Origin of the sequence: Streptomyces coelicoflavus (assembly GCF_045041415.1) — a bacterium.
In the GTDB taxonomy this organism is placed as follows: domain Bacteria; phylum Actinomycetota; class Actinomycetes; order Streptomycetales; family Streptomycetaceae; genus Streptomyces; species Streptomyces coelicoflavus.
In genome coordinates this window covers 6,588,598-7,491,623 of the sequence record NZ_CP108218.1, presented here as the reverse complement: position 1 = coordinate 7,491,623, position 903,026 = coordinate 6,588,598, and the positions used below count along the sequence as shown (strand labels likewise).

The following is a 903,026-nucleotide window of genomic DNA, read 5'->3' as shown; positions in this document are numbered from 1 at the left end:
CCGGACGCCTGGTACACGGAGGCGATGTACCGGTCGTCGGCGCGGCTGGTGAAGTACCTGGCGAAGAAGTACGGCATCCCGCTGGACCGGCAGCACGTCCTCGGCCACGACAACGTGTCCGGCACCACCACGGCGACCATCCCGGGCATGCACACCGACCCGGGCCCGTACTGGGACTGGCGGCACTACTTCCAGCTGCTCGGCCGGCCCTTCCAGCCGACCGCCGGGAAGAAGTCCTCCCTGGTGACGATCCGCCCCGACTACGACGCCAACCGTCCCGGGTACACCGGCTGCGAGACGGCGGGCGAGCCCTGCGCGGCGCACGGTTCCAGCGAGGTGCGGCTGTACTCCGACCACGACGTGAACGCGCCGCTGATCAAGGACATCGGTCTCGGCACCACCCCCACGACCGGGGTGAACGACCTGTCGTCGCGGGTCTCCACGGGCCAGCAGTACGCGGTGGCCGACCGCTGGGGCGACTGGACGGCCATCTGGTACCTGGGCCAGAAGGCCTGGTTCCACAACCCGGACAAGAGCCCGGCGGCGGTGCCCGCGTCGGGACGCGTGATCACTCCGAGGAAGGGTCTCGCGAGCGTCCCGGTGTACGGGCGGGCGTACCCGGAGAAGGACGCCTACCCGGCGAGCGTGCCCGCCCAGGCGGTGTCGCCGCTGCCGTACACGCTGCCCGCGGGGCAGAGGTACGTGGTCGGTGAGAAGGTGCCCGGCGAGTACTACTACGCGGTCACCTTCGACGGGGCGTCCCGCCGGGTGGTGCGGGGCGAGGACCAGTACTACGAGATCCAGTACGGCCACCGGGTGGCCTACGTGCGCGCCGCCGACGTGACGGTGGCCGCCGCACGGTAGGACCGGGTCTCAGCCCTGCTGGAAAAGCTCCGCCGGGAGCGGCTTCAGCAGGGCGTACAGGTCGTCGGTGATGGGGCGGTCCCAGGCGGCGATGGTCACCAGGACGCCGTCGCTGCGGTCGAACTGGACGCAGGAGATCCGGCTCTCGGAGAGCTTGAGGCGGCGCACGATGAGGAGGTTTTCGCCCTGCATCACGGGGACGTCCTCGGCGCCGACGACCGTGATCTCCTCGTCGTTCTCCAGGGCGAGCAGCAGCTGGGCCACTTCGAAGGGGATCTCTCCCTCGGGGACCTCGCGGGCCGGGGAGCCGTCCGGGAGGTTGCCGATGATCATCGCGGGGCCGCGGCCGCCGAACAGGTCGTAGCGCAGGAAGACGCCCTGGCAGGTGCCGTCGGGCGCGGGCAGCAGGCCGGCGCCGAGGTTCCCGGGCCAGTCGCCCGGGTCCATGGCCAGTACGTCGAAGTCGGGCCCGGCGGGCGTGGCGCTGCGGCGGCGGAGGAACGACATGCCGCCATGGTACGTGGCCGGGCCGGGTGAACGGCGTGCGGGCGGACGCCGGCCGGGCTACGCGGTCCGCCGGTGCCGCTCCTGGTGGCGGGCCACCCGCGCCCGGTTGCCGCAGGAGGGCTTGCACCATTCCTGACGTGGGTGCTCCTTGAGGAAGTAGCGCACGCAGCGCGGTGCGTGGCAGGCCCGCAGCCGCTGCCGGTCGGGCCCCGCGAGGAAGCCGATCACGGCCTGTGCGAGGGCGGCGGCGAGGTCGGTCCGGGCGCCCTCGGCGGGTGCGGCGCGTACCACGGGTGCGGCGGTGCCGGCCCAGGCGAGGACGGGGACCGTGGGGGTGCGCGCGGCCGCCTCGTTCAGGCGCCGCACGGCCTCGGGCACGGGCAGCAGCCGGGCGGCGTCGGCGGGGCTCGGCTCGCCGGGGCGCACGGCGCGGGCGAAGAGCGCGCGGGCGGCGGCCCGTACGTCCCGTACGGCGGCCAGGGCGGAGGCGTCGGCGGTGAAGCGCTCGCCGTCCGGCACGAGCCCGGGGTGATCCGTGACCCAGGCGGTGAGCCCGGCGGGGCCGGCCAGGTCGTCGGCGACCGAGCCGTTTCCGTCGTGCCGGAGGGTCAGCGCGAGGTCGAGCGCGATCCGGGTGTCCCTGCCGGGCGAGTCCTGCATGGGGCCGATGATAGGCACGCCGGGGCGGGGCCGGGTGTCACTCCTGCGGTGGGGCCGGGGGGACCACCGCGACCGGGGACGCCGCGTGCAGCAGGACGGCGTGGGTGACCGAGCCCATCATGCGGGCGGGGGCGAGCAGGCGCCGGCGGTGGCGGCCGACCACGACCAGGTCGGCGTCCCGGGAGGTCGCGACCAGGTGTCCGGCGGCGTCGCCCGGCGCGACGTACGGTTCGGCGCGGACGTCGGGGTGGCGCTCGCGGTAGGGGGTGAGGAAGCCGTCGGCGAGGACCCTGGTCTCGCTCTCGAGGGAGACCTCGTCGATCACGGGGGGCACGATCTGGCCGGCGGCGGCCCAGGTCTGCACCGGCCACGGGTAGGCGGCGACCACCTGGAGGCGGGCGCCGCGCAGCTCGGCCTCGGTGAAGGCGAAGGAGAGGGTGGCGTCGTCGGGGCTGTCCACGTGCAGGCCGACCACCACCCGGGGGCCGGGTTCGTCCGGCGCCTCGCCGTGGACCTCGCGCCCGGGGCGGGGCACCACGACGACGGGGCACTCGGCGTCGCGGGCGGCGGCCATGCCGTTGGAGCCGAGCAGCAGCCCGGTGAAGCCGCCCCGGCCCCGGGAGCCGAGCACCAGCAGCTGGGCGTCGGCGCCCAGTTCCGGCAGCAGGGCGCCCGGTACGCCCTCCATGCCGACGTACTCCGTCGGCACCGCGAAGGCGCGCCCCTGGAGGTGCGCGCGGGCCTGGTCGAGCGCCGGGTCCTCGGCGGTGTCCGGGGGGCCCGCGACCAGGACGTCGGTCTGGGCCCAGGCGGCGTACTGGCGCACGTGCACCACCCGCAGGGGTGCCTCGCGCCGGTGGGCGGCGTCGAGCGCCCAGTCCAGGGCGCGCAGGCCGTCGTCCGAACCGTCGACCGCCGCGATGACCGGCAGGGTGCTCATGGGTCCTCACCTCCGGAGTACGGACTTCCCCCCGGTGGCGGGGCAAACACCCCGGTTCGGCCGGTCGGCGCACCCCGCGGTCGTCCTACGTGAGGTCGAACTCCCCTTCCCGCGCTCCCGACACGAACGCGCCCCATTCGGCCGGGGTGAAGATCAGCGAGGGGCTCTGCGGGCTGCCGCTGTTGCGCATGGCGATGAACCCCTCGACGAAGGCGATCTGGACATCCCCCAGGCCGCGGCTGCTGGACTGCCACTGCGCGTTGGTGAGGTCCAGCTCCGGCTTGTCCCAGCCCATGAGCGGTCGCTGTTGGGTGGTGCTCTCGGCCACGTCCGTGCTCCTCCCGGTTTCGTCGTCCGCGGGTCAGCCTAGCGATCCGGCCCGGCCGCCGACAGGCCGTGCGAGGGGTTCGCCGGGGCCGACGGGTCAGGAACCGGCGAAGCGGTCCCGCAGCTCCCTCTTCAGGATCTTGCCGCTGGCGTTGCGCGGCAGGGCGTCCACGAAGAGGACCCGTTTGGGGGCCTTGAAGGCGGTGAGCCGCTCGCGGGCGTGGGCGATCAGTTCGTCCTCGGTGACCTCGCCGCGCGGCACGACGACGGCCGTGACGGCCTCGATCCACCGTTCGTCGGGAAGGCCGACGACGGCCGCCTCGGCGACGGCGTCATGGGTGTAGAGGGCGTCCTCGACCTGGCGGGAGGCGACCAGCACGCCGCCGGAGTTGATGACGTCCTTCACCCGGTCGACGATCGTGTAGTAGCCGTCGGCGTCTCGTACGGCGAGGTCGCCGGAGTGGAACCAGCCCTCGCGGAAGGCGGCCCCGGTCTCCTCGGGCTTGTCCCAGTACCCCTCGCACAACTGCGGGGAGCGGTAGACGACTTCGCCGGGCGTGCCGTCGGGCACGTCCTTGCCGTCCTCGTCGACCACGCGCGCGTCGACGAACAGGACGGGGCGGCCGCAGGAATCCATGCGGCCCTCGTGCTCGTCGGGGCCGAGGACGGTGGCGAGGGGGCCGATCTCACTCTGGCCGAAGCAGTTGTAGAAGGCCAGGTGGGGCAGGCGTGCGCGCAGCCGTTCCAGGACGGGCACCGGCATGATCGACGCGCCGTAGTAGGCCTTGCGCAGGCCGTCGAGGTCGCGGGTGGCGAAGTCGGCGCGGTTCGCGAGGCCGATCCACACGGTGGGCGGTGCGAACAGGCTGTCGACCCGGCCCGCTTCGATCAGGTCGAAGAGGCGGTCGCCGTCCGGTGCGTCCAGGACGATGTTGGTCGCGCCGACCGCGAGGTAGGGCAGCAGGAAGACGTGGGTCTGCGCCGAGTGGTAGAGCGGCAGCGCGTGCGCGGGGCGGTCGCCCGCGCTCAGGTCGAGGGCGGTGATGGCGCTCAGGTACTCGTGCACCAGCGCCCGGTGGGTCATCATCGCGCCCTTGGGCAGCGCGGTGGTGCCCGAGGTGTAGAGGAGCTGCACCAGGTCCTCGGCGCGGGGTCCGGGTCCGTCGTACGCGGGTGCCGACGCGAGGCGGGCCAGGAGCGAGCCGTCGGCGTCGCGCAGCGGCAGGGTGCGGGTCTCGCCGGGGAGGCGGGCGGCGAGGCCGGGGTCGGCGAGGACCAGGGCGCTGCCGGACTGGGCGACGAGGTAGGCGAGGTCGTCGCCGGTGAGGTTCTGGTTGACCGGGACGTGCACCAGGCCCGCGCGGGCGCAGGCCAGGAAGGCGATCAGGTAGGCGTCGGAGTTGTGGCCGTAGGCGCCGACCCGGTCGCCCGGGGACAGTCCCTCGTCCAGCAGGACGGTCGCCGCGCGGGAGACCGCGGTGTCGAGTTCCCCGTACGTCCAGGTGCGGTCGCGGTACTCCACCGCGACGCGGGCCGGAGTGCGTCGGGCGCTGCGCCGCAGCATCCCGTCAACGGTGCTGCCGGTGCTGTCGTGTCCGGGCGTCATGACATGATCCTCGGCCGGTGGCGGGGGCGGGTCAAGCCGTGTGCGCCGGTCCGCCGGCTCCCCGCTTCCGCCGCGCACGCCCCATTGACACGGGCCGCCCCTGACAGGAAAGTTTCACTCCGCACGGCGAACCGGGAAAGATACTTTCAGCTTCGGCGGCGGGAGGCTCTTCGATGGCCGGTCAGGCGACGAACGGATTCACACGGCGTCAACTGGGTGCCGGGGCCCTGGCCCTGGGCGGCGCCCTGGCCATCACCCCGTTCGCGGCCGGACCGGCACAGGCCGTCGCCGACCGGGGCCGCCGTCCCACCCTCCGGCACGGGTCCGCCGAACGCGCCGGGCTGCTCTCCGGCCATCTGCGCCAGCTCGTCACCGACGCCGAGGCGTTCCTCAACCCGTCGCCCAAGCACCCCTGGTACGCGGGGGCCGTGCTGCTGGCCGGCCGGGGCGGCACGGTGGCGCTGCACGAGCCGATCGGCACGGCGGTGCGCTACCGGGCCTACGACGAGGCGACCGACACCGGTGTCGAGTTCCCGGCGGCGCAGCAGATCCCGATGACCGGGGACACGGTGTTCGACCTCGCGTCGATCTCCAAGCTGTTCACCTCGATCCTCGCCGTGCAGCAGCTGGAGCGGGGGACGCTGGAACTGGAGGCGCCGGTCGCCGCGTACCTGCCGGACTTCGGGCGGGCCGGCAAGCAGGGCGTGACGATCCGCCAGCTGCTGACGCACACCTCGGGGTTCCGGGCCTGGATCCCGCTGTACAGCGCGCCCACGTACGAGGAGAGGGTCCAACTCGTCTACGACGAGGAGCCGGTGAACGCCCCCGGCACGGCGTACCTGTACTCGGACCTGAACATGATCTCGCTCCAGCTGGTGCTCGAGAAGGTCACCGGCCGCACCCTGGACGTGCTGCTGCGCGACGGGATCACCCGGCCGCTCGGTCTCGACCGCACCCGGTACAACCCGCCCGCCTCCTGGCGGCCTGGCATCGCGGCCACCGAGGACGCCCGGCTCCCCTGGTCCGGCCTGGACCGCGGCCTGGTGTGGGGCGAGGTGCACGACGAGAACGCCTTCAGCCTGGGCGGAGTGGCCGGGCACGCGGGCGTGTTCTCCTGCGCGTGGGACCTCGCCGTCCTCGGCCGGACGCTCCTCAACGGCGGTTCCTACGGCCGGGCGCGCATCCTGCGGCCGGAGTCGGTGGAGCTGATGTTCACCGACTTCAACACCGACTTCCCGGGCGACGAGCACGGCCTGGGCTTCGAGCTCTACCAGCACTGGTACATGGGGGCGATGGCGACTCCGCGCACGGCCGGGCACACCGGCTTCACGGGCACCTCGCTGGTGCTGGACCCGACGACCGACTCGTTCCTCGTCGTTCTCGGCAACTCCGTCCACCCGGTGCGCAGCTGGCGTTCCGGGTCGGCCCCCCGGGTGGCGGCGGGCACCAACCTGGCGCGGGCTGTGCCGGTGCGGCCCGCGCACGGACGCACCGCCTGGTTCTCGGGGACGGCGGGTTCCACGACGGCCACGCTGACGCTGCCCGCGCTGGACACCTCGGCCGGGCGGGCGCGGCTGCGCTGCTCGCTGTGGTGGGACACCGAGCCCGGGTCGGACATCCTGGTCCTGGAGGCCTCGGCCGACGGCGGCGCGTCGTGGCGGCCGGTGCCGTTCACCACGACCCGGCACGGCGAGGCGCCCCGGGAGCATCCGGCGGGCTCGGCCACCGGCTGGTCGGGGCGCGTCTGGCACCGGCTGACCGCCGGCCTGCCGTCCGCGCGGGGGCTCGTCCTGCGCTGGCGGTACACGACCGACCGGCTGTACGTGGGCCGCGGGGCGTACGTCGACGGGGTGCGTGCGGAGGCGGGCGGTGACGTCCTGTTCCACGACGCGCGCCCGGCGGACGCGGCGCGCGTCGAGGCGGTGGGGTGGTCGGCGTCGGCCGACTGAGGGCCGGCGCGCGACCGGGCCGCTGGGGCCGTCAGCCGTCGCGCGGGTGCCGGTCGGCTCCGTCAGCTCCGGGCGCCGTCCAGCACCGCCATCGCCGCGTTGTGCCCCGGCACCCCGCTGACCCCTCCCCCGCGCACGGCGCCCGCGCCGCACAGCAGCACGTTCGCCACACCGGTCTCCACGCCCCAGTGGCCGGTGCCCTCCTGGGCGTGGGGCCAGGACAGCTCGCGGTGGAAGATGTTCCCGCCGGGCAGGCGCAGGTCGCGTTCCAGGTCGAGCGGCGACCTGGCCTCGATGCAGGGCCGCCCGTCGGTGTCGGTCGCCAGGCAGTCGGCGAGGGGTTCGGCGAGGTGGGCGTCGAGCTGGGCGAGGGTCGACTTCAGCAGTTCGTCGCGTACGGCGTCGTTGTCCCGGGCGAAGAGACGGGCGGGCGTGTGCAGACCGAACAGGGTGAGGGTGTGCATGCCCTTCGCGGCCAGGTCGGGACCGAGGACGGTCGGGTCGGTCAGCGAGTGGCAGTAGATCTCGCAGGGCGGAGCGTCGGGCAGTTCCCCGGCGGCCGCCCGGGTGTGCGCGGCGGCCAGCTGCCCGTAGCCCTCGGCGATGTGGAAGGTGCCGGCGAAGGCCTCGCGCGGGTCGGCCTCGGGGTCGCGCAGCCGCGGGAGCCGGGTCAGCAGCATGTTCACCTTGAGCTGGGCGCCCTCGGCGGGCGGGGGCGGCGCCTCGCCCGTGAGAGCCGCCAGTTCGTGCGGCGAGGCGTTGACCAGGACGTGACGGGCGGCGCTCACGTGCTCGCCGTCGGCCGAGCGGTGGGTGACCTCGGCCGTCCGCCCGTCGGCCTCGATCCGTACCGCCTCGTGCCCGGTGGCGAGCACGGCACCGGCGGCGCGCGCCGCGCCGGCCAGCGCGTCGGTGAGGGCGCCCATGCCGCCGACCGGTACGTCCCAGGCGCCGGTTCCGCCGCCGATCACGTGGTAGAGGAAGCAGCGGTTCTGGACCAGGGAGGGGTCGTGGGCGTCGGCGAAGGTGCCGATCAGGGCGTCGGTGAGGGCCACGCCCCGGACCAGGTCGTCGGCGAAGTGCTCCTCGATCGCGGCGCCGACCGGCTCCTCGAACAGGGCGCGCCAGGCCGCCTCGTCGTCGACCCTGCGGCGCAGCTCGTCCCGGGTGGGCAGCGGTTCGGTGAGGGTCGGGAAGACCCGCTGGGCCACGTGGCCGGTCATGGCGTAGAAGCGCTGCCAGGCGACGTACTCCCGGTCCGAGCCGGTGAGCCGGGCGAAGGACTCGCGCGTGCGCCGCTCGCCCCCGCCGACGAGGAGCCCGGTGGGCCGCCCGCCGCGCTCGACGGGGGTGTACGAGGAGACGGTGCGGGCACGCACCCGGAAGTCGAGACCGAGGTCCCGCACGATCTTCCGGGGCAGCAGGCTGACCAGGTACGAGTAGCGCGAGAGCCGGGCGTCGACGCCGGTGAACGGGCGCGTGGACACGGCCGCTCCGCCGGTGTGGTCCAGCCGTTCCAGCACCAGCACGGAGCGGCCGGCCCGCGCCAGGTAGGCGGCGGCGACCAGGCCGTTGTGGCCGCCGCCGACGATGACGGCGTCGTAGCTGCGGGAGGGGCGCGAGGTGCTGGGCGGGGTCGTCATGGCTCTTGGTAACACGGCCCGATCGGGGGCGGCCAGCCCGCCGTCGGCCACCGTCCCCCCGCCCGCCGCACGGGCCCGCGGTCACCCCGCCGCCGCTCCGCGCAGTACCGCGACCCTGCGGTACAGCTCCCTGGCCTCGGCGGCGTGGCCGAGTTGCTCCAGGCAGTGGGCCTCGTCGTCGCGGGCGACGAGGGTGTCGGGGTGGTCGGGGCCCAGGACGCGTTCGCGGGCCGCGGCGACCAGGCGGTACTCGGTGAGGGCGGCGGGCCAGCGCGCCAGCCGGCCCAGGGCGACGGCGACCTCGCGGCGGCTGACCAGCGTGTCCGGGTGGTCCGGGCCGAGGGCGCGCTCACGGAGCGCGCGGACCTCGCGGGCCTCGGCGAGGGCTTCCCCCCAGCGGCCCAGCCTGCCGAGGTTGACGCCCAGGCCGTGCCGGGCGCGCAGCGTCTCGGGGTGCTCGGCGCCCTGGGCGCGGGTCCGGTCGTCGACCAGCTCCTCGTACACCCTCAGCGCTTCGCCGCAGCGGGCGAGGCGGCCGAGTGCGACGCCGGTCTCGTAGCGGGCGGCGAGGGTGTCGGGGTGGTCGGGGCCGAGTGCTCCGGCGCGGGCGGCGGTGACGTCGCGGTAGGTCGCCAGGGCCTCCTGCCAGCGGTCCAGCCGGCCGAGTTCGTAGGCGACCTCGTAGCGGGTGACCAGGGTGTCGGGGTGCTCGGGCCCGAGCACGCGGGCGCGGGCCGCGGCCACCTCGCGGGCCGTGCGGTGGGCTTCCTCGGTACGGCCGAGCCGCCCGAGGTTGAAGGCCAGGTTGTGCCGGCAGCGCAGGGTGTCGGGGTGGTCGGCGCCCATGGTGCGCTCCCGGGCGGTCAGGACCGACGCGTACACCTGGTGGGCGTCGGTGTACCGGCCCAGCCGGCCCAGGGTGTAGGCCATTTCCTGGCGGACGGCGAGGGTGTCGGCGTGGTCGGCCCCCAGCGTCCTGATGCGGGCCTCGGCGACGCCCTTGTACGCGCGCAGCGCGTCGGCGGCGCGGCCGGTGCGGCCGAGGACGAAGGCGGCCTCGTAGCGGCTGGCGAGCGTGTCGGGGTGGTCGGGGCCGAGGAGGCGCTCGCGTTCGGCGGCGACCGCGCGGTGCACCTCGCCCGCCTCGACCCAGCGGCCGAGCCGGCCCAGGCTCAGTCCCGCGCGGTGCCGTCCGGCGAGCCTGACGACGGCCTCGGGCGCCGGGAACGGGTCCGGCATGTCACCCGGGACGGGCACGGCGGTCCGGTCACCGGCGGCCGGGGTCCCCACGGTCGGGGTCTCGGCGGTCCTGTCACCGGCGGCCGGGGTCCCGGCGGTCCCGTGCCCGGCGGCGCGGGAGGTCCATGGGCCCGACAGGCCCGCGCCGGGGTCCGGCGGCGTGCTGCGCGGACCGGTGCCGGTGGCCTTGTGTCCGGTGGTCATGCCGCGGGTCCAGGACGGCAGCCCGGCGCGGCGGCCCGGCGGCGCGGGCGTCGGAGGCCGGGCCGCCACCGGAGCGGGCGCGGTTCCCGTACGCCCGGCGCTGATCCGGCGCCCCAGTTCGCGGGCGTCGACCGGGCGCTTCCCGGGGTGTTTGGCCAGCAGGTCCAGGATGATCCGGTCCAGGTACCCGGGCAGTTCGGGGCGGTGGGTGCGCGGGGGCGCGGGCTCGGTGTCGCGGTGGCCGACGAGGACCGCCCAGGCGTCGTCGAGGTCGAACGGCGGGGCGCCGGTGGCGATCTCGTAGAGCACGCAGCCCAGCGAGTACAGGTCGCTGCGCGGGTCGACCTCGTCGCCGCCGATCTGCTCGGGCGACATGTAGTGCGGGGTGCCCATGGCGATGCCGGTGCCGGTGAGCCGGGCGGTGAACCCCGCGTCGTGACCGAGCCGGGCGATGCCGAAGTCGCAGATCTTCACGGTGCCGTCGGCGGTCCGCACGATGTTCGCGGGTTTGAGGTCGCGGTGGACGATGCCCTGTTCGTGGGTGTGGGCGAGTGCGGAGGCGACCTGTTCGGCGATGTCGACGACGTCGGGGACGGGCAGCGGATGGCCCTTGTTGTCCTCCAGGAGCCGGCTCAGGTCGTGCCCCTCCAGCAGCTCCATGACCAGGAAGAGCACGCCGTCCCACTCGCCGAAGTCGTGGACGACGGTCACCCCGCGGTGCTGGAGCGCGGCGGCCACTCGGGCCTCGCGCCGGAACCTCTCCCGCAGGACGTGGGTGAAGGAGTGGTCGTGCTGCGTGCCGAGCGGTTTGAGGCACTTGACGGCTATGCGACGGCCCAGCGACTCGTCCCGCGCCCGCCACACCTCGCCCATGCCGCCGCGTCCGATCCGCTCGAGCAGCCGGTACCGGCCCTGGATCAGCGTGCTGTCCCCCATGACTTCGCCGCCCCCGTGGTTCAGTCCGCCGCGCCCTCCCCTGGCCGGTCCAGTATGGCCGCTTGTCGTCCGATTTTGTATGGCGCCGGGCGCGCGGCCGGTCCGAGCCGTGCCATGGCGCGCAGGATGTGTTGGGGCGGCAGCTGCCAGCGCAGACGTGCCGGGATCAGGCGCAGCAGGGCGCCCGTGGCGCGCAGCCGCCGGGTGACGGTGGCGGGCGGGGGCGCGGGTCTGCCGTAGAGCTCGTGCGCGTACGGCGGTAGTGAGTCGTACGCAAGACGGGCGACCCGCCGCCACAGCAGCTCGCGGGCCGGGACGAGGAGGGGGTGCGTGGGCGGCCGGCGCAGGAAGTCGTCGACCTCGTGCGCGTCCGCCGCCGCGGCCAGCTCCGGCCGTACCCGCTCGAAGTAGGCGTCGAGCTCGGCCCGGTTCGCGGGTACGGAGGCGGGGTCGAGGCCGACGAGGCGGGCGCTGTGCCGGTGTTCGGCGAGGTAGCGGTCGGCGTGCGCGTCGGTGAGCGGGAACCCGGAGCGGCGCAGGACGTGCAGGTAGGAGCCGATCTCTGCGCAGTGCACCCACAGCAGCAGGGCGGGTTCGTCGACTCCGTAGCGCTCGCCCGTCCCTGGGTCCGTGGCGCCGAGCATGCGGTGGATCTTCCTGACCCGGGCGCCGGCCCGCTCGGCGGCCTCGGTGGTGCCGTACGTCGTGGTGCCGACGAAGCTCGCGGTGCGCATGAGCCGGCCCCAGGCGTCGCGCCGGAAGTCGCTGTTCTCCATCACGCCGCGCACGGCGCGCGGGTGCAGGGCCTGGAGGTAGAGGGCACGGATGCCGGCCACCCACATCATCGGGTCGCCGTGCGCCTGCCAGGTGACCGAGTCGGGGCCGAAGAGCCCGGGGTCGGCGTTCGTCCGCGTCGCCGTCATACCGGCAGGCTAACGCCGCCGCGCGGCCGGTTTCCAGGGCTCAGCGCAGGGTGGCGAGGAACTCTCCGCAGGCCCGGGCGCAGTCGCGGCAGGCCTTGGCGCTCTCCTCGGCGCCGGGGTGGCCGTCGAAGACGTGCGCGCTCTCCAGGCACACCTGCCGGCACCACTCCAGCTGGGCGCTGATGGCGGCCTCGTCCACCTGGTTCTGCTCGGACAGCACCCGGCAGGTCGCGTCGCAGACCTCCGCGCACATGATGCCCCTGCGCCGTACGAGCTCCTGGTTCTCGGTCCCGTCCGGGTCCACGAGGCTCGCCCGCAGGGCGCAGGCCCGCGCGCACTCGGTGCAGGCCTGTGCGCAGGCGAAGCGGTCCTCGAGGAAGCGGAACAGTTCCTGCTGGGAAGTCGTCGTCGATGTCACACCGGGCGGGTTGCCGCCGGCGGCGGCGCCAAACCGCCGGGCCCGGTGCGGCCAAGGGCTCGGGGCCGTTTTCCGGGTGGGCCGCGGGGCACCCGTGCACCGCTCCCGCGGCCGGTGGGGGCGACGACGCCGAAGACGCACGGAGGTGCACGGACATGCCGGGACGACAGGAACTGCCGTCGACCCTGGAGCGCTCCCCGCAGGAGGCCCGGCGTACCTGGATCAAGGCCCACGACTCGGCCGTCGAGGAGTACGGCGAGGGCGAGCGGGCCCACCGGGTGGCGTACGGCGCGCTCAAGCACACGTACGAGAAGGTCGGCGACCACTGGGAGCGCAAGGAGGGCGGCCGCAAGGGCCCCTCCGACCCGCAGTCCGGGCGGCCCCGCGGACGGGGCGGGCGCAGCGGCGAGGGCGTCGACGAGAAGGCCTCGAAGGAGCATCTGTACGGCGTCGCCCGGCGCCTGGGTGTCGAGGGCCGTTCGAAGATGACGAAGGCGGACCTGCTCGCGGCGATCAGGAAGGCCAACCGTTCGCGGACGCGAGCGTCGCGGTCGGGGTGAACGGGTTGGTGCCGCGGGCCGCGGGTACCCGCGCTCCATGACGAACGCATGGAAGGACCTGGCAGCGGGCGGCTCCGGCGGCTTCCCCGTGTGGCTGATCATCGCGGCCGTCGTGGTGGTGGGCGTGCTGATCGGCGCGTTCGCTTTCGGCAGCCGGCAAAAGCGCCGTGAGCCGCCGCCCCCGACGGCCGACGAGCAGCCCCGCATGCCCGACGGCGGGCCCGTCCACGAGACGCGGGAGCGTCGGGAGCCGGACGAGATGCCGCGCAGCGACGAGCGCACGCTGCCGCACGAGCTGGGTCACCAGGGCAGCCGTACCGCCGCCGACCAGCAGCGGCCCCGCTGGGACGAGGGCAGCAGCGGCTCCTTCGGCAGCGGCGGCCCGGGCGGACGCTGACCGCTCCCCCGTGTCGAAGGGTGACCGGGCCCGGCCGCGGCGTAGTTTCCGGCACGGGTGGTGGGGAACCCATGCGCCGTGCTGTTGCAGAGGAGAAGGGCCCGCGCCGGTGCACGGGCCCGTCACGCGGGCGAACACACCGTCGACTGGGCCGACGGGCGCCTCCCCGTCTCCGCGGGCGGGGGGCTGTTGCGCAAGGCCTTCCCCGAGCACTGGTCGTTCCTGCTGGGCGAGATCGCCCTGTACAGCTTCGTGGTGCTGCTGCTGACCGGGGTCTGGCTGACGCTGTTCTTCAAGCCGTCGATGACGGAGGTCGTCTACGACGGCTCGTACGAGCCCCTGCTGGGGGTGAGCATGTCGGAGGCCTACCGCTCGACGGTGGACATCAGTTTCGACGTGCGCGGCGGGCTGCTGATCCGGCAGGTGCACCACTGGGCGGCGCTGGTGTTCCTGTCGGCCATCGGGGTGCATCTGCTGCGGATCTTCTTCACCGGGGCGTTCCGCCGGCCGCGTGAGGTCAACTGGCTGATCGGCGTCACGCTGTTCGTGCTGGCGCTCGCCGAGGGCTTCGCCGGGTACTCCCTCCCCGACGACCTGCTGTCCGGGACGGGGTTGCGCATCGCGCAGGGGATCATGCTGTCCATCCCGGTCGTGGGGACGTACATCAGCATGTTCGTGTTCGGCGGCGAGTATCCCGGCGAGGACATCGTGCCGCGGCTGTACTCGGTGCACATCCTGCTGCTGCCCGCGCTGCTGGTCGCGCTGGTCACGCTCCATCTGATCCTGGTGTTCTACCTGAAGCACACCCAGTGGGCGGGGCGCGGGCGCACCAACCGCAACGCGGTGGGCAAGCCGATGTTCCCGCAGTTCATGACGAACTCCACGGGGCTGTTCTTCATGGTCTTCGGCGTCGTGACGGTGCTCGCGGCGGTGGCGCAGATCAACCCGATCTGGACGTACGGCCCCTACCGTCCCGACATCGTCTCCACGGGCTCGCAGCCGGACTGGTACGTCGGGTTCCTGGAGGGTTCGCTGCGGCTGATGCCGCCGTTCGAGACGGCGGTGGCGGGCCACACCGTCATGTGGAACGTCCTGGTGCCCGCGGTCCTGCTGCCGGGCGCCCTGTTCGCGGTGCTGTACGCCTACCCGTTCTTCGAGCGGTGGGTGACGGGCGACCACGAGGAGCACCATCTGTGCGACCGGCCCCGGGACAAGCCCGTACGGACCGGTCTCGGCGTCGCCGCGATCGTCTTCTACGGGGTGCTGCTCCTGGCCGGCGGCAACGACATCCTCGCCCACACGTTCCACATCTCGCTGAACCTGCTGACCTGGATCTTCCGGATCTCCCTCGTGCTGGCGCCGCCGCTCGCCCTCGTCGCCACCAAGCGGATCTGCCTGGCGCTCCAGGAGCGCGACCGCGAGCGCCTGTCCGAGGGCGAGGAGACGGGCGAGGTGTACCAGACCCTCGCCGGCGGTTACGCCGAGATCAACGGGCCCCTCGACCCCGAGGAGCGATACGTGCTGCGCTCCCGCCGGGAGCCCGAGCCGCTCGCACCGTCCCCGAAGGACGGCGAGGCACCGCACGTGGGCCGGCTGCGGGCGACACTCAGCGGCTGGTACTACGACGACCGGGTCGACGTCGAGGAGACGGAGCCGCGGGCCTGCTCGGGCGAGCCGGAGCGCTGAACGCCCCGGTCGGCGTACTGGAAGACCAGGCCGCAGACGCCCATGGCGAGCAGACCGAACCCGATCAGGGCCAGCCACAGGCCGAAGACGATGCCGAAGGCGAGCACCACGGCGGCCAGCGCGGTGGTGATGGGCCAGGGGCTGTGCGGCGGGAAGAAGTCCACGGGACCCGCGGTGTCGACGACCTCGCCCTCACCTCGGTCCTGCGCGCGCAGGCCGCGTCTGCGGTACTGGACGTGAAGGAAGAACGCGACGAGCGAGGCCATGAGGAAGGCGAGGACGAGCGCGGCCGTGCCGGCGGGCTCGCGCGACCACCAGCCATAGAGGGCGGCCTCGCCGCCGAAGAAGACCGCCACACCGGTGAACAGACGGGATTCGGTCCTCACTGCACCTGCCTCTGATCGTGTCGGGTGATCGCGGGGTGATGGAGGTCGAAGGCCGGGGACTCGGAGCGGATCCGGGGCAGCGACGTGAAGTTGTGGCGCGGCGGCGGGCTGCTGGTGGCCCATTCGAGGGAACGGCCGTAGCCCCAGGGGTCGTCCTGTTCGACCTTCTTCCCGTAGTGGTGGGTGTGCCACACGTTGTAGAGGAACGGCAGCGTGGACAGGCCGAGGAGGAAGGCGCCGATGGAGCTGACGGTGTTCAGCGTGGTGAAGCCGTCCGCGGCCAGGTAGTCGGCGTAGCGGCGCGGCATGCCCTGCTGGCCGAGCCAGTGCTGGACGAGGAACGTGGTCTGGAAGCCGATGAACAGGGTCCAGAAGTGGATCTTTCCGATGCGTTCGTCGAGCAGTTTGCCGGTGAACTTGGGCCACCAGAAGTAGAAGCCGGCGAACATCGCGAAGACGACGGTGCCGAACAGCACGTAGTGCAGGTGGGCGACGATGAAGTACGAGTCCGTCAGGTGGAAGTCCAGCGGCGGGGAGGCGATGAGGACGCCGCTCATGCCGCCGAGCAGGAAGGTCACCAGGAAGCCGCACGCCCACAGCATGGGTGTCTCGAAGGACAGTGAGCCGTGCATCATCGTGCCGATCCAGTTGAAGAACTTCACCCCGGTGGGTACGGCGATGAGGAACGACATGAGGGAGAAGAAGGGGAGCAGCACGGCGCCCGTGGCGAACATGTGGTGGGCCCACACCACCGCGGAGAGAAAGGTGATGGCGATGGTGGCGCCGACCAGGCTGACGTAGCCGAAGACGGGCTTGCGGCTGAAGACCGGGATGATCTCGGTGACGATGCCGAAGAACGGCAGCGCGACGATGTACACCTCGGGATGGCCGAAGAACCAGAACAGGTGCTGCCACAGCAGCGCCCCGCCGTTGGCCGCGTCGAACACGTGCGCGCCGAACTTCCGGTCCGCCTCGAGCATCAGCAGCGCGGCGGTGAGTACGGGGAAGGCGGGCAGCACCAGGATCGACGTGAACAGGATGTTCCAGGTGAAGATCGGCATCCGGAACATGGTCATGCCGGGGGCGCGCAGGCAGATGATGGTGGAGATGAAGTTGACGGCGCTGAGCGTGGTCGACACGCCGCTCACCACCAGGCCCATGGTCCACAGGTCGCCGCCGGGGCCCGGGCTGAAGGTCGCGCTGTTCAGCGGCGCGTAGGCGAACCAGCCGAACGAGGCCGCTCCCCCGGGTGTCAGGAAGCCCGCCACCACCATCAGGCCGCCGAACAGGTACATCCAGTACGACAGCGCGTTCAGCCGGGGGAAGGCCAGGTCCGGGGCGCCGATCTGCAAGGGCATGATGACGTTGGTGAACCCGGCGAACAGCGGGGTCGCGAACAGCAGCATCATGATGGTGCCGTGCACGGTGAACAGCTGGTTGTACTGCTGATTGCTGAACAACTGAAGCCCGGGGCGGGCGAGTTCACTGCGCATCAGCATCGCCAGGACGCCGGCGAGGAGGAAGAAGCCGAACGACGTCACCAGGTAGAGATGGCCGATCACCTTGTGATCGGTCGTCGTCGCCCACCGCACCAGCGCCCGCCCGAGCGTACGGTTCGTCCGCTGCCGAGCCGGTGTCCGGCGCGGCGGCTCGGTCCTTCTGTCCACCGCCATGCGGCGGAGAGTACCCAGGCGTCGTGGGCCCAGACCTACGACCACGCCGTGGCCCGGGCCGGGTGTCCGGCGGATGGGCCACCTGGCGCACACGGCCGCGGGACGCGGGTTACGGGGCGTCCGCTCCGCCCGTGTCTCCAGCGCCTCCGGCGCCTCCGGCGCCTCCGGTTCCGCCGGTTCCGCCGGTGCCCCCGGACGGGCAGTCGTCGCTGGAGCGGCCGGCCAGGCGGCCGCCGGGCTGCTCGACGGCCACCTGCGCGCTCCCCAGCGCCGGGTCCTGCCGCAGCCGGGCGACGGCCACCGTGCAGGCCAGTTGGTCGATGGCCGTGTCGCTCAGGCTCCCGGCGGTCCGCGGCAGCTGGACGTTGACCACCGTGCCGTCGGTACGGATGGTGGGAGCCACGGCGGCGGACGGCAGCTCGGTCGTCAGGCCCCTCCGCCGCTCCTGGGGGTCCGGCCCCTTGAACAGCATGAGCACGGTGCTGCCGAGGTCGGTCGAGCCCGCCACGGTACGGGAGACCGCCGTCAGGTCGCCGTCCGCGACGAAGTAGAGCGGAATCCTGACGAGGGGCACCTCCTCGGGCACGGTCTCCGACGGCGCGGCCGTGACGCCCGGCCGCAGCACGCCGGTCGCGGGTTCGCCCGCCTCGACGACTCCCGTCTCGGGGATGCCGCAGGCGGTGAGCGGGAGCAGCGCCGCGAGCAGCACGGGGAGCGCCCGCCGGGCACTTCGGCCGGGCCGGCCGCCGGGCGGATACGGGCCCAGGGCCGCGGCGGCCGTCCGTGAGCGTGCCGACGGGTTCATGTCCGGGCCTCCGTCGCCGAGTCCGTGTGCGGGCCCGGGTCCGTGTACGGGCCCGGCTCCGTGTGCGGGCCCGGGTCCGGCTCCGGGTCCTGGGGCGGTTCCGGGTGCCTGGTCCGGTCCTCCGTGTCGTCCGTTCGCAGGGGCAGGACGACCGTGAAGACGGCGCCGCCCTCCGGGTGGTTGGCCGCCCGGACGGTGCCGTCGTGCAGCCGTACGTTCTCCGTGGCGATGGCCAGCCCGAGGCCGCTGCCCTCGCTCCGGGCGCGGGCGTCGGCGGACTTGTAGAAGCGGTCGAACACGTGGGGCAGGACGTGCTCGGGGATGCCGTCGCCGCCGTCGCGAACCGTGACGACGGCCTGCCCGCCGGCGCGCGGGTCGTTCCGCACCCCGAGTTCGAGGCGGACCGGGGGCGCGCCGTGTCTGAGGGCGTTGGCGACGAGGTTCGCCACGATCACGTCGAGGCGGCGCGGGTCGACCCGGCCGCGCAGCTCCCCCGGTCCGGGCAGGCCGGTCTCCACGGTGTCCTGCCAGCCGCGCGAGGCGAGCGTGCGCCGCAGCGACTCGGCGAGGTCGATCTCGTCGAGGTGCAGGGCCTCCGCGCCCGCGTCGAACCGGGATATCTCCATCAGGTCGTCCACCAGTGCGGCCAGCTTCGTGGTCTCCGTGCTGATGAGGCGCACGGCCGTCGCGGTGTCGTCGTCCAGGCCGGCCGCGTCCTCGTCCAGTACGTCCGTGACCGCCGACATCGCCGCCAGCGGGGTACGCAGTTCGTGGGAGACGTCCGCGGCGAAGCGCCGGGCGCCGGCCTCCATGCGCCGCAGCTCGGCCACCGATCCCTCCAGCGCCGCGGCGGTCTCGTTGAAGGTGCGGGACAGATCCGCGAGTTCGTCGGAGCCCTGCACCGCGAGCCGGGTGTCCAGGCGGCCCTCGGCGATGCTGCGGGTCGCCCGGCGCAGCGCCCGCACCGGCCGCAGGACGCCCCGGGCGGCGAGGAGCGCGATCAGGACGGCCAGCACCAGGGCCGGCACGGTGGCCCGCTCGATGGCGGTGACCAGCGCGTCGACGTAGCCCTGCTCCTCCTGCTGCGGCACGGTGAGGTAGACCTCGAGGCCGGAGGCGCGTCGTTCGGTGCCGTACTGGCCGGCGAAGGTGACGGGCATGCCGACGACCAGCGAGGAGCGGCCGTCGAGCGACACCCGCTGGAACACGGTGGCCCGACGGGAGCGCACGGACTCGCGCATCGCCGGGGACAGTTCGGGGAACGGGTCGCCGGGGGCGGAGGTTACGTCGGCGTCCCGGTAGGCGGCCAGCACCCGCCACGGCTGGGACCGCCCGCCCCTGGAGACGTCGTCGGCGAACGCCTGCAGGTCGGCCGCTTCGGGCGGGAACCGGTAGTTGGGGACCAGGGTGTTGACGCGGTGCCGGAAGTCCTCGATCACCGTGTCCTGGCTCTGCTGAAGGACCCCGGTCCGTGCCTCGCGGAAGGTCAGCGCGCCGGTGGTCACCGTGGCCACGACGGCGACGAGGGTGAAGGCCACCACCAGCCGCAGGCGCAGTCCCATCAGCGCGCGCAGCACCCGCGGGACCCTCACCGGGGGCCGAACCGGTAGCCGAAACCGCGCACGGTGTGGACGTAGCGCGGGCTGCCCGGAGTTTCGCCGATCTTGGACCGCAGCCGTTTGACACAGGCGTCCACGAGTCGTGCGTCCCCGTGGTAGCTGTGCTCCCACACGGCCTCCAGGAGCTGCTGACGGCTGAACACCTGCCCGGCGGAGGCGGACAGGGTGAGCAGCAGCCGCAGTTCGGAGGGGCCGAGGAGGACCGGCTGTCCGCGGTGGGTGACGGTCAGTCCGGCCCGGTCGATGACCAGGTCACCGTGGTGCTCGGTGCGCGGGGTGCCCGGTTCGTCCGGCGCGCCGCCCACGCGGCGGAGCACGGCGCGTATGCGTGCGTCGAGGACGCGGGCGCGGACCGGTTTGACAACGTAGTCGTCGGCTCCGGACTCCAGTCCGACGACGATGTCGGTGTCGTCGCCGCGGGCGGTGGCCATGATGATCGGCACCTGGTCGTGGGCGCGTATGCGGCGGCACACCTCGAGGCCGGACATGCCCGGCAGCATCAGGTCGAGGACCACGGCTTCGGGCCGGAACGACCGGAGCTGTTCGAGACCGTCCTCGCCCGTCGCGGCGGCGGCGACCTCGTGCCCCTGCCGGCGCAGGGCGAGCAGCACGCCGTCCCGGACGGCGCGGTCGTCTTCGATGATCAGGACCCGAGGCATGGAGCTCAGTATGCGCGTGCGCGGGAGGGAGTCCGCGTGCGGGTGACGGCTGTTACACAGCGGTCCAAAAGGCGTCCACGCGCGATCACACGCCCGCGGCACGCTTTGTGATCATGAACGAACGCCGCCGACCGAACCTCCCGCCCTCCTCCGCCCCGGGCCGCCGGCGCCGCGGCGGCCGTGCCCGTCGCCGGCCGGGCGGCCGGTCCCGCCTGCTGTGGCCGGGGCTGGCGGCCGGGGCCGTCCTGGTGCTCGCCGGCGGCCTGGCCCTCAAGGGCGTCACGGAACCCGCCGGCCGCCCCGCCGACGCGGCCGGCGCGTCGCCGGCGACGGAGACCGGTGGGACCGAGGTGGCTCGGAAGGACGCTCCCGAGCCGGAGAAGACGGAGGACGGGAAAAGGGGCGCCGAGAAGAAGAAGGACAAGGAGGCGGGGGCGGGGGAGAAACCGGACCCCGACTCGATTCCGTCGTCCGGGCCCGGGACCTTCGCCACCGCCGACGGCGGCGGCGACCGGGTCGGCGGCAGCGGGCGCACGCTGACGTACGTGGTGCAGGTCGAGGACGGCCTCGGGATTCCGGCGCGGGAGGTCGCGACCGAGGTCGAGCGCGTCCTGGCCGACGAGCGGGGCTGGACGGCCGACGGGAAGGTGGGTTTCCGGCGGGTGTCGGGCGGCGCGTCCGACTTCCGGGTGCGGCTCGCCACGGCGGGGACGGTGGACGACATATGCGGCCAGTACGGTCTGGACACCGGCGGCGAGGTCAACTGCAACGTGGGCCAGGACGTCATGGTCAACCTGAAGCGGTGGCTGCTGGCCACGCAGTACTACGCGGACGACGTGACGTCGTACCGGGCGCTGATCATCAATCACGAGGTCGGGCACTTCCTCGGCCACGGTCACGAGGGGTGCCCGGGGGCGGGGCGTCCGGCGCCGGTGATGATGCAGCAGATCAAGGGGCTGCACGGCTGCCGGACCAACGTCTGGCCCTACGACGCCGACGGCCGGCCGATCACGGGGCCGGCCGTCGGCTGAGTGCTCACGCCGCGTGGCCCTCGGGGGGTACGCCGTTGGCCCTGGCGGCGTCGGCGAGGGCCTGGGCGGCGGCCTCCGCGGCCTGGGCCGTGTCGCTGGCCGCCTGGGCCGCCCCGTCGTCCGACGGGTTCTCCCGGGTGGCCGGAGACTGGGGCAGCGCTTCGGTGAAGGCGCGGGACACCCCCTGGAGCGCGGAGGTGACCTCGCTCGGGATGACCCAGAACGTGCTGCCCGAGCCCTGCGCCAGCTGGGGCAGCACCTGGAGGTACTGGTAGGCCAGCAGCTTGGGGTCGGGGTCGTTGCGGTGCACGGCCTGGAAGACCTCGTCGATGGCCCGGGACTGTCCCTCCGCCTTGAGGATCTCGGCGGTGCGGTTGCCCTCGGCGCGCAGGACCGCGGCCTGCTTGTCGCCCTCGGCGGTGAGGATCTGCGACTGGCGCTGGCCTTCGGCGCCCAGGATGGCGGCCCGCTTGTCCCGCTCGGCCCGCATCTGCTTCTGCATGGCGTCCTTGATGGACTGCGGCGGGTCGATCGCCTTGATCTCCACCCGGTTCACCCGCAGTCCCCACTTGCCGGTGGCCTCGTCGAGCACACCGCGCAGCTGGCTGTTGATGGTGTCGCGCGAGGTGAGGGTCTTCTCCAGGTCCATGGAGCCCACGACGTTGCGCAGGGTGGTGACGGTGAGCTGCTCGACCGCCTGGAGGAAGCTGGCGATCTCGTAGAAGGCCGCGCGCGGGTCCGTGACCTGGAAGTACAGCACGGTGTCGATCTCGACGACCAGGTTGTCCTCGGTGATGACCGGTTGCGGCTTGAAGGAGACGACCTGTTCCCTCAGGTCGATCACCGGATAGACGCGGTCGATGTACGGGATGACCACGCTGAGTCCGGGTTTCAGGGTGCGGTGGTAGCGGCCGAGCCGTTCGACGTTGCGTGCGCGGGCCTGCGGCACGATGCGCACGGCGCGGACCACGGTGAAAACGGCGAGAAGCGCGACGATCACACCGGCGATGAGGAACGCCGAGGCTTCCATGGTCACTCCCGGGGATAGACGAATGCGGTGGTACCGCTGATCTCCAGAACGTCGACGGCCGCACCCCTGGGGATCACCAGCGTCTCGTCGTAGGAACGGGCCGTCCATTCCTCACCGCCGATACGGACCCTGCCCTCCCTTCCCGTCACGTCGGAGACGACGTAGGCGGCCTGTCCGACCAGGGCTTCCACGCCGAATCGCGCGGTCTGGGGCTGGCGGAGGTGGCGCACCGCGACGGGGCGCAGGAAGAAGAGGGTGACCGCGGAGACGACCGTGAACACCAGGAATTGAAACGGCGTCGAAAGTCCGGCCGCCGCGGACGCGGAAGTGATCAGGGCGGCCACTCCGAGCATTCCGAGCGCGGCGGTCAGGGTGAAGATCTCCGCCACGATCAGAACGGCGGAAACGATCAACCAGATCAGCCACGGATCCATTGCGACCCCCTTTCCGCTTTGGAATTATTTTACCGGCTTTCGGGAAAAGCGGACCCGTTCGTCACGGGGAATCGCCGGGTCGCCGCGGGACGGCGCACGCCTCGGTCGGTGCGCGCCGTCCCGCCGCGGTCACGTGGTGCTCACATGGTCACGCGGTTCGTCGGACGGTCACGCGGCCGCGCAGGCGCCGAGGTCTTCCCAGACGCCCCACTCGCCGGTGGTGCCGGGCTCCTCCCCCGTCACCCACCACTTGGCGCGCCAGTTGTGGCCGCCGTAGGACACGGTGTCGCCGCCCCCGTAGACGCTGCCGGCGTTCCACAGCGGCGCGTCGCAGGTGCCCGGGTCGCCGTCGCCGCCCCCGTCTCCGCCACCGTCGCCTCCGCCGGTGCCGCCGATGTTGACGTCGATGCAGGAGTAGAAGGCGTTGCCGGTGTCCGCGACGTTCCAGACGGCCAGGACCTTCTGGCGGCCGGTGAAGCCGCCGAAGTCGACCTGGTGGCTCACGTCCGGGGCGGGTTGCGCACGGTGGCCGTCGAACTCGGCGATCTTCTGGTTGCCGATGAAGTACTGCCAGTTGGCGGTGGCGTGCCGCGCCGTGTGGTGCCAGGTGAAGGTGTGCGTCGCGCCGACCGGGGTGACCCGCCAGCCCTTGCTGTCGTCGTCGAGTTCGGCGAACTGGCTGTTCCCGCCGCTACAGCTCTTCAGCCCCTTGGGGCCCTCGACGCTCTGGGGCTCGTACTTGATCTGTCCGCAGTCGACGATCCCCGCGGCGCACTGGTCCTGCCGGCTGCCGGGCGAGGTCACCCACCCGTGGGCGCTGGCCGTGCTCGCCGGAAGGCTCACGGCCAGCAGCGGAGCGACCAGCGCCCCGACCGCGAAGGCCACCCGTCTCTTGGTGCGCATCTCGTGCCCCTTTCAGATACAGGGATACAGGTCTAGACCTGACAACTTCAGGTCTAGACCATAGCGGCGAAGTCGGTCCGGTCAAGAGCCCGCGCAACATCAACCGCCCACCGGCCGTACGGACTTGACGGCGCGTCCCTCGAGGGCAAGTCGTTGCGCTATTGGTCTAGACAAGGGTCCCCGTGATGGTTAAAAGTCGAACCGGGCCGCGTGTCTCCCCCCTCCCTCGGGACGCCGTCGGGCCCTGCCCCGTGCTGCGCGCCATCCCCACCGGTCGCCCGATTCCGTCGGCGACCGTTGCGCAAGAGAGGAGCACCACCGTTGGAAGCGCTGGAAAAACGCAGGGAGCACGTGATCGCGCTCTTCCGCATCGTCGTAGGCCTGCTGTTCGCCTGCCACGGAGCCGCCACCCTGTTCGACGTCCTGGGCGGACCGCACGGAGCCGCACCCGGCTTCGCCGCGTGGCCCGGCTGGTGGGCGGCCGTCGTGCAACTCGTCGGCGGCACACTGGTGCTGGGCGGCCTCGCGACCCGTGCCGCGGCCATCCTGTGCTCCGGGTCCATGGCCTACGCCTACTTCGTCGAGCACCAGCCCGACGGGCTCTTCCCCATCGAGAACGGCGGGGAGAGCGCGGCCATGTTCTGCTGGTCCTTCCTCCTGGTCGCCGCCCTCGGACCGGGCCGCTGGAGCCTCGCCTCCCGTCTCCGCCCCCGCCGGGCAGAGGGCGGCCGGCCGGTCAGCGAGACGCTGCCCACGGATACGCCGACGTCCGCCTGAGCGGGGGCGTGCCGTCCACGCCGACGGTCGGCACGCCCGCTCCGCCCTGCGGTTCCGGCCCGCCGTTCCGTCCGGTGGGCCGGAGCGGTCACACCGTCGCCCACGGGGCCGAGCGCTCCAGTTGCGCAGCCAGGGCGAGCAGCGTCCCCTCCCCGCCGAGCGGGGCGGCGAACTGCACGCCGAGCGGCAGGCCCTGGCCGTCCCGGCCGAAGGGGACGGACATCGCCGGCATGCCGGTGACGTTGTACACGCTGGTGAAAGCGGCGTGGACGGAGGCGTGCCGGTAGATCGACCCGGGGTCGGCCGTGTCGAGGATGCCGAGCGGCGGCGTCGGCCGGGCGAGGGTCGGGCTCAGGAGAACGTCGACCTCGTCGAACGCGGCGCCGACCGCCCAGCCGATCTCCTGTGCCCGGCGCAGGGCGCGGCTGACGTCGGCGGCCGCGAGGGCGCGGTAGGTCTCGTACAGCACCCGGGTGAAGGGTTCGACGTCGTCGTCGGCCAGGGGCCTGCCGAGCCGTTCGAGACGGGCGTCGATCTGGGCGACCAGGTCGGCGCCCATCAGCGTGCCCGAGGTGCGGCCGACGTCGTCGGGACGGTACCGGGCGGTGGTCTCGACGACGTCGTGGCCCAGCCGTTCGCACAGCAGGGCCGCCGAGCGCACCGCCCGCGCGCAGTCGGGGTGCACCTCCGGGCCGTCCGGCAACGCGGTGAGCAGGCCGATCCGCAGCCGCCCCGGGTCGCGCCGGGCCAGTTCCGCGAACGGCGCGGCCGGCTCCGGTGCGGCGTAGGCGTCGCCGGGCAGCGGACCGGCGGCGACGTCGAGGAGCAGGGCGCTGTCCCGGACGGTGGTGGTGAGGGCGTGATGTCCGGAGACGAGGCCCGACAGGGTGGTGGGCCGGGGCGCGGGCGAGACGCGGCCGCGGCTGGGTTTGAGGCCGAACAGCCCGCAGGCCGCCGCCGGGATGCGGATCGAGCCGCCGCCGTCGCTGGCGTGCGCGACCGGGACCATGCCGGCCGCGACCGCGGCGGCCGAGCCGCCGCTGGAGCCGCCGGGCGAGTGCGTGGTGCGGTGCGGATTGCGGGTGGGGCCGTACAGCGCCGGTTCGGTGGAGGCGTTGAGGCCCAGCTCGGGGGTGTTGGTGGTGCCGAGGACGACGGCGCCGGCCCGGCGGTAGCGGGCGACCAGTTCGCTGTCGCGGCGGGCCGTGACCTCGGCGAACAGACGGCTGCCGCCGGTCGCGGGCAGCCCCGCGACCTCGGTGCCGAGGTCCTTGACGAGCATCGGCACCCCGTGCAGCGGGCCCTCGGGCAGTCCCGCGGCTATGTCGTCGAGGGCGGCCTCGAACCGGGTGTGGATCACCGCGTTGAGCCCGGGGTCGAGCTTCTCGATGCGGGCGATCGCCTGCTCGGTGACGGTCCGGGCATCGCACGTGCCGTTGCCTACGGCGTCGGCCGTGGCGACGGCGTCGAGGCGGTCCCCGGCGCCCGCGTCCTCCCTCTCTCGGCTCACGTCCCTCACCCCCTTCATGTCCCTCACGCCACGTATCCGGCGGGCTTGCCCCAGGTCTCGCGCCGGGTGGTGGCGCGGTCGACCAGGACGCAGCGGGTGCCGGTGAAGTTGGTGGGCATGCACTTGTTGCAGTGGATGCACAGCGAGGGCGTGGCGGCGTCCTCCCGCATCCGGTTGACCAGGTCGGGCTCCCGCAGCAGGGCGCGGGCCATGGCGACGAACTCGAAGCCCTCGCGCATCGCGAGGTCCATGACGGGCTTCTCGGTGATGCCGCCGAGCAGGATCATCGGCAGCTTGACCGCGGCACGGATCTGCCGGGCGTCCTCCAGCAGGTAGGCGTCGCGGTAGGGGTAGCTGTGCAGGAACCGGTCGCCGACCATCTTCACGCCGAGCTTCATCGGCTGGGGCATGATCTCGGCGAACTCCCTGAGCGGGGCGTCGCCCTTGAAGAGGTACATCGGGTTGAGCAGGGAGCTGCCCGCGGTCATCTCCAGGGCGTCGACGGTGCCGTCCTGCTCGAGCCACTGCACCACGGGGATGGCCTCGTCGAGCCAGAAGCCACCGGGGACTCCGTCGTCCATGTTCATCTTGGCGATGACGGCGATGCGTCCGCCGACCGCGTCGTGCACGGCCCGCATGATCTCCCGGGCGAACCGGGCGCGGTTGGTGAGGCTGCCGCCGTAGGCGTCGGTGCGGTGGTTGACGCGGGGGCTGAGGAAGGAGCTGGCCAGGTAGTTGTGGCCCAGGTGCACCTCGACGGCGTCGAAGCCCGCCTCGACGGCGCGGCGCGCTGCCTCGGCGTGGGCCTCGGTGACGCGCCGGATGTCGTCGAGGGACGCCTCCTTCGCGAAGCTGAGGGTGGTGGCGTGGAAGTGCCGGGACGGCGAGAGGGCGGGAGCACCGTTGCCCTTGGGGTTGGCGACGGGGCCGCCGTGTCCGATCTGGGCCGAGACCGCGGCGCCCTCGGCGTGCACGGCGTCGGTGAGGACGCGCAGGCCGGGCATCGCCTCGTCGGTCCAGTGGATCTGGTGGCGGTCGGTGCGTCCCTCCTTGGCGACCGCGCAGTACGCCACCGTGGTCATGCCGACGCCGCCGCGGGCGTAGGCGACGTGGAAGTCGACGAGGTCCTTGGTGACCAGGGACTTGTGGCTCAGCCCTTCGTAGGTCGCGGCCTTGATGACGCGGTTGCGCAGTTCGACGGGGCCCAGCTTGGCGGGCGCCAGCACGTCGGGGGCGGCGGGGGGCGTGGCGGGGCTGTCGGGCGCGGCGGGGGTCTGGGGGGCGGTCACGGGTGGTTCCTCCTGGGTTCGGCGTGGTGGCAGGCGATCCGGTGGCCGGGGCGGATCTCCCGCGGGGCGGGTTCCTCGGCGGCGCACCGTTCGGTGGCCAGCGGGCAGCGAGTGCGGAAGCGGCAGCCCGAGGGCGGGTTCAGGGGCGAGGGCAGTTCGGCGGCCGGTACCTCGGCGGCGGGCGGTCCGGCGGGGGCGGCGGAGCCGAGCTGGGCCTCGGGGAGGGAGGCGAGCAGCAGCCGGGTGTACGGGTGGGCGGCCTCGTGCTGCATGCCGTCGGAGGGCAGCACCTCGCAGACCTTGCCGAGGTACATGACCATGACGCGGTCGCTGATGTTCTTCACCACGGACACGTCGTGGGCGATGAAGACCGTGCTCAGCGCGCGCCGCCGGGTCGTCGTCTCCAGGAGGTTGAGGATCTGCGCCTGCACGGACACGTCGAGGCTGGAGACGGGTTCGTCGCAGATCAGCACCTCGGGGTCGAGCATGAGGGCGCGGGCGATGCAGACGCGCTGGCACTGGCCGCCGGAGAGTTCGTGCGGCCGGCGGTCCCGTACGGTCGCGGGGTCGAGGCCCACGTCGCGCAGGGCGGCGTCGACGCGGGCGTCCTTGTCGCGGGTGTCGTCGCCGGGGCCCCAGATCGACCGGCCCTCCCACACCAGGTCCTTGACCCTGCGGCGCGGGTTCAGGGCGGAGACCGGGTCCTGCATGATGATCTGCATCCGGGCGCGGGCGCGCCGCAGTTCGCGCGGGGCGAGCCCGGTGAGGGTGACGTCGCCGAGGCGGACGGTGCCCGCGTCGGGAGGCGGCAGCTGGATCAGGGAGCGGCCGACGGTGGACTTCCCGCAGCCGGACTCGCCGAGGATGCCGAGGGTCTCCCCCGCCGCGACCTCCAGGGAGACGCCGGAGACGGCGTGCACCTTCTGTCCGCGTCCGGCGGGGAACTCCACGACGAGGTCCGTCGCGGTCAGCGCGGGCGCGTCCCGGGTGGTGGTCATACGGCGGCCTCCTCGGCGGCGCCCAGCGGGTGGTGGCAGGCGACGAGCCCGCCGGCGCCGCGCTCCCCTGCGTAGGCGGTCAGGCCCGGGGACTCGGTGGTGCAGCGGTCGGTCGCGGTGTCGCAGCGCGGGGCGAAGCGGCATCCGGCGGGCGGGTGCAGCAGGTTGGGCGGGCGGCCCTCGATGGCGGGCAGCAGGGTGTGCGGGGGCAGGTCCAGGCGCGGGATGGAGGCGATCAGGGCGCTGCTGTAGGGGTGGCGGGGGCGGTCGAAGACGGCGGCGGTGTCCGCGTACTCGACCAGGCGGCCCGCGTACATGACCGCGACGCGGTCGGTGCGGCCCGCGACGGTGGCGAGGTCGTGGCTGATGAGCACGGTCGCCATGCGCAGTTCCTCGGCGAGCGAGCCCAGCAGGTCGAGGATCTGCTTCTGCACGGTGACGTCGAGCGCGGTGGTGGGTTCGTCGGCGATGAGCAGCCGGGGGCCGCAGGCGAGGGCCATGGCGATGACGACGCGCTGGCGCATGCCGCCGGACAGTTCGTGCGGGTACTGGTCGGCCCGCCGGGCGGGTTCGGGGATGCCGACCTGGCGGAGCAGGTCGACGGCCCGGTCCCGGGCGTCGGCGCGGCCGAGACCGAGGTGGAGCCGGAGGCTCTCGGACAGGTGGGTGCCGGTCTTCTTGACCGGGTTGAGGGAGGTCATCGGGTCCTGGAAGACCATGGCGACCTCGGTGCCCCACAGGGCGCGCCGTCCGGCGGGGGTGAGGGCGTGGACGTCCCGGCCGCCGATCCGGACGGTGCCGGAGACGGTGGTGCCGGGGCCGTCGGTGATCAGGCCCATGAGGGTGCGGCCGAGCACGGACTTGCCGGAGCCCGACTCGCCGACGATGCCGAGGGTCTCGCCCTCGGACAGGGTCAGCGACACCCCGTCGACGGCCCGGACAGCGCCGTGGGGCGTGTGGAAGGCGGTGCGTACGTCGGTGGCGTCGAGCAGCGGGGGTGCGCCGGTGCCGCGGGTGCCGTCGGTGGGGGCCGGTGCGGTGGTCGCGGCCTCTCGCTTCGGGGTCACAGTTTCACGCTCCTGGAGTCCCAGCGCCCGCGAGCCTTCTCGCCGACGATGTTGAAGGCGAACACGGTGAGGAAGAGGAAGGCGCCGGGCACGAGCACGATGTGCGGGTGTTCCTCGAAGACCCGGCCCTCTCCCTCGGCGATCATGTTTCCCCAGGTGGGTTCCGGGGGCTGGATGCCGAGGCCGAGGAAGCTGAGGGAGGCCTCGGCGACGATGAGCACCGAGATCATCACGACGGCGAGGGACAGCACGGGCAGCAGCACGTTGGGCAGCAGTTCGCGCAGCAGGATGCGGGAGCGGCCGGCGCCCATGGCGCGGGCGGCGACGACGAACTCCCGGTTGGCGTAGGCCATGGTGGTGGCGCGGGCCAGGCGCACCATGCCGGGGACGGTGAGCAGCGCCAGGGAGAAGGCGACGTTGCGCAGGTGCGGCTGGAGCACGGTCGCGAGGGCGATGAGCAGGATCAGCGGGGGCACGGCGAGCAGCGAGTTGGTGGCGATGCCCACCGCCCGGTCGACGCTCTTCTGGAAGTACCCGGCGACCATGCCGATCGCCCCGCCGACCACGGTGCCGAGGGCGACCGCGGACAGGGAGATGAGCAGGGAGGAGCGGGCGCCGTAGAGGGAGCGGGCGAGCAGGTCGAGGCCGAAGGCGTTGGTGCCGAGGGGATGGCCGCCGGTGAACGTCGGGGTGGCGAAGACGGGTTCGGCGACGGTGCTCGCGACGTCGCGGTCCTCGGCGAGCGGCAGCCACGGCGCGCACAGGATGGCGAGGCCGAGCAGCAGCAGCCAGGCCACGCCGAACCAGAACACCACGTCGAAGCCGGGCCCTGCCCACACCTTGCCGAGCCGGGAGGCCCCGGCGAGGAGCAGGCCGAGGCCGAGCAGCGCGACGGCGGCCTTGGCGGGCGTGACGAGTTGGGGCGTGGTCGCGCCGAACACCAGCAGGACCAGGCCGATGACGGTGAGGGCGGCGCCGGCGAGCAGGGGCGGCGGGAAGGCCGTCCGCGTGCGCGGAGCGAGGTCAGACATGGACACGTCGCGTCCTCGGGTCGAGGTAGCCGTAGGAGAGGTCGATGCCGGCGTTGATCACCACGTAGATCACGGCGATGGTGAGCACGGCGCCCTGGACCATCGGGTAGTCGCCCTGGCCGGCGGCGTTGACGATCAGGGTCCCCATGCCGGGCAGCGAGAAGAGGTACTCGACGACGACGGTGGAGCCGATCAGCCGGCCGAGGCTGAGGCCGAGCAGGGTGACCAGGGAGAACGAGGAGGGGCGCAGGGCGTCGGTGAACAGGACGCGCAGCGGGTGCATGCCCTTGGCGCGGGCGGCGAGGATGTAGTCCTCGCGCAGGGTGACGATCAGGTCGCCGCGCAGCACGCGGGTGAACATGGCGAGTTCGGCCAGGGCGACGGTCAGTGCGGGCAGGAAGGCGTGGTGCAGGTTGCCCAGCAGGTCGCCGTCGCCGATCCGCACCCATTCGGAGCGTGGGAACCAGCCGGCCGAGTTGACCAGGACGAGGATCAGCAGCAGCCCGGCCAGGAAGCTGGGCACGGACAGCACCCCGAAGGTTCCGGCGCCGATGATCCGGTCGGCCGCCGAGCCCTCCCGGTAGGCCGACCACATGGCCAGCGGCACCGCGATCAGCAGGGCGATGAGGAGTCCGAGGGCGGCGATCTCGAAGCTGACGGGCAGGGCGGACAGCACCCGGTCGGCGACGTCGCTCTGCGGGGGGACGACGGAGCGGCCGAGGTCGCCGGTGAGCGCGCCGCCGAGCCAGTCGAGGTAGCGGGTGACCAGGGGCTGGTCGAGGCCGAGTTCGGTGCGCAGTGCGGCGTACTCGGAGGGCGCCCGGCCGGCGCCGAGGATGTCGACGGCGGGGTCGCCGGGCATCAGGACCACCAGGGAGAAGACCCCGATGCTCGCGATGAACAGCACGCCGAGGAGTTCCAGCAGCCGCAGGGCCGGCCGGCGCAGCGCGGCGACACTCATGGTTCCTCCAGATCTCGGCCCGGCGGCGCCACCGCCGGGCCCGGGGCCGCGGGGGTCACTTGCCGATCCAGGCCTCGCCGAAGAGGGCCATGTACTCGTCGGTCGGCACGATGCCGTGCACGTTCTCGCCCCAGGCGGTGAGGGCGGCGCTGGCACCGAGGTTGATGAGGGGGACGTCCTCGTTGAACAGGGTCTGGATGTCGTCGAGGACCCGCTGGGTCTGCGCCTCGTCGGTCGCTCCCTGGAGCTCGACGAGGAGCCGGTCCATCTCCGGGTTGGCGTAACCGCCGGGGTTGCCGTAGCTCTTGGAGTTCAGGACGCTCTGGAGGCGGTGGTAGGGGTCGCTCTCGGAGACACTGGCCGCGCCGCGGCTGAGGTCGAAGTCGTGCTCGACGTAGGTCTTCGAGGTGCGGTCGGCGATGGAGGAGACGAGGTCGAGTTCCACCTTGAAGCCGACGCGTTCCAGCATCGCCTTGGTGACGACGGCCTTGGCCCGGGAGACGGGGTCGGTGCCGTCCATGTAGGTGACGGTGCCGTCGTAGCCGTCCTTCTTGGCTTCGGCGAGCAGCTTCTTCGACTGTTCGAGGTCGATGCCGAGCGGCTTCACGTCGGAGTGCCAGCGCGACTCGGGCGGGAAGATCTCCTGGCCGGGCAGTCCCTTGCCGTCGTAGGCGCGTTCGGTGTCGAGGGCGGGGTCGAGGGCCAGGGCCATGGCCTTGCGGACCCTGAGGTCGGCGCCGGGGCGGCCCTCGCGGGTGTTGACGACGACCATGTTGCCGAGGCCGGTGAGGGTCAGTTCGCCGGGGTGGCCGGCCTTGACCGCCTCGTCGACCACGTCCGGGCTGCGCATGTACACCACGTCGGCGGTGCCGTCGTCGAGTGCCTCGAGCTTGGCGCGGTCGGACTGCGGCCAGGTGAAGCGGAGCGCGTCGAGGTGGGGCTCGCCCTTCCAGTAGTTCTTGTTCGCCTTGAGGACCATCTCCTCCTGCGGTTTGTACGAGCCCAGGGTGAAGGCGCCGGCACCGATGGGCCGGAACTTCTTCCCGGCGTGGGCGGCGGGCGCCACGATCATGCCGGGGGCCTGGGCGAGCATGGCGGGGAAGGTGGCCCACGAGTTGCGGAGGGTGAAGACGACGGTGGAGTCGCCCTTGGCCTCCATCTTGGCGAGGTTCGGGGCGAGCAGGGCCGTGTCGGCGCCCTTGTTCTCCTGGTACCACGTGATGCTGCCGATCACGGCCTTGGCGTCGAGCGGGGTGCCGTCGGAGAACTCGACGCCGTCGCGCAGGGTGAGGGTCCAGGTCTTGGCGTCGTCGCTGGAGCGCAGGTCTTTCGCCAGCCACGGCTCGTACCTGTGGGCGGCGGTGTCGTAGCGCATGAGGACGTCGTAGACGGCGGCGAGCGCGGAGCCGCCGGAGGCGCCGGTGGCGTAGGTGGCGGCGGGACTGAGGCTGCGGGCCTCGGCGTAGTCGGCGAAGTGCAGGGTGCCGCCGCGGACGGGCTCGCCGCCCGCGGGCTGCTTGCCGACGTTGCCGAACGTGTAGCGGCCGCGTTCGGCCTTCTGCCGCGTGCCGCTGTCGCTGCCCCCGTCGTCCGGTGAGACGCACGCGGAGGTGAGCATCGCCGCGGCGGCCAGGGCTGCGGCGAGTCGGGCTCGCGCCCGTGGTGCTCGCTTCATGTGTTCCTCCAGTAGTCCGGTGGGGGGAAGCGGTGACGGTCCGGAGCCGGACCGGGTGGGTGGATGCCCGGACCGGTGGGTGGAAGCCGGACCGGGTGGATGGGAGCCGGATCGGGTGGGTGGAAGCCGTTCCGGGGGGGTGGAAGCCGGATCGGGTGGGTGGACGCTACGGCCGGCGAAATCCGGCCGACGTGACGCATCCCACTCACCGGGAGCCGGGTGGGCGGGGCGGCCGTTCCGCGTCCGACCGGGCCGTGACACGGTGTCCCGGTGACCGGAACCGGCCGGGGAGCGATCCCCGGTCCGCGCCGAGACTGACCACGACCGCGATCCCCGTGAGGTTTCCGACGCACCAGGAGTCCCGATGCCCAGCGACACGGACCACCGCTCTGCCGCCCTCGCCCGAGTGGCCGCGCTCACCGGCCCGGGCGGCCGGTTCGAGCTCGCCGAAGACGACGTGCTGGGCGCCCGGCTGCCGGTCTTCACCCACCGGCAGCGGGCCCTGCACGAGGTGCTGCACGCGTCCGTCGCGCACGCCGACCGCGACTACATCGTCACCGCGGACCGCCGGATCAGCTTCGCTTCCCACGCGGCCCGGGTCGCCTCACTGGCCCGGGTGCTGCGCGAGGAGTACGGCATCGCCAAGGGGGACCGGGTGGCCATCGCCGCCGCGAACTCCCCGGAGTGGATCGAGACCTTCTGGGCCACGGTGTCGATCGGGGCGGTGGCGGTCGGGTTCAACGCCTGGTGGTCACCGCGCGAGATGGCCCACGGGGTGGCGAACGCCGAGCCGTCGCTGGTGGTGGCCGACGCCCGGCAGTCGGCGAAGCTGGCCGGCTGCGGGGTCCCGGTGGTGTCCCTGGAGGACGACGTGAGCCGCTTCGCGGTGGCTCACCCGGACGCGCCGCTGCCGTCCGCCGACGTCGCCGAGGACGATCCGGCCGTCATCCTCTACACCTCGGGCACCTCGGGCCGCCCCAAGGGCGCCGTGCACACCCACCGCAACCTGCTGGCGGTCGTGGAGTACCACCGGCTGAACGACGCGCTGCTGCACGAGTTCGGCGACCCGCTGACCGCCGAGGACCGCGTCTACCTGCTCACCCTGCCGCTGTTCCACATCGCCAGCCTGCACAACCTCGCCGTGCCGCGGCTCGCCACGGGCAGCCGGATCGCGCTGCACCAGGGCGCGTTCGACGTGGACGCGGTCCTGGCCATGGTCGAGCGGGAACGCGTCACCAACTGGGGCGCGGTGCCCACGATGGCGCACCGGCTGCTCGAACACGGCGGCGCGGACCGGTACGACACGTCGTCGCTGACGGCGTTCGCGCTGGCCTCGGCGCCGTCGACGACGGCGTTCAAGGAGCGGCTGCGGCGCGAGCTGCCGTTCGCGAAGGACTCGCTCGTGGACAGCTACGGGCTGACCGAGTCCTGTACGGCGATCGCGGCGGCGAACCCGCAGGAGCTGGCGGCCGCCCCCGGCACCCTGGGCCGGCCGGTGACCGGCGTCCGGCTGGAGATCCGCGACCCGCTCGGCGAGGTCCTCGGCGAGGGCGAGGAGGGCGAGGTGTGGGTGCGCAGCATGTACAACATGCTGGGCTACTGGCGCGACCCCGGGGCCACCGCCGACACGATCGGCGCGGACCGCTGGCTGCGCACCGGGGATTTGGGGTGCCTGCGCGAGGGCCGGCTGTTCCTGGTCAGCCGCCGCTCGGACCTGATCATCCGGGGCGGCGAGAACATCTACCCGGCCGAGATCGAGACGGTGCTGGTCGAGCACCCGGACGTGGCGGAGTGCCTCGTCGTCGGGACGCCGCACCCCGATCTGGGCCAGGAGGTGGCCGCCGTCGTGGTGCTCCGGCCGGGGGCCGAGGTCACCGAGGAGGAGCTGCGGGAGTACGCGGCGGGGGAACTGGCCTACTTCAAGGTGCCCCGGCGCTGGCGGCTGACCACCGAGGCGCTGCCGCGCAACGCCACCGGCAAGGTCGTCCGGCACTCGGTACGGCTCTGAGGGGCCCGGAGTACGCGGGGCCCCGGTCGCGGTACGCGGCCGGGGCCCTCCGCGGTGCCGGGTGGGTGTCCCGGACGCCGGGGCGGGTGCCTCGCCGGGTCAGAAGTGCGCGGGTTCGCGCAGCGTCGCCTCGGCGCCTCCGTCGACGTAGAGGACCTGCCCGGTGATGTGGGTGTTGTCGTCACCGGCCAGGAAGAGGACGGCCCGCGCCACGTCCTCCGGCCGGAGGTAGCCGTTGAGCGGCATCGGGACGGCGGCGTCCATGACCTTCTTCATCGCGGGGTCGTCGAAGAGGCCCGCGCTCATGGGGGTTAGCACGATGCCGGGCGCGACGACGTTCACGGGGATCCCGGCGTCGGCCCAGCCCTCGGCGACGGCGGTGCGGCGCGCCCACTGGGCGAGCGCGGCCTTGGACGAGGGGTAGAGCCGGCGGGCGTGGCCGTCGGCGACGGCGCGTTCCGCGTGTGCCAGGGCCTTGTCCTCGTCGGCGGCCAGGCAGGCGGCGACGACCTCCGGGTCGGTGGCCTGGGTGCCCGAGATGGAGCCGATGACGACGACGCGGGGCTGCCGGGCGGCGGTGAGGGCCGGGCGGAGCGCCGTGACGAACTCGGTGGTGCCGAAGTAGTTGACGGTGACCATCGCGGTGCCGGGCACGGAGGTGCCGGCGCAGGTGACGACCGCGTCCACGACCCCGCCGGCCGCCTCGGTCGCCGCGGCGGCGGCAGCGGCACGGCCCGGCGGGGTGGACAGGTCGGCGTCGATCTCGCCGCCGCGCAGGTCGACGCCGATGACGCGGTCGCCCCGGGCGCGCAGGAGACCGGTGAGGGCGGCACCGATCCCGGAACCGGAACCGGTGACGACGACGTTGCGGGACATGGGGGCTCCTCAGGTCGGCCGGTGAAGTGCGGGCACGCTAGTCGGCCCGCTCGCGCGAGGTCCCGTCCACTCCCGGTGACCGGGCTGCGGGGCGAGCAGGAGGTGGCAGGCCAGCCGGATGCCGTCCTGCGCGTCCTGGGGCGAGGAGCGCTCGTACAGGACGGTGACGAGCAGCCCGTACCAGGCCTGTTGCAGCAGGCGGGCCACGCGGCGGTCCCGCTCGGTGGGGCGACTCACGCCTGCCGTGCGCAGCATCAGACCGGCGAGGAGTTCGTCGGTGCGGCGGGCCGGGCCGCCGTCGTGGTCGACGGGTGCGGCGTTGTTGGCCCGCATCATCGCGAGGGCCAGCAGCGGCTGTTCGAAGAGCTGTCGGCTCGCCCCGGTGAGCAGGCCGGTCACGGCCTCCACGGGTCCGGTGCCCGGCGGCGGGGGCGGTGTCTCGGCGTCGAGCCGGAGTACCTGGGCGTACATGACCGCGGCGAACAGGTGGGTCTTCGAGGGGAAGTAGCGGTAGAGGGTGGCGATCGCGACGCCGGACTCCCTGGCCACGTCCTGCATCTGCACCCGGTCGAGTCCGTGTGCCGCGCCGAGCCGTGCCGCGCTCCGCAGGATCCGGGCGTGGCGCTGGCGCTGCTTGGCCGAGGTGGGGTGCGCGGGGGTTCTCTCGCCGCTCGTTCGGGGCACGGTCTGGCGTCCTTCCGTCGGCCGCCGATGCTTTCGCGTGCCGTGCGGGCCCGGTGCGCGGCGTTCCGGTCAGTGGGATCCGGCCGCCTGCGACGCGGGGCGCGGACTTGGATGGCTCTTCCCCCCGCCCTCTTCTCCCCCCTTCGCCTCGTCCCCTCCCGTCTGCTCGCGTCCGAGAGAGGTGCCCCCATGCGGATCGGCATCAACAGTCCCGTCGTCACGGCCGTGCCCGGTGTCCACTCCCCGTGGGAGCGCGGTGCCGGCGTCGAGGAGCTGGGGGCGGTCGCCGAGGCCGCCGACCGGCTCGGTTTCCACCACCTGACCTGTTCGGAGCACGTGGCGGTGCCCGTGGACGTCGCCGAGCAGCGGGGCGGGACCTACTGGGATCCGCTCGCCACCTTCGGGTACCTCGCCGCCCGTACCCGCCGCATCCGGCTCGCCACCCAGGTCCTGGTGCTGGGCTACCACCACCCGCTGGCCCTCGCCAAGCGCTACGGCACGCTGGACCGGGTCTCCGGCGGGCGGCTCGTGCTCGGGCTGGGAGTCGGCAGCCTGGAGGAGGAGTTCCGGCTGCTCGGCGCGGCCTTCGAGGGGCGTGGCGGGATCGCCGACGACGCCCTGGCAGCGCTGCGGGCCTCGCTGTCCCGCCGTGAACCGGCCTATCACGGGGAGCACTTCGGCTACGAGGGGTTCGTGGTGGAGCCGCACGCCGTGCAGGAGACGGTGCCCCTGTGGATCGGCGGTCGCACGCTTCGTTCACTGCGGCGGGCGGTGGCGTACGGGAACGGCTGGGTGCCGTTCGGGCTGCCGCTGGACCGGCTGCGCGAGATGGTCGACGCGGCGACCCTGCCGGAGGGCTTCGAGGTGGTGCTGAGCGCGGGACGCCCGCTGGATCCGTCCGGCGACGCGGACGCCGCGGCGCGGGCGCTGCGCAAGGTGTCCGAGGCGGGGGCGACGCTGGTGAGCGTGTCGCTGGCGGCCGAGTCGTCGGCCCACTACGTGGAGCAGTTGGAGGCGCTGGCGAAGATCGCGGGCGTCGCGGCGGCCGGGGAGGCGGCGGCGTGAGCGAGCGGCTGCCGGACGACGTCGAAGCGCGGCTGCGGCGTCTGGAGGACGAGCGGGACATCGCCAGGATGATGGCCTCGTACGGGCCGCTGGTCGACGGCGGCGACGCGGACGGTGTCGCCGCGTTGTGGGCGCCGGACGGTGTCTACGACATCGACGAGCTCTTCCTCGCGGGCCGGGAGCAGATCGGCGCGATGGTGCGGTCCGCCGCGCACCGGGGCTGGATCCGGCAGGGCTGCGCGCACGTCGTGGGACCGCCGCACATCACGGTCGACGGCGACGAGGCGGTCGCCGTGTGCCACTCGCTGATGGTGGTGCACGAGGAGGGCCGGTACGTGGTCCGCCGGGCCACCGCCAACCACTGGCGGCTGCGCCGTACGGACTCCGCCCCCGGGTGGGAGGTGGTCACCCGTACCAACCGTGTCCTGGACGGCCGCCCCGAGTCCCCGGCGCTGCTGGCGGGCGGGGTGCGCGGGGAGCGGGCCAAGGGCTGACGCCGACCGGGTGGCCCACGGACGGGGGGCGGTGACGACTCGTCACCGCCCCGTTCCGCGTCGTGCGGCCCGGTCAGCGGGCGCCGTACACCGGCTGGGGCGTCTCGGCGGCGGCCAGGAGCCTGGTCGCCGTCTCCCCCGCCTCGGCCGGGGTCCAGCGGGCGCCCTTGTCGGCGGTGGGGCCCGGGCGCCAGCCCTCCATCACGGTGATGCGGCCCGCCTCCGCCTCGAAGACCCGGCCGCTCACCCCGGCCGAGGCCGCCGAGCCGAGCCACACGACGAGCGGCGACACGTTCTCCGGGGCCATGGCGTCGAAGCCGCCCGCGCCGGGCGCCGCCATGGTCTCGGCGAAGGTGTCCTCGGTCATCCTGGTGCGGGCGGCCGGGGCGATCGCGTTGACCTGGACGCCGTAGCGGCCCATCTCGGCGGCGGCCACCAGGGTCAGTCCGACGATGCCCGCCTTGGCCGCGGAGTAGTTGCCCTGGCCGACGCTGCCCAGCAGGCCCGCTCCGGAGCTGGTGTTGATCACGCGTGCCTCGGGGACGCGGCCCGCCTTGGCCTCGGCGCGCCAGTGCGCCGCCGCGTGCTTCAGCGGCAGGAAGTGGCCCTTGAGGTGGACCCGCATCACGGCGTCCCAGTCGTCCTCGTCCAGGTTCACCAGCATCCGGTCGCGCAGGAAGCCCGCATTGTTGACCAGGGTGTCGAGCCGGCCGAAGGAGTCGAGGGCGGCGGCGACGAGGGAGGCCGCGCCGTCGCCGGTGGCGATGTCGCCGCCGTGCGCGACGGCCTCGCCGCCGGCGGCGCGGATCTCCTCGACGACCCGCTGGGCGGGGCCGCCGCCCGCGCCGGAGCCGTCGAGGCCCACGCCGAGGTCGTTGACGACGACTTTCGCGCCCTCGGCGGCGAACGCCAGGGCGTGGGCGCGGCCGAGCCCGCGGCCGGCGCCGGTGACGGCGACGACGCGGCCGGCGCACAGGGGGGTCGGTGAGGTCATGAGGGTGTCCTTTCGGGTGGGGCCGGGGGCGGGGCCGTACCGCTCAGTGGCACGGGGCACTCCCCCGGCGTTCGCATCACTGCTACCTTCTGCCTAACAAACGTTTGGTGGAAAGGTAGCTGATCTGCTCATGGGTGTCTCCACCTCCGCCCCGCACAAGGGCGTCGCCGTCGTCACCGTGGACTTCCCCCCGGTCAACGCCCTGCCCGTGCGCGGCTGGTACGAGCTGGCCGCCGCGGTGCGCGCCGCGGGCTCCGATCCCGAGGTGCGCTGCGTGGTGCTCACCGCCGAGGGCCGCGGGTTCAACGCGGGCGTGGACATCAAGGAGATGCAGCGCACGGAGGGGCACGGCGCGCTGATCGGCGCCAACCGGGGCTGCTTCGAGGCGTTCGCCGCGGTCTACGAGTGCGAGGTCCCGGTGGTGGCCGCCGTGCACGGCTTCTGCCTGGGCGGCGGCATCGGCCTGGTCGGCAACGCCGACGCGATCGTGGCGTCCGACGACGCGACCTTCGGGCTGCCGGAGCTGGACCGCGGAGCGCTCGGCGCGGCCACGCACCTCGCCCGGCTGGTCCCGCAGCACCTGATGCGGGCCCTGTACTACACCTCCCGCACCGCCACCGCCGAGGAACTGCACCGGCACGGCTCGGTGTGGCGCGTGGTCCCGCGCGGGGAACTGCGGTCGGCCGCAATGGAGTTGGCGGGTGAGATCGCCGCCAAGGACGGACAGCTGATCCGGCTGGCCAAGGCCGCCATCAACGGAATCGACCCCGTCGACGTACGCCGCAGCTACCGCTTCGAGCAGGGCTTCACCTTCGAGGCCAACCTCAGCGGGGTCGCCGACCGCGTGCGCGACACCTTCGGCACCCACACCTCCGGCACCGGCATCTCCGGCACCGGCACTTCCGGCACTTCCGGCACTTCCGGCACTTCCGGCACGGACAAGGAGCAGCGCGCGTGACCCAGGACAAGACGATGACGGCGGACGACGTCGTCGGCCGGCTGCGCAGCGGCATGACGATCGGCATCGGCGGCTGGGGCTCGCGCCGCAAGCCGATGGCCCTGGTACGGGCGCTGCTGCGCTCGGACGTCACCGATCTGACCGTGGTGTCGTACGGCGGCCCCGACGTCGGTCTACTGGCGGCCGCCGGGAGGATCAGCAAGCTGGTCGCCGCCTTCGGCACCCTGGACTCGATTCCCCTGGAGCCGCACTTCACCGCCGCCCGGCAGCGCGGGGCGTTCGAGATGGTGGAGCTGGACGAGGCGATGCTCATGTGGGGCCTGACCGCCGGGGCGCAGCGGCTGCCGTTCATCCCCGTACGGGCCGGGCTCGGATCGGACGTGATGAAGGTCAACCCCTCGCTGCGCACGGTCCGTTCGCCCTACGACGACGGGGAGGAGCTGGTGGCGGCACCGGCTCTGCGCCTGGACGCGGCGCTGGTCCACCTCAACCGTGCCGACGCGCAGGGCAACGGCCAGTACCTGGGCCCGGACCCGTACTTCGACGACCTGTTCTGCGAGGCCGCCGACCACGCGTACGTCTCCTGCGAGCGGATCGTGGACACGGCGGACCTGCTGAAGGAGCACGGCCCTCAGACCCTGCTGGTCAAGCGCCTGTTCGTGGACGGTGTCGTTCAGACGCCGAACGGCGCGCACTTCACCTCCAGCGTCCCCGACCACGACCGGGACGAGGAGTTCCAGCGCGCCTACGTCCGGGCCGCCCGCGATCCCGAGGCGTGGCAGGCGTTCGAGGCGCGGTTCCTGTCCGGGGACGAAGCCGCCTACCAGGCCGCCGTCGCGGCGTTCCACCAGAACCGGCAGGACCACCAGGACCAGCAGGAGGAAGCATGAGCGTCACCGAGACCGGCCTGCCGGCCGCGACCCGCGCCGAGTACTGCGTGGTGGCCTGCGCCGAGGCCTGGCGCGGCGACGGGGAGGTGCTCGCCAGCCCGATGGGCACCGTCCCGGCCATCGGGGCCCGCCTGGCCAAGCTCACCTTCTCGCCGGGCCTGCTGCTGACCGACGGGGAGGCGCTGCTCATGGCGGACGTCCCGGCGGTCGGCGAGCGGCCGGGGGCCGTGGAGGGCTGGCTGCCGTTCCGCCAGCACCTGGCGCTGACGGCCACCGGCCGTCGGCACGTGATGATGGGCGCGAGCCAGCTCGACCGCCACGGTAATCAGAACATCTCCTGCATCGGCGACTGGGCCCGCCCCACCCGGCAGTTGCTCGGCGTGCGCGGGGCTCCGGTCAACACGCTGAACAATCCCACGAGTTACTGGGTGCCGAAGCACTCGGCGCGGGTGTTCGTCGAGCGCGTCGACATGGTCAGCGGCGTCGGGTACGACCGGGCGGCGGCGGCTGGTCCCGCCGCGACCCGCTACCACCGCATCCCCGAGGTCGTCACCAACCTCGGCGTCTTCGACTTCGAGACCCCCGACCGCACGATGCGGCTGCGCTCCCTGCACCCCGGGGTCACCGTCGAGCAGGTCACCGGGGCCACCGGCTTCGCGCTGACGGTCCCCGACGAGGTGCCCCTCACCCGGGAGCCGACCGAGGAGGAGCTGCGGCTGATCCGCGAGGTCGTCGACCCGAAGGGGCTGCGGGAGCGGGAGGTCCCGGCGTGAGCACGGCGGGCGACGGGTCGTTCGCGACGGCGCTCACCGAGCTGACCGGGGTGCGCTACCCGATTGTGCAGACCGGGATGGGCTGGGTGGCCGGCCCCCGGCTGGTGTCCGCCTCCGCCGACGCGGGGGCGCTCGGCATCCTCGCCTCCGCGACGATGTCCGTGGAGCAGCTGCGGGCGGCGGTGCGGGAGGTCAAGTCCCGTACGGACGCGCCGTTCGGCGTCAATCTGCGGGCGGACGCGGGGGACGCCGCGGACCGGGTGCGGATCATCGTCGACGAGGGCGTGCGGGTGGCGTCCTTCGCTCTCGCGCCGTCCAAGGAGCTGATCGCACGGCTCAAGGACGCCGGTGTCGTGGTCATCCCCTCGGTCGGCGCCCGGCGGCACGCGGAGAAGGTCGCCGCGTGGGGCGCGGACGCGGTGATGGTGCAGGGCGGCGAGGGCGGCGGGCACACCGGGAACGTGGCGACGTCGGTGCTGCTCCCCCAGGTCGTGGACGCCGTCGGCATACCGGTGATCGCGGCGGGCGGCTTCCACGACGGGCGGGGCCTGGTGGCCGCGCTCGCCTACGGGGCGGCCGGCATCGGCATGGGCACCCGCTTCCTGCTCACCTCCGACAGCACCGTCCCGGCGGAGGTGAAGGCGAAGTACCTGGCCGCCTCGGTCAAGGACGTCACGGTCACGACGAAGGTCGACGGCATGCCGCACCGCATGCTGCGCACCGCGATGGTCGACTCGCTGGAGCGGACCGGCCGTCTGACGTCGAGCCTGCGGGCGCTGCGGCACGCCGCGGCGTTCCGGAAGGAGACGGGTGCGAGCTGGCCGAGGCTGGTGCGGGACGGACTGGCGATGAAGCACGGCAAGGAACTGACCTGGGGCCAGGTGCTGCTGGCCGCCAACACCCCGATGCTGCTCAAGGCCTCGATGGTCGAGGGGCGCACGGACATCGGGGTGATGGCCTCGGGTCAGGTGGCGGGCCTGATCGACGACCTGCCGTCCTGCACGGAACTGGTCGGGCGCATCATGGACGAGGCGCGCGCCACGCTGAAGTCGCTGCCCCGGTAGACCGCTTGGCGGCATGTGTGAGGAGGGGGCGGCCCGGAGATCCGGACCGCCCCCTCCCGCATGTGCCTCAGAGGCGTTCGACGATGGTGACGTTGGCGAGTCCGCCGCCCTCGCACATGGTCTGCAGGCCGTAGCGGCCGCCGGTGCGCTCCAGTTCGTGCAGCAGGGTCGTCATCAGCTTGGTGCCGGTGGCGCCGAGCGGGTGGCCGAGGGCGATGGCGCCGCCGTTGACGTTGACGCGGCCGGGGTCGGCGCCGGTCTCCTTGAGCCAGGCCAGGACGACGGGTGCGAAGGCCTCGTTGATCTCGACCAGGTCGATGTCGTCGATGGACATCCCGGCCTTCTTCAGGGCGTACGCCGTCGCCGGGATCGGCGCCGACAGCATGCGGATGGGGTCCTCGCCGCGCACCGACAGGTGGTGGACGCGGGCGCGCGGGGTCAGTCCGTGTTCGGCGACGGCCCGTTCGGAGGCGATGAGCAGCGCGGAGGCGCCGTCGGAGACCTGGGAGGACACCCCTGCGGTCAGCCGGCCGCCCTCGACGACCGGCTTGAGGGCCGCCATCTTCTCCAGTGACGTGTCGCGGCGCGGGCCCTCGTCGCGGGTCACGTCGCCGTAGGCCACGGTCTCGCGGTCGAAGCGGCCCTCGTCGACGGCGCGTGCGGCCCGCTGGTGCGAGCGCAGCGCGAACCGCTCCATGTCCTCGCGGGAGATGTCCCACTTCTCCGCGATGAGTTCGGCGCCGTGGAACTGGTTGACGGGCGCGTCGCCGTAGCGGGCGCGCCACCCCTCGGAGCCCGCGTAGGGACCGTCGGTGAGGCCGAGGGGTTCGGCGGCCTGGCGGCTGGCGAAGGCGATGGGGATCATCGACATGTTCTGGGTGCCGCCCGCGACGACCAGGTCCTGGGTGCCGGAGAGCACGCCCTGGGCGGCGAAGTGGACGGCCTGCTGGGAGGAGCCGCACTGCCGGTCGACGGTGGTGCCGGGCACCTCCTCGGGCAGGCCGGCGGCGAGCCACGCGGTGCGGGCGATGTTCCCGGCCTGCGGTCCCACGGTGTCCAGGCAGCCGAGGACGACGTCGTCGACGGCGGCCGGGTCGATGCCCGTGCGCTCGATCAGCGCCTTGAGGACGTGCGCCCCGAGGTCGGCGGGGTGGACGGCGGACAGTCCGCCCCGGCGCCGGCCGACCGGGGTGCGGACCGCTTCGACGATGTAGGCCTCGGCCATGACAGTGCTCCTTGGTGGTGGATCGGGGGTGGGCCGGGGGCGTCAGCCGCGCGGGGTGATGCCCTCCAGGACCATGGACAGGTACTGCCGGGCGATCTCCTCCGGGCTGTGGGTGCCGCCGGGGCGGTACCAGGAGGCGGCCACCCAGACGGTGTCGCGCACGAACCGGTAGACGAGCCGCACGTCCAGGTCGCCGCGGAAGACCTGCTCGGCGACGCCCCGTTCCAGGGTGCGCAGCCAGGCGTTCTCGAACTTCACCTGGGAGTCGGCGAGGTAGCCGAAACGCGGCTGGGCGGAGAGGTGCCGGGACTCCTTCTGGTAGATGGCGACCGCGGGACCGTGCCGGTCGATCTGCCGGAAGGACTCGGTGACGAGGGCCTCGATGGTCGCCCGCGGTCCGAGCCCGGCGGCGAGCACCGTGTCGTAGCCGGCCCACAGCTCGTCCAGGAAGGCGGTGAGGATCTCGTCGAGCATCGACTCCTTGGAGTCGAAGTGGTAGTAGAGGCTGCCCGCGAGCATCCCGGCGGCGTCGGCGATGCGGCGGACGGTGGTGGCGTTGTAGCCCTGGTCGGCGAAGACCTGGGCGGCGGTGGCCAGGATCTCGGCGCGGCGCTCGGCGGCGGAGGACGAGGGGGTGGACGACGAGGACGTGGACGACGACGAGGTGGACGACGACGGGGCTGAGGAGTTGCGCTTCATCCGCTCATGCTCTCTGACTGCTGACCGAAACCGTCTCACCGGTCATGTACGACGCGTAGCCGCTGGCCAGGAAGACGATGACGTTGGCGATCTCCCACGGCTCGGCGTACCGGCCGAATGCCTCGCGTTCGGTGAGCGTGGCGAGGAGTGCGGGAGTGGTGACCTTCACCAGGTGCGGGTGCATGGCGAGGCTCGGGGCGACGGCGTTGACCCGTACGCCGAAGTCGGCGGCCTCCAGGGCGGCGCACCGGGTGAGGGCCATGACGCCGGCCTTGGCGGCGGCGTAGTGGGCCTGGCCGCGCTGGGCCCGCCAGCCGATGACGGAGGCGTTGTTCACGACGACACCTCCCTCGCCGTCCTGCTCCTTGAACCGGCGCAGGGCGGCCCGGGTGCAGCGGAAGGTGCCGTTGAGCGTGACGTCGAGGACCTTGGCCCACTGGTCGTCGGTCATGTCGACCAGGTCCGCGGTGCCGCCGAGTCCGGCGTTGTTGACCACGACGTCGAGGCCGCCGTGGCGTTCGGCGGCGAGCGCGAACAGGGCGTCGACCTGCCGCTGGTCGGTGACGTCGCAGGGCAGCGCGGCCACGCGGTCGGCGCCGAACTCCTCGGCGAGGGTGGCGGCGCTCTCGCCCAGGCGCCGTTCGTGGGCGTCGCCGATGACGACGCGGGCGCCCTCCTCCAGGAACCGGCGGGCGGTGGCGCCGCCGATCCCGGCACCGGCGGCGGCGGTGACGACGGCGGTGCGTCCGGCCAGGAGCGAGTGCCCCGGCACGTACGGTGGGGGCTTCGGGGTCACGGGCGGGCCTCCCTGGGCAGGCCGAGGACGCGCTCGGCGATGATGTTGCGCTGGATCTCGTTGGACCCGGCGTAGATGGTGTCGGAGCGGGAGAAGAGGAACAGCCGCTGCCAGTCGTCGAGGTCGTAGGGCTCACCTGCGGCGAGCATGCCGCCCGCGCCGCACACGTCCATGGCCAGTTCGCCCAGTTCGCGGTGCCAGGTGGCCCAGAAGATCTTGCCGATGGACGCCTCGGGACCGGGTGCGCCGGACGCGACGCCGTCCAGCATCCGCAGGGCATTGCAGCGGATGGTCTCGAGTCCCGTCCAGGCGCGGGCGAGGCGGTCGCGGATCAGCGGGTCGTCCGCGGCGCCGTTGCGCTTCGCCGTCTCGACGAGGGTCTCCAGTTCGCGCCGGAAGCCGACCTGCTGGCCGAGGGTGGAGACGCCGCGTTCGAAGCCGAGGGTGGCCATCGCCACGCGCCAGCCGTCACCCGGAGCGCCGACGATGTGGTCGGCGCGGGTGCGGGCGCCGTCGAAGAACACCTCGTTGAACTCGGAGGTGCCGGTCAGCTGGGTGATGGGGCGGACCTCGACGCCGGGCTGGTCCAGCGGGACCAGGAGGTAGGACAGGCCGTGGTGGCGCCGCGACCCGGGTTCGGTGCGGGCGACGACGAAGCACCACTGGGACTCGTGGGCCAGTGACGTCCAGATCTTCTGCCCGGTGACCACCCAGTGGTCGCCGTCGCGTTCGGCGCGGGTGCGCACGCCCGCCAGGTCGGACCCGGCGTCGGGCTCGCTGTAGCCCTGGCACCACAGTTCCTCGGCGGCGACGATCGGCGGCAGGAACCTGGCCCGCTGCTCGGGGGTGCCGAAGGCGATCAGGGTGGGGCCGAGCAGCTGCTCGGCGATGTGGTTGACCCGGGCGGGCGCGTCGGCCAGCGCGTACTCCTCGTGGAAGGCGACCTGCTGCTCGAGGGTCGCGCCCCGGCCGCCGTACTCCTCGGGCCAGCCGACGCAGGTCCAGCCGGCGGCGGCCATGTGCCGTTCCCACTCGAGCCGTTCGGCGAAGGCCTCGTGCTCACGCCCCGGGCCGCCGCGGCCCCGCAGGGCGGCGAAGGCACCGGTGAGGTGGGTGGCCAGCCAGCCGCGGATCTCGGCGCGGAACTCCTCGACGCTGCTCATGCCGTTACGTTAATCTACCAAACACTTGTTAGGGAAGGAGGGCCGACGATGTCCGCTGCCCAAGACGAGACCGGCGAACCCGTGCGCTACGAGAAGCAGGGTCCGGTCGCGACGGTCACCATGAACCGCCCCGAATACCGCAACGCCCAGAACTCCGCGATGACCTACGCCCTGGACCGGGCCTTCTACCGGGCCGCCGAGGACGACGAGGTGAAGACCGTCGTCCTCGCCGGAGCGGGCAAGCACTTCTCCGCGGGCCACGACATCGGCACCCCCGAGCGGGATGCCCACCTGCCGTTCGAGCGCCGCGCGGGACTGTGGTGGGACCACTCCGACAAGCAGGGTGCGGAGAGCCGCTTCGCCCGCGAGTCCGAGGTGTACCTGGGCATGTGCCGCCGCTGGCGCGAGCTGCCCAAGCCGGTCGTCGCCTCCGTGCAGGGCGCCTGTGTGGCGGGCGGGCTGATGCTCGCCTGGGTGTGCGACCTGATCGTGGCCTCCGAGGACGCCTTCTTCGCCGACCCGGTGGTGCGGATGGGCATACCCGGTGTCGAGTACTTCGCCCACCCGTGGGTGATGCCGCCGCGCGTCGCCAAGGAGTTCCTGTTCACCGGGGACCGCATGAGCGCCCGCCGCGCGTACGAGGTCGGCATGGTCAACCGTGTTGTGCCGCGTGAGGAACTGGCCGGCGAGACGCAGGCGTTGGCGCTGCGCATCGCCGAGATGCCCCGCCTGGGCCTCGCGCTGACCAAGCGGGCCGTGAACCAGGCCGAGGATCTCCAGGGACTGCACGCCGGCATGGACTCGGTGTTCGGCCTGCACCACGTGGCGCACGCGCACAACGCCGAGACCGCGCCGGACGCGCTCGGTGGCATGGACATCCGGGCGATGAAGAAGGCGGGCGGCTGATGGACCTCGACTTCAGCGAGGCGGACGAGACCTTCCGCGCCGAGGCCCGCGACTGGCTGGCGGCCCACGTGCCGGCCACTCCCCTGCCGTCCCTGGAGAGCGCCGAGGGCTTCGCCGCCCACCGGGAGTGGGAGGCCGAACTGGCCGCCGACCGCTGGTCGGTGGTGTCCTGGCCCGAGGAGTTCGGCGGGCGGAACGCCTCGATCCTGCGCTGGCTGGTCTTCGAGGAGGAGTACTTCGCGGCCGGTGCCCCCGGACGCGTCAGCCAGAACGGCATCAACCTGCTCGCCCCCACCCTCTTCGAGCACGGCACCCCCGAGCAGCGGGCACGGATCCTGCCCGCGACGGCGAGCGGCGAGGTCATCTGGGCGCAGGCCTGGTCCGAACCCGAGTCCGGCTCCGACCTGGCCTCGCTCAGGTCGACGGCCCGGCGCACCGAGGGCGGCTGGCTGCTCGGCGGCCAGAAGACGTGGTCCTCGCGGGCCGCGTTCGCCGACCGGGCCTTCGGCCTGTTCCGCAGCGACCCGGACGCAGGGAAACCTCACCGCGGGCTGACCTACCTGATGTTCCCGCTGGACGCCGAGGGCGTCACCGTGCGGCCCATCGGACGGCTCGACGGCCGGCCGGCCTTCGCCGAGCTCTTCCTGGACGACGTGTTCGTGCCGGACGAGGACGTGATCGGGGAGCCCGGCCAGGGCTGGCGGGTGGCGATGAGCACCACCGGCAACGAGCGCGGCCTCACCCTGCGCAGCCCGGGCCGCTTCACCGCCGCCGCCGACCGGCTGACCGCGCTGTGGCGCGAGCACGGCGACCCGGCCGACACGGCGCTGCGCGACCGGGCCGCCGACGCGGTGATCGGCGCCCGCGCCTACCGGCTGTTCTCCTACGCGGGCGCCTCCCGCATCCTGCACGACGAGGGAGGTCCGGCCGGCGCCGCCTCCAGCCTCAACAAGGTCTTCTGGTCCGAGCTGGACATCGCCCTGCACGAGACGGCCCTGGACCTGCTGGGCCCGTACGGCGAACTCGCCGACCACGCCCCCGAGTCGCCGGACCACGGCGCCTGGGCCGAGGGGCACACCTTCTCCCTGGCCGGGCCCGTCTACGCGGGCACCAACGAGATCCAGCGCGACATCATCGCCGAGCGGCTGCTCGGCCTGCCGAAGGGACGCCGGTGATGCGGTTCCTCCTCGACGCCGAGCAGCGGGAGTTCGCCCGCTCCCTCGACGGACTCCTCACCTCCTCGGACACCCCGGCGGCCGTACGGTCCTGGGCCGCCGGGGACCATGCCCCGGGGCGGGCGGTGTGGGCGCGGCTGGCCGAGGCCGGGGTGTTCGCGCTCGCGGTGCCGGAACGCCACGACGGGCTCGGTCCGCTGCCGCTCGACATCGCCGTCGCCTTCACCGAGCTGGGGCGGCACGCCGTACCGGGCCCGCTGGTCGAGACAGTCGCCGCGGCGGCCCTGCTCGACCGGCTCGGTGACCCGGACGCGGCCGCCGCCCACCTCCCCGGCATCGCCTCGGGCAAAACCGTCGCCACCCTCTGCCTGACCGCCCTCGGCCCGTACGTCCTCGACGCCGACGCGGCCGACACGGTGCTGGTCGTGGACGGCGACGTACTGCGCGCGGGCGTCCGGCCGGGGCCCGTACAGCCCTCGGCCGACCCGGCGCGCCGCCTGTCGCGGCCGTCTTCCGGCGGGACGGTGCTGGCCCACGGCCCCGCGGTGGCCTCGGCCGCCACACATGCCGCCGACGTCGCCGCGCTGGCCACCGCGGCCCAGTCCCTGGGGCTCGGCCGCGCGCTGCTCGACCGGACCGTCGAGTACGTCAAGCAGCGCACCCAGTTCGGTGTGCCCGTCGGCTCCTTCCAGGCCGTCAAGCACCGGCTCGCGGACACACTGATCGCCCTGGAGTTCGCCGAGCCGCTGGTGCACGGCGCCGCGCTCGCGCTGGCCGCCGGCTCCCCGGAGGCCGGCCGGGACGTCGCCGCCGCCAAGGTCACGGCGGGCGAGGCAGCCCACCGGGCCGCACGCACCGCCCTGCAACTGCACGGGGCGGTCGGCTACACCGACGAGTTGGACCTGTCCCTGTGGATCCGCAAGGCCCGTCCGCTGCGCGACGCCTGGGGCACCCCGGCCGTCTGCCGGGCCCGCGTCCTGGCCGCCTGACCGCGCGGCACACCGCGCGCCACACACCCGAGGGGAGCAGCCCGATGAGGCTGACGGAGGAGCAGGAAGAACTGCGGTCGGCCGTACGGTCGTTGCTGACCTGGCACGAGGGGGAGGCGGCGTGGCGGCCGTTGGCCGAGCAGGTCGGCGTCGCCGCACTCGCCGTACCGGAGGAGTACGGGGGCGCGGGCGGCGGCGCCCGGGACGTGCACGTGGTGATGGAGGAGCTGGGCCGGTGCCTGAGTCCGCTGCCGGTGCTCGGCTCGGCGGTGCTCACGGCGGGGGCGCTGCTCGCCTCCGGCGACAAGGAGGCCTGCGGACGCCTGCTGCCGGCGCTGGCCGAAGGGCGCTCGGTGGGCGCGCTGGCCTGGGCCGAGCAGGGCTCCTGGGACCCGGCGGCGGTACGCACCCGCGCCGTACCGGGGCCCGGCGGCGGCGCCTGGTTCCTCAGCGGCGTCAAGGAGCACGTACTGGACTGGCCGGACGTCGACGTGCTGGTCGTCGCGGCCCGTACGGCGGCCGGTGTCTCCCTGTTCGAGGTGGCGGCGGACGCGCCCGGAGCGCGCCGCGAACCCGTCGTCGCCATGGACGGCACCCGGAGCCAGGCCCGGTGGGTCCTGGACGGCGCCGAGGGGCGCCCGGTCGGGGTCGCGGGTGACGGGGAGCGGGCCCTGGCGCACGTGCGGGACCTGGCCTGCGCGGCGCTCGCGGCCGAGCAGGTGGGCGCCGCAGAGCGCTGTCTCGAACTCACCGTCGCCTACGCCCGCGGCCGGGTCCAGTTCGGGCGGGCCATCGGGTCGTTCCAGGCGGTCAAGCACCGGCTGGCGGACGCCTACGTGCTGGTGGAGTCGGCGCGTTCGGCGGCGCTCGGCGCGGCCTTCGCCGCCGACGAGGACCGGGGCGCGCTGCCGCGGGCCGCCGCCGTCGCCAAGTCGGTGTGCTCCGAGGCGTTCTCGGCGGTGGCCGGGGAGACGATCCAACTGCACGGCGGGATCGGCATCACCTGGGAGCACGACGCGCACCGCTACTTCAAGCGGGCGCACGGAGCGGGCGAGCTCTTCGGCCCGCCCGCCTCGCACCGGGCACGGCTCGCCGCCGGACTCGGACTCACCTCGTACTGACTCGTCTCTTGCCGCACAGCACAGCCGCCCAAGCGACCGAAAGGCCGGGAAACATGGACATCGACAACCCGTTGGACTTCACGGGGCGCGTGGTGCTCGTCACCGGCGGCACCAAGGGCATCGGTGCCGCCATCGCGGAGGCGTTCCTCGGGGCCGGGGCCGACGTGGTGGTCTGCGGCCGCAACGCGCCGGGCGCCCTGCCGGCGGCAGGGGGCAGGGAGGCGGTCTTCGTCGCCGCCGACGTGCGCGATCCGGCGGCGGCGGCCGGACTCGTCGACAGCGCGGTGGCGCGCTTCGGCCGTCTCGACGTGCTCGTCAACAACGCGGGCGGCTCGCCGGACGCGGACGCGGCGACCGTCTCACCGCGCTTCGTGGAGAAGATCGTCGCGCTCAACCTGCTCGCGCCGTTCTACGTGGCGCAGGCGGCCCACGGCGCCATGCGGGCCCGGCCGGGCGGCGGCTCGGTCGTCAACATCGGGAGCGTCTCCGCGCACGATCCGCAGCCGGGCACCGCCGCGTACACGGCCGCCAAGGCGGGGCTGCTGGCGCTCACGAAGGCGCTGGCCCTGGAGTGGGCGCCCGAGGTGCGGGTCAACCACATCACCACCGGCCTGATCCGCACCGAGAGCGCGGCGTCCGTCTACGGCGCGGACGGCGGCGCCTCGGTGGCCGGCGTGATCCCGATGGAGCGGATGGCCGTGCCCGGGGACGTCGCGCGGGCCTGCCTGTTCCTGGCGAGCGACCTGTCGGCGTACGTCAACGGGGCGGACCTCGCGGTGCACGGCGGCGGGGAGTTCCCGGCCCGGTTCCTCGCCGCGAGGGCGGCGGGCCAGGAGACGTGACGGACATGCCGGAGCCCGGGAGAGCGCGTGCCGCCTCTCCCGGGCTCGGGTCCGTCAGGGCAGGTCGGGGGCCCAGGCCACGCCGTTGATGTGCGAACCGCCGTCGACGAAGAGGGTGTTGCCGGTGACGTACCGGGCGTCCTCGCTCGCGAGGAACAGCGCGGCCGGGGCGATGTCCTCGTCCGGGTCGCCCATCCGCCCCATCGGGTTCATGGCCCCGACCTGCCGCTCCAGCTCGGGGTTGGCGCTCATCCGCCGCCGGAAGGCCGCGCTCTTCGCGCCGGGGCAGATCGCGTTGACGACGACCCCGGTGGGGGCCCACTCCCGGGCGGCGGTGCGGGTCAGGGTGCGCAGGGCCTCCTTGGCGGCGTTGTACTCCAGGGTGCCCATGTGGGCGTTCACGCCGTTGAGGCTGCACATGTTGACGACCCGGCCCCAGCCGCGCTCCCGCATGTGCGCGAACGCCGCCCGCATCGCCCAGAACGGGCCGTAGAAGCCGATGCCCATCCCCCGGGCCAGCATCTCGTCGGTCTTGTCCTCCACCCGGCCGAGGTCGCCGACCGCCCAGGCGTTGTTGACCAGGATGTCGACGCCGCCGAACTCCCGCACCGCGGTGTCGACCATGGCCAGCACCTGTGCCTTGTCGCCGACGTCGGTGCGCTGGAAGCGGCCGCCGATCGCGTCGGCCACCGCCCGGCCGGTCTCCTCGTTCACCTCCGCGACCAGCACCCTGGCCCCCTCGGCGGCGAACCGCCGGGCCACCGCGGCGCCGATGCCGTCCCCGGCGCCGGTGACGATCGCGACGCGTCCTTCGAGCCGCATGATGTGCTCCTCCTCAGACCAGGTTGTCCTCCACCGTGAGGCCGAACGCCCCGCGGCCGTACATGGCGAGCGCGCGTTCCACGTCGTTGGCGACGTGCACGCTGCCCGCGTGGGCGTCGCGCCAGGCCCGCTCGACGGGGTTGCCGCGGCGCAGCGCGTTGCCGCCGGCGGTCTTGAAGAGCAGGTCGATCGCGGCGACGGCCCGTTCGGTGCCCCGGACCTGGTCGCGCCGGGTGCGCAGCCGCAGCTCCATGGGTATCTCCCGGTGTGCGGCGGCGAGTTCGGACAGCTCGCGCAGGTTGCGGTCCATCTGGAGGACGGTCGCGTCGATGTCGGAGGCGGCGCGCGCGATGGCGACCTGGGCGAAGGGGTCCTCGGTGAACCGGCCGCCGCCCAGGCTGAGCCGCACCCGCTCCTTCATCAGCGACACGTACGACTCGTAGCCGCCGGACACCGCGCCGATCACCGGTGCCGTGATGGCGCTGGTGAAGATGGCGCCGAACGGCAGCCGGTACAGGGGCCCCTTGTTGACCTGCTGACCGGGCACCTTCAGCCGGGCCTGCTCGTAGTTGCGCAGCACCCGGTGGCCGGGCACGAACGCCGTCTCGACGACGATGTCGTTGCTGGCGGTGCCGCGCAGTCCGACCACGTCCCAGGCGTCCTCGATGGTGTAGTCGGCGCGGGGCACCAGGACGGTGAGGAAGTCCACCGGCCGTCCCTCGGCGCCGACGACGAGGGCGCCGAGCAGGGCCCAGGTGGCGTGCTCGCAGCCGGAGGAGAAGCTCCAGCGGCCGGTGAGCCGGTAGCCGCCGTCGACGGGGGTGAGCCGGCCCACCGGCGCGTACGACGAGGAGATGCGGGTGTCGGGGTCCTCGCCCCAGACGTCGTCCTGCGCCCGGCGCGGGAACAGGCCGAGCTGCCAGGGGTGCACGCCCAGCACCGAGGCGACCCAGCCGGTGGAGCAGCAGACGGCGGAGATCGCCCTGACCACCTGGTAGAAGTCGACCGGGTCGCTCTCCAGGCCGCCGTAGCGGGCGGGTTGGAGCATGCGGAAGACGCCCGCGCCGGTCAGTTCGCGGACCGTGGACTCCGGTATGCGCCGTGCCTCGTCGGCGGCGACGGCCCGCTTGCCGATGCCGGGCAGCAGGGCGCGCACCGACTCCAGAACCTGATTGCCCATCGTGCGTCCTCCCGGCCCTCGCGGGCCGTGTCCGTGCGGTGCGTGGTGGCGCCGCGGGTGTCAGTCGGTGCGCAGCGCGGCCTTGTCGACCTTGCCGGCGGCGTTGCGCGGCAGCGCCCCCAGGACGACGACCTCGCGGGGGACCTTGAAGTTGGCGAGCCGTTCGCGGCACCAGTCGAGCAGGGCGCCCGGGTCGCTCCCGGTGCCGGGGCGGGCCGTCACGTAGGCCCGGCCGACCTCCCCGAGGCGCGGGTCGGGGACGCCGACGACGGCGGCCTCCGCGACGGCGTCGTGTCCGGTGAGGACCTGCTCGATCTCGGCCGGGTAGACGTTGAACCCGCCGACCACGAACATGTCCTTGGAGCGGCCGGTGAGCACCAGGTTGCCGCGCTCGTCGAAGTGGCCGATGTCGCCGGTGGTCAGCCAGCCGTCGTCGTCGACGGCCGCCGCGCCGGCCGCCGGGTCGTCCAGGTAGCCGAGCATCACGTTGTAGCCGCGGACCAGGATCTCGCCGTCCCGTCCTGCGGGCAGCGGGCGCCGGTCGCCGTCGGCGATGCGCACCTCGACACCGTCGATGGGGCGCCCCGCGGTCAGCGCCACGGTCTCCGCGTCGTCCTCGGCGGAGCAGACGCTGACCGTGCCGCAGGACTCGGTGAGTCCGTAGGCGGTGAGCACCTCGGGGAACAGTTCGGCCCGCATGCGCCGGACCAGGGCGACCGGCACCACGGCGGCGCCGGTCACCGCGAGGCGCAGCGAGGACAGGTCGAACTGGGACCGGTCGGGGGCGTCGAGCAGTTCGGTGTAGATGGTGGGCGGGCCCGGCAGGACGCTGATCCGTTCGGTCTCGACGGCGCGCAGGGCCCGGTTCACGTCGAAGACCGGTTGCAGCACCATCGTGGTGCCCCGCAGGAGACAGGCCAGTACGCCCGCCTTGTAGCCGAAGCAGTGGAAGAGCGGGTTGAGGATCAGATAGCGGTCGTCGCCGGTGACTCCGGTGCGCGCGCTCCAGGCCCGGTAGGTGGCGAGGTTCTGGCGGTGCGTGGTCAGCGCGCCCTTGGGCCGGCCGGTGGTGCCCGAGGTGAAGAGCAGGTCGGACGGGTCGTCGGGGCGCACGGAGGCGGTGCGGACGGCGACCTCGTCGTCGGGCAGGTGGGCGCCGTAGGCGAGGAAGGCCCCCCAGGGCAGGGTGCCGGGGCGGTCCGCTCCGGCACCTGCGCCGTCCTCGTCGCCGTCGAGCGTCACCACGGCTGCCAGGCCCGGCAGGGACGGTACGGGGCGCGGCTCCTCCGCTGCCTCCGCGCCGTCCCTCAGCATGGCCAGGTAGTCCTTGCCGAGGAAGCCGTTCTCGACGAACAGCACCCTGGCCGCGCCGCGTTCGAGGAGCCAGCGGGCCTCGCCGCCCTTGTAGCGGGTGTTGACGGGCACCAGTACCGCACCGGCCGAGGTGACGGCGAGCGCGGCCACCACCCAGCGGTGACCGTTGGGCGCCCAGACGGCGATCCGGTCGCCGGGCCGGGTGCCGAGGGCGATCAGCGACTTGACGGCGGCCCGCACCTGGTCGCGCAGTTCCCTCCAGGTCAGCCGTACGTCGTCGTCCACCAGTGCCTCCCGGTCGGGGGCGCGGGCGGCGGCGAGGTCCAGGGCGCCGGGGATCGTGAGTGGGGGCTCGGGCTCGCTCATCTGCTCTCCGGGAGGGGACGGCGTACGCGGACGGTGGGAGTGCGGTGCGGCGGCGCGCGGGAGGGTGTGCCGCTCCCCCGGTCAGGTGACGGAGGGCAGCAGCCGCTGGGAGGCCTCGTGCGCGCCGAGGACCAGTTCGGCGCGGGGGAAGCCGCTGCGCCGCTCGGCGGTCTCCACGTTGCCCCCGGCGACCCGCACGGGCCCGTCGGCGAGGTGGTCGAGGCCCTCCCGGGCGACGTCGTCCGGTTCGGCGACGCGGAGGCCGGGGAGGTCCATGCGCAGGCCGGCGCGTTCCATGGCCGGGGTCCGGGTCACGCCCAGGACCAGTTCGAGGACGTGCACGTCGTACTCGCGCAGCTCCAGCCACAGGCCCTCGGCGAAGACGCGGCTGAACGCCTTGGCCGCCGAGTAGACGCTGATCCGGGCCTGGCCCAGGTAGCCGGAGAGGGAGCCGACCAGCATGATGCCGCCGCGGCGCCGTTCCTTCATCAGGGCCCCGAAGTGGTGGGTGAGGGCGAGCTGCGCGGTGATGTTCAGGTCCAGCACGCCCTGGACGCCGTCGAGGTCGCCGGTGACGAAGTCGTGGCCGTAGGTGTTGGCGCCCGCGTTGAAGATCAGCAGCCCGACCTCCAGCCCGTCGGTGACCGCGCGGACCGCCTGAAGGGCCTCGAGGTCGAGCAGGTCGAGGGCGAGGGTGCGGACCTCGACGCCCCGGGCCCGCGCCCGGTCGGCGGTCTCGTGCAGGGGCCCCTGCTTGCGGGCGATCAGCACCAGGTTGATCCCGGCGTCGGCGAGCTGCTCGGCGAACGCGGCGCCGACGCCCTCGGAGCCGCCCGCGACGACCGCCCACGGCCCGTACACACTCTTGTCGATCATCGAGTACCTCTCCTCAGTCCCTGGCCGGCGGTGCCGTGACGGTAGAACGCGCCCCGTGGACGGCGCCGTCGGCGATCCCACTGGCCGGGAGCGTGGCCGGGGCCGCGCCGGGGGAGGTCATGTCCCGCACGGCCAGCGAGGCGAAGACCATCCCGGTGCCGATGGGGACGCCGGGGCCCGGGTAGACCCGGCCGGTGAAGGAGGCGCTGGTGTTCCCGGCGGCGTACAGGCCGGGGATCGGGTCCCCCGCGTCGTCGAGGACGCGGGCGTGGACGTCGGTGCGCAGGCCGCCCTTGGTGCCGAGGTCGGCGAGGACGAGACGGGCCGCGTAGTAGGGCGGGCGGTCCAGCGGGACCAGGCAGGGGTTGGGCCCGGGGGCGTTGCGGGGGTCGGCGAAGAACCGGTCGTAGGGGTCCTCGCCCCGGTGGTGGTCCGGGTCGGTGCCGGTCGCGGCATGGCCGTTGAAGCGGGCGACGCTGTCGGTCAGCGCATCGGCCGGGACGCCGATGCGCTCGGCGAGTTCGGGCAGCGAGTCCGCCTTCACCCAGACGCCGGACGCGAGGTGCTCCTCCCGGTCGGCGGGCGGCACGGTGATGGCGGGCAGGCCGCCGCCCTCACGCGAGTCGAAGATCAGGTGGGCGGGTGCCTGCGCGGTGGCGAGGGCACGGCCCATGCGGTCGTACGGCAGTGACTCGTTGGCGAACCTCCGGCCCGCCGCGTCCACGACGATGCCGCCGCGCAGGCCGAGGGTGAACGCGGCGGTGCCGTCCGGCCGTTCGGTGCCGGGGCACCACCAGGCCTCGTCCAGGAGGTCGGTGGCGGCACCGAGGCGGACGGCGGCGCGCAGCAGGTCGCCCGTGGTCGCTCCCGGGGGTGCCATGGTCCACGCGGCGGCGCCGGGTACGCCGTGCTCGGTGCGCAGCGCGTCGTCGCCCTCGAAGCCGCCCGCGGCCAGCAGCACGCCGCGCCGGGCCCGTACGGTGACCGTGCCCTGCGGGGTCTCGGCCTCGACGCCGGTCACCCGGCCGTGCTCGGTGACCAGGCCGGTGACGCGGTGCCCGGTGCGCACGGTGGCGTTGCCAGTGCGGGTGGCGGCGAGCAGGAGGCGGCCGATCAGGGCGCGGCCCGCGGTCAGCGGACCGTCGGGGTGGCCCTGACCGGCCCGGTCCCGGTCAACCGCCGGGCGGATCAGGGGCAGCAGGTCGCCCAGTTCCTCCGCGGGCAGGTCGCGCGGCACGAAGGACCGCCCGGCGTCCATGCGTCCCGGCGCGGCGACGTAGTCGGGGAAGGCCCGCCACTCGAACTCCACGGCCGGGTCGCTCTCCAGCCGGGCGACCAGTTCGGGCGCGTGCCGCAGGAAGGCCTCCCGGCGGTCCGGTCCGGTGTCGCCGACGAGGGCCCGCAGATAGGTGCGGGCGGCGTCGGTGGAGTCGCCGAGACCGGCGCGTTCCTGCACCTGGGTGCCGGGCAGCCAGCAGGCGGCCCCGGAGTAGGCGGAGGTGCCGCCGAGCAGCGCCGTCCGTTCCAGGACGACCGTGTCCAGGCCGTCCGCGGCGGCCACCAGGGCCCCGGTCATGGCTCCCGCGCCGGATCCGACGACGATCACGTCGTGGATCGCGTCGTGGATCGCGTCGCCGGTGGGCTCGTGTATGGCGCCGTGGGTGGCTTCGCCTTCCCGTCGGCCGTCCCGCATGGATGCCTCCTGCCAGTCGGTGGGTGTTCGGTGGTGTTCGGGGTGTGAGGCCTCAGCAGACCGCGCCGACGGCGGCAGGGGCGGGAGCGGTCCCACTGACCGGTACGAGGGCCGGGCGGCACCTGACGTGGGGCCCGGGGCGCGCGTATTGTCGAAGACCGTTGCCACGAGACGATCGAGCGCCTGGAGGGAGACCGTGCCCAGAATCGCCGAGGCCAGGGCGGGGGCCGAGCCCAGTTCGCCCCGGCAGCACGCGCGCCGGCAGAGCATCCTGCGGGCGGCGGCGGACATCGCCGCCGAGACGGGGCTCGAGCGGGTGCAGATGCACGAGGTGGCCAAGTCCGCGGGGGTGGCGATCGGCACCCTGTACCGGTACTTCCCGTCGAAGACGCACCTGTTCACGGCCGTGATGGCCGACCAGATCGAGGGGCTCGGCGCGCGGCTCGCGGACCGGACCGCGCACGACTCGCCCGAGGACGCCGTCTTCGCGACGCTGGCGGGTGCCACCCGCAGTCTGCTGCGCCGGCCGGAGCTCGCCACCGCGATGATCCAGTCGGCGAACGCCGCCCGCGCCTCGACCGTCCCCGACCTGGCCCGGGTCGACACGGGCTTCCTGGACCTGCTGCTGCGGGCCTGGGCCGTCGAGGACCCCACGGAGCACCATGTCGCCCGGCTGCGGCTGCTGACCCTGCTCTGGTACGGCGTCCTCCAGTCCCGGCTCAACGAGCGGATCTCCCCGGAGGAGGCCGACGCCGACCTGAGGATGGCCTGCCGGCTGCTGCTCGCCCCCGGCGACGACGGGGTCTGACGAGGGCGAGGACCGGGGTCGTTCAGCCCGCCGGGGTCTGCTGGGTGCCCGTCGTGTCGAGCGCGGCGACGCTGTACGCGGCGTAGTTCCGGTGGGGGTCCCGGCCGCTGAAGTACGGGGTGAGCTGGGCGTCGAGCTCCTCGGGGGTGAAGGTGCCGTCGGCGGCGGTGAACTTGTGCTCCACCGTGGGCGGCGCGAGCAGGGCGACCATGTCGCCGTAGACGACGAAGACCTGCCCGTTGATCCCGTCGGCGGCCGGTGAGGCCAGGTGGGCGACCAGGGTGGCGACGCGTTCGGGGGCCATGATGTCGAGGCCGCCCGGCGCGTTCACGCCCTCGCCGAAGGAGTCAGCGGTCATGGCGGTGCGGGCGCGCGGGCAGATGGCGTTGGCGCGCACCCCGTAGCGGGACATGCCCTGGGCGGTGGCCAGGGTGAGCGCGGTGATCCCGGCCTTGGCCGCGGAGTAGTTCGGCTGGCCGGGGGCGCCGAACAGGAAGGCCTCTGAGCTGGTGTTGACGACCCGGCCGTAGACGGGGGCGCCGGAGGTCTTGGAGGCGGCCCGCCAGTGCACGGAGGCGGCGCGGGAGAGTCCGGCGTGGCCCTTGAGATGGACGCGGATGACGTCGTCCCAGTCGGACTCGGCGAGGTTGAAGAGCATCCGGTCGCGCAGTACGCCCGCGTTGTTGACGACGACGTCGAGGCCGCCGAAGGTCTCCACGGCGGCCGCCACCAGGCGCTCGCCCATGGACCAGTCGCCCACGTCACCGGTGACGGCGACCGCGTCCGCGCCCAGGGCCTTGATCTCGGCGACCACGTCGCCGGCCGCCGGGCCGACGTCGTTGACCACCACGTTGGCGCCGAGTCCCGCGAGCGCGAGCGCCTCGGCCCGGCCGAGTCCCGCGCCCGCACCGGTGACGACGGCGGTACGCCCCTCCAGGGTGGTGTTCGTGGTGCTCATGTTGTGCCTCTTTCCGTGTTTCCGTTACGTGTTGTCAGACGAAGGCGATCGACACGGAGCCGAGTCCCTCGAACTCGGCCCGGAACCCGTCCCCCGGTCGCACGTCCACCGCCCTGGTGCACGACCCCGGCAGCACGACGTGCCCGGCCTCAAGACGCACCCCGTAGGAGGCCACCTTGCGGGCCAGCCACGCGACCGCCTCGGTCGGATCGCCCAGTACGGCGCTGGTGTTGCCCCGGGCGATCTCCTCGCCGCCCCGGTACAGGACGGCGGCGACGTCGGCCGGGTCCAGGTCGGCCGGGCGGGCCCGGGCGGCGCCGAGGAGCACTCCGGCGGAGGACGCGTTGTCGGCGACGGTGTCGGCGAGGCCGATCTTCCAGTCCCTGATGCGGCTGTCGATGAGTTCGATGCTCGGGACGACGTACTCGGTGGCGGCGAGGACGTCCGCGGTGGTGCAGCCCTCGCCGGGCAGGCTCCGGCCGAGCACGTAGCCGATCTCGACCTCGATGCGCGGTTGGCAGTAGCGGCCGGTGTCGACGGGTGTCCCCTCGGTCAGCACCATGTCGGAGAGCAGGTGGCCGTAGTCGGGTTCGTCGACGCCCATCATCTGCTGCATGACCTTGGAGGACAGGCCGACCTTGTGCCCGTGGACCGTGACGTCCTCGTTCTGCAACTGCTCGCGGATGTTGAGGAGTTGGATCTCGTACGCGTCGGTGGCGTCGATGTCCGGCCAGGTGGTGGTCAGCGGGTCGACGGGGGCCCGGTCGCGCTGTGCGGTGCGGAGCAGTTCGGCGGCCTCGGCGCGCTGTGCGGGGTCAAGCATCGGGGGTCTCCTCGCGGGTCGGTGCGGCGGGGCCCCGGTCGGGGGCGAAGCGGGCGCGCCCGCCGGAGAGCACGGTGCGTCCGTCGTCGGCCGCCGCCTCGAAGCGGACTCCGGTGTCGTCACCGGCCCAGCCGTGCAGGGCGAGCGGGTCGCCCGGGAAGACGGGGGCGGCGAACCGCGCCTCCAGTTCCGCCAGGTCGGCGGGGTGTGCGCCGAGGGTGTCGGCGAGCGGCAGCAGGGCCGCGGCGAGGGTGCACAGGCCGTGCAGGAACGGTCGGGGCATCCCCGCCGCCTTCGCCGCCCCGGGGTCGATGTGCATGGCGTGCCGGTCGCCGAGCAGCCGGTAGAGGGCGGCCTGCCGGGAGTGCGTGGGCACGGTCAGCCGGTGGTCGGCCGGCCGGTCCGGGCGGCGGGGCGCGGAGGGTCCGCGCTCGCCGCCGAATCCGCCGCTGCCGGGGGCGAAGATCGACCAGGTGGCCGTGAAGCGGTCGCAGTCCACCTCGACGTCGAACACGGCGGCGGAGCCCTTGTCCCACACGTCGGCGACCCGCGCGGACGTCACCAGCTCGCCGGAGCGCTCCAACGGGCGTTTCACGGTGAGGCGTTGGCTGCCGTGCACGGCGGTGGTGATGTCGAAGGCGCCGAGGGCACCGAGGGCGTCGGGCGCCCACTGGGCGAGGGTGAGGGCGAAGGTGGGCAGGACGCGCAGGTCCCGCTCGTAGACGAGGTCCAGCCGGTCGGCCGCGGCGCCGACGGCGAGGGCGTACAGGATGGCGTCGCGCTCGGTGTAGGAGACGGTGCGGGTGCCGAGGTCGTGGCCGTGCCACGTGCGGGTGCTGGTGCGGGTGCTGGTCATCGGTGGTCGGCTCCCAGGATCAGGCCGCTGGTGGGGACTCCGGTGCCGGCGGTGACCAGGACGTGGCCGACCCCGTCCGGCTGGTTGACGGAGGTGCCGCGGACCAGCCGGACGCCTTCGGCGATGCCGTTCATGCCGTGCAGGTAGGCCTCGCCGAGCTGCCCGCCGTGGGTGTTGAGGGGCAGCCGTCCGCCGAGTTCGAGATGGCCGTCGGCGATGAAGTCCTTCGCCTCGCCGGGCTTGCAGAAGCCCAGCTCCTCCAGCTGGGGCAGGACCAGCGGGGTGAAGTGGTCGTAGAGGACCGCCGCGTCGACGTCGTCGGGGCCGAGGCCGCTCTGCCGGTACAGCTGCCGTCCGACCAGGCCCATCTCGGGGATGCCGGTGATGGTGGGCCGGTAGTAGCTGGTCATCATGTGCTGGTCGGCGCCGAGGCCCTGGGCGGCGGCGCGGATCAGCGCGGGCGGGTGGGGCAGGTCGCGGGCGCGTTCGGCGGAGACCACGACGAGGGCCTGGCCGCCGTCGGTCTCCTGACAGCAGTCGAGCAGTCGCAGCGGCTCGGCGATCCAGCGGGAGTCGCGGTGGTCCTGGAGGGTGATGGGGCGGCCGTGGAACCAGGCGGCGGGGTTGTTCGCCGCGTGCTTGCGGTCGAGGACGGCGACGCGGCCGAAGTCGTCGGTGGTGGCGCCGTACTCGTGGAGGTAGCGGCGTGCGAACATGGCCACCCACTGGGCGGGGGTGCTCAGCCCGAAGGGGGTCATCCAGGCGTAGGCGGCCCGGTCGGCGGTGGTGTCCATGGGGCGGGCGGCCTGGCCGAGCCCGTAGCGTTCGCCGGAGCGTTCGTTGAACGCCCGGTAGCAGACGACGACTTCGGCGGCGCCGGTGGTGACGGCCATGGCCGCCTGCTGGACCGTGCCGCAGCCCGCGCCGCCGCCGTAGCCGATGCGGGAGAAGAACGTCAGGTCGCCCATGCCGGTGTTGCGGGCCACGTGGATCTCGGAGTTGGTCTCGGCGGTGAAGGTGACGAGGCCGTCCACGTCGGCGGGCTTCAGTCCGGCGTCGGCGAGGGCGGCGAGCACGGCCTCGCAGGCGAGTTGGAGTTCGCTGCGTCCCGAGTCCTTGGAGAACTCGGTGGCGCCGATGCCGGCCACGGCGGCGGCCGGGAAGAGCGTGCCGGTGGTCATGGCGTCGCCTCCCCGGGCAGGCGCACGGTCACGGTGCCGGTGACGTGGGCGCCGATGCCGTTGGTGCCCTTGACGGCGATGTCGACGTGGCGGTCCGCGTCGGACTTCGCGGTGACCGTGCCGGTGAGCACCATGGTGTCGCCGGGGTGGTTGGGGGCGCCGAGCCGGATGCGGACGGCCTTGACGACGGCGGCGGGTCCTGCCCAGCCGGTGACGTAGCGGTCGACCAGGCCGTTGCTGGTCAGGATGTTCATGAAGATGTCCTTGGAGCCGCGCTCGCGGGCGAGTTCCGGGTCGTGGTGCACGTCCTGGTAGTCGCGGCTCGCGAGCGCCGTCGCGACGATCAGGGTGCGGGTCACCGGGATCGTCAGGTCCGGGAGTACGTCGCCGACGGCGACCTCGGCGTAGGTGCGGGTGGCGGGGAGCGCGGGGGTGTCCGGGGTGCGGGTCATGCGGTCACCGCCGCGGCGGTCAGCAGGGCGCCCAGGCGCTCGAGGTCGGCGCCCGCGCCGCCCAGGGTGGTGGAGATCTGCTTGCCCCACAGGAAGTGCCGGTGCACCGGGTAGTCGGTGTCGACGCCGATGCCGCCGTGCACGTGCTGGACGCGGTGGACGGTGTTCAGACCGGCCTCGGTGGCCCACCACTTGGCGACCAGGGCGGCCCGGTCGGCGTCCGCCGCGTCGCACGGTTCCCGCAGCGCGTCCACGGCCTGCCACAGCGTGACCCGCATCGCGTCGATGTCGATGTAGCAGTCGGCGAGCTGGTGCTGCACGGCCTGGAAGGTGGCCAGCGGACGACCGAACTGGAGGCGCTCGCCCAGGTGGTCGGCCGCGTACCGCAGGGCGCCCTCGGCCACGCCCACCTGGACGGCGGCCAGCGCCACGAAGGAGTCGCGGACCAGTGCCGCCACGGTGCCGTCGCCAGGCGTGCCCACGGCTTCGGCCGGGGCGCCGTCGAGGGCGAGGTGGCCGCTCATGTCGTACGTGGTGGTCTCGGCGGGCTCCCAGGTCGTTCCGGGGGCGTCCGTGGCGACCAGGAACAGGCCGGGGCCCGCGTCGGTGGTCGCGGTGACCAGGACGTGCCGGGCGCCGTCCGGCGCGGGTACGACGGCCTTGGTGCCGGTCAGCCGCCAGTGCGGGTCGTCCTGGGCCGTGTCGTCCGGCGTCGCCCTGATACCGGGCGCGAGCGGATCGGCGGGACCGAACTCCTCCAGCGCGACGGTCGGCCGTACCTCGCCGTTCGCCAGGCCCGGCAGCAGCTCCGCCCGCTGGCGCGGGGTGCCGTGCGCGGCGACGGCGAGGCCTCCGACCAGGGCCGGCCACAGCGGTACCGGCGCCACCCTGCGGCCCTGCTCCTCCAGGAGGACGCAGAGTCCCGCCATGCCGAGTCCGGCGCCGCCGTCCGCCTCCGGCAGTACGGCGCCGAGCAGTCCGGCCGAGGCCAGGTCGGCCCAGAGGCGGCTGTCGGTCCGGGTGGGCGAGGTCTCCACCGCGCGCAGCCGCTCGGGCGTCGCCCGGTCGGTGAAGATCTCCCGCGCCAGGTCACGGACCGCTTCGAGCTCTTCTCCCAGGGAGAAATCCATCAGGGTGCCTCCGTCGGGGCGGGCCGGAACACCGGCAGGGTCAGTTCGGGGTCGGCGTCGAGCCAGTCGAGGACCACGGGCATGCCGATCGCGACGTCGTCGGGCGCGACTCCGGTCAGGTTGGTGATGAGGCGGGTGCCCTCGGCGAGTTCGACGACCGCGACGAGGAGGGGGAAGTCGAAGGCCGGGTGGCGGGGGTGGTGGTTGACGACGTAGCTGTACACATGACCGTGGCCGGAGGCCTCGACGGTGTCCCACTCCAGCGAGTTGCACTCCGGGCAGCAGGGGCCCGGCGGGTGGCGCAGGGCGGAGCAGGCGGCGCAGCGCTGGACGAGCAGCCGGTGCTGCTGGGCGCCCTCGAAGAAGAAGGCGTTGTCCCGGTTGATCGCCGGCCGGGGCCGCAGGGCCGGGGGCCGGCTCGGCTCCTCCACCGGTGCCGGTGCGGGTACAGGTGCCGGGGCCGGGCGGAACCGGAGGGTGCGCCAGCGCTGGGTGGCGACGGTCTCGCCGTGCTGGTCGGTGTACGTCTTGAGGGTGGTGACGAACCTGCCCGTGCCCAGCCCGGTCCGCTTCTCCGCCGAGATCGACTCCACGCTCTCGCGGACGGCGACGTGGTCACCGGGTTCCAGCTCGCGCAGGAAGGTGAACTCCGAGTCGGTGGCCACCACGGAGGTGTAGCCGCCCTCGTCGAGGAGGTCGACCAGTTCGGCGAAGCCGTCCCGCCCGGCCGGCGGGGAGACGGTGGCGGCGTAGCCGCGCATGGTCCAGGCCTGGATCATCGAGGCCGGTGCCACCACTCCCCCGCGTCCGGTCGCACGAGCGGCCCCGGCGTCGGTGTAGACGGGGTTGGTGTCGCCCATCGCCTCCGTCCAGTGCCGGATCATCGGCTGGTTGACCGGGTCCTGGGCCGGGCTGAGGGGGCGCAGTTCCCGTCCGGTGAAGGCCCGCAGCCGCTCCTCGTACCCGGTGTCCCGTCGGGTGTCCTCCCGCCCGGTCACGCGCCACGCCCCTTGCGCGGCAGGCCGAGGCCCTGGGTGGCGACCATGTCGCGCAGGATCTCGTTGACGCCCCCGCCGAAGGTGTTCACGACGCCCTGCCGGGAGAGCTGTTCGACCTGTCCGGCGAGGACGGCGCCCGGTGACTCCGGCCGGATGCGGCCGGCCGCGCCGAGGATCTGCGTCAGACCGCGCTGGACGGCGATGTGGGTCTCGGTGCCGTACGCCTTGGCGGCGCCCGCGTCGGCGCCGGTGAGGGTGCCGGCGGCGACGGCGCCGGTCATCTTCCAGTTCATCAGCCGCATGGCCTCCAGCCGGGCGTGGGTGCGGGCGAACTCCTGGCGCACCCACGGGATGTCGGCCGTGCCGTTCTCCTTCGCCCAGTCCAGGACGCGTTCCCAGAGCTGGATCATGCGGCCGCCGAGGGCGGCGAGGCCGATGCGCTCGTGGTTCAGCTGGGCCGTGATCAGCCGCCATCCGCCGTTCACCTCGCCCACGACGTCGGCGGCGGGGACGCGTACGCCGCTGTAGTAGGTGGCGGTGACGACCATGCCGCCCACCGTGCGGATGGGGCTCCAGTCGAAGCCCTCGTCGGTGGTGGGCACGATGAGGATGGAGATGCCCTTGTGCTTGGGGGCGTCCGGGTCGGTGCGGGCGGCGAGCCACACGTAGTCGGCGGTGTTGGCGCCGCTGGTGAAGATCTTGGAGCCGTCCACGACGTACGAGTCGCCGTCCCGCACGGCCCGGGTGGTCAGCGAGGCGAGATCGGTCCCGGCCCCGGGCTCGGTGTAGCCGATGGCGAACACGATGTCGCCGGAGAGGATGCCGGGCAGGAACCTCCTGCGCTGCTCCTCGGACCCGTACGCCATGAGGGTCGGGCCGACCGTGTTGACGGTGACGAAGGGGAAGGGCAGCCCGGCCCGCTGGACCTCGTCGAAGAACACGTACTGGTCCTCGACGGACCGGCCCTGGCCGCCGTACTCGGTGGGCCAGCCGATGCCCAGCCAGCCGTCGGCGCCGAGCCGTTTGACGACCTCGCGGAAGCGGTCGCCGCCGACGCCCTCCTCGCCGACGCGACGGCGTTCGTCCTCGGGCATCAGGCCCGCGAAGTAGGCCCGCAGTTCCCGCCGCAGCTCGCGGTGCGCGGCGCTCTCACGCAGGTGCATGTGTCGTTCTCTCCTTGGTCGTCGCCGTCGCCGTCGTCATGGCCGCTTCGCCGTTCAGGGCAGGAAGCGTCCGCGGCCGTTGGCGAGGAACTCCTCGCGCAGGGCGGTCTTGTCGTCGTCGGTCATCGGCGCGTACACGGGGCCGCCGCGGCCGGTCCAGCGGTACACGGGGTCGTCGGTGCGCCAGCCGTCGAGCTGCATCTCCTTCTTGCGCAGCTTGTTGGATCCGGTGGTGGGCAGCGCGTGCGAGACGCGGACGTAGCGCGGGGCTCCCTTGGTGCCCAGGTCCTCCTGGCGGGCCAGGAATCCGGGCAGGTCCAGGTCCTCGAAGCGGGTGCCGTCGGGGATCTCGACGGCGGCCATGACCTGGTCGCCGGAGCGGGGGTCGGGCACGCCGAAGACTCCGGCGGCGACGACGCCCGGATGCCGGCGCAGGACGCGTTCGGTGAGCAGCGCGGAGGTGTTCTCGCCGTCGACGCGGATCCAGTCCCCGGAGCGGCCCGCGAAGTAGAAGTAGCCGGCCTCGTCGACGTAGCCGAGGTCTCCGGTCCAGTACCAGCCGTGCCGGACGCGTTCGGCGTCGGCGGCCGCGTTGTTCCAGTAGCCCTCGAAGCGGGCGGCGCCCTCGGTGTCGACGATCTCCCCGATGGCCTCCTCCGGGTTGCGCACCCGGCCGTAGGTGTCGAGCAGGGCGGGCGGGCAGGTCCGGCGGGTCGTCGGGTCGACGATGCGGACGCCGTCGCGGGCGGGCCTGCCGAGGGCGCCCACCGGGCCGTCGGCCACGCGCTTGAGCATGCCCGCACCCTCGCTGGACCCGTACCCCTCGACGAGGCGGCAGCCGAACCGGGCCAGGAAGCGGTCGGCGTCCTCGGGCGAGGCCTCGGTGCCGAAGGCGTGGGTGAGCCGGTTGTCGGCGTCGTCCGGCGTCCCGGGCAACGCGAGGACGTAGCCGATGGCCTTGCCGACGTAGGTGAAGTAGGTGGCGCCGAAGTGGCGGACGTCGGGCAGGAATCCGGACGCGGAGAACTTGCGGGTGAGGGCGATGGTGGCGCCCGCGTGGAGGGCCGGCGCCCACAGGGCCATCAGGGCGTTGCCGTGGAACAGCGGCATCGGGCAGTAGCAGGTGTCGGCGCGGGTGATGTCGTACTTGGCGCTGTTGGCGGCGCCGAGCGCGGCGAGCCTGCCCTGGGAGCAGATCGCCGCCTTGGAGGTGCCGGTCGTGCCGGAGGTCAGCAGGAGCAGCATGGTCGTGGCGGCCGTGACGTCCGGGGCGGCCTGCGCGGGTCCGCGCCCGGCGTGGGCGGCGAGGGCGGTCGCGTACCCGGGGTCGTCGACGACGAGGAAGCGGTCGCGCTTCACACCGACGTCCAGGCCGTCGAGCAGGTCGAGGCCGGCCCGGTCGGTGACGATCAACTGGCACTCGGTGTGCCGCACTTCGCGTGCGAGTTCCGCGCCGCGCCGGGTCGGGTTGATGCCGACGACGGCCGCGCCGGCCAGGGCGGCGCCGCCGAGCCAGAACACGTACTCGGGGACGTTGTCGAGGAGTACGCCGATGTGGAACGGCCCGTCGGTGCGCAGTTCGGCGGCCAGGGCGGCGCGGGCGGCGCTCTCGGCGACGACCTCGTCCCAGGTCCAGGTCCGTTCGCGGGTCAGCAGGCCGGGGTGGTCGTCCCCGGCGCGGGCGAGCAGCAGGTCGGCAATCGTCTGGTGTGGCAACGTCGGTCCCTCTCACCCGGTGGACGGGTCTGCCGGTGTCGTCGGTACGGCGACGGGGCGCCGGTGCGCCCGCGTCGTGTCGGTGGTCGTACGGCGCCCCTCGGGCCGCGCCCGCCCGGTCCCTCCCGCCGTCGGCGACGCTAGCCGCGGGCGGGTCGGCCGGGCCGGGGCGATCCCGCTGACCGGGAGGGACGGGCGTGGGCGGGTGCCGGCAGGACGCCGGGAGGGCGTCCGGAGCGGCGGCGCCGGGGGCTCAGTCGAAGTTGGCCTGGCCGCCGTCGAGCGGCACGGTGGCGCCCGTCAGGTAGCGGGCGTCCGGCCCGCACAGCATCACCACGGCCCGCCCGATGTCCCGTTCGCAGTCGCCGACGTAGCCCAGCGGGATGGTCGCACTGAACTCGGCGGCCTCCTCGGGGTGGGCGTCCTGCCACTTCGCGTAGGCGGGGGACACGGCGTGCGGGGCGATGGCGTTGACGCGGATGCCGTCGCGGCCCCATTCGTTGGCGGCGGCCCGGGTGAGGGTGCGCAGGGCCGTCTTGGCCGCCGCGTAGGCCCCGTAGGTGCTCAGGTCCCAGCGGACCATGGCGGAGGTGACGACGTTGACGATCGCTCCGCCGTTCCGCTTCAGGTGGGGATGCGCGGCGTTCATGAAGGCGAACGCCGCGAACGGCCCGCTCTCGAAGCCCTTGCGGAACTGGGCGCCGGACAGCGACAGCAGGGGGCCGTAGCAGCCGGTGTAGGCGTTGTTCACCAGGATGTCGATGCGGCCGAAGCGTGCGGCGACGGCGTCGACCGTGCCGGGGATGCGGTCCGTGTCCAGCACGTCGAGGACGAACGGCTCCGCCTCCACTCCCCTGGCCCGCAGCAGCTCGCAGGTCGCCTCCAGTTTGGCGGCGGTGCGCCCGAGTACGGCGATGTGGGCGCCCTCGGAGGCCAGTGCGAGGGCGATGCCCCGGCCCACTCCCTGGCCGGCGCCGCTGACGAGGGCCACCTTGCCGTCGAGGCTCCGTACCGGATCCGTCATGGTCGTCTCCTTCCTAGCTCGGCCGCGGCAGCTGCTTGTTGACGAACAGGCCCTCGGCGGTGACGCAGACCCGGCCGCCGGCCGTGATCTCGCCGGCCGTGCGGATGCGCGAGCCGTCCACCGAGACCTGTCGTCCGGTGACGGTGAGGGGCTCGAACAGCGGGGTGGGCCGCAGGTAGCGCAGGGTGAGTTCGGCGGTCATCCCGGAGGTGCCCGCCCAGTGGTTGGCGACGCCCAGGGTGTGGTCGAGGAGCAGCGCCGACACGCCTCCGTGCACGTGACCGGGCGGGCCCTGGTAGGGCAGGTCGAGGGTGACGACGCCCTCGATGGAGCGGTCCTCCCGGCCGTGCAGGGTGAGCGGCGGGGCGACGGCGTTCTCCGGGCCGGTGACGGGGTCGTGGCGGGTGACGCCCTCGCCGCGCCACATCTCGGCGAGGCGGTCGGGGACGGTGGGGGCCTTCTCGGTGAGCCGGTCGGTGACGGCGTCGAGGCGGGCGGCGATCTCGGTCATGTCGGCGCCGGTTCCGTCACCGGCCCGCAGCAGGGCGGTGACCAGGCGGCGGGCGGCGGCGACCGCGGCGTCGACGCCGTCGGTGCGGGGCTCGGCCACGAGCCGGGGGCCGGAAGCGGATGCGGACGTGGGGGTGCCTTCGGCGGCGCGGGCGTTCACGGGCGCACCGTCGCCGTCGCGCGGGTGAGCACGGGCGCGTCGTCGCGCTCGGGGCAGGCGGCGTGCAGCAGGAGCCGCTGGGTGCCGTCGTCGTCCGGTGGCCCGTCGCGCCACACGGACGTCACGATCGACTCGCCGGGGACGAGGGGCCCCGCGAAGCGCACGGTGAGGCCGGTGAGGCGGGTGACGTCGCCGTTGAGAACGCCGTCGACGAGCGCCTTGGCGACCAGTCCGTAGGAGGCCAGACCGTGCAGGATCGGCTGTTCGAAGCCGGCCGAGCGGGCGAAGGCGGGGTCGGCGTGGAGCGGGTTGAGGTCGCCGTTGAGCCGGTACCACAGGGCCTGTTGGGGCGCGGTGGCGGTGGTGAGGACGGTGTCGGCGGGGCGGTCCGGTGCCGCCGTGTGCTCCTCGGGTCCGGCGTCGCCGCCGAAGCCGCCCTCGCCGCGGGCCCAGATGCGGGTGGTCGTGGTCCACAGCGGGTCGCCGTCGGCGCCGGTCGCCGCCGACTCCAGGACGACGAGCGCGGCCTTGCCCTTGTCCCACACCTCGGCGACGCGGGAGCGCAGGGTCGCGGTGCCCGAGGCGGGCAGGGGGCGGTGCACCCGCAGGCCCTGTCCGGCGTGGAGTACGGCGCGCAGGTCGACGTCGATGCCGGGCATCTCCAGGCCCGGTGCGGGGGCCTCGCCGGCGGAGGGGCCGGTGCCGGCCACCAGGGCGAAGGTGGGCAGCACCATGAGGTTCTTCTCGTAGGTCAGGTGCAGCTCGGGGTCGGTGGCCGCGGCGGCACCGGCGCCCAGGCTCAGGTGGTACAGGAGGACGTCGCGCGTGGTCCAGTGGATCTCGCGGACGGCGGGGTCCGCGCGCAGCGCCTTGTCGCGGTCGATGGGCATGGTCGGGTCAGCCTTTCCGGGTGGGCTCGGGGTCGCGGGGCAGGCCGAGGAGGCGCTCGCCGATGATGTTCAGCTGGACCTCGGTGGTGCCGCCCGCGATGGACAGGCAGCGGGAGTTGAGGAACATCCACATGGCGTCGTGGCGTTCGCCCTCTCCGGTGAGCGCGGCGTCGCCCTGCCAGTCCACGCAGGTCTCCCAGACCCGCTGCTGGTCCTCGACGCCGAGGAGTTTGGCGATGGACGCCTCGGCGCCGGGCTGCTGTCCGGAGACGGTGCGCAGGGTGGTGCGCAGGGCGAGGAGGGCGCCGGTCTGGGCGTCGCAGAGATGGCCGCCGAGGGTGGCGAGGCGTTCGGCGTCCAGGCCGCCGGAGCCCAGGCGGTCGGAGTCCGGGCCGTCGGAGTCCGGGCCGTCGGAGTCCGGGCCGTCGGAGTCCGGGCCGTCGGACTCCAGGCCGTCGGAGCCCGGCCCGTCCCAGGCCGCGGCGATCTCCAGCAGGGTTTCGGCGCCGGAGCCGACCGCGTCGTGGGAGAGGGCGACGCGCTCGTTGGCGAGGGTGGTGCGGGCGAGTTTCCAGCCGTCGCCGGGCGCGCCGACGAGCAGGTCGTCGGGGACGAACACGTCGTCGAGGAACACCTCGTTGAACTCGGACTCCCCGGTGATCTGCCGCAGCGGCCGGATGTCCAGGCCGGGGCCGGCCATGTCGAGGAGGAAGTACGAGATGCCCTTGTGCTTGGGCACGCCGGTGTCGGTGCGGGCGAGCAGGACACCCCAGTGGGCGTCGCGGGCCATGGACGTCCACACCTTCTGCCCGTTGATCCGCCAGCCGCCGTCGACCTTCTCGGCGCGGGTGGTGAGGCCGGCGAGGTCGGAGCCCGCGCCGGGTTCGCTGAAGAGCTGGCACCAGCGGATGTCGCCGCGCAGGCTGGGGGCGAGGAACCGCTCGCGCTGGGTGTCGTTGCCGTGGGCGATGAGCGTGGGCACCACCCAGCCACCGATGATCATGTCGACGGGGGTGAGGTCCGCGGCGTCCAGTTCCTCGGCGATGACGAGTTGGGTCACCGGGTCGGCGCCCTTGCCCCAGGGGGCGGGCAGGTGCGGGGCGGTGTAGCCGTGGTCGGCGAGGTGGACGGAGCGCTCCCTGCCCTCCAGGGCGGCGGCCTCCCGCAGTTCGGCGCGGATGCCCTCGCGTACGGTCTCGGCCTCGGGCGGCAGTTCGACGCCGAGCCTGCGCCGGGTGCCGTCCAGGGCGAGGCGGGCGACGCGGCGGCGCCAGGCGGCGGTGGGGCCGAGGGCGACGCGCAGGGTCTGGGCGCGGCGCAGCGCGAGGTGCGCGTCGTGTTCCCAGGTGAAGCCGATGCCGCCGAGCACCTGGATGCAGTCCTTGGCGGTGACGAACGCGGCCTCGACGGCGACGGCACCGGCGACGGCGGCGGCCAGCGCGGCCTCGCCGGGGTCCGCGCCGCCGGGATCGCCGGGGTCGCCCGCGCGGGCCGCGTCCCAGGCGCAGGCGCGGGCCTGCTCGGCCTGGGCGAGCATGCGGGCGCAGCGGTGCTTGACGCCCTGGAACTGGCCGACGGGACGCCCGAACTGCTCGCGCACCCGGGCGTGGTCGGCGGCGGTGGTGACGCAGCGGTCGGCGATGCCGGAGGCCTCGGCGGCGAACAGGGTGGCGGCGAGGTCCCGGGGGTGCTCCGGTGCGAGGGCGAGGAGGTCGGCGGCCGGGACGGGCACCGAGCGCGCGGTCACCCGGGAGGAGCGGCGGGTGAGGTCGTGGCTGCGGACGTCGGTGGTGTCGACGGCGGCGCGGGGCAGCACGAGCCAGGTGGTGCGGCCCCCGTCGGCGGCGGGCAGCACGAACACGTCGGCGAGGTGGCCGCCGACGACGAGTTCGGAGGTGCCGGTGAGGGTGGCCGTGCCGTCGGCGCCGCGGGTGAGGGCGAGGGTGCCGGGGGCGAGGGCGACGGCGCCGACGGAGGTGCCGGAGGCGAGCGCGGCGAGGTGGGTGCGATGTCCGGCGGCGTGCAGGACGGCGGAGGCGAGCGTCGTCGGCAGGAAGGGGCCGGGCGCCATGGCCCGCCCCAGTTCCTCGGTGACGACGGCGAGTTCGACCAGCCCGTATCCGGCGCCGCCCGCGTCCTCCGGCAGGTGCAGTCCGAGCAGCCCCTGCTCGGCGAGGCCGTTGAAGTGGCCGGGGAGGATCTCCTTGTCGGCGTCGGCCGCCTCGCGGAGGGTGTCCTCGGTGATGTGCCGGTTCGCGAAGGCGCGTACGGCGTCGCGCAGGTCGCGGTGCTCCTGGGTGAGCCCGATGGTCATGGCGGCTCCTCAGACGCGTTCGACGACGGTGGCGGTGGAGTGCGCCCCGCCGGCGCACATGGTGATCAGCGCGGTGGACTTCCCGGTGCGCTCCAGTTCGTGCAGGGCCTGGGTGACGAGCCGGGCCCCGGTGGAGCCGACGGCGTGGCCGAGGGCGATGGCGCCGCCGTTGACGTTGACCTTGTCCATGTCGGCCTTGTGGACCTGGGCCCAGGACAGGACGACGGAGGCGAAGGCCTCGTTGATCTCGACGAGGTCGATGTCGTCGAGGGTCATGCCGGCGGTGCGCAGCACCCGTTCGGTTGCGGCGACCGGGCCGTCCAGGTGGTAGTAGGGGTCGGAGCCGACCATGGTGGAGGCCACGATCCGGGCGCGCGGGCGCAGCCCTTCGCGGGCGGCGCGCTCCCGGCTCATCAGCAGGACGGCGGCGGCGCCGTCGCTGATCTGGGAGCTGTTGCCCGCCGTGTGGATGCCGTCCGGCAGGACCGGCCCGAGGGCTGCCAGCGCTTCGGGCGTGGTCTCGCGCAGGCCCTGGTCGCGGGTGACGAGCGCGGTCTCACCGGTGGGCCCCTCGGCGCCGATCACGGGAGCCTCGACGCCGATGATCTGCCCGTCGAAGCGGCCCTCCGCCCAGGCCAGCGCGGCCTTGCGCTGCGAGGCGAGGCCGAGGGCGTCCGCGTCGGCCCGGGTGATGCCGCGGTGCCGTGCGATGCGCTCGGCGGCGGTGAACTGGTCCGGCATGTCCAGGGACCAGCTCTCCGGCACGGGCACGCCGGTGTCGGGCGTGAGGGCCTTGCCGAGGAAGACCCGGCTCATCGACTCGACGCCGCAGCCGATGCCGGTCTCGATGGCGCCCGAGGCGATCAGCCCGGCGACCAGGTGCACCGCCTGCTGGGACGATCCGCAGGCGCAGTCGATGGTGGTGCAGGCGGTGGTGTGCGGGAGCCCGGTGTGCAGCCAGGCGTTGCGGGTGACGTTGTTGGACTGCTCACCGGCCTGGGTGACACAGCCCCCGATGACCTGCTCGACGGTGGCGGGGGCGATACCGGCCCGCTCGACGAGGCCCTTCTGGGCGAGCCCGAGGAGCTCCGCCGGGTGGAGCCCGGACAGGACACCGCGGCGCCGGCCGACCGGTGTCCGCGCGGCTTCGACGATGACGGCCTCGGTCATGGCTCTCCGTATGGGGTGAGGGGGCGTGGGGCCCGGAACTGGCTGACGGTGGTTCCTGCTGCTGGGAGGTTTCTGCTGCCCCGAAAACTAGAATTCGTTCTCGAAGTGGGCAAGATCCAGTCCCGCTCAGTGGCCGCAGCCCCGCGTCTCCGCCTCCCCGGAGCCGTCAGATGTGCGATCCCCCGTCCACCCGCAGCTCGGCCCCGGTGAGGTACCCCGCGTCGTGGGAGGCCGCGAAGGCGATCACCCCGGCGATCTGCTCGGGCTCGGCGGCGCCGAACGGGGCGCGGATCCGCCCGTAGTACGAGACGTCCAGGCCGGGCGGCAGCACGTGCGGCCCGGCCAGCGGCGTGGCGACCGAGCCGGGCGAGACGGGCACGACGCGGATGCCCCGGTGGGCGACCTCGGCGGCCAGGGACAGGGAGAAGCCGAGGACGGCGCCCTTGGAGGCGGCGTAGGCGGTCATGTAAGGGTTCCCGTGCGCCGCGGCCGACGAGGCGACGTTGACGACGACGCCGGTGCGGTCCGGCAGCAGGGGCAGGGCCTCCCGGCAGAACAGGGCGGTGCCGACGGCGTTGACCGTGAAGAGGTCGTGCAGGTCGGCGACGGTCAGCCGGTCGATCGGCGTGGTGCGGTGAATGCCGGCGACGTTCACCAGGACGTCGAGGCCGCCGAGTTCGTCCGCCGCCGCCCGTACGGCGTCCACGACCGCGTCCTCGTCGGCGACGTCGGCGACCCGGGTCGCGATCCGCCCGGGACCGGAGCACGCGGCTGCCGTTTCGGCCAGTCCCTCGCCGGACAGGTCGACGGCGAACACCGCCGCGCCCTCCGCGGCCAGGCGCAGCGCGGTGGCCCGCCCGATGCCGGATCCACCCCCGGTGAGCAGGACCTTCGTACCCTCGAAGCGGTTCATCGCGGCTCCTCTTCACTGCGTGTGCCGACGGACGGGGCGGCGGACTGTACGCCCGCCGGCCGCGTCGTGGGGGGCCCGGTCCCACCGACCGGGACCGCCCCTCGCGCGGCCCCGGACCACCGGTACCGGTCAGTGGGACTCAACGCCGTGGACCCGGAGGTCCGCGCCTACCGTCCGGACCGTGGAGACCACGCGTCCTGAGGGGATGAGAGCAACGTGAGCGCAGTCGAGTCAGCACACGACGACGTCAGGGCCATCGAGGCGGCCGCGGCACCCACCCGCTTCGCGCGCGGCTGGCACTGCCTGGGCCTCGCCGAGAAGTACAAGGACGGCAAGCCGCACGCGGTGACGGCCTTCGGCCAGAAGCTCGTGGTGTTCCAGGCCGGTGACGGCACGCTCAACGTTCTGGACGCCTACTGCCGGCACATGGGCGGCGACCTCTCCCAGGGCACGGTCAAGGGCGACCAGGTGGCCTGTCCCTTCCACGACTGGCGCTGGGGCGGCGACGGACGCTGCAAGCAGATCCCGTACTCCAAGCGGGTCCCGCTGCGGGCCCGTACGGCGGCCTGGCCGACCCTGGACCAGGACGGCATGCTGTTCGTCTGGAACGACCCGGAGGGCAACCCGCCGCCCGCGGACGTGGCCATCCCCCGCATCGAGGGCGCCACGAGCGACGAGTGGACCGACTGGCTCTGGTACGAGACCGTGGTCGACGCCAACTGCCGTGAAGTGGTGGACAACGTCGTGGACATGGCCCACTTCTTCTACGTCCACTACTCCTTCCCGACGTACTTCAAGAACGTCTTCGAGGGACACACCGCCACCCAGTACATGCGCGGCACCGGCCGTCCCGACGCGCGCCCGCAGGAGCAGGACGGCAAGCCGAAGACCAGCGGCAGCAACTCGGTGGCCTCGTACCACGGCCCGTCCTTCATGATCGACGACCTCACCTACCACTACGAGAACGCCGACGACGTGCGCTCGGTCCTGATCAACTGCCACTACCCGGTGGACGCGAACCGCTTCGTCCTCCAGTACGGGATCGTCGTCAGGCGCTCGGCGTCCCTGTCGGCCGAGGCGGCCGACGAACTCGCCGCAGGTATGGGTCAGTTCATCAAGCTCGGCTTCGAGCAGGACATCGAGATCTGGAAGAACAAGACCCGCATCGACAACCCGCTGCTGTGCGAGGAGGACGGCCCCGTCTACCAACTGCGCCGCTGGTACGAGCAGTTCTACGTCGATGCCGCCGACGTGACGGCGGAGATGACCAACCGCTTCGAGTTCGAGCTGGACACCACGCGGCCCGTCGAGGCGTGGCAGCGGGAGGTCGAGGCCAACCTCGCCCGCAAGGCCGCCGTCGCCGAGGGCCGGCCCGTCTGATGCGCACCGATCACCGGAACGACGCTCGGATCGACAACCGGCTCGACACCCAGCGCGCCGACGGGGTCCCGATGCGGCCGCTGGCCTGCGAGCGGTGCGCCGCCGAGGTGCTGGTGCGCAAGAGCAGCTGGCAGCAGACGAGTGTGCAGTGGACCGCGCGGGCCACGGCGGCCTGCGCGGAGCGGGACGCGACCGGCGGGACCGGCGCGACCGGTGGAGCCGAGGGCGCCTTCGAGGGCTGCCGGTCCCTGCGCGACACCATCCGCGAGGCGGCGCTGCACGGGCGGATCGAGGTCGTGGACCCGGCGGGTCCCGGCCCCGCACCCCGCACCGGCCCGGGGCCTGGCTCCCCGCCCGACCCCCCGGACTGAGTCCGGCGCACCCCCCAGGACCGTCCGCCGGGACACTTCCCCCGGGCCCGGCGGACACAACGGTGAGGCCGGGTACGCGCACCCCGCGCGTACCCGGCCTCACCGCGTTCAGGAGGTGGCCCGAAGCCCCGCCGCTGCCGCCACACCGGCCCGGCGGCCGAAGAACGTGCCGTCCCCGAGCGACGTCCCGCTGACGTACCCCTCGCCGTGGATGCCGGAGGCCGCCCGCCCCGCGGCGAACAGGCCGGGCAGGACGGTGCCGGACACGTCGAGCACGGCGCCGTCCACGGTGGTGCGCAGCCCGCCGAGGGTGAACCCGGCGACGCCCGTGCCCGCCCCCGCGCTCGGCCGGCCGCCCTGGTGGAATCCGGCCCTGGGGTCGATCGCCGCGAACGGCCCCTCCAGCGGGCGGAGCCAGCGCGCGTCCTTGTGGAAGTACGGGTCACGCCCGAGCGCCGCGTGCCTGTTGTAGGCGCCGACGGACGACTCCAAGGACCCCGGCGGCATGCCCAGTTCGCCCTCCAGCTCGCCGAGGGTCTCGGACACGAACCGGGGCACGACGCCCCAGCGTTCGCGCTCGGGCACCGCCTCGTAGCCCTCCTCGTCGACGACGACCCAGTAGGGCGCGGGCTGGGTCAGCACGGCGGCCACGCTGAACAGGCCCGGGTAGACGTCCTCGTTGACGAAGCGCTGCCCGTGGGCGTTGACGAGCATGCCGCGCACGGCCAGGGCGGGCAGTGCGGTCAGGGCCAGTTCGACCACGCCCATGCGGCGGGTCGCGGCACCGAGGGCGGCGGCCATCCGGATGCCGCTACCGTCGTCGAGGCCGTCGCTGACCCTGCCGTGGGCGAGGAGGTGCGGGGCGTGGTCGGCGAGCATCTCCTCGTTGTCGGCGAACCCGCCGGTGGTGAGCACCACTCCCCCGCGCGCCCAGTACGCGAGGTCCTCGCCGTGCCGGCGGGCGGTGACGCCGACGACGCGGCCGGTGTCGTCCACGATCAGTGCGGTGGCCAGGGTGTCGGAGTGCGTCACCGCGCCCGCCTCCCCGGCGGCGGCGACCAGCTTCTCCATCACCAGCCAGCCGCCGAACGCCTCGGTGGCCGTGCGGTGCCCGCGGGGCGCGGGCCGGGCGATCTCGTTGTACGGCCAGGCGTTCTCACCCAGCCACATGAGACCGTCCTTGGTGGTCGGCATCCAGGTCGGCGCGTCCCACAGGGTCGGTTCGAAGGCCAGTCCCCGGTCCACGAACCACTGGAAGTGGGCGACGCTCTCCTCGCAGTAGAGGCGCAGTTTCTCGTCGTCGGCGTGCGGCCCGAGGGCTGCCCGGAGGTAGGAGTACATCTCCTCGGGGCTGTCCTCGAAGCCGCAGGCCCTCTGCACCTCGGTGCCGCCGCCCAGGTACAGCTCGCCGCCCGACAGGGCCGACGAGCCGCCGGGGCCGCCCGCGCGTTCCAGGACCAGGACGCCGGCGCCCGCCGACGCGGCCTCGAACGCGGCGGCGGCCCCGGCGCAGCCGTGTCCGACGACCAGTACGTCGGTTTCGGCGGCCCAGCGGGTGACGGTCTCGGCGCGGACGGGTGCCACCGGCCGGGCGGTGCTCACGCGTCGGTCCCGGGCGGCGGGGTGAAGGCGGCGAGCGGTTCGGAGCCGGACCAGTCGTGGCCCCAGTAGCTGTCGGCGGTGATCTCCTCGGCGGTGTAGTGCCGTTCGTCGACGCGCATGCCGTCGCAGCCGTACTCGATGTCCCAGCCGCCGGGGGCGCGCACGTAGAAGGAGACCATCTTGTCGTTGGTGTGCCGGCCCAGGGTGGAGGAGAGCGAGAAGTCCCGCTTGTTCACGTTGTCGAGGGCGCGGCCCACGGCGTCGAGGGTGTCGACCTCGACCATGAGGTGGACGAGGCCGGGTTCGCCGCTGTGCGGGGCGGGGCAGACGGCGAGGCTGTGGTGGCGTTCGTTGACGCCCATGAAGCGCACCCGGCGGGGCGGAGCTTCGGGCGACTGACCGCTGAGCCGGATCCCGCCGCGCGGCAGGAAGCCCAGCACCTCGGTGTAGAAGGCCACCGTGTCGTCCATGGCGGTGGTGGGCAGCACGACGTGCCCCATGCCCTGGCCGTCGGTGACGAACCGCTGCCCGAGGCCGGTCAGTACGGGGCTGTGGTCGAGGATCGGCGCGAAGAACACCTCGACGGGCACGCCCGCCGGGTCCTCGAAGGCGAGGGCGGCCTCGACTCCCCGGTCGTCGGCCTCCTCCTGGCTCAGCATCTTCACGGCCGTGCCGGACGCCTCGACGGCGCGGCCGACGGCGGCCAGGGCGAACTGGTCGCGCACCTCCCAGCCGACGGACAGCACGCGGTCGGTGTCGCCGGGCAGGACGACGAGCCGGGCGCGGCGCTCGTCCATGCGCAGGTAGAGGCCGTCGGGGTCGGGCCCCGAACCCTCGGCGAACCCGAGGGCGTCCACGGTGAGTTCGCGCCAGCGGTCGATGTCACGGGTCTGGACCCGGAGGTAGCCGAGTCCTCGGATCTGGGTCATGTGTGTCTCCCCTTGTTGTCCCACTCGTGGTCAGATCATCGAGCGCATGGGGCCCTGTGGCGGCTCCACGCCGATCTCCGTGAGGGCGGAGGCATGGAAGACGGACCCGGGCACGTGGATGGCGTGCGCCAGGCCCGTGTGGACGTCGCGCCAGAAGCGCTGGATCGGGTTGTCGAGCCGCATGGCGTTGCCGCCGGAGCGGGCCACGATCTCGTCGACGGCGCGGACCGCGCGCCAGGCGGCGGCGGCCTGGGTGCGCCGGCCGACGGCACGGCGCTCGAAGGTGATCTCCTGTCCGGCGGCGACCATGTCGTACATCCGGCTGACGTTGTCCAGCAGCGCGGCGCGGGAGGCGGCGATCTCGGCCGCCGCGTCACCGACGGCGTAGAGCACGTACGGGTCGTCCCGCACGGCCTGCCCGGTGATCTGCACGCGGTCGCGCTGGTAGGCGAGGTGGTGGGCGAGGGCGCCCTCGCACATGCCGATGACGGCGGAGGTGATGCCGAGCGGGAAGGCGGCGGAGAACGGCAGCCGGTAGGCGGGGTTGGTCAGGCCCGACTCGGCGGCCAGGGAACCGTCCACCACCTTGGCGTACTCGATGACCCGGTACGCGGGGACGAAGGCGTCCTTGACGACGACGTCCTTGCTGCCGGTGCCGCGCAGGCCGACGACGTTCCAGGAGTCCTCGACGATCTCGTAGTCGGCGCGGGGCAGGATGACGTGCACGGATTGCGGCGGGTTCAGCCGGTTGCCGTCGGCGTCGGCGAGGAAACCGCCGAGGAAGATCCACCGGCAGTGGTCGGTGCCGGAGGAGAACTGCCAGCGGCCGTTGAAGACGTAGCCGCCGTCGACGGGCCTGAGCAGGCCCATCGGCGCGTACGGGGAGGCGATCCAGGTGTCCGGGTCCTCCCCCCAGACCTCTTCCTGGACCCGCGGGTCGGCCATCGCCATCTCCCAGGGGTGTACGCCGACGACACCGGCGACCCAGCCGGTGGCGCCGTCGCAGGCGGCGATCCGCATGACGGTCTCGGCGAACTCGCGCGGGTGCAGTTCGAGTCCGCCGTAGGCCTTGGGCTGGAGCATGCGGATGGCGCCGACATCGCGCAGGACCTTGACGGCCTGGTCGTCGAGCCGGCCGAGGGCTTCGTTGGCGGGGCCGAGGGCGCTGATCTCGTCGGCGCGTGCCTCGACGGCCTCGAGTACGGGATTGGTCATGGCGGTGCTCACTTCCCCGGGGAGGTCGGTGCGGTGGTGCGGTCCCTCTCGGCGAGGCCGACCGCGATCTCGATGAGCTGGTCCTCCTGGCCGCCGACGAGTTTGCGGCGCCCGGCCTCCAGCAGGATCTCGGCGCCGGACACCCCGTACTTGCCGGCCTGGCGGGCGGCGTGCTTCAGGAAGCTGGAGTAGACGCCGGCGTAGCCCATGGTCAGCGACATGCGGTCGAGGAGGCACTCGCCGTCCATGACGGGCCGTACGACGTCCTCGGCGGCGTCGATGATCTTGAGCACGTCGATGCCGGTGCGGATGCCCAGGCGCTCGGCGACGGCCGCGAACCCTTCGACGGGGGTGTTGCCGGCGCCCGCGCCGAAGCGGCGGGTGGAGCCGTCGATCTGGGTGGCTCCGGCGCGTACGGCGAGCACCGAGTTGGCGACGCCGAGGCCGAGGTTCTCGTGGCCGTGGAAGCCGACCTGGGCGTCGTCGCCGAGTTCGGTGACGAGGGCGGCGATGCGGTCGCTAGTCTCCTCCATCACGAGGGCGCCGGCGGAGTCGACGACGTAGACGCACTGGCAGCCGGCGTCGGCCATGATGCGGGCCTGCCGGGCCAGTGCCTCGGGCGGGCTGCTGTGCGACATCATCAGGAAACCGACGGTCTCCAGGCCCAGTTCGCGGGCGAGGCCGAAGTGCTGGACGGCGATGTCGGCCTCGGTGCAGTGGGTGGCGATGCGGCAGATCGAGGCGCCGTTGTCGGCGGCCTCGCGGATGTCGTCCTGGAGGCCGAGGCCGGGCAGCATCAGGAAGGCGATCTTCGCGCGCCGTGCGGTCTTCACCGCGGCCTTGATGAGTTCCTGCTCGGGGGTGTGGCTGAAGCCGTAGTTGAAGGAGGACCCGCCGAGGCCGTCGCCGTGGGTGACCTCGATGACGGGGACGCCCGCGTCGTCGAGGGCGGCCACGATGGAGGTGACGTGGTCGACGGTGAACTGGTGCTGCTTGGCGTGCGATCCGTCCCTCAGGGACGAGTCGGTGACACGGATGTCCAGGTCGGTGCTGTGGGGCATGACTCGTGTACTCCTCGGTGGGCGGGTCTCAGGCACCGGTGCGGCGGGCGGTGATCCGCTGGGCGAAGCCCTCGCCGACCTTGGTGGCGGCGGCGGTCATGATGTCGAGGTTCCCGGAGTACGGGGGCAGGAAGTCGCCCGCGCCCTCCACCTCCAGGAACACCGCCACGCGGGCGAGTCCGCCGCTGACCGGGGTCGGCTCGTCGAACTGCGGCTCGGTGCGCAGCCGGTAGCCGGGCACGTAGGAGGCGACCTTGGCGACGGTCTCGTGGATCGAGGCGGTGACGGCGGCGTGGTCGGCGTCGGCGGGGATCGCGCAGAAGACGGTGTCCTGCATGAGCATCGGGGGTTCGGCCGGGTTGAGGATGATGATGGCCTTGCCCTGGGCGGCGCCGCCGATGGTCTCGATGCCGCGGCTCGTGGTGAGGGTGAACTCGTCGATGTTGGCGCGGGTGCCGGGCCCGGCGGACGGCGAGGCGACGCTGGCGACGATCTCCGCGTAGGGCACCTCGGTGACCCGGGAGACGGCGTGCACGATCGGGATGGTGGCCTGTCCGCCGCAGGTGATGAGGGAGACGTTCGGCGCGTCGAGGTGGTCGCCGAGGTTGACGGCGGGCACGACGGCGGGGCCGATGGCGGCCGGGGTCAGGTCGATGGCCTGGATGCCGAGGGCGGCGTACCGGGGCGCGTTGGCCTTGTGGACGTGCGCGGAGGTGGCCTCGAAGACCAGGTCGGGCCGCTCAGCGGTGGACAGCAGCGGTTCGACGCCGTCGGCACCGGTGTGCAGTCCGTGGTCGGCGGCGCGCTTGAGGCCGGGGCTCTGCGCGTCGATACCGATCATCCAGCGCGGCTCGATGGTCTCGGAGCGCAGCAGCTTGTACATCAGGTCGGTGCCGATGTTGCCGGATCCGACGATCGCGGCGGTCGCCTTGGTCACTGTTTCGAACCTCATCCGAGTCGAGGGAGTCCAGAGAAGAGAGGGAGGCGGGAGGGCGGTCAGCCGTCGTAGGTGACCCTCAGCCGGTCGCTGACCGGGCGGGCCTGACAGGCGAGGACGAGTCCGTCGGCCAGGTCCTGGGCGTCGAGGACCTCGTTGCGTTCCATGACGACCTCGCCCTCCACGAGGACGCAGGCGCAGGCGCTGCACGCGCCCTCCCGGCAGGAGTAGGGGGCGTCGAGTCCGGCCGCGAGGAGCACGTCGAGCAGGGGTTTGCCGCGCGGCCAGTCGACGGTGCGGCTCTCCCCGTCCAGCTCCACCTCGGCCGTGCTGACGGGCCCCTCGGTGTCGGCCTCCGGGTCGTTGTCCGGCTCCGCGAAGGGGTCGCCGGTCAGGGAGGTGAACCGCTCGACGGTGATCCGGCCGGCGGGCACCCCCAGGCCGGCGAGGGCGCCCGCGGCCAGGTCCATGAAGGGGCCGGGACCGCAGACGAAGGCGGGACGGTCGGCGTACGGCGCGGCGAGGGCGCGCAGTCCGGGCGCCGTGGGCCGGCCCTGGAGGGACTCCAGCCAGTGCAGGACGGTGAGCCGGTCGCCGTACTCCCGTGCCAGCGCGGTCAGTTCCTCGCGGAAGATGACGGACCGCTCGTCCCGGTTGGCGTAGACGAGGGTGACGCGGCCGGTCCCGGCGTGCAGCGCGGAGGTGAGGATCGACATGACCGGGGTGATGCCGCTGCCCGCGGCGAGCAGGAGGAAGTCTCCGTCGAGGGAGTCGGGGGTGAAGGTGCCCGCGGGCCGCAGCACCTGGAGGGTGTCGCCCTCGGTGACGTGGTCGCAGATCCAGTGCGAGGCGTAGCCCCCGGCGGTGCGCTTGACGGTGACCTTGAGCAGCTCGTCGCGGACCGGGGAGCTGCACAGCGAGTAGCAGCGCGCGGCGCCGCCGTCCCGCTCGGAGGGCACCCGCAGGGTGAGGAACTGGCCCGGGCGGTAGGCGAACGCGGCCCGGTCCTCCTCGGCGGGCTCCAGGACCAGCGAGTGCGCGTCGGCCGTCTCCCGGATCACCTTGACGACGCGTACGGTCAGCGGACCCGGGCTCACGGCGCGTCCTGGGCGGTGACGGGACCGGTGCGTTCGGCGGCGGCCGCGTGCCGGGCGGCGATGTGCCCGAACACGATGGAGGGGCCGATGGTGGCGCCGGGACCGGCGTACTCGCCTCCCATCACGGACGCCGAGGTGTTGCCGGTGGCGTACAGTCCGGCGATCGCCGAGCCGTCCTCGCGCAGTACCCGGCTGTGCTCGTCGCAGACCAGGCCGCCCTTGGTGCCGAGGTCGCCGACCTCGATGCGCACCGCGTAGTAGGGGGCCTTGTCGATCTCGTCGAGGTTGGGGTTCTTGAGGGTGGGGTCGCCGTAGTAGCGGTCGTAGGCGCTGTCGCCGCGGCCGAAGTCGGTGTCCTTGCCGCTGCGGGCGAAGCCGTTGAACCGCGCCACGGTCTCGGCCAGCGTGTCGCTGGGGACGCCGATCCGCTCGGCGAGTTCCCCGATGCTGTCGGCGCGGTGCACGGTGCCCTTGTCGTAGAACGCCTTGGGGAACGGCAGGCCGGGCAGCACCTGGGCGAAGGGGTAGCGGGCGCGGGCCTTGGCGTCCATCACGAACCAGGCGGGGACGTGGCCGCCGGCCAGCTGGTCGTGGACGAAGTTGACGTACGGCGACGACTCGTTGGTGAAGCGCCTGCCGTCGCCGGAGACGATCACCGACGGCGGGATGCAGCGCTCCGAGACGAGCGGGACGGTGGCGCCGGAGGGGTGGTGGACGGACGGCATCCACCAGGCGTCGTCCATGAAGTCCAGTGCGGCGCCGAGGGACTGGCCGGCCGTGATGCCGTCGCCGACGTTCTCGACGGCTCCGGCGCTGTGGTTGTCCCGGCCGCCCTCGGGGAGGTACTTCTCGCGCATCTCCGGGTTGTGGTCGAAGCCGCCGGTGGCGAGGAGGACGCCGCGGCGGGCGCCGACGCGCACGGTACGGCCGTCGCGGGTGACGACGACCCCGGTGACCTTCCCGGCGTCGTCGACGACGAGTTCGGTCATCGGGCTGCGCAGCCACACCGGTACGCCGGCGTCCTTGAGGGCCATGCGCAGGCGGGCGACGAGGGCGCGGCCGCCGGTGGCCATGTGGCGGCGGCGCACGACGTTGGAGGAGACCCGCCAGGCGGCCACGAGCGAGGCCCAGCGTCCGCGCCAGGTCCGCTTGACCATGGCGAGGTCGCGGTAGTCCTTCGCGGTGATCCACAGGCCGAGGGGGCCCTTGAGGCTGTTGGGCCGCTGGTGCTTCTCGTCCTCGCCGAGCCTGCGGGTGTCGAAGGGCAGCGCCTCCACGGAGCGGCCGAGCGGGCGTCCGCCGTCGTACTCGGGGTGGTAGTCGGCGTACCCCTTGACCCAGAAGAAGCGCATCCAGCGGCTCTTGCCGAGCAGTTCCATCGCGGCGGGGCCGTGGTCGACGTAGGCGTCGAGGCGGGCGGCGGGCACCCGGCCCTCGGTGAGCCGGTCCAGGTAGCGGCGGATCGACTCGCGGCTGTCGTCGTGGCCCCTGGCGCGCAGGGTGGGGTTGTTGGGGATCCAGATGCCGCCGCCGGAGATGCCGGTGGTGCCGCCGTACATCGCGCCCTTCTCGACGACGACGGTGCTCAGTCCGCTGTCGGCGGCGGTCAGCGCGGCGGCCATCCCGCCTCCGCCGCTGCCGACGACGACGAAGTCGAACTCCTCGTCCCAGCCCTGCCGGGCGGGGGCGCTCACGCCGCGTCCTTGCGCGTCGCGTCCGCACCGGCCGATGCGTCGCGGGTCAGGAAGGCGAGGACCGCGCTCTCCCAGGCGGCCTTCTGCTCGATCATCACCCAGTGCCCGCAGTCGGGGAAGACGTGCAGCTCGGCGTCCGGGATGGTGCGCATGGGCAGGAGGGCCATGTCGACGGGGCTGACGCGGTCGTCGCGGCCCCAGGTGAGCAGTGTCTTCGCCGTCAGCCGGTGCAGCAGCGCCCAGTACGGTGCCTCGTCGGAGGCGGCCGCGGCGGCGGCGCGGGCGGCGAAGGCCTCGCTGCCGTACATCAGGCGGGCGCTCGCGAGCATCTCGGGGTCGGTGGCCTGCGCCCAGCGCTCCTCGATCAGCTCCTCGGTCACCAGTGCCGGGTCGTACACCATGGAGTGGAGCCAGCGCACCAGGCCCTCGCGGGAGGGCGCGTCGGTGAACTCGGTGAGCAGTTTGATGCCTTCGCCGGGCGCCGGGCTGAACACGTTGCGGCCGATGCCGCCGATCGTCACCAGGCGGCGCACCCGGTCGGGGTGGGCGAGCGCGAAGCGGGTGCCGACGATGCCGCCCATGGAGTTGCCGACGACGTCGACCCGCTGGAGGCCGAGGCCGTCCAGGAACCGCGTGACGGCCGAGGCCGCGGTCGCCATGGGGTGGCCGTCGGCCGGGTCGCTGACGCCGAACCCGGGGAACTCCAGGACGAGGCAGCGGAAGTGCTCGGCGAAGGTGCCCAGGTTGTGGCGGTAGTTGCGCCAGCCGGTGACGCCGGGGCCCGAACCGTGCAACAGCAGCAGGGGCGGACCGTCTCCGGCCTCGTGGTAGCGCAGCACACCCTGATCTGTGGGGAGTTCGCGCAGTGTGGAGTCGTGACTCAGCTCCGTCATCATTCCCTGCCCTCGGTGGACCTCGGTGGTCGGTGGTCCCGGACGGTAGTCAGGGCCGGCCGGGCCGCGCGGGAGGCGTCTCGGTCAGCGGGATGCGTACGGCGGGGGCGGGTTCGGCACGGCGAGGGGGCCCGGGCCGGAGGGTGGTTCCACTCATCGGGAACGGGCACCCGGCCCGGCCGGAGGGTGTCCTAGCTTCGGCCCCCTGCCCGCTCCCGGGCACATCACCGCACCGTCCCCCTCGAGGTGAAACCGATGACCGCAGAGTCCCTGTCCCCGCCCGAGGCCGCCGAGGAGACCGAGCCGACGCCCCTGCGGATGCGGCGCGTCATGGGCACCTTCGCGTCCGGCGTGACCGTGGTGACGGGGACGGGCCGGGACGGCGCCCCGGTGGGGTTCGCCTGCCAGTCCTTCGCGTCCGTCTCCCTCGAACCGCCCCTGGTCCTGTTCTGCGCCGACCACCGGGGGCGCGCCTGGCCGAGGATCAGGGAGTCGGGCCGGTTCGGCGTGAACATCCTCGGCGCGGAGCAGACGGATCTGTGCGGCCGGTTCGGGTCCAGCAGGGGCCGCAAGTACGAGGGGCTGGACTGGGAGCTGTCCCGCTGGGGCACTCCGGCGCTGCCCGGGGTCCTGACCCGGGTGCACGCCGACGTCCACGCCGTGCACCCGGCCGGGGACCACGACGTGGTGGTGGGCCGGGTCCTCGCCCTGGAGACCGTGACCGAGCGGGAGCCGATGCTCTTCTTCCGCGGCGGCTTCGGCGTCCGGAGCCCGGCCGCGGCAGCGGTCTCGGCCCCCGACGTGTGGGGGTGGGGCGACCACTGGGGGTGAGCGGCGGGGCGGTCGGAGACCCGTACCGGTCCCGCCCGGCCCGCCCCGGACCCATCGGGGCCGGGGCGGTGCCCCCGTCTACTGCCAGTCGCCGTACTGTCCCGCGGCGAGCAGACGGTCCATGGCCTGCGCGGACCACGTCTCCTCCGGCACGGGGGCGGACGCGGTCCCGCGCGGCGCCCGGACCGGGGCCTGCCGGCGGGGGAACAACTCCCGCGACACCTGCCGGGCGGCGTCCACCACCAGCGGGGCGACCTTCTCCAGCGGCGACCAGGCGTCCCCCACCAGGGAGATCGCGGCGACCGGCCCGTCGGGGCCGCGCACCGCGGTGGCCGCGCAGGCGATGTCGGGGAAGCACTCCCCGCGCTCGAAGGCGAGCCCGTGCCGGCGCCGGATGCGGTCCAGTTCCTGGTGCAGGGTGCCCATGTCGCAGATCGTGCGCTGGGTCAGCCGGCCGATGGACTCGCCGGCCCGGGCCTCGACGTCCTCCGGTTCGAGCCAGGCGAGCATGGCCTTGCCGAGTGCCGTCGAGTGGGCCGGTGCCCGGCCGCCGACGCGCGAGGGGACGGTCGCGGCGAACCGGCCCCCGACCTTGTCCAGGTAGTAGACCTCCGCGCCGTCGAGGACGGCCAGGTGGACGACGAGTCCGGTCCGGAGCTGGAGCTGGTGCAACCGGGCGGCGGCGGCCTCGCGGATCCTGCTGTGCACCCCGTCTCCGCCGCCGAAGCCGAGGGCCCGGCGGCCCAGTCCGTAGCCCAGGCCGGTGTGTTCGAGCCAGCGCAGCCGCACCAGCTGGTCGAGGATCCGGTGCGCCGTCGACCGGGGCAGCCTGGTGCACCGGGCCACTTCCTCCAGGGACAGCCGGGCTGTGCGGCCCTCGAACAGGTCCATGATGAGCGTCACCCGCTCGACCATCGACGGCGGCAACTCTCGACGGGCCGGCGCGTGCTCGGTGGAAAGACCATCGACAGCCGTCATGGGAGCCTCCAGTCACAGACTGAAATGAATTCTTGTTTTCCGGAATGTAACAGCGCTCCCGAACGGTGAGAAGAGATACGGGCCGGCTCTTTTGCCGCCGCGGCCACCCTCGGCGCGCCCCTCGGCGTGTGCGCCGTCTCACGCATCCCGATGCCGCCCAAGTTGCGTGGGTCACTGCGCAAATGCCCCTTTCGCCGCCATGCTCGACGTACGGAGCGCCGCCCCGATGTGGCCCGAAGTGGTGCGCGCCGCCGACGACTTGGCCGACGCGGGTCGAAGTGAGCCACACCACAGCACGCGTGACGCGTCCCCTCACCACGGCTCACCCGCTCCGCAGACTCACCCGCTCACCCGCTCACCCGCCTCGCAGAATCCGTAGAAAGGTGCCGAACGTGGCCGCATACCTGTCCGCTCCCGCCGTGATACACGGCGAGCACTCCGTGGACACCCGAGAGATCGTGGCGGAAGTACACGGCCGGCACCCGGACACGGCGTGGGCGCCGCGGGTCGACGGCATCGCGGCCAGTACGGGTATCGAGACCCGCGGCTGGATGCTCCCCCTGGAGGCCGCCGTCGCGCCCGGAGCCGGGAGCGGTGCCGGTCCGGCCGGCGCGGGGCCCGCCCGGGAGGCGCTGATCCGCGACGGGTTCACCGAGCAGGACGCGGACCGCGTGATCGCCGCTCTCGGGGCGGTGCCCGCGCCGCAGACCGTCCAGGAGCGCACCGCCCCGGCCTGGGAGGCCGTGCAGGCCTACGGGGAGCGTGCGGCGCGCGGCGCCCTGCAAGCCGCCGGTCTGGACGTCGCGGACGTCGACTGCCTGATCACCAGCAACTCCACCACCCCGGCGCTGCCCGGACTGGACGTCGCCCTGGCCAACCGGCTTCCGCTGCGCCGCGACACCATGCTGCTCCCGGCCACGCAGTGGGCCTGCGTGGCCGGGACCCGTTCGCTGGCGCTGGCGGCGGACCTGGTGGCGGCGGACCCCGACCGGGTGGTCCTGGTCGTGATCTCCGAGGCGCTGAGCACGACCTACCAGCCCGCGGACGACACCCTGGAGTCCCTGATCGTCCGGCTGCTGTTCGCGGACACCGCGGTCGCCGCGGTGGTCACCGGCCGCCCGAGGCCCGAGTCGGTGCTCCGGCTGGACGCCGCCTGGCACCACACCCTGCCGGGCACGCGGGACCTGCACCGCCTGGAGACGCGGGCGGACGGCACCCACTTCGTGATGGACCGGCGCGGCCCGCGGGCGGTGCAGGAGACGGTCACCGCGATGTGGGAGTGGCTCCGCGTCCGCTACGAGGACGACCCCGCCGCCTGGCACCCCGACGTCCTGCTCGCGCACCCCGGCGGCACCAGGGTGCTGGAGTACATGGAGCAGACGATGCCCGACGAGTGGCCGTCGGGACTCCTGGAGTACAGCCGGGACAGCTACACCACCGGCAACCGCGGGGGCGCCGCCGTGTTCGACATCCTGCGCCGGGCGCACGACGCCGGGCAGAAGGCGGGCAGCCGTGCCGTCCTGTACGCGGCGGCACCCGGCCTCACGGCCACCGCCCTCGAAGGGGAATGGCTGTAGGGGAGGCCGCGGGAGCGGGACACCGTCACCTTCCGTGTTCGCGGTGCGGCCCACTGGTGTGGGCGAAGCGCCCGCGGGTGTTATTGAATGGGGTGTGCGGTCGGGGTACTCGGGGCTCTTCCGCACGGGTTCGGGTACGGCCCCGGCACTGGCCGGGGGTGGCGAGTGAGCTGAGGGAGCCGCATGGACTCCACACCCCCCTCTTCGTCCTCGTCGCCGTTCGACCTGGTCAGCAGCGCCCTGGGGCGCTACATCCCGCGTGGTCAGGCGGCGGCGCCCGGCCCCGCCGGGGCACCGGCCGACCCTGTCGGCGGCCCGCCGGAGCAGGACCTTCCGGCAGCGGGCCCCCAGGAGCAGATCCTCGGCGCGGTCAATCTCGACCGGGAGCTGAGAGTCACCCACCGCAATCTCGAGGCGCCCGTCTTCGCGGGGCTGGACGCCGCGACCGGGAGTCCGTTCGTCGACCTGCTGCCGCAGGGGGACGTACCGACGGTCACCCGGCGGCTGCGGCAGGTCCTCGAGACCGGTGAGGCGCACGTGGCCCGGGTCCAGCGGCTCCGCCGGGCCGACGGGTCGGAGCTGGTGGTCTCGATGAGCATCCTGCCCGCGGCGGCTCCCCAGGAGGGCCTGACCGTCTCCCTGATCGCCATGGCCAGGAGGCTGCACCTGTACGCCGCCGAGACCGCGATCGGCACCTCGCTGGACATCGGCGAGACCGCCCAGTCGCTCGCGGAGTCCCTGCTCGCCTGGGGAGACGTGGCCGCCATCGATCTCGACTTCGCCGTGTGGACGGGCGAGGGGGTCACCGAGCGGGCGCAGGACCGCATCCGGCTGCGCAGGGCGGCCCTGGTGCCGGACCGGGCGTGGCCCGAGGGCTATGTCACCCTGGGCGACGATCTCCCCGGCGAGGCGAGTCGCCTGCTGGCGCAGGCCATACGGCGTGCCGACACCCCGCAGTCCATCGTCGTCCCCGACCGGGCGACGATCGAACGCGTACTCGGAAGTCCGCGGCTGGTGCGTGCTCTGGTGCCCTCGGACCGGTCGGCGGGTGTGGCGTGCGTGCCGCTGGTCCTGGAAGGCGATCCGCCCGTCGTCCTGGGCGTGGCGGAGGTCTGGCGCCGGGCCGACCGCCCCTTCGCCGACAGTGAGCTGCTCGACCTGGAGGAGCTGGTCGCCAGGACCTCCCACCACGTGGACCTGGCCCGCCAGCACCAGCGCGAGCACACGCAGGTGCTGGCCCTGCAGCGCCGGCTGCTGCCGCGGTCCGGCGGTGGCACCATCCAGACCGCCAGCGTCTACCAGCCCACCACCCCCGACAGCGCGGGCGTCGGCGGTGACTGGGTGAACAGCTTCCCGCTGCCGGACGGACGTACCGCGCTGGTGGTCGGTGACGTCGTCGGGCACGGGCTGGGCGCCGCGGCGACCATGGGCCAGCTGAGCATGGAGGCCCGCGCGCTGCTGTCCGCGGGGCTCGCGCCCGACGAGGTGCTGGAGCACCTGGACGAGACCGTGACGCTGCTGGACGACGCGGAGACCGGGCTGGCGGCCGGCTACAGCGCCCTCGGTTCGACGTGCTGCATCGCCGTCTACGACCCGGTCAGCCACCGGGTGGCGCTGTCCAGCGCGGGCCACCTCCCTCCGATCCTGGTGTCGCCGGACGGACGTGCCGGCCCCCTCGCGCTCCACCCGCACCCCGGCCTGGGCGCCGAGTTCGCCCTGCGGGAGCCGTTCGGCGTGCACACCTTCGTCGCGCCCCCGGGTTCCCTGCTCGCCCTCTACACGGACGGCCTGGTCGAGGATCCGGCCGTACCGATCGACGAGGGCATCGGCAGGCTGTCGGACGCCGTGGCCTCGGTGCACCCCTGGGACCCGTTGCAGCAGGCCGCGCGGCGGGTGGTGTCCGAGGTGATGCCGGCGCGCCAGCGCGACGACGTGACCCTGCTGCTCGCGCGCATGATCGGCTACCGGAAGGAGGACACCGCGACCTGGCGGCTGCCCGCCCGGGACGACGCTGCCGTCCGGGCCCGCGCGCTGGTCTCCGCGCTGCTGCGGCAGTGGCGCACCAGGGACGGCACCCGGGACAGCGTGCTGCTCCTGGTCAGCGAACTCGTCACCAACGCGGTCCGCCACGCCGGCGGGCCCATCACCGTCCGGCTGATCCGGGACGGTCCCGGCCTGCTGTGCGAGGTCGGCGACACCGGCAACGGCAGACCGCGGCTCGGCCGGGCCGGGCTCCTCGACGACGCTGGCCGCGGCCTGCACGTGGTGCACCGGCTCACCACCCGGTGGGGGGTGCGCTGGACGGAGACGGGCAAGGTGGTCTGGGCGGAGGTCGTACGGTGAGGCGGCCGCGGGCCGGTACGCCGGGAGGGTGCGGGGAACCGGGGCACGGAAGCCGGACGTCCGTCGAGGTGGAAGATCACCCGTGCGCCCCGAGGGAGTCCCGAGATGACCGGCACCGCCACCCGCTACCTCTACCTCGCCCGGCACGGCGAGGCGTCACCGGACGAGAGCGAACTGACGGACTCCGGCCGGCGCCAGGCCACCCTGCTCGGCAGACGCCTGAGGGACGTCCCCTTCACCTCCGTCCACCACGGCCCCCTGCCACGGGCGGAGCAGACCGCAGGCCTGGTCGCCGCCGAACTGAAGGGCGTCACCCCGCACGCCTGCGAAGCCGCCGGTGACTACGTGCCCCATCTGCCGGAGCGGTCCGAACTCCCCGCCGAGTCGGCGGACTTCTACCTGCGTTTCCTCGCCGGTGCCGGCCAGGAGGAACGCGAGCGCGGCCCCGAACTCGCCCGGCTGGCGCTGCGCCGGTTCACCGGGGCGGTCACGGACGGCGCGGAGGACCGCCACGACCTGGTCGTCACCCACAACTTCCTCATCGCCTGGCTGGTCCGGGACGCCATGCACGCGCCGAAGTGGCGCTGGCTCGGCCTCAACCACGGCAACGCGGCGCTCACGGTCATCCGGTACGCCCCCGGCCGGGCGGCCTCCGTCCTCCTCGCCAACGACATGCGGCACCTGCCCGACGAGCTGCGCTGGACGGGCTTTCCCCCCGAAGTGCACGTCTGACCGCGTCCCGGTCGCTGCGACTACGCCCGCGTCCGGGGCGCAGCCGTGCTGGCACGCACGACCAGGGCGGGCTCGACGGAGGCGGGTTCCGGGGCAGCGGCCGGGTCCGCGATGTGCCGCAGCAGGTGGGCGACCGCGAGGGCACCCATCTCGGCGAACGGCTGGGCGACCGTGGTCAGCGAGGGCGAGCAGTACTCGGCGAGCGCGATGTCGTCCACGCCGACGACGGAGATGTCCCGCGGCACCCGGCGGCCGAGTTCGTGCAGGGCGCGGATCACTCCGAAGGCCATCTCGTCGCTGGCCACGAACACCGCGGTGACATCGGGGATCTTGCCCAGGACCAGTCCGTTGCGGTAGCCGGAGGCAGGCGTCCAGTCCCCCTCCAGCACCGGCGGCACGGGCAGTCCCGCCTCCTCCAGGGTGTCGCGCCAGCCGGCGCTGCGGCTGGCGGCGTCGAGCCACTCGGCCGGCCCCGCGACGTGCCAGACCGCCTCGTGGCCCAGCTCGATGAGGTGACGGGTCGCCAGCCGCGCCGCCAGGGTCTGGTCGACGGCCACGACCTCGGTGGCCCGGGTTCTCGATCCGTCGACGGTCACGGTCGGTACCGAGCGGGTGAGCTGCTCGATCCGCGGGCTCACGTGGACCAGCGGCACCGAGAGGATCACCCCCTCGACGTCCTGCTCCGCCAGCCGGGACAGCGCACCCTCGATCTCCGCGGTGTCCAGTGACGCCGTGGTCGCGGTGCTGACCGCGTACCCGGCCTCGCGGGCCGCGGTCTCGATGCCGAAGATCAGGTTCGCCCGGGAGTAGAAGGTGGTCTGGAGGGTCACGACGCCGATCGTCCGACTGCGCCCCGACGACAGCATGCGTGCCGCGTTGTTCTTGCGGTAGCCGAGCTGCTCGACCGCGGCGAGCACCTTGGCGCGAGTCTTCTGCTGGACGTTGGGGTGGCCGGCCAGGGTGCGGGACACCGTCTGGGCGGAGACGCCGGCGAGCCGGGCGACATCGGTCATCCCCGGCTGCCGCGCCGCCCCGTCGTCGACCGTCCGCTTGCCCGGGGGCGTCCTGCCGGCTTCCGGCGTTCCCGATGACATCGCTTGCCTCTCCACAGAAACCGCGGCCCGAGCCGCCTGTGCCACGTGATGGTCCGTACCGCAGTCTAGCCGGGCAAGACCCATTGGCATCGATAACATCCTCTGCCATAGTTTCCGCCAACGCACAGCTCGAGGGACGTTAGTTCACCGTGCGCGCCGGGAGCGGCGCCCGAGGAGGTGGAATCAACACCGGAGTGGCAGCGCTAACATCGCGCGGAACCAGGCAGTCGGGAGCCGCCCGAACCCACAGCGGAACACCCGGGCGCGTCCGCCGCCCCGTAGCGGGCCTCCCGGCCGCACCGAGGATTCCGTCCCGTGCCACCCGTGCCGCCCGGCCCTCACACCTCCGGCGTCCCCTCGTCCCCGTCCCTCGTCCCCGTCCCCCGTCCCCGTCCCCGTCCTTCGTCCGACCCGAGGAGGAAGCACCCGTGGATCCCATGGCACCCCCGTCACCCCGCCCACCCGGCCGCAGACGAGTGCCGCGCCCCGGCGCCGTCGCCACCGCGCTCGGCCTCACCGTCGGCATGCTGTCGACCGCCGCCGTCCCCGCGGGCGCGGCGCTGCCCCGGGCGGTGTCCGCGGCGGCTCCCGCGGCGACGCCGGTGGAGCTGAGCCGGGGCGGGCTGACCGTCACCGTGGCCGAGGAGTTCCCCCAGGTCATCTCCTACCGGCTGGGGCGGCGCAGCCTCGACGGCAGGGCGACGGCCCTGGACAGTTTCACCATCAACGGCGAGGCCCACCGCGCCACCACCACCATGAGCGCGAAGGGCAGCAGGGCGACCTACACCTCCACCTTCGCGGATCTGCCGGGTCTCACGCTCACCTCCACGATCACGGTGACCGGCAGGAGCACGGTCGTCTTCGCCGTCGAGAAGATCTCCGGCGAGGCCGCGTCGACCGTACGCACCCTCGCGATCCCCGGTCAGTCCCTGGTCTCCGTGGACTCCTCCGACCCGGGCGCGAACCTCGCCCGGACGAAGATCTCCACGGACTCCACGACGACCGCCGACCGCTTCGTCCGCCTCACCGGTGACACCGCCCCGGACAAGGGGCCCGTCGGCGCCCCGTACGCGTTCGTCGGCAATGCAGAGCTCTCGGCGGGCGTCATCACCAACGCGACCGAGGACTCGCCACAGGACGACAACACCAACTGGAACACCCGCCTGCTGTCCCGCATCGTCGACGCGGGTGAGGGCCGGCGCCGGGCGGAGCTGTCGGTCGGCACGTACACCTACCATCCCGACGGCGCCACCGACCCCCGCGTCGACACCTACGAGCTGCCCCGGGCGACCGTGGTCCTCGCCGCCGACGCCAACGAGGACGGCACCGTCGACTGGCAGGACGGCGCCATCGCCCACCGGGAGCACATGCGCAGCCCGCTCGGCGCGGAACGCGTGCCCGAACGCGTGGTCCAGCGGATCCCGTTCAACTTCGCCAGCCAGGCCACCAACCCGTTCCTGAAGACGCTGGACAACACCAAGCGCATCTCCATGGCCACCGACAACCTCGGCCAGTGGGTGCTCGAGAAGGGCTACGCGAGCGAGGGCCACGACTCCGCCCACCCCGACTACGGCGGCAACGAGAACGTCCGCGCGGGCGGCTGGAAGGACCTGAACCGCCTCACCCGCACCGGCGCCGGCTACAACGCCGACTTCGCCGTCCACGTCAACGCCACCGAGGCGTACGCGCAGGCCAGAACCTTCACCGAGGACATGGTCGACGGCCAGGTGAACGGCTGGGACTGGCTCAACCAGGCCTACCACATCAATCAGCGCAAGGACCTGGGCACCGGAGCCGTCCTCGACCGGTTCAAGCAGCTCCGCAAGGACGCGCCGGGCATCAAGACCGTCTACATCGACGCCTACTACTCCAGCGGCTGGCTGGCCGACGGCCTGGCCGCCGAACTGCGCAAGATGGGCTTCGAGGTCGCCACCGAGTGGGCGTACAAGTTCGAGGGCTCCTCGGTGTGGTCGCACTGGGCCGCCGACAAGAACTACGGCGGCGCCACCAACAAGGGCATCAACTCCGACATCGTCCGGTTCATCGCCAACTCCGACCGCGACGTGTGGAACGTGGACCCGCTGCTCGGCGGGGCCAGCATCGTGGAGTTCGAGGGCTGGACCGGCCAGGACGACTGGAACGCCTTCTACCGCAACATCTGGACCGACAACCTGCCGACCAAGTTCCTCCAGCACTACCAGGTGATGGACTGGGACGCCGGCAAGTACGCACAGCTGACCGGCGGAGTGAGCGTGAAGTCCGTCGACGGCGAGCGGCGGGTCTCCATGGGCGGTGCCGAAGTCCTCAAGGGCGACACCTACCTGCTGCCCTGGGGGAACGCCGGGAAGGGCGACGGCACCTCCTCGCCCGGCGACGCCGACAAGATGTACTTCTACAGTGCCTCCGGCGGCGAGCACACCTTCGCACTCACCGAACAGTTCGCGGGCAACAAGAACTTCACCCTCTACGCACTCACCGACCAGGGCCGGGCGAAGAAGGCCGAGGTGAAGGCCCACGACGGGCGGGTGACGCTCACCGCCGAGAAGGGGCGGCCCTACGTCCTGGTGCCCGTCGGCGGCAAGGCGCCCCACAAGGACGCTCACTACGGCGAGTTCACCGGACTGTCCGACCCCGGTTTCAACGCCGGGGACCTCGACGCCTGGAGCGCCCGCGGCGGGGCGGAGATCGTCCGGGCCGGCAACGGGGACAACGTGGTCCGCCTCGGCGAGGGCGCCTCCGGCATCTCGCAGCGGGTTGGCGGCCTGACCCCGGGCAAGCGCTACACGCTCGGCGCCGACGTCGAGATCGCCCCCGGTGAGCGACGGGACACCACGCTGCGGGTGCGCGCCGGCGAGGACACCCGGGAGCGGGCCTTCGACATCACGCCGGCGCGGAACCGGATGGCGTCCGACGAGAAGCGGGACACGTACTCCCAGCGGGCCTCGGTCTCCTTCACCGCACCCCGCAGCGGGAATGTCACCGTGGAACTCGGGGCCGCCGCCGGTCGTGCCGCGGTCGTCCTGGACGACGTACGCGTCATGGCGGACACCACCACGCCGCTCCCCCGCGCCGAGGACGGCACCGTCGTCGCCCACGAGGACTTCGAGGGCAACCAGCCGGGCTGGGGGCCCTTCGTCAAGGGCGACGCCGGCGGGGTCACCGACCCCCGCACCAGCATCAGCGACCTCCACGCGCCCTACAGCCAGAAGGAGTGGAAGAACACCTACTCCCCCTACGACTCCGGCACGCTGAAGGGCAAGGCCGTCGACGACGTACTGGCCGGCCGGCACTCGCTGAAGTCGCACGCGGAGAACACCGGGCTGGTCCACCGCACGACCCCCGCCACGGTGCCCTTCGAGGAGGGCCACAAGTACGAGGTCTCCTTCTCCTACCAGACCAACATCGAGGGCCAGTGGGCCTGGGTCACCGGCGCGGACAAGGTGGCCGACGGGAAGACCACCTCCCGCGACATCACCCGCGACGTCCTGGAACCCGCCCTGGACACCGCGACCTACTCCCGCGAGATCGTCGCCGGCTGCGGGGACACCTGGGTCGGACTGCGCAAGCTCGGCAGCGCCCGGGGCACCGATCTCGTCCTCGACGACTTCACCGTGACCGACCTGGGCGAAGCCGAGGGCGGGGCCGCCTGCGCCGCCGTCACGGCCCCCTCCGGCGCCGAGCTGAGCCCCGGAGTCCCTGGTGAGTACGTCACGACCTTCACCAACCACGAGTCGGCCGACGCCACCGACGTCGGTATCGCACTCCAGGGCCTGCCCGAGGGCTGGAAGGCCGAGGTGACGGAGAAGAACGGCAACCTCTTCCAGGGCGTGAAGCCCGGCGCGACCGTCCGCACCACCTGGCTCCTCACCCCGCCCGCCGACACCACCGACACCTCCCCCACATGGAAGGTGAGCGCCACGTACGCCCATGCGGGAGCCACCAAGACGGTCTCCGTGGACGGCGGTGCCGCACTGACCGACGAACCGGTGCTCGCGCCCGGCTCAATGACCGCGACGGCCGACTCGGAGAACACGTCCTCGGGGGCGGGCGAGGGACCGGTGTCCAACGTCCTCGACGGTGACGCCGGCACCATCTGGCACACCGACTACACCGCCTCCCAGGCGCCGTACCCGCACTGGGTGACGCTGGAGCTGGACGGCGCGGCCGACATCGACGGGTTCGGATACCTGGGCCGGCAGAGCGGCGGCCCGAACGGACGCGTCGGCGACTACGAGGTCGCCGTGTCGGACGACGGCGGGACCTGGACGACGGTGGCCGCCGGCACCCTGAAGGACGTCCCGCAGACCCAGCGCGTCTCCTTCGACCGGGTCCGCGCCTCCCACGTCCGCTTCACCGCGCTCGACGCCCTCAACGGGCAGCCCTACGCGGCCGCCGCGGAGATGCGCGTGTACGGCGTGCCCGTGGACCTTCCCACGGGCTTCCCGCCGGGCGAGCGCCCCGCCGGCGCCCGCTGACGCCCACCGGCACCGACGGCCCGCCGGAGGAGTCAGTCGAAGGTCTCGACGTACTCCTCCGGCGGTCCGAGTTCGGGCCGGTCGCGCAGGGTGACGCGGTCACCGAAGCGTTCGAGTTCGAGCACCGTCAGCAGGTTCTCGCCGGACCGCAGGAGAGGGGCGGGCAGGTAGAGCGTGGTCTGCGGCCCGATCTCCCAGTAGCGGCCCAGCAGGGTGCCGTTGACCCAGAGGAAGCCCTTGCCGAATCCGGGCAGGGCGACGAACGTGTCCGCCGGTTCGTCCACGGGCAGGACGGCGGTGGCGAATCCGGCGCGACCGCCCGCCGGGGCCGCCGCGGCGGCTCGAGCCGTGTCCTGCGCCGTCCACCGGTCGAGCGGCAGGGGACGCGTCGTCCAGCCGTGCACCAGCCGGCGCTCCACCCGCACCCCGCCGAGGATGCCCTTGCCCTGACCGAGCAGCGGGCCGTAGTTGATCCGCCCCTGGTTCTCCACCAGCAGCGCGAGCCGGACGCGCGCTCCGGCGCCGGAGACGGTGAACGAACCGCTCTCGCGGTCCAGCACGGCGACGGGTGCGCCGTCGACGAAGACCTGGGCGCGGTCGTGCAGGCCCGCCACGGTCACCTCGTGCTCCCCCGGTGGCAGCAGCGGCTCGGCCTCGTAGAGGACCAGGCCGGAGGCCAGCGACAGTTCCTCGAAACTCAGCGGCAGCGGTCCGGGGACGGGTTCCGCCGCCGCGCGCAGCGCGTCCAGCAGGGCCGCCCGCGGGGTGACGGGGAGATCGCGGGGCGGGAGCAGCGGCGGGGCGGCGGGCAGCGGGCGTGCGGCCACGGCGCCGTCGAGCGCGGTCAGTCTCTCCCGCAGGGCGAAGAACTTCGGGGTGAGGGCGCCGTTCTCGGCGACGGGGGCGTCCGAGTCGTAGCTGGTGACGGTCGGCCGGAGCCGGCTCCCGTCGTGGTTGGCGCCCGCCCACAGGCCGAAGTTGGTGCCTCCGTGCGCCATGTAGAGGCTGACGGAGCCGCCCTCGTCGAGGATGCCGCCGACGGTCTCGGCCGCGCTCTCGGCCGACCGGATGTGGTGCTTCTCGCCCCAGTGGTCGAACCAGCCGTTCCAGAACTCGGCGCAGAAGAACGGCTCGCCGGACCGGCGCGAGCGCAGCAGCGCGGCGGCCCGGTCGGGGCGTGAGCCGAAGGTCGCCGCCGCCAGCTCGCCGGGCAGAGCACCGCCGTCCTGCATGAGCGGGGTGGGCCCGTCGGCCGTGTAGAGCAGTTCGGTGATGCCCCGCTCGACCAGGGCGTCGCGGATGTGGCGGACGTAGGCGTGGTCGTCTCCGTAGCTGCCGTACTCGTTCTCGATCTGCACGGCCACGACCGGTCCGCCCCGCCCGGTCTGGAGGTCCGCGACGCGCGGGATCAGCTCGTCGAACCAGCGGTCGACGGCCCGCAGGAACGGGCCGTGGCAGGTACGCAGCCGCATGCCGGGCGTGCCGGTCAGCCAGGCGGGCAGGCCGCCGTTGTCCCACTCGGCGCAGATGTAGGGACCCGGGCGCACGACGGCGTCCAGTCCCTCCTCCTGCGCGAGCCGCACGAACCGGGCCAGGTCCCTGGGCCCGTCGAAGCGTACGTCGCCCTCGTCGCGCTCGTGGAAGTTCCAGGGGACGTAGGTGTCGACGGTGTTCAGTCCGAGGGCGGCGAGCCGCCGGAGCCGGTCGGCCCACTGCTCGGGGTGCACGCGGAAGTAGTGCAGCGAGCCCGCCAGGACGCGGTGGGGGCGCCCGTTCCGCAGGAGGACACCGTCGGCGTACGTCAGAGCGGCCGGGGGAATGTTATCGATACTTTCGCTGCGGACGCTGGTGGTGGATCGCTTCACAACTCCCCCTGGACACTGTGTGCGGCTGCGCGTATGGATGCGTGTGCGCATGCGGGTGGACGGTCGACAGCTGGAACTATGACAGAGAATGATATCGATGCCAATGATCGTTGCGCGCAACGGGAGGACCGGCGGTGTGGGCGGCCTCACCAGCGCCTTCGGCCCCGGCGCGGATAGGGTCGGCGGTGGCGCGGCCGGGGCGGCGCCCCACCGAACCGCGCTCGACGAGGAGCGCACCCTGGAGACACCGTGACAGCCAAGCCCGCATCGGCACTCCCCTGGTACCGGGAAGTGAGCCGCAGCCAGTGGAAGTCGTTCTTCGCCGCCTGGATCGGCTATGTGCTGGACGGATTCGACTTCGTCCTCATCACGCTGGTTCTCACCGAGATCAGTGACGAGTTCGGTCTCAGCACGGTCGAGGCCGCCGGCCTGGTCTCCGGTGCGTTCATCACCCGCTGGCTCGGCGGCGCGGTGCTCGGCGCGGCGGGCGACCGCTTCGGGCGCAAGGCGTCGATGGTGGCGAGCATCCTGCTGTACTCGATCGGCACCTTCGCGTGCGGCTTCGCCTGGGACTACACCAGCCTGTTCACCGCCCGGCTGCTCATCGGGATGGGCATGGCCGGCGAGTACAGCGCGAGTGCGACGTACGTGCTGGAGAGCTGGCCGGTCCGGGTGCGCAACCGCGCCTCCGGCTTCCTCATCTCGGGATTCTCGATCGGTTCGGTGCTCGCGGCCGAGTGCTACAAGTGGGTCGTGCCGAGCCTGGGCTGGCGCTGGATGTTCTTCCTCGGCGTCCTGCCCGTGGTCGTCGCCCTGTGGGTGCGCCGCGCACTGCCCGAGGCCGAGGAGTGGAGCGCCTCGGTCGGCGAACGGGCGCAGCGCCCCAACCCCTTCCGGCCGCTGTTCGCCACCCGCGCCCTGGCCACGGTCAACACGGCCCTGGTGGTGCTGGGCACGGTCACCCTGTTCGCCGTGTTCAGCCCGGTCGGGGCCGGCGCCGTCCCCGTACTGTCGGTGCTCGCCGGCGCCTGCCTGGTCGCGCTGACCGTTCAGCTCGGCGGCCGCAAGGGCTGGCTGCTGTACCTGTCCCTGATCGTCACCGTCTTCGTGGCGTTCCTGTACACCTGGCCGATCCAGGCCCTGCTGCCCACCTACCTCAAGAACGATCTCGGCTACACGCCCGGCCAGGTCACGGACGCCCTGTACTTCGCGGGCTTCGGCACGGCCGCCGGCTGCGTCCTGGCGGGCTTCGTGGGCGACTGGATCGGCACCCGCAAGGCGTACGCCTTCACGTTGGTCGCCTCGCTGGCGTTCGTCTTCCCGGTGTTCGCGACCAAGGACAACCTGTTCCTGATGGGCGTGCTGCTGTTCGCCCTTCAGGCGCTGAGCTTCGGCATCTCGGGGCTGCTGCCGCGCTACATCGGCGGTCACTTCCCCACCGGAAGCCGCGGTTCGGGGCTCGGGTTCACCTACAACGTCGGCGCGCTTGGCGGCGCCGTGGCCCCGGTCCTCGGCGCCCGGCTCGCCGAGGGGAGGTCCCTGGGCACCTCGCTGGCCCTGCTGACGTTCGCCGGCACGATCCTGGTGGCCCTCCTGGTCGGCTTCGACGTCCCGGCCCGCCTCAACCGGCTGATCGACCCCGACGCCCCGCGCGACCACCTGGCGCACGGGGTCCCGGCAGCGGACGGGCCGGCGGCCGGGCCCGCGCCCGCCCGGTCGGCGGTCCGCAAATCCCCCGGACGGCAGTCGGCCGCGGGACGCCCCGGCTCCGGCGGGCGGGACTGAGCCACGCCCTCCCGGCACGCCGCCGGCCGCCGGATGCCCGTCAGCCGCCGCGGCGTCCCGGGCACCCGGGGCGTCCGTCCGTCAGACCTGCGGCGTCCGCACCGCGGGCCAGTCCAGGCCGCGGAGCTCGGCGTCCAGGCCACCGTCGCAGTACATCAGCGTGCCCACGCAGTAGCCCGACTTGGCGGACAGCAGGAAGAGCACCAGTTCCGCGACCTCGTCGGGGCTGCCCGCCCGGCCCGCCGGTACGGACTTCAGGAAGGCGTCGATGCCGGCGGCGATCCGCGGGTCCTTGCGGCCCGCCCGGGTCATGGGGGTGTCGATGAATCCCGGTGCGACGGCGTTGAGGCGGATGCCGTCCGCGACGTAGTCGGCGGCGCGGGTGCGGGTGTAGTGGGCGATCGCCGCCTTGGTGGCCGGGTAGGTGAGGACGCCGCCCTCGTCGGTCTGGGCGTCCGCCAGCGCCCGGGCCGCCTCCTCGTCACCCGCCAGGCAGGCCGCGGCCAGCTCGGGGCTCCAGCCGGGCTGCGTGGTGGTGGAGTTGGACGAGGCGAGGACCACCGCGGACGTCCCCGCCGCGGCCAGCGCCGGACGCAGCCCCTCCAGCAGTCCGACGGCGCCGAAGTAGTTGACGGAAACCAGCAGACTCGCGGGCCGGCCCGCGCCGCCGGAGATCCCGGCGAACGGCACGAAGCCGTCGAGCCGACCGTCGCACAGGCGGGTGACCTCGGCCGCGGCGGCGGCCCGTCCCGCCGGGGTGCCCAGGTCGGCCTCCACGTCGGCGTCGCGCAGGTCGACGCCGATGACGCGGTGGCCCTGTCCGACGAGCCGGGCCGCGATCGAGGCGCCCATGCCGGACGCGGCTCCGGTGACGGCGATGGTTCCCATGATGCTCTTCTCCTGGTGGTTCACGGTGGGGGTGATCAGTCGCGCGGGCTCCCGGCGGCCGGGGTCTCTCCGCCGGCTGCCGCGACCGCGCACGCGCTTCAGCGGAGCTTCACGGCCCCGCCGTCGGCCATCACGGTCTGGCCGGTCATGTACTGCGCGTCGTCGCTCGCGAGGAAGGCGACGATGGGCGCCACGTCGCGCTCGGGGTCGCCGAAGCGGCCCAGCGGCACCGAGGCGGCGGACTGCGCGTACTGCTCCGGACGGGCCTCGGCCCACTGGGCCACCCCGGCGGTCAGGGCCATCGGGCAGACCACGTTGACCCGGATGTTGTGCGGCGCCCACTCGTTGGCGGCCACCCGGCTCAGGCCGCGGATCGCTTCCTTGGCCGCGGCGTAGGACGCCTGGTTCGGCTGCCCGTTGAGGCCGGCGCCGGAGCCGAAGTTGACGATGCTGGCGTTGCCGGTCTTCTTCAGTTCGGGCAGTGCGGCGAGCATGAAGTTGCGGGTCGCGTACAGGCCGGTGTTCATCGCGAGGTCCCAGTCGTCGTCCGTCTGCTCTTCGAACGGCTTCTGCCGCGACACGCTCGCGTTGTTCACCAGCACGTCCAGGGATCCGAAGCGGTCGACGGCGGTGGCCACGGCCGTGTCGGCGACCTTGCGGTCACCGACGTCGCCCCGGAGGAAGACCACGGCGTCGCCGAGTTCGTCGGCGATGCTCCGCCCCGCCTCTTCGTCCAGGTCGACGATCACGACCCGGGCGCCGCGCGCGACGAAGAGCCTCGTGACGGCACCGCCGATGCCCGACCCGCCTCCCGTGACGATGGCCGTCCTGCCCTGGAGGCTGCGTGTGCTCATGGTGCTGTTCCTTTCGTGACCGCCCGGGACCCTTGGAGGGCCAATATGTATGTTACATACACAGACCATGACCCCGCAACGCCGGAGGAAGCACCGTCCAGAGCACCGTGCAGAGAGGTGGAACCCGCTCCCTGGTTCCGGTCCGCCGGACGGAACCTAGCCCCCCTGTCCTGCGAGCGTGTCCAGGACGTCCGCAACCGGGGTGGGATCCAGAGGGCCGACGTGTGACGCCCCGGGGAAATCGTGCACCCGGAAGCGGTTGCCGGGTGTGGACGCGTCGGCTTCCGCGATCATCCTGTCCTGGAGCGCGGTGGCGATCGTACGGTCCCTGCCGAAACGCAGGTACGTGCGGGGAATGCGTCCCCAGGTGCCGGCCCGGCCGACCGCTCGGCCCGCATAGGCGGCGACGGGCTCGTCGGTCTGCATGCCGGCCAGGATCCGGCGGAAGTCGGCGTCGGGGTAGTCGGCGCAGATCATCTCCTTCAGGAGGGCCAATTCACCGCTGACGCCCGTACGGAAGTTCAGCCGCAACACCCCGAGCCGGTCCGGGTCACCCACCGTCAGCTCCACCGGGCTGACGGCGTTCGCGTTCTCGGGCGCCGCCGTGCAGGCGTCCGCCGTGGGCAGGACGCGGCTGGGACAGAAGGCCGCCATGTAGCAGATGTGGTGCAGCAGGTGCGGGACGGCCTCGCCGACCCGGCTGACCGACACGCCACCCAGGCTGTGCCCGACCAGCACCACCGGGCCGTTCCGTGCGGCCCGCCGCACGACGCCCGTGACGCGCGCCTCGTAGTCGTCCAGCCCGAGGCCCTTCAGCGGGGACGGTTCGACCGCCATCGCGGCGAGGTCCTGCCGCTGGTAGGACTCCGCCACGAAAGCCTCCGCGCCGTGCCGCGGCTGGTCCACCATGACGGCGCGGTGGCCGCGCAGCACCAGTTCCCGCGCGATCGGCATCCAGAACGCGCCGGCGCTGTGGGTACCGTGCACCAGCACGTAGGTGACGGGCCGTCGACGCGGGGCCGCCGCGGCCGGCGAGCTTGCGAGCCCGGTGCCCACGGCCATGCCCCCCATCGCGAGCCCCAGCCCACGCAGCGCCGTTCGCCGGGTGGCACCTTTTCGTTCTTCGTTCGTGTCATCCATCATGAACACAACGCTATGAACGGCCCGTTCGGCCCACCAGCGGTCCAGCACCCCACCTGGGGTGGGCCCAGAACCACCCTGGTGAACCCTCGCAGGTCAAGGGAGCACAACGACTCCGAGAAGCACCACCGGCACGGCGGCCAACGGGATCGAGGATCACCGAGCTGACGAAGAGCACCTTCAGAGAGACCGGAGGAAGCGACTCACAGGCGTGGACGGCACCGCTCGGCGTCGTCCGGTTCCGCGTGTGCCGGTCCGGCGGCATACGCCAGCGGGGGTGCGATTGCCTGGGCATCGGCTCCCTCGCCGACCCACAGCCCGATGAAGAGCGCGGCGGTCGCCTCCAGGAGGCCCGCCCGTTCGAGACCGCCGCCGGCCAAAGGCTCGCAGCCGGCATCCCGCACCAGCTCGCGTACGAGCGCGAGGGCGGTCTCGTCGTCGCCGCAGACGGGAACGGCCAGCGGCCGTCCGTCGAAGACGGGCGGCGACATGCGCCACACGTCCTCGTGGCAGAGATTGAACGCCTTGACCACACGGGCTCCCGGCGCCGCCGCGGCCAGTCGCTGTGCGGCCGAGCGTCTGCCCTGTGTCAGCAGCCGGAAGCCCGGACCGACCGGATTGGAACAGTCGATCAGAACCTTGCCGCCCAGGACCGCCTGCAGTTCCCGCACCACGTCCGTCCCCGCGCCGAAGGGCAGCGCGGCCAGCACCACCTGCCCGAACTCGGCCGCCGCCCGCAGACCGGCGGGCTTCGCGCCGCCCCCGAGGCGCGTCGCGAGCCGCTTCGCCTTGTGCACGTCCCGTCCTCCGACGGCCACCTCGTGCCCGGCCCGCACCCAGTGGTCGGCGAGCGCGTCCGCCATGCCGCCCGTGCCCAGTACGCCGATTCTCATCACGCATTCCCTCCCAGGACCTGCTTGGACCGTCGACTTCGACGCTAGAGGTCCTGTCGGGCACCATTTGGTACGTGACGACCGACGCCTTCCTCGCCGACTGCCGCGCCCGCCTCGCCTTCGACCTCCTCTCCAACACCTGGAACGCCGTCGTGCTCTGGGCACTGCGCGACGGCCCCAAACGCCCGGTCGAACTGCGCGAGCTGATCGGGGCGATCAGCTCCAAGGTCCTCACCGAGACGCTGCGGCGCGTGCAGTCCTACGGACTCGTGGACCGGCAGGCACACCCCGGAGCGCCACCGCGCGTTGAGTATCGGCTCACCGCCCTGGGCCGGACTCTGCTGGCACCCGTCGACGCCGTCGGAGCATGGGCCGTCGAACATGGCGATGAGGTCATGGCCGCCCAGGAAGGCGAATGCACCGCCGGCCTCCGGCCCCCCTCGGCTTGAGCGCAGACCGGTATTCCCTGACCTCTACAGACGTCACCTCGCGTGACCTTCGCGGTCGCAAGATCGATACGGCCCCGGCAGGACTCTGGTCGGTCCGCAGTCGGCTTGCTCCAGTTCGCGGCAGGGTTTCGCGGCGTCGATGCAGCGTGTGGGATGACTGTGCGGGTGGCTGGGCATGGGTGCACTGGACACGATCGTTCGGGTCCGACAACGCGTGGGAGGGGCGGGGACGTGAGCGAAATGGTCCATTCGGCGGAATGGATACCGGTGTCGGCCACGCAGTTGTCGGCGTGGCGGGGCCGACGGGTCGGATCGACCCTGCGACTGGAGGGGCCGTGCCCGGCCTGTCGTCACACCGCCACGGCGGTGGTGCGGCTCACCGAAACCTCGTTCGAGGGCGGAGGAGTCGCGACGGCCGGGCCGTCCGCACTCACCGTCACAGCAAGCTGCACTTGCGGCCGGGAGCACGCGGGGCAACCCGTCGAACCACCGCGCGGGTGTGGCCGGACGTGGACCGTGACCGCCGAGACCGACGCGGCCGGCGATGTCGCATTGCGCCCTTCGGACGACCCCTACCTCATCGAGGCAGCCGAGGCCTGGCGGACGGCACAGGCAGATGAGCTGACGAGCTTGCGCGCGGGAGCAGAGAAGTGGACCGCGGGCATCGCGTCGCTGCTGGGGCTGCTCGGTGTGCTGGGCATCGGGTTGCAGACCGACCGGATTGCCGGGCTGACCGGCAGCGGGAAGACCGCGGTCGCAAGCTTGATTGCCGCGGTGGTGATCCTCGGTGGCTTCGCCGTGATTCAGGGCTGCCGAGCAGCCTACGGCTGGCCGCGGACGCGTACGGTCACCTCTGACCAGGATCTGATCAGCTGGTACTCCTCACTGCGGGCACTTCCTCTCACGGCGGCGGTGCGCCTGCGCGGCGCGGTGATCGCGGCCGGGGCCGCGCTGACCGCGGTGACCGCCGCGGCCATGCTTCCATGGCTGCTGCCCGCGGCGGCTCCCCCCAGCCCCGTGGTGAAGGTCGCGTTGACGGACCGTTCCGCGACGTGCGGGACCCTGCTGCCCTCAGCGACCGCCGGCCGTATTTCCGTGCGCCGGACCGACAGCGGTGCCGTGCAGACCATTCCCCTCAACACTGTGGTGCGAGTGTCCCCGGTGGAAAAGTGCTGACCACCGGAGCGATCGGCACAGCCCGGTTGTAGGCGGGGACGTGCCAGGGATCCTGCTGCGGATCGCCCGCCTGATGAATCGCGGCCAGATCCAGCGCCAGAGTGAAGCAGGGGGACCCCGACGATCCGTGGTCGGTATCGGCTGTATGCCGGATCCTGGTGCCGTTCGCAGTGACCGCTGTGACCTTCCCGAAGGCCAGCCGCATGGGGCCGCCCAGCAGATGCTGGAAGACCACGATGTCATCCCCTTCGCGTAGCGTCACCGGCGCATGCGCGTCGATCCAGCCCCGTTCCGGCGAGCTCGGTTCCGCGTCGTCGCCAATGGGGCGGTCACCCGGTGAATCGGCCAGCCGCAGGAGAGCGAAGTCCAACTCCCCAGCGGCCGGCACCCGCTCCGCGACCGGGTCCCGGTCGGCGTCCCCGTAGGGCGCGAAGGCCACGCACCACTGCTCGGCGAGGCCGGACACCGCTTCCGTGGCCGGCTGCGGCACGCCCGGCGCGCCGGGGCCGCCGCCGCGCTGAACGCCGAGCTTGAAGTCGAACCGCACCCGGACCTCGTCCGGCCGTAGCCGCCCGCCGAAAAGTCCCTCCACCACATGGAAACTGGTCAGGCAGAGGTCGGGGCCCACCAGGAACCCGGTGCCCAGTGGGCGGGGCACGCCGGACCGGGCCGCCTCCACCCTGCACACCCGCCCCTCGATCAGGCCGAGACCGGCGCGGAACAGCGCCGGATGGATCTCGGGAGCACGGACGTTGAGGATGCTCTCCAAACCACGGGTGTCCACGGCCAGCCCAAGATCCTGAGCGGCCCGGAAGAGACCGGCGTGCCCCGGGCGCGACTGCCGGGCGGCCGTGACGAGGTGGTCGAGCCAGCCTTCGGAGTCGGCAGCCCTGAGCACGTCGAACACGACGGCGTCGTAGGTGGACTGCATCGAGATCCGGGCCAGCTGCTTGTTCAGCCGGTAGTAGAGGAACTGCCGCAACTGCTCTGGCTGAAAGGCGTCCATCAGCGCCTCGCTGAACCGCTCGGCGACCCGCCCGTCCATCGGCATGCAGCGATCCCCTCTCCGTTCCGCGTCGTACGCCCCTCCAAGTGTGTCGGGAAACATTGTCCCGGCGGGAGCGAAGGGACGCGATACGATCGAAGCGTGACCGAAGTACGAGAGGTGAGCGGCAGCATGGTTCACGACCGTGCCGTCGATCCGTGGCTCGTCTTCGTCAGCCACAGCCGTCGCGACCGTTCGTCCACACTGCGCCTGGTGCGCCGATTGCGGTCCACCGGCCTGCACCCCTGGATCTGCGGCCCCGAACTGCACTCTCCTGCTTGGCGGGACACCGTCTTTCCACAGATCGAGCACTGCCGCATGGTCGTCGTAGTGTCCAGCGCGCACGCGGACGCTGCCGACGGGGTGCGCCAGGAGATCGCCTACGCCGAGTTGCTCGGCAAGCCCGTGGTCCGGGTCGGCGCCCACGACACGGGGCTGCGGTCAGTCCCCCAACGGCAGCACGAAGCCTGTTGCGTCCGAGGGGTGGACGACGATGCGCAGTTCGCGGCACACCGAAGCGCGGCGAGTGTGTTCACGGAACGACGCCAGGGTCATGTTGACGAGCGTCTCACGCTCCAACTCCAGCCGTGACAGACCGGCGCCGAGCACGGGCATGGCGACCGCGCGGTCGGTCTCGCGGCGCCTGACCTCCTCCCAGAGATTGCCCAGGCTCAGGTGGAGAAAGGCCTCCGTCGACTGAGCAGTCAGGGTGTTGGCCATCTGGCTGAAGGCGACGGCGAAGACGCGCCACCGCTCCCGTTCGAGTACGGCTACCGTGCCCACCGGATAGCGCGCCAGTTTTCCGTGCCGCTTGCCCGAACGGCTCTCCACGCTCTCGGCGTTCACCGCGGCCAGCGCCCGGTCGAGGTCGGCGTCCAGGGCCTCCACATCGCCTTGGTAGATCCGCTCGACGAGCTGCCCCTGGAGGCTCGACGGGCTGATCACCAGGCTGCCGTCGGTGGCGGTGTCGAAGGTGTCACTGAAACCGATGACCAGGTCGGCCTCCTGCTCGAACAGGTCGCCGTGCACGAAGACCACCTCGCTGTCGGCCAGCCCGTTCGCCGTACTCGCGGGCACTCGCGCCAGCACGCGCGACGCGCGTCTGGCGCCCACTGAATCACGCTTCAGCATCTCCAGCCGGTCCCGGACCGCGGCGGCGATGAGCTGGCCCTTCGACGCAGCCGCGCAGATCTCGCGGAGTTGGCTCTCCAACCGGATCTGCTCAGCGGACACGGCACCGGGCGCAGCCGCCGCCGTCGCCCGCGATCCCTGATCGGGGCGGTCGGTCCGCAAAGCCACCAGGGTTTTGCAGAGGCCGCTGATGTCCCTTTCTGTCGTCGCGGGTGGCGCCTGCGCCGGCGCGAACATCGGCAGCGCGGGGAAGGTGAGCAATGGCTCGCCGTCCGCCGCGAGGAGAATGTGTGAGGGATCGATGGGCCCGTAGACAGCGCCGCGGTTGTGCGCGACGGTGAGCGCGTCGGCGAGCTTCGCCCCGATGTCGATCACTTCGGTCACCTCCAGGGGAGACGGCCGAAGGATGTCGGCTTGCCCGATGTCTTGCACCAGGTAGGGATGTCTGTCCGCCGTCAGCCCGGCGTCCAGGAGGCCGGCGACCCGGTGATGGGCCGCAGCCTGCCGCGCCTGGCGCGCCTCGTTGAGGAATCGTCCCGCCGAGGCCTCCGTGTCGAGGACGAGTCCGTGCACACGGACGAGGTAGTTGCGCGACATGTCCTGATGGCGCAGGCAGAGGTGCGCCGCGTCGTGGTGGATCACCATCGACTCGAACGTCATGTCGGCGGGGCCGGCTGCTGCGGCCCCCTCGACGATCCCGCGGATTTCACGCAGGTCGAAGGCCAGCCGAGGAGGCCGTGCACCCTCGGACGACGCCGGGGGCGGCAGGTGCGGCTCGGCCCATTGCGCCAACCCCGCGTTGTCCGGTCGGTCATGCACGACCGCCTGCACCAGTTCCCGCACCCAGCCGTCCTGTTCGGCGTTCTGGATGACCTTGAACACCAGATCGTCGTGGTTGTCGGCCGCCCCCACGATGGAGCCAAGACGACGGTTCAACCCGAACCAGAAAAGCCGCTCAAGATCATTTCTTGAGGTGTAGGCGCCCAACAGCAGCCGGTACAGCTGCACGCGCTCATCGCGACTCAACGACCAGGCGTCGACCGGACACCTCCAGTTTCCGGACTGCGTCACCACAGTATCGGCAACGCCCCCGCCGCCCAACGCCTTCGGGACGGCCTCATGGCATCGGCACGGGCCCGCCGGTTTTCCGTCTGCGCAACCCGCGGGCCCACCTCTGCGCCGACACGCGGCGCCAGCCGTTCAGGGACTCGGGCGCGCCCATGCGGTTCGCCCACGTGACCTTCGCTGCCGCAAGGCCGATACTGCCGACAGCAGCGATCCCGACCAAGCCGCCCCCAGCCGTCCGGCAGGCCTGACGAGCCGTCACGGAAGTCGGCATCAGCACTGCCAGAACCCGCTCCAGCCCGTCACGCAACGCCAGGACCGAAAACCGCCCCCGCCCGCTCCGACCAACAAATACGCAGGTCATCGACTTGCCTGCCAGGTTTCCCAGGAGGTACCCATGAGGATGCTGATCAACGTCCCCGAGACCGTCGTCGCGGACGCGCTGCGCGGTATGGCGGCCGCCCATCCCGAGCTGACCGTGGATGTCGAGAACAGGGTGGTCGTGCGGCGGGACGCCCCCGTGGCCGGACAGGTCGCGCTGGTGTCGGGGGGTGGTTCCGGGCACGAGCCGCTGCACGGCGGGTTCGTGGGCCCCGGGATGCTGTCGGCCGCCTGTCCGGGTGAGGTGTTCACCTCGCCGGTGCCGGACCAGATGGTGCGGGCCGCGGCGGCCGTGGACAGCGGGGCCGGAGTGCTCTTCGTCGTCAAGAACTACACCGGTGACGTGCTCAACTTCGACATGGCCGCCGAACTGGCCGAGGACGAGGGCATCCAGGTCGCGAAGGTGCTGGTCAACGATGACGTGGCGGTGACGGACAGCCTCTACACGGCCGGCCGGCGCGGCACGGGGGCGACGCTGTTCGTGGAGAAGATCGCCGGTGCGGCGGCGCGGGAGGGGCGGCCGCTGAAGCAGGTCGAGGCGATCGCCCGCCGGGTCAACGACAGCTCCCGCAGCTTCGGTGTGGCGCTCAGCGCCGTCACGACGCCGGCCAAGGGCAGCCCCACCTTCGACCTCCCCTCCGGGGAGCTGGAGCTGGGCATCGGCATCCACGGGGAGCCCGGCCGGGAGCGGCGGCCCATGATGACCTCGGGCGAGATCGCCGAGGCCGCCGTGGACGCGGTGCTGACCGACCTCGGCCCGCGCAACCCCGTCCTCGTCCTGGTCAACGGCATGGGCGCGACGCCGCTGCTCGAGCTGTACGGCTTCAATGCCGAGGTGCAGCGGGTCCTCGGCGAGCGGGGTGTCGCCGTCGCCCGCACCCTCGTCGGCAACTACGTCACCTCCCTCGACATGGCCGGCGCCTCGGTCACCCTGTGCGAGATCGACGAGGAGCTGCTCGGACTGTGGGACGCGCCGGTCAGCACCCCGGGTCTGCGGTGGGGCATGTGACGGTGGGCGGTGGAAGCATCGCGACGTACCTACCAGGCAAGGAGATCCTGTGCTCGACGCCGACTTCTTCCGCCGCTGGATGACGGCGACCACCGCGCTGGTCGACCGTGAGGCGGAACGGCTCACCGCTCTCGACTCACCCATCGGCGACGCCGACCACGGCAGCAATCTCAAGCGCGGGTTCACGGCCGTGGCCGCCGCGCTCGAGGAGGAGGCGCCCGCCACACCCAGCGCCGTCCTGATCCTCGCCGGGCGGCAGCTCATCTCCAAGGTCGGCGGGGCCTCGGGGCCCCTCTACGGGACGCTGCTGCGGCGCACCGGCAAGGCGCTCGGGGACTCGGCCGAGGTGAGCGCGGGCCAGCTGGCCGAGGCCCTGCGGACGGGGGTGGACGCCGTCCGGACGCTGGGCGGTGCCGCGCCGGGCGACAAGACCATGATCGACGCCCTGGTGCCCGCCGTGGACGCCCTGGGCGATTCGTTCGGCGCGGCCCGCACGGCGGCCGTGGAGGGGGCCGAGGCGACCACGCCGTTGCAGGCCCGCAAGGGCAGGGCCAGCTACCTGGGCGAGCGCAGCATCGGTCACCAGGACCCGGGGGCGACCTCCGCCGCGCTGCTCTTCGAGGCGCTGAAGGAGGCGGCCGGTGAGTGACGAGCGGCAGCTGGTGGGCATCGTGCTGGTCTCCCACAGCGCCGAGGTGGCCGCCTCGGTGGCGGAGCTGGCGAAGGAGTTGTCGGGCGGTGCCGGGGCGGTGGCCGTCGCCCCGGCGGGCGGTACCGCCTCCGGCGAGTTCGGTACCAGTTCGGAACTGGTCGCGGCCGCCGCCGCGTCCGTGGACCGGGGCGCGGGGGTCGCCGTGCTCACCGACCTCGGCAGTGCGGTCCTCACCGTCAAGGCGCTGCTCGCCGAGGGCGACGAACTGCCGGACCGCACCCGTCTCGTGGACGCGCCGTTCGTCGAGGGCGCGGTGGCGGCGGTCGTCACGGCCTCGACGGGCGCCGGCCTCGACGCCGTGGAGGCGGCGGCCGCGGAGGCGTACTCCTACCGGAAGGCCTGAGCGGCCGGTTGCGTCCCGGCGGAGAGTCCGGGGCGGCCGGGACCCGGCGGGTCCCGGCCGCCCCGGACGGCTCAGCAGCACCCGGCCGGTTCAGGCCCCTCCAGCTCCGGTCCCGGCCCGCTCAGCCCCCGTCCACGAACTTCCGCGCCAGCCGCTCCGCCGCCTTCTCGGCCGCGGCCGTGTCCTCGATGGGCTCGGCCTCGCTGTCCTTGAAGACGATGTACGTCACGTCGGAGGCCACGCCGCCGCCCGCCGGGTCCGCCGGGATGCCGAGTGAGCGGGCGGCGGCGTAGGAGGCCTCGCCGATGAGGTCGCTGGGGCCGACGTCGCCGACGACGGCGTACCGCACCCGGTCCCCGTGGACGAGGGCGGCGAGCGATCCGCCGCGGACGTCGTCCTGCCGGGGGTCCCAGGTGCCGCTGGGTCCGGGCACGACGACGTAGGGCAGGCGCTCCGCGTCCAGCGGGCGGCCGTCGGACTCCGTGTACGCGGTGGCGGGGCTGAAGTGCGGGTCGGTGCGGCCGTTGCACCGGTCGCCGGGCCGGCCGTCGCAATCGATGTCGAGGTCGGCCTTCCAGTACACGGCGTCCCGTGAGCCGCAGACGGGGATGTCCGCCGGTGCTCCGGCGTCACTGCGGTAGCGCCCGCGCGAGACGGGGTCGCAGTCCCGCACCCTGGCCAGCAGGTCGGCGGCGCGGACCGGTCCCTCGTCGCCGCTCCGCTTCGGACGGGCTCCGGCCCCGGAGTCCGCTCCGACCCGGGAGGGGGGTGCGGGCTGCCCGGCCGGGAGGTGGGGGACGGGTCCGACCCGGACCCCGGACCGGTCGGCGCGCGGCGGCTCGACCCGGTCGGGGGCGCCGGGCAGCAGGATCCGCGCCGGGTCGGGCAGTGGCGGAGCGGGCGGAGCGTCGGGGAACGTCGTGGGGGCGAGCAGGACGGCGCTGGCCGCGACCAGTGTCAGCGACTGGACACGCACGATGTGGCCTCTCCTCGGAGACAGGGACGAACACTCGGCCCCATCTGTCCCCGAAACGCGCACGCGACCACCTTTCGCAGGGCCAGACGGTGCACACCCGCCGTCCGGTCCGTGCGTCGCGAGGGGCGACCGGGGGCGGGCGGGCCGTGCCTGTTCCGGCTCCGGCCCGTCCGGCCGCCCGCGCCGGCGCGGGGTCAGCGACGACAGCGGTCCGCGCGCCTTCGACCCGAACCCCCCTGTCCATACGGAGAGTTCGGCCGTGGGACGACCCAGCATACGTAACCCGTCCGAGTGACCGTGACTCACGACCCTCTTGATGTGACCGCGTCACAGAGGTCATATTGGTCCGGACCATTATGGGCCGGTGTGGGGAGGCAGAGCCGTGCGTGAGGTTCCCGTTGCCGTTCTCACGCGCCGGTGCGCCCTGCTCTGCGGGGTGCTCGTCCTGCTGACCTCCTGCGGCTGGGGCGGGGGCGAGGACGGCGAGGGCGGTGCACTGCCCGGGGCACCCACGGGCGTCACCGCGGCGGCCGGCAGCGCGACGACCGTGCACGTGATGTGGCACGCGGTCGACGGCGTCGAGACCTACGAGGTGTATCGCGGCGGCACGCTGGTGAAGGAGGTGCCGGCGCCCGAGCGGATGGTGGACGTCACCCGGCTGCACCCGTCGACGGCGTACGCCTTCACCGTGCGGGCCCGGGACGCCGACGGGCGGCTCGGACCGCGCAGCCGGGAGGTGCGGGCGACCACTCCCGCCGCGGCGAGCGACGGCAACGCCCCGACCCGCCCGGAAGACGTGCACGGCAGGGCGGCGGGCAGCCGGGCGGTCCAGCTCACCTGGTCGGCCGCGAAGGACGACCACGACGTCGTGTCGTACGACGTCTACCAGGGTGACGCGAAGGTGCACAGCGTCGGTGGCGAGCAGACGGCGGCCGTGGTCACGGGGCTGCGGCCGGGCACCCGCTACTCGTTCACCGTCCGGGCGCGGGACGCCGCCGACAACGTCTCCCCCGCCGGCGGGCCCGTCCGCCTCGCCACACCGGGCTCCGACGACGGCCGCGCCACCGCGCCCACCGGACTGCGCGCCGACTCCCACCTGGCCGACGGGGCGTACTACCTCGACCTGTCCTGGATCCCGCCGCGCACCGACGGTCCGGTGACCGAGTACCAGATCCATCTGGACGGCCGGGCGGCGACCTCGCTGGTCTACGGGGCCGACGTCCCGCGCGACCGTGCCGAGTACAGCTTCTACGCCGGGCGCGAGGCCGGGGTCGCGCACCGGGTGAAGGTCCGGGCGAGGCTCCCCGACGGCACCTGGGGCGGGTTCTCGGCGGAGCGGAAGGTGACCACGGGCGCGGAGTGACGGTCCCCGGCCGGCGCGGTGCCGGGGCGGGGCGGTGAACGTGTCACCTGGGCGGTCGCGCTCCGCATGCGGGGGCGGCCGGCGCGCTGTTGGCTGCCAGAGGGGGCACGGGCGTTCCCGATCCCGGCGGCGCAAGGGATGTCCCGCCGACCGTGCCGCCGGAGGGCAGTCCACATGCGCATCTCATCGCCACTTCTCCGCTCCGGTGCGACCGTGGCAGCCGTCGCCGCGCTGCCCGTCGTCCTGTCCGCCGGACCGGCGTCGGCCGGGCCGGGTATCTCCGTGAGCACCACCGGGACCACGGTGTCGGTCACGACCACGGCCTGTGCCCAGCTCAACGGCAGTTGGGGCACCGCCTCGCTGCTCACCAGCAGCCAGCGGGACTTCGCCCAGGGGCGTCAGGTGGCGCTGTCCGGCACCGGTTCGGGCCAGTCCGCGGCCTGGTCGGGGATCTCGCCGGGCACCTACACGGTGATCGTCATGTGCTCGAACAACAGCACCGCCGGCACCCAGACGGTCATCGTCTCCTCGGCGCCCTCTCCCTCGCCCTCGCCGAGCCGTTCCGCCACTCCCTCCCCGTCCGCGTCGCCGGGCGGTGTCATGGGCGGTCTCGGCGGGGCCGTCCAGGACTACGGCACGGCCACCCTGGTGGCGGGCGGCGCGCTGGTGGGTACCGGGGTCATCGCCGCGGCCTGGTTCCTGCGCCGCCGCTCGAAGCCGTACCGGTTCTGAACGGGCGCCCAGGAAGGCGGTCACGCCGGCTCGTCGCCGGGCAGCTCGGCGAACTCCGCCAGGGCGTGCCCGATCCACTGGGTCCAGAACGTCTCCAGGTCGATGCCGGCCCGCAGCACCAGGTGCCGCAGCCGGTCCTCGGTGCTGTCCCGCCCGGGCGGGAAGTCCCGCTCCTCGATCTCCTCGTAGTCGGCCAACTGACGCTCGTGCAGCTTCAGATGGCGGCGCAGGTCCGCCTCGACACCGGCGGTGCCGACCACCGCGGCGGCGCGCAGCCGCAGCAGCATGGTGTCCCGCAGCGGCTTGGGGTCGTGCGGGGCGGCGGTCCAGCGGGCCAGTTCGGCGCGACCCGCGGGCAGGACCTCGTAGGACTTCTTCTGGCCGCGGGCCGGCGGCTGGCCGGGCAGCGCCCGGATCAGGCCCTCCGCCTCCAGCTTTCCCAGCTCGCGGTAGATCTGCTGGTGCGTGGCCGACCAGAAGTAGCCGATCGACCGGTCGAACCTGCGGGTCAGCTCCAGCCCCGACGACGGCTTTTCGACCAGGGCGGTGAGGATCGCGTGCGGGAGTGACATGGGCTCATCCTAGGGACGGACCGCCGCTGCCCCGCCCGCCGCCCGCGCCCTCCCCTACAGCGCCGCCGCCAGCTCGGTGCCCTGCTTGACGGCGCGCTTGGCGTCCAGTTCGGCGGCCACGTCGGCGCCGCCGATGAGGTGCGCGGCGACGCCCGCGGCGATCAGGTCGTCGTACAGGCTCCGGCTCGGTTCCTGGCCGGTGCACAGGACGACGGTGTCGACCGCCAGCACGGTGGACTCGTCGCCGACGGTGATGTGCAGTCCGGCGTCGTCGATCCGGTCGTAACGCACGCCCGGGACCATGGTGACGCCGCGGTGCTTCAGCTCGGTGCGGTGGATCCAGCCGGTGGTCTTGCCGAGCCCGGCGCCGACCTTGCTGGTCTTGCGCTGGAGCAGGTGGACGCTGCGCGGCGGGGCGGGTCGTTCGGGCGCGGCGAGTCCGCCGGGGGCGCGGTAGTCGGTGTCGACGCCCCAGAGGCGGAAGTACGTCTCGGGGTCCTCGTGCGCCTTGTCGCCGCCGTCGGTGAGGTACTCGGCGACGTCGAAGCCGATGCCGCCCGCGCCGAGGATCGCGACGCGCTCGCCGACGGGGGCGGCGTCGCGCAGGACGTCGAGGTAGCCGACGACCGAGGGGTGGTCGACGCCGGGGATGTCGGGGGTGCGGGGGGTGACGCCGGTGGCGACGACGACCTCGTCGTGGCCGGTGAGGTCGTCGACGCCGACGCGGGTGTTCAGGCGTACGTCGACGCCGTGGTCCGCGAGCCGCGTACGGAAGTAGCGCAGCGTCTCGTCGAACTCCTGCTTGCCGGGGACCTTGCGGGCGACGTTCAGCTGCCCGCCGATCTCGCTCGCGGCGTCGAACAGGGTGACCTCGTGGCCGCGTTCGGCGGCGCTCACCGCGCAGGCCAGTCCGGCCGGTCCGGCGCCGACGACGGCGACGCGCTTGCGCCGCCGGGTCGGGGCCAGGACGAGCTCGGTCTCGTGGCAGGCGCGCGGGTTGACCAGGCAGGAGGTGATCTGCCCGCTGAAGGTGTGGTCCAGGCAGGCCTGGTTGCAGCCGATGCAGGTGTTGATGGCCTCGGGGCGGCCGGCGGCGGCCTTGGCGACGAAGTCGGGGTCGGCGAGCATCGGGCGGGCCATCGAGACCATGTCGGCGGTGCCCTCGGCCAGCAGCCGCTCGGCGACCTCGGGGGTGTTGATGCGGTTGGTGGTGACGAGCGGGACGGACACCTCGCCCATCAGCCGCTTGGTCACCCAGGTGTAGGCGCCGCGGGGCACGGAGGTGGCGATGGTGGGAATGCGCGCCTCGTGCCAGCCGATGCCGGTGTTGATGATCGTGGCTCCGGCGGACTCGACGGCCTTGGCGAGGGTGATCACCTCGTCGAGGGTGGAGCCGCCGGGCACCAGGTCGAGCATGGACAGGCGGTAGACGACGATGAAGTCCTCGCCGACGGCCTCGCGCACCCGGCGGACGATCTCGACGGGGAAGCGGGTGCGGTTCTCGTAGGAGCCGCCCCAGCGGTCGGTGCGGTGGTTGGTGCGGGCGGCGATGAACTCGTTGATCAGGTAGCCCTCGGAGCCCATGATCTCGACGCCGTCGTACCCGGCCTCGCGGGCGAGACGGGCGGTGCGGACGTAGTCCTCGATCGTGCGCTCGATCTCGGCGTCGGTCAGCTCGCGCGGCACGTGCGGGCTGATCGGGGCCTGGAGCGGGCTCGGGGCGACCAGGTCGGCGTGGTAGGCGTAGCGGCCGAAGTGCAGGATCTGGAGGGCGATGCGGCCGCCCTCGCGGTGCACGGCGTCGGTGACGACCCGGTGCCGCTCGGCCTCCGCCCCGGTGGTGAGCCTGGCCCCGCCCTCGTACGGGCGGCCCTCGTCGTTGGGGGCTATGCCGCCGGTGACGATCAGGCCCACTCCGCCGCGGGCCCGGGCGGCGTAGAAGGCGGCCATGCGCTCGAAGCCGCGCTCGGCCTCTTCCAGGCCGACGTGCATGGAGCCCATCAGGACCCGGTTGGGCAGCGTGGTGAAGCCCAGGTCGAGCGGGGTCAGCAGGTGCGGGTATCGGCTCATCGGGCCCTCCGTGCGCGGTGTGGTGCCTCTGTTGTAGAGGACCGCCACCCCATTGTGCAACTAGTTGCACAACAGGGTGGCGCACACCTCACCGCACGCGGACGGCCCGGCTCAGTGGCTTTCGAGCCGTACGTGCAGCTCCCGTTCCTGGTCGCCGGAGGCCGTGCTCAGGTCGTGCACGGTGAACAGGGAGTCCAGCGTGGTGCGGAACCTGTCGATCGCCCAGTAGCCGCCCTGCACGTCGGCCTCCACGGACGAGCCCAGCCGGGCGGGGTCGCACTCGCCTCCCCGGGCGTCGGCCACGTCGAAGGTGCCGAGCCAGACGGTCGGGCGCACCTCGTGGTACTCCCGGGTCACGTCGCCGGCGTGCCGGTCGGAGGAGAAGCACGCGCACAGGGTGTCGAACACGACCCGGGCGTCCTCCTTGCTGCATCCGCTCAGCTCCACCGAGACGGACTCCGGGTGCAGTCGCTCACCGTCCATCGTGATCGCTCCCTCTCGTGGTCATGGGCCGAGTGGTCATGGGCCGATACCACCAGAAAAGCACCACCCGCCGCCCGGCGCGAAGGGGCCGGGTCAGCCCCGCGTGAACCGGTAGGTCTTGCTGTCGGTCAGCACGCAGAAGCCGGGCGACACGACGATCACGCGCAGGGTGCCGGTGCGCCGGTCGTAGTCGACGCCCTCCGCCTCGAAGGAGCCGGAGCAGGCGCTGCGCAGGGGCAGCTGCCGCAGGGCGGTGACGTGTCCGGTGACGTCGGCGGTGCCGCTGGGCGCCGCCGACAGGTCGATCCGCAGCAGCGGCTTGGTGAGGCCGAAGAGCGTGCCCTCCGGATCGTCGGAGGAGCAGAGCAGCGTGGTCGCGTCCAGGAAGTCGCAGCCCTGGACGTCGCGCACGGCGTGGTCCAGGTGGACGGTGGCGGCCTGCGGGAGGTCGGCCGAGGGCGAGGTCGCGGGGTTGACGCCGGGGGTCGGGAAGACCAGGAGCCGGTTCATCGTGCCCCACTCGCCCGCCAGCATCCACTGGCCGTCCGGCGAGATCGCGGACCACGAGTTGTTCAGCGCCTCCCCGGGGCTCAGCGTGTGCACGTACTCCGACCAGCCGCCGTCCGGCGCCTGCACGCGGAACATCTTCGTGTTCCCGTCGTCGCGCTGGTACGGCTCCACGTAGTGGCCGTCGTAGGAGGCGTCGGGGTCGCCGACGTGGTTCCAGCCCCGGACGCTCAGGGCGAGCGGGACGGTGCCGATGCCGGTGTAGCGGTTGGGGCTGCCGGCCGGGACCTCGACCGAGGCCAGGCCCTGGCTCTCGGTCAGCGGGTCGGCGCGGTCGGAGCCCACCTCGGTCCAGGATTCGGCGGCGGGGGCGTCGGCCGTCGCCGGGCCGGCGAGAGCGAGGGAGAGGGCGAGGACGGCGAGTCCGGTCAGGGCGGCGTGACAACGTTGCCTGGCGCGCGGGGGCATGGGGGCTCCTCGGTGGGCGTGGCCGGGGCGGCACGGGCGGGGTCGGGACACTCGGCGCACAGTCTGGACCGCTCATGCGGTCATGTACAGACCAACTCCGGACGCGCCGGGTGCGGCGCAGGCCGCGTTTCGTGCGACACGAGCCGCGCTCCGTGCGGCGCGGGCCGTGCTGCGGGGAGATGCTGGAAGGAGACGGCGGAGCCACGGACAACCGGTCCCGTGCGCGGTGGAACGCGGTAGAACAAGGGAGCGGCAACGAAGGGCGTGCCGCGTCGGACGGTGAAGGCGGGGCACGGGATGAGTGCAACGGGGTCTGCCGGATTCGCGGGCGAGCCGTCGCCGCGCGGGCCCGTGCGGCCCAGTGGACTGCTCGACCTGCTGAACGTGGCCTCGATCGTGCTGGACACCGAGGGCCGGATCGTCCTGTGGAGCCCGCAGGCCGAGGAGCTGTTCGGGTACTCGGCGCCGGAGGCGCTGGGGCAGTACGCCGCCCGCATCATGGTGCACGAAAGCCATCTCGACCTGGTCGTGAAGCTGTTCGGGGACGTCATGAGGACCGGCCGGAGCTGGGCCGGCGCGTTCCCGGTCCGGCACAAGGACGGCAGCACCCGCCTGGTCGAGTTCCGGAACATGCGGCTGCTGGACGACCGCGGCGACGTCTACGCCCTCGGACTGGCGGCCGACCAGTCGATGGTGCGCCGGCTGGAGCGGGACGTGGCCCTGTCCACGCGGGTCATCATGCAGTCCCCGATCGGCCTGGCCGTCCTGGACACCGAGCTGCGGTACGTGTCGGTCAACCCCGCCCTGGAACAGCTCAACGGCATCACCGCCGAGGAGCACCTCGGCCGGACGATCCGCGACCTGCTGCCGCAGGTGGACGCCGGCCCGCTGGAGGCGGCGGCGCGGGAGGTGCTGGAGACCGGGCGCCCGGTCGTGGACCGGCCCGCGACCGGGCGGACCCCCGCCGACCCGGACGAGGAGCACGCCTGGTCGGTCTCGCTGTACCGGCTCGAGGACGCCCTGGGGGCCGTGCTGGGCGTGGCGGTCTCGATCGTCGACGTCACCGAGCAGTACCGGACGGCGGCCGAGGCGGAGGGCGCGCGGCGCCGGCTGGCCGCCGTGGCGGACGCCTCCGCGCGGATCGGCACCACGCTGCGGCTGGACCGCACCGCCTACGAACTGGCCGACGTGGCCGTGCCCGGCCTCGCCGACATCGCGGCCGTGGACCTGCTGGACGCCGTGGTGGCGGGCCGGCGCAGCACGCTGGGTCCGGCCGAACCCGCGGTGATCAGGGCGCTGGCCGTGCGGGCCGAGGACGCCGGGGACGCGCTGCGGGCGGCCGACCGGCCCGGCGAGGTCGCCCGGTACGGACCGGACCGCCTGGTCACCGAGTGCGTGCGGACCGGCCGTCCGGTGATGGTGGCGCGGGTGACGCGGCAGGACCTGGAGCGCATCGCCCGCTCACCGGAGGCGGCCGAACTGCTGGACCGGGCGGGCGTGCACTCGTACCTCGCCGTGCCGCTGATCGCGCGGGGCGAGGTGCTGGGCGCCCTGGACCTGAAACGGATCGCCAACCCCCTGCCGTTCGGCGAGGACGACCTCCTGCTCGCCCGGGAGCTGGCGGCGCGGGCGGCGCTCCAGATCGACAACGCCCGCTGGTACCAGAACGCCCGCGACACCGCGCTCACCCTCCAGCGCAGCCTGCTGCCGAGCCATCCGCCGGTGACGGGAGGTCTCGAGGTCGCCTCCCGCTACCAGCCGGCCGGGGGCACCAGCGAGGTCGGCGGCGACTGGTTCGACGTGATCGAGCTGGCGGGCGGCAGGACCGCGCTGGTGGTGGGCGACGTGATGGGCAGCGGCATCGCCGCGGCGGCCTCCATGGGGCGGTTGCGGACCGCGACGAACACCCTGGCCGCCCTCGAACTGGACCCCGCGCTGCTGCTGGGGCACCTGGAGCGGACCACGGCGGGCCTGGACCAGGCCATCGCCACCTGCCTGTACGCCGTGCACGACCCGCACCGGCGGCAGTGCCGGATCGCCAACGCGGGCCACCTCCCGCCGGTCCGCCTGCGGGCCGGACGGCCGCCCGAACTGCTCGACCTGCCCACCGGGGTGCCGCTCGGAGTGGGCGGCGTCGCCTTCTCCACCACCACCGTCGACCTGGAGCCGGGCGACCGGCTGGTGTTCTACACCGACGGCCTGGTCGAGACGCGCCGGCAGCCGCTGGACGAGCGGCTGGACGCGCTCCTCGCCCTGCTGGAGGGGCCGGACCGCCCGCTGGAGGAGGTCTGCGACCTGCTGCTGCGCACCCTGCACGAGCCCGAGAACTCCGACGACGTGGCCCTGCTGATCGCCCGGGCCACGCCGCCGGCGCGGTAGCGGTACGGGGCGGAGACGGTCAGTCCCGGACGCCGATCACCACATGGGCGTACAGGTCCTCGCAGACCGCGAGGCGGGGCGTCAGGCCCGCCCGGGTGAAGGCGTCGACGGCGGCGGCCGCCTGGCGTTCGCTCGTCTCGACCAGCAGGCAGCCGCCCGGCGCGAGCCAGCCCGGCGCCGCGGCCGCGACCCTGCGCAGCACGTCGAGGCCGTCGCTGCCGCCGTCGAGGGCGACCAGCGGCTCGTGGTCGCGGGCCTCGGCGGGCAGCAGGCCGACCTCGCCGGTGGGGACGTACGGCACGTTGGCCGCGAGGATGTCCACCCGGCCGCGCAGTGTGTCGGGCAGCGCGTCGAACAGGTCACCGGCGTACACCCGGCCGCCCGCGTCGGCGAGGTTGCCGCGGGCGCAGCGCACGGCGGCCGGGTCGACGTCGGCGGCGTGCACCTCGGGCCGGTCGAGGGCGGCGGCGAGGGCCGCGCCGACGGCACCCGACCCGCAGCACAGGTCGACGACGACGTCCGCGTCCGGCGCGTGGGCCAGGGCCTCGGACACCAGGAACTCGGTGCGGCGGCGGGGCACGAAGACACCGGGGGCGACGGCGACCCGCAGGCCGCGGAACTCGGCCCAGCCCAGGACGAGTTCCAGGGGCAGGCCGGTGACACGGCGTTCGACCAGCGCGGTCAGTTCCGCGGCGGTGCGGGCGGCGGCCAGGATGAGCGCGGCCTCGTCCTCGGCGAAGACGCAGCCGGCGCCGCGCAGCACGGCCACGACGGAGTCACGCGACGGGAGGGACGCGGAGAACGGGGATGCGGAAGGAGCGGGGGAAGCCGAGGACGAGGGTGATGCCGGGAAGGTGGGAGGCATGGAAGCCGAGAGCCTTTCGGGAACCGAAGGGCGCTCTCGCGGTCACTCGTTCTCGGTGACCGCACTGCCGTGAGGTGAGAGCACCCGGGCCGACACAGCGGTAATCGGTCTCACCTCCCGGTCGTCACGCGGCCGGGGCTGTCCGCGGCCGACGGTCACACTACCCCAATGATCAGACGGCGACGGCCCTCCCGAAGTAGTCGTTCACGCAACCCGGAAGTAGTTGTTCACGCAACCTCGTAGCGGAGTTGTACTGTGCAACCAGCAAGGCGAGGAGGACCCGTGGCGGCTGCCGAGACACCGGACGAGACGACCGTCGGCCTCGGCGGACACCCCGCGGACGCGGCCGTGGAGACCATCCACCGTGAGCTGACGGCCTTCGCCCGCCGGGCCCGCGCCTCGGCGGGGCGCATGCATCCGGAGCTCTCGCTGGTGTCGTACACGCTGCTCGGACACCTGGAGGAGCGGGACGGCCGCCGGGCCACGGACCTGGCCGCCCACTACGCGCTGGACAAGTCGACCGTCAGCCGCCAGGTGTCCGCGCTGGAGCGTGCCGGGCTGATCGAGCGGCGGGTCGACCCGGACGACCAGCGCGTCCAGGTGCTGCATCTGACGGAGGCGGGGCGGCACATCCTGGGCCAGGTCACCGAGAGCCGTCGGGCCGCCTTCCGCGAGCGGCTCGCCGGCTGGCCCGCGGAGGACCTGCACCGCTTCGCCGCGTACCTGGAGCGGTACAACGCGTGGCCGGGCGGGGAGCCGGACCGGGCGACGCCCCGGGACACGTACGGTGGGAGGGGTACACACTGATCACGCCGGCCGCCGGCACCCCGCCCCGGCGGCCCGAAAGGCACCACCGCATGAACACCACCCGAGGCTTCACCGGGCGCCCGCGCACCGCCCGGCCGGGACTGCCGCCCGGCCAGTACGACGCGGGCGACGACTGGCCCGTGCTGTCCGCCGAGGTCACTCCCGAGATCGCGCCCGCCGACTGGACCTTCCGGGTGGGCGGCCTGGTGGCCGAGCCCCGCAGCTGGGACCTGGCCGGGGCGCGCCGGCTGCCGGCCTCCGCGTATGCCGGCGACATCCACTGCGTCACCGGCTGGTCGAAGTTCGGGGTGCGGTTCGGGGGCGTGTCGCTGGACGCCTTCCTGGACGCCGCGGGTCCGCTGCCGTCCGCCACGCACGCCGTCGCCCACGCGCACACCGGATACACCGCGAACCTGCCGCTCGCGGACCTCACCGGCGGACGGGCCTGGATCGTCTGGGAGTACGACGGGCGGCCGCTCGCCCCCGAGCACGGCGGTCCGGCCCGGCTGGTGGTCCCGCACCTGTACTTCTGGAAGAGCGTGAAGTGGATCGCGGGCCTCGAGCTCCTCGACCACGACGAGCCGGGCTTCTGGGAGCACAACGGCTACCACGCGCGCGGCAACCCCTGGCAGGAGCAGCGGTACTCCGGTGACTGAGACAGCCACGCACACGGCGGGGACGTTCACTCCCCCGACGCGGTTCGCCGTACCCGGGCGCATCGAGGTGACCGGCGAGGTGGCCGGGAACTGGCAGACCGCCACGCTCACGGAGATCCGCCGCGAGACGCCCCGCGCGTCGACCTTCCGCCTGGCCGTGCCCGGCTGGGCGGGCCACGTGCCCGGCCAGCACCTGATGCTGCGGCTCACCGCCGAGGACGGCTACCGGGCCCAGCGCCACTACTCACTCGCCTCCGCCCCGGACGACTCGGGGCACGTCGAGCTGACCCTCGACCGGGTGCCCGACGGGGAGGTGTCCGGGTGGTTCCACTCGGTGGCGCGGCCCGGTGACGAGATCGAGGTCCGCGGCCCGCTCAGCGGCTTCTTCGCCTGGCCGGGCGACCGGCCCGCCCTGCTCCTCGGCGCCGGATCCGGGGTGGTCCCGCTGATGTCGATGGTGCGGCACCACCGGACGCGGGGCCTGACGGTGCCGCTGCGCCTCCTGGTGTCGGCGCGCGGCCCCGAGGAACTGATCTACGCCCGTGAGTACGGCGCGGAGACGACGCCCGTCTTCACCCGCACGGCGCCGCCCGGGACGCCCGTGGGCCGGCTGGCCGCCGCGCACCTGGCGCCGCTCCTGGCCGAGCCGCCCGCCGGGGGCTGGGAGGCGTACGTGTGCGGATCCAACTCCTTCGCGGAGCACGCGTCGCGGCTGCTGGTGGCGGCCGGGCAGCCGGTGGACCGGATCCGGATCGAACGCTTCGGCTGATCCCGCCCGGATCGTGAGCGAGGTCCGCCGGACTGGGTACCTGTCCAGTGCGGGCACTCGCACACGTGGCGCGACGCGAAGGGGCGGCGGCCTCCCCGCACTCCCCCGGCCGTCCGTCCGCTCCTCGGGTCGCGGTGATCGCGGGGAGGTCGACATGCGAACCCGGGTACGCGGCTGGCGGTGGCGGCGCAATCCGCTGCGGCGCCGGTCGGACGTCGTCGAGGCGTGGACCACCGTGGTCGTCGCCCTGCTGCTGTTCCTGGGCGCACCGCTGCTCGGGGCCGCCACCGCCTGGTGGGGCTACGGGCAGGCCCAGGCGATCGTCGCCGAGCAGCGGGCCGAGCGGCACCAGGTCCGTGCCACGGTGGTGGACCGCACCCCCGAGTCCCTGTCGACGAACCAGCTCGGCGGACAGCACTCGTACCGCGCGACCGTCCACTGGAAGGCCCCGGACGGCACGGAGAAGAGCACCACGGCGCGGGTGCCGGCCGACGCCCGCCACGGCGAAACGGTCGTCGTCTGGCTGGACTCGCACGGCGAGAGCGTGCCGCCGCCGTCGGACGGTGCCGAGATCTGGCAGCACAGCGCCACCATCGGCTCGTTCACCGCCATCGGGACGGCGCTCACGGTGCTTCTCGCGCACCGGGCCGTGCGCGCGGTGTCCCTGCGTCGCCGCATGGCGGAGTGGGACCGCGACTGGGCACTCACCGAGCCGCAGTGGACCCACCGCAGGGCCTGACGACACCCGGCCCGCACGGCCTCGCGGCAGCGTCCGGACCTGGCGGTTCCGTCGGCCGCTCACGTACGGTGTGATCACTCGTACGGTCTGACACATTCCCCGCGAAGGCGGTACTCGATGGCCCTGTTCGACCTTCCGCTCGACGAACTCCACGCGTACCGCAGTGCGTCGGCCGAGCCCGAGGACTTCGACGCGTTCTGGAGCAAGACGCTCCAGGAGTCCCGCGAGTACGAGCTGGACGCCCGTTTCGAACCGGTCGACACGGGGCTGTCCACGGTGCGGGTGTACGACGTCACGTTCGCCGGGTTCGGCGGTCACCCGGTGAAGGGCTGGCTGACCCTGCCGGCCGGGGCGGCCGAGCCGCTGCCACTGGTCGTGGAGTTCGTGGGGTACGGAGGCGGGCGGGGACTTCCGCACGAACATCTGCTGTGGGCGTCCACGGGCCGGGCGCACTTCGTGATGGACACCCGCGGCCAGGGCAGCGCCTGGGGAGGCGGTGGCGGCACCCCGGACCCCGTCGGCGGCACGCCCGCGTACCCGGGCTTCATGACCCGCGGCCTGGACGCCCCCGAGAACTACTACTACCGCCGGGTCTTCACCGACGCCGTGCGCGCGGTCGAGGCGGCCCGCTCCCACCCGCTGACCGACCCGGCGCGCACGGTGGCGCTGGGCGCGAGCCAGGGCGGCGGCATCACGCTCGCGGTGGGCGGTCTGGTGCCGGATCTGGTCGCGGTGGCGCCGGACGTGCCGTTCCTGTGCGACTTCCCGCGCGCGACCACGCTCACCGACCGGCACCCCTACCGCGAGGTCGGCCTGTACCTGAAGACGCACCGCGGCCGGACCGAGGAGGCGCTGCGCACGCTCTCGTACTTCGACGGCGTGCACTTCGCGGCGCGGGGCCGGACGCCGGCCCTGTTCTCGGCCGCCCTGGAGGACCAGACCTGCCCGCCGTCCACCGTTTTCGCCGCGTTCAACGCCTGGTCGCACGAGGACAAGAGGATCGAGGTGTACGACTTCAACGACCACGAGGGCGGCGGGCCGTTCCAGGAGGCCGCCAAGCTGCGCTGGCTGGGCCGCCACGCCTGAGGTTCGTGGGTGGTGTTTCGGCCGAACCGGCGGACCGGCCTTCCCAGCTGGTTTAGACCAATGGTAATTCTGGTGGCGCACCGAGCCCACGCGGCTACCGTACGTCATCATCAGGAGGCGCGGCATGGCCCGCACCACCCCCCACGACCAGTCCACCCCCGACATCCGGCCGCCCCTGTACCGACGGGTGGCGGACCAGTTGCTGGCCGAGCTGCGGGACGGGATCGTCCCACCGGGCGAACGGCTGCCCGGCGAGCGCCGGCTGGCGGAGCACTTCGGGGTCAGCCGGGAGACCGTGCGCCAGGCGCTGGACGTGCTGCGCCGGGACGGTCTGCTCAGCACCGACCGGCGGGGCAGTCACGTCGCCCTGCCGGGCGCGCCGGCCGGAAGTCCGGCTCCGCTCGTCTTTCCGGTGGGCGCCCGGGCGGCGGAGCCCCGCACCGGCGACCGGGCCACCGTGGTCTGGGCCCCGCCGCCGCCCGAGCATGCGGCGGCGCTGGGACTGGTGCCGGGCCGGGCGACCCTGGTGCACCGCTACACCTCGTCGGCGGCGGGAGGAAACGGCAGGCGGACGGCTGTGACATCGTTTTCCGCCGTCGCGCTCGCGGAGGTGGAGGAGCTGGCCCGCTACCGCGACCGCGCCGACGGTGTCGCCTGCGCGCAGTTGCGGCGGGCCTACGACTGGATGCGCAGGGCCGGCCTGGCGCTGCACCACCGGGACACCATCACCCTCCAGCCCGACACCGCGTCGGTCCGGGTCGTGCGGCGGGTGCACGACCAGTACGCGCGGCCGCTGGAGATCACGGACCTGCTGGTGGACACCCGGCAGGACGCCCTGGTCTACGAGTTCACCCTGCCGGCGGCCGGCTGACCCGGCGGCCTACGCGAGCCGCCGGGCCACGACCAGCCGGGCCCGCGGACTGCCGTCGGGGCGGCGCCCGAACTCCGGCAGGGCGTGCAGGCCGGCCCGGAATCCGGCGCGGGACAACTCCCGTCCCACGTCCCCGAGCCGGAACGTCCGGTAGTACATGACGAACGGGGGCCGCCACAGCGCGTTGCGCACCCGCATCGCCGCGTCGAAGCCGAGCAGCGTCCAGTACCCCGCGGAGCCGGGCCGGGGCGGGGCCCCGACGGGGAAGGCGAAACAGCCGCCGGGCCGGAGTACGGAGCGCACCTGGCCGAAGAGGCCCGGCAGTTCGCGGGGCAGGAAGTGCCCGAACGCCCCGAAGCTCACCACGAGGTCGAAGGCGGGGCCGAACGGCAGGGCGCGGGCGTCCGCGCGCACCCAGGAGACCGCCGGGGCCGGGGGCAGGGCACGGCCGCGCGCGACCTCCAGCATGCCCGCGCTGAAGTCGACCCCGGTCACGCGCTCCCGGCAGACCCGGGCCAGGACGTCCACGCCCGCGCCGGTGCCGCAGCACAGGTCGAGCCCGGCCGCGAAGGGTCCCCGTGCCTCCAGCGCTCGGGCCACGGCGTCCAGCACCCGGTCCGGCGTCCGGTACGGGGTGTGGTCGAACTTGGGGGCGAGCAGGTCGTAGCCCCGCTCGACCGACGACAGTGCCTGGACGGCGAGTTCGCGCAGGGTGGGACCCTCGGGGCTGAACATCCGCTCAGCCTAGGGCCTGTCCGGCGGGCCCGGCGGGAGCGCGGCGCCCGTCGAGCACGGTGAGCACGCGCTCGCACCAGCGGGCGTTCTCCCGCTCGAAGGTGATCCCGGCGGCCAGGGTGAGATAGGGCCCGACGCGGTCGGCCTCCCGCAGGTGCTCCTCCTCGGTGCGGCCGTCCAGGAGGCGTTCGCGCACCCGCTCGTAGCGGGCGAGCTTGCCCAGCGACCAGGCCCTGCGCTCCTCGACCAGTGCACGGACGGTCCGCGGGTCGACGCCGTCCATGGCCTGCATCTTGATCAGGAACTCGTCACGGATGGCGGTGGGCCTGCGGGTCGGCTCGGCGGCGAAGGCGCCCAGCTGCTCCCGGCCGGCCTCGGTGAGCGAGAACAGCCGCTTGGTGGGCCTGCGTTCCTGCTGCACGGTCCGGGCCTCGATGAGTCCGTCGCCCGCGAGGCGCTCCAGCTCCCGGTAGAGCTGCTGCGGCGTGGCGGGCCAGAAGTTGGCGAGCGACACGTCGAACACCTTGGACAGCTCGTAGCCCGAGGCCTCGCCCTCGAGCAGGGCGGCCAGGACGGCGTACTTGAGAGACATGTCGACACGCTAGCAAGCACGCGTCACGCCGACTATTCTACTCCACACCTATTCAAATAGTTCAGTATGAAGGAGTGGCGATGCGGGCATTCCGCGAGGCGGTCGAGGCGCACGACCTGGACGCCGTCGAGGCACTGCTGGCGGACGACGTGGTCTTCTCCAGCCCCGTCGTCTTCAAGCCGTACCGGGGCAGGGCCGTCACGGCGTCGATCCTGCGGGCGGTCGAGCGCGTCTTCGAGGACTTCCGCTACGAACGCGTCATCGGCGAGGCGGACGGCCGTGACCACGCCCTGCTCTTCACGGCACGAGTGGGCGACCGGGAGATCAGCGGCTGCGACTTCCTGCACCTCGACGCGTCCGGCCGCATCGCCGAACTGACGGTGATGGTGCGCCCGCTGTCGGGGGCTCAGGCGCTCCAGACGGCGATGGCCGCGCAGTTCGAGCGGATCGCCCAGGAGGTGCAGGAGGCGGCCGGCTGACCCCGACGCGGCGCACGCGGAAGGAAGACGGAACAAAAGCCGACTCGGCCGCGTTCCCCCTGGTGAGACGCCCGGGGCGGGACCTCGATCGTCCCGTCCCGCCACCACGGCACCTGATCCCGTGGTACGGTGCGGACAGCACTTGTGTACGCCCCCTCGACTGGGGCGTCGGTGCCAGTTTCCCTTCGGTTCGCAGACCCGCCCGTCCCGGTGCGACCGGCGCGTCCGCTTCTCAGCACGACCTCGTGAGCGGGGCTCTCTTTCACCCCGCTGCGTCCGAGGTGCTGTTCCCGCCGCCCGGAGGCGTGTCGTCCCGACCGCCCGCGGCTCTCCCTTCCTTCCGCATGTCCCATGCCCGTGTCCTCGAAAGGACCGCCCACCATGACCACCACACTCGAACACCCCCCTGTACGGCAGTCCCCGGCCGAGACCGCGAGCGGCGTCCTCGACCTCGAAGCGGGCGGCAAGGGGCGCCTGCGGGGCGAGAGCCTGCGGCCGGAGCCCTCCGACCTCGCCCTCTCCCCCGCCCTGATCCGCCGGCACGGACTGCGCAAGGGCGACCTCGTCGAGGGCGTGCGCGGCGACCGGCGCACCCTGACCGACGTCGTGCGCGTCAACGGCCGTACGCCCGACGGGCGCGGCGGCCGGCGGCACTTCGCCGACCTGACCCCGCTGCACCCGCACGAGCGGCTGCGGCTCGAACACCCGGCGGCCGGCCTCACCGGACGCGTCGCCGACCTGATGACCCCCGTCGGCAAGGGCCAGCGCGGCCTGATCGTCGCACCGCCGAAGACCGGCAAGACCGTCCTCCTCCAGCAGATCGCCGCCGCCGTGGCCGGCAACCACCCCGAGGCCCGGCTGATGGTGGTGCTGCTCGACGAACGCCCCGAGGAGGTCACCGACATGCGACGCTCGGTGCGGGGCGAGGTGTACGCCTCTACCTTCGACCAGAGCGCCAAGCAGCACATCGCGCTCGCCGAGCTGGTGATCGAGCGGGCCAAGCGGCTCGTCGAGGCCGGGGAGGACGTCGTCGTCCTCCTGGACTCCCTCACCCGGCTGTGCAGGGCGCACAACAACGCCGCCTCGTCCGGCGGCCGCACGCTCAGCGGCGGCGTCGACGCCGGGGCGCTGCTCGGGCCCAAGCGGTTCTTCGGCGCGGCCCGCACGGCGGAGGAGGGCGGCTCCCTCACCATCCTCGCCACGACCCTGGTCGAGACCGGCTCGCGCGCCGACGACTTCTACTTCGAGGAGCTCAAGAGCACCGGCAACATGGAGCTGCGGCTGAGCCGGGAACTCGCCTCCCGCCGGGTCTTCCCGGCCGTGGACCTGACCGGGTCAGGCACCCGGCGCGAGGAGCTGCTGCTGTCCGCCGCCGAGACGACCGCCGTGCGCGGGCTGCGCCGGGTGCTGGGTGCGCGGGACGGGCAGTCCGGCCCGGAGACCCTGCTGGAGCGGCTGCGCCGCACACCGGACAACGCGACCTTCCTGCGACAGGTACAGCCCACGCTGCCCGCCGGCTGAGACCCCGCCACCCGCGGACGGACGGCCCCCGCCCCCAGCCGTCGGCACCCGTCGGCCCCCGCCGCCACTCGCTACGGCATCCGGGTGCTTGCGGGCGCGACCCGGCCCGGTCAGCGGGGCGGCTCGGGAGGCCGTTCCTACGTTTGCGGTATGACTATCGGATTCTCATTCCGGGCGGCTCGATCCACCTGCCTGCTCTGCGTGGCGGGGTTGCTGACCCTCGTGCCGGCCGCCGCGGCCGCCCGTGCGGGGCGGCCGGATCCCGGCCCGCCCGCCGGTGCGGCGGCTCAGCAGGCGCCGTTGTACCGCTCCGGTACCCAGGTCCGGCCGCACCCCGGAGCGCCCCGGGTTCCCGATGTCTCCGCCCTGTCCTGGGTCGTGGCGGACGCCGGCACGGGAGATGTGCTGGCGGCGAACGACGCGCACCGCGAGCTGCCGCCGGCCAGCACCCTCAAGACGCTGTTCGCCCTCACCGTGCTGCCGGCCCTGCCCGGCGGCCTCCACCACGAGGTCGCTCCGGAGGACCTGTCCGGCATCGGTCCGGGCAGCAGCCTGGTCGGTGTCGTCGAGGGCGAGACGTACCGCGTCTCCGACCTGTGGAACGGTGTCTTCCTCAACTCCGGGAACGACGCCGTGCACGTCCTCGCCGCGCTCACCGGCGGCTGGAGCGCCACGGCCGCCCGGATGCAGGCCGAGGCCCGCGCGCTCGGCGCCCGCGACACCCACGTCCGTTCACCCGACGGGTACGACGCGCCGGGCCAGGTCTCGTCGGCGTACGACCTCGCGGTCTTCGGCCGGGCGGGCCTGCTGCGGCCCGACTTCGCGCGGTACTGCGCCAAGGTCGACGCGATGTTCCCCGGCCGCGACGGGAGTTCGTACGGGATCATGAACACCAATCGGCTGCTCACCGGGGCCGACGGGGTGGAGCCGTACCCGGGGCTGATCGGCGTCAAGAACGGCTACACCAGCAACGCCGGCAACACGCTCATCGCCGCCGCCCGCCGCGACGGACGGACCCTGGTCGTCACGGTGATGAACCCTCAGGAGGGTGGCGGCCACGCCGTGTACGAGGAGGCCCGTGCGCTGCTCGACTGGGGCTTCGAGGCGGACGGGGAGGTCGACCCCGTGGGATCGCTGATCCCCGAGGGTGCGCGGCCCCGGCAGGGGCCTCAGGCGGTGCCGGCCGAGGACGGGCCGGGCTGGCCGGAGACCGGCGCGATCCTGGCGGTCGCGGGGCTCGGCGCGGGCGTGACGGCACTCGCCCTGCGGATCAAGTTCGTGCGGGACGACGGCAGCTGACGCGACCGGGTCAGAACACCGAGAGGCCGGTCAGGGTCGTGAAGCGGTCCAGGGCCGCCACCCCGGCCACCGAGTTGCCCCGCTCGTCCAGGCCGGGGCTCCACACGCACAGCGTGCAGTGGCCCGGCACGACCGCGATGATGCCACCGCCCACCCCGCTCTTGCCCGGCAGGCCCACCCGGTGCGCGAAGTCGCCGGCCGCGTCGTAGGTCCCGCAGGTCAGCATCACCGCGTTGACCTGCTTGGCCCGGCTGCGGCTGAGCAGCCGGGTGCCGTCGGCGCGGATGCCGTGCCGGGCCAGGAAACCGGTCGCAAGCGCCAGGTCGGCGCAGGACGCCGTGACGGAGCACTGGCGGAAGTACTGCTCGAGCAGCACCGGCACCGGGTTGTCGATGTTGCCGTACGACGCCATGAAGTGGGCGAGGGCGGCGTTGCGGTCGCCGTGCGCGGCCTCGGAGGCGGCGACCTCCTCGTCGTGGGTCAGGTCCGGGTTGCCGCTCTCCGCGCGCAGGAAGGCCAGCAGTTCACCGGCCGCGTCGCCGGTACGGGTGTGCAGCCGGTCGGTGACGACGAGGGCGCCCGCGTTGATGAACGGGTTGCGCGGGATGCCGTTCTCGTACTCCAGCTGCACCAGGGAGTTGAACGGGTTGCCGGACGGCTCGCGGCCCACGTGCTCCCACAGGGCGTCGCCCTCCCGGGCCAGGTCCAGGGCGAGGGTGAACACCTTGGTGATGGACTGCGCGGAGAACGGCTCCCGCCAGTCCCCCACCCCGTACACCGTGCCGTCCGGTTCGGCGACGGCCATGCCGAAGCGGCGCGGGTCGCGGGCGGCGAGCGCGGGGATGTAGTCGGCGGGCCGGCCGCTGCCCGGGGTCCGCTCGATCTCCTCGGCGATGCGCTCCAGGACCGGCCGGAAGGTCGTCGGTGTGCTCATGATCGCCATTGTCCTCCCCGGACCGCTCCGGACGGCGGAGGGCCGACGGTGGGTGACGGTGGGTGGACCCCAGTTCCGGGGTGGTGCTGGCCTCACCCCCGTTTCGGGGGTAGCCGTCATCCCCCCGCCGGAGGAACTGCCCACATACTGAGCCGCATGGTCAACCCAACGGTGCTCGTCGAGAGCCTGCCCACGCCCGCACAGGAGAAGGATCGCGAGAGGGGAAGCGACTTCTCCGAGCTCTCCCGGCGCATAGCCGACGCGGGGCTGCTCCGGCGCCGCCCGCTGTACTACACGGTGCGTTTCGGCGCCGTCGCCCTCGCGCTCGCCGGCGGTGTCGCCGCGTTCGTCGCCCTGGGGGACAGCTGGAGCCAGCTGTTCGTCGCGGTCGCGCTCGCCGTCGTCTTCGGGCAGCTCGGGCTGGCGGCCCACGACCTCGCCCATCGGCAGGTCTTCTCCCGCCGGCGGCCCAGCGAGGCGGGCGGTCTGCTGACGGCCAACCTGCTCCTCGGCATGAGCTACGGCTGGTGGATGAACAAGCACACCCGCCACCACGCCAATCCCAACCACGAGGAGAAGGACCCGGACGTCTCGCCCGACATCCTGGTGTGGTCGCGGGGCCAGGCGAGCCGGGCGACCGGGCTTCCGCGGTTCGTCGGCAAGCACCAGGCCGCCCTGTTCTTCCCGCTGCTCACGCTGGAAGGGCTCAACCTGAGCTTCAACAGCTTCAAGGCGCTCGGCGGCCGGGCCGTGAAGCGACCGGTCCTGGAGGGCACGCTGCTCGTGGCCCACTTCGTCGTGTACTTCGGCGGCCTCTTCACGGTCCTCTCCCCGGGCAAGGCGCTCGCCTTCCTCGCCGTGCACCAGGGTCTGTTCGGGATCTACCTGGGCTCGGTCTTCGCGCCCAACCACAAGGGCATGCCGATGATCGAGGAGGGCATGCGGCTGGACTTCCTGCGACGTCAGGTCCTGACCTCCCGCAACGTGCGGGGCGGCGCGCTCGTCGACGCCTTCATGGGCGGCCTCAACTACCAGATCGAGCACCACCTCTTCCCCAGCATGCCGACCCCCGCCCTCGGCCGGGCCCAGGCCCTCACCGAGGCGTACTGCGCCGAGCTGGGCGTGCCCTACCACCAGACGGGGCTGCTGGCCTCGCACCGCGAGGCCCTGCGGCACATGAGGAGCGTCGGGGAGCCGCTGCGCGCCGCACCCTGAGCGTCGGGCCGCCGGTCAGCTGTGCAGCACGCCCGTGCCGAGCAGCCCGAAGAGCAGGACGCCGACCGCGATCCGGTAGATCACGAACGCGTTGAAGGAGTGCTTGGCGACGAACTTCAGCAGCCAGGCGATGGAGGCGTAGGCCACCACGAAGGAGACGAGGGTGCCGACCGCCAGGGGCGCGGCACCCGCTCCGGTGCCCAGGGCGTCCTTCAGCTCGTACAGGCCGGCTCCGGTCAGGGCGGGGATGCCGAGGAAGAAGGACAGCCGGGTGGCGGCGACCCGGTCGAGGTCGAGCATCAGGGCGGTGGACATGGTGGCGCCGGAGCGGGAGAAGCCCGGGAAGAGCAGGGCGAGGATCTGGGAGCCGCCGACGAGCATCGCGTCCTTGAAGGACGTGTCGTCCTCGCCCCGCTTGTGCCGGCCGGTGCGGTCCGCCCACCACATCACGCCGCTGCCGACGATCAGCGAGCCCGCGACCACCCACAGCGAGGCGAGCGGGCCCTTGATCAGGGGCTTGGCGGCCAGGCCGACGACGACGATGGGGATGGTGGCGAAGATGACCCACCAGGCGAACTTGTAGTCGTGGTGGTACCGCTCCTCCCGGTCGCGCAGCCCGCGCCCCCAGGCGGAGAGGATCCGCGCGATGTCCTTGGAGAAGTAGACGAGCACGGCGGCGATCGCGCCGACCTGGATGACCGCGGAGAAGCCGATGACGGCGTCGTCGTCGACCGGGATGCCCATCAGCCCCTCGACGATCTTGAGGTGTCCGGTGGAGGAGACGGGCAGGAACTCGGTCACCCCCTCGACGGCTCCGAGGACGACGGCCTGACCGATGCTGATGGCGCTCATGGCATCCAGTTCCTACTACACCAAGCTGTGTGCCCGGCGTCAGGTCCAGAGCGCGTCGGCCAGAGTCACCCCCGCGAACGCCGCCGCGAGGCCGGCCGCCACGCTCCCCGCCACGTTGACGGCGGCCTGCAGGCGCGCGCCGGTCTCGGTGAGCCGGAGGGTCTCGTAGGAGAAGGTCGAGTACGTCGTGAGGGCGCCGCACAGGCCGGTGCCCAGCAGCAGCCGCAGCTCGGAGCCGACCGCTCCGGCCAGGGCGGCCCCGGTGAGCAGGCCGAGGACCAGGCTGCCGACGACGTTCACGGTGAAAGTGCCCCAGGGGAAGACGGAGTCGTGCCGGGACTGCACGGCACGGTCGGTGAGGTAGCGCAGCGGGGCGCCGACCATGCCGCCCGCGACGACCAGCAGCCAGTTCACGACGGCCGCCTGCCCTCGTACCTGACGACCTCGCACGGGTCGAGGGTGACCAGGCCCTCGGTGACGAGTTCGTCGAGCAGCGGCAGGAAGTCCCGTACCCGCTCCTCGGTGTCGACGACGACGACGGCCACCGGCAGGTCCTCGCTCAGGGACAGCAGCCGGGTGGTGTGGACGATCGAGGAGGCGCCGAAGCCCTCGACGCCGCGGAAGACGCTGGCACCGGCGAGTCCCGCCGCGTGGGCGCGGTGGACGATCTCCGAGTACAGGGGGCGGTGGTGCCAGGTGTCGTTCTCGCCCACGAGGACGGTCAGGCGCAGGGCGCTGCCGGTCAGCCTCGTCATGACTGCCTCCATTCAAGGAACCGGCGGGTCGCCCATGCGGCGAGCCACACCGCCGTGAGTGCCGCGAGCGGGGTCACGGCGAGGTAGGCCAGGCCGGTGCGGACCCGGCCGTCGGCGAACAGGGACCGGCTGTCGACGGCGTAGGTGGAGAAGGTGGTGAAGCCGCCGAGCACACCGGTGCCGAAGAAGGGCCGGACCAGGCGGTGGGCGGGCCGGACCTCGGTGACGACGACCATGAACACGCCGATCACGGCGCAGCCGACGGCGTTGACCGCGAAGGTCGTCCAGGGGAAGCCCCCGGCCGGTGCCGGCCACCACAGGGAGGCCGCGTAGCGGGCGGCGGCGCCGGTGCCGCCGCCCAGGGCCACGACCGCGACGACCGGTGCCTGGCCGCTCCACCGCGCTCGCTGGGGGACGGCCGGCCGGATCCGGCCGATGCCCCCGGTCCTCGGGACTGTCATGGTCGTACGTCTCCTACTCGCCGGGCAGGGGGATGCCCTCCTGCGCTAGTCAAGTAGGGACCGTTGGCGGCGTCCGAGCCGCGGTTCGGGTACGGCGGGCCCCACCGCCGCGCCGCGTCCCTGCGGGCCGCGGCTGATGCTCAGCCTAACGCCGGGGCGGCGCCCGGGTCACTCCGGCCGGGGTGCCCGCGCCTACCAGCCCTTCTCGAACGTCCGCGCCACCTCGGCGATCCGGACCTCGTCGCGCCGGTAGTACGTGCGGCGGCGGATCCGCCTGGCCCGGAGCAGGCCGAGGCCGGTGAGGAGGCCGAGGTGGGTACGGGCCACGCGGCGGGGCACACCGAGTTTGGCGGCGACCAGCCCCGCGTGGACGCCGTGCTCCACGGGGTCGACGCGGCGCTGCGGGGCGAAGTGCGCGGCCGGGTCCTTCAGCCACTCCAGGATGTCCAGACGCGTGCCGTGCACGGGGGTCCTGAGCATCTCGTCCTCCCTCCGTGCGGGCCCGCCCGTACCGTGTCCCTCCACTTTCCCGCAGCCGGGGGCCGATTGTCCGGCAACCGGGCCATTTGCGCATTCAACCAATATCGGTTGCGGTGCTAACGTTCGGTCATGGCAGCCAGGACCGCCGGTGCGCGGCTCGAGGAACGGTGGCGGGACATCCTCGCGGTGCACGCGCGCACGATGTGCGAGATCGACCGGGCGCTGCATCCGCACGGTCTGGGCGCGAGCGACTTCGAGGTGCTCGACCTCCTCGTGGCCGAGGCACCCGAGGACGGCGACCGGTGCCGGGTGCAGAACCTGGCGGGCCGGGTCCACCTGAGCCAGAGCGCACTGTCCCGGCTCATCGCCCGGCTGGAGCGGGACGGACTGGTGCATCGCTCGATGTGTGCGGAGGACCGGCGCGGTGTGTACGTCGCGCTGACGTCCGAGGGCCGCCGGCTGCACGCCGAGATACTGCCGCTTCAGCGGGCCGCGCTGGCCCGCACGCTCGGCGAGGCCGAGGACCCCCGCCCCTCCTGAGGGGGACGGAGGCCTCGGCGGGTGAGGCGCCTGCCCTCAGGGGCGGGCCAGCAGGGTGCGCACGCCGTCCGAGGTGAGGGTGAGGCGGTGCTCCGAGCCGGCGTCGATGGACAGCGACAGGTCGTCGGCCGGCCACTGCGCGGCGAGTGCGCCGAGCGGCACCATGCGGTAGCGGGAGACGTACGGCAGCAGGTCGGCCATCTCCAGTTCCGAGGTGAACACGGGCACCACCTGGCCGCCGCCCTGCTGTTCCAGCACCGGCAGCGCCAGCATCCCGGGGTCGGCGGCGTCCTGGTCGTTCGCGTCGTCGGGCACCGGCACGAGGACGTCGCTGCTCGCGAGCGTGTCGAGCGCCGCCGTGTTGTCGGCGGTCTCGGTGGTCTCGGCGAGCGTGTCCAGCGCCCGCTGGGCGGGCGTGACGGGGTGGTCGTTCGCGGGTGTCTCCATGGCAGATTCCCTGGTAGCGGCGGTGATACGGCCCGCGCGGACGATCGGCGCCGACGCGGTCCAGCCTCGCGTACCCAGGGCCTCCGTGGCGCAATCCTGTTCGAGGCCCCCGCCCGGTCCGGCACTCATCTGATCGGCGAGGGGCCCACTTGATCGATCAGAAACACGGTCGGGTTAGCATATGAGCGCCGCCTAGCTCGAAAGATAGAGACGTGACTGCCAACGACGACTCGTTCACCAACTGGAAACACCGCGAAGAGACCGCGGAATCGATGATCCCGATGATCGGGAAGCTGCACCGGGAGCAGGACGTCACGATCCTGCTGCACAGCCGTTCCCTGGTGAACAAGTCGGTGGTCAGCATCCTCAAGACCCACCGCTTCGCCCGCCAGATCGCCGGCGCGGAGCTGTCGGTCACCGAGACGATGCCCTTCCTGCGGGCGCTCACCACGCTCGACCTCGGGCCCTCGCAGATCGACATCGGCATGCTCGCCGCGACCTGGAAGAGCGACGGCCGGGGTCTGTCGGTCGAGGAGTTCACCGCCGAGGCCGTCGCCGGTGCCACCGGCGCCAACAAGATCGACCGGCGGGACGGCCGCGACGTCGTCCTGTACGGCTTCGGCCGCATTGGCCGGCTCGTGGCCCGGCTGCTCATCGAGAAGGCCGGGTCGGGCAACGGGCTCCGGCTGCGCGCGATCGTGGTCCGGGGCGGTGGGGAGCGGGCCGCCGAAGACATCGTCAAGCGCGCCTCGCTGCTGCGCCGCGACTCGGTGCACGGCCAGTTCCAGGGCACGATCACCGTCGACGAGGACAACAGCACCATCCTCGCCAACGGCAACGCCATCAAGGTGATCTACGCGGACGACCCGGCGCAGGTCGACTACACGGCGTACGGCATCAAGGACGCCATCCTCATCGACAACACGGGCAAGTGGCGCGACCGCGAGGGCCTGTCCAAGCACCTGCGTCCGGGCATCGACAAGGTCGTGCTGACCGCGCCGGGCAAGGGCGACGTCCCGAACATCGTCCACGGCGTCAACCACGACACCGTCAAGCCGGACGAGCGGATCCTGTCCTGCGCGTCCTGCACCACCAACGCGATCGTCCCGCCGCTGAAGGCGATGGAGGACGAGTACGGCGTGCTGCGCGGTCACGTGGAGACGGTGCACTCCTTCACCAACGACCAGAACCTGCTGGACAATTACCACAAGTCGGACCGTCGTGGCCGCAGCGCGCCGCTGAACATGGTCATCACGGAGACCGGTGCCGCCTCCGCCGTCGCCAAGGCGCTGCCCGAGCTCAAGGCGCGGATCACCGGCAGCTCGATCCGGGTGCCGGTGCCGGACGTGTCGATCGCGATCCTCAACCTCCAGCTGGCCCGGGAGGCGAGCCGCGAGGAGGTCGTGGACCACCTGCGCGAGGTGTCGCTGACCTCGCCGCTCAAGCGGCAGATCGACTTCATCAGCGCCCCCGACGCGGTCTCCAGCGACTTCATCGGCTCGCGCCACGCCTCGATCGTGGACGCCGGCGCGCTGAAGGTCGAGGGCGACAACGCGATCCTCTACCTCTGGTACGACAACGAGTTCGGCTACTCCTGCCAGGTCGTCCGCGTCGTCCAGCACGTCTCCGGGGTGGAGTACCCGACGTACCCGGCTCCGGCGGTCTGATCCGGTTCCGTCCCGGTGGACGGACCGCGCGAACGTGCGCGAGGGGCGGTGGGGGAACAGGTTCCCCCACCGCCCCTCGCGCGTGCCGGGTCAGTGCGCCAGGGCGTCCACGAAGAGCCGGGTCAGCGCGGTCGGTGCCGTGATGGCGGTGCCCACGACGACGCCGTGCGCACCCGCGGCCAGGGCCCGGGCGGCCTGCTCGGGCGTGGCGACGCGGCCTTCGGCGATCACCGGGGTGTCCAGCGCGCCGGCGAGGTCGGTCACGAGTGCCAGGTCGGGGGCGTCCTGCACCGGGGAGCCCGGCACGTAGCCGGACAGGGTGGTGCCGATGAAGTCCGCCCCCTGGTCGGCGGCCGCGCGGCCCTCGCCGAGCGTGGACACGTCGGCCATGACCAGGGCGCCCGCCGCGTGGACGGCCTCGACCAGTTCGGCGAAGGTGCTGCCGTCGGGGCGCGGCCGGGCCGTGGCGTCGGCGGCGACGACCGCGGCGCCGGCCTCCACCAGGGCCAGGGCGTGGCGCACGGTCGGGGTGATGAAGACGCCGCTGTCGCCGTCCTTCCACAGGCCGATCACCGGCAGGTCGACGGCCGCGACGGTGGCCGCGACGACCTCCGGGTCGTTGACGCGCACGGCCGCCGCGCCGCCGGAGCGCGCCGCCAGGGCCATGCGGACCAGGGTGTCGGTGTGGCGCATCGGGTCGCCGGGAGGCGCCTGGCAGGACACGATCAGGCGGCCCTCGAGCTGCTCGGCCAGGGACGGGGGCGAGGACGGGGTCGGGGTCGGGGGCGGGGTCATGACGGTGCTCCGGTGGTGGGGGGCTGGTGCAGGGGCAGGGTGCGGGGCAGCACGGCCGCCCCGAGGACCGCCGCGTCGGCGCCGCCCCTCGGCGGGCGCGGGCGCAGGTCGCGCAGCGGGGGCATGAGTTCGGCGGTGAAGGCCGCGCACAGGGCGTCCCAGTACAGGGCGCCGATGCGGGGCACGCCGCCGGCGACGACGACGCGGTGCGGTCCGAGCGCGTTGGCGAGGCCGCCCAGGGCCCGGCCCGTCGCGCGGGCGCCGAGGGTGATGGCCGTGGTGGCGTGCGGGTCGCCCCGGGCCGCGCGTTCGGCGACGGTCTGGAGCCGGTCGGCCGGCTCTCCGCCGAGCCGGGCGCAGTGGGCGGTGATGGCGGGGCCCGCCGCGACGGCCTCCAGGTGGCCGGTGGCTCCGCAGGTGCAGGGCAGCCCGTCGGCCTCCGGGCTGGGCAGGTGCCCGAGGTGTCCGGCGATTCCGGCGGCGCCGTGCAGCATGCGGCCCGCCGCGGCGACGGCGCCGCCGACACCGGTGCCGACGGCGGCGTAGAGGAGGGTGCTGTCGTCGTCCGGGCCGTCCAGTTCCGTCGCGGCGGCGGCGCGTACGTCGTTGTCGCAGGCGACGGGGAGGCCCGTGCGGGTGGCGAGGCCCGCCGCGAGGGCGGTGCCGGCCCAGCCGCGGATGGTGTCGGTGGCGCTGGTGACGGTCCCGGTGGCGGGGTCGATCACGCCGGCCGCGGCGACGCCGATCGCGGTGGTGCCGGGCGCCCACACCTCGCGGGCCGCCTCGGCCAGCGCGTCCAGGACCACCCCGGCGCCCCGTGTCGCCGGGGTGGGCCGGGTGTGCCGGGCGAGCACCGTGCCGTCGGTCCCGACCAGGGCGGCGGCGATCTTCGTGCCGCCCAGGTCGAGGCCGATGACCGGTGCGTCCGGGTGCGGTGCCGTCATCGGACCGGCAGCAGCCCGGCGCCGCGCAGGTGCCGCTCGACGTGGGCGACGGCGTCCTCGCCGAGCTGGATCTGCGGGGCGGCGGTGGTGCCGTGGCCGAACACGCCGAGCAGCCGCAGGGCGTGCTTGAAGGCGCCGATGGCCGAGGAGTTGCGGCCCATCTCGTCCTCCGGGCCCGCGTCGACCAGGCCGAACAGCTCGACGAGCCGCTCCTGTTCCTTGACGGCGCGGTCCAGGTCGCCGCCGCGCACGGCGTCGTACAGGCGGACGTAGCCGGCCGGGTCGACGTTGCCGAGGCCCGGGACGACGCCGTCGGCGCCGGCCAGCAGGGCGGCGTCCACGGTCAGTTCGGAGCCGGTGAGGATGCTGAAGGAGGGGGCGGGGCCGTCGGCGCGGCCGTGGCGTCCGCCGAGTTCGACCATGAGGCGGCGCAGGCCGCCCTCGTCGCCGCTGCTGTCCTTGAGCCCGGCCAGCGTGCCGTCCTCGGCGAGTTCGCGCACCAGGGGGGCGGAGAGCTTGCTGTGCACGGAGACGGGGAGGTCGTAGGCGTACAGGGGCAGGTCGACGGCGGAGCGGATCGCGCGGAAGTGGGCGGCGATCTCGCGGGGGTGGGTGCGGGCGTAGAAGGGGGCGGTGGCCACCAGGGCGTCGGCGCCGGCCTTGCGGGCGGCCTCGGCGTGGACGAGTACCCGGGGGGTGGTCATGTCGATGACCCCGGCCAGGACGGGGACACGGCCCGCGACGGCCTCGACGACCGTGTCGAGGGCGACGGCGCGCTGCCGGTCGGTGAGGAAGGCGACCTCGCTGCTGGAGCCCAGGGCGAACAGCCCGTGCACTCCCCCGCCGACGAGGTGCTCGACGAGCCGGGTGAGCGAGGCGGTGTCGACTTCGCCCGACGCGTCCAGAGGAGTGCAGACGGGCGGCACGACGCCGCTCAGGGGCTGGGACGAGGACATGGTGTTTCTCCTGGGCTGTGCGGGTGGTGGTACGGGTGGAACGGGCCGCCGGGCGCCGGGGTGCCGGCGCCGGGCGGCCCGTGGCCGGCTACGGCTGGGTGACGGTGAACGTCTTGTCGCCGTAGGAGTGCTGGCGACCGCGGACCTCGTAGGTCGCGGTGGACCGCACGTCGCCCGCGGTGGCGTTCGCGGGGACCGTGACGGGGATCTTCATGTTCGCGCCCTGACCGGGGTCGAGCGCGGGCACGTCGGCCTCCGGTGCGCTCCAGCCGTCCGGCAGGTCGAGCGAGACCGTGCCCGCCGGGAGCCGCACGTCGTTCTGGCTGACGACGCGGACGGTGACGGTGGTGGTCCGCCCGGCGGGCAGGGAGGCGGGCGAGGTGACGGTGACCGGCGCGCAGACTCCGCCGAGCCACTGGAGGTCGAAGGAGGAGTAGGTGATGTGGTCGACGTTGCCCCGCTCCCACAGCAGGCCCATGCCCGGGTTGGGGCCCGTGCCGTCGCTGAGCGGGGTGAGCGTCGAGTAGGCGGCGGCGCCGGACTCGACGGTCCTGCGCACCGGCCAGGTCTGCCCGTTGTCGCAGGAGAGGCGGACGGTGAGGTTGCTGCGGCTGTTGGTCGTAGCGGTGTTGCTGAACATCAGCCACGAGGCGCGCGGGTGCGAGGCGTCCACGTTCGGCGCGAACCGCGTGACGGAGCCGTTGTTGGCCGGGTCCGGCAGCTCGGTGTCCTGCTGGAAGGGGGTGTAGGTGACGCCGCCGTCGGTGGAGTAGGCGACCGTCCGGTAGGGCCTGGAGCGGTTGTTGAGCATGACGCGGCCGTCGGACAGCTCCACGGTCTTGTTCTCGTCGCCGCCGGGACCGACGGGGGTGCCCATCCTCCAGGTGGCGCCGTGGTCGTCGCTGTAGGCGCTCACCGCGTAGTTGGCGCCGTCCTTGCGGATGGCGTACTGCTGGATCAGGCGGCCCTTGTGGGCGCCGTGGCGCAGCTGGATGCCCTCGCCGGAGGCGGCGAACATGCCGGCCCAGGAGGGGTCCTTGATGTCGGCGGTGATCCGCTCGTGCTTCCAGGTGAGGCCGTCGTCGTCGGAGTAGCTGTAGTCGGCCTGGAGGACGTCGGGGTCGCTCTCGTCGTTGCCGGTGGCCGAGCCGAAGAAGCCCTGGTTCACGGAGGCCGCGTAGAAGAGGAAGACGCGGCCGGTCTCGCGGTCGACGAGGAGGCTGGGGTCGCCGTAGCCCTTGGGGGCGGCGTCCTTGCGCACGACCTGCTGGGGCTGCCAGGTGGTGCCGCCGTCGGTGCTGCGCCTGAGGACGACACCGATGTTGCCCGGCAGGTCGCCGAGGGTGGGCCGGGCGTCGTAGGCGGCGAGCAGGGTGCCCTTGGTGGTCCGGGTCAGGGCGGGGATGCGGTAGTAGGGGGAGCCGGTGCCGGCGGTGGCGAGGTCCTGCGAGGCGAGGGCGCCGGCGGCCGCGGCGGCCTTGCGGGGGGAGTCGGCCGCGTGGGCGGCGGGGACGGTGGTGCCCAGGACGACCAGGGCGGCGGTGCCGACGGCCATGGTGACTCTTCGCTGCATGAACAGGCCTCTTCTCGGGTGAGGGGTCAGGCGAGTTGGGGGTCGTGCAGTGCGGTCGGGACGGTGGGGGCCTCGGGGCGGGGTGCGGTGAGCAGCTCGCGCACCCAGGCGAGTTGTTCGCGGCGGTGGTGGCCGCCGCCGCCCTCGTGGCCGTTGAACTCGTAGACGCGCAGGTCTTTCGGACCGCCGTAGCGGTGATAGGCCGCGAAGCTCGTCGAGGGCGGGCAGATGTCGTCCATCATCGCGATGGAGAAGAGCGACGGGGCCGTGGCGCGGGCGGCCAGCAGGGCGGCGTCGACGTAGGACAGGGTGGCGAAGACGGTCTCGGTGCGGTCCCGGTGCAGGCGCAGGTACTCGGCGATCTCGGTGTAGGGCGGCCGGGCCGCGATCGTGGCGCCGCGCCGGATGTCGCAGAGGAAGGGGACGTCGGGCATCACCCCGGCCAGGCCCGGCACGAGCCCGGCCACCGCGAGGGCGATGCCGCCGCCCTGGCTGATTCCGGTGACGACGACCTTGCCCGGGTCGACGGCCGGATGCGCGCGGGCGGCCTCCACGAAGCACACGGCGTCGGTGAACACCCGCCGGTAGTAGTGGTCGTGGGGGCTTTCGACGCCGCGGGTCAGGAAGCCGGGGACGGTGCCGTTCAGGGCGGCGGTGTCGGGGGTGTCGCCGCCGGCGGTGGACCAGCCCTGGCCGCGGGTGTCCATGACGAAGTGCGCGTAGCCGGCGTTGGCCCAGAGGACCTGCTCGTGCGGCAGACCGCGGCCCCGTCCGTAGCCCAGGAACTCCACCACGCAGCCGAGCGGCCCGCTCGCCCGGGCGGGCAGGTGCAGCCAGCCCCGGACGGGCTCGCCGGCGAAGCCGGGCACCGTGACGTCGTAGGTGGTCACCTCGGTCAGTCCGGTGTCCACCGGCGTGAAGCCGGGTGCGCCGCCGGCGTCCCGGGCCCCGTGGAGGGTCTGCTCCCAGAAGGCGTCGAGGTCGGCGGGCTCGTCGAGGTCGGGCCGCAGTGCCAGGCACTGGGCGAGGGTGAGGTCCGTCAGTGGCATGGAGGGGCCCCGGTGGGTGAGGCGTGCGCGCGGCGCAGCGCGGAGGAACGGACGGGACCGGCCGGACCGGACCCGACGGGGAGGGCGGTTGCCCTCGTCAAGAGCAGACGTCTGATGTCTGCTGATCGAGGACATTAGAGATCGGGGCGGCGACCGTCAAGTGCCCGGGCCCGGCACCCGACAGGGGAACGGGCCGTCGGAGCGCACAAAAGAGGCGCCCCCGGCGGGGACGCCTCCTTCACCGGTCCGCTGCCGGGTCAGCGCCGGGCGCGGGCCTCCGCGATCCGCAGCCGCACCGGCGCGTAGTGCTCGGCGAGGGCCGCCGCGAACTCGACCGGGTCCCGGTCGCGCACGGCGTCCACGATGCGCTGGTGATTGGCGATGGTGGCCGCCTCGTGCTCGCGCGTGAACACGTCGAGGTGCGGCGCGACGATGACGTAGACGTCCCAGAACGCCGCGGACAGCTGACCGATGAGGTCGTTGCCGAGCGGGGCCAGGAGGAGGGTGTGGAAGGCGCGGTCCGCCTCGACGAAGCCGTGCCCCTCTCCCGCGCCGGCCCTGCGCATCTCCTCGACGTGGGCGTCGAGGCGGGCGATCTGCTCCTCGTCCAGGGAGGAGACGAGCCGTTCGGCCATGCCCCGCTCGAACAGCTCGCGCACCTCGATCAGGTCGCTCATCACCTGGAAGTCGTCGTCGGGGCTGAGCAGACCGCGGAAGGTGAGGCTCTCCACCAGGGCGGACAGGCTCAGCCTGCCGACGTAGGTGCCGTGTCCGTGCCGCACCTCGACGATGTCGAGCGCGGTGAGGATCCTGATCGCCTCGCGCACGCTGGACCGGCTCGCGCCGAGCGCCTCGCACAGGGCGGGCTCCGTCGGCAAGGGATCTCCCGGGCGCAGGTCGTTGCGCAGGATGTAGGCCTTGATTCCGTCGACGACCTCCTGCCGCAACGGTTGTCGTGCCGTCTTGGGCTCCGGCTCTCTGTGCCGAATCGCCCTTTGCCCCACCGCCACCTCTTGACCCCTCTCACTTGCCCGGCTACGTTCCCACGTTATCAAGCATCAGACATCAGACGTCTGATGCACCGTCGGTGAGGCGCCGACCACACTCGCCTCCTCCACCTTGCTCGACTCTCATCTCCCGCCTGGAGGACTCCTTGTCCGCGCGCAGTGCAGCCGGCGTCGATCGCCGCACGTTCATGAGATACACCAGCGCCATCGGTGTGGCGACCGCCGTCACCACCGGCCTGACGGCCTGTGGAGGGCCGGCCTCCAGTGGAGACGGTACCGGTGACTCGGGCGGCGACGGCGGCACGATCGAGGCCGGCCTCTCCTACGCGCTGTCCACCGGCTTCGACCCGATGATCACCTCGGGCGCGACCCCGTACGCGGCCAACATGCACATCTTCGAGGGGCTGGTCGACCTCGACCCCGCCACGCTCGTGGCGCGGCCGGCGCTGGCGACCGGGATGCCCCAGAAGATCAACGCGACGACCTACCGCGCCACCCTGCGCGAGGGCGCGACCTTCCACGACGGCTCGCCGGTCACCGCGGACGACGTGGTGTTCAGCTTCGAGCGGGTCCTGGACGAGGCGAACGCCTCGCTGATGGCGCAGTTCGTCCCGTTCATCGACCGGGTCACGGCCGTCGACAGGTCGACGGTGGAGTTCAAGCTGAAGTACGCCTTCGCGCTCTTCCCCTCGCGCATATCCGTGGTGCGGATCGTGCCGAAGAAGATCGCGGGCGCCGACGCCAAGTCGTTCGACGCCCGGCCCGTGGGCTCGGGCCCGTACAAATTCGTGTCGGCGGTCCGCGAGGACAAGATCGTCATGGAGGCGTACGACAAGTACAACGGCCCGCACCCGGCCAAGGCCAAGAAGATGATCTGGCGGCTGATGTCCGACCCGTCCGCCCGGGTCAGCGCGCTCAAGTCCGGCCGTGTGCAGGCCATCGAGGACGTGCCCTACATCGACGTCAAGGGCTTCACCGGCAAGGACAAGGTGGAGTCGGTCCAGTCCTTCGGACTGCTCTTCCTGATGTTCAACTGCGCCGACGAGCGGTTCAAGGACAAGCGGGTGCGGCAGGCCCTGCACTACGCGCTGGACACCGAGAAGATCATCTCCACGGCGCTGCTCGGCAACGCCGAGGCCGCCACCGGTTACGTCCAGGCCACGCACCCGGACTACCGCAAGGCGGCCACCGTCTACACCCACGACGTCGCCAGGGCGAAGAAGCTGCTCGCCGAGGCGGGCGTGGGCAAGCTCTCCTTCACGCTGATGCTCACCGACACCGGCTGGGTCAAGGACGTCGCGCCGCTGATCAAGGAGAGCTGGGCCGCGGTCGGTGTCGACGCCCAGCTCGACATCCAGCAGTCCGCCGCCCAGTACGCCAAGATCGACCAGGGCGACTTCGACGCACTGGCCGCGCCGGGCGACCCGTCCGTCTTCGGCAACGACGCCGACCTGCTGCTGCGCTGGTTCTACTACGGCTTCTGGCCGGAGAACCGTTACGGCTGGAAGGGCAGCGACGCCTACAGGCGGACCAGGTCGCTGCTCGACAAGGCCGCCGCGGAGGCCGACGAGGCCAAGCGCATGGAGCTGTGGGGACAGGTGACCGACCTGGTCGCCGACGAGGCCGCCCTGTACCCGATCCTGCACCGCAAGCTGCCCACCGCCTGGCGGGAGGGGGCGCTGACCGGGTTCAAGCCGCTGCCCACCACCGGGCTGTCCTTCATCGACGTCGGCCGGGGCTGACTCCGCACGCCCGGCCCGCCGGGCCGCCGCCGCGCCACCGCGGGCGGCGGCCCCCGCCCCAATCGCTAGGAACCTCACGATGGTTGCATTTCTCCGGCTCGCGCTGCGCCGCGTCGCGATGATGCCGGTGATGGTCCTCGGCATCGCGCTGCTGGTCTTCGTGGTCCTCCAGTTCTCGCCCACCGATCCCGCGTACAACGCGCTGGGCGAGTCGGCGAGCCCGGAGGCACGAGCGGCGTTCGCCGAGGCCAACGGACTCGACGACCCCCTGCCCGTGCGCTACTTCGCCTTCCTGGGCGATCTGCTGCGGGGGGACCTCGGCGTCACGATGTCGCCCAGTCAGCCCGTCACCGACCGGATCGCCACCGCGTTCCCGCTCACCCTGCAACTGACCCTGCTCGGCCTGGCGCTGGCCGTCGTGCTGGCGCTGCTCTTCGGTGTCCTCAGCGCCGTCTACCGCGACCGCTGGCCGGACCAGGTCTTCCGGGTGCTGTCGATGGCCGGCATCGCGCTGCCCTCGTTCTGGATCGGTGTGCTGCTCATCCAGCAGTTCTCGCTGAACATGCCGCTCTTCCCGACCGGCGGCTACGTCAACCCGGCCGACTCCTTCTCCGGCTGGATCGAGAGCATGACGCTGCCCGCGCTCTCCCTCGCCCTGCCGGTCGCCTCGTCGCTGGCCCGCCTCATCCGCACCTCGATGGTCACCGAACTCGACCGCGACTACGTGCGCACCGCCAGGGGCAGCGGCCTGCCGCCGTTCCTGATCATCCGGTCGGTGCTGCGCAACGCCCTGGTCACCCCGCTGACCGTGCTCGGCGTCAAGGTCGGCTACATGCTCAGCGGCGCCGTCGTCATCGAGGCGATCTTCGACCTGCCCGGCATGGGCAAGCTGATCCTCGAGGGCGTCAACGGAGGCGACGTCGGCCTTGTCCAGGGCACCGTGCTCACCATCGCGATCGCCTTCCTCGTGGTCAACGTCGTCGTCGACCTGCTCTACCTGCTCGTCAACCCGCGCATCAGGACGGTGTGATGTTCGCTCCACGCTCCCTCGCCGGGCGCCTCGCCCGGCCCGGCACCCGCCTGCGCCGGCTGCCCCTGCCCTCCCGGATCGCCTTCGGAATCCTCCTCGTGGTGGTGCTGGGCGCGGTCTTCGCGCCGCTGCTCACCCAGGACCCGCTCGCCACCGGCATCCCCGCCCGGGCGCCGGGCGCCGACCACTGGTTCGGCACCGACCGGGCCGGCCGCGACGTGTTCGCGCGGGTCGTGCACGGTGCGCGCTACTCCCTGGTCATCGGCCTCGGCGCGACCCTGCTCGCCCTGGTCCTCGGCTCCGCCCTGGGCGCGCTGGCGGCCACCTCGCGCAAGCTCGCCGACGAGTCGGTGATGCGCACGCTCGACGTCGTCATGTCCTTCCCGCCGATCGCGCTGGCCGCCGTGCTCGTCGCGGTCTTCGGGCCCAGCGTGCCGGTCATCATCTTCACCATCGCGTTCGTCTACTCGCCCTCACTCGCCCGCGTGGTGCGGGCCAACGTGCTGGAGCAGTACGGCGAGGACTACGTCGCCGCCGAGCGGGTCATCGGGGCGCGCCGCGGCTACATCGTGGCCCGGCACGTCGCCGTCAACTGCGCGGCGCCGATCCTGGTGTTCGCGACGGTCATGGTGGCCGACTCCATCATCTTCGAGGCGAGCCTGTCCTTCATCGGCGCCGGTGTGCAGGACCCGGACCCGAGCTGGGGCAGCGTGCTGGCCTACGGCCGGCAGATCCTGCTGTCGGGCGGCTGGTGGGCGACCCTCTTCCCCGGTCTGTGCGTACTGGTCACGGTGCTCGCGCTGAACGTGCTCTCCGAGGGCATGACCGACGCCGCCGCCTCGCCGGACACGTCCCGCACCGGCGGCACCGACACCGACGACAACGCGGCCGAACTCGCGCCGGCGGTCGACGAGACCGAGGTGAACGCCGCGCTCGCCGAACTGGCGACCCGGCTCGAGGCCATGGAGCCCGCCGTGCCACCGCTCGCCGAGGACGCGGCCGACCTGCTCGTCGTACGGGACCTGTCCATCCGCTTCCCGGACCGGTACGGCGACACCCGCGTCGTCGACGGCATCTCCTTCACCGTCCGGGAGGGCGAGACCCTCGGTCTGGTCGGCGAGTCGGGCTGCGGCAAGTCCATCACCAGCCTCGCGATCATGGGCCTGCTGGCCCGCAACGCCGAGGCCGAGGGCGAGATCCGCTACCGGGGCCGCGACCTGCTGAAGCTGGCGCCGAAGGAGCGCCGGGCGCTGATGGGCCCGGAGATCGCCATGGTCTACCAGGACGCCATGTCGTCCCTGAACCCGTCCGTGCTGATCGGCACCCAGCTCAAGTGGCTCACCTCCCGGGGCGGCACCCGCACCCCCGCCGAACTGCTCGAACTGGTCGGCCTCTCCCCCGAGCGCACCCTGCGCAGCTATCCGCACGAGCTGTCCGGCGGGCAGCGCCAGCGGGTCCTGATCGCGATGGCCCTGTCCCGCAGCCCGCGCCTGCTCATCGCCGACGAGCCGACCACCGCCCTCGACGTCACCGTGCAGGCCCAGGTCGTCGAGCTGCTGGTCCGGCTCCGCGACGAACTCGGCTTCGCGATGGTCCTCGTCTCCCACGACCTGGCCCTGGTCGGCGACCTCGCCCACCGGGTCGCGGTCATGTACGCCGGCCAGGTCGCCGAGGCGGGCGACACCCGCGCGCTGCTCACCGACCCGGCGCACCACTACAGCAGGGGGCTGCTCGGTTCGGTCGTGTCGCTGGAGTCGGGTGCCGAGCGGCTGCACCAGATCCGCGGTGTCGTACCGGCCCCGAAGGCGTTCGGCGCCGGCTGCCGGTTCGCGTCCCGCTGTGCCGCCGCCACCGACCTGTGCGCCACCACCCCGCCGCCCGCCACCGACCGCGACGCCGGTCTCGACCACCTCTTCGCCTGCCACCACCCGGCGGCCGCGCACCGGACGCCCTCCGGGAACGGGCCGGCCTCCGGGACCGGGCCGGCGAAGTCGCTGGAGAGTGCCCGATGACCGCCACCGAGGACAGCACCATGGACCCACTCGTCCGGCTCGACCGCATCCACGTACGGCACAAGGCCCGCAGCGGCGGCATCCTGCGCCGGGACGCCGTGCACGCCCTCACCGACGCCTCCCTGGAGGTCAGGCGCGGCGAGATCCTGGGACTCGTCGGCGAGTCGGGCTGCGGCAAGTCCACGCTGGCCCGCGTGGTCACGGGATTGCAGCGCCCCACCGAGGGACACGTCCACTTCCGGGGCCGGGACCTGTGGACCATGGGCGCCGCCGAGCGGCGTACCGGATTCGGGGCCTCGGTCGGCGTGGTCTTCCAGGACGCCTCCACCGCGCTGAACCCGAGGCTGCCCGTGCGCCGGATCCTGCGCGACCCGCTGGACGTGCACCAACGCGGTACGCGGCCCGAGCGCGAGGCCCGGGTGGAGGAGCTCCTCGACCTGGTCGGGCTGCCCGGCCACACCCTGGACGCGCTGCCGGGCCAGCTGTCCGGCGGTCAGCGCCAGCGCGTGGCCATCGCCCGTGCGCTGGCCCTGGAGCCGGAGCTGATCGTCGCCGACGAGCCCACCAGCGCCCTGGACGTGTCGGTGCGCGCCCAGATCCTCAACCTGCTGGTGGACCTGCGGGCCCGGCTCGGCCTCGGCATGGTGTTCATCTCGCACGACGTCCAGACGGTCCGGTACCTCGCGGACCGCATCGCGGTGCTGTACCTGGGCCGCGTGGTCGAGGAGGGCGGGGCCGCCGAGGTCTCCGGCGCCTCCCGGCACCCGTACACCGAGGCGCTGCTCTCCGCGACGCCGAGCCTGCTGGAGCGCCCCGACCGGATCGTGCTGCACGGCCCGGTGCCGTCGGCCACCAACCCGCCCACCGGCTGCCCGTTCCGCACCCGCTGCTGGAAGGCGGACGACGCCTGTGCCACCGCCTTCCCGGCGGCGACGGAGGGGCCCGGGGGACATCGGTGGCACTGCGTCCATCCCCAGGACAGCAGGGTCCCCGACGAAGTGGTGAGCGGAGGCTGACAGGTATCGGCCGGCCCGGGGCGGGGCATGCGTGTCTTGGCACTGCCCCGCCGGGCGCCGTGCGGCACGACGGCCGGCCGATACGAGAATGGTTCCATGAACGCACTGGATCGGCGCTCGCCCTGGGTCGGGGTGCTGGTCTGGTGCGTGGCGGTGCTGAGTTTGACCGTCCTGGCCACGGCGGCCGTCGTCCGCAGCACGGTGCTCGACCCCCAGTTCTACGACCAGGTACTGGAGGACGAGCGCGCCTACCAGCGCTTCTACGACGAGGTGCTGGTGGACCCGGGCAGTACGCCGCTGACCAGTGACCTGCTGGAGCGGCTGCCGGTGCCGCAGTCGACCATCACCTCGAACCTCAAGGTGGTGATCCCCCCGGAGACGCTGCGGACCATGGGCGAGGGCCAGATCGCGGAAGTGGTCCACTACCTGGAGGGCGACCGCGACCGGCTGCGGATCACGGTCGACCTGGAGCCCGTCGTCGCGAACGTCGAACGGCTCAGCCAGGCGTACTTCGGTGACGCCGTCGCCGCGTTGCAGAAGCGGTCCGAACCCGACTTCCAGGCCTTCGTGCAGCGCCTGTCGGAACTGGTGGCGCGGGTGGTGGCCGGTGAGGCGCCGCTGGAGGAGCTGCCGACGCTGCCGCTCACCCACGGCCAGGCGGCCGCGGCGACGGACGCGCTGATGCGTCTGGTGCCGGACGGCGCGACGCGCGACGGCGTCAGACCGACCGTGATGACCGCCCTGGACCGGGGCGACGTGGCCTCGGCCCTGGCCGCGATCGCCCCGGTCGCCCTGACCGACCAGGTCCGGGACGCCGCCGAGGAGCTGCTGCGGGAGGCGAGACAGGGCACCTGGGTGGTGACCGTCGATCTCGAGCCCGGCACGGAGGCGCTGGCTCCGCTGGACCGGGCCCGGGGCGTCACCCGGCTCTTCCAGGACGTGGTGGAACCGGCGGCGGCCGTGCTGTGCGCCGCCGCGCTCACGCTGCTGTGGTTCCTGACGCCCTCGCCCGCGAAGCGGCGGCTGATACCGCTGGGCTGGGTACCGGCCGCCGCCGCCGCCCTCATGGCGCTCACCGTGCTCCTGCTGCGGCTCACCCTGGGCGACACGCTGTTCGGCACCCCGGCGTCGTGGCCGCCGGCTGCCTCGGGGCTGCTCGCCGACGTGGAGGCCGCCGCGCTCGACCGGCTGCTCACCACCGCCGTCGTCGTCGCGGTGATCCTGCTCGCCGCGGGCGCCCTGCTGATCACCGTCGGCTGGGTCTGGCAGACCCGGCCCGGCGTGCCGGTCCTCACCGACCCGCGGCACGTCCCCGCGCTGACCTTCGCCGTCACCGCCGTCGCCCTCGTCGGGACCATGCTGGCGCCGGTGGCGATCACCGGTTCCTCCCCGCGCATCTGCCAGGGCAGCGCCGAGCTGTGCGACGCCCGCTACGACGAGATCGCCCAGCTGGCCTCGCACAACGCGATGGCGACGACGGCGGACCGGTTCATCGGCCCTCTGCAGGACCCGGACATCGTCGGTCAGCTGGGCGCCGGGTCGCGGGTCCTGCTCCTCGACACCCACCGGTGGGAGCGGCCCGAGGAGGTGGCGGAGCGGCTGAGCACCTCCGACTTCTCCCCCGCCGAGCGCCGTCGGCTGACCACGATCCTGGAACGGGTGAACCCGCCCCACTCCGGCCTGTGGCTGTGCCACTCGGTGTGCGGCGCCGGCGCCCTCGAACTGGAGCCTACGCTGCGCCAGATCGGTGAGTGGCTGCGCGACAACCCCACGGAGATCGTGACGCTGATCCTCCAGGACGGCGTGGACGCGGTGACGACGCAGGAGGCCTTCGTCCGGGCCGGCCTCTCGGAGCTGCTGTACGAGCCGGACCGGGACCCGGACCGCCCCTGGCCGAAACTCAAGGACATGATCGACAGCGGTCGCCGGCTGGTCGTCTTCGCGGAGAAGGCGGACGGGCCCGCGCCCTGGTACCGGAACCTGTACCGGTACGCCATGGAGACGCCCTTCGCCTTCCGCAGCCCGGACGAGATGTCCTGCCTGCCCAACCGGGGCGGCTCGGACAAGCGGCTGTTCCTGCTCAACCACTTCGTCACGGCGGGCGGCGGGTTGCGCCTGGACGCCGGGGTCGTCAACTCCCGGCAGCGGGTGCTGGAACGGGCGCACACCTGTGAACGGCAGCGCGGCAGGCCGGTCAACTTCATCGCGGTGGACTACGCGACGATCGGCGACGCGCTGGGCGCGGTGAACGAACTCAACGCCGAACGGCTGGAGGACGACGGTCCCAAGGTCCCCGTGGAGCGCTCGCCGGGCCGGCTGGAGGGCGCGGCGGAAGCCCGGCGACGCGGTGGTGTTCCGCGCCGCCGGGCGGGCGGCGGCTGACCGGGTCCGGCCCGATCGTGTGCTACCGCCGGTCTCCTACTGGTTGATCTTGAACTGCGAGCCCGGTTCGATCCGTATGTCGCCCTCCGCCGAGTTGGTGATCGTTACGTCGGTCAGGGTCGCGCTGCCGCGGGCGCCGCCCATCGCGAGGATGCCGGAGCCGTTGTTCGACTTGTCGATGCGGACGTTCTCGATCTTCACGTCCGGCATCGCGCCGCCTCCCGTCTTGAACTGGATGCCGTCGTAGGTGGAGTCGAGGATCTCGGTGTCCCGGATGGTCACGCCCGGGATGTCCTGGCCCTGCGCGAAGAGGGTGATGGCACCGAACTCCTGGTCCTCGTTCCAGAACGCGCCGCCCGTGCGGTGCAGGGCGTTGCCCGCGATGAGGGTCTGCCCGGAGAACGGCAGCGGGTCGTGGTCGGTGGCGAGCATGATGCCGGGGTAGTTCATGGTGTCGGAGACGACGTTGTTCTCGATGGTGTTGCCGTAACCCCCGTACACCGCTATGCCGTTGGCCCGCCACGGCAGCTGGATGGTGTTGTTGCGGAAGTGGTTGTCGTGGCCGATGTCCACCGACGGGTCCTTCACGTACTTGTTGGCCCAGACCGCGAGCGAGTCGTCGCCGGTGGTGCGGAAGGAGGAGTTGTACACGGACGAGTTGCGGGTGCCGTTGGAGAAGTTGATGCCGTCCGCGTAGGTGTCGCGGATGCGCATGCCGGTGAACTCCAGGCCGTCGGCGGGCCCCCACAGCTCGGGGATGTTCGAGTAGTCGCGGCCGACCCAGACGCCGACGTTGGCGTGCTCGATCCACACGTTGCTGATCTTGGTGTTCTTGCCGAAGCGGCCGTTGAGCCCGACGCCGCCCTCCGCGTTGCCGTCGCCGCCGCGGATGGTGCCGGAGCCGAAGATGGCGAGGTCGGAGATCTGGGTGTTGTCGTCGATGTCGAAGCCGAAGTTGCCCTCGTGCGGGTGGTTGATGCCGCCGGCCTCCTGCGGCGGGGTGAGGGTGTAGAGCTGGGAGTGCCACATGCCGGCGCCCCGGATCGTGACGTCGCTGATGCCGACCTGGTTGTACTGGCCGCGGTTGAGCGGGTCGTCGGTGAGGATCTTCTGTTCCTGGCGCCATTGCCCGGCGGGGATCCACACGCAGTCGATCCTGCCGTTCTGGTCGTCGGTGACGGCGCGCTGGATGGCGTCGGTGTCGTCGAGTCCGTCGCCGGGGACGGCCCCGTACTCGGTGATGGAGGTGCACTCGGCGGGCTTGGCCTTGGCGGGGGCGACCTGCTCCAGGTCGATCAGGTCGATGACGTAGAAGGCGGCCGAGTCGCCGGAGTCGCGCTGGAGGCGGAACTCGGTGCCCTGCGGGAAGGTCCGGTCGAGGAGCGCGTGGGACTCGTCGAACAGGCGCCGGGCGTCGCCGCCGGGCCGGTTGGTGAGGCCCTCCGGGTCGTCGGTGCTGCCGTAGAGCCAGCTGTGCTTGGACGAGAGGTTGAGCTTCTGCACGAACGCGCCGTCGGCGTAGAGGCTGAGGGTGGCCTCGGCCCCGCCGCCGCCGGGGGCGTCGGGGATGGAGTTGCGCACGACGATGGAGTTGGTGGGCGTGGTGGAGGTGAACTCGACGTACTCGCCGGTCGCGTCGAGCCGCACGGACTCGCGGCCCGAGGACTCGGTGCCGAAGTTGGTGTGCCCGAAGGTCCGCTTGGCGTCGGTGGTGAGCAGGGTGCCGTCGTAGCGGCCGTCCTCCGCCTCGTACTCGGTGTACGGCACGGCGGCGCCGCGTCCGACGACGAGGGACTTGGCGAGCACGTTGTTGTTCTCGTTGGTCTCGCTGACCCGTGCGGTGGCGTCGGCGGTGGCGGTGAGGGTGACGCCGCCACCGGTCGCCTTCCAGGTGCCGTCGATGGGCACGTTCACCGTGGCGCCGGCGGCGATCTGCCCGGTGGCGCCGTCCAGGGTGGTGGTGCCGGCCTGGATCCGGGTCACCGTGCCCGCCTCGGCGGCGCTGGTGCCGCGGTTGTGCACGGCGACGGTGAAGGAGACCTCGGCGCCCACCGCCGGGTTGGCGGGGTTGGTGGTGACGGAGCGCACCTCGAGGTCGGGTCCGGGTGCCCGGTCGACGACGAGGCGGTCGGCGGCGGCGCGGCTGTTGTTGGTGTCGTCCAGTTCGGCGACGGTGTCACGCGGGTCGACGACCGCGGCGACCGCGTAGCTGCCGGCCGCGTGGGTGCCGGTGGAGACGGGCACTTCGGCGGACTCCCCGGGGTCGAGCGCGGGGACCGCGGCGCTGCCGGCCGTGGTGCCCTCGACGGTGACCTCGGCGGTGGTCGCGGCCGAGCGCGCGGTGCCGGCGTTGCGGACCGTGGCGTCGACGGTGACCTCGTCGCGCTCGTTCGGCGCGGCGGGCGACCAGTCGAGGCCGGTGACCGTGAGGTCGGGCGCGGGGGCGGCGGTGCCGAGCACCTGGAACTCGGCGACCTGACCGCCGGGTGCGCCGGTGTTGGAGAAGAACCGGAGCCGTACGTCGGAGACGCGGCCGGTGACCGGGATGGTCACGGCGTTGTCCTGACCGGGGCTGAAGGCGTAGTCGGCACGGTCGCGCAGCGAGGTGAAGCCGCTGTCGCCCTCGGCCCGGCCGAGCACCTGGATGCTCTGGGTGCGGGCGGACCACACCGGGTCGGGGTTGAGCTTGACGACGACCCCGCTGACGTCGGCGTCGGCACCGAGCTTCACGGTGAGGTCGGCCGGGTTTCCGGCGGCCTCCCAGTAGGTGGAGGTGGAGTCGTCGGTGGCGTTGGCGGCGACGTAGTTCTGGGTGGTGGAGGTGGCCTCGGCGGGCTTGTTGCGGGCGAGGTTGGTGCCGGTGGGCGGCGGGCCGGTGTCGACGTCGTCGCCGTAGACCTCCAACTCGGCCAGTTGGGCGGCGTTCCAGCCGGTGTTGCCGGTGATGTCGACGCGGACGTAGCGGGCCTCGGAGGGGGTGTCGAGGTCGATGGCGACGGTGCCCGCCCGCTCCGGACCGAACGCCCGTCCGTCGGAGGCGTCGAGACTGTGGAAGGTGGAACCGTCGGTGCTGCCCCGCAGGGAGAGCGTCTGGGTCCGGTTCTCCCAGCCGGCGGGCAGTTTGAGGACCACGCGGTCGACGTCGCGGGCCGTGCCGAGATCGACCTGGAGCCACTCGGGGAAGGTGCCGGCCGGTCCCTCCCAGTAGGTGGCCTGCTGTCCGTCGGTGGCGTTGCCCGCCGGGTAGGCGCCGTGCGAGCCGCCCGCCTGGGCGGGGCGGCCGAGGGCCAGGTTGACGTCGGCGGCGGCGGTCACCGGCGCCGGTGCCGCCTGGGCGGTGGCGGTGAGGGGCAGCGGCAGCAGCCCGACCGTCATCAGCCCGGCGACGGCGGCGCCCGTGAGCGTCCGCCGGCCGAGGGATCTCCGTCTCATGGGGGTCCTCTGTTCCGTGGGGAGTCGGGGAGGGCGCGACGGTCCGGCAGTTGGGGAGAAGCACCGACTCTGCGCGCCAATTGAGCTGGACAGTCGATTCTTTGCGGAAAGTGCGTCATCAGGTTTCTAGCGCGTCATGTATTTGTCAACGGTCGTGACCAGGGCCGGAGTTGCCCCGTAAACCGCTTGCGTCGCTTGCGGAGTCCTTGCGTGGCACTTGAGCTGGTAACCAAGCACCCGAGCGGGTGGAGCGGGTCAGCGGAAGCTCGCAACGCACGCAAGTCGTGCACGACGGAGAGCAACAGAAGGGCCGGCCCGACACCCTGAGGTGTCGGGCCGGCCCTTGCCGGTGCGGGGTCCCCTCGGACGGGAGACGGGGGGTCAGTCCGTGCCGGACTCCATCGCGGCGCGGTCCAGCAGCTCGTCGTCGGCGGAGACCTCGCCGCGGGAGGCGATGGCCTGCGCGCCGCCCTCGGGCATGGCACCGATCAGTCCGGTCGCGGCGGCCTGCGCGGCACCGATGGCGGGGTTGGCGGTACCGATGAGGCCGAGACCGGCGTACTGCTCCAGCTTGGCGCGGGAGTCGGCGATGTCCAGGTTGCGCATGGTCAGCTGGCCGATCCGGTCCACCGGACCGAACGCCGAGTCCTCGGTGCGCTCCATGGAGAGCTTGTCCGGGTGGTAGCTGAACGCCGGGCCCGTGGTGTCGAGGATCGAGTAGTCCTCGCCGCGCCGCAGCCGCAGCGTGACCTCACCGGTGACCGCCGAGCCGACCCAGCGCTGGAGGGACTCGCGGATCATCAGGGACTGCGGGTCGAGCCAGCGGCCCTCGTACATCAGCCGGCCCAGGCGCCGCCCCTCGGTGTGGTACTGGGCGAGGGTGTCCTCGTTGTGGATGGCGTTGACGAGGCGCTCGTAGGCGGCGTGCAGCAGGGCCATGCCGGGCGCCTCGTAGATGCCGCGGCTCTTGGCCTCGATGATCCGGTTCTCGATCTGGTCGGACATGCCCAGACCGTGCCGGCCGCCGATGGCGTTGGCCTCCATGACCAGGTCGACCGAGGTGGCGAACTCCTTGCCGTTGATCGTCACCGGGCGGCCCTGGTCGAAGCCGATGGTCACGTCCTCGGGCGCGATCTCGACCGACGGGTCCCAGAACCGCACGCCCATGATGGGCTCCACGGTCTCCACGCCGGTGTCGAGGTGCTCCAGCGTCTTGGCCTCGTGGGTGGCGCCCCAGATGTTGGCGTCGGTGGAGTACGCCTTCTCCGTGGAGTCCCGGTAGGGCAGGTCGTGGGCGACCAGCCACTCCGACATCTCCTTGCGGCCGCCGAGCTCCGTCACGAAGTCCGCGTCCAGCCAGGGCTTGTAGATCCTGAGCTGCGGGTTGGCGAGCAGGCCGTACCGGTAGAACCGCTCGATGTCGTTGCCCTTGAACGTGGAGCCGTCGCCCCAGATCTGGACGTTGTCCTCGAGCATCGCCCGGACGAGGAGGGTGCCCGTGACGGCGCGGCCCAGCGGCGTGGTGTTGAAGTAGGCGCGCCCGCCCGAGCGGATGTGGAACGCCCCGCAGGTGAGCGCGGCCAGCCCCTCCTCGACCAGCGCCTCGCGGCAGTCGACCAGACGCGCGACCTCGGCGCCGTACGTCTTGGCGCGGTCGGGCACCGAGGCGATGTCGGGCTCGTCGTACTGGCCGATGTCGGCGGTGTACGTGCAGGGGACGGCGCCCTTGTCACGCATCCACGCGACCGCGACCGAGGTGTCGAGGCCGCCCGAGAAGGCGATACCGACGCGCTCGCCGGTGGGGAGGGAGGTGAGGACCTTGGACATAGGAAGAGTATGCATGATTACGCATGACCATGCAAAGCCTCCCGGTCAGCGGGTGGGCATCGCCACGTACTGGTACTCCAGGAACTCCTCGATGCCGACCCGGCCGCCCTCCCGTCCGAGACCCGACTGCTTGACGCCGCCGAAGGGCGCGGCGGGGTTGGAGACCAGGCCGGTGTTGAGCCCGACCATGCCCACCTCCAGGCGTTCACTGACCCGCAGGGCGCGGTCCAGGCCCTCGGTGAAGACGTAGCCGACGAGCCCCCAGGGGGTGTCGTTGGCCCGGCGGACCACCTCGTCCTCGTCGTCGAAGGTGAGGATCGCGGCGACCGGGCCGAAGATCTCCGTCGCCGTCAGGCGGCTGTCCGGGGAGACGTCGGTGAGCACCGTGGGCGGGTAGAAGCAGCCGGGGCCGTCCGGCACGGTGCCGCCGACCAGTACCCGGGCGCCGCGCTCCACCGCGTCGGCGACCAGCTCCTCGACCTTGGCGCGCCCTGCGGCGTCGATGAGCGGGCCGACGTCGACGCCGTCGCTGGTGCCGGGGCCCACTACCAGCGCGCCCATCCGGCGGGCCAGCCGGTCGGCGAACTCCCCCGCCACCGAGCGGTGCACGAAGAAGCGGTTGGCGGCGGTGCACGCCTCGCCCATGTTGCGCATCTTGGCGACCATCGCGCCGTCCACGGCGGCGTTCAGGTCCGCGTCGTCGAAGACGACGAACGGCGCGTTGCCCCCCAGTTCCATCGAGGTCCGCACGACGGTGTCCGCGCACTGCGCGAGGAGCAGCCGCCCGACGGCCGTCGAACCGGTGAAGGACAGCTTGCGGATCCGGCCGCCCCGCAGGAGCGGTTCGCACACCTCCCCCGCCCTCGACGTGGTGACGACGTTCAGCACCCCGTCCGGCAGCCCAGCCTGCTTGAGGATCGCGGCGAGGGCCAGGCTGGAGAGCGGGGTCTGCGGGGCCGGCTTGAGCACCATCGTGCAGCCGGCCGCGACGGCGGGGCCGATCTTGCGGGTGCCCATGGCGAGCGGGAAGTTCCACGGGGTGATCAGCAGACAGGGGCCGACCGGGCGCCGGGAGAGCAGCATGCGGTTGCGGCCGTCGGGGAGGACTCCGTGGCCGCCGTCGATCCGTACGGCCTCCTCCGAGAACCAGCGGAAGAACTCGGCGGCGTACGCCACCTCGCCCCGGGCCTCGGCCAGCGGCTTGCCCATCTCGGAGGTCATCAGGCGGGCCAGTTCGTCCGTGCGCTCCAGGACGATCTCGTAGGCCCGGCGCAGGATCTCACTGCGCGCCCTCGGTGCCGTACGGGCCCACTCCTGCTGCGCCTGGACCGCCGCCTCCTCGGCGAGCCGGGCGTCCTTGGCGCCCGCGTCGGCGACGTGGGCGAGGATCTCGCCGGTCGCGGGGTCGTCCACGGGCATGACGGCGCCGTCCGCGGCGTCCACCCAGGCACCGCCGAGGAACAGCTGTGTGGGGGTGTCGGTCATGGGGTCCCTCCTGATCGCGGGTGCGCGGGCCGTGCGGGGCGGCTCGTGGGCCGGTTCGTCGGGCGGCTCGTGGGGCGGTGCGCGGTGCGGCTCGTGGGGCGGTTAGTGGGGCGGCCGATGGTGGGCTGCGCGGAGGCCGTCATCGTCCCGCCGCCCCCGACGTGCCGGCCTCGACGGCGGCGGCCCAGGCCCTCAGTCCCTCGTCCACGGCGCTCTCGTCGATCACCAGGGCCGGGATCATCCGCACCACCTGGTTCCAGGCGCCGCAGAGCAGCAGGAGCAGGCCCTCGTCGACGGCGGCCCGCTGCACCCGGGCCGCGGTCTCCGGGTCCGGCTCTCCGTCGGCGGTGACGAACTCGCTGGCCAGCATCAGGCCCATGCCCCGTACGTCGCCGACGGCCGGGGTGCGGGACGCCACCGCCTCCAGGCCGTGGCGGAGCCGGGCGCCCATCGTCTCCGCGTTCTCGACGAGTTTCTCGTCGCGTACGACGTCCAGCGTGGCGCAGGCCGCCGCGCACGCGACCGCGTTGGCGCCGTAGGTGCCGCCCTGCGAGCCGGCCCAGGCCTTGCGCATCAGCTCCTCGGGCGCGGCGATGCCGGACAGCGGGAAGCCGCTGGCCAGGCCCTTGGCGGTGACGAGGATGTCGGGGGTGACACCGAAGTGCTCGTGTCCCCAGAACCGGCCGGTGCGGCCCACACCGGTCTGCACCTCGTCGAGGATCAGCAGGAACCCGTGCCGGTCGGCGCGCTCGCGCAGGCCCTCGACGAAGGCGCGGTTCGCGGGCACGTACCCGCCCTCGCCGAGGACCGGTTCGACGATGACGGCGGCGGTGTCCGCGGGCGAGGAGATCGTCTGGAGGGTGTAGTCCAGCTCCCTGAGGGCGAAGCGGGTGGCGGTCTCCTCGTCCCAGCCGTAGCGGTAGGCGGTCGGGAAGGGGGTGACGACCACGCCGCTCATCAGCGGTGAGAACCCGGACCTGAAGCGGGTGCCGGAGGTGGTCATGGAGGCGGCGGCCACCGTGCGGCCGTGGAAGCCGCCGTGGCAGACCAGCACGTTGGGGCGGCCGGTGGCCTGGCGGGCCAGGCGCAGCGCGGCCTCGACCGCCTCGCTGCCGGAGTTGGTGAAGAACAGACTGTCCAGGCCGTCCGGCAGTACCTCGCCGAGCTTGTCGACCAGACGGCGCAGCGGCGGATGCATGACGGTCGTGTACTGGCCGTGGACCAGGGTGGCGACCTGCTCCTGGGCGGCGGCCACCACCCTGGGGTGGCAGTGGCCGGTGCTGGTGACGCCGATGCCGGCGGTGAAGTCCAGATAGCGGCGGCCGTCCTCGCCCTCGATGTGGACCCCCTCGCCCCGGACCGCCACCACGGGGGTGGCCTGGCGAAGGTGCGGCGACAGTGCGGTCATGCTCGTCTCCCGGCCTGCTCGTCGGTCTTCTGCGGTCCCCCGAGCCTTCCCGCCCCGGCGGGCGCGGCAACGCGTGATCTGTCCGGCCGGGGCGGCGTGTCCGGACGATGTGTCAGGCGTTCGGCGTAACGTGAGGACGCAGGGAGGCACCGTGAGCGAGAACCGGCAGCCGGGCCCGGCGGGCCGTTCGCCGACCGTGGCCGACGTGCTGGCACTGCCCGTCCTGGCCGGGGGCGGTCCGCGGGTGGTCGCCGGCGAGGAGCACGTGGACCGTCCGGTCCGCTGGGTCCACATCACCGAACTGACGGACCCCGCCTCCTTCCTCAAGGGCGGCGAGCTCGTCCTCACCACCGGCATGCCCCTGCCCGAGGACGCCGCCGGTGTCCGCCGCTACGTCGACGAACTCGCCGCCGTCGGTGCCGCCGCCCTCGTCATCGAGCTGGTCCGCCGCTACCACCGGCCGCCCGACGCCCTGGTCCGGGCCTGCCGTGCGCGGGGGCTGCCCCTCGTCACGCTCGCCAGGGACGTCAACTTCCTGGAGGTCACCCAGGTGGTCCACACGCTCATCCTCGGCCACCAGGCGGAGGCGATGCGCAGGACCCAGGGCGTCCACGAGGCGTTCACCGCCCTCACCCTGCGCGGCGCCGGGCCCGAGGAGGTGCTGCGTGCGGCGGCCGGGATGAGCGGACGCACGGTCGTCCTGGAGAACCTGGTCCACCGGGCGCTGGTCTGCGAGCCCTTCGGAGGCACGGCGCGGGCCGCGCTCACGGACTGGGAACGGCGTTCGCGCACCACGCCGGCCACCGACCGCGCGGAGGTCACGGGTCCCGAGGGCTGGCTCACGGCTCCGGTGGAGTACCAGGGGGAGCGGTGGGGCCGGGTGGTCATGCTCCCGCTCCCCGTCGTGCCGCCCGCCGTGCCGCCGGGCCCGGGCTTCGGACCCGAGGACGTCACGGTGCTGGAGCGGACCGCGATGGCACTCACCATCGCCCGTCTCACCCGCCCCACGCCCTGGGAACGCACCGCCCACCGCAACGTCCTGCGCGACCTGGTCGAGCAGCGGCACCGCTCTCCCGGGGACGCGCGGGCCCGGGTCGCGGCCCTCGGCCTGCCCGCGGACGACGCCCGCTTCGTCGCCGTCCTGGCGGACCTGCCCGCCCAGGAGGACGCCGGGGCTGCCGAGGTCCGGCTCGCCGAGGAGCTGGGTGCGACGGGAGCGCAGGTGCTCGTCGGCCTCCTGTCCCCCGCCCGGCTCGGGGTACTGCTGGCGCTGCGCCCGTCCCGGCCGTGGCGCCAGGCCGTCGAGCGGCTCGGCCGCACCGTCCTGGACACGGCCCCGGGCGCGACGGTGTGCGCCGGCTCGCCGACCCGCGACCTCGCCGACGTGGCCCGCTCGTTCCGCGAGGCGGTCCGGGTGGCCGAGGCCACCGAACCCGGCCTGCCGCTCCCGTCCGGCCGCTCCTTCCACGAGCGGTCCGACATCGGCCTGCGCCGGCTGCTCTTCGCGCTGCGCGACGACCTCCGCGTCCAGGATTACGCGGAGCGGCAGCTGGGCCCGCTCCTCGACCACGACGCCCGGCACGGCACCGATCTCGTCACGACCCTGCGGGGCTACCTGGACGCCGCGGGCAACAAGACGGTCGCCGCCCGCTCGGCGGGGCTCTCCCGGGAAACCGTCTACCAACGGCTGCGCGCCATCGAGCGGCTGCTCAGCCGCGACCTCGAGTCCGGCGAGCAGCGCACCGAACTCCACGTGGCCCTGCACGCCGTCGACGCGCTGCGGGCGCGCCCGCACCCCGGAGGCCGCGACCGATGAGTTTTCCGCCGGCCACCGGTCGTAAGGGCGGACCGACCGCACACGAACACGTTGAGGAACCCCGCATGCGTACTCTGATCAGCACCGCCTTCGTCTCGCTCGACGGGGTCGTGGAGGCCCCGGGCGGCGAGCCCGGCTACCGGAACACCGGCTGGACCTTCAAGCTCGTGGACTTCCTCCCCGAGGCCTACGAGATCAAGGGCCGGGAGCAGGAGGAAGCCGCGGCGCTGCTCCTGGGCCGGGTCAGCTACGAGGCGTTCAGCCCGGTGTGGCCGGACATGGAGGAGTTCCCCGGGTACCGGGCGATGCCGAAGTACGTCGTCTCCACCACCCTCACCGAGGACGACCTGGTCACCAACTGGGGCGAGACGACGATCCTGCGTTCGCTCGACGAGGTCGCGGCACTGAAGGAGACCGAGGGCGGCCCGGTCATCGTCCACGGCAGCGCGGCCCTGAACCGGAGCCTGTCGGACGCCGGTCTGATCGACCGCTACCACCTGCTGGTCTTCCCACTCCTGCTCGGCGCGGGCAAGCGGCTGTTCAGCGACGCGGACCGGGACGCGCAGAGGCTGAGGCTCGTCGAGCACGAGGTGTACTCCAACGGCATCCAGAAGAACGTCTTCGACGTCGTGCGCTGAGCCGGCGGCGAGCGGTGGTGCGGCGTCCACCGCTCGCCGCCGACGGCGGCGGCTCAGGCGCCCTCGACGGCCTCCTGCGCGAACCCGGCGTGCAGCCGCCGGGTGTGGTCCACCTGCCGCTCCGGCCCGGTGAGCGCGACCGTGGCGGTGAGCCGCGGCTCGGTGCTGGACGCGGCGAACCGCAGCTCCAGGTCGCCCGGTTCGACGACGCGGCGGCCGTCGCGGCCGGTGAACGAGGCGAGGTCGGCAGGGACCTCGACGCGCACCCGGCGGGCCTCGCCGGGGGCCAGCGGCACCCGCGTGTAGCCGACGAGGCGCTGCACCGGCTGGACGACGGAGGCGACCGGGTCGTGCAGGTAGAGCTGCACCACCTCGGTGCCGTGCCGCTCGCCGGTGTTGCGGACGGTGAGCTCCAGCGAGAACGTGCCGTCGGTCGGCGCCTCCTTGGTGTGCGCCACGAGATCGCTCCAGGCGAACGAGGTGTACGTGAGCCCGTGTCCGAAGCCGAAGGCCGGTGTCGGGTCGATGTTGGACACCTCGCTGGCCTGGGCGAGCCGCGCCCCGAGGTAGGTGGTCGGCTGGGCGCCCGGGCTGCCGGGCACGCTGACGGGCAGCCTGCCGGTGGGGCTGGTGCGTCCGCCGAGCACGCCCGCGAGCGCCGCGGTGCCCTCCTCGCCGGGGAAGAACGACTGCACGATCGCGGCGGACTCGGCCACGGCGCGGCCGAGGGCGTAGGGCCGTCCGGCGAGCAGGACGGTGACCACCGGCTTCCCGGAGTCGAGCAGCGCGTCGAGGAGTTGCTGCTGGGCGCCGGGCAGCGTGAGGGACTCGGCGTCGCAGCCCTCGCCGCTGGTGCCGCGACCGAACAGACCCGCGCGGTCGCCGAGCACGGCGACGACGACGTCCGCCTCGCGGGCCGCGTCCACCGCCTCGCCGATGCCGGACAGGTCGCCGTCGTCGACACCGGTGCCGCGGGCGACGGTGATGTCCGCGTCGGGGAACTCGGCGGTCAGGGTGTCGCGCAGAGTGGGCAGGTCGATGCCGACCGGAATCTCCGGGTGCCGCACCCCGACGTGCCGCGGGAAGGAGTAGCAGCCCAGTACGGCGGTCGCCTCGGTGGCGTTGGGGCCGACCAGGGCGATGCGGCGGGGCCGGGCGAGCGGCAGGATGCCGTCGTTGGTGAGCAGCACGACCGCCTTCTCGGCGATCTCGCGGGCCAGTTCCCGGTTCTCGGGCCGGTCCAGGTCGATCCGGCCGCGCAGCGCCTCGGGGTCGGAGAGGTCCGCCCCGTCGAGCGCGGGCGGGACCGGGCTCCAGTCCGGGTCGAGCAGTCCGAGCTCCGCCTTCTGGCCGAGGACCCGGCGCAGCGCCCGGTCGATGAGCGCCTCGGGGACCCGGCCCTCGGCGACCGCCTCGGCGAGCGGCGCGCCGAAGGTCTTCACGGTGGGCAGTTCGACGTCGACGCCCGCGTGCAGGGCGGCGCCCGCGGCATCCGCCCAGTCGGCGGCGATGCCGTGCAGGGTCTTGAGGAAGGCGATGCCGAAGTAGTCGGCGACGACGGTTCCCTCGAAGCCCCAGGTGTCACGGAGCAGTCCGGTCAGCAGCGTCTCGTCGGCCGCGGCCGGCACACCGTCGATGTCGGTGTAGGCGTGCATGACGGAGCGGGTGGCGCCCTCGCGGACGGCCATCTCGAACGGCGGCAGCAGGACGTCGGCGCGTTCGCGGGCGCCCACGGACGACGGGGCGAGGTTGCGGCCGGCGCGGGAGGCGGAGTAGCCGACGAAGTGCTTGAGGGTGGCGACGATCCCGGCGGACTCCAGGCCCCGTACGTAGGCGGTGCCGATGGTGCCGACGAGGTAGGGGTCCTCTCCGATGGTCTCCTCGACCCGGCCCCAGCGGGCGTCGCGGACCACGTCGAGGACGGGTGCGAGGCCCTGGTGGACGCCGACGGAGCGCATGTCGCGTCCGATGGCGGCGGCCATCCGGCGCACCGCGTCCGGGTCGAAGGTGGCGCCCCAGGACAGGGGGACGGGGTAGGCGGTGGCGCCCCAGGCGGCGAAGCCCGCCAGGCACTCGTCGTGCGCGAGGGCGGGGATGCCGAACCGGTTGGCCGACGTGATGCGGGCCTGGCTGCGCATGAGCGACAGGGCACCCAGCGCGGGGTCGACGGGGACCGTGCCGAACGGGCGGGTCAGCTGGCCCAGTCCGGTGGGGAGCAGCGCCTCGAGGTCGACGGCCTCCTCCATGTCGTGCTGATGCGGGGCGACTTCGCCGCCCTGGTCGGAGGCGCCCACCCACACTCCGTACAGCTGGGCGATCTTCTCCTCGAGGGTCATCGCGGCGACGAGCGCGTCGACTCTGGTGGCGACGGGGTGGTTGGGGTCGTTCCAGAGGGGGATTTCGGGGGTGGTCTCTACGGCCACGTCGGCAGTCACTTTCCTCCGACGCCCATCAGCCCCTGAACCAGGGCACGACGGGCGAACAGGTAGACGAGCAGGATGGGCACCATGGACAGCACCACGGCTCCCAGCAGACCGGGGATGTCGATGCCGTGCGCGGTCTGGAAGTTGTACAGACCCAGGGTGACCACCTTGGTGGACTCGGACTGGGTCAGCACCAGCGGGAACAGGAAGCCGTTCCACGCCTGGAGTGCGGAGAACACCACGATCGTGGAGAGCCCTCCGCGGGACAGCGGCACGACGAGCTGGAAGAACATGCGCCGCGGGCTGGCGCCGTCCATGGCCATGGCCTCGTACAGCTCCGGGGAGATGTCGCGCATGGCGCCGCTGAGGATCAGCGCGGACATCGGCAGGCAGAACGCGGCCGTGGGCAGGATGACGCCGAGCAGGTTGTCGTACAGTCCGGCTTCGCTGATCAGGTAGAACATCGGCACGATCACGGCCTGGGCCGGGATGGCGAGGCCGAGCAGGAACAGCCGGAAGATCGCCGACGTGGCCCGGCCGCGGCTGCGGACGATGGCGTAGGCGAGCGGCGGGACCAGCAGCAGCACGATGCCGATCACGCAGGCGGTGACGACGAGCGTGTTGAAGAAGTACTGGCCGAAGCCCGAGTCGAAGGCGCCGGTGAAGTTGTCCAGCGTGAAGCTGTCCGGAAGCGAGACCGGGCCGTTCTCGGCGTAGTCCTGGCGGGTGCGCAGCGTCGCGGCGAGCAGCACGAACAGCGGCAGTCCGACCACGAAGAGCCAGACGAGTGAGCCGGCGCCGGCCAGGTAGTTGGGTCGGCGCCTCATGACACACCCTCCATGGAGCTGCGCATCTTGTCGTAGCCGGAGACCCGGACGACGATCAGCGAGATGATCGTGGCCGCCACGACCAGGGCCAGGGCGATCGCGGAACCGGTGCCGTAGTCGAAGCTCTTGAAGGCCTTGTCGTACATGTAGTAGGCGCTGATGGTGGTGTCGGTGCCGGGGCCGCCCTGGGTCAGGATGAGGACGGTCTCGAACGTGGTCAGGCCGCCGACGATCATCAGGATCATCGAGGTGATCATGGAGGTGCGCAGCTGCGGCAGGGTGATGTGGAAGAACTGCCGGTAGCGGCCCGCTCCGTCGATCTCCGCCGCCTGGTACAGCACCGGCGGGACCGCGCGGGCGGCGCCCTGGTAGATCAGCGTGTGGAACGGGGTGAACTGCCAGGTGCTGACGAAGGCCAGCACCCCGATGGCGGTGGTCTGTTCACCGAACAGGTTGCCGTCGCCGAAGAGCCAGGTCGCCTCCGCCGGGATGCCGAAGTTCGGGTCGAGCAGTGCTCGCCAGAGCACGGACACGGCCGTCGCGGACAGCAGCAGCGGAATGAAGTAGATGACGGACAGGACGGCGCGGTTGCGCTGGTGACCGGCGGCCCAGACGCCGAGCAGGATGCTCAGCGGGGTCTGGAGGACCACGCCGAGCGCGGTCAGCAGCAGGGTCAGCCAGATGCTCTTGAGCATCACCGGGTCGTCGATCAGGCGCGACCAGTTGTCCGTGCCGACGAACTCGGGCGGGCTGATCCCGTCCCAGCTCATGAAGGACAGCACCGCCACCATGATCAGCGGGACGATCGCGAAGAGGAAGAAGAACACTGCGGCGGGCACCGCCCAGCCGAAGCCGGGGCGGCCCACCGTCGTCGCGGACGAGGCGGGCGGCCGCCGCCGGGACTCCTTGCGGGGTCCGGCGGCGGGCCGTGCGCTCGTGAGGTGTGTGGTCATGAGCCGTTCGTCACTCGGTCGGGAGGGCCTGCATGGCCTTGATGAAGCCGTCCGTGTCGAGCTGTCCGTTGAAGAACTGCTGGATGGCCTTGTGCAGGTCCGAGCTGGCCTTCTGCGGGTAGGCCTGGTCCCAGGACAGCTGGAAGTTCGGGGCGTCGGAGACCAGGTCGTACTGGAAGCGCGAGTACTCGGGGGTGCCCGAGCTGTCGATGAACTTGTCGGTGTTGGTCGTGGTCGGCAGGTTGCCGATGTCCAGCTGCGCCTTGACGAACTCGTCGGAGTACATGAGCTTCAGGAACTCGGCGACGGCCTCGGGGTGCTTGGTCTTCTTCATCACCGAGTAGTAGTTGTTCGTGTTGCCGGCCAGGTTGGCCGGGTCGCCCTTGCCGCCCGCGACGGCCGGGAAGGCGGTGTAGCCGAGGTCCTTCTCGGCGAACTCCTTGTGGTCCGTGAGCTGCTGGGAGTAGTACCAGGAGCCCATCAGCTCGAAGCCGGCCTTGCCGGAGGCCACCAGCTGGACCGAGCCGCCGTTGGTGTACTTGACGGAGTCGTAGTTCTTGCCGAAGGCTCCGGAGTCGACGAGCTCCTTGATCATGTCCAGCGCCTTCTTGCTGTCCGCGCTCTCCCAGGCGCTCTTGTCGCCGCCGACGGCCTTCGCGAACAGCTCGGGACCGGCTATGCGGTCGTAGAGGTACTGGAACCACATCTGGGTGGGCCAGACGTCGCCGCCGCCGAGCGCGATCGGGGTGACGCCCGCGTCCTTGAGCTTGTCCACGGCGGCGAGCAGCTCGTCCCAGGTCTTCGGCGGCTGGACGCCCGCGTCCTCGAGGACCTTCTTGTTGTGGAAGAGCAGGACCGGCTGGGTGCCGCGCATCGGAATGCCGTACGGCTTCCCGTCGACGACGGCGCTGTTGAAGACGGACGGGAGGAACTTGTCCTTGAGGCCCGGGTCCTTCTTGATGAAGTCGTCGAGCGGCAGCAGCAGGTCCGCCTTGACGAACGGCTTGATGCTGCCCCCGCCCCAGTTGAAGAAGACGTCCGGGGCCTGCGGGGTGTTGATGATCGTCTGGAGCTTCGTCTGGTAGTCGGCCCCGGGGATGGTGTCGAGCACCGCCTTGACGTCGGACGTCTTGTTGAAGGTGTCGACGATCTGCTGTTCGACCTTGTTGCTGGCGTCCCCGTAGACCAGGACATGGATCTTGCCGTCGTCCGACGACGCCCCGCCGCTCCCGTCACCGCAGGCCGACAGGCTCAGCGCCAGGGCGAGCGTCGCACCGGTGGCGACCAGTCTGGGCAAGCGCGCACGTGTCTTCATCGTTCGCCTTTCGAAAGTTTCGGCACCATCACCGAAAGTCCATGCTGGTCGGACAGTAAAGTGAGAGGGGATTTCGGGTCAATGGCCGTGCGCCTGCCGACTCAAAACGTTATCGATCGCATGGTCGACCCCATGGCCTATCCTGCGTGCATGCACGATGAAGTTGAGGTGGGAGCCAGGGTGACCCTGGCCGAGGTTGCGAAAGAGGCGGGGGTCTCTCCGCCGACAGTTTCGAAGGTCCTCAACGGTCGTTCGGATGTCTCCCGCACCACCCGGGCCAGGGTGGAGCGACTCCTCGAGGTGCACGGCTACCGCCGCCGGACCGCGGGCCGACCGCGCTCGCCGCTGGTCGAACTCGTCTTCCACGAGCTGGACAGCGTGTGGGCGATGGAGCTCGTCCGGGGCGTGGAGGACGTCGCCAAGGCCAACCGGACCGAGGTCGTGCTCACCCGCAGCGGCACCCGGCACGCCCCCGCGCCGGACTGGATCGACGGCGTGCTCAGGCGCAGGCCGCTGGGGGTCGTGCTGGTCTTCTCCTCACTCCCCGCCGAGGTCAAGCAGCGGCTGCGCGCCTGGAACATCCCCTTCGTCATCGTCGACCCGGCCGGCGACCCCGACCCCGACGTTCCGTCCGTCGGCTCCGCCAACTGGGCCGGGGGGCTGGCGGCCACCCGCCACCTCACCGACCACGGACACGAACGCGTCGCGATCATCACCGGGTTCGAGGACATGCTGTGCTCACTGGCCCGGCTCGACGGCTACCGCTCGGCGATGACGATGGCGGGCCTGCCGATCGACCCGGCGCTGGTCCGGTACGGCGACTACAGCGTGGAGAGCGGCTTCGAGCACGGCATGGCCCTGCTCGCGGACCCCGGCCGGCCGACGGCGGTCTTCGCGGGAAGCGACCTCCAGGCGCTGGGCGTGCTGGAGGCGGCCCGGGTCACGGGCCTGAGGGTCCCTCAGGACCTGTCGGTCGTCGGCTACGACGACGTGCCGCTGGCCCAGTGGTCCAGCCCGCCGCTGACCACCGTCCACCAGCCGCTGCGGCACATGGCCGAGGAAGCCACCCGCATGCTCTTCCACCCGGACGACCCCGGCCGCGCGGGCCGGCGCATCGAGCTGGCGACCCACCTCGTCGTACGGCAGAGCACTGCGCCACCGGGCGGGGCACGGCAGCCGCCCGGTGGCGCGGGTGGGTGAGGAGGACCGCGGCCGCCTACCGGCCCGAGCCCCCGCGGACGCCGGGCAGGGGCACGTCGGGCACGTCGGTCATGCGCGCGTCGTAGCCGGTGACGGGATCGACGGTGCGGCCGGCGGCCCACCAGTTCTCCCGCGCCGTCTCGACGGCCATCAGCATGACGTCCTCGGCGGGAACGCCCGCGCGCAGCCGGAGGTTGTCGACGATCGCCCGGAAGAGTTCCGCCTTCTGCTCCGCGCCGCGCTGGTTGAAGGACAGCTGGATGAACAGGGTTCGCCGGCTGCGCGGTATGCCGAACACCACCGGTTGCATGACGAAGTTGTCGTCCGTGACCTCGTGGAAGACGTGGAACTGGTCGTCCCGCGGGATCTTCAGGACCTCGACCATGGACTCGTGGAGCGCCTCGGAGACGAGACGACGGTGCTCGGGCGTGGTTCCCCGGCGCAGGGAGATGCTGATCAAAGGCATGTCATCGACGCTAGGAGGCCGCCGGCCATTCCGACAGTGAATGTCTGGCATGCTGGATATGCTGTGGGCTCATGAGCATGGCCGATGTGACGCTGGTCGGGCTGCGGGTGCTGCGCGAGGTGGCGGACCGGGGCACCTTCACGGCGGCCGCGCGCAGCCTCGGGTACACGCAGTCGGCGGTCTCCCGGCAGGTGGCCGCGCTGGAACAGGCGGCGGGCGCCCGGCTCTTCGACCGCTTCCCCGGCGGCGTGCGGCCCACCGGCGCGGGCCGCGCCCTGCTGCGCCACGCCGTCGCCGCCCTGGACGCGCTGGAGGCGGCCGACCGGGAACTGCGCGGGGCCCAGGACCCCACGAGCCGGGTCCGGCTGGGGTACTTCCCCGCCGCGGGCGCGGTGATGGTGGCCGACGCGCTGACGGCGCTGCGCCGGGAAGGCTCGCGCGTGCGGGTGACGACGCGGGAGGGGAGCACTCCGGCGCTGGTCCGCGCGCTGCGCAGCGGCGCCCTCGACCTCGCGCTCCTGACCTCCCGTCCCCCGCACCGCTCCCCCGACACGGACGCCCCGCCGCTGCGCGTCGAGCCGCTGCTGGAGACGCGCCTGGCCCTGGCGGTCCCGGCGGACAGCCGGTTCGCCGACCGCGGTACGGCCGACGTGGAGGACATCGCCGCCGAACCCTGGATCGCCGGTCCCGGCGGCGCGGGTGAGCCGCTTCTCGGTGTCTGGCCCGGGCTGCCCGGCCGGCCCCGGATCGCCCACACCGCCCGCGACTGGCTGACCAAGCTGCACCTGGTCGCGGCCGGGGCGGGCATCACCACCGCCACACCGGCCCTGCTGCCCGTCGTCCCGCCCGGTGTGCGCTTCGTGGACGTCACGGGCGTCGCGGAGGAAGTACGGCGCGTCAACCTGGTGTCGCTGCCGGACCGGGGCACACCGCCGTCCGCGGCCCTGGTGAACGCCCTGCGCGGGCGGGCCGCGGCCCTGGCCGGCTGAGGCGCTGCCCGGCGCCACCCCGCCCGGGCACCCGGCGTGCTCCGCACCCGGCACGCCGCCGCCGACGGCCGGAGAACAGAATTCCCCAGGAACTCCCTCTTTCCGTCAGACCTCAACACCCCTACTGTGAGCGCGCGTTGACGGTGCGTGCTTCCCTCACGCGCCGCTTCCGACGAGCCGCGGAGGAACGTAACGATGCGTCACCTTCCCATGCGCGTACCGCGCGTCACCGGGCGCAGAGCCCTGGGCGCGATCACCGCCGGGCTGCTCGCCGCCGGAGGACTGGGGGTGAGCGCGCAGGCCGCCCCGCCCGCGGCGCGGACCCCGGCCCCGGCATCGGCGGCGTCCGGCCACGAAGGGCTGGCCCTCACACCCCCGATGGGCTTCAACAACTGGAACTCCACCCACTGCCGGGACGAGTTCGACGAGTCGATGGTCAAGGGCATCGCCGACCTCTTCGTCGAGCGCGGCCTGAAGGACGCCGGCTACGAGTACGTCAACCTCGACGACTGCTGGGCGCTCCCCGAGCGCGACGCCGACGGCAAGCTGGTGCCCGACCCCGAGCGCTTCCCCAACGGCATCAAGGCCGTCGCCGACTACGTCCACTCCAAGGGCCTGAAGTTCGGCATCTACACCAGCGCGGGCACCAAGACGTGCAGCAGCATCGGATTCCCCGGCGCACTGGGTCACGAGTACAGCGACGCCCGGCAGTTCGCCGACTGGGGTGTCGACTACCTGAAGTACGACAACTGCAACAACCAGGGTGTCGACGCGAAACAGCGTTACACCACCATGCGCGACGCGCTGACGGCGACCGGCCGGCCGATCGTCTACAGCATCTGCGAGTGGGGGCAGAACAAGCCCTGGGAGTGGGCCGGCGACCTGGGCCAGCTCTGGCGCACCACCGGGGACATCAGCGACTCGTGGAGCTCGATGTCGTCCATCATGAAGGCCAACCTCGCACTCGCCCCGTACGCGCGCCCCGGCGGATGGAACGACCCCGACATGCTGGAGGTCGGCAACGGCGGCATGACGGACACCGAGTACCGCACGCACTTCTCCATGTGGTCGATCATGGCCGCCCCGCTGCTGATCGGCACCGACCTGCGCACGGCACCCGAGTCGGCCTTCGAGATCCTCACCAACGACGAGGTCGTCGCCGTCGACCAGGACCCCCTGGGCAAGCAGGGCGAGGTCGTCTCCTCCCAGGACGGCCGGTGGGTCGTGTCCAAGGAGATGGCGGACGGCAGCCGGGCGGTCGCGCTGTTCAACGAGAGCTCCCGCGCGCAGCGGATCGAGACGACCACGAAGGCCGTCGGCCTGCCGAAGGCGCGCGGCTACACCGTGCGGGACCTGTGGAAGCACCGTGACACCAACACGACGGGCACGATCGCCGCGACGGTGCCCGCGCACGGCACCGTGCTGCTGCGGGTGGAGGCCGACCGGAAGTGGGCCCAGCACCCGCCCGCCCTGGACGTGGCCGCCGACGGCGGCGCGGTGACCGAGGCCGGACGGACCGAGCGGATCACCTCCGAGGTCACCGACCTGGGCGGCACCGCGGCCCACTCGGTGAGGGTCGCCCTGACCGGCCCCGAGGGCTGGCGCATCACTCCGAGGTCCGCCACGTCGGCGCGCGCCCTGAAGCCGGGCGGAACCCTGGCGACGGACTGGGACGTCACGGTTCCCGCGGGCACCGCCGCGGGCGACCGGGACCTGACCCTCACGGTCGAGCACCGCACCCGTTCCGGCACCCGGCTCACTTCCACGGCACCCGTCACGGTGCGCGTCGGCGTGCCGCTGCCCGCGGGCGAGTCCGCCCTGTCGGACGCCGATCCGCTCAGCGCGTCGAACGGCTGGGGTCCCGTCGAGCGGGACCGCAGCGTGGGCGAGAGCGGCGCCGGCGACGGCGGGCCGATCACCATCGGCGGCACGACGTTCTCCAAGGGGCTCGGCGTCCACGCACCGAGCAGCGTCGAGTACTACCTCGGCGGCGCGTGCACCACGGTGACCGCGCGGGCCGGCGTGGACGACGAGTCCGGCGACAGGGGCAGCGTGGTCTTCGAGGTCTGGGCCGACGGCACCCGGGCCGCGTCGACGGGCACGGTGACCCACGCCGACACGGCCCGCGCCCTCTCCGCCGACGTCTCCGGGGCGGACGTCGTCCGCCTGGTGGTCACGGACGCCGGGGACGGCATGGACTACGACCACGCGGACTGGGCGGACCTGCGGGTCACCTGCGCCTGAGCCACCGGCACGGGGTGAGGCCCCCACATGGGCACACCCCGTGCTTCAGGAGGAACCGCCCGGCTCGAACCAGGTGGGTGCGTCGGACAGGGCCTGCTTGATCCTGGTGTGCCCGAACTCCTTGATGTCCGGCAGGGCGTCCACCGCGAACCAGCCGACCTCCAGCGACTCGTCGTCGTTGACCCGTGCCTCGCCGCCCACGGCGCGGCAGCGGAAGGTGATGTCCATGAACTGGCAGACGTCGCCGTTGTCGTAGGTGACCGGCTTCATCGCCTGTACGAGGACCAGCCGCTCCACGGCGCACTGGACGGCGGTCTCCTCCTCGACCTCGCGCACGGCGCAGGCGGCGGGCTGCTCCCCCGGCTCCGGGATGCCTCCGATCAGCGACCAGCGCCCGTTGTCCGACCGCCGGCCGAGCAGCACTCTGCCCTCGTCGTCGAAGACGACGGCGGTGACTCCGGGGAGCCACAGGAGCTGGTGTCCGGCCGAGGCGCGCAGGTCGGTGATGAATTCGGGAGTAGCCATGTGCCCGACCCTAACCGGCCCGCCGGACCGCTCCGGACGACGTCACGGGGCGTGCGACGGGCGTACGGCTACACGTCGCGGGCGCGCCGACCGCGCACACCGGCGCCGACGGCCCAGCCGAGTCCGCCGGCGGCGACCAGCACGAGGGCGATCTCGGGTGCGATGCCGAGCCGGGTGGCGGGCGTCTCGGAGGAGCGCAGGGGCACCTCCTGGACCAGGGAGTCGGCCACGAACATGCCGGTCTTCTGGGTGATCCTGCCGTCCGGCATGATGATCGCGCTGACGCCGCTGGTCACCGGGACGGTGACGGTCCGGCTGTGCTCGACCGCGCGGACCCGGGACATGGCGAGCTGCTGGTAGGTCATCTCGCTGCGGTCGAAGGTCGCGTTGTTGCTGGGCACCGAGATCATCTGGGCGCCGTCGGTGACCTCGGAGCGCACGGCCCAGTCGAAGGCCGCCTCGTAGCAGGTCACCAGGCCTACCTTGGTGCCGGCCATGGTGAACACGCCGGGCTCGGTGCCCCGGCTGAAGTCCCGGCCGACCATGGCGGTCCAGTCGTCGTTGATCGCCCCGATGAGCGAGCGCAGCGGCAGGTACTCGCCGAAGGGCTGGATCTGCCGCTTGTCGTAGGTGTCGACGGGGCCCTTGTCCGGGTCCCACAGGATCTGCTCGTTGAGCAGCTTGCCGTCGCGGTCCACGACGCCGCCGACCGAGATGGGCGCACCGATCGCCTTGGCCGCCCGGTCGATGACGAGGCGGGCGTCGGCGTTGGCGAACGGGTCGATGTCGGAGGAGTTCTCCGGCCAGAGCACGAAGTCGGGTCGGGCCACCTTGCCGGCCTCGACGTCGGCGGCCAGACGCTGCGTCTCGCGCGCGTGGTAGTCGAGTACGGCGCGTCGCTGGGAGTTGAAGTCGAGGCCCGCGCGCGGCACGTTCCCCTGGACCACGGCGACGGTCGCGGTGCCGTCCTCCGCCTCGTCGCTGACCAGCGGCCGTGCGGCCACCGCGCCCACGACGGGTACGGCCACGCCGAGCAGTGCCACCGCCGCGGCACCGCGTCGTACCTCGTCGCCGCGGCGGGCCCGGAGGGCCAGGCGCACGGCCTCGCAGAGACCGAAGCCGCACAGGACGACCGCGAAGCCGAGAACCGGTGTGCCGCCGACGGCCGCGAGCGGCAGGAACACACCGTCCGCCTGCCCGAACGCGATCTTCCCCCAGGGGAAGCCCTCGAAGGGCACGCGCGCGCGTGCCGCCTCCCCCGCGGTCCACAGCGCCGCCGCCCACACCGGCCATCCCGGCAGCCTGGACACCGCGGCGACGCCCGCGCCGACGGCCGCCACGAAGAGCGCCTCGATCGCGGCCAGGGCGAGCCAGGGGCCGGGGCCGACCTCCACGCCGGTCCACACCAGCAGCGGCAGCAGGAAGCCGAGGCCGAAGAGATAGCCGAGGCCGAGGCCGGCCTTCCAGCCGCGGCCGCGCAGGACCTGGCCGAAGACGGCGAAGGCGGGCAGCGCGAGCCACCACAGGGTGCGCGGCGGGAAGCTGACGTACAGGAGCACTCCGGAGAGCGCCGCGGCGGCGGCCGGGACGAGGCGCTTGAGCCGCGCGACGGCCCGGGAGCCGGTCGTGGCCTGCGGCTGCGTGCGGTCCGACTCGCCGACGGAGGTTGCGGTGGCTGTCACCCCCCGGAGTGTACGGCGGGTGACCTGGCGGCGGACAGGACGGTCCGCGGACGTCGCAGGGGCTCGGGGCGGCCCGTGCCGCACGTTTCGCCACAACCGTGCGCCGCCCGGTCCACTATCCGCCGACCGGCCGTTACGGTGTGGCCGAGCCCCGGTCGCCGGCCCGATGCGCCGGGCGGCGGGGCCCGTCAGGTCGGGGGCGACGGGGGCGGGGGGCACGGTGGGTTCGAGGCGGACGGCGTCCGCGGCCGGCGAGGCCGCGGGCATCGGGGGACGCGGAGGCGTGGACACGGCGGGCATGGCGATCCTCGCCGCCTGCGCCTCCTGGTCACTGATCACCGCGGCCGCGCGCGACGGGCGCCCGGAGGGCGTGCTGCTCGCGGTGCTGGCCGTGGCCGCGGGTTACGCCGCGGGACGGATCGGCGGGGCGCTGCTGCCGGTCGCCGCGCCGTGTGCCGCGGCGCTGGCCGGGGTGGCCCTCACGGTGGCCGTCCCGCGTCTCGCGCCGGGACCGGCGATCACGGCGCCGCCCGGGCACGCCGGGGCGACCGCCGCCCTGCTCGCCCTGTCGGCGGGCGCCGCGTGCTGCGGGGCGTGGGCCGGCGGGGTTGCGGCTCTGCGCACCGCGGCACGGCTGCTGGCCGCCGGGATCGCGGTGACCGCAGCGGTACTGGGCTCGGTCGTGGGCTGCGTCGCGTGTGTGGCCGTGCTGCTGTGCTCGCTCGCAGTCGGCCGGGTACGCCGCCGCGGCGCGGCGATCGCCGGGCTGGGGCTCGGCGCGGGGGCGGTGACCGGGCTGACCTGGGCTGTTCCGGGCGGCCTGCTGCCGGACGGGCTCGCCGTGGCCCTGGAGGGACAGCTGACCTCCCGTCGTGTCCGGCTGTGGGCCGACGCGCTGGACCTGCTGCGGGGGGACGTGGCCCTCGGTGTCGGACCGGGCCGGTTCGGGGCGCTGAGCCCCACGGCCGCCCAGGCGCCGTCGCCGGACGGCCGGCCGCACTCGGCGGTGTGGCAGCAGGCGGCCGAGGAGGGGGTCGTGGGGGTGGTGCTGCTGGCCGCGGCGTTCGGCTGGGTGCTGTACGCGCTGTGGCGCTCGCCGCGCCCGACCCCGGTCGTCCTCACCGCGGGCGTGTCCCTCACCGGGCTCGCGGCGATCGCCGCCGTCGGCAACGCGCTGAGCTTCACCGCGGTGCCGCTGGGCGCGGGTCTCCTCGCGGGACTGGCCACGGCCCGCCCCTTCGCCGAGGAGCCGGCGCCCGGCGTACCGCCCCCCCCCCCCGGCGGGGGTGTACGGACACGGGCTGAGCGCCGGCCCCGGTGAGGCCGTGAGGATCGGCGCCGCCGGCGACCGGGCCCCCGGCGCGTCCCTGCGCTGTCGCCCGGCGGGCCCCGGCGTTGTCGACCGGCAGGGCCGGAGCGCCGCCGCTAGCTCAGTGCGCCGGGCTCAGTGCGCCGGGCCCGGTGCCTTCGGGCGCAGCCGGTCCTTGATGACCTGGACGGCGGCCTCCGCGTCGTCCACGGTGATCGTGAAGGTGTGGCCGTCCCACAGCCGCAGGATCAGGCCCTCCCCGCGCCGCACGACGACGGCGGTGCCCCGCTCGGGACGCCACCGGTAGCCCCAGCCGCCCCAGTGGCGCGGGGTGACGTGCGGCGCGAACTCGGCGCCGGCGACCTGCGAGAGGGGGATGCGGCGACGGGGCACCCCGATGTGGCCGCAGCGCACTTCCAGGCAGTCTTCGTCAACTCTCAGCGCGACGTGCACGAAGGCGAGCGTGCCGAACAGGACCAGCAGTCCCGCCGCGATGCAGCCTACGACGGCCATGGCGAGCGGGGCGACGCCGGACTCCCAGGCCGATTCGACGGCCAGGGCGATGCCGAGCGCCACGCAGGCGGCGCCGATGAGCGCCAGGAACCACTGGATCCGGCTGGTGGCACGGCCGGTCCAGACGTTCGGCTGGGGAACGGTCTCGCCGTGGCGATGCCTCATGGATATGAGGTTACTCATGTTTCGCTGCGCGGGTACCTCGTCGCACAGGGTGACTGGGCCGACCGGGCGGACGGGCCCGTCAACCGGCCGGGGTGACCGCGTGCAGAAGCCGGCCCTCGTCGTAGGCCAGCGCGGGTACGGGCAGGGCGCCCTCACGTCCGCTGAGCAGCACCGTCAAGGTGCCCGCGGCCGGGGCGCCGGGGTCGGGCCGGACCCCGATCCGGCGCAGCGCCTGCGCGGCCACCGCCCCGGCGGATCCGTGCAGGACGAGGCGGGGTGCGTCGGGGCGCTGCACGGCGGCGCGGATGCGCTCGGCGACCAGTTCGTAGTGGGTGCAGCCGAGGACGACGGTCGTCACGTCGTCGGGCGTGAGGGCGGCCGCGGCGGCGACGGCCGCGGTGATCGCCGCCTCGTCCGCGTGCTCGACGGCGTCGGCGAGTCCCGGGCACGGCACCTCGGTGACGGGCGCCCCGCCCGCGAACTCGTCGATCAGATTCCGCTGGTAGGGGCTGCCCGTGGTGGCCGGCGTCGCCCAGATCGCCACGGGGCCGCCGCCCGCCGCGGCGGGCTTGATCGCCGGCACGGTGCCGATGACGGGCACCCCGGGCTCGAGCCGGGCGCGCAGCGCGGGCAGCGCGTGCACGGTGGCGGTGTTGCAGCCGACGATCAGGGCGTCCGGACGGTGCGCGGCGGCGGCCTCGGCCACGGCGAGGGCGCGACCGGTCAGGTCCTCGGGGGTGCGCGGGCCCCAGGGCATGCCGTCGGGGTCCAGGGAGAGGATGAGATCGGCGTCCGGTCGCAGTCGCCGTACCGCGGCGGTGGCCGCCAGCAGACCGATTCCGGAGTCCATGAGCGCGATCTTCACCCGGCCACCATAGACGATGCGCCGCCGCCGGCCCGTGCCGTGGTGCAGACTGCGCACGTGAGCGCCGATGTGTGGACTTCCGTCGTGACCGTCGTGACCTTCGTGTCAGCCCTCTCCCTCGCCGCCTGGCTGTGGCTGCTGCTCGCCCGGGGCTTCTTCTGGCGTACGGACGTCAGACTTCCGGCCCGGGAGGAACCCGCCGTCTGGCCCTCGGTGTGTGTCGTCGTTCCGGCGCGCGACGAGGCGGCGGTGCTGCCCGCGAGCCTGCCCTCGCTGCTGGCCCAGGACTATCCGGGGCGGGCGGAGGTCTTCCTGATCGACGACGGCAGCACGGACGGCACGGGTGGGCTGGCCTGCGAGCTGGCCCGGCGGCACGGCGGGCTGCCGCTCACCGTGGCCTCGCCGGGGGAGCCGCCCGCGGGCTGGACGGGCAAGCTGTGGGCGGTGCGGCACGGCATCGACCTGGCACGCGCGCGTGAACCCGAGTACCTGCTGCTGACGGACGCCGACATCGCGCACGCGCCGGACAGTCTGCGCGCGTTGGTCTCGGCGGCCGGCACCGGCGGGTTCGACGTCGTCTCGCAGATGGCCCGGCTGCGGGTGGAGAGCCTGTGGGAGCGGCTGGTGGTGCCCGCCTTCGTCTACTTCTTCGCCCAGCTGTATCCGTTCCGGTGGATCGGTGGCGGCGGCGCGGGGAGCGGGAGGAAGGGGACGCGGACGGCGGCCGCGGCGGGCGGCTGTGTGCTGCTGCGCACCGGGGCCGCCGAGCGGGCGCGGATCCCGGACGCCATCCGGCACGCCGTCATCGACGACGTGGCTCTCGCCCGCGCGGTCAAGGGCTGCGGCGGGCGGGTCTGGCTGGGCCTGGCCGACGGGGTGGACAGCGTCCGCCCGTATCCGCGGCTGCACGACCTGTGGCGGATGGTCTCGCGCAGCGCGTACGCGCAGCTGCGGCACAACCCCTTGGTGCTCGCCGGAACGGTCGTCGGTCTGGCTCTGGTCTATCTGGTGCCGCCGGCCTCGGTGTTCGTCGGCCTGGCGGCGGGGCAGGGGGCGACGGCCGTGCTGGGCGGCGCCGCCTGGCTGGTGATGGCGGGGACGTATCTGCCGATGCTCCACTACTACCGGCAGCCCTGGTGGCTCGCGCCGCTCCTGCCGTTCACCGCGTTCCTCTATCTCCTGATGACGGTCGACTCGGCGGTGCAGCACTACCGGGGGCGCGGCGCGGCCTGGAAGGGCCGCACCTACGCCCGTCCGGACGCCGTGCCCGAGGAGGGCTGAGCACCCGCCCCGGGGCGGGTCACTTGCGGCCGGGGGTCCAGTTCATGCCCCAGCCGTAGACGTGGTCGACCGTCCGCTGCGGGCTCACCCCGCGATCGGGCACCAGGTAGCGGGCCTCGCGCTGGACGACGAGGTCGTTTCCGGTGTTGGTGATCAGCGCGAGGGCGCACACCGTCGAGGGCACGGTGCACTCGTCGAGCGAGAAGTCGACCGGGGCGCCGTACTGCGGCTGGAGCGTGACCGTGGCGTGCAGGTCGGCGAAGGAGCGGGCGCCCTCGTAGATGGTCACGAAGACGAGGATGCGCCGGAAGTACCGCTGGTGGTCGAGGCTGATGGTGAGGTTCTCACCGGTCGACACGGCGCCGGTGCGGTCGTCGCCGTCGAGGTGGATGAACGGCGGCTGGTGCAGGGCGCCGAAGGCGTTGCCGAGTGCCTGGACGACGCCCTTGCTGCCGTCGCTCAGTTCGTACAGGCAGCACAGGTCGAGGTCGAGGTCGTCGTGCATGGCGACCGGGCGGCCGAGCTTGCGGGCCCAGCCCGAGAACTGCTTGCGCACCTGCCAGTTGAGGTTGACGCGCATGGCGCCGGAGGTGCCGCCCTGTTTGGTGAGCGAGACGGAGGGCGCGGCCTTGGTGAGCGTGACCTTGGTCAGGGGGACCGGTGCGGTGGAGGAGGGCGCGGCCGGGGGCGGCGGGGGCGGGGCGGCGGCCGGCCGTGCCGCGGGAGGTGCGGCAGGTGCGGCAGGTGCCGACGGGTACGTCGTGGCCACGGGAGCGGGCGGGACCGGCGGCGTGGGAGGCGCGGCCGGGGGCGTGTGCTGCGGCTCGTCCACCGAGATGCCGTAGTCGGTGGCCAGTCCCTCGAGTCCGCTGTCGTAGCCCTGGCCGACGGCGCGGAACTTCCAGGTGCCCTGCCGGCGGTAGAACTCGCCGAGTACGAAGGCGGTTTCGACGGTCGCGCCCGGGTTGTCGAAGCGGGCGACGACGGTGTTCCGCGCGGCGTCGCGGACCTCGATGTACAGATCCGGGACCTGTCCGAACGCGCCGCCGTCCGAGGAGGCGGCGAGGATCACGGTCTCGATCGCGGGCTCCACGCGCGCGAGGTCGACGAGCAGGCCGTCGGTCACCCGGCCGCCGGCGTCCCGCTTGCCCTCGTGGCGGACCGCGCCGGAGGAATGGGCCGCCTGGTTGTAGAAGACGAAGTCCGCGTCGGAACGGACCTTCCCGCCCACCAGGAGGAGGGCGGAGGCGTCCGCGTCTGGCACGCCGGGGCCGGACCGCCAGCCCAGTTCGACCCGCAGTGCCGTCGTCGGCACCGGGGTGTTCGATCCTTTCGGCATGGACATGCCTGCCCCCATCACGTGTCACCGAGCCGGGCAGTGTCCCGGCGAGTCGTCGATTTCTCGACACCCAACCTATTCTCCGGACCGCCCGCCCTTGGAGAGGCGTCCGGCAGAAGGTTCGGTCAACCGCCGGTATCCCGCCCGGAACTCGGCCTTTACCGCAAAACAGCGCGGCATGACGCCCCTTTTTGCCAAGTTCGCTCGCATTGGGGATACCGGGTCACTGCGGACACGGAAAACAACCCTCTTATCGGTCTCCCCAACCAGCACATCGTGGGCTTAACTTATGGCCATGACCTCCCCCCGCTCCACTTATGGCGGCGGCTACTACTCCGCCTCCTTCCCGGACACCCCGATCTACGACTCGCTCGTGGCCGAACGGGGCACACCGCAGATCGCCCCGATCCGGGTCCCCGCCGCGTACGACATGCCGAGCAGCAGCCATCTGCCCGCGCTGCCGTCCGCCCTGCCCGCCCTCCCGGCGGGCCCTTCGCAGCCCTCCTACGGATATCCGCAGCAGGCCCCGCAGCCCGCCCCGCTGCAGCAGGCCCCCGCCGCGTACATCCCGCACCAGGCGTCCGCGCCGCGCGGATACCCCGGCCCCCAGCATCCTCAGCAGCCCCGCCCGGCCGCGCCCGGCCCCGCGGGGTACGAGGCGATGCGCCCCGCGGCTCCCCGGCCGGCCCCCGCGCCGTACCAGGACCCGTACAACCAGCAGCAGTACCGCGGCTACTGAGCCGTCCCCGGGGTTGTCGGTGCCACCTGGCACGATGACCCCATGGGGTACGCGCGACTGCAGTCGATCCACGTCCATCCGGTCAAGGCGTTCCGGAGCCTGTCGCTCCAGGAGGCCGTCGTGGAGCCCTGGGGGCCGGCCGGAGACCGACGCTGGATGCTGATCGACGACGGGGGAAAGGTCGTCACGCAACGCACGCGGCCGCGCCTCGCCCTGGCCGCCGCCGAGCTTCTGCCCGGCGGCGGCGTACGGCTGTCCGCACCGGGCGCGGCACCGCTCACCGTGCCGGTTCCGCGCGCGGCGGGCACGGTGACGGTGCGCCTCTTCAACGACAAGGTGGAGGCGCTGCCCGCCGAGGACGAGGCCGCGCACGCCTGGTGCAGCGCGCTGCTCGGAGCCGACGTCCGGCTGGTGCACCTGGACGACCCGGCCACCCGCCGCCCCGTGGACCCGCGTTACGCGCTGCCGGGCGAGACCGTCTCCTTCGCGGACGGCTTCCCGCTGCTCCTGACCACCACGGCCTCGCTCCACGCCCTGAACGCCCTGATCGCGCGGGGCGAGCACGCGGACGAGGGCCCTCTCCCCATGAACCGGTTCCGGCCGAACCTGGTCGTCTCCGGCACCGAGCCCTGGGCCGAGGACCGCTGGTCCCGCGTTGCCGTCGGCGAGGTGGTCCTGCGGGTCGCCAAGCCGAGCGGGCGGTGCGTCGTGACCACCACCGACCAGGCCACCGCCGACCGCGGCGCCGAGCCCCTGCACAGCCTCGCCCGGCACCGGCGCACGGCGGGCAGACTGCTCTTCGGGCAGAACCTGGTCCCCCTCGGCGGCGGCACGGTCCGGGTCGGCGACCCCGTGCGCATCGTCGAGTGACGTGCGCCCGTTCGCCCGGAGCGGGCGGACCCGCCGGGCGAAGGCCCCGGTCCGGGGCGAACGGCGCGGTGACGGGAACCCGTTGCGGGGTCCGCGCGTTGAGCTTTGTGAGAGGTTCATGAGAATCCGGCCGGCAGGGTCCACCGAGCGGGGGCGGCACGCTTGCCCCGCTCCGTCCGGATTCCGCGTGAACGGCTCGGCGGGGGATGCGGAGCGGAGCGGGAAGGGGGCGCGGGCGTGCGAGCGATCAGAGGTCTCTGGCGCTGGCGAGGCAATCCCCTGTGCCGCACGAGCGACCTGGCCGAGGCCTGGGTGGCCCTGACGGCGCTGCTGCTGATGCTGTCCGTGGCGCCCCTGGTCGGTGCGCTCCTGGGCGGCGCGGCACACGGCGCGCTCCAGCGTTCGGTGCGCGAACAGCACGAGTCCCGGCACCGGGTGACGGCCACCGTCATCCGTGCGCTGGAGCGTTCGCCCCTGAGTGTCGACCCGGAGGGTGCCTCGGGGGAAGACCTGCGCCACCGAGTCCTGGCCGGCTGGACGGGGCCGGACGGCTCGCGGCACGAGGCGCCCGTCCTGGTGGGCATCGACGATCCGGGCAGCGGCGACCGGTTCGCGATATGGACGGACGCGCGGGGCCGCGAGGTGGCCCGCCCGCTGGACCCGGCGACCGCGACCACGCACGCCGTGCTCGCCGGGCTCGGCACCGCGGTGGCGGCCGCGGCCCTCCTGGAGGCCGCCCGGCGGACCGTGGTCTGGCGCCTCGTGCGCCGCCGGTACGCGCGCCTGGAGCAGGAGTGGGAGCGGGCGGGGCCGGACTGGGGCAGGACCGGTGCGGGCAGTTGACGGGCTTGAGCCTCCGGTCAACTCACCACCTGCGCGCACGCTACGGTGGACCGGCCGAACCGAATCGGCGACGACCCGCGTACGACGAGGTGGGGGCACAGCAACGCCATGGCACAGGGCACGGTCCAGGTGACGCACACCGGCACCTCGCGGTGGCGGCGCCGCACGGGTGAGTACGCATCGCTCTCCGCCGCCCTGGAGGCCGCGGCCGACGGTGACGTCCTCACCGTCGCCCCCGGGACCTACCGGGAGAACCTCGTCGTCCAGCGGGCGGTGACCCTGCGCGGCCCCGAGGGCGCTCAGGGCTCGGTGCGCATCGCACCCTCCGACGGGGTCCCGCTGACCGTGCGCGCCTCGGCGGTGATCCAGGACCTGCACGTCGAGGGCCAGGACGCGGCGGCGCCCGCGGTGCTGGTCGAGGACGGCACACCGGAGCTGCTGGGCCTGCGCGTCGTCGCGCGTTCCGCCTCCGGGATAGAGGTGCGCGGCGACGCGCGTCCCACGGTGCGGCGCTGCACCGTCGACAATCCGGCCGGCGTCGGCATCGCCGTCCTGGACGGCGGGGGCGGCGTGTTCGAGGAGTGCGAGGTCGTCGCGGCCGGTCAGGCGGGCGTCGCGGTGCGCTCCGGCGCCCACCCCCGCCTCGAGCGCTGCCGGGTGCACCACGCCGCGGGTTCCGGACTGACGGCGACGGGCGAGGGCTCCGCCCTCGAGGCCGTGGGCTGCGAGGTCTACGAAGTGCGGGGCAGCGGCGTGCAGGTGACCGCCCGGGCCACCGCCCACCTGACCGACTGCGACGTGCACCGCACCACCGGCGACGGCGTCACCCTGGACACCGACGCGGTGCTCACCCTCGCCGACTGCCGCATCCACGACATCCCGGAGAACGCGGTCGACCTCAGGTCCCGCTCCGTCCTCACCCTGACCCGCACCAGCGTGCGGCAGTTCGGGCGCAACGGCCTGTCGGTGTGGGACCCGGGCACGCGGGTGGACGCCAACCAGTGCGAGATCTTCGACAGCACCGGCGACTACCCGGCGGTCTGGGTCAGCGACGGCGCCACCGCGGTGCTCGACTCCTGCCGGGTGCACGACGTGCCGGACGCGCTGTTCGTCCTGGACCGCGGCTCGCGCGTGGACGTCGTCGACAGCGACCTCTCCCAGGTCCGCAACACCGCCGTGTCGGTGAGCGACGGGGCCACCGCGCAGCTCGACGACTGCCGCATCCGGGACGCCGCCACCGGCGCCTGGTTCCGCGACCACGGCAGCGGAGGCACCCTGAACAACTGCACCCTGGACGGCAACCGCACCGGTGTGATCGTCACCAAGGGCGCCGACCCCACCATCGAGCGCTGCACGGTCGACTCCCCCTCCGAGGCGGGCGTCTACGTGTCGGCCGGCGGCCGCGGCAGCTTCCTGAACTGCCGGGTCACCGGCAGCGCGGGGTACGGCTTCCACGTGATCGACGGCTGCCGTACGACGCTGCGGAAGTGCCGCACGGAGCGGTGCGCGCGCGGCGGGTTCGAGTTCGCGGAGGGCGGCCCCGACACGGCGTACGACTCCGGTCCGCTCGTCGAGGACTGCACCAGCGACGAGAGCACCGGCCTGACGGCGCCCGCCGCGCCCGAGCCGGTGGTGCAGACGGTGGCCCAGTCCCCGGGTCTGCTCGGCTCGATCCCCGGCCAGCGCACCACCGAGCAGGAGCCGCTGATCACGGCCACCGCCCCGCCGGAGCCCGCCCGGACCTCGAAGGCCGTGCTGGGCGAACTGGACGCCCTGGTGGGCCTGGACAGCGTCAAGCGCGAGGTGCGGGCGCTGACCGACATGATCGAGGTGGGCCGGCGCCGGCAGCGGGCGGGCCTGAAGGCCGCGTCGGTCAAGCGGCACCTGGTCTTCACCGGCTCCCCCGGCACCGGCAAGACGACGGTCGCCCGGCTGTACGGCGAGATCCTCGCCTCGCTCGGGGTGCTGGACAAGGGGCACCTGATCGAGGTGTCCCGGGTGGACCTGGTGGGCGAGCACATCGGGTCCACGGCGATCCGCACCCAGGAGGCGTTCCAGCGGGCGCACGGCGGCGTGCTGTTCATCGACGAGGCGTACGCGCTCTCCCCCGAGGACGCGGGCCGGGACTTCGGCAAGGAGGCCATCGACACGCTGGTCAAGCTGATGGAGGACCAGCGGGAGTCCGTCGTCGTGATCGTCGCGGGGTACACGGCGGAGATGGAGCGCTTCCTGTCCGTCAACCCCGGTGTGGCGTCCCGCTTCTCACGCACCATCACCTTCGGCGACTACGGTGCCGGGGAGCTGCTGCGGATCGTGGAGCAGCAGGCCGACGAGCACGAGTACCGGCTGGCGCCGGGCACGTCCGAGGCGCTGACGAAGTACTTCACGGAGATCCCCAAGGGCCCGGCCTTCGGCAACGGCCGCACCGCCCGGCAGACCTTCGAGGCGATGGTGGAGCGGCACGCGAGCCGGGTCGCCCAGCTGCCCGACCCGAGCACGGACGACCTGACGCTGCTGTACCCCGAGGATCTGCCCGAGCTGCCGTAGGGAGCCGGAGCCCGGGCCGGGCACGCGGCGCCTCAGCAGTCTCCGGTCGCGTCGTCCGCCGCCGGGACGGACGCCGCCGCACCGCCCGTGTGGCGCGGCGCCGGCACCTCCGGGCGCAGCCGGGCCAGCAGCCGCGCGCGTTCCTCGGCGAAGGCCGGATCGGCCTGGTAGTCGGAGTGGCCGAGGACCGGCGCCGGCAGCGGGTGGAGTTCGGTGCGGCCGTACGTCAGCGGGTCCTTGAGGGGTGCGCGGTCCACTGCGGGGCCCGCGTCGCCCGGCAGCCGCATCGGGCCGCCGATGGGGTCGGTGCGCCGGTAGAGGTTGCGCCAGCAGTCGACCTCCTCGTGCAGCGAGGCGAGCGCGTCGGGGCCGAAGTGGGCGGGGAACCAGCGGCCGTACAGCCGCTCCAGCGGGGAGCCGTAGGTGAGCAGGGCGACCCGCCTGCGGGCGGACGGCTCGAGCTGCCAGGACGCGGCGGCGGCGAGGACGCTGCCCTGCGAGTGCCCGGAGATGACCAGCCGGCCGCCGGTGGCACGGGTCCAGGTCGCCATCCGCCAGGTCAGGTCGGGCACCGCGCGCTCGGCGTAGCAGGGCGGTGCGAAGGGGTGCGCGGCGCGCGGCCAGAAGGTGCCGACGTCCCACAGGATGCCGATGGTGCGCCGCGCGGAGGCGTCCTTGTAGGCGCGCCTGCCCCAGGTGACGAACAGTATGAAGCCGAGGCCGATGAGCCAGGAGCCCAGTTCCTGCGCGGTCTGCGCGGCGCCCTGGACGACGGCGTACGTGCCGCGCGCGGCCTCGCCCGGCACCTGTCCGGTCGTCAGGGCGCCCACCAGGGCTCCGGCGCCGAGGAGCAGGGTGGCGGTGGAGGTGATGGCGACCAGGAGGGGCGCCCGGTCGGTCAGGGTGGCCATGGCCCGGGTGAGCGCGATGCGCCGGGTGCGCCCCGCGTCCCCGGTCTCGCCGGGGTGGTCGCGTTCCACGGCGTCCCGTTCCGCGCGGGCGAGGCGCAGCGTGTGCCGGGCGAGCGCGGCGCACATCAGCAGCACGACGACGAGCAGCGGCGGGATGACGGACGCCTGCCAGGTCAGCAGGACGGGCGGGCCGTCGAGGAACGCGCCGGTACCGTCCATCCAGTCGGAGACGCGCTGGGCGACACCGCCGGACATGACGCCGCCCAGCGCGCAGGCCAGCATGGCGACGGCGGGACCGCCCAGCCCCCGGACGGCGGCGCGGGCGTCGGGGCGGCTGCGGTGGAGCAGGTGGGCGACCACGGCCAGCGCGATGACGAGCAGCCCCTGCACCAGGGCGATGGTGCCGAAGGCCGAGTCCCCGGACAGCCGGCCCTCCGACGTCCATCCCGGGCGTGCCCAGCCGCCGTACAGCAGGGCGAGGACGAAGAGGAGGAGGGCGGCGAGCGGCAGGCGGCGCACGAGGCGTGCGTCGAGTTCCCGGTCGAGGCGGTTCTCGCTGCGGCCCCGGCGGCACACCACCGCGACCACGGCGACCGCCCCCGCGACCAGTGCCCCGAGCAGCGCCCACCCCAGCGTGTCGAGCGGCGCGGGGCCGCCCGGCCCGCGGTCGAAGCGGGCCGCCGGCAGGCCGACCCCCGCGGCGACGGTCAGCAGTCCGGCGGCGGTGTGCGCGGCGCGCAGCCGGGCCACCAGGCGGCGTCCGTACCAGAACCCGGGGCGGCCCAACGCGCCGTGGCGGGGGTCCTCCTCGGCGTCGCTCTCGCGGCCCATCGGCTGCTGGGACTCGTACGCACGCCAGGTGCGCAGCGACAGGTACCAGAGCAGCCCGGTCAGTGCGGCGGGCACCGCGGCCGCGAGGGCGAGTCTGCGGCCCGGCGTGCTCCACCAGCCGCCGTCCGACGTCACCGGCGACAGGAAGCCCAGCCAGGAGTGCCGCTCGGCGCACGCGCGCGTGCCCGCGCACTGCCAGGCGACGAGGTCGAGGGCGACCTCGCAGGCGGCGGCGACCAGGAGCACCGTCAGGGTGAGGCCCGTGAGCCGCAGCAGCAGCCCGTAGAGGCGGACCGTGCGGATCCGGCCGTCGGCGGAGGGCCGCATCCAGTGGGCGATGTTGACCACCATGAAGGGCAGGAGGAGCAGCCACAGGGCGCGGGTGCCGTTGCCGGAGGTGAGGTTGCACCAGACGTAGGCCTCGGGCACCGGCCGGCCCCGGTAGTCCTCGGGCCGGGACTCGGCGTCGGCGTCCTCGGTGCGCCGGAAGACGGCCGCGACATGGTCGCCGGTGATCCGCACGGTCCGCGGGTCGTCCAGCATCTCGGCCGGTGTCGTGCCGCCCACTCCGTGCACCAGGAGTTCCAGGGCGGTGCCGCTTCTCCCGTCCGCCCCGGTCGTCCCGTCCGCCCCGGTCGTCCCGGTCGTCCCGCCCTTCCCCGCCCTTTCCTGTGCCTGTTCCACTGTCCGCACTCCCCCGTGACGCGCCGTCGGCTCTGTCCGTGCGGGCACAAGGATCTCCGTTCCGGGGGCGTCCTACACCCCTGGGCACGGAATCTCCCCGATCCGTGTGACCGGTGCGGCCGGGGCGGGCGGTGGCGCGGGCCGTCGCGGGGCGTGCGAGGATGGGGCGTCCGCGCACGGGTGCGGGGAGAAGTCCTCATCGGAGCGAGTGCGTCGGCGTGTCGGACGGTTTTGCGGCGAAAGGACCGAAGCGTACGTGAGTGAGAATCCGAACCTCCTCGCGGAGCAGCGGCGCGCCCTGATCCTGGACGAGGTGCGCCGCCGGGGCGGGGTCCGGGTCAACGAGCTGACCCGCAAGCTCGGCGTGTCGGACATGACGGTCCGCCGCGACCTGGACGCACTGTCCCGGCAGGGCGTCCTGGAGAAGGTGCACGGCGGCGCGGTCCCGGTGGCCGAGGCCAGCACCCACGAGCCGGGGTTCGAGGCCAAGTCGGGCCTGGAGCCCACCGCCAAGGAGGACATCGCGCGGGCCGCTGCGGAGCTGGTCGCGCCGGGCGCCGCGATCGCCCTGTCGGGCGGCACGACGACGTACGCGCTGGCGCACCGGCTGGTGGACGTGCCGGATCTTACGGTGGTCACCAACTCGGTGCGGGTGGCCGACGTGTTCCACGTGGCGCAGCGCACCTCGGGGGCGCGGCAGGGCGCGGCGACGGTGGTGCTCACCGGCGGGGTGCGCACGCCCTCCGACTCGCTGGTGGGCCCGGTGGCCGACCAGGCGATCGCGACGCTCCACTTCGACGTGCTGTTCCTGGGCGTGCACGGCATATCGGCCGAGGCCGGCCTGTCCACGCCGAACCTCGCGGAGGCCGAGACGAACCGGCGGCTCGTGCAGTCGGCACGGCGTGTCGTGGTGGTCGCGGACCACACCAAGTGGGGCGTGGTGGGTCTGAGTTCGTTCGCGACGCTGGAGCAGGTGGACACGCTGGTGACCGATCCCGGCCTGTCGGCACAGGCCCGCGCGGAGGTCGCCGAGCATCTCGGTCTCGTCGTGGCGGGCGAACCGGAGCCCGCGGCCGACTGACGCCCGCGGCGCGGCCCGCGGCCGCCCCCTGCCGTGCGGCGCCGCCCCGCTGACACTCGGAGCGCGCGGGGCTATCGTGGCGCCACCCGGCCGATCGTCCGCACGCGCGGCTTCGCACCAGGGGGTGGTGGTCATGGCTCGCCGTCTGCGTCCGGTGGGTCTCGACTTCGTCGAGACGGCGCCGGTACGCCTGGTCTTCGCGCGGGACGTCCCGGCCGCTCCTGACGCGGTCTTCCGCGCCCTGGCCGAGGAGGTGCCCGGCTGGCCGGCCTGGTTCTCGGCGGTGACGTTCGCCCGGCCGATCGGTGACGGGGCGGGGCGCGAGGTCCGGCTCAGGGGCGGTATGCGTTTCGTGGAGACGGTGCTGGCGGCCGAGCGGCCCGAGGTGTACGCCTGCCGCGTCGACGTCACCAACGTGCCGGGCGCCCGGGCGATGCTGGAGGAGTGGCGGCTGGCGCCGGCCGGTACCGGGACACGGGTGCGGTGGACGTTCGCGGCGGACGGCACCGCGCCGTTCCGTTTCGTGCTCGACCGGGCGCGTCCGGGGCTGGGGCGGGCCTTCCGGGCCGCGGTCGGATCGCTGGACCTGCGGCTGCGGCGGCCGTAGCCCGCACGGCCGTGGTCAGCGGGGCCAGGTGCCCGTGCGCAGCAGGGACTCGATCGCCGCCGTGTACGGCTCGATGTCGAGGCCCTGTCCGGCGAGCCAGGCGTCCGAGTAGTACTTGTCGAGGTACCGGTCCCCCGGGTCGCACAGCAGCGTCACGACGCTGCCCCGTTCCCCCTCGGCCACCATCTCGGCGACGATCTTCAGCGCGCTCCACAGGCCGGTGCCCGTGGAGCCGCCCGCCTTGCGGCCGATGACCTGCTCCAGGGCCCGCACGGCCGCGACGCTCGCCGCGTCGGGCACCTTCATCATGCGGTCGATCGCGCCGGGCACGAAGCTCGGTTCCATCCGGGGCCGGCCGATGCCCTCGATCCGGGAGCCGCGGTCGCAGGACACGTCGGGGTCGCCGGTGGTCCAGCCTTCGAAGAAGCAGGAGTTGTCCGGGTCGGCCACGCAGACGCGGGTGTCGTACTGCATGTAGTGGACGTAGCGGGCGAGGGTGGCGGAGGTGCCGCCGGTGCCGGCCGTGGCGACGATCCAGGAGGGCTCGGGGTACCGCTCCAGGCGCAGCTGGCGGAAGATCGACTCGGCGATGTTGTTGTTGCCGCGCCAGTCGGTGGCGCGCTCGGCGTAGGTGAACTGGTCCATGTAGTGGCCGCCGGTCTCCGCCGCGAGGCGGGCGGATTCCTCGTACATCCGCCGGGAGTCGTCCACGAAGTGGCACCGTCCGCCGTGGAACTCGATCAGGCGGATCTTCTCGGTGCTCGTCGTGCGGGGCATGACGGCGACGAAGGGCACGCCGATCAGCTTGGCGAAGTACGCCTCGGAGACCGCCGTCGAGCCGCTGGACGCCTCGATCACCGGCCGGTCCGGCCGGATCCAGCCGTTGCACAGACCGTAGAGGAACAGGGAGCGGGCGAGGCGGTGCTTGAGGCTGCCGGTCGGGTGGGTCGACTCGTCCTTCAGATACAGGTCGATGCCCCAGCGCTCCGGGAGCGGAAAGAGGAGCAGATGGGTGTCGGCCGAGCGGTTGGCGTCGGCCTGGACCTTGCGGACGGCCTCTTTGAGCCAGGCGCGATAGGCGGCGTCGCTGTGGTCGACGTCCAGGGTGGCGCCGGTGCCGGTCTGCTGGGAAGTGCTCACTTCGGGGGCTCCTTACGCTGCGCGCCGACGGCGGACAGCGCGGCCGACAGCTCGATCATAAACACCTTGCACACCCTTCTCACCTGCATAAACACCTCTTTGGGAGCCTCAAAGTCCCCCCTGGGGGGACGCCGGGGAAGCGGTGGGGGCGCGGTGGGGGGCGCATTCGCGCGAGTGCTCCGGTCGCCTCCGGAAAGGGCGGCGCGTACTGGTGCTCGGGGCGCGGTGCGGGCAGACTGCCAGCGGCGGGACCGGATTCCGGTCGCGGGCGCACACTGGAGCACGACACGAGCCGGTACCGGCAGCATCGCGGTCGGTGCACGGTCCGGCAACCGACGCGCACGAGGGGGCGACGGCCATGGCGGAGCCGGAGTTCAGGGCCACGGGGGTGCGGATCGGCAAACGGCTGCGGTCACTCACCCGGGCCGGGACGGTCCGGATCAGCGGTGGCCGGGTCGAGCTGCTCACCAGCTACGGCAGTGAGATAGACAGCGCCCCGGTGCAGGCGGTGCGGGCCTCCCGCCCGTGGTTCGGCCCCGAGGACCGCGCGCTGGCCGATCTCAACGGCAAGCGGTACCTGCTGACCCTCGGCGAGCGCGACCCCGCCCCCGGCGAGCCGGGTCCGCCCGCCGCCCGGCGGTTCATCGAGGCGGTGCGCAGGGCGGCCGGACGACGCGTCTGAGAGATGTCCGTAACTTGCGGTGCCGAACCCCTTGCGTCACGCTGGTCTCACGTCACTCTGGGTTTACCGGCGATAACGCTGCGAACCAGCCCGCCGGCCATGACAGCGGGCGGCGTGCGCCGTGTGCGCCTCGCTGGATCCGAACTCCGTGTTCTTCCGGACCTCTATGTCGGGGAGTCGCAGCCGTGATCAGTCACCCAAGCAGACATTGCACGGTGGAGCTGCAAGCCCTGCCGTCGCGGATCGGCCAGGTCCGCAGAATCGTATCTGCGCAATTGCGCTACTGGCATATGGATCTCCTGATCGACCGGGCGGTGCTCGGCGTGACGGAGTTGCTGACCAACGTCCACCTGCATGCCCGGCCGGACAAGACGTGCACCGTGGAGGTGGAACTGCTCCTGGACCGGCTCACGGTCTCGGTGCGCGACCACGATCCGCGACTGCCCGTCGTGGACGACGCCGAGCCGCTCGCGACCTGCGGGCGGGGTCTGGCCATGGTGGCCGCGATGAGCGAGAGCTGGGGCGCCCGGCCGGAGGGCGAATCGGGCAAGGTCGTCTGGTTCACCCTCCCGACGGCCGTCACCCCGGCGCCGCCCACTGCGCCACCCGTGGCGGCGCGTCCGCCGCGCCGTCTGGTCGAGGAGGTACCGGCCGCCGCCTTCGCGGAGGTCGAGCACCCGGTCGACCTCGGCAGCCCCCAACCCGCTCCCGCCCGGTCGGCCGTTGTCGGCTGACCGGGCGGTGACCGTCCGCTGCCGCGGGCCGTGCGTTGCGGTTCCGGTTCCGGCGACGTCCGGAACGCGGGTGCGCGTCCCCGGCGGTCGGCAACCGGTTCGGCCGGTACCGGCCCTGACGGCGCGTCGGCCGCCCGGCGTGTTCGCACCCGCCGTCCGGCCCCGCGCGCCGGTGCGGCACTCGCCGTGGCGGGTGCCGCACCGGCGGCCGGGTCCGCCGGAGGATCGCCGGGCCGGCGCGGGTCACTCCGTGGCGACGGCGCGCAGTACGTCCAGGCGGGATGCCCGCCGGGCCGGACGCAGGCCCGCCAGGGCGCCGGCCGCGAGACCGACCAGGGCCACCACCGCGAGCCGCACGGGCGGCACGGCGAAGGCGAAGGCGCTGTCCGAGGCGCCGTCGGAGGCCGCCACGAGGACCCAGCCGAGGAAGGCTCCCAGGCCGAGCCCGCCGACCGTGCCGAAGGCGGCGACCAGGACGGACTCCCAGCGGACCATGGCCCGCAGCTGGGCCCGGGTCTGCCCGACGGCGCGCAGCAGCCCGAGTTCGCGGGTGCGCTCGTGGACCGCCAGGGTCAGGGTGTTGGCGATGCCGAGCAGGGCGATGAGCACCGCGAGGGCGAGCAGCGCGTAGACGAGGGTCAGCATCATGTCGATGCCGCCCGCCGAGGACTCGGCGTACTCGTCACGGGTCTGCACCTGCGGGTTGCCGTACTGGCCGGCGACCTTCTCGACCGCCGCCTTGCCCGCCTCCGCGCTCACGCCGTCCTCGAAGGCGACGGCGACCAGGGTGTCGGAGTCCTGGGTGCGGTGCGGGGCCCAGGCGGCGCGGGTGATGACGTAGTCGCCGGCGAGTTCTGACTGCCCGTAGACCGCGCGGACGGTGAAGTCCGCGCTGCGCCCGTCGGTGAAGGTGAGGCGCGTGGTGTCGCCGGTGGTCAGCCCCTGCTTGTCCGCCTCGCTCCCGGTGACCGCGATGCCGTCGGTGCCGAGGTCGTCCAGTGAGCCGTGGACGGTACCCAGGTCGAAGGTGCGGTGCAGGGCGACCGGGTCGGTGACGGTCAACGCCCGCCCCTCGCCGTCCACTTCCGCGACGCCCCTGCCCAGGCCTACTGCGGTGTCCACCTCGGGCAGTTCCTGGACCGCGCCCGCCAGCCGCGGGCTGAGGCCGCTGCCGCCGGCGCCGAAGGACGGCGCGCTGACGGCGACGTCGCCCGCGAAGGACCGGGAGACGGTCTGGTCCGTGGTCGCCTTGAGCGAGGCGCCGAAGACCGTGAACAGCGACACGACCGCCACACCGATCATCAGCGCCCCGGCGGTGGCCGCCGTGCGCTTGGGGCTGCGCAGGGCGTTGCGCCGGGCGAGGACGCCGGTGACGCCGCGCAGCCGGTCCAGCGGGGCCCCCAGGACGCGTACGGCGGTGGCGGAGGCGACCGGGCCGAGCACCACGAAGGAGACCAGGGCGAGGACGGCGCCCAGTCCCGCCAGCCACACCGACGGGGAGAGCAGGACGCCGACGAGTGTCACCGCGAGGGCGAGCGCGAGCAGTGCCGTGCCGGTGACCGCCCGCGCCCGGGAGGCGCCGGAGGCGTCGACGGCCGTCTCGCGCAGCGCGGCCAGGGGTGCGGTGCGGCCGGCCCGGGCCGCGGGCAGCAGGGCGGAGCCGAGGCAGACCACGACGCCGACGGCGAGCGGGAGCAGCAGCGACAGGGCGCTGATCACCAGGTCGCCCTCGGGGAACGGGAAGCCGATCGCCGGGAAGAGGGCCTGGAGTCCGGCCGCTATGCCGATGCCGCCCGCGAGCCCGGCGGCGGACGCGGTGATCGCCACGGCGGCCGCCTCGACGAGGGTGGCGGCGGTGACCTGGCGGCGGGAGGCGCCGAGGGCGCGCAGCAGGGCGTTCTCGCGGGTGCGCTGGGCGACCACGACGGCGAAAGTGTTGTGGATCGAGAAGGTCGCGACCAGCAGGGCGATGCCGGAGAAGACGAGCAGGAACGTCGTGAACAGGGTCAGGAACTGGCTGGAGATCATGTCGGTGTTCTCCGCCGCCGACTCCTGTCCCGTGATGGCCTCGACGCCGTCGGGCAGTACGGGGGTGAGCCGGTCGACGAGTTCCCGCTGGTCGACGCCCGGACCGGCCCGCACCTGGATGCTCGCCGCCCCGCCCGGCCGCGCGGTGAGGTACTTCTCGGCGTCGGCCCGGGTCATGCCGGTGTAGGTCACCTGGGCCATGCCGTCCTCGCCGCCGAAGGTGGCGAGAGTCCGACGATGGTGACCTCGACGGGGTCGGGGGTGCGCAGGGTGGTGGTGTCGCCGATCGCCAGGCCGCCCTTCTCGGCGGTGCCGCGGTTGACGACGACCTCGCCGGACTCCTGCGGGGCGCGGCCCTCGGCCAGGCGGTACGGGTTCAGCTCGGGGTCGGTGATCCAGTTGCCGGCCAGGGTGGGCGGGCCCTGTCCACCGATCGGGTCGCCGTTCGCGCCGACGAGCTGACCCGCGCCCTGGATGCTGGGGGCGACGGCGGCGACGCCGTCCACCCGCTCCAGGGTCCGCACCAGGTCGGTGCCGACCGGCTGCCGTACACCCTGGCTCTCGCCCGGTGTGGTGATGGCGTCCGCGCTGCGCACCACGGCGTCGGTGCCCCCGGCGGCGTTGCCGAACATGGTGTCGAAGCTCACGCGGAGCGTGTCGCCCATGACCAGGGTGCCGGCCAGGAAGGCGACGCCGAGGACCACGGCGAGGAAGGTCCCGGCGAAGCGGCGCTTGTGGGCCCTGAGCGAGGAGACGCTCAGACGGACGGGGACGGGGGTGTTCACGACGGCACCTCGAAGGCTTTCATCCGGTCCAGGACCTTGTCGGCACTCGGCGCGTCCATGCGGTCGACGAGGCGTCCGTCCGCGAGGAAGACGACCTCGTCCGCGTGGGCGGCGGCGACGGGGTCGTGGGTGACCATGACGACCGTGCGGCCGGTCTGCCGGACGGTGCTGCCGAGCAGGCCGAGCACCTCGCCGCCGGAGCGGGAGTCGAGGTTGCCGGTGGGCTCGTCGGCGAAGACCACGTCCGGCCGTCCCGCGAAGGCGCGGGCCACGGCGACGCGTTGCTGCTGTCCGCCGGACAGTTCGGCGGGGCGGTGGTGGAGGCGGTCGCGCAGTCCTACGACGTCGATCAGCGCGTCGACCCATTCGGTGTCGCCCCGCCGTCCGGCGAGGTCGAGGGGGAGGGTGATGTTCTCGGCGACGGTCAGCGTCGGCACCAGGTTGAAGGCCTGGAAGACGAAGCCGACGCGGTCGCGGCGCAGCAGGGTGAGCCGGCGGTCGTCGAGGGTGCCGAGGTCGGTGTCGCCGATGTGCGCGGCGCCCGAGGTGAGGGTGTCGAGCCCGGCGGCGCAGTGCATCAGGGTGGACTTGCCGGAGCCGGAGGGGCCCATGATGGCGGTGAAGCGGCCGGCCGGGAAGCCGACGCTGACGCCGTCGAGGGCGCGTACGGCGGTGTCGCCACCGCCGTACACCTTCACGGCGTCCACGACCCGGGCGGCGGCCCGGGTGACGGTCGTCGCGGTCATGCCGCACCGCCCTTGCCGGTCCGGCCGAACTGCTCGTCCAGCACGGACATCCGGCGCCAGTACTCGTCCTCGTCGATCTCGCCGGAGGCGAAGCGGTGGCCGAGCACCGTGATGGGCGAGTTCTCCTCGACGGCGCGCGGCCGCCCGGGACCGCGGCGCCCGCGCCACACCGTGCGGCGCAGCAGGGTGATGACGCCGCCGATGACCAGTGCCCAGATCACCGGGAAGAGCAGGATCCACGGGCCGGGCCCGCCGTCTCCGAACTGTGCCAGGGTCTCCATGTCGTCCAACTCCTCGGTCGCGATGTCCCTTGTGTCGCTTCCGAGCCTGGCTCCGGGAGGGGGTCCGGGGCGTCGTACGGCCAGCGGCAGTGTGCGTACCCCCTGGGGAGTACTTCGGAGGTCCGCGTCTGCTTCCCCGGTCCCCGGGCGCCGCTCGACTTCTGTAACTACTAGTATGTACAGTGCTCTCATGAGCACCTCGGAACGCCTGATCGAGTCGACCCGCGAGTTGTTGTGGGAGCGGGGGTACGTGGGCACCAGCCCCAAGGCCATTCTCGAGCGGGCCGAGGCCGGACAGGGCAGCATGTACCACCACTTCAAGGGCAAGCCCGATCTCGCGCTCGCCGCGATCCGGCGCACGGCGCGGGAGATGCGGGCCGCGGCCGGTGCCGTGCTGGACGGTCCGGGGACGCCGTACGAGCGCATCGAGGCGTATCTGCGGCGCGAGCGCGACGTGCTGCGCGGGTGCCCGGTCGGTCGTCTGACGATGGACCCGGACGTGATCGCGGACGACACCCTGCGCGCCCCCGTGGACGAGACCCTCGACTGGCTGCGGGAGCAGATCGCCCAGCTGGTCGAGGAGGGCCGGGAACAGGGCGAGTTCGCGCCCGGGCTGGACGGCGAGGAGATCGCGGCGGCGGTCGTCGCGACCGTGCAGGGAGGTTACGTCCTGGCCCGCGCGTCCGGCTCCCCCGCCGCCTTCGACGCGGGCGTCCGGGGACTGCTCTCGCTGCTCGCGACCCACAAGAACTGAGGGGGCATCCGATGCATGCCATGCAGTACACCTTCACCCTGCCCGCCGACTACCCGATGGACGTCATCAGGGAGCGGGTGGCCCGCACCGGGCATCTGCTGGACGACTGGCCCGGGCTCGGACTCAAGGCGTACCTGGTCCGGGAGCGCGGGAAGGGCGGCTCGTCGGTCAACCAGTACGCGCCGTTCTACCTGTGGCACACCGTCGAGGGCATGAACTCCTTCCTCTGGGACGGCGCCTTCCAGCGGCCCACCGACGACTTCGGCCGACCCGCGGTCCGGCAGTGGACGGGCCTGGCGTACGAGGAGGGCGACGCCGCAGGATCTCCCGCGCGGGTGGCGGTCGTGCGGCGGCGGCCGGTGCCGGACGGCGTACCGCTGTCGGAGGTGGCGGCGGACGCGGTGCGGGAGACCGGACGGTCGGCGGCCGTGGACGGGGCGCTGCTCGCGGCGGCGGTCGTGGACACCGCGTGCTGGGAGCTGGTGCAGTTCTCGCTGCACGCGGGCGAGGCTCCGGACGGGGTGGAGGGCGAGGTCTTCCAGGTACTGCACCTGTCGGAGCCGGGGCGGGGTCTGCTGACGAGGGGACGTCAGTGGTGAACGCCGTCCGCACGGTCCTCGGGGACGTCGGCGGCGCGGAGCTGGGCGTGTGCGACGCCCACGACCACCTGTTCTTCGCCAGTCCCCGGCTGCCCGGCGAGGAGTTGCGCGACGCGGCGGCGGCCCGGGCGGAGCTGGCCGCGTTCCGGGAGCGGGGCGGCGGCGCGGTGGTCCAGTGGACGCCGTACGGGCTGGGGCGGCGGGCCGCCGACCTGCCGGCCCTGTCCCGGGAGACCGGCGTCCACGTGGTGGCCGCGACGGGGCTGCATCAAGACGTCCACTACGACGAGGACACGCTCGCCGCGCTGCGGGGCCGTGCCGCCGACGTCTTCGTCGCCGAACTGACCCGGGGCATCGGGACGTCGGGCGTGCGCGCGGGACTGATCAAGGTGGCGGGCGGTTTCCACGCGCTCGACGCGCACGCGCGGTGGACCATGTCGGCGGCGGCCGAGGCGCACCACGCGACGGGAGCGCCGATCGCCGTGCACCTGGAGCTGGGTACGGGTGCCCTGGACGTGCTGGACCTGCTGTGCGGCGAGTCGGGGGGCCGGCGGAACGGGTGATCCTCGGTCACCTCAACCGCTCCCCCGACCCCGTGGCCCACCGGCAGGCCGCCGCGTCGGGGTGCTGGCTGGCGTTCGACGGGCCGTCGCGGGCGCACCATGCCACGGACTGGCGGATGCCGGACGCCGTGCGGGACCTGGCCGAGGCGGGGTTCGGCGATCGGCTGCTGCTCGGCGGCGACACGACGACCGCGGCCGCCCGCTCGGTCGACGGCGGCCCGGGGATGCCGTACCTGCTGCGCCGTGTGGTGCCCCGGCTGACGGCCGCCGTGGGCGAGGAGCTGGTGCGGCGCGTCCTCACCGAGAACCCCGCGCGGGCGTTCGCCGTCGACTGGCGCTGACGTCCGCCCCGCACACCGGCCACCGCTCAAGGCGTCCGCCCCGGACACCGGCCACCTCCGACGCGTCCAGTCCGCACACCGGCCGCCTTCCGAGGCGTCCACTCCGCACACCGGCCACCACTCGACGGGAGACCCCTTCATGCCCTTCGTCCGCATCGACGCGCACGGTGGCGGCACCGGCGCCGGCCGGCTCGACGCGCTCGGCCGGGCCGTCCACGACGCCCTGGTCGAGACCCTCGGCATCCCGTCCGACGACCGCTTCCAGGTCCTGACCGCCCACGACGCCGCAGCAGGCACCCTGCGCTACGACGACTACCTCGGCGTGCACCGGGACGAGGGCATCGTGTTCGTGGCGATCACGCTGCGGGCGGGCCGGACGACCGGGCAGAAGGAGGCACTGTACGGCCGGATCGCCCGGCTCGCCGAGGAGTACGCGGGCACGGACCCCCGCAACGTCTTCGTCACGCTGACCGAGAACGCCTCCGCGGACTGGTCGCTGGGCAACGGGCTGGCGCAGTACGTAGGGTCGGGATCATGCTGAGACTCGGAATCCCCGTCATCGGTGTCACGGACCTCGCCCGCGCGGTCGCGTTCTGGACGGAGGCGCTGCCCCTGGTGGCCGCGGACGAGTGGCAGAGCGAGACGTGGCGGACGCTCGAGTACGCGGACGGCTCGGGGCGCGCCCTCGGCCTGCTGCGCAGCGACTCGCCGCCCGAGCCCCGGCCCCGTCTCCACCTCGACCTGTTCACGGACTCGGCCGAGGAGCAGCGGGCGGAGGTGCGACGCCTGATCGGCCTCGGCGCACGGGACGTCGAGTGGGAGCTGTACCCGCCCGACCCCGACTTCGTCGTCCTGGCCGACCCGGACGGCAACATCTTCTGCGTCGTCGACCTCAGCCACGCCCCGAGCGGCGGCGACCGGCCCGCGCCCTGAGGTGCGGGCCCGTCCGGCCGGCTACGCCGGGACGCCCAGCGGGTCGTCCAGGACCGGCTGCCAGGCCAACTCGGCCGCGCCGACCAGGCTGTTGTGGTCGAGTCCGCAGGGCAGGATCGGCACCCCGCCGCTCTGCCCCCACAGGCTGCGCCCGGCGACGACCGCGCGCAGCCGCTCCGGGTCCGCGTCGAGGAGCGCCCGGTGGAGCCCGCCGAGGATGATGCGGTCCGGGTTGAGGATGTTCACCAGTCCGGCGAGGCCCAGGCCGAGGCGGTCGATGAGGGTCTCGGTGGCGGTGCGGACGGCCGGGTCGGCGTAGTGCTCGCGGATCAGGTCGTAGGACTGCTGGAGCAGGGACACCTCGGGCCCCGGTTCGCGCCGGGCAGCCGTGAGGAAGGCCAGCGGGTCGGTCTCCACGTCCAGGCAGCCGCGGCTGCCGCAGTGGCAGGGGCGGCCCTCGGGGTTGACGGCGAGGTGGCCGACCTCCAGGGCGAGCCCGGAACTGCCGGTGTGCAGGCGCCCGTCGAGGACGAGGGCGCCGCCGACGCCGCGGTGGCCGGTGGCGACGCACAGCAGGTCGCGGGCACCGCGTCCGGCGCCGTGGCGGTGCTCGGCGAGGGCGGCGAGGTTGACGTCGTTGGCGGCGAAGGCGGGCCCCCCGATGCCCGCGGCGCGCACCTGCTGCGCGAAGATCTCCCGCACGGGCGCGCCGGCCGGCCAGGCCAGGTGCAGCGGGTTCAGGGCGAGGCCCGCCGGTTCCGCGACGGCGGACGGCACGGCCAGCCCGGCACCGACGCAGCGCCGCCCGGTCTGCCGCAGCAGCTCCGCGCCCGCCTCGACGACGGAACCCAGCACCTTCGCCGGATCGGCGTCGACGACCTCGCAGCCGGGCGCGGTGGCGACGATCCGGCCGCCGAGACCGACCAGCGCCGCGCGGAAGCCGTCGGCGTGGATCTGGGCGGCGAGGGCGACGGGACCGTCCTCGGCGACCGCGAGTCGGTGCGAGGGGCGGCCCTGGGAACCGGCGGCGGCCCCGGGCCTGGCGTCCACGCGGATCAGGCCGAGCGCCTCCAGTTCGGCGGCGACCGCGCCGGCCGTGGCCCGGGTCACGCCGAGTTCCGCGGTGAGGACGGCCCGGGTGGGGGCGCGTCCGGTGTGCACGAGCTCCAACGCGGGTCCGAGCGCACCGCGCCCCCGGTCCAGCCGCGTCCTCGAGGTGGTCCCTTCCCCCGCCGCCCGGGGGTCCGCCTTGCCGCTCATGAGGGGGAGTCTCCCATGATCCGTCCGTGGCGCGGGCCTGGAGGCCGCTGACCCGGAGCGTGATGTTCAGCCGCCCGGCGAGTCCCCACTCGGGCGGCGCCGGGCGCGGTCTCGGCGCGGGTCCTGGGGAACAGCTCGGCGTCCATGTCCTCCGTCCTGCCTCCGGGAGGGGCCCCACCGGGCGCGACCAGCGCCGAGCCGGCGCTCGGCTAGCCTGGACGCACGATGAACGACCGCAGCACGAACGACCGCAGCGACAGTACGAACGGCCGCGGCGACCGCATGACCACGCCCTGGGGCGAGCACCTGCTGTCCCGCCATCCCGAGGACCCGCGTGACCGGCTCCGCGCCTGGGACGCCTCCGACGAGTACCTGCTGGGGCACCTCGCGGAGCGGGAGGTCCCGCTCGACGGCACGGTCGTGGTCGTCGGTGACCGCTGGGGAGCGCTGGTGACGGCGCTGGCCGCGCACCGGCCGGTACAGATCACCGACTCCCACCTCGCGCGGGAGGCGACCCGGGCCAACCTGGCGCGCGCCGGTGTCGAGCCGGGCTCGGTGCGCCTGCTCACCTCGCAGGACCCGCCGCCGGACCGGGTGGACGTGCTGCTGGTGCGGGTGCCGAAGAGCCTGGCGCTGCTGGAGGACCAGTTGCTGCGGCTGGCCCCCGCGCTGCACGGGGGCACGGTCGTGGTCGGCACCGGGATGGTGAAGGAGATCCACACCTCGACGCTCCGGCTGTTCGAGCGGATCGTCGGGCCGACCCGGACGTCCCTGGCCGTGAAGAAGGCGCGGCTGATCTTCGCGGAGCCCGATCCCGCGCTGAAGCGGCCTCCCAACCCGTGGCCGCTCGGCTACCGGCTCCCCGACGACGTCGGACCGCTTCTCTCCGGCCGGCCCGTCGTCAACCACGCCGGGGTCTTCTGCGCCGACCGCCTCGACATCGGCACCCGTTTCTTCCTGCGGCACCTGCCGGACACCAGGGGCTTCGGGCGGGTGGTGGACCTCGGCTGCGGCAACGGTGTGGTCGGCACGGCGGTGGCGCTGGCCGATCCGGACGCGGAGGTGCTGTTCACCGACGAGTCGTTCCAGGCGGTGGCCTCGGCGGAGGCGACGTACCGGGCGAACGAGGTCGCGGGCCGGGCGGAGTTCCGGGTGGGCGACGGGCTGGCCGGGGTGCCGGACGGCAGTGTCGGCCTGGTGCTCAACAACCCGCCCTTCCACTCCCACCAGGCGACGACCGACGCAACGGCGTGGCGGATGTTCACTGGGGCGCGGCGGGTGCTGCGCCCCGGCGGCGAACTGTGGGTGGTCGGCAACCGGCACCTGGGCTATCACGTCAAGCTGCGGCGCCTGTTCGGCAACAGCCGGCTGGTGGCGGGTGACCGGAAGTTCGTGGTGCTGAAGGCGGTCAAGGAGTAGCCGGAGGAAAGGCGGGGGCGGTCCGGGCGACCACCTGGATGAGCGTCGCCACCGTCCGGGCCATGGCCTCCCTCCCGGCGGTGAGGTAGCCGCGCGAGTCGACCGCGTCGGGGCGTGCGGCGAGATGCTCCCTGATCGCGCCGGTCATGGCGATGTTGAGCGCGGTGCCGACGTTGACCTTGGCGATGCCGCCCGCGACGGCCGCGGTGAGTTCGCCGTCCGGCACCCCGGAGGAGCCGTGCAGCACGAGCGGCACGTCCAGGGCGCCGGACAGTTCCTTGAGCAGGTCGTGGTCGAGGGCCGCGGTGCGCGTCGTCATGGCGTGGGAGCTGCCGACGGCGACGGCGAGGGCGTCCACGCCGGAGTCGGCGACGTAGGCGTGTGCCTCGGCGGGGTCGGTGCGGGCGCCGGGCGCGTGGGCGTCGAGCGGCGGGGCGCCGTTCTTGCCGCCGACCTCTCCCAACTCGGCCTCGATCCACAGCCCCTGGGCATGCGCCCAGTCGGCGGCGGCCCGGGTCGCCGCGAGGTTCTCCGCGTACGGCAGCCGCGCGGCGTCGTACATCACGGAGCTGAACCCGGCGTCCGCGGCCTGGCGCAGCAGGCCGTCGCTCTGGACGTGGTCGAGGTGCAGGGCGACGGGCACGGCGGCGCCCTCGGCGGCGGAGACGGCCGCGCGGGCCAGGGGCAGCAGGCGGCCGTAGCGGTACTTCACGGCGTTCTCGCTGACCTGGAGGACCACGGGCATTCCCACGGACTCGGCGCCGGCGACGACGGCCTCGATGTGCTCCAGGGTGATGACGTTGAAGGCGGCGACGGCGGAGCGGCCGGCCGCGGCGCGGCCGACCAGGTCGCCGGTGGTGGCGAGGGGCACGGTCTGGTTCCTTCCCGGGCGTCGGGCGTGGGCGTCAGGGGGCGAGGATGACCGAGCGGGTCAGGTGACGCGGCCGGTCCGGGTCGAGACCGCGGGCGGTGGCGACGGCGACGGCGAGCCGCTGGGCGCGGACCAGTTCGGCCAGCGGGTCCAGCGCTGCGGGCACCCACATGGCACCGGTCTCCCGGACCTGCTCGGCCAGCCCTTCGGGCGCCTCGCCGAACATCCAGGTCGCCGTGCCCGTCGTGCTGATGCTGATGGGGCCGTGCCGGTACTCCATCGCCGGGTAGGCCTCGGTCCAGGACAGGGAGGCCTCGCGCATCTTCAGGCCCGCCTCGTTGGCCAGTCCGACGGTCCAGCCCCGGCCGAGGAAGGTGAACTGGGTGCGCTCCACGAGCCCTTCGGGCAGGTCGGCGGCGAGCGCGGCGCGGGCGTCGGCGACGACGGCGTCGGTGTGCAGGCCGAGGTGGGCGCGGAGCAGCGTGAGCGCGGTGGTCGCGAACCTCGTCTGCACGACGGACCGTTCGTCGGCGTAGTCGAGGACGACCACGTCGTCGGCGGCGGTCATCACCGGCGTCTCCGGGTCGGCGGTGAGGGCGACGGTGCGCGTACGGCCCTTCAGCTCCGTGAGCAGCTCCAGTACTTCGGTGGTGGTGCCGGAGCGGGTGAGGGCCACGACCCGGTCGTACGTCCGCCCCCGGGGGAACTCGGACGCCGCGAACGCGTCCGTCTCGCCGAGGCCCGCGTCCTCACGCAGGGCCGCCGCCGACTGCGCCATGAAGTACGAGGTGCCGCATCCGACGATCGCCACCCGCTCCCCGGCCGCGGGCAGTGCCGCGGTGTGGCGTGCCGCGTCCCCGGCGGCGCGCGTCCAGCACTCGGGCTGGCTGTTGAGCTCGTCCTCGACATACGTCATGTCGCACACTCCCCGAACACGGTTGATTGTTCCTGCAAGATATAGCGAGCTTTCGAGCACAATCAAGCAATCCGAGGGAACAGTACGGTGCGCTAGGGTCGGCGGGGATCGAGGAACGGAGGCGCGGATGTCGCGCGACGCCCGCTGGAAGGCGCTGCTGGAGCTGCTCGTCGAGCGCGGCCGGCTGGACGTCGAGGAGGCGGCGACCGAGCTGGAGGTCTCGGCCGCGACGATCCGCCGGGACTTCGACCGGCTCGCCGAGCAGCAGATGCTCGTGCGCACGCGCGGCGGCGCGGTGGTGCACGGGGTGTCGTACGAGCTGCCGCTGCGCTACAAGACCGCCCGCCGCGCCTCGGAGAAGCAGCGCGTCGCACAGGCGGTCGCCGCCCTGGTGGCGCCCGGCGAGGCGGTGGGGCTGACCGGGGGTACGACCACGACGGAGGTGGCGCGCGCCCTGGCCGTGCGCGCCGACCTGGCCTCCGGCACCCCCGCGCTGACCGTGGTCACCAACGCGCTCAACATCGCCAACGAACTGGCCGTCCGGCCGCAGTTCAAGATCGTGGTGACCGGCGGGGTGGCCCGCGCCCAGTCCTACGAGCTGATCGGGCCGCTCGCGGACGGGGTGCTGGGCCAGGTGACCCTCGACGTGGCGGTGCTGGGCGTCGTCGCCTTCGACGTCGCGCACGGTGCCGCGGCCCACGACGAGGCGGAGGCCGCGATCAACCGGCTGCTGTGCGACCGCGCCGAGCGGGTGGTCGTGGCCGCCGACTCCAGCAAGCTGGGCCGGCGGGCGTTCGCCCGGATCTGCGCGACCGGGTCGGTGGACACGCTGGTCACGGACGGCGCGGCCGACCCGGAGCTGGTGCGGGGGTTCGAGGAGGCGGGGGTCCGGGTCGTCACGGCCTGAGGAAATCCCCTGACGGCGGCGCCGGCGTTCAGTGTCCGTGGCCGTCGGTGTGCTCCGGCGTGGCGGCCGGGGCGGGCTCCTGCGCGCCCGGCGTCGATCCGGCGCGCACGGTGAACGCCGCGGTGTGGACCTCGCCCTGGTGCCGGAAGTCCAGGAAGAGACGGTAGGTGCCGCCGCTGGGCGCGGTGGCCGTGAAGGAGACCTCCGGGCCGGGCGCGGTCGTGCCGTCACCGGGTTCGCCGTTCGGGTGGACGTGCAGGTACGCGAGGTCGCCGGAGCGCAGGGCGACCAGATGGCCGTAGGCGCCCAGGTAGGGCTGGAGGTCGCCCACGGGTTCGCCGTCGCGGGACACCTTCAGCCTCAGCTCGCTCGCCCTGCCGGGACGCAGGGCACCGGCGAGTTCGACCTCGTAGCCGTCGGTCCGGGCGGTGTCGTCCGGGGCCGGGAGGCGTGCGGGCTCGTAGCGGCCGGAGGCGGCCAGGTCGGCGCCGAGGGTGAGGTTCTCCGCGCCCTTTCCCGCCGGGGTGAAGTCGGCGAAGACGCGGTAGCCGCCCGCCGCGGGCAGGTCGACGGGGGTGCTCCAGGTGCCGTCGGCGGCACGGGTGGGGTGCAGGTGGCGGTAGGTGACCAGGTCGCGTGAGGCCAGGACGAGGTGGAGTTCCTTGTCGTGCTCGCGCTGGTACGCGGTGACGGCGTCGCCGTTCGCGTCCCGGACGGTGAAGCGCAGTTCGGTGCTCCGGCCCGCGGTGACGCGCGGGGTGGCGAGGTCGAGGGTGTATCCGCCCTCGGAGATCTGCAGACCGCCGGGCGGGGTCCTCTCCTGCCCCTCGTGGCTCTTGTCCCCGTGCTGCGCCGCCGTCGGCCCACCGTGCTCGTCGTGCGGCGCGGGTTCGCTCTCCGCGACGACCGGGTCCACTCCCCTGCCCACGCCGTAGGCGGTGCCGAAGGTGGCGGCCAGCGCGGCGGCGAACGCGGTGATCCTCAGTCCGGTGTGCATGGCGATCCTCTCCTCGAATGTGGCGTCTCCAGCTCACGCGGAGGCCTCTCCATGCACTTCACAATACCCCTGGGGGGTACCTAGTCAAGCGACGCGACGGCTTGCGTCAGATACCCCTTGGGGGTATACATGGAGCCGCCGGGCCGGATACCCCCGCCCCGTATGAATTCCGACGCCACTCCGGAGGAAGCAATGACCTCGAACGTCACCGCCCCCGTCACCACCACCTACGCCGTCGCCAGCATGAGCTGCGGCCACTGCAGCGCGACACTCACCCGGGTGATCGGCGAACTGGAGGGTGTCACCGGCGTCGACGTCGCGCTCGACACCGGCCACGTCACCGTCACCTCCGCCGCCGAGCCGGACGACGCCGCGATCGCCGAGGTCGTCGACGAGGCCGGCTACGAGCTGACCGGCCGCCGCTGACCGGCCCGCGCTCCCTCCCCCGTCGAACCTCCGCACCGCCGCACCGCCGGGGCCCGCACGCCGGGTCCCGGCCGGCGGCCCCGCACCAGGAGCAGCCATGACCACCAGTACGACCAGCGCACCAGCCGAGGTGGAACTCGCCATCGGCGGCATGACCTGTGCTTCGTGCGCCGCCCGGATCGAGAAGAAGCTCAACCGGATGGAGGGGGTCACCGCCACCGTCAACTACGCCACGGAGAAGGCCAAGGTCAGCCATGCCGCCGACGTCTCCGTCCCGGAGCTGATCGCCACGGTCGAGGCCACCGGGTACACGGCCCGCGAACCCGAGCCGGTCCGCCCCGGGCCCACGGGCGGCAGCGAGGGGGCCGAGCCCGCCGACGCCCTGCGACCGCTGCGGCAGCGGCTGGTCACGGCCGTGGTGCTGGCGGTCCCCGTCATCGCGATGGCGATGGTGCCGGCGCTTCAGTTCGAGTACTGGCAGTGGCTGTCGCTGACCCTGGCGGCGCCCGTGGTGACGTACGCCGCCTGGCCCTTCCACAAGGCCGCCTTCACCAACGCCCGCCACGGCGCGGCCACCATGGACACCCTGATCTCCGTCGGCACGTCGGCGGCGTTCCTGTGGTCGCTGTGGGCGCTGTTCCTCGGCACCGCGGGCACGCCCGGCATGACCCATCCCTTCGAGCTGACCATCGCCCGCGGTGACGGCTCGGGGAACATCTACCTGGAGGCCGCCGCCGGGGTGACCGCCTTCATCCTCGCCGGGCGCTACTTCGAGGCACGCTCCAAGCGCAAGGCGGGTGCCGCGCTGAAGGCGCTGCTGGAACTGGGCGCGAAGGACGTCACCGTCCTGCGGGGCGGCATCGAGGAGCTCGTCCCCGTCGGCGAGCTGAAGACCGGGGACCGCTTCCTGGTGCGCCCCGGCGAGAAGATCGCCACCGACGGCACGGTGGTCGAGGGCACCTCGGCCGTCGACGCGTCGATGCTCACCGGCGAGTCCGTGCCGGTCGAGGTCGGTGTGGGCGACGGGGTCACCGGAGCGACCCTGAACGCGGGCGGCCGGCTGGTGGTCGAGGCGACCCGGGTCGGCGCGGACACCCAGCTGGCGCGGATGGCGAAGCTGGTCGAGGACGCGCAGAACGGCAAGGCCGCCGCCCAGCGCCTCGCCGACCGCATCTCCGCCGTCTTCGTCCCCGTCGTCATCGTCCTCGCGCTGGCCACCCTGGGCTTCTGGCTCGGCAACGGCTCGGGACCGGCCGCCGCGTTCACCGCCGCGGTCGCCGTCCTGATCATCGCCTGCCCCTGTGCCCTAGGCCTCGCGACCCCGACCGCGCTGATGGTCGGCACCGGGCGCGGCGCCCAGCTCGGCATCCTCATCAAGGGCCCCGAGGTCCTGGAGTCCACCCGCAAGGTCGACACCGTCGTCCTCGACAAGACCGGCACCGTCACCACCGGCCGCATGACGCTGCTCGCCGTGCACACCGCCGAGGGCACCGAGGAGACCGAAGTGCTCCGGCTGGCCGGGGCGTTGGAGCACGCCTCGGAGCACCCGATCGCCCGGGCGGTCGCCACGGGCGCCGCCGAACGGACCGGCACCCTGCCCGTCCCCGAGGACTTCGCCAACGTCCCGGGGCTCGGCGTCCAGGGCGTCGTCGAGGGCCGTGCGGTCCTGGTCGGCCGCGAGAAGCTGCTCGCCGAGTGGGCCATGGAGCTGCCCGCCGGCCTGGCCCGCGCGAAGACCGCGGCCGAGCAGGCCGGCCGCACCGCGATCACCGTCGCCTGGGACGGCGAGGCCCGCGCCGTCCTGGAGGTCGCCGACGCGGTGAAGGAGACCAGCGCCGAGGCGATCACCCGGCTGCGCGGCCTGGGCCTGACGCCGGTGCTGCTGACCGGCGACAACAAGGCGGTGGCCGCCTCCGTCGCCCGCGAGGTCGGCATCGACGCCGAGCACGTCGTCGCCGAGGTACTGCCGCAGGACAAGGTCGCCGTCGTCAAGCGCCTCCAGGGCGAGGGCCGTTCGGTGGCGATGGTCGGCGACGGGGTCAACGACGCCGCCGCGCTCGCCCAGGCCGACCTGGGGCTCGCCATGGGGACCGGCACCGACGCCGCCATCGAGGCGGGCGACCTCACCCTGGTCCGCGGGGACCTGCGGGCCGCCGCCGACGCCATCCGGCTGGCCCGCAGGACGCTGGGCACCATCAAGTCGAACCTGTTCTGGGCCTTCGCCTACAACGTCGCCGCCCTGCCGCTCGCCGCGGCCGGACTCCTGAACCCGATGATCGCCGGGGCGGCCATGGCCTTCTCCTCCGTCTTCGTCGTCGGCAACTCCCTTCGGCTGCGGGGCTTCAAGGCCGCCGGCTGATCCACCGCCGCGCCGCCGGGCCGCCGGCCGACCCCTCGAGGGCCGGCCGGCGGCCCGTCGCCGTGTGGTCCCGGTCATGCCGGGCCGCACCCCCCGGACCTCGGCCGCCTCACTCCCGCCGCCCCCCGGACGGGCCCCGCCCACGCGCCGTCGCGCCCGGGCGCGACCAGGATGGTTCGGGTCCCCTCTCCCCGCGGAGCAGGAGCCCATGACCGAACCGACCAACGCCGACGGCGACACCCGTGGCCCGCTCGGGCCAGCGCCGGCCCCCGCGCACCGGCGGGCCGTCGCTGCCGTGCTCGGGGACCTGCGTGCCGTGGACGGCGCGCTCTACGCGGCGGTGGCCGCCACGTCCACGCCCACGCTCGACCGGGCGCTGCGGCGCCTGTCCCATGCCGCCGACCATTCGAAGGTCTCGCTGGGGATCGCCGCCGCGCTCGCGCTGGGCGGGGCGCGGGCGCGGCGGGCGGCCCTCGTCGGTGTGGGGGCGGTCGCCGTGGCGTCGGCCTCGACGAACCTGCTGGGCAAGCGCCTGGTGCACCGGGCGCGGCCGGACCGGGAGGCGGCACGGGTGACGGTGGACCGGTATGTGCCCATGCCCCGGTCGGCGTCGTTCCCGTCGGGGCACACGGCCGCCGCGGTGGCGTTCGCCACGGCCGTCGGCGTGGTCCTGCCCGAGGCCGCCGTGCCGCTCGGCGCGCTGGCGAGCGCCGTCGGCTACTCCCGGGTCCACACCGGCGTGCACTATCCCGGTGACGTCGCCGCGGGCGCCGTCCTGGGCATCGCCAGTGCGGCGGCCGCGTTGGCGGCGGCGGCGCCGGCCCGGGTTCGTCAGCCGAACACCTTCACGGCCTGGTAGTACGTCCACGCGGTGCTGTTGCAGGCGGTCTTGGTGGCACCGCCGTAGCGGGCGCAGACCCGCTTGAGGTCCTCGTAGAAGGCACTGTCCAGGCGGGACTTGTTGGCGTCGAAGGTGCCGGCGTCCTTGTAGTTGCGGTAGCCGAAGTCGTGCCGTGCGCAGGAGGTGCTGAAGGGGAAGCCGAACGGGTTGTCCGGCGAGGAGGAGCAGTAGTCGGTGGTCCAGTCGAACCCGTAGGCGGACCAGGCGGACTTGTCCGCCCGGGCGGCGGTCCAGGCGTTGTAGCTGGACCCGCTGGTCTGCGTCCAGCTCGCGAGCACCTGTCCCTTGTCGGAGGGAGCGGCGTCGGCGGTCGCGGCGGTGGCGACGACGGTGGTCACCGCCAGTGCGGCGGCGGTGAGTCCGGTGGCGAGTCTGCGGTGCATCCCAACACCTCCATGAGGATGCGGCCCGCCTCTCGGGCCGCAGGTTCATGTCAAGATGATGCGCACCTGGACCCCCTGTTCACACCTCTTTCGCCCCAACCCGCCGTGAACACTTCGATTTTGAGCTACGCGCGTCCTTCAGGGGCCCAGTCGGGATGGCCGCCGTGCATGGCCGCGTAGAAGGGGTCGCCGGGCCCGATCTCCCCCGCGTGCACCGGCCGCCCGGTGAACGCCGCCTTGTACAGGGCCGCGGCGAATTCCAGCGTGGCGCGGGCCTCGAAGCCGCTGCCGGGCGGCCGGACTCCGGCGTCCAGGGCGTCCAGGACGGCGCCGAGCTGCGCCGTGTGGGAGCTGGGCACGTCGGCGTGCGGGGTGCGCCAGGCGGCGGCGCGCTCGGGTGCGACGTGCCGGGCCGGGGTGTAGACCCAGTCGTCGTTGCGGTGCCCGTACAGATGGGTCAACTCGACCGTCGCGTCACGGCAGTCGACGCGTATCCGGCTGGTCTCGTCCGGGGAGAGCACGCTGTTGACGACGGTGGCGAGGGCGCCGCTCCCGAAGCGCACCAGGGCGGTGGAGACGTCCTCGCTCTCGGTGTCGTGCACCAGGCGCGACGCCATGGCCCGTATCTCCGCCCAGCAGCCGAGCAGATGGAGCAGCAGGTCGTACTGGTGGATGCCGTGGCCCATGGTCGGGCCGCCGCCCTCGGTGGACCAGCGTCCGCGCCAGGGCACCGCGTAGTAGGCGGCGTCGCGGTGCCAGGTCGTCTGGCAGTGGGCGACCAGCGGGGCGCCCAGCTCGCCGCTCGCGATCAGGTCGCGGGCGTGGGCGGCGCCCGAGCCGTACCGGTGCTGGAAGACCACGGACGCATACGCCCCGGACGCCTCCTCGGCCGCCGCGATGTCGTCGTACTCGGCGAGGGAGAGGCACAGCGGCTTCTCGCACAGCACCCACGCGCCCGCCTCGAGCGCGGCCACCGTCTGCTCCCGGTGCAGGGCCGGCGGCGTGCCGACGAGCACCAGGTCGGGCCGTACGGCTTCCAGCATCGCGCCCGGCGACGCGTACCCGGTGACGTCGCCGGGCGCCTCGGCGCGGAAGGCGTCGAGCCGCGCGGGGTCCACGTCGACGGCGGCGACCAGCTCGGTGCGGTCGGCGTGGGCGGCGAGCGCCGGCAGATGACCGCCGGTGACGATGGCACCGGTGCCGATCACCGCGACCCGGCGGCGGGCGGGGCGTGGGGACATGCGGTCCTCCTCGGACGGCGGGGCGGCACGCGGCGCACGCACCGTGCGGCACCACGCCGCCGCAGAAAGCGCTTTCAGCGCAGACCGACCATAGGCGGACCGCGTCCCCCCGGACAACCCCCACCGTTTGCGGGCCGGGCGCACGCCTGGTCGACTGTCGCGGGGGGAACCCGGGCCGTCGGCAGCACGCCGGGCCCGCCCTTCAGTCCTCTCCAGAAGGAGTACAGGCGTGAGTTCCCCGAAGCCGAAGCCCCCGTCGTCCGCGGAGCACCGGTCGGACGGCAGCCAGCCCTGGCTGCACCAGAAGGGCCGGACCATTCAGGAGTTCGGCACCGTCAAGCAGTTCCCCGTGGCCCTCACCATGGACACCCGGCTGTACTCCTGCCAGCGGCTCAACAAGGTCCTGGCGGACACCCGGATCCTGCACGACCTGTACAAGAAGTACCACTGGCTGATGCGCGGGGCGACGTTCTACCAGCTGCACCTGCTCCTCGACAAGCACGCGGGCGAACAGCTGGAGCTGATCGACACCGTCGCCGAGCGCGTCCAGACACTCGGCGGCGTCGCGGTCGGCGACCCCCGGCACGTCGCCGAGATCACCACCGTGCCGCGCCCGCCGGACGGGGTGGAGGAGGTGCCGTCGATGCTCTCCCGCCTGCTGGAGGCGCACGAGCTGATCCTCACCGAGTGCCACGACGCGGCGGCCCGCACCCAGGAGTACGGGGACGACGGCACCAACGACCTCCTGGTCTCCGAGGTGCTGCGCACCAACGAACTCCAGGCGTGGTTCGTGGCGGAACACCTCGTGGACACACCGCTGGTCCACGCCTGACCCCGCCCGGACATGGCGCACCTGTCCCAGGACGCCGACGGCGGTCCCCCGGCCGGCGGGCGGTGGTCCGCCTTCCGGCGGTCGCCGTTCTGGCCGGCCACCGTCCTGGTGCTGATCCTCGCGGCCGCGGCGGGCCTCTTCGCGGGGTCGTACACCTACTCGATGGCGAACCCGACGCCGCGCCTGATCCCCACGGCCGTGGTCGGCTCGTACGAGAAGGCGGCCGGCCGGGCCTATCTCCGCGGTCTGGAGAAGGCGTTGGACACCTCGGTGAAGGTGCATCCGTACGAGACCCGCGCCGCGGCCCGCGAGGCGATCGAGCAGCAGGAGGTCTTCGCGGTCTTCGAGCTGCGCGACGACGGGCGGAGCGCCGCCCTCGACGTGTCCGGCGCGTCCGGCGCGTCGGTCGCCGAACTGCTCTCGCAAACGGCACCGGCCGTGGGCAAGAAGCTCGGCGTGCGGGTCTCGGTGCGCGACGTCAATCCGTTGCAGGAGGGCGACCCGCGCGGGCTGGCGATCTTCTACATCTCACTGGCCGCCGTGATCATCGGTTTCGTCGGGGCGATCCAGCTCAGCGTGCACGCGCGCACGCTCACCCCCGTCGAGCGCATCCTGTTCACGGTGGCCTACGCGCTGCTCGGCGGGTTCGCCATCGCCGCCACGGTGGACTGGCTGCTGGGCGCGCTGAACCTGCCGTTCGCCGAGTCGTGGCTCATCCTGGCGCTCACGATGTTCGTGTCCGGCATGGTCTTCACCATGTTCAACACGCTGTTCGGCCGCTGGGCGATGCTGCCCACCTGGGGCCTGATGGTGATCATCGGCAACCCCTCCTCCGGCGGCGCGGTGTCCTGGCCGCTGCTGCCGTCGCCGCTCGGGACGATCGGCCGGTGGCTGCCGCCCGGGGGCTCGGTCAACGCGCAGCACACCGCGGTGTACTTCCAGGGCCACCAGCACGCGTTCCCGTTCCTGGTGCTGGGCGGGTGGGCGCTGCTGTCCTGCGCGGTCTTCTGGCTCTGGCGGCACCGGCACCCCGGCGGCCGCGAGCGGGACCCGACGGGGGCGGAGGACACCTGACCCGCGGGTCGCGGGCCCCTGTCGTCGGCGCCGAGCGGCTGCGATCATGAGGCCGGAACACCCGCCTTCGGGAGTCCGCGCTTCCGGAAGTACCGGCTTCCGGGAGTCCCCGCCTTCGGTTGGAGTGCACATGGCCCTCGACGTCGACGCGATCCGCGCGCAGATACCCGCCCTGAAGTCCGGCTCCGCCCGCTTCGACGCGCCGGGCGGCACCCAGACCCCGCAGCCCGTCATCGACGCGATCGCGGAGGCGCTGTCCAACCCGCTGGCCAACCGCGGCCGCACCACCGAGGGCGAGCGCAACGCGGACGGCATCGTCGCGGACGCCCGCGGCGCGCTGGCCGACCTGCTGGGCACCGAGCCGCGGGGCATCGTCCTCGGCCGCAGCGCGACCCAGCTGGCCTACGACCTGTCCCGGACGCTCGCCAAGTCGTGGGGGCCCGGGGACGAGGTGGTCGTCACCCGGCTGGACCACGACTCCAACATCCGGCCCTGGGTCCAGGCGGCCGAGTCGGCCGGCGCGACCGTGCGGTGGGCCGACTTCGACCCGGCCACCGGTGAACTGCGTCCCGAGCACATCGAGGCGGTCCTCTCCCCGCGCACCAGGCTGGTGGCGGTGACGGCGGCCTCCAACCTGATCGGCACCATGCCCGACCTGCCGGCAATCGCCCGGCTGGCGCACGGCGTCGGCGCGCTGTGCCACGTGGACGCGGTGCACTACGCCTCGCACGCCGTCGTCGACCCGGCGGCGCTCGGCGCGGACACGCTGGTGTGCTCGCCGTACAAGTTCCTCGGCCCGCACCTGGGAGTGCTGGCGGCCCGGCCGGAGTTCCTCGAGACCCTGCGTCCGGACAAGCTGCTGCCCTCCAGTGACGCCGTCCCCGAGCGCTTCGAGCTGGGCACGCTGCCGTACGAGTTGCTGGCCGGCGCCCGTGCCGCAGTGGACTTCCTCGCCGGTCTGGAGCCGGACGCGCGCGGCACGCGCAGGGACCGGCTGGTCGCCTCGTTCGCGGCGCTCGAGGCCCACGAGGACGTCCTGCGTGAGCGGATCGAGCGGGGGCTGGCCGGTCTGGAGGGCGTCACCGTGTACTCGCGGGCCGCACGGCGCACGCCGACCCTGCTGTTCACCGTGGCGGGCCTGCGCCCGGCCGACGTGTACCGGCGACTGGCCGAACGGGGTGTCGACGCGCCCGCCGGGTCGTTCTACGCCGTGGAGGCCTCGCGCCGCCTGGGCCTGGGCGACGCGGGCGCCGTCCGGGTCGGACTGGCGCCCTACACCAGCGCGGACGACGTGGACCGCCTCCTGACCGCGCTGGCCGGCCTCGGCCGCTGACCCGGGCGGTCTCACGACAGCGGTACGGTCACCTCCCCTTCGCCCCGCGCGCTCGCGCCGCCCGCGACCCGGACGGTGAAGGGGCGGTCGGTACCGGTCGCGGTGACCCGCAGGACGTCCCCCTCGCGCCGCACTCGGAAGCTCGCGGCCGGTGTGCCCAGCAGGTCGGGCACGCCGGCCTCGGCCGTGTAGCCGGCGTCGGCGGACGGGTGGACGAGCAGGGTCGGGGCGTCCAGCCAGTCGCCGTCGGGGCGGCTGTCGTCGGAGGCCAGCGGCAGGACGGCGCCCTCGCGGACGTACAGCGGCAGGCTGTCGTAGCCGTGCCGTTCGGTGCGCCAGGCCGGGCCGGTGACGCGCTCGCCGGTCAGGAGGTGGGTCCAGGTGCCCTCGGGGAGGTAGACCTCGACCTCGCCGTCCTCGGTGAACACCGGGGCGACCAGGACGTCGGAGCCGAGCATGTACTGACGGTCCAGCGGGCGGCAGGCCGGGTCGTGAGGGTACTCCAGGACCATCGGCCGCATCATGGGCACGCCGGTGCGGTGGGCCTCGGCGGCGACGCCGTACAGGTAGGGCATCAGGCGGTGCTTGAGGAGGGTGAAGCTGCGGGCGACGTCGACGGCCTCCTCGCCGAACTCCCACGGCACCCGGTAGGAGGAGGAGCCGTGCAGCCGGCTGTGCGAGGAGAGCAGGCCGAAGGCGAGCCAGCGCTTGAAGACCGCCGGGTCGGGCGTGCCCTCGAAGCCGCCGATGTCGTGGCTCCAGAAGCCGAAGCCGCTCAGGGACAGGGACAGACCGCCCCGCAGTGACTCGGCCATCGCCTCGAAGGACGACCAGCAGTCGCCGCCCCAGTGGACGGGGTACTGCTGGCCGCCCGCGGTCGCCGAGCGGGCGAAGAGGACGGCCTCGCCCTGCCCGCGCTCCTTCTCCAGGAGTTCGAAGACGGTGCGGTTGAACAGGTGCGTGTAGTAGTTGTGCATGCGCTCCGGGTCGGAGCCGTCGTGCCAGACCACGTCGGTGGGGACGCGCTCGCCGAAGTCGGTCTTGAAGCAGTCCACGCCCTGGTCGAGCAGGGGCTTGAGCTTCCCGGCGTACCAGTCGCGGGCGGCCGGGCTGGTGAAGTCGACCAGGCCCATGCCGGCCTGCCACAGGTCCCACTGCCAGATGTCGCCGTCCGGCCTGCGCACCAGGTGCCCGAGGGCGGCGGCCTCCTCGAACAGTGGGGACTTCTGGGCGATGTAGGGGTTGATCCAGGCACTGACCCTCAGCCCCTTGGCCTTGAGCCGGGCGAGCATGCCGTCCGGGTCGGGGAAGACGTCCGGGTCCCATTCGAAGTCGCACCACTGGTACTCGCGCATCCAGAAGCAGTCGAAGTGGAAGACGGAGAGCGGGATGCCGCGCTCGGCCATGCCGTCCACGAACGACGTCACCGTCCGCTCGTCGTAGGACGTGGTGAAGGACGTGGTGAGCCACAGGCCGAAGGACCAGGCCGGCGGCAGGGCGGGGCGGCCGGTGAGGGCGGTGTAGCGGGTGAGGACGTCCTTGGGGGTGGGCCCGGCGACGACGTAGTACTCCAGCGTCTGGTCCTCGACGCTGAACTGCACCTGGCCGACGGACTCGGAGCCGACCTCGAAGGAGACCGCGCCGGGGTGGTTGACGAAGACGCCGTAGCCGCGCGAGGAGAGGTAGAACGGGACGTTCTTGTAGGCCTGTTCGCTGCTGGTGCCGCCGTCGGCCTGCCACATGTCGACGACCTGGCCGTTCTTGACGAACGGGGTGAAGCGCTCGCCGAGGCCGTAGATCTGCTCCCCGACGCCGAGGGCGAGGCGGCCGAGCATGTGGTGGCCTCCGTCGCCGGTGGTGGCGAAGGCGGTGCCCTTGGCGTCGGCGCGGGTCAGTTCGCGTCCGTCGGCGTCGTGGAAGGTGAGGCCCCAGGGGCCCTCGCGGTCCAGGCGGAGGGTGAGCGCGCCGCTGGTCAGCTCGGTGACGGAGCCGTCCTGGGACACCTCGCCGGCGCCGTCCGCCGCGCCGGTGAGGGCGAAGTCGGGGCCGGGCCGGCGTTTGCCGGCGTGGTGGGTGACGCGGACGCCGATGACGCCCTCGGCGGGAGAGAAGCACTCGACCGTGAGGAGCGGCGCGTTGAGCGTGTCCCCCCTCCGCGTCACCTTCTTCACGGCGGCATGGGCGGTGAAGCGCTTCGATTCGGGACGTACATCGCGTACCTCGGTGGCGTACGAGAGGTGCACGCCCTCGCGGATGAGCCAGAAGCCGTCGGTGAACTTCATGATCTTCCTCGGGTGGGGCTGGAGCTGTCGGATGGGGAGCACGGTGGCCGTCTCACAGCGATGTGATCGTACACAAGTCAAATCCCCGCGCCGAGGTGTTGGCAGCACCAGCACCGCTCTGAGCAGGAACTATTACCTCAGAGAACAACTTCGTCACCGCACGGAGCGGAGAGAGAGGGGCTACTTTGCTCTAGCGCGGAAGCAGGTCCGTGACGTATTAGTCATCACACCAAACAAATCGGTCCGGCGAGGAAGCCGGACGGTACGACAGCAAGGGCCCGCACCATGTCGAAGCGCTTCACCTCGCTCGCCTTGACAGCACACCCTCCGGCTGCCACGCGCCGCGGGCGAGGACGCTCACGCCGAGTCCTCGCCCCGTTCACCGCCGCATCCGTGCTGGTCGCCGGAGCGGCACTGGCCGGCTGCGGACAGCAGCGCGACGCCGGCACGTACACCGTGATGAACTCCTCGACCGACGAGTCGTACCACCGCTGGGACGCGGAGGCGATGGCCCGCTGCGGCAAGGAGCTGGGCGTCACCATCGAGCAGCAGAGCGTCCCGGCGGCGCAGGTGATGACGAAGGCGCTGCGCATGGCCTCGTCCAAGTCGCTGCCGGACATCGTGCAGTTCGACGCGTCCGAGATGCCGACCTTCGCCGACGCGGGCGGCCTCGTCGACCTGAGGACGCTCGGGCTGAGCACCGGGGACATCCCCGACGGCATCGTCGACTTCGGCTCGTACGAGGGCACGTACTACGGCGCGGCCCGCTCCGTGAACACCCTCGCCCTCTTCTACAACAAGGACGTCCTCGACGAGGCGGGCGTCGATGTGCCCACCACCTGGGACGAGTTGCGGCGGACCGCGAAGGAACTCACCGAGGGAAAGCGGTACGGGCTGGCGCTCAGCGCGGGCGGCGCGGAGGACGGCGTCTTCCAGTTCACGCCGTTCATGTGGTCCAACGGCGGCGACGAGACCGACCTGGACGGTCCGAAGGTGGTCGAGGCCCTGGACTACTGGAAGGGCCTGCTGAAGGACCGTTCGCTGTCGAAGTCGACGGTCAACTGGACGCAGGCGGACGTCAACGACCAGTTCATGGCCGGGAACGCGGCGATGATGATCAACGGCCCGTGGCAGGTGGAGACCCTCAACAGCGACAAGTCGCTGCACTGGGGCATCGCGCCGATCCCGGTGCCGGAGGCCGGTGACGACTCGGTGGGCCCGCTCGGCGGTGCCGTGCTCACCGTGCCCAACACCGGTGACGAGGCCAGGGAGAAGACCGCCGGGAAGATCGTCGCGTGTCTGGCGAGCGAGAAGGAGCAGCTGACCTACGCGCTCAACAGCTGGATGGTCCCGGCCAACGCCAAGGCCGCCGCTGTCTGGCGCGAGAAGGTGCCCGAGCTGGACTCCCTCGCCGACCAGGTGGCCGTCGCCCGGTCCCGGACGGCGAAGCTCGGCGCCGGCTGGTCGAGCGTGTCGCTCGCCCTGCAGAGCGCCTTCCAGTCGGCCCTGACCGGCCAGTCCAGTGAGACCGCCCTGAAGCGCGCCCAGCAGCGGGCCACGAGCGGGAACTGAGGTACGCCCCCATGACCACGCCCATGCCCACGTCCACCGTCTCCGCGCAGGCGCCTGCCAAGGCGTCCACGTCACCTGCCGCGCCGGACCCCGGCCGGATCGCGCGCCGCCGCAGGCTCGCCCAGTGGGGGTTCGTCGCCCCCGCCGTCGTCTTCATGCTGCTGTTCTTCGGCTACCCGCTCGTGCGCAACGTCGTGATGAGCTTCCAGGACTACACGCCGAAGACCTTCTTCACCGGTGAGGCGCCCTTCAACGGCGCCGACAACTGGTCCAACGTGTTCCAGGACGCCCTGTTCGGCAAGGCCCTGTGGCACACCCTCGTGTTCACGGCCGGGTCCCTGCTCGGCCAGTTCTGCATCGGCCTGGCGCTCGCGGTGTTCTTCAGCCGCCGCTTCCCCCTCAACGGGGTGCTGCGCTCGCTGATCCTGCTGCCCTGGCTGGTGCCCATGGTGGTGTCCGGCATCGTCTGGCGGCGCATCCTCGACCAGGACACGGGCGTGCTCAACTCGTTCCTGGACACCCTCGGCATCGGCGGCCACACGCCCTGGCTGACCAGCCCCGAGATGGCCCTGCTGTCGGTGATCCTGGTCAACATCTGGATCGGCATCCCGTTCAACATGGTCATCCTGTACGGCGGTCTCCAGGAGATCCCGAAGGAGCTGCACGAGGCGGCCGCGCTGGACGGCGCCTCGGCCTGGCGGACCTTCCGGTCGGTGACCCTGCCGATGCTCAAGCCCGTCGTCACGGTCGTCCTGGTGCTCGGCTTCATGTCGACGGTGAAGATCCTCGACCTGATCCTCGCGCTCACCGACGGCGGCCCGGCCGACGCCACCCAGACGCTCGGCACGCTGACCTACCAGAACTCGTTCGTCCAGCTGGACTTCGGCGCGGGCGCCGTGGTCGGCAACGTACTCATCCTGATCTCCGCCGTGTTCGCGGTGTTCTACCTGCGGGCCAACCGCACCGAGGGGAAGTGACGTCCATGGCCTCCCACACGCCCACCGCCTCCCGGCGCCGCTGGGGTTCCACCGTCGCCGGCGTTCTCATCCTGTGCGTGATGCTGTTCCCGCTGTACTGGATGCTCAACACCGCGCTCCAGCCCGACTCGGGACTGCTCCAGGTCGACCCGGTGCCGAGCGGCCTGGACCTGTCCGGCTTCTCCAAGGCGGTCAGCGACCAGGGCGGGCACCTGCTGACCTCGCTCGCGGTCTCGCTCGGCGCGGTCGCCATCTGCCTGGCGATCTCGGCACCGGCGGCCTACGGGCTCGCGCGGTTCGGGCTGCGCGGCTCGCGCACCATCGTGTTCGGCACGCTGATCACCCAGATGGTGCCGGGCATCGTCATCGCCAACGCGCTCTACAACTCCTACGTCGACCTGGGTCTGGTCAACTCCTACTTCGGCCTGATGCTGGCGGACGCCTCGCTGGGCATCCCGTTCTCCATCGTGCTGATGCGCTCCTTCATGGTCTCGATCCCGGGCGAGGTGATCGAGGCCGCGCAGATCGACGGAGCCGGACCGGTGCGCACCTTCGTGCGGGTGGTGCTGCCGATGAGCCGCAACTCGCTGATCACGTCGGGGCTGTTCGCGTTCCTGTTCTCGTGGAGCGACTTCATGTTCGCGCTCACCCTGAACACGACCGACGACGTCAAGCCCATCACCCTGGGCATCTACCAGTACATCGGCGCGCACGTCGGCGACTGGGGCTCGGTGATGGCCGCGTCGGTGCTGTCGGCGGTGCCCGCCGCGATCCTCCTCGTCCTCGCCCAGAAGTACATCGCCGCCGGGATCACCGGCGGCTCCGTCAAGTGAACCCCGTACCCATGGAATTGAGCTGTACAGCATGAGCGACTACCCCGGTTTCCCGCCCGGTTTCGTCTTCGGCGCCGCGACCGCCTCGTACCAGATCGAGGGCGCGGCGGCCGAGGACGGACGCGGTCCGTCGATCTGGGACACCTACAGCCGCACCCCCGGTCTGGTCGTGAACGGCGACACGGGTGACGTGGCCTGCGACCACTACCACCGCTACCCCGAGGACGTGGCCCTGCTGCGCGACCTGGGCGTGGACTCGTACCGCTTCTCGATCGCCTGGCCGCGCGTCGTGCCGGCCGGCTCGGGCGCGGTGAACCCGAAGGGTCTGGACTTCTACTCCCGTCTGGTGGACGAACTGCTCGCGGCGGGCATCGAGCCGGCCGCCACCCTCTACCACTGGGACCTGCCGCAGGCACTCGAAGACGTCGGGGGCTGGCGGGTGCGGGACACGGCGGAGCGGTTCGCCGAGTACACGGCGGTGGTCGCCGAGCACCTGGGCGACCGGGTGCCGCGCTGGATCACCCTCAACGAGCCGTGGTGCAGCTCCTTCCTCGGCTACTCCATCGGCCGGCACGCGCCCGGCGCGAAGGAGGGCCGGGGCGCGCTCGCCGCCGCCCACCACCTGCTGGTCGGCCACGGGCTGGCCGTGCAGGCGCTGCGCGCGGCCGGGGTCCGCGAGGTCGGCATCACGCTCAACCTCGACCGCAACCTGCCCGCCACCGACTCCCCCGCCGACCTGGCGGCGGTGGTCCGCGCGGACACCCAGCACAACCTGGTGTGGACCGAGCCGATCCTCGCGGGCCGCTACCCGGCCACCGAGGAGGAGACCTGGGGCGAGCTGATCACCGGGGAGGACTTCCGGCGGGAGGGCGACCTGGAGCTGATCTCCCAGCCGCTGGACTTCCTCGGCGTCAACTACTACCGGCCGATCGTGGTCGCCGACGCCCCGCACCGCGAGAGCGACCCGGCGCGGCGCGTGGCCACGGACAACCGGTACGAGGAGGTACGGCACCCCGGCGTGCGGCACACGGCGATGGACTGGCCGGTCGTGCCGGCCAGCTTCACCGACCTGCTCGTCGCCCTGAAGGAGCGGTACGGCGACGCGCTGCCGCCCGTGCACATCACGGAGAACGGCTCGGCGGAGGACGACGCGGCCGCCGCCGACGGCACGGTGCACGACACCGACCGGGTCGCCTACCTGCGCGACCACCTCACCGCGCTGCGGGCGGCGATCGACGCCGGCGTGGACGTGCGCGGGTACTACGTGTGGTCGCTGCTGGACAACTTCGAGTGGGCGTACGGCTACGACAAGCGCTTCGGCATCGTGCGGGTCGACTACGACACGCAGGAGCGCACGCCGAAGGACAGCTACCGCTGGTACCGGGAGCTGATCGCCGCGCACCGCGGCTGACGGAGTGGGGGGCGGGACCACGGGTGCCGAGGGTCGCCGGGCGGCTGCCCTCGGCATCGGCGCGCGGTGGGGCGGGGCGGGTCGGGAAAGCAGTCTTGCCCGTCTGCGCCCCCGCCTCTAGCCTGACTTTGTGCCGCAAATAAACAAAGCCCGATCGCACAGCGCCGTGCCGGGCACCCGCGACGACCTCACCCGTCTCCGTACCGCTCTGACCGCCTTCTTCGCCCTCGACGGCTTCGTCTTCGCCGGCTGGGTGGTCCGCATCCCCGCCATCAAGGAGCAGACCGGCGCCTCCGCCAGCGCCCTGGGGCTCGCCCTGCTCGGTGTCTCGGCGGGTGCCGTCGTCACCATGACGCTCACCGGACGGCTGGTCCGCCGCTACGGCAGCCATCCCGTCACCGTCGCCTGCGCGGTCCTGCTCTGCCTCAGCATCGCGCTGCCCCCGCTCACCCACTCGGCGCTCGCCCTCGGCGCCGTGCTCCTGGTGTTCGGGAGCGCGTACGGCGGGATCAACGTCGCCTTCAACAGTGCCGCCGTCGATCTGGTGGCCGTACTGGGGCGCCCGATCATGCCCAGCTTCCACGCGGCGTTCAGCCTCGGCGGCATGGTCGGCGCGGGGCTGGGCGGTCTGGTCGCCGGGTCGTTGTCGCCGACGCGGCATCTGCTCTCGCTCACCGTGACCGGTCTGCTGGTCACCCTGGTCGCGGGCCGCGCCCTGCTGCGCTGCGAGCCCGCCGTGCCGCCGGACCGCGCCGCCGAGGAGGCCCCCGAGCGGGACGGTGCCGCGCACCGCCGCGACCGCCGCACCCGCCGCCTCGTCATCACCTTCGGTCTGATCGCCCTGTGCACGGCGTACGGCGAGGGCGCCATGGCCGACTGGGGCGCCCTGCACCTGAAGCAGGACCTGGACGCCTCGCCGGGCCTGGCGGCCGCGGGGTACTCGTGCTTCGCCCTCGCCATGACCGTCGGCCGGCTGACCGGGACGACGCTGCTTGAGCGGCTGGGCCGGACGGTCACGGTCGTGGTCGGCGGCAGCACCGCCGTGGCCGGCATGCTGCTCGGCTCGCTCGCCCCGTCCGTGTGGGCGGCGCTGTTCGGCTTCGCGATCACCGGCCTCGGTCTCGCCAACATCTTCCCGGTCGCGGTCGAGCGGGCCGGCGCGCTGGGCGGCCCGAGCGGTGTCGCGACCGCGTCCACGCTGGGCTACGGCGGCATGCTGCTGGGCCCGCCCGCGATCGGTTTCATGGCCGACTGGTTCTCCCTCCCGGCCGCGCTCACCAGCGTGGCGGCGCTCGCGGCGGTCGCGGTGCTGGTCGCGGTGGCGACACGACGCGCGGGGGTGGCCGGCTGAGGCGGGTCTCCCCGGAACACCCGCCCGCTCTGGGAGACTTCACGACGTGGACACCAACGGGGGACGGCGCTCGCAGCGCGAGCGGGACGCCATCACGGTCGAGATCGGCTACGCCCTGTGCAGCGCCGCGTTCGCGGCTGCCGTGCTGTTCGGGGCGGTGGCGGGACCGGCGTATCTCTTCGGCCTGGCGGGCGGACCGCGCGCCGCGCTCGTCGGGTCCGGGGCGGCGTCGGCCGTGGTGGTGTTCCTCGTCCGGGTGGTGAGCGTGCTGGTCCGGTTCGCGCGGGGTGGTCAGCCGAGCCAGCCCGGCCGCACCAGCCCGGACTCGTAGGCGAGGACCACCAGTTGGGCCCGGTCGCGGGCGCCGAGCTTCACCATGGTGCGGCTGACGTGGGTCTTGGCGGTCAGCGGGCTGACGACGAGTCGCCGGGCGATCTCCTCGTTGGACAGTCCGATGCCGACCAGCGCCATCACCTCGCGCTCCCGCTCGGTGAGCCGGGCCATCTCGTCGGCCGCCGCGGGCTCCTTGGAGCGGGCCGCGAACTCGGCGATCAGCCGGCGCGTCACCCCCGGCGACAGCAGCGCGTCGCCGTCCACCACCGCACGGACGGCGCGCAGGAGTTCCTCGGGTTCGGTGTCCTTGACCAGGAATCCGGAGGCGCCGGAGCGGATCGCCTCGAAGACGTACTCGTCGAGTTCGAAGGTGGTGAGCATGACCACCTTCACGTCCTGGAGCCCGGCGTCGCCGGTGATCTCGCGGGTCGCGGCGAGGCCGTCCCGCAGGGGCATGCGGATGTCCATGAGGACGACGTCGGGCCGCAGTTCGCGGATCGAGCGCACCGCCTCCTCGCCGTCGGCGGCCTCCGCGACCACCTCGATGTCCGACTGCGCGTCCAGCAGCGCCCGGAACCCCGCCCGGACCAGCGACTGGTCGTCGGCGAGCAGTACGCGGATCACCGGTCGTCCCCCTTCACCTGCGGCGTGTGCTTCATGTGCGCCGTGTCCTCACGTGCGCCGGTTCCTTCCGCGTGCGCCGTGACCTCACGTGCGCCGGTTCCTTCCGCGTGCGCCGTGACCTTCACGTCGGTCGGCAGGGCCGCCAGCACCCGGAAGCCGCCGTCGGGACGCGGGCCCGCCTCGATGGTGCCACCGAGGGCCGCCGCGCGCTCCCGCATCCCGGCCAGCCCGTTGCCGCTGCCGCCCGCCTCGGCGCCCGTCGCGGGGCCGTCGTCGTCGACGCGCAGCCGCAGTGTGCGCCCGTCCCGCTCCAGGCGGACCCGCGCGTGCCGCGAACCCGAGTGCCGCACGACGTTGGTGAGTGCCTCCTGCACGATGCGGAACGCGGCGAGATCGGTGCCGGGCGACAGGCGCGGCGGCTTCCCCGACACCTCGACGGTGAGGCCGGCGCTCGCCGCCTGCTCGACCAGTTCGGGGAGCCGGTCGAGGCCGGGGGCCGGAGCGCGCGGCGCGTCCCCGGGGGTGCGCAGGGTGTCGAGCACCTGCCGCACCTCGCCGAGCGCCTCCTTGCTCTGGTCCTTGATGGTGGTGAGCGCGGATCGGGCCTGCTCCGGGTCGGTGTCCAGGAGGGCCAGTCCGACGCCGGCCTGCACGTTGATGACGGAGATGCTGTGCGCGAGTACGTCGTGCAGCTCGCGGGCGATCCGCAGCCGCTCCTCGTCGGCACGCCGGCGTGCCGCCTGGGCCCGCTCGGCCCGTTCCCGGGCCCACTGCTCGCGGCGGGCCCGGGCCAGCTCCGACAGTGCGGCGACGGCCACCACCCAGGTGGCGATCACGAGTTCCTGCCCCCAGGACGCGGCCTCGTCCCCGGACGGCGGCAGCCACCGGTAGAGCCAGTGCGCCAGCAGGGCGTGTCCGGCCCACAGCGTCCCCATCGCCGCCCACGCGGCCTTGCGGTGCCCGGCGACGACGGCGCTGAAGCAGGCCACCGCGACGGCCACGAACACCGGGCCGTACGGATATCCGGCGCCCAGGTAGACCAGGGTGGTGACCGCCGTGCCGAAGACGACCGCCACCGGGTACCGCCGCCGCCACAGCAGGGCGGCGCCCGTCACGAACAGCAGCACGCGCGCGAAGGGGTCCAGGGCGTCCCGCTCTCCGGCCTGGGCGTGGGCGGCGAAGTTGGAGCCGAACAGCACGAACGCCGTGACGAGCACCGTGGAGCGCCAGGGCCACCGGGGGCGGCGCTCCTCGTCGCCCCGCCGGTCCCACCACGCGGGCCCGTGCCGCCACCACCGCGGTGCCCGGCCCCCGGGCTCCTGCTGTCCGTCCATGCCCGCCACGCTAGACGCCGGGCACGTCGGGCGGCGTCACCCGCGCGTGGTGACCACGCCTACTCCCGGCGAAGTACGCCCTTCGCGGGCGAGGGGTCAGGGGCCGGTCGTCTCCCCCGCCGCCGGCTCGGACGGAGCGGACGACGCGGGCGGGTCGGACGGTGCGGCCGGCTCGGCACGCCGGTCCATCGCCGCCAGTGCCCGCTGCGCCAGCGGATGGCCGCGGACCAGCTCGCCCAGCGAGGTCGAGCCCTGCGTGATGTCCTTGAACGCCTTCCACGCCGGACGGAACCCGGTCAGGGCCGCGTGGAACAGTCCGGGCCGGCGCTCGAACACCGTCAGCATCCGCTTGCCGACGCTCATCTCCACGCCGAGCCCCGCCTTGATGGCGAAGGCGTAGTTCAGGGCCTGCTTGCGCGCGTCCACGGCGTCGTGCGCCTCGGAGACGCGGACCGCCCACTCCCCCGCGAGCCGGCCGGAGCGCAGCGCGAAGGAGATGCCCTCGCGGGTCCACGGCTCCAGCAGCCCGGCCGCGTCTCCGCACACCAGGACGCGGCCGCGCGACAGCGGCGAGTCGTCCGCGCGGCAACGTGTCAGATGACCGGAGGAGATGCTCGGTTCGAAACCGGCCAGCCCGAGCCGGGCCACGAAGTCCTCCAGGTACCGCTTGGTCGCCGCGCCCTCGCCGCGCGCCGAGATGACCCCGACGGTCAGCGTGTCGCCCTTGGGGAAGACCCAGCCGTAACTGCCGGGGATCGGGCCCCAGTCGATGAGCACCCGGCCCTTCCAGTCCTCGGCGACCGTCTCGGGCACCGGGATCTCCGCCTCCAGGCCGAGGTCGACCTGGTCCAGCTTCACCCCGACGTGGGCGCCTATCCGGCTGGCGCTGCCGTCCGCGCCGACGACGGCCCGTGCCAGGACCGTCTCGCCGCCCTGGAGGACGACGGCGACCGTGCGCCGGTCCGGCACCGCCGACCCGTGCTGCTCCACCCGGGTCACGGTGGCCCCGGTGCGCAGCTCGGCGCCCGCCTTCTGGGCGTGCTCGACGAGCTGAAGGTCGAACTCCGGCCGGTTGATCAGCCCGAACAGCATCTGCCGGGAGCGCCGGGTCCGGGTGAAGCGCCCGTTGTTCGAGAAGGTCACCGCGTGCACCCGGTCCTGGAAGGGCAGCTCGAAGCCGGGCGGGAGGGTGTCGCGCGAGGGGCCGATGATGCCGCCGCCGCACGTTTTGTAGCGGGGCAGCTCGGCCTTCTCCAGCAACAGCACGCGCCGCCCCGCGACCGCCGCCGCGTAGGCGGCCGAGGCCCCCGCCGGTCCCGCGCCCACCACGACCACGTCCCAGACCTGACGCGTGTCGTCCGCCGAAGAGTTCTCGCTGCTCACGATGGTCTACTGCTCCGATCAAACCGCCTGCCGCACCTGACCCCCGCATCCTACGGCGGGCATCGCCGCAGGCCACTGTGGGAGGATCGGCCCATCATTCCAAGTACTCCTTGGTACAACGTCGCACCCACAAGGAGCGTGCCCATGTCGCCGAATCCGGTCGCCGAGACCGTCGCTTCGCTGATGCCCCGCGCGAAGGAGGAACTCGCCGCGCTGGTGGCCTTCAAGTCGGTGGCCGACTTCGACCAGTTCCCGCGCAGTGAGAGCGAGGGCGCCGCCGAGTGGATAGCGACGGCCCTGCGCGCCGAGGGCTTCCAGGACGTGGCCCTGCTGGACACCCCCGACGGCACGCAGTCGGTGTACGGGTACCTGCCCGGCCCCGAGGGCGCGAAGACCGTGCTGCTCTACGCCCACTACGACGTGCAGCCGCCGCTGGACGAGGCCGGGTGGGTCACTCCCCCGTTCGAGCTGACCGAGCGCGACGGCCGCTGGTACGGGCGTGGCGCCGCGGACTGCAAGGGCGGTGTGCTCATGCACCTGCTGGCGCTGCGCGCGCTCAAGGCGAACGGCGGCGTGCCGGTGCACGTCAAGGTCATCGCCGAGGGTTCGGAGGAGCAGGGCACGGGCGGCCTCGAGCGGTACGCGGAGGCGCACCCCGAGCTGCTGGCCGCGGACACCATCGTCATCGGCGACGCGGGCAACTTCCGCGTCGGACTGCCGACGGTCACCTCCACGCTGCGCGGCATGACGCTGCTGCGGGTGAAGGTCGACACGCTCGAAGGCAACCTGCACTCCGGGCAGTTCGGCGGTGCGGCGCCCGACGCGCTGGCCGCCCTGATCCGCGTACTGGACTCGCTGCGCGCCGAGGACGGCTCGACGACCGTCGACGGCCTCGCGGCGGACAGCGAGTGGGAGGGTCTCGCCTACGACGAGGAGCAGTTCCGCCGGGACGCGCGCGTGCTGGACGGCGTGGAGCTGATCGGTTCCGGTTCGGTCGCCGACCGCATCTGGGCGCGGCCGGCCGTCACGGTGCTCGGCATCGACTGCCCGCCGGTCGTCGGCGCCACCCCGTCGGTGCAGGCGGGCGCGCGGGCGCTGGTGAGCCTGCGCGTGCCGCCGGGCGTGGACGCGGCCGAGGCCACCAAGCTGCTCCAGGCCCACCTGGAGGCGCGGACGCCGTGGGGCGCCCGGGTCGCCGTCGAGCAGATCGGCCAGGGCCAGGCGTTCCGTGCCGACACCACCAGCCCGGCGTACCAGGCCATGGCCGACGCGATGGCGGTGGCGTACCCCGGCGAGGAGATGCAGTACGCCGGCCAGGGCGGCTCGATCCCGCTGTGCAACACGCTGGCGGCCCTCTACCCGGACGCGGAGATCCTGCTGATCGGGCTGAGCGAGCCGGAGGCGCAGATCCACGCGGTGAACGAGAGCGTCTCCCCCCAGGAGCTGGAGCGGCTGTCGGTGGCGGAGGCGCACTTCCTGCTCAATTACGCGGCGGGCTGAGCCGGATCGCGTTTCGGGTTCCGCCGTCGGCACAGGGGTCTCGCCACCCGGCGGGGCCCTGCCTACGGTCGTCCCGTGGATGTCGTCGAGCTCCTCCCGCACCTGCGCCTGTCGCGTGTCCCCGGGCGGTCTCAGCCGACCGGCGAGCCCGCCTCCAGATAGTGGGCGGCACCGCGCTCCCGGGCCCGCAGCGCCCAGCGCAGCCGCTCGTAGCGGACCGGGGGCAGCAGGGCGGCGGCCTCGTCCTCGGTGGCGAAGCGCCAGGCGCGCAGCTCGGAGCCGGGCAGCAGGACCCGGTCGGCGTCCGCGGAGTCGAGCTGTCCGCCGTCGAACAGCAGCCGCAGGCCGCCGTGGGCGGGGGGTGCGGGTGGTTCCCAGTCCACGACCAGCAGGGCCGGTACGTCGTCGAGGCTGAGCCCGGTCTCCTCGGCGACCTCGCGCATGCCGGCCCGGGCCGGCGCCTCGCCGGGTTCCACGACGCCGCCGGGGAACTCCCAGCCGGGTTTGTAGGTGGGGTCGACGAGCAGGACCCGGTCCCGGTCGTCGAAGAGCAGGACGCCGGCGGCGACGGTCTCGCCCGTGGGCTCCGGAGTCTGCACGATCTCGCAGGCCGGTGCCTCCCCCGTGCCGACGGCCTCGGCGACCCGGACGGCGGCCTCGTACGGGGTGAGGGCGCCGGTGTCGACGGGATGGGCGTCGGCGGTGAGCCAGGAGGCGAGGGCCGCGCGGTAGGGCTCGATGTGGTCGTAGGACCACTGCCGCACCCGCATCTCGCCGTCCGGCAGGCCCTCGGGTATCTCGCGGCTCGCTATCCGCTCGCGCAGGATCGTTTCAGCCGGAGCCAGCAGGACGTGCCGGACCTCGATCCGGCGGGCGGCGAGACCGCCGAAGATCTCGTCCCGGTACTCCTGGCGCAGCAGGGTCATCGGGACCACGAGCGTCCCGCCGAGGTCGGCCAGCAGCGCGGCCGCCGTGTCGATCACCAGCCGGCGCCAGATCGGCAGGTCCTGGAAGTCGCCCACCTCGGCCAGGCGTTTGGGCGGCAGCAGGTGCGCAAGCGCACCGCCGACGACCTCGGGGTCGAAGAGTGTGCTGTTCGGGATCAGTTCGATCAGTTCCCGTGCGGTGGTGGTCTTCCCCGCACCGAACGCGCCGTTGATCCAGACGACGGTCACAGGTCCCCCTCTTCTGTTGGCCCCCTGTGGCTTGCCCGCTTCACCCTGCCACGGAAACCAGGCCGAGTTGAGGTGCGTGAAAGGGCATATGACAACGGCGCCGACGCCCCTCGGGGGCACCGGCGCCGCGTGGGTCCGGCCGGGCGTGCGGGCCCGGCCGGCGGGTGTCAGCCCCGCTGTCCCAGGGCGTCGTCGTCGAGGGCCAGGCTCTCGGTGGCGACGGTGTCCTGGAGGGTGCTGACGGTGTCGTCGACCCCGAGACCGAGCGGGAGGTCGCTCGGGGCCGCGTGGGACGGGCTGACGGCCGCCACGACGAAGCCGGTGGCGAGGGACGCGAGGGCGAGCATGCTGCGCTTCTTCATGCCCCGTTCAACTACGCCGACGCGCCGGGGTCACGGGCAGAACGGGCAAGCCTCGGAAGCCCCGGTTCCCACCGGCCCCCGGGACCCGGCCCGTGCGACGACCGCAGCCGCCGACCCCGGACGTCCCGCGGCGCTCGTCCCATCCGCCCGTACCCGGACGCCCCGCGGCAGGTCCGTACCGGCTCCCGCGCCCGAACCGGCCCCATGGCCGTGGCACCCGCCGCAGCGGACGAGCGCGACGGCCGTCGCACCCGCTCATCCATGGCATCCAGGTAGCCGACCGACGCGGACACCCACACACGCACGGCAGCCGTCGCACCCGCCGCGCCCAGACCTTCGCGGCACTCGCCGCACCCACCCGTGCTCAGACGTGCGCCGCGGTCGTCGCGCCCTCCCCGAACCCGGACGCCCCGCGGCGGGTCCGTACCGGCTCCCGCGCCCGAACCGGCCCCATGGCCGTGGCACCCGCCGCAGCGGACGAGCGCGACGGCCGTCGCAGCCGCTCATCCATGGCATCCAGGTAGCCGACCGACGCGGACACCCACACACGCACGGCAGCCGTCGCACCCGCCGCGCCCAGACCTTCGCCAAGGCGTCGCCCACTCCCCGAACCCGGGCGCCCCGCGGCGGGTCCGTACCGGCTCCCGCGCCCGAACCGGCGCGGCGGTCGTCGCCCCCTCCGCGCCCAGACGTGCGCGGCACTAGCCGCACCCGCCCGTGCTCAGACGTGCGCCGCGGTCGTCGCGCCCGTCGTCCGCGACAGGGCCGCCGCGGCCGCGCCGACCAGTCCGGCGTCCGTTCCCATCTGGGCGGGGACGACCACCAGGCGCTGGACGAAGGACAGCGTCGCGTAGTCGGTCAGCGCCTTGCGCAGGGGGGCGAAGAGGACGTCCCCCGCCTTGCCCACTCCCCCGCCGACCACGGCGATGTCGATCTCGACGAGGGTCGCGGTCGCGGCGATACCGGCGGCCAGCGCCTGCGCGGCCCGCTCGAAGGACGCGACCGCGACGGGGTCGCCCAGCCGGGCGGCGGCGGCGACCGCGGCGGCGGAGGTGTCGCCGTCGGGGCCGGGCACCCAGCCCCCTTCCAGGGCGCGGCGGGCGATGTTGGGGCCGCTGGCTATGCGCTCCACGCAGCCGCGCGCACCGCACGGGCAGGGGTCGCCGTCCAGGTCGACGCTGATGTGGCCGATGTGGCCGGCGTTGCCGGTCGGCCCCGGGTGCAGCCGGCCGCCCAGCACCAGACCGCCGCCGACGCCGGTCGAGACCACCATGCACAGCGCGTTGTCGTGCCCGCGAGCGGCGCCCTGCCAGTGTTCGGCCGCCGTGATGGCCACCCCGTCGCCGATCAGTTCGACGGGCAGGCCACCGGTGGCCGCCCGGACCCGGCGGACCAGCGGGTAGTCGCGCCAGCCGGGCACGTTCACCGGGCTGACCGTGCCCGCCGAGGCGTCCACGGGGCCCGCGCTGCCGATTCCGACGGCCGTGGCCCGGCCCCACAGCGGCGACGTGGTCAGTTCCGCGAGGACGGCCTCGACGGCCCCCATCACGGTGTCACCGTCCTCCCGGGCGGGCGTCGCACGCTGTGCGCGCGCCTGGATGCGGCCGTGGCCGTCCACCAGTGCGCCGGCGATCTTGGTGCCGCCGATGTCCAGCGCTGCCACTAGGTCGGTGTGCATCAGAGTCGGATCTCCCCGTCGGACCGAAAGCGAAAAAGCCGTACAACACGAGCGCGCGGCAACCGGCCCCGTGGTGGGGACGAGGGCCGGAGAGTGCGATGGACAGTGTCTCCCGCATCTGACAACGTTGTCCAGGCTCTATGCTCGACGCCACATCCTCATACAAGCCCATGACCGACACATCCCCCCGGACAGCAGGAGCCGACGCAATCCCGTGGACGACAGGACAGGACACCGCATCGTGCCCGACGTGACCCGCCGCGCAGACCGCCTCCCCGGGAACCGTTACGGCAACCGCCCGACCATGAAGGACGTCGCAGCCCGGGCGGGAGTCGGCCTCAAGACCGTCTCCCGGGTGGTCAACGGAGAGCCCGGTGTCACCCCGGAGACGGAGCGCCGCGTCCAGGAGGCCATCGACGCGCTGGGCTTCCGCCGCAACGACAGCGCGCGGGTGCTCCGCAAGGGCCGCACCGCGAGCATCGGCCTGGTCCTGGAGGATCTGGCCGACCCGTTCTACGGGCCGCTCAGCCGCGCCGTCGAGGAGGTGGCCCGCGCCCACGGCGCCCTGCTGATCAACGGGTCCAGCGCGGAGGACCCGGAGCGCGAGCAGGAGCTGGTGCTCGCCCTGTGCGCGCGGCGCGTGGACGGTCTCGTGGTCATCCCGGCCGGGGACGACCACCGGTATCTGGAGCCCGAGCTGAAGGCGGGCGTCGCCACGGTGTTCGTGGACCGTCCGGCCGGGCAGATCGACGCGGACGTGGTGGTCTCCGACAACTTCGGCGGTGCCCGCGACGGCGTGGCCCACCTCATCGCGCACGGGCACCGCAGGATCGGCTTCATCGGCGACATGCCCCGCATCCACACCGCCGCCGAGCGGCTGCGCGGCTACCGGGCGGCCATGGAGGACGCGGGCATACCGGTCGAGGACGCCTGGATGTCCCTGGGGGTCACCGACCCCGAGCGGGTGCGCCGGGCGGCCGAGGAGATGCTCGCCGACCCGCATCCGGTCACCGCGATCTTCACCGGCAACAACCGGGTGACGGTGACCGTGATCCGGGTCCTGGCCGGACAGACCAGGGACGTCGCCCTGGTCGGCTTCGACGACATCGAGCTGGCCGACCTGCTCCGGCCCGGCGTCACCGTGGTCGCGCAGGACGCCGCCGCCCTCGGCCGCACCGCCGCCGAGCGGCTCTTCCGGCAGCTGGACGGCACCCTGCTCGCCCCCGACCGCATCGAACTGCCGACCAGGCTGGTCACCCGGGGTTCGGGCGAGCTGCCGCCGTCGGACTGAGCGGACCGCGCCGCCCCGGCCGCCGGGAGGAGACCCACCGTGTCGCAATCACCGTCCGAGGACCGCGAGCCCGTGCCGCCGCCCGGCGGCGACCGCACGCTGCGGGCGCTCGGTCTTGACGGTGTGCCGCGCGAGGAACCGCTGCTGTACCCGGGTGCGTGGCCCCGCGAGTCCGGGCTGCTGGACGGGGACCGGCTGCTGCCGCTGGACCGGCCGTCGTGTCAGGAGTGGGAGGACGGGGAGGGCCGGGTGCCGGTGCTGGCGATCGGCTCCAACGCGAGCCCCGCCCAGCTGCGGCACAAGATGGCGGAGTTCGGCGTCGACTCGGCGATCCCGATGGTCAGGTCGCGGGTCACGGGGCTGGACATCGGCGTCTCCGCGCACGTGAGCCGCATGGGCTACGTGTCGGCCTCGCCGGTGGGCGCTCCCGGCGCCGTGCGGGAGCTGTTCGTCCTGTGGCTCGACGCCGGGCAGCTCGCGGTGATCGACGCGAGCGAGGGCGTGCCGATGGCGGGCGGCAACTTCGACCGGGTCTGGCTGCCCGCCCCGGACGTGCGTGTCGAGCCGGGGGACGGCTCGGTACTGCGCGGCGCGTACGCGTACGTCAACCGCCACGGCGTGCTGCACGACGGCACCGGCGCGCCGCGGCGGCATCCGGGCGAGCAGCGGCCCCTGATCACGGAGTTGCTGCACGGGTCGGCCCGGCTGCGGGAGCTGTTCGGGACGACGCCCGAGGAGTTCAGCGCGCGGGCGCGGGCGGACCGGCGGCTGTGCGACCGGGGGACGCGGCTGTTCGCCGAGGAGCAGCGGGTGACGGCGTCCGGCCTGGAGCGGTACGCGGGCTCCGGGCCGGACGATCCCCTCGCCGGGGGCCGGACGCCGTCGGCGGGACCTACTGCGCCGATGCCGTGAGGTCGCCGCGCCGCGGGCCCGAGAAGCCCTCCAGGTCGGCGCGGGTCAGGCCGGTCAGCCGGGCGACCTCGCCGATGTCGAGGGCACCGCAGTCCAGGCCGCGCAGCAGGTAGCCGCTGAGGGCCTTGGCGGTGGCGGGCTCGTCCATCACGTCGCCGCCGGTGCGGTTGGCGTAGCGGGCGAGGCGGGCGGCGGCCTGCTCGAAGCCCTCGCGGTAGAAGGCGAAGACGGCCGCGTACCGGGTGGGGATGTGGCCGGGGTGCATGTCCCAGCCCTGGTAGTAGGCGCGGGCCAGCGCGCGGCGGGTGAGACCGTAGTGCAGCCGCCAGGCCTCGTGGACCTGCGCGGTGGGGCCGACCGGCAGGACGTTGGTGGAGCCGTCGGAGACGCGTACGCCGGTCCCGGCGGCGGCGACCTGCATGACCGCCTTGGCGTGGTCGGCGGCCGGGTGGTCGCTGGCCTGGTGGGCGGCGGAGACGCCGAGGCAGGCGCTGTAGTCGAAGGTGCCGTAGTGCAGGCCGGTGGCGCGGCCCTCGGCGGCCTGGATCATGCGGGCGACGGTGGCGGTGCCGTCGGCGGCGAGGATGGACTGGCTGGTCTCGATCTGGATCTCGAAGCCGATCCGGCCGGGTGTGAGGCCGCGCGCCTCCTCGAAGGCCTCCAGGAGCCGCACCATGGCGGTGACCTGCTCCGGGTAGGTCACCTTGGGCAGGGTGAGGACGAGTCCTTCGGGCAGGCCGCCGGCCTCCAGCAGGCCGCTGAGGAAGACGTCGAGGGTGCGGATGCCCCGGGCGCGCACCGGAGCCTCCATGCACTTCATGCGGATGCCCATGCAGGGGGCGGCCGTGCCCTGCTCGTACGCCTCGGCGATCAGCCGGGCGGCGCGGGCGGCCGCCTCGTCCTCCTCGGCGTCCGTGCGGTTGCCGTAGCCGTCCTCGAAGTCGACGCGCAGGTCCTCGATCGGCTCGCGCTCCAGTTTGGCGCGTACGCGGGTGTACACGGGCTCGGCGAGGTCGTCGGCGAGGCCGAGGACGGCGGCGAAGGAGGCGGCGTCCGGGGCGTGTTCGTCGAGGGCGGCGAGCGCCCGGTCGCCCCAGGAGCGGACGGTGTCGGCGGCGAAGACGTCACCGGGGACGTAGACGGTGTGGACGGGCTGGCGAGTGCCCGGGTCTCCGGGGTAGCGGCGCTCCAGCTCCGCGTCGACCGGTGCGAGGGAGGCACTGATCTCCTCGCCGACGGCGCCCGCGAGGCTCGTTGCCACCTTCTCCTGCTGACCCATTCGACACCCTCCTGATGTTCATTTTTCCGCTGAACGGAATCTGTTATCCGTAGAGTGAAGTTATCTGCCGGTCTCTCGCCGGTCAACACCATCCTGCGCGCGCACCGAGGCCCCCGCGACGTCCGTGGACGTCACCGGGGGCCTCGGTGTGCGGTGCGGCGGGGAGGATCAGCCCTTGCGGGTCTTGACCTCGTCGGTGAGCTGCGGGACCACGTCGAAGAGGTCGCCGACGACGCCGTAGTCGACCAGCTCGAAGATCGGGGCCTCGGCGTCCTTGTTGATCGCCACGATCGTCTTCGAGGTCTGCATGCCCGCGCGGTGCTGGATCGCGCCCGAGATGCCGGAGGCGATGTACAGCTGCGGGGAGACGGACTTGCCGGTCTGGCCGACCTGGTTGGTGTGCGGGTACCAGCCCGCGTCCACCGCGGCACGCGAGGCACCGACGGCCGCACCGAGGGAGTCGGCGAGCGCCTCGATGATCGCGAAGTTCTCCGCGCCGTTGACGCCGCGGCCGCCGGAGACGACGATCGCGGCCTCGGTCAGCTCCGGACGGCCGGTCGACTCGCGCGGCGTGCGCGAGGTGACCTTGGTGCCGGTCGCGGCGGCGGAGAAGGTGACGGACAGGGCCTCGACCGCACCGGCGGCCGGGGCGGGCTCCACGGCGGCCGAGTTCGGCTTGACCGTGATGACCGGGGTGCCCTTGGAGACACGGGACTTGGTGGTGAAGGCGGCGGCGAACACCGACTGGGTGGCCACCGGGCCCTCGTCGCCGGCCTCCAGGTCGACGGCGTCGGTGATGACGCCGGAGCCCAGGCGCAGCGCCAGGCGGGCGGCGATCTCCTTGCCCTCGGCGGAGGACGGGACCAGCACGGCGGCCGGGGACACGGCGGCGACGGCGGCCTGGAGGGCGTCGACCTTCGGCACGACCAGGTAGTCGGCGTACTCGGCGGCCTCGTGGGTGAGGACCTTCACCGCGCCGTGCTCGGCGAGGGCGGCGGCGGTGTCACCGGCACCGTTGCCCAGCGCGACGGCGACGGGCTCGCCGACACGGCGGGCCAGCGTCAGCAGCTCCAGGGTCGGCTTGCGGACGGCACCGTCCACGTGATCGACGTAGACGAGAACTTCAGCCATGGGACTTCTTCTCTCCTGCTTGCGAAAGATGAGGGGCGGTAAGGGCGGCAGGGCCTCAGATGAACTTCTGGCCCGCGAGGAACTCGGCGAGCTGCTTGCCGCCCTCGCCCTCGTCCTTGACGATCGTGCCCGCGGAGCGCGCCGGACGCTCGGCGGCCGACTCGACGACCGTGTAGGCGTTCTCCAGGCCGACCTCGTCCTCGTCGATCTCGAGGTCGGAGAGGTCCCAGGACTCCACCGGCTTCTTCTTCGCCGCCATGATGCCCTTGAAGGACGGGTAACGCGCCTCACCCGACTGGTCGGTGACCGACACGACCGCCGGCAGGGAGGCCTCCAGCTGCTCCGTGGCGGAGTCGCCGTCGCGGCGGCCCTTGACCGTGCCGCCCTCGACCGACACCTCGGACAGCAGCGTCACCTGCGGCACGCCCAGGCGCTCGGCGAGCAGCGCGGGGACGACGCCCATGGTGCCGTCGGTGGAGGCCATGCCGGAGACGACCAGGTCGTAACCGGCCTTCTCGACCGCCTTGGCCAGCACCAGGGAGGTGCCGATGGCGTCGGTGCCGTGCAGGTCGTCGTCCTCGACGTGGATCGCCTTGTCCGCGCCCATGGACAGCGCCTTGCGCAGCGCGTCCTTGGCGTCCTCGGGGCCCACCGTCAGGACGGTGACCTCGACGTCGTCGTCGGAATTCTCGGAGATCTGCAGCGCCTGCTCGACCGCGTACTCGTCCAGCTCGGAGAGCAGACCGTCCACGTCGTCCCGGTCGACGGTCAGGTCATCGGCGAAGTGCCGGTCGCCAGTGGCGTCGGGCACGTACTTCACAGTGACAACGATCCTCAAGCTCACGCCGGCTCTCCTACTGCGTCGACATTTCAGTGCTGCCTCTTGCAGGCAGCATAGGCGCCCCAAGCGGCCGATCCCGGTCGGGGCGACCTGCGCTCCGCCCGGAATATTACTCGTCAGTACACCCAGTTCTTTCCCGCTAAGCAAGCGCTTTGAACTGTGACCTTCGCAACGCAGCGTAACCGGAACTCGACGCCTCCGCAGAAGCCGTCCCGCTGACCGGTCAGTCGCGCAGCCCCCGGTAACGCCCCTGGTGGTACAGCAGCGGCTCACCGGCTCCGGCGGGGTCGCCGAGGAGGACCTCCGCCAGCACGATCCGATGGTCCCCCGCGGGCACCCGGCCGGCCACCCGGCACACGAGCCAGGCGAGCACGCCGTCCAGCACGGGCACCCCCTCGGGCCCCTCCCGCCAGGCGGTGGGCGCGGCGAAGCGGTCGGCGCCGCTGCGGGCGAAGGTGGCCGCCAGCTCCCGCTGGTGCTCGCCGAGCACGTGGACGCCGACGTACTGCGCCTCCGACACCGCGGGCCAGCTCGACGAGCCGGTGCCGATGCCGAAGGAGAGCAGCGGCGGGCGGGCGGAGACGGAGGTGAGGGACGTGGCCGTGAAACCGACCGGCCCGCCGGGACCCCTCGCGGTGATCACGGCGACGCCCGCCGCATGCCGCCGGAAGACGGACCGCAGCAGGTCGTCGGTGGCGGGCCGCGGCGAGGCGAGGCCGGGTGTGACCGTCATACGGGGTGGTCCTTCTGCGTTGCGCCTCGGTCCCGGGACCTCGGAGCGGGGCACGGGGGCGGGCTGACGACGGGTGGCACACACAGTCAATTACGTCCCGGGATCTCGGAGCTGTGGAGAAGACCTCACCGCTCGGGTGGCGCTTGTCACACCGCCTCGCCGAGCGCGGCGATCACGTCCGCCGTGCGCGGCTGCCCGACGGCACGCCGTACGACGCGGCCGCCGGCGTCCAGTACGAGCACGGTGGGGGTCTTGAGCACGTCGAGGGCGCGGACCAGTTCCAGGCGGGCCTCGGCGTCGATCTCGACGTGGGCGACGCCGGGGACCATGCCGGCCACCTCGCCCAGCACCCGCCGGGTGGCCCGGCAGGGCGCGCAGAAGGCGCTGGAGAACTGCACGAGCGTGGCGCGGGCCCCGAGTTCGGCGCCGAGGGCGGCCGCGTCCAGTCGCGGGGTGCCGGTCCCGGACCGCCTGCCGTCGTCCTGCTCGCCCACCAGTGCGCTCCCGTTCCGCCGCCATCGCGGCTCTCCTGGACGCGCGTACCCGCGCGCCGCCGATCCGGTCCTCCGAAGGTGCAGCGCCCCGGAGGCGGCCAGGATTCCCGCCGACCGTCGCGTTTCGGCCACCAAACGGCCGGGTGAGTGATGAGGATCTCCCCTCACACGGGCACCAAGGCTGGTACACCGGCCGTTCTTGGGGCACGATCGGCGACAAGCCGAAAACCTACGGCTGCGTAACTTTCGACTGGGAGCCCCCTTCCCAGGCCGACAAGGAAGGGTCCGACCCGCCCATGGCAGAACTCGCCTACCGCCCGGCCATCGGTCTCGCCCGCACCCTGTTCAAGGTGTGGGACCTCAAGATCGACTGCCAGGGTTCGGAGAACATCCCGCGCTCGGGCGGCGCCGTACTGGTGAGCAACCACATCAGCTACCTGGACTTCATCTTCGACGGCCTGGCGGCGCTGCCCCAGAAGCGACTGGTGCGCTTCATGGCGAAGGAGTCGGTCTTCCGGCACCGGGTTTCCGGCCCGCTGATGCGCAACATGAAGCACATCCCGGTCGACCGCAAGCAGGGCGAGGCGGCGTACGCACACGCCCTCGACTCGCTGAAGTCCGGCGAGATCGTCGGGGTCTTCCCGGAGGCGACGATCTCCGAGTCGTTCACGCTGAAGAGCTTCAAGTCGGGTGCCGCGCGCCTGGCGCAGGAGGCGGGCGTCCCGCTGATCCCGATGGCACTGTGGGGCACCCAGCGGCTGTGGACCAAGGGCCACCCGCGCAACTTCAAGCGCAGCCACACCCCGATCACCATCCGGGTCGGCGAGGCCATGGAGGCCTCCCGCGAGCAGTACGCGGGCGCGATCACCCGGCGGCTGCGCGAGCGGGTGCAGGAGCTGCTGGAAGCGGCGCAGCGTGCCTACCCGGTGCGCCCCAAGGGGGCCGACGACACCTGGTGGATGCCGGCCCACCTCGGCGGCACGGCCCCGACGCCCGAGCAGCTGCGCACGGCCCAGGCGCACTGAGCCGGGCGTTCAGAGCGCGGTGGGGAGGGTCTGCCACAGGTGCGGGCGGTCGGTGGCCGCCTTGAGCACGTCCAGCACCTTCGGATGCGGCGCCGCGTACAGCTCCGGGTAGTCCGCCTCCCCCGCCGCGTGGTCCGGCGTGAAGGCCAGTCGCTCCCGCCCGAGGGAGAACCGCGCGTTCACGCCGGGCTTGTTGCCGCGCGGATCCTGCCGGTGCCAGGCGCCGTCCAGGCGTACGGCGACCAGTCCGTGCACCACGTCGAACCGCTGGTAGCACAGCGCGGTGGGGATGTCCTCGGCCCGCAGCAGCGCGGCCAGCGCGTGGGCCTTGGCGTAGCAGATGCCGGTGCGCTGCTCCAGCACGTCGGAGGCCCGCCAGGTGACGCGCGGGTCCCCGGAGTCCTGCGAGTGCGGGATGGTGTCACGCACGAAGTCGAAGGCCAGCCGCGCATAGTCATACGAATCCGCCGCCTCCTTGGCGAGCAGGCCGGCCGTCTCCCGTACGCGCGGGTGGTCGTGGTCGATAGCCTCGTCGGCTGCCAGATAGGCGGACAGGTCAGGGGTTGTCTGGATCGGCTCCATGCCCGCAGAGCATAGGAAAGCGATCACCCGTCAGTCAATGACTTTTCAGGTGACCGCATACCTATGCAATTCCGGGAGATGCTCCGTGCGGTGCTCCCGTCAGCGCGCCATCTCCTCCTTGAGGGCGGCCACGAACGCGTCGACGTCGTCCTCGGTGGTGTCGAACGCGCACATCCAGCGCACGTCACCGGCGGACTCGTCCCAGAAGTAGAAGCGGAACCGCTTCTGCAGGCGCTCGCTCACCTCGTGCGGCAGCCGGGCGAAGACCGCGTTGGCCTGCACCGGGTAGAGGATCTCCACGCCGTGCACGGCGCGCACGCCCTCGGCCAGGCGCTGGGCCATCTCGTTGGAGTGCCGGGCGTTGCGCAGCCACAGGTCCTTGGCCAGCAGCGCCTCCAGCTGCACGGACACGAAGCGCATCTTGGAGGCGAGCTGCATGGACAGCTTGCGCAGGTGCTTCATGTGCCGCACCGCGTCCTGGTTCAGCACCACGACCGCCTCGCCGAACAGGGCGCCGTTCTTGGTGCCGCCCAGCGAGAGCAGGTCGACGCCGACCGCGTTGGTGAACGTGCGCATGGGCACGTCCAGCGAGGCGGCGGCGTTGGCTATCCGGGAGCCGTCCAGGTGCACCCTCATGCCGTGCGCGTGGGCGTGCTCGCAGACGGCGCGGATCTCGTCGGGCGTGTAGAGGGTGCCCAGCTCGGTGCTCTGGGTGATCGACACGACCTGCGGCATGGCCCGGTGCTCGTCGTCCCAGCCGTACGCCTGCCGGTCGATCAGGTCGGGCGTGAGCTTGCCGTCCGGGGTGGGAACGGTGAGCAGCTTCAGGCCGCCCATGCGCTCGGGGGCGCCGCCCTCGTCGACGTTGATGTGCGCGCTGTCGGCGCAGATCACCGCGCCCCAGCGGTCGGTGACCGCCTGGAGCGCGACGACGTTGGCGCCGGTGCCGTTGAAGACCGGGAACGCCTCGGCGCCGGAGCCGAAGTGGCTGCGGACCACGCGCTGGAGGTTCTCGGTGTAGTCGTCCTCGCCGTACGCGACCTGGTGACCGCCGTTGGCCAGCGCCAGGGCGGCGAGCACCTCCGGGTGGGCCCCGGCGTAGTTGTCACTGGCGAAACCGCGGACCTCGGGGTCGTGATGACGACGCGCGTCGGTCTTCGGGGGGTTCACGGCTTCTCGGTCAGCCACAGGCGGTTTCCGTTCACTTCCGCGGCGGGCTTGTCCCAGACACCGGCGACGGCCTCGGCGAGGTCACGCACGTCCGTGAAGCCCGCGAACTTCGCGTTGGGGCGCTCGGCGCGCATCGCGTCGTGCACCAACGCCTTGACCACCAGGATCGCAGCCGCCGACGTCGGTCCCTGCTCGCCCCCCGCCTTGCGGAAGTAGTCCGCCATGGCCAGCGTCCACGCCTCGGCGGCGGCCTTGGCGGCCGAGTAGGCGGCGTTGCCCGCGGTGGGGCTGGACGCGCCGGCGGCGCTGATCAGGACGTAGCGGCCGCGGTCGCTGCGCTGGAGCGCCTCGTGGAAGGCGAGGGAGGTGTGCTGCACGGTGCGGACGAGCAGCTTCTCCAGGAGGTCCCAGTCGCCGAGCTCGGTCTTGGTGAAGGTCTTGCTGCCGCGCCAGCCGCCCACGAGGTGGACCATGCCGTCGACGTGGCCGAACTCCTTCTCGGTGCGGTCGGCCCAGGCCCGGGTGGAGTCCAGGTCGAGCAGGTCGACGGTCTCGCCGGTGACGGTGGCGCCGCCGTGCGCGTAGCGCGCCGCGTCGACCGCCTCGGCCAGCCGCTCCGGGTCGTTGTCCGCGCCGACGACGGTCGCACCCGCCTCGGCGAGCCGCAGCAGCGCGGCCCGTCCGGCGGGTCCGCCCGCTCCTGCCACCGCGATCACCGCGCCGTCGAGCGCCCCGTTCCCCATGGTCCTCGCCTCCCGAGCCTGCTGAGCCTGTGTCTGCCGTACATCTTCCCGCGTGCCGCCGCCGTCGCTCACGCGGCGGCCCGTTCGGCGCCGTCCGTGGCCGCGGTGATGCCGCGGGTGGAGGCGATCACCTTCTTCAGCTTCTTGGACAGGGCCTCGTAGAACATGCTCAGCGGAAACTCGTCCGGAAGCACGTCGTCGACGAGTTTGCGCGGCGGCAGGGTCAGGTCCAGGGCGTCGGGGCCCTTGGCCCACTTCGAGCCCGGGTGCGGGGACAGGTAGGTGGAGACCAGCTCGTAGCCGGCGAACCAGTGCACGATCTTCGGGCGGTCGATGCCGTCGCGGTAGAGCTTCTCGATCTCGGCGCACAGCTGGTTGGTGACCTGCGGGGCGCGCTGCCAGTCGATGAAGAGCTTGTTGTCGGTCCAGCGGACGACGTCGTGCTTGTGCAGGTAGGCGAAGAGGAGCTGGCCGCCGAGGCCGTCGTAGTTGCGCACGCGCTCGCCGGTGACCGGGAAGCGGAACATGCGGTCGAAGAGCACCGCGTACTGCACGTCGCGGGCCTGCGAGACGCCGTCCGCCTCCAGCTTCACGGCCTCCCTGAACGCGGTGAGGTCGCAGCGCAGCTCCTCCAGGCCGTACATCCAGAACGGCTGGCGCTGCTTGATCATGAACGGGTCGAAGGGCAGGTCGCCATGGCTGTGGGTGCGGTCGTGGACCATGTCCCACAGCACGAACGCCTCTTCGCAGCGCTTCTGGTCGTGGACCATGGCGGCGACGTCCTCGGGCAGCTCCAGACCCAGCAGGTCCACGGCGGCCTCGGTGACGCGGCGGAAGCGGGCGGCCTCGCGGTCGCAGAAGATGCCGCCCCAGGAGAAGCGCTCGGGGGCCTCGCGCACGGCGATGGTCTCCGGGAAGAGGACGGCCGAGTTGGTGTCGTAGCCGGCCGTGAAGTCCTCGAAGGTGATGCCGCAGAACAGCGGGTTGTCGTAGCGGGTGCGCTCCAGTTCGGCCAGCCAGTCGGGCCAGACCATGCGCAGCACGACCGCTTCGAGGTTGCGGTCCGGGTTGCCGTTCTGCGTGTACATCGGGAAGACAACCAGGTGCTGGAGGCCGTCCGCGCGGTTCGCGGCGGGCTGGAAGGCCAGCAGCGAGTCGAGGAAGTCGGGCACCTGGAACCCGCCGTCGGACCAGCGGCCGAGATCGGTCACCAGGGCCTCGTGGTAGGCACGGTCGTGCGGCAGCAGCGGGGACAGCTCGCGCACGGCGCCGGTGACACGGCGTACGGCGTCCACGGCCGCGGCCCGATCCGGGGCGCCCTCGGCGTCGAAGTCGATCGACCCGTCCTGGGACTGCCATGGCCGGATCCGCTCCACGGCATCCTTGAGCACGGGCCACGCCGGGTGCTCAACCACCCTGTTCGCCGGAGGAACATCGCCCTCCACACCCACCTGCGCAAGAATTTCCGTCATGTCCCATCCTCCACGGGAGAAGCTAGCGTGACGCCACCGTAGACATACGACGTTTCTCCAATCAAGGGGAGGCTCCGTAAATTATCCTGCCTGACCCCGGACTTCGCCGCATTTTTTCCTGTCGAGCGCCGGGTTCGTATACCCGGCGCGGCACGGGGGAAACGGTCCGGCAGGGCCGCTAGGCTGCCGCCCTGCCCACGCCGACGTCGACGGAAGCGAGTCGAGCCTTGAACTTCCTCACCATCGGTCACCGCGGAGCGATGGGTGTCGAACCCGAGAACACCCTGCGCTCCTTCGTCGCCGCCGAGCAGGCCGGCCTCGACGTCGTCGAACTGGACCTGCATCTGAGCAAGGACGGCGCGCTCGTCGTCATGCACGACGCCGACGTGGACCGCACCACCGACGGCACCGGCGCGATCGCCGACAAGACCATCGAGGAGCTGCGCGCCCTGGACGCCGGGCGCGGGGAGCGGATCCCGGTCTTCGAGGAGGTGCTGGACGCCGTCTCGGTGCCGTTGCAGGCCGAGATCAAGGACGCGGCCGCCGCACGCGTCCTCGCCGAGGTGATGCTCCGCCGGGACCTGGTGGACCGGGTCGAGGTGATCTCGTTCCACGACGAGGCCATCGTCGAGATCGCCCGGCTCGTGCCGGGGGTGCGGACCGCCCTGGTCGCGCAGTACTACGGCCCCGAGGTCGTGGACCGCGCCGTGGAGGCGGGCGCCCGGACCCTGTGCCTCGACATCAACAGGATCACGCTGGAGATCGTGAAGAAGGCCCGCAAGGCGGGTCTGCGGGTCTTCTCCTGGACCGTGAACACCCAGGACCACCTGCGCCTGGTACGCGCCCTGGGCCTGGACGGCGCGACGACCGACTATCCGGAGATCAAACGCACCGGCCGCTTCACGGCCTGACCGGCCCGGGCGGGCCGGGCGTGCCGTTCCCGCGTCACGCCAGCGGCTTGACCAGCAGCTCGAACCGGAGGTCGTCGCGCTGCGGGATGCCGAAGCGCTCGTCGCCGTACGGGAAGGGGGTCGTCTCTCCCGTACGGCGGTAGCCGCGGCGCTCGTACCAGGCGATGAGGTCCTCCCGCACGGAGATCACGGTCATGTGCATCTCCGTGGCGCCCCAGGTCTCGCGGGCCTGCCGCTCGGCCTCCGCGATGATCGTCTTGCCCAGTCCCTCGCCCTGGAGCGCCGGGCTGACGGCGAACATCCCGAAGTAGGCGTGCGCCCCGCGGTGCTCGAGCTGGCAGCAGGCCACGATCCCGCCGTCCCGCTCCACCGTCAGCAGGCGGCTGTCCGGCGCCTTGACGACCTCCAGCACGCCCTGCGGGTCGGTGCGCTGCCCCTGGAGGATGTCTGCCTCCGTGGTCCACCCGGCCCGGCTGGAGTCTCCCCGGTACGCGGACTCTATGAGCGCGACGAGCGCGTCCACGTCGGCGTCGGTGGCGTCGCGGTAGGTCAGTGGGCTGTCGGCGGTGTCCATGGGGGCGTCTCCGGTTCGTTCTCGGGCGCGGCGCGGGCACCGATGAGCGTAACGCCGCCGGCGGCCGCCACTACGCTCGGGACGCATGGTGCACGTACTCGGCAGCCGGACCCTGCTCCGCCCCACCGACCCCGACCGTTCCCGCGCCTTCTACGGCGAGCAGCTCGGCCTCGCCGTCCACCGGGAGTTCGGCACGGGCCCGGAGCGGGGCACCGTCTACTTCCTCGGCGGCGGCTTCCTGGAGGTCTCCGGACGTTCCGCGGCACCCGTCACCCCCGGTCTCGCCCTGTGGCTCCAGGTCGAGGACGCGGCGGCGGCGCACGAGGAACTGCGCGCCAAGGGGGTCGAGATCGTGCGGCCGCCGGTCGAGGAGCCGTGGGGCCTGGTGGAGATGTGGATCGCGGACCCGGACGGCACCCGGATCGTGCTGGTGGAGGTGCCCGCGGAGCATCCGCTGCGCTACCGGCCGGGCATCTGAGCTGCGCGGGACGTACCGCGACCGGTGTGCGCGGGCGCCGGATGGCCGCGGTCCCGGCCCGGCCTTAGCGTGCTGGAGGGGGACGGACGGTTCCCGGCCACCGCGGAAGGACGCCACGACGATGAAGCTCCATGAACCGGTGCCCGGCGGGCCCTGCTGGGCGGAGCTGGGGACCACCGAACTGGAAGCGGCCAAGCGGTTCTACACCAAGCTGTTCGGCTGGTACCCGCGGACGGACCCCCGGCAGCAGGCGGGCGGCTACACGATCGCCCGGATCGGCGACGCGGCGGTCGCCGCCCTGACGCCGCTGTACCAGCCGGGTCAGCCGGTCGCGTGGAACGTGTCCTTCGCCGTGCGCGACGCGGACGCGGCCGTACGGCAGGTGACGGCGGCCGGCGGTGCGGCCCTCCAGGGACCGACGGACGTCTTCGACTCGGGCCGCTTCGCGGTGGCCGCCGATCCGACCGGGGCGGTCTTCCAGCTGTGGCAGGGCCGCTCGTTCCCCGGGGCCGGGCTGTTCAACGCGCCCGGCTCACTGGGCTGGGTGGAGCTGCTGACCCGGGAGCCCGACCGGGCAGCCGACTTCTACGAGACGGTGTTCGGCTGGAGCATCACCCCCTCGCAGAGCTATCCGCAGTGGGGCATCGGCGGGGCGGACTTCGGCGGCATGGTGACGATGGACGACAAGTTCCCGCACGAGGTGCCGGCGCACTGGCTGCCGTACTTCGCGGTGGCGGACGTGAACACCGTCGCGGTCGACACGACCGACGGCGGCGGCAGCGTGCTCATGGAACCGACCTCGGTGCCCGACGGACCGCGCATCGCGGTGCTCCGGGACCCGCAGGGCGCGATGTTCGGCGTGTACCGGGCGGGCGACGAACGCTGACCCGGACGGCGCGCGGGGAGGCCGCCGGGAGCACGCCCACCGGGCGGCGGCCGTTCAGGCCCGCAGCGCGTCCAGGCGGCCCTCCAGCTGGCCGAGGAGTCCGCCGAGGAGCGCCGCCAGCTCGCCCTGCCGCACCCCGTCGACGCCGGAGAGGACGGCGGACTCGTAGGCGAGCTGTTCCGGCAGGATGCCGTCGACGAGGTCGCGTCCGGTGTCCGTGAGGCGGAGGTGGGCGACCCGGCGGTCCCGGGTGTCGCCGCGCCGCTCGACGAGGCCGCGCTCGGTGAGCTGCTTGAGGCGCTTGGTGACGGCGGCTCCGGAGGAGAAGGTCTCCCTGGCCAGCTCGCCCGGTGTCAGCTCGTGCCCGGTGCGGCGCAGCGCACCGAGCAGGTCGAACTCGGCGCGGCTGAGGCCCGCCCGGCGCAGCGGCGCGTCCTCGGCCTGCTGCAGGAGGGCGGCGCAGCGGTTGATGCGGCCGATGATCTCCATCGGCCCGGTGTCGAGGTCCGGGCGGACGGCACGCCACTGGCGTACGACGGCGGCCACGGTGTCCCCGCCCGGTCCCGCCGCCCCGCCGTCACCGGCTCCCCCGTCGTGGGCTCCCCCGTCGGTTGCGGTCATGGCCGTACGTCCTCCGTTCTCGTGCCCGTGTCCCGGTCCGGACGCGCTGCCTGGCGTCGCACCGCCTCGGCGAGCGTACGGTGTCCGGACTGCTCGGCCAGCACGACCCTCTCCTGGGGCAGCGCGCGTCCCCACCATTCACCGGCCGCCGCGTCGGCGGTGGCCCGCAGGTCGGTCAGCGCGGCGGACAGGGACCGCCGGGCGGCTTCCAGGTCGCCGGGGGCGGGCGCGGGCTCCGCGAGGAGGCGCGCGGCCCGCTCCCGGGCCCGGTCGGCCGCGGTCACCGCCTGTTCGACGCGGTTCCCGGCCCGCCGGTTGGTGACGACGACGGCGGCGAGGAAGCCGACCAGGGCCCCGACGAGGGTGTCCACGGCCCGCTCGGTCATCAGGTCGCCGGGGGCCTGGTAGCCGGCGAACTCGGTGACGAGCAGGGCCATCGGGGTCACGCAGACGCTGCCGAGCCAGTAGTTGCGGGTGATGAGTGCCTCGGCGCCGAAGTTGAGGGCGAGGCAGCACAGGACGAGCAGCACCTGCGCCAGGTGGGCGAGCGGGGCTATGGCGGCGAAGAGCAGCACGCCGGCGAGGTTGCCGACCACGCGCTGCACGGCCCGGCTCCAGGTCAGGGTGAGGTTGGCCTGGTAGAGCGCGGCGGCGGTGACCAGGGCCCAGTAGGGGCGGCCGATGCCCAGGGCGAGGGACGCGTAGCCGGCCAGCGCGCAGCCGAGGCCGGTACGCACGGCGATCGGGGCCAGCGGGCCGAGCCGCCGCCACAGGGGCGCGGGGCGGGCGGCGAGTTCGGCGTCCACGCCGAGGAGTTCGTCGCCGTCGGCCGGGGCGTCGCCGGTGCGGGGGATCCGGCCGCCGCCGCGCAGGGCGCGGGCCCAGGCGCGCAGGCGCTCGGGGTCGGTGTCGGCGGGTGCGGCCAGCGCGACCTCGGCGCGGACGACGAGGCGTTCCAGGGCATGCCGGGTGGCGGCGCGGGCGCCGGTCGCGGGGAGGGACAGCAGCGTCTGCCAGGCGGCCTGTACGGCGGCGTACCCGGCGGCGCGGGCGGAGGCGTGGCCGTCGCCGGTGCCGCGGGTGGCGGCGTACGCGGCGGCGGCGTTGAGGGCCTGGGCGGTGGCCCGGCGTTCCGGTCCGTGCGGGCGGACCAGGGCGGGTGCCATGCCGACCAGCCAGGCCCAGACGCCCGCGGCGGCGGCCAGCGCCAGGTGCCCGGGGATCTGGGCGAGGGTCTGCGGGGCGAAGAGTGCGGCGGAGCTGATGAAGGTCAGGATCACGTTGCCCGGCGGGCCGACGCGGCCGGCGTCGCACAGGGCCTTCTGCACGGCGGCCAGCAGCGCTCCGACGGTGACGAGGACGACGGCGTCGCGGGTGAGCGAGGCGGTGACCAGGGCGACGGCGACGCCGCCGAGCATGCCGAGTACCACCCACGCCAAGGTGCGGGCACGGGCGGCGTACGGGCGGTTGTGGGCGTAGAGCGCGCACAGGGACCCGGCCATCGTGTACATCGCCAGGTCGAGCCGGCCGAACGCCAGCAGGAGCAGGTTGGGAGGGGCGACGGCGGCGACCGAACTCAGGGCGGGCTTGAACCAGATCTCCGAGGGTCGGCGCAGGCGCAGCACGCCTGCCAGGGACAGGCGTCGGACCGGTGAGGGGCCGGGGGTGGGGGTCGCACTGCTCATGTCTACGAGATTAGCAAGTGTTTTACTCGTGAATCAAATGCTGGACGTGAGACCGCCCACGCCACCGACCAGCGACGACACACCGCGGCGAGGTCGCGCGCTCCCCCGAATGCCCCCGCGTGCCCCCTTGCGCTCGCGTGCGCGCCGCACGGGCCGGGCAGTCCTTGACCGACCGTGGCCCGCGGAACGGGGAGGTGCGTGTGCACGGACCGGCGTCGTCCGGATGGCTGCTGGTCGCGCTGTGCACGGCGACCGGCGTCTACTGCCTGCTGCGGATGCGCAGCAGGGTCGAGGAACAGCGCAGTGCCGCGGGCGGTGAGGCGCTCATGGGGTTCGGCATGGCGGCCATGGCCGTGCCCGCGGCGGTGTTCACCCCGCCGGCCTGGGTCTGGCCCGGCTACGCGGTGGTGTTCGGCGCCGCGGGACTGCGGGCGTTGTGGGCGGCCCGGTCCGGGCGTCACCATCTGCACCACCTCGTGGGCGCCGCGGCGATGGTCTACATGGCGGTGGCGATGGCCGGCTCCCCGGCCCACGCGCATGCCCACGGCACGTCCGGCACGCCGGTGCTGACCGGTGCGCTGCTGCTCTACTTCACGGGATACGTCCTGCTGTCCGGCGTACGCCTGATACCCGTCGTGGCAGTGGCCGGGGGCGGCGCGGGTGGGGCGACCGTGCCCGCGCCCGGCGGTGGTCCGGGGGCCGGCGGCCGGGTGGCGAGCGGGTGGGGCGACCGGCCGGAACTGGCGCGGGCGTGCCGGCTCTCCATGGCGATCGGGATGCTGGCCATGCTGCTGCCCCTGTGACGGCTGCCGGCCGGGACCCGGTCACCGAGGACCCGGCCGCCCTGGGACCCGGCCGGTCTGGGCGGGCCCGGGACCCGGGTTGCCCGGGGTTGGCCGTGCGCAATCGTTGCCTGCGTCACTTTGCGCCTCGGGCCGTACTGCCGACGGCGCGGCGCTCATAGGCTGCTGCCATGATTCTCCCCGCGGCACTGCTGCTGCTCGGCGCGCTGACCGCCGTGCTCGCCCCCAGGCTGCTCGCCCGGGCCGACTGGCCCGATCGCGAACCGGTGGTCGCGCTGTGGGTCTGGCAGTGCGCGGTGGCGGCGGTGATCGTGTGCTGCGCGCTGTCGATGACGTTCAGCGCGGCGGCGGCCTGGCACGCGGTGGGCGGTCCCGTCTTCGCGACCGCGCCCGGCCCGGTGGTCGAGGCCTACGCGCTGGGCACGTCCGGCCTCTGGGCGGACACGACCGCCCTCACGCTGGCCTGCGGCGGTCTGTGGAGCGTCGCGATGCTGGCCCGGGAGGTCGTGCGGGCCCGCTCGCGGCGCCGGGTGCGCCGCGCGGAGCTGAGGCACCGCGCCCCGCTGCTCCCCGGCGAGGAGCCCGGCCCGGGCCGGCTCGTCGTCCTGGAGGGCGAGCGGCCGGACGCCTGGTGGCTGCCCGGCACTCCCCCGCAGCTGGTGGTCACCACCGCGGCGCTGCGCCGCCTCGAGGGCCGGCAGCTCGACGCGGTGCTCGCCCATGAGAAGGGGCACGCGCAGGCGCGGCACGACTGGCTGCTGAACTGCTCCACCGCGCTGGCGGACGGTTTCCCGCAGGTTCCGGTCTTCGCGGCGTTCCGCGACGAGATGCACCGGCTGGTCGAACTCGCCGCCGACGACGTGGCCTCCCGCCGCTTCGGCCGGCTGACGACGGCCCTGGCCCTGGTCGAACTCAACGAGGACCGCGGCGTCTTCGGCCCGTGTCCGGCCGCGCAGGCCCACGTCCCGCAGCGGGTCCATCGTCTGCTCACCCCGCCGAACCGGCTGACGGCGGGCCGGAGGCTGCGGCTGACGGCCGCCGCCGCACTGGTACCGGCGGTGCCGGTGCTGGTCGCCTTCGCACCGGGACTTCGGGCTCTGGGATAGCCGGCCGCCGGGGAACTGGCCCCGGAACCGCCGGTTCGGCGAGTATCGCAGCATGCAGACGCCACCGGTCGACTCCCCGCCCGCCCCGCCGCAGCCGCGCACCGCCCTCCGCGTCACCTGGGTGCTGGCCGTGTGCTCCGCGCTCCTGCTCACCCTGGTGGCCGTGGAGTGGGGCCCGTTGCTGCGGCTGGACGACGACATCGCCGGCACGACCCACCGCTGGGCCGTCGACGAAGGTGGCGTCACCCATGCCATGCGGATCCTCACCGACTGGGTGTGGGACACCTGGACGATGCGTCTGCTGTGCGCGGCGGTGGTGCTGTGGCTGTGGTGGCGCCGCGCGGACCGGTGGACGGCCGTGTGGCTGGGCACGGCCTGTCTGCTGGGCAGCCTCCTGCAACAGGCCCTCAAGGCGGCGGTGGACCGTCCCCGCCCGGTCTGGCCCGACCCCGTGGACTCCGCGCACTACGCGGCCTTCCCCTCCGGGCACGCCATGACCGCGACGTTCGTGTGCGGCCTGCTGGTGTGGCTGCTGCACCACTACGGCGCGGGCCGCGCTCTGCGCCGGGCCGGCCTCGCCCTCGCGGTGGTGTCGGTGGCCGGGGTCGGTGTGACCCGGGTGTGGCTCGGCGTCCACTGGGCCACGGACGTCCTGGGCGGCTGGCTCCTGGGCGCCCTGGTCGTGGCGCTCGCGGTACTGGTGCACCGGCACCGGCATCCCGCGAGCCCCGATGACGGGACCTAGGATCCGGCCCATGACCGCCGTGCTGTTCGACTTCTCCGGGACCCTGTTCCGCATCGAATCCACCGAGGCCTGGCTCCGCGCGGCCCTCGACGACGCCGGACTCGAGCTTGCCGCACCGGCGTTGGCCGAGACGGCCGGTGCGCTCGAGCGAGCGGGGGCGCTGCCCGGCGGCGCACCGCCCTTGCGCGTGCCGGAGGAACTCGCCGAGGTGTGGGAGACCCGCGACGAGAGCTCCGCGCTGCACCGGACCGCGTACACGGGTCTGTCCCGGCAGGTGTCACTGCCGGTTCCCGGCCTCCACGACGCGCTGTACGAGCGGCACATGTCACCCGGCGCGTGGAGCCCCTACCCGGACGCCGCCGAGGTGCTGGCCGCGTTGCGCGGGCGCGGCGTCGCCGTGGGGGTCGTCAGCAACATCGGCTGGGACCTGCGGCCGGTCTTCCGCGAGCACGGTCTCGACCGGTTCGTGGACACCTATGTCCTGTCGTACGAGCACGGCATCCGCAAACCCGATCCCCGGCTGTTCGGCGTCGCCTGCGCGGCGTTGGGCGTGGAGCCCGGACGGACGCTGATGGTCGGCGACGACCGGCGGGCGGACGGCGGGGCGAAGGCGCTGGGGTGCGGGGTGCACTTCGTGGAGCACCTGCCGGTGGCCGAGCGTCCCGACGGGCTGCGACCGGTGCTGGACCTCGTGCGCTGACCGGCGCCGACACGAACTGCGCACACCTTCACGGCAACCCGTCCCCGTAGCCCGAGGCAACCGGTGAGTGATGCCGTCCGCCTCGGACGATCCCCCGTGTCGCCCGAGGCAGACGGTAGCCGGAGCGGACCCCGGGGGCCCGTCCGCCTGCGCCGAGTATAGTTGGCTGGTAGCCAGTCAACGCAGGAGTACAGCATGTCCCCGCGCAGCGCCTCGGTCAATGAAGAATTGCGGCGGCGCTCGAAGGAGCGTCTCCTGCAGGCCGCCGTGGAGCTCGTGGGCGAGCGCGGGTACGACGCGACCACGCTGGGCGACATCGCGGACCGGGCGGGCTCGGCGCGCGGACTCGTGTCGTACTACTTCCCCGGCAAGCGCCAGCTGGTGCAGTCCGCCGTGCACCGGTTGATGCACCGCACCCTGGAGGAGGCCCTGGAGCGCGAGCCGTGCACCAGCGACGGGCGTGAGCGTCTGGCGCGGGCCATCGACGCGATCCTCGGACTGGCCCGGGAGCGGCCGGTGCTCATGCGCCAGCACATGGCGGGACTGCTCCAGGCCGAGGTGGGTTTCGTGCCGTGTCCGGAGCAGCGGCGGCTGGCGGAGCTGCTGCGGGACAGCGTGGCCCGGCGCGGTTCGACGGACGTCGACCACGACTACCCGATGTTGCGCGCCCAGCTGATGGGCGCCGTCTTCGCGGCTCTCGTGCCCGGCGTGCCGATGCCGGTGCCCGAACTGCGCGCCGAGCTGTTCGAACGCTACCGGTTGGACTGGGAGCTGGGTGTCCCGCCGGACGCCGAGGCGTCCGGCGGGACGTCGTGCGACCCGGACCTGTCGCGGTTCTTCGCGACCGGCGTACCGGATCAGCCGGTCCGCGCCGACCGGGCCGACCGGACCGGCCGGACCGCTCAGTCGAAGTAGTCCGGCTGCGTCTGCGTGTTGAGCTCCCGCAGATGGACCCGCTTGGCTGGGTCGGTGCGCCGGTCGCTGAGCTTGAGGACGTCGAAGCCCTTGGCGATGTCGTTCGAGTAGATGTAGCCGTTGTAGTAGTACGCCGACCACGAACCGCCGGTCTGCATCGTGTCGGTGCTCAGCGGACCCCGCTCGAAGTAGGCGATCTCCCTGGGCCGCGAGGAGTCGGTGAACTCCCAGACGGAGACACCGCCCTGGTACCAGGCCTGGACCATGATGTCCTTGCCCTTGACCGGGATCAGCGAACCGTTGTGGGCGACGCAGTTCTCGGTGTCCGCCTGGTGGCGCGGGATCTTGAAGTAGCTGCGGAAGACCAGCTTGCGGTGGTCGCCCCGGCCGACGATGTCGTAGATGCCGTCGGCGCCGCGGTCCGGGCCGATCTCCGCGTTGCACGTGGCGGCGCCGCCACCGCCCAGCTCGTCGGTGAACACGACCTTGTTCGCCCTCTGGTTGAAGGTCGCCGAGTGCCAGAACGCGAAGTTCACGTTGTCCTGCACGCGGTCGATGACCTTCGGGTGCTCGGGGTCCTTGATGGAGAACAGGATGCCGTCGCCCATGCAGGCGCCGGCCGCCAGGTCCTCGGAGGGCAGGACGGTGATGTCGTGGCAGCCGGTGGTCTTGGAGACGCCCGGGTTGGTGGGTCCGCCCGGGTTGCCGCCGCCGTCGGGGCCCTCACCGGGGAAGAGCACGGGGAAGCCCACGAGGGCCGCCCGCTCGGGTGCCTTGCGCGGCACCTTGATCACGGAGATCCCGTCGTGCGGCGGTTGGCAGTCGGGGTAGGCGGCGTTCGGCGAGTACGAGGAGACATAGACGTAGACGTTCCTGCGCTCGGGCACCAGCGTGTGGGTGTGCGAGCCGCAGGCGGTCTCGACGGCGGCGACGTACGTCGGGTTCCGCTTGTCGCTGATGTCGAAGACCTTCATGCCCTCCCAGGAGGACTTCTCGGTCGCGGGCTGCGTGGTGCTGTTGCAACTGCTGTCGCTGCGCGAGGAGTCGGTCGACAGGAAGAGCAGGTCGCCGGAGACGGATATGTCGTTCTGCGAGCCGGGACACAGCACCTGGGCGACGGTCTTCGGCTTCTTCGGGTTCTTGATGTCGAAGATGCGGAAGCCGTCGTAGTTGCCGGCGAAGGCGTACCGGCCCTGGAAGGCCAGGTCGGAGTTGAAGCCGGACAGCGCGTCCTTGGGGATGTTGGCCAGGTGCTCGATGTTGTCGGAGTGGACTGCCTCGTCCTGGCCGGGTATCTCGTCGTTCTGGATGGCCTCGCGCACCTCCGCGCGTGCGCTCTTGGACACGTCCTTCGACGTGGCCGGAGTGTCCCCGGGGTCGGGGGTGGCGACGGCCGGGCCTGCGGTCAGCAGGGCGGCCAGGAGTCCGGCGGCCGCGGCCGCCACCCCCAGCCGTCTGCGCCGCGCTCGCGGGTCGTTCAACAGGGTCACTGTTTCCTCCCAACGTCCGTTCCGGTTGGAACGGTTCACGCTTCCGGCAGTATCGTCGTCGCCATGCTCATATCAACAGGGGGCAACAAACACGCAATGAAGTTTTCTGATCACTGACGCGCGGAAGCGTGCTAGGACGGTCGTCGCACCCACGAGGTGTTCCGCATCCCTCCGCCGGGGGTGCGCCCCCAGCCACAGGAGGTCGTAGTGTCCCTTCGCCCCGGGTTGTCCAGCGCGCCGCTCGTCACGGCCGCCATGACGGCACTGGCCGTGCTCGCACTGGGGGCCTGCGACTCGGGTTCGGACACCGGCCGGGCGGCCGCCGCCGGGCCTTCGGTGATCGCCCCCGGCAAGCCGGGCGAGGGCAACCGGACCCTGTCCGCCGAGGACGCCGAGAAGCAGCGCGCCGACGACGACTCCCCCAACTCGGCGGACGTCTCCTACGCGCGCATGATGATCCAGCACCACGCCCAGGCACTGGAGATGACCGAACTGGTCCCCAAGCAGGCCCGGTCGGGGCAGGTCAAGAAGCTGGCCGAGCGGATCTCGGCCGCACAGGGGCCGGAGATCAAGGCGATGGAGGGCTGGCTCGAGACCAACGGCGAGAAGGTGACGGGCGGCGGGCACGACCACGCCACGATGCCGGGCATGGCCACCGAGGCACAGCTGAAGAAGCTGCGCGCGGCCGAGGGCAAGGCCTTCGACCAGCTCTTCCTCACCCTGATGATCACTCACCACGAGGGCGCGATCAGCATGGCCACGGACGTGAAGTCCGAAGGGAACAACGTGCTGATCGAGGAGATGGCCGACGACGTGGTCGCCCAGCAGACGAGCGAGATCTCACGGATGCGCGCGATGCTGTGACGCGGCGGCGGCCGGGCGGCGACGCGGACCCGCGGACGCGTCTCAGCGGCGCGCCCGGCGCGGCGCCAGGAATCCCTCGTCACGCGCCTGACCGATCAGCCTGAGCGACCTGCGCCTGCTGTGCCCGGTCGCGCTCATCACCGCGAGGACCGGGTCGCCGCCCTCCGCCCGGGCCGCCCGGTACTCCTGGGCGACGAGCCTGCGTCCCTCCCGCCCACGCGGCCACCCGGGCCGGGCCCGCCGCGACGCGGCCGGCGCGCCACGGGCGGGGGCCGGCACACAGGCCTCGAACAGCGGGTTCTCCAGCCAATCGGCGAGCACGGCGAGGTCGTCGAGGGACAGCGCCGGCTGGGCGCGCACGTCCTCGACCCGCACGCTGCGGCCGGACAGCACGGCCAGCGCGTCCACCCGGGCACCGTCGGCGAAGGCAAGACGGACGTCGAACCACGAGGTCGTGACGCCGCCCTCGCTCACCGCCCAGGCATGGCGCACGGACATCTCACCGTCGTCCGGACAGCGGTCGGAAAGCTGAAGAGAACGATCAACGAAGGATGCTTCCAGCACCTACGCAACGTAACCGAATGATCACATTCCATACGAACGGAACACGCTCCGTTCAACGGACGCGGCACCCTGTCAGCGGAGCGGGCCCGCCGGGCAGGCGGCTCCCGCCCCGTCGGTCAGCCGCCCCCGCTCGTCAGCCGCCCTCGACGGCGGCCGCCTGCCGGGCCGCGGCGGCCAGCAGGGCGTCGAGCAGCCCGGGGAAGAGGGCGTCCAGATCGTCCCTGCGCAGGCCGTTCATCTTGGCCGTACCGCGGTAGGTCTGCCGGATCACCCCGCTCTCGCGCAGCACCCGGAAGTGGTACGTGGTGGTGGACTTGGTGACCGGCAGGTCGAAGTACGAGCAGGCGAAGAGCGCTCCGCCATCCGCGGCGAGGTCCCGCACGATCCGCAGCCGCACCGGGTCGGAGAGCGCGTGCAGCACCCCTTCGAGCCGGATCTCCGCACGCGTCGGGTGGGGCAGCTCGCGGGTGCCGGCGGCAGTGGCGGCGGGGGTCACGGCGGCTCCAGTTCGTCGAGGGCCCCACCGGTCGGGCGGGGTTCCCATTGTACGAAGGACGCCGTAGTTTGACACTCGACGTACTACGAGAGTTACCGTACGAGCCGTCCCGTCCCGTGAACCAGGGAGCAGCCCGCCATGAGCGCCCTCTTCGAGCCCCTCCAGCTCCGCGACACCACGATCCCGAACCGGGTCTGGATGCCGCCGATGTGCCAGTACTCGGCCGCACCCGAAGGCCCCTCGACGGGCGTGCCCGGCGACTGGCACTTCGCGCACTACGGCGCCCGCGCGGTGGGCGGCACCGGCCTGATCGTGGTGGAGGCCACCGGCGTGTCGCCCGAGGGCCGCATCTCCCCGCAGGACCTCGGACTGTGGAACGACACGCAGGTCGAGGCGTTCCGCCGGATCACGGGCTTCCTTCGCTCACAGGGCACAGTGCCCGCGATCCAGCTGGCCCACGCCGGCCGCAAGGCCTCCACCGCGCAGCCCTGGAAGGGCGGGGCGCCGGTGGGACCGGACGCGTACGGCTGGCAGCCGCTGGCCCCCAGCGCGCTCGCGTTCGACGAGCGGCACCCGGTGCCGACGGTGCTGACGGTCCCGCAGATCCAGGAAGTCGTCGGCCGGTTCGCGGACGCCGCACGCCGGGCGCTGGCCGCCGGTTTCGAGATCGCCGAGATCCACGGGGCCCACGGCTACCTGATCCACGAGTTCCTGTCGCCGCACTCCAACCACCGCACCGACGCCTACGGCGGCTCGTACGAGAACCGCACCCGGTTCGCCCTGGAGGTCGTCGACGCGGTACGGGAGGTCTGGCCCGACGACAAGCCGCTGTTCTTCCGCGTCTCGGCGACCGACTGGCTGGAGGAGGGCGGCTGGACGCCGGAGGACACCGTCCGTCTCGCCGGCGACCTCCGGGCCCACGGCATCGACCTCCTCGACGTTTCCACCGGCGGCAACGTTCCGCGCGTCCGGATCCCGACCGGGCCGGGCTACCAGGTCCCGTTCGCCGCACGTGTGAAGGCCGAAAGCGCACTGCCGGTCGCCGCCGTCGGCCTGATCACCGAGGTCGAGCAGGCCGAGAAGATCCTGGCCAACGGCGAGGCCGACGCGGTGCTGCTGGGCCGCGAGCTGCTGCGCAACCCGTCCTGGGCCCAGCACGCGGCGCGGGAGCTCGGCGCGGACGCCCGGATGCCGGAGCAGTACGGCTGGGGCATTTGAATATGATCATCGGCGCCCCGGCCGCGGACGGCGTCCACTGCAAGGGCAGCTGCACGCTCCAGAACGTCTGGCGGGAGGACGTCGGCGAGGATGCGGCGACCTTCCGGGGCTCCTCGTCGTCGAACGTCTACACGGTCTCGGGCGGCGGCGCCAAGGAGGCCGGCGACAAGGTGTTCCGGTTCAACGGCGCCGGAACGCGAACATCGAGGTGAGCTGGAAGGGCGGCCGGATCGCCGGAATCAGCACCAACCACGGCGACAGCGCGACCCTGCGCGGCATCACGATCGTCGGGGACAGCGGCAAGAAGATCGTCCCGTGCCAGAAGTACGTCGGCAACGACGACGGCGACGAACCGGACTCGAACGGCTCGGGCGCCGACGGCACCCACTGCACGTACTCCTAGTCCGACATCACCTGCAAGTGACGCGTCAGGTCCGGGCGTCGTGCGCCCGGACCTGTCCGGACTGCTCCCGCTGGTACCGCGCGTAGGCGTCCCGCAGGGCCGCCCCCGGCCAGTCGGGCGGGAGCAGTTCCGCGGGCAGCACCGGATCCGCGAGCAGGTGCCGCACGACGGCCGCGAAGGCGGTGAGCCGGTCGGCCGGACGCCGGGCCCCGCCGACGTGGGCGAGCAGCGCCCGCGCCGTGTCCGCCCAGTCGCCCAGCGGCCACAGGCGAGCGGCCAGTTCGGCGGCAGGGGAACCGGGGCGCGAGACGAGCCGCTCGGCCACCCGGTCGAGAGCGGTGGGCAGCGGACGGTCGAGGTTGGCGGGACGCAGCCACACGCCCTCGCGGAGTTCGGCCAAACGCAGGGCGGTCAGCCGGGCGCGCAGCTCGGCACGGGCGGCGGGGCCGCGCCCCGTCGCGGTGATCACGAGCGTCTCCCAGTCGCCGTCCCACGCGCGCGTGTGCGGGCGCAGCGCCTCGTCCTGGCGCCGCTGGCGCTCCAGCAGGCGTTCGCTGAGCCGGTAGCCGGTCTCCGTGCGCCGCAGGTCCCCGGCGGCGGCCATCCGGCTGAGCGCCGCCCGCGCGGTGGAGGCGCCGACGTCGAATCCCTCCACGAGCCGCACCAGCTCCCGCCCCGGCAGCTCCGGGGGGTGGGTGCCGAGCAGCAGGCTCAGGACCACCGACCGCGCGGACAGCGGACGCGGCACGAGCCCGCCGGAGCCCTCGGAACCGCTCATCAGCGCGCGCAGGTGTCGTTCGTCCACATGGGCACGTACTGTACGTGCGCCGACCGTGTTGCACTATTGCTGCGACCGCAGAGAGAGTGCAACACTCGGGTCATGACCACACGCGTGCAGGAGCCGCCGTACGAGCCGTCCGAGGAGCCCTGGAACGGTCCGGAGGGCCGCGCGACGCACGACGTCACCAATCAGCCGCCCCCCGTGGCCCCCTACGACGCGTCCGACGACACCGCCCTGCTGGAGGGCGTGCGGCGGGAGGGCGCCGGGTGGGCCGAGGACGGTCTGCGGCGCCTCGGCCGGCGGGCGGGGAGCGTCGAGGCGCAGGAGTGGGGCGACCTCGCCAACCGCCACGAGCCCGTGCTGCGCACGCACGACCGGTACGGCAACCGGATCGACGAGGTCGAGTACCACCCGAGCTGGCACCACCTGATGCGGGTGGCGGTCGGCGAGGGCCTGGCCGGGGCACCGTGGGCCGACGGCCGGGCGGGCGCCCACGTGGCGCGGACCGCCGGCGGACTCGTCTGGGGGCACACGGAGGCGGGGCACGGGTGTCCGACGTCGATGACGTACGCGGCCGTCCCGGCGCTCCGCGCCCAGCCCGAGCTGGCGAAGGTCTACGAGCCGCTGCTGACCTCCCGGGAGTACGAACCGGGGCTGCGGACGCCCGCGGACAAGCGCGGTCTGCTGGCCGGCATGGGGATGACCGAGAAGCAGGGCGGATCGGACGTCAGGACCAACACCACGACGGCCACCGCGACCGCCGAGCCGGGCGTGTACACGCTGCGTGGGCACAAGTGGTTCACGTCTGCGCCGATGTGCGACGTGTTCCTGGTGCTGGCCCAGGCGCCCGGCGGCCTGTCGTGCTTCCTGGTGCCGCGCGTGCTGCCCGACGGCACCCGGAACACCTTCCGGATCCAGCGCCTGAAGGACAAGCTCGGCAACCGGTCCAACGCCTCCTCGGAGCCCGAGTTCGACGGGACGGTGGCCTGGCTGGTCGGGCCGGAGGGGCAGGGCGTCAAGACGATCATCGAGATGGTCAACTGCACCCGGCTGGACTGCGTGATGTCCTCGGCGACGCTGATGCGCAAGACCCTCGTCGAGGCCGGCCATCACGTACGGCACCGCAGCGCCTTCGGTGCCCGGCTGGTCGACCAGCCGCTGATGCGCAACGTCCTGGCCGACCTCGCCCTGGAGTCCGAGGCCGCGACGACGCTCACGCTGCGGCTCGCCGGCGCGGCCGACCGTGCCGTGCGCGGCGACACCGGGGAGGCGGCGTTCCGGCGGATCGCCACCGCCGTCGGCAAGTACTGGGTGACCAAGCGGGGGCCGGCGTTCACCGCGGAGGCCCTGGAGTGCCTGGGCGGCAACGGCTACGTGGAGGAGTCGGGCATGCCCCGCCACTACCGCGAGGCACCCCTGCTGTCGATCTGGGAGGGCTCGGGCAACGTCAACGCCCTCGACGTGCTGCGGGCGCTCGGCCGCTCCCCCGCCTCCGCGCACGCCCTCTTCGGCGAACTCGCCCTCGCGCGCGGGGCCGACGCCCGGCTGGACGCCGCGGTGACCCGGCTGGAGTCGGGACTCACGGAGGCGTCCGAGACCGGTGCCCGCCGGCTGGTGGAGCTGATGGCCCTGACCCTCCAGGCCTCCCTCCTGGTCCGGCACGCCCCGCCCGCCGTCGCCGACGCCTTCTGCGCGACCCGGCTGGGCGGCGACTGGGGGCACGCCTTCGGCACGTTGCCGGACACGGCCGACCTCGACGGGATCCTGGCGCGGGCGCTGCCGGGCGAGGGCTGACCGGACCGCGCGCGGACACCTCCGCGGACCCGACATCACCGTCCTGACCTGGGGCGAAGCCCCTTCCAGGGGTGACTGTCAGTGGCTGGGTGCAGACTGGCCCGTGTCCGAGACGAAGGCGTCGACGAGGACGCCGCGGAGGTGATCGGCATGACCGAGGTACTGCTCGCCGTGGGCACCCGCAAGGGCCTGTTCATCGGGCGCCGGCGGGGTGGCACCTGGGAGTTCGACGAGAGTCCCTACTTCAACGCACAGGCGGTCTACTCGGTCGCCCTCGACACCCGCGGCGACACCCCGCGGCTGCTGGCCGGGGGCGACAGCGCGCACTGGGGGCCGTCGGTGTTCCACTCCGACGACCTGGGCCGCACCTGGACCGAACCGGCCGCGCCCGCCGTCAGGTTCCCCAAGGAGACCGGCGCCTCGCTGGAGCGGGTGTGGCAGCTGCACCCGGCGGCCGCCGAGCCGGACGTGGTGTACGCGGGCACGGAGCCGGCTGCGCTGTACCGCTCGGAGGACCGCGGGGAGAGCTTCGAGCTGGTCCGCCCGCTGTGGGAGCACCCCACGCGGTCGAAGTGGGTGCCGGGCGGTGGCGGTGAGGGGCTGCACACCGTCCTCACCGACCGGCGCGACCCGCGGTCGGTGACGGTCGCCGTCTCGACCGCGGGCGTGTTCCGCACGGCCGACGGCGGCGCGAGCTGGGCGCCGTCGAACTCGGGGGTCTCCGCCGTCTTCCTGCCGGACCCCGACCCGGAGTTCGGCCAGTGCGTGCACAAGGTCGCGCGCGACGCGGCCAATCCGGACCGGCTGTATCTCCAGAACCACTGGGGGGTGTACCGCAGCGACGACGCGGGCGCGCACTGGACGGACATCGGCGAGGGCCTGCCCTCGACGTTCGGCTTCGCGGTGGCCGCCCACCCCCACCGGGGCGACACGGCGTACGTCTTCCCGATCAACGCCGACGCCGACCGGGTCCCGGCGGACCACCGGTGCCGGGTCTTCCGCACCGCGGACGCGGGCAAGAGCTGGGAGCCCCTCTCGGCGGGCCTGCCCCAGGAGGACCACTACGGCACGGTGCTGCGCGACGCGCTGTCCACGGACGACGCCGGGCAGGCGGGCGTCTACTTCGGCAACCGCAACGGCGAGGTGTTCGCGTCGGCCGACGACGGCGACAGCTGGCGGCAGTTGGCCTCCCACCTGCCGGACGTGCTGTGCGTGCGGGCGGCGGTCGTCGGGTGAACCGGACCGGGGGGACCGGCCTTGGCCACCGGTTGATCGGCGTCACCCGTACGGCAGTAGGGTGACGCCCGTGGCACCACGACCCTTGAATGAAATCGTCGAAGCGGGCTGGGCGAAGGCCCTGGAACCCGTCGCCGGACGGATCACCTCGATGGGTGAGTTCCTGCGCGCGGAGATCGCCGCCGGACGCACCTACCTGCCGGCCGGGGCGAACGTCCTGCGGGCGTTCCAGCAGCCGTTCGACGACGTACGGGTCCTGATCGTCGGACAGGACCCGTACCCCACCCCGGGACACGCCGTCGGGCTGTCGTTCTCCGTCGCGCCCGAGGTGCGCCCGCTGCCCGGCAGCCTGGTGAACATCTTCCGTGAGCTGAACGCCGACCTGGGCCTCCCACAGCCCTCCAACGGGGACCTGACGCCCTGGACGCAGCAGGGTGTGCTGCTGCTCAACAGGGCGCTCACCACGGCCCCGCGCAAGCCCGCGGCGCATCGCGGCAAGGGCTGGGAGGAGGTGACCGAGCAGGCTATACGCGCGCTCGCGGCGCGCGGCAAGCCGATGGTGTCCATCCTCTGGGGCCGCGACGCCCGCAATCTGCGGCCGCTGCTCGGTGACCTGCCGGCGGTCGAGTCGGCGCACCCGTCCCCGATGTCGGCCGACCGGGGCTTCTTCGGTTCACGTCCGTTCAGCCGGGCCAACGACCTGCTGACGCGTCTGGGAGGTCAGCCGGTCGACTGGCGTCTGCCGTGAGCGGCGCCGGCTTCCTGGCCGTGGACTCCGGCGGTTCGGGGCTGCGGGTCGTCGTCGGCACCGTCGGCGGCGACGGCCCCGGTCCGCTGGGCCGGCGCGTCTCGCGCGAGCCCGTTCGCACCGGTCCGCGCGGGATCGACCCCGGCCACCTCCTGGGGCAACTTCTGCCCATGGCCAGGGCATTGACCGAGGAGACGGGCGTCGCCGGGCTCGGCACCGTCGTCGTGGGCGCCGCCGGGCTGGCCACACTGGGCGACGCCCTGCGCGCCGAACTGCCGGGTGCGCTGGCCCGGGAGCTGGGCGCGCGGACGGTCGCGCTGGCCGCCGACGCCGTGACCGCGTACGTGGGCGCCCTGGGTCCCCGGGCCGGGGCGGTGGTAGCCGCCGGCACCGGCCTGATCGCCGTCGGCACCGATCTGTCCCGCTGGCGCCGGGCGGACGGCTGGGGGCATCTGCTCGGCGACTGCGGCAGCGGTGCCTGGATCGGGCGGGCCGGCCTGGAGGCGGCGCTGCGCGCCCATGACGGGCGGGAGGGCGGTTCCGCGCGGCTGCTGGCCCGGGCCGAGGCGCGTTTCGGTCCGGTGGCGGGGCTGCCCGGGCAGGTGTATCCGCGCTCCGACCGTCCCGCCGTCCTCGCCTCCTTCGCTCCCGAGGTGGCCGCCTGCGCGGCCGCCGACCGTGTCGCCGCGGGCATTCTGCGGGCCGCCGCACGGCACATGGCCGACTCGGCCGCCGCGGTCTGCCCGGCCGACGGCGAGCCCCGGGTCGCGGTCACCGGCGGGCTGCTGCGGATGGGCGACCCGCTGCTCGTGCCGCTGGGGGAAGAGCTGGCGAAGCGGCTGCCGCAGGCGCGGCGCACGACCGCGGAGGGTGATCCACTGGACGGCTCGGTGCGGATCGCGACCGACCTCGCGGCCGGCTCGCTCACGCTTCCGGGTGACGAGCGGATGCTGTGGGTGACGCGTGTGCCGGGCGGCTGAGAAGTGGTCCGCCGGCGAGGTGAATCGTGCCGATGTCGGCCGATCCGTACGTCACTCATCAGACAAAACCGGACGGATACCGCTCACCTGCACCCTCCCCGAACAGGGAAACCCCGGAAACCAGTAACATGCGGCGCCATGAGCTCCCCCACTGGGCCCGCGTCCGGCCTGCCAGTACGAATGCCGCGCCCCCGCCAGCCCGGACGGCACCGCCGTCCCGAACCACTGGTGGCTCCCGAGGGCGCGCCGGCGCTCGTCCTCGCGGTGCCGGGGACCCCCAGCAGCGCCACCCGAAGCCTCGCCGACGAGGTCATCAGCATCGCCCGTTCCGAGCTGCCCGGGCTCGACGCCCGGATCGGCCACCTCGACGGGGACGACGACACCGAGTTCCCCTCCCTGTCCGCCGTGCTCGTGCGGGCCGCCGAGGAGCGCGCCGCCCGCTTCGAGCAGGCCCGCGCCGCCGGCCTGGACGTGAAGGAGCCCGAGGGCCCCGTCGCGGTCGTCGTGCCGCTGCTCGCCGGGCCGGACAACGCGCTGCTGCGCCGGATCCGGCAGGCCGTCATGGACAGCAGGATCGCGGCCGAGCTGACCGATGTGCTCGGCCCGCACCCGCTGCTGGCCGAGGCGCTGCACGTGCGGCTCTCCGAGGCAGGCCTCGCCCGCGCCGACCGTGCCCGTCTGTTCACCGTGGCGACCGCCGCGGACGGCATCATCCTGGCCTCCGTCGGCGGTGACGAGGCCGTCCAGGCGGCCGGGATCACCGGCATGCTGCTCGCCGCGCGTCTCGCCGTGCCGGTGATCGCGGCGGCGCTGGACGAGGAGGGTTCGATCGCCTCCGTGGCCGAGCAGCTGCGCTCCTCGGGCTCCCAGCAGCTGGCGCTCGCGCCGTATCTGATCGGTCCGGAGATCGAGGCGTCCGTGCTGGAGGAGGCGGCCAAGGAGGCGGGCTGCTCCACCGCCGAGCCGCTCGGTCCGTACCCGGCGATCGGCAAGCTGGCGCTGGCCAAGTACACGACGGCGCTCGGCATCTCGCCGCAGCAGGCGCAGGGGGCGTCGGTTCAGTGACGTGCGCGTGCGCGCGCAGGTGCCGCTGTTGGTGAAGGGGCCCGCTCCTGGTGAGGAGCGGGCCCCTTCGTCGTTGTGGCGCCGCCGGTCGATTCAGGCACCGGGGGAGGCACGATTGCCCGCGGCTACGGGGCGAAGATCACGCAGGAGGCTGCCGGGACCGGCAGGGAACCGGTGCGGCGGGGGATGCCGGTGGCGGGGTCCAGGGCGAACCAGGTCACGTCTCCGGAGCGTTCGTTGGCCGCGTACAGGAAGCCCTCCGACACGGTGATGTCGCGGGGCCAGTGGCCGCCGCAGGGCACGGTGGCGGCCAGGCGCAACCCGTCCGGCTCCACGACGAACACGGACAGGACGTCCTCGCCCCGGGTCGCGGTCCACACGAAGCGGCCGTCGGGCGAGACGGCGATGCCGGACGGATAGGCGTCGCCCGCCGGGGCCCCGGGCAGCACCGGCACCTCGGTGAGGGGCTTGAGGGCGCCGTCGGCGGCGTCCCAGTGGCAGACGGTGACGGTGGGCGCCAGTTCGTTGACGACGTAGGCGTGGGAGCCGTCCGGGTGGAAGGCCAGGTGCCGCGGTCCCGAGCCGGGGCGCAGCGCGATCTCCCGGTGCACGGCAGGGACACCGTCCGCGAGGGTGCAGACCCGCACCGAGTCGGTGCCCAGGTCCACGCTGACGGCCCATCGCCCGCTGGGGTCGGGCCGCACCTGGTGGGCGTGGGGTCCCTGCTGCCGCTGGGCGTGCGGTCCGGAGCCGGTGTGCCGCAGGACGCCGGACGCGGACCGGGCGAGGGTGCCGTCGGCGCGGACCGGCACGGCGGTGACGGTGCCGGAGCCGTAGTTGGCGGTCAGCACGTGCCCGGCGTACAGGCTCAGGTGGGTCGGTCCGGCCGCCTCGACGGGCACCGGCCGCCCGGTCGGCTCGGGCCTGTCCCCGCTCACGCCGTAGGCGGCCACCGCGCCCTCGGCCGTCTCGCTGACGGCGTAGAGCGTGTCGCCGTCGGGCGCCAGGGCCAGGTAGGAGGGGTCGGCCAGACCGTCCGTGCCGCTGACGACCGTGAGGGCGCCGCTGTCGGGGGCGACGGTCGCCGTCAGGATCCCGGGGCCGCCGGCCGCCGTGAACGAACCGATGAATGCCCGCCGCTGCCGCCTGCCACCGTCCGCCACCGCTGCCCCTCTCGTCACTGACCGACCGAACCGATCGACGCCCGGGAGCGACGGTAGCAGTCGATCACTTGCGGTCTAGACCAAATGGGTGTCGCGAGTACGACGGGTACGACGGGTCAGGCTCCGGCCAGGCGCGAACCGGAGGGGCTGCGCAGGGGCGCGGCGAGTTCGGTGAGGGCGTGTTCCAGGTCGTGGAGGTGGGCCAAGGCGGGTTCGGCGGCGCGCGGTCCGCCGGCACCGGCGGGGACAGTGCCCCCGCCGGTGAGTGCCTCGACCGCGGCCTCGACACGCCAGCAGGCGGCGGCCAGCCGGGCGTCGTGCGAGGCTTCGGGGTCGGCGGCGACGGCGACGAGGCCGCGGATCTCCCGGGCGCAGTCGTCGAGCAGGTCGAGGACCCGGCGGGCCCGCCGCCTGCGGCCGTACATGGGGCTCAGCGGGTGCACGAGCGGGGCGACGGACAGCCGTACCCGGCCGAGCAGCTGCTCCAGTTCCGCCACGCGCGGCGCCGGGTCGGCGCCCTCCGCACCGGCGAGGCGGGCGGCGGCCTGAGCGGTGCAGGCGTGCACACAGTGCAGGGCCCGCTGGATCCAGACGTCGGTGACGGCGTGCGTGGTGACCGGCAGGACGAAGAGCACGGCGAGCGCGGCACCGAGCGCGCCCACGCCGGTCTCGGCGAGCCGCAGGGCGAGCAGGCCGGGGCTGAGGAAGCCCAGGAGGCCGTAGAGCAGCTCGGCGAGCAGGGTCACGCAGAGCATCATCCAGGTGTAGGAGACCGCGGCGGTGTAGAAGATGCCGAACACGCAGGCGGCGGCCAGCACGGCTGTGGGCACCGGGGCCCCGGCCACCGGCACCGCGATCAGGAAGCCCAGGCCGATGCCGACGACCGTGCCGAGGACGCGGCGGAAGCCGCGCACCAGCGTCTCGCCGCGCGAGGTGGTGTTGACGAAGACCCACCAGGTGGCGCCGACGGCCCAGTACCAGCGGTCGCCGGACACCAGCTGGCCCACGACCAGGGCGAAGCCCGCACCCGCGGTGGCCTGTACGGCCTGCCGGGTGGTGATGCGGGCCAGCCCGGTACCGGCGGGCGGCGCGGGGACGGCGGGCGCGGGACGGCGGCGCTCGTAGCACCACAGGCCGAACCGCACCGCCGCGGCGGCGGCCACGGACAGCAGGACGGCGGCGTACATCTCGGGCAGCCGGTCCGTGGTGGCGTGCAGGAACTGGGCGATGAAGAAGGTCATGAAGGCGAACACGCCGAGGCTGTGCCCGCGCGGCCCCCAGCGGCGCGCGTACACGCCGGCGCCGACGACGGCGAGGAAGGTGAGGTCACGGGCCACGGGCAGGTCGTGCAGCGCGGCGGCGGCGGTGAGCACGGGCAGCCCGGCGACCGGCAGCAGCGCGGTGGTGACGGCCTGGCCGCGCACGGTGGCGTCGGTGACGGTGAACAGCGCGAGCAGGGCGGCGAGGCCGCCGATGATCGCGCCGATCAGGGAGGTACCGGCCAGCCCGCACACCACGACGGCCAGCCCGATGCCGAGGACGGCCCGGGCGGCGAACCGCAACCGGGACCGTCCCGGATCCGGGCTCACGAACACCTTCTTCAGCACTTGATTACCGCCCCCTCGCTCTCACGCCCACTGGTCCGGAAGTCACCGCATGCAAAAGGCGCCGCGGGATCCCGCAGCGCCATCGACGCGTCCATAGGAGCATCTTTTCCACCAGTGGCTCAACCCGACACTCAGAGACTGGGCCATTGGTACAGTGATCACGGCATGCCTGCGGCCACTGGAGAGCCAATGGCCGACGAGAGGGGCCGGACCCGCGATGGCCGTCGACGAGCTCGACACCCGCATCCTGCGGCTGCTGCTCGAGCAGCCGCGCACCAGCGTGCGCGAGTACGCCCGCCTCCTCGGGATCGCCCGCGGCACCCTCCAGGCCCGCCTCGACCGGCTGGAGCGGGACGGCGTGATCACCGGCACCGCCCCGTCCCTCTCCCCCGCCGCCCTGGGCCACCCGGTGCTCGCGTTCGTGCACATCGAGGTCACCCAGGGACACCTGGACGAGGTGGGCGAGGCGCTGGCGGCGGTGCCGGAGATCGTCGAGGCCTTCTCGATCACCGGCGGCGGGGACCTGCTGACCCGCGTCGTGGCCCGCGACAACGCGCACCTGGAGGACGTGGTGCAGAAGCTGATCAGCCTGCCCGGCGTGGTCCGCACCCGCAGCGAGGTGGCGTTGCGCGAGCGGGTGCCGCACCGGCTGCTTCCGCTGGTGGAGTCGATCGGCCGCTCGGCCCGCAGGTGACCCTTGGCATCCTGGACACCATGAGCACTCTGGGCGCACTCGGCGGCATCTCGGTCGTCTTCGATCTCGACGGAACCCTCGTGGACAGCGAGCCGAACTACTACGAAGCGGGCCGGCGCACCCTCGCCGAGTACGGCGTTGCGGACTTCACCTGGGCCGACCACGAGGCGTACGTGGGCATCAGCACCCGGGAGACGGTCGCCGACTGGAAGCGCCGGTACGGTCTGCGGGCCACGGTCGGGGAACTGCTCGCCGTCAAGAACCGCCACTACCTGGGGATCGCCCGCACCTCGGCCCGCGCGTACCCCGAGATGCGGAAGTTCGTCGAGCTGCTGGCGGACGAGGGCGTACCGATGGCGGTGGCGTCGGGTTCGTCGCCCCAGGCGATCGGGACGATCCTCGCCCGCACCGGCCTGGACGCACACCTGCGCACGGTCGTGTCGGCCGACGAGGTCGCGCGGGGCAAGCCGGCCCCCGACGTGTTCCTGGAGGCGGCCCGCCGGCTGGGGGCGGAGCCGGCCCGCTGCGTGGTCCTGGAGGACGCCGCTCCCGGAGCCGCCGCCGCGCACGCGGCGGGGATGCGCTGCATCGCGATCCCGTACGTCGCGGACCAGGCCGACGCCCCGGAGTTCGCCACCGCGGACCTGCTGCTGCGCGGGGGCCAGGAGGAGTTCACCGCGCGGGCGGCGTACGACTGGCTGGTGCGACGGGAAAAGAATTGAGCAACTGCCCGGACCGGTGATCAGAACGCCGCCCGTATCCGTACCCCCTGGTGTCCGAGCCTGTCTTCGCCCCGGGAGGCACGATGCGCGTCACGCGCACCACGGCAGGGACCGCCTTCGTGGCCGGTGCCCTGGTCCTCACTCTCACCGCACTCGCCTACCCGACCATGCTCGGGGTGCAGAACGCGGGCAACGACCAGGCCCGGATCGTCACCAACACCCGGTACGGGCCGCTCACCGAGCAGGACCGGGACTTCGTGGTGAAGGTGCGTGCCGCGGGGCTGTGGGAGCACCCGCTGGGACTCATGGCCATGGAACGGGGGACGACACCCGAGATGAGGGAGGCCGGTGAGCACCTGGTCGTCGGCCATTCCCGGCTGGACGCCACCTGCCGCAGGATCGCGCCGGAGCTGGGCATCACCCTGCCCAACCTGGCGTCTCCCCAGCAGCAGCAGTTCGTGTCGACCGTGGACGGGACCCGGGGCAAGCAGTTCGACACCACCGCGGTCAACATCATGCGGATCACGCACGGCCAGATCTTCCCGGCCATCGCCAAGATCCGCGCCAACACCAAGAACTCCCTGGTGCGGCAGCTCGCCGACCAGGCCAACGACACGGTCCTCGACCACATCACCGTGCTGGAGAAGACCGGGCTGGTCAATTTCGACCAGGTCAACTTCCAGCAGACCGCCCCGCCCAGCCTGCCCAAGGTGCAGCTGACGCCGCCGGCTCCGCAGCCGGGCGAACCGGTGCTCTCGCTCACCGCGCCGCCCGGGCTCGAGGTCAACACGTCGGCGCCGTCACCGAGCCCGACGGTCCGCTGACGGTTCGCCCGCCGGCGGTGCGCCGACGGGGTCGCCCGCGGGGGGCAGCGGTGGTGCGGGGGGGGCGGGGTCAGCGGTGGTGCGGCCTGCCGCCGCGGCCACCGCCCTTGCCCTTGCCGGTGCTTCCGCCCCGGCGGTTGCCACCCGTGCCGCGCCGGGCGCCGCCGGTCTGCTTTCCGCCGGTCTTCCCGCCCGCGGCACCCGACCCGCCCGTTCTGCCGCCGCCCGTCCTGCCGCCCGCCGGTTTGCGGCGCGCCGGGGTGCTCGCTTCCGCGCGCCCGTCCTTCGAACGCGCCGCTTCGGGCTGCCGGCCGCGGGTGCTGTTGACGGTCCGGCCCCGGACGATGCCGATGAAGTCCTCGACACGGTCCGTGTGCGCGTCCTCGGGCCAGCACAGGGCCACGCCCGATTCGGGGGCGTCCGTGACCGTGCGGTACGTGAGGTCCTTGCGGTGGTGCAGCCGGGCCAGCGACAGGGGCACGAGCAGCACGCCGATCCCGGCCGCCACCAGTTCGACGGCGTCCGCGGTGGTGGCCGGACGTTCCAGCGCGGGCCTGCCCGGCAGCCTCTCCCACCCGAGGACGTCGTCCAGGGGGTGCAGCACGATCTCGTCGGCGAGGTCCTCGACGGTCACCTCGTCGGCCGCGGTGACGAGATGGTCCTTGGGGATCAGCACGACCGTGGTCTCGGTGTAGAGCGGGATGGCGCTGAGCACGGTCCGGTCGACGGGCAGCCGCAGCAGCCCGGCGTCGGCGTCACCGTCCAGCAGCACACCGCCCGCACCGGCGGCGGGGACCTGGGCGAGGGAGAGGGGGACGTCCGGCAGCCGCTCGTTCCAGATGCGCACCCATTTGTCGGGCGTCACCCCCGGGACGTACGCGAGCCGGAACGAGGGGGGAGCTTCCGAGCCTGTCACCCGGCCAGGTTACCGGGCGTGGTCGGGAGCCACTCACACGATCGATACCCTTGACGGCATGACGTCGCACCAGAACACCCAGGCCATGAAGCCCGCGACCGCGGCGAAGAAGCTGGGTGTGTACCTCGAGGCCACACCCGCCGAGTTCCGGGAGGGCGTCGTCACGCGCGCCGAGCTGAACGCGCTTCAGGCCGACCCGCCCGAGTGGCTGCGCGAGCTGCGGCGCGACGGTCCGCACCCGCGCCCGGTGGTGGCGGCCAAGCTGGGCGTCTCCATCGCGGGCCTGCACCGGGGCGGGGTGTCCGAGCCGCTCACCACGGAGCAGATCGACGCGCTGAAGCAGGAACGCCCGGAGTGGCTGGAGCGCGAGCAGGCCGTGCAGGCCGACGTGCGTAAGGAGGCGGTCCGCGTGAAGAAGCTGCACGCCGAGCGGGCGGAACGCGCCGAGCGCGACTGACCGGCGGTCCTGCCCCGCAGGTCTCCCGCTCACTCCTCGGCCTTCTGGGCCGTAAGGCTCCACGCGTACTGCAACCAGTCCGACACGACGACCGCGCTCAGGCCCGCGCACAGCAGCCGCGCCGCCCGGGGCGCGACGGCGTAGGTGCCGACGAGTCCGCCGGCCACCCAGGCCGAGGTGCAGAACGGGCACGAGATCAGGTCGCCGACGGCGCGGCGCAGACCGGTGCCGCGCCCGGCGTCCATCACCTCGTTGGCGTTGCCGTGCCCCTCCCGGCTGGTGAACGGCGCCCGCAGGAAGCTGGTGACCTTGTCCTTGGTGAGCAGCCGGGAGGCCTTGAACGTCGCCGTTCCCAGCAGGGCCACGTCCCAGGCGGGCACGGTGTCCGGCAGCCGGACCCCACGGCGCCACGCCGTGACCGCGAACACACCGGCGCTCGCCGCGAAGGTCGTCGCGAGCGCCGCGTATCCGGCGAGGGGCGTTTCCTCCCCGTCGGCGTAGCGCTGCTCCACGTCCGTCATGGGTGTCTCCTCGATCTCAGTGGGATGCTCCGGTGGGGCGCTCCCGGTGCGGTACCGGGCCGCCGAAGAGGTCGGCGCAGTCCGCGGGCAGGTGGGAGAGCAGACGGTCGACGCGCTCGCGGGGCACCGCTTCGGCGAGCGTGGCCAGCACGGCACCCGCGTCCCATTCGGCGGTGCGCGGCCGGGCGCCGGTCTGCTGGGCCACCCGCCGGAGGAACTCCTGGCGGCCGAAGGACTCGGGACGCCCGCGTTCCGGCCGGAGCGCGTCGTCCAGTGGTGCGGGCAGGCCGTCGGCCAGACCGGCGGCCTCCTCCGGGGTGACGCGGGACGCGATCACCCACAGGACGGCCTTGGTGACCTGCTCCGCCTCGTCGTCGCTGTGGAACTCACCGCGGTCGCGGACCCGGGTGAGGAATTCGTCGAGCCGCACGACGTCGCCTCCTTGTGCCGGTTCGCACTCCGGGGCGGGTGCCCTGGGCTCGGGCGAGAAAACGGAGGCGCTCACCCGGTACGGGCGTCACGGCCGTAGGCGCGCCCCCGGCGTCGTGCGCGTGCGCGTGACCCGTCGGCGACGTCGGTCACCAGGGTCAGGGCGTCCCCGTTCTCGGTGAACAGCGCGTGCCCGGCGGCGATCCGCTGCTCCCGGGCCGGGCCCGGTGCGGTGAGCCGCCGCAACGCGCCCAGCAGCTCGACCTCGTCCTCGGCGACCTCGGAGACGCCCAGCGCGGCCATCCGCCGCACCCCGTCGGCGCCGTGGCCGGGCAGGGGACGGTGGCCCACGACCGGCAGTCCGGCGGCGAGCGCCTGTACGGCGGTCTGCCCGGCCGCGTTGTCGACCAGCGCCCGGGCGGCGTGGAGCAGGCCGGGCATGTCCGTCACCCAGCCCAGGGCGAGGACGCCCGGTGCGCCGGACAGCGTGCGGCGCAGCCGCCGGTTGCCGCCGCAGAGCACGACCGGCAGGAAGCCGTGGTCCGTCAGGAGCCGGACCGTGGTGTCCAGGTGCGAGCCGACGCCCCAGGCGCCGGCGGACAGCACCACGGCGGGCCGCCCGGGACCGAGTCGGCCGAACACGTCCCGCCACTCGGCCGTCCCCGGAGCACCGGTGGTGCCGGCGAAGAACTCCGGTGCCACGACGGGGCCGCACCGTCGCGCCGGCCTGCCGGTACTCCCCCGCGCCTCGCGCGCCGCGTCCTCGGTGAGGCACAGGTAGTGGTCGTTGCCGGGATGGAGCCACTGCCGGTGCACCTCGAAGTCGATCACCAGGACGGCCGCTGGCACGGGCAGCAGCCCGCGGTCCCTGAGGTGGCCGGTCAGCTGGGCACCCAGGTGGAAGACGGGCACGACGACGTCCGCGCCCGTGCGCCGGGCCAGCTCGCGCAGTCTGCCCCCGGCGAGCCGGGCCAGGGGCGTCCCGCTGGGGCGGCGTCCCGGGCCGGGGCGCAGGAAGATCCGGTACACGGCGGCGTACGCCCAGGGTAAGTGCCGTACCGACCCGCGGTAGAGGAACCTGAGGACGGTGCCCAGGCCGTAGGGCAGGAGGGCGAGGACGTCGACGGTTTGAGCGGTGTCGCCGCGCTCGCGCGCCCGGCGGACCAGTTCGGCGGCGACCGTGTCGTGACCGGCGCCCATGCTGGCGCTGACCACCAGCAGACGTCTGCCGCCGTGCGGGCCGCTCGGAGCACCGGACGGCTGGGGCGCTGACGGGCTGCGAGGGTGCACAGCGGACCAGGTTGCCGACGTGCGGGGTTCCAAACCACCGCGCATCAGGGCGTTTCGGATGCCCTGTCGGGGATACTCCGTGACCGCCCGTCCGGCCGGACGCCGGAGCCGACCGCCCGGTCGGACGGTCCCCGGTGCCCGCCCCGAGCCAAGGTGGTCCTCATGGTCCATGCGTTCTCCCGTCCCCGGTCCGTACCCGGACCGCAGGTCGTCGCCCCCGACGCGGACCACGCGAGGCCCCGGCCCCGGCCCGTGGCGGACCGGGGCACGCGGACCCGCACGGCGCTCGTGACGGGGGCGTCCTCCGGCATCGGCGCGGCCGTGGCCCGCCGGCTGGGTGACGAGGACGGCTGGCGGCTGGTGCTCACCGGACGCGACCCGGTGCGGCTGCGTCAGGTCGCCGACGACACCTCGGCCACCGCCTTCGCCGCGGACCTCACCCTGCCCGGAGCCGACCGGCAGCTCACCGACTTCACCACGGCCACGTCCGGCCCGGTGGACCTGCTGGTGGCCGGAGCCGGGGTGGGCTGGGCCGGGGAGTTCCTGGACATGCCCCCGCACACCATCGACGAGGTGTTCGACATCAACGTGCTGGCCACGCTGCGCCTGGTGCGGCTGCTGCTGCCGGGCATGGTGGCGGCGGGTACCGGGCGGGTGGTGCTCATCGGATCGCTGGCGGGCAGTGTCGCGGTGCGCGACGAGGCCGTGTACTCCGCCGCCAAGGCCGCGGTCGGCGCCTTCGCCGACTCGCTGCGCTACGAGTTGCGCGGCACGGGCGTGGGGGTCACCCACGTGGTGCCGGGCGTCGTCGACACACCGTTCTTCGAGCGTCGCGGCACTCCCTACCGGCGGTCCAGGCCACGTCCGGTGCCTCCGGAGCTCGTGGCCGACGCGGTGCGCAGCGCGGTGGTACGGGGCCGGGACGAGGTGTACGTGCCCTCGTGGCTGCGTCTGCCGTGCCGGGTGCGGGGCGCGGCTCCGGGCCTGTACCGGCGGCTGGCCGCGCGGTTCGGATGACCGGGAGCCCGCCGCGGTGAGTGTCCTCACCGTCGTCCTCGCCCTGTTCGCGGCGCTGTCCAACGCGGCGGCGTCGGTACTTCAGCGCCGGGCCGCGGCGCAGGACGAGGACCGGACCGGGGCGAGGCACACGGCGCTGCGCTCGCTGCTGCGGATGACGCGCGACCGGTACTGGGTCGGCGGGGCGGCGCTGCTCGCGCTGACGACGGTGTTGCAGGCGTCCGCGCTGGCGGTGGGCAGCCTGGCCGTCGTTCAGCCGCTGATGGCCACCGAACTGCTGTTCACGCTGGTGGTGGGCAGTGCGGTCTTCCACCGGCGTCCGGACCCGCGCACCTGGCTGGCGTTCGTGGCCCTGGCCGTGGGGCTCGCGCTGTTCCTGGGCTCTGCCGCTCCGGCGCCCGGCCACGACACCGCGACCGGGGGCCGGTGGATCTGGGCGGGGCTGGCGCTGTTCGTACTGATCACGGTCCTCGCCTCGGTCGGCAGCATGGTGCACGGCGCGGCCCGCGCGGCGCTGTTCGGGTCGGCCTCCGCGGTGGGGTTCGGCGGCACGGCGGCGCTGCTGAAGGAGCTCACCGGACGGCTCCCCCAGGGGGTGGGCGAGGTGCTGACCCAGTGGCCGCCGTACGCGACGGCGGTGGTGGGTGTGGTCAGCTTCCTGCTGTTGCAGAGCGCTCTGCGGGCGGGGACGCTGGCGGCCTCCCAGCCGGCGCTGACCCTCGGCGACGCGCTGACCAGCGTCGCGCTGGGCTGGGCCCTGTTCGGCGAGGAGATCCTGCTCGGGGTACGGGTGCTGCCCGAGCTGATCGGCGTGGCCCTGATCGGCCTCGGCAGCGTCGGACTGGCCCGTGCTCCCTCGGTCCACGGCGCCTGGGACACCGCCACGGCGGCACGGGACGGGCCCGAGCGCGCGGCGCGGCGATGAGCCGACCGAGACCGACGAGCCGGGACCAGCGAGCCGGGACCAGCGAGCCGGGACACGATGCCCGAGACCGGTCAACCGAGGCCGGTGAACCGAGACGGCCGGAGGGGCCAGCCATGCGCCAGAGGATTTCCGCCGGGCGGGCGGGATACGTCGCCGCGCCGCTCGCCGCCGTCGCGCTGGCCCACATCGGCCCGGCCGCGACCTGGCTCCCCGGGCTGCGCCGGCGCCGGTTCCCCGGACTGGCCGGGCAGGGCAGCCCCGGTCATGTCGCGCTCACCTTCGACGACGGCCCGGATCCCGTGTCCACGCCACACTTCCTCGACGCACTGGACGTACTCGGGGTACGGGCGACGTTCTTCGTCCTGGGCGAGAACGCCGTACGGCATCCGGCGCCGGCCCGTGAGCTGGTCCGGCGCGGACACGAACTCGCCGTCCACGGATGGACGCACGACCGCCCCTGGTGGCCTTCGCCGGCCCGGGACGCGCGCGAGTTGGCTCGGGCCGCCCACGTGGTGGGCGAGGTGGCCGGCCGGCGGCCCCTCTGGTACCGGCCGCCCTACGGCATCCTCACCTCCGGACGCTGGGCGGCCGCCCGCCGGGCCGGGCTGCGGCCGGTGCTGTGGACGGCGTGGGGCAAGGACTGGCGGCACGACGCGACGCCCGCCTCGGTGCGCGCGACCGTCGCGGCGGACCTGCGCGGCGGCGGCACGGTCCTCCTCCACGACACCGACCACGCCTCCGCGCCGGGAAGCTGGCGGGCCGCGCTCGGCGCGCTGCCGGACATCGTGCGCGACTGCCACGAGGCGGGTCTCTCGGTGGGCCCGCTGGGCGAGCACGGGACGGTGCACGGGACGGGCCCGGCCGGGGAGGAGCCGGGAACCGTGCGAAGCGGGTGGACCGTGCGGAGCGCACCGTTTCGGTCACCGGCGCCGGGATAGCCGTAGCGTCATGAAGGACGGCGACGATCAGCGAGCGGCGGCACCGGACACGTCGTGCCCGCCCTGGGCACTGCGCGAGTACGCCGTACTCGCCGACGGCGAGCGGGGTGCGGTCCTGGACCCCCGGGGCCGGATCGTGTGGCTGTGCGCCCCGCGATGGCACGACGACGCGGTGTTCTCCGCGCTGATCGGCGGAGCCGGTCACTTCACCGTGGAGCCCGCGGACCCCTGGCACGTCTGGGGCGGCTCCTACGAGGACGGCACCCTGATCCGGGTGAGCCGGTGGGTGACCGCCGACTGCGTGATCGAGTGCCGCGAGGCCCTGGCCCTGCCCTCCCGTACGGACCGGCTCGTGCTCCTGCGCCGTATGCGCGTGGAACGGGGCGAGGCCCGGCTGGACCTGGACCTGGACCTGGACCCGCGGCCCGGCTTCGGTACGGCCCGGATGCGCGAGCCGCGGCGGGAGCACGGCGTGTGGACGGCCGAGGCGGCGGACCTGCGGATGCGGCTCGCCGGGGCGCCGGACGCGGTGTGGCGGGACGGGTCCGGGCTCTGCGGCGACTTCCGGCTGCGTGAGGGCGAGACGCACGACCTGGTCCTGGAACTGTCGACGGGACGGGAGACCGAGCCACTCGACGCCGACGCGTTGTGGCGGGCCACGGAACGGGAGTGGCGGCGGACGGTCCCGGACTGCTCGCGGCTGGTCGCACCCCGCGACGCACGGCACGCGTACGCCGTGCTCCGCGGCCTGACCAGCGTCTCCGGCGGGATGGTCGCCGCGGCCACCACGTCCCTGCCGGAGCGGGCCAACAGCGGCCGCAACTACGACTACCGCTACGCGTGGCTGCGCGACCAGTGCTACGCCGGTCTCGCCATCGCCGCGCACGGCCCGCACCCCCTGGTCGACGACGCCGTGCGCTTCGTCGCCGAGCGCATCCTCGCGGACGGCGACGAGGTGCGACCCGCGTACACGGTCGACGGCCGACCGGTCGGACACGAGCGCTCCCTGCGGCTGCCCGGCTATCCCGGGGGCAACGACCACGTCGGCAACGACGCGGGCGCCCAGTTCCAGCTGGACACCTTCGGCGAGGCGCTGCAACTGTTCGCCGCGGCGGCCGCGCACGACCGGCTGACCGAGGAGGCGGAACGGGCCGCGGCGGTCGCCGTGGACGTGGTCGAACGACAGTGGCTGAAGCCGGAGGCCGGTCTGTGGGAGCTCGAGGACCGGTGGTGGACCCACTCCAGACTGAGCGTGGTGTGCGGTCTGCGCCGGATGGCCGAGGTGCTGCCCGGGAAGGCGGGGCACCGGTGCGCCGAGCTCGCCCACACGGTGCTGCGGGAGACCGGGCGCCGGTGCCTGCTCCCCGACGGCCGCTGGCGGCGGGCCGAGGACGACGACGGGCCCGAGGCCGCGCTGCTGGTGCCCATGGCCCGCGGCTGCACCTTCGGGGACCACCACGACGCGGCCACCCGCGCGTACGTCGAGTCCCGCCTGACCGAGGACGGCTACCTGTTCCGCTTCGAACATCCCGGCAAGTCGCTCGGTGAGGCGGAGGGAGCCTTCCTGCTCTGCGGCTTCGCGATGGCACTCGCCACGCACCGCGTCGGCGACCGGGTCGGCGCGTTCCGCTGGTTCGAGCGCACCCGGGCGGCCTGCGGACCGCCCGGGTTGTTCGCCGAGGAGTACGACGTGCGCCAGCGCCAGCTCCGCGGCAACCTCCCGCAGGCCTTCGTGCACGCCATGATGCTGGAGTGCGCGGTGCGCCTGGCCGGCGAGTCGAAGCTGCCCTGACCTTCGGGCACCCGCCCGGGGGTGTCCTCGCGGTGTGCCGCACGCCGGCATCCGGCGACGTCGCGCGTCCGCCGCGGTCCATCACGCCGCGGCCGGTCCGGCACCTGAACCGGGTGGCGGACTCGCCCGGAGCCGGGACGGTCGTCCGGCGGCCCCGGCCGTCCGGGCGGACTCGGCGGCCCGGCAGGCCCGGCAGGCCCGGCAGGCCCGGCAGGCCCGGCAGGCCCGGCAGGCCCGGCAGGCTGGATGAGCGTAGGGCCGCAGGCCCTCGCAGGCATCACCGGGCCCGGTGTGCGCCACCGGCCGGTCCGGCAGGGGTCCCGTCCTCCCCCTCAGGCGGCAGCCCCCGTCACCTCCCGGTGGATCGGTGCCGCCCCGCCCGTCAGGGGTGTGCCCGTGCCGCCGCGGCGGAGGGCGACGATCTCCGCCGCGATGGACAGGGCCGTCTCCTCGGGGGTGCGGGCGCCGAGGTCGAGGCCGATCGGTGAGCGGAGCCGGGAGAGCTCGTCCTCGGTCAGGCCCGCCTCGCGCAGCCGTCGGTCGCGGTCCTCGTGGGTGCGGCGCGAGCCCATCGCGCCGACGAACGCGACCGGCTTACGGAGTGCCTCCACCAGCAGCGGCACATCGAACTTGGCGTCGTGGGTGAGCACGCACAGCATCGTGCGCCCGTCGGTCGGGGTGTCCCGCAGGTAGCGGTGCGGCCAGTCGACGACGACCTCGTCGGCCTCCGGGAAGCGGGCCCGCGTGGCGAAGACGGGCCGGGCGTCGCACACCGTGACGTGGTGTCCCAGGAACTTCCCCGCCCGTACCAGCGCCGCGGCGAAGTCGACCGCCCCGAAGACGATCATGCGGGGCGGCGGCACGCTGGACTCGACGAGCAGGCTGAGCCCGCCGGGGCAGCGCGATCCGTCCTCCGAGAGCCCGACCGTGCCGGTGCGCCCGGCGTCGAGCAGCGCCCGGGCTTCGGCGGCCGCGGTGCGGTCCAGGTCGGGGTGGCCGCCGAGACCGCCCTCGTGGGTGCCGTCGGGACGCACCAGCATCGCCCGGCCCAGCAGCTCGGACGGTCCCCGCACCACCCGGGCGAGCGCCGCGGTCCCGCCCCGGGCGGCGGTGGCCAGCGCCGCCCGGAACACCTCCCGCGACGGCGCGTCGGCGCCGACCGGCGTGACCAGGACGTCGACGATCCCGCCGCAGGTCAGGCCGACCGCGAAGGCGTCCTCGTCGCTGTAGCCGAAGCGTTCGCGCACCGTCTCGCCGCTGCGCAGGGCGTCGGTGCACAGCTCGTACACCGCCCCCTCCACACAGCCGCCTGAAACCGAGCCGATCACCGTGCCGCCGCTGTCGACGGCGAGGGCCGCGCCGGGCCCGCGCGGTGCGCTGCCGCCGACGGAGACGACGGTGGCGACGGCGAACTCCCGGCCTTCGGCGAGCCAGCGGTTCAGCTCGTCGGCGATGTCAAGCATCCGTGCCGCCCCCGGCCGTGGGCACCCCCGCCGCCAGCACCCGGTCGGGCCGGATCGGCAGGTTCCGGTGGCGCACGCCGGTCGCGTGGCGCACCGCGTTGGCGACGGCCGCCGCGGCACCCACGATGCCGATCTCGCCGACGCCCTTGATGCCGACCGGGTCGTCCGGGTCGGGGTCGTCCACCCAGTCCGCCTGGATGTCGCCCACGTCGGCGTTGGTGGCCACGTGGTAGCCGGCCAGGTCGGGGGCGTACAGGGCGCCGCTCGCCCGGTCCCGTACCGCCTCCTCGTGCAGGGCCATGGAGATGCCCCAGACCATGCCGCCGACGAGCTGGTTGCGGGCGGTGAGCGGGTTGACGATCCGGCCCGCCGCGAAGATGCCGAGCATGCGGCGCACCCGCACCTCGCCGGTGGCGGTGTCCACGGCCACCTCGGCGAACTGCGCCCCGAAGGAGTGCCGTTCCTTCTGTGCGAGGCGGCCCAGGGCCTCGGTGGTGTCGGACCGCACGGTGATGCCGTCGGCCGGGATGTCGGCGCCCAGGGCGAGGCGCTCGCGCAGTTCCGCGGCCGCGGCCGTGATCGCCCAGGCCCACGAGCGGGTGCCCATCGAGCCGCCCGCGATCATCGCCGGCCCGAAGTCGCTGTCGCCGATGCGGACCCGGACCCGCTCGGGAGCGACCTCCAGCGCGTCGGCCGCGACCAGGGTGAGCGCGGTGCGGGCGCCGGTGCCGATGTCGGCGGCGGCGATCCGCACGGTGAAGCTCCCGTCCGCTTCTGCGGTCAGCAGGGCCGTGGAGGGGCCGGCGCCCGAGTGGAAGGAGGCGGCGGCCGTGCCCGTGCCCAGCAGCCAGCGTCCGTCCCGGCGCACGCCGGGGCGCGGGTCGCGCTCGGCCCAGCCGAACCGCCGGGCGCCCTCGCGGAAGCAGGCCTCCAGATTGCGGCTGCTGAACGGCAACCCCGAGACCGGGCCGACCTCGGGTTCGTTGCGCAGGCGCAGCTCGATCGGGTCGACGCCGCAGCGCTCGGCGAGTTCGTCGAGAGCGGACTCGATGGCGAAGGACCCCGGCGCCTCGCCCGGCGCGCGCATGAACGTCGGCGACGGCACGTCGAGCGGCGTCACCTCGTTGGCCGTGTGGTGGGCGTCGGCGTCGTACATCACCCGGGCCACGCCCGCGCTGGGCTCGACGAACTCGTAGACGGTGGACGTCTGGTTCAGCGAGCGGTGCTCCAGGGCACGCAGCCGGCCGTCGGCATCGGCGCCGAGCCGCACCCGCTGGACGGTGGGGCTGCGGTAGCCGGCCAGCGAGAACATCTGGCGCCTGGTCATCACCACGCGCACCGGCCGCTGCAGTTCGGTCGCGGCCATCACGGCGGCGACCTGGTGGGCGCGCAGACCCTTGCTGCCGAAGCCGCCGCCGATGTGCTCGGAGCGCACCCGCACCCCGGACGCGTCGAGGGAGAACATGCTGGCCAGTTCGGTCTGGATCCAGGTGGTGCCCTGGTTGGAGTCGACGACCTCCAGCCGGCCCCCGTCCCACCGGGCCGTGGCGGCGTGCGGCTCCATCATGCTGTGGTGCTCTTCGGGCGTGGTGTACTCCTCGTCCACCACGACGGCGGAGGCGGTGAGGCCGGCCGCCAGGTCGCCCTTGCCGGTCTCGCCGGGCATGACGCCGCCGGCCGGGTGGGCGCCCGGGTGCCCGGTGGTGAGTTCGGTGTCGTGCGGTTCCTCGTCGTAGGCGACGACGAGGGCCTCGGCGGCCTCCCTGGCCTGCTCGGGCGTCTCGGCGACGACGAGCGCGACCGGCCAGCCCACATGGTGCACCCGGTCCTGCTGGAAGACGGCGGCCGTGGGGTCCGGCGGGATGCCCAGCAGGCCGATGTAGTCGGTGTCGACGCGCGGGGCGTTGCCGTGGTGCAGGACGGCGAGCACGCCGGGCATGGCGAGGACGGGCTCGGTCTCGATCGCGCGCACACGGCCGCGGGCCGCGGTGGACAGCACCAGCCAGCCGTGCGCGAGGTCGGCGAAGGGGATCTCGCCGGCGTAGCGGGCCGCTCCGGTGACCTTGTCGCGGCCCTCGACGCGGGTGTGGGCGGTGCCGACCGCGCCCTGGGCCGTCGTACGGCCGGTGGTGGCGGTCGTCATCGGGCGGCCTCCCCGGCGAGTTCGGTCAGGACGGCCACGACGAGGTTGCGCATGAGGGTCACCTTGTATCCGTTGTCGGGCAGCGGCCTGGCGGCCGCGAGTTCGGCGTCCGCGGCGGCGGCGAAGGTGTCGCCGTCGGCCGGTGCGCCGGTCAGCACGGCCTCGGCCGCGCGGGCCCGCCAGGGCCGTGAGGCGACCGCGCCGAAGGCCAGCCGGGCCTCGCGCACGACGCCGTCCTCGATGTCGAGCGCGGCGGCGACCGAGCCGATCGCGAAGGCGTACGAGGCCCGTTCGCGGACCTTGCGGTAGCGGGAGTGGGCGGCGACCGGGGCGGGCGGCAGGGTGACGCCGGTGATCAGTGCGCCGGGCGGCAGTGCGGTCTCCCGGTGCGGGGTGTCACCGACGGGCAGGTAGAAGTCGGCCAGCGGCAGCTCGCCCGGGCCGTCGGCGGTTTCGTACTCCACGGCGGCGTCGAGGGCGGCGAGGGCCACGCCCATGTCGGAGGGGTGGACGGCCACGCAGTGGTCGGAGGCGCCCAGCACGGCGTGGTTGTGGTGCTCGCCGCCGATCGCGGAACAGCCGCTGCCGGGGGCCCGCTTGTTGCAGGGCCTGCTGAGGTCGGTGAAGTAGCCGCAGCGGGTGCGCTGGAGGAGGTTGCCGCCGACGGTGGCCATGTTGCGCAGTTGTCCCGAGGCGCCGGCCAGGACCGCCTGGGTCAGGACCGGGTAGCGGCGGCGTACCTCGGGGTGGGCGGCGAGGTCGCTGTTGGTGACGGTGGCGCCGATGCGCAGGCCGCCGTCCGAGGTCTCCTCGATGCCGTCCAGGGGGAGTTCGCGGACGTCGACGAGCCGGGCGGGGCGCTCGACCCCGGTCTTCATCAGGTCGACGAGATTGGTGCCGCCCCCGAGGAAGCGGGCGTCCGGGTCGGCGGCGAGCAGGGCCACGGCGCCGGAGACGTCGTCGGCGCGCTGGTATCCGAACTCCCTCATGCCGCCGCCTCCTTCGCCGTCCCGGCCGGGGTGCCGTCGTCGTCGCGGGCGGCCGCCTCGTGGGCCTCGGCCGCGCGGGTGACCGCCTGCACGATGGAGACGTAGGCGCCGCAGCGGCACAGGTTGCCGCTCATCCGTTCGCGGATCTCGTCCGGCGTGAGGGGTGGGGGTCCGGCTTCGGGACGTACGTCCTCGGTGGCGGCGCTGGGCCAGCCGGCCGCGTGCTCCTCGATGACGGCGATCGCCGAGCAGATCTGCCCGGGGGTGCAGTAGCCGCACTGGTAGCCGTCGAGGTCGAGGAAGGCCTGCTGGACCGGGTGCAGCCGGTCGCCGTCGGCCATGCCCTCGATGGTGGTGATCTCCCGTCCTTCGGCGGCGACGGCGAGGTTGAGGCAGGAGACGGCGCGTCGCCCGTCGACGAGGACGGTGCAGGCTCCGCACTGGCCCTGGTCGCAGCCCTTCTTGGTACCGGTGAGATCCAGGCGCTCGCGCAGGGCGTCGAGCAGGGTGGTGCGGTGGTCGACGGTCAGCTGGTGCTTCTCGCCGTTGATGTTCAGGGTGACGGCGCTGGACGTCGACGAGGGCGTTGGGGCCATGGTCAGCCTTCTTTGGTGTCTGGTGACAGCGGGATGTCTGTTGACAAGGAGAAATGGGCTGTAGGCAGTGGGGGGTCATTCGCGGCCGGTCGACCACCGTCGGGTTCACGCGGCCGCGTCTGCCGCTAGACTGGGCGGGCAACCGGACAACTGTCCGCTCACGAAAACGTAACGGACAGCTGTCCGCTTAGCAAGGTCGGGATTCGGCCACAACCCGAAAGGGGGACGAGTGCCGCAGCCGATGAAGGACAAGCCGGACACTCCCTTGCGCTCGGACGCCCAGCGCAACCGCGAACGCATCCTGGCCGTGGCCACGGAGGAGCTGACGCACTGCGCGAACGCCCCCTTGAGCGCCATCGCCAAGAAGGCGGGGGTCGGGCAGGGCACCTTCTACCGCAATTTCCCGAACCGCGAGGCGCTGGTCCTGGAGATCTACCGCTACGGGATGCAGCAGGTCGCCCAGGCCGCGCCCGAGATGCTGGCCACCCGGGAACCCGACCTGGCCCTGCGCGAGTGGATGGACCGCCTCGCCGAGTTCGCCATGACCAAGGCGGGTCTGGCGGACGCGATCCGGCTGGTCACCAGCGCACCCGGGGCGCCGGAGAAGCCGCGCCCCACCCCGCTGGAGGACGCGGCCGAGCTCCTGCTCCGTGCCAACCACGAGGCCGGCACGATCCGGCCCGGAGTGACCGGAGACGACTTCTTCCTGGTCCTCGGCGGTCTGTGGGTGATCGGACCCGGCGAGGACCGGCAGCCGCGGGTCACCCGGTTCCTGGACTTCGTCATGGACGCCCTGCGTGCGGGAGCGCCAGGCCGGTGACCGCGCCGCGGAAGCGGTAGCGGCGCTCGGGCCGCCCGGCCACGCCGTAGCGCAGGGAGACGTCGGCGCTGCCCACGGTGTGGAAGTGCTCCAGGTACCTGCGGGCACTGACCCGGGAGATGCCGGTCAGCGCGGCGCACTCGCTGGCGGACAGCGTGCCGTCCGCCTCCCGCAGGGTCCGCTCGACGAGTTCGGCGGTCTCCACGCTCATGCCCTTGGGCAGCGCGGGGGCCGTGGCCGCCTGCGCCGCGGCGCCGGCCAGTACGCGGTCGACGTCGGCCTGGCTGCGCACGACCGTGCCGAGCAGCCGGCCCCGCTGGAGGGCGTAGCGCTCGAGCCGGACCCGCAGGTCCTCGAACTCGAACGGTTTGAGCAGGTAGTCGACCACACCCTGCCGCACGGCACCGCGCACCGCCTCCGCCTCGCGCGCCGCGCTGATGACCATGACGTCACAGTCGTGGCCCGCGGCGCGCAGGCGAGGGATGACGTCGAGACCGAAGACGTCCGGCAGGTACAGGTCGAGCAGGATCAGGTCGGGGCGCAGCTCCCCGACGGCGGTGAGCGCCTGCTCCCCGGTGCCGGCGACACCCAGGACCCGGAAGGGCTCGACCCGTTCGACGAACGCGCGGTGGACACGGGCCACCATGAAGTCGTCGTCGACCACGAGCACGCCGATCGGGGCGGCGGAACGGGGCGCGTGCGGGATCGCGGCGGTGGGGGCGGTCGCGTCGGACGTGCCGCTCGTTGCCGTCATGGTGCTGCTCCTTCCGCCACCGCGTCGGTGAGGTGGCTGACGGTCATGCGTGCGGTGAACATGGCCCCGTCGGGGGTGTTGGTCACCGAGATCTCACCGCCGTGACGTTCGCAGACCAGCCGGGTCAGCGCCAGACCGATGCCGCGCTCGCCCTGCCGGGCGGCCTTGGTGGTGAAGCCGTGGGAGAAGACCTCCCGGGCCAGTTCGGGCGCCACGCCGGGCCCGGAGTCGCGGACCACGATCTCGACGCTCGCGGCGTCCTGCCGCAGTTCGACCTCGACCCAGGCGTCGTGTGCGTCGCCCGGGGCCGCGGCGGCGTCCACGGCGTTGTCGACGAGGTTCCCGACCACGGTCGCCACGTCGGCGGCGTCCGCCGGCTCGAGCCTCTCCAGCGCCGTGCGGTCCGAGACGCGCAGGGCGACCCGGCGCTCCGCCGCGAGGGAGGACTTCGCCGTGATCAGCGCGGCCACCGCGGTGTCCCGGACCCGGCGGCTGAGGGTGACGTCCAGGGACTGCCGGCGCTGATTGAGTCCGCGGACGTAGCGCACCACCTCCTCCTGTTCGCCGATCTGGATGAGCCCGGAGATGGTGTGCAGTTGGTTGGCGAACTCGTGGGCCTGGGCGCGCAGCAACTCGGAGGTGCTGCGGAAGGAACCGATCTCCCGTTCCAGGCGGGCGAGTTCGGTGCGGTCGCGCAGGGTGGTGACCGAGCCGAGCGCGCGGCCGTCCTTGGTGACGGTCATCCGGTTCATGACCAGGACCCGGCCGTGCCGGACGACGACCTCGTCGCGCGGCCGGGCCGCTTCGGGCGTGGCACCGGCGAGTACGTCGCGCAGCCGCCCGTCGATGCCGAGCCCGTCCAGGCTCTGGCCCACGCAGTCGGCGGGCAGGTCGAGCAGGCGCCGGCCCATCTCGTTGACGAGGGTCAGCCGGTGCTGCGGGTCCAGGGCGACGACGCCCTCGGCGATGCCGTACAGCATGGCCTCGCGGTGTTCGGCGAGGCCCGCGATCTCGCGCGGCTCCAGGCCGAGGGTCTGCCGTTTGACGCGCCGGGCCAGCAGCCAGGACCCGGCCACGCCGAGGCCGCTGGCGATGCCGAGGTAGGCGATCAGGTAGGAGGAGGCCCCGCTGAGGCGCTGCCACACCGTCGGGTCCGCCTCGCCGACCATGATCGTGCCGAGTTTCCGGCCGAGGGTCTGCCGGGTGGCCCCGAGGACCGGGACCTGGGCGACGAGTTCCCGGCTGCCCTGCACGCTCAGCGGCCCCGACCAGCCGCTCGAGGCGCCTGCGCCCTTCCCGCGCGGCAGCCTGGCGCCGATCAGCGTGGGGTCGGTGGAGCTGACGACGCGGCCGTCGGCGTCGGCCACCGTGACGGAGGTGACCCCGGACTGGGTCTGGGTGGAGTTGACCAGCGGGGCGAGCGCCTCTCCCGGCACGGGTCTCAGCAGTTGGCTGCGGACCAGCGGCGTGGCGGCCAGCTGTTCGGCCAGGGCGGTGACCCGGCGCCCCTCCACGCGGTTGAAGGTGGCCTTGGACTGCGCGAGCGAGACGGCGGCGACCGCAAGCAGGACGACCACGACGATGGCGAGCTGGAGGACCAGCATCTCGCCCGCGAGGGTCTGGCGGCGGAAGGTGGGGGCCACGGCGGACTCGTTCTCGGTTCACGGAGGTGGTGGGGACGGGGCGGGGGCGGGACGGAGACGGGGGCGGCACGGAGACGGGGACGGTGCGTGGACGGGGGCGGGACGGGGATGCGGTGACCGGCGGGGGGCCGGCGGGTGTGCCGGGTCGCCATCATGGCCTCCACCTGCGGCAAGGGAAAGGGATGTGCCTTCGATGTGCCTGCTTCGCAATGAACCGGCGATCCGACAGCGATGTCGATCACGCGGTTCCGGCGACCGCAATGAACACAACCTCCCTTGGTTCCGCAAGGAAGACACGAGCCAGACACGCGGGCACCATGTGGCCCACGTCACCCTCCCCCACAGGGCTCCCCTACCGCTCTACCCAACCGACAGGTGGTGTCATACGTGCGCCTGCGCACCCCCCTTGCCCTGCTCGGGGCCGCCGTGCTCGTGCTGGCCGGACCGCCGTTGCTCTCCTCGGGCGACGACTCCGATTCCGGCACCCAGATCCCGGGCCTGCGCTTCATGGTTCCCAACACGCCCGGCGGCGGATACGACATCACCGCCCGCACGGCCGCGAAGAACGCCGAGGACGCCGGACTCACGCACAACATCGAGGTGTTCAACCTGCCCGGCGCGGGCGGCACCGTGGGTCTGAGCCGACTGGTCAGCGAACACGGCAACGGCAAGCTCGCCATGTCCATGGGCCTCGGCGTCGTGGGCGCCGTCCGCTCCAACCACGCGCCCAAAACCCTCGCCGACGCCACACCGATCGCGCGGCTCACCGAGGAGCAGGACGTCGTGGTGGTCGCCAAGGACTCGCCGTACAAGACGATCGACGAGCTGGTCGACGCCTGGAAGAAGGACCCGGGCAAGATCCCCGTGGGCGGTGGTTCGTCGCCGGGCGGGCCCGACCACCTCGCCCCGATGCTGATGGCGCAGGCCGCCGGTATCGAACCGAAGTCGGTCAACTACATCCCCTTCGACGGCGGCGGTGAACTGCTCGCCTCGATCCTCGGCAACAAGGTCGGCTTCGGGGTCTCCGGCGTCGGCGAGTACCTGGACCAGATCAAGGCCGGCGAGCTGAGGGTGCTCGCGGTCACCGGCCCCGAGCGGGTGGACGACCTCGCGGACGCGCCCACGCTCATGGAGTCCGGCTACGACGTGAACTTCACCAACTGGCGCGGCATCGTCGCCCCGCCCGGCCTCTCCGAGGCGCAGCGCACCAAGCTGACCCGCCTCTTCGAGGAGCTGCACGACTCCCCCGAGTGGAAGAAGTCCATGGACCAGAACGGCTGGGACGACGCCTTCCTGACCGGTGAGAAGTTCGGCGACTTCCTGGACGCCCAGGACGAGCGCGTGGTGTCGGTGCTGAAGGAGCTGGGACTGTGACGACGCGGACCGAACTCCCCGACGACCGCGGGGCGACGGCCACCGGCCCGCGGTCGTGGCTGCGCGAGCACTCCGAGCTGGGCGTGTGCGCCCTGTTGCTGGCGCTCGGCGTGCTCGTCCTGACCGACGCGCTCACCATGGACGTCGACATCACCCAGCGCGGCCCGGTCGGCCCCAAGACCGTGCCGATCGTGGTCGGCGTCGGACTGCTGGTGATCGCCGCGCTGCTCGCCGTCGACGTGCTGCGCGGCGGCCGGGGCGAGGCCGAGGGCGGCGAGGACGTCGACCTGTCCGAACCGGCCGACTGGCGCACGGTGCTGCTGCTGTCCGGGATCTTCCTCGGCGCCGCGGCCCTGATCGAGCCGGCCGGCTTCCCCGTCGCGGGCGCACTGCTCTTCTGGGGCGCCGCCTTCGCCCTCGGCAGCCGCCGCCTGGACCGTGATCCGCTGATCGCCGCGGTGGTGTCCCTGATCACCTACGTCGTCTTCGACCAACTGCTCGGAGTACCGCTGCCCGGCGGTCCGCTGATGGGAGTGCTCTGACATGAACGCCCTCAACTCCCTCATGGACGGCTTCGGCACGGCCCTCACCCCGGTCAACCTCCTGTGGGCCGCCCTCGGCGTGCTGCTCGGCACGGCCATCGGTGTCCTGCCCGGCATCGGTCCGGCGATGGCGGTGGCGCTGCTGCTGCCGGTGACGTACGGGCTGGACCCGGTCGCCGCGTTCATCATGTTCGCCGGCATCTACTACGGCGCGATGTTCGGCGGTTCGACCACCTCCATCCTGCTCAACACCCCCGGCGAGAGCGCCGCCGTGGTCGCGGCCATGGAGGGCAATCCCATGGCCAAGGCGGGTCGCGGCGCGCAGGCGCTGGCCGCCGCCGCCATCGGCCACTTCGCGGGCGGCATGATCGGCACGATCCTGCTCGTGGCCCTCGCCCCGACGGTCGCCGACCTGGCGGTGGACATCGGCGCCCCGGACTACTTCGCCATCATGGTGCTGGCGTTCATCGCCGTGACGTCGGTGCTGGGTTCGTCGCGGATCAGAGGCCTGGCCTCGCTGCTGATCGGTCTGACGATCGGTCTGGTGGGCCTGGACCAGATGACGGGCCAGCAGCGGCTGACCTTCGGTTCGCTGCAACTCGCCGACGGCGTGGACGTGGTGATCGTGGCGGTCGGTCTGTTCGCGATCGGCGAGGCGCTGTGGGTGGCGGCCCATCTGCGGCGCGGGTCGGCCGAACCGATCCCCGTGGGCCGCCCCTGGCTCGGCCGCGGTGATGTGAAGCGCACCTGGAAGTCCTGGCTGCGCGGTCCGCTCATCGGCTTCCCGTTCGGCGCGATCCCGGCGGGCGGCGCGGAGATACCCACCTTCCTGTCGTACGTCACGGAGAAGCGGCTGTCCAAGCACAAGGACGAGTGGGGCAAGGGCGCCATCGAGGGCGTGGCAGGACCCGAGTCGGCGGCGTCGGCCTCGGCCGCGGGCACGCTGGTCTCCATGCTGACCCTGGGCCTGCCGACGACGGCGGTCGCCGCGGTCATGCTGGCCGCCTTCCAGCAGTACGGCATCCAGCCCGGCCCCCTGCTGTTCGAACGCGAGCCCGAGCTGGTGTGGGGTCTGATCGCCTCGCTCTTCGTCGGCATGGTGCTGCTGCTCGCCCTCAACCTGCCGCTGGCACCGGTGTGGGCCAAGCTGCTGCGCATCCCGCGTCCGTACCTCTACGCGGGGATCATGTTCTTCGCGGCGGTCGGCGCGTACGCGGTCGGCGGTGAGGTGATCGACCTGGTGATCCTGCTGGTCATCGGTCTGATCGGGTTCGGCATGCGGCGCTACGGCCTGCCCATCCTGCCCGCCGTGATCGGCGTCATCCTCGGCCCGAACGCCGAGCAGCAGCTGCGCCGCGCCCTGCAGATCAGCGACGGCAGCGTGTCGGGCCTGGTCAACACGCCGTTCTCGGTGACGGTGTACGCGGTGATCGTGCTGCTGCTGGCCTGGCCGCTGGTGAAGCGGCTGGTGGGCCGGGGACGGGCGCGGGCGAACGCCTGACCACCGCCCCGGAAGAACGGCACCGGGCGGCTGCCCCACCTGGCCGAGCCGGATGGTGCCGGTGACGCGGGACCGGGTACGGATGCGAACGGCGAGGTACTCGCACCGTCCCCGGCCCGCTCGTGCTCACGTCCAGGCTCCAGACCACGCTCACAGAAGGCGAACCCATGATCTTCATCACGGCGAAGTTCCAGGTACTCCCCGAGCACGCGGACCAGTGGCCGGAGATCGCCGGCGAGTTCACCCGGGCCACCCGGGCGGAACCCGGCTGCCTCTGGTTCGACTGGTCGCGCAGCGTCGAAGATCCCACGGAATACGTCCTGGTCGAGGCGTTCCGCGACGACGAGGCGGGCGCGGCCCACGTCCAGTCCGCCCACTTCCGCGCCGCGCAGGAGGAACTGCCGCCCCACCTCGCCCGGACGCCGCGCATCGTGAACGCGTCGGTCGACCAGGAGGGCTGGTCGGAGCTGGGCGAGATGGCGGTGAAGTAGTGCTCTCCTAGCGTTTCACCCGGCCACGCACAGCGAGGACGGCCAGACCGAGGAGGGCGGGTTCAACGAGCCGGGAAGCCATCTCGGTGTAGTTGCCGGCGGTGGTCAGGTTCCGGCCGGAGGAGCGGAAGGCCACGGAATTGATGACCACCCGCAAGGACTTCTCGAACCTCTTGGCCGACAGACGCTCGCGATAGGGCCCGTCGGGATTGACCGGCTCGGCCCCAATGGTGGTCAACGTGAGGCGCCGGCCGGTCAGCGTGCCGGTGCTCTGGGGCTTCGGGTCGTCCTTCGGCAGCCCCCACAGCATCATCAGCAGCACGGTCGTGGCCATGCCTCCCAGCAGCCAGCCCAGGGCTCGGGAGGCGCGCAGACCGTAGCCGGAGAGTGCCCAGTAGGTGGTGAGCAGGGCCCGTTCGCTGCGTGGGATGTCGTGGGCGTGACGGCGCATCTCCGTCTCGCCGTAGTGCAGTTCCTCCCCCAACGGGGTGCCGCGGTGGTCGACGTCCGCGCCAGGGCGCAGGCCGGCGAGGTAGGCGGAGCGTTCGACGTCGCCCAGATGGGCCAGGCACGCCGCGTGGGGCTCGACGATGAGGCCCCGGCACCCGACGTCGTTCGCTGTGGCGCCGTACCGGCAGTACGGCCAGGGAGGGGCGTCCGGGTTGGTCGGGTGAGGTGGAGGTCATGCCTCTGAGACGTGGGGCCGATACGCCTGGTTGCGCACCACTGCCGCGAACGGGGCGTAGACCGGCTCGACGGCCGGCCGGGGACTCGGACCGACCCGCGCGGCCGGATCCGTTCTACGGGCCGGTCCGGTGGAGTTCCAGGTTTGTGGCGAGGCGGATGACGGCGGTGTGCCAGTGGGACGTGGCGGGGCCCGGGCCGTGGGTGCGGAGGGTGGTTGTCACGGCGGTGACCTTGTCCGCGGTGGTGCGGAAGCCGGTTCGGTGCAGGAGTGCGGCTGCAGATTCGAGGGTGTCGTGGTCGGTGGCGGTCAGATTCCTCAGGCCGTGGTGGGCGGCCTCGGCGAGGGCGGCGAGCGCCTGTTCCAGGGCGGTGGTCAGGGGGTCGTCCGGGGGGTGCGGGGCGACGGGGAGGGCCGTGTCGCCGTCGCCGGGGGCGAGGTCGGGGACGAGGACGCCGTGGGAGGTGCGGACGGCGAGAGGGGCGAGATGGACCCTGCCCCGGTCGTGGCGGAGGGTGCCGCTGATCCGGTCGACGGTGCCGGAGGCGAGGGCGTCGGCCAGGGCGTCCAGGGTGCCGGGGCAGTGGGGGTTGTGTGCGCTGCTCAGCAGGACCTCGTTGCCGGCCGGGTCGTGAAGGACGGCTTCGAGGCGCTGTGCGGCCGGGTCGTACCGCACGGGTCCGGCCTCCGCGACGGCGAGGACGCGCATGGACTCGGCCTCCACCCTGGGGCGGACGAGGCGGGGAGGGAGGGTACCGGGGGCGGGGAACTGCGCGGCGAGGTCGGTGACCAGCAGCCCGGCCGGCAGGTCGTCCCAGGCGGTGCCGACGGGGGTGACGGAGGTGGTGGCGATCCGGCCGCGGGAGATCTCCACCGTGCGGCCGGCTGTGCGGGAGGTGGCCTCGCTGACCACGTTGGCGGCGGCAAGGGTGCGCAGGTTGGTACCGAGGATTCGGCGGGAGCCGAGGTCGTGGCCGGTGGGTGCCTGACCGTCGAGCCGCTCCCAGCGTTTGTGCAGGACGAGGACGACACCGGCGTCGGGGTGCGCGAAGAAGACGTCGGCGGTGCGGTCGCCGGCGGAGCCGTCGACGTGGCAGCCGAGGGCCACGAGGCGGACTCGGCGCAAGGCCGTGCGGGCCGTCTCGGCAGTGCCCAGGACGGCCGCAGGATCGGTGGGGGCGGCGCGGTGGCGGGCGTGGAGTTCGGCGAGGAGCAGGGCGTGGGTCTCGCGGTCGTGGCGGGCGCCGCGGACGGCGTGCTCGGCGAGCTGGTGGCGTATCTCTTCGAGGGCCGCGGCGGGCCAGTGGCGGCCGGCCGCCGTGAGGGCGGCGCCGGCACGGCGGAGGGTTCCGTCCAGGACGGGGCCGGCCTGGGGGACGCCTTCGACGAGGAGTTCGTCGACGAGGTCCATGGCTGCACGGTGGGCGCTGTCGCCGTGGTCCGGGGTTGTTTCCCTTCCTCCGACGGTGACTTGGTCGCTGCCCTCGGTGTCGGCGGCACGGAAGGCCCAGACGGCGAGAACGACCGTCGCGCCGTGCAGCGGCTCGGCGGCGTCGGTGACGGCGAAGCCCGGGCGGTGGGGCACGGGGAAGCGGACGGTACAGGCGGGGAGTTCGACGGCGGGAACGGGGTCGGCGGGGGTGGGGCGGTGGAGGACGGCCCGGTAGCCGCGGTCGTGGGTGCGACGGGCCGCGGTGAGTGCGGAACGGCCGAAGGCCTCGGCGAGGGCGGTGTCGTCGATGCTTCCGGGGGACCAGTCGGTGAAAGGCGGCGGGGTGTCCGATGCGGTCGCGGTGCGCTGATAGGCGAGGACGAGGCCGATGCGGTGGCGGCAGACTCCGTGGGCCTCGCAGCTGCAGCGGGCGTCCTGGAGGGTGGTGCCGGGCGGCAGTCGGGTCTCGGTGCCGTCGGGAAAGCGGCCGTGCACGGTGTGGTCGTCGGTGACGTCCAGGTCGGGGCCCGCTCCGGCGTCGAGCTCCTTGGCGGCGCGTTTGACCAGGCCGCGGTTGGCGAGGGCGGCGAGGGTGTCGGGGGTGAGGGCGAGCAGGTCGGTGCGGGTCACGCCGTTCGTCCTCCGTGGGCCATTGTCTCGGCGACGAATTCGGCGAGGTGGCCGGGGGTCATGGCGCCGATGTGGGCGCCCGCCTCGGCGAGGCGGCCGGCCAGGTCACGGTCGTAGGCGGGGACGGCCTCCTCGTCGAGGGCGGCGAGACCGAGGACGGTGACGCCCTGTCCGGTCAGGCCGCGGACGGTGCGGGTGAGGCGGCGGGCGTCGCCGCCCTCGTAGAAGTCGGTGATCAGGGCGACGATCGTGCGGCGCGGGTTGTCGACGAGGCCGGCGGCGTAGTCGACGGCGCGGGCGATGTCGGTGCCGCCGCCGAGCTGGACCTTCATCAGGAGTTCGACGGGGTCGGTGACGTCGGAGGTGAGGTCGACGACCTGTGTGTCGAAAGCGACCAAGTGGGTGCGCAGTCCGGGCAGGCCCCAGAGGCAGGCAGCGGTGACGGCGGAGTGGATCACGGATCCGGCCATGGAGCCTGACTGGTCGACGAGGAGGATCAGCTGCCACTGCTCGAGGTGGCGGCGGGTGCGGGAGTGGAAGTGCGGATGCTCGATGAGGATGCGGCGGTCCTCGGGCCGGTAGTGGGCGAGGTTGGCGCGGATGGTGGCCCTGAAGTCGAAGTTCCGGGCCAGGGGGGTTCGGCTGGGGCGGCGGGAGCGGGCTCCGGTGAGGGCGCGCTGGATCTCCGGCCTCAGCCGCTCGGTCAGGTCGCGCACGACGGCTTCGACGATGCGCCGGGCAGCAGCCAGAACCTGCGGGTTCATCAGGTGTTTGGTGCGCAGCACGGCCCGCAGCAGGCTGGTGCTGGGTTCCACGCGGAGAAGGACGTCGGGATCGGTGACGATCTCGTCGATGCCGTAGGTCTCCACGGCGTCGCGTTCGAGGCGTTCGACCGTCTCCCGGGGGAAGAGGCGGTGGATGTCGTCGAGCCAGTCGACGACGGTGAGTGTGGAGGGGCCGTCGCCACCCTCCCGGCGGTCGGCGGTGCCGCGGCGTTCACCTCGGCGGGCGAGGTCGTCGTCGCGGCCGTAGAGCCACTGGAGGGCGGTGTCGCGGGCGGCGTCCGGGCCGTCGAGGCCGCCGGTGCGGCGTTCGGCGGGGGCGCCGAGGATCAGCCGCCAGCGTTCCAGTCCTGCGCGGGGGTCGTCGGGGGTCATCGGGGTGCTCCGAGGGCGTGCCGGTCCAGCAGCAGGTCGGTGTGTTCCTCGAGGGCCGCGGCACGGGCGAGGAGCAGGGGGTCGGTGGTGGTGCGCAGCAGGGGGCGGGCGGAGCCGCGCAGGTTCCGGCGGTCGAGAAGGAGTTGCGCGACGCGTTCGCGTTCGCGGGGCGGGAAGAAGGCGAAGGCCTGGCGCAGGGCGGGCAGGGCGTGGAGGAAGACGTCGTCGGTCATGGTGGTGACGACGCCGTCCAGGGTGTCGAGCAGGGACTGTTCGCCCTTCGGGGCGGGCCGCAGGACTTCTTCGCGGGCGAGGGCGAGCAGGCCGGCCAGCCAGTCGCCGAGGACGGCGGGGTCGGCCGCGGCGGCGAACGCTTCGGCCTCCCCGGCGGGTTCGGCGGGGGCTCCGAGGGCGCGGCGCAGGCCGAGGGCGGCGCCGCGCAGGTCGGCGGGGGCGTGCCGGTCGCGGGCGATGCGGGCGGCGGTCGCGGCGGCGGTCTCCGGGGTGAGAGCAAGGGCGGGGGCGGCGTGGAGGAGGGCGTCGCGGGCGGCGGTCAGGGCGCGCAGGCGGGGGACGTCGACGCCGGGCGGGCCGCCGTGGAGGCCCTCTACGAGGTGGAAGAGCCGGTCGACGGCGTGGTCGAGGACGGTGCCGAGCAGCGGTTCACGGGCGGTGCCGAAGACGCGGTCGTGGCGCCAGAGTCCCAGGACCACGGCGAGGGCGCGCCCGAGGGGGCCGGGGTCCGCGGTGGTACGGATCCGGTGGGCGAGGCCGTCCAGGAGGTCGCGGGAGAGGGTTCCGGCTCCGCAGAGGACGGCGTCGAACAGGAGGACGGCGGTGGTCCCGGCGTCGGCGGCCGTACCGGTGTCGCGAAGGCGGTGGGTGAGGACGGCTGCGGCGGCCTCGTCGGGGCGGGCTCCGTAGGCGCCGGCCTCGGTCAGTGCGGCGTCGCGGCCGGTGCGGGGGCGGGGTTCCCAGGTTTCGTGGTCGCGGGGGTCGGCTCCGTGGTCGGGGCCGGTGAGGCGGGTGTGACCGGGGATGCCGAGGATGCGCAGCTGGTGGAGGAAGCGGCTGCGTTCGAGCCCTCGGGGGTTGGTGAGGTCGAGGTCGAGGGTGCGGTCGCCGTCGAGGCCGAGGCGGATCTCCTCGGCGGTCACCTGGTGGACCAGGGGTGGCAGCGGGGTGTCGGGGTGGAGGCGGCCGGTGCGCTCGCCGGTGCAGGCGGCGACCGTTTCGACGACGGCGGGGTGGGCGCCGGGCCTCAGCGGGCCGTCGGTGTTCCAGGGGAGCGGCTGGTCGAGGTCGTCGGTGATCAGTGCGGCGGCGAGGCCGTCCAGGACGTCGACACGGGCGGGGTGGGGGTGTCCGCGGAGGGCGGCGAGGCCTTCGGTGAGGGTGTGGGCGGAGATCAGGGCGGCGGTGGAGGCGGGGAGGTGGCGGGCGCGGAGCCGTTCCACGACGGTGCGACGGAGGGTTTTCGCGGCCGCTTCGGGGCCTTCGTCCCACAGGCGCTGGTAGTAGCCGGGGGACGGCATGCCGGACTGGTAGCCGGCGAAGGCGTCCATCTGGCGGAAGGAGTAGGGCACCAGGAAGCTGCCGCCCACGGCCCCGTCGGGCGGGGCGGGCACCGAGGGCCAGGCGGCGGGTTCCGCTCCCGGAGCCGTGGCGGGGGCGGCGGTGAGGGCGCGCAGGGCGGGCTGGTGGAAGCCACCGGTCACCACCAGGACCGGCCGGTTGTCGGCGTGTGCGACCGCGGCACGGACCCAGGAGGCCATGTACCGCTCGCGGGCGCGGTCCCCGTCGTCGGCCTCGGTGTCGCCGCGTACCAGGGCGAAGTAGGCGTCCAGGCGGTCCCGCAGGCCGTCCGGATCGGCGATCTCGAAGACGCGGTCCCACAGTGCGTCCACGGTGTCGACCCGGTAGCGGGCGCGGAGCCGTTCGGTGGCGCGGCTGTAGCGGGCCTCGGCGTCGGCGTAGCGGTTGGCCGCGCCGTCGGGGCGGTCGGTGAAGGCGTGGTGCCAGGCGGGCAGGTCGATGAACCGGACCTCGGCGCCCGCGGCACGGCCCTCGGTGAGTGCCACCCACTCCGGGGAGTACGCGCACAGCGGTGCCCAGGAGGTGGCGACCCGTTCGGTGCCGCGGTAATGGCTGAAGAGGGCGATGGGCAGTTCGTGTCCGAGGAGCAGTTCGCCGATCCGGTCGTTCATGTCGGCGGGGCCCTCGACCAGGACGTATGCCGGGCGCAGTGCGCGGATCGTGCGGCGGGCCAGGCCGGCGCAGGCCGGTGAGTGGTGACGCACCCCCAGGAAGGTGACGGGGGCATCGCTCACCGTTGGTCCAGCAGGTGCCGGGCCTCGTGGAGGGCCTGCCACTGGGCGCCCCGGCGCAGACGGGCCTGCTGTTCGAGGAAGCGGCGCAGGCGGGCGAGGTCCTCGGGGCTGTCCTTGGCGGCGGTGCCGGCGAGACAGGAGACGATGTCCGCGGCGTTGCCCGCCTCGCCGCGCAGGAACCAGCCGCGCAGGCCGACGGCGTGGGCCGTGGAGACGGCTTCGGCGGTGCTCATCACCGCGGACGGCCGGTCGCTCCGGTCGGGTGCGCCGCGCAGTTCACGGAAGGTACCGACCAGTACCTCGAGCACGTCGGGGTCGGGTGCCCGCTCGACTCCGGACTCGCGGAGCAGGGCGGTGGACTCGGCTTCGACCAGGGCGAGTTCGGTGTCGAGGTCGGGTATCGGGAAGACCGTCTCGAAGTTGAAACGGCGTTTGAGCGCGGCGCTCATCTCATTGACGCCGCGGTCGCGGGTGTTGGCGGTGGCGATGACGTTGAAGCCCTGGCGGGCGAAGACCATGCCGTCGTCGCCGTCGAGTTCGGGGACGGCGACGACGCGTTCGGAGAGCAGGGAGAGCAGGCAGTCCTGGACCTCGAGGGGGCAGCGGGTGATCTCCTCGAAGCGGACGATGCGTCCCTCGGCCATGCCGCGGAGCACGGGGGCTGGCACCAGGGAGCGGCGGGAGGGGCCTTCGGAGACCAGCAGGGCGTAGTTCCAGGAGTACTTGATCTGGTCCTCGGTGGTGGCCGCGCCGCCCTGCACGGTGAGCGTGGAGGTGCCGCTGACGGCTGCCGCGATGAGCTCGGAGAGCAGCGACTTGGCCGTGCCGGGTTCGCCGACGAGCATCACACCCCGATTGGTGGCCAGGGTCACCAGGGCCCGTTCGACGAGCGACGGGCTGCCGACGAACTTGCGGCTGATGCCGGCGTCCGGGTCTCCGACCACGAAGCGGAGGGCGGCACGGAGGCTGAGCTGCCAGCCGGGCGGCCGCGGTCCGGTGTCCCCGGCACGCAGCCCGGCGAGTTCGTCGGCGTGGCGCACTTCTGCGGGCGGGCGCTGCAGGCGGGGCGGGTGCGGGTCGCTCACTGTGGTCATGGCGGGGCTCACTTGGCGGTGATGTCGGTCAGGTCGGCGAGGATCTCGGAGGCGATGACGGGGTCGATCTCGCCGAGGCGGTGCGGGTACGTGTGGCTGCGCCAGTAGTCGCCGGGGGCGGTGTCGATCCAGACGGTCTCGAGGGTCTGGTCGGGGAACTCCTCGACCATGCCGACGGCGATGCCCTCGTCGAGGGCGATGACGAGGTGGCGGTCGCGGGTGATCGGGCGGGAGAACCAGCGTTCCACGCCGTTGTCCTCGGGCGTGCCGCGTTCCCAGCCGCGCTTGGTGAGGCCGAGGAGTTTGCCGACTGGGACGGTGACGCCCTCGAAGCGGGGCAGCCGGTGACCGGTGGCCTCCTCGTCGGTGAAGGCGTGCACGGGGCGGCCTAGCTGTGGGAAGGGCTGGAGGATCTCGTAGTCGGCGAAGAGGCCGGCCCAGGACCCGAGTTCGCCTCCCAGGTGGAGGGGGTGGGCGAGGCGCACGGTGGCGTCGGTGGGGAGGGTCCATGCGTCGTCGTGGACGTCGGCGAGTGTGAGGTCCTCGGCGACACGGAAGGCGGTCACCTTGCCATCGCCGTCGCCGTCGCCGTCGCCGAGCCAGATCAGGCGGCGCACCAAGTGGCGCAGAAGGGGGTGCTCGACGAGCAGTTCGCGGAATTCGGCGGCGGTCCAGGAGCGGCCGGTGACCATGGCGGCCTCCAAGCGGCGCAGCTGGTCGGAGGCGATGGTCCGGACCTCCTTCTTGAGGGCGGCGAACCGCTTGCGCTCGACAGGGGCGAGTTCCGGGTCGTCCTTGACGCCCGGGGCCGGCAGGGCCTTGCGGAGCTTGCCGGTCTCGTCGCGGACACACGGGCGCAGCTGTTCGTCGAAGGTGACGGTGAAGCGGCGCGGGCCGTAGTCGATGACGGTGCTGCCGTCGTCGGCGAGGCCGAGGTCGGGGACCAGCCGGTCGGCGAGCTGGTCGGTGGTGAGGCCGAGGTTTTCGGCGACCTCGTCGATCTTTTCGCGGGCTCGCTTCTTGAGGGCCTTGAACGGCACCCGCTGGGAGATGCCGTGCAGATGGCGCAGGGCGGTGTCCGTGCCGATCTCAGCGAGGACGGTGAGGCCCTCGACGGCCCGGTGGTGGGCGTTCTCACCGGGCCAGGCACGCACGAGAGGGGTGAGACGGCGGACGGTCTCGTCGTCGCCGAGGAGGCCGAGGGCGTGGAGGGCCCAGCTGTCCTTGGCCGGCATGCCGTGGAACCGCCACGTCTCGAAGAGGGACCAGGCGAACTCGGCGAGGGATCCGGCGTCGCACTGCTCGGTGACGATGGCGAGGCCTGGGTAGACGTCACCGGGCTTGGAGATCTGCAGCATGGTCATCATGTGGCGGACGGCGTCGGCGGGCAGGGCGCCGCGGCCGCCGGTGAGCCGGATCTGTGGGAACAGGGCGGGGTCGGCCCAGGTGCAGGGGGTCGGCATCCTCGCCGGGAGGGCGGCCTCCAGCGGATCGCCGGCGAGGAGGTCGGCGACGATCTCCTCGGCCTCGGCGCCGCAGCCGGCCGCCGTTTCCCGCACGGCGTCGGCGCCCACCTCTGCGGCGAGTTGCCGCAGGGCGTGTTCGGCGTGGGTGCGGGGCGTGCCCGCCGGGCCGACGGCGTCGGGAACCAGGTGGACGGCCGCCGCCCTGCCGTGGCGGCGGAGCCAGGCGAGAACCGTGGGCCTCAGCGACTGGCGGCGCACCAGCCACTCGGCCATCTGCCGGGCCACCTCGACGCTGCGGTAGGGCAGCAGCAGGCCGCCGGCGGTGGCCGGGTACCGGGCGGCAAGCCGGCTCAGCATCGGCAGGGCGTACAGGCCGTGGCGGGCGGCGACGGGCCTGAGGTGGCTCTCGGTGTCCCAGACGTGCTCGGGGGCGAAGGCGTCGAGCAGTGGGCGTACGACGTCCTCGGGGCCGGTGACGAAGAGGCGGGCGGCGTGGATGTTGCCCCGCCATGTCCCCTGCTGCATCTGCTGGATCTCGCGGGACCAGTCGTACTCGCGCCACCAGGGGGTTTCGGCGACGACGGTGGCCGCCCAGGCCTCCTGCTCCCCGGGTTTCCAGGCCATCTCGGCCTGCGGCGCGCCGGGGACGTCGCGGGCCACGCGGGCCTTGCTCCTGGTGCGCTTCCGGGTCCACGGCGGGGCGACCAGCAGGGCGGGGAGCGCTTCCGCAGGCGCTTCGGCGTCCCGTTCGCCCTGCTTCAGCAGCGGAGCGACGACGGCTGCGGATGCTTCGGGCAGGGCGGGCAGCGTCTCCTTCGTGAGCTCCGCGTGGGTCACCACGTGCAGCGGCAGCAGCATCCGGGCGAGGGACGCGTGTTCGTCGTCGCCTGCCGCAGCGGCGGAGAGCAGTCGCAGGGCGCGCCGCGGGTAGCGGTTCATGGCGTCGAGCAGGGCGGGGCGGACGTTGCGGTCGCCGCCCTTCCTCAGCAGCAGGCGGAAGGCGTCGTCGGTGGGCAGTTCGGCGGCCCAGCCCGCGACGTCCCGGTGTCCGTCGGATCCGTAGGCGCCGTCGAAGGCGTCCTCCAGCAGGGACCCGACGGCGGGACCGAGCCGGTTCGCGAGGGTGGCGAGCAGCGGGAGTTTCCAGCCGTTCCAGCCGAGTCCTGCTCCTTCGCGGATGAGGGCGATCTGCTCCGGCCGGTACAGGGAGAGAAGGAGCATGCGCCACAGGGCGGAGTCGTCCGGTATCGGGCCGTCGCAGCACTCGTCGACCCAGGCATGCTCATCGGGTACCAGGTAGGAGACCACGATGCGGCGCTCGACGCTGTCCCGGAGGCCGGCGAGGGCCTCGACGGTCCGCCGTCGGGTCTCCTCGTCGACCGCCGCGAGCAGTTCCCGGACACGGGCGGCGGGCTCCCACACGTAGTAGGTCTGGTAATCCGTCACCCTCCGCAGCGCCGCGTCGTACCGTTGAGAACCTGCCTGCTTGTAATGGGGGTTGACACCTCCCAGCTCCACGACGGCACAGGCGGCGAACGGCAGGCCTTGTTCGGTCACGCAGGCGTCGACGAGCACGTCCACCATCGTGTAGTGCCAGCCGACGGCGATCTCCACGGCGGCTCCGAGCGGAGAGGGCCTGCCCTCCCGGTGGGCCCGGCCCTCCTTCACCAACTCCGAGTCGCTGCCGGAGGAGGAGAACATCTCCTCGCACCAGGCCGCCTCCTGCGCGTAGCGGCGGGCGGCCTTCTCCACCGCGTCCTCGGCCGGCTTCGCGGCGGCCCGGGGCGCGGGCAGGGCCCGCAGCCAGGCGGCGGGCATCTCGAAGCGGTCCTCGTCGGCGATTTCCTGGTGCATGGCGCTGTTCCTCCCCGTCACCCGTTGCACGGGGACCTCATGAGCAGTTGCCGATCACGTTAGACCTCGGCACTGACAACGGTCGGGCCCGTGCACGCACTCCGGGGGCAGTTGGTGCGGCCGGACGTGCCCTCCACGGTCCGCACCGCGTCGGCGCCCTACCCGAGGAAGCTCAACCGGACCTGACGGTCGTGATTCGAGACGTTGGTGTCCACCAGGCACACCGACTGCCAGGTCCCCAGTTCCAGGCGGCCGCCGATCACCGGCAGTGTCGCGTGGGGCGGGACGAAGGCGGGCAGGACGTGGTCGCGGCCGTGTCCGGGGCTGCCGTGGCGGTGCTGCCAGCGGTCGTCGGCCGGGAGCAGGGTGTGCAGGGTGGACAGCAGGTCGTCGTCGCTGCCGGCGCCGGTCTCGATGATCGCGATTCCGGCGGTGGCGTGCGGGACGAAGACGTTGAGGAGGCCGTCGCGGCCGGACGCCGTCTCGCGGAGGAAGGACTCGCAGTCGCCGGTGATGTCGGCGACCCGCTCCGCCGAGCCGGTAGCGAGGTTGAGGACTCGGGTGGTGAAGGCATCTGGCATGACCCCATCCTGACACCGGGGGAAGATCGGGGCCTCCGGCGCCGTTGGTAGAAGCGTGAACAACACACGCGAGGTCGAGGTCGTCGTCATCGGTGCCGGTCAGGCCGGGCTCGCCGCCGCCTATCACCTGCGGCGCACGGGGTTCGAGCCGGAGCGCGACTTCGTGGTGCTCGACCACTCCCCCGGCCCCGGCGGCGCCTGGCAGTTCCGCTGGCCGTCGCTGACGTACGGCAAGGTGCACGGGATGCACGCCCTGCCGGGCATGGAGCTGACCGGGGCGGATCCGGAGCGGCCGTCCGCCGAGGTGGTCGGCGGGTACTTCGCGGACTACGAGCGGACTTTCGACCTGCGGGTACTGCGGCCGGTCGACGTGCGCGCCGTGCGCGAGGGGGCGGACGGGCGGCTGCGCGTCGAGACGTCGGCCGGGTCCTGGTCGACGCGTGCGCTGATCAACGCGACCGGCACCTGGGACCGGCCCTTCTGGCCGCGCTACCCGGGGCAGGAGACCTTCCGGGGGCGGCAGCTGCACACCGCGCGGTACGCCGGACCCGAGGAGTTCGCCGGGCAGCGCGTGGTCGTGGTGGGCGGCGGTGCCTCGGGGACACAGCACCTGCTGGAGATCGCCCCGTACGCGGCGGCCACCACCTGGGTGACCAGGAGGCCCCCCGTGTTTCGCGAGGGGCCCTTCGACGAAGAGGCGGGCCGGGCGGCAGTGGCGCTCGTGGAGGAGCGGGTGCGGCAGGGGCTGCCGCCGAGGAGCGTCGTCTCGGTGACCGGGCTGCCGCTGAACGACGCGATCCGGGCCGGGCTGGAGTCGGGCGTGCTGGACCGGCAGCCCATGTTCGACCGGATCACTCCCGAGGGTGTGGAGTGGAGTGACGGGCGGCGGGTGGCCGCGGACGTCATCCTGTGGGCGACCGGGTTCCGCCCCGCCATCGAACATCTGCGGCCGCTGCGGCTGCGGGAGGCGGGCGGCGGTGTCCGGATCGAGGGAACGCGCGCGGTCGCCGATCCGCGGATCCATCTCGTCGGCTACGGCCCCTCGGCCAGCACCATCGGCGCCAACCGGGCGGGGCGCGCGGCCGTGCGGGACATCAGGCGGCTGCTGGCCGAGGGGGAGCCGGTCGCCGCGTGACGCCCCGACCGGTCACTTGGCGGCCTCGGCCTTCTTCGAAGCGCTTTCCTGGAGGCGGTTGAACTCCGCCACGTTGCGCTGGTGTTCGGCGTAGTCGGCGGTGAAGCGGGTGTCCCCGGGCTTGACCGTGACGAAGTACAGCCAGTCACCGGGGGTCGGATTGATCGCGGCGCTCATCGCGTCGTCGCCCGGATTGGCGATGGGGGTGGGCGGCAGCCCCATGCGCTGGTACGAGTTGTAAGGACTGTCGATCTTCGTGTCCTTGGTGGTGGTCTTCAGGGTGGAACGGCCCAGGGCGTAGTTGATGGTGGAGTCCATCTGCAGCGGCATGCCGCGTTCCAGCCGGTTGAAGATCACCCGGGCCACCTTGCCCATGTCCTCCTCGGTGGCGGCCTCCGCCTGCACGATGCTGGCGATGGTGACCGCCTGGTAGACGTTCAGCGCGTTGCGCTGGGCGCCCGCCGCGACCGGAGCTCCGGTGAACCTCTTGTTGGCCTTGTCGACCATGGCCGTCAGCAGCTTCTCCGGGGTGGGGTTCTCGCCGAGCGGATAGGTGGCGGGGAAGAGATAGCCCTCCGGATTGCCCTCGGCGTCGTTCGGCAGCTTGAGGTTGGCTTTGGCCAGGGATTTCTTGGTGGTGCCCGCGGGCAGGGCGAGGACCTTGTCGACGGCCCCGTACACCTGGGTCGCGCGCCAGCCCTCCGGGACCACCAGCGACGTGGGGGCGGACTCGCCCTCGTCGTCCGTCGTCAGCAGCGGCACCGCCACCGCGGTAGCGGCCACTACGGCGCCGACCGCGATCAGGGCGACACGGCCCCGGCGCGTCAGCCGGATCGCTCTCCGGGGGCTTCTGGGGCCTCGGAGACCTCTGGCGCTTTTCAGGGCCTCTCTGGGGCCTCTGGCGCTCCTCGCGCTTCTCGCGCTCCGTGGTGGAGTGTTCATCTGCATGGGGGCACGGTAACCCCCATATGCATACAAACCCGGCATATCTTCATCTTGTCGGCTCCAGTCGGGCGTCCCGGCGGACCAGCGCGGCGTACTTCCCGTCCTGCGCCAGCAACGCCTCGTGCGTGCCCTGCTCGTCCAGGCGCCCGGAGTCGAGGACCACGATCCGGTCGGCGCCCTGAACGGTGGAGAGACGGTGGGCGATGGTGATCGTCGTACGGTTGGCGGACAGGGCGTCGATCGCACCCTGCACCGCGGCCTCGGTACGGGTGTCCAGGGCACTGGTCGCCTCGTCCAGGACCAGGACGGGCGGGTCGCGCAGGATGGTGCGGGCGATGGCCAGGCGCTGCTTCTCCCCGCCGGAGAACCGGTGGCCGCGCTCGCCGACCACGGTGTCGTAGCCGTCGGGCAGGGCGGCGATGTGGTCGTGGATCTGCGCGGCCTTCGCCGCCGCCTCCAACTCCGCGTCGGTGGCGTCCGGCTTGGCGAAGCGCAGGTTCTCGGCGACCGAGGCGTGGAAGAGGTACGTCTCCTGCGAGACGATGCCGACCGCGCGGGCGAGGGTGTCGAAGTCGAGGTCGCGCACGTCGACTCCGTCGAGGGTGACCCGGCCGCCCGTCACGTCGTAGAGCCGCGGCACGAGGTGGCCGAGCGTGGACTTGCCGGCGCCGGTGGGGCCGACGACGGCGAGGCTGCTGCCCGCGGGGACGGTGATGTGGATGCCGTCGAGCACCGGGCCGTCCTTGCCGCCGTAGCCGAAGTCGACGTTCTCGAAGCGGACCTCGCCCTTGATGTGGTCGAGGTGGACGGGGTCCTCCCGCTCGGTGATGTCGATCGGCAGGTCCAGGTACTCGAAGATGCGCTGGAAGAGCGCGAGGGAGGTCTGGATCTGCACACCGGTCGACAGCAGGCTCACGGTCGGACGGAACAACCCCTGCTGCAGCGAGACGAAGGCGACGATCGTACCGAGGGAGACGTCGGGGCCGCCGAGTTGCAGGGCGATGCCGGCGGTCCAGTAGATGACGGCCGGCATGGCGGCCATGACGATCGTGATGACGGCCATCCGCCAGCGGCCTGCCATGTTCGACCTCACTTCGAGGTCGACCAGGCTCTCGGACTCGTCCGCGAAGGCGCGGGTGAGCGAGTCGGAGCGGCCCATGGTGCGGCCGAGCAGGATGCCGCTGACCGAGAGTGACTCGGTGACCGTGGCGGCCATCGCGGCCATCTGCTTCTGGCGCTGCGTGGTGATCTTCCTGCGTTCCCTGCCGACGCGGCGGCTGATCCACACGAAGACCGGGAGGAGCAGCAGTGAGACGACGGTCAGGCGCCAGTCGAGGACGACCATGGCGACGATCGTGGCGACCACGCTGGTGAGGTTGGAGACCAGGGACGTGGCCGTGGAGGTGACGGTGGCCTGCATGCCGCCGATGTCGTTGGCGATGCGGGACTGGACCTCGCCGGTACGGGTGCGGGTGAAGAAGGCGAGGGACATCCGCTGGAGCCGGCCGTAGACGGCGGTGCGCAGGTCGTGCATGACGCGCTGACCCACGGTGGTGGAGATCAGGGTCTGCAGTACACCGAAGACACTGGAGAGAACGGCACCGAAGATCATGCCCAGGGCGAGCAGGCTCAACAGGCCCGTGCGGCCCTCGGGGATCGCGACGTCGAGGATCTCCCTGAGCAGGAAGGGCGTGGCGACCGACACCAGGGATGCGGCGCCGACCAGCAGGCCGACGACCGCGAGGCGGCCGCGGTAGGGGCGGAACAGCTTGAGGATGCGGCGCACCTGCCGGGGCTGTTCCTTTGCGTCGGCGGGTGCGGTCCAGGCGGATTCGCGATCGGGGTGCATGGGCTCCTTCGGAGGGGGCGGCGGGAGCTCCGCGGAGCCCTCCGGGCGGCAGACCGTCGGGTACTGCCGCGGGCACGCGCGGATCTTATGGATCGTAGGTCATTGTTACCTATACTCACAATGAACGTCATCCTGATATTGTTCCCGCATGACCGCCCCAGATCCCGACGGCCTGCTCGCCGAGCAGTTGCTGCGGCTCACCCGCCGGGTGCACCGCATCCAGAAGCGCCATCTCGAGCACCGCGACCTCGGCATCACCCCGGCCCAGTCCCGGTTGCTGCGCACGCTGGCGCACTACGGCTCGCCGCCGCGCATGGCCGACCTCGCCGAGCGCCTGGAGGTCGTGCCCCGGGCGGTGACGACACTGGTCGACGGGCTGGAAACGGCCGGCAAGGTACGCCGCGTCCCGGATCCCGCCAACCGCCGCGTCATCCGGATCGAACTCACCGACGACGGGCGCGCGGCCCTCAGGGAACTGCGCGCCGCACGCCGGTCCGCCGCCGAGGAGATCCTCGCCCCGCTGAACGACGGGCAGCGCGCGGTGCTGGGCGGACTGCTCGACACACTGATCGACGGGCCCGACAACGGCCGCGACCACCGTCACACCGCCTGAACGAGGGGTCCGGCTGCTCCGGGACCCGGCTGCCGCGGGCTTCCGGGAGCCCGTGCTCAGGCTTTCAGGTGCGCCCTGTCCCCCATGACCACCACGGGGTGCAGGTCCGGGTCGAGCGTGCGCAGCAGGTACTCCATCGCCGACTTGGGCAGGCTGACGCAGGCCGATGTACCGCTGCCGTGGTCCATGTGGAGCCAGATCGAACCGCCCTTGGCCGAACCCTCGGGTCGGGTCGGGTCGTTCGGCGGGGTCCCCTTGACGCGGTTGTAGTCGATGGCGATCACGTAGTCGAAGTCGTGCCAGTACGACTTCGCCCACCAGTGCGGCGCCGCGAAGCTCGCGGACCGGCTGTAGGGCAGGCCGGTACCGGGGGCCGGGTCCGGCAGCACGCCGCCCGCGTCGCTGAGCGTGAACACGCCGACCGGGCTGCGCTTGTCGTTCTCGTGGTGGTCGGTCGTCCACCCCTTCGTGCCGTTGTGCGCCGCCCAACCCCGGGCGCGGTGCCAGGTGGAGCCCTGCTTCGTGTAGAGCACGGCCGTGGAGTCGGCGGAGTCCCTGCCGTCGCCGTACACCGCGACGACCTGGCGCGAGTCGGCGGGGATGCGGCGCTGGAGCCGGTCGCCGACACCGGGGACGCTGGTCGGGGCGGCCGTCCCACCGCTCCGGTCCTCCCCGGCGGAGGGCGCCCTCGCCTCCTTGTCCGCTCCGTGGCCCGTCGGGCCACCGCAGGCGGACAGCGCCGTCACCGTCAGCAGGGAGCCAAGGGCCGCCGTCGCGACCGCCGTACGCCGTACGCCACCACTCGCCATTCGTCCATCGTCGCACTCGTCCCGGGCATGCCGTCAGGGCCGCGGCGGGCGAACACGGGTGGAGCGCCTCGGACGGACTCGGCCGGTGCTCCGCGGGCGCGTGCGGGCGACGTGCGGTGGTCCGGAGCCGGATTTGTGTCCCAGCACGGAAAACCGCTTGATTTTGGGCACGCGGCGACGCGAACCTTTCACGGTTTGCAGCCTCTTGATGCCGCATAGCGACGGCACCTCCTGACACGAGCCACTGGGACGTCATGCAGATCCAAGACCTTCCGTATCCCGACCCGGGCGTGCCGGACGCACGCTCGGGCCCCCGATTCCTGTGGTGGCTGTTCCGCAACCAGCTCGACGGCCAACTCAAGTCACTGGCCTGGGGCCTGCTGCACTTCGCCTCCGTCTCCGCCCTGCCCTTCTGCGTCGGTCTCGCCATCCAGGCGGTCGTCGACCGCTCGGGCGGCCGGCTCGCCCTCGCCGGTGGCCTGATGGTTCTGTGCTGCGCGGGCAACGCGGTCGGCGACACCTTCCTGCACCGTGCCGCCGTCACCAACTGGATCACCGCGGCCGCACGTGTCCAACAGCTCCTGGCCCGCAAGACGGCGCTCCTCGGCTCCGCACTGACCCGACGCGTCGCGGCCGGGGAGGTCGTGGCGGTGTCCACCGGTGACGTCGAGAAGATCGGCTGGTTCGTGGAGGCGGTCTCCCGCTTCACCGCGGCCGCGCTCACCATCGTGCTGGTCTGCGTGGCGCTGGTCGTCTACCAGCCGGCGCTCGGCGTCGTCGTGATCGTGGGCCTGCCGGTCCTGGCCCTCGCGGTGCTGCCCCTGCTGCCCCGAGCCACCCGGCGGGCCGACGTCCAGCGCGACAAGGCCGGCCGTGCCACGGAACTCGCCTCCGACACCGTCGCCGGACTGCGGGTGCTGCGTGGCATCGGCGGCGAGGAACTCTTCCTCGACCGCTACCGCGGGGCCTCCCAGGAGGTGCGCCACGCGGCCGTGCGCAGCGCCCGCATGTGGTCGCTGATCTCCGCGATCCAGGTGCTGCTGCCGGGACTGCTGCTGATCGCGGTGGTCTGGCACGGCGTCCACCTGGCCCGTGAGGGCCGCATCGGCGTCGGCGAGCTCGTCACCGTCTACAGCTCCGTCATGATCCTCACCTACCCCCTGCGCCACTTCGAGGAGATCGCCATGGCGTACTCCTTCTCCAAGCCCTCGGCCAAGCGGGCCGCGCGGGTGCTGGCCCTGGAACGCGCCACGGACACCACGGGGTCGCGGGCCGCCGAGACCCCCACCGGGGACCTGTACGACCCGGCCACCGGTCTCCTGGCTCCGGCGGGCCGGTTCACCGCCGTGGTGTGCGGGGACCCGGACACGGCCGGGCGGCTGGCGGAACGCCTCGGCGGGCATCCGTCGGAGAAGGGGACGTCGGCCCTGCTGGGCGGGGTGCCGCTGGACGAGCTGCCCCTGAAGTCCGCGCGGACCGCCGTCCTGGTCCAGGACAAGGACCCGGTGCTGCTCTCCGGCACGCTTCGCGAGCTGCTGGACGTGCCCGCGTCCGGTGCCGTCGGCGCCGAGGACGCGCTGACCGCCGCGCAGTGCGGTGACGTGCTGACGGCGCTCGCACAGGGCTCTCTCGGCACGGACGACCCGATGGACGCCCGCATCACCGAGCGGGGCCGGTCGCTGTCGGGCGGGCAGCGCCAGCGGCTGGCACTGGCGCGGTCCCTGATCACGGACCCCGGGGCGCTGGTCCTGGACGAACCGACCTCGGCCGTGGACTCGCACACCGAGGCGCGGATCGCGGAAGGCGTGCGGGCCCTGCGCGCGGGGCGCACCACGGTGGTGTTCACCTCGTCCCCGCTGCTGCTGGACCGCGCCGACCGGATCGTGTTCCTGCACGACGGCGAGGTCGCGGCGGTCGGTGCCCACCGGGAACTGCTGCACACCGAGCCGCGGTACCGGGCGGTGGTGACCCGCGAGACCGAGGAGGAGACCGCGGCGCACCTCGACGAAGTACCGGCCGGGAGGGAGCCCGCGAGGTCGCCGCGCGACGACGTCCGCGGTGACGGCCCTGGTGATGAACGCGGTGATGGGCGCAGTGACGGCCGCATGGACGGCCGTGAGGGCGCCCTGAGCGACGACGACGTACTGCACCGACTGGAAGAGATCGAGGAAACGGCATGATCGGCGTCGCGCCCCCGTCCTACGACCCGGCGGCCCCCACCACGGCGAGCACCCTGCCCGTCGGCGCCCGCCCGACCGTGCGCGCGTACGTGGGAGAGCTGCTGCGCCGGCACCGTCGGGCGTTCCTCTTCCTCGTCACCGTCAACACCGTCGCCGTGATCGCCTCGATGGCGGGCCCCTACCTGCTGGGCGGACTCGTGGAACGGGTCTCGGACGACACACGCGAATTGCACCTCGGTCTCACGACCACGCTCTTCGTGATCGCCCTCGTCGTGCAGGCGGTGTTCGTGCGCGAGGTGCGGCTGCGGGGGGCCATGCTCGGCGAACGGATGCTGGCCGATCTGCGCGAGGACTTCCTCGTGCGGTCGGTCGGTCTGCCGCCCGGTGTACTGGAACGGGCCGGCACGGGTGACCTGCTCTCGCGCATCACCACGGACATCGACCGGCTCGCCAACGCCATGCGCGAGGCCGTCCCCCAGCTCGCCATCGGTGCCGTCTGGGTGGTGCTGCTGCTCGGTGGCCTGGTGGTCACGGCACCGCCGCTGGCGCCCGCGGTGCTGATCGCGGTGCCGCTGCTGGTGATCGGCTGCCGCTGGTACTTCCGCAGGGCCCCCGCCGCCTACCGCTCGGAAGCCGCCGGGTACGCCGCCGTGGCCGCGGCGCTCGCCGAGACGGTGGATGCCGGGCGCACCGTCGAGTCCCACCGCCTCGACGCCCGTCGCATCGAGCTGTCGGAGCGCCGGATCAGGGAGTGGACGGCCTGGGAGCGGTACACCCTCTGGCTGCGGTCGGTGCTCTTCCCCGTCATCAACGTCACCCATGTGACCGTGCTCGCCTCCGTCCTGCTCATCGGTGGTGTCTTCGTCCTCCAGGGGTGGATCGGGGTCGGTCAGCTGACCACCGCAGCCCTGATCGCGCAGATGCTCGTCGACCCGGTCGGCATCATCCTGCGCTGGTACGACGAACTGCAGGTGGCCCAGGTCTCGCTGGCCCGGCTGGTGGGCGTGCGGGACATCGAGCCGGACGCCGGTGACGGCACGCTCTCCCCCGACGGGCGGCATGTGCACGCCGACGGGGTGCACTTCGGCTACCTCGAGGGTGTGGACGTGCTGCGCAAGGTGTCGCTGGAGGTCGCCCCCGGCACCAGGCTCGCCCTGGTCGGCCCCTCGGGCGCCGGCAAGTCTACGCTGGGCAGGCTGCTGGCGGGCATCTACGGTCCCCGTGAGGGTCGGATCACGCTGGGCGGCGCGGAGCTCTCCCGGATGTCCGCCGAGGGGGTCCGCTCGCACGTGGCGCTGGTCAACCAGGAGCACCACGTCTTCGTGGGCTCCCTGCGCGACAACCTCCGCCTCGCGAGGACCGGCGCCACCGACGCCGAGCTGTGGGCGGCGCTGGGCGCGGTCGACGCGGACGACTGGTCCCGTGGGCTCGAGGAGGGGCTCGACACCGAGGTCGGCTCGGGCGGCTTCGTGCTCACCCCTGCCCAGGCCCAGCAGATCGCGCTGGCCCGCCTGGTTCTGGCCGATCCGCACACGCTGGTGCTGGACGAGGCGACGTCGCTGCTCGACCCGCGGGCCGCGCGCCATCTCGAACGGTCCCTGGCCCGGGTCCTGGACGGCCGCACGGTGATCGCGATCGCCCATCGCCTGCACACCGCCCACGACGCGGACGTCATCGCCGTGGTCGAGAAGGGCCGGATCAGCGAACTGGGCAGCCACGACGAACTCGTCGCGGCGGACGGTGCCTACGCGGCGCTGTGGCGGTCCTGGCACGGGTAGCCGTGCCGCGCGTCCGTCCGGGGGCGGGGCGGTCCCGGACAAGGCGGTCCCGGACAGGGTGACCGGTCCCGGACGGGCCTGCCGGAGCGGTGGGCATCCCGGTGCGGGCCGGCGCGGAACCACCCCGGGAACCGCCCCGCACCGTCCGGTCCGCACGGGACTCGGTGCTGCCGGACGGCTCGGGCGGGGGCCCGACGGCAGGCCGGGCGCTGGGTAGCGCAGCAGACGGGGGTACGACGCGTCGCCGGTGCCGGGCCGGTCCGCGTGGGACGGCCGGGCCGACAGGGCCGGAGGAGAGGGCCCGGCGGTCACCCTGGCGGGGTCCGTGCCGTTGCGCGGTTCCGAACGGGAGTGGAAGGCTGGGAAGAGGCACCGGCTCGAGGCAGGCCCCGGAACCGTACGGTTCCGCGACGGGTGACGCCTGTGCCCCGTGCAGCGGCAACCCGCCGCGGTCCACGGTGAGAAGGGGCCGGTCCCCACCCCCTGGAGGTACCCGTGAACAGCGTCGACGGATGGGGAGATGACGTCTACCAGCCCGACGGATCCGAGCAGAGGGAGGACACCGGCCTCCTGGACGGCGAGGACACCCTCGAGGAGGACGGTGTCGCCGATCCGCTCGACCGGGGCTGGTCCCCGCCCGAGCGGCCCTGGGCGGTGGAACACACCGGTGTGACGGCCGCCGAACGCCAACGCGGTGAAACGCTGGACCAGCGGCTCGCCGAGGAGCGTCCGGACGAGCTCGCGCCCGACGGCGACGGGCTGGGCGACTCCGACGGCACCGACGGAGAGCTGCTGGACAACGAGGTCGGCGCGGACCGGTCCGGCAGGCTCGTGGCACCCGACGAAGGGGCGCACGAGGACGAGGAGCCGGCGCTGGTGGCCATGGACGTGGGCATCGACGGCGCGGCCGCCTCCGCCGAAGAGGCCGCGATGCACGTGGTCGACGAGGACTCCCTGCCGGGCTGACACCACCCGCGACGGCGGGCCCGCGCCGTCGCCCCGATGATCCCCGCCGTACGAGGAGCAGCCATGCAGCAGGACAAGCACCCCGACTACCGGCCCGTCGTCTTCCGCGACCGCAGTGCCGGGTACGCCTTCCTGACCCGGTCCACCGCCACCAGTGACCAGACCATCGCGTGGGACGACGGCGAGACCTACCCGGTGGTGGACGTGGAGATCTCCTCGGAGAGCCATCCCTTCTACACGGGCAAGGCCCGAACGGTGGACTCGGAGGGGCGCGTCGCCCGTTTCGAGCGGCGGTACGGCGCGGGCGAGGGTCAGGACGCCGGGGAAGCCGGCTGAGACGGCGCGGCCCGCGTCGCTCAGATGAAGTTGAGTGCCGCGGCGCCGCCCACTCCCCCGAGCAGCATGAACACCGGCATCAGTACCTTCAGCTCCACCCAGCTGCCCGCACGGAACCGCATGGCCTTCGGCGGCCCGATGGGGTACCAGCGCTTGCGGCCCACGGGTATCGGCCAGAGTATCGGGCACCCGGAGACGGTCAGCGCGTCCCCGATGTCGTGCACCAGCGCGCCGAGCACGATCGGCAGGCCCAGCCACAGGTACTCCTGGCCCGGCGCGGTGAACAGCCAGTCCGCGCCGCCGTCCGGCTTGTCCAGGATCCCGGCGAGGATCCATGCGCTGGTCCCGGCCAGCAGCCACACCAGCACGTCGCTGCTGGACCCGCGGGTGGCCCGCCACAACAGGCCCTCGATGGCCAGCACCATGTGCACGAAGAGGATCGCCAGGACCGCCCACCGGCCGCCCATGATCGCCAGCGCCGACGTTCCCCCGCCGATCAGGACCGCCCACAGCCAGGTGTGCGTCAGCGTGCGGTGTCCGCCGGAGCGGCGTGGGTCGCCCCGCTTCCTGGTGGCCTTGTAGACGGCGGCGGACAGCTTGTCGACGATCTCGCACAGCCCCCGTGAGACCGGTCCGAAGGCCCGGGAGATGGTGGCCGCCTTGTGGTCGAGGTCCGGAGCGAGTGCCGCTCCGGCGCAGATCAGGGCCCCGGCGAGCAGGACCGGCCAGGGCATCGGGTGCCCCGCGGCGGCGGTCGCCGCTCCGACGCCGAGCCACGCCGCGGCGCCCGACAGTGAGTGTGCTGGTCCCATCATCGCCGTTGCCCGCCCCATTTCTCGTGTGCCGCTGTGCAGTTGTCCGGGTCCGCTGTTGCCGCTTCGGCGACCCAGGGTAGCGTTCGTGATCTTCACGCGGACAGCCGATTCCCCCATCGCGGCCCACGGCAGGCAAGATGGGGGCGTGACCCTCATCGATCAGCTGCCGCGGACCGCCGACCCCGATGCCCTGTACGAAGCCTTCGAGGCGTGGGCCGAGGAACGCGGTCTCACGCTCTACCCTCATCAGGAGGAGGCGCTGATCGAGGTGGTCTCCGGCGCGAACGTGATCGTGTCGACGCCCACCGGCTCCGGCAAGAGCATGATCGCGGCCGGCGCTCACTTCGCCGCGCTGGCCCGGGACGAGGTCACGTTCTACACGGCTCCGATCAAGGCGCTGGTGTCGGAGAAGTTCTTCGAGCTGTGCAAGATCTTCGGCACCGAGAACGTGGGCATGCTGACCGGTGACGCCTCCGTGAACTCCGACGCGCCCGTCATCTGCTGCACCGCCGAGGTCCTGGCGTCGATCGCGCTGCGTGACGGCAAGCACGCGGACATCGGCCAGGTCGTCATGGACGAGTTCCACTTCTACGCGGAGCCGGACCGCGGCTGGGCCTGGCAGATTCCCCTGCTGGAACTTCCGCAGGCGCAGTTCGTCCTGATGTCCGCGACACTCGGTGACGTCTCGTTCTTCGAGGGGGACCTCGCGCGCCGTACCGGCCGTCCCACCTCGGTGGTCCGTTCGGCCACCCGTCCGGTGCCGCTGTCCTACGAGTTCCGCTACACCCCGCTCACCGAGACGCTCACGGATCTGCTGTCGGCCCGGCAGGCACCCGTGTACATCGTGCACTTCACGCAGGCGCAGGCCGTGGAGCGGGCGCAGGCGCTCATGAGCATCAACATGTGCACGCGGGAGGAGAAGGAGCGGATCGCCGAACTGATCGGCAACTTCCGCTTCACCACGAAGTTCGGCCGCAATCTCTCCCGCTACGTGCGGCACGGCATCGGGGTCCACCACGCCGGCATGCTGCCCAAGTACCGGCGACTTGTGGAGAAGCTCGCGCAGGCCGGTCTGCTGAAGGTGATCTGCGGAACGGACACACTCGGCGTGGGCGTCAACGTCCCGATCCGCACCGTCCTGTTCACGGCGCTGACGAAGTACGACGGCACCCGGGTCCGCACGCTGAGGGCGCGGGAGTTCCACCAGATCGCCGGCCGGGCCGGGCGCGCCGGGTTCGACACGGAGGGCTTCGTCGTCGCTCAGGCACCCGAGCACGTCGTCGAGAACGAGAAGGCGCTCGCCAAGGCCGGCGACGACCCGAAGAAGCGGCGCAAGGTCGTCCGGAAGAAGGCACCCGAGGGCTTCGTGGCCTGGTCGGAGAGCACGTTCGAGAAGCTGATCGGCTCCCAGCCGGAGCCGTTGACCTCCCGCTTCCGGGTCACGCACACCATGCTGCTGTCGGTGATCGCCCGCCCCGGCGACGCCTTCTCCGCGATGCGTCACCTGCTGGAGGACAACCACGAGCCGCGCAGGCAGCAGCTCAGGCACATCCGGCGGGCGATCGCCATCTACCGCTCGCTGCTGGACGGCGGCATCGTGGAGAAGCTCGACCAGCCGGACGCCGAGGGACGCATCGTGCGTCTCACGGTGGACCTGCAACAGGACTTCGCCCTGAACCAGCCGCTGTCCACCTTCGCTCTGGCCGCCTTCGAACTGCTGGACCCGGAGTCGCCGTCGTACGCGCTGGACATGGTGTCGGTCGTCGAGTCCACGCTGGACGACCCGCGCCAGATCCTCGCCGCCCAGCAGAACAAGGCGCGCGGCGAGGCCGTGGCCGCGATGAAGGCGGACGGGGTCGAGTACGAGGAGCGCATGGAGCGCCTCCAGGACGTCACGTACCCGAAGCCTCTGGAGGAGTTGCTCTTCCACGCCTACGACACCTACCGCAGGAGTCACCCCTGGGTCGGTGACCACCCGCTGTCCCCGAAGTCGGTCATCCGCGACATGTACGAGCGGGCGCTGACCTTCACCGAGCTGGTCTCCCACTACGAACTGGCCCGCACCGAGGGCATCGTGCTGCGCTACCTGGCCAGCGCCTACAAGGCCCTCGACCACACCGTCCCGGACGACCTGAAGTCCGAGGACCTGCAGGACCTGATCGAGTGGCTCGGCGAGATGGTGCGCCAGGTCGACTCGAGTCTCCTCGACGAGTGGGAGCAGCTCGCCAACCCGGAGGAGATGACCGCCGAGGAGGCCCAGGAGAAGGCCGACCAGGTACGGCCGGTCACCGCCAACTCGCGCGCCTTCCGGGTCCTGGTCCGCAACGCCATGTTCCGCCGGGTGGAGCTCGCTGCCCTCGACCAGGTCGGCGAGCTGGGCGAGATGGACGCCGACGCCGGCTGGGACGCCGATGCGTGGGGTGAGGCCATGGACAAGTACTGGGACGAGTACGACGACCTCCGCACCGGCCCCGACGCCCGCGGCCCGAAGCTGCTGATCATCGAGGAGGAGCCGCAGAACGGGCTGTGGCGCGTGCGGCAGATCTTCGACGACCCGAACGACGACCACGACTGGGGCATCAGCGCGGAGGTCGACCTCACCGCCTCCGACGCGGAGGGCCGTGCGGTCGTCCGCGTCACCGATGTCGGCCAGCTGTGAGCACAGGAGAGTCCCACCGATGACGAATCCGGCCGAGAGCCTCGTCGCCCTGCTCGACCTGGAGCAGATCGAGGTCAACATCTTCCGTGGCCGCAGCCCCGAGGAGTCGCTGCAGCGCGTCTTCGGCGGCCAGGTGGCCGGCCAGGCGTTGGTCGCCGCGGGCCGCACCACCGACGGCGACCGCCCGGTGCACTCGCTGCACGCGTACTTCCTGCGCCCCGGTCGCCCCGGTGTGCCGATCGTGTACCAGGTCGAACGGGACCGGGACGGGCGGTCGTTCACGACTCGCCGGGTCACCGCCGTGCAGCAGGGACGCACGATCTTCACGCTCACCGCCTCCTTTCACAAGCCTGAGCAGGGGAGTTTCGAGCACCAGTTGCCGCCGGCCCGCAAGGTCCCGGATCCCGAGTCGCTGCCGACGGTTGCCGATGAGGTACGGGAGCACCTGGGTGCACTGCCGGAGCAGCTGGAGCGGATGGCACGCCGCCAGCCCTTCGACATCCGCTACGTCGACCGGCTGCGCTGGAGCCGCGAGGAGGTCGAGGGCGCCGAACCCCGCAGCGCCGTGTGGATGCGTGCGGTGGGGCCGCTCGGCGACGACCCGCTCGTGCACACCTGCGCCCTGACCTACGCGAGCGACATGACGCTCCTGGACGCGGTGCGCATCCCGGTGGAGCCGCTGTGGGGCCCCAGAGGGTTCGACATGGCGTCGCTGGACCACGCCATGTGGTTCCACCGGCCGTTCCGCGCGGACGAGTGGTTCCTGTACGACCAGGAGTCTCCGATCGCGACCGGTGGCCGCGGTCTCGCCCGTGGACGGATCTACGACACGGAAGGACGGATGCTGGTGTCCGTCGTCCAGGAGGGCCTCTTCCGGTCCCTGTAGGTCAGGAGTCTCTGCGCCACAGCCGGCCGAACAGGCCGCTCAGCCGTCCGGGTCGCTCCGCCGGGCGGGGCCCCTGGAGCTCCGTGCCGCGCCGCGCGCCGGCCACCGTCTCGGGCCGCAGGGGCTCCGCCGTCCCACCCGGCACGGGCTCGGAACCGGACTGGACCGGCACGGCGTGCAGGGCCGGGCGGGGTGCCGGGCACTGCCGACGGGCCGCTTCCACCGCGCCTGCCAGGTCCGACCGGAGCCAGTCGATCTCGTCCTGGTCTGCGGCTGTCACGATCTCCTCGGCGAGCTGTGCGGCCGGGGAGTCCGGCGAGCCGTGCGCTGCGGGAACGGGGCGGAACCGGCGCAGACGCGAGCGCTCGTACGGGTCGGTGACGACCTCCGAGACCTCGGCGGCGTCGAGCAGCGACGCCACGGCCGCGGCCCGGTCCCACGGGTCGTCGGCCGCCTGGCGGAGCAGGAAGCCCAGGTGCCTTCCCCGCCAGTTGCGGGGCCGCAGGTCCAGCCCCTCCCCCAGTTGAGCCCGGAGGACTTCGGCTGTGCGGCCCGTCAACAGTGCCGCGTTGCGCTCGTCGGCGGCGAACCGCCGTAGCTCCTCGGCCAGATAGAGCCAGACGACGGCGCGGTACCGGTTGACGTAGAACTTCACCGGTACCAGCAGCCCCAGCCGTGCCAGACGGGTGAACCGTGCCTTGGTCACGTGCATGAGGGCCGCGCCCTCCGTGGTTCCGACGGTCCGGACACCGGACCGGAGCCCCTCGGGGAAGCCGTTCGCCGCCCGGATCCGGTCGATCTCGTCGCGGGGGACTCGCCACCCCCCTCCCGCGCGGTCGGGAACCGTACGGACACGGCCGAGGTGCACCGCGAGGTCGAGCTCGCTTCGCCTGAGCCCCAGTTCCCGTGCCGCGCGATTCGGCGCGACAGAGGCGGCGCGGGTGGTGCCGGGCCGCTCGGCGGCCACGCCGGTCCTGTGCGTGACGGTGTTGCCGGACATGGTTCGTCTCCCCCGTGGAGTGTGTGGCAGGCGCCGTTCGCACCCGCTGACACAAAACCGTAGCCGCAGCCGCGACCTCCGTGGCAGGCCTGTGGACAACCCTGCGCCGGGCCCCCAACCGTCCGTGAAAGTGCAGGTCAGGGCTCGTTGGGGGATATGCGTCGGGGCTGCCGCGCATCGACGTCGAGGTGCTCGCCCACCCGGTTCACGAGCAGTGTCATCTCGTACGCGATCTGCCCGATGTCGGCCTCCGCCCCGCTCAGCACGCACAGACAGCTGCCCGAACCCGCCGCGGTGACGAACAGGACCGCGTCGTCGAACTCCACCATCGTCTGCCGTACCCGACCAGCGCCGAAGTGCCGGCCCGAGCCCTTGGCCAGGCTGTGCAGCCCGGACGACACGGCGGCGAGGTGCTCGGCGTCCTCGCGTCGCAAACCTGTGCTCGCCCCGGTCACCAGTCCGTCGTTGGACAGGACCAACGCGTGCCGTACGTGCTCGACGCGCGCCGTCAGGTCGTCAAGCAGCCAGCCGAGTCCCTGGTTCTGCACCATGGTCCGATATCTCCCCGTGTCTCCCCGTACGCGTTGCCTCCCCCTGGCCGGGGGATCCGTCCGCCAGCCTTCACCACGCCCGTGCTCCGGGCAAGGAGGATGGGGGCATGGCACAGAAGATGACCGATGAGGAATGGCGGGCCTTCGTCTCGCAAGGCACCCGCACCGGAAAGCTCTCGACCGTTCGGGCCGACGGCAGTCCGCATGTGGCGCCCATCTGGTTCCTTCTGGACGGGGACGACTTGGTGTTCAACACCGGCAAGGACACCGTGAAGGGGCGCAATCTGGTCCGTGACGGCCGTATCGCCCTGTGCGTGGACGACGATCGGCCGCCCTTCGATTTCGTGGTGCTTCAGGGCCGGGCGCGGATCTCGGAGGACCTCGGTGAGCTGCGGCACTGGGCCGCCCGCATCGCCGCCCGGTACATGGGGGAGGAACGCGCCGAGGAGTTCGGGGCGCGCAACGGCGTTCCGGGTGAACTCCTTGTCCGGGTCCCCGTGGACAAAGTCCTGGCCCAGAGGTCGGTGGCGGACTGAGGTCGGGCTGCCCGGTCGCTGTCTGCCCGGTCACTGTCCCGGTCAGCGGACGGAGTCGAGGAGACGGGCGGTGCGCAGGTGTACGCCGACGCTTCTCATCAACCGGGTCGGCCTCGTGGGCCACGAGGCCGATGCCGGCGGTCCCGCAAGTGAGGTGAGGACGGCGATGTGGGAGCCGTCTCCCGCGGCGGCCACGAACAGACACCCGTCGTCCTGGAACGTCGCGTCATGTTCCACCCCGTGCGCTGCGGCATCTTCCGCCCTCTCGGGGGATCATGCGGAGCATGAGTGACGACCACACGCACGTGCAGGAGTTCTTCGGCCCCCGGGCCGCAGACTGGGACCGCCGGTTCCCCGACGACGGACCGGCCTACGCGGCCGCGGTCGCCGAACTGGGGCTCCGGAAGGGTGATCGCGTGCTCGACGCGGGATGCGGCACCGGGCGCGCCCTACCGCCGTTGCGTGCGGCAGTGGGGCGCTCCGGTCAGGTCGTCGGCGCCGATCTGACCCCTGCCATGCTTCAGGCCGCCGTACACGCCGGGAGGGATCGCGACGGGTGTCTGCTGCTCACCGACGTGGCCGCGCTGCCGCTGCGTTCGGGGTCGCTCGACGCGGTGTTCGCGGCGGGGCTCATCGCCCATCTGCCCGATCCGGCCGGAAATCTGCGGGAGTTGGCGCGCGTCGTGCGCCCCGGCGGTGTACTGGCGCTCTTCCACCCGATCGGCAGGGCGGCGCTCGCGGCCCGGCAGGGGCGGCGGCTCACCCCGGACGACCTGCGAGCCGAGCCCAACCTCCGTGCGCTGCTTACCGGTTCCGGGTGGGACATGACGGTGTACGTCGACGAGGAGGCCCGCTTCCTGGCCCTGGCGGTACGGACGGGATGAGTCAGCCGCGGTCGGCGACCGCCGCCGCGGACGCGTCCGGGCGGTCGAGCATGATGTTGTGCCCGGCTCCCGGCACGGTCATCACGCGCACCCCCCGCGGCTCCCAGGGCCTCCCGGCCCGCCGGCGCGCTGGCCGCCGTTCTGGACGCGACCGGGCTGACCGGCGCCGAATCGCTTCACTCTGCGGCTGACGTGCCGATGTGGCGGACCGGGCAGCCCCGGATGCCGGGGACCGGGCTGGTGCCCAGCTCCGCCAGTTGATAGCCGGTCGGATATCCCTTGATCTCCCTGTTCTGGCGGGCATGGTGCGGAGCACGCCTCGGCGGCAGCAGTCGGACCGCCCGCCCGCGCAGCCTGACGGCACGGCGCACGGCCGCGCGGGTGGCCGGGCTCGGCGGTGCGTAGCCGAAGGCCCGCAGGAGGTGATCGTCGAGCAGGGCGAGGGTCCCGGCACGCAGCAGTGGTGCGAGGGGGCGCGGATACCAGGAGGCCATGAGGTCGAGTGTGGCGTCGGAGACACGACGCCCGCCCTCGTCCCAGGCGAAGTGGGCCGCCTCGTAGGCGTCGAGGCAGGCTTCGAACTCCTCGTAGGAACCGGGAATGTCCTTGATGCCCATGTGCCGGCCCAACGTGCGGTAGTGGACGGCGGAGGCGACGGTCTCGTGGCGGGACATCCGGCGCCATCCGTAGGCGTCGATCCAGCGTTTGGGGGTCACAACGAACGTGCACAGGACGTACCGCATGTCCTCGTTGGTGATGTCGTAGCTGCGGTGCATCCGGTTGATGCGCCGGATCGCCGTGCGTCCCTGCTCGCTGTCGAAGCCGTGCTCGACGATGGCGTCGAGCAGCAGCGCCGTGTCGTCGTACCGCTTCTGTGGCCGGTCGGTGAACTCCGCCGTCTCGGCGAGCAGCCGGCCGATGCTCGGCACGGCGTAGGTGCGGTAGAGCGCAAGTTCCAGGGCGCGGGCGAAGTCCCAGGGGAACTCGTAGGCCGAGGAGAGCCGGTAGATCTCCGATGCGTTCCCGTAGGGGTCCATGCGCCTGATCTGTGCCAGTAGTTCGAAGCGCCGCATCATGGCTGCCCCCTTCTGCCGTCGGAGCTTCGACTCTACGTTGAGTAGCAGGACATGCACCGTCAGGCAGGGTGATCGCAAGGGGAGGCTGGTCCATTTGTTCGGCAGGATCCGCGGTGCCTGGGACAGATCCCGTACCGCTCGGCGCTCGGAAGCGGCGAAGAACGGGCGGACGGGGGGCGGGTCGCGTTCCCACAACTTGTTCGAGGCGGCGGCCGCCTACGTCTCGGCGTGTGTGGACGACGACCAGGACCGGATCGACGAGGCGGCGGGCCGGGTGTCGCCGGAGGCCCTGTCCTTCGGGGTCAACGAACTGGCGTGCCGGGCCGTGATCGCGCTCGCGCGGGAACGGGACGAGCCCCCGCGGGACGTGGCCCGCGCGCTCCTGGGGCTGCCCGTGACCTGAGTGCCGCTCCTCGGTGGCGAGTGGTCGATTCGCCCCCGTCCAACCGGAAAACTGCAGCTCGGGTGCGTCTGGGAGTCGTGACAAGGGCTTCCCGGGCACACTAGGGTGCCCGCCATTGGACAAACCGATGGGGAGGCTGGGATGGCCGGGACGGACGAGGACGCCGTCGCCGCCGCGGACGACGCGCTCTATGTGCTCACGGCGGTGCTGCTGACGCCGGCGAAGTTTCCGAGCGTGCTGGGCGACGACTACCCGGAGGCGTGCGCCGCACTCGGTCTCCCGCCGCTGGCCGACGGCTACGGCCTGGTGCTCGGTCAGGACGGTGACGGCGCCCGGTGGACCGTCGTGGTCGACGACGTCTCGCTGGTCGCCGTCGCGGTGGCGTCCTGGGACTGCGGCATGGAGTACGACCTGTCTCCGGACGAGCGTTCGGTCGTCACCGCGCTGCCCGGCTGGCCTCTCGCGGTCGCGGTGGCGGCACCCGGTGTGCCCGTGCCGCACGACCCGGAACCCGACGCCGCCGACCGGCCCGCGCTGTGCCCGCCGGACACCACTGTCTGGGGCCCGGCTCAGCGCCGTCTGGGAGCCGACGAGATCGCTCTCCAGTGGGCGCAGTGGCGGGAGCAGATCGACGACGCGGAGTTCCCGACGCGGGACGGCGACACCGGTTCGGTGGACGGCGCCCCCGGTGAGGGGGAAACCGGAGCGAGCGGCGACGGGGGCGCACAGGCCGACGCCTCGGGTGGTGCCGTCGCCGCGGACGACCGGACCGGCGCGGGCACCTCTGGACACGACGGCGTCCGGCGGGTGCTCACGGAGGCCCGCGCCTACGTCGACACGCCGCCGCCGCTCGGCCGGGTCCGGTCGTCGTTCGCTCCGGGGGACGCGCGGACGCTGCGTGCGGACGGCCCCGGCTGGTCGCTCGTCGCCAGGACCGACGACATCGCGTTCATCCTGCTCGACGAGGAGCCCGGCGAGGTCCTTCCGGTGGGACGAGGCCCGTCGCTGCCCGGACTCCTGGAGGCGCTGGACAAGATGGCGGTACGTCCTAGCTGAGCAGGAACGGGGAAGTCCTCCGGCAGGAAAACCCTGCCGCTCCTCGCCACCCCGGCCCGTGTTCCCGGCACCCCGGCAGGGGACACGGGCCGGGGTGCCCGGCACCCCGGCAAGGGACGTCGCGGCGTCAGCGCCTCAGCGTCCTATCTCCCTGCGCGAGACACGGCGCAGCCTGCGTCGCTGCGAGGGGTCCAGGGTGAGGTAAGCGGCGGCCGGGACTCCCAGAACTATCAGCAGGGCGGCCCACCAGGGCAGCCAGATCAGCAGGATGAGCCCGGCTGCCACACCCCCCGCTGCGACCTTGGCGTTCTTCGACATGGTGTCGCCTCCTTCGCGGCCACTGCCGCTCTCTGTCCTGAAAACGGGCACGCGCTCCCGGCGGTTCCGTGCCTCGACCCTGAGAACTCCCTGAGGACCGACCCTTACGCGCCCCTGAGAGCACACCGTCGGCCGAGTCCGCGGCGAGGTCTCCGAGGTCCACCGAAGAGGCCTCTGCCCTTCTGCAGAGTGACCTATGCCATAACCCGTTCGCAGCTCGTGGCGCCGTCGATCGGGTACGATCGGCCGCCGCATCCCAGCTAGTCAAATTTGAGGAATAAGTCATCGCTGCGCAGAAGGATTCTCCTCCCACCCCTTCCGAGATCTCCGCGCTCGTCGGCTGCTGCGCTGTTTTCCTGCCCGGCGAACCGACCCGCACCAGCACGGTCGCGTTCTGGCGGCCCGACGGCGAAGCACCCGGTGCCCTCCCGTCGGGGACTCCGAGAAGCCTGACGGTCGTGGTGCCCGGCGGCGACGGCGTGGAAGCCGTGAACGTGCCCGCGGTGCTGCTGCCGCTACGGGCCGCCCTGCCGGTGCTCACGCGCGCGCGTGCCGGCACCGACGGCCACCGGGCATCGGTCTTCTGGGGTGCGGTCAGCGTCGAGGCGCTGCACCTCGTGGCGCGTGGGCTGTTGCTGCCCGGTCTGTCCGCGGGCGACCACGACGCCTGGCGTGCGGGACCACTGGGCGCGGAGGAGACCGAGCGGATCCGCCATCTCGCCGCCGCCATGCCGCCCGAGGCGCACGCGGTCCCGGTGGACAGCACCGGCCCCCTGCGGCTGCCCGACCCGGAAGGCCTGGTGCGGTCCTTCCTGGACGCCGTCGCGGACACGCTGCCCCGCTCCCCCGCCGCCGAACTCCTGACGGCCGGGCCCGCCTACGCCTCCTGGGAGCCCCAGCGGTCGCCCGAGTTGCGTGAGTGGGCCTCGGACGTCGCCGCTGGACACGACGCGGGCGTGCGGCTGTCCCTGCGCATCGAGGTGCGCGGGCTGTCGGCGTCGGCCTCCTCGGACGCCAGGCCGACGTTCCGGGTGGTGCCTCAGGTGCACAGTGTCAGCGATCCCGCACTCGTCGCGGACACCGCTCAGGTGTGGGCCGGTACCGTGGGCGAGGCGTTCGGCACGCGCGCGCGGGTGGACGCCCTGCTCTCCCTGCGCCGGGCGGCGCGAGCCTGGTCCTCCCTCACGCCCCTGCTGTCGGCGGCCGTACCGGACGCCGTGGAGCTCACCGACGAGGAGGTGACCGAGCTTCTCGGAGCCGGCTCCGAGGCCCTCGCCGGCGCGGGAGTCGACATCCACTGGCCGAGGGAACTGGCCCGGGACCTGACGGAGCATGCCGAGGTCGGGCCGCCCGACGGCGACCCGGCGTCGGGTGCGACCGCGTCCGAGGCCGGCCGGTCGTTCCTGTCGGCCGACGCGCTGCTCGCCTTCAACTGGACGTTCGCCCTGGGGGGCAAGGGACTGACGCGCGAGGAGCTGGACCTGCTCGCCGCGGCCAACCGCCCCCTCGTGCGCCTGCGCGACCAGTGGGTGCTCGTCGACCCCGAGGACGCCCGCCGCGCCCGCGCCCGGCAGGACCACAAGGTCACGCCGGTCGACGCGCTCGCAGCAGCCCTGACGGGCTCGACGGAGGTCGACGGACGGCGTGTGGAGGTGCGCCCGACGGGATGGCTGGCGACCCTGCGGGAGCGCCTCGCCGACCCCGAGGCGCAGGAGGCCGTGGCGCAGCCCGCCGCCCTCGACGCCACGCTGCGCGATTACCAGCGACGGGGCCTCAGCTGGCTGGTTCGCATGACCTCGTTGGGACTCGGCTGCTGTCTCGCCGACGACATGGGGCTCGGGAAGACCATCACACTGATCGCCCTGCATCTGCACCGGCAGACGGACGCGGACGCCGCCGGTCCCACCCTGGTGGTCTGCCCTACCTCCCTGATGGGCAACTGGCAGCGGGAGATCGAGCGGTTCGCGCCCGGCACGCCGGTGCGCCGCTTCCACGGCGCACGCCGCGACCTCGACGACCTGGCCGACGGCGCATTCGTGCTGACCACCTACGGCACCATGCGTCTGGACAGCGACCGACTCTCCGCCGTGCCGTGGGGCATGGTCGTGGCCGACGAGGCGCAGCACGTGAAGAACCCGTACTCCGAAACCGCGCGGCAACTGCGGTCCATCGGCGCACGCGCCCGCGTGGCGCTCACCGGCACGCCTGTGGAGAACAACCTCTCGGAACTGTGGGCCGTCCTCGACTGGGCCACCCCGGGGTTGCTGGGCCGCCTGGGCACCTTCCGCCGGCACTACGCCCAGGACGTCGAGAGCGGACAGGACCCGGCCGCGGCGGAGCGACTCGCCCGGCTGGTCCGGCCCTTCCTGCTGCGACGCCGCAAGTCGGACCCCGGAATCGCGCCGGAACTGCCGCCCAAGACGGAAACGGACCATCCCGTATCGCTGACCCCGGAGCAGACGGGCCTGTACGAGGCGGTGGTGCGCGAGGCGCTCTCGGAGATCGCCGGGGCCGACCACATGGCGCGGCGCGGCATGATCGTGAAGCTGCTGACGAGCCTCAAGCAGATCTGCAACCACCCGGCGCAGTTCCTCAAGGAGGACCGACCGAAGATCACCGGCCGCTCCGGGAAGCTGGAGCTGCTGGACGAGTTGCTCGACACGATCCTCTCGGAGGACGCGAGCGTGCTGATCTTCACTCAGTACGTGCAGCTGGCGCGGCTCCTCGAACAGCATCTGGCCGCGCGCGGCGTGTCGTCGCTGTTCCTGCACGGCGGCACGTCCGTCACCGCCCGCGAGTCGCTGGTGCGGCGGTTCCAGGACGGCGAGGTCCCGGTCTTCCTGTTGTCGCTCAAGGCCGCCGGCACCGGACTGAACCTCACGCGCGCGGAACACGTCGTGCACTACGACCGCTGGTGGAACCCGGCCGTCGAGGCGCAGGCCACCGACCGCGCCCACCGCATCGGGCAGACCCGCCCCGTGCAGGTGCACCGGCTGATCGCCGAGGGGACCATCGAGGACCGCATCGCCGCGCTGCTGAACCGCAAGAAGGAACTCGCCGACGCGGTTCTGGGCACGGGCGAGGCTGCGCTCACGGAGTTGACGGACGCGGAGCTGGCCGACCTGGTCGAGCTGCGAGGGGGTACACGATGACTCGGTACGACAACGACGCGGAACGGACGTTCGTCGCGCTGCCGCCCGCGCAGGGACGGGGCTTCGCGCAGACCTGGTGGGGCCGCGCCTGGCTGAAGGCGCTGGAGGACGCGGCGATGGACACGGCCCAGGTGAAGGCGGGGCGCCGCCTCGCGCGCGCGGGAGCGGTCGGCGCGGTCTCGGTGCGGCCGGGACGCATCACCGCGGTGGTCCAGGATCGGGACCGCACGGCACATCGGGCCGACGTGCTGCTGGAGCGGCTCTCCGACGCACAATGGGACCGCTTTGTCGACATGACGATCGAGCGGTCCGGGCATGTCGCGGCGCTGCTGGACCGCGACATGCCGCCGCACCTGGTGGAGGACGCCGCGGCCGCGGGCATCGACCTGCTGCCGGGCATGGGCGACCTGGAACCGGAGTGCGACTGCGGCGCCTGGGACCACTGCGGGCACACCGCCGCGCTCTGCTACCAGGTCGCCAGACTGCTGGACCAGGACCCCTTCGTCCTGCTGCTGATGCGAGGGCGTGCGGAGAGCGCCGTTCTCGACGCCCTTCAGACGCAGCACTCCACGCCCGCGGAGGAGGTCGCTTCCCGCGCGGAGGGAGTGGACGCCGCGGAGGCGTACGCGGTGGGGCAGGTCCTGCCTCCGTTGCCCGCGGCTCCCGCCCTCCGGGAGGGTCCGGGTGCACCGCCGTCCCTGGAGACCGAGACGGCGCCCCCGTCCGGCATCGACCCGCCGGCCCTGGTTCTCCTTGCCGCCCGCACCGCGACGGAGGCCCACCGCCTGCTCGCCGAAGCCCTGCGGAGCGGGCACGACCGGCAGGCCGTGCACCCCGAGCCGACCGTGGCGCAGGACGCCGTGCGCCTGGCGGCGGGAGATCCCGGGCCGGGCGTGCTGGACCGTCTCGGCGAGGGCTCCGGGCGCACGCGCGAGCAACTGGCCGCGGCCGTACGCGCGTGGCGGCTCGGCGGCGCGACCGCCGTGACCGTGCTCGAGGAGGAGTGGGTGGTGGAGGGCGACACGCTCGCACGCGCGCGTGCGGCACTGGAGTCGTCCTGGGAGGAGGACGAGCGGCCCTCCTTGCGGGCGCGGGCCAACCGGTGGACCGTCACCGGCGCACCGCACCAGATCCGGCTGGACCGCGACGGGCGCTGGTGGCCGTACCGCAGGGAACACGGCCGGTGGGCCCCCGCCGGCGGTGCGGCACAGGACCCGGCGACGGCCCTGGCTTCGGCGGTCCTCGCCGCGGGGGACGAGCCCTGACGTCCTCTCCGGCCCTGCCCTGCGCCGCCCTGTCTCTTTGTCGCTTTCCCGTCCCCGTGGACGCGCACGGGGACGGGGGCTGCTGACGACCCGCGAAAGCTCCGGCCCCGTCCGCGAAGGAGGGGCCGGAGCTTTCGCGCGGGGGCGGGACCGGTCAGCGGGCGCCGAGGAGGTGGTCCATGGCGAGCTGGTCGAGGTGCTCGAAGGCCATGCCGCGCGCGGCGGCCGCGTCCACGTCGAAGGTGTCGTAGGCGCTCCGGTCGGCGAGCAGGCCGGCGAGACCGTCCTCGGCGGTCGGGCGGGCCAGCTCGTCCAGCCTGGCCGCGGCCAGGGCCTCCTGCACCTGCGGGTCGGCGCGGAAGGCGGCCGCCCGGTCCTTGAGGATCAGGTAGTTGCGCATGCAGCCGGCGGCCGACGCCCACACACCGTCGAGGTCCTCGGTCCGCGGCGGCTTGAAGTCGAAGTGCCGCGGCCCCGCGTACCCGGCCCGCTCCAGGAGGTCGACGAGCCAGAACGCGGCCCGCAGGTCGCCCGCGCCGAACCGCAGGTCCTGGTCGTACTTGATGCCGGACTGGCCGTTGAGGTCGATGTGGAAGAGCTTGCCCGCCCACAGTGCCTGGGCGATGCCGTGGGGGAAGTTGAGACCGGCCATCTGCTCGTGGCCGACCTCCGGGTTCACGCCGTAGAGTTCCGGCCGCTCGAGACGCTCGATGAACGCCAGTGCGTGCCCCACCGTGGGGAGCAGGATGTCACCGCGCGGCTCGTTCGGCTTCGGCTCGATCGCGAACTTCAGGTCGTATCCCTGCTCGGTGACGTACTCGCCCAGCAGGTCGAAGGCCTCCTTCATGCGGTCCAGCGCGTCCCGCACGTCCTTTGCGGCGCCGGACTCCGCGCCCTCCCGGCCGCCCCAGGCCACGTAGACGCTCGCGCCCAGCTCGACCGCGAGATCGATGTTGCGGATCGTCTTGCGCAGCGCGTAGCGGCGCACGTCCCGGTCGTTGGCGGTGAAGGCGCCGTCCTTGAACACCGGGTGGGTGAACAGGTTCGTCGTCGCCATCGGCACCTTCATGCCGGTCTCGTCCAGCGCCTGCCGGAACCGCTTGATGTGCGCCTCCCGCTCGGCGTCGCTCGCCCCGAACGGAATCAGGTCGTCGTCGTGGAACGTGACGCCGTGGGCGCCCAGCTCCGACAGCCGCCGCACGGACTCCGCCGGGTCCAGGGCCCGCCGGGTGGCGTCACCGAACGGGTCACGACCCTGCCAGCCGACCGTCCACAAACCGAACGTGAACCTGTCCTCGGGAGTGGGCTGGTAGTTCATTCCGCGGCTCCTCACTCGATGCCGATCAATCGCTGCCGACTATTTCGTCATGGCGCTTTACAAATTAGTATGCACACACGGTCCTGGGAAGGGACAAGGTGTGTCCCCGAAGGAGTGAGTCCGGGTCCCAGGACCCGCGAGAGAGGGAGAAGCCCGATGTCAGCAGCCGAGGGTCCGCTCGTCGTCGGCGTGGACACGTCCACCCAGTCCACCAAGGCACTGGTCGTCGACGCGGCCACCGGCCGGGTGGTCGCGAGCGGTCAGGCGCCGCACACCGTGTCCTCCGGGGCCGCCCGTGAGAGCGATCCCCGTCAGTGGTGGGACGCGCTGGGCGAGGCCCTGGCCCAGTGCGGCGACGCCGCCCGTGAGGCCGCCGCGGTGTCCATCGGCGGGCAGCAGCACGGCCTTGTCACGCTGGACGAGCAGGGCGAGCCGGTGCGTCCCGCCCTGCTCTGGAACGACGTGCGCTCGGCCCCGCAGGCCCGCCGTCTGATCGACGAAATGGGCGGGCCCAAGGCCTGGGCGGAGCGCACGGGCAGTGTGCCCAGCGCCTCCTTCACGGTCACCAAGTGGGCCTGGCTGGCCGAGCACGAGCCGGACGCGGCCCGCGCGGTCAGGGCCGTGCGACTCCCCCACGACTACCTCACCGAGCGCCTCACCGGTGAGGGGACCACCGACCGCGGCGACGTGTCCGGCACCGGCTGGTGGGCGTCGGGCACGGAGGCGTACGACGAGGGGCTCCTCGCGCACGTGGGGCTCGATCCGGCGCTGCTGCCCCGAGTGGTGCGGCCCGGCGAGGTGGCCGGTACCGTGCGCGACGGCCACGGCCTGCCGTTCTCCAAGGGGACCCTGGTCGCCGCCGGCACCGGGGACAACGCGGCCGCCGCGCTGGGGCTCGGGCTGCGCCCCGGCGTCCCGGTGATGAGCCTCGGCACGTCGGGGACGGTGTACGCCGTCTCGCAGCACCGGCCCGCCGACCCGACCGGGACCGTGGCGGGTTTCGCGGACGCACGCGGCGACTGGCTGCCTCTGGCATGCACGCTCAACTGCACGCTCGCCGTCGACCGCGTCGCGGCCCTGCTGAACCTGGACCGGGAAGCCGTCGAGCCGGGCACCAGTACCACGCTGCTGCCCTTCCTGGACGGCGAACGCACACCGAACCTCCCGCACTCCTCCGGCCTCCTGTACGGGCTGCGCCACGACACGACCGCCGGCCAGCTGCTCCAGGCCGCGTACGACGGCGCCGTGCACTCGCTGCTCGGCGCGCTCGACCTGGTCCTCGACGCCGACGCGGACCCGTCCGCGCCGCTGCTGCTGATCGGCGGCGGCGCCCGGGGGGCGGCCTGGCAGCAGACCGTTCGGCGGTTGTCGGGGCGCCCGGTCCAGATCCCGGAAGCCAGGGAACTGGTCGCGCTCGGTGCCGCCGCGCAGGCGGCCGGTCTGCTGACCGGGGAGGACGCGGCCGCGGTCGCCCGCCGCTGGAACACGGCCGCCGGGCCGGTGCTCGAGGCGGTGGAACGGGACGAGGCGACGCTGGACAGGATCACCGGGGTACTCTCCGACGCGGCACCACTGCTGGAACGGGACGCGACCGCCCACTGAGGAGGTGCTCGCACGAGCGGGCATCCGTGAACCGTTCCTGCGGGACGCCGCAGGAACGGGGCGACCCAAGTGGAGTCGTTTCGGGGAGGCCACACCGGCGCGTCCCGGCGTCGGCCGGCGAGCGCATGGACCACCACGACCAGCGGTCACCGGCCGAGGCCCTCCCGGGCGCCGGAAGCTGGCCGCTCCGGCGGGACCACCACCCGGTACCGGACCGAGCGACGACAGACCAAGGACTGACGGAGGCATGACCGCACCGCCGCACGAAGCCCACCCGGCACGCCCCGGGCGCGCGCTGCCGGACACCCAGCAGGGGATGCGCCGCCGCAACCTCGCGCGCGTGATGCACGCCGTCAGCGCCGAGGGACCGCTGTCCCGGGCCGCCGTCGCCTCACGGATCGGGCTGACGCGAGCGGCGGTGTCGACCCTCGTGGACGAACTCGTCCGCTCGGGCCTGCTGGAGGAGCTGGGCCCCGAGCGTCCCGGCCGCGTGGGCCGGCCCGGGTCCGCGCTCGCCGTCAGCGCACAGGGCCCGGCCGGCATCGGTGCGGAGGTCGGCGTCGACCATCTCGCGGTCTGTGCGGTCGACCTCCGCGGGCGGGTACGCGCGCGTGCCGTTCGGTACGGGAGCAACCGGGGCCGTTCGCCGGAGCCGGTACTCGAGCAGCTCACCGGTCTGGTGGGGCGGGTCGTCTCGGAGGCGGAGGCCGAGGGTCTGTGGCCGGCCGGGCTCGCGGTCGCCGTGCCGGGTCTCGTGGCACGGGACGGCCGCACCGTCGTGCGCGCCCCGAACCTGGACTGGCACGGCGTGGACCTCGCCACGCTGCTGCCCGCGGATCTGCCGCCGACCGTGGACAACGAGGCCAACTTCGGTGCCCTCGCCGAACTCTGGCTCGGTGACGGCACCCCCCGGGACTTCCTGCACGTCTCGGCCGAGATCGGCATCGGTGCGGCCGTGGTGTTCGACGGCCGGCTGCTGCGTGGAACCCGCGGGTTCGCAGGTGAACTCGGTCATGTGCCGGTCCGCCCCGACGGGCCGGCCTGCGCTTGCGGCGGGCAGGGATGCCTCGAGCAGTACGCGGGTGAGAAGGCGGTACTGCGCGCGGCGGGCGTGGAGCCCGGGGAAGACCGGGTCGGGCTGCTCGCGGGGCGTGCCGCGGAGGGCGACGAGGACGTACGGCGTGCCCTGCGCGAGGCGGGCACGGCGCTCGGCATCGCCCTGACCGGTGCGGTCAACCTGCTGGACCCCGAGGGAGTGGTGCTGGGCGGCGCGCTGGCCGGACTCGCGCCCTGGCTGGTGCCGTCGCTGCGCGAAGAACTCGCCCGGCGCACGGCCGGCCCGGCCTGCCCGGTCGCGGTGTCGGAACTGGGCCCACAGGGGCCGCTGCTCGGTGCCGCGCACTCCGTGGTGCGGGCGGTCCTGGACGACCCGGGCGCGGTGGCCCGGCGGGCCTGACGCCCAACACGCCCCGCCGGCGGCACCGGCAACCGGCACTGGCACTGGCACTGGCACTGGCACTGGCACCGGCACCGGAGCGACCGCACGGACCACGCAGCGACCGCACGGCTCCGTACCGTCGCCCGACCGCCGCCCGCGACGACCGCTGCGGCGACGACCACAACCTGCGACGACTCTGCGGCCACGGCTGAACCGCCCCCGCCGCAGGATTCCCCGGAGATCAGCGCCGTCCTCCCCCGCGCTCCTTGGCACCCCTGTTCACTCGATCGAGTGAGCGAGTTGTCCACAAGGCGGTGGCTGTCCACGGAACGGCGCGGCGCTCTACTGCGCAACCCCCGCCCCCCGTACGGTGATTCACGCGGACGCACCTCGCCCACGGGGCGGTCGGAAGTCCGCGTCGGCCTTCCGCTCCGCAACCATGTCGCTCCGTCATGCCGAACAGCTGAGCACCCCCCACCGGGCCCAGAGCCCCATCGACGAAAGGGCAATCCCCATGGACAGCGAAGGGACAGCACCCGTTCCGAGCAGGCGGCGGCTCCTGAAGGGCGCCGCGCTGGCCACCGTCCCGTACGCCCTGCTCTCCGGCACACGGGCCGCGGCGCAGGCCCGTACCGTCGACCACCTCACCGTCGACCGCACCGCCCTCGACTACCCCGCCCTCGACTGGCAGCCGGCGAGCGCGTCCAACTACAGCCGATCGAGCCGCCCCACGGCCTACCCCGTCGACTACGTGGTCGTCCATGTCACCCAGGAGACGTACGCCGACACCCTGTCCATCTTCCGCGATCCGGAGAAACAGGTGTCGGCGCACTACGTCGTGCGGTCCTCCGACGGGCACGTGGCCCAGTGCGTCCGTGAGGCGGACATCGCCTGGCACGCGGGCAACTGGGACTACAACACCCGCAGCATCGGGATCGAACACGAGGGCTGGGTGGACCGGCCCGAGTACTTCACCAACGCCCTGTACGAGCAGTCGGCCCGGCTCACCGCCGCGATCTGCACCGCCTACGGCATCCCCAAGGACCGCACGCACATCATCGCGCACCACGAGGTGCCCGGCAGCGACCACACGGACCCGGGACCCTTCTGGGACTGGACCCGCTACATCAGACTGGTCAACTTCGCCTGACCCACTCGCCGCGGGCTTCGCCAGCGTCCACCCCGTGCACCCCGTGCACCCGGAACACGGTGTTCCCGGTGATCCGGCTGGTCGAAGTGGTTGTCCGAGCGTAAGCACGGCGTCACGATGTCCCGAAGTCCCGAAGTCCCGAACCGCAGGACCGTCCGGGGAGGCCGAGTTGACTGATTCATGGCTGGCTCTGGAACCGGGGGCCGACCCCGTGGAGCGGGCGCGCACACTGCGGCGGGCCCACGAGACGTTCACCGAAGCGGGGACGGTGCCGCGTCCCGTGCGCGCCGTCGTGGCGGATTCGTGGCGGCGATCCGTCCGGGCGGGTGTCGGCCCGGACGGCACCGCGGACGTGGAGCTGATGGACGGTGACCTCGGCGCCTACCGGGCCGAACACCCCCTGGCACGGGTGATGCCACTGGTCCGGGAGCTCCTGGGCACGTTCGCCGACGACGGCGAGCATCTGCTCGCGGTGTGCGACGCGCACGGCCGGCTGCTGTGGGTCGAGGGGCATCCGGCCACCCGGCGCCGGGCGGGCGGGATGAACTTCGTGCCCGGGGCCCGCTGGGCGGAGTCGGCTGTCGGGACCAACGCTCCGGGGACGGCGGTGGCCGTCGGCCGGCCGGTGCAGGTCTTCGCGGCCGAGCACTTCATACGCCGGGTCCAGCCCTGGACCTGCGCCGCCGCCCCGGTGCACGATCCCCGCACCGGGCGGGTGCTCGGTGCCGTGGACATCACCGGCGGGGACCGTCTGGCACACCCGCACAGCCTGGGTTTCGTACAGGCCGTCGCACGTGCCGCGGAGTCGCAGCTGGCGCTGCTCACTCCGGAGCGGCCCGGAACCGCGTCGGCCGAACTGACCGCGCTGGGCCGGGACGAGGCGCTGCTGGACGCGGAGGGCCGCCGGGTGCGGCTGAGCCGGCGGCACAGCGAGATCGTCGTGCTGCTGGCCCACCACCCGGAAGGCCTGACCGGCGACGAGTTGCTGTGTGCCCTGTACGAGGACGAGTCGGTGCCGCCGGTGACGCTGCGGGCAGAACTGGCCCGGCTGCGCGGCATCCTGGGGCCCGGGCGCCTGGCCTCCCGGCCGTACCGGCTCACGATGCCCGTCGAGACCGACGCCGCCGTTGTGGAACGCCGTCTGGGGGCCGGCGCGGTCACGGCCGCCGCGACGGCGTACGCGGGCCCACTGCTCCCCGGCTCGCAGGCTCCCGCTGTGCAACGGCTCAGGCGCCGGCTCGCCGACGGTCTGCGGGCTGCGCTGATCGCCTGTGGCGATCCCGACCTGCTGGCCGACTGGGCACACGCACCGTGGGGGGAGGACGATCTCGACGTGTGGCGCGCGCTCGCGGCGGTCCGGCCCACGGCGGCGACCGGCTCCCGGCTCGCGGCGCTGGAGTCCGAGCTGACGGCGTCGGACACGTGGTGAGCGCCGACCCGCGAGCTGCCCTTCCGGAGACCGGACGGTGACGACGGCGCACGCAACGTCACTGCAACGTCCCGCTTCCTAGCCTCACGCGCAGAGCTGTCCAACGGCGGGCAGCGCTCGATGAGGGAGGCACAGAGGATGACCCGTTACGCGGCGCCCGGCACCGAGGGCGCGATCGTCTCCTATCAGTCGCGCTACGACCACTTCATCGGCGGGGAGTACGTGCCTCCGGCGCGTGGGCAGTACTTCGAGAATCCGTCCCCGGTGAACGGCCTGCCGTTCACCGAGATCGCGCGCGGCACGGCGGAGGACGTGGAGCTGGCGCTCGACGCGGCGCACGCGGCCGCTCCTGGCTGGGGTCGTGCATCGGTGACCGAGCGCTCCGACATCCTGCTGAGGATCGCCGACCGCATGGAGGCGAACCTGGAGCGTCTGGCGGTCGCCGAGAGCTGGGAGAACGGCAAGCCGGTGCGCGAGACACTGGCGGCTGACATTCCGCTCGCCATCGACCACTTCCGCTACTTCGCGGGGGCCGTCCGCGCCCAGGAGGGCTCACTGAGCGAGGTCGACGACGACACCGTGGCGTACCACTTCCACGAGCCGCTGGGGGTCGTGGCACAGATCATCCCCTGGAACTTTCCCATCCTGATGGCGGCCTGGAAGCTCGCCCCCGCCCTGGCCGCCGGAAACGCGGTGGTCCTGAAGCCGGCGGAGCAGACCCCGGCCTCGATCCACTACTGGCTGAGCCTGGTGGCGGACCTGCTGCCGCCCGGCGTCCTGAACGTCGTCAACGGCTTCGGCGTGGAGGCGGGCAAACCGCTGGCATCCAGCCCCCGGGTGGCGAAGGTGGCGTTCACCGGGGAGACCACCACCGGGCGGCTGATCATGCAGTACGCCTCGGAGAACATCAAGCCGGTCACGCTGGAGCTGGGCGGCAAGTCGCCGAACATCTTCTTCGACGACGTCTGGGCACGGGACGACGACTTCCGCGACAAGGCGCTCGAGGGCTTCACGATGTTCGCGCTCAACCAGGGAGAGGTCTGCACCTGCCCGTCCCGGGCCCTCGTCCAGCACGGCAGCTACGCCGAGTTCATGGAGGCGGCCGTCGCACGCACCGAGCTGATCAAGCCGGGCCACCCCCTGGACACCGACACGATGATCGGCGCGCAGGCCTCCAACGACCAGTTGGAGAAGATCCTCTCCTACCTGGACATCGGCCGGCAGGAGGGCGCCAAGGTACTCACCGGTGGCGAGCGGATCGAGCACGACGGCGAGCTGAAGGGCGGCTACTACGTCCAGCCGACGATCTTCGAGGGCCACAACCGCATGCGGATCTTCCAGGAGGAGATCTTCGGCCCGGTCGTGTCGGTCACGTCCTTCGACGACTTCGACGACGCGATCAAGACCGCCAACGACACCCTGTACGGCCTCGGCGCCGGAGTGTGGACCCGCGACATGAACACCGCCTACCGCGCGGGCCGCGCGATCCAGGCGGGACGCGTGTGGACGAACTGCTACCACGCCTACCCTGCGCACGCCGCCTTCGGCGGCTACAAGCAGTCGGGCATCGGCCGGGAGAACCACAAGATGATGCTGGACCACTACCAGCAGACGAAGAACATCCTCACGTCCTACAGCCCGAAGAAGGTCGGCTTCTTCTAGAGCCGCGAAGGGGGTGCCTGGAAACACCGATACGGTCCAGGCACCCCGGCCCGCCCCGCCCCAGCTCCTTCACCCTGCCGAAACGCCTTCAAGCGCCCGGAGTTCGGCTGTCAAAAGCATCCATACCAGGCGTCCTCATGGGCTACCGTTCTGATGTGGACTCGGGGAAGATCCAGCAGTACTACAAGGTGGGCATGGACGTGATCGTCCACCTGGGGGGCGGCCGTTCCGCGCGAGGGTTACTCGTCGAGGTCGGCAACGGCAGTGTGGTGCTGGCGACGGAGCGCGGGCCGTCACTGGTGAACGCCGACGCCATCGAACTGATCGAGGTGGTGGGCACCGCGCCCCCCGCCGTCGGCCCGACGGGCGTCGCGCCCGGGGGCGCCGAGCCCGGCACACCCTCGGCGACGGGGGCGCCGAGCGCGCCCGGCAGCCCTTCCGACGACCGCGCCGGCTCCGTGCCGGGCCGGCCCGATGCCGCGCCTGCGGCTCAGCCGAACGCCGCCCCGCTCTGGCCGGAGCTGGACGCCGAGTTCGCCCCCGGCGAGACCGAGTTGCGGCTCAACAAGCCGTCCTTCAAGCGGGATCCCGTGGTCGACCTGGGCTACAGCCTGCGGAAGGAGGTGGAGCAGCACCTGGCCCGCGCGAAGAACCGGCTGGAGTCGGCCCGCCTCGCGCGCGACGCGGCCAAGGCCGGAAGCGCCCTGCGCGATCTCGCCGCCGCCTCGCAGACCAGCGGCTACCCACCGGGCCTGCATCTGGCCGCGCTGACGCTGCTGGAGTGGCGCGAGGGCGACGCGACCAGGCGGCAGGCCGAGGCCTGGATGGAACAGGCCGCTCACCTCGGCGGCCGGTACGTGTGGGACCTGGCGGCGCTGCGGGCCCGGGGCGGACGTACCGGGGACGCGATGGCCGCGCTCAGCGGGGCGCTGCGTACGGCTCCGGTGGAGAACACGGACGACCGGCTGCTGCGCGCCTTCCTGGACCTGGCACTGCGGACGGGGAACGTCGCCGAGGCCGCGTACACCCTCGCGGGCGCGAGCGAGGCGGACCCCGCACCGAGGCGTGTCGCGGCTCGAGCCGCGCTGTACCTCGTGGCGCGGCTGCTCCCGGAGCGGGCCGGCCCCCTGGAGCCCTATCTCGACCGGCAGGTCATCGCCCCGGGTGACCTGTGCCGCATCCTGGACGTGCTCAGCCCCGGTACGTCGGAACGGCTCGGCCTCGAGGCCGGCGGCGCGGACGCTCCCACGTCACCGCACTCGCACCCCGCACCGGCCCTCCCGCCGGTCCTCCCACCCGCATCCCGCAACGGCGGTCCTTCGGCCTCGGTACCCGTGCCGCACCGCTCAACGGACACGCCGGCCGTCAACGGCCGTCCCACCCCCTCCCCGTCACCGGTGCCGGCACCGGTCCTCCCCCAAGCTCCGGGAAAGGACCTCCACCGGCAGAAGGAGACGGCCAGGCGGCAGTTCCAGCAGGGCAACTTCGCCGCGGCGATCGCCATCGCCCGGGGGGCGCTCGCGGAGTTCCCGTCCGATCCGGACCTGGCCGGGATCGTCGCCCATGCCGAGGCGGAGCTGACCGCCCGGGTGACCGAGCGCGGCAGTGCCGTCGCGTCCCCGAAGGCCGCCCCTGCGCCGAGGCCGCCCAAGGCGCAGCCGTCACGGCCGCGCAACACGCTGTACGCGCAGGCCCAGTTCGCGGACACCCGGTCCAAGGACTGGAAGAAGGCCGAGGCCCTCTACCGTCAGGCGATCGCCGAGGACCCGGGGCACGAACGCGCGCGACGGGCCCTTGCCTGGGGATTGCACCGCTACCAGCGCAGTGACGAGGCCCTGGAGGTGTTGCGCGAGCCCGGCGCGGTGGTGCAGGAGACCCTTCAGCACCAGAACATGATCATCACGATCCTCACCGACCGGAAGCGTCTTCCCGAGGCGGCCCGCCTGCTGGAAGAGCTGCTGCGGGGCGAGCATCCCAACCAGACCCGCACCGGCCTGCTCAAGCGCCTCGTCGCCGTCTACCAGCGGCAGCGCGACAAGCAGCGAGCCACGGACGCAGCCGAGCGGCTCCTCGCGCACGGGCCCCGCAATCCCGAGTTCCGCTCCATCCACGACGCGGTGACCAAGGCGGTGCGCACCGGTGTCTGGGACAAACTCGACGAACTCCTCGCCAGAAGCGAATGGCAGCCCGAGCAGTCCGAGTCTCTGAGCCCCGTCATCCGGATGCACCTCAACCGCTGTGAGTACGCCGGTGTCGCCGCTGTCCGCATCCAGGAGGGCTCGCTAGGCGAGCAGGACGTGCTGGAGCTGACGAAGCTCATCGAGCGGCTGGGCACCTCACGGCCCGCCGACCGGGCCGAGTTCAACCTGTCCGCGGCCCGCATCCTGCGCGACATCAGCCAGACGACCGACCCGCGCTTCCTGCGCTCCCTGCGTGCCTTCGGCGCCGCGATGGGCGACCTGTGCGCGGCCGAACGGCGCCCCTCCGACGTCACCCGCGCCTACTACACGGAGGCACTGGCGCTCGGCGGGGGCTGGGACAACATGGCCGAGCTGAAGGTCAAGCAGTTCGTCACCTCCTACCTGGACCCCGGCTGGGAGGAGCCCAAGAGCCGGTCCACCTTCACGGAGTGCGTGCACTGGGTCCTGGAGGACAAGAGCCGTCACAAGCCCCTCACCATGGGCCTGGTCGGGCTTCTCTCGGTGTCGCCGGTGCGGGTCCGCCGCGAGATCATGTCAATGACCTATCGGGACAACCAGATCCGCGACGTGCTGTTCCGGGAGCTGCGCGACTTCCTCAGCGACGGTTCGGTGTCGACCAGTCAGGACGCGTACCGGCAGCTGTGGGACGAGGCACAGCGCAATCACGTCCGCCTCGTCGACCAGCAGCGCACGATCCTTCAGGCGCTGCTTCAGCGCACCGACCCGCTCGGCACCCTCACCGAGGACCGCAACGCCCTGGAGAGCACGTCCGACACGGCGTACACCGCGCCGCTCGACCGGGACCGCCTGGTCAAGGCCGCCGGAGTACTGGCGGAACTGCGCGCATACCTCGAGCAGCCGTCGTATCTGGAGCAGGAACGGCTGTCCTCGCGCATCGGTACGTCGATCCGCGAACTCGTGGCCACCATCGAGCGGTTGCCGACCCGGCTCAGTGTCGAGTACCTCGTGCCGCTGCTGACCAGTCTCGACCAGGCGCTGACGGCACACTTCGCGCAGGTGCAGCGCGCCGCCGAGCCCACCGACCTCGCGGTCAAGGAGGTTCTGTCGGCGTACACCCCGGACGCGGCGAACGTCATCGAAGTACAGCTGTCCGTCACCAATCCCCCGCACCGGTCCCCGGCCGGCGGGGTGCAGTTGCGGGTGCTGCCGAACGACGAGGACTACGAGCGGGTGGACAGCCCCGTCCCCGTGGCGCACACACTGCGTGACGAACAGACCGAGACCTGCACGGTGTCCCTCACGGTGACACCGAAGGCGATCCGCGAACAGTTCGCGACGCTGCGGTTCCGTCTGGAGTACTCCTCGCGGTCCGAGCGCATGCTGGCCAGCGAGGCCAGCACGCTGTCACTCCAGCTCAGCGATGTCCAGCAGTGGGAGGCCATCCTCAATCCGTATGCCGAGGGCGCCCCCGTCAGGGACCGTCGGATGTTCTTCGGCCGGGACGCGCTGCTCGAGATCCTCGTGGACACCTTCCATCGCAACGACGCGACCTGCGTGGTGATCTACGGCCAGAAGCGCGTCGGCAAGTCCTCCGTCCTGCATCACTTGCAGGAGGAACTCCAGCCTCCCGTTCTCGCGGCGAAGCTGAGCCTGCTGGAGATCGCCACCGAGATCGACCACGGGCAACTGCTGTACCTCATCGCGACCGCGTTCCACCGCAGGCTCGAGGAACTGGAGGACGCGGGGCACCCGCCGCTGGACCTGGACCGTCCCAACCTCACCGCGTTCACGGACAGTGATACTCCGAATCTGCACTTCGACGCGTACATGTATGACATGCGGCAGCGGATGCGGCGCAGTGAGGCCTACCAGAACTGGCGGCTCGTGCTGCTGCTGGACGAGTTCACGGTGTTGTACTCCGCGATCGAGCGGGGCACGCTGCCGCGGGAGTTCATGAAGTCGTGGAAGGCGATGCTGGAGGGAAAGATGTTCTCCAGCGTCGTCGTGGGCAACGATCTGATGCCCCGCTTCCTGAAGGCGTTCCCCAACGAGTTCCAGGTGGCTCGCCAGGAACCCGTCTCCTATCTCGACCAGGAGTCCGCTGAGGCCCTCATCACGGAGCCCATCGCGCTGCCCGGGGGCGAGAGCCGCTACCGGGGCGACTCCGTGCAGCGTGTCATCGAACTGACCGCGCGCAGCCCGTACTACATCCAGCTCTTCTGCAACCGTCTGGTGCAGCACATGAACCGGCTGCGCCAGCCCCTGATCGGCCCCGCCCATGTCGACGCGGTCGCCGCCTCCCTGGTGAAGGGCGAACGCGCCTTGCCGCAGGAGCAGTTCGACAACCTGCTCACCCCGGGCGACGCCGATGTCAGCGAGCTGCGGGACGATGTGGTGCTCTCCGTGCTGAAGGGTGCCTTGGAAGGCGTCGGCAAGGACGTGTATGTGGACGGCCGCAAATCACGTGAACTCGTCGACGGGCAACGGGTGGTGGAGGACCTGCTGCGGCGGGACGTGATCGAGCTGGCGTCCGAGGGCCGGTACCGCATCAAGGTGGGGCTGTTCACCGAGTGGCTGTCCCACAGAAGGGCCTGAGCGCATGGAGGACCTCTCACACGTCTCCCTTCCCGGTCAGGGGCGCGCCAACCCGTTCGCCACGGTCGGGCACCCCGTGCACGGGGACGCGCACGTGGGCCGCGCGGAGCAGTTGCGTATCGTACGGGAACGAGTTCTGGAGCAGCCGGTCGCCGGGGCGACGGCGATCATCGGGCCGCCGCGCATCGGCAAGTCCTCACTCGCCTATCACCTGTTCATGCGGCCCGACGCCCGCGTCATGCACCCGCGGATGCTGCCGGTGTGGATGAACGTCCGCACCCAGGGCGGCATCGAGAAGGTGCTGCGCCGGCTGGTCGACGACGTGTGGGAACTCATCGAAGAGGCTGCTCCGGACTCCGTCGGCGACCGGCGTCTCGTCCGCGCCCGCGACCGCGCGCTGGCGGAAGGCGCACCGTGGATCGAAGTTCAGGTGGAGACGCAGGAGTTCCTGCGACTGGTGCGGCGCCGCGACTGGCGCGTGGTGCTGGTGCTCGACGAGTTCGACGCGGCACGCGAGGTGTTCCGCGACCGGCCCGGAACCTTCCAGGCGCTGCGTGAGATGGCGTACAACCTGGACTGGAACATCGGCCTCGTCACCACGTCGCGTCGCGAGCTGCGCGACATCGTGGACATGGCCGATCCCGACGAGTCGACCTTCGCCGGCATTTTCCGCTCGGTGTTCCTCACCTGCTTCGACGACGGCGACCTCACCCGGCTGGCGGCCCGCGCCGCCAATCCTCCGGGTCCCGTGGACCGGCTGGCCGAGCTGACGGGCGGGCACCCCTACCTGGCCAGCGTCCTCCTCGACCGGGTGTGCTCCGCCGGCCCGCCGGAGAGCCCGCTGGCGCAGGCGGTCGAGCGTCACGCGGGCCCGCTCCCGGCCGAGTTCCACTACTACTACCGGGACCTTGTGGACCTCCTCAGGGCGGACGGACGGCTGCGGGCCATCCTCGAGGTCGTGCTCGGACCGCAGCTCGAGGTCACTCCGGAGGATGCCCAGGTCCTGCTGCAACAAGGGTTACTGGTGGTCCGTGGGGACACCTACCAAGCGTTCTCCTTGAACTTCCAGCACTATCTGACCACGATCGGGCGCGGTCTCGGTCATTGGGACAACTGGATGACCGTCGAGCGTCGTGTCCGCGATCTCATCGAGAGCGGATTCACCCAGCGGTACGGCGAGGACTGGGAGGCCGGTCTGCGCAAGGCCCGCGGTCCCAAGGTCGCTCCGCTGCTCGACAAGTGTTCCGAGCTGCGCGACCGCGAGTCGCGCGCCTACGGCGACCGTGCCTCCGAGCGGCTTCTCGACTTCACCTACCCGCGCGATCTCTACGACCTGATGGCCTCCCACTGGGACGTCTTCGGCAAGCTCCTCGGCCGCGACAAGGCGTACTGGGAGACGCGGTTCGCGCTGCTCGCGAAGGTGCGCAACCCCATGGTGCACAACCGCATGGGCGTGGTGACGCCCCTGGAACAGTCCATGTTCCGCACCTACTGCGACGAACTGATGGCGGTCCTGGACCGGATCGACGGCGCTCCGGCACGGGGCTGAGCCGAGCCCCGTGCGGTCGTCCCACAGCACGCCGCGGCGGGCGGGGTCGCGGGGTCGCGCATCGGCGCGGTTGAGGCCCACGGCGGCCAGGAGGCCCAGGTGTCACCCGCTGCGGACCTCGGTGTTCTGGCCGACGTGCAGCAGCCAGCGTCCGTCGTCCTGCCTGGTCATGACGTACAGCGGGGTACCCTCCGTGTCGCCCTCCGCCGAGTGGTAGACCTGCCGGACCTTGACCGCCGCCACGTCGGGGCGCAGGAACCGTGTGTGTGCCACCTCGTAGGTGACGTCGCCGTCCCAGACGGCGTCGGGCAGCACCGCGCGGGTGAACGCGGCGATCGCGTCCAGGCCGAGCAGCACCTTCCCGTGGGCGGTGGTCCAGAGCGCGTCGGGATGGAAGAGGGCGAGGAATCCTTCGGCGTCCTTGGCACGCTGGGTGCGTTCGACGGTGGCCACGACGTGCTCGATGGCCTCGATGTCCGCGGACTCGGTTTCAGTGGCCGCAGCTTCAGTAGCTGCGGCTTCAGTGGCTGCGGCTTCAGCGGGTACGACTTCAGCGGGTACGACTTCCTGGTTCATGCGGATCACTGTGGTGCCTCAACCGCGCTTGAGGTCAAGGGACGGCCGGTGCGGTGGTGACCGGGCGGGACGGGCGGCCGAGGCGGACCGGCACTCCGGGTGAGTAGAGGACGCTGACCGGTGCGTCCGTCGGGGCGGGTATCCCCGCGCTCGCGACCAGGTCCTCGTCGCACGAGACGAGCAGGGCCCGGTGCAGGGGCCAGCGGGGGTGGTCGTTGGGCAGGTACGCGGCCCCACCGAAGAACATGTTGTGCATGCCCCAGCGGGCGGTGAGGAAGTGCTCCAGGGGTGTGGGCTCGTGGATGCGTTCCCCGGTCCGCACGATGATGCGGCTGCGGGCACCGCGCGGTCCCGGCCAGCGGCGGGTACTGGTGTAGGTCACGCTGTCGCCCTCCGAACGGACGGTCATGCGCGACCACAGGTAGGGCAGCCGGAAGCCGACGCGCCCCAGCACCACCGGCAGCAGTCGCGAGGCGTCCATCGAGCGGAAGACCACGCCGCGCCGCCCGTGCGCGTCCACGCTGTACAGCCGCACGTTGGTCTCCGGGAACGAGCCGAAGTAGGGGATTCCGGGCAGCCGGAACCACCCGACCCGGTGCATCCGGAAGGCGACGAGCCCGACGTAGGTGAGCCCCTCGTGCGTGTCGGGGACCGTGCCGCTCGGCATCAGTCCCGCCACGACGGAGGGCTCGACGGCCCAGTGGACGAAGGCGAGGTCGAGCCACTCCTGGGTGAGGAGCGGCATCCGTATCGCCGCGGGGGCGTCCGGGGTGACGGCGCTGGGACGGTGCACGGCGCAAGAATGGCAGACGGACGGGTCGTGCGAGCCGGCCGGCCCCCGCCGGACACCTCGTGGTTGACCCTCGACCTGGTCAAGGGCCCAGAGTTCCGGACGTGGAGAGCGAGATGCGCAGCATTGGGGAGATGGCCCGCGACAGCGGACTGGGCGTGAGCGCCCTGCGGTTCTACGACCGTGCCGGTGTGCTGGCCCCCGCCCGGGTCGATCCGGCGAGCGGCTACCGCTGGTACGCCCCGGAGCAGCTCGACGAGGCCAGGGTGCTCGCGCGGCTGCGGCGGGCGGGCATGCCGCTGGCGGACATCCGGCTGGTCCTGGCCGGCTGGTCCGGCGCGGACCCGGACCTCGTGCGACGGCTGCTCCAGGCGCACCTGCGCCGTCTCGAACGGGGGCTGGCCGAAGCCCGCAGCGAGTTCTCCACGCTCCGAGCACTACTCGACCACAGGGAGAACCCCATGACCGCTTCGCCCCGTACCGACACTGTCCGACTGTCCCTTGGCTCGCCCGAACTGGCGGGCGCGATCGACGCGGTCCGTTTCGCCGTCGGCAAGGACCCCGAACTGCCGATGCTCGGAGGGGTGCTGTTCGACGTCGACGGCGACACACTGCACGTCGTGGCCACCGACCGGTACCGGATGGCCGTCGCACGCATGGCCTCCGGCTCCGATTCCGCCTCCCCCTCCCCCTCCGCCTCCGCCTCCGCCTCCGCCGGACACGGTGGACCGCGTGAACAGGTCGTCGTGCCCGCCCCGCTCGTCGACGCGATGCGCGCGCTGCTGGGGAGCGACGAACCCGCCGGCTTCGCCGTCGAGGCCGACCGCGTCACTCTGGAGGCGGGCGAGCGCCAGGCGTCGGGGCAGCGTCTGGCCCACGACTTCCCCGACTACCGCCGTCTCGTCCAGCTGCCGGCCGGGCGGCGGGTCGTCGTCGATGTGCCGGCGCTCCGCGAGGCGTTGGAGACCGGCCCCGTCCGCACGACCGAGGCGGGCGAGCCCGGCCCGTCCGCGCGTGACGTCAGCGTGCTGGCGACGACTGACGACGGAACGGTGACCGTCGTCGGGGACGGCGACGCGGACGGGAACAGCGTCGGCGTCGACCGCGGGTTCCTGCTGGACGCGCTCGCGGCCGCGGACCGGGACCGGCTCGTCCTGGAGTTCGGGGCCGCCCCCACGGCACCGCTGGCGATCCGCCGGACGGACGACGAGGGGACGTTCTCCCTGCTGATGCCGGTCCGCCTGGACAGCTGACGGCCGGGGACCCCCGAGGTCGCCGGCACCGGCCGGGCGCGCGAACGCGGGACGCCGGCCCCTAGCGCGGCCTCCGCCTCGTTCTCAGCCCTGGTCCTCGGCGCCCGACCTCGGCTCCCGACCTCGGCGCCCTCGTCCTCGCGATCGCCCCGCCGGGCCGGCGCGGGTCACCGTAGTATCGGGTGATCTCGTGGGGGAAGGCGGGCGGACATGGGCAGGCAGCGTCCCGGCACGCCGACGCTGGAGGAGGTGGCCGCCCTCGCCGGCGTGGGCCGAGGCACCGTCTCGAGGGTCGTCAACAACGCCGCGGGCGTGCGGGATTCGACGCGCCGCGCCGTGCAGCGGGCCATCGCCGAACTGGGGTACGTCCCCAATCTCGCGGCCCGTTCCCTGGCGGGGCACCGCGCCGACGCCGTCGCGCTGGTGATGACGGAGCCGGACTGGCGGCTGTTCGGGGAGCCGTTCTTCACCGAGGTCGTCCACGCGGTCGGCGACGCCCTCACCGACACTCCGGTGCAGTTGCTGCTCACGCTGGTCCGCACGGACACCGAGCGGCAGCGTTTCGTGGAGTACGCGCGGGGCGGCCGGGTCGACGGAGTGCTGCTCATGTCCGTGCACGCCGAGGATCCGCTGCCGGACATGCTCGCCAAGGCGGGGTTGCCCACGGTCATGCTGGGGCGGCGTTCCGGCGAGGAGAGCGTCACCTACGTCGACGCCGACAACGCGGGCGGCGCGCGCGGAGCGGTCAGGTACCTGCTGGACGCCGGACGGAGCACGATCGGGGCCATCAGCGGACCGCTGGACATGTACGTCGCCCAGTGCCGCCTGCGCGGGTACCGGGAGGCCCTGGAGGCGGCGGGCGTGGCGGCCGGGACGTCGCTGGTCGTCGAGGGGAGCGACTTCACGGAGGAGAGCGGCTGCCGGGCGATGACCGGCCTGCTCGACCGGCATCCGGACATCGACGCCGTGTTCGCCGCGTCGGACACGCTGGCCGCCGGTGCCCTCAACGCGCTGCGGGCCGCGGGCCGCCGGGTGCCGCAGGACGTGGCGGTGATCGGCTTCGACGACTTCCACCCGGCCCGTCCCACCGACCCGCCGCTGACGACGGTCCGGCAGCCGCTGGAGGAGATCGGCCGCACGATGGTGCGGCTGCTTCAGGAGGAGATGGAGGAGTCTCCCGTCGCCTGGCGCCACGTCATCCTCCGCACGGAACTGGTGATCCGCGACTCCGCATGAGCGGGTTCGGAGCGAGTCCGGAGCGAGTCCGGAGCGGGTCCGGAGCGGGTCCGGAGCGAGTCCGAGCGTCCCGGGCCGACGCTCGGGCAACTGTGCTGCCGGGAGCGCTCCCGCCGGAGGCGGGGCTGTCACCTGGGGCTTCGAGATTCGTTCGACAACTTCGGCACGCACAGTCTTGTCAGGAACATGAACCGCTCCTACAGTCCTCAATCAACCGGTAAGTGGGAGCGCTCCCATCAGTGGGGAGTTGGGAGCGCTCCCGCACCGGCCCCCTCCTTCCCCCCCCCCCCCCCCCCCCCGCACCCCCCGGAGAGACCCCATGCGAACGTTACGGCCCCGAGTCCGCGCCCGGCGTGGCCTCCTGGGCGCCCTGAGCGCGGCCCTGCCGGCCTTCGCCCTCCTCGCGTCACTCGCGACCGCCGCGCCGCCGGCCCGGGCGGACACCGCGATCTGCGAACCCTTCGGGACGACGACGATCCAGGGACGGTACGTCGTCCAGAACAACCGCTGGGGTTCGAGCGCCACCCAGTGCGTCACCGCCACCGACACCGGCTTCCGCGTCACGCAGGCCGACGGCTCGGCGCCGACCGACGGGGCGCCGAAGTCGTACCCGTCGGTCTTCAACGGCTGCCATTACACGAACTGTTCGCCGGGCACCAGCCTCCCCGCCCGGCTCGACACCGTCTCCCGGGCGCCGTCCAGCATCTCCTACGGCTTCGTCGACAATGCCGTCTACAACGCCTCGTACGACATATGGCTGGACCCGACCGCCCGGACCGACGGGGTCAACCGGACCGAGATCATGATCTGGTTCAACAAGGTCGGTCCGATCCAGCCCATCGGGTCGCCGGTGGGCACGGCGACCGTGGGCGGACGGTCCTGGGAGGTGTGGAGCGGCGGCAACGGCTCGAACGACGTGCTGTCGTTCGTGGCGCCGTCGGCGATCAGCGGCTGGAGCTTCGACGTCATGGACTTCGTCCGGGCGACCGTCGCGCGCGGACTCGCCGAGGACGACTGGTACCTGACGAGCGTGCAGGCAGGGTTCGAGCCCTGGCAGAACGGCGCCGGGCTGGCCGTGAACTCGTTCTCCTCCACCGTCGAGACCGGCGGCACCCCGGGCGGCACGGACCCCGGCGAGCCGGGTGACGCGTCGGCGTGCGAGGTGTCGTACGGCGCCAACGTCTGGCAGGACGGCTTCACCGCGGACGTCACCGTCACCAACACGGGAACGGCGGCCGTCGACGGCTGGCAGCTCGCCTTCACCCTGCCCTCCGGGCAGCGGATCGGCAACGCCTGGAACGCCTCCGTCACGCCCTCCACCGGCAGCGTCACGGCGACCGGCGTGAGCCACAACGCCCGGATCGCCCCCGGCGGCAGCCTGTCGTTCGGCTTCCAGGGCACCTACAGCGGCGCGTTCGCCGAGCCGGCCGGCTTCCTCCTGAACGGCACCGCCTGCACCACGGCCTGACGGCCGGCCCCGCCCACCGCCTCCCCGCCCGTCCGGTCGAAGCGCCCGCCCCGGACGGGCGGGGGTTCCATCACGACCCTCGCGATTGTCATGACCTGATCATCAGTGAGACCCTTGGGAGACCCCTATGGCTCGACGCAGCAGATTCCTGTCCTTGGCGGCGGTACTGGCCACCTTGCTCAGCGCGCTCGGCATGACCTTCCTGCTCGGGCAGGGGCGGGCCGAGGCGCACGGCGTGGCGATGATGCCCGGTTCCCGCACCTATCTGTGCCAGCTGGACGCCAAGACCGGCACCGGCGCCCTCGACCCGACGAACCCGGCCTGTCAGTCCGCGCTCGACCAGAGCGGGGCGACGGCACTGTACAACTGGTTCGCCGTGCTCGACTCCAACGCGGGCGGCCGCGGCGCCGGTTACGTACCGGACGGCACCCTCTGCAGCGCCGGTGACCGCTCGCCGTACGACTTCAGCGCCTACAACGCCCCGCGCGGCGACTGGCCCCGCACCCACCTGACGTCGGGTGCGACGATTCCGGTGCAGTACAGCAACTGGGCGGCCCACCCCGGCGACTTCCGGGTGTACCTGACCAAGCCGGGCTGGTCGCCCACGTCCGAACTGGGCTGGGACGACCTGGAGCTGATCCAGACGGTGACCGACCCGCCGCAGCAGGGCTCGCCGGGGACCGACGGCGGCCACTACTACTGGGATCTCGCGCTGCCCTCGGGCCGCTCGGGCGACGCGCTGATCTTCATGCAGTGGGTGCGTTCGGACAGCCAGGAGAACTTCTTCTCCTGCTCGGACGTCGTGTTCGACGGCGGCAACGGAGAGGTCACCGGCATCCGCGGTTCCGGCAGCACCCCGGACCCGGACCCGACGGATCCGACCGACCCGACGGACCCGACCGACCCGCCCACGCACACGGGTTCCTGCATGGCCGTGTACTCCGTGGAGAACTCCTGGAGCGGCGGCTTCCAGGGCTCGGTCGAGGTGATGAACCACGGCACCGAGCCGCTGAACGGCTGGGCCGTGCAGTGGCAGCCGGGCAGCGGGACCACGCTCGGCGGGGTGTGGAACGGTTCGCTGTCCAGCGGCTCCGACGGCACGGTCACGGTCCGGAACGTGGACCACAACCGCGTCGTACCACCGGACGGGAGCGTGACCTTCGGCTTCACCGCCACGTCGACGGGCAACGACTTCCCGGTCGACTCGATCGGCTGCGTCACCACCTGACGCCGCCCGACGTTCCGCGAAACTCCCGGCACACGCCGGCACACGGTCGGCGGGGCCCCGGCAGGGTCCCCGCCGACCTCACGTGCCGGTTACGAATCACTCAACCTCTGGTTGCGAAGCGGTGATCGGGCGACGATGGGGCCATGACTCTGGCCCAGCGCGCCTTTGAGCGGCTGCACGCCTGGCCCGACCTCTCCGCGGGTCCGGCCAGTTGCCGAACCGGACGGGCGCTGTGCTCCGTCCGCGACGAGATCGTCCACTTCCACTCGGACCGGGACGTGGACCTCCACCTCACCCACCGGGCCATCCAGCGCTTCCAGTACGACCTCGGCGGCTCCACCGCCATCCGGCTGGTGCCCGGCTCCCGTTGGGTGACCGTGCACCTGGACTGCGACGCGGACGTCGACCTGCTGCTGAGCCTGACGAGCATCGCGCTCAAGGCCCACCAGTCCCGGCCCCCGGCCGACCTCGCCGCGGGCCTCTCCGGACCCTCGGGGCCCGCGGGCTGCAACTACCACCGGGTCACGGTGCTTCCGCGCTCCGCGGCCGGGGAGGCCTGAGCCCGGCCGCGGCGAGGAGCGCGCCGAGCACGCAGAGGGCGCCGGTGACGACCACGGCCACGTGGACGCCGTTCATGAACGCCTGCCCGCTGCCCTCCACCACGGCGGCCCGCATCCCGGCCGGCATGTCGCCGGAGACGGGCGCCACGCCCATGGCCACGGCGTCCTTGGCCTCCAGGAGACCGTCGGCCACGGCGGCGGGCACGCCCGCGCCGGTGAGCTCACCCGTGAGCGTCGCCCCGACCTTGGCGCTGATCAGGGAGACCAGCACCGAGGTGCCGAGCGCCCCGCCGATCTGGAGGGTCGTCGCCTGGAGGCCGCCCGCGACACCGCCGTCCCGGACGGGCGCGTTGCCCACGATGGCGTCGGAGGAGGCGGCCATCACCATGCCGACACCGAGACCGAGCGCGACGAACGGCGGCCACATCGTGGCGTAGGAGGAGTCGGTCTGCCAGGTGAGCATGCCGAAGCAGGAGGCCGCCTGGAGCAGCATGCCCAGCGGCATGGTCAGCCGGGGGCCGAAGCGCTGGGTGAGGGCCGCGCCCAGGGGCGAGGCGACCAGCGAGGCGAGGCTGAGCGGCAGCGTCCGCACGCCCGCCTCGACCGGGCTGAAGCCGCGCACGTTCTGCAGGTACAGCATGACGAAGAAGATCACGCCGAGCATGACGAAGAAGTTGAGCGCCGTGACGATCGCGCCGATGGTCAGCGCGCGGCTGCGGAACAGGCGCATCGGCAGCAGCGGGTGCTCCACCCGGGTCTCGTGCCGCCCGAACACGAGCAGCAGGACGAGGCCGGCGGCGACCGCGCCGAGGGTGCCGGCGGAGGTCCAGCCCCAGGTCTCGCCCTTGACGACGCCGAAGACGACGGCCAGGAGACCGAGGGCGAGCAGGACGAGGCCGGGTATGTCGAAGCGTTCCCGGCCGGTGGCGTCACGGCCCTGCGGGAGGACGAGGGCGCCGAAGACAATGGCGGCGACACCGATGGGGGCGTTGATGTAGAAGACGGACTCCCAGTCGACGTGTTCCACGAGGAGGCCGCCCACGATGGGTCCGAGGGCGGTCGCGACGGCGGAGACCATGGCCCAGATGCCCACGGCCATGGCGAACTTCTTCGGCGGGAAGACGGAGCGGAGCAGTCCGAGGGTGTTGGGCATCAGCAGTCCGCCGAAGGCGCCTTGGAGGGCGCGGAAGGCGACCACGCCCTCGATCGAACCGGACAGGCCGATGGCGACGGAGGCGAGGGTGAAGCCGGCGACGCCGACGAGGTAGTAGGTGCGGCGTCCGAAGCGGTCCCCGAGCTTGCCGCCGAGGATGAGGGTGGCGGCGAGCGCGAGCAGGTAGGCGTTGGTCACCCACTGGAGTTGGGCGGTGGACGCGTGCAGGTCCTGGCCGATCTCGGGGTTGGCGATGGCGACGACGGAGCCGTCGAGCTGGACCATGAACAGCCCGAACGCGACGGCGAGGAGGGTGAGCCACGGATTGGACCGCGGACGGCCGGGCGCCCGTGGGGCGGGGGCGGTCTCGGCCGCGGGCATGGCGGAGTGATCCACGGACGTGGACGGCATGGCGGAGCCTTCTCTTCCGGATTTCGAGGGGGTAGCGCAGCGAGGGAGGGGTGATGCGGGAAGGGGGCGCTGCGGGAAAGGGAACGGCGCGCCACAAAGGGCGGGCCGGGTGTCAGTGAGCGCCGGGGTGGAGGTGCCGCGTCAACGCGTCGAGGGCGTCCAGGGCGGAGCCGAGCGCGCCCTGCTGGCCCTCGGTGAGGGAGGTCAGGGCGTGGCGGATGAACGCGGTCTCCAGTTCCCGCACCTCGGACAGCCGCTCACGGGCCGTGGCCGTGAGGTGGAGGTGGGCGACCCGCTTGTCGGCGCTGTCCCGCCTGCGCTCCAGGTCGCCCTGCTCGGTGAGCTGGGAGACCAGGGCACTGACGTTGTTCGGCTTCATCAGCAGGGCCTCGGCGGCCTCGCGCACCGTGGCGCCCTCGTGCTGCGCGACGAAGCGCAGCAGGGCGATCTGGCCCTCGGGGGGCTTGGGGTGCGGGAATCGGGCGGCGACCTGCCGGTCCAGCGCCCGGTGCAGCGCGGGAAGGCACGCCGCGAGGCCGGAGGCCACGTGGTCGATGTCCCGGCGGGGGGCGCTGGAGTCGGTCACCCGCGGATAATAGGTATGGTCCGATAGGTATGTCAAAAGAGGTAGTTTCGGGCGGCGGCCATCGCCACCACGCAACGCACTCGCAACCTTCCCCGTGATGGCATACGCGGCATGGGCGACACATACGAGGAGATCCCGCGCGTCGGGCTGACCGCCGAGGCGTCCGCGCTGCTGCGGCGGCTCCGCGAGACGCACGGCCCGCTGATGTTCCACCAGTCCGGCGGCTGCTGCGACGGCAGCGCCCCCATGTGCTACCCGGCCGGCGAGTTCCGCACCGGCGCCTCGGACGTCCTGCTCGGCGAGCTGACGGTCGACGGCGTCGGGGAACCGGTGGAGTTCTGGATGTCGCGCAGCCAGTACGAGGTGTGGAGCCACACCCGTCTGACCGTGGACGTCGTCCCCGGCCGGGGCAGCGGCTTCTCGCTGGAGGCACCCGAGGGGGTGCGGTTCCTCATCCGCTCCCGGGTCGTGGACGCCTAGCCCTCGGGCGCCTCCCACGCGTTCTACGGTCTGAGGCTGCTCACGATCTCGGCCGTCGCGGTCAGCCCGCTGCTGATGGTCGGGGCGATGCTCGTGCTCGCCAGGTAGAAGCCGAGCAGCAGGCACACCAGTGCGTGCGAGATCTTCAGCCCGCCGTTGCGCAGGAAGAGCACCGCGAGGATGAACAGCAAGAGCACCACAGAGATGGAAACGGCCATCGTCAACCTCCTCCGCCACGTCCGCTTCGCGGCGTTCGGCCGCAAGTGTGGCGTAGCGGAGGGTTCGTCCGGGCGGCTGACCTGTCCTCCGAACGAGTGGTGTTCCGGCGCCGCCCCTACCGCTCCCGGTGGGCGTCGAGGAAAGCCTCGAGACCGGCGAGGTCGTCGGTGTTGAGATGGTCGACTCCGGCGGCGAGCAGTTCGGCCCACAGTGCGTCCCGCGCGGGCCCGGCCACGTCGGGCGTGGCCCAGAAGCGCACCCGCTGCCCTCGGGCATGGGCCGCGTCCACGATCTCCCGCAGCCTGCGCCGCTCGGCGGCCGGGAAGGCGCCCACGCCCTGCCAGGTGAAGTTGAGCGTCCAGTTGTCGCTGATCAGGGGGACGAAGGAGGCCGGTGCGGCGGTGCCGAGGTCGGTGAGCCGGCCGTCGTAGAAGGCGCGGCGGGTGCGCTGGGCCTCCATGGGCGCGCGGGCGGCCCGGTCGCCGGAGACCACCGCGGTGACGGCGCCCGGGAACACGCGTCCGTGGGCGTAGGAGGTGAACAGGTGCGGGTAGCGGCGCAGTCGGCGGTCGAGTTCGAGGTACGTCGCCTCGCCCTCGGTCTTGATGTCGATCAGCAGTTGCAGGGAGCCGCGGTTCCGCCGGTAGACCCGGCCGTGGTGCGCGCGGACGCGGGCGGCGAGTGGGTCGAGGTAGAGCGACTCCAGGGTGCGGGACGGGTCGAGGTCCTCGGGGTCGTGGGCGACGAGGAGTCGGCCGCCGACCAGGTAGATGTCGGCCTCGACGCTGCCGAAGCGGTGGTCGAGGGCGTCGAGGAGGGGGCGGGGATGTTCGTAGTCGTTGTGGGCGTGCGCGCGCCACAACGGGCGCGGCCCGTGCCTGCCTTCGGACGCCGACGCGGTGCCGGCGGGCAGGGCGACCGCGCCCGCGAGGGCGGCGCCGAGGGTGGTGAGGGCTCTGCGTCGGGTGGTGAGGGCCATGCTCTGCCTCCCTGGAAGTGCCGTACGGGACCCCAGTGAGTATGGGGCCCCGGTGGCCCCAAGGAGCAGAGCCGTGCGGGGAGTTGGCCGGACCGCCGCCGGTCGTTCACCTCACCGCGGCCAGGTGCGTCAGGGCGCCCGCAGGTCGACCAGTTCGGCCAGGACGGCGCGGTGGGTGCCCGCGGCTCCGTAGGCGACCGCGTCGGCCTTGGCCCGCTTGAGGTACAGGTGGACCGGGTGTTCCCACGTCATGCCGATGCCGCCGTGCAGTTGCAGCGCCTCCTCGGCGGCGTGGACGGCGACCTGCGCCGCGTACGCCTGGGCCACCGCGACGGCCACGTCGGTGTCCTCGCCGGTCGCCAGGGCGTCGGCGGCGCTGCGGGCGGCGGCGCGCAGGCCCGCCAGCTCCAGCCACAGCCGGGCCAGCCGGTGCTTGAGCGCCTGGAAGCCGCCGACCTGGCGGTTGAACTGCCTGCGCTCCTTGAGGTAGCGGACCGTCTCGGTCAGCAGCCAGTCGGCGAGCCCCAGTTGCTCGGAGGCGAGCAGCCCGGCACCGGCCCGCAGCGCCCGGCGCACGGCGGGGCCGGCGTCGCCGAGCCGGCGCCCCGGCACGCCGTCGAGGGACACCCGCGCCACCGGCCGGGTGGAGTCGAGGGAGACCTGTGGAGTCACCGTCGCGTCGGCGGAGCGGACCGCGTACAGGCCCCCGTCGTCGGCGGGCACCAGCAGCACGTCGGCGGCCGACGCGTCCGCGATGCCCGTCAACTCGCCGTGCAGGACGCCGTTCTCCAGGCGCACCTCCGCAACGGCGCCACCCGGCGCGACGTGCAGTCCCACGGCCAGCGCGGCGACGGTCGTGGCCGCCGCCAGTTCGGTGAGCAGGTCCTCGGCCCCGCAGGCCAGCAGCGCCTCGGTGGCGACGACGGCGCTCGTCAGGTACGGCACCGGGGCGACCGCACGCCCCAACTCCTCCAGGACCACGGCGGCTTCGCGGTGGGTGGCGCCCTGTCCACCCAGTTCCTCGGGGATCAGCAGGCCCGCGAGGCCCATCGAGTCGGCGAGGGACTTCCACAGCGGCAGGTCGTGCGGGGCGGCCGACTCGGTGCGGGTGATGACGCCCGCCGGGTCGCAGTGGTCGGTGAGCAGGTCCCGGACGGCGGCGCGCAGCGCCTCTTCCTCCTCCGAGTAAAGGAGGGCGGGTTCCGGCTGTGCGCTCATCGGGCGAGGTCCTTCCATGCGACGTCCTTGTCGGTGCGCGGTTCGGCGGGCAGGCCCAGGACGCGCTCGGCGACGATGTTCAGCAGGACCTCGCTGGTCCCGCCCTCGATGCTGTTGCCCTTGGAGCGCAGGTAGCGGTATCCGGCGTCGCGGCCGGTGAAGTCGACCAGCTCGGGGCGGCGCATGGTCCAGTCGTCGTAGAGCAGGCCCTCCTCGCCGAGGAGTTCCACCTCCAGGCCGCTGATCTCCTGGTTGAGGCGGGCGAAGTTCAGCTTCATGCCGGCGCCCTCGGGGCCGGGCTGGCCCGCCACCAGTTGCTGGCGCAGGCGTAGGCCGGTGAGGCGGGCGACCTCCGCCTCGACCCACAGGCCGAGCAGCCGCTGGTGCAGGTCGTGGGTGCGCAGTTCGGGGCGCTCCCGCCAGGTCGCGGAGATCTTGCCGATCATGCCGCCCTCGCGGGGGACCGGTGTGCCGCCGATGGCGACGCGCTCGTTGTTGAGTGTGGTCTGCGCGACCCGCCAGCCGTCGCCGACCTCGCCGAGGCGGCGGGAGTCGGGGATGCGGACGTCGGTGAGGAAGACCTCGTTGAACTCGGCCTCGCCGGTGATCTGGCGCAGCGGCCGCACCTCGACGCCGGGGTCGGTCATGTCGCACAGGAAGTAGGTGATGCCCCGGTGCTTGGGCACGTCCGGATCGGTGCGGGCGATGAGGATGGCCCAGCGGGCGAGGTGCGCGCTGGAGGTCCACACCTTCTGTCCGTTGACGATCCAGTCCTCGCCGTCCCGGACGGCCCGCGTGCCGAGCGCGGCCAGGTCGGATCCGGCGCCCGGCTCGCTGAAGAGCTGGCACCAGACCTCCTCGCCGGTCCACAGCGGGCGCAGCAGCCGGCGCTTCTGCTCCTCGGTGCCGTACTGGAGGATGGTCGGGGCGGCCATGCCGAGGCCGATGCCGATGCGCCGGGGGTCGTTGTCGGGGGCGCCCGCGGCCGCCAGCCCGGCGTCCACGACGGCCTGGAGGGAGCGCGGGGCGCCGAGTCCGCCGAGTCCCTCCGGGTAGTGCACCCAGGCGAGTCCCGCGTCGAAGCGGGCGCGCAGGAAGTCCGGGCGTCCGGTGGTCGCCGGCGGATGAGCGGCCAGCAACTCCTCGGTACGGCGGCGCAGTTCCGCTGCGTCGGTCATGCGACGGTTCCCTTCTCCAGCTTCTCCGGTCCTGTCTTGTCCGTTCATGCCTTCTCCGGTACGACGGCCACCCGGCCGGTCGTCCTGCCGTCGGCGACGCGCTGCACGGCGTCCGCCGCTCCGTCGAGCGGCACCCGCTCACTCACCAGCGGCTTGATCGCGCCGTCTGCCGCCAGCTCGGTGAGCTGCTCGTGGCAGTGCCGGACCAGGCCCGGGTCCTTGGTGTTGTACAGGCCCCAGTGCAGGCCGAGGATCGCGTAGTTCTTCACCAGCGCGTGGTTGAGTGCCGGGCTCGGGATCGTGCCGCTCGCGAAGCCGACGACGACGATCCGGCCCTCGAAGGCGACCACCTTGGCGGACTGAGCGTAAGCCTGGCCGCCGACCGGGTCGTAGATCACGTCGGCGCCCCGGCCTCCGGTGGCCTCCTTGACGGCGGCGACGACGTCCTCGCCGTGCCGGTCGACGACCACGTCGCAGCCCAGCTCGCGGGCGACGGCCGCCTTCTCCGGTCCGCCGACGACGCCGATCACGGTGGCGCCGGCGGCCTTGCCCAGCTGTACGGCGGCGCTGCCGACGCCTCCCGCGGCGGCGTGGACGAGCAGGGTCTCGCCGGCCTCGAGGCGGGCCCGGCGGTGCAGGCCGAACCAGCCGGTCTGGTAGCCGATGTGCAGGGCGGCGGCCTCGGCGTCGTCCAGGGCGTCCGGCGCGGGCAGCAGGGCGCGGGCGTCGGCGAGGGCGTACTCGGCGAAGCCGCCGTGCGGCAGCGAGGGGTTGGCGAGGACGCGGCGGCCGTCCTCGGTCTCGCCGCAGATCTCCACGCCGGGTGTGAACGGGAGCGGCGGCCTGACCTGGTACTGGCCCCGGCACAGCAGGGCGTCCGGGAAGTTGATGTTGGCGGCGCGGACCTTCAGCAGGACCTGGCCCTCGCCGGGTGTCGGGGGCGCCACGTCCCCGAGGCGCATCACCTCGCCCGGCTCGCCGTTCTCGTGCACCTGCCATGCCTGCATGCGGGGCCTCCACCGACTGCGTCGTCCGACCGGGTCCTTCGCATACTAAGCGGTCGCTTGCCGTGAGGGGAACAGCTTCCGCCCGGTCGCGCGTCACGATGGCCGTGGGTCGCGGCCGTCAGGACCGGGCGGGCCGGGCCCGTACGTGCATGCGCTCCCCCTGCGGGCCGAAGAGGCTGAGAAACTCGGCCGGCCCCTCCCCCGTCGACCCGAACCAGTGCGGCACCCGGGTGTCGAACTCCGCGGCCTCCCCCGCCGACAGCACCACGTCGTGCTCGCCGAGCACGAGCCGCAGCCGCCCGGAGAGGACGTAGAGCCACTCGTACCCCTCGTGGGTGCGCGGGTCCGGTTCCTCCTTGCGCTGGGGCTCCAGCACCTTGAACGCCTGGAGGCCGCCCGCCTGACGGGTCAGCGGCCAGTGCGTGCGGCCGTGCCGGACGATCGGTTCGGCACGCACCCGGGGGTCGCCGACCGGCGGGGCGCCGACCAGCTCGTCCAGCGGCACCTGGTGGGCCTGGGCGATCGGCAGCAGCAGTTCGAGGCTCGGTCTGCGCAGGCCCGATTCCAGCCGCGACAGGGTACTCACGGAGATACCGGTGGTCTCGGACAGCGCCGTCAGGGTCACCTCCCGCTCCTTGCGGAGCTGACGGAGCCTGGGGCCCACACCGGCGAGGACATCATCTGCGGTCGTCATGCGTTTATTGCAGTTCCGGCAAACCTGTTTGTCAATCCCGTACCGTCTGAGCGACCTTCTACGTGGAGGTGGTCACCATGACCCTGAACACGAACCCGAAGAACCTGAAGGACACGTCCGGGACGTACGACGTGGTGGTCGTCGGCGGTGGCGCGGCGGGGCTCTCCGCCGCGCTCGTCCTGGGCCGCTCACGGCTGCGCACCCTGGTCGTCGACGCCGGCGAGCCGCGCAACGCGCCCTCGGCCCACATGCAGGGGTACCTGACCCGGGACGGCATGTCCCCCGCCGAGTTCCTGGCCCTCGGCCGGGAGGAGATCGCGCGCTACGGCGTGGAGCTGGTCCGCGACCGTGCCGTGGACGTCTCCCGGGGCGAGGACTTCGCGGTGGAGCTGGCCGGCGGGGACACCGTGCACGCCCGCCGGCTGATCGTCACCACCGGGCTCAGGGACGAGCTGCCGGCCGTGCCCGGGGTCGCCGAGCGGTACGGCCGGGACGTGCTGCACTGCCCGTTCTGCCACGGCTGGGAGGTGCGGGACGAGCGCTTCGGCGTGCTGGCCACCAGCCCGCTCAGCGTGCACCAGGCCCTGATGGTGTCCGGCTGGTCGGACGACGTGACGCTCTTCCTGCACACGGTCGCCGAGCGTGAACTGTCCGACGACGACCTGCGGCGGCTCGCCGCGGCCGGGGTCAAGGTGGTGCCCGGGGAGGTCGCGGGTCTGCGGATCGAGGACGACCGGCTCACCGGGGTCCGGCTGGCGGACGGCACGGCGCACGACCGCACGGTGCTGTTCGTCGCCCCGAAGGCGGTCCCGCAGACCGGCCTGATGGAGCGGCTGGGGGCGGAGCTCCAGGAGACGCCGTTCGGCGCCTACCCCGTGGTGGACGCGACCGGCCGGACGACCGTGCCGGGCGTGTGGACCGCCGGCAACGCGCTGGGCTTCGCCGAGCAGGTCGTCCACGCGGCCAGTGGCGGCTACCGCGCGGCGGCGGCGATCGTCGGCGACCTGATCATGTCGGACCTGGACGCGGCCGTCGCGGAGTGAGTCCGCTCGCGGGCGTCCGGGAGGGCGTACGCGGGACCGCACGGCGCCGCGGGGTGTGCGCCCGCCCTCCGCAGTGCACCATGACTGCATGCTGCTTGCCCGGTTGGCCCAGGTGTCCCGGGAGGTCGCCGCCACGTCGGCGCGGTCCCGCAAGACCGTCCTGCTCGCGGAGCTGTTCCGCGAGGCGGAGGCGGCGGACGTGCCGGTCGTCATCCCGTACCTGGCGGGGCGGCTCCCGCAGGGCCGGATCGGCGTCGGCTGGAAGGTGCTGAGCCGCCGGGTCGCGCCCGCCGCCGGACCGACCCTGACCGTACGGGACGTCGACGCCCGGCTCACCCGGCTCGGCGCGGTGTCCGGCGCCGGGTCGCAGGCCGAGCGGGCCCGGCTGGTCGGCGAGCTGATGGGCGCCGCCACGGAGGACGAGCAGCGGTTCCTGATCGGCCTGCTCACCGGCGAGGTCCGCCAGGGCGCCCTGGACGCGGCCGCCGTCGAGGGCCTGGCCGCGGCGACGGAGGCGCCTCCGGCGGACGTGCGGCGCGCGGTGATGCTCGCGGGGTCGCTCCAGGCGGTGGCCGAGGCCCTCCTGGCCGACGGCCCCGGCGCCCTGGACCGCTTCCGGCTCACCGTCGGCCGGCCCGTGCTGCCGATGCTTGCGCACAGCGCGTCCTCGGTCGGCGAGGCGGTCGGCAAGCTGGGCGCCGCCGCCGTCGAGGAGAAGCTGGACGGCATCCGCGTCCAGGTGCACCGGGACGGCGGCACCGTACGGGTGTACACCCGCACCCTGGACGAGATCACCGGCCGGCTCCCCGAGGTCACCGAGGCGGCCCTGGCGCTGCCCGGTGAGCGGTTCATCCTGGACGGCGAGGCGATCTCCCTCGACGCGGACGGGCGCCCCCGCTCCTTCCAGGAGACCGCCGGCCGGGTCGGCTCCCGCACCGACGTGGCCACGGCGGCCCGGGCGGTCCCGGTCTCCGCGGTCTTCTTCGACGCGCTCTCCGTCGACGGCCGCGACCTGCTCGACCTGCCACTGACCGAGCGGCACGCGGAGCTGGCCCGGCTGGTGCCCGAGCCCCTGCGGGTACGGCGCACGCTGGTGCGCGGGCCCGAGGAGACCGGGACCGCGGAGGAGTTCCTCGCCGAGACGCTGGGGCGCGGGCACGAGGGCGTCGTCGTCAAGGGACTGGACGCCGCCTACAGCGCGGGCCGGCGCGGCGCGTCCTGGCTGAAGGTCAAGCCCGTCCACACCCTCGACCTGGTGGTGCTGGCCGCCGAGTGGGGCCACGGCCGCCGCACCGGCAGGCTCTCCAACCTCCACCTGGGCGCCCGCACCGCCGACGGCTCCTTCGCGATGCTCGGCAAGACCTTCAAGGGCATGACCGACGCCCTGCTGGCCTGGCAGACCGAGCGCCTGCGGGAACTGGCCGTCCAGGAGCACGGCTGGGGCGTGACCGTACGCCCCGAACTCGTCGTCGAGATCGCCTACGACGGTCTCCAGCGCTCCACCCGCTACCCGCCCGGCGTCACCCTCCGCTTCGCCCGGGTGGTCCGCTACCGCGAGGACAAGCGCCCCGAGGACGCGGACACCGTGGAGACCCTGCTGGCCGCCCACCCCGGGGTGGCCCCGTGAGGCGCAGCGCGGGTCTGCTGCTGCACCGGCGCGGTCCCGGCGGGGAGCTCCAGGTGCTCCTCGGCCACATGGGCGGCCCCTTCTACACCCGCCGGGACGCCGGGGCGTGGACCGTCCCCAAGGGCGAGTACGACCCGGCGGAACCGGCGTGGGAGGCGGCCCGGCGCGAGTTCGAGGAGGAGCTGGGGCTGCCGCCGCCCGAGGGCGGGGCCGTGCCGCTCGGGGAGGTGCGGCAGGCGGGCGGGAAGCTCGTGACGGTCTGGGCGGTCGAGGCCGACCTCGATCCGGCGGCCGTGGTTCCGGGCACCTTCACGATGGAGTGGCCGCCGAGGTCGGGACGGACCGGGGAGTTCCCCGAACTGGACCGGGTGGCGTGGTTCGCGCTGGACCGGGCCCGCGAGGTGATCGTGAAGGCGCAGACCGCGTTTCTCGACCGGCTGGCTGAGCACTCGCACTGACGAGACACCACCAGGAACCACGACGAACGACGCGGCCCGTCCACGTTGCGGGTCCCCGCGCCGCGCGCCAAGGTCGAAGCACGCATGCACCCAGGGAGGTCGGCCATGCCCATCGCGACGGTGAACCCGGCGAACGGCGAGACGCTCAGGACGTACGAGGCCATGGGCGAGGAGGAGATCGAGCGCCGGATCGAGCTCGCGGAGGCCACCTTCCGCACCTACCGGACCACGGGCTTCTACGAGCGGGCCGGGCTGATGCGCCGGGCCGCCGATCTCCTGGAGGCCGATCAGAAGGAGATCGGCAAGGTCATCACCACGGAGATGGGCAAGCCGGTCAAGCAGGCCCGCGCGGAGGCGGCCAAGTGCGCCAAGGCGATGCGCTGGTACGCCGACCACGCGGCGGAGCTGCTGGCCGACGAGGAGCCGGACGACGCCGACGTGAAGGACTCCGGCGCCTCCCGGGCGCTGGTCCGCTACCGGCCGCTGGGCCCGGTACTCGCGGTGATGCCGTGGAACTTCCCGCTCTGGCAGGTGATCAGGTTCGCGGCGCCCGCGCTGATGGCGGGCAACGTCGGGCTGCTCAAGCACGCCTCGAACGTGCCGCAGACCGCCCTCTACCTGGAGGACCTGTTCCACCGGGCGGGCTTCCCCGAGGGCTGCTTCCAGACCCTGCTCATCGGTTCCGCCCAGGTCGACGACGTCCTGCGCGACGAGCGGGTGCGGGCCGCCACCCTCACCGGCAGCGAGCCCGCGGGCCGCGCGGTGGCCTCCACCGCCGGGGAGATGATCAAGAAGACGGTGCTCGAGCTGGGCGGCAGCGACCCGTTCGTCGTCATGCCGTCCGCCGACGTGGACCGCGCCGCCGAGGTCGCGGTGACCGCGCGCACGCAGAACGCCGGGCAGTCGTGCATCGCCGCCAAGCGGTTCATCGTGCACACGGACGTGTACGACGCCTTCGCCGAGCGCTTCACCGAGGGCATGAGGGCGCTGAGGGTCGGCGACCCGATGGACGAGGAGACCGAGGTCGGCCCGCTCTCCAGCGAGCAGGGACTCAACGACGTGGTGGAGCTGGTCGACGACGCGGTACGCGGCGGCGCGACGGTACTGTGCGGCGGCGAACGGCCCGACGGGCCCGGCTGGTACTACCCGCCGACCGTCCTGGCGGACGTCACCCGCGACCTGCGGATCCACCGCGAGGAGGCCTTCGGGCCGGTCGCCACGCTCTACCGGGCGGCCGACCTGGACGAGGCGGTGCTGATCGCCAACGACACGGACTTCGGGCTCAGTTCCAACGTGTGGACGCGCGACGACGCCGACGTGGACCGGTTCGTCCGGGACCTGGAGGCGGGCGGCGTGTACGTCAACGGGATGACGGCGTCCCACCCGGCGTTCCCGTTCGGCGGGGTCAAGCGGTCGGGCTACGGGCGTGAGCTGTCCGGGCACGGAATCCGCGAGTTCTGCAACATCACCACCGTATGGCACGGAGCGTGAGCCTTCCGCGACTACGATCCCCTTTGTGAACCGCGAAGTGACCCTGCCTCTGATCGTCGACGACCGCGGCACGCTCCAGGTCGCCGCGTCCGACGTGAGCAAGCTGCTGCGCACGGTCGGCGGGCGGTGGCTGCGGCTGGTGGAGACCGGCGAGGAGAGTCTGGACGAGGACACCGTCGCGGCCCTCACCATCGAGCTGGCCAAGCTGGCCGACCGGATCGACGTGGCGTGCATCGCCCACAGCAGCGGCCGCTCCTCCTGACGCCTGCCCGGTACGACGCCTCCCCCGGACGACGCCTGCCCGGGACGCGCCTTCCCCGGCACGGTTCCTTCCCCGAGACGGAGTAACCCGGCGAGAGATCGCCGCCCGGGTGGGTGATCGTGGACGGGCACCCCTGAAAGGTGCGGCACTTTCCGGCCGGGGGGCGCAAGCCTTCCGCGAGGCGAAAGCAGGCACGGTTCATGGCGACTTTGTGCAGACCCTCGGTGTCCGTCCCGGAGCACGTGATCACGATGGAGGAGACGCTGGAGCTGGCGCGCCGGCGTCACACCGACCATCCTCAACTGCCGCTCGCGCTCCGGCTGATAGAGAACACCGGGGTCCGCACCCGGCACATCGTGCAGCCCATCGAGGAGACGCTGAAGCACCCCGGCTTCGAGGACCGCAACAAGGTCTACGAGCGGGAGGCGAAGTCCCGCGTCCCGGCCGTGGTCCAGCGGGCCCTCGACGACGCGGAGCTGCTCACCACCGACATCGACGTGATCATCTACGTCTCGTGCACGGGCTTCATGATGCCCTCGCTCACGGCGTGGCTGATCAACGAGATGGGCTTCGACGCCACCACGCGGCAGATACCCATCGCCCAGCTGGGCTGTGCGGCCGGCGGTGCGGCGATCAACCGGGCCCACGACTTCTGCACCGCGTACCCCGACGCCAACGCGCTGATCGTGGCCTGCGAGTTCTGCTCGCTGTGCTACCAGCCCACCGACCTCGGGGTGGGCTCCCTGCTCTGCAACGGCCTCTTCGGCGACGGCATCGCCGCCGCGGTGGTCCGCGGCCAAGGGGGCACGGGAGTGCGCCTGGAGCGCAACGGCTCGTACCTGATCCCCAAGACCGAAGAGTGGATCATGTACGACGTGAAGGCGACCGGTTTCCACTTCCTGCTGGACAAGCGGGTGCCGGCCACCATGGAACCGCTTGCGCCGGCGCTCAAGCAGCTGGCGGGCGAGCACGGCTGGGACGCCGCCGACCTGGACTTCTACATCGTGCACGCGGGCGGCCCCCGGATCCTCGACGACCTCAGCAAGTTCCTCCAGGTCGACCCGCACGCGTTCCGGTTCAGCCGGTCCACGCTCACCGAGTACGGCAACATCGCCAGCGCCGTCGTCCTGGACGCGCTGCGCAGGCTCTTCGACGAAGGCGGGGTCGAGGAGGGGGCACGTGGGCTGCTGGCCGGTTTCGGTCCCGGCATCACCGCGGAGATGTCCGTGGGCTGCTGGCAGACGGCGGACGTGCGGCGCAACGTGCGGCAGGACCTGACGCGGGACGTGTCCCGGGATGTGACGCGGAGTGTGAGGCAGACGTGAGCGAAGAAACGATTTCCCAGAGCGTGCCGCCCGTACGGGACTGGCCGGCCGTCGACCTGCCGGGCAGCGACTTCGACCCGGTGCTCACCGAGTTGATGCGGGAGGGCCCCGTCACCCGGATCTCGCTGCCCAACGGCGAGGGCTGGGCCTGGCTGGTGACCCGCCACGACGACGTGCGCCTGGTCACCAACGACCCGCGGTTCGGCCGCGAGGCCGTCATGGACCGGCAGGTCACCCGGCTGGCCCCGCACTTCATCCCGGCGCGCGGCGCGGTCGGCTTCCTCGACCCGCCGGACCACACCCGGCTGCGCCGCTCGGTGGCCGCCGCCTTCACCGCGCGGGGCGTGGAGCGGGTGCGCGAGCGGTCCCGCGGCATGCTCGACGAACTGGTCGACGCCATGCTGAAGGCCGGTCCGCCCGCCGACCTCACCGAGGCGGTGCTGAGCCCCTTCCCCATCGCGGTGATCTGCGAGCTGATGGGGGTGCCGGCCACCGACCGGCACGCCATGCACACCTGGACCCAGCTCATCCTGTCCTCCTCGCACGGCGCCGAGGTCAGCGAGCGGGCCAAGAACGACATGAACACCTACTTCTCGGATCTCATCGGGCTCCGGTCGGACAGCACCGGCGAGGACGTCACCTCGCTGCTGGGTGCCGCCGTGGGCCGGGACGAGATCACCCTGGCCGAGGCGGTGGGGCTCGCGGTCCTGCTCCAGATCGGCGGCGAGGCGGTCACCAACAACAGCGGGCAGATGTTCCACCTGCTGCTGAGCCGGCCCGAACTGGCCGAACGCCTGCGTTCCGAACCGGAGATCCGTCCCCGGGCCATCGACGAGCTGCTGCGCTGGATCCCCCACCGCAACGCCGTCGGGCTCTCCCGGATCGCCCTGGAGGACGTGGACGTCAAGGGCGTGCGGATCCGGGCGGGCGACGCGGTCTACGTGTCCTACCTGGCCGCCAACCGCGACCCGGAGGTCTTCCCCGACCCGGACACCGTCGACTTCGAGCGCTCCCCCAACCCGCACGTGTCCTTCGGCTTCGGCCCGCACTACTGCCCGGGCGGCATGCTGGCCCGGCTGGAGTCGGAGCTGCTGGTCGACGCGGTCCTGGACCGGGTGCCGGGGCTGAAGCTCGCGGTGGCGCCCGAGGAGGTGCCCTTCAAGAAGGGCGCGCTGATCCGCGGGCCCGAGGCCCTGCCGGTGACCTGGTGAGCGGCCTGGTGGCGGCGGCCGAGGGCCTGCTGGTGCCGCCGGGCCAGGGCCGGGTGGTGCAGGCGCCGGCCCAGCACGTGACCTTCAAGGTGACCGGTTCGCACTCGCGGATGGCGTCCACCTTCGAGGTGATCGTGCCGCCGGGGTTCGACGTCGGCGCGCACGTGCACACCCGCAGCGAGGAGCTGTTCTACGTGCTCGAGGGCGAGCTGGACGTGCTCGCCTTCGAGCCGAGGATCCGCACCCCCGACAACTGGCGCACGTGGGAGTCGCCCTCGGGCAACCGGGTGGTGCGCGCCACCCCGGGCACGGTCATCGTCGTGCCCCCCGGCTGCCCGCACGCCTTCGCCAACCCGACGGGCGAGCCGGCCAAGATGTTCTTCCAGGCCAGCCCGCCCCCGGACCACGAACGCTACTTCGAGGAACTCCTGGAGATCCTGGGCGACGGGGGCCCACCGGACCACGAGGCGATCGAGGCGCTGCGGGCGAAGTACGACATCGAGCAGCTCACGCCGCTGCGACACGGTTAGCGGATCGGCATCCCCGCCAGCGTCCGCGCAATGACCAACCGCTGGATCTCACTCGTGCCCTCGAAGATCGTGTAGATCGCGGAGTCCCGGTGCATCCGCTCCACCGGGTACTCCCGCGTGTAGCCGTTGCCGCCCAGGATCTGGATCGCCTGGGCGGTCACCTTCTTCGCGGTCTCGCTCGCGAACAGCTTGGACATCGAGCCCTCGGCCGCCGTGAACGGCTTGCCGTTGATCGCCATCCAGGACGCCCGCCACACCAGCAGCCGGGCCGCGTCGATGGACGTCCGCATGTCGGCCAGCTGGAAGGCGACGCCCTGGTTGTCGATGATGGGACGTCCGAACTGCTCACGGGTCTGCGCGTACTCCAGCGCGACCTCGTACGCGGCCCGGGCCGTGCCCACCGCCATCGCGCCGACCGCCGGGCGGGACGCCTCGAAGGTGGCCATCGCCGCGTTCTTCACGCGCTCCCCGCCCTTCTTGGCCTTCTCCCGGGCGCGGGCCAGGCGGGCGTCCAGCTTCTCCTTGCCGCCGAGCAGGCAGGAGCCGGGGACCCGCACGTTGTCGAGGACGACCTCGGCGGTGTGCGAGGCGCGGATGCCGTGCTTCTTGAACTTCTGGCCCTGGGACAGCCCCGGCGTGCTCGGCGGGACGATGAAGGAGGCGTGGCCCTTGGAGCCGAGGTCCGGGTCGACGACCGCGACGACGACGTGGACGTTGGCGATGCCGCCGTTGGTCGCCCAGGTCTTGGTGCCGTTGAGCACCCACTCGTCCTTGGCCTCGTCGTACACGGCACGCGTGCGCATGGAGGCCACGTCGGAGCCGGCGTCGGGCTCGGAGGAGCAGAAGGCGGCGACCTTGACGTCGTTGGCGTCGCCGTACATCTGGGGGATCCAGGTGCCGATCTGCTCCTCGGTGCCGTTGGCGAGGACGCCGACGGCGGCGAGGCCGGTGCCGACGATCGACAGGGCGATGCCCGCGTCGCCCCAGAACAGCTCCTCCATCGCCATGGGGATGCCGAGGCCGGTGGAGTCGAAGTACTGCTGGGCGTAGAAGTCCAGGGAGTAGATGCCGACCTTGGCGGCCTCCTGGATGACCGGCCAGGGGGTCTCCTCGCGCTCGTCCCATTCGGCGGCCGCGGGGCGGATGACGTCGGCGGCGAAGCCGTGCAGCCAGTCCCGGACCTCCTTCTGTTCGTCGCTCAGCTCCATGGTGAACTCGGCCATGTCCCCTCCAGTGACGCCCGTGCATGTTACTTGCGGTAACCCCGAGTCTGTTACCGACGGGTAGGAAAAGTCAACTCCCAGGACCCTCTCGCCCTCCCGTTCGATGGCCCCGGTCCCGTGAGTGTTAGTTTGCGCAGGCGTCACCGAAACAGCACGGGTGGGGAGAGCACATGAACACCACACAGCGGGCCGATCCGCAGACGTCCGCCGACCGCAGACGGCGCGAGCTGCTCGAGGCCGCCGACCGGGTGGTGCTGCGCGACGGTCCGCATGCCTCGATGAACGCCATCGCCGCGGAGGCCGGCATCACCAAACCCATCCTGTACCGCCACTTCGGCGACAAGGGCGGACTCTACGCCGCCCTCGCCGTCCGGCACACGGACGCCCTCCTCGCCTCGCTGCGGGCCGCCCTGGACGCCCCGGCGGAGCGGCGACAGCGCGTCGAGGCCACCCTGGACACCTATCTGGCGGCCATCGAGGCCCGCCCGCAGGTGTACCGCTTCCTGATGCATCCGGCGGACGGCGGCACCGCACCGGGCGACCAGTCCGAGCAGGGCTTCGACGTCGGCAGGCACTCGGCGCCGCTGCTGCGCCGCATGGGCGAGGAGCTGGCCCAGGTCATCGAGGAGCGCCTCGACGTCGGACCGGGCACCCAGCAGCTGGCCCGCGTGTGGGGGCACGGGATCGTCGGCATGATGCACGCCGCCGGGGACTGGTGGCTGGGCGAACGGCCCTGCCCTCGCGAGGAGTTGGTGCGCACCCTGGCCGACCTGCTGTGGGGCCGCCTCGCCGAGGCCGGGGACAAGGCGGGCGGCCCCGGGTTCTGACCTCCGGCCTCCCCCGGTCCGTCGTCGGTGCGGGCGCTCAGCGGCGCCAGGACGCCCGCGCCACCTGCCGCATCAGCTTCCGGTGGCGACGCCCGGTCAGGCGGTCGGCGTAGACCCGCCCCTCCAGGTGGTCGCACTCGTGCTGGAGGCACCGCGCGAAGAACCCGGTCCCGCGCACGGTGACCGGCTCTCCGGTCACCGTGCAGCCCGTCACCACCGCCTCGTCGTGCCGCTCGGTGCCCGCCTCCAGACCCGGCAGCGACAGACAGCCCTCGGGACCGCTCACCACCACCCCGCCGGTCTCCACCAGCCGGGGGTTCACCACGTGCCCGAGGTGCCGCTCCTCCTCGTCGTCCGGACAGTCGTACACGAAGACGCGCACCGCCTCGCCGATCTGGTTCGCGGCCAGACCCACGCCGTGGGCGGCGTACATGGTCGCGAACAAGTCCTCCACGAGCGCCGCGAGTTCCGGGCCGAAGTCCGTCACCTCCGCGCAGGGGGCGTGCAGGACGGGGTCGCCGAGGAGGCCGAGGGGACGGACGCGCCCGTGGGCGCCCGGGATGGAGCCTTGTCGCATGGCGGTCAGAGTAAGGTCCCTGTGTCCCCCGGCGGCACGCGCCCACCGCCGGAACCCGGTGGCCGGTGCCGCGATTCGGGAGTGCGAATGGATCTCGATAGGCTGAGGTCCACACCACGTGGCCGTCAGGCTTCACAGGCTTCAGGCGCGGCGCGTACGGCAAGGAGGATCGAGAACTGATGGCAGGCAACTCGGACCCGCTCACGCCGCGGGCCAAGATCGCCGTGACCGCGGGCAAGGCGGTCGCGGCGGCGTCGCGCGCCGCGGGGCGCGGCAGCGGTTCGGTGATCGGCGGCCGGGTCGCGCTGAAACTCGACCCCGACCTCCTTCACCGGCTCGCCGGGCACCTGGACGTGACCCTCGTCTCGGCGACCAACGGCAAGACCACCACCACCCGGCTCATCGCCGAGGCGCTCAAGGCGGCAGGACCGGTCGTCTCCAACGCGCTCGGCGCCAACATGCCGGCCGGCATCACCTCGGCGCTCGCCGGTGGCGCGGAGGCCCGCTACGGGGTGATCGAGGTCGACGAGAAGTACCTCGTCGGCGTCGCCCAGGCCACCGACCCGAAGTGCATCGCGCTGCTCAACCTCTCCCGCGACCAGCTGGACCGCGCCGCCGAGACCCGCATGCTCGCCGAGAACTGGCGCGAGGGCCTGGCCGGCTCCAAGGCCGTGGTCGTCGCCAACGCCGACGACCCGCTGGTGGTGTGGGCGGCCTCCTCCTCCCCCAACGTGATCTGGGTCGCCGCCGGGCAGATGTGGAAGGACGACGCCTGGTCCTGCCCGTCCTGCGGCGGCGTGATGCAGCGCCCCGGCGACGACTGGTTCTGCGGCGAGTGCGGCTTCCGCCGTCCCACGCCGAGCTGGGCCCTGTCCGGCGACCACGTCCTCGACCCGCACGGCTCCGCCTGGCCCATCCACCTTCAGCTGCCGGGCCGCGCCAACAAGGCCAACGCCGCCTCCTCGGCCGCCGTCGCCGCCGTCTTCGGGGTGCCGCCCCAGGTCGCCCTGGAGCGCATGTACCAGGTGCAGGCGGTCGCCGGACGCTACGACGTCGTCCAGTTCCAGGGCCGCGACCTGCGCCTGCTGCTCGCCAAGAACCCGGCGGGCTGGCTGGAGACCTTCTCCCTGATCGACCCGCCGCCGGCCCCGGTGATCCTCTCGGTGAACGCGCGCGGCGCCGACGGCACCGACACCTCCTGGCTGTGGGACGTGGACTACACCCGGCTGTCCGGCCACCCGATCTGCGTGGTCGGCGACCGCAAGCTGGACCTCGCGGTCCGCCTGGAGGTCGCGAACCAGCAGTTCCAGGTGTGCGAGGACCTCGACCAGGCGGTGCAGCTCTGTCCGCCCGGCCGCGTCGAGGTCATCGCGAACTACACCGCCTTCCAGGACCTGCGCCGCCGCGTCGGCAACTGACCGCGAGACTTCAGGGGATTTTCGTGAGCGACAACCAACTGCGGATCGTCTGGATCTACCCGGACCTGCTCAGCACCTACGGCGACCAGGGCAACGCCCTCGTCGTGGAGCGCCGGGCCCGCCAGCGCGGCCTCGACGTGGCCCGGCTGGACGTGCGCAGCGACCAGCCGATCCCGACCTCCGGCGACATCTATCTGATCGGCGGCGGCGAGGACCGGCCGCAGCGGCTCGCGGCCGAGCGGCTGCGGCGGGACGGCGGACTCAACCGGGCGGTGGAGAACGGCGCGATCGTGTTCTCCGTCTGCGCCGGCTACCAGATCCTGGGCCACGAGTTCATCAACGACCTCGGCCAGCGCGAGCCCGGCCTCGGGCTGCTCGACGTGGTCTCCACCCGCGGCGAGGGCGCCCGGTGCGTCGGCGACGTCCTCGGTGACATCGACCCGCGCCTCGGCCTGCCCCCGCTGACCGGCTTCGAGAACCACCAGGGCGTCACCCACGTCGGGCCCAGCGCCCGTCCGCTCGCCCAGGTCCGCTTCGGCAACGGCAACGGCACGGGGGACGGCACGGAGGGCGCGTACAACGACACGGTCTTCGGTACGTACATGCACGGCCCGGTGCTGGCCCGGAACCCGCTGATCGCGGACCTGCTGCTCAAGCTGGCCCTCGACGTGAACGCGCTGCCGCCGACCGACGACCGCTGGTACGAGGCGCTCCGCAACGAGCGCATCGCGGCTGCGCAGCAGCCTGCGTAGTCACAGTTGCGCAGCAGCCTGCGTAGTCACAGTTGCGCAGCAGCCTGCGTAGTCACAGCCGCGCAGCAGCCTGCGTGAGGCTCGTCCCGGTGGCCCGTCTGATGACGCATCCGCACAGGTGAGCGGGTGCGTCCAGTAGGCGGACGCGTGGTTCGGCCCCGCCCCCCGGTACCGCTAGGGTGGCGGGGATCGAGCCGGACAGCGCGGTCCGGACCCGTGCCACGTTGAGAAGGTATTTCGGGCTATGCGCATTGGTGTCCTCACGTCCGGCGGCGACTGCCCCGGCCTGAACGCCGTCATCCGGTCCGTCGTGCACCGTGCCGTCGTCGACCACGGCGACGAGGTCATCGGTTTCCGGGACGGCTGGAAGGGCCTCCTGGAGTGCGACTACCTCAAGCTCGACCTCGACGCGGTCGGCGGCATCCTGGCCCGCGGCGGCACCATCCTCGGCTCCTCCCGGGTCCGTCCCGAGCACCTGCGGGACGGCGTCGAGCGGGCCCGCGGCCACGTCGAGGAACTCGGCCTCGACGCGATCATCCCGATCGGCGGCGAGGGCACCCTGAAGGCGGCCCGGCTGCTGTCGGACAACGGCCTGCCGATCGTGGGCGTGCCGAAGACCATCGACAACGACATAGCGGTCACCGACGTGACCTTCGGTTTCGACACCGCGGTGACCGTCGCCACCGAGGCCCTGGACCGGCTGAAGACCACCGCCGAGTCCCACCAGCGGGTGCTGATCGTCGAGGTCATGGGCCGGCACACCGGCTGGATCGCGCTGCACTCCGGCATGGCGGCCGGCGCGCACGCCGTCGTCGTACCGGAGCGGCCCTTCGACATCGACGAGCTGACCGCGAAGGTCGGCGCGCGTTTCTCCGCGGGCAAGCGGTTCGCGATCGTGGTGGCGGCGGAGGGTGCCAAGCCGAAGGCGGGCACCATGGACTTCGACGAGGGCGGCAAGGACGTCTACGGCCACGAGCGCTTCGCCGGGATCGCCCGCCAGCTCTCCATCGAGCTGGAGGAACGGCTCGGCAAGGAGGCCCGGCCGGTGATACTCGGGCACGTCCAGCGCGGCGGCACGCCGACGGCGTACGACCGGGTGCTGGCGACGCGGTTCGGGTGGCACGCGGTGGAGGCGGTGCACCGTGGGGAGTTCGGGATGATGACGGCGCTGCGCGGGACGGACATCGAGATGGTGTCGCTCGCCGACGCGGTGGAGTCCCTGAAGACGGTGCCGGACGCGCGGTACGCGGAGGCGGAGTGTGTTCTCTGACCTGCCGGTCAGAGCTCGGGCCTTGAGGTGATTCGCGGTCTGCGGGCCGTTTGTGGCTTGTCGCGCCCACGCGGCGGAGCCGCAGATTGATACAGCCCCGCGCCCCTTCAGGGCGCGTTTCACCGCCCCCGGTCGCAGATGTCGCCGGGGGCGGTTCTACGCTTGCTTCGGACAAGCGGTGTTCAACCGCGCTCAACCCCCATGAAACAGGAGCGGGCGGATGGATCACGGCGGGCACGGCATGACGATGGATCTGCCGCCGTTCACGCTGGGGCGGGGGCTCGCCTGGTCGGCGGACCCCTTCTTCCTCGTCGCCTGTCTCCTGGGACTGGCGCTGTACGGCTGGGGCGTCGTCCGCCTGGTGCGGCGCGGCGACAAGTGGCCGGTCGGCCGGACCGTGGCCTTCGTGTCCGGTGTGCTGAGCGTCGCCCTGATGATGTGCACCAAGCTGAACGACTACGGCATGGTCATGTTCAGCGTGCACATGGTGCAGCACATGGTGATCAGCATGGTGTCGCCGATCCTGCTGCTGCTCGGCGCCCCCATCACGCTGGCGCTGCGTGCGCTGCCCCCGGCGGGCCGTGGCCGCAAGGGCCTCCGTGAGCTGCTGCTGATGCTGCTGCACAGCCGCTACATGCGGATCATCACGCACCCGGCGTTCACCATCCCGCTGTTCATCGCGAGCCTGTACGCGCTGTACTTCACGCCCCTCTTCGACACGCTGATGAGCTCCCAGGCCGGGCACATCGGGATGATGGTGCACTTCCTCGCCGTCGGCGTGGTGTTCTTCTGGCCGATCATGGGCGTGGACCCGGGCCCGCACCGGCCGGGCTACCTGATGCGGATGCTGGAGCTGTTCGCGGGCATGCCGTTCCACGCGTTCTTCGGCATCGCGCTGATGATGGCCTCCTCTCCGATGGTCGAGACGTTCAAGAACCCGCCCGCCTCGCTCGGCATCGACGCCCTCTCCGACCAGAACGCGGCCGGTGGCATCGCCTGGGCGTTCAGCGAGGTCCCGTCCGTCCTCGTGCTGCTCGCGCTGCTGTTCCAGTGGTACGCCTCGGAGGAGCGCCAGGCCCGGCGCAGCGACCGGGCCGCCGACCGCGACGGGGACAAGGAGCTCGCGGCCTACAACGCCTATCTGGCCTCACTGAACACACGCGGCGGCTGAACGGGGCACCATGGAGGGCAACGGACACGAGGAGGGTGTTGCGATGCCCGGTTCCACGGACAGTTCGACGAAGACGATGGGGGCGTTCACCATCGGAGGCCTGGTCGCGGTGACGGCCTACACGGTGGCACTCGGGAGCAACGGCTGGTTGTGGTTCGGCTGGGTCGTGCTCGGTCTGATCACCCTGGGGCTGGTGGCCACCCGCAGTGCCTGAGCCCCCGCGCGGGGCACCTGCGTCACTCGGCGGGCCGGCTCAGTCACGACCGAGCCGGCCCGCCGAGTGCACACCCGGCTGGTACTTCGGCAGCCGGACCGTGATCTTCATGCCCGCGCCGACGGCCGTCTCGATGACGAGGCCGTGGTCGTCTCCGTAGACCTGCCGGAGACGGTCGTCGACGTTGGACAGTCCGATGCCGCCCGACGGGCTGACCTCGCGCGCGAGGATGCGGCGCAGCAGGTCCGGGTCCATGCCGGCACCGTCGTCCTCGATGACGACCAGGGCCTCGGCGCCCGCGTCCTGGGCGGTGATCTGGATGCGGCACCGGTCGGACTTGCCCTCCAGGCCGTGCTTGACGGCGTTCTCGACGAGCGGCTGGAGGCAGAGGAAGGGCAGCGCGACCGGCAGCACCTCGGGGGCGACCTGGAGGGTGACGGCGAGGCGGTCGCCGAAGCGGGCCCGTACCAGCGCCAGGTAGTGGTCGATGGCGTGCAGCTCGTCGGCGAGGGTGGTGAAGTCGCCGTGCCTGCGGAACGAGTAGCGGGTGAAGTCGGCGAACTCCAGCAGCAGCTCGCGGGCACGCTCGGGGTCGGTGCGCACGAAGGACGCGATCACCGCGAGCGAGTTGAAGATGAAGTGCGGGGAGATCTGCGCGCGCAGCGCCTTGATCTCGGCCTCGATGAGGCGGGTGCGGGACTGGTCGAGGTCGGCCAGCTCCAGCTGCACGGAGACCCAGCGGGCCACCTCCCCGGCCGCACGGACCAGGACGGCGGACTCGCGGGGCGCGCAGGCGACGAGGGCGCCGTGCACCCGGTCGTCCACGGTCAGCGGGGCGACGACGGCCCAGCGCACCGTGCAGTCCGGGGTGTCGCAGGTGAGCCGGAAGGCCTCGCCGCGGCCGGTCTCCAGCGGTCCGGCGAGTCGTTCCATGATCTCGGCGCGGTGGTGGGTGCCCACACCGTCCCAGACCAGGACCTCCTCGAGGTCGGTCAGGCACAGCGCGTCCGTGCCGAGCAGAGAGCGCAGCTTGCGGGCCGACTTCCCCGCGGTCTCCTCGGTCAGGCCCGCCCGCAGCGGGGGTGTGGCCAGCGAGGCGGTGTGCAGGGTCTGGAAGGTGGCGTGCTCGACCGGGGTGCCCAGGCCGCCGAGGTGCTGCGGGCGGGCCGTGCGCCGCCCCAGCCAGAAGCCGGTGGCCAGCAGCGGGAGCAGGGCGACGGCGAGGCCCGCCAGGAAACCGGCCACGGAGCCGCTCATCGCGTCGTCTCCTCTCGCCGCCCGGCCCCGGCCTGCGGATCGCCCGTACGGGGGTCCTCCGTGCGCGGTTGTTGCGCGCGCAGGCCCTTCGTACGCGGTTCTTCCGCGCGCAGATCCTCCGTGCCCAGCTCCTCCGGCAGGTGGAAACGGGCCAGGATCGCCGCCGTCCCCGCCGGGACCCGGCCCGGGGTGGCGAGGGAGACCAGCACCATCGTGAGGAAGCCCAGCGGCACCGACCACAGGGCGGGCCAGGCCAGCAGCGCGTGCAGCGCCCCGCCCCCGCCGGGGAGGCCGCCCATCGTGGCGGCGACGGCGAGCAGGGCGGAGCCGCCGCCCACCAGCATCCCGGCGGCCGCGCCGGGCGGGGTCAGCCGGCGCCACCAGATGCCGAGGACGAGCAGCGGGCAGAACGAGGAGGCGGACACGGCGAAGGCGAGGCCGACGGCGTCGGCGACCGGCAGCCCGCCGACCAGCGCGCTCGCCGCCAGCGGCACGGCCATGGCGAGCAGGGTGCCCAGCCGGAAGTGCGGCACGGCGCGGGACGGCAGCACGTCCTGCGTGAGCACGCCCGCGACGGCCATGGTGAGGCCCGACGCGGTGGACAGGAACGCGGCGAAGGCGCCGCCCGCGACCAGCGCGCCGAGCAGGTCGCCGCCCACTCCCCCGATCACCCGGTCGGGCAGCAGCAGGACCGCGGCGTCGGCCTGCCCGGTGACGGTCAGCTCGGGGGCGTAGAGGCGGCCGAGGGCGCCGTAGAGGGGCGGCAGCAGGTAGAAGGCGCCGATGAGGCCGAGCACGGCGACGGTGGTGCGGCGGGCGGCCACGCCGGTCGGGCTGGTGTAGAAGCGGACCACGACGTGCGGCAGGCCCATGGTGCCCAGGAACGTGGCCAGGATCAGGCCGTACGTGGCGTACAGCGGGCGTTCCGCGCGGCTCTCGGCCCGGGAGGGCGACAGGGCGTCGTCGGCGCCGCGTCCGGCGGCCGGGACGGGGGTGTCCGCGGCGAAGGTGAGGCGGGTGCCGGCCTCGATGCGGTGGGTGCCGGCGGGCAGGGCGACGCGGGCGCCCTCGCGGGCGCGGCCGTCCACGGTGCCGTCGACGGTGACCGTCAGCGGCTCCTCGAGCTTGAGGGTGAGGGTGTCGTCGACGCGGACCGACCGCTGCTCGCGGAAGGTGGCGGGCTCCTCGAAGGGGCGGCCGGGGGCGCCGTCGCCCTGCCAGGCCAGCACCAGGAAGAGGGCGGGAACCAGCAGGGCGGTGAGTTTGAGCCAGAACTGGAAGGCCTGGACGAAGGTGATGCTGCGCATGCCGCCGGCGGCGACGATGGCGGTGACGACGACGGCGACGATCACCCCGCCCAGCCAGTCGGGCGCCCCGCTGAGCACGGTCAGCGTCAGTCCGGCGCCCTGGAGCTGGGGCAGCAGGTACAGCCAGCCGACCCCGACGACGAAGGCCCCGGCGAGCCGCCGCACCCCCTGGGAGGCGAGCCGGGCCTCGGCGAAGTCGGGCAGCGTGTAGGCCCCCGAGCGGCGCAGCGGGGCGGCGACGAAGAGCAGCAGGACGAGGTACCCGGCGGTGTAGCCGACCGGGTACCAGAGCATGTCGGGCCCCTGGACGAGGACCAGTCCCGCAATGCCGAGGAAGGAGGCGGCGGAGAGGTACTCGCCGCTGATGGCGGCGGCGTTGAGGCGGGGGCCGACGGTGCGGGAGGCGACGTAGAAGTCGGAGGTGGTCCGGGAGATGCGCAGGCCGAAGGCGCCGACGAGGACGGTGGCGACGACCACGAGGGCGACGGCGGGTATGGCGTAGCTGGAGTTCACGGCGCCTTCACGGCCTCGTTCTCGTTCTCGTCCGGCATGGTCACCGGTCCTCGACGAGCCGCACGAAGTCGCGTTCGTTGCGCTCGGCGCGGCGCACGTACCAGCGGGCGAGCAGGACCAGCGGGGCGTACAGGCCGAAGCCGAGGACGGCCCACTCGAGACCGCGGGCGTCGGGCAGCACCGCGAACAGCAGCGGCAGCGGACCGACGAGGAGACCGAGGACGGCGAGGGCGGCGAGGCCGGCCCGCAGCTGGCTGCGCATCAGGGAGCGGACGTAGGTGTGGCCGAGGGTGGTCTGCTCGTCGATCTCGGTGCGCGGGCGGTAGTGGCCCACGGGCTGGGGGTGCCGCCCGCGCGAGCGGAGCCGGGCGTGCGGGACGGTGCGCCCGGGCGGGGCGGTGACGGTGACGCGGCGCTCGGTGGGGTCCTGGGGCACGGTTCACGGCCTCCGCATGAGCAGGTCCCGCAGTTCGCGGGCGTGGCGCCGGCTGACCTGGAGTTCCTCGGTGCCGACCAGGACGCTGACGCTGCCGGCGTCCAGGCGCAGCTCGCCGATGTGGCGCAGGGCGACGAGGTGGCGGCGGTGGATGCGCACGAAGCCCCGGGCCCGCCAGCGTTCCTCCAGGGTGGACAGGGGGATGCGGACGAGGTGGCTGCCCCGGTCGGTGTGCAGGCGGGCGTAGTCGCCCTGGGCCTCGACGTGGGTGATCTCGTCGACGGGCACGAAGCGGGTGACGCCGCCGAGCTCCACGGTGACGTGGTCCGGGTCGGGTTCGTGCACGGGGATGCGCGGGGCGGGCACGGCGGCGGTGCCGCGCCGTTCGGCGGCCCGGCGCACCGCTTCCGCCAGCCGCTCCCGGCGCACCGGTTTGAGCACGTAGTCGACGGCCTTGAGGTCGAAGGCCTGGACGGCGAAGTCCTCGTGCGCGGTGACGAACACGACCAGCGGCGGCCGGGCGAACCCGGTGAGCAGCCGGGCGAGGTCCAGCCCGTCGAGGCCGGGCATCTGGATGTCGAGGAAGACGACGTCGATGGCGTCGGGACCGTCGGGGCCCGACTCCAGGGCCCGGTTGATGCGGCGCAGCGCCTCGGTCGCGTCGCTCGCGCCCTCCGCGGTGCCGACGCGGGGGTCGGCGTTCAACAGGTACACGAGTTCCTCGAGCGTGGGGCGTTCGTCGTCGACAGCCAGGGCGCGCAGCATGAAGGTGGAGTGTAGGGGCGATCCGGGCGCCTGCACACGCCTGCGACGTGGCCGTATCCCCTGGATACAGTGCCCGCATGAACAGCAGGCCCGCTTCCTTCGACGAACTCGACCGGAAGATCGTCACCGCCCTGATGGAGAACGCCAGGACGTCCTTCGCGGAGATCGGCGCGGACATCGGACTGTCCTCGACTGCGGTCAAGCGCCGGGTGGACCGGCTGCGCGAGACGGACGTGATCACCGGGTTCACGGCCACGGTGCGGCCCTCCGCGCTGGGGTGGCGCACGGAGGCGTACGTGGAGGTGTACTGCGAGGGGGCGGCGCCGCCGCGGCGGCTCGCGGAGGTCGTGCGGGGCTACCCGGAGATCACGGCGGCGATGACGGTGACCGGCGGAGCGGACGCGCTGCTGCACGTGCGGGCGCGGGACGTGGAGCACTTCGAGGAGGTGCTGGAGCGCATTCGTGCGGAGCCGTTCATCCGGAAGACGATCAGCGTGATGGTGCTGTCCCACCTGATCGCGGACAGTCCGGAGGCGGGAGCCGCCCTGCCCGCCCCGGACGGCGCAGCGAACGTGCGCTGACCGGGCGAACAACGCAGCGATCCTGCGGGAACACGCAGCTTTCCTCGCTTGTCGGGCTCGGGTGTCACTTCCTACCGTGGTGTCAACACCCCGTCACACACCGTGAAAAGCGGAGGTACCCCTCTGTGACCGAGTCCCGTGTGCCGCGCCGGCGGCGCTTCGTGGTCTGCGAACCCAGACACTTCGCCGTGCAGTACGCGATCAACCCGTGGATGAGCACCGGCCGACCGGTCGACGTCATCCGCGCCCTCGACCAGTGGCAGGCGCTGGTCGACACCTACCGTGCCCACGGACACACCGTGGACACCGTCGCTCCGGTCCCCGGTCTGCCCGACATGGTCTTCGCCGCGAACTGCGCGGTCGTGGTCGGGGGCCGGGTCTTCGGTTCCCTCTTCCACGCGCCCGAGCGGCGTCCCGAGTCCGTGCCCTTCGAGGCGTGGTTCAAGACGGAGGGCTTCGAGGTCCACCATCCCGAGTCGGTCTGCGAGGGCGAGGGCGACCTGGTTCCGGCCGGCCGCTGGATCCTGGCCGGCACCGGGTTCCGCACGACCCGGGACGCGCACCGCGAGGTGCAGGAGTTCTTCGGCGTGCCGGTGATCTCGCTGACCCTGGTGGACCCGTACTTCTACCACCTGGACACGGCGCTCTTCGTGCTCGACGACGGGACGGACGGAGATGCTCCCGGCGCCGGCGGCGGGAACATCGCCTACTACCCCGGCGCCTTCTCGCCCGGCAGCCGCGAGGTGCTGGAGCGGCTGTACCCGGACGCGGTGCTCGCCACCCGCGAGGACGCGCTGGCGTTCGGGCTCAACTCCGTGTCCGACGGACGGCACGTGTACATCGCTCCGGCGGCCAGCGGGCTGGCCGAGCAACTCGACGGCCGCGGCTACGTGCCGGTCCCCGTCGACCTGTCCGAGTTCCACAAGGCCGGTGGCGGCATCAAGTGCTGCACCCAGGAGATCCGGGAGACCCGCTCATGACCGCACCCGCCCGCAGCACCCGCGGCTCCGACGAGCTGATCCGCGCCGAGGAGCCCGTCCTCGCGCACAACTACCACCCGCTGCCCGTCGTCGTGGCCCGCGCCGAGGGCGCCTGGGTGGAGGACGTGGAGGGCCGCCGCTATCTGGACATGCTGGCCGGCTACTCGGCGCTCAACTTCGGCCATCGCCACCCGGCGCTGGTCGAGGCCGCCCACCGGCAGCTGGACCGGCTCACCCTCACCTCGCGCGCCTTCCACAACGACCGGCTCGCGGGCTTCGCCGAGCGGCTGGCCGCGCTGACCGGCACGGACATGGTGCTGCCGATGAACACCGGCGCGGAGGCGGTGGAGAGCGGCATCAAGGTGGCCCGCAAGTGGGCGTACGACGTCAAGGGCGTCCCGGCCGACCGGGCGACGATCGTGGTCGCCGCGGACAACTTCCACGGCCGTACGACGACGATCGTGAGCTTCTCCACCGACGAGACGGCCCGTTCCGGCTTCGGTCCCTTCACGCCGGGCTTCCGGATCGTGCCGTACAACGACCTGGCGGCGATGGAGGCGGCGGTCGACGAGACGACGGCGGCCGTGCTGATCGAGCCGATCCAGGGCGAGGCGGGCGTGCTCATCCCGGACGACGGCTATCTGGCCGGGGTGCGGGAGCTGACCCGGCGCAAGGGCTGTCTGTTCGTCGCGGACGAGATCCAGTCCGGTCTGGGCCGCACGGGGCACACCCTGGCCGTCGAGCACGAGTCGGTGGTGCCGGACGTGGTGCTGCTCGGCAAGGCCCTGGGCGGCGGCATCGTCCCGGTGTCGGCGGTGGTGGGCCGCCGGGACGTGCTGGGTGTGCTGCACCCGGGCGAGCACGGTTCGACGTTCGGCGGCAATCCGCTGGCCGCCGCGGTGGGCACGGCGGTGGTGGAGCTGCTGGAGACGGGCGAGTACCAGCGCCGGGCTGCCGAACTGGGCGCGGTGCTGCGCGAGGGGCTGGCCGCCCTGGTCGGCAGGGGCGTCGTCGGCTTCCGGGCACGGGGGCTGTGGGCGGGCGTCGACGTGGACCCGGCGCTGGGCACCGGGCGCGAGGTCAGTGAGCGGCTGATGCGCGAGGGCATCCTCGTCAAGGACACCCACGGCTCCACGATCCGGCTGGCACCGCCGCTGACCGTCACCGCGGAGGAGCTGTCGGGTGCCCTCGGAACCCTGGAGAAGGTCCTGACCTCCTAGCGGTCCTGACCTCCTGGCGTCCCGACGGGGAAGGCACCGCTACGGAGCGGTTCGGCGGTCCGCGTCGAGCCGCTCCACGTGCGCGACGTTGTCCCGGTCCTCGGCGTCCGTGCCGGGCCCGGCCGCGAACCAGGCGTCGAGAATCTCCCCCAGCAGCGGCCCGGACGTCAGGCGCAGGCCGACGGCCAGCACGTTGGCGTCGTTCCAGCGCCGTGCCCCGTCGGCGGTGTACGCGTCGGTGCACAGGGCCGCGCGGACGCCGGGCACCTTGTTGGCGGCGATGGACGCGCCGGTGCCGGTCCAGCAGCACACCACGGCCTGGTCGGCGCGCCCCTCGGCGACCTCGCGCGCCGCCTGCTCGGAGCAGACGGCCCACCGCGGGTCGGACCCGGGGCTCAGCGCGCCGTACGGGCGCACCTCGTGGCCGCGAGCGCGCAGCTCCTCGACCAGGAGCCGGGCGACGGGTTCGTCCATGTCGGAGGAGACGGCGATACGCATGGGCGAAGCGTACTCACCGGCCGCTCACCTCATCGGCCCAGTCACATGACCGAAGTCACGACCATACCCAGCATGATCGGGGGAACGGGTACGAGCTGAAAGACGTACGACCGAGCACCGCTCCGTCAGGAGCGGCCGCGCGTGGAAAGGGAGGCCGCCACGTCCCCCACCGAGAACGGACCGGAGACCGACGCCGCGGCGGTGCGCCGCCACCCCGCCCTGTTCCGGGCGATCAAGCGTCGGAAGAACCCCCGGCTGCGCCGGTCGGACATCACCGTCACGGACGAGGCCGCGGTCAAGCGTGCCGTGAAGGCGGCCTCTCTGGGCAATGCCATGGAGTGGTTCGACTTCGGCATCTACGCCTATCTGGCGGGCACCATCGGCCGCGTGTTCTTCCCGTCCGGGAGCGACACGGCGCAGCTGCTGTCCTCGTTCGCCACGTTCGCCGTGGCCTTCCTGGTGCGCCCGATCGGCGGCATGGTCTTCGGCCCGATGGGCGACAAGATCGGCCGCAAGAAGGTGCTCGCGCTGACGATGATCCTCATGGCCATCGGCACCGCGGCCATCGGGCTCATCCCCAGCTACGACTCGATCGGCTTCTGGTCCCCGCTGCTGCTGATCCTCTTCCGCCTGCTCCAGGGCTTCTCCACCGGCGGCGAGTACGGCGGCGCGTCGACCTTCATCGCCGAGTACGCGCCCGACAAGCGCCGCGGTTTCTTCGGGAGCTTCCTGGAGCTGGGCACGCTGGCCGGGTACACCGGTGCGGCCAGCCTCGTCACCGCCCTGACGGCGGGGCTGGGCAGCGACACCATGGACGCGTGGGGGTGGCGGATCCCCTTCCTCGTCGCGGCGCCGCTGGGCATCGTGGGTATCTATCTGCGGCTGAAGCTGGACGACACGCCCGCCTTCCTGAAGCTGGAGGACGCCAACGTCCACGTCTCGGAGGCGGCCGACGCGGTGGAGACCACCGCACGGGGCGACCTCGCCAAGATCTTCCGCACGCACTGGCGGTCGCTGGTGCTGTGCATCGCGCTGGTCGGCGCGTACAACGTCACCGACTACATGCTGCTGTCGTACATGCCGACGTATCTGTCGGACGAGCTGGACTACAGCGAGAGCCACGGTCTGATGATCCTAGTGGCGACGATGGTGCTGCTGATGCTGATCATCAACCAGGTCGGCCGGCTCTCCGACCACTTCGGCCGCAAGCCCGTCCTGATGGCCGGCATGATCGGGTTCTTCGTGCTGTCCGCCCCGGCCTTCGTGCTGGTGCGGGAGGGCAGTCTGCTCGCGGTCTCGGGCGGCATGCTGATGCTCGGCCTGTCGCTGGTCTGTCTGCTGGGCACGATGTCGGCGGCGCTCCCGGCGATGTTCCCGACCAACGTCCGGTACGGGTCCCTGTCGGTGGGCTACAACCTGTCGGCGTCCCTGTTCGGCGGGACCACCCCGTTGGTGATCACCGCGCTGATCGGTGTGACGGACTCCGAGATGATGCCGGCCTACTACTCGATGGCGGCGGCCCTGGTCGGTGTCGTGGCCGTGGCCTGCATGAAGGAGACGGCGCAGAAGCCGCTGGCGGGCTCCCCTCCGTCGGTGGGGACCGAGGAGGAGGCGGCGGAGATGGTCGAGTCGCAGGCGCCGACGCCGAAGTTCTGACGCCGGAGGCGTGCGCACGCGACGAGGGGGCGGTGGGGTCCGTACGGACCCCACCGCCCCGTCGGCGTGTCAGGCGCTCCCCGGAGGGGTGGCGCGGGTGTGTGTCAGAGGCGCTGCCACAGGGCGGGGACGTTCGGCGGCTCCCAGCCGGGGTAGGCGGTGTGGCCCTGGATGCACCGGTAGCCGACGCCGTCGTAGGTCACCACGTCCCCGGCCGCGTAGGTGGCTCCCAGCTGCCAGGTGGTCTCACCGCCGTCGTCGCCGGAGACGGTGAGGGTGTAGGTGGTGGTGTGGGTGACGGTGCCCGTGCCCGTGAGGGTCAGGGTGTAGGTGCCGCCGGCCGTGCCCGCGGCGACCTGGACGGTGGCGGTCGAGGACTGCCCGGAGGTGACCGAGTCCGGGGTGAAGGTCACGCTCACGCCGGTCGGCGCGCCGGACTCCGACAGCCGCACGTTCTGCGCGTCGCCGCTGGTCGTGGCGGTGTTCACGGTGACCGTCGCGGAGCTGCCCGGGTCGACCGTGCCCGAGGACGGGTTGGCGGAGATCGAGAAGTCGTCCTGCGGGTTGGGGGCGTCCCCGACGGCGGTCTTCCAGATCGTGTAGGCGATGCCGTCGGCGCTGCGGTTCAGCGCGGTGGCGTTGATGTTGGACGTGGTGTCGCACGCGGAGTGGTAGCAGGGGTCGTAGGACCGGCCCGCGGTGCCGCCCCACTTGGCGGCCTCCGTGGACGACTTGATCGCGGAGGCGCCGGTGGCGTAGCCGGAGGTGGGGATGCCGACCTGCTGGAACGAGTAGTCGTCGGAGCGGCCCTGGCCCTCGACGTTCTCCTGCGGGGCGAGGCCGAGGGAGGTCCAGTACTCGCGCATCGGGGCGGAGGCCGCGGAGGTCAGGTTGTTGATGAAGTAGCCGCCGTTGACGGAGGCGACCATGTCGAAGTTGTAGTACGCCTTGATCCGCGAGCGCTCGGTCGAGGAGAGGGTGCGGGCGTAGAAGTCGGAGCCGTTCAGGCCCTGCTCCTCGTCGGTCCACCAGGCGAAGCGGACACGGTTCTTCATGGTCGGGTTCTGCTCGGCCAGGGTGAGCGCCGTCTCGAGGAGCGCGGCGGAGCCGGAGCCGTTGTCGTTGATGCCGGGGCCGGCAGAGACGCCGTCGAGGTGGGCGCCGTACATGTAGACGCTGTTGGCGTCGCCCTTGGGCCACTCGGCGATCAGGTTGTTGCCCGCGCCGGCGGAGCAGCCGGAGGTGCAGGTCTGCTCGGTGACGGTGTAGCCGGCCGCCTGGAGCCTGCCCTTCACGTAGGCGAGGGAGGCGTCGTAGCCGGGGCCGGTGGAGCGGCGGTTGCCGCCGTTCTGCGCGGCGATGGAGCCGAACTGCGCCAGGTGGGCCTGCACCTGGGCGACGTCGACGTCGGGCGGCGTGCCGGGGTTGTTGCCGCCGCCGACCGTGAGGGTGTACTGGGCGGTGTGGTTCTTGCTGCCCGCCGTGCCCTTGACCGTGAGGGAGTAGGTTCCGGCGGCGGTGCCCGAAGTGGTGGAGACGCGCATCGTCGAGCTGGAGCCGGAGGTGACCGTCGAGGGGCTGAAGGTGACGCTCACGCCGGGCGGGGTGCCGGTGGCCGTCAGGGACACCTGCTGGGCGCTGCCGGTGACGGTGGACGTGTTGACCGTGGCGTTGACCGCGGAGCCGGCCTCGACGTTGCCGCTCGCCGGGCTGAGGGCCAGCGAGAAGTCGGTCTCCTGCCGGGCGCAGGTCGGGTCGCCGGGCTGCGCCGGGATGTCGATCGCGTTCCAGGCCGCCTTCGTGGCGTCGAACAGGTCGCAGGAGGCGTCCAGTTCCTTCGCCGCGGTGAGGGTGGCGGAGCGGTACCGCTTGTAGGTCATGCCGCTGGTCTTGAGCAGCATGCCGCCGTAGAAGATCTTGCCGGCGTTCTGGATGCCGATGCCGGTGACCCGGCTGCCGTCACAGGTCGGGCTGGAGGGCTTGCCGCCGCCGGGGCTGGAGCCCTCGGCCAGCAGGTAGAACCAGTGGTTCATGGGCCCGGCGGCCGCGTGCTCCTCGGTGCGGGGGATGGCGGAGGAGTAGCAGTTGGGGTGGTTGCTGACCAGCTGGGGGTTGTACATGTTGCGGATCGGGCCGCGGCCCTGGAGGTTGATCTCCTCGCCGACGGTGTAGTCGGGGGTGTCGTACCCGGACGGCTGGTCGGCGTAGGCCTCGGTGAGGGCGCCCATGATGTCGCCGGTGGCCTCGCCCAGACCGCTCTCGTGGTTGGCGCCGCCGGGGGTGTAGCTGTCCAGGCCGTGGCCGTACTCGTGGCCCACCACGTCCATGCCGGCGATCCACTTGCCCGCGCTGTTGTGGCCGATGGTGACCCGGGAGCCGTCCCAGTAGGCGTTGAGCTGGTTGAGCCCGACGGAGGTGGGCCAGCTGCCGCCGTTTCCGTTGTGGCCGTTGCGGCCGAGCCAGTCGCGGAGCATGTCCCACTCCTTCTGCGCCGCGTACATGACGTCGACGCAGCCGGTCTCACGGCTGGAGGCGTTGCCGGTGCCCCAGTCGTCGTCCGGTCCGGTGAACAGGCCGCCGTTGTAGTCCGAGCACTGCAGGCCGGGGCGGGTGGTGTCGCGCAGGGCGTACTGGCTGCCGGAGCGGGAGGTGTCGATGGTCAGCGGGTCGGGGCCGTTCCACTCGCTGTGGCCGGTGCCGGCCTTCACGTCGTCGTACGTGTCGACGACCTTGCCGGTGCGGGCGTCGACGAACACGTGCAGCTTGCTGGGCACGTGGTCCTTGGTGGTGCCGACGAGCACGGTCTCCCAGGCGAGGGTCTGGACGTCGTCCTTGACGCGGACCACCAGGCGCTTGGAGTCGACCTTGTCGACGTTCGCGAGCTGCTTGCGGCTGGTTTTCACCGCCTGCCCGGCCTTGACCGCGGCCTCGGTGGGCACGGCTATCGCGGCCTCGGTGGCGGACCGGACGGCACGGACCCCGCCCTTGCCGTCGGCGAGGACGACGGCGTCGCCGCCGACCACCGGCAGGCCGTTGTAGGTGCGCTCGTAGGCGACGGAGAAGAGGTTCTTGTCCCAGGGGGTGACCTGGTGGCGGTCGTACTGCTCGTCGGGGCCGCCGGCGACGAGGGCGTCCAGGCCGCTGCGGACGGCCTGGTCGGCCGCGGCCACGGCTCTTTCGACGGGGGTGGGTTCCGCCGCGGAGGGCGCGGACCGCTCCGACGCCGAGGCGAGGGAGGCCGGTACCACCACCCCTGCGAGTGTCATGGCCAGGACTGTCCCGGCCACCGCGGTCTGTCTGAGCATCGTGGCTCCTTGTGAGAGTGGGGGCTCCTTGCGGGCCGGCCCGGGCCAGGACATGCCGGACGCGCAGCCTGGGGTGCGGAGACGCGTCCATCGGGTGTGCGAGTGTCATTTGCATGTCATGTCGCGGGCTGGCGGAACCCTCACACCCCGCCGCACCGGAATCAACGACTCCGCGCGCTTGGTCCAGACCTGTCAAAATCCGGCAAGTACGGGTGCGCCCGGGAACGCCCCCGCCCCGGTGCGATCGGGGCCCCTCGCCTCACTCCCCCGCGTCCAGCAGCCGCTCCCGGTACTCCCGGACCTCCGGCAGATCGGCCCACTCCCCGCCGAGCCGGCTGTGCAGGCCGCGCAGTTCGGCGGTGACCATCGACTCGCGTGAGCGCACGGCCTCCGGCAGGACCTCCGAGGCGAGGGCAACGGCGGCGCCGGGATCTCCGGCACACGCCCAGCTGTCCGCCAGGCGCAGGGTGAGCAGCAGCCGGGCGCCCCGCATCTGGGGCGGCACCTGGGCCCGCGAGCGTGCCGTGGCGTCGACCGCGCGCCTGGCCGCCGTACGGTCCCCGGTCGCCACGGCGAGGTCGCGCAGGGCACCGCCGATCGCCGAGTCGACCCGCATCGCTCCCTCGGCCCCGGCCATCCACGGGGCCTCCAGGAGGTCCCGCCGGTCGAGGCGGGCGAATCCCCGCCGGGCCAGGGTGATGTGACGGCGGCACTCCGCGGCGTCGCCCGCCAGGGCGTGACCCCGCGCCAGATAGAGGTCCGACAGCGTGCCCGTCCAACGGCGTCGGCCGTCCACCGCGCCGATGCCCTGGGCGTACCCGAGCATCAGCGAGGGGTCGCCGTCGAGGCGGACCAGGGTGCACATGTCGCTGAGCAGGGTGGCGCGGGCCGGCGCGTCGTGGACGGCGTCCGCCCAGCGCAGTCCGTGGCCGAACCAGGCCATCGCCACGCCGATCTGGCCGCGCTCCATCCGCAGCCGCCCGGCGACCTGCGCGTACTGCGCGCCGAGCCGCAGCTGCCCGTACGGCAGCCGTCCGGCGGAGTTGACCTCGTCGGCCCAGCGGGCCAGGGCGCGCAGCAGTCCCTCGACGGCCGTCACCCGGCCCTCGTGTCCGAACGCCTCGCGGATCAGACAGGCCAGGACTGCGGTGAGGCCGTGCAGCAGCTCCGCGTCGGCGACCGCCGCTCCGGCGCCGGTGCCCCACACCGGTGCCGCGCCGCCGGCCGGCCCCGGCCCGCCGAGCAGCGCCGGTAACTCGCCCGGATCGGGCACCGCGCACCCGGCGGTGCCGTGCAGCGGACACACCAGGCCCTCGGCGGGCAGCCGCGCGGGCCACATCCGGGGGTCCGGGGCGCCCTGCCCGCCGGGGACCTCCGCGCCGGGCAGCGGCGCGAACAGCGCCGGGTCGGCCGGGAACCGGCCCGTCCGCCGGGGCACCTCGCGCGGCTGGGCGAGGATCGCGGCCAGCTCACCGTCCGTCTCCAGCACCGCGTCGAGCCGGCGCACCAGGCCCACGGGCGGCTCGCGCAGCCCCGCCTCGAGCTTGCTCACGGCCGAGTGGTGGTAGCCCACCCGCAGGCCGAGTTGCAGTTGGGTGAGTCCGGCCGCCCTGCGCAGGGAGCGCAACTGCCGCCCGAACTCCGCCCACGGAGCCCCGGCCGCCGCCCCAGCCGATCCACCGGTCATCCGCCCTCCCCCGGTCGCGCCCCCGCAGCGGGCCGTGTGCCGCCCGGGCTTCGCGCATCGCGCCACCGGACAGCACAGAGGACGGGGCAGGCCGCGTCAATCGAGTTGACCGAAGAGCGGCCGAACCGGTCCCGGCCGGTTCCGGCACCGTCGGGCTACGATCGATCACCGGTCGCGGACGGCCGGTCGGGAGCCCGGAGAACTGGAGACACACCGTGTTCTACTACGTGCTCAAGTACGTCCTGCTGGGCCCGCTGCTGAGGGTGGTCTTCCGCCCCCGGATCGAGGGCCTGGACCATGTGCCGGGTTCGGGGGCGGCCATCGTCGCGGGCAATCACCTCTCGTTCTCGGACCACTTCCTCATGCCCGCGGTGCTCAGACGCCGCATCACCTTCCTCGCCAAGGCCGAGTACTTCACCGGGCCGGGCCTCAAGGGCAGGCTGACCGCGTTCTTCTTCCGCAGCGCCGGGCAGATCCCCGTCGACCGCTCCGGCAAGGAGGCGGGGCAGGCCGCGATCCGCGAAGGGCTCGGTGTGCTGGGCAGGGGCGAGTTGCTCGGCATCTATCCGGAGGGCACCCGCTCGCACGACGGCAGGCTGTACAAGGGCAAGGTCGGCGTCGCGGTGATGGCGCTCAGGGCGGGGGTGCCCGTCGTGCCCTGCGCCATGATCGGCACCTTCGAGGCGCAGCCGCCGGGCCGGAAGATCCCGAAGCTGCACCCGGTGGTGATCCGGTTCGGCGAGCCCCTCGACTTCTCCCGCTACGCGGGCATGGAGGGCGAGAAGGCCGTGCTGCGCGCGGTCACCGACGAGATCGTCTACGCGATCCTCTCGCTGTCCGGTCAGGAGTACGTGGACCGGTACGCGGCGGACGTGAAGGCCGAGGAGGCCCGGAAGGCGGCCGAGGGCCGGAGGTTCCCCCGGCTGCCGCGTCGTTAGGCCCTGTCGTCGCATTCCCGTCGTCCGCCCGAGGGGCGGGCAGGAGGGAATGCGACGACAGGGCCTGGCCGGGGTTTTCGGGGCTTCCTCGTCTGCCGTCGGCAGAGGCGCGTGTCCGCGGGGCGGCGATGCCCCTACGGTCGCCGTATGACACGTGCGGTGGTGCTCGGGGCGACGGGACAGATCGGACGGGCGGCGGTGGCGGCGCTGGCCCGGGACGGCTGGGCGGTGACGGCCGTCTCGCGGGGCGGCGACCGGGACGCGCGGTGGCCCGGTGACGTACGGGTCGTGCGGGCCGACCGGGAGGACGACGGGGCGCTGTCCGAGGCGGTCGGCGAGGGCTGCGACGTCCTGGTGGACATGGTGGCCTACGGGGAGCGCCACGCACGGCAGTTGGTCTCGCTCGCCGGACGGGTCGGTTCGGCGGTGGTGATCTCCAGCGTGTCGGTCTACGAGGACGACGAGGGCCGCACCTTCGACACCCAGAGCGAGCCAGGCGGCTTCCCCGAGTACCCGGTGCCGATCACGGAGGCGCAGCGCACGATCCGCCCGGGCGACGCCTCGTACAGCACCGGCAAGGCGGCGCTGGAGCGGGAACTCCTCGCGGCGGGCGACCGGTTGCCGGCGACACTGCTGCGGGCGGGCGCGATCCACGGCCCGTACTGCCGGACGCCGCGGGAGCTGTACTTCGTCAAGCGCAACCTCGACGGACGGCGCCGGCGCGTGCTCGCGTACGGCGGTGCGAGCCGTTTCCACCCGGCGAGCGTGCGCACCATCGCCGAGCTGATCCGGCTGGCCGCCCCGCGGCCGGGCACGCGCGTGCTGAACGCGGTGGACCCGGACGCCCCGACGGTGGCGGAGATCGCGGCGGCGATCGACGCGGTGATGGGCGTCGAGACCGAGGACGTGCTGCTGGACGGCCCGCCGGTGGACGGCGTGGGCGAGACGCCGTGGACCACTCCCGCGCCGGTGGTGTGCGACATGAGCGCGGCGGAGGACCAGTTGGGCTACCGCCCGGTGGCCCGGTATGCCGACACGCTGCCCGAGACGGTGGCCTTCGTCGAGGAGCGGCTGGCGGGACGGGGCTGGCGTCAGGCGTATCCGAAGATGGCCACGGCGTACGGCGACCTCTTCGACTACGCGGCGGAGGACGCCTGGTTGGAGCGGCGGTAGCGGCACGGGAGGGCACGAAAGGGAGGGGGCGACCGGCCGGCCGGCCCCTCCCTTCCGTCTCCGTCCGCCGGGCTACGGCTTGGGCGTGGCGTGCGGCGCGCAGGTCACGTCACGGGCGTCCAGCCTGCCGGTGAGCAGGTAGGCGTCCACCCGGTCGTTGACGCACGGGTTGACCAGTCCGGTCACGCCGTGCGACCCGGCGTCCCGCTCGGTGATGAGCCGGGATCCCTTGAAGCGCTGGTGCAGTTCGACGGCGCCGGCGTACGGGGTGGCCGCGTCGCGCTCGGACTGGACGATCAGGACGGGCGGAAGTCCCTTGCCGGTCTTGACGTTCAGCGGGGTCTGCTGCTTGACCGGCCAGGTGGCGCACGGCAGGTTCATCCAGGCGTTGGCCCAGGTCATGAACGGGTGGTCGCGGTGGAGCCGGGTGTTGTCCCGGTCCCAGGTGTTCCAGTTGGTGGGCCACTTGGCGTCGGTGCACTCGACGGCCGTGTAGACGGCGTTGCCGTTCTCCGCGGAGGCGTTGCCCGCGGTGTCGGACAGGTCGGGCGACGCGGCGTCGACGAGGGCCTGGGTGTCACCGGCGACGTACTTGCTGAAGGTGTCGGCGATCGGCGCCCAGGCGGAGTCGTAGTAGGGGGCGCTCTGGAAGAAGGAGATCAGCTCGGCCGGTCCGACGACGCCACCGAGCGGCTCCTTCGCCGCGGTGGCGCGCAGTTTCAGCCACTGGTCCTGGACCTCGGCGCGGGTGTCGCCGAGGTGGTAGGTGGCGTCGTTCGCGGCGACCCAGTCCTGCCAGTCCTTCCAGCGGCCCTCGAAGGCGACGTCCTGGTCCAGGTTGGCCTGGTACCAGATCTTGTCGCGGGACGGGTTGACGACGCTGTCGACGACCATGCGGCGGACGTGGTCCGGGAAGAGCGTGCCGTAGACGGCGCCGAGGTAGGTGCCGTAGGAGACGCCGAGGTAGTTGAGCTTCTTCTCGCCGAGGGCGGCGCGGATGACGTCGAGGTCGCGCGCGGTGTTCGGCGTGGTCATGTGCGGGAGCATGTCGCCGCTGCGCTCGAAGCAGCCCTTGGCGTACTCGCGGGCGAGCTTGCGCTGGGCGAGCTTGTCCGCCTCGGACCCGGGCACGGGGTCGGCCTTGGGCGCCTTGACGAACTCCTGCGGGTCGACACAGGAGATGGGCGCGGAGTGGCCGACGCCGCGCGGGTCGAAGCCGACGAAGTCGTAGGCCTTGGCCGCGTTCGCCCACACCGCGCTCTTGCTCGTGACGCGGGCCGGGAAGCGCAGGCCGGAGCCGCCGGGGCCGCCGGGGTTGTAGATCAGGGCGCCCTGGCGCTCGCTCTTGCCGCCGGTGTTGCCGATGCGGTCGACGGCGAGCTTGATCTGCTTGCCGAACGGCTTGGCGTAGTCCAGCGGCACCGTGACGTAGCCGCACTGGATGGGCTTCGGCAGGTTCCAGCCGGCCTCGCAGTCCTCCCAGTCGACGCCCGCCCGGGCGGCGCGGGCGGCGGCGATGGTGACACCGCGCGCCTCCCGGTCCCACCCGCGCGCGTGCCCGTGGCCGTCGGCCGGGGCGGCGCTCGCCGCGGGTGCCGAGACGGCGCCGGCTATCAGCGTGGCGGTGACCAGCGCTCCGGCCGAGCCGAACCCGACCGCCCTCCGCCGCATGCTGCTCTTCCTCAAGAGGCCCTCCCCGTACGTGTTCGCGACAAGTACGGGGATCCTCGCGGCTGTGGGTTCCCTGGGAACAGAGTTGGTGTTACTTCTTTGCCAATCCGATAAACGGATCGGCGCGTTCGATCGACGGACTCCTCGGCACGCACCTCAGTCCAGCGAGGCCAGCGCCCCGTCCAGCAGCCGCCGCAGCCGCAGCCCGTCCGGTGCGACGGCGGTCACCAGCGCGACGGGCCCGGCGAGCGGCATGACGGCCGCACTCTCCTCGAAGACCCGCGCCGCCGGTGGTTCACCGGCGAACTCCGGCCGTACGACGACCAGCTGGCCGACCGCGCGGTGCCCGGCCAGTCCGGCCGGTCCGTCCCAGCCGCCCGGCGCGCCGGGCCCGCAGGCCAGCTCCTGGTCGAGGACGCACCGTCCGGCGGTCCGTACGGTCAGACGGCTGGTGAGGCGGCCGGGTTCCTCCCCGGCCCGCCCGAGCACCTGCTCCTCGCGCAGCAGCAGCCGGGCACCGGCGGCGAGGTCGACGGACGTGGTGACGCGCAGGTCGCTGCCGCCGGCCGAGATCAGCTGCTCCGGCAGCCAGCGCAATTCGGCGTCGTCCTCGACGGTGAGCCGGACGTCGTAGCGGGCCCCGGTATCGTCCTGGCCGGGCAGGGCGAGCGTGGCGGCGGCCGAGCCGACCCGCAGGCGGGCGCCGCTCGCCGCGTGCACCCCCACGGTGAAGTGGTCGCCACCGAGCGGCCCGCTCATCGCGCCGACCAGCATCACCCGGGCCTCGGCTCCGCTCCCCCGGGTCCGGCGCACGGCGAGGGGTCCCTCGCCCTCCAGCACCGGCAGGACGGTGCCGCCGCGCCCGTCGCCGCGGGCGAGCACACGGGCACTCGCCCGGACACCGCCCGGGGCGGCGGTCACGCGGTCCACGCGGCGATCCGCTCCCGCACCCAGCCGGCGACCTCACGTACCCCGTCCTCGCTCCGCAACGACTGGAGCACGACGGGCAGTTCACCGCGCACCGACTTGGCGTCGGCGGCCATCCGCGCCAGGTCGGAACCGACGTACGGCGCAAGGTCGGTCTTGTTGACGATCAGCAGGTCGGCGGTGGCCACACCGGGTCCGCCCTTGCGCGGGATGTCGTCGCCGCCCGCCACGTCGATCACGAACACCTGCGCGTCGACGAGCCCCCTGGAGAACGTGGCGGTGAGATTGTCCCCGCCGGACTCCACCAGGACCAGGTCGAGCGGCCCGACCTCGTCCTCCAGGTCTTCCACGGCCTCCAGGTTGGCGGAGGTGTCGTCCCGGATCGCGGTGTGCGGGCAGGCACCGGTCTCCACGGCGGTGATCCGCTCGGGCGGCAGCACCGCCTCCCGGAGCAGGAACTCGGCGTCCTCCCGGGTGTAGATGTCATTGGTCACCACGGCCAGGGACAACTCCTCCCGGAGCGCCCGGCACAAGGCGGCCACGGTGGCGGTCTTCCCGGACCCGACGGGCCCGCCGAGCCCGATCCGCAGCGCCCGCCGCGTCCCGTCGGGCCGACGCGCGTCGGCGGAGACGGCGGCGGCGGATTCGTGGTGATGGTCGAGATGCATGTACGGCTCCTGTCGAAGTTGGGATCGGCCCGTGTCAGCCCGTCCGGCGTTTGAGGACGAGGCCGTTCAGGCCGAAGGGGGGGGCCAGGGGGCACAGCCCCCTGGCGGGGTAGCAGGGGCGGAGCCCCTGGGGTCGGGAAGGGAAGGGGCGGCGGGGGCGAATCCCCACCTACGAGGCGAACAACCGCACAGGCCAGGCGGCATGCGCCTCCGCCCCGATCTCCAGCAGCGGCGCGGACCGCGCGGGCAGCACGCCGACCCCGTCGGTCACGACGCGCTCGGCTGTCTCGACGGCCTCCCGGGCCACCCGGTCCACCTCGTCCGCGAGCCGCGCCAGCACCCCCGTCGCGTCGAACGGATCGAGGCCGAGCAGCCGCACCACGGCCGTCGCGGGTCCACTCACGCCCTCGTAGAGCGAGCAGTACGCCGCGTCGAGCGCACCGAGACCGGCCGCCCGTGCGGCCAGCCCGAGCACGACGGGCTGATGGGCCCCCTTGGGGAACCGCGCGGCCAGGGCGTCGAGTTCGGAGCTCGGCCAGGTCGCGCGGGCGGCCCGCGTCAGCTGCCGCCCCAGTCTGCGCGCCGCCACCCGCAGCGCGGGCGACGGGGTGCGGGCGTCGGCGGCCCCGTCGAGTTCCCCGGGGTCGGCTCCGAGCGCGGCGGCCGCCGCGACGCACGCCGCGACGGCCCCGCTCGTGTGCAGCCGCCCCCGGCAGAACGCCTCCAGGCTCGCGGCGTCGGTGATGCGTCCCGCCCGGACGGCGGCCTCCGCCCCGCCGGAGTGGGCATGCCCTCCGGCGGGGAAGCGGCCGTCCGCGAGGACGAGCAGTGCGGCGCGGCTCATCCCGGCGCTCAGAAGAGGAAGTACCGCTGGGCCAGCGGCAGCTCGGCGACGGGGGCGGGCTCGACGAGTTCGCCGTCGACGGTCACCGCGAAGGAGTCCGCGGCGACCTCCACCCGGGGCAGCGCGTCGTTCTGCCGCATGTCCGCCTTGGTCCGGCCGCGGGTGGACCGGATGGGCACGAACGCCCGCCCGAGCCCGAGCCGCTCCGCCAGCCCGTCCTCGACGGCCTGCTCGGAGACGAAGTTGACCGAGTTGGTGGCGGGAGCGCTTCCCAGCGCCCCGTACATCGGGCGCGGCAGGACCGGCTGCGGCGTGGGGATGGAGGCGTTCGCGTCGCCCACCTGCGCGTACGCGATCTGGCCGCCCTTGATGACGAGCTGTGGCTTCACGCCGAAGAAGCGAGGGTCCCAGAGCACCAGGTCGGCGAGCTTACCGGTCTCGACGGAGCCCACCTCGTGCTCGATGCCCTGGGCGACGGCGGGGTTGATCGTGTACTTGGCGACATAGCGGCGGGCCCGGAGGTTGTCCGCCCGGGTGTCGCCGGGCAGGAAACCGCGCCGCCGCTTCATCACGTGCGCCGTCTGCCAGGTCCGCAGAACGACCTCGCCGATACGGCCCATGGCCTGGGCGTCCGACGACATGATGGAGATCGCCCCCATGTCGTGCAGGATGTCCTCGGCCGCGATGGTGCTGGGCCGGATCCGGGACTCGGCGAAGGCGAGGTCCTCGGGGACGGCCGGGTTCAGGTGGTGGCAGACCATCAGCATGTCGAGGTGTTCCTCGACCGTGTTGACGGTGTGCGGCCGGGTCGGGTTGGTGGACGCCGGCAGCATGTTGGGCAGCGAAACCGCCGTGATCATGTCAGGCGCATGGCCGCCGCCGGCGCCCTCGACGTGGAAGGCGTGCAGGGTGCGCCCCGCGACCGCGTCGAAGGTGTCGCCGACGAAGCCGGCCTCGTTCAGGGTGTCGGAGTGGATGGCGAACTGGACGCCGGACTCCTCGCACACGTCCAGGCAGGCGGAGATGACGGCGGGGGTCGCGCCCCAGTCCTCGTGGATCTTGAAGCCGAGGACGCCGGCGCGCAGTTGGTCGCGCATGGACTCCTTCGACATGGTGCTGCCCTTGCCGAGGAAGCCGATGTTGACGGGGCTCGACTCCAGGGCGGCGAACATCCACGCGAGGTGCCAGGAGCCGGGCGTGACGGTGGTCGCCTTGCTGCCCTCGGCCGGGCCCGTGCCGCCGCCGATGAGGGTGGTGATGCCGGACGCCAGGGCCTCGTCGACGGCGCTCGGCGCGATGAAGTGGACGTGGGTGTCGATACCGCCCGCGGTGACGATCTTGCCGTTGCCCGCGACGACCTCGGTCTCGGGGCCGATGACCAGGTCGGGGTGGACGCCGTCCATGGTGTCCGGGTTGCCGGCCTTGCCGATGCCGGTGATCCGGCCGTCACGGACGCCGATGTCGGCCTTGACGATCCCCCAGTGGTCGATGATCACGGCTCCGGTGATCACGGTGTCGGGGGCGCCCTCGGCGCGGGTCGTACGCGCCTGCCCCATGGACTCGCGCAGTACCTTGCCGCCGCCGAAGACGGCTTCGTCGCCGGAGCGGCCGGGGCCGCCCGAGCGGTCCTCCTCGATCTCCACGAGGAGGTCGGTGTCGGCGAGGCGGATGCGGTCGCCGGTGGTCGGGCCGAACAGGTCGGCGTAGGCGGGACGGGACAGTTCAGGCATCGAGCGCACCTCCGGTCGCGCCGCGCAGTCCCACGACGACACGGGCGCCCGCGAGCGGGATCAGCCGTACGTCGACGGGGATGCCGGGCTCGAACCGGACGGCGGTGCCGGCGGCGATGTCCAGCCGCCTGCCGTGCGCCGCGGCGCGGTCGAACTCGAGACCGGGGTTGACCTCGGCGAAGTGGTAGTGGGAGCCGACCTGGACGGGCCGGTCGGCAGTGTTGAGCACGGTCAGGCGGGTGACCTCGCGGCCTTCGTTGAAGGCGACCGGCTCGTCGGCGAACAGAATCTCTCCGGGAATCAAGACCGCCGCCCCGTCAGATGATCGGATCGTGGACGGTGACCAGCTTGGTGCCGTCGGGGAAGGTGGCTTCGACCTGCACGTCGTGGATCATCTCGGGGATGCCCTCCATGACCTCGTCGCGCTGGATCAGCTTGCGTCCGGAGGACATGAGTTCGCCGACGCTGCGCCCGTCCCGGGCGCCTTCGAGGATGTGCGCGGTGATCAGCGCGACGACCTCGGGATGATTGAGCTTGACGCCTCGTGCGCGGCGCTTCTCCGCCACGTCCGCGGCCACATGGATGAGCAGTCTCTCCTGCTCGTGCGGGGTCAGTTGCATTTACCACCTCACAGGGCATCACGCCAGGACCCGACGGTCCGGCTGCCGCGGCCACCGCGACGGCTCTAGATGTAACACACATGAATGGGCCGGTATGCACCCACCGGTGCCGAAGAAACCGCAGGTGGATCGGGGTGCAGACTAGGGCTACAGTGTGACGGCCATGTCACCCGGTTTTGACCGATTGATTACCAGTGCCGTCGGCGATGTCCCGCATGCCCGTTCTACGACGGGTCCGTCCCGCGATGCTCCGCGGCGATGCCGAAGCGGTGGTGCTCGCGGGGCGCCGAGGCGGCGGCCGGGTCGTGGACCGTGGCGACCGAGGTGACCACCGGGGCGTCCGAGGACTCCTGGACCTCTTCCAGACGCTCGAGGTCGGCGGCGGAGACGAGGGCGACGAGAGGCTTGCCGTGCCGCGTCACGACGACGCGCTCACCGCCGTACACCACCCGGTTGATCAGGTCGGCGAGCTCAGCCCTGGCTTGCGTCACCGGAATCTCGTAGGCCATGACCCCAGCTTACGGTTTCGCCCGAATCCGCCTCCGGGAAGCGTACGTCCTGTACATTTTTTACGGAGACAGCGCAGCAGAAGACGGCTCTGCCACGAGGAGGGGTTCCCCATGACCCGACCGTCCGCCCGCCATGTCCTGCCCGGGTTCACCGAGCGCACGAGCGCCGGGGCCCGGACGACGGATCCCTACTCCGAGTTGCTCCGGGAGCGGATCGTCTTCCTCGGGACACCGGTCGACGAGACCTCCGCGAACGACGTGACGGCGCAGTTCATGTACCTGGAGCACCAGGCGCCGGACCGGGACATCGAGTTGTACGTCAACTCGCCCGGCGGCTCCTTCACCGCGATGACGGCGATCTACGACACGATGCGCCACGTCGCCTGCGACGTGGCGACGACCTGCCTCGGGCAGGCCGGTTCGTCCGCCGCGGTGCTGCTGGCGGCGGGCACCCCGGGCAAGCGCGCCGTACTGCCGGGCGCCCGGGTGGTGCTCCACCAGCCGGCGCCGACCGAACCGCTGGAGGGACCGGCGAACGACCTGGCCGTCCGCGCCGCCGAACTGGTCCGCGCCCGCGCCCGCCTGGAGGAGATCCTCGTACGGCACACGGGCCGCAGCCCCGGACAAGTGCACGCGGACATCGAGCGGGACACCGTCCTGGACGCCCAACAGGCGCTGGCGTACGGCCTGGTGGACCGGATCGTGGCGGACCGCAGGGCGTCGTCCGTCCCCTCCTCGGCGCCCGGCGCGAGGTGAGCGGGCCGGTGCTGCCACCCGAGTTGCCCCCGCTGCCCGCCCTGACCCGTGCCGAGGCGGAGGTCATCGACCGCTATCTCGACGTCGTCGACCTGCTGGGCCGGATCAACCCCGGGCGGGACGGCGACACCTACCGCGGACTGAGGGCCGCCCAGACGCTGGTCGGCAGGGCGACGGCGCTGCGGGACGCGCTGGCGCTGATGCACCACCGCGGCGAGACGGAGGTGCACGCCACCACCCTGGCCCGGGCGCTGCGGGTACTGGACGGCGAGCGGCGGACGGCGCGGGTCGGTCTTCCACCGGCTTCTGCGAGTTGAGGAAGCCGGAGCCGAAACGGACCAAAAGGCGTACCCCCTAACGGCGTAGGAACACGTCCGATTCGCAACCGGCCGAAGTTGCGGCACCCGTGGCCGCGGGCGGCGTGATGCCGCACTCCGCCGCTGGTCCCGGGGTCGCCGCCGCACTCGACGGCATCCCGGCGTCCGACGCGTCAACCCGAACGGATGAGCGGCGCGTAACAACACAAAGTGCACGTTCCATTGGGAATTCCCCTTGGGGCGGGACAAGATCCGTGACTGACGACAAGCCCCCGCCGCAGCGGCGGGGCGGTCCGGGCGGACGCCGAGTCCTGCCGCCGTCCGGACGACCGGTCGCGAGGGAAGTGGATCGGCAGGAGTGGAGGACCCGAGCACGACGGGTCGCCGGCACGGTCGTCCGAGCAGGACGCGCCGGACCGAGCGGTCCTTGGGGTGAAGCCGCACTCGTGCGGCCGGGCAACTTCGCCAGCCCGAATCCGACAGGTCATCCTTCACAGGCGGCTGACGAAGGGTTGCGCATGTCCGCGCTCAATCGTGTCCCGTCCCTGATGGCTCGTGCCGGTACGGCCTCGGTCCTCACCCTCGCCGCCGTGGGCGGCTCCGTCGTGGTCCCCGGTGCCGCCGCCGAGGCGGCCGCGGCGGGCCATGCGACGAAAGCCCTCAAGATCGCGGCTTCGAAGAAGGGCTCCCCGTACCGGTGGGGCGCCACCGGCCCCCACCGGTTCGACTGTTCCGGCCTGACGCTGTACTCGTTCAAGAAGGCCGGCAAGAAACTGCCGCGCACGGCGGCCCAGCAGTACAACAAGACGCGTCACGTCTCCGCCAAGAACCGCAAGGCCGGAGACCTCGTGTTCTTCCACTCCGGCCGCAGCGTCTACCACGTCGGCATCTACGCCGGCAAGGGCAGGCTCTGGCACGCCCCGAAGACCGGGGACGTGGTCCGCCTCCAGAAGATCTGGACGTCAAGCGTCTGGTACGGCCGGGTCAAGTAGCCCGCCCGCGGGGGTGGCGGCGGGCTGTCCCGCCGTCGCCCCCGCGGGTGCGCCCGGCCCGCCCGGGGGCGTCCAGGGCAGTTCGATCGAGACGGTCTTGCCGCCCTCGCGCGTGGGCCGGACTCTCAGCTTGCCGCCGCACTCGGCGGTGAGCCATCGGATGATCACCATGCCCCGCCCGTTGTCCTGCTGTACGGCCGCGGGCAGGCGCTTGGGGAACCGCGGATGGCTGTCGGTGACACCGATGCGCAGCCGCTCGTCGCGGTCGAGGACGAGGTCCACCGTGAAGGTGGGCGACTGCCCCAAGGTGTGCTGGACCGCGTTGGTCGCGAGTTCGGAGACGATGAGCCGGACGGTCCCGGCCAGGTCGGTGTCGGCCGGCAGCCCCCATTCCGCCAGGGTGCCGACCACATGGGTCCGCGCGGCGGCCACCGAGGCGGGATCGCTCGGCAGAGTGACGGATGCTTCCAGATGGTCTGCCATGGCGACGTCGTCCCTTTCTCACGGGACCGCAGGCCCGACACGGAGCGGATCGTTCGAGTACGGTCCCGGACTGGTGCTTCGCCGCCAGACTGCCATCACCAGGCCCAGGAAGGGCGGCGATCCACCAAGATATGCATATATCTGTCGCTCGAAGCGGTGAACTCTGCGACGGCAGAGCGTATTTGGGCGGCTCATAAGGAGTAAGGGAGTTGTCCCATGCAGCACGGTCCCGTGGTGCGCCGCCGGAAGCTGGGCGCGGAACTGCGCGCCCTGCGCACCTCGGCGGGCATCACCAGCGGCGAGGCGGCCCGGCTCGTGGGCTGGCACCAGTCGAAGGTCAGCCGGATCGAGACCGGGACGAGCGGGACGAAACCGGCCGACGTGCGGTTACTGCTGGACGTCTACGGCGTGCACGACGAGCAGCTGCGGGGGCTCCTTGTGACGCTGGCGCAGCAGGAGGGGGCGGGCGGCCGCAACGACTGGTGGCACGCCTACCGCGGGGTGCTGCCCCCGACCTACCGCGACTTCATCAGCCTGGAGTCGCAGGCCAGCGCGATGCGCACGCTGGAGACCACCGTGGTCCCCGGCCTGCTCCAGACCCCGGAGTACGCCCGCGCGGTGACGCGGGCCGCGGTGGACCAACTGCCGGAGGAGCGGCTGGACACGCTGGTGGAGGTGCGGCTGGCCCGGCAGGACGTGCTGCGGGCACAGCCGCCGCTGGCGCTGAGCGCGGTCCTGGACGAGGCGGTGCTGCGCCGGGAGGTGGGCGGACCCGGGGTGATGGCCCGTCAACTGGCCCGACTGGTCGAGGCCGCGCGGCTCCCCCACGTCCGGCTCCAGGTGCTCCCGTTTGCCGCCGGGGCGCACATCGGTGTCACCGGCCCTTTCGTAATCTTCTCTTTTTCGAGCACTTCTGATCTCGACGTGGTTGTTCTCGACCACTTGACGAGTAGCCTGCACCTCGAACGGAAAGAAGACCTAGAGGCCTACACCGAGGCCTTCAACGCCCTTCTGATCCATGCCCTTTCGCCCGAGGACTCGTTGGACTTCATCGCCGCGACCGCGGCAGGCGCGTAAGGAGGCACCATGTCAGGCTCCATGTCCGAACTTCCCCGGAACATCCCTGTCAGCACGGATATGACCGGCACCCGGTGGCTGCGCAGCAGCTACAGCACCGGGGCGAACAACTGCGTCGAGACGGCCCGTCCGCCGGCCGGTCCCTGGGCCGGGCTGCTCGCCGTGCGCGACTCCAAGAACCCGGCCGGCCCCGCCCTGCTCTTCTCCCCCGGGAGCTGGACGGCGTTCACCGCCGGCGTCCACCGCGGCTGACCACGCCGGACGCCGGACGACGCACGGCCGTGTCACGCCGACTCATGGCCGCGCTTCGCCGATCACCCGTACAGCGCGTTCGATCTGGTCCCCGGAGAGGTCCCCACGAGCGGTCAGCCTGAGCCGTGAGACCCCGTCGGGCACGGAGGGAGGGCGGAAACAGCCCACGGACAGGCCGGCCGCACGGCAGTCGGCCGCCCATCGCACGGCCTCCTCCGGGGAGGGCGCACGCACCGAGACCACCGCGGCGTCCGGACGTACCGCGTCCAGACCCGCGGCGGTCAGGCGAGCGTGCAGTTCGGCGGCGACGGCGCGGGCCCGCGCCGCACGCTCCGGCTCGCGACCGAGCAGCCGGAGCGCCGCCAGGGCCGCCCCCGCCGCGGCGGGGGCGAGTCCGGTGTCGAAGATGAACGTACGGGCCGCGTTGACCAGGTGGTCGACGACCCGGGCGGGGCCCAGCACGGCGCCGCCCTGGGCGCCGAGCGACTTGGACAGCGTGACGGTGACGACGACGTCGTCGCGGCCCGCGAGGCCCGCCCCCTGCGGTGCGCCCCGGCCGCCGTCCCCGAGGACACCGAGCCCGTGGGCGTCGTCGACGACCAGCCCGGCCCCGTGTTCCCGGCACGCCTCGCCGAGCGCGGTCAGGGGCGCGGCGTCGCCGTCGACCGAGAAGACCGTGTCGGAGACGGCCACGGCGGGTCCGTCGTGCGTCGCCAGCGCCTTGCGCACGGCCTCCGGATCGGCGTGCCCCACCACCTGGGTGGTGCCGCGGGCGAGCCGGCAGCCGTCGATCAGCGAGGCGTGGTTGCCCGCGTCGGAGACGACGAGACTGCCGTGCGGCGCCAGCGCGGTGACCGCGGCGAGGTTGGCCGCGTAGCCGGAGGAGAGGACGAGCGCCGCCTCGAACCCGCAGAACTCGGCCAGTTCGCGTTCGAGTTCGGTGTGCAGTGCGGTCGTGCCGGTCACGAGCCGCGAGCCGGTCGCGCCGCCGCCCCAGGTCCGCGCGGCCCGGACCGCCCCCTCGACGACTTCCGGGTGCCGGGCGAGTCCCAGGTAGTCGTTGCTCGCCAGGTCCAGCAGCGGCGACACCGCCGGACGGGGACGCAGAACCCGTACGAGTCCGGCCTCGCGGCGCGCCCGGTCCTGCTCGTCGATCCAGCCGAACGCCATGGGGCGGCCCTCCGGGGTTTTGTAGGCAATGAACAGACATTAGCGGTCCGGCCACCCCCGCGAGGTGTGGCAATACCCACACGTCGATCTGTCAGTGTTGTGCGAAGTCTCCTTGGCCGCGGACGGCCCCGTACGACAGGATCGGCTCTCATGGACCTGCTGAACACGCTGGTGGACAAGGGGCTTCGGCGCGAGTCGCCGACCCGCGAGGAGGCGCTCGCCGTCCTCGCCACTTCCGACGACGACGTGCTCGATGTGGTGGCCGCGGCCGGCAAGGTGCGCCGTCACTGGTTCGGCCGACGGGTGAAACTCAACTATCTCGTCAACCTCAAGTCGGGCCTGTGCCCCGAGGACTGCTCCTACTGCTCGCAGCGGCTGGGCTCCAAGGCGGAGATCCTCAAGTACACCTGGCTCAAGCCCGACCAGGCCTCTGCGGCCGCCGCGGCGGGGGTGTCCGGGGGCGCCAAGCGGGTGTGCCTGGTGGCCAGCGGACGCGGTCCGACCGACCGGGACGTGGACCGGGTGTCGGACACCATCAAGGCCATCAAGGAGCAGAACGAGTCCGTCGAGGTGTGCGCCTGCCTGGGCCTGCTCTCCGACGGGCAGGCGGAGCGGCTGCGGGAGGCCGGCGCGGACGCCTACAACCACAACCTCAACACCTCCGAGTCGACGTACGGCGACATCACGACCACGCACACGTACGCCGACCGGGTGGACACGGTGACCAAGGCGCACGCGGCCGGCCTGTCCGCCTGCTCGGGTCTCATCGCGGGCATGGGCGAGAGCGACGAGGACCTGGTCGACGTGGTCTTCTCGCTGCGCGAGCTGGACCCGGACTCGGTGCCGGTCAACTTCCTGATCCCGATGGAGGGCACGCCGCTGGCCAAGGAGTGGCACCTCACCCCGCAGCGGTGCCTGCGCATCCTGGCGATGACGCGGTTCGTCTGCCCGGACGTCGAGGTGCGCATCGCCGGCGGGCGCGAGGTGCACCTGCGCACGATGCAGCCGCTCGCCCTGCACCTGGCCAACTCGATCTTCCTCGGCGACTACCTCACCAGCGAGGGCCAGGCGGGCCACACGGACCTGGAGATGATCGCGGACGCCGGCTTCGAGGTGGAGGGCGCCGGCGAGGTCACGCTGCCGGAGCACCGCGCCTCCGTGCGGGGTGGCGGTTGCGGCTCGCACGAGGGCGGGGGCGGCTGCGGCTCCCACGAAGGCGCCGACGGCGACGCGGGCTGCGGGTCGCACGCCGGTGGTGGAGTGTGCGCCCCCGCGCCCGCGGCACGCGCCGAGGAGCCCCGCACGGACCTGGTGGCGGTGCGCCGCCGCGGCGCCGGGACGGACCTCGCGCCCAATGCCTGAGCCCGCGCTGAACGTCGCCGAGTTGCTGGCCCTCGACCGGCGGCACGTCTGGCACCCCTACGGGCCCATGCCCGGCCGGCAGGACCCGCTGGTCGTGGAGTCGGCGAGCGGGGTGCGGCTGCGGCCCGCCGACGGCTCCGGGGAACTGGTCGACGGGATGTCGTCCTGGTGGTCGGCGATCCACGGCTACAACCACCCGGTGCTGAACGAGGCCGCGCGCGAGCAGTTGGAGCGGATGAGCCACGTGATGTTCGGCGGGCTCACCCACGAGCCCGCCGTGCGGCTGGCGAAGCTCCTTGTCGACATGTCACCCGAGGGGCTGGAGCACGTGTTCCTCGCCGACTCCGGGTCGGTGTCGGTCGAGGTCGCCGTGAAGATGTGCCTCCAGTACTGGCGTTCGCTCGGCCGCCCCGGCAAGCGGCGCCTGCTCACCTGGCGCGGCGGCTACCACGGCGACACCTGGCAGCCCATGTCGGTGTGCGACCCGGAGGGCGGCATGCACGAGCTCTGGTCCGGCGTCCTGCCGCGCCAGGTCTTCGCGGACGCGCCCCCCGCGGAGTACGAGGAGACGTACGCCGACCACCTGCGGTCGCTGATCGAGCGGCACGCCGACGAACTGGCCGCGGTGATCGTGGAGCCGGTGGTGCAGGGCGCGGGCGGGATGCGCTTCCACTCCCCCGCGTACCTGCGGGTGCTGCGCGAGGCGTGCGACGCGCACGGCGTCCTGCTGGTGTTCGACGAGATCGCCACCGGGTTCGGGCGCACGGGCGCGCTGTTCGCGGCGGAGCACGCGGCGGTGACGCCGGACGTGATGTGCGTGGGCAAGGCGCTGACCGGCGGCTACCTGACGATGGCGGCCACCCTGTGCACCTCGCGGGTGGCCGAGGGCATCTCGCGCGGCGAGGTGCCGGTGCTGGCCCACGGTCCGACGTTCATGGGCAATCCGCTGGCCGCCGCGGTGGCGTGCGCGTCGATCGGGCTGCTGCTCGGGCAGGACTGGCTCGGGGAGGTCAAGCGGATCGAGGCGGGTCTTAGTGCGGGGCTCGCGCCCGCCGCCGCATTGCCGGGGGTCCGGGACGTACGCGTGCTCGGCGCGATCGGAGTGGTGCAGCTCGACCACGACGTCGACATGCGGGCGGCGACCGAGGCCGCGGTGCGCGAGGGTGTGTGGCTGCGTCCGTTCCGCGACCTGGTCTACACCATGCCGCCGTACGTCACGGGCGACGCGGACGTGGCACGGATCGCCCGCGCGGTGTGCGCGGCGGCACGGGAGGGATGAGATGCCGGTACTGGTGATCACCGGCACGGGCACGGAGGTCGGCAAGACCGTCGTGACCGCCGCAGTCGCCGCGGCGGCGCTGGCGGGCGGCCGGTCGGTGGCCGTGCTGAAGGCCGCACAGACGGGCGTGGGTCCGGACGAGGCCGGGGACGCCCGGGAGGTGGCGCGGCTCGCGGGTGACGTGACGGTCGCCGAAGTGGCCCGCTTCCCCGAGCCCTTGGCTCCGGGCACGGCCGCGCGCCGGGCCGGGCTGCCGCCGGTGCACCCGCCGGAGGTCGCGGAGGCCGCGGCGAAACTGGCCACCGAGCACGACCTGGTGCTGGTCGAGGGTGCGGGCGGGCTGCTCGTGCGCTTCGACGCGGCCGGCGGCACGCTGGCGGACGTGGCCGGTCTGCTGGGCGCACCGGTGCTCCTGGTGACGTCGGCGGGGCTCGGCACGCTGAACACCACGGAGCTGACGGCGCGCGAACTGCGGTCCCGGGGGCTGGAGCTGCCGGGGCTGGTGATCGGCAGTTGGCCCGGCTCCCCGGACCTCGCCGCCCGCTGCAACCTCGCGGACCTCCCGGACGTGTCCGGCGCTCCCCTGCTCGGCGCCGTCCCGGCCGGAGCGGGGTCCCTCGACCCGGCCCGCTTCCGGTCGGCGGCACCGCACTGGCTGGCACCGCCGTTGCACGGCACGTGGGACGCGGAGGCCTACGGCACCCGGCACGGCGCGTGACCGACGACGCGCCCGCGACGGACGGCGCGGGGGCACGCGGCGACGCACCCCGCGCCGGCGGGACGACCCAGGGTGCGGGCCCACGCCCGGCTCGGTGGAGATGATCCAGGGCTCGCCGAGGCGCTTGCGCAGGGCCGAGACGGTGATGCGGACGGCGTTGGTGAACGGGTCGGCGTTCTCGTCCCACGCGCGTTCCAGGAGTTCCTCGGCGCTGACGACACCGCCCTCGGCGGCGACCAGCATGCCCGCTCGGCACCGCGCACGCCCCCTGACCCCGGCGGCTTTCTGTCCGCGACGCCCGTGACGGCGACTGCGAGCGGCGCCGGAGCACGCGGCGAGGGACCACACACCGCCGGGACGCGCGGACCCGTTCGGCATGGGGCAGCCACCCTGACCCGGGCGGCTTCCCGTCCGTGGCCTCCACGCCGTCCGTCACGTCCGTGACGTCCGTGACGGGCGTGACGGGCGTGACGGGCGGGCCCGGAGGGTGCGGGTCGTCGTCGACACTGCGGCGGGCAGGGGCCCGGCGCGGGCGCGTTCGCCGTGACCGGGTGGTTTCGGCGGCTGCCGCCGGTCGCAGCGGCCGGGGCCCGGGGCGGCGCGCACCCCGAGAGGCCCCCGAACCCCGGGGCTCCGGCCCTGGGACCGAACAGGCGCGCTCCGGGCGAGTCGCTCGCGCGGTGGGTGCGCCGGGCCTCGGCGGGGGAGAATCGTGGTGAGGCGCCGCCTCGTGAGGGAGGTCCCCATGCCGCTGCGACCCGCTCGGACCCGCGGGGTGCCGCGGGACGCCGTGCACCATCCGCTGTTCGCCCGCTGCTACGCCCGGATCAGTGTGGGCGCCGAGACCCGGATGGGCATGGCGCGCGTCCGCGAACGGCTCCTCACCGGGCTCTCCGGGCGGGTGATCGAGGTCGGCGCGGGCAACGGGCTGAACTTCTCGCACTACCCGGGCACCGTCTCCGAGGTCGTCGCCATCGAACCGGAGCGCGTGCTGCGGACGCTGGCGGTCGACGCGGCGCAGCACGCCCGCGTACCGGTGGACGTGGCACCGGGCGCGGCGGAGGCGCTGCCGGTCAAGAGCGAAGCCTTCGACGCGGCCGTGGTCTCGCTGGTGCTGTGCAGCGTCCGGGACGTGCCGCGGGCGCTCGCGGAGCTGCGGCGGGTGCTGCGGCCCGGCGGACAGGTGCGGTTCTTCGAGCACGGCCGGGGCGGCGGGCGGGCGATGACCTTCACCCAGCGCGCGCTGGACCGGACGCTGTGGCCTCCGCTGTCCGGCGGCTGCCACCTGTCCCGGGAACCGGTCGCGGCGCTGCGGGACGCGGGGTTCGTGCTCGGGCCCTACCGGCGGACGATGATGCCGGAGAACGGGCCGGCGCTGCCCAGTTCGTACTGCGTCCTGGGCACGGCCTGGCGGCCTTCCTGAGCCGTGGCAGGGTCACACGCTCCACCGGCGGAGTTCGTCCGCGATCGCCTCGACCGACGCCTCGCCCCGCTTGACCAGCAGCGCGAGATCGCGCACCTGCTCGGGCACGGGGGCGACCTTGACCCCGCTCGCGACCAGGTAGGCGTAGGCGACCGCGGAGGCGAACAGGGCGTTGGAGCGTTCCAGCGCCAAAACGTGGATCAGCAGTTGGAGCAGGGCGGCGGCGCGGGCGTGCGGAGTGGTGTAGACGGGGGTCTCGAATATCTCGGCCCGGTGGCGGGCGACGGCCGCGACGAGCGCGCCCCAGTCGGTGACCTGGGGGTCACCGGGAGTGCGCTGCTCGGCGAGCATCAGCAGCCAGGCGAGATCGATGGTGAGGTCGTTCATCCGGGGCGCGACGGCTCAGCGGCGGCTCAGTGCCGGCCCTCGCCGACCTCCTCGGCGAACACCTTCTCGTACTGCCGCATGAAGTCGGCGGCGGCCTCCACGAAGGTGTGGCCGGCCTCGCCGGTGTCCTGCCGGACCAGTTCCTCGATGTAGCGGTTGACGCTCATCCCCCGGGACAGGGCCTTCTCGCGGGCCGCCCGGGCGGTGCCCTCGTCCACCCGCACGTTCAGCTGGGCCTTCTGGGTCTTCGCCATACCTAGAAGCTAGCGCCGGAACGCTAGCAGCGGCAAGGCCCGGTCACCGAGGCCGGTCCGCATGCCGGAAACCCCGCACCGGGGTCCGGCGCCCGTGGTGGGATCGCGGCATGACGGATCTGCGCATACGGCCCGCCGGGCCCGAGGACCTGGACACCGTGCTGGCCTTCTGGAGGACGGCCGCCGAGGGAACGAGCATCAGCGACGACCGGGACGGAGTGGAGCGCCTGGTGGCGCGCGACCCCGGGGCGCTGCTCCTGGCCGAGCGCGGCGGGGAACTGTTGGGCACGGTGATCGCGGGCTTCGACGGCTGGCGCTGCCACCTGTACCGGCTGGCGGTGCACCCGGGTCACCGGCGCCGGGGCATCGGCTCGGTCCTGCTCGCGGCGGCCGACGAGCGGTTCGTACGGCTCGGCGGGCGCCGCGGGGACGCGATGGTGCTGGTGCGCAACGAGCGGGCCCAGCATGCATGGCGGGCCGCCGGGTACGAGCCGCAGGAGCAGTGGCGGCGCTGGGTGAAGCACCTCACCCGATGAGCGGCCGCGAGGCGAAAGGTTGAAGGCTTGAACATCGGGCGGACCTCCGGTTCCTGGCCGATCATGGTTGCGAGGTGACCCGATGACCGAACTGCTCCTGCTGCTGGTGGCGATCCTGCTCTCGCTCGCGTGCGGCGCCTTCGTCGCGGCCGAGTTCTCGCTGACCACCGTCGAACGGGGCGAACTGGAGCGCGCGGCGGAGCGCGGCGAGCGGGGCGCGGCGAGCGCCCTGCAGGGCGTACGGAGCCTGACCTTCCAGCTCTCCGGCGCGCAGCTGGGCATCACCGTCACCAACCTGGTGGTCGGCATGCTTGCCGAGCCGTCGGTCGCGGCGCTGATCTCCGGGCCGCTGGAGGACCTGGGCGTGTCCCGTTCGGCGGCCTCCTCGCTGGCACTGGTGCTGGGCACGGCCCTGTCGACGGTGTTCCTGATGATCGTCGGCGAGCTGGTGCCGAAGAACTGGGCGATCTCCTCGCCGCTGGCCGTGGCCAAGCGGGTGGGCGGCCCGCAACGCTGGTTCAGCGCGGTCTTCCGCCCTTTCATCACCCACCTGAACAACACCGCCAACCGCGTCGTGCGCCGCTTCGGCGTGGAGCCCGCCGAGGAACTGGCGTCCGCGCGCGGGCCGCAGGAGCTGGCGGCGCTCGCCCGGCACTCGGCCAAGGAGGGCGCCCTGGAGGCCGACACCGCCGAGTTGTTCGTGCGCACCCTGAACCTGGCCGACCTGACGGCGCAGCAGGTGATGACCCCGCGGGTCCAGGTCGTGGCCCTGGAGGCGCGGGCGACGTGCGAGGACGTGGCGAACGCGACCCGGGCGACGGGACTGTCCCGGTTCCCCGTCTACCGGGAGTCCCTCGACGCCGTGGTCGGCACGGCACACGTCAAGGACGTCCTCGCGGTGCCCGCGGAGCGGCGGCCCGGGATGCCGGTCGCCGACCTGATGCGCGAGCCGCTCCTGGTCCCCGAGTCACTGACCGTGGACCGGCTCCTGGACCGGCTCTCCGGACGGCGCACGATGGCCGTGGTGATCGACGAGTACGGCGGGACGGCGGGCGTGGCCACGCTGGAGGACATCGTCGAGGAGGTCGTCGGCCAGGTGCGGGACGAGCACGATCCGCACGAGACGCCCGACGTCGACCCGGCCGGTACGGACGAGGAGGGGCACGCGCTGTACTGGGCCGACGGCTCGGCACGCGTGGACCGGCTGGAGCGGCTGGGGCTGCGGGTGCCGGAGGGGCCGTACGAGACGGTCGCGGGGCTGGTCGCGGCCGGTCTCGGGCACATCCCCGCCGTCGGCGACAGCCTCGACGTCTCCGGCTGGCGGCTGGACGTCGTGGACGCCACGGGACGCAGGGCCGCCAGGGTGCTCATGCACGCTCCCCCGACCGACGCGGCCGGCCCGGGCTCCGGTGCCGGGGAGGACGAAGGGGAGGACGGCCGGTGACCGCCGTACAGCTGCTGATCGGTCTGGCGACGCTGGTCGTCAACGCCTTCTTCGTGGGCGCGGAGTTCGCGCTGATCTCGGTGCGCCGCAGTCAGGTGGAGCCGTACGCGGAGGAGGGCGACGCCCGCGCCAAGCGCGTGCTGTGGGGCCTGGAGCACGTGTCGGCGCTGCTGGCGGCGGCGCAGCTCGGCATCACGCTGTGCACGCTGGTCCTCGGCATCGTCGCGGAACCGGCGATCGCGCACCTGCTGGAGCCGGTGTTCCACGCGATGGGCGTGCCGTCGGGCGCCGGGCACGCGGTCTCCTTCGTGATCGCCCTGACGCTGGCGACGTATCTGCACATGCTGCTGGGCGAGATGGTGCCGAAGAACATCGCGCTGGCCGAGCCGGTGCGCAGCGCGCTGGTCCTCGGGCCGCCGCTGGTGGCGCTGTCCCGGGCCCTGCGTCCCGTGATCTTCACGATCAACGCCTTCGCCAACGGGCTGCTCAAGCTGCTCAGGGTCGAGGCGAAGAACGAGGTGGCGGCGACCTTCACGGACGCGGAGCTGGCGGAGATCGTCAAGGACGCCGGCGAGGCGGGGCTGATCGACGACCGGGCCAGGGAGCGGCTGCACGACGCCCTGGAGCTGGGCCGGCGGCCGGTGCGGGACGTGGTGCTGCCGCTGGAGCGCGTCGTCCACGCGCGCGTGGGCATCACCCCGGAGCAGCTGGAGCGGCTGTCGGCGCAGTCGGGGTTCTCCCGTTTCCCGGTGGTGGACGACGGGCGGCGGATCGTCGGCTACCTGCACGTGAAGGACGCCCTGGACACCTCGCCGCGGGACCTGCCGTTCCGGCTGCGGGACATGCGCCCCATCGCCCGGGTGCGCGAGCGCACCCCGCTGGACGACGTGCTCACCGCCATGCGGCGCAGCCGCACGCATCTGGCGGCCGTGCTCGGTTCGGACGGGCGGCTCGCGGGCCTGGTGACCATGGAGGACGTACTGCGGGAGCTGTTCGGGCAGCGGACGTGAGCGGCGACGGCCGACCGGGCACCGACGCTGCTGCCGCTGCCGCTGCCCGAGGGTGACCGACCGGCGGGTATGTGTAGGGGCTACCATTTCGTTCGCCATGCAGACGAATCCCGCGTACACCAGTCTCGTCGCCGTCGGCGACTCCTTCACCGAGGGCATGTCGGACCTGCTGCCCGACGGCTCCTACCGAGGATGGGCCGACCTGCTCGCCGCGCGGATGGCGGCCCGCTCCCCCGGTTTCCGGTACGCCAACCTGGCGGTGCGGGGAAAGCTGATCGAGCAGATCGTCGACGAGCAGGTGGACGTGGCCGCGGCCATGGGAGCCGACGTGATCACGCTGGTCGGCGGGCTCAACGACACGCTGCGGCCCAAGTGCGACATGGCCCGCGTGCGGGACCTGCTGACCCAGGCCGTGGAGCGGCTCGCACCGCACTGCGAGCAGTTGGTGCTGATGCGCAGCCCGGGCCGTCAGGGTCCGGTGCTCGAGCGGTTCCGGCCTCGGATGGAGGCGCTGTTCGCCGTCATCGACGACCTCGCGGAGCGGCACGGCGCCGTGGTCGTCGACCTGTACTCCGCCCGGTCGCTGGCCGATCCGCGGCTGTGGGACGTGGACCGGCTGCACCTGACCGCCGAGGGCCACCGCCGGGTCGCGGAGGCGGTGTGGCAGTCGCTCGGCCACGAGCCGGAGGACCCCGAGTGGCACGCGCCGGTTCCGGCGACGCCGCCGCCGGGCTGGATGGCGCGCAGGACCGCGGACGTCCGGTTCACCCGGCAGCATCTGCTGCCCTGGATAGGCCGCAGGCTGACCGGCCGCTCGTCCGGGGACGGCCTGCCCCCCAAGCGCCCGGACCTGCTGCCCTACTAGGAGTCCGCGCGGTGATCCCCGGCGCCACGGGCGCTTCGTAGGTTCCGACGAACGGCCCCGCGGCGCCGACCTGCACGAATCGCCAGTAGAATCCGTCTACGTGACTTCCGCTCCCGCCAAGCCCCGCATCCCGAACGTCCTCGCCGGACGCTACGCCTCCGTCGAGCTCGCCACGCTCTGGTCGCCCGAGCAGAAGGTGAGGCTCGAGCGGCAGCTCTGGCTCGCCGTGCTGCGGGCCCAGAAGGATCTGGGCATCGAGGTGCCCGACGCCGCGATCGCCGACTACGAGCGCGTCCTCGACCAGGTCGACCTGGCCTCGATCGCCGAGCGCGAGAAGGTCACCCGGCACGACGTGAAGGCACGGATCGAGGAGTTCAACGACCTCGCCGGGCACGAGCACGTGCACAAGGGCATGACCTCCCGCGACCTCACGGAGAACGTCGAGCAGCTCCAGGTCCGGCTCTCCCTCGAGCTGGTCCGGGACCGCTCGGTGGCCGTCCTGGCCCGCCTCGGCAAGCTGGCCGGCGAGTACGGCGAGCTGGTCATGGCCGGCCGCTCCCACAACGTCGCCGCGCAGGCCACGACGCTGGGCAAGCGGTTCGCCACCGCCGCCGACGAGCTGCTCGTGGCGTACGGCCGGGTGGAGGAGCTGCTCGGCCGCTACCCGCTGCGCGGCATCAAGGGTCCGGTCGGCACCGCGCAGGACATGCTGGACCTGCTGGGCGGCGACGCGGGCAAGCTCGCCGAGCTGGAGCAGCGGATCGCCGGGCACCTGGGCTTCTCCGAGGCCTTCACCTCGGTCGGCCAGGTCTACCCGCGCTCCCTGGACTACGAGGTCGTCACCGCCCTGGTGCAGCTGGCGGCGGCGCCCTCGTCGCTGGCCAAGACCGTCCGGCTGATGGCCGGGCACGAGCTGGTCACCGAGGGCTTCAAGCCCGGCCAGGTCGGCTCGTCCGCGATGCCGCACAAGATGAACACCCGCTCCTGCGAGCGCGTCAACGGCCTCATGGTGATCCTGCGCGGCTACGCCTCGATGACCGGCGAGCTGGCGGGCGACCAGTGGAACGAGGGCGACGTGTCCTGCTCGGTGGTGCGCCGGGTCGCGCTCCCCGACGCGTTCTTCGCGCTGGACGGGCTCCTGGAGACGTTCCTGACCGTGCTCGACGAGTTCGGCGCCTTCCCGGCCGTCGTGGCCCGGGAGCTGGACCGCTACCTGCCGTTCCTCGCCACCACCAAGGTGCTGATGGGTGCGGTGCGGGCCGGAGTGGGCCGCGAGGTCGCCCACGAGGCGATCAAGGAGAACGCCGTCGCCTCCGCGCTGGCCATGCGCGAGCAGGGCGCCGAGCGCAACGAGCTCCTCGACAAGCTGGCCGCCGACGAGCGCATCCCGCTGGACCGTGCCGCTCTGGACGCCCTGATGGCCGACAAGCTCTCGTTCACCGGCGCCGCGGCCGACCAGGTCGGTGTCGTCGTCGGCCGGATCGACGCGATCGTCAAGCGGCACCCGGAGGCCGCCGGCTACGCCCCGGGAGCCATCCTCTGACCCGCTTCACCCGGGCCGAGCTGGAGGCCGCCCGCGACCGTCTGCTGCCGGACGTCGTCGCGGACGGCCTCCACGTGCTGTTCTGCGGCATCAACCCGGGCCTGCTGTCGGCGGCGACGGGCCACCACTTCGCCCGTCCCGGCAACCGCTTCTGGCCGGTCCTGCACCTGTCGGGTTTCACCCCCCGGCTGCTGAAGCCCTCGGAGCAGGACGAGCTCCCGTCGTACGGGCTCGGCATCACGAACGTCGTGGCGCGGGCCAGTGCGCGGGCGGACGAGCTGACCGCCGAGGAGTACCGGGAGGGCGGGCGGCTGCTGGTCGCCAAGGTGGCGCGGCTGCGGCCCCGTTGGCTGGCCGTGGTCGGTGTCACCGCGTACCGGACCGCCTTCGACGAGCGGAAGGCGCGAGTGGGGCCGCAGGAGCGGACGTTCGGCGGCACGCGGGTGTGGGTGCTGCCCAACCCGAGCGGGCTCAACGCGCACTGGACGGCGCGGACGATGGCGGAGGAGTTCGCCCGGCTGCGGGTCGCGGCGGAAACGCGGCCGTCCCAGGCGTAGGCCGGGTGGTCACGGTGGCGCCTCCTCGGTGACGACCGCGAGCAGCCGCACCTCGTCCGCCGCGTCCCGGTCGGCGACGGCCAGCGCGACCCAGCGGCCGGTGCCCTCCGCCTCCCAGAGGTACGCCACGCGCGCGTGGGCGCTCAGGCCGGCCCACGGCTCGGGTATCTCCTCCCGCTCGGTGCGCAGCAGGACCGTCCGCAGGTTCCAGGGGGCCGTCTCGCCCCAGCGCGGGGCGAGCCGTTCGTAGAGGGCGTCCCGCTCCTTCTCGTACTGCTCCACCGTCGCCGCCCGTTCCGCCGGGTCGCTCTCGCGCAGGCCGTGACTGCTCTCCAGCACGACCGTGAAGCGCCCGGGATCCGCGGCGCCCTCGTCCGACGGGCCGTGCTCCGCCGGGAAGGGCCGGAAGCACAGCTCGCCGATGAGGGCGAGGTGCCGCGCGATGTCCATGTGTCCAGTAAACCCGCCGCCACTGACAATTGGCGGGCCGTCAGCCCGGCCACCGCTTTCCCGTGGTCAGGCGTCCCGGCGGCGCAGCCGCCAGAATCCGGCGAGGAGCGCGGCCGCCGTCCAGGCCGCGGTCACCGCGAGCCCGCTCCACGGCCCCAGGGTCCCCTCGTACGCCTGGTACAGGACGATCTGCCCGGCCTTGTCCGGCAGGAAGTCGGCGACGGTGCCCGCGGCGTCCCCGACGACGAAGGAGACGATCAGGATGAACGGGATCAGGGTGGACAGCGTGGCGACGCCACTGCGGAACAGGGTGGTCAGGCCGGCCGCGAAGAGGGCCATGAGCATGAGGTAGATCCCGCAGCCCACGACGCCCCGGACCTGCTCCCCGGCGGTGAGCCCGTCCGCCGCCGCGCCGAGGCCCGCGCGAGCGGCGAGCAGGGCGGCCGACGCGGTGAGCAGCCCCACCCCGAGCACCGGGACGGCGACGACCGCCAGCTTCGCCGCGAACCACCGCCCCCGCTGCGGAACCGCGGCCAGGGTGAGCCGGATCCCGTTGCCCTGGTACTCGCTCGAGACGACGACGGCGCCGAAGGCGACGGCCGCGATCTGGCCGGGCATGACCCCGGACAGGGCCATGAACAATGGGTCGAAGTCCGGGTCGGAGGTGTCGGACACCCCCGCCAGCGCGGAGAACGCGGTGGTGGCGGCGAACAGGGCCAGCAGGGTGCCGCACAGCGAACGCAGGGTGAGCACCTTGAGCGCCTCCGAGCGGAGGACGGGCGTGAGGTTCATGGTCAGGCCTCCTGGGACTGTGCGGTGAACTCGGTCTCCGTGGCGGTCAGGTCGAGGTAGGCCTGTTCCAGCGTGCCTTCGTCGGCGGCCAGTTCGAGGACGGGCACGCCCGCGCCGGACACGATCCGGCCGACGTCGTCCACGCGTGCGTGGTGCACGGTCCAGTACCCGTCCTCGTGCTCCACGGCGTCGTGGCCGTGCCGGGCGAGCGCGGCCTTCAGAGCGGTCGCGTCCGGCGTCCGGACGCGGACCCGCGGCCGCACGCGCGCGTCGATGAACTCCCGCATCGGCGTGTCGGCGAGCAGGCGGCCCCGGCCGAGGACGACCAGGTGGTCGGCGAAGGACGCGGTCTCGTTCATCAGGTGGCTGGAGACCAGGACCGTGCGCCCCTCGGCCGCGAGGCGGCGCAGCAGTCCGCGGATCCAGATGATGCCCTCGGGGTCCAGCCCGTTGGACGGCTCGTCCAGCATCACCACCCCGGGATCGCCCAGCAGCGCGGCGGCGATGCCCAGCCGCTGGCGCATGCCCAGGGAGTACGTCTTCACCCGGCGGCGGGCCACGGACGCGATGCCGGTCTCCTCCAGCACCTCGTCGATCCGTCGCGCGGGGACGCGGTTGCTCGCGGCCAGGACGCGGAGGTGGTCCCGCGCGGTGCGCGAGCCGTGGGCGGCGTGCGCGTCGAGCAGGGCGCCGACGTGCCGCAGCGGCTCCTGGAGGGCGGTGTAGGGGCGTCCGCCGACGGTCGCGGTCCCCGAGGTGGGCCGGTCCAGGCCCAGGACGAGCCGCATGGTGGTGGACTTGCCGGCGCCGTTCGGGCCGAGGAAGCCGGTGACGCGGCCGGGGCGCACGGTGCAGGTGAGGTCGTCGACGGCTCGTCGGGTGCCGTACTCCTTGGTGAGGCTCTGGACGTCGATGCTGGTCATGGCAGCAGCGTGCCGGTCGGTGCGGGGGCGGGGCCTCCCCCACCGGTGGAGAGCCGCTCCCCCGTGCGGGGGAGGCCGGGTGTCGGTGGCGGCTGGGAGGATGGGCGAATGGTCCGCTTGCTGCGCCCGTTCGGCCGGGCGGTGACGTACACACGATGGCTGCATCTCTTCATGGCCGTGGTGTGGCCCGCCATGTGGATCTTCGTCGACGAGGCGTGGGCGTTCGCGTCGGTGCTGCCGCTGGCGGTCGCCGGGCTGGTGCCCGGGATGCGGGTGGTCGAGGGTGTGCAGGCCAGGCTGCTGCTGACCGGCCACCGCCCGGACGACGCGACCATGGACATCGTCGTCGCGCCCTCCGCGACCTGGGCCGACCGTGCCCGCACGGTCGTGTGGCTGGAGGCCCGCCTGGTCCTCGGCTCCTGCGTCGCGATGCTCAGCGTCCAGCTGCCCGTCCTCGCCGTCGACCTGGTGAACGCGGCGCGGGGCGGACGGCAGGGGGACGGCTCGTACGTCCGCCTCGCGGGCGACCACTGGTGGTACGGCCTGCTCTCGCCGCTGCCGCTGCTGCTGCTCGCCGCCGTCGTGGTGGGCTCGGGGGAGCTCATCACCCGGCTCGCCCTGCGTCTCCTCGGCCCGTCCGCCGCCGAACGGCTCGGCGCCCTCGAGGAACGCACCGAGCAGCTCCTGGAACGCAACCGCATCGCCCGCGAGTTGCACGACTCCATCGGTCACGCGCTGACCGTCGCCGTCGTCCAGGCGGGTGCCGCGCGCGCGGCGAACAGCGCCGAGTTCACCGACCGGGCCCTGACCGCGATCGAGGAGACGGGGAGGGCCGCCCTGGAGGACCTCGAGCGGGTGCTCGGCGTGCTGCGCGAGGCGGAGCGGCCGGCGAGCTCCAGACCGACGCTCACGGACGCCGGCCGGCTGCTCGCATCCGCGCGCGCCTCCGGGGCCGAGGTCGGCGCGGAGTTCACGGGACCTCTGGAGACGGTGCCGGGTGCCGTCTCCCGTGAGGGCTACCGCATCCTCCAGGAGGCGCTGACCAACGTGCTGCGGCACGCGGGCGAGGTACCGGCCCTGGTCCACGTCGCGGTGGCGGACGGAGCGCTCACCCTCGACGTGCGCAATCCGCTGCCGGACGACCGGGCCGCTCCCGGCCGCGGGAGCGGGCTGCGCGGCATCCGGGAGCGGGCCGCGCTGCTGGGCGGCCGGGCGCACACCGGGCCGGACGGCGCCGGCGACTGGCAGGTGCGTGTCGAGCTGCCGTTGGGCTGATCTACGCTGGCCGGATGCCGGTCAGAGTGCTCCTCGTGGACGACGAACCCCTGGTGCGTGCCGGTCTGCGGGCCGTGCTGGAGGCGCAGCCGGACATCGAGGTGGTCGGGGAGGCGGCCGACGGGGCGGCGGTCGTTCCGCTGGTGCGGCAGGTGCGGCCGGACGTGGTCGCCATGGACGTCCGGATGCCTCTCCTCGACGGCATCGAGGCCACGCGCGCGCTGCTGCGCACGGTGGCCGACCCGCCGAGGATCCTGGTGGTGACGACCTTCGAGAACGACGAGTACGTGTACGAGGCGCTGCGCGCCGGCGCGGACGGGTTCCTGCTCAAGCGCGCCCGCCCGGCCGAGATCGTGCACGCGGTACGGCTGATCGCCGAGGGCGAGTCCCTGCTGTTCCCCGCCTCGGTGCGGCAGCTGGCCGCCGAGTACGGCGACGGCGGCGGCAACCGGGCGGCCCGCGCCCTGTTGGAGCGGGCCCGGCTGACCGAGCGGGAGGGCGAGGTGCTGCGGCTGATGGCGCGGGGGCTGTCGAACGCGGAGATCGCCGCGCGGCTGGTCGTCGGCACGGAGACGGTGAAGTCGCACGTGAGCGCCGTACTGGCGAAGCTGGGGGCGCGGGACCGCACCCAGGCGGTGATCACGGCGTACGAGTCGGGATTCGTGGCGCCCGGGTGAGCGACGGCCGCGCGCCGGGCGGGGGCGGGCCGGAGCTCGCCGGGGGTCGGCGGGCCGAGTACCATCCGGCCAACACGCGCACTAGCTGGGAGGACGGACCTTGGCAGGCCTGACCGGCGGGGATCCGTCGCTGTTGCGGAGGATCAACTCCGCTGTGGTGCTGCACGCGTTGCGTGCGACGGACTCCGCGACGCTGACCGAGATCACCCGGGTGACGGGGCTGTCCCGGCCCACCGTCGAGGGCGTCGTGGAGGGGCTGATCGAGGCCGGTCTGGTCGTGGAGGCGGCCGCCGACGGGGGTGCGGCCCGGCGGCAGGGACGGCCCGCGCGGCGGTTCCGGTTCCGGGCGGAGGCCGGGCATCTGCTGGGCCTGGAGATCGGCCCGCACCGCGTCGCCGCGCTCCTGTCCGACCTGGACGGCCGGGTGATCGGCGCCCAGGCCAAGGACGTGGACGAGAACGCGTCGGCCGACGAGCGGCTGGAGCGGCTGCGCACGGCCGTCGCCGAGCTGCTGCGCCGGGCCGGTGTGGCGCGCGGCTCGCTGCGGGCGGTCGGCGCCGCCACCCCCGGCATCGTCGAGGCGGACGGCACGGTCCGGCTGGGCACGGCGCTGCCGGGGTGGACGGGGCTGGGTCTCGGCGAGCGGCTCAGCCGTTCCTTCAAGTGCCCGGTGCTGGTGGAGAACGACGCGAACGCGGCGGCGGTCGCCGAGCACTGGAAGGGCTCCGCCACCGAGTGCGAGGACATCGTGTTCGTGCTGGCCGGGCTCAGTCCGGGGGCCGGGGCGCTGATCGGCGGACGGCTGCACCGTGGATACGGCGGGGCGGCCGGGGAGATCGGGGCGCTGCATCTGCTGGGCCGGGACGTGACGCCGGAGACGCTGCTGTCGACCACGGACCAGCCGCTGCACCCGCTGGACGAGCAGGCCGTCGCCAAGGTCTTCGCCGAGGCCCGGGGCGGCGACGAGCGGGCTCGCGCGGCCGTCGAGCGTTTCATCCAGCGGCTGGTGCACGACGTGGCGGCGCTGGCGCTGGCGCTCGATCCCGAGATGGTCGTCATCGGCGGCTGGGCGGCCGGCCTCGACGGCGTACTGGACCCGTTGCGGCGGGAGCTGGCCCGCTACTGCCTGCGTCCGCCGCGGGTGGCCCTGTCGCTGCTCGGGGAGGCCGCCGTGGCCACGGGTGCGCTGCGGCTGGCCCTCGATCATGTGGAGGAGCAGTTGTTCGCGGTCGAGGGAGCGACGGCCCGCCGCTGACCCCGGCGAACGTCGCACCGACGGCGGTCCGCCCCGCCGGGGTCCGCCCGGCCGCGTCCCGGTACACGCCTGCGCCGGGACGCCGGCGGCCGGGTGAGACCGCGCAGCCTCGAGCGTGCCCCGGGCCGGTCGGGCCGGGCAGGTCCGGCAGAGCCCCGGCAGCCGGGCGCGCATCCGCGGGCGTGGGCCCGGGCCGTCCGGTTGTTGTGGTGGAAAGGCCGGGGTCCGGCTGCGGACGGTGGGGCGGGCAGGGTCGGTCAGGAGGCCTGGGTCTGGGGGCCGTGGTGGATCTCCACGTCGCCCGAGTCGCCGAACGTCAGCCGGCAGGTGTCCGCGCGGTAGGTGGCGACGGAGAGCGCGGCGGTGCGGCCCTCGGCGAGGTAGCGGGTGGTGACCACGAGGACGGGCGCGCCCGGGAGGCGGTCCAGTTCCTTCGCGTCGTCCGCGCCGGCCGAGCCCAGTTCGACGGCGCTCTCCCGCCGCTCCAGTGCCCCGCGCTGAAGTTCGCGCAGCACGGCACGCGCGCGTGCGGTGCCCGAGGGCGCGTCGATGGCGGGGAGGCCGGGCACCGAGGACGGCGGCACGTACAGCAGTTCCGCGGCGACGGGCTGGCCGTGGCTCACTCGGGAGCGGCGGACGGTGTGGACGGGCTCGTCGCGTCCGGTCCCCAGGGCGTCGGCCACGGCCGCGGGAGGTGCCGCCAGAACGCAGTCGGCCGGTTGCCAGGCGTCGTCGGCCGTGCCGGGCCAGGCGTGTTCCCGGGTGTCGACGGCCACGCCGACGCGCGGCGGGGCCACGGTCGTACCGACGCCGCGGCGGCGTTGCAGCCGGCCCTCCAGCTCCAGCTGTTCCAGGGCCTGGCGGAGGGTCGCGCGGGCGACGCCGAAGCGGGCGGCCAGGTCGCGTTCGTTGGGCAGGATCTCGCCCACCTCGAACTCCGAGTCCAGGGCCTCGGTGAGCACCGTCCTGAGGTGCCAGTACTTCGGCTCCGGCACCGATTCCAACTGCGTGGTCCCCACCCTGTCCTCCGCAATCGCCATGGTCCGGCGGCGTTTTGACGCCCTTGTTTATTAAAGGTTGTTGCAGTTCTCTGCGACCATAAAACGCCCCATCCCCTTGGTCAAGACCAATCCCGCGACAGGTGGGCCCCAGCCCCCGTCGCGGAACGGGGGCCGGGGCCGTGAGGCGGGCGGAGGGGCGGCGGGCCTAGGGGGCGTCGGCCAGGGCGGTCAGCTTGTCCGGGTTCCGCACGATGTAGACCGCTTGGATACGCCCGTCGGCGACATCCACCTGCACGACGGAGTCGGGCTTGCCCCCGGAGCGGACCAGGACGGCCGGGCCGCCGTTGAGTTCCAGGAAGTGGAAGGTGACGTCGGGGATGCCCTGCCGGGCGACGCCGAGCAGGAAGCGCCCGACCTTGTCGGAGCTCTCCAGCACACGCAGCGGCGCCTTGGAGCGGCCTCCACTGTCGCCCACGAGCCGGACGTCCGGCGCGAGCGTGGCCAGCAGGCCGGCCAGGTCGCCCTCGACCGCGGCGGCGAGGAATCGCTCGGTGAGGTCGCGGCGCTGCGCCGGGTCGACGTCGTAGCGGGGCCGCCGCTCCTCGACGTGCTTGCGGGCGCGTCCGGCGAGCTGGCGCACCGCGGCCTCGCCGCGCTCCAGCATGGCGGCGATCTCCGCGTACGGGTAGCCGAACGCCTCCCTGAGGACGAACACCGCCCGCTCCAGCGGGGAGAGCGACTCCAGGACGACGAGGACGGCGAGGGAGACCGAGTCGGCGAGGACCGCCCGCTCGGCGGTGTCCGGCACGGCGTCCCCGAAGTCGGTGACACAGGGCTCGGGCAGCCACGGGCCGACATACGTCTCGCCGCGCGCCTTGACCTGGCGCAGCCGGTCGACGGCGAGGCGGGTGGTGACACGCACCAGGTAGGCCCGGGGCTCGCGCACGGCGGCCCGGTCGGCGCGGGACCAGCGCAGCCACGTCTCCTGGACGACGTCCTCCGCGTCGGCCAGGCGGCCCAGCATGCGGTAGGCGACGCCCAGGAGGACAGGCCGGTGCTCTTCGAAGACGTCGGTCGCGGTGTCGGTGGTCACCGCTCCATCCCACCGGACGCGTCCGGTGGTGTCCAGGCGGAATCGCCCCGGCCCGGCACCGGGGCTACCCGTCGGTAGCTCCTACTGACAAGCTGTCTACCCGACGTCGCCCCATTACGTGTTCCCGACAAGGAGTCCCATGTCCGCGACACTCACCTTCACGGCCCCCACCGGGCACGGCCCGCAGGACATCACCCTGGCCTACGACCGGGTGGGCACCGGCGAGCCGTTGCTCCTGCTGCACGGCATCGGTCACCACCGGCAGGCCTGGGACCCGGTGGTCGACATCCTCGCCACCGAGCGCGAGGTGATCGCCGTGGACCTGCCGGGCTTCGGGGAGTCGTCCGCGCTGCCGCACGGGCTGCCGCACGACCTGTCGACGACGAACGCGGTGCTCGGCGCCTTCTGCGCGGCGCTGGGTCTCGACCGTCCGCACGTGGCGGGCAACTCGCTGGGCGGCCTGCTGGCGCTGGAGCTGGGCCGGCGGAACCTGGTGCGCTCGGTGACGGCACTGTCCCCCGCCGGTTTCTGGACGCAGGCCGAGCGCCGCTACGCCTTCGGTCTCCTGACGGGCATGCGCCGCACCGCACGCGCCCTGCCGCTCCCCCTGGTCGAGCGGCTGTCCCGCACGGCCGCCGGCCGTACCGCGCTGACCAGCACGATCTACGCCCGTCCCGGCCGGCGCTCCCCCGAGGCCGTGGTCGCCGAGACCCTCGCCCTCGCGCATGCCGAGGGGTTCACCGAGACGCTGCGGGCCGGCCGGAGCGTGCTGTTCACCGATGACGTGCCGGGCATCCCGGTCACCGTGGCGTGGGGCGGCCGGGACCGGCTGCTCCTGCCCCGCCAGGGCATACGCGCCAAGCGCACCGTCCCGCACGCCCGGCTGGTGCGGCTGCCCGGCTGCGGCCACGTCCCCATGAACGACGACCCGGCACTGGTGGCCCGCGTCGTCCTGGACGGCAGCCGCGCTCAGGAGGCGAGCGCGGCGAGGACCTCCTTCAGCACGGTCGCGTTGTAGGGCATGCTCACGTGCGGGGTGTGGTCGTCCGGGTCGATGTCCTGGAGGACGATGTTGTTGACGTAGCGCCCCGCCGTCTGCTCCAGGGCGCACGAGGTGTACGGGGTGACCACGTCGTCGTACCGGGTGGCGATGACGGTGTGGCGGACGCCCTCGGTCGTCTCGCCGAGGTCGGCCAGCTCCCGCTGGAAGGGGTGGTCGTGCTGGAGCTGCGGCCAGGCCGGCACGATCTCGCCGACGGCGCCCTGTTCGAGCACTTCCACGGCGCCCGGGATCTGGCGGGCCAGGTTCATCAGGCCCTGGGCGGTGACGCCGTGGTTGCTGGGTGAGATGCCGACGAAGTTGTGCACCTTGGGCCCGCCGCCCAGCGCGTTGAGGAAGTAGCGGGGCATCATGCCGCCCTGCGAGAAACCGACGAGGTCGACCTTCTGGGCACCGGTGCGGCGGAGTACCTCGTCGACGAATTCGGCGAGCTGCCGCGCGGAGTGCTTGATGTCGCCGAGTCCGAAGATCACCGGGTTGCCGTGCTGGCCGTAGTCGAGCCGGAAGACCCGGTGCCCGTGTTCGCGCAGCAGGGGCGTCGCGGTGTTCCACGTGTAGCCGCGATTGCCGAAGGTGCCGTGCACCAGCACCACCGGACGCGGATGCTCCTCGCTCGGCGGCGCGTTCCAGTCGTCCTCTCCCGCCTGTACGTCGACGGTGGCGATGACCTGCGCGCCGCCGGCCTCGGCGATCGCGCCCAGGCGGTGCGGAGCCTCGGTGACGTCCGTGACGACGTCGTCCGAATTGATGCCGGGAAGGCGAGGGTTGAGGAAACTCACGGTGTTCTCCCTTTCGTCGGGGAATGCGGTTGAGGTGGAGCGGACTTCTCAGTCTCACGTCCATCGAATTCCACAACGATCCCTCGACCGGGGGAAAGAATTCATTCCATGGAGTAAATAGGGTTCACGTTTTCGAATCGTGCGCATTGAGGGTCCGGAACGTGCGCCGCGGTGGACGTCGCGCCCACCACGCGCCGTCGGCCCCACGTCAACACGCGGACGGGGACGAACCGTTGTGAAGCGGGGGTCGGGGTGCGGCCCGAGCGTAAAGACAGGTGAGACGGACACCGCCAATGAGGTCGCAGGGCAAGGGGGTTGGGTCATGGCCGCAGGTCCCGATGTTCCGGAGGTGCCGGAGGTGCCGGAGGTGCCGGACGCGTGGCAGCCCCTGCTCGGGCGGCCGGCCCTGGCCGAGCTGATCGGACATCCCCTCGCGGGCGCCGCTCTGTCGGAGATGCGCCGGCTGCTGCCTCCGCACGTCGCCCTGCACTCCCTGCGGACGTTCCTGCTGGCCGACGCCCTGGCGCGCACCAACGGGACGGCCTACGACCGGGTGGGGCTGCTGGCCGCCGCGGCGTTCCACGACGCCGGGCTGGTGGGGCGCTCACGGCTGGGCCGCGGTGGCTTCCCGTGCCGCTCCGCCCAGTTGCTCGACGCGTTCCTGGCCGGGCACGAAGTCGGCATGGGGCGGCGCACCGCTCTGACGCGTGCGGTGCGCGACCACATGCGGCCGTTTCCCGCGCGCGACGCCGGACCCGAGGCGCGGCTGCTGCACTTCGGTGCGTGGCTGGACGTCACGGGGCGCGGGGAGCGCCATGTTCCGGGCGACCGCGCCCGGTTGACCGCCGTGGCGCCCACTCCCTGGTTCGCCGTGTCCTTCTCCGCCCGGGTGGTGGCCTGCGGGCTGCGCCGGGTGCTGCCGGGTCCTCCCGTCACCCGCCGGTGACCGGGCGGACCGGCAACTCGTCCTTCCCGTTGCGAAAGGAACCGCCAACATGCAAGAAGACCAGCGTGTTTTCGATGTCGCCATCGTCGGAGGCGGCATCGGCGGGACGATTCTGGGGACCGTCCTCGCCCGCCACGGCGTGCGCGTGCTGCTGCTGGAGGGCAGCGGTCATCCCCGGTTCGCCATCGGAGAGTCCACCGTCCCCGAGACCACGTTCGGCCTGAGGGTCCTGGCCCGCCGCTACGACGTGCCCGAACTCGAGCACCTGGCGACCAACGCGGCACTGCGCCGCCACGTGTCGTCCAACTGCGGGGTCAAGCGGAACTTCAGTTTCGTCTACCACCGGGAGGGCGAGCCGACCCGGCCCGACGAGTGCACGCAGTACCCCACCTGGGGCCCGCCGCTCGGTCCCGACTCGCACTACTTCCGGCAGGACGTGGACGCGTACATGTTCCACGTCGCCGTGTCCTACGGCGTCACCGCGTACACCCACACCATGGTCGACGACGTGAAGTTCGAGGAGGACGGGGCCACCCTCGTCACCCGGGACCGCGGCAGCTTCCGGGCGTCGTACGTGGTCGACGCCGGCGGAATGCGGGCCATGCTGCCCGAGCGGCTCGGGCTGCGGCAGGAGCCGCCGTACCGGACCCGCTCGCGCACCATCTTCACGCACATGGTGGACGTGCGCCCCTTCGACGCCGTGTCGCCGCCGCGCGAACAGCACCGCATGCCCAGCCCGTTCAGCCAGGGCACGCTCCACCACATGTTCCAGGGCGGCTGGCTCTGGGTCATCCCCTTCGACAACCAGTCGACCAGCACGAACGAGCTGTGCAGCGTCGGCCTCAATCTCGACCTCGACCAGTACCCCCGCCCGGACGACATGTCGGCGGAGGACGAGTTCTGGCAGCACCTGCGCCGGTTCCCCAGCGTGGCCCGGCAGTTCGAGCGGGCGCGAGCGGTCCGGCCGTACGTGTCCACCGACCGCACCCAGTTCGCCTCGCAGAAGGTCGTCGGCGACCGGTGGTGCCTGCTGCCGCACGCCAGCGACTTCATCGACCCGCTCTTCTCCAGCGGGCTGGCCGTCACGGTGATGGCGCTCAACGCCCTGGGCCACCGGCTCATCGACGCCGTGCGCCAGGACGACTTCGACACCGCCCGGTTCGCTTACCTGGACCACTGGACCAAGCGCATGTTCCGGTTCTACGACGACCTGGTGTCGTGCAGCTACGTCGCGTTCGACGACTTCGACCTGTGGAACGCGTGGAACCGGGTGTGGACCCTCACCACGCTCTACGGCACGAACGCGCAGAACCAGGCCGCCGTGACGTACGAGAAGACGCACGACCCGGCCTGCTTCGACGTCCTGGAGATGCCGCCGTACCGGGGGCTCCAGGGTATGGACAATCCCTGGGTGGAGCGGATGTTCGACCAGTCGCGCGACGCGGTACTCGCCTACCGGGCGGGTGAGTCGACGAAGGAGCAGACGATCGCCCGCATCTACGAGGTGCTGGGCGAGAGCGGCCTCGTCCCGTCCGTCTGGGGGACTCTGGACCCCGAGAACCGCTGCCCGGCCGGGGTGTTCACGCTCTGGCCGCTGATGAAGATCCTGCTGTGGGGCAAGTACCGCTCCCCCCGGCACGTGCGGGGCTCCTACTTCACCGGCGGCGCGCGGCTGGTGGGCAAGGAGGCGGTCCAGGCGTGCACCGGCGAACTGCGCGCCGGCAGCTCGCTGGTGCACCAGACCGTACGGGACATGTGGGTCAACTGGAACCGCGACTGGGCACGTCGGCCCGCCCCTCGGAAATGAGCGCGAAAAAACATTTCCGCCGACTCGCGGAACCATACATTCCGGTTTGCCCCCGGAGAGGCTCGGGTAGGAAAACCACATGGCCGACAAATAGAAAGTCGGCCGCGGTTCCCCCTGCCCAATCCGAGAGACAACGGGCTGCAATCCACCATGGTGCGACATTCCACCTGCCAATCGCCCGCTGAATGCTCCTGGGAAGACATCTTCCAGCACCAGGACCGCCTCATGCGATTGGTTCGACGAAGACTGCCGAGTTTCCAGGACGCCGAGGACTGCGTTCAGGAGACCATGGCCCGCGCAGCCGCTCACGCCGCGTTGGACAGGAATCGGCTCGGTTCCTTTCTGACGTCCGTGGCGCTCCGCCTCTGCATCGACTTCTACCGGGACATGGAGCGTCGCAGCAGACTTCTGCAGCGCGCAGCGTTCGTGGACACCTTCGGCACGACCGAGGACGATGTCTGCGACCAGGACTTCGGCCGTTGGCTGCTGAGCCAGGTGCAACACCTGCGGGGACGGGAACAGGAGGTCATACTCGCCCGGGCCAAAGGAATTTCCACCGCGGAATTCGCTCGCATGCACAACATTTCCGTCAAGGCGGCCGAAGCCGCTTTCACCAGGGGACGCGCCCGCTTGAAAAGCGCGTGCGCGAAATCCTTGGAAGGCTGCCCCGGATAACAGCCGGCACCCTCACCTCTCCCCTCACAGAGAAACGGAAAGGGACCACACTCATGGGCAACAGCAAGAACATCCAGGACATCATCAAAGATCTGATCGGCGATATGACCGACAGCTGGAAGGAAGCCTTCGACGACCTCCTGAACCGGGACGACTCGGACTCGTCGAGCGGATCCGGCAGCGCCGTCAACACGCTGGCCGGGCTTCCCCCGAACGCCCTCGCCGCGCTGGCCGGGGCCGTCAACCCGGCGACCGCGCTCGCGGGTGTCGCCAATCCGCTGGCCGCCTTCGGCGGAGTCGGCGGGATCGGCGCCGCCAACCCGCTCGCCGGCCTCACCGGTGCCGTGGGCGCCGCCAACCCGCTCGCGGCCGCGCTGGGCGGTGCGGGCAACCCCCTGGCCGCGATGGGCGGTGCCGCCAATCCGCTCGCCGCGGTCGGGGGCGCGGCCGGTGCGCTCGGCGGGCTCGGTCAGCTGGCCGGAGGCCTCGGACACGCGGCGAGCGGGGCGGGCGACCTGATGTCGCTCCCGACCCAGCTGGCCCAGCTGACCCAGGTGCTCCCCAAGCTCCTCGACACGGTCCAGGGCCTTCAGAACGCGGCCAACCTGCCGGCCCAGGCCGGACAGCAGGGTCTCGCCGCGCTGCAAGGCCTCGCCGGGCCGCTCCAGGGCCTTGCGGGGCAGCAGGGGGGCGACAAACCGCACGGCGGTCAGTCCTCGTCCTCGAGCTGACCGGTCGTACCACCACCGCGCCGGCCGGCTCCACGCGGGACGCCGGCCGACGTTCGTACGCGCGTCGCACCTGAGGAGGATCACACACGATGACGTCTGTCGTCGGCGACCGGCTACGTCTCGTGGTCAAGGTCCTTGGCAGCCTCGTGGCCGACGAGGTGGGTCTGACGGCCCGGCTGCGGGGGCGTACGAAGCGGGACGCGCGGCCCCCGGCGGAGGGCACCGACGCCTCCGCCGGGTCCGACCAGCGCCGCGCCAAGGCGGTGCGGCACGCCCTGGAGAGCCTCGGCCCCTTCTACGTGAAGCTCGGTCAGATCCTGTCCACCAGACCGGACATGGTCCCGGAGTCCATCCGGGACGAACTCCAGAACCTGCACGACGAGGTCGACGTCCAGCCGTTCTCACAGTTCGAGCCGGTGCTGGCCCGGGACCTCGGGCCGGACTGGAAGCTGCGCTTCGACGACGTCGAGACCTCGGCTCCGCTGGGCGCGGCGTCCCTCGCCCAGGTCTACCGGGTGACGCTGCCCGGCGGGCGCGCCGCCGTGGTCAAGATCCAACGGCCCGGCATCCGCGAGGGCGTGCTCGCGGACATGGCCCTGATGCGCCGGGCGTCGCGGATCGTGGCCCGGGTCGCTCCACGGTTCAACGAGGTCATCGACATCGAGGCGATGCTCGGCTCGGTCTTCGACGCCATGGAGCCGGAGCTGGACTTCACCGGCGAGGCCCGCAACATGGACGAGGCACGCGAGCACGTCCGGCCGTTCCGTTCCCTGGAGGTGCCCCGGGTCCTGCACGCGAGTCCCCGGGTCCTCGTCCAGTCGCTGGCGGACGGGAAGTCGGTGCGGCACGTCGACCGCGCCCACTTCACGGACGGCGAACGCGTGGAGATCGGCAAGGACCTGCTGCGCTTCATGTACCACGGGTACTTCGTCCACCGCTTCTTCCACGCCGACCCGCACGCGGGCAACGTCTTCGCCGCACCCGGGGGTCCGGCCACCCTGATCGACTGGGGCATGGTCGGCCGGCTGGACCGGCGGACCAGCCTGCAACTGCTGCCGCTGTTCATGACCCTGGCGCAGAACGACGGCGCGGGCCTGGCCCAGCACTGGGCCGAGATGGGCCGGATGACGCCGTGGGCCAACATGCAGGCGTTCGCCGCCGACATGGCGGCCTTCGTGCCGAAGGTCTCCCATCTGGCCCTGGAGGACATGAACTTCGGCGTCTCGCTCACCACCGTGCTGGCCAAGGCGACCAAGCGGGGCATCGGTTCGCCGCCCGCGGTGTCGCTGCTCGGCAAGTCCTTCGCGAACCTGGACGGCTCGGTGCGCTGCCTGGCACCCGAGATCACCCTGCCGGAGGTGTTCCAGGGGGAGGTGCCGAAGATCCTGTTCGCCCTCGGCCGCGAGTTCCTCGGCCGCAACCAGTTCGCCCGGAACTCCATGGAACTGCTTCTGGCCGCCGTCACCAGCCCCGACCAGGTCCGGGGCGTCCTGTCCGACGTGGCCAACCGGCAGTTCGCGCTGAACATCCACGAGCCGCGCACCCCCGCCGCGATGGGCGGCCAACGGCCCACCCGCCCCTCCAGGGGCATGCTCGCGCTGGGTGCCGCCGCCTTCCTGCTGGGCCGCCGCCGCTCGGGCTGACCCGGCCCCCGCACGGCCGCCGCGCGCCGGCCGGCCCCGTCCCCTGACACCGTCCCCTGACGCACCGTCACGATCCGCCGTTCCCAGGAGGTCCCATGCCGGAATCCACCCGCCCCCAGTCGGCCAGCGGGCGGCGGTCACCGTCCGTACCGGCCGCCCGAGCACCGGAGGGCCTCTCGCACGCGGCGCTCTGGACCGCCGCGGCGCACGCGGCGGAGGCCCTGCGGCCCGCGCCGTACGTCCTCGACCCGTGGGCCGCCGACTTCCTGCACGCGGCCCGGTTCCAGGGGGGTCCGCCCGGTGACGGGCCGATGCAGCGCCTGCTGCCCGACTGGCAGGTGGTGCGTTCCCGCTTCTTCGACGACCACCTGCTGACCGCGGCCCGTTCGGGCTGCCGTCAGGTGGTCGTCCTCGGGGCCGGCCTGGACACCCGCGCGTTCCGGATCCAGTGGCCCACCGGGGTGCACCTCTTCGAGGTCGAGGTCCCTTCCGTCCTGGCGTTCAAGGAACGCGTGCTGGACGGCAGCCCGGTCACCTGCGGACGCCGCACCACCGTCGGCGCCGACGTCACGGGGGCGTGGGGCGAGGCGCTCGTCGCGGCGGGCTTCGATCCCGGCAGGCCCACCGCCTGGCTCTGCGAGGCCCCGCTGTACTTCCTCCGCCCCGGCCAGGTGGCGGCCGTCGTCACCACGATGACGGAACTGTCCGCCGACGGCAGCACCTTCGGCGCCGAGTGCGTGAACTCCCGGGCGGTGGACTCGCCCCTAGTGGCGCCCTTCCTCAACGCCCTCGCCACGATCGGGGCGGCCTGGAACTGGCAACTCGCCGAACCCGAGGAGTGGTGGGCCGAGTACGGCTGGGAGGCCCGGGTCGCCGACCTGTTCACCCTGCCGTACGCGATGGAACGGCTGGCCCTGTACCTGCCGCTGGTCGGCGAGGCGGCCGCCAAGTGCGCCTTCCTCACGACCGGAACGCTGCGCGGCACGCGCTGAACCCGCGTGCCGCGGACGAAGCCCCGTGACACGGACGAAGCCCCGGGCGGCGGCCCGGGGCTTCGCGCCGTACGGCGAGGCGTCAGCGGCGTTCCAGCTCCAGCAGCGCCGCGAGCCACAGGTCGGGGAGCTCGTCGGCGGTGCGCAGCGCCACGTCGTGCACGACGGTCAGGCAGGCGGTGTCGTGCTGGCTGGTCAGCGTCACCACGCTGCGGATGCCGGACGCGACGCTCGTGTAGACGGCCGCCCGCCGGGCCGCGAGCCCCTGGTGGACCAGCGCCGTACCGAAGTTCACGCTGCTCACCGGCCCCGCGACGAGCCTGCCGTGCACCAGCCGGACGCCGACCCGGGCACCGACGGACCGCGGGGTGGCCGCCAGCAGCACGCGCATGGAGTCGCGCCGCCGGCCGGTCCGCAGCCCGTTCATCGCGGCCACGACCCGGGCCAGCGCCCGCTGCGGGGACTCCTCGTCGCACGGCAGCAGGATCCGGGCGGTGATCATGCGGTTGCCCGGGGCCCGCTCCTCGCCCCGGGCGCGGACGGACATCGGGATCGCCACGGGCAACGGCGGATGCACCGTGCCAGTCTCCTTCAGGTGCCAGGTGTGGACGGCGTGGGACAGGGCGGCGAGGTAGACGTCGGTCACGGTGGCCCCGTACCCGCGGCCGACGGCGCGGAGCCGGGCGAGTGAGGTCTCCGCGTGGCACACGTCGACGCGCCCGGTGCACACGCCGTCGAAGGCCGGTTTCGCCGTGGCCGCGCCGAAAGCCCCCGCCAGGTCCCCCAGCGTGCCCACGAGGCCGGCGGCGGTGGGCAGGCGGCGGGGCTGCGGAACCGGCCCGCCCTCCGGGTCGTCGCCGAGCAGGGCGCGGGCGGTGTAGGCGGCGCCCACACCGTCCTGGAACGCGTGGTCGGTGCGGTAGCAGAGCGTGTGGCGGCCCGCCGGACCGTGCACCAGCCACACGTCCCAGGGCGGGCGGCCGTCGGCGTTCATGGGACGGGACAGCATCAGCCGCCCGGTCGCCGACCCGTCGGTGTCCTCGGGCAGCCACGCCTCGTGCACGTGCCGGTCCGCCGCGATCCGGTCCACCCTCCGGAACCTGCGGCGCTCCCGCGCGATGCGGTAGTGCAACGCCGGGATGCCGTGGGCGCGTTCGGCCACCCGCGCCCGGAGCGAGTCCAGGGTCGGCGCCGCGCCGTCGAACGCGAACGCGAACACGACGGGGAGCGGCCGGCCCCGCGCGGCCAGGTGAAAGGCGACATCGACGGTGCCCATGGTCACGGACGGCGGCAGTTGACCGTCCCTGCCCAGGCTGAGTCGCAGCATGTGAACCTCCCGGTCGGTCTCAGGAACTGGAATGGGACACCACGGCACGGCGGCCGTCAGCAGACACGCCGCACGGCCCACCCGTGTGCGTCCACACAGGCGCGGAGCAGGGGGCGCACAGGGCCGCTCAGGGGCAGACGGGGGGCGCGCGAGCGGTGCCAGGGAAGCGGGTCGCCGGGATCCGGCTCGCCGAGCAGTGCGCCCGCCACATGTGCGCCGTGCGCCACGGAGAGGGCGAGACCGTGGCCGCCGCAGCCGCCGATGTACCAGACGTCGGAGTACCCCGGCACCGGCCCGACCACCGGAAGGCCGTCGGCGGTCATGCCGATCCGGCCGGACCACCGGTGGGTGACCCGGACCCGGGCCAGGTCGGGGTGCAGGGCCCGCAGCCAGCGCTCCAGCCGGGCCCAGGCACGCTCGCGCACCGCCTGGAGCCGGGGCGCGGCGAGCCCGGCCGGAACCGTGGCAGTGCCGCCGCCCGCGACCAGGCCCCCGTCCGGGAGCAGACGGAAGTACGGCGCCAGCGGCACCGCGTCGACCACGGCGGGTCCGGCGCGTCCGCCCAGCAGCTCGTACGCGGCGGAGCTCAGCCGCCCGGTGGCGACGGCGTACACCTCCAGCGGCAGGATGGTGCCGACCGGCAGGTCCAGCGCCTGCGCGGCGGAGTTGACGGCCAGCACCGCCTGCCCGGCGTACAGGCGGCCGTGCGGCAGGACCAGCTCCGGGCCGACCAGGTCGCCGGGGCGCAGGGCGAGCAGCGGGCTGCGGCCGTAGAAGCGCACGCCCTTGTCGGCACAGGCGCGTGCGAGGGCGCAGGTCAGGGCGGCCGGGTCGAGGGTGGCGGCCGGGCGGTGCAGGAGCGCGGCGCGGTAGGACACCGCGACGCGTTCGCGGATGCCGGCCGGGGAGAGGACGGGGAGGTCCAGGCCCAGTTCGCGGCCGGCGCGGGCCTGGCGGGCGAGTGCCACCAGGCCCGCGGGCGAGCGGGTGGCCATGAGCTGCTCGCCGGGCCGCAGCCCGCAGGGCACGTCGAGCCGGGAGCACAGGTCGAGCACGTCCCGTACCGCCTGCTGACTGGCCCGGTGCATCCGGTGTGCCGTCCGGGCGCCGAAGCGGCGTACCGCGTGGTCGAGGGCGGGGCCGGCGCGAGGGCCGAGGAGTCCGGTGCCCCGGCCGCTGGCCCCGGCGGCCGGGTGCTGTGCGTCGATCACCGCGATGTCGAGCCCGGGGGCGCGTTCCGCGAGGTGGTAGGCGCAGGACAGCCCGGCCAGACCGGCCCCGACGACGGCCACGTCCGCGGTGACCACGCCGTGCAGTTGGGGCTGCGGCGGCAGTTCCGCCCGGTCCCAGCACGGCGTTCCGGCCGGCTGCCCACTCATCCGGCGGCGTCCGGCACCGGCTCGGTCAGCGCGCCGAACCTGCGGTCGTGCCACAGCAGGGGACGGCCGGCGCCCACGTGCACGGCGGCCACCCGGCCGACGACCAGGTGGTGGTCGCCGTAGCGGCGGACGTCCTCGGTGAGGCACACCGACCAGGCGAGCGCCCCGGCCAGCACGGGGACGCCCAGCACCTGCCGCATGTCCGTCCCCGCGAACCGCTCGGCCGCGGTCGTGGTGGGAGACGCGAACCGGCCGGCCAGGTCCTGCTGTTCCTCGCGCAGCAGGTGCACGGCGAAGGTGCGGCGGGAGCGGACGGCGGCGAGGGTGCGGGAGCCGTCCCGCAGACAGGCCAGGAGCAGCGGTGGCCGGGCGGAGAGCGAGGTGACGGCGGAGACGGTCATGCCGAGCGGGCCGTCCTCGCCGCGGGCGGTCACGACGGTCACTCCGGCGGCCAGCTTGGCGTAGAGGCCGAGGCAGCGGGCGGCGCCCGGCCCGGGTTCCTCGTGCAGGGGCTCCCCGTGCGGGGGTCCGGCGGACGGGGTCTCGACGGTCGCCGCCGCCCGGTCAGCCACGAGCCGCAGTCGCGCGTTCATCGATCACCTCCGCGTCCGCCAGGCCCCGCAGCACACGGGCGATGTTGGTGCGCACCGTCGACTCGGCCACCGGGTCGAGGATCTCGGCCAGTGAGGGGATGCCGAGGTCGAAGGCGGCGGTGAAGACGACGAGGGTGCCGCCGTCCCGCGGCTCGCACCGCCAGCTGCCCTCGAAGGTCTGGAAGTCGCCGCTGAGCTGCTCGAAGGCGAGGGAATGGGTATCGGGCGAGTAGGTGTCGCGCTCCCGCCAGCGCATCAGGCCGCCCCGGAACTCGACGGTCCAGTCCGAGACGGTGGAGCCGTCGGGCAGCGTCGGTTCGACGCGCACCTCGCGGAAGACGTCGCTGTACTCGGGGTAGCTGCCGAAGTCGCTGATGCGGCGGTAGACGTCGGCGGGTGCGAGGCCCTCGGCGAGGGCGTGCAGGACCACGTGGCGCATGGGGCGTTCGGTTCCTTCCGGGTGGTGGGCAAACGCGGGTGCCGGGGGTGGGCAGACGCGGGGTGCCGGCCGGCCTTTCAGCGCGCCGGCCGGACGTTCAGCGCGCCGGCCGGTCCGACATGCGGTCGGCCGTACTGTGCAGGGCCTCGGCGAGGGTGGTGAGGAACAGGTCCAGCTCGGCGTCCGCGACGACGGCCGGCGGGGTCAGCCGCAGCACCCGGGTGGAGTTGAGGGAGTGGTTGACGAGGACACCGCGGGCGATCAGCTCGAGGAGCAGCTCGCCGACCGCCTGTTCCTCGGCGAACTCGATGCCGATCAGCAGTCCCCGGCCGCGCACCTCGCGGACCAGACCGCCCTCGTACGGAGCGCACACCTCCCGTACGGCGGCGAGGAGGCGCAGGCCGAGCGCGGCGGTCCGGGCCACGGTGTTCTCGGCCTCCATCGCCCGTACGGTGGCCAGCGCGGCGGCGCAGGCGATCGGGGACGCGCCGAAGGTGGAGGTGTGCAGGTACGGGTCGCGGCTGAACGGACCGTAGGCCTCCGCGGTGGCGGCCATGGCGGCGATCGGTACGACCCCGCCGCTGAGCCCCTTGCCGGCCAGCAGCACGTCCGGGCACACCCCTTCGGCGTCGACGCCCCACCAGGTGCCGAGGCGTCCCATGCCGGTCTGGATCTCGTCGACCACCAGCAGGGCGCCGTAGGCACTGCACAGGGCGCGCACCTGCCTCAGGTAGCCGCGGCGGGGGATGCGGACGCCGCCTTCGCCCTGGACGGGTTCGACGATGACGCAGGCACGGTCGCGCCGGGCCGCGAGCGCCTGTTCGAGGTCGGCCGGGTCGTCGTAGTCGACCTGGGTGACGTCGGGGAGCAACGGCTGGAAGGGCGTCTGGTAGGTGGCGTTGGCGGTGACGCTGAGGGCGCCGAGTGTCTTGCCGTGGAAGCCGCGCCGGGTGGTGATCACCGAGGTGCGGCCGTGGGCGCGGGCGAGTTTCAGGGCGGCCTCGGTGGCCTCGGCGCCGGAGTTGACGAAGTGGACGTAGTCGACGCCGGGCGGGGTGTGGGCGGCGAGGGCCTGGGCGGCTCGGGCGGCGACGGGTTCGAGGAAGACGCGGCTGGCCAGCGGGTGGGTGTCGATCTGCCGGTGCACGGCTTCGACGACGGCCGGGTGGCGGTGGCCGAGGATGAAGACGCCGTAGCCGCCGAAGTCCAGGAAGCGCCGGCCGTCGTCGGCGTGGATCCAGGCGCCCTCGGAGCGGACCTCGGCCATGCCGCCCATGACCCGGCCCATGACGGCGCGGCCGGAGCCGATGTGCTTGAGGTAGAGGTCCACGACATCGGTCCGGCCGGCGGCCGCGCCGGACTCGGCGGACTCTGCGGGCTCGGAGGACTCGGCGGGCTCGGAGGGCTCGGCGGGCTCGGCGGCTTGGGCGCCCTGGACGGCTCGGGCGGCTCGGGCGGCTTCCGCGGAAGGGGGCGACACGGTCATCACGCCACCTCCGTGCCGGCCGCCGCGGCGGCGGCGGGCTCACGGTGTCGCCCGGACAGGCCGGCGCGGTCCGCCGCCCAGCTCTCCAGATTGCGTACGAGTGCGGCGCGGATGTCGGCATGGGTCACACGGGTGCCGCAGTCGGGGGTGCCCAGGGAGGTGTCGAACGGCAGCTCGCGCTGGAAGACCAGCAGCAGTTCGGCGTAGTGCCGGAACCGCTGCCGCACCGAGGCGGGCAGGGAGGTGCCCTCCAGCATGGGCAGCAGCAGCCGGTGGACGGCCTCGACGGGGATGAGCCGGGGCCGCGGTGGCCGGGGCAGGCCGCGGCGGACGGCGAACTCGGCGCAGGTGTCGGCGATCTCGCTCAGAGCGGGCGCCTGACTGCCCGCGGTGAGCCAGTACTCGCCGCTGCCGACGCCGCCGCGGATCAGGGTGCCGACGGCGCGGGTGACGTAGTCCTGCGGGATCATGTCGACCCGCGCCTCGGGGGCGCCGGGCAGCACCGGTACCTGGCCGAGGACCATCGCGCCGATCGTCTTGGTGAGGCCCTGCTGTCCGGCGATGCGGCCGGTGGCGGAGTGGCCCATGACGACGGAGGGCCGCACGATGGCACCGGGCAGCCCGGCCTCGCGCGTCAGTTGCTCGGCCCTGCTCTTGGAGTCGAGGTAGGCGGCGGCGCCGGGGAAGCGCTCCCGGTCCTCGTCACTCGGCGTGTTGGCGACGAACGCGGTGCTGACCAGGTAGAAGGGCGCGTCCGCACGGGCGGCCAGGTCGAGCATCGTCTCCGCACCGAGGGTGTTGGTGCGCACGATCTCCTCGGGCGGGGTGCGCCAGTTGGTCTGGGCGGCGGAGTGCAGCACCACGTCGACGCGCAGGGCCAGTTCGTACCACTCGCCGGCGCCCAGTCCGAGGCGCGGGGCGAGGAGGTCGCCCTCGACCTCGCGCACGCGCGGATCGTGCAGGGGCCTGCTGCGGCGCAGGCAGAGCAGGTCGTAGTCGGGTGCCAGTTCGTCGATCAGGGCCCGCCCGAGGACTCCGGAACCGCCGGTCAGCAGCAGGGTGGGACGTTCGCGCACGGTGGCGCGGGGCGGTGCGGGAAGGACGGTGGGACGAGTGGCGTTGAGCGGCATGGTGGGCTCCCCTCGACGGGTTTCGACTGCCGTGGAACGTGGGGGCGGCGGGACGGCGGCCGGTACGGGGTTCGGTGGGACGGCGGCCGGTACGGGGCTCCCCGGGCCCCGTGGGGTCACGCGATGGCGAGCGGACCGTCGGCCAGGTACGCCGAGAGCGGGCCCGTCATGCGCGAGCGCGACGGCGGGTGCAGGGCCAGCCCGTTGGCGCAGGCGGCCAGGTGGCCCACCTCGTCCGAGGTCATGAAGTTCAGTCCGCCGAGCAGTTCGACCGCGCGGGGGACGATGCGGGCGAGGGCGTCCTGGACGCCGTAGCGCACGCACAGCGACTGGGCGAGGGCCGACTCGTCCACTTCCCCGGCGTCGACGCGGCGGGCGACGCTCTCGGCGGTGGCCATCGCGGCCTCGGTCTCGACGAAGAGGCGCACCCGCTCGTGCTCGGGGACCCGCTCGTTCAGCAGCACCCGTTCCACCAGGGCGGACGCGGCGCCGAGGTAGCTGCCCGTCATCAGCACCTGGAACCAGACCAGGCCGGCGGTCTGGAGCTCGTCGAGACGGTCCCCGGAGGTCGTGGCGGTGCGCAGGACGAGTTCCGGCGGGACGAGGACGTCGGTGAGCGTGACCTGTTCGCTCTCGGCTCCGGCCAGGAAGGTGCTGGACCAGAAGCCGCTGACGCTCAGGCCCTCGCTGTCGGCGGGCACGAGGGCAACGGCGAGTTCGTCGCCCTGTCCGTCCTCGCGCGGGATCACCACGCCCGCGGTGAGCACGTCCATCGAGTGGGCGAGGCTGCACGGCCGTTTGACGCCGTTGACTCGGATGCCGTCGGCGGTCACGGTGGCACTCATCGACGGGTCCAGGATGCCGGCGCCGGGGCGCCCCTCGGCGAAGCCGGAGGCGATGACGCGGTTGCTCGACGCGACGCCCTCGATGAGCATCCACTCCAGGCCGTCGCCGAGGCCGCCGAGACCGACCAGGGTCGCCATGGAGAAGTGGTGCATGGTGGTGGCCACGGCCAGGGACGGCGAGCGGCTGCCGATGGCCCGCTGCACCCGCAGCGCGTCCAGCGCGGTGGCGCCGCGCCCCTGGTGGGACTCGGGGACGAGGAGTCCGGGGCCACCGCTGTCCCGGAAGAGCCGGATGCCAGGGCTGCCCGGCCGTTCCAGTTCCATCAGGGGGATCTCCCGCAGTGCGGGGTCCAGGTCGGGCAGCAGCTTGGCGAGGGTGGTGCGTTCACGCTCGAGGAATCTCATGGGCGTGCGGTCCTCCTGGACGGATGAGGGCGGGGCGGGACTGCGGTACGGACGGGACGGGCGTGCAACCGCGCGACGGACGGGACGAACGGGACGGACGGGGAACTGCGCGACGGACGGGGAACTGCACGGCGGACGGGACGGAGGCGAATGCGAAAAGGCACACCGGCCGGGGCGGCGGCTCTCAGACGGCGTTGGTGGCGCGCAGGAGCTGCCAGACGGCCCCGAGGCGGGGCCGGCCGCGGAAGGCGATGTACTCCGGGAGTACGGCGTGCGGGGCCCACTTCTGCTTGTACTCGAGCTGGGAGGCCGCGGGGTAGATCGCGTCGCCGTGCTCGGCCAGCAGGCGGGCGAACCGGCTGAACAGACCGCTGGCCCCGGGCAGTTCGTGACCCGGGTCGAGCCCGGTGAACGGCGTGAACCCGAAGTGCAGCCAGCCGGCTCCGTCGGCGGTCAGCCGCTCCATGACGGTGGCGTTGAGCGCCTCCATCACGCCGGGCGGGGCGTCGGGGCTGCGGCGGCTGAGGTCGTGCAGCATGCCGGGGCGGCTGCCGTACACCGGCGAGTAGTTGACGTAGCCGACCGCCTCGCCGCCGATCCGGCCGACGAACAGGCGCCGGTGCCGCTGAAGGCTGCCGGTCCGCTGGCCGACCAGGAACCGCAGCTCCTTGACGTGCCGCCCCTTGTCCCGGAGCCAGCGCTGGTCGAGGCGGTCGAGCTCGGCGCAGTCGTCGCCGTCCCGGACCTCGGCGATCTCCAGGCCGGCCCGCCGGGCGCGCGAGATCTTGTTCCGCAGGCGCACGAACCGTGAGCCGCGCAGCGTGAAACGGCTCAGGTCCACGGCGTACGAGGCGCCGATCTGGTTGACCGTGAAGCCTCGCGCCGCGTACAGCTCGGCGTCCGCCCGTTGCAGCTGTACGGCGACCAGGCGGCGTCCGGTGTGGGCGGCGAAGGCCTCCAGGAGGCGCGTGCGGTGCTCGGGCGCCGTGAAGGGACCGCCGAATTGCAGGACGTAGCGCCCGGAGGTGCGGTAGGCGCAGGCACCGTCGAACCGGTCGTCCTGGAAGTACGAGTTCCCGCTGTTGAGAGCGAGAAAGGAACTGGGGTTGTCGCTGTGCGCGGCGAGCGTGTCATGTACGGACGGCATCGGTGCCCTCCAGGGAATTCCGCGCCGCACCGGTCGCGCCGGGTACACGAGAGCCTCGGGAATCCCTTTCCGGCCCGTATTTCTGCTCGAACAGCCGGAACGCCGGGCTGGCTTCCGGTTCGAAGGCGACACCGAAGGGTTTCAGGGAGTTCCCGAAGAGCGCCCGGTCGCCCATGAGATGGATCGGAAGGGCCAGCAGCGCCCATTCCGGCCGGACGAACAGGGCCCACGCCCCGGCCAGGACGCCTGCGGTGACCAGGCTGTGCATCGTGTTGTAGGCCACGTAGTAGCCACGCGGAACCGGTCGGTCCGGGTGGCGCCGGAAGGCGATCGCGCCGGGAACATATCCGATGGCGTCGATCACGGCGAACAGCAGCACGAAAACGCCCCAGCGGATTTCCGTACGGTGCTGGACCGCGAGCACGAGTGATACGGCGAGAAAGCCCAGCCATTCGAGTCGGGAGAGAGCGAAGGTGACCTTCGTCTCGAAACGGTTCTTGGCGTCCACGGGCGCTCCTGAATTGCGCTGACGATTCCGGGGCCGGCATCGGCCTGCCCCCTCGCTGTGGTCTGTCACTCGGTTTACGCACCGACGGCTCCAACCCCTCGTAAAGTGGGGGCGATTGGGACGGGTGATCCTCGGGGGGCTGTTTTCATGACGTCAGCGTGGGAGTTGCTGCTGCCCGCCGCGTCGGCGCCGGCACGCGCGCGTGGCCGCGCACTTCAGGAGGCGCTGCGGGACGCGGTCCGCTCGGGCCGGCTCGCCGCGGGCACCCGCCTGCCGTCGAGCCGGGACCTCGCGGCCGACCTCGGCGTGTCGCGGGGGCTGGTCACGGAGGCGTACGAGCAGCTGACGGCCGAGGGCTATCTGCGCAGCGGACGGGGTGCGGGCACCTGGGTGGGCGACGCCGTGCGCGCTGCCCGGCCCCGCGCGCGGGATCTCGCCCCGCGCTCTCGCGGCGACCTGGCGGACTTCGTGCCGGGGACACCGGACCTGTCGCTGTTCCCCCGTTCGGCGTGGGCCGCGGCGCAGCGGAGCGTGCTGACGGACCTGCCGCACGAGAGCCTCGGCTATCCCGACCCGCGGGGGCTGCCCCGGCTGCGGTCCGCCCTGGCCGAACTGCTCGCGCGGCGCCGGGGCGTGGTGGCGGACCCCGAGCGCATCGTGGTGGTCTCAGGGGTGGCGCAGGCGACCGCGCTGCTGGCGAGCGTGCTCCACGCGCGCGGGACGCGCACCGCGGGCGTCGAGGATCCCGGCAGCCCCCAGCACTGCGCGCTGTACGCCTCGGCGGGCGTCGGCACCGTCCCACTGCCCCTGGACGGCGAGGGACTCGCCCTGGGCCCGCTGCACGCCTCGGGCGTACGCGTCGTGGTGACGACCCCGGCCCACCAGTTCCCCACCGGGATCGCCTACTCGGCCCGGCGCCGTGCCGAACTGCTCGCCTGGGCACGGTCCGTGGACGGCCTCGTCCTGGAGGACGACTACGACGGCGACTTCCGTTACGACCGTGCCCCCGTGGGCGCGCTCCAGGGGCTCGACCCGGAGCGCGTCGCCTATACGGGCTCGGTCAGCAAGTCCCTCGCCCCGGGGCTGCGGCTGGGCTGGCTGCTGGTGCCGGACTGGCTGGCGGACGACGTCGTCGAGCGCAAGCGCACCACCGACCTCGGGCATCCGGCCCTCGACCAGGCACTCTTCGCCCGCTTCGTCGAGCACGGCGACTACGACCGCCAGCTCCGTGTCTGCCAGCGCGCCTACCGGGAGCGCCGCGATGCCCTGGTAGCGGCACTGACCGAGCACTTCCCGGGCTCACGGGTCACCGGCATCGCCGCCGGCCTGCACGCCATCGCCACGCTGCCCGAGCGGTACGGGCCCGAGGAGCGCTTCCTCGCGCGCGTGGAGGAGGCGGGCGTCGCGGTGCGCTCGCTGACGGCGTACGGGCACGGTGGGGTGGCGGGCGATCAGGTGGCAGGTGCCTCGCGGTCCCCGGAGCAGGTACGGCTGGTGCTGGGGTACGCGCATCTGACGCCGGGGCGGATCCGGGCCGGGGTGGCGAGGATGGCGGCGGCCGTGTGAACCCGGCGGCCCGGCTCGCGGTGGATACGGCGATCCGGCTCGCGGTGATTACGGCGATCCGGCTCGTGGCGACTACGGCGATCCGACTCGCGGTGATCAGGCCGATCCGGCTCGCGGTGGATACGGCGGCCGACCCGCGGTGCTTACGGCGGCCCGACCCGCGGTGGATACGACGGCCGACCCGTGGTGGGTACTCCGGCCGACCCGTGGTGGGTACTCCGGCCGACCCGCGGTGGGTACTCCGGCCCGTCTCGCACGGGCGCGGGCCGCTCACCCGTCCCGGTTGTTCACCCGCATTTTCCCCGGGCGCCGCGCCGTACCAGTAGGTCTGGCTGCGCACAGTGGCCCGAACACCACCCGAGAGCGGGCCGGATCCCGTCCCTGGAGGCGCATCCATGTCACCACGTCCGTTGCCCGGCCGCCGCAGCGTGCTGCGCGGTTCGCTCGCCGCGTCGGCGGCCCTGACCCTGCCCACCGCCCTCGCGGCGGCGCCGGCGTTCGCCCGTTCGGGGCGGCCGGGGGCGGGCTGGGGCGTGCAGACGGGAGACGTGACCTCCCACTCCGGTCTGGTGTGGGTGCGGTCCGACCGGCCGGCCCGGATGATCGTCGAGACGTCCGCGACCGAGTCGTTCCGCCGCCCGCACCGGTGGCACGGCCCGCTGCTCGGGCGCGACACCGACTTCACCGGCACCACGCGGCTGCGCGGCCTGCCGCCGGGCGAGCAGATCCACTACCGGGTACTGCTCGCCGACCCGGACGACCCGCGCCGTACCGGTGAGCCGGTCTCCGGCACCTTCCGCACCGTGCCGGCCCGCCGGCGCGACGGCGTGCGCTTCGTGTGGTCCGGCGACCTCGCCGGCCAGGGCTGGGGCATCAACCCGGACCTCGGCGGCTATCGCATCTACGACGCCATGGGCGCCCTGGACCCCGACTTCTTCCTGTGCAGCGGCGACAACATCTACGCCGACGGCCCCATCCCGGAGACGGCCGCCCTGCCCGACGGCGGCACCTGGCGGAACATCACGACCGAGGAGAAGTCCAAGGTCGCCGAGACCCTCGCGGAGTTCCGCGGCAACTTCCGCTACAACCTGCTCGACGAGAACCTGCGGCGCTTCAACGCCCAGGTCCCGTCGATCGTCCAGTGGGACGACCACGAGGTGCGCAACAACTGGTACCCGGGGCAGGTGATCGCCGAGACGGACGACCGGTACCGCGAGAAGAGCGTCGACGTGCTGGCCGCCCGTGCCCGGCGCGCGTTCGGCGAGTACTTCCCGCTCTCCACCCTGCGCCCCGGCGCGCGCGAGGGCCGGGTGCACCGGGTGCTGCGCCAGGGCCCGTTGCTGGACGTGTTCGTGCTGGACATGCGGACGTACCGCAACGCCAACTCCCCCGGCGGCCGGCGCGTGGACCCCCAGGGCATCCTGGGCCGCGAGCAGTTGGACTGGCTCAAGCGGGAGCTGGCCCGGTCGCGTGCGGTGTGGAAGGTGATCGCGGCGGACATGCCGATCGGTCTGGTCGTGCCGGACGCCACCGAGGGCGAGGCGAACATCGAGGGGATCGCGCAGGGCGATCCCGGCGCACCCCTGGGGCGCGAGCTTCAGATCGCAGAGCTGCTGCGCTTCGTCAAGCACCGGCGGATCACGGGCACGGTGTGGCTGACGGCCGACGTCCACCACACGTCGGCCCAGCACTACCAGCCGTCGCGGGCGGCGTTCGGCGACTTCGAGCCGTTCTGGGAGTTCGTGTCCGGGCCGCTCAACGCGGGCGCGTTCCCCGCCAGTGCGCTGGACGGCACCTTCGGTCCCGAACGCGTCTTCGTGAAGGCGCCGACGGCTTCCAACGTGTCGCCCGCGGGCGGCTACCAGTTCTTCGGCGAGGTCGACATCGACGGCGCAAGCGCCGAGATGACGGTGCGGCTGCGCGAGCAGGACGGCACGGTGCTGTTCACGAAGGTGCTGCGGCCGGGCCGGGTCGGCCAGTAGTCCCGTAGCCTGTCGCAGGCGAGCCGCGCGCCGGCGTCATCCCCCGGTGCGCGGCCCCGCGCGCGATGCTGGCGCGTGCGTCGAACTACCGTCCCCGAGCGCCCGTTTGTGCTGGTCACAGCGATTGTCAGTGGGCGCCTCTACGGTTTTTCCATGACGCGATCTTTGCAGGCCGTGGCCTATCGACGACCCTCCGTACTGGAGTCCGCGGCGGGCGGACGACGCCTGGGGCTGGAGACCTCCCGGGGCGCGACGCCCGCCGGTGCCGTGGACCATCCGCAGTTCTTCGCGGGGTTCCTGACGTCGCCCCAGAAGGCGTCCGCGGCGCTGCTCGCGGTGGCCGACGTGGCCGCCGCGCGGTACTACCAGCCGCAGCTGCGCGCCTCGCTCGACCCGGTGGTGACGGGCAGCGGCGACCGACTGCGTTTCGAGTCCTTCTCCGGCTGCGGCGGGGTGTACGCCCGCCTGGACGTGCTGGAGGCGGGCCTCGACGGCGGGCAGGTCGGACACGGCACGACGAACGTCGACGTCAACGACCCGTTGCGCGAGGCCCTGTCCCGGACCGGCGCCGACGACCCGCTGCATCTGCGCGTCGGTCCCGAGGAGCTGGCCGTGACCACGCTGGACGGCCCGGTCGTGGAGAAGAAGGTGCCGTTGCCCGACCGGTGGCTGCGCGGCTTCGCCGAGGCCCAGGTCATAGCGGCCGGCTTCGACCTGCGGGCCGAACTGGGCGCGGCCGAGGCGGTGCGCTTCCTGCGGGCCCTGCCCCGCGGTGGCAGGAACGGAGCGGGTGGCCCCCGGTGGGTGGTGCCGTCGGGTCGTTCGCTGCGGCCGACGACGCGTGCGGTGCCCGGCGCGGTGTGCCTGCCCGGCCCGGAGCGCCTGGTCGCGCTGCGGCGCGTACTGCGGCACGCCACGGCCCTGCGGGTCTACGGGCCGACGGTCGCCCCGGGGAGCGCCGCCACCGCCTCCGCCTGGGAGGTGCTCCTGCCGGGCATGCGCCTCACGCTCACCCTGTCCCCCGACGCCGCACGCGGGTTCTCCGGGGAGGGCGGTGTGCTCGACGCGCTGGCCACCGACGAGGCCGCCGGGGACGCCGAGCTGGTCTCGGTGCTCCTCGCCTGGGAGCCGCGGATCGACATCGCCGACCTGGCCGCCGCCTCGGGGCTGACCGCGGAGCGGGTGCGTGCGGCGCTGGTCCGCCTCGGCACGTCGGGACGCGTCGGTTACGACACCGCGGAGGCGGCCTACTTCCACCGGGAGCTGCCGTACGACGCGGAGCGCGTGGAGCGCCACAATCCCCGGCTGCGTTCGGCCCGTGTCCTGGTGGCCGCGGGAGCGGTCGCCCTGGACGGCCCGGTCGGGACGGTCACGGCCGAGGACGGTCACGTGCACCGGGTGCGCGAGGAGGCGGGGGTCCTCACGTGCAGCTGTCTGTGGTGGGCCAAGTACCGGGGCGGGCGCGGGCCGTGCAAGCACGCGCTGGCGGTACGGATGGTACGGAGGGGCGCCGCGGACGCGCGGGGGACGGTTCGGATCGACGGGGGTGCGCGATGACGACGGCTACGGAGGCGCCTGCGACCGGGAGCGGGTGCGGGACGGCGGAAACGGCCGGGCTGCTGGTCGGGGCGGTGCGAGCGGGGCGGACGGCCGAGGTCGTGTCACTGCTCGACGGCATGACGGACGCGCAACGGCGCGCCTGCTTCCCCGGGTTGAAGGCCGTCCGCCAGGAGCTGCGGACGGCTCGCTGGTCCGCGGAGTCCCGCCTGGCCCACCCGGCACTGCACGCGGCCGGGGCCGCCTGCCAGACCGGCGCGGCGGCCGTGGCGAGCTGGCTCGCGGCCGTCGACATGCGCTGGTCGCAGGCGTCACCGGCGGTCCTGCTGCATGTGCTGGGCGACCGGGACCCCGGGTGGCTGGCAGACGTGGTGCACCGGCTCGCCCAGCGCCCGGCCGGTTCCAACGTGTCGTACGAGCTGATGGCCGGCCTCGTGCGGTTGTCCGGCTGCCCGGTGCCCACGACGGAGGCGTACGTCCAGGGCTGGCTGGACCACGTCGGCGGCGCCTGGCAGCGCGGGGGAACGGTCTGCGACCGGCTGCGCCGGGACCCGCACGTGTCGGAGCTGGTCGCCGTCCTCTTCCGCACCGAAGGCGTCGGAGTGCGGCTGGGCTGGCTGTCCGGCGACGGGCCCGACGGCTGGACCGGCGCCCTGGCCCGGCTGACCGCCGAGGGCACACTCGACCGGCGGACGATGGTCGACGCGTGTGTGGCCCGGCTGCTGCGCGGTGGCACGCCGGCCGAGCTGCGGGTGTTCCTGCGCCTGCTGCACGACCTGGCGCTCACCCGTGAGGAGGAGCGGCTGCGGACGGCCGACTGGACGGCGCTCGCCTCGGACGCGGTGCCGGCAGTGGCCTCCCACGCCCAGTCGGTGCTGGGGGCCCTGGCCCTGGCGGGAGAGCTGGCGCCGCGACGGTTGGCGGAGGTGACCGACGCGGTGCTGTTCCGCAGCGAGCGGAAGCTCGTCCGGGCGCAGCTCGTGCTGCTGGGCAAGGTGCTCACGCGGGATCCCGCCACGGCCGACGCGTTGCTGCCGGCCGCCGCCCAGGCGTTCGGGCACGAGGACTCCGACGTGCAGGAGCGGGCCCTGAAGCTGGCCGAGCGGCACCTCCGCAAGTTCACCGACGAGGGCGTCCGGGAGGAACTCGCCGGTGCGGCGGAACAGTTGGTCCCGGCTCTGCGCGCGCGGGCGGTCCGCACCCTGGGGGCGACACCGCCGGACTCCCGGGCCTTCGCCCACGAGGAGGTGCTGCCCGCCGTGCCGCAGCGGGCGCGTCTGGCTCCCGCTCCGGATTCGGCGCTCGAAGTCGCCGAGGAGATCAGCGCGCTGCTGGCCTCGGGGGGTGACGTGTCCGCCTTCGAGCGCGCCCTGGACGGGCTGGTCCGGCACGCCCACCGGGACCGGGAGGCGCTGCTGGAAGCCCTCGAACCGGTGGTCGCCCGGCGCTGGTGGGCCGAGCGCGAACTGCGGCCCGGCCACCCGTCGGACGACTTCTTCGCTCGCCGCCCCGAACTCTTCGACGGCTCGCGGGCCTTGGACCTCCTGCTGGCGACCCTGCACGGGAAGGTGAGCACGGACACCCTGCACCGGGTGGTCCAGGACGGGGTGCCGGACTCGGGCTGTGTGCACAACTCACTGGCCCGCTCCTTCGCGGCCCGCATGTGGGAGGTGGCGCACCGGCTGCGCACCGATCCCCCGCCGTTTCTTCTGGCCACCCCCACCTGGGGCACCGGCCTGCTCGAACCCGGCGACCTGGTGGACCGCCTGGACGCCTACCGGTGCGCGGGCGCCCGGGTGGCGGCGGTCGACTTCGGCCAGGCACTGCTGCGTGTGCGCCGGGACGACCGGACGGCGGCGGTGGCGTCGGCGCGACGCGCGGCAGCGCTCGGGACCGAGCAGGGTGATCGGCTCGCCCGCCTGCTGACCGGCGAGTGGACCGCCCCTTCCACCACCCGGCGGTCGACGGCCACCCGCATCCTGGTGGACCTCGGGGAGGCGCCCGGACTTCGGGCGGAAGAGTTCCCCGCCGCCCTCCGGCTGCTGGGACGTCCGGCGAGTCCCTCCTCGGACCGGTGGTACTGCGGCCACTGGAGCGTCGAGATACGACAGCACTGGTTCGCCGTCCTGCCCGAGCGGCCGGAGCTGGTGGCCGCCCGGCTGCTGCGGGACGTGTCCGAGGCGGCCGTGGACGACCAGCGGGGCGCCGCCGCCGCGGTGCTGCCCCACCTCGCCGACGCGGACGGCGAAGCGGGCGAGGCGGTGCACCTGTGTCTGGCCTACGGGCTGGGTGCCCGGCATGCCGAGGACCGGCTGGCCGCCGTGGACGCCCTGCTGGTGCTGGCGGCACGCGGCCGGCTGGACCCGGAGCGGCTCGGCGCGGATCTCGGGCAGTTGGTGCGGCGCGGAGAGGTGAAGCCGGTGCGGCTCGCCGACGCGGTGCGCACCGCCTCGGCGACGGGGGCGAACGCCACGGTGTGGGCGGTCCTCCGCCAGGTCCTGCCCGTACTGCTCGCCGACCTCTCCGCCGGCGCGACGGCATCCTCGGCCCGTGGGCTCGGTGAGCTGCTGGCGGTGGCGGCCGAGTGCGCCGAGCGGACGGGCGCCCGGGGCGGGCTGCCGCACCTGCCGGGGGTGGCGGACCGGCGCGGCACGTCCCGGCTCGTCACGCAGGCGCGGCGGCTGCGGGACGCGCTGGCGGAGGAACCGGCCGCCTCCTGACGCCAGACCGAACCAAAGGCGGACGAATGCGACGGAAGCCTTCTTTACCCGTCGGTCACAGTGCGTTCGTGATCACGCAACACCGTTCCTTCACAGTGGGTGCATGAGTCGAGACATGTCTGATGTGACGGACGCCGTGACCCATCTCGTCGAGCACGGTCCCGTGGTGCCCGTCATGGTGCTGGCCTCGCTGGCCGCGCTGATCGCCACGGCGGGCTTCCACACCCGGTGGTCACGCCGCCACGGGCAGGCGCCGCCCGCGGAGGATACCGGCGCCCGGCCGCCCACCGCCGGGCGGCCGGCCGGGACCGGGGCAAGTGGGGCCGGGGCCGGGGCAGGCACGACCGGGCCGACCGGGACCGGGCCGGGTGGGGAGAGCGCCCTGTGGCGGATGCGGACGACGGTGCGGGACGCGCCGGGATCGCTGGCCGTGCTGTGCGCGGCCCTGGCCGACCGGCGGATCGACATCCTGAGCCTTCAGACGCACCCGCTGGCCGACGGCACGGTGGACGAGTTCCTGCTCCGTGCCCCGGGTGAGCTGAGCGGCACCGAGCTGGCCGACGTGGTGACGGCGGCGGGCGGTGCCCGGACCTGGACCGAGCGGGCGGACGCCCACGACCTGGTGGACGCGCCGACCCGGGTGCTGGGCCTGGCCACCCGTACGGCCCTGGACGCCGCGGAGCTGCCGTTGGCACTGCGGCAGTTGCTGGGCAGGTGCACCATCAGGTCCCTGCCCGCGCGTGCGGGGGCGGGGGCGGAAGCCGCCGGCACCGTACCGCCGGAGGGCACGCTCGAGGACACGGTGTTGCGGCTGCGCGCCCCGGAGGGCGGGGTGATCAGCGTGGAGCGGCCCCAGTTGCCGTTCACCCCGGCGGAGTTCGCCCGGGCGCGGGCCCTGGTCGAGCTGGACGCCCGGCTCGGTCCGCGGGTCCCGCGCGGCAGGGACGTGCTGACGCTGCCCGAGGGGAGCGACATCACGGTCCGCCGGGCCGACACGCGGGACGTGGAGGCGGCGAAGGCGATGCACGAGCGCTGCTCGGCGCGGACGCTCGGGATGCGCTACCACGGCCCGGTCGGGGACGCCGGCCGGTATCTCAACCACCTGCTCAGCCCGCGCTTCGGCCGCACCCTCGCCGTGCAGACCGCCTCCGGGCGCGTCGTCGGGCTCGGTCATCTGCTGTGGGACGGGGACGAGACGGAGGTCGCGCTGCTCGTCGAGGACGCGTGGCAGCGCCGCGGCATCGGCGGCGAACTCCTCGGCCGGCTCGTGGCGATGGCGGCGGAGACGGGATGCGAGAGCGTGTACGCGGTCACGCAGGCGTCCAACACCGGCATGGTCGCCGCGATGCGCGGCCTGGGCCTCCCCCTCGACTACCAGATCGAGGAGGGGACCCTGGTCGTCACGGCCCGTCTGGAGCCGTCGGCCCGGTCCGCGGCACGCCTGCCTCAGGGAGAGCCGATCGGCCAGGAATGACCGGCAGGACCGGCAGGCCTGCGGGGCCTGCCAGGACTGCCAGCCCCGCAGGCAAGCGCACCGGCCGGCACCGGCGTGACGGGCGGTCACTCGGCCGGTGACAGCGCCTCCCGCAGCGGGATCGCCCCGGCCGTCCGCTCCCCCAGCGCCCGGTCCAGGTCGGCCCACAGGTCGTCGACGTCCTCGAGGCCGACCGACAGCCGCAGCAGCCGGTCGCCGACCCCAGCGTCCCGCCGGTCGTCCGCGTCCACGATGCGGTGGCTGATGGACGCCGGGTGCTGGATGAGCGTGTCGACGCTGCCGAGGCTCACGGCCGGGGTGATCAGCCGGACGCCGGCGATGACCTCGTGCGGGTCGCCGTGGACCTCGAAGGAGACCATCGCGCCGCCGATGCGCGGATAGTGGACGCGGGCGACCCGGGGGTCGGCGGCCAGCCGCCCGGCCAGCTCGGCGGCGTTGGCGGACGCGGCGCGTACCCGGACGGGCAGGGTGGACAGTCCCCGCAGCAGCAGATAGCCGGCCAGTGGGTGCAGCACTCCGCCGGTGGCGAAGCGGACCTGCCGCAGCCGCCCCGCGAACTCCTCGTCGCACGCGACCACTCCGGCCAGCACGTCCCCGTGCCCGCCGAGGTACTTGGTGGCGCTGTGCAGCACCAGCCGCGCACCGTGTTCGGCGGGACGCTGGAGCACGGGTGTGGCGAAGGTGTTGTCCACGAGCAGCGGCACCGATCCGCAGGCGTGGGCGACGGCGCGCAGGTCGACCTCGGCCAGGGTCGGGTTGGCCGGGGACTCCACGAGCACCAGGCCGGTGTCAGGTCGCAGCGCGTCCGCGACGCCGGCCGGGTCGGTCCAGGTGACCTCGGACCCGAGCAGCCCGGCGGTCAGCAGATGGTCGCTGCATCCGTACAGGGGCCGTACGGCGACGACGTGCCGCAGCCCCATCGAGCCGCGGACCAGCAGGACCGCGCTCAGCGCCGCCATGCCGCTGGCGAAGGCGACGGCGGCCTCGGTCCCCTCCAGCCGGGCCAGCGCCGTCTCGAAGCGGGCGACGGTCGGGTTGCCCAGGCGGCCGTAGACCGGCGGCCCGTCCGGCTCGGCGCCGGTGGTGGCGAACGCGTCGATGCGGGCGGCCTCGCCGCGGCTGTCGTACGACGGGTAGGTCGTGGACAGGTCGATGGGCGGGGCGTGCAGTCCCTGGCCGGCGAGGTCGTCGCGGCCGGCGTGCACGGCTTCGGTGGCCAGAGCCCTGCCCGTGGGTGCGGTGGTGCGTACGTCGTCGAACGGTGACGTGTGCGTGCGCGCTGAGTCCATGCCCGAAGAGTGAACACCGACCGGGCCTGCGCGACGATACTCCGTGCTACGTTCGGCTCATGGCCGATTCCGTCGCACTGGATCCGGTGGATCTTCATCTGCTGCGGTTGCTGCAGAACGACGCCCGGACCACCTACCGCGATCTCGCCGCCCAGGTAGGCGTCGCCCCGTCGACGTGTCTGGACCGGGTGGCCCGGCTGCGGCGGGCCGGGGTGATCCTCGGCCATCGGCTCGAACTGGACCCGGCGAGGATGGGGCGAGGTCTCCAGGCGCTGCTGCTGGTGCAGGTGCGCCCGCACCGGCGGGAGCTGGTCGGCCCGTTCGTGGAGCGGATCCGGGCGCTGCCCGAGTCGCGCACCGTCTTCCACCTCACCGGTCCGGACGACTACCTCGTGCATGTCGCGGTCGCGGACATGACGGACCTGCAACGGCTGGTCCTGGACGAGTTCACGTCCCAGCGGGAGGTGGCCCGGGTCGAGACCCGGTTGATCTTCCAGCAGTGGGAGTGCGGGCCCCTGCTGCCGCCTGCCGCGCCCGCGCCCGCCCCGGGGGCGGATCCCGGTACCACGCCCTGAGCGAAATCCGGCCGCCCGGGCCGTCGGGCCGGACCCGACGGGCTGACGCGGCACCGGTATCCGTATGAGGATGTCCGCATGTCAGAGACCAACAGCCCGCTGCCCCGCGAGGTCGCCGACGCCTACGTCGACGAACTCATCGCCCTCGACCCGGTCACCGGTACCTATCTCGGTGTCGCGGAGAGTTCCAGCCGCCTGCCCGACTTCTCACCCGCCGGGCAGGAGGCCCTCGCGGAACTGGCCCGCACCACCCTGGCCCGGCTGGACGAGGCGGAGCGCCGGCCGGGCGGGGACAGCGACGTGGAGCGGCGCTGCGCGCGGCTGCTGCGCGAGCGCCTCACGGCCGAACTCGCGGTCCACGAGGCCGACGAGGGCTTGCGCTCGGTCGGCAACATGGGCACCGCCGCCCATTCGGTGCGCGAGGTCTTCACCCTCACCCCGACCGGGACCGACGAGGACTGGGCCCGGGTCGCCGAGCGGCTGCGCGCGGTGCCGGCGGCGTTCGCGGGCTACCGCGCGTCCCTGTCGCTGGGCCTGGAGCGCGAGTTGTACGCGGCGCCGCGTCCGACCGCCACCTTCGTCGAGCAGCTCGGCGAGTGGGCGGACACGGGCGAGGGGCGTGGCTGGTTCGAGGACTTCGCCGCCGACGGCCCCGAGTCGCTGCGGGCCGAGCTGGACGAGGCCGCCCGGGGTGCGACCGCCGCCGTGGCGGAGTTGCGGGACTGGATGCGCGACGTGTACGCCCCGGCGATCGAGGGCGCCCCGAACACCGTGGGCCGCGAGCGCTACGCCCGCTGGTCGCGCTACTACAACGGCACGGACCTGGACCTGGACGAGGCGTACGCCTACGGCTGGGCCGAGTACCACCGTCTGCTGGCGGAGATGAAGGCGGAGGCCGAGAAGATCCTGCCGGGCGCCGAGACGCCGTGGGTGGCGCTGGCGCACCTGGACGAGCACGGCAGGCACATCGAGGGCGTCGACGAGGTCCGGGACTGGTTGCAGGGCCTGATGGACCAGGCGATCGAGCAGTTGGACGGCACCCACTTCGAACTCGCCGAGCGGGTACGGAGGGTGGAGTCGCGCATCGCCCCGCCCGGCAGCGCGGCCGCGCCGTACTACACGTCTCCGTCGGAGGACTTCTCCCGCCCCGGCCGCACCTGGCTGCCGACGATGGGCCAGACCCGCTTCCCCGTGTACGACCTGGTGTCGACCTGGTACCACGAGGGCGTCCCGGGCCACCACCTCCAGCTCGCGCAGTGGACGCACGTCGCGGACGACCTGTCCCGCTACCAGGCGTCCGTGGGCATGGTCAGCGCCAACGCCGAGGGCTGGGCGCTGTACGCGGAGCGGCTGATGGACGAGCTGGGCTTCCTCACGGACGCCGAGCAGCGGCTCGGTTACCTGGACGCGCAGATGATGCGGGCGGCCCGGGTCATCGTGGACATCGGCATGCACCTGGAGCTGGAGATCCCGGCGGACTCCCCCTTCCACCCGGGTGAGCGCTGGACGCCGAAGCTGGCGCAGGAGTTCTTCGGCGCGCACAGCAGCCGCCCGGCGGACTTCGTGGAGAGCGAGCTGACCCGGTACCTGACGATCCCGGGCCAGGCGATCGGCTACAAGCTCGGTGAGCGGGCGTGGCTGCTCGGCCGGGAGAAGGCCCGCGAGCGGCACGGCGACGCCTTCGACCCGAAGGCGTGGCACATGGCGGCCCTCTCCCAGGGCTCGCTGGGCCTGGACGACCTGGTGGACGAGCTGTCGCGGCTGTGACGTCCGCCCGCCTCGCCGCTCACCGTCGGAAACCGCCCTCCGAGTCGACGACCTGACCGGTGACCCACTCCGCCTCGTCCGTGGCCAGCCACGCGACGAGGCGGGCGGGGTCGTCGGGCATGCCCCACCGACCGGCGGGGAAGAGCGCGGCGATCGCGTCGTAGTCCTCGCCGGTCAGGTAGTCGGTGTCGACCGGGCCGGGGTTGACCGCGTTCACGGTGACGGCGTGTTCGGCGAGGGCCGTCGACAGGGAGCGCGTGACGGAGGCGAGTGCGCCCTTCTGGAGCGCGTAGGCGATCTCGCCGGGCATGCCGCCCGCGATGTCCTGGCCGGAGGTCATCATCACGACGCGTCCGCCGGGTGTGCGGGGCGGCAGCGCGGCACGGCGACGGGCGTAGGCCTGGATCAGCAGCAGCACCGAGCGGGTGTCGACCTGCCAGTGCGCGTCGAGCATGGCGGCGTCGATGGTGTCGAGGGTGCCGTCGGACCCGCTGAGGGCGTGGTTGGCGACGAGGATGTCCAGCCGGCCGCCGAGCGCTTCGGCGGCGGTGGCGACGAGTTCGCCGGGTGCGTCGGGGCGGGTGAGGTCGCCGGGGCCCGCGTGCACGACGGCGTCCGGGTCGCCGAGCGCGGCACGTACGGAGTCGGCCACGTCCTCGGGGCGGTCGGCACCCCAGGGCATGGCGGCGTCGTGCGGCACGTGGTGGTGCAGGTAGACGCTCGCTCCGTACGCGGCGAGCCGCCGGGCCACGGCGTGGCCGATGCCGCCGCGCCGGCTGGCTCCGGTGACGAGGGCGGTCCGGCCCCGCAGGGGCAGGGGATCGCGGCGCAGTTCTTCGGGTGCCGGATGGGGAAGTCGGGGCATGGGCACCCATCATGGGTGGGCCGCGACCGCCGCGCACGCCAATATCGTCCCCGGCTACCGGTCGGCGAGCCGCCGCAGGTGTACGAGGCTCAGCCAGGTCTCCGGCCCGGGGCGCACCTCCGTCGCGCGCACCGCGTACCGGCCGGGGTCCAGCGTGACCCGCACTCGGCCGGCGCGGTCGGAGGCGGTGCCGGGCCAGGCGGCGTCGAAGAGGACCACGGGGCCGGGGACGTGCCAGGACACCTCGGGCTCCCACTCGGCCGCGTCGAGGGCGGCGGGGACACCGGCCAGCACCTCCTGCTCTGAGTCCGCGGCGCACCAGCGGACGAAGGTGGCGTGGTCGGGGAGGTAGGCGGTGGCGGCGGGTTCGTCGCCGAGCACCAGGGCGGTGGAGTCTCCGACGGGAAGGAGTCCGACGTAGCCGTCGACCTCGCAGGCCCGGTCGTAGTCGGAGTCCGTCTCCTCGCCGTCGGCGCCGGTCCAGAACGGCAGGACCGTCTCCGGGACCGCGATCAGCGGCCCTCCGCCCGACTCGACCCACTCCACCGCGTCCGGTTCCGCGTATCGCACCATGCGGCAGAACCTACACGCCGCTCAGCAGCCGCAGTCGGCCGCGTCCACCGGAACGGTCAGGGGGTCGGCGGCGGGCCGCTCGGTGCCCTGCCGGGTCTCGAACTCGAAGCCCTCGCGCACCCAGTACTCGAAGCCGCCGAGCATCTCCTTGACCCGGTAACCGAGTTCGGCGAGGGCGAGGGAGGCACGCGTCGCGCCGTTGCAGGCGGGGCCCCAGCAGTACGTCACCACCGGCACGGCGGGGTCGAGGAGTTCTCCGGCCCGCTCGGCGACGAGCGCGGTGGGCAGGTGGACGGCGCCGGGGACGTGGCCCTGGTCCCAGGACTCGGTGGACCGGCAGTCGACGAGCACGAACCCCGGGTCGCCCCCGGTCGCGAGTGCGGCGGCGACGTCGGAGACGTCGGTGTGGAAGGCGAGGCTCGCCCGGAAGTACGCGGCGGCCTCGGCGGGCGGAGCGGGTGCTGTGCGCAGAACGGGATTGACGTGACCGGCGGCGGTGGCGGTGCCTGTGGTGGTGACGCTCATGGTGGTGACGCTCATGGTGGGGCCTCTCCTCGGTGGATCCTCCGACCAGAAATCTATGCACCACGGCGTGCGGCCTGAAGGGCGTTTCCCCGGTCTGCGCCTTGTTCCGCCAGGGAATCCGTGCTAGTTCTGCCGGATGACCGAGTATTCCCCGGACGACACCGACTGGCGCATCCTCGATGCGCTCCAGCGGGACGGGCGGGCCAGTTTCGCCGAACTGGCGCGTGCCGTCTCGATGTCCGCGAGCGCGGTGACGGAGCGCGTGCGGCGGCTGGAGGAGGCCGGGATCATCCAGGGGTACGCGGCGGTCGTCGACCCCGAGCGGCTGGGGCTGCCGATCCTGGCGTTCGTGCGGCTGCGCTATCCGGTCGCCAACTACAAGCCGTTCCACGACCTGGTCGCGGTCACGCCGGAGATCCTGGAGGCGCACCACGTCACGGGCGACGACTGCTTCGTCATCAAGGTCGCGGCCCGTTCGATGCGGCACCTGGAGGAGGTGTCCGGCCGGATCAGCGCCCTGGGTTCGGTCACCACGAGCGTCGTCTACTCCTCACCGCTCCCCCGCCGCCCCCTGGGCCGCTGACCCACGCGCGCCGGCGGGGAGGGCGTGCTCGGCCCTCAGCCGGCGCCCCGCTGCCGCAGTACCGACCCGGACCGCCCCTTCACGACCTCGAGTTGGGCGTGTATGCGGCGCCGCAGGTCGGCGACGTGGCTGACGATGCCGACGCTGCGGTCCCGCTCGCGCAGCGCGTCGAGGACGTCGAGGACCTCGTCGAGGGTCTGGTCGTCGAGGCTGCCGAAGCCCTCGTCGATGAAGAGGGTGTCCAGGCGGACGCCGCCCGCCTCGTCGGTGACGACGTCGGCGAGGCCGAGCGCGAGGGCGAGCGAGGCGAAGAACGTCTCGCCGCCGGACAGCGTGGCGGTGTCACGCTCGCGGCCGGTCCAGGCGTCGACGACGTGCAGGCCGAGGCCGCTGCGGCCGCGCCCGGTGCGGTCGTCGGAGTGGACGAGGGTGTAGCGGCCGGAGGACATGCGCAGCAGCCGGGCGGTGGCCGCGGCGGCGACCTGCTCGAGCCGGGCGGCCAGGACGTACGACTCCAGGCGCATCCGGCGTTCGTTGTCCGCCGAGGTGCCCGCGGCGAGGGAGGCGAGGCGGGCGACCCGGGTGTGCTCCTCGCGCAGCGGGGCGAGCCCCCGTACGGAGGTGGTGGCCCGCGCGGACAGCCGGTCCAGCTCGGCGCAGCACCGGGCGGCGGCATCCCGGGACGAGGACGCCTCGCGCAGGCGGCGGCCCGCGTCGACGGCTGCCCGTTCCGCAGCGGCGAGGTCGGCGGGCGGCCGCCGGGCGGCGTCGGCGGTGTCGGCCTCGGCGAGGACCGCGCGGACGGCGGTGTCCTCCGACTGCCAGGCGTCGAGCCGCCGTTGCAACTCGCGGTGGGCGGTGTCGTCGAGCAGGGCGGCGGCCGCGTCCCCGGGGGTGTCGAAACCGGCCCGGAAGGCGGCGTCGGCGAGCCTGGCGTCGGCGTCCTTGAGCCGCTGGGCGGTGTCCTCGGCGACGCGGGCGGTGTCGGCCGCCTCCGTGAGCAGCGCGGCCTGTCGCTCCAGCTGGGCCGCCCGCGCCGCCACGCTCTCGGCAACGCCGCGGGCCCGCGTCAACTCCTCCTCCAGGACGGCCTGTTCCCGCTCCAGCCGCTCGCGCCCCGCGACCCGGGAGGCGGACCGGACCGCGGCCTGCTGCTGAGCGGCGACGCGTTCCTCGCGCTCGCGCTCGGCGCCCCGCAGTTCCTCCTGCGCGGCATGCAGCCCGGAGGCGGCTGCCCGGGCCCGCGTGTACTCCCGCTCGACCTCCCCGGCCTCCTCGGCCAGCCGGGCCGTGGGCGCGTCACCGGCCTCCGCCGCGGCGGCGGCGAGCGCCTCCCGTACGGCGCCCAGCTGCCGTTCGGCATCCGCTCGCCGTTCGTCGGCCGCCTGGTAGGCGGCGAGGGCGCGCTCCTCCGCCTCGCGGTCGACGTGGCCGGCGCTCTTGCGTGCGGGGGCGGGGTGTTCGGTGGCGCCGCACACCCCGCAGGGCGCGCCGTCGGTGAGGTTGGCGGCGAGTTCGGCGGCGATGCCCCGCAGGCGCTGTTCCTTGAGGTCGAGCCAGTGGGCGCGGGCCTCGACGGCGTGTTCGGCCGAGGCGAGCGCCTGCCGCCGTGCCTCCTCCGTGTCGTCGGTGAGCCGGTCCCGTTGCCGGGCGGCGTCGAGCCGCCGCCGTGCCGGGTCGCGCTGTACGGCGAGCTGTTCGGCGCGGGTCGCGGCCTCCTGCGCGGAGTCGACGCGGCCCTGGAGCCCGGCGCGGGTGGTCTCCCAGTCGGCGAGCCAGGTCTCCGCCTCCTGCCGCACGTCGTCGTCGGCGCGTTCCTGGCGGTCGAGGCCGGCCCGCTCCTCGACCAGTTCGGTGAGGCGTCGTTCGGCGCGCCGGGCCGACTCGAGGCCACCCAGTTCTTCCGCGGCCCGGCGTGCGGCGGCGGCGAGCCCGGTCGCACCCGCGCCGGCGAGCGCCTGCGGCAGCAGGGCACGCGCGCGTGCTTCCGCGGCGGTCGCCCTCAGGTGTTCCGTGTCGGTGGCCTCCCGCAGTTCCAGCGCGGGTGCCACCGCCCCGGCCTTGCGGCCGCGCTCCATGCGCTCCTGCGCGGCGCGGTGGGCGCCGGCCCGCTCCGCCAGCCGGGCGGCACGCTCCCGTGCCTCGGCGAACCGGCGTTGCAGCCGGTCGAGTTCGCGGGTGCCGGCCAGGTCCCGTTCGGCTGCGGCCTGCGCGGACTCGGTGGCCGTGAGCCGGCAGTCGGCGACCGCCAGCAGCTCCCGGGCGGTGGCCCGGGCGACGGCGGCGGCACGGAGGACCGCCTCGGCCAGGCCCGGCTCGCCCGGCGCCAGCTCGGGCAGTTCCATGGCGCTGCCCGCGGCCTGCTGCATCCGGTGCGCGTCGGCCAGCAGCGCGGCGTCCCCTTCGCGCACCCGGGCCTCGGTCGCCCGACGCCGTTCCGCGAGGTGCTTCTCGACCTCGGCGAACCGCCGGGTGTCGAAGAGCCGCCCGAGCAGCTTGCCGCGTGCCTCCGCGTCGGCGCGCAGGAAGCGCGCGAAGTCGCCCTGCGGCAGCAGCACGACCTGGCAGAACTGCTCGCGGCTCATGCCGAGCAGCTGCGTGACCTCCTCGCCGATCTCCTGGTGGGACCGGCTGAGGTCCCGCCACGTTCCGGCCGTGGCGTCGTACTCGCGGAGCCAGGTCTGCGCCTTGTCGACGGTCGTGCCCTTGCCGCGGAGCTTGGGGCGTTCCCAGGGCGGCTGCCGGGTGACCTCGAGCCGGCGTCCCGCGACGGTCAGTTCGAGGCGCACCTCGGTGCGGGTGCCGGCGGCCGCGTGGTCGCTGCGCAGCGTCATGCCCTGGCCGCTGCCGCCCTGCCTGGCTCCCGGCACCGAGCCGTACAGCGCGTAGCAGACGGCGTCGAGGACGGAGGTCTTGCCGGCGCCGGTGGGGCCGTGCAGCAGGAACAGCCCGGCGGCCGAGAGGTCGTCGAAGTCGACGCTCTGCGAGGCGCCGAAGGGCCCGAAGGCGGTGATGTCCAGCCGGTGCAGCCTCACCGGGCCACCTCCCGCACGCTCTCGTCCGCGCGCACGGCGTCGAAGGCGTCTCGCAGCACGCCCTGTTCGTGGTCGTCCGGCCCGGCGCCGCGCACATGGGTCACGAAGTCCTCCGCGATCTGCTGGTCGCTGCGGTCGGCGAGGCGCCGGGCGTAGGACACGCCGGGCTCGTCGGGGGCCCGCTCGGGGTCGAAGACGAGGCTGAGCGTGTGCGGGAACCGCTCCGTGAGCCGGGCCATGGGCTCGTCGGGGCGGACCGGGTCGGTGAGGGTCGCCTCGACCCACGCGTCCTCGTGCGGGCTCAGCTCCGGGTCGGCGAGCAGGTCCTCCAGCGTGCCGCGCAGCCGGGCCAGTGCGCGCGGCACCGGACAGTCGATCCGCTCGGCGGCGACCGACCCGTCGGCCCCCAGATCGACGAGCCACATGCTCTTGCGGTGCCGGTGCTCCGAGAAGGAGTACGGCAGCGGGGAGCCGGAGTAGCGGACGCGCTCGGTGAGGGTCTGGCAGCCGTGCAGGTGCCCCAGCGCCACGTAGTCCACGCCGTCGAACACACCGGAGGGCACGGCGGCGACCCCGCCGACGGTGATGTCCCGCTCACTGTCGCTCTGCTCGCCGCCGGTGACGAAGGCGTGCGCGAGGACGACGGACCGGGTACCCGGCGCACGCGCGGCGAGGTCGGCGCGCACCCGGTCCATGGCGGCGGCGAGCACGGCCTCGTGCCCCGCCCTGTCGACGCCGAACTCGGTCTTCACGAGCGCCGGTTCGAGATACGGCAGCCCGTAGAAGGCCACGTCCCCGTGGGCGTCGGCCAGCACCACGGGGGTGCCGCAGCCCGCCGGGTCGGTGCGCAGGTGGATGCCGGCCCGGTCGATGAGCCCGGCACCGACCCCGAGCCGGCGGGCCGAGTCGTGGTTGCCGGAGATCATCACCGTCGGCACACCGAGGTCGGCGAGGCGGTGCAGGGCGTCGTCGAACAGCTCGACGGCGGCGAGCGGCGGCACCGCCCGGTCGTACACGTCCCCCGACACGACCACGGCGTCGACGGCGTGCTCCCGCACGGTCTCGACGAGGTGGCCGACGAACCCGGCCTGGGCGCCGAGCATGTTCACCCGGTGGAACGCCCGGCCGAGGTGCCAGTCGGAAGTGTGCAGCAGTCGCATGATCCCCGAGACTAACGGGAGGGTCCGACAGCCCGGGCGGTAACTCCCGTTTCGCCCCGCCCACGGCGCCACCAAAGACCGTTACATCCCTGTTGTCCGCCTTGTCTAGGCGTCCCCGTACGCCTCTCCGCCCAGTTCGAAGCCGGCCGCTCCCGCGGTGGCGTCCGCGAGCCAGGAGCGGAAGGTGTCCACGTCGGCCTCCGGCAGGCCGACCTCGATGGTGACGGCCTCCCCGTACCGCACGTCGCGCACCGCGCGGCCCGCGGTGCGCAGGTCGTTCTGGAGCTTGCCGGCCCGCTGGTGGTCGACGGTCACCGTGGCCAGGCGGAACCGGCGGCGGGTGAGGGTGCCGAGGTCGTCCAGGGCTTCGCCGACCGCGCCGCCGTAGGCGCGGATGAGTCCGCCCGCGCCGAGTTTGACGCCGCCGTAGTAGCGGGTGACGACGGCGACGACGTACCGCATGTCGCGGCGCAGCAGCATCTGGAGCATCGGGACGCCCGCGGTGCCGCCCGGTTCGCCGTCGTCGCTCGCCTTCTGGACCCCGGCGTCGGCGCCGATGACGTACGCCCAGCAGTTGTGGGTGGCGTCCGCGTGCTCCTTGCGCACGCCGGCGACGAACGCCTGGGCGTCCTGTTCGGTGGCGGCCGGGGCGAGGGCGCAGAGGAAGCGCGAGCGGTTGATCTCGGTTTCGTGCACGCCCGCGCGGGCGACCGTTCGGTACTCGTCCTGCATCCGGCCACCCTATGCGCTCGGCGTGCCGCGCCCTCCGGCCCCGGTCGCTGCGGACGGGGGCGGGCCGCGGCCGGTCAGTACACGGTGCCGACGTCCCGGGTGAGATGGAGGCCGAGGAACCGGTCGGCGTACGCGCAGATCTCGAACCGGGCTCCGTCCGCGAGGTCCGGGTCGGTCTCCACCCGGCGCAGGACGCGCAGCACCCCGGGGGCGTCCAGGTCGTCCTCCCAGGCGGCCCGGAGCCGGTCGCGCACCTCGCCGGGGACCGGACGTGAGGGGTGCCGGGCCCAGTCGGCGACCGCCCGGCGCCACCGGGCGAGGGTGTCCCGGGCCTCGTCCAGCGTGGCCGTGTCGAGCTCCACGCGCGCGTGGTGGTGCCGTTCCAGCAGGGCGAGGCGCACGGCGTCGGAGTCTGCGAGGCCGGCGAGGCCGAGGCCGGCCGGGTGCACGGGGGCGACGGCGACGGCCACCGCGTCCGGGACCGCCTCACCGCTGCCGCTCCCGTCCCCGCTCCCCTTCCCGCTCACGCGCTCACCCACGACGCGGACGCCCTGTCCGGTGCCCGCTCCGTGGCCCGCTCCGTCCTCGAAGGGCCGGATGCCGAGGGCGGCGGCGTCCTTGCGCAGCCGTTCCCCCGCTTCCGCGCCCGTGAGCACGGCCCACACCGGGGTGCCGTCGAGTTCCAGGACGCGCACCAGCAGGTCCGCGACGAGCATGACGCGCAGGGCGGTGGCGTCCCGCCCCGGCGGGTGCGCCTCGACCCGCGTCGGGGCCCGCCGGGCGGGGGCGGCGGGGGCGGATTCTCCGGTTCGGGCGTCGATGATGCGCAGCACGGGGCGAGCGTAGGCGGTGTGACTCGACGACGCACCGGGGCGCGCTCGGGGCACCGCTCCCGCCGCCCCGGGAATCCCGGCACGCCGCCGTCCGTTGTCCCGAGCGGGTGGCGCGATCCGCGGGCCGCCCCGAGAGCACGAGCCGAGAGCACGAGGAGGCCGCCGGTGTACGGCGACGAGGAGACCATCCGCAAGATCCTCACCGAGTCGGGCGACACCTGGGCCGTGGTGGGCCTGTCGAACAACCGGCAGCGCGCCGCCTACGGCGTCGCCGAGGTGCTGCAGCGCTTCGGCAAGCGCGTCGTGCCGGTGCATCCCAAGGCCGAGACGGTGCACGGCGAGCAGGGGTACGCCTCCCTCGCGGAGGTCCCGTTCGACGTGGACGTCGTCGACGTCTTCGTCAACAGCGACCTGGCCGGCCCGGTCGCCGACGAGGCGGTCGCCAAGGGCGCCGAGGCGGTCTGGTTCCAACTCGGCGTGGTCGACGACGCGGCGTACGAACGGACCCGGGCCGCGGGCCTGGAGATGGTGATGGACCGCTGCCCGGCGATCGAGATCCCGCGGCTCGGCTGATCCCGCGGCTCGGCTGACCGCGCCGGGGCTCAGCCGCCGGCGCCCGCACCGGACTCGATGACCACCACACGGGCCCAGTCGGGCGGTGTGTCGGGAACGTAGTCGGGGTCGTCCTCGTCGTAGGAGCGGCTCCGCTCCCGGGGGAACAGGCCCACCACCGTCCGGCACGCGGGCCGGACGGCCGGCCAGGGGGTCTGCCCGTCGGTCAGCACCACCACGGCGTCCGGCGCGGGACGCGAACGGAGCGCCTTCGCGAAGCCGGCGCGCAGGTCCGTTCCGCCGCCGCCCACCAGCGGGATGCCCTCGGCCCGGCACAGGGAGTGCGTGACCCGGGCCGCCGCGTCGCACGGCACCACGCTGACCAGGTCGCGTCGGCCGCCGACGGCGCGGGCGATCGCGGCGACCTCCAGGAGCGCGCTGCCCAGTTCGGCGTCGCTGACCGATCCGGAGGTGTCGACGACCACGGCGACCCGGGGCGGTCTGCGGCGCAGGCTGGGCAGCACCACGCCGGGAGTTCCGGCCGAGCGGCGCGACGGCCTTCCGTATGTGTAGTCCTCGCCCGCGCCGCCCGCGGAGGTCGCCGAGCGGACCGCCGCCCCCAGCAACTCGCGCCAGGGCTGCGGCGGATGGAACACCTGCTCCGCCCAGCGCCGCCAGCTCTTCGGCGCGTTTCCGGGGCGGGCGCTGATGCCCCGTGCCACCCGGAAGCGCACCGCGTCGCGCTCCTGTTCGCTGAGTCCGTCCGCGCCGTCGGGACCGAGGTCCCACTCCCGGTCGAGGCCGTCGGCACCGCTGCCGCAGTCCAGCCAGGCCAGGCTCTCGGTGAGCCGCCCGAGCCGGAACTGGCGCAGGTAGTCCTCCATGAGCTGCCCCTCGGGCAGTCGCAGGAACTCCGGGTCGACCGCTCCCTCGGGGCGGACCAGTCCGTCGCCGAACACGTCGTCGTTGATCTCACAGTCCGCGGCGATGTTCATCCGCAGCCGTTCCGCCGGGCCGGTCAGCCCGCGCTCGCGGGCCACCCGGTCGCTGCGGCCGTGGTGGTCGCGGAGCAGGTGCGAGACCTCGTGCACCCAGACGCCGGCCAGTTCCTCCACGGACGTACGGTCCACGAAACCGGGCGAGACGTAGCACCGCCAGTGCCGGTCGACGGCCATCGTCGGCACCCCGCGCGACGGGACGACGTGCAGGGCGAACAGCGCCGTCGCCAGGTAGGGCCGGGCCCGGGCGGCCTGCAACCGGGCGGCGAAAAGCTTGTCGAGGTCGATCCTCACCCGGCCCGCCCCGGCCGTCTCCGCGCCGGACGCCTCCGCGCCGGTCGTCTCCGCGCCGGACGCTATCCCGCCCGAAGCGGTCCCCCTCGGCGCCGCCGGGACCGGTGCCGAGGGACCGGATCGGGGCACTGCGGACCGAACGGCGCTCGCCCCGCCACCGTCCGCCGTGCCCCCGTCCGCCGTGCCCCCGTCCGGCCTGCCCCCGTCCGGCCTGCCCCCGTCCGGCCTGCCCCCGCACGGCCTGCCCCCGTCCCGCGCGCCGACGCCCGCTCCGGGCGAGGTGGACGCACCGCCGTCCCCTCCGGTCGGGCACTCCGGCGCCTTCGGCTTCATCGGCTTCATCGGCCCGCCTTCGCGGTGCCCGCGATGCGTGCCGCCGCTCGGTCTGCCGCTCGGTCCGCGCGTCGGGACAGGGACATGGCCCCGGCCAGCCGGTCGATCGAGGCGGGCACGTCCCAGCCCTGTTGCCGCAGCGTGGCGAGTGTCGTCGCCGGGACGACCACGACGTCCGGGGTGCCGGTCTCCATCGCCCGGGCCAGCAGCGCCCACGCCGCGTCCCACCGGGACCTGTCCGGCCGCTTGCGTACGGCGGCCACCACGCCGTCCAGCACGGCCTGGCGCAGATCCCCCCGTTCGGGCAGCACCGCGCCCGCCGGGTCGGCGAGCAGTGTCTCGGGGTCCGGGAGATCCATCCGGTCCAGGCCCGCCATCAATTCGAGCCCGGGACCGTCCCCGACGGTCCCCCGCACCAGCAGGGAGAGCACCTCCCTGGACGAGCCGGCCGCGGTCGCGAAGGCGATCAGGCACAGGGTCATCTCCCAGCTCCGCGGAGACGGCCAGGCGCCGCCCCGGCGTGTCTCGCCGCCGGGCAGCCGGTGTACGAGCCCGGGTCGGGCGGTGAGGAACTCGCACACCGCCCGGCGCGCGTACCGCACCGCCTCCTCCAGCGCTGCCGGGTCGAGGCTCGGCAGTGTCGCCCGGGGCCAGGTTCCGCCGAGGCCCCGTACGACGACGTCCTGGTCGTGGGTCCACTGGAGATGGACGAACCGGTCGGCCAGGGGCGGGCTCAGCTCCCAGCCGTCGGCCGCCGAGGACCGCGGGTTGGCGGCGGCCACGATCCTGACGCCGGGCGGCAGACGCAGCGCGCCGACCCGCCGTTCGAGGACGAGACGCAGGAGTGCCGCCTGCACCGCGGGCGGGGCGGTGGACAGTTCGTCGAGGAACAGCAGGCCCCGGCCCGCCCGCACCAGGCGCACGGCCCAGTCCGGCGGTGCCATCGGAACACCCTGTTCGGCCGGGTCGTCGCCGACGACGGGCAGCCCGGAGAAGTCGGACGGTTCGTGCACGCTGGCGATCACCGTGGTCAGCGGGAGGTCCAGGGCGGTGGCGAGCTGGGTGAGGGCCGCGGTCTTGCCGATCCCGGGTTCTCCCCACAGCAGCACGGGGAGGTCGGCGGCCACGGCCAGGGTGAGGGCCTCCAGCTGGGTGTCGGGCCGCGGTTCGGTGGTCGTGTCGCGCAGCAGGGTCAGCAGTTCACCGGCCACGTCGAGCTGGGAGGGCATGGCGGGGGCAGATGTCATCATTTGTCATCACCTGAGGGTCAGTCGTGGGCGGGATGCCGCGCCGGGTGGGGAGTTCGGCCCGGGGGCCTCGGTGGGGGGCCGTAATCCCCCGGGGTCAGTCGAAGGTCGCGTGGCGCGGGCGTGAGCGGCCCTCGCGCGGCCGGTGCCGGTCCGGGCGGACGTGCCTCGCCGGGGGCTCGTCGAGGCCCGCGCGGAACATGCCGTGGGCGATCCGCCGTCGCGCGGCGGCCTCCAGGTCGTCCCGCAGGGCGCCGTCACGCAGGCGTGCTGCGGGACCCAGCAGGCTCTCGACGACGGCGAGGGCACCGGCGGTGTCCCCGTGGTTGAGGCGTTCGCGGATGTCGGGCAGGCACTCCGGGCGCCGGTGTGCCTCGTCGATGGCCTGGAAGCAGGGCAGCGGCGTGCCGGTCAGCGCCGCGAGCAGTTCCTCGCGGCGGGTCTCGGCCGGATCGTGGTCCAGGGCCGCGAGGGCTCCGTCGACGAGGCCGATCCGGTGCCGGGCTCCGCGGCAGTCGACGATCCGCGGGCCCGTCGCCGGGTCCCAGGACCGTGGCGGGGCGGCCGGCACATGGCGCCGGTCCGGTGCCAGTGCCGTGGCGACCAGCGGATGCAGTCGGTCCGCCCCGATCGCTCCGGCGCGGACCAGTTCCAGGTCGGGCAGCATCCAGGTGGCCGCGTCGGGGAGCATCGGCAGCCCGGACGAGGTGCCGCCGGGGGGCAGTGCGGCGATCCGCGGCGGCGCCGGCGGATCCCCCTCGCCCGGGTCAGTTTCCAGGGCGATCCGCTGTCCGGCTCCGATCCGTACGACGACCGTCGTGGGCCCGGTGTCCTCGGCCCGGAGCAGGATCCGCGCCTCGGCCGCCCACCGGCCGACGGCACAGCGCCGCCCCGGCGGCACCGTCCCCGGCGGTTCCGGGAAGCCGGGCGGGGGGTCGGCGGGCGGTGGCAGGTCGGCGCCCGAGCGGACGCGCAGTTCAGGGGTTCTGCGCGCGTCCCACAGGTGACGGTGCAGGTCGAGCCGGAAGCGTCGGCTGGGCCGGGGATGCGGGTGCCGTGCGGTGCCGGTGTCCGGGCCCGAGCCGTCCCACAGGGCGAGGCTGATGCGCTGACCGCCGTCCGCCCAGGCGGGCGGGGTACGGACGACGAGGTGCACCGGACGTACGCCGTCGCGGGCCTCGGTGTCGTACCGGGCCAGGGTGAGGGTGAGGCCCGGGCGGAGCAGGCCGTCCGGGGCGATCCTCGGCATGTGCCAGCGCAGCAGGTCGGGAGCGAGGTGCCGCAGGTCGGTCCGGAGCCGGGAGGCGAGCGCGTGGCCGTGGGCGCGGGCCGCGGAACGCAGGTCGAGGTCGACGTCGACGGCCGCGGCGGCGCACGCGCCCGCCCAGTCCCCGGCACGGCGGCGGGAGGTCGCGGTCTCGATCATGGAGGGCGGCACGGCGAACTCGCGCACGCGCCGCCAGAAGGAAAGGCGGGAGTCGGAGTACCCGTTCACGAGGTGAGTGGCCATCAGCACTCACCTTGCGTGGACGGGTCCCCCAATCTGCCGAGTGGAGGAGTAGTCATCGCGGGGAGCATAGCTTCGCCGACCGGGACCCGCCAGGAGTCTTCCCGTGGCGAGTGCCGCCGCGACCGTTCCCGGGGACCGAGGCGCCGTCGCCATGATGTCCGCGTGGCGGCTCAGGCGACGCCGAGTCCTTCCAGCACCTCGGCGCCGGGCAGCTCCGCGAACGCCTTGCCCGGCACGAGCAGCTTGCCGCGCCGGCGTCCGCTGCCGACGAGGACGTACGGCAGGTCGACGACGGCCGAGTCCACCAGCACGGGCCAGTCGCCGGGCAGGCCGACCGGCGTGATGCCGCCGTACTCCATGGCGGTCTCGCCGGTCGCGGTGTCCATCGGGGCGAAGGACGCCTTGCGCGCCCCGAGGTGCCGGCGCACGACGCCGTTGACGTCGACCCGGGTGGTGGAGAGCACCACGCAGGCGGCCAGTGTCGTGCCGCCGCCGCGCTTGCCGGTGACCACGACGCAGTTGGCGGACCGTTCGAGCAGCTCACGGCCGTAGTGCTCGACGAAGGTGGCGGTGTCGGCCCATTCCGGTTCGGTGTCGACGTAGAGGATCCGGTCGGCGGGGACGCTGCCGCTCCACAGGCGTACGGCGTCGGCGACCGGGCGGGTCAGTTCGTCGAGGCAGTCCGGGGCGGGCGTGGCCCTGTCGAAGTTCCCGATGGGTGCGTGCATGGCGGCACGCTAACAAGGGCCGGTGCGCCGGAGAACGGCCGTCTCAGCGGACGGGCGGGACCGACACCGCCATGATCATCTCCATCGGCGCGTCGCCCTCGTTGCCGTAGGTGTGCGGGGAGTCGGACTCGAAGGAGGCGCTCGCGCCCGCCGGGACGCGATGGGCCACCCCGTCGACGGTGAGGGTCAGCTCTCCGGCCGTCACGTGCACCAGCTCGACCGTGCCGCCCGGGTGCGGGTCGGAGGGGCTGCTCTCGCCCGGCATCAGCCGCCACTCCCACATCTCCAGCGGCCCGGGCGCCTCCGCTCCGGCGAGGAGCCGGCTGAAGCTGCCGGCGTCCGTGTGCCAGAGGCGCACGGCCTGTTCGGCGGGGACGACGCGGACCGTGGGGCCCTGCTCGTAGTCGAGCAGGGTGGTGATGCTGATACCGAGCGCGTCGCCGATCTTCACGACGGTGCCGAGGCTGGGGTTGGTGCGGGCCTGTTCGATCTGGATGAGCATGCCGCGGCTGACACCGGCACGCGTCGCCAGCGCCTCCAGGGTGAAGCCGCGCTCGGTGCGCCAGCGCTTGACGTTGCGCGCGAGGGACTGGGTCAGCAGGTCGAGGTCCGCCACGTTCCGTCCAGTAACTTGTGCGTCATCCGGCTTGTGCATGAGGTGCATGACGGGGTGCATTGCACTGGACCACGGTCCGCCGCACCCGAAGGTCCACCGCACTGTACTGCGGGGCGCGGCGACGGTGCCGTTCGCCCCGGCTCCCGCTCAGCCCTCCGCGGCCGGTTCGGCCAGCCTGCCCGCCGCGTCCGCCGGGGCGTCCAGCTCGGCGAGCCGGGCCACCGCCTCGTCGTCCAGCTTGGACAGCTCCCGCAGCTGCCCCGGCGTGATCCCGTCCGGAATCGGCACCGGAGCCGGGGTCCTGAGCGGCGGCTGCCAGCCCTCGGCGGGGGTCCAGCGCCGTACGACGCGGGCGGGGGCGCCCGCCACCACGGCGTGGTCGGGGACGGTGCCCCGGACCACGGCACCGGCGGCCACGACCACGTTCCGGCCGATCCGGGCACCCGGCAGGATCACCGCGCCGGTGCCGATCCAGCAGCCGGGGCCGATCTCCACCGGGTCCATCCGGGGCCACTGCTTGCCGATGGGCTGGTGCGGGTCGTCGTAGGAGTGGTTGGTGGAGGTGACGTAGACGTACGGGCCGAAGTAGCAGTCGCTGCCGATGGTGACGGTGGTGTCCGCGATGACGTGGCTGCCCCGGCCGAGGACGACTCCGTCGCCGATGCGCAGGATCGGCTCCGGACCCAGGTCGAGGTCGGGCATGAGCCCGGCGGTCAGCGTGACCTGCTCGCCGACGATGCAGTGGGCGCCGACGTGGATCCAGGGCTCGCCGAAGACCGTGCCGAGCGGGAAGGCGAGCCGGGTGCCCGTGCCCAGGGCGCCGAAGCGGAAGCGCCCGGGGTGCGCGGCGGTGACGGAACCGGTGCGCTGCACCCAGGCCCAGCCCGCGTGGACGGCCCGCTGCGCGAGGCGGCTCCGCCAGGACGAGAACGTGTTCTTGCGGTGGGGCACCCGCTCACGGTAGTCCGCGGGCGGTGCGGCCAGGGCCGTACCGCGCTGTGATCTTCACCCCACCGGGTGGCGTACGGTGCCGTACAACACCCGAGCAGGAGGCGAAGATGACGCAGAAGGCGCTGATCACGGGCATCGGCGGCAAGGACCCGAAGGTGGACGCCGAGGCCTTCGTGGCGCCGACGTCCACGGTCGTCGGGGACGTGACGCTGCACGCCGGGGCGAGTGTCTGGTACGGCGCGGTGCTGCGCGGCGACGTCGAGCGGATCTCCGTCGGCGCGGACAGCAACGTCCAGGACAACTGCACGCTCCACGCCGACCCCGGCTTCCCCGTCGCCGTCGGCGAGCGCGTCTCCATCGGGCACAACGCCGTGGTGCACGGTGCCACCGTCGAGGACGACTGCCTGATCGGCATGGGCGCCACGGTCCTGAACGGCGCGGTGATCGGTGCCGGTTCACTGGTCGCCGCCCAGGCGCTGGTCCCGCAGGGCATGCGGGTGCCGCCGGGGTCACTGGTCGCGGGGGTGCCGGCGAAGGTGAAGCGGGAGCTGACGGAGGAGGAGCGTCAGGGGGTCACGCTGAACGGCACGATGTACGCGGCGCTGGCTGGAGCGCATCGGGATGCGGTGGGGGAGGATCTGTGATCGGCCGTCCGCGGCTTGGTTGTGGTTGCTCGCGCAGTTCCCCGCGCCCCTTGGGGGCGCGCCTCACTCCCCGGCGACGACCGGCTCGGCCTCCGGCTGGGTCCTGCCCGCCCTGCGCTTGACGATCAGCATGGACGCGATGCCGATCAGGACGGCCACCACCAGGCCCAGCCAGGAGAAGCGCTTGAGCCAGTCCTCCGCGACGACGCCGACGTAGTAGATGACGGCGGTGGTGCCGCCCGCCCAGACGATGCCGCCGAGGACGTTGGCGATCAGGAACTTCCAGTACGGCATCCGCAGCACACCGGCCAGCGGGCCCGCGAAGATGCGCAGCAGGGCGACGAAGCGGCCGAAGAAGACGGCCCACATGCCCCACTTCTGGAAGGACCGCTCGGCGGTGGCGACGTGTCCCTCGCTGAAGTGCTTGGGGAACTTCCCGCCCAGCCAGGCCAGCAGCGGCCGGCCGCCCTTGCGGCCGATGGCGTACCCGATGGAGTCACCGATCACCGCACCCGCGCTGGCGCAGGCACCGAGCACCAGTGGGTCGATTCCGCCGTGCTGCGACGACAGCAGGGCCGCCGACACCAGGATGATCTCGCCGGGCAACGGGATGCCCAGGCTCTCCAGACCGATGACGAGTCCGACGACGGCGTAGACGGCCGCCGCGGGCACCGTGTCGAGCCATTCCTGGACGTGCAACGCCCCACCCTCCGCTTCGGATGCGTGTTCCCGGTGCGCCTCGTACGAGGCGCACCGGGAAGCGTACCGGGTCGGTGGGGGTCAGCTGTTGGGGCGCAGGGTCCATATGACGGTCATCTCACCGGTGACGGCCCCGTCCTCGCGCCGGATGGCGACGCTCACCGGGAACTCGGGGCGCCGGCCGGCGTCCAGTTCGGCGACGACGTCCGCGGCGGGGCGGCCGAGGGTCGCGGTGGCGGTGACCGGGCCGAGGGCGATCTTCTTGAAGGCGATCTCCGCGGTGACCGGCAGCGGCACTGCCCGGTTGAGCTGGTCTCCGAAGGCGGCCAGCACGATGGCACCGCTGGCGGACTCGCCCAGCGTGAACATGGCTCCGGCGTGCGGTCCGCCGACGTGGTTGCGGTACTCGCTCTGGTCCGGGAGGGCCAGAACGGCCTTCTCGGGGGTGGTTTCCAGGTACTCGAGGTTCAGGGTCCGGACCATCGGCACCGTGGCGGCGAGCAACTCGCCGATCGACATCTGATCTGCGCTCATGAAGTCAGGTTACCCACGAGTAGCTTCCAGGACCAGGCGCCCGCGAAGATCGCCGTATGCTGAGCGCCCATGTGGCCAGGAGAGCAGTCACCCACCGGCGGACCCGATCCGCGGCAGCAGCCCAATCCGTACCGGCAGCCCGGCTACCAGCAGCAGCCGTACGCGGGACAGCAGCAGGCCGCCCCCTGGAACGCACCCACGGTCACGTCCGGCGGACCGGCCGACCGGGGACCCGGCAGCGGCCGTACCAAGGTGGTGGCGGTCGTGGCCGCCGCGGTCGTGGTGGTCGCCGCCGCCGTGACCGGGGTCGTCCTGCTGGGCGGGGACGAGGACGACGGGGCCCGGCCCGGTCCCACCGCGTCCTCCTCCGACGCCTCCGCCCCGTCCGCGTCCACCGCCGACGACCCGCGCGGCGGTGCCGACGCCCCGAAGCCGACCGTCGAGGGCTGGACCGTCGTGGCCAACCCCGACCACGGCATCGCCTTCGACGTACCGGCGTCCTGGGTGCCGCAGTCGCGCGACTGGGTCACCTACGTCGCCGAGGACGACGACCCCGACGAGAAGCCCCTGGTCGCCATGAAGGCCCCCGCCGTCCTGAAGGAGGAGTGGTGCGGGTCCGACGGGGACCGGGACGGCTCGGTCGACCACACGCCCCTGGCCAGTGCGGGCACCCGCGGCAACAACGGCGCCCGGAGCACCGAGGAGATCGCCCGGACCGACTCCGCGACCTGGGTCTACGGGGCCTACACCCAGCCGGACCGGGACAAGGTCTCCACCGGGCCCGTGACGTCCTTCACCACCGCCTCCGGCATCGAGGGCAGCGTGGCGACCTCCCGGTCCTCCGGGGTGGCGAAGAAGGGCAAGTGCGACGTGAACGGCAAGGCGACCACCTTCGCGTTCACGTCCGCCGGCGGCGACTTCGTCTCGTGGTCCTTCTTCGGCGCGGCCGGCGTGGCCGACGAGGTGCCCGAGGCCACCGTCCGCAAGATTCTGGCCACCGTCAGGGAGTACACCCCGTCGGACGCCTAGGTTCACCGGTTTCGGTACGTCCCTGACAAGGGCCGGTGACCGAATCGTTTCCTGGGCGGCATTAGGGTGACTGCTCATGTGGCCAGGACAGCAGCCGCCCGGGGGCGAGCAGAACCCGCAGAACCAGAACAACCCGTACCAGCAGCCGGGGTACCAGCAGCCGAATCCGTATCAGCAGCCCGGCTACCAGCAGCAGCCCGGCGCGTACGGCCAGCAGCAGTGGAGCACGCCGCAGCCGGCCACCGTCGCGCAGCCCGCGACGGGCGGCGGTGGTGGCGGCGGCAACCGGACGAAGCTGGTCGCGATCGTCGCGTCCCTCGCCGTGGTGGTGGCCGCCGGTGTCACCGGGTTCCTGGTGCTCGGCGGCGACAAGGACGACCAGGCGGACGACGGCAAGGACAAGAAGACGTCCGCCAGTCCGACCGTGGAGAAGTCCGAGTCGCCCACCGCCGACCCGAGCGCGTCGGGCTCCGACGAGAATCCGCGCGGGGGCGAGGGGGCCAAGGCCACCATCGACGGCTGGAAGGTCGTCGCCAATCCGCGCTTCGGCACCATGTTCGACGTGCCCGCGGACTGGGAGATCGACAGCACGGACACCAGCGTGGGCTTCGAGTGGGAAGAGGACGGCAAGACCGACCGCACCAGCGTCACCGCCCCGGCCTACCTGAAGTCGGAGTGGTGCACGACCGACGAGAACAAGGACGGCCGCAAGGAGAGCACCTCCCTCGCCACCGTCGGTACCCGGGGCGAGAGCGGCGCCAAGAACACTGACCAGGCGGCCGAGACCCGGGTGCCGTGGTGGATCTACGGCGGTTACACGCAGCCCGACAAGAAGAGCGTGAAGTACGGCAAGCCGAAGGCGTACACGACCACGTCCGGCATCAAGGGCAGCGTCATCACCGCGCACTCGGAGGGCACGCCCCAGAAGGGCAAGTGCGACAGCGAGGGCAAGGCGACCACCTTCGCGTTCAAGAACGGCGCGGGCGACTTCGTCACCTGGAACCTGTACGGCGCCAAGGGCGTCAAGGAGGAGGTCCCGGACGCGACGGTCCAGAAGATCCTCAGCACCGTGCGCCTCACCGAGGAACCGCCGACCGAGTCGTAGGCACACCGGGCCGGACGGGGCGCCGCTCAGCCGATGCCGAACGCTCCGGCGGGCGGCTCGGGCGACGGTACGGCGTCCTCGTCGCGCACCGGCCGGGCGTCGCCGGTGAAGTCCCGCAGGGCGGGCCCGTACTCGACCCTGGCCGGGAAGGCGTCGGCGGCGGTGCGCCTGGCCAGGGCCGCGGTGTCCAGCGGCCGGTGCGCGGCGACGAGCACCGCGTTGCCGAAGCGGCGCCCGCGCAGCACCCCCGGTTCGGCGATCAGGGCCAGCTCCTCGAAGAACTGGGCGAATCCGGCCAGTTGGCCGCGCAGGAAGCCGAACGGCGCCCCGTCGGCCAGGTTGGCCACGTACACGCCGTCGGCGCGCAGCACCCGGGCCGCCTCGCGCACGTAGCCGACCGAGGTCAGGTGCGCGGGCACCCGTGAGCCCCCGAAGACGTCGGCGACGAGGACGTCGGCCGAGTCCGCGGGGGCGGTTTCCAGCCAGGCGCGGGCGTCGGCACCGTGGGCGGTGATGCCCGCGTCCGGCGGCAGCGGGAGGTGTTCGGCGACCAGGTCGAGCAGGCCCCGGTCGGCCTCCACCACGTCCTGCCGCGAGCCGGGCCGGGTCGCGGTCACGTACCGGGGCAGGGTGAACGCGCCGCCGCCCAGGTGCAGCACGGCCAGCGCACGCCCCGGCTCGGCCACCGTGTCCAGGACGTGGCCGAGCCGGCGCGTGTACTCGAACTCCAGGTGCGCCGGCTCGTCCAGGTCGACGTACGACTGCGGCGCCCCGTCGACGGTGAGCAGCCAGGCCCGTTCCCGGTCGACGTCGGGCATGAGCTTGGCGGTGCCGTGGTCGGTGACCCGGCTGACGGGTATGGCTTCGTTCACCCGCCCATTGTGCCGGTGCCGGCGGGGCGCTCACTTCTCGGCACTGCACGGCGCTCACCTCACGGCACTCACCGCACGGCACTCACCGCACGGCACTCACCGCACGGCACTCACTCCACCGCGGTCACGGTCCCCGCGCCCACGGTGCGGCCGCCCTCGCGGATCGCGAAGCCGAGCCCCGTCTCCAGCGGCACGTCCCGCCCCAGCTCGACCGTCATGGTGACGGTGTCGCCGGGCCGGGCGACGGAGGCCTCGCCGAGGTCCACGTCGCCGACCACGTCCGCGGTGCGGATGTAGAACTGCGGCCGGTATCCGGTGGTGAGCGGCGTCGAGCGCCCGCCCTCGCGCGCCGACAGCACGTACACCCGGGCCCGGAACCGCCGCGCCGGGACGACGCTGCCGGGTGCGGCGACCACGTGCCCTCGGCGCACCGTGTCGCGGGCGACCCCGCGCAGCAGCAGCGCCACGTTGTCCCCGGCCTGCGCCTCCTCCATCGGCTTGCCGAAGGTCTCCAGGCCGGTGACGACCGTCTCGACGGACGCCCCGAGCACCTCGACCCGGTCGCCGACGCGTACGGTGCCGCGCTCGACGGCGCCGGTGACGACGGTGCCGCGGCCGGTGATGGTGAGCACGTTCTCCACCGGCAGCAGGAACGGCGCGTCCAGGTACCGCTCCGGCATGGGCACGTAGGTGTCCACGGCGTCGAGCAGCGCCTCGACGGAGGCCGTCCACCTCGGGTCGCCCTCCAGGGCCTTCAGCCCCGAGACCCGTACGACGGGCACGGCGTCGCCGCCGTAGCCGTGCGCGGTGAGCAGTTCGCGTACCTCCAGCTCGACGAGGTCGGTCAGTACCGCATCCTCGCCGTCGTCGACGGCGTCGGCCTTGTTGAGCGCGACCACGATGTGGTCGACGCCCACCTGCCGGGCGAGCAGTACGTGCTCGGCGGTCTGCGGCATGATCCCGTCCAGCGCGGAGACGACGAGGATCGCGCCGTCGAGTTGGGCGGCGCCGGTGACCATGTTCTTGACGTAGTCGGCGTGGCCGGGCATGTCGACGTGCGCGTAGTGCCGGGTGTCGGTCTCGTACTCGACGTGCGCGATGTTGATGGTGATGCCGCGCGCCGCCTCCTCGGGGGCGCGGTCGATGCGGTCGAAGGAGACGTACCGGGTGGTGCTGCCGGCCCCGCGCTCGGCGAGGACCTTGGTGATGGCGGCGGTCAGGGTGGTCTTGCCGTGGTCGACATGGCCCATCGTGCCGATGTTCAGATGCGGTTTGGTGCGGACGTACGCCGTCTTGGACATGGCGGTACCTCGAAGCCTCGTGGCGGTGGTGGGGACCCCTGGGGCCGGCCGACCCTCCCCCTGCGGGGTCCGCCGGACGATCCGGGGAGGGTCAGCTTCGGGCGCCGTCGACTGCGGCGGTGAGGTGGGCGACGGCAGCCTTCGGGGCATCCGCGACCGCGGATGCTGCGAGGTGGAAGGCGTACCGGAACATGACGCCGATCATTGCCGACGCTTCGTCGCACGTCGAATGGTTTTTGAGGGAACGGCAGTTCGAGAGAACGGCATGCCGGTACTTCGGTACTTCGGTACTTCGGTACTTCGGTACTTCGGTACTTCGGTACTACGGACCGATGGTCCGCAGCGCCTCCCGCACGGACAGCGGTGCGAGCCGGGTCCGGTGCCCGGCCACGAAGGCACGCACGGCGTCGGGGTCCGTCTTGGCGTACTCGCGCAGGCACCAGCCGACGGCCTTGCGGACGAAGAAGTCGCCGTGGCCGGACTGGCGCGCGCAGTAGCCGAAGAGGCGGTCCGTGTCGGTGCGTTCCTTGTGGCGCAGCTGGTGGAGGAGCGCCGTCCGCACCAGCCAGCGGTCCTCGTCCTCGATCCAGGCGTCCATGTCGGCCGTGAGACCGCGGTCGGCGGTGACCAGTCCCCCGACGACGTGCGCGGCGAGCAGGTCGACGGTGTCCCACCAGGGGACGGTGGTGAGCAGGTGCCGGACCACGGGCAGGAACCCCGACGAGCAGTGCGTCACGTACCGGCGCAGGTAGTCGACGGCGAAGTAGTGGTACTCGCGCTCGGGCAGCCGCCAGCAGCGCAGCGCGACCGCGGTGCAGTCCGGCTCGTCGGGGCGGGGCACTCCCGCCAGCACGGTCCGGGAGAGGGAGCGGCGAACGGGCGAGGTCATGCCCAGGAACGGCGCCACGTCCTTCATGTACGCCCGCAGCCCCACGGCCCGCTCGGGGTCGGCCGCGGTGGGGTACTCGGCGGTGAGCCGCTCCAGTACGGTGTCGGCGAGGGCGCTCCGCGGCGCGTCCGGAACCGGCCGGGCTGTGACGCTCATGAGACGCAGCATACGGCGATCACACACATTTGTCGGTTAGTGTCACCGGATGCTCGATGCCACCACCCGCTCTGGGGGCACCGCCACGGTCTCTCCCCGGACCGCCACCGCGGATCTCGCCGTCGCCACCGCCGCCGGACCGCTCGCACCGTCCGGTTTCACCGCCCGTGCGACGAGAGTGCTGCTGTCCCCGTGGTCGCGTCTCTCCCTGCTCGTCGCCCTGCTGGCCGCGGCCGCGACGGCGGTGTTGCTGTTCCAGCCGCAGGAGTTGCTGACCAACGGCTGGCCGCCGCAGCTCGGCGGTGCCGCGGCCGCCCTCGCCTACGCCGTGGCGTACGGGCTGTGCACGGTCGCCTTCGTGCCGCGGCCGCTGCTCAACCTGGCGGCCGGCGCGCTGTTCGGCTCTCAGCTGGGCCTCGCCTCGGCGCTGGCCGGGACGGTGCTGGGCGCCGGGATCGCCTTCTGCCTGGGCCGCGTGCTGGGCCAGGAGGCGCTGCGTCCGCTGCTGCGGGGCAAGTGGCTCAAGGCCGCGGACGGGCAACTGAGCCGGCACGGCTTCCGGACGATGCTGGCGATGCGGATCTTCCCGGGGGTGCCCTTCGCGGCGTCCAACTACTGCGCCGCCGTCTCCCGCATGGGCCTGCTGCCCTTCCTGCTGGCGACGGGACTCGGATCGATCCCCAACACCGCCGCCTACGTCGTCGCCGGCGCCCGCGCCTCGACGCCCACCTCGCCGGCCTTCCTCATCGCGCTGGCCTGCATCGCCCTGCCGGGGCTCGCGGGTGCGGTGGTGGCCTGGCGCAAGCGGCACCGGCTGCGCGGGCACTGAGCGGGCGCCGAACGGGCACTGGCGGGGCGTTACACCGCTTCCAGGATCATGGCGTTGGCGAGACCGCCCGCCTCGCACATCGTCTGAAGGCCGTAACGGGCGCCGCGTTCGCGCAGGGCGTGGACGAGGGTGGTGGTCAGGCGGGTGCCGCTGGCGCCGAGGGGATGGCCGAGCGCGATGGCGCCGCCGTGCACGTTGACCTTGTCCAGGTCGGCGCCGGTCTCCTGCTGCCAGGCCAGTACGACACTCGCGAACGCCTCGTTGACCTCGAACAGGTCGATGTCGCCGAGGGACAGTGACGCCCTGCGCAGCACCTTCTCGGTGGCCGGGACGACGCCGGTGAGCATGAGCAGGGGGTCGGAACCGGTCACGGCGAAGCTGTGCAGCCGGGCGAGCGGCCGCAGGCCGAGCCGGGCCGCCGTCCCGCCCGAGGTGATGAGGACGGCCGAGGCACCGTCGTTGACCGGGCTCGCGTTGCCCGCGGTGACGTTCCACTCGATCTGCGGGAACCGTTCGGCGAAGGCCGGGTCGTGGTAGGCGGACCTCAGGCCGGCGAGGACCTCGACGCTGCTCTCCGGGCGGACGCACTCGTCGCGCGACACACTGTCCAGGGGCGCGGTCTCGGCGTCGAAGCGGCCGGCGTCCCAGGCGGTGGCGGCCTTCCGGTGGGAGGCGACGGCGAAGGCGTCCATGCGCTCCCGCGTGAGCGACCACTTCGCGGCGATCAGTTCGGCGCCGATGCCCTGCGGGACGAGCCCCTCCGGGTAGCGGGCGGCGACGCCGGGGCCGAAGGGGTCGGTGCCGGGCGGCACGTTCGACCACATCGGCACGCGGCTCATGGACTCGACCCCGCAGGCGACGACGAGGTCGTACGCGCCGGCCATGACGCCCTGCGCGGCGAAGTGGACCGCCTGCTGGGAGGAGCCGCACTGCCGGTCCACGGTGGTCGCGGGGACGGACTCGGGGAAGCCGGCCGACAGCAGCGCGTAGCGGGTGGTGTTCATGGCCTGCTCGCCCACCTGGTCCACGGTGCCGCCGATGACGTCGTCGATCAGCGCCGGGTCGACCCCGGACCGCTCGACGAGGGCGCGCAGCGTGTGTGCGAGGAGTTCCACGGGATGGACGTGGGCGAGGGCGCCGTTCGGTTTGCCCTTGCCCATGGGAGTGCGTACGGCTTCCACGACGACTGCGTCACGCATGGTGCGGACCTCCGGTGGTCGGCGAACTGCCGGTGCGGGACTACCAGCGAGTAGGAAATCTGGACTCACCATAGCCGGGTGAGTTGGAAATTCAAACCCTCTCTTGCTCCTCGCCTAGACTGGCCGCCATGGCCGCAGCTCCCAAGAACCCGCGTCCCTGCTCGATCGCCGACACCCTGGCGCTCGTCGGCGAGAAGTACTCCCTGCTCGTCCTGCGCGAGGTCTGCCTGGGCAACGGCCGCTTCGACCAGCTGGTGCGCAACACCGGCGCCCCGCGCGACGTCCTCGCCACCCGGCTGCGGCGGCTCGTGGACGCGGGGATCGTGGCCAAGGAGCCGTACAGCGAGCGTCCGCGGCGCTTCGAGTACCGGCCGACCCTGGCGGGTCTCGAGCTGGAGCCCGTCCTCATGACGCTCATGGCGTGGGGCGACCGGCACCTGCGCGCGGACGACGACCGCCCCATGGTGATCGAGCACGTCTGCGGCCACGAACTGGTCCCGCAGGTCACCTGCGCGGCCTGCGGCGACGCCGTCCGCCACGAGGACCTGACCGCCCGTCCGCAGGTCCCCGGCTGGACGGTGGCGGGCCCCGCGGTGGCGTAGGCGCCTGCTCACCCCCCGTCGTCCGGGGTTCATTTTGGGGCGCTACGCTGCCCCTCGGCACGCCAGGTCCCGATCACCGCACGCGACGGTTCGGCGTGTCCGCCGACCGTTTCTCGCCGTTCCTCGATCGCCGCTTGGACTGACGCAACTCCATGTCTTGGTTTGAATCCCTCGTCCTCGGACTCGTCCAGGGACTGACCGAGTTCCTTCCCGTGTCCTCCAGTGCGCACCTGCGGCTGACCGCGGTGTTCTCCGGCTGGCACGACCCGGGCGCGGCCTTCACGGCGATCACGCAGATCGGCACCGAGGCCGCGGTCCTCATCTACTTCCGCAAGGACATCGGGCGGATCATCTCGGCCTGGACGCGCTCGCTCACCGACAAGTCGATGCGCCACGACCCCGACGCGCGCATGGGCTGGCTGGTGATCGTCGGCTCGATCCCGATCGGCGTGCTCGGCCTGACCCTGAAGGACCAGATCGAGGGCCCCTTCCGCGACCTGCGGATCACCGCGACGATGCTGATCGTCGTCGGCGTGGTCATCGGCGTCGCCGACCGGATGGCCGCCCGGGACGAGAAGGGCGGCCGACACCGCGCGCCGCAGCAGCGCAAGGAACTGGAGAACCTGGGCGTGCGGGACGGGCTGATCTACGGCCTGTGCCAGGCGGCGGCCCTGATCCCCGGCGTCTCCCGCTCCGGCGCGACCATCAGCGGCGGCCTCTTCATGGGCTACCGGCGCGAGGCGGCGGCCCGGTACTCGTTCCTGCTCGCCATCCCGGCGGTGCTCGCCTCCGGCGTCTTCGAGCTGAAGGACGCGATGGAGAGCGACCACGTCTCCTGGGGGCCCACGCTCTTCGCGACGGTCATCGCCTTCGCCACCGGGTACGTGGTCATCGCGTGGTTCATGAAGTTCATCTCGACCAAGAGCTTCATGCCGTTCGTCTGGTACCGCATCGCGCTCGGTGTGGTGGTGATCGTGCTGGTCAGCATGGGTGCGATCAGCCCGCACGCGGGCGAATCCGGCGGCTGAACCAGGCCCGCACGGGCACACGGAAGGGCCCGCACAGCTTGCTGTGCGGGCCCTTCCGCACCGAGGGTGCGGGTCCGCTGAGGATCACACCCGGCCCAGACCGCGGCCCTCTCCCCGAGGCAGCGCAGCCGCTCGTCCACCGTGTCCCGGGCGTCGCCGGTGAGGTCGGCCGGCTGTAGGGCCATGCGTCCGCGTCAAGGGCGATCCGGGTTAACTCCGAGCCTTCCAGCACCAGTTGTCGCTCCGCACGGCTCGGCGGAGCGACAGCACCAGTGCCTCGTCACTCGTGAGATTGATCCTGACCTGGTCGTCGCTCATGCGCACCCCGACGGCTCAGCCCGTCCTCGACCGCACGAACCTACTGGCCTTGGACCTTGACCAAACGCATAGGGGCACCCCCGTCCGGGACGGCATCGCGCAACCGTCCGGGATATTGAGGCTCGTGCCGTAGCGAAGTGAGTCATCAGCGATGCCTGCCGCGCTCCGCAGGGGCACGGCATTACGCATGCCGTGGCGGCACCCGGCGGCGGGAACTGGCCATCCTCGGCCGGGAAAGTACCGACACCAGTCCGGCCCCGGCCCCGTCCGACGTCCTCCCGGACCGCTTCGGCAGGCTCTGCGCTTGACCAAAGGCATACCAACGAGACGCCTCACACGTCACACGCGGCTCTCACCATCTCACCCTCCCCGCGGACAGCACCGGAACACACCCCCGCCTTTGCTGCGAACCCGGAATCCCCACTCCCTCCGAGCCCTCTCGCGCTTTCCAGCCAACCGATCCGCGACCTTGTAGCCCGTTCGAGGCGCTGACTACGATCCCGCTCGTTTCGCTTTCTACACAACCCGCACGATTGCTTCATCGAAGGGGGAAGTCGTGGAGTCGTGCACGCAGGCGGGAGCGGCGGACCCCCGCGATGGATTACCCCGGCCCCGGTTGCTCCGGGGCCGCCGTGGCGCTTCCGGCTCCGGGCGCGACCAGTCCGCCCGGGACTTCCGCCTTTTCTGGTGGGCCAACGCCGTTGACGCACTGGGCACCCAGGCATCCGGCGTCGTCCTTCCCCTGCTGCTCCTCGGTCTCGGGCACTCACCGCGGACCGCTGGGCTCGTCGCCGGGCTCTCGCTGGCCGCGGGCCTACTGCTCGGGCCGCTCGCCGCCGTCCCCGCCGACCGCGGCGCGCGCAAGACGATCATGTTCTGGTCCGCCGTCGTCGCCGCGCTGGCCATGGGCTCCGTCGCCGTGACCCTGCTCGCCGGACACCTGACGCTTCCACACCTCGTGGCCGCCGTCCTCGTCGAACGGTTCGCCACCGCCTGTCACGACGCCGCGTCGCGCGGCACGGTCGCCCTGGTCTGCCCGCCCGACGACCAGCCGCGCGCCGTGGCCCGGCTCGCCGCCGCCGACCAGGGCTCACTCATCCTCGGCCCGGCCCTCGGCGGAGCCGCGTACCAGCTCTTCCGTGCTCTGCCGTTCGCGGCCGACGCCCTCTCCTACGCCGTCGTCGCCGGCTGCGTACGAGCCATGCGTACGGATCTGAAGGCCGCCGCGGCTCCTTCGGGCGAGGGGCTGTGGCGTGCGACCGCCGCCGGTCTGCACCTGGTGCGGCGACGGCCGCTGCTGCGCCTCGTGCTGACGTGGATCGCGCTGGTCAACGGGGTGGCCGCGATGCTCTACTACTCCGCGGTCTTCGTGCTGGAACGTTCTGGCAGTGGTGCGCTCCCGCTCGGCCTCGTCCTCGCCGTCACCGGCGCCGCGGGTCTGGCCGGATCCCTCGCCGCGCCCAAGATCGCCGTCCGCCTCGGCGCCTCCCGCACCCTCACCACGGTCACCTGGCTCCTCGCCCCGCTCACCGCGGCCCTCGCCCTCGCCGACGGGCCCTGGGCGTACGGCGTGCTGCTCGGCGCGATCGGCCTCCTCGTGCCGTTGCCCGCCGTCGTCCTCCAGACCCGTGCCCTGCTGACGACCGAGCCCGAACTACAGGCCCGCGTCGGCGCCGTCATCGCCACCGCCTCCGGCGCCACCGCCGCCCTCGCCCCGGTCCTGGCCGGTCTCTTCGCCGGTCGGCTGAACTCCGCGGCGCCCGCGCTGGGTTGCGCCGCCCTCCTCGTCCTGCTCGCCGCGCACACCACCCGGCGCGCCGCCCTCGCGGAGGCCGCCGCATGAGCCGCTTCCAGGTGTACCGCGCCGCGCTGCCCGGGGTGTGTGCCACCGATCCGCACCGCATGGTCTTCACCGCCGACGCGGAGGGCCGCTGCGAGGTCTTCACCTGGGACGCCGCCGCCCGCCGCGCCCGCCGCGTCACCGACCGCCCCGGCGGCACCGTGCACGGCGCGATCGACGCCGACGCATACGTGTGGTGGTTCGCCGAGGACGCGCGGGGCGTCGGCCACTGGCAATTCCAGCCGTTCAACGGCCCGTGCAACGGCGGCCCCGGCCGGCCCGGTCTGACCGGCGTCCCCGACGGCACCGCCCGCGGACTCGCCGTCACCGCCGACGCCACCGTCGCCCTCGGCATCGGAGTGGGCGACCACACCACCGTCAGGCTCGGAACACGCGGCGGCCCCGGACGCGAGGTCACACGTGTGAACGGCCCCGCCGCGCTCGCCGGACTCGCACCGCACGGCGACCTCCTCGCCCTCACCCGCACCGCCGACGCCCCCCGCGCCGTCACCCTCCTCACCCCCGACGGCACCGAGGTCGCGGCCCTCCCCGGTGACGGCCCGCACGGCAGGCTGTGGGCCCTCGGCTTCGGCCCCGCACCCGACACCCAACCCACCCTGCTGCTCGTCCGCGAGCGCGGGGACCGCTACACCCTCGCCACCTGGACCGCCGCCACCGGCACCGTTACCCATGACTGGTGCGCCCTGGACACCCAGTTCACCGCCCGCTGGTACCCGGACGGCGGCGCCGTGCTGATCCGGCAGGACCGGCACGGCCGCTCCCTGCTCCGCCGCGCCGACCTCGCCCGCCGCACCCTGGGCCCCGTACCGACTCCGCCCGGCACCCTCCTGGACGCGGCCCCGCGCCCCGGCGGCGACCTGCACACCCTCTGGACGGACAGCGCCCACCCGCCCCGCATGAGATCCACGGCCGGGACGCCGCTGCCCCCGCTCGGCACCGTCGACGGCCGCGTGCCCGGCACCCTGCGCGACATGCGCACACCGGGACCGGACGGCCCGGTACACACGTTGCTCAGCCTTCCCGAGTCCACACGCGGGCCGCACCCCGCCGTGTTCCTCGTCCACGGCGGCCCCGCCGACCACGACCGCGACGCCTACGACGGCACCGTGCACTCCCTGGTGGCCTCCGGGTTCGCCGTGGCCCGTGTCAACTATCGCGGCTCCACCGGATACGGGCCGGGGTGGCAGCGCGCCTTCCGCGACGGCGTCGGCCACACCCAGGTCACCGACCTCGCCGCCGTCCGCGCCGACCTCGTGGCGCGCGGGCTCATCCGGCCGGACGCCACCGGACTCTGGGGCACCTCCTGGGGCGGCTACCTCGTCCTGCTCGCCCTCGGCACCCGTCCCGGGCTCTGGCAGGCGGGCGTCGCAGTCAAACCCGTGGCCGACTACGCCGCCGCACACGCCGCCGCCACACCCGCCCTCCGCGCGCTGGACGAGCGGCTGTTCGGCGGCACGCCCGCACAGGTGCCGGACGCGTACGCGCACAGTTCTCCGATCCGCTACGCCGCCCGCGTCCGCGATCCGCTCCTGCTCGTTGCCGCCACGCACGACACCAAGTGCCCACCCGCACAGATCCGTTCCTACCTCGCGGCCCTCGGCACGACCGGTGCCCCGCACGAGTCCCTGTGGCTCGAGTCCGGGCACGACGGCTACGACGGCGGCGACCACGTGACCGTCCTGCGCCGCGCGGTGCGCTTCCTCGACCGCACGCTCCGGGGCACCGTCCGCACCACCCCACCCCTCAGACGCCCCTTTCCAGCCGGAGAGGGGTCCGCGCACCACACAGTCGAACACTAGAGAGAAGGAGAAAACCATGCAGAAGGACGTCATCCACAACGACCCGCTGGCCGAGGACGAGACGAACCGCAAGCCCAGCGTCGGCATCACGATCACCGTCCCGTTCCGCAACGCAGAGGACGGCGACGACACCGTCGAGGACTGATCCTCACCGGTCGGCCCCGGGGCACCCGGGGGCCGACCGGCCCACACCGTCGCCCGTCCCCCGCACCCGCACCCGCACCACGTCAGGAGAGAAGCGCCCATGCGCGTACTGCTGGTCAACATGCCCTGGTCGCCCATCGACCTGCCCTCCCTCGCCCTCGGCATCCTCAAACGGAGTGTGGACGAGCGCGTGCCCGGTGCCAGTGCCGAGGTGCTGCACGCCAACCTCATGTTCACCGACTGGATCACCGAGCGCACCGAGTTCACCGGCGACGACTACGAGTACTACGCCCTCTCCTCCTACTTCATGGGCTGCGGCGACTGGGTCTTCTCCTCCGCCCTGTACGACGACCCGGCCTGGCGCGAGGACGAGTTCGTGGCGACGATGAACGGCAAGCTCAAGTCCGCGCGGATGAGGATGACCCGCGAACTGCACCGCATCGCACCGGAGTTCGTCGAGACGATCGCCCGGCAGATCGTGGCGAGCGAGCCGGATGTCGTCGGGTTCACCTCCACTTTCCAGCAGAACACCGCCGCGCTCGCCGCTGCCCGCCGCGTCAAGCAGCTCGCCCCGCACATCGTGACCGTCATGGGCGGCGCCAACTGCGACGGCGAACAGGGCGCCACCGTGCACCGCAACTTCCCCTTCGTCGACCACGTCGTACGCGGCGAGGGCGAGGCCGCCTTCCCCGAACTCCTCGGCGCGCTCGCGAAGGACCGCCCACTCGACTCCGTTCCCGGCCTGTGCCACCGCGACGCGGACGGCACGAGTGTCGCCAACCCGATGGCCACCCGCCCGCTGCCGCCCGCCGCGATCCTGCCGCCCGACTACAGCGGCTACTTCGAACGGCTCGCCGCGTCCGTCGCCCGCAACTGGGTCGAGCCGAAACTCGTCGTCGAGGGGGCGCGGGGCTGCTGGTGGGGCGAGAAACACCACTGCACCTTCTGCGGGCTCAACGGCTCCTTCATGGAGTTCCGCTCCAAGAGCCCCGACACCTTCTACGAGGAGATCATGGAGCTGGCTCGTCGCCACCGGGTCCTCGACATGTATGTCGTCGACAACATCCTCGACATGCGCTACCTCACCACCGTGCTGCCCCGCATCATCGAGAGCGGCTACGACCTGCGCCTGCACATCGAGATCAAGGCCAACATGAGGCGCAGCCAGTTGCGCACCCTCGCCGACGCCGGACTCATCTACGTACAACCCGGCATCGAGAGCCTCAACAGCCGCGTGCTGGACCTGATGGACAAGGGTGTGAGCGGCTGCCAGAACGTGCGGATGCTGCGTGACGGCGCCGAGACCGGACTCTCCGTCGCCTGGAACTACCTGCACGGATTTCCCGGCGAGAGCGCCGAGGACTACGACCCGGTCATCGCCCAGATACCGGCCCTGGAACACCTGGACCCACCGGTCGACCTGTCCGCGCGCATCGCCATCGAGCGTTTCAGCCCCTACTTCGAACGCCCCGAACTGGGCTTCACCGGTCTGCGCCCCGAAGCGCACTACCGCTTCACCTACGATCTGCCCGAGGAAGAGCTGTACGACATGGCGTACGTCTTCGAGGCGCCCGCCCGCGGCATCGGCGAACCCACCGTCAGCGCCCTCAACAACGCCCTCGCCGACTGGAAGAAGCACCACACCGACTCCCGGCTCACCCACGACGACCACGGCGACCGCATCGTCCTGGTCAGCCGCCGCCGCGCCTTCGACTGGCGGGTGAAGGAGCTGGCCGATCCCTTCGAACTCGCGCTCTTCCGCCTCCTCGACCAGCCGCACAGCGTGCAGGCCCTCACCCGCAAGGCCGCGGCACGCATCCCCGAGGCGGCCCGCGACGAGGACGGGGTCCGGCGGCTCCTCGACACCTGGCTCGCCCTCGGCATCGTCTTCGCCGACGCGGGACAGTACGTCCACATCGCCCCGGCCGCCGTCAACGAGGACCTGCTGCGCCTGGACTTCATGCGGCACATCCACACCGAGGACGCCCCTGACGGTGCTGCCGTCCCAGAGCCGGCCTGACCCCTGCCGCCCGCTTCGAAGGAGCATGATGACCGCCACCCTCACCGCGCCGACGGTTCTCGCCTGGCGCGACTACGACCCCGCCGCGTGCGAGCTGCCCGGCATGTTCCTGGGCGAGGTGCCCCTTCCCGGCCCGGCGCGCGACCAGGCCGCACGCCTGTGGGAGCTGGGCACGCGCCGTGTCCGGCTGCCCGCACCTGTCGACCTCTCCACCGGCGCGGACTCGGCAGCCGCCGTGTACGGGCTCTCCCTGGTCCGGGACCTGACCGCGCGGGCGGTCATGGTCGAGTGGGAACTGCGCCTCGACTCGGGGGAGGGGAAGACCTGGCGTCGGCTCAGCCATCTCCAGCCGCCCGCCGCGCTGCACGGCCCCGCCGACGCCGGGGAGTCGCTGCGCTCATGGCGGCGCGGTCACTACCTGTGCAAGTGCCTGTGGCGCAAAGGCCCCGGCTTCCTGCAGATCCGCGACCGCCGCTGGGGAGAGCTGCGCCGCTTCACCGCCGACGAGCCCGAGTACGACACCGCGGTCCGCCTGCTGGACTACGGCGCCCTCGCCGACAGCGTCGACCACACCGCGCTGGCCGACTTCCGCTCCGAAGACCTCGTCCTGGACGTCGGCCCGTACGCGTGGTGGCTGCCGTACCGTGTCAGCCGGTGGCTCCAGCAGTCGATCGCCATCTGAGCGTCTCGCGCCTTGCACACCCATCTGCGCGCGCTGAGGGAGCACGGGTTCGACGCGGCGCGGATGGTGATGTCGGGCCCTGACCCCTGATGTTGGACACACGAAACACTGGATCCTGAGGATCTGAGGACGGACATCTCGTGGTCATGAGGAACGACCTGCCGGAGTTCGAGGCGGATGCGGTCGCGTTGTACGAGTCGCGGCCGAAAGCGACGATCAGGTCGGTCGCCGCCGATCTGGGGATCGGCCCCGAGACACTGCGGAACTGGGTGAGGCAGCCGGAGTGAGCCGTCCCCGGGGACGGCGGGCGCGACGGGTGCCCTGAGCCCGCACGCCGCGGAGTCCGCCGGCCGACCGGAACCGCTTGTGTAGCCGTGCGGTAGCGCAGTGTCAGTGCTTGCCCCTAGGCTTGTCCGCATGTCCCCCGATTACGTGACGCCTGGTTCCGTGCGGTCCGCCGCGGAGCTGAACGATCAGATCCGCGCGCTGTGGCGGCGCGCGGGCGGGACCCTGTCGGCGCAGGAGCGGGTGGAGTACGAGTTGCTGGTGGTCGAGTGGGCGACCGCGATCCGCGGGACGGTCATCGAGGCGGCCTGAGCCGCGGGGCCGCCCCCGGTGCGCGGCCCGGCCCGGCTCCGGACGCTCCCGAACCCGAACCAGAACTCCGAACCCCGGTCAGCGTCCCCCCGCCACCCGGAGCACCGTCCCCGTCGTGTACGACGCGTCGGACGACAGCAGCCAGGAGATCGCCGCGGCGATCTCCTCCGCCCGGCCCGCACGCCCCATCGGCACCGCCGCTCCCATCCGGGCCGCCCGGCCGGCGTCCCCCGCCGCCGCGTGCATCTCGGTGTCGATCACCCCGGGCGCGACGGCGTTGACCCGGATTCCGTCCGGGCCGAGTTCCTTGGCCAGGCCCAGGGTCACCGCGTCGACACCCGCCTTGCTCGCCGCGTAGTGCACGTACTCCCCCGGGCTGCCGAGGGTCGCGGCGCCCGACGACACGTTCACGATCGCACCGCTCCCCCGCGGCGTCATCAGCCGCGCCGCCCGCCGGGCGCACAGCAGCACGCCCAGCAGGTTGACGTCGAGGACCCGGCGCAGGTCCGCGGTGTCGCTGTCGGCGAGCCGCCCCAGCGGCCCGGTCACGGCCGCGTTGTTCACCAGCCCCGTCACCGGGCCCAACTCGTGCTCCGCCACGTCGAAGAGGCGCTCGACGTCGGTCTCGACGGACGTGTCCGCCCGTACGGAGATCCCGCGACCTCCCGCCTCGCGCACCCCCGCCACGACCGCTTCGGCGGCCGCCGAGTCGCGCGCGTAGCCCACGACGACGTCGTGCCCGTCCGCCGCGAGGCGCAGACAGGTCGCCGCGCCGATCCCCCGGCTGCCGCCGGTGACCACCGTGATGGGTCGCGTCATCGAAACCTCCACCAGCCTCGTTTGATCGATCATCGATCACCCTAGGGGAGATCGGGGAAAGTCTCCCGTGCTGGACGGATCTCTGTGTGATCAACTGAATTCGCCGTCGTCGCGGGCGCACACTGTGCGGATCATCGGGTAAGCACCATCGGTAAGGAGGCGCCCATGCGGAAGTCCGACCACTGGCTCGCCTCCCCGTGGCGGCGCTCGGTCCTCGCCGTGCTCGCCGGGGCCCTGCCGGTCCTCGCCTTCCCGGGCCCAGCCCTGTGGTGGTGGGCCTGGTTCGCGCTGGTCCCGTGGATCCTGCTGGCGCGTACCGCGCCGGGCGGCAGGCGCGCGGCGTACGACGGGTGGTGCGGCGGGTTCGGGTTCGTGCTGGCCATGCACCACTGGCTGCTGCCGAACCTGCACGTGTTCACGTTCGTCATCGCCGCGCTGCTCGGCGCGCTGTGGGTGCCCTGGGGCTGGCTGGCGCACCGGACGCTGGGCGGGGCGCCGTCGGCCGGCCGGGCCTGGGCGGCCCTCGTGGTACTGCCGTCGGGCTGGCTGCTCGCGGAACTGGTCCGCTCCTTCCAGGGGCTCGGCGGCCCCTGGGGGATGCTCGGCGCCAGCCAGTGGCAGGTGGCCCCGGCGCTGCGGCTCGCCTCGGTGGGCGGGGTGTGGCTGCTGAGCTTCCTGGTGGTCGCCGTCAACGTCGCCCTCGCCGTCCTGGTCGCCGTCCGCCGGGCGAGGGTGCCGGCCCTGGCCGGGCTGGTCGCGGCGGCCGCGGCCACCTCGGCGGCCTGGGTCTGGTCACCGCGCCCCGACACCGACGAGCGGGCCGCGATCGCCGTGGTGCAGCCGGGCGTCGTCGCCGGGGCGGACAGCGCCGACCGGCGGTTCGACCGCGAGGAGGAGCTGACCCGGCGGCTCGCGGACCGGGACCTCGACCTGATCGTCTGGGGCGAGAGCAGCGTCGGCTTCGACCTGGACGACCGGCCGGACCTCGCCGGGCGGCTGGCCTCGCTGTCCCGGGAGACCGGCGCGGGCATCCTGGTCAACGTGGACGCGCGGCGCTCCGACAAACCCGGCATCTACAAGAGCTCGGTGCTCGTCGGCCCCGAGGGCCCGACCGGCGACCGGTACGACAAGATGCGGCTCGTGCCCTTCGGCGAGTACGTGCCGTTCCGCTCGCTGCTCGGCTGGGCGACCTCCGTGGGCAAGGCGGCGGGCGAGGACCGCAGGCGGGGCACCGAGCAGGTGGTGATGGACGTCGGCGACGGCCTGCGGATCGGGCCGATGGTCTGCTTCGAGAGCGCGTTCCCCGACATGAGCCGCAGCCTCGCCGCCGACGGTGCCGAGGTGCTGGTCGCCCAGTCCTCGACCTCGACCTTCCAGCACACCTGGGCACCCGAGCAGCACGCCTCGCTCGCCGCGCTGCGCGCCGCCGAGACCGGCCGGCCGATGGTGCACGCGACGCTGACCGGGGTCTCCGCCGTCTACGACGCGAACGGCGCCCGGCTCGGCTCCTGGCTCGGCACCGGCGCGAGCACCTCGCGGGTGTACGAGATCCCGCTCACCCACGGCACCACGCCGTACGTCCGCTACGGCGACTGGACGGTGTACGCGGCGCTGGTCACCCTCGCGGCCTGGGGTGCCGCCGAGGGTGTGCGCGTCGTGCGGCTCAGGCGGGGCCGTCGAGCACGGCCCGGACCACCCGCTCGCACAGCTCATGGGTCTCCAGCGCGTCCCGGGCACTGAGCACCTCGCCCGAGCGCACCGCGTCGAGGAAGGCGAGCACCGCCTGCTCGATGCCGCGCTGCCGGGCCACGGGGACCCAGTCGCCGCGCCGCCGCACGGTCGGCTGGCCCTTGTGGTCGATCACCTCGGCGAGGTTGACCACCTGGCGCTTGGTGTCCTGGCCCGAGACCTCCAGGATCTCCTCGGCCGAGCCGCTGAGCCGGTTCATGACGCCGAGCGCGGTGAAGCCGTCCCCGGCGAGCTGGAGCACCACGTGGTGGAGCAGGCCGTCCTCGGCACGGGCGCGCACGGTCACGTCGTCCACCGTGCCGGGCACCAGGAACCTCAGCGTGTCGACGACGTGGATGAAGTCGTCGAGGATCATCGTGCGCGGGTCCTCGGGCAGTCCGGTGCGGTTCTTCTGCATGAGGATCAGCTCGCGCGGGTGCTCGGCGCACTGCGCGTACCCGGGGGCGTGGCGCCGGTTGAAGCCGACGGCGAGGCTGGTGCCGCGTTCCTCGGCGAGGGCCACCAGGCGCTCGGAGTCGGCGAGTTCGTAGGCGAGGGGCTTGTCGACGTAGGTGGGGACACCGGCTTCCAGCAGCCGGGTCACGATCTCGGGGTGAGCGGCGGTCGGCGCGTGCACGAACGCGGCGTCCAGGCCCTGGGCGAGGAGCGCGTCGAGGTCGGCGTGGCGCTGCGCGGGCGGGATGCGCAGCCTGTCGGCGACACGGGTGAGGGTGGCGGGGGTGCGGGTCTGGAGGTGCGGTTCGATCCCGGGGAGGGCGGTGAGCACCGGCAGGTAGGCCTTCTGCGCGATGTCGCCGAGTCCGATGCAGCCGACCTTCACGGGATGTGCTCCTCTAACGCTCGTTGTGCTCGCCGACCTGGGTCCGCCGGGAAGCATACGGGGGCTGCGGGGGCCGCCAGTCGGCGATCCCGTCGAAGCCGCGCAGGAACAGGGCGGGACCGGCCTTGGACAGGGCGCGGATCGCGGCGTCGCGGACGGCGGTCCCGGCGCGGTTGCGCATCAGGTTGAGGCGGGCCACCTTGACGGCCTGGCGGGCGATCGCGGTCGTGCGGGGCAGCCGGGCGGCCGTGTAGGCGGCGAGGTCCTGGCTGTGGTGGGCGAGCACGACCGCGTCCTCTATCGCCTGGTTGCCGCCCTGGCCGAGGTTGGGCGGCATGGCGTGCGCGGCGTCCCCGAGGAGGACGACCCGCCCGCGGTGATAGGCCGGCAGCGGTTCGGCGATGTGGTGCACGTCGTGGCGCAGGACGTCCTCGGGGCGGGCGGCGGCGAGAACGGCGGGGATCGGGTGGTGCCAGTCGCCGTAGCGGTGCAGCAGTTCCGCCCGCTCGTCGGCCGCGTGCCCTCCGGCCGGCGCGACGGCGGCGGCGTAGGCGTAGACCCGGCCGTCCCCCAGCGGATGCGTGCCCCAGATGCGGCCCCGGCCCCAGGTCTCGTGGGAGGCGAACTCCACGCCGGGGAGCGGGATCACGACCCGCCAGGTGGTGAAACCGGAGTAGACGGTGCCGGGGTGGTGCGGGAACAGCGTGCGGCGTACGGCGGAGCGGATGCCGTCGGCCCCGACGACCAGATCGGCCTCCAGCTCGCCGTCCGGCGTGCGGACCCTGGCCGGACGGTCGCGGTCGCCGGGGTCGGCGAGCGTGGCGTCGGCGCCGGTGCGGACGGCGTCCGGGGGCAGCAGCGCGGACAGGCGCTCGACGAGGGTGGACCGGTGCAGCAGCACCAGCGGACCGCCGAAGCGCGCCTCGGCGGCCTCGGCGCTGGACCGGGAGAGCCAGCGCCCGCCGGGGGTGCGCAGTCCCCCGTCGCCCTGCCAGGCGGCGAGGCCTCGGATCTCGTCGCCGAGACCGACCACGTCCAGGGCGCGCAGCGCGTTGGGCGACAGCGAGATGGCCGCGCCGACCGGCCGGAGCGAGGGGGCGCGCTCCAGCACGGTGACCCGCAGGCCGCTCTGGTGCAGGGCGGCCGCCGCGGTCAGGCCGCCGATGCCGCCGCCGATCACGACAGCCGTACTCGTCCTCGTCCTCGTCATGACACTCCTCGGCGCTCGGCGCGTATCGAAACTACAGATGTAGTAGCACGCGCCTCCGACTGTACTACAGCCGTAGTGAGGCCGGTAGATTGATCTCCATGTCCGCTCCTGCCGCACCTTCCGGGCCCTCGTCCGGCGCGTCCCGCGCCGACCTCGTCGCCGACGCCGCTCTGGCGCTGCTCGCCGAGCGCGGGATGCGCGGGCTGACGCACCGGGCGGTCGACGAGGCGGCCGGGCTGCCCCAGGGCTCCACGTCCAATGTCGCGCGGACCCGGCAGGCACTGCTGGAACTGACGGTGCGACGCCTGGCCGACCGGGAGGCACGGGTGCTGGCCCTGCACGAGATGCCGGACCCGCGCGCCGGCCTCGACGCCCTGGTCGACGCGCTGGCACTGGCGACGCACCGCGCCCTGACCCGCAACCGCGCGCTGACGCTGGCCCGGTACGAACTGGCCCTCGAGGCCACCCGCCGCCCCGAGCTGCGGGCGTACTTCGACGCGGCGGGCGCCCGCTTCCGGGAGCAACTGGGCGCCCTCGTCACCGCGATGGGCTCGGACGCCCCGGCCCGGCACGTGCTCTCCCTGGTCGCCTGGGCGGACGGCCTGATGTTCAGCTGCGTGGCCGGAACCTTCCACGCCGAGGTGCCGGGCCTCCCGGACGTGCGGGCGGGGCTGCGGGAACTCCTGGACGGCATGCTGGGCGACTCGCGTCGCGGTGTGCGCGGTGATCTGCGCGGCGATTCGCCGGGGGGCTGAATTCCCTTGGCGCGACCGGCCGGTCCGAGCGAGGATGCCGCCATGACGACCGAACGCAGTGAACCCCCCGTCGACGCCGACGAACGCGCCATGCTGGAGGGCTGGGTCGACTACCACCGGCAGACCCTCGCTCGGAAGTGCGAAGGGCTCACCGACGAGCAGTTGCGGACGGCCGCCGTGGCACCGTCGACGCTGACCCTGATGGGCCTGGTCCGGCACATGGCGGAGGTGGAGCGCAGCTGGTACCGCAGGGTGCTGGCGGCCGAGGACGCCGGCCCGATCTACTACTCCGACGAGGACCCGGAGGGCGAGTTCCGGCTCACCGGGACCGACACCTTCGCCGAGGCGCACGCCACCTGGCAGGCGGAGATCGGGGCGGCCCGGCGCAACGCGGCCGGCGTGCCCCTGGGCGAACCGACCCGGGGCAGGCACCTGCGCACCGGGGAGCGCTACACCCTGCGCTGGATCCACACCCACATGATCGAGGAGTACGCGCGTCACAACGGGCACGCGGACCTGATCCGCGAGCGCCTGGACGGAGCCACGGGCGAGTGACGTCACCTCCGGTCGCCCACGGCACTCCGTAGGGGGCCGGAGATCACCCGTGCGGGGCAACCTCCGCTTGTCCGGCGCCGGTCGAGGGGCCCGAGGCACCAGAGTGGCCCGGGTGCATCGAACGACGACCACCGCAACGCTGCTGCTGACCGTGGCTGTCTGGGCCGCCCTGACCGGCTGTACGACCGTCCGGGGCCCGGCGGCGGCCCAGCCGTCCGCGTCCGGGGCCCGCTCGTCCGCGCCGCACCCGGACGGCCCGGCCGAGCCACGGGTCGTCCAGGCCCCGGCCCGGGAGGCGCTGGAGATGATCGGCCCCTCCCCCGCGCCGGAGTCCGCCACCGGGGCACCACGCCGTACGGAGCCCCGGGCACCCGCGGCCGCGCCGCGCGATCAGCCGGCCGACCGTGCCCCCGCACCGCGGTCCGCCCGCCCGGCGGCGCCCGAGCACACCCGCGCCCCCGCACCGCCGCACGACAAGGTGCCCGACCTGCCGGGCGCGGCCGGCGGCGGCACCGACGCGAAGGCGGACGTGTGCTCCCTCGGCAAGCGGTACGGCGGCTGGCGGCCGGGCAGCCCCGAGGCGCGCATCTGCGAGCAGGCGTACGGCCATTGAGGCCGGCCGGCACCCACCGGGCCCGCTGGCACCCATCGGGCCCGCCGGCCCTACGGTCGCTGCCTCGGCGGTCGGCCCCGCCCCTCGGGCCCCTCGGACCCGTCGGACCGGTCGGGGCCGTCCGTGCGGGGACCGACACCGTTCAGGCGCAGCTCCAGCCGGTCGATCGAGGCGCGTACGCCCTCTCCGTAGCGGTCGGGGGCGAGGGCCCCGGCCGCGGCGCGGGCGCGCCCCAGGTGCAGACGGGCCGCCTCGCGGTGGCCGAGCCGGTCGTAGTCCGCGGCCAGGTCCAGGTGGAGCGAGGGGTACAGGGCGCGGGCGGCGGGCGTGTCCTCGTGCCGGTCGGCCTGCTGGTCCTCCGTCAGCTCCTCGGCGGCCGACAACGCCCTGAGGTCCCACGTCAGCTCCTGCGCCGGGTCGTCCTGGGTGTCGGCGAGGTAGCGGGCCAGCGTGCAGCGGTGCAGGGGGTCACCGCGCTCGCCGATCTCCGCCCACAGGGCAAGGTAGCGGTGCCGGGCCTCCTCGCGGTCGCCCGCGTGATGCAGCATGGCGACCTGACCGATCCGTGTCAGCACGGCGTCCGGCGCCGCCTGCTCCTGTCCTTTCGCCACCAAGTCCTCCGTGCCTTCGTCGCCTGTCCCGACGACGCTAACGGCACGCCCCCGCTTTGCCGGTCAGGCGGCACCGGGGCACGCGCGGGCCGGTCGGGCGACGGACCGGCCCGGGCGCCCGATCAGCCCAGGTTCGGGACGGTCCAGTCGATCGGCTCGTGGCCCTGCGCGGCGACCGCCTCGTTGATCTGCGTGAACGGGCGGGAGCCGAAGAACTTCTTCGCGGACAGCGGCGAGGGGTGGGCCCCCTTGACCACGACGTGCCGCGCCTCGTCGATCAGCGGCAGCTTCTTCTGGGCGTAGTTGCCCCACAGCACGAAGACCGCCGGGTCGGTCCGGCCGGCCACCGCGCGGATCACCGCGTCGGTGAACAGCTCCCAGCCGCGGGCCTTGTGCGAGTTCGCCTCCCCGGCGCGCACCGTGAGCACCGCGTTGAGCAGCAGGACGCCCTGCTCCGCCCACGGCATCAGGTAGCCGTTGTCCGGGATCGGGGTGTCCAGCTCCGCGTGCATCTCCTTGTAGATGTTCCGCAGGGACGGCGGGACCTTCACACCGGGCCGCACCGAGAAGCACAGCCCGTGTCCCTGACCCTCGCCGTGGTACGGGTCCTGGCCGAGGACCAGCACCTTCACCCGGTCGAAGGGCGTGGCCTCCAGTGCGGCGAAGACCTCCTCGCGCGGCGGGTAGACGGGGCCGTTCGCCCGCTCCTCCTCGACGAACCGCATCAGCTCCTTGAAGTAGGGCTCTTGCAGCTCGCCGCCCAGCACCTCGCGCCAGGACTCGGGCAGGATGGCGATGTCCACGTCAACTTCCTTACGCTGTGCGGTCGCTTCCAGTCCCGTAGAACCTACCGGCGACCACTGACAACGGGGGCGCCGGGCGGCGCCGGGCGGCGCCGGAAAAGCGTTGTCCCGCGGCGGAGCGGGGCTGGAGGAAGTGGGCATGACCTCCGACGCGATGAGCCCCACGGAACGCCTGCTCGCGAACGCGCCTGCGAACGTCTGGTCGTCGACCTGGTCCGCCGTCTCGATCTCGGCGACCCCGGATCGGCGGCCGACCTGTTCACCGCCGACGGGGTCTGGCAGTGGCCCCACGGCGACCGTCGTGTCGAGGGCCGGGAGGCGCTGCGGACGTACTTCGGCTCCCGGCCGGCGGACCGGTTGTCGCGCCGGGTGATGACGAACATCCTCGTCACCGTGGACTCCGCGACGACGGCGACGCGACCTCGTACCTGACGACCTACCGTGTCGACGGATACGTCGACGGGATGGTCCCGCCGCGGCTGCCCGCCAACGTCGGGCACTACGAGGACACGTTCCGGAAGGTCGACGGCGAGTGGCTGCTCGCCGCCCGGACCCTGTTCCTCGCCTTCGGCGGCGGCACCGAGCGGCTGGCCGACCCGTCTACCAGCTCGTCTTCCGGTGGAGCTGCCACATCATCATGATCGTCGACGGGTCCAGGGCCTGCTCCGCGCCCGAGATGTCCGTGCTGGCGGCGACGTACTGCTTGCCCTGCCACAGCGGCAGCAGCCGTACGTCGTTCACCATGATCTGCTGCGCCCGCTCGAAGTCCCGCTCCACGTTGCCGCGGTCGCTCTCCCGGCGGGAGCGCGGCAGCAGCTCACCGGTGATCTCCGGGGTGAGGTAGGGCGTGCCGAGCGCGTTCTGCTTGCCGACGAACGGGGCGATGAAGTTTTCCGCGTCCGGGAAGTCCGGGGACCAGCCGCGGCCGAACACCGGGTACTCGCCCTTCTGGTAGCCGGCGACGTACGTCTTCCAGGGGCGGCTCTTGAGCGTCACCTCGAACAGGCCCGAGGCGTCGAGCTGCCGCTTGATCTCCTTGAACTCCTTGCCCGTCTCGGAGCCGTAGCGGTCGGTGGTGTACCAGAGGGTGAGCGGGACCGGGTCGGTGATGCCGGCGTCCTCGAGCAGCTCGCGTGCCTTGGGGACGCTGGGGTCGCCGTAGTCGTCGAAGAAGCCGGTGGTGTGACCGGTGAGACCCTTGGGGACCATCGAGTACAGCGGATCGACGGTGTCCTGGTAGATCTTGTGCGCGATCGCCGCCCGGTCGATCACCTGGGCGACGGCCTGGCGCACTTCCTTGCGTCCCGCCCACGGGTCCTCGGGGTTGAAGACGAGGTAGCTGATCTCCGTGCCGCTGCCCTCGACGAGCTGGAGGTTCTGCTCCTTGCCCTCCTTGCCCTGGAGCGTGATGACGTCGTCGGCGGCCAGGCCGCGGTAGGTCACCTGGATGTCGCCGTCGCGCAGCGCCTCCACCATGCCGGCGGAGTCCTTGAAGTAGCGGATGGTCACCGCCTTGTTGTGCCGTTCGGCGAAGCCCTTGTAGCGGTCGTTGCGCACGAGTTCGGCCCGTGTCCCGTCCTCGTACGACTGGAGCGTGTACGGGCCGGATCCCACGATTCCGCTGCCTTCGCGCAGGGCGTCCGCGGGGTAGTCCTCGGGGTCGACGATCGACATGGCGGGCGTGGCGAGCACGAACGGGAAGGTGGCGTCGGGCTTGTTGAGGTGGAAGACCACCTCGCGCTCGCTGGGCGCCTGGACCCGTTCGAGGCTGCCGAGCAGGCCGGCCGGGCCACCGTTGACGTTGATGTCCTTGATCCGGTCGATCGAGTACTTGACGGCCCGGGCGTCGAGGGCGTGGCCGTCGGAGAACGTCAGGCCCTCGCGCAGCCGGCAGGTGTACACCTGGTTCGCGGTGTCGGTGAACGAGCACTGCTCGGCGGCGTCGGGCTGGGGCGCGGTGGCACCACTGGGGTAACTGAGCAGCGTCTGGTAGATGTTCCGGAACAACTCCCAGGAGCCGTCCCACGAAGCGGCCGGATCGAGGGTGCTGGGGGCGCTGGTCGTCCCCACGACGATCGGCTCCTCGTCGTCCGAACTGTCGGACGACAGGATGCCGCACCCGGTGACCAGTGAAGATATGGACACGATGGCCGCGATCCGCCGCAGGCCCCGCTTCCGGTTGAACACGCGCACGCTCCTCGATCCGCCGTGCCAAGGGTCGGCAGACCTTACCGCAGCGCAACGCCCCCTGAACCCCCTTCTGAACAGGGGTTTTGATCATTTGGCGATGACTACGTTGTCATCGTGCACCGGGCTCCGATACGCGGACACGGGCGCCGTTCTCGTCAACGGCGCCCGTGTCCGGGATCGATCTTGAGGAAGCCTCGGGGGCGAGATCAGGCCACGCCGGCGTTCAGGAAGATGCCGCCGTCGACGACGAGCGTCTGTCCGGTGACCCAGGCGGACTGTTCCGAGGTGAGGAACTCGGCGGCACCGCCGATGTCGGAGGGCACGCCGAGCCGGCCCAGCGGGTAGCCGGAGGCGGCCTCTTCCTCGCGGCCCTCGTACAGGGCGGCGGCGAACTTGGTCTTCACGACCGCCGGGGCGATCGCGTTGACCCGCACCCTGGGCGCGAACTCGTGCGCCAACTGCGCGGTGAGGTTGATCAGCGCGGCCTTGCTGACGCCGTAGGCGGCGATGAAGGGCGAGGGCGAAAGGCCCGCGACCGAGGCGATGTTGACGATCGCGCCGCCGTTGTCCTTCTGCCAGGCGTGCCAGGTGCGCTGGGCGAAGCCGAGCGCCGAGATCACGTTGGTCTCGAAGACCTTGCGCGCGACGTTCAGGTCCATGTCGGCGATCGGTCCGAACACCGGGTTGGTGCCGGCGTTGTTGACCAGGAAGTCGACGCGTCCGAAGGCCTCCATCACGCGCTCGACGGCGACGGCCTGGTGGGCCTCGTCGTGCGCCTTGCCGGCGACGCCGATGACCCGGTCGGCGCCGAGCCTCTCGACGGCCTCCTTCAGCGCGTCCTCGTTGCGGCCGGTGATGCAGACCCGGTCGCCGCGCGCGACCAGCGCCTCGGCGACGCCGTAGCCGATGCCGCGGCTGGCGCCCGTGACGAGCGCGACCTTGCCGGAGAGTCCGGGCAGTTCAGTCATGTCAGTGTTCCCAACCGTTCCTGGTCTCCGTGTTCACTGTTCGCTAGTCGAGCGGTCCGCCGGCCACGTACAGCACCTGGCCGGAGACGAAGCCGGCGGCCTCGCCGGTGAAGAAGGCGATGGCGTTGGCGATGTCGTCGGGCTCGCCGACGCGGGCGACCGGGATCTGGGTGGCGGCGGCGGCCTTGAAGTCGTCGAAGCCCATGCCGACGCGGTCGGCGGTGGCCTTGGTCATCTCGGTGGCGATGAATCCGGGGGCCACGGCGTTGGCGGTGACGCCGAACTTGCCCAGCTCCTTGGCGAGGGTCTTGGTGAAGCCCTGGAGACCGGCCTTGGCGGCGGAGTAGTTGACCTGCCCGCGGTTGCCGAGGGCGGAGGAGGAGGACAGGTTGACGATGCGGCCGAAACCGGCGTCCACCATGTGCTTCTGGCAGGTCTTCGTCATCAGGAAGGCACCGCGCAGGTGCACGTTCATGACGGTGTCCCAGTCGGAGACGCTCATCTTGAACAGCAGGTTGTCGCGCAGCACGCCCGCGTTGTTGACGAGGATCGTCGGCGCGCCCAGCTCCTCGGCGATCCGGGCCACGGCCGCCTCGACCTGCGCCTCGTCGGAGACGTCGCAGCCGATCGCGAGCGCCCTGCCGCCGGCCGCGGTGATCTTCTCCACGGTGTCCTTGCAGGCGGCCTCGTCGAGGTCGATGACGGCGACGGCACGGCCCTCGGCGGCCAGTCGTACGGCGGTGGCGGCACCGATGCCGCGCGCGGCTCCGGTGACTACGGCGACCCGCTGCTCAGTGGTGGACATTCGCTGCTTCTCCTCGTCCTGGGGATGCGGCCCGTGCGGAGCGTGCGCCCTTGGGTGAGCGACCGCTTAGTACCTTCCGCAGACGTGACGCTAGAAGCCCTGGCACCCGGTGTCAACGGGACACCGGGCCGGTGTGATCCATTACCCGGCCCTCCCGGCGCGCCACTCGCCCCCGGTCGCCCGATCGGCCCAGCGCTGCGGGCCGCCCGGCCGCCGGGCCCATAGCGTCGAAGCGCGAGCCACCCGTGGCCGGAAAGGAGGCGTCCATGCGCCGTCGTACCGGTGCAGCAGGCATAGCCGTCGCGATCGCCGCGATCGTGCCGCTGGCCGACCCCGCACCCGCCCAGGACCTCAACGCGGACCTGGGCCAGGACTGCCGGAGCTTCACCTACCAGGAAGCGGTACCGATCGGGCTGGACGCGGATCCGGGCACCCCGGATTCGCCGTGCCCGGACGCGCTGTACGAAGATCCGTCCGCCGACGCCCCGCTGGACGGGGGCCGGTCCGACGACGGCCGGCTCGACGGGGGCGGACTCGACAACGGTCGCCCGGACGAGGGGCTGCCCGACGGGGGCGGACCCGGCCAGGTCCGGCCGGACGAGAACGGCCCCGGCGGGGGCGGACTCGACGGAGGCCGTCCGGACGAAGGGGGTCTCGACGGGGGCGGAACCGATCCCGGCCGGCCCGGGGACGGCCGGCTCGACGAGGGCCTGCTCGACCAGAACCGGCCCGGGACGTCCCACTCCGCCGGCCACGGCGCGTTCGACCAGGGCGGAATCCGTGAGATCCGGGACGCGGACGGCGGCGCGGGCGGCGGCGCGGGCGGCGGCGCGGCGCATCCGCGGGACCAGGACCCGACGATCTCCGCCACCTCCCTGCCGCGTCCGGCCACGACGGCGCCCGCCCCGGTCGTCACCACACCGGCGCCCGTGGCCTCCCCCGCCGTGACGCCGACGCTCGGCACCCAGGGCGGCCTGGGCGGCGCCTCGGCCACCGGGCCCAGCGACTGGGACATCGGCATCGGTCTGACCTTCGTCACCGGCGCCGCGCTCGCGACGGGCTTCGTGATCCGGCGCCGCCGACGCGCCTGAGGCACGGCTCGGCCCCGCGGGTGTCCGACCACCCGGGGCGGGCCCGGTCCCCCGCCGCGCTCAGCGCACCAGCAGGTCCAGGAGCCGCTCCGTCTCGGCGGCCGGGTCGGCCGTGAGGCCGGTGTGGACGGGGCCGGGCCGGACGATCGTCGAGCGGGGGGCGATCAGCCAGCGGAACCGGCGGCCGGGGTCGTCCCCGGCCGCCTGGCCCGCCGCGTCCCCTCCGGCGCACACGCCCTCGACGGCACGCAGCGCCGCCCGCACCCCGGGCAGGTCCACCCGCGGGTCCAGGGCGAGCAGCCGGCCCTCGTCGAGGTGGGTGCGGGCACCGACGTAGGACCTGGCCCGGCAGTAGACGAGGACGCCGGCGTTGACGCACTCCCCGCGCTCGATCCGCGGCACCACGCGCAGCAGCGCGTACTCGTAGACGTGGCGGTCGCTCACCGCTCCCCCTTGGTTCACTTGACGCGTTCGTGGATCGTGGCGGCCCGGGCGAGCAGCGGCGCGGCGTAGGCCCTGCGCAGGTCGTCGGGGGTGGCGAAGCCGGGTTCGTCGCGCAGCCAGACGTCCGGGATCTCGGCGGTGACCTCGGCGAGGAGTTCCTCGGTGACCAGCGGCGCGAGCGCGGCGGCGGCCGAGCGGACGTCCGGCGTGAAGCGCGCGAGGGCGTGGTCGGCGGCGTCGTAGGGACGGGCGGCGGAGGCCTCGGCGCCGGGCCAGTTGTGGTGCCAGATCATGGTGGCGCCGTGGTCGATGAGCCATGTCTCGCCGCGCAGGCGCAGCAGGTTGGGGTTGCGCCAGGAGCGGTCGACGTTGTTGACCAGCGCGTCGAACCAGACGATCCGTCCGGCCTCCTCGGCGCTCACCTCGAAGGCGAGCGGGTCGAATCCGAGCGCGCCGGACAGGAAGCCCATGCCGAGGTTGGTGCCGCCACTGGACTTGAGCAGTTCCTGCACCTGCTGGTCGGGCTCGCCGAGCCCGAGCACCGGATCGAGGTCGACGGTCACCAGCCGCGGCACCCGGAAGCCCAGCCGGCGGGCGAGTTCGCCGCAGACCACCTCGGCGACGAGCGTCTTGCGGCCCTGTCCCGCGCCGGTGAACTTCAGGACGTACGTGCCGAGGTCGTCCCCCTCGACGAGGCCCGGCAGCGAGCCGCCCTCACGCAACGGCGTGATGTAGCGGGTCGCGATGACTTCCTTCAGCATCGCCCCAGGTTACCGGCGTGACGCGGGGACGCCGTACCTGGCCGGTGCGCGGCCGACAGCGAATCGACAGCCGTGTTTTACGCCCGCCCGACCGCCGGCCCGACAGCATCTCGGCACGGTCTGAACAGCACGTGCCACGGGACCGTACCTCTCGGCAGATCATCACGCGTCCTCCCCGGAAGGGAACCCCAGCATGACCAGCGCATCGTTTCATCCCGCAGCGGGACCGGCCCGTCGTACCGTCGTGGCGGCGGCCGGAGCGGCAGGGCTCACCGCCGTGCTGGCCGCCTGCTCAGGCTCGGACGACGACGCTTCGGCCGACACCGGCACCGCCCCCTCGGACGCCGCCTCCCAGGAGGCGGGCAGCAGCGGTTCGGGCGGCGGCGAGAACGCCGGGGCGGGGCCGGCGCTCGCGGCGACCGCCGACATCCCCGAGGGCGGCGGAAAGGTCTTCCCCGACCAGAAGGTGGTGGTCACCCAGCCCGCGGCCGGTGAGTTCAAGGCGTTCTCCGCCACCTGCACCCACCAGGGCTGCGCCGTGAAGAGCGTGGCCGACGGGGTCATCAACTGCCCGTGCCACAACAGCAACTTCTCGATCACCGACGGCAGTGTGCAGGGCGGTCCCGCGCCCAAACCGCTGCCCGCCGTGCAGATCACGGTCAGCGGGGACTCGATCCGGCTGGCCGGATGACCGTGACGCAGCGCCGGGGGCGCCGGATCATGATGACCCCCGGCGAACTGGAGGCGTTCCTCACCGCCCAGCGCACCTGCCGGGTCGCCACCGTCTCGGCCGACGGGGCCCCGCACGTGAGCACGCTGTGGTTCGTGTGGGACGGCTCGTCGATGTGGCTGTACTCCGTCGTGCGCAGCCGGCGCTGGACGGATCTGCGGCGCGATCCGCGGGTGGCGATCGTCGTCGACACCGGCGAGGAGTACGACGAGTTGCGGGGCGCGGAGCTGTCCGGCCGCGTGGAGTTCGTGGGCGAGGCGCCGCGCACCGGCGAGCTGTGCGCCGAACTCGACGTCCCGGAGACGCTGTTCGCCCGTAAGAACTTCGGCTTGCAGGAGATGCCGCACGACGGCCGGCACGCCTGGCTGCGGCTGACGCCGGAGAAGGTCGTCTCCTGGGACTTCCGCAAGCTGGCGTCCGCCTAGGCGGGCGCGCGCCGGGGGCGGGGCCGCCGGCGCGGAGGGAGCGGGGCGTGGGACGCACCGTGCGCGGGTCGCCGCGAGCGGGGCGTGCGAGGCACCGTGCGCGGGTCGCCGCGAGCGGGGCGTGCGAGGCACCGTGCGCGGGTCGCCGCGAGCGGGGCGTGGGACGCGCCGTACGGGGGTCGCCGGACGCGCCGGGCGCTTCTCACCCCGCCTGGCCCACCTCCTTCGCCGTCGCCCGCAGTGCGTCCACCGCCGCCCGGATGGACGGGCGGCGGTCGGCGTCGGCCCGCCAGACGACGTACACGTGCCGGCGCACCCGCTGCCTCAGCGGCACCGTGACGACGTCGGCGGGCATGGGGTGGCGTCCGAGCAGCGGCGCGATGCACACGCCGAGCCCCGCGGCGACCAGCCCGAGCTGGGTGTGGGTCTCGGCGGCGCGGTGGCCGACGATCGGCTCGATGCCCTTCGACCGCAGCGTGAACATCAGCCACTCGTGGCAGAACTCGCCCTCGCCCCAGGTGATCCACTCGTCCTCGGCGAACTCGGCGAGGTCCACCTCGTCCCGGGCGGCGAGCCGGTGGCCGACCGGCAGGGCGACGTCGGCGGGGTCGTCGAGGAGCGGTGCCTTGACCAGGCCGTCGGGCAGCGGGATCGGCTTGTTGTACCAGTCCAGCACGACGGCCAGGTCCAGGTCGCCGCGCACCACGCCGCTGATGCCGCGCTCCGGCTCCAGCTCGGAGGAGCGGATGCGCAGCGCGGGGTGCCCGGCCCGCAGGGTGGCCAGCGCGGCGGGGAAGAGTCCGCGGGCGGCCGTGGGGAACGCCGACAGTCTCAGCTCGCCCGCCACCTGTCCGCGCTGCGCCTCCAGGTCGGCCTGGGCCAGCTCGACCTGGGAGAGGATGCGGGCCGCGTGCTCGGCGAGCAGCCGGCCGGCGTCCGTGAGGCGGACGCCGCGCCCGTTCTTGGCGAGGAGCCGCTGACCGGCCTCCCGCTCGAGCTTGGCCATCTGCTGGGAGACGGCCGAGGTGGTGATGTGCAGGCCGGCGGCGGCGCCGCTGACCGAGCCGTGCCGGGCGAGGGCGTCCAGGGTCCGCAGGCGCTCCAGGTTCAACATGTAAGCGATACTACGAGATACTCCGTGTGAAATCTCGATTGTGCTACGAGGACGGCTGCCGCATCGTTGCGGGCATGAGCAGCGTCCCGGCCTCCTCCGCCCCCGCCCCCACCCCGATCCCCGTCCCCGCCGAGCCCCGCCGCGTCCTCGACTGGCGGCTGCGTTTCGGGGCCCTCTCCCTCGTGTGGGGGTTCAGCTTCCTCTTCATGAAGGTGGGCACCGAGAGCTTCGCGCCGTTCCAGGTGACGCTCGGGCGGCTGGCGTTCGGTGCGGCGGTGGTCGCGGCGGCGATGGCGGTCAAGCGGGAGCGGCTCCCGCGCGGGGCGTGGACGTGGGTGCACCTGACGGTCGCCGGGTTCCTCCTCAACGCGCTGCCGTTCTCCCTGTTCGCCTTCTCCGAGCTGACGATCCCGTCGTCGCTCGCGGGGATCTGCAACGCGACCTCGCCGCTGTGGGGCATGGCCCTGTCGCTGGTCGCCCTGTCCGAGGACCGGCCGACGCGGCGCCGGGTGGCCGGCCTCGGCGTCGGCTTCCTCGGCGTCCTGACGGTGCTGGGCGTCTGGCAGGGCTTCCACGGCCTCGACGTCACGGGCACGGCGCTGGCGCTGCTGGCCTCGCTGAGCTATCCGGTCGGCTGGATCTACGTGCGGCGCACCCTGGCCGGCTCCAGCCACTCCCACCTCTCGCTGACCGGCACCCAGCTGGGCCTGGCCACCCTGCAACTGGCGGTCGTGACACCGTTGTTCACCTCGGTGCCGGCCTCCTTCCCGGTGCTCCCCCTGCTGGCGGTCGCGGCCCTCGGCGTCCTCGGCACGGGGCTCGCCTTCCTGATCCAGTACGACCTGGTCGCCGAGGTCGGCCCGACGACGGCCCAGATGGTCACCTACTTCACCCCGGTCATCGCCACGGCCGCGGGCGTCGCGCTCCTCGGCGAGTCGCTGTCCTGGTCGACCCCCGTCGGCGCGGTGATCGTCCTCGCCGGTGCGGCGCTGACCCAGTCCCGGTCCGGGACCCGCCGGGGCGGGGCCGCGCCCGCGCCGCAGGCGCCGTCGCCGGTACGCCGGGCATCGCGGGTCTGAGGGGCGGGGCCGCTCAGACGTAGCTCCGCGGCGGTCCCGCCCCGGGCCCCGCCGCCGCCGCGACCGCCGCCGCCAGCGGCCCGAAGTCGGCCTCCCCCAGCGTCGAGACGGTGATCCTGATGCCGGGCGGGGTGCTCAGGCGGAAGCGGGCGCCGGGGGCCACGGCCCAGCCGCCGTGCAGGAGCCGGGCCACGGCGCCGGTCTCGTCCGGCACCGGAATCCACACGTTCATTCCGGTGCGCCCGTACCCGGCGACCCCGTGTTCCGCCAGGGCGCCGAGGAGCGCGTCCCGGCGCCGCCCGTACACCCCGGCCACCGCGCGGGCGTCCACCGCGCCGTCCGCCCACAGCCGGGCCACGGCCCGCTGGGTGACGCGGCTGACCCAGCCGGGGCCGAGCCGCTGCCGTCCCCGCACCCGGTCGAGCGTGACGGGGTCGCCGACGAGCACGGCGAGCCGGAGGTCGGGGCCGCAGGCCTTGGCGGCGGAGCGGACGAAGGCCCAGTGACGGGTCGTACCGGCGAGGGGGTGCGGCGGGAGGTCGACGATGCCGTGGCCGTGGTCGTCCTCGATGAGCAGCGCCCCGGGGTGCTCGCGCAGCACCGGCCGCAGCGCACGCGCGCGTGCCGCGCTCACCGCCGCGCCGGTCGGGTTCTGCGCGCGGCCCGTGACCACCAGGGCGCGGGCGCCGGCCGCGAGCACCCGGCGCACGTCCTCGGGCAGCGGCCCCTGGTCGTCGACCCGGACGGCGACCGTGCGCAGGCCGAGCGCGGGCACCAGGTCGAGGAGGCTGCCCCAGCCGGGGTCCTCGACGGCGACGGCGTCCCCGGGCTTGAGGTGGGCCGCGAGGACCCGCTCCATCGCGTCGAGCGAGCCGGACGTCACCGCCAAGGGCCCGTCCGGCACTCCGTCGGCGTCCAGTTCGGCGCGGGCGACGCGGGCCAGCTCCGGGTCCACGGGCTCGTGCCCGTACAGCACCGGTTCGCGGTCGCCCTGCTCCGCCGCCGCGGCGAACGCCGGGCCGAGGGCGGGCAGCAGGGCCGGGTCCGGGTTGCCGTCGGACACGTCGCGCACCCCCTCGGGCACCTCGACGCGGATGAACTCGCGTCCGGTGGTGGCCGGCTTCGCGCGCACCCGGCTGCCCCGCCGCCCGGCGGTCTCGATGACCCCGCGCTCGCGCAGGGTGCGGTAGGCGGCGGCGACGGTGTTCGGGTTCACCCCGAGACGCTGCGCCAACTCCCGCATCGGCGGCAGGGGTTCGCCCGGTTCCAGTTCTCCCGAGCCCACCGCGCGCTCGACGCTCGCGGAAATCTCCGCAGCGCCCCGCCCGGTGATCGGATAGTCTCCTAGCACAAAGAAGATTATGCACTAGTGCAATGGAGAACGCCATGCAGGGGACCACGGGGACGCCGTCGCAGCCGGCCGACACCTACCCGCCCACCGACCGCACCGTCCCCACCCGCTCCCCCGACCGGGCCGCGTACGACAAGGAGCTGGTGCACTCGATACTCGACGAGGGCTACGTGTGCCACCTCGGCTTCGTCCGCGACGGCGCCCCGGTGGTCCTGCCGACCCTGTACGGCCGGGTGGGCGAGCGCCTCTACGTGCACGGCTCGACGGGCTCGCGCCCGTTGCGGATGACCGGCGCGGCCGACCCGGGGCTGCCGGTGTGCCTGACGGTGACCCACGTCGACGCGCTGGTGCTGGCCCGCTCCGCCTTCCACCACTCGATCAACTACCGGTCGGTGGTGGTGCACGGCACCGCCCACGAGGTGACGGACCCCGAGGAGCGGCGCACGGCCCTGGACGCCCTGGTCGACCACGTCGTCCCGGGCCGTTCCCGCGACTCCCGGCCGGCGAACAAGAAGGAGCTGGCCGCCACCGCCGTGATCCGCCTCGACCTGGACGAGGTCTCCGCCAAGCTCCGCACCGGCGGGGTGAACGACGAACCGGAGGACCTGGCCCTCCCGCACTGGGCCGGTCTCGTCCCGTTGCGCAAGGGGTACGGGGCTCCGGTGGCCGACCCGGGCCTGGACCCCGCCACCGCACTGCCCGACTACCTGTCGGCCGGGTGACACCGGCCCGGGCGGACGGCGCCGGGGCCCCGCCGGCCCCTCGGCCTCAGGCCGGCGTCGGTCGCGTCCCGGCCTCCCTCACCTGCCGCGCCGCCCGGGTCTCCGCCACCGCGAGTCCCGCGACCGAGCCGAGCATCAGCAGCGTGCCGGCCAGGGTCGCCGCCGTCAGGTGCTCGCCGAGCAGCAGGACGGCGAGCGCCGCCGCGCTGACCGGCTCGAGGAGCATGATCACGGAGACGGTCGCGGACCGGACGACGGCCGCACCGGCGAAGTAGAGCCCGTAGGCGAGGGCGGTCGGGACGGCCGCGACGTACGCCAGCAGCCACAGGAGCCGGACCGGTTCGGCGGTGTGCGGCACCAGGCCCTCGGCCAGGGCGAGCGGCAGCAGGCACAGACTCGTGACGGCGAACGCACCGACGGAGGTGCTGCCGGCGTCCGCCCCGCCCTCCCTCCCCCACCAGCGGGTGAGCAGCGTCATCACCGAGTACCCGGCGGCGGACAGCAGCGCGAGGAGCACGCCCGGCAGCCGGACGGTCGTACTCCCGCCGCCGAGGACCAGCACCGCGAGTCCGGCGAGCGCGCCGACGACGGCCGCGGCGCCGCCGGCCCCCAGGTGTTCGCCGAGGGCGAGGCGCGCGCCGAGGGCGATCAGTACGGGCCCGGCGCCGAGGGTGACGACCGTGGCGACGGCGAGCCCGGTGGACTGTACGGCGGCGAAGTAGGCGGTCTGGAACACCGCGAGCCCGAGCCCGGTGACGCCCGCCCGCAGCGCCTTCCGCCCGAACGGTTCACGGACGGCCGGGCGCACCCGCGGGCGCAGCGGGCGGGCGGCGAGCAGCAGGACGAGTCCCACCGCGCAGCGCCAGAACGACAGGGCGACGGGACCCATGTCGCTGGCGCGGTAGACCAGTGAGGCGGCGGCACCGGCGGTGCCCCAGGCGACACCGGCGACGATCAGATAGAGGAGGCCACGCCCGACGGGCAGGCCGGAGACGGCATTCGACACGAGTTCTCTCCGCAGACGCGCACGGGGCGCGGAAGTTCGAGGCGTCCCGGAACGATCGACCGGGGCGCGGGGACTCTCGTCCGCGGGCAGCACCGTCCGGCCCGGCGACCACGCGCCGGGCTCGTCACAGGGGCCCGCCTCAGGCGGCCGGAGGCGGGAGGACGAGTGCGTCGGAATGCATGGTCCGCACCCTAGGTCGCCGTCCCTCGGCTCGACAACTCCCTTTCGGGTCCCCCACCGGCCACCGGGCCCGCCGAGCCCTTCGCGGGGGTCGAGGACTGGGCGATGAGGGCGCCGGCCAGCACCACGGCGCCGCCGACGATCTGCGGGGCGGAGAGGTGCTCGCCGAGCAGCACCCAGGCCAGGACGGTCGCGATGACCGCTTCGAGGCAGGCCACGACTCCGGCGACCTGCGGCGACAGGCGGCGCACGGCGACGATGCCGGTGACGTAGGCGAGCACCGTGGCGACGAGCACGATCCAGGCCAGCAGCAGGACGGCGGCGACGGACGTGCCGTCCATGGCTGCGGTGCCGGTCAGGACGGACCAGTCCATCGACCAGGGCCGGGCGACGACGGTGAGCACCGCGGCCCCGACGAGCAGGCCGTAGGCGATGACGCCGAGCGGGTCGGGCGCCTCCTCGCCGGCGTCACTGCCCTGGTCGGACAGGACGAAGTAGCCGACCTGGCAGCAGGCCGCGCCGAGGGCGAGCAGCAGTCCGAGGGCGTCGAAGCCCAGCCCCGACCAGACCTCGACGACGCAGGCGAGCCCGCCGACCGCCAGGACGACGCCGAGCGCGGCGGCCCGCGTGACCGGCCGCCGCTGCACGAACCGCACCCAGCCGAGGACCAGGGCGGGTGCCAGGTACTCGACGAGCAGTGCGACACCCACGGGGATGCGGGAGATGGCGGCGAAGTAGCAGGCCTGCACACCGGCCACGGCGAGCAGGCCGTACCCGGCGACCAGGGCGGGGCGGCGGCGCGGCAGGGCCCGGTGGCGCACGGCGAGCGGCAGCATCACCAGGGCCGCGCCGGCCACGCGCAGCCAGACCACGTGGAGGGGGTCGAGTCCGGCCTCGATCAGCGGTTTGGCGGCGACTCCGGAACCGCCGAAGGCGACCGCGGAGACGAGTGCCAGGCCGAGCCCGGGGCCGTTGCCGCGGTTGCCGCGGGCGCTGTCAGACGTATGCACCGGCACATGATGACAGGGGTCGACATGACCGTCACCCCCGATGACACCTGTCTCACCGACTGGATCTCGGAGCGGCGCTCCTCGGTGGGCGGGGACGGGACGGACTCAAGGGGTCGGCTCGAAGTGGTTCTCCACCCGGGCGAGCACGGCGTGCGGCTCGACGGCGGCGCGGGCCAGTACCTCGGCGGCGCGCGTACGCGGGTCCGCGACCAGGGCGGCGAGCAGGTCCGCACCTCCGGTGCGGGCCGCCCCGCGCCGGGCCGCACGTACGTCGGCGTCCTCCATGGCGGCCGCGGCCGGCGCGGAGAACCCGTCGGCGCCGGACACGACGGGTACGGCGCCGGAGTCCTCGACGGCACCCTGCCAGCGCAGCCCGTAGCCGATGCTGCGCTGCACGAGGTAGCCGAGGACGCGGGCGATCCTGGGCCCGTCCCCCAGGAGCGCGCGGGCCTCGGCGTCGCTCTCCAGCAGCGAGTGCAGCAGATGGGCCGTGTCGATCTGCCGGTCCCCGTCCCGCACCGCCCGGCGGCGCGCGCCGGAGACCGCCGAGGCCAGTTCCGCGCTGAACCGGTCCTCGAGGTCGGTGCCGTCCGGCCACCGGCCGCCTTGCTCGCCGGCCGACTGCCGGGGGATACGGGGTTGCACGTATCCCAGCTCACCAGTCCCTCAGGGCCCGGTCATCCCCGGCGGGAAGCATTTCGCCGTCCCACACAGAGTGGACCCGCCCGGACGGAATCTCCTCCTTGCGGATGAGATCAGGCCGTTTCGGCCCCCTGGGCGCGCGCCGCCTTGCCATGCGCCCCCGGGGGCAACCGAAACCCGCCCTCGCGGGTCGGACAGGGGCATGAGGAGCAGGTGCTGGCTGGTGTCGCTGCCCGCCGTCGACGGCAGGCAGTACGTGTACCGGGTGGACGCCCCGGCGGAGGCGCTGCTCGCCGACCTGTTCTGGGAGGCGTGGCACTGCCACGACGAGAGCGCCTTCCCGCGCGCGTGGGACCTCTTCGACGCGGCGGTGATACGGCGGGTGGACTGAACGGCCCCGTGGCCGGTCCACCTCGAACGCCTCCCGGACATGCACCGCGCACACGAGGGGGCCCCGCGGACAGAATCCGCAGGGCCCCTTCGTCCGGTCCGGCGTCAGTCCTCGTCGGCGAGGATCAGGTACAGCTTCTTGCGGGCCTCACCGATGACGGCGAGTGCCTTCTCCCGCTGTTCCTTGCTGCCGGTCTTCCAGACCTGGCCGAAGGCCTCCATCAGGCCGAACCCGGCCTGCCGGACGTCGTTGAGAGCCTCCCAGTCGACGCCCCGCGAGGCCTCCTCCCAGGGCGCCTCCGGGCCTTCCTCGGCCGCCGTGCGCCCCGCCTCGGTGAGCGCGAAGAGCTTCTTGCCGCCCTCGCTCTCGCTGGCGATCAGCCCCTCGTCCTCCAGCAGCTGGAGGGTGGGGTACACCGAACCGGGGCTGGGCTTCCACGCCCCGCCGCTGCGCTCGGCGATCTCCTGGATCATCTCGTAGCCGTGCATCGGCCGGTCCTTCAGGAGGGCGAGGATCGACGCCCGTACGTCGCCCCGCCGCGCCCTTCCCCTGGGCCCGCCCCGCCCCCGGCCGCCCCAGGGGCCGCCGTGACCGAAGCCCGGCCCGAAGGGACCGGCGGGGCCGCCGGGGCCACCCGGTCCGAAGGGGCCGAAGGCGGCACGCCGGGCCTCGAAGCCCCCTCGGCCGAAGGGCCCGAAGGGGCCGCCCTCGCCGTGACCGTGTCCACCGTGTCCGCGCTCGTATCCGTGGTCGCGCATCGCCATCACTCCATTCAGTCGTTGATCAGTCGCGATGCCTCAACGATATATCGGAAAGTATCGCGCGGCAAGCCTCTGCCGACTGCCGCGTCAGGAGGCGGACGCCGACAGACCCGACCGGCCCGTCAGGCGCAGGCGGCCGTCGTGCACCTCGGCGACCCGGTCGACCGCCGTGAGGTGCGTGCGGTCGTGGGTGACCAGAACGGTGGCGCTCGCCTGCTGGTGGGTGAGGCGGGTGATCAGGTCGATGACGGCGGCGCCGCGTTCGTGGTCGAGGGCGCTGGTGGGTTCGTCGACGAGGAGGACGGTGGGCTCGTTCATCAGGGCGCGGGCGAGGGCGACGCGCTGGCGCTGGCCGCCGGAGAGCTGGTGGGGGCGTCGGCCCGCCTGCCCGGCCAGCCCGACCGCGTCGAGGAGCTCCATCGCCCGGCCCCGGGCGGTACGGGGCTTGCGGCCGTCGATCTGCGCCATGACCTGCAACTGTTCGGCGGCGGTGAGGGAGGGCAGCAGGTTGGGCTGCTGGAAGACGATGCCGATCCTGTCGCGGCGCAGAGCGGTCAGCTCCCCGCGGCTGAGGCCGGTGGTGGGGATGCCGTCGACGGTGACGGTCCCGGCGTCGGGGGTGATGAGGGTGGCGGCGACGGCCAGCAGGCTGGACTTGCCGGATCCGGAGGGGCCGACCACGGCGGTCAGGCAGCCCCGGGGGACGTCCAGACCGACCCGGTCGAGCGCGGTCAGGCGGTCCTCTCCGTCGGCGTAGGTGAGGGTGACGTCGGTCAGGTTCAGGCTCATCGGGCGCTCCCCAGGGCGGTCAGCGGGTCGACGGAGGTGATCCGGCGGATGGACAGGGCGGCTCCGAGGGCGCCGAGGACGATCGTCACGGCGGCCGGGAGGAGGACGGTCGCGGGAGTGAGGAGGAACGGCACGGCGGAGCCGGCGACGAGCGCTCCCAGGGCGGCGGCGATTCCGGTGCCGATCAGGGTGCCGCCGGCCAGCAGGACGACGGCCTGGCCGAGCGCGTCCTTGAGCAGGTTCGCGGTGGAGGCGCCGAGCGCCTTGAGGACGGCGACGTCACCGCTGCGCTGGATCGTCCACACGGTGAAGAAGGCGCCGATGACGAGGGCGGAGATGGCGAACAGGAATCCGCGCATCAGTTGCAGGGAGCCGTTCTCGGAGGTGTAGGAGCCGATGGCCGACAGCGAGTCGTCCTTGGAGAGCGTCTCGGTCCCCGCGGCCCGGTCGGTGGCCGCCACGTCGGCGGCGGAGGTGGTGTTCAAAGCGATCACGGTCGCGGTCTTGCCGTCGCCCCCGGCGGTGGGCGGCGCGGTCTTCTGCCAGACGTCGAGGCTGGTCCACACGACCGGGGTGTGGCTGAACGAGGCGTCGCCCTCGACGGCGGCCACGGTCAGCTGCTGACCGGCCACCGTGAAGCTGTCACCCGCCTTGAGGCCGAGGTCGTCGGCGGCCGTGGTGGACAGCACCGCCGACCTGCCGTCGATCCTGTCGCTGTCCGGGGCGAGGCGGGAGCCCGGCCGGACGCCGAAGGCGGAGACCCCGGTGCTCCGGTCCCCGGCGGTGGCCTTGGTGGTGGTGATCCCCAGCGGTTCGGCGCCGGTGACCCCGGGCGCCTGTGCCCACCGCTGCCACTGCCGCTCGGTGACGGTGGAGTTGGAGTACGACGGATCCTGTCCGCCGCCGGGCGCCTGGAAGGCGATCCGGTCGGCGGGCAGACCGGTGACGGCGGAGATGTTCTGCTGCCCCAGGCCCGCCGTCAGTCCGGACAGCAGTCCCACCAGAAGGGTGATCAGCACGATGACGGTCCCCATCAGGGCGAAGCGCCCCTTGGCGAACTTGAGGTCTCTCCAGGCGACGAACACGGTCTCTGCCTGTCCTTTCCGGCGGGGGCAATCGGTACGACCCCACCGTCGCCGCCGGCTCCCCCCGCGCGCGTCCGGCGCAGGACGGCACTTCGCGGGCCGGAAGGCGGCACCCGGTTTGTAACTTTCGACGGAGGCCCCCGGGGCCCGCCTTTCGTAGCCTGGACACACTGTGAACGCTTCCGCTCCCACCCTGACCCCGACCACCCGGGCCCTGGCCTGGTGCCTGCACCTGCTGGTCGTCGGCCTGCTCGTCCTGGTCGCCGCCCGCGCCGTGACGGACGGCCGGTCCCACGCCGGGCCGATCGTCGCCGTCGCGGTGGTGTGCGGCCTGGTGTACGCCGCCGGGCCGGTGCTGCCCCGGGTCCGGCTCGTCCGGCGGGTCGCGGCCGCGTGGCTGGCCGCCGTGGGAGCCGTGTGGCTGGTGCTGCTGGCGCTCTCCCCCGAGGCCGTGTGGGTGGCCTTCCCGCTGTACTTCCTCCAGCTCCACCTGCTGTCGCGCCGCGCGGGCCTGGCCGCCGTGACCGCCACCGCCGTCGCGGCCGTCGCCGGGTACGCCGCCCACACCGGCTCCTTCGGCCCGGCCATGGTGATCGGTCCCGCGCTCGGCGCCGCCGTCGCCGTCGCCGTGGTGTGGGGCTACCAGGCCCTGTACCGCGAGAGCGAGCGGCGCAGGCGGCTGATCGAGGAACTGACCGCCACCCGCGCCGACCTCGCCCGCGCCCAGCACACCGCCGGCGTGCTCGCCGAGCGCGAGCGGCTGGCCCGCGAGATCCACGACACCCTTGCCCAGGGCCTGTCCAGCATCCAACTGCTGCTGCGCGCCGCCGAGCGCGCCCTGCCCGAGCGGCCCGACGCCGCCACCGGCCACGTCGTGGCGGCCCGGCAGGCCGCCGTGGACAACCTCGCCGAGGCCCGCCGCTTCGTCGCCGCCCTGACCCCGCCCGCCCTGGACGGCACCACGCTGGCCGGCGCCCTGGAACGCCTGTGCGCCACGACGTCCGCCCGGCACCGGGTCACCGCCCGTTTCCACCTCACCGGCGTCCCGGTCCCGCTGCCGACCGCCCACGAGGTCGCCCTGCTGCGCATCGCCCAGTCGGCCCTCGCCAACACGGTCCGCCACGCCGACGCCACCACGGCCGAGGTCACCCTCAGCCACCTCGGCGACCACATCGCCCTGGACGTCGTCGACGACGGTACCGGCTTCGACCCGGACCGACTGCCCCCGGCCGACCCCGAGGCGGGCGGCTTCGGCCTGGCCGCCATGCGGGCCCGCCTGGACGCCCTCGGCGGCACCCTGACCATCGAGTCCGCACCCGGCCACGGCACCGCCCTGACCGCCCGGCTGCCGTTCACCCCGCCCACCGAACCCGAGGCCCGCCCGTGACCGAGACCCCCGTCCGCCTGCTCCTCGCCGACGACCACCCCGTGGTGCGGGCCGGTCTGCGCGCCGTACTGGAGACCGAGCCCGGCCTCGAGGTGGTGGCCGAGGCCGCCACCGCGGAGGAGGCCGTCGCACGCGCCGCGCACGGCGACATCGACGTCGTGCTGATGGACCTGCAATTCGGCAAGGGCATGAACGGCGCCGAGGCCACCGCCGCCATCGCCGCCCGCCCCGGGGCCCCGCGCGTGCTCATCGTGACGACGTACGACTCCGACGCCGACACCCTGCCCGCCATCGAGGCCGGCGCCACCGGCTACCTCCTCAAGGACGCGCCGCCCGAGGATCTGGCCGACGCCGTGCGCACCGCCGCCGCCGGCCGCACCGCCCTCGCGCCCGCCGTCGCCGACCGGCTCATGAACCGGCTGCGCACCCCCGGCACCACCCTGACCCGGCGGGAGACCGAGGTCCTCGCCCTGGTCGCCGGCGGGCTGTCCAACCAGGCCATCGGGCACCGGCTCCACCTCACCGAGGGCACGGTCAAGTCCCACCTGGCCCGCATCTACGCCAAGCTCGACGTCGACTCGCGCACCGCCGCCGTCGCCACCGCGACATCCCTCGGCCTGATCCGGCGCTGACCGGGCACATGCCGCCGACCGGGGCACCCTGACCGTGTACGCGTGCGGGCCGGGGCCGCGGAAAACGGGCCGCCACCGCGCGATTGGCCTTGGTCCGCGGCTCCGGACGGCGTCTAGCGTCGGGGCATGCGCATCCGAATCGTCGACGCCTTCACCGACCGGCCCTTCGCCGGCAATCCCGCCGGGGTCGTGCTCCTCGACGCCTTCCCCGGCGACGACCGGCTCCAGCGGATCGCCCTGGAGGTCAACCACTCCGAGACGGCCTTCGCCCACCCGCTGCCCGCGGGCGGCGAGGCCGACTGGGCGCTGCGCTGGTTCACACCGGCCACCGAGGTGGCGATGTGCGGCCACGCAACGCTAGCCACGGCCCACGTCCTGCACACCACCGGCGCCCACGAGGGGCCGGTGCGGTTCGCCACCCGCAGCGGGGTCCTGATCGCGGCACCCGGCGAGGACGGCTCGACCACCCTGGACTTCCCCACGGCGCCGCTCACTCCGGTCGAGGTGCCGGCGGGCGTCGGCGAGGCACTGGGCACCGAGCCGCTCACCGTCCTGGACACCGGGCCGGACATCGGCGACCTGCTGGTCGAGGTCGCCGACGAAGAGACGGTCCGCGGCCTGGCGCCGGACCTGCCGGCACTGGCCGCACACTCCGAGCGCGGTGTCATCGCCACCGCCCGCGCGAAGGACCCCGCCCGTGGCTACGACTACGTCTCCCGCTGTTTCTTCCCCAACGTCGGCATCGACGAGGACCCGGTCACCGGCAGCGCCCACACGGCCCTCGCGCCCTTCTGGTCCGAGCGTCTCGGCCGCCCGGACCTCACCGGGCTCCAGGCGTCGTCCCGCTCCGGCCGGGTGCGCACGGAAGTGCGGGGCGGGCGCACGCTGCTGAGCGGGCAGGCGGTGACGGTGATCGACGGCGAGCTGCTGGCCTGACCCCGCGGCGGCTCGAGGCTCCGGCGGTCATGCCGTCGGGAGCCAGTCCACCTTCCCGGCGAGCAGGCCGTAGCCGACGAAGGCCCCGATGTCGAGCAGCGAGTGCGCCACCACCAGCGGGCCCACGCGTCCCCAGCGGCGGTACAGGTAGACGAACACGACGCCCATCACCATGTTCCCGACGAACCCGCCGATCCCCTGGTAGAGGTGGTACGACCCGCGCAGTACCGAACTGGCCGCCAGCGAGGCCCCCGCACCCCAGCCGAGCTGGTCGAGCCGGCGCAGCAGGTAGCCGACGACGATGACCTCCTCCAGAACGGAGTTCTGCACCGCCGACAGGATCAGGACGGGGTACTTCCACCACACGTCGGGCAGCGCCTCGGGCACCACGGTGAGGTTGAAGCCCAGGCCGCGCGCGGCGAGGTAGAACGCGATACCGGTGCTGCCGATGACGGCGGCCACGGCGGCCCCGCGCCCCAGGTCCGGCCACGGGCGGGTGCGGTCGAAGCCGAGGGTGCGCAGGCCGCGCCCCTCACGCAGCAGGAAGTGCGCGACGAGGGCGACCGGGACGAGCGCCGTGGTGATCCCGAAGAGCTGCCAGGCCAGGTCCAGCCAGGGACGGCCGGGCGCCGCGGAGGCGTTGAGGGTGGCCGCCTGGTCCTTGAGCCCGCCGGGCCGGGTGACCGAGCCGATGAAGCTGATGAGGGCGGACACGCCGCTCGCACCGAGCGAGAGTGCCAGGACGAGCAGGGTCTCGTCCCGCAGGATCCGCCGTGTGAGCCGCTCCTCGGTCAAGGGCTGTTCACCGAGTCGCTTCTGAGGGAACGCATCGTCCACCGGGCCCGCCTCCGCCATGCACACCTGCCTCCAGCTGGGACGTCACAGCTTGCCCGATCAGTATGGGGCGGTGCGCGGCGGGGGCGGGCTCGGCGGGGGGCGGGCCCGGCGGCGGTCAGCCCGGCGGCGCCGTCTCCGGCAGGCCCACCGGCCACAGGTGCACGGGGTCCCCCGCGCGCATCAGCTCGACGTAGCGGCGGGTCGTGGCGGCCAGCGCGGCCTCCCGGGACAGGCCCGCCTCCAGCGCCCGGTGGAACGTGGCCGCCTGCCAGGAGGCGCCGTTGACCCGGCGCCGGCACCGCTCCTCGATCACGCCGAGGTAGAGGTCCCGGTCGGCGGGTTCCACGCCCCACGCGTCGAGCCCGGCCTCGGCGAGCGGCAGCAGTTCGTCGCGTACGAGGACGGCGGCGTCGACCTCGGTGGTGCCGCCGAGGCGGCCGCGCCGGGGCCATTCGAAACGGGCGTCGATGCCGTGGCGGCACGCGGCCTCGAAGTTGGCGGCGGCGGCCTCGAACGGCAGCCGCGTCCACACCGGCCGGGGCTCCTCGGCGAGCGCGCGCACGACCCCGTAGTAGAAGGCGGCGTTGGCGATGACGTCGGTGACGGTGGGTCCGGCGGGCAGGACCCGGTTCTCCACCCGCAGGTGCGGCACGCCGTCGGCGATGTCGTAGACCGGACGGTTCCAACGGTAGACGGTGCCGTTGTGCAGGACGAGTTCGGAGAGCGAGGGCACGCCGCCCGCGTCGAGGACGTCCAGCGGGTCCTCGTCGTCGCAGATCGGCAGCAGGGCCGGGAAGTAGCGCCGGTTCTCCTCGAAGAGGTCGTACGCCGAGGTCACCCAGCGCTCCCCGAACCAGGTGCGCGGCCGCACGCCCTGGGCCTGGAGTTCGGGCGGGCGGGTGTCGGTGGACTGCTGGAACAGCGGGGGCCGCGACTCCCGCCACAGTTCGCGGCCGAAGAGGAAGGGCGCGTTGGCGCCGAGGGCGATCTGCGCGGCGGTGACGGCCTGCGCGGCGTTCCACACGTCGGCGAAGCGGTCGGGGGTGACCTGGAGGTGCAGTTGCACCGAGGTACAGGCGGCCTCGGGGGCGATGGACTTCGAGGTGCAGGTCAGGCGCTCCACGCCCTCGATGTCGAGGGTGAAGTCCTCCCCACGGGCGGCCACGATCTGTTCGTTGAGCAGGGCGTAGCGGTCGACGGCGGAGAGATTGGACGAGACCAGATCGTCCCGGTCCAGCGTCGGCAGAATACCGATCATCGCGATTCCCGCGTCGACCTCTCCCGCCTTGCGGTCCGCATATGCCAATGACGTACGGATCTCCTCGGCGAGCCGGTCGAATACCCGCCCGCCCAGGCGGTGCGGAGCTATGTTGACCTCCAGGTTGAACATGGCGAGTTCGGTCTGGAAGTCGCGGCTCGCGATGCGCTCGAGGACTTGCGCATTCAACATTTTCGGCATCCCGTCGGCACCGACGAGATTCAATTCGATCTCCAGCCCCATCAGGTTCTTCGGGCGGTCGAACCGCTTCTCCGCCAGAAGTCGCTCCAGGCCCGTCAGGCACCGCTGGAGCTTGTCGCGGTAGCGCTGGCGATCGGACAGGTCGAACTGACCTGCCGCGACCTTCTCCCCCATGGAAGAGTCCCTTCTCGGAGCGGTGTGCGGAAGATCCGGCCGCCACTGGCCGGCCGCCGGTCAGGTGGGATGATGCCCAGCCGAAGCGATCGATAACGTCCCCGCACCGGCCCGGCAGCCGCTACGCTGTGCCGGTGTGACCGGTGGCACATTCACCGGGCATGGCACGTCGAGCGGTTTCCCGGGCCGACAACTCGTGAAAAACGCCGACGACAATTGGCCGACCGCTCGGTGAACATTCCCCGAGGTCATCGCCGTACACCTGGTCCGGAATCCGGAGGATTCCCGCATATCGGCGGCCGAATTCAACCTTATACTGGTTGCCGGAATCGGCTAGCCGAAACACAGTCTGAACACATGTCGTATAAACTCCGCGGACAGGCAGCGGACCGGAGTCCACGGTCGAAGGATCCTGCCGTCGAGCTGACGCGTGGCAGGCCTCTCCCACTTCTCGCTTCCCGGACCCGGTCCCTGCCTCTCCCAGCCCTGTGAGCCGACAGCGTCGTCCGCCCCGCTCCGCCCTCGCGCCACCGTGCCTTCGAATGAGAGGCGACCCATCATGCCCCTGTGTGTTCCCCAGGCCCCCGTGCCCGCCCTGCGCTCCGTCCTCACCGCCCTCTCGTCGCCCACCGCGGTCCGCGAGGCCCGGACACCCGCCCTGCTGCGCGCCCAGGGGCCCGCCACACCGGAACTGCCGCTTCCCGTGCACGTCCTCGACCGGGTCACGGAGCAGGACGTGACGGCCACCCGACTGACCGGGTGGCGCTTCCACATCCGGTGCGGCGACCTGTCGGTGGCGGCCGCGGAGACGATGCTGACCGCCGACGGCTGGGCGTTCTCGCACTTCTTCGAGGGCCCCTACGTCGCCTCGACCGAGCTCGCGCTGCGGCAGGCCGACTCGATGGCCCAGCCCTACCAGCCGCGCCTGCTGTCGGTTCCCCAGCTGTACATGCTCACGCTGTGGCTGCACGGCGACTGCGCCGCGGACGCCGCGGCCGGGCATCCCGCGGCCACCGACCTGCTGGTGCCGCTGGCACCGGCGCCGCCCGGGATCGCGGCGCACCTGCCGCACCGGGTCGCCGAACTGCTGCCGGTCCTCACGCACCGGTTGACGCCGACGCGGCTGCTGGGTTCTCCCGCCTGACCTGCCCGCGGCCCGCCTCCGGCCCGCCGGGCCGGTCCGTACCGCTGGCCCACCCGCGCGGACTAGCCCCAATCGGCCATGCCGAACCACCCGAAATGACAGTGCAGTTGAGCTGAACCGTCCGCGCGGGTGACGCGTCATCAACCTGTGAGAAGCGGTGCTGCGAAATACCTGCGGATCGACGCCCGCGGGGCAACACTGGGTTCGGACCGACTCAAACAACGGGGGGCGGCCATGAACGAGGTTCCACGCCGCGGTACGGACAAGACAGCCGACTCACTCATCACCACAGACCGAGAGACCCCACTCATGTGCCAGCACCAGCCGCCGTGCCCGTCAGCCGTCTCCGCCGACCGGGAGTCCGCCCGTCTCGTGGCGCACCACCCGGAGCAGGGGTGGAGCCTGCTGTGCAACGGTGTCGTCCTTTTCGAGGACACCGGTGAGCTGCTGCCGGACGGTCGGGCGATCGCCCCGCACCGTCCCGTCGGCGCGGGCCTGACGACCGCCGCCTGACCGGGAGCGGGGCGGTGCGACGCCACCGTCCCGGCGCCTCGGGGAGCGGTACGACTTCCCTGGGGCGGCCGGTTTCCGGAAGACTCCCGGCAGTTGTGCGGTCGGTGTCTGCGGAGGTGGGGAAGTGGCAGTGGACGGGGCCCGGGCGAAGACGGCTCCCGGCGGCCGGGGCAGGGTCACGATCACGGACATCGCCCGCCGCGCGGGTGTCTCGGTGCCGACCGTCTCCCGGGTGGTGAACGGCCGGTCGGACGTGTCGCCCGGGACCAGGGCGCGGGTGGAGGAACTGCTGCGCCGGCACGGGTACCGCAAGCGCGCCGCCGCGCCCGGGCGCCGGGCCGCCCTGCTCGACCTGGTCTTCAACGACCTCGACAGCCCCTGGGCCGTGGAGATCATCCGCGGGGTCGAGGAGGTGGCCCACGCCGCCGGGGTCGGCACCGTGGTCTCCGCGGTCCACGGCCGCTCGGGCGACGCACCTCGGTGGATGCGCAATCTGCGGGCCCGGGCCTCGGACGGCGTCGTCCTCGTCACCTCGGCCCTGGATCCGGTGCTCCACCAGGAGCTGCGGATCCTCGGCGTGCCCCTGGTCGTCGTCGACCCGGCGGGCTCTCCGGCCCTGGACGTGCCCACGGTCGGCGCGGCCAACCGGGAGGGCGGCACGGCGGCCACCGAGCATCTGCTGGCGCTGGGGCATCGCAGGATCGGCCTGATCGCCGGGCCGCCGCGGCTGCTGTGCTCGCGGGCCCGCCGCGACGGCTACCGCGCCGCCCTGGAAGGCGCCGGCGTCGCCGTGGACGAGTCCCTGATCGTCCCCGGCGACTTCCGTCACGAGTCCGGCTTCGCGGCCTGTGAAGCCCTGCTGGGCCTGCCCGAGCCGCCGACGGCGGTCTTCGCGGCCAGCGACCAGATGGCGCTGGGTGCGATCGAGGCGCTGCGCCGGCGCGGGTCGAGGGTGCCGCAGGACATGAGCGTCGTCGGCTTCGACGACCTTCCGGAGGTCCGCTGGTCGGCGCCGCCCCTGACGACCGTGCGCCAGCCGCTCGCCGACATGGGCCGGGTGGCCGCGCGCACGGTGCTTCGCCCGACCCGCGACGAAGACCCGGACCCGCCACGGGCCGAACTGGGCACGGAGCTGATCCTGCGTGCCAGCACGGCACCCCCGCCGGGCATCACGACACCGTCCGGTTGAGCCGTCCGCCCAGGCCCTACGCCCTGCGCCCGAGCCCGCGGCGCGGCGCACGCACCACGACCTGCCCCCAGCTGACCTCGCCCGTGATCTCCACCCTCAGCACCACGGGCACCCCGATGTCGACGCTCCTCGGGGTCTTCACCTCGCCGTAGCTGGTCACGAGGGAGTCGGTGTCCACCACGATGCCGGGCCGGGTCAGGATCTTCAGCGCCCCGGCCCGCAGGTCGAGGTCGATGCGGAGGGTGTCGTGCGTGATCACCGCCCGGGCGAGGTCCAGCGTCACCTCGCCCCAGGCCGACCGGATCTCCATCCGCCGCGGCACCACCCAGCCCTCGCCCCGCCGGGTGGACGTGCCCTGCTGCTCGATACGGACGACGTCCTTGGCCGCGGGGGCCGCGGCGCCGTCCGCCGCGAGCGGCAGGTCGGCGGTCAGGGCGGCCAGCTCGTCCTGGGTGCGGGCGGTGAGCGCCGCTCCCACCCGGTCGTCCAGCTCCTCGGCGGTCAGCCTGCCGTCTCCCGCGGCGGCGCTCAGTACGTCCACGGCCCGGTCCCGGTCCGCGTGCGAGGCGCGGAGCGCGGGCGTCACGCCGCCCTGTGAAGACTGCACCGGCATGGCTCGACCCCGATCTCCCCGGGCGTCCCGTGAACGCCCCACCACTGCGGGACACTAACGCTATATCGCGTCATACCCCACAGCCAACCCCTCGTCCACCGTTCCCGTCCCGCGGCCTATCGTGACCGCATGCAGTCCTACACGATCGGCCGGGCGGCGCGGCTGCTCGGCGTCAGCCCGGACACCGCGCGCCGCTGGGCCGACGCGGGCCGGATCGCCACCCGTCGCGACGAGGGCGGGCGGCGCGTCGTCGACGGGCGCGACCTGGCCGCGTTCTCGGTCGAGCTCGCCCGCTCCGGCGGCGCCGACGAGGAGACCCCGTACACCTCGGTCCGCAACTCGTTCCCGGGGATCGTCACCGCCATCAAACTCGGCGACGTCGCGGCCCAGGTCGAGATCCAGGCCGGCCCGCACCGGCTCGTCTCCCTGCTGACCAGGGAGGCGGTGGAGGAACTCGGCCTCGAGGTCGGCGTGGAGGCCACGGCGCGGGTGAAGTCGACGAATGTACACATCGACAGAACCTGACCCACGCCTCCCCCGGCTCCCGGCACCGCCCTCACCTCCGGCGCCACGGTGTGAGCCGCAAGGGCGTCGACATGCCGAGAGGCTCCGTCCGGGCCGTGCGAGCCCGGACGGAGCCTCTTCCACTTCCGCGTCGGGACTCAGTCCTCGTACGCGTCCAGCGGCGGGCAGGAGCAGACCAGGTTGCGGTCGCCGTAGGCCTGGTCGATGCGGCGCACCGGCGGCCAGTACTTGTCGGCGGCGGACACACCGGCCGGGAAGACGGCCTCCTCGCGCGTGTACGCGTGGTCCCACTCACCGCCGAGCGCGCCCGCGGTGTGCGGGGCGCCGCGCAGCGGGTTGTCCTCGGCGGGCCAGGCGCCGGAACCGACCTTCTCGATCTCCGCGCGGATGGCGATCATCGCCTCGCAGAACCGGTCCAGCTCGGCCAGGTCCTCGGACTCGGTCGGCTCGATCATCAGCGTGCCGGCCACCGGGAAGGACATCGTCGGCGCGTGGAAGCCGTAGTCGATCAGCCGCTTGGCGACGTCGTCGACGCTCACGCCGGTGGCCTTGGTCAGCGGGCGCAGGTCGATGATGCACTCGTGCGCGACCAGCCCGCCGGGGCCGTTGTAGAGCACCGGGAAGTGCGCCTCAAGGCGCTTGGCGATGTAGTTGGCGGACAGCACGGCCACCTGCGTGGCGCGCTTGAGCCCCTCACCGCCCATCAGCCGGACGTACGACCACGAGATCGGCAGGATGCCCGCCGATCCCCACGGCGCCGCCGAGATCGGCCCGACGCCCGTCTGCGGACCGGCCGCGGGCTGAAGCGGGTGGTTGGGCAGGTACGGCGCGAGGTGCGACCGCACGCCCACGGGGCCGACGCCGGGACCGCCGCCGCCGTGCGGGATGCAGAAGGTCTTGTGCAGGTTCAGGTGGGAGACGTCGCCGCCGAAGTGGCCGGGCTTGGCGAGGCCGACCAGGGCGTTGAGGTTGGCGCCGTCCACGTAGACCTGGCCGCCCGCGTCGTGCACCTGGGCGCAGATGTCGGCCACGTGCTCCTCGAACACGCCGTGTGTGGAGGGGTACGTGATCATCAGCACGGCCAGCTCGTCGCGGTGCTTCTCGATCTTGGCGCGCAGGTCCTCGACGTCGATCTCACCGTCCTCGGCGGTCTTGACGACGACGACCTTCATGCCGGCCATCACGGCGCTGGCGGCGTTGGTGCCGTGCGCGGAGGACGGGATGAGGCAGACGGTGCGCTGCTCGTCGCCGTTGGCCCGGTGGTAACCGCGTACCGCGAGCAGGCCCGCGAACTCGCCCTGGGACCCGGCGTTGGGCTGGAGCGAGACCTTGTCGTACCCGGTGACCTCGGCGAGCCGCTCCTCCAGCTCGCGGATGAGGGTCAGGTAGCCCTGGGCCTGATCGGCGGGCGCGAAGGGGTGCAGGGCGCCGAACTCGGGCCAGGTGACCGGCTCCATCTCGGTGGTCGCGTTGAGCTTCATGGTGCAGGAGCCCAGCGGGATCATGCCGCGGTCCAGCGCGTAGTCCCGGTCGGCGAGACGGCGCAGGTAGCGCAGCATCGCGGTCTCGGAGCGGTGCTGGTGGAAGACGGGGTGGGTCAGGAAGTCGTCGGTGCGCAGCAGCGCCTCGGACAGCGTCTCCCCGGTCTCCGCGTCCAGCGACTCGACGTCGCCCTCCACGCCGAAGGCGTGCCACACGCCGCCGACCTGGGCGCGCGTGGTGGTCTCGTCGCAGGCGAAGGAGACGTGGTCGGCGTCGACCAGCCGCACGTTGATGCCGTTCTCGCGGGCGGCGTGCACGATCGCGCCGGCCCGGCCGGGCACCCGCGCGGTGACCGTGTCGAAGTAGGAGCCGTGGACGATCTCGACGCCGCCGGCGGCGAGGCCGGCCGCGGTGATCGTGGCGTACCGGTGGGTGCGGCGGGCGATGGCCCGCAGCCCCTCGGGACCGTGGTAGACGGCGTACATGCCGGCCATGACGGCGAGCAGCACCTGCGCGGTGCAGATGTTGCTGGTGGCCTTCTCGCGGCGGATGTGCTGCTCGCGGGTCTGGAGGGCCAGGCGGTAGGCCTTGTTGCCGTCGGCGTCCACGGAGACGCCGACCAGGCGGCCGGGCAGACTGCGGGCGAACTTCTCGTGGACGGCCATGTAGCCGGCGTGCGGTCCGCCGAAGCCCATCGGCACGCCGAAGCGCTGGGTGGTGCCCACCGCGATGTCCGCGCCCAGCTCGCCGGGCGAGGTGAGCAGCGTGAGGGCGAGCAGGTCGGCGGCGACGGTGACGAGGGCGCCCAGCTCGTGCGCCCGGTCGATCACCGGCTTGATGTCGCGGACGGCACCGGAGGCGCCCGGGTACTGGATCAGGACGCCGTTGATCTCCCGCTCGGCGACCTCGGCGGGGATGCCCTCGCTCAGGTCGGCGACGACGACCTCGACGCCGGTCGGCTCGGCCCGGGTCCGTATCACGGCGACGGTCTGCGGCAGCGCGTCCGCGTCGACCAGGAACAGACCCTTCTTGTTCTTGCCCATGCGCCGGGACAGCGCCATCGCCTCGGCGGCGGCGGTGCCCTCGTCGAGCAGCGAGGCGCCGGAGGTGGGCAGGCCGGTCAGCTCGGCGACCATCGTCTGGAAGTTCAGCAGGGCCTCGAGCCGCCCCTGCGAGATCTCCGGCTGGTACGGCGTGTACGCCGTGTACCAGGACGGGTTCTCCATGACGTTGCGCAGGATCACCGGCGGGGTGAAGGTGCCGTAGTAGCCGAGGCCGATCATGGAGTCGAGGACCTGGTTGCGGTCGGCCAGGGAGCGCAGCTCGGCCAGCACCTCGGCCTCGGAGCGCGCGCCCGGCAGGTCGAGCCGGTCGGCGTTCTTGATCACATCCGGCACCGCGGCGGCCGTCAGTTCGTCGAGCGAACCGTAACCGACCTGCGCGAGCATCTTGGCCCGGGCCTCGTGGTCGGGGCCGATGTGGCGCTGCTCGAACGGTGCTGCCTGTTCGAGTTCGGAGAGCGGAGTGCGATGGGCGGTCATTGCGGAGGCCTCCTGGTCTGACGACCTTCGAGGGGCACCACGGCGCGGGTACCCGGACGGCCTCCCCCTCTGTCATCTCAACCTGAGAGCTTCACCGGAGGAGCCCGGAGGCTCTTCCGGCTTTCACCGTCGGTGAGAGCGGAAGCCGTCGACACCCGCCCTGCTTTCCAGAGTGACCTCGTCCGTGCGGTACGTGAGCCTGAGAGATTCCGGGGAGGATTTGCTCCTTCGGCGCCTCCGGTGGTGTCCGGAGGACTCTCCCGCGCGGGGTCAGCGGCCGTTTGCCAGCGTACCAGCGAGGCACTCGTGAGAGCTTCGAGTGGCCGACCGACCACATGTGCTCTTTTGTAGTACTTACGGATGATTAGGCGGCTGGTGTGCGACCCAGTGCGGCCCAGTGGTGCGATCAAGTGGAGGGCCCCGTGCGTACTGACATCGATCCGCGGAACCTGATCGGCCGCAAGGCGTTCGACCGCGACGGCACCAGGATCGGCACCGTGGACGAGGTGTACCTCGACGATGCCACCGGCGTCCCCGAGTGGGCGGCGATACGGACCGGCCTCTTCAGCAGGGACGCCTTCGTCCCCCTGGAGCCCAGCGAGCTGGTCGAGGGCACCCTGCGCGTGCCTTTCGAACGGTCCCTGATCAAGGAGGCGCCCGACTTCGGCGTCGGCCGCCATCTCTCGCCGGAGCAGGAACTCCAGCTCTACCACCACTACGGCCTGGACGTGGCGGCGGCTCCCCCGCCTCCCGACCGCGACTTCGGCAAGCTGGCCGGCAAGGGCAACGACGACGGCTGACCCGCCGCCCGCGCTACCCGGCCACCCGTCCCGCGGAGCCGCCCCCACCGGGCGGGCCGACGGGTTCTCCACCGGGTCTTCGCACCGCTGGGGAGACCAGCGGCAGAGGGTCCGCCGGGGCCAGCTCCGGGTCGTCCACCGGGAAGGTCCGCACCCGGCCGACGTCGGAGTACGGCGTCTCGAACCGCACGGTGACCCGTCCGAGGCCGCTGCCCTGCACCCACCCGTGCCCGAGCTCCGCGTGCCGTACGTCGTGCCCGGCGGGCCACCGGCGCTCGGCGGGCGAAGGAGCGTGCTCCTCGACGGGCCCGGCCTCGGGCTCCTCGGCCGGTTCCTCGGAAACCTCTCCCGCGGCCTGCGCGAACAGATCCTCCTGCGTGTAGTCGGCGAGCCCGCTGACGCCCACCCCGAGCAGCCGTACGCCGCCCGTGGTGTCCACCGAGTCCAGCAGTCTGGCGGCGGCCTCCCGCACCACCGCGGGGTCGTCGGTGGGTCCGCGCAGCGTCTCGGAGCGCGTCAGCGTGGAGAAGTCGTATCTGCGCACCTTGAGCACGATGGTCCGCCCGGACAGACCTGAGGCCCGCAGCCGCCGCACGCAGCGGTCCGCCAGCCGCCCCACCTCGACGCCGACCCGCACCCGGTCGTGGATGTCCACGTCGTAGGTGTCCTCGACCGACACGGACTTGGTCTCCCGCTCGGCCACCACGGGCCGCTCGTCGCGCGCCAGCGCCATGGCGTACAGCGCGTGGCCGTGCGCCTTGCCCAGCAGCCGCACCAGCTCGTCCTCGCCCGCCTCGGCGATCTCGCCGACCGTGGTGATCCCCGCCCGGCGCAGGTGGTCCCCCGTGGCCGGTCCCACGCCGGGCAGCGTCCGCACGGTCATCGGCTCCAGCATGGCCCGCTCCGTCCCCGGTGGGATGAGGACCAGTCCGTCGGGCTTGGCCTCCTCCGAGGCGATCTTGGCGAGCATCTTGGAGGCGGCGAGCCCGACGGAGCCGGTGAGGCCCGTGACGGTGCGGATGTCGGCGCGCAGCTTCCCCCCGGCCAGCCGCGCCGAATCCGCGTCCCGGGCTGCCCGGCCGGCCTCCAGGTCCACGAAGGCCTCGTCCAGACTGAGCGGCTCCACCAGGGGCGACAGCTCCCGCAGCAGCCGCATGACCTGCTCGCTGATCGACCGGTAGAGCTCGAAGCGCGGAACGAGATAGGCGGCGTGGGGCGCGAGCCGGCGTGCCTGGCCCATCGGCATCGCGGAGTGCACGCCGAACACCCGCGCCTCGTACGAGCAGGTGGCGACCACGCCGCGCGGTCCGAGACCGCCCACGACCACGGCCTTCCCGCGCAGACTCGGCTTGGACGCCTGCTCCACCGAGGCGAAGAAGGCATCCATGTCGAGATGCAGGATCGTGGGCGCGGTTCTCACATCTCCGATGCTGCCCTACGCCACTGACAACGGCGCCGGCACACGGGACGACACCCGGGGCGCGGCGCTGTTCAGACCGCCCTGTTGTTGCGCCGCCGGGCCAGTTCGTCGGCCGGATTGTGCCCGACCAGGGTCTCGCCCGTGTCGATCCGCTCCCCGTGCAGCTGGGACAGCGCGCTCTCCACGTCCCGCCACACCACGCCGACGGCGATGCCGAAGATGCCCTGGCCCCCCTGGAGCAGGGCGTGCACCTCGTCGGGCGAGGTGCACTCGTAGACGGTGGCGCCGTCGCTCATCAGCGTCATCCGCTCCAGGTCGCGAAAGCCGCGTTCCCGCAGGTGCTGGACGGCGGTGCGGATGTTCTGGAGCGACACCCCGGTGTCGAGGAAGCGCTTGACGATCTTCAGCACGACCACGTCGCGGAAGCTGTACAGCCGCTGCGTCCCGGAGCCGTGCGCTGGCCGCACGCTGGGCTCCACGAGGCCCGTGCGCGCCCAGTAGTCCAGTTGCCGGTAGGTGATGCCGGCGGCCGCGCAGGCCGTCGGCCCGCGATAGCCGATCTGCTCGGACGCCATGGACGTCGCCCCTCCGCTGGTCGGCAAGGCTGCCGGTCGCTGTGGACCGGGATCGGCCGCGTCACCGTGCCGGGCGTGGCCCGCGCCTGCGCGAAGCCGGGAACCCGGGGGAGGGTACGGACCGCCTGCCCCGAGGCTGTGCCCGGGGCCACCCCCAACCGTACCGTCGCCGCTGATTCTCACGCCGACCTCCGTCCTTGACCTGCCTCCTCGAAGGTAGGCAGTCACCAAGGGTGCGTCAACGATCGCCACACTCGGCACGCCGAGTGATAATCACCCTACGAGTGGTTTCCCGTGCCCAGTTCCGGGAAAGGCTAGCCGGATGTGCCCGGGCGGGGCCCCGTGAGGCCCCGGATCCGCCCCGGCCGCACGCCTCACTGGTTGCTGGTTCCGAAGTCCTCTGGCGAGATCTGGTCGAGGAACTCGCGGAACTTCTCCACCTCGTCCTCCTGCTCGTCCGGGATGGAGATACCGGCTTCGTCGAGGAGCGTCTCGCTGCCGTAGATCGGCGTACCGGTACGCAGGGCGAGCGCTATGGCGTCGGACGGCCTGGCGCTGACCTCGACCCCGCTCGCGAAGACCAGCTCGGCGTAGAAGACGTTGTCCCGCAGGTCGGTGATGCGCACTTCCGTGAGCTCCTGCCCGACGGCTTCCAGCACGTCCTTGAACAGGTCGTGGGTCAGCGGCCGTGCGGGAGCCATGCCCTGCTGGGCGAAGGCGATCGCCGTCGCCTCCCCCGGTCCGATCCAGATGGGAAGGTAACGGTCGCCGCCCACCTCGCGCAGCAGCACGATCGGCTGGTTGGAGGGCATCTCGACCCGGACACCTACGACATCGAGCTCGTTCACACAGCAACCCTAGGCCGTGCCCGGGACGTTTGGGTAGTCGGGCCGGGGTCGGGTGGGCGATCCGGGTCCGGACCGGTGGTCGATTCCGGACGCTCGCCCCTGCCCGTTTCAGGGCAGCCGCACGCCCAGAGCGGTCTGCACCAGCGCCGCGTGCAGTTTCACCGCGAGCCCCGCCAGCTCCTTGGTACGGGCTTCGGCGTGTGCCCTGGTCTGGGGGTTGCGGTGGCGCTTCAGCGGGGCCACCACCTGGTCCACGAGCCCGGCGTCCCGGTCGGCTGCCGCCTTCATCACCCGCAGATGCCGCGGCTCGATCCCGAACCGCCCCAGCTGCACCACCAGCGACGCCACGGTGACCGCCTCGGCGTCGTACGCCCCGTCGGCCAGCGGGGCGAGGAGTCCGTACGACTCCCACTCCTTCAGCTCCTGGTCGCCGATCCCGGCCGCGGCCAGCAGCTCGTCCCGCCCGACCCGGGCCACCGTCGGGCCCTCCGCGGGCTCCGGTACGGCCGGCTCCCCGTCCCGCTGCCGGCCGACCCTCGGCAGGGAAACCGCCTCACCGCGCTCCACGGCGTCCAGGTGCTCGCGGATCACCTTGAGCGGCAGATAGTGGTCCCGCTGCATGCGCAGCACCTGGCCGAGGCGCTCGACGTCGTGCGCGCTGAACTTGCGATACCCGGCCGGAGTCCGCCGCGGCTCGACGAGACCCTCCGACTCCAGGAACCGGATCTTGGAGATGGTGATGTCGGGGAACTCGTCACGCAGCGCGTTCAGCACCGCGCCGATGCTCATCAGCCCACTGTCCGTGGCGGCGGCGCCTTGCCCGGCACCGCCGCTCGGTGTTGGAAACATGGACCTTCCCTGGAGGTTCCCCGGGCAGGGGCCCGGGGGCGGGTCAGTAACCCCGCTGGCTCGCGTAGAACACCAGCCGGTACTTGCCGATCTGCACCTCGTCGCCGTTCGACAGGGCGACCTGGTCGATGCGCTCCCGGTTGACGTAGGTGCCGTTCAGGCTGCCGACGTCGGCGACCGTGAACGAACCGTCCGGGCTGCGGCGGAACTCCACGTGCCGGCGCGAGACCGTCACGTCGTCCAGGAAGATGTCGCTCTGCGGGTGACGCCCGGCGGTGGTCAGCTCGCCGTCCAGCAGGAAGCGGCTGCCCGAGTTCGGACCGCGGCGCACGACCAGGAGCGCGGAGCCCAGCGGCAGCGCGTCGACGGCCGCCTGTGCCTCGGGAGAGAGCGCCGGCATCGCCGTCTGGCCGGTGGCCTCGGCGTCGTAGGCCTCCAGACCCGAGATGGAGATCGTGGAGGTCGTCTCGGACGCGCGCTCCGGGACCGCACCGGGCCGCAGCGGAGCGCCGCAGTTGGAGCAGAAGCGGCTGTTCTCCGCGTTGCGGTTGCCGCACCTCGTACACACCAGGGCCGACATGGACGGATCCTCCTGCCGCGGCTGCCCCGCCGGGGCGTTCGACGCGTACGGGTCGGGGTTGAACCCTCCGCCCGTACCCGGGGCCGAGGGCTGGCCGAAACCTATGCCGCCGGACTGAGCAGGGTCAACAGACGGCGCGCCGGGACCACCCACCTCGTCCCGGAACATCGGGCGTGAGCCCTCCGCGTCGGGCTGGGCGCGATGACGGGCGGTCGCGTTCTCGCCGCCGCCCTCTCGCGCGCTCTTGCCGAACAACTTCGCAAACAACTTCACGGGCGATTCCCCTTGACCGAAACAGACCCGCCCGTGGGGCAGGACGAACCCTTGCTGAACGCACTGACCGACCCGGACACCTTCACAACGTCCGTCTCCACCAGACAGTTTCCACCACGCACCACCCAATCGGTGCGCCGACCCCCCGCAACCTCATGCCCTCGCCGGACGTCCCCCATGCACCGCCGGTTCACTGGGAGGACGACCGAGCGTAGTCAGGCCGCTCCGCCGCTCGCAAGGCGTCCACGACGATCTTGCTCGACCGCTCAACAGTAACGGTGGCCTGTTCCTTCTCCAGAGTCTGCACCACTCCTCCAGGAATGTTGAGAGCCGGTTCGAGGTCCTGCGGCTTGCCGATGACCTGGAAACGATAGGGCGCGTTGATCTTGTTCCCGTCGACGCTGACGGAGTTGTCGGCGTCGGCGAGGTACGTGCCGGCGACGACCCGGACCCCGTTCACCTGAATCGCCTCCGCACCGGCCGCGCGCAGCTCCTGGATGGCGTCGAGCAGCATGTCCGCCTCGACCGTCCCCTTCGTGTCGTCGATGGTCACCGTGATGCCGGGCCCCTGCGCGGCCACGGTGCCCGCGAGGATGCCCAGTTGCCGCTCCTTCTCGAGCGTCTGCTTGCGGGCCTCCTCTGCCTGGTCGGAGCTGTTCTCCAGCTCGTCGCGCTGCTTCTCGAGGCCCTGCTTCTCGTCTTCAAGACGCTGAGTACGGTCGTCCAGTTCATCGAGGATGCGGACCAGATCCTCCTGGCGGGCGCCACGCAGCGCGCTGTCGCTGTCACTGTTGGACGCCACCTGGACGGCGAGGCCGAAGCCGAGCCCGAACAGGAGCAGGGCGACGATGAGTTGCGCCCGTGTGAGGCGCGGCGGCCACAGCCCCTTCAGGAGCCGCTGCCGGCCGGTCAGCCCGCTCCCCTCCTGCCGCGTCTCCTGCGGCGGGTCGCCCGCGCGGGCGTCCGCGTCCTGGGTCTCCCCGGGCGCCACTTCCTCGGGCAGCTCCTTGCGCAGCCGGCCCGGCCCCTGCTCGTCCTGGTCGCTCATCGGCCTCACGCCCGGAAGACGTGGCGTCGGATCGCCGCGGCGTTGGAGAAGATGCGGATGCCGAGGACCACGACGACGCCGGTGGACAGCTGGGCGCCGACGCCCAACTTGTCGCCCAGGAACACGATCAGTGCGGCGACGACCACGTTCGACAGGAACGACACCACGAAGACCTTGTCGTCGAAGATGCCGTCGAGCATGGCCCGCAGACCACCGAAGACGGCGTCCAGCGCCGCCACCACGGCGATCGGGAGATACGGCTCCACGGCCGCCGGCACCTCGGGCCGGACCAGCAATCCGGCCACGACTCCCACGACGAGGCCCAGTACGGCGATCACGATGTGCCCTTCTCGGTTATCGGCTGTGCTGTACGTACGATCAGACTCGGTGCGGCCGGCAGCTTGAGGTCGTCCGCGACGGAGATGGCGGTCCGGATGCCGTAGCTCTCCTCCAGGGCATGCAGGTACAGCCCGTCGGCACTGTCCTGGAAAGCCCTGCTCAGCCCCTCGCCGTCCCCCACCGCGAGCACCGTGTACGGCGGCACCAGCGGCCTGTTGTCGACCAGTATCGCGTCACCCGCGGCCCTGATCGCCGACAGCGCCGTCAGACGCTGTCCGTTGATGGAGATCGCCTCGGCGCCCGACTCCCACAGCCCGTTGACCACGCGCTGCATGTCCCGGTCCCGCACCCGGCCCGTGTCGGAGAAGCCGGAGGTGCCGCGCGGCTTCCCGTCGGCCCCGGTGCCCACGTCCTTGGCGTCGTCGACCACGAGCTTCACACCCGGACCGTGCACCTCTACGGCGCCCGCCAGCATGCCCACGAGGTCGGACCGGTCGCCGTCGCCGCTCTTCTCCAGCGCCTCGCGCCGGCGTGCGTTCACGTCCTCGCGCAGCTCGTCGACGCTCTTCTCCAGCTTGTCGGCCGCCGAGGTCTCCGCCTCTATGCGGTCGACGAGCTCCTCGCGCTCCTTGGCGACGACGGGAGCGGCGACCCGCGCCTGGGCCGCCCCGACCGTCACGACCAGGGCCGCGAGCACCAGACCGGCCGCCAGACCCAGCTTGGCACGGAGCGTCTTGGGCATCCCGCCGCCGCCGTCGGCCTTCTTCCGCGCGGCGGCCTCGGCGTATCCGTCGTCGAGGCTGTGGTCCATGACGTTCGTGAGCAACGACATGGACGCGTCCGGGCGCGCGGGCCGCGTGGATGTGCTCCGAACGGGGGGTGGCTGCGGCATGCCGCACATCGTCGCACGCCACCGCCACTACCTCCGAACGGCCCCACCGGCGTGCCGGACAGGCCCCCTTGGGGACACGTGTCCGGCACGCACGCATGCGGCGCGTTCTACCGGCCGGCGCTGTCCACCACCGCGGCCCACTCGTCCAGCAGCGCCTGCGCGGAGGCATCGTCGGGGCCCTCGGCCCACAGATGGGTGACCGCCTCCGCCGGGTCGGGCAGCACCATCACCCAGCGCCCGTCGGTCTCGACCACCCGCACCCCGTCCGTGGTGTCGACGAATCGGTCTCCGGCCGCCTCGACGACCCGCCGCATCACCAGGCCCTTCACGGCCCACGGAGTGGCCAGGTCACGCTTGAGGACGTGAGCGCGCGGGATCCGCGCGTCGATCTGGCTGAGCGTGAGCTGCGTACGCGCGACCAGCCCGATGAGCCGCACGAAGGCCGCCGTGCCGTCGTAGACGCTGCTGAACTCGGGGACAATGAAGCCGCCCTTGCCGTCGCCGCCGAAGATCGCGCCTTCCTCGCCCCCCACCCGCGTCAGGTCGTCCGGGGAGGTGGTCGTCCACTCGACCTGCGTGCCGTGGTAGGCGGCGACCTGCTCGGCGATCCTGGTGGTCGTCACCGGGAGCGCCACCCGGCCGCTGCGCCGCTCGGCCGCGATCAGGTCCAGCATCACCAGCAGCGCCCGGTCGTCCTCGATGATGCGGCCCTTCTCGTCGACGAGCGACAGCCGCTCGCCGACCGGGTCGAAGCGCACACCGAACGCGGCCCGCGAGGACGCCACGATCTCTCCCAGACGCACCAGACCGGAGCGCCGCATGTCGGCCGACTCCGTGGGCCTGGCCTCGTCGAGACCGGGGTTGATGGTCAGCGAGTCGACGCCGAGCTTGCCGAGCAGGCTGGGCAGTACCAGCCCCGCGCTGCCGTTGGAGGCGTCCACGACCACCTTGAGCCCGGACTCCGCGATCCCGGTGATGTCGACGTTGCGCAGGAGCGACCCGGTGTAGGAGTCGAACACGCTGGACGGGAAGTGCAGGTCCCCGATCTCTCCGGGGAACGCCCGCCGGTACTCCTGCCGCGCGAAGACCCGGTCCAGTTTCCGCTGGCTGCCCTGCGAGAGGTCGGCGCCCTGGCCGTCGAAGAACATGATGTCGACGGAGTCCGGCACACCGAGGGTGGTCCGGATCATGATCCCGCCGGCACTGCCCCGCGCGGTCTGCTGCCGCGCCACGGGCAGCGGTACGTTCTCCAGGTCGCGTACGTCGATGGCGCTGGCCTGCAACGCGGAGATCACCGCGCGCTTCAGCGCACGGGCACCGCGGGAGTGGTCGCGGGCCGTGGTGACGGTGGACCCCTTCTTGAGGGTCGTCGCGTACGCACCGGCCAGCCGCACGGCGAGCTCCGGGGTGATCTCCACGTTCAGGATGCCGGAGACCCCGCGGGCACCGAAGAGGTGCGCCTGCCCGCGGGACTCCCAGATCACCGAGGTGTTGACGAAGGCGCCTGCCTCGATGGTCTTGAACGGGTAGACCCGCACGTTGCCCTGGATGATCGATTCTTCACCGACCAGGCATTCGTCGCCGATGACCGCGCCGTCCTCGATCCGCGCGGCGCGCATGATGTCGGTGTTCTTGCCGACCACGCAGCCCCGCAGGTTGCTGTGCGGTCCGACGTACACGTTGTCGGCGACCACGGCCTTGTGCAGGAAGGCACCGCTCTTGACGACGACGTTGGACCCGATCACCGTGTGCTCGCGGATCTCGGCGCCCGCCTCGACCTTGGCGTAGTCGCCCACGTACAGGGGCCCGCGCAGGACCGCGTCGGGATGCACCTCCGCACCTTCGGCCACCCAGACGCCGGGAGAGATCTCGAAGCCGTCGATGTCGACGTCGACCTTGCGCTCCAGGACGTCGGCCTGGGCCTTCACATAGCTCTCGTGGGTGCCGACGTCCTCCCAGTAGCCCTCGGCGACGTAGCCGTAGATGGGCTTGCCTTCCTTCATCAGCTGCGGGAAGACGTCACCGGACCAGTCCACGGGCACGTCGGGGTCGACGTAGTCGAAGACCTCGGGCTCCATGACGTAGATCCCGGTGTTCACCGTGTCCGAGAAGACCTGGCCCCAGGTCGGCTTCTCCAGGAAGCGCTCGACCTTGCCCTCTTCGTCGACGATGGTGATGCCGAATTCCAGCGGGTTGGGCACGCGCGTCAGGCACACGGTGACGAGCGAACCCTTTTCCTTGTGGAAATTGATCAGGTCGGTGAGGTCGAAGTCGGTCAGGGCGTCGCCGGAAATGACGAGGAAGGCATCGTCCTTCAACGCCTCCTCGGCGTTCTTGACGCTTCCGGCGGTACCGAGTGGCTTCTCCTCGTTGGCATAGGTGAGCTCCATTCCGAGCTCTTCGCCGTCACCGAAGTAGTTCTTGACCAGCGAGGCCAGGAACTGGACGGTGACGACGGTCTCGTTGAGCCCATGCCTTTTGAGCAACCTGAGCACATGCTCCATGATCGGCCGGTTGACCACCGGAAGGAGCGGCTTGGGCATGCTCGAGGTCATGGGACGAAGGCGCGTGCCTTCGCCTCCAGCCATCACGACGGCCTTCATGTCGGAAGCGTCCTCCTCTGAGAGACGACGGTTTAGCCGACTTCACCCGTCCAGGGTCCCGCACTTTTCGTGCGCGGGCCATCCGGCCACTTGGGCCGCACAATCAGCGAGTTCAATCGGCTGCGACGTCCGCACGAACCAGGCGGCGGACCTGCACCACGTAGAGAACACCTGCCCACCAGTACAGGGTTGTACCCCATCCGGCGAACGCCCATCCGAAAACGGCGGCGAGTGACGCGATCCATCCGCTTCCGTCGCTGAGCAGAAGCAGAGGGAAGGCGTACATGAGGTTGAAGGTCGCGGCCTTGCCCAGGAAGTTCACCTGCGGCGGCGGATAGCCGTGTCGCCGGAGGATGCCCACCATCACCAGCAGCATCGCTTCCCGGGCAAGCAGTACAAGGGTCAACCAGAGCGGGAGAATCTCGCGCCAGGTGAGGCCCACCAGCGTCGACAGGATGTAAAGCCGGTCAGCCGCCGGGTCCAGGAGTCGGCCGAGGCTGCTGATCTGATTCCAACGCCGTGCGAGCTTTCCGTCCAGGTAGTCGCTGACCCCGCTCAGGGCCAGCACCAACAGCGCCCAGCCGTCGCTCTGCGGGCCGCCGAACTCGGGCCGCAGGATGAGCCACAGGAACAGGGGCACGCCGGCCAGGCGCGCCATGCTGAGGATGTTCGGGATGGTGAGGACCCGGTCGGTCTGCACGCGGGTCTCCTGGACCTCCACGCGGGGGCCTCCTGGGGGAAACGAGCCAATGATGCTCACTGACCCTACCTCAACGCAAAAAAGCTCTGGCTCTTGGGCTGCGTGCCCAAGAGCCAGAGCTCTAAAAGGAGTTCGGCGGCGTCCTACTCTCCCACAGGGTCCCCCCTGCAGTACCATCGGCGCTGTAAGGCTTAGCTTCCGGGTTCGAAATGTAACCGGGCGTTTCCCCTACGCTATGACCACCGAAACACTATGAAACACTCAACCGCACCACGCTGTGGACGTGGGGTTGTTCGTGGTTTCAGAACCAACACAGTGGACGCGAGCAACTGAGGACAAGCCCTCGGCCTATTAGTACCGGTCACCTCCACACCTCACGGTGCTTCCAGATCCGGCCTATCAACCCAGTCGTCTACTGGGAGCCTTAACCCCTCAAGGGGGTGGGAGTCCTCATCTCGAAGCAGGCTTCCCGCTTAGATGCTTTCAGCGGTTATCCCTCCCGAACGTAGCCAACCAGCCATGCCCTTGGCAGAACAACTGGCACACCAGAGGTTCGTCCGTCCCGGTCCTCTCGTACTAGGGACAGCCCTTCTCAAGACTCCTACGCGCACAGCGGATAGGGACCGAACTGTCTCACGACGTTCTAAACCCAGCTCGCGTACCGCTTTAATGGGCGAACAGCCCAACCCTTGGGACCGACTCCAGCCCCAGGATGCGACGAGCCGACATCGAGGTGCCAAACCATCCCGTCGATATGGACTCTTGGGGAAGATCAGCCTGTTATCCCCGGGGTACCTTTTATCCGTTGAGCGACGGCGCTTCCACAAGCCACCGCCGGATCACTAGTCCCGACTTTCGTCCCTGCTCGACCCGTCGGTCTCACAGTCAAGCTCCCTTGTGCACTTACACTCAACACCTGATTGCCAACCAGGCTGAGGGAACCTTTGGGCGCCTCCGTTACTCTTTAGGAGGCAACCGCCCCAGTTAAACTACCCATCAGACACTGTCCCTGATCCGGATCACGGACCCAGGTTAGACATCCAGCACGACCAGACTGGTATTTCAACGACGACTCCACCCACACTGGCGTGCGAGTTTCAAAGTCTCCCAGCTATCCTACACAAGCCGAACCGAACACCAATATCAAACTGTAGTAAAGGTCCCGGGGTCTTTCCGTCCTGCTGCGCGAAACGAGCATCTTTACTCGTAGTGCAATTTCACCGGGCCTATGGTTGAGACAGTCGAGAAGTCGTTACGCCATTCGTGCAGGTCGGAACTTACCCGACAAGGAATTTCGCTACCTTAGGATGGTTATAGTTACCACCGCCGTTTACTGGCGCTTAAGTTCTCAGCTTCGCCACACCGAAATGTGACTAACCGGTCCCCTTAACGTTCCAGCACCGGGCAGGCGTCAGTCCGTATACATCGCCTTACGGCTTCGCACGGACCTGTGTTTTTAGTAAACAGTCGCTTCTCGCTGGTCTCTGCGGCCACCCCCAGCTCACGGAGTGCAAGATCTCGGTCACCGGGTGTGGCCCCCCTTCTCCCGAAGTTACGGGGGCATTTTGCCGAGTTCCTTAACCATAGTTCACCCGAACGCCTCGGTATTCTCTACCTGACCACCTGAGTCGGTTTAGGGTACGGGCCGCCATGAAACTCGCTAGAGGCTTTTCTCGACAGCATAGGATCATCCACTTCACCACAATCGGCTCGGCATCAGGTCTCAGCCTTATGTGCGACGGATTTACCTACCGCACGGCCTACACCCTTACCCCGGGACAACCACCGCCCGGGATGGACTACCTTCCTGCGTCACCCCATCACTCACCTACTGCAAGTCTGGTTCGTCGGCTCCACCACTCCCCTCAACTCCGAAGAGATCAGGGCGGCTTCACGGACTTAGCATCGCCTGGTTCGATGTTTGACGCTTCACAGCGGGTACCGGAATATCAACCGGTTATCCATCGACTACGCCTGTCGGCCTCGCCTTAGGTCCCGACTTACCCTGGGCAGATCAGCTTGACCCAGGAACCCTTAGTCAATCGGCGCAAACGTTTCTCACGTTTGTATCGCTACTCATGCCTGCATTCTCACTCGTGAACCGTCCACAACTCGCTTCCGCGGCTGCTTCACCCGGCACACGACGCTCCCCTACCCATCACAGCCGGCGTTGGCCGTATTGCTGCAATGACACGACTTCGGCGGTACGCTTGAGCCCCGCTACATTGTCGGCGCGGAATCACTAGACCAGTGAGCTATTACGCACTCTTTCAAGGGTGGCTGCTTCTAAGCCAACCTCCTGGTTGTCTGTGCGACTCCACATCCTTTCCCACTTAGCGTACGCTTAGGGGCCTTAGTCGATGCTCTGGGCTGTTTCCCTCTCGACCATGGAGCTTATCCCCCACAGTCTCACTGCCGCGCTCTCACTTACCGGCATTCGGAGTTTGGCTAAGGTCAGTAACCCGGTAGGGCCCATCGCCTATCCAGTGCTCTACCTCCGGCAAGAAACACACGACGCTGCACCTAAATGCATTTCGGGGAGAACCAGCTATCACGGAGTTTGATTGGCCTTTCACCCCTAACCACAGGTCATCCCCCAGGTTTTCAACCCTGGTGGGTTCGGTCCTCCACGACCTCTTACAGCCGCTTCAACCTGCCCATGGCTAGATCACTCCGCTTCGGGTCTTGAGCGTGCTACTAAAATCGCCCTGTTCGGACTCGCTTTCGCTACGGCTTCCCCACCCGGGTTAACCTCGCAACACACCGCAAACTCGCAGGCTCATTCTTCAAAAGGCACGCAGTCACGAGACACCAAGCAAGCTTGATGTCCGACGCTCCCACGGCTTGTAGGCACACGGTTTCAGGTACTATTTCACTCCGCTCCCGCGGTACTTTTCACCATTCCCTCACGGTACTATCCGCTATCGGTCACCAGGGAATATTTAGGCTTAGCGGGTGGTCCCGCCAGATTCACACGGGATTTCTCGGGCCCCGTGCTACTTGGGTGTCTCTCAAACGAGCCGCTAATGTTTCGACTACGGGGGTCTTACCCTCTACGCCGGACCTTTCGCATGTCCTTCGCCTACATCAACGGTTTCTGACTCGTCCTGTTGCCGGCAGACAACAGAAGAGAGATCCCACAACCCCGCACACGCAACCCCTGCCGGGTCTCACACGTATACGGTTTGGCCTCATCCGGTTTCGCTCGCCACTACTCCCGGAATCACGGTTGTTTTCTCTTCCTGCGGGTACTGAGATGTTTCACTTCCCCGCGTTCCCTCCACACTGCCTATGTGTTCAGCAGCGGGTGACAGCCCATGACGACTGCCGGGTTTCCCCATTCGGACACCCCCGGATCAAAGCCTGGTTGACGACTCCCCGGGGCCTATCGTGGCCTCCCACGTCCTTCATCGGTTCCTGGTGCCAAGGCATCCACCGTGCGCCCTTAAAAACTTGGCCACAGATGCTCGCGTCCACTGTGCAGTTCTCAAACAACGACCAACCACCCATCACCCCGGAAAAACTCCCGAGTGCACTGGGGCCGGCAACTGAAGGAAACTCATTCCCTCAGACACCCAACAGCGTGCCCGACACGTTCAGTCAAGATCCTGCGTTCCACGCCGAAGCAGTACTAGCAGTCCTCATCCTGATCGTGCCGAGTAGTCAACGTTCCACCCATGAGCAACCAGTGCGAGACGTTCGCTCACATCCTGGCCTCTGACCAGCCCGAAGGCCGGTAAGAAATGCTCCTTAGAAAGGAGGTGATCCAGCCGCACCTTCCGGTACGGCTACCTTGTTACGACTTCGTCCCAATCGCCAGTCCCACCTTCGACAGCTCCCTCCCACAAGGGGTTGGGCCACCGGCTTCGGGTGTTACCGACTTTCGTGACGTGACGGGCGGTGTGTACAAGGCCCGGGAACGTATTCACCGCAGCAATGCTGATCTGCGATTACTAGCGACTCCGACTTCATGGGGTCGAGTTGCAGACCCCAATCCGAACTGAGACCGGCTTTTTGAGATTCGCTCCACCTTGCGGTATCGCAGCTCATTGTACCGGCCATTGTAGCACGTGTGCAGCCCAAGACATAAGGGGCATGATGACTTGACGTCGTCCCCACCTTCCTCCGAGTTGACCCCGGCGGTCTCCCGTGAGTCCCCAACACCCCGAAGGGCTTGCTGGCAACACGGGACAAGGGTTGCGCTCGTTGCGGGACTTAACCCAACATCTCACGACACGAGCTGACGACAGCCATGCACCACCTGTACACCGACCACAAGGGGGGCACCATCTCTGATGCTTTCCGGTGTATGTCAAGCCTTGGTAAGGTTCTTCGCGTTGCGTCGAATTAAGCCACATGCTCCGCCGCTTGTGCGGGCCCCCGTCAATTCCTTTGAGTTTTAGCCTTGCGGCCGTACTCCCCAGGCGGGGCACTTAATGCGTTAGCTGCGGCACGGACAACGTGGAATGTTGCCCACACCTAGTGCCCACCGTTTACGGCGTGGACTACCAGGGTATCTAATCCTGTTCGCTCCCCACGCTTTCGCTCCTCAGCGTCAGTATCGGCCCAGAGATCCGCCTTCGCCACCGGTGTTCCTCCTGATATCTGCGCATTTCACCGCTACACCAGGAATTCCGATCTCCCCTACCGAACTCTAGCCTGCCCGTATCGACTGCAGACCCGGGGTTAAGCCCCGGGCTTTCACAACCGACGTGACAAGCCGCCTACGAGCTCTTTACGCCCAATAATTCCGGACAACGCTTGCGCCCTACGTATTACCGCGGCTGCTGGCACGTAGTTAGCCGGCGCTTCTTCTGCAGGTACCGTCACTTTCGCTTCTTCCCTGCTGAAAGAGGTTTACAACCCGAAGGCCGTCATCCCTCACGCGGCGTCGCTGCATCAGGCTTTCGCCCATTGTGCAATATTCCCCACTGCTGCCTCCCGTAGGAGTCTGGGCCGTGTCTCAGTCCCAGTGTGGCCGGTCGCCCTCTCAGGCCGGCTACCCGTCGTCGCCTTGGTGAGCCATTACCTCACCAACAAGCTGATAGGCCGCGGGCTCATCCTTCACCGCCGGAGCTTTCGACCCGCCAAGATGCCTTGGCAGGTCAGTATCCGGTATTAGACCCCGTTTCCAGGGCTTGTCCCAGAGTGAAGGGCAGATTGCCCACGTGTTACTCACCCGTTCGCCACTAATCCCCACCCGAAGGTGGTTCATCGTTCGACTTGCATGTGTTAAGCACGCCGCCAGCGTTCGTCCTGAGCCAGGATCAAACTCTCCGTGAATGTTTACCCGTGATCGGGTGACACCACGAGAGCGGAACAGTCGGAGGAATGATCCGACCGTTCACAGCGTCCTCGCTGTGTATTTCTTCAAAGGAACCTCGTCCTCCCGAACGGGAGAGACGGGGTATCAACATATCTGGCGTTGACTTTTGGCACGCTGTTGAGTTCTCAAGGAACGGTCGCTTCCTTTGTACTCACCCTCTCGGGCTTTCCTCCGGGCGCTTCCCTTTCGGTGTTTCCAACACTATCAGGCTTTTCCGGTCCCTCTGACCACCGCCCTGCGGACATGCAGAAGGTGATCCAGAGATAGGATCTGATGAGTTGGGTACTGCCGGGGCGAGGACGCGTTGGTTCGCATCGCTCAGCCTCAAGCAGGAGTAACGACTGTACACGGGGCTGCGGAACAGGTGCAAATCCGTGATGAGTGTGGTCTAGACCTCTATTGGGAAGACTCATGCGGAACCGGTACTTCCTATGACATACCCTGCTGCTCAGTGTGCCGTCCGGGACAAGCAGTGACGGCTCGTACAGATCTCCGCCCTGGGAGGCTTCCCATGACCACCGTCTCGTCCCCGCTCGCAGGACGCGCCATCGGCCTGGCCGCCGTGCCCGATCCCGTCTTCTCCGGGGCCATGGTCGGCCCGGGCACCGCCATCGACCCTGCGCGGGAGCCCTCCGAGGCGGTCGCGCCGGTCGACGGCGTCATCGTTTCTCTGCACCCGCACGCCTTTGTCGTCGTGGACGACAGCGGACACGGCGTACTGACCCATCTCGGCATCGACACCGTGCAGCTCAACGGCGAGGGTTTCGAACTGCTGGTGAACAAGGGCGACACCGTCGTGCGTGGTCAGGGCGTAGTGCGCTGGGACCCGGCCGCGGTCGAGGCCGCGGGCAAGTCGCCGGTCTGCCCCATCGTGGCGCTGGAGGCGACGGCCGAGGCGCTCACCGAGCTCCGCGAGGACGGCGACGTGAAGGCCGGCGAGAGCCTCTTCCTCTGGAAGTGACGTCGACGCCGTCGCACGGCGGCATCGACGGCCGGCAGGACAACCACCGCGGCGGCGGGACCCGCCGCACTATCGGGACGGGTGAGATGGAGACAACGCTGCGAGGCGTCGGTGTGAGCCACGGTGTGGCGATCGGCGAGGTTCGGCACATGGGTACGGCGGTCCTGGAGCCGCCGGCGAAGCAGATTCCGGCGGAGGACGCGGAGCGTGAGCAGGGGCGCGCCCGCAAGGCCGTGGAGGCTGTGGCGGCCGATCTGATGGCGCGCGGCAATCTGGCGGGGGGCGAGGCCCAGGCCGTGCTCGAGGCACAGGCCATGATGGCGCAGGACCCCGAGCTGATGGCCGACGTCGAGCGGCGGATCACCGTGGGGAGCACGGCCGAGCGCGCCGTGTACGACGCCTTCGCCGCGTACCGCGCCCTGCTCGCCGGTGCCGGTGAGTACCTGGCCGGCCGGGTGGCAGACCTCGACGACGTGCGGAACCGTATCGTCGCCCGTCTGCTCGGGGTCCCGATGCCGGGTGTTCCGGACAGCGACGAGCCGTATGTGCTCATCGCGCGGGACCTGGCGCCGGCCGACACCGCACTGCTCGATCCGACCCTCGTCCTGGGTTTTGTCACGGAGGAGGGTGGGCCGACCAGCCACAGCGCGATCCTCGCGCGGGCGCTCGGTGTGCCCGCCGTGGTGGCCCTGCCCGGCGCGGGCGAGCTTCCCGAGGGAACCGTGGTCGCCGTCGACGGCAGCACCGGAGAGATCTTCGTGAACCCGGGTGAGGAGAAGAAGGCACGGCTGACGGCGGAGGCCGCCGAGCGCAAGGCGGCGCTCGCCGCGGCGACCGGACCGGGTGCGACCTCGGACGGTCACAAGGTGCCGCTGCTGGCGAACATCGGTGGTCCCGCCGACGTGCCCGCGGCCGTGGAGGCCGGCGCCGAGGGTGTCGGTCTGTTCCGGACCGAGTTCCTCTTCCTCGACGACAGCGAGAACGCGCCGTCGGAGGAGAAGCAGATCACCGCCTACCGCCAGGTGCTGGAGGCGTTCCCGGAGGGCCGGGTCGTCGTGCGGGTGCTGGACGCCGGTGCCGACAAGCCGCTGGACTTCCTCACCCCGGGCGACGAGCCGAACCCGGCGCTCGGCGTGCGGGGCCTGCGGACGCTGCTCGACCACCCGGACGTGCTGCGTACGCAGCTGACCGCGCTGGCCAAGGCCGCCGAGGGGCTGCCGGTGTACCTCGAGGTCATGGCGCCGATGGTGGCGGACCGCGCGGACGCCAAGGCGTTCGCGGACGCCTGCCGCGAGGCCGGGCTGCGGGCGAAGTTCGGCGCGATGGTGGAGATCCCCTCGGCCGCGCTGCGGGCCCGCTCGGTGTTGCAGGAGGTCGAGTTCCTGTCGCTGGGGACGAACGACCTCGCGCAGTACACCTTCGCCGCCGACCGTCAGGTGGGTGCGGTGTCGCGGCTGCAGGACCCGTGGCAGCCCGCGCTGCTCGACCTGGTCGCGCTGTCGGCCGAGGCGGCGAAGGCCGAGGGCAAGAGCTGCGGTGTCTGCGGTGAGGCCGCTTCGGATCCGCTGCTGGCGTGTGTGCTGACCGGTCTCGGTGTCACCTCCCTGTCCATGAGCGCGGCGTCGCTGCCGTACGTGCGGGCGACGCTGGCGAAGTTCACGCTGGCGCAGTGCGAGCGTGCGGCGGCTGCCGCCCGGGCGGCGGACAGCGCCGAGGAGGCGCGGAACGCCGCGCAGGCGGTGCTGTCCGGCGAGTAGCGGCCGGGTGCGGCTGCCGTTGAGGCAGTGGTGCGGGGCGTTCCACCTTCGGGTGGGGCGCCCCGACCGCGTTCAGTGGTGGTGTCCCGGTGGGAGGTGGTCGTCTCCGAGGTCGGGCGGTGCGCAGTAGTCGACGTTGGATTCCGGGGAGATGAGGTCGCCGGACTCGATGTCGGTGCAGTAGGCGTCGAAAACCTCGGCGGCCGTGAGGGGTTCGAGGCCGTATCCGCGCAGGCGCCAGCCGTGGATGCGGTCGGGGCCGGTCGGCGGGCTGACGCGCATGACGAGTCCGCCGGGGCTGTGGGTCGCCAGGCCCAGGGCGAGGACGCTGGTGAACTCCAGGGCTTCGGCCTCGTCGATGTGCGGGGTGCCGTCGCTTTCCTCCTCGACGAGCAGGACGGAGACGAGGGTCTCCTCCGGGTGGCCCTTGACGCTGCAGACCAGGTGCCGGCTGCCCGGTGGGGCCGTTTCGAGGACGCGGTGCAGGAGGCGGTGGGCACGGGTGAAGGCGGCCCGGCCGAGGTCCTCGCCGCAGGTGGCGCAGCCGCCGAGGGTGGCGAGGAGGGTCGACGTGTACTCCCAGGTGGCCTGGCGGACGGCTTCGTCGACGAGGATCGGGAGCAGGTCGGCGAGGGGCTGGCCCTCGTAGGGCACGGTGGGGCCGTGGGCGGCGAGTTCGGCGGTGAACCGGGCGCGCGTGGCCGGGGCGTCGGCGTCGAGGCCCGCCGCCGTGCAGAAGTCGGCGTACTCCTCCGGGTCGAAGAGCGCGACGGTGGTGTGGGTGCCCTGTGCCGCGCGTGTCTGGAGGAGCGCTTCCACCTGGCGCAGGTAGGCGGCGTGGTCGTGGAAGGTGAAGCTGCGGTAGCGCCGCATGGCGCGGAAGTCGTGTTCGTCGGTGAGCAGGCCGATGGTGCCCGCGATTTCGCGGCGCAGGACGCGCCGCATGGTCTGGTCGGTCTGGCCGGTGTGCGCCATGTTTCCCCCTGTGCACGGTTGATCAATGCTCACTCACAGTAATCGGCGGCACTGACAACGGCGTCGGGCGGGCGCGGGCAGCCGGCCGCTGCCCGGGGCGGCCGGCTTGTCGGTGTGCTGGTCAGGCGCGTTTGCGGGCGAGGTCCTCGTAGAAGTGGAGCAGGTCGAGGTTGTCGATGGAGCCGGGGTTGACGGCCTTGTCCAGCGGGGTGCCCTGGAGGAGGCGCTTGACCGGGACCTCGATGCGTTTGCCGGTGAGGGTGTGCGGGATGCCGGGGACCTCGATGACCTCGTCGGGGACGTGGCGCGGGGAGAGGTTCGCGCGGATGGTCCGCTTGATGCGGTCGAGGAGGGCGTCGTCGAGGGCGGCGCCGGGGGCCAGGTGCACGAAGAGGGGCATCCAGTAGCCGCCGTCGGGCTGTTCGATGCCGATGACGAGGGATTCCCTGATCTCGGGGAGCCGCTCGACGGCCTCGTAGATGTCGGCCGAGCCCATGCGGACGCCCTGCCGGTTGAGGGTGGAGTCGGAGCGGCCGTGGATGACGACGGAGCCGCGGGAGGTGAGGGTGATCCAGTCGCCGTGCCGCCAGACGCCGGGGTAGGTGTCGAAGTAGCTGTCGTGGTAGCGGCTGCCGTCGGGGTCGTTCCAGAAGCGGATCGGCATCGAGGGCATGGGGTTGGTGACGACCAGCTCGCCGACCTCGTCGGTGAGGGGGTTGCCGCTCGGGTCCCAGGACTGGAGGTCGGTGCCGAGGCCGGGGGCCTGGAGTTCGCCGATGTGGACCGGGAGGGTGGGGACGGCGCCCGCGAAGCAGGAGCAGACGTCGGTGCCGCCGCTGACGGAAGCGATCCAGAGGTCCGCGCCGCTCTCGGCGAACTCGTCGTGCAGCCAGCGGAAGCCGTCGGGCGGGAGCGGGGAGCCGGTGGTGGCGACGCACTGGATCGCGGAGAGGTCCAGGTCGCGGGCCGGATGGACGTCGGCCTTGCGGCAGGCCATGACGTAGGCGGCGGAGGTGCCGAAGAGGGTGGCTCCGGTGCGTTCCGCGATGCGCCACTGGGCGTCCGTGGCCGGGAAGCCGGGGCTGCCGTCGTAGAGGACGATCGTGGTGCCGGTGAGCAGGCCGGAGACGAGGAAGTTCCACATCATCCAGCCGGTCGAGGTGTACCAGAAGAAGCGGTCCTCGGGGCCGAGGTCGCAGTGCAGGCCGAGCTGTTTGAGGTGCTCGAGGAGGATGCCGCCCTGGGACTGGACGATGGCCTTGGGCAGGCCGGTGGTGCCGGAGGAGTAGAGCACCCACAGGGGGTGGTCGAAGGGCACCTGCTCGAACTCGGGCTCCGTGTCGGCGGCCGTCAGGGCCTCCCATTCCAGGGCGCCGTCGGGGGCGTCGGTGCCGAGGAGCGGAATGTGGATCACCGCGCGCAGGGTGGGCAGTTCCCGGCGGAGTTCGGCGACGGTGTCGCGGCGGTCGTGTTCCTTGCCGCCGTAGCGGTAGCCGTCGACGGTGAACAGGACGACGGGTTCGACCTGCTGGAAGCGGTCCAGGACGCTGCGGGCGCCGAAGTCGGGCGCGCAGGAGGTCCAGACGCCGCCCACGGCGGCGGTGGCGAGGAGCGCGACGACGGCCTGGGGGACGTTGGGGAGGTAGCCGCTGACGCGGTCGCCGGGGCGTACGCCGAGGGTGCGGAGTTCGGCGGCGAGGGAGCCGACCTGGCGTCGCAGCTCGGCCCAGGTGACGGAGGTCGGCTCGTGGGTTTCGTCGACGTACAGGAGGGCCGGTTCGTCCGCGCGGGCGCCGGCCGCGCGCAGGGCGTGTTCGGCGTAGTTCAGCGTGGCGTCGGGGAACCATTGGGCACCGGGCATCGTCCGGTCGCCGAGCACGCGCGCGTAGGGGGTCGAGAAGCGGACGTCGAACCACTCCGTGACGGCTTTCCAGAAGGTGTCCAGCTCGTCGACGGACCAGCGGTGCAGGGCGGCGTACCCACCGTCGGCGGGGGCGCCGTGGTGCTCGGCCGCCCAGGTCTGGAACCTGGTGATGCGTGCCTGGTCGATGCGTGGTGCATCCGGCTGCCAGAGTGGCTGCGGGTTCTCGGTCGACATGGTGCGGCTCCCGGACTGTGCGCGTCGTGTGCGTCCTCCGCGCACGGGCTGGGGTGTGCGCGTGACGCGGCTGACAGGGACGATGCCACGTGATCGACTTCCGCACCAGGGCGCCCCACGCAGTCGGTCGCATGAAGATGTGGTCCGGTGCCGGGTGAACGGCAGTTGAACGACGCCCACGCGCGCGGTGGTCGATGGCAGGGTGATCAGCATGGACGGTCGTGACCTGGTGCGTTCGATGAAGACGGTCGGTTCCGCGGGGGTGGCGCAGGGGTTGCGTACGGTGCGGGCGGCGTGGCGCAGGCGGCGTGCCGACGCCGCCGCGCTGCCGCCGCGGGGTGCGGAGCGGGCGCGGGTGCCGGGGTCGGTGCGGGAGGTGGAGCCCGGGCCCGGGGGCGGTGTCGTCCGGTTCGGGCGTTCGGAGCTGCGCGTCCTCGTCGCGGTGAACGGCGCCGTGTTCTGGGGCTGGGACGGTGCCGGTCCCGAGCCTTCGTACGCGCTGGCGGGCCGCTGTCCCGAACCGGATCCGCGGGCGGTGCTGGAGCCGGACAAGGACGGCGGCTGGCGGGTGGTGGCGGAGCGGGCGACGGTGGCCGTGTCCCGGCACGGCGCGGTCGAGGTGCGTACTCCTGGTGGTGTGGTCCTGCGCCATGATCTGCCGCCCCGTTGGTGGGAGCCGGCCGGCGGCGGGCCGGCGCGCTGGACTCAGCGGTCGCGGGTGGCGGCCGACGCCCGCTTCTTCGGGCTCGGTGGGCGGTCCACGGGTCCCCGGTTGCGTGACGGCACGTACCGGCTGTGGAACTCGGGTCCCGGTCCGGCGGGCGCCGCCGGCGGGGACACGGCGCCCGTCACGATGCCGGTGCAGATGGTGGTGGCGGACGCGGGGACGCATCTGCTCTTCCACGACACGTCGTGGGACGGCACGGTGGCGTTGCGGGAGGGCGAGGAGGGAGCGGGGTCCGGGCACGACCGGCCGGGGCGCAGTGTGCTGCGGATGGACGGTGGTCCGCTGCGGTGCTGGGTGATGGTGGGGACCCCCGCGCGCGTGCTGCTGTCCTGGGCGTCGCTGACCGGTGCGCCCGCGCTGCCGCCGGCGTGGGCGCTCGGGCACCATCACGCGCGGTCCGGTTCCGGCGACGAACAGGACGTACGGCGGGTGGTGGCCGGTCACCAGGAGCGTGATCTGCCGCTGGACGCGGTGCACCTGGGGGTCGGGCACGCCGATGCCCGGCGGGTGTTCACCGTCGACGAGGAGCGGTTCCCGAAGCTGCCCGTGCTGGCGGAGGAGCTGCGCAGGGAGGGCATACGGCTGGTGTCGGCGGTCGAGCCGGCGGTGGTGGCCGCACCCGGCGACGCCGTGTACGACGCGGGGACGCGCGGGGACGTGTTCGTGCGGGACGCCGCGGGGGCGGTGGTCCGGGGTGTGGGGCGGGCCGGGGACGTGGTCTTCCCGGACGTCACGCACGCGCGCGTGCGCCAGTGGTGGGGCGGGCTGTACGAGGAGCGGCTCGGGCAGGGGTTCGCCGGGGTCTGGCACGACCTGGACGAGCCCACGTCGTTCGCCGCCTTCGGGGAGCCGACGCTGCCGCGGTCCGCCCGGCACGCGCTGGAGGGCAGGGGCGGCGACCACAGGGAGGCGCACAACGTCTACGCGCTGTGCGTGGCGCGGGCCGGGTACGAGGGTTTGCGGGCGCTGTCGCCCGACGAGCGGCCGTTCGTCCTCTCCCGTTCCGGGTGGGCGGGCCTCCAGCGGTACGGCGGCACCTGGTCCGGGGAGGGGGCGGCGGACTGGGCCGGGCTGCGGGCCGCGCTGGCGCGGGTGATGGGGCTCGGGCTGTGCGGGGTGCCGTACTCGGGGGCCGATGTGTACGGGTCGGAGGGGGCGCCCTCACCGGAGTTGTATCTGCGGTGGCTCCAGCTGGCCGCGCATCTGCCGCTGTTCCGCACGCACGCCGGTCCGCGGGCGGGAGGCCGGGAGCCGTGGGAGTTCGGGGAAGAGGTCCTCGGGCACGCGCGCGTGGTGCTCGTCGAGCGGCGGCGGCTGCTGCCGTACTTCGTGACGCTGGCGCACCTGGCCCGGCGTACGGGTGCTCCGTACGTGCGTCCCCTGTGGTGGCAGGCGCCGGAGGACCGGGCACTGCGGGACTGTGAGGACGCGTTTCTGCTGGGCGACTGCCTGCTGGTGGCCCCGGTACTGCGTCCGGGAGCGGATCGGCGGGCGGTGCGGTTGCCGCGGGGACGCTGGTACGACGTGGTGACGGAGCGGGCGTACGAGGGGCCCGCGCAGGTGCTCGTCGACGCCCCTGTGGACCGGATTCCGGTGTTCGCGCGTGCGGGAGCGGTGGTTCCGGTGCGTGGGGAGGACGGCGCGCCGGAACTGGAGGTGTGGGCGCCCGCGCGGGGGCGGACCGGCGGTGGGCTGGTCGTTCCGGACGCGGGCGACGGCTGGGTGGAGGCGGAGATCGAACGGTACGTGTCCCGCTGGGAGGGGCGGCGGGTGGTCGTGGAGCGGTCGGGCGAGGACGGGGTGAGCGAGCCGTCCTGCCCGGTCCGCGTGCGGGGGCTCGCGGAGCGCTCCGCTCAGATGTAGCGGCCCTCGAAGAAGGCCCGTACGGCCCGGGTGTGGAGCGGGAAGGCGAGCTCTTCCGCCCGGCGCAGGAGGTGCCATCCCTCGGTCTCGTCCGTGGCGGCGGAGGGCGGCAGGTTCTCGGCGGGCCGCTCGGGCAGCAGCCCGAAGAGCAGCAGGTGGCCGTCGGGCGAGCTCATGGCGTCGGCGAGCCGTACGTCACGGCTCGCCCCGTCGATGCCCGTCTCCTCCTTGAGTTCGCGGACGACGGCCTGCCGCCAGTCCTCCCGGTCGTCGACGTAGCCGCCGGGCAGGGCGACTCCCCCGCGCGCGGGGGCCACGGTGCGGGTGATGACGACCAGGGCGGTGCCCTGGGTGTCGTACACGGGCTGGAGGGCCACCGCGACCGGCAGCGGGTTGCGGTAGGCCACGGTGCCGCACGCGGGGCAGGTGCGGGGCCAGCCGGAGACGCCCTCTCCGTAGGGCGATCCGCAGCTCGAACAGTGGGAGTCGCGCGCGGAGTTGGGAACGGAGGTTTCAGTTTCGGACACGCGGCGGACTGTATCCGATCGCGGAGGGGGCGGCTCCGGCAGGCCGGTCAGCGACGGCCGGCGAGCGACCTGGCGGAGACCGGGAAGTCGAAGTAGGTGTCGGGGTAGGGCTCGGGCTTGTACGTGAAGTGCCACCACTCCTCGGGGAGGTTCACCAGGCCGGCGTCCTCCAGGGTGTTCTTGAGCAGCATCCGGTTGGCGTGCTGGACGCCCTGGACTCGGGGGTCGAGGGTGTGTGACCGGGTGTCGAAGCAGTCGTAGCCGGTGCCCATGTCGACGGAGTTGTCGGGGAATCGCTCGTCCTGCGGCGCGAAGCAGGACACCAGGGGCTGTCCGGGGTGATGGGGGTGGGTGGGTTTCGCGGGGAGCCGCACGAGGGTGAGGTCCATGGTCGAGCCCCGGCTGTGGCCGGACTTCTCCGCGATGTAGCCGTCGGTGAACAGGCGGGTCTTGTCGACCTCCGGGTAGAACTCCGCCTTCATCCTCTGGTCGTCGAGGTCCTCGGCCCAGCGGACGAAGTGGTCGACGGCGCGCTGCGGCCGGTAGCAGTCGTACACCTTGAGGGAGTAGCCCTGGCGCAGCAGCCGGGTCTGGGCGCGGTGGAGGGCTTCGGCGGCGGGGCGGGTGAGGATGCACAGGGGTTGCCGGTAGCCGTCGACTCGCTCGCCCACGAAGTTGTGCGCGGTGGCGTAGCGCATCTCCTCGATGATCGTCGGGTCGACGCTGCGCAGCGCCACGAAGTCCTCCGGGGCCCTCGGTTCGGGCCGTGCCTGCGCGGAGGCGGGGACGGCTGTGACGGCGAACAGAGCGGCGACGGCGGTGGCCAGACCGCGGAGCGCGGTGGAGAGTCGTGTCATGTCCCCTGCATCTACCAGGGTTGGGCGCCACGGGGGAAGGGGGCGGCCCGGCGACGCGCCGGGCCGTTCGGCGCGGTCGCGCGTCGGCGCCCCCCTGCCGTGCTCGCTCAGGTCGGGACGGCGCTGCGGCGGTCCGCCGCCTGGGCCATCGCGTGCTGGACGACGCCGATGAGGACCTCCTTGACGGACTCCCGGCCCCGGGCGTCGCACATCACCAGGGGTACGTCCTCGTCGAGGTCGAGCGCCTGGCGGACGGTCTCGGCCGGGTAGCGCGCCGATCCCTCGAAGCAGTTGACGCCGATCACGAACGGGATGGAGCGGCGCTCGAAGTAGTCGACGGCGGCGAAGCAGTCCTCCAGGCGCCGGGTGTCGGCCAGCACGACGGCGCCCAGCGCGCCCTCGGACAGCTCGTCCCACATGAACCAGAACCGCTCCTGGCCCGGCGTGCCGAAGAGGTAGAGGACCAGGTCCTCGCGCAGGGTGATCCGCCCGAAGTCCATGGCCACCGTGGTGGTGTGCTTGCCCTCCACGCCGCTGACGTCGTCGACGGGGCGGCCTGCCTCGGTGAGCAGTTCCTCGGTGCGCAGCGGCCTGATCTCGCTGACCGCGCCGACGAGGGTGGTCTTCCCCACGCCGAACCCGCCGGCCACCAGAATCTTCAGCGTGACGGGCTCGACCGGCGGCTTGCCGCGCTGAGAACGCCCGAAGATCATCGATCTCTTCTCCTTAACGTGCCGCCCGATGTGTCCGGGGGCCGGTTCACAGTGCCCTCAACCCGTTGATCACGTCGCGCAGGATGTTCTCGTCCGGCAGTTCGGCCGGGGGCACGGGCCGGTTCACGTGGACGAGTTCGCCGTCCACGAGGTCGCCGACCAGGACCCGCACCACCCCGATGGGGAGGTCGAGTTCGGCGGCGAGTTCGGCGACCGACTGCGGAGCGTCGCGGCACAGGCCGACGATGTCCACATGCTCCGGGGAGAGGGTGACGTCCGCCTCCGGATCGTCCGCGTGGGGTTCCGTGACGACCACCGCGATCAGGTCGAGGCGGTGCTGGGCCGCGCTGGTGGTGCGGCCGCGCGTCATGGCGTACGGACGGACGACGGGGCCGGCCTCGTCGTCGAACCAGTGGTTTCTTCCCTGACCGTCTGCGCTCATGTCATCCCACTTACCCGCCGGAGGGCAGATCGGTGCGCGGCGCGGTGCCCAGGTGCACGCCGACCCGCTTGACGAGCAGGGTCATCTCGTAGGCGACCTGTCCGACGTCCGAGTCGGCGTCGGAGAGGACGGCCAGGCAGCTCCCGTCGCCGGCGGCCGTGACGAACAGGAAGGCCTCGTCGAGTTCGACGACGGTCTGCCGGACGCTGCCCGCCTCGAAGTGCCGTCCCACGCCCTTGGCGAGGCTGTGGAACCCGGAGGCCACGGCGGCCAGGTGTTCGCTGTCCTCCCTGGTGAGGTCCTTGGACACGCCCGTCGCCAGCCCGTCGCCGGACAGGACGATGGCCTTGCGGATGCTCGCGACGCGGTCCACCAGGTCGTCGAGGAGCCAGTTCAGCTCCCCGGACTTGGTCGCGGTGTGGCCGGTCGTCTTCGGTGCGGTCATCGACCGTCCCCCTTAGTCGTTCCTCGTGGTGCTGATGGTGCTGTGCCGTCGGGCGGGTCGTCGCCCGCGGCGTTCTCCTTGCGGCCGCGCTGCCAGCCGCGCTGGAGCGAGGCCATACGGCTGCGTACCTCGTCGGCGTCGCGGTCGGCGGGGCCGGAGCGGCTCTCGGCGGGCGGTTCGGGACTCTGCCGCAGCTGAGGTGCCAGGTTCGCCTGCCGTACGCGCCGGGGCAGCGCGCCGGGGTCGGTGTGTGCGGAGGCGGCGTCCTGCGGTGTACGGGACACGTCGCCGCCGCGGCCGTCGGCGGGGCTCTCGGTGCGGTCGCCGGTGCGGTCGGCGGCGCGGTCTCCCCGGCGGCGGGCGGGCAGGGCCGGGAGTTCGTCCGCCCGGGCCGGGGGTACGGCCGGCCGCTCGGTCCGGTCCGGGCCGGCCGCGGGCGACTCGCCGGCGGTGTCCCGGGCGGGCCGTTCGGGGACCGGGCGCCCGTGCGAGCTGACCAGCTTGGGGGTTCGGCGGCGCGGCAGCCCGACCGGTTCGTTCGCCCCGGCCCCGGCCCCGTCCTCGGCCGGGCCGTCGCCGCGGCGGGGCCCGGGGTGGCGTCGCTCCGGTCGGCGGGCCGCCTGGTCGTCGTCGGCCGCGACCAGTGAGCGGCGCGGGCGGAACAGGCCGCCGCGTTCGCCGTCCTGCTCGTCGAGTACGCCCGGCAGGTCGAGGGCGTCGAGGTCGACGGGGGCCTCCAGTTCGACCGGGCCGTCCAGCATCGCGGCCGGCCGCTCGGCCAGCCGGGCGGGCACGTGGGAGAGGGCGGAACGACGGCTCTCCTCCCGCTCCTTCTCCCCGATGTGCTGGGGGCGGTCGAGCCGGAAGCCGACGCCGTTGGTGTCCGGGGCCTCGTCGGTGAGCAGCGCGTCGGGGACGAACACGACCGCGGTGGTGCCGCCGTACGGTGAGGGCTGGAGGGACACCCGGACGTTCTGCCGCTGGGCGAGCCGGCTGACGACGAACAGGCCGAGCCGGTCGGTGTCGGACAGCTCGAACTCGGGTGTCTCGGCCAGCCGGAGGTTGGCGTCGAGGAGGGCGTCGGCGGCCATGCCGAGGCCCCGGTCGTGGATCTCCAGGGTGAAGCCGTTGGCGACGCGCTCGCCCAGCACCTGGACCGCGGTGTGCGGCGGCGAGAACACCGTGGCGTTCTCCAGGAGTTCGGCCACCAGGTGGGTGAGGTCGGCGACGGCCGGCCCGGTGACGGCGACGCGCGGCAGCCTGCGGACCTCGATGCGCTCGTAGTCCTCGACCTCGGCGACGGCGGCCCGCACCACGTCCATGAGCTGGACGGGCTTGCGCCACTGCCGGGAGGGAGCGGCGCCGGAGAGGATGACCAGGCCCTCGGCGTGCCGGCGCATGCGGGTGGTCAGGTGGTCCAGGCGGAACAGGTCGGCGAGTTCCTCGGTGTCCTCGGTCCTGCGCTCCATGGTGTCGAGCAGGGTGAGCTGCTTGTGCAGGAGCACCTGGCTGCGGCGGGCGAGGTTGACGAAGACCTCGGAGACGCCGGCGCGGAGTTCGGCCTGTTTGACGGCGGCCTCCACGGCGGCCCGCTGGAGGGTGTTCAGGGCCTGGCCGACCTCGCCCATCTCGTTCCGGTCGTACTCGAGGCGCGGCACCTCCGTCTCGACGTCGACCTCCTCGCCCGCCGACAGCCGGCGCATCACGCTGGGCAGGCGGACGCCGGACGCCTCGTGCGCCTCCAGGCGCAGCTGCTTGAGGTCGCGGATGAGGGAACGGCCGACGCGCACGGACAGGAACAGGGAGTACAGGAGGGCGATCAGGCCGAGCGCCCCGGCGACGACGGCCTTGGCGATGGTGCTGGTGGCCACCGGGTCGACGCGGTCCTGGTAGCGGTCGGCGGCGTTGTCGTCGAGCTCGCCGAGTTCCTGGAGGACGCTGCCGGCTGCGGTGTCCCAGCTCTTGGCGGTGACTCCGCGCGGCATGCCGCCGTCGGAGGAGACGGCGGCCTGCTCGGCGACCCGGAGGGGGGCGGAGGAGGCGTTCTTCCAGAAGCGCTGGTAGCGGCCGCGTTCGGTGGCGGGCAGCAACGGCAGGTTGATGTCGTACATCATGGTGCGCTGCGCGACGAGGTCGGAGACGTCCCGTGTCTCCGTGCGGCTGAGCCGGCCGGTGACCAGGGCGGAGCCTAGGAGGGCGTCCTCGCGGGAGAGCAGTTCGCGGGCGCGGGAGACGTTGACGAGCGCGCGGTACTGCTTGTCCAGGCCCACGTTGTCGACGACGTCGAGGTTGGCGAGCAGGTCGTGGCAGGGGTCGACCAGGCGGTTGTAGAGGCCGAGCGCCTGCGCGCGGTTCACGGTGCCGTCCTCGACGCTGCGGCGCAGGGAGCCGATGCCGTCGAAGGCGTCCAGTACGGCGGTGAGCCGTTCTTCCCCGGCCCGGCCGAGGTCGTCCCGTACACCGGCGTCGGCGGCGTTGCGGCGGATCTCGGCGACGGCCTCGTCGGTGGCCCTGCGGCTGCGTTGCAGGGCGGCGAGTCCGTCGGAGGCCCGCGGGTCGGCGAGGTGGACGAGGGTCTGGCGGCGTTCCTGCTGGAGGACGCGGACGGTGTCCTCGACCGGGTAGCCGATCTTCTCGACGACGGTCGAGACGCTGAACAGCTGTGCCGCCTCACGTCCCGTCAGTGCCGTGGCGAAGGCCCAGATCGCGGTCAGGGACACCAGCGGCACCAGGAGCAGCGCCACGATCTTCCGGCGGATCGACTTCCCGCGAAAGCGCATGGCCTCCCCCAGCTCGACCCCCGGGTGATGGGGGTTCACATGTGCGTCAACAAACGGCGCGAGCCTACTACTGACGCACAGGTAACTCGAAGACCCATCCGGAGGCCGAACTTCCGTACCCGGGGTCGGCGATGGTCAGTTGTCCGGTCATTGCGGGAGATTGCGCCCCCGGATCGGCCGACGGATGTGAGGCGGAGGTTCCGGGGTGACGGGCGGATTGGCCGAAATTCTTCGACTGCGCGGGATTTCCGGGAATCTTGGGTACCCGTCGTTCGTCCTTCACTACGGGAAACGGAGGCGGAATGGGCCACAGGAGCCGCATCCCGCCCCCGGGTGGCGTAAAGCGGAGCAAGCCGGGCAGCCAGAGGGGAGCCGTGTCCAGGGGCACGGGCGAGCTGTCTGACGGCGGTGGGGAGTGACATGTCGATGGGTACGGCGGAGCGGTGCGGGGCGCCGGATCGGGAGGTCCCGGCGGCCGGGGCGGACACCGTGGCGGGCGAGCGGCGGCCCGGGTACCGACCGTTGTGGAGCGAGGAGCCCGCACGGCGTCGGCGGATGCCGGATCCGGTGCGTACGGCGGCCGTGCGGGCGGTACTCGTCGTCGCCGTGACGCTGATACTGGCGATGGTGGCCTTCCTGTGCACCCTGGCGGAGTCCTGGCTGGCGTTCCCGATGGTGCTCGCGAGTGTCGCGGGCACGGTGGTGGCCACCTGGGGCGTGCTGGACGTGTGGGTGACACGGCAGGTGTGGAACCAGCGGCACGGTGTGGTGTCGGCGCCGAGCAGCACCGCGCGGGCCGTGCGCCGTGAGCGTCGCCGGGTGCGGCGGCAGGCCCGGGCCGCCGACGGGGGCCGGGAGCGGATAGGCCGGCGGGGCGGCGCGGGACAGCTGTCGCATCCCTGAGCGGCCGGGCGACGGTCGCCCGGCCGTCCGTGACCGCCGTGACGTCCGTGACGTCCGTGACATCCGTGACATCCGTGACGGGGACATACTCTCCGGTGCGCAGGCCGCCTATGCGGGCGACTGGGTGGGGCGTTTGAACATGCGGGTCGCCGTGATCTCGCTGTGGACCGCCTCGCCCTCTCCCTCGGCGGCCGGGGCGGGCTGGGGCAGGCCCGGCCTCAGGTGCTCCTCCACGCTGATGTACTTCAGGCCCGCCCTGAGGTCGGCGTCGTTGCGCAGCCGGATGACCAGCGGGAACTCGGCCAGCGCGGTCGTGTCGAACAGGCCGGTGGTGTACAGGAGCTGGACACCCAGCGCGTCGGACACGGCCCGCTGGAGCTCCAGCAGGTAGGTGGCGTTGGCGCGGCCGATGGGGTTGTCGAGGAACAGGGTGCCGGCGTGGCGGTGCCGGTCACGACCGCGGTCGTTGCTGCGCAACGCGGCCATCGTGCAGTACAGGGCGATGGCCGCGGTGAGCAGCTGGCCGCCGGAGAAGACGTCGCCCATCTGCCCGACGGGGACGCGCTCGGCACGCAGTACGGCGTCGGGCTTGAGGATCTCGACGGCGACGCCCTTGGGCTGGAGGGCGGCGGCGACTCCGCGCAGCAGCAGGGACATGCCGTCGCGGCGCAGGTCGGAGTTCTTCTTCACGGCCGCGCGGGTGGCCTCGTCGACGACCTCGCCGAGCCGTTCGGTGAGGGTGGCCTGGTCGGGCTCCTCGAAGCGGATGCGCAGGAACTCCTGCCCGGACCACTCGCCCAGCCCTTCCGGCAGCCGGGAGAGCCGCTGGGCGGAGCGGAGGGTGGCGAGGGCGGACTCGACCAGTCCGCGCAGCCGGTCCACGATCGAGTCGCGGTTGCGCTCCAGCTGCGCCAGCTCGTCGGTGAGGACGCGCAGCCGGGGGGCGAAGGCGTCCGCCCACTTGGCGGCGTGCTCGGGCAGTGCGGAGGCCGGCAGTTCGCGGATCTGCTGGCGGGCGGGGGTGCGGACCTGCTCGTAGCGGGTGGAGTTGGCGTGCCGGACGAGTACGTCACTCGCCTCCCGTACGGCCGCCTCGGCGGCCGACAGGTCGGCGGAGCAGCCGCGCAGCGAGCGGCGGGCCTCGGCGGCGGCCCTGCGGGCCTCCTCCAGGTCCCCTGCGTAGGGATCGGGCTCGTCCTGCTCCTCCTCGGCCGCGTGTTCGCGCAGCAGGTCGCGGAGCATGGCGGCGATCTCGTCGAAGCCGCCCGCCGCGTCCTCGGCGGCGCGGTGCGCGTCGAGCAGTTCGGCGTGGGCCTCGCGGGCCCGGGTCAGCGCCTCGGCGCGGGAGGCGAGTTCGGCGGTCGCCGTGCGCAGCAGGCTCTGGGCGTGCTCGGTGTCGCGCGGCTGGAGCTCCTCGGGCAGGTCGGTGTGGGTGTCGCCGTCCTCGGGCGCGTGCCGTTCGGCCTCGCCGCGCAGCCGGCCGAGCTGTTCGCTCGCGCTGGACATGCGGGTCTCCAGGAGCTGCACCAGTTCCTCGGCGCGGGCGGCGGCGGCCTGCCGGGAGGGCCCGTCGGAGCCGTCGGGCGACTCCAGGAGCTGTGCGGCGCGGGTGCGGACCTTGTTGCTGAGCCGGTCGAGATCCGCGCGGGCGGCGCTCTCGTCGCTCTCCGCGCGGGCCTGTTCGGCGCGCAGGTCGGCGCCGACGCCGACCTTCTCGTACACCTGGGAGGCGGCGCGGTAGGCCTCGCGGAGGTCGGGCAGGGACGCCTTGCGACCATCCTTGCCGCTGTCGGGCGCGGCCCCCGTCCCGCCCCCGGTGCCGTCCCCGCTCCCGTCCTCGCGCTCGCTCCCGTCCTCGGGTACGTCGTCCGGGGCGCCGGCGATCTCGGAGCGCTCGGCGCGCAGCGCGCGGGCGGTGCGGCGGGCGTCGTCGGCGGCCCGCTGGGCGGCCCGCCGATCCTCGTCGGCGGCGCGGGCCCGCTCCAGACAGGTCTGGGCACGGGCCTCGGCCTCGGCGCCCTCGTCGGCGAGTTCACGGACCTTGACCTGCCAGCCGGCGCGTTCGCGCAGCCGGAAGGCGAGTCCGGCCAGGGCGTCGGCGGCGCGGCGCGCCTTCTGCGCGGCCTCCTGCCGCTCGTCCCTCAGGTGGACGGCCTCGGCGGCGCTCTCGTCGGCCTCGGCGCGCAGGGTGCGGGCCTCGGTCAGTTCGGCCTCGGTCTCCTCGGCGAAGGCGCGGGCCTCCTCGGCGGTCCGGGCGAGTTCCACGAGGCGTCCGGCGGGGCAGCCGGTACGCCAGGAGGTGAGCCTCGCCGCCAGCTCGCGGTCCTTGCCGAGGCGGGCGGCGAGGGTGCGGATCTCCTCGTCCCGCTCGCCCGCCCGCGCACGCAGCGCGTGCCGCTCCTCGTCGGCGGCCTGTTCGTCGTGCATGGCAGGGTTCGGCGGTACGAGGAAGACGTCCCCGGCGCCGGCCTCGGGAGCCGGGGTCGGGGCGAGGAGGGCGGCGGCCGTGCCGACGGCGACGGCGGAGCGCGGCAGCAGGGCCGCGTCGCCGAGGATGTCGCGGGCGCGGGTGTGCGAGTCGGGGTCGGTGATGATCACGCCGTCGACCAGCTCGGGGCGGGTGGCCAGCACGCGTGCGTGGTCGGCGGGGTCGACGGCCTGGGCGAGGTAGCGCCAGCCGGGCAGGGCGGGGACGCCGTGCTCGCCGAGGAACTCGACGGTGGCCAGCACGTCCGGTCCCGGCGGCAGCAGTCCGCCGTCGCCGAGGGCACCGAGGATGCGGGAGTCGTCGGCGGCCGCGGTGCGCAGGTCGAACAGCTGGCGTTCGGCGGAGGTGACGGTGTCGTCGAGCAGTTCGCGAAGTTCGTCGGCGAAGCGGTCCAGTTCCTCCGGGGTGAGCGCGCCGTCGGAGGTGCCGGTTGCCGCGGTCCGGTCCTCGCGGTCCGTGTCCCGGCGCGGCTGGGGGATGCCGGCGCGGGTCTCGGCGGCCAGGCCGAGCAGTTCGGCGAGCCGTTCCTCCGCGGCCAGTGCCTCGGCGGTGCGCCGCTCGCCGTCGTGGGCGTGCTCGGCGGCGGTGGCCGCGTCCGCCGCGCGGGCCGCGGTCAGTTCGGCGCGGCTCTCCGCGGCGGCGGCCTCACGGGCGTGCTCGGTGGCCCGGCGGGCCGCCTCACGGGCGGTGTCCCAGGCGGCGACGGTCGTCTTCTCCGCGTCGCTGGCCGCGAGGGCCGCACGGGCGGGATCGGCGTCGGGCGCGCTGTCGTCCAGCCAGCCGGCGCGGACGGCCTCGGCGGTCTCCTGCTCGACCTCGGTGAGGCGCTGGCGCAGGTGTCCGGCCTCACTGCGGGCGCGCTGCGCCTCGGTGGCGGCGGTGGTGGAGTCGCGGTGGGCGGCGTCGCTGACCTCCTGGAGGGCGGCGGACCTCGCCTCCTCCTCGTTGGCGTGGTGCTCGGCCTTGCCCGCTGCCGCTTGCAGGGCGCGGACGAGGTCGACGGCGGCCTTGGTGCGGGCGGCGAGGGCGGGGGCCGCGTCCCGTTCGGCTTCCTGGATGGCGGCGGACACTCGGGCGACGCGGTCGGCGGCGGCCCGGTGGCGCAGGACGGCCTCGGCGGCCTGCCAGGCGGAGTGCAGGGTGCGGGCGTCGGCCAGTTCGCGCTTCTGTGCGGCGGCGGACTTCTCGGCACCGGTCAGGGCCAGCGAGGCGTGCCGGTAGGCGAGTTCGGCGGCGATGAGAGCACTGCGGTCCCGGGCGGACTCGGCGTGGGTGACGGCGTACGCGGCGGCCGTGACCCGCTGGGCGAGGTCTCCGGCCCGGACCCGCTCGCGGGCGCCGCGCGCGGTGAGCCGGCGGGCCAGGTTCCTGGTGCGGCGTTCGGCGGCGGTGTGGATGTCCCGCGCGCGGGTGCGCGCCTCGGCAGCCTCGACGATCCGGCCCAGGAGGTCGACGGATCCGGCGGTGAAGTCGCGTTCGGCGATCAGTTCGGCGCGCCGGCCCAGTTTGTTGCCGAAGCCGCCGACCAGGTCGGCGAGGCCGTCGGTGTCGCGGGTGTCGGTGACGGCCCGGAGCAGCAGGTCGGTGAAGTCGGAGTCCTTCTTGACCGCGAACAGGCCGGCGGCCTCGCCCTCGTCGGCGTTCATCTCGCGCTGGTAGCGGAAGAGTTCCGGGTCGAGTCCGAGGTCGCCGAGGTGCTCGTTCCAGCGGTCGTGGATCTCCTCCCAGTGCACCTCGAGGTGCGGGTAGGCCTTGCCGGCCTCGGTGAGCGCGTCCCGGAAGCCCTTCATGGTGCGCCGCCTGCCCTGCGCGCCGGAGGCGCCCTCCACGGGCGGGCGCACGGCGGTGGCCTCGGCGACCGGCAGGTTGTCCAGGGTCAGTCCGGGGCCGGGCCGGAAGGAGTACCAGGCCTCGGCGAACTTCCGCGGGTCGCCCGAGACCTGCCGCCCGCGCCATTCGCTGGCCTTGCCGACGACGACGCACTCGCCGGTCTGCACGTGCTGCCACTCCAGCGCCACGTGTCCGCAGTCGTCGGCGAGCAGGAACTTGCGCAGCACGCCGGAGCTGGCGCCGCCCAGGGTGTTGCGGTGGCCCGGCAGCATCACCGAGAAGATGAGCTTGAGGAGCACCGACTTGCCGCCGCCGTTCTCCAGGAAGAGCACGCCCGCGGGCGCGGGGCGGCGCGGCGGGCCGACGGGCTCCTCCTCGAAGAACTCCGCCTGCGTGGGTGCGGGGTCGGGCACGGGCCGGCCCACACCGCGCAGGTCAAGCACGGTGTCGGCGTAGCGCGCACCGGCGGGTCCGATGGAGTAGAGGCGGACCCGGGACAGCTCGTACATGGCGGACTCTCGTAAGTCTTCGTAGGTCGGGGACGTTCGGACGGGGCGGCGGTCGGGTGGGTCGGTCGGATGCGGTCGGTCGGATGCGGCCTGTCGGGGGGACTCAGGAGGAGTGGAAGGGCAGGCCGGCGTCGGCGACCAGGTCCAGGTCGTCCGTCTCCTCGGCGGGCAGCAGCGTGGCGGTGCCGTCGGTGACCGGTACGACGCCGAGGTCGAGGAGCTCGGTCATGGCGGCGCTGCCCGCCATGTCGCGCACCTGGAGCTGGTAGCGGGCCGTCGTCCGGTAGGTGCCGCCGTGGTCGTCGCCGGTGCGCTGGAGGAAGCCGGACTCGGTGAGGAAGGCGGCGGCCTTGCCGACGATGCCGGTGGTGGAGCCCGGGAGTCTGCGCGCGTCCTTGGTGGCGCCGGTCGCGCTGCGCCTGACCCAGATCCGCCAGGCGGACTCCAGGCCCGGAGCGTCGGTGGCCGGGTCGGTGTTCTCGCCCTGCTGCTCCGCCCGCTCCTCGAGCCTTCGGCAGGCCTGGCGGACGAACGCGTCCACGCCGTTGACCGAGACGCGGCCGATGTAGCCGTCGTCGGCGAGGTCCTCGGGGCGGGGGTAGGCCATGGCGGCCACGGCGAGGTGGGCGAGGCCGTGCAGGAAGCGGTCGCCGGAGTCGGTGGCGGCGCGACGGGCGTAGTCGCCCATGCGGACGGCGAACACCGAGTCCTCGGCGGCGGTCACGGCCATGCCCGCGCGCGGGGACACCTCGAGGACGATCAGCCCGAGCCCGGCCGCCACGGCGTCGGCCAGCCGTGCGAAGGGCGGGTCCTCGCGGTGGCGGCGCAGCAGGTCGGCGTACTCCTGGTCGCGGGCGGGCAGCAGCTTGGGCTGGAGGCCGAAGGCGACGAGCCGCGCCGCGTCGGCGGCGTCGGCGGGCGTGACGGCCGCGGTGGCCGGCGCGGCACCCGCCTCCGGTTCGCTCCGGTCGACGTGCTCGGTCACGGTCGGTACTCCTCGCTGTGCTGGTGCAGGTGCTGCTGCTGGTGTTTGGTGGTGCGGTGCCGGGCCGGACGGCGGGGCCGGCGACGGATCAGGCCCCCGGAGGCGGGGTGCGGGCCGGTCGTCATGCCGCCTCCGTCCGGTCCGCGGCCATGCCCGCCGCGTCCAGCAGCGCCGTGCCGACGATGAGGTCGGCGCCGCCGAACTCGGGGTCGTCCAGCTCGGTGCCGTCGTCCACGGCGAACAGGAGCTTCGGCTCGCCCTGGCGGTAGGCGGTACCGACCGGCGGGCTGGCCGCGTGGACGGCGAGCAGGGCGACGAGGTACGGCAGTTCGGCGTCGCGGGCGCGGGCGTCGGCCAGCAGCCCCGACAGCCGGCGCGGGGCGTCGTGCGGCAGGTCGAGCAGCTCCATGGCGGCGGCGAGCTGGTCCTCGCTGAAGCGGCTGTCGTCCGGGGTGGCGATCAGGTCGGGTTCCGGCATCTCGGCGCCCAGGTGCTCCCGCTCCACCGGCGGGGTGAGGAGTAGGTCGACGAGGTCGCCGACCCGCACGGAGACGGGCGTGCGCAGCCCGGTGCCGCGGGCGAAGAAGGCGTCGGTCACCCGGAGTGCCCGCTCGACGGGCAACGGCAGGACCGGGGCGACGAGATGGCCGTACAGGTCGAGGCCGGAGGTGGTCAGGGGGGTGGCGAAGGCCTGCCGGTCCTGTTCGGCGCGGAAGAGTGGGCCGGCCTCCAGGAGGCGGGACTGGAGCTGGGTGTGGCGGCGGATGCAGTCCTTGACGATGTCGACCAGCTCGGCGGCGCGGCGCTTGTGCTCGGCGTCCTCGGTCTCGTCGCGGGCCTTGCGGATGTTGGTGAGGATCGCGTTCTCGTGCCGGTACCGGTCGGCGACGTGGTCCAGGGCCTCGGCGATCATGTCGGGGACGGCGCTGAGCCAGTCCACCGCGCGGACGTTGCGCCGTGTGGCGTCCAGGGCCCTGCGCAGGGTCTCGGAGTACTGCACGGTCCGGTACCGGGCCTGTTCGGCGGCGAGCTGGGCGTCGGCGAGGCGGCCGCGGCTGATCAGCACCTCGAGCTTGACCTCGGCGGCGATCTGGGCGCTGGTGACGTCGGTGTCCAGGGCACCGACGAGGACGTTGACCGCCTCGTCCGTGGTGCGCAGGTAGACGGTGCCGCCGGGCCCCGGAACCTCCTCGAGCAGCTTGAAGTCGTAGTCGCGGCGGACGTAGGTGCCGTCGGGGCCGAAGGTGCCGTACACCGCGCGGAAGCCGCGGTCGACGCTGCCGACGTTGATCAGGTTCTCCAGGACCCAGCGGGCCACCCGCTCGTGCTCGGCGGCGGGGCGGCGCGGGGCCTGGGCGGCGACGCGCGGGATCAGCCTGGCCACTATCTGGTCGTGGTCGGCGCCGGTGTCGAAGTCCATGTTCAGCGTGACGAGGTCGATGGCGGCCAGGGCGACCTCCGCCATGCCGTAGACCGAGTACTCGCCGGCGAGGTTGGCCTTGCGTGCGTCGAGGTCGTGCAGCGGCGCCGTGCAGGCGAGCGCGCGCAGCCGCCGCGCCAGCCCCTCGTCGGCGGCCGGGCCCGGTGCGGGGCGCGGCCCCGCGCTGAGCTGGGGCGGAACGCTGTCCGTCGATGCAGGCGAAGTCACGGTGCACAGACTAGATCCTCGGTCTGACATCGGCCCAAACGACGCAGATGGGCCCCTGGGCGACACGGTGTCCGGCCGCCGTGCGGCCCCGGCCTACCCCTCGTCCCCGACCCGCCGCAGGTAGACCTCCACGACGCGCTTGAGCGAGTTCTCGAGGTAGACCGCCAGCAATCGGGCCGCCGCCTCCCGGTCACCGCTCTCCAGGGTCGCGAGGAGCTCCGCGTTCCGGGCGATGTACGGCTCGTGCAGGCGTCGCGGGTCGTCCACGACGTGGAAGGCGAGGCGCAGTTCGGCGAAGACGCTGCGCATCAGTTCGTCGGTGCGTTCGCTGCCGGCGAGGGCGACCAGCTCCCGGTGGAAGTGGATGTTGGCGGTACCCACGCCTTTCCAGTCACCTTCACGGGCCGACCGGCGCCCGTCCTGGACGGCCTCGGCGAGCCCGTCCAGCGGGTACGGCGGCTCGCCCAGGCCGCGGACGACGGCGCACTCGACGAGGGAGCGGGTGCGGTAGATGTCCTCGACGTCCTCGACCGTCAGGACGCGGACGAAGACACCCCGGTTCAGCTCGTGGACGAGCAGGCGTTCGTGGGTGAGCAGGCGGAACGACTCGCGCAGGGTGTTGCGGGAGACGCCGAGGGCGCCGCCGATGCTGTCCTCCGACAGCCGGGTCCCGGGTGGGAAGTAGCCCTCCGCGATGCGGCTCCTGAGGATGTCCGAGACCCGCTCGGCGGTGCTGGTACGCCCGAGGAGGGCACGGTCGTCGGCCAGTCCCGTCAACTGCTCTGCCATGCCCGGAATTCAATCGCAGATACCAGAACGAAACAACAGGGGTATTGAGGGATCGTTGAACGATCCCCTACGGTGCCCTCAAGCACCGCTCGACCAGCACCCTCCGTCCTCCCACTGCGAGGTGCACCATGAGCACGCCCCCTCCACCCCAGGCCCCGCCCGCCGGCACCCGCCCTTCCGGCGTACCCGGACACACCCCTGACGACGGCCCGTTCGGCTGGCTGCGGGCTCTCGGCCCGCGGGGCCGCCGCGCCTTCGGCGGCGCGTTCGGCGGTTACGCCCTCGATTCGTACGACTACTTCACGCTGCCGTTGACCATGGTCGCGCTGGCCGCCCACTTCGGCCTGGACAGCGGCCAGACCGGGCTGCTGACGACGGTCACCCTGGTCGTCTCGGCGGTCGGCGGCGCGCTCGCCGGTGTACTGGCCGACCGGGTCGGCCGGGTCAGGGCGCTGCTGCTCACCGTGATCACCTACGCCGTGTTCACGGTGGCCTGCGGCTTCGCGCCCAACTACGAGACGCTGCTCGTCTTCCGCGCCCTCCAGGGCCTCGGTTTCGGCGGCGAGTGGGCGGTCGGCGCCATCCTGGTCGCCGAGTACGCGAGCACCAGGCACCGGGGGCGTACGCTCGGCGCGGTCCAGAGTTCCTGGGCCGTCGGTTGGGCGCTCGCGGTGGTCGTGTACACGCTGGTGTTCTCGCTGGCCGGGGACGACCTGGCCTGGCGCGTCATGTTCTGGACGGGCGCGCTCCCGGCGCTGCTCGTGGTGTGGGTGCGGCGCAGTGTCCACGACGCGCCCAGGGCCGCGGAGGTGCGCGAGAAGGGCGCGGGCAAGGGCTCGTTCCGGGCGATCTTCAAGCCGGGCACGGCGGACTCCCCCGGCCTGTTGCGCGTCACGCTCTTCGCGAGCCTGCTCTCCACCGGTGTCCAAGGCGGCTACTACACCCTCGCCACCTGGGTGCCGACGTACCTGAAGGACGAGCGCGACCTGTCGGTCGTCGGCACCGGCGGCTACCTGACGTTCCTCATCTCGGGCGCCTTCATCGGCTACCTCACCGGCGGTCATCTGACCGACGTGCTGGGCCGCCGGCGCAACATCTGGCTCTTCGCGCTGCTGTCGGCGGTCTGCATCCTGGCGTACGCGAACATCCCCGACGGCGCCAACACCCTGCTCCTGGTGCTGGGTTTCCCGCTCGGCTTCTGCATGTCGGCCATCTTCAGCGGGTTCGGTTCGTATCTGAGCGAGTTGTACCCGACGGCGGTACGGGGCGCGGGGCAGGGCTTCACGTACAACACCGGGCGCGCCGTGGGCGCCGTGTTCCCCACCACCGTCGGCTTCCTGGCCGACAGCTGGGGCGTGGGCGGCGCGCTGGTCTTCGGCGCCATCGGTTACGGCATCGCGGCGCTGGCTCTGCTGGGGCTGCCGGAGACGCGCGGAAGGGAACTGGCATGAACCACCCGCACCCCGCGACCGGGGACCGGCCGCTCGTCCTCCTCGACGGGGACGCGCACGCGTGGAGCCCGAAAACGGCGCGGGCCCGCTTCCGGGAGGGGCTGACCGGCCCCACGGCCGGGGTCGCCGCCGGCCACACCCAGGCCAACCTGATCTCGGTGCCCGCCGACTGGGCGTACGACATGCTGCTGTTCTGCACCCGCAACCCGCAGCCGTGCCCGGTGCTCGACGTCACCGACGCCGGGTCCTGGACCACGGTGCTCGCCGACGGCGCGGACCTGCGCACCGATCTGCCGCGCTACCGGGTGTGGCGGGACGGCGAGCCGGTGGACGAGCCGACGGACGTGCGCGCGTACTGGCGGGACGACCTGGTGACGTTCCTGATCGGTTGCAGCTTCACCTTCGAGTGGGCGCTGGCGGCGGCGGGTGTCCCCATCCGGCACGTCGAGCAGGGCCGCAACGTCCCGATGTACGTGACCTCCCGCCGGTGCCGTCCGGCCGGGCGGCTGCACGGGCCGATGGTGGTGTCGATGCGTCCCGTGCCGCCGGCGCATCTGTCGGCGGCGATCCGCGAGAGCAGCCTGCTCCCGGCGGTGCACGGCAGCCCGGTCCACTGCGGGGACCCGTCGGCGCTCGGCGTCGCCGACCTGGACCGGCCCGACTTCGGCGACGCGGTGGAGCGCGAGCCGGACGACATTCCCGTGTTCTGGGCCTGTGGTGTGACCCCGCAGGCGGCGGTCATGGCCTCGCGGCCGCCCTTCGCGCTCACCCACGCGCCGGGGCAGATGTTCCTCACCGACGCCCGTGACGATCAGTACCGCGTGGGCTGATCCCGGATGCCACGGCACGGGTCACGGCACCGGTCCGGTACTGCCCGCGACGACATGGGAAGACTGGAGACATGACCTCGATCGATCTGAACGCGGACCTCGGCGAGGGCTTCGGCCGCTGGCGGCTCACCGACGACGAGGGACTGCTGTCCGTCGTCACCAGCGCCAACGTGGCCTGCGGCTTCCACGCCGGGGACCCGGCCACCATGCGCCGGGTGTGCGCACTCGCGGCCGAGCGGGGCGTGACGATCGGCGCGCAGGTCTCCTACCGGGACCTGGCCGGTTTCGGGCGGCGCACGATGGACGTGCCGCCCGCCGAACTGGCGGCCGAGGTGGCCTACCAGATCGGCGCCCTGGAGGTCTTCGCCCGGGCGGCGGGCACGCGCGTGGCGTACGTCAAGCCGCACGGCGCCCTCTACAACCGGGTGGTCCGGGACGAGGAGCAGGCGTCCGCGGTCGTCGACGGCGTGCTCCTGGCGGGCGGCGCCCTGCCCGTCCTCGGGCTGCCCAGCTCGCGCGTGCTGGAACGGGCCGGCCGGGCGGGGCTGCCGGTCGTCCCGGAGGCGTTCGCGGACCGGGCGTACACCGACGAGGGCACGCTGGTGCCGCGCGTGCAGGAGGGCGCCCTGGTCACCGACCCGGACGCCGTCGTGGCACGCGCCGTGGGGCTGGCCCGCTCCGCCGCGGTGACCGCCCGTTCGGGGGCGCGGGTCGAGGTCCGGGCGCGATCCCTGTGCGTGCACGGCGACACGCCCGGGGCGGTGGACCTGGCGCGCCGGGTCCGGGAGCGGCTGGAGGCGTCCGGCGTCCGTGTGGCGGCCTTCGCGTGAACGTCCTGCGGGTCGGCGCCGACGCCCTGCTCGTCGAGGTGTCCTCGGGCGAGGAGGCCGAGGCACTGCACGCGGAGCTGTCGCGGCGCCGCGCGCAGGGCACGCTCGCGGCCCGGGAGATCGTCCCGGGGGCGCGCACCGTCCTCCTCGACGGCCTCGCCGACCCGGTCCGGATCTCTTCCGAGCTGACGGCCGCCGAGGTGCCGCCCGCTCCCCCGCGCACGGGGCACGTCGTGGAGATCCCGGTCCGCTACGACGGCCCCGACCTGGCCGACGTGGCCGGGCACTGGGGGGTCGCGGAGGGCGAGGTGGCGCGCATCCACGCGGGCACCGAGTTCCGGGTCGCGTTCTGCGGCTTCGCGCCCGGCTTCGGCTATCTGACCGGCCTTCCGGCGCGCTACGACGTACCGCGCCGCGACACCCCGCGCACCGCCGTGCCGGCCGGTTCGGTGGCGCTGGCGGGGCCGTACACGGGCGTGTACCCGCGCTCGTCCCCGGGCGGCTGGCAGTTGGTCGGCAGCACGGACGCCGTGCTGTGGGACCACACGCGCGTGCCGGCGGCCCTGCTGTCGCCCGGCACGCGCGTGCGGTTCGTTCCCGTGGGACGGCAGGGGCTTCCATGACGGACCGTGCGCTCACGGTCGTCCGGGCCGGGGCCCTGACCACCGTGCAGGACCGTGGCCGGCCCGGCCACGCCCACCTGGGCGTCCCCCGCTCGGGGGCGCTCGACGCGCCCGCGGCGGCACTGGTCAACCGGCTGGTGGGCAATCCTCCGGGGTCCGCCGTCCTGGAGACCACGCTCACCGGCTGCGCCCTGCGTGCGCGGTGTGCGGCGACCGTGGCGGTCGGCGGTGCTCCCTGCCCGGTGACGGTGGACGGGCGGCCGGCGCCCTGGGGCGCCGCGGTCGGCGTGCCGGCCGGAGCGCTGCTCGACGTCGGGGCGGCCGACTCCGGGGTGCGCTCCTATGTGGCCGTCTCCGGCGGCGTCCTCGTCGAGCCGGTTCTCGGCAGCCGCTCCACCGACCTGCTGTCCGGCCTCGGGCCGCCGCCGCTCGCGGACGGCGCGGTGCTGCCCCTGGGGCGACCGCGCGTGCCGCACGCGCGCGTGGACGTCGCGCCGCAGCCGGCGCCCCCGGCGGAGCTGGTCCTGCGGGTGTCGCCGGGGCCACGCGCCGACTGGTTCACGCCCGCGGCGGTGCGGGCCTTCACCTCGTCCGTGTACCGGGTGTCGTCCGCGAGCAACCGCATCGGGCTGCGGATGGACGGGCCCGCGCTGGAGCGCGCCCGCCCGGGCGAACTCCCCAGCGAGGGGACGGTGCTGGGCGCGGTGCAGGTGCCGACGGACGGCCGGCCGGTGGTGTTCCTGGCCGACCATCCGACGACCGGCGGCTACCCGGTGATCGGCGTCGTGCGCACCGCCGACCTCCCGGCGGCGGCGCAGGCGGTGCCGGGGACACCGGTGCGCTTCGTCACGGCGGGCGGACGCTGACACCGGGGTACGCCGGAGCCGGGTCGCCCGGTCGCCCGGTCGCCTGGGCGCCGCCTCGCCGCCTCGCCGCCGCACAGACCGAAGGCCCGCCACGTGATCCACCCGCCGGGCCGAGCCTGTCCGCCCGCGCTTCGGACCGCGCGGTCCGTGCCCCCGTCGCCCCGCCCTCGCACACGGGCGCGCCCCCGACCCGGCACCCCGCCCCCCCGGAATGGACACTTCACCCCACGGGGTACGTCAGCCAGCCGCCCTCGCTCGAGGGCGGATCCCCGCGCGGCGCCACGTCGCCCGGACCAAGCGCCCGGCGACGGCTCGTCGGCGGCGTGTGTGCCGCGCGCGGGGAGGACGAAGCGCAGACCGGCGCCGGCGCTCCGCCCGCCGGCGCGGCCGGGTCGCTCGCAGTGGGGGCACCGCGCTCAGCGCCGCCGGGGCGCTACACGGCGGGGGCGTCCGGCCCGAAGCGGCTGCGTACCGCGGTCTGGACCTCGTCCTCCTCGGCCGGGTCGGTGGCGAGCCTGCGCAGCCGTTCGACGACGCGGTTGTCGCCGGTCTCGGCATGGCGGGCGGCGACTTCGCGGGTGGTCTCCTCGCAGTCCCACAGGCACTCGACGGCGAAGCCCGCCGCGAAGGACGGATCCGTGGCGGCCAGCGCGCGGGCGGCACGGCCACGCAGGTGGGAGGAGGCGGTTTCGCGGTAGATGTGCCGCAGTACGGGAGCGGCGCAGGCGATGCCGAGCCGTCCGGTGCCGTCGACGAGGGTCCACAGGGTCGGCGCGTCGGGGCCTTCACCGCGTACCGCCTCCCGCAGCGCGGCGAGGACGAGGTCGCGGTCCTGGGCGGCGCCCCGGCAGGCCAGGACCCGTCCGGCGGCGGCGCCCAGGGCGTCGGGCCGGTGCACCCAGCCGCGGGCCCGGTCGACGGCGGCGAGGCTGCGCATCCGCTCGTAGGCGGCGACGGCGGCCTCCACGACCGGGGTGGAGCCGGTGGCCACGGCGCCCTCGATCAGGTGCAGGACGTCGGGGTCGTTGGCGTCGGCGAGGTAGCGCAGAGCGGTGCAGCGGGCGCCCTCGGTGCCGGACCGGGCGGCCTCGACGATCTCGGGCCGGTCCTCGGGGCCGGCGACGGCCGTGAGGCAGCGGGCGGCCGGCACGTGGAGCGGGGTGCCGCGCTCGACGCCCTGCTCGGCCCACTCGAACACGGCCCGCACACTCCAGCCGGGACGCGGGCCGGTGGAGTCCATCTGGCGCTGCCAGCGGTCGAAGCAGCCCGTCTCCTGGGCGGCACGCACGCGCGTGGCGATCGATGCGCGGGAATCGTCGGCCCACAGGCGCCAGGGCCGGGGTTCGAAGGCGTCCCGCACGGCGGCGGCCAGCTCGGCCTCGCCCTCGGCGTCGCGCGGGAAGCGGGCCAGTACGGGCGCGGCGAGGGCGCGCAGACCGGCGTCGTCGTCGCGCAGCGCCAGCTCGTCGAGGGCCCACGCCCAGTTCACTCCGTGAGCGGCGTACCGGCGCAGCAGCTGGAGCGCGTCCAGCCTCCCGTAGGAGGCGAGGTGGCCGAGGACGGCGAGGGCCAGCCCGGTGCGCGACTCGTCGGCGTCCAGGACGTCCTCGGGATCGAAGAGGTGGGCCTCGATCGCGTCCAGCTCGCCGTTCAGGTCGAGATAGAGGCGGGCGTAGTAGAGGGAGCGGTTCTCGACCTGCCAGTCGTGGCGGGGGTCGTGAAGCACACAGTGGTTCAGCGCCGCGAGCGCTTCGGCGCGCGGAGCGGTGAGCGCGTGCAGCGTGCCGTCGCCGCGACCCCGCTGAAGCAGGCCGAGCAGCGTACCGCTGGGCGCTATGACCGGATCGAACATGGGAAACAGCCTCACATCAAGCGTCGACGCAACCGGGGAGCACGCGTTACCTGGCCGTGCGCCAACACGTCGGAGCGCCCGCCGTCTCTTGCTTGCTGAAGACCATGTTCCTCTGCCTCTCGTCGGTGGCCCTTGCGGGCCGTGTCACGGCCCGCGCGGTGCGGCAACACCTGCCCAGCCATCACGTCCGTGAACCACGTCGTCATGATGGCCCGGCGGTCACATCTGCCGCGACCGAAATTTCGGCGGCCCTGTACCGCCTCCCCCGTTTTCAGTGTTTTACCTGGTCAGAAAGTGCGGAGTGGACCCGGTCGGAGTCCGTCCCGCCGCCTCGTCACGAGACGCCGAACCGCTCCAGCAGGTCCGTCCGGGCGAACATCCGCGCCGTGTCGACGGCCGACGGCGTGCCCGCCGCGGGGTCCGCGCCGGCCTCCAGAAGCGCCTCGGTCACTTCCGTCTCACCCTTGAAGGCGGCTCCGGCGAGTGGGGTCTGACCCCGGTCGTTGACGCGGTCGGCGTCGGCGCCGCGGGCGAGCAGCGCGCGCACCGCGCCGGCGTGGCCGTGGTAGGCGGCGAGCATGACGAGGGAGTCGCCGCGGTCGTTGGTCAGATCGGCCGGGACACCGGCGTCCACGTACGCCACCAGCTCCTCGGTCCGGCCCTTCCGGGCCAGGTCGAAGATCTTGGTCGCCAGCTCCACGACCTCGGGGTCGGGGGCTTCACTCATCGGCCGGACCACCTCTCACTGCGCAATCACTGCGAACGTGACGCCCGTCCTGGAGCTGACGAACGCCGGGGACAACGTGTGCGCACGGCCACGAGCGGTGTGGCCGTGCGAGTGAATCGCCAGGGTACTGGCTCGTAGGGCACCCGAGCGGACGAAGGACCTCTGGGCCACCTGGGGCAAATCTGGCAAATTTCCCCCATTTGCACCTTTTATCGTATGGATACATGCTGTGAGCCTGGAAGTACTCATGGTGACTGTCCCCGTGAACCAGGAGAACTCACATGATCCTCTCGATCTCAGGCGTCGTCCTGCTCGGCGTCGTCGTCTTCATCTTCTTCCGCAAGGACGGCCTCAAGGCCTCGCACCTGCTGGTCGCCGTGCTGTTCGGGTTCTATCTCGCGAGTACGGCCATCGCCCCGAGCATCAAGGCGGGCGGCGAGAGCCTGGCGGGCCTCCTCGGCGGCATCAAGTTCTGACGACCCGTTCCCCCGCCCGACATCCGCACGTACGCACCTCCAGGAGGCAGCAGTGGCCCGGCGGCCCCTCCCCCGCATTCTGAGCAACGGCGGCGCACAGCTCGCCCGGAGCCGGGAGCTGGCCCGGACGGCGGCCGACAGCGCCACCGACGTCCTCCAGCCGCTGATCACGATCGCCCGCGGTCTGCGCCGACTGGCCGCGGCCGCTCGGCGCAGATGGTCCGAGACCCCCAAGGACCGGCGCGGCGCGCTGCTGTTCCTGGTGGCCTCGGTGATCCTGGTCGTGGCACTCGTGCCGTACGGCCCGCTGCTCGCCGTCATCGTCCTGATGGCGGCGGCAGCCTGGCAGGGCAGGGACCGCACCCCGCCCGCCCCCGAGGGCCCCGACGACTCCCAGAGCCGGCGTCTGCAGTCCCTCTACGAGGCGCTGGTCCCGTACTTCTCGATCGCGGAGGACCCCGACCCTCTCTACGCCCACGGCGGTGGGTGGGAGAGGGCGTTCCCCGCCCACGAGTTCGACGGCGACGGCCGCGTCGCCCACCTGGTGATCCGTTACCCCGCCTACTTCACCGACGGTGAGGCGGAGTCCCGGTCCCGGATCGAGCACCTGCTCACCGCGAAGTCCGGCCGGGGCCGGGAGTACCGCTTCACGTGGGACGAGGAGGCCAACCACCTCTCCGTGGACGTGCTCCCCGCGCTCCCCACCGACATCGCCGCCCAGCGCTTCGTGACGGCGCCCGGCGAGACCGTCCTCGGCTTCACCGACCCGACCCGGGTCCAGCGCACGCTCCCGCTCACCCACGGCGCGGAGCAGCGGGACGTGCCGCCGGTCGTCTGGCGCACCGGCATCCGCTCGACCGAGCCCCACCTGCTCGTCCTGGGGCAGCCCGGCACCGGTACGTCCACCCTGCTGCGCTCGGTCGCCCTCCAGGCGCTGCACCACGGCGACCTGCTGATCGTCGACGGCGGCGGCACCGGGGAGTACGCCTGCCTGGTCGGCCGGGACGGCGTCCTGGCCGTGGAGTGCGGTCTCACCGGCGCACTGACCAGCCTGGAGTGGGCCGCCGCCGAGACGGAGCGGCGTCTGATCTCCGTCAACCGGGCCCGTCAGCAGGGCCTGGCGGCGCCGGACGACACCCGGCGGCCCCTGTGGGTCTTCGTGGACCGTCCGACCGCGTTCACGCACCTGGCGGACACGGACGGCCGCCGGGATCCCCAGACCCTGCTCCAGATCCCGCTCCGGCACGGCCGGGCCGCGAACGTGACCGTGGTCGTCGCCGACCAGCTGGACGCCCTGGACGGCCTCACCGACGCCGTACGGCAGCACACGCGCGCGCGTGTCGTGCTCGGCCCGGCCACGGCGGACGAGCTGGCGACCGCACTGGGCGCTCCCCCGCACACCACGCCCGTCGACCAGGTACCGCCCGGCCGGGGGTACGCCCGCCTGGGTACCGGACCGGTGCACCGGCTCCAGGTCCCGGCCACCCCCGACCCCTACGACGACGCGACGAGCGAGACACACCGGCAGGCGGTGCTCGACCTGCTCCCCCCGCGCACGACACCGGCGGACGGGGAGCAGGCACCCCTTCCTCCGGAGGCGGAGGTGGAGGTGGAAGCCGAGGCGAAGGCCAAGGCCAGGGCGAAGACCGTCTCCATGGAGAAGGAGGACGCTCCGGTACGCGCCGCCGCGGGCGAGCCGGAGGAGACCGTGGCGGACGACGTGCCGACGCCGGTGACGGCGGAGAAGGCGACGGCCGGGACGCCGGCCGAGCCGGCTCCCGCTGAGGCCGTGCCTGCCGACACCGTCCCCGCTGAGGCCGTCCCGGCCGAGGCGGTCGCGGCGGAGAGCTCCTGACACGTGGCCGGGGCGAGGCGACCCACCGCCATGCCCCGGCTCCCTCGCACGGTTGCCGCCGATCCCGCCCCGCCCTCGTCCGCCGCGGCCGACGCGGCCCCTGCCCTCACCCGCCGCCGCGGCCGACGCGGCCCCTGCCCTCACCCGCCGCCGCGGGACGCGGCGACCCGGGGGGGCTCCCGAGGGGCTCCCGGGGGGGGTCCGTCACGACGGGATGCGGCCCGTCCGCCTCGTGGTCGCACGTGGCCGACACGGCCCGTCGACGCCGTCCCCGCCTCGCCCCGCCTCGGCCCGCCTCGGCCCGCCTCGGCCCGCCGGGCGAATGGACCGGTCCGCTCCCGCCAGCAGTCAAGAGGGGCCGGTGACTCCCGCGCCCCGCTCCGCCGGACCGGCCTCAGGCCACGAACGTCCGCGGTGCCTCGCCGCCGCCGGCGCCGCCGTTCTCCACCAGCCGGGCCGCCGCGGCCAGTCGTACCGCCGCTTCCTCGGCGACCGCGCCGCCGACCGTGAACGGCAGCCGGACGTACCCCTCGAAGGCACCGTCGACCCCGAAGCGCGGTCCGGACGGGACGCGGACGCCCACCCGCTCCCCCGCCTCGGCGAGCCGGGAGCCCGACAGGCCCCCGGTCCGCACCCACAGGGTGAGCCCGCCCCGGGGCACCTCGAACTCCCAGTCGGGCAGCTCCCGCCGTACCGCGGCCACCAGCTCGTCCCGGTTCTGCCGGGCCTGTTCGCGGCGCACCGTCACGGCCTGCTGCCAGCCACCGGTGCTGAAGAGCCAGTTCACGGCGAGCTGCTCCAGTACCGGGGTGCCCAGGTCGGCGTAGGCGCGCGCGGCGACCAGGCTGCGGATCACGTCGGGCGCGGCCCGGACCCAGCCGATGCGCATCCCGGCCCAGAACGCCTTGCTCGCGGAGCCGACGGTGATCACGGTGGATCCGGCCGGGTCGAAGGCGCACACGGGGCGCGGCATCTCGACGTCGTCGTCCAGCCACAGCTCGCTCATCGTCTCGTCCGCCACGAGCACCGTCCCCGCCGAGCGGGCGGCGTCCACCAGGCGCCGTCGCTGGTCGTCGTCGGCGAGCGCGCCGGTGGGATTGTGGAAGTCGGCGACGACATAGGCGATGCGGGGCGCGGCGTCCCGCAGCACCTGGCGCCAGCGGTCCACGTCCCAGCCGGTGAGCCCCTCGGCCATCGCGACGGGCACCAGCCGGGCGCCGGCCTCGCGCATCAGCTGGAGGATGTTGGCGTAGGAGGGGGACTCCACGGCGATGCGTTCGCCGCGCCCTCCGAAGAGATGGCAGATGGCGTCGATCGCGCCCATCGCGCCCGTGGTCACCATGATCTGCTCGGGCATGGTGGGGATGCCCCGCGCGGTGTACCGCTCGGCGATCATCGCGCGCAGCGCGGGCAGCCCGGCCGGATAGTCGCCGTGGGTGTGCGCGTACGGCGCCAGCTCGCCGAGGGCGCCCTGCACCGCGCGGGTGAGCCAGGGCTCGGGTGCGGGCAGCGCGGCGCACCCGAGGTCGATCACCGAGCCCAGGGCCTCGGGCGGCAACGGCTCGAGGCCCCGGGCCGGCAGCGGGTTCCCGGCCGGAACCGCGGTCCAGCTGCCGGCGCCCCGCCGGGACTCGAGGAAGCCCTCGGCACGCAGCGCCTCGTAGGCGGCGGCGACGGTGGTGCGGCTGACGGTGAGGGCGAGGGCCAGTTCGCGTTCGGCGGGCAGCCGGGCGGCGACCGGGACACGGCCCTCGAGGACGAGCAACCGGATGCCGTCGGCGAGCGCGCGGTAGGCCGGCGGGCGGCGCGTGCCGGGTCCGGCCGGGCGGTCCTGCTGGGAGCCGAGCAGCCGGGCCAGCTGCCCCGCCCCCACGGCCGAGGTCCACTGCGCCATGGAAATCAGTCCACCTTCCCCGAATTGGCCATGGTTGACTCTGCTTCTCAAGCCACAGGGTGTCATGCGGCAGGCCATTACCACCACGGAGGGGGCACCACTTGTCCAGGCAGCCCAGGCAGCCCAGGCAGTCCCGGCCGTCCCGGCCCTCGACGCGATCCCGGCAGCCGGGCCACCTCGCCCGGCGGCTGACCCAGCTCTACGGCGGTCTCGTGCTGTACGGCGCGAGTTCCGCGCTGCTGGTCAGGTCCGGGCTCGGTCTCGAGCCGTGGAACGTGCTGCACCAGGGCCTCGCGGAGCACACCGGTCTTTCGATGGGCGTGGTGCTGACGATCGTGGGTGCGGTGGTCCTGCTGCTGTGGATACCCCTGCGCCAGCGGCCGGGCCTCGGCACGGTCTCCAACGTGCTGGTGATCGGCGCCGCGATGGACGCCACGCTGAGCGTCGTCCCGGACGCCCACGGCTGGATCCTGCGGATCGCCGCCATGGTGTCCGGCATCGTCCTGAACGGCGCGGCGACCGGTCTGTACATCGCCGCACGGTTCGGCCCGGGCCCGCGTGACGGTCTGATGACAGGGCTGAACCGGCGCACGGGGCTCTCGGTGCGCCTGGTGCGGACCGCCGTCGAGATCACCGTCGTGGTGACGGGCTTCGCCCTCGGCGGCACCGTCGGCCTCGGCACCCTGCTCTACGCCGTGTCGATCGGCCCGCTCGCCCAGGTGTTCCTGCGCGTGTTCGCCGTGCCGCCGACACCGGACGGCAGCACGGTGGTTGCCGCCGGTCGGCCCCGGCGCGCGATACTGCGTCGGTGACCACCCCGATACGCCACCCCTACCTGGACCATCCCGGCCCGATCGCCTTCGCCCACCGGGGCGGGGCGGCGGACGGCATGGAGAACACCTTGCGGCAGTTCCGCCGCGCGGTGGAGGCGGGCTACCGGTACATCGAGACCGACGTGCACGCCACGCGGGACGGCAAGCTCGTCGCCTTCCACGACGCCACCCTGGACCGGGTGACGGACGGGGCCGGGCGGATCGCCGACCTCCCGTGGGAGACCGTGCGCCACGCGCGCGTGGCGGGCGAGGAACCGGTGCCGCTGTTCGAGGAGCTCCTGGAGGCCTTTCCCGGGGTGCGCTGGAACATCGATGTGAAGGCGGAGCCCGCGCTGCGGCCCCTCCTGGAGCTGATCGAACGGCACGACGCCTGGGACCGGATCTGCGTCGGCTCGTTCTCCGAAGCGCGCGTGGTCCGCGCCCAGCGGCTGGCCGGTCCACGGCTGGCCACCTCGTACGGCACCCGTGGCGTCCTCGGTCTGCGGCTGCGCTCCTGGGGCGTACCGACCGCGCCGCGCCGCTCGGCGCTGGCCGCCCAGGTTCCCGAGGCGCAGTCGGGCGTCCGGGTGGTGGACCGCCGCTTCGTGCGCGCCGCCCACGCGCGCGGGCTGCAGGTGCACGTCTGGACGGTGAACGATCCGGACCGCATGCACCGGCTCCTGGATCTGGGAGTGGATGGCATCATGACCGATCACATCGACACACTGCGCAAGGTCATGGAGGACCGCGGCGTCTGGGTATGAGACCCGGCCGTACCCCGGGGACGGTGCGCGTGCACGGGGAAGCGAGGGCACGGGTGGGCACCGACACCCTGCGGACGGGCGCGGCCGACGGGGCCGACCCGGCGGCCGAACGGCGGCGCGAGCAGCGCGGCTGGTACTTCTACGACTGGGCGTGCTCCGTCTACTCGACGAGTGTGCTCACCGTGTTCCTGGGGCCCTACCTGACCTCGGTCGCCGAATCGGCGGCGGACGGGGACGGGTACGTCCACCCGCTGGGCATACCGGTGCGGGCCGGGTCGTTCTTCGCGTACTCGGTGTCGCTGTCCGTGATCGTGGCGGTGCTGGTGATGCCCCTGGTGGGTGCCGCCGCCGACCGTTCGGGACGCAAGAAGCCGCTCCTTGCCGCCGCCGCGTACACCGGTGCGGCCGCCACGACCTGCATGTTCTTCCTGGACGGCGACCGTTATCTGCTCGGTGGCCTGCTCCTGGTCGTGGCCAACGCGGCCCAGTCGGTCGCGATGATGCTGTACAACTCCTACCTGCCCCAGATCGCCCCGCCCGAGGAACGCGACGCGGTCTCCTCCCGCGGCTGGGCCTTCGGCTACGCGGCCGGTTCCGTGGTCCTGGTCGCCAACCTGGTGCTCTACACCGGCCACGACTCCTTCGGGCTGAGCGAGAGCGCGGCGGTGCGCATCTGCCTGGCGTCGGCGGGTCTGTGGTGGGGTGCCTTCGCGCTCATTCCGCTCCGGCGGCTGCGCGACCGGCGGGCGGTGGCCCGGGAGGCGGCGCTGCCCGGTTTCCGGCAGCTCGCGGCGACCGTCCGCGACATGCGCCGCCGCCCGCTGACGCTGGCCTTCCTGCTGGCGTACCTGGTCTACAACGACGGCATCCAGACGGTGATCTCCCAGGCCTCGGTCTACGGCTCCGAGGAACTGGACCTCGGGCAGTCCACGCTCATCGTGGCGGTGCTCCTGGTCCAGGTGCTGGCGGTGGCGGGCGCCCTGGCGCTGGGCCGGCTGGCCCGCAGGTACGGGGCCAAGCGCACCATCCTCGGGTCGCTGGTGGCCTGGACGGTGACCCTCGCGGCCGGGTACTTCCTGCCGGCCGGGGCGCCGGCGTGGTTCTTCGTGCTGGCCGCCGGGATCGGGCTCGTCCTGGGCGGCAGCCAGGCCCTGTCCCGCTCCCTGTTCTCCCACCTGGTCCCGCCGGGCAAGGAGGCCGAGTACTTCTCGGCGTACGAGCTGAGCGACCGCGGGATGAGCTGGCTGGGGCCGCTGCTCTTCGGGCTCACCTACCAGCTGACCGGGAGCTACCGGGACGCGATCATCTCGCTGGTCGTCTTCTTCGTGATCGGCTTCGCGCTCCTCACGCGGGTGCCCGTACGGCGGGCGATCGGCGACGCGGGCAACCCGGTACCCGAAAGGATTTAGCACTCGGCGCGAAAGGGCTGTAGTGTACGCGTTTGGCCTGCCAGGCGTACCGTTACTGCGCGTCAAAGGTGCCGAATCGCTATGTCACATCTGCCAGCAGAGGTGACAAACCGGACGTCGGCGGGTACTGCACTGGTTGCAAGGCTGCGGCTGCGACGGCGACGCAGGGCCCGGATCGGGAGTCGGGACGGGAATCTTTACCGCCGCCCGGACGTTGACCGGATGACGACGACAGCGACACCTGTCCTGTGGGCGACAAGCCCGGGAGGCACGATTCATGAGTGAGCGAGCTCTTCGCGGCACGCGCCTCGTGGTGACCAGCTACGAGACGGACCGCGGCATCGACCTGGCCCCGCGCCAGGCCGTGGAGTACGCATGCGAGAAGGGGCATCGATTCGAGATGCCCTTCTCGGTCGAGGCGGAGATCCCGCCGGAGTGGGAGTGCAAGGTCTGCGGGGCCCAGGCACTTCTGGTTGACGGCGACGGCCCTGAGGAGAAGAAGGCCAAGCCCGCGCGTACGCACTGGGACATGCTGATGGAGCGACGCACCCGCGAGGAGCTCGAAGAGGTCCTCGAGGAGCGGCTGGCCGTTCTGCGCTCCGGCGCGATGAACATCGCGGTGCATCCGCGTGACAGCCGCAAGAGTGCGTAGCGGGAAACCGTAGGCGACACACAACACCGAACAACCGCGGGTGCCGTACATGGATCTCATGTACGGCACCCGCGGTTTGTCGTGCGCGGGGGCCGCCGCATCGCCGACCCCGGGGATACGGGCCCCGGGCCCCGGGACCCGGGCTCAGCGCGTCAGCGGCGGACGGGGGTCCTGCGGGGTGTCGTCGGGGTCGTCCCGTATGACCTCACCCTGGACCACCTTGCCGTCCGGGCGGTGCATCCGGGCCTGGCGGAAGGCGTCGCCCAGGGTGCCCGGGCCGGCGGCGCGGAGCTTGCGCTCGACCGTCCGCTGGGCGTAGCGGCTGACGGCCTTCTGCACCGGGGGCAGCAGCATCAGCAGGCCGAGCGCGTCCGAGATCAGGCCGGGCAGGATCAGGAGCAGCCCGCCCAGCATCATCAGGCCGTTGCCCTCGCTGTTCGGACGGGCGGCCTCGGGCGGTGTGCCCGACTGCTGCTGGTTGAGCGTCTCCGTGAGATTGCGGAAGGCCCGGCGGCCCGCCGCCTTGATGACCACGGAGCCGAGGACCACGCCGACGACCAGGAGCAGGAAGACCACGAAGCCGCTGGAGGCCCCCGCGACCAGGACCAGCAGCCAGATCTCCAGCACGAGCCACGCGGCGACGCCCAGCGGCAGGAAGGTGCGCAGCCGGGAACGCGGGGGCCGGGCGGGGGACCTGGGGGTCTGAGCGCCAGTCGTCATGCTTCCAGTGTGCCTGGCCCCGGCTCAGTGCGGCATAAGGGGGCCGTCAGGCGTTGCCGTCGGGCACGTGCGTCGATGCCCTCGACTTTGTCGACTTGTCGTCAGGCGTCTCGGGTCCGCCCGGGCCCGCGTCGGGCCGCTTGTCGCGGCCCAGGACCTTGCCGACCCGCTCCCCCACGCCCCACGTCGTGACCCGCCACAGCGCCTCGACGAGGATGTCGCGGCTCATCTTGGAATCGCCGAGTTCGCGCTCGACGAACGTGATCGGCACCTCGACGACGTGGTAGCCGGCCTTGATCGCCCGACGGGCCAGGTCGACCTGGAAGCAGTAGCCCTGCGAGGCGACCTCTTCGAGGCCGAGCCCTTCGAGGGTCTCGCGGCGGAAGGCACGGTAGCCGCCGGTGATGTCGCGCAGCGGCAGGTCGAGCGCGATCCGCGAGTACATGCTGCCGCCGCGCGAGATGTACTCGCGGGACTTGGGCCAGTTCACCACCCGGCCGCCCGGCACCCAGCGGGAGCCGAGGACCAGGTCGGCACCCTTGAGGGCGGTCAGCAGGCGCGGCAGTTCCTCGGGCTGGTGGGAGCCGTCGGCGTCCATCTCGATGAGCACGCCGTACCCGTGCTCCAGCCCCCAGCGGAAGCCCGCGAGGTAGGCCGCGCCCAGCCCTTCCTTGCCCTTGCGGTGCATGACCTGCACATGGTCGTCCACGGCCGCCAGTTCGTCGGCGAGCTTGCCGGTGCCGTCGGGGCTGTTGTCGTCGGCCACGAGCACGTGTGCCTCGGGGACGGCCTCGCGCACGCGCGTGACGATCGCCTTGATGTTCTCCGCCTCGTTGTAGGTCGGGATGATCACCAGGGCCGTGCCCAGGGGGCCGAACCGCCTCTCACGTCCCGCAGCCGCGGGCGTCCCGTCGCCGTCGTTCACCGATGCCCCTTCGTGTCCGTACACAGAGGACCACCATAATCGCCGCGGCCTGCGTCGACGTGACAGGACGGCCGTCCGGTGGTGTCGTTTCCCCGGAAGCGGGGTAAGGATGGCCGATTCGGGTCGTTGTGCGACGGATGGGGGCCCGGCGCCCTTCGGGCCGGCCCGGGACCCGCCGGCTGCGGGTCGACCTGAGCCGTTGTCTACTGAGCGCCCGGGCCCCACCCGGGTCACACCTCCCGACCGGCCGGAACGTTCCCTCGTCGCGGTGCGGGCACTGAGCCTGGCTCCCAGTGACGGTGCCCCGGTGCGGCACACCGTCCCTGACTCAGCGGCGCCGCGACGCTTGTGCGGAAGATTCCCCGGTCGGGCGTCCGGTGGTGGACTCCGCCGAACCTACCGGCCCCCGGCCGTCGCCTGTCAACAGCCGTTCGACCTGCACCTTTACCGTCAATGCGCAGGTCAGCGCGGAGGCGAGGCAGGTCGTGGCCGCGCGAAGATCATCGCCCCGTCGGCCGTGGAGATCACTCGCCCGGCCGTACGAAGACGGTCCGGCCGCCCACCACGGTACGCAGGCAGACGGGCAGGTCCCGGCGGGGGGTGAGGTCGGGCAGGCCGGGCGTGCCCGAGCGCGGGTCGGTCGACCAGCGGGCCACCCGGTCGTCCGGAGCCTGGACCACGAGGTCGCCGGTACGCCAGACGGCGTAGTCCGCGGGCACGCCGGGCACCAGGACGCCCGCGTCGTCGCGGCCGATCGCCCGCCAGCCGCCGCGCGTGTGCGCCGTGAACGCCGCGCGGACGGAGACGCGGTGCTCCGGCGTGTGGTGGAAGGCGGCGGCCCGGACCGTGCCCCAGGGGTCGAGGGGGGTGACCGGGCTGTCGGAGCCGAAGGCGAGCGGCACACCGGCGCGCAGCAGGGCCGCGTAGGGATTGAGCGTGCGGGCCCGCTCGGTGCCCAGGCGCTGGGCGTACATGCCGTCCTCGCCGCCCCAGAGCGCGTCGAAGGCGGGCTGGACGGAGGCGGTCAGGCCCAGCTCGGCGAAGGCCGCGACGGTCTCCGGCGTGAGCATCTCGGCGTGCTCGATCCGGTGGCGGGCGGCGCGGACGCGGGCGAGACCGATCTTGTCGGCGGCGGCACGCACTCCCTCGACGACGGCGCTCACGGCGGCGTCGCCGATGGCGTGGAAGCCCGCCTGGAGGCCGGCCTCGGTGCACGCGACGACGTGGGCGGCGACGGCGGCGGCGTCCAGGTGGGCGGTGCCGGTGTGGTCCGCGTCGGCGTAGGGCTGGTGCAGGCAGGCGGTGTGCGAGCCGAGGGAGCCGTCGACGAAGAGGTCGCCGGCCGCCCCGACGGCTCCCAGCTCCCGTGCCTTGTCGACGTCCTGTTCGGCCCAGTAGCCGATCACCCTCGGTCCGGGTTCCCCCGCGGACAGGCGCAGCAGACCGGTGAGGTCGTCCTCCGATGAGATGTCCGGCCCTGCGCATTCGTGAACGGTTCCGATGCCGAGGGAGGCGGCGTGCGCGAGGGCGGCGCGCTGGGCCCCGGCGCGCTGGGCCGGGGTGACGGCCCCGAGGGCGGCGGCGCGTACGGCGTGGTGGGCGTCGCCGGTGAGCGGGCCGTCCCCGCGTGCGAGGTCACCGGGCGCCAGGTCGAGCAGGGCGGTGGTGACGACGGCCGAGTGGACGTCGATCCGGCTGAGGTAGAGGGGACGGCCGCCGGTCGCGGCGTCCAGTTCCGCGCGCGTGGGGGGCTGCCCGTCGGGCCAGCGGGCGGCGTCCCAGCCGTGGCCGAGGAGCACCCGGTCGTCCGGGCGGGCGGCGGCGAAGTCCCGTACGAGGGCGAGGGCCGCCTCGCGGGTGGGGGCGCCGGTCAGGTCGAGGCCGGTGAGGGCGAGTCCCGTGGCGGTGGTGTGCACATGTGCGTCGGTGAACGCGGGGGTGACGAGCGCGCCGTCCAGGTCGATCACCTCGTCGACCCCGTCCGCGAAGGCGTCCGCGGCGCCCTCCGAGCCGACCCAGGCGACCTGGCCGCGCTCGACGACCATGGCCGTGGCGAAGGGGTCGGCGGGACTGTGGACCTCGCCGCGGCGCAGCAGGACGGTCGTGGACGGGGTGGTGGACTCACTCATGGGCACCAGTCTCGCCCCTCACGGGCCCCGCCCGGCAGCCGGGGCGGCCGGGGAGCGGGCCGGGACCCGGCCCTCCCTCGCGGCGCCCGTCAGATCCGCGGCGGCCGGGACTCGTAAGGGGTCGACAGGACCACGGTGGTGCGGGTGGAGACACCGGCCAGGGAGCGGACCCGTGCGAGCAGTTCCTCCAGCTCGTGCGGGGTGGCCACGCGGACCTTGAGGATGTAGTTCTCGTCGCCCGCGACGCTGTGGCAGGCCTCGATCTCGGGGACACCGGCGAGGCGGTCCGCGATGTCGTCGGGGGCGCTGGGGTCGAACGGTTTCACCGAGATGAAGGCGGTCATCGGCAGCCCGACGGACTCCGGGTCGACGACCGCGGCGTAACCCCGGATGACGCCACGCTGCTCCAGCCGCCGCACCCGCTGGTGCACGGCCGAGGTGGACAGGCCCGTGGCCTTGCCCAGGTCGGTGTAGCTCATCCGCCCGTCCTTGACGAGCAGCTGCACGATCTGTCGGTCCAGCTCCTCCATGGCGCAAGAACCTACAGTGCCGCTGATCTCCCCGGATAGCCGAGCAGTCCAGGTCATGCCCCGTTCGTGATGTCACGGGGGCCCGACGGGGGGCCGGGGCCGCTGCCGGGCGGGACAAATCCCCCGCACGGGGCATCTGCGAGCGGCATGTGACGAAGACCACACTGGTTGAACGGTCTCCGTAATGTTCCCGTGATTACCCCGGAGGGGGGACGGGAAGTGCTTGCTGTGGTCGAGGCCGCAGTGCCGTCACGGCCCAGCCCGAGGGGGAGATCCCATGCAGAGTCTTAAGCGCCCTGGTCGTACCGCGTCCAAGCGGCAGCAGCCGGTTGTCGAGCCCGTATCGGAGGGCGTCGAACCGGACGCCTTCGACGACGAGGAACTCGACACGTACGACACCTACGAGATGTACCGGGTGGTCTGCCCGGACTGCGCGCAGCCCATCGCGCTGCTGGCGGACGAGGAGAAGCTGCCGGAGCACGCGCTGTGTGCCTCGCCGTGGAACCCGTTCGGGCTCACAGTCTGCGCCGGCACCGGCCGCCGGGCCAACGAGGCGCGTCCGGCGGACGAGTCGCTCCGGCCCCACGAGCAGGACACCGCCCTGCTGTTGACGCTCCCCCGGGGCCTCGACTGGCGCACCCAGCCCTTCTCCCACGTCGGCGGCCCGGGCTCGCGCCCGATGCGGGTGCCGACGATGCGGCGCGAAGCGGCCTGAGGCGGCGGAACCGGCCCGCGTCACCTTGCTCCGGCGCCGTGACGCGGGTGGGGGCGACGGGGCCCGGCGAGGGGCGTCGGGCCGGGTCCGGCAACCGGTGTTCGCCCGTGGGCACCCGCGAACTCACGCTCGAATACGCCCGCCGGTGACCTGTGCGCGGTTCGCCGCGTTGCCCCGGTATGACCCCCACGTACTCGTCGGCCGGAAGCCGGCGCCGCGTGTTCGTACCGGTGCCTGCGGGGCCGGTGCCCCCGGCCCCGCAGGTCCCGGACCCGCCGATCTACCGTGAGCTGATGCGGACCTGGGCCGACGGCGGCCGCACCCTGCCGGGGCGCCACGACCCCGAGTGGGTGCGGCTCGCGGAGCCCCCGCGCGGGCTCGGTGACTTCTTCGCCTCGGGCGACTTCTTCACCACCGGCGACTTCCGGGTCGGCAGCGGCTTCGCCGTCGCCGCCGACCTCACCGCTCCTCGGGACCCGCGAGGTGACGGGCGATGACCATGCGCTGGATCTGGTTGGTGCCCTCGACGATCTGGAGCACCTTGGCCTCGCGCATGTAGCGCTCGGCCGGGAAGTCGGCGGTGTAGCCGTACCCGCCGAGGACCTGCACGGCATCGGTGGTGACCCGCATCGCCGTGTCGGTGCAGTGCAGCTTGGCCATGGCCGCCTGCTTGGCGAACGGCAGTCCGGCGTCGCGCAGCCGGGCCGCCGTCAGGTACAGCGCGCGGCCGGCCTCGATCTGCGTCGCCATGTCGGCGAGCATGAAGCGCAGCCCCTGGAAGTCGGCGATCGGCTTGCCGAACTGCCGCCGCTCGGCCGCGTAGGACACCGCCTCGTCCAGGGCCGCCTGGGCGACGCCGATCGCGCAGGCGGCGATGCCGAGCCGGCCGGATTCGAGCGCGGACAGGGCGATCGCGAAGCCCTGCCCCTCGTCGCCGATGCGGCGGGCGTCGGGCACCCGCACACCGTCGAGGTGGACCTGCGCGGTGGGCGAGCCCTTGAGCCCCATCTTCTTCTCCGGCACCGCGGCACTCAGGCCCTCGGCGTCGCCGGGCACCAGGAAGGCGGTGATGCCGCGCGGCCCGTCCTCGCCCGTGCGCGCCATGACGGTGCAGAAGTCGGCGATGCCGCCGTGCGTGATCCACGCCTTGGTGCCGGTGATCACCCAGTCGTCGCCCTCGCGCACGGCCTTGGTGCGCAGTGAGGCGGCGTCGGAGCCGGAGGCGGGTTCGGAAAGGCAGTAGGCGCCGAGCAGACCGCCGCCGAGCATCGCGGGCAGGTGCTCGGTCTGCTGCTCCTTGGTGCCGTAGGTGGCGAGCGCGTAGGAGGCGAGCGTGTGCACGCTGACGCCGAGGCCCACGGTGAGCCGGGCCGCGGCCAGTTCCTCGAGGACCTGGAGATAGACCTCGTACGGCTGCTCCCCGCCGCCGAACTCGGCGTCGTAGGGCAGTCCGAGGAGACCGGAGTCGGACAGGAGGGTGAAGACCTCGCGCGGGAAGCGTCCGGCGTCCTCCCCCTCGGCCGCGCTCGGGATGATCTCACGCTGCGCGATGTCGCGGACGAGCGAGATCAGGTCCCGTGCCTCGTCCGTGGGCAGTTGCCGGTCCACCGGTTGCGGGGCGCGGTCGGGCATGGCGACGCTCTCCTCCCTGTCGGGCACATCGGCGGACGTACGCCTTGGGTGGAGGCGGCTCCGCCGGTCGTTCGGGCCTGGCCGATGCTCGCACTCCCGGGTCGCGGAAGCGGCTGACCAGCGGCTGTGCGCTGTGAGTATGCCCGATCGGAGGCACGGAGTCACCAGTTAACGACCGCTTACTCAAAGAATTCGGAGAATGACCCGGGCCGGGCCCCGGGGTCCGGGATTCCGGCTCCGGAAATCAAGAATGGTCCGAACCATTGACCGCACTGGTCTAGTCCTCCTACGGTGACAAACCGAACGTGTTACCGCGTTCATGCCAATCGGCGCGCGTTCCCTCTTCCCCCCACGAGGAGACACCCGATGCACGTCCCGCACCTCCCCCGCGTCCGCCCCACCCGGACGCTCCTCTCCGCCCTGTGCACCGCCGCCCTCGGCGCCGGGCTGCTGGCCGGCGCCGGACCGGCCACGGCCACCGCCGCGGCGCCCGCCGCACCGGCCGAGGCACCCGCCGCGCAGGCCGCGGCCGGATCCAAGGTCGTCGGCTACTTCACCGAATGGGGCGTCTACGACCGCGACTACCACGTCAAGAACATCGAGTCGTCGGGCTCCGCCGGCGAACTCACCCACATCAACTACTCGTTCGGCAACGTCACCGGCGGAAAGTGCGCCATGGGCGACGCCTACGCGGCGACCGACCGGGCCTACACCGCGGCCGAATCCGTCGACGGCGTCGCCGACACCTGGGACCAGCCGCTGCGCGGCAACTTCAACCAGCTGCTCAAGCTGAAAAAGAAGCACCCCGACCTGAAGATCCTGTGGTCCTTCGGCGGCTGGACCTGGTCCGGCGGCTTCGCGCAGGCCGCGCAGAACCCGGAGGCGTTCGCCCAGTCCTGCTACGACCTGGTCGAGAACTCGAAGTGGGCCGACGTCTTCGACGGCATCGACATCGACTGGGAGTACCCGAACGCCTGCGGCCTGAGCTGCGACACCAGCGGCCGCGAGGCCTTCCCGAAGCTGATGGGCGCCCTGCGCGCCAAGTTCGGCCAGGACTACCTGGTCACCGCGGCGATCACGGCCGACGCCACCTCCGGCGGCAAGATCGACGCGGCGGACTACGCCGGGGCCGCGCAGTACGTCGACTGGTACAACCCGATGACGTACGACTTCTTCGGCGCCTGGGACGCCACCGGGCCGACCGCCCCGCACTCGCCGCTGACCTCGTACTCCGGCATCCCGAAGGAGGACTTCCACACCTCGGCGACGATCGCGAAGCTCAAGGGGCTCGGCATTCCCTCCTCGAAGCTCCTGCTCGGTCTCGGCTTCTACGGCCGCGGCTGGACCGGCGTCACCCAGTCGGAACCGGGCGGCACCGCGACCGGCCCGGCCAAGGGCACCTACGAGAACGGCATCGAGGACTACAAGGTGCTGAAGACCAGTTGCCCGGCGACCGGCACGGTGGGCGGTACCGCCTACGCCAAGTGCGGTGACGACTGGTGGAGTTACGACACTCCGGCGACCATCGCCACCAAGATGGCCTACAAGAACGAACAGGGCCTGGGCGGCACCTTCTTCTGGGAGCTGAGCGGCGACACCGCGAACGGTGAGCTGATCAAGGCGATCGACTGAACCACCCGGCGCGCACGGGGGGCGGAGGGGCGGAGACCGGCTCGGGTCTCCGCCCCTCCGTCGGGCGTCTGGGTCGGGCGTCTGTGCCGGGCCCCTGCGTCAGACGCCGTCGCGGCGTGCCGGGGCCGGGGCCGGGCAGGCCGGGTCCAGTTCCTCGATGGCGCGCAGCGTGCCGCCGAGCGACCTCACCAGCAGTTCGCGCATGGTCTCGCGGGGCAGCTCCGGCCGGCCGATCCAGTCCAGGGTGGCGCCCTCGACGCTGCACACCCAGGCGAGCAGGCCCATGCGGGCGAGCGGCCCGATGTCCGAGCGGCCGTACGCCCCTTCGGCGATGGTGACGACGATCGCCTCGCGCACCCCGTCCCGGATGGCGTGCACCTCGGCGTCGAAGCCGACGCCGCCGCTGACGATGGTGCGGTAGGCGGCCTGGTTGTGCTCGGCGTAGCGCAGATAGCCGTCGATGGTGCGGTGGACGCGGTCCACCTGCGGCAGTTCGGTGCCGCGCGCCGCGGTCGTGACCAGGTCGGTGACGGAGTCCTGGACGATCGCCAGGTAGTAGCCCCGCTTGGACTGGAAGTAGTAGTAGATCAGCCCCTTGGCCACATGCGCCTGGCGGGCGATGTCGTCCATCGAGAGCGCGTCGTAGGACGTGTCGGCGAACAACCTCCGCCCGATGGCGATGAGTTCGGCACGGCGTGCCGCCGAGCGCTCGGTGCCGCGCGCCCGGGGACGGGTGTCGGCAGGTTGTTGACTGATATTCAATTTCGACCCTGGTCTCCTACGGGCGGCGGGACATCCGCAGTATGGCAGGTCGGGTCGTGGGGCAGGTCACACGCGGGTCACGTCACAGGAGGCCCAGCTGGACCACGAGCATCGCGACGACCACGACGAGGGTCCAGCCCATGACGTGTTCGAGGATCTTCGGCCCGTCGTCCTTGGGGCCGCCGGTGCGGACGCGGGCGGCGGCTGCGGTGTGTGCGGTCATGGCTTCTCGCTGCTCTCGGGCTTCGACTTGGGCGGAGTCCCCCCGCTCACGGTGTCCACCTTGCCACCGTGAGCGGCTTTTGCGGCCGAGAGCTTGGTCACAGCGTGCCGGTCAGCGCACGCCCACCGCCGCGAGGGCCTTGCGCTGCCGCGGGCCGGGGTGGGCCGGGAAGTACAGGTAGCAGACGCCGCCGGTGCCGGAGACGACCTTGCCACTGGCGTTGTACCGCTTCGTCCGCAGCCAGATGTTCTCCCACTCGCGCCGGTCGTAGACGCGGCGGACGGCGTCGTTGTCGTCCGAGGCCGGGTCGTTGGCGATCACGTCGCCTTCGGCGGTGAAGCCGATCACCGTCATCAGGTGGCCCGAGGTGCCGTAGCCCGACCCGGTCAGCTCCTCCTCCAGGAACGACTGGGACGTGATGGCCGGGATGCCGGCCGCGATCAGCGTCTCCAGGTCGGTGAGGGAGCCGAGGCGGGTCACCACACCCTGGAGAGCCTTGAAGGTGGCGGCGTACGCGGCGTTGAAGGGCCAGTTGCCGCAGCCCTCGTACTGGTAGTCGTACGTGTAGCGGGCGGCGTGGCAGACCTGCGGGTCGGCGTAGGACGGGTCGACCCAGGCGAGTTGCTCCTCGGTGAGGCGGCCGCCCCAGTACTCGATGATCATCTGCGAGGAGGTGGGGCTGCACCAGGCCTCGCCGCCGTTGTCGTACTCGGGGTACTGGCCCTTGTGGATCTCCTGCGAGTGGCGCGGGACCCGCAGTTCCCCGGCGTGGCGCGGGGTGGAGGCCGGGACGGTGAAGCGGTCGGGGACATCGGAGCCCATCGCGCCGAGCCGCCAGACGGTGGGCGTGGCGCGCGTGCCGGGGCGGCGGTGGAGGGTGAGCCGGAGCCGGTAGGAGGTCAGGCGCAGGCCGGTGGAGGCGTCGTCGATCGAGAAGGTGTCGGTCCAGATGCTGCTTCTGCCGTCGCTCTGGTCGTCGACCGAGGTCCGCCTGATGTCCTGTTCGCCGTCGCCGGCCGTCCAGCGGCCCATCACGTACCAGGGCGTGTCCGTGCCGTCGGAGTAGGCACCCTTCAGCTCGACCTGGATCCAGGTGCCGCTCGGCGTGTGCGCGTTCCAGGAGGCGATGACCTCCGTCGAGGGCACCGGGAGCCGGTGGACGGGTGAGGTCCAGGTCGCGTACTCCCAGGCGGCCGTGGTGCCGGTGTGCGGGTCGGTGTAGTCGGTGGTGCCGGCCGGGGCGCCGATCACGACGCCGGGGCGGGCACCCGCGACCGGGCGGACCCCCTGGGCGGTCCCTTGCCGCCAGTCCCGGAACGTGGTCCAGGCGTGGTAGTCGACCGGTCGCCGGGGGGCGGCCCGGCCGGGGCCCGTGGCACCGCCGCCGGCGGCGGGCGCGGCCTGTGCGGTGGCCGGGATCGCTCCGCCCGCCACGGCGGCCGCCGCGACGGCCGCGGCCAGGAGGGTTCTGCGGGACGGCTGTTCGACTCTGCTCATGGGCGGGAGACCCCCAGGTGTCCGGGTCGGGCGGGTCCGTCGTTGCACGTTCGTGCGCCAACTATGGCCGCAGGCGCCCGCTCCTGCCAGCACTTCCACGCACGCCACGCCACCAATATTGGTGTCTACCAGTGACGGGGGCGGGGGGTGCGGAAGCCGTGGCGCCGGAGCCCGGGACCCGGGTGGCTAGAGTGCGAGTGAACGTGTCCACCCCTCCCGCCCACAGGATCCGCCATCCTCGATCTCGCAGCCCGGCTCCGCCGGCTTCCCCCCTCCTGCGGGCCCGTGCGCCTCGTCGGCGTCGACGGACACGCCGGGTCCGGGAAGTCCACGTTCGCCGGGCGGCTGGCGGCCGGGCTGGACGGCGCACCGGTGCTGCGTCTCGACGACATCGCCAGTCACGACGAGCTGTTCGACTGGACCGCACGGCTGCTCGGCCAGGTGATCGAGCCCCTGCGGCGCGGTGCGACCGCGCACTACGCGCCGTACGACTGGCGGACCCGGCGTTTTGGGGCTACGCGCCCGCTGGCGCCCGCTCCGGTGATCCTCGTCGAGGGGGTCGGCGCGGGCCGCGCGGCACTGCGGCCGCACCTTGCCGGACTGCTCTGGATGGACCTGCCGCCGGAGCAGGCGTGGGCCCGCGGACGGGCGCGCGACGGAGCGGAACAGCGGACGTTCTGGGACGGGTGGATCCCGGCCGAGCGCCGGCACTTCGCCGAGGACCCCTCGCGCCCCTTCGCGCACCTTCTGGTGCGACAGCGCGAACAGGGGTACGAGGTGCTGCCGGGGCCCGCGGGAACCGCCACCGGAGCCCACTTCCTCACACAGAGTGACGGACCGTCCGCGATGTGTTGAACACGTGAAGATCGCATCCCGGCAACGCGCCGACGTGCCCCAACTTCGCTTGACCCAAGGGCCGTACAGGTCTTACGTTCTGGATGTGCGGCAGTTCGAAGCCGCCCGCAGACGCGAAGCCCCCGGTTGTTCCCCCGTGATCGGGGGCTTCGTTCTGCCCCGAGCACGCTTTCCGGCTTGCTGCGCGGCGCCACACGATCACCCTGGGTCACTGACCGGCCGTGCGCCCCGCCGTTCCGACCTCGTGGAACGGTCCCTCCCGCACCCTTCGGAGGAAAGACCGCCGCGGGTACGATGCCTTCGGTGCGGGCTACCGGAGATTGCCGCACGCACCTGCAACTCCGGTCCGCGGCGCAGCCGTTGACCGAGGCGGCCGGCGGGCGACGGCTCGGCGGCTTACCGACGGGGGCACGGTAGGTGGGGGACGCGATGGACTTCGGCACGCAGGGCCCACAGGCCCCGGCCGAACTCGCCTGGCTGCGCGGCGTGGACGCCTACACCATGGGGGCCTACCCGCAGGCGGAGGAGGAGTTCCGGGCGGCGGTGCGGATCGATCCCGCGATGGCCGACGGGTGGCTGGGACTGCACGCCCTGCGCGTCGACACCACCACCGCACTCCTGCGAATGTTCCGCAACCGCGACCGCTTCGGCGAGCAGCGGGCCCGCCATCGCCGCACCCTCAACTCCTGGTACTGGCTGGGCTGGTGGGTGCAGCCCGTGCTGGAGAACCCCCGCGACCTGCTGCTGGCGCACGCCTCGCACTGGCTGGACGGCCGGCACGTCCCGGAGCTGGACCGCGCGCTGGCCGGGCTGCCGCCGGTGGACTCCGACCCCCAGGTCCGCTTCCTGCACGCCTGCCGCGCCTACCTCGTCAAGGACTGGGAGCAGCTCGTCCGGCACACCGACCCGCTGCTCGGCGACCCCTTACTGGGCATCGAGGCCGGCCTGTTCAGCGGCATGGCGCGGGTCCGCCTGGAGATGTTCGGGCAGGCCGAGCCGCTCCTCTCGGCGGCCCTGATGCGGTGCCGCAGCGAGCAACCGCAGCGCAAGGAGCTGCGTTACTGGCTGGCCCGGGCCCACGAGGGCACCGGGCGCAGCGCCGCCGCGCTCCCGCTGTACCGGGCCGTGCACCGCGTCGACCCCGCCTTCATGGACACCTCGGCCCGGCTGGCGGCGATCGCCGAGGGCGACGGCTACGACGATCCGGCCGACCTCGCGGGACTCGCGCAGTCCGGTGCGGGGACGGACGGCCTGGACGGCCTCGACCCCCTCTTCGACACCGAGGAGCGCGGCGTCAAGCTCTCCGCGCCCGAGCCCCCACTGTCCACCCCGCTGCCCCCACTCGGCGGACCGCCGGTGCGTGAGAAAGCGGGCGGCGCCGACCCGTCCCTGCCCAGCGGGCCCACCGATCCGGCACTGCTGGAGGAGGCGCTCGCCGAGCTGGAGCGGATGGTGGGCCTCGAACCGGTGAAACGGCAGGTCAAGGCGCTGTCCGCGCAGCTGAACATGGCGCGGCTGCGGGCCGGGCAGGGCCTGCCGGTGCAGCCGCCCAAACGTCACTTCGTCTTCTCCGGCCCCTCCGGCACCGGCAAGACCACCGTGGCCCGCATCCTGGGCCGCGTCTTCTACGCCCTCGGGCTGCTCGGCGGCGACCACCTGGTGGAGGCGCAGCGGGCCGACCTCGTCGGTGAGTACCTGGGCCAGACCGCCGTGAAGGCGAACGAGCTGATCGACTCCGCGCTCGGGGGTGTCCTCTTCGTCGACGAGGCGTACTCCCTGTCCAACTCCGGGTACGGCAAGGGCGACGCGTATGGCGACGAGGCGCTCCAGGTGCTGCTGAAGCGGGCCGAGGACAACCGGGACCACCTGGTGGTGATCCTGGCCGGCTACCCGGAGGGCATGGACCGGCTGCTGGGCGCCAATCCCGGACTCTCGTCGCGCTTCACGACGCGGGTGGACTTTCCGTCGTACCGGCCGCTGGAGCTGACCTCGATCGGGGAGGTGCTCGCGGCGGAGAACGGGGACGTGTGGGACGAGGAGGCGCTGGACGAACTGCGGTCGGTCGCGGGGCACGTGGTGGACCAGGGGTGGATCGACGAGTTGGGGAACGGGCGGTTCCTGCGGACGCTGTACGAGAAGAGCTGTGCGTACCGGGATCTGCGGTTGTCCGTGTATCCGGGGGTGTTGAGCCGGGACGATCTGGCGACGTTGCGGTTGCCGGATCTGATGCAGGCGTATGGGGAGGTGCTGTCGGGGCGGGGGCCGGCGGGTCCGTCGGCCGTGTAGGTGCTGAGCCTCGGTGCGGGGGGGTGCGCAGCCCGGCGTTGCGGGGTGCCGCTGCGCCCACCCGTGCCGCCCCAGCGGCACGACTGCCCGCAGCGGCGGCCGGGGGGGCACGACTGCCCGCAGTCAGGTCGCCAGGGTCACCTCTCGGTGGGCAGGATCGTTCACCTCGCCGACCAGGAGCTCCAGTACGTCCTCCAGGGCGACCAGGCCCAGTCCCCTGCCGGTCGCGTCCGTCACCTGGGCCAGGTGGGTCGCCGCGCGGCGCATCACCGTGAGGGCGTCGTCCAGGGGGAGTTCGGGACGCAGCGTGGTCATCGGGCGCCAGAGGTGCTGGGGGACGGCGCGGTCGGACTCCTCCAGGTCGAGGACGTCCTTGACGTGCAGGTAGCCCATGAAGGCGCCCTGGTCCGCCGCGATCGGGAAGCGCGAGTACCCGGTGCGGGCGGTGAGCGCGACGATCTCCCCCGGCGTGACCGAGGGGCTGACCGTCACCAGGGACTCGCGGGCGAGCAGGACGTCCGTGACCGGGCGGGAGCCCAGTTCCAGGGCGTCCTCGAGGCGTTCCTGCTCCTCCGGGTCGAGCAGTCCGGCCTGGCCGGCGTCCTCCACCAGGCGGTTGAGCTGTTCGCTGGTGAAGACGGCCTCGACCTCGTCCTTGGGCTCGACGTGGAAGAGCCGCAGGATGCCCTGCGCGCAGGCGCCGAGCGCGACGGTGATGGGCCTGCACAGGCGGGCGAAGGCGACCAGGCCGGGGCTGAGCCACAGCGCGGCCTTCTCGGGGGCGGCCATCGCGAGGTTCTTCGGGACCATCTCGCCGATGACCAGGTGGCAGAAGACCACGGCGGCCAGCGCGATGACGTAGCCGAGCGGGTGGATCATGCCGTGCGGCAGGTGGATCCACTCGAAGACCGGCTCCAGCAGGTGGGCGACGGTCGGCTCGGCGACCGCGCCGAGGGTCAGCGAGCAGACGGTGATGCCGAACTGGGCGGCGGCCATCATCTGGGGCAGGCGTTCCAGGCCGTACAGCACCTGCCGGGCACGGGTGGTGCCGAGCGGTTCGATCTGGCTGCGGCGCACCGAGACGAGCGCGAACTCGGCACCGACGAAGAACCCGTTGGCGAGCACGAGCAGCGCGGCGAACAGGAGTTGCAGGATGCTCATCGGGCCGCCTCCAGGACGGAGACCGGCGCGGTGCGCACCAGGCGTATCCGCTCGGCGCGGTAGTGGCCGACCTGGCGGACCGAGAGCCGCCAGCCGGGCAGTTCCGCGCGGTCGCCGACGGCGGGGATGCGGCCGAGCAGGTCGGCGACGAGCCCGGCCACGGTCTCGTACGGTCCCTCGGGGGCCTCCAGGCCGACGCGGCGCAGGGCGTCCACGCGGCAGCTGCCGTCGACGTCCCAGGCGGGCCGGCCCTCCTCGGGCGGGGCGGGGGCCAGTTCGGGCACGTCGAGGCCGTCGTGCTCGTCGCGGACCTCGCCGACGAGTTCCTCGACGATGTCCTCCAGGGTGACGACGCCGGCCGTGCCGCCGTACTCGTCGACGACGACCGCGATGGGCTGCTCGCTGCGCAGCCGGGTGAGCAGCGGCCGTACGGGCAGGGTCTCGGGGACCAGCAGCGCCGGGCGGGCGATCCGGCCGGCCGGGGTGCGCAGCCGGTCGTGGACGGAGACGGCGAGGGCGTCCTTGAGGTGGACCATGCCGACGATCTCGTCGATCTTCTCCCGGTAGACGGGGAAGCGGGACAGGCCGGTGGCGCGGGTCAGGTTGACGACGTCCTCGGCGGTGGCCGAGGAGTGCAGGGCGCTGACCTTCACGCGGGGGGTCATGACGTGCTGGGCGGTCAGTTCGCCGAGGGAGAGGGTCCGCACGAAGAGGTCGGCGGTGTCCTGTTCCAGGGCGCCGGCCCGGGCGGAGTGCCGGGCCAGGGAGACCAGTTCGCCGGGGGTGCGGGCGGAGGCCAGCTCCTCGGCGGGTTCGATGCCCAGCGTGCGGACCAGGCGGTTGGCCACGGTGTTGAGCGCGGCGATCACCGGGTGGAAGAGACGGGCGAAGGTGTGCTGGGGGCCGGCGACGAAGCGCGCGACCTGGAGCGGCTTGGACACCGCCCAGTTCTTGGGCACCAGCTCGCCGATCACCATCTGCACCGCGGAGGCCAGCAGCATGCCGACGACGACCGAGACACCGGACACGGCGCCGTCGGGAACGCCGATCGCCGTGAACGGGCCGTCGAGCAGCCGGGCGAGCGCCGGTTCGGCGAGCATGCCGACGACGAGGGAGGTGATGGTGATCCCGAGCTGGGTGCCGGAGAGCTGGAAGGACAGCTCCTTGAGGGACTCGACGACCCGGTGGGCGCGCCGGTCGCCGGCCGCGGCGGCCTGCTCGGCGTCGGGGCGTTCGACGGTCACCAGGCCGAACTCGGCCGCGACGAAGAAGCCGTTGGCGAGGATCAGCAGGAACGCGGCTGCCAGGAGCAGCAGGGGGGTGGTCATGATGCCGCCGCCTGTGGGGTGTCACAGCAGGGGGCGGCGCAGGTACTGCAGGACGGTCCGTCCATCGCCGGAGGGAGTCACTCCTCGGGTAGCAGGAACCCCGCGCACCGGGCGGAGCGACGGGGCGAGGACGCGACGGGCCGCGTCCTCGTTCCCAGATTAATCACGAAAAGGGTGCCCGCGGCAGGGTCGGCGGCGCCGCGTCAGTCACGCGGCGCCTCGGGGAGGGCGCCGGAACGGGCCTCCACGAGGTCGCGCAGGGCACGTGCGTCGGCCAGGGCACGCTGCTTGGCGATGCCGGGCTGGATGCCGAGCGCGGGCAGGCTGGTGCCGTCGCTGAGGTCGAGGAAGACCCAGGGGTCGCCCTGGCGGAGGTTGACCCGGAGGATCTCGGGCCAGGCGAGGTGCCGCCTGGCGGTCAGGTTGACCACGGTGACGCCCGTCTCGTCGGCGACGACCCGGGGGCGGGCCAGCAGGAGCAGCACGCCGGCCAGGACGAGTGCCGTCAGCACGAAGCTGAGGCGCTCCCCCGGGCCGAGGCCGGCCAGCACCATCCCGAGCACCGTGACGGTCACGAAGGTGACGACCGCGAGGACGATCAGGACGGCACGGGTGCGTCCGGGACGGAAGGTGACGGGCAGGGCGGGGAGGTGGTCCGGCGTGGTGTCGGGCATGGTGTGGCTCCGGGTCGTGCTCCGAGGCGGGGAGGGGGTCAGAGCCGGCAGGCGTGGATGGCCGTGGTCAGGATGGCCCGGGCGCCGATCTCGTACAGGTCGTCCATGATCCGCTGGGCCTCCTTGGCGGGGACCATGGCGCGGACGGCGACCCAGCCCTCGTTGTGCAGCGGGGACACGGTCGGGGACTCCAGGCCGGGGGTGAGGGCGACGGCCTTCTCCAGCTGCTCCACCCGGCAGTCGTAGTCCATCATCACGTAGGTCCGGGCCACCAGGACGCCCTGGAGGCGGCGCAGGAACTGCTGGACCTTGGGCTCGGTGGTCTCGTCGGGCTCGGCGCCCGAGCGGCGGATCACGATGGCCTCGGACTTCATGATGGGCTCGCCGAACACCTCCAGGCCCGCGTTGCGCAGGGAGGTGCCGGTCTCGACGACGTCCGCGATGACCTCGGCGACGCCGAGCTCGATGGCGGTCTCCACGGCGCCGTCCAGGTGGACGACGGAGGCGTCGACGCCCCGGTCTGCCAGGTGGGCGGCGACGATGCCCTCGTAGGAGGTGGCGACGGTACGGCCCTTGAGGTCGTCGATGCCCTGCGCGGCGCCCGGCTTGCCGGCGAAGCGGAAGGTGGAGCGGGCGAAGCCGAGCGGGAGGATCTCCTCGGCGTGGGCGCCGGAGTCGATGAGCAGGTCGCGGCCGGTGATGCCGATGTCGAGCTTGCCGGACGAGACGTAGATCGCGATGTCGCGGGGGCGGAGGTAGAAGAACTCGACCTCGTTGACCGGGTCGACGATCCGCAGTTCCTTGGACTCGCGGCGCTGCTGGTAGCCGGCCTCATGCAGCATCTCCCCCGCGGGGCCTGACAGGGAACCCTTGTTGGGGACGGCGATGCGCAGCATGAGGTCGGCTTCCTTTGCGTGAAGGGGTGAGGGAAGGGGGGTGCGGTGGCTTACAGGTGGGCGTAGACGTCGTCCAGGGAGATGCCGCGGGCGACCATCATGACCTGGACGTGGTACAGCAGCTGGGAGATCTCCTCGGCCGCCGCGTCCTTGCCCTCGTGCTCGGCGGCCATCCAGACCTCCGCGGCCTCCTCGACGACCTTCTTGCCGATGGCGTGGACGCCCTTGTCGACCAGTTCGGCGGTGCGGGAGGTGGCGGGATCGCCGTGGGCTGCCTTGTGCTGGAGCTCGGTGAACAGCTCCTCGAACGTCTTCTTGGACATGATGGCCCCCACTTTACGCGTGCCCCGGCGGGCCTAGCGCCACGGTTCGGATACTGAGCGGAGCGTCGCCGCCGTGGCGACGGCCGCGGTCACGGCCTCGTGGCCCTTGTCCTCGTTGGACCCCTCGAGGCCGGCCCGGTCCAGGGCCTGCTCCTCGGTGTCGCAGGTGAGGACGCCGAAGCCGACGGGGACGCCGGTCTCGACGGAGACCTGGACCAGGCCCTGGGTCACGCCCTGGCACACATAGTCGAAGTGGGGGGTGCCGCCGCGGATGACGACACCGAGGGCGACGATCGCGTCGTAGCCGCGGCCCGCGAGGACCTTGGCGACCACCGGCAGCTCGAAGCTGCCGGGGACCCTGAGCAGGGTCGGCTCGTCGATGCCCAGGTCGTGCAGGGCGCGCAGGGCGCCGTCCACCAGTCCGTCCATCACCTTGTCGTGCCACTGCGACGCGATCACGGCGACCCTGAGGTCCCCGACGTTGCGTACGGACAGTTCCGGTGCACCCTTGCCGCTCACGTGTCTCCTCGTCTCGCTTGCTTACTGGTTGCCGCAGGTGGACACGGGGGTCGTGTCCAGCCAGGGCAGGTCGTGTCCCATCCGGTCCCGCTTGGTGCGCAGGTAGCGGAGGTTGTGCTCGCCGGCCTGGACGGGCATGGGCTCCCGGCCGGTGACCTCGATGCCGTGCCGGGCGAGGGCGTCGCTCTTGTCCGGGTTGTTGGTCATCAGGCGGACGGACCGCACGCCGAGGTCCGCGAGGATCTGGGCGCCGGCGCCGTAGTCGCGGGCGTCGGCGGGCAGGCCGAGTTCGAGGTTGGCGTCGAGGGTGTCGCGGCCGCGCTCCTGGAGTTCGTAGGCGCGCAGCTTGGACATCAGGCCGATGCCGCGTCCCTCGTGGCCGCGCAGGTAGACGACCACGCCCCGGCCCTCGGCCTGGATGCGGTCCAGGGAGGCGTCGAGTTGGGGACCGCAGTCGCAGCGCTGGGAGCCGAAGACGTCGCCGGTGAGGCACTCGGAGTGGACGCGGACCAGGACGTCCGCGCCGTCGCCGAGCTCGCCGTGGACGAGGGCGATGTGCTCGACGCCGTCGACGGTGGAGCGGTAGCCGTACGCCGTGAACTCGCCGTGGCGGGTGGGGAGCCGGACCTCGGCCTCGCGGCGGACGGTGGGTTCCTCGCTGCGCCGGTAGGCGATCAGGTCCTCGATGGAGATGATCGTCAGGCCGTGCTTGCGGGCGAACGGGATCAGCTCGGGCAGCCGCAGCATGCGCCCGTCCTCGCCGGCGATCTCCACGATGGCGCCGGCCGGGCGCAGGCCCGCGAGGCGGGCGAGGTCGACGGCGGCCTCGGTGTGGCCGTTGCGGACGAGGACGCCGCCGGGCCGGGCGCGCAGCGGGAAGACGTGGCCGGGGCGGACCAGGTCGGTGGGCTCGGCGGTGCCGCTCGCCAGGAGTTGGAGGGTGGTGGCGCGGTCGGCGGCGGAGATGCCGGTGCTGACGCCGTGGGCGGCGGTGGCGTCCACGGAGACGGTGAAGGCCGTCTTCATGGACTCGGTGTTGTCGTCGACCATCTGCGGGAGGCGGAGCCGGTCCAGTTCCGCGCCCTCCATGGGGGCGCAGATCAGGCCGCGGCACTCGCTCATCATGAAGGCGACGATCTCCTCGGTCGCCTTCTCGGCGGCGACGACGAGGTCGCCCTCGTTCTCGCGGTTCTCGTCGTCGACGACCACGACGGGGCGGCCGGCGGCGATGTCGGCGACGGCCTGCTCGACCGGGTCGAGGGAGAGGTCGTCGATGCCGTCGGGGCTGTAGAGGATGGGTGCCGTGCTCATGCGGGCGCTCCTTCCGGGAGGGGGCGGGCCGCGTTGCGCGAGCGCAGCCACCAGTCGCGCAGGCCCCACAGGACGAGCGCGCCGTAGAGGACGTAGACGAAGCCGGAGAAGGCGAAGCCGTTGGCGAAGTTCAGCGGGACGCCGACGAGGTCGACCAGCAGCCAGGCGAACCAGAACTCGACCATGCCGCGGGCCTGGGCGTACATGGCGACGACGGTGCCGACGAAGATGTACGCGTCCGGCCAGGGGTCCCAGGACAGGGTGGGGTAGGCGGTGAAGAGGGCGCCCACCGCGAGGGTGCCGACGGCGGCCGCGGCGGCCAGCGCACCGCGTTCGCGCCAGGTGGCGAACCGTACGGCGACGGAGCCGTCCTGCGTCTGCTGCCGGCCGCGGTTCCACTGCCAGAAGCCCCAGGCGGCGACGACCATGACGACGATCTGCTTGCCGGCGCTGCCGGAGAGGTGGGCGGTGGCGAAGGCCGCGAAGAGGACGAGCCCGGAGACGAACTGCACGGGCCAGGTCCAGATCGAGCGCCGCCAGCCGAGGGCGAGGCCGAGCAGACCGATCACGTTGCCGATCATGTCCGACCACTTGATGTGCTGGTCGAAGAGGGTGAACGCCTCGGAGTTGAGCCAGTTCACTTGGTACTCCCCTGGGCTCCGAGCAGCCGCTCCACGTACTTGGCGATGACGTCGACCTCGAGGTTGACCGGGTCGCCGGGCTGCTTGATGCCGAGCGTGGTCAGGGCGAGGGTGGTGGGGATGAGGCTGACGGTGAAGAAGTCGGGGCCGGCGTCGACGACGGTGAGGCTGATGCCGTCGACGGTGATGGAGCCCTTCTCCACGACGTAGCGGGCGAGGTCGGCGGGCAGGGAGATCTTCACGAGCTCCCAGTGCTCGGAGGGCTTGCGCTCCAGGATCTCGCCGGTGCCGTCGACGTGGCCCTGCACGATGTGACCGCCGAGCCGGGCGCCGACCGCGGTGGGGCGCTCCAGGTTGACGCGGGAGCCGGCGGCGAGGACGCCGAGGCTGGAGCGCTTCAGGGTCTCGGCCATCACGTCCGCGGTGAACTCGTCGCCCTCGTGGTCGACGACCGTGAGGCAGACGCCGTTGACGGCGATGGAGTCGCCGTGGCGGGCTCCCTCGGTGACCGCGGGGCCGCGCAGGCGGAAGCGACAGGCGTCGTCGAGGGTCTCGACGGCGGTGATCTCGCCCAGCTCTTCGACGATTCCGGTGAACACTTCCCGGGTCCTCCTGCCTCTTCGGGCACGGACTCCGGGGCTGTCGACGAACGACAGAAGGGACGGACGGGAACTCGGAACGACGACGCCGGACGGGGCCCGCCCGTGACGGACGTGCCCCAGAGATCGGCGGCGCGCACGTGTGCTCGCCCGCCGCGCACTGCCTCCCATCCGGACTTTAACCGTCGGTCCAGGAATTTCACCTGGTCAACCGGCCGCTGGAGGCGACCGGGTCGCGGACTGTAACCGCCGGTTCGGACTTTCACCGACCCCGGAGTGCGCTGCTTCTGGTACAGGGCCAGTGTGCCACGCCCGGCGGCCGTCCATACGGACAGAGCGTGTGGAGTGGATCACAGAGCGCTTCTCCACCTGGACTCCACCGCGCCGTGCTGCTCCAACCGGGGCGCATGCCAGGCACGTTGAGATTGGTCCATACCTATTGACGCACTGGTCTAGTCCTCTCTAGGGTCTGCGCAACTTCCGTGGAGAGGAACCCGACTGTGCCTTCCCCGTCACGCTCCAGATCCCGCCACAGAGCGGGGCCGGCCCTGTTCGCGGCGGCCGCCGCCGTCGCCGGCCTGCTGCTCGCCGGTCTCCCTGCGACCGCGTCGCAGGCCGCCGCCCAGGACTCCTGTCGACCCGACGGGCTCTACCAGACGCCCGGCGTCGACGTCCCCTACTGCTCGGTCTACGACGCCGACGGCAGGGAGAAGATGGGCGCCGACCACCCGCGCCGGGTGATCGGGTACTTCACGAGCTGGCGCACGGGCAAGGACGGCAAGCCGGCCTACCTCGCCTCGGACATCCCGTGGGACAAGATCACCCACATCAACTACGCCTTCGCGCACGTCGACGGCGGCAACAGGCTCTCCGTGGGCTCGGACGGCGAGAAGAACGCGGCGACCGGCATGACGTGGCCCGGGGTCGCGGGCGCCGAGATGGACCCGGACCTGCCCTACAAGGGCCACTTCAACCTGCTCAACAAGTTCAAGAAGCAGCACCCGGACGTCAAGACGATGATCTCGGTGGGTGGCTGGGCCGAGACGGGCGGCTACTTCGCGGACGACGGCTCGCGCGTGGACTCGGGCGGCTTCTACTCGATGGCGACCAACGCCGACGGCTCGGTCAACCGGGCCGGCATCGACACCTTCGCGGACTCGGCGGTCGACTTCGTCCGGAAGTACGGCTTCAACGGCGTCGACATCGACTACGAGTACCCGACGACGATGAAGGACGCGGGCAACCCGCTCGACTGGTCCTTCGCCAACGGCCGCCGGGCCGGGCTGGTCAAGGGCTACGCGGCGCTGATGAAGACGCTGCGCGAGAAGCTGGACCGCGCGGGCGCCGCGGACGGCAGGCACTACCTGCTCTCCGTCGCCGCGCCGTCCTCCGGGTACCTGCTGCGCGGCATGGAGACCTTCCAGGTCCAGAAGTACCTGGACTACGTCAACATCATGTCCTACGACCTGCACGGCGCCTGGAACGAGTACGTCGGCCCGAACGCCTCCCTCTTCGACGACGGCAAGGACGCCGAGCTGGCCGCCGCCAACGTCTACGGCAGCGCCCAGTACGGCGGCATCGGCTACCTCAACACCGACTGGGCCTACCACTACTTCCGGGGCTCCATGCCGGCCGGCCGCATCAACATCGGCCTGCCGTACTACACGCGCGGCCACAAGAACGTCCAGGGCGGCACCGACGGCCTGTGGGGCAAGGCTCCCGCGTCCACCTGCCCGGCGGGCTCCGGCCTGACCAAGTGCGGTGACGGCGCCGTCGGCATCGACAACCTCTGGCACGACCTCGACGCCAACGGCAAGGAGTCCCCGGCGGGTTCCAACCCGATGTGGCACGCCAAGAACCTGGAGAAGGGCATCGTCGGCGACTACGTCACCGACTACGGCTTCCCGGCGGACACGAAGCTGACGGGCACCTACGCCCGCAAGTACGACGCGACGCTGGTCGCGCCCTGGCTGTGGAACGCCGAGAAGAAGGTCTTCCTGTCCACCGAGGACGAGCAGTCGGTCGGGGCCAAGGCCGACTACGTGGTGGACCGCGGCATCGGTGGCGCGATGATCTGGGAGCTGGCCGGCGACTACGGCTGGAACGCCGCCGAGGGCCAGTACGAGATGGGCGACACCCTCACCTCGCTGATGTACGACACGTTCAAGTCGGCCGCGCCGTACGGCGCGAAGAAGTCGAACGCGGCCCTGCCGACGGAGGCCGTGAACGTGGACGTGGAGTTCACGGAGTTCAAGCTGGGCGACTCCAACTACCCGATCACACCCAAGCTGCGGATCACCAACAACACGAAGTCCGCGCTGCCGGGCGGCACGGAGTTCCAGTTCGACTACGGGACCTCGGCCCCGGGGAACGCCTCCGACCAGTCCGGTTTCGGGACCAAGGTCATCAGCAGTGACCACACGGGCGGCAACGCGGGCGGTCTGAAGGGTGACTTCCACCGGGTGTCGATGAAGCTGCCGGCGTGGCAGTCGCTGGCGCCGGGGGCGACCGTCGACCTGGCGTTCAACTACTACCTGCCCGTGTCGACCCCGTCGAACTGGACGGTGACGATCGACGGCAAGGCGTACGCCCTGGCCGGCGACCTCGCCCGGGGCACGACCGTGGTGGATCCCGGGACGGAGACGCCGGCGCCCACGCCGACGGACACGCAGTCCCCGACCCCTGGCCCGAGCCCGACGGACGGCACCGGGCAGTGCACCGTCCCGGCCTGGGACGCGGGCGCGTCCTACGGCGGCGGCACCACGGTGTCCCACCAGGGGCACTCGTGGAAGTCCAAGTGGTGGACGAAGGGCGAGGAGCCCGGAACCACCGGTGAATGGGGTGTCTGGCAGGACCTCGGCGCCTGCTGACCCCTCACCCGAACGGGCCCGGCGGCGGTGACGAAGGCCCTTGCCCGCCGCCGGGTCACCCCAACGCACCCTGCCGGGCTCGGGCAGGGTGCGTTGCCCTCCGGGCTGCGCCACGGTGTGATGGGCGAACCGCACGCCCACATCCGGCAGGGGGCTGAACAGCATGACCACGATCCTGGTGACCGGCGGCACCGGCACGCTCGGCCGGCTCGTCACCGAACGGCTGCGCACCGACGGGCACGAGGTGCGGGTGCTCAGCCGGCACAGCCGGCCGTACGCCGTGGACCTGCGCGAGGGCGGCGTCGGCCTGGACACGGCGCTCGCCGGAGTCGACACCGTCGTGCACTGCGCGACCACGCAGCGCGGCGGGGACGAGCGGTCGGCCGCGAACCTGGTCGCGGCGGCGAAGCGGGCCGGGGTGGCCCACCTGGTCTACATCTCGATCGTCGGTGTCGACCGGGTGCCGCTCGGCTACTACCGGTCCAAGCTCGCGGTGGAGAGGCTGGTGGAGGAGTCGGGGATCGGGTGGACGGTGCTGCGGGCGACCCAGTTCCACGACCTGGTGGTGGGGGTGCTCCAGGCGCTGGCCAGGATGCCCGTCCTGGTGCTGCCCGCCCATGCCTCGGACCAGCCGGTGGAGGTGTCGGAGGTCGCGGACCGGCTCGCCGGACTGGCCGTGGGCGCCCCCGCCGGACGGGTGCCGGACCTGGGCGGTCCCGAGGTGCGCACCTTCACGTCGCTGGCCCGCTCCTACCTGGACGCGACGGGACGCCGTCGGGCCGTGGTGAACGTGCCGCTCGCGGGGAAGACTTACCGCGCGTTCCGCGCGGGCGGGCATCTCGCGCCCGAACACGCGGTCGGCAAGGGCACGTTCGAGGAGTACCTGGCGGTGCGGTTCGGCGGCGGGGAGGGCGGACGGCGCGGATGAGCAGACGGGCGGTGCTGCGGGCGGGGCTGGGAGTACTCGCGGGCGGTCAGGTGGTGCTGGGGCTGTGGGTCCTGCTGCTGCCCGGGCTGTTCTGGAAGTGGCCCTGGGTGTCGCACCTGCCGCCCTACAACGAGCATCTGCTCCGGGACTTCGGCGGGGCGAGTCTCGCGCTCGCCGTGGTGCTGTGCGCGGCGGTGGCGACGATGGAGCGCCGCCTGGTGCTCACGTCCCTGGTGGCCTACCTGGTCTCCTCCGTGGCCCACCTCCTGTTCCACGCCCGGCACCTGGAGCCCCTGCCAGCGGCGAGCGCCGCGGGTTTCATGGCCCTGCTGGGGGCGGCGGTCCTGCTCCCGGCGGTACTGGTGTGGCTGGCGGCGGACGGTTCGGCGTTCCGGGAGCCTGACTCCGCGGGGCGACGGCCGACTCCCTGAGGGGCTCCGCCGGCCGATCGCCGGAGGGGCGACCGCCGACGGACCGCCGGAGAGAGGCCGCGCGCCGGCCGATCGCCCGGGGAGGGGAGCTCCACCGGGGCAAGCAGTCGGGCCCGGACCTTCGGGGAGCGGCTCCGCGGGGGCGCCGACGTCGCGCCGGCCGCGGCGACGCGCGAGCGCCTGCCCCGCCTGCCCACGCCGCCCGAAGCGCCGCGGGCCAGGGTGGTGTCGTTCGGATCAGGGCGGCTCCAGGCAACGACGCCTTGTGCGCGACCCCGGCACATCCGAACGACGCCCCCTAGCGCTCCGGCGGTGCGAAGAGGTCGTCCTGGGCGCGGTCGCGGGCGGTCAGCAGGGCACCGCGCAGGACCGCGCCGCCGCCCAGGGTGCTGGGCCGTACCTCCGTGGCCAGCGGGGACATCCGGGCGAGGCGGTGCCGGACGCGGTCGGCGAGGGCGTCGGCGCCGGCCCGGCCGATCTCGCCGGCGAGGACCAGGCAGCCGGGGTCGAGGACGGAGACGACGGCGGCGGCGCCCAGGACGACGCGGTCGGCGAGCGCGTCGAGGAACCGGTCGGCGACCGGGTCGTGCCCGGACGCCGACCGGCGTACCGCCTCCCTCACCAGCGTGGCGGCGTGCGGCTCGGGGCCGGTGGACGGTGCCGTCACGCCGTGCTCGGCCGCCAGCGCGGTCACCGCCGCGGCCCCCGCCACGGAGTGGAAGCCGCCGTCGCAGTCGGTGGCGGAGGGCAGGCCCGCGGTGCCCGGCACCGGCATGAAGCCGATCTCGCCCGCTCCCCCGGAGACGCCCCGGCGCAGGGTGCCGTCGAGGACGACGGCGGCGCCGATGCCGAGGCCGAGCCAGAGGAGGACGAAGGTGTCGCGGTCGCGGGCGGCGCCGTCGCGCTGCTCGGCCAGGGCGGCGAGGTTGGTCTCGTTCTCGACGCCGACCCTCGCCTCGGGGAACGTGTCCTGGAGCGCGGCCATCAGCCGGCGGTGCCATTCGGGCAGCCCGGTGGAGTCGCGGAGTTCCCCGCCGGCCGGGTCGATCAGGCCGGGCGCGCCGATGCCGACGGTGTGCAGCCGGTCGGCGCCGGCCTCCTTCACCGCGCGCTCGACCAGGCCCACCGCCTGCTCCACCGCGGGACCGGTGCCGGAGTGGTCGTCGATGGGCACGGAGCCCTCGGCGAGGACCCGGCCGAGCAGGTCGGAGACGAGCACGGCGACGCCCTCGGTGCGCACGTCGAGGGCGGCGAGGTACGCGCGCCCGGCGACGATGCCGTAGAGCTTGGCGTTGGGCCCGCGGCGCTGCTCGCCGGACTCCCCTGCCACCTCGATCAGCCCGGAGGCGGTGAGGCGTTCGACGAGGTCGGCGACGGTGGGCCGGGACAGGCCGGTCAGCTGCTTCAGCTGCCCTGCCGTCAACGGGCCCTCCCGCTGGAGCAGGTGGAGGGCGAGCCGGTCGTTGATGGCCCGGGCGGTGCTCGGGGATGCGGGCATGCCGGGATCCTTCCAGATCGGGGGCGCGGAGGCGCACGCCGGTAATCCACTATCTATCAGGCAGGCTCCCTGATAGTTTACGCCGCGCGCTGCCGCACACTGCCACGCACTGCCGCGCACCGAGGACACGGAGGGGTGGACCATGAGCACAGGGACCTACGGGCGGGACGAGGTGAAGCGCGCCCGGTACGCCGTGGCGGCCGTGTTCGCCGTGCACGGCTCCGTCACCGGCTCCTTCGCGACCCGGGTGCCGTGGATCCAGGACCACGCCGGTGTGAGCGCGGGCCAGTTGGGACTGGCGCTCGCCTTCCCGGCGCTCGGCGCGTCCCTCGCCATGCCGCTGGCCGGCCGCGTCACCCACCGCTTCGGTGCCCGCGCCGCCCTGCGCGGTCTGCTGGCGCTGTGGACGCTGGCCCTGGTCCTGCCCTCCCTGGCCCCGAACCTGCTCACCCTGTGTCTCGCCCTGTTCGTCTACGGCGCCACGGCGGGCATGTCGGACGTGGCGATGAACGCCCTGGGCGTCGAGATCGAGAACCGTCTCGACAAGTCGATCATGTCCGGGCTGCACGGCATGTGGAGCGCGGGCGCGCTGATCGGATCGGCGGCCGGGACGCTCGCCGCCCACCTGGGTACGGACGCCCGGACGCACCACGTCCTGGCCGCCGCGGTGCTGACCGTGACGGGCCTGGCGGCCTGCGCCTGGGTGCTGGATCTGCAACCTTCCGAGGACGAGGACCCGCCGCCGCGGTTCGCGCTGCCGCCGAGGTCGGCGGTTCTGATCGGCGCGGTCGGCTTCTGCGCGGTGTTCGCGGAGGGCGCGAGCCTGGACTGGTCGGCGGTCTATCTGCGGGACGAGCTGGAGGCCTCGGCCGGTCTGGCGGCGGCGTGCACGACGGGCTTCACGCTCACCATGGCGCTGACCCGGCTCGTCGGCGACAAGGTGGTGGACCGGTTCGGCGCGGTGCGCACCGTCCGGGTGAGCGGGGTGCTGGCCACCCTCGGCGGTCTGCTGGTCGTGGTCGGGGGCGGTCCGGCGATGGCGATGACCGGCTTCGCGCTGATGGGCCTCGGCATCGCCGTGGTCGTCCCGCTGTGCTTCGCCGCGGCCGGCCGGGCCGGCTCCAACCCGAGCCTGGCCATCGCGGGTGTCGCCACCATCACGTACACCTCGGGTCTGATCGCGCCGGGCGCGATCGGCGGGCTCGCCGAGGCGACCAGCCTGGTGGTGTCGTTCGGCCTGGTGACCGCGCTGGCGTGCTGCCTGGTGGTGTTCGCGCGGGTGCTGCGGGCCGGGGACCGGAACCGGCCGACGATCAGTCCGCCGGCCGCAGAAGTGCCCGGCCGGCAGTCCTGAACGCCTCGCTCCACGGCGCCGGGCGCAGCGTCCGGGAGTCCAGCCGGACCAGCACCCGGGTACCGCGGGCGTAGGTGGTGGCGCCGTCCGCCGAGCAGAACCGGAAGCCGTAGGTCAGCCCGGTGGTGCCCAGCCGGTCCAGCCACAGGTGGACGGCGTAGGCGCCGGGCCGGGTGACCGGCGCCTCGTAGCCGATCGTCAGCTCCTTGACCGCGTTGCAGGCGTCTCCGGCCGCCTCCCAGTCGCCCTCGAACCGGAAGCCGTGCCCGGCCCACAGCTCGGTCCAGGCCCGCTCCACCAGGACGGGGTAGCGGGCGTTGTGCAGCAGCCCGAGTGCGTCCAGGTCGTCGAAGTGGACGGTGACGGGGACGAGCAGGCCGTGGGACAGGGCGGGCGCGGTGGGTGCTTCGGCGGTCACGGGCGGGACTCCTGGTCGTGCTCGGCTGTGCGGCGTACGGCGGTTCGCACGGGGGGGCGTACGGGGGGGTGTACGGGGTTCGTATGGGGGTTCGTACGGAGTTCGTACGGCGGTCCCCCTCATCCTAAGCGGACGCTCAGGACACCCCTCGGGGAAGGGTGCAGGTCAAGGGCACGGCCGGGCACCCCCGACAATGGTCCGGACAGTCCTCACGTACAGAGAAAGCGAAACCTCACCATGGACCTCGGCGTGCGCTGGAAACTGCACGGGGACGGGAAGGTACCCGCCCCCGGAGCGGTGGTCCGCCCCGACGAACGGCTCTCCTGGCCGCGCACGGCCGGGCTCGGCGCCCAGCACGTGGTGGCCATGTTCGGGGCGTCCTTCGTGGCTCCGGTCCTGATGGGCCTCGACCCCAACCTCGCGATCATGATGTCCGGTGTGGCGACCGTCATCTTCCTGCTCGCCACCCGCGGCCGGGTGCCCAGCTATCTCGGCTGCTCGCTCTCCTTCGTCGGCGTCGCCGCGGTCATCCGGGCGCAGGGCGGTACCAGCGCCACGGTGACCGGCGCGGTCCTCGTCGTCGGCGTCGCGCTGTTCCTGGTGGGACTCGCCGTGCAGCGCTTCGGGGCGCGGATCATCCATGCCGCGATGCCGCCGGTCGTCACCGGCGCGGTGGTGATGCTGATCGGCTTCAACCTGGCCCCGGTCACCGCCTCCACCTACTGGCCGCAGGACCAGTGGACGGCGCTGTTCGTGATGCTGTTCACCGGTCTGGCCGTGGTGTGCCTGCGCGGCTTCTGGTCCCGGATCGCGATCTTCCTGGGACTGGTCTTCGGCTACGTCCTCTCCTGGACCCTCGACCGGATCTTCGGGAAGATCCACTCGGTGGACGGCGGCGGCAAGCTCACCGACCACTGGCGCCTCGACTTCTCCGCCGTGGGCCAGGCCGACTGGATCGGGCTGCCGGCGTTCCACGGGCCGAGCTTCGAGTGGTCGGCGATCCTGGTCGCCCTCCCCGTCGTCATCGCCCTGATCGCGGAGAACGCCGGACACGTCAAGGCGGTCGGCGAGATGACCGGCGACAACCTGGACGACAGGCTGGGCACGGCGATCTCGGCCGACGGCATCGGCTCGGTGCTCTCCACCGCGGTCGGCGGGCCGCCCAACACCACGTACTCCGAGAACATCGGCGTGATGGCCGCGACCCGGGTCTACTCGACGGCCGCCTACTGGGCCGCGGCGGGCTTCGCGCTGCTCTTCGGCCTCTGCCCGAAGTTCGGCGCGGTCGTGGCCGCGATCCCGGGCGGCGTGCTCGGCGGCATCACCGTCATCCTCTACGGCATGATCGGCCTCCTCGGCGCGCAGATCTGGATCAACGCCAAGGTGGACATGCGCAACCCGCTGAACCTGGTGCCGGCCGCCGCGGGCATCATCATCGGCGTCGGCAACGTCAGCATGGAGTTCACCGACACCTTCTCCCTCAGCGGCATCGCGCTCGGCACCCTGGTCGTCATCACCGGCTACCACGCGCTGCGCGCCTTCGCCCCGGCGCACCTCAAGACCCAGCAGCCGCTGCTCGACGAGGGCACGTCGTCGTACGACGAGAAGACCGGATCCGGCGGGGACGGTGGCGGGGGTCAGCGGGCCAAGTCGTAGGCGTACGACGGGGTGAACGTGCCCGGTTCGCCCTTGCAGCCGTCGGACTCCCCCGGGAGCTTCACCCACAGGTAGGCGTCGATGCGCCCCATGCCGGTGCTCAGGGTCGGGGCGCGGCCGACCCTGCGGCCGGCCGGGTCGCACCACTCGCCGTCCGGCGGGGCGCCGTTGCCGTTGCGGCTGGTGTCGATGACGGCGCCGAGGGTCGCCGGGCCGCCGAGGGCGTCGAGGACGGCGCGGTCGTAGGCGATCTCGTCGGCGGTGGCGTGGAAGTTGGAGACGTTGCTGAAGACGCCGTCGGAGGAGTCGGCCGAGGCGGCGCCGGCCTGTTCGAGCCAGCCCGCCTGCTTGGCGGGCGCGTGCCAGCCGGAATGGCCCGCGTCGTAGTAGACCCGGGTGCGGGAACCGGCGTCCTTCAGCACCCGGCCCGCCCGGGCCAGGGAGGCGAAGCGGTCGGCGCGGTCTCCGGCGGACAGGCACTCGGACTGGGCGACCGAGTCGGGTTCCAGCACGACGATCACCTCGCCGGGGCCGAGACCGGCGGCGAACCGGTCGATCCAGGCGTCGTAGGCGTCCAGGTCGGGCGCGCCGCCCTCGGAGTGGCCGCCGCAGTCGCGGTCGGGTATCGCGTACGGCACGAGGACCGGCACCCGGCCCTGGGCGGCACCCGCGGCAGTGACGGCGCGGACCCTCGCGGTAATGGTGGCCGGGGTGTGGTCGGCGAACCAGACGGCCGCCGGCTGGTCGGCGATCCGCGACGCGATCACGTCCCGGCGCGGGTCGTCGGGGTGGGCCCGGACCCAGTCGAGGACCTGCGAGCCGGAGTGCCGGTAGAGGCGGGTGGCGGCGGTGGGCGGGGGTTTCGCCTCCTCGGAGGCCCGCTTCGGCGACGCGGCGGGAGCGGGCCTCCCGGTGACCGGGGACGAGGACGCGGAACGCGACGGCACCACCGACGGAGAAGGGGACGGGGAGGCGGGCGGGGTGTCCGGGCGCACCGAGTGGGTCACCTGCGGGCGGGCGGTGCCGGCACCGTCGCCGTCCTGGTCGCCGGACGCGGTGAGCATGCCGGTCACGGTGCCCACCGCGACGACGACGGACGCCGCCGCGACCATCGCACCGCGGCCGACGGCGCGCCTGCGCTTGGCCCTGCGAGCGGCCAGACGCCGGGCACGAAGGCCTGACACGTACGGTCCCCCTCCCCTGCGCGGCGGGCGCGTTCCCCCGTTCTGGGGAAGCGTCGGGCCCGCCGGCACTGCCGTCAGCCTAAAGCTGCGACGCTGCCGCCATGGCGCACTGCGAGCAAGTCCCGACGGCCGCCCCGTCGGTGGACACCGTGCTGTTCCGGATGCGCGCCCTCGACTCGGCGCTGCCGGCCCGCGACGGTCTGGCGGTGTTCAACCGCGTCTACCTGTCCGTCACGGAGGCCGTGGACCGCCACATCGACGGCGGCCGGTTCCCGGACGCGCGGGCGGCTGCGGCGCTGGACGTGCGGTTCGCGGAGCGTTATCTGGCCGCCGTGGACGCGGCGCGGGAGGACCGCCGTCCGCCCGCCTGCTGGCGCCCCCTGTTCCAGCTCCGCCGCCATCCCGGGGTACGGCCGCTGCAGTTCGCGCTGGCGGGCATCAACGCGCACATCGGCCACGATCTCGCGCTGGCCGTGGTGGACACCTGTCGTACGCTCGGCTGCGAACCCGTCGACCTGGAGGACGAGTTCGATCGCGTGGGTGATCTCCTCGTCTCGCTGGAGGAGCGCATCCGCGACGAGCTGATGCCGGGACCCGACCTCCTCCAGATCGCCGACCCGCTGACCCACCTGCTCGGCTCCTGGAGCCTGGAGCGCGCCCGTGAGGCCACCTGGGCGTCGGCCCGCGCGCTGTGGGCGCTGCGCCGGCTGCCGGACGTCGCCGGGGAGTTCACCGACCGGCTGGACGCCGCGGTGGGCTTCGCGGGCCGCATGCTGCTCACACCGCTGCGGGACTGATCCGGCCGGTGCGGCGGCGTGCGCTCCCGGAACTCCCCCGCGATCGCTGTACGTTGAACCCGGTGGGAACCATGCGCAGCATGCGAACCATGGGCGGCATCGCACCCCGACGGCGAAGGAGCACCCCGGCATGACGACCCGGCTCGGACTCGGCCTCCCCCAGATGCGGCAGTACGACATCGGCAAGGACGTCCCCGACGTGGCGCGCGCGGCGGAGCGGATGGGCTACGAGAGCCTGTGGGTGTTCGAGCGCGCCCTGTTCCCCGAGCCCGCCGCCGAGGGGCTGTACGGCATCGAGGGCCTGCCCTGGCCCGACACGTACCGGAGCGTGGCGGAACCGCTGGTCACCCTCGCCCTGGCCGCCGCGGTCACCGAACGGGCCCGGCTCGGCACGAGCGTCCTGGTCGCCCCGCTGCACGTCCCCTTCCAGCTGGCGAGGGCCCTGGCCACGCTGGACGCGGCGAGCGGCGGCCGGGTGCTGGCGGGCTTCGGCACCGGCTGGTCCCGCGCCGAGTACGCGGCGGCGTCCGTGCGGCCGTTCGCCGAGCGCGGTGCCGCCCTGGACGAGCTGATCGGGGTGTGCCGCGCGGTGTGGGGCCCCGACCCGGTGGTGTACGACGGCGAGGTCACGAAGATCGCGTCCGCCGTGGTCGGCCCCAAACCGGCCCGGCCGATCCCGGTCCTGCTGGCGGCGGGCGACAGCGGCCGGGCCCGGCGTCGCCTGGTCGACCACGCCGACGGCTGGCTGCCGACCGGTATCGGTGCCGAGACGGTCGCCGAGCAGTGGCGGCGGCTGCGGGACCTGGCCGCCGAGCGGGGCCGCACGAAGCCCCTCCGGACGGTGCTGCGGGTCAACACCCGCTACAGCGTGAAGAACCACGAGGGCTCCGGCCGTCGCCCCTTCCAGGGGGGTGTCGACCAGATCGTCGAGGACCTGGCCGCGCATGCCGAGATCGGTTTCGACGAGATCCTCGTCGACGTGCAGAGCACCACGCGCGACGCCGGGGAACTCAAGGACGTCGCCGCCCGGATCTACGAGAAGGCCCGGGCGGCCGGGATCTGAGGTCCCGCGCCGGGCCCCCCTAGTCCTCCGGGAGTTCCACCGGCGCGATCTCCTCGTACAGGTCGCCGGGGCCGGGGTTGGTCGCGTCGGTCTCGCCACCGAAGTGGTGCATGACGCCCCAGACCGCGTTGAGCGCGGTCTGGACGGCTCCCTCGGCCCAGCCGGCCGTCCAGGAGATGTCGTCGCCGGCGAGGAAGATGCCCCGCTTGTCCTCCGGCAGCTCCTCCTGCATGAAGTGGGTGAACAGACGCCGCTGGTAGCGGTAGTGGCCGGGCAGGTTGGCCTTGAACGCGCCCATGAAGTAGGGCTCGTTCTCCCAGGAGACCGTCACCGGGTTGCCGATGACGTGCTTCCTGATGTCGACGTTCGGGTAGATCTCGCCGAGCGACTTCAGCATGACCTCCATCCGCTCGTTCGCGGACAGCGGCAGCCACTTCAGGCTGTCGTCGCACCAGGTGTAGGAGAGGCAGATGACGGCGGGCTTGTCGGGGCCGTCGTCGAGGAGGTAGGTGCCGCGGGTCATGCGGTCGGTGAGCGTCATCGACATCACGTCCCGGCCCGTGTGCTCGTCCTTGTCCAGCCAGAACGGCCGGTCGACGGGCACGAAGAGCTTGGAGCTCTCCATGTAGTGGGTCCGCTCGATCGCGGTCCAGTGGTCGATCGGGAAGAGCGAGTCGTCGCAGGCGATCTTCGAGAGCAGCATCCAGGACTGGGCGGTGAAGATCGCCGCCCGGTAGGTGCGGATGTCGCCGTCGGCGTCGGTCACGGTGATGCGGTTGCCGGCGGTGCGGTTCAGCCGGGTCACGGCCGGGCGGGGCTCGCCGTCCGCGTGCAGGGAGCTCAGCGAGGTGCCGTACGGCCAGTGGACGATCTTCTCCGGCTCGCGTTCCCAGAGCCGCAGCGGCAGCTGCTGGGAGCCGCCGACGATGCCGCGGTGGTGGTCGTCGGCCTCGGTGTAGACGACGCGGAGGATCTCCAGGATGGAGTTGGGGAAGTCGGTGTCCCAGCCGCCGGTGCCGAAGCCGACCTGGCCGAAGATCTCGCGGTGCCGGAAGGACTTGAAGGCCTCCGAGTCGCACAGGAAGGCGTAGAAGGTCTGGTTGTCGAACTTCTCGACCAGCTTCGCCCAGATCTCGCGGATGCGGGGGACGTCGCGCTCGCGCAGGGCGCGGTTCATGTCGGAGAAGTCGGCGCCCTCCTCCAGGCACTTCGCCCAGGCGTCGGCCACGTCCCGGTAGACCTGCGGAAGGTCGTCGAGGGTCTCGGCGTAGTGCGACTCGCCCTTGAGGTCGACGACGGTCGAGGGGGTCGCCTCGGCCAGCGGGTTGGGGAAGGCCCGGGTCTCGAGGCCCACCAGGTCGATGTAGTGCTGGAGGGCGGTGGAGGACGGCGGGAAGCGCATCGCGCCCATCTCGGCGGTCAGCGAGGGGTCGCAGCCGTCGAAGCCGACGGTGCGCAGCCGGCCGCCGATCCGGTCGGCCTCGTAGACGACGGGCTTGAGGCCCATCTTCATCAGCTCGTAGGCGGCCACGATGCCGGACAGACCGCCGCCGATGACGGCGACCTCGGCGCCGTGCTCGGTGGCGGGTATCTGGCCGAGTCCGGCGGGGTGGGCGAGGAAGTCGTCGTACGCGTACGGGAAGTCCGGCCCGAACATGGTGATCGGCGGCTGCTGCTCGTCTGCGTGCTCGATCGCGTTGGGCACGGTGGACGTCATGGGGTACGGACTCCTTGCACGGGTGGAACGGGGGTCGGGACGCGCGTGGCTCCGGGGCTCAGGCGAGGGCGCCGTAGAGGCCGGGGCGGCGGTCCTTCAGGTACGGGTTGGCCTCGCGGGATGCGGCGAGGAGGGCCGGGTCGGCGTCGGCGAGGATCAGCTCCTCCGCCCGCCCGGCGCGGGCGCGGGCGACGCCGTCGGGCCCCGCGAGGACGGACAGGCCGACGAACTCGAACTCGCCCTCCTGACCGACGCGGTTGACGTACGCGACGTACATCTGGTTCTCGAACGCCCGCACCGGCACGACGGACTCGGCGACGAACTGGAACGGGTGCATCTGCGCGGTCGGGACGAGCAGCAGGTCGGTGCCGGCCAGGGCGTGGGCGCGGACGTTCTCCGGGAACTCCACGTCGTAGCAGATCATCAGGCCGACGGTGAGGCCGTTCAGCTCGGCCTGGACGACGGGCTGCTCGCCCGGCGTGAAGTGGTCGCGCTCGAAGCAGCCGAAGAGGTGGGTCTTGCGGTAGTTCGCCGGCCGGGTGCCGTCCGCCGCGACGAGCTGGAGGGAGTTGAAGACGCGTTCGCCGTCCCGCTCGGGGTAGCCGTACGCGACGGCCAGGCCGTGCCGTCCGGCGATCTCGGCCACGGCGTCGGCCGAGTCCCCGTCGGCGGGCTCGGCGAGGGCGCCGACAGCGTCACCGATGGCGTATCCGGTCAGGAACAGCTCGGAGGTGACGAGCAGCGCTGCGCCCGCGGCGGCGGCGCGGCCCGCGGCCTCGTCGAGGACCTTGAGGTTCTCGGCGACGGAACCGGGGCGGCCGGAGCTCTGGAGCAGGGCGGTGCGCATGCGTGATCCTCACCGGTCAAAGGGGGTTCGGGGGGCCAGATAGACGGTACGGTCGGCGGACTCGGGCGGACAAGACGGACCCGTTGCGCGCCGGTGAGCGGATCGTTGCGTGCGTCCGGCACACCTCGGCGATTCGTTGCGTGCCCGGGCGGGCGCCCCGTCCTCCCCGGGGAGCAGGCCCACCCCCTCCCTCCCCGCCGCGCGGCGGAGGCGGCCTTCGACCCGGGCCCGATGTGGCGCGGGCACGGCGCCGGAACAGTGGGGACCGTTCGGTTCACCGGTTCCGCATCCCTGGGAGACGACCCGCCATGAAACGCCGTACCGCGACCGCCGCACTCTGCGCCGCCCTGCTGATCACCGCCACCACCACGGGCGCGGCCGTCGCCGACGGCCCCCACGGGGGCCCGCACGGCGGCCCGGCGCCGAGGGAGGCCGCCGCGCTGACCGGCACGGCCGAGCTGTACCGGTCGGCCGGGGACGACATCACCTTCACCTTCGACGCCCACCTGGCCGCCGAGCACGGCGACGACCCGCTCCGGGCGACCGGCACCTTCGAGTTCAGCCACTACCTGAACGGCGAGGGGGCGCGGGCCGAGGCCGACGTGGACTGCCTGCTGACCGGCGGCGACGTGGCCGTCGTCTCCGGCGTCATCACCGACTCCGACCTTCCCGGCGCCGAGGGCAGGCGGGTCGGGGTCACGGTCCACGACCTGGGCCGACACGACCGCCTCGGCTACAGCTGGGCGGCTATGGGCAGCCCCGCGGAGGGTGGTGAGCTGCCCCGGTGCGTGTCGTCGGCACCCTTCGAGAAGGTCAAGAAGGGGACCGGCGACTTCCACGTCGTGCCCTGGCAGCCGCGACTGTAGTCCGGGCGGCGCCGGCCAGCACCAGCGCCGTCACGAGGTACGGCACCGCGGACAGCGCGAACGCGGTGCCGTGGCCCCACGCCGTGGCCGCCGCCGCGTAGGCGCCGTAGGTGGCGAGGTTGCCCAGCTCGCTGCCGAGGCCCGCGACCGAGGTCAGGGTGGCCCGCCCGGTGTCGTCGACGCGCTGCTGGAGGCGGGCGTCGGCCAGCACGGTCGCCAGCTGGAAGCCGCCGAAGGCGAGCGCCACCAGGACCAGTGCGCCCGGTGTGCCGGCCAGGGCGCCGACGGCCAGGGCGAGTGCGGAACCGGTGAGCAGGACGGCGAACCCGCTGGTGGTCAGGCGTTCGGCGGGGCCGGCCAGCAGACTGCCGGCCGTCGCGCCGGCCCAGATCACCAGCAGCAGCCAGGGCACGGTCTCGGCTCCCACGCCGGTGTCGCGCGCCAGCAGCGGCGTGTACTCGTCGAGCGCGCCCCACACCGCGGTCACGGCCGGTACGAGGAGCAGCGCGCCGCGCACGGACCGGTCGGCGCGGGCGTCGGCCAGTCCCGCGCGCAGGGTCGCGGACCAGCGCTCGCCGCCGCCGGAGGGTGTGCGGTGCTCGGGGAACCGGGTGGCGACCCCTGCCCCGGCCAGGCAGGCCAGTACGCTCGCCGCGCCGACCGCGTCGTAGCCGCCCCGGGCGAAGACCGGTCCGGCCAGGCCCATGGCCGACATGGTCGCGGCGATGCCGATCGCCCGGGCGCGGCCCATGACGCGGGCGTACCGGTCGGCCGCACCGGCCCGCTCGAGTTCGTCGTAGACCAGCGCCTCCAGCGCGCCCGAGCCGAGCGCGCCGCCGGCGCCCCACAGCACGAAGCCGAGCGCGAAGGCGCCGTAGGAGGGCACGAGCACCCACAGGGCGAAGCCGGCGGCGGTGAGCAGCGGGCCGAGGATCAGCAGCAGCCGCCGGGAGACGGCGTCGGCCCAGGCGCCGGAGGGCACCTCGAGCAGCACGCCGGTCAGCGACCACAGGGCGAACAGCGAGGCCGTCTGCCAGACGGACAGACCGGTGTCGGCGAACAGCAGCGCGTACACCGGGTAGAGCAGGACGAACTCGTCGCAGAACGCGGATGCGTACAGGGTGCGCACGAGCCGGCGGGTACCGGCGGGCGCGTGGGCACGCCCGGGCGGGGTGGAGAGAGTCATGAGGCCTTCCCGAGGGGGCGGATCGGACACCGGAGGTACGGCGTCCGGGGCGGCCCTCGGGAGGAGGCGCTACGGGTGACGCGGGTGGATCAATGTCGTCGGCTCATGGCACCGATGCTAGACGCCGGCCGGCGTCCCGCCCACGGGATTACGTGGGCGAGCCCGACGAGAAGCGCCGCAGCAGCGGCGAGAGCACCAGCACGGACTTGGTGCGCTCCACGAACGGCTCCCCGGCGATCCGCTCCAGGACCCGCTCGAAGTGGCGCATGTCGGAGGCGAAGACCTGGGCGACCGCGTCGGCGTCCCCGGTGACGGTGGACGCGGCCACCACCTCCTGGTAGCGCTCCAGGCCCCGCTGGATGGTCTCGGGCGAGGTGTTGCGGCGGCAGAAGATCTCGACGAACCCCTCGGTCTCCCAGCCGAGCGCGGCGGGGTCGACGCGGACGGTGAAGCCGGTGATGGCACCGGTGGCGCGCAGCCGGTCCACGCGCCGCTTCACGGCGGGCGCGGACAGGCCGACCGACTGCCCGATGTCCGCGTAGGAGCGGCGGGCGTCCTCGGCGAGGGCGTGCACGATGCGTTCGTCGAGATCGTTCAGCACTGCGGGTCGTTCACTTCACTTCTGGTGCGTCCGGACCTCGGAGGGGTCCGCTGTGGCAAGTCGGGAGCGGCGGTGGCCGTACACGAAGTAGAACACGAGCCCGACCGCCATCCAGACACCGAAGACCACCCAGGTGACGGTGGACAGGCTGCCCATCATCCAGACGCAGAAGCCGAAGCCGAGGGCGGGCAGGACCGGCGACAGCGGGACCCGGAAGGTGCGGCGCATGTCGGGACGGGTCCGGCGCAGCATCACGACGGCGACGTTGACGAGCGCGAAGGCGAAGAGCGTGCCGATGCTGGTGGCGTCGGCGAGCTGCCCGAGCGGAATGGCGGCGGCCAGGACGCCGCAGAACAGCGAGACGATCAGCGTGTTGGCGCGGGGCGCGCCGGTCTTCGGGTGGACCTTGGAGAACACCTTGGGCACCAGTCCGTCGCGGGACATGGCGAACAGGACGCGGGTCTGACCGTAGAGGACGGTCAGCACGACGCTGGCGATGGCGACGACGGCGCAGAAGGCCAGCAGCGTGCCCCAGAAGCTCTGCCCGGTCACGTCGGTCATGATCTGGGCGAGGGAGGCCTCGGAGTCGGTGAAGGTCCGCCAGGGCCTGGCGCCGACGGCGACGGCCGCGACCAGGACGTACAGCACCGTGACGATGACCAGGGACAGCATGATGGCGCGGGGCAGGTCGCGCTGGGCGTTCTTCGCCTCCTCACCGGCGGTGGAGGCGGCGTCGAAGCCGATGTAGGAGAAGAAGAGCGTCGCGCCGGCCGCGCTGACCCCGGCCATGCCGAGGGGCATGAAGTGCTCGTAGTTGCCGGAGCGGAAGCCCTGTACGCCGATCGCGCAGAACAGCACCAGCGCCGCGATCTTGACGACGACCATGATCGTGTTGGCGCGGGCGGACTCGCGGGCGCCGCCGAGCAGGAAGGTCATGGCCAGGAGTACGACGATCAGCGCGGGCAGGTTGAAGATGCCGCCGTCGCCGGGCGGTGCCGACAGGGCCGCGGGGAGGGTGACGCCGATGGTGCCGTCGAGCAGCTCGTTCAGGTACTCGCCCCAGCCGACGGCGACGGCGGCCACGGACACGCCGTACTCCAGGATCAGACACCAGCCGCAGATCCAGGCGATCAGCTCGCCCATGGTGGCGTAGGCGTACGAGTAGGAGGATCCTGCGACCGGGATGGTGCCGGCCAGTTCGGCGTAGGACAGGGCCGAGAAGAGCGCGGTGAGGCCGGCGATGACGAAGGACAGCGTGACGGCCGGGCCGGCCTTGGGGACGGCCTCGCCGAGGACGACGAAGATGCCGGTGCCGAGGGTGGCGCCGATGCTGATCATCGTGAGCTGCCAGAGGCCGAGGGAACGGCGGAGGCTGCCGCCCTCGCCCTGGCCGCCCTCGGCGACGAGGCGTTCCACGGGCTTGCGGCGCATGAGGCGCGCGGCGAGGCCCGGGGACGGTGGGCCGGCCGCCTCGTCGTGGTACGGGGGTGCGCCGTGGTCGATCACGCGGTGACTCCTTTGTCGCTGCCGGTCGCGCCGCCGGGGTGAGCGGACGGGCTCCCGGCGGGCGTCTGGAGCGGCGGGGACCGGTGGACACGCTCGCGAAGAGCGGGAACCCACCGAGCGGGGTCCCCGCCACGCCACGTACAGCGCAGAACACTACGAGGGGCGCGGTGCTCCGGTAATGCAGCAACCTTGCGCGTTCGAGCACGATCGTTGCGTTCGACGGGGCGGCGCGGGGGTTCGTTGCGCGAGGCCTGCGGGGCGTTGCGTCCGGGACCGGCCGGCGGCCGTCGGGCCTGGTCAGCAGCCGTAGTGGGGCCGCGGCTCCGGCGCCCCGTCCCGGCCCGTGGCGGCCCGTCCGGCGGGGCCGGTCGGGTGTCGTCGGTTCTGTCGGGCGTCGTCGGGTTCGGTCAGGCGTCGTCGGGTCCGGTCAGGCGTCGCCCGGTCCGGTCAGGCGTCGTCGGGTCCGGTCAGGCGTCGCCCGGTCCGGTCAGGCGTCGTCGGGTTCGCCCGCGGCGGCGCGCGCGTCGGCCGCGTCCGTCGCGTCGAAGCCGATCTCGCCGGGCCGGCCGCGGGCGTCCTCCTGGGCGTCGATCCAGCGCATGTGCGCCTCCCACGCGGCCTGCTTGCTGGTGCCGAGCGCGGCCCCGATCTGCGTCCAGGAGGCACCGGCCTCGCGGGCCGCGCGGACGGTGAGCTGACGCCCGTAGGCGGCCTTGCGGGCGACCACCTCGCTCAGCGCGAGCAGTTCGAGGAGCTGGGGGCGGTCCAGAACCTCGTCGTCGCTGCCGAAACCGGCGAGGGACTCGCGGGCGCGCAGTTCGTCGAGGCGGGCCACGGCGGTCAGCAGGGTGTGCTGCGGCTCGATGCTCTGCGGTGTCGTCATACCCCCACCGTCGCGTCAGGCCTGCTTGACGTCAAGCAGGCCTGACGCGACGGTGCACGGGTCGGGCGCCGGTCAGCTCCAGCTGGCGTGCAGCGGCTTGCCCTCGGCGTAACCGGCGGCGCTCTGGATGCCCACGATGGCCTTCTCGGCGAACTCCTCCAGGGAGCCGGCACCCGCGTAGGTGCAGGACGAGCGGACGCCCGCGATGATCGAGTCGATCAGGTCCTCGACGCCGGGGCGGGCCGGGTCGAGGAACATCCGGGAAGTGGAGATGCCCTCCTCGAACAGCGCCTTGCGGGCCCGGTCGTACGCCGACTCCTCCGAGGTGCGGTTGCGCACCGCGCGCGCGGAGGCCATGCCGAAGGACTCCTTGTACGCGCGGCCGTTGGCGTCGTGCTGGAGGTCGCCCGGGGACTCGTAGGTCCCGGCGAACCAGGAGCCGACCATCACGTTGGACGCGCCGGCCGCGAGAGCCATGGCGACGTCGCGCGGGTGGCGGACACCGCCGTCGGCCCACACGTGCTTGCCGTACTTCTTGGCCTCGGCGGCGCACTCCAGGACGGCGGAGAACTGGGGCCGGCCCACGCCGGTCATCATCCGGGTGGTGCACATCGCGCCGGGGCCGACGCCGACCTTGACGATGTCGGCGCCCGCCTCGATCAGGTCGCGCACGCCCTGGGCGGAGACGATGTTCCCCGCGACGATCGGCACCCGCGGGTCGAGCTCGCGCACCACCTTGACCGCGCTGATCATCGACTCCTGGTGGCCGTGCGCGGTGTCGATGACGAGGGTGTCCACGCCCGCGTCGAGCAGCTGCTTGGCCTTGCCGGCCACGTCGCCGTTGATACCGACGGCGGCGGCGATGCGGAGCCTGCCGTTCGCGTCGACGGCCGGGGTGTACAGGGTGGCGCGCAGGGCGCCCTTGCGGGTGAGGATGCCGGCGAGACGGCCGTCCTTGTCCACGGCGGGGGCGTAGCGCCGGTTGGCCGCGTCGAGGGTGTTGAAGGCCTCGCGGGGGTCCAGGTCGGCGTCGATGAGGATCAGGTCCTTGGACATGACCTCCTCGAGCTGGGTGAAGCGGTCCACGCCGGAGAGGTCGGCGTCGGTGACCACGCCGACCGGCCTGCCGTCCTCGTCCACGACGACGCCCGCGTTGTGCGCGCGCTTGGGCAGCAGGGCCAGCGCGTCGGCGACGGTCTGGTGCGGGGCCAGCACGATCGGGGTGTCCAGGACGTGGTGGCGGCTCTTCACCCAGGAGACGACGTCGGTGACGACCTCGATCGGGATGTCCTGCGGGATGACCACGAGGCCGCCGCGCCGGGCCACCGTCTCGGCCATCCGGCGGCCCGCGATGGCGGTCATGTTGGCGACGACCAGCGGGATCGTGGTGCCCGTGCCGTCCGGGGCACCGAGGTCCACGCCCTGCCGGGAGCCCACGGCGGAGCGGCTCGGCACCATGAACACGTCGTCGTACGTCAGGTCGTACGAGGGCTGGATGTCATTGAGGAAACGCACGTGCTGCACATCCCAGTCGATCAGAGGTGGCCCCCGGACAGGTCAGCCAGGGGGAAAGAGCACGTACTTCATTGTCCCATGAGGCATGGCCGATCACCCCCGGGCAGATCATCCAGGCTGGTCAGCGGCCTGCTTGGAGGATCCTCCAGATCCTCCAGGACCGAGGGTGACGAACAGCCCCGGGCCGCGGTCGGTGGCCTCGGCGAAGACCTCCTCGGCGACGGCCCACTCGTCCGGCCGCGCCTCGGCGTACGCCCGCCAGCCCTCCACGACGAGGACCAGGCCCCGGTCCGCCGCGCCCTCGGGCCAGACGGAGGGGTCGGCGAGGGAGTCGGCGAGCGCGTCCCAGTTGCGGCCGAACCAGTCGGGCAGCGCCAGGTCGCGGACGCAGCGGTCCATCAGGCCCGCCTTGTCCGTGACCCCGCCGAGGTCCAGCGTGACCACGAGCCGTCCCGCGGAGTCCTCGGTCATGTGACGCCCTTCTTTCTGCTCCTCCGGCACTGACCGGCCGTCAGATTCCGTCGGGGTCCGTCCGGTTGAGCGTCGACTTCGGTGCCGGGCCCGCCGTCATCAGGTAGTCCGCGGCCGACGTGTCCGTCACCAGGCTGGTGACGAGACCGGAGCGCAGCACCGCGTCGATGGCCGCCGCCTTGCGCTGCCCGCCCGCGATCGCGACGACCTCGGGGATATGGCGGAGCTGGTCGGCCTTGACCGTGATGCACCGCTCGCCCAGGTCCCGCCCGACCCGGCGCCCCTCGGAGTCGAAGAGGTGCGCGGACATCTCGGCGGCGACCCCGAGCGAGGCGTAGTGCGCCCGCTCCTCGTCGCTGAGCATGTCGTGCACCGTCGAGATGCCCGGCTCCCAGGAGCCGATGGAGACACAGGCGACCGTGACCTTGTCGAAGTACTCGAAGGCCCGGGCGATCCCGGTCTGGTGCCGCAGCGCCTGCGCGGTCGCCGCGTCCGGCAGCAGCATCGGCGCGTAGATGGGGTGCGCGTCGCCGCCGGACACCTGGGCGGCGCGGCGCACGGCCTCCACCGAGCCGCGCTCGGCGGTTCCGGCGTCGTACACACCCGTCAGCTGCACCACGGTGCACGGCGGCAGCCGGTCGAGCGCCGCCGCCATGTGGATGGTGGACCGGCCCCAGGCCAGGCCCAGCACATCGCCCTCGTTGACCAGCTCGCCGAGCAGGTCGGCGGCCACCTCCCCCAGGTTCTCCGGATCGGGCGTCTCCTCGGCGTCCGCCGGTGACTCCACCACGACGGCGTGCCGGAGCCCGTAGCGGGCGCGCAGGGCGTCCGAGCGCTCGGCGTCCAGCTCGGCCGGCACCCGGATCTCGATGCGGACAAGGTCCCGCTCGAGGGCGGTCTCGAGAACCCGGGCCACCTTGAAGCGGCTGACGCCGAACTCCTCCGCGATCTGGATCTTGGACTTGCCCTCGAGGTAGAAGCGGCGGGCCATGGCCGCCGCCTGGACCAGCTCAGCGGGTCCCATCCGCATGGCTGAACGGCCCGCCGACATACCCGACACGGCGATCTCCTCACTGCTGTTCACACTCTGGATACGCCGTTCATCCTTGCAGATTCGGCGCACTTGATCAGCCCTGGTGGGAGCCGTTCACTTTCTGTTCCTCAGTGGTCGCAGGACCAGGATGCCTTGGCGGTCGCCGCGTCGGCCTGCGTGCGCAGTGCACGTACCGCCTCGGCCGGGTCGGACGCCCCGTACACCGCGGAACCCGCGACGAAGACGTCGGCGCCGGCGTCCGCGCACCGCTCGATCGTGGCCGCCGAGACACCGCCGTCGACCTGGAGCCACAGCTCCAGACCGTGCTTCCTGATCAGCTCACGGGTGCGGCGGATCTTGGGAAGCATGATGTCGAGGAACGCCTGCCCACCGAAGCCGGGTTCAACCGTCATGATCAGCAGCATGTCGAGTTCGGGGAGCAGGTCCTCGTACGGCTCGATCGGCGTCGCGGGCTTGAGCGCCATGGACGCGCGGGCGCCCTTGGCCCGGATCTCCCGGGCCAGCCGCACCGGCGCGGCGGCCGCCTCGGCGTGGAAGGTGACGGAACCGGCGCCCGCCTCCACGTACTGCGGCGCCCAGCGGTCGGGGGCCTCGATCATCAGGTGGCAGTCCAGCGGGGTGTCCGTCGCGCGGGCGAGGGACTCCACCACCGGCACGCCGAGCGTGAGGTTCGGGACGAAGTGGTTGTCCATGACGTCGACGTGGAGCCAGTCGGCTCCCTCGACCGCCTTGGCCTCGTCCGCGAGGCGGGCGAAGTCGGCGGACAGGATGCTGGGGTTGATCTGGGCGGCCATGTTCCCAAGCCTGCCATGCCCTCCGGGGGTGGGCGGGGAGGGGTCCGGGGTGGGCGGGGTTGATCGTCGGCCGCGGCCCGGTGGTGGGTTGCTCGCGCAGTTCCCCGCGCCCCTTAACCCGTGCCGCAGACCGGGAGGTTCTGGGGCTTGCGGAGGCGGTCCAGTTCTTTCAGGCGGGTGTCCAGGTGGGTCGGGTCGGCGAAGTGGCGCAGGACCGCCTGGTGGAAGGCGTCGCGGGTGGTGCGGGGCATCGCGTCGGAGGCGTCCCAGCAGCGGGTGCGGCCGGGTTCGCGCAGGATGGTTCCGATCTGCCGCTCCGTGGCGTCCTGCTCGGTGTCCGGCGCGGCCGCCCGGTTCGCCGTGTACTCCGGCAGCGCGGTGTCCGGGTCGGCGAGGTAGCGGATCAGCTGCTCGGCCTGGGGGGTCGGGTTCAGTACCGCCGCCAGGTCGCCGGAGACCTCCCAGGCGCCGGCGTCCGCCCCGGCCGCGGGCACGACCTCGGAGAAGTGGACGTAGTCGCCGCCCTCCTCGCGCCAGTGCCCGGCGCGGAAGGAACCCTGGTGCTCCAGGCGGCCCGCCGCGCAGTCGGCGTCGAACGCGGTGGTCAGCACCTGCTCGACGCGGTCGGCGTCGCCCGCCCCCACCAGGCCGGCCCAGGTGGTCCAGGCCCGGCGCACCGCGTCGTCGGTCCAGGGCAGGCTGCCGTTGGCCCAGTCCTCGTACACCCTCGGGCCGGCCTGCTGGAGCAGGATGTCCTCCACCCAGTCGGTGCCGGGCCAGCCGGAGGTCGCGCCGGACTCCAGGCCGGCGCACCACCGTGCGGGAGGGCCGGCCGACTCCGCCGTCGGCGCCGGTCCGGCGTACCAGACCATGCTCTTCAGGCCGGTCTTCACGGGGAGCCAGTACGTGTGGGCGCCCTCCCCCGGCACGGTGACCTCGGGGGCCCAGAAGCGGTCGTAGTCCCCGGCGTCGAAGAGGCCGTCCAGCGGGTGGAGCCGGCCGTCGACGGCGTAGGCGAGCAGTTCCCCCGGGCCGGGCAGCACCGCCACGTCGGGCGGGTTGCCGGCCGCGATGTCGGCGGCCAGCACCTGGCTGAGTGCGGAGCTGCCCTGGTAGACGACGTCGATGCGGTACTTCTCCTCGAACGGCTCGATCACGTGCTCCTCGAACTGCTCGCGCTCCGTGCCGCTCCAGTTGGCGAGCAGGGTGACGGAGCCCTCCCAGCCGCGCGCCCAGCGCACCGTGGCGTAGACGCCGGCGCCGAGCAGGGCCAGGCAGAGGCAGAGGATGCCGAGGGTGCGGGCGCCCGGGCGGCTCATCGCTGGCTCCGGAACCGGTACTCGGCGATCCGCGGCCACAGTCCCCACAGCGCCAGCGCCGCCACCACGGCCCCTCCCAGGGGTATCAAGTCGGACAACGAGGCCCAGAACCCGGCGTCCGCGAGCGCGCCCCGCACCTCGCCGGCCCCCTCGGGGACGGCGTCCGGGACGGCCGGCGGCACCTGTACCCCGGCGACGGAGTCCGTCATCGCGCGGTGCGCCGACAGGGTCTGCCGGGCCAGCACCGGCACGCCGACGGCGCACACCGCGGTGGCGGCCAGCAGTCGCAGCTGCACGGGCCGCCGGAAGCGGTGCCGCAGGAAGCGCTGGGTCTCCAGCAGCGCCCCGCACAGGGCCGCGTACAGCACCGCGACCGCGCACCAGCCGAGCCACAGCTGCCAGGGGAAGGCGGCCTGCCGCCGGGCCTCGGCCAGCTGTTCGCCGCGCAGGGCGTCCAGGCGGCTCATGATGTCGCCCTCGGTTCCTGCCTCGGCCTCCAGGCCGAGGACCTTCTCGGCGTAGTGGAGATAGGCGGCGCGCAGCGGTGACCCCTCCGGCTCGCGGCCCCGGCGCTCCACCCAGCCCGAGTAGACGGCTATCAGCCCGGTGACGGTCTGGACGTCGTGGCGGCCCGTCAGGCCGGTGACGTTCTCCGAGGCGGCCAGGGCCAGGCTCTGCTGGGCCACCGAGATCTGGGTGAGGAACTCGCCGCTGGTGTCGCCCTCGGCGCCGGTCTCGCGGACCACGGCGTTCGCCTGGCGCAGCGCGCTGCGCGCGGTGTCGACGGCGCGGATGCCGGGCGTGCTCGCGGTGGACAGGGGAACGGTGTCGTCGTGCACGCCCCGGTAGGCGAAGAACAGCGCGAGGGTGGTCGCGGTCGCCAGGACCAGCAGCAGCCTGAGCCTGCGGATCAGGTCCCGGCGGGTGGTGCTCACGGCCGTGCCTCGAAGGGGTGGCCGCAGGACGGGCAGAACCGGGCGGCCGCCGGAGCACCGGCCTCGCAGACCGGGCAGCGCACGGTGGCACCCCCGCGCGGCACGGCGCCCGCCGCCCCGGAACCGGTGCCGGAGGCGGGGCCGTACGTGCTGTGGCTGAACGCGGTGATCAGATGCTGGAAGTCGATGGCCTTCACGTCGGGGAGCAGGACGACCCGACCGCTCTCGGCGTCCTCGATCCGCACCAGCCGGGCCAGCCGGTCGAGCTGCTCCTCGACGCCCATGGCGTGGGCGAGCCGTGCGGCCCGGCCCAGCTGGTGCTCGGCCAGGTCGAGCTGTCCGCGACGGTGGGCGTCGGCGGCCGCGGCGACGGCCTCGCCGAGCCTCTGGTGCTGCTCGAAGTGTTCGACCTGGGCGTCGGTGTGCCGGGACAGGGCCGGGTCGTCGGTCCAGTGGACCAGGCAGGGCCGCGGCGGGGGGAGCCGGACCGCGTCGTCGCCGGGCACGTCGACGGCGACCACGGCGAGCTGGAGGTCCTCCCGGTGCGGGCGGCCGGAGGGGTCGGCGGTCAGGCACAGCTGGTAGCGGCGCGTCTCGTCGCCCCAGGCGCGGGTGACGAAGCTGCCGGTGCCGTCCTCGGCGCTCAGCTCCACCTCGGCGGGGAAGACCTGTTTGAGATAGCGCACGGTGCATCCGGGCATCGGGGTCACGGAGATCACCAGCTCGGGGACGGTCTTGGTGAGCAGCCGGTTCATCAGCTGCTCGTACTCCGCCGACAGGGCCGCCTCCTCGCGCACCGAGGACGCGCTGCCGTGCAGCCGACGGGTGATGCGCAGCAGTTCCCGGCCGTCCCAGCCGTCCCCGATCCCCCACGCGTCGCAGACGAACCGGCCCGCGCACTCCTCCAGGACCCGGGCCAGCGGCATGTGCTCGTCGTGCTGGTTCTTGCCGTCGGTGAGCAGCAGGACGTGGCCGATCGGCGCGTCCTGTTCCGCCAGCAGCCGCCGGCTCAGGTCCAGCCAGGCGCCGATGCAGGTGCCGCCGCCCGCGACCATCTCGCGCACGGCCCGTTCCGCCCGGGCCCGGGTGCGGGCGGTGGCGCGGGCCATGCGCGGCGTGTCCGGGTACACCACGGCTGCCTGCTCGTTGCCCCGGACCACCGCGAACGGGGTGCCGTCGGGCAGCTTGCGGATCGCCGCGACCGCCGCCTCCTGGGCCGCGTGCAGCTTCTCCACCGGCCAGGTCATCGAGCTGGAGCAGTCCACCGCCAGCACCTGCGCCAGCAGCGGGCCGCCCGTACCGCCGCCTCCGGTGCCGTCCACGCGCACGCTGAGGATCGCGTGCATCCGCGGGTCGCCCGCCTCACGGGACAGGTACTTCCACTGGTCGATCTCCAGCCCGGCGATCACCTGCCCGGCTGCCTCGCCCGCCCCTCGCGTTCCTGTCTCCACGGTGTCCGTGCCCCCTCGCCCACGTCGTCGCCCGTCCCACCCACGTCCGCGCCCGCGTTCGTCCCCGTCTCTTTCCCTCTCCCCCGCGTTCGTCCCCGGCTCCCTCCGCCGCTTTCGTCCCGGCCCCCTCCCCCAGGCCGTCGCCGTCCCGCCGCGTCACGTCCTCACGCCGTACGCCGCCATCCCCGCGCCAGCTCGCGCAGCCCGGCCGGGGCCGGGAGGACGGCGTACGCGGTGTCCAGCAGGTCGCCGCGCTCGCCGGCGCTGCCCGCCTGGTCGGCGAGGCCCCGGAGCGACCCGGACAGCAGCCTGCGCAGCGCGTCCTCGCTGTCCTCGGGGCCGAACAGCTCTCCGGCGGGGAATCCGCTGCCCCAGCCTTCGGGCGGGCGGCAGGCGAGCGCTTGTTCGCGCAGTTCGGTCGCCAGCCGGTCCCAGGACCCGCTGCCGTCCAGGTGCAGTTCCGCCAGCCGTTCGGCGGCCTCGCGCAGCTCGGTGACGAGCGGCCCGGGCCCGCCGGGCAGCCGGGCGGCCAGGATCCGCACCGCCGCGACGCGTGCGGCGTCGTAGTGCCGGGAGGTGGTCGGCACCTCGTCCAGTACGCCGACGGCCCGGCGCCGGCCCGCGCGGCGCAGCCGGACCCGGGCCAGCCCGAAGGCGGCGCTGCCCTGGGTGGGGTCGCGCCGCAGGACGGCCTCGTAGAACTCCTCGGCCTGCGCCGCACGGGCCCCCGCCCGTGCGGCCGCCTGCGCGTCCGCCTGCGCCTCCACCGGGCGGGCTTCCCGCAGGCCCGGCTCCCGTACGCCGGCCTCCCGGAGCCGCTCGGCCAGGTACTCGGCGCAGTACCCGAGCGCCAGCTTGGGCGCCACCTCGCCGGGCAGCGCCTCGTACGTGGCCGCGAACTCGCCCTCCGCCTCGTCCACCGCGCCGCGGGTGAGATGGACCAGTCCCCGGTGCCAGAAGATCCGCCAGTCGTAGTCGTCGCTCCACCCCCTGGCCCGCGCCACCCACTCCTCGGCCCGCGCGGCGTTCCCGGCGTCCAGGTAGGCGCGGCACAGCCACAGCGCCGTCTCCACGGTGCGCAGCGCCGGGTCGCCCTCGGCCCGTTCGGCGATGCGGTCGGGGGTGTCCGCGGCGAGCCCGCCGAGCAGTACGGCCGCCGGGTCCGAGGCGTCGGGCAGGGGGACCGGCAGCGCGCGGGCCACCGTCCGCGGCTCGGGGGCCCCGCCCGGCAGCTCCGGTGCCCCGCCGCCCGGGCGCCGCGTCCACCACTCGAGCGCCGGGACCGTGCCCAGCGCGGCGCCGAAGACCGCCGCGGTCGGTTCGAAGCGGGTGGAGCGCTCGGGGTACGGCTCCCGCCCGCCGAGCGCCTGGTCCTCGCGCAGCACCTCCCACAGCTGGCGGGACATCTCGGCCGCGGAACGGAACCGGGCCGCGGGGTCGTGGTGGGTGGCCCGCCGGATCAGCGCGTCGAACGAGCGGGCGGCCAGTCCGGCGGGCCTGGTGGCCCGCTCGGCGAGCACTTTCAGGGTCCGGCCGACGGTGTACAGGTCGCTGTCGACGTCGAGCCCGCGCCGGTCGCGTTCGCGCTTCGGCGGGGAGTAGCCGTGGGTGTGGACGAGCCCGGAGGAGCGGTCGTCGATCCGTCGGATGGCGCCCAGGTCTATGACCTTGATCTCGCGCCCGTAGTGGATGACGTTCTCGGGTTTCATGTCGCAGTAGAGCAGGCCCCGGTCGTGCAGGTACTCCAGGGCACCGAGGATCTTGCAGCCGTACGTGATGACGTGCCCGAACTCTAGGCCGCCCGCGCCGAACAGCCGCGCCAGGTCCTCCTCGGGGGCGAACCGGATCCAGGCGAGGGAGCGGCCGCCGACGTACTCCATCACGATGTAGCCGGTCGGTTCGGCGTCGCCGGGCACCTGGTGCTGGACGTGGGTGACGATGCGGACGATGTCGCGGTGGTGCAGCGTGGTGAGCGACCGGCGCTCCTCGACCGCCGCCCGGCGGGCCACGGCGTCGCCGGTGTTGATCAGCCCCTTGAGGACGACGTGCAGGCCGGGCACGCGGGTGTCCTCGGCCAGGTAGACCCAGCCGTGACCGCCGACCGCGAGGTAGCCGAGCACCCGGTAGTGCCCGCCCACCCGGTCGCCGGGGCGCAGCTTGGGCCGGAACGAGTACTCCGTACCGCACTGCGGGCAGAACCCGTGGTCGGGGGCGGGACTGCCGTCGTAGGAGACCCCGATGGTGCCGGCGCAGTTGGCGACACCGCAGCGCCGGCCGCCGGTCGGGGGCCGGGCGACCGTGTCGGCGGCCTCGGAGGGATCCGGTGAGGGCAGGGCCGGCAGGACGAGGAGCCCGTCACGGTCCAGCTCGCCGACGGCCGGGGCGGCAGGGGTCTGCGGGGGCTCGGCCGGTGCGGCGGAGCCGTCCGGGGCGGGGGCGGCGGGCTGCGCCGAGGAGGGTCCGGGGGCGAGGGGGAGGCGGAAGCAGGTGTCGCAGAAGCCGGTGACCATGATGTGGCCGCCCTGGCAGTCGGGTCTGACACAGGCTCTCCCGCTCATCCCGGCAGCCCCCCGTGCGGTCGCGGGGCGGTCGGGGGAGTTCTCGGCGTCATCGCGTGTCCCCTCCGCCGTGCTCCTCGACCCGCCGGGTGTAGGCGTCCACCGCCGCCTCCGCCGCGCGCACGTCGCAGGGTCTGGTCCGGAGCAGGGCGTGGGCCCGTAGGTAGAGGTCGTCCACTGCCGGGTCCTCCTCGCCCTCCAGGGAGTGCTGGTGCAGGACGTGATAGCCGCGCAGCCGCCCGGCGAGCTCGTCACGCCGGTCGCGAAGCCGGTCGAGCTCCGCGACGCCCGCCCTCAGCCGGCCGGCCACCCGGTCGGCCAGCAGCTCGTACCGGTCGAGGTCGGGGGCGTGCCCGGGGGCACGGCCGGGGGCACGGCCGGGGGCACGAGCTTGCTTCCGGTCCTCGACTGGGTCGTGGCCGCGGTCGCGGTCGCGGTCGCGGTCATGCTGCCGGTCTTGGACGGGGCCGCGGGCCTGCCACCGGTCCTGGTCTCGGCCGTGGGCCTGCCGCCGGTCCTGGTCTCGGTCGTGGACCTGCCGCCGGTCCTGGTCTCGGTCGTGGACCTGCCGCCGGTCCTGGTGGAGACCCCCGTTCCGGTCATGCCGCCGGTCTTGGTCGCGGTCGTGGCCGTGGCTGTGGTCGTGGCCGTGGTGCCAGTCTTGGTCCTGGTCATACCGCCAGTCTTTGTCCCGGTCGCGATCCCGATCCCTGTCCCCCTCGCGGTCCCGGTCCCTGTCCCCATCGCGGTCCCGGTCCCTGTCCCGGCCATGGTGCCGGTCGCCGTCCCGGCCGTCGACGCGCTCCCGGTCGTCTTCGTCCGCGCGCAGCAGCGCGGCCAGGGCGGCGTGCGCGGCCACCAGTTCCGAGTCGAGCGGGCGCACCCCGCTCGGGACCACGGCCGCCAGGCGTTCGTGCAGGTCTTCGGCGAGTGGCCCGGTGATGTCCCGCAGCCGCTCGACGAGCCGGGCGCGACGCTCCCGCGCGGGCCGGGCGAGCAGTCGCTCTCGGGCGCGGCGGTGGCAGTCGCCGGCCGTGCGGAAGACCAGCAGCAAACGGCTGCCTCCGGCGCGCAGCACGTCCAGCAGGTCCAGCAGGTCCGGCGGGTCGGCCGCCTCGTCGACGCCGACGACGACCAGGTTGAGGGATGTCTTGGAGGCGCGGATGCGGTCGAGCGGGGGATGCTCCGGGTGCTGCCACAGGCCGATGCGTTCGGCGATCCGCTCGGCGATCTCGGCGGCCGTCAGCCCGCTCGCGTCCACGGCGAGGTCGTGGCCGCCGGCCGACGGAACGGTGCCGGGCGGGTCGAGCGACGCGCGGTCGATCGAGACCGCGGTGCGCAGTTCCCGGTCGGCGAGCGTGATGGCACGGCGCAGCGTGGCCGCGCGCGCGGCGTCGCCGCGTTCGACGACACTGATCTTCACCTGGCTGCCGTCGTCGCGCAGCCAGGCGGCGAGGCGCTGGGCGAACGGCTCGTCGAGCAGGTCCTGGGAGGCGCCGTCGGCGGTGGGGAGCAGCCGCTCGTCGACCGCCGTGGGGCCCACGATGCGCGGCTTGAGCCGGGGCAGGTGACGGGCGATGGTCTCTGCGGGACTCATGAAGGAGAACCGGTTCCCGTGCTGGTCCAGCTGACCGCTGAGCACCATGCCGATGACCTCGCCGGTCCGGCTGTCGGCGACGCCCGCGCCGCTGCACCCCGGGCTGGCCAGTTCACCGGGGTTGACCGGGCTCAGCTGCACCTGCCCGTCGCGCCCGCAGCCGCCCACGACGGTGGAGCGGAACCAGATGCCGCCGTTGTGGGCGTAGGGAAAGCCGTACATGCGTACTTCGCGGCCGGGTGCGGACAACCGGTGCAGCCGTACCGTTTCCTCCGCCGGCCGGGGCCGCTCCAGCCGGAGCAGCGCCACGTCCCCACTGGGGTCGCCGTCGGCGTCCCGCGTTTCCGGCACGTAGGCGGTGCCGTCCACCCGGGCGCGCACCGCGGGCACGCTGTGGTCGGCCGCGCCGACGAACTCCGCCGTGAGCCGGTCCGCCGCGCGGTCCACGACATGCGCGCAGGTGAGTACCTGGTCCGGGGTCAGCAGAATGCCGGCCCCCGCGATCTCCCCGTCCGCTCCCCTGATCCGCACCGCCCAGCTCGGTGTCTTCATGGGCGAGGCGGCCGGATCTCCCCCGCCAGCAGCCATATGCGAACTATACGGGCGCCTGCTCCTGCCGCATACTGCTGCGACAACAGTGAACGAGCTCTGTACGGAGGCGAGTTGACGAACGAACCGGGTTTCGTGGGGCTGGCCGAGGTGATCGGCCGGATCCGGGGCGAGCTGGAGGAGGCCCGCGCCGATGCGGAGGGCCGCGACCTAGGTTTCGCCGTGGAGAACGTGAGCCTGACCTTCACCGTGCAGGTCCACCGGGCCGGCAGCGGCCGGGGAGGCCTCCGGATCGGCGTGGTGACGGCCGAACTGGGCGGCTCCGTCGACCACCAGACCACCCACCAGGTCCAGGTGGACCTGAAACCGGAGCTGGCGGGCGGGGAGCGGGTGAAGGTGAACAGGCGCTAGGCGTGCCGAGGAGTGGGCCCGGTCAGGACGTGCGGCGCACGAGCGCCAGGTACATGGCGTCCGTGCCGTGCACATGCGGCCACAGCTGGACGTCGGGTCCCTCGCCGAGGCCGGGAACGCCGGGCAGCAGCGGCCGGGCGTCGAGCAGCTCGGTGCCGGGGTGCTGCTTGAGGACGTCCGCGACGACGGCGCGGGTCTCGGCGAGGTGGGGCGAGCAGGTCGCGTAGGCGACGACGCCGCCGACCCGTACGGCCTCCAGGGCGCCCCGCAGCAGCCCGCGCTGGAGCGGGGCGAAGCCCTCCAGGTCCTCGGGGCGGCGCCGCCAGCGCGCCTCGGGACGACGCCGCAGGGCGCCCAGGCCGGTGCACGGCACGTCGACCAGGACGCGGTCGAAGCTCCCCGGCCGCCACGCGGGACGGGTCCCGTCGGCGGCGATGACCTGGTACGGGCCGGGGTTGCCGTCCAGCGCCCTGGCCACGAGGCCGGCGCGGTGCGGCTGCTTCTCGGAGGCCAGCAGGAAGGCACCCCGCTCGGCGGCCAGGGCGCCGAGGAGCGCCGCCTTGCCGCCGGGTCCCGCGCACCCGTCCAGCCAGCGCCGGTCCGGTCCGTCCAGCGGCGCGTGGGCGAGGGCCAGGGCGACCAGCTGGCTGCCCTCGTCCTGCACCCCGGCGCGGCCCTCCCGCACGGCCTCGACGGCCCCGGGTTCGCCGCCCTCGCTCAGCCGCACGGCGTATGGCGACCAGCGCCCCGGTACGGCGGCCTCCTCGCCGAGCAGCTCCTCGGGGGTGGCCCGGCCCGGCCGCGCGACGAGCGTGACCTCGGGGCGTTCGTTGTCGGCGGCCAGCAGATCCTCGATGCCGGCCCGCCCGCCGCCCAGGGAGTCCCACAGCGCGGAGACCACCCAGCGCGGGTGCGAGTGCATGACGGCGAGGTGGTCCTCGGGGTCCTCGTCGTAGGGCGGGGCGACCCGCTCCAGCCACCCGTCGAGGTCGTCCCGGGCCACCTTGCGCAGCACGGCGTTGACGAACTTGGCCCGACCGTCCCCGAGCACGACCCGCGCCAGCTCCACGGAGGCGGAGACGGCGGCGTGGCTGGGGATACGCGTCCCGAGCAGCTGGTGCACACCCAGGCTGAGCACGTCGAGCACCGGCGGGTCCACCTCGCGCAGCGGCCGGTCCACGCAGTCCGCGATGATCGCGTCGTACGTCCCCTGCCGGCGCAGCGTCCCGTAGACCAGCTCGGTGGCGAGGGCGGCGTCCCGGGCGTCGAACTTCTCGGGGCCCTCCTTCTCCCGTGCCTTGCGCAGCAGCGGCGGCAGGACGAGGTTGGCGTACGCGTCGCGCTCGTCCACGGCCCTGAGCGCCTCGAAGGCGAGGATGCGGACGGGGTCCTTCTGGGGCCTGCGGTACGGCTTGCCGGGCTTGCGGGGACGGCGGGGCTGTTCGCTCACGAAAAAGGTGCTCCGGGTGTGGGGTGAAGTGCGCTCACCAGCGTACGCCGGGCCGGTGAACGGATAGCGGTGAAGCAGAGGCGGGGAGGCGGGGAGCCGTCCGGGCCCGGGTCAGCCGCCGAGCAGCTCGCCCTCGGTGATCCGCGCCCCGCGCGCCCAGTCCGCGGCCCGCATCGGCTTCTTGCCCTGGGCCTGTACCCACAGCAGCTCGACGGCGTGCGAGCCGGTGCCGACGTACACGTTGTTCTTCCCGGCGGCGAGCTGGCCCGGGGCGAGGTCCGTGCGGTCGGGCAGCGGCACGGCCTGCACGAGCTTGAGCCGCTCGCCCCGGAAGGTGGTCCAGGCGCCGGGGGCCGGGGTGCAGCCGCGCACCACCCGGTCGACGCGCAGCGCGGGGGCGGTCCAGTCGACGCGGGCGTCCTCGACGGTGATCTTCGGCGCGAGGGTGACGCCCTCGGCCGGCTGCGGTACGGCCTTCAGGCTGCCGTCCTCGATGCCGTCCATGGTGGCCGCGAGCAGCCCGGCGCCGGCGAAGGCCAGCCGGGTCAGCAGGTCGCCGCTGGTGTCGGTGGGGCGGACGGTCTCGGTGACCGTCCCGTACACGGGGCCCGAGTCCAGGCCCTCCTCGATCAGGAAGGTGGACGCGCCGGTGATCTCGTCGCCCGCCATCAGCGAGTGCTGCACGGGGGCCGCGCCGCGCCAGGCGGGCAGCAGCGAGAAGTGCAGGTTGACCCAGCCGCGGGCGGGCACGTCCAGGGCGACGCGGGGCAGCAGGGCGCCGTAGGCGACGACGGGGCAGCAGTCGGGCGCGATCTCGCGCAGCCGCTCCAGGAACGCGGGGTCGCGCGGCTTCGCGGGCTTGAGCACCTCGATGCCCGCCTCCTCGGCCCGCTCGGCCACGGGCGAGGCGACCAGCCGGCGCCCCCGCCCGGCCGGAGCGTCGGGCCGCGTGACGACGGCGGCCACCTCGTGACGCCCGGAGGCGATCAGGGCGTCCAGGGCGGGAACGGCGACCTCGGGGGTACCGGCGAAGACGAGCTTCATGGGTGGGACGGGCCTCTCGGGCGGGGGCGGTTGCGGGCGACGCACCAGTCTACGAGCCTGCAAGGTCACGGAAAGCCGCCGACGGCGCGGCACCACGACGGCACACGCTCACCTCTCGACCGACGGCGAACGGGTGGTGCGTGGGTGGTGCGCGGGTGGGAGGCCCCCCGAGGCCGCAGGCCGAGGGGGCGCACGAACAATCCCCCACGCCCCCACCCCGTGACCAACCCCGCACCCACACGTTGGTCAAGGAAGAGTTGACACACCGGGCCGCCCGCGCGGCCCGACCCCTTTCAACGCCGGTTCGAGAGGCTTGTTCATGGCCGACCACGCAACCCACGACGCCCAGGCTCGGGCCAGCCTGCACTTGCTGGTGCGGGACATCGAGCGGGTCCGCCGGCAGGTGGACGCACTGCGCACCCTCACCGCCCAGTTGGGCAACGTCTACCGCCCGCGCCGCTCCGGCCCCTCCACGGGCTTCGTCGTCTACGGGCGCGCCCCCGCCCCGACCGTCCGCCTCGCCCAGGAGCTGCGGGACAGTGTCGAGACCCTGGTCACGGCCGCCGTGGACTTCGACCGTTCGCTCGGCTTCTCGTGGGACGCGGTGGGCTCCGCGCTCGGCGTGACCAAGCAGGCGGTGCACCGGCGCTACGGCTCCCGGCGCGCCGCCGCCCAGCCGGCGGCGTCCACGGCCGAGGCCGGCGAGCACGCACCGGAGCCGACGGGCACCCGCCCGGTCAACGTGGGCTCGGGGCTCCCTCCGGTGCCCACGGTCCCGGCGGCCCGTTCCATGCCGACCCAGCCGACCTCGGGCAGCCCGTCCCTGCGCGACGAGGTCCGCCCCACCGCCTTCCCCGGCCCGCGCAACGGCTGACCCGCGACGCGGCCCACGCCGGCCGAGGCACAACGGTCGCCCCGTCATCCCGGCGCCCCTTCGGGAAGGCGGGGCGTCGGCATGTGCGCCGCTCACCCGATGTCGGGCGGATCGATGCGCACCCACACCGCCGTGTCGCTCCCGCGTGCCGTCCGCGCCGCCTGAGCGGCCTTCAGCGCACCGGCCAGCGCCGCCCCGCGCCCCGGCGGCACCCGGACCAGTGCCCGCTCCCAGTGCTCCCCGGGTGGCGGAGCGCCCACCCACCGCGGTCGCCCCGCCGCCGTGACCGGCAGGGGCACGGGACCGAGCACCTCCGCCTCCGGCGGCAGTGCGACCGCGCCGAGGAAACCGCCGACCGCCTCCGGCGGCCCCGCCACGGCCGCCATCCGCGACACCGGGGGGAAGCCCAGCTCCGCCCGCTCGGCCAGCTCACGCAGCGCGTGTCCGACCGGGTCCCAGCGCACCAGCGCCTGCACCGGCCGCAGGGTCGGCTCGGCGACCGCGACGACGGTGCCCCCGGCGCTCTGCGGGCGTACCAGGGCGGCGGCGGCCAGCCAGCGCCGCAGCGCGTCCTCGCCGGAGCGCAGGTCGGGCCGGCCGAGCATGGCCCAGCCGTCGAGCAGCAGCGCCGCCGCGTAGCCGCCCTCGGCGACCGGTTCGGCCCCCGGAGTACTCACGATCAGCGCGGGGGCCTCGGACACGGTGTCCAGCACGTGCTCGCGCCCGGAGGTGCGCACGGGCACGGCCGGGAAGGCCCGCCCCAACTCCTCCGCGGTGCGCCGGGCGCCCACGACCTGCGCGCGCAGCCGGAAGGCGCCGCACTCCGGGCAGTGCCAGGCGCCCTCCTCGCGCCCGCACCAGCCGCACCGCAGGGCGGAGGCGGACTCCTGCCCCTCCAGCGGCCCCGAGCAGTGCCGGCACCGCGCGGGCGTCCGGCACGCCGCGCAGGCCATCCGGGGCACGTAGCCCCGTCGGGGCACCTGCACGAGCACCGGTCCGTGCCGCAGTCCCTCCCTGACGGTTTGCCAGGCGAGGGTGGGCAGGCGCGCGGCACGGGCGGCCTCGTCCCGGGCCAGGTCCTGGTCCCCCACGGTCCGCACCAGCGGGGCGGCGCCCCGTACCTGCTCACGGGTGGCGACCAGGGGCCGGGCCCAGCCGGTCTCCACGAGCTGGGCGGCGTCCACGGTGCAGCTCCAGCCGCCCAGCAGGAAGGCGCAGCGGTCCTGGGCCGCGCGCAGCAGCAGTACCTCGCGCGCGTGCGGCTGCGGCGCGTGCGGCTCGCTGTGGCTGTCGTCGCCGTCGTCCCACAGGGCGACCAGACCGAGGTCGCGCACCGGCGCGAACATGGCGCCCCTGGTCCCGATCACGGCCCGGACGGCGCCCCGGCGCACCGCCAGCCACTGCGCGTACCGCTTCTCGGGACCGGCGTCGGCCGTGAGCACCGCGTGCCGTTCCTCGCCCAGGAGCGCGGTGAGCGCGGCGTCGGCGCGGGCGACGGTCCGCCCGTCCGGCAGGACGACGAGGGCGCCCCGGCCGGAGGCCAGCGTGGCCGCCACGGCGCGCGCGAGTTCCTCGGCCCACTGCGGACCCGGCAACGCGTTCCACACCGCGCGCGGTGCTCCCCCGGACGCCAGTGCGGCCACGAACGCCGCCCCCTGCTCGTACCGCGCCCACGAGCCCGGCTCGGGCACCGGCGGGGCGGGCAGCGGCTGCCCGGACTCCCGCTTCTCGGCGCGCGCGTTGCGCGGGGGCACGGCGAGCTGGAGGACGTCCGCGACGCTGCCCGCGTACCGGTCGGCGACCGACCGGACCAGGCCGAGCAACTCCTCGTCGAGGATCCGCTCGGGCGAGACGACCTGGGCCAGGGCCGCCAGGGGTCCCGCGTAGTCGGACTCGGCGAGCCGCTCGACGAGGAAGCCGTCGATGAGCCCGCCGCCCTCGCGCCGCCCGTCCCGCACCCGGTGGCGTCCGGCCCCGAAGCGCACCCGCACCCGCACACCCGGCTGGGCCTCGGCATCCAGCTCCTCGGGCACGGCGTAGTCGAAGTACCGGTCGAGGTGGAGCACGCCCTTGTCGACGAGGACCCGGGCGACCGGCAGCTCCTTGGCGAGCGCGGCCCCGCGCCAGGTGCGCGGCTTGGCGCGGGGGGTCTTCGCCCTGCGCACCGTCTCCCGGATGAGCGCGAGCTGCTCGGGCGGCGCGTCCTGCGCGCCGCCCTGCTCCGGTCCGTTCTCGCTGCTCACGCCTGCATTCTCGCAAAGACCACTGACAACACCGCCGGAACCGGCTCCATGCGACGAGGCCCGGCGCCCCCCGAGGGGTCACCGGGCCTCACCTGTCACAAGGGGCGACGGGGCCCCGGATCCTTACAGGCCGGCGGCCTCGCGCAGCGCGTCGACGCGGTCGGTGCGCTCCCAGGTGAAGTCGGGCAGCTCACGGCCGAAGTGGCCGTAGGCGGCGGTCTGGGCGTAGATCGGGCGGAGCAGGTCGAGGTCGCGGATGATGGCGGCCGGACGCAGGTCGAAGACCTCGTCGATCGCCTTCTCGATCTTCTCCGGCTCGACCTTGGCGGTGCCGAAGGTCTCCACGAACAGGCCGACCGGCTCGGCCTTGCCGATGGCGTAGGCGACCTGGACCTCGCAGCGGGCGGCGAGGCCCGCGGCCACGACGTTCTTGGCGACCCAGCGCATCGCGTAGGCCGCGGAGCGGTCCACCTTCGACGGGTCCTTGCCGGAGAAGGCGCCACCGCCGTGACGGGCCATGCCGCCGTAGGTGTCGATGATGATCTTGCGGCCGGTCAGACCGGCGTCGCCCATCGGGCCGCCGATCTCGAAGCGGCCGGTCGGGTTGACCAGGAGACGGTAGTTCTCCGTGTCGATCTTGATGCCGTCCTCCAGGAGCGCCTTCAGCTCCGGCTCGACGACGAACTCCTTGATGTCCGGGGCCAGCAGCGACTCGAGGTCGATGTCGCTCGCGTGCTGGGAGGAGACGACGACGGTGTCCAGCCGGACCGCCTTGTCGCCGTCGTACTCGATGGTGACCTGGGTCTTGCCGTCGGGACGCAGGTACGGGATGGTGCCGTTCTTGCGGACCTCGGACAGGCGCTTGGACAGGCGGTGCGCCAGGAAGACCGGAAGCGGCATCAGCGTCGGCGTCTCGTCGGAGGCGTAGCCGAACATCAGGCCCTGGTCGCCGGCGCCCTGCCGGTCCAGCTCGTCGGTGTCGTCGCCCGCGGCGGCACCCCCGACCCGGCTCTCGTACGCGGTGTCGACACCCTGCGCGATGTCCGGGGACTGGGCGCCGATGGAGACCGAGACGCCGCAGGAGGCTCCGTCGAAGCCCTTCTTGGAGGAGTCGTAGCCGATGTCCAGGATCTTGCCGCGGACGAGGTTGGCGATGTCCGCGTAGGCCTTGGTGGTGACCTCTCCGGCCACGTGCACCAGACCGGTGGTGATCAAGGTTTCGACGGCGACCCTGGAGGTCGGGTCCTCACGCAGAAGCGCGTCGAGAATCGTGTCGCTGATCTGGTCAGCGATCTTGTCGGGGTGACCTTCGGTCACGGACTCCGAAGTGAACAGGCGACGGGACACAACGCTCCCTGGGGTTGCAGCGGCTGCTGGCTGATCATTGGTGGACGGCACGGGGAGCTGCACCCGGCGACGTCCGAGAACAGTTTATCGGTCGCACTCTGCCGCGGGCCCACCTGTCTCAGCTCTCGGGAGGGCTGTGACCTGCGGCACGCGCATTCTGCCCAGAAGAAAGCGCCCTTGGCCAGGGGCGCCACGCTCGAATGCGCCTTCTTCTGCGTCGTCTTCGCTGCTCGTTCGAGCAAATGGGTCATTCACTCCAGCCGCCGGGCGACGAGGTCCCAGACCACGTCGGCCAGGGCTTCCTTCGGCCCGTGGGCGACCGGCGTCTCGCTGCCGTCGGCGCCCAGGACCACCGCCTCGTTCTCCTCGGAGCCGAAGGTCTTGCGTTCCCCCACCTCGTTCACCACGAGGAGGTCGCAGCCCTTGCGCTTCAGCTTGGCCCTGCCGTTGGCCAGGACGTCGTCGGTCTCGGCGGCGAAGCCGACGACCACCTGTCCGGGGTGGGCCCGGGGTGCGGAGAGCTCCGCGAGGATGTCCGGATTACGCACCAGGGTGATCGGTGCGGGTTCCTCGCCGTCCTTCTTCTTGATCTTCCCGGTGGCGTAGGCCGCGGGCCGGAAGTCCGCCACCGCCGCGGCCATGACGACGGCGTCGGCGTCCGCCGCGGCGCGCAGCATCGCCTCGCGCAGCTCCACCGCCGTGCCGACCGGCACCACGTCCACGCCGGCCGGGGCCGGCATCGAGGCGTTCGCCGAGACGAGCGTGACGCGGGCGCCGCGGGCGGCGGCGGTGCGGGCGAGGGCGTAGCCCTGCTTGCCGGAGGAGCGGTTGCCGAGGAAGCGGACCGGGTCGAGGGGCTCCCGGGTGCCGCCTGCGCTGACGACCACGTGCCGTCCGGCGAGGTCGGGCTCGTGCACCCCGCGGGCGAGGACGCGGCGGCAGACCTCGAAGATCTCGCCCGGGTCGGGCAGCCGGCCCTTGCCGGTGTCGACCCCGGTGAGGCGGCCGACGGCGGGTTCGATCACCACGGCGCCGCGGCGGCGCAGCGTCGCCACGTTCTCCTGGGTGGCCGGGTGCTCCCACATCTCGGTGTGCATGGCGGGGGCGAAGACGACCGGGCAGCGGGCGGTGAGCAGGGTGTTGGTGAGCAGGTCGTCGGCCAGGCCGTGGGCGGCCTTGGCAAGCATGTCGGCGGTGGCCGGGGCGACGACGACCAGGTCGGCGTGCTGGCCGATGCGCACGTGCGGGACCTCGTGGACGTCGTCCCAGACCTCGGTCGAGACGGGGTTGCCGGACAGGGCGGACCAGGTGGCGGCGCCCACGAAGTGCAGCGCGGAGGCGGTGGGGACGACGCGGACCTCGTGCCCCGACTCGGTGAGTCTGCGCAGCAGCTCACAGGCCTTGTACGCGGCGATGCCGCCACTGACCCCCAGAACGACCTTCGGCTTGTCCACCGTCTCTCCCCGGCTCGGATGACGCGCTCGGACCACGCGCTCGGACTGCACGTTGGGACCACGCGTCGGAACTGCGCCCGGACGGCGCGTACGTCCCATCACACACCACAGGCCCGACAGTCGGGCTGCCGGGCCTGTGGATAAGTCAGCGTAAGGCTGAAGATACTACCGCCGATGTTGCCGGTGTTACTGCGCCGGGCCCTCGATGGCCTCGGAGGTCAGCAGCCCCGCGTTGATCTCGCGCAGGGCGATCGAGAGCGGCTTCTCGTGCACGTGGGTGTCGACGAGCGGACCCACGTACTCGAGGAGGCCCTCGCCGAGCTGCGAGTAGTACGCGTTGATCTGGCGGGCCCGCTTGGCCGCGTAGATCACGAGGCTGTACTTCGAGTCCGTGGCCTCGAGGAGCTCGTCGATCGGCGGGTTGATGATGCCCTCGGGCGCGGAGATGGAAGAGGACACGCTCTACCTTCCGATGGATGGGAAAGATTCTGTCGGGATGACCGCAGGGTGACCTGTAACGATCACACGACGTTCGTCAAGGCTAGCAGCTCGCGCGCCACGTCCTCGACGGAGGTGTTCACCAGTGTCCGGTCGAACTCCGGCTCGGCGGCCAGCTCGACCTTGGCGGCGGCGAGGCGGCGCTCGATCACCTCGGGCGGTTCGGTGCCCCGGCCGGTGAGCCTGCGCACCAGCTCGTCCCAGGAGGGCGGGGCCAGGAACACCAGCCGGGCCTCGGGCATGGACTCGCGGACCTGCCGCGCTCCCTGGAGGTCGATCTCCAGGAGCACCGGCTCACCGGCCTCCAGGCGCTCCAGCACGGCCGTGCGCGGCGTGCCGTAGCGGTTGCCGGCGAACTCGGCCCACTCCAGCAGCTCGCCGTTGGCGATCAGCTTGTCCATCTCCTCGTCGCTGACGAAGAAGTAGTGGACGCCGTGCCGCTCGCCGGGGCGGGGCCTGCGGGTCGTCGCCGAGACCGACAGCCATACCTCGGGGTGTTCCTTGCGCATATGGGCGACGACCGTGCTCTTGCCGACCCCCGAGGGGCCGGAGAGCACGGTCAGCCGCGGACGTGCGTCCGGGGGTACGGGGGACGTCCCCCGGGGTGTTGCAGCCATGCAGCGATTATTCCAGCAATCCCGGAGTGGTCCGGACTCAGCTGCCGGTGCTGCCGAACTCGCGCTCCAGGGACGCGATCTGGTTGGACCCGAGACCGCGCACGCGGCGGCTCTCGGAGATGCCCAGTCGCTCCATGATCTGCTTGGCGCGGACTTTGCCCACGCCCGGCAGGGACTCGAGGAGGGCGGAGACCTTCATCTTGCCGATGACGTCGTTCTTCTGTCCCTGCTGGATGACCTCGTGGAGGGAGGCACCGGAGTGCTTGAGTCGATTCTTGACCTCGGCCCGCTCCCGGCGAGCCGCGGCGGCCTTTTCGAGCGCGGCTGCGCGCTGTTCAGGGGTAAGGGGCGGAAGAGCCACGCCTACGTCACCTCGGATGTCGAACTGTCGGATACGGACCGGTGAGGAACCTAGTCGCCCCTCACCTGGTGAGCCACGAGCAACACGCTTGCCCGTTGACTCTCGACGGAGACTAGCGGTCAAGTCCGCCAGAGTCAGCGAGAACAGCGGAAAAGTCCTGGTCAGCCTCCGTCAGGCCGGACATTTGGGACATACTCCCTCTGATTTGAGGATGTATCCAGGGTCAGGACGCCGTGACCGCGGTCCGGATCTCCGCCGCGAAACGGTCGGCGGCCGTCCGCAACGCGGCCACATCCGGACCGTGACGAAGGACACCCCGGCTGACGTTGGGCACCACGTTGCGCACCGCCGCGCCGAACACGCCCGGCAGGTCCGCGGGCGTGGCCCCCTGGGCTCCGATGCCCGGCGCCAGCAGCGGACCGTTGATGTCCAGGTCGTACGAGGACAGGTCACCGAGCGTGGCACCGACCACCGCGCCGAAGGAGCCCAGCGGCTCCTCCCCCGCGTTCTCGGCGGCCAGGTGCGCCAGCATCGTCGCCCCGACGCCGAGCCCGTCGCCCCGCACCGCGTGCTGGACCTCGCCGCCCTCCGGGTTGGAGGTCAGCGCCAGCACGAACAGGCCCGCGCCGCTCTCGCGCGCCAGGTCGACGGCCGGCTTCAGGGAGCCGTAGCCGAGGTACGGGGAGACGGTCAGCGCGTCCGAGAACAGCGGCGCGTCCTTGTGCAGGAACGACTCGGCGTACGCGGCCATGGTCGAGCCGATGTCGCCGCGCTTGGCGTCCATGACGACCAGCGCACCGGCCGCCCGCGCCTCCTGGACCGACGTCTCCAGCACCGCGACGCCGCGCGAACCGAACCGCTCGAAGAAGGCGCTCTGCGGCTTGAGGACGGCGACCCGGCCGGCCACCGCCTCCACGACGGTGCGGCTGAAGCGCTCCAGGCCGGCCACGTCGTCGTTCAGGCCCCACTCGGCGAGCAGGGAGGCGTGCGGGTCGATGCCGACGCACAGCGGACCGCGCTCGTCCATCGCGCGGCGCAACCGGGCGCCGAAGGGCTCCAGAACCGTCATGCGTGCTTCCTCACGTCGGCGCCGACCGCGTCGGCGAGGGTGGCGTACGGGCTCTGCCGCAGGCGCGCGGCGAGCCCCTTGTGGATCGCGCGGCCCCAGAAGGGCCCCTCGTAGATGAAGGCGCTGTAGCCCTGGACCAGCGTGGCACCGGCCAGGATGCGCTCCCAGGCGTCCTCGGCCGTCTCGACGCCGCCGACGCCCACCAGGGTGATCCGGTCGCCCACGCGCGCGTAGAGGCGGCGCAGCACCTCCAGGGAGCGTGCCTTGAGGGGGGCGCCGGACAGGCCGCCGGTCTCCCCGACGAGGGCGGGCGAGGAGGTCAGGCCGAGGCCCTCGCGCGCGATGGTGGTGTTGGTGGCGATGATGCCGTCCAGGCCCAGCTCCACGGCCAGGTCGGCGACCGCGTCCACGTCCTCGTCGGCGAGGTCGGGCGCGATCTTGACCAGGAGCGGGACACGCCGGGCGGTCACCGCGCGGTCGGCGGCCTCGCGGACCGCGCTCAGCAGCGGGCGCAGCGCCTCGGTCGCCTGGAGGTTGCGCAGGCCGGGCGTGTTGGGCGAGGAGACGTTGACGACCAGGTAGTCGGCGTGCGGGGCGAGCCGCTCGGCGGACTTCACGTAGTCGCCGACGGCCTCCTCCTCGGGGACGACCTTGGTCTTGCCGATGTTGACGCCGACGACGGTCCGGAGGACGGGCGTGCGGGAGGCCAGACGGGCCGCCACGGCCAGCGAGCCGTCGTTGTTGAAGCCCATGCGGTTGATCAGCGCGCGGTCGCCCACCAGGCGGAACAGCCGCTTCTTGGGGTTGCCGGGCTGCGGCTCGCCGGTGACGGTGCCGATCTCGACGTGGTCGAAGCCGAGCATCGCCATGCCGTCGATCGCGACCGCGTTCTTGTCGAAGCCGGCGGCCAGCCCGAAGGGCCCGTGCATGCGCAGGCCCAGCGCCTCGGTGCGGAGCTCCTTGTACCGGGGCGCGAGCGCGGCGGCGACGAAGGTGCGCAGGACGGGGACGCGCACGGCGAGGCGGATCCAGCGGAAGGCGAGGTGGTGGGCCCGCTCCGGGTCCATGCGGGAGAAGACGAGCTTAAAGAAGATCTTGTACATGTGTCCTCGTGAGGCCTCTGTGGTGCGCTGGGGCTCATGAAGAGGGGGACACCGTTTCCGGTGTCCCCCTCGGGGCTGCTAGTCGCGGGCGGCGATCAGGAACTCGGCGTGTTCCTGGAGTGAGCGCACTCCCACGTCGCCGTGGTTGAGGGCGTCGATGCCCTGGACGGCCGCCGCCAGCGCCTGGACCGTCGTCAGGCAGGGCACGGAGCGGGCCACGGCCGCCGTGCGGATGTCGTAGCCGTCGAGGCGGCCGCCGGTGCCGTACGGCGTGTTGACGATGAGGTCGACCTCGCCGTCGTGGATGAGCTGGACGATGGTCTTCTCGCCGTTCGGGCCGGTGCCCTCGGACTGCTTGCGCACGACGGTGGCGTTGATGCCGTTGCGCTTGAGGACCTCGGCGGTGCCGGAGGTGGCCATCAGCTCGAAGCCGTGGGCGACCAGCTCGCGGGCCGGGAAGATCATCGAACGCTTGTCGCGGTTGGCGACCGAGATGAAGGCGCGGCCCTTCGTCGGCAGCGGCCCGTACGCGCCGGCCTGCGACTTGGCGTACGCCGTGCCGAAGACCGAGTCGATGCCCATGACCTCGCCGGTGGAGCGCATCTCCGGGCCGAGGACCGTGTCGACGCCGCGGCCGTGGATGTCCCTGAAGCGGGACCAGGGCATCACGGCCTCCTTGACGGAGATCGGCGCGTCCAGCGGCAGGGTGCCGCCGTCGCCGCTCGCCGGGAGCAGGCCCTCGGCGCGCAGCTCGGCGATGGTCGCGCCCAGCGAGATGCGGGCGGCGGCCTTGGCCAGCGGCACCGCCGTCGCCTTCGAGGTGAAGGGGACGGTGCGGGAGGCGCGGGGGTTGGCCTCCAGGACGTAGAGGATGTCCCCGGCCATCGCGAACTGGATGTTGATCAGGCCGCGCACGCCGACGCCCTTGGCGATGCCCTCGGTGGAGGTGCGCAGCCGCTTGATGTCGAAGCCGCCGAGCGTGATGGGGGGCAGGGCGCACGCCGAGTCGCCGGAGTGGATGCCGGCCTCCTCGATGTGCTCCATGACACCGCCGAGGTACAGCTCCTCGCCGTCGTACAGGGCGTCGACGTCGATCTCGATGGCGTCGTCCAGGAAGCGGTCGACCAGGACCGGCCGGGACGGGCTGATCTCGGTCGACTCGGCGATGTACGCCTCCAGCCGGGTCTCGTCGTAGACGATCTCCATGCCGCGTCCGCCGAGGACGTAGGAGGGCCGCACCAGGACCGGGTAGCCGATCTCGTCGGCGATGGCCTTGGCCTCGGCGAAGGTGGTGGCGGTGCCGTGCTTGGGGGCCGGGAGCCCGGCCTCGGCGAGGACCCGCCCGAAGGCGCCGCGGTCCTCGGCGGCGTGGATGGCCTCCGGGGAGGTGCCGACGATCGGCACGCCGTTGTCCTTGAGCGCCTGGGACAGGCCCAGCGGGGTCTGGCCGCCGAGCTGGACGATCACGCCCGCGACGGGACCGGCCTGCTGCTCGGCGTGGACGATCTCCAGGACGTCCTCCAGGGTGAGCGGCTCGAAGTAGAGCCGGTCGGAGGTGTCGTAGTCGGTGGAGACGGTCTCCGGGTTGCAGTTGACCATCACGGTCTCGTACCCGGCGTCGGACAGCGCGAAGGAGGCGTGGACGCAGGAGTAGTCGAACTCGATGCCCTGGCCGATCCGGTTGGGCCCGGAGCCCAGGATGATCACCGCGGGCTTCTCGCGGGAGGCGACCTCGGTCTCCTCGTCGTAGGAGGAGTAGAAGTACGGCGTCCGGGCGGCGAACTCGGCGGCGCAGGTGTCGACGGTCTTGTAGACCGGGCGGACGCCGAGCGCGTGCCGCACCTGGCGGACCACGTCCTCGCCCAGGCCGCTGATCTCGGCGATCTGCTGGTCGGAGAAGCCGTGCCGCTTGGCCTCGGTGAGCAGGTCGGCGGTCAGCTCGCGGGCCCCGGCGATCTCGTCGGCGACCTCCTTGATGAGGAAGAGCTGGTCGACGAACCACGGGTCGATCTTGGTGTGCTCGAAGACCTCCTCGGGCGTGGCGCCCGCGCGGATGGCCTGCATGACGGCGTTGATGCGCCCGTCGGTGGGCCGCACGGCCTCCCGCAGCAGCTCCAGCTTGTCGCCGGGCTCGCCGACGAAGGTGAACTGGCTGCCCTTCTTCTCCAGCGAGCGCAGCGCCTTCTGGAAGGCCTCGGTGAAGTTGCGGCCGATGGCCATGGCCTCGCCGACCGACTTCATGGTGGTGGTGAGGGTGGAGTCGGCGCTCGGGAACTTCTCGAAGGCGAAGCGCGGTGCCTTGACGACCACGTAGTCCAGCGTGGGCTCGAAGGAGGCCGGGGTCTCCTGCGTGATGTCGTTCGGAATCTCGTCCAGCGTGTAGCCGACGGCGAGCTTCGCGGCGATCTTGGCGATGGGGAAGCCGGTCGCCTTGGAGGCCAGGGCCGAGGAGCGCGACACGCGCGGGTTCATCTCGATGACGATCACGCGACCGTCCTCGGGGTTCACCGCGAACTGGATGTTGCAGCCGCCGGTGTCGACGCCGACCTCGCGGATGATGGCGATGCCGACGTCGCGCAGCACCTGGTACTCGCGGTCGGTGAGCGTCATCGCGGGCGCCACGGTGATCGAGTCGCCGGTGTGCACGCCCATGGGGTCGAAGTTCTCGATGGAGCAGACGACCACGACGTTGTCGTTCTTGTCGCGCATCAGCTCCAGCTCGTACTCCTTCCAGCCGAGGATGGACTCCTCCAGGAGCACCTCGGTGGTCGGCGAGAGGGTGAGGCCCTGACCTGCGATGCGGCGCAGCTCCTCCTCGTCGTGGGCGAAGCCGGAGCCGGCGCCGCCCATGGTGAAGGAGGGGCGGACGACGACGGGATAGCCGCCGAGCGCGTCGACGCCCTTGAGGACGTCGTCCATGGAGTGGCAGATGTACGACCGGGCGGACTCGCCGTGGCCGGTCTTCTTGCGGACCTCCTCGACGACCTCCTTGAACAGGTCGCGGTCCTCGCCCTTGTTGATGGCCTCGACGTTGGCGCCGATCAGTTCGACGCCGTACTTCTCCAGGACGCCGTTGCCGTGCAGGGAGATGGCGGTGTTGAGGGCCGTCTGCCCGCCGAGGGTGGGCAGGAGGGCGTCGGGGCGCTCCTTGGCGATGATCTTCTCGACGAACTCGGGCGTGATCGGCTCGACGTAGGTGGCGTCGGCGATCTCCGGGTCGGTCATGATCGTCGCCGGGTTGGAGTTCACCAGGACGACGCGCAGGCCCTCGGCCTTGAGCACGCGGCACGCCTGGGTGCCGGAGTAGTCGAACTCGGCGGCCTGGCCGATGACGATCGGGCCGGAGCCGATGACCAGGACGGACTGGATATCGGTGCGCTTAGGCACGCTGGCCCTCCATCGAAGCGGTGCTCATCAAAGACGTGAAGCGGTCGAACAGGTAGGCGGCGTCGTGCGGTCCCGCTGCCGCTTCGGGGTGGTACTGGACGCTGAAGGCCGGCCGGTCGAGGAGCTGAAGCCCCTCCACCACGTTGTCGTTGAGGCAGACGTGGGAGACCTCGGCGCGGCCGTAGGGGGTGTCGGAGACCTTGTCGAGGGGGGCGTCGACGGCGAATCCGTGATTGTGCGCGGTGACCTCGACCTTGCCGGTCGTACGGTCCTGCACGGGCTGGTTGATGCCGCGGTGGCCGTACTTCAGCTTGAAGGTGCCGAAGCCGAGGGCGCGGCCCAGGATCTGGTTGCCGAAGCAGATGCCGAAGAGCGGGGTGCCGCGCTCCAGGACGCCCCGCATGACGGAGACCGGGTGGTCGGCGGTGGACGGGTCGCCCGGGCCGTTGGAGAAGAACACGCCGTCCGGGTTGACGGCGTAGACGTCCTCGACGGTGGCCGTGGCGGGCAGCACGTGCACCTCGATGCCGCGCTCGGCCATGCGGTGCGGGGTCATGCCCTTGATGCCGAGGTCGATCGCGGCGACGGTGAACTTCTTCTCGCCGATCGCCGGGACGACGTACGCCTCGGTGGTGGCGACCTCGGCGGAGAGGTCGGCGCCGCTCATCTCGGGGGCCTGGCGGACCTCGGCGAGCATGGTGCCCTCGTCGGGCAGCGCGTTGCCGGAGAAGATGCCGACGCGCATGGCGCCGCGCTCGCGCAGGTGGCGGGTGAGGGCGCGGGTGTCGATGCCGGAGATGCCGACGACGCCCTGGGCGGCCAGCTCCTCGTCGAGGGAGCGCGTCGAGCGCCAGTTGGAGGGCACGCGCGCGGGGTCGCGCACCACGTAGCCGGAGACCCAGATCTTCCTGGACTCCATGTCCTCGTCGTTGATGCCGGTGTTCCCGATGTGCGGGGCGGTCATGACGACGACCTGGCGGTGGTACGACGGGTCGGTGAGGGTCTCCTGGTAGCCGGTCATGCCGGTGGAGAACACGGCTTCGCCGAAGGTCGCCCCCACGGCCCCGTAGGCACGGCCGCGGAAGATCCGGCCGTCCTCCAGGACGAGTACGGCAGGAGTCCGGTGGGCTCCCCTGGTGGAGGTCGTCATCGTGCGCCTTCCGTTTCCGTCTTGTTGATCATGTCGTTCAGGGTGTCGACCCACTCGTTGTGCTCGGCCGCGTGGTCGGAGCGGAAGCCGGAGTCGATCAGCTTGTCGCCGTGGGCCCAGGTGACGACGAGCAGGCCGCCCTCGGTGAGGACCTTGCCGGCGATGCCCTTGTCGAGCCGGGCCTCGCGCAGCGCGGCGACGGGGACGAAGAAGTCGGCGGCGCCGGGCCGTACGACGTCCAGTCCCGCGTCGGTCAGGGTCAGCTCGACCCGGCTGCGGGTGCCCAGGCCGTGCGCGACGATGCGGTCCAGCCACTGCCCCGCGGTGGTGGAGCCGTGGTAGCGGCCGCTCATCGTCAGTTTCGCCCGGCCGGGCGAGTCCGGCGCGGCGGGGAGGGCCGGCAGGTCGCCCTGGAGGGTGCCGCGCCACTTCCAGCCCTCGCGCATCAGCCAGTAGACGAGCGCGACGAACAGGCCGAGGCCGACGACCCAGCCGACGCGGGCGGCCCAGTCGGTCACTTCCGCCGATTCCTTCTCGGCGGCCAGCAGGATTACCGGTGCTACAGATGTCACGTGAGCTTCCCGTCGACGAGCGTGGCCTGGCCCCGCAGCCACGTGTGCGTCACACGGCCCGGCAGCTCACGCCCCTCGTAGGGGGTGTTGCGACTGCGCGAGGCGAAGCCCGCGGGGTCCACCCCGCCACGGTATTCCGTGTCGACCAGGGTGAGGTTGGCGGGCTCACCGGCCGAGACGGGACGGCCGTGTCCGGTGGCCCGTCCGATCCGCGCGGGCTTGACGGACATCCGGTCGGCGACGCCGGCCCAGTCCAGCAGGCCCGTGTCCACCATGGTCTCCTGCACCACCGACAGCGCGGTCTCCAGGCCGACCATGCCCATGGCGGCGGCGGCCCACTCGCAGTCCTTGTCCTCGTGCGGGTGCGGGGCGTGGTCGGTGGCGACGATGTCGATTGTCCCGTCGGCGAGCGCCTCGCGCAGGGCCATGACGTCACGCTCGGTGCGCAGCGGCGGGTTGACCTTGTAGACCGGGTTGTACGACCGGACCAGCTCGTCGGTGAGGAGCAGGTGGTGCGGGGTGACCTCGGCGGTGACGTCGATGCCGCGGGACTTGGCCCAGCGGACGATCTCGACGGACCCGGCGGTCGACAGGTGGCAGATGTGGACGCGGGAGCCGACGTGCTCGGCGAGCAGCACGTCCCGCGCGATGACCGACTCCTCGGCGACGGCGGGCCAGCCGCCGAGGCCCAGCTCGGCGGAGACGACGCCCTCGTTCATCTGGGCGCCCTCGGTGAGCCGGGGTTCCTGGGCGTGCTGGGCGACGACGCCGCCGAAGGCCTTCACGTACTCCAGGGCGCGGCGCATGATCACGGCGTCGTGGACGCACTTGCCGTCGTCGGAGAAGACGGTGACGCCGGCGGCGGACTCGTGCATGGCGCCCAGTTCGGCGAGCTTGGCGCCCTCCAGGCCGACGGTGACGGCTCCGATGGGCTGCACGTCGCAGTAGCCGGACTCCTGGCCGAGCCGCCAGACCTGCTCGACGACGCCGGCGGTGTCGGCGACCGGGAAGGTGTTGGCCATGGCGAAGACGCTGGTGTAGCCGCCGCTCGCCGCGGCGCGGGTGCCGGTGAGGACGGTCTCGGAGTCCTCGCGGCCGGGCTCGCGCAGGTGGGTGTGGAGGTCGACCAGGCCGGGCAGCAGCACCTTGCCGCCGGCCTCGATCACCTCGGCGCCCTCGGCGGACAGGCCGGGGCCGACCGCCTCGATGACGGTGCCGTCGATCAGCACGTCCTGCGGCTCGCCGCCGAGCACCTTCGCACCGCGGATCAGGGTCTTGCTCATCGTCTTACTTCTCCTCGGTGGGTCGGGCGTGGGTGACGGCGGGCTCGGCACCGCCGAGCAGCAGGTAGAGGACGGCCATCCGGACGGAGACGCCGTTGGTGACCTGCTCGACGACGGTGCAGCGGCCGGAGTCGGCGACGTCGGCGGTGATCTCCATGCCGCGGACCATCGGGCCGGGGTGCATCACGATGGCGTGGTCGGGCATCTTCGCCATGCGGTCGCCGTCGAGGCCGTAGCGGCGGGAGTACTCGCGCTCGGTGGGGAAGAACGCGGCGTTCATCCGCTCGCGCTGCACGCGCAGCAGCATCACCGCGTCGGACTTGGTCAGCGTGGAGTCGAGGTCGTAGGAGACCTCGCAGGGCCAGGTCTCGACGCCGACCGGCAGCAGGGTGGGCGGGGCGACGAGGGTGACCTCGGCGCCGAGGGTGTGCAGCAGGTCGACGTTGGAGCGGGCGACGCGGCTGTGCAGGATGTCGCCGACCAGGGTGACGCGGCGGCCGTCGAGGTCCTTGCCGAGGCCCGCGTCGGGGCCGACCAGGCGGCGGCGCATGGTGAAGGCGTCCAGCAGGGCCTGGGTGGGGTGCTGGTGGGTGCCGTCGCCCGCGTTGATGACGTGGGCGTCGATCCAGCCGGAGGTGGCCAGGCGGTAGGGGGCGCCGGAGGCGCCGTGCCGGATGACGACGGCGTCGACGCCCATCGCCTCCAGGGTCTGGGCGGTGTCCTTGAGGGACTCGCCCTTGGAGACGCTGGATCCCTTGGCGGTGAAGTTGATGACGTCCGCGGACAGCCGCTTCTCGGCGGCCTCGAAGGAGATCCGGGTCCGGGTGGAGTCCTCGAAGAAGAGGTTGACGACGGTACGGCCGCGCAGGGTCGGCAGTTTCTTGATCGGCCGGTCCGCGACCCGGGCCATCTCCTCGGCGGTGTCGAGGATCAGGACGGCGTCGTCGCGGGTGAGGTCGGCGGCCGAGATGAGATGACGCTGCATCTGTCAGGCTCCGTAGGGCGATTCATGCGGAAGAGCGGGATAATTCGGGCGGCCGGGCGCGTACGGGGGCGCGCCGAGCAGGCGTACGGCACGGGTGGGCGGGTACGCGGAACGCTTGCTACGGGTGGGCGCCCGGGGTGTCCGGCTTGGCACCGAGCAGCACGGTGTCGCGACCGTCCTCCTCGGCGAGCTGGACCTTGACCGTCTCCCGCAGCGACGTCGGGAGGTTCTTGCCGACGTAGTCGGCGCGGATGGGCAGTTCGCGGTGACCGCGGTCGACGAGGACGGCGAGCTGCACCGCGCGCGGGCGGCCGATGTCGTTCAGCGCGTCGAGGGCGGCGCGGATGGTGCGGCCGGAGAAGAGCACGTCGTCGACGAGGACGACGAGCCGGCCGTCGATCCCGTCACCGGGGATCTCGGTGCGGGCCAGGGCACGCGGCGGGTGCATGCGCAGGTCGTCGCGGTACATGGTGATGTCGAGCGAGCCGACCGGCATCTTGCGCTCGGTGATCTGCTCCAGCTTGTCGGCGAGCCGCCGGGCGAGGAAGACGCCGCGGGTCGGGATGCCGAGGAGCACCACGTCGTCGGCGCCCTTGGCGCGTTCGACGATCTCGTGGGCGATGCGGGTGAGCACCCGCGCGATGTCGGGCCCTTCCAGCACGGGCCGGGCCTCGGACTGCGCGACCGGCTGCGGGTCGCCCTGCTCGCCCTGTCGCGTGTTCTGCTGCTTGTCCATACGAAACGGACCCCCTTCTCCGCCTCACGGGACGGACCTTAAAGGACGTCGGAATTGCGCCACCTACGGTACCAGGCTCACAGAACCGGCCCGACGGCCCCCCTGACACTCCCCCGTCACCCGTCTGCCGCACCCCGGCCACCCTTTCGGAGCAACGGAAGGCGAATACCACGGAAGAGTCGGTGCGGACCATTCGGCTTGACGCAGCAGAGTAACGCTGCGTAACCTCACAGTGAGTTACCAGCCGCGCGGCCGACAACAGAGCCTGCCGCGTCGACACCTTGTCCGGGGAGCCATATGTCCAGCGAATACGCCAAACAGCTCGGGGCCAAGCTCCGGGCCATCCGCACCCAGCAGGGCCTTTCCCTCCACGGTGTCGAGGAGAAGTCCCAGGGCCGCTGGAAGGCCGTCGTGGTCGGCTCGTACGAGCGCGGCGACCGTGCCGTGACCGTGCAGCGCCTCGCCGAGCTGGCGGATTTCTACGGCGTTCCCGTACAGGAGCTGCTGCCGGGCACCACCCCGGGCGGTGCCGCCGAGCCGCCGCCGAAGCTGGTCCTGGACCTGGAGCGGCTGGCCACCGTGCCGGCCGAGAAGGCGGGCCCGCTCCAGCGCTACGCGGCGACGATCCAGTCGCAGCGCGGTGACTACAACGGCAAGGTGCTCTCGATCCGCCAGGACGACCTGCGCACGCTCGCCGTCATCTACGACCAGTCGCCCTCGGTCCTCACCGAGCAGCTGATCAGCTGGGGCGTCCTGGACGCGGACGCGCGTCGCGCGGTGGCGTCCCACGAGGAGCTCTGACCCTCACCCACCTCAGCAGAAACGTGCCGCCGGGGTGGCCGGAACCATTCGGTTCCTGCCACCCCGGCGGTTTCTTGCACGTGTGCGGCGCGGGCGAGGCTCTGAGGCTACTCCCGGCGCAGCGAGGGCTTCAGGTCCTTCAGCCGGCCGAGGAGGCCGTTGACGAACGACGGCGAGTCGTCCGTGGAGAACTCCTTCGCCAGCTGCACCATCTCGTCCAGGACGACGGCGTCCGGGGTCTCGTCGACCCAGATCAGCTCGTAGGCGCCCAGGCGCAGGATGTTGCGGTCGACGACCGGCATCCGGTCGAGCGTCCAGTCGACCGAGTACTGGGCGATCAGCTCGTCGATGCGTTCCGCGCGCGCGGCGTAGCCCTCGACCAGCTCCATCGTGTACTCGCTCACCGGCGGCTGCCGGGTGTCGGACCGGGAGTGCCGGACCCAGTCGGCGAGCACCGTCAGGACGTCGGCGCCGCGCTGATCGCCCTCGAAGAGGATCTGGAAGGCGCGCTTGCGGGCCGTGTTGCGAGCAGCCACGGTTAGCTGTTCACCCGGCCGAGGTAGTCGCTCGTACGGGTGTCGACCTTGATCTTCTCACCGGTGGTGATGAAGAGCGGGACGCTGATCTGGTGACCGGTCTCCAGGGTGGCCGGCTTGGTGCCGCCGGTGGAACGGTCGCCCTGGACGCCGGGCTCGGTCTCCTGGATGGTCAGCTCGACGGCGGCCGGCAGCTCGACGAAGAGCACCTCGCCCTCGTGCTGCGCGACGGTGGCCTCGAACCCCTCGACGAGGAAGTTGGCCGCGTCGCCGACGACCTTGCGGTCGATGTGCAGCTGGTCGTAGGTCTGCATGTCCATGAACACGAAGTACTCGCCGTCCATGTACGAGAACTGCATGTCCCGCTTGTCGACGGTGGCCGTCTCGACCTTGACCCCGGCGTTGAAGGTCTTGTCGACGGTCTTGCCGGAGAGCACGTTCTTGAGCTTGGTGCGCACGAAGGCCGGGCCCTTGCCGGGCTTGACGTGCTGGAACTCGACGACGGACCAGAGCTGGCCGCCTTCGAGCTTGAGCACCAGGCCGTTCTTGAGGTCGTTCGTGGAAGCCACGGTTTGGGAATCTCCTGGACTGGACTGACGTGGACGACCTCGGGGTTGCGCGCACAGCGCGAGGCTAGAGCGCGAGCAGCTCCTTGGTCGTGATGGTGAGTAGCTCGGGTCCGCCGTCCGCCTCGGGGCGCACGACGAGCGTGTCATCGATCCGGACCCCGCCCCGGCCCGGGAGGTGGACCCCCGGTTCGACGGTGACCGGCACACAAGCGTCCAGTTTACCCATGGCCGCGGGGGCCAACTGCGGGTCCTCGTCGATTTCGAGTCCGACACCGTGACCGGTGAGCGCCGGAAGGTTCTCCGCGTACCCCGCGGAGTCCAGTGCCTGGCGGGCGGCGCGGTCCACATCACGGCAGGCGGCACCGGGTGCGAGGGCCTCGCGTCCGGCTCGCTGGGCGGAGAAGACGAGGTCGTACAACTCGATCTGCCAGTCGGCCGGCGAGGTGCCGATGACGAAGGTACGGCCGATCTCGCAGCGGTATCCGCGGTACGTCGCGCCGAGGCACACGGAGAGGAAGTCGCCCTCCTCCACCCTGCGGTCGGTGGGCCGGTGGCCGCGGCGCCCCGAGTTCGGGCCGGTGCCGACGGAGGTGGGGAAGGCGGGGCCGTCGGCGCCGTGGTCGACGAGGCGGCGTTCCAGCTCCAGCGCGAGATGCCGCTCCGTGCGGCCGACCAGGATGGACTCCAGGAGCTCGCCGAGGGCCTGGTCGGCGATCTCGGCGCCGATGCGCAGGCAGGAGATCTCCTCCTCGTCCTTGACCACCCTCAGCTGCTCGACGGCCTGTCCCAGGTCGGTCAGGCGCAGCGCGGGGGCGACGGAGCACATGGCCCGGTGCCGGACCACGGTGAGGTGGTGGTCCTCCGTGGCGAGGGACTCGGCACCCTGGTCCGCGGCGAGGCCGGTGGCCGTGACGGCCGGATCACCTCCGGGTCCGGGCAGGGTGCGCACCGGCAGCGCCTCGTCGGGGCGGCCCTGCGTGGGCCGGTCGTCCGGCGGGCCCGAGCAGACCAGCAGGTCCTCGGTCCTGCCGAGCAGCAGCACGGCGCCGTGCGGGGCGGCACCGGCGAGATAGCGCACGTTGGCGGGCCGGGAGACGAGCGCCGCCGCGCTGCCGCCCGCGTTGCAGCGTTCCCGTAGGCGCGTCCGGCGGGCCGCGTAGACCTCTGACATGAGCCGAGCGTATGGCTCCGCCGGTGGGGGCGCCGCTTGGGTGGGCCGAGTGGGCGGGGGCCGGGGAATGCGGGGTGCGCCTGGCGGGGTGGGGGCTTGGGTTGTGTGGCGGCCTACCGCCGGTGGGGGCTGGGCGCGCCCCCGCGGCGGAGCCGCATGTCGGTACAGCCCCGCGCCCCTTCCGGGGCGTCTACCAGGTCGGTGGGCTGGCTATGGAGCGAGAGAGGACCTCGTCGAGGAGGTGGGCGGTGTCCGGGACGTCGAGTTGGGAGTTGTCGATGATGGGGAGACCGGAGCCGTACCAGCCGGCCATGCGGCCGTGGATGCGGGCGACCTCCTCGTCGGTGAGGCGGCGGTTGCCACTGCGTTCGGCGTTGCGCTCCAGGACGATGTCCAGGCCCGGCAGGAGGACGACCGGGAGCAGGCCGGGGCCGACGTGCCGCTTCCAGCCGCCGAGGCCGACGACCGGGCGGTCCGGGAAGACCGCGTCGTCGAGGATGCAGGAGATGCCGTTGGCCAGGAAGTTGCGCGCGGAGAAGCCGCAGGTGCGGCGGGCGAGACGGTACTGCGCCTCCGAGTGCTCGTTCCACCCGGTCTGAGGGTCGGCGAAGCCGGAGCGGACCCATTCGCGGACGTCGTCGAGGCTGATGTGCGCGGTCGGGACCCGGCGGTGGTCCGCCCAGTACTTGGCGACGCTCGTCTTGCCGGCTCCCGCGGGGCCGATGAGCAGCACCGCGAGGGTGGTCGTGGTGGGGTCGGGCGCGGCGGCCGTGGCCGGGGGCACGCTGGGCACGGCCACCGGGCCGCCTGGGGGCAACGACACGTGGCCGGTGGTCTCCGACGCGGGAGCGGGGCCCGGGCGCCGCGGTCCCGGCGCGGGGGCCGGCTGATGCGGGGCCGGACCGGAGGCCGGGGGCGGGGCCTGACGCGGCGCCGGGGCCTGACGCGGGGCCGTGGGGTATCCCGGGGCCGGGGGCGGCACGGGGGCGGGCCCCTGGGGCGGGCCAGGGTGGTGTGCGGCCGGGGACCAGCCGAGGGCCGGTCCGTGCCCCGGCTGGTGGGGCGGCGGCAGCGGAGAACCCACTGGGTGCTGCATCCGGTGCCACTCCGTCTCGTACAGGCAGGCGATGGGCGCTGGCGGCGGGAAGGGGGCCCGCCGTCCTGCTACCGAACGGTACCGCCCCCGGCCGTTGTTTGGAGAACGGCCGGGGGCGGTCCGAAGTGCCCGTCCGGCAGGGCGAATCGGGCGGAAGGGAACAGCCGGGTACTACTCGCCCACCTCGCCGTAGGCGGCGAGGAGGACGGCCGGGTCGGGGCCCTCGAGGACGGTGGGCTTGGCCAGGCCGTCCAGGACGATGAAGCGCAGCAGGTCGCCGCGGGACTTCTTGTCGACCTTCATGTTCTCGACCAGCTTGGGCCACTGGTCGTAGCGGTAGTGCAGCGGGAGGCCGACCGCTTCGAGGATGCTGCGGTGGCGGTCGGCGGTGGCGTCGTCCAGCCGGCCGGCCAGGCGGCCCAGTTCGGCGGCGAAGTGCATGCCGACGGAGACGGCGGCGCCGTGCCGCCACTTGTAGCGCTCGTTCTTCTCGATGGCGTGGCCCAGGGTGTGGCCGTAGTTGAGGATCTCCCTGCGTCCCGCTTCCTTCAGGTCGGAGGAGACGACCTCGGCCTTGACCTCGATGGAGCGCACGATCAGCTCGGCGGTGTGCGGTCCGGCCGGGGTGCGCGCCGCCTGGGGGTCGGACTCGATCAGGTCGAGGATCGCCGGGTCGGCGATGAAGCCGGCCTTGATGACCTCGGCCAGTCCGGAGACGTAGTCGTTGACCGGGAGCGAGTCCAGGGCGGCCAGGTCGCACAGCACACCGGCGGGCGGGTGGAAGGCGCCGACGAGGTTCTTGCCCTCGGCGGTGTTGATGCCGGTCTTGCCGCCGACGGCCGCGTCCACCATGGCCAGCACGGTGGTGGGCACGGCGATCCAGCGCACCCCGCGCAGCCAGGTCGCGGCCACGAACCCGGCCAGGTCGGTGCTGGCCCCGCCGCCGACGCCGACGATGACGTCGGTGCGGGTGAAGCCGGACTGGCCGAGCGCCTTCCAGCAGTACGCGGCGACCTCGGCGGTCTTGGCCTCCTCGGCGTTGGGCACCTGGATGGCGACGGCCTCGTAGCCCTGCTCGGCGAGGTCGGCGCGCAGCGCGTCACCGGTCTCGGCCAGCGCCTCGGGGTGGATCACCGCGACCCGCTTCGCCTTCGCCCCGATCAGACCGCCCAGCTCGCCCAGGAGCTGACGGCCCACCAGGACCTCGTAGGGGTCGGACCCGGCGGTGCCGCCGACCTGGATCCGGGTGACTGCCTCGCTCATACGTCCTTCAACTCCACTGCGTCCAGGGCGGCTTGGGTGACTTCTTCCGGCGTGCGGCCGTCCGTGGCCACGACGACCGTGGCGACCTCCTCGTAGAGGTGCCGGCGGGCCTCCATGAGCTCGCGCCACTGCTTGCGCGGGTTGACCGCGAGCAGCGGCCGCGCCGCGTTCAGACCGGTGCGCCTGACGGCTTCCTCGACGTCCATCGAGAGGTACACGACCCGCTGCCCGGCGAGCAGCGCACGCGTGTCGGCGTCGAGGATCGCGCCGCCGCCGAGGGCCAGGACGCCGTCGTGCCCGGCGAGCGCGCTGCGCACGGCCTCCTTCTCCAGAGCCCGGAAGGCCGCCTCACCCTCGTCCACGAAGATGTCGGCGATGGCCCGCCCCTGGGCGGTGACGATGTCCTCGTCCGTGTCCCGGTATCCCGTGCCCAGTCGGTCGGCGAGCAGCTGCCCGACGGTGGACTTGCCGACGCCCATCGGGCCGACGAGGACGATCAGCGGGGCCCCCGTCACCGGATGGCCAGGTGGTCGAGGTAGGACCGCACGTTGCGACGGGTCTCGGCCACGCTGTCGCCGCCGAACTTCTCCGCGACGGCGTCCGCGAGCACGAGGGCCACCATGGCCTCGGCGACGATCCCGGCGGCCGGCACCGCGGACACGTCGGAGCGCTGGTGGTGGGCCTGCGCGGCCTCGCCGGTGGTCACGTCCACGGTCCTCAGGGCGCGCGGCACGGTCGCGATCGGCTTCATCGCGGCCCGCACCCGCAACAGCTCACCCGTCGTCAGCCCGCCCTCGGTCCCACCGGAGCGGCCGGAGACCCGGCGGATGCCGTCGGGCGTGCTCACGATCTCGTCGTGGGCCTCGGAACCGGGCACACGGGCCAGCTCGAAGCCGTCGCCGATCTCGACGCCCTTGATCGCCTGGATGCCCATGAGGGCACCCGCGAGCCGCGCGTCGAGCTTGCGGTCCCAGTGGACGTGGGAACCAAGGCCCACCGGCACTCCGTAGGCGAGGATCTCGACGACGCCGCCGAGGGTGTCGCCGTCCTTGTGGGCCTGGTCGATCTCGGCGACCATCGCCTCGGACGCGTCCGCGTCCAGGCAGCGCACGGGGTCGGCGTCCAGCCGCTCGACGTCGTCCGGCGTCGGGTACACGCCGTGGGGCGCCTTGGCCGAGGCCAGTTCGACGACGTGGCTGACGATCTCGACGCCGGTCGTCTCCTTCAGGTACGAGCGGGCCACCGCACCCAGGGCCACCCGGGCCGCCGTCTCACGGGCGGAGGCGCGCTCCAGGATCGGCCGGGCCTCGTCGAAGCCGTACTTCTGCATGCCGGCGAGGTCCGCGTGGCCGGGGCGCGGCCGGGTCAGCGGGGCGTTGCGCGCGAGGCCGGCCAGCACCTCCGGGTCGACCGGGTCGGCCGCCATGACCTGTTCCCACTTGGGCCACTCGGTGTTGCCGACCATGACGGCGACCGGGGAGCCCATCGTCAGACCGTGCCGGACGCCACCGAGAAAGGTGACCTCGTCGCGCTCGAACTTCATCCGCGCACCGCGGCCGTAGCCGAGCCGCCGCCTCGCCAGGTGGTCCGCCACCATGTCGGTGGTGATCGGCACGCCGGCGGGCAGTCCCTCCAGCGTCGCGACGAGTGCGGGACCGTGGGACTCCCCCGCGGTCAGCCAGCGCAACCTGCTCAACGGTGCTCCTCAGTACTCGCGCCCCGGTATGCCCCGCGTACGCTCCTTGTCCGCGTACGCGACGGTCCGACCGGGTGCGCGGCCCCGGCCCGCCGCCTCCGATCCTCCCACGTCCGGCCGCCGGACCCGGTCGCCGGTCCACTTGCCGGACGCACGGGCGGTACCGCGGCGGCGTCGGGCGGGAGGGTTGCCCCGCTGTTGCGAGGGAGCGCGGGAACCGAGGAAGTCCGCGCCGCTCTCCTGCCGCTGCGCCGGGGCGCAGGGACCTGCCCCGCGCGACTCGCGCGACGCCGGGGGGACTCCGCGCTAGCGATCCGCGAGCGCCCGCTCGCCCGCTTTCCGCATGGCGACCAGCGGCGCCGGAGCGCGGCCGGTCATCTGCTCCACCTGGAGCACCGCCTGGTGGAGCAGCAGGTCGAGGCCGCTGACGACGGCGCCGCCGTACGCCGACCAGCGGGCGGCAAGGGCGGTGGGCCACGGGTCGTAGAGCACGTCGAAGAGGGTGGCGGGCCGCTCGGGGACCGCTGTGGCGAGCGGGTCGGTGGCACCGGCGGGGGTGGTGGCGACGATCAGCGGAGCGCTCAGCGCTTCCTCGGCCCGCGCCCAGTCCACGATGCGCACGTCCACATCCAGCCGCTCGGCCCAGCCCCGCATCTCGGCGGCGCGCACCTCACTGCGGACGTAGACGGAGACCTCACCGGTGCAGATCCGGGCCAGTGCGGCCAGCGCGGAGGACGCGGTGGCGCCGGCGCCGAGGATGGCCGCGGTCTCGACCTTCTCGACACCGTGCTCGCGCAGGGCGGCGACGATGCCGGGGATGTCGGTGTTGTCGCCGGTCTTCCGGCCGTCCTCGCCGAACACCACGGTGTTCACCGCGTCCACGGAGGCCGCCGTCTCGCTGATGCCGTCGAGCAGCGGAATCACCGCCCGCTTGAGCGGCATGGTCAGCGACAGTCCCGCCCACTCGGGTCCCAGCTCCGCGAAGAAGCCGGGCAGCGCGGCCTCGTCGACGTCGAAGCGGTCGTACGTCCAGTCCGTGAGCCCCAGCTCCGCGTAGGCGGCGCGGTGCAGCACCGGGGAGAGGGAGTGGGCGATCGGGGAACCGAGCACGGCGGCCCGGTGCCGGTCAGTTGCCGGAGGCGGCATCGAACTTGTCCTTTAGCTTCAGGAACTCGTCGTGGGTCTTGGCGAACTCGGTCTTGTTCACCCCGTCGGTGGCCACGAAGTAGATCCAGCCGTCTTCGGTGGGGTTGAGCGCCGCTTGCAGGGCCTCCGCGCCGGGGTTGCTGATGGGGCCGGGCGGCAGACCACGGTTGGTGTAGGTGTTGTACGGGTCCATGTTGCTGTTGATCTCGGACTCACTGATGTGGATCTTGCTCTGCCCCATCAGATAGTTGAACGACGAGTCGAACTGGAGCTTCTGGTTCGTCTCGGTGTTCGACTCCTTGAGCCGGTTGTAGATCACCTCGGCCATCTTGCGGAAGTCGTCGTGGGTCTTGCCCTCCGCCTGCACCAGGCTCGCGGCGGTGAGCAGTTCCCACGGGCCCTTCAGACCGAGTCCCTCCGCCTTCTCCACCAGGCCGATCTTCTCGTACTGCTCGTTGGCACGTGCCACCATCTGCTTGAGCACGTCCTCGGGCTTCTGCCCCTTGGCCGCCGAGTAGCTGGACGGGTAGAGGAAGCCCTCCAGCGGGTCCTTGACGTCCTTGTGGTTCAGCGCCCATTCGGGCAGGCCGAGGTTCTTGTACTCGGACTTGGCGACCTTGGCGGTGGTGCCTTCCTTCACTTCGAGGCGTTTGTCGATGAGCTCGTAGACGTCGGCGTTGCGCCTGCCCTCGGCGACGATCAGGTTGCTGCGGCTCTCCGGGCTGAGCAGGAGTTCGACCGCGCTCTCGGCCGACATCTCCTTCTGCAACGTGTAGACGCCGTCCTGGATGCTCTTGCCACGCGGATTGCTCTGCTGGGCGGCGATGAAGGCGTCGACGCTCTTCACCACGCCCTGGCGTTTGAGTTCCTGGCCGATCGTGGAGCCGCCGGCTCCCTTGGGGATGGTGACGGTCACCTGCTCGCCGTTGCCGCCGCCCGCGAAGTCCGGGGCCGCGCCGAAACGATCCTGGTAAAACTGGTAGCCGAAATATCCGATACCGGCCACGCCGCCGCCGAGCACCAGGCAGACCACCAGGCAGGCGCATCCGCTGCGGCGCTTCTTCGGCTTGCCGCCGCCCCGGGTCCTGCGGTCCCCGCGGTCCTCGCGGCCGTCGTCCGCCGCGTCGTCGTCACCGTCGTCGCCCCCGCCGGCGAAGAAGGCGTGCTCCCCCTCGTCGGGGCCCGGGTCCCAGTCGGTGCGCTGCGGCTCGGGCTCGGCACGCCGGCGGGGCGGCGGCTCCGGCGGCGGGTACGCCTCGGGGGTGCCGTAGAAGTCGGGCTGTTCGGCGCCGTAGCCGCCGGCCTGCTGTCCGTAGGGGTCGGACGGGTCGGCCGGGTACTGCGCCTGGGGGTACGCGCCGCCGCCCCAGCCGTTGTCGTGCCCCTGCTGCGGCTGGGCCTGGGGTGCGTACTGCTGGTCGTACTGCTGCTGACCGTACTGGTGCTGGTCGTACTGCTGCTGGGGGTACGGCTGACCGTACTGGTCGTACTGCTGCTCGGGGTGCTGGTGGCCGTACTGGTCGTACTGGGGCTGCCCGCCGCCGTACGACGACTGGCCGCCGTTGCTCCAGTCGCCGTACTGCTGCTGCGCCTGCTGCTCCGGATACTGCTGCGGCTGGCCGCCGTAGGGGGACTGCTGACCCGTCTGGGCCTGCTGTCCGCCCCATCCGCCGTCCCCGTACAACGGGTCCTCCGGATGCCACGGTTCGGGGCCTGGGCCCCGGCCATACTCAGTCATCGATCCCCTAGAGCCGCGAGGCGACGGGGGGCGCGACCTGTGCCGGGGTCCGCTTCCGTTCCGCCTCTTGCTGTGCGGTGGCTGTTCGAATGCCTCCCGCATCGCGCGGAACGTTACCGTACCGCGATCAGATGACCACTTCGACGCCCTCGCCCGGGGGCCTGCCTGACACCCGTTCGGATTCCAGTGCCTGCTGGAGGATGATCACAGCGGCGGCCTGGTCGATGACGGACCGGCCCTTCTTGGACTTCACCCCGGAGGCGCGCAGCCCCTGGCTCGCGGTGACCGTCGTCATGCGCTCGTCGACCAGCCGGACCGGGACGGGCGCGATGCCCTTGGCCAGCTCCTGCGTGAAGCGCCTGACCTTGGCCGCGGCCGGGCCCTCGCCGCCCTTGAGGGAGCGAGGGAGGCCGACGACGACCTCGATGGGCTCGTACTCGGCGACCAGCTGCCGAAGGCGCCGGTGCGCCGCCGGGACGTCGCGGCCGGGGACGGTCTCCACCGGGGTGGCGAGGATGCCGTCGGGGTCGCAGGACGCGACCCCGATACGGGCGTCGCCGACGTCGATCGCCAGGCGGCGGCCGCGGCGCATCACCGGGGCGTCCGCCTGGTCGTGGGACGGTGTGCTCACTTGGCGGAGTCCGCCACGAGGCGCTCGACGGCGTCGACGGCGTCGCCGATCGCGGCCGGGTTCTGGCCGCCGCCCTGGGCGACGTCCGGCTTGCCGCCACCGCCGCCGCCGAGGGTCTTGGCGGCGGTGCGCACCAGGTCACCGGCCTTGAGGCCGCGCTCGCGGGCCGCCTCGTTGGTGGCGATGACCGTGAGGGGCTTGCCGCCCACCGTGGTGAACAGGGCCACGACCACGGCCCGGCCGCCCTGGATGCGGCCGCGCACGTCGAGGACCAGCTTGCGCAGGTCGTCGGCGGTGGTGCCGTCGGGGACCTGCCCGGTCACCAGGGCCACGCCGCGCACGTCCTTGGCGGAGTCGGCGAGGCCGCCGGCCGCCTGGAGGACCTTCTCGGCGCGGAACTTCTCGATCTCCTTCTCGGCGTCCTTGAGCTTGCCGAGCATCGCGGAGACCTTCTCCGGCAGCTCCTCCGGACGGCCCTTGATCAGCTCCTGGAGCTGGGCGACGACCGTGTGCTCGCGGGCGAGGAAGCTGTAGGCGTCCACGCCGACCAGGGCCTCGATACGGCGCACACCGGAGCCGATGGAGGACTCGCCGAGCAGCTTGACCAGGCCGAGCTGGGCGGTGTTGTGCACGTGGGTGCCGCCGCACAGCTCCTTGGAGAAGTCGCCGATGGTGACGACGCGCACGCGCTCGCCGTACTTCTCGCCGAACTCGGCGATGGCGCCCTGCTTCTTGGCCTCGTCGATGCCCATGACGTCGGCGCGCACGTCGAGGTCGCGGGCGAGCACCTCGTTGATCTTCTGCTCGACGTCGGTCATCACGGCCGTCGGCACGGCGGACGGCGAGCCGAAGTCGAAGCGGAAGCGGCCGGGCTGGTTCTCGGAACCGGCCTGGGCGGCGGTCGGGCCGAGGGCGTCGCGCAGCGCCTGGTGGGTGAGGTGGGTGGCCGAGTGGGCGCGGGCGATGGCCTTGCGGCGGCGGTCGTCGATGGAGGCCTGGGCCTTGGCACCGACGGTGACCTCGCCGACCTGGACGACGCCCTTGTGGACGTACACGCCCGGCACCGGCTTCTGGCAGTCGCGGATCTCGATGACGGCGCCGGTGTCGACCCGGATCCGGCCGGTGTCGCCGATCTGGCCGCCGCCCTCGGCGTAGAACGGGGTGCGGTCCAGGACGATCTCAACCTCGTCGCCCTCGGTGGCGGCCGGGGAGGAGGCGCCGTCGACGAGGATGCCGACGACCGTGGACTCGGTCTCGGTGTCGGTGTAGCCGACGAAGTCGGTGGCGCCTGCCTTGTCGGCGATCTCCCGGTAGGCACCGGCACCGGCGTGACCGGTCTTCTTGGCCTGGGCGTCGGCCTTGGCGCGCTCCCGCTGCTCCTTCATCAGGCGCCGGAAGCCGTCCTCGTCCACGGACAGCCCCTGCTCGGCGGCCATCTCCAGGGTGAGGTCGATCGGGAAGCCCCAGGTGTCGTGGAGCAGGAACGCCTTGTCACCGGCTAGGACGGTGCCGCCGGAGGCCTTGGTGTCGCTGACCGCGGTGTCGAGGATGTTGGTGCCGGCCTTCAGCGTCTTGAGGAAGGCGTTCTCCTCGGCGAGGGCGACCTTCTCGATCCGCTCGCGGTCGGTGACCAGCTCGGGGTACTGCTGCCCCATCATGCCGATCACGACGTCGATGAGGTCCTTGACGACCGGCCCGGTGGCGCCGAGCAGGCGCATGTTGCGGATGGCGCGGCGCATGATGCGGCGCAGCACGTAGCCGCGGCCCTCGTTGCCCGGGGTGACACCGTCGCCGATGAGCATCACGGAGGTGCGCATGTGGTCGGTGACCACGCGCAGGGACACGTCCGAGGCCTGGGCGTCGCCGTAGGCCACGCCGGTCAGTTCGGTGGCCTTCTTGATGACGGCCATGGAGGTGTCGATCTCGTACATGTTCTGCACGCCCTGCAGAATCATGGCGAGGCGTTCCAGGCCGAGGCCGGTGTCGATGTTCTTGCTCGGCAGCTCGCCGAGGATCTCGAACTCCTCCTTGCCGATGCCCTCGCCCCGCTCGTACTGCATGAAGACGAGGTTCCAGATCTCCACGTACCGCTCGTCGTTGACGGCGGGGCCGCCCTCGGCGCCGAACTCGGGGCCGCGGTCGTAGTTGATCTCGGAGCAGGGGCCGCAGGGGCCGGGGACGCCCATGGACCAGTAGTTGTCCTTCTTGCCGAGGCGCTGGATGCGCTCGGAGGGGACGCCCACGACGTCGTGCCAGATGCGCTCGGCCTCGTCGTCGTCCTTGTAGACAGTGATCCACAGGCGTTCGGGGTCGAGGCCGTAACCGCCCTTGTCCTGGGGGCTGGTGAGCAGCTCCCAGGCGTACTTGATGGCGCCTTCCTTGAAGTAGTCGCCGAAGGAGAAGTTGCCGCACATCTGGAAGAACGTGCCGTGCCGGGTGGTCTTGCCGACCTCTTCGATGTCCGGCGTGCGCACGCACTTCTGGACGCTGGTGGCGCGGTCGAAGGGCGGCTTGACCTCACCAAGAAAGTAGGGCTTGAAGGGCACCATGCCGGCCGGGACGAGGAGCAGAGTCGGGTCGTCCGCGATGAGCGACGCCGAAGGGACGACGGTGTGACCGCGCTCCTCGAAGAAGCTCAACCAGCGGCGACGAATCTCGGCCGACTCCATCAGTGGTCCTCATTCCGGTTGTACGAGTACGTCGTCGTCCTGTCGTCGACGACGTACTTGGGGTCCTTGCTGTTCTCGATGGCGGCGTGGTGCCTCAGTGCGGGCAGTTCACCGTCGACGGGGGCCTTCAGGCCCAGCGCGTCGTCCAGTTCGGCCTCCCGCTGGGCCATGTTGTCGCGGACGTCGAGCGCGAAGCCCACCGCGCGGTCCCTGACCCGGGCGCCCACGTCGAGCGCCTTGTTCGCCGCGGTGGCGGCGAGGCTGTCGGGGGTGAGCTGCTTGAGCTTCCGGTTGACCTTGGTGGTGGCCCACACACCGGCGGCCATGCCGGTGCCGAACCAGAACGTACGGCGGAACATCCCTCGGTCAGCCCTTCTTCCGCTTCGTCCGCCGCGCGGCCGGGAGCGTACGGCCCACGATCACGGTGCGCCGTGCCTGGCCGGCGGGGGCGGACATGTCCTCCTTGCGACCGCCGAGTGCCCGGCGCACGCCGTATCCGAACGCAGCGACCTTGACCAGCGGGCCGCCGAAGGTGGAGGCCACGGTGGTGGACAGCGCGGAGGCGTTCGAGGTGACCTCCTGGACGTCGGAGGCGATCGCGTCGACCCGGTCGATCTGGGTCTGCGCGCTGCGCACCGCCGCCGAGGCGTCGGCCAGCAGCGGGACGGCCTGGTCGGTCACGTCCGCCACGAGTTTGGTGGTCGTCCTGAGCGTCTGGGCCAGCCTCGCCAGTGCGACGGCGAGGAAGGAGACCAGGATCGCCCAGAAGACGGCCACCAGGATCCCGGCCACCTCGCCACCGGACACTGTGTGCACCCGCTCCCTGGAATACGTGCCTGAACATCGGGAAAGTCGTGCACCGAGCCTATCGCGCCGGGCGCGGGGCTCCGTACCGGATTCCCCGTCGCGCGCGGCGCGGTGCGGCCGGGCCGGCCGAGGCGATTGTACGGAGTGAATACGGTTCAGTACGCTCCGTGTTTCATGCGAGACCTTCGGCGCGACGGCGTCCCGCACGGCAATCTACCGCTGGAACTCGACGCCTTCGTGGGCAGAGCGACGGAGCTCGCGGAGCTGGCCGGGGCGCTGGATTCGGCACGGCTGGTGACCGTCACCGGGGCCGGCGGCGTCGGCAAGTCCCGGCTGGCCGCGCGGGCGGCCGGGCGCCGCTCGCCCCGGCACGGGGTGTGGCGGGTGCACCTCGCGCCGGTGCGGGACGAGGAGTTCGTCGACTACGCGGTCGTGGAGGCGCTGGGCCTGACCGACCACACGATCCGGCTGCCGCGCGAGACCCTGCTCGCGCACCTGGCCGGGCGGGAGCTGCTCCTGCTCCTGGACGGGGTCGAGCACCTGGTGGACGCCTGCGCGTCGCTGGTGACCGACCTGCTGGGCCGGGCCCCCGGGCTCAGGGTGCTGGCGGTGGGGCGCCGACCGCTGGACGTGGCCGGGGAGCGGCTGGTTCCGCTGGCGCCGCTGGGCACGGAGGAGGCTGTGGAGCTGCTGACGGTCCGGGCCGGGCAGCGCGGCGGTGTCCCCAGGTACGCCGTCGACCCGGACGCGGACCTGCGGGAGGTGCGCGAGCTGTGCCGGCGACTCGACGGGATCCCGCTGGCGGTGGAGCTGGCGGCGGGGCGGCTGGGCGCGCTGTCGCCGGGGCAGGTGCTGCGCCGCCTGGACGACCGGTTCCGGCTGCTGGCCGGCGGGGACCGCACCGCGCTGCCCCGGCACCGGACGCTACGCACGGCGATCGGCTGGAGCCACGAGCTGTGCACGCCGGCGGAGCGGCTGCTGTGGGCGCGGTTGTCGGTGTTCAGCGGGCCGTTCGACCTGGAGGCCGCCGAGTACGTGTGCAGCGGGGACGGACTGGCGGCCGAGGACGTGCTCGACGTGCTGACCGCGCTGCTCGCCCAGTCCGTGCTGACCCGCGAGGAGTCCCCCGCCGGGGTGCGCTACCGGATGCTCGACACGGTCCGGGCGTACGGCGCCGACTGGCTGGAGGCGACGGGGGACGCGGACCGGCTGCGGCGGCGGCACCGGGACTGGTACGTGGGCCTGGCGACCTGGTGCGAGCTGGAGTGGTTCTCGCCGCGCCAGGACGAGGTCGCCGCGCGGGTGGACGCGGAGCTGCCGAATCTGCGCAGCGCCCTGGAGCACTGCCTGGACGAGCCGGACGGCGCCCACCTGGGCCAGTACCTGGCAGGCGCCCTGTGGTTCCACTGGGTCGGCTGCGGGCGGCTGTCGGAGGGGCGGCACTGGCTGGAGCAGGCGGTGCGGCTGGAGGCGGAGCCGACGGCGGGCGAGCAGTCCCGGTTGAAGGCACTGTGGGTGCTCGCCCACGTGGCGATCCTCCAGGGCGACACGGTGCCGGCGCTGGCCGCGCTCCAGGAGTGCCGCCGGGAGGCGGAGCGCTCGGCGAACCCGACTGCGGTGGCGTACGCGGAGCACCGCACGGGCTGTCTGGCGCTGGTCACGGACGACCTGCCGCGCGCGGAGACGCTGCTGCGGTCCGCGCTGCACCGCTACCGGGAGATCGGCGAGCTGAACAGCAACGTGCTGATGGGCCAGGTGGAGCTGGCCATGGCCCGGGCGTTCCAGGGCGATCTGCCGGACGCGGTGCGCCTGTGCGAGGACGTGCGCCAGGTGTGCGAGGACCACGGCGAGCGCTGGGCCCGGGGGTACGCCCTGTACGTGCTGGCGTACGCGGCCTGGAGCGACGGCGACCCGGTGCGCGCCCGCGAGTTGCTCGCCGACTGCCTGGGCGGCGCGCACCGTTTCCGCGACCAGCTGGGCTCGGTGCTGGCGGTGGAGCTCCTGGCCCTGGTCACGGTGGCGGAGGGCGACGCGGCGGAGGCGGCGGTGCTCCAGGGCGCGGCGGGGCGGATGTGGCCGTCGGTGGGGCTGCCGCTGTTCGGCTCGGCGCACTACAACGCCCCGCACGAGCTGTGCGAGTCGGCGGCCCGGGAGCAGCTGGGCGACGAGCGGTACGTGGAGTGCGTACGGCACGGGGCGCGGCTGGGCCGCCGGGAGGCGGTGGCGCGGGCGCTGCGCCGGCCCGGGGTGCCCGCCTCGCTGCCGGCACCGCGGGCGGCGTCCGGGCGCCGTGGTGCGGCGGGGGCCGGCACGGCGAAGCCCGCCGCCTCGCCCACCCGGAAGGGCGGGGAGACGGCGGGCTGAGGTACCGCGGGTTGTACTGCGCCGGGGCTGGGGTCAGCGGGCGTAGTACTCGACGACGAGCTGCTCGTCGCAGATCACCGGGATCTCCTTGCGGTTCGGCTCGCGGTCCAGGCGGAACGCCAGGGCCTTGAGGTTCACCTGGAGGTAGCGCGGGGTCTCGCCGTCGGGGGCGAAGCCACCCTCGCGGGCGATGGTGAAGAGCGTCTTCTCCTTGGAGCGGTCGCGCACCTGCACGACGTCGTCCGGGCGGACGCGGAAGGACGGCTTGTCGACCTTCTGGCCGTTGACCTGGATGTGGCCGTGGACGACCATCTGGCGGGCCTGGTAGATCGTGCGGGCGATGCCCGAACGCAGGACCAGCGCGTCGAGACGGCGCTCGAGCTCGATGACCAGGGCCTCGCCGGTCTTCATGTTGGTCTTGGAGGCACGCTCGTAGGCGCGGACGAGCTGACGCTCGCTGAGGTCGTACTGCGCGCGCAGACGCTGCTTCTCGAGCAGACGGACCTTGTAGTCCGAGTTCTGCTTGCGGCCGCGGCCGTGCTCACCCGGCGGGTAGGGGCGGGCCTCGAAGTACTTGACGGCCTTCGGGGTCAGCGCGATGCCGAGGGCACGCGACTTCTTGACCTTGGGGCGGGGCTGGTTCGCCACTGTCTGTGTCTCTTTCCTGGATTTCCGGCTTGTCAGGGTTGAGGGAGGTCGCATCCGCAGCCGGGGAAACCCGCCGGGTCCGCTCGGGACCTGCCGGGCAGCCGCTCCCTGGTCTGGGCACATACGTGCAGCACGCGAGTGGCCCACCGACCGCTCCCGGAAGCCGGGTGGTGGTGGGCTGCCCGCGACACCGATCGACGGTGCGCGACGCTCCTGGAACCCCGGAGGGTTCCGGCCGGTTGTCCCGTTCTGACGGCACGGGACTCGGCACTCCGGGCGATTCTACAGGCTGCTCAGGACGGCTTGCGACCGAGGTGCCCGCGGGTCCACTCCACGGCGTCCGCGTACCGGGCCTCGGCGCCGTGCCGGGTCGGCGTGTAGTACGTCCGGTCCTTGAGTCCGTCCGGCGCGTACTGCTGGGCCGCGATGCCCTCGGGCAGGTCGTGCGGGTACACGTAACCCTGCCCGTGTCCCAGCTTGCCGGCGCCCTTGTAGTGGCTGTCGCGCAGGTGCGCGGGGACCGGTCCGGCGTGCCCCTTGCGCACGTCGTCCAGGGCGACGCCGATGGCGGTGGTCGCGGCGTTGGACTTGGGGGCCAGCGCCAGGGCGATGGTGGCGTGGCTGAGGGTGAGCGAGGCCTCGGGGAAGCCGATCATGGCGACGGCCTGTGCGGCGGCGACGGCGATCTGCAACGCGTTCGGATCGGCGAGGCCGATGTCCTCGCTGGCGGAGATCATCAGGCGTCGGGCGATGAAGCGGGGGTCCTCGCCGGCCTCGATCATCCGGGCCAGGTAGTGCAGGGCGGCGTCCACGTCGGAGCCGCGGATGGACTTGATGAGGGCGCTGGCGACGTCGTAGTGCTGGTCGCCGTCGCGGTCGTACTTCACCGCGGCCCGGTCGACCGTCTCCTCGAGGGTGGTCAGACCGATCTCCGCCTCGCCCTTGTCGAGCGCGGCCCCGGCGGCGGCCTCCAGCGCGGTGAGCGCGCGCCGGGCGTCGCCGCCGGCGATGCGCAGCAGGTGCTCCTCGGTGTCCTCGGGCAGGGCGAGGGCGCCCCCCAGGCCACGCTCGTCGGTCAGGGCGCGGCGCAGCAGGTCCCGGAGGTCGTCGTCGGTGAGGGGTTCGAGGGTGAGCAGGAGGGAGCGGGAGAGCAGCGGGGAGATCACCGAGAAGTACGGGTTCTCCGTGGTCGCGGCGATCAGGGTGACCCAGCGGTTCTCCACGGCCGGGAGCAGGGAGTCCTGCTGGGCCTTGCTGAAGCGGTGGATCTCGTCGAGGAAGAGGACGGTCTCCTTGCCGTACCCGCCGACCGCGCGCCGGGCGCCGTCGATGACCGCGCGGACCTCCTTGACGCCCGCGGTGATCGCCGACAGCTCCACGAACCGCTTGTTCGTGGCCTTGGAGACGACGTACGCCAGGGTGGTCTTGCCGGTGCCCGGCGGGCCCCAGAGGATGACCGAGGACGGCCCCGCGGGCCCGGACGCGCCCTCGCCGACCAGGCGGCGCAGGGGGGATCCGGGCTTGAGCAGGTGCTGCTGGCCGACGACCTCGTCGAGGGTGCGCGGGCGCATCCGCACGGCGAGGGGACTGCCGGTCGGGTCCTTCTCCTGGCGTTCTTCGGCTGCGGCGGTGAACAGATCGGGCTCCACGCTCTGAACCCTAAAGGACCGCACCGACAACGCGGCGGGCCCGGTGGGCCCGCCCGTGCGGAAGGCCGGTCAGCTGGTCCAGAAGTCCCACCAGCGGGTGAGGATCATCATGCCGATGATGCCGATGTGCAGCACCGGCAGGACCCAGGTGAACTCGCCGAAGAAGCCGCGCAGCCAGCCCGGCGCGGGCAGGAAGCCCTTGCGGACGTTGAAGGAGGTCACGTACCAGAACATCAGGATCGTGGCGACCCAGGCCAGGCAGCACCACAGGCACAGCGAGTTGATCCGGTACAGGGACTCGAACTGCAGCCAGGAGACGAAGCCGACGCCGAAGAGGCAGCCGGCGTTGAAGGTGAGCCAGTACCAGCGCGGGTAGGTGGCGCGGGCGAGCAGGCTCATACCGACGCAGATGACGATGCCGTAGGCGACGAGGCCGAGCATCGGGTTGGGGAAGCCGAAGGCGGAGGCCTGGTCGCTCTCCATGATGTTGCCGCAGGAGACGACCGGGTTGAGGCTGCAACCGGGCGTGAACGTGGTGCCGGCGACCTTGGCCTCGAGGATCTTCTGCTTGTCGATCGTGATGACCCAGGCGGCGAGCAGGCCGGCCGCACCCGTGATCACCAGCAGCAGGGCGAGGGCGCGGCTGCCGCCCTCGGTGCGCGGGGTGCGGGTGCCGCTGTCCGGCGCGGACTCTGCCACGGTGGAGACGTCCTTCACTGTCGTCTTGCTCATCACGCCGATTCCGTCACTGGAGAGTGGGACCTGCTTCGGGCAGGGGCCATTGTGCCGCACAAGCCTGTAGGGGCACCGTTCGATGAGCCTATGAACGGACCGGCGGTCACTCCCGAGCGGCACGTTTTGGCCACCATCCGTTCCCCAGGGGCACGCGCGAGCGAAAACACGTGGCCCCTGGGGGTGCGGGCGGGCTAGCCGAGCCTCGACTCCAGCTCCGCGACGATCTCGTTGACGCCGATCGCGGTCTGCTCGCCGGACTCCATGTCCTTGAGCTGGACGACGCCCTCGGCCAGGTCGCGCTCGCCCAGGACCAGGGTGTAGCGGGCGCCGGAGCGGTTGGCCGCCTTCATCGCGGCCTTGAGCCCCTTGCCGCCGTAGGAGAAGTCGGCGGCGACGCCGTTCTTGCGCAGCTCGGTGACCTTGGCGAAGAGGATTCGGCGGGCCTCCTCGCCCAGCGGGACCGCGAACACCGAGGTCGCGGACGGGATGTCCAGTTCGATGCCCTCCGCCTCCAGGGCGAGGACGGTGCGGTCGACGCCGAGCGCCCAGCCGACCGAGGGCAGCGAGGGGCCGCCGATCATCTCGGACAGGCCGTCGTAGCGGCCGCCACCGCCCACCGCGGACTGGGAGCCGAGGCCGTCGTGGACGAACTCGAACGTCGTGCGCGTGTAGTAGTCCAGGCCGCGCACCAGCTTCGGGTCGTCCTCGAAGACCACGCCCGCCGCCGTGATCAGCTCGCGCACCTCCTCGTGGTACGCCTTGCAGGCGTCGCACAGGTAGTCGCGCAGCAGCGGGGCGTCGGTGAGCTGCTTCTGCACCTCCGGGCGCTTGTCGTCCAGGATGCGCAGCGGGTTGATCTCGGCGCGGCGCAGGGTCTCCTCGTCCAGGTCGAGCCCCCGCAGGAAGTCCTGGAGCGCGGCCCGGTAGACGGGACGGCACTCCTTGTCGCCCAGGGAGTTGAGCAGGATGCGGAAGTTCCGCAGGCCGAGCGCGCGGTACGACTGGTCGGCCAGGATGATCAGTTCGGCGTCCAGGGCCGGGTCCTCGGCGCCGATCGCCTCGGCGCCGACCTGGGAGAAGTGGCGGTAACGGCCCTTCTGGGGGCGCTCGTAGCGGTACTGCGAGCCGGAGTACCAGACCTTCACCGGCAGGTTGCCCGCCTTGTGCAGGTTGGCCTCCAGGACCGCGCGCAGCACGGGAGCGGTGGTCTCCGGGCGCAGGGCGAGGCGGTCGCCGCCCTTGGTCTCGAAGACGTACATCTCCTTGGTCACGATGTCGGTGGACTCGCCGACGCCGCGCGCGAACAGCTCGACGTTCTCGAAGCCGGGCGTCTCGATGTAGCCGTAGCCGGAGTTGCGCAGCGGGGCGGCGATCGCCTCGCGGACCGCCAGGAACTTGGCGGAGTCGGGCGGCAGCAGGTCGTACGTGCCCTTGGGGGCCTTGAAGGTGCTCACGGAAGGTCTCGTCACATTCCTCGTCGGGGCGCGTTCGGAGCGCTGTTCCCTTGGTGGCCTGCGGCCACTTGCCGCAAGTACGGGTTGGTGGCGCGCTCCTGGCCGATGGTCGTCTGGGGGCCGTGTCCGGAGAGCACCACGGTCGAGTCGTCGAGCGGCAGGCACACGCGTGCCAGGGACTCGAGCATGTCGTCCATGGAGCCACCGGGGAAGTCGGTGCGTCCGATGGAGCCGGCGAACAGCAGGTCGCCCGAGAACATCACCGGCGGGATGTCCGCCGCCTCGGGCAGGCCGAAGGTCACCGACCCCTTGGTATGGCCCGGGGCGTGCGCGACGGTCAGCTCCAGGCCCGCCAGCGCCAGCTGCGCGCCGTCGGTCAGCTCCTTGACGTCGTCCGGCTCCCCCACGGTCAGCTCGCCCATGAGCGGCATGCCGATGCTGCGGCCGATCCCCCTCTCGGGGTCGCTCATCATGAAGCGGTCCTCGGGGTGGATCCAGGCCGGCACGTCGTGGGCGCCGCACACCGGGACGACCGAGGCGACGTGGTCGATGTGGCCGTGGGTGAGGACGACGGCGACGGGCTTGAGCCGATGCTTGCGGATCGCTTCCTCGACTCCGGGGGCCGCCTGGTGGCCCGGGTCGATGATCACGCACTCCTCACCGGCGGCGGGGGCGACGAGGTAGCAGTTCGTCCCCCAGGCACCGGCGGGGAACCCGGCAATGAGCACGATCGTCCTTCGTTTGGGTCGGTACGGGTGGGCTTGCGAACGGGTCGCGCCCATGGTCAGAGCCTACCGGCGGTGCCGATTCCTCAGCGAACCCATATACGGTACGGGGCTACACGCCCACGGTCGGCTCATCGCACCCACGCGTACCGGTCGGCACACGAAGACGCATGAGGAGAGAACCCGGTGGTCACCCAGGAGCAGCGGCGGCGTCAGCTCGCCCGGGAGAAGTTCTTGCGCCAGCAGCAGCGACGCACCTCCGCGCGACGCAAGGCGCGCATGCGCAACGCCGCGATAGCGTCGGTGCTCGGCGTGATTCTGATCGGCAGTGTCGCGCTGTACACGACCGGCGTGGTCCTGGGGGACGACGACGACAAGACGAACGCGAGCGCGGAGGTCACTCCGAGCGCCTCGGCGCCGAGCAAGGCTCCGGACCCGTGCGACAAGCCGGCCGAGGGCAAGGTCAAGACGCAGACCTGGAAGAAGGAACCTGCGATGACCGTCGACGAGTCGGCGAAGTACACGATGAAGCTGGAGACGACGTGCGGTGACATCGACATCGCGCTGAAGGCGAAGGCGGCACCGCACACCGTCAACTCGTTCGACTTCCTGGCCGGGAAGGGCTACTTCGACCACACCAAGTGCCACCGGCTCACCCCCGAGGGCATCTACGTCCTCCAGTGCGGTGACCCGAAGGGCACCGGCGCGGGCGGCCCCGGTTACACCATTCCCGACGAGAACCTCAAGGACGAGAGCCTCAAGGGCAACGTCTACCCGGCGGGCACCGTCGCGATGGCCAACCAGTACAACCCGCAGGCGCAGCAGGGGCGTGACACCGGAGGCAGCCAGTTCTTCCTGGTCTACCAGGACAGCCAGCTGCCGCCCGACTACACGCCGTTCGGCACGGTGTCCGACGCCGGGATGAAGGTTCTCAAGAAAATCGCGGCGGCCGGGGCTCAGGCACCCGACCCCACGACGGGCAACACGGCGCCCAACGCGACGGTCGTGATCGACAAGGCCACGGTCACGAAATCCTGACCCTCATCAGCGAAAGTTCGGTCGTGCGGGATGCGGACAGGCCCCCCGCCGGTCGCCTATGTTGGCCGTGACGAAACTGTGGACGATGCCCGGGGGTAGCGAAGCCCTCCGCAGGCATCATGTGGAGGAGGCGCTGTGAGCAGCGACCCGTGGGGCCGCGTCGACGAGACGGGGACCGTGTACGTGCGTACGGCCGACGGCGAGCAGGTCGTCGGTTCCTGGCAGGCAGGCTCCCCCGAGGAGGCACTGGCCTACTTCGAACGCAAGTACGAAGGCCTGGTTGTCGAGATCGGCCTCCTCGAGAAGCGGGTGAAGACCACCGACCTGTCGGCCAAGGACGCCCAGACCGCCGTCGACCACCTGCGCGAGCAGGTGGACGCGCACCACGCGGTCGGCGACCTGGACGCGCTGCGGGCCCGGCTGGACAAGCTCGTCGCGCTGGTGGAGACCCGGCGCGAGGAGCGCAAGGCCCAGCGGGCCAAGCAGTCCGACGAGGCGCGCGGTGCCAAGGAGGCGCTGGTCGCCGAGGCCGAGGAGCTGGCGCGCTCGGACCAGTGGCGGGCGGCCGGTGAGCGGCTCCGGTCCCTGGTGGACACCTGGAAGGGCCTGCCGCGCCTGGACCGCAAGTCCGACGACGAGCTGTGGCACCGCTTCTCGCACGCGCGCTCGGCGTTCTCCAAGCGCCGCAAGCAGCACTTCGCGCAGCTCGACGCGCAGCGCGAGGAGGCCCGCCGCACCAAGGAGCGGCTGGTCTCCGAGGCCGAGGCGCTGTCGAACTCGACGGACTGGGGACCGACGGCCGCGCGCTACCGCGACCTGATGTCCGAGTGGAAGGCCGCGGGCCGCGCCCAGCGCGAGCACGAGGACGACCTGTGGAACCGCTTCCGCGGCGCCCAGGACGTGTTCTTCGCCGCCCGCAGCTCGGTCTTCGCCGAGCGGGACGCCGAGCAGACGGAGAACCTGAAGCTCAAGGAGGAGCTGGTCACGGAGGCCGAGAAGCTCGTCCCGGTCACCGACCTCAAGGCGGCCCGTGCCGCGTTCCGTTCGGTCAACGAGCGCTGGGAGGCGATCGGCCACGTGCCGCGCGACGCCCGGCCGAAGGTCGAGGGGCGGATGCACGCGGTCGAGCGGGCCCTCCAGGAGGCCGAGGAGGCCGAGTGGCGCCGGACCAACCCGGAGGCACGCGCGCGTGCCGAGGGCCTCACCGGCCAGCTCCAGGCCGCCGTGGACAAGCTGCGCTCCCAGATCGAGCAGGCGCGCAGCCAGGGCAACGACGCCAAGGCCGACAAGCTCGCCCGTGAGCTGGAGGGCCGCCAGGCGCTCCTCGACCAGGCGCTCAAGGGGCTGCACGAGTTCGGCGGCTGACGGTCGCAGGCCGCACAGGAGAGGGGCTCCCGTACGCGATGTACGGGAGCCCCTCTCCTGTGTGCGCCTGTGCTGCCCGCTACGACGGCCTGCGCGCCGAGGTCACCCGGTACACGTCGTAGACGCCCTCCACGCCGCGTACGGCCTTCAGGACGTGGCCGAGGTGCTTGGGGTCGCCCATCTCGAAGGTGAAGCGGGAGGTGGCGACGCGGTCGCGGGAGGTCTGGACGGCCGCCGAGAGGATGTTGACGTGCTGGTCGGACAGCACGCGGGTGACGTCCGAGAGGAGCCGTGAGCGGTCCAGCGCCTCGACCTGGATGGCGACCAGGAAGACCGAGGACTGGGTGGGCGCCCACTCGACCTCGAGGATGCGCTCGGGCTCGCGCGAGAGCGAGTCCACGTTCACGCAGTCGCTGCGGTGGACGGAGACGCCGCTGCCGCGGGTGACGAAGCCGATGATCGGGTCGCCGGGGACGGGCGTGCAGCAGCGGGCCAGCTTGACCCAGACGTCCTCGACGCCCTTGACGACGACGCCCGGGTCGGCGTTGGCCCGGCGCTTGCGGCCGCGGCCGCGGGACGGCGGGACCGACTCGTCGATCTCCTCGGTGGCCGCCTCCTCGCCGCCGAGCGCCTGGACCAGCTTCTGCACGATGTTCGGCGCGGAGACATGGCCCTCGCCGATCGCGGCGTACAGCGCGGAGATGTCCGAGTAGCGCATCTCGTGCGCGAGCGTGACCAGCGAGTCGCCGGTGAGGATGCGCTGGATCGGCAGGTTCTGCTTGCGCATCGCGCGGACGATGGCGTCCTTGCCCTGCTCGATCGCCTCGTCGCGGCGCTCCTTGGAGAACCAGGCGCGGATCTTGTTGCGGGCGCGCGGCGACTTCACGAAGCCCAGCCAGTCGCGGGAGGGGCCCGCGCCGGCCGCCTTGGAGGTGAAGACCTCCACCAGGTCGCCGTTGTCCAGGGTGGACTCCAGCGGCACCAGCCGCCCGTTGACCCGTGCCCCTATGGTGCGGTGACCCACCTCGGTGTGGACGGCGTAGGCGAAGTCCACGGGGGTGGCGCCGGCCGGGAGCGCTATGACGTCGCCCTTGGGGGTGAAGACGAAGACCTCGTTGCGGGAGAGGTCGAAGCGCAGGGACTCCAGGAACTCGCCGGGGTCCTCGGTCTCCTTCTGCCAGTCGAGCAGCTGGCGCAGCCACGCCATGTCGTTGAGGTGGTCGTCCTTGCTCTTGCCGGACGACCTGGGGGCGTCGCTGCGCACCTTGGAGGCGCCGGCGACGGCCTCCTGCTTGTACTTCCAGTGCGCGGCGATGCCGTACTCCGCGCGGCGGTGCATGTCGAAGGTGCGGATCTGCAGCTCGACGGGCTTGCCGCCGGGCCCGATGACCGTCGTGTGCAGCGACTGGTACATGTTGAACTTGGGCATCGCGATGTAGTCCTTGAACCGCCCCGGAACCGGGTTCCAGCGGGCGTGGACCGTGCCGAGCGCCGCGTAGCAGTCGCGGACGGTGTCCACCAGGACGCGGATGCCCACCAGGTCGTAGATCTCCGCGAAGTCACGGCCGCGGACGATCATCTTCTGGTAGACGCTGTAGTAGTGCTTGGGGCGGCCGGTGACGGTCGCCTTGATGCGGGCCGCGCGCAGGTCCTGCTGGACCTCGTCGGTGACGACGGCCAGGTACTCGTCGCGCTTGGGGGCGCGCTCGGCGACCAGGCGGACGATCTCGTCGTACATCTTGGGGTAGAGGATCGCGAAGGCGAGGTCCTCCAGCTCCCACTTGATGGTGTTCATGCCCAGGCGGTGGGCGAGCGGCGCGTAGATCTCCAGGGTCTCGCGCGCCTTCTTCTCCTGCTTCTCGCGCTTGAGGTAGCGCATGGTGCGCATGTTGTGCAGGCGGTCGGCGAGCTTGATGACCAGGACGCGGGGGTCCTTGGCCATGGCGACGACCATCTTGCGCACGGTCTCGGCCTGCGCGGCCTCGCCGAACTTGACCTTGTCCAGCTTGGTGACGCCGTCGACGAGGAGGGTGACCACGTCGCCGAAGTCGCGGCGCAGGTCCTCCAGGCCGTACTCGGTGTCCTCCACGGTGTCGTGCAGCAGCCCGGCCATCAGCGTGGCCGGATCCATGCCCAGCTCGGCGAGGATGGTGGTGACGGCGAGCGGGTGCGTGATGTACGGGTCGCCGCTCTTGCGCTTCTGGCCGCGGTGCCAGCGTTCGGCGACCTGGTAGGCGCGCTCGATCTGGCGCAGGGTCGCCGTCTCGATCTTGGGGTCGTTGCCGCGCACTATGCGCAGCAGCGGCTCCAGGACCGGGTTGTACGGGTTGGCGCGCTGCACGCCGAGGCGGGCGAGGCGGGCGCGGACGCGGTTGGAGGAGCCGGAGCGGGCGGGCTGCCCGCCGGGGGCGCGCACGACGGGCGCGTTCTGCGGGCGCTCGGAGGGGAGCGACTTGGGGCGCGGCTGCTGCTCGGCGGGCTTGTCGACCGGCGCGGACGGGGCGTGCTGGATCGGTCCACGCGTGTCGTTCTTCGCCTGGGGCCCGCTCGGCGCGGGCTTCGCCGCGGGCGCCGAGGCGGACTCGGGCTTTGCGGCGGTCAGTGGCTGGGCCTCGTCTGGCAAGAGGACTCCTCGTGCGCGATCCGGGTCCCCCGGTCAGGCTCCGGATACCCCATGGTAGCGATCCTGCCCTCCAGGATCGCCTTCTGGCCAATGTGAGGGCTGTCAACTGCTGCAACGTCCGGGGCGGGCGCCGGATTCCTCCGGGCCCGCCCCAGCCGTGCGGTTCGCGTGGTTCAGACCGTGAGCAGCGCCTTCAGCGGGGCACCGGCCAGGGCCGGCTCCAGCCGGGCCCGCCCGCCGAGGAAGCCCAGCTCCATCAGGACGGCGAGGCCCGCGACCTCGGCACCGGCCCGGCGGATCAGCTCCAGCGAGGCCCCGGCGGTGCCGCCGGTGGCGAGGACGTCGTCGACGACCAGCACGCGGTCGCCCGCGCTGAGGTCCTCGGCGTGCACCTCGATCTCGGCGGAGCCGTACTCCAGGTCGTACGCCTGGCTGAGCGTGGCTCCGGGGAGCTTGCCCGCCTTGCGCACGGGGATGAAGCCGAGGCCCGCCCGCAGGGCCACCGGGGCGCCGAGGATGAAGCCGCGCGCCTCCAGGCCGACGACCTTGGTGGCGCCGGTCCGCCCGGCGACCTCGGCGAGGGCGCCGGTCAGGGCGGCGAACGCCGTCGGGTCCGCCAGGAGCGGGGTGATGTCCTTGAACATCACGCCCGGCTCCGGGTAGTCCGCCACGTCCCGGATGCGGCTGAGGAGCAGCTCCGTGATGTCGGTCGTTTCGGTCATCGGCGCTTCCCCGACGGTCGGCCGCGTCCCCTGCCGCGGGACGTGGGCTGGTTGCGGGGCCCGACGACCGCGGCTGCCGCGTCGTCGGTCCCGTCGTCCGCGTACGGTGCCTCGTCCGCGGCGGCCGGTGCCTGCTCGCCCTTGGCCGACGCCTGGGCGCGCTTGGCGAGGACCCGCTTCTTGAGGGACTTCATCTGCGGCTCGGCCTCCTTGAGGTCGGCGACGAGCGGCGTGGCGATGAAGATGGACGAGTAGGCACCCGCGGCGAGACCGACGAACAGCGACAGCGAGATGTCGTTGAGCATGCCGGCGCCGAGCACACCGCCGCCGATGAACAGCAGGCCTCCCACCGGCAGCAGCGCGACCACCGTGGTGTTGATGGAGCGGACCAGGGTGCTGTTGATCGAGCGGTTGGCGATCTCCGCGTAGGTCCAGCGGGTCTGTTTGGTGATGTCCTTCGTCTGCTCCTTGAGGCTGTCGAAGACGACGACCGTGTCGTAGAGCGAGTAACCGAGGATCGTCAGCAGACCGATCACCGTGCCGGGTGTGACCTCGAAGCCGACGAGGGCATAGATGCCCACCGTGATGGTGATGTCGTGGATCAGGGCGACGAAGGCGGCCAGCGCCATCCGCCACTCGAACGCGATCGCCAGGTAGATCACCACGAGGACCATGAAGATCCCGAGGCCCTGCCAGGCCTTGTTCGCGATCTGGTCGCCCCAGCTGGGACCGACCAGGTCGGCGTTGACCTTCTCCGCCGGGACGTCCAGCTTCTGCGAGAGGTCTTCCTTGATCTGGTCCGACTGCTGGGTGTCGGTGCCCGCGATCTGGATGCGGAGGCTGCCGTCACCGAGCTTCTGGACGATCGCGTCGTGGCCGGACGCCTCCTCCGCCCAGGTCTCGGCCTGGGCGACGGAGGCACTCATGTTCTTCGGGGTGGTGAAGACCGCGCCGCCCTGGAACTCGATGCCCATGTGCAGGCCGCGCACCGCCAGGCCGACGATGGCCGTGATGGTGATGAGGATCGAGATGCCGTACCAGATCTTGCGGTTCTTGACGAAGTCGTAGCCGACCTCGCCGTGGTGCAGTCGGGCGCCGAGTGTGCCGAGCTTCGACATCTCTCACGCCTCCTTCGGGTCGACAGGGCCGGCGGCAGGACGGGACGGACGGCGGGTGCGTCGCAGCGGGGGCTTGGCACCCAGGGCCTTGGGGTCGAGGCCGGACCACTTGTGACCGCTCGCGAAGAACTTGCGCCGCGCCATCAGCGTCAGCAGCGGCTTGGTGAAGAGGAACACCACCACCACGTCGAGCAGGGTCGTCAGACCCAGCGTGAACGCGAAGCCCTGCACCTTGCCGACGGTGACGACGAAGAGCACCGCGGCGGCGAGGAAGGACACGAAGTCGGAGACGAGGATGGTGCGCCGGGCGCGCGGCCAGGCCCGCTCGACGGCGGGACGCAGCGTGCGGCCCTCCCGGATCTCGTCGCGGACGCGTTCGAAGTACACGATGAACGAGTCCGCCGTGATGCCGATGGCGACGATGGCACCGCACACGGCCGGCAGGTTCAGCGCGAAGCCGATGGTCGGGCCGAGCAACGCCATGATCACGTACGTGAGGCCGGCCGAGACCAGCAGCGAGCAGACGGCGATGAACGACAGTCCGCGGTAGTAGAACAGCAGGTAGAGGACGACCAGGGCGAGGCCGATCGCGCCCGCGATCAGACCGGCCTTGAGCTGCTCACCGCCCAGCGCGGCGGTGACGGTGGTGACGCTGTCCTCCTTGAAGGTCAGCGGCAGCGCGCCGTAGGACAGCATGTTGGCGAGGCTCTGGGCCTCTTCCTGGTCGAAGCTGCCGGAGATCTCCGCGCTGCCGCCGGTGAGAGCCTGGCTGACGTACGGGTCGGAGACGACCTCGTTGTCCAGGACGATGGCGAACTGGTTCTGCGGGGACTGGTTCTTCGCCAGCTTGCCGGTGATGTCCGCGAACTTCTTGCTGCCCTCGTCCGTGAACTTCATCGTCACGGTCCAGCCGGCGCCGGACTGCGTGTTGTAGACGGCCTCGGCCTCGTCGACCTCGGTGCCGTCGACCGCGGCGGCGCCGAGGATGTACTTCTGCCACTGGCCCTGCGAGTTCTGGCCGCAGGCCACGGTCTGCTCGCCGGGCTTGGCGCCGTCGCCCGCCTTGGCGCGGGCGTTCGCGTCGGTGCAGTCCAGGGCCGCGTACTGCTGCTGCAGCTTGGCGGCGGAGTCGTCGCCGGAGGCGCTCGGGGACGGGGAGGCGCCGTCGGAGCTCGTCGCGGAGGGGCTCGGGTCGGCCTTCAGGGCGTCGCTGGCGGCGCGGCCCTGGGTGGTGGCGCTCGCCGAGGCGGAATCGGACGGCGTGCCGCTGGCCTTGTCCCCGTCGGTGGCCTTGTCCTTGTCGGTCGCCTTGTCGGTCGCCTTGTCGGTGGCCTTGTCCTTGTCGGTCGCCTTGTCGGTCGCCTTGTCGGTGGCCTTGTCCGAGGCGCCGCCGGTCTCACTCGCCGAGGGGGTGCCGGTCGCGTTGGCGCCGGAGAGTTCGGTGGCGAGGACCGGACGGAAGTACAGCTTGGCGGTGGTGCCGACCTGCTGGCGGGCTTCCTTCGAGTTCGTCCCCTTGGGGATGTTGACGATGATGTTCCGGTCGCCCTGGGTCTGAACCTCGGCCTCGGAAACACCCAGCCCATTGACACGGCGGTTCATGATCTCGACCGCGGTGTCCATGTTGGTCTTGTTGATCGCGGACTCCTGGCCGGCCTCCGGGACGGCCCGGAGCGTGATGCTCGTGCCGCCCGCCAGGTCGATGCCGAGACGCGGAGTCGTGTGTCCGGAGGCGAACATGCCGCCGGTGAGCGCCACAATGGCGATCAGGATCAGGGCCAGCGAGCGCCCGGGCTTACTCTGAGCGCTCGCATTCTTTCCCTTTTTAGGTGCTACCACCTTGGTGTACTCCCTCTCGGGCCGCTTCGCGCCCAGAAGGCGTCACCGGCGGCCATCACATGGTGTCCGGATCCGTGCGAGCCGCGCGTCACGCGGGGTGCGCGGGAACCCGTCCCGCGCACCCCGGGGCACGGCTTACTTCGCCTCGGAACCGCCGTCGGACTTCTTCGCCTGCTCGTCCGCCTTCGCCTCGGCGGGCGCGGCGTCGACCGTCGGCTCGTCGGCCGTCTCGTCGGCGGGCTCGGCCTTCTTGCCGAGGTCGACGGACTTGTCGTCGGAGGCGTCGTTGTCGGAGGCGTCGGACTCGGTGAGGGAGGAGGCGTCGTCGGGGACGACGTCCGCGTCGGACTTCAGGTCGTGCTCGATGCCGTGGACGATGCGGTTGTACTCGTCGTCGGTGAGGACGGCACCGATGGAGTTCTTGGCGAAGAGCAGCTCGACGCCCGGGCCGGCGTCGAGGAGGACCGTGTCGTCGTTGACCTCCTTGACCGTGGCGTACATGCCCCCGATGGTGCGGACACCGGTTCCGGGCTGCATCTCGTTCCGCATGTTGGCGGCCTGCTGCTGCTTCTTCTTCGCCGACCGGGTCATCAGGAACATGGCCCCGATGAGCACGATGAACGGGAGGAGGGTCACGAGACTCACGGGTCGGTACTTCCTTCACACGACCGCGATGGTGAGCGGCCTGATGGTTGGGGGTGTGTACGCCGCCGACAAGGGCGGCATCGGCGGAGTCTAGGCGAGTCCGCGCGCATGGAACAACGCCCAGCATGGCACCGGGGTTCCTGCTCCGGCGAATGTGCCCCGTGTGAGCGGGTCGTCACGCCCCGAACAAGTCCTGTTGTCCGTTTCCTGAACTCTGCGAACGCGGCGGAGTGAGACCGAGGTGTGCCCATGCGGCCGGAGTGGCCACCCGCCCGCGTGGGGTGCGGGCGAGCAGACCCTCCCTGACGAGGAAGGGTTCGGCGACCTCTTCCACTGTCTCACGCTCCTCCCCCACGGCGACGGCGAGCGTGGACAGGCCGACCGGTCCGCCGCCGAACAGCTTGAGGAGGGCCTCCAGCACGCCCCGGTCGAGCCGGTCCAGGCCCCGGGCGTCGACCTCGTAGACGGCGAGGGCGGCCTCGGCGATCTCCTGGGTGATCAGGCCGTCGGCCTTGACCTGGGCGTAGTCGCGGACCCGGCGCAGCAGGCGGTTGGCGATGCGGGGGGTGCCGCGGGAGCGGCCGGCGATCTCGGCGGCGCCGGTGGGGTCGATCTCGACGTCGAGCAGGCCGGCGGAGCGGTGGATCACGCGCTCCAGTTCGGCCGGTCCGTAGAACTCCATGTGGGCGGTGAAGCCGAAGCGGTCACGCAGCGGGGGCGGCAGCAGTCCCGCGCGCGTGGTGGCGCCGACCAGGGTGAACGGGGGCAGCTCCAGCGGGATGGCGGTGGCGCCGGGGCCCTTGCCGACGACGACGTCGACGCGGAAGTCCTCCATCGCCATGTAGAGCATCTCCTCGGCGGGCCGCGACATGCGGTGGATCTCGTCGAGGAAGAGGACCTCGCCCTCCTGGAGGGAGGAGAGGATCGCCGCGAGGTCGCCGGCGTGCTGGATCGCGGGTCCGGAGGTGATGCGGATGGGGGCTTCCATCTCGGCCGCGATGATCATCGAGAGCGTGGTCTTGCCGAGGCCGGGGGCACCGGACAGGAGCACGTGGTCGGCGGTGGCCCCGCGGGCGCGTGCGGCGCGCAGCACCAGGTCGAGCTGCTCGCGGACCTTCTCCTGGCCGATGAACTCGCCGAGGTCCTTGGGGCGCAGGGCGGCCTCCACGGCCTGGTCCTCGCCGTCGGCGACAGCGCCCACCAGCCGCTCGGCTGCGGCCTCCGCGTCGGTCGTGTCGTCCCAGTTCACTTCGTTCTCCTTGCCGTGGCGCACCGGGTCGGTGGTGGCGGGCGGGGTCAGCGGGCGCGGTTCAGCGTCTGGAGGGCGGCCTTGAGCAGTTGGCCCACCTGCGGGGTGCCCCCGGCGGCCTCCGCCTGCGGCGCCACGGCGGAGACGGCCTCGTCGGCCTCCCGGGTGGCGTACCCGAGGCCGATCAGGGCGGCGTGCAGCTGGTCGCGCCAGCCGGTGCTGACCGGGGCGCCGACGGCGGGGGCGCCGATCGGCTCGCCGAGCCGGTCCTTCAGCTCCAGGAGCAGCTTCTGCGCGCCCTTCTTGCCGATGCCGGGGACGGCGGTGAGCGCCTTCTCGTCTCCGGTGGAGACGGCTCTGCGCAGGGCGTCGGGCTGGTGCACGGCGAGCATGGCCTGGGCGAGGCGGGGTCCGACACCGCTGGCGGTCTGGAGCAGTTCGAAGACCTGGCGCTCGTCGTCGTCGGCGAAGCCGTAGAGGGTGAGCGAGTCCTCGCGGACGACGAGGGAGGTGGCGAGCCTGGCGGGCTTGCCGAGCCGCAGGGTGGAGAGCGTGTTCGGCGTGCACTGGACGGCCATGCCGACGCCGCCGACCTCGACCACCGCGGCGTCGGGGGCGAGGGCGGCCACGGTGCCGCTGACGAAGGCGATCATGTCGTACGGCCTTTCGGGACGTGCGGGGTGCGGGGGGCGCGGGACGCGTGCAGGGCCGCGGCCTGCTGGAGCCGGTTCTGGGCGGGGGCGCGCCAGATGTGGCAGATGGCGAGGGCCAGGGCGTCGGCGGCGTCGGCCGGCTTGGGCGGGGCGGCGAGCCGCAGCAGGCGGGTGACCATGGCGCCGACCTGTGCCTTGTCGGCGCGGCCGCTGCCGGTGACGGCGGCCTTGACCTCGCTGGGGGTGTGCAGGGCGACGGGGATGCCGCGCCGGGAGGCGCACAGGATGGCGACGGCACTGGCCTGGGCGGTGCCCATGACGGTGCGGACGTTGTGCTGGCTGAAGACGCGCTCCACGGCGACGAACTCCGGCCGGTGCTCGTCCAGCCACTGCTCGATGCCCTGCTCGACGGCGACGAGACGGTGGCCGAGGTCGGCGTCCGCGGGCGTGCGGACGACGCCGACGCCGATCATGGTGAGCGGCCGGCCCGCGACACCCTCCACGACGCCGACCCCGCAACGGGTCAGCCCCGGGTCCACCCCCAGTACGCGCACGTACCCGGCCCCTCTCGTCGATCACCTGTTTGTGCAGGCTATCGGGTGCCACCGACAAAGCGACGGGCCGACGGGTTGTGTCCCCGTCGGCCCGCTGAGCACAGGGCGCGGCCTATGCGTCCACCTTCTCCATGACCTCGTCGCTCACGTCGAAGTTGGCGAAGACGTTCTGCACGTCGTCGCTGTCCTCCAGGGCGTCGATCAGCCGGAAGATCTTCCGGGCGCCCTCCTCGTCCAGCTCGACCTGCATGGTCGGGACGAAGTTGGCGTCGGCCGACTCGTAGTCGATGCCGGCCTCCTGGAGGGCGGTGCGGACCGCGACCAGGTCGGTGGCCTCGCTGAGCACCTCGAAGGACTCCCCGAGGTCGTTGACCTCCTCCGCCCCCGCGTCCAGGACGGCGTCGAGGACGTCGTCCTCACCCAGCTCGCCCTTGGGCACGATCACGACGCCCTTGCGGTTGAACAGGTACGACACCGAGCCCGGGTCGGCCATGGAGCCGCCGTTGCGGGTCATGGCGACGCGGACGTCGGAGGCGGCGCGGTTGCGGTTGTCGGTGAGGCACTCGATGAGCACCGCGACGCCGTTGGGGCCGTAACCCTCGTACATGATCGTCTCGTAGTCGGCGCCGCCGGCCTCCAGGCCGCCGCCGCGCTTGACCGCGGAGTCGATGTTCTTGTTCGGGACCGACTGCTTCTTCGCCTTCTGGATGGCGTCGTACAGCGTCGGGTTGCCCTCGATGTCGACGCCGCCCATGCGCGCCGCAACCTCGATGTTCTTGATCAGCTTCGCGAAGAGCTTGCCGCGCTTGGCGTCGATCACGGCCTTCTTGTGCTTCGTCGTAGCCCATTTAGAGTGGCCGGACATCTGCCTGTCTCCTTCGCGTAACCCATCTCCTGCAACGAACGCAGGAATCCTACAAGGACTGAGCGGCCCGGTTCGCGCGCACCATGTCGGCGAAGAGCCGGTGCACGCGGTGGTCGCCGGTCAGTTCCGGGTGGAACGAGGTGGCCAGCGCGTTGCCCTGGCGGACGGCGACGATGTGGCCGTCGTGCTCGGCGAGCACCTCGGCGGCGGCGCCCACGGACTCGACCCAGGGGGCGCGGATGAAGACGCCCTCCACGGGATCGCCGTCGACGCCGCGGACGTCGACGGCGGCCTCGAAGGACTCGTTCTGCCGCCCGAAGGCGTTGCGGCGCACGATCATGTCGATGCCGCCGACCGTCTCCTGCCCGGAGCGGGGGTCGAGGATCTTGTCGGCCAGCATGATCATGCCGGCGCAGGTGCCGTAGACGGGCATGCCGTCCCGCACACGCGCGCGGAGGGGCTCCATGACGCCGAAGAGGACGGCGAGCTTGGAGATGGTGGTGGACTCGCCGCCGGGGACGACCAGGCCGTCCACCTCGGCGAGTTCTTCGGGGCGCCTCACCGGCCTGGCCACGGCGTCGGCCACGGCCAGGGCGACGAGGTGCTCCCGTACGTCGCCCTGGAGGGCCAGGACGCCGATGACGGGGGTGTCACTCATGGATCGCGCGCCTTACCAGCCGCGGTTGGCGTAGCGCTCGGTCTCGGGGAGGGTGTCGCAGTTGATGCCGACCATGGCCTCGCCGAGGTTGCGGGACGCGTCCGCGATGATCTTCGGGTCGTCGTAGAAGGTGGTCGCCTTCACGATGGCGGCGGCGCGCTTGGCCGGGTCGCCGGACTTGAAGATGCCGGAGCCGACGAAGACGCCCTCGGCGCCGAGCTGGCGCATGAGCGCGGCGTCGGCCGGGGTGGCGACACCACCGGCGGAGAAGAGGACGACCGGCAGCTTGCCCAGCTCGGAGACCTCCTTGACCAGCTCGTAGGGGGCGCGCAGCTCCTTGGCGGCGGCGTACAGCTCGTTGTTGTCGTAGCCGCGCAGGCGGGCGATCTCGTTCTTGATCTGGCGCAGGTGGCGGACGGCCTCGACGACGTTGCCGGTGCCGGCCTCGCCCTTGGAGCGGATCATCGCGGCGCCCTCGGCGATCCGGCGCAGGGCCTCGCCCAGGTTGGTCGCGCCGCAGACGAAGGGGGTGGTGAAGGCGAACTTGTCGCTGTGGTTGACCTCGTCGGCCGGGGTAAGGACCTCGGACTCGTCGATGTAGTCGACGCCGAGGGACTGGAGGACCTGGGCCTCGACGAAGTGGCCGATGCGGGACTTGGCCATCACGGGGATGGAGACGGCGCCGATGATGCCCTCGATCATGTCCGGGTCGGACATCCGGGCCACGCCGCCGTCCTTGCGGATGTCGGCGGGGACGCGCTCCAGGGCCATGACGGCCACGGCGCCCGCGTCCTCGGCGATCTTCGCCTGCTCCGGCGTGACGACGTCCATGATGACACCGCCCTTGAGCTGCTCGGCCATGCCGCGCTTCACGCGGGCGGTGCCGGTCTCGGGTGCCTGGTTTTCGGGGAGCGTGCTGGACACGGGTACCTCGCTGAGGAGAAGAGGGGGTTTGTGCAGCAACGAGGAAACGCGAGGCGAGCAGGCCACAGCAAGGGCCAATGAGTAGCCGGTGGATCGTTTTCGCCCCCCTCCGCCCCCCCTGGCGTTACGCCGCCCGCTCCACCAGGGCGGCCGGCGACTCGTCGTCCATCTCGAAGGCGAGCGGGAAGGGCGCGTGCCCGGCGAGGCGGAACCAGCGGACCTTGCGGTGCTCGCGCAGTCTGCGGGCGGCTCCCACCGCGTCGTTGTGGAAGCGCCGGGCCATCGGCACCCGCCGTACGGCCTCGGCGAGTTCGTGGGCCGCCGCCTCTCCCCCGGGCGCCTCGCGCAGGGCGTCCACCTGGTGCGCGTCGGCGAAGACGGCGCGCAGGGCCTGGCTCAGCTCGCTCTCGGCGACCTCCCGCAGCTCCTCCTCGGCCTGCCGGGCGGCGTGTGCGGCCTCGTAGAGGACCATGGAGGCGGCCGGGTCGAGCACGCCGGAGGTGGCGAGTTCCTGGGCCACGGACGCCCTGCGCAGCAACTGCGCGTCCAGGGCGGCACGGGCGGCGTCGATCCGGGCGTGCAGCCGGTCCAGGCGGCCCGCCGTCCAGCTGAGGTACAGGCCGACGGCGACGAGGACGACCAGGATCCAGATGAGGGTTGCGGTCACGGACCGCAACCCTATCGGTGGGCGGGACGGCCCCGGCGGGTCAGTCCCTCGCCAGGCCGAAGCGGGCCCGCAGGCCCGTTGCGCGGTCGTCCGTCGCGACGGCCGCCGCTCCGGCGGTGACCGTCTCGTAGACGGACAGGATGTCCGCGCCCACGGTGGACCAGTCGAAGCGCCGTACGTGGGCGCTGCCCCGCTCCGTCAGTGCGGCACGGCGCTCCGGGTCGGCCAGCAGGCGTACGGCCGCGTCGGCCAGGGCGTCGGCGTCCTCGTTGGGGAAGAGTTCACCGGCCGCCCCCTGGTCCAGGACCTGGGCGAAGGCGTCCAGGTCGGCGGCGAGGACGGGGGCGCCCGCCGACATGGCCTCGACGAGGATGATGCCGAAGCTCTCGCCGCCGGTGTTGGGCGCGACGTACAGGTCGACGCTGCGCAGGAAGCGGGCCTTGTCCTCGTCGCTGATCATGCCGAGGAACTCCACCCGGGACCGCAGTTCCTTCGGCAGGCTCTCGACCGCCTCCTCCTCGTCGCCCCGGCCGGCGACCAGGAGCCGGGTCTGCGGGCGGGCGGCGAGGATCTTGGGCAGCGCCCGCATGAGCACCGGCAGGCCCTTGCGGGGCTCGTCGATGCGCCCTATGAAGCCGATCGTGTCGCCCTGCCACTCGGGTTTGGGCTCCGCGTCGGCGAAGAAGTCGACGTCGACGCCGTTGGGGATGACGACCGCGTCGCCGCCCAGGTGCTCGACGAGCGTGCGGCGGGCGTACTCGCTCACGGCGATCCGGGCGCTGATCTTCTCCAGGGCGGCCTGGAGGATCGCGTACGCGGCGATCATCGCGCGGGAGCGGGGGTTGGAGGTGTGGAAGGTGGCCACGATCGGGCCCTGCGCCGCCCAGCAGGTCAGCAGGCCGAGCGAGGGCGAGGTCGGCTCGTGGATGTGGATGACGTCGAAGGCGCCCTCGTGCAGCCAGCGCCGGACCCGCGCCGCCGACAGGAAGCCGAAGTTCAGCCGGGCCACCGAGCCGTTGTACGGCACCGGCACCGCGCGGCCCGCGGAGACGACGTACGGGGGCAGCGGGGTGTCGTCGTCGGCCGGGGCGAGGACGGACACCTCGTGGCCGAGCCGGATGAAGTACTCGGCGAGGTCCCGGATGTGGAACTGGACGCCGCCCGGCACGTCCCAGGAGTACGGGCAGACGATGCCGATCCTCACTGGGCGCCCCGCTCGCGAGCCCCCGGCGCCTTGGCCGGGTCGAGATCCTTGAGCCACAAGCGCTGGAGCATGTGCCAGTCCTCCGGGTGGTCGGCGATCCCCGTGGCGAAGGCGTCGGCCAGCGCCTGTGTCATGACAGACGTCTTTTCGGCCCGGGTGCCTGACTCGGGCACCTCGACCGGCGGGTGGACGCGGCCCTGCATCACGGGCGAGTCGTCGTACCAGAGGGTCACCGGCAGCAGCAGCGCGCCCGTCTGCTGGGCGAGCAGGGCGGGGCCGGCCGGCATCCTGGCGGTCTCGCCGAAGAACTCGACCTCCACGCCGGAGGCGGACAGGTCGCGGTCGGCGACCAGGCAGACCAGGCCGCCGTCGCGCAGCCGCCGGGCCAGCGTGCCGAAGGCGGTACCGCCGCTGTGCGGCAGGACCTCCATGCCGAGGCCCTCGCGGTAGGCGACGAAACGGTCGTAGAGGGTCTCCGGCTTGAGGCGCTCGGCGACGGTGGTGAACGGGATGCCGAGCTTCGTGGTGACCCAGGCGCCCGCGAGGTCCCAGTTGGCCAGGTGCGGCAGGGCGAGTATCACGCCCTTGCCGGCGTCCATGCCGTCGGTGAGGTGGTGCAGGTCCTTGGGGGCGAAGCCGCCCTTGATCCGCTCGGTGCTCCACGCGGGGAGCCGGAAGGACTCCATCCAGTAACGCAGGTACGAGCGCATGCCCGCGCGCGAGAGGGCGGCGAGCCGCTCGGGGCTCGCGCCGGGCACCACGCGCGCGTAGTTGCTCTCGAGGCGGCGCACTCCCGTGCCGCGCTGCTTCCACGCGACGTCGGCGATGGTGCGGCCGAGGCGCACGGCGGCGGGTTCGGGGAGCTTCTTCACGGTGCCCCAGCCGGCGCCGTACAGACCGTCGGTCAGCCGGTCCCGAGCGCTCACTTGGCCGCCTCGGTGCCCTGGCTGTCCTGCGCGGCGGCGTCCGCCTCCGCGGCCTCCCGGCGGACCGTGACGACCCGCTGGACCAGCGTGACGAGGCTGCCGACGGCGACGATCCACAGGGCGACCGGCAGCAGGTACTGGATGCCGGGGACGCCGAACTTGTGCAGCCCGGCGAATCCGGCGGCGACCAGGGAGATGACGAGACGCTCGGCGCGTTCGACCAGTCCGTTGACGGCCACCGGCAGGCCGATCGCCTCGCCGCGCGCCTTGGTGTACGACACCACCTGCCCACTGGCGAGGCAGAAGATCGACACGGCGCACAGCACGTTGTCGTCGCCGCCGCCCGCGTACCACAGGGCGAGGCCGCCGAAGATCGCGCCGTCGGCGACCCGGTCGAGGGTGGAGTCCAGGAACGCGCCCCAGCGGCTGGAGCGGCCCAGCTGGCGGGCCATGTTGCCGTCGACGAGGTCGGAGAAGACGAAGAGCGTGATCACCACCGTGCCCCAGAAGAACTCACCCATGGGGTAGAAGACCAGCGCACCCGCGACCACACCGGCGGTGCCGATCAGCGTGACCGTGTCCGGGCTGACGCCCCGGCGGATGAGAAACGCGGCGAACGGTGTGAGGACACGCGTAAAAAATGCACGCGCGTACTTGTTCAGCATGGCCTTCCCGACGGTCGGTGTGCGCCGCGGCCCTTGCTGGCCACCGGCTGGCCCATCGTAGTCACGCGCGCGCGTGGGCGGTGGCCGGGCACCCGGAGCCGTGGGCGAGCGGCCGGTGGGCGCCGGGATCGGGTCCTTCGTATGGACGCGGCGTGACGGGAGTGGAAAGCTCGAAGGACCGCGGGCGTCGCCGGAGCCGCCAGTGCACGCGGTCCCGCGTGTCCGCGCCCCCAGCGACCTCACCGTGCACGGGAGGCAAGGACATGGGCGACAAGGCACACACCCATACCGGAGCCGCCGGAAGGGCAACGGCGGCCGACCACCCCACATCCGTGAGGAACGTGGTGCTGGTCGGCCACTCCGGCTCGGGCAAGACGACTCTGGTGGAAGCTCTCGCGCTGACGGCGGGAGCGGTGAACCGGGCGGGCCGCGTGGAGGACGGCGGCTGCGTCTCGGACTACGACGACATGGAGCACCGCCAGCGGCGCTCCGTACAGCTCTCCCTGGTGCCGGTCGAATGGGACGGCATCAAGATCAACCTCCTGGACACTCCCGGGTACGCCGACTTCGTCGGTGAGCTGAGGGCCGGTCTGCGCGCGGCGGACGCGGCCCTCTTCGTCGTCTCGGCCTCCGACGGCGTGGACGGCGCGACCCGCATGGTCTGGGAGGAGTGCGCCGCCGTCGGCATGCCGCGCGCCATCGTGATCACACACCTGGAGGCCGCCCGCGCGGACTTCGAGGAGATGACGCGGATCTGCGCGGAGGCCTTCGGCGGCGACGACCCCGACGCCGTACTGCCGCTGTACCTCCCGCTGCACGGCCCGCCCGCCCCCGACGGACACGCGCCCGTGACGGGGCTCGTCGGGCTGCTGTCGCGAAAGCTGTTCGACTACGCGTCCGGCGAGCGCGTGGCGTCGGAGCCGGGCGAGGCGGAGCTGCCGCAACTCGACGAGGCCCGCTCCCTGCTCATCGAGGGGATCATCTCGGAGAGCGAGGACGAGACCCTCATGGAGCGCTATCTGGGCGGCGAGCAGGTCGACGTCAAGACGCTCGTCGAGGATCTGGAACGCGCCGTCGCACGCGGGGTGTTCTTCCCCGTGCTGGCCGCCGCCCCCGCCGCCGACGGCGCCCGTCAGGGGCTGGGCACGGTCGAGCTGCTGGAACTGATCACGCGCGGCTTCCCGACGCCCCTGGAGCGCGCGGCACCCCGGGTCACCACGCCCGAGGGCGCCGGGCGCGAACTGCGGATGTGCGACCCGGAGGAGTCGCTGGTCGCGGAGGTCGTCAAGACGTCCTCGGACCCGTACGTCGGCCGGATCTCGATGGTCCGCGTCTTCTCCGGCACCCTGCGCGCCGACCAGACGGTGCACGTGTCCGGGCACGGGATGACCGACCGCGGGCACGAGGACCACGACGTCGACGAGCGGATCGGCGCCCTGTCGACGCCGTTCGGCAAGCAGCAGCGGCCGGTCCCGCACGTGATCGCGGGCGACCTCGCCTGCGTGGCCAAGCTGACCCGCGCGGAGACCGGGGACACGCTCTCGGCCAAGGACGACCCGCTGCTCATGGCCCCCTGGGAGATGCCCGACCCGCTGCTGCCGCTCGCCATCGAGGCGCACAGCAAACCCGACGAGGACAAGCTCTCCCAGGGGCTGGCCCGGCTGGTCGCCGAGGACCCGACGATGCGCCTGGAGCACAACCAGGACACCCACCAGGTGGTCCTGTGGTGCCTGGGCGAGGCCCACGCCGACGTGGCCCTGGAACGGCTGCGCAGCCGCTACGGCGTGCAGGTCGACGTCGTACCCCACCGGGTCGCCCTGCGCGAGACCTTCGGCGGCCGGGCCGCCGGGCGCGGGCGGCACGTGAAGCAGTCCGGCGGGCACGGGCAGTACGCCATCTGCGAGATCGAGGTGGAGCCGCTGCCGGGCGGCTCGGGCATCGAGTTCGTGGACAAGGTGGTCGGCGGCGCCGTGCCCCGGCAGTTCATCCCGTCCGTCGAGAAGGGCGTACGCGCGCAGGCCGCCAAGGGCGTCGCCGCGGGCCACCCGCTGATCGACGTGCGGATCACGCTGCTCGACGGCAAGGCGCACTCGGTGGACTCCTCCGACGCCGCGTTCCAGACCGCGGGCGCGCTGGCGCTCAGGGAGGCCGCGGCCGCGGCGAGGATCCACCTGCTGGAGCCGGTCGCCGGGGTGGGCGTGCTGGTCGGCGACGACTACGTGGGCACCGTGATGAGCGACCTGTCCGGGCGGCGCGGCAAGGTGCTCGGCACCGAGCAGACCAGCGGCGGCCGGACCCTGATCAGGGCCGAGGTGCCCGAGATCGAGATCGGCCGCTACGCCGTGGACCTGCGCTCCCTCTCGCACGGCACCGCCCGCTTCGACCGCCGCTACGCCCGGCACGAGCCGATGCCGGCGCAGGTCGCGGACCGGCTGCGCGAGGAGGTGCGGGTGGCCTCCTGACCGAGCCCGGCCCTCCGGTTCGCGGCCCGCCCGCACCGGAGGGCCAGGCTCCGCGCGTCGGCGTCCCCGGCACCGCGCACAACGGCGCGCCCGGCGGTCGACCCGCGCGCGTGGGGGCGCCTTTGGCGGTCCCGTGACGCACGACGGTGCCGACGGATACGCTGATGACCAGATCAACAGGTGTGCGGGGCAGGGAAGTCGGGAAGGCCGCAGGAGCGACAGTGGTGGCGATCGGGGGCGGGAATGACCGTTGACGGCGGTTACGCGGATTTCTTCGGACCGCAGGTGCCGCGCACGGACGACGGCGGCCAGACGGCCACCTTCGCGCTGGCCTCGGCCGCCTACCGCGACAGCGAGGCCGACGAGATACTCAAGGCCAACAGCGAGTGGCACAAGTCGGCCGTGAGCAAGCCCCGGATCAAGCTGTTCCGGCCCAATCTCGGCGAGGCGTACTCCCGGGCGATCATCGACCGGATGCTGGGTCCCAAGCGGGCCCCGCTCATCCAGTCCTTCGGCACCCAGCCGCAGGTCGTCGTGGAGCACAGCCTCGCGGCGCACCGCATACGCAGGGACCGGGACAACTGGCTCAGTGCGGTGATGGTGCTGTGCGGGCTGCTCTTCCTGCCCGGGCTGCTGATCTGGCTGCTCGTCTTCCAGATCCGCACCACCGTCGCCCGGCGCGAGGACAAGCGGGCCGGCGCGCTCGCCACCGCGCTGCTCCTCGCCATGGCGGTCCTCGCCGTGCTCTTCCTGCTCAAGATGCCCTTCAGCGGCTTCTGGGCCTGGTACGCACGCGCCTGCGTCGTCGCCCCGGTGATCGGCTGGTTCTGGGCCAAGCGGATCTGCGAGCGCACGGCGCGGGACCTCCGGGAGCGCTGGAGCGGTCTCCTGTCCGGTGCCGGCGTGGGCGCCAAGGTGCCCGAGGCGGTGCCGAGCAGCCCCGGCGAGACGGCGGCCGAGGAACTGCGGCAGTCCCTGGCCCGGCTCAGCGCCGAGCAGCAGTCCAACTCCGTCTTCTACGCCGGTCCCAAGGGCATCCTCGGCATGGGCACCCGCTGGGGCAACTGGCAGCTCGCCGAGGAACTGGTCCCCGTCGACCCGGACCGGGAGATCAACCCGTTCCGCAGCTGGGACGTCGTCAAGGCCGTCCACGACCGGCTGCGCATGCTGGAGCGCGGCCCGCTGCACACCGGCGGCTTCCCCAAACCGACGGTGCGGCACTGGATCGTGACCCCGATCGGTGAGAACGCCGACTCGGTCTCCCGGCCCGAGGGCACGGACGTCGAGGCGTACCAGGTCAAGCAGCACGCGATACAGGAGATCTGCGACAAGCAGCAGTTCGGCGCGGGCGACCGGCACTACCTGGGCGTGCAGTGGACCCTGTGGGACGGCCAGTTGGTCATCTCCATGCTGATCACGGTGACGGTGCTGCACGAGACGCTGCGCATCGAGGTCACCGGGCACGCCCTGGGGCCGGTGCACTCCCTGTTCACCAGCAAGCCCGCGGCCAAGGAGAAGACGGTCCAGAAGTCCGTCAGGTTCTGGGAGACCCGCACGGTGAAGCTCCCGCTGGTCGACACCGACGAGGTGGTGCGGCTGGCCGCGCGGGCCCCGCTGACCTGGTACCCCCCGCTGCTGTACTGGCTGGGCGGCAAGCTCACGCTGCCCGAGCCCTTCGGCGTCAGGCACGCCTGGGCGGACCGGCCGTGGCGGCACCGCTTCATGGCCGACGACGCGCTGCGCGCGGCCACGCCGGTGCTGCGGGCGGTGCACTCGGCGGCGATCAAGGTGCTGAAGGAGAACGGCGTGGACACGGAGAAGTTCGGTGCCCGCGCGGGCGGCCTGAGCGGAGCGGTGCAGGAGGCGACGCCGAAGAAGGCGGACGTCTACGACGCGTAGGCCTCCGGCGGTCGGGCGGGGGTGTGGGAGTGGGCGTCCCCGGGGGCTGCCGCCCCCAGACCCCCGCCTCGGCCTGGACGGCCTCGTCCTCAAACGCCGGACGGGCTGATTGGTCCACCCCTCGGCCGAGCGCTAAGCCGTCGGCCAGGCCTCCGCCAGCATCTTGCGGGTGTCCCCCAGCAGTTGCGGCAGCACCTTCGTGTGGCCCACCACCGGCATGAAGTTCGTGTCGCCGCCCCAGCGGGGCACGACGTGCTGGTGGAGGTGGGCGGCGATGCCCGCGCCGGCCACCGTGCCCTGGTTCATGCCGATGTTGAAGCCGTGGGCGCCGGACGCGGTGCGCAGCGCCGTCATCGCCTGCTTGGTCAGCTCGGCCAGCTCCGCGGTCTCCACGGTGTTCAGCTCGGTGTAGTCGGCGACGTGGCGGTAGGGCACGGTCATCAGGTGGCCGCCGTTGTACGGGTACAGGTTGAGCACCGCGTACACGTGCTCCCCGCGCCGGACGATCAGGCCGTCCTCGTCGGACTTGGCCGGGATCGAGCAGAAGGGGCAGCCGTCGTCGGCGCCCGGGCCGCTCGGCTTGTTCTCGCCCTGGATGTAGGCCATCCGGTGGGGCGTCCACAGACGCTGGAACGCGTCCTGCGTCCCCACTCCCAGCTGCTGCTCCGGCTCACTCGTCATGCGTGCAGCATATGGCGTCGCCCAGGGCGACCGGGAAAGGCCCCCGGGATCTCCCGGGGGCCCGTCACACGCAGTCGAACCCGGCGATCAGACCTGCGCCCGCTCCTCGACGACCTTGGCGATCTTCGCGATGGCCTCGTCGACGGGGATGCCGTTCTCCTGGGAGCCGTCGCGGTAGCGGAAGGAGACCGCGCCGTTCGCCATGTCCTCGTCGCCCGCGATGACCATGAAGGGCACCTTCTGCTTCTGGGCGTTGCGGATCTTCTTCTGCATCCGGTCGGAGGACGAGTCGACCTCGACGCGCAGGCCCTGCCTCTTGGCGTCCGCGGCGAACTTCTCCAGGTACTCGATGTGCGCGTCGCCGATCGGGATGCCCACGGCCTGCACCGGGGCGAGCCACGCCGGGAAGGCGCCCGCGTAGTGCTCGAGGAGCACCGCGAAGAAGCGCTCGATGGAGCCGAACAGCGCGCGGTGGATCATGACCGGGCGGGTCTTGGTGCCGTCCGCGGCCGTGTACTCCAGGTCGAAGCGCTCCGGCAGGTTGAAGTCGAGCTGGATGGTCGACATCTGCCAGGTGCGGCCGATGGCGTCCTTGGCCTGGACGGAGATCTTCGGGCCGTAGAAGGCGGCGCCGCCGGGGTCCGCCACGAGCTCCAGGTTCTGCTTCTCGGCGACCTGGCGCAGCGTCTCGGTGGCCTCTTCCCAGGCCTCGTCGGAGCCGACGAACTTCTCCGGGTCCTTGGTGGACAGCTCCAGGTAGAAGTCGTTCAGGCCGTAGTCGCGCAGCAGGTTCAGGACGAAGGTGAGGGTCTTGTCCAGCTCCTCCGACATCTGCTCGCGGGTGCAGTAGATGTGCGCGTCGTCCTGGGTGAAGCCGCGGGCCCGGGTCAGGCCGTGCACGACGCCCGACTTCTCGTACCGGTACACGGTGCCGAACTCGAACAGGCGCAGGGGCAGCTCACGGTAGGAACGGCCGCGCGCGTCGAAGATCAGGTTGTGCATCGGGCAGTTCATGGGCTTGAGGTAGTAGTCCACGCCCTCGTCGAGCTGCATGGGCGGGTACATGCCGTCCGCGTACCAGTCCAGGTGGCCCGAGGTCTCGAAGAGCTTCCCCTTGGTCGCGTGCGGGGTGTAGACGAACTCGTAGCCCTCCTCCTCGTGGCGGCGCCGCGAGTAGTCCTCCATGACCCGGCGGATGATGCCGCCCTTGGGGTGGAAGACGGCGAGGCCGGAGCCGATCTGCTCCGGGATGGAGAACAGGTCCAGCTCGTTGCCGAGCTTGCGGTGGTCGCGCTTCTCGGCCTCGGCGAGGAACTCCAGGTGCGCCTTCAGCTCGTCCTTGGTGGGCCAGGCGGTGCCGTAGATGCGCTGGAGCATCGGGTTCTTCTCGCTGCCGCGCCAGTAGGCGGCGGCGTTGCGCATGAGCTTGAACGCCGGGATGTTGCGGGTGGTGGGCAGGTGCGGGCCCCGGCAGAGGTCCTTCCAGCACAGGTCGCCGGTCTTGGCGTCGAGGTTGTCGTAGATCGTCAGCTCGCCGGCGCCGACCTCGACGTCCGCGCCGTCGTCGTGCGAGGCGGAGCCCTTGAGACCGATCAGCTCCAGCTTGTACGGCTCGTCGGCGAGCTCGGTGCGGGCCTCGTCGTCGGTGACCACGCGACGGGAGAACTTCTGCCCCCGCTTCTGGATCTCCTGCATCTTCTTCTCGATGGCCTTGAGGTCATCGGGGTGGAAGGGCTTCTCGACGTCGAAGTCGTAGTAGAAACCGTCCTTGACCGGCGGGCCGATGCCCAGCTTGGCCTCGGGGAACAGCTCCTGCACGGCCTGCGCCATGACGTGCGCGGTGGAGTGGCGCAGGATGTTGAGACCGTCCTCGGAGGAGATCTCGACGCCTTCGACGGTCTCGCCGTCCTGTACCGCGTGGGCGAGGTCCTTGAGCTCGCCGGAGACGCGGGCGGCGATGATCGAGCGCTCGCCGGCGAAGAGCTCGGCGGCCGTAGTGCCCGTCGTCACCACGCGTTCTTCCCGCTCGGAATCCCGCTGGATGATCACACGGACGTCTGACACCGGTCTCTCCTGACTGAAGGTGGGGCCGCGGCGCCATACCGGAGCGCACGCATGGGGGCGATCGTACCGACCCCGGGCCGCCCACCGCGAAATCAGTCCCCGCAGTCCCCTCCGTCGCCGCAGGTCTCCTCGAGGAACGCCGCGACCTCCACGTGTTCCTGGACGGCCTTCAGCAGCCGGTCCCGCTCCGCGTCGTCGACCTGTACGGGGGTGATCTCGCAGGCGCCGGTGAGCCGGCGGAACCCGCCCCGGCTCTCCAGTCGCCCGAGCACCCGTACCGGCAGCCCGACGAGGTGGGCGTGCCCGGCGATCCGGTAGCCCTCCTCGTCCAGCGCGACGCGCACGTGCGGCACCTCGGCCCCGGCCAGCACCCGCAGCCGTACGGTGCCCGTGCCGCGTGGTCCGGGCCGGCGCATGCGGACGACGGTGCCGGTGATGCGCACCGGCACGGAGGGCTCCGCGCGCAGGTAACGGGCGGCGGCCTCGCGCAGGGCGGGCAGGTCGCCGGGGGTGAACTCGACGGGTTCGGCGAGGGCTCCGCAGCCCTCGGGTACGCCCGCGGCCGGCGCCCAGCCGACGGCGATCCGGGCGCCCTCGCTGCCCCGGACCAGGGCGACGAGCGACTCGGCCAGTTCGTGGCTGACGCCGGCGGCGACGGCCGCGTCGAAGGCCTCCATGCCGCCGGTGGCCCGCCGGTAGTCGACGGCCTCACGGGCGGCGTACAGGGCCTGGTGGAGGCGTACGGCGAGGGGACGGCCGGTGCCGACCGGCAGGAACGCCGTGAGCAGGCGGCCGCCGGGGGCGGGGCCCACCAGGACGTTCTCCAGGGCCGCGCCGGCGGCTCGCCGGTGCCGGGCGCCGTAGTAGCCGGCACGCGCGCGCGTGGCGAGTGCTCCGGCGAGCAGCATCCGGCGGGCGGCGGAGCGCAGCCGCTCCTCCGCGGTCCAGGACGCGCTGTCTCCGGGCCCTGCCGGGATGTCGCGTTCCCAGCGGATCTCGTCGCTGGGGACGGCGAGGGAGAGCAGGATCTGGCGGGCGGCGGGCGTGCCGCTGCGGGACAGGGCGAGCAGCGCCTCGGCGAGCAGGTCGTCGCTGTCGGGGAAGGCACGGCTGGCGGGCACCAGGAGGCTGGTGGCGCCGGCCGCCGGGCCGGGCGGGGTCCAGCGCCCGTAGCGGCCGGGGGCGCCGCCGCGGCGCCGCCAGCCGTGCCGGTGGAGCAGAGCGGTCAGCACGGCCGGGTCGACGGTGCCGGACTCGGGCGGGCGGCCGTCCCCGAGGGTGTCGTCGAGGGCGTCGGCCGGGTGCGGCCGTACCGGCCGCAGGGGTCCGACGGACCACGGGGGTTCGCCGGCCGGGCGGTGCGTCATGGTCTTCCTCCCGTCCCGACCCGCGTCATGATCTCGCACAGCGCCCGGTCGTCGAAGATCCGCGCGGTCGGTATCCGCACGGTGGTGCGCCGCCGTCCGGTGACGGGGTGTCCGGCGAGGTTGGTCCAGTAGCAGCAGTGCCTGAGGTCGAGCCGGTCGTGGCCGGCGCGCAGCCACTGGTCCCGGGACCGGGGGACGATCATCACGACCAGGATCTTGTGCACCGACACCGGGGTGCGGGCGAGTTTCGCCAGGTGGTCGTTGTCCAGGGTGAAGGAGAAGAAGCGGCCCGCCGGGTGGGGCGGGAGCTGGTACGTCGCCTTGAGCTGCACCTTGATGGTGACCTCGTCGTCGACGGTGTGGCCGGGGGCACTGTGGCTGACGTGCCAGTCGATGCCGTTGTCCGGGAAGGGCTGGGAGAGCGAGCAGCCCGCCGCGGCGGCGACGGCGTGGAGGTAGCCGACCTGCAAGGTCTCCATGCAGGCGGTGGTGGCGAGTGAGCCGCGTGAGGGCGCCGTGCGCTCCGGAAGCAGCCCGCCCCGTTCGGGCTGCGCGATGGCCATGACCAACAGCCTTCCAGAACTGGTGAATCCCCGCTGCGGGTCTGTGAACTGCAAAGACCCGTACTCCTGTTGTGTCCTTCCGGCGTACGTCGCAAACAGCCCGGGTATCACCGAACCGGGACAAGGGACGGCGCGTCAGCTGCCGCGCTCGGACGAGGAGTTGAGTGCCCTATGACGAGCTGGTTCGAGGGGCCGCTGGCCGCCTTCGACACGGAGACCACGGGTGTGGACATCGAGACCGACCGGATCGTGTCGGCGGCCCTCGTCGTCCAGGACGCGCCGGGACTGCGGCCGCGGGTGACCCGGTGGCTGGTGAACCCGGGCGTACCGGTGCCGGAGGCGGCGACGGCGGTGCACGGGCTGACCCAGGAGCATGTGGAGCGTCACGGCCGGTGGCCGGCGCCGGTGATGTACGAGATAGCGGAGGCGCTGACCGAGCAGGCCCGCGCCGGGCGGCCGCTCGTGGTGATGAACGCGCCGTTCGACCTGACCCTGCTGGACCGGGAGTTGCGCCGGCACCGCGCCTCGTCGCTGGGCCGCTGGCTGGAGCGGACGTCGCTGCACGTGCTGGACCCGCGGGTGCTGGACAAGCAGCTGGACCGCTACCGCAAGGGGCGTCGTACCCTCACGGATCTGTGCGCGCACTACTGCGTGGAGCTGGAGGGCGCGCACGACGCGGCGGCCGACGCCCAGGCGGCACTGGAGGTCGTACGGGCGGTGGGGCGCCGCTTCCAGGCCCGCCTCGAACGCCTCTCCCCCGCCGAACTGCACACGTTGCAGGCGGTGTGGCACGCGGGACAGGCACGTGGGTTGCAGGCGTGGTTCGCGCTCAACGGCAGCGAGGAGGCGGTGGACCCGGCCTGGCCCCTGCGACCGGACCTGCCGGCGGCGGCGTGAACCTTCGTTCCCGGCCCGCGTGAACGCCGGGGCGGGGGTGTGGGTGGCGGAGCCCCCACTACGCGCGGCGAAGCCGCGCAGAAACGACGAAGCGACGTGGTCCGCGTAGTCTGCGGACACACGTCGCTGTCGTGAGAGTGGGCGATACTGGGTTCGAACCAGTGACCTCTTCGGTGTGAACGAAGCGCTCTCCCACTGAGCTAATCGCCCGGGAACGGACTGAACAATACAGGGCGCTCCGCGATTACATCAAACCGCTTGCCGGCCGTCTGCCAGGTGGGCGGCGAGGCCCCGCCGTCCGGCCCGCATCATGAGGCGGTGGTTGGCCCGGAACAGCGGTCGCCCGGGCACGGCGAGGCGGCGCAGCAGCGGCTTGCCGACGACGACCTCCTGGTCGTAGCGGACGACGGTGCCGGAGCCGCGCACGGCGACCGTCCAGCGTGCCCAGCCCTCCATGTCGCCGCTCATCGCGACCTCCAGCACCCCTGCGGCGGGGTCCCGCCGCCCCTCCCGCACGGTCGTCCTCAGGTCGTACGGGAGGAGGGAGCGGACCCGGATGACGCCGGTGGTGTCGTCGATTCGGGTGACCTCGCGGACCTGGTGCCACCAGCGGGGGTAGTCCTCGATCCGTTCCAGGGCGCGGTAGACGTCCGGGGCGGGCGCGGGCAGCGGCCACAGGCTGCGGAAGCGGTAATGGTTCCAGTCCACCCGTGCAGTGTGCCCGCGCCCGCGTCCCACGCGGGTCCGCTACGGCATCCTGTCCCCCAGGAGTGCGAGGTTCTCGATGGCGGCGAGGCCGTAGAGGGCGGTGTCGTTGGTGGACACCCAGCTCGCCTCGCTGCCCGGGACCAGGGCGGCGGGGCCGGTCAGCTTCTCCGTCCTCCAGGGCGCCGACTCCTTGTAGCCGTCGGAGTCGTAGAACTTCTGCCACGCGCGCGTGGCGAGCTTCTCGTCGCCGGTCCGTACGGCCGCGTACGCGTCGAGGCGGGAATGGCCCTGGAAGAGGATGAGGCTGCCGAAGTTGGATCCGTAGCGCTCGGCCTGTTCGGTCTTGCTCGCGTTGAAGTAGCGGCAGTAGTCGTAGTACGCCTCCTCGAACTTCGGCATGTCGACGAGGTCGATGAGTTCGGCGCACAGTTCGTTCAGGCCGAAGACGGCGGACAGGTGGGAGACTTCGACCTTCGGGGCGTCGGCGACGGCGAACCTCCCGGTGTCGAGGTCGTACAGGCCGCTGCCCTGGACGAAGCCGTTGGGCTGGGCGGCGATGGTCTCCATGGTGGACAGGACGCGGTCCCTGGCCTTCTCCCACTGCGGGCCCTTGCGTTCCCACTCGGTGAGCCAGGCCGAGACGAGGCCGCTCCAGTCGGTGCCGAAGCCGATCGAGAGGGCGTTGCGGTCGGGGGTGTAGGGCTCGGTGCGGATCTTGCGGAGCGGGTCGAGGGCGAGGAAGGTCTCGTCGGAGTCGACGTTGGCGCGCATGAGGTCGCCGACGCGTTCGTCGGCGGTGAGGAAGTAGTAGAAGCGCCGGTAGGTGGTGTTGGCGATGCGCTGCTGCTTGGCGCTGTCGGCGTAGTGCTGGACGCCGTGCCGGGTGCCGAGGCCGGCCCATTCGCCCAGGTGGTAGACGTCGACCTCGCCGGTGTGCCGGGTCATGGCCTCGGCGAAGCGGAAGATGTCGGCGCGGCCGGAGCGCAGGTAGGCGTACCAGAGCCAGAGGTCCGGGGAGAGCTCGGAGTTGTCCCAGGCGTAGCCCCCGATGTCGTACCGCCAGGTGTGCCGGGCGGCGTCGTAGGTGTGCATGATGTCGCCGTAGTCCCAGAAGCCGTACCAACGACGCTGCTCCACCTGGTCCTTGTAGTAGGTGAAGAGGAAGTCGAGGTGGTCCTCGATCTTCTCCTTGGCGGGTGTGGAGCGGTCGGGCTCGGAGTAGAGGCCGGGGCCGAAGACCTTGGCCTTGATGAGCTGCTTGGGCGGGGCGGCGAGCTGCGGCAGGACGCGCACGGCCTCGATCTGTCCGGCGAGCTTCTCCGCGCTCGGGGTGGCGGCGTTGGCCCAGAAGAGCAGTTCCGAGGTGCGGGCGATGCCGTAGGGGGTGCCGAACCCCGGTTCGTAGTCCTCGTAGGTGATGTTGAGGCCCTCGAGCTGTTCGGGGAAGGTGTCCTGACCCATGCCGTCGTGGTAGAAGCGCAGGTCCATGGGCTGGGCCTCGGGCGACCAGAGCCAGAGGGTGACCTCGGCCTCGTCGGTCTGGGCGTCGCGGATGTCGAGCTGGGCGGGGTGCTTCTCCCAGAAGTCGCGCAGCCCGAAGGAGAGGCCGCCGCTCACGCCGCCGACGTAGCCGAAGCCGGAGGCGCGCCGGCCACCACCCGCGCCGATCCAGCCGTGGCCCTTCTTGGTGCGCTTGCGCAGGGAGAAGCCGTCGGCGGAGAGCTGGGAGAGGGTGTAGTCGCCCCACTCGGGGATGTACTTCAGGCGGGTGGTGACCCGCTGGTCCCAGGTGGCGGGGTCGGGCAGCCGCTCCCCCGCGAACTGCGCCGCCTGCACGGCCGCGCCGGGGTCGCGGCGCAGGCCGGTGATGCCCTTGACGGCCTCGCGCAGCAGGCCGGTGCCCTCGCCGCCGATGCGGATGTGCCGGTCGTATGACTCGTCGCGCATCGGGACGGTGAAGCGGACACCGAGGCCGCGGACGAAGTCGCCGCTCGCCTTGCCGGGCTCCTGCTTCCCGTCGAACGTGATGGTGTGCACCATGCGGAAGGAGTCGGCGCCCGCGTAGAAGTACAGGCGGATGGAGAACGGCAGCCAGCCGCGGTGTCCCTTGCGGTGCTTGCCGTCGATGCGGACGACGGCGCGGACCGGGCCGTCCTGCTCGACCTCCACCTCGTCGATGGCGCCGTCGAAGCGCTCGTACTTCACGGTGCCCTGGTCGCCGTCCTCGATCTCGGGCTGGCGCAGCAGGACGAGACGGCCGTTCTTCGCGATCTCGGTGGAGCCTCTGGTGACCGACTTGATCAGGGTCGATCCGGATGTGCCGATTCTCGCGGTGATGACACCGGTCGATATGTCGATGGTGCCGCCATGCCGGTCGACGGTGACCTTCTTGGCGGGAGCGGCGGGGGTGCCGGCGGCCAGGGTGAGCGTGCCGTTTCCGGAACCGACGGCGTGGGCGGTCCACTTGAGGGAGCCGTCGGGCCAGTACGCGAGCGGCCAGGACTGCACGGGGACGGGCGTGCCGTCCGCGTCCGCGACGGCGAACGGCTGGTCCTCCCGGAAGGTGCCCCTCGGCCAGGGGACGCCGACGGTGGAGCCGGGGGCGGCGCCGAGGCCGCCGTCCTCGAGCCAGGTGAGGGGGACGGGACTGTCGTCGGCGACCGGTGCGGCGGCGGGCGCGGCCTGGGCGCTCTTCGTGCCGAGCGCCCAGCTGAACTGCGCGGCGGCGCCGGCGACGGCGGCCGCCTTGAGGAGGGACCTGCGGGGGATGGGGGACATGGCCTTTCCTTTCCGTGCAGGGTGCAAGGGTGTCAAGGGCATGACAGGTGGAGGTGCGGCGCCGGGGCGCCGACCTCGGGTACGGAGGGGCGGCCGCTCCGGCACGGGCCGCCCCGGGATCAGCGGCGCCGGTGGCGCTCCTCGACCGCCACGGCCGCCGCGGCGACGGCGCCCAGGACGGTGACGGCCAGCGGTGCGCTGAACCAGGCGGAGCAGACCACGACGGCCAGCCCGCCGACGAGGAGGAAGGAACCGGCGGGGTCGAGCACGGTGCGCCGGCCCGCCCGCGCGAGCAGCGACCGCCAGGAGGCGCCGGGGTGCCAGTCCGCCGCCGCGCGCAGTCCCGCGACGGCCGCGCCGATGAGGGCGAGGACGCCGACGACGCCGACCAGCGGGCCGCCGGGCAGGCCGTCCCGCACGGCCCGTACGTCGATCCAGACGACCGCCAGGGCGGCCCACCCGGCGACCCCGACAAGCCAGCCGTGCCGCACCGCCGCCCGGAAGTCGGCGGCGAACTCCCGCCAGCCACCGCTCTCGTGGGCCAGCCGGCGCCCGAGGTGCCGCGCGCCGGCCGCGAAGGCGGCGGGGTAGGTGACCAGCCCCAGCGCCGCCACCGCGATCCACACGCCGGTGAGCAGGCACTCGGCGAACAGCGCGAAGCCCTGGGCGAACCGGGACTCCCCCGGCTCCGTACGGGCCTCGGCACGCGCTTCGGTCATCGGAACCCCACCTCAGCCCTTCAGGCCGGACGTCGCCATGCCGTCGATCAGATAGCGCTGGAAGGCCAGGAAGAAGGCGAGGACCGGCAGCAGGGCGACCAGCGACATGGCGATCATGCCGCCGTAGTTCGCCAGGCCCTCCTGGTCCACGAACATCTTCAGACCGAGGGAGATCGTGTACTTGCCGGGCTCGTTGAGGTAGATCAGCGGGCCCATGAAGTCGTTCCAGGAGTTGATGAAGGTGAAGATCGCGCTGGTGATCAGCGCCGGCCGGCACAGCGGCAGCACGATCGACCAGTAGATCCGCAGGTGCCCGCAGCCGTCGAGGCGGGCGGCCTCGTCCAGTTCCCTGGGCAGGTTGCGCATGAACTGCACCATCAGGAAGACGAAGAACGCCTCGGTGGCCAGGTACTTCCCCAGCAGGAGGGGGGTGTACGTGTTGATCATGTCCAGGTTGCGGAAGAGCACGTACTGCGGGATCAGCAGCACGTGGTACGGCAGCAGCAGGGTGCCGATCATCAGCGTGAACAGCAGGTTGCGGCCGGCGAACCTGATCTTCGCGAAGGCGTAGGCCGTCAGCGAGCAGGACACCACGATCCCGATCACCGAGCCGACGGCGAGGAAGAGCGAGTTGACGAAGAACGTGGAGATCGAGATGTCCGCGATGCCGTCGGCGAGGCTCGTGTAGTTGTCCGTGATCGGGTCGCCCGGGAAGAGGTCGAGGCTGCCGACGATGTCGCCGCTCTCCTTGAAGGAGCCGCCGATCACCCAGAGCACCGGGTAGAGGATGACGGCGAGGATCGCCAGCGACCCGAGGTGCCAGGCGAGCGACCCGGGCATCCTGCGCCGGAGCGCGGCCGCCCTGGTGGACCGGGGCGGTGGGGCGCCGGTGGCCGGTGTGACGTCGGTGGCCTGCGCGCTCATCGGCCGCCCTCCTCGTAGTGCACCCAACGCTTCTGGGACCAGAACAGCACCGCGGTGACCAGGGCGACCGCGACCAGCAGCATCCACGCCATGGCGGAGGCCAGGCCCATGCGGCTGTTCTCGAAGCCCTGGACGTACAGGTAGCAGGTGTAGACCATCGTGCCGTCCGCGGGACCGCAGGCGTTGCCTCCGGCGCCGCCGCCGACGATGTAGGCCGAGCTGAAGATCTGGAAGGAGTGGATGGTCTCCAGCAGGACGTTGAAGAAGAGGACCGGGGAGATCATCGGCAGGGTGATGTTCCAGAACTGCCGCAGCTTCCCCGCGCCGTCCACGTCGGCCGCCTCGTACAGCTCGCGCGGCACCTGTTTGAGACCGGCCAGGAAGATGACCATCGGGGCGCCGAACTGCCAGACGGTCAGCGCCACCAGGCTGTAGATGATCAGCTCCGGGTCGCCGGTCCAGCCGCCGGCGTCGATGCCGAAGAGCTGCTGGGTGCGGTCGACGACCGCGTCGTCCGAGAAGATCGCCTTCCACACGATGGCGACGGACACGCTCGCGCCGATCAGGGACGGCGCGTAGAAGGCGGCCCGGTAGAAGGCCTGCCCGCGCCGCTTCTGGGCCAGCAGCAGCGCGACGCCGAGCGCCGCGAGCAGCTTGACCGGCGTACCGACGACGACGTACCAGAGCGTGATCCGGACCGAGTGGCGCCAGCGCGGGTCGCCGAACATCTCGGAGAAGTTGTCCAGGCCGATCCACCTGGGGGCGTCGAACAGGTTGTAGTCGGTGAACGCGAAGTAGAGCGAGGCGGCCATCGGGCCCGCGGTCAGCAGCAGGAACCCGGCGATCCAGGGGGACATGAAGAGGTATCCGGCCAGGTTCTCCCGGCGGCCGCGCCGCTTCAGCCCGTCGGGGCGCGGGGACTTCACCGGGCCGTGCCGCGGCTCGGGGTCCGCCCGGCCCTCCAGCGCGGGGGCGTGTGTCACGGCGCTCCCCATCAGCCGGCGAGAGCCGTCTTCGACTCGGTGAAGAACTGCTCGACGGCCTCTTCGACGGACCGCGAGCCGAGCGCCATCTCCTCGGCGATGCGCAGGAACGCGGCCTCGCAGATGTCGGCGCCGTTCGGGTGCGGGGTGATCTGCTCCAGGACACCGGCCTCGACGAGCGACTCCTCGTAGGCGGCGATGGCCTTGTTGACCGGGTCGGTCGGCCGGTAGGCGTCGTACTGCGCCTGGGTGGTGGGGACACCGCGGTCGTAGCCCATGATCTTGGCGACCTCGGGGTCGTGCACCATGAAGTCGATGAACTGGGCGACTTCCTTGGGGTGCTCGGTGCGCTTGTAGCCGCTGAGCATCAGCGAGCCGAGGTACTGGCCGGTCCGCTTGCCGTCCGTGGTCGGGATGGGCGCGAGTCCGTACTCGCTCTTGCCCTCGGAGGTGTAGCGGACGGTGAAGTTGTCCCAGGTGAACTCGCTGCCGGCGAGTTCCGCGGAGAGGGCCGACTTGGGCTTGATCTGGGCGACCTTCTTGGCGTCGGCGAACAGGCCGGACTGCACGCCCTTCTCCGCCTTGGTCCACCAGGTGGTCAGATCGGCCTCGGTGAAGCCGAGTCCGTCCTCGGTGAAGAAGGCCTTGCCGTTCTGGCGGAGGTACAGGTCGTAGAGGTACATGACGCCGTACATGCCGCTGTCCCCGGCGCGGCCGGTCTTGTCGCGGACCTTCGTCATCGCCTCGTCGAAGTCGTCCCACGTCCAGCCCTGTTCGGGCTTGACACTGGCCCGGGTGTAGACGGGCTTGTCGATGACCAGGGCCATCGAGTTGGAACCGACGGGCACGCCCAGGAGTTTGCCGTCGATCTCGCCGAACTTCTCCAGGCCCGCACGGAATCCCTCCATGGAGAGGTTTCCCGCCTCGACCTGCCCGCTCAGATCGAGCAGAACATTCTTGGCGTCGTATTTGCGGAGAAATCCAATGGCATTCTGGAAGACGTCCGGTGGATTGCCTCCGGAGGCCTGGGTGTTGAACTTCTTCCAGAAGTCGGTGTACGGCTGGAAGTCGGTCTTGACCTTGATCTTCGGATACTTCTTCTCGAAGAGCGCGATGGTCTTGTTGATGCGCTCGGCCCGGTCCTCGGCCCCCCACCAGGAGTAACGGATCGTCACCGTTCCGTCCCCGGAGCCGCCGCCGCACGCGGTGGCCGTGGCCCCGAGTCCGGCGACGGCCAGCGAGGCCCCCGCCGCCTTGAGGATCGTGCGCCTTCCGGCCTGCCGCTCCGCATTCCCGCCCTGATGCATACGAGCCTCCCCGCGACGTCGCTTCCGCCTCATGAATCGTTTCAAGTAAGCGCTTGCTGGCACAAGGTACGGAGGGCCCGGGGGTGCGTCAATGATTCGGACAGGAATTGATGGACGGGGGTCGCCGGCGGCCCGGCGCACCTCTCCGGAAATGCCGTCCGGCGCCCCGGAGAACCCACAGGTCGGCGCGGCGCGACCGACCGGCCGAACAGCCGCGGGGCCGCGGAGGACCGCGACGCCGAAGGTCACGGTTGGGTGAAGGCGGGCGGAAGCGGAATGCCCGGGCACCTGGACGCGGCACACACGAAGGCGGCCCGGCTCACGATCGTGAGCCGGGCCGCCTGATGATCCGGTGGGCGATACTGGGTTCGAACCAGTGACCTCTTCGGTGTGAACGAAGCGCTCTCCCACTGAGCTAATCGCCCGGACGCAGGAAGAACATTACCCCATGTCAGAGGCGCCCGTGACCAACGGTGGCCGCCGACGGCGCACCCCTGCGGACGATCACTGGTCCTTGATGTTCCAGGGCATCTCGAGGCCGAACTTCCAGAGGTAGATCCCGGCCAGCGCGGCGATGATCACCACACCGATCGAGGTCAGGATGATGTTGCGGCGCCGCACCTTCGGATCGAGGGCACGCTGCGCCGCCTCGGTGACCTTGCGCTTGGTCCAGCGCAGCACCAGCTGGGCCCAGACGAACTCGGTCGCCCAGATCGCCATGCCGCCGAAGATCACGACCCAGCCCGGTCCGGGCAGCACCAGCATGGCGACACCGGCCGCCACGACCGCCAGGCCGACGATGAAGACGCCGACCTGCCAGCTCAAGTGCAGCACACGGCGCGCCTTGACGAAATCCGGCGCCCGCGAACCCAGCGCCCGCGCAGCCGTGGCCTCGTCCGTCCCCGTACGGTCTTCCGCCACGGCTGTCTCGCCGCGCTTGTCACTCCCCGTGTTCATACGGCCAAACACTACCGGAGCGAAACCTGTCACCGGAATGGGCGCACGACCCGAACGATCTCTCGGCCGGAAGAGTTACGTAAACACACGCAAAACACTCAGAGGGGTTTACAACGGCACCGTAGGTGGCATGTCGATTTCGCCGACGTGCGAATCCCCGAGCGCACACTGAGCGAAAGGCCCTGGCGCTTATGAACACCACGGTCAGCTGCGAGCTGCACCTGCGCCTCGTTGTGTCGAGCGAGTCCTCCCTGCCTGTCCCCGCAGGCCTGCGGTACGACACGGCCGACCCCTACGCCGTGCACGCCACCTTCCACACCGGAGCCGAGGAGACCGTCGAGTGGGTGTTCGCCCGCGACCTCCTCGCCGAAGGCCTCCACCGTCCCACCGGGACCGGCGACGTCCGTGTCTGGCCGTCGCGCAGTCACGGCCAGGGCGTCGTGTGCATCGCTCTCAGCTCCCCGGAGGGCGAAGCACTGCTCGAGGCCCCCGCGCGGGCTCTGGAGTCCTTCCTGAAGCGCACAGACGCCGCCGTGCCCCCCGGCACGGAACACCGGCACTTCGATCTCGATCAGGAGCTCTCGCACATCCTGGCGGAAAGCTAGGGCGGGGCCCCGCGTGAAGCCGCCCGTCGCCGTCGACTCGGGGTGACGGCACGGGCCCGGACAACCGCATACGGCACACACCGGCGTCGTCGCCGCGGATCTCCGCGGGGGCGGCGCCGCCGTGTGCGCGGCGCCGGGAACGAAGGCGGGCCGGCCCCCGTTGACGGGACAGGGCACAACCGGGACCGGATCGCGGCCGCTCCGCCCGCCACGCGAGCCACTACCATCGGCCAGCATCGGCGGGCGCCCGCCCGACCCCCAGGCCAGGGAGCAAAACGTGCTGATCACCCACGACACCCGGTGCGCGCTCGACACCGTGGTGGATCTGGTGAACACCGTGCCGGAGGACGAATCGGCTCCGGACGGGCTGCCGGACATCGCAGCCCTCCAGGAATTCGTGGGAACACACGAAATCAGCGACGTAGGGGTGCTCTCGGAACTCGACCTCTCGGCGGTGCGCAGGATCCGCGGCCGGTTCGCGGCGGTCTTCGCCGCCCCCGACGCACGCACCGCGGCGGGACTGATCAACGACCTGGTCGCGGCCGCCGGCACCACGCCCCGGCTCACCGACCACGACGGCTACGACTGGCACATCCACTACTTCGCGCCCGGCGCCTCGGTCGCGGACCACCTGACCGCCGACTGCGGGATGGCGCTGGCGTTCTTCGTGGTCGCCGGGGAGCAGGAGCGGCTGCGGCGCTGCGAGGCGCCCGACTGCCGGCGCGCCTTCGTCGACCTGTCCCGGAACCGGTCGCGGCGGTACTGCGACAGCCGCACCTGTGGAAATCGCTTGCACGTGGCCGCCTACCGGGCCCGGCGCAAGGAGGCGGCGGGCTGACGCCGTCCTTCTGGGCCCCGAGTGGCGGCGGATGTCGCGGGGGGAGCGACGCGGCCCCCGGCGGGTGACGCCGGGGAGCGCGAGTACGGCTCACAGCAACAGCAGATCGTGCAACGAAGCCATGAGCAGCAGACACCCGATCACCGCAAGGAAGATCATGAGCGGTGGCTGGGAAAGGGCGAAGAGGCAGCCGCGTGGTTCGTCCTTCGTCCGCGCGGTTTCGCTCTGTCTCGTGTCCAGCTGGGAGTCCAGCTGAGTGGTGTCCGGCATCTCGCCGCGATGATGACGCAGCAGGTGATGTCTTCGCGATCAACACGCTCGTTGAGACCGGGAGTTCGTTGAATGTCGCGATGTCCGGTCGGATCGTGATCATTCCGGAGCGCACGCTGTCGGCCTCGGACCGCTGTGCCGCCTCAGCCCCCGGCGCCGGCCTCCGTGATCCGGCCGCCCGGTGTCATATCCCGTGCTTCTTGAGGATGGCCTCGATGTCGCTGAAGTCGTCGTCCCCGCCCCGGGACGCCTTCGCCGGGCGGGGCGCGGGCTCGGCGGCCGGGCGGGCGCCCGGTCCGAGGGACGGCGCGGACGCTTCCGGAGCGACCGCGTCGCGCCGTGCGGCGGCCCGGGCCTCCTTGCGCTCCTTGCGGGCGCCGCCTCGGCGGCGCTCCACGGCACGGGTGGTCATGAAGAGCACCCAGGCCACGCCCAGCACTCCGAAGCCGGCCCAGGCCACCGGGCTGAAGGCCGTGTCGGCCAGCCACTCGACGACTCCGGTCATCACCAGGCCGATCGGCACCAGCGAGTAGGCCGCGATGCGGGCGGCGGTGAGGAAACGCCTGCGGTACGCGGTGACCGCCGCGATGCCCAGGCCCGCCGCGGACACCGCGGAGCAGACGGTCTCGGCAATCATCCGGTCCTCCAGGCTGGGCTCGGTCGGGCATGAGTACTTCGTCCCTTCCATCCTGCACCGTCCGCCCACCGTGAGGCCATGCCGGGGGCCGGAGATCAGGGTGATCTAGGGGTCGGCTCCTCCGGAGGTGCCGGTGGGTGGTGTACGGCGCCGGTCGGGCGGGGCACCGCGGGCTGGGAGGATGGGGGCATGAGCGACTCCTCCCCCGCCCGTCCCGCCGCGCCCGTTCTCGACGTCTGGTGCGAGTTGCAGTGCCCGGACTGCCACACCGCCCTGGACGACCTCCGTGCCCTGCGCGCCCGCTACGGCGACCGTCTGGAGGTGCGGCTGCGGCACTTCCCGCTGGAGAAGCACAAGCACGCCTTCGCCGCCGCGCAGGCCGCCGAGGAGGCCGTCGCCCAGGGCATGGGCTGGCCGTACGCCGAAGCCGTGCTGGACCGGGTCGCGGAGCTGGACCGCAAGGGCGAACCCCTCCTGGTCGAGGTGGCCCGGGACCTGGGACTGGACGCGGAGGAGTTCGACACGGCGCTCGTCGACGGCCGGCACATCCTGATCGTCGACGCCGATCAGGCCGAGGGCAAGGCGATCGGCGTGACCGGCACCCCCACGTACGTGATCGGCGGCGAGCGCCTCGACGGCGGCAAGAGCCAGGAAGGGCTGCGCGAGCGCGTCGAGGAGATCGCCGACCGGCTGCTCGCCGAGCAGCGGGGCTGAGCACGGGAGCGGGCGGCCGGCTCCGGCCGCCCGCCCTCACAGCAGCGGCTTGCCGTAGCTGTACCGGGTGGCCGTGTAGCCGAGCGACTCGTAGAGCCGCTCGGCCGCGGTGTTCCCCGCGAAGACGTTGAGGCCGATCAGGGGGCGGCCGGCGGCGACCGCCTGGGCCTCGGCCAGCAGCATCAGGGTGCGGCCGTGTCCCCGGCCCCGGTGGGCCGCTTCAGCCTCGACGTCGAAGACGAAGGCCCGGTCCTCCCGCAGCGCCAGCCACAGGGTCCCGACCCGTTCGCCCTCGTGCTCCAACACGCTGAACAGCATGTTCTCGGTGTCCTGCCCCCCGGGCAGCAACAGTTCGTGGTCGCGGCGGGCCTTCGCACGCGCGTCGGCCTCGGGTACGCCCCGCTCCATCCAGGTCCGGGCGTACTGCTCCGCTTCGTAGGCGTGCCAGGCGGCGAAGTCCTCCGGCGTCATGGGCCGGACCCGGCTGCCCTCGGGCAGGCCGGGCGGAGTGCCGCCGAGCGGCTTGGTCATGGTGCGGTTCCGCAGGACGTAGCCGAGTGCCTCCGCGAGCCGCGTGCCCGCCACGGCGTCACCGGCGACGCTCGCCTCCATGAGCCGGCAGCCCCAGCCGCGTGCCACCTCCTCCGCGGCGAGGGCGGCCACCGTGCCCCGGCCGCGCCGGCGGTCCGGCCCGTCGACGCGCAGCTTGTGGATCACGGCCACCCCGTCGCCGAGGTCGCGTGACGTGCCGAGGTGCAGCACGCCGACGGGACGGCTGTTCACACACACCTGGTAGTGGCGTGAACGGGTCCCGTCGGCGGCGCGCTGGAGCGGCTCGGTCGGCCGCAGGGTCGTTGTCATCACGGCAGTTCTACCCACCGGGGACGGCTGCGGCAGCCGAATATCGGCGGCCCCGCGGATCCGGGTCTCGGATCCGCGTCACGGGTCCGGGTCTCGGATCCGGGTCACGGGTCCGGTCACGGATCCGGTCACGGATCCAGGTCGTCCCCGGACCGCTCCTCGAAGACGCGCATGGCCTTGGCCGTCACCGGCCCCGGAGCGCCCGGCAGTTCGCGGTCGTCGACGCGGTGCACGGCCTGTACGTCCCGCAGCGTGGAGGTCAGGAACACCTCGTCGGCGCGGTCCAGGACGTCCAGCGGGAGGTCGGTCTCGCGGGCCCCGGTCCACTCGACCGCCAGGGCGCGGGTGATCCCGGCGAGACAGCCGGAGGCGACCGGCGGGGTGTGGATCTCGCCGTCGAGGACGACGAAGACGTTCGACCCGGTGCCCTCGCAGAGCTGTCCCACCGTGTTGCCGAACAGCGCCTCGGTGGCGCCCCGTTCGCGGGCGCGGGCGAGGGCGACGACGTTCTCGGCGTACGAGGTGGTCTTGAGGCCGGTGAGCGCGCCGCGTTCGTTGCGGGTCCAGGGCACGGTGATCACGGCGGTGGAGTCGGGTCGGCGGCCGGTCTCGCCGAGGGCGACGACGAGGGTCGTGCCGTGCGCGCCGCGGTCCGAGCCGAGGGGGCCGTGGCCGCCGGTGTAGGTGATGCGCAGCCGGCCGAGGGCCATCGGGTTGGCCTCGACGACGGCGGCGCAGGCGCGGCGCACCTCGTCGAGGTCCGGGTCGGGCAGGCCGAGGCCGCGGGCCGAGCGGGTCAGCCGGTCCAGGTGCCGGGTCAGCGCGAACGGCCTGCCGTCCACCGCCTTCACCGTCTCGAAGATGCCGTCCCCCACGGTCAGCCCGTGGTCGAACACGGAGACGCGGGCGGTCTCGGTGTCCTGCAACCCGCCGTCGAGCCAGATCTTCACGTCGCCGGTGCCTCTCCACTCACGTTCGCCTCGTACACCCCCGACGCTACCGCGAGGAGGCGGGACGCCTTCAGTTCGGTCTCCCGCCATTCGCCCTCCGGGTCGGATCCCCAGGTGATGCCGGCGCCGGTACCGAAGCACAGCCGCCCCGCGGCCCGGCCGCCGGACCGGTCGATCCAGAAGGTGCGGATGCCGACGGCCAGCTCGCCGGTGCCCCGGTCGGCGTCGACCCAGCCGATGCCCCCGCAGTACGGTCCCCGGGGCGCGGTCTCCAGCGCGTCGATGATCCGCAGGGCGCTCGACTTGGGCGCGCCGGTGACGGAACCGGGCGGGAAGGCGGCGTCGAGGAGCTCGGGCCAGCCGGCGCCGGCGCGCAGCTCGCCGCGCACCGTGGACACCAGGTGGACGAGGCCGGGGTGCTTCTCCACGACGCACAGGTCGGGCACCGAGACCGTGCCCGTGGCGCAGACCCGTCCCAGGTCGTTGCGGACCAGGTCCACGATCATGACGTTCTCGGCGTAGTCCTTCTCCAGCAGGTCGGCCTCGGTCCGCCCGGTGCCCTTGATCGGTCCGGACTCGACGGTCCGGCCGTCCCGGCGCAGGAACAGCTCGGGCGACGCGGTGGCGATCTCGACGCCGTGTCCGGGCAGGCGGATCGTTCCGGCGTACGGCGCCGGGTTGCCGCGGGCCAGCAGGGCGGTGAGCGAGTCCACGTCGGCGCCGGGGCCGATCGGCGCCGTCAGCACCCGGCAGAGGTTGGCCTGGTAGACCTCGCCGGCGGCTATGTGCTCGCGGATGCGCCGTACGCCCGTGGTGTACGCGGCGTGGTCGAGGGAGGACGTCCAGTCGCCGACCGCGGGGCCCCGCCACGCGCCCGGGGTGGGCGCGGGCACCGGCTCGGTCCGTACGTCGGCGAAGCGAGCGCAGGTCAGACGGCCTTCGAAGTCCGCGCAGACGGCCCAGAACCCCTCGGAGCCGAGGGCGGCGGGGTCACTCGTGACGTCGCGGAGACCGGTGGCGATGCGGTCACCGAAGCGGGCGAGGGGAGGGTGGTCGAGCACGCTTCCGAGTCTAGGCGGGTGGCCCCGAGGTGACCCGAACGTGTCCTCCCGGGTGCCCTGACCAGGTCCGCGAGCGGGCGCACCGCAGCACGCTGCACAAACGCGTTTTTGTGCTGGCCCCGGAATCCGCTAGAGTTCATCACGTCGCCGGGCCGCGCAAGCGGACCGAACCGACAGGCGGACGTAGCTCAGTTGGTAGAGCGCAACCTTGCCAAGGTTGAGGTCGCGAGTTCGAACCTCGTCGTCCGCTCGCAGGAACAGGGGGCCTCCCGGGTCTCCTGCACTCCTGGTGGAGTGGCCGAGAGGCGAGGCAACGGCCTGCAAAGCCGTCTACACGGGTTCAAATCCCGTCTCCACCTCCAAGGACGATTAGCTCAGCGGGAGAGCGCTTCCCTGACACGGAAGAGGTCACTGGTTCAATCCCAGTATCGTCCACTGATCCGCAAGGATCATCGGTCCGCAAGGATCCCCGCGCGATTAGCTCAGCGGGAGAGCGCTTCCCTGACACGGAAGAGGTCACTGGTTCAATCCCAGTATCGCGCACGCAGTACTCTGCTTCACCGCAGCACTCCCAGGACGATTAGCTCAGCGGGAGAGCGCTTCCCTGACACGGAAGAGGTCACTGGTTCAATCCCAGTATCGTCCACATCCACCGAAGCCCCCGGCCGTCTCGCACGGCCGGGGGCTTCGTCGTGCTCCGTCAGCTGGAGAAGAGCATGCGGCCGAAGCTCTTCTGACGGTGGTGGCCGTAGTGGCCGTGACCGCCGCCGTGCGGCGCGCCCCACGCCGGAGCCTGGGCCGCCGGGTACGCCTGCGGCGCGGCGGGCGGGGCCGGCGGAGCGGGCTGGGACCACTGGGCCTCCAGGCGGGTCAGCGACTCCAGCTCGCCGTAGTCGAGGAAGATGCCGCGGCAGCCGCTGCACTGCTCGATCTGAACGCCGTTGCGGTTGTAGGTGTGCATCGGTGCGTGGCACTTGGGGCACTGCATGCTCGGCTCAACTCCTCGCCGGTCGGTCCTGCTTCACGTTTCGCCAGGACAGACTCTGTCCCGCCGCGGGTCGGTTGCACCCTACTGCGCGGAACTTCGGCTCAACCCCGTGGGGCGCCGGGCCTGACGGACGCCATCCGCGCGCAGGCGTCGACGAGGCAGCCCTCGACCTCGTCCAGCGGCCGGTCCGCCAGAACCGCCTTGGTGACGGCCCGGGCCGCGGTCTGCGCGGTGAGCGCGCGGGCCGGGACGTCCAGGACGGGCCAGGGGTCGCCGGCGGCGGGTACGGCGGGGCCGCCGGAGGCGCGGTAGGCGGTGAGGAAGCGGTGCCACTCCTCGGGCGGAAGTAGCCCGCAGGCGTACCAGGCCGCCGGGCGGGCCAGGTCCCAGGCCGGGACGCCGGTGCCGAGGTCGTCGACGTCGATCAGCAGCCACGGGCCGTCGGGGGCGGGGTGGCGTACGAGCTGGCCGAGGTGGAGGTCGCCGTGGCAGAGGGTGGTGGTGTCCGGTATGGCGGCCGCGCCGCGTGCCCAGGCGGGGAGCGCGGACCAGGCCGCCAGTACGGGCGCGGTGGCGGGGTGCTGGGGCGCGGCCTCCCGGAGGCGGGCCACGGCGAGGGCCGCCTTCGCGGGGCCGCGCATGGGAGGCACGGGGGTGGGCGCCGCGGTGCGGTGGAGGCGGGCGAGGAGGGTGGCCGCGGCCTCCCACGGTGCCGCGTCCGGATCCTCCGGGTCCACGGGCGCGCCGTACGGCCAGTACGTGACCGGCCGCCCGTGCAGGACGACGGGGGCCGGGGCGAGCGGGGGCAGGAGTACGCCGGGGAGGCGGGCCGCCGCGGTGACGCGGAGGGCCAGCTCCGCGGGGTCGGCGCCCGCGGCGTGGGCCTTGGCGACGGTGCCGGCGTGCCGGACGACGGTGGCGTCGGGGCGGTCGGCGAGGGTGGCCGCCCCGCAGGGACAGGCCGGGGTGCGGGCGTGGGCCGTTTCCCTGACGCGGGCCTCGAGGGCGGGGAGGAGAGGGTGGGCGTCCGTGGTCACGTGGGTGAGGGTACGCAGGGTTGTGGCGCGCCGGGACGGGTGCCGTTCCTGTTACGGGACGTCGGCGCCGTTCCTTCCCTGGGCCCGCACCCGCGGCACCCCGCGGCGCCTCGGGCCTGTACCGGCGCCGCCTCGGTCCGGCACCGTCGCCCTTCGCGAACCGCCGCCACCCGGGCCTGCGCGGGAGCCGTTGCGGCCCGGCACCGGTCTCACGTCGCCCGGCTCAGGCTTCGGATCGATCCGCCGTCCTGGCGGCTCGATCCGACGTCGCACCCGTCGACGTCCGTTCCGTCCCGTACGTGCTCGTTGTGGCCGTCGGATGGTCCGGAGGGAAAAGCAATGCCGGCGCAGCTCCCCAGCTGCGCCGGCATTTTGCCGTCCGCCGCACCCCCGTCCCCACGGGGTTTCATGGATGGATGTCCCCGCCCGGACCGCTCTTCCGGGCCTGGGGTCGCCGCTCAGCGCCCCAGCACCACACCCACGGACGACGCCTGTGTGGCCACTGTCTCCCACCCGTCGAAGACGAGGAGGAGCAGGACCGCCAGGGGGAGGGCCATGAGCGTCGCCACCGCGGGGTGGCGACGGCCCTGACGGCGGCTTTCCCGTGTGCGGACCAGCGTCCGCGGCACCGTCTGGGCCATGGTCCCTCTCCTGACCGATTCGTTGTCTCGTTGCAGCGGCGGGTGTCTGACCTCGGGGGACGAGTGCTGCACCCGCCGCTTGACCTCAAATCTATGCGTCGGGCGATCGTCCGACGTCATGCCCTCGTACCGATTGCCGGGCCTCCCGGAGGATGAGCCCCGACCTGCCGTGTACTCCCCTGGGTGGAGACCGGCTCCCGGGTCTCGGGGTCTTCCCGGACGGGGTGCCCACCGTGTCCGGTTATCTCCGGGCTGTCCGGTGACTTCGCTCACTCCGGCGGTCTCCCCACCTGCCTCCGTCCCCGGTCCGGGGCCCCCTCGGCCGCCCGCCGGAGCCCTGTCGCGCGGCGTCTCCCCGCCCTGCGCGGCCCTCCCCTCCCGGTCGCTCCCTTCCGGTCCAATCTCCCGGCGCCGACGGCCGGTTGGGATCACGGGCGGCGCACGGCCGGTCCGTCGACCCGTTCGCTGACCGTTCCTCAACTCTCGCGCCGGGCACTGACAATCCGTTGTCCCGAGAGGGCGCGGCCTCTGCGCGCGGGCGGCCGTGGAAACGTAAGCTGTGGCACGTCACAGGGACCGGGCAGCGGGGATGAACATGGCGATGATGCGCCTGAGGCGCGAGGACCCGCGCGTCGTCGGCTCGTTCAGGCTTCACAGGCGGCTCGGCGCGGGTGGGATGGGCGTGGTCTACCTGGGCTCCGACAAGAAGGGGCAGCGGGTCGCGCTGAAGGTCATCCGGCCGGACCTGGCGGAGGACCAGGAGTTCCGTTCGCGGTTCGCGCGTGAGGTGTCGGCGGCCCGGCGCATCCGGGGCGGCTGCACCGCCCGGCTGGTCGCCGCGGACCTGGAGGCGGACCGCCCCTGGTTCGCCACGCAGTACGTACCCGGCCCCTCCCTGCACGACAAGGTCGTCGACGGGGGCCCGCTCGGCGCGGCCGACGTCGCGGCCGTGGGCGCCGCGCTGTCCGAGGGCCTGGTCGCCGTGCACGAGGCCGGGGTGGTGCACCGGGACCTGAAGCCGTCCAACATCCTGCTGTCCCCGAAGGGGCCGCGGATCATCGACTTCGGCATCGCCTGGGCCACCGGTGCCTCCACCCTCACGCACGTGGGGACGGCGGTCGGCTCCCCCGGGTTTCTCGCGCCGGAGCAGGTGCGCGGGGCCGCGGTCACTCCGGCGACGGACGTGTTCTCGCTGGGCGCCACGCTGGCGTACGCGTCGATGGGCGACTCGCCCTTCGGGCACGGCAGTTCCGAGGTGATGCTGTACCGCGTGGTGCACGAGGAGGCCATGCTGCACGGCGTCCCGGACGCGCTCGCCCCGCTGGTGCGGGCCTGCCTGGCCAAGGACCCCGAGGAACGCCCCAGCACCCTGCAACTGTCACTGCGGCTCAAGGAGATCGCCGCCCGGGAGGCCCAGGGCATGGCCGACGTCCGGCCACCCGCGCCGCGCAGTGGTGAGGCGGACGTGGCCACGGGCCGGCTCGCCGACACCTATCCGGAGCGTGCCCAGCGGCGTCCGCAGGGCCGGGCGGGCGCCCCGGGCACTCCGGCACCGCGCGGCACGTCGGGATCGCGGGGTCCCGCGTCGCGGGGTTCCGGGTCCGTTCCGTCCCGGGGTTCCGGTTCCGTTCCGTCGCGTGGCGGAACCCCCGCGCGTGGCGGAACGCCGTCGCGGGGCGGCGGTGCGGGGGCGCGCTCCGGGTCCAGGCCCACGCCGTCCGCTCGCGACACGACCGGCCGGAAGCCCTCCCGCACCGACGGCGGCCGGCCCGCACCGCGCAGTGGAGCCGGCCGTACGGCGCCGAGGACGACGGGGACCGGCTGGCGGCGGCCCGCCAATCCGCGGCTGCTGCGCCAGCGTCTGTTCGTGTTCGTGGTGGTGACGCTACTCGTCGCGTTGGGCATCGCCGCCGCGCAGGGCTGCCAGGGTCCTTCGCGCGGGCTCGGCGACGACCGGGGCGGCGTGCGGGCGGCGGCGCAGCGGGACCGGGCGGTACAGCAGGAGCCGGTGGACCCGACCGGCGGCCTTCCGGGGCAGCGGGTGTCCCGGCGCTGAGCGCCGCAGGCGGTCACGCCGGGGGGCGTCCCGCCGTCACCGCGTAGAAGGCGACCGCGGCCGCCGCGCCCACGTTCAGGGAGTCGACGCCGTGGGACATCGGGATGCGCACCCACGTGTCGGACGCCGCCAGGGCCCGCCGGGTCAGGCCGCTGCCCTCGGCGCCCAGCATCAGGGCCACCCGGTCCATGCGGTGCGGGGCGACCGCGTCGAGGGGCTCGGCCCGCTCGTCGGGGGTGAGGGCGAGGAGCGTGAAGCCCGCCTCGCGGACCTCCGCCAGCCCGGCCGGCCAGACGTCGAGGCGGGCGTACGGCACGGAGAAGACCGCGCCCATCGAGACCTTGACGCTGCGCCGGTACAGGGGGTCGGCGCAGTCCGGGGAGAGCAGGACCGCGTCCATGCCGAGCGCGGCGGCGGAGCGGAAGATGGCCCCGATGTTGGTGTGGTCGTTGACGGACTCCATGACGACGACCCGGCGGGCGGCTGCCAGGAGACCGGCTGCGGTGGGCAGCGGCTTGCGCTGCATCGAGGCGAGCGCGCCGCGGTGCACGTGGTAGCCGGTGACCCGTTCGGCGAGCGCGGGGTCGACGACGTACACCGGGGCCGGAGCCTCGTCGATGATGTCGCGCATGGTGTCGACCCACTTGGCGGACAGCAGCATCGAGCGCATCGCGTAGCCGGCCTCGCCGGCCCGCCTGATGACCTTCTCGCCCTCGGCGATGAAGAGGCCCTCGGCGGGTTCGCGGCGCCGGCGCAGTTCGACGTCGGTCAGGCCCGTGTAGTCGTGCAGGCGCGGGTCGTCCGGGTCGTCGATGGTGATGAGGCCGGCCATGTCAGACCGTCCCGTGCGGGCCCACGGCGACGACGGCGCCGACGACGATGACGGCGGGCGGCCTGACCTCCTCGGCGAGGACCGTCTCGGCGACGGTGGCGAGGGTCGCGTCCACCCGGCGCTGGGCGGCCGTGGTGCCCTCCTGGACGAGGGCGACCGGGGTGTCGGGGGACTTGCCGTGCGCGACGAGGGTCTCGGCGATCCTGCCGATCTTGTCGACGCCCATGAGGATCACGAGCGTGCCGGTCAGCTTGGCGAGGGACGGCCAGTCGACCAGGGAGCGCGCGTCGTCGGGGGCGACGTGCCCGCTGACCACGGTGAACTCGTGGGCGACGCCCCGGTGGGTGACCGGGATGCCGGCCGCGCCGGGGACCGAGATGGTGCTGGAGATGCCGGGCACGACGGTGCAGGCGATGCCCGCCTCGGCCAGCGCCTGCGCCTCCTCCATGCCCCGCCCGAAGACGAACGGGTCGCCGCCCTTGAGCCGTACGACCGTCTTGCCCTGCTTGGCGTGTTCGATCAGCGCGTTGTTGATGGCCTCCTGGGCCATGTAGCGGCCGTACGGGATCTTGGCGGCGTCGATGACCTCGACGTGCGGCGGCAGTTCGGCGAGGAGGTCGCGGGGGCCGAGCCGGTCGGCGATGACGACGTCGGCCTCGGCGAGCAGGCGGCGGCCCCGGACGGTGATCAGGTCCGGGTCGCCGGGACCGCCGCCGACCAGCGCGACGCCGGGCGTGCGGGTGCGCCGGTGCGGGGCGACGAGGGTGCCGTCGCGCAGGCCCTCCACCACCGCGTCGCGGATGGCGGCGGTGTGCCGGGGGTCGCGGTGGCGGGCGTCGGTGGTGAGTACGGCGACGGTGACGCCCTCGCTGTGTCCGGTCGCCGGGGTCCAGGCCGTGGCCAGGTCCGCGTCGTCGGAGCGGACGCACCAGACGCGGTGCCGCTCGGCCTCGGCGGAGGCCGCGTTGTTGGCCCCGGTGTCGCTGGTGGCGATCAGGGCGTACCAGGCGTCCGCGAGGTCCCCTTCCGCGTAGGGGCGCCGCTCCCAGGTGATCTCCCCGGTGTCCGCCATGGCCTCGACGGACGGGGTCGCCTCCGGGGAGACGAGGCGGATGTCGGCACCGGCCGCGATCAGGGCGGGCAGGCGGCGCTGGGCGACCTGGCCGCCGCCGAGGACGACCACGCGACGGCCGGCGAGGCGGAGGCCTACGGGGTAGGCGGGGTGTTCGGCCATGAGGGGACGGCTCCTCTTGCGGCGGTGGCGCTGACGTGCGGATTTTACGGCGGGGTGGCTCGTGGGGCGCAGGTGGTCCGGTGGTTGGACCTCGTGGCCGGGTGCGGCTTGTGGGTCGTGGTGCCCACCCGTTCCGCCCCGGCGGAACGGGTGGGCACCACCACCGGTCCGCCGGTTCGGCACCCTGAGTCGCCCCGCCCGGCCTGCCGGCTGACCTCTACTTCTCGGTGACGCCCGCCGAGTCGAACGTCGCCACCTCGTGCATGGCCCGCGCGGTGCTCTGCACCATCGGGAGCGCGAGCAGCGCGCCGGTGCCCTCGCCGAGGCGGAGGTCGAGGTCGACCAGCGGTCGCAGGCCCAGCTTGTTGAGCGCGGCGACGTGGCCGGGCTCGGCGCTGCGGTGACCGGCGATGCAGGCCGCCAGGACCTCGGGGGCGATCGCGCGGGCCACCAGGGCGGCGGCGCCGGCGCTGACGCCGTCCAGGATCACCGGGGTGCGCAGGGACGCGCCGCCGAGCAGCAGGCCGACCATGGCCGCGTGCTCGAAGCCGCCGATCGCCGCGAGCACGCCGATCGGGTCGGCCGGGTCCGGCTGGTGGAGCTCAAGGGCGCGGCGCACGACCTCGGTCTTGCGGACCAGCGTCTCGTCGTTGATGCCGGTGCCGCGACCGGTGACCTCGGCCGGGTCGGCGCCGGTGAACACGGAGATGAGCGCGGCGGACGCGGTGGTGTTCGCGATGCCCATCTCGCCGGTCAGCAGCGCCTTGTTGCCGGCCGCCACCAGGTCGCGGGCGGTCTCGATGCCGACCTCGATGGCCTGCTTGGCCTCCTCGCGGGTCATCGCGGCGCCGGTGGTCATGTCGGACGTGCCCGCGCGCACCTTGCGCGGCAGCAGGCCCGGCGTGGCGGGCAGGTCGGTGGCGACACCGACGTCCACGACGCACACCTCGGCGCCGACCTGGGTGGCGAACGCGTTGCACACCGCTCCCCCGCCCAGGAAGTTGGCCACCATCTGGGCGGTGACCTCCTGCGGCCAGGGGGTGACGCCCTGGGCGTGCACGCCGTGGTCACCGGCGAAGACCGCGACGGCGGCGGGCTCCGGGATGGGCGGCGGGCACTGCCGGGACAGGCCGGACAGCTGGGCGGAGATGATCTCCAGCATGCCGAGCGCTCCGGCCGGCTTGGTCATCCGCTTCTGCCGCTCCCACGCCTCGCCCAGCGCCTTGGCGTCCAGCGGGCGGATCTGCGCGACGGTCTCGGCGAGCAGGTCGTGCGGCGCCTCGCCGGGCAGGGCCCGACGGCCGTACGTCTCCTCGTGGACCACCCAGGACAGCGGGCGGCGCTTGGACCAGCCGGCCTGCATCAGCTCGGGCTCGTCCGGGAACTCGTCGACGTAGCCGACGCACAGGTAGGCGACGACGTCCAGGTGCTCGGGCAGGCCGAGGGCGCGGACCATCTCGCGCTCGTCGAAGAAGCTGACCCAGCCGACGCCGAGGCCCTCGGCGCGGGCGGCGAGCCAGAGGTTCTCGACGGCGAGCGCGGAGGAGTACGGCGCCATCTGCGGCTGCGTGTGGCGGCCGAGGGTGTGCCGGCCGCCGCGGGTCGGGTCGGCGGTGACGACGATGTTGACCGGGGTGTCGAGGATGGCCTCGATCTTCAGTTCCTTGAACTGCTTGGCCCGGCCCTTGGGCAGCGACTTGGCGTACGCGTCGCGCTGACGCGTCGCCAGTTCGTGCATGGCGCGGCGGGTGTCGGCGGAGCGGATGACGACGAAGTCCCAGGGCTGGGAGTGACCGACGGAGGGCGCGGTGTGGGCGGCCTCCAGGACGCGGAGCAGTACCTCGTGCGGGATGGGGTCGCCGCGGAAGCCGTTGCGGATGTCGCGGCGCTCGCGCATGACCTTGAGCACGGCCGCGCGCTCGGCGTCGTCGTAGGCGGGGGCCGCCGGGCCGACGGGCCGCGGTGCTTCCGCGGCCTCGGCCGGGCTCGCTTCGTCGGGGGCCTCGTGCGGGGCCTCCTGCGGCACGAGGGCTTCCTGCGGCGCGGGGACTTCCTGCGCACCGGGCACGTCCTGGGGCGCGGGGTCCACGTGCGTCGCCTCGGGCGCTTGCGCCGTGTCCGCCGCTTCGGCCTCGTGGTCCTCCTGGCCGGCGCCGCGGGTGTCCAGGTCGTCGGCGCTCTGGAGGAGTCCGGGGTCGGACTCGCGCGGCGCCGGTACCGCGGCCGCGGGTTCCGCGGCGAACGGTTCCGCGGCGGGCTGCTCCGGTGCCGGGGCCTCCGGCGGGACGAGAACGGCTTCGGGCGGCGTGGGCGCGAGGTGCGGGGTCGTGGGTACCTGACCGCCGTCGACGGGCACGAACTGCCCCGCGGGCCCGCCGGGGTGCGCCTCCGGGACGGCGGGGCCGCGGGCCGGTGCGGGCAGCGGCTCCTGCGCGGTGGTGCCGGGGGCGCCGGTGGCGGCCGCCTCGGTCCCTACGGGCTCGTGCGCGGCCTCGGCCACGGGCACCTCCTGCGGCTGCGGCTGCTCGTCTTCCCGCTTCTCTCCCAGCTCCTGCTCCTGCTCCTGCTCCTGCGGTACTTCGGCGTTCACGAGGGACTGGGGACCCTGGGCGGGCTGTGGCGCGGGGGCCTCCGGAGCGGGCTGCGCCACCGGTTGCGGCTGGGCGGGCGCCTCCTGGACGGGCGCGGGCTGCGCGGGGGCCTCCTGGCTCTCCTGGACCGGGGACGGCCCGGGTGCGGGCACCCCGGGCGCCTCGACGGCCTCGGGTGCGTCCGGCGCCTGGGCGTCGGCGGCCTCGGGCCCGGGTGCCTCGGAGGGCGCGGCTTCCTGCGGTGCGGGTGCCGCCGTGGCGTCGGCCGCCTGGGGCTCCTCGGGGCCCTGCGCCTCCTCGGGGCCCTGCGGTGCTTCCGCCGGTGCCTCATCCGGTACCGACTGCTCGGGAGTCTCCTGGGTCTCCGGGGCGTCCGGAGTCTCCGCGGCCTCCGGGGCGGGCGCGCTCACGGGCTCCGCGGCGACCGGCTCGGGGGCCTGTACGGCGCCCTGCACGGGAACGGCGTCCTGCACAGGTTCGGCGTGTGGGGCGGGCGGCGGTACGGCGGGGTCCTCCTGCACGGCGTGCACGACCGGACCGCCCTGCTCGGCCTGTCCGTCCTGCGCAGCCGCCTCGGGCACGGCCGGCGCCGCCTCGGGCACGGTCTGCGCAGCCTCGGGCACGGTCTGCGCAGCCTCGGGCACGGTCTGCGCAGCCTCCGGCACGGCCTCCTCGCGCGGTTCGCCGGGCTCCCCGGCGTCCGTGCCCGCGGCCGCCCCGCCCGTCGCCGCCACGGCCTCCGTGGCCACGCGGGTCACCAGCGCCTGGGCCGCGCCCACCGGCTCGGCCGGCTGCTGCTCCGGTACCGGAACAACCGTTTCCGCATGCCCCGCCCCGGCGTTCACCGGGACCTCCTGGGCCTGCGGTGCCGTCTGCTGGGCCCCCCAGGGCGCCGCCGCCTGCGGGGTCGCCACGGCGGCCTGCGGGACGTCGAGGTACTCGGGCCCCGCGGTCGGCGGGCCGGGATGCCGTACCGGTGCGTCGGCGGGGCCGCGGTCGGCGAGGGAGCGGACCGGGCTGGCGGAGGCGTCCGGGATCGGCGGACCGAGGTGGAGGGGTCTGCGCGGCGGGGCCGGGGCGGAGGCGGCGTCCTGCGCCGGGTCGGGCAGGCGGACACCACTGAGGTCGACCGAGCCGCTGTCGCGACCGGCCATCTCGTGCGGGCCGGGCTGGTGGACGGTCTCGACGACCGGCTCCGGCGCCGGCGGAGCGACCTCGTTGCCCCAGGCACTCTGGGCTCCCGGCAGCAACAACAGGTCCTCGTCCTCGGTGGTGGCCTCGGAGAGGTAGGTGTACGCGCCGGGTGCGGGGACGCCCGGCTGCTCCACCATGCCTGCGTTCTCCGGCAGCCCCTCGCCCGGGATCTGGCCGGTGTCGGTCATGCGTAACCCCTCGCCCATTGGTTAGTGCTTCTACGACCAGCTCACCCGGGACGGCGCACCGACCGCCCCACAGTGAAGAACGAGCGTGCGTGCCCAGCGGCACGAACGACCCGCGGGAAAGACGACAAAGCCATTCAGTGGCATTGTCGCGGTCGTTCCCCCGCCACGACAGCTTGATCCGCGACGGCCCGCTGTGGACTGCGCCACGTTGCGCGTCCTCCGGTTCTGCCGTACCACACCCGCCCCCGAAGGTACGGGTTTTTACGGACATCGCCCGACGAACTGCCGGGTGTCCGCACGCGGTACAACAATCCGCCAGCCTACCCCGCGCGGTATGAACAACGGATCACGGGGCGTGGTCGCCCTTGGCCCTCAACGTGCCGCTTCGCGGCGCACGATCTCACCGCTGAGCAGGAACGCGACGCTCCGCTCCGTCTCCGTCCAGGCCCGGGTGTCGAGTCCGACGGACTGGAGCAGGGCGCACTCGACGCGGTAGCCGTGCTCCGTCAGGTCCCTGCCCACGAGTTCGGCCGCGTCGCGGGTCGCGGCGTGCGCGACGATGCGCTGCGGGCGGCGGTCGGCGACCGCGGAGACCACGGCCGCTCCCCCGCCGCCGACCCGGACGACGTCCGGTTCGGGGAGGTTCTCCAGGATGTGCGGGGCGTTGCCGTGCACGGTCTGGACCTGGACGCCGAAGTTCCGTGCGGTGGCCTCGGTACGGGCGCAGGCGTCCCGGTCCCGGTCGACCGCGATGACGGCGGCGCCGGCGCGGGCGGCCTCGGTGGTGAAGGCACCGCTGCCGCAGCCGATGTCCCACACGAGGTCGCCGAGGCGGGGTCCGAGCCGGGCCAGTTGGGCCGTACGGAGCAGGTCGGTCTCGCCCTCGCCCAGGTCGCCGCCGTACGCGGTGGCGGGCAGGGACCAGCCGCGCGGTCCGGTGGCGGGGTCGCGGCCGGCGATCCAGCCGGCGCCGTCACCCGCGGTGGCCGGGCCGGTGCTCCCGCCGGCCACGATGACGACGTTCGGGTCGCGCCAGGTGTGGTCGGCGGCCTTGTCGGAGGTGACGACGGTGACCCGTTCGCGGGTGGTGCCGAGTTCCTCGCAGATGACGAAGGTGCGGTGGACGCCCTCCATCAGCAGGCCGAGTTCGGCCGGTCCGGCGCCCGGCGAGGTGAGGACGGCGACCTTGGTGTGGGCGCGGCACACGTTCACCGCGCGCCGCAGGGTGCGGGGGTGGGCGACGACGACCTGGGCGTCGTCCCAGGGCATTCCGGCGCGGGCGAAGGCGGCGGCCACGGAGGAGACGGCGGGGACGACCTCGACCTCGAGGCCGAACTCGGGGGCCCGCAGGGTGCGTACGACGCCGAAGAAGCCGGGGTCGCCGTCTGCCAGGACGACCGTCGTACCGCGATGGGCGGCGAGGCGGCGGGCGGCGAGGGCGACGCTGCCGAGGCGGACGCGCTCCGCGGTGGGCGGTACCTCGGGAAGTGCCAGGTGGTGTGCGGCGCCGGCCACCAGCGTGGCGGCACCCAGTGCGGAGCGTGCCGCGGCGGTCAGCGGCGAACCGTCCCATCCGATCACCGTGACCCGGTCGGCCATCGTCGTCAGTCTCCAGGGTTTTCGCAGGTGGTGGTCGCGGAACCGTCGCAGGCGCGCCCCGAGAGGGTACCTGGTGCGACCCGGGTCCGGGGCGGTGGCGCCGGTCGCCCCCCGTGGATCAGTTCCAGTCCGTGAAGGTGGTGAAACCGTCAACGTCGGTCAGCTGTCCGGTGGCGCCCTCCAGGTCCTCCGGCAGCAGGCTCCACACGATGAAGTCGGTGCGTACGTCCGTCCAGACGCCGTCGTCGGCGCGTGCGCGCGCCATGCAGGCGCCGCGCAGGACGCCCTCGCTGATGCAGCCGATCTTCTGGGCGACCTGCTGGGAGGCGGTGTTGTCGGCCGCGGTGCGCAGCTCGATGCGTTCGAACTTCTGGTCGCCGAAGAGCCACTGGGCGGTGGCCAGCGCGGCCTCGGAGGCGTACCCCTCACCCCGGGCCCAGGGGGCGACTATGTAGGAGAGTTCGGTGGACCGCACGTGCCAGTTGGTCTTGGTCAGCCGGATGAGGCCGACCAGTCGCTGGGTGAGGAACTCGGTGACGGCGAGGTCGAGCCCCCGGCCCGCGGTGCGCTCGGCGGGGGCGTGGTCCCCGATCCAGGTGGCGGCGTCGGCCTCGGTGAAGGGCTGGGGGGCGTGGGTCCAGGCGGCGACCTGCTCGTCGTTCATCATCGCGGTCAGCGCGGGGACGTCGTCCTCGTCGAGGGGGCGCAGCACCAACCGCTCCGTGCTGATGGAGATGTTGGGGAAGGTGCTCGTCATGCGCCGCTCCGTAACCTGTGTCGCCGTCAGGGCCTGCTCGAACTGCCCAGCATGCAGCATGAAAGCACTCAACCACACCACCGGGTCCGCCCCGTAGGCACGGAGCGGACCCGGTGGGTGACGCGGGGTTCCGGCCCGGGAAGCGGGCCGGGAGCGGGGTCAGAACGAGGGCAGGACCGCGCCGTCGTACGTGTCCTCGATGAACTTCTTCACCTCGGGCGAGTTGAGGAGCTTCGCGAGCTTCTTGACGCGCGGGTCGTCCTCGTGGCCCTCCTTCACGGCGAGGAGGTTGCTGTTCGGGTTGCCCTTGGCGCTCTCCAGGACGAGGGCGTCCTCGGCGGGCTTCAGGTCGGCCTCGATCGCGTAGTTGCCGTTGACGACCGCGGCGTCCACGTCGTCGAGGGAGCGCGGGGTCTGGGCCGCCTCCAGCTCCTTGAACTCGAGGTTCTTCGGGTTCTTGGTGATGTCGGCGGGGGTCGCCGCGGTGCCGACGCCGTCCTTGAGAGTGATGATCCCGTTGGCGGCGAGCAGTTGCAGCGCGCGGCCCTCGTTGACGGTGTCGTTGGGGACGGCGACGGTCGCACCGCTCTTCAGGTCGTCGGCCTTCTTCACCTTGTGCGAGTAGAGGCCCAGGGGCTCCAGGTGCACGTCGACGACGGACACGACGTGGGTGCCGTTCTTCTTGTTGAAGTCGTCGAGGTAGGGCTGGGTCTGGAAGTAGTTGGCCCCCACGGAGCCGTCCTCCGTCGCCGTGTTCGGCGTGACGTAGTCGGTGAACTCCTTGACCTCGAGGTCGAGGCCCGCGTCCTTCGCCAGGTTGTCCTTGACGTAGGTGAGGATCTCGGCGTGCGGGGTGGGGCTCGCGGCGACGATCAGCGGTCCTGAGGTGTCGGAGGCGGAGTCCTTGTCGGAGCCGCAGGCACTGAGGCCGAGGGTGAGGGCTCCGGCGGCGAGGACGGCGGTGGTGATCTTGGCGGTGTTACGCACGAAAAGTGCCTTTCCTGAGGTGGTGCGGCCCCGTCCCGGTGGGGCGGGGAGTCTGGAGGGGGACGGTCAGGCGACCTTGCCCACGCCGGCCGCGGCGGGCTCCTTGGCCCGGAGCAGCCGGAGCCTGGGGGCCGCGCCGCCGCGTCCGCCGCGGCGGTGCAGGGTGCGGGCCGCGTAGTCGCCGGCGAACTGGATGAGCGAGATGGCGACGGCGAGGAGCGCGACGGTGATCCACATGAAGCCGGGTTCGAAGCGCTGGTAGCCGTAGCGGACGGCGAGGTCGCCGAGGCCGCCGCCGCCGACGGTGCCGGCCATGGCGGAGTAGCCGATGAGCGCGATGACCGTGGTGGTGGTGGAGGCGATCAGGGAGGGGAGCGCCTCGGGGACCAGGACCTTGCGGACGATGGTCCAGGTGTTGCCGCCCATGGACTGGACGGCCTCGACGAGCCCCCCGTCGACCTCGCGCACCGCGGTCTCGACGAGCCGCGCGAAGAACGGGATGCCGCCGATGGCGAGCGGCACGATCGCGGCCTCGCTGCCGATGGTGGTGCCGGTGACCCAGCGGGTGAAGCTCATCAGCGCGACCATGAGGATGATGAACGGCATCGAGCGGCCGATGTTCACGATCTGCCCGATGACCTTGTTGACCACGACGTTCTGCAGCAGGCCGCCGCGGTCGGTGAGGACGAGGAGCACGCCGAGCGGGAGGCCGACGACGACGGCGATCAGGGTGGACCAGCCGACCATGATCAGGGTCTCCCAGGAGGCCTGCTCCAGCAGCGGCTGCATCTGCGACCAGGTCACTTGGCACCTTCCTTCACCAGCGAGGCCGAGTCGGCCGAGTCGACGGACCCGTCCGGTGCATCCGCCGTCTCGTTCACCACGTCGATCTGAAGTCCCTGTTCGCGCAGGAAGCCGACGGGCACGACGTTGTCCTCGTAGCGGCCGGGCAGTTCGATGCGCATCCGGCCGACCTGGAGGCCGCCGACGGTGTCGATGGCGGCGCCGAGGATCGATATGTCGATGTTGTAGGTGCGCGAGAGCTGGGAGATGACGGGCTGCGTGGCGGCCTCGCCGTGGAAGGTGACGTCGAGGACGGTGCGGTCGTCCCCGCTGGCGTCGCCGCCGACCGGGAAGAGCGCGGCGGCCAGTTCGGAGCCCGGGGTGGCGAGGAGTTCGCCGACCGTGCCGGACTCGACGATGCGGCCCCGGTCCATGAGGGCGGCCGAGTCGCAGATGCTCTTGACGACGTCCATCTCGTGGGTGATGAGCAGGACGGTCAGCCCGAGCTGCCGGTTCAGGTCGCGCAGCAGCTGGAGGATGGAGCGGGTGGTCTCCGGGTCGAGGGCGCTGGTGGCCTCGTCGGAGAGCAGGACCTTGGGGTCGCCGGCCAGGGCGCGGGCGATGCCGACGCGCTGCTTCTGGCCGCCGGAGAGCTGGGCGGGGTAGGCCTTGGCCTTGTCGGCGAGTCCGACGAGGTCGAGCAGCTCCAGCGCCTTGCGGGAACGTTCCTTCCCGGACTTGCCGAGGATCTCCAGCGGCAGTTCGACGTTGTCCTGGACGGTCCGGGAGGAGAGCAGGTTGAAGTGCTGGAAGACCATGCCGACACGGCTGCGCGCCTGCCGCAGTTCCCGGCCGGCGCGGGGGCCGCGTCCGGCGAGCGCGGTGAGGTCCTGGCCGGCGACGGTGACCGTGCCGGCGGTGGGGCGCTCCAGGAGGTTGACGCAGCGGATGAGCGAGGACTTGCCGGCGCCGGACTGGCCGATGACGCCGTACACCTCGCCCTCGCGGACGTGCAGGTCGACGCCGTCCAGGGCGGTGACCTCACGGCCGCGTGAACGATAGACCTTGGTGAGGCCCGATGTGGTGATCACGTGGGTTTCCGTCACTGTCGAGTGCGCGGCGCGGTGGTGTGCGCCGGGCACGGGGCGTTGTTCTTCGGGTTCTGGGGCCCTTCGGAACGCGGCACGGTTCTCGCGGTGGCGGTGCGCCATGGCGGTGGGACCGGGGAGAAACGTGTGCGCGGGGCATGGCTCGGCCGCGTGCGCCAAGGGCGCGGGCGGACAGGCGCGGGCGCTCGCTTCGGGGCGCGAGGCTCAGGTGGTGCGGGGGCCCTCTAGAAGGCGCACATTCGAAGGCACATACAACGAGCACCGGGCGTCGTGGTCGCCTCGGTCGCAGGGATGCGGTCGCTCGTGGTGCTCATGCGGATCAGTAAAGCAGACCGGCTCCTGTGAGCGGACACCGCTGTCCGCATGGTGGACAGCGGTGGACGGTGACCGGTCGCGGGGGCGCGGTTCAGTCCCGCAGGGAGATCTCGATTCCCGCGTCGGTGACCAGTGCGGACAGGGCCGAGAGGTCCTCGACGACCAGGTCGGCGTCGAGTTCGCCGGCCGGGTGGGTTGTGGCCAACGCCACGGTCCGCATCCCGGCGGCGCGGCCGGACTGGAGTCCGGCGGGGGCGTCCTCGAAGACGACGCAGGCGGCCGGGTCGACGCCGAGAGCGCGGGCGCCGAGCAGGTAGGGCTCGGGGTCGGGCTTGCCGCGGGTGATGTCGTCGGCGGCGATCAGCGTCTTGGGGAGGATGCCGACGGCGTCGAGGCGGGCCTCGGCGAGGCGCCGGGTGGCGGAGGTGACGACGGACCAGCGGTCGGCCGGGAGCGCGTCGAGGAGCTCGCGGGTACCGGGCAGCAGATGCACGCCCCCGCCCGGCACGTCCTCGACCTCCAGCTGTTCGATCCGGGCGACGGCCTCGGCGACCCTCGCGGTCGGCAGCAGGTCGGCGGCTATCTCGGCGGCCGGACGCCCGTGCAGTTCCACCCGCCCGAACTGCTCGGCGGTGATCCCGTACTCGACGGCCCAGCGCGTCCAGCAGCGGCGCACGGAGTCCAGGGAGGAGACGAGGGTGCCGTCGTTGTCGAACAGGAGGGCTTGTGCGTGGAGCTTCATGCCCCCGACCCTACGGGGCCGGGGACCGCGGCCCTTTTCGGCCGTAATAGGCTCGCTGCCATGCTTGACGTCCTGACGCTGGTGACCGGCGTCGCCGCCCTGCTGCTCGCCGCCTGGTGCGGCTGGGCCGCCTACCGTGACCAGCCGACGAAGGACTGGCACTTCATCGGCATGGCCGTGGTCTCGGCACTGGCGCTGATCCAGCTGGTGGTCGGGATCGTGCAGCTGGCGCGGGGCGAGGATCCGGAGCAGGGCACGACGATCTTCGTGGCGTATCTGCTGGGCGCCTTCGCCTGTGTACCGGCGGCGGGCTTCATGTCGCTGGCCGAGCGCACCCGCTGGGGTTCGGTGACGGTCGCCGCCGGCGGTGTCGTCCTCGCCGTGCTGGAAGTGCGGCTGTATGACATCTGGGGAGGCTGACGTGGTGGCCACGGAGGAGAAGCAGACCGGGCAGCGGCTGATCAGCGGGCCCGGCATCCTGCTGGTGTGGCTGTACGGCGTGATGGTCGTCGGCGCGGTGTCGCGGTCCGTGTACCAGATCGCGACCGAGCTGGACCGGGCGCCACTCGCCTACTCGCTGTCGGCCGTCGCGGGCGTCGTCTACGGATTCATCACGTACACCCTGGTGCGCGGCGGCGAGCGGGCCCGCAGGGCGGCGCTGGTGTGCTGCGCCGCCGAGCTGGTGGGTGTCCTGACGGTCGGCACCTGGACGCTGGTGGATCCGTCGGCCTTCCCCGACGCGACCGTGTGGTCGGACTACGGGATGGGGTACCTCTTCATTCCGGTGCTGCTGCCGCTGTCGGCCCTGTACTGGCTGCGCCGGGCCCGCACCGCGTAGCGGCGGCCGGGCCCGGGCGCCGGCTCAGGCCGTGGTCGCGTACGTCTCCGCCGGCTTCTCCAGGACGATCATGGGCACGCCGTCCGTGCCCTCGGCGGTCCCCACCGTCTCGTAGCCGACCCGGCGGTACAGCCGCAGGTTGCTCTCGCTGCGGTGCCCGGTGTGCAGCCGGAAGCGCTTGGCGCCGCGCTCCCCGCCCAGGGCGGACTCGGCGGCCCGCAGCAGCCGGGCCCCGATGCCGTGCCCCTGGAGGCGGGGATGGACGCAGAGCTTGCCGATGGACGCCGCGCCGTCCTCGGTCACCCGCCCCCGTACCGAACCGACGACCTCGTCGCCGAGCCGCGCCACGAACACGCAGTCGGAGACGACCTCCTCGCGCACGGAGTCCAGGGTCTGGACGAGCGGGTCGATGCGGTAGTTGCCGTACAGCGCCGCCTCGCTCTGGAAGCAGAGGTACTGCAGCCGGAAGATCTGCTCGGCATCCTGTTCGGTCGCCGCCGAGATGGTCACGCTCATGCCCATGTGCGCATGCCTCCCGCTCACCTGATCACCTGTGGTCCCCCACTCCTATCCCCGTCCTCAGCCCGCCGCAACCTCCGGCGTCAGCAATCGACGCAGACATCCCAGACATCGGGAGCGTTCCGGGCCAAGACTGCCCTGTGAGATACCCAACTCCCCCGCGATTTCCCGGTATGTGAGGTCCCTGGGCGACAACAGGGCCTCCAGCAACCGGGGGCAGCGGCCCGGCAGCCGCCGCACGGCCTCACGCAGGGCGCGGTGCCGTGCCGCGGTCAGCGCGAGCCGTTCCGGCTCGTACGCGGACTCGGCGACGCCGTCGGGTTCCGTCCCGTACGGCCGCTCGTTGCGGACCCTGCGGCGGGTGCGGCGGGCCTCGGTGCGCACGGCGCCGCGCAGCCAGCGCTGCGGGTCGGAGGGCGGACCCTCGGCCTCCAGGCGTTCCAGCAGGCGCAGCCAGACCGCCTGTTCCAGGTCGCCGGGTTCGGCTCCGGAGGCATATGCCTCGGCCGAGGCTTCGGCGGTGAGGAGGGGGCGCAGGGAGGTGACCAGGTCGTGCGTCATATGCACGTCGACGCGGCCGCCCGGGCGGCGGGTTGCCCGGGCGGCCGAAGCTCACTCCAACCGGGGTTGTGCGCTCAGCTGTTGACGAAGTCCTCGCGGGCCAGCAGGCCCGTGTCGGGGTTGTCCGTGAAGACGCCGTCGATACCGGTGGCGAAGTAGGTGCGGAACGCGCCGAAGACGTCACCGTAGGCGTCGGGGTCGTCGCCCTTGCGGAACTCCGCGGGCAGGAAGGGGTTCTCGTTGCGCATCGTGTACGGGTGCAGGATCAGACCGGCACGGTGCGCGTCGCGGACGAGCGTCGTCGGCTCGGTGAGGCGGCCCGCGGAGTCCTTGGGGATGATCAGGTCGAGGGTGGGACCGATGCCCTGCGCGTAGGAGGCGATCTCCTTCAGTCCTTCCGGCGTGACGAGGTCGGCGGTGGTGCGCGGGTCCCCGGTCTCGACGAAGTCCCAGGGGCGGCTGTTCGCGCCGGACAGCAGGACGGCCAGGGGGTTGTCGACCAGCTTGTTCATCCGCTGGATGCTGGTGGGTTCGAAGGACTGGATGATGACGGGCGAGTTCTTGCGGTGCTTGCCGTACTTGCGCAGCAGCCGTGCCAGGCGCTCCTCCGTGCCCAGGCCCAGCTTGCGGAAGTAGGTGGGGTGCTTGAGTTCGGGGTAGATCCACACCTGCTTGCCGCGCCGGCGGGTCTGCTCGTTCTGCCAGCGGAGCACCTCCTCGAAGGTGGGGATCTCCCAGCGGCCGTCGTAGAGGGTGTTGTGCGGCCGGTTGGCCGGGATGCGCTCGGTGGCGCGGAGCGTCTTGAGCTCGGCGAGCGTGAAGTCCTCGGTGAACCAGCCGGTGACCGAGACGCCGTCGAGCGACTTGGTGCGCCTGCGGTCGGCGAACTCGGGGTGGTCGGCGACGTCGGTGGTGCCGCCGATCTCCGGCTCGTGCCGGCAGACGAGGTGACCGTCCTTCGTGGGGACCAGGTCACCGGCCTCCACGATGTCGGCGCCCAGGTCCAGGGCCAGTTCGTAGGAGCCGAAGGTGTGCTCGGGGCGGTAGCCGCTGGCGCCGCGGTGGCCGATGACGGTGGGGACGGGCAGGCTCTTCACCCCGCCGCCGTGTCCGCCGCCGCGCCGGGCGTCGGTGGCTCTCGCCGTGCCGGGCAGGCCCAGGACGGCCCCGCCCGCGCCGAGCACCGCCGCGCCGAGGAGCGCCCGCCGTCCGGTGCCGCCGCCCGCCCGCTCGTCCGAGTCCTGCGTTCCCATGGGGCCCTCCTGCCGTTGACCGTCCCGTGCGGGCCGATCGTAGGGGCGCGTACATGACGAGCGGGAGACCGCGACCGGAACACGCGGGTGCGCGGGGGTGTCGTGTCGCGGGCGCTCGGGATGCCGTACGGGCGGGACGGCGGGCTTGGCGGCGGCCCGGCGGGGTAGGCGCGAGGTACGGGTCCGGTGGTGCCGCCCGGACGGCGCGCCTCCCGCGGCCGGCGTGGCGCATGTGCTTCGATCCGGGCCGTGTCCGCACGGGGAACCACGCACACGGAACCGCGCACGTGGAACCGTCGCCGTGTTCCTGCCGGGCGCGACCTGCCTCACATCCAGGGAGGGCGCGGCCGCCGTACGGCACCCCGGCACCGCAGGTGAACGCGCGTCAACGCCGCGGAGGACCCGGGCGACCCGAGGTGCGGGACCCCCCGGACCGCGAGTAATGTCCTCACCTGCACAGACTCATACCGCACCCCGACACCGGAGGACCCGTTGTCCCGCTTCGTGTTCATCAAGGCAGTGCTCGGTCCGATCATGCGCCTGATGTTCCGCACACGAGTGGAGGGTGTGGAGAACATCCCGGGCGACGGTCCGGTGATCCTGGCCGGCAACCACCTCACCTTCATCGACTCGGTGATCATGCCGCTGACCTGCGACCGGCAGGTCTTCTTCATCGGCAAGGACGAGTACGTCACGGGCAAGGGCCTCAAGGGCCGGCTGATGGCCTGGTTCTTCACCGGGGTCGGCATGGTCCCGGTCGACCGGGACGGCGGCCGGGGCGGGGTGGCGGCGCTGATGACCGGCCGCCGCATCCTGGAGGAGGGTCACGTCTTCGGCATCTACCCGGAGGGCACCCGCTCCCCCGACGGCCGCCTGTACCGCGGCCGCACCGGCATCGCCCGGCTCACCCTGATGACGGGCGCCCCGGTCGTCCCGTTCGCCGTCATCGGCACCGACAAGCTCCAGCCGGGCGGCGCGGGCCTGCCGCGTCCGGGCAGGGTCACGGTCCGCTTCGGCGAGGCGATGGAGTTCTCCCGCTACGAGGGCATGGACCGCGACCGCTACGTCCTGCGGGCGGTGACCGACTCCGTGATGACCGAGGTCATGCGGCTGTCGGGCCAGGAGTACGTCGACATGTACGCGAGCAAGGCCAAGGCGGCGTAGGTCCGCACACGGTACGGGGACGGCGGGCCGCTCGGTGAGCGGCCCGCCGTTTCGTGTTCCCCTCGCCCTGCCGTTACGGGTGTTCCACTCCGTCCTCCAGGCGCTGGCCCCGCAGCAGGAACCAGGCTGCCGCCGCGGCGGCCAGGAGCACGACCGCACCCACGCCCGCCGCGAGGGTCAGGCCGTCGACGAAGGCCTGGCGGGCGGAGTCCAGCAGGGTCGCCGCGGTGGGGGCGGGGAGCCCGGCGGCGGCCTCCACCGCGCCGCCCAGTGACTCGTGGGCCGCCTCCGGGGTGCCCGCCGGCCCGGTGAAGTCCCGGTAGACGCCGGTCACGATGGAGCCGAGCACCGCGATGCCGAGGGCGGCGCCGAGTTCGTACGCCGTCTCGGAGACCGCGGAGGCGGCGCCCGCCTGTTCTCCGGGCACGCTGGAGAGGATCACGTCGGCGGTGACGGTGAACGCGAAGCCCGCGCCGAGGCCGACGACCAGCAGGGCCGTGCCGAGCAGCGGGTAGCCGGTGTGCTGGCCGATGACGGTCAGCGCGGCGAGCGCGAGACCGACGGCGGCGAGTCCGCCGGAGACCACGGCGCGGACCGAGAAGCGCCGGGCCGCGCGTCCGGCGATCAGGCCGGCGACCACCGCGCCGACGGCGGCGGGCAGTTCGGCCAGGCCCGCCTCGAAGGGCCGCCTGCCCTGGACGAGTTGCAGGTACTGGGAGAGGAAGAACACCAGGCCGGACAGGCCCAGGATGGTCAGCAGGTCGGCCAGGACCGCGCCGCTGAAGCCCCGGTTGCGGAACAGCCGCATGTCGAGCAGCGGCACCGGCATGGTCAGCTGGCGGCGGACGAATCCGTACAGCGCGGCGGCGCCCAGCAGACCCGCGCCGAGCGTGGCCCACGCGAACCCGTGGGCGGCGGCCTCCTTGATCGCGTACACGACGCCGACCATGCCGACCAGGGAGAGGGCGACGCTGAGCAGGTCCCAGGGACCGGGGTTCGGATTGCGGGACTCGGGCAGCAGTTTCACGCCGACGACGACCAGGACGGCCATCACGGGCAGGTTGATCAGGAAGACGGAGCCCCACCAGAAGTGCTCCAGCAGGAACCCGCCGACGACCGGTCCGACCGCCGCGCCGGCGGAGGCTGCGGCGCCCCAGATGCCGACGGCGAGGCTGCGTTCGCGCGGGTCGTGGAAGAGGTTGCGGATGAGGGCCAGGGTGGCGGGCATCAGGGTGGCGCCCGCGACGCCGAGCAGCGCCCGGGCGAGGATCAGCACCTCGGGCGTGTGCGCGTAGGCGTTGAGCACGGAGATCGCGCCGAACGCCGTGGCGCCGACGAGCAGGATCCGCTTGCGGCCGATGCGGTCGCCCAGGCTGCCCATGGAGACGAGCAGACCGGCGATGACGAAGGAGTAGACGTCGCCGATCCAGAGAAGCTGGGTACCGGAGGGGGCGAGGTCCTCGCTGATGTAGGGGGTCGCGAGACCGAGTACGGTCGCGTCGACGGCCACCAGCAGCACGGCCAGCACCAGGACGGACAGCGCCAGCCAGCGGCCGGGGCGCTTCACCGCCTCGGCCGGGCGGGCCGGCTGCAGGGTGCGGTTCATGGTTCCTCTCTCCGGAGTGCGCCGCCGAGCAGCAGCTCGGCGATCATGTGGGTGAAGTCGTTGCGGGCCACGCGGCCCTCGGCCACCGCCCAGGCGCCGGAGGCCAGCAGGCCGTACAGCGCCTCGGTGAGCCAAGCGGGCGTGAGGTCGATGCGGAACTCGCCGCTCTCCTGGCCCCTGCGGAACAGCTCGGTGAGCCCGGCGTCGATGCGGGTCCAGCCCTCGTTCTGCTCCTCGCCCTCGAAGAGCTGGTTCTCGCTGTAGAGGAAGGCGAGGAGGGCGGCGGAGGGCTCCACCGCGCGGACCAGCCGGCGCACCGCGTCGCCCGCCGGGCCCTCCTCGGTGCGGGCCGCGTCGAGGGCGGCCTCGCACTCGGCGATGCCCAGCGACTCCAGCGCCCGCACGAGGGCGTCGCGCCCGGCGAAGTGCCGGTGCAGGGTGGCCCGGCTGATCCCGGCGGCCTTGGCGACCTCGTCCATGGTCGCGGTGGATTTGCGGGTCAGCAGGGCCGCAGCGCTGCGCAGTACCTGTTCAGGATCGACGGCCATGAGACAACGATAACCCATGTGAGACACTTTTGTCTCACCCTGGGCATGCGTGACTCACCGCTCGCGGTCGGTCACGGGGTCCGGGGGCTCAGTGCCAGGGCAGTTGCCCGCGCCGCTCCCAGTAGGCGTCCGGGGTTTCGACGAGGGTGCCGAGGCGCGCCACCTGGTCGCCGTCGAGGTCGACGGCGGCGGCGTGCAGGTTGGAGCCGAGCTGGTTCACGGTCGCGGCGCCGGACAGCACGACTCCGGCCCAGGGCTGGCGCAGGACCAGGGCGAGGGCGACCGCGTCGCAGCCCAGCGCCGTCTCCTCCGCGACGGCCTTGAGGACGTCGGGCGCGTGACGGTCCGCGAGGCGGCCGTTGGCCATGCCCTCCTTGACGATCACGGTGAGCCCGGCCTCGTGCGCCTCGGTGAGCGCGGGCCCGGCGGAGGTCTCCAGCGCGTTGTACGTCGACTGGACGGTACGGAAGAGGGGCTCGCCGTCGACGGTCACGGCGAGCGCGGCGCGAATGGCGTCGGCCTGGGCGGGACCGCTGGTGGAGAAGCCGATGGTGCTGCCCTGCGCGGCGGCCTCGGCCAGCCTGGCGTGCAGGTCCTTGTCGGTGAGGGCCGGGCTGTCCGGGGTGAGCGAGTGGATCTGGTACAGGTCGAGCCGGTCGCCGAGCAGGGCGTCGGTCTCGGCGCGCTGGCGGTCGTAGGTGGCGACGCCGTGGTCCTTGACCTCGTGCTTCTCGGCCTCCGTCGACCAGTCGGCGGTGTAGGTGTAGCCCCACTTGCTGCCGACGACCACGTCGTCGGCGTCAGGGCGGTCCCGGAGCCAGTCGGCGAGGAACTCCTCGGAGCGCCCGTAGGAACGGGCCGCGTCGAAGTAGCGCACGCCTTGGGCGTAGGCGGCGTCGAGGAGGTCGTGGGTGCGTTCGCGCAGCGCCTCGACGGTGCGGGCCGCTCCGAGGTCGCGGTCGCGGTCGAGGTTGATGTAGCCGGGGCGCCCGACGGCGGCGAGACCGAGGCCGAGATGGCAGGTCGGGGTCGTTGCTGTGGCCAGGCGGGCGAAGGGCATCGCGGGCTCCGTTCGGTCGACTGCTGAAGCTCTGGGGCTCCTGAAGCTGTTGACCAACGTAACCGCGATACCCCTCGGGCACACCGGCTGCCGCTGCCCGCCGCTACTTCTTGGCGTCCGCCCAGGTGTGCTGGGCCGCCACGTCGGCCTTCACCTCGGCGAGCTGGACGGCGACCGCGCCGGGCGCCGTGCCGCCACGGCCGTCGCGGGAGGCGAGGGCGCCGGGGACGTTGAGGACGGTGCGCACCTCGGGGGTGAGGTGGTCGGAGATCTTGGCGAACTGCTCGTCGGTCAGCTCGTCCAGCTCCTTGCCGTCGGCCTCGGCCACCTTCACGCACTCGCCGGCCACCTCGTGCGCGACACGGAACGGCACGCCCTGCCTGACCAGCCACTCGGCGATGTCGGTGGCGAGCGAGAACCCGGCCGGGGCCAGCTCCTCCATCCGCTCGCGGTGCACGGTGAGCGTGGCCATCATGCCGGTGAACGCGGGGAGCAGGACCTCCAGCTGGTCGATGGAGTCGAAGACCGGCTCCTTGTCCTCCTGGAGGTCGCGGTTGTACGCGAGCGGGAGCGCCTTGAGGGTCGCCATCAGGCCGGTCAGGTTGCCGATCAGCCGCCCCGACTTGCCGCGGGCCAGCTCGGCGATGTCGGGGTTCTTCTTCTGCGGCATGATCGAGGAGCCGGTGGAGAAGGCGTCGTGGAGGGTGACGAAGGAGAACTCCTTCGTGTTCCAGATGATGATCTCCTCGGCGATCCGGGAGACGTTGACGCCGATCATCGCGGTGATGAAGGCGAACTCGGCGACGAAGTCGCGCGAGGCCGTCCCGTCGATGGAGTTGCCGGCGCTGCCGTGCTCGAAGCCCAGGTCGCGGGCGACCGCCTCCGGGTCGAGACCGAGGCTGCTGCCCGCGAGCGCGCCCGAGCCGTACGGCGAGACGGCCGTGCGCTCGTCCCACTGGCGCAGCCGCTCCGCGTCCCGGCCGAGCGCCTGGGCGTGGGCGAGCACATGGTGGGCGAAGAGCACCGGCTGGGCGTGCTGGAGGTGGGTGCGGCCGGGCATGGCCACGTCCGGGTGGGCCTCGGCGAGGCCGATCAGCGCGTCCTGGAGGTCGGCGATCAGCGCGCCGACGGTCCGGGCGTGGTCGCGCAGGTACATCCGGAAGAGGGTCGCCACCTGGTCGTTGCGGGAGCGCCCGGCGCGCAGCTTGCCGCCGAGGTCGGGGCCGAGGCGCTCCAGCAGCCCGCGCTCCAGGGCCGTGTGGACGTCCTCGTCGGCGATGGTGCCGGTGAAGGAGCCGTCGGCGACGTCCGCCTCCAGCCGGTCCAGTCCGGCGATCATCCGGGTCAGCTCGTCCTCGGTGAGCAGACCCGCCTTGTGCAGCACACGCGCGTGGGCGCGCGAACCGGCGATGTCGTAGGGCGCGAGCCGCCAGTCGAAGTGGACGGACGCGGACAGCTTCGCCAGGGCCTCGGCGGGACCGTCGGCGAAACGGCCGCCCCAGAGCCGGACGTCACCGCTGTTGCTGCTCACTTGGGTCGCTCCTCACCGTACGATCACTGTCATGCATGAGTATGCAGAACACTGCATGTTTCGTCAATCTCGCAGGTTGACGCCGCCACCGGCGTCCCGCACCCGCATAATCGTTAGACATGGGAAAGACTTATGAGCGCATAGACGGCAGACTCCGCACCTTCATCGAGGCGCAGCCCCTCTTCTTCACCGCCACCGCTCCCCTGGCCGGCGACGGCACGGTCAACCTGTCCCCCAAGGGCCTCACGGGCTGCTTCGCGGTGCTCGACGAACTTACCGTGGCCTACCTAGACTTCGCGGGCTCCAACGCGGAGACCATCGCCCACCTGCGGGAGAACGGGCGGATCACCCTGATGTGGTGCGCCTTCCAGGGCCCGCCGAACATCGTGCGGGTGCACGGCCGGGGCGAGCCGGTCTTCCGCGACGACCCCCGCTTCCCGGAACTGCTCACCCACTTCCCGGACATCGACCCCACCGTGCACGGACTGCGCGCGGTCATCGTCGTGAGCGCCGAGCTCATCCGCGACACCTGCGGCTACGCCGTCCCCTTCATGGCGTACGAGAGCGACCGGGACCTGCACGGCAAGCGGTTCGCGCGGGAGGACGACGCCTCGCTCGACGCGTACTTCACCAAGAAGGAGTACATCGCCTCCAGCATCGACGGCCTCCCCGGGCTGCCGTTGCCGCTGCCCCCCTCTACCGTCTGAGCCATGCGCCCCGGTGTCGTCGCCGTCCTCGTGTCCGCCTCCCTCCTCCTGCTCGGCGCCGCCCCCGCCGACGGGTCGCCTTCCCGGCCGCTGCCGGACCGGATGGCGGACACCGGCGGCGGCACCCAGCTGATCACCGCGGTCGCACCGGACACCGGCTCCACCACGGGCACCGTCACCTGGTGGGACCGCGAGGGCGGGAACCACGGTCGCTGGGTGGCGGCCGGTTCCGCACCCGCCCGCTTCGGCTCCGGCGGGCTCACCGAGGGCACGACCCGCGTCCAGGGCACCAGCACCACACCGACCGGCCTGTACGACCTCCCGTACGCCTTCGGCATCGAGGCGGCGCCGCGCGGGACGGCGTACCGCTACCGACCGGTCCACCCGGACTCCTGGTGGTGCCAGGACAACGCCTCCCGCTCCTACAACCGCTGGACCGAGCCGCGCCCCGCCGACTGCCGGGCCGCCGAGGCCGAGCACCTGATCACCTATGCGACGCAGTACGCGCACGCCCTGGTCGTGGGCTTCAACTACGACCGCCCGGTGCGCGACCGCGGCGCGGGCATCTTCCTGCACGTCGACGGGCGCGGGGCGACGGCCGGGTGCGTGTCGGTGCCGAAGGAGGCGATGCGGCGGATCCTGCGCTGGGCCGATCCGGGCGAACGGCCGCACATCGCGATCGGCACGGCGGGCGGGGCGACGGCGGTCACCCGGTACTGAACGCGGACGGCTTCGCCGGCGCGGGCTGAACGCTCGCCCGGCACGGCGCGTATCTGTGGGCCAAGGGTCAAGTCCCCACGGAGGAACCGTGACCACCACGCTCGCCGGCGGCCGTGCCGCCCGCCGTCAGACCATGCGGCGCATCCGTCCGCGCCGCTCCCCCGCCGTCCCCCTGCTGCTCGCCGTGTGGGCGGGCGCGGCGGGCGTGTTGTGGCTGTGGTGGCGCAACACGCCCGCCATCTCCGACGACACCGGCAGGATCCTCGGCGCGGGCCGGATCACCGGCCTGCTGGCCGGGTACCTGATGGCGCTGGTGGTGCTCCAGATGGCCCGGGTCCCGGCGCTGGAGCGGCGCGTCGGCTCCGACCGGGTCGCCCGCTGGCACGCCATGACCGGCCGCTACACCCTCTGCCTGGTCCTGGCCCACGTCTTCCTGATCATGTGGGGCTACGCGGCGCAGGCCGGCAAGGGCCTCGGTGACGTCGTCGCGCAGACGGTCGACTCCGTGAACCAGCTGCCCGACATGGGCAAGGCCGCCGTCGGCACCGGACTTCTGGTCGTCATCGGGCTCCTGTCCGTCGGCCCCGTCCGCCGCCGCATCCCGTACGACGCCTGGTACCACGTGCACCTGCTCACCTACGCGGCGGTGTTCCTGACCTTCTGGCACCAGCTGACCACCGGCAACGAGTTCGCCGTCGAGCCGCTCGCCAGGACCGTCTGGTACGCCCTGTACGGCTCGGTGACCGCTCTGGTGCTCTGGTACCGCGTGCTGACCCCCCTCCGGCTCAACCTGCGGCACCGGATGCGGGTGGAGGCGGTGATCGAGGAGACGCCCGGCATCGTGTCGGTGCTGATCGGCGGGCGCCGGCTGCACCGGATGGGCGCGGAGGCGGGCCAGTTCTTCCGCTGGCGGTTCCTGGCGCCCGGCATGCGGTTCAGCTCGCACCCGTACTCGCTGTCGGCGGCACCGCGCCCGGACCTGCTGCGGATCACCGTGAAGGCGATCGGCGACCACAGCGCCCGGCTCCGCGAGCTGACCCCGGGCACCCGGGTGTGGGCGGAGGGCCCGTACGGCGCCCTGACCGCGCAGCGCCGCAGCCGCGGCAAGGTGCTGCTGGTGGCGGGCGGGGTGGGGATCACGCCGATGCGGGCGCTGTTCGAGACGCTGCCCGGCGCGTCCGGCGACATCACGCTGCTCTACCGGGCCAACAGCACCCAGGACCTGGCGCTCTGGGACGAGCTGGCCGGCATCGCCGACGAGCGCGGGGCCCGGCTGATGTACGCGGTCAACAGCCCGGACGGGGAACGCCCGGACATCTCGGCCGAGACCCTGGCCCGGAAGATCCCGGACGTCGAGCGCCACGACGTCTTCCTGTGCGGGCCGCCCGGCTTCGCCCAGTCGGTGTACGAGGCACTGCGCGGCGCGGGGGTCCCCGCTCGCCGTATCCACCACGAGTCGTTCGCGATGTGAGCGACGGACATCGGGAGTCCAGGCAGATGAGGAAGAGCCACCCCGTTCGGCGTGCCGTGCTCGCCGGGGCCGCCACCGTGTCCGGGATCGTGCTGCTGCTGTCGCTGAAACCGGCGTCCGACCCGGGCTCCGCCTCGGCGGCGGGCGGCGCGGCACCGCCCGTGGCGGCACAGTCGCCGCAGGGCGGCCGGGGAGCCGGGGCCGGCACGGTCACGGGTGACGCGGCACGTACGCAGTACGGTCCCGTGCAGGTCCGGGTCACCGTCAGCGGCGGGAGGATCACCAGGGCCGAGGCCGTGCAGGCGCCCAAGGGCGGGCAGAGCGACCGGGTCACCGCGGACGCGGTGCCCAAGCTCAACCAGGCGGCCGTCGCGGCCGGGAACGCCGACATCGACGCGGTCTCAGGCGCGACCTACACCAGCGCCGGGTACGCGAAGTCCCTCCAGTCGGCGCTCGACAAGGCGGCCGCCGCGGCCGGATCCGCCGGGCGGGAATCGAGTGGTTCCGGGGACGGCGCGGGCGGGGGCGGCGCCGGGCAGGGCACGCAGGTGCTCACCGGTGACGCCGCGCAGACCCAGTACGGAACCGTGCAGGTCAGGGTCACCGTGAGCGACGGGAGAATCACCGACGCCGAGGCTCTCCAGGCACCCAAGGGCGGCCGCAGCGACCAGGTTACCGCGGACGCCGTGCCCAAGCTCAACCGGGCCGCCGTCGCCGCGGGCACCGCCGACATCGACGCCGTCTCCGGCGCGACCTACACCAGCGCCGGGTACACGCAGTCCCTCCAGTCGGCGCTGGACCGGGCCGGTGGCTGACACCGGGGCCGGGTCCGCCGAGGCTCCCGCCGCGGTGCGTCACGTGGAGGAGGCGATGGGGACCGTCTTCTCCTTCGACGTCCGCGGCGGGGAACCCGCGGCCGTACGGACCGCGCTGGACGCGGCCGTCGCGGAACTGCACCGGGCCGACGAGGTGTTCAGCACCTACCGGGACGGCAGCGAGATCTCCCGCCTGGCGCGCGGGGAGCTGACCGTCGACGCGTGCGCTCCTGAGGTCGCCGAGGTGCTGGAGCTGGCGGCCGAGGCGGAGCGGGTGAGCGAGGGCTGGTTCAGCACGCGCTACCGGGGCCGGCTCGACCCGACGGGGATCGTCAAGGGCTGGGCCGTCGAGCGCGCCGCGCGGCGGATCGCGGCGGCGGCCGGTGCCGGCGGGGTCAGCGTCAACGGGGGCGGGGACGTGCAGGTGCTGGGGACGCCGGGAGCGGAGCGGCCCTGGCGGGTCGGCGTGTCCGACCCCCTGCGGCCGGGCGGACTCGCGGCGGTCGTCTCGGCGGCGGGGGCGGCGGAGCTGGCCGTGGCGACGTCCGGCTCCGCGGAACGGGGCGCGCATGTCGTCGACCCGCGCACCGGGCTCTCGGCGGTGACCGACCTGTTGTCCGTGACGGTGGTGGCGCCCGGACTCACGTGGGCGGACTGCTGGGCGACGGCGGCGTTCGCGATGGGGTCGCGGGAGGGGCTGCGGTGGCTGGAGTCGCTGCCCGGCGTCGAGGGGCTGCTGATCACGGCCGGGGACGAGGTGCGGTGTACTGGAGGCTTGGCGGCGTGGCTGGGCTGAACCCGGCCGACGGGTGACCGGCGCCGCCGGACAGGCGTCCGTACGCGGGAGGTTCGAAGTGGCGGAAGTGCACGCAGTCGAGGTCGTCGTGTGCGACGTGCTCGGCACCATGGTCGACGAACCGGGGGGACTGCGGGCCGCGTTGCGCGAGGCGGTGCCCGGCGCCGCCGAGGCGTCCGTCGACCGGTGGCTCACGGTGTGGCAGGAGCACGTCGAGCAGGAGACACGGCGCGTCAACGCCGGGGAGCGGCCGTACGCCGACTCCGGGGTCCTGGACCGCGAGGCGGCGGAGCGGGTCGCCGAGCACGCGGGACTCACCGACGCGGACGCCGTCGCGCGGCTGGCCACCGCGGGGCGGCGCCTGGAGCCGTGGGACGACTCCGTCTCCGGACTCGCGCGGCTGGCCGGACTTTTCCCGGTCGTGGGCCTGTCCAACGCCTCCCGCGCGACTCTCCTCCGCCTCAACGAACACGCCGGGCTGCGCTGGCACCAGGCCCTGTCGGCCGAGGACGCCGGCGCCTACAAGCCCGCGCCGGAGGTCTACCGGCTCGCCCTCACCGCGGCCGGCTGCCCGCCCGAGCGGGTGCTGATGGTCGCCGCCCACGCCTGGGACCTCCGCGGTGCCCGGGCCGTGGGGATGCGCACCACCTACGTCGCACGCCCGGTCGGCGACCCGCCGAGGCCCACGGACGCCTTCGACTGGGCCGTGGACGGTCTGGACGAGCTGGCCGCGGCGCTCACGGAGGGGTAGCGCCGCAGCCCCCGCTCAGCCCCCGTTCTGGGCCAAGCGCAGCAGATGATCCGCCAGGGCCTGCCCGCCCGCGGGCTCCCGGCTGATCAGCATCAGCGTGTCGTCACCCGCGATCGTCCCCAGGATGTCGTGCAGTTCCGCCTGGTCGATAGCCGAGGCGAGGAACTGCGCCGCCCCCGGGGGAGTCCGCAGGACCACGAGGTTCGCCGACGCCTCCGCGGAGATCAGCAGCTCCGCGGAGAGCCGCCGCATCCGCTCCTCCTTGGCCGACTCCCCGAGCGGCGCCCGCGGGGTGCGGAAACCGCCCTCGCTGGGCACCGCGTAGATGAGGTCGCCGTCGGTGTTGCGGATCTTGACCGCGTTCAGCTCGTCCAGGTCCCGGGAGAGCGTCGCCTGGGTGACGGTGAGCCCGTCGTCGGCGAGCAGCTTCGCCAGCTGGCTCTGCGAGCGGACCGCCTGCCGGTTGAGGATGTCCACGATCCGGCGGTGGCGTGCGGTGCGGGTCTGCGGCAGGGCGGGCCCTGCCGTCTGCTCGTGCTCCTGCGCGTGGCTCATCGTCGTCTCATTCTCCGGATCGTCCGTCCCCGTGGGCCGTCTCGGCGGCCTGGTCAAGGATGCCGGGCAGCGCCCCGAGGAACGCCTCCACCACGTCGTCGCCGAGGTTCAGCGCGGGCATCAGCCGTACGACATCGGGCGCGGGCGCGTTCACCAGGATTCCGGCGTCCTGAGCCGCCTGCTGCACCTGGGCGGCGAGCGGCTCGGTGAGCACGATACCCAGGAGCAGTCCGGCGCCCCGGACGTGGGCGACCAGCGGGTGGCCGAGCGCCTCGACCCCGCCGCGCAGCGTCTCGCTCTGCCGCTTGACGTTGTCCAGCAGTCCCTCGTCGGCGATGGTGTCCAGGACGGCGAGTCCGGCGGCGCAGGCGACCGGGTTGCCGCCGAAGGTGGTGCCGTGGTGGCCGGGCCGGAGGAGGTCGGCGGCGCGGCCGAAGGCGACCGTCGCGCCCAGCGGCAGTCCGCCGCCGAGGCCCTTGGCCAGGGTGACGACGTCCGGCAGGACGCCCTCGTGGGCCTGGTACTCGAACCAGTGCCCGGTCCGGCCGACGCCGGTCTGCACCTCGTCCAGGACGAGCAGCGCACCGGTGGCGGCGGTGATGGCGCGGGCCGCCTTCAGATAGCCGGGGGGCGGCACGACGACGCCGTTCTCGCCCTGGATCGGCTCGATGATCACCAGCGCCGTCTCCTCGGTGACCGCGGCGGCCAGCGCCTGCGGGTCGCCGTACGGCACGTGCGTGACGTCGCCGGGCAGCGGCAGGAACGGTTCCTGCTTGCCGGGCTGGCCGGTCAGCGCCAGGGCGCCCATGGTGCGGCCGTGGAAACCACCCTCGGTGGCGACCATGTGCGGCCGCCCGGTCAGCCGGCCGATCTTGAAGGCGCCCTCGTTGGCCTCGGCGCCGGAGTTGCAGAAGTAGACCTTGCCGTCGCGGCCGAAGTGCTGGAGCAGCCGTTCGGCGAGGGCGACGGGCGGTTCGGCGATGAAGAGGTTGGAGACGTGGCCGAGGGAGGCGATCTGCCGGCTCACCGCGTCCACCACCGCCGGGTGGGCGTGGCCGAGCGCGTTGACCGCGATGCCGCCGACGAAGTCCAGGTACTCCGTGCCGTCGGCGTCCCAGAGCCGGGCGCCCTCGCCGCGCACCAGGGGCAGGCGCGGCGTGCCGTAGTTGTTCATGAGGGTGCCCTGCCACCGCTCGGTCAGCTCGGCGTTGCCCGTCGCTCCCGCGGCGGCCCCGGTGTTGCTCACGACTCCCCCTGTTCGTCCGGCACGACCATCGTGCCGATCCCCTCGTCGGTGAAGATCTCCAGCAGGATCGAGTGCTGGACCCGGCCGTCGATGACGCGGGCGGTGGTGACGCCGCCGCGTACGGCGTGCAGGCAGCCCTCCATCTTCGGCACCATGCCGCTGGAGAGGTCGGGCAGCAGTTTCTCCAGCTCGGACGCGGTGAGACGGCTGATCACCTCGTCGGAGTGCGGCCAGTCCTCGTAGAGGCCCTCGACGTCGGTGAGGACCATGAGAGTCTCGGCGCCGAGCGCCGCAGCGAGTGCCGCAGCCGCCGTATCAGCATTGACGTTGTAGACATGGTGATCGTCCTGGGAACGGGCGATCGACGAGACGACCGGGATGCGGCCGTCGGCGAGCAGGGCCTCGATCGCGCCGGTGTCGATCTCGGTGATCTCGCCGACCCGGCCGATGTCGACGCGTTCGCCGTCGATCTCGGGCTGGTGCTTGGTGGCGGTGAGGGTGTGCGCGTCCTCGCCGGTGAGGCCGACGGCGAGCGGTCCGTGCTGGTTGAGCAGCCCGACCAGCTCGCGCTGCACCTGCCCGGCTAGCACCATCCGTACGACGTCCATGGCGTCCTCGGTGGTGACGCGCAGGCCGGCCCTGAACTCGCTGACGATGCCGTGCTTGTCGAGGGCGGCGCTGATCTGCGGGCCGCCGCCGTGCACGACGACGGGCTTGAGACCGGCGTGGCGGAGGAAGACGACGTCCTGGGCGAAGGCGGCCTTGAGGTCCTCGTCGATCATGGCGTTGCCGCCGAACTTGATGACGACGGTCTTGCCGTGGTGCCGGGTCAGCCAGGGCAGCGCCTCGATGAGGATCTGGGCCTTGGGGAGCGCGGTGTGCTTCCTCGTCGTACTCATGAGCTGTACGCGCTGTTCTCGTGGACGTAGTCGGCGGTGAGGTCGTTGGTCCAGATGGTCGCCGTGGCGTCGCCCGCGGCGAGGTCAGCGACGATGTGCACCTCGCGGTAGCGCATGTCGACCAGCTCGCGGTCCTCGCCGACGCCGCCGTTCTTGCAGACCCAGACGCCGTTGATGGCGACGTTCAGCCGGTCGGGCTCGAAGGCCGCGTCGGTGGTGCCGATGGCGGAGAGCACGCGGCCCCAGTTGGGGTCCTCGCCGTGGATGGCGCACTTGAGCAGGTTGTTGCGGGCGATGGTGCGGCCCACCTGGACGGCCTCGTCCTCGGTCGCGGCGTTGACGACCTCGACCCTGATGTCCTTGCTGGCGCCCTCGGCGTCCCGGATGAGCTGCTGCCCGAGGTCGTCGCAGACGGTGCGGACGGCCTCGGCGAACGCCTCGTACTCCGGAGCGACGCCCGAGGCGCCGGAGGCGAGCAGCAGCACGGTGTCGTTGGTGGACATGCAGCCGTCGGAGTCGACCCGGTCGAAGGTGACCCGGGTGGCGGCGCGCAGGGCGCGGTCGAGGACCTCGGTCTCCAGGTCGGCGTCGGTGGTGATCACGACGAGCATGGTGGCGAGGCCGGGGGCGAGCATGCCTGCGCCCTTGGCCATGCCGCCGACGGTCCAGCCGTCCCCGCCGACGACGGACGTCTTGTGGACGGTGTCGGTGGTCTTGATGGCGATGGCGGCCTTCTCGCCGCCGTGCGGGCTGAGCTGGGCGACCGCCTTGTCCACGCCGGGGAGCAGCTTGTCCATGGGCAGCAGTACGCCGATCAGGCCGGTGGAGCAGACGGCGACCTGGCCGGGGGCGTGCCCGCCGGTCTCGTCGTGGCCGGCCGTGTTGAGGGAGGTGGCAACCTTCTCGGCCGTGGCATGCGTGTCCTGGAAGCCCTTGGGTCCGGTGCAGGCGTTGGCGCCGCCGGAGTTGAGGACGACGGCGGTCACCTCGCCGCTCTTCAGCACCTGCTCCGACCACAGGACCGGCGCGGCCTTGACGCGGTTGGAGGTGAAGACGCCCGCGGCGGAGCGGCGGGGGCCGGTGTTGACCACGAGGGCCAGGTCGGGGTTGCCGCTTTCCTTGATCCCGGCGGTGATGCCCGCCGCCGTGAATCCCTTCGCTGCCGTCACACTCACGGCGCAACTCCGATCGTCGTCAGTCCGGTGGTCTCGTCGAGACCGAGGGCGAGGTTCATGCTCTGGACGGCACCGCCCGCGGTGCCCTTGGCCAGGTTGTCGATGGCGCTGATCGCGATGATCCGTCCCGCGGCGGCGTCGTACGCGACCTGCACCTGGACGGCGTTGGAGCCGTACACGGAGGCGGTCGCGGGCCACTGTCCCTCGGGCAGCAGGTGCACGAAGGGCTCGTCGGCGAAGGCCTTCTCGTAGGCGGCGCGCACCGACTCGGCGGTGGTGCCGGGCTTCGCCTTCGCGGTGCAGGTGGCGAGGATGCCGCGCGGCATCGGGGCGAGGGTCGGGGTGAAGGAGACGGTGACGGGCTCCCCGGCGACCGCGCCGAGGTTCTGGATCATCTCGGGGGTGTGCCGGTGTCCGCCGCCGACGCCGTACGGCGACATGGAGCCCATGACCTCGCTGCCCAGCAGGTGCGGCTTGGCCGCCTTGCCGGCGCCGGACGTGCCGGAGGCGGCGACGATCACGGCCTCGGGCTCGGCCAGCGCCGCGGCGTACGCCGGGAAGAGGGCCAGGGACACCGCGGTCGGGTAGCAACCGGGCACCGCGATGCGCTTGGACCCCTCCAGCGCGGCGCGGGCACCCGGAAGTTCGGGGAGGCCGTAGGGCCAGGTGCCGGCGTGCGGGGAGCCGTAGAACGCCTCCCAGTCGGCGGCGTCCGCGAGCCGGAAGTCGGCGCCCATGTCGACGACGAGGACGTCCGGCCCGAGCTGCTCGGCGACGGCGGCGGACTGCCCGTGCGGCAGCGCGAGGAAGACGACGTCGTGCCCCGCGAGGACGTCCGCCGTGGTCGGCTCCAGGACGCGGTCGGCCAGCGGCAGCAGGTGCGGCTGGAGCGCCCCCAGTCGCTGCCCCGCGTTGGAGTTGCCGGTCAGGGCGCCGATCTCGACCTCCGGGTGAGCCAGGAGCAGGCGCAGCAGCTCACCGCCCGCATACCCGCTCGCTCCGGCCACCGCCGCACGTACCGCCATGGGAATACCCTCCTCCTAGAGGGCATGACTATACGTGTCGCTGCACGTTTATGCAACGCGTCGCGGTGCGGCCCGGGGGCCCGCCGCGGGCATCGGCTACCCTGCCCGCTTCCGGGCTTCGAGTGCCGTGGGGGTGGACTGTGCGTTCGTGGATCGTCGAGTTGGTCGTCGGGCTGAGGCCGTGGCAGCGCGCCGCGCTCGTCGTGTCCCTGTGCGCCCTCGCGCTCCCCCTGTGGTTCGCCGCGGGGAACACGGAGCGGTACCGGCACGGGCAGCCGGCCGTGACGGAGGGGTTCGTCGACTGCGAGTGGGACGGACCGTGCGAGGGCGCGTGGTCGCTGGCGGACGGAAGCCGGGGCCGGGGCAGGATCGACGGCCTGGACTTCTACGCCGAGGAGGAGCTCGTCAAGAACATCCCGCTCTTCGGTGGCCGCGACTGGGCGGTCGCCGACCGCGGCACCCTGCTCCGCCACGCGGTCGCCCAGTACACGGTGGTTCCGGCCGGCGCCGCGCTCGTCATCTGGATCGCCCGGCGGCGCTCGACGTACAACCACGAGATGAGTGAGTTGATTAGGCGGTACCGCAGCCCTGCGCCTTGACGGCCTCCGCGATCCGCAGCGCCGCCTCGGCGGGCGTGAGGTGCGTGGTGTCGACGACCTCGGCCTCGGCGTGCAGCCAGGTGCGTGCCGCCTCGGCGTAGGGCTCGAGGTACTGGAGCCGGAACGGCGAGTTCGGCCCCAGTACGGTGTCCCCCGCGATGCGCCCCCGCAGGGTCTCTCCGTCGGCGTGGAGGACGAAGTGCCGTACGGGGACCCCGTGCGCGGCGAGGCCGTCCGCGATCTCCCTCCAGTACTCCTCGACCAGCACCGTCATCGGCATCACCAGGGTGCCGCCGGTGTAGTCGAGCACCCGGCGGGCGGTCTCGACGACGAGCGGCCGCCACGGCGCCCAGTGCTGGAAGTTGTCCGTGTCGGGCAGCCCCGGCGTGATGTCCATGAGCGTCTCGCCGACCTTCTCGGCGTCGAACACCCGGGAGTCCGGCAGCAGTTGCTGCACGAGTGCGGCGGTCGTCGTCTTGCCGGCCCCGTGGGTGCCGTTCAGCCATACGATCATGCGTCCCGAGGCTAGCGCCCGGACCGGCGACGCACACGGCTGTCGTCTCCGGTCCGGGCCCCGGTCATCGCTGCCTGATCCGCAGGAAGGTCACCGAGTTCGCCGGGAAGGTGTACGTGAACTCGCTCGCCGCCCCCGAGAAGGTCGAGGTCACCGGGGTCACCGGTGCGTCCGTCCCGGTGTTGACCGCGTCCGGGCCGGCGGCCAGCGTGGTGACGCGGGCCCGGGGCGCGACCTTGGCGCCGCCGAGGTCGACGGCGGTGCGGGCGGCGGTGTCCTGGGCGTTGACGACCTTGACGATCAGCTCGCCGGTGCGGTCGTCGCGGGTGACGATCTGGCGGAAGGGCTCGGCCGGCTTGTCGTCGGTGAAGCTGCCCCACTCCTCGCCGTCGAGGTAGAGGGTGACCTGGCGGCCCCTGACCTTGACGTCGATGTCGTAGGCGCGGCCCGTCTCGATGGACCCGGCCTTGGACAGGAGCGTCGACTTGCCGCCGTCGGAGGCCTGCTCGACGGCGGACTGGGTGTTGTTCCAGCCGCCCAGGTTCCACCAGTAGTAGGTGCCGGTGTCCTTGACACCGAAGGCGACCAGGAAGCCCTCCTTGCCGGACTTCTTGGTGGCCCTCACGTGCAGGTCGTAGTCGTGCCAGGCCGGGTCGCCCGCCGTGACCATGGTGTTCTCGGCGGCCGCGTCGGTCTGGACGTACTGGCCGTCCTGGACCGTCCAGCTGCCGGCGCCCGAGTGGGTCCACTGCGCGGCGTCGCCGGAGAAGTCGTCGGACAGGAGGGTCCGCCCGTCGGCCGAGGTGACCTTCACGTCGTCGTACGCCGCGCTGGTCGCCCAGGTCGACAGGCCGACGGCGCCGGTGACGGGGCCGCTGGCGGCGGGGGTGCCGGTGGCCGAGGAGGGGACGACGCGGTCGCCGGTGTTGTTCATGAACAGCTTCTGGACCTCGTAGTTGGCCGAGCCCCAGGACGCGTGGTTGTTGAACCAGATCAGGTCCGGGCTCCACTGCACGTAGTCCTCGTTGGACAGCAGCGGGGCGTAGGAGGCCAGCTCGACGACGTCGGCGTTGCGCTCCAGGCCGGTCATGAACGCGGCCTCGGCGAGGGCGTTCTTCCAGGCGTTGCCCTGGGAGGCGTACTCGCCGAGGAAGACCTTGGGGCCGTTCCGGTCGTAGGAGTCGTAGCGGTCGTTGTTCTGGAGGAACCACTGCGGGCTGTTGTAGTAGTGCTCGTCGACCATGTCGACGCCCGCGTCGCGGTTCAGCCGCCAGGCCGTGTCGAAGGTGGTGCCGGAGTCGTCGGGGCCGGAGTTGGAGACGACGGTGATGTCCGGGTACTCGGCCTCGATGGCGGTACGGAACTGCTCGAAGCGGGCGAAGAACTCCTTGGGGAGGTTCTCCTCGTTGCCGACTTCCAGGTGGGTGAGGTGGAAGGGCTTGGGGTGGCCCATCTCGGCGCGCTTCCCGCCCCACTCGCTGGTGCGGGGGCCGTTGGCGAACTCGATGAGGTCCAGGGTGTCCTGGATGTGCCGCTTCAGCAGCGCGTCGTCGTCGACGGCCTTGTTCTGGCCGCAGCCGGTGACCAGGGCGGGGACGACGGGCAGCGGCATGGCGCCGATGTCCTCGGCGAAACGGAAGTACTCGTAGTAGCCGAGGCCGTAGCTCTGGTTGTAGCCCCAGAAGTTGGCGTTGGTGGCGCGTTCCTCGACCGGGCCGATCGTGTCCTTCCACTGGTAGGAGCGCTTGCGCTGCCAGCCGGAGTCCGCGCTGTAGTCCTCCATGGAGCCGGTGTTGACCAGGCAGCCGCCGGGGAAGCGCAGGAAGCCGGGGTCCAGGGCCTCGATCTTCTCGGCGAGGTCCTTGCGCAGGCCGTTCGACTGGTGCCGGTAGGTGTCGCGCGGGAAGAGGGACACCATGTCGAGGGCCGCGGGGGCGGTGGTGGCGACGGCCAGACGGCCACGGTTGCTGGTGCGGGTCGCGGTGAAGGTGGCGGTGTACTTGCGCCACTTCCCCCGGGCGGCCACCTGGCGCACCTTCGCGAGCGGGCCCGCGGCGTCCCGCAGGGTGACGGCGAGGGTGGTGCCGTTGTCGGCGCGGGCCCAGACCGAGAAGTCGTACCTCTCGCCCTTCTCGACGTGGATGCCGGTGTTGTAGCCCGCGTTGGTCACGGAGGAGCCGGCGGCCAGGGAGAGGTAGTGGCGGTTGCGCTCGTTCAGCCGGCCGTCGTCGTTCAGCACCTCGGCCGGGCCGTCGGCCGTCCAGGCGGTGAGGGGTGTGTACGAGGCGTTGTCGGCGGTCGAGTACTCGAAGGACCGGTTCTGCACGAGCTCGGCGTACAGGCCGCCGTCGGCGGCGCGGTTGATGTCCTCGTAGAAGACGCCGTACATGGTGTCGTCGATCGCGGGACCACGGCCCGAGGGGTCGACGGTGATCGTGTAGTCGGCGACGGCCTCCGCGTGTGCCGGGGACGGCAGCAGGGCCGAGGCCGTCAGGAGGGCGGTGACGCTGAGACCGAGTCTCCAGCGGGTGCGTGACATGGATACTCCGCGGCTCTCACTAGGGGGCGTTCGAGTCGTAGCTGTTCGGGAGTAGCTGTTCGGGATATCGGACATTGGTCAGCACTTCGAACGGCAAGATAGGGAGGGGGACCAGGCGCGTCAATGGGTCGCGCGGCAACCCGTGGGCCGGAGTGGGAAAGCGAGTGGAAATGGGCGAGTTGTGGCCGGTGCCCGACGTACTGGCGTACCTCGCGGGGCACTGGCGCACCGAGCGGTCGGTGCGGGATCTGGCGAACGGCCTGGAAGGACGGTTCGAGGGGGTCACGGTGTTCGACGCGCTCGAGGCCGGCGGGCTGATCGGCCGCGAGTCGGGCGCCTTCACCTGGCAGGGCGTGACGCGGCCCGCCGAGCGGACGCTGCGGTACGAACCGGGGAGCGGGCCGGGTCGCGCGGACGTGCGCTTCGCGGACGGCCGCCCCTTCCACGAGCTGGACCTGACCTCGGGGCGTCATGTGGCCGACCACCCGTGCGCCGCCGACCTCTATCGCGGCGAGTTCACCGTGCGGGGCCCGGACCGCTGGCGGACGGTGTGGCGGGTGGGCGGACCGGCCAAGGACCTGCTGCTCACAACGGATTACCTTCGCCGAACGCCGGGTGCCTAGCCCCCTGGTCCGGCGCACCCTCGAAGCGAAGGCTCCAACGGCCCGCGCGGCCGGTCACGGTGGTCGCCGACAGCGGGCGGACGTCCAGGTTCCAGTACGTTCCGGGCGGTGCCTTCAGCGCGTAGACCAGCGCGGCCCGGATCACGGAGGGTTCGGCCACGGCGACGATGCGGTCGCCGTCGTCGCCGGGACGGGTGTCGAGCCAGCCGCCCACGCGGGTGATGAAGGCCAGCAGCGGCTCCCCGCCGTGCGGCGCCGACCGCGGATCGGCGAGCCAGGCGTCCACGGCCGCCGGTTCGCGGGCCATGGCCTCGCCGAGCGTCAGACCGCGCCACCGGCCCATGTCGCAGTCGCGCAGGGCGAGTTGGAGCAGCGGGGCACAGCCGAGGGCGTCACCGGTGGCGCGGCTGCGGGGCGTGGGCGAGCAGTAGCGCAACTCGGCCGCCGCGAGCGGCCGGAGACGGCCCGCGGCGTGCAGCACCTCGTCCCATCCGGCCTGGTCCAGCGGCCGCTCGTCGTCGAAGCGCTCCGCGAGCAGCGGTGAGCTGCGTGCGGCCGCGACGAACGTGACCCGAAGCGCCATGCCGTGATGGTGGAGCGCGGAGGTGGGCAGGTCAAGGGGTGTTACCTGTGGGTCACCCAGGGTGTGCCCCGGCTCACCGACTGCTGGCCCGGCTCCGCGGCGTTCCGGCCCGGTTCCCCGTCAGCCGCCCCACACCTCCAGGCAGGCGGTGCGCAGGCGGCGCACCCCCTCGGTGATCTCCCCGACGTTGGCGACCGCGGCGAAGCTCAGCCGGAAGTGGGCGGCCGGGGGTTCGGCGCTGAAGTACGGCCGGCCCGGGGTGATCGCGACGCCCGCGCGCAGGGCGGCCGCGGTCAGGGCGCTCTCGTCGGCGCCCTCCGGCAGGCGCGGCCACAGGTGGTAGCCGCCGGAGGGGACGTGCGCCAGGGAGATCTCGGGGAGGCGCAGCCGCAGCGCGGAGGTCATCGCGTCCCGGCGGGCCCTCAACTCGGCGGAGACCGCGCGCAGGTGGCGCGGCCAGGCGGGCGAGCCGACGAGTTCCAGGGCGGCCTCCTGGAGCGGCCGGGGCACGAAGAAGGTGTCGACGACCTGGATGGCCCGCAGCCGCTCGAGGACCGGCCCTTGTGCGGCCAGGGCGCTCACCCGGAAGCTGGGCGAGGTGGCCTTGGTGAGCGAGCAGACGTGGACGACGACGCCGTCCGGGTCGTCGGCGGCGAGCGGGGCGGGCAGCGGGCCGGCGTCCTCGTGCACGAGCCGGCGCACGAAGTCGTCCTCCACGACGAAGGCACCGGCCGCCCGCGCGATGCTGAGCACCTCGCCGCGCCGCTCGGGGGCGAGCACCGCGCCGGTGGGGTTCTGGAACAGGGGCTGGCAGACGAAGACGCGGGCGCCGGTCGCGCGGAAGGCGTCGGCGAGCAGGGCGGGCCGTACGCCGTCGGCGTCCACGGGGACGGGCACCGGGCGCAGGCCGGCCGCGCGCGCGATGGCCAGCATGCCGGGGTAGGTCGGGGACTCGACGAGGACGGGGGTGCCGGGCGGGGCGAGGGCGCGCAGGGCGGTCGCCAGCGCGGACTGGCCGCCCGCGGTGATCAGCACCTCGGCCGCCGTGACGGCCCCGCCGATGCCCCGGGCGAACCACTCCCGCAGCTCCGGCAGCCCCTCCATCGGCGGCCGCCCCCAGGCTCCGGGGCGCCGCCCGGCCCGCGCCAGGGCGGCGGCCATGGCCCGCTCCGGTTGCAGGGAGGGGTGCAGATAGCCGCCGTTGAACTCCACGACACCGGGCGGCGGCGCGGCCAGCGAGACCAGTACGCCGGAGGCGTCCACGGAGCGCGGTACGAGGTCGGCGGCACCGTCGGCGCTGAGCGCGACCTCCTGCCAGGAGGTGTCCCCGGCGGGTGCGGCCGAGGGGCGCGGCCGGGCGCGGAAGGCACCGGCGCCGGGCCGGGTGACGACCAGTCCCTCCGCGGCCAGCTGGGCCAGGGCGCGGGAGACCGTCACCGGGCTCACCCGGAACCGGTCGACGAGGGCCCGGCTGGACGGGAGCTTTCCGCCGGGTGAGTAGCGGTCCAGCTCGCGTCGCAACACGGCCGCCAGGTCAGCGACGCTGCTACGCTCTTGCATGAGAGCACAGAGTAGCGCTATCGCGCCGTCCCGGATAGCAGTCGGCGCCGCGGGCACCGACCCCGGCGGCAGGTCCTTCGGCACCGTCCAGGCCGCCCTCGGTGTCGTCGCGTTCTCCCTCACCTTCCCCGCCACCGCCTGGGGACTGGAGGGCTTCGGGCCCTGGTCCCTGATCGCCGTGCGCAGCATCCTGGCCGCCGCGGTCGCCGGGGCCTGTCTGCTGGCCCTGCGGGTGGCACCGCCCGAGCGGCGGCACTGGCTCGGCCTGGCGGTGGTCGGCGCCGGGGTGGTGCTGGGCTTCCCGCTGCTGACCACGCTCGCGTTGCAGACGTCGACCACCGCGCATGCCGCCGTCGTGGTGGGCCTGCTCCCGCTGACCACCGCGCTGCTGTCCGCGCTGCGCATCGGAACCCGCCCCTCGCGCACCTTCTGGATCGCGGCCCTGGCGGGTGCGGCGGCGGTGATCGCCTTCACGGTGCAGCAGAGCGGCGGCGCGCTGACCTCGGCCGACGCCTATCTCTTCGCGGCGCTGCTGGTGTGCGCGGCCGGCTACACGGAGGGCGGCCGGCTGGCCCGGGTGATGCCGGGCTGGCAGGTCATCGGCTGGGCGCTGGTGCTGTGCCTGCCGGTGACCGTGCCGATGGCGGCGGTGGCGCTGTCGTACGAGCCGGTGCAGCTGACGACGCACAGTGTGACCGGGCTGCTGTGGGTGGCGATCGGCTCCCAGTTCCTCGGCCTGGTCGTCTGGTACCGGGGCATGGCGGCGATCGGCATCCCGAAGGCCAGCCAGTTGCAGCTGGCCCAGCCGCTGCTCACACTGGTGTGGTCGGTACTTCTCCTGGGCGAGCACCTGACGGTGGCCGCTCCGCTGACGGCCGCGGCGGTACTGGTGTGCATCGCGGTCACCCAGCGGGCCCGGGGCTGAGCGCGGCACACAGGTGAGGAGGCCTCACGGATGCACGCAACCAAGGGCGATCAGCTGGTCCAGCACGGCCGGGTGGTCGGTGAGCACGACAAGGTCGCGGAGATCGTCGAAGTCATGGGCGAAAAGGGCGGTCCCCCGTACCGGGTCCGGTTCGAGAACGGGCAGGAAGCCGTGTGCTCGCCCGGCCCCGACGCGGAGATCCGGCACCGGGAGATCCAGCTCTGACGTCCGGCTCCGGCCCTGCCGTCACCAGCGGTTTTCAGCGCGGGACGGCGGCCGGCCGCGTGTAGTGGTCGGCGGTCACCCGCGCCATGGCGCCGGCCCGGTCGTCGGCGACGTCCTTCGCGGAGAAGTAGACGTGCCCGCGGACCTCGGGGTACCGCGCGGCCAGCGCGAGGTGGCGGGAGAGTTCGGCCGGGTCCTGCCAGGCGGCGGGCTGGGCCGGGTCCCCGGACTTGTACAGCGCCTCGCCCACGTACAGCTGGGTCCTGCTGCCCTTGGCCACGCCGGCCCACCAGGGCAGCAGCTTCGCGTAGTCGGCGCCGTCCAGGCCGATGTTCCAGTACAGCTGGGGCACGACGTAGTCGATCCACCCCTCGCGCACCCACGTGCGGGTGTCCGCGTACAGGTCGTCGTACGTCTGCACGCCCGCCCGGGTGTCCGAGCCGCGCGCGTCGGTGGCGGCGTTGCGCCACACGCCGAAGGGGCTGACGCCGAAGCGGGCGGCCGGGCGGATCTGCCTGACCCGCTGTGCGATCTCCCGCACCAGCCGGTCGACGTTGTCCCGCCGCCAGTCGGCCCTGGTGGCGAAGCCGGCGCCGAAGGTGCTGAAGGCCCCGCCGTCGGCGAAGTCCTGGCCGGCCACCGGATAGGGGTAGAAGTAGTCGTCGAAGTGGACCCCGTCCACCTCGTACCTCGCCACCGCGTCCATCATCGCGTCCTGCACGAAGGCCCGGACCTCGGGCAGCCCGGGGTTGTAGTAGAGCTGCCCGCCGTACGGCACCACCCAGCCGGGGTTCTTGCGCGCCGGGTGGGAGGAGACCAGGCGGTCCGGGTCGTCGTGGACGGCGACGCGGTACGGGTTGAACCAGGCGTGCAGCCGCAGGCCGCGCGCGTGGGCCTCCTTCACGGCCGTGCCCAGCGGGTCCCAGCCGGGGTCGCGGCCCTGGCTGCCGGACAGGTACTGCGACCACGGCTCGTACGGCGAGGGCCACAGCGCGTCGGCCGACGGGCGCACCTGGAACATCACGGTGTTGAGGCGGTGCCGTACGGCGTTGTCGAGGTGTTCGATCAGCTCCGCGCGCTGCTCGGCGGCGCGCAGCCCCGCACGGCTCGGCCAGTCCCGGTTGGCGACGGTGGCCAGCCACATCCCCCGCATCCCGGCGGCGGCGCTGTGCGAGGGGGCCGGCTTCGCGGGCCCCGGGGCCGCCGCCGACGCCTCGGGCGCCAGGGTGAACGCCGACAACGCCGCCACCGTGAAGGCACGGCGCGAGACACCGCCCATGGGTAGACCTCCTGAACGCTGCGGATCCGCGCGGTCACGGATCGTGTACGGGGCCTCAGGATGCACGACCCGGGAGACGGATCCGTGACCATTCGGGGGTAACGTGCTCGATCGGAGCAGGCGACGGGGACCCCGGCACGCCTGCTGCCAGCCGTGGAGTCAGCGAAAGGGACGATGTGACCGGCATCTCGGGAGATATCGCACGCGTCGGCGTGGTGGGCTGCGGTCAGATGGGGGCCGGCATCGCCGAGGTGTGCGCCCGCTCGGGTCTGGAGGTGATGGTCGCCGAGACCACCGGCGAGGCCCTGGAGATCGGCCGCACCCGGCTGTACAACTCGCTGGCCAAGGCCGCCGAGCGCGGGAAGATCTCCGAGGAGGAGCGGGACGCGACGCAGGCGCGCCTCAGCTTCACCACCGACCTCGGCGAGTTCGCCGACCGCGACCTGGTGATCGAGGCCGTCGTCGAGAACGAGCAGGTCAAGACCGAGATCTTCCAGGTGCTCGATCAGGTCGTGACCCGGCCGGACGCGATCCTGGCCTCCAACACCTCCTCGATCCCGCTGGTGAAGCTGGCGGTCGCCACCTCGCGGCCCGACCACGTCATCGGCATCCACTTCTTCAACCCGGCCCCGGTGCAGCAGCTCGTCGAGCTGATCCCGGCGCTCACCACCTCCGAGGGCACGCTCAGCCGGGCCCAGCTGTTCACCGAGAAGGTGCTCGGCAAGCACGCGATCCGCGCCCAGGACCGCTCCGGCTTCGTGGTCAACGCGCTGCTGATCCCCTACCTGCTCTCCGCGATCCGGATGTTCGAGTCGGGCATCGCCAGCCGCGAGGACATCGACAACGGCATGGAGATGGGCTGCGCCCACCCGATGGGCCCGCTGAAGCTGGCCGACCTGATCGGCCTGGACACGGTCGCCTCGGTGGCGTACTCGATGTACGAGGAGTACAAGGAGCCGCTGTACGCCGCTCCCCCGCTGCTCCAGCGCATGGTCGACGCAGGCCGCCTCGGCCGCAAGAGCGGCTCGGGCTTCTACGCCTACGGCTGATCGCGCCCGAGCCTGAGGTGGTGCAGGAGGAGCAGCGCGGCCGCCATGTTGGCGGCCGGGACCTCCCCGCGGGCGACGAGGTCGGGTACGAGCTTGAGGGGCACCCACTCCCGGCGGTCCGACTCGAAGTCGTCCACGGGGTGTCCCACGTACGTGCCCTCGTCGGCCCAGTAGACGTGGTGCCGGGCGTCGGTGAGTCCGTTGGACGGCTCCACACTCATCAGGTGGTGCAGCGGTCCCGGCCGCCAGCCGGTCTCCTCCTCCAGTTCCCTGGCCGCGGCCACCGCGACGTCCTCGCCGTCCTCGACGACGCCGGCCGCGAGTTCCCAGCCCCAACTGTCGGTGATGAAACGGTGCCGCCACAGCAGCAGGACCTCGTCCGCCTCGTTCACGACGGTGGCCACGGCCACGGGGCGCATCCGTATCAGGAAGTGGTCGAGGTGCCGGCCGTCCGGCAGGACGACATCGGCCAGATTGACGCTGAACCAGCGATTTGAGTACACATTCTGTTCGCTCTGTTTCGTCCACTGCACGGTTCTGCCACCTTTCCTTGAGTAGGTGGCAATATCGCAGCAGTGGCTTGCGGACAGCAGGCGTACGCGGGCCGCTCAGGGCGCAGTGCGGGCGCAGGGGGCGGCCGTCTACAGCGGGACGCGCAGCGCCCCGTCGATGAGTTCGGCGGCTTCGGCCGTGCCCGCGCAACCGCTGCTCACCAGGTGCTCGCGCACCGCGCGCAGCCGGTCGCGCAGCCGCTGGGACTCCATCCCCCGGGCCTGTTCGGCCATCCTCACCGCGGTGGCCACCGCCTTGTCGGCATGCCCCTGGCGCAGCTCGATGGTGCTGAGCATGGCGAGCCGGTGCACGCGCCCCCGGTCGTGCGCCGGGGTGTCGACGGCGGCCGCCGCGTGCTCTCCGGCCGCCGCGAGCTCGCCGAGGCTCAGGAGGGCCTCCGCCACCTGGACGTTGACCAGTCCCGGCTGGACATAGCCGGTCTCGTCGGGCTCGTAGCCGCGCCGGATGCGCTCGGCGGCCTGTTCGGCCCGGCGGATGCAGGACAGCGCGCTGCCGCCGTCGCCCAGGTGCGCGTACGCCTTGGCCTGCATCGCGTACAGGTCGGAGGCGAGCGCCGGGGTGATGTGCCGGCCCGCGGCACGCAGCGCGGCTTCGGCGAAGGCGACGGCCTGCCGGTACTCCCGCATGTACAGCGCCTGGTTGACCAGCAGCGCGATGACGTAGGCGCCGAGTCCCCGGTCGCCGCTGGCCTTGGCGAGCCGCAGCGCCTGGTGGAAGTAGCGCTGGGCGAGGCCGTGCGCGTCGGAGTCGTACGCGCAGATCCCGGCGACGGCCACCAGTCCCCCGGTGGCCCGGTGCAACTGCCGTCCGGTCGCGTCGGTGTAGCTGCCGCGCAGCAGCGGCGCGGCCTCGGAGTTGAGGAAGCCGACGATGCGGGCGCGGGTCGCGATGCCGCCGGCCTTGCGGTACATCTGCTCGTAGTGCGTACGGGCGCAGCGCACCGTCTCCAGATCGGCCGCGGTGACCCGGTGCCGTCCGCCGCGGGAGACGTCGGTGTCCTCGGGCGGGTTCTCCCACTCCCAGACCGGCAGCACGGCGGGCGTGCCGGTGAGGGCCGGGGCGCCGAGGAGGTGCGGGCGCTGCTGCTGGTCGGAGCGCCACAGGGCGGTCGCGCGCTCCACGAAGCCGGACAGTGAGCCGGTGTGCGGGGCGGCGGGTTCGCCGGGCACGCCGAGACCGATGTCGTCGAGGGTGACCGGGCGGTGCAGGCGGGCGGCGAGGACCTCGCAGATCAGGTCGGGCACCTGGCCGCGCGGCCGCTGCCCCTTCAGCCATCGTGCGACGGCGGTGTGCTCGTACCTCAGTGCGAGCCCGCGTGCCCGTCCCGCCTGGTTGACGTGTGCGGCCAGTCCCGCGTGCGAGATGCCGGCCTCGTCGAGGATCGCGTCGAGCAGAGTGTTGGGCTGCATGGTGCCCCCCGGTGAATCGGTGCCGACAGCGTAGTGCGTCGGGGGTCACACGGGGTGTGAACCGAGTGCGCGCATCCGCAGCGTGTGCGCGCTGTCGCGGAGAGTTCCGGGCCGGTTGACTGAAGGGCCTCGAAAGAGGCCGGCCGGGCCGTCGGCTCCCCCTCGTACAGTGCGGCGGCCCGTATCCACGCCGTCCGCCCGGCTGCCTGCCCGACACTCCGTGGCGGGGCGGACGGCTCCGCCGGCTTCGCGGAGCGACCCATCGCCGTTCGGTGTGCGGGTGCGCTGTCGACCGCGGGTGCGTGGTGGCTGGTCGCGCCCACGCGGCGGAGCCGCACATGTCACAGCCCCGCGCCCCTGAAAAGCAAGGCACGTTGCGCTGACGTCCCTCAGGGGGCGCGGGGAACTGCGCGACCGGCCACCGACTGCCCGCAGCCGCCGAACCGGCAGAAACCCCACGCCCCTTGGGCGAACCGTCAGCTCCGGAGCGCTGCTCCGACCCGCTCGCCCGCGAGGGCGACCGCCGCATCCCGCGCGGCCGACGCCTCGTCGACCGTCAGCGTCCGGTCCCCCGCGCGGAAGCGCAGCGCGTACGCGAGGGACTTGCGCCCCTCACCGAGCTGCTCCGCGTTGTCGTACACGTCGAACAGCCGGATGGACTCGAGGAGTTCACCCGCGCCCTCGCGCAGCGCCGCCTCGACGTCCGCCGCCGGTACGAACTCGTCGACCACGAGGGCGACATCCTGCGTCGCGACCGGGAAGGTCGAGATGCCCGGCGCCTGCGGGATGTCGTCGCCGACCCGCTCCACGGCGTCGAGGTCCAGCTCCATCGCGCAGGTGCGCGCGGGCAGGCCCAGCGTCTTCAGGACCCGCGGGTGCAGCTCACCCGCGTGCCCGATCACGCGCTCCTCGCCGTCCACGGTGACCGTCAGTTCGGCGCAGCGGCCCGGGTGCCAGGGACCGTACTGGCCCTTGCGCGTGCCCAGTTCGGCGCCGGCCTCGCGGGCGACGGTCCGGGCGGACTCGACCGCGTCGGCCCAGTCGGCCGGGCGGCCCTTGCCCCACCAGCCGGCCTGCTCGCGGGCGCCGGCCAGGACCACGGCGACGTGCCGGGGCTGGTCGGGCAGCGCGGCGTCCAGCGCGGCGAGGTCGTCCTCGCTGGGCCGACGGTCGACGGGCAGGTTGCCGGCGACCCGCTGGTCGTCGCGCGGGTGGAAGACCAGGCCGGTCTCGAAGAGCGCCAGGTCGTGCGCGCCCCGGCCGTCGTTGCGCCGCAGCGCCGCGAGCAGGCCGGGCAGCAGCGAGGTGCGCAGCGCGGGCTCCTCGTCGCTGAGCGGGTTGACCAGCCTGACGACGCGGCGGGCCGGGTCGTCGGCGTCGAGGCCGAGCTGGTCGAAGACCTGCTCGCCGACGAACGGGTAGTTCAGCGCCTCGACGTAACCGGCACCGGCCAGGGCACGCCCGACGCGGCGGTGCAGCCGCTGCCGGGAGGTGAGGCCGCGGCCCGCCGGGGGCCGGGGCAGCGTGGAGGGCAGGTTCTCGTAGCCCTCCAGACGGATGACCTCTTCGGCCAGGTCGTTGATGTCATCGAGGTCGGGCCGCCAGGACGGCACGGTGACGATCAGCTCGTCCTGCCCGTAAACGTCGCAGCCGACCTCCTGGAGGCGGCGGACGACGGTCTCGCGGCCGTACGCCACGCCCGCGACCTTGTCCGGATGGTCGGCCGCCACGGTGATCGTGTGCGGCACGGGCGGGGCGCTGATCTCGGTGACGCCGGACTCGGCCGTGCCGCCCGCGAGCAGCACGAGGAGGTCGACGGTGCGCTGCGCGGCAGCGGCGGCGGCCTGCGGGTCGACGCCGCGCTCGAAGCGGCGGGAGGCCTCCGAGGACAGCTTGTGCCGGCGGGCGGTGCGCGCGATGGACACCTGGTCGAAGTGGGCGGCCTCGATGACCACGTCACTCGTCGCCTTCTCGGTGTCGCCGTGGTCGGCGATCTCCGTGTTGGCGCCGCCCATGACCCCGGCGAGGCCGATGGGCCCGCGGTCGTCGGTGATGACCAGGTCCTCGGCGTGCAGCTTCCGCTCGGTGCCGTCGAGGGTGACGATCTTCTCGCCCTCCGCGGCCCGGCGTACGCCGATGGTGCCCTGGACCAGAGAGCGGTCGTAGGCGTGCAGGGGCTGGCCCAGCTCCATCATCACGTAGTTGGTGACGTCGACGGCGAGCGAGATCGGGCGCATGCCGACCTTCTGGAGCCGGCGCTGGAGCCAGATCGGGGAGCGCGCCTCGGCGCTGAGGCCGGTCACCGTGCGGGCGGTGAAACGGTCGCAGCCCGCCGGGTCGGCGATCTTCACCGGGTAGCCGTAGGCGTTCGGCGCGGGCACGTCGAGCAGGGCCGGGTCGCGCAGCGGCAGGCCGTAGGCGATGGCGGCCTCGCGGGCGACGCCGCGGATGGACAGGCAGTCGCCGCGGTTGGCGGTGACGGCGATGTCCAGCACCTCGTCGACCAGCTCGAGCAGCTCGATGGCGTCCTTGCCGACCTCGGTCTCCGGCGGCAGCACGATGATGCCGTGGGTGCCGTCGTCGCCCATGCCCAGCTCGTCGCTGGAGCAGATCATGCCGTGGGACGTCTTGCCGTAGGTCTTGCGGGCGGAGATCGAGAAGCCGCCGGGCAGGGTGGCGCCGGGCAGGACCACGACGACCTTGTCGCCGACGGCGAAGTTCCGGGCGCCGCAGACGATCTCCTGCGGCTCACCGGTGCCGTTGGCCCGGCCGACGTTCACCGTGCAGAAGCGGATCGGCTTCTTGAAGCCCTCCAGCTCCTCGATGGTCAGCACCTGGCCGACGACGAGGGGGCCCTTGAGGTCGGCGCCCAGGTGCTCGACGGTCTCGACCTCGAGGCCGGCCGAAATCAGCTTGGCCTGCACGTCGCGGCCGGTCTCGGTGGCCGGCAGGTCGACGTACTCCCGCAGCCAGGAAAGCGGGACCCGCATCAGATCTCCATCCCGAACGGCCGGGTGAACCGGACGTCACCCTCGACCATGTCTCGCATGTCTTCGACGTTGTGGCGGAACATCAGCATCCGCTCGATGCCGAACCCGAAGGCGAAGCCGCTGTACTTCTCCGGGTCGATACCGCAGGCGGTGAGCACCCGCGGGTTGACCATGCCGCAGCCGCCCAGCTCGATCCAGCCCTCGCTGGAGCAGGTGCGGCAGGGCCGGTCGGGGTTGCCGACGGACGCGCCCTTGCAGACGTAGCAGAGCATGTCCATCTCGGCGGACGGCTCGGTGAAGGGGAAGAAGTTCGGCCGCAGCCGGGTCTTCATCTCCGCGCCGAACAGCGACTGGACCATGTGGTCCAGGGTGCCCTTGAGGTCCGCCATGGTCAGGCCCTCGTCGACGGCGAGCAGCTCGACCTGGTGGAAGACGGGGGTGTGCGTGGCGTCCAGCTCGTCGGTGCGGTACACGCGGCCGGGGCAGATCACGTAGACCGGCAGCTCGCGGGAGAGCGCGGAGCGGATCTGCACGGGCGAGGTGTGGGTGCGCAGCACGACGCCGGACTCGGAGCCGCCCTCCGGGCCTGCCACGAAGAAGGTGTCGGCCTCGCCGCGCGCCGGGTGGTCCGGGCCGATGTTGAGGGCGTCGAAGTTGAACCACTCGGCCTCGGCCTCGGGGCCCTCGGCGACCTCGTAGCCCATGGCGACGAAGACGTCCTCGATGCGCTCGGAGAGCGTGGTGAGCGGATGGCGGGCGCCGGCCGGTACGCGGTCGTAGGGCAGCGTGACGTCCACGGCCTCCTCGACCAGGACGCGCGCGTCGCGCTCGGCCTCCAGCTCGGCCTGGCGGGCCGCGAGTGCCTTGTTCACGGCGCCGCGGGCCATGCCGACGCGCTTGCCGGCCTCGGCCTTGGCCTGCGGGGGCAGGGCGCCGATCTCGCGGTTGGCCAGCGACAGCGGGGAGGTGCCGCCGGTGTGGGCGACCTTGGCCTCCTGGAGCGCGTCGAGGGAGTCCGCGGCGGCGAAGGCGGCGAGCGCCTCGTCCCGCATGCGCTCGATCTCTTCCGGTTTCAACGCCTCGACCTCGACAGGGTCGTACGACTTATTCGGTGCCGACATCTCTTCCCGTGCTTCCGATTGGCTGGCTGGGACGCCCCGTCTACGGTCCTCGGACGCGGCGGAGACGCTTCGTCTGCGCTTCGTCTGCGGATCTGGACGCAAAGGTGCCAAAGACCGAGTCTAACGGGGCTGTGGAACGCTGGATTACGCCCGTGGGGTCGTCGGCCGTCTCAGCTGATGCTCAGGTGAGGTACGCCGGTGCCGCCACGGGCAACGTAAATCGGAACTCGGCGCCGCCGCCGGGGGCGCGGCCGACCGTGATGGTGCCGCCGTGGGCCTCGACGATGCCCTTGACGATGTACAGCCCGAGGCCGGTGCCACCGCGCTTGCTGCCCCGCCAGAAGCGGGTGAAGACGCGGTTCATGGAATCCTCCGGGATGCCGGCCCCTTCGTCGCTCACCGTGACCGACGTGCCGGTGTCCTCCCCTTCGCGGGGGGACGCCGTGGGCGTGACGTCAATGGTGACGGTTCCCTCGCCGTGCCGCACGGCATTTTCCAGCAGGTTGCTGAGCACCTGGTCGACCTTGTCGGGGTCGGCCCACAGGTCGGGCAGCGGCTGGGCGAGGCGGAGCAGGAACCGGTCGGCCTCCTGTCCGGCGGCGACGTACGCCTGGATGTGGCGTCCGACGGCGGCACCGATGTCGACGGGCTGGCGGCGCACCTCGAGCCGGCCCGAGTCGATCCGGGAGATGTCGAGCAGCTCGGCGATGAGCCGGGTGACGCGGTCGGCGTCGGCGTCGACGGTCTCCAGCATCAGGCGCTTCTGGTCGTCGGTGAACCTCTCCCACTTGGCCAGCAGGGTCGCCGTGAAGCCCTTGACGGAGGTGAGCGGGGAGCGCAGTTCGTGGGCGACGGTGGCGATCAGCTCGGCGTGGCTGCGCTCGGTGCGACGGCGGGCCTCGGTGTCGCGCAGGGTGACGACGACGCGGTGGACGGGGCCGAGGGGTTCGGTGCGCACGTAGCGTGCGGTGACCAGGACTTCGCGGCCGCCGGGGAGCAGCAGGTTGCGCTCGGGCTGGCGGACGCGGATGGCGAGGCCGCCGTAGGGGTCGGTGAGCTGCCACCAGCGGCGGCTCTCCAGGTCCTCCAGGGGCAGGGCGCTCTCCAGGGGCCGCCCGAGGGCTTCGGCGGCGGGGGTGGCGGTGATGCGGGCGGCGGCCGCGTTGAAGCAGACCACCCGGCCGTGCTCGTCGGCGACGACGAGGCCGTCGGGCAGCTGGTCGGGATCGATGCCGAGGCCGGCGAGATCTCCGGGCGTGCGGGGCGCGGGCGGACGCGGCGCTCCCCGTGCACCCGGTGCGCTGCTCGTGCCGACGCTCATCCCCGTACCCCACCTCTCAACCGCGCAGGGGCCCTGAGCTGGTCACCCTACTAGCTCGTGGTGACGGAGCGGCACCCTCCGGCGGCGCGCTGTGCACGCGCCGACGCGTAGAGACATACGGCGGCGGCGGTCGCGAGGTTCAGACTCTCCGCCTTTCCGTGGATCGGGACGCGCAGCACGGCGTCGGTGAGGGCGCGGGTCTCCTCCGGGAGCCCCCAGGCCTCGTTGCCGAACACCCATGCCGTGGGCCCGCCCATGGTGCCGGCGTCCAGCTCGGTGTCGAGGTCGTCCTCGCCCGCACCGTCGGCGGCCAGCACCCGCACCCCTGCCTCCCGCAGCCCGGCGACGGCCCGCTCGACGGGGACGCCGACGGCGACCGGCAGGTGGAAGAGGGAGCCGACGGAGGCGCGTACGGCCTTGGGGTTGTACAGGTCGACGGAGGCGTCGGTGAGCACGACCGCCTCGGCCCCGGCGGCGTCGGCGCAGCGCAGCACGGTGCCGGCGTTGCCGGGGTCCCGGACGTGCGCGAGCACGGCGACCAGCTTGGGCCGGGCGGCGAGGATCTCCTCGAACGGCGTGTCCAGGAACCGGCAGACCCCGACGAGGCCCTGCGGGGTGACGGTGGTGGAGATGTCCTCGATCACGGCGTCGGCGGCGAGGTGCACACGCGCGCCGACGTCCCGTGCGGCCCCGACGATGTCGGCGTAGCGCTCGGCGGCCTCCACGGTCGCGAACAGCTCGACCAGCGTCTCCCCGAACCCCGCCGCCTCCCGCACGGCCTGCGGCCCCTCGGCCAGAAACAGCCGCTCCTTCCCCCGAAAATTCCGCTTCCCCAGCCGCCGCGCGGCGGCGACCCGGGGGGACCGGGGAGAAATCAGCTCGGGGCTGCCAGGTCGCACTCTTGCTCACCTTCACATTTGAATCAACGCGGACTGCAACGCGCCCCTCAGGGGCGCGGGGAACTGCGCGACAAGCCACAACGGACCCGCACCCGAAATCGAACCGGACGGGCGGCAACCGAAGGGACCCGCAGGCTCCAGCCTGCGGGTCCCTTCAACTACGGCTCAAGCCAGCGCAGCGTCACGCCGCCTTCGGCGCGTTCACATCGCTCGGCAGCGCCTTCTGCGCGACCTCGACGAGCGCGGCGAACGCGTTCGGGTCGTTGACGGCCAGCTCGGCGAGGATCTTGCGGTCGACCTCGACGTTGGCGGCCTTCAGGCCCTGGATGAAGCGGTTGTACGTGATGCCGTTGGCGCGGGCAGCGGCGTTGATGCGCTGGATCCACAGCTGGCGGAAGTCACCCTTGCGCTTCTTGCGGTCGTTGTAGTTGTAGACCAGCGAGTGGGTGACCTGCTCCTTGGCCTTGCGGTACAGGCGCGAACGCTGACCGCGGTAGCCGGAGGCCTGCTCGAGGATCGCCCGGCGCTTCTTGTGGGCGTTGACTGCCCGCTTGACGCGTGCCACTTGTTAACTCCTTGTAGCGGGGCCGCGGTGGTCCTCACGCGGCCCGGTGTCGAATGGGTCCCGGTCCTGCCGTACGGCGCTCAGTGGCGCCCGTACGTCACTTGCCGAGAAGCTTCTTGATCTTCGCGGCGTCGCCCGGGGCCATCTCGGCGTTGCCGGTGAGGCGACGCGTCACGCGGGACGACTTGTGCTCGAGCAGGTGGCGCTTGCCGGCGCGCTCACGGAGCACCTTGCCGGAGCCGGTGATCTTGAAGCGCTTGCTGGCACCGCTGTGCGACTTGTTCTTCGGCATAGCGCCGTTCTCTCCTCGTCGGTGGCGCTCCGGTGCCCGGTCGTGAAACCGGGCACGGGTGGAGCGTCGCTCTTGTATCGGTTGGTGTCCTGGGGACTGGCGGTCCCCCGGGGTCACGCTTCGGCGGGTGCCTCGGCCGGAGCCTCGGCCTCCTCGACGTCGGCCTCCGCGGCGTTCTGCGACTTGCCGGGGTTCGCCTTCGCGTCCGCCTTGCGCGCTTCCTGCGCCTGGCGGGCCTCGGCCATCGCCTCGGTCTTCTTCTTGTGCGGACCGAGAACCATGATCATGTTCCGGCCGTCCTGCTTCGGGTTCGACTCGATGAAGCCGAGGTCCTGGACGTCCTCCGCGAGACGCTGCAGCAGTCGGTAGCCGAGCTCCGGCCGGGACTGCTCGCGACCACGGAACATGATCGTGATCTTGACCTTGTCGCCCTGCTTGAGGAACCGGACGACGTGACCCTTCTTGGTGTCATAGTCGTGCGGGTCGATCTTCGGCCGGAGCTTCATCTCCTTGATGACCGTGTGCGCCTGGTTCTTGCGCGCCTCACGGGCCTTCATGGCCGACTCGTACTTGAACTTCCCGTAGTCCATGAGCTTGCACACGGGCGGACGGGCGTTCGCCGCGACCTCGACGAGGTCGAGGTCGTACTCCTGCGCAAGCTCCAGGGCCTTGGCAAGTGGGACAATCCCGACCTGCTCGCCGCTGGGACCGACAAGTCGCACCTCGGGAACGCGAATCCGGTCGTTGATGCGGGGCTCGGCGCTGATGGATCCTCCTCGGTAGCACCACGCGACGGTCTGGCGGACAGCCGCGTAACGTCTGTGTTCGATAGACCTAACCGCGCCGGCGCACAAAAAATGCCCCGGACGATCACAGGCGGGGCTCCTCGAACTACTACCGGAGCACCGCCGCGGTGACCGCGGGGCGCGACTTCGGGCTGGTCGCCGCCGCTGGGACGGGACCGCCTGACCGGTGACCCGCCGTCCGAAGGACGGCCAGGTGGGAGTTCGAAGCCTCCACTTGTGGGCCGGATCCGCTGCCGTGGGGGCGTGCGTGTCCGACCGGTCGTTACACAAGGTTAGCAGCTCGGCGGGGGAAGGGCTAACCGAGTCCGAGTGGGGTCCGCTCCCCCGCTGCGCCTATCGTGTGCGGCATGAGTGAGACCCCTCCTGAATCCCCGGCGAACCCCGACTTCGACGCCATGGCCCGCGACATCGCCGAGGTCCCGGCGGTCGAGGTGATCGTGACGGTCGCCGTCAACCTGATGAGCGCGGCCGCCGTGAAGCTGGGCCTGACCGAGGAGGGCGAGGACCACAAGGACCTGGACGAGGCCCGCAAGCTGGTGCACGCGCTGGCCGGCCTGCTGGACGCGACCGCGACCGAGATCAGCTCGTTCCACGCGGCGCCGCTGCGCGACGGCCTGAAGTCGCTCCAGCTGGCCTTCCGCGAGGCCTCGCTGGTCCCGGACGAGCCGGGCCAGGGTCCGGGCGAGAAGTACACGGGCGCGGTCTACGGCTGACCGCGGGCCCGCCCCACCCGGAGCTATCCCCGCACGTACAAGGGCTCGCCGGGCGGCGTCGCCCCGGCCGGCAGCAGTGCCAGGTCGAGGCCGCGCACCAGGCGGGCCCTCAGTGTGTCGTCGGCGGCCAGCCGCTCGGCGACGGCGCGGGCGGCCTTCGCCGCGTCGGCGCCCGGGTCGAGGACCAGCGCGAGCGTGCCGTCGGCGCTCCCCGGCCCGAGGTGGGCGCGGAGCACGGCGGGCTCGTCGGCGAGGGCGGCGCGCACGGCGCCGGCCACGGCCGGGTCGGCGAGCGGGTCGGTCGTCGTACGCCCCTCGGCGAGCGCCAGCAGCACCGCTCCGGTCAGCTCGAACGCCACCGGACCGGCGAGGTCCAGTACGACGGTGTCCGCCTTCTCGTGCGCGGCGGCCTCCAGTGCCTGGTGCACGGGTACGGCGACGGGGCGGGCCTCGGGGTCCCAGCGGGCGAGCGACTCGGTGGACGTGAACGCGGGCAGTGCGGTGCGGCCGCCGGCCTTCAGCGTCGGCACGGCCATGTCGCTGGTTTTCTCACGGCGCAGGCCGTTCCCGTCCTCCTCCACCTCACCGAGTACGGCGACGACGGGTACGAGCAGCCGGGCGCCCTTGAGTGCCCCGAGCACCGGGGCCACCGCGGTGCGGTCCTCGGCCCAGGCGGCGAGCGCGGCGCTCAGCCGGGGGTCGGCGGTGCCGTCGTCGTCGGAGAAGGCGGAGTCGGGGATGTTCTTGTTGGCCACGGTGCCCGACCCTATCGGGATGCACATGCACGGTGACGCCCGGCTGGCCGCGGCGATGGCGTCGGTGGCGGTGCCGGACGGCGTCGAGGTCTCGGTGGCGGTGCTGGACCCGGAGTCGGGCGAGGGCGCCCGCCACGGCACCGGCGCCTTCGACACGGCGAGCATCGTCAAGGTCGACATCCTGGCGGCGCTGCTGCTCCGGGCGCAGGACGTGGGGCGTTCGCTCACCGCGTCGGAGCGGTCCCGCGCCACGGCGATGATCGAGGACAGCGACAACGACTCGGCGTCGGCGCTGTGGCGGGCGATCGGGACGGCGGAGGGACTGGACGCCGCGAACGAACGTTTCGGGCTGACCGGCACCGCGGGGGGCGAGGGTCCGCTGTGGGGCCTGACCCGGACCACCGCCGACGATCAGGTCAGGCTGCTGCGGCAGGTGTTCGTGGCGGACGGGTCCGTGCTGAACGAGGCCTCACGGGCGTATGTGCGGGGGCTGATGGAGCGGATCGCCGACGGTCAGCGGTGGGGCGTGTCGGCGGCGGCCGACAGGACCGGCGGGGCGGGTGACTCCGGGTGGGCGCTGAAGAACGGCTGGCTGCGGCGCAGCACCACCGGGCTGTGGGTCGTCAACAGCATCGGGCGGGTGGAGACCGGTGGCCGCGGCCGTCTGGTGGCGGTGGTCTCGCGGGGCAGCGGTAGGCGGGCGGAGGGGATCGCGCTGACCGAGGCGGCGGCACGGGCGGCGGTGTCCGTGTTCGCGGACGACGCCGCCTGAGGGCGGATCCGGGCGGTCAGAAGCCGTCGGGGCGTTCGCGGCGGCCGCGCCACAGGACCACGGCCGCGACCACCAGCACGCCGCCCGCGCCGCCGGCCAGCGGGGCGGCCCAGGCCGAGGTGCCGTCGCCGGAGGCGGGGGCGTCGGGTCCCGGGCCGAAGTACTCGTCGCCGTACGCCGCCGCCTTCAGGCCCTCGGGCTTCAGTCGTGCGGCCGCCTCGATGGCGGCGGCCGGGTCGACGAAGCCGAAGCCGCGGGAGTCGTCGCGACCCTCGGCCGGGGCGTTGCGGGCGGTGTCCTCCAGGAGGGCCTTGACCTGGGCCGGGGTGAGGTCCGGGTGGGCGGCCTTCACGAGGGCCGCGGCCCCGGAGACGAAGGCGGAGGCGGCGCTGGTGCCCCAGCCCTCGTAGTAGCGGTGGTCGGGGTCGGCGATGATCACGTCGACGCCGGGGGCGCTGACCGTGGCGTACCAGCGGCGGGTGGAGAAGGAGGCGCGGGTGCCGTAGCGGTCGACGGCGGTCGCGGCGATCACGCCCGGGTAGGCGGCGGGGTAGGAGATGTGGTCGCCCTTCTCGCCGCCGTTGCCGGCCGAGGCGACGACGATCACGCCCTTCTTCAGGGCGTACTGGATGGCCTCGTCCTCCGCCGGTTCGGGGTGGGCGGAGGCGGAGTCGTCGCCGAGGGAGAGGTTGATGATGTCGGCGCCGTGGTCGGCGGCCCAGCGGATGCCCTCGGCCAGCGCGTTGCCGCGGGTCTTGCGGGCCTTGGCGCGGGAGGGGTCGCCGTCCTCCAGGATCACCCGCAGGGGGAGGATCCTGGCCTCCGGCGCGATGCCCATGACGCCCTCGGCGTTGCCGGTGCCGTGTCCGTGACCGGCGATGATTCCGGCCATGGCGGTGCCGTGCCGGGCCCAGGACCGGTCGCCCTCGCTCGCGCCGAAGCCGACCAGGTCCTTGCCGGTGAGGACGTTGCCGGCCAGGTCGGGGTGATCGGCCTCGACGCCGGTGTCCAGGACGGCGACGGTGACGCCCGCGCCCTTGGTGGTGCGCCACGCCTCCTGGGTGTGCATGGCGTCCAGGGCCCACTGCTGGGCGCGGATGCCGTCGGCGTGCGCGGCGGGCGCCGGGACGAGGACGAGGGCGGCGGCGAGGAGGAGGCTCAGGGCGCCGGTCCTGCGGCGGATGTCTGCGGGGGTCACGACGGGTGCTCCGTGGGCGTGCCGACGTTCTTGCGCAGGGCGCGTTCGACGCGGTCGGCGAGGCCCTGCGCCTCGTGGCCGAGGCCGGCCTGGGCGGGTGCCGACGTGGCGCCGGACTCGGTGGCCTCCTCGGCCGGTTCGGGCTCGTCGACGGTACGGCCGTCGGCCCAGCCGGAGACGGCGTAGACGACGACGGGGGCGTCGGTGAGGACGGAGACGGTCCACGAGGCCCGCTGGGCCGCTGTGAAGTCCTCGGCGACGGTGTCCTTCGCCGCGTACGGCAGGGGCATGAGGTCGGACCGCCTGCCGAGGCCCTCCTTCTCGAACCGGCCCGCCAGCGAGGTCATGGCGGCGGCGTCGGCCTTGGTGAAGAGCAGGCCGACGGTGGTGACGTGGCTCTGGGTGGCGTCGGTGTAGGTGGCGCGCAGCAGGCGCGCGCAGCCGACCGGTTCGAAGACCTTGGCGAGCAGTCGGTCGAAGGCGCCCGCGCAGTCGCCGTCCGGGGCGACCGCCACCCGCGTCCAGGTGCGGTCGGCGCCGCCGGGGCCCGCGCCCCTGCCCTGGACGGTGGGCGGGAAGAGCTGGTCGACGGGCACGCTGTGCCACAGCTCCCCCGCCTCGGTGTACGCGCTGCGCGCGCCGTCCTCCCCGGAGTCCCCGGCGAGCCAGCTGCCCGTGACGGCACCGGTGAGGAGTCCCACCCCGAGCACGAGGCAGACGGCCGCGGCGACGACCTGGGGGCGGCGGGGACGCCCGCCGAGCGGACGGGGCCGGGCCAGCGCGTCGTACCCCTCGGGCTCGCCGAAGGAGACCCGGGGCCGCACGTCGGCCGGGGGCGCGGGGTGGTCCGGGGGGCTCCAGGAGAAGGCGGGGTCGGGGGCGGCGGAGGCCGGTCGTGGCGGGGGGAGTTCCGTTCGGGCCGCCGGTCGCGGTTCCGGGTCCTCCTCCGTGTCCGCCGGGATCGGGCGCAGGCGTGTGGTCGTCTCCGTCGGTGTCTCCGCGGGCGCGCCGGGACGGTGGGGCGGCGCCTGCGGTACCCCGGTGCCGCGCGGGGCGTCACGGCCGACGGTCGGCGCGGTGTCGGGGAAGCGGGCGGAGGCCCGGGGCGGCACGGGCGCGGGGTCGCCGGACCGGGGGTCGCCGAGCCGGAAACGCGGGTGCCGCGGCCGGACGCCGGGCCCCTCGGAGCCGCCGGAGGTGCCGTCCCGGCGGTCGTCCGGGGGGACGGGCCCGTCCGTGCCGCCCGTACGCCGCGCCGGAGTGGTCGAGGAGGCCGCTTCGGTCTGGTGCCCACGCGCGTCGGGGTGCGCGGCCTCCGGCTCACCGGCGCGCCGCGCCGGTGCCTTGCCCGGGTGGGGCGGAACGCCGGGGTGGGGCGGGACACCGAGGCGGGGCGGCGTACCGATACGGGGCGGCGTGCCCGGACGCGGCGCCGCCTGCGGGCCGGACGAGGCCGCCGGACGGGCACCGGCATCGGCACTCGCCGTAGGACCCGGCCCGGACTCCGGGCGGGGCGGCGTCTCGGGGCGGGGCGGGGTGCCCGAACGCGGCGGCGTCTGCGGGCCGAACGAGGCCGCCGGACGGGCACCGGCATCGGCACTCGCCGTAGGACCCGGCCCGGACTCCGGGCGGGGCGGCGTCTCGGGGCGGGGCGGGGTGCCCGAACGCGGCGGCGTCTGCGGGCCGAACGAGGCCGCCGGACGGGCACCGGCATCGGCACTCGCCGTAGGACCCGGCCCGGACTCCGGGCGGGGCGGCGTCTCGGGGCGGGGCGGGGTGCCCGAACGCGGCGGCGTCTGCGGGCCGAACGAGGCCGCCGGACGGGCACCGGCATCGGCACTCGCCGTAGGACCCGGCCCGGACTCCGGGCGGGGCGGCGTCTCGGGGCGGGGCGGGGTGCCCGAACGCGGCGGCGTCTGCGGGCCGAACGAGGCCGCCGGACGGGCGGCGGCACCAGTATCGGCACCGGCACCGGCTGCGGGGCCCGCCTCCGGCCCGGGCTCCCGGCGGGGCGGGGTACCAGGGCGTGACGGCACCCCGGGGCGAAGGGAGGTCTCGACGCGGGGCGACGTCTCCGGCCGGGGGGAAGTCCCGACGCGGGGCGACGTCTCCGACCGGGGGGAAGTCCCGACGCGGGGCGAAGTCTCCGGCCGGGGAGAAGTCCCGACGCGGGGCGGAGTCTCCGGGCGGGGTGGGGTCTCCGGGCGGGGTGGGGTCCCGGGGTGCGGGGGGAGGGAGGCGCGGCGCGCTTCCGTGCTCATGCACCCCCCGTTTCCTCGGGCCCGGCCCGTTGCTCCGACACGGACCGGAGACCTCGGTCCCGACCGTGGTCTCCTGCCCCGGCCCGGCGCGGAACGCTCCGTCCCGGGCACGCATACCCGCTCGGGAGGACCACCATCCCGGCGCGGGCTCCGGGGCCCGGCCGCCGGGGTCGGGTCCGCCGTGCGTGCGCGTCACTCTACGGCGTGACCCCGCCGGAGGGGGAACCAGTCCGCACGCCCGTGGCATTGGCCCGGATCGTCCCCCTACCCTGCGGTAATCCTGTCTGGCAGGCTGCCGTCATGACCGCACGCGCCGCCGACCGGGCCCGTTACGACCGGGCCACCGCCCATCTGGACGCCCCCGTGGCGATCGTGGACCTGGAGGCCTTCGACGCCAACGCGGACGACCTGGTCCGCCGCGCCGGCGGCAAGCCGATCCGGGTCGCCAGCAAGTCCGTACGCTGTCGCGCGTTGCTGGAACGGGCCCTGGCCAGGGACGGTTTCGCGGGCGTCATGTCGTTCACGCTGGCCGAGTCGCTGTGGCTGGCGCGCTCCGGTTTCGAGGACGTGCTGCTCGCCTATCCGTCGGCGGACCGCGCCGGGTACGCAGAGCTGACGGCAGATCCCAAGCTCGCCTCCGCCGTGACCGTGATGGTCGACGACCCGGCGCAGCTGGACCTGGTGGACGCTGCGCGTGACGGCGGCCGGGAAGTCGTGCGGGTCTGCCTGGAGTTGGACACCTCACTGCGGCTGCTCGGGGGCCGGGTGCGGGTCGGGGCCCGGCGCTCGCCGCTGCACTCCCCCGCCGACGTCGCCGGCCTGGCCCGCGCGGTGGCCCGCCGGCCGGGATTCGAGGTCGTCGGCATCATGGCGTACGAGGGGCATGTCGCCGGGGTCGGGGACGCGGTGGCGGGGCATCCGTTCCGGTCGCGCGCCGTGCGGCTGATGCAGGCCGCCGCCCGCCGGGAACTCGCCGAGCGGCGGGCCGCGGTGGTACGGGCCGTCCGGGCCGTGGTGCCCGGTCTGGAGTTCGTCAACGGCGGCGGCACGGGCAGCGTGCAGCACACCGCCGCGGAGGACGCGGTCACCGAGATCGCGGCCGGTTCCGGGTTGTACGTGCCGCGGCTGTTCGACAACTACACGTCGTTCCGCGGCCGTCCCGCGGCGCTGTTCGCGCAGCCCGTCGTACGGCGGCCGGGGGTCGGGTCCGTGACCGTGCTCGGCGGCGGCTACCCGGCCTCGGGCGCGGCCGGCGCCGACCGGCTGCCGGTGCCGTACCTGCCCGAGGGGCTGCGCTACGACCCCCAGGAGGGCGCCGGCGAGGTGCAGACGCCGCTGCTGGGCTCCCCCGCCGACGATCTGCTCATCGGCGACAAGGTGTGGTTCCGGCACGCCAAGGCCGGTGAGCTGTGCGAGCGGTTCGACGCGCTGCACCTGGTGGAGGGGGACGCGGTGACGGCGACGGTGCCGACGTACCGGGGCGAGGGGCACACCTTCCTGTGACGCGGGCGCCCCGGGGGCGGGGTCAGTCCGTCGGGCCGATGCCGCTGCCCACGCCGCCTCCGGTGTCCGCGTCGCCGACGGGCCGGATGCCCTTGGTGATCGTGTCCATGTCGGTCAGGGGCGGACCGTCCTCGCCGGCGTCGAAGACGTAGCGGACGAGGATCGGGGACTCGGTGCCTACGGTGGAGGGGAACACCATCGACTGCACGTAGCCGCCGGGCCCCTCGGCGGTCTTCACCCGCCAGCGCACGTAGTACCCGGCGCGTCCGGCGACCGCGACGGGGCCGGACGCCACCTCCTGGTGGGACTCGATGCCGCCGAAGGGCTTGTTGCCGATCAGGTCCTCGTCGTAGGCGTCGTCGGCCGCGTCCTCGATGTCCTGCCGCGCGAGGGCCTTCGGGGAGGTCTCGGCGGTCGCCGTGACGGTGCGGGAGACGACGAGGCCGTGCCGGCACACGCTGCCGTCGGCGGGGCAGTCGTAGGTGCCGTCCGTCGTCATCATGACGTCGTCCTGGGCGACGTACTTGGGCAGGACCCAGCCGTCCGGCAGCGGGAAGGTGATGCCGTTGAGCTGGTCCTCGACCACGGCCGGGTCGTCGGCGGAGGGTTCGGAGGCGGTCGGTGAGGGGGAGGGCGGGTCGTTCACCGGCGAGGGGTCGGTGGCGGTCGCCGTGCCCGGCGGGGTCTGCGTCCGCGGGCTGCCGTCGTCCTGGCCCAGCACGAACACGCCGGTGACGATCGCGGCGACCAGTACGGCCGCGGCGGCGGTCAGCGCGAGGGCCTTTCCGCGTCCGCCGCCGGGTCCGCCGCCAGGTCCGCTTCCGGCTCCGGCTCCGGCTTCCGCTCCGGTCGACAGCGGCACGGTCGCCGCCTGGCCGGGCTGCGCCTGACAGTGCACCGGCTCCTGCGCCGGGGCCCGGCCCACGGCCGGCCCGTACCCGGTCGGCTCGGGGGCGCGCCGGTGCTCCGTCCAAGCCGTGCCGTCCCACCAGCGTTCCAGGTGCGGGCCCGACGGGTCGCGGTACCAGCCGGGCGGGGGCGTCATGCTCATCCCGGCACTGTAGGACGCCGCGCGCGGTGTTCTACAGCGGTGTGACGTACGCCCCCGAGATCCCGCCGTCCACGAGGAAGTCGGTGGCGTTGACGAAGGAGGAGTCGTCGCTGGCCAGGAAGGCGACGGCGGCGGCGATCTCCTCGGCCTCGGCGAACCGTCCGAGGGGGATGTGGACGAGGCGGCGCGCGGCCCGCTCCGGGTCCTTGGCGAACAGCTCCTGGAGGAGCGGGGTGTTGACCGGCCCGGGGCACAGCGCGTTGACGCGGATGCCCTCCCGCGCGAACTGCACGCCCAGTTCCCGGGACATGGCGAGGACGCCGCCCTTGGAGGCGGTGTACGAGATCTGCGAGGTGGCCGCGCCCATCCGGGCCACGAAGGACGCGGTGTTGATGATGGAGCCCCGGCCCTGGCGCCGCATGTACGGGATGGCGGCCTTGCAGCACAGGTAGACGGAGGTGAGGTTGACCTCCTGGACGCGCCGCCACGCCTCCAGGCCGGTCTCCAGGATGGAGTCGTCGTCGGGCGGCGAGATGCCGGCGTTGTTGAACGCCACGTCGACGCTGCCGCAGGTGTCGTACGCCGCCGCGAACAGCGCCTCGACCTGATCGGCGTCGGTGACGTCGGCCTTGACGAAGGTCCCGCCGGTCTCCTCGGCCGCGGCCTTGCCCCGGGTCTCGTCCACGTCGCCGCAGACGACGTGGGCGCCCTCGGAGGCCAGCCGGCGGACGGTGGCGAGGCCGATGCCGCTGCCGGCTCCGGTGACGACGGCGGTACGGCCGACGAGCCTGCGGCAGACGATGTCTTCGCTCACTGTGCGGGGTCCTCCGTGCTCGACGAGGTGGTGCTGATGAAGACGTTCTTGGTCTCGGTGAACGCGGTCAGCGCGTCCGGGCCGAGTTCGCGGCCGAGGCCGGACTGCTTGAACCCGCCGAACGGCGTCCAGTAGCGGACGCTCGCGTGCGAGTTGACGGACAGGTTCCCGGCGCGGACCGCGCCCGACACGCGCAGGGCGCGGCCGACGTCCCGGGTCCACAGCGAGCCGGACAGGCCGTAGTCGGTGGCGTTGGCCAGGCGGATCGCGTCGGCCTCGTCCTCGAAGGGCAGGACGACGGCGACGGGTCCGAAGACCTCCTCGACGGCCACGCGCGCGTGCGCGTCGACGCCGGTGAGCACGGTCGGCGGGAACCAGTACCCGGGGCCGCCCTCGGGGGCCTTGCCGCGGATGCCGGCTGCGTCGTCCGGGACGTAGGAGCGGACGCGGTCCAGCTGGGCGCGGGAGATCAGCGGGCCCATCCCGGTGCTCTCGTCGGCCGGGTCGCCGACGCGGACGGCCTCGATCGCGGGGGCGAGGAGGGCGAGGAAGCGGTCGTGCACGGACCGCTGGACGAGGATGCGGGTGCGGGCGCAGCAGTCCTGGCCCGCGTTGTCCAGGAAGGACATGGGCGTGGCGGCCGCGGCGGCCTCGAGGTCCGCGTCGGCGAAGACGATGTTGGGGCTCTTGCCGCCGAGTTCGAGGGTGACGGGTTTGAGGAGCGCCGCGCCCTTGGCGGCCACCTGCCGGCCCACGGCGGTGGAACCGGTGAAGACGATCTTGGCGACGCCCGGGTGCTCGACGAGCGCGTCCCCCGCGACCGGCCCGTGCCCGGGCAGCACCTGGAACAGGCCCTCGGGCAGGCCCGCCGCCAAAGCGAGTTCGGCCAGGCGCAGCGCGGTGAGCGGGGTCGTCTCGGCGGGCTTGAGGAGGACCGCGTTGCCCGCCGCGAGCGCCGGTGCGGTGGCCCAGGCCGCGATGGGCATCGGAAAGTTCCAGGGGGCGATGACACCGACGACGCCGAGCGGTTCGAGGAGCGTGACGTCCAGGCCGCCGGCGACCGGGATCTGGCGCCCGGTGAGCCGCTCCACTCCCCCGGCGGCGTAGTCGAGCAGGTCGCGGACGTTGCCGGCCTCCCAGCGGGCGTTGCCGAGGAGGTGCCCGGCCTGGCGGACCTCCAGGCGGGCCAGCTCCTCGAGGTGCTCGTCGACGGTGACGGCGAAGCGGCGCAGCAGCCGGGCCCGGTCGCCGGGGGCGAGGGCGGCCCAGGCGGTCTGCGCCCGCGCGGCGCGTGCGACGGCGGCGTCCACGTCGGCCGCGGTGGGGCGGGGACGGTGGCGACGACCTCTTCGGTGGCGGGGTTGAGTACCCGTAGCTCGTCGGGGAGTTCCTCTGACAACTCGGACAACCGGTGCCTCACATGCGTTCGAAGGAGCGGCGCAGTTCCCAGTCGGTGACGGCGGCGTCGAAGGCGTCCAGTTCGACGCGCGCCATGTTGCGGTAGTGGGCGACGACCTCGTCCCCGAAGGCTTCCTTGGCGAGGGTGCTGTTCTCCCACAGTTCGGCGGCCTCGCGCAGGGTGGTGGGGACGTGCTCGTAGTCGGCGGCGTACGCGTTGCCCGGGCAGGGCTCGGGGAGTTCCAGCCGCTGCTCGACGCCGTGCAGTCCGGCGGCGACCATGCCGGCCACCGCGAGGTAGGGGTTGACGTCGCCGCCGGGGAGCCGGTTCTCGAAGCGCAGCGAGCGGCCGTGGCCGACGACGCGCAGGGCACAGGTGCGGTTGTCGTGTCCCCAGGCGACCGCGGTCGGGGCGAAGGAGCCGGGCTGGAAGCGCTTGTAGGAGTTGATGTGCGGGGCGTAGAGGAGGGAGAACTCCCGCAGCGCCACGAGTTGCCCGGCGAGGAAGTGCCGCATGACGTCGGACATGCCGCCTTCGCGGTCACCGGCCATGACGCTGTCGCCGTCGGCTCCGGCGAGCGAGAGGTGGACGTGGCAGGAGTTGCCCTCCAGCTCGTTGTACTTGGCCATGAAGGTGAGGGACATGCCCTCCTGGGCGGCGATCTCCTTGGCGCCGGTCTTGTAGACGGCGTGCTGGTCGCAGGTGACCAGGGCCTCGTCGTAGCGGAAGGCGATCTCGTGCTGGCCGGGGTTGCACTCGCCCTTGGCGGACTCGACGGTGAGGCCGGCGCCGGCCATCTCGTTGCGGATGCGGCGCAGCAGGGGTTCGACGCGGCCGGTGCCGAGGACGGAGTAGTCGACGTTGTACTGGTTGGCCGGGGTGAGGCCGCGGTAGTTCGCGTCCCAGGCGTGCTCGTAGGTGTCCCGGAAGACGATGAACTCCAGCTCGGTGCCGGCCTGGGCGGTGTACCCGTGTCCGGCGAGCCGCTCCAGCTGGCGGCGCAGGATCTGCCGGGGCGCGGCGAGCACCGGGGAGCCGTCCTCCCAGGCGAGGTCGGCGACGGCCAGGGCGGTGCCCTCGTTCCAGGGCAGCCGGCGCAGGGTGGCGACGTCGGTGTGCAGGGCGAAGTCGCCGTAGCCGCGGTCCCAGGAGGACATGGCGTAGCCGTCGACGGTGTTCATGTCGGCGTCCACCGCGAGGAGGTAGTTGCAGCCCTCGGTGCCGTGGGCCAGGACCTCGTCGAGGAAGAAGCGGGCGGCGAACCGCTTGCCCTGGAGGCGGCCCTGCATGTCGGGGAAGGCGAGGACGACGGTGTCGATGTCACCGGCGGCGACGAGGGCGTGCAGTTCCTCGACCCCGAGCGGGGGTGTGCGGTCTGCCACGGGGGGAGCCTCCTTCTGGCCGGGAGCCATAAGGTATTGCCGGGAACCTTTGGTTGGGAAGGGGGCGCGGCCGCGTGCGGGAGGAATCCGCCGGACGTGCCGGGAGCGTGACGGACCGGCTGGCGCCGGTGCTGCGCCCGGTGCGCGCCGGCAACGGCTTCGAGGAGGCGCTGGAGCAGATCCTCCAAATCGTCAGGCTGGGCCTGGTCGCGGCGGGCGAGCGGCTGCCGGCCGAGCGGGAGCTGGCGGAGCGGCTGGGGATCAGCCGGGTGACGCTGCGCGAGGTGCTGCGGGTGCTCCAGGACCAGGGGCTGGTGGAGGCGCGGCGCGGCCGGTACGGCGGAACCTTCGTGCTGCCGCGCGCCGGCGCGGGCGGCGAGGACGAGCTGCGGCGCCGGGTGGCCGGGGTCGACATCGAGGACGTGCTGCGGTTCCGGGAGGTCCTGGAGTCGGGGGCGGCCGGACTGTGCGCGGCACACGGGCTGCCGGAAGCGGGGGCGGCGCGGCTGCGGGAGGCGCTGGCGGGTACGCGCGACGCGCCGCTGGCGCAGTACCGGCGGCTGGACACGATGCTGCACCTCACCCTCGCGGAGCTGTGCGGCTCACCGGCGCTGGCGGCGCAGTACGCGGCCGTCCGGGCCACCCTCAACGATCTGCTGGACTGCATCCCGCTGCTGGTGCGGAACCTGGAGCACTCCCAGCGTCAGCACGGCGCGCTGGTGGAGGCGGTGCTCGACGGGGACGCGGACGGGGCGCGGGAGATCGCCCGGGAGCACTGCGCGGGGACGGCGGCGCTGCTGCGCGGGTTTCTGACGTGAACGCCTTGCCGTGGCGGCGCGCTGCGGCAAAGGTGTGGACGGCAAAGGTGTGGACACAGCCCATTACCCGGTCCGAATCTTCTGGAGGGCGGATGGCGGACAGGCCGCTGATCGGTGTCAGCACGTATCTGGAGTCCTCGGCGCGCTGGGGCGTGTGGGAGCTGGAGGCGGTGCTGTTGCCCGCCGGGTATCCGCGGCTGGTGCGGCGGGCGGGCGGTCTGGCCGCGATGCTCCCGCCGGACGAGCCCGAGCACGCCGCGGCGGCCGTCGCCCGCGTCGACGGGCTGGTGATCGCGGGCGGCCCGGACGTGGAGCCGGTCCGTTACGGCGCCGAGCCCGACCCGCGCACCGGCCCTCCCGCCCGGGCCAGGGACACCTGGGAACTGGCGCTCATCGAGGCGGCCCTGGCCGCGCGCGTCCCGCTGCTGGGCGTCTGCCGGGGCATGCAGCTGCTCAACGTCGCCCTGGGCGGCACCCTGGTCCAGCACATCGAGGGGCACGCCGAGGCGGTGGGCGTGTTCGGCGGCCACCTGGTCCGGCCGGTGCCGGGGACGCGGTACGCCGGTGCCGTGCCGGAGGAGACGTTCGTGCCGACGTACCACCACCAGGCGGTGGACCGGCTCGGCACCGCCCTGATCGCCTCCGCCCACGCGGCCGACGGCACCGTGGAAGCCGTGGAACTGCCCCCCGACTCCGGAGGCTGGACCCTCGGCGTGCAGTGGCACCCGGAAATGGGCGACGACGACCGCGTGATGCGGGCCCTGGTGGACGCGGCGCGAGCGGCTTGAGCGGGGCCGACGGCGTATCCGCACCCTCGTCGTATCCGCATCCTCGTCCCGAAGGTCCGCACTCTCGTCGGGAAGGCCGGAGGCGTGGGGCGGCGGCGGACGGTCGGCCACACCACCGCCGGCCAGGACCCGGCACCGCACCGCACCGCACCGCACCCACGACGGCTGCCTGCTCCGCCGGGACGGCGAGGCGGGTCGCGGGCCGGACCGGGCGGACCACGCCCGGACGGCGGACCGGCCCGGCACCGGCGTGGTTGCCGTCGGCCACTCGGTGGACGGCACCGGAGGACCGCCCTCCGGCCGCACGGGACGCGATACGGACAAGCGCGGGCAGAACCGCCCCCGTCCGCGCGCCTACGCCCTCGTCAGGGACAGCAGTCGGCGGGCCGGACCGGTGGGACGGTGGCCGGTGGGCCAGACCGCTCGCAGGTCGCGGGCCAGGACGACGTCCGCCACCGGGACGCGTACCAGGCGCCGGGTGGTCAGTTCCTCGCCGACGGCCAGTTCGCTGAGGACGGAGGGCCCGGCGCCGCCCACCGCGGCCGCCTTCACCGCCGTGGTCGAGGACAGCTCGATCAGGGGGCGGGCCAGACCGCCCAGCGCCGCGTCCAGGACCTGCCGGGTGCCCGAGCCCTCCTCGCGCAGGATCAGCGGGGTCGCCGCCAGTTCCGCCGCCGCCAGCGGGTGCCTGCGGCGGGCCCAGGGGTGGCCCGGCGCGGTGACGACGATGAGCCGGTCGTGGCCGATGACCGCGGAGTCGAGGCCGGTCGGCACGCTCACCCCCTCGACGAAGCCGAGGTCGGCGTCGTCGGCCAGCAGGCGTTCCGCGACCGCCGCCGAGTTGCCCGCGAGCAGTGACACCGCGGTGTCCGGCAACTGGGCGCGCAGCGCGACCAGCCAGCCCGGCAACAGGTACTCGGCGATCGTCATGCTCGCGGCGACCCGGAGTCGCGAGTCCCGCCGGTCCCGCAGCGCCTGCGCACCCGCGTCGAACGCCTCGGCGGCCTCCACGATCCGCCGCGCCCAGTCCGTGACCAGTGCGCCCGCGTCGGTGAGCCGGGAGCCGCGCGGCGAGCGGTCCACCAGGGCGACGCCGAGCTGCCGTTCCATCGAGCGGATGCGGCTGCTGGCGGCCGGCTGGGTGATGCCCAGTTCACGCGCCGCACCGCCGAGGCTGCCCAGACGCGCCACCGCCAGCAGCAGCTCCATCGCCCCGAGGTCGGGCACCCGGTGCGCCAGCGAGCCCGTCACGGACCGTCCCCGGTCGTCGTGCGCGCCCTGCGTGCCCCCCACACCGCCGCCCACACCGCCGTCCGAGCCGCTCTCCGCCCCGCTCCCCGCGCTTCTGCTCATAACCCCAGCTTATGCCCTGATAGGTATGTGGTCCCTGGTCAGGGATTTCCCCGGCCGGGACCGTGGAGTCATGGTCACCGCAGCCCCGCCCCGCTCACCTTCCCCTGCCCCCGCGTCCCCCACCGTCGGCCCGGCCGTCCGGCGGGTACCGGCCGTCCGCCATCTCGGACCCAACTGGTACGCCTGCGTCATGGGGACCGCCATCGTCGGCACGGCGGGTGCCACGCTGCCCGGGCACGTGCCGGGTCTGCGCGCCGTCTGCACCGGGGTCTGGGCCCTGTCCCTGGTCCTGCTGGCGGTCCTGCTGGCCGCCCGCTCCCTGCACTGGCTGCACCACCGCGACCAGGCCCGCGCCCATCTCCTCGACCCGGCCGCGGCCCCGTTCTACGGCTGTCTGTCGATGGCCCTGCTGGCGGTCGGCGGCGGTGCCCTGACTCTCGGCCGGGACTGGATCGGCACCCCGGCCGCGGTCGCCGTGGACACCGTGCTGTTCACCGCCGGCACCGTGATCGGGCTCGCTGCGGCGGTCGCCGTGCCGTACCTGATGGCCGTACGCCACCGCATCGAGCCCGGCTCGGCCGGCCCGGTCTGGCTGCTGCCGCTCGTCGCGCCGATGGTGTCCGCGGCCGTCGGCCCGCTGCTGGTGCCGCACCTGCCGCCGGGACAGCCACGCGAGACGCTGCTGCTCGCCTGTGTCGCGATGTTCGGGATGAGTCTGTTCGCGACCCTCGTGACGCTGCCGGTGATCTTCGGCCGGCTGCTCACCGGGGGACCGCTGCCGCTCGCGCTCACCCCGTCGCTCTTCCTCGTCCTGGGGCCGCTCGGGCAGTCGACGACCGCCGTGGGGAAGTTCGCGGACGTGGCGCCGGGCATCGTGCCGGGGCCGTACGCCGAGGGCTTCGCGGTCTTCGCCGTGCTGTACGGGGTGCCCGTCATGGGCTTCGCGCTGATGTGGCTGGCCCTCGCCGCCGCCCACGTCGTCCGGGCCCGCCGGGCGGGCATGGGCTTCTCGATGACGTGGTGGTCGTTCACCTTCCCGGTGGGCACCTGTGTCACCGGCGCCGGGGCGCTGGCCCGCGAGACCGGGCTCGTCGCCTACGACGGGCTCACCGTCGCCCTGTACGTCCTCCTCGTCGCCGCCTGGGCCGTGGCCGCCGTGCGGACCGCGCGGGGCCTGCTCAGCGGTGCGCTGCTCGCAGAGCCGCGGCCAGCACCCGGGGCGCCACGGCCAGTGACGGCCCGTACCACGTGAGGTATCGCCCGTCGACGAGGGCGCAGGACAGGCCGGGGAAGGCCTCGGGGCCGTCGTCGGCGGTGAAGCGGTACGGCTCGTCCGGCAGGACCACGACGTCCGGGCGGGCCGCCCTCAGCTCGTCCACCGGGATCCTCGGGTAGCGCTCGGGGTGCGTTGCGTACAGGTGGTCGACGCCGAGGCGGGCCAGGACGTCGCCCGCGAAGGTGTCCCGGCCCAGCACCATCCAGGGCCTGCGCCAGACCGGCACGACGGCCGTGGCACGCCGCTCCAAGACGGGCGGGCCGGTCCAGGCGACCTCCGCCTCGTCCAGCCAGCGGGGCCGGGAGGGCGCACCGCAGGCGGTGAGCGTCCGGTCCAGCTCGGTGAAGGCCTGCGGGACGGTGCGCACCTCGGTCACCAGCACCTCGGCGCCCGCCGCGCGCAGGGCGTCGAGGTCGGGGGCGCGGTTCTCCTCCTCGTTGGCGATCACCAGGTCGGGGGCCAGGGAGAGGATCCGGTCGGTCTTCGGGTTCTTGGTGCCGCCCACGCGTACGACGTCGAGACCGGCCGGGTGGGTGCACCAGTCGGTCGCGCCGACCAGGGCGCCCGGCACCGTACGGGCCACCGCCTCGGTCAGCGACGGCACCAGCGAGACCACCCTCACCGGGGCGCCCTCACCGGCGGGGTCCTTCCCGGACCGCCTCGATGTGCTCGGCGACGGCGACGACGATCAGCCGGGTGTCGGGCACCGTGGCCCGCCAGCGGTGCCGCACCCCGCCGGTGAGGTACAGGGTGTCGCCCCGTCCGAGCCGGTAGGCGCGGCCCTCGGCCTCGATCTCCACGGCGCCCTCGGTGACGTACATCAACTGGTCGTTGCGGTACTGCAGTTCCCGGCCGGCGTCGTGGTCGCCGGTGAACTCGGAGGCGTGCATCTGGTGGTGCCCGCGCACCAGCGAGCGCACCTTGGGCGCCAAATCGGGGTCGTGGTCCTCGGCGCGGACCACGTCCACGCTGCACGCGGGGTCGGCGGCGGCGAGCAGTTCCACGGCGGTGGTGCGCAGGGCGTCGGCCACCTTCTCCAGGGAGCTCTGGCTGGGCCGCGCCCGGTCGTTCTCGATCTGGCTCAGGAAGGGCACGGACAGGCCGCTGCGCTCGGCCACCACGGCGAGGGTGAGTTCGAGGTCGCGGCGCCGCCGCCGTACGGCCGCGCCCACCCGGAGGTGCTGATCTTTGTGGTCGCCCATCGCTCCGGCTCCCTCCTTCACCCGTCGTCGTACCGTCACCGCGTCCCGTGCGGGGCGCCTTCCTCCTGATGAGTTCTCTGCACCCTACGCATGTTCGGCAAACCGTTTCATGCGGCCGTCACATCGATGTCACGGTGCGGTGGCCGCGACCTCACAGTTCTCGCCATCGACGGGCCGGTCCGCGCGCCGTCGCGCACGCCCTACCCGTTCAAGGCGTGGGCCGCCTTCCATGTTCCCGCCAGCCGCTCGCACTCCGGCCGAGGGCTGCTCAGGCCGGGGGTTGGCGCTCCGTGGTTGGCCGAATTCCTACCGTGTCCGGGCCGGGAACGACCCGAGGGGCGGGTCCGGCGGCGTCTCGGGGAGATGCCGCCGGACCCGCCCCTCGGGGTGACCGTCGCGGAGTGTGCGCTACTGCGGGGTCATCCGGCCGACCATGTCCGGGTGCTCCTTCAGCCAGGCGGCGACTGCTTCCTCCTCCTGGCCCTGGCCGCGGTCCTTGATCTCGGCCTCCAGGCTGCCCAGCTCGTCCTCGCTCATCTTGAAGTTCTTGATCCACTTCGTGAGCTGCGGGTACTGCTCGGGGAACTTCTTGCTGGAGATGGTGCGGATCGTGTTGCCCTCGCCGAAGGCCTTCTTCGGGTCCTTCAGCTTGGTCAGCTCGTAGTCGCTGTAGGCCCAGTGCGGCGACCACAGGGTGACCGCGACCGGCTCCTTCTTGGCGAGGGCGCGCTTGAGCTCGGCCAGCATGGCGGGCGTGGAGCCGTCGACGACCTTGTACTCGTCCTCGAGGCCGTAGCCCGGCAGGACCTCGTTCTTCAGCAGCTGCATCTCACCGGTGCCGGGCTCGATGCCGATGATCCTCCCGTCGAAGAGGTCGCTCTTGCCCTTGAGGTCCGCGAGGGACTTGACGTCCTTCACGTACGAGGGGACGGCGATCTCCAGGGAGGTCGGCTCGTACCAGGTGCCGAGGTCGACGAGGTTGTCCTTGTGCTTGTTCCAGTAGTTGCTCTGGGCGTAGGGCAGCCAGGCGTCGAAGTTGAGGTCGATGCCGCCGGAGGCCAGGCCGGTGTAGACCGGGCCGACGTCCATCTGCTTCAGGTTCATCTTGTAGCCGCGGCGCTCGAGGACGTTCTTCCACAGGTAGGTGACGGCGACGTCCTCCTCCCACGGGAACCAGGCCACGTCGAGGGCGCGCTCGGCCTCGGCGGGGGTGCCGCCGGAGGCGTTCTCGACCGGGGCGAGCTTGTCGACGACGCCCGGGTTGGCCTTGAGCCAGGTGCGGACGGCCTCCTGCTGCTGCCCCTTGCCGGCCTTGTTGATCTCGGCCTCGAGGCTGGTGAGCTGCTTCTCCGTCATGGAGAAGTCCTTGAGCCACTGGGTGACGACGGGGTTGTCGTCCGAGAAGCCCTTGCGGGACAGCGTGTGCACGCCATCGCCCTTGCCCCAGGCGCCCTTGGGGTCCTTCAGCTTCTTCAGGTCGTAGTCGTTGTACGCCCAGTGCGGGGACCACAGCGTGGTGACGATCGGTTCCTGCTTGCTGTAGGCCCGCTTCAGCTCGGCCAGCATCGCCGGCGTGGAGCTGTCGACGACCTTGTATTCCTTGTCGAGGCCGTACTCCTTGAGCACCTTGGTCTTGAGCAGGTTCATCTCACCGGCGCTGGGCTCGATGCCGGTGATCTTGCCGCCGAAGAGGTCGGCCTTGCCCTTGAGGTCCTCGAGGGAGTTGATGTCCTTCATGTACGCCGGGACGGTCAGCTCCAGCGAGGTCTCGTCGTACCAGGAGCCGAGGTCCTCGAGCTGCTTGCCGTACTTCTTCCAGTACTGCTCGTGGGTCGTCGGCAGCCAGGAGTCGGTCTGGAAGTCGATGTTGCCCTGGGCGAGCGCGGTGTAGAGCGGGCCGGCCTCGAACTGCTTGGCCTCGACCTCGAAGCCGCGCTGTTCGAGGACCTCCTTCCACAGGAACGTGGAGGCGACGCCCTCGTCCCAGGGGATGTAGCCGATGGAGACCTTCTTGCCGTCGCCGACGTTCTTGCCGCCGCCGGCCGTGTCGGCGTCGTCGGAGCTGCCGCCGAACATGCCCATGCCGCCGGCCACCAGGCCGAGGATGACGATGCCGATCACGGCGACCTGCGGCTGGGGGCGGTAGGACCAGATCTTCAGGCCCTTGGCGGCGCGCGCCTTGGCGGCGGCGCGGCGGCCCAGCGGGGAGACGTGGGTGCCGAGCGCGCTGGTCATGCGGTCGAGGTAGATCGCCAGGATCACGATGGCGAGACCGGCCTCGGCACCGAGGCCGACGTTGAGCTGGCCGATGGACTCCATGACGTCGCCGCCGAGGCCGCCGGTGCCGACCATGCCGGCGATCGCGGCCATGGACAGGCCGAGCATGATGACCTGGTTGACGCCCGCCATCACCGTGGGCAGCGCCAGCGGGAGCTGGACGCGCAGCAGGGTGTTGCGCGGCGTGGTACCGAACGCCTCGGCGGCCTCGACCAGTTCCTTGTCGACCTGGCGGATGCCGAGCTCGGTCATGCGGACGCCGGGGGCGAGCGCGAAGATCAGCGTCGCCACGATGCCCGGGGCGGAACCGGTCCCGAAGAACAGGATCGCGGGGATCAGGTAGATCATCGCAGGCAGCGTCTGCATGAAGTCCAGGACCGGGCGCACGAACGCGCTCACCCGGTCCGAGCGTGCCGCCCATATGCCCACCGGCACCGCGACGACCAGGGCGATGATCGTGGCGACCAGCAGGAGCGCCAGGGTGACCATCGCGTTCTCCCACAGTTCGAGGGAGTCGATGAAGGCGAACCCGGCGAAGGAGAGGATGCCCGCGAAGGTGCCGCGCAGCCAGAAGGCGATCACGGCGAAGATGCCGGCGAGCAGCAGCGGCTCGGGGGCCTGGAGGACGGCGTTGATGCCGTCGTAGGCGCCGGTGAAGATGTCCTTGAGGAAGGTGAAGAGCCAGGAGACGTTGTCGAGCAGCCAGTCGACGCTGCTGTTGACCCAGTCGCCGAGGGGGATCCTAGGCACGGCTGATCACCTTCTTGCCGCCCTTGTCCCGCGGGGACTGGCAGACGCCGGGTTCGACGTCCTCGTCGCCGAGGAAGCCGATGAGGCGCTGGGCCGGGACGACGCCGACGAGCCGGCGCTCGCCGTCGAGCACCGCCACCGCGTGGGGCACGCGGGCGCTGATGGCGCACAGCTCCGAGAACGGCGTGTCGGGCGTGGCGGTCTCGCAGTCGCAGTCGGCCTCGTCGCCGCGCACGTCGGTCTCCATGACGGCGCCGGCGGTCAGCACGCGGGAGCGGTCGACGTCCTTGGTGAAGGAGGCGACGTAGTCGTTGGCGGGACGTATCAGGATGTCCTGCGCGGTGCCTATCTGCACGATCCGGCCGTCCCGCATGACGGCGATGCGGTCGCCCAGGCGCATGGCCTCGTTGAGGTCGTGGGTGATGAAGACGATGGTCTTCTTCAGGGTCTTCTGCAGGTCGAGCAGCTGGTCCTGCATGTCGCGGCGGATCAGCGGGTCGAGGGCACTGAAGGACTCGTCCATCAGCAGCAGGTCGGCGTCGGTGGCGAGCGCGCGGGCCAGGCCGACGCGCTGCTGCATGCCGCCGGACAGCTCGTCCGGCCAGGACTTCTCCCAGCCGGCCAGGCCGCACAGGGCGAGCGCCTCGTCGGCGCGGCGTTCGCGCTCGGCGCGGGGCACGCCCTGCACTTCAAGACCGTAGGCAGCGTTGTCACGGACGCTGCGGTGAGGGAAGAGCGCGAAGTGCTGGAAGACCATGCTGATCTTCATGGAACGGACCATGCGCAGCTCGCGGTCGCTGAGCTCGGTGAGGTCCTGGCCCCCGAAGCGGACGTGCCCGGCGGTCGGCTCCGACAGACCGTTGAGCATGCGCAGCAGCGTGGACTTGCCTGATCCGGACAGTCCCATGACCACGAAGATCTCACCGGGCTCCACGGTGAAGGAGGCGTCGATGACGGCGGCGGTGGTGCCGTCGGCGCGCAGTTCCTCGCGGATGTCCTTCTGGTCCTCCCGGACCTCTCCCTGGTCCTTGCGGACGTCCCCCTGGCGCAGTCGTTCGACCGCCTGGTCCGGTTTCCTGCCGAAGACCTTGTACAGGTTCTCGGCCTCTAGTCTGGCTGACACGCTTACCTCTTGGGTCGGGGGCAGGGGCAGGGCCCAAAGCTCCCCTGACAGTTGAATGCATCAACCAGCTTCGGCCCGGCTGCGCGCCTGCCCCGATGCTTATACGCCAAACATTCAAGTGAGCCAGTTCACACGTCCTCCCTCGTCCGCGCACACGACCTGCGGCATGATTGCGAGGCGTGACCGGACGACTGATGCTTCTCGACACCGCTTCCCTCTACTTCCGCGCCTACTTCGGTGTACCGGACTCGGTGAAGGCACCCGACGGCACGCCGGTGAACGCCGTGCGCGGCCTGCTGGACTTCATCGATCGCCTGGTGAAGGACCACCGCCCCGACCACCTGGTGGCCTGCATGGACGCCGACTGGCGCCCGCACTGGCGGGTGGAGCTGATCCCCTCCTACAAGGCGCACCGGGTGGCCGAGGAGCGCCCGGCGGGCCCCGACGAGGAGGAGGTGCCCGACACGCTGTCCCCGCAGGTGCCGGTCATCGAGGCCGTACTCGACGCGCTGGGCATCGCCCGCGTGGGCGTGCCCGGGTACGAGGCGGACGACGTCATCGGCACCTACACCGCGCGGGCCGCCGGGCCGGTCGACATCGTCACCGGCGACCGGGACCTCTACCAGCTCGTCGACGACGCCCGCGGGGTGCGCGTGCTCTACCCGGTCAAGGGCGTCGGCACGCTCAACCTCGTCGACGAGGCCGCGCTGCGCGAGAAGTACGGCGTCGACGGGAGCGGCTACGCCGATCTGGCGCTGCTGCGGGGCGACCCCAGCGACGGCCTGCCGGGCGTGCCCGGCATCGGCGAGAAGACGGCCGCCAAGCTGCTCGCCGAGTTCGGTGACCTGGCCGGGATCCGGGCCGCCGTCGACGACCCGAAGGCGAAGCTCACGCCCTCGCAGCGCAAGCGGCTCACCGAGGCCGGACCGTATCTCGCGGTCGCCCCGAAGGTCGTACGGGTGGCGGGCGACGTCCCGCTGCCGGACACCGGCACCGCGCTGCCCCGCGGCCCGCGCGACCCCGGGGCGCTGGACGCGCTGGCCGCCCGCTGGGGGCTCGGCGGATCACTGCAACGGCTGCTGACCACGCTCACCGTCTGAACCGTGCGGCGTGGGCACCCGTTCCTCGAGCGTCGCGCAGGACCGGGATGCTAGCTTAGGCATACCTAACTCGGGGAATCGCACGCAGGGAACAGGGAGGCCGTCATGGCAGACCGTCCGGCACGCAAGCCGCGCAAGCCGCACACCGCGCAGGTCGTCCGCACCGAGCGGCTGACCCCGCACATGCAGCGTGTGGTGCTCGGCGGCGAGGGACTGGCCGCGTTCTCGGCGGACACCTGCACCGACCACTACGTGAAGCTGCTCTTCCCCTCCGGGGGCGCGACCTACCCGGAGCCCTTCGACATGGAGCGGATCCGCGAGGACTTTCCCCGCGAGCAGTGGCCGGTGACCCGGACGTACACCGTCCGCCACTGGGACGCCGAGCACCGGGAGATGACGCTGGACTTCGTCGTCCACGGCGACGAGGGGCTCGCCGGGCCCTGGTCGAAGCGGGTGCGGCCGGGCGAGACGATCCACTTCATGGGCCCCGGCGGCGCCTACGCCCCCGACCCCGCCGCCGACTGGCACCTGCTCGCCGGTGACGAGAGCGCGCTGCCCGCGATCGCCCGCTCCCTGGAGGCGCTGCCCGACGGCGCCCGCGCGTTCGCCTTCGTCGAGGTCGACGGGCCCGAGGAGGAGCAGAAGATCGACTCCGACGTGGAGGTCGTCTGGCTGCACCGCGCGGGACGCCCGGTCGGGCAGGCCCTGGTCGAGGCCGTGCGCGCGCTGGAGTTCCCCGAGGGCAGGCTGCACGCGTTCGTCCACGGCGAGGCGGCCTGCGTGAAGGAACTGCGCCGGTACCTGCGCGTGGAGCGCGAGATCCCCCGCGAGGACCTGTCGATCTCCGGCTACTGGCGGCTCGGTCACAACGAGGACGGCTGGCAGGCCTCCAAGCGCGAGTGGAACGCCCGCGTCGAGGCCGAGCAGGAGGGCCCCACGGCGGCGTAACGCCCCCCGGTCCGGCCCGCGACGGCGGGCACCCGTCAGTCTCCGCGCACGCGCGCGTGCAGGTGCATGTCGTGCCAGCCGTCCGGGTGGAGCAGGGCGCTGCGCTTGGTGCCCTCCAGGGCGAAGCCGGACTTCTGCGCCACGCGGCACGAGGCCGCGTTGGCCACCGCGTGGGAGAGCTCCAGGCGCTGGAAGCCGATCTCGTCCAGGGCCCAGCGGGCTAGGGTGCCCGTGGCCCGCGCGGCGACGCCTCGGCCGCGGGCGCCCGCCGTCGTCCAGTAGGCGACCTCCGCCACCCCGTCGCCGAGCAGCACCTGCCGCAGGGCGACCCGGCCGAGCAGCCGGTCGTCGGCCGCGTCGGCGACCGCCCACTGGACGTTGCGCTCCCGCTCCCACGCCTGCTGCCACTCGGCGATCCAGCCCCGCACCTCCTCCTCGGAGTCGGCGGCCCGGGCGTGCCACTGGTGCATCACCGGGTCCTGGAAGGCCGCGTGCACGGCGGGGGCGTCCTCGGTGCGCCACGGGCGCAGCAGCAGCCCGTCGCCGGAGGGGAGGGTGGGTTGCGGGGTGCGGGAAAGGGTGCCGGCGGCGAGGACCGGGCGGGTCAGATAGGGCATGGGCGGCATCCTGCCAACGGCGGCGGCCGGCGGCCCAGCGGTTTTCCGGGCCCGCCCGGACGACTCGGCCCCCCGCCGCGGGGCGCCGCCTCGTACGCTGGCAGGTGATGAGACGCCGTACGCCTCCCCCGCCCTCGCCCCTGCCGCAGCGCGACGGCATCGACGCGGTGCGGGTGCGGCTGCCCGCCGACGGGCCGTGGTCCACGGTGCGCGAGCATCTGAGGGAGCGGCTGTCGGGCGCGGGCCCCGGTGTGGTGGACGGCATGTTCGACGCCGGGTCGTTCGTCGGGGCCGACGGGCGCCCCGTGGCGGGCGACGCGCCGTACGAGCCGGGCATGTCCGTGTGGTTCCACCGCGAGCTGCCCGCCGAGGTGCCGGTGCCCTTCCCGCTGGAGGTCGTGTACCGCGACGAGCACATCGTCGTCGTGGACAAGCCGCACTTCCTGGCCACCACCCCGCGCGGCGGCCACGTCACCCAGACCGCGCTGGCACGGCTGCGCCAGGAACTGGACGTCCCGGCACTGGGCGCCGCGCACCGGCTCGACCGGCTCACGGCGGGGCTGGTCCTGTTCACCGTGCGCCCGGAGGAACGCGGCGCGTACCAGCGGCTGTTCGCCGACCGGCGGGTGGGCAAGGAGTACGAGGCGGTCGCGCCGTACGACCCCTCGCTCGCGCTGCCCCGGACGGTGCGCAGCCGGATCCTCAAGGAGCGCGGGGTGCTCGCCGCCCGTGAGGTGGACGGCGAGCCGAACGCGGTGACCCGTGTCGAGCTGATCGCCCGCAGGCCGGACCGCGGACTCGGCCGGTACCGGCTGGTCCCCCGCACCGGCCAGACCCATCAGCTGCGCGTGCACATGAGCGCGCTCGGCGTGCCGATCCTCGGCGACCCCCTGTATCCCGAGGTGGCCGCCCCCGTGCCGGCCGGTGACTTCCGGCGCCCGCTGCAACTGCTCGCGCGGGAGCTGGCGTTCACCGACCCGGTCACGGGGCGCGAGCACCGTTTCCGCACCGGCCGGTCGCTCGGCGCCTGGTCGGCGTACGAGGACTGGGCGGCGTAGCGGACCGGTCCGGCCGTCAGTAGCCGCGCCACCAGCGCAGCAACCGCTGCCAGGCACCGCGGGGCCGGCCGGTCTCCGGGGCCGGCGCCTGCTGGGGCGCGGCGGCCGCCACCGACACGGGCTGCGGCGGGTGGGACGGCGGTTGCGGCTGGGTCCGCTGTTCCGGCTTCGGCATGCCGACGTGCCACGGGGCGCGCCGCTCGGGGGCGGGGGCGTGGCTGGGCTGCTGCCTGATGTCCTGCTGTGCCCGGGGCTCGAACCGCACCGGCAGTTCCACCAGGTGCCGCGACGCGATGGACGACCGCCACCGCAGTTCGTCCTCGTCGCAGTCGAGCTGGATGTCGGGCAGCCGCATCAGCAGCGCGTCGATGCCGGCGTCGGCGATGGCGCGGCCGATGTCCTGCCCGGGGCATTCGTGCGGGCCGCCGCCGAAGGCGAGGTGGGCGCGGTTGCCCATCATGTCCGCGCTCAGGTCCGGGCGGATGCGCGGATCGACGTTGCCCGGCGCGATGCCGAGCAGCAGGCCGTCGCCGGCGCGGATGCGCTGGCCGCCGAGTTCCGTCTCCTGCTTGGCGAAGTAGGCGAAGACGGTGCTGAACGGCGGCTCGTCCCACAGGGACTGCTCGACCGCCTGGGGCACCGTCATCTGGCCGCCGCTGAGCTGGGCGCGGAAGCCCGGGTCGGTGAGGACGACGCGCATCACGTTGGCGATCAGGTTGACGGTCGCCTCGTAGGCGGCCAGCAGGACCACCCGCAGGTGTTCGCGGACCTCGTCGTCGCTGAGTCCCGCCGGGTGGGTGACGAGACGTCCGGCGATGTCGTCGGCCGGGTCGGCGCGGCGGGCGGCGGTGAGCCGTCCCAGTGCCTCCATGACGTAGGCGTGGCTGGCGATCGCCGTGTCGGTGCCCTTGAGGGTGTCGCGGGCCGCCTCCACCAGCCGGTCGTTGTACTCCTCGGGCATGCCGAGCAGATGGCACATCACGCCCATCGGCAGGTGCTCGGCGAACTGGCTGACGAGGTCGGCGCGGCCCTCCTCGCTGAACCGGTTGACGACGCGCTGGGTGTAGCGCTTGATGTGCCGGCGCAGCTCCCGGAAGTCGAGGTCGGACATGGCGCTGGTGACCGCGCCGCGCAGCCGTTTGTGCTCGTCGCCCTCGGCGTGGGAGCAGATGGGCTGCCAGGCGATGTGCGGCATCAGCGGGTGGTCCGGCTTGACCGTGCCCTCGTTGAGCGGGGTCCAGATCCGGCTGTCGCGGCAGAACTGGGAGGGGGTGCTGACCATGTGCAGGTTCTCGGCGTGCCCGAGGACCACCCACATGGGTACGTCGTCGTGGAGCAGTGCGGGCGCCACCGGCCCGTGCCGCTCGCGCAGCTTCTCGTAGAGCTCCTCCAGGTCGTCCGCCTCGTGCAGCCGGTGCAGTCCGCCCGGCCCGAGGCCGTGCGCGGGGCAGCCGGGGGGTGGTTCGAGCAGGGGTTCGCCCGTTCCGGTCGGGGAGTGGCGTTCAGGCGTCACAGTGTCGCTCCGCAACAAAAGGGGTGGGTCACGTCTAAGGGCTGTCGGTGGGGCGCGCGGTCAGGTCAGCGCGCCCTTCATGGCGAGGGCGTGCAGGAAGCGCATCAGGGTCATCAGGACGTCCCGGCTGGAGGCCCGGCGCCGCACGTCGCAGTCGAGGATGGGGATCTCCTCGGGCAGGTCGAGCGCGGTGCGCAGTTCCGCGACGGGGTACCGAGGCGCGTCGGGGAAGGTGTTGACGGCGACCACGAAGGGCACACCGCGTTCCTCCAGGCGCCCCATGACGTCGAAGCTGACCTCCAGGCGGCGGGTGTCGACCAGGACGACGGCACCGAGGGCGCCCTCGAACAGGCCGTTCCACAGGAACCAGAAGCGTTCCTGGCCGGGCGTGCCGAAGAGGTAGAGCACCAGTTCGTCGGTGATGGTGATGCGGCCGAAGTCCATGGCGACGGTGGTGGCCGTCTTGGAGGCGGAGCCGTAGTTGTCGTCGACGCCGATGCCGGCCTGGGTCATGGTCTCCTCGGTGGTCAGCGGTCTGATCTCGCTGACCGAGCCGACCATGGTGGTCTTGCCGACCCCGAAGCCGCCCACGATGACGATCTTCACGGCGGCCTCGGCGGTGTGCGGCAGCCGGTCCTCGGTCCGTGGGCCCGGGATGGTGTCAGAGTTTTTGAAGTCCATGCATCACCGCTTCGAGGAGGTTTCGGTCGGCGACCTTCTGGCGGACGATCGGGGCGCGGGCCTGCACCAGTTCCTTCGCCAGCAGGTCGGTGAGCAGCACGGTCACCACGCTGAACGGCAGGCTCAGGTAGGCGGACAGCTCGGCCACGGACAGGGGCGCGGCGCACAGCCGCAGCAGGGCCGCCTCTTCCGGGGTGGCGGACACCGGGGGGTCGGCGCGGGCCACGATCAGGGTGACGAGGTCGATGTCGGCGCGTTCGCCGCCGCCCTCGCCGCCGATGACGAAGAGCCGCTCGGGGTTGGGAAGCTCGCCTTCCTTGGCGGGTGCGCGGGGCGGGGCCGGCGCGGCGGGCCGGTCCGGCCCGGGAGATCGCCTCTGGCGCCTGGGAGGAGTCATACGGTCTGCCCGTTGCGCCGTGCCGGACTGGTGAGGTGGGGCCCGATCCGGGCGACCAGGTCGGCCATGCTCAGGCCCATCCGGCCGGGTTCGCAGCGGACGTCGGAGAGCACGGCGAGATAGGCGTTGGGTCCGGCGGCCATCAGGTAGAAGTAGCCGCCGTTCATCTCGATGAGCACCATCTTCATGTCGCCGTCGCTGGTGGGGATCTCCTGGCTGACGGCGCTCGCCAGGCTCTGCAGGCCGGCGCAGGCGGCGGCGACGCGGTCGGCGGCGTCCGGGTCCCCGGAGTAGCGGGCGATGCGCAGGCCGTCGGCGGAGAGCACCACGATCATCTCGATGCCCGGGACGCCGTCGTAGAGGTCCCGGAGCATCCAGTCGAACTTGCCTTGCTGCTCGATCACTTGAGGTTCCCCTCGTCGTCTGCCGGGGCGTGGGCCGGCTCGCTGCTGCTGGACTGCTGGTGGGCCTGCGTGCTGCCCGGGTGCTGCTTGAGTCCCTCCCAGAAGGCGCCGATGAAGTGGCCCGGCGGGAGGCCGCCCTGGTCCTTGTCCCGGTCGGGCTCCGGCTCCGCGGGCGCCGGGATGCCGTTGCGGGCGCGCTCGGCGGCCTGGCGGGCCTCGCGTTCGGCGTCCTCCCGCTCCCAGGCGGCCTGCTCGGCGAGGCGCTGACTGAGCGGCATCTTGACCCGGCTGCGGCGCTGCGGGAGGCCGCCCGCCGTCCACTCGGTCACCTCGGGAACGTCGTCCTCCAGGGAGACCGTGGCGGGAATCCGGGGGCTGGTGGGGCGGCGCTTCTTGGGCTTGCGCTGCGGTCCGGGCAGGGCGTCGGGGCCCGGGGTGGGGATCGAGGTGGCGCCGATGCCGTGGGCGAGGCCGACGCCGGGCTCGGTGGTCATCATCTTGCTGGGCACGATGAGGATGGCGCGGACCCCGCCGTACGCGGAGGCGCGCAGCGAGACGTCCATGCCGAACTGCGTGCACAGCCGGCCGACCACGGACAGACCGAGGCGCGGGTGCTGGGCGAGGTCCTGCACGTCGGTGCCGCGCTTGGCCTGTTCGAGCAGGCCCTCGATGCGGGCGCGGGACTCCTCGCTGAGGCTGACGCCGGCGTCCTCGATCTCGATGCACACCCCGCTCTGCACCTCGGTCGCGGTGACGTGCACCTTGGCGGCGGGCGGCGAGTAGCGGGTGGCGTTGTCGAGGAGTTCGGCCGCGGCGTGGATGACCGGTTCGACGGCGGTGCCCTTGATGTTGACCTTGGCGATGGAGGCCAGGTTGATCCGGCGGTACTCGAGGATCCGGGACATGGCGCCGCGCAGCACGCTGTAGAGGGCGACCGGCTGGGGCCACTGGCGCCCGGGCCGGCCGCCGCCGATCACGGAGATGGAGTCGGCGAGGCGGCCGATCAGCGAGGTGCCGTGGTCGATGCGCAGGAGGTCGTCGAAGACCTCGGGGTTGCGCCCGTGGTCCTCCTCCATCTCGCGGAGTTCCTTGTTCTGCTGGTGGACGATCGCCTGGACGCGGCGGGCGATGTCGACGAAGGAGCGCTCGGCGGACTCGCGCATGGAGTCCTCGTGGTCGACGATCTCGCAGACCATGCGGATCAGCTTGCGCTGGGGCTCGCCGAGTTCGGGGTAGGAGGGGTCCACCTCGCCGAGGCGGTTCATCACCTCGCGGGGCGTGGCGCCCCGGCGCATGAAGTGCAGGACGCTCGGGATGACTTCGGCGCCGAGCCGGACCATCTCCTCGTGGTGGCTCGCGGCCCGGTGCTCCAGATACGCGGTGTGACGGGCGTACTCGGCGCGCTGGGTCCGCAGCATGCGGCCGCGGCGTACGGCTTCGGCGGCCGCGGTGAGCACCAGGAGGGTGGCGACGGCACCGCACAGGCCGACGGCGAGCCGGGCCGGTTCCGTCACGAGGGCGACGGCGGCCCCGGTGGCCGCGGCCATCAGTATGGCCGGCAGCAACAGCGTTCGCGCGTAGGGAAGTTCACGGCGACCTGGAGGGGAATCAACACTCACCATGTAGGCCCTCTGAAAACGAATCGGCGGGGATGGGGAAGCTTTCGGCTGGGTATGCCTGGGAGTTGTCGGGATCTTCGGCGCATTGGGAACAAGCGCGCGATTACACCTCAACTCGGTGCGCTGCGGGCGAGCTTAGTCCGGGGGGATCATCGTCGTGTCATATTCGGCAAGCACCTGAAACAGGCTCGGGGACTGGAGTATGGTCGAGCCCATTTGCACGCCGGGGAGTCGTTCGAACACATGGAGTAATGCCTTCAGGGTGTACGAATATCACTCACCGTGATGAGGGAAAGCGATGCCGAAGCGGCCCGGAACGCGCGCAGGCCCGGCGGGGATTCCCGCCGGGCCTGTGGGGTGTCGGTGCCGGGTGTCAGCCCACGGACGAGTAGGCGACCACCCCGCGCAGCAGTTCGTCGACCGCCTTGCGCGCGTTCTTCGGGACGGTGGAGCCGGCGCCCGGCGCGGCGGCCGCGATCTGGCCGAGGACGTCGATGACCTGCTTGCACCAGCGCACGAAGTCGCCGGCCGGCATCTCCGCCTCGCGCAGCACCTCGTCGAGTCCCTTGCCGGACGCCCACATGTACGCCGCCCAGGCGAAGCCGAGGTCGGGCTCACGCTGGCCCACGCCTTCGGTCTGGCTGATCCGGAAGTCCTCCTCCAGGGCGTCCAGCCGGCCCCAGATGCGGACCGTCTCACCGAGCGCGGCCTTGGCCTTGCCCGAGGGCACCTTCGGGGCCATGGCGTCGTCGGCGGCCCGGGACTCGTAGACCAGCGCCGAGACGCAGGCGGCCAGCTCCGCCGGGGACAGTCCCTCCCAGACGCCCTCGCGCAGGCACTCGCTGGCGAGCAGGTCCAGCTCGCCGTAGAGCCGCGCCAGGCGCTTGCCGTGCTCGGTGACCTCGTCGCCGCGCAGGTAGTCCAGCTCCGTCAGCAGGGCGACGATCCGGTCGAAGGTGCGGGCGATGGTGTTGGTCCGGCCCTCGATCCGGCGCTCCAGCTGCGAGGTGTCGCGCAGCAGCCGGTGGTAGCGCTCGGCCCAGCGGGCGTGGTCCTCGCGGTCGTCGCAGCCGTGGCAGGGGTGGGCGCGGATCGCCTTGCGCAGCCGGGCGATCTCCCGGTCGTCGGCCGCCTGGGAGCGCTTCTTGCGGGCCCGCTCCGGCGGGATGTGCCCGGCCTTGGTGCGCAGTGCGGAGGCCAGGTCGCGGCGGGACTGCGGCGAGCGCGCGTTGAAGGACTTCGGGATCCGCATCCGGTCCAGCGCCTCGACGGGCACCGGAAAGTCGATCGACGCCAGCCGCTTGACCTGCCGCTCGGCGGTCAGCACCAGCGGGCGGGGCCCGTCGTGGTGGTCGAAGCCGCGGTGGCCGTTGGACCGCCCGGCGGGCAGCCCCGGGTCGAGGACCAGGGCGAGGCCCGCGTACTTGCCGGTGGGCACGTGGATGACGTCGCCCGGCTTCAGCTTCTCCAGCGCCACGGCGGCCTCGGCACGCCGCTGGTTGGCGCCCTGCCGGGCCAGCTCCTGCTCGCGGTCCTTCAGCTCGCGGCGCAGCCGGGCGTACGCGTCGAAGTCGCCGAGGTGGCAGGTCATGGACGCCTGGTAGCCCTCCAGCCCCTCCTCGTTGCGCTGCACCTGCCGGGAGATGCCGACGACCGACTTGTCCGCCTGGAACTGCGCGAAGGACGTCTCGAGCAGCTCCCGCGAGCGGTGCCGGCCGAACTGCTCGACCAGGTTCACCGCCATGTTGTACGACGGCCTGAAGCTGGAACGCAGCGGATACGTGCGGGTGCCGGCCAGTCCGGCGAGGTGCTCCGGGTTCATGCCGCGCTGCCACAGCACCACGGCGTGGCCCTCGACGTCGATGCCGCGTCGGCCGGCCCGGCCGGTGAGCTGGGTGAACTCGCCGGGAGTGATGTCGGCGTGCTGCTCGCCGTTCCACTTGACAAGCTTCTCGAGGACGACCGAGCGGGCAGGCATGTTGATGCCGAGGGCGAGGGTCTCGGTGGCGAAGACGGCCTTCACCAGACCCCGCACGAACAGCTCCTCGACGACCTCCTTGAAGGTGGGCAGCATGCCCGCGTGGTGGGCGGCGATGCCGCGCTCCAGGCCCTCCAGCCACTCGTAGTAGCCCAGGACGTGCAGGTCCTCGCGCGGGATGGAGGCGGTGCGCTCCTCGACCAGGGTCCGGACCCGCTCCCGCGCGCCCTCGTCGTTCAGCCTGAGGCCGGCGTACAGGCACTGCTGGACGGCGGCCTCGCAGCCGGCCCGGCTGAAGATGAAGGTGATCGCGGGCAGCAGGCCCTCGGAGTCCAGCCGCTCGATGACCTCGGGCCGGCTCGGCGTCCACACCCGCGAGCGCTGTCTGCGCTCCCGCTCCCGGTCGGCCTCCTTCATGGCGCGCCCGCGCCTGCGGTCCTGGTACGACGGACGGCTCGCCTCCAGGCGGGCCATACGCGTCAGGTCCGGGTTGACGGCCTTCTTGTGGCCCTCGGCCTCCTCGAACAGGTCGTACATCCGGCGGCCGGCCAGCACGTGCTGGAAGAGCGGCACGGGCCGGTGCTCGGAGACGATCACCTGGGTGTCGCCGCGCACGGTGTCGAGCCAGTCGCCGAACTCCTCGGCGTTCGACACGGTCGCCGACAGGGACACCAGGGTCACGGACTCGGGCAGGTGAATGATCACCTCCTCCCACACGGCGCCGCGGAAGCGGTCGGAGAGGTAGTGCACCTCGTCCATGACCACGTAACCGAGGCCGAGGAGGGTCTGCGAGCCCGCGTACAGCATGTTCCGCAGGACCTCGGTGGTCATCACGACCACCGGGGCGTCGGAGTTCACGCTGTTGTCGCCGGTGAGCAGGCCCACCCGGTCCGTGCCGTAGCGGCGGCACAGGTCGGCGTACTTCTGGTTCGACAGCGCCTTGATGGGCGTCGTGTAGAAGCACTTCCTGCCCTGCTCGAGGGCGAGGTGGACGGCGAACTCGCCGACGATCGTCTTGCCGGAGCCGGTGGGCGCGGCCACCAGCACGCCCTTGCCCGCCTCGAGCGCCTGACACGCCTCGATCTGGAAGGGGTCGAGGCCGAAGTCGTACATCTCGCGGAAGGTGGCGAGCGCGGTGGCCTGCTCGGCAGCGCGCTGACGGGCTGCCGCGTACCGCTCGGCCGGTGAGAGATCCTCTGTCATCGTGCTTTCGAGCGTACCGGGCCGCACTGACAACAGGACGATCATTATCCGGATCGGCCGTGTGGGGGTTCCGTGGGGGCGGCGACGCCTGCGGTCACCGCCCCTGCGTCCCTCAGGTCACGTCGTCGTACCCGTTGACCCGGTCCGTCGTCGCCTGCTCGGGCAGGGCGCGGGCGGTGGTCACGGCCTCGACCTCGCCGATGGCCTCGGGCGTGAGGTCCAGCTCGGACGCCTCGTCGTCGTCGGGCTCCAGGGCCTCGCGGCGGGCCTTGCGGCGGTCGTTCAGCAGGGAGAAGGTGACCGCGGCGAAGTACAGGACCCAGATCGGGCCGGCCAGCAGGATCATCGTCAGGGGGTCGGTGCTGGGCGTGGCGATGGCCGCGAACAGGGTGATCCCCATGATCATCGCGCGCCACCAGCCGAGCATCCGCTTGCCGCTCAGCACTCCGGTGAGGTTGAGCATCACCAGCAGCAGGGGCAGCTCGAAGGAGAGACCGAAGACGATCACCATGCGCGTGACGAGGTCGAGCAGCTCGTCCAGCGGCAGCAGGTTGTCGACGTTGCTCGGCGTGAACTCGATCAGCACCTTCGCCGAGGTGGGAAGCACCGCGTAGGCGAAGTAGGCGCCGACGAGGAACAGCGGGGCACCGGTGGCGACGAACGCGTAGGCGTACTTCTTCTCCTTGCGGTGCAGGCCCGGGGCGACGAACGCCCACAGCTGGTAGAGCCAGACCGGGGAGGCCAGCACGACACCGGCCGTCAGGGACACCTTCAGAGCCAGGGTGAAGGGGCCGAGCAGACCGTTGAGCGTGATCTGCGCGCACGGCTTCGAGCCGGCCTCCGACTGGGCCAGCTCCGCGAACGTCTTCTCACAGCCGATCGACTCGAGGATCGGTTCCGTGAGGACGTTGATGATCTCCTCGTAGAAGAAGGCGGCGACGACGGTGATGACCACGATCGCCAGCAGCGCCTTCGCGAGCCGGTTGCGGAGCTCACGAAGGTGCTCCGCGAGCGGCATCCGCCCCTCGGGATCCTTCTCCTTGTTGCGGGCAGACTTCAGCAACCCACATTCCCATCTCGTGCGGCGGGCCGGAGGTCACCGGCCCTGCGTCAGCGCTTGGTCGTGTCCGTCGGCTCGGTGACCGGCCGGGAGCTGGTCACGTCGCCGGGGGCGGCCTGGATGGTGCGCTGCGCCGCGGACTGCTCGGGGTTCGGCGGGTCGGCCGGAGCGGAGTCGTCGGACTTGGCCTCGCTCTTCATCGCCTTGGCCTCGCTCTTGAGGATGCGCGCCGACTTGCCGAGCGACCGCGCCATGTCCGGAAGCTTCTTCGCGCCGAACAGCAGGATGATGACGACGAGGATGAGAATGATCTCGGGGGCGCCGAGCCTTCCGAACATAAGTCTTTACCTTCTCACCGAGGCGGCTGGGTGGGGGTGCTGTCCGACCGGCCGGACATACGTCCGATCGATCGTCTTGTGCAGCGATCGTAACGCTCAGGGGTAAACGTGAGGCAATCCCCGTGCGTACTCCCGTCCGCGACCGGGCCTCGTTTTCCTGGCCGCGACCAGCAGCGTACCGTCCGGGACCCGTGAGGTGACAGGGCGAAGTGTCCCAAAACATAGCTCACACCCGCCTATGGGGTCACCGGCGCCTTCCCGCGGAGGACTTCAGGGGTTCACAGGGCGTCCACCGCACGGGCGGCGCTCTCGCTCGCCCGCTCCAGCTCCTCCGCGGCGCGGCTGATCCGGTGGGCGGAGTCCGTCACCTGCCGGCCGAGGCGCTGCGCCTCCACGAACACCTTCACGGCGAACACCGCGAGGACGGCGAGACCCAGGAAACCCACGGCAACCGCGAACATCGGCCAGAACATGAGGTCGAGACTAGACGGTGGAGTGCAGCCGCAGGGTCCTGACCCCGCCGCCGGTGAGCAGCTCCACCACCCGCTCCCCCGCCGGCTTGCGCACGGCCGACCCGCACTCCGGGCAGGTGAACGAATAGAAGGTGGTCCGGCTCGTGGCGCCGATGGCCAGGCGCAGGGCGCTCGCGGCGAGTTCGAAACGGCCCCGGCAGTCCGGGCAGCCCGCCTTGAACACGACCGGTGACACGCGTCTCATGCCGGCGAACGCGGCCGCCGCCGTCATGCCCGGCGCGGACGGACCGGTGAACCCGGCCGGCCCCAGGGGGTCGCTCACAGTGCTCGCTCCTGCCTGTCGTGCCGCCCGTCGACCGCCTCCGCGCGAGGGCGTCCGCCGGCCCCGGCGACCGTCCCGTCCCCGCCGTGCGCGCCGGCCGCCTCCATCCCGTCGTACGCGGCCAGCCCCTCCCGGGCGGCCTGCCGGGCGCTGTCGGCGAGTCCGGCCGGGGAGACGATCCGGCCGTCGCGCCCCAGCCGCAGCGCCAGGCGCCGCAGGGAGGCGGGGTCGGGCGTGCGCAGGGTGATGCGCAGTCCGCCGTCGGGCAGTTCGTCCGCGCTGTCGTGCGGGTAGTACTCGGCGACCCAGCGTCCGCCGGGGCCGACCTCCACGACCACCTCGGGATCCTCGGCGGCGGGCTGCACCAGGCCCTCCGACAGGTCCCGCAGCTCCACCTCAGGCGGCGCGGACGGCTCGTCCAGGATGCGGATCTCGGCCACCCGGTCGAGCCGGAAGGTGCGCCGGGCCTCGGAGCGGCGGCACCAGGCCTCCACGTACGTGTGCCCGACGCTGACCAGCCGGATGGGGTCGATCTCCCGCTCGGTGACCTCGTCACGGGCCGGCGAGTAGTAGCGGATCCACAGCCGGCGGCGCTCCGAGATGGCCCGGTCGACGTCGGCGAAGACACCGCCCTCGGACTCGAAGGTGACGGACAGCCGCGAGCTGGCACCCGCCGCCTCACCGGCCGAGGTCTCCACCTTGGCGGTGGCCCGCAGCAGCGCCTGCCGGTCGCTCTCGCGCAGGCCCGGCAGGGTCGCGACGGCCCGCGCGGCGACGAGCAGCGCGGTCGCCTCGTCGGCGGCCAGCCGCAGCGGCTCGGCGGCGTCCGCGCCGAGCGCGGCGGGGTTGTGCCACCAGATGCGCTCGCCGTCGGTGTCGATGTCCAGCAGATCGCCGCCGCGGAAGCTGGTCCCGCACATCGGGAGCACGTCGAGGTCGGAGACCAGCTCGTCCTCGGTGATGCCGAAGGCCCGCGCCACGTCTTCGACGCGGGCGCCGGGGCGCTCGCGCAGATACGTCACCAGGGACAGCATCCGCCGGGTCTGGTCGATGGCGTTCACGGGCCTGACCGGTTTGCCTGCCACAGTGTTGTCCGCTCCCCCTCAGCCCTTGGCCACGGCACGCAGCCGGTCCACCACGTCCGCACGCAACTCCGCGGGCTCCAGCACCACCACGTCCGGCCCGAACTCCACCAGCCAGGCGTCCAGGCCGTGCCCGTACGGAATCTCCAACTCGTCCCAGCCGTCACCGAGTTCCCGCACCCCGGTGGCCTTCGCCCGAAGGGGGTACCCGGCGCCCGTGCGCAGCCGGATCAGCGCGGACCGGTCGGCGGTCTCCCCCGCCCAGCTCGCGACCGTCTCCCGGACCGTGACCACGTCGGGAACCGGTGCGGTGAACCGCGCGCCGCGCGACCGCACCTTCCCGGTGATCCGCGACAGCCGGAACACCCGCTCGGCACCCCGGTCGCGGTCGAAGCCCGCCAGGTACCAGTGGCCCCGCCAGCACTCCAGCGCCCACGGCTCCACGAGCCGGGGCTCGGGCTGGGCGGCGTTCGCCTTGCGGTAGTCGAAGACCACCGGCCGGCGGTCGCGGCAGGCCAGCATCAGCGGCTCGAAGGCGGCCTCGTGCACCGGGATGCGCGGCTCCAGCGCACCGTGCGCCTCGTACGGGTCGACGTCCTCGGGCAGCCCGGCCGCCCGCAGCTTCTGAAGCGCGCCGCTCGCCGCCCCGGCGAGCCGCGCCTGCTGCCACACCTTCGCGGCCAGCCCGAGCGCGGCGGCCTCCTCGGCGTCCAGGGTGATGGCCGGCAGCCGGTTGCTGTCCCGGCGGGCCAGGTAGCCGACCTCGCCGTCGAGGCTCTCCACGGTCTCGATGACCAGTCCGAGTTCGCGCAGATCGTCCTTGTCGCGCTCGAACATGCGGTTGAAGGAGTCGTCGGAGCCCGCCTCGAGATAGGCCTCGACGGACTCGCGCAGCTCGCGCTTGCTGAGTGGCCGCCGTGTCCCGAGCAGACACAGCGCCAGGTTCATCAGCCGCTCGGCCTTGGCAATGGCCATCGACGCCCTTCTCCCTATGGTGCTTACGACGGATGACCGTACCGCCCCGCGGTGGCGCGGCAAAAGCCGAGGGCCCACGCCCGGACAGGCATGGACCCCAGGTGACCGGCTCTGATCGCCGTCCGCTCGGACTTCGGTCAGACTCCGAGCAGATCGACCACGAAGATCAGCGTCGAGCCGGCCGGGATCGCCGGGGTCGGGCTCTGGTCGCCGTAGGCGAGGTGCGCGGGAATGGTCAGCTGGCGGCGGCCGCCGACCTTCATGCCCTGCACGCCCCGGTCCCAGCCCGCGATGACGCGGCCGCCACCGAGCGGGAAGCGGAACGGCGTACCGCGGTTCCAGCTGGCGTCGAACTCCTCGCCCGTGCTGAAGGTCACGCCCACGTAGTGGACGGTCACGGTCTGACCGGCCTCGGCAACCGGGCCGTCGCCCTCCCAGATGTCCTTGATCTCGAGGTCCGCCGGGGGCTCGCCGCCCGGGAAGTCGACCTCGGGCTTGTCGATGCTCACGTGTTCAGCTCCTGCTTGTCTGCGGAAAGGCAACGCCCAAGTCTTACATCCCCGGACGTCACATCTTCGCGAGGATGTCCACGGAGAAGACCAGCGTGGAGTCCTTCTCGATGCCGCTGCCCTCGGGCGGGCTGTCGCCGTAACCCAGGTCCGGCGGGATGACGATGAGGACGCGGCTGCCCACCTTCTTGCCCGTCAGGCCCTGCGCCCAGCCCTTGACGACCTGCTGCAAGGAGAACGACGTCAGCTGCTTCCTGCCGTACGTCGAGTCGAACTCCTTGCCGCCGTCCCACAGCACGCCCTTGTACTGCACGAGCACGCTGTCCTGGGCCCCCACCTCGGCGCCGTCGCCCTCCAGGACGTACTCGGCGGCGAGCTTCTTCGGCGCGTCGGCCTTCGGCACCTCGATGGAGGGCGCCTTGCCGTCGGTGTTGGTGCCGACCTTCGGCAGGGCGGCGTCGTCCTGTGCGACCTTCTTGCCGTCGGCACTGCTCTTCGCGTTGAACGTGTCCTGGACGTCGACCACGAACACCAGCGTGTCGTCGCCCTTGATGCCCGCCTGCTCGCTGCCCTGCTCCCCGTAACCCCACGTCGGCGGCACCGAGAACTGGACCCGGCTGCCGGTCTTCTTGCCGGTGAGCGCGTACCGCCAGCCGTCGATGATGCTGCCCTGCGCGAGCTGGATGACGATGGGCGTCTTGCGGTCGTAGGAGTTGTCGAAGACCTTCGCGCTCTGCCAGATCTGGCCGAGGTAGTTCGCCGAGATGAAGTCGTTCTCCGCGACGGCCTTGCCGCCGCCCGCGACGACCGTCTTCACCGCGAGGTCCTTGGACGGCTCGCCACTGCCCTTCGCCACGGTCGGCTTCTCGTCGAACTTCGTCCCCGCGGTGATCGCCGGCAGCGGACCGTCGACGATCTTCGGCGGCGGTGGTGCCGAGGTGGCCGACGCCTCCGGCGACGCGGGGTCGCTCGCGTTGCTCGATGAGCCTGAGTCGTCGTCACCGCAGGCGGCGAGCGTGACCAGTCCCGCGGGGACGGCGATGAGGAGTGAGCGTCGGCGCACGGTGGGGGCCTCGTATCGGTATCGGGTCGGTCCTGATGGCTGGCGTGCGCGCAACTCTACGGCGTGAGAAGGGCACCGTACGGCTAACGTACGGTGCCCGTGTGGCGTTCCGCCCTTCCGTGCGGAGACGCGTGTCTCACCCGTCCGGTCTCACCGCGTCCGGGTCACATACCGGCGATCAGCTTCTCCACCCGGTCGTCCACCGAACGGAACGGGTCCTTGCACAACACGGTGCGCTGCGCCTGGTCGTTGAGCTTCAGATGGACCCAGTCGACGGTGAAGTCCCGGCGCTGCTCCTGGGCCCGCCGGATGAAGTCGCCGCGCAGCCGGGCCCGAGTGGTCTGCGGCGGGACGGACTTGCCCTCGAAGATCTTCAGGTCGTTGGCGACCCGGGCGGCCTGCCCCTTCCGCTCGAGCAGGTAGTACAGACCACGACGACGGTGGATGTCGTGGTACGCGAGGTCTATCTGCGCGACCCGCGGATGCGACATGGTCATGTTGTGCTTGGCCCGGTACCGCTCCAGCAGCTTGTACTTCATGACCCAGTCGATCTCGGTGTCGATACGGTCGAGGTCCTCGTTCTCGATCGCCTCCAGTGTGCGGCCCCACAGCTCCAGCACCCGCTCCACGGTGCCGGTGCGGATACCGCGGCGGTCGACGAAGTCGACGGCCTTCTCGTAGTACTCCCGCTGCACCTCCAGCGCGGACGCCTCCCGGCCGCTGGCCAGGCGCACCTTGCGCCGCCCGGTGATGTCGTGGCTGACCTCGCGGATCGCCCGGATCGGGTTCTCCAGGGTCAGGTCCCGCATCACCGTGCCCGCCTCGATCATGCGCAGCACCAGGTCGGTCGCGCCGACCTTGAGCAGCATGGTCGTCTCGGACATGTTCGAGTCGCCCACGATGACGTGCAGCCGCCGGTAGCGCTCCGCGTCGGCGTGCGGCTCGTCACGCGTGTTGATGATCGGCCGGGACCGGGTCGTCGCCGAGGAGACGCCCTCCCAGATGTGCTCGGCCCGCTGGCTGACGCAGTACACCGCACCGCGCGGCGTCTGCAGCACCTTGCCGGCACCACAGAGCAACTGCCTCGTCACCAGGAACGGAATGAGGATGTCCGCGAGCCGCGAAAACTCCCCGTGCCGGGCCACGAGATAATTCTCGTGACAACCGTACGAGTTGCCCGCGGAGTCGGTGTTGTTCTTGAAGAGGTAGACGTCGCCCGCGATTCCCTCCTCGTGCAGGCGTCGTTCGGCGTCCACCAGGAGTCCTTCGAGAATGCGCTCGCCCGCCTTGTCGTGGGTGACGAGTTCGGTCACGTTGTCACACTCGGGTGTCGCGTATTCCGGATGTGATCCCACGTCGAGATACAGGCGGGCGCCATTGCGCAGAAAGACGTTGCTGCTGCGGCCCCATGACACGACACGGCGGAAGAGGTACCGCGCCACCTCGTCAGGCGACAGGCGGCGCTGTCCCCTGAACGTGCACGTGACGCCGTACTCGTTCTCCAGCCCGAAAATGCGGCGGTCCATGACTGAACATTACGCCTGATGACCCGAACTGAAACGGGGTTCGACGGCACGGTTTGGATCATTTTCCGATGACGCCGCAACCACCGCTCCCCGCACGGGAGCTGCGAGGACCCGCCCGGTGCACGCCAGCACGAGCAGCGAGACGAAACCCGCCACCCCCGGCACCGCGAAGCCCCACAGGGCCCCGCCGCGCTCCACGACGGGCCCCGCCAGACCCGTACCCACCGAGGCACCCACCGTGAACGTCGTCACCAGCCATGAGAACGCCTCCGTCACCGTCCCCCGCGGCGCGTGCACATCGACGAGGACGAACGCACACGCGATGCACGGCGCCAGGAACACCCCCGCCACGACCGTCAGCAGCACCATGGCCACCGCGCCCGGCATCAGCAGCAACGGCAGGTAACAGACCGCCAGCAGCGCCACCAGCACCCGCAGTCGCCGCGCCGGCTCACCGGCCCACCGCCGCGCCCCGTACACCACACCCCCGACCAGCGCACCCAGCCCCAGAGCGGCCATCAGCCACCCGTACACGGCGTCACCACCGTGCTCGTCCGCGTACGGCACCGACGCGACCGTGATCGACCCGAGCGCCATGCCGATGAACAGGAACGCCCCCAGCAACGCCAGCAGCCCGCCCGAACGCAACGCGCCCAGCCAGTGCGCCTCCCGCGGCGCCGACCGCCACGCGCGCGAGGGCGGCGACACCACCACGGACAGCGCGCCCAGCACACCGAGGCCGTTCAGCACCAGCAGGGCCGCCTGCGGCGACCACAGCGACACGCACACCGTCACCAGCAGCGGCCCGACGGTGAACATGATCTCCTGCGCCACGGCGTCCATCGCGTACGCCGTGTGCACCTGGTCCTCCTTGCCCAGCACGCTCGGCCACAACGCCCGCAGCCCGCCCTCCAGCGGGGGCGTGAACAGCCCGGCCGCCCCCACGGCCGCATACGCGAGCACAGCCGTCCCGGTGCCCGCGAAGGCGAACGCGGCCATCGCGAGCGCCGACAGCACCGCGGCCGGCAGCTGAATCCGCGGCTGCCCGTGCAGGTCCACCAGCCGCCCCAGCACCGGCTGCCCCACGGCGTTCGCCACGCCGTACACCGCCGCCAGCGCCCCCGCGAGGCTGTACGAGCCGCCCTCGGCCCGCACGAACAGCACGATCGCGATCGCCGCGGTCGCGTTGGGCAACCGCCCGACCAGCGTGCCGGCCAGCAGCCGTACGGCATGCCGCGCCCGGAGAATGTCGAGATAACCGGCGACCACGGCGCACCTCCCTGGTTTCCACTCACACAAGTGTTACGTATAACGTCCGCTGCCATACGTACCATGTCGCCTGTTCAGCAGTCCAGACGAAAGCGCAGGCGAACGGTGGCACGAGGCAGCACCCGCCCCACGAGCCGGGACGTCGCCCAGGCCGCCGGCGTCTCCCAGGCGGCCGTCTCCCTGGTCCTCGGCGACAAATGGCGCGGCCGCGTCTCCGAACCGACGGCCCAACGAGTCCGCGAGGCCGCCTCGGAACTGGGCTACCGCCCCAACCTCGCCGCCCGCAACCTCCGCCTCGGCCGCACCCGCACCGTCCTGCTGGTCGTCCCCGCGCTCACCACGGAGTTCTTCGCCGAGGTCTACACCGGGGCCGCCCGGGTCGCCGCCGCACACGGCTTCGGCGTGGTCCTCTACCCGTCACCCGAAGGCGTCGGCCCCGCCCGGGACCCCTTCGCCTCCGCGCAGGCCGCGCTCGACGGCGTCATCGCCTCCTCCATGGCCGCCGACGCGCTCACCGCCATCCGCGGCGACCAGCTCCCCCTCGTCATGCTCGACAGCGACCCCGAGGGCAGCCTCGGCGCCGCCACGGTCAACCTCGACATCGCCGACGGCATCCGCCAGGTCACCGAGCACCTGCTGTCACTGGGCCACCGCAGCTTCCTCCACCTCGCGGCCGACATCCCCTCCTGGACCTTCGAGGTACGCGCCCGCGAACTGGCCACACGCCTCGCCGACGTCCCCGGCACCGAGCTGCGCACCATCCGCGCCCCCATCTCCATCGAGGGCGCCCTGACCGCCACCGAGACCGCCCTCGCCGCGCCCGGGCCCCGGCCCACGGCGCTGGTCTGCGACGACGACAAACTGGCCGCCGGCGCCTACAAGGCCGTCCGGCGCGCCGGACTCCGCGTCCCCGACGACCTGTCCGTCACCGGCCTCGACGACCTCGGCCTCGCCACCGCCATCGACCCCGAACTCACCACCGTCCGCCTCGACGCGGAGGCCTTCGGCGAACGCGGCATGCGGGCACTGCTGGCGGTACTGGAAGGCAGGCCCCCCGAGAAGGGGGACCTGCCGGTAAGCCTGGTGGTACGGGGGTCCACGGCGGCGCCGCGATGACCCGATGAGGTGAGCCCTTACTACTCCTCGTCCGACCCGGAGCCGGAGCCGGTCGCGCTGTCGGTGTCGGAATCGGTGTCGGTCGCGCTCTCCTCCGACGCCTCACCCGCGCCGGAATCCAGCAGCCGTGACAGCTGACCGCCCACGATGCGCTTGAACTTGCGCTGCTGCGGACGCGTCCGGTCCAGGACCGCGACCTCCAGCCGCTCCGCCGGAATCTCCCGCTCACTGCCGTTCGTGTCGCGGGACAGCGCCTGCACCGCCAGCCTCAGCGCCTCGGCCAGCGTCATGCCGTCCCGGTGCCGCTGATCCAGGTACCCGCTGATCTGCTCCGCGTTGCCGCCGACCGCCACCGAACCGTGCTCGTCGACGATCGAACCGTCGTGCGGCAGCCGGTAGATCTGGTCGTTCTCCGGGCTGTCCCCGACCTCCGCGACGACCAGTTCCACCTCGTACGGCTTCTCGGCCTGGCTGGAGAAGATCGTGCCCAGCGTCTGGGCGTACACGTTGGCCAGACCCCGCGCCGTCACGTCGTCACGGTCGTAGGTGTAACCCCGCAGGTCGGCGTAGCGCACGCCACCGATCCGCAGGTTCTCGTACTCGTTGTACTTGCCGGCGGCCGCGAAGCCGATCCGGTCGTAGATCTCGCTGAACTTGTGCAGCGCACGGGACGGATTCTCACCGACGAACACGATGCCGTCGGCGTACTGCAGCACCACCAGGCTGCGGCCACGCGCGATGCCCTTGCGGGCGTACTCCGCCCGGTCGGCCATCGCCTGCTGAGGAGATACATAGAACGGCGTCGACACCGGTTATCCGTCCCTTCCTGTCGAAATCACTGGACCACCTGACAACGAAGACCCGCGCCCGCTACAGCAGCGCGGCCCGCGGACCGTCGGGCTGCTCCAGCCGGGCCTGAAGCACCGAGCCGGCCAGCTCCGCGGCCTCGTCCTCACCGAGCCGGCGGAAACCGTCCTCGGTGATCACAGTGATGATCGGATAGATCCGGCGGGCGACATCGGGACCACCGGTCGCCGAGTCGTCGTCGGCCGCGTCGTACAGCGCCTGCACCACGAGCGTCGTGGCCTGCTCCTCGGTCAGGTCGTCACGGAACAGCTTCTTCATCGCACCGCGCGCGAAGACCGAGCCCGAACCCGTGGTCGCGTAGCTCCGCTCCTCGGACCGGCCGCCCGTCACGTCGTACGAGAAGATGCGGCCCCTGCCCCGGTCCACGTCGTACCCGGCGAACAGCGGCACGACGGCCAGCCCCTGCATCGCCATGCCCAGGTTGGACCGGATCATCGTCGACAGGCGGTTCGCCTTGCCCTCCAGGGACAGCTGCGCGCCCTCGACCTTCTCGAAGTGCTCCAGCTCCAGCTGGAACAGCTTCACCATCTCCACGGCCAGGCCGGCCGTACCGGCGATGCCCACCGCCGAGTACTCGTCGGCCGGGAAGACCTTCTCGATGTCCCGCTGGGCGATCATGTTGCCCATGGTGGCCCGGCGGTCACCGGCGAGGACGACACCGCCGGGGAACGTCACCGCCACGATCGTGGTGCCGTGCGGTGCCTCGATGACGCCCTGCACCGGCGGGAGCTGCCGGTTGCCCGGGAGGATCTCCGGCTGGTGCTCACCGAGGAAGTCCATGAAGGAGGAGGACCCGGGCGTCAGGAAGGCAGCTGGTAGACGCCCGGTGCTACGAGTGTTGGCTTCCACGCGATTCCTTCCACGTAAGCGGCAGCCCGCCTTATGGCATCGGGCCGATCCTTGAACTGCCCCAGCGCAGCATTGCAGCTGAAGCACAGTACGCCACGGACCCTACCCGTCTCGTGGCAGTGATCCACATGTGCGGCGGGAGCGGCAAGACATATGCAGCAGACGCCGCCCTGTTCGGCGATCAACTGATCGCGCTCGGCTTCGGTGAGGCCGTATTTCCGCTTCAGGTGGTCCTGTCGCAGCAACGGCGCACGGCATGCCTTGCAACGGCTCGACAAGCCGTCGGGCGCACTGCGCTTGAGGTGCCATTCGCTCCGCGGCTTGATCTGGTCACACCCACGGCAGAGCTTGTGCCCTTCAGGAACGTCCCGCTTCTCGCGGACCGTCTTCCCAAGAGCCTCCCGGCGGCGCCGGTAGCGCGCAGCGGAATACTCGGCCACGCACTCCCGGCACCACACCTGGAGACCGTCACGCCGGTTCTTGTCGCGCGCGAAGTCACCAGGGCACAAGTCTCGCTTGCACTGCCTGCACCACTTCGCGTCCGGCGCTTCAGCCATCCCCCCACACCTTCACTTCAAAGCCAGAGTGGGCGACAGACCTTCACTCTCCACCTTTTTGCACGAAGCTTCGAACGAAATCCTCGGCATTCTCCTCGAGTACGTCGTCGATCTCGTCCAGGACGGAGTCCACGTCGTCGTTCAGCTTTTCCTGGCGTTCCTTGAGGTCCTCCGATGCCTGCGCGTCCTGCGCCTGCTCCTCGACCTCCTCGGTGGACCGCGTGGCCTTCTGCTGCCCGCCGCTGGTGTCCTTGGTCGCCATCACCCTCACCCCGCTCGGTTCGCCCGACACAGTTGCTCGGTCAAGATCAGACCCTACAAGTCCGGTCCGACATCGGCCCCGCACTTCCTCCAACGTACGGGGACCATCTCCATGGTTCCCGGACCTGGGATATTCCACCCTGTCCGGCTGTCTACTCCCCGGTACCCGCTCGGGCCGCTCACCCGCCGGACAGAACCCTGACCAGGTCGTCGGCGGTGCGGCAGCGGTCCAGGAGCTCCTTGACGTGATTACGCGTTCCGCGAAGCGGTTCCAGGGTTGGAACCCGCTGGAGCGAGTCCCGGCCCGGCAGGTCGAAGATCACCGAGTCCCAGGAGGCCGCCGCGACGTCGTCCGCGTACTGCTCCAGGCAGCGTCCGCGGAAGTAGGCGCGGGTGTCCTCCGGCGGCTTCGTGCGGGCCCGCTCGACCTCGTTCTCGTCCAGCAGGCGCTTGATGCGGCCGCGGTCCACGAGACGGTTGTAGAGGCCCTTGTCGGGCCGTACGTCGGCGTACTGGAGGTCGACGAGGTGCAGCCGGGCGGCGTCCCAGTCGACGTTGTCGCGGCGGCGGTAGCCCTCCATGAGTTCGCGCTTGGCGACCCAGTCCAGTTCGCCGGCCAGGCTCATCGGGTCGTTCTCGAGCCGGTTGAGGGTGTCCTCCCAGCGGCCGAGCACGTCCTTGGTCTGGTCGTCGGCGTCCGCGCCGTAGCGTTCCTCGACGTACTTGCGAGCCAGTTCGTAGTACTCCATCTGGAGCTGCACGGCGGTCAGCGTGCGGCCGCTGCGCAGGGTGACCAGGTGCTTGAGGCTCGGGTCGTGGGAGACCTGGTGGAGGGTGCGTACGGGCTGGTCGACGGCGAGGTCGACGGCGATGAAGCCGTCTTCGATCATGGACAGGACCAGGGCCGTCGTGCCGAGTTTCAGGTACGTCGAGATCTCGGACAGGTTCGCGTCGCCGATGATCACGTGCAGGCGGCGCCACTTCTCGGCGTCGGCGTGCGGTTCGTCGCGGGTGTTGATGATGGGGCGCTTCAGCGTCGTCTCCAGGCCGACCTCGACCTCGAAGTAGTCGGCGCGCTGGCTGAGCTGGAAGCCGTGTTCGTGGCCGTCCTGGCCGATGCCGACGCGGCCGGCGCCGGTGAAGACCTGGCGGGAGACGAAGAAGGGGGTCAGGTGGCGCACGATGTCCGAGAAGGCGGTCTCCCGCTTCATCAGGTAGTTCTCGTGCGTGCCGTAGGAGGCGCCCTTGTTGTCGGTGTTGTTCTTGTAGAGGTGGATGGGCTGGGCGCCGGGGAGCTGGGCGGCGCGTTCGGCGGCTTCGGCCATGATGCGTTCGCCGGCCTTGTCCCACAGGACGGCGTCGCGCGGGTTGGTGACCTCGGGAGCGCTGTATTCGGGGTGGGCGTGGTCGACGTAGAGCCGTGCTCCGTTGGTGAGGATGACGTTGGCGAGGCCGATGTCCTCGTCGGTGAGCTGGCTGTTGTCGGCGTTTTCGCGGGCGAGGTCGAAGCCTCGCGCGTCCCGGAGCGGGTTCTCCTCCTCGAAGTCCCAGCGGGCCCGGCGGGCCCGGTGCATCGCCGCCGCGTAGGCGTTGACGATCTGGGACGAGGTGAGCATGGCATTGGCGTTGGGGTGGCCGGGGACGGAGATTCCGTACTCCGTCTCGATGCCCATTACTCGCCGTACGGTCATGCGGCCCTCCTAGCCCGGCAGCGCCCGTAGTGGGCGTCGCTCAAGTACCGCTGGCGCTCCGATGCGTGTGCGGTGCCCGTCCCCGCAGTGCGCGACTCGGCGGTATGGAAGAGCCTAGAACGCATTTGCGCTGGCGGGGAGATCATTTGCGTCATTGCCTTGCTCCAGCCGGGGCTCCGGAAAACAGTCGGCTGCGGGTACCCGGTGAGGGCACCCGCAGCCGCCCAGCCTTTTACAGGTACTGACCGGTGTTTGCCACCGTGTCGATGGAGCGTCCGGTGTCCGCGCCCTGCTTTCCGGTGACGAGCGTACGGATGTACACGATCCGTTCGCCCTTCTTTCCGGAGATGCGGGCCCAGTCGTCCGGGTTGGTGGTGTTGGGCAGGTCCTCGTTCTCCTTGAACTCGTCCACGCAGGCCTGGAGGAGGTGGGAGACGCGGAGGCCCTTCTGGTTCTTGTCGAGGAAGTCCTTGATCGCCATTTTCTTGGCGCGGCCCACGATGTTCTCGATCATGGCGCCGGAATTGAAGTCCTTGAAATAGAGGACTTCCTTGTCGCCGTTGGCGTAGGTGACTTCCAGGAAGCGGTTCTCCTCGGATTCGGCGTACATCTGTTCCACCGCCGTCTGGATCATGCTGGAGACGGTGGCCGCCTTGTCCTTCTCGTGCTCCGCGAGGTCGTCGGAGTGGAGGGGGAGGCGTTCGGTGAGGTACTTCCCGAAGATGTCCTTGGCCGCTTCGGCGTCCGGACGTTCGATCTTGATCTTCACGTCGAGCCGGCCGGGCCGCAGGATGGCGGGGTCGATCATGTCCTCGCGGTTGGAGGCGCCGATGACGACCACGTTCTGCAGGCCTTCCACGCCGTCGATCTCGGCGAGGAGCTGGGGGACGATGGTGTTCTCCACGTCCGAGCTGACGCCGGAGCCGCGGGTGCGGAAGAGGGATTCCATCTCGTCGAAGAAGACGATGACGGGGGTGCCCTCGCTGGCCTTCTCGCGGGCCCGCTGGAAGACGAGGCGGATCTGCCGCTCGGTCTCGCCGACGTATTTGTTGAGGAGCTCGGGGCCCTTGATGTTGAGGAAGAAGCTCTTGCCGGCGGCCTGGCCGGTGACCTCGGCGACCTTCTTGGCCAGCGAGTTGGCGACGGCCTTGGCGATGAGCGTCTTGCCGCATCCGGGCGGCCCGTAGAGCAGGACGCCCTTGGGCGGGCGCAGCTCGTGCTCCCGGAACAGGTCGGGGTAGAGGTAGGGGAGCTCGACCGCGTCGCGGATCATCTCGATCTGTCCGCCGAGGCCGCCGATCTGCTCGTAGCCGATGTCGGGGACCTCTTCGAGGACGAGTTCCTCGACCTCGCTCTTGGGGACGACCTCGTAGACGTAGCCGGAGCGGGGCTCGAGCAGCAGGGCGTCGCCGGGGCGGATGGTGAGGCCGCGCAGGGGCTCGGCGAGCCGGACCACCCTTTCCTCGTCGGTGTGGCCCAGTACCAGGGCGCGCTCGCCGTCCTCGAGGATCTCCTTGAGGGTGACGATGTCGCCGACGCTCTCGTACTCCATGGCCTCGACCACGTTGAGTGCTTCGTTGAGCATCACTTCCTGGCCGCGCCTCAGCTCGTCGAGCTCGACGCTCGGGCTGACGTTCACCCGGAGTTTGCGGCCGCCGGTGAAGATGTCGGCGGTGCCGTCCTCATTGGCCTGTAGGAAGACGCCGAAGCCGGCGGGTGGCTGGGCCAGCCGGTCGACTTCCTCCTTGAGGGCCACGATCTGGTCGCGGGCCTCGCGGAGGGTGCCGGCGAGTCGTTCGTTCTGGGCGGACACGCCGGCCAGGTTGGTCTGCAGTTCGACGATCCGCTCTTCGAGAATTCTCGTGTGCCGCGGAGATTCGGCGAGCTTGCGTCGCAGGACGGCGATCTCCTGCTCAAGGTAGGCCACCTGCCCGGCCGGGTCCTCGGACCCGCGTCCCGGGCGGATGCCGCGGTTCATGTCGTCGTCGTGGGCTGCCACGGTCCTCACCTCCTCCAAGGGGAGCTGGACGCTTCCAGACCCTACCTGGGTGGGTGTCGATTGAAACCCCTAGATCACAAAGACGGTAGGGGTGTGTCCGATCTTCACCCTTGCGCTCTCCCTCACGCCAGGGGAATACCCACGGAACGTGACGGGAACCCCGGCGAAGGTAGGGTCGAAGTGTTCAACACCCGTCGGAGCTGGCCGGATTCCCGGAGGGCTCGGCACAGGAAACGGCAGGAGCGATGAGCGTGCAGCAGGAGGCCGTTGGCGACGGCGAGGCTCTGGAGGTCTGGATCGACCAGGACCTGTGTACCGGTGACGGCATCTGCGCCCAGTACGCGCCCGAGGTGTTCGAGCTGGACATCGACGGTCTGGCCTATGTGAAGGGCGCGGGCGACGAGCTGTTGCAGGCGCCGGGGGCGGCAACGCCCGTGCCGCTGCCGCTTCTCACGGATGTGGTCGACTCGGTGAAGGAGTGTCCGGGCGAGTGCATCCATGTGCGTCGCGTTTCGGACAGGGCCGAGATCTACGGCCCGGACTCAGAGTGACCAAATCGTGACGTTGTGCGTACGCTCGGTGACTGCTGTCTGGTGTGTCACACCGCCTGCCCCGGGGGTACCGGTCAGACGGTGCGTGCCTGTGAGGGCGTGTCGCTGACGAACGTGCCGTTCTTCCACTGCCACTTCACGTCGTCGGTGACGTCGGGGCAGCAACTGGGCACGTCGGGCGTGGAGTAGCCGAGGAGCGTGGCGCGGACGACGGCGTCGCGCACCGAGAGTTCGGTGGCCGTGCGGCGGTCCTCGGGGTCGACGAGGGTGGCGACGACGCGGGGCTTGCCGTCGTCGTGGTTCCGCGTGATGACGTAGACGCCGTCGGGCGGGGTGCCCATGGGGGCGTCGCAGTGCACGACGGCCACGGTCTCGGGCCGACCGTCGCCGTCGAGGTCGCCGGAGGCCTTCTTCTGCACGACGGCTTCGACGGGGCCGCATTCCAGGGGGAAGGCCACGGTGGCGGGGTCGGGCGGTGCGATGGGGGCCGGCGCGCTTTTCGGACCGGCGGCGGCTGCCTGGCCCGCGGTCTGGGCCGCTGTGGCGGCGTCGGGCTGGAGGACCGAGGACAGGGCGACCACGCCGGCGACGGCCGTGGCGGTGGCGACCCAGTGGATCGGCCGGGTGTGCGTGTGCGAGAGCTCCGGAACGGCGGGGTGCTGCACGAGGAGTGTCTCCTGTGAGGGCTGTGCCGGTGGGGGTGGCCTGCATCGTGCCACACGTCACAGTGCGGGGGAACGGCGGGGTGGGTACTGGTACGGATTTCCCGCGGTGCCGCTTCTCTCGTGCTCGTGGGGGCCGGTCAACACGACGACGCCGTGGTGGAGTTCCGGGACGCTGCCGGAACTCCACCACGGCGTCGGTGCGTTGGGTGCGGTGCGGGGCCGCTTCAGCGGCCGGAGCCTCCGCCGGCGTTGGGGCCGTCGTAGTCCTCGCCGTAGGCGCCCTTGGCGGGGCGGCGGCGGCGCATGGGCGGCTCGACGCCGTCGGCGAGGCGCCGGGCGGTGAGCAGGAAGCCGGTGTGGCCGATCATCCGGTGGTCGGGGCGGACGGCGAGGCCCTCGACGTGCCAGTTGCGGATCATGGTCTCCCAGGAGGTCGGCTCGTTGAAGCAGCCGATCTCGCGGATGGACTCGACGGTCCGGGCGAGCTGGGTGGTGGTGGCGACGTAGCAGCACAGGATGCCGCCGGGCACGAGTGCCTTCTTGACGACGTCCAGGCACTCCCAGGGGGCGAGCATGTCGAGGATGACGCGGTCGACGTCGGTGTCGGACAGGTTGTCCTGGAGGTCGCCCACGGTGAGCTGCCAGGCGGGGTGCGGGCCGCCGAAGTAGCGCTGCACGTTCTGCTGGGCGATCTCGGCGAAGTCCTCGCGGCGCTCGTAGGAGTGCAGCATGCCCTGGTCGCCGATGGCGCGCAGCAGGAAGCTGCTGAGGGAGCCGGAGCCGACGCCGGCCTCGACGACGCGTGCGCCGGGGAAGATGTCGGCGAAGGCGAGGATCTGCCCCGCGTCCTTCGGGTAGACGACGGCTGCCCCGCGGGGCATGGACAGGACGTAGTCGGGGAGCAGGGGGCGCAGCGCGAGGTAGGCGACGTTCCCGGTGGTGCGGACGACGCTGCCCTCGGGAGCACCGATCAGTTCGTCGTGGGGGAAGGAACCCTTGTGGGTGTGGAAGTTCTTCCCGGCCTCGAGCGTGAACGTGTAGTGGCGGCCCTTGGGGTCGGTCAGCTGAACCTGGTCCCCGACCTTGAAGGGCCCGCGCCTGCGGGCGGCACCGGTCGGTTCGGACATGTGACCAGCCTACCGGTCCTGGCGGGGACCGCCGACCACCGCTTCGGGAGAGCGGTCCTCAGGAGGGGCGGGCCATGGCCTTGACGAAGGCGCGCTCGACGTCGGCGGCGGACAGGACGCCGTAGATCTCGCCAGTCTCCTCGACGACGAGGTATTCGGTGGCGGGGTTGGCGCGCAGGGCGTCGAGCAGTTCCTCGCCGGACAGTTCGGCGGAGACGCGCATGCCGTCGGTGAGGTCCTGGGCGAGGGTGCTGACCGCTACCCAGGGGCGGCGGTGTTCGGGTACGCCGACGATGGCGGCCTCGCGGACCAGTGACGCGGGGGTGCCGTCGGCGTCGACGACGACGAGGGCGCGGGCGCCGGAGGCGTTGGCGCGGCGCAGGGCCTCGGAGAGGGGGGTGTCGGCCTCGACGGGGACGGCGCGCCGGGTGAGGGCGCGGGCGCGCAGTTCGGGGAGGTGTTCGCGCAGGCGGGCCATGCGGAGGCTGTTTCCGGCGCCGGTCCAGATGATCGCGGCGAGGATGGCGGCGAGCAGGGCGTCCATGACGGTGTCCATGCCGACGTCGTCGGCGGAGGCGCTGCCGAGGGACTGGGTGAGCAGCGGCAGGCCGATCAGTACGGCGATGGCGAGGGCGCGGCCGACCCAGGCGGCGGCGACGGTGCCGCTCATGGGCTTGCCGGTGATCTTCCAGACGACGGCGCGGAGCATGCGGCCGCCGTCGAGGGGGAGGCCGGGCAGCAGGTTGAAGGCGGCCACGATGAGGTTGGAGACCATCAGGCCGGCCAGGAGGACGCCGGGGACGCTGTCGGGTTCGACGGGGAGCAGGGCGGCGTAGAAGACGCCGGACAGGACGAGGGAGAGCAGGGGGCCGACGAAGGCCAGCACGAATTCGCGGCCGGGGGTCTCGGCTTCCTTCTCGATCTCGGAGACGCCGCCGAAGAACTGGAGCTGGATGCGGCGGACGGGGAGTTTGAAGCGGAGGGCGGCGACGGTGTGGGCGAGTTCGTGGACGAGGACGGAGGCGTAGAAGGCGACGGCGAAGAAGAGGGAGACGAGGTAGCGGGCGGCGCCGAGCTCGGGCAGGACGCGGTCGAGCTGGCCGCCGAAGACCCAGGTGATCAGGGCGGCGACGAGGAACCAGCTGGGGGCGACGTACACGGGCACGCCGAAGGGGCGGCCCATGAGCAGTCCGCCGCCCGGTTCGGGCCGGCGCTGCGGTGGCCGTCCCGGCCCGCCCGCGCCGGGGGTGTGGGCTTCGGTGCGGTGGCGCGGGGTGCCGGTGCCGTGGGCGGCGTGCCGGTGGTCCGCGGGCGGTTCGGAGGGCTCGGGCGAGGGCTCGGCGGGGCGGTCGTGGTCGTGGTCGTCGTGGCCGGAGGGCCGTGGCGAGCGGGCGCCGGGGCCGTTTTCGCCGCCGACGGACGGATCCGCCGACGGCGGAGGAGTCGCGGCGTCTCCGGGCGCCGGCTGCTCCGGCGGTTCTCCCGCCGTGGCGCGTGCGGCGTCCGGGTCCGGGTTCCGGGGCGCGGCGTCCTGGGTGGTCCGGTCGGGCCGGTCGGGCGGGGTGGAGGCTTCGGCGGGGCTCTCCCCCGGTCGCGTGGGCGTCGGTGGGCCGGGATCCGGCGTGTCGGTGTGCGGCGTCCCGGCTGCCGGCGCCGGCCCCTCGTGGCCCGGTGGGTCCGGGTCCGCGGCTGTGGGGCCGGTGGGCTCCGGCTGTGCGGTGTCGTCGGGGCCGGGGGCCGGGGCCATGGGGTGTGCCCGGGGCTCGGCCGACTCGTCGTTGCCGGACCGCGGCTGCCCGCTCCCGCCGCTCACGTCCACGATGTCCCCTCGTTCGAAGCGTCTCCCGCCTGCCGGACGGGAGGGTCTCGTGTCGATGGTATGCGTCCGTCCCGGCCCGTTCAGCCCCGGCACCCCTGTGCCTGCCTTCCGTCACAGGGGTCACAGCCTGCGGGCTGGGCCGCTGTCAGTGGCCGGCCGTAAGGTCTGGGGGCATGGAGACGAGTACCGAGGATGTCGCGGAGGACGCCGGCGGATCCGCCCGACCGGCGGCGGCAGTGGCGGATCAGGCGGGCGTGGCGGTGGAACCGACGGTCGTGGCGGTGGACGCGTCGACCGAGGCGGTCTCACCCGCGTCCGTGGCGACAGCGCCCGCCTCGCTCTCGCCCTCGCGGGCCGGTGACTTCATGCAGTGCCCGCTGCTGTACCGGTTCCGGGTCATCGACCGGCTGCCGGAGAAGCCCAGTGAGGCGGCGACCAGGGGCACGCTGGTGCACGCGGTGCTGGAGCGGCTCTTCGACGCCCCCGGCGGCCGAGCGCACGGTGCCGCAGGCCAAGGCGCTGGTGCCGGGGCAGTGGGACCGGCTGCGGGAGAGCCGGCCGGAGGTCGGTGAGCTGTTCGCGGACGACCCGGAGGGTGAGCGGCTGGCGCAGTGGCTCTCGGAGGCGGAGCGGCTCGTCGAGCGCTGGTTCAGCCTGGAGGATCCGAGCCGGCTGGAGCCCGCCGAGCGGGAGCTGTTCGTCGAGGCCGAGCTGGATTCCGGGCTGCGGCTGCGCGGCATCATCGACCGGGTCGACGTGGCCCCCACCGGCGAGGTCCGGATCGTCGACTACAAGACGGGCAAGGCGCCCCGGCCGCAGTACGCGGAGGGCGCGCTGTTCCAGATGAAGTTCTACGCGCTGGTGGTGTGGCGGCTGAAGAAGGTCGTCCCGCGCCGTCTGCAGCTGGTCTATCTCGGCAGCGGTGACGTGCTCACGTACGACCCGGTCCTGGCCGACCTGGAGCGGGTCGAGCGCAAGCTGCTGGCGCTGTGGGAGGCGATCCGGCTGGCGACCGAGACGGGCGACTGGCGGCCGAGGCCCACGAAGCTGTGCGGCTGGTGCGATCACCAGGCGCACTGTCCGGAGTTCGGCGGCACTCCCCCGCCGTATCCGCTGCCGCTGAGGGCGGCCGACTCCGGCGGCACCGGTCAGGGCAGAATGGGGCCGGACTAGGTCCTGTCCCATGAAGGAGACTTACGTGGCCATCCGCGTCCTACTGGTCGACGACCAGCCGCTGCTGCGCACGGGCTTCCGGATGATTCTGGAGGCGGAGCAGGATCTCGCGGTCGTCGGCGAGGCCGGAGACGGCCTTCAGGCTCTCGACCAGGTGCGGGCGTTGCAGCCCGATGTGGTGCTGATGGACATCCGCATGCCGCGGATGGACGGTGTGGAGGCGACCCGGCAGATCACCGGGCCCGAGCGGGACGGCCCGGCGAAGGTGTTGGTGCTGACCACCTTCGATCTGGACGAGTACGTGGTGGAGGCGCTGAAGGCGGGCGCCAGCGGCTTCCTGCTCAAGGACGCTCCGGCCAACGAGCTGGTGCAGGCGATCCGCGTGGTGGCGGGCGGTGAGGCGATGCTCGCGCCGAGCATCACCCGGCGGCTGCTCGACAAGTACGCCACGCATCTGCCGTCCGGTGACGAGCCGGTGCCGGACACCCTGCACACGCTGACGGACCGTGAGGTCGAGGTGCTGAAGCTGGTGGCGCGCGGCCTGTCCAACGCGGAGATCGCCGCGGACCTGTTCGTCAGCGAGACGACGGTCAAGACCCATGTGGGCCACGTGCTGACCAAGCTGGGCCTGCGGGACCGGGTCCAGGCGGCGGTGTACGCGTACGAGAGCGGTCTGGTCCGTCCCGGCGCGCAGTAGCCGGTGCCTGCGGCGTCGCCGCTCGCGAGGCACGTGCACGCACCGAAGGGCGCCCTCTTCCGATCGGAGGAGGGCGCCCTTCGGGCTTGTCCGGTGCCGGCGTCAGCCGCTCACGCCCCGGCCCAGCTCCCAGAGCTGGAGCGAGGAGGAGGAGTTGAGGAGGTAGGCCGTGCCGGTGACGTCGTCACGGGTGGCGACGTACTGCTTGCCCTGCCACAGCGGGATCAGCGGAACGTCCTTGGCGGTGATGTTCTGGATCTCGGTGAGGCTGTCCACCGCGGAGAGCCGGTCGGCCTCGCCCCGGGACTCGGGGATCAGGTCGTTGATGATCTGCGCATTGGAGTACGGGATGTTGAGGGTGTTGCCCTTGTCGAGGAACGGCGCGACGAAGCTGTCGGCGTCCGGGAAGTCGGGGAACCAGCCCATGCCGAAGACGTCGTACTCCCGGTTCCGCTCCGCCTTGTGGAACTTCTCCCAGGGCGTGCCCTTGATGTCGACGTCGAACAGACCGCTGTCGTTCAGCTGCTTCTGGAGGTGCTCGAACTCCGGCTTGGTCGCGGCGCCGTAGTGGTCCGTCGTGTAGTGCATCGTCAGCTTGACGGGCGTGGTGATGTCCGCGTCCTCCAGCATCGCCTTCGCCTTGTCGACGCTGGCGTCGCCGTACTTGTTGAAGAACGAGTTGGAGTGGCCGGTGATGCCGGCCGGGACCATCGAGTACAGCGGTTCGGCCTGCGATCCGTAGACCGCGGAGACGAGTTCGCTGCGGTTGATGAGCTGGGCCATCGCCGTACGGACGGCCTTGTCCTTGACCGTCGACGCGTCCGTGTTGAAGGCGAGGTAGCGGATCTCGAGACCGGCCACCTCGACCAGGTCGACGTCGCCGTCCGTGGCCTTGGACAGGTTCTGGATCTGTTCCGGCGTCATCGCGCGGGTCATCACGTCGATGTCGCCCTTGTCGATGGCGTCGCCCATGGCGTCGGCGTCGGCGAAGGAGACGAGTTCGACCTTCTCGTTGTTCACCTTGAGACTCCCCTTGTAGTTGGGGTTCTTGGTGAACACGGCCTTGGTCATCTCGTCGCCCTTGACCTCGGCCTTCATCGTGTACGGGCCCGAGCCGGTCAGCTCGAAGCCGTCGCGCACCTTGTCCTTCTCGTAGTCGGCCGGGTTGACGATGCCGGCGACCGGCGTCGACAGCTTGAACGGGAAGGTGGCGTCGGCGGTGTTGAGGTGGAAGATGACCTCGCGGTCACCCTTCGTCTCGATGGTGTCCACGGTGGACAGCAGCGCGGCCACCCCGGTGTCCGCTTCGATCTTCCGGACGCGCTCGATGGAGTACTTCACGTCCTCCGCGGTGACGGGGTCGCCGTTGGCGAACTCCAGGCCGTCCCGCAGGGTGCAGGCATAGCGCTCGTTGCCGGTGTCGGTGAACCCGCACTGCTCGGCGGCCTCGGGGACGGGTTCGCCGTCGCCGCGGGGCAGCACCATCAGCGTCTGCGAGGTCTGGCGCATGATGTTCCAGGCGCCGACGTCGTAGGCGTACGCCGGGTCGAAGGGCGCCGGCATCGCGTCCAGGCTGAACCGGTCCGTGGTGCCGACGACGATCGCGTCCCCGCCGCCGCTGCCGCTGTCCGATCCTCCGCAGGCGGCGAGCACCGGCGCGAGCAGGCCGACGACGGCCGGCAGCACCAAAGTCTTGCGGTTCATGCTCGAGTTTCTCCAGAGCTGTCGGTCCGTGTATCCGGCATGCAGGGGTGTCGCGGCGGATCACGGGGGTAGTGGCCGATGTTCTCGCGTCGAGATTAGTCCGCGCCCGCACGGGGGCTCGCAGCCACCGGAGTTGAGTGCTCATCACGGAGCGAAACCGGGTGTGGACACACCGAAAACCCGACAGTGGAAGGATTAGTGCAGGGTTTCACCAATCAGGACACAAGGTCTCCTCGACAACGTTCGCCAAGCCGGACGGGGCACACCTGGGCTCCCCTGTCGACCCCTGTCGGCGTGGCGAACATCACAGTTGGACTTCGGCCGCCGGTGCCGGAATTCGGCCATCCGAGGTGGTGGAAATACCCCGGGAACACCGGTCGGGTCGCCCGGTGCGGCCCTTCCCGGAATTGCCGCCTTAACGCCGCTGCACGCTCGGTGAACGGCTAGCGCATTTGGGTCATCAGGCCGCGCAGAAATGTCAGGTCGACCTCTTCCAGTGAGGCGACCACCGTGCGCCGGGCGGCCGGGGTGATGGGGGCGACCGAGGGCACCGCCACGACGTGGCAGCCGGCGGCCTCCGCGGCGGCGACGCCGGTCGCGGTGTCCTCGACGACGGCGCAGCGGGCCGGGTCCGCGCCGAGTCCGGCCGCTGCGGCCAGGTACGGGTCGGGGTGGGGCTTGGTGCGGGGCACCTCGTCGCCCGCGACGGTGAGGGCGAAGTGCTGCGGGCCCAGCGTCTTCAGCACGCGGTCGATGATGCGCCGGTGCGAGGCGGAGACCAGGGCCGTGGGGATCCGGTGTGCGGACAGCTCCGTGAGCAGCCGGACGGCGCCGGGCATCAGCGGCAGGTCGCGGCCGATGCGCTGCTCGAAGCCGTCGTTGAGCAGGACGCTGAGTTCGGCGAGGGTGATGTCGGCGCCGGTGGCCTCGATGAGGAAGCCCGCGCTGCGGGTCATGGGGCCGCCGACCACGACGTGGCGCCAGGAGTCGTCGAGGGTGTGGCCGAGGGAGGCGAAGACCTCCGTCTCGACGTCCCACCAGAAGCCCTCGGTGTCCACCAGGGTGCCGTCCATGTCGAGGAGCACGGCCTGTAGGGCGGAGCCTTCGGCCGTACGGGTTCCGAGTGCGGGGACCGTACTGGTCATCCACGTACCTCCTTGAGGGACGATCAGGCCGGCTCCCACGAAGGGAGCCGGCCTGCAGTGGACCGACCAGTGTACGTCGTGCGGGGCGCGAACGCCTGGTGTGGCCCTGGAGGCGGTACGTCGCCTCAGCGGGCGTTGAAGTACTTCGCCTCCGGGTGGTGGATGACGATGGCGTCGGTGGACTGTTCGGGGTGGAGCTGGAACTCCTCGGAGAGGTGGACGCCGATGCGCTCCGGCTCGAGGAGGGCCGCGATCTTGGCGCGGTCCTCCAGGTCCGGGCAGGCGCCGTAGCCGAGGGAGAAGCGGGCGCCCCGGTACTTCAGGGCGAACATGTCCTCCATCTCGGCCGGGTCCTCCCCGGCGAAGCCGAGTTCGGAGCGGACGCGGGCGTGCCAGTACTCGGCGAGGGCTTCGGCGAGCTGGACGGACAGGCCGTGGAGTTCGAGGTAGTCGCGGTAGGCGTTGGCCTCGAACATGCGGGCCGTCTCCTCGCCGATGCGGGAGCCGACGGTGACGACCTGGAAGCCGACCACGTCGGTCTCGCCGGACTCCTCCGGGCGGAAGAAGTCGGCCAGGCAGAGGCGCCGGCCGCGGCGCTGGCGGGGGAAGGTGAAGCGGGTGCGCTCGTTGCCGTCGTCGTCGAGGACGATCAGGTCGTCGTCCTTGGAGACGCAGGGGAAGTAGCCGTAGACGACGGCCGCCTCCAGGAGGTTGTCGGTCTGGAGCCGGTCGAGGAGGCCGCGCAGGCGGGGCCGGCCCTCGGACTCGACGAGTTCCTCGTAGGAGGGCCCCTCGCCGGTGCGGGCCTGCTTGAGGCCCCACTGGCCCTTGAAGAGGGCGCCCTCGTCGAGCCAGGAGGCGTACTCCTTGAGCTGGATGCCCTTGACGACGCGGGTGCCGCGGAAGGGCGGGGCGGGGACGGGGTTGTCGGTGGCGACGTCGGAGCGGACGCTGCCCTCCTCGGGCCGTTCCTCGATCTCGACGGTGGCCGCCCGCACCCGGCGCTGCTTCAGCTCCGGCAGTGTGGCGCCGGGCACGCCGCGCTTGATGCCGATGAGTGCGTCCATGAGACGCAGGCCCTCGAAGGCGTCGCGGGCGTAGCGGACCTCGCCGTCGTAGATCTCGTGGAGGTCCTGCTCGACGTACGCCCTGGTCAGAGCCGCACCACCGAGGATCACCGGGTAGTCGGAGGCCAGCTTGCGCTGGTTGAGCTCCTCCAGGTTCTCCTTCATGATCACGGTGGACTTGACCAGGAGGCCGGACATGCCGATGACGTCGGCCCGGTGCTCGTCGGCGGCCTCCAGGATCGCGGAGACGGGCTGCTTGATGCCGAGGTTGACGACGGTGTAGCCGTTGTTGGACAGGATGATGTCGACGAGGTTCTTGCCGATGTCGTGGACGTCGCCGCGGACGGTGGCCAGCACGATCGTGCCCTTGCCGTCGTCGTCGGTCTTCTCCATGTGCGGCTCCAGGTGGGCCACCGCGGTCTTCATCACCTCGGCGGACTGGAGCACGAACGGCAGCTGCATCTGCCCGGAACCGAACAGTTCACCGACGACCTTCATGCCGTCCAGCAGGGTGTCGTTGACGATGTCGAGCGCCGGACGCTCCTGGAGCGCGGTGTCGAGGTCCTGCTCCAGGCCGTTCTTCTCACCGTCGATGATCCGCTGCTTGAGACGTTCCTCCAGCGGGAGGGCGGCCAGTTCCTCGGCCTTGGACGCCTTCAGCGACTTCGCGGTGGCGCCCTCGAAGAGCTGCATCAGCTTCTGCAGCGGGTCGTAGCCCTCGCGGCGGCGGTCGTAGATCAGGTCGAGGGCGGTGGTGACCTGCTCGTCGTCGAACCGGGCGATCGGCAGGATCTTGCTGGCGTGCACGATGGCCGAGTCCAGGCCCGCCTTGACGCACTCGTCGAGGAAGACGGAGTTCAGCAGGATACGGGCGGCCGGATTGAGACCGAAGGAGATGTTCGACAGACCGAGGGTGGTCTGCACGTCCGGGTGGCGCCGTTTGAGTTCCCGGATGCCTTCGATGGTGGCCAGACCGTCCTTGCGGGACTCCTCCTGGCCGGTGCAGATGGTGAAGGTCAGGCAGTCGACGAGGATGTCGGACTCGTGGATGCCCCAGTTCCCGGTCAGGTCCTCGATGAGCCGTTCGGCGATCTCGACCTTCTTCTCCGCGGTGCGGGCCTGCCCCACCTCGTCGATGGTCAGCGCGATCAGCGCGGCACCGTGCTCCCGCGCCAGCGTGGTGACACGGGCGAAGCGGGACTCCGGGCCGGCGCCGTCCTCGTAGTTCACCGAGTTGATCACCGCACGGCCGCCGAGCTTCTCCAGACCCGCCCGGATCACCTCGACCTCGGTCGAGTCCAGCACGATCGGCAGCGTGGAGGCGGTCGCGAACCGTCCCGCCAGCTCCTCCATGTCGGCCACGCCGTCCCGGCCGACGTAGTCGACGCAGAGGTCGAGCATGTGCGCGCCCTCACGGATCTGGTCGCGGGCCATCTCCACACAGTCGTCCCAGCGGCCCTCCAGCATCGCCTCACGGAACTTCTTCGACCCGTTGGCGTTCGTCCGCTCACCGATGGCGAGGTAGGAGGTGTCCTGGCGGAAGGGCACGGTCTGGTAGAGGGAGGCGGCGCCGGGCTCGGGCCGCGGGTGCCGCTCGGTGGGGGCGGTGCCGCGGACGCGTTCGACGACCTGGCGCAGGTGCTCGGGAGTGGTGCCGCAGCAGCCGCCGACCAGCGACAGGCCGTACTCGCGCACGAACGTCTCCTGCGCGTCCGCCAGCTCCGGTGCGGTCAGCGGATAGTGCGCACCGTCCTTGCCCAGCACCGGCAGACCGGCGTTCGGCATGCACGACAGCGGCACCCGCGAGTGCCGGGCGAGGTAGCGCAGGTGCTCGCTCATCTCGGCCGGGCCGGTGGCGCAGTTCAGGCCGATCATGTCGATGCCGAGGGGCTCCAGCGCGGTCAGCGCGGCGCCGATCTCGGAGCCGAGGAGCATGGTGCCGGTGGTCTCGACGGTCACGGACACGATGACCGGCAGGTCCAGGCCCAGGGCGTCCAGGGCGCGCCGGGCGCCGAGTACCGAGGCCTTGGTCTGGAGCAGGTCCTGGGTGGTCTCCACCAGCAGGGCGTCCGCGCCGCCGGCGACCAGGCCCTCGGCGTTGCGCTGGTAGGCGTCGCGCAGGACGGGGTAGGGGGCGTGGCCGAGGGTCGGGAGCTTGGTGCCGGGGCCCATGGAGCCCAGCACCCAGCGCTGCCGGCCGTCACGGGCGGCGAACTCGTCGGCGACCTCACGGGCCACCCGCGCACCCGCCTCGGACAGTTCATGGACACGCTCGGGAATGTCGTACTCACCGAGCGCGGAGTGGTTGGCGCCGAAGGTGTTGGTCTCCACCGCGTCGACACCGACGGCGAAGTACTCCTCGTGCACGGAGCGCACGATGTCCGGCCGGGTGAGGTTCAGGACCTCGTTGCACCCCTCCAACTGCTGGAAGTCCTCCAGCGTCGGGTTCTGGGCCTGAAGCATGGTGCCCATCGCACCGTCGGCCACCACCACACGGGTGGCCAGGGCCTCTCGAAGGGCGGACACGCGGGTGCGGGTGTCGGCGGGCGGGGTGGATGGCGACGAGGCCATGAAAGGGCTCCCTAGGATGCGACGGCTGTCGGCTTTGCGCCATGCCCGGTGCCGTCCGTGGTGGACGTCCCCGGGGAGAACGCACGCCGCCAGGGTAGCCGGGACCGGGGGCCGATGGTCGGGGAGTCCACGAGACGGACGAGTATGGCGGGGCGAATACCGGCCGAACGGACGAGTTTCCCCTTCCCGAACGGTCCGCGGAGGGCGGTGGCGCGCGTCCGGCGGACGCGTGCCCCGGGGGTCGTCCGCGGTCACCGGGAGGTGGCCGAAGTGCAACAGTTGCCCGCCGACCATTAGCGGGAGGTCGGCATGGACCGGTAGTGTTCGGCATTGCCGAACGACGTCAGCGACGCCGAGGTCGGCAGTCGAAGGGGACGGAGGCAGTACGTCGATGGCACGGAACATCCAGTCGCTCGAGCGGGCGGCCGCGATGCTGCGCCTGCTCGCGGGCGGCGAGCGGCGGCTCGGCCTGTCGGACATCGCCTCGTCGCTGGGTCTGGCCAAAGGCACCGCACACGGCATCCTGCGCACCCTCCAGCAGGAGGGCTTCGTCGAGCAGGACGACGCCTCGGGGCGCTACCAGCTGGGCGCCGAACTGCTGCGCCTGGGCACGACCTATCTGGACGTGCACGAGCTGCGGGCGCGCGCCCTGGTGTGGACGGACGACCTGGCCCGCTCCAGCGGGGAGAGCGTCCACCTCGGTGTCCTGCACCAGCAGGGCGTCCTGATCGTGCACCACGTCTTCCGGCCCGACGACAGCCGGCAGGTCCTGGAGATCGGGGCCATGCAGCCGCTGCACTCGACGGCACTGGGCAAGGTGCTCTCCGCGTACGACCCGGTGGCGCACAGCGAGGCACTGGAGGCCGACCGCAAGGCGTTCACGGACCGGACGGTCTGCGAGCCGGACAGCTTCGAGCACGTCCTGGACATCACGCGCGCGCGGGGGTACGCCGCCGACGTCGAGGAGACCTGGGAGGGCATCGCCTCCATCGCCGCCCCCATCCACGACCGCAGGCGGATGCCGGTCGGCGCGGTCGGCATCACCGGGGCCGTGGAGCGGCTGTGCCGGGAGGGCGAGCTGCGGACCGAGCTGGTCGCGGCGGTGCGGGACTGCGCCCGCGCGGTGTCGCGGGACCTGGGTGCCGGGCGGTTCTAGGGCGCACGCGAGCAGGCGCGGACACGCGCGTGGAGGCCGGGACACCGAGGGTGTCCCGGCCTTCGCCGTTCCCGCGGGGCGCCGGGGCCGGAGATCGATAACCCACGACGATCAATAACGATCGTGCTTTCGATAACACAGCTCTTGACGCACGCGTGACGCCGAACGAGACTCGCGTCCATCGGTCGGCATTGTCGAACACCTACCGGCAATACGCGTTAGAGTGTCCACAGTGCCAAGGGCCGCCATCGCTCTCACACCGAGGGCGCCGGAACACCCGGAGGGACCCGGGGTTCGGCTTTCCCTGGACGAAGGACAAAGGAGTCGCGGGTGTCCAGCTCCGACATCTTCATCGGCGAGACCATCGGTACCGCCCTGCTCATCCTGCTCGGCGGCGGCGTGTGTGCCGCCGTCACGCTCAAGGCCTCCAAGGCCCGCAACGCCGGCTGGCTCGCCATCGCCTTCGGGTGGGGCTTCGCCGTCATGACGGCGGCGTACATATCGGGTCCGCTCTCCGGCGCCCACCTCAACCCGGCCGTGACCGTGGGCATCGCGATCAAGGACGGCGACTGGAGCAACACCCCGACCTACTTCGCGGGCCAGCTCCTCGGCGCCATGATCGGCGCGGTCCTGGTCTGGATCGCCTACTACGGCCAGTTCCAGGCCCACCTCACCGACCGCGAGATCGTCGGCGGCCCCGGCGCACAGGACACGACGGCCAAGTCGGTCGAGGCGCAGGAGAAGGGCGCCGGCCCGGTCCTGGGCGTCTTCTCCACCGGCCCCGAGATCCGGCACACGGTCCAGAACCTCGCCACCGAGATCATCGGCACCTTCGTGCTGCTGCTCGCCATCCTCACCCAGGGCCTGAACGACGAGGGCAACGGCCTCGGCATCCTGGGCGCCCTGATCACCGGGTTCGTGGTGGTCTCCATCGGTCTGTCGCTCGGCGGTCCGACGGGATACGCGATCAACCCGGTCCGCGACCTCGGCCCGCGCATCGTGCACGCCCTGCTGCCGCTGCCCAACAAGGGCGGCTCCGACTGGTCCTACGCCTGGATCCCGGTCGTCGGTCCGCTGATCGGCGGTGCGATCGCCGGAGGTGTCTACAACGTCGCGTTCGCCTGAGCGGGCCCCCGCTCGGCGATCATCGAGCCGCAGACCACGCGCCGTACGCACCGGCCACCCACCACGGAACCCCAGGAGCACACAGTGACCGACGCCCACACCACCGGCATCGCCTCCCACGGCCACGGGCCGTTCATCGCCGCGATCGACCAGGGCACGACCTCCTCGCGCTGCATCGTCTTCGACCGCGACGGGCGCATCGTCTCCGTCGACCAGAAGGAGCACGAGCAGATCTTCCCCAAGCCGGGCTGGGTCGAGCACGACGCCACCGAGATCTGGACCAACGTCCAAGAGGTCGTCGCCGGAGCCGTCGAGAAGGCCGGCATCACCCGCGACGACATCAAGGCCATCGGCATCACCAACCAGCGCGAGACCACCCTCGTCTGGGACAGGAACACCGGTGAGCCCGTCCACAACGCCATCGTCTGGCAGGACACCCGCACCGACGCCCTGTGCAAGGAGCTCGGCCGCAATGTCGGCCAGGACCGCTTCCGCCGCGAGACCGGCCTGCCCCTCGCCTCCTACTTCGCCGGTCCCAAGGCCCGCTGGCTGCTGGACAACGTCGACGGGCTGCGCGAGCGCGCCGAGGCGGGCGACCTGCTCTTCGGCACCATGGACACCTGGGTCATCTGGAACCTGACCGGCGGCGTGAACGGCGGCAAGCACGTCACCGACGTCACCAACGCCTCCCGCACCATGCTGATGAACCTGCACACCATGGCGTGGGACGAGAAGATCGCCGAGTCGATCGGCGTACCGATGCAGATGCTCCCCGAGATCCGCTCCTCCGCCGAGGTCTACGGCGAGATCACCGGCGGCCGCCTCGGCGAGCTGCTCGGCGGCATCCCGGTCGCCTCCGCGCTCGGCGACCAGCAGGCGGCCCTGTTCGGCCAGACCTGCTTCTCCGAGGGCGAGACCAAGTCGACGTACGGCACCGGCACCTTCATGGTGATGAACACCGGTGACAAGCTGATCAACTCCTACTCGGGCCTGCTGACCACGGTCGGCTACAAGATCGGCGACCAGGACACGGTCTACGCCCTGGAGGGCTCGATCGCCGTCACCGGTTCGCTGGTGCAGTGGATGCGCGACCAGATGGGCCTGATCTCCACCGCCGCCGAGATCGAGACCCTCGCCCTGACCGTCGAGGACAACGGCGGCGCCTACTTCGTACCGGCCTTCTCCGGCCTGTTCGCCCCGTACTGGCGCTCCGACGCCCGCGGTGTGATCGCCGGCCTCACCCGGTACGTCACCAAGGCGCACCTCGCGCGCGCCGTCCTGGAGGCCACCGCCTGGCAGACCCGCGAGATCGCGGACGCCATGACGAAGGACTCCGGCGTGGAGCTGACCGCCCTCAAGGTCGACGGCGGCATGACCTCCAACAACCTGCTGATGCAGACCCTCGCCGACTTCGTGGACGCCCCCGTGGTGCGCCCGATGGTCGCCGAGACCACCTGCCTCGGCGCCGCCTACGCCGCCGGTCTCGCCGTCGGCTTCTGGAACAGCACCGACGACCTGCGCGCCAACTGGCGGCGGGCCGCCGAGTGGACCCCCCGCATGGACGCGGAGATCCGCGACCGTGAGTACAAGAGCTGGCTCAAGGCCGTCGAGCGGACCATGGGCTGGCTCGAGGACGAGGAGTAAGAACCACCATGACCACTCAGTCCACCCTGCAGTCCGTGCCTGCCCTGGGTACGCACCCGGCCTCCGGCTCCAACCCGAGCCGCGCCGAGACCCGGGAGCAGCTCTCCAAGGCGTCGTACGACCTTCTCGTGATCGGCGGCGGCATCCTGGGCATCTCCACCGCCTGGCACGCCGCGCAGTCCGGCCTCAGGGTGGCCGTGGTCGATGCCGGCGACTTCGCCGGCGCCACCTCCTCCGCCTCCTCCAAGCTGCTCCACGGCGGACTGCGCTACCTGCAGACCGGCGCGGTGAAGCTGGTGGCGGAGAACCACTTCGAGCGCCGTGCGGTCTCCCGCCAGGTGGCCCCCCACCTGGCGAACCCGCTCACCTTCTACCTCCCCGTGTACAAGGGCGGGCCGCACGGCGCGGCGAAGCTCGGGGCCGGCGTCTTCGCGTACTCGGCGCTGTCCGCCTTCGGCGACGGCGTCGGCCACCTGCTCTCCCCGGCCAAGGCCGCGCAGGACGTGCCGGAGCTGCGTACCGACAACCTCAAGGCCGTGGCCGTGTACGGCGACGACCAGATGAACGACGCCCGCATGGCCCTGATGACGGTCCGCGCGGCGGTCGACTCCGGTGCGGTGGTCCTCAACCACGCCGAGGTCACGGGGCTGCGCTTCACCGACGGCCGGGTGACCGGCGCCGAGCTGAAGGACCGGCTGTCCGGCGACGAGTTCGGGGTGAACGCCCGCCTGGTGCTCAACGCGACCGGACCGTGGGTCGACCACCTGCGCCGCATGGAGAACCCGGCCGCGGCCCCGTCCATCCGCCTGTCCAAGGGCGCGCACCTGGTGCTCAAGCGCACCGCGCCGTGGAAGGCCGCGCTGGCCACCCCGATCGACAAGTACCGGATCACCTTCGCCCTCCCCTGGGAGGACATGCTGCTGCTCGGCACCACCGACGAGGAGTTCGAGGGCGACCCGGGGGACGTCGCCGTCAACGACAAGGACGTGGCCCAGATACTCGACGAGGCCGCGTTCTCCATCCGCGACCAGCAGCTGGACCGTGACCTCATCACGTACTCCTTCGCGGGCCTGCGGGTGCTGCCCGGCGGTCCCGGAGACACGTCGAAGGCCAAGCGCGAGACGGTCGTCACCGAGGGTCGGGGCGGGATGCTGTCCGTCGCGGGCGGCAAGTGGACCACCTTCCGCCACATCGGCCGTACGGTGATGAAGAAGCTGGAGTCGCTGCCCGGCCACCCGCTGGGTGACGGCTTCGAGCCGATCGCGTCGCTGCCGAAGAAGCTGCCGCTGCCCGGCGTCGCCAACCCGCGCGCGGTGGCCCACCGGCTGCTGGTGGACGGCTCCGCGCCCGGCCCGCGCATGGCGGCCGACACCGCCAGGCACCTGGCCACGCACTACGGCTCGCTCGCCTTCGACATCGCCCGGCTCGCCAACGAGAGCCCCGAGCTGGCGCAGCGCGTGCACCCGGACGCCCCGGAGATCTGGGCGCAGGTCGTGTGGGCCCGGGACAACGAGTGGGCCGAGACGGCGGACGACGTGCTGCGCCGCCGTACGACGCTGACGATCCGCGGCCTGGCCACGGACGACGTCCGCACGCGGGTCCAGGACGTGCTCGACAAGAAGTAGGACCGGCCGGCTCCCGCGTCGGGTGTTCCGGCCCCGGGTACGGGGCAGTGATCCGTTCACTGCCCCGTACGAAGGGGCTGCGGGCGGCCCCTCGGCACGCCGTAAGGTTGGGGGGTACGCGAGGGCACGTCGGAAGGAGGCGCTGGGTGATCGAGCTCGAGGGGGTTCCCGAGCTGGTCGACCCGGTCATGGTGGCCGCGTTCGAGGGCTGGAACGATGCCGGTGACGCCGCCTCCACCGCGGTCGCGCATCTCGACAAGGAGTGGAAGGGCGAGGTGTTCGCGGCGCTGGACGCCGAGGACTACTACGACTTCCAGGTCAACCGTCCCACGGTGTTCATCGAGGACGGCGTCCGCAAGGTCACCTGGCCGACGACGAGGCTCTCGGTGGTCCGGGTCGGGGGCGACAAACCGCGCGACCTGGTGCTCGTGCGGGGCATCGAACCGTCCATGCGCTGGCGCTCGTTCTGCAACGAGCTGCTGGGCTTCGCTCATGAGCTGGGCGTCGAGCTGGTGGTCGTCCTGGGTGCCCTGCTGGGCGACACCCCGCACACCCGTCCGGTCCCGATCAGCGGCACCACGTCGGACGCCGACCTGGCCCGGCGCATGGACCTGGAGGAGACCAAGTACGAGGGGCCCACGGGCATCGTCGGCATCCTCCAGGAGGCGTGCGCGCACGCGGGCGTGCCGGCGGTGTCGCTGTGGGCGGCGGTGCCGCACTACGTGTCGCAGCCGCCGAACCCGAAGGCCACGCTGGCCCTGCTGAACCGGCTGGAGGACCTGATCGGGGTCCGGGTCCCGCTGGGCGAGCTGCCCGAGGACGCGCGTGCCTGGCAGGTGGGCGTGGACCAGCTGGCCGCGGAGGACACCGAGGTCGCGGAGTACGTGCAGTCGCTGGAGGAGGCGCGGGACACGGCGGAGCTGCCGGAGGCGTCGGGCGAGGCGATCGCGCGGGAGTTCGAGCGGTATCTGCGGCGGCGGGACGGGGGCGGGCCGGGCGGGCACGCCACGGCGGACGGGGGCGAGGGTCCGGCCGGTACGCCGTTCCTGCGGGACAATCCGAGCGGGCGGACGCGGCCGCCGAAGCCGCCGAAGGCGGGCGGGGAGGACGAGGAGTCCTCGGAGGACTGAGCCGGTTGGACATGAGTGAGGGGCGCCTCCCTGGTGGGAGCGCCCCTCGGTCATTTTGGTGCGGGTTACTGCGGGAGGGCGTGGGCCGGCACTGGGCCGGTTGCCGCCTGCGCCCACCCGTGCCGCCCTGGGGGTACCTCCCAGGCCGTTCAGGCACTGGGGGAGGCACGACTGCCCGCAGCTGGGGCGGGCGGCGTGGCGACTGCCCGCAGTCGGGGCCTTACAGCGCTACGCCCAGCAACGCGTCCACCGCTCGGGAGACGACGCCCGGGGCGCCGATGTCCGTGCCGCCGGAGGCCTGCTGGAGGGCGGCCCAGTCGTCGATCGCGGCGAGGGCGGCCGGGGAGTCCAGGTCGTTGGCGAGGGCTTCGCGGATCTGCTCCACCAGGGCCTCGGCGGGCGGGCCGTCGGGGCGGGAGACGGCGGCGCGCCAGCGGTCGAGGCGGGCGAGGGCGTCCTCCAGGACCTGGTCGGTCCACTCCCAGTCGGAACGGTAGTGGTGGGCGAGCAGCGTGAGCCGGATGGCGGCCGGGTCGACGCCCTCGCGGCGCAGCTGGGAGACGAAGACCAGGTTGCCCTTGGACTTGGACATCTTCTCGCCGTCGAGACCGACCATGCCGGCGTGCACGTAGGCCTTGGCCATGGGGAACTCGCCGGTGAGGGCCTGGGCGTGCGAGGCGCCCATCTCGTGGTGCGGGAAGGCCAGGTCGGAGCCGCCGCCCTGGACGTCGAAGCCCATGCCCAGGTGGTCGAGGGCGATGGCCACGCACTCGATGTGCCAGCCGGGGCGCCCGCGGCCGAGCGACCCGCCGTCCCAGCTGGGTTCGCCCTCGCGGGCGGCCATCCACAGCATCGGGTCGAGCGGGTTCTTCTTGCCGGGCCGGTCGGGGTCGCCGCCCCGCTCGGCGGAGAGCAGCCGCATGGTCGCGGCGTCGAGGTGGGAGACGCCGCCGAAGTGCGGGTCCGCCTCGACGGAGAAGTAGACGTCGCCCTCGAGCTCGTAGGCCGCGCCGGCGTCACGCAGCCGCTCGACGAGCGGGACGATGCCGGGTATGGCCTCGACGGCGCCTATGTAGTGCTGCGGCGGCAGCATCCGCAGCGCCGTCATGTCCTCGCGGAAGAGGGCGGTCTCCTGCTCGGCGAGGGCGGTCCAGTCGACCCCGTCGCGCACGGCCCGCTCGAGGAGCGGGTCGTCCACGTCGGTGACGTTCTGGACGTAGTGGACCTGCCGCTTGGTGTCGAGCCACACGCGCTGCACGAGGTCGAACGCGTTGTAGGTCGCCGCGTGCCCCATGTGGGTGGCGTCGTACGGCGTGATGCCGCAGACGTAGATACGGGCGACGGGACCGGGGTCGAGGGTGACCGGGCCGCCGGTCGCGGTGTCGTGGATCCTCAGGTCGCGGCCCTGACCAGGCAGGGCGGGGACCTCGGAAGCGGGCCAGGCATGCATGACATGAGCCTAACCGGACGGATGTTCCGTACACGAACCGGACCGGGCCGGATGGCCGGTAAGGCGCTCTTGCGCACCTCCGGCCGGTGTGACAGCGGATGTCTACAGGGGCGGCCAGGGGATGGCCGGCCACTCGCCGTTCGGTTCGGGGTGCTTGCCGGAGGCCAGCAGGTCGTCGACCCGCGCGCGCGTGGCGTCGAGTTCGGCGGGGGTGATGAGCGCGGCGAGCCGGGTCGCCAGGGCGCCGCCGCCGTCCTTCAGCGCCTCCTTGAGGGCGTCCAGCACCGCCAGGGCCTCCGCGGTGAGCGGGTCGCCCGCCCAGCCCCACAGGAGGGTGCGCAGCTTGTTCTCGGCGTTGAAGGTGACGCCGTGGTCGATGCCGTACAGCCGCTCCCCCGCCGCGGGCAGCAGGTGGCCGCCCTTGCGGTCGGCGTTGTTGATGACGGCGTCCAGGACGGCGAGCCGGCGCAGGCGTTCGTCGTCGGCGTGCACGAGCAGGGCGGTGCGCCCCTCGCCGACCTCGGCGAGCGCGATGCCCTTCCAGCCGGGGGCGGGCTGCTCCTCGTCGACCAGGGCGAGCAGTTCCGTGTCCGGCACGGTCTCGATCCACAGCTGGACCATGCCCTCGCCGTACGGGCCGTCGCGCAGCACGGTGGGCGGGACCAGGCCCCAGCCGGTGGCCTCGGAGACCTCGTAGGCGGCGACCTCGCGCTGGGCGAGGGTGCCGTCGGGGAAGTCCCAGAGCGGTCGCTCTCCGGCGACCGGTTTGTAGACGCAGGCCGCCTCGTGTCCCTCGTGCGTCACCGTGCAGTACAGCGCCGCGTTGGAGGCGTCACGGATGCGTCCGCGCACGATCAGTTCGCCCAGGGCGAGCAGTTCGGCCGCAGCCGCGTCGGTGGTCACGCTCCGCGGCGGTATCCGTTCTGGCGCGGACATACGTGTCCTTCCGGGTCGAGCGGGAGGCTGCACAGCGGGCACGGCGGCCGCCCGGCGTTGACGACGTCCAGGGCGCGTTTGGCGAAGGCCCTGGCCTGCGCGCCGGTCAGGCGGACGCGGAGCATGGGCGGGCCGTTCTCCTCGTCCTGGAGCAGCCGCTCCTCGGCCTCCGCCAGGTCCTCCTCGGACTCGGCGTCCAGCTCCACGAGGGCCTGCGCCTCGACGATCATGCGCTGGTCCTCGCCGTCCCAGGCCAGCGCCATGGTGCCGACCCGGAACTCCTCCTCGACGGGGGTGTCCAGCGGCGCCGTGTCGGCGGGGCCGGTGGGCGCGGTGGCGGGGACGACGGTGCTGCCGCCGCTGCGCCGTACGACCTCGTCCAGAAGCTCGTCCATGCGTTCGGCGAGGGCGGCGACCTGGGTCTTCTCCAGGGCCACGCTGGTCACCCGGGAGCCTGCGGTGGCCTGGAGGAAGAACGTACGGCGCCCGGGCAGCCCGACCGTACCGGCCACGAAACGTTCCGGTTGGTCGTAGAGGAACACCTGACGGGACACGTCCTGTCTCCATGGGAGTCGGGGAAAGCGGAAGATCGGGGGCAGTGCTGCCGCGACCGGTTCACCCTACTGCGGCGGACGATCACGGTGCGCCCGCACCGCCCCCGACCGGGGCCTGGTCGCCGGGCGGTTCCTCGCGCGGGGCGAGGGAGGCGAAGTCGCCGGTGTCGCCGAGGCGGACGAGGAACGGGCGCAGCCGGGTGTAGCGGATGGCGGTGACGGAGCAGGGTTCGACGGAGATCCGCTGGAAGAGGTCGAGGTGGAGGCCGAGTGCCTCGGCGACGAGGGACTTGATGATGTCGCCGTGGGAGCACATGAGGTAGACGGCGTCGGGGCCGTGGTCACGCTCCACGCGCGCGTTCCACTCGCGTACCGCTTCGGCGGCGCGGGTCTGCATGGCGCGCATCGACTCGCCGCCGGGGAAGGCCGCGGCGGAGGGGTGCGCCTGCACCACCTCCATCAGGGGCTCGTCCTTGAGCTCGGCGAGTTTGCGGCCGGACCAGTCGCCGTAGTGGCACTCCCCGATCCGTTCGTCGGTGTGCGCCCGCAGCCCGGGCCGGGCGTCGAGCAGCGGCCGGAGGGTCTCCTGGCAGCGTTGCAGGGGGCTGGTGACGATCTCGGAGAGCGGCAGGCCGGCGAGCCGCCCGGGGAGCGCGGCGGCCTGCGCGGCGCCGCGTTCGTCGAGGGCGACGCCGGGCGTCCAGCCGGCGAGCAGTCCCTCGGTGTTGGCGGTGGAGCGTCCGTGCCTAACCAGGATCAGCGTGGGCATGCGGCCAGGGTAGGCGTACGGCGCGGTACAGGGGCGCCCGGACGAGGGGAGAATGGGTTCGGTGATCGTCGACTGTGCCATCTACCGGGACGGGCACCGCACGGACGGGCCCGAGGACCTCTCCGACGCGCTCGGCGCGGCGCGCGGGGCGGGCGGCTTCGTGTGGATCGGTCTGCACGAGCCGACGGCGGAGGAGTTCGACCTGGTCAGCCAGGAGTTCGGGCTGCATCCGCTGGCGGTGGAGGACGCGCTCAAGGCACATCAGCGGCCCAAGCTGGAGGTGTACGACGACTCGGTCTTCGCCGTGCTGAAGCCGGTGGTGTACGAGCCGCACAGTGACGCCGTCTCCACCGGCGAGCTGATGATCTTCCTGGGCGACGCCTTCGCGGTGGTCGTCCGGCACGGTGAGGGGTCCCCGCTGAAGGCCGTGCGGCAGCGGCTGGAGCACGAGCCGGCACTGCTCGGCAAGGGGCCCACCGCGGTGCTGTACGCGATAGCGGACGCCACCGTCGACCACTACCTGGACGTGGCGGTCGAGCTCCAGACGGACCTGGAGGAGCTGGAGGCGGAGGTCTTCTCTCCGGAGGGCGGCGGTTCCCGGCACACGGCGTCGCGGATCTACACGTTCAAGCGGCAGGTGCTGGAGTTCCGCCGGGCGACCGGTCCGCTCGCGCCGCCGCTGGCCCGGCTGGCCGGTACGGGGGCGTACGGCGGCGGGGTGCCGTTCGTGAACGACAGGGCGCGGCCCTTCTTCCGGGACGTGAGCGACCACCTCACGCGCGTGAACGAGTCGGTGGAGAGCCTGGACCGGCTGGTCTCGGACATCCTGTCGGCGCATCTGGCCCAGACGAGCGTCCGGCAGAACGACGACATGCGGAAGATCTCGGCGTGGGCGGCCATGGCGGCGGTCCCCACGATGCTCGCGGGGATCTACGGCATGAACTTCGACCACATGCCGGAGCTGCACTGGACGTGGGGCTATCCGGCGGTGATCGCGCTGATGGCCGTCCTGGAGGTGCTGCTGTACCGGCAGTTCAAGCGCCGGGGCTGGCTGTAGGGCGCGGCGGGACCGGTCAGGCGACCTCGGGGGCCGCGGTGGCGGGTCCGCCGAGCGCGTCGCGCCGTTCGGGTGTCCGGAGCGTCACCATGCGCCGCCAGCCGGCCGCGCGCTCGGCGGCGTACACTGCGTGGATGCCCGCCGCGAGCAGCGCCGACCTGGCGCGCGACCAGCCCAGGATGCGCCCCATGCGGGCCATCACCGCGAGGCTGACGTCGCGGTGGACGCGGATCTCGGCGTGCGCGCACTCACGCAGCGTCCGGCGGATGTACGGGGCGTGTCCGGCGGCGGCGTAGTGGAGCAGTTCCTCGTGGGAGTAGGCGAGGTGGTTGTCCTCGTCGGCCGAGATCATCCGGACCGCCCGGCCGAGGTCGGGGTGGTCGGCGAAGTACTTGAGGAGCATCGCCATCTGTTCGGCGGCGCGCTGCTCGGTGACCCTGCTGTGGGCGAGATAGGTGATGACGTCCCGCACGGTGAGGGGCTGGTCGGCCTTGAGCTTCTCGTGGGCGAGACCGATGCCGTGCCGCTCGAGGAGCATCGTGTAGTCGGTCTCGGGCGGTACGTCGACGGGCTGGAGGCCGCGCTTCTTCAGCAGGGCGTTGAAGATCCGGCCGTGCTTGTCCTCGTCCGCGCCGTGCCGGGTGATCTTGGGGGCGAGGTGCCGTTCGCTGTCCGGGACCAGCGCGGCGATGCGCGCGTTCTCCCAGCCGCCCTGGGACTCGCCGCTGGCCGCGATGGAGCAGAAGAGACGGAACGACTCGTCGTTGTCGAGGATCTCCTGGAAGAGACTCTTGGCCGAAAGCATCGGGGGCACCTCTCTGCCGCTGCGTGGTCCGCAGGTTCCGCACACTCCGCGATGCACGAGTCAAGTGCGGGTGCGGGTGCGCGGCAACAGGTGCGGCGGACGACTGCGCCGAAAGGAGGAGGGCCGGGGCCGGCGGGAGGCGTAACCCCGCGCGCGTGGGCGCGTTGTTCCTCGTGACGGCCGTGGCGGGGAAGACCCCCGAGCCCCCACCACGGCCGCAGAAACTTTCCTCCCGTGTCACGCCAGTCCGGCGCGCTCCAGGGCCTCGGTGCCGGCTCGCAGCGCGGCGAGCCGCTCGTCCAGGGTGAAGCCCGCGGGAGCGAGGGTGAGGGTGGTGACCCCGGCCGCGGCGTAGGCCTTCATCCGGTCGGCGATGCGGTCGACGGAGCCGAGCAGCGTCGTCCGGTCGATCAGGTCGTGGGGTACGGCCTCGGCGGCGCCCTGCTTGTCGCCGGACAGGTACTTGTCCTGGATCTCGGCGGCCTCCTGCTCGTAGCCCATGCGCTGGGCGAGCTGGTTGTAGAAGTTCTGCTTGCGGCTGCCCATGCCGCCGACGTACAGCGCGGTGTACGGCCGGAAGGTGTCGGCGAGGGCGGTGACGTCCTTGTCGTCGCCGAGGGCGAGCGGCAGCGTCGGGCAGACGTCGAAGCCGTCGAGGGACTTGCCGGCCTTCTCGCGTCCGGCGCGCAGGTGCTTGACGGCGGTCTCCTCCAGGTGGTCGGCGGAGGGGAAGATGAGCAGGGCGCCGTCGGCGATCTCGCCGGTCTGCTCCAGGTTCTTCGGGCCGATCGCCGCGATGTACAGCGGGATGTGCTCGCGCTGCGGGTGCACGGTCAGCTTGATCGGCTTGCCGGGGCCGTCGGGCAGCGGCAGCGTCCAGTGCCGTCCCTCGTAGGACAGCCGCTCCCGGGTCATCGCCTTGCGCACGATCTCGACGTATTCACGCGTGCGGGCGAGCGGCTTGTCGAACTTGACGCCGTACCAGCCCTCGGAGACCTGCGGTCCCGACACGCCGAGGCCGAGGCGGAAGCGGCCCTTGGACAGGGAGTCCAGGGTGGCGGCGGTCATCGCGGTCATCGCGGGCTGGCGGGCCGGGATCTGGAAGATGGCCGAGCCCACGTCGATGCGCTCGGTCTGGGCGGCGACCCAGGTCAGCACGGTGGCCGCGTCGGAGCCGTAGGCCTCGGCGGCCCAGCACACGGCGTATCCGAGCCGGTCCGCCTCCTGGGCGACGGCCAGGTTGTCCGCGTCCATTCCGGCACCCCAGTAGCCGAGGTTGATCCCGAGCTGCATGGCCGATTCCCCTTACCGATCAGTAACGTGGCTGGTGCCCCGACCTTAGCGCGCGGAATTCGGTTGTCCACAGGCCCCCACAGCGCCGGCCGTGGCCAGTAATGTCGGCGTTCATGGAGCAGAGGCATCTCGGCCGCACCGGTCTGCGCGTGTCCCGCATCGGTCTCGGCACCCTGACCTGGGGCCGGGACACGGACGAGCACGACGCCGCGGACCTCTTGAAGACCTTCTGGGAAGCGGGCGGGACCCTCGTCGACACGGCGGACGTGTACGGCGACGGGGAGTCCGAGTACCTGCTCGGGCGGCTGATGGAGGGCCTGGTGCCGCGCCGGGACCTGGTGATCTCGACCAAGGCGGGCAGTGTGCCCGACCCGGACCGCCGCTTCGACGGTTCGCGCGCCCACCTCCTCTCCGCGCTGGACGCCTCCCTGGCCCGCCTGGGCACGGACCACGTCGACGTGTGGCACCTGCACGCCTTCGACCCGCACACCCCGCTGGAGGAGACGCTGCACGCCCTCGACGTGGCGGTGAGCAGCGGCCGGGCGCGCTACGCGGGGGTGTCCAACTTCTGCGGCTGGCAGCTGGCCAAGGCGGCGACCTGGCAGCTGGCGGCGCCCGGCGTCCGCAACCGGGTGGCGAGCACCCAGATGGAGTACTCGCTGCTCCAGCGGGGCGTCGAGCGGGAGGTGCTGCCGGCCGCCCTGGACCTGGGCATCGGTCTGCTGCCCTCGTCCCCGCTGGGCCGCGGGGTGCTCACGGGCAAGTACCGCAAGGACGCGACCCCGCCGGACTCGCGGGGTGCATCGGACCATCTGGCCCCGTTCGTCGAGCCCTACCTCGACGACACGGCCGGGCACATCGTGGACGCGGTGGCGACGGCGGCGGACGGGCTCGCGGTGACCCCGCTCCAGGTGGCGCTGGCCTGGGTCCGCGACCGGCCCGGGGTGGTCGCCCCGATCATCGGCCCGCGCACCGCGCAGCAGCTGACGGCGGCGTTGTCAGTGGAGGCCCTTAGTCTTCCTGACGAGATCTGCCGGGCTCTCGACGACGTGTCGGCGCCCGTGCACCGCTATCCCGATCACGACTGGAGCACGCTGTGAGCACGGAGCCCGAGCCCGCCTCGAAGGACACCACGGACGCCGTGGACACCGGGCCGGACACCCCGGGCACGGCCGAGGTGCCCGCGCCGGACACTCCGGACGCCGCGGAGTCGGACGCCGTAGAAGCGGGCAGCGCCACGGAGCCGGACGCCGTAGAACCGGGCAGCGCCACGGAGCCGGACACCACGGAGCCGGACACCACGGCCGAGTCCGCGGCCGGCTCCGGTGACGGGGGCGAAGCGGCCGCGCAGGTGTCCGAGGGCGAGGCCGAGCTGGCCGCGCAGCGGGTCGAGCGGGAGCGGATCGAGCGGCGGAAGGCCGGGAAGCAGGGGCCGATCGACGCCGGCGGCAAGCTGAGCGGCACGGCGGCCGATCTGCTCGCCGCCGTACGCGCCGTGGAGAGCGGTGAGAAGCCGGCGGCCGCGGTCTTCGGCGCCCCCGAGCCCGCGCGCCGCCCCGCCCCGGAGCCGGTACGACGGCCCCGTCCGGCGCACCCCGAGCCGGCCGTCACCCCCGCCGGGCCGGTGGGACCGGCGCCGGAGACCGTGCGGTCGGTGCGGGACGTCCTGGCCGAGGGAGGCGCCCCCGAGTCGCTCGCCCCGCAGACCGCCGCGCTCCTCGGCGAGGGTGCGGAGGAGGCGCTGCGCGCGGATCCCTGGCAGCTGCTCCGGGTCGGCGGAGTGCGGCCGGAGCAGGCCGACGGGTTCGCCCGCGCACTGCTCGGCGCCCAGTGCGGTCCGGACGACGAGCGGCGCGGCCGTGCCGTCACCGTCTGGCTGCTGGAGCAGGCGGCCCTGGCCGGGCACACGGCGCTGGAGCTGCCGCGGCTCACCGCGACGCTGGCCCAGCGGGGCGTCCCGGATCCCGACGCGGCCGTGCAGGGCGCGCTGGCCGAGGGGGAGGCACTCGCCTTCCAGGACGCCCTGGACGAGCCCGGTGCCCGGCCCGAGCGTGCGGCGAGCGGAGCCGTGGGCGGCTCGGACGGAGAGGGTGCGGAGGGCGAGAGCGCGGAGGGCGAGGGCGAGGAGCGCCCCGTGCGGGTGCTGATCGGCCTCGAGCGGTACGCGCTCGCCGAGGAGAGCCTCGCCGACGGCCTGGCCCGGCTGGTCAACTCGCCGCCCAAGCAGGACGGTTCCACCCCGGACTGGGAGCGGGCCGCCGCCTCCGCACAGGGCTCCGCCGCCGAACTGATCCGCGCCGTCGCGGGCCACGGGCTGGTCCTGCACACCGGAGGCGAGGCGTCCCTGGCCGAGCCCGCCGCCCTGCTGCGGGCGGCGCACTCCCTGGGCCTGCGGGCCTGGGCCGCCGCGCCCGGCCCGCTCGGACGCGACCGCTTCGCCGCCCTGCTGGGCGACCCGTCGTCCGACTCGCCCTCCCCGGGACCGGGACAGGCCGCCCCCGCCACCGCCGCCGTCCCTGCCGCCGTCACCGTGACCGGGCTGCTGACCGGTGCCGAGGGACCGGGGCGCGACGCCGACGGGGCGCTGGACCTCGATCTGCTCGTCGTGCTCGATGCGCCGCAGCTCGACGTGGAGGCGGGCGCCCTGCTCGCGGAGTCGCTGCCGGACGGGGCCCGGCTGGTGCTGACCGGGGACCCCGCGGTGCTCTGGTCCGTGGGTCCCGGACGGGTCTTCGCGGATCTGCTGGCGGCCCGGCTCTGCCCCCAGGTCGCCTCACGGCGCCCCGATCCCGGTCCCCTCGGCGAACTCGTCTCCGGCATCGGCATCGGCGAGCTGGGCCAGGTGGAGGCGCCCGGCAAGGAGGTCGTGATCGTGCCGGTGCGCGACGCGGGCGAGGCGGTGCACCGCACCGTCCAGCTCGTCGCGGACTCGGTGCCGCGCGCGATCGGCGTCCCGGCCGAGCAGACCCAGGTGATCACCCCGGGCCACGGCGGCGCCGCGGGCACCCGGGCGCTCAACGCGGCGCTGAAGGAACGGCTGAACCCGGGCCCCGGCCGCTTCGGCGGCTTCGACCCCGGCGACCGTGTCGTCCACTCCCCCGCGCCGGGCCGGGTGCTGCCGGGCCGGGTGGTCGGGGCCGACGCCGACGGGCTGCATCTGTCGTGCGCGGGCGAGACCGTGGTCGTGCCCCAGGACCGGGTGGAGGGTTCCGTGCGGCACGGCTGGGCGCTGACCGCCCACCAGGCGCTGGGCGGCCGCTGGCCCGCGGTGGTCGTGGTGCTGCCCGGCGACGCCGTGCCGGCCCTCAGCCGCCCCTGGATCTACACGGCGTTCGGCCGGGCCGCCCGGCACCTGTCCGTGGTGCACGGCGTGGAGCAGGCGCTTCCGCGCGCCGTGTCGGAGATCCCGGCCAAACCCCGGACGACCCGGCTGCCGGTCCTGCTCACGCCGCAGGTCCCGGCCACGGACTGATCCGGCCGCCTGTCCCCTGCCACCCCGCCCGGCTACCCCGCCCGGCCGCCCCGCGCCGGGCGGCCACGGCACCCAGCCGACACCGCCTCGGGCCACGGCATCGCCCCGTGCCGTGGCCCGAGGCGCTCAGCGGTCGGCCTCCAGACGCGCCGGTTCCCCGGCGGAGTCCTCGTCGTCCTCGTCTTCGTCCGTGTCCGTGTCGAGGTTCGTGTCGAGGTCCTCGTCCAGCTCCGGCAGGTCGCCGTCGTCGTCCTCGTCGCCGCCGTCGTCCTCGTCGTCGATGTCGTCGATGTCGTCGTCGAGCTCCTCGTCGAAGACCGCGCTGACGTCGAAGCGGCAGACCACCCGCTCCGGGTCGGCCTCCTCGAACGGCGCCTCCAGCCACTCGCCGGGATCGGCACTCTCGTCCGCGGCCGTCACCCAGAGCGTGGAGTCGCCCTCCTCCAGCCCGAACTCCTTGTGCCGCGAGGCGATCTCGTCCGGCTCGAACTCGCCGAACAGGAGGCCGAGCGCCCCGTGCACCGTGTTCGACACCTCCACGCCCGGCCCCTCCCCGTCCGCCGCCTCGACCCGTCGGGCCTGGGCCATCAGCCGCTGCGGCTCGGCCACGGCGTAGTCGCGGCGGATCAGGACGCTGAGCGCGCTGGGTTCCTCGGGGCCCGTGTACGGAGGCAGCGTGTCCTCGCCGGGGATCTCGAAGGGAGTGACCTCGTCGTACCGGTCGTAGAGCAGTTCGTCGTACGCCTCCGCGGCCGCGGCCAGCTCGTTGAACGCGTCGTAGACGGCCGGGTCTTCCTCTCCCGACCGGCGTTCGACCGCCGCAAGGTGGCGGTCGAGCGCGGTCTTGACCGCCTCGGCGGCGGCGCGTACCTCGGCAGCGGTGGGCTGCGCAGCATCAGACATAGTGCAGACGCTATCCGTACCGGGCCCCAGCCCGCACAATAGATTCGATGCCGGAATACGAATTTGTCGATGTGTACCTACCGCGCGGGGTCACCCGCAAGGAGGCCACACGTCAGCTGACGGACCATGCCGAGTACGGACACTGGGAGTTGTACCGCCTGACCCTGCTGCGTGACGGCAGCCGCAAGGTGCGGTTGCGGCGGCGGATCATCCGCCAGGTGCGCGCCACCTGGTGATCCGGTGACCGGGACCGGTCGGGCGCGAGTGACGGAGGTGGACGCGGAGCGGGCCCCGCCGATGCGGAGCCCGCTCCGTGTGCCGGTGTGTCCCTCTCACGCCGAGGCGCGTGCCTTGCGGTAGAGCACCGTGCCGGCGAGCAGCGCGCCGGCGCCCACCGGCAGGACGAGGCCCAGCGGCAGGTCGCTGCCGGTCTCGGCGAGCGCCGCGTGACCGCCGGGCTGGGCGACGGTCTGGGTGCCCGGCTGGTTGTGGTCCGTGGAGTCGCCCGGCGTATCGCCGCCCGGAGTGGACGGATTGTCCGGGGTGTCGGGATGGTTGGGGTTGTCCGGCTTCTCCGGAGGCGTCTCGTGGTCGCCGGGGGGCGTCGAGTGGTCCCCGCCTCCTCCCCCGTTGTCGCAGTCGTTGCCGAATGCCGGATTGAGGGCGCCGACCACGTTGATGCTGTTGCCGCACACGTTCACCGGTACGTCGATCGGCACCTCGACGTGGTTGCCGGAGCCGACGCCCGGCGAGTCGGTGGCGTGACCGCCCGCGTGAGAGCCCCCGGAGTCCCCGTGCGAGCCGCCGTGGCTCCCGGAGTCGCCGTATCCGCCCGGGGCGCCGTGTCCTCCGGAGTCGCCGCCGCCCTGGTTGGCGCACGAGTTGCCCATCGCCGGGTTGAGGACGCCGACCACGTCCACCGTGTTGCCGCAGACGTTGACCGGCACGTGCACCGGTGCCTGCACCGTGTTGCCGGACAGTACGCCGGGCGAGCCCGAACTCGAACCGTGCGCACCCGAGTCCGCGTGGGCGGCACCGCCCGCGGCGGCGATCACGCCGGTGGCCGCCGCCATCGTCATCAGGCCCTTGCGGGTGACCTGTCGCATTTCCTGAATCCCTGCCTTGTCCTGGTCCCGTGGTACCGAGAATGCCGAGAGTGCCGGAATTCCGGCGTCGCTGTCGTCCACTCGCCTCGAATGTCCCCCGAAAGGCCGTCGGCCCCGGAGCGCATGGCGCGCGCTCCGGGGCCGGCGGCATCAGATCCTCACGGGGCGAGGCACAACGTCACTTGTTGATGCAGACGTTGCCGAAGGCCGGGTTCAGCAGGCCGATCACGGAGATCGTGTTGCCGCAGACGTTCACCGGCACGTGCACGGGAACCTGGACGACGTTGCCGGAAAGGACGCCGGGCGAGTGCACGGCGGCACCCTGGGCACCGGAGTCGGCGACGGCCATGCCCGCGCCCGCGAGAACCAGACCACCGGTGGCAGCCGCAGCGGCGACGACCTTCTTGAGCATTGTTCCTCCTAGTTGGCAAACGCGATCCCAAAATTGCCGATCGCATTACCTGTAACGAGGAGGGAGTAATGAGGCTACGAGCTTATGAGTGCATTCACTCGTCCCGGTCGCCTCTCGCACGCACGGCCGATTCGGGACGCGTCCGCACCCGCGTTTCAGGACGCGTCGATGAAGCGGTCGAGCACCCGCACGCCGAACTGGAGTCCCTCCACCGGAACCCGCTCGTCGACGCCGTGGAACATGCCCGCGAAGTCCAGCTCCGGCGGCAGCTTGAGCGGCGCGAATCCGAAGCCCCGGATGCCGAGTTCGTCGAAGGACTTGGCGTCCGTGCCGCCGGAGAGCATGTAGGGGACCGCCTTCGCGGCCGGGTCCTCGGCCACCAGCGCGGACTGCATCGCGGCGACCAGCGCGCCGTCGAAGGTGGTCTCGACGGCCTTGTTGGCGTGCACGTCCTCGCGCCGCACGTGCGGTCCGAGGATGCGGTCGACGTCGGCGAGGAACTCCTCCTCGTACCCGGGCAGATAGCGTCCGTCCACGTGTGCGGTGGCCTCGCCGGGGATCACGTTGACCTTGTAACCGGCGCCCAGCTGGGTCGGGTTGGCGGTGTTGCTGAGGGTCGCCCCGATGAGCTTGGCGATGCCGCCGAGCTTGGCGAGCGTGCCCTCCATGTTCTCCGGGTCGAGGTCGGTGCCGAGCGCGTCGCCGAGTTCGTCGAGGAAGGCCCGGGTCGTCTTGGTGACGCGGACGGGGAACTTGTGCCGGCCGAGGCGCGCGACGGCCTCCGACAGCTCGGTGATGGCGTTGTCGCGGTGGATCATCGATCCGTGCCCCGCGGTGCCGGCCACCGTCAGTTTCATCCAGTGGATGCCCTTCTCGGCCGTCTGGATCAGGTAGAGGCGGCGCTGCTCGTTCACGGTGAAGGAGAAGCCGCCCACCTCGCTGATCGCCTCGGTGACGCCGTCGAACAGGTCGGGGTGGTTGTCCACGAGGTGGCGGGCGCCGTACGTGCCGCCGGCCTCCTCGTCGGCGAGGAACGCGAGGACGATGTCCCGCGGGGGCTTGCGCCCGCTGCGCAGCCGGTCGCGCACGACCGCGAGGGTCATCGCGTCCATGTCCTTCATGTCGACGGCGCCGCGCCCCCACACGCACCCGTCGGCGACCTCCCCGGAGAAGGGGTGGTGGGTCCAGTCGTCCGCGTTGGCCGGGACGACGTCGGTGTGGCCGTGGATGAGCAGCGCGGGCCGGGACGGGTCCTCGCCCTCGATCCGGGCCACCGTGGAGGCGCGTCCGGGGTGGGACTCGAAGATCTTCGGCTCCAGTCCCACCTCGGCGAGCTTCTCGGCGACGTACTCGGCCGCCTTGCGCTCGCCGGGGCCCGAGTGGTCGCCGTAGTTGCTGGTGTCGATCCGGATCAGCTCGCGGCAGAGGTCGACGACCTCGTCCTCGCCGGTGACGCTCCTGGCCGTGCCCGAGTCGCTCACGTGGTTCCTCCCGCTGTCGCTGCCGATGTTCCTGCTCCTGGGTCCCCCTCATCCTCCCCCTGCGGCCGTCCGGACCCAAGGAGGGGGTGATCGGCCACCCCGGAAAGCCTGGTAATGTTTACGTCGTCGCCAAGGGGAACACCTCGCGCGACAGACACCTTGTCCGGGTGGCGGAATGGCAGACGCGCTAGCTTGAGGTGCTAGTGCCCTTTATCGGGCGTGGGGGTTCAAGTCCCCCCTCGGACACCAGTGAAAACCCCTGCTGAGCAGGGGTTTTCTGCTTTTCCCCTACAGTGGTCGTCATGCCCACGCGCACCCTCTCCTGCCCCTGCGGCCGGTCCGAGCCGTACGAGAAGTGCTGCGGCCGCTTCCACGCCGGGACCGCCGCCGCCCCGACCGCCGAGGCCCTGATGCGCTCGCGCTACAGCGCCTTCGTGAAGCAGGACGCGGGCTATCTGCTGCGCACCTGGCACCCGCGGACGCGGCCGGCCCGGCTCGACCTCGACCCGGGCATGCGGTGGACCGGCCTGGAGATCCTGGGCTCGGGCGACGGCTCCGCCTTCCACGCCACCGGGACCGTGACGTTCCGGGCGTCCTACCGGGGCGGCTCGCTGCACGAGCGCAGCCGGTTCGAGCGGGTGGACGGGGCGTGGGTGTACGTGGACGGGGAGTTCCTCGACTGACGCCGCTCCCGCCGGCACACCACGGCTCTCTACGGCTCTCTACGGCTCTCTACGGCGCCAGGATGTCCAGCTCCTGGAGGGCCCCCTCGGTGATCTCCCGGGTCAGCCGTTCCGCGCGCTCGGCGTCACGGGCACGGACCGCCTCGGCGACCTGGACGTGCAGGGTGACGGCGGCCGGGTCCGGGTCCTCGAACATCACGTCGTGGTGGGTGCGGCCGGCCAGGACCTCGGCGACGACGCCGCCGAGGCGGGCGAACATCTCGTTGCCGGAGGCGGTGAGGACGACGCGGTGGAAGGCCACGTCGTGGAAGAGGTACTCCTCCAGCCGGTGACCGCGTGAGTTGGCGACCATGCCGAGCGCGCACTCGGTCAGCTCGGCGCACTGCTCGGGCGTCGCGAGCCGTGCCGCCAGGCCCGCGGCCACCGGTTCGACGGCCGACCTCAGCACGGTCAGGGAGCGCAGCTGCCGGGGACGCTCGGAGCCGGCCAGGCGCCAGCGGATGACCTGCGGGTCGTAGACGTTCCACTCGCACTCGGCGAGGACGGTGACGCCGACGCGGCGGCGGGACTCGACGAGGTGCATGGACTCCAGCACCCGGACCGCCTCCCGCATCACCGAGCGCGACACCTCGAAACGCTGGGCGAGTTCGTCCGTGCGCAGGACGCTGCCCGCGGGGTATTCGCCCGCTGTGATCGCGGGGCCGAGGGTGTCCAGTACGCGGCCGTGCAGCCCCCGGCCCGGTGTGCTCATGCACTCAGCGTACGGGGCAGATCACGGGAACAAAAAGTCAGACTTATATGTCACAGACTCTTGAAGTTGTCGTACCAATGAGTTTCAGTTGCGTCGACATCAGGTGTCGACGAAGACAGCAGACAGCGAGAGTGCGATGCAGCAACTGCACACCCCCCACGTGGTCGTGGTCATGGGCGTCGCGGGCACCGGGAAGACCACCATCGGTCCCCTGCTCGCGGCCCGGCTCGGCGTTCCCTACGCCGAGGGCGACGACTTCCACCCACCGGCCAACATCGCCAAGATGACGGCCGGCACCCCGCTCACCGACGAGGACCGCTGGCCCTGGCTGGACGCCATCGGCGACTGGGCACACGGGCGGGCCGGGCTCGGTGGGGTGGTGAGCAGTTCCGCGCTGAAGCGGTCCTACCGCGACCGCTTGCGGGCCGCCGCTCCCGGTGTCGTCTTCGTCCATCTCACGGGCAGCCGTGAGCTGATCGAGGACCGGATGTCGCACCGTGAGGGCCACTTCATGCCGACGGCCCTGCTCGACTCCCAGTTCGCCACGCTCCAGCCGCTGGAGCCGGACGAGACGGGAGTCGCGGTGGACGTCGCCGGCACCCCCGAGGAGATCACCGCACGGGCGGCCGACGCCCTGAAGGGTCTCCCCGAGCCGGTCCAGTAACCCCCCGCACCCGCCTCCCCCGGGGTCGTGCCGCCCTGCGCGCGCACGGCCCCGTACTCCCCCCAATCCCCATCACCGCAAGGGAACCACCGTGACCAGACTCAGCGTCGAGATGCTGGCAGCGGACCCCGTCGAGCCGATCACCTCGGCGGGCCACGCCCAGCTGGGCATCGCCGTGCTCCTGGGCATCGCCGTCATCGTCCTGCTCATCACCAAGTTCAAGCTGCATGCCTTCCTGTCGCTGACCATCGGGTCGCTGGCGCTCGGCGCCTTCGCCGGGGCTCCGCTGGACAAGGTCATCACCAGCTTCACCTCCGGGCTCGGCTCCACCGTCGCGGGCGTCGGCGTCCTGATCGCCCTCGGTGCGATCCTCGGCAAGATGCTCGCCGACTCCGGCGGCGCCGACCAGATCGTGGACACCATCCTCGCCAGGGCAACGCGCCGTTCGATGCCGTGGATGATGGTGCTGATCGCCTCGGTCATCGGACTGCCGCTGTTCTTCGAGGTCGGCATCGTGCTGCTGATCCCGGTCGTCCTGATGGTCGCCAAGCGCGGCAACTACTCCCTGATGCGGATCGGCATCCCGGCGCTCGCCGGTCTGTCCGTGATGCACGGTCTGGTCCCGCCGCACCCCGGCCCGCTGGTCGCCATCGACGCGGTGGACGCCAACCTCGGGGTGACCCTGGCGCTGGGCGTCCTGATCGCGATCCCGACGGTGATCATCGCCGGTCCGGTGTTCTCGAAGTACGCGGCCCGCTGGGTGGACGTCCCGGCCCCCGACCGCATGATCCCGCAGCGCGCCTCCGAGCAGCTGGACAAGCGCCCCGGCTTCGGTGCCACCCTGGCCACGATCCTGCTGCCGGTCGTCCTGATGCTGCTGAAGGCGCTCGTCGACATCGTCGTCGACGACCCGGAGAACGTGGTGCAGCGCACCTTCGACGTCATCGGCAACCCGCTGATCGCCCTGCTGGTCTCCGTGATCGTCGGTATCTTCACGCTGCTGCGGCCCGCCGGGTTCGGCAAGGACCGTCTGACCGGCCTGGTCGAGAAGGGCCTCGCGCCCATCGCCGGCATCCTCCTGATCGTCGGTGCGGGCGGCGGCTTCAAGCAGACGCTGATCGACTCCGGCGTGGGCCAGATGATCCTGGAGATCTCCAAGGACTGGTCGATCCCGGCGCTGCTGCTGGCCTGGCTGATCGCGGTGGCGATCCGGCTGGCGACCGGTTCGGCGACGGTCGCGACCGTCTCGGCGGCCGGCCTGGTCGCGCCGCTGGCGGCCGACATGTCGACCACGCACGCCGCTCTGCTGGTCCTGGCCATCGGCGCCGGTTCGCTCTTCTTCAGCCACGTCAACGACGCCGGCTTCTGGCTGGTGAAGGAGTACTTCGGGCTGAACGTCGGCCAGACCATCAAGACCTGGTCCGTCATGGAGACGATCATCTCGGTGGTCGCCGGTGCCCTGGTGCTGCTGTTGTCCCTGGTCATATAGCCGCACCAGGCATCAAGTACCAGCGAGCAGGAACGGGAGTACGACGATGACGGCTCACCCCCTCTTCGACATCGGCGGGCGCACCGCCCTGGTGACCGGCTCCAGCCGGGGCATCGGGCTGGCGCTGGCCCGGGGCCTCGCGGAGGCCGGGTGCCGGGTGGTCCTCAACGGACGCGACGGCGACCGCCTCGCCGAGGCCGCCGCCGGACTTCCCGGCGAGGTCCGCACGGCGGTGTTCGACGTGACCGACGGACCGTCCGTGGCCGCCGGGATCGCGGAGGTCGAGGAGCGGGTGGGTCCGCTCGACATCCTGGTCAACAACGCCGGGATGCAGTTGCGGGCTCCGCTGCTGGAGTTCGCGGACGCGGACTGGCACCGCGTCCTGGACACCAATCTCACCAGCGCCTTCCTGGTGGGCCGGGAGGCCGCGCGCCGGATGACGGAACGCGGCCACGGCAAGATCGTGAACATCTGCTCGCTGCAGAGCGAGGTGGTCCGCCCCGGCATCGCGCCCTACGCCGCCACCAAGGGCGCGCTGAAGATGCTCACCAAGGGCATGTGCGCCGACTGGGGTCCCTACGGCGTCCAGGTCAACGGGCTCGGTCCGGGCTACATCGAGACGGAGCTGACCCGGCCGCTCGTCGAGGACGAGAAGTTCAGCGCGTGGGTGCGCGGGCGCACCCCGGCGGGCCGCTGGGGCCGTACGGAGGACCTGGTGGGCGGGCTGCTGTTCCTCGCCTCGCCCGCGGCGGACTTCGTCGGCGGACAGATCCTGTACGTCGACGGCGGAATGACGAGCGTCCTGTGAGCGCGCGGGAGGCTTCCGTGCCGGGCTGTGTGATCCACGGCGCGGGTGATCTGCGGGTGGAGGACGTGCCCTCCCCCGTGCCCGGTCCGGGCGAGGCGCTGGTCGCGGTCCGCTACGGCGGTGTCTGCGGCTCCGACCTGCACTACTGGCGGCACGGCGGCGTCGGCGACTTCCGCCTGCGGGAGCCGATGCTGCTCGGGCACGAGGTGGTCGGGACGGTCCTGGCGTACGGCTCCCCGGACGCCGCGGGTCCGGTGGGTCCGGCGCGTCCGGCGGCCGGTACGTCCGTCGCCGTGCACCCGGCGACCCCGTGCGGGGTGTGTCCGGAGTGCGTGGACGGACGGCGCAACGTCTGCCGGGACACCCGTTACCTGGGCAGCGCGGCCCGCTTCCCGCACGTCCAGGGCGGATTCGCGGCGCGGATCGTCGTCCCCGCCGAGCAGGTGCGCGCCCTCCCGGCCGGACTGGACCCGCGCCGGGGCGCGCTCGCCGAGCCCCTGTCCGTCGCCCTGCACGCCGTGCGCCGGGCCGGGGACCTGACGGGCCGGCACGTGCTGGTCACCGGCGCCGGGCCGATCGGGTGCCTGGTGGTCGCGGCGACGAAGGCGGCGGGCGCGGCACGCGTGACGGTGACGGACCTGCTGCCCGCGGCTCTGGAGTACGCGCGGGCGGCCGGTGCCGACACCCTCGTACGGGCCGACGATCCGGACGACTCCGGCTGGCCGGGGGAGGTGGACACCGCCGTCGAGGCCTCCGGGGTGGCCGCGGGCCTCGACACCTGTCTGCGGCTGGTGCGGCGCGGCGGTGTGGTCGTCCAGCTCGGCATGCTGCCGCCGGGGCAGAGCCCCTTCCCCGGGAACCTGGTGGTGAGCCGGGAGATCGAGCTGCGCGGGGCGTTCCGCTTCGACGGCGAGTTCGACGACGCGCTGCGCCTGCTCGCGGCCGAGCCCGCGTTCGACGCGCTGGTCAGCGCGGTGGTGCCGGTGCGGGAGGCGGCGTCGGCGTTCGAGCTGGCCGCGGACCGGAGCCGGTCCTGCAAGGTGCTGCTGGACTTCGGCGCGGGCTCGGCCGGCTGAGTACGGACGTGCCCCGCGTGCTTCGGGCCCCGGTCGGCCGAGCCGCCGGGGCCCGAAGCATGCGCGGCAGTGGCCCTCCCCCGGTCAGGAGGAGGCGGCCTTGTCCAGTTGGAACGCCTCGTTGCCCTGGCCGATGCGGGCGTGCCGCTCGGGGGCGCGGGAGCGCAGGATCAGGCCCTGCACCACGCCGGCGACCGCGGCGAGGCCGATGATGCCGGGCAGCACCCAGCTGAGGGCGGAGCCGGGTCCCGCTCCGACGAGCACGTCGAAGTCCTTGACCGTGTAGCCGGCGATCACGAGCAGGGCGAGGCCGGCGACGGTGGAGGTGACCAGGCGTACGCCCTGGGCCCCGGCGGCGCCGCGCCGGACGAAGAAGGCCACGACGGAGAACGAGGCGGCGGCCATCAGCACGATCACGCCGAGGGCCCCGATGTTGCCGCCCCAGGTGAACAGGTGCAGTACCGGCTGGGTCGGGTCGCCGTTCGGCTTGTCGTCGGCGATCGCGAAGCCGATGACGACGACCGCGGACACGGCGGTCTGGAGCAGGGAGCCGGTGCCGGGCGCGCCGCTGGTGCCGCTGGTCCGTCCGAAGGCGGCGGGCAGCAGGCCCTCGCGGCCCATGGCGAAGGCGTACCGGGCGACGACGTTGTGGAAGCTGAGCAGGGCGGCGAACATGCCGGTGACGAACAGGACGTGCAGGACGTCGGTGAAGGTGCCGCCGAGCCGTGACTCGGTCAGGAAGAACAGCAGTCCGGCGCTCTGCTCCTGCGCGGTGCCGACGATCTTGTCGGGTCCGGTGGCCACGGTCAGGGCCCAGCTGCTGAGCGCGAAGAAGACGGCGACCCCTGCGACCGCCAGGAACATGACACGCGGGACCAGTACGTGCGGCCGGCTGGTCTCCTCGGCGTACACCGGTGCCTGCTCGAAGCCGAGGAAGGCGGCGATGCAGAAGCAGAGCGCGGTGCCGACCCCGGCGCCGGTCAGGGTGTCCGGGTTGAAGGCGTGCAGTGACAGGCCCTGTGCGCCCGGGTCGGCGACGGCGGCGATGTCGAACACCACCACGAGGACGACCTCGATGAGCAGCAGGACGCCCAGCACGCGCGCGTTGACGTCGATCTTCAGCCAGCCCAGCGCGCCGACCGCGAGGACCGCCAGCAGGGCCGGGATCCACCAGGCCACGTCGAGGTCGGCGTAGGTGGACAGCAGGCCGGAGACCTCGAAGCCGAAGATGCCGTAGATGCCGACCTGGAGGGCGTTGTAGGCGACCAGCGCGACCAGGGCGGCGCCCGCGCCGGCGGTACCGCCCAGGCCGCGGGAGATGTACGCGTAGAAGGCGCCCGCGTTGTGGACGTGCCGGCTCATCTCGGCGTATCCGACGCTGAACAGGATCAGCACCACGCCGAGCACCACGAAGAGCAGGGGCTGTCCGACGATGCCCATGACCGCGAAGGTGGTGGGCATGACGCCCGCGACCACCATCAGCGGGGCGGTGGCGGCGAGCACGGACAGGAGCAGTCCTCCCGTGCCCAGCCGGTCGGCGCGCAGGGCGCGCTCCTCGCCCTTGAAGGTGCTGATGGCGCCACCGCTCGCGGATCTGCTCGTGCTCGAACTGCCCGTGGTCATCGCAGGACGTCCCTCTCTCGTGTGGCTTTCGTGTGGGGTGGTGCGCGTCGGGTCTTCCGGGCGGTCAGGCCGTGCCGAGCGCGCCCGCGCGGGCGGCCCGGAAGGCGGCGAACGGGTCGCGGTCCGGGTACGACCACGGGGCCGGCGTGGCGTGCTCGCCGATGCGGTGGAACAGCGCGGCGGCCTCGGCGCCGCGGCCCTCGCAGGACTTGGCGTGGGCGAGGAAGTTGAGGTCGATCAGCCGGCGCGGGTGGCCGTCCTGCTCCCATTCCAGCCACCAGTCGAAGGCCGCCTTCATCACCAGCCGGGCGCGCCGGCCGACCCAGTGGCCCGAGGCGGCCGGGTCGGGCGACTCGTGTCCGGCGGCGGCCAGCACCCGGTAGCGCTCGGCGTGCGCGACGACCGGGAGGATGGCCAGCGGGGAGTCGGCGGGGGCCTGCTCGGCGGCCCAGTTGGCGAAGTCGTACACCTCGTGCAGCGGGTCGGGGCCGCCGTCGCCTCCGCGCTCGGCGAGCCGGGCCACCATCAGGTGGTGGGCGTGGTGGTGGTCGGCGTACCGTCCGCGCACCTCGTCGAAGACGCGTACGGCGTCCTCGTCGGCGCCCAGGGAGCGTTCCAGCACGAGCAGCCCGAGCCAGGGCGTGGGGTCGTCCGGCACCAGGGCGGCGGCGTCCCGGCACGCCTCGCGGACCCGCGCGGGCTTCTCCTTGCCCCGCAGGGCGCGGTGGACCAGGGCGAAGGCGAGCAGCACCGACGCGTCGGCGGAGCCGGGGTCGGCGAGCAGCCACTCGCGGGCCCAGGGCGCGCAGTGGGGTTCCCGGGCCAGGACGGACACCCGGTGCCCCCGGCGGTCCCAGTCGTCACCCGTGTGGACCAGCAGGGACCGGACGGACTGCCAGCGCCCCTGGGCCAACGCGGCACGGGCGGCGACGAGTTCGGCGTCGTCCAGGGCCTCGTCGAAGGTCTGGGCCGCGCGTTTGCGGCCGCGGCCGAGGGGAGGCGGGGGTGGGGACACCGCGGGAAACTTCCTCACGCGACGCGGTAGGTCGTCGTAGACGGACTGCCATGACCGGATTGCCATGAACTGATCACGCACAGCAAACCGGCAGCCAAGGCTTGACGTCAAGAGGAACCGGGCCGTTACACGCGTCAACTCGCGTGACGCCAGGGGAACTTGTGCCGATCGGCGGTCGCCGCCCGCGTCCCGGACGCCCGTCGCCGGCCCGTGCCCCCGAATGCGCCGCTCGCCCGGCACCCGGCGGCGACCCGCACTAGAGTCGGCCGCGACGCCCCCGTGACCCGACTGACGATCGAGGTACGCAGCGTGTCGGTTCTGGTTCTCGTTCTCGCCGTGTGCGCCGCGTGCTGCCTGGGTTTCGGTTTCGTCCTCCAGCAGAACGCGGCCGAGCGTGCCCCGCTGGGCGACTTCCTCTCGCCCCGGCTCCTGCTCGACCTCGTGCGGGTGCCGCGCTGGCTGGCCGGCATGGGGCTGATGGTGGCCGGTCTGGTCCTCGGCGCGATCGCGCTGGGCGGCGGTGAACTCACCCTGGTGGAACCCCTCCTGGCGACGAACCTCCTCTTCGCCCTCGCACTGTCCCGCGTGCAGACCCGGCAGCCGCTGGGCCGCCAGGGCTGGGCCGGCCTCGCCCTGCTCGCGGGCGGGGTGAGCGCGTTCATCGTCGCGGGCGAGCCACGCGGGGGAAGCGCGGTGACCGACCCGGTACGGCACTGGCTGATCGTCGGCGTGATGCTGGGCCTGGCGCTCCTGCTCACGCTGTGCGCCGGCCGCCTGCGGCTGACCTGGGGTCCGGCGCTGCTGGCCCTGGCCGCCGGCCTGGTGTACGGGGTGCAGGACGCGTTGACCCGGGTCAGCGGCCGGCGCTTCTCGGCGGGCGGCCTGTCGGAACTGCTGACGGGCTGGCAGCCGTACGCCGTCGTGGTGCTCGGCATCACCGGTCTGGTCCTGGTCCAGAGCGCCTTCGAGACGGCACCCCTGCGCAGGTCGCTGCCCGCGCTGACGGCGGCCCAGCCGCTGGCGGGCATCGTCTGCGGGGTCGGTTTCCTCGGCGACCGGCTGCACACCGACGCCGGCGCCCTCGCGTGGGAGGCGGCCGGTCTCGCGGCGATCGTGGTGGGCATCGTCCTGCTGGGACTGCATCCGGCGCTGCCGCAGGGCACGGGGACGGGTGAGAGCGGGCGCGAACGGGCGCTGGAGCGGAGCTGAGGCCCGCGGCGTCCGCTGTTTGGATGGGGGGATGAGTTCTGCTGACGAGATTCTCGACGTCGTCGACGAGGACGACCGCGTCGTCGGACGGGCCCGGCGGGGCGACGTGTACGCCCGGAGGCTGCGGCACCGGTGCGTGTTCGTGTGGGCCCGGGACCCCGAGGGGCGGGTGTTCGTCCATCGCCGTACGGCTTCGAAGCTGGTGTTTCCCGCGCTGTACGACATGTTCGTCGGCGGGGTGGTCGGCGCGGGCGAGTCCTACGACGACGCGGCGCTGCGGGAGGCGGAGGAGGAGCTCGGGGTGAGCGGGCTACCGCGGCCGGAGTTCCTGTTCAGGTTCCTGTACGACGACGGGGGTGGGCGGACGTGGTGGTCGGCGGTGTACGAGGTGCGGGTGGCGGGGGCGGTTTCTCCTCAGGTGGAGGAGGTGGACTGGTACGCGTTCCTCTCCGAGGGGGAGCTGGAGGGGCGGGTCGGGGAGGGGGTGTGGGAGTTCGTGCCGGACGGGGTGGCGGCGTATGCGCGGCTGCGGGCCTGGCGGGGTGTGCACTGAACTGTGAGCCGGCGTCGCGGTGGGCGCGGGGGGAGGGTGCGCGGCCCGGCGTTGCGGGGTGCCGCCTGCGCCCACCCGTGCCGCCCCAGCGGCACGACTGCCCGCGGCTCGGGCCGGATAGGGTCCCTGGGTGAGTGAATTTGTGCGGAGTGTTCGGTTGTGGTTTGCGCCTGAGGAGGTGCGGCGGGAAGGGGGGACGCCCGACTATCGGTTCTCGCTGGCCAACGAGCGTACGTTCCTGGCCTGGCTGCGGACCGCCCTCGCGCTGATCGGCGGCGGATTCGCGGTGGATCAGTTCCTGCCCGACCTGCGGTGGGGCTGGCGGGTCGGGCTCGCGCTCGCGCTGCTCGCCGCCGGCGTGGTGTGCTCGCTGCGGGCCGTGAACCACTGGGCGCGCTGCGAACGCGCCATGCGCCGGGGCGAGGACCTGCCCGTCTCTCGTTTCCCGGCACTGCTCAGCCTGGTCGTGGCGGTGGTCGCCGTCGTGATGGTCGTCGTGGTCCTCGTCGGCTGGGAGGGCTGAGCGTGCCCGGCGCCGACGCGGCGCCCGCGGACCGCGATCCCGGGCTCCAGCCGGAGCGCACCCGGCTCGCCTGGCGCCGCACCACCCTGTCCGGCACGGTCGTCGCCGTACTCGCCGTGAAGGCGGCGCTGCACGGCGGTGCGACGACCGTCCCGGTGCTGGCCGCCGCCCTGTGCTGTGCCCTCTGGCTCGCCTTCGTCCGTATCGCGCACGGCCGTATCCGCGCCCTGGCCGCGGCGAGCAGACCCCCGGCGATCACCCCGCCGCGCGCCACCGCCGCCACCCTGTGCATCCTCGCCCTCGCCGTCTGCGGGGCGCTCCTCGTCCTCTGAGGAACGGCGCCGGACCGCCCGTAACGCCGATCACGTTCCGCCCGCCCACTGGACGACATACCGACCGGTCGGCATCATATGTCGGGTACTGTTCGCCTGCCCCCAGGGAGAGCCGATGAGCCCCGACCACCCGCCCGGACTCGATCTCGACCGGTTGCGCGTCCTGCTCGACCGCGAGCGGCCCGGCCTGGTGACCGGCCCGCTGTCCGGCCGGCTGATCGAGGGCGGACGGTCGAACCTCACCTACGCCGTCTCGGACGGCACCGCCCGCTGGGTGGTACGACGCCCTCCGCTCGGCCACGTCCTGGCCACCGCGCACGACATGCGGCGCGAGCACCGCGTCATCAGCGCGCTGCACCCGACGGACGTGCCGGTGCCGCGCCCGGTGCTGCTGTGCGAGGACGAGGAGGTGCTGGGTGCGCCCTTCTACGTGATGGAGTTCGTGGACGGCACCCCGTACCGCACCGCCGAGCAGCTCGCACCCCTCGGGCCCGAGCGCACCCGCGCCGCCGTGCTGGACCTCGTCGACACACTGGTCCACCTGCACGCGGTGGACCCCGCCCGGGTGGGCCTCGCGGACTTCGGCCGCCCCGAGGGCTTCCTGGACCGCCAGCTGCGCCGCTGGGCCAAGCAGCTCGACGCCTCCCGCAACCGCGACCTGGCCGGCATCGACGAGCTGCACGCCACGCTCGGCCGGGAACTGCCGCGCTCCCCCGCACCGACCGTCGTGCACGGCGACTACCGCCTCGACAACGTCCTCATCGGTGACGAGAACGGCGAGGACGGCGGGAACGGCGACGAGAACGGCGCACGAAGCAGGATCAGGGCGATCCTCGACTGGGAGATGTCCACGCTCGGCGACCCGCTGACCGACCTCGGCCTGCTGGTGATGTACAGCAGCCCGCTCGGCATGCCCGACTCCCCCGTCTCCACCACCGCCCAGGCCCCCGGCCACCCCGCCCCCGCCGAACTGATCGAGCGGTACGCCGCCCGCTCGGGACGCGACGTCACCACGGTCGCCTGGTACACGGCGTTCGCGTGGTTCAAGCTCGCCGTGATCCTCGAGGGCATCCACTACCGCTACACGCTGGGCCAGACGGTCGGCCGCGGCTTCGACCGCATCGGCGACCTCGTCCCCGTCTTCATCGAGCACGGCCTGACCACCCTCCAGAAGGGCTGACCCGCCATGGACTTCGCCTACGACGCACGCACCGAGGAACTCCGCGCCCGGCTGCTCGCCTTCATGGACGAGTACGTCTACCCGGCCGAACAGACCGCCCACGACCAGCGCGCCCGGCTGGCCTCCCCGTGGGACACCCCGCAGGTCGTGGAGGACCTCAAGGCCGAGGCACGCCGCCAGGGCCTGTGGAACCTCTTCCTCCCCGACGCCGAGCACGGCGCCGGCCTCACCAACCTCCAGTACGCCCCGCTCGCCGAGATCACCGGCCGCAGCCCGCAGCTGGCGCCGACCGCGACGAACTGCGCGGCGCCGGACACCGGGAACATGGAGGTGCTGGCCCAGTTCGCCGACGAGGCGCAGCGGAAGCAGTGGCTGGAGCCGCTGCTCGCGGGTGAGATCCGCTCGGCGTTCGCGATGACCGAGCCGGACGTGGCCTCCTCGGACGCCACGAACATCACCACGCACATCGAGCGCGAGGGCGACGAGTACGTCGTCACGGGACGCAAGTGGTACATCTCCGGGGCGATGAACCCGGACTGCAAGATCTTCATCGTGATGGGCAAGACCGACCCGGACGGCGCGGACATCCGCCGCCAGCAGTCGATGGTGCTGGTCCCGCGCGACACGCCCGGGGTGACGGTGAACCGCGCCATGCAGGTCTTCGGCTACGAGGACCACTACCACGGCGGCCACGCCGAGGTGACCTTCGACCACGCGCGCGTGCCGGTGTCGAACCTGATCGGCGAGGAGGGCGGCGGCTTCGCCATCGCCCAGGCGCGGCTCGGTCCCGGCCGCATCCACCACTGCATGCGGCTGATCGGCATGGCCGAGCGGGCGATCGAGCTGATGTGCCGCCGCGCGGTGTCCCGCGAGGCCTTCGGCAAGGCGCTGGCCCAGCAGGGCGTGGTCCACAACTGGATCGCGGACGCCCGGGTCACCGTGGAGCAGTTGCGGCTGCTGGTGCTGAAGACCGCCTGGCTGATGGACACCGTCGGCAACCGGGGCGCGCACACCGAGATCCAGGCCATCAAGATCGCCACGCCCCGCGCGGTGGTCGACATCGTCGACCGGGCGATCCAGCTGCACGGCGCGGGCGGCGTGAGCCAGGACTTCCCGCTGGCCGAGCTGTACGCGGGTGCGCGGACGCTGATGATCGCCGACGGCCCGGACGAGGTGCACCAGCGTTCGCTGGCCCGCCGGGAGATCAAGAAGTACCTCTGAGCGGGGCGGCGCCCCCGGGACTCCCCGGGGGCCGTCGCCTCACGCGCGTGTCACGGGCGCAGTGCGCGCAGCAGCAGGTCGGCGAGGTGGTCGGCGACCTCCTGCGGGCTGAGCGGGCCGTCGGGGCGGTACCAGGTGGACAGGTGGTGGATGGACCCGAAGTGGTAGTCCACCACCAGGTCGGCCGGGGTCTCCTTGGTGAAGACGCCGGTCCGCTGGCCCTCCTCGATCAGCGCGCGGAAGCGTTCGTGGTAGCGCCGGCGCTCCGCGCGCACCTGCTTGTTCTTCTCCGGGCTGAGCTGGTGCATGGAGCGGAAGAAGATCGACGCGTCGTCGAGGTTGTCGATGGTGGTGACGACGACGTCGGCCGCCGCGTCCCGTACCCGCTTCTCGACCGGCTCGTCGGCGTCCGCGAAGGCGTCCAGGCGTTCCTGCTGGAGGCGCAGCACGCGCGCGTACACCTCGTGCAGGAGGTCGTCCTTGGAGCCGAAGTAGTGGTAGAGCGCGCCCTTGGTGACGCCTGCCGCCTCGACGATCTCCTGCACCGAGGTGCGGTCGTAGCCCTGCTCGGCGAAGAGCCGGGTGGCGGCGGCCAGGAGCCGCTGCGGCACCGGAGTGCCGTCCCCGTCCGTGGTCCTGGGCACTGCCGTCACCTGCCTTTCCGTTTCACTGTCCGTTCACTGTCGTGTCCTGCTGCGTACGGGAACGCCGTTCCCGACGGAGGATCTTCCCACTTTCCGGCTCCGGCACGTCGGGCAGGGCGGCCCGGCGCGGGCGGGCGCCGGGCGGGCTCGGGCCGGGCGGTCAGCCGGCCGTCGATTCCTCCCACTGCCGCTGGAGCCGGTTCATGCCGTGCATCCAGCGGTCGGGGTCGGCGGCCCGCGCCTGGTAGTACGCGGCGACCTCGGGGTGCGGCAGGACGAGGAAGCGGTCCTCCTCGATGCCCTTGAACAGGGCGTCCGCGACGTCCTGCGGTTCGATGGCGGTGGGTTGGAGCACCAGGTCGCCGGCGCCGCCGGTGGCGGCCAGCATGTCGGTGCGCACGCCCTGCGGGCAGATGGCGTGGACCTTGATCCCGCGGTGGCGGTACGTCAGGGACAGCCACTCGGCGAAGGCGTACGCGCCGTGCTTGGTGACGCTGTAGGGGGCGGCGCCGATCATGGTGAGCAGTCCGGCGGCCGACACGGTGGAGACGAAGCGGCCGCTGCCGCGCTCCAGCCAGTCGGGGAGCAGTTCGTGGGCCGCGCGGACGTGGGCCATGACGTTGACGTCCCAGGCGAGCGCCCAGACGGACTCCTCCGCGGCCTCCGAGCCGCCGGAGCCGACGCCCGCGTTGGCGCAGTACACGTCGACCGTGCCGCCCAGCGCGTCACGGGCCTCGGAGACGATCACGGAGGCGTCGCCGGGGACCGCTGTGCCGCCGATCTCGTCGGCGACGGCCTTCGCCCGGTCGGCGTCCAGGTCGTTGACGACGACCCTGGCTCCCTCTGCGGCGAAGCGGCGGGCCAGTGCGGCCCCGATGCCGCCTCCCGCCCCGGTGACGACGACTCCGGCATCCTGCACGGCTTCCACCATCGGTCTCCTTCGACACGCGACACGGCTCGGGCACTGCTCGCTCCCCGTTGCAGCGTCAGACTAACCAGTCGGTATGTACGACGGAAGAGGCGAACCGCGGTCTACTCCATTCCCTGCGGCCCGGCCGCGGGTTAGCGTGCGTGCGCATGACACCCGCTGCGATCACGGAGGTCACCGCATGACGCTGTCCAGACGGAATCTGCTCGCCACGACGGCCGCGGTGGCGGCCGGCACCACCGCCGCCGCCGCATCGGCGGGCTCGGCACACGCGGCGCCCGCGGGGCACGGGGGCCGCCGGCTGCGCACCGGATTCGAGCGCCTCGCCGACGGCGGCTACGCCCCGCTCGACGGGCAGAAGGTCGGCATCGTCACCAACCCGACCGGCATCACCCGCGACGTGCGCCACATCGTCGACGTCATGCACGCCGACGACCGCGTGAACCTGACCGCCGTCTTCGGACCCGAGCACGGCTTCCGGGGCACGGCGCAGGCGGGCGGCTCCGAGGGCCGCTACGACGACCCCGCGACGGGGCTGCCGGTCTACGACACGTACCTGAAGAGCGGGCAGCCCCTCGCCGACGTGTTCACGGCGTCCGGCGTGGACACCGTCGTCTTCGACATCCAGGACGTGGGCGCGCGCTTCTACACGTACATCTGGACCCTGTTCGACTGCATGGAGGCGGCCTCGCTCGCCGGGAAGCGGTTCGTGGTCCTGGACCGGCCGAACCCGGTGACCGGGCGGGCGGCCCTCGGTCCGATCCTGCACAAGGAGTTCGCCACCTTCGTCGGCCGGCAGCCGATCGCACAGGCGCACGGCATGACGGTCGCCGAGCTGGCGCTGCTGTTCAACGGCGAGTTCCTCCAGTCGCCGGTGCCGCTGGAGACGGTGACGATGACGGGCTGGAAGCGCGACGAGTTCTACGACGTCTCCGGGCTGCCCTGGGTGCCGCCGAGCCCGAACATGCCGACGCCGGAGTGCGCACTGGTGTACTCGGGGACCTGCCTGTTCGAGGGCACGAACCTCTCCGAGGGGCGTGGCACGACCCGCCCGTTCGAACTGCTGGGCGCGGAGGGCGTCGACGGGGGCTGGGCCGCCGCCGCGAACGAGGCCGGGCTGCCGGGTGTGCGGTTCAGGGAGGCGTACTTCGCGCCCACCTTCTCCAAGTTCGCGGGCAGGACCGTGGGCGGTGTGCAGCTCCACGTGCACGACCGGGCCGCGTTCGACCCGGTGCGCACCGGCATCGCCCTCCTGGTGACCGCCAGGCGGACCTGGGAGGGCTTCGCCTGGCGGTCGGACAACTGGATCGACAAGCTCACCGGGTCCACGCAGGTGCGCACGATGATCGACGCGGGCGCGGACACCGACGAGGTGGTGCACGGCTGGGTGCGGGAACTGGCGGCGTTCCGCAGGACGCGCCGCCAGTACCTGCTCTACAGGTGACCGCCGTGCCGGCCGGTCACCGGTGGGAGGTGAACTCCACGACCTGCTGGTAGGTCGGCCGGTTCTGCCAGCCGATGCCGCCGTGCTTGATGCCGCCGAGGGTGCGGTGGATCACCGAGTCGGCGCACCACTGGTCCCCCGCCGAGCAGCTGTCGTCGCCGGGATAGACCTGGGCGGCCGTGCGGCCCGCCGCCTCCTTCAGGGTCGAGACCAGGGTGTCCCGGCAGGCGGCGAGGTCGCCGTCGCCGCAGTAGGTGTGCGCGAGCGGGCCCTTGACGGACTCGCCGAGCACGGCCCGGATGTCCTTGTCGACATAGCTCCACCAGCCGTACTGGAAGGCGCTGCCGGCGTGCGCGCCGGTCGGGCCGTGGGCGGCGGACGGGGACTCGTCGACGGGCAGGTTGCGGGTGAAGGCGGTGTAGAGGTCGGTGCCGAGGCCGGGCTCGAACTCGGCCTTCACCAGCAGCGGCCACCAGGCGTCCAGGGTGCGGATCGCGTCGGCGTGGGCGTACTTCCTGGACCCCGCCGAGGTCTCCGTGCGCAGGCCGCCGCCCTCCGACAGCCACGCCTTGAGCCCGTCCACGGCCGACTTCGCCGCCGGATCGGTCACCGGCGCGGACTCGACCACCTTCAGCAGGTCGGGCAGGACGTCCTCGGCGCGCAGGTCGGCGAGGGCGGCCTCGGCCATGGCCTTGACCAGCGCGGTGCGGGTGACGCCGCCGTCGGCGACCAGCTTCTTCACCCGGTCGTCGAGGAGGTTGCCGCGGTGGACGGAGCCGTTGCCCCAAGAGGCGGCCGGGTAGTCCTTGGCCTGCTTGTTGTTCCAGGAGACGTAGTAGTCCTGGTCGACCGACTGCGGGTGGGCGGACGCGCCGGTGTACCGGGCGGTGTTGTCGGCCGGGTCCCAGCCCCGCCACTCGTACGCCGGCCGGGCCCAGACCGGGAACTCGGCGTCGACACCGTCCGCGCGCACCGGGTTGTCGCCGCTGTTGTAGTACGCGGTGTGCTCGGAGTCGGCGTAGAACCAGTTGAAGGTGTAGTTGATGTGCTGGACGGCTTCCTGGAAGCGCTCCGGGCTGTTGAGGTAGTCCGGGTCGTTCAGCATCTGGAAGCCGATGATGGAGTCGGCCTCGTGGAGGTAGGAGGAGCGCAGGGTGGTGTAGGCGACCTTCTTGCCGTCGACCGTGGCGCGGGACTCGACGGGGCCGTACTTGGTGCGCCAGACGCGCATCGTGTAGGAGCCGGCCGCGGTGGAGTCGGCGACGGTCGGCTTCCAGGCGTTGTGCCGCTCGACCTTCTCCATGGGCGTGCAGGTGCCGCGGTAGAGGTAGTGGTAGTCGTCCTGGCACAGCTCGACCGCGTACGTGTCGATGATGTCCTGGCCGGAGGTGGTCGCGCTCCACGCGTAGTCCTGGCCGCGGCCGAGTTCGACGTACATGCTCAGGCCCGCGAAGGAGGCGCCGCGGGCGCTGATGCCGGGGCCCTGGATCTCCTGGAGCATGAGCAGTTGCGGGGCGAAGTAGCCGGTCTGGGGCCCGAAGACGGCGACCGGGTGGCCGCTCGCGGTGTGCTCGCCGCTGACGACGAGGGCGTTGGACATGCCGCGCCGCGCCGAGGACACGGCCGCGTCCGCCGCCTTCGTGGAGGCACCGGTCGCGCTCGCCGCACCCGCGCTGCCCGTACGGTCGTACACCAGCGGTTCCGCCTCGACCGAGCCGGCGTCGGGCAGGGCGCGGCCCTGCGGGTCGTCCGGGGTGGGCAGGTACGGGAAGCTGCCGTCCTGCTGGGTGAGGACGGCCTCGGGGTCGTTGCGCTGGCGGAAAGACTCCCAGACCTCGGTGCCCTCGGCGACGCCGTACTTCTCCTGGGCGGCGAGGAGGGAGAGCGCGTTGGTGACCTCGCCGCCGCCTCCGGCGCCGAAGAGGGAGCCGATGACGGAGGCCAGGGCGATCAGGTCGGACCGCTTGAAGTGCTCGATGGTGCCGGCGTTGGTGATGGCGTCCTTGTGTCCGGTCAGGACGTACTCGCCGGGGAAGTAGCGGCCCTTGTCGGAGGCGTCGATGTAGGCGTTGACACCGGCGACGTAGGCGTCCACGTCGGCCAGGGCCAGCTCGCCGCGCTCACCGGCCTTGGCGGCGGCGCTCTCGATCTGCGCCTCCAGGTCGGCCTCGGTGTAGGGGGCGCTGCGCCAGAACTGCTGCTCCAGGCCCTGGTTGGAGGGGGCGCCGCCGGCGAAGGGGGTCAACTGGCCGCGTCCGACGTGCCGGAAGAGGTCCATCAGCCAGAGCCGGTCCTGTGCGGCCGCGTAGCCCGCGCCGAACTCGGTGCCGTAGCGGGTGGTGCCGGTGATGTGCGGCACGCCGGTCTTCTTGTCGCGGACGATGGTCACGTCGTCGCGCCCGGCAGGGCGGACGGTGGAGGCGGCCTGGCCGTCCGGGACGCCGAAGGAGGCGTCGTTGAAGAAGTCGTTGATCTTGTCGTTGCTGAGGCCCTGGTACCCGGTGGCGAGGTTCGCGTAGGGGCCGAGCTGGTCCTCGGCGTGCGCGGGCTGGGTGCCGAACGCCTGGTTGAGGAGGATCTGGGCGAGGGTGGCGTTGCCGTTCTGGCCGGGCGGCAGGATGTCGGAACACTGGCCGCCGCAGTGGTCGTTGGCGGCTGCTTTGACGTCCGTGACCTCGGCGGATCCGCTCCCGGCGGCCATCGCCGGGGAAAGCGGTGACAAAAGTCCGGCAATGAGGGCGCATACGGATGCGGTCTTCAGGAACCCGTGGAAGCCGCGGGGAGTTCTCAGTCTGTCGAGGGCGTTGCGTGGGGTGCGCCGTGGCATGGCAGCTCCTCCCGACGGGGGTGTGGCGGGACGTTACCGCCGGTATCCCCGAGTGGGAAGATGAACATGCGTCACTTTTTGAAGCGGGTGGATCGGCTTATGGGGGGCATCGGAAATCGGATGGAGCCGAATCGGTTGTCGATACGTCTATTCGGCGACGTCCGTACGACGACGCCGAAGTGAGCCGAGTACAGGTGCAGGTGTGACGGAGGTGCAGGGCGATGGCCGGTTTCCGAAGTCTGGCGAGACAGGTCCGCGATCCACGGTGCGACCTGGCGCTGCGGCGCTATTCGCTGCGCAAGTGCCTTGAGCGTTTTGCCCCTTATGGGCACAGGGCGACCTGGGACCATCTCTGCTCCCGGGCCGGGTTCGGTCCCGAGGACCGCTCCCCCGACCCAGCGCGGCTCGTGGCCGCACTGGAGGAGCTGGAGGAGGCGCGTTCGGTGTGGCTGGCCTACGAGGTCGAGTTCGCCGAGCGGCGCAGGAAGGAGAAGCACGACGGGCTGCGCAGGCCCGGCAGCACGGACGACTGGCACCGGCTGACCTGGGGCGGTTTCGGGGTGGCCTGGTGCGACGACCCCCGGGTCCACCCCGACGGGCCGCTGGCGGAGGTGCTGCGCCGGCTGATCGCGGCGCTGGAGCGTGAACCGGGCTCCGTGTGCCCGGTGTGCCACGGGGAGCGCCTCGTGTGGAAGTACGACCTGGACCACGAGCCCTCGACGGGCCCCGTCTGCACGGACTGCGGCATCCTCGTGCCGCGGCCCGTCCTCACTCCGGACGCGCGGGCGGACGCCCGGCGGGGCCGGTTGCTGATGTCGGCGTGACCGGCCGCCGGGGGTGCGCCGGCGATGCCGCACCCCCGGTGGCCGGTACGGCGCGGAGTCGGGCGGGCGTTGTCGGTGGTGCCCGGCACCATGGGGGAATGGTGCAGTTGTGTGTGAACGGGGCGCGGGGCGGTGCCGACGGCGCCGCGGTGCCGCTGTCGCCGGAGGCGATCGCCGGCTCGGTGGCCGACGCGGTCGCCGCCGGGGCCACGGACGTCCACGTCCGCCCGAAGACACCGTGCGGGCGGGACACGTTGTCGCCGCGCGTCCTCGCCGCGACGCTGGCGGCGGTCCGGGCCCGGGTACCGGCGCGGGTGCCGGTCGGCGTGACGACGGGCGCCTGGGCCGAGCCGGATCCGGCGGAGCGGGTGGCGCGGATCCGGAGTTGGACGGTGCTGCCCGACCACGCGTCGGTCAACTGGCACGAACCGGGCGCCGAGGAGACGGCCGCCGCGCTGATCGAGCGCGGGGTGGCGGTGGAGGCGGGCATCTGGTCCGGCACGGACGGGGCGGCCCGCTTCCTGGACTCACCGCTCGGGCCGAAGGTGCTGCGGGTCCTGGCGGAGGTCACGGACACCGACCCGGCGACCGCCCGGGACTCGGCGCGCGCCCTGCTCACCGCCCTCGGCGCCGCGCACGGCCACCCCGTCCTGCTCCACGGCGAGGACGGCGGGGCGTGGCCGGTACTGCGGCTGGCCGGCCGGCTGGGCCTGGCGACCCGGACCGGCCTGGAGGACACCCTGTTCCTGCCGGACGGCGGCCGGGCCGCCTCGAACGCCGAACTGGTCGTCGCGGGGACGAGGGAGTGGGCCTCGGCACGACGCGGCGACGGCTGACGGGCGGCCGGGCCGGGTCCACCGCGCGGGCACCGGACCGAGTTCCCCGCGCGGGCACCGGACCGAGTGCACCCCGCGGTCACCGGACCGGGTGCACCCCGCCGTCACCGGACCGAGTTCACTGTGCCGGCACCGGGCCGGGTTCACCGCGCCGTCAGTCGCCGCAGCACGGCACCTCCGGCTCCTGTGCGCGGCTCGGCCGCCGGCCGCCCCCGGTGGCGGAGGCCCGTCGCTCCACGAGCAGGCGCGAGCCGGCACGGCGTTCGCCGAAGGCGTCGTCGGGGTTGGACAGGACACAGGTCTCCAGGGACAGGCAGCCGCAGCCGATGCAGTCGGTGAGGTGGTCGCGCAGCCGGTTGAGCTGTTTGATCCGCTCGTCCAGTTCGGAGCGCCAGGACCGGGAGAGCCGGGCCCAGTCCTCCTCGGTGGGGGTGCGTCCCTCCGGCAGCTCCGCGAGCGCCTCGCGGATCGTGGCCAGCGGGATGCCGACCCGCTGGGCGGCGCGGACGAAGGCGACCCGGCGCAGCGCGTCACGGCTGTAGCGGCGCTGGTTGCCCGAGGTCCGGCGGCTGTGGATCAGGCCCTTGGACTCGTAGAAGTGCAGGGCGGAGACGGCGGCGCCGCTGCGTGCGGCGAGCTGGCCGACCGTGAGCTCTTGGATCTTCTCTGGAATCTGCGGCACCCCTCGAACCCTACCGACCTCGGCCACCCGCCCGGCGGGCTCGTTGACACGGACCGCGGGGACCACCATGCTAAGCAGTCGCTTAGTGAAACTGTGCGACTTGGGAGGCCGGAACATGGCAGAGCCGAGGATCTTCGCGTCCGCCGACGACGTGAAGGCGGCGGTGGGCGAGCAGCTGGGGTACACCGACTGGGTGGAGGTCGACCAGAAGCGGATCGACCTGTTCGCGGAGGCGACCGGGGACCACCAGTGGATCCACGTGGACCCGGCGAAGGCGGCCGCCGGGCCGTTCGGCACCACGATCGCGCACGGCTATCTGACCCTGTCGCTGCTGCCCCTCTTCGGACCGCAGCTGATCCAGGTCGAGGGCGTGAAGATGGGTGTCAACTACGGCACCAACAAGGTCCGTTTCCCCTCCCCCGTCCCGGTCGGCTCGCGCCTGCGCGCCACGGCGACGATCACGGGAGTCGAGGACGTCAAGGGCGGCGTCCAGGTGAGCGTCGCCTTCACCGTGGAGCGCGAGGGCGGCGACAAGCCGGTGTGCGTCGCCGAGTCCGTCTCGCGCTACTACGTCTGAGGGGCGCCGCCGGGGCCGCCGCCGGCCCCCACCATCCGCAGGACGAGGTCGGCGTAGAGCGCGCCGACCTCGTCGGGCGTCCGGGGGCCGTTCACGTTGAACCAGCGGGCCACGTCGATGCAGAGCGACAGCACGGCCAGCGTCGTGCCCTTGACGTCCGGCACGTCGAACTCGCCCGCCGCCACGCCGTCGTCGATGATGCCGCGCACCGCGGCGTCGCACTGCCGGCGGAGGGTGAGGATCTCCTCCCGGGCCTCGGGCCCGAGCGCGTCCAGCTCGTACTGCACGACCCGCGCGGTTGTGCGGCGCCCGGCGTGCCAGCGGACGAAGGAGCTCACCGCGTCGGCGAGCCGTTCGGTGGCACCGCCCTCGCCCTGGGCCGCGGAGCGGAGGATGGCCACCGCCCGGGTGTGACCGATGCGGCTGATGCGGTGGAGCAGCTCTTCCTTGGTCTTGTAGTGGATGTAGAGCGCGGCCGGGCTCATGCCGGCCCGGCCGGCGATGTCGCGGGTCGTGGTCGCGTGGTACCCGCGTTCGGCGAACGCCTCCACGGCGGCGACCAGGAGCCGCCGGGCCGCGTCGGGCGTGACCTCTTCCCACGGCTCGATGTCGCCGCCCGTCGTCTCGGCCGCCGTACTCATCGCTTGTTCGCCCCTCTCGGTGACAGGAGCACCACCATACCGCCGAAGGTGAGCGACCGCTTAGGGTCGCTGGCCCGCAGGGGCGCCACCCGGCTTCTGGAAGGGGTCGTGCTCGACGAGGATCTTGTCGAGCCGCGCCTGGTCCACCCGGCTCACTATCTGGCCGACCTCCTGGCGGTCACGGATGATCTTGGCCAGGGTGAAGGCCGACGTGACGAGGTACAGGACGGCGATGGCGAGGAAGGCCCGCACCCAGGCGTCGGCCTGGAGCTGGTAGATGCCGATGGCGGTGGCGGCCATGGCCACCGCGAACGAGGCGACGGCCTGCCCGTAGAAGGCCGCCGTGTTCTGCTGCTTGACCGCTGTCTCACTCATGGGGACAAGGGTCGGCGGATGTGGTGCCGGCCACATCCGCCGAGATACTCAGGTCGGGTACTCAGAACGCCGAAACCCCGGTCAGCGCCCGCCCGATGACGAGCTTCTGGATCTGACTGGTGCCCTCGTAGAGGGTCATCACACGGGCGTCGCGCAGCAGCTTGCCGGCCGGGTACTCGTCGATGTAGCCGTAGCCGCCGAAGACCTGGAGGGCGTTGTTGGCGGCGCGCACGGCGGCCTCCGAGGCGAAGAGCTTGGCCTTGGAGGACTCGACGGTGAAGGGCTGCCCGCGGTCGATCAGGTCGGCGACCCGCCAGGTCAGCAGCCGGGCGGCGTCCACGTCGAGGGCGATGTCGCTGATCAGCTCCTGGACGAGCTGGTGGTGGGCGATGGTCCTGCCGAACTGCTCGCGCTCCCCCGCGTACTTCACGGCCGCGTCCAGCGCGGCCTGGGCTATGCCGACGCAGCCGGCCGCGACCGACATCCGCCCCTTGGCGAGGGCCGACATGGCGACCGAGAAGCCCTTGCCCTCGGGGGCCAGCATCGCCGAGGCGGGGACGCGGACGTCCTCCAGGACCAGTTCGGCGGTGGCCTGGCCGCGCAGCCCGAGCTTGCCGTGAATGGTGCGGCGGGTCAGGCCGGGCGTGTCGGTGGGCACGAGGAAGGCGGAGACACCCTTGTGCCCGGGGGCGTCGGTGGAGCGGGCGAAGAGCAGGACGACGTCGGCCCAGGTGCCGTTGGTGATGAACATCTTGGTGCCGTTGACGACGTAGTCGTCGCCGTCGCGCACCGCGCGGGTGGCGAGGTTGCCCGCGTCCGACCCCGTGCCGGGCTCGGTGAGGCCGAAGCAGCCGACGTACTCGCCGGAGGTCAGACCGGGCAGCCAGCGCCGCTTCTGCTCCTCGCTCCCCCAGGCGGCGACGGTCTTGGCGACCAGGCCGAGAGAGACGGAGACGATCCCGCGCACGGAGCTGTCGCCGCGCCCCAGCTCCTCCGTGACCAGGCAGTACGCGAGGTGGTCGCCGCCCGATCCGCCGTACTCCTCGTCGATCGTGAGCCCGAGGAACCCGACCTCGCCGAGCTTCTTCACGATGCCCCGGTCCACCTCCTCGGCACGGTCCCACGCGACGACGTGCGGGGCGATCTCACGGGACACGAAGTCCCGCGCGAGCTGCCGTACGGCGGTCTGCTCCTCGCCGAGCTCCAGGTTCATGCCGAGTCACCCCACAGGAAAGAGATCTTGGAAACGGTACAAGCGGCACAAACAGTACAAGAAGTACAAGCAGTACATTGAAAGCCGTACATTTAAATTAGCACTGCTAGTTTACATCCGCAGCCCTACTATGTGCGCCATGGCCCGACCGCGCAAGCCCCTGCTGAGCACCGACCGGATCGTCGAGACGGCCCGCGCGCTGGTGGACGCGGAGGGCCTCGCGGCCGTCTCCACGCGCCGGCTGGCCGCGGAACTGGGGGTCAGCGGGCCCTCGCTCTACAACCACTTCCGCACCAAGGACGAGATCCTCGAGGCCGTCGCCGACTCGGTGAGCGCGCAGGTCGACCTGTCGATGTTCGAGGACGGGCGGGAGTGGCGGACCGCGCTGCACGACTGGGCCGTCTCCTACCGGACGGCGCTGCGCGACCATCCCAACATCGTCCCGGTGCTGGCCCACGGGCCCGGCCGCCGCCCGGCCGCGCTGCACCTCGCGGACGCCGTCTACGGCGCGATGGTCCGGGCGGGCTGGCCCCCGGCGCAGGCCACGTCCATCGGCGCGCTGATGCGGTACTTCATCATGGGCTCGGCGCTCGGCTCCTTCGCCGGCGGCTTCGTGACCGACGCCGGCGCCTACGACCCCGCCGACTACCCGCACCTCCAGCAGGCCCACCTGCTGGCCGAGCAGCAGGAGAAGATCGACGAGCGGGCCTTCGAGACCGGTCTGACGGCACTGCTGGACGGGCTGTCGCAGCAGTACGCGCAGGTCGCGCAGGGCGTCTGAGGGGTTCCGGCCACACTTCGGCGCCCGCCGAACCGTGCGTGGCCCATTCTGGACGCATGACCGAGAAGGACGCCGGGGCCCCCGGCCTCGCCCGGCTGGCCGGGCTGATCGCCGACGAGACGCGGGCCGCCTGTCTGCTGGCCCTGCTGGACGGGCGGGCGTGGACCGCCGGCGAGCTGGCCCGGCACGCCGGGGTCGCCGCGTCGACGCTCAGCGAGCACCTGGGCAAGCTCGTCGCGGGCGGGCTGCTCGCCGAGGAGCGGCAGGGACGCCACCGGTACGTGCGGCTGGCCGACGACCGGGTCGCGCAGCTCGTGGAGGACCTGGCGGCGCAGGTGGCGCCCGAGGCCGCCGCCCGGCGTCCCCGCACCCTGCGGGCGTCGAGCGCCGGGTCCGCGATGGCTCGGGGACGCACCTGCTACGACCATCTCGCCGGGCGGCTCGGCATCGCGGTGACCGACGCGCTGACCGGGCGCGGACTGCTGCGCCAGGACACCGGGTTCGCGCTCACGGACGCGGGCCTCGGCTGGTTCGACGCCACCGGGATTCCGCTGCGCCCCACCGGTCGCCGGCCGCTGGCCCGGGCGTGCCTGGACTGGACGGAACGCCGTCCGCACCTCGCGGGCGTGGCGGGCGCGGCACTGTGCCGGCACGCCCTGGACGCCGGCTGGTGCGTGCGCATCGGGTCCGGGCGGGCGGTGAAGGTGACGTCCGCGGGTGAGCGGGCGCTGTCCCGACTGCTGGGCATCGGGGCGGCGGCGCTGCGCTGAGCGCCCGGCCCGGCACCGGCTCCCCGTCCGAAATCCGCCGGTCGTTCCTTCCTTCCCCTCCTAGCCTCGGGAGCATGATGCGTACCACCCCGTCCCGCCGTCCGGAAATGTTCGCCGCCGGTGCGGCCACCGTCACCGTCGTGCTGTGGGCCTCCGCCTTCGTCTCCATCCGCAGCGCGGGCGAGGCGTACTCGCCGGGCGCGCTGGCGCTCGGCCGGCTGCTGTCGGGCGTGCTGGCGCTCGGGGTGATCTGCCTCCTGCGCCGGGAGGGGCTGCCGCCGCGTCCGGCGTGGCGCGGGATCGCGATATCGGGGCTGCTGTGGTTCGGCTTCTACATGGTCGTGCTGAACTGGGGCGAGCAGCAGGTGGACGCCGGTACGGCCGCCCTGGTGGTGAACGTCGGCCCGATCCTCATCGCGCTGCTGGGTGCCCGGCTGCTGGGCGACGCGCTGCCGCCGCGGCTGCTGGCGGGGATGGCGGTGTCGTTCGCCGGTGCGGTGACGGTGGGCCTGTCGATGTCCGGCGAGGGCGGTTCCTCGCTGTTCGGGGTGGTGCTGTGCCTGCTGGCCGCGGTGGCGTACGCGGGCGGGGTGGTCGCGCAGAAGCCCGCGCTGGCGCACGCGAGCGCGCTTCAGGTGACGACGTTCGGCTGCCTGGTCGGGGCGGTGCTCTGCCTGCCGTTCACGGGTCAGCTGGTGCGGGAGGCGGCCGAGGCACCGGCCTCCGCGACGCTCAACATGGTCTACCTGGGCGTGTTCCCGACCGCGCTGGCCTTCACGACGTGGGCGTACGCGCTGGCCCGTACGACCGCCGGCCGCATGGGCGCGACCACGTACGCCGTGCCCGCGCTGGTCGTGCTCATGTCCTGGCTGGCGCTGGGCGAGGTGCCGGGGCTGCTCACGCTGGCGGGCGGCGCCCTGTGTCTGGCGGGCGTGGCGGTGTCGCGGTCCCGGCGGCGCGCGGCGACGGCTCCGGCGGCGACCCCGGAGAAGGCCGAGCCTCCGGCGGAGCCCCGGCAGGAGGACGCGGGGCGGGTCTAGTCCCGCCCCGCGGCACCGGCAGGGCTAGAACACCACCAGCGCCCGCCCGCCCTTGCCCGCGAGCATGTTCTCGAAGGCGGCCGGGATGCCGTCCAGGGCGATGCGTTCCGTGACCAGGGCGCCGAGGTCGAGGCGGCCGGCGCGGGCGTGTTCGGCGAGGACCGGGAGGTCGCGGGCGGGGTCGGCGTTGCCGTAGACGCAGCCGGACAGGGTGCGGCCCCAGTGGAAGATCTCCAGGGCGTTGAAGGTGACCTGCTGGTCCTTGCCGCCGATACCGACGACCGTGGTGCGGCCGCCGCGCCGGGTGGATTCCCAGGCGGTGCGGATGGTGGCCGCGCGGCCGACGCACTCCACGGCGACGTCGACGCCCTGCTTGCCGGTGAGGGCGCGGATCTCGCGGGCGGTGGTGTCGGAGGCGAGGAGGTAGTCGGTGGCGCCCGCAGCGCGGGCCAGTTCCTCCTTCTCGGGGGACACGTCGACCGCGACGATCCTCGACGCGCCCGCGATCCGGGCCGCCTGGAGGGTGGCGAGGCCCACTCCCCCGGCGCCGAAGACCGCGACCGTTTCGCCCTCGCGGACCTTCGCCGAGTGGTGGACGGCGCCGTAGCCGGTGAGGACGGCGCAGCCGAGGAGCGCCGCCTCGGTGAGGGGGATGCCCTCGGGGGCGGGCAGGAGGCAGGACGCGGACACGACCGTCTCCTCGGCGAACGCGGCGACGTTCAGGCCGGGGTGCAGGTCGGTGCCGTCGTCGGCGCGGCGGGCGTGCAGGTTCGCCGCGCCGGCCAGGGCGTTCGCGCACAGCCAGACCTCGCCGAGCGAGCAGGCGTGGCAGGCCCCGCAGGACGGGGCCCAGTTGAGGACGACCGCGTCGCCGGGTGCGACGTGGGTGACGTCCTCGCCGACGGCGACGACGGTGCCGGCGCCCTCGTGGCCGAGGACGGCGGGCAGCGGCACGCGCATGGTGCCGTTGGACAGGGACAGGTCGGAGTGGCAGACCCCGGCGGCGGCGAGCCTCACCCGGACCTGCCCCGGGCCGGGCTCGGGCAGCTCGATCCCGGCGACCTCCAGGGGGGCGCCTACGGCGGGGACGACGGCGGCACGGACTGCGGTACGGACGGCCATGACGTGGACGACTCCCGGGCTAGTACTGGAGGGACTTGGTCTGGAGGTACTCGGCGAGCCCGTGGGCGCCCAGTTCGCGGCCCACGCCCGACTGCTTGTAGCCGCCGAAGGGCGCCAGCGGGTTGAACCGGCCGCCGTTGATGTCGACCTGCCCGGTGTCCATCCGGCGGGCGAAGGCGACCGCCTCGGCCTCGTCCCCGGCCCAGACGGCGCCGGCGAGGCCGTAGACCGTGCCGTTGGCGATGCGCAGGGCGTCGTCCTCGTCCTCGTAGCGGAGGATGGACAGGACCGGCCCGAAGATCTCCTCCTGGGCGATGGTCATCTCCTCGGTGACGTCGGCGAAGACCGTCGGGCTGACGAAGTACCCCTGCTCGCGCGGGGCTTCGGGGCCACCCGCGACCAGGCGCGCGCCCTCGGCGACGCCCTTCTCGATGTAGCCGCGCACCCGCTCCTGCTGCTTGGCGTTGACGACGGGGCCGATCCGGTCGCCGTACTTCGCGGCGGCCTCGGCGGCGAGCGACACGGCCTCGTCGTACTGGTCGCGGTGGACCAGCATGCGGGTCCAGGCGCTGCACGTCTGGCCGGAGTTGGACATGACGTTGGCGACGCCGACGTTGACCGCCTTGGCGAGGTCGGCGCTCGGAAGGATCACGTTGGCGGACTTGCCGCCGAGTTCGAGGGCGACCCGCTTGACGGCGGCGCCCGCGGTGGCGCCGATGCGGCGGCCGACGGCGGTGGAGCCGGTGAAGGAGACCAGGTCGACACCCGGGTGCTCGGCGAGGGCCTGTCCGGCGACCGGGCCGAGGCCGGTGACCAGGTTGAAGACGCCGGCCGGGACGCCCGCCTCGTGCACCGCCTCGGCGAAGAGCTGGGCGGTGAGCGGGGTGTCCTCGGCGGGCTTGAGCACGATCGTGCAGCCGGCCGCGAGCGCCGGGGCGACCTTGGCGACGATCTGGTGGAGCGGGTAGTTCCAGGGGGTGATGGCACCGACCACGCCGACCGGCTCGTGGTGCACGACGGACGTGCCGGCCTTCTCCTCGAAGGCGTACGTCGCCGCCAGCTCGGCGTAGGACCCGGCGACCGCGACGGGGACGGCGGCGTGCACGGCCTGCGAGAGCTTCGGCGGGGAGCCCAGTTCGGCGGTGACCGTCTCGGCGATCTCGTCCTTGCGCTCCACCAGTACGTCCCGCAGGGCGGCCAGGCGTGCGGCGCGTTCGGCGGGCGGGGTGGCGGCCCAGCCGGGCAGCGCGGCGCGGGCGGCCCGTACGGCGGTGTCGACGTCCAGGGCGTTGCCCGCGGGGACGCGGCCGATCACCTGCTCGTCGGCCGGGTTCACGACGTCGATCGTGTCCCGGCCGTCGGCGGGGCGCCAGGCTCCGTCGATGTACATGCCGTCGTGTGCCTTCATCGCGTTCCTTCCGGGCGGGCCTCGTCGTCAACCCCAAACTAGCGCCGATAGTTTTACGGCACCAGGGGCTCCCCCGATGGTGGCGCGGCTCACCCTCCCGCAGTGCGGAATCTGTGCGGGATCACTCCTCCAGCTCGGGCAGATGCGCCGGAGCCGGGCAGATGCGGTCGCCGTGCTGGTCGAAGACGAACAGGTGGGCGAGGTCGACGAGCAGGGGCACCTGCATGCCGTGGCGGAGGTCGATGTCGGGGGTGGTCCGGACGATCAGGTCGCCGGGGAGGCGGCCGTCGGGGGTGGTGACGGCGGGCTCGGGCTCCTGCGGTTCGTCCATGACGACCACCGGACCGGCGCGCAGCGCACCCGCCCGCTCCCTCAGCCGCTCCAGGACCGTGCCGTCGCGGCGGCGGCGCCTGTCCGGGCGGGTCGCCACGCGCGGGGCCTCCAGGTCGGGCACGACGGCCGGCCGTGAACCGGTGTTGAAGTGCACGAGCACCTCGTGCCCCTGGAACTCGACGTGCTCCACGAGCCCGGTGAGCAGCACCTCGCCGGGGCGGGCGGACGAGGGCTTGGCGATCCGTACGGCCTCCGAGCGCAGGCCCACGATCACCTCGCGGCCCTGCTGGACGCGGAGCAACTGGTGGTCCAGGGAGAGCGGTTCGGGCAGGCGCAGGAACTGCTTGCCGAGGCTGATGGTCATCGCCCCGTCCAGCGGGGCGCGGACGAGGCCGCGCAGCAGGTTGATGCGCGGGGTGCCGATGAAGGCGGCGACGAAGACGTTGCGGGGCAGGGCGTAGACGGCGCGCGGGGTGTCCACCTGCTGCAGGATCCCGCCGCGCAGCACGGCGACGCGGTCGCCGAGGGACATGGCCTCGGACTGGTCGTGGGTGACGTAGATCGTGGTGACGCCCAGCTCCCGGGTCAGCCGGGTGATCTCGGCGCGCAGGTGGTTGCGGAGTTTGGCGTCGAGGTTGGACAGCGGCTCGTCCATCAGGAAGGCGCTGGGGTGGCGGGAGATGGCCCGGCCCATGGCGACCCGCTGGCGTTCGCCGCCGGAGAGCTGGGCGGGAAAGCGGTCGAGCAGGTCCTCGATGCCCAGCATCCGGGCGGTGGCGTCCACGCGGGGGGTGTGGTCGGTCTGCGGGTCCTCGACGCGCAGCGGGAAGCCGATGTTCCCGCGGGTGGTCATGTTGGGGTACAGGGCGAAGTTCTGGAAGACCATGGCCATGCGCCGCTCGGCCGGGAGCAGGTCGTTGGCGTAGGCGCCGTCCAGCATCAGCTCCCCGTCGGTGATCTCCTCCAGCCCGGCGATCATGCGCAGCACGGTCGACTTGCCGCAGCCGGAGGGACCCAGAAGGACGAGGAACTCGCCCGGCGCGATGTCCAGCGACAGCCGGTCCACCACGCGGACGCCTCGCGCGTAGGTCTTGCTCACGTCGTGCAGGGAGATGGCGCGTGTCATGGAGGTGCCCCCGGGGCTCACTGAGCGCTGGTGCTCCGCGGTCGGTCGCCCTCGTGCGGGTCGTACGGGGCGTATGAGTCACGGAAGTTAACGGACCGTGCCCGGCCGGGGGAAGACACCGGACGACATCTCGGCGCGACCGTCCATCTGGTGAGAAAGCGGACGGCCGGATTCAGGGGGCGGGGCGTCTCACGACGCGATCATGCCGGGACCGGCCACCGTGTCGGCCGCCCGATCGACGGCCGTGTCGGCGGCCCGATCGATAGTCGTGGCAGCCACCGGATCAGCCGCCGGACCAGCCGCCGGACCAACGGCCGTTCCAGCCACCGGGTCAGCCGTCCGACGAGCCGTCCGAGTCGCCGCCGCCGCGGCGGCCGCCCGAGCGGCGGGAGGATCGGACCAGCTCGCCCGCCGCCAGGGTCGCCGTCGCTACCGCGCGCGTCCAGGGCGGGCCGCCGCGGGCCGCCCACACGACGCAGGCGCAGCCGCCGACGACGAGGAGCAGGACGGCGGACAGGACGATGAGGATCATGCTCATCCCTTCGGTTCCCGGCACGGCCGGCGTCCGCCGGCCCGGTCCGGGACATCCTGCCCGACCGCCGGACGCCGCCGGTCGGCCAGGTCCGCCGAGGGGGCCCGCAGGGCGACGCCCGAGGAGAGCAGCAGCAGGGCACCCAGCATCACGAACGGCGCGGCCACGCCCGCGACGCCCGCGATCAAACCCGCGGCGGCGGGTGCGGCGACCTGGCCGAGCCGGTTGCCGGTCAGGCGCAGCGCGAGGGCCGTGGAGCGCGCCTCGTCGGGGGCCGCCTGCACGACCGTCGTCATGGACAGGGGCTGCCCGACGCCCAGGCAGAAGCCGAGGACGACCAGCATCGCGGCGAGCGCCCACACCGGCACCGGCAGCGCGACGCCGGCGCACAGCAGGGCGGCCAGCAGACAGGTGACGGTGAGCAGCACCGTGCGGCCGAGCAGCCGCAGCAGGGGCGTCAGCACGAGGCGGCAGGCGATCGTGGCGGCGGCCCGCAGGCTGAGCAGTACGCCGATCACGGCCGGGGAGATCCCCCGGTGTTCGCCGACCACCGGCAGGTAGGCGGTGAGGATGTCGGTCGCGGACAGCACCGAGAGACTGATCAGGATGCCCGCGGGCACGCCCCGGGCCCGCAGGATGCCGCCCACCGGGACACGCGCACCCTGCCGCGTACGGGACTTGGCGGCCCCCGGGTGCTCTATGCGCCACAGGGACGTGAAGGCGACCGCCGCTCCCGCGCCCGCCACCACCAGGGCGAGCGCGCTGCTGCCGGCCATGTCGGGGCCGCCGATCAACGCGCCCGCGGCGATGGGGCCGATCAGCTGGCCGAGCGAGGCGCCGATGGTGAAGTGGCCGAAGTTGCGGTCCTGTTCGTGCGGCGCGGACTGGCGGGCGACCAGGGACTGGGCGCCGATCACGAAGCAGAGGTGCCCGAGGCCCATCACACCGCTCCACAGGGCCATCGCCCACAGGGACCCGGCGACGCCGCTCAGCGCGCAGCCCCCGGCGATGAGCACCACCCCGACGGGCAGTAGCGGCGCACAGCGGCCGTGGTCGGTGCGGCGGCCCAGCGGAACGGCGGCGAACAGCGGCAGCAGCGCGTACACACCGGCGATGACACCGACGGCCCGTTCGTCGGCGCCCAGCGCGAGGGCCCGGTAGGAGACGGCGGGCCGGGCCATCGACACCGCGGCCTGTGCGAAGCCGAAGGCGATGACGAGGCGGAGCAGCCAGCCGCGGTTCCCACCGGGCACCATGATCGTGTTCCCTTCCGATGATCCGACGCTCTCCGTCGGTTGTTCTCCGTCGGTTGTTCCCGTCGGTCAGATGATGCCGAACAGGATGCCCGCCGCGAGGATCACCAGGCTCGTCAGGACGGCCCACTTCACCACGAACCGCGTGTGGTCGCCGAACTCGACCTTGGCCATGCCGACCAGGACGTACACGGCCGGGACGAGCGGGCTGGACATGTGCAGCGGCTGGCCGACGATCGAGGCGCGGGCGATCTCCAGCGTCGACACGCCGTGCGCCTGGCCCGCCTCGGCGAGCACCGGCAGGACGCCGAAGTAGAAGCCGTCGTTCGACATGAAGTAGGTCAGCGGCAGGCTCAGCAGTCCGGTGACCAGGCCCATCTGCGGGCCCATGCCGTCGGGGATGGTGTCCACGAGCCAGTTGGCCATGTGGTCGACCATGCCGGTGCCGGTGAGGACACCGGTGAAGACGGCGGCGGCGAAGACCATGCCGGAGACGTTGAGGACGTTGTCGGCGTGGGCCGCGATGCGGGCCTTCTGGTCGGGGATGTGCGGGAAGTTGACGGTGAGGGCGAGCGCGGCGCCGATCAGGAAGAGCACCGGGATCGGCAGCAGCTCCATGATCATGGCGGTGAGCAGCGCGACCGTGAGCAGCGCGTTGAACCAGTACAGCTTGGGCCGCAGGGTGGGCCGGTTCGGGTCGAGGCCCTTGAAGTCGTCGTCGGCCCCGTCACCGGTCCCGTCACGACCGGACTCGGCATCCAGGTCGCCCGCCTCGCCGGAGCCGCCCACGACACCGCGAGCCCCACCAACACCGGCGCCAGCACCGGCACCGGCACCGGCACCGGAACGCGCACCGGACACCCCGGAGGCCGCACCCGCACCCGCACCCGCACCGACCAGCACCGTCTCGCTCTCCGGCTCGGGCTCCCGCACCTGCGCCCCGTCCAGCGACAGCGTGCCCACCCGCCTGCGCTCACGCAGACCGAGCACGTACGCCAGGACGACGACCGCGACGAGGCCGACGGCCAGGGCCGGGATCATGGGGACGAAGATGTCGGTGGCGTCGACCTTCAGCGCGGTGGCGGCGCGGGCGGTGGGGCCGCCCCAGGGCAGCGTGTTCATCACACCGTTGGCCATCGCGGCGACGCCGGTCATCACGACCAGGCTCATCTTGAGCCGCTTGTACAGCGGGTACATCGCCGAGACCGTGATCATGAAGGTGGTGGAGCCGTCGCCGTCCAGCGAGACGATCGCGGCGAGCAGCGCCGTGCCGACGACGATGCGCATCGGGTCGGCCTTGCAGAACTTCAGGATGGCCCGGACGATCGGGTCGAAGAGCCCGACGTCGATCATCACCCCGAAGTAGACGATCGCGAACATGAGCATCGCCGCGGTGGGGGCGAGGCTGGACACGCCGTCGATGACGTAGTCGCCGAGATGGGCGCCCTTGCCGACGATCACGCAGAACAATGCGGGGATCAGCACGAGCGCCGCGATCGGCGACATCTTCTTCATCATGATCAGGACCAGGAAGGTCGCGATCATGGCGAAGCCGAGGATGGTCAGCATGAGTGAGTACCTAACGTTCGCCCTTGAACATCCCACCGGGGCAGGCGGTCGCGAGCGACGTTAGGTGGCGCCATGGAGCGTTAACAAGACGTTGACATGCGAGCAATAAGCGCGAAACTCCAGGTCACAGCTTTGCGTCGGTCAGCGGTGTGAGCGTTACGGGTACGCCGTTGAGGACGGCGTTGCCCGAGAGCGGGTCGAGCATGCTGCCGTCGAGGAGCTGGTTGACGTTGACTCCGGGATCGCCGGCGGCGTGGGTCTGGCGGGTGCCGGGCCGGTCGTGGCCCCAGCCGTGCGGAAGGCTGACCACGCCGGGGCGGACGGTGTCGGTGACCTCGGCGGGGGCGGTCACCGCTCCCCCGGGCCCCTTCACGCGCACGGGCTGCGCGTCGCGCACGCCCAGCCGTGCGGCGTCCTCGGGGTGCAGGTGCAGGGTGCAGCGGTTGGAACCGCCGGTGAGGACCGGGATGTTGTGCATCCAGCTGTTGTTGGAGCGCAGGTGGCGGCGGCCGACGAGGACGAGCCCGGCGGGCCGGCCGGCTTCGGCGAGGGCCTGGCGCAGGCGCGGCAGGTCGGCGGCGATCGGTTCCGGGAGCAGCTCCACCTTGCCGCTGCGGGTCTTCAGCGGCTGCGGCAGGCGCGGGCGCAGCGGGCCGAGGTCGATGCCGTGCGGGTGGGCGAGGAGGCGTGCGAGGGTCAGCCCGTCCGGCCGGGCGCCGAAGCCGTCGCCGTAGGGGCCGAGGCGCAGCATCAGGTCGAGGCGGCGTTCGGGGCCGTTCTCGCCGGTGAGCAGGGCGGTGAGTTCGCCGGGGTCGCGGCCGTGCACGGGTGAGTGCGGCTCGCGCACGGCCTTGGCGAGGGTCTGCTCGATCACCATGGCGTCGACGGCGGCGGGGTCGGCGCCGTGCATGCCGGTGACGGCGAGGGTGAGCCGGGCGAGGATCTCCGTCTCGGCCGTCCTGCCGGGCTCCAGCGGGACCGCGGGGCGGGTGTAGCGGACCTGGTTGCGCACGGCGAGGGTGTTGAAGGCGAAGTCGTGGTGCGGGCTCTGGGACGGCGGGGGCGGCGGCAGGACGACGTGGGCGTGGCGGGAGGTCTCGTTGAGGTACGGGTCGACGCTCACCATGAAGTCGAGGGAGCCCAGTGCCTTGTCGAGCCGGTCGCCGTCGGGCGCGGACAGGACCGGGTTGGCGGCGACGGCGAGCAGCGCGCGGACAGGTTCGCCCGCGTCGGTCGCGGTGTCGATCTCCTCGGCGAGGGCGGACAGCGGCAGTTCGCCCTTCGCCTCGGGGTGTCCGCTCACCCGGGAGTGCCAGCGGCCCAGGGCGAACCCGCGGCCGGGTCCGGCGGGGCGCGGGGTCCGGTCGGTGGCGGCCTGCGGGAAGAGGGCGCCGCCGGGCCGGTCGAGGTTGCCGGTGAGGATGTTGAGGACGTCCACGAGCCAGCTGGCGAGGGTGCCGTGCGGGACGGTGCAGCTGCCGATGCGGCCGTAGACGGCGGCGGTGGGGGCGGCGGCGAGTGCGCGGGCGAGGGCGCGCGTCACGTCGGCGTCCACGTCGCAGGCGGCGGCGACGGACTCGGGGGTGAAGTCGCGTACGGCGTCCCGGACGTCGTCGGTCCCCTCGACGTGCGGGACGAGGGCGCCGAGGTCGGCCAGGTCCTCCTCGTACAGCACGTGGACCATCGCCGCGAGCAGCAGCGCGTCGGTGCCGGGGCGGATCGCCACGTGCCGGTCGGCGAGCTTCGCGGTGCGGGTGCGGCGCGGGTCGACGACGGTGAGGGTGCCGCCGCGGGCCTTGAGGGCCTTGAGGCGGCCGGGGAAGTCGGGTGCGGTGCACAGACTGCCGTTGGACTCCAGCGGGTTGGCGCCGATGAGCAGCAGGTGGTCGGTGCGGTCGAGGTCGGGCACCGGGATGGCGTTGGCGTCGCCGAAGAGCAGGCCGCTGGAGACGTGCTTGGGCATCTGGTCGAGGGTGGACGCGGTGAAGACGCTGCGGGTGCCGAGGGCGCCGAGCAGGACGTTCGGGTAGAGGGCGCCGGCCATGGTGTGGACGTTGGGGTTGCCGAGGACGACGCCGACGGCGTGCGGCCCGTACCGCTCGACGACCGGCCGGACACCGGCGGCTACCGCGTCGAACGCCTCCTCCCAGCCGGCCTCGCGCAGGACGCCGTCCTTGCGCACCAGGGGCGTGCGCAGCCGGTCGGGGTCGGAGTCGACGGCCCCGAAGGCGGCGCCCTTGGGGCAGACGAAGCCGCGGCTGAAGACGTCGTCGCGGTCGCCCCGGGCAGCCGTGACCGTGCTGCCGTCGACGGTGAGGGCCAGGCCGCAGGTGGCCTCGCAGAGGGGGCAGATGCGCAGGGCGGTGCGGGGCACGGGTCCTCCCGGGACGCGGCGGTGGCGCTCGTCCCGAGTGAGCATACCGACCGGTACGCATGTTGGGGAGGGGTCGGCCGGACGTCTGGACGTCACCGGTCGTCCCGTCCCGCCCCGTTCCCGTCCCGTCAGTCGAGTACGCGTCCCAGATAGGCCCGCAGCAGCTCCCGGGCCTCCTCGATGATCTTCTCGTCCCCGTGGGGTGCGACCCGGAAGGCGAGCTGCACGAGGGTGTCGGCGGTCTCCACGGCGACGAGGAAGACACGGCGCATGTCGTCGTCGGGGCGGCGGCCCAGGTAGCCGGAGAGCAGCTCGGTGAGCCGCTCGGCGACGCGGTGGTTGGGGACGGCGTGGCGGTCGCCGACCGGGATCTGGTTGCCGAAGTCGATCAGGGAGAAGCCGGGCGCGGTCCGCTTCATCGCGAGGTATTCGTCGAGCACGGCGTCCAGCGCGGCACGCCAGCCGCCGCCGTCCGGCCCCGAGTCCGTCTCCGTCAGCCGTTCGGTCACGCGTTCCACGTAGCGTTCCAGGTTGCGCTGGGCCAGGGCGTCGGCCATCTGCCGCTTGTTGCCGAAGAAGCGGTAGACCGACCCGATGGGAACGTCCGCGCGCAGCGCCACGGCCCGGGTGCTCAGGGCGTCGTACCCGACCTCGTCGAGGAGGTCGGCGCAGGCGTCGAGGATCCGGGTGAGCCGTTCGGCGCTGCGGCGCTGCACGGGGGCACGGCGGAGCGGGGTCGCGTGGGACACGGTCCTCATGATGCCCTGCGGGGCCGGTCGGGTGAACCGCCGCCTCCGGTACGGCGGGGTGCGCCTCGCGGATCCCGCCCCTGAGGGCGCCGGGGGCGGACGGCGGCCGCCGTCACCGCTCCGCCGCCGGTTCGGTGACCGTCCGGCCCTCGATCTCCTCCGGCTCGGTCGCCCCGGTCGGCTCGGCGTCCGACGCCGTGATGTCCGCCGTGCTCTCGACGGGCTCGCCGTCGACGGCCCAGACGGTGCCGTCGTCGGCGTACAGGCGGACCGTGAGCTGGTGGGTGCCGCGTGACACCAGGTCGGGGGCGAGGCGGTAGCGGGGGCCGCGCAGACGGGTGAGGTGGTCGCCGTCGAGGAAGAGGTGGGCCACGCCGCGGCCGGCCACCGCCTGCTCCTCCGTGCCGTCCGGCGAGAACCTGAAGTCGCGGACGGTCAGGCGGACGTCCCAGGTGTCGTCGGCCTCGGGCTGCACCTCGATCCCGACCTCGGGCGCGTGCTCGGCGTCCACCTCGCGATAGCGCCGGCCCTGCTCGTCGGTGGCGTCGAGCAGCTTGCCCACCGGCGCGACCGATTCTCCGGCCGGCTCATCCACGTCACCGGAGCCGCAGCCCGCCGATCCCGTCAACAGCAGGACACAGACCGCGAGCACGGCAAGCACTCCCCGCGTCCACGACATGACGTGAGACTAGAACACGGGTCCGACAGTCCGGATCCCCCAGGGGTGTGGTTCCGGTCATCCTCGCGACGGACGGCCAGGAAGGAGGGAAGCGGGGAAGTCCTCTCCTGCGGCCCCACGCGAGTGCCCTCTTGCGGGAGTGCCCTCTTGCGCTGGGGAAACCGCAATCCTACGGTGTGCCATAGGAATCAGGTTGCGAGGATTCGGGTTGCGAGGGAGCGAGCGATGAGCGGGGACGCGCGGAAGACCGCCGAGGGGCTGGCCTATCTGTCCGGTTTCGGCAACGAGCACAGCTCGGAGGCCGTGGCGGGCGCACTGCCCGAGGGCCGGAACTCGCCGCAGCGGGCACCGCTGGGCCTGTACGCGGAGCAGCTGAGCGGCACGGCGTTCACGGAGCCGAGGGCGCACAACCGGCGTTCGTGGCTGTACCGGATCCGGCCCTCGGCCGCGCACCCGGCGTTCACCCGCGCGGGCAACGGCACGATCCGCACGGCGCCCTTCAACCAGGCCGTGCCGGACCCGAACCGCCTGCGGTGGAACCCGCTGCCGACGCCCGGGCCCGCCACGGACTTCGTCGAGGGACTGTGGACGATCGGCGGCAACGGCGACGCGACCCAGCGCACCGGCATGGCCGTGCACCTCTACCACGCGACCGCCTCCATGGAGCGCGTCTTCAGCGACGCGGACGGCGAGCTGCTGATCGTCCCGGAGCGCGGCGGCCTGCTGCTGCGCACCGAGTTCGGGCTGCTGCACGCCGAGCCGGGGGACGTGGCGCTGATCCCGCGCGGGGTCCGCTTCCGCGTCCAGCTGCTGGACGCGGACGCCCGCGGCTACGTCTGCGAGAACTACGGCGCGCCGTTCCAGCTCCCCGACCTCGGCCCGATCGGCGCCAACGGCCTGGCCAACGCCCGGGACTTCCGGGCGCCGGTCGCCGCCTACGAGGACGACGAGAGCACGGCGGGCCCGGTGGAGGTGGTCAACAAGTTCTGCGGCAACCTCTGGACCGCCGAGTACGACCACTCCCCGCTGGACGTGGTCGCCTGGCACGGCAACCACGTGCCCTACGTCTACGACCTGCGCCGTTTCAACGTCATCGGCACCATCTCCTACGACCACCCGGACCCGTCGATCTTCACCGTGCTCACCTCTCCGTCGGACACGCCGGGCCTGGCGGGCGTGGACTTCGTGGTGTTCGCGCCGCGCTGGCTGGTGGGCGAGGACACCTTCCGGCCGCCGTACTTCCACCGGAACGTGATGAGCGAGTACATGGGCCTGATCGAGGGCGCCTACGACGCCAAGGCGGAAGGCTTCGTACCGGGCGGCGGTTCGCTGCACAACATGATGTCGGCGCACGGCCCGGACCGGGAGACCTTCGACCGGGCGAGCGCCGCCGAGCTGAAGCCGCAGCGGATCGACGACGGGCTGGCGTTCATGTTCGAGACCCGGTGGCCGGTGACCCTCACCCCTCACGCGGCCCGCGCCGAGCACCTCCAGCCCCGCTACGACGACGTCTGGCAGGGCCTGGAGCGGCACTTCCGCCCCTTGCACTGAGGTTTCCCCTACCGGTACGGATGGCCCGTGACCTCCTTCGCCCCGGACTCCATCGTCCTGAACCGCAAGCTGCCGCTCTGGTACCAGGTGTCGCAGTCGCTGCGCGCCTCGATACTCGGCCGCTCGCCCCGGGACCCGCTGCGCCTGCCCACCGAGGAGCAGCTGGCCGGGCACTACGGGGTGAGCGTGCTGACCATGCGGCAGGCGCTGAAGGAACTGGAGGACGAGGGGCTGATCACCCGCCACCGCCGGCGGGGCACGTTCATCGAGCCGCACGCCCGCCGGGGCTCCCCGGTGCGGCTGCTCGGCTCGGTGGACGCGATCGTGGCCCAGCAGTCCGGGATGAAGGCCGAGCTGCTGGATCACGGCACCGCGCCGGTGCCGTCCGAACTCGCCGAGTACTTCCCCCGGGTGCCGGAGGTGGCGCTGTACCACCGGCTGCGCTGCGACGAGAAGACGGGCGAGCCGACCAACCACGCCCGCAACTACATCCGTCCCGAACTGGCCGCGCGCATCGACCTGGACGACCTCGTCCGGTGGCCGATGACGAAGGTGCTGCGGGACGTGGTGGGCATGGACATCAGCCGGATCACGGACACCGTCGAGGCGCGGCTCGCGGACCCGGAGACGGCGCGGCTGCTCGAAGTCCCGCTGCTCAGCCCGATCCTGCACTACACGGGCATCACCTACGACACCGACGGCCGGGTCCTCGACGTGGCCGTCATCCACTACCGCGGCGACCGCTTCTCCTTCACGGTCACCCTGGATGCCACGTGAGGGTGCGGCGCCCCGTCGTACGATGCCCGGCGTGACGCACGACGACGCCCCGCCGCTGGCGGACCTCATGCCGTGGTCCGTCGCACCGCCGCGGCTCGGCCGGGGGTGGCCGGCGGCTCCCGACGCGAGGTCCCTGAAGGCCCGCTGGGAGGCCCTGGTGAAGGCCGAGGGGCCCGACCGCGCGGCCCTGTTCGAGCCGACCCGCTCGCGCACGCCGCATTCGGCGGTCGGGCGGCTGCCGGGCGGTGCCGGGGGCACCGAGCGGCTGGCGCGCGCCTCGGGGCCGTGCCCGGAGCCGGTCCGGGTGCTGCGGGCGCCGTTCGACGAGCAGTGGCTGATTCCCGACCACCGGCTGATCGACGCGGCCCGTCCGGAGCTGTGGCGGGTGGCGGACGAACGGCAGGTGTTCGTGGTGGAGGCGCCCGAGGCCGCCGGTGGGCCGCTGCTGCTCGCGACCTCGCTGCTGCCGGTGTTCGGCCCCGCCCGGATCCGTCCGCTGTACCGCCGTCCCGGCGGCGCGGAGCCCAACCTCGCCCCGGGTCTCCTGGACCACCTGGCCGCCCGCCTCGGTGAGCGCCCCGGTCCGCTGGACGTGCTCGCCTGGTCGGTGGCGGCCGTGCGGCCCGGCGCGCTGGTCCCGCTCACCGCGGACCCGGCGCTGTGGGAGCGCGGGGTCGGCCTGGGCCGGCGCGCGCTGTGGCTGATGCGCCGTGACGGCGAGCGCCCCAAGCTGCCCGGCGGCCGCCGCCCGTACGTCCGCGCCCCGCTGCCCCCGCGCCCGGGGACCCTGCGCTACGACCGGGACGAGGAGGCCCTCTTCCTGGACGAGGGCCGTGTCTCGCCCGTGCCGCCCGGGGCCTGGGACTTCGAGGTGGGCGGGGTCCGGGTGCTCGAGCAGTGGTTCGCGGCCCGCACGGCGGAGGCCGAGCCGGGCACGCTGCCGGCGATCCGCCCGGCCGGCTGGCCCCAGACCTGGACGTCCGAGCTGCTGGAGCTGATCACGGTCCTCGCCCTGCTGGCCGAAGTGCGGGACCGCTGCCGGGAGCTGACGGTCGGCGACGGGATCACCGCGGGCGAGCTGCGCGAGGCGGGCGTCCTGCCGGTGCCGGCCGCGGCCCGCCGGCCGGCCTCCGTCCTGGACGACCGGGAGGAGGGACCGGAGGGGCAGCTGGCGCTGCTGTGACCCCGGCGGAGTCGGCGGTCCCGCTCAGGCGAACCCGTCCAGCACCCGCGTCAGCGCCCGCTCGAAGACCCCCTCCAGGTCGATCGGCCCCGCGTCCTCGGCGAAGGACGCCGCCAGCCGCGGATAGGCGCCGCTCGCGACCTGCCGGCCGAGGTAGGCGATGCGCACCGCGTTCTCCTGCTCCTGGGACCAGGGCAGCGAGCGGGTGCGCTCGACGGTGGCGATCTCGTTGCCGACGTATGTGGTCACGACGCCGTTGACCATCGCGACCAGCTCCATCTTGGTGCCGTAGGGCGCCTCGAAGGGGTCGAGGCAGGCCAGGCAGTGCTCGAGGTAGCGCAGGGCGTTGGGGCTGAAGCCGTAGACGGGGGACATCAGGCGGGGCAGCCAGGTGTGGCGGTGCATCAGGGCGCGGGTCTGGTGGGCGACCCGGACCATGTCCGCGCGCCAGTCGCCGCTCGGTTCCCACAACTCGTGCTCGCCGCTGACCGTGTCCATCATCAGCTCGTACAGGTCCTCCTTGCGGGGGACGTAGTTGTACAGCGACATGGTGCCGCAGCCCAGTTCCCCGGCGACGCGGCGCATCGAGACCGCGTCCAGGCCCTCGGCGTCGGCGATCCGCACCGACGCGGCGGCGATGTCGGCGCGGGTGTACGCCGGTCTCGGCCCCCGGCCGGTGCGCTCGGGGCGCGACCAGATCACTTCGGGTACGGCCGCTCGGCCCGCCATCGTGCATCACCTCGGTCACCATCCTAGTTACGTACACCGTACGTAGTGCGCTATGGTCGACGCATGACGACTACGTACGCTGTACTTAGTGAAGGTCTGGAGAAGCGCTTCGGCACCGTGCGGGCGCTGCGCGGCCTGGATCTCGCGGTGGCCGAGGGCACGGTGTGCGGGCTGCTCGGGCCGAACGGGGCGGGCAAGACCACGGCGGTCCGGCTGCTGACGACGCTGCTGCGGCCGGACGCGGGGTCGGCCCGGATCGCCGGGCACGACCTGGTGCGGGAGGCGGCCGCGGTGCGCCGCCTGATCGGGGTGACCGGGCAGTACGCCTCGGTGGACGGGGACCTCACCGGGCGGCAGAACCTGCGGCTGTTCGCCCGCCTGCACCGGGTGCGGGACGCGGCGGCGCGCGCCGACGAACTGCTGGAGCGCTTCGGCCTGGCCGACGCCGCCGACCGGCCCGCTACCACCCTGTCCGGGGGCATGCGGCGCCGTCTCGACCTGGCCGCGAGCCTGGTGCGCCGCCCCGAGGTGCTGTTCCTGGACGAACCGACGACCGGACTCGACCCGGCCAGCCGCAATCGCATCTGGGAGGCGGTGCGCGCCCTGAAGGAGGAGGGCACGACCGTGCTGCTCACCACGCAGTATCTGGAGGAGGCCGACCGCCTCGCCGACGACATCGCCCTGATGGACCGGGGCCGGGTCGCGCACACCGGGTCGCCGGCCGAACTGAAGGCGCTGGTGGGGGCGTACGCGGAGGCGGTCGTCGCGGACGCGGACGCCCTGGCGCGGGCGGCGGGGGTCCTGGACCGGCTGACCGGCGCGGAGCCGGTCCTCGACGGCGAGCGGCGCACCGTCGGCGTCGTCAGCACCGATCCGACCCTGACCCTGCCCCGCCTGGTGCGCGCACTCGACGCGGCGGGCGTCCCCCTGGTGGACGCGAGCCTGCGGCCACCGACCCTCGACGACGTCTTCCTCCGCCTGACCGGCGGCAACGGCGGCGGCAGCAAGGAGCTGGTGGCATGAGCACGGTGACGACGGGGCCGTACGGCTCGGCACACGGCCTGGCGTACGACGGGGCGGCCATGCTGGGCCGCCAGTTGCGGCGGGCGCGGAACAATCCGGGGCTGCTGATCCTCACCCAGACCATGCCGATCACCATGCTGCTGTTCTTCGGCTACGTCTTCGGCAGCGCGCTGGCGATGCCGGGCGCGGAGTACCGGGCCTTCCTGGTGCCGGGGTTGCTGGTCGCCACCGCCGCGAACGGCATCATGACCGGCATGTTCCAGGCCGCCCAGGACACCCACCGGGGCGTGACGGACCGGCTGCGCACCCTGCCGGTGAGCCGGGCCGCCGTGCCGCTCGGACAGTCGGTCGCCGACGTGCTCGTGACGGCCGCCGGGACGGTGCCCCTGCTGCTGGTCGGGCTCGCGGTGGGCTGGCGGGTGGAGGGCGGTGCGCCGGGCGCGGTGGGCGCGCTCGGGCTGCTGCTGCTGTTCCGGTTCGCGACGACGTGGATCGGCATCTTCCTGGGGCTGCTCACCCGCAACGAGGAGGCCGCCGGTCAACTGGGCGGTGCGACCTTCATCCTTCCGCTGCTGTCCAACGCCTACATCCCGACCGACGGACTGCCGGGGTGGCTGCGCACGGTCGCCGAGTGGAACCCGATCAGCGCGGTCACCACGGCGCTGCGGGACCTCTTCGGCAACGCGCCCGTGCCGGAGGGCGCCGCCTGGCCGGTGACGCATCCCGTGGCGGGGTCGCTCGCCTGGTGTGCGGTACTGCTCGCGGTGTTCGTCCCGCTCGCCGTGCGCCGGTACGCGCACGGGGCCCGCTGAGCGGCCCGGGGAGCGTCACCGCCGGTGGGGAGACGGCGGAACGCGGACGCGGGACGGGAAGGGTGAGCACGCGCACGGGACGGGCGTACGGGGCCGGGTCTGCCGGGGACGGCCCGCGCTCGGGGAGCACGCCGGGGCGCCGCTGCGTGCCGTGGGGATGACGGACGAGTGCCGCGGCGCCGCGCCGGGAGGGTGTGACCTCCGGTGCGCGGGCCTCAGTTGCTGCCGAACAGCGAACGGCGCAGGCGGCGCAGCGGCGCGAACAGCGAGACCCGGCGTACCCGGACGCCCCTGTTGCTGCGCTTGTGCGCGGGCTCACGCGCGGTCAGCTCACGCATCAGCGATGTCGCCTCCACGGTCTCCCGCGGCGGGAGGGCAGGCCCTCCGAGTACCGCGAGATGACGGTCGAGGCGCGAGCTGGTCGCGCTGCTTCCGCAGGTGATGGCAGGGACCCTTGCCCTGCTGCGCACTGTTATCTGTTCCATGTCACTCCCCACCCGTACGAGTCCACCCGGCCCGGGCAGAGTAACCCTATCGCCCCGGTACGGCATGCGTGTATCGCGGTCACAGGATTCACCTTCCCCGTAAGGGGGTTGACGATTACTCTCCGAATCCAACAGATTCCAGGGTGAGTTGGACAACCGGCCCGGTCGTCGGCAGGGCCGATCCCCCGGCGGGCTCGACCGTCACCGCGAGTGACGTGGCGGCGAGGCTCAGTCCCGACGCGATCAGGGGCGTGTCGCCGTCGAACAGCCCGAGGGAGCGCGGCGCGGCGCCGGGGCGCATCAGCCACAGTTGGCGCACGCGGTCGCCCGGCGGCTCGCCGTACCCGCTCAGGGTGACCACCGCGCGCCCCTCGGACGCGGAGGCGACCACCGCTACACCGCGGCCCCGCTCGTCCGCGTCCCTGGCGGCGCGGGCGTCCGGGGCCGCGAGAACGTGGGCGATCTCACGTGCCCGGTCCCGTGCGGTGTTCAGCTCGTCCCGGGTGCGGCCCGCCTGCACGGCGAAGAGCGAGGCGACCACGAGCGCCGCGGCGGCCGTCGCCGTGGCGAACGGTACGAGCAGGGGGCGCGGCCGGGGCCCGCGCGAACGCCCGGCGTTCGGCCGGCCGCCCCGCACCCGGGCCGGCAGCCGCGGCACGGGCCCAGTGGAAGGCCTGGGCGTGGGCATGCGCGTGGCCGTGGGCTCCTGCGCGGTGCCGCGTACGGCGGCCAGGACCCGCTCGCGCAGTGCGGGCGGCGCCGGGGCGGCCGTGGACCAGGCCAGCCGGACGGCGTCCTCGGACAGCGCCCGCACCTCGGCGGCGCAGCGGTCGCAGCGCTCCAGGTGCCGTTCGAAGCGGAACCGTTCGGCGCCGTCCAGGGCGTCGAGGGCGTAGGGGGCGGCGAGCGAGTGGAGGGCGGCGCGGCGTCCCGGCAGCCGGCGGGCGGGGCTCATGCGGCACCTCCCAGGCAGTCGCGCAGGCGGCCCAGTCCGTCCCTCATCCTGGTCTTCACCGTGCCCAGTGGAAGGGAGAGGCGCTCGGCCACCTCCCGGTAGGTGTAGCCGTCGTAGTAGGCGAGGGTGACCGACTGGCGCTGAAGCGCGGTCAGCCGGTCCAGACAGCGGCGCACCCACTCGCGTTCGAGTCCGGCCTCGACCTCCTCCGAGACCTGGTCGTAGGCGGGGTGGTGGGCACGGCGGGCCTCGCGCCGGTCGCGTTCGCCGGCCGCGCGGGCGCTGCGCACCCGGTCGACGGCGCGGCGGTGGGCGACGGTGAGGATCCATGACAGGGCGCTTCCCCGGCGCGGGTCGAACCGTGCGGCGGACCGCCACAGTTCGAGCAGCACCTCCTGTGTGACCTCCTCCGACTGGGCGGGATCGCGCACCACCCGCCGTACGAGTCCGAACACCGGGCCGGCCACCAGCCCGTACAGCTCCTCGAAGGCCTTGTGGTCACCGTCCGCCACGAGCGTCAGCAGCTCGTCCGCGTCCACCGGTCCCCCTCTCCGCGGACCGTGCCCGGCCCGTCGACGTCGGCGCGGGCGCACGCGACGGCACGCCCCCCCCCGCAGGGGTTACGGACAGGCGGCCCGAAAACGCCAGTCACCGGGTCGGAACCGGTCTCAGGGGGTCGCGTCCGCACCGGTTTGGGCCACTTGGAGAGGGAGCCCCCGACGGACGGAGCCTCCCTCTTCCCCTCTTCTCCTTCTTCTCCCTCCGACTCGGGTCAGGCGGCGCCGTTGAGGACCGGCAGGTAGCCGCCGGACTGGCCGGCCGCGGTGGGGTGGTACGACTCGCCGATGTTCAGCCAGTTGACGCTGTGCAGCCAGGAGTCGCCGGAGCACAGTTCGTGGCCGGTGAAGGTGGTGCGGACGTCTCCGAAGGTGAAGCCGTGCGCGGCGACGCGCTGGGCGATGACGGTGTTGAGGCGGTCGGAGGCCTTGTTGATCGCCTCGCGCTTGGTCTCGGACAGTCCGACGCAGACGTTGCCGAGCTCGTAGAAGCGCGGGTAGCCGATGACGACGACGTGGGCGTTGGGGGCCTTGTCGCTGATCGCCGAGTAGACGCCGTCGAGCTTGCCGGGCAGCGTCGAGTCGACGTACGCCTCCGCGGTGGCGATCCGCGACAGGCAGGAACTGTCGGACTGGAGCACGCACGTCATCATGACGTCGGCGAATCCGGCGTCGTTGCCGCCGATGCTGATCGACACGAGGCCGGTGCCGGAGCCGAGCGGGCCGAGTTGTCCGGCGAGAACATCACCCGTACGGGCGCCGGAGCAGGCGGTGAAGTCGAACGTGGAGGGTGAGTGGGCGGCCGCCCACAGGTACGGGTGGGACTTCGTACTGCGCTTGCAGTCGCCGCTCGAGCCGATGTAGCTGCCCGCTCCGACCCCGGAGGAGTAGGAGTCGCCGAGGGCCACATAGCCGTCGGATGCGGCGGGTTGGGCCGCCTCGGCGGTCGCGGCCCCGGTGAGGACCGCGCCGGCGGCGAGGAGGAGTGAACTCAGGATGCCGACAAGTCGGAAACGTCTCATGGAACCTCCCTTAGCAGGATTGCTGCCACAACCGTGGTAGCGGCTACGCGCGTTGACTGGAAGTGTTCATGCCAAGGATTGGCTGACACTCGTTCAAGTTCGGACGAAAAATATGGGGTTTGAACGACCGCCGGTGCCGGTGTCGGTGCCGCGGGCGTCCGTGCGCCGCGCGTGCCGGGGAAAGCGTGTGCACGCGGCGGCCGGGTGCCGGATCATGGCGGCATGTCCGTGAACCCGCACGAAGTCCTGCCGATCCGGCTCAACGTGGACGACAGTGACGCCCCGTCCGACGTCGTCGACGCGCTGTTCCTCGGCCGTTTCGCCACGGGTGAGCAGCCGTACTCGCACGCGGCGAACATCGACCGCGTACGGTCCGGCGCCACGCTGCTGCCACCGGGCGCACGCGTCTTGCGGATCGCCCGCGACGACGACCGCAGCGCGACGCTGGCGGAGGGCGACGGCTGGACCCTGCTGGTCTCGCGCTGGAGCCGGGGCGCCGACGTGACGGTGACGGCGACCAGCGCCGACCTCGCCGAGAAGGTGCTCGGCGAGGCGACGGACGGAGCGGCGGACGAGCCCGAACCGCAGCCGGAGAACGTGACGATGGGCTTCTGGTACGTCTCCCCGCGGCGCGGCCCGCACCGCACCACCCGCCAGATCGCCGCGGGCACCTGGGACGAGATCCGGCCCAACTACACGGCGCCGGTGGCGGAGGCGATGGACGGCCTGATGAAGACGACGCCCGAGGACATCGCGGGCCGGCTGCTGCTCCTGCACGGTCCGCCGGGCACCGGGAAGACCTCCGCGCTGCGCACCCTCGCCCGCTCCTGGCGGGACTGGTGCCAGGTGGACTGCGTCCTCGACCCGGAGCGGCTCTTCTCCGACGTCGGCTATCTGATGGACATCGCCATCGGCGAGGAGGACGCGGCGGGCAAGGGCCGCTGGCGGCTGCTGCTCCTGGAGGACTGCGACGAACTGATCCGCGGGGAGGCCAAGCACACGGCGGGCCAGGCGCTCTCCCGGCTGCTCAACCTCACCGACGGGCTCCTCGGCCAGGGCCGCAACGTCCTGGTGGGCGTCACGACCAACGAGGACCTGGAGCGCCTGCACCCCGCCGTCGTCCGCCCCGGCCGCTGCCTGGCCCGCATCGAGGTCAGCCCGCTCACCCGGCGGGAGGCGGTGGACTGGCTCGGCACCGAGGAAGGGATCGGCCGCGAGGGCGCGACGCTGGCGGAGCTGTACGCACTGCGCCGGGGCACCTCGCCGACCGCGCTGCCGGAGCCGCGGACGGGAGCGGACGCCGGGCTGTATCTGTAAGCCGGTGCTTTGATGGGGGTATGCCCCTGTTCGTCGGTACGTCGGGCTGGCAGTACCGGGACTGGCGGGAGAGCTTCTACCCGCCCGGTCTGCCCGTCCGGCGCTGGCTGGAGCACTACGCGGCGGCCTTCGCGACGGTCGAGATCAACAATGCCTTCTACCGCCTGCCCGCCCGGGAGACCTTCGCGGCATGGCGGGACCGCGTTCCACCGGACTTCACGGTCGCGGTCAAGGCGAGCCGCTACCTGACGCACATCAAGCGCCTGCGCGACCCGGCGGAACCGGTCGACCGCCTGATGACCCACGCGGCCGGCCTGGGCGACCGCCTCGGCCCGGTCCTGCTGCAACTGCCCCCGACCCTGCGCGCCGACCCGGCCCTCCTGGACGCCTGCCTCGCCTGCTTCCCGCCCGGCACGCGGGTCGCGGTGGAACCCCGGCACCCGTCGTGGTGGACGCC

Annotated in this window: 822 protein-coding genes, 8 tRNA genes, 3 rRNA genes, 10 pseudogenes and 3 riboswitches (2 of these 846 only partly in view); of the genes and pseudogenes, 344 read left to right on the top strand and 499 right to left on the bottom strand. The window is 72.7% G+C overall.

Translation table 11 applies throughout. The annotated features are described in order from the left end of the window. Positions 1–864 carry the end of an N-acetylmuramoyl-L-alanine amidase gene (locus tag OHA99_RS33740; protein WP_405698624.1) on the top strand. The gene continues 1,080 nt to the left of window position 1, outside the view, so only the last 864 of its 1,944 coding nucleotides appear in the window; its start codon lies beyond the left edge, outside the window; its stop codon occupies positions 862–864. Between the two features lie 9 nt (positions 865–873). On the opposite strand, the gene OHA99_RS33735 is transcribed toward OHA99_RS33740, so the two are convergent. From OHA99_RS33735 to OHA99_RS33715, 5 genes are all read right to left on the bottom strand, one after another. Continuing rightward, entirely contained in the window at positions 874–1,371 is a 498-nt protein-coding gene (locus OHA99_RS33735) for a hypothetical protein (RefSeq protein WP_405698623.1), read from the bottom strand. A gap of 57 nt (positions 1,372–1,428) precedes the next feature. Beyond that, positions 1,429–2,031 carry an ABATE domain-containing protein gene (locus OHA99_RS33730; RefSeq protein ID WP_205616779.1) on the bottom strand — a complete coding sequence of 201 codons (603 nt, stop codon included), beginning with the start codon at positions 2,029–2,031 and terminating at the stop codon, positions 1,429–1,431. A gap of 37 nt (positions 2,032–2,068) precedes the next feature. Then, on the bottom strand, positions 2,069–2,971 hold the full coding sequence (locus OHA99_RS33725; protein WP_153181222.1) for a universal stress protein: 903 nt from the start codon (positions 2,969–2,971) through the stop codon (positions 2,069–2,071). A gap of 85 nt (positions 2,972–3,056) precedes the next feature. After that, positions 3,057–3,299, bottom strand: coding sequence for a DUF397 domain-containing protein (locus tag OHA99_RS33720; protein ID WP_153181221.1), 243 nt, complete (start codon positions 3,297–3,299; stop codon positions 3,057–3,059). 96 nt (positions 3,300–3,395) lie between these two features. Further along, on the bottom strand, positions 3,396–4,904 hold the full coding sequence (locus OHA99_RS33715) for an acyl-CoA synthetase (protein WP_381498955.1): 1,509 nt from the start codon (positions 4,902–4,904) through the stop codon (positions 3,396–3,398). A 173-nt stretch (positions 4,905–5,077) separates the two neighbouring features. Here OHA99_RS33715 and OHA99_RS33710 point away from each other — a divergent pair, with 173 nt between their 5' ends. Beyond that, positions 5,078–6,853 (top strand): serine hydrolase, encoded by a 1,776-nt coding sequence (locus tag OHA99_RS33710; RefSeq protein ID WP_405698621.1) that lies wholly within the window; start codon positions 5,078–5,080, stop codon positions 6,851–6,853. 62 nt (positions 6,854–6,915) lie between these two features. Here the strand turns inward: OHA99_RS33710 and OHA99_RS33705 are convergent, their stop codons facing one another. The 4 genes from OHA99_RS33705 to OHA99_RS33690 form a co-directional block, all read right to left on the bottom strand. Next, on the bottom strand, positions 6,916–8,496 hold the full coding sequence (locus OHA99_RS33705) for a phytoene desaturase family protein (RefSeq protein ID WP_405698620.1): 1,581 nt from the start codon (positions 8,494–8,496) through the stop codon (positions 6,916–6,918). An 81-nt stretch (positions 8,497–8,577) separates the two neighbouring features. Then, entirely contained in the window at positions 8,578–10,875 is a 2,298-nt protein-coding gene (locus OHA99_RS33700) for a tetratricopeptide repeat protein (RefSeq protein WP_405698619.1), read from the bottom strand. Positions 10,876–10,895: 20 nt separating this feature from the next. Further along, complete coding sequence (locus OHA99_RS33695) at positions 10,896–11,798, bottom strand: oxygenase MpaB family protein (protein ID WP_153181216.1); 903 nt, start codon at positions 11,796–11,798, stop codon at positions 10,896–10,898. 40 nt (positions 11,799–11,838) lie between these two features. Further along, a complete protein-coding gene (locus tag OHA99_RS33690) occupies positions 11,839–12,216 on the bottom strand; it encodes a four-helix bundle copper-binding protein (RefSeq protein ID WP_153181215.1) in 378 nt (125 codons plus the stop codon). A 155-nt stretch (positions 12,217–12,371) separates the two neighbouring features. Between OHA99_RS33690 and OHA99_RS33685 the strand changes: the two genes are divergently transcribed. From OHA99_RS33685 to OHA99_RS33675, 3 genes are all read left to right on the top strand, one after another. Beyond that, positions 12,372–12,776, top strand: coding sequence for a ChaB family protein (locus OHA99_RS33685; RefSeq protein WP_366473279.1), 405 nt, complete (start codon positions 12,372–12,374; stop codon positions 12,774–12,776). 37 nt (positions 12,777–12,813) lie between these two features. Further along, positions 12,814–13,173 (top strand): DUF6479 family protein, encoded by a 360-nt coding sequence (locus OHA99_RS33680; protein WP_345964310.1) that lies wholly within the window; start codon positions 12,814–12,816, stop codon positions 13,171–13,173. 78 nt (positions 13,174–13,251) lie between these two features. Beyond that, positions 13,252–14,859, top strand: a complete 1,608-nt coding sequence (locus OHA99_RS33675) for a ubiquinol-cytochrome c reductase cytochrome b subunit (RefSeq protein WP_282879691.1) — start codon at positions 13,252–13,254, stop codon at positions 14,857–14,859. On the opposite strand, the gene OHA99_RS33670 is transcribed toward OHA99_RS33675, so the two are convergent. The 5 genes from OHA99_RS33670 to OHA99_RS33650 form a co-directional block, all read right to left on the bottom strand. After that, complete coding sequence (locus tag OHA99_RS33670) at positions 14,793–15,245, bottom strand: cytochrome c oxidase subunit 4 (RefSeq protein WP_153181211.1); 453 nt, start codon at positions 15,243–15,245, stop codon at positions 14,793–14,795. The two genes, OHA99_RS33675 and OHA99_RS33670, sit on opposite strands and share 67 nt — an antisense overlap. Next, positions 15,242–16,963 (bottom strand): cytochrome c oxidase subunit I, encoded by a 1,722-nt coding sequence (ctaD, locus tag OHA99_RS33665; RefSeq protein WP_153181210.1) that lies wholly within the window; start codon positions 16,961–16,963, stop codon positions 15,242–15,244. The genes OHA99_RS33670 and ctaD overlap by 4 nt, the downstream gene beginning before the upstream one ends. Positions 16,964–17,027: 64 nt before the next feature. After that, positions 17,028–17,723: a hypothetical protein gene (locus tag OHA99_RS33660; protein ID WP_405698617.1), complete on the bottom strand. Its 696-nt coding sequence runs from the start codon at positions 17,721–17,723 to the stop codon at positions 17,028–17,030. Then, positions 17,720–19,300, bottom strand: a complete 1,581-nt coding sequence (locus OHA99_RS33655; protein WP_405698615.1) for an ATP-binding protein — start codon at positions 19,298–19,300, stop codon at positions 17,720–17,722. The genes OHA99_RS33660 and OHA99_RS33655 overlap by 4 nt, the downstream gene beginning before the upstream one ends. A gap of 11 nt (positions 19,301–19,311) precedes the next feature. Continuing rightward, positions 19,312–20,001, bottom strand: coding sequence for a response regulator transcription factor (locus OHA99_RS33650; protein ID WP_153181208.1), 690 nt, complete (start codon positions 19,999–20,001; stop codon positions 19,312–19,314). 113 nt (positions 20,002–20,114) lie between these two features. On the opposite strand from OHA99_RS33650, the gene OHA99_RS33645 reads away from it, so the two are divergent. Beyond that, the gene (locus OHA99_RS33645) at positions 20,115–21,032 is read left to right on the top strand and encodes a DUF3152 domain-containing protein (RefSeq protein WP_405698614.1); all 918 of its coding nucleotides are present in this window, start codon (positions 20,115–20,117) and stop codon (positions 21,030–21,032) included. Between the two features lie 4 nt (positions 21,033–21,036). On the opposite strand, the gene OHA99_RS33640 is transcribed toward OHA99_RS33645, so the two are convergent. The 3 genes from OHA99_RS33640 to OHA99_RS33630 all read right to left on the bottom strand — a co-directional run bounded on the left by OHA99_RS33640 (position 21,037) and on the right by OHA99_RS33630 (position 23,399). Continuing rightward, on the bottom strand, positions 21,037–22,062 hold the full coding sequence (locus tag OHA99_RS33640; RefSeq protein WP_054100190.1) for an SPFH domain-containing protein: 1,026 nt from the start codon (positions 22,060–22,062) through the stop codon (positions 21,037–21,039). Between the two features lie 2 nt (positions 22,063–22,064). Then, positions 22,065–22,496 (bottom strand): NfeD family protein, encoded by a 432-nt coding sequence (locus OHA99_RS33635; RefSeq protein WP_153181206.1) that lies wholly within the window; start codon positions 22,494–22,496, stop codon positions 22,065–22,067. A 168-nt stretch (positions 22,497–22,664) separates the two neighbouring features. Further along, a complete protein-coding gene (locus OHA99_RS33630; protein WP_165686827.1) occupies positions 22,665–23,399 on the bottom strand; it encodes a lytic polysaccharide monooxygenase in 735 nt (244 codons plus the stop codon). A 321-nt stretch (positions 23,400–23,720) separates the two neighbouring features. Between OHA99_RS33630 and OHA99_RS33625 the strand changes: the two genes are divergently transcribed. Continuing rightward, positions 23,721–24,176 carry a DoxX family protein gene (locus OHA99_RS33625; protein ID WP_381498967.1) on the top strand — a complete coding sequence of 152 codons (456 nt, stop codon included), beginning with the start codon at positions 23,721–23,723 and terminating at the stop codon, positions 24,174–24,176. Positions 24,177–24,264: 88 nt separating this feature from the next. Here the strand turns inward: OHA99_RS33625 and OHA99_RS33620 are convergent, their stop codons facing one another. Genes OHA99_RS33620 through OHA99_RS33590 form a run of 7 tightly spaced genes read right to left on the bottom strand, consistent with a single transcriptional unit; the run spans position 24,265 to position 32,707 of the window. Next, positions 24,265–25,686, bottom strand: a complete 1,422-nt coding sequence (locus OHA99_RS33620) for an amidase (RefSeq protein ID WP_366473284.1) — start codon at positions 25,684–25,686, stop codon at positions 24,265–24,267. Positions 25,687–25,709: 23 nt separating this feature from the next. Continuing rightward, positions 25,710–26,975, bottom strand: a complete 1,266-nt coding sequence (locus tag OHA99_RS33615; protein WP_153181202.1) for an NADH:flavin oxidoreductase — start codon at positions 26,973–26,975, stop codon at positions 25,710–25,712. Beyond that, on the bottom strand, positions 26,972–27,973 hold the full coding sequence (locus OHA99_RS33610) for an ABC transporter ATP-binding protein (protein WP_366473285.1): 1,002 nt from the start codon (positions 27,971–27,973) through the stop codon (positions 26,972–26,974). The genes OHA99_RS33615 and OHA99_RS33610 overlap by 4 nt, the downstream gene beginning before the upstream one ends. After that, positions 27,970–29,040, bottom strand: a complete 1,071-nt coding sequence (locus OHA99_RS33605) for an ABC transporter ATP-binding protein (protein WP_366473286.1) — start codon at positions 29,038–29,040, stop codon at positions 27,970–27,972. The genes OHA99_RS33610 and OHA99_RS33605 overlap by 4 nt, the downstream gene beginning before the upstream one ends. Beyond that, on the bottom strand, positions 29,037–30,071 hold the full coding sequence (locus OHA99_RS33600) for an ABC transporter permease (protein ID WP_405698611.1): 1,035 nt from the start codon (positions 30,069–30,071) through the stop codon (positions 29,037–29,039). The genes OHA99_RS33605 and OHA99_RS33600 overlap by 4 nt, the downstream gene beginning before the upstream one ends. Further along, a complete protein-coding gene (locus OHA99_RS33595) occupies positions 30,064–31,032 on the bottom strand; it encodes an ABC transporter permease (RefSeq protein ID WP_153181199.1) in 969 nt (322 codons plus the stop codon). Before OHA99_RS33595 ends, OHA99_RS33600 begins: the two co-directional genes overlap by 8 nt. 55 nt (positions 31,033–31,087) lie before the next feature. Further along, entirely contained in the window at positions 31,088–32,707 is a 1,620-nt protein-coding gene (locus tag OHA99_RS33590; RefSeq protein ID WP_164385841.1) for an ABC transporter substrate-binding protein, read from the bottom strand. Between the two features lie 364 nt (positions 32,708–33,071). Here OHA99_RS33590 and OHA99_RS33585 point away from each other — a divergent pair, with 364 nt between their 5' ends. Then, positions 33,072–34,715, top strand: a complete 1,644-nt coding sequence (locus OHA99_RS33585; protein ID WP_405698609.1) for a class I adenylate-forming enzyme family protein — start codon at positions 33,072–33,074, stop codon at positions 34,713–34,715. A 99-nt stretch (positions 34,716–34,814) separates the two neighbouring features. Here OHA99_RS33585 and OHA99_RS33580 read toward each other — a convergent pair whose 3' ends face one another. Next, positions 34,815–35,591, bottom strand: coding sequence for an SDR family oxidoreductase (locus tag OHA99_RS33580; RefSeq protein WP_153181196.1), 777 nt, complete (start codon positions 35,589–35,591; stop codon positions 34,815–34,817). A gap of 9 nt (positions 35,592–35,600) precedes the next feature. Next, the gene (locus tag OHA99_RS33575) at positions 35,601–36,275 is read right to left on the bottom strand and encodes a TetR family transcriptional regulator (protein ID WP_153181195.1); all 675 of its coding nucleotides are present in this window, start codon (positions 36,273–36,275) and stop codon (positions 35,601–35,603) included. Positions 36,276–36,464: 189 nt separating this feature from the next. Here OHA99_RS33575 and OHA99_RS33570 point away from each other — a divergent pair, with 189 nt between their 5' ends. Both OHA99_RS33570 and OHA99_RS33565 read left to right on the top strand, forming a co-directional pair. Continuing rightward, a complete protein-coding gene (locus OHA99_RS33570) occupies positions 36,465–37,340 on the top strand; it encodes a TIGR03619 family F420-dependent LLM class oxidoreductase (RefSeq protein ID WP_153181194.1) in 876 nt (291 codons plus the stop codon). Further along, positions 37,337–37,834 (top strand): nuclear transport factor 2 family protein, encoded by a 498-nt coding sequence (locus OHA99_RS33565; RefSeq protein WP_153181193.1) that lies wholly within the window; start codon positions 37,337–37,339, stop codon positions 37,832–37,834. The genes OHA99_RS33570 and OHA99_RS33565 overlap by 4 nt, the downstream gene beginning before the upstream one ends. Before the next feature lie 73 nt (positions 37,835–37,907). On the opposite strand, the gene OHA99_RS33560 is transcribed toward OHA99_RS33565, so the two are convergent. Next, on the bottom strand, positions 37,908–38,828 hold the full coding sequence (locus OHA99_RS33560; RefSeq protein ID WP_405698607.1) for an SDR family oxidoreductase: 921 nt from the start codon (positions 38,826–38,828) through the stop codon (positions 37,908–37,910). 130 nt (positions 38,829–38,958) lie between these two features. Here OHA99_RS33560 and OHA99_RS33555 point away from each other — a divergent pair, with 130 nt between their 5' ends. From OHA99_RS33555 to OHA99_RS33540, 4 genes are read left to right on the top strand one after another with little or no spacing between them, the layout of a single operon-like run. Further along, positions 38,959–39,786, top strand: coding sequence for an enoyl-CoA hydratase family protein (locus OHA99_RS33555; protein WP_405698606.1), 828 nt, complete (start codon positions 38,959–38,961; stop codon positions 39,784–39,786). 14 nt (positions 39,787–39,800) lie between these two features. Continuing rightward, entirely contained in the window at positions 39,801–40,676 is an 876-nt protein-coding gene (locus OHA99_RS33550) for a CoA transferase subunit A (protein ID WP_405699038.1), read from the top strand. Further along, positions 40,673–41,449, top strand: coding sequence for a CoA-transferase subunit beta (locus OHA99_RS33545; protein ID WP_381498974.1), 777 nt, complete (start codon positions 40,673–40,675; stop codon positions 41,447–41,449). The genes OHA99_RS33550 and OHA99_RS33545 overlap by 4 nt, the downstream gene beginning before the upstream one ends. Then, positions 41,446–42,513 (top strand): NAD(P)H-dependent flavin oxidoreductase, encoded by a 1,068-nt coding sequence (locus OHA99_RS33540; RefSeq protein ID WP_405698605.1) that lies wholly within the window; start codon positions 41,446–41,448, stop codon positions 42,511–42,513. Before OHA99_RS33545 ends, OHA99_RS33540 begins: the two co-directional genes overlap by 4 nt. A 67-nt stretch (positions 42,514–42,580) precedes the next feature. On the opposite strand, the gene OHA99_RS33535 is transcribed toward OHA99_RS33540, so the two are convergent. From OHA99_RS33535 to OHA99_RS33520, 4 genes are read right to left on the bottom strand one after another with little or no spacing between them, the layout of a single operon-like run. Next, positions 42,581–43,738 (bottom strand): acetyl-CoA C-acetyltransferase, encoded by a 1,158-nt coding sequence (locus OHA99_RS33535; RefSeq protein WP_405698604.1) that lies wholly within the window; start codon positions 43,736–43,738, stop codon positions 42,581–42,583. 42 nt (positions 43,739–43,780) lie between these two features. After that, on the bottom strand, positions 43,781–44,437 hold the full coding sequence (locus OHA99_RS33530; protein WP_405698603.1) for a TetR/AcrR family transcriptional regulator: 657 nt from the start codon (positions 44,435–44,437) through the stop codon (positions 43,781–43,783). Positions 44,438–44,441: 4 nt separating this feature from the next. Beyond that, complete coding sequence (locus OHA99_RS33525; protein WP_405698601.1) at positions 44,442–45,233, bottom strand: SDR family oxidoreductase; 792 nt, start codon at positions 45,231–45,233, stop codon at positions 44,442–44,444. Continuing rightward, the gene (locus OHA99_RS33520) at positions 45,230–46,396 is read right to left on the bottom strand and encodes an acyl-CoA dehydrogenase family protein (RefSeq protein WP_405698599.1); all 1,167 of its coding nucleotides are present in this window, start codon (positions 46,394–46,396) and stop codon (positions 45,230–45,232) included. Before OHA99_RS33520 ends, OHA99_RS33525 begins: the two co-directional genes overlap by 4 nt. Before the next feature lie 48 nt (positions 46,397–46,444). Between OHA99_RS33520 and OHA99_RS33515 the strand changes: the two genes are divergently transcribed. Genes OHA99_RS33515 through OHA99_RS33495 form a run of 5 tightly spaced genes read left to right on the top strand, consistent with a single transcriptional unit; the run spans position 46,445 to position 51,429 of the window. Then, entirely contained in the window at positions 46,445–47,302 is an 858-nt protein-coding gene (locus OHA99_RS33515; RefSeq protein ID WP_405698598.1) for an enoyl-CoA hydratase, read from the top strand. Then, entirely contained in the window at positions 47,302–48,477 is a 1,176-nt protein-coding gene (locus OHA99_RS33510) for an acyl-CoA dehydrogenase family protein (protein WP_405698596.1), read from the top strand. Before OHA99_RS33515 ends, OHA99_RS33510 begins: the two co-directional genes overlap by 1 nt. Beyond that, positions 48,477–49,466, top strand: coding sequence for an acyl-CoA dehydrogenase family protein (locus OHA99_RS33505; RefSeq protein WP_405698595.1), 990 nt, complete (start codon positions 48,477–48,479; stop codon positions 49,464–49,466). The genes OHA99_RS33510 and OHA99_RS33505 overlap by 1 nt, the downstream gene beginning before the upstream one ends. 44 nt (positions 49,467–49,510) lie before the next feature. Further along, complete coding sequence (locus OHA99_RS33500; RefSeq protein ID WP_405698593.1) at positions 49,511–50,587, top strand: acyl-CoA dehydrogenase family protein; 1,077 nt, start codon at positions 49,511–49,513, stop codon at positions 50,585–50,587. Positions 50,588–50,640: 53 nt separating this feature from the next. Continuing rightward, positions 50,641–51,429: an SDR family oxidoreductase gene (locus OHA99_RS33495; RefSeq protein WP_366473296.1), complete on the top strand. Its 789-nt coding sequence runs from the start codon at positions 50,641–50,643 to the stop codon at positions 51,427–51,429. 54 nt (positions 51,430–51,483) lie between these two features. Here the strand turns inward: OHA99_RS33495 and OHA99_RS33490 are convergent, their stop codons facing one another. The 5 genes from OHA99_RS33490 to OHA99_RS33470 all read right to left on the bottom strand — a co-directional run bounded on the left by OHA99_RS33490 (position 51,484) and on the right by OHA99_RS33470 (position 57,680). Further along, entirely contained in the window at positions 51,484–52,251 is a 768-nt protein-coding gene (locus tag OHA99_RS33490; RefSeq protein ID WP_194280198.1) for an SDR family NAD(P)-dependent oxidoreductase, read from the bottom strand. A gap of 13 nt (positions 52,252–52,264) precedes the next feature. Continuing rightward, the gene (gene hsaA, locus OHA99_RS33485; protein ID WP_153181180.1) at positions 52,265–53,431 is read right to left on the bottom strand and encodes a 3-hydroxy-9,10-secoandrosta-1,3,5(10)-triene-9,17-dione monooxygenase oxygenase subunit; all 1,167 of its coding nucleotides are present in this window, start codon (positions 53,429–53,431) and stop codon (positions 52,265–52,267) included. A 60-nt stretch (positions 53,432–53,491) separates the two neighbouring features. After that, positions 53,492–55,111 (bottom strand): FadD3 family acyl-CoA ligase, encoded by a 1,620-nt coding sequence (locus OHA99_RS33480; RefSeq protein WP_405698591.1) that lies wholly within the window; start codon positions 55,109–55,111, stop codon positions 53,492–53,494. 81 nt (positions 55,112–55,192) lie between these two features. After that, positions 55,193–55,987 (bottom strand): SDR family NAD(P)-dependent oxidoreductase, encoded by a 795-nt coding sequence (locus OHA99_RS33475; protein WP_405698590.1) that lies wholly within the window; start codon positions 55,985–55,987, stop codon positions 55,193–55,195. A 13-nt stretch (positions 55,988–56,000) separates the two neighbouring features. Beyond that, complete coding sequence (locus OHA99_RS33470; protein WP_153181177.1) at positions 56,001–57,680, bottom strand: FAD-dependent oxidoreductase; 1,680 nt, start codon at positions 57,678–57,680, stop codon at positions 56,001–56,003. A 196-nt stretch (positions 57,681–57,876) separates the two neighbouring features. Between OHA99_RS33470 and OHA99_RS33465 the strand changes: the two genes are divergently transcribed. Then, positions 57,877–58,488: a TetR family transcriptional regulator gene (locus OHA99_RS33465; protein WP_153181176.1), complete on the top strand. Its 612-nt coding sequence runs from the start codon at positions 57,877–57,879 to the stop codon at positions 58,486–58,488. A 22-nt stretch (positions 58,489–58,510) separates the two neighbouring features. Here OHA99_RS33465 and OHA99_RS33460 read toward each other — a convergent pair whose 3' ends face one another. From OHA99_RS33460 to OHA99_RS33390, 15 genes are all read right to left on the bottom strand, one after another. Then, positions 58,511–59,446 (bottom strand): 3-oxoacyl-ACP reductase, encoded by a 936-nt coding sequence (locus tag OHA99_RS33460; RefSeq protein ID WP_153181175.1) that lies wholly within the window; start codon positions 59,444–59,446, stop codon positions 58,511–58,513. Between the two features lie 34 nt (positions 59,447–59,480). Then, positions 59,481–60,269 (bottom strand): 2-keto-4-pentenoate hydratase, encoded by a 789-nt coding sequence (locus OHA99_RS33455; protein WP_405698587.1) that lies wholly within the window; start codon positions 60,267–60,269, stop codon positions 59,481–59,483. Beyond that, on the bottom strand, positions 60,262–61,125 hold the full coding sequence (locus OHA99_RS33450; protein WP_405698585.1) for a MaoC/PaaZ C-terminal domain-containing protein: 864 nt from the start codon (positions 61,123–61,125) through the stop codon (positions 60,262–60,264). The genes OHA99_RS33455 and OHA99_RS33450 overlap by 8 nt, the downstream gene beginning before the upstream one ends. Further along, positions 61,122–62,306 carry a lipid-transfer protein gene (locus OHA99_RS33445; RefSeq protein ID WP_405698583.1) on the bottom strand — a complete coding sequence of 395 codons (1,185 nt, stop codon included), beginning with the start codon at positions 62,304–62,306 and terminating at the stop codon, positions 61,122–61,124. Before OHA99_RS33445 ends, OHA99_RS33450 begins: the two co-directional genes overlap by 4 nt. Continuing rightward, positions 62,303–62,758 (bottom strand): MaoC family dehydratase, encoded by a 456-nt coding sequence (locus OHA99_RS33440; RefSeq protein ID WP_165686804.1) that lies wholly within the window; start codon positions 62,756–62,758, stop codon positions 62,303–62,305. The genes OHA99_RS33445 and OHA99_RS33440 overlap by 4 nt, the downstream gene beginning before the upstream one ends. Further along, complete coding sequence (locus OHA99_RS33435) at positions 62,755–63,888, bottom strand: acyl-CoA dehydrogenase family protein (protein WP_405698581.1); 1,134 nt, start codon at positions 63,886–63,888, stop codon at positions 62,755–62,757. Before OHA99_RS33435 ends, OHA99_RS33440 begins: the two co-directional genes overlap by 4 nt. After that, positions 63,888–64,886: a bifunctional MaoC family dehydratase N-terminal/OB-fold nucleic acid binding domain-containing protein gene (locus OHA99_RS33430; protein WP_405698579.1), complete on the bottom strand. Its 999-nt coding sequence runs from the start codon at positions 64,884–64,886 to the stop codon at positions 63,888–63,890. The genes OHA99_RS33435 and OHA99_RS33430 overlap by 1 nt, the downstream gene beginning before the upstream one ends. After that, the gene (locus OHA99_RS33425) at positions 64,883–66,049 is read right to left on the bottom strand and encodes an acyl-CoA dehydrogenase family protein (protein ID WP_366473302.1); all 1,167 of its coding nucleotides are present in this window, start codon (positions 66,047–66,049) and stop codon (positions 64,883–64,885) included. The genes OHA99_RS33430 and OHA99_RS33425 overlap by 4 nt, the downstream gene beginning before the upstream one ends. 54 nt (positions 66,050–66,103) lie before the next feature. Further along, positions 66,104–67,765 carry an AMP-binding protein gene (locus tag OHA99_RS33420; RefSeq protein ID WP_405698577.1) on the bottom strand — a complete coding sequence of 554 codons (1,662 nt, stop codon included), beginning with the start codon at positions 67,763–67,765 and terminating at the stop codon, positions 66,104–66,106. A 253-nt stretch (positions 67,766–68,018) separates the two neighbouring features. Beyond that, complete coding sequence (locus OHA99_RS33415) at positions 68,019–68,789, bottom strand: SDR family NAD(P)-dependent oxidoreductase (protein WP_153181166.1); 771 nt, start codon at positions 68,787–68,789, stop codon at positions 68,019–68,021. 13 nt (positions 68,790–68,802) lie between these two features. Next, the gene (locus tag OHA99_RS33410) at positions 68,803–69,459 is read right to left on the bottom strand and encodes a PaaI family thioesterase (RefSeq protein ID WP_405698575.1); all 657 of its coding nucleotides are present in this window, start codon (positions 69,457–69,459) and stop codon (positions 68,803–68,805) included. Further along, positions 69,456–70,349, bottom strand: coding sequence for a MaoC/PaaZ C-terminal domain-containing protein (locus OHA99_RS33405; protein WP_405698573.1), 894 nt, complete (start codon positions 70,347–70,349; stop codon positions 69,456–69,458). Before OHA99_RS33405 ends, OHA99_RS33410 begins: the two co-directional genes overlap by 4 nt. A gap of 7 nt (positions 70,350–70,356) precedes the next feature. Continuing rightward, positions 70,357–72,663, bottom strand: a complete 2,307-nt coding sequence (locus OHA99_RS33400) for an acyl-CoA dehydrogenase (RefSeq protein ID WP_405698571.1) — start codon at positions 72,661–72,663, stop codon at positions 70,357–70,359. Between the two features lie 9 nt (positions 72,664–72,672). Then, on the bottom strand, positions 72,673–73,833 hold the full coding sequence (locus OHA99_RS33395; RefSeq protein ID WP_153181162.1) for a steroid 3-ketoacyl-CoA thiolase: 1,161 nt from the start codon (positions 73,831–73,833) through the stop codon (positions 72,673–72,675). 166 nt (positions 73,834–73,999) lie between these two features. Next, positions 74,000–74,746, bottom strand: coding sequence for an SDR family NAD(P)-dependent oxidoreductase (locus OHA99_RS33390; RefSeq protein WP_153181161.1), 747 nt, complete (start codon positions 74,744–74,746; stop codon positions 74,000–74,002). 216 nt (positions 74,747–74,962) lie between these two features. Here OHA99_RS33390 and OHA99_RS33385 point away from each other — a divergent pair, with 216 nt between their 5' ends. Both OHA99_RS33385 and OHA99_RS33380 read left to right on the top strand, forming a co-directional pair. Further along, positions 74,963–76,126, top strand: coding sequence for a Rieske 2Fe-2S domain-containing protein (locus tag OHA99_RS33385; RefSeq protein WP_366473307.1), 1,164 nt, complete (start codon positions 74,963–74,965; stop codon positions 76,124–76,126). Next, positions 76,126–76,497, top strand: coding sequence for a hypothetical protein (locus OHA99_RS33380; protein ID WP_405698569.1), 372 nt, complete (start codon positions 76,126–76,128; stop codon positions 76,495–76,497). The genes OHA99_RS33385 and OHA99_RS33380 overlap by 1 nt, the downstream gene beginning before the upstream one ends. Before the next feature lie 108 nt (positions 76,498–76,605). Here OHA99_RS33380 and OHA99_RS33375 read toward each other — a convergent pair whose 3' ends face one another. Genes OHA99_RS33375 through OHA99_RS33340 form a run of 8 tightly spaced genes read right to left on the bottom strand, consistent with a single transcriptional unit; the run spans position 76,606 to position 85,928 of the window. After that, entirely contained in the window at positions 76,606–78,099 is a 1,494-nt protein-coding gene (locus OHA99_RS33375) for an FAD-dependent oxidoreductase (protein ID WP_405698567.1), read from the bottom strand. Next, entirely contained in the window at positions 78,096–79,028 is a 933-nt protein-coding gene (locus OHA99_RS33370) for a VOC family protein (protein ID WP_405698565.1), read from the bottom strand. Before OHA99_RS33370 ends, OHA99_RS33375 begins: the two co-directional genes overlap by 4 nt. A gap of 30 nt (positions 79,029–79,058) precedes the next feature. Next, positions 79,059–80,243, bottom strand: a complete 1,185-nt coding sequence (locus tag OHA99_RS33365) for an acyl-CoA dehydrogenase family protein (protein WP_405698564.1) — start codon at positions 80,241–80,243, stop codon at positions 79,059–79,061. Between the two features lie 8 nt (positions 80,244–80,251). Beyond that, positions 80,252–81,304, bottom strand: coding sequence for a 4-hydroxy-2-oxovalerate aldolase (gene dmpG, locus OHA99_RS33360; protein WP_405698563.1), 1,053 nt, complete (start codon positions 81,302–81,304; stop codon positions 80,252–80,254). Positions 81,305–81,332: 28 nt separating this feature from the next. Then, positions 81,333–82,256 (bottom strand): acetaldehyde dehydrogenase (acetylating), encoded by a 924-nt coding sequence (locus OHA99_RS33355; protein WP_405698561.1) that lies wholly within the window; start codon positions 82,254–82,256, stop codon positions 81,333–81,335. Positions 82,257–82,300: 44 nt separating this feature from the next. After that, positions 82,301–83,338 (bottom strand): ferredoxin--NADP reductase, encoded by a 1,038-nt coding sequence (locus tag OHA99_RS33350; RefSeq protein ID WP_366473315.1) that lies wholly within the window; start codon positions 83,336–83,338, stop codon positions 82,301–82,303. After that, complete coding sequence (locus OHA99_RS33345) at positions 83,335–85,032, bottom strand: FAD-binding protein (RefSeq protein ID WP_405698559.1); 1,698 nt, start codon at positions 85,030–85,032, stop codon at positions 83,335–83,337. The genes OHA99_RS33350 and OHA99_RS33345 overlap by 4 nt, the downstream gene beginning before the upstream one ends. Further along, complete coding sequence (locus OHA99_RS33340; protein ID WP_405698557.1) at positions 85,029–85,928, bottom strand: alpha/beta fold hydrolase; 900 nt, start codon at positions 85,926–85,928, stop codon at positions 85,029–85,031. Before OHA99_RS33340 ends, OHA99_RS33345 begins: the two co-directional genes overlap by 4 nt. Before the next feature lie 252 nt (positions 85,929–86,180). Between OHA99_RS33340 and OHA99_RS33335 the strand changes: the two genes are divergently transcribed. Beyond that, complete coding sequence (locus OHA99_RS33335; RefSeq protein WP_153181150.1) at positions 86,181–86,756, top strand: flavin reductase family protein; 576 nt, start codon at positions 86,181–86,183, stop codon at positions 86,754–86,756. Positions 86,757–86,834: 78 nt separating this feature from the next. On the opposite strand, the gene OHA99_RS33330 is transcribed toward OHA99_RS33335, so the two are convergent. Next, positions 86,835–87,734: an IclR family transcriptional regulator gene (locus tag OHA99_RS33330; protein ID WP_153181149.1), complete on the bottom strand. Its 900-nt coding sequence runs from the start codon at positions 87,732–87,734 to the stop codon at positions 86,835–86,837. Positions 87,735–88,126: 392 nt separating this feature from the next. On the opposite strand from OHA99_RS33330, the gene OHA99_RS33325 reads away from it, so the two are divergent. The 3 genes from OHA99_RS33325 (at position 88,127) to OHA99_RS33315 (ending at position 92,386) form a co-directional block, all read left to right on the top strand. After that, positions 88,127–89,311: a type III polyketide synthase gene (locus tag OHA99_RS33325; protein ID WP_405698555.1), complete on the top strand. Its 1,185-nt coding sequence runs from the start codon at positions 88,127–88,129 to the stop codon at positions 89,309–89,311. Between the two features lie 183 nt (positions 89,312–89,494). Next, entirely contained in the window at positions 89,495–91,654 is a 2,160-nt protein-coding gene (locus tag OHA99_RS33320; protein ID WP_153181147.1) for a SpoIIE family protein phosphatase, read from the top strand. 105 nt (positions 91,655–91,759) lie between these two features. Beyond that, complete coding sequence (locus OHA99_RS33315; RefSeq protein WP_405698554.1) at positions 91,760–92,386, top strand: histidine phosphatase family protein; 627 nt, start codon at positions 91,760–91,762, stop codon at positions 92,384–92,386. Between the two features lie 20 nt (positions 92,387–92,406). Here OHA99_RS33315 and OHA99_RS33310 read toward each other — a convergent pair whose 3' ends face one another. Further along, the gene (locus tag OHA99_RS33310; RefSeq protein WP_153181145.1) at positions 92,407–93,480 is read right to left on the bottom strand and encodes a LacI family DNA-binding transcriptional regulator; all 1,074 of its coding nucleotides are present in this window, start codon (positions 93,478–93,480) and stop codon (positions 92,407–92,409) included. 437 nt (positions 93,481–93,917) lie between these two features. On the opposite strand from OHA99_RS33310, the gene OHA99_RS33305 reads away from it, so the two are divergent. Beyond that, positions 93,918–97,955 (top strand): endo-alpha-N-acetylgalactosaminidase family protein, encoded by a 4,038-nt coding sequence (locus OHA99_RS33305; protein ID WP_405699036.1) that lies wholly within the window; start codon positions 93,918–93,920, stop codon positions 97,953–97,955. A gap of 32 nt (positions 97,956–97,987) precedes the next feature. On the opposite strand, the gene OHA99_RS33300 is transcribed toward OHA99_RS33305, so the two are convergent. Then, positions 97,988–99,820 (bottom strand): glycoside hydrolase family 35 protein, encoded by a 1,833-nt coding sequence (locus OHA99_RS33300; RefSeq protein ID WP_405698553.1) that lies wholly within the window; start codon positions 99,818–99,820, stop codon positions 97,988–97,990. A 97-nt stretch (positions 99,821–99,917) separates the two neighbouring features. Between OHA99_RS33300 and OHA99_RS33295 the strand changes: the two genes are divergently transcribed. Further along, complete coding sequence (locus tag OHA99_RS33295) at positions 99,918–100,073, top strand: hypothetical protein (RefSeq protein WP_164385792.1); 156 nt, start codon at positions 99,918–99,920, stop codon at positions 100,071–100,073. After that, positions 100,070–101,605: a sialate:H+ symport family MFS transporter gene (locus OHA99_RS33290; protein ID WP_405698552.1), complete on the top strand. Its 1,536-nt coding sequence runs from the start codon at positions 100,070–100,072 to the stop codon at positions 101,603–101,605. The genes OHA99_RS33295 and OHA99_RS33290 overlap by 4 nt, the downstream gene beginning before the upstream one ends. Before the next feature lie 81 nt (positions 101,606–101,686). On the opposite strand, the gene OHA99_RS33285 is transcribed toward OHA99_RS33290, so the two are convergent. The 4 genes from OHA99_RS33285 to OHA99_RS33270 form a co-directional block, all read right to left on the bottom strand. Beyond that, the gene (locus OHA99_RS33285) at positions 101,687–102,493 is read right to left on the bottom strand and encodes an SDR family oxidoreductase (RefSeq protein ID WP_381500155.1); all 807 of its coding nucleotides are present in this window, start codon (positions 102,491–102,493) and stop codon (positions 101,687–101,689) included. 98 nt (positions 102,494–102,591) lie between these two features. Continuing rightward, on the bottom strand, positions 102,592–103,347 hold the full coding sequence (locus tag OHA99_RS33280; RefSeq protein WP_153181141.1) for an SDR family NAD(P)-dependent oxidoreductase: 756 nt from the start codon (positions 103,345–103,347) through the stop codon (positions 102,592–102,594). Positions 103,348–103,503: 156 nt separating this feature from the next. Further along, a complete protein-coding gene (locus OHA99_RS33275; protein WP_405699034.1) occupies positions 103,504–104,418 on the bottom strand; it encodes an alpha/beta hydrolase in 915 nt (304 codons plus the stop codon). Positions 104,419–104,690: 272 nt separating this feature from the next. Continuing rightward, positions 104,691–105,380 (bottom strand): NADPH-dependent F420 reductase, encoded by a 690-nt coding sequence (locus OHA99_RS33270; protein ID WP_405698551.1) that lies wholly within the window; start codon positions 105,378–105,380, stop codon positions 104,691–104,693. 74 nt (positions 105,381–105,454) lie between these two features. On the opposite strand from OHA99_RS33270, the gene OHA99_RS33265 reads away from it, so the two are divergent. Both OHA99_RS33265 and OHA99_RS33260 read left to right on the top strand, forming a co-directional pair. Beyond that, positions 105,455–105,829, top strand: coding sequence for a winged helix-turn-helix transcriptional regulator (locus tag OHA99_RS33265; RefSeq protein ID WP_405698549.1), 375 nt, complete (start codon positions 105,455–105,457; stop codon positions 105,827–105,829). Between the two features lie 516 nt (positions 105,830–106,345). Next, positions 106,346–107,005 (top strand): hypothetical protein, encoded by a 660-nt coding sequence (locus OHA99_RS33260; RefSeq protein WP_405698548.1) that lies wholly within the window; start codon positions 106,346–106,348, stop codon positions 107,003–107,005. On the opposite strand, the gene OHA99_RS33255 is transcribed toward OHA99_RS33260, so the two are convergent. After that, positions 106,965–108,056 carry an effector-associated domain EAD1-containing protein gene (locus OHA99_RS33255; RefSeq protein ID WP_366473325.1) on the bottom strand — a complete coding sequence of 364 codons (1,092 nt, stop codon included), beginning with the start codon at positions 108,054–108,056 and terminating at the stop codon, positions 106,965–106,967. The genes OHA99_RS33260 and OHA99_RS33255 overlap by 41 nt on opposite strands. Positions 108,057–108,182: 126 nt before the next feature. Between OHA99_RS33255 and OHA99_RS33250 the strand changes: the two are divergent. Next, positions 108,183–108,431: pseudogene (locus OHA99_RS33250) on the top strand (TIR domain-containing protein); the annotation flags it as partial. Positions 108,432–108,491: 60 nt separating this feature from the next. On the opposite strand, the gene OHA99_RS33245 reads toward OHA99_RS33250, so the two are convergent. Beyond that, entirely contained in the window at positions 108,492–110,252 is a 1,761-nt protein-coding gene (locus tag OHA99_RS33245; protein WP_405698546.1) for a macro domain-containing protein, read from the bottom strand. A gap of 391 nt (positions 110,253–110,643) precedes the next feature. On the opposite strand from OHA99_RS33245, the gene dhaK reads away from it, so the two are divergent. The 3 genes from dhaK to OHA99_RS33230 are packed head-to-tail and all read left to right on the top strand — an operon-like array spanning position 110,644 to position 112,691. Further along, positions 110,644–111,636: a dihydroxyacetone kinase subunit DhaK gene (gene dhaK / locus OHA99_RS33240; RefSeq protein WP_405698545.1), complete on the top strand. Its 993-nt coding sequence runs from the start codon at positions 110,644–110,646 to the stop codon at positions 111,634–111,636. Between the two features lie 49 nt (positions 111,637–111,685). Next, on the top strand, positions 111,686–112,285 hold the full coding sequence (gene dhaL, locus OHA99_RS33235) for a dihydroxyacetone kinase subunit DhaL (protein WP_405698543.1): 600 nt from the start codon (positions 111,686–111,688) through the stop codon (positions 112,283–112,285). After that, positions 112,278–112,691, top strand: a complete 414-nt coding sequence (locus OHA99_RS33230; RefSeq protein WP_381593368.1) for a PTS-dependent dihydroxyacetone kinase phosphotransferase subunit DhaM — start codon at positions 112,278–112,280, stop codon at positions 112,689–112,691. Before dhaL ends, OHA99_RS33230 begins: the two co-directional genes overlap by 8 nt. Before the next feature lie 121 nt (positions 112,692–112,812). Here OHA99_RS33230 and OHA99_RS33225 read toward each other — a convergent pair whose 3' ends face one another. Continuing rightward, positions 112,813–113,667, bottom strand: a complete 855-nt coding sequence (locus OHA99_RS33225; protein WP_153181134.1) for a glycoside hydrolase family 75 protein — start codon at positions 113,665–113,667, stop codon at positions 112,813–112,815. A gap of 382 nt (positions 113,668–114,049) precedes the next feature. On the opposite strand from OHA99_RS33225, the gene OHA99_RS33220 reads away from it, so the two are divergent. Together OHA99_RS33220 and OHA99_RS33215 are read left to right on the top strand one after the other, a co-directional pair. Further along, a complete protein-coding gene (locus OHA99_RS33220) occupies positions 114,050–115,030 on the top strand; it encodes a fibronectin type III domain-containing protein (RefSeq protein ID WP_405698541.1) in 981 nt (326 codons plus the stop codon). A gap of 174 nt (positions 115,031–115,204) precedes the next feature. Further along, on the top strand, positions 115,205–115,762 hold the full coding sequence (locus OHA99_RS33215; RefSeq protein WP_164140489.1) for a hypothetical protein: 558 nt from the start codon (positions 115,205–115,207) through the stop codon (positions 115,760–115,762). A 20-nt stretch (positions 115,763–115,782) separates the two neighbouring features. Here the strand turns inward: OHA99_RS33215 and OHA99_RS33210 are convergent, their stop codons facing one another. From OHA99_RS33210 to OHA99_RS33195, 4 genes are all read right to left on the bottom strand, one after another. Continuing rightward, positions 115,783–116,334, bottom strand: a complete 552-nt coding sequence (locus tag OHA99_RS33210; protein ID WP_405698539.1) for a PadR family transcriptional regulator — start codon at positions 116,332–116,334, stop codon at positions 115,783–115,785. A 54-nt stretch (positions 116,335–116,388) separates the two neighbouring features. Beyond that, entirely contained in the window at positions 116,389–118,404 is a 2,016-nt protein-coding gene (locus tag OHA99_RS33205) for an NADPH-dependent 2,4-dienoyl-CoA reductase (RefSeq protein WP_153181131.1), read from the bottom strand. 111 nt (positions 118,405–118,515) lie between these two features. Then, positions 118,516–118,887 (bottom strand): hypothetical protein, encoded by a 372-nt coding sequence (locus OHA99_RS33200; RefSeq protein ID WP_153181130.1) that lies wholly within the window; start codon positions 118,885–118,887, stop codon positions 118,516–118,518. A gap of 93 nt (positions 118,888–118,980) precedes the next feature. Beyond that, on the bottom strand, positions 118,981–119,862 hold the full coding sequence (locus OHA99_RS33195) for a hypothetical protein (protein ID WP_153181129.1): 882 nt from the start codon (positions 119,860–119,862) through the stop codon (positions 118,981–118,983). 297 nt (positions 119,863–120,159) lie between these two features. Here OHA99_RS33195 and OHA99_RS33190 point away from each other — a divergent pair, with 297 nt between their 5' ends. Then, positions 120,160–122,241 (top strand): SpoIIE family protein phosphatase, encoded by a 2,082-nt coding sequence (locus tag OHA99_RS33190; RefSeq protein WP_153181128.1) that lies wholly within the window; start codon positions 120,160–120,162, stop codon positions 122,239–122,241. Between the two features lie 19 nt (positions 122,242–122,260). On the opposite strand, the gene OHA99_RS33185 is transcribed toward OHA99_RS33190, so the two are convergent. Then, positions 122,261–123,106, bottom strand: a complete 846-nt coding sequence (locus OHA99_RS33185; RefSeq protein WP_153181127.1) for a putative protein N(5)-glutamine methyltransferase — start codon at positions 123,104–123,106, stop codon at positions 122,261–122,263. Positions 123,107–123,388: 282 nt separating this feature from the next. On the opposite strand from OHA99_RS33185, the gene OHA99_RS33180 reads away from it, so the two are divergent. From OHA99_RS33180 to OHA99_RS33155, 6 genes are all read left to right on the top strand, one after another. Next, positions 123,389–123,913: a MarR family winged helix-turn-helix transcriptional regulator gene (locus OHA99_RS33180; RefSeq protein WP_381593385.1), complete on the top strand. Its 525-nt coding sequence runs from the start codon at positions 123,389–123,391 to the stop codon at positions 123,911–123,913. Positions 123,914–123,963: 50 nt separating this feature from the next. After that, positions 123,964–124,569, top strand: a complete 606-nt coding sequence (locus OHA99_RS33175; RefSeq protein WP_366472862.1) for a sulfite oxidase-like oxidoreductase — start codon at positions 123,964–123,966, stop codon at positions 124,567–124,569. Continuing rightward, a complete protein-coding gene (locus tag OHA99_RS33170) occupies positions 124,562–125,338 on the top strand; it encodes a ferredoxin reductase (RefSeq protein WP_366472861.1) in 777 nt (258 codons plus the stop codon). Before OHA99_RS33175 ends, OHA99_RS33170 begins: the two co-directional genes overlap by 8 nt. Positions 125,339–125,492: 154 nt before the next feature. Next, positions 125,493–126,077 (top strand): hypothetical protein, encoded by a 585-nt coding sequence (locus tag OHA99_RS33165; protein ID WP_153181123.1) that lies wholly within the window; start codon positions 125,493–125,495, stop codon positions 126,075–126,077. Positions 126,078–126,194: 117 nt separating this feature from the next. Beyond that, entirely contained in the window at positions 126,195–127,163 is a 969-nt protein-coding gene (locus OHA99_RS33160; RefSeq protein WP_153181122.1) for an acetylxylan esterase, read from the top strand. Between the two features lie 124 nt (positions 127,164–127,287). After that, positions 127,288–128,034: a winged helix-turn-helix domain-containing protein gene (locus OHA99_RS33155; RefSeq protein WP_345964252.1), complete on the top strand. Its 747-nt coding sequence runs from the start codon at positions 127,288–127,290 to the stop codon at positions 128,032–128,034. Positions 128,035–128,043: 9 nt separating this feature from the next. Here the strand turns inward: OHA99_RS33155 and OHA99_RS33150 are convergent, their stop codons facing one another. Further along, a complete protein-coding gene (locus OHA99_RS33150) occupies positions 128,044–128,769 on the bottom strand; it encodes a class I SAM-dependent methyltransferase (RefSeq protein ID WP_153181120.1) in 726 nt (241 codons plus the stop codon). Between the two features lie 4 nt (positions 128,770–128,773). Continuing rightward, a complete protein-coding gene (locus tag OHA99_RS33145; protein ID WP_153181119.1) occupies positions 128,774–129,361 on the bottom strand; it encodes a PadR family transcriptional regulator in 588 nt (195 codons plus the stop codon). A gap of 80 nt (positions 129,362–129,441) precedes the next feature. On the opposite strand from OHA99_RS33145, the gene OHA99_RS33140 reads away from it, so the two are divergent. From OHA99_RS33140 to OHA99_RS33130, 3 genes are all read left to right on the top strand, one after another. Further along, complete coding sequence (locus tag OHA99_RS33140) at positions 129,442–129,840, top strand: nuclear transport factor 2 family protein (RefSeq protein WP_153181118.1); 399 nt, start codon at positions 129,442–129,444, stop codon at positions 129,838–129,840. Positions 129,841–130,221: 381 nt separating this feature from the next. After that, positions 130,222–131,361 (top strand): transcription termination factor Rho, encoded by a 1,140-nt coding sequence (rho, locus tag OHA99_RS33135; protein WP_405698538.1) that lies wholly within the window; start codon positions 130,222–130,224, stop codon positions 131,359–131,361. Between the two features lie 150 nt (positions 131,362–131,511). Continuing rightward, positions 131,512–132,660, top strand: a complete 1,149-nt coding sequence (locus OHA99_RS33130) for a D-alanyl-D-alanine carboxypeptidase family protein (RefSeq protein ID WP_405698537.1) — start codon at positions 131,512–131,514, stop codon at positions 132,658–132,660. Between the two features lie 10 nt (positions 132,661–132,670). Here the strand turns inward: OHA99_RS33130 and OHA99_RS33125 are convergent, their stop codons facing one another. Then, positions 132,671–133,603: a glutaminase gene (locus OHA99_RS33125; RefSeq protein WP_042825658.1), complete on the bottom strand. Its 933-nt coding sequence runs from the start codon at positions 133,601–133,603 to the stop codon at positions 132,671–132,673. Between the two features lie 147 nt (positions 133,604–133,750). Between OHA99_RS33125 and OHA99_RS33120 the strand changes: the two genes are divergently transcribed. After that, on the top strand, positions 133,751–134,809 hold the full coding sequence (locus OHA99_RS33120) for an acyl-CoA desaturase (protein ID WP_194280191.1): 1,059 nt from the start codon (positions 133,751–133,753) through the stop codon (positions 134,807–134,809). Between the two features lie 15 nt (positions 134,810–134,824). On the opposite strand, the gene OHA99_RS33115 is transcribed toward OHA99_RS33120, so the two are convergent. From OHA99_RS33115 to OHA99_RS33095, 5 genes are all read right to left on the bottom strand, one after another. Further along, positions 134,825–135,661, bottom strand: coding sequence for an undecaprenyl-diphosphate phosphatase (locus OHA99_RS33115; RefSeq protein WP_366472859.1), 837 nt, complete (start codon positions 135,659–135,661; stop codon positions 134,825–134,827). A 39-nt stretch (positions 135,662–135,700) separates the two neighbouring features. After that, positions 135,701–136,075: a fluoride efflux transporter CrcB gene (gene crcB / locus OHA99_RS33110; RefSeq protein WP_405699032.1), complete on the bottom strand. Its 375-nt coding sequence runs from the start codon at positions 136,073–136,075 to the stop codon at positions 135,701–135,703. Continuing rightward, positions 136,072–136,416, bottom strand: coding sequence for a DUF190 domain-containing protein (locus tag OHA99_RS33105; protein WP_405698536.1), 345 nt, complete (start codon positions 136,414–136,416; stop codon positions 136,072–136,074). Before OHA99_RS33105 ends, crcB (OHA99_RS33110) begins: the two co-directional genes overlap by 4 nt. Beyond that, on the bottom strand, positions 136,413–136,877 hold the full coding sequence (gene crcB / locus OHA99_RS33100; RefSeq protein WP_366472858.1) for a fluoride efflux transporter CrcB: 465 nt from the start codon (positions 136,875–136,877) through the stop codon (positions 136,413–136,415). Before crcB (OHA99_RS33100) ends, OHA99_RS33105 begins: the two co-directional genes overlap by 4 nt. 192 nt (positions 136,878–137,069) lie before the next feature. Next, positions 137,070–137,357 carry an ArsR family transcriptional regulator gene (locus OHA99_RS33095; RefSeq protein WP_164385751.1) on the bottom strand — a complete coding sequence of 96 codons (288 nt, stop codon included), beginning with the start codon at positions 137,355–137,357 and terminating at the stop codon, positions 137,070–137,072. 129 nt (positions 137,358–137,486) lie between these two features. Between OHA99_RS33095 and OHA99_RS33090 the strand changes: the two genes are divergently transcribed. After that, positions 137,487–137,897 carry a MarR family winged helix-turn-helix transcriptional regulator gene (locus OHA99_RS33090; protein ID WP_153181112.1) on the top strand — a complete coding sequence of 137 codons (411 nt, stop codon included), beginning with the start codon at positions 137,487–137,489 and terminating at the stop codon, positions 137,895–137,897. Between the two features lie 36 nt (positions 137,898–137,933). Here OHA99_RS33090 and OHA99_RS33085 read toward each other — a convergent pair whose 3' ends face one another. Beyond that, positions 137,934–138,344 carry an SseB family protein gene (locus tag OHA99_RS33085; protein WP_054101728.1) on the bottom strand — a complete coding sequence of 137 codons (411 nt, stop codon included), beginning with the start codon at positions 138,342–138,344 and terminating at the stop codon, positions 137,934–137,936. Positions 138,345–138,556: 212 nt separating this feature from the next. Here OHA99_RS33085 and OHA99_RS33080 point away from each other — a divergent pair, with 212 nt between their 5' ends. Beyond that, the gene (locus OHA99_RS33080; protein ID WP_007446793.1) at positions 138,557–140,011 is read left to right on the top strand and encodes a glyceraldehyde-3-phosphate dehydrogenase; all 1,455 of its coding nucleotides are present in this window, start codon (positions 138,557–138,559) and stop codon (positions 140,009–140,011) included. A 90-nt stretch (positions 140,012–140,101) separates the two neighbouring features. Here the strand turns inward: OHA99_RS33080 and OHA99_RS33075 are convergent, their stop codons facing one another. From OHA99_RS33075 to OHA99_RS33050, 6 genes are all read right to left on the bottom strand, one after another. Beyond that, positions 140,102–140,806 carry an N-acetylmannosamine-6-phosphate 2-epimerase gene (locus OHA99_RS33075; RefSeq protein WP_164385748.1) on the bottom strand — a complete coding sequence of 235 codons (705 nt, stop codon included), beginning with the start codon at positions 140,804–140,806 and terminating at the stop codon, positions 140,102–140,104. Beyond that, positions 140,803–141,750 (bottom strand): ROK family protein, encoded by a 948-nt coding sequence (locus tag OHA99_RS33070; RefSeq protein WP_405698535.1) that lies wholly within the window; start codon positions 141,748–141,750, stop codon positions 140,803–140,805. The genes OHA99_RS33075 and OHA99_RS33070 overlap by 4 nt, the downstream gene beginning before the upstream one ends. Next, positions 141,747–142,706, bottom strand: a complete 960-nt coding sequence (locus tag OHA99_RS33065) for a dihydrodipicolinate synthase family protein (RefSeq protein WP_381500170.1) — start codon at positions 142,704–142,706, stop codon at positions 141,747–141,749. The genes OHA99_RS33070 and OHA99_RS33065 overlap by 4 nt, the downstream gene beginning before the upstream one ends. Positions 142,707–142,794: 88 nt before the next feature. Next, entirely contained in the window at positions 142,795–144,279 is a 1,485-nt protein-coding gene (locus OHA99_RS33060) for an exo-alpha-sialidase (protein WP_405698534.1), read from the bottom strand. Between the two features lie 26 nt (positions 144,280–144,305). Continuing rightward, positions 144,306–145,328 (bottom strand): acetylxylan esterase, encoded by a 1,023-nt coding sequence (locus tag OHA99_RS33055; protein ID WP_153181107.1) that lies wholly within the window; start codon positions 145,326–145,328, stop codon positions 144,306–144,308. Positions 145,329–145,585: 257 nt separating this feature from the next. Continuing rightward, positions 145,586–146,338, bottom strand: coding sequence for a FadR/GntR family transcriptional regulator (locus OHA99_RS33050; protein ID WP_087792223.1), 753 nt, complete (start codon positions 146,336–146,338; stop codon positions 145,586–145,588). A gap of 185 nt (positions 146,339–146,523) precedes the next feature. On the opposite strand from OHA99_RS33050, the gene OHA99_RS33045 reads away from it, so the two are divergent. The 5 genes from OHA99_RS33045 to OHA99_RS33025 all read left to right on the top strand — a co-directional run bounded on the left by OHA99_RS33045 (position 146,524) and on the right by OHA99_RS33025 (position 154,517). Further along, on the top strand, positions 146,524–148,077 hold the full coding sequence (locus OHA99_RS33045; protein WP_366472854.1) for an ABC transporter substrate-binding protein: 1,554 nt from the start codon (positions 146,524–146,526) through the stop codon (positions 148,075–148,077). 79 nt (positions 148,078–148,156) lie between these two features. Beyond that, the gene (locus OHA99_RS33040; protein ID WP_153181105.1) at positions 148,157–149,107 is read left to right on the top strand and encodes an ABC transporter permease; all 951 of its coding nucleotides are present in this window, start codon (positions 148,157–148,159) and stop codon (positions 149,105–149,107) included. Next, the gene (locus OHA99_RS33035; protein ID WP_405698533.1) at positions 149,107–151,119 is read left to right on the top strand and encodes a dipeptide/oligopeptide/nickel ABC transporter permease/ATP-binding protein; all 2,013 of its coding nucleotides are present in this window, start codon (positions 149,107–149,109) and stop codon (positions 151,117–151,119) included. Before OHA99_RS33040 ends, OHA99_RS33035 begins: the two co-directional genes overlap by 1 nt. Continuing rightward, a complete protein-coding gene (locus tag OHA99_RS33030; RefSeq protein ID WP_153181103.1) occupies positions 151,116–152,135 on the top strand; it encodes an ABC transporter ATP-binding protein in 1,020 nt (339 codons plus the stop codon). Before OHA99_RS33035 ends, OHA99_RS33030 begins: the two co-directional genes overlap by 4 nt. A 96-nt stretch (positions 152,136–152,231) precedes the next feature. Then, positions 152,232–154,517, top strand: coding sequence for a hypothetical protein (locus OHA99_RS33025; protein ID WP_405698532.1), 2,286 nt, complete (start codon positions 152,232–152,234; stop codon positions 154,515–154,517). A 36-nt stretch (positions 154,518–154,553) separates the two neighbouring features. Here the strand turns inward: OHA99_RS33025 and OHA99_RS33020 are convergent, their stop codons facing one another. From OHA99_RS33020 to OHA99_RS33005, 4 genes are all read right to left on the bottom strand, one after another. Then, positions 154,554–157,949, bottom strand: coding sequence for a CARDB domain-containing protein (locus OHA99_RS33020; RefSeq protein WP_405698531.1), 3,396 nt, complete (start codon positions 157,947–157,949; stop codon positions 154,554–154,556). 381 nt (positions 157,950–158,330) lie between these two features. Continuing rightward, entirely contained in the window at positions 158,331–159,776 is a 1,446-nt protein-coding gene (gene argG, locus OHA99_RS33015; RefSeq protein WP_164385738.1) for an argininosuccinate synthase, read from the bottom strand. 45 nt (positions 159,777–159,821) lie between these two features. After that, positions 159,822–161,261, bottom strand: coding sequence for an NAD-dependent succinate-semialdehyde dehydrogenase (locus tag OHA99_RS33010; RefSeq protein WP_405698530.1), 1,440 nt, complete (start codon positions 161,259–161,261; stop codon positions 159,822–159,824). Between the two features lie 139 nt (positions 161,262–161,400). Beyond that, positions 161,401–162,669, bottom strand: a complete 1,269-nt coding sequence (locus OHA99_RS33005) for an aspartate aminotransferase family protein (RefSeq protein ID WP_153181098.1) — start codon at positions 162,667–162,669, stop codon at positions 161,401–161,403. Between the two features lie 151 nt (positions 162,670–162,820). Here OHA99_RS33005 and OHA99_RS33000 point away from each other — a divergent pair, with 151 nt between their 5' ends. Both OHA99_RS33000 and OHA99_RS32995 read left to right on the top strand, forming a co-directional pair. Then, on the top strand, positions 162,821–164,485 hold the full coding sequence (locus OHA99_RS33000; RefSeq protein ID WP_405698529.1) for a PucR family transcriptional regulator: 1,665 nt from the start codon (positions 162,821–162,823) through the stop codon (positions 164,483–164,485). Between the two features lie 65 nt (positions 164,486–164,550). Next, positions 164,551–165,123 carry a dihydrofolate reductase family protein gene (locus OHA99_RS32995; protein WP_405698528.1) on the top strand — a complete coding sequence of 191 codons (573 nt, stop codon included), beginning with the start codon at positions 164,551–164,553 and terminating at the stop codon, positions 165,121–165,123. A gap of 53 nt (positions 165,124–165,176) precedes the next feature. On the opposite strand, the gene OHA99_RS32990 is transcribed toward OHA99_RS32995, so the two are convergent. Genes OHA99_RS32990 through OHA99_RS32975 form a run of 4 tightly spaced genes read right to left on the bottom strand, consistent with a single transcriptional unit; the run spans position 165,177 to position 170,641 of the window. Next, a complete protein-coding gene (locus tag OHA99_RS32990; RefSeq protein WP_366472848.1) occupies positions 165,177–167,558 on the bottom strand; it encodes a glycoside hydrolase family 3 N-terminal domain-containing protein in 2,382 nt (793 codons plus the stop codon). Beyond that, positions 167,555–168,373 (bottom strand): carbohydrate ABC transporter permease, encoded by an 819-nt coding sequence (locus tag OHA99_RS32985; RefSeq protein WP_007388088.1) that lies wholly within the window; start codon positions 168,371–168,373, stop codon positions 167,555–167,557. Before OHA99_RS32985 ends, OHA99_RS32990 begins: the two co-directional genes overlap by 4 nt. Then, positions 168,370–169,326: a carbohydrate ABC transporter permease gene (locus OHA99_RS32980; RefSeq protein ID WP_007388087.1), complete on the bottom strand. Its 957-nt coding sequence runs from the start codon at positions 169,324–169,326 to the stop codon at positions 168,370–168,372. The genes OHA99_RS32985 and OHA99_RS32980 overlap by 4 nt, the downstream gene beginning before the upstream one ends. A 10-nt stretch (positions 169,327–169,336) precedes the next feature. Then, on the bottom strand, positions 169,337–170,641 hold the full coding sequence (locus OHA99_RS32975) for an ABC transporter substrate-binding protein (RefSeq protein WP_153181094.1): 1,305 nt from the start codon (positions 170,639–170,641) through the stop codon (positions 169,337–169,339). 150 nt (positions 170,642–170,791) lie between these two features. On the opposite strand from OHA99_RS32975, the gene OHA99_RS32970 reads away from it, so the two are divergent. Further along, a complete protein-coding gene (locus tag OHA99_RS32970; protein ID WP_194280347.1) occupies positions 170,792–171,841 on the top strand; it encodes a LacI family DNA-binding transcriptional regulator in 1,050 nt (349 codons plus the stop codon). Positions 171,842–171,857: 16 nt separating this feature from the next. Here OHA99_RS32970 and OHA99_RS32965 read toward each other — a convergent pair whose 3' ends face one another. Continuing rightward, entirely contained in the window at positions 171,858–172,307 is a 450-nt protein-coding gene (locus OHA99_RS32965) for a tautomerase family protein (protein ID WP_153181093.1), read from the bottom strand. 71 nt (positions 172,308–172,378) lie between these two features. Here OHA99_RS32965 and OHA99_RS32960 point away from each other — a divergent pair, with 71 nt between their 5' ends. Together OHA99_RS32960 and OHA99_RS32955 are read left to right on the top strand one after the other, a co-directional pair. Beyond that, positions 172,379–173,296: a LysR family transcriptional regulator gene (locus OHA99_RS32960; protein ID WP_228126250.1), complete on the top strand. Its 918-nt coding sequence runs from the start codon at positions 172,379–172,381 to the stop codon at positions 173,294–173,296. Between the two features lie 195 nt (positions 173,297–173,491). After that, positions 173,492–175,540: an NPCBM/NEW2 domain-containing protein gene (locus OHA99_RS32955; protein ID WP_405698527.1), complete on the top strand. Its 2,049-nt coding sequence runs from the start codon at positions 173,492–173,494 to the stop codon at positions 175,538–175,540. 45 nt (positions 175,541–175,585) lie between these two features. On the opposite strand, the gene OHA99_RS32950 is transcribed toward OHA99_RS32955, so the two are convergent. Together OHA99_RS32950 and lnt (OHA99_RS32945) are read right to left on the bottom strand one after the other, a co-directional pair. Beyond that, entirely contained in the window at positions 175,586–176,065 is a 480-nt protein-coding gene (locus OHA99_RS32950; RefSeq protein ID WP_153181091.1) for an NUDIX domain-containing protein, read from the bottom strand. Between the two features lie 68 nt (positions 176,066–176,133). Continuing rightward, positions 176,134–177,747: an apolipoprotein N-acyltransferase gene (gene lnt, locus OHA99_RS32945; RefSeq protein ID WP_282879777.1), complete on the bottom strand. Its 1,614-nt coding sequence runs from the start codon at positions 177,745–177,747 to the stop codon at positions 176,134–176,136. Between the two features lie 298 nt (positions 177,748–178,045). Between lnt (OHA99_RS32945) and OHA99_RS32940 the strand changes: the two genes are divergently transcribed. Then, the gene (locus OHA99_RS32940) at positions 178,046–179,068 is read left to right on the top strand and encodes an O-antigen ligase family protein (protein ID WP_405699030.1); all 1,023 of its coding nucleotides are present in this window, start codon (positions 178,046–178,048) and stop codon (positions 179,066–179,068) included. 123 nt (positions 179,069–179,191) lie between these two features. Here OHA99_RS32940 and OHA99_RS32935 read toward each other — a convergent pair whose 3' ends face one another. Together OHA99_RS32935 and OHA99_RS32930 are read right to left on the bottom strand one after the other, a co-directional pair. After that, positions 179,192–179,734 (bottom strand): hypothetical protein, encoded by a 543-nt coding sequence (locus OHA99_RS32935; RefSeq protein ID WP_042825663.1) that lies wholly within the window; start codon positions 179,732–179,734, stop codon positions 179,192–179,194. A gap of 79 nt (positions 179,735–179,813) precedes the next feature. Further along, a complete protein-coding gene (locus OHA99_RS32930; protein ID WP_366472842.1) occupies positions 179,814–180,599 on the bottom strand; it encodes an aspartate/glutamate racemase family protein in 786 nt (261 codons plus the stop codon). A gap of 57 nt (positions 180,600–180,656) precedes the next feature. Here OHA99_RS32930 and OHA99_RS32925 point away from each other — a divergent pair, with 57 nt between their 5' ends. Then, entirely contained in the window at positions 180,657–181,880 is a 1,224-nt protein-coding gene (locus OHA99_RS32925) for a glycosyltransferase (protein WP_381502581.1), read from the top strand. Positions 181,881–181,899: 19 nt separating this feature from the next. Here the strand turns inward: OHA99_RS32925 and OHA99_RS32920 are convergent, their stop codons facing one another. Then, a complete protein-coding gene (locus OHA99_RS32920; RefSeq protein WP_366472872.1) occupies positions 181,900–183,219 on the bottom strand; it encodes a TerD family protein in 1,320 nt (439 codons plus the stop codon). 295 nt (positions 183,220–183,514) lie between these two features. On the opposite strand from OHA99_RS32920, the gene OHA99_RS32915 reads away from it, so the two are divergent. From OHA99_RS32915 to OHA99_RS32900, 4 genes are all read left to right on the top strand, one after another. Further along, the gene (locus tag OHA99_RS32915; protein ID WP_164385725.1) at positions 183,515–183,958 is read left to right on the top strand and encodes a DUF6643 family protein; all 444 of its coding nucleotides are present in this window, start codon (positions 183,515–183,517) and stop codon (positions 183,956–183,958) included. 42 nt (positions 183,959–184,000) lie between these two features. Next, complete coding sequence (locus OHA99_RS32910) at positions 184,001–184,828, top strand: MOSC domain-containing protein (RefSeq protein ID WP_282879779.1); 828 nt, start codon at positions 184,001–184,003, stop codon at positions 184,826–184,828. Positions 184,829–185,065: 237 nt separating this feature from the next. Continuing rightward, on the top strand, positions 185,066–185,671 hold the full coding sequence (locus tag OHA99_RS32905; protein WP_366472841.1) for a hypothetical protein: 606 nt from the start codon (positions 185,066–185,068) through the stop codon (positions 185,669–185,671). 108 nt (positions 185,672–185,779) lie between these two features. Further along, positions 185,780–188,218 (top strand): right-handed parallel beta-helix repeat-containing protein, encoded by a 2,439-nt coding sequence (locus OHA99_RS32900; RefSeq protein ID WP_194280187.1) that lies wholly within the window; start codon positions 185,780–185,782, stop codon positions 188,216–188,218. A 32-nt stretch (positions 188,219–188,250) separates the two neighbouring features. Here the strand turns inward: OHA99_RS32900 and OHA99_RS32895 are convergent, their stop codons facing one another. After that, positions 188,251–190,644 carry a hypothetical protein gene (locus OHA99_RS32895; RefSeq protein ID WP_405698526.1) on the bottom strand — a complete coding sequence of 798 codons (2,394 nt, stop codon included), beginning with the start codon at positions 190,642–190,644 and terminating at the stop codon, positions 188,251–188,253. 256 nt (positions 190,645–190,900) lie between these two features. On the opposite strand from OHA99_RS32895, the gene OHA99_RS32890 reads away from it, so the two are divergent. Together OHA99_RS32890 and OHA99_RS32885 are read left to right on the top strand one after the other, a co-directional pair. Further along, entirely contained in the window at positions 190,901–191,725 is an 825-nt protein-coding gene (locus OHA99_RS32890; protein WP_007446863.1) for a DeoR/GlpR family DNA-binding transcription regulator, read from the top strand. A 133-nt stretch (positions 191,726–191,858) separates the two neighbouring features. Next, positions 191,859–192,332: an SRPBCC family protein gene (locus OHA99_RS32885; protein WP_153181081.1), complete on the top strand. Its 474-nt coding sequence runs from the start codon at positions 191,859–191,861 to the stop codon at positions 192,330–192,332. A gap of 15 nt (positions 192,333–192,347) precedes the next feature. On the opposite strand, the gene OHA99_RS32880 is transcribed toward OHA99_RS32885, so the two are convergent. After that, positions 192,348–193,472 carry a PLP-dependent cysteine synthase family protein gene (locus tag OHA99_RS32880; protein WP_153181080.1) on the bottom strand — a complete coding sequence of 375 codons (1,125 nt, stop codon included), beginning with the start codon at positions 193,470–193,472 and terminating at the stop codon, positions 192,348–192,350. A gap of 358 nt (positions 193,473–193,830) precedes the next feature. Here OHA99_RS32880 and OHA99_RS32875 point away from each other — a divergent pair, with 358 nt between their 5' ends. After that, complete coding sequence (locus tag OHA99_RS32875) at positions 193,831–194,154, top strand: hypothetical protein (protein WP_007446867.1); 324 nt, start codon at positions 193,831–193,833, stop codon at positions 194,152–194,154. A 185-nt stretch (positions 194,155–194,339) separates the two neighbouring features. After that, positions 194,340–194,888, top strand: a complete 549-nt coding sequence (locus OHA99_RS32870; RefSeq protein WP_194280186.1) for an ATP-binding protein — start codon at positions 194,340–194,342, stop codon at positions 194,886–194,888. Between the two features lie 243 nt (positions 194,889–195,131). Here the strand turns inward: OHA99_RS32870 and OHA99_RS32865 are convergent. From OHA99_RS32865 to OHA99_RS32855, 3 genes and pseudogenes are all read right to left on the bottom strand, one after another. Beyond that, positions 195,132–197,701, bottom strand: a pseudogene (locus OHA99_RS32865) (ABC transporter permease). Continuing rightward, positions 197,698–198,447, bottom strand: coding sequence for an ABC transporter ATP-binding protein (locus tag OHA99_RS32860; RefSeq protein WP_153181077.1), 750 nt, complete (start codon positions 198,445–198,447; stop codon positions 197,698–197,700). The pseudogene OHA99_RS32865 and the gene OHA99_RS32860 overlap by 4 nt, the downstream one beginning before the upstream one ends. Next, positions 198,444–198,728 (bottom strand): SHOCT domain-containing protein, encoded by a 285-nt coding sequence (locus tag OHA99_RS32855; protein ID WP_165686739.1) that lies wholly within the window; start codon positions 198,726–198,728, stop codon positions 198,444–198,446. The genes OHA99_RS32860 and OHA99_RS32855 overlap by 4 nt, the downstream gene beginning before the upstream one ends. A 190-nt stretch (positions 198,729–198,918) precedes the next feature. Here OHA99_RS32855 and OHA99_RS32850 point away from each other — a divergent pair, with 190 nt between their 5' ends. The 5 genes and pseudogenes from OHA99_RS32850 to OHA99_RS32830 all read left to right on the top strand — a co-directional run bounded on the left by OHA99_RS32850 (position 198,919) and on the right by OHA99_RS32830 (position 201,918). Next, complete coding sequence (locus tag OHA99_RS32850; RefSeq protein ID WP_228126249.1) at positions 198,919–199,482, top strand: TetR/AcrR family transcriptional regulator; 564 nt, start codon at positions 198,919–198,921, stop codon at positions 199,480–199,482. An 11-nt stretch (positions 199,483–199,493) separates the two neighbouring features. Beyond that, the gene (locus OHA99_RS32845) at positions 199,494–200,081 is read left to right on the top strand and encodes a DUF4865 family protein (RefSeq protein WP_405698525.1); all 588 of its coding nucleotides are present in this window, start codon (positions 199,494–199,496) and stop codon (positions 200,079–200,081) included. Continuing rightward, positions 200,078–200,985 (top strand): annotated as a pseudogene (locus OHA99_RS32840) (phosphotriesterase). Before OHA99_RS32845 ends, OHA99_RS32840 begins: the two are co-directional and overlap by 4 nt. 139 nt (positions 200,986–201,124) lie before the next feature. Next, positions 201,125–201,526: a tautomerase family protein gene (locus tag OHA99_RS32835; protein WP_153181072.1), complete on the top strand. Its 402-nt coding sequence runs from the start codon at positions 201,125–201,127 to the stop codon at positions 201,524–201,526. Further along, complete coding sequence (locus OHA99_RS32830; protein WP_153181071.1) at positions 201,520–201,918, top strand: VOC family protein; 399 nt, start codon at positions 201,520–201,522, stop codon at positions 201,916–201,918. The genes OHA99_RS32835 and OHA99_RS32830 overlap by 7 nt, the downstream gene beginning before the upstream one ends. Before the next feature lie 21 nt (positions 201,919–201,939). Here the strand turns inward: OHA99_RS32830 and OHA99_RS32825 are convergent, their stop codons facing one another. Next, entirely contained in the window at positions 201,940–203,178 is a 1,239-nt protein-coding gene (locus OHA99_RS32825; protein ID WP_164385716.1) for an ROK family protein, read from the bottom strand. A 225-nt stretch (positions 203,179–203,403) separates the two neighbouring features. On the opposite strand from OHA99_RS32825, the gene OHA99_RS32820 reads away from it, so the two are divergent. Then, a complete protein-coding gene (locus OHA99_RS32820; RefSeq protein ID WP_381502942.1) occupies positions 203,404–204,597 on the top strand; it encodes a methyltransferase in 1,194 nt (397 codons plus the stop codon). Here OHA99_RS32820 and OHA99_RS32815 read toward each other — a convergent pair. After that, a complete protein-coding gene (locus OHA99_RS32815; RefSeq protein ID WP_153181068.1) occupies positions 204,587–205,468 on the bottom strand; it encodes a class II fructose-bisphosphate aldolase in 882 nt (293 codons plus the stop codon). The two genes, OHA99_RS32820 and OHA99_RS32815, sit on opposite strands and share 11 nt — an antisense overlap. 34 nt (positions 205,469–205,502) lie before the next feature. After that, positions 205,503–206,384, bottom strand: coding sequence for an SIS domain-containing protein (locus OHA99_RS32810; RefSeq protein ID WP_153181067.1), 882 nt, complete (start codon positions 206,382–206,384; stop codon positions 205,503–205,505). A gap of 127 nt (positions 206,385–206,511) precedes the next feature. Between OHA99_RS32810 and OHA99_RS32805 the strand changes: the two genes are divergently transcribed. Continuing rightward, the gene (locus tag OHA99_RS32805; RefSeq protein ID WP_054101703.1) at positions 206,512–207,291 is read left to right on the top strand and encodes a DeoR/GlpR family DNA-binding transcription regulator; all 780 of its coding nucleotides are present in this window, start codon (positions 206,512–206,514) and stop codon (positions 207,289–207,291) included. A 28-nt stretch (positions 207,292–207,319) separates the two neighbouring features. Here OHA99_RS32805 and OHA99_RS32800 read toward each other — a convergent pair whose 3' ends face one another. Then, the gene (locus tag OHA99_RS32800; protein WP_405698524.1) at positions 207,320–208,288 is read right to left on the bottom strand and encodes a hypothetical protein; all 969 of its coding nucleotides are present in this window, start codon (positions 208,286–208,288) and stop codon (positions 207,320–207,322) included. Between the two features lie 192 nt (positions 208,289–208,480). Here OHA99_RS32800 and OHA99_RS32795 point away from each other — a divergent pair, with 192 nt between their 5' ends. From OHA99_RS32795 to OHA99_RS32785, 3 genes are all read left to right on the top strand, one after another. Further along, on the top strand, positions 208,481–208,714 hold the full coding sequence (locus tag OHA99_RS32795; RefSeq protein ID WP_405698523.1) for a heavy-metal-associated domain-containing protein: 234 nt from the start codon (positions 208,481–208,483) through the stop codon (positions 208,712–208,714). A 97-nt stretch (positions 208,715–208,811) separates the two neighbouring features. Then, positions 208,812–211,073 carry a heavy metal translocating P-type ATPase gene (locus OHA99_RS32790; protein ID WP_405698522.1) on the top strand — a complete coding sequence of 754 codons (2,262 nt, stop codon included), beginning with the start codon at positions 208,812–208,814 and terminating at the stop codon, positions 211,071–211,073. A 208-nt stretch (positions 211,074–211,281) separates the two neighbouring features. Beyond that, entirely contained in the window at positions 211,282–211,932 is a 651-nt protein-coding gene (locus tag OHA99_RS32785; protein WP_381502772.1) for a phosphatase PAP2 family protein, read from the top strand. Here OHA99_RS32785 and OHA99_RS32780 read toward each other — a convergent pair. Together OHA99_RS32780 and OHA99_RS32775 are read right to left on the bottom strand one after the other, a co-directional pair. After that, a complete protein-coding gene (locus OHA99_RS32780) occupies positions 211,905–212,357 on the bottom strand; it encodes a phospholipase (protein WP_405698521.1) in 453 nt (150 codons plus the stop codon). The genes OHA99_RS32785 and OHA99_RS32780 overlap by 28 nt on opposite strands. A gap of 125 nt (positions 212,358–212,482) precedes the next feature. Beyond that, the gene (locus tag OHA99_RS32775; protein ID WP_405698520.1) at positions 212,483–213,598 is read right to left on the bottom strand and encodes a Gfo/Idh/MocA family protein; all 1,116 of its coding nucleotides are present in this window, start codon (positions 213,596–213,598) and stop codon (positions 212,483–212,485) included. A 229-nt stretch (positions 213,599–213,827) separates the two neighbouring features. On the opposite strand from OHA99_RS32775, the gene OHA99_RS32770 reads away from it, so the two are divergent. From OHA99_RS32770 to OHA99_RS32760, 3 genes are all read left to right on the top strand, one after another. Then, positions 213,828–214,430, top strand: coding sequence for a Dps family protein (locus OHA99_RS32770; protein WP_003977779.1), 603 nt, complete (start codon positions 213,828–213,830; stop codon positions 214,428–214,430). A gap of 12 nt (positions 214,431–214,442) precedes the next feature. Then, complete coding sequence (locus OHA99_RS32765) at positions 214,443–215,504, top strand: ABC transporter permease (RefSeq protein WP_153181061.1); 1,062 nt, start codon at positions 214,443–214,445, stop codon at positions 215,502–215,504. A gap of 130 nt (positions 215,505–215,634) precedes the next feature. Continuing rightward, a complete protein-coding gene (locus tag OHA99_RS32760) occupies positions 215,635–216,837 on the top strand; it encodes a cysteine desulfurase-like protein (protein ID WP_153181060.1) in 1,203 nt (400 codons plus the stop codon). A gap of 11 nt (positions 216,838–216,848) precedes the next feature. Here the strand turns inward: OHA99_RS32760 and yicI are convergent, their stop codons facing one another. After that, on the bottom strand, positions 216,849–219,119 hold the full coding sequence (gene yicI, locus OHA99_RS32755; protein ID WP_282879794.1) for an alpha-xylosidase: 2,271 nt from the start codon (positions 219,117–219,119) through the stop codon (positions 216,849–216,851). Positions 219,120–219,404: 285 nt separating this feature from the next. Here yicI and OHA99_RS32750 point away from each other — a divergent pair, with 285 nt between their 5' ends. The 6 genes from OHA99_RS32750 to OHA99_RS32725 all read left to right on the top strand — a co-directional run bounded on the left by OHA99_RS32750 (position 219,405) and on the right by OHA99_RS32725 (position 225,594). Next, positions 219,405–220,691: an ABC transporter substrate-binding protein gene (locus tag OHA99_RS32750; RefSeq protein WP_381588370.1), complete on the top strand. Its 1,287-nt coding sequence runs from the start codon at positions 219,405–219,407 to the stop codon at positions 220,689–220,691. A gap of 23 nt (positions 220,692–220,714) precedes the next feature. After that, on the top strand, positions 220,715–221,668 hold the full coding sequence (locus OHA99_RS32745) for a carbohydrate ABC transporter permease (protein WP_165687434.1): 954 nt from the start codon (positions 220,715–220,717) through the stop codon (positions 221,666–221,668). A 5-nt stretch (positions 221,669–221,673) separates the two neighbouring features. Then, positions 221,674–222,501, top strand: coding sequence for a carbohydrate ABC transporter permease (locus OHA99_RS32740; protein ID WP_153181057.1), 828 nt, complete (start codon positions 221,674–221,676; stop codon positions 222,499–222,501). Between the two features lie 31 nt (positions 222,502–222,532). Further along, complete coding sequence (locus OHA99_RS32735; RefSeq protein WP_405698519.1) at positions 222,533–223,912, top strand: GH1 family beta-glucosidase; 1,380 nt, start codon at positions 222,533–222,535, stop codon at positions 223,910–223,912. 166 nt (positions 223,913–224,078) lie between these two features. After that, a complete protein-coding gene (locus OHA99_RS32730; RefSeq protein WP_405698518.1) occupies positions 224,079–225,263 on the top strand; it encodes an MFS transporter in 1,185 nt (394 codons plus the stop codon). A gap of 46 nt (positions 225,264–225,309) precedes the next feature. Further along, positions 225,310–225,594 carry a DUF6332 family protein gene (locus OHA99_RS32725; RefSeq protein ID WP_165686723.1) on the top strand — a complete coding sequence of 95 codons (285 nt, stop codon included), beginning with the start codon at positions 225,310–225,312 and terminating at the stop codon, positions 225,592–225,594. On the opposite strand, the gene OHA99_RS32720 is transcribed toward OHA99_RS32725, so the two are convergent. From OHA99_RS32720 to OHA99_RS32710, 3 genes are all read right to left on the bottom strand, one after another. Continuing rightward, complete coding sequence (locus tag OHA99_RS32720) at positions 225,555–226,220, bottom strand: response regulator transcription factor (RefSeq protein WP_366472828.1); 666 nt, start codon at positions 226,218–226,220, stop codon at positions 225,555–225,557. The genes OHA99_RS32725 and OHA99_RS32720 overlap by 40 nt on opposite strands. Continuing rightward, entirely contained in the window at positions 226,217–227,554 is a 1,338-nt protein-coding gene (locus OHA99_RS32715) for a sensor histidine kinase (RefSeq protein WP_366472827.1), read from the bottom strand. The genes OHA99_RS32720 and OHA99_RS32715 overlap by 4 nt, the downstream gene beginning before the upstream one ends. A gap of 96 nt (positions 227,555–227,650) precedes the next feature. Then, positions 227,651–228,937, bottom strand: coding sequence for a geranylgeranyl reductase family protein (locus OHA99_RS32710; RefSeq protein ID WP_153181051.1), 1,287 nt, complete (start codon positions 228,935–228,937; stop codon positions 227,651–227,653). 144 nt (positions 228,938–229,081) lie between these two features. Here OHA99_RS32710 and OHA99_RS32705 point away from each other — a divergent pair, with 144 nt between their 5' ends. Next, positions 229,082–230,437, top strand: a complete 1,356-nt coding sequence (locus OHA99_RS32705) for a dipeptidase (protein WP_405698517.1) — start codon at positions 229,082–229,084, stop codon at positions 230,435–230,437. A gap of 131 nt (positions 230,438–230,568) precedes the next feature. Here the strand turns inward: OHA99_RS32705 and OHA99_RS32700 are convergent, their stop codons facing one another. From OHA99_RS32700 to OHA99_RS32690, 3 genes are all read right to left on the bottom strand, one after another. Further along, a complete protein-coding gene (locus OHA99_RS32700; protein ID WP_381571367.1) occupies positions 230,569–231,612 on the bottom strand; it encodes an NUDIX domain-containing protein in 1,044 nt (347 codons plus the stop codon). Between the two features lie 167 nt (positions 231,613–231,779). Then, on the bottom strand, positions 231,780–231,974 hold the full coding sequence (locus OHA99_RS32695) for a hypothetical protein (protein WP_153181048.1): 195 nt from the start codon (positions 231,972–231,974) through the stop codon (positions 231,780–231,782). Positions 231,975–232,695: 721 nt separating this feature from the next. Next, a complete protein-coding gene (locus OHA99_RS32690) occupies positions 232,696–233,652 on the bottom strand; it encodes an ROK family protein (RefSeq protein WP_164385697.1) in 957 nt (318 codons plus the stop codon). A gap of 214 nt (positions 233,653–233,866) precedes the next feature. On the opposite strand from OHA99_RS32690, the gene OHA99_RS32685 reads away from it, so the two are divergent. Both OHA99_RS32685 and OHA99_RS32680 read left to right on the top strand, forming a co-directional pair. Then, positions 233,867–234,943 carry a LacI family DNA-binding transcriptional regulator gene (locus tag OHA99_RS32685; RefSeq protein ID WP_164385696.1) on the top strand — a complete coding sequence of 359 codons (1,077 nt, stop codon included), beginning with the start codon at positions 233,867–233,869 and terminating at the stop codon, positions 234,941–234,943. Positions 234,944–234,982: 39 nt separating this feature from the next. Then, positions 234,983–235,855 (top strand): hypothetical protein, encoded by an 873-nt coding sequence (locus tag OHA99_RS32680; protein WP_405698516.1) that lies wholly within the window; start codon positions 234,983–234,985, stop codon positions 235,853–235,855. On the opposite strand, the gene OHA99_RS32675 is transcribed toward OHA99_RS32680, so the two are convergent. The 5 genes from OHA99_RS32675 to OHA99_RS32655 all read right to left on the bottom strand — a co-directional run bounded on the left by OHA99_RS32675 (position 235,836) and on the right by OHA99_RS32655 (position 240,336). Next, complete coding sequence (locus OHA99_RS32675; protein ID WP_153181046.1) at positions 235,836–237,134, bottom strand: DUF6986 family protein; 1,299 nt, start codon at positions 237,132–237,134, stop codon at positions 235,836–235,838. The genes OHA99_RS32680 and OHA99_RS32675 overlap by 20 nt on opposite strands. A gap of 168 nt (positions 237,135–237,302) precedes the next feature. Beyond that, a complete protein-coding gene (locus OHA99_RS32670) occupies positions 237,303–238,265 on the bottom strand; it encodes an electron transfer flavoprotein subunit alpha/FixB family protein (protein WP_164385694.1) in 963 nt (320 codons plus the stop codon). A 55-nt stretch (positions 238,266–238,320) separates the two neighbouring features. Then, positions 238,321–239,109 (bottom strand): electron transfer flavoprotein subunit beta/FixA family protein, encoded by a 789-nt coding sequence (locus OHA99_RS32665; protein WP_007446884.1) that lies wholly within the window; start codon positions 239,107–239,109, stop codon positions 238,321–238,323. A 220-nt stretch (positions 239,110–239,329) separates the two neighbouring features. Continuing rightward, entirely contained in the window at positions 239,330–239,839 is a 510-nt protein-coding gene (locus tag OHA99_RS32660) for a flavin reductase family protein (protein WP_366472825.1), read from the bottom strand. A gap of 146 nt (positions 239,840–239,985) precedes the next feature. Continuing rightward, positions 239,986–240,336, bottom strand: a complete 351-nt coding sequence (locus tag OHA99_RS32655) for a thioredoxin family protein (RefSeq protein ID WP_207629476.1) — start codon at positions 240,334–240,336, stop codon at positions 239,986–239,988. Between the two features lie 293 nt (positions 240,337–240,629). Between OHA99_RS32655 and OHA99_RS32650 the strand changes: the two genes are divergently transcribed. Then, on the top strand, positions 240,630–241,358 hold the full coding sequence (locus OHA99_RS32650; RefSeq protein WP_007446911.1) for a 1-acyl-sn-glycerol-3-phosphate acyltransferase: 729 nt from the start codon (positions 240,630–240,632) through the stop codon (positions 241,356–241,358). A gap of 9 nt (positions 241,359–241,367) precedes the next feature. On the opposite strand, the gene OHA99_RS32645 is transcribed toward OHA99_RS32650, so the two are convergent. The 4 genes from OHA99_RS32645 to OHA99_RS32630 all read right to left on the bottom strand — a co-directional run bounded on the left by OHA99_RS32645 (position 241,368) and on the right by OHA99_RS32630 (position 245,325). After that, positions 241,368–241,940 (bottom strand): transglutaminase domain-containing protein, encoded by a 573-nt coding sequence (locus OHA99_RS32645; protein WP_366472824.1) that lies wholly within the window; start codon positions 241,938–241,940, stop codon positions 241,368–241,370. Between the two features lie 99 nt (positions 241,941–242,039). Continuing rightward, a complete protein-coding gene (locus tag OHA99_RS32640) occupies positions 242,040–243,110 on the bottom strand; it encodes a low specificity L-threonine aldolase (RefSeq protein WP_366472823.1) in 1,071 nt (356 codons plus the stop codon). Then, complete coding sequence (locus OHA99_RS32635) at positions 243,107–243,853, bottom strand: SDR family NAD(P)-dependent oxidoreductase (RefSeq protein ID WP_164248151.1); 747 nt, start codon at positions 243,851–243,853, stop codon at positions 243,107–243,109. Before OHA99_RS32635 ends, OHA99_RS32640 begins: the two co-directional genes overlap by 4 nt. A gap of 68 nt (positions 243,854–243,921) precedes the next feature. After that, positions 243,922–245,325 carry a DUF6421 family protein gene (locus tag OHA99_RS32630; protein WP_405698515.1) on the bottom strand — a complete coding sequence of 468 codons (1,404 nt, stop codon included), beginning with the start codon at positions 245,323–245,325 and terminating at the stop codon, positions 243,922–243,924. Positions 245,326–245,552: 227 nt separating this feature from the next. Between OHA99_RS32630 and OHA99_RS32625 the strand changes: the two genes are divergently transcribed. Continuing rightward, positions 245,553–246,236, top strand: a complete 684-nt coding sequence (locus OHA99_RS32625) for a glycerophosphodiester phosphodiesterase family protein (protein WP_042825687.1) — start codon at positions 245,553–245,555, stop codon at positions 246,234–246,236. A 34-nt stretch (positions 246,237–246,270) separates the two neighbouring features. On the opposite strand, the gene OHA99_RS32620 is transcribed toward OHA99_RS32625, so the two are convergent. Continuing rightward, on the bottom strand, positions 246,271–246,810 hold the full coding sequence (locus OHA99_RS32620; RefSeq protein WP_153181039.1) for a GNAT family N-acetyltransferase: 540 nt from the start codon (positions 246,808–246,810) through the stop codon (positions 246,271–246,273). A gap of 85 nt (positions 246,811–246,895) precedes the next feature. Between OHA99_RS32620 and OHA99_RS32615 the strand changes: the two genes are divergently transcribed. Both OHA99_RS32615 and OHA99_RS32610 read left to right on the top strand, forming a co-directional pair. Beyond that, positions 246,896–247,288, top strand: a complete 393-nt coding sequence (locus tag OHA99_RS32615; RefSeq protein WP_164385690.1) for a VOC family protein — start codon at positions 246,896–246,898, stop codon at positions 247,286–247,288. Between the two features lie 121 nt (positions 247,289–247,409). Continuing rightward, positions 247,410–248,174, top strand: coding sequence for a VOC family protein (locus OHA99_RS32610; protein WP_405698514.1), 765 nt, complete (start codon positions 247,410–247,412; stop codon positions 248,172–248,174). Between the two features lie 54 nt (positions 248,175–248,228). Here OHA99_RS32610 and OHA99_RS32605 read toward each other — a convergent pair whose 3' ends face one another. Together OHA99_RS32605 and OHA99_RS32600 are read right to left on the bottom strand one after the other, a co-directional pair. Next, entirely contained in the window at positions 248,229–248,795 is a 567-nt protein-coding gene (locus tag OHA99_RS32605) for a MarR family winged helix-turn-helix transcriptional regulator (RefSeq protein ID WP_153181037.1), read from the bottom strand. Beyond that, complete coding sequence (locus OHA99_RS32600) at positions 248,792–250,480, bottom strand: FUSC family protein (protein WP_405698513.1); 1,689 nt, start codon at positions 250,478–250,480, stop codon at positions 248,792–248,794. The genes OHA99_RS32605 and OHA99_RS32600 overlap by 4 nt, the downstream gene beginning before the upstream one ends. A 200-nt stretch (positions 250,481–250,680) precedes the next feature. On the opposite strand from OHA99_RS32600, the gene OHA99_RS32595 reads away from it, so the two are divergent. From OHA99_RS32595 to OHA99_RS32575, 5 genes are all read left to right on the top strand, one after another. Then, the gene (locus OHA99_RS32595; RefSeq protein ID WP_405698512.1) at positions 250,681–251,283 is read left to right on the top strand and encodes a DUF5134 domain-containing protein; all 603 of its coding nucleotides are present in this window, start codon (positions 250,681–250,683) and stop codon (positions 251,281–251,283) included. 170 nt (positions 251,284–251,453) lie between these two features. Further along, positions 251,454–252,389, top strand: coding sequence for a M56 family metallopeptidase (locus OHA99_RS32590; RefSeq protein ID WP_282879812.1), 936 nt, complete (start codon positions 251,454–251,456; stop codon positions 252,387–252,389). A gap of 52 nt (positions 252,390–252,441) precedes the next feature. Beyond that, the gene (locus OHA99_RS32585) at positions 252,442–253,134 is read left to right on the top strand and encodes a phosphatase PAP2 family protein (protein WP_153181033.1); all 693 of its coding nucleotides are present in this window, start codon (positions 252,442–252,444) and stop codon (positions 253,132–253,134) included. A 10-nt stretch (positions 253,135–253,144) separates the two neighbouring features. Further along, positions 253,145–253,834 carry an HAD family hydrolase gene (locus tag OHA99_RS32580; RefSeq protein ID WP_153181032.1) on the top strand — a complete coding sequence of 230 codons (690 nt, stop codon included), beginning with the start codon at positions 253,145–253,147 and terminating at the stop codon, positions 253,832–253,834. 195 nt (positions 253,835–254,029) lie between these two features. Further along, on the top strand, positions 254,030–254,749 hold the full coding sequence (locus OHA99_RS32575; protein WP_405698511.1) for a TetR/AcrR family transcriptional regulator: 720 nt from the start codon (positions 254,030–254,032) through the stop codon (positions 254,747–254,749). Here OHA99_RS32575 and OHA99_RS32570 read toward each other — a convergent pair. Continuing rightward, on the bottom strand, positions 254,737–256,239 hold the full coding sequence (locus OHA99_RS32570) for an LVIVD repeat-containing protein (protein ID WP_405698510.1): 1,503 nt from the start codon (positions 256,237–256,239) through the stop codon (positions 254,737–254,739). The two genes, OHA99_RS32575 and OHA99_RS32570, sit on opposite strands and share 13 nt — an antisense overlap. A gap of 207 nt (positions 256,240–256,446) precedes the next feature. Here OHA99_RS32570 and OHA99_RS32565 point away from each other — a divergent pair, with 207 nt between their 5' ends. Beyond that, the gene (locus tag OHA99_RS32565) at positions 256,447–257,103 is read left to right on the top strand and encodes a DUF305 domain-containing protein (RefSeq protein ID WP_153181029.1); all 657 of its coding nucleotides are present in this window, start codon (positions 256,447–256,449) and stop codon (positions 257,101–257,103) included. Positions 257,104–257,145: 42 nt separating this feature from the next. On the opposite strand, the gene OHA99_RS32560 is transcribed toward OHA99_RS32565, so the two are convergent. Together OHA99_RS32560 and OHA99_RS32555 are read right to left on the bottom strand one after the other, a co-directional pair. Then, on the bottom strand, positions 257,146–257,601 hold the full coding sequence (locus OHA99_RS32560; RefSeq protein WP_153181028.1) for a DUF6214 family protein: 456 nt from the start codon (positions 257,599–257,601) through the stop codon (positions 257,146–257,148). 199 nt (positions 257,602–257,800) lie between these two features. After that, a complete protein-coding gene (locus tag OHA99_RS32555; protein ID WP_153181027.1) occupies positions 257,801–258,163 on the bottom strand; it encodes a helix-turn-helix transcriptional regulator in 363 nt (120 codons plus the stop codon). Positions 258,164–258,301: 138 nt separating this feature from the next. Here OHA99_RS32555 and OHA99_RS32550 point away from each other — a divergent pair, with 138 nt between their 5' ends. From OHA99_RS32550 to OHA99_RS32540, 3 genes are read left to right on the top strand one after another with little or no spacing between them, the layout of a single operon-like run. Beyond that, the gene (locus OHA99_RS32550; RefSeq protein ID WP_405698509.1) at positions 258,302–259,381 is read left to right on the top strand and encodes an NADH:flavin oxidoreductase/NADH oxidase; all 1,080 of its coding nucleotides are present in this window, start codon (positions 258,302–258,304) and stop codon (positions 259,379–259,381) included. 2 nt (positions 259,382–259,383) lie between these two features. Then, complete coding sequence (locus tag OHA99_RS32545; protein ID WP_405698508.1) at positions 259,384–259,593, top strand: pectate lyase; 210 nt, start codon at positions 259,384–259,386, stop codon at positions 259,591–259,593. Then, on the top strand, positions 259,590–259,784 hold the full coding sequence (locus OHA99_RS32540; RefSeq protein ID WP_405698507.1) for a hypothetical protein: 195 nt from the start codon (positions 259,590–259,592) through the stop codon (positions 259,782–259,784). Before OHA99_RS32545 ends, OHA99_RS32540 begins: the two co-directional genes overlap by 4 nt. Before the next feature lie 25 nt (positions 259,785–259,809). Here the strand turns inward: OHA99_RS32540 and OHA99_RS32535 are convergent, their stop codons facing one another. Then, on the bottom strand, positions 259,810–260,562 hold the full coding sequence (locus OHA99_RS32535) for a PaaX family transcriptional regulator C-terminal domain-containing protein (protein ID WP_405699027.1): 753 nt from the start codon (positions 260,560–260,562) through the stop codon (positions 259,810–259,812). Positions 260,563–260,664: 102 nt separating this feature from the next. Here OHA99_RS32535 and OHA99_RS32530 point away from each other — a divergent pair, with 102 nt between their 5' ends. From OHA99_RS32530 to OHA99_RS32510, 5 genes are all read left to right on the top strand, one after another. Next, complete coding sequence (locus OHA99_RS32530) at positions 260,665–262,359, top strand: DNA alkylation response protein (RefSeq protein WP_366472818.1); 1,695 nt, start codon at positions 260,665–260,667, stop codon at positions 262,357–262,359. Positions 262,360–262,440: 81 nt separating this feature from the next. After that, positions 262,441–263,595, top strand: coding sequence for an exo-alpha-sialidase (locus tag OHA99_RS32525; protein WP_366472817.1), 1,155 nt, complete (start codon positions 262,441–262,443; stop codon positions 263,593–263,595). A gap of 70 nt (positions 263,596–263,665) precedes the next feature. Next, positions 263,666–264,343: a uracil-DNA glycosylase gene (locus OHA99_RS32520; RefSeq protein WP_366472816.1), complete on the top strand. Its 678-nt coding sequence runs from the start codon at positions 263,666–263,668 to the stop codon at positions 264,341–264,343. Then, positions 264,340–265,323, top strand: a complete 984-nt coding sequence (locus OHA99_RS32515; protein WP_153181022.1) for an N-acetylglucosamine kinase — start codon at positions 264,340–264,342, stop codon at positions 265,321–265,323. The genes OHA99_RS32520 and OHA99_RS32515 overlap by 4 nt, the downstream gene beginning before the upstream one ends. 138 nt (positions 265,324–265,461) lie before the next feature. Beyond that, entirely contained in the window at positions 265,462–266,388 is a 927-nt protein-coding gene (locus OHA99_RS32510; protein ID WP_366472815.1) for a hypothetical protein, read from the top strand. A 125-nt stretch (positions 266,389–266,513) separates the two neighbouring features. Here OHA99_RS32510 and OHA99_RS32505 read toward each other — a convergent pair whose 3' ends face one another. Continuing rightward, on the bottom strand, positions 266,514–267,551 hold the full coding sequence (locus OHA99_RS32505; protein WP_153182080.1) for a lactonase family protein: 1,038 nt from the start codon (positions 267,549–267,551) through the stop codon (positions 266,514–266,516). Between the two features lie 116 nt (positions 267,552–267,667). Beyond that, positions 267,668–269,158, bottom strand: coding sequence for an FUSC family protein (locus tag OHA99_RS32500; protein ID WP_153181020.1), 1,491 nt, complete (start codon positions 269,156–269,158; stop codon positions 267,668–267,670). A 217-nt stretch (positions 269,159–269,375) separates the two neighbouring features. On the opposite strand from OHA99_RS32500, the gene OHA99_RS32495 reads away from it, so the two are divergent. The 3 genes from OHA99_RS32495 to OHA99_RS32485 all read left to right on the top strand — a co-directional run bounded on the left by OHA99_RS32495 (position 269,376) and on the right by OHA99_RS32485 (position 271,398). Then, positions 269,376–269,852 carry an Lrp/AsnC family transcriptional regulator gene (locus OHA99_RS32495; RefSeq protein WP_003977712.1) on the top strand — a complete coding sequence of 159 codons (477 nt, stop codon included), beginning with the start codon at positions 269,376–269,378 and terminating at the stop codon, positions 269,850–269,852. A gap of 20 nt (positions 269,853–269,872) precedes the next feature. Further along, positions 269,873–270,574: an HAD family phosphatase gene (locus tag OHA99_RS32490; protein ID WP_153181019.1), complete on the top strand. Its 702-nt coding sequence runs from the start codon at positions 269,873–269,875 to the stop codon at positions 270,572–270,574. 83 nt (positions 270,575–270,657) lie between these two features. After that, complete coding sequence (locus tag OHA99_RS32485) at positions 270,658–271,398, top strand: DUF4142 domain-containing protein (protein WP_153181018.1); 741 nt, start codon at positions 270,658–270,660, stop codon at positions 271,396–271,398. 70 nt (positions 271,399–271,468) lie between these two features. Here OHA99_RS32485 and OHA99_RS32480 read toward each other — a convergent pair whose 3' ends face one another. Then, entirely contained in the window at positions 271,469–272,314 is an 846-nt protein-coding gene (locus tag OHA99_RS32480) for a LysR substrate-binding domain-containing protein (protein WP_405698506.1), read from the bottom strand. Positions 272,315–272,372: 58 nt separating this feature from the next. Between OHA99_RS32480 and OHA99_RS32475 the strand changes: the two genes are divergently transcribed. Beyond that, positions 272,373–272,771: a DUF5997 family protein gene (locus OHA99_RS32475; RefSeq protein WP_405698505.1), complete on the top strand. Its 399-nt coding sequence runs from the start codon at positions 272,373–272,375 to the stop codon at positions 272,769–272,771. 29 nt (positions 272,772–272,800) lie between these two features. Here OHA99_RS32475 and OHA99_RS32470 read toward each other — a convergent pair whose 3' ends face one another. The 3 genes from OHA99_RS32470 to OHA99_RS32460 all read right to left on the bottom strand — a co-directional run bounded on the left by OHA99_RS32470 (position 272,801) and on the right by OHA99_RS32460 (position 274,921). Further along, positions 272,801–273,292: a DUF1360 domain-containing protein gene (locus tag OHA99_RS32470; RefSeq protein ID WP_007446933.1), complete on the bottom strand. Its 492-nt coding sequence runs from the start codon at positions 273,290–273,292 to the stop codon at positions 272,801–272,803. A 16-nt stretch (positions 273,293–273,308) separates the two neighbouring features. Next, a complete protein-coding gene (locus tag OHA99_RS32465; RefSeq protein ID WP_153181015.1) occupies positions 273,309–273,722 on the bottom strand; it encodes a DUF2267 domain-containing protein in 414 nt (137 codons plus the stop codon). A gap of 71 nt (positions 273,723–273,793) precedes the next feature. After that, positions 273,794–274,921 (bottom strand): MGDG synthase family glycosyltransferase, encoded by a 1,128-nt coding sequence (locus OHA99_RS32460; protein ID WP_194280342.1) that lies wholly within the window; start codon positions 274,919–274,921, stop codon positions 273,794–273,796. A 252-nt stretch (positions 274,922–275,173) separates the two neighbouring features. On the opposite strand from OHA99_RS32460, the gene OHA99_RS32455 reads away from it, so the two are divergent. The 4 genes from OHA99_RS32455 to OHA99_RS32440 all read left to right on the top strand — a co-directional run bounded on the left by OHA99_RS32455 (position 275,174) and on the right by OHA99_RS32440 (position 279,683). After that, on the top strand, positions 275,174–276,028 hold the full coding sequence (locus OHA99_RS32455; protein ID WP_007446944.1) for an SDR family oxidoreductase: 855 nt from the start codon (positions 275,174–275,176) through the stop codon (positions 276,026–276,028). A 16-nt stretch (positions 276,029–276,044) separates the two neighbouring features. Beyond that, entirely contained in the window at positions 276,045–276,953 is a 909-nt protein-coding gene (locus tag OHA99_RS32450; protein WP_153181013.1) for a DMT family transporter, read from the top strand. A gap of 113 nt (positions 276,954–277,066) precedes the next feature. Beyond that, positions 277,067–277,891: a polysaccharide deacetylase family protein gene (locus OHA99_RS32445; RefSeq protein ID WP_381498511.1), complete on the top strand. Its 825-nt coding sequence runs from the start codon at positions 277,067–277,069 to the stop codon at positions 277,889–277,891. A gap of 10 nt (positions 277,892–277,901) precedes the next feature. Beyond that, a complete protein-coding gene (locus OHA99_RS32440; protein WP_405698504.1) occupies positions 277,902–279,683 on the top strand; it encodes a glycoside hydrolase family 15 protein in 1,782 nt (593 codons plus the stop codon). Between the two features lie 332 nt (positions 279,684–280,015). Here OHA99_RS32440 and OHA99_RS32435 read toward each other — a convergent pair whose 3' ends face one another. From OHA99_RS32435 to OHA99_RS32420, 4 genes are read right to left on the bottom strand one after another with little or no spacing between them, the layout of a single operon-like run. Further along, complete coding sequence (locus OHA99_RS32435) at positions 280,016–281,146, bottom strand: XdhC/CoxI family protein (RefSeq protein WP_153181010.1); 1,131 nt, start codon at positions 281,144–281,146, stop codon at positions 280,016–280,018. Further along, positions 281,139–283,289, bottom strand: a complete 2,151-nt coding sequence (locus OHA99_RS32430; RefSeq protein ID WP_405698503.1) for a xanthine dehydrogenase family protein molybdopterin-binding subunit — start codon at positions 283,287–283,289, stop codon at positions 281,139–281,141. The genes OHA99_RS32435 and OHA99_RS32430 overlap by 8 nt, the downstream gene beginning before the upstream one ends. Then, positions 283,286–284,278 (bottom strand): FAD binding domain-containing protein, encoded by a 993-nt coding sequence (locus OHA99_RS32425; protein WP_381498506.1) that lies wholly within the window; start codon positions 284,276–284,278, stop codon positions 283,286–283,288. The genes OHA99_RS32430 and OHA99_RS32425 overlap by 4 nt, the downstream gene beginning before the upstream one ends. Then, positions 284,275–284,874: a 2Fe-2S iron-sulfur cluster-binding protein gene (locus OHA99_RS32420; protein WP_054102780.1), complete on the bottom strand. Its 600-nt coding sequence runs from the start codon at positions 284,872–284,874 to the stop codon at positions 284,275–284,277. The genes OHA99_RS32425 and OHA99_RS32420 overlap by 4 nt, the downstream gene beginning before the upstream one ends. Positions 284,875–285,103: 229 nt before the next feature. Between OHA99_RS32420 and xdhR the strand changes: the two genes are divergently transcribed. After that, entirely contained in the window at positions 285,104–285,694 is a 591-nt protein-coding gene (gene xdhR, locus OHA99_RS32415; RefSeq protein WP_153181007.1) for a purine salvage operon transcriptional regulator XdhR, read from the top strand. Here xdhR and OHA99_RS32410 read toward each other — a convergent pair. Together OHA99_RS32410 and OHA99_RS32405 are read right to left on the bottom strand one after the other, a co-directional pair. Continuing rightward, positions 285,657–286,448, bottom strand: a complete 792-nt coding sequence (locus OHA99_RS32410) for a response regulator (protein ID WP_153181006.1) — start codon at positions 286,446–286,448, stop codon at positions 285,657–285,659. The genes xdhR and OHA99_RS32410 overlap by 38 nt on opposite strands. Next, complete coding sequence (locus OHA99_RS32405) at positions 286,445–288,091, bottom strand: ATP-binding protein (RefSeq protein WP_153181005.1); 1,647 nt, start codon at positions 288,089–288,091, stop codon at positions 286,445–286,447. Before OHA99_RS32405 ends, OHA99_RS32410 begins: the two co-directional genes overlap by 4 nt. Before the next feature lie 387 nt (positions 288,092–288,478). Here OHA99_RS32405 and OHA99_RS32400 point away from each other — a divergent pair, with 387 nt between their 5' ends. From OHA99_RS32400 to OHA99_RS32385, 4 genes are all read left to right on the top strand, one after another. Continuing rightward, positions 288,479–289,465, top strand: a complete 987-nt coding sequence (locus OHA99_RS32400) for a tripartite tricarboxylate transporter substrate binding protein (protein ID WP_007446979.1) — start codon at positions 288,479–288,481, stop codon at positions 289,463–289,465. Next, positions 289,462–290,007 carry a tripartite tricarboxylate transporter TctB family protein gene (locus OHA99_RS32395; RefSeq protein ID WP_153181003.1) on the top strand — a complete coding sequence of 182 codons (546 nt, stop codon included), beginning with the start codon at positions 289,462–289,464 and terminating at the stop codon, positions 290,005–290,007. Before OHA99_RS32400 ends, OHA99_RS32395 begins: the two co-directional genes overlap by 4 nt. Position 290,008: 1 nt before the next feature. After that, positions 290,009–291,508, top strand: coding sequence for a tripartite tricarboxylate transporter permease (locus OHA99_RS32390; protein WP_153181002.1), 1,500 nt, complete (start codon positions 290,009–290,011; stop codon positions 291,506–291,508). A gap of 167 nt (positions 291,509–291,675) precedes the next feature. Then, on the top strand, positions 291,676–291,999 hold the full coding sequence (locus OHA99_RS32385) for a putative quinol monooxygenase (RefSeq protein ID WP_405698502.1): 324 nt from the start codon (positions 291,676–291,678) through the stop codon (positions 291,997–291,999). 7 nt (positions 292,000–292,006) lie between these two features. Here the strand turns inward: OHA99_RS32385 and OHA99_RS32380 are convergent. From OHA99_RS32380 to OHA99_RS32350, 7 genes and pseudogenes are all read right to left on the bottom strand, one after another. After that, a pseudogene (locus tag OHA99_RS32380) lies at positions 292,007–292,468 on the bottom strand (pentapeptide repeat-containing protein); the annotation flags it as partial. Positions 292,469–292,799: 331 nt separating this feature from the next. After that, a complete protein-coding gene (locus OHA99_RS32375) occupies positions 292,800–294,746 on the bottom strand; it encodes a hypothetical protein (RefSeq protein ID WP_405698501.1) in 1,947 nt (648 codons plus the stop codon). Next, positions 294,743–295,903: a VWA domain-containing protein gene (locus OHA99_RS32370; protein ID WP_405698500.1), complete on the bottom strand. Its 1,161-nt coding sequence runs from the start codon at positions 295,901–295,903 to the stop codon at positions 294,743–294,745. The genes OHA99_RS32375 and OHA99_RS32370 overlap by 4 nt, the downstream gene beginning before the upstream one ends. Then, on the bottom strand, positions 295,900–298,233 hold the full coding sequence (locus OHA99_RS32365) for a DUF5682 family protein (RefSeq protein WP_405698499.1): 2,334 nt from the start codon (positions 298,231–298,233) through the stop codon (positions 295,900–295,902). Before OHA99_RS32365 ends, OHA99_RS32370 begins: the two co-directional genes overlap by 4 nt. Then, positions 298,230–299,327: an AAA family ATPase gene (locus tag OHA99_RS32360; protein ID WP_405698498.1), complete on the bottom strand. Its 1,098-nt coding sequence runs from the start codon at positions 299,325–299,327 to the stop codon at positions 298,230–298,232. Before OHA99_RS32360 ends, OHA99_RS32365 begins: the two co-directional genes overlap by 4 nt. An 8-nt stretch (positions 299,328–299,335) precedes the next feature. Then, a complete protein-coding gene (locus tag OHA99_RS32355; RefSeq protein WP_405698497.1) occupies positions 299,336–302,647 on the bottom strand; it encodes a DUF4132 domain-containing protein in 3,312 nt (1,103 codons plus the stop codon). Between the two features lie 158 nt (positions 302,648–302,805). After that, on the bottom strand, positions 302,806–303,228 hold the full coding sequence (locus OHA99_RS32350) for a secondary thiamine-phosphate synthase enzyme YjbQ (protein ID WP_153180996.1): 423 nt from the start codon (positions 303,226–303,228) through the stop codon (positions 302,806–302,808). Between the two features lie 55 nt (positions 303,229–303,283). Between OHA99_RS32350 and OHA99_RS32345 the strand changes: the two genes are divergently transcribed. Continuing rightward, positions 303,284–304,363 (top strand): NAD(P)-binding domain-containing protein, encoded by a 1,080-nt coding sequence (locus OHA99_RS32345; protein ID WP_153180995.1) that lies wholly within the window; start codon positions 303,284–303,286, stop codon positions 304,361–304,363. Between the two features lie 12 nt (positions 304,364–304,375). On the opposite strand, the gene mltG (OHA99_RS32340) is transcribed toward OHA99_RS32345, so the two are convergent. Both mltG (OHA99_RS32340) and OHA99_RS32335 read right to left on the bottom strand, forming a co-directional pair. Next, positions 304,376–305,131 (bottom strand): endolytic transglycosylase MltG, encoded by a 756-nt coding sequence (mltG, locus tag OHA99_RS32340; protein WP_153182078.1) that lies wholly within the window; start codon positions 305,129–305,131, stop codon positions 304,376–304,378. Between the two features lie 223 nt (positions 305,132–305,354). After that, the gene (locus OHA99_RS32335; protein ID WP_405698496.1) at positions 305,355–307,157 is read right to left on the bottom strand and encodes an ABC transporter ATP-binding protein; all 1,803 of its coding nucleotides are present in this window, start codon (positions 307,155–307,157) and stop codon (positions 305,355–305,357) included. 148 nt (positions 307,158–307,305) lie between these two features. On the opposite strand from OHA99_RS32335, the gene OHA99_RS32330 reads away from it, so the two are divergent. Further along, complete coding sequence (locus OHA99_RS32330) at positions 307,306–307,770, top strand: MarR family winged helix-turn-helix transcriptional regulator (RefSeq protein ID WP_153180993.1); 465 nt, start codon at positions 307,306–307,308, stop codon at positions 307,768–307,770. 56 nt (positions 307,771–307,826) lie between these two features. Here OHA99_RS32330 and OHA99_RS32325 read toward each other — a convergent pair whose 3' ends face one another. Next, on the bottom strand, positions 307,827–308,579 hold the full coding sequence (locus OHA99_RS32325; RefSeq protein WP_405698495.1) for a hypothetical protein: 753 nt from the start codon (positions 308,577–308,579) through the stop codon (positions 307,827–307,829). 254 nt (positions 308,580–308,833) lie between these two features. Between OHA99_RS32325 and OHA99_RS32320 the strand changes: the two genes are divergently transcribed. The 4 genes from OHA99_RS32320 (at position 308,834) to OHA99_RS32305 (ending at position 313,839) form a co-directional block, all read left to right on the top strand. Next, on the top strand, positions 308,834–310,759 hold the full coding sequence (locus OHA99_RS32320; protein ID WP_405698494.1) for an ABC transporter ATP-binding protein: 1,926 nt from the start codon (positions 308,834–308,836) through the stop codon (positions 310,757–310,759). Continuing rightward, positions 310,756–312,537, top strand: a complete 1,782-nt coding sequence (locus OHA99_RS32315) for an ABC transporter ATP-binding protein (protein WP_405698493.1) — start codon at positions 310,756–310,758, stop codon at positions 312,535–312,537. Before OHA99_RS32320 ends, OHA99_RS32315 begins: the two co-directional genes overlap by 4 nt. Positions 312,538–313,032: 495 nt before the next feature. After that, positions 313,033–313,503 carry a DUF5709 domain-containing protein gene (locus OHA99_RS32310; protein ID WP_153180989.1) on the top strand — a complete coding sequence of 157 codons (471 nt, stop codon included), beginning with the start codon at positions 313,033–313,035 and terminating at the stop codon, positions 313,501–313,503. Positions 313,504–313,566: 63 nt separating this feature from the next. Then, complete coding sequence (locus tag OHA99_RS32305; RefSeq protein ID WP_153180988.1) at positions 313,567–313,839, top strand: type B 50S ribosomal protein L31; 273 nt, start codon at positions 313,567–313,569, stop codon at positions 313,837–313,839. Positions 313,840–313,859: 20 nt separating this feature from the next. Here the strand turns inward: OHA99_RS32305 and OHA99_RS32300 are convergent, their stop codons facing one another. Continuing rightward, the gene (locus tag OHA99_RS32300; protein ID WP_007447047.1) at positions 313,860–314,654 is read right to left on the bottom strand and encodes a metal-dependent hydrolase; all 795 of its coding nucleotides are present in this window, start codon (positions 314,652–314,654) and stop codon (positions 313,860–313,862) included. A gap of 145 nt (positions 314,655–314,799) precedes the next feature. On the opposite strand from OHA99_RS32300, the gene OHA99_RS32295 reads away from it, so the two are divergent. Together OHA99_RS32295 and OHA99_RS32290 are read left to right on the top strand one after the other, a co-directional pair. Continuing rightward, positions 314,800–317,313 carry an RNA helicase gene (locus tag OHA99_RS32295; protein WP_164385647.1) on the top strand — a complete coding sequence of 838 codons (2,514 nt, stop codon included), beginning with the start codon at positions 314,800–314,802 and terminating at the stop codon, positions 317,311–317,313. A gap of 19 nt (positions 317,314–317,332) precedes the next feature. Beyond that, positions 317,333–318,199: an acyl-CoA thioesterase II gene (locus tag OHA99_RS32290; RefSeq protein WP_164385646.1), complete on the top strand. Its 867-nt coding sequence runs from the start codon at positions 317,333–317,335 to the stop codon at positions 318,197–318,199. Position 318,200: 1 nt separating this feature from the next. On the opposite strand, the gene OHA99_RS32285 is transcribed toward OHA99_RS32290, so the two are convergent. Further along, positions 318,201–319,199 carry a DUF6397 family protein gene (locus OHA99_RS32285; RefSeq protein WP_405698492.1) on the bottom strand — a complete coding sequence of 333 codons (999 nt, stop codon included), beginning with the start codon at positions 319,197–319,199 and terminating at the stop codon, positions 318,201–318,203. A gap of 137 nt (positions 319,200–319,336) precedes the next feature. Next, positions 319,337–319,750 carry a roadblock/LC7 domain-containing protein gene (locus OHA99_RS32280; protein WP_153180985.1) on the bottom strand — a complete coding sequence of 138 codons (414 nt, stop codon included), beginning with the start codon at positions 319,748–319,750 and terminating at the stop codon, positions 319,337–319,339. 107 nt (positions 319,751–319,857) lie between these two features. On the opposite strand from OHA99_RS32280, the gene OHA99_RS32275 reads away from it, so the two are divergent. Beyond that, complete coding sequence (locus OHA99_RS32275) at positions 319,858–320,286, top strand: PPOX class F420-dependent oxidoreductase (RefSeq protein WP_153180984.1); 429 nt, start codon at positions 319,858–319,860, stop codon at positions 320,284–320,286. A 284-nt stretch (positions 320,287–320,570) separates the two neighbouring features. Further along, positions 320,571–321,170: a class I SAM-dependent methyltransferase gene (locus OHA99_RS32270; RefSeq protein WP_282879840.1), complete on the top strand. Its 600-nt coding sequence runs from the start codon at positions 320,571–320,573 to the stop codon at positions 321,168–321,170. A gap of 176 nt (positions 321,171–321,346) precedes the next feature. On the opposite strand, the gene OHA99_RS32265 is transcribed toward OHA99_RS32270, so the two are convergent. Then, positions 321,347–322,243, bottom strand: coding sequence for an oxygenase MpaB family protein (locus OHA99_RS32265; protein ID WP_381498555.1), 897 nt, complete (start codon positions 322,241–322,243; stop codon positions 321,347–321,349). A 97-nt stretch (positions 322,244–322,340) separates the two neighbouring features. On the opposite strand from OHA99_RS32265, the gene OHA99_RS32260 reads away from it, so the two are divergent. Both OHA99_RS32260 and OHA99_RS32255 read left to right on the top strand, forming a co-directional pair. Beyond that, entirely contained in the window at positions 322,341–322,649 is a 309-nt protein-coding gene (locus OHA99_RS32260; protein ID WP_164385642.1) for a hypothetical protein, read from the top strand. A gap of 141 nt (positions 322,650–322,790) precedes the next feature. Further along, positions 322,791–323,705, top strand: coding sequence for a hypothetical protein (locus tag OHA99_RS32255; protein ID WP_381498471.1), 915 nt, complete (start codon positions 322,791–322,793; stop codon positions 323,703–323,705). 135 nt (positions 323,706–323,840) lie between these two features. Here OHA99_RS32255 and OHA99_RS32250 read toward each other — a convergent pair whose 3' ends face one another. Next, complete coding sequence (locus tag OHA99_RS32250; protein WP_153180979.1) at positions 323,841–324,023, bottom strand: hypothetical protein; 183 nt, start codon at positions 324,021–324,023, stop codon at positions 323,841–323,843. A 458-nt stretch (positions 324,024–324,481) separates the two neighbouring features. Here OHA99_RS32250 and OHA99_RS32245 point away from each other — a divergent pair, with 458 nt between their 5' ends. Next, on the top strand, positions 324,482–327,175 hold the full coding sequence (locus OHA99_RS32245) for a DEAD/DEAH box helicase (RefSeq protein ID WP_405698491.1): 2,694 nt from the start codon (positions 324,482–324,484) through the stop codon (positions 327,173–327,175). Beyond that, a complete protein-coding gene (locus OHA99_RS32240; protein WP_405698490.1) occupies positions 327,172–328,440 on the top strand; it encodes an SWF or SNF family helicase in 1,269 nt (422 codons plus the stop codon). Before OHA99_RS32245 ends, OHA99_RS32240 begins: the two co-directional genes overlap by 4 nt. A gap of 154 nt (positions 328,441–328,594) precedes the next feature. On the opposite strand, the gene xylA is transcribed toward OHA99_RS32240, so the two are convergent. Beyond that, positions 328,595–329,758: a xylose isomerase gene (gene xylA, locus OHA99_RS32235; protein WP_153180976.1), complete on the bottom strand. Its 1,164-nt coding sequence runs from the start codon at positions 329,756–329,758 to the stop codon at positions 328,595–328,597. A gap of 156 nt (positions 329,759–329,914) precedes the next feature. Between xylA and xylB the strand changes: the two genes are divergently transcribed. From xylB to OHA99_RS32200, 7 genes are all read left to right on the top strand, one after another. Beyond that, complete coding sequence (gene xylB, locus OHA99_RS32230) at positions 329,915–331,360, top strand: xylulokinase (protein WP_405698489.1); 1,446 nt, start codon at positions 329,915–329,917, stop codon at positions 331,358–331,360. Positions 331,361–331,607: 247 nt separating this feature from the next. Further along, positions 331,608–332,816 carry an ROK family protein gene (locus tag OHA99_RS32225; protein WP_381543865.1) on the top strand — a complete coding sequence of 403 codons (1,209 nt, stop codon included), beginning with the start codon at positions 331,608–331,610 and terminating at the stop codon, positions 332,814–332,816. Between the two features lie 496 nt (positions 332,817–333,312). Further along, complete coding sequence (locus tag OHA99_RS32220; RefSeq protein ID WP_153180973.1) at positions 333,313–333,948, top strand: N-acetylmuramoyl-L-alanine amidase; 636 nt, start codon at positions 333,313–333,315, stop codon at positions 333,946–333,948. Between the two features lie 169 nt (positions 333,949–334,117). After that, positions 334,118–335,377 (top strand): GAF domain-containing protein, encoded by a 1,260-nt coding sequence (locus OHA99_RS32215; RefSeq protein WP_405698488.1) that lies wholly within the window; start codon positions 334,118–334,120, stop codon positions 335,375–335,377. Positions 335,378–335,515: 138 nt separating this feature from the next. Continuing rightward, positions 335,516–337,039 carry an aldehyde dehydrogenase family protein gene (locus OHA99_RS32210; protein ID WP_405698487.1) on the top strand — a complete coding sequence of 508 codons (1,524 nt, stop codon included), beginning with the start codon at positions 335,516–335,518 and terminating at the stop codon, positions 337,037–337,039. A gap of 155 nt (positions 337,040–337,194) precedes the next feature. Beyond that, positions 337,195–341,796, top strand: a complete 4,602-nt coding sequence (locus tag OHA99_RS32205; protein WP_366472791.1) for a tetratricopeptide repeat protein — start codon at positions 337,195–337,197, stop codon at positions 341,794–341,796. A gap of 4 nt (positions 341,797–341,800) precedes the next feature. Then, the gene (locus tag OHA99_RS32200; protein WP_282879848.1) at positions 341,801–343,345 is read left to right on the top strand and encodes an ATP-binding protein; all 1,545 of its coding nucleotides are present in this window, start codon (positions 341,801–341,803) and stop codon (positions 343,343–343,345) included. A gap of 102 nt (positions 343,346–343,447) precedes the next feature. Here the strand turns inward: OHA99_RS32200 and OHA99_RS32195 are convergent, their stop codons facing one another. Together OHA99_RS32195 and OHA99_RS32190 are read right to left on the bottom strand one after the other, a co-directional pair. Next, complete coding sequence (locus OHA99_RS32195) at positions 343,448–343,930, bottom strand: SgcJ/EcaC family oxidoreductase (protein WP_405698486.1); 483 nt, start codon at positions 343,928–343,930, stop codon at positions 343,448–343,450. Positions 343,931–343,955: 25 nt separating this feature from the next. Further along, positions 343,956–344,714 (bottom strand): DUF2071 domain-containing protein, encoded by a 759-nt coding sequence (locus OHA99_RS32190; RefSeq protein ID WP_366472789.1) that lies wholly within the window; start codon positions 344,712–344,714, stop codon positions 343,956–343,958. A gap of 113 nt (positions 344,715–344,827) precedes the next feature. Here OHA99_RS32190 and OHA99_RS32185 point away from each other — a divergent pair, with 113 nt between their 5' ends. From OHA99_RS32185 to OHA99_RS32165, 5 genes are all read left to right on the top strand, one after another. Continuing rightward, positions 344,828–345,964, top strand: coding sequence for a MerR family transcriptional regulator (locus OHA99_RS32185; RefSeq protein WP_405698485.1), 1,137 nt, complete (start codon positions 344,828–344,830; stop codon positions 345,962–345,964). 210 nt (positions 345,965–346,174) lie between these two features. Next, positions 346,175–347,200 (top strand): LacI family DNA-binding transcriptional regulator, encoded by a 1,026-nt coding sequence (locus OHA99_RS32180; RefSeq protein ID WP_164385620.1) that lies wholly within the window; start codon positions 346,175–346,177, stop codon positions 347,198–347,200. A 319-nt stretch (positions 347,201–347,519) separates the two neighbouring features. Continuing rightward, positions 347,520–348,668 (top strand): GH12 family glycosyl hydrolase domain-containing protein, encoded by a 1,149-nt coding sequence (locus OHA99_RS32175; RefSeq protein WP_405698484.1) that lies wholly within the window; start codon positions 347,520–347,522, stop codon positions 348,666–348,668. Between the two features lie 127 nt (positions 348,669–348,795). Beyond that, the gene (locus OHA99_RS32170; RefSeq protein WP_153180963.1) at positions 348,796–349,896 is read left to right on the top strand and encodes a lytic polysaccharide monooxygenase; all 1,101 of its coding nucleotides are present in this window, start codon (positions 348,796–348,798) and stop codon (positions 349,894–349,896) included. 143 nt (positions 349,897–350,039) lie between these two features. Beyond that, positions 350,040–350,456 carry a luciferase family protein gene (locus tag OHA99_RS32165; RefSeq protein WP_153180962.1) on the top strand — a complete coding sequence of 139 codons (417 nt, stop codon included), beginning with the start codon at positions 350,040–350,042 and terminating at the stop codon, positions 350,454–350,456. Here OHA99_RS32165 and OHA99_RS32160 read toward each other — a convergent pair. Further along, positions 350,419–352,020, bottom strand: a complete 1,602-nt coding sequence (locus tag OHA99_RS32160; RefSeq protein ID WP_405698483.1) for an MFS transporter — start codon at positions 352,018–352,020, stop codon at positions 350,419–350,421. The genes OHA99_RS32165 and OHA99_RS32160 overlap by 38 nt on opposite strands. Positions 352,021–352,132: 112 nt before the next feature. After that, positions 352,133–352,606, bottom strand: coding sequence for a MarR family winged helix-turn-helix transcriptional regulator (locus tag OHA99_RS32155; RefSeq protein ID WP_153180960.1), 474 nt, complete (start codon positions 352,604–352,606; stop codon positions 352,133–352,135). A gap of 111 nt (positions 352,607–352,717) precedes the next feature. Here OHA99_RS32155 and OHA99_RS32150 point away from each other — a divergent pair, with 111 nt between their 5' ends. Further along, a complete protein-coding gene (locus tag OHA99_RS32150) occupies positions 352,718–353,086 on the top strand; it encodes a DUF779 domain-containing protein (protein WP_165686661.1) in 369 nt (122 codons plus the stop codon). 23 nt (positions 353,087–353,109) lie between these two features. Here the strand turns inward: OHA99_RS32150 and OHA99_RS32145 are convergent, their stop codons facing one another. From OHA99_RS32145 to OHA99_RS32120, 6 genes are all read right to left on the bottom strand, one after another. Next, positions 353,110–353,304: a hypothetical protein gene (locus OHA99_RS32145; protein WP_007388144.1), complete on the bottom strand. Its 195-nt coding sequence runs from the start codon at positions 353,302–353,304 to the stop codon at positions 353,110–353,112. Positions 353,305–353,420: 116 nt separating this feature from the next. Continuing rightward, a complete protein-coding gene (locus tag OHA99_RS32140) occupies positions 353,421–354,284 on the bottom strand; it encodes a phosphatidylinositol-specific phospholipase C/glycerophosphodiester phosphodiesterase family protein (RefSeq protein WP_405698482.1) in 864 nt (287 codons plus the stop codon). Positions 354,285–354,413: 129 nt separating this feature from the next. Continuing rightward, the gene (locus tag OHA99_RS32135; protein ID WP_405698481.1) at positions 354,414–355,502 is read right to left on the bottom strand and encodes an acyl-CoA dehydrogenase family protein; all 1,089 of its coding nucleotides are present in this window, start codon (positions 355,500–355,502) and stop codon (positions 354,414–354,416) included. Continuing rightward, on the bottom strand, positions 355,499–356,680 hold the full coding sequence (locus OHA99_RS32130) for an acyl-CoA dehydrogenase family protein (RefSeq protein WP_405698480.1): 1,182 nt from the start codon (positions 356,678–356,680) through the stop codon (positions 355,499–355,501). Before OHA99_RS32130 ends, OHA99_RS32135 begins: the two co-directional genes overlap by 4 nt. Positions 356,681–356,724: 44 nt before the next feature. Further along, the gene (locus OHA99_RS32125) at positions 356,725–357,687 is read right to left on the bottom strand and encodes an NADPH:quinone oxidoreductase family protein (RefSeq protein ID WP_282879858.1); all 963 of its coding nucleotides are present in this window, start codon (positions 357,685–357,687) and stop codon (positions 356,725–356,727) included. Positions 357,688–357,805: 118 nt separating this feature from the next. Further along, positions 357,806–358,381: a helix-turn-helix domain-containing protein gene (locus OHA99_RS32120; RefSeq protein WP_153180954.1), complete on the bottom strand. Its 576-nt coding sequence runs from the start codon at positions 358,379–358,381 to the stop codon at positions 357,806–357,808. Positions 358,382–358,458: 77 nt separating this feature from the next. Here OHA99_RS32120 and OHA99_RS32115 point away from each other — a divergent pair, with 77 nt between their 5' ends. The 8 genes from OHA99_RS32115 to OHA99_RS32080 all read left to right on the top strand — a co-directional run bounded on the left by OHA99_RS32115 (position 358,459) and on the right by OHA99_RS32080 (position 366,328). Continuing rightward, the gene (locus OHA99_RS32115) at positions 358,459–359,424 is read left to right on the top strand and encodes an NAD(P)/FAD-dependent oxidoreductase (RefSeq protein ID WP_381501349.1); all 966 of its coding nucleotides are present in this window, start codon (positions 358,459–358,461) and stop codon (positions 359,422–359,424) included. Between the two features lie 88 nt (positions 359,425–359,512). Then, complete coding sequence (locus tag OHA99_RS32110) at positions 359,513–361,051, top strand: ATP-dependent DNA ligase (protein ID WP_405698479.1); 1,539 nt, start codon at positions 359,513–359,515, stop codon at positions 361,049–361,051. Then, on the top strand, positions 361,048–361,509 hold the full coding sequence (locus OHA99_RS32105; RefSeq protein WP_164385609.1) for an NUDIX domain-containing protein: 462 nt from the start codon (positions 361,048–361,050) through the stop codon (positions 361,507–361,509). Before OHA99_RS32110 ends, OHA99_RS32105 begins: the two co-directional genes overlap by 4 nt. Positions 361,510–361,614: 105 nt before the next feature. Then, entirely contained in the window at positions 361,615–363,000 is a 1,386-nt protein-coding gene (locus OHA99_RS32100; protein ID WP_153180950.1) for an NADP-dependent succinic semialdehyde dehydrogenase, read from the top strand. A gap of 25 nt (positions 363,001–363,025) precedes the next feature. Beyond that, positions 363,026–363,262 carry a DUF6213 family protein gene (locus OHA99_RS32095; RefSeq protein ID WP_007388168.1) on the top strand — a complete coding sequence of 79 codons (237 nt, stop codon included), beginning with the start codon at positions 363,026–363,028 and terminating at the stop codon, positions 363,260–363,262. A gap of 200 nt (positions 363,263–363,462) precedes the next feature. Beyond that, on the top strand, positions 363,463–364,587 hold the full coding sequence (locus tag OHA99_RS32090; RefSeq protein WP_153180949.1) for a type III polyketide synthase: 1,125 nt from the start codon (positions 363,463–363,465) through the stop codon (positions 364,585–364,587). Beyond that, positions 364,584–365,798: a cytochrome P450 gene (locus OHA99_RS32085; RefSeq protein ID WP_153180948.1), complete on the top strand. Its 1,215-nt coding sequence runs from the start codon at positions 364,584–364,586 to the stop codon at positions 365,796–365,798. The genes OHA99_RS32090 and OHA99_RS32085 overlap by 4 nt, the downstream gene beginning before the upstream one ends. Continuing rightward, on the top strand, positions 365,795–366,328 hold the full coding sequence (locus OHA99_RS32080) for a cupin domain-containing protein (protein WP_313895832.1): 534 nt from the start codon (positions 365,795–365,797) through the stop codon (positions 366,326–366,328). The genes OHA99_RS32085 and OHA99_RS32080 overlap by 4 nt, the downstream gene beginning before the upstream one ends. Here the strand turns inward: OHA99_RS32080 and OHA99_RS32075 are convergent. Beyond that, entirely contained in the window at positions 366,325–367,551 is a 1,227-nt protein-coding gene (locus OHA99_RS32075) for an acyl-CoA dehydrogenase family protein (protein WP_087810638.1), read from the bottom strand. The genes OHA99_RS32080 and OHA99_RS32075 overlap by 4 nt on opposite strands. Before the next feature lie 170 nt (positions 367,552–367,721). Here OHA99_RS32075 and OHA99_RS32070 point away from each other — a divergent pair, with 170 nt between their 5' ends. Beyond that, complete coding sequence (locus tag OHA99_RS32070; RefSeq protein ID WP_153180946.1) at positions 367,722–368,378, top strand: TetR family transcriptional regulator; 657 nt, start codon at positions 367,722–367,724, stop codon at positions 368,376–368,378. A gap of 37 nt (positions 368,379–368,415) precedes the next feature. Here OHA99_RS32070 and def read toward each other — a convergent pair whose 3' ends face one another. After that, complete coding sequence (gene def / locus OHA99_RS32065) at positions 368,416–368,955, bottom strand: peptide deformylase (protein ID WP_405698478.1); 540 nt, start codon at positions 368,953–368,955, stop codon at positions 368,416–368,418. A 179-nt stretch (positions 368,956–369,134) separates the two neighbouring features. Here def and OHA99_RS32060 point away from each other — a divergent pair, with 179 nt between their 5' ends. The 5 genes from OHA99_RS32060 (at position 369,135) to OHA99_RS32040 (ending at position 373,780) form a co-directional block, all read left to right on the top strand. Beyond that, positions 369,135–370,373, top strand: coding sequence for a MurT ligase domain-containing protein (locus OHA99_RS32060; RefSeq protein ID WP_153180944.1), 1,239 nt, complete (start codon positions 369,135–369,137; stop codon positions 370,371–370,373). 23 nt (positions 370,374–370,396) lie between these two features. After that, positions 370,397–371,125, top strand: coding sequence for a type 1 glutamine amidotransferase (locus OHA99_RS32055; RefSeq protein ID WP_007388174.1), 729 nt, complete (start codon positions 370,397–370,399; stop codon positions 371,123–371,125). 244 nt (positions 371,126–371,369) lie between these two features. After that, the gene (locus OHA99_RS32050; RefSeq protein WP_153180943.1) at positions 371,370–372,395 is read left to right on the top strand and encodes a 6-phosphofructokinase; all 1,026 of its coding nucleotides are present in this window, start codon (positions 371,370–371,372) and stop codon (positions 372,393–372,395) included. 220 nt (positions 372,396–372,615) lie between these two features. Continuing rightward, entirely contained in the window at positions 372,616–373,566 is a 951-nt protein-coding gene (locus OHA99_RS32045) for a cytochrome c oxidase assembly protein (protein WP_164385607.1), read from the top strand. Between the two features lie 43 nt (positions 373,567–373,609). Further along, positions 373,610–373,780 (top strand): hypothetical protein, encoded by a 171-nt coding sequence (locus tag OHA99_RS32040; RefSeq protein ID WP_007388177.1) that lies wholly within the window; start codon positions 373,610–373,612, stop codon positions 373,778–373,780. A gap of 39 nt (positions 373,781–373,819) precedes the next feature. On the opposite strand, the gene OHA99_RS32035 is transcribed toward OHA99_RS32040, so the two are convergent. Genes OHA99_RS32035 through OHA99_RS32020 form a run of 4 tightly spaced genes read right to left on the bottom strand, consistent with a single transcriptional unit; the run spans position 373,820 to position 378,058 of the window. Further along, the gene (locus OHA99_RS32035) at positions 373,820–375,025 is read right to left on the bottom strand and encodes a sensor histidine kinase (protein ID WP_194280337.1); all 1,206 of its coding nucleotides are present in this window, start codon (positions 375,023–375,025) and stop codon (positions 373,820–373,822) included. 8 nt (positions 375,026–375,033) lie between these two features. Then, positions 375,034–376,857 carry a cation acetate symporter gene (locus OHA99_RS32030; RefSeq protein WP_405698477.1) on the bottom strand — a complete coding sequence of 608 codons (1,824 nt, stop codon included), beginning with the start codon at positions 376,855–376,857 and terminating at the stop codon, positions 375,034–375,036. A gap of 40 nt (positions 376,858–376,897) precedes the next feature. Then, complete coding sequence (locus tag OHA99_RS32025; RefSeq protein WP_153180939.1) at positions 376,898–377,293, bottom strand: hypothetical protein; 396 nt, start codon at positions 377,291–377,293, stop codon at positions 376,898–376,900. Between the two features lie 3 nt (positions 377,294–377,296). Further along, positions 377,297–378,058 carry a LytTR family DNA-binding domain-containing protein gene (locus tag OHA99_RS32020; protein WP_153180938.1) on the bottom strand — a complete coding sequence of 254 codons (762 nt, stop codon included), beginning with the start codon at positions 378,056–378,058 and terminating at the stop codon, positions 377,297–377,299. 77 nt (positions 378,059–378,135) lie between these two features. Here OHA99_RS32020 and OHA99_RS32015 point away from each other — a divergent pair, with 77 nt between their 5' ends. From OHA99_RS32015 to rocD, 3 genes are all read left to right on the top strand, one after another. Continuing rightward, positions 378,136–378,639 carry an Lrp/AsnC family transcriptional regulator gene (locus tag OHA99_RS32015; protein ID WP_087792111.1) on the top strand — a complete coding sequence of 168 codons (504 nt, stop codon included), beginning with the start codon at positions 378,136–378,138 and terminating at the stop codon, positions 378,637–378,639. 125 nt (positions 378,640–378,764) lie between these two features. After that, entirely contained in the window at positions 378,765–379,619 is an 855-nt protein-coding gene (gene ddaH, locus OHA99_RS32010; protein ID WP_405698476.1) for a dimethylargininase, read from the top strand. Beyond that, the gene (rocD, locus tag OHA99_RS32005) at positions 379,616–380,839 is read left to right on the top strand and encodes an ornithine--oxo-acid transaminase (protein ID WP_165686651.1); all 1,224 of its coding nucleotides are present in this window, start codon (positions 379,616–379,618) and stop codon (positions 380,837–380,839) included. Before ddaH ends, rocD begins: the two co-directional genes overlap by 4 nt. Before the next feature lie 39 nt (positions 380,840–380,878). On the opposite strand, the gene OHA99_RS32000 is transcribed toward rocD, so the two are convergent. Then, positions 380,879–381,337 carry an RpiB/LacA/LacB family sugar-phosphate isomerase gene (locus OHA99_RS32000; protein ID WP_153180935.1) on the bottom strand — a complete coding sequence of 153 codons (459 nt, stop codon included), beginning with the start codon at positions 381,335–381,337 and terminating at the stop codon, positions 380,879–380,881. A gap of 141 nt (positions 381,338–381,478) precedes the next feature. Between OHA99_RS32000 and proP the strand changes: the two genes are divergently transcribed. Then, the gene (proP, locus tag OHA99_RS31995; RefSeq protein WP_153180934.1) at positions 381,479–382,993 is read left to right on the top strand and encodes a glycine betaine/L-proline transporter ProP; all 1,515 of its coding nucleotides are present in this window, start codon (positions 381,479–381,481) and stop codon (positions 382,991–382,993) included. Between the two features lie 104 nt (positions 382,994–383,097). Here the strand turns inward: proP and OHA99_RS31990 are convergent, their stop codons facing one another. Both OHA99_RS31990 and OHA99_RS31985 read right to left on the bottom strand, forming a co-directional pair. Continuing rightward, positions 383,098–386,298 (bottom strand): M20/M25/M40 family metallo-hydrolase, encoded by a 3,201-nt coding sequence (locus OHA99_RS31990; RefSeq protein ID WP_405698475.1) that lies wholly within the window; start codon positions 386,296–386,298, stop codon positions 383,098–383,100. A gap of 259 nt (positions 386,299–386,557) precedes the next feature. After that, the gene (locus OHA99_RS31985) at positions 386,558–387,985 is read right to left on the bottom strand and encodes a helix-turn-helix transcriptional regulator (RefSeq protein ID WP_366473402.1); all 1,428 of its coding nucleotides are present in this window, start codon (positions 387,983–387,985) and stop codon (positions 386,558–386,560) included. A 215-nt stretch (positions 387,986–388,200) separates the two neighbouring features. On the opposite strand from OHA99_RS31985, the gene OHA99_RS31980 reads away from it, so the two are divergent. Together OHA99_RS31980 and OHA99_RS31975 are read left to right on the top strand one after the other, a co-directional pair. After that, the gene (locus OHA99_RS31980; protein ID WP_153180931.1) at positions 388,201–388,923 is read left to right on the top strand and encodes a 1-acyl-sn-glycerol-3-phosphate acyltransferase; all 723 of its coding nucleotides are present in this window, start codon (positions 388,201–388,203) and stop codon (positions 388,921–388,923) included. A gap of 147 nt (positions 388,924–389,070) precedes the next feature. Further along, on the top strand, positions 389,071–390,096 hold the full coding sequence (locus tag OHA99_RS31975; protein ID WP_153180930.1) for an NAD(P)-dependent oxidoreductase: 1,026 nt from the start codon (positions 389,071–389,073) through the stop codon (positions 390,094–390,096). A 72-nt stretch (positions 390,097–390,168) separates the two neighbouring features. Here OHA99_RS31975 and OHA99_RS31970 read toward each other — a convergent pair whose 3' ends face one another. The 8 genes from OHA99_RS31970 to OHA99_RS31935 form a co-directional block, all read right to left on the bottom strand. Beyond that, positions 390,169–391,782, bottom strand: coding sequence for an alpha/beta hydrolase (locus OHA99_RS31970; RefSeq protein ID WP_153180929.1), 1,614 nt, complete (start codon positions 391,780–391,782; stop codon positions 390,169–390,171). Between the two features lie 141 nt (positions 391,783–391,923). Continuing rightward, the gene (locus tag OHA99_RS31965) at positions 391,924–392,688 is read right to left on the bottom strand and encodes an urease accessory protein UreD (protein WP_366473448.1); all 765 of its coding nucleotides are present in this window, start codon (positions 392,686–392,688) and stop codon (positions 391,924–391,926) included. Next, complete coding sequence (gene ureG / locus OHA99_RS31960) at positions 392,685–393,362, bottom strand: urease accessory protein UreG (protein WP_405698474.1); 678 nt, start codon at positions 393,360–393,362, stop codon at positions 392,685–392,687. Before ureG ends, OHA99_RS31965 begins: the two co-directional genes overlap by 4 nt. A 169-nt stretch (positions 393,363–393,531) precedes the next feature. Beyond that, complete coding sequence (locus OHA99_RS31955; protein ID WP_405698473.1) at positions 393,532–394,206, bottom strand: urease accessory protein UreF; 675 nt, start codon at positions 394,204–394,206, stop codon at positions 393,532–393,534. An 8-nt stretch (positions 394,207–394,214) separates the two neighbouring features. Further along, complete coding sequence (locus tag OHA99_RS31950) at positions 394,215–395,936, bottom strand: urease subunit alpha (RefSeq protein WP_405698472.1); 1,722 nt, start codon at positions 395,934–395,936, stop codon at positions 394,215–394,217. After that, the gene (locus tag OHA99_RS31945; RefSeq protein WP_007447081.1) at positions 395,929–396,240 is read right to left on the bottom strand and encodes an urease subunit beta; all 312 of its coding nucleotides are present in this window, start codon (positions 396,238–396,240) and stop codon (positions 395,929–395,931) included. The genes OHA99_RS31950 and OHA99_RS31945 overlap by 8 nt, the downstream gene beginning before the upstream one ends. A 13-nt stretch (positions 396,241–396,253) precedes the next feature. Further along, positions 396,254–396,556 (bottom strand): urease subunit gamma, encoded by a 303-nt coding sequence (locus tag OHA99_RS31940; protein ID WP_153180925.1) that lies wholly within the window; start codon positions 396,554–396,556, stop codon positions 396,254–396,256. A gap of 224 nt (positions 396,557–396,780) precedes the next feature. Then, positions 396,781–397,065 carry a type II toxin-antitoxin system Phd/YefM family antitoxin gene (locus tag OHA99_RS31935; protein WP_153180924.1) on the bottom strand — a complete coding sequence of 95 codons (285 nt, stop codon included), beginning with the start codon at positions 397,063–397,065 and terminating at the stop codon, positions 396,781–396,783. Positions 397,066–397,176: 111 nt separating this feature from the next. Between OHA99_RS31935 and OHA99_RS31930 the strand changes: the two genes are divergently transcribed. The 3 genes from OHA99_RS31930 (at position 397,177) to OHA99_RS31920 (ending at position 399,130) form a co-directional block, all read left to right on the top strand. Beyond that, on the top strand, positions 397,177–397,821 hold the full coding sequence (locus OHA99_RS31930; RefSeq protein ID WP_381502066.1) for an ATP-dependent Clp protease proteolytic subunit: 645 nt from the start codon (positions 397,177–397,179) through the stop codon (positions 397,819–397,821). Positions 397,822–397,829: 8 nt separating this feature from the next. Then, positions 397,830–398,138 (top strand): hypothetical protein, encoded by a 309-nt coding sequence (locus OHA99_RS31925; RefSeq protein ID WP_153180922.1) that lies wholly within the window; start codon positions 397,830–397,832, stop codon positions 398,136–398,138. 372 nt (positions 398,139–398,510) lie between these two features. Next, positions 398,511–398,653: riboswitch (cyclic di-AMP (ydaO/yuaA leader) on the top strand. Between the two features lie 3 nt (positions 398,654–398,656). Next, positions 398,657–399,130 carry a C40 family peptidase gene (locus OHA99_RS31920; RefSeq protein ID WP_054102732.1) on the top strand — a complete coding sequence of 158 codons (474 nt, stop codon included), beginning with the start codon at positions 398,657–398,659 and terminating at the stop codon, positions 399,128–399,130. On the opposite strand, the gene OHA99_RS31915 is transcribed toward OHA99_RS31920, so the two are convergent. Next, positions 399,101–399,613 (bottom strand): ATP-binding protein, encoded by a 513-nt coding sequence (locus tag OHA99_RS31915; RefSeq protein ID WP_153180921.1) that lies wholly within the window; start codon positions 399,611–399,613, stop codon positions 399,101–399,103. The genes OHA99_RS31920 and OHA99_RS31915 overlap by 30 nt on opposite strands. 216 nt (positions 399,614–399,829) lie before the next feature. Between OHA99_RS31915 and OHA99_RS31910 the strand changes: the two genes are divergently transcribed. Beyond that, on the top strand, positions 399,830–400,690 hold the full coding sequence (locus tag OHA99_RS31910; RefSeq protein WP_164385591.1) for a helix-turn-helix transcriptional regulator: 861 nt from the start codon (positions 399,830–399,832) through the stop codon (positions 400,688–400,690). Between the two features lie 21 nt (positions 400,691–400,711). Beyond that, positions 400,712–400,942, top strand: coding sequence for a DUF397 domain-containing protein (locus OHA99_RS31905; protein ID WP_153182075.1), 231 nt, complete (start codon positions 400,712–400,714; stop codon positions 400,940–400,942). 42 nt (positions 400,943–400,984) lie between these two features. Here the strand turns inward: OHA99_RS31905 and OHA99_RS31900 are convergent, their stop codons facing one another. After that, positions 400,985–402,112 (bottom strand): 8-amino-7-oxononanoate synthase, encoded by a 1,128-nt coding sequence (locus OHA99_RS31900; RefSeq protein ID WP_405698471.1) that lies wholly within the window; start codon positions 402,110–402,112, stop codon positions 400,985–400,987. A 150-nt stretch (positions 402,113–402,262) separates the two neighbouring features. On the opposite strand from OHA99_RS31900, the gene bioB reads away from it, so the two are divergent. The 3 genes from bioB to bioD are packed head-to-tail and all read left to right on the top strand — an operon-like array spanning position 402,263 to position 405,471. Continuing rightward, complete coding sequence (bioB, locus tag OHA99_RS31895; protein ID WP_164385589.1) at positions 402,263–403,474, top strand: biotin synthase BioB; 1,212 nt, start codon at positions 402,263–402,265, stop codon at positions 403,472–403,474. Beyond that, the gene (locus OHA99_RS31890; RefSeq protein WP_153180917.1) at positions 403,467–404,753 is read left to right on the top strand and encodes an adenosylmethionine--8-amino-7-oxononanoate transaminase; all 1,287 of its coding nucleotides are present in this window, start codon (positions 403,467–403,469) and stop codon (positions 404,751–404,753) included. The genes bioB and OHA99_RS31890 overlap by 8 nt, the downstream gene beginning before the upstream one ends. Before the next feature lies 1 nt (position 404,754). Continuing rightward, the gene (gene bioD / locus OHA99_RS31885) at positions 404,755–405,471 is read left to right on the top strand and encodes a dethiobiotin synthase (RefSeq protein ID WP_366473409.1); all 717 of its coding nucleotides are present in this window, start codon (positions 404,755–404,757) and stop codon (positions 405,469–405,471) included. Between the two features lie 78 nt (positions 405,472–405,549). Here the strand turns inward: bioD and OHA99_RS31880 are convergent. Continuing rightward, positions 405,550–405,714 (bottom strand): annotated as a pseudogene (locus tag OHA99_RS31880) (winged helix-turn-helix domain-containing protein); the annotation flags it as partial. Between the two features lie 502 nt (positions 405,715–406,216). Between OHA99_RS31880 and OHA99_RS31875 the strand changes: the two are divergent. Then, a complete protein-coding gene (locus OHA99_RS31875; protein WP_153180915.1) occupies positions 406,217–406,894 on the top strand; it encodes a class I SAM-dependent methyltransferase in 678 nt (225 codons plus the stop codon). 12 nt (positions 406,895–406,906) lie between these two features. Here OHA99_RS31875 and OHA99_RS31870 read toward each other — a convergent pair whose 3' ends face one another. Together OHA99_RS31870 and OHA99_RS31865 are read right to left on the bottom strand one after the other, a co-directional pair. Next, positions 406,907–407,281 (bottom strand): fic family toxin-antitoxin system, toxin component, encoded by a 375-nt coding sequence (locus tag OHA99_RS31870; RefSeq protein ID WP_405698470.1) that lies wholly within the window; start codon positions 407,279–407,281, stop codon positions 406,907–406,909. A 26-nt stretch (positions 407,282–407,307) separates the two neighbouring features. Continuing rightward, positions 407,308–407,535, bottom strand: coding sequence for a toxin-antitoxin system HicB family antitoxin (locus tag OHA99_RS31865; RefSeq protein WP_087792090.1), 228 nt, complete (start codon positions 407,533–407,535; stop codon positions 407,308–407,310). Between the two features lie 110 nt (positions 407,536–407,645). Here OHA99_RS31865 and OHA99_RS31860 point away from each other — a divergent pair, with 110 nt between their 5' ends. The 6 genes from OHA99_RS31860 (at position 407,646) to mug (ending at position 413,490) form a co-directional block, all read left to right on the top strand. Further along, complete coding sequence (locus OHA99_RS31860) at positions 407,646–408,071, top strand: GNAT family N-acetyltransferase (protein WP_405698469.1); 426 nt, start codon at positions 407,646–407,648, stop codon at positions 408,069–408,071. A gap of 82 nt (positions 408,072–408,153) precedes the next feature. Then, positions 408,154–409,515 (top strand): hemolysin family protein, encoded by a 1,362-nt coding sequence (locus OHA99_RS31855; protein WP_405698468.1) that lies wholly within the window; start codon positions 408,154–408,156, stop codon positions 409,513–409,515. Next, positions 409,512–410,525 carry a hemolysin family protein gene (locus tag OHA99_RS31850; RefSeq protein ID WP_164385583.1) on the top strand — a complete coding sequence of 338 codons (1,014 nt, stop codon included), beginning with the start codon at positions 409,512–409,514 and terminating at the stop codon, positions 410,523–410,525. The genes OHA99_RS31855 and OHA99_RS31850 overlap by 4 nt, the downstream gene beginning before the upstream one ends. 97 nt (positions 410,526–410,622) lie before the next feature. After that, positions 410,623–411,390 (top strand): SGNH/GDSL hydrolase family protein, encoded by a 768-nt coding sequence (locus tag OHA99_RS31845; RefSeq protein WP_381502053.1) that lies wholly within the window; start codon positions 410,623–410,625, stop codon positions 411,388–411,390. Between the two features lie 100 nt (positions 411,391–411,490). Continuing rightward, the gene (gene purB / locus OHA99_RS31840) at positions 411,491–412,933 is read left to right on the top strand and encodes an adenylosuccinate lyase (RefSeq protein WP_381502050.1); all 1,443 of its coding nucleotides are present in this window, start codon (positions 411,491–411,493) and stop codon (positions 412,931–412,933) included. A 44-nt stretch (positions 412,934–412,977) separates the two neighbouring features. Continuing rightward, positions 412,978–413,490 carry a G/U mismatch-specific DNA glycosylase gene (gene mug / locus OHA99_RS31835; protein WP_405699024.1) on the top strand — a complete coding sequence of 171 codons (513 nt, stop codon included), beginning with the start codon at positions 412,978–412,980 and terminating at the stop codon, positions 413,488–413,490. Positions 413,491–413,499: 9 nt separating this feature from the next. Here mug and OHA99_RS31830 read toward each other — a convergent pair whose 3' ends face one another. The 3 genes from OHA99_RS31830 to OHA99_RS31820 all read right to left on the bottom strand — a co-directional run bounded on the left by OHA99_RS31830 (position 413,500) and on the right by OHA99_RS31820 (position 415,655). Next, positions 413,500–413,940, bottom strand: coding sequence for a hypothetical protein (locus tag OHA99_RS31830; protein WP_405698467.1), 441 nt, complete (start codon positions 413,938–413,940; stop codon positions 413,500–413,502). Between the two features lie 66 nt (positions 413,941–414,006). Then, entirely contained in the window at positions 414,007–414,732 is a 726-nt protein-coding gene (locus OHA99_RS31825) for an ABC transporter permease (RefSeq protein WP_381502047.1), read from the bottom strand. 2 nt (positions 414,733–414,734) lie between these two features. Further along, positions 414,735–415,655, bottom strand: coding sequence for an ABC transporter ATP-binding protein (locus tag OHA99_RS31820; RefSeq protein ID WP_381585358.1), 921 nt, complete (start codon positions 415,653–415,655; stop codon positions 414,735–414,737). A gap of 108 nt (positions 415,656–415,763) precedes the next feature. Here OHA99_RS31820 and OHA99_RS31815 point away from each other — a divergent pair, with 108 nt between their 5' ends. The 3 genes from OHA99_RS31815 (at position 415,764) to OHA99_RS31805 (ending at position 418,862) form a co-directional block, all read left to right on the top strand. Beyond that, positions 415,764–416,930, top strand: a complete 1,167-nt coding sequence (locus tag OHA99_RS31815; protein ID WP_153180905.1) for a sensor histidine kinase — start codon at positions 415,764–415,766, stop codon at positions 416,928–416,930. A 14-nt stretch (positions 416,931–416,944) separates the two neighbouring features. Then, a complete protein-coding gene (locus OHA99_RS31810; RefSeq protein WP_153180904.1) occupies positions 416,945–417,607 on the top strand; it encodes a response regulator transcription factor in 663 nt (220 codons plus the stop codon). 100 nt (positions 417,608–417,707) lie between these two features. Then, on the top strand, positions 417,708–418,862 hold the full coding sequence (locus OHA99_RS31805; protein WP_153180903.1) for an ROK family transcriptional regulator: 1,155 nt from the start codon (positions 417,708–417,710) through the stop codon (positions 418,860–418,862). Positions 418,863–419,119: 257 nt separating this feature from the next. Here the strand turns inward: OHA99_RS31805 and OHA99_RS31800 are convergent, their stop codons facing one another. Together OHA99_RS31800 and OHA99_RS31795 are read right to left on the bottom strand one after the other, a co-directional pair. Beyond that, entirely contained in the window at positions 419,120–419,881 is a 762-nt protein-coding gene (locus OHA99_RS31800; RefSeq protein WP_153180902.1) for a GntR family transcriptional regulator, read from the bottom strand. A 187-nt stretch (positions 419,882–420,068) separates the two neighbouring features. Beyond that, positions 420,069–420,956, bottom strand: a complete 888-nt coding sequence (locus tag OHA99_RS31795) for an RNA polymerase sigma-70 factor (RefSeq protein WP_366473415.1) — start codon at positions 420,954–420,956, stop codon at positions 420,069–420,071. 139 nt (positions 420,957–421,095) lie between these two features. Between OHA99_RS31795 and OHA99_RS31790 the strand changes: the two genes are divergently transcribed. Next, positions 421,096–421,974 (top strand): alpha/beta fold hydrolase, encoded by an 879-nt coding sequence (locus OHA99_RS31790; RefSeq protein ID WP_153180900.1) that lies wholly within the window; start codon positions 421,096–421,098, stop codon positions 421,972–421,974. Here OHA99_RS31790 and OHA99_RS31785 read toward each other — a convergent pair. Further along, entirely contained in the window at positions 421,926–422,795 is an 870-nt protein-coding gene (locus OHA99_RS31785) for an alpha/beta fold hydrolase (RefSeq protein WP_153180899.1), read from the bottom strand. The two genes, OHA99_RS31790 and OHA99_RS31785, sit on opposite strands and share 49 nt — an antisense overlap. A gap of 322 nt (positions 422,796–423,117) precedes the next feature. Here OHA99_RS31785 and OHA99_RS31780 point away from each other — a divergent pair, with 322 nt between their 5' ends. The 6 genes from OHA99_RS31780 to OHA99_RS31755 all read left to right on the top strand — a co-directional run bounded on the left by OHA99_RS31780 (position 423,118) and on the right by OHA99_RS31755 (position 429,589). Continuing rightward, positions 423,118–423,741 (top strand): HD domain-containing protein, encoded by a 624-nt coding sequence (locus tag OHA99_RS31780; RefSeq protein ID WP_405698466.1) that lies wholly within the window; start codon positions 423,118–423,120, stop codon positions 423,739–423,741. A 49-nt stretch (positions 423,742–423,790) separates the two neighbouring features. Continuing rightward, a complete protein-coding gene (locus tag OHA99_RS31775) occupies positions 423,791–425,548 on the top strand; it encodes an NAD(P)/FAD-dependent oxidoreductase (protein ID WP_153180897.1) in 1,758 nt (585 codons plus the stop codon). A 150-nt stretch (positions 425,549–425,698) separates the two neighbouring features. Next, on the top strand, positions 425,699–426,223 hold the full coding sequence (locus OHA99_RS31770) for an RNA polymerase sigma factor (RefSeq protein WP_228126245.1): 525 nt from the start codon (positions 425,699–425,701) through the stop codon (positions 426,221–426,223). Positions 426,224–426,276: 53 nt separating this feature from the next. Further along, the gene (locus OHA99_RS31765) at positions 426,277–426,954 is read left to right on the top strand and encodes a hypothetical protein (protein ID WP_153180896.1); all 678 of its coding nucleotides are present in this window, start codon (positions 426,277–426,279) and stop codon (positions 426,952–426,954) included. Positions 426,955–427,043: 89 nt separating this feature from the next. Further along, on the top strand, positions 427,044–428,597 hold the full coding sequence (locus tag OHA99_RS31760; RefSeq protein WP_405698465.1) for an ABC1 kinase family protein: 1,554 nt from the start codon (positions 427,044–427,046) through the stop codon (positions 428,595–428,597). 95 nt (positions 428,598–428,692) lie between these two features. Further along, positions 428,693–429,589, top strand: a complete 897-nt coding sequence (locus tag OHA99_RS31755; protein ID WP_405698464.1) for an SAM-dependent methyltransferase — start codon at positions 428,693–428,695, stop codon at positions 429,587–429,589. A gap of 82 nt (positions 429,590–429,671) precedes the next feature. On the opposite strand, the gene OHA99_RS31750 is transcribed toward OHA99_RS31755, so the two are convergent. The 9 genes from OHA99_RS31750 to OHA99_RS31710 all read right to left on the bottom strand — a co-directional run bounded on the left by OHA99_RS31750 (position 429,672) and on the right by OHA99_RS31710 (position 438,848). Further along, complete coding sequence (locus OHA99_RS31750; RefSeq protein WP_194280175.1) at positions 429,672–430,916, bottom strand: wax ester/triacylglycerol synthase domain-containing protein; 1,245 nt, start codon at positions 430,914–430,916, stop codon at positions 429,672–429,674. A 56-nt stretch (positions 430,917–430,972) separates the two neighbouring features. Further along, positions 430,973–432,295: an FAD-binding oxidoreductase gene (locus tag OHA99_RS31745; protein WP_153180893.1), complete on the bottom strand. Its 1,323-nt coding sequence runs from the start codon at positions 432,293–432,295 to the stop codon at positions 430,973–430,975. Further along, positions 432,292–432,888 carry a flavin reductase family protein gene (locus OHA99_RS31740; protein ID WP_194280174.1) on the bottom strand — a complete coding sequence of 199 codons (597 nt, stop codon included), beginning with the start codon at positions 432,886–432,888 and terminating at the stop codon, positions 432,292–432,294. Before OHA99_RS31740 ends, OHA99_RS31745 begins: the two co-directional genes overlap by 4 nt. Then, entirely contained in the window at positions 432,860–433,327 is a 468-nt protein-coding gene (locus tag OHA99_RS31735; RefSeq protein ID WP_153180892.1) for an aromatase/cyclase, read from the bottom strand. The genes OHA99_RS31740 and OHA99_RS31735 overlap by 29 nt, the downstream gene beginning before the upstream one ends. Positions 433,328–433,424: 97 nt before the next feature. Beyond that, positions 433,425–434,813: an aspartate aminotransferase family protein gene (locus OHA99_RS31730; protein WP_405698463.1), complete on the bottom strand. Its 1,389-nt coding sequence runs from the start codon at positions 434,811–434,813 to the stop codon at positions 433,425–433,427. Beyond that, positions 434,813–435,943, bottom strand: a complete 1,131-nt coding sequence (locus OHA99_RS31725) for an SDR family oxidoreductase (RefSeq protein ID WP_381571032.1) — start codon at positions 435,941–435,943, stop codon at positions 434,813–434,815. Before OHA99_RS31725 ends, OHA99_RS31730 begins: the two co-directional genes overlap by 1 nt. 116 nt (positions 435,944–436,059) lie before the next feature. Then, entirely contained in the window at positions 436,060–437,193 is a 1,134-nt protein-coding gene (locus tag OHA99_RS31720) for an acyl-CoA dehydrogenase family protein (protein ID WP_153180889.1), read from the bottom strand. A gap of 184 nt (positions 437,194–437,377) precedes the next feature. Continuing rightward, positions 437,378–438,340 (bottom strand): bifunctional lysylphosphatidylglycerol flippase/synthetase MprF, encoded by a 963-nt coding sequence (locus tag OHA99_RS31715; RefSeq protein WP_153180888.1) that lies wholly within the window; start codon positions 438,338–438,340, stop codon positions 437,378–437,380. After that, complete coding sequence (locus OHA99_RS31710; protein ID WP_405698462.1) at positions 438,324–438,848, bottom strand: hypothetical protein; 525 nt, start codon at positions 438,846–438,848, stop codon at positions 438,324–438,326. Before OHA99_RS31710 ends, OHA99_RS31715 begins: the two co-directional genes overlap by 17 nt. 147 nt (positions 438,849–438,995) lie before the next feature. Between OHA99_RS31710 and OHA99_RS31705 the strand changes: the two genes are divergently transcribed. The 5 genes from OHA99_RS31705 to OHA99_RS31685 all read left to right on the top strand — a co-directional run bounded on the left by OHA99_RS31705 (position 438,996) and on the right by OHA99_RS31685 (position 448,147). Then, the gene (locus OHA99_RS31705; protein WP_153180886.1) at positions 438,996–440,414 is read left to right on the top strand and encodes a PLP-dependent aminotransferase family protein; all 1,419 of its coding nucleotides are present in this window, start codon (positions 438,996–438,998) and stop codon (positions 440,412–440,414) included. Positions 440,415–440,809: 395 nt separating this feature from the next. Continuing rightward, positions 440,810–442,396: an alkaline phosphatase D family protein gene (locus OHA99_RS31700; protein WP_366473420.1), complete on the top strand. Its 1,587-nt coding sequence runs from the start codon at positions 440,810–440,812 to the stop codon at positions 442,394–442,396. A 153-nt stretch (positions 442,397–442,549) separates the two neighbouring features. Next, entirely contained in the window at positions 442,550–443,953 is a 1,404-nt protein-coding gene (locus OHA99_RS31695) for an SWIM zinc finger family protein (protein WP_153180885.1), read from the top strand. Beyond that, positions 443,950–446,673, top strand: coding sequence for a DUF6493 family protein (locus OHA99_RS31690; protein ID WP_405698461.1), 2,724 nt, complete (start codon positions 443,950–443,952; stop codon positions 446,671–446,673). Before OHA99_RS31695 ends, OHA99_RS31690 begins: the two co-directional genes overlap by 4 nt. A 115-nt stretch (positions 446,674–446,788) precedes the next feature. After that, positions 446,789–448,147: a GNAT family N-acetyltransferase gene (locus OHA99_RS31685; protein WP_366473423.1), complete on the top strand. Its 1,359-nt coding sequence runs from the start codon at positions 446,789–446,791 to the stop codon at positions 448,145–448,147. Positions 448,148–448,233: 86 nt separating this feature from the next. On the opposite strand, the gene OHA99_RS31680 is transcribed toward OHA99_RS31685, so the two are convergent. Then, positions 448,234–449,457: a PLP-dependent aspartate aminotransferase family protein gene (locus tag OHA99_RS31680; RefSeq protein ID WP_153180882.1), complete on the bottom strand. Its 1,224-nt coding sequence runs from the start codon at positions 449,455–449,457 to the stop codon at positions 448,234–448,236. A 59-nt stretch (positions 449,458–449,516) separates the two neighbouring features. On the opposite strand from OHA99_RS31680, the gene OHA99_RS31675 reads away from it, so the two are divergent. Together OHA99_RS31675 and OHA99_RS31670 are read left to right on the top strand one after the other, a co-directional pair. After that, complete coding sequence (locus tag OHA99_RS31675) at positions 449,517–450,032, top strand: Lrp/AsnC family transcriptional regulator (RefSeq protein ID WP_153180881.1); 516 nt, start codon at positions 449,517–449,519, stop codon at positions 450,030–450,032. A gap of 78 nt (positions 450,033–450,110) precedes the next feature. Beyond that, on the top strand, positions 450,111–451,799 hold the full coding sequence (locus tag OHA99_RS31670) for a DUF885 domain-containing protein (protein ID WP_153180880.1): 1,689 nt from the start codon (positions 450,111–450,113) through the stop codon (positions 451,797–451,799). Between the two features lie 19 nt (positions 451,800–451,818). On the opposite strand, the gene OHA99_RS31665 is transcribed toward OHA99_RS31670, so the two are convergent. The 3 genes from OHA99_RS31665 to OHA99_RS31655 are packed head-to-tail and all read right to left on the bottom strand — an operon-like array spanning position 451,819 to position 453,762. Next, positions 451,819–452,664 (bottom strand): SDR family oxidoreductase, encoded by an 846-nt coding sequence (locus OHA99_RS31665; RefSeq protein ID WP_153180879.1) that lies wholly within the window; start codon positions 452,662–452,664, stop codon positions 451,819–451,821. 54 nt (positions 452,665–452,718) lie between these two features. Beyond that, on the bottom strand, positions 452,719–453,237 hold the full coding sequence (locus tag OHA99_RS31660; RefSeq protein ID WP_153180878.1) for an immunity 21 family protein: 519 nt from the start codon (positions 453,235–453,237) through the stop codon (positions 452,719–452,721). A 21-nt stretch (positions 453,238–453,258) separates the two neighbouring features. Next, positions 453,259–453,762, bottom strand: a complete 504-nt coding sequence (locus tag OHA99_RS31655) for a rhodanese-like domain-containing protein (RefSeq protein ID WP_153182071.1) — start codon at positions 453,760–453,762, stop codon at positions 453,259–453,261. 136 nt (positions 453,763–453,898) lie between these two features. Between OHA99_RS31655 and OHA99_RS31650 the strand changes: the two genes are divergently transcribed. Further along, on the top strand, positions 453,899–454,345 hold the full coding sequence (locus tag OHA99_RS31650; RefSeq protein ID WP_153180877.1) for an Lrp/AsnC family transcriptional regulator: 447 nt from the start codon (positions 453,899–453,901) through the stop codon (positions 454,343–454,345). Between the two features lie 35 nt (positions 454,346–454,380). Here the strand turns inward: OHA99_RS31650 and OHA99_RS31645 are convergent, their stop codons facing one another. From OHA99_RS31645 to OHA99_RS31630, 4 genes are all read right to left on the bottom strand, one after another. Then, positions 454,381–457,380, bottom strand: coding sequence for an AAA family ATPase (locus tag OHA99_RS31645; RefSeq protein ID WP_153180876.1), 3,000 nt, complete (start codon positions 457,378–457,380; stop codon positions 454,381–454,383). After that, positions 457,377–458,540, bottom strand: coding sequence for an exonuclease SbcCD subunit D (locus tag OHA99_RS31640; protein WP_153180875.1), 1,164 nt, complete (start codon positions 458,538–458,540; stop codon positions 457,377–457,379). The genes OHA99_RS31645 and OHA99_RS31640 overlap by 4 nt, the downstream gene beginning before the upstream one ends. Before the next feature lie 105 nt (positions 458,541–458,645). Next, complete coding sequence (locus OHA99_RS31635; RefSeq protein ID WP_153180874.1) at positions 458,646–459,272, bottom strand: YigZ family protein; 627 nt, start codon at positions 459,270–459,272, stop codon at positions 458,646–458,648. Between the two features lie 74 nt (positions 459,273–459,346). Further along, positions 459,347–460,105, bottom strand: coding sequence for a hypothetical protein (locus tag OHA99_RS31630; RefSeq protein WP_366473426.1), 759 nt, complete (start codon positions 460,103–460,105; stop codon positions 459,347–459,349). A gap of 165 nt (positions 460,106–460,270) precedes the next feature. Between OHA99_RS31630 and OHA99_RS31625 the strand changes: the two genes are divergently transcribed. Further along, positions 460,271–460,678, top strand: a complete 408-nt coding sequence (locus OHA99_RS31625; protein ID WP_405698460.1) for a CoA-binding protein — start codon at positions 460,271–460,273, stop codon at positions 460,676–460,678. Between the two features lie 29 nt (positions 460,679–460,707). Here OHA99_RS31625 and OHA99_RS31620 read toward each other — a convergent pair whose 3' ends face one another. The 6 genes from OHA99_RS31620 to OHA99_RS31595 form a co-directional block, all read right to left on the bottom strand. After that, complete coding sequence (locus OHA99_RS31620; protein WP_405698459.1) at positions 460,708–461,949, bottom strand: DUF2201 family putative metallopeptidase; 1,242 nt, start codon at positions 461,947–461,949, stop codon at positions 460,708–460,710. Between the two features lie 338 nt (positions 461,950–462,287). After that, the gene (locus tag OHA99_RS31615; protein ID WP_405698458.1) at positions 462,288–463,532 is read right to left on the bottom strand and encodes an AAA family ATPase; all 1,245 of its coding nucleotides are present in this window, start codon (positions 463,530–463,532) and stop codon (positions 462,288–462,290) included. A 94-nt stretch (positions 463,533–463,626) separates the two neighbouring features. Then, complete coding sequence (locus OHA99_RS31610; protein WP_405698457.1) at positions 463,627–465,039, bottom strand: hypothetical protein; 1,413 nt, start codon at positions 465,037–465,039, stop codon at positions 463,627–463,629. A gap of 170 nt (positions 465,040–465,209) precedes the next feature. Further along, positions 465,210–465,767: a YbaK/EbsC family protein gene (locus tag OHA99_RS31605; RefSeq protein WP_153180869.1), complete on the bottom strand. Its 558-nt coding sequence runs from the start codon at positions 465,765–465,767 to the stop codon at positions 465,210–465,212. Between the two features lie 43 nt (positions 465,768–465,810). Further along, entirely contained in the window at positions 465,811–466,383 is a 573-nt protein-coding gene (locus tag OHA99_RS31600) for a helix-turn-helix domain-containing protein (RefSeq protein WP_153182070.1), read from the bottom strand. A 147-nt stretch (positions 466,384–466,530) separates the two neighbouring features. Continuing rightward, positions 466,531–467,334 (bottom strand): acyltransferase, encoded by an 804-nt coding sequence (locus tag OHA99_RS31595; RefSeq protein WP_153180868.1) that lies wholly within the window; start codon positions 467,332–467,334, stop codon positions 466,531–466,533. A 107-nt stretch (positions 467,335–467,441) separates the two neighbouring features. Here OHA99_RS31595 and OHA99_RS31590 point away from each other — a divergent pair, with 107 nt between their 5' ends. Further along, positions 467,442–467,978, top strand: a complete 537-nt coding sequence (locus OHA99_RS31590) for a gamma carbonic anhydrase family protein (protein ID WP_153180867.1) — start codon at positions 467,442–467,444, stop codon at positions 467,976–467,978. Positions 467,979–468,041: 63 nt separating this feature from the next. Here OHA99_RS31590 and OHA99_RS31585 read toward each other — a convergent pair whose 3' ends face one another. Both OHA99_RS31585 and OHA99_RS31580 read right to left on the bottom strand, forming a co-directional pair. Further along, on the bottom strand, positions 468,042–468,677 hold the full coding sequence (locus OHA99_RS31585; RefSeq protein WP_153180866.1) for a DedA family protein: 636 nt from the start codon (positions 468,675–468,677) through the stop codon (positions 468,042–468,044). An 81-nt stretch (positions 468,678–468,758) separates the two neighbouring features. Then, entirely contained in the window at positions 468,759–469,196 is a 438-nt protein-coding gene (locus OHA99_RS31580; RefSeq protein WP_153182069.1) for a DUF4442 domain-containing protein, read from the bottom strand. Positions 469,197–469,280: 84 nt separating this feature from the next. Between OHA99_RS31580 and OHA99_RS31575 the strand changes: the two genes are divergently transcribed. Together OHA99_RS31575 and OHA99_RS31570 are read left to right on the top strand one after the other, a co-directional pair. Next, entirely contained in the window at positions 469,281–470,240 is a 960-nt protein-coding gene (locus OHA99_RS31575; RefSeq protein WP_405698456.1) for a hypothetical protein, read from the top strand. A 76-nt stretch (positions 470,241–470,316) separates the two neighbouring features. Beyond that, on the top strand, positions 470,317–471,345 hold the full coding sequence (locus OHA99_RS31570) for a hypothetical protein (protein ID WP_153180864.1): 1,029 nt from the start codon (positions 470,317–470,319) through the stop codon (positions 471,343–471,345). A 26-nt stretch (positions 471,346–471,371) separates the two neighbouring features. Here the strand turns inward: OHA99_RS31570 and OHA99_RS31565 are convergent, their stop codons facing one another. The 3 genes from OHA99_RS31565 to OHA99_RS31555 form a co-directional block, all read right to left on the bottom strand. After that, a complete protein-coding gene (locus tag OHA99_RS31565) occupies positions 471,372–472,217 on the bottom strand; it encodes a spermidine synthase (RefSeq protein WP_405698455.1) in 846 nt (281 codons plus the stop codon). 110 nt (positions 472,218–472,327) lie between these two features. Next, complete coding sequence (tuf, locus tag OHA99_RS31560; RefSeq protein ID WP_153180862.1) at positions 472,328–473,518, bottom strand: elongation factor Tu; 1,191 nt, start codon at positions 473,516–473,518, stop codon at positions 472,328–472,330. A 322-nt stretch (positions 473,519–473,840) separates the two neighbouring features. Then, positions 473,841–474,563: a DNA alkylation repair protein gene (locus tag OHA99_RS31555; protein ID WP_164385544.1), complete on the bottom strand. Its 723-nt coding sequence runs from the start codon at positions 474,561–474,563 to the stop codon at positions 473,841–473,843. Between the two features lie 49 nt (positions 474,564–474,612). Between OHA99_RS31555 and OHA99_RS31550 the strand changes: the two genes are divergently transcribed. Beyond that, the gene (locus OHA99_RS31550) at positions 474,613–475,392 is read left to right on the top strand and encodes a TVP38/TMEM64 family protein (protein WP_153180860.1); all 780 of its coding nucleotides are present in this window, start codon (positions 474,613–474,615) and stop codon (positions 475,390–475,392) included. 29 nt (positions 475,393–475,421) lie between these two features. On the opposite strand, the gene OHA99_RS31545 is transcribed toward OHA99_RS31550, so the two are convergent. After that, a complete protein-coding gene (locus tag OHA99_RS31545) occupies positions 475,422–476,591 on the bottom strand; it encodes a thiolase family protein (RefSeq protein ID WP_405698454.1) in 1,170 nt (389 codons plus the stop codon). Positions 476,592–476,719: 128 nt separating this feature from the next. Between OHA99_RS31545 and OHA99_RS31540 the strand changes: the two genes are divergently transcribed. From OHA99_RS31540 to OHA99_RS31500, 9 genes and pseudogenes are all read left to right on the top strand, one after another. Beyond that, positions 476,720–477,193 carry a helix-turn-helix domain-containing protein gene (locus tag OHA99_RS31540; RefSeq protein ID WP_153180858.1) on the top strand — a complete coding sequence of 158 codons (474 nt, stop codon included), beginning with the start codon at positions 476,720–476,722 and terminating at the stop codon, positions 477,191–477,193. Positions 477,194–477,345: 152 nt separating this feature from the next. Continuing rightward, positions 477,346–478,221: an undecaprenyl-diphosphate phosphatase gene (locus OHA99_RS31535; RefSeq protein WP_405698453.1), complete on the top strand. Its 876-nt coding sequence runs from the start codon at positions 477,346–477,348 to the stop codon at positions 478,219–478,221. A 934-nt stretch (positions 478,222–479,155) separates the two neighbouring features. Next, positions 479,156–480,382 carry an MFS transporter gene (locus OHA99_RS31530; protein ID WP_228126244.1) on the top strand — a complete coding sequence of 409 codons (1,227 nt, stop codon included), beginning with the start codon at positions 479,156–479,158 and terminating at the stop codon, positions 480,380–480,382. Continuing rightward, the gene (locus OHA99_RS31525; protein ID WP_153180855.1) at positions 480,379–482,199 is read left to right on the top strand and encodes a S9 family peptidase; all 1,821 of its coding nucleotides are present in this window, start codon (positions 480,379–480,381) and stop codon (positions 482,197–482,199) included. The genes OHA99_RS31530 and OHA99_RS31525 overlap by 4 nt, the downstream gene beginning before the upstream one ends. Positions 482,200–482,215: 16 nt before the next feature. Beyond that, positions 482,216–482,344 (top strand): hypothetical protein, encoded by a 129-nt coding sequence (locus tag OHA99_RS31520; protein WP_265592416.1) that lies wholly within the window; start codon positions 482,216–482,218, stop codon positions 482,342–482,344. A gap of 99 nt (positions 482,345–482,443) precedes the next feature. After that, the gene (locus OHA99_RS31515; RefSeq protein WP_405698452.1) at positions 482,444–484,363 is read left to right on the top strand and encodes a RiPP maturation radical SAM C-methyltransferase; all 1,920 of its coding nucleotides are present in this window, start codon (positions 482,444–482,446) and stop codon (positions 484,361–484,363) included. A gap of 28 nt (positions 484,364–484,391) precedes the next feature. Continuing rightward, positions 484,392–485,045 (top strand): DUF5825 family protein, encoded by a 654-nt coding sequence (locus OHA99_RS31510; RefSeq protein ID WP_366473449.1) that lies wholly within the window; start codon positions 484,392–484,394, stop codon positions 485,043–485,045. 146 nt (positions 485,046–485,191) lie between these two features. Continuing rightward, positions 485,192–485,320 (top strand): annotated as a pseudogene (locus OHA99_RS31505) (transposase); the annotation flags it as partial. A 142-nt stretch (positions 485,321–485,462) separates the two neighbouring features. Further along, a complete protein-coding gene (locus OHA99_RS31500) occupies positions 485,463–485,642 on the top strand; it encodes a hypothetical protein (RefSeq protein ID WP_153180852.1) in 180 nt (59 codons plus the stop codon). Positions 485,643–485,720: 78 nt separating this feature from the next. On the opposite strand, the gene OHA99_RS31495 is transcribed toward OHA99_RS31500, so the two are convergent. Then, entirely contained in the window at positions 485,721–486,461 is a 741-nt protein-coding gene (locus OHA99_RS31495; RefSeq protein WP_366473431.1) for an SDR family oxidoreductase, read from the bottom strand. A gap of 165 nt (positions 486,462–486,626) precedes the next feature. Here OHA99_RS31495 and lnt (OHA99_RS31490) point away from each other — a divergent pair, with 165 nt between their 5' ends. Further along, positions 486,627–488,201, top strand: a complete 1,575-nt coding sequence (lnt, locus tag OHA99_RS31490; RefSeq protein ID WP_366473432.1) for an apolipoprotein N-acyltransferase — start codon at positions 486,627–486,629, stop codon at positions 488,199–488,201. On the opposite strand, the gene OHA99_RS31485 is transcribed toward lnt (OHA99_RS31490), so the two are convergent. Both OHA99_RS31485 and OHA99_RS31480 read right to left on the bottom strand, forming a co-directional pair. Further along, the gene (locus tag OHA99_RS31485) at positions 488,125–489,030 is read right to left on the bottom strand and encodes a Gfo/Idh/MocA family protein (RefSeq protein WP_282879903.1); all 906 of its coding nucleotides are present in this window, start codon (positions 489,028–489,030) and stop codon (positions 488,125–488,127) included. The two genes, lnt (OHA99_RS31490) and OHA99_RS31485, sit on opposite strands and share 77 nt — an antisense overlap. A 13-nt stretch (positions 489,031–489,043) precedes the next feature. Next, the gene (locus tag OHA99_RS31480) at positions 489,044–490,240 is read right to left on the bottom strand and encodes an FAD-dependent monooxygenase (protein WP_153180848.1); all 1,197 of its coding nucleotides are present in this window, start codon (positions 490,238–490,240) and stop codon (positions 489,044–489,046) included. Positions 490,241–490,338: 98 nt separating this feature from the next. Between OHA99_RS31480 and OHA99_RS31475 the strand changes: the two genes are divergently transcribed. From OHA99_RS31475 to OHA99_RS31465, 3 genes are all read left to right on the top strand, one after another. Next, the gene (locus OHA99_RS31475) at positions 490,339–490,995 is read left to right on the top strand and encodes a TetR/AcrR family transcriptional regulator (RefSeq protein WP_153180847.1); all 657 of its coding nucleotides are present in this window, start codon (positions 490,339–490,341) and stop codon (positions 490,993–490,995) included. Positions 490,996–491,037: 42 nt separating this feature from the next. Further along, positions 491,038–491,550 carry a DinB family protein gene (locus tag OHA99_RS31470; protein ID WP_153180846.1) on the top strand — a complete coding sequence of 171 codons (513 nt, stop codon included), beginning with the start codon at positions 491,038–491,040 and terminating at the stop codon, positions 491,548–491,550. A gap of 112 nt (positions 491,551–491,662) precedes the next feature. Further along, on the top strand, positions 491,663–492,163 hold the full coding sequence (locus tag OHA99_RS31465) for a hypothetical protein (protein WP_381502269.1): 501 nt from the start codon (positions 491,663–491,665) through the stop codon (positions 492,161–492,163). 50 nt (positions 492,164–492,213) lie between these two features. Here the strand turns inward: OHA99_RS31465 and OHA99_RS31460 are convergent, their stop codons facing one another. Next, complete coding sequence (locus OHA99_RS31460) at positions 492,214–492,774, bottom strand: hypothetical protein (RefSeq protein ID WP_153180844.1); 561 nt, start codon at positions 492,772–492,774, stop codon at positions 492,214–492,216. 122 nt (positions 492,775–492,896) lie between these two features. After that, entirely contained in the window at positions 492,897–493,577 is a 681-nt protein-coding gene (gene ung, locus OHA99_RS31455) for a uracil-DNA glycosylase (protein WP_366473433.1), read from the bottom strand. A 139-nt stretch (positions 493,578–493,716) separates the two neighbouring features. On the opposite strand from ung, the pseudogene OHA99_RS31450 reads away from it, so the two are divergent. After that, positions 493,717–494,218: pseudogene (locus OHA99_RS31450) on the top strand (nuclear transport factor 2 family protein). Here OHA99_RS31450 and OHA99_RS31445 read toward each other — a convergent pair. The 3 genes from OHA99_RS31445 to fabG form a co-directional block, all read right to left on the bottom strand. Beyond that, a complete protein-coding gene (locus OHA99_RS31445; protein ID WP_405698451.1) occupies positions 494,178–495,764 on the bottom strand; it encodes an ABC transporter substrate-binding protein in 1,587 nt (528 codons plus the stop codon). The pseudogene OHA99_RS31450 and the gene OHA99_RS31445 overlap by 41 nt on opposite strands. A 209-nt stretch (positions 495,765–495,973) precedes the next feature. After that, entirely contained in the window at positions 495,974–496,735 is a 762-nt protein-coding gene (locus OHA99_RS31440; protein ID WP_153180841.1) for an SDR family oxidoreductase, read from the bottom strand. A 43-nt stretch (positions 496,736–496,778) separates the two neighbouring features. Continuing rightward, positions 496,779–497,540, bottom strand: coding sequence for a 3-oxoacyl-ACP reductase FabG (gene fabG, locus OHA99_RS31435; RefSeq protein ID WP_153180840.1), 762 nt, complete (start codon positions 497,538–497,540; stop codon positions 496,779–496,781). A gap of 266 nt (positions 497,541–497,806) precedes the next feature. On the opposite strand from fabG, the gene OHA99_RS31430 reads away from it, so the two are divergent. Further along, on the top strand, positions 497,807–498,631 hold the full coding sequence (locus tag OHA99_RS31430) for a hypothetical protein (protein WP_405698450.1): 825 nt from the start codon (positions 497,807–497,809) through the stop codon (positions 498,629–498,631). 60 nt (positions 498,632–498,691) lie between these two features. On the opposite strand, the gene OHA99_RS31425 is transcribed toward OHA99_RS31430, so the two are convergent. Both OHA99_RS31425 and OHA99_RS31420 read right to left on the bottom strand, forming a co-directional pair. Continuing rightward, a complete protein-coding gene (locus OHA99_RS31425) occupies positions 498,692–499,075 on the bottom strand; it encodes a DUF3037 domain-containing protein (protein ID WP_164385527.1) in 384 nt (127 codons plus the stop codon). 14 nt (positions 499,076–499,089) lie between these two features. After that, entirely contained in the window at positions 499,090–499,836 is a 747-nt protein-coding gene (locus OHA99_RS31420) for a HipA family kinase (protein ID WP_366473436.1), read from the bottom strand. Between the two features lie 193 nt (positions 499,837–500,029). Here OHA99_RS31420 and OHA99_RS31415 point away from each other — a divergent pair, with 193 nt between their 5' ends. Together OHA99_RS31415 and OHA99_RS31410 are read left to right on the top strand one after the other, a co-directional pair. After that, positions 500,030–500,527 (top strand): Rieske (2Fe-2S) protein, encoded by a 498-nt coding sequence (locus OHA99_RS31415; RefSeq protein ID WP_042825749.1) that lies wholly within the window; start codon positions 500,030–500,032, stop codon positions 500,525–500,527. Beyond that, positions 500,524–500,991: a pyridoxamine 5'-phosphate oxidase family protein gene (locus OHA99_RS31410; protein ID WP_165686597.1), complete on the top strand. Its 468-nt coding sequence runs from the start codon at positions 500,524–500,526 to the stop codon at positions 500,989–500,991. Before OHA99_RS31415 ends, OHA99_RS31410 begins: the two co-directional genes overlap by 4 nt. A 202-nt stretch (positions 500,992–501,193) precedes the next feature. On the opposite strand, the gene OHA99_RS31405 is transcribed toward OHA99_RS31410, so the two are convergent. Next, positions 501,194–502,105, bottom strand: coding sequence for a LysR family transcriptional regulator (locus OHA99_RS31405; RefSeq protein WP_007389864.1), 912 nt, complete (start codon positions 502,103–502,105; stop codon positions 501,194–501,196). A gap of 74 nt (positions 502,106–502,179) precedes the next feature. On the opposite strand from OHA99_RS31405, the gene OHA99_RS31400 reads away from it, so the two are divergent. After that, positions 502,180–503,184 carry a DMT family transporter gene (locus tag OHA99_RS31400; RefSeq protein WP_366473437.1) on the top strand — a complete coding sequence of 335 codons (1,005 nt, stop codon included), beginning with the start codon at positions 502,180–502,182 and terminating at the stop codon, positions 503,182–503,184. 13 nt (positions 503,185–503,197) lie between these two features. Here OHA99_RS31400 and OHA99_RS31395 read toward each other — a convergent pair whose 3' ends face one another. After that, positions 503,198–504,535: an aminotransferase class I/II-fold pyridoxal phosphate-dependent enzyme gene (locus OHA99_RS31395; RefSeq protein WP_153180835.1), complete on the bottom strand. Its 1,338-nt coding sequence runs from the start codon at positions 504,533–504,535 to the stop codon at positions 503,198–503,200. Between the two features lie 35 nt (positions 504,536–504,570). Here OHA99_RS31395 and OHA99_RS31390 point away from each other — a divergent pair, with 35 nt between their 5' ends. After that, positions 504,571–505,257, top strand: a complete 687-nt coding sequence (locus tag OHA99_RS31390) for a pyridoxamine 5'-phosphate oxidase family protein (protein WP_153180834.1) — start codon at positions 504,571–504,573, stop codon at positions 505,255–505,257. 46 nt (positions 505,258–505,303) lie between these two features. Here OHA99_RS31390 and OHA99_RS31385 read toward each other — a convergent pair whose 3' ends face one another. The 3 genes from OHA99_RS31385 to OHA99_RS31375 form a co-directional block, all read right to left on the bottom strand. Then, complete coding sequence (locus OHA99_RS31385) at positions 505,304–506,263, bottom strand: DMT family transporter (protein WP_153180833.1); 960 nt, start codon at positions 506,261–506,263, stop codon at positions 505,304–505,306. Between the two features lie 191 nt (positions 506,264–506,454). After that, complete coding sequence (locus OHA99_RS31380) at positions 506,455–507,459, bottom strand: EamA family transporter (protein WP_366473439.1); 1,005 nt, start codon at positions 507,457–507,459, stop codon at positions 506,455–506,457. A gap of 99 nt (positions 507,460–507,558) precedes the next feature. Then, positions 507,559–508,098, bottom strand: a complete 540-nt coding sequence (locus tag OHA99_RS31375; protein ID WP_405698449.1) for a Clp protease N-terminal domain-containing protein — start codon at positions 508,096–508,098, stop codon at positions 507,559–507,561. 199 nt (positions 508,099–508,297) lie between these two features. Between OHA99_RS31375 and OHA99_RS31370 the strand changes: the two genes are divergently transcribed. Then, positions 508,298–508,486, top strand: coding sequence for a hypothetical protein (locus OHA99_RS31370; RefSeq protein ID WP_007447311.1), 189 nt, complete (start codon positions 508,298–508,300; stop codon positions 508,484–508,486). A 104-nt stretch (positions 508,487–508,590) separates the two neighbouring features. Here the strand turns inward: OHA99_RS31370 and OHA99_RS31365 are convergent, their stop codons facing one another. From OHA99_RS31365 to OHA99_RS31355, 3 genes are all read right to left on the bottom strand, one after another. Beyond that, positions 508,591–509,244 carry a PadR family transcriptional regulator gene (locus OHA99_RS31365; protein WP_153180830.1) on the bottom strand — a complete coding sequence of 218 codons (654 nt, stop codon included), beginning with the start codon at positions 509,242–509,244 and terminating at the stop codon, positions 508,591–508,593. A 90-nt stretch (positions 509,245–509,334) separates the two neighbouring features. After that, positions 509,335–510,036: an ABC transporter ATP-binding protein gene (locus OHA99_RS31360; RefSeq protein ID WP_153180829.1), complete on the bottom strand. Its 702-nt coding sequence runs from the start codon at positions 510,034–510,036 to the stop codon at positions 509,335–509,337. Continuing rightward, positions 510,033–511,121: an ABC transporter permease gene (locus OHA99_RS31355; protein ID WP_153180828.1), complete on the bottom strand. Its 1,089-nt coding sequence runs from the start codon at positions 511,119–511,121 to the stop codon at positions 510,033–510,035. Before OHA99_RS31355 ends, OHA99_RS31360 begins: the two co-directional genes overlap by 4 nt. Before the next feature lie 172 nt (positions 511,122–511,293). Between OHA99_RS31355 and OHA99_RS31350 the strand changes: the two genes are divergently transcribed. The 3 genes from OHA99_RS31350 (at position 511,294) to OHA99_RS31340 (ending at position 514,076) form a co-directional block, all read left to right on the top strand. Then, positions 511,294–512,508, top strand: a complete 1,215-nt coding sequence (locus OHA99_RS31350; protein WP_405698448.1) for a sensor histidine kinase — start codon at positions 511,294–511,296, stop codon at positions 512,506–512,508. Beyond that, positions 512,505–513,140, top strand: coding sequence for a response regulator transcription factor (locus OHA99_RS31345; protein ID WP_164385516.1), 636 nt, complete (start codon positions 512,505–512,507; stop codon positions 513,138–513,140). The genes OHA99_RS31350 and OHA99_RS31345 overlap by 4 nt, the downstream gene beginning before the upstream one ends. A 126-nt stretch (positions 513,141–513,266) precedes the next feature. Beyond that, positions 513,267–514,076 (top strand): PhzF family phenazine biosynthesis protein, encoded by an 810-nt coding sequence (locus OHA99_RS31340; protein WP_153180825.1) that lies wholly within the window; start codon positions 513,267–513,269, stop codon positions 514,074–514,076. Positions 514,077–514,103: 27 nt separating this feature from the next. Here OHA99_RS31340 and OHA99_RS31335 read toward each other — a convergent pair whose 3' ends face one another. Beyond that, entirely contained in the window at positions 514,104–514,931 is an 828-nt protein-coding gene (locus OHA99_RS31335) for a CPBP family intramembrane glutamic endopeptidase (RefSeq protein ID WP_381382790.1), read from the bottom strand. A 97-nt stretch (positions 514,932–515,028) separates the two neighbouring features. Beyond that, entirely contained in the window at positions 515,029–516,546 is a 1,518-nt protein-coding gene (locus OHA99_RS31330) for a glutamate--cysteine ligase (protein WP_366473443.1), read from the bottom strand. A 559-nt stretch (positions 516,547–517,105) separates the two neighbouring features. Here OHA99_RS31330 and OHA99_RS31325 point away from each other — a divergent pair. The 3 genes from OHA99_RS31325 to OHA99_RS31315 all read left to right on the top strand — a co-directional run bounded on the left by OHA99_RS31325 (position 517,106) and on the right by OHA99_RS31315 (position 519,392). Further along, the gene (locus OHA99_RS31325; RefSeq protein ID WP_405698447.1) at positions 517,106–517,690 is read left to right on the top strand and encodes a hypothetical protein; all 585 of its coding nucleotides are present in this window, start codon (positions 517,106–517,108) and stop codon (positions 517,688–517,690) included. 309 nt (positions 517,691–517,999) lie between these two features. Next, entirely contained in the window at positions 518,000–518,203 is a 204-nt protein-coding gene (locus OHA99_RS31320) for a DUF5999 family protein (RefSeq protein WP_007388206.1), read from the top strand. A 124-nt stretch (positions 518,204–518,327) separates the two neighbouring features. Continuing rightward, positions 518,328–519,392, top strand: a complete 1,065-nt coding sequence (locus OHA99_RS31315; RefSeq protein WP_366473444.1) for a LacI family DNA-binding transcriptional regulator — start codon at positions 518,328–518,330, stop codon at positions 519,390–519,392. Positions 519,393–519,408: 16 nt separating this feature from the next. On the opposite strand, the gene OHA99_RS31310 is transcribed toward OHA99_RS31315, so the two are convergent. Further along, positions 519,409–519,978, bottom strand: coding sequence for a DUF1707 domain-containing protein (locus tag OHA99_RS31310; RefSeq protein ID WP_381588318.1), 570 nt, complete (start codon positions 519,976–519,978; stop codon positions 519,409–519,411). A gap of 156 nt (positions 519,979–520,134) precedes the next feature. Here OHA99_RS31310 and OHA99_RS31305 point away from each other — a divergent pair, with 156 nt between their 5' ends. Next, positions 520,135–520,530 (top strand): molybdopterin-binding protein, encoded by a 396-nt coding sequence (locus OHA99_RS31305; protein ID WP_153180819.1) that lies wholly within the window; start codon positions 520,135–520,137, stop codon positions 520,528–520,530. Between the two features lie 137 nt (positions 520,531–520,667). Here the strand turns inward: OHA99_RS31305 and gcvP are convergent, their stop codons facing one another. Further along, positions 520,668–523,553, bottom strand: coding sequence for an aminomethyl-transferring glycine dehydrogenase (gene gcvP, locus OHA99_RS31300; RefSeq protein ID WP_405698446.1), 2,886 nt, complete (start codon positions 523,551–523,553; stop codon positions 520,668–520,670). Positions 523,554–523,730: 177 nt separating this feature from the next. Further along, a riboswitch (glycine riboswitch) is annotated at positions 523,731–523,826 on the bottom strand. A gap of 149 nt (positions 523,827–523,975) precedes the next feature. Here gcvP and OHA99_RS31295 point away from each other — a divergent pair. Beyond that, a complete protein-coding gene (locus OHA99_RS31295; RefSeq protein ID WP_194280169.1) occupies positions 523,976–524,353 on the top strand; it encodes a PRC-barrel domain-containing protein in 378 nt (125 codons plus the stop codon). On the opposite strand, the pseudogene OHA99_RS31290 reads toward OHA99_RS31295, so the two are convergent. The 13 genes and pseudogenes from OHA99_RS31290 to OHA99_RS31230 form a co-directional block, all read right to left on the bottom strand. Beyond that, positions 524,269–525,773: pseudogene (locus OHA99_RS31290) on the bottom strand (DNA polymerase IV). The gene OHA99_RS31295 and the pseudogene OHA99_RS31290 sit on opposite strands and share 85 nt — an antisense overlap. Before the next feature lie 71 nt (positions 525,774–525,844). Continuing rightward, positions 525,845–526,531, bottom strand: a complete 687-nt coding sequence (locus OHA99_RS31285) for a MerR family transcriptional regulator (protein WP_194280168.1) — start codon at positions 526,529–526,531, stop codon at positions 525,845–525,847. Positions 526,532–526,722: 191 nt separating this feature from the next. Further along, positions 526,723–527,196 carry a bifunctional nuclease family protein gene (locus OHA99_RS31280; protein ID WP_042822063.1) on the bottom strand — a complete coding sequence of 158 codons (474 nt, stop codon included), beginning with the start codon at positions 527,194–527,196 and terminating at the stop codon, positions 526,723–526,725. Between the two features lie 108 nt (positions 527,197–527,304). After that, entirely contained in the window at positions 527,305–528,045 is a 741-nt protein-coding gene (locus OHA99_RS31275; RefSeq protein ID WP_153180816.1) for a MerR family transcriptional regulator, read from the bottom strand. Between the two features lie 43 nt (positions 528,046–528,088). Next, positions 528,089–528,898, bottom strand: a complete 810-nt coding sequence (locus tag OHA99_RS31270; protein ID WP_405698445.1) for an FHA domain-containing protein — start codon at positions 528,896–528,898, stop codon at positions 528,089–528,091. Positions 528,899–529,088: 190 nt separating this feature from the next. After that, positions 529,089–529,946 (bottom strand): DUF881 domain-containing protein, encoded by an 858-nt coding sequence (locus OHA99_RS31265; protein WP_153180814.1) that lies wholly within the window; start codon positions 529,944–529,946, stop codon positions 529,089–529,091. 5 nt (positions 529,947–529,951) lie between these two features. Continuing rightward, positions 529,952–530,284 carry a small basic family protein gene (locus OHA99_RS31260; RefSeq protein WP_003977440.1) on the bottom strand — a complete coding sequence of 111 codons (333 nt, stop codon included), beginning with the start codon at positions 530,282–530,284 and terminating at the stop codon, positions 529,952–529,954. Then, the gene (locus OHA99_RS31255; RefSeq protein WP_194280167.1) at positions 530,281–531,117 is read right to left on the bottom strand and encodes a DUF881 domain-containing protein; all 837 of its coding nucleotides are present in this window, start codon (positions 531,115–531,117) and stop codon (positions 530,281–530,283) included. The genes OHA99_RS31260 and OHA99_RS31255 overlap by 4 nt, the downstream gene beginning before the upstream one ends. A 167-nt stretch (positions 531,118–531,284) precedes the next feature. Further along, a complete protein-coding gene (locus OHA99_RS31250) occupies positions 531,285–533,780 on the bottom strand; it encodes a mannose-1-phosphate guanyltransferase (RefSeq protein WP_052838780.1) in 2,496 nt (831 codons plus the stop codon). A gap of 112 nt (positions 533,781–533,892) precedes the next feature. Then, entirely contained in the window at positions 533,893–534,501 is a 609-nt protein-coding gene (locus OHA99_RS31245) for a CDP-alcohol phosphatidyltransferase family protein (protein ID WP_007388195.1), read from the bottom strand. A gap of 109 nt (positions 534,502–534,610) precedes the next feature. Continuing rightward, positions 534,611–534,727: ribosomal RNA gene (gene rrf / locus OHA99_RS31240) — 5S ribosomal RNA — on the bottom strand. Positions 534,728–534,811: 84 nt separating this feature from the next. Further along, positions 534,812–537,939: ribosomal RNA gene (locus OHA99_RS31235) — 23S ribosomal RNA — on the bottom strand. 295 nt (positions 537,940–538,234) lie between these two features. Beyond that, positions 538,235–539,763: ribosomal RNA gene (locus OHA99_RS31230) — 16S ribosomal RNA — on the bottom strand. Together the 16S, 23S and 5S rRNA genes form the textbook arrangement of a ribosomal RNA operon. Positions 539,764–540,317: 554 nt before the next feature. On the opposite strand from OHA99_RS31230, the gene OHA99_RS31225 reads away from it, so the two are divergent. Together OHA99_RS31225 and ptsP are read left to right on the top strand one after the other, a co-directional pair. Next, positions 540,318–540,767, top strand: coding sequence for a PTS glucose transporter subunit IIA (locus OHA99_RS31225; protein WP_282882997.1), 450 nt, complete (start codon positions 540,318–540,320; stop codon positions 540,765–540,767). An 86-nt stretch (positions 540,768–540,853) separates the two neighbouring features. Continuing rightward, positions 540,854–542,524 carry a phosphoenolpyruvate--protein phosphotransferase gene (ptsP, locus tag OHA99_RS31220; RefSeq protein ID WP_381501639.1) on the top strand — a complete coding sequence of 557 codons (1,671 nt, stop codon included), beginning with the start codon at positions 540,854–540,856 and terminating at the stop codon, positions 542,522–542,524. A 72-nt stretch (positions 542,525–542,596) separates the two neighbouring features. Here ptsP and OHA99_RS31215 read toward each other — a convergent pair whose 3' ends face one another. Both OHA99_RS31215 and OHA99_RS31210 read right to left on the bottom strand, forming a co-directional pair. Further along, positions 542,597–543,499, bottom strand: coding sequence for a hypothetical protein (locus OHA99_RS31215; protein WP_153180812.1), 903 nt, complete (start codon positions 543,497–543,499; stop codon positions 542,597–542,599). Positions 543,500–543,620: 121 nt separating this feature from the next. Then, positions 543,621–545,597: an acetoacetate--CoA ligase gene (locus tag OHA99_RS31210; RefSeq protein ID WP_405698444.1), complete on the bottom strand. Its 1,977-nt coding sequence runs from the start codon at positions 545,595–545,597 to the stop codon at positions 543,621–543,623. A gap of 211 nt (positions 545,598–545,808) precedes the next feature. Here OHA99_RS31210 and OHA99_RS31205 point away from each other — a divergent pair, with 211 nt between their 5' ends. Then, positions 545,809–548,187, top strand: coding sequence for a glycoside hydrolase family 31 protein (locus tag OHA99_RS31205; RefSeq protein ID WP_405698443.1), 2,379 nt, complete (start codon positions 545,809–545,811; stop codon positions 548,185–548,187). Here OHA99_RS31205 and OHA99_RS31200 read toward each other — a convergent pair. The 6 genes from OHA99_RS31200 to OHA99_RS31175 all read right to left on the bottom strand — a co-directional run bounded on the left by OHA99_RS31200 (position 548,178) and on the right by OHA99_RS31175 (position 553,951). Continuing rightward, positions 548,178–548,714: an NUDIX domain-containing protein gene (locus OHA99_RS31200; protein ID WP_405698442.1), complete on the bottom strand. Its 537-nt coding sequence runs from the start codon at positions 548,712–548,714 to the stop codon at positions 548,178–548,180. The two genes, OHA99_RS31205 and OHA99_RS31200, sit on opposite strands and share 10 nt — an antisense overlap. Positions 548,715–548,761: 47 nt before the next feature. After that, on the bottom strand, positions 548,762–549,571 hold the full coding sequence (locus OHA99_RS31195) for a M15 family metallopeptidase (protein WP_153180808.1): 810 nt from the start codon (positions 549,569–549,571) through the stop codon (positions 548,762–548,764). A 107-nt stretch (positions 549,572–549,678) separates the two neighbouring features. Continuing rightward, a complete protein-coding gene (locus OHA99_RS31190) occupies positions 549,679–550,284 on the bottom strand; it encodes an ATP/GTP-binding protein (RefSeq protein ID WP_153180807.1) in 606 nt (201 codons plus the stop codon). Positions 550,285–550,330: 46 nt separating this feature from the next. Continuing rightward, on the bottom strand, positions 550,331–550,726 hold the full coding sequence (locus OHA99_RS31185) for a DUF742 domain-containing protein (protein ID WP_153180806.1): 396 nt from the start codon (positions 550,724–550,726) through the stop codon (positions 550,331–550,333). Positions 550,727–550,736: 10 nt separating this feature from the next. Continuing rightward, positions 550,737–551,171: a roadblock/LC7 domain-containing protein gene (locus OHA99_RS31180; RefSeq protein WP_366473554.1), complete on the bottom strand. Its 435-nt coding sequence runs from the start codon at positions 551,169–551,171 to the stop codon at positions 550,737–550,739. Further along, complete coding sequence (locus OHA99_RS31175; RefSeq protein ID WP_405698441.1) at positions 551,168–553,951, bottom strand: nitrate- and nitrite sensing domain-containing protein; 2,784 nt, start codon at positions 553,949–553,951, stop codon at positions 551,168–551,170. Before OHA99_RS31175 ends, OHA99_RS31180 begins: the two co-directional genes overlap by 4 nt. A gap of 420 nt (positions 553,952–554,371) precedes the next feature. On the opposite strand from OHA99_RS31175, the gene OHA99_RS31170 reads away from it, so the two are divergent. Then, positions 554,372–554,854: a hypothetical protein gene (locus OHA99_RS31170; RefSeq protein WP_381507313.1), complete on the top strand. Its 483-nt coding sequence runs from the start codon at positions 554,372–554,374 to the stop codon at positions 554,852–554,854. A 108-nt stretch (positions 554,855–554,962) separates the two neighbouring features. Here the strand turns inward: OHA99_RS31170 and OHA99_RS31165 are convergent, their stop codons facing one another. From OHA99_RS31165 to OHA99_RS31145, 5 genes are all read right to left on the bottom strand, one after another. Next, a complete protein-coding gene (locus OHA99_RS31165) occupies positions 554,963–559,681 on the bottom strand; it encodes a hypothetical protein (protein WP_405698440.1) in 4,719 nt (1,572 codons plus the stop codon). Between the two features lie 103 nt (positions 559,682–559,784). Beyond that, positions 559,785–560,666, bottom strand: a complete 882-nt coding sequence (locus OHA99_RS31160) for a hypothetical protein (RefSeq protein WP_282883004.1) — start codon at positions 560,664–560,666, stop codon at positions 559,785–559,787. Then, positions 560,663–560,791, bottom strand: coding sequence for a hypothetical protein (locus OHA99_RS31155; protein WP_265592415.1), 129 nt, complete (start codon positions 560,789–560,791; stop codon positions 560,663–560,665). The genes OHA99_RS31160 and OHA99_RS31155 overlap by 4 nt, the downstream gene beginning before the upstream one ends. Continuing rightward, positions 560,788–562,314: a hypothetical protein gene (locus OHA99_RS31150; RefSeq protein WP_153180802.1), complete on the bottom strand. Its 1,527-nt coding sequence runs from the start codon at positions 562,312–562,314 to the stop codon at positions 560,788–560,790. The genes OHA99_RS31155 and OHA99_RS31150 overlap by 4 nt, the downstream gene beginning before the upstream one ends. A gap of 93 nt (positions 562,315–562,407) precedes the next feature. Beyond that, the gene (locus tag OHA99_RS31145; RefSeq protein ID WP_405698439.1) at positions 562,408–563,103 is read right to left on the bottom strand and encodes a GntR family transcriptional regulator; all 696 of its coding nucleotides are present in this window, start codon (positions 563,101–563,103) and stop codon (positions 562,408–562,410) included. A 128-nt stretch (positions 563,104–563,231) separates the two neighbouring features. Here OHA99_RS31145 and OHA99_RS31140 point away from each other — a divergent pair, with 128 nt between their 5' ends. The 5 genes from OHA99_RS31140 to OHA99_RS31120 all read left to right on the top strand — a co-directional run bounded on the left by OHA99_RS31140 (position 563,232) and on the right by OHA99_RS31120 (position 567,703). Beyond that, the gene (locus tag OHA99_RS31140) at positions 563,232–564,554 is read left to right on the top strand and encodes an MFS transporter (protein ID WP_153180800.1); all 1,323 of its coding nucleotides are present in this window, start codon (positions 563,232–563,234) and stop codon (positions 564,552–564,554) included. Continuing rightward, positions 564,551–565,384: a putative hydro-lyase gene (locus OHA99_RS31135; protein WP_366473550.1), complete on the top strand. Its 834-nt coding sequence runs from the start codon at positions 564,551–564,553 to the stop codon at positions 565,382–565,384. The genes OHA99_RS31140 and OHA99_RS31135 overlap by 4 nt, the downstream gene beginning before the upstream one ends. Before the next feature lie 71 nt (positions 565,385–565,455). Next, entirely contained in the window at positions 565,456–566,214 is a 759-nt protein-coding gene (locus tag OHA99_RS31130; RefSeq protein ID WP_381501627.1) for a LamB/YcsF family protein, read from the top strand. Further along, a complete protein-coding gene (locus OHA99_RS31125; protein ID WP_153180797.1) occupies positions 566,211–566,837 on the top strand; it encodes an allophanate hydrolase subunit 1 in 627 nt (208 codons plus the stop codon). Before OHA99_RS31130 ends, OHA99_RS31125 begins: the two co-directional genes overlap by 4 nt. After that, positions 566,834–567,703, top strand: a complete 870-nt coding sequence (locus OHA99_RS31120; RefSeq protein ID WP_366473549.1) for a biotin-dependent carboxyltransferase family protein — start codon at positions 566,834–566,836, stop codon at positions 567,701–567,703. The genes OHA99_RS31125 and OHA99_RS31120 overlap by 4 nt, the downstream gene beginning before the upstream one ends. Positions 567,704–568,136: 433 nt before the next feature. Here the strand turns inward: OHA99_RS31120 and OHA99_RS31115 are convergent, their stop codons facing one another. Beyond that, a complete protein-coding gene (locus OHA99_RS31115; protein WP_164385488.1) occupies positions 568,137–569,555 on the bottom strand; it encodes a HEAT repeat domain-containing protein in 1,419 nt (472 codons plus the stop codon). 334 nt (positions 569,556–569,889) lie between these two features. Continuing rightward, the gene (locus OHA99_RS31110; RefSeq protein WP_153180794.1) at positions 569,890–570,282 is read right to left on the bottom strand and encodes an ankyrin repeat domain-containing protein; all 393 of its coding nucleotides are present in this window, start codon (positions 570,280–570,282) and stop codon (positions 569,890–569,892) included. 281 nt (positions 570,283–570,563) lie between these two features. Here OHA99_RS31110 and OHA99_RS31105 point away from each other — a divergent pair, with 281 nt between their 5' ends. Together OHA99_RS31105 and OHA99_RS31100 are read left to right on the top strand one after the other, a co-directional pair. Continuing rightward, on the top strand, positions 570,564–570,758 hold the full coding sequence (locus OHA99_RS31105; RefSeq protein ID WP_007447353.1) for a hypothetical protein: 195 nt from the start codon (positions 570,564–570,566) through the stop codon (positions 570,756–570,758). 52 nt (positions 570,759–570,810) lie between these two features. Continuing rightward, on the top strand, positions 570,811–572,613 hold the full coding sequence (locus OHA99_RS31100) for a hypothetical protein (protein ID WP_153180793.1): 1,803 nt from the start codon (positions 570,811–570,813) through the stop codon (positions 572,611–572,613). A 394-nt stretch (positions 572,614–573,007) separates the two neighbouring features. On the opposite strand, the gene OHA99_RS31095 is transcribed toward OHA99_RS31100, so the two are convergent. Continuing rightward, positions 573,008–574,507 (bottom strand): PLP-dependent aminotransferase family protein, encoded by a 1,500-nt coding sequence (locus OHA99_RS31095; RefSeq protein ID WP_153180792.1) that lies wholly within the window; start codon positions 574,505–574,507, stop codon positions 573,008–573,010. A 101-nt stretch (positions 574,508–574,608) separates the two neighbouring features. On the opposite strand from OHA99_RS31095, the gene OHA99_RS31090 reads away from it, so the two are divergent. The 4 genes from OHA99_RS31090 (at position 574,609) to OHA99_RS31075 (ending at position 578,144) form a co-directional block, all read left to right on the top strand. Further along, positions 574,609–575,319 (top strand): YitT family protein, encoded by a 711-nt coding sequence (locus OHA99_RS31090; protein ID WP_405698438.1) that lies wholly within the window; start codon positions 574,609–574,611, stop codon positions 575,317–575,319. Then, positions 575,316–576,083, top strand: a complete 768-nt coding sequence (locus OHA99_RS31085) for a glycerophosphodiester phosphodiesterase (protein WP_153180790.1) — start codon at positions 575,316–575,318, stop codon at positions 576,081–576,083. The genes OHA99_RS31090 and OHA99_RS31085 overlap by 4 nt, the downstream gene beginning before the upstream one ends. A gap of 53 nt (positions 576,084–576,136) precedes the next feature. Next, complete coding sequence (locus tag OHA99_RS31080; RefSeq protein WP_405699021.1) at positions 576,137–577,492, top strand: MFS transporter; 1,356 nt, start codon at positions 576,137–576,139, stop codon at positions 577,490–577,492. A 277-nt stretch (positions 577,493–577,769) separates the two neighbouring features. After that, positions 577,770–578,144: an RNA polymerase-binding protein RbpA gene (locus tag OHA99_RS31075; RefSeq protein WP_003977404.1), complete on the top strand. Its 375-nt coding sequence runs from the start codon at positions 577,770–577,772 to the stop codon at positions 578,142–578,144. A 144-nt stretch (positions 578,145–578,288) separates the two neighbouring features. Here the strand turns inward: OHA99_RS31075 and fxsA are convergent, their stop codons facing one another. The 4 genes from fxsA to OHA99_RS31055 form a co-directional block, all read right to left on the bottom strand. Beyond that, the gene (gene fxsA, locus OHA99_RS31070) at positions 578,289–578,864 is read right to left on the bottom strand and encodes an FxsA family membrane protein (protein WP_366473546.1); all 576 of its coding nucleotides are present in this window, start codon (positions 578,862–578,864) and stop codon (positions 578,289–578,291) included. A 46-nt stretch (positions 578,865–578,910) separates the two neighbouring features. Beyond that, complete coding sequence (locus OHA99_RS31065) at positions 578,911–579,789, bottom strand: polyprenol monophosphomannose synthase (protein ID WP_153180789.1); 879 nt, start codon at positions 579,787–579,789, stop codon at positions 578,911–578,913. 524 nt (positions 579,790–580,313) lie between these two features. Further along, positions 580,314–581,918, bottom strand: a complete 1,605-nt coding sequence (locus OHA99_RS31060; protein ID WP_366473545.1) for an amidohydrolase — start codon at positions 581,916–581,918, stop codon at positions 580,314–580,316. Positions 581,919–582,007: 89 nt separating this feature from the next. Further along, positions 582,008–582,448 carry an Lrp/AsnC family transcriptional regulator gene (locus tag OHA99_RS31055; protein ID WP_007447408.1) on the bottom strand — a complete coding sequence of 147 codons (441 nt, stop codon included), beginning with the start codon at positions 582,446–582,448 and terminating at the stop codon, positions 582,008–582,010. 277 nt (positions 582,449–582,725) lie between these two features. Here OHA99_RS31055 and OHA99_RS31050 point away from each other — a divergent pair, with 277 nt between their 5' ends. Both OHA99_RS31050 and OHA99_RS31045 read left to right on the top strand, forming a co-directional pair. After that, positions 582,726–583,163 (top strand): hypothetical protein, encoded by a 438-nt coding sequence (locus OHA99_RS31050; RefSeq protein ID WP_153180787.1) that lies wholly within the window; start codon positions 582,726–582,728, stop codon positions 583,161–583,163. Positions 583,164–583,342: 179 nt separating this feature from the next. Then, a complete protein-coding gene (locus OHA99_RS31045) occupies positions 583,343–583,660 on the top strand; it encodes a hypothetical protein (RefSeq protein WP_164385482.1) in 318 nt (105 codons plus the stop codon). Here the strand turns inward: OHA99_RS31045 and OHA99_RS31040 are convergent. After that, on the bottom strand, positions 583,623–584,795 hold the full coding sequence (locus tag OHA99_RS31040; protein WP_153180785.1) for an acyl-CoA dehydrogenase family protein: 1,173 nt from the start codon (positions 584,793–584,795) through the stop codon (positions 583,623–583,625). The two genes, OHA99_RS31045 and OHA99_RS31040, sit on opposite strands and share 38 nt — an antisense overlap. A 366-nt stretch (positions 584,796–585,161) precedes the next feature. Here OHA99_RS31040 and OHA99_RS31035 point away from each other — a divergent pair, with 366 nt between their 5' ends. After that, the gene (locus tag OHA99_RS31035; protein ID WP_366473544.1) at positions 585,162–586,427 is read left to right on the top strand and encodes a glycoside hydrolase family 18 protein; all 1,266 of its coding nucleotides are present in this window, start codon (positions 585,162–585,164) and stop codon (positions 586,425–586,427) included. A gap of 99 nt (positions 586,428–586,526) precedes the next feature. On the opposite strand, the gene OHA99_RS31030 is transcribed toward OHA99_RS31035, so the two are convergent. The 3 genes from OHA99_RS31030 to OHA99_RS31020 all read right to left on the bottom strand — a co-directional run bounded on the left by OHA99_RS31030 (position 586,527) and on the right by OHA99_RS31020 (position 588,909). Continuing rightward, complete coding sequence (locus tag OHA99_RS31030; protein ID WP_153180783.1) at positions 586,527–587,189, bottom strand: TetR/AcrR family transcriptional regulator; 663 nt, start codon at positions 587,187–587,189, stop codon at positions 586,527–586,529. An 82-nt stretch (positions 587,190–587,271) separates the two neighbouring features. Then, positions 587,272–587,412: an SCO1431 family membrane protein gene (locus OHA99_RS31025; protein ID WP_007389776.1), complete on the bottom strand. Its 141-nt coding sequence runs from the start codon at positions 587,410–587,412 to the stop codon at positions 587,272–587,274. Between the two features lie 111 nt (positions 587,413–587,523). Beyond that, positions 587,524–588,909, bottom strand: coding sequence for a peptidase C39 family protein (locus OHA99_RS31020; RefSeq protein WP_405698437.1), 1,386 nt, complete (start codon positions 588,907–588,909; stop codon positions 587,524–587,526). Positions 588,910–589,143: 234 nt separating this feature from the next. On the opposite strand from OHA99_RS31020, the gene OHA99_RS31015 reads away from it, so the two are divergent. Both OHA99_RS31015 and OHA99_RS31010 read left to right on the top strand, forming a co-directional pair. Then, the gene (locus OHA99_RS31015) at positions 589,144–589,764 is read left to right on the top strand and encodes a uridine kinase (RefSeq protein WP_381498837.1); all 621 of its coding nucleotides are present in this window, start codon (positions 589,144–589,146) and stop codon (positions 589,762–589,764) included. 429 nt (positions 589,765–590,193) lie between these two features. Then, a complete protein-coding gene (locus OHA99_RS31010) occupies positions 590,194–592,050 on the top strand; it encodes an AAA family ATPase (RefSeq protein ID WP_366473542.1) in 1,857 nt (618 codons plus the stop codon). A 123-nt stretch (positions 592,051–592,173) separates the two neighbouring features. On the opposite strand, the gene OHA99_RS31005 is transcribed toward OHA99_RS31010, so the two are convergent. From OHA99_RS31005 to OHA99_RS30965, 9 genes are all read right to left on the bottom strand, one after another. Beyond that, the gene (locus tag OHA99_RS31005; RefSeq protein ID WP_153180780.1) at positions 592,174–593,211 is read right to left on the bottom strand and encodes a hemolysin family protein; all 1,038 of its coding nucleotides are present in this window, start codon (positions 593,209–593,211) and stop codon (positions 592,174–592,176) included. Next, a complete protein-coding gene (locus tag OHA99_RS31000; RefSeq protein ID WP_108989298.1) occupies positions 593,208–594,539 on the bottom strand; it encodes a hemolysin family protein in 1,332 nt (443 codons plus the stop codon). The genes OHA99_RS31005 and OHA99_RS31000 overlap by 4 nt, the downstream gene beginning before the upstream one ends. 203 nt (positions 594,540–594,742) lie before the next feature. Next, positions 594,743–595,213 (bottom strand): PH domain-containing protein, encoded by a 471-nt coding sequence (locus OHA99_RS30995; protein WP_007447425.1) that lies wholly within the window; start codon positions 595,211–595,213, stop codon positions 594,743–594,745. A gap of 38 nt (positions 595,214–595,251) precedes the next feature. Beyond that, the gene (gene hisG / locus OHA99_RS30990) at positions 595,252–596,109 is read right to left on the bottom strand and encodes an ATP phosphoribosyltransferase (protein WP_007447429.1); all 858 of its coding nucleotides are present in this window, start codon (positions 596,107–596,109) and stop codon (positions 595,252–595,254) included. 50 nt (positions 596,110–596,159) lie between these two features. Further along, positions 596,160–596,432 (bottom strand): phosphoribosyl-ATP diphosphatase, encoded by a 273-nt coding sequence (locus OHA99_RS30985; RefSeq protein ID WP_030380826.1) that lies wholly within the window; start codon positions 596,430–596,432, stop codon positions 596,160–596,162. A 33-nt stretch (positions 596,433–596,465) separates the two neighbouring features. Next, positions 596,466–596,951 (bottom strand): 6,7-dimethyl-8-ribityllumazine synthase, encoded by a 486-nt coding sequence (ribH, locus tag OHA99_RS30980; RefSeq protein ID WP_153180778.1) that lies wholly within the window; start codon positions 596,949–596,951, stop codon positions 596,466–596,468. A gap of 21 nt (positions 596,952–596,972) precedes the next feature. Beyond that, positions 596,973–598,262, bottom strand: a complete 1,290-nt coding sequence (locus tag OHA99_RS30975) for a bifunctional 3,4-dihydroxy-2-butanone-4-phosphate synthase/GTP cyclohydrolase II (protein WP_153180777.1) — start codon at positions 598,260–598,262, stop codon at positions 596,973–596,975. Continuing rightward, positions 598,259–598,903: a nicotinamide mononucleotide transporter family protein gene (locus OHA99_RS30970; RefSeq protein WP_007447433.1), complete on the bottom strand. Its 645-nt coding sequence runs from the start codon at positions 598,901–598,903 to the stop codon at positions 598,259–598,261. Before OHA99_RS30970 ends, OHA99_RS30975 begins: the two co-directional genes overlap by 4 nt. Next, a complete protein-coding gene (locus OHA99_RS30965; RefSeq protein ID WP_366473540.1) occupies positions 598,900–599,502 on the bottom strand; it encodes a riboflavin synthase in 603 nt (200 codons plus the stop codon). The genes OHA99_RS30970 and OHA99_RS30965 overlap by 4 nt, the downstream gene beginning before the upstream one ends. Before the next feature lie 153 nt (positions 599,503–599,655). Next, a riboswitch (FMN riboswitch) is annotated at positions 599,656–599,786 on the bottom strand. 216 nt (positions 599,787–600,002) lie between these two features. On the opposite strand from OHA99_RS30965, the gene OHA99_RS30960 reads away from it, so the two are divergent. The 3 genes from OHA99_RS30960 (at position 600,003) to OHA99_RS30950 (ending at position 603,731) form a co-directional block, all read left to right on the top strand. Further along, entirely contained in the window at positions 600,003–602,372 is a 2,370-nt protein-coding gene (locus OHA99_RS30960; RefSeq protein ID WP_405698436.1) for a chitinase C-terminal domain-containing protein, read from the top strand. 163 nt (positions 602,373–602,535) lie between these two features. After that, positions 602,536–603,300 (top strand): SDR family oxidoreductase, encoded by a 765-nt coding sequence (locus tag OHA99_RS30955; RefSeq protein WP_381498828.1) that lies wholly within the window; start codon positions 602,536–602,538, stop codon positions 603,298–603,300. Further along, a complete protein-coding gene (locus OHA99_RS30950; RefSeq protein ID WP_240469126.1) occupies positions 603,297–603,731 on the top strand; it encodes a hypothetical protein in 435 nt (144 codons plus the stop codon). Before OHA99_RS30955 ends, OHA99_RS30950 begins: the two co-directional genes overlap by 4 nt. Positions 603,732–604,029: 298 nt before the next feature. Here the strand turns inward: OHA99_RS30950 and OHA99_RS30945 are convergent, their stop codons facing one another. After that, the gene (locus OHA99_RS30945) at positions 604,030–605,229 is read right to left on the bottom strand and encodes an ROK family transcriptional regulator (RefSeq protein WP_345963941.1); all 1,200 of its coding nucleotides are present in this window, start codon (positions 605,227–605,229) and stop codon (positions 604,030–604,032) included. A gap of 142 nt (positions 605,230–605,371) precedes the next feature. Between OHA99_RS30945 and OHA99_RS30940 the strand changes: the two genes are divergently transcribed. Then, the gene (locus OHA99_RS30940) at positions 605,372–606,583 is read left to right on the top strand and encodes an MFS transporter (protein WP_366473538.1); all 1,212 of its coding nucleotides are present in this window, start codon (positions 605,372–605,374) and stop codon (positions 606,581–606,583) included. Here the strand turns inward: OHA99_RS30940 and OHA99_RS30935 are convergent. Further along, positions 606,543–607,001, bottom strand: a complete 459-nt coding sequence (locus tag OHA99_RS30935; protein ID WP_153180771.1) for a thioesterase family protein — start codon at positions 606,999–607,001, stop codon at positions 606,543–606,545. The two genes, OHA99_RS30940 and OHA99_RS30935, sit on opposite strands and share 41 nt — an antisense overlap. A 237-nt stretch (positions 607,002–607,238) precedes the next feature. Between OHA99_RS30935 and OHA99_RS30930 the strand changes: the two genes are divergently transcribed. Beyond that, positions 607,239–608,657: a uracil-xanthine permease family protein gene (locus tag OHA99_RS30930; protein ID WP_153180770.1), complete on the top strand. Its 1,419-nt coding sequence runs from the start codon at positions 607,239–607,241 to the stop codon at positions 608,655–608,657. Here OHA99_RS30930 and OHA99_RS30925 read toward each other — a convergent pair. After that, complete coding sequence (locus tag OHA99_RS30925; protein WP_366473558.1) at positions 608,639–609,769, bottom strand: glycoside hydrolase family 6 protein; 1,131 nt, start codon at positions 609,767–609,769, stop codon at positions 608,639–608,641. The two genes, OHA99_RS30930 and OHA99_RS30925, sit on opposite strands and share 19 nt — an antisense overlap. 173 nt (positions 609,770–609,942) lie before the next feature. Here OHA99_RS30925 and OHA99_RS30920 point away from each other — a divergent pair, with 173 nt between their 5' ends. Beyond that, complete coding sequence (locus tag OHA99_RS30920; RefSeq protein ID WP_153180769.1) at positions 609,943–610,638, top strand: DUF5995 family protein; 696 nt, start codon at positions 609,943–609,945, stop codon at positions 610,636–610,638. 130 nt (positions 610,639–610,768) lie between these two features. After that, a complete protein-coding gene (locus tag OHA99_RS30915) occupies positions 610,769–611,701 on the top strand; it encodes an LLM class F420-dependent oxidoreductase (protein ID WP_054101802.1) in 933 nt (310 codons plus the stop codon). Positions 611,702–611,720: 19 nt separating this feature from the next. Here the strand turns inward: OHA99_RS30915 and OHA99_RS30910 are convergent, their stop codons facing one another. Then, on the bottom strand, positions 611,721–613,418 hold the full coding sequence (locus OHA99_RS30910) for a flavin monoamine oxidase family protein (RefSeq protein ID WP_405698435.1): 1,698 nt from the start codon (positions 613,416–613,418) through the stop codon (positions 611,721–611,723). A gap of 58 nt (positions 613,419–613,476) precedes the next feature. Next, complete coding sequence (locus OHA99_RS30905; RefSeq protein WP_405698434.1) at positions 613,477–614,265, bottom strand: carbon-nitrogen hydrolase family protein; 789 nt, start codon at positions 614,263–614,265, stop codon at positions 613,477–613,479. 308 nt (positions 614,266–614,573) lie between these two features. Here OHA99_RS30905 and OHA99_RS30900 point away from each other — a divergent pair, with 308 nt between their 5' ends. Next, on the top strand, positions 614,574–615,131 hold the full coding sequence (locus OHA99_RS30900) for a Repetin (RefSeq protein WP_405698433.1): 558 nt from the start codon (positions 614,574–614,576) through the stop codon (positions 615,129–615,131). On the opposite strand, the gene OHA99_RS30895 is transcribed toward OHA99_RS30900, so the two are convergent. The 13 genes from OHA99_RS30895 to OHA99_RS30835 form a co-directional block, all read right to left on the bottom strand. Beyond that, entirely contained in the window at positions 615,079–616,317 is a 1,239-nt protein-coding gene (locus OHA99_RS30895) for an MFS transporter (RefSeq protein ID WP_405698432.1), read from the bottom strand. The genes OHA99_RS30900 and OHA99_RS30895 overlap by 53 nt on opposite strands. A 148-nt stretch (positions 616,318–616,465) precedes the next feature. After that, positions 616,466–616,918 carry an Lrp/AsnC family transcriptional regulator gene (locus OHA99_RS30890; RefSeq protein ID WP_003977367.1) on the bottom strand — a complete coding sequence of 151 codons (453 nt, stop codon included), beginning with the start codon at positions 616,916–616,918 and terminating at the stop codon, positions 616,466–616,468. Between the two features lie 15 nt (positions 616,919–616,933). After that, the gene (locus tag OHA99_RS30885) at positions 616,934–618,424 is read right to left on the bottom strand and encodes an amino acid permease (protein ID WP_405698431.1); all 1,491 of its coding nucleotides are present in this window, start codon (positions 618,422–618,424) and stop codon (positions 616,934–616,936) included. Positions 618,425–618,911: 487 nt separating this feature from the next. After that, positions 618,912–619,307 carry a hypothetical protein gene (locus OHA99_RS30880; protein ID WP_381587574.1) on the bottom strand — a complete coding sequence of 132 codons (396 nt, stop codon included), beginning with the start codon at positions 619,305–619,307 and terminating at the stop codon, positions 618,912–618,914. 72 nt (positions 619,308–619,379) lie between these two features. Continuing rightward, positions 619,380–620,822, bottom strand: a complete 1,443-nt coding sequence (locus OHA99_RS30875) for a GuaB1 family IMP dehydrogenase-related protein (protein ID WP_007447445.1) — start codon at positions 620,820–620,822, stop codon at positions 619,380–619,382. A gap of 108 nt (positions 620,823–620,930) precedes the next feature. Beyond that, positions 620,931–621,293 carry a barstar family protein gene (locus OHA99_RS30870; protein WP_164385456.1) on the bottom strand — a complete coding sequence of 121 codons (363 nt, stop codon included), beginning with the start codon at positions 621,291–621,293 and terminating at the stop codon, positions 620,931–620,933. Between the two features lie 40 nt (positions 621,294–621,333). Then, complete coding sequence (locus OHA99_RS30865) at positions 621,334–622,377, bottom strand: sugar-binding transcriptional regulator (protein ID WP_381587690.1); 1,044 nt, start codon at positions 622,375–622,377, stop codon at positions 621,334–621,336. 77 nt (positions 622,378–622,454) lie between these two features. Next, positions 622,455–623,141 carry a ribulose-phosphate 3-epimerase gene (gene rpe, locus OHA99_RS30860; RefSeq protein ID WP_007447451.1) on the bottom strand — a complete coding sequence of 229 codons (687 nt, stop codon included), beginning with the start codon at positions 623,139–623,141 and terminating at the stop codon, positions 622,455–622,457. Positions 623,142–623,254: 113 nt separating this feature from the next. After that, on the bottom strand, positions 623,255–624,460 hold the full coding sequence (locus tag OHA99_RS30855) for an extracellular solute-binding protein (RefSeq protein ID WP_153180761.1): 1,206 nt from the start codon (positions 624,458–624,460) through the stop codon (positions 623,255–623,257). Then, on the bottom strand, positions 624,457–625,395 hold the full coding sequence (locus OHA99_RS30850; RefSeq protein WP_366473531.1) for a hypothetical protein: 939 nt from the start codon (positions 625,393–625,395) through the stop codon (positions 624,457–624,459). The genes OHA99_RS30855 and OHA99_RS30850 overlap by 4 nt, the downstream gene beginning before the upstream one ends. Continuing rightward, entirely contained in the window at positions 625,392–626,846 is a 1,455-nt protein-coding gene (locus OHA99_RS30845) for a VWA domain-containing protein (RefSeq protein ID WP_405698430.1), read from the bottom strand. The genes OHA99_RS30850 and OHA99_RS30845 overlap by 4 nt, the downstream gene beginning before the upstream one ends. Before the next feature lie 164 nt (positions 626,847–627,010). Beyond that, entirely contained in the window at positions 627,011–629,404 is a 2,394-nt protein-coding gene (locus OHA99_RS30840; RefSeq protein WP_405698429.1) for a tetratricopeptide repeat protein, read from the bottom strand. Between the two features lie 49 nt (positions 629,405–629,453). Then, positions 629,454–631,589 carry a trypsin-like peptidase domain-containing protein gene (locus OHA99_RS30835; RefSeq protein WP_405698428.1) on the bottom strand — a complete coding sequence of 712 codons (2,136 nt, stop codon included), beginning with the start codon at positions 631,587–631,589 and terminating at the stop codon, positions 629,454–629,456. A 75-nt stretch (positions 631,590–631,664) separates the two neighbouring features. On the opposite strand from OHA99_RS30835, the gene OHA99_RS30830 reads away from it, so the two are divergent. After that, entirely contained in the window at positions 631,665–631,961 is a 297-nt protein-coding gene (locus OHA99_RS30830) for a trypco2 family protein (protein WP_194280163.1), read from the top strand. Between the two features lie 22 nt (positions 631,962–631,983). Here the strand turns inward: OHA99_RS30830 and OHA99_RS30825 are convergent, their stop codons facing one another. After that, positions 631,984–633,411 (bottom strand): RsmB/NOP family class I SAM-dependent RNA methyltransferase, encoded by a 1,428-nt coding sequence (locus OHA99_RS30825; RefSeq protein ID WP_153180757.1) that lies wholly within the window; start codon positions 633,409–633,411, stop codon positions 631,984–631,986. Positions 633,412–633,522: 111 nt separating this feature from the next. Further along, on the bottom strand, positions 633,523–634,455 hold the full coding sequence (gene fmt, locus OHA99_RS30820; protein ID WP_054101812.1) for a methionyl-tRNA formyltransferase: 933 nt from the start codon (positions 634,453–634,455) through the stop codon (positions 633,523–633,525). A 319-nt stretch (positions 634,456–634,774) separates the two neighbouring features. On the opposite strand from fmt, the gene OHA99_RS30815 reads away from it, so the two are divergent. After that, positions 634,775–635,329 carry a hypothetical protein gene (locus OHA99_RS30815; RefSeq protein ID WP_381498801.1) on the top strand — a complete coding sequence of 185 codons (555 nt, stop codon included), beginning with the start codon at positions 634,775–634,777 and terminating at the stop codon, positions 635,327–635,329. 92 nt (positions 635,330–635,421) lie between these two features. Here OHA99_RS30815 and OHA99_RS30810 read toward each other — a convergent pair whose 3' ends face one another. From OHA99_RS30810 to pyrR, 14 genes are all read right to left on the bottom strand, one after another. Next, positions 635,422–637,572, bottom strand: a complete 2,151-nt coding sequence (locus tag OHA99_RS30810) for a primosomal protein N' (RefSeq protein ID WP_405698427.1) — start codon at positions 637,570–637,572, stop codon at positions 635,422–635,424. A gap of 123 nt (positions 637,573–637,695) precedes the next feature. Continuing rightward, positions 637,696–638,919: a methionine adenosyltransferase gene (gene metK / locus OHA99_RS30805; RefSeq protein WP_153180753.1), complete on the bottom strand. Its 1,224-nt coding sequence runs from the start codon at positions 638,917–638,919 to the stop codon at positions 637,696–637,698. Between the two features lie 251 nt (positions 638,920–639,170). Next, the gene (gene coaBC / locus OHA99_RS30800) at positions 639,171–640,373 is read right to left on the bottom strand and encodes a bifunctional phosphopantothenoylcysteine decarboxylase/phosphopantothenate--cysteine ligase CoaBC (protein ID WP_405698426.1); all 1,203 of its coding nucleotides are present in this window, start codon (positions 640,371–640,373) and stop codon (positions 639,171–639,173) included. Positions 640,374–640,559: 186 nt separating this feature from the next. Continuing rightward, the gene (rpoZ, locus tag OHA99_RS30795) at positions 640,560–640,832 is read right to left on the bottom strand and encodes a DNA-directed RNA polymerase subunit omega (RefSeq protein WP_003977348.1); all 273 of its coding nucleotides are present in this window, start codon (positions 640,830–640,832) and stop codon (positions 640,560–640,562) included. 62 nt (positions 640,833–640,894) lie between these two features. After that, entirely contained in the window at positions 640,895–641,488 is a 594-nt protein-coding gene (gene gmk, locus OHA99_RS30790; RefSeq protein ID WP_366473524.1) for a guanylate kinase, read from the bottom strand. Positions 641,489–641,525: 37 nt separating this feature from the next. Continuing rightward, positions 641,526–641,849 (bottom strand): integration host factor, encoded by a 324-nt coding sequence (locus OHA99_RS30785; protein ID WP_016572363.1) that lies wholly within the window; start codon positions 641,847–641,849, stop codon positions 641,526–641,528. A gap of 223 nt (positions 641,850–642,072) precedes the next feature. Beyond that, positions 642,073–642,918 (bottom strand): orotidine-5'-phosphate decarboxylase, encoded by an 846-nt coding sequence (gene pyrF / locus OHA99_RS30780; RefSeq protein WP_165686539.1) that lies wholly within the window; start codon positions 642,916–642,918, stop codon positions 642,073–642,075. Beyond that, the gene (locus OHA99_RS30775) at positions 642,915–644,021 is read right to left on the bottom strand and encodes a quinone-dependent dihydroorotate dehydrogenase (protein WP_164385445.1); all 1,107 of its coding nucleotides are present in this window, start codon (positions 644,019–644,021) and stop codon (positions 642,915–642,917) included. The genes pyrF and OHA99_RS30775 overlap by 4 nt, the downstream gene beginning before the upstream one ends. A gap of 78 nt (positions 644,022–644,099) precedes the next feature. Then, the gene (gene carB, locus OHA99_RS30770) at positions 644,100–647,408 is read right to left on the bottom strand and encodes a carbamoyl-phosphate synthase large subunit (protein ID WP_153180749.1); all 3,309 of its coding nucleotides are present in this window, start codon (positions 647,406–647,408) and stop codon (positions 644,100–644,102) included. Beyond that, the gene (carA, locus tag OHA99_RS30765; RefSeq protein WP_153180748.1) at positions 647,401–648,558 is read right to left on the bottom strand and encodes a glutamine-hydrolyzing carbamoyl-phosphate synthase small subunit; all 1,158 of its coding nucleotides are present in this window, start codon (positions 648,556–648,558) and stop codon (positions 647,401–647,403) included. Before carA ends, carB begins: the two co-directional genes overlap by 8 nt. Then, positions 648,555–649,130, bottom strand: a complete 576-nt coding sequence (locus OHA99_RS30760; protein WP_153180747.1) for a hypothetical protein — start codon at positions 649,128–649,130, stop codon at positions 648,555–648,557. Before OHA99_RS30760 ends, carA begins: the two co-directional genes overlap by 4 nt. After that, on the bottom strand, positions 649,127–650,413 hold the full coding sequence (locus OHA99_RS30755; protein WP_405698425.1) for a dihydroorotase: 1,287 nt from the start codon (positions 650,411–650,413) through the stop codon (positions 649,127–649,129). The genes OHA99_RS30760 and OHA99_RS30755 overlap by 4 nt, the downstream gene beginning before the upstream one ends. A 4-nt stretch (positions 650,414–650,417) precedes the next feature. Further along, positions 650,418–651,398 (bottom strand): aspartate carbamoyltransferase catalytic subunit, encoded by a 981-nt coding sequence (locus OHA99_RS30750; protein ID WP_153180745.1) that lies wholly within the window; start codon positions 651,396–651,398, stop codon positions 650,418–650,420. 118 nt (positions 651,399–651,516) lie between these two features. Beyond that, entirely contained in the window at positions 651,517–652,134 is a 618-nt protein-coding gene (gene pyrR / locus OHA99_RS30745) for a bifunctional pyr operon transcriptional regulator/uracil phosphoribosyltransferase PyrR (protein ID WP_007447533.1), read from the bottom strand. Positions 652,135–652,431: 297 nt separating this feature from the next. On the opposite strand from pyrR, the gene bldD reads away from it, so the two are divergent. Then, a complete protein-coding gene (gene bldD, locus OHA99_RS30740) occupies positions 652,432–652,935 on the top strand; it encodes a transcriptional regulator BldD (RefSeq protein ID WP_007447547.1) in 504 nt (167 codons plus the stop codon). A 107-nt stretch (positions 652,936–653,042) separates the two neighbouring features. On the opposite strand, the gene nusB is transcribed toward bldD, so the two are convergent. The 13 genes from nusB to OHA99_RS30675 all read right to left on the bottom strand — a co-directional run bounded on the left by nusB (position 653,043) and on the right by OHA99_RS30675 (position 666,266). Further along, positions 653,043–653,471, bottom strand: a complete 429-nt coding sequence (gene nusB, locus OHA99_RS30735; protein WP_007447535.1) for a transcription antitermination factor NusB — start codon at positions 653,469–653,471, stop codon at positions 653,043–653,045. A gap of 2 nt (positions 653,472–653,473) precedes the next feature. Beyond that, the gene (efp, locus tag OHA99_RS30730) at positions 653,474–654,040 is read right to left on the bottom strand and encodes an elongation factor P (RefSeq protein WP_007447537.1); all 567 of its coding nucleotides are present in this window, start codon (positions 654,038–654,040) and stop codon (positions 653,474–653,476) included. 64 nt (positions 654,041–654,104) lie between these two features. After that, the gene (locus OHA99_RS30725) at positions 654,105–655,211 is read right to left on the bottom strand and encodes an aminopeptidase P family protein (RefSeq protein ID WP_007447539.1); all 1,107 of its coding nucleotides are present in this window, start codon (positions 655,209–655,211) and stop codon (positions 654,105–654,107) included. Between the two features lie 190 nt (positions 655,212–655,401). Beyond that, positions 655,402–656,307, bottom strand: coding sequence for a Pro-rich N-terminal domain-containing protein (locus tag OHA99_RS30720; RefSeq protein ID WP_366473523.1), 906 nt, complete (start codon positions 656,305–656,307; stop codon positions 655,402–655,404). Positions 656,308–656,478: 171 nt separating this feature from the next. After that, positions 656,479–657,570: a 3-dehydroquinate synthase gene (gene aroB / locus OHA99_RS30715; RefSeq protein ID WP_007447489.1), complete on the bottom strand. Its 1,092-nt coding sequence runs from the start codon at positions 657,568–657,570 to the stop codon at positions 656,479–656,481. Next, the gene (locus tag OHA99_RS30710; protein ID WP_153182060.1) at positions 657,567–658,049 is read right to left on the bottom strand and encodes a shikimate kinase; all 483 of its coding nucleotides are present in this window, start codon (positions 658,047–658,049) and stop codon (positions 657,567–657,569) included. Before OHA99_RS30710 ends, aroB begins: the two co-directional genes overlap by 4 nt. A 32-nt stretch (positions 658,050–658,081) precedes the next feature. Beyond that, entirely contained in the window at positions 658,082–659,266 is a 1,185-nt protein-coding gene (gene aroC / locus OHA99_RS30705; protein ID WP_153180742.1) for a chorismate synthase, read from the bottom strand. Between the two features lie 306 nt (positions 659,267–659,572). Continuing rightward, positions 659,573–660,412, bottom strand: coding sequence for a shikimate dehydrogenase (locus tag OHA99_RS30700; protein WP_405698424.1), 840 nt, complete (start codon positions 660,410–660,412; stop codon positions 659,573–659,575). Then, the gene (gene mltG, locus OHA99_RS30695; RefSeq protein WP_405698423.1) at positions 660,393–662,150 is read right to left on the bottom strand and encodes an endolytic transglycosylase MltG; all 1,758 of its coding nucleotides are present in this window, start codon (positions 662,148–662,150) and stop codon (positions 660,393–660,395) included. The genes OHA99_RS30700 and mltG (OHA99_RS30695) overlap by 20 nt, the downstream gene beginning before the upstream one ends. A 127-nt stretch (positions 662,151–662,277) precedes the next feature. Beyond that, on the bottom strand, positions 662,278–662,742 hold the full coding sequence (gene ruvX, locus OHA99_RS30690; protein ID WP_007447501.1) for a Holliday junction resolvase RuvX: 465 nt from the start codon (positions 662,740–662,742) through the stop codon (positions 662,278–662,280). Between the two features lie 35 nt (positions 662,743–662,777). Then, on the bottom strand, positions 662,778–665,450 hold the full coding sequence (alaS, locus tag OHA99_RS30685) for an alanine--tRNA ligase (RefSeq protein ID WP_405698422.1): 2,673 nt from the start codon (positions 665,448–665,450) through the stop codon (positions 662,778–662,780). Continuing rightward, on the bottom strand, positions 665,450–665,809 hold the full coding sequence (locus tag OHA99_RS30680; protein ID WP_164385436.1) for a hypothetical protein: 360 nt from the start codon (positions 665,807–665,809) through the stop codon (positions 665,450–665,452). Before OHA99_RS30680 ends, alaS begins: the two co-directional genes overlap by 1 nt. 7 nt (positions 665,810–665,816) lie before the next feature. Next, a complete protein-coding gene (locus OHA99_RS30675) occupies positions 665,817–666,266 on the bottom strand; it encodes a DUF948 domain-containing protein (protein WP_007447510.1) in 450 nt (149 codons plus the stop codon). A 165-nt stretch (positions 666,267–666,431) separates the two neighbouring features. Between OHA99_RS30675 and OHA99_RS30670 the strand changes: the two genes are divergently transcribed. Beyond that, on the top strand, positions 666,432–668,621 hold the full coding sequence (locus OHA99_RS30670) for an ATP-binding protein (RefSeq protein ID WP_405698421.1): 2,190 nt from the start codon (positions 666,432–666,434) through the stop codon (positions 668,619–668,621). A gap of 33 nt (positions 668,622–668,654) precedes the next feature. On the opposite strand, the gene rpsD is transcribed toward OHA99_RS30670, so the two are convergent. The 5 genes from rpsD to OHA99_RS30645 form a co-directional block, all read right to left on the bottom strand. After that, the gene (rpsD, locus tag OHA99_RS30665; protein ID WP_031035730.1) at positions 668,655–669,269 is read right to left on the bottom strand and encodes a 30S ribosomal protein S4; all 615 of its coding nucleotides are present in this window, start codon (positions 669,267–669,269) and stop codon (positions 668,655–668,657) included. Between the two features lie 293 nt (positions 669,270–669,562). Beyond that, complete coding sequence (locus OHA99_RS30660; RefSeq protein WP_153180735.1) at positions 669,563–670,918, bottom strand: replication-associated recombination protein A; 1,356 nt, start codon at positions 670,916–670,918, stop codon at positions 669,563–669,565. Positions 670,919–670,987: 69 nt separating this feature from the next. Continuing rightward, positions 670,988–671,650, bottom strand: coding sequence for a vitamin K epoxide reductase family protein (locus tag OHA99_RS30655; RefSeq protein ID WP_054101829.1), 663 nt, complete (start codon positions 671,648–671,650; stop codon positions 670,988–670,990). A 194-nt stretch (positions 671,651–671,844) separates the two neighbouring features. Further along, entirely contained in the window at positions 671,845–673,107 is a 1,263-nt protein-coding gene (hisS, locus tag OHA99_RS30650) for a histidine--tRNA ligase (RefSeq protein ID WP_405698420.1), read from the bottom strand. Between the two features lie 11 nt (positions 673,108–673,118). Continuing rightward, complete coding sequence (locus OHA99_RS30645) at positions 673,119–673,835, bottom strand: MBL fold metallo-hydrolase (RefSeq protein WP_405698419.1); 717 nt, start codon at positions 673,833–673,835, stop codon at positions 673,119–673,121. 183 nt (positions 673,836–674,018) lie between these two features. Here OHA99_RS30645 and OHA99_RS30640 point away from each other — a divergent pair, with 183 nt between their 5' ends. Both OHA99_RS30640 and OHA99_RS30635 read left to right on the top strand, forming a co-directional pair. Further along, entirely contained in the window at positions 674,019–674,870 is an 852-nt protein-coding gene (locus OHA99_RS30640) for a peptidylprolyl isomerase (protein WP_153180732.1), read from the top strand. A gap of 135 nt (positions 674,871–675,005) precedes the next feature. Beyond that, positions 675,006–676,235, top strand: coding sequence for a DUF349 domain-containing protein (locus tag OHA99_RS30635; RefSeq protein WP_007447579.1), 1,230 nt, complete (start codon positions 675,006–675,008; stop codon positions 676,233–676,235). 79 nt (positions 676,236–676,314) lie between these two features. Here the strand turns inward: OHA99_RS30635 and relA are convergent, their stop codons facing one another. From relA to pgsA, 15 genes are all read right to left on the bottom strand, one after another. Continuing rightward, a complete protein-coding gene (gene relA, locus OHA99_RS30630) occupies positions 676,315–678,858 on the bottom strand; it encodes a GTP pyrophosphokinase (protein WP_153180730.1) in 2,544 nt (847 codons plus the stop codon). A 173-nt stretch (positions 678,859–679,031) separates the two neighbouring features. After that, positions 679,032–679,580: an adenine phosphoribosyltransferase gene (locus OHA99_RS30625; protein WP_153180729.1), complete on the bottom strand. Its 549-nt coding sequence runs from the start codon at positions 679,578–679,580 to the stop codon at positions 679,032–679,034. Further along, the gene (secF, locus tag OHA99_RS30620) at positions 679,577–680,698 is read right to left on the bottom strand and encodes a protein translocase subunit SecF (protein WP_164385431.1); all 1,122 of its coding nucleotides are present in this window, start codon (positions 680,696–680,698) and stop codon (positions 679,577–679,579) included. Before secF ends, OHA99_RS30625 begins: the two co-directional genes overlap by 4 nt. Before the next feature lie 3 nt (positions 680,699–680,701). Then, positions 680,702–682,537, bottom strand: coding sequence for a protein translocase subunit SecD (secD, locus tag OHA99_RS30615; protein ID WP_405698418.1), 1,836 nt, complete (start codon positions 682,535–682,537; stop codon positions 680,702–680,704). Between the two features lie 135 nt (positions 682,538–682,672). Continuing rightward, a complete protein-coding gene (gene yajC, locus OHA99_RS30610) occupies positions 682,673–683,182 on the bottom strand; it encodes a preprotein translocase subunit YajC (RefSeq protein WP_007447567.1) in 510 nt (169 codons plus the stop codon). Between the two features lie 175 nt (positions 683,183–683,357). Further along, on the bottom strand, positions 683,358–684,431 hold the full coding sequence (gene ruvB / locus OHA99_RS30605; RefSeq protein WP_007447568.1) for a Holliday junction branch migration DNA helicase RuvB: 1,074 nt from the start codon (positions 684,429–684,431) through the stop codon (positions 683,358–683,360). A 47-nt stretch (positions 684,432–684,478) separates the two neighbouring features. Beyond that, a complete protein-coding gene (ruvA, locus tag OHA99_RS30600) occupies positions 684,479–685,084 on the bottom strand; it encodes a Holliday junction branch migration protein RuvA (protein WP_153180727.1) in 606 nt (201 codons plus the stop codon). Continuing rightward, the gene (gene ruvC / locus OHA99_RS30595) at positions 685,081–685,638 is read right to left on the bottom strand and encodes a crossover junction endodeoxyribonuclease RuvC (RefSeq protein ID WP_042825785.1); all 558 of its coding nucleotides are present in this window, start codon (positions 685,636–685,638) and stop codon (positions 685,081–685,083) included. The genes ruvA and ruvC overlap by 4 nt, the downstream gene beginning before the upstream one ends. A gap of 112 nt (positions 685,639–685,750) precedes the next feature. After that, complete coding sequence (locus tag OHA99_RS30590; RefSeq protein WP_007447571.1) at positions 685,751–686,503, bottom strand: YebC/PmpR family DNA-binding transcriptional regulator; 753 nt, start codon at positions 686,501–686,503, stop codon at positions 685,751–685,753. Between the two features lie 49 nt (positions 686,504–686,552). Then, positions 686,553–687,161 (bottom strand): pyridoxal 5'-phosphate synthase glutaminase subunit PdxT, encoded by a 609-nt coding sequence (gene pdxT / locus OHA99_RS30585; protein WP_153180726.1) that lies wholly within the window; start codon positions 687,159–687,161, stop codon positions 686,553–686,555. Positions 687,162–687,173: 12 nt separating this feature from the next. Beyond that, positions 687,174–688,085, bottom strand: coding sequence for a pyridoxal 5'-phosphate synthase lyase subunit PdxS (gene pdxS, locus OHA99_RS30580; RefSeq protein ID WP_405698417.1), 912 nt, complete (start codon positions 688,083–688,085; stop codon positions 687,174–687,176). Between the two features lie 124 nt (positions 688,086–688,209). Further along, positions 688,210–688,752: a membrane protein gene (locus tag OHA99_RS30575; RefSeq protein WP_007447575.1), complete on the bottom strand. Its 543-nt coding sequence runs from the start codon at positions 688,750–688,752 to the stop codon at positions 688,210–688,212. Between the two features lie 40 nt (positions 688,753–688,792). Further along, the gene (locus tag OHA99_RS30570) at positions 688,793–689,956 is read right to left on the bottom strand and encodes a glycosyltransferase family 4 protein (protein ID WP_153180724.1); all 1,164 of its coding nucleotides are present in this window, start codon (positions 689,954–689,956) and stop codon (positions 688,793–688,795) included. Further along, on the bottom strand, positions 689,953–690,882 hold the full coding sequence (locus OHA99_RS30565) for a phosphatidylinositol mannoside acyltransferase (protein ID WP_405698416.1): 930 nt from the start codon (positions 690,880–690,882) through the stop codon (positions 689,953–689,955). The genes OHA99_RS30570 and OHA99_RS30565 overlap by 4 nt, the downstream gene beginning before the upstream one ends. Then, positions 690,879–691,547 (bottom strand): phosphatidylinositol phosphate synthase, encoded by a 669-nt coding sequence (gene pgsA, locus OHA99_RS30560; RefSeq protein WP_007447593.1) that lies wholly within the window; start codon positions 691,545–691,547, stop codon positions 690,879–690,881. Before pgsA ends, OHA99_RS30565 begins: the two co-directional genes overlap by 4 nt. A 263-nt stretch (positions 691,548–691,810) precedes the next feature. On the opposite strand from pgsA, the gene OHA99_RS30555 reads away from it, so the two are divergent. Further along, positions 691,811–694,009, top strand: a complete 2,199-nt coding sequence (locus OHA99_RS30555) for an elongation factor G-like protein EF-G2 (protein ID WP_405698415.1) — start codon at positions 691,811–691,813, stop codon at positions 694,007–694,009. A gap of 243 nt (positions 694,010–694,252) precedes the next feature. Beyond that, entirely contained in the window at positions 694,253–695,908 is a 1,656-nt protein-coding gene (locus tag OHA99_RS30550; RefSeq protein ID WP_153180721.1) for a hypothetical protein, read from the top strand. A 132-nt stretch (positions 695,909–696,040) separates the two neighbouring features. Here OHA99_RS30550 and OHA99_RS30545 read toward each other — a convergent pair whose 3' ends face one another. The 4 genes from OHA99_RS30545 to OHA99_RS30530 all read right to left on the bottom strand — a co-directional run bounded on the left by OHA99_RS30545 (position 696,041) and on the right by OHA99_RS30530 (position 700,583). Further along, positions 696,041–696,589, bottom strand: coding sequence for an HIT domain-containing protein (locus OHA99_RS30545; protein WP_054103140.1), 549 nt, complete (start codon positions 696,587–696,589; stop codon positions 696,041–696,043). A gap of 87 nt (positions 696,590–696,676) precedes the next feature. Beyond that, a complete protein-coding gene (thrS, locus tag OHA99_RS30540; RefSeq protein WP_405698414.1) occupies positions 696,677–698,653 on the bottom strand; it encodes a threonine--tRNA ligase in 1,977 nt (658 codons plus the stop codon). Positions 698,654–698,745: 92 nt separating this feature from the next. Further along, positions 698,746–700,020, bottom strand: a complete 1,275-nt coding sequence (locus OHA99_RS30535) for a hypothetical protein (RefSeq protein WP_405698413.1) — start codon at positions 700,018–700,020, stop codon at positions 698,746–698,748. Further along, positions 700,017–700,583: a DUF4365 domain-containing protein gene (locus OHA99_RS30530; RefSeq protein WP_054103143.1), complete on the bottom strand. Its 567-nt coding sequence runs from the start codon at positions 700,581–700,583 to the stop codon at positions 700,017–700,019. The genes OHA99_RS30535 and OHA99_RS30530 overlap by 4 nt, the downstream gene beginning before the upstream one ends. A 171-nt stretch (positions 700,584–700,754) precedes the next feature. On the opposite strand from OHA99_RS30530, the gene OHA99_RS30525 reads away from it, so the two are divergent. Continuing rightward, positions 700,755–701,480 carry a 3'-5' exonuclease gene (locus OHA99_RS30525; RefSeq protein WP_007447639.1) on the top strand — a complete coding sequence of 242 codons (726 nt, stop codon included), beginning with the start codon at positions 700,755–700,757 and terminating at the stop codon, positions 701,478–701,480. A 138-nt stretch (positions 701,481–701,618) separates the two neighbouring features. Here the strand turns inward: OHA99_RS30525 and OHA99_RS30520 are convergent. The 9 genes from OHA99_RS30520 to OHA99_RS30480 form a co-directional block, all read right to left on the bottom strand. Beyond that, positions 701,619–701,690, bottom strand: a tRNA-Val gene (locus tag OHA99_RS30520). Positions 701,691–701,729: 39 nt separating this feature from the next. After that, the gene (locus OHA99_RS30515) at positions 701,730–702,188 is read right to left on the bottom strand and encodes an SRPBCC family protein (protein ID WP_153180719.1); all 459 of its coding nucleotides are present in this window, start codon (positions 702,186–702,188) and stop codon (positions 701,730–701,732) included. Positions 702,189–702,227: 39 nt separating this feature from the next. Further along, a complete protein-coding gene (locus OHA99_RS30510) occupies positions 702,228–704,966 on the bottom strand; it encodes a Tat pathway signal sequence domain protein (protein WP_405698412.1) in 2,739 nt (912 codons plus the stop codon). Positions 704,967–705,085: 119 nt separating this feature from the next. Next, complete coding sequence (locus tag OHA99_RS30505) at positions 705,086–705,685, bottom strand: hypothetical protein (protein ID WP_405698411.1); 600 nt, start codon at positions 705,683–705,685, stop codon at positions 705,086–705,088. Between the two features lie 12 nt (positions 705,686–705,697). Then, positions 705,698–706,609 (bottom strand): carbohydrate ABC transporter permease, encoded by a 912-nt coding sequence (locus OHA99_RS30500; protein WP_366473516.1) that lies wholly within the window; start codon positions 706,607–706,609, stop codon positions 705,698–705,700. Next, complete coding sequence (locus OHA99_RS30495; RefSeq protein WP_194280159.1) at positions 706,606–707,604, bottom strand: carbohydrate ABC transporter permease; 999 nt, start codon at positions 707,602–707,604, stop codon at positions 706,606–706,608. Before OHA99_RS30495 ends, OHA99_RS30500 begins: the two co-directional genes overlap by 4 nt. Next, positions 707,604–708,899 (bottom strand): ABC transporter substrate-binding protein, encoded by a 1,296-nt coding sequence (locus OHA99_RS30490; protein ID WP_405698410.1) that lies wholly within the window; start codon positions 708,897–708,899, stop codon positions 707,604–707,606. The genes OHA99_RS30495 and OHA99_RS30490 overlap by 1 nt, the downstream gene beginning before the upstream one ends. Positions 708,900–709,252: 353 nt before the next feature. Then, positions 709,253–709,324 (bottom strand) — tRNA-Val (locus OHA99_RS30485). 79 nt (positions 709,325–709,403) lie between these two features. Further along, the gene (locus OHA99_RS30480; RefSeq protein ID WP_153180713.1) at positions 709,404–709,856 is read right to left on the bottom strand and encodes a TIGR02611 family protein; all 453 of its coding nucleotides are present in this window, start codon (positions 709,854–709,856) and stop codon (positions 709,404–709,406) included. 191 nt (positions 709,857–710,047) lie between these two features. Between OHA99_RS30480 and OHA99_RS30475 the strand changes: the two genes are divergently transcribed. Together OHA99_RS30475 and OHA99_RS30470 are read left to right on the top strand one after the other, a co-directional pair. Then, complete coding sequence (locus OHA99_RS30475) at positions 710,048–710,461, top strand: SsgA family sporulation/cell division regulator (RefSeq protein ID WP_004002642.1); 414 nt, start codon at positions 710,048–710,050, stop codon at positions 710,459–710,461. Positions 710,462–710,738: 277 nt separating this feature from the next. Next, positions 710,739–711,299 (top strand): CGNR zinc finger domain-containing protein, encoded by a 561-nt coding sequence (locus OHA99_RS30470; RefSeq protein ID WP_164385416.1) that lies wholly within the window; start codon positions 710,739–710,741, stop codon positions 711,297–711,299. A 90-nt stretch (positions 711,300–711,389) separates the two neighbouring features. On the opposite strand, the gene OHA99_RS30465 is transcribed toward OHA99_RS30470, so the two are convergent. Both OHA99_RS30465 and OHA99_RS30460 read right to left on the bottom strand, forming a co-directional pair. Beyond that, the gene (locus tag OHA99_RS30465) at positions 711,390–711,569 is read right to left on the bottom strand and encodes a hypothetical protein (protein WP_007447613.1); all 180 of its coding nucleotides are present in this window, start codon (positions 711,567–711,569) and stop codon (positions 711,390–711,392) included. A 184-nt stretch (positions 711,570–711,753) separates the two neighbouring features. Further along, positions 711,754–712,206: a hypothetical protein gene (locus OHA99_RS30460; RefSeq protein WP_153180711.1), complete on the bottom strand. Its 453-nt coding sequence runs from the start codon at positions 712,204–712,206 to the stop codon at positions 711,754–711,756. A gap of 189 nt (positions 712,207–712,395) precedes the next feature. On the opposite strand from OHA99_RS30460, the gene OHA99_RS30455 reads away from it, so the two are divergent. After that, positions 712,396–712,920, top strand: a complete 525-nt coding sequence (locus OHA99_RS30455; RefSeq protein ID WP_153180710.1) for a DsbA family protein — start codon at positions 712,396–712,398, stop codon at positions 712,918–712,920. A 36-nt stretch (positions 712,921–712,956) separates the two neighbouring features. On the opposite strand, the gene OHA99_RS30450 is transcribed toward OHA99_RS30455, so the two are convergent. The 3 genes from OHA99_RS30450 to OHA99_RS30440 form a co-directional block, all read right to left on the bottom strand. Continuing rightward, a complete protein-coding gene (locus tag OHA99_RS30450; protein WP_194280158.1) occupies positions 712,957–713,781 on the bottom strand; it encodes a GNAT family N-acetyltransferase in 825 nt (274 codons plus the stop codon). Between the two features lie 128 nt (positions 713,782–713,909). Then, on the bottom strand, positions 713,910–714,731 hold the full coding sequence (locus OHA99_RS30445; protein WP_153180708.1) for an aminotransferase class IV: 822 nt from the start codon (positions 714,729–714,731) through the stop codon (positions 713,910–713,912). Beyond that, on the bottom strand, positions 714,728–715,792 hold the full coding sequence (locus OHA99_RS30440) for a chorismate-binding protein (protein WP_405698409.1): 1,065 nt from the start codon (positions 715,790–715,792) through the stop codon (positions 714,728–714,730). Before OHA99_RS30440 ends, OHA99_RS30445 begins: the two co-directional genes overlap by 4 nt. Positions 715,793–715,969: 177 nt before the next feature. Between OHA99_RS30440 and OHA99_RS30435 the strand changes: the two genes are divergently transcribed. The 5 genes from OHA99_RS30435 to OHA99_RS30415 all read left to right on the top strand — a co-directional run bounded on the left by OHA99_RS30435 (position 715,970) and on the right by OHA99_RS30415 (position 716,438). After that, positions 715,970–716,042, top strand: a tRNA-Gly gene (locus OHA99_RS30435). Positions 716,043–716,080: 38 nt separating this feature from the next. Next, positions 716,081–716,154: transfer RNA gene (locus tag OHA99_RS30430), tRNA-Cys, on the top strand. A gap of 1 nt (position 716,155) precedes the next feature. Continuing rightward, a tRNA-Val gene (locus OHA99_RS30425) sits at positions 716,156–716,227 on the top strand. A gap of 36 nt (positions 716,228–716,263) precedes the next feature. Then, a tRNA-Val gene (locus OHA99_RS30420) sits at positions 716,264–716,335 on the top strand. A 31-nt stretch (positions 716,336–716,366) separates the two neighbouring features. Continuing rightward, positions 716,367–716,438: transfer RNA gene (locus OHA99_RS30415), tRNA-Val, on the top strand. 54 nt (positions 716,439–716,492) lie between these two features. Here OHA99_RS30415 and OHA99_RS30410 read toward each other — a convergent pair. The 3 genes from OHA99_RS30410 to OHA99_RS30400 all read right to left on the bottom strand — a co-directional run bounded on the left by OHA99_RS30410 (position 716,493) and on the right by OHA99_RS30400 (position 718,458). Next, a complete protein-coding gene (locus tag OHA99_RS30410; RefSeq protein WP_109033875.1) occupies positions 716,493–716,780 on the bottom strand; it encodes a zf-TFIIB domain-containing protein in 288 nt (95 codons plus the stop codon). A 101-nt stretch (positions 716,781–716,881) separates the two neighbouring features. Beyond that, a complete protein-coding gene (locus OHA99_RS30405; RefSeq protein WP_405698408.1) occupies positions 716,882–717,817 on the bottom strand; it encodes a phosphotransferase in 936 nt (311 codons plus the stop codon). Positions 717,818–718,275: 458 nt separating this feature from the next. Then, positions 718,276–718,458: a hypothetical protein gene (locus OHA99_RS30400; RefSeq protein ID WP_007443462.1), complete on the bottom strand. Its 183-nt coding sequence runs from the start codon at positions 718,456–718,458 to the stop codon at positions 718,276–718,278. Between the two features lie 589 nt (positions 718,459–719,047). Between OHA99_RS30400 and OHA99_RS30395 the strand changes: the two genes are divergently transcribed. Then, a complete protein-coding gene (locus OHA99_RS30395) occupies positions 719,048–720,514 on the top strand; it encodes a serine/threonine-protein kinase (RefSeq protein ID WP_194280333.1) in 1,467 nt (488 codons plus the stop codon). A 13-nt stretch (positions 720,515–720,527) separates the two neighbouring features. On the opposite strand, the gene OHA99_RS30390 is transcribed toward OHA99_RS30395, so the two are convergent. The 9 genes from OHA99_RS30390 to OHA99_RS30350 all read right to left on the bottom strand — a co-directional run bounded on the left by OHA99_RS30390 (position 720,528) and on the right by OHA99_RS30350 (position 732,845). After that, a complete protein-coding gene (locus tag OHA99_RS30390) occupies positions 720,528–721,346 on the bottom strand; it encodes an RNA methyltransferase (protein ID WP_153180704.1) in 819 nt (272 codons plus the stop codon). Position 721,347: 1 nt separating this feature from the next. Then, positions 721,348–722,580 carry a uroporphyrinogen-III C-methyltransferase gene (gene cobA, locus OHA99_RS30385; RefSeq protein WP_153180703.1) on the bottom strand — a complete coding sequence of 411 codons (1,233 nt, stop codon included), beginning with the start codon at positions 722,578–722,580 and terminating at the stop codon, positions 721,348–721,350. Between the two features lie 217 nt (positions 722,581–722,797). Further along, the gene (gene cobT, locus OHA99_RS30380) at positions 722,798–726,553 is read right to left on the bottom strand and encodes a nicotinate-nucleotide--dimethylbenzimidazole phosphoribosyltransferase (protein WP_405698407.1); all 3,756 of its coding nucleotides are present in this window, start codon (positions 726,551–726,553) and stop codon (positions 722,798–722,800) included. A 372-nt stretch (positions 726,554–726,925) separates the two neighbouring features. Then, positions 726,926–728,152 carry a precorrin-6y C5,15-methyltransferase (decarboxylating) subunit CbiE gene (cbiE, locus tag OHA99_RS30375; RefSeq protein WP_366473199.1) on the bottom strand — a complete coding sequence of 409 codons (1,227 nt, stop codon included), beginning with the start codon at positions 728,150–728,152 and terminating at the stop codon, positions 726,926–726,928. 118 nt (positions 728,153–728,270) lie between these two features. Beyond that, a complete protein-coding gene (locus OHA99_RS30370) occupies positions 728,271–728,909 on the bottom strand; it encodes a GNAT family N-acetyltransferase (RefSeq protein ID WP_165686514.1) in 639 nt (212 codons plus the stop codon). A gap of 159 nt (positions 728,910–729,068) precedes the next feature. Then, positions 729,069–729,896, bottom strand: coding sequence for a MetQ/NlpA family ABC transporter substrate-binding protein (locus OHA99_RS30365; protein ID WP_164385406.1), 828 nt, complete (start codon positions 729,894–729,896; stop codon positions 729,069–729,071). 66 nt (positions 729,897–729,962) lie between these two features. Continuing rightward, positions 729,963–730,700 (bottom strand): methionine ABC transporter permease, encoded by a 738-nt coding sequence (locus OHA99_RS30360; RefSeq protein WP_405698406.1) that lies wholly within the window; start codon positions 730,698–730,700, stop codon positions 729,963–729,965. Next, positions 730,697–731,770: a methionine ABC transporter ATP-binding protein gene (locus tag OHA99_RS30355; protein WP_405698405.1), complete on the bottom strand. Its 1,074-nt coding sequence runs from the start codon at positions 731,768–731,770 to the stop codon at positions 730,697–730,699. The genes OHA99_RS30360 and OHA99_RS30355 overlap by 4 nt, the downstream gene beginning before the upstream one ends. A 424-nt stretch (positions 731,771–732,194) precedes the next feature. Further along, the gene (locus tag OHA99_RS30350) at positions 732,195–732,845 is read right to left on the bottom strand and encodes an HAD family hydrolase (protein ID WP_153180697.1); all 651 of its coding nucleotides are present in this window, start codon (positions 732,843–732,845) and stop codon (positions 732,195–732,197) included. 60 nt (positions 732,846–732,905) lie between these two features. Between OHA99_RS30350 and OHA99_RS30345 the strand changes: the two genes are divergently transcribed. Next, a complete protein-coding gene (locus OHA99_RS30345; protein WP_007390225.1) occupies positions 732,906–733,265 on the top strand; it encodes a hypothetical protein in 360 nt (119 codons plus the stop codon). Position 733,266: 1 nt separating this feature from the next. After that, entirely contained in the window at positions 733,267–733,683 is a 417-nt protein-coding gene (locus OHA99_RS30340; protein WP_153180696.1) for a hypothetical protein, read from the top strand. A 24-nt stretch (positions 733,684–733,707) separates the two neighbouring features. Here OHA99_RS30340 and OHA99_RS30335 read toward each other — a convergent pair whose 3' ends face one another. The 3 genes from OHA99_RS30335 to OHA99_RS30325 all read right to left on the bottom strand — a co-directional run bounded on the left by OHA99_RS30335 (position 733,708) and on the right by OHA99_RS30325 (position 736,016). After that, the gene (locus tag OHA99_RS30335) at positions 733,708–734,205 is read right to left on the bottom strand and encodes a GNAT family N-acetyltransferase (RefSeq protein WP_054103156.1); all 498 of its coding nucleotides are present in this window, start codon (positions 734,203–734,205) and stop codon (positions 733,708–733,710) included. Positions 734,206–734,262: 57 nt separating this feature from the next. Further along, positions 734,263–734,763, bottom strand: a complete 501-nt coding sequence (locus OHA99_RS30330) for a sigma-70 family RNA polymerase sigma factor (RefSeq protein WP_153180695.1) — start codon at positions 734,761–734,763, stop codon at positions 734,263–734,265. Positions 734,764–734,837: 74 nt separating this feature from the next. Next, positions 734,838–736,016: a glycerophosphodiester phosphodiesterase gene (locus OHA99_RS30325; protein ID WP_153180694.1), complete on the bottom strand. Its 1,179-nt coding sequence runs from the start codon at positions 736,014–736,016 to the stop codon at positions 734,838–734,840. 534 nt (positions 736,017–736,550) lie between these two features. Here OHA99_RS30325 and OHA99_RS30320 point away from each other — a divergent pair. Next, complete coding sequence (locus tag OHA99_RS30320) at positions 736,551–737,180, top strand: 1-acyl-sn-glycerol-3-phosphate acyltransferase (RefSeq protein WP_161337092.1); 630 nt, start codon at positions 736,551–736,553, stop codon at positions 737,178–737,180. 73 nt (positions 737,181–737,253) lie between these two features. On the opposite strand, the gene OHA99_RS30315 is transcribed toward OHA99_RS30320, so the two are convergent. The 4 genes from OHA99_RS30315 to argH all read right to left on the bottom strand — a co-directional run bounded on the left by OHA99_RS30315 (position 737,254) and on the right by argH (position 741,925). After that, entirely contained in the window at positions 737,254–738,786 is a 1,533-nt protein-coding gene (locus OHA99_RS30315; protein ID WP_282881130.1) for an MFS transporter, read from the bottom strand. Further along, positions 738,783–739,334, bottom strand: coding sequence for a TetR/AcrR family transcriptional regulator (locus OHA99_RS30310; protein ID WP_282881129.1), 552 nt, complete (start codon positions 739,332–739,334; stop codon positions 738,783–738,785). The genes OHA99_RS30315 and OHA99_RS30310 overlap by 4 nt, the downstream gene beginning before the upstream one ends. 88 nt (positions 739,335–739,422) lie before the next feature. After that, a complete protein-coding gene (locus tag OHA99_RS30305) occupies positions 739,423–740,394 on the bottom strand; it encodes an aldo/keto reductase (protein WP_153180691.1) in 972 nt (323 codons plus the stop codon). A 103-nt stretch (positions 740,395–740,497) separates the two neighbouring features. Beyond that, a complete protein-coding gene (gene argH, locus OHA99_RS30300) occupies positions 740,498–741,925 on the bottom strand; it encodes an argininosuccinate lyase (RefSeq protein WP_366473203.1) in 1,428 nt (475 codons plus the stop codon). A gap of 119 nt (positions 741,926–742,044) precedes the next feature. Here argH and OHA99_RS30295 point away from each other — a divergent pair, with 119 nt between their 5' ends. The 6 genes from OHA99_RS30295 to OHA99_RS30270 all read left to right on the top strand — a co-directional run bounded on the left by OHA99_RS30295 (position 742,045) and on the right by OHA99_RS30270 (position 747,185). Further along, positions 742,045–742,632, top strand: coding sequence for a pyridoxamine 5'-phosphate oxidase family protein (locus OHA99_RS30295; RefSeq protein ID WP_153180689.1), 588 nt, complete (start codon positions 742,045–742,047; stop codon positions 742,630–742,632). 3 nt (positions 742,633–742,635) lie between these two features. After that, positions 742,636–743,352 carry a L,D-transpeptidase gene (locus OHA99_RS30290; RefSeq protein ID WP_153180688.1) on the top strand — a complete coding sequence of 239 codons (717 nt, stop codon included), beginning with the start codon at positions 742,636–742,638 and terminating at the stop codon, positions 743,350–743,352. Between the two features lie 88 nt (positions 743,353–743,440). Continuing rightward, on the top strand, positions 743,441–744,823 hold the full coding sequence (locus OHA99_RS30285) for a ferric reductase-like transmembrane domain-containing protein (protein ID WP_164385396.1): 1,383 nt from the start codon (positions 743,441–743,443) through the stop codon (positions 744,821–744,823). Between the two features lie 26 nt (positions 744,824–744,849). Next, positions 744,850–745,638 (top strand): FMN-binding protein, encoded by a 789-nt coding sequence (locus OHA99_RS30280; RefSeq protein WP_194280154.1) that lies wholly within the window; start codon positions 744,850–744,852, stop codon positions 745,636–745,638. A gap of 55 nt (positions 745,639–745,693) precedes the next feature. Further along, a complete protein-coding gene (locus tag OHA99_RS30275; protein ID WP_153182055.1) occupies positions 745,694–746,434 on the top strand; it encodes an FAD:protein FMN transferase in 741 nt (246 codons plus the stop codon). Between the two features lie 58 nt (positions 746,435–746,492). Beyond that, on the top strand, positions 746,493–747,185 hold the full coding sequence (locus OHA99_RS30270; protein WP_405698404.1) for a haloacid dehalogenase type II: 693 nt from the start codon (positions 746,493–746,495) through the stop codon (positions 747,183–747,185). A 15-nt stretch (positions 747,186–747,200) separates the two neighbouring features. Here the strand turns inward: OHA99_RS30270 and OHA99_RS30265 are convergent, their stop codons facing one another. The 5 genes from OHA99_RS30265 to argC are packed head-to-tail and all read right to left on the bottom strand — an operon-like array spanning position 747,201 to position 752,085. Continuing rightward, positions 747,201–747,740, bottom strand: coding sequence for an arginine repressor (locus OHA99_RS30265; RefSeq protein WP_007447727.1), 540 nt, complete (start codon positions 747,738–747,740; stop codon positions 747,201–747,203). A 7-nt stretch (positions 747,741–747,747) separates the two neighbouring features. After that, the gene (locus OHA99_RS30260) at positions 747,748–748,986 is read right to left on the bottom strand and encodes an acetylornithine transaminase (protein WP_153180686.1); all 1,239 of its coding nucleotides are present in this window, start codon (positions 748,984–748,986) and stop codon (positions 747,748–747,750) included. Continuing rightward, complete coding sequence (gene argB, locus OHA99_RS30255) at positions 748,983–749,885, bottom strand: acetylglutamate kinase (protein WP_405698403.1); 903 nt, start codon at positions 749,883–749,885, stop codon at positions 748,983–748,985. The genes OHA99_RS30260 and argB overlap by 4 nt, the downstream gene beginning before the upstream one ends. After that, the gene (gene argJ, locus OHA99_RS30250; RefSeq protein WP_405698402.1) at positions 749,882–751,060 is read right to left on the bottom strand and encodes a bifunctional glutamate N-acetyltransferase/amino-acid acetyltransferase ArgJ; all 1,179 of its coding nucleotides are present in this window, start codon (positions 751,058–751,060) and stop codon (positions 749,882–749,884) included. Before argJ ends, argB begins: the two co-directional genes overlap by 4 nt. Continuing rightward, the gene (gene argC, locus OHA99_RS30245; protein WP_153180683.1) at positions 751,057–752,085 is read right to left on the bottom strand and encodes an N-acetyl-gamma-glutamyl-phosphate reductase; all 1,029 of its coding nucleotides are present in this window, start codon (positions 752,083–752,085) and stop codon (positions 751,057–751,059) included. The genes argJ and argC overlap by 4 nt, the downstream gene beginning before the upstream one ends. 140 nt (positions 752,086–752,225) lie before the next feature. On the opposite strand from argC, the gene OHA99_RS30240 reads away from it, so the two are divergent. Next, on the top strand, positions 752,226–752,684 hold the full coding sequence (locus OHA99_RS30240; protein ID WP_405698401.1) for a hypothetical protein: 459 nt from the start codon (positions 752,226–752,228) through the stop codon (positions 752,682–752,684). Here OHA99_RS30240 and OHA99_RS30235 read toward each other — a convergent pair. Further along, the gene (locus OHA99_RS30235) at positions 752,656–753,198 is read right to left on the bottom strand and encodes an AAA family ATPase (RefSeq protein ID WP_153180681.1); all 543 of its coding nucleotides are present in this window, start codon (positions 753,196–753,198) and stop codon (positions 752,656–752,658) included. The genes OHA99_RS30240 and OHA99_RS30235 overlap by 29 nt on opposite strands. Positions 753,199–753,262: 64 nt before the next feature. Further along, positions 753,263–755,737 (bottom strand): alpha-L-arabinofuranosidase C-terminal domain-containing protein, encoded by a 2,475-nt coding sequence (locus tag OHA99_RS30230; RefSeq protein WP_405698400.1) that lies wholly within the window; start codon positions 755,735–755,737, stop codon positions 753,263–753,265. 170 nt (positions 755,738–755,907) lie between these two features. On the opposite strand from OHA99_RS30230, the gene OHA99_RS30225 reads away from it, so the two are divergent. After that, a complete protein-coding gene (locus OHA99_RS30225; RefSeq protein WP_405698399.1) occupies positions 755,908–756,360 on the top strand; it encodes a DUF6314 family protein in 453 nt (150 codons plus the stop codon). On the opposite strand, the gene OHA99_RS30220 is transcribed toward OHA99_RS30225, so the two are convergent. After that, the gene (locus tag OHA99_RS30220; protein ID WP_153180678.1) at positions 756,323–756,943 is read right to left on the bottom strand and encodes a histidine phosphatase family protein; all 621 of its coding nucleotides are present in this window, start codon (positions 756,941–756,943) and stop codon (positions 756,323–756,325) included. The two genes, OHA99_RS30225 and OHA99_RS30220, sit on opposite strands and share 38 nt — an antisense overlap. A 120-nt stretch (positions 756,944–757,063) precedes the next feature. Then, the gene (locus OHA99_RS30215) at positions 757,064–758,503 is read right to left on the bottom strand and encodes a PLP-dependent aminotransferase family protein (protein WP_194280152.1); all 1,440 of its coding nucleotides are present in this window, start codon (positions 758,501–758,503) and stop codon (positions 757,064–757,066) included. Between OHA99_RS30215 and OHA99_RS30210 the strand changes: the two genes are divergently transcribed. Further along, positions 758,502–759,428 carry a DMT family transporter gene (locus tag OHA99_RS30210; RefSeq protein WP_405698398.1) on the top strand — a complete coding sequence of 309 codons (927 nt, stop codon included), beginning with the start codon at positions 758,502–758,504 and terminating at the stop codon, positions 759,426–759,428. The two genes, OHA99_RS30215 and OHA99_RS30210, sit on opposite strands and share 2 nt — an antisense overlap. 30 nt (positions 759,429–759,458) lie before the next feature. Then, positions 759,459–759,653 carry a DUF1918 domain-containing protein gene (locus tag OHA99_RS30205; RefSeq protein WP_153180676.1) on the top strand — a complete coding sequence of 65 codons (195 nt, stop codon included), beginning with the start codon at positions 759,459–759,461 and terminating at the stop codon, positions 759,651–759,653. A 34-nt stretch (positions 759,654–759,687) separates the two neighbouring features. On the opposite strand, the gene OHA99_RS30200 is transcribed toward OHA99_RS30205, so the two are convergent. Further along, positions 759,688–760,932: a glycoside hydrolase family 10 protein gene (locus tag OHA99_RS30200; protein ID WP_405698397.1), complete on the bottom strand. Its 1,245-nt coding sequence runs from the start codon at positions 760,930–760,932 to the stop codon at positions 759,688–759,690. 176 nt (positions 760,933–761,108) lie between these two features. Between OHA99_RS30200 and OHA99_RS30195 the strand changes: the two genes are divergently transcribed. Then, on the top strand, positions 761,109–761,981 hold the full coding sequence (locus OHA99_RS30195) for a 3-hydroxybutyryl-CoA dehydrogenase (protein WP_007447757.1): 873 nt from the start codon (positions 761,109–761,111) through the stop codon (positions 761,979–761,981). Here OHA99_RS30195 and OHA99_RS30190 read toward each other — a convergent pair. The 9 genes from OHA99_RS30190 to infC all read right to left on the bottom strand — a co-directional run bounded on the left by OHA99_RS30190 (position 761,972) and on the right by infC (position 771,918). Then, entirely contained in the window at positions 761,972–762,514 is a 543-nt protein-coding gene (locus OHA99_RS30190; RefSeq protein WP_007447746.1) for an NUDIX hydrolase, read from the bottom strand. The two genes, OHA99_RS30195 and OHA99_RS30190, sit on opposite strands and share 10 nt — an antisense overlap. A gap of 108 nt (positions 762,515–762,622) precedes the next feature. Next, positions 762,623–763,963 carry a transcriptional regulator gene (locus OHA99_RS30185; RefSeq protein ID WP_153180674.1) on the bottom strand — a complete coding sequence of 447 codons (1,341 nt, stop codon included), beginning with the start codon at positions 763,961–763,963 and terminating at the stop codon, positions 762,623–762,625. A gap of 476 nt (positions 763,964–764,439) precedes the next feature. Beyond that, complete coding sequence (gene pheT, locus OHA99_RS30180) at positions 764,440–766,953, bottom strand: phenylalanine--tRNA ligase subunit beta (protein WP_405698396.1); 2,514 nt, start codon at positions 766,951–766,953, stop codon at positions 764,440–764,442. Further along, positions 766,953–768,074, bottom strand: coding sequence for a phenylalanine--tRNA ligase subunit alpha (pheS, locus tag OHA99_RS30175; protein WP_153180672.1), 1,122 nt, complete (start codon positions 768,072–768,074; stop codon positions 766,953–766,955). The genes pheT and pheS overlap by 1 nt, the downstream gene beginning before the upstream one ends. 181 nt (positions 768,075–768,255) lie before the next feature. Beyond that, positions 768,256–769,395 carry an ATP-binding protein gene (locus OHA99_RS30170; RefSeq protein ID WP_153180671.1) on the bottom strand — a complete coding sequence of 380 codons (1,140 nt, stop codon included), beginning with the start codon at positions 769,393–769,395 and terminating at the stop codon, positions 768,256–768,258. Between the two features lie 50 nt (positions 769,396–769,445). After that, entirely contained in the window at positions 769,446–770,294 is an 849-nt protein-coding gene (locus OHA99_RS30165) for an RNA methyltransferase (RefSeq protein ID WP_153180670.1), read from the bottom strand. Positions 770,295–770,475: 181 nt separating this feature from the next. Beyond that, positions 770,476–770,859 (bottom strand): 50S ribosomal protein L20, encoded by a 384-nt coding sequence (rplT, locus tag OHA99_RS30160; protein ID WP_003977226.1) that lies wholly within the window; start codon positions 770,857–770,859, stop codon positions 770,476–770,478. 97 nt (positions 770,860–770,956) lie between these two features. Then, positions 770,957–771,151, bottom strand: a complete 195-nt coding sequence (gene rpmI, locus OHA99_RS30155; RefSeq protein WP_003977225.1) for a 50S ribosomal protein L35 — start codon at positions 771,149–771,151, stop codon at positions 770,957–770,959. A gap of 113 nt (positions 771,152–771,264) precedes the next feature. After that, positions 771,265–771,918 (bottom strand): translation initiation factor IF-3, encoded by a 654-nt coding sequence (gene infC, locus OHA99_RS30150; protein WP_063739965.1) that lies wholly within the window; start codon positions 771,916–771,918, stop codon positions 771,265–771,267. Positions 771,919–772,304: 386 nt separating this feature from the next. Between infC and OHA99_RS30145 the strand changes: the two genes are divergently transcribed. Then, the gene (locus OHA99_RS30145) at positions 772,305–772,670 is read left to right on the top strand and encodes a DUF1844 domain-containing protein (RefSeq protein ID WP_007447718.1); all 366 of its coding nucleotides are present in this window, start codon (positions 772,305–772,307) and stop codon (positions 772,668–772,670) included. A 23-nt stretch (positions 772,671–772,693) separates the two neighbouring features. On the opposite strand, the gene OHA99_RS30140 is transcribed toward OHA99_RS30145, so the two are convergent. Further along, positions 772,694–773,425: an SseB family protein gene (locus OHA99_RS30140; RefSeq protein ID WP_153180669.1), complete on the bottom strand. Its 732-nt coding sequence runs from the start codon at positions 773,423–773,425 to the stop codon at positions 772,694–772,696. 19 nt (positions 773,426–773,444) lie between these two features. Between OHA99_RS30140 and OHA99_RS30135 the strand changes: the two genes are divergently transcribed. Next, on the top strand, positions 773,445–774,197 hold the full coding sequence (locus OHA99_RS30135; protein ID WP_405698395.1) for a serine hydrolase: 753 nt from the start codon (positions 773,445–773,447) through the stop codon (positions 774,195–774,197). Between the two features lie 16 nt (positions 774,198–774,213). On the opposite strand, the gene mycP is transcribed toward OHA99_RS30135, so the two are convergent. Both mycP and OHA99_RS30125 read right to left on the bottom strand, forming a co-directional pair. Continuing rightward, positions 774,214–775,395 (bottom strand): type VII secretion-associated serine protease mycosin, encoded by a 1,182-nt coding sequence (gene mycP / locus OHA99_RS30130; RefSeq protein WP_282881114.1) that lies wholly within the window; start codon positions 775,393–775,395, stop codon positions 774,214–774,216. Then, positions 775,392–776,507, bottom strand: a complete 1,116-nt coding sequence (locus OHA99_RS30125) for a hypothetical protein (protein ID WP_405698394.1) — start codon at positions 776,505–776,507, stop codon at positions 775,392–775,394. Before OHA99_RS30125 ends, mycP begins: the two co-directional genes overlap by 4 nt. A gap of 1,449 nt (positions 776,508–777,956) precedes the next feature. Between OHA99_RS30125 and OHA99_RS30120 the strand changes: the two genes are divergently transcribed. Then, complete coding sequence (locus tag OHA99_RS30120; protein WP_153180666.1) at positions 777,957–779,159, top strand: amino acid deaminase/aldolase; 1,203 nt, start codon at positions 777,957–777,959, stop codon at positions 779,157–779,159. A 22-nt stretch (positions 779,160–779,181) separates the two neighbouring features. Here OHA99_RS30120 and OHA99_RS30115 read toward each other — a convergent pair whose 3' ends face one another. The 4 genes and pseudogenes from OHA99_RS30115 to glnA4 form a co-directional block, all read right to left on the bottom strand. Then, the gene (locus OHA99_RS30115) at positions 779,182–780,204 is read right to left on the bottom strand and encodes a DUF2510 domain-containing protein (protein ID WP_405699019.1); all 1,023 of its coding nucleotides are present in this window, start codon (positions 780,202–780,204) and stop codon (positions 779,182–779,184) included. 37 nt (positions 780,205–780,241) lie between these two features. Beyond that, positions 780,242–781,024, bottom strand: coding sequence for a 3-oxoacyl-ACP reductase (locus tag OHA99_RS30110; RefSeq protein ID WP_153180665.1), 783 nt, complete (start codon positions 781,022–781,024; stop codon positions 780,242–780,244). Beyond that, positions 781,021–782,423: pseudogene (locus tag OHA99_RS30105) on the bottom strand (aldehyde dehydrogenase family protein). Before OHA99_RS30105 ends, OHA99_RS30110 begins: the two are co-directional and overlap by 4 nt. 17 nt (positions 782,424–782,440) lie before the next feature. After that, complete coding sequence (gene glnA4, locus OHA99_RS30100; RefSeq protein WP_381500990.1) at positions 782,441–783,805, bottom strand: gamma-glutamylethanolamide synthetase GlnA4; 1,365 nt, start codon at positions 783,803–783,805, stop codon at positions 782,441–782,443. A gap of 74 nt (positions 783,806–783,879) precedes the next feature. On the opposite strand from glnA4, the gene OHA99_RS30095 reads away from it, so the two are divergent. Together OHA99_RS30095 and OHA99_RS30090 are read left to right on the top strand one after the other, a co-directional pair. After that, positions 783,880–784,623 carry a FadR/GntR family transcriptional regulator gene (locus tag OHA99_RS30095; RefSeq protein ID WP_381500988.1) on the top strand — a complete coding sequence of 248 codons (744 nt, stop codon included), beginning with the start codon at positions 783,880–783,882 and terminating at the stop codon, positions 784,621–784,623. Positions 784,624–784,715: 92 nt separating this feature from the next. Next, the gene (locus tag OHA99_RS30090) at positions 784,716–785,411 is read left to right on the top strand and encodes a gamma-glutamyl-gamma-aminobutyrate hydrolase family protein (RefSeq protein WP_405698393.1); all 696 of its coding nucleotides are present in this window, start codon (positions 784,716–784,718) and stop codon (positions 785,409–785,411) included. 354 nt (positions 785,412–785,765) lie between these two features. Here the strand turns inward: OHA99_RS30090 and OHA99_RS30085 are convergent, their stop codons facing one another. Next, entirely contained in the window at positions 785,766–786,764 is a 999-nt protein-coding gene (locus OHA99_RS30085; protein ID WP_405698392.1) for a LysR family transcriptional regulator, read from the bottom strand. A gap of 70 nt (positions 786,765–786,834) precedes the next feature. Between OHA99_RS30085 and OHA99_RS30080 the strand changes: the two genes are divergently transcribed. Then, positions 786,835–788,016 (top strand): TDT family transporter, encoded by a 1,182-nt coding sequence (locus OHA99_RS30080; protein WP_405698391.1) that lies wholly within the window; start codon positions 786,835–786,837, stop codon positions 788,014–788,016. On the opposite strand, the gene OHA99_RS30075 is transcribed toward OHA99_RS30080, so the two are convergent. The 4 genes from OHA99_RS30075 to OHA99_RS30060 form a co-directional block, all read right to left on the bottom strand. Further along, a complete protein-coding gene (locus OHA99_RS30075; protein WP_405698390.1) occupies positions 787,943–788,662 on the bottom strand; it encodes a helical backbone metal receptor in 720 nt (239 codons plus the stop codon). The genes OHA99_RS30080 and OHA99_RS30075 overlap by 74 nt on opposite strands. 10 nt (positions 788,663–788,672) lie before the next feature. Then, positions 788,673–789,242, bottom strand: a complete 570-nt coding sequence (locus tag OHA99_RS30070; protein ID WP_153180659.1) for a helix-turn-helix domain-containing protein — start codon at positions 789,240–789,242, stop codon at positions 788,673–788,675. A 408-nt stretch (positions 789,243–789,650) separates the two neighbouring features. Beyond that, a complete protein-coding gene (locus tag OHA99_RS30065; protein ID WP_405698389.1) occupies positions 789,651–792,269 on the bottom strand; it encodes an ABC transporter permease/substrate binding protein in 2,619 nt (872 codons plus the stop codon). Further along, the gene (locus tag OHA99_RS30060) at positions 792,262–793,392 is read right to left on the bottom strand and encodes a glycine betaine/L-proline ABC transporter ATP-binding protein (RefSeq protein ID WP_007447805.1); all 1,131 of its coding nucleotides are present in this window, start codon (positions 793,390–793,392) and stop codon (positions 792,262–792,264) included. The genes OHA99_RS30065 and OHA99_RS30060 overlap by 8 nt, the downstream gene beginning before the upstream one ends. 194 nt (positions 793,393–793,586) lie before the next feature. On the opposite strand from OHA99_RS30060, the gene OHA99_RS30055 reads away from it, so the two are divergent. Continuing rightward, positions 793,587–794,492: a 5'-3' exonuclease gene (locus OHA99_RS30055; protein WP_205616850.1), complete on the top strand. Its 906-nt coding sequence runs from the start codon at positions 793,587–793,589 to the stop codon at positions 794,490–794,492. A gap of 105 nt (positions 794,493–794,597) precedes the next feature. Next, positions 794,598–795,440 carry a siderophore-interacting protein gene (locus tag OHA99_RS30050; protein ID WP_366473213.1) on the top strand — a complete coding sequence of 281 codons (843 nt, stop codon included), beginning with the start codon at positions 794,598–794,600 and terminating at the stop codon, positions 795,438–795,440. Between the two features lie 35 nt (positions 795,441–795,475). Here the strand turns inward: OHA99_RS30050 and OHA99_RS30045 are convergent, their stop codons facing one another. Next, the gene (locus OHA99_RS30045; protein WP_164385366.1) at positions 795,476–796,057 is read right to left on the bottom strand and encodes a GNAT family N-acetyltransferase; all 582 of its coding nucleotides are present in this window, start codon (positions 796,055–796,057) and stop codon (positions 795,476–795,478) included. A gap of 107 nt (positions 796,058–796,164) precedes the next feature. Between OHA99_RS30045 and OHA99_RS30040 the strand changes: the two genes are divergently transcribed. Next, positions 796,165–797,115 carry an RluA family pseudouridine synthase gene (locus tag OHA99_RS30040; protein ID WP_405698388.1) on the top strand — a complete coding sequence of 317 codons (951 nt, stop codon included), beginning with the start codon at positions 796,165–796,167 and terminating at the stop codon, positions 797,113–797,115. A gap of 16 nt (positions 797,116–797,131) precedes the next feature. Here the strand turns inward: OHA99_RS30040 and OHA99_RS30035 are convergent, their stop codons facing one another. The 16 genes from OHA99_RS30035 to OHA99_RS29960 all read right to left on the bottom strand — a co-directional run bounded on the left by OHA99_RS30035 (position 797,132) and on the right by OHA99_RS29960 (position 813,527). Continuing rightward, complete coding sequence (locus OHA99_RS30035) at positions 797,132–798,628, bottom strand: cytochrome P450 (protein WP_153180654.1); 1,497 nt, start codon at positions 798,626–798,628, stop codon at positions 797,132–797,134. 60 nt (positions 798,629–798,688) lie between these two features. Then, a complete protein-coding gene (locus OHA99_RS30030; RefSeq protein ID WP_054103193.1) occupies positions 798,689–799,309 on the bottom strand; it encodes an ATP/GTP-binding protein in 621 nt (206 codons plus the stop codon). Beyond that, a complete protein-coding gene (locus OHA99_RS30025; protein WP_153180653.1) occupies positions 799,290–799,706 on the bottom strand; it encodes a DUF742 domain-containing protein in 417 nt (138 codons plus the stop codon). The genes OHA99_RS30030 and OHA99_RS30025 overlap by 20 nt, the downstream gene beginning before the upstream one ends. Further along, positions 799,703–800,080: a roadblock/LC7 domain-containing protein gene (locus OHA99_RS30020; RefSeq protein WP_167308645.1), complete on the bottom strand. Its 378-nt coding sequence runs from the start codon at positions 800,078–800,080 to the stop codon at positions 799,703–799,705. The genes OHA99_RS30025 and OHA99_RS30020 overlap by 4 nt, the downstream gene beginning before the upstream one ends. A gap of 26 nt (positions 800,081–800,106) precedes the next feature. After that, positions 800,107–801,732 carry an ATP-binding protein gene (locus OHA99_RS30015; RefSeq protein ID WP_153180652.1) on the bottom strand — a complete coding sequence of 542 codons (1,626 nt, stop codon included), beginning with the start codon at positions 801,730–801,732 and terminating at the stop codon, positions 800,107–800,109. 370 nt (positions 801,733–802,102) lie between these two features. Continuing rightward, the gene (locus tag OHA99_RS30010; RefSeq protein ID WP_153180651.1) at positions 802,103–804,955 is read right to left on the bottom strand and encodes an RNA helicase; all 2,853 of its coding nucleotides are present in this window, start codon (positions 804,953–804,955) and stop codon (positions 802,103–802,105) included. 67 nt (positions 804,956–805,022) lie between these two features. After that, positions 805,023–805,973: a twin-arginine translocase subunit TatC gene (gene tatC, locus OHA99_RS30005; RefSeq protein ID WP_153180650.1), complete on the bottom strand. Its 951-nt coding sequence runs from the start codon at positions 805,971–805,973 to the stop codon at positions 805,023–805,025. Positions 805,974–806,020: 47 nt separating this feature from the next. Continuing rightward, on the bottom strand, positions 806,021–806,308 hold the full coding sequence (tatA, locus tag OHA99_RS30000) for a Sec-independent protein translocase subunit TatA (RefSeq protein WP_007447821.1): 288 nt from the start codon (positions 806,306–806,308) through the stop codon (positions 806,021–806,023). Positions 806,309–806,586: 278 nt separating this feature from the next. Further along, positions 806,587–806,781, bottom strand: a complete 195-nt coding sequence (locus OHA99_RS29995; protein ID WP_007447822.1) for a hypothetical protein — start codon at positions 806,779–806,781, stop codon at positions 806,587–806,589. A gap of 10 nt (positions 806,782–806,791) precedes the next feature. Continuing rightward, entirely contained in the window at positions 806,792–807,103 is a 312-nt protein-coding gene (locus OHA99_RS29990) for a hypothetical protein (protein WP_153180649.1), read from the bottom strand. Further along, a complete protein-coding gene (locus tag OHA99_RS29985) occupies positions 807,100–808,188 on the bottom strand; it encodes a helix-turn-helix transcriptional regulator (RefSeq protein WP_405698387.1) in 1,089 nt (362 codons plus the stop codon). Before OHA99_RS29985 ends, OHA99_RS29990 begins: the two co-directional genes overlap by 4 nt. Positions 808,189–808,206: 18 nt before the next feature. Continuing rightward, positions 808,207–809,160, bottom strand: a complete 954-nt coding sequence (locus OHA99_RS29980) for a helix-turn-helix transcriptional regulator (RefSeq protein ID WP_405698386.1) — start codon at positions 809,158–809,160, stop codon at positions 808,207–808,209. A gap of 137 nt (positions 809,161–809,297) precedes the next feature. Further along, a complete protein-coding gene (locus OHA99_RS29975) occupies positions 809,298–809,669 on the bottom strand; it encodes an FKBP-type peptidyl-prolyl cis-trans isomerase (RefSeq protein ID WP_007447835.1) in 372 nt (123 codons plus the stop codon). A 58-nt stretch (positions 809,670–809,727) separates the two neighbouring features. Then, positions 809,728–810,732 (bottom strand): FKBP-type peptidyl-prolyl cis-trans isomerase, encoded by a 1,005-nt coding sequence (locus tag OHA99_RS29970; RefSeq protein ID WP_153180647.1) that lies wholly within the window; start codon positions 810,730–810,732, stop codon positions 809,728–809,730. A gap of 164 nt (positions 810,733–810,896) precedes the next feature. Then, the gene (gene pafA, locus OHA99_RS29965) at positions 810,897–812,258 is read right to left on the bottom strand and encodes a Pup--protein ligase (protein WP_153180646.1); all 1,362 of its coding nucleotides are present in this window, start codon (positions 812,256–812,258) and stop codon (positions 810,897–810,899) included. 9 nt (positions 812,259–812,267) lie between these two features. Continuing rightward, complete coding sequence (locus tag OHA99_RS29960) at positions 812,268–813,527, bottom strand: MFS transporter (RefSeq protein ID WP_153180645.1); 1,260 nt, start codon at positions 813,525–813,527, stop codon at positions 812,268–812,270. A 105-nt stretch (positions 813,528–813,632) separates the two neighbouring features. Between OHA99_RS29960 and OHA99_RS29955 the strand changes: the two genes are divergently transcribed. Continuing rightward, positions 813,633–814,643 carry a LacI family DNA-binding transcriptional regulator gene (locus OHA99_RS29955; protein WP_194280150.1) on the top strand — a complete coding sequence of 337 codons (1,011 nt, stop codon included), beginning with the start codon at positions 813,633–813,635 and terminating at the stop codon, positions 814,641–814,643. A 20-nt stretch (positions 814,644–814,663) separates the two neighbouring features. Here the strand turns inward: OHA99_RS29955 and prcA are convergent, their stop codons facing one another. From prcA to arc, 6 genes are all read right to left on the bottom strand, one after another. Further along, positions 814,664–815,452 (bottom strand): proteasome subunit alpha, encoded by a 789-nt coding sequence (prcA, locus tag OHA99_RS29950; protein WP_405698385.1) that lies wholly within the window; start codon positions 815,450–815,452, stop codon positions 814,664–814,666. 61 nt (positions 815,453–815,513) lie between these two features. Continuing rightward, positions 815,514–816,359, bottom strand: a complete 846-nt coding sequence (prcB, locus tag OHA99_RS29945; RefSeq protein WP_042825844.1) for a proteasome subunit beta — start codon at positions 816,357–816,359, stop codon at positions 815,514–815,516. Continuing rightward, the gene (locus tag OHA99_RS29940) at positions 816,311–816,916 is read right to left on the bottom strand and encodes an endonuclease VII domain-containing protein (protein ID WP_153180641.1); all 606 of its coding nucleotides are present in this window, start codon (positions 816,914–816,916) and stop codon (positions 816,311–816,313) included. The genes prcB and OHA99_RS29940 overlap by 49 nt, the downstream gene beginning before the upstream one ends. Positions 816,917–816,959: 43 nt before the next feature. Next, entirely contained in the window at positions 816,960–817,178 is a 219-nt protein-coding gene (locus OHA99_RS29935) for a ubiquitin-like protein Pup (RefSeq protein WP_102932338.1), read from the bottom strand. A gap of 178 nt (positions 817,179–817,356) precedes the next feature. Continuing rightward, positions 817,357–818,868, bottom strand: coding sequence for a depupylase/deamidase Dop (gene dop, locus OHA99_RS29930; protein ID WP_338106090.1), 1,512 nt, complete (start codon positions 818,866–818,868; stop codon positions 817,357–817,359). A 232-nt stretch (positions 818,869–819,100) separates the two neighbouring features. Then, positions 819,101–820,867, bottom strand: a complete 1,767-nt coding sequence (gene arc, locus OHA99_RS29925) for a proteasome ATPase (RefSeq protein WP_007447848.1) — start codon at positions 820,865–820,867, stop codon at positions 819,101–819,103. A gap of 245 nt (positions 820,868–821,112) precedes the next feature. Here arc and OHA99_RS29920 point away from each other — a divergent pair, with 245 nt between their 5' ends. Then, positions 821,113–821,418 (top strand): ferredoxin, encoded by a 306-nt coding sequence (locus OHA99_RS29920; RefSeq protein ID WP_153180639.1) that lies wholly within the window; start codon positions 821,113–821,115, stop codon positions 821,416–821,418. Between the two features lie 74 nt (positions 821,419–821,492). Here the strand turns inward: OHA99_RS29920 and OHA99_RS29915 are convergent, their stop codons facing one another. The 4 genes from OHA99_RS29915 to OHA99_RS29900 form a co-directional block, all read right to left on the bottom strand. After that, positions 821,493–822,083 (bottom strand): hypothetical protein, encoded by a 591-nt coding sequence (locus tag OHA99_RS29915; protein WP_153180638.1) that lies wholly within the window; start codon positions 822,081–822,083, stop codon positions 821,493–821,495. A 224-nt stretch (positions 822,084–822,307) separates the two neighbouring features. Beyond that, positions 822,308–823,210, bottom strand: a complete 903-nt coding sequence (locus OHA99_RS29910; RefSeq protein ID WP_007447851.1) for a tRNA (adenine-N1)-methyltransferase — start codon at positions 823,208–823,210, stop codon at positions 822,308–822,310. A 58-nt stretch (positions 823,211–823,268) separates the two neighbouring features. Continuing rightward, the gene (locus OHA99_RS29905) at positions 823,269–825,029 is read right to left on the bottom strand and encodes a site-2 protease family protein (protein ID WP_381498274.1); all 1,761 of its coding nucleotides are present in this window, start codon (positions 825,027–825,029) and stop codon (positions 823,269–823,271) included. Positions 825,030–825,273: 244 nt separating this feature from the next. Further along, the gene (locus tag OHA99_RS29900) at positions 825,274–825,474 is read right to left on the bottom strand and encodes a hypothetical protein (RefSeq protein ID WP_405699062.1); all 201 of its coding nucleotides are present in this window, start codon (positions 825,472–825,474) and stop codon (positions 825,274–825,276) included. On the opposite strand from OHA99_RS29900, the pseudogene OHA99_RS29895 reads away from it, so the two are divergent. Both OHA99_RS29895 and OHA99_RS29890 read left to right on the top strand, forming a co-directional pair. Further along, positions 825,395–826,202, top strand: a pseudogene (locus tag OHA99_RS29895) (RecB family exonuclease). The gene OHA99_RS29900 and the pseudogene OHA99_RS29895 overlap by 80 nt on opposite strands. Positions 826,203–826,227: 25 nt before the next feature. Beyond that, positions 826,228–826,899 (top strand): response regulator transcription factor, encoded by a 672-nt coding sequence (locus OHA99_RS29890; RefSeq protein ID WP_007447882.1) that lies wholly within the window; start codon positions 826,228–826,230, stop codon positions 826,897–826,899. Between the two features lie 102 nt (positions 826,900–827,001). On the opposite strand, the gene OHA99_RS29885 is transcribed toward OHA99_RS29890, so the two are convergent. The 3 genes from OHA99_RS29885 to metH all read right to left on the bottom strand — a co-directional run bounded on the left by OHA99_RS29885 (position 827,002) and on the right by metH (position 833,386). Continuing rightward, complete coding sequence (locus OHA99_RS29885) at positions 827,002–828,603, bottom strand: ABC transporter substrate-binding protein (protein ID WP_153180637.1); 1,602 nt, start codon at positions 828,601–828,603, stop codon at positions 827,002–827,004. A 443-nt stretch (positions 828,604–829,046) separates the two neighbouring features. Next, complete coding sequence (locus OHA99_RS29880) at positions 829,047–829,748, bottom strand: HAD family phosphatase (RefSeq protein ID WP_366473220.1); 702 nt, start codon at positions 829,746–829,748, stop codon at positions 829,047–829,049. A 125-nt stretch (positions 829,749–829,873) separates the two neighbouring features. Further along, positions 829,874–833,386, bottom strand: a complete 3,513-nt coding sequence (gene metH, locus OHA99_RS29875) for a methionine synthase (protein ID WP_153180635.1) — start codon at positions 833,384–833,386, stop codon at positions 829,874–829,876. 391 nt (positions 833,387–833,777) lie between these two features. Between metH and OHA99_RS29870 the strand changes: the two genes are divergently transcribed. The 5 genes from OHA99_RS29870 to parJ all read left to right on the top strand — a co-directional run bounded on the left by OHA99_RS29870 (position 833,778) and on the right by parJ (position 840,066). Beyond that, positions 833,778–834,542 (top strand): IclR family transcriptional regulator, encoded by a 765-nt coding sequence (locus tag OHA99_RS29870; RefSeq protein WP_153180634.1) that lies wholly within the window; start codon positions 833,778–833,780, stop codon positions 834,540–834,542. Between the two features lie 330 nt (positions 834,543–834,872). Beyond that, a complete protein-coding gene (locus OHA99_RS29865; RefSeq protein WP_153180633.1) occupies positions 834,873–835,667 on the top strand; it encodes an MIP/aquaporin family protein in 795 nt (264 codons plus the stop codon). A gap of 84 nt (positions 835,668–835,751) precedes the next feature. Then, positions 835,752–837,311: a glycerol kinase GlpK gene (gene glpK / locus OHA99_RS29860; RefSeq protein ID WP_381498277.1), complete on the top strand. Its 1,560-nt coding sequence runs from the start codon at positions 835,752–835,754 to the stop codon at positions 837,309–837,311. Positions 837,312–837,319: 8 nt separating this feature from the next. After that, positions 837,320–838,936: a glycerol-3-phosphate dehydrogenase/oxidase gene (locus tag OHA99_RS29855; protein WP_153180632.1), complete on the top strand. Its 1,617-nt coding sequence runs from the start codon at positions 837,320–837,322 to the stop codon at positions 838,934–838,936. Between the two features lie 146 nt (positions 838,937–839,082). Then, complete coding sequence (gene parJ, locus OHA99_RS29850) at positions 839,083–840,066, top strand: filament polymerization regulator ParJ (protein WP_054103205.1); 984 nt, start codon at positions 839,083–839,085, stop codon at positions 840,064–840,066. Between the two features lie 220 nt (positions 840,067–840,286). On the opposite strand, the gene mshC is transcribed toward parJ, so the two are convergent. From mshC to OHA99_RS29830, 4 genes are all read right to left on the bottom strand, one after another. Further along, on the bottom strand, positions 840,287–841,516 hold the full coding sequence (gene mshC / locus OHA99_RS29845; RefSeq protein WP_007447866.1) for a cysteine--1-D-myo-inosityl 2-amino-2-deoxy-alpha-D-glucopyranoside ligase: 1,230 nt from the start codon (positions 841,514–841,516) through the stop codon (positions 840,287–840,289). Between the two features lie 102 nt (positions 841,517–841,618). After that, positions 841,619–842,452: an SCO1664 family protein gene (locus OHA99_RS29840; protein ID WP_405698384.1), complete on the bottom strand. Its 834-nt coding sequence runs from the start codon at positions 842,450–842,452 to the stop codon at positions 841,619–841,621. After that, the gene (locus OHA99_RS29835; protein ID WP_007447870.1) at positions 842,416–843,006 is read right to left on the bottom strand and encodes a DUF3090 domain-containing protein; all 591 of its coding nucleotides are present in this window, start codon (positions 843,004–843,006) and stop codon (positions 842,416–842,418) included. The genes OHA99_RS29840 and OHA99_RS29835 overlap by 37 nt, the downstream gene beginning before the upstream one ends. An 82-nt stretch (positions 843,007–843,088) precedes the next feature. Then, positions 843,089–843,775, bottom strand: coding sequence for a histidine phosphatase family protein (locus OHA99_RS29830; protein ID WP_153180630.1), 687 nt, complete (start codon positions 843,773–843,775; stop codon positions 843,089–843,091). Between the two features lie 61 nt (positions 843,776–843,836). Between OHA99_RS29830 and corA the strand changes: the two genes are divergently transcribed. Next, entirely contained in the window at positions 843,837–844,832 is a 996-nt protein-coding gene (gene corA, locus OHA99_RS29825) for a magnesium/cobalt transporter CorA (protein WP_164385347.1), read from the top strand. Between the two features lie 16 nt (positions 844,833–844,848). Here corA and OHA99_RS29820 read toward each other — a convergent pair whose 3' ends face one another. Both OHA99_RS29820 and OHA99_RS29815 read right to left on the bottom strand, forming a co-directional pair. Beyond that, complete coding sequence (locus OHA99_RS29820; RefSeq protein ID WP_366473222.1) at positions 844,849–845,637, bottom strand: ferritin-like domain-containing protein; 789 nt, start codon at positions 845,635–845,637, stop codon at positions 844,849–844,851. Between the two features lie 237 nt (positions 845,638–845,874). Further along, a complete protein-coding gene (locus tag OHA99_RS29815) occupies positions 845,875–846,930 on the bottom strand; it encodes an LLM class F420-dependent oxidoreductase (RefSeq protein ID WP_153180627.1) in 1,056 nt (351 codons plus the stop codon). 113 nt (positions 846,931–847,043) lie between these two features. On the opposite strand from OHA99_RS29815, the gene OHA99_RS29810 reads away from it, so the two are divergent. Both OHA99_RS29810 and OHA99_RS29805 read left to right on the top strand, forming a co-directional pair. After that, positions 847,044–848,030, top strand: a complete 987-nt coding sequence (locus OHA99_RS29810; RefSeq protein ID WP_042825857.1) for an aldo/keto reductase — start codon at positions 847,044–847,046, stop codon at positions 848,028–848,030. After that, positions 848,027–850,402: a helix-hairpin-helix domain-containing protein gene (locus tag OHA99_RS29805; protein WP_405698383.1), complete on the top strand. Its 2,376-nt coding sequence runs from the start codon at positions 848,027–848,029 to the stop codon at positions 850,400–850,402. Before OHA99_RS29810 ends, OHA99_RS29805 begins: the two co-directional genes overlap by 4 nt. 126 nt (positions 850,403–850,528) lie before the next feature. Here the strand turns inward: OHA99_RS29805 and OHA99_RS29800 are convergent, their stop codons facing one another. Continuing rightward, the gene (locus OHA99_RS29800; protein WP_153180625.1) at positions 850,529–851,305 is read right to left on the bottom strand and encodes a hypothetical protein; all 777 of its coding nucleotides are present in this window, start codon (positions 851,303–851,305) and stop codon (positions 850,529–850,531) included. Between the two features lie 47 nt (positions 851,306–851,352). Here OHA99_RS29800 and OHA99_RS29795 point away from each other — a divergent pair, with 47 nt between their 5' ends. Then, the gene (locus OHA99_RS29795; protein WP_007388288.1) at positions 851,353–851,541 is read left to right on the top strand and encodes a DUF5703 family protein; all 189 of its coding nucleotides are present in this window, start codon (positions 851,353–851,355) and stop codon (positions 851,539–851,541) included. Between the two features lie 96 nt (positions 851,542–851,637). Here the strand turns inward: OHA99_RS29795 and OHA99_RS29790 are convergent, their stop codons facing one another. The 3 genes from OHA99_RS29790 to OHA99_RS29780 form a co-directional block, all read right to left on the bottom strand. After that, positions 851,638–852,411 carry a chaplin gene (locus tag OHA99_RS29790; protein ID WP_153180624.1) on the bottom strand — a complete coding sequence of 258 codons (774 nt, stop codon included), beginning with the start codon at positions 852,409–852,411 and terminating at the stop codon, positions 851,638–851,640. Positions 852,412–852,589: 178 nt separating this feature from the next. Next, a complete protein-coding gene (gene chpH, locus OHA99_RS29785) occupies positions 852,590–852,823 on the bottom strand; it encodes a chaplin ChpH (protein WP_003977150.1) in 234 nt (77 codons plus the stop codon). Positions 852,824–852,978: 155 nt separating this feature from the next. Further along, a complete protein-coding gene (locus OHA99_RS29780; protein ID WP_153180623.1) occupies positions 852,979–854,304 on the bottom strand; it encodes a M20/M25/M40 family metallo-hydrolase in 1,326 nt (441 codons plus the stop codon). 161 nt (positions 854,305–854,465) lie between these two features. On the opposite strand from OHA99_RS29780, the gene OHA99_RS29775 reads away from it, so the two are divergent. Continuing rightward, positions 854,466–854,553 (top strand) — tRNA-Leu (locus OHA99_RS29775). Positions 854,554–854,606: 53 nt separating this feature from the next. Further along, positions 854,607–854,987, top strand: coding sequence for a YchJ family protein (locus OHA99_RS29770; protein ID WP_153180622.1), 381 nt, complete (start codon positions 854,607–854,609; stop codon positions 854,985–854,987). Between the two features lie 49 nt (positions 854,988–855,036). On the opposite strand, the gene OHA99_RS29765 is transcribed toward OHA99_RS29770, so the two are convergent. After that, positions 855,037–855,738: a FadR/GntR family transcriptional regulator gene (locus tag OHA99_RS29765; protein WP_007388275.1), complete on the bottom strand. Its 702-nt coding sequence runs from the start codon at positions 855,736–855,738 to the stop codon at positions 855,037–855,039. A gap of 136 nt (positions 855,739–855,874) precedes the next feature. Here OHA99_RS29765 and OHA99_RS29760 point away from each other — a divergent pair, with 136 nt between their 5' ends. The 4 genes from OHA99_RS29760 to OHA99_RS29745 all read left to right on the top strand — a co-directional run bounded on the left by OHA99_RS29760 (position 855,875) and on the right by OHA99_RS29745 (position 859,775). Next, on the top strand, positions 855,875–856,402 hold the full coding sequence (locus tag OHA99_RS29760) for a gluconokinase (RefSeq protein ID WP_153180621.1): 528 nt from the start codon (positions 855,875–855,877) through the stop codon (positions 856,400–856,402). 91 nt (positions 856,403–856,493) lie between these two features. Further along, positions 856,494–857,891, top strand: a complete 1,398-nt coding sequence (locus OHA99_RS29755) for a GntP family permease (RefSeq protein WP_108989203.1) — start codon at positions 856,494–856,496, stop codon at positions 857,889–857,891. A 46-nt stretch (positions 857,892–857,937) separates the two neighbouring features. Then, a complete protein-coding gene (locus OHA99_RS29750; RefSeq protein WP_153180620.1) occupies positions 857,938–858,699 on the top strand; it encodes an SDR family oxidoreductase in 762 nt (253 codons plus the stop codon). Positions 858,700–858,716: 17 nt separating this feature from the next. Next, a complete protein-coding gene (locus OHA99_RS29745; RefSeq protein ID WP_366473251.1) occupies positions 858,717–859,775 on the top strand; it encodes an L-idonate 5-dehydrogenase in 1,059 nt (352 codons plus the stop codon). Between the two features lie 84 nt (positions 859,776–859,859). Here the strand turns inward: OHA99_RS29745 and OHA99_RS29740 are convergent, their stop codons facing one another. Together OHA99_RS29740 and OHA99_RS29735 are read right to left on the bottom strand one after the other, a co-directional pair. After that, the gene (locus tag OHA99_RS29740; RefSeq protein ID WP_366473226.1) at positions 859,860–861,398 is read right to left on the bottom strand and encodes an APC family permease; all 1,539 of its coding nucleotides are present in this window, start codon (positions 861,396–861,398) and stop codon (positions 859,860–859,862) included. Between the two features lie 64 nt (positions 861,399–861,462). Next, positions 861,463–862,413 (bottom strand): hypothetical protein, encoded by a 951-nt coding sequence (locus OHA99_RS29735; RefSeq protein ID WP_366473227.1) that lies wholly within the window; start codon positions 862,411–862,413, stop codon positions 861,463–861,465. A gap of 309 nt (positions 862,414–862,722) precedes the next feature. Here OHA99_RS29735 and OHA99_RS29730 point away from each other — a divergent pair, with 309 nt between their 5' ends. From OHA99_RS29730 to OHA99_RS29705, 6 genes are all read left to right on the top strand, one after another. Then, positions 862,723–863,622 carry a DMT family transporter gene (locus OHA99_RS29730; protein ID WP_153180616.1) on the top strand — a complete coding sequence of 300 codons (900 nt, stop codon included), beginning with the start codon at positions 862,723–862,725 and terminating at the stop codon, positions 863,620–863,622. 31 nt (positions 863,623–863,653) lie between these two features. After that, positions 863,654–864,175, top strand: a complete 522-nt coding sequence (locus tag OHA99_RS29725) for an NUDIX domain-containing protein (protein WP_405698382.1) — start codon at positions 863,654–863,656, stop codon at positions 864,173–864,175. A 130-nt stretch (positions 864,176–864,305) separates the two neighbouring features. After that, positions 864,306–864,698, top strand: a complete 393-nt coding sequence (locus tag OHA99_RS29720; RefSeq protein WP_153180614.1) for a YidH family protein — start codon at positions 864,306–864,308, stop codon at positions 864,696–864,698. 2 nt (positions 864,699–864,700) lie between these two features. After that, complete coding sequence (locus tag OHA99_RS29715; RefSeq protein ID WP_282881087.1) at positions 864,701–865,030, top strand: DUF202 domain-containing protein; 330 nt, start codon at positions 864,701–864,703, stop codon at positions 865,028–865,030. A 115-nt stretch (positions 865,031–865,145) separates the two neighbouring features. Beyond that, positions 865,146–866,210 carry a phosphotransferase family protein gene (locus OHA99_RS29710; RefSeq protein ID WP_153180613.1) on the top strand — a complete coding sequence of 355 codons (1,065 nt, stop codon included), beginning with the start codon at positions 865,146–865,148 and terminating at the stop codon, positions 866,208–866,210. A gap of 6 nt (positions 866,211–866,216) precedes the next feature. Then, entirely contained in the window at positions 866,217–867,431 is a 1,215-nt protein-coding gene (locus OHA99_RS29705; protein ID WP_153180612.1) for an acyl-CoA dehydrogenase family protein, read from the top strand. A 50-nt stretch (positions 867,432–867,481) separates the two neighbouring features. Here OHA99_RS29705 and OHA99_RS29700 read toward each other — a convergent pair whose 3' ends face one another. Both OHA99_RS29700 and OHA99_RS29695 read right to left on the bottom strand, forming a co-directional pair. After that, positions 867,482–868,075 carry a TetR/AcrR family transcriptional regulator gene (locus OHA99_RS29700; RefSeq protein WP_007388278.1) on the bottom strand — a complete coding sequence of 198 codons (594 nt, stop codon included), beginning with the start codon at positions 868,073–868,075 and terminating at the stop codon, positions 867,482–867,484. A 160-nt stretch (positions 868,076–868,235) separates the two neighbouring features. Further along, positions 868,236–869,006 carry an SDR family oxidoreductase gene (locus tag OHA99_RS29695; RefSeq protein ID WP_007388279.1) on the bottom strand — a complete coding sequence of 257 codons (771 nt, stop codon included), beginning with the start codon at positions 869,004–869,006 and terminating at the stop codon, positions 868,236–868,238. A 178-nt stretch (positions 869,007–869,184) separates the two neighbouring features. Between OHA99_RS29695 and OHA99_RS29690 the strand changes: the two genes are divergently transcribed. Further along, a complete protein-coding gene (locus OHA99_RS29690; protein WP_405698381.1) occupies positions 869,185–870,447 on the top strand; it encodes an exo-beta-N-acetylmuramidase NamZ domain-containing protein in 1,263 nt (420 codons plus the stop codon). Between the two features lie 16 nt (positions 870,448–870,463). On the opposite strand, the gene OHA99_RS29685 is transcribed toward OHA99_RS29690, so the two are convergent. Then, positions 870,464–873,274, bottom strand: coding sequence for a penicillin acylase family protein (locus OHA99_RS29685; RefSeq protein ID WP_405698380.1), 2,811 nt, complete (start codon positions 873,272–873,274; stop codon positions 870,464–870,466). 221 nt (positions 873,275–873,495) lie between these two features. On the opposite strand from OHA99_RS29685, the gene OHA99_RS29680 reads away from it, so the two are divergent. Then, positions 873,496–874,098, top strand: a complete 603-nt coding sequence (locus OHA99_RS29680) for a hypothetical protein (protein WP_153180609.1) — start codon at positions 873,496–873,498, stop codon at positions 874,096–874,098. Between the two features lie 98 nt (positions 874,099–874,196). Continuing rightward, entirely contained in the window at positions 874,197–874,934 is a 738-nt protein-coding gene (locus OHA99_RS29675; protein WP_405698379.1) for a 3-keto-5-aminohexanoate cleavage protein, read from the top strand. 154 nt (positions 874,935–875,088) lie between these two features. Here OHA99_RS29675 and soxR read toward each other — a convergent pair whose 3' ends face one another. Continuing rightward, complete coding sequence (gene soxR / locus OHA99_RS29670; RefSeq protein WP_153180608.1) at positions 875,089–875,616, bottom strand: redox-sensitive transcriptional activator SoxR; 528 nt, start codon at positions 875,614–875,616, stop codon at positions 875,089–875,091. A gap of 115 nt (positions 875,617–875,731) precedes the next feature. Here soxR and OHA99_RS29665 point away from each other — a divergent pair, with 115 nt between their 5' ends. After that, on the top strand, positions 875,732–876,193 hold the full coding sequence (locus OHA99_RS29665; protein ID WP_087791791.1) for a MaoC family dehydratase: 462 nt from the start codon (positions 875,732–875,734) through the stop codon (positions 876,191–876,193). Here the strand turns inward: OHA99_RS29665 and OHA99_RS29660 are convergent. The 3 genes from OHA99_RS29660 to OHA99_RS29650 all read right to left on the bottom strand — a co-directional run bounded on the left by OHA99_RS29660 (position 876,184) and on the right by OHA99_RS29650 (position 878,422). Further along, positions 876,184–876,834 carry a TetR/AcrR family transcriptional regulator gene (locus OHA99_RS29660; RefSeq protein WP_153180607.1) on the bottom strand — a complete coding sequence of 217 codons (651 nt, stop codon included), beginning with the start codon at positions 876,832–876,834 and terminating at the stop codon, positions 876,184–876,186. The genes OHA99_RS29665 and OHA99_RS29660 overlap by 10 nt on opposite strands. 60 nt (positions 876,835–876,894) lie before the next feature. After that, a complete protein-coding gene (locus OHA99_RS29655) occupies positions 876,895–877,209 on the bottom strand; it encodes a YiaA/YiaB family inner membrane protein (RefSeq protein WP_153180606.1) in 315 nt (104 codons plus the stop codon). Positions 877,210–877,270: 61 nt separating this feature from the next. Continuing rightward, on the bottom strand, positions 877,271–878,422 hold the full coding sequence (locus OHA99_RS29650) for an acyl-CoA dehydrogenase family protein (protein WP_153180605.1): 1,152 nt from the start codon (positions 878,420–878,422) through the stop codon (positions 877,271–877,273). Positions 878,423–878,561: 139 nt separating this feature from the next. Between OHA99_RS29650 and OHA99_RS29645 the strand changes: the two genes are divergently transcribed. From OHA99_RS29645 to OHA99_RS29635, 3 genes are all read left to right on the top strand, one after another. Further along, complete coding sequence (locus OHA99_RS29645; protein ID WP_366473231.1) at positions 878,562–879,203, top strand: TetR/AcrR family transcriptional regulator; 642 nt, start codon at positions 878,562–878,564, stop codon at positions 879,201–879,203. A 56-nt stretch (positions 879,204–879,259) separates the two neighbouring features. Beyond that, positions 879,260–879,973 (top strand): helix-turn-helix transcriptional regulator, encoded by a 714-nt coding sequence (locus OHA99_RS29640; protein WP_153180603.1) that lies wholly within the window; start codon positions 879,260–879,262, stop codon positions 879,971–879,973. Positions 879,974–880,050: 77 nt separating this feature from the next. Next, on the top strand, positions 880,051–881,013 hold the full coding sequence (locus OHA99_RS29635) for a DMT family transporter (RefSeq protein ID WP_366473252.1): 963 nt from the start codon (positions 880,051–880,053) through the stop codon (positions 881,011–881,013). Between the two features lie 24 nt (positions 881,014–881,037). Here the strand turns inward: OHA99_RS29635 and OHA99_RS29630 are convergent, their stop codons facing one another. The 9 genes from OHA99_RS29630 to OHA99_RS29590 form a co-directional block, all read right to left on the bottom strand. Then, positions 881,038–882,135 carry a Zn-dependent alcohol dehydrogenase gene (locus OHA99_RS29630; protein WP_405698378.1) on the bottom strand — a complete coding sequence of 366 codons (1,098 nt, stop codon included), beginning with the start codon at positions 882,133–882,135 and terminating at the stop codon, positions 881,038–881,040. 19 nt (positions 882,136–882,154) lie between these two features. Continuing rightward, positions 882,155–883,543 (bottom strand): aldehyde dehydrogenase family protein, encoded by a 1,389-nt coding sequence (locus tag OHA99_RS29625; protein ID WP_153180600.1) that lies wholly within the window; start codon positions 883,541–883,543, stop codon positions 882,155–882,157. A 121-nt stretch (positions 883,544–883,664) separates the two neighbouring features. Beyond that, positions 883,665–885,002 carry an ABC transporter ATP-binding protein gene (locus tag OHA99_RS29620; protein WP_153180599.1) on the bottom strand — a complete coding sequence of 446 codons (1,338 nt, stop codon included), beginning with the start codon at positions 885,000–885,002 and terminating at the stop codon, positions 883,665–883,667. Between the two features lie 331 nt (positions 885,003–885,333). Beyond that, positions 885,334–885,540: a hypothetical protein gene (locus OHA99_RS29615; protein WP_405698377.1), complete on the bottom strand. Its 207-nt coding sequence runs from the start codon at positions 885,538–885,540 to the stop codon at positions 885,334–885,336. Further along, positions 885,537–886,790 (bottom strand): MFS transporter, encoded by a 1,254-nt coding sequence (locus OHA99_RS29610; RefSeq protein ID WP_282881079.1) that lies wholly within the window; start codon positions 886,788–886,790, stop codon positions 885,537–885,539. The genes OHA99_RS29615 and OHA99_RS29610 overlap by 4 nt, the downstream gene beginning before the upstream one ends. Positions 886,791–886,856: 66 nt before the next feature. Further along, on the bottom strand, positions 886,857–888,356 hold the full coding sequence (locus OHA99_RS29605) for a CitMHS family transporter (protein WP_405698376.1): 1,500 nt from the start codon (positions 888,354–888,356) through the stop codon (positions 886,857–886,859). 124 nt (positions 888,357–888,480) lie between these two features. Next, complete coding sequence (locus tag OHA99_RS29600) at positions 888,481–890,730, bottom strand: molybdopterin-dependent oxidoreductase (RefSeq protein WP_366473234.1); 2,250 nt, start codon at positions 890,728–890,730, stop codon at positions 888,481–888,483. A gap of 128 nt (positions 890,731–890,858) precedes the next feature. Beyond that, complete coding sequence (locus OHA99_RS29595; protein WP_153180595.1) at positions 890,859–891,488, bottom strand: TetR/AcrR family transcriptional regulator; 630 nt, start codon at positions 891,486–891,488, stop codon at positions 890,859–890,861. 103 nt (positions 891,489–891,591) lie between these two features. Then, positions 891,592–892,158, bottom strand: a complete 567-nt coding sequence (locus OHA99_RS29590) for a hypothetical protein (protein WP_153180594.1) — start codon at positions 892,156–892,158, stop codon at positions 891,592–891,594. Positions 892,159–892,383: 225 nt separating this feature from the next. On the opposite strand from OHA99_RS29590, the gene hmgA reads away from it, so the two are divergent. From hmgA to OHA99_RS29575, 3 genes are read left to right on the top strand one after another with little or no spacing between them, the layout of a single operon-like run. Continuing rightward, entirely contained in the window at positions 892,384–893,709 is a 1,326-nt protein-coding gene (gene hmgA / locus OHA99_RS29585) for a homogentisate 1,2-dioxygenase (RefSeq protein ID WP_405698375.1), read from the top strand. A gap of 27 nt (positions 893,710–893,736) precedes the next feature. Continuing rightward, positions 893,737–894,486 (top strand): GntR family transcriptional regulator, encoded by a 750-nt coding sequence (locus OHA99_RS29580; protein WP_164385321.1) that lies wholly within the window; start codon positions 893,737–893,739, stop codon positions 894,484–894,486. Positions 894,487–894,508: 22 nt separating this feature from the next. Continuing rightward, positions 894,509–895,669 (top strand): type ISP restriction/modification enzyme, encoded by a 1,161-nt coding sequence (locus OHA99_RS29575; protein WP_405698374.1) that lies wholly within the window; start codon positions 894,509–894,511, stop codon positions 895,667–895,669. Positions 895,670–895,693: 24 nt separating this feature from the next. On the opposite strand, the gene OHA99_RS29570 is transcribed toward OHA99_RS29575, so the two are convergent. Then, complete coding sequence (locus tag OHA99_RS29570) at positions 895,694–896,398, bottom strand: TetR/AcrR family transcriptional regulator (RefSeq protein ID WP_153180590.1); 705 nt, start codon at positions 896,396–896,398, stop codon at positions 895,694–895,696. Positions 896,399–896,461: 63 nt separating this feature from the next. On the opposite strand from OHA99_RS29570, the gene OHA99_RS29565 reads away from it, so the two are divergent. Beyond that, complete coding sequence (locus OHA99_RS29565) at positions 896,462–897,421, top strand: ATP-binding cassette domain-containing protein (RefSeq protein ID WP_405698373.1); 960 nt, start codon at positions 896,462–896,464, stop codon at positions 897,419–897,421. Continuing rightward, positions 897,418–898,233 carry an ABC transporter permease gene (locus OHA99_RS29560; protein WP_405698372.1) on the top strand — a complete coding sequence of 272 codons (816 nt, stop codon included), beginning with the start codon at positions 897,418–897,420 and terminating at the stop codon, positions 898,231–898,233. Before OHA99_RS29565 ends, OHA99_RS29560 begins: the two co-directional genes overlap by 4 nt. A gap of 215 nt (positions 898,234–898,448) precedes the next feature. Here OHA99_RS29560 and OHA99_RS29555 read toward each other — a convergent pair whose 3' ends face one another. The 4 genes from OHA99_RS29555 to OHA99_RS29540 form a co-directional block, all read right to left on the bottom strand. Beyond that, entirely contained in the window at positions 898,449–898,718 is a 270-nt protein-coding gene (locus tag OHA99_RS29555) for a hypothetical protein (protein WP_153180587.1), read from the bottom strand. Positions 898,719–898,833: 115 nt separating this feature from the next. Continuing rightward, positions 898,834–899,673, bottom strand: a complete 840-nt coding sequence (locus OHA99_RS29550; protein WP_366473237.1) for an anti-sigma factor — start codon at positions 899,671–899,673, stop codon at positions 898,834–898,836. Continuing rightward, positions 899,670–900,212, bottom strand: coding sequence for a sigma-70 family RNA polymerase sigma factor (locus OHA99_RS29545; protein WP_153180585.1), 543 nt, complete (start codon positions 900,210–900,212; stop codon positions 899,670–899,672). The genes OHA99_RS29550 and OHA99_RS29545 overlap by 4 nt, the downstream gene beginning before the upstream one ends. 233 nt (positions 900,213–900,445) lie before the next feature. Further along, a complete protein-coding gene (locus OHA99_RS29540; RefSeq protein ID WP_366473238.1) occupies positions 900,446–901,252 on the bottom strand; it encodes an SGNH/GDSL hydrolase family protein in 807 nt (268 codons plus the stop codon). A gap of 222 nt (positions 901,253–901,474) precedes the next feature. Between OHA99_RS29540 and OHA99_RS29535 the strand changes: the two genes are divergently transcribed. Then, the gene (locus tag OHA99_RS29535; RefSeq protein ID WP_153180583.1) at positions 901,475–902,569 is read left to right on the top strand and encodes a DUF5925 domain-containing protein; all 1,095 of its coding nucleotides are present in this window, start codon (positions 901,475–901,477) and stop codon (positions 902,567–902,569) included. Positions 902,570–902,589: 20 nt separating this feature from the next. Then, positions 902,590–903,026, top strand: the 5' portion of a protein-coding gene (locus tag OHA99_RS29530) for a DUF72 domain-containing protein (RefSeq protein ID WP_381498304.1). It continues 400 nt past the right edge of the window; the window shows 437 of its 837 coding nt (coding positions 1–437); its start codon is at positions 902,590–902,592; its stop codon lies off the right edge, out of view.

What these genes read in the sequence shown, in the direction of transcription:
- OHA99_RS33735 (WP_405698623.1), bottom strand. Translation starts at nt 1,371, where the DNA reads ATGTCGTTCCTCCGCCGCCGCAGCGCCACGCCCGCCGGGCCCGACTTC.
- OHA99_RS33730 (WP_205616779.1), bottom strand. Translation starts at nt 2,031, where the DNA reads ATGCAGGACTCGCCCGGCAGGGACACCCGGATCGCGCTCGACCTCGCG.
- OHA99_RS33725 (WP_153181222.1), bottom strand. Translation starts at nt 2,971, where the DNA reads ATGAGCACCCTGCCGGTCATCGCGGCGGTCGACGGTTCGGACGACGGC.
- OHA99_RS33715 (WP_381498955.1), bottom strand. Translation starts at nt 4,904, where the DNA reads ATGACGCCCGGACACGACAGCACCGGCAGCACCGTTGACGGGATGCTG.
- OHA99_RS33710 (WP_405698621.1), top strand. Translation starts at nt 5,078, where the DNA reads ATGGCCGGTCAGGCGACGAACGGATTCACACGGCGTCAACTGGGTGCC.
- OHA99_RS33705 (WP_405698620.1), bottom strand. Translation starts at nt 8,496, where the DNA reads ATGACGACCCCGCCCAGCACCTCGCGCCCCTCCCGCAGCTACGACGCC.
- OHA99_RS33700 (WP_405698619.1), bottom strand. Translation starts at nt 10,875, where the DNA reads ATGGGGGACAGCACGCTGATCCAGGGCCGGTACCGGCTGCTCGAGCGG.
- OHA99_RS33695 (WP_153181216.1), bottom strand. Translation starts at nt 11,798, where the DNA reads ATGACGGCGACGCGGACGAACGCCGACCCCGGGCTCTTCGGCCCCGAC.
- OHA99_RS33685 (WP_366473279.1), top strand. Translation starts at nt 12,372, where the DNA reads ATGCCGGGACGACAGGAACTGCCGTCGACCCTGGAGCGCTCCCCGCAG.
- OHA99_RS33680 (WP_345964310.1), top strand. Translation starts at nt 12,814, where the DNA reads ATGACGAACGCATGGAAGGACCTGGCAGCGGGCGGCTCCGGCGGCTTC.
- OHA99_RS33660 (WP_405698617.1), bottom strand. Translation starts at nt 17,723, where the DNA reads ATGAACCCGTCGGCACGCTCACGGACGGCCGCCGCGGCCCTGGGCCCG.
- OHA99_RS33650 (WP_153181208.1), bottom strand. Translation starts at nt 20,001, where the DNA reads ATGCCTCGGGTCCTGATCATCGAAGACGACCGCGCCGTCCGGGACGGC.
- OHA99_RS33645 (WP_405698614.1), top strand. Translation starts at nt 20,115, where the DNA reads ATGAACGAACGCCGCCGACCGAACCTCCCGCCCTCCTCCGCCCCGGGC.
- OHA99_RS33640 (WP_054100190.1), bottom strand. Translation starts at nt 22,062, where the DNA reads ATGGAAGCCTCGGCGTTCCTCATCGCCGGTGTGATCGTCGCGCTTCTC.
- OHA99_RS33635 (WP_153181206.1), bottom strand. Translation starts at nt 22,496, where the DNA reads ATGGATCCGTGGCTGATCTGGTTGATCGTTTCCGCCGTTCTGATCGTG.
- OHA99_RS33630 (WP_165686827.1), bottom strand. Translation starts at nt 23,399, where the DNA reads ATGCGCACCAAGAGACGGGTGGCCTTCGCGGTCGGGGCGCTGGTCGCT.
- OHA99_RS33610 (WP_366473285.1), bottom strand. Translation starts at nt 27,973, where the DNA reads ATGACCACCACCCGGGACGCGCCCGCGCTGACCGCGACGGACCTCGTC.
- OHA99_RS33600 (WP_405698611.1), bottom strand. Translation starts at nt 30,071, where the DNA reads ATGTCTGACCTCGCTCCGCGCACGCGGACGGCCTTCCCGCCGCCCCTG.
- OHA99_RS33595 (WP_153181199.1), bottom strand. Translation starts at nt 31,032, where the DNA reads ATGAGTGTCGCCGCGCTGCGCCGGCCGGCCCTGCGGCTGCTGGAACTC.
- OHA99_RS33590 (WP_164385841.1), bottom strand. Translation starts at nt 32,707, where the DNA reads ATGAAGCGAGCACCACGGGCGCGAGCCCGACTCGCCGCAGCCCTGGCC.
- OHA99_RS33585 (WP_405698609.1), top strand. Translation starts at nt 33,072, where the DNA reads ATGCCCAGCGACACGGACCACCGCTCTGCCGCCCTCGCCCGAGTGGCC.
- OHA99_RS33580 (WP_153181196.1), bottom strand. Translation starts at nt 35,591, where the DNA reads ATGTCCCGCAACGTCGTCGTCACCGGTTCCGGTTCCGGGATCGGTGCC.
- OHA99_RS33570 (WP_153181194.1), top strand. Translation starts at nt 36,465, where the DNA reads ATGCGGATCGGCATCAACAGTCCCGTCGTCACGGCCGTGCCCGGTGTC.
- OHA99_RS33560 (WP_405698607.1), bottom strand. Translation starts at nt 38,828, where the DNA reads ATGACCTCACCGACCCCCCTGTGCGCCGGCCGCGTCGTCGCCGTCACC.
- OHA99_RS33555 (WP_405698606.1), top strand. Translation starts at nt 38,959, where the DNA reads ATGGGTGTCTCCACCTCCGCCCCGCACAAGGGCGTCGCCGTCGTCACC.
- OHA99_RS33550 (WP_405699038.1), top strand. Translation starts at nt 39,801, where the DNA reads ATGACGGCGGACGACGTCGTCGGCCGGCTGCGCAGCGGCATGACGATC.
- OHA99_RS33545 (WP_381498974.1), top strand. Translation starts at nt 40,673, where the DNA reads ATGAGCGTCACCGAGACCGGCCTGCCGGCCGCGACCCGCGCCGAGTAC.
- OHA99_RS33535 (WP_405698604.1), bottom strand. Translation starts at nt 43,738, where the DNA reads ATGGCCGAGGCCTACATCGTCGAAGCGGTCCGCACCCCGGTCGGCCGG.
- OHA99_RS33530 (WP_405698603.1), bottom strand. Translation starts at nt 44,437, where the DNA reads ATGAAGCGCAACTCCTCAGCCCCGTCGTCGTCCACCTCGTCGTCGTCC.
- OHA99_RS33520 (WP_405698599.1), bottom strand. Translation starts at nt 46,396, where the DNA reads ATGAGCAGCGTCGAGGAGTTCCGCGCCGAGATCCGCGGCTGGCTGGCC.
- OHA99_RS33515 (WP_405698598.1), top strand. Translation starts at nt 46,445, where the DNA reads ATGTCCGCTGCCCAAGACGAGACCGGCGAACCCGTGCGCTACGAGAAG.
- OHA99_RS33510 (WP_405698596.1), top strand. Translation starts at nt 47,302, where the DNA reads ATGGACCTCGACTTCAGCGAGGCGGACGAGACCTTCCGCGCCGAGGCC.
- OHA99_RS33505 (WP_405698595.1), top strand. Translation starts at nt 48,477, where the DNA reads ATGCGGTTCCTCCTCGACGCCGAGCAGCGGGAGTTCGCCCGCTCCCTC.
- OHA99_RS33500 (WP_405698593.1), top strand. Translation starts at nt 49,511, where the DNA reads ATGAGGCTGACGGAGGAGCAGGAAGAACTGCGGTCGGCCGTACGGTCG.
- OHA99_RS33495 (WP_366473296.1), top strand. Translation starts at nt 50,641, where the DNA reads ATGGACATCGACAACCCGTTGGACTTCACGGGGCGCGTGGTGCTCGTC.
- OHA99_RS33490 (WP_194280198.1), bottom strand. Translation starts at nt 52,251, where the DNA reads ATGCGGCTCGAAGGACGCGTCGCGATCGTCACCGGCGCCGGGGACGGC.
- hsaA (WP_153181180.1), bottom strand. Translation starts at nt 53,431, where the DNA reads ATGGGCAATCAGGTTCTGGAGTCGGTGCGCGCCCTGCTGCCCGGCATC.
- OHA99_RS33480 (WP_405698591.1), bottom strand. Translation starts at nt 55,111, where the DNA reads ATGAGCGAGCCCGAGCCCCCACTCACGATCCCCGGCGCCCTGGACCTC.
- OHA99_RS33475 (WP_405698590.1), bottom strand. Translation starts at nt 55,987, where the DNA reads ATGATCGACAAGAGTGTGTACGGGCCGTGGGCGGTCGTCGCGGGCGGC.
- OHA99_RS33470 (WP_153181177.1), bottom strand. Translation starts at nt 57,680, where the DNA reads ATGCGGGACGGCCGACGGGAAGGCGAAGCCACCCACGGCGCCATACAC.
- OHA99_RS33460 (WP_153181175.1), bottom strand. Translation starts at nt 59,446, where the DNA reads ATGAGCACCACGAACACCACCCTGGAGGGGCGTACCGCCGTCGTCACC.
- OHA99_RS33455 (WP_405698587.1), bottom strand. Translation starts at nt 60,269, where the DNA reads ATGCTTGACCCCGCACAGCGCGCCGAGGCCGCCGAACTGCTCCGCACC.
- OHA99_RS33450 (WP_405698585.1), bottom strand. Translation starts at nt 61,125, where the DNA reads ATGACCAGCACCCGCACCAGCACCCGCACGTGGCACGGCCACGACCTC.
- OHA99_RS33445 (WP_405698583.1), bottom strand. Translation starts at nt 62,306, where the DNA reads ATGACCACCGGCACGCTCTTCCCGGCCGCCGCCGTGGCCGGCATCGGC.
- OHA99_RS33440 (WP_165686804.1), bottom strand. Translation starts at nt 62,758, where the DNA reads ATGACCCGCACCCCGGACACCCCCGCGCTCCCCGCCACCCGCACCTAC.
- OHA99_RS33435 (WP_405698581.1), bottom strand. Translation starts at nt 63,888, where the DNA reads ATGGATTTCTCCCTGGGAGAAGAGCTCGAAGCGGTCCGTGACCTGGCG.
- OHA99_RS33425 (WP_366473302.1), bottom strand. Translation starts at nt 66,049, where the DNA reads ATGCACCTGCGTGAGAGCGCCGCGCACCGCGAGCTGCGGCGGGAACTG.
- OHA99_RS33415 (WP_153181166.1), bottom strand. Translation starts at nt 68,789, where the DNA reads ATGACGGATCCGGTACGGAGCCTCGACGGCAAGGTGGCCCTCGTCAGC.
- OHA99_RS33405 (WP_405698573.1), bottom strand. Translation starts at nt 70,349, where the DNA reads ATGCCCATCGACCGCGACAAGGCGCTGCGCGCGGACCCCGCCGTCCGC.
- OHA99_RS33400 (WP_405698571.1), bottom strand. Translation starts at nt 72,663, where the DNA reads ATGACCATCGGGCTCACCCAGGAGCACCGCGACCTGCGCGACGCCGTA.
- OHA99_RS33395 (WP_153181162.1), bottom strand. Translation starts at nt 73,833, where the DNA reads ATGACCGAGGCCGTCATCGTCGAAGCCGCGCGGACACCGGTCGGCCGG.
- OHA99_RS33390 (WP_153181161.1), bottom strand. Translation starts at nt 74,746, where the DNA reads ATGAACCGCTTCGAGGGTACGAAGGTCCTGCTCACCGGGGGTGGATCC.
- OHA99_RS33380 (WP_405698569.1), top strand. Translation starts at nt 76,126, where the DNA reads ATGCGCACCGATCACCGGAACGACGCTCGGATCGACAACCGGCTCGAC.
- OHA99_RS33370 (WP_405698565.1), bottom strand. Translation starts at nt 79,028, where the DNA reads ATGACCCAGATCCGAGGACTCGGCTACCTCCGGGTCCAGACCCGTGAC.
- OHA99_RS33365 (WP_405698564.1), bottom strand. Translation starts at nt 80,243, where the DNA reads ATGACCAATCCCGTACTCGAGGCCGTCGAGGCACGCGCCGACGAGATC.
- dmpG (WP_405698563.1), bottom strand. Translation starts at nt 81,304, where the DNA reads ATGCCCCACAGCACCGACCTGGACATCCGTGTCACCGACTCGTCCCTG.
- OHA99_RS33355 (WP_405698561.1), bottom strand. Translation starts at nt 82,256, where the DNA reads ATGAGGTTCGAAACAGTGACCAAGGCGACCGCCGCGATCGTCGGATCC.
- OHA99_RS33340 (WP_405698557.1), bottom strand. Translation starts at nt 85,928, where the DNA reads ATGATGACGGAGCTGAGTCACGACTCCACACTGCGCGAACTCCCCACA.
- OHA99_RS33335 (WP_153181150.1), top strand. Translation starts at nt 86,181, where the DNA reads ATGACCGCAGAGTCCCTGTCCCCGCCCGAGGCCGCCGAGGAGACCGAG.
- OHA99_RS33330 (WP_153181149.1), bottom strand. Translation starts at nt 87,734, where the DNA reads ATGACGGCTGTCGATGGTCTTTCCACCGAGCACGCGCCGGCCCGTCGA.
- OHA99_RS33320 (WP_153181147.1), top strand. Translation starts at nt 89,495, where the DNA reads ATGGACTCCACACCCCCCTCTTCGTCCTCGTCGCCGTTCGACCTGGTC.
- OHA99_RS33315 (WP_405698554.1), top strand. Translation starts at nt 91,760, where the DNA reads ATGACCGGCACCGCCACCCGCTACCTCTACCTCGCCCGGCACGGCGAG.
- OHA99_RS33310 (WP_153181145.1), bottom strand. Translation starts at nt 93,480, where the DNA reads ATGTCATCGGGAACGCCGGAAGCCGGCAGGACGCCCCCGGGCAAGCGG.
- OHA99_RS33305 (WP_405699036.1), top strand. Translation starts at nt 93,918, where the DNA reads ATGGCACCCCCGTCACCCCGCCCACCCGGCCGCAGACGAGTGCCGCGC.
- OHA99_RS33295 (WP_164385792.1), top strand. Translation starts at nt 99,918, where the DNA reads ATGCCAATGATCGTTGCGCGCAACGGGAGGACCGGCGGTGTGGGCGGC.
- OHA99_RS33285 (WP_381500155.1), bottom strand. Translation starts at nt 102,493, where the DNA reads ATGGGAACCATCGCCGTCACCGGAGCCGCGTCCGGCATGGGCGCCTCG.
- OHA99_RS33280 (WP_153181141.1), bottom strand. Translation starts at nt 103,347, where the DNA reads ATGAGCACACGCAGCCTCCAGGGCAGGACGGCCATCGTCACGGGAGGC.
- OHA99_RS33275 (WP_405699034.1), bottom strand. Translation starts at nt 104,418, where the DNA reads ATGGGGGGCATGGCCGTGGGCACCGGGCTCGCAAGCTCGCCGGCCGCG.
- OHA99_RS33270 (WP_405698551.1), bottom strand. Translation starts at nt 105,380, where the DNA reads ATGAGAATCGGCGTACTGGGCACGGGCGGCATGGCGGACGCGCTCGCC.
- OHA99_RS33255 (WP_366473325.1), bottom strand. Translation starts at nt 108,056, where the DNA reads ATGCCGATGGACGGGCGGGTCGCCGAGCGGTTCAGCGAGGCGCTGATG.
- dhaK (WP_405698545.1), top strand. Translation starts at nt 110,644, where the DNA reads ATGAGGATGCTGATCAACGTCCCCGAGACCGTCGTCGCGGACGCGCTG.
- OHA99_RS33215 (WP_164140489.1), top strand. Translation starts at nt 115,205, where the DNA reads ATGCGCATCTCATCGCCACTTCTCCGCTCCGGTGCGACCGTGGCAGCC.
- OHA99_RS33210 (WP_405698539.1), bottom strand. Translation starts at nt 116,334, where the DNA reads ATGTCACTCCCGCACGCGATCCTCACCGCCCTGGTCGAAAAGCCGTCG.
- OHA99_RS33205 (WP_153181131.1), bottom strand. Translation starts at nt 118,404, where the DNA reads ATGAGCCGATACCCGCACCTGCTGACCCCGCTCGACCTGGGCTTCACC.
- OHA99_RS33200 (WP_153181130.1), bottom strand. Translation starts at nt 118,887, where the DNA reads ATGGACGGTGAGCGACTGCACCCGGAGTCCGTCTCGGTGGAGCTGAGC.
- OHA99_RS33195 (WP_153181129.1), bottom strand. Translation starts at nt 119,862, where the DNA reads ATGCCCCCGCGCGCCAGGCAACGTTGTCACGCCGCCCTGACCGGACTC.
- OHA99_RS33190 (WP_153181128.1), top strand. Translation starts at nt 120,160, where the DNA reads ATGAGTGCAACGGGGTCTGCCGGATTCGCGGGCGAGCCGTCGCCGCGC.
- OHA99_RS33185 (WP_153181127.1), bottom strand. Translation starts at nt 123,106, where the DNA reads ATGCCTCCCACCTTCCCGGCATCACCCTCGTCCTCGGCTTCCCCCGCT.
- OHA99_RS33175 (WP_366472862.1), top strand. Translation starts at nt 123,964, where the DNA reads ATGAACACCACCCGAGGCTTCACCGGGCGCCCGCGCACCGCCCGGCCG.
- OHA99_RS33165 (WP_153181123.1), top strand. Translation starts at nt 125,493, where the DNA reads ATGCGAACCCGGGTACGCGGCTGGCGGTGGCGGCGCAATCCGCTGCGG.
- OHA99_RS33160 (WP_153181122.1), top strand. Translation starts at nt 126,195, where the DNA reads ATGGCCCTGTTCGACCTTCCGCTCGACGAACTCCACGCGTACCGCAGT.
- OHA99_RS33155 (WP_345964252.1), top strand. Translation starts at nt 127,288, where the DNA reads ATGGCCCGCACCACCCCCCACGACCAGTCCACCCCCGACATCCGGCCG.
- OHA99_RS33150 (WP_153181120.1), bottom strand. Translation starts at nt 128,769, where the DNA reads ATGTTCAGCCCCGAGGGTCCCACCCTGCGCGAACTCGCCGTCCAGGCA.
- OHA99_RS33145 (WP_153181119.1), bottom strand. Translation starts at nt 129,361, where the DNA reads ATGTCTCTCAAGTACGCCGTCCTGGCCGCCCTGCTCGAGGGCGAGGCC.
- OHA99_RS33140 (WP_153181118.1), top strand. Translation starts at nt 129,442, where the DNA reads ATGCGGGCATTCCGCGAGGCGGTCGAGGCGCACGACCTGGACGCCGTC.
- rho (WP_405698538.1), top strand. Translation starts at nt 130,222, where the DNA reads ATGACCACCACACTCGAACACCCCCCTGTACGGCAGTCCCCGGCCGAG.
- OHA99_RS33130 (WP_405698537.1), top strand. Translation starts at nt 131,512, where the DNA reads ATGACTATCGGATTCTCATTCCGGGCGGCTCGATCCACCTGCCTGCTC.
- OHA99_RS33125 (WP_042825658.1), bottom strand. Translation starts at nt 133,603, where the DNA reads ATGGCGATCATGAGCACACCGACGACCTTCCGGCCGGTCCTGGAGCGC.
- OHA99_RS33120 (WP_194280191.1), top strand. Translation starts at nt 133,751, where the DNA reads ATGGTCAACCCAACGGTGCTCGTCGAGAGCCTGCCCACGCCCGCACAG.
- OHA99_RS33115 (WP_366472859.1), bottom strand. Translation starts at nt 135,661, where the DNA reads ATGAGCGCCATCAGCATCGGTCAGGCCGTCGTCCTCGGAGCCGTCGAG.
- OHA99_RS33105 (WP_405698536.1), bottom strand. Translation starts at nt 136,416, where the DNA reads ATGACGAGGCTGACCGGCAGCGCCCTGCGCCTGACCGTCCTCGTGGGC.
- crcB (WP_366472858.1), bottom strand. Translation starts at nt 136,877, where the DNA reads ATGACAGTCCCGAGGACCGGGGGCATCGGCCGGATCCGGCCGGCCGTC.
- OHA99_RS33095 (WP_164385751.1), bottom strand. Translation starts at nt 137,357, where the DNA reads ATGCTCAGGACCCCCGTGCACGGCACGCGTCTGGACATCCTGGAGTGG.
- OHA99_RS33090 (WP_153181112.1), top strand. Translation starts at nt 137,487, where the DNA reads ATGGCAGCCAGGACCGCCGGTGCGCGGCTCGAGGAACGGTGGCGGGAC.
- OHA99_RS33085 (WP_054101728.1), bottom strand. Translation starts at nt 138,344, where the DNA reads ATGGAGACACCCGCGAACGACCACCCCGTCACGCCCGCCCAGCGGGCG.
- OHA99_RS33075 (WP_164385748.1), bottom strand. Translation starts at nt 140,806, where the DNA reads ATGACCCCGCCCCCGACCCCGACCCCGTCCTCGCCCCCGTCCCTGGCC.
- OHA99_RS33070 (WP_405698535.1), bottom strand. Translation starts at nt 141,750, where the DNA reads ATGACGGCACCGCACCCGGACGCACCGGTCATCGGCCTCGACCTGGGC.
- OHA99_RS33065 (WP_381500170.1), bottom strand. Translation starts at nt 142,706, where the DNA reads ATGTCCTCGTCCCAGCCCCTGAGCGGCGTCGTGCCGCCCGTCTGCACT.
- OHA99_RS33060 (WP_405698534.1), bottom strand. Translation starts at nt 144,279, where the DNA reads ATGCAGCGAAGAGTCACCATGGCCGTCGGCACCGCCGCCCTGGTCGTC.
- OHA99_RS33055 (WP_153181107.1), bottom strand. Translation starts at nt 145,328, where the DNA reads ATGCCACTGACGGACCTCACCCTCGCCCAGTGCCTGGCACTGCGGCCC.
- OHA99_RS33045 (WP_366472854.1), top strand. Translation starts at nt 146,524, where the DNA reads ATGAGATACACCAGCGCCATCGGTGTGGCGACCGCCGTCACCACCGGC.
- OHA99_RS33040 (WP_153181105.1), top strand. Translation starts at nt 148,157, where the DNA reads ATGGTTGCATTTCTCCGGCTCGCGCTGCGCCGCGTCGCGATGATGCCG.
- OHA99_RS33035 (WP_405698533.1), top strand. Translation starts at nt 149,107, where the DNA reads ATGTTCGCTCCACGCTCCCTCGCCGGGCGCCTCGCCCGGCCCGGCACC.
- OHA99_RS33030 (WP_153181103.1), top strand. Translation starts at nt 151,116, where the DNA reads ATGACCGCCACCGAGGACAGCACCATGGACCCACTCGTCCGGCTCGAC.
- OHA99_RS33025 (WP_405698532.1), top strand. Translation starts at nt 152,232, where the DNA reads ATGAACGCACTGGATCGGCGCTCGCCCTGGGTCGGGGTGCTGGTCTGG.
- OHA99_RS33020 (WP_405698531.1), bottom strand. Translation starts at nt 157,949, where the DNA reads ATGAGACGGAGATCCCTCGGCCGGCGGACGCTCACGGGCGCCGCCGTC.
- argG (WP_164385738.1), bottom strand. Translation starts at nt 159,776, where the DNA reads ATGTCCAAGGTCCTCACCTCCCTCCCCACCGGCGAGCGCGTCGGTATC.
- OHA99_RS33010 (WP_405698530.1), bottom strand. Translation starts at nt 161,261, where the DNA reads ATGACCGACACCCCCACACAGCTGTTCCTCGGCGGTGCCTGGGTGGAC.
- OHA99_RS33005 (WP_153181098.1), bottom strand. Translation starts at nt 162,669, where the DNA reads ATGACCGCACTGTCGCCGCACCTTCGCCAGGCCACCCCCGTGGTGGCG.
- OHA99_RS32995 (WP_405698528.1), top strand. Translation starts at nt 164,551, where the DNA reads ATGCGTACTCTGATCAGCACCGCCTTCGTCTCGCTCGACGGGGTCGTG.
- OHA99_RS32985 (WP_007388088.1), bottom strand. Translation starts at nt 168,373, where the DNA reads ATGAGGCGCCGACCCAACTACCTGGCCGGCGCCGGCTCACTCGTCTGG.
- OHA99_RS32980 (WP_007388087.1), bottom strand. Translation starts at nt 169,326, where the DNA reads ATGACCACACACCTCACGAGCGCACGGCCCGCCGCCGGACCCCGCAAG.
- OHA99_RS32975 (WP_153181094.1), bottom strand. Translation starts at nt 170,641, where the DNA reads ATGAAGACACGTGCGCGCTTGCCCAGACTGGTCGCCACCGGTGCGACG.
- OHA99_RS32970 (WP_194280347.1), top strand. Translation starts at nt 170,792, where the DNA reads ATGCACGATGAAGTTGAGGTGGGAGCCAGGGTGACCCTGGCCGAGGTT.
- OHA99_RS32965 (WP_153181093.1), bottom strand. Translation starts at nt 172,307, where the DNA reads ATGCCTTTGATCAGCATCTCCCTGCGCCGGGGAACCACGCCCGAGCAC.
- OHA99_RS32960 (WP_228126250.1), top strand. Translation starts at nt 172,379, where the DNA reads ATGAGCATGGCCGATGTGACGCTGGTCGGGCTGCGGGTGCTGCGCGAG.
- OHA99_RS32955 (WP_405698527.1), top strand. Translation starts at nt 173,492, where the DNA reads ATGCGTCACCTTCCCATGCGCGTACCGCGCGTCACCGGGCGCAGAGCC.
- OHA99_RS32950 (WP_153181091.1), bottom strand. Translation starts at nt 176,065, where the DNA reads ATGGCTACTCCCGAATTCATCACCGACCTGCGCGCCTCGGCCGGACAC.
- OHA99_RS32940 (WP_405699030.1), top strand. Translation starts at nt 178,046, where the DNA reads ATGGCGATCCTCGCCGCCTGCGCCTCCTGGTCACTGATCACCGCGGCC.
- OHA99_RS32935 (WP_042825663.1), bottom strand. Translation starts at nt 179,734, where the DNA reads ATGAGGCATCGCCACGGCGAGACCGTTCCCCAGCCGAACGTCTGGACC.
- OHA99_RS32920 (WP_366472872.1), bottom strand. Translation starts at nt 183,219, where the DNA reads ATGCCGAAAGGATCGAACACCCCGGTGCCGACGACGGCACTGCGGGTC.
- OHA99_RS32915 (WP_164385725.1), top strand. Translation starts at nt 183,515, where the DNA reads ATGACCTCCCCCCGCTCCACTTATGGCGGCGGCTACTACTCCGCCTCC.
- OHA99_RS32910 (WP_282879779.1), top strand. Translation starts at nt 184,001, where the DNA reads ATGGGGTACGCGCGACTGCAGTCGATCCACGTCCATCCGGTCAAGGCG.
- OHA99_RS32900 (WP_194280187.1), top strand. Translation starts at nt 185,780, where the DNA reads ATGGCACAGGGCACGGTCCAGGTGACGCACACCGGCACCTCGCGGTGG.
- OHA99_RS32885 (WP_153181081.1), top strand. Translation starts at nt 191,859, where the DNA reads ATGGCTCGCCGTCTGCGTCCGGTGGGTCTCGACTTCGTCGAGACGGCG.
- OHA99_RS32875 (WP_007446867.1), top strand. Translation starts at nt 193,831, where the DNA reads ATGGCGGAGCCGGAGTTCAGGGCCACGGGGGTGCGGATCGGCAAACGG.
- OHA99_RS32860 (WP_153181077.1), bottom strand. Translation starts at nt 198,447, where the DNA reads ATGACCGCGACGACCGTCACCCGGGCCGCCGCCCGGGTCGTGGACGCC.
- OHA99_RS32855 (WP_165686739.1), bottom strand. Translation starts at nt 198,728, where the DNA reads ATGGAGACCCTGGCACAGTTCGGAGACGGCGGGCCCGGCCCGTGGATC.
- OHA99_RS32850 (WP_228126249.1), top strand. Translation starts at nt 198,919, where the DNA reads ATGAGCACCTCGGAACGCCTGATCGAGTCGACCCGCGAGTTGTTGTGG.
- OHA99_RS32845 (WP_405698525.1), top strand. Translation starts at nt 199,494, where the DNA reads ATGCATGCCATGCAGTACACCTTCACCCTGCCCGCCGACTACCCGATG.
- OHA99_RS32835 (WP_153181072.1), top strand. Translation starts at nt 201,125, where the DNA reads ATGCCCTTCGTCCGCATCGACGCGCACGGTGGCGGCACCGGCGCCGGC.
- OHA99_RS32830 (WP_153181071.1), top strand. Translation starts at nt 201,520, where the DNA reads ATGCTGAGACTCGGAATCCCCGTCATCGGTGTCACGGACCTCGCCCGC.
- OHA99_RS32825 (WP_164385716.1), bottom strand. Translation starts at nt 203,178, where the DNA reads ATGAGCGGCAAGGCGGACCCCCGGGCGGCGGGGGAAGGGACCACCTCG.
- OHA99_RS32820 (WP_381502942.1), top strand. Translation starts at nt 203,404, where the DNA reads ATGAACGACCGCAGCACGAACGACCGCAGCGACAGTACGAACGGCCGC.
- OHA99_RS32810 (WP_153181067.1), bottom strand. Translation starts at nt 206,384, where the DNA reads ATGACGTATGTCGAGGACGAGCTCAACAGCCAGCCCGAGTGCTGGACG.
- OHA99_RS32805 (WP_054101703.1), top strand. Translation starts at nt 206,512, where the DNA reads ATGTCGCGCGACGCCCGCTGGAAGGCGCTGCTGGAGCTGCTCGTCGAG.
- OHA99_RS32800 (WP_405698524.1), bottom strand. Translation starts at nt 208,288, where the DNA reads ATGCACACCGGACTGAGGATCACCGCGTTCGCCGCCGCGCTGGCCGCC.
- OHA99_RS32795 (WP_405698523.1), top strand. Translation starts at nt 208,481, where the DNA reads ATGACCTCGAACGTCACCGCCCCCGTCACCACCACCTACGCCGTCGCC.
- OHA99_RS32790 (WP_405698522.1), top strand. Translation starts at nt 208,812, where the DNA reads ATGACCACCAGTACGACCAGCGCACCAGCCGAGGTGGAACTCGCCATC.
- OHA99_RS32785 (WP_381502772.1), top strand. Translation starts at nt 211,282, where the DNA reads ATGACCGAACCGACCAACGCCGACGGCGACACCCGTGGCCCGCTCGGG.
- OHA99_RS32780 (WP_405698521.1), bottom strand. Translation starts at nt 212,357, where the DNA reads ATGCACCGCAGACTCGCCACCGGACTCACCGCCGCCGCACTGGCGGTG.
- OHA99_RS32775 (WP_405698520.1), bottom strand. Translation starts at nt 213,598, where the DNA reads ATGTCCCCACGCCCCGCCCGCCGCCGGGTCGCGGTGATCGGCACCGGT.
- OHA99_RS32765 (WP_153181061.1), top strand. Translation starts at nt 214,443, where the DNA reads ATGGCGCACCTGTCCCAGGACGCCGACGGCGGTCCCCCGGCCGGCGGG.
- OHA99_RS32760 (WP_153181060.1), top strand. Translation starts at nt 215,635, where the DNA reads ATGGCCCTCGACGTCGACGCGATCCGCGCGCAGATACCCGCCCTGAAG.
- yicI (WP_282879794.1), bottom strand. Translation starts at nt 219,119, where the DNA reads ATGAAGTTCACCGACGGCTTCTGGCTCATCCGCGAGGGCGTGCACCTC.
- OHA99_RS32750 (WP_381588370.1), top strand. Translation starts at nt 219,405, where the DNA reads ATGTCGAAGCGCTTCACCTCGCTCGCCTTGACAGCACACCCTCCGGCT.
- OHA99_RS32745 (WP_165687434.1), top strand. Translation starts at nt 220,715, where the DNA reads ATGCCCACGTCCACCGTCTCCGCGCAGGCGCCTGCCAAGGCGTCCACG.
- OHA99_RS32740 (WP_153181057.1), top strand. Translation starts at nt 221,674, where the DNA reads ATGGCCTCCCACACGCCCACCGCCTCCCGGCGCCGCTGGGGTTCCACC.
- OHA99_RS32735 (WP_405698519.1), top strand. Translation starts at nt 222,533, where the DNA reads ATGAGCGACTACCCCGGTTTCCCGCCCGGTTTCGTCTTCGGCGCCGCG.
- OHA99_RS32715 (WP_366472827.1), bottom strand. Translation starts at nt 227,554, where the DNA reads ATGGACGGACAGCAGGAGCCCGGGGGCCGGGCACCGCGGTGGTGGCGG.
- OHA99_RS32705 (WP_405698517.1), top strand. Translation starts at nt 229,082, where the DNA reads ATGTCGCCGAATCCGGTCGCCGAGACCGTCGCTTCGCTGATGCCCCGC.
- OHA99_RS32695 (WP_153181048.1), bottom strand. Translation starts at nt 231,974, where the DNA reads ATGAAGAAGCGCAGCATGCTCGCCCTCGCGTCCCTCGCCACCGGCTTC.
- OHA99_RS32690 (WP_164385697.1), bottom strand. Translation starts at nt 233,652, where the DNA reads ATGCACACCGACCTAGTGGCAGCGCTGGACATCGGCGGCACCAAGATC.
- OHA99_RS32675 (WP_153181046.1), bottom strand. Translation starts at nt 237,134, where the DNA reads ATGGGTCAGCAGGAGAAGGTGGCAACGAGCCTCGCGGGCGCCGTCGGC.
- OHA99_RS32670 (WP_164385694.1), bottom strand. Translation starts at nt 238,265, where the DNA reads ATGGCTGAAGTTCTCGTCTACGTCGATCACGTGGACGGTGCCGTCCGC.
- OHA99_RS32660 (WP_366472825.1), bottom strand. Translation starts at nt 239,839, where the DNA reads ATGACGGTCACACCCGGCCTCGCCTCGCCGCGGCCCGCCACCGACGAC.
- OHA99_RS32650 (WP_007446911.1), top strand. Translation starts at nt 240,630, where the DNA reads ATGGCAGAACTCGCCTACCGCCCGGCCATCGGTCTCGCCCGCACCCTG.
- OHA99_RS32645 (WP_366472824.1), bottom strand. Translation starts at nt 241,940, where the DNA reads ATGGAGCCGATCCAGACAACCCCTGACCTGTCCGCCTATCTGGCAGCC.
- OHA99_RS32635 (WP_164248151.1), bottom strand. Translation starts at nt 243,853, where the DNA reads ATGGGGAACGGGGCGCTCGACGGCGCGGTGATCGCGGTGGCAGGAGCG.
- OHA99_RS32630 (WP_405698515.1), bottom strand. Translation starts at nt 245,325, where the DNA reads ATGACGGAAATTCTTGCGCAGGTGGGTGTGGAGGGCGATGTTCCTCCG.
- OHA99_RS32620 (WP_153181039.1), bottom strand. Translation starts at nt 246,810, where the DNA reads ATGGACACCGCCGACAGCCCACTGACCTACCGCGACGCCACCGACGCC.
- OHA99_RS32615 (WP_164385690.1), top strand. Translation starts at nt 246,896, where the DNA reads ATGGTGCACGTACTCGGCAGCCGGACCCTGCTCCGCCCCACCGACCCC.
- OHA99_RS32610 (WP_405698514.1), top strand. Translation starts at nt 247,410, where the DNA reads ATGAAGCTCCATGAACCGGTGCCCGGCGGGCCCTGCTGGGCGGAGCTG.
- OHA99_RS32605 (WP_153181037.1), bottom strand. Translation starts at nt 248,795, where the DNA reads ATGACCGCAACCGACGGGGGAGCCCACGACGGGGGAGCCGGTGACGGC.
- OHA99_RS32600 (WP_405698513.1), bottom strand. Translation starts at nt 250,480, where the DNA reads ATGAGCAGTGCGACCCCCACCCCCGGCCCCTCACCGGTCCGACGCCTG.
- OHA99_RS32590 (WP_282879812.1), top strand. Translation starts at nt 251,454, where the DNA reads ATGATTCTCCCCGCGGCACTGCTGCTGCTCGGCGCGCTGACCGCCGTG.
- OHA99_RS32585 (WP_153181033.1), top strand. Translation starts at nt 252,442, where the DNA reads ATGCAGACGCCACCGGTCGACTCCCCGCCCGCCCCGCCGCAGCCGCGC.
- OHA99_RS32580 (WP_153181032.1), top strand. Translation starts at nt 253,145, where the DNA reads ATGACCGCCGTGCTGTTCGACTTCTCCGGGACCCTGTTCCGCATCGAA.
- OHA99_RS32575 (WP_405698511.1), top strand. Translation starts at nt 254,030, where the DNA reads ATGTCCCCGCGCAGCGCCTCGGTCAATGAAGAATTGCGGCGGCGCTCG.
- OHA99_RS32560 (WP_153181028.1), bottom strand. Translation starts at nt 257,601, where the DNA reads ATGTCCGTGCGCCATGCCTGGGCGGTGAGCGAGGGCGGCGTCACGACC.
- OHA99_RS32550 (WP_405698509.1), top strand. Translation starts at nt 258,302, where the DNA reads ATGAGCGCCCTCTTCGAGCCCCTCCAGCTCCGCGACACCACGATCCCG.
- OHA99_RS32545 (WP_405698508.1), top strand. Translation starts at nt 259,384, where the DNA reads ATGATCATCGGCGCCCCGGCCGCGGACGGCGTCCACTGCAAGGGCAGC.
- OHA99_RS32535 (WP_405699027.1), bottom strand. Translation starts at nt 260,562, where the DNA reads ATGAGCGGTTCCGAGGGCTCCGGCGGGCTCGTGCCGCGTCCGCTGTCC.
- OHA99_RS32530 (WP_366472818.1), top strand. Translation starts at nt 260,665, where the DNA reads ATGACCACACGCGTGCAGGAGCCGCCGTACGAGCCGTCCGAGGAGCCC.
- OHA99_RS32510 (WP_366472815.1), top strand. Translation starts at nt 265,462, where the DNA reads ATGAGCTCCCCCACTGGGCCCGCGTCCGGCCTGCCAGTACGAATGCCG.
- OHA99_RS32495 (WP_003977712.1), top strand. Translation starts at nt 269,376, where the DNA reads ATGGCCGTCGACGAGCTCGACACCCGCATCCTGCGGCTGCTGCTCGAG.
- OHA99_RS32490 (WP_153181019.1), top strand. Translation starts at nt 269,873, where the DNA reads ATGAGCACTCTGGGCGCACTCGGCGGCATCTCGGTCGTCTTCGATCTC.
- OHA99_RS32485 (WP_153181018.1), top strand. Translation starts at nt 270,658, where the DNA reads ATGCGCGTCACGCGCACCACGGCAGGGACCGCCTTCGTGGCCGGTGCC.
- OHA99_RS32475 (WP_405698505.1), top strand. Translation starts at nt 272,373, where the DNA reads ATGACGTCGCACCAGAACACCCAGGCCATGAAGCCCGCGACCGCGGCG.
- OHA99_RS32470 (WP_007446933.1), bottom strand. Translation starts at nt 273,292, where the DNA reads ATGACGGACGTGGAGCAGCGCTACGCCGACGGGGAGGAAACGCCCCTC.
- OHA99_RS32460 (WP_194280342.1), bottom strand. Translation starts at nt 274,921, where the DNA reads ATGGGCGCCGGTCACGACACGGTCGCCGCCGAACTGGTCCGCCGGGCG.
- OHA99_RS32455 (WP_007446944.1), top strand. Translation starts at nt 275,174, where the DNA reads ATGGTCCATGCGTTCTCCCGTCCCCGGTCCGTACCCGGACCGCAGGTC.
- OHA99_RS32445 (WP_381498511.1), top strand. Translation starts at nt 277,067, where the DNA reads ATGCGCCAGAGGATTTCCGCCGGGCGGGCGGGATACGTCGCCGCGCCG.
- OHA99_RS32440 (WP_405698504.1), top strand. Translation starts at nt 277,902, where the DNA reads ATGAAGGACGGCGACGATCAGCGAGCGGCGGCACCGGACACGTCGTGC.
- OHA99_RS32435 (WP_153181010.1), bottom strand. Translation starts at nt 281,146, where the DNA reads ATGCTTGACATCGCCGACGAGCTGAACCGCTGGCTCGCCGAAGGCCGG.
- OHA99_RS32430 (WP_405698503.1), bottom strand. Translation starts at nt 283,289, where the DNA reads ATGACGACCGCCACCACCGGCCGTACGACGGCCCAGGGCGCGGTCGGC.
- OHA99_RS32425 (WP_381498506.1), bottom strand. Translation starts at nt 284,278, where the DNA reads ATGAGGGAGTTCGGATACCAGCGCGCCGACGACGTCTCCGGCGCCGTG.
- OHA99_RS32420 (WP_054102780.1), bottom strand. Translation starts at nt 284,874, where the DNA reads ATGGCCCCAACGCCCTCGTCGACGTCCAGCGCCGTCACCCTGAACATC.
- OHA99_RS32410 (WP_153181006.1), bottom strand. Translation starts at nt 286,448, where the DNA reads ATGACGGCAACGAGCGGCACGTCCGACGCGACCGCCCCCACCGCCGCG.
- OHA99_RS32390 (WP_153181002.1), top strand. Translation starts at nt 290,009, where the DNA reads ATGAACGCCCTCAACTCCCTCATGGACGGCTTCGGCACGGCCCTCACC.
- OHA99_RS32385 (WP_405698502.1), top strand. Translation starts at nt 291,676, where the DNA reads ATGATCTTCATCACGGCGAAGTTCCAGGTACTCCCCGAGCACGCGGAC.
- OHA99_RS32370 (WP_405698500.1), bottom strand. Translation starts at nt 295,903, where the DNA reads ATGACCCCCGACGACCCCCGCGCAGGACTGGAACGCTGGCGGCTGATC.
- OHA99_RS32360 (WP_405698498.1), bottom strand. Translation starts at nt 299,327, where the DNA reads ATGACCACAGTGAGCGACCCGCACCCGCCCCGCCTGCAGCGCCCGCCC.
- OHA99_RS32355 (WP_405698497.1), bottom strand. Translation starts at nt 302,647, where the DNA reads ATGCACCAGGAAATCGCCGACGAGGACCGCTTCGAGATGCCCGCCGCC.
- OHA99_RS32350 (WP_153180996.1), bottom strand. Translation starts at nt 303,228, where the DNA reads ATGCCAGATGCCTTCACCACCCGAGTCCTCAACCTCGCTACCGGCTCG.
- OHA99_RS32335 (WP_405698496.1), bottom strand. Translation starts at nt 307,157, where the DNA reads ATGCACCCCGATCGCGAATCCGCCTGGACCGCACCCGCCGACGCAAAG.
- OHA99_RS32330 (WP_153180993.1), top strand. Translation starts at nt 307,306, where the DNA reads ATGACCGCCCCAGATCCCGACGGCCTGCTCGCCGAGCAGTTGCTGCGG.
- OHA99_RS32325 (WP_405698495.1), bottom strand. Translation starts at nt 308,579, where the DNA reads ATGGCGAGTGGTGGCGTACGGCGTACGGCGGTCGCGACGGCGGCCCTT.
- OHA99_RS32320 (WP_405698494.1), top strand. Translation starts at nt 308,834, where the DNA reads ATGCAGATCCAAGACCTTCCGTATCCCGACCCGGGCGTGCCGGACGCA.
- OHA99_RS32315 (WP_405698493.1), top strand. Translation starts at nt 310,756, where the DNA reads ATGATCGGCGTCGCGCCCCCGTCCTACGACCCGGCGGCCCCCACCACG.
- OHA99_RS32305 (WP_153180988.1), top strand. Translation starts at nt 313,567, where the DNA reads ATGCAGCAGGACAAGCACCCCGACTACCGGCCCGTCGTCTTCCGCGAC.
- OHA99_RS32300 (WP_007447047.1), bottom strand. Translation starts at nt 314,654, where the DNA reads ATGATGGGACCAGCACACTCACTGTCGGGCGCCGCGGCGTGGCTCGGC.
- OHA99_RS32290 (WP_164385646.1), top strand. Translation starts at nt 317,333, where the DNA reads ATGACGAATCCGGCCGAGAGCCTCGTCGCCCTGCTCGACCTGGAGCAG.
- OHA99_RS32285 (WP_405698492.1), bottom strand. Translation starts at nt 319,199, where the DNA reads ATGTCCGGCAACACCGTCACGCACAGGACCGGCGTGGCCGCCGAGCGG.
- OHA99_RS32280 (WP_153180985.1), bottom strand. Translation starts at nt 319,750, where the DNA reads ATGGTGCAGAACCAGGGACTCGGCTGGCTGCTTGACGACCTGACGGCG.
- OHA99_RS32275 (WP_153180984.1), top strand. Translation starts at nt 319,858, where the DNA reads ATGGCACAGAAGATGACCGATGAGGAATGGCGGGCCTTCGTCTCGCAA.
- OHA99_RS32270 (WP_282879840.1), top strand. Translation starts at nt 320,571, where the DNA reads ATGAGTGACGACCACACGCACGTGCAGGAGTTCTTCGGCCCCCGGGCC.
- OHA99_RS32265 (WP_381498555.1), bottom strand. Translation starts at nt 322,243, where the DNA reads ATGCGGCGCTTCGAACTACTGGCACAGATCAGGCGCATGGACCCCTAC.
- OHA99_RS32255 (WP_381498471.1), top strand. Translation starts at nt 322,791, where the DNA reads ATGGCCGGGACGGACGAGGACGCCGTCGCCGCCGCGGACGACGCGCTC.
- OHA99_RS32250 (WP_153180979.1), bottom strand. Translation starts at nt 324,023, where the DNA reads ATGTCGAAGAACGCCAAGGTCGCAGCGGGGGGTGTGGCAGCCGGGCTC.
- OHA99_RS32240 (WP_405698490.1), top strand. Translation starts at nt 327,172, where the DNA reads ATGACTCGGTACGACAACGACGCGGAACGGACGTTCGTCGCGCTGCCG.
- xylA (WP_153180976.1), bottom strand. Translation starts at nt 329,758, where the DNA reads ATGAACTACCAGCCCACTCCCGAGGACAGGTTCACGTTCGGTTTGTGG.
- xylB (WP_405698489.1), top strand. Translation starts at nt 329,915, where the DNA reads ATGTCAGCAGCCGAGGGTCCGCTCGTCGTCGGCGTGGACACGTCCACC.
- OHA99_RS32225 (WP_381543865.1), top strand. Translation starts at nt 331,608, where the DNA reads ATGACCGCACCGCCGCACGAAGCCCACCCGGCACGCCCCGGGCGCGCG.
- OHA99_RS32220 (WP_153180973.1), top strand. Translation starts at nt 333,313, where the DNA reads ATGGACAGCGAAGGGACAGCACCCGTTCCGAGCAGGCGGCGGCTCCTG.
- OHA99_RS32210 (WP_405698487.1), top strand. Translation starts at nt 335,516, where the DNA reads ATGACCCGTTACGCGGCGCCCGGCACCGAGGGCGCGATCGTCTCCTAT.
- OHA99_RS32200 (WP_282879848.1), top strand. Translation starts at nt 341,801, where the DNA reads ATGGAGGACCTCTCACACGTCTCCCTTCCCGGTCAGGGGCGCGCCAAC.
- OHA99_RS32185 (WP_405698485.1), top strand. Translation starts at nt 344,828, where the DNA reads ATGCGCAGCATTGGGGAGATGGCCCGCGACAGCGGACTGGGCGTGAGC.
- OHA99_RS32180 (WP_164385620.1), top strand. Translation starts at nt 346,175, where the DNA reads ATGGGCAGGCAGCGTCCCGGCACGCCGACGCTGGAGGAGGTGGCCGCC.
- OHA99_RS32175 (WP_405698484.1), top strand. Translation starts at nt 347,520, where the DNA reads ATGCGAACGTTACGGCCCCGAGTCCGCGCCCGGCGTGGCCTCCTGGGC.
- OHA99_RS32170 (WP_153180963.1), top strand. Translation starts at nt 348,796, where the DNA reads ATGGCTCGACGCAGCAGATTCCTGTCCTTGGCGGCGGTACTGGCCACC.
- OHA99_RS32165 (WP_153180962.1), top strand. Translation starts at nt 350,040, where the DNA reads ATGACTCTGGCCCAGCGCGCCTTTGAGCGGCTGCACGCCTGGCCCGAC.
- OHA99_RS32160 (WP_405698483.1), bottom strand. Translation starts at nt 352,020, where the DNA reads ATGCCGTCCACGTCCGTGGATCACTCCGCCATGCCCGCGGCCGAGACC.
- OHA99_RS32150 (WP_165686661.1), top strand. Translation starts at nt 352,718, where the DNA reads ATGGGCGACACATACGAGGAGATCCCGCGCGTCGGGCTGACCGCCGAG.
- OHA99_RS32145 (WP_007388144.1), bottom strand. Translation starts at nt 353,304, where the DNA reads ATGGCCGTTTCCATCTCTGTGGTGCTCTTGCTGTTCATCCTCGCGGTG.
- OHA99_RS32140 (WP_405698482.1), bottom strand. Translation starts at nt 354,284, where the DNA reads ATGGCCCTCACCACCCGACGCAGAGCCCTCACCACCCTCGGCGCCGCC.
- OHA99_RS32135 (WP_405698481.1), bottom strand. Translation starts at nt 355,502, where the DNA reads ATGAGCGCACAGCCGGAACCCGCCCTCCTTTACTCGGAGGAGGAAGAG.
- OHA99_RS32130 (WP_405698480.1), bottom strand. Translation starts at nt 356,680, where the DNA reads ATGACCGACGCAGCGGAACTGCGCCGCCGTACCGAGGAGTTGCTGGCC.
- OHA99_RS32125 (WP_282879858.1), bottom strand. Translation starts at nt 357,687, where the DNA reads ATGCAGGCATGGCAGGTGCACGAGAACGGCGAGCCGGGCGAGGTGATG.
- OHA99_RS32120 (WP_153180954.1), bottom strand. Translation starts at nt 358,381, where the DNA reads ATGACGACCGCAGATGATGTCCTCGCCGGTGTGGGCCCCAGGCTCCGT.
- OHA99_RS32115 (WP_381501349.1), top strand. Translation starts at nt 358,459, where the DNA reads ATGACCCTGAACACGAACCCGAAGAACCTGAAGGACACGTCCGGGACG.
- OHA99_RS32110 (WP_405698479.1), top strand. Translation starts at nt 359,513, where the DNA reads ATGCTGCTTGCCCGGTTGGCCCAGGTGTCCCGGGAGGTCGCCGCCACG.
- OHA99_RS32100 (WP_153180950.1), top strand. Translation starts at nt 361,615, where the DNA reads ATGCCCATCGCGACGGTGAACCCGGCGAACGGCGAGACGCTCAGGACG.
- OHA99_RS32090 (WP_153180949.1), top strand. Translation starts at nt 363,463, where the DNA reads ATGGCGACTTTGTGCAGACCCTCGGTGTCCGTCCCGGAGCACGTGATC.
- OHA99_RS32075 (WP_087810638.1), bottom strand. Translation starts at nt 367,551, where the DNA reads ATGGCCGAGTTCACCATGGAGCTGAGCGACGAACAGAAGGAGGTCCGG.
- OHA99_RS32070 (WP_153180946.1), top strand. Translation starts at nt 367,722, where the DNA reads ATGAACACCACACAGCGGGCCGATCCGCAGACGTCCGCCGACCGCAGA.
- def (WP_405698478.1), bottom strand. Translation starts at nt 368,955, where the DNA reads ATGCGACAAGGCTCCATCCCGGGCGCCCACGGGCGCGTCCGTCCCCTC.
- OHA99_RS32060 (WP_153180944.1), top strand. Translation starts at nt 369,135, where the DNA reads ATGGCAGGCAACTCGGACCCGCTCACGCCGCGGGCCAAGATCGCCGTG.
- OHA99_RS32050 (WP_153180943.1), top strand. Translation starts at nt 371,370, where the DNA reads ATGCGCATTGGTGTCCTCACGTCCGGCGGCGACTGCCCCGGCCTGAAC.
- OHA99_RS32045 (WP_164385607.1), top strand. Translation starts at nt 372,616, where the DNA reads ATGGATCACGGCGGGCACGGCATGACGATGGATCTGCCGCCGTTCACG.
- OHA99_RS32040 (WP_007388177.1), top strand. Translation starts at nt 373,610, where the DNA reads ATGCCCGGTTCCACGGACAGTTCGACGAAGACGATGGGGGCGTTCACC.
- OHA99_RS32020 (WP_153180938.1), bottom strand. Translation starts at nt 378,058, where the DNA reads ATGCTGCGCGCCCTGGCTGTCGACGACGAACGCCCCACGCTCGAGGAA.
- OHA99_RS32015 (WP_087792111.1), top strand. Translation starts at nt 378,136, where the DNA reads ATGAACAGCAGGCCCGCTTCCTTCGACGAACTCGACCGGAAGATCGTC.
- rocD (WP_165686651.1), top strand. Translation starts at nt 379,616, where the DNA reads ATGACCGCACCCGCCCGCAGCACCCGCGGCTCCGACGAGCTGATCCGC.
- OHA99_RS32000 (WP_153180935.1), bottom strand. Translation starts at nt 381,337, where the DNA reads ATGCGTATCGCCGTCTCCTCCGACATGGACGAACCCGTCGCCCGGCTC.
- OHA99_RS31990 (WP_405698475.1), bottom strand. Translation starts at nt 386,298, where the DNA reads ATGCTCAGACAGACCGCGGTGGCCGGGACAGTCCTGGCCATGACACTC.
- OHA99_RS31985 (WP_366473402.1), bottom strand. Translation starts at nt 387,985, where the DNA reads ATGACCGGTGGATCGGCTGGGGCGGCGGCCGGGGCTCCGTGGGCGGAG.
- OHA99_RS31975 (WP_153180930.1), top strand. Translation starts at nt 389,071, where the DNA reads ATGACACGTGCGGTGGTGCTCGGGGCGACGGGACAGATCGGACGGGCG.
- ureG (WP_405698474.1), bottom strand. Translation starts at nt 393,362, where the DNA reads ATGCATCTCGACCATCACCACGAATCCGCCGCCGCCGTCTCCGCCGAC.
- OHA99_RS31955 (WP_405698473.1), bottom strand. Translation starts at nt 394,206, where the DNA reads ATGAGCCGCGCCGCACTGCTCGTCCTCGCGGACGGCCGCTTCCCCGCC.
- OHA99_RS31950 (WP_405698472.1), bottom strand. Translation starts at nt 395,936, where the DNA reads ATGCCTGAACTGTCCCGTCCCGCCTACGCCGACCTGTTCGGCCCGACC.
- OHA99_RS31940 (WP_153180925.1), bottom strand. Translation starts at nt 396,556, where the DNA reads ATGCAACTGACCCCGCACGAGCAGGAGAGACTGCTCATCCATGTGGCC.
- OHA99_RS31935 (WP_153180924.1), bottom strand. Translation starts at nt 397,065, where the DNA reads ATGGCCTACGAGATTCCGGTGACGCAAGCCAGGGCTGAGCTCGCCGAC.
- OHA99_RS31930 (WP_381502066.1), top strand. Translation starts at nt 397,177, where the DNA reads ATGACCCGACCGTCCGCCCGCCATGTCCTGCCCGGGTTCACCGAGCGC.
- OHA99_RS31920 (WP_054102732.1), top strand. Translation starts at nt 398,657, where the DNA reads ATGTCCGCGCTCAATCGTGTCCCGTCCCTGATGGCTCGTGCCGGTACG.
- OHA99_RS31915 (WP_153180921.1), bottom strand. Translation starts at nt 399,613, where the DNA reads ATGGCAGACCATCTGGAAGCATCCGTCACTCTGCCGAGCGATCCCGCC.
- OHA99_RS31910 (WP_164385591.1), top strand. Translation starts at nt 399,830, where the DNA reads ATGCAGCACGGTCCCGTGGTGCGCCGCCGGAAGCTGGGCGCGGAACTG.
- OHA99_RS31905 (WP_153182075.1), top strand. Translation starts at nt 400,712, where the DNA reads ATGTCCGAACTTCCCCGGAACATCCCTGTCAGCACGGATATGACCGGC.
- OHA99_RS31900 (WP_405698471.1), bottom strand. Translation starts at nt 402,112, where the DNA reads ATGGCGTTCGGCTGGATCGACGAGCAGGACCGGGCGCGCCGCGAGGCC.
- bioB (WP_164385589.1), top strand. Translation starts at nt 402,263, where the DNA reads ATGGACCTGCTGAACACGCTGGTGGACAAGGGGCTTCGGCGCGAGTCG.
- OHA99_RS31890 (WP_153180917.1), top strand. Translation starts at nt 403,467, where the DNA reads ATGCCTGAGCCCGCGCTGAACGTCGCCGAGTTGCTGGCCCTCGACCGG.
- bioD (WP_366473409.1), top strand. Translation starts at nt 404,755, where the DNA reads ATGCCGGTACTGGTGATCACCGGCACGGGCACGGAGGTCGGCAAGACC.
- OHA99_RS31875 (WP_153180915.1), top strand. Translation starts at nt 406,217, where the DNA reads ATGCCGCTGCGACCCGCTCGGACCCGCGGGGTGCCGCGGGACGCCGTG.
- OHA99_RS31870 (WP_405698470.1), bottom strand. Translation starts at nt 407,281, where the DNA reads ATGAACGACCTCACCATCGATCTCGCCTGGCTGCTGATGCTCGCCGAG.
- OHA99_RS31865 (WP_087792090.1), bottom strand. Translation starts at nt 407,535, where the DNA reads ATGGCGAAGACCCAGAAGGCCCAGCTGAACGTGCGGGTGGACGAGGGC.
- OHA99_RS31860 (WP_405698469.1), top strand. Translation starts at nt 407,646, where the DNA reads ATGACGGATCTGCGCATACGGCCCGCCGGGCCCGAGGACCTGGACACC.
- OHA99_RS31855 (WP_405698468.1), top strand. Translation starts at nt 408,154, where the DNA reads ATGACCGAACTGCTCCTGCTGCTGGTGGCGATCCTGCTCTCGCTCGCG.
- OHA99_RS31845 (WP_381502053.1), top strand. Translation starts at nt 410,623, where the DNA reads ATGCAGACGAATCCCGCGTACACCAGTCTCGTCGCCGTCGGCGACTCC.
- OHA99_RS31830 (WP_405698467.1), bottom strand. Translation starts at nt 413,940, where the DNA reads ATGGACATCGCGCGGCACCTCGCCCTCATCGGCGAGCTGTGCTTCCGG.
- OHA99_RS31825 (WP_381502047.1), bottom strand. Translation starts at nt 414,732, where the DNA reads ATGAACCTCACGCCCGTCCTCCGCTCGGAGGCGCTCAAGGTGCTCACC.
- OHA99_RS31820 (WP_381585358.1), bottom strand. Translation starts at nt 415,655, where the DNA reads ATGACCAGCATCGACGTCCAGAGCCTCACCAAGGAGTACGGCACCCGA.
- OHA99_RS31815 (WP_153180905.1), top strand. Translation starts at nt 415,764, where the DNA reads ATGGTCCGCTTGCTGCGCCCGTTCGGCCGGGCGGTGACGTACACACGA.
- OHA99_RS31810 (WP_153180904.1), top strand. Translation starts at nt 416,945, where the DNA reads ATGCCGGTCAGAGTGCTCCTCGTGGACGACGAACCCCTGGTGCGTGCC.
- OHA99_RS31790 (WP_153180900.1), top strand. Translation starts at nt 421,096, where the DNA reads ATGTCCGCGACACTCACCTTCACGGCCCCCACCGGGCACGGCCCGCAG.
- OHA99_RS31780 (WP_405698466.1), top strand. Translation starts at nt 423,118, where the DNA reads ATGGCCGCAGGTCCCGATGTTCCGGAGGTGCCGGAGGTGCCGGAGGTG.
- OHA99_RS31775 (WP_153180897.1), top strand. Translation starts at nt 423,791, where the DNA reads ATGCAAGAAGACCAGCGTGTTTTCGATGTCGCCATCGTCGGAGGCGGC.
- OHA99_RS31770 (WP_228126245.1), top strand. Translation starts at nt 425,699, where the DNA reads ATGGTGCGACATTCCACCTGCCAATCGCCCGCTGAATGCTCCTGGGAA.
- OHA99_RS31765 (WP_153180896.1), top strand. Translation starts at nt 426,277, where the DNA reads ATGGGCAACAGCAAGAACATCCAGGACATCATCAAAGATCTGATCGGC.
- OHA99_RS31760 (WP_405698465.1), top strand. Translation starts at nt 427,044, where the DNA reads ATGACGTCTGTCGTCGGCGACCGGCTACGTCTCGTGGTCAAGGTCCTT.
- OHA99_RS31755 (WP_405698464.1), top strand. Translation starts at nt 428,693, where the DNA reads ATGCCGGAATCCACCCGCCCCCAGTCGGCCAGCGGGCGGCGGTCACCG.
- OHA99_RS31750 (WP_194280175.1), bottom strand. Translation starts at nt 430,916, where the DNA reads ATGCTGCGACTCAGCCTGGGCAGGGACGGTCAACTGCCGCCGTCCGTG.
- OHA99_RS31745 (WP_153180893.1), bottom strand. Translation starts at nt 432,295, where the DNA reads ATGAGTGGGCAGCCGGCCGGAACGCCGTGCTGGGACCGGGCGGAACTG.
- OHA99_RS31740 (WP_194280174.1), bottom strand. Translation starts at nt 432,888, where the DNA reads ATGAACGCGCGACTGCGGCTCGTGGCTGACCGGGCGGCGGCGACCGTC.
- OHA99_RS31735 (WP_153180892.1), bottom strand. Translation starts at nt 433,327, where the DNA reads ATGCGCCACGTGGTCCTGCACGCCCTCGCCGAGGGCCTCGCACCCGCC.
- OHA99_RS31730 (WP_405698463.1), bottom strand. Translation starts at nt 434,813, where the DNA reads ATGACCGTGTCGCCCCCTTCCGCGGAAGCCGCCCGAGCCGCCCGAGCC.
- OHA99_RS31725 (WP_381571032.1), bottom strand. Translation starts at nt 435,943, where the DNA reads ATGCCGCTCAACGCCACTCGTCCCACCGTCCTTCCCGCACCGCCCCGC.
- OHA99_RS31720 (WP_153180889.1), bottom strand. Translation starts at nt 437,193, where the DNA reads ATGAGATTCCTCGAGCGTGAACGCACCACCCTCGCCAAGCTGCTGCCC.
- OHA99_RS31715 (WP_153180888.1), bottom strand. Translation starts at nt 438,340, where the DNA reads ATGCCGTCCGTACATGACACGCTCGCCGCGCACAGCGACAACCCCAGT.
- OHA99_RS31705 (WP_153180886.1), top strand. Translation starts at nt 438,996, where the DNA reads ATGACGTCAGCGTGGGAGTTGCTGCTGCCCGCCGCGTCGGCGCCGGCA.
- OHA99_RS31700 (WP_366473420.1), top strand. Translation starts at nt 440,810, where the DNA reads ATGTCACCACGTCCGTTGCCCGGCCGCCGCAGCGTGCTGCGCGGTTCG.
- OHA99_RS31695 (WP_153180885.1), top strand. Translation starts at nt 442,550, where the DNA reads ATGACGCGATCTTTGCAGGCCGTGGCCTATCGACGACCCTCCGTACTG.
- OHA99_RS31690 (WP_405698461.1), top strand. Translation starts at nt 443,950, where the DNA reads ATGACGACGGCTACGGAGGCGCCTGCGACCGGGAGCGGGTGCGGGACG.
- OHA99_RS31685 (WP_366473423.1), top strand. Translation starts at nt 446,789, where the DNA reads ATGTCTGATGTGACGGACGCCGTGACCCATCTCGTCGAGCACGGTCCC.
- OHA99_RS31680 (WP_153180882.1), bottom strand. Translation starts at nt 449,457, where the DNA reads ATGGACTCAGCGCGCACGCACACGTCACCGTTCGACGACGTACGCACC.
- OHA99_RS31675 (WP_153180881.1), top strand. Translation starts at nt 449,517, where the DNA reads ATGGCCGATTCCGTCGCACTGGATCCGGTGGATCTTCATCTGCTGCGG.
- OHA99_RS31670 (WP_153180880.1), top strand. Translation starts at nt 450,111, where the DNA reads ATGTCAGAGACCAACAGCCCGCTGCCCCGCGAGGTCGCCGACGCCTAC.
- OHA99_RS31665 (WP_153180879.1), bottom strand. Translation starts at nt 452,664, where the DNA reads ATGCCCCGACTTCCCCATCCGGCACCCGAAGAACTGCGCCGCGATCCC.
- OHA99_RS31660 (WP_153180878.1), bottom strand. Translation starts at nt 453,237, where the DNA reads ATGGTGCGATACGCGGAACCGGACGCGGTGGAGTGGGTCGAGTCGGGC.
- OHA99_RS31655 (WP_153182071.1), bottom strand. Translation starts at nt 453,762, where the DNA reads ATGAGCGTCACCACCACAGGCACCGCCACCGCCGCCGGTCACGTCAAT.
- OHA99_RS31650 (WP_153180877.1), top strand. Translation starts at nt 453,899, where the DNA reads ATGACCGAGTATTCCCCGGACGACACCGACTGGCGCATCCTCGATGCG.
- OHA99_RS31640 (WP_153180875.1), bottom strand. Translation starts at nt 458,540, where the DNA reads ATGCGACTGCTGCACACTTCCGACTGGCACCTCGGCCGGGCGTTCCAC.
- OHA99_RS31635 (WP_153180874.1), bottom strand. Translation starts at nt 459,272, where the DNA reads ATGCAGGACGAGTACCGAACGGTCGCCCGCGCGGGCGTGCACGAAACC.
- OHA99_RS31615 (WP_405698458.1), bottom strand. Translation starts at nt 463,532, where the DNA reads ATGATGACATCTGCCCCCGCCATGCCCTCCCAGCTCGACGTGGCCGGT.
- OHA99_RS31610 (WP_405698457.1), bottom strand. Translation starts at nt 465,039, where the DNA reads ATGGCCACTCACCTCGTGAACGGGTACTCCGACTCCCGCCTTTCCTTC.
- OHA99_RS31605 (WP_153180869.1), bottom strand. Translation starts at nt 465,767, where the DNA reads ATGCACGCACCCATCGGGAACTTCGACAGGGCCACGCCCGCCCCGGAC.
- OHA99_RS31590 (WP_153180867.1), top strand. Translation starts at nt 467,442, where the DNA reads ATGACGCAGAAGGCGCTGATCACGGGCATCGGCGGCAAGGACCCGAAG.
- OHA99_RS31580 (WP_153182069.1), bottom strand. Translation starts at nt 469,196, where the DNA reads ATGTCGATCGGCGAGTTGCTCGCCGCCACGGTGCCGATGGTCCGGACC.
- OHA99_RS31575 (WP_405698456.1), top strand. Translation starts at nt 469,281, where the DNA reads ATGTGGCCAGGAGAGCAGTCACCCACCGGCGGACCCGATCCGCGGCAG.
- OHA99_RS31570 (WP_153180864.1), top strand. Translation starts at nt 470,317, where the DNA reads ATGTGGCCAGGACAGCAGCCGCCCGGGGGCGAGCAGAACCCGCAGAAC.
- tuf (WP_153180862.1), bottom strand. Translation starts at nt 473,518, where the DNA reads ATGTCCAAGACGGCGTACGTCCGCACCAAACCGCATCTGAACATCGGC.
- OHA99_RS31555 (WP_164385544.1), bottom strand. Translation starts at nt 474,563, where the DNA reads ATGAGCGTCACAGCCCGGCCGGTTCCGGACGCGCCGCGGAGCGCCCTC.
- OHA99_RS31550 (WP_153180860.1), top strand. Translation starts at nt 474,613, where the DNA reads ATGCTCGATGCCACCACCCGCTCTGGGGGCACCGCCACGGTCTCTCCC.
- OHA99_RS31545 (WP_405698454.1), bottom strand. Translation starts at nt 476,591, where the DNA reads ATGCGTGACGCAGTCGTCGTGGAAGCCGTACGCACTCCCATGGGCAAG.
- OHA99_RS31540 (WP_153180858.1), top strand. Translation starts at nt 476,720, where the DNA reads ATGGCCGCAGCTCCCAAGAACCCGCGTCCCTGCTCGATCGCCGACACC.
- OHA99_RS31535 (WP_405698453.1), top strand. Translation starts at nt 477,346, where the DNA reads ATGTCTTGGTTTGAATCCCTCGTCCTCGGACTCGTCCAGGGACTGACC.
- OHA99_RS31525 (WP_153180855.1), top strand. Translation starts at nt 480,379, where the DNA reads ATGAGCCGCTTCCAGGTGTACCGCGCCGCGCTGCCCGGGGTGTGTGCC.
- OHA99_RS31520 (WP_265592416.1), top strand. Translation starts at nt 482,216, where the DNA reads ATGCAGAAGGACGTCATCCACAACGACCCGCTGGCCGAGGACGAGACG.
- OHA99_RS31515 (WP_405698452.1), top strand. Translation starts at nt 482,444, where the DNA reads ATGCGCGTACTGCTGGTCAACATGCCCTGGTCGCCCATCGACCTGCCC.
- OHA99_RS31510 (WP_366473449.1), top strand. Translation starts at nt 484,392, where the DNA reads ATGACCGCCACCCTCACCGCGCCGACGGTTCTCGCCTGGCGCGACTAC.
- OHA99_RS31500 (WP_153180852.1), top strand. Translation starts at nt 485,463, where the DNA reads ATGTCCCCCGATTACGTGACGCCTGGTTCCGTGCGGTCCGCCGCGGAG.
- OHA99_RS31495 (WP_366473431.1), bottom strand. Translation starts at nt 486,461, where the DNA reads ATGACGCGACCCATCACGGTGGTCACCGGCGGCAGCCGGGGGATCGGC.
- lnt (WP_366473432.1), top strand. Translation starts at nt 486,627, where the DNA reads ATGCGGAAGTCCGACCACTGGCTCGCCTCCCCGTGGCGGCGCTCGGTC.
- OHA99_RS31480 (WP_153180848.1), bottom strand. Translation starts at nt 490,240, where the DNA reads ATGACGAGGACGAGGACGAGTACGGCTGTCGTGATCGGCGGCGGCATC.
- OHA99_RS31475 (WP_153180847.1), top strand. Translation starts at nt 490,339, where the DNA reads ATGTCCGCTCCTGCCGCACCTTCCGGGCCCTCGTCCGGCGCGTCCCGC.
- OHA99_RS31470 (WP_153180846.1), top strand. Translation starts at nt 491,038, where the DNA reads ATGACGACCGAACGCAGTGAACCCCCCGTCGACGCCGACGAACGCGCC.
- OHA99_RS31440 (WP_153180841.1), bottom strand. Translation starts at nt 496,735, where the DNA reads ATGACTGAACTGCCCGGACTCTCCGGCAAGGTCGCGCTCGTCACGGGC.
- fabG (WP_153180840.1), bottom strand. Translation starts at nt 497,540, where the DNA reads ATGTCCACCACTGAGCAGCGGGTCGCCGTAGTCACCGGAGCCGCGCGC.
- OHA99_RS31430 (WP_405698450.1), top strand. Translation starts at nt 497,807, where the DNA reads ATGCGCCGTCGTACCGGTGCAGCAGGCATAGCCGTCGCGATCGCCGCG.
- OHA99_RS31420 (WP_366473436.1), bottom strand. Translation starts at nt 499,836, where the DNA reads ATGCTGAAGGAAGTCATCGCGACCCGCTACATCACGCCGTTGCGTGAG.
- OHA99_RS31415 (WP_042825749.1), top strand. Translation starts at nt 500,030, where the DNA reads ATGACCAGCGCATCGTTTCATCCCGCAGCGGGACCGGCCCGTCGTACC.
- OHA99_RS31410 (WP_165686597.1), top strand. Translation starts at nt 500,524, where the DNA reads ATGACCGTGACGCAGCGCCGGGGGCGCCGGATCATGATGACCCCCGGC.
- OHA99_RS31405 (WP_007389864.1), bottom strand. Translation starts at nt 502,105, where the DNA reads ATGTTGAACCTGGAGCGCCTGCGGACCCTGGACGCCCTCGCCCGGCAC.
- OHA99_RS31400 (WP_366473437.1), top strand. Translation starts at nt 502,180, where the DNA reads ATGAGCAGCGTCCCGGCCTCCTCCGCCCCCGCCCCCACCCCGATCCCC.
- OHA99_RS31390 (WP_153180834.1), top strand. Translation starts at nt 504,571, where the DNA reads ATGCAGGGGACCACGGGGACGCCGTCGCAGCCGGCCGACACCTACCCG.
- OHA99_RS31370 (WP_007447311.1), top strand. Translation starts at nt 508,298, where the DNA reads ATGAGGAGCAGGTGCTGGCTGGTGTCGCTGCCCGCCGTCGACGGCAGG.
- OHA99_RS31365 (WP_153180830.1), bottom strand. Translation starts at nt 509,244, where the DNA reads ATGCGCGACCACGGATACGAGCGCGGACACGGTGGACACGGTCACGGC.
- OHA99_RS31360 (WP_153180829.1), bottom strand. Translation starts at nt 510,036, where the DNA reads ATGAGCCTGAACCTGACCGACGTCACCCTCACCTACGCCGACGGAGAG.
- OHA99_RS31340 (WP_153180825.1), top strand. Translation starts at nt 513,267, where the DNA reads ATGCGCATCCGAATCGTCGACGCCTTCACCGACCGGCCCTTCGCCGGC.
- OHA99_RS31335 (WP_381382790.1), bottom strand. Translation starts at nt 514,931, where the DNA reads ATGGCGGAGGCGGGCCCGGTGGACGATGCGTTCCCTCAGAAGCGACTC.
- OHA99_RS31330 (WP_366473443.1), bottom strand. Translation starts at nt 516,546, where the DNA reads ATGGGGGAGAAGGTCGCGGCAGGTCAGTTCGACCTGTCCGATCGCCAG.
- OHA99_RS31325 (WP_405698447.1), top strand. Translation starts at nt 517,106, where the DNA reads ATGCCCCTGTGTGTTCCCCAGGCCCCCGTGCCCGCCCTGCGCTCCGTC.
- OHA99_RS31320 (WP_007388206.1), top strand. Translation starts at nt 518,000, where the DNA reads ATGTGCCAGCACCAGCCGCCGTGCCCGTCAGCCGTCTCCGCCGACCGG.
- OHA99_RS31305 (WP_153180819.1), top strand. Translation starts at nt 520,135, where the DNA reads ATGCAGTCCTACACGATCGGCCGGGCGGCGCGGCTGCTCGGCGTCAGC.
- gcvP (WP_405698446.1), bottom strand. Translation starts at nt 523,553, where the DNA reads ATGACCGCCCATCGCACTCCGCTCTCCGAACTCGAACAGGCAGCACCG.
- OHA99_RS31275 (WP_153180816.1), bottom strand. Translation starts at nt 528,045, where the DNA reads ATGTTTCCAACACCGAGCGGCGGTGCCGGGCAAGGCGCCGCCGCCACG.
- OHA99_RS31265 (WP_153180814.1), bottom strand. Translation starts at nt 529,946, where the DNA reads ATGAGCGACCAGGACGAGCAGGGGCCGGGCCGGCTGCGCAAGGAGCTG.
- OHA99_RS31255 (WP_194280167.1), bottom strand. Translation starts at nt 531,117, where the DNA reads ATGTCGTTGCTCACGAACGTCATGGACCACAGCCTCGACGACGGATAC.
- OHA99_RS31250 (WP_052838780.1), bottom strand. Translation starts at nt 533,780, where the DNA reads ATGAAGGCCGTCGTGATGGCTGGAGGCGAAGGCACGCGCCTTCGTCCC.
- OHA99_RS31225 (WP_282882997.1), top strand. Translation starts at nt 540,318, where the DNA reads ATGACCACCGTCTCGTCCCCGCTCGCAGGACGCGCCATCGGCCTGGCC.
- ptsP (WP_381501639.1), top strand. Translation starts at nt 540,854, where the DNA reads ATGGAGACAACGCTGCGAGGCGTCGGTGTGAGCCACGGTGTGGCGATC.
- OHA99_RS31215 (WP_153180812.1), bottom strand. Translation starts at nt 543,499, where the DNA reads ATGGCGCACACCGGCCAGACCGACCAGACCATGCGGCGCGTCCTGCGC.
- OHA99_RS31210 (WP_405698444.1), bottom strand. Translation starts at nt 545,597, where the DNA reads ATGTCGACCGAGAACCCGCAGCCACTCTGGCAGCCGGATGCACCACGC.
- OHA99_RS31205 (WP_405698443.1), top strand. Translation starts at nt 545,809, where the DNA reads ATGGACGGTCGTGACCTGGTGCGTTCGATGAAGACGGTCGGTTCCGCG.
- OHA99_RS31195 (WP_153180808.1), bottom strand. Translation starts at nt 549,571, where the DNA reads ATGACACGACTCTCCACCGCGCTCCGCGGTCTGGCCACCGCCGTCGCC.
- OHA99_RS31190 (WP_153180807.1), bottom strand. Translation starts at nt 550,284, where the DNA reads ATGATCTTCGGGCGTTCTCAGCGCGGCAAGCCGCCGGTCGAGCCCGTC.
- OHA99_RS31185 (WP_153180806.1), bottom strand. Translation starts at nt 550,726, where the DNA reads ATGAGCGCAGACGGTCAGGGAAGAAACCACTGGTTCGACGACGAGGCC.
- OHA99_RS31180 (WP_366473554.1), bottom strand. Translation starts at nt 551,171, where the DNA reads ATGACCGCACCGAAGACGACCGGCCACACCGCGACCAAGTCCGGGGAG.
- OHA99_RS31175 (WP_405698441.1), bottom strand. Translation starts at nt 553,951, where the DNA reads ATGCGCTTTCGCGGGAAGTCGATCCGCCGGAAGATCGTGGCGCTGCTC.
- OHA99_RS31170 (WP_381507313.1), top strand. Translation starts at nt 554,372, where the DNA reads ATGTCGATGGGTACGGCGGAGCGGTGCGGGGCGCCGGATCGGGAGGTC.
- OHA99_RS31165 (WP_405698440.1), bottom strand. Translation starts at nt 559,681, where the DNA reads ATGTACGAGCTGTCCCGGGTCCGCCTCTACTCCATCGGACCCGCCGGT.
- OHA99_RS31155 (WP_265592415.1), bottom strand. Translation starts at nt 560,791, where the DNA reads ATGACGACCGGCCCGCACCCCGCCTCCGGGGGCCTGATCCGTCGCCGG.
- OHA99_RS31145 (WP_405698439.1), bottom strand. Translation starts at nt 563,103, where the DNA reads ATGGCAGAGCAGTTGACGGGACTGGCCGACGACCGTGCCCTCCTCGGG.
- OHA99_RS31140 (WP_153180800.1), top strand. Translation starts at nt 563,232, where the DNA reads ATGAGCACGCCCCCTCCACCCCAGGCCCCGCCCGCCGGCACCCGCCCT.
- OHA99_RS31135 (WP_366473550.1), top strand. Translation starts at nt 564,551, where the DNA reads ATGAACCACCCGCACCCCGCGACCGGGGACCGGCCGCTCGTCCTCCTC.
- OHA99_RS31130 (WP_381501627.1), top strand. Translation starts at nt 565,456, where the DNA reads ATGACCTCGATCGATCTGAACGCGGACCTCGGCGAGGGCTTCGGCCGC.
- OHA99_RS31120 (WP_366473549.1), top strand. Translation starts at nt 566,834, where the DNA reads ATGACGGACCGTGCGCTCACGGTCGTCCGGGCCGGGGCCCTGACCACC.
- OHA99_RS31115 (WP_164385488.1), bottom strand. Translation starts at nt 569,555, where the DNA reads ATGTTCGATCCGGTCATAGCGCCCAGCGGTACGCTGCTCGGCCTGCTT.
- OHA99_RS31110 (WP_153180794.1), bottom strand. Translation starts at nt 570,282, where the DNA reads ATGAGTGAAGCCCCCGACCCCGAGGTCGTGGAGCTGGCGACCAAGATC.
- OHA99_RS31105 (WP_007447353.1), top strand. Translation starts at nt 570,564, where the DNA reads ATGATCCTCTCGATCTCAGGCGTCGTCCTGCTCGGCGTCGTCGTCTTC.
- OHA99_RS31095 (WP_153180792.1), bottom strand. Translation starts at nt 574,507, where the DNA reads ATGGCGCAGTGGACCTCGGCCGTGGGGGCGGGGCAGCTGGCCCGGCTG.
- OHA99_RS31075 (WP_003977404.1), top strand. Translation starts at nt 577,770, where the DNA reads ATGAGTGAGCGAGCTCTTCGCGGCACGCGCCTCGTGGTGACCAGCTAC.
- fxsA (WP_366473546.1), bottom strand. Translation starts at nt 578,864, where the DNA reads ATGACGACTGGCGCTCAGACCCCCAGGTCCCCCGCCCGGCCCCCGCGT.
- OHA99_RS31060 (WP_366473545.1), bottom strand. Translation starts at nt 581,918, where the DNA reads ATGAGTGAGTCCACCACCCCGTCCACGACCGTCCTGCTGCGCCGCGGC.
- OHA99_RS31055 (WP_007447408.1), bottom strand. Translation starts at nt 582,448, where the DNA reads ATGGAGGAGCTGGACCGACAGATCGTGCAGCTGCTCGTCAAGGACGGG.
- OHA99_RS31050 (WP_153180787.1), top strand. Translation starts at nt 582,726, where the DNA reads ATGCAGAGTCTTAAGCGCCCTGGTCGTACCGCGTCCAAGCGGCAGCAG.
- OHA99_RS31045 (WP_164385482.1), top strand. Translation starts at nt 583,343, where the DNA reads ATGACCCCCACGTACTCGTCGGCCGGAAGCCGGCGCCGCGTGTTCGTA.
- OHA99_RS31040 (WP_153180785.1), bottom strand. Translation starts at nt 584,795, where the DNA reads ATGCCCGACCGCGCCCCGCAACCGGTGGACCGGCAACTGCCCACGGAC.
- OHA99_RS31035 (WP_366473544.1), top strand. Translation starts at nt 585,162, where the DNA reads ATGCACGTCCCGCACCTCCCCCGCGTCCGCCCCACCCGGACGCTCCTC.
- OHA99_RS31025 (WP_007389776.1), bottom strand. Translation starts at nt 587,412, where the DNA reads ATGACCGCACACACCGCAGCCGCCGCCCGCGTCCGCACCGGCGGCCCC.
- OHA99_RS31020 (WP_405698437.1), bottom strand. Translation starts at nt 588,909, where the DNA reads ATGAGCAGAGTCGAACAGCCGTCCCGCAGAACCCTCCTGGCCGCGGCC.
- OHA99_RS31010 (WP_366473542.1), top strand. Translation starts at nt 590,194, where the DNA reads ATGGACTTCGGCACGCAGGGCCCACAGGCCCCGGCCGAACTCGCCTGG.
- OHA99_RS31005 (WP_153180780.1), bottom strand. Translation starts at nt 593,211, where the DNA reads ATGAGCATCCTGCAACTCCTGTTCGCCGCGCTGCTCGTGCTCGCCAAC.
- OHA99_RS31000 (WP_108989298.1), bottom strand. Translation starts at nt 594,539, where the DNA reads ATGACCACCCCCCTGCTGCTCCTGGCAGCCGCGTTCCTGCTGATCCTC.
- OHA99_RS30995 (WP_007447425.1), bottom strand. Translation starts at nt 595,213, where the DNA reads ATGCCCGACACCACGCCGGACCACCTCCCCGCCCTGCCCGTCACCTTC.
- hisG (WP_007447429.1), bottom strand. Translation starts at nt 596,109, where the DNA reads ATGCTGCGCATCGCCGTCCCCAACAAGGGTTCCCTGTCAGGCCCCGCG.
- OHA99_RS30985 (WP_030380826.1), bottom strand. Translation starts at nt 596,432, where the DNA reads ATGTCCAAGAAGACGTTCGAGGAGCTGTTCACCGAGCTCCAGCACAAG.
- OHA99_RS30975 (WP_153180777.1), bottom strand. Translation starts at nt 598,262, where the DNA reads ATGAGCACGGCACCCATCCTCTACAGCCCCGACGGCATCGACGACCTC.
- OHA99_RS30955 (WP_381498828.1), top strand. Translation starts at nt 602,536, where the DNA reads ATGACCACGATCCTGGTGACCGGCGGCACCGGCACGCTCGGCCGGCTC.
- OHA99_RS30950 (WP_240469126.1), top strand. Translation starts at nt 603,297, where the DNA reads ATGAGCAGACGGGCGGTGCTGCGGGCGGGGCTGGGAGTACTCGCGGGC.
- OHA99_RS30945 (WP_345963941.1), bottom strand. Translation starts at nt 605,229, where the DNA reads ATGCCCGCATCCCCGAGCACCGCCCGGGCCATCAACGACCGGCTCGCC.
- OHA99_RS30940 (WP_366473538.1), top strand. Translation starts at nt 605,372, where the DNA reads ATGAGCACAGGGACCTACGGGCGGGACGAGGTGAAGCGCGCCCGGTAC.
- OHA99_RS30930 (WP_153180770.1), top strand. Translation starts at nt 607,239, where the DNA reads ATGGACCTCGGCGTGCGCTGGAAACTGCACGGGGACGGGAAGGTACCC.
- OHA99_RS30925 (WP_366473558.1), bottom strand. Translation starts at nt 609,769, where the DNA reads ATGGTCGCGGCGGCGTCCGTCGTCGTCGCGGTGGGCACCGTGACCGGC.
- OHA99_RS30920 (WP_153180769.1), top strand. Translation starts at nt 609,943, where the DNA reads ATGGCGCACTGCGAGCAAGTCCCGACGGCCGCCCCGTCGGTGGACACC.
- OHA99_RS30915 (WP_054101802.1), top strand. Translation starts at nt 610,769, where the DNA reads ATGACGACCCGGCTCGGACTCGGCCTCCCCCAGATGCGGCAGTACGAC.
- OHA99_RS30910 (WP_405698435.1), bottom strand. Translation starts at nt 613,418, where the DNA reads ATGACGTCCACCGTGCCCAACGCGATCGAGCACGCAGACGAGCAGCAG.
- OHA99_RS30905 (WP_405698434.1), bottom strand. Translation starts at nt 614,265, where the DNA reads ATGCGCACCGCCCTGCTCCAGAGCTCCGGCCGCCCCGGTTCCGTCGCC.
- OHA99_RS30900 (WP_405698433.1), top strand. Translation starts at nt 614,574, where the DNA reads ATGAAACGCCGTACCGCGACCGCCGCACTCTGCGCCGCCCTGCTGATC.
- OHA99_RS30895 (WP_405698432.1), bottom strand. Translation starts at nt 616,317, where the DNA reads ATGACTCTCTCCACCCCGCCCGGGCGTGCCCACGCGCCCGCCGGTACC.
- OHA99_RS30880 (WP_381587574.1), bottom strand. Translation starts at nt 619,307, where the DNA reads ATGACGACACCGCAGAGCATCGAGCCGCAGCACACCCTGCTGACCGCC.
- OHA99_RS30870 (WP_164385456.1), bottom strand. Translation starts at nt 621,293, where the DNA reads ATGACCGAGGACTCCGCGGGACGGCTCGTGGTCACGCTGGACCTCGGC.
- rpe (WP_007447451.1), bottom strand. Translation starts at nt 623,141, where the DNA reads ATGGCCGCCCAGATCAACCCCAGCATCCTGTCCGCCGACTTCGCCCGC.
- OHA99_RS30855 (WP_153180761.1), bottom strand. Translation starts at nt 624,460, where the DNA reads ATGAGCCGCCCGGGCGCCCGCACCCTCGGCATCCTCTGCCTCTGCCTG.
- OHA99_RS30840 (WP_405698429.1), bottom strand. Translation starts at nt 629,404, where the DNA reads ATGAGCGGGAGAGCCTGTGTCAGACCCGACTGCCAGGGCGGCCACATC.
- OHA99_RS30835 (WP_405698428.1), bottom strand. Translation starts at nt 631,589, where the DNA reads ATGGCTGCTGGCGGGGGAGATCCGGCCGCCTCGCCCATGAAGACACCG.
- fmt (WP_054101812.1), bottom strand. Translation starts at nt 634,455, where the DNA reads ATGAAGCTCGTCTTCGCCGGTACCCCCGAGGTCGCCGTTCCCGCCCTG.
- OHA99_RS30815 (WP_381498801.1), top strand. Translation starts at nt 634,775, where the DNA reads ATGGCCGACCACGCAACCCACGACGCCCAGGCTCGGGCCAGCCTGCAC.
- gmk (WP_366473524.1), bottom strand. Translation starts at nt 641,488, where the DNA reads ATGGCTGCAACACCCCGGGGGACGTCCCCCGTACCCCCGGACGCACGT.
- pyrF (WP_165686539.1), bottom strand. Translation starts at nt 642,918, where the DNA reads ATGACGGTTCTGGAGCCCTTCGGCGCCCGGTTGCGCCGCGCGATGGAC.
- OHA99_RS30775 (WP_164385445.1), bottom strand. Translation starts at nt 644,021, where the DNA reads ATGTACAAGATCTTCTTTAAGCTCGTCTTCTCCCGCATGGACCCGGAG.
- carA (WP_153180748.1), bottom strand. Translation starts at nt 648,558, where the DNA reads ATGACGACCTCCACCAGGGGAGCCCACCGGACTCCTGCCGTACTCGTC.
- OHA99_RS30755 (WP_405698425.1), bottom strand. Translation starts at nt 650,413, where the DNA reads ATGAGCAAGACCCTGATCCGCGGTGCGAAGGTGCTCGGCGGCGAGCCG.
- OHA99_RS30750 (WP_153180745.1), bottom strand. Translation starts at nt 651,398, where the DNA reads ATGCAGCGTCATCTCATCTCGGCCGCCGACCTCACCCGCGACGACGCC.
- pyrR (WP_007447533.1), bottom strand. Translation starts at nt 652,134, where the DNA reads ATGGACAAGCAGCAGAACACGCGACAGGGCGAGCAGGGCGACCCGCAG.
- bldD (WP_007447547.1), top strand. Translation starts at nt 652,432, where the DNA reads ATGTCCAGCGAATACGCCAAACAGCTCGGGGCCAAGCTCCGGGCCATC.
- OHA99_RS30725 (WP_007447539.1), bottom strand. Translation starts at nt 655,211, where the DNA reads ATGTCAGAGGTCTACGCGGCCCGCCGGACGCGCCTACGGGAACGCTGC.
- OHA99_RS30720 (WP_366473523.1), bottom strand. Translation starts at nt 656,307, where the DNA reads ATGCAGCACCCAGTGGGTTCTCCGCTGCCGCCGCCCCACCAGCCGGGG.
- aroB (WP_007447489.1), bottom strand. Translation starts at nt 657,570, where the DNA reads ATGAGCGAGGCAGTCACCCGGATCCAGGTCGGCGGCACCGCCGGGTCC.
- OHA99_RS30710 (WP_153182060.1), bottom strand. Translation starts at nt 658,049, where the DNA reads ATGGGCGTCGGCAAGTCCACCGTCGGGCAGCTGCTCGCCGACCGACTG.
- OHA99_RS30700 (WP_405698424.1), bottom strand. Translation starts at nt 660,412, where the DNA reads ATGCCGCCTCCGGCAACTGACCGGCACCGGGCCGCCGTGCTCGGTTCC.
- mltG (WP_405698423.1), bottom strand. Translation starts at nt 662,150, where the DNA reads ATGACTGAGTATGGCCGGGGCCCAGGCCCCGAACCGTGGCATCCGGAG.
- ruvX (WP_007447501.1), bottom strand. Translation starts at nt 662,742, where the DNA reads ATGCGCCGCGGCCGCCGCCTGGCGATCGACGTCGGCGACGCCCGTATC.
- alaS (WP_405698422.1), bottom strand. Translation starts at nt 665,450, where the DNA reads ATGGAGTCGGCCGAGATTCGTCGCCGCTGGTTGAGCTTCTTCGAGGAG.
- OHA99_RS30680 (WP_164385436.1), bottom strand. Translation starts at nt 665,809, where the DNA reads ATGTTCCGCCGTACGTTCTGGTTCGGCACCGGCATGGCCGCCGGTGTG.
- OHA99_RS30670 (WP_405698421.1), top strand. Translation starts at nt 666,432, where the DNA reads ATGCGAGACCTTCGGCGCGACGGCGTCCCGCACGGCAATCTACCGCTG.
- OHA99_RS30655 (WP_054101829.1), bottom strand. Translation starts at nt 671,650, where the DNA reads ATGAGCAAGACGACAGTGAAGGACGTCTCCACCGTGGCAGAGTCCGCG.
- OHA99_RS30625 (WP_153180729.1), bottom strand. Translation starts at nt 679,580, where the DNA reads ATGACCGAAACGACCGACATCACGGAGCTGCTCCTCAGCCGCATCCGG.
- secF (WP_164385431.1), bottom strand. Translation starts at nt 680,698, where the DNA reads ATGTCGAAGCTCGGCACACTCGGCGCCCGACTGCACCACGGCGAGGTC.
- ruvA (WP_153180727.1), bottom strand. Translation starts at nt 685,084, where the DNA reads ATGATCGCCTTCGTCAGCGGCACCGTGGCCGCCCTCGCCCCCGACGCC.
- OHA99_RS30590 (WP_007447571.1), bottom strand. Translation starts at nt 686,503, where the DNA reads ATGTCCGGCCACTCTAAATGGGCTACGACGAAGCACAAGAAGGCCGTG.
- pdxT (WP_153180726.1), bottom strand. Translation starts at nt 687,161, where the DNA reads ATGAGTGACACCCCCGTCATCGGCGTCCTGGCCCTCCAGGGCGACGTA.
- pgsA (WP_007447593.1), bottom strand. Translation starts at nt 691,547, where the DNA reads ATGCTGAACAAGTACGCGCGTGCATTTTTTACGCGTGTCCTCACACCG.
- OHA99_RS30555 (WP_405698415.1), top strand. Translation starts at nt 691,811, where the DNA reads ATGGGCGACAAGGCACACACCCATACCGGAGCCGCCGGAAGGGCAACG.
- OHA99_RS30550 (WP_153180721.1), top strand. Translation starts at nt 694,253, where the DNA reads ATGACCGTTGACGGCGGTTACGCGGATTTCTTCGGACCGCAGGTGCCG.
- OHA99_RS30545 (WP_054103140.1), bottom strand. Translation starts at nt 696,589, where the DNA reads ATGACGAGTGAGCCGGAGCAGCAGCTGGGAGTGGGGACGCAGGACGCG.
- OHA99_RS30535 (WP_405698413.1), bottom strand. Translation starts at nt 700,020, where the DNA reads ATGACGCACCGCCCGGCCGGCGAACCCCCGTGGTCCGTCGGACCCCTG.
- OHA99_RS30530 (WP_054103143.1), bottom strand. Translation starts at nt 700,583, where the DNA reads ATGGCCATCGCGCAGCCCGAACGGGGCGGGCTGCTTCCGGAGCGCACG.
- OHA99_RS30525 (WP_007447639.1), top strand. Translation starts at nt 700,755, where the DNA reads ATGACGAGCTGGTTCGAGGGGCCGCTGGCCGCCTTCGACACGGAGACC.
- OHA99_RS30510 (WP_405698412.1), bottom strand. Translation starts at nt 704,966, where the DNA reads ATGTCCCCCATCCCCCGCAGGTCCCTCCTCAAGGCGGCCGCCGTCGCC.
- OHA99_RS30505 (WP_405698411.1), bottom strand. Translation starts at nt 705,685, where the DNA reads ATGACCGAAGCGCGTGCCGAGGCCCGTACGGAGCCGGGGGAGTCCCGG.
- OHA99_RS30500 (WP_366473516.1), bottom strand. Translation starts at nt 706,609, where the DNA reads ATGAGCGCGCAGGCCACCGACGTCACACCGGCCACCGGCGCCCCACCG.
- OHA99_RS30495 (WP_194280159.1), bottom strand. Translation starts at nt 707,604, where the DNA reads ATGGGGAGCGCCGTGACACACGCCCCCGCGCTGGAGGGCCGGGCGGAC.
- OHA99_RS30490 (WP_405698410.1), bottom strand. Translation starts at nt 708,899, where the DNA reads ATGCATCAGGGCGGGAATGCGGAGCGGCAGGCCGGAAGGCGCACGATC.
- OHA99_RS30480 (WP_153180713.1), bottom strand. Translation starts at nt 709,856, where the DNA reads ATGAACACGGGGAGTGACAAGCGCGGCGAGACAGCCGTGGCGGAAGAC.
- OHA99_RS30475 (WP_004002642.1), top strand. Translation starts at nt 710,048, where the DNA reads ATGAACACCACGGTCAGCTGCGAGCTGCACCTGCGCCTCGTTGTGTCG.
- OHA99_RS30465 (WP_007447613.1), bottom strand. Translation starts at nt 711,569, where the DNA reads ATGCCGGACACCACTCAGCTGGACTCCCAGCTGGACACGAGACAGAGC.
- OHA99_RS30460 (WP_153180711.1), bottom strand. Translation starts at nt 712,206, where the DNA reads ATGATTGCCGAGACCGTCTGCTCCGCGGTGTCCGCGGCGGGCCTGGGC.
- OHA99_RS30455 (WP_153180710.1), top strand. Translation starts at nt 712,396, where the DNA reads ATGAGCGACTCCTCCCCCGCCCGTCCCGCCGCGCCCGTTCTCGACGTC.
- OHA99_RS30450 (WP_194280158.1), bottom strand. Translation starts at nt 713,781, where the DNA reads ATGACAACGACCCTGCGGCCGACCGAGCCGCTCCAGCGCGCCGCCGAC.
- OHA99_RS30410 (WP_109033875.1), bottom strand. Translation starts at nt 716,780, where the DNA reads ATGCAGTGCCCCAAGTGCCACGCACCGATGCACACCTACAACCGCAAC.
- OHA99_RS30400 (WP_007443462.1), bottom strand. Translation starts at nt 718,458, where the DNA reads ATGGCCCAGACGGTGCCGCGGACGCTGGTCCGCACACGGGAAAGCCGC.
- OHA99_RS30395 (WP_194280333.1), top strand. Translation starts at nt 719,048, where the DNA reads ATGAACATGGCGATGATGCGCCTGAGGCGCGAGGACCCGCGCGTCGTC.
- OHA99_RS30390 (WP_153180704.1), bottom strand. Translation starts at nt 721,346, where the DNA reads ATGGCCGGCCTCATCACCATCGACGACCCGGACGACCCGCGCCTGCAC.
- cobA (WP_153180703.1), bottom strand. Translation starts at nt 722,580, where the DNA reads ATGGCCGAACACCCCGCCTACCCCGTAGGCCTCCGCCTCGCCGGCCGT.
- cobT (WP_405698407.1), bottom strand. Translation starts at nt 726,553, where the DNA reads ATGACCGACACCGGCCAGATCCCGGGCGAGGGGCTGCCGGAGAACGCA.
- cbiE (WP_366473199.1), bottom strand. Translation starts at nt 728,152, where the DNA reads ATGGCCGACCGGGTCACGGTGATCGGATGGGACGGTTCGCCGCTGACC.
- OHA99_RS30370 (WP_165686514.1), bottom strand. Translation starts at nt 728,909, where the DNA reads ATGACGAGCACCTTCCCCAACATCTCCATCAGCACGGAGCGGTTGGTG.
- OHA99_RS30350 (WP_153180697.1), bottom strand. Translation starts at nt 732,845, where the DNA reads ATGAAGCTCCACGCACAAGCCCTCCTGTTCGACAACGACGGCACCCTC.
- OHA99_RS30345 (WP_007390225.1), top strand. Translation starts at nt 732,906, where the DNA reads ATGCTTGACGTCCTGACGCTGGTGACCGGCGTCGCCGCCCTGCTGCTC.
- OHA99_RS30335 (WP_054103156.1), bottom strand. Translation starts at nt 734,205, where the DNA reads ATGGGCATGAGCGTGACCATCTCGGCGGCGACCGAACAGGATGCCGAG.
- OHA99_RS30330 (WP_153180695.1), bottom strand. Translation starts at nt 734,763, where the DNA reads ATGACGCACGACCTGGTCACCTCCCTGCGCCCCCTCCTCACCGCCGAA.
- OHA99_RS30325 (WP_153180694.1), bottom strand. Translation starts at nt 736,016, where the DNA reads ATGGGAACGCAGGACTCGGACGAGCGGGCGGGCGGCGGCACCGGACGG.
- OHA99_RS30320 (WP_161337092.1), top strand. Translation starts at nt 736,551, where the DNA reads ATGCGCCTGATGTTCCGCACACGAGTGGAGGGTGTGGAGAACATCCCG.
- OHA99_RS30315 (WP_282881130.1), bottom strand. Translation starts at nt 738,786, where the DNA reads ATGAACCGCACCCTGCAGCCGGCCCGCCCGGCCGAGGCGGTGAAGCGC.
- OHA99_RS30310 (WP_282881129.1), bottom strand. Translation starts at nt 739,334, where the DNA reads ATGGCCGTCGATCCTGAACAGGTACTGCGCAGCGCTGCGGCCCTGCTG.
- OHA99_RS30305 (WP_153180691.1), bottom strand. Translation starts at nt 740,394, where the DNA reads ATGCCCTTCGCCCGCCTGGCCACAGCAACGACCCCGACCTGCCATCTC.
- OHA99_RS30295 (WP_153180689.1), top strand. Translation starts at nt 742,045, where the DNA reads ATGGGAAAGACTTATGAGCGCATAGACGGCAGACTCCGCACCTTCATC.
- OHA99_RS30290 (WP_153180688.1), top strand. Translation starts at nt 742,636, where the DNA reads ATGCGCCCCGGTGTCGTCGCCGTCCTCGTGTCCGCCTCCCTCCTCCTG.
- OHA99_RS30280 (WP_194280154.1), top strand. Translation starts at nt 744,850, where the DNA reads ATGAGGAAGAGCCACCCCGTTCGGCGTGCCGTGCTCGCCGGGGCCGCC.
- OHA99_RS30275 (WP_153182055.1), top strand. Translation starts at nt 745,694, where the DNA reads ATGGGGACCGTCTTCTCCTTCGACGTCCGCGGCGGGGAACCCGCGGCC.
- OHA99_RS30265 (WP_007447727.1), bottom strand. Translation starts at nt 747,740, where the DNA reads ATGAGCCACGCGCAGGAGCACGAGCAGACGGCAGGGCCCGCCCTGCCG.
- argB (WP_405698403.1), bottom strand. Translation starts at nt 749,885, where the DNA reads ATGAGTACGACGAGGAAGCACACCGCGCTCCCCAAGGCCCAGATCCTC.
- argC (WP_153180683.1), bottom strand. Translation starts at nt 752,085, where the DNA reads ATGGCGGTACGTGCGGCGGTGGCCGGAGCGAGCGGGTATGCGGGCGGT.
- OHA99_RS30235 (WP_153180681.1), bottom strand. Translation starts at nt 753,198, where the DNA reads ATGATCGTATGGCTGAACGGCACCCACGGGGCCGGCAAGACGACGACC.
- OHA99_RS30230 (WP_405698400.1), bottom strand. Translation starts at nt 755,737, where the DNA reads ATGTCACGCACCCGCTGGAGACTCGGTCTCAGCGTCACCGCCCTCCTG.
- OHA99_RS30225 (WP_405698399.1), top strand. Translation starts at nt 755,908, where the DNA reads ATGGGCGAGTTGTGGCCGGTGCCCGACGTACTGGCGTACCTCGCGGGG.
- OHA99_RS30220 (WP_153180678.1), bottom strand. Translation starts at nt 756,943, where the DNA reads ATGGCGCTTCGGGTCACGTTCGTCGCGGCCGCACGCAGCTCACCGCTG.
- OHA99_RS30210 (WP_405698398.1), top strand. Translation starts at nt 758,502, where the DNA reads ATGAGAGCACAGAGTAGCGCTATCGCGCCGTCCCGGATAGCAGTCGGC.
- OHA99_RS30215 (WP_194280152.1), bottom strand. Translation starts at nt 758,503, where the DNA reads ATGCAAGAGCGTAGCAGCGTCGCTGACCTGGCGGCCGTGTTGCGACGC.
- OHA99_RS30205 (WP_153180676.1), top strand. Translation starts at nt 759,459, where the DNA reads ATGCACGCAACCAAGGGCGATCAGCTGGTCCAGCACGGCCGGGTGGTC.
- OHA99_RS30200 (WP_405698397.1), bottom strand. Translation starts at nt 760,932, where the DNA reads ATGGGCGGTGTCTCGCGCCGTGCCTTCACGGTGGCGGCGTTGTCGGCG.
- OHA99_RS30185 (WP_153180674.1), bottom strand. Translation starts at nt 763,963, where the DNA reads ATGCAGCCCAACACTCTGCTCGACGCGATCCTCGACGAGGCCGGCATC.
- pheT (WP_405698396.1), bottom strand. Translation starts at nt 766,953, where the DNA reads ATGCGGGTCCCGCTTTCCTGGCTGCGGGAGTACGTCGACCTGCCGGCC.
- pheS (WP_153180672.1), bottom strand. Translation starts at nt 768,074, where the DNA reads ATGTCGGCACCGAATAAGTCGTACGACCCTGTCGAGGTCGAGGCGTTG.
- OHA99_RS30170 (WP_153180671.1), bottom strand. Translation starts at nt 769,395, where the DNA reads ATGAGCGTCGGCACGAGCAGCGCACCGGGTGCACGGGGAGCGCCGCGT.
- rpmI (WP_003977225.1), bottom strand. Translation starts at nt 771,151, where the DNA reads ATGCCGAAGAACAAGTCGCACAGCGGTGCCAGCAAGCGCTTCAAGATC.
- OHA99_RS30145 (WP_007447718.1), top strand. Translation starts at nt 772,305, where the DNA reads ATGAGTGAGACCCCTCCTGAATCCCCGGCGAACCCCGACTTCGACGCC.
- OHA99_RS30135 (WP_405698395.1), top strand. Translation starts at nt 773,445, where the DNA reads ATGCACATGCACGGTGACGCCCGGCTGGCCGCGGCGATGGCGTCGGTG.
- OHA99_RS30120 (WP_153180666.1), top strand. Translation starts at nt 777,957, where the DNA reads ATGACCGCACGCGCCGCCGACCGGGCCCGTTACGACCGGGCCACCGCC.
- OHA99_RS30115 (WP_405699019.1), bottom strand. Translation starts at nt 780,204, where the DNA reads ATGACGCCCCCGCCCGGCTGGTACCGCGACCCGTCGGGCCCGCACCTG.
- OHA99_RS30090 (WP_405698393.1), top strand. Translation starts at nt 784,716, where the DNA reads ATGGCGGACAGGCCGCTGATCGGTGTCAGCACGTATCTGGAGTCCTCG.
- OHA99_RS30085 (WP_405698392.1), bottom strand. Translation starts at nt 786,764, where the DNA reads ATGAGCAGAAGCGCGGGGAGCGGGGCGGAGAGCGGCTCGGACGGCGGT.
- OHA99_RS30080 (WP_405698391.1), top strand. Translation starts at nt 786,835, where the DNA reads ATGGTCACCGCAGCCCCGCCCCGCTCACCTTCCCCTGCCCCCGCGTCC.
- OHA99_RS30070 (WP_153180659.1), bottom strand. Translation starts at nt 789,242, where the DNA reads ATGGGCGACCACAAAGATCAGCACCTCCGGGTGGGCGCGGCCGTACGG.
- OHA99_RS30055 (WP_205616850.1), top strand. Translation starts at nt 793,587, where the DNA reads ATGCTTCTCGACACCGCTTCCCTCTACTTCCGCGCCTACTTCGGTGTA.
- OHA99_RS30050 (WP_366473213.1), top strand. Translation starts at nt 794,598, where the DNA reads ATGGCAGACCGTCCGGCACGCAAGCCGCGCAAGCCGCACACCGCGCAG.
- OHA99_RS30045 (WP_164385366.1), bottom strand. Translation starts at nt 796,057, where the DNA reads ATGCCCTATCTGACCCGCCCGGTCCTCGCCGCCGGCACCCTTTCCCGC.
- OHA99_RS30040 (WP_405698388.1), top strand. Translation starts at nt 796,165, where the DNA reads ATGAGACGCCGTACGCCTCCCCCGCCCTCGCCCCTGCCGCAGCGCGAC.
- OHA99_RS30030 (WP_054103193.1), bottom strand. Translation starts at nt 799,309, where the DNA reads ATGGACTTCAAAAACTCTGACACCATCCCGGGCCCACGGACCGAGGAC.
- OHA99_RS30025 (WP_153180653.1), bottom strand. Translation starts at nt 799,706, where the DNA reads ATGACTCCTCCCAGGCGCCAGAGGCGATCTCCCGGGCCGGACCGGCCC.
- OHA99_RS30020 (WP_167308645.1), bottom strand. Translation starts at nt 800,080, where the DNA reads ATGCTCCGGGACCTCTACGACGGCGTCCCGGGCATCGAGATGATCGTG.
- OHA99_RS30015 (WP_153180652.1), bottom strand. Translation starts at nt 801,732, where the DNA reads ATGGTGAGTGTTGATTCCCCTCCAGGTCGCCGTGAACTTCCCTACGCG.
- OHA99_RS30010 (WP_153180651.1), bottom strand. Translation starts at nt 804,955, where the DNA reads ATGATCGTCCTGTTGTCAGTGCGGCCCGGTACGCTCGAAAGCACGATG.
- tatA (WP_007447821.1), bottom strand. Translation starts at nt 806,308, where the DNA reads ATGTTCGGAAGGCTCGGCGCCCCCGAGATCATTCTCATCCTCGTCGTC.
- OHA99_RS29995 (WP_007447822.1), bottom strand. Translation starts at nt 806,781, where the DNA reads ATGTTCTGGCCGATGTTCGCGGTTGCCGTGGGTTTCCTGGGTCTCGCC.
- OHA99_RS29980 (WP_405698386.1), bottom strand. Translation starts at nt 809,160, where the DNA reads ATGGCCATTGCCAAGGCCGAGCGGCTGATGAACCTGGCGCTGTGTCTG.
- pafA (WP_153180646.1), bottom strand. Translation starts at nt 812,258, where the DNA reads ATGGACCGCCGCATTTTCGGGCTGGAGAACGAGTACGGCGTCACGTGC.
- OHA99_RS29940 (WP_153180641.1), bottom strand. Translation starts at nt 816,916, where the DNA reads ATGGCTGAAGCGCCGGACGCGAAGTGGTGCAGGCAGTGCAAGCGAGAC.
- OHA99_RS29935 (WP_102932338.1), bottom strand. Translation starts at nt 817,178, where the DNA reads ATGGCGACCAAGGACACCAGCGGCGGGCAGCAGAAGGCCACGCGGTCC.
- dop (WP_338106090.1), bottom strand. Translation starts at nt 818,868, where the DNA reads ATGACCGTACGGCGAGTAATGGGCATCGAGACGGAGTACGGAATCTCC.
- OHA99_RS29920 (WP_153180639.1), top strand. Translation starts at nt 821,113, where the DNA reads ATGAGCGTGCAGCAGGAGGCCGTTGGCGACGGCGAGGCTCTGGAGGTC.
- OHA99_RS29910 (WP_007447851.1), bottom strand. Translation starts at nt 823,210, where the DNA reads ATGTCCGAACCGACCGGTGCCGCCCGCAGGCGCGGGCCCTTCAAGGTC.
- OHA99_RS29885 (WP_153180637.1), bottom strand. Translation starts at nt 828,603, where the DNA reads ATGAACCGCAAGACTTTGGTGCTGCCGGCCGTCGTCGGCCTGCTCGCG.
- OHA99_RS29880 (WP_366473220.1), bottom strand. Translation starts at nt 829,748, where the DNA reads ATGACCAGTACGGTCCCCGCACTCGGAACCCGTACGGCCGAAGGCTCC.
- metH (WP_153180635.1), bottom strand. Translation starts at nt 833,386, where the DNA reads ATGGCCTCGTCGCCATCCACCCCGCCCGCCGACACCCGCACCCGCGTG.
- OHA99_RS29870 (WP_153180634.1), top strand. Translation starts at nt 833,778, where the DNA reads ATGGCACGGAACATCCAGTCGCTCGAGCGGGCGGCCGCGATGCTGCGC.
- OHA99_RS29855 (WP_153180632.1), top strand. Translation starts at nt 837,320, where the DNA reads ATGACCACTCAGTCCACCCTGCAGTCCGTGCCTGCCCTGGGTACGCAC.
- mshC (WP_007447866.1), bottom strand. Translation starts at nt 841,516, where the DNA reads ATGCATGCCTGGCCCGCTTCCGAGGTCCCCGCCCTGCCTGGTCAGGGC.
- OHA99_RS29840 (WP_405698384.1), bottom strand. Translation starts at nt 842,452, where the DNA reads ATGTCCGCGCCAGAACGGATACCGCCGCGGAGCGTGACCACCGACGCG.
- OHA99_RS29830 (WP_153180630.1), bottom strand. Translation starts at nt 843,775, where the DNA reads ATGCCCACGCTGATCCTGGTTAGGCACGGACGCTCCACCGCCAACACC.
- OHA99_RS29820 (WP_366473222.1), bottom strand. Translation starts at nt 845,637, where the DNA reads ATGCTTTCGGCCAAGAGTCTCTTCCAGGAGATCCTCGACAACGACGAG.
- OHA99_RS29815 (WP_153180627.1), bottom strand. Translation starts at nt 846,930, where the DNA reads ATGCAGCTCGGGATCAACCTCGGCTACTGGGGTGCCGGAATGGACGCG.
- OHA99_RS29810 (WP_042825857.1), top strand. Translation starts at nt 847,044, where the DNA reads ATGGAGCAGAGGCATCTCGGCCGCACCGGTCTGCGCGTGTCCCGCATC.
- OHA99_RS29800 (WP_153180625.1), bottom strand. Translation starts at nt 851,305, where the DNA reads ATGTCTGATGCTGCGCAGCCCACCGCTGCCGAGGTACGCGCCGCCGCC.
- OHA99_RS29795 (WP_007388288.1), top strand. Translation starts at nt 851,353, where the DNA reads ATGCCGGAATACGAATTTGTCGATGTGTACCTACCGCGCGGGGTCACC.
- OHA99_RS29790 (WP_153180624.1), bottom strand. Translation starts at nt 852,411, where the DNA reads ATGCGACAGGTCACCCGCAAGGGCCTGATGACGATGGCGGCGGCCACC.
- chpH (WP_003977150.1), bottom strand. Translation starts at nt 852,823, where the DNA reads ATGCTCAAGAAGGTCGTCGCCGCTGCGGCTGCCACCGGTGGTCTGGTT.
- OHA99_RS29770 (WP_153180622.1), top strand. Translation starts at nt 854,607, where the DNA reads ATGCCCACGCGCACCCTCTCCTGCCCCTGCGGCCGGTCCGAGCCGTAC.
- OHA99_RS29765 (WP_007388275.1), bottom strand. Translation starts at nt 855,738, where the DNA reads ATGAGCACACCGGGCCGGGGGCTGCACGGCCGCGTACTGGACACCCTC.
- OHA99_RS29760 (WP_153180621.1), top strand. Translation starts at nt 855,875, where the DNA reads ATGCAGCAACTGCACACCCCCCACGTGGTCGTGGTCATGGGCGTCGCG.
- OHA99_RS29750 (WP_153180620.1), top strand. Translation starts at nt 857,938, where the DNA reads ATGACGGCTCACCCCCTCTTCGACATCGGCGGGCGCACCGCCCTGGTG.
- OHA99_RS29740 (WP_366473226.1), bottom strand. Translation starts at nt 861,398, where the DNA reads ATGACCACGGGCAGTTCGAGCACGAGCAGATCCGCGAGCGGTGGCGCC.
- OHA99_RS29725 (WP_405698382.1), top strand. Translation starts at nt 863,654, where the DNA reads ATGAGTTCTGCTGACGAGATTCTCGACGTCGTCGACGAGGACGACCGC.
- OHA99_RS29710 (WP_153180613.1), top strand. Translation starts at nt 865,146, where the DNA reads ATGAGCCCCGACCACCCGCCCGGACTCGATCTCGACCGGTTGCGCGTC.
- OHA99_RS29705 (WP_153180612.1), top strand. Translation starts at nt 866,217, where the DNA reads ATGGACTTCGCCTACGACGCACGCACCGAGGAACTCCGCGCCCGGCTG.
- OHA99_RS29695 (WP_007388279.1), bottom strand. Translation starts at nt 869,006, where the DNA reads ATGGTGGAAGCCGTGCAGGATGCCGGAGTCGTCGTCACCGGGGCGGGA.
- OHA99_RS29690 (WP_405698381.1), top strand. Translation starts at nt 869,185, where the DNA reads ATGACGCTGTCCAGACGGAATCTGCTCGCCACGACGGCCGCGGTGGCG.
- OHA99_RS29685 (WP_405698380.1), bottom strand. Translation starts at nt 873,274, where the DNA reads ATGCCACGGCGCACCCCACGCAACGCCCTCGACAGACTGAGAACTCCC.
- OHA99_RS29680 (WP_153180609.1), top strand. Translation starts at nt 873,496, where the DNA reads ATGGCCGGTTTCCGAAGTCTGGCGAGACAGGTCCGCGATCCACGGTGC.
- OHA99_RS29675 (WP_405698379.1), top strand. Translation starts at nt 874,197, where the DNA reads ATGGTGCAGTTGTGTGTGAACGGGGCGCGGGGCGGTGCCGACGGCGCC.
- OHA99_RS29665 (WP_087791791.1), top strand. Translation starts at nt 875,732, where the DNA reads ATGGCAGAGCCGAGGATCTTCGCGTCCGCCGACGACGTGAAGGCGGCG.
- OHA99_RS29660 (WP_153180607.1), bottom strand. Translation starts at nt 876,834, where the DNA reads ATGAGTACGGCGGCCGAGACGACGGGCGGCGACATCGAGCCGTGGGAA.
- OHA99_RS29655 (WP_153180606.1), bottom strand. Translation starts at nt 877,209, where the DNA reads ATGAGTGAGACAGCGGTCAAGCAGCAGAACACGGCGGCCTTCTACGGG.
- OHA99_RS29650 (WP_153180605.1), bottom strand. Translation starts at nt 878,422, where the DNA reads ATGAACCTGGAGCTCGGCGAGGAGCAGACCGCCGTACGGCAGCTCGCG.
- OHA99_RS29645 (WP_366473231.1), top strand. Translation starts at nt 878,562, where the DNA reads ATGGCCCGACCGCGCAAGCCCCTGCTGAGCACCGACCGGATCGTCGAG.
- OHA99_RS29640 (WP_153180603.1), top strand. Translation starts at nt 879,260, where the DNA reads ATGACCGAGAAGGACGCCGGGGCCCCCGGCCTCGCCCGGCTGGCCGGG.
- OHA99_RS29635 (WP_366473252.1), top strand. Translation starts at nt 880,051, where the DNA reads ATGCGTACCACCCCGTCCCGCCGTCCGGAAATGTTCGCCGCCGGTGCG.
- OHA99_RS29630 (WP_405698378.1), bottom strand. Translation starts at nt 882,135, where the DNA reads ATGGCCGTCCGTACCGCAGTCCGTGCCGCCGTCGTCCCCGCCGTAGGC.
- OHA99_RS29625 (WP_153180600.1), bottom strand. Translation starts at nt 883,543, where the DNA reads ATGAAGGCACACGACGGCATGTACATCGACGGAGCCTGGCGCCCCGCC.
- OHA99_RS29620 (WP_153180599.1), bottom strand. Translation starts at nt 885,002, where the DNA reads ATGACACGCGCCATCTCCCTGCACGACGTGAGCAAGACCTACGCGCGA.
- OHA99_RS29615 (WP_405698377.1), bottom strand. Translation starts at nt 885,540, where the DNA reads ATGAGCATGATCCTCATCGTCCTGTCCGCCGTCCTGCTCCTCGTCGTC.
- OHA99_RS29610 (WP_282881079.1), bottom strand. Translation starts at nt 886,790, where the DNA reads ATGGTGCCCGGTGGGAACCGCGGCTGGCTGCTCCGCCTCGTCATCGCC.
- OHA99_RS29605 (WP_405698376.1), bottom strand. Translation starts at nt 888,356, where the DNA reads ATGCTGACCATCCTCGGCTTCGCCATGATCGCGACCTTCCTGGTCCTG.
- OHA99_RS29595 (WP_153180595.1), bottom strand. Translation starts at nt 891,488, where the DNA reads ATGAGGACCGTGTCCCACGCGACCCCGCTCCGCCGTGCCCCCGTGCAG.
- OHA99_RS29590 (WP_153180594.1), bottom strand. Translation starts at nt 892,158, where the DNA reads ATGTCGTGGACGCGGGGAGTGCTTGCCGTGCTCGCGGTCTGTGTCCTG.
- hmgA (WP_405698375.1), top strand. Translation starts at nt 892,384, where the DNA reads ATGAGCGGGGACGCGCGGAAGACCGCCGAGGGGCTGGCCTATCTGTCC.
- OHA99_RS29575 (WP_405698374.1), top strand. Translation starts at nt 894,509, where the DNA reads ATGCCCGGCGTGACGCACGACGACGCCCCGCCGCTGGCGGACCTCATG.
- OHA99_RS29570 (WP_153180590.1), bottom strand. Translation starts at nt 896,398, where the DNA reads ATGGCGGGCCGAGCGGCCGTACCCGAAGTGATCTGGTCGCGCCCCGAG.
- OHA99_RS29565 (WP_405698373.1), top strand. Translation starts at nt 896,462, where the DNA reads ATGACGACTACGTACGCTGTACTTAGTGAAGGTCTGGAGAAGCGCTTC.
- OHA99_RS29560 (WP_405698372.1), top strand. Translation starts at nt 897,418, where the DNA reads ATGAGCACGGTGACGACGGGGCCGTACGGCTCGGCACACGGCCTGGCG.
- OHA99_RS29555 (WP_153180587.1), bottom strand. Translation starts at nt 898,718, where the DNA reads ATGGAACAGATAACAGTGCGCAGCAGGGCAAGGGTCCCTGCCATCACC.
- OHA99_RS29550 (WP_366473237.1), bottom strand. Translation starts at nt 899,673, where the DNA reads ATGAGCCCCGCCCGCCGGCTGCCGGGACGCCGCGCCGCCCTCCACTCG.
- OHA99_RS29540 (WP_366473238.1), bottom strand. Translation starts at nt 901,252, where the DNA reads ATGAGACGTTTCCGACTTGTCGGCATCCTGAGTTCACTCCTCCTCGCC.
- OHA99_RS29535 (WP_153180583.1), top strand. Translation starts at nt 901,475, where the DNA reads ATGTCCGTGAACCCGCACGAAGTCCTGCCGATCCGGCTCAACGTGGAC.